This window comes from Neorhizobium sp. PAMB6630, assembly GCF_058242775.1.
Genome location: NZ_JBZAYV010000002.1, coordinates 249,546 through 1,165,402, shown reverse-complemented (window position 1 = coordinate 1,165,402; position 915,857 = coordinate 249,546). Strand labels below are relative to the sequence as shown.

Below are 915,857 nucleotides of genomic sequence, written 5' to 3'. Positions count from 1 at the left end.
TTGACCACGACAAGAATGCTGACCAGCACGGCAGCGTCGGTGAGCGGAATGACGCCGGTCAACCCGACGCCTCCCATCATGATGAGGCCGAGCGCAAAACCGGTCAGCGTTTGCGTATAGGCCGCAACGAAGGCAATCACGAGCAGGCCGGCAAGGCCCTGGGGCTCCATGCTCAGAGTGTCCTCAAGGCATCAAACAAGGCGGCCTTATCGGCGCCCTTGCGGTAGAAGACCGGCGGGGAGCCAAGCGGTGCATCCACCGTGATCGTCTGGCCGCCCGTGTGCTCGGCGCCACTCCAGACATGCACCCAGGCCTCGCCACCTGGCAGGTAGACGTGCCGGGTCGTTTCGCCTGCCTGCCAGACCGGAGCCACCAGCAGGTCACGGCCGTAGAGATAGGCATCCTGGATCGCGTAGGTTTCCCGGTCGTCTTCATGGTGGAGGAAGAGCGGGCGCTGTACCGGCAGGCCGGTTTCGGCAGCTTCTGCAGACAGCACCTTCAGGTATGGCGCCAGATGCACATAGATGTCGGTCATGCGGGCAAAATGGGCCAGAACCTCCGGGTCCTGGTCGATCTGCAGGTTGTCGCGCGGACGGTTGCCCTCGTGGCTGCGCATGACGGCGGTAAACGCTGCCATTTCCGCCCAGCGCATGATGAGTTCGCTCGTGCGCACATTGCCGAACAGGCTGGTGTAACCGCCGATATCGGAATGGTGATAGGCATTGCCGAGAAGGCCCGACGACAGCGCACCGCACATCACAGTGACAAGCCCGTCATGGCGGGAGAAATCCACCGACTGGTCACCGCCCCACAGAAGCGGGCAATGGGCCTGAACGCCGGTAAAGCCCGCGCGCATGAAGAACAGCGCTTCGCCCGTCTTGCCCCGGCTCTCCACCGCCTTGGCATTCACTTCGGCCCAGAGCGTCGGCCAGGCATTGTGCATCAGCTTGGCATCGATGCCGTTCTTCAGGTGGACGTCGATCGGCAGGTATTCGCCGAAATCGGCCATCCAGCCGGACAGGCCAAAATCCAGCATGTTCTTGCCGATCACCTCTTCAGCAAACCAGTCGGCTGCCTCGGGATTGGTAAAATCGACCACGCCGCAATCGAATTCGCCGAAATCCACCAGCGCGGTGCTGCCAAAATTATCTGTGGCGAAATAGCCCTTGGCCTCCGCCACCGGATAAAGCGGCCCGTCGACGCAGAGATAGGGGTTCACATACCCGAGGAAGCGGATGCCATCATCCTGCAGCTGGGCAATCTTCTGGCGCAGGTTCGGATAACGCGCCTCATTGGCCTGCCAGTCCCAGAACAGGCGGGCGCCGAAAGAGGTGTGGCGAAGACCCACCCAATCCTCGCACCAGAGCCCGGCAACCTTTACGCCAGCCGCCCGCATCGTCTCCATACGGGCAAAGGAGTTTTCGCCGTCCTTCAAGCCAAGGATTGCGCCGCCATAGACCCAGTCGGGAAGCTGCGGTTGCCGGCCGAAGCGCGTGGAAAGCTGCCCGACCAGCGCCACGAATGTATCTGCCGCAAAAAATTCCAGACGCTCGGGAATGGCCCAGATCTCGATCTCGTGAAATTCGCTCCGGCTAAAATCGAAAACGGAATAGGCCGTGGTTTCGACATGCGCCGCGTAACGGCGCGAAGAAATATAGGTCGGCTGCGGATAATTGGTGTTGTAATAATCGCCGCCGGATTTGCCCGTCACATCCGCCTTGAAGGTGATTTCGCTCGACTTGTCGCGGCCGACGCCGGGTTCGGAAGTCCACAGCGGAAATTTGCGGCCGCGCATGTCGAAATAGGACATCTGCTCGCCACCGCCCCAGACATGTTCGCCGTCTTCGGCAACGAGACGGATCCAGAGCCGGTTGATGGCGGCGTCCATCGTCTCCGTCAAAACGTGATTGCCGGCAAGGCGCAGGCAAAATCTTGCCGGCTGGCCCATACCGGTCGCCAGTTCGATGCGGTCATCGACGATCTCGGCATGGCAAAGCGCCACGCGCTCGACCACGTAATCCTCGATATCGAAATTGCCGCGATACATGTCCATCCGCTCGATCCCGCGCCCAACGAACAGGGCAGGGGCGGCGGCGGTGTGGCGCAGGATTTCGCGGCCGTTGAGCGTAAGGGTAAAGCCGCCGGGGATCAGGTCGAGTTTCATGGACATGGCTTTCAGTTCTGGGTGAGGCCGGCATCAACGACGAAATTGGCGCCGGTGCAGCCGGCGCTCTCGTCGGAGCCGAGGAAAAGGGCAAGGCGGGCCACGTGGCTCGCATCGAGGCGGAATTTCAGCGCCTGCAGGTCGATGAACTGCTGGTTCTGCTCCGGACTGGTCCAGAGCGCCAGCTGGCGCTCGGTCACGATGGCGCCCGGCACGATGCAATTGACGCGGATGCCGGAGGGGCCAAGCTCGCGCGCCAAGGTCTTCGTCATGCCGTTGATGGCAGCCTTCGCCGTCGTATAGCCCACCATGCCCGGGCGCCCGCGCATCCACGAGATCGAGCCCGTCATGATGACCGATCCGCCACCCTTTTCCGCCATGGCTTGCGTTACGGCTTGCGTCGCGAAAAACTGATGGTCGAGATTGAGCGCCAGCGCGCGGTGCCAATAGTCCGGCTCGACCTGTGCCATGGCGTGGCGGTCATCCTTGCCGGCATTGTTGAGGAGAACGTCAACGACGCCTTGTTCCGCCTCGAAGGCGGCAATCGTCTCCCGCAGCGCCGAAATATCCGTGACGTCACAGGGCTTGAAGTTCGCGCCGCTTGCCTCTGCGGTCGCGGCACCTGCGGTCGCATCAATGTCGAGGAAGGAGACGCGGGCACCCTGGTTGCGGAAGGCCTTGACCATTTCCTCGCCAATGCCCGAGGCACCGCCGGTGATCAGGACGTGACGGTTTTCGAGTGAGGCATAACGGACGGTATCGTAGGAGGCGGACATTGGAGGTCTCAGATGTCTGGGTTGAACAGGGATTTTGGCAGGCCGGGCGTTTCTGTGCGCATGGCAAACAGCGCGCCTGAAAGCGGATATTCGGCGAGTTCTTCGTCGGGCCGGCCGATGCTGGCTGAGGTGCAGTAGAGGGTGTTCAGATCCGCGCCGCCGAAGGTGACCATGGTCGGGCATTTGGCGGGAACCGGGTATTCGGAAAGAAGCGTGCCATCCGGCGCATAGCGTTGGACGCGGCCACCTTCGAAAAGCGCTGTCCAGTAACAGCCCTCGGCATCGACAGCACCGCCATCGGGGCGGCCCTTGTCGGTGTCGGAGCCGAATTTTGCAAAGAGCTGCCGGTTGGTGGCAGCGCCCGTCACGACATCATAATCATAGGTATAGAGCGAATAACGCAGCGTATCGGAATGGTAGAGGCGTCGGCCATCGGGCGAAAAGGCAACGCCATTGGAGGTGAACAGGTCTCCCGCCAGCTTTTCCAGCCCACGACTGTCATAGCGGTAAAGACTGGCCGTGCCGCGCTCGCGCGTCTCGTCCACCGTGCCGGCGATGAAGCGGCCCGCGGGGTCCACCATGCCATCGTTAAAGCGGCTCACCGTCTGGTCTTCCGGATTGTCCGCAAGCTTGGCGATCAGTTCGCCTTTGGCAGAAATCAGCCAGAGGCCGGAGCGCAGACCGGCCACGAAACCGCCTCCCAGCGCCAGACCGATACAACCCACCTCTTCCGGCAGGGTGATCGTGCCGAGCGCGCTGGTGGCCGGATCGAAGCGATGGATGCGGCTCTGCTTGATGTCGACGAAATAGAGCACCTGTTCGGCGACCGACCACAGGGGGCATTCGCCGAGTGACGTCTTCACATCCAGAACGCGTTCGAAACCGGCTTGCACGCTTGCCACCTCAATAGGCCGCGGCAGGGGCGGACGTCGCAGGTTTTGCTTCGCCCTTCATCTGGGAAAGCCAGTCATTGGCACGACCGGTCATCATGGCGACATCAGACGCGATGGCGGCAAAGTCATAACCATAACCGATGAAGCGCTTCACCATGTCGGGGTTCGGGCCGACAATGCCGACCGGCTTGCCGGCAGCGTGGGCATCCTTGGCGGCCTTTTCGATCAGCGCCTGGACTTCCGGATGGGCGATATTGCCGATATGGCCCATGGCAGCCGACAGATCGCCCGGACCGACGAAGAGCGCATCAATGCCCTCGACGGCAGCGATTTCCGGCAGGCGTTCGATGGCCTCAGGCGTTTCCAGCTGCACGATGGTGCAGACGTCGTTGTTGGCGTTCTTCAGGTAATCCGGAATGGTGCCGAATTTCGAGCCGCGATGAACGGCGGCAACGCCACGGATGCCGTGCGGCGGATAACGCGTGTAGGAGGCGGCAGCCTTTGCCTCTTCCGCCGTCTGCACGAAGGGCAGCATGACAGTGCGCGCACCGGCATCCATGCAGCGCTTGACCAGAACCTGATCGTTCCAGGCAAGACGCACCACGGCATCTGCCGGCGTGCAGCCGATGGCGCGCAGGATATGGGCCAGATCGGACACTTCGATCGGCACGTGTTCCATGTCGACGACGAGGAAATCGAAACCGGCATAACCGAGCGCTTCGGCAGTCGTTGGCGCCGCTGCCATCAGCCATGTGCCAAGAGGTGTGGCGCGGTTCTTGTCCGACAGCCAGGACTTGAAGGGGTTGAGCGTGCTCATGGACAAAAATCCTTTAGAAAATGACCGGGTCCGGCACCTTGGCCGTGCCGCCGAGAAAGTCGAAGTCGCAGCCCTCATCCGCCTGGCTGACATGCTGCTGGTAAAGGGCGGCAAAGGAGCGTTCGTAGATGCGGGCCGTCGGCTTCCATTCCGCCCGGCGACGGGCGATTTCCGCATCGTCCACAGCCATGTTGATGGTGCCGGCGGCCACATCCAGCTCGATGAGATCGCCGGTCTTCACCAGCGCCAGCGGGCCGCCGATGGCCGCTTCCGGCGAGACATGCAGGATGCAGGTGCCGTAATGCGTGCCGCTCATGCGCCCGTCGCAGATGCGCACCATGTCGCGCACGCCCTGCTTCAAAAGCTTCTTCGGGATCGGCAGGTTGCCCCATTCAGGCATGCCGGGCGCCCCGACCGGGCCGGCATTGCGCAGGATGATGACGGTATCTTCCGTGATATCGAGGTCCGCCTGGTCGAGCGTCTTGTTCATGGTGGCGGGATCGTCAAAGACGATGGCCGGGCCGACATGCTTTAGGAACTTCGGATTGGCGGCAGAGGATTTCATGACAGCGCCATTGGGGGCGAGATTGCCGCGCAGCACTTCCAGCGTTTTTCCGCGCGAGAGCGGAACGACCGGATTGTCCTCGCCACGGATCACGTCATCGTTCCAGCAATCGGCAGTCGCAATGTTTTCGCCGATGGTCTTGCCGTTGACTGTGGGACGAGAGAGATCGAGATGATGCTGGTACTTGCGCAGCAGGGCATTGAGCCCGCCGGCGAAATAAAAGTCTTCCATCAGGTATTCGCCTGAGGGAAAGACGTTTGCGGCAACGGGCACCTTGGCGGCCATGGCCGACATGTCATCCAGCGTCAGGTCCACCTGCGCGCGCCGTGCCATCGCCACCAAATGCACGGCGGCATTGGTGGAGCCGCCGAGCGCCATATAGGCGACCAGCCCATTTTCAAAACTTGCCTTGTTGAGGATGTCGGAGGGTTTCAAGTCCTCCCAGACCATCTCGACAATACGCACGCCGCATTCGGATGCCATGCGCGGATGGCCGCTATCGGTCGCCGGGATCGAGGAGGCGCCGGACAGTGTCAGCCCCATGGCATCAACGATGGAGGTCATGGTCGAGGCGGTGCCGATCGTGTTGCAGGTGCCGGCCGAGCGGGTCATGCGGCTTTCCAGATCCACCCAGTCATCCTGGGTGATGTTGCCGGCGCGCAGTTCGTCCCAGTATTTCTTCGTATGGGTGCCGGCACCCGTCTTAATGCCGCGCCACTGGCCGTTCGACATCGGACCTGCCGGGCAATAGATCACCGGAATATCCATGGAGATAGCGCCCATGATCAGCGCCGGCGTGGACTTGTCGCAACCGCCGAGCAGCACCGCGCCGTCGATCGGGTGCGAGCGCAGCAGTTCCTCGCATTCCATGGCGAGAAAATTGCGGTAGAGCATGGTCGTCGGCTTGACCATCACCTCGCCGACAGAGAGCGCCGGCATTTCCACCGGATAGCCGCCCGCCTGCCACACACCGCGTTTCACCGCTTCGGCCCGGTCGCGCAGATGCGCGTGGCACGGGCTCATCTCGCTCCAGGTGTTGATGATGCCGATCACGGGCCGCCCCATGAACTCGTCGCGGCGCATGCCCATCTGCTGGGTGCGCTGGCGGTGGGCAAAACCGCGCATGTCATCGGAGGCGAACCAGCGCTGGCTGCGCAGTTCTGACAATTCCTTACGCTTCGTCATGTCGCTTATCCCTTGATGCCGCCGGAGGTGAGGCCGGAGACGACCCGTTCCTGGAAAATGACGATGAGGATCGCGACCGGCACGATGCCGACGACGAGGGCTGCCGAAATCACCGGCCAGGGGAAGGCGAACTCGCCCTGATAAAGCTGGATGCCGACGGGAAGCGTGCGAAGCGCCGGATTGGAATTGAACGACAGCGCCAGCAGGAACTCATCCCAGGCATTAACGAAGGCCAGAATGCCGGCGGTGAAGACACCCGGCGCGCAGAGCGGCACGACCACCTTGAACAGCGCGCCCATGCGGGTGCAGCCATCGATCATCGCGGCATTTTCCAGATCGCGCGGAATGCCCTCGAAGAAGGAGACGAGCATCAGCGTGCAGACCGGCAGCGACAGGACGGTATAGGGCAGGATCAGCGCGATCCAGGTATTCAGAAGGTTCAGCGCCCGCATGATCTCGAACAGCGGCACCAGCAGCGTGACGAGCGGGAAGGTTGAGACCGCAATGATCAGCGACAGGATGAGGCCACGATATTTAAGGTTGAGGCGCGCCAGAGCGTAAGCGGCAAGCACAGAGACGAGCAGCGTCAGGCAGGTGGAGAGCAGCGCCACCATGAAGCTGTTGAACAGGAAGACATGCAGCGGCTGGTCGGAAAAGGCCTGCATGTAATTGGCAAGCGTGGGCGTATGCGGCAGCCAGGTGATCGGCTTCACCGTCAGCTCCGCTTCCGTCTTCAGCGATGTGAAAAGGATCCAGAGGGCCGGAAACATGCCGTTCACCAGAAGGATGGTGGCGGCGATGAAGCGCAACGGCTTGCCGGAAAAGAACGAGTTGGCCCCAGAGGCGGCGACCTGGCTCATGGGTTACTCCTTGGTCCTGATAATGCGCAGGTAAACGGCGGTCACGCACATGGAGAGCGCGAACATCACGACGGCGAGCGCCGAGCCGTAGCCGAGATCGAGGAAGGACACGGTGTTCTGGTGGATATACATGGCAAGCGTTGCCGTTGATGTGCCCGGCCCGCCGCCTGTCATCATGAAGGGGATGTCAAACGTCTGCAGCGCCGTGATGGTGCGGAAGATCAGCGCCACGACGATGGCCGGCTTCAAAAGCGGCAGGGTGATTTCGAAAAACTGGCGAATGCGGCCTGCACCATCCACATCGGCTGCTTCATAAAGCGAACGCGGAATGGTCTGCAGGCCTGCCAGAATGATCAGCGCCATGAAGGACGAGGTCTTCCAGACGATGGTGAGACAGATGGCGGCAAAGGCGAGTTTGGGTGAATTGAACCAGATGACGCCGGGAAAACCGAAGCGCGCCAGCACATCGTTCACAACGCCATATTCCGAATGGAAGAACCAGGCAAAGATCAGGCCGGCAAAGGAGAGCGGCAGCGCCCAGGGAATGAGCAGCGACAGGCGCACCGGCCACTGCATGCCAAAGGGCAGGTTGGCGAGAAGCGCAAGCCCAAGCCCGACAAACAGCGCGCCCGGCACCGTGATCAGCGTGATCAGCACGGTATTCCAGGTGGTTTCCCAAAACACCGGATCCTCGATCATCAGCTGGTAGTTTTCCAGCCCGACGAACTCGGCGGGTAGGCCTGATGTCAGCGAGAGCGAAAAGAAGCTGGTATAGAGAAGCCGCAGAACCGGATAGACGATGATCAGCGACAAGAGGATGGCAGCCGGCGCCAGGAGCAGCACGGCAAGCGCGCGGTCGCTGAGATCGAGCATCTTCGTCCAGGCCGGTTGCCGTTTCTCTAGCTCGTCGTTGGTGGTGAAGGATGTCACCGTCGCATCTCCCGCGATTGGCTTTTTGGTCAAAGGACAGGCTCCGGGGCGGCGATGAGGCCGCCCGGTTGCGTGTCGGATGAGGGGAGGGGCGCCCTTTGGCGTCCTTCCCGAATTTCTGCTTTAGGCTTAGCGCAGGATGCGCTTCAGGCGCGCTTCGATCTGGGCGGCACCATCTTCCGGCGTCATGACACCGGCAAGAACCGCGTTGACGGTGGTGCGGATCGTTTCGCTGACCTCGTTGTAGCGCGGCGTGACCGGACGCGGCTTTGCGGTTTCAACCACCTGCAGCGCATCGGCAAACCAGGGGGCAGCCTTCAGAACGTCGGCATCCTTGTAGAGATCGGGATAGGTCGGCAGCAGCGAGCCGTTGACCGCCATGAACTTGGACGAATCCTTGCTCGAGAGGTATTCGACAAGCTTCTTGGCCTCATCCTGATGGGTGGAATACGCCGAAACGCCCCATTCCCAGCCGCCGAGGCAGGTGGCCTGCTCGCCGCCGGTGATGGCGGGAAGGCGGGCAACGCCGACCTTGCCGGCAATCGCCGATTCCTTGCCCTGCGACTGTGCCCAGGCATAGGACCAGTTGACGGCGAAGATGGCGTTGCCGGCTTGGAATTCCTTGCGGGTATCGTCCGTTGCCACTTCGGCAATGTTCTTCTTGGCCACGCCGTTATCGACGAAGCTCTTCCAGAGCTTCAGGGACTTTGTGGCCGCGTCCTTGTCGAAGGTCAGCTTGCCGTTGTTGACCAGTGACTTGCCCTGGCTCCAGTAGGGGAGGAGGAAGGTGCAGACGGCGCCTTCGATGGCCTTGCCCTGGAAGGACAGACCCTGCAGGTCGGGGTTGTTTTCAGCGCCATTGATCTTCTTGACGGCAGCGGTCAGCTCGTCCCAGGTCTTGGGCGGCTGAATGCCATGTTTCTCAAGCAGGTCCTTGCGATAGTAGAGGAACATGGAATCGGCAAAGGCCGGCAGGGCGACGACCTTGCCATCCACCGTATTGGCTTCGGCATAGGCCGGCAGATAGACCGACATGTCCTTGCCTGCAAACGGGCTCGTCCAGCCGGCTGCCGCAAACTGCGCCGGGCGGATGACGTCGAGGATCAGCACGTCGAGCGAGCTGTCCTTGGCCGACATGATGGTGTTAAGATACTGCGCCTGCGCTTCCGAGGTGTTGCCGCCGGTTTCGATCGAAACCTTCGTGCCGGGATTGGCAGCCTCGTATTTATCGAGAATCTGGCGCCAGACCTGCGGCTGATGCTGGCTTGAAATATAGACTTTCAGCTCTGTATCGGCAAAGGCTGGCTGCGCGATGGCGGCCATTCCGGCAGACAGGGCCAAAGCTGCGGTTGTTATTCTGTAGTTCATATCGTCCTCCCAAAACGGTAAGTCTGTCCGCGGGCCCGTGTTCTCCCCCGCGTTCGGAGCATGTGAAATCTGGCCTTGTCCAGTGCGGATCAGGCGGCGGATCAGGCGATCGTGCGCTCGGTCTTGGCATCAAAGAGATGAACCTTGGACGGATCAAGCCCCAGGCGCATTTCGCTGCCGACCACAGGGCGCATGTCCGGCGGCATGCGCGCCGTCAGCGTCTCGCCGCCGATCTGGAAATGCACGAGCGTATCGGACCCGAGGGGTTCCACGACCTGGACGCGCGCCGAAAGCGTCATGGCCGGGTCGGCCAGCGTGACAAAATGTTCAGGCCGGATGCCAACGATCAGCTCGCGGCCTTCCATGGCGCCGTCACGGCCGCGGTTGAGGCCCGACAGCGGCAGGCGGTCGCCATTGGCAAATCGCAACGCGTCGCCGTCGACGGTCACCTTGGCGAAATTCATTGCGGGCGAGCCGACAAAACCGCCGACAAAGACGCTTTGCGGCTGGTTATAGACCTCGTCCGGTGTGCCGACCTGCTCGATATCGCCCCCGCGCAGGATGACGATGCGGTCCGCCAGCGTCATCGCCTCGACCTGGTCATGGGTGACATAGATGATTGTCGTGCCGATCTGCTGGTGCAGGCGCTTGATTTCGGTGCGCACCTGGCCGCGCAGCTTGGCATCGAGGTTGGACAGCGGTTCATCGAACAGAAAAACCTGCGGACGGCGCACGATGGCGCGGCCCATGGCGACGCGCTGGCGCTGACCGCCAGAGAGCTGTCCGGGTTTGCGGTCGAGCAGATGCGCGATGCCGAGCATTTCGGCGGCCTCGCCGATACGGCTTTCGGCATCCTTCACGGCAACGCCGCGCACCTTCAGGCTGAAACCCATGTTTTCGCGCACGGTCTTGTGCGGATAAAGCGCGTAATCCTGGAAGACCATGGCGATGTCACGCTCGCGCGGGGCAAGCTTGTTGACGACGCGATCGCCGATCAGAACCTCGCCGCCGCTGATCGATTCCAGGCCCGCCACCATGCGCAGCGTCGTGGACTTGCCGCAGCCCGATGGGCCGACAAACACTACGAACTCGCCATCCTCGATGGTGAGGTCGATACCCTTGACGATGCGAAGCGAGCCATAGCTCTTTTCAAGCTTGCGAAGACTGACCGAAGCCATCCGTTCCTCCCGAACGCAGGACGTCGAAATCCTGCTTTATCCCATTGCGGCAAATCATAGCGCTACGATTTATAAATGCAATGCCTGTTTCGGGCTTTCTTGATGTTGTGGAAAAGGGCGACAGAAAGGGCAATTTTATTGTTAAATAACATCGTATTCTCACCAAAGACGCTAGAATTCGATTGCCGCATGGGATGCAAAGAGTTAAAAAATATCATCGCAGCGCTATGCAGGGGTGGACATGGCCGATCATCTGAAGTCTGGACTGGAGCGCCCTCAGCGACGACGCCGCAAGATGCAAAGCATCACCATGACCGATGTGGCCGAGCATGCCAAGGTCTCGCCGTCGACCGTTTCGCTCTACCTGCGACGTCCCGAAGCCGTATCGGCAAGCGCCGGCAGCGCGATCGCCCATGCCATCGACAAGCTGAATTATGTGCCCAATCTCATGGCAGGTGGTCTTGCTGCGGCAAGCTCGCGCGCGGTCAGCATTATCGTCCCTTCCGTGCGAAACGCCTTCTTTGCAGAAACCGTCTCCTCCATGCAGACGGCGCTTCGGCGGGAGCGGCTGCAGGTTATCCTCGGCCATACCGAATATGACGAGCGGGAAGAGGAGGATCTGGTGCGCACCGCCTTATCCTGGTCGCCGGCAGCCATCGTGCTGACGGGCCTTGCCCATAGCGATGCAACCCGGCGCATGCTGTCGCATTCGCCCGTGCCGGTTATCGAGATCTGGGAACTGGGCGGGCCACAGATCGAAACCGCCATCGGATTTCATCACGCCGAGGTCGGGGCGGCATCCGCCCGCCACCTGATCCAGCAGGGACGTCAGAATCTGCTTTATCTCGGCGCGCGCATGCATGAGGACCAGCGCGCCCGGCAGCGCTGCGACGGATTTCTGGCCGCAGCCGGGGAGGCGGGCGTTTCAGTCGACGTGATGCAGCATCCGGCGCCGGCTTCGGCAGATGTGGGCGCCATGCTGCTGTCTGAAGCGATGCAGACGAGGCCCCTGACCGACGGCGTTGCCTGCTCGAACGACCATATTGCGCTCGGCGCCTTGTTTGAATGCGAGCGGCTGGGCATTGCCGTGCCGGACCGGCTGGCGGTGATGGGCTTCGGCGATCTGAGCTTCAGCGGTGCCTGCAATCCCTCGCTCACCACCATTCGCCCGTCGGGAGACCTGATCGGCAAGGAAGCGGCACGCCTCATCATCGACCATATGGCCGGCCGCGAGCCGCCGGCCCAGAGCGTGATCGACACGCGTTTTACGCTTCTGCACCGACGCAGCAGCTGAGGGCGGTTCAGCCCTCCGCGTTGATCGCAACGAGGATGACGCCGGCCCATCCCTCGACCGATATCGGCGGATCGCCGTCCTCGAGAAGAAGGCAGTCCCAGGTCTGCAATGTTGTGGCACCGCCTGACCATTCCAGCGCCATCTTTCCCTCGGTGCAGAAGAGCGCGCGGAGCGAAGGGGATGACGGCAGATCGAGTGGCAGAGACAGACGATGCACACTATGGCGCAGGCGTCCCCGCCGGGTCATGACGTTAAGATCGATCACCGTGCCATCGACCAGAACGGCCGAGGTCGCAACGTCTGCACGAAATGCCAGCGGGTCGGATTTGCGCGTCAGCGTCATCTCCGGCTGATCGTCCACCGCAAGGATGATGCCGGCGCCCGACAGGATCGTCAGGGTGCGATCAACACCTTCGAACATGGAGAACGGCCCATCGCAGGCAACCGTCGCCATGCTGATGCGCCAGTTAAAGGCGCTGAGCGGCGCGTCCGGCGGAAAGACGGCGATTTCCGCCGTCTCGCCGCCGCCGTTTTTCCACGGCATGCGCCTGTAGTTTTCGGCTCGGAGGATCTGCATCCTCAATTGCCCAGAATGCCGGGCAGGCGAAGACCTTTTTCCTTGGCGCAATCGAGTGCCACGTCATAACCCGCATCGGCGTGGCGCATGACGCCGGTTGCCGGATCGTTCCAGAGCACGCGCTCCAGCCGGCGTGCGGCATCATCCGTGCCATCGGCGCAGATGACCATGCCGGAATGCTGCGAAAAGCCCATGCCGACGCCGCCACCATGATGCAGAGACACCCAGGTGGCGCCCGAGGCGCAATTTAAAAGCGCGTTGAGCAGCGGCCAGTCCGATACGGCATCCGAGCCGTCCTTCATGGCTTCCGTCTCGCGGTTGGGCGAGGCGACCGAGCCTGAATCCAGATGATCGCGGCCGATCACCACAGGCGCTTTCAGCTCGCCGCTGCGCACCATCTCGTTGAAGGCAAGGCCAAGCTTGTGCCGGTCTCCGAGCCCCACCCAGCAGATGCGGGCGGGAAGGCCCTGAAAGGCGATGCGTTCGCGCGCCATGTCCAGCCAGTTGTGCAGATGCGTGTTGTCAGGCAGCAGTTCCTTCACCTTGGCATCGGTCTTGTAGATATCTTCGGGATCACCGGAGAGGGCTGCCCAGCGGAAGGGGCCGATGCCGCGGCAAAACAGCGGGCGGATATAGGCGGGAACAAAGCCCGGAAAGGCGAAGGCGTTTTCGAGACCCTCTTCTTTCGCCACCTGGCGGATATTGTTGCCATAATCGAGCGTTGGAACGCCCATGTTCCAGAAATCGACCATGGCCTGAACATGCACCTTCATCGAGGCGCGGGCAGCAACTTCCACGGCTTTTGGATCGCTTTCCTGTTTCGCGCGCCATTCGGCGACGGTCCAGCCGGAGGGCAGGTAGCCATGGATCGGGTCATGGGCAGAGGTCTGGTCGGTGACGATATCGGGCTTGACGCCACGCTTCACCAGTTCCGGAAAGATGTCTGCGGCATTGCCGATGAGGCCGACGGATTTTGCTTCGCCCGCCTTCGTCCACTGGTCGATCAGCGCAAGGGCCTCATCCAGCGTATGGGCTTTTGCATCGACATAACGCGTGCGCAGACGAAAATCGACGCGGGTCTCATCACATTCGACGGCAAGGCAGCATGCGCCGGCCATGACGGCGGCAAGCGGCTGGGCGCCGCCCATGCCGCCAAGCCCGCCGGTCAGGATCCATTTGCCCTTCAGGCTTCCGCCGTAATGCTGGCGACCGGCTTCGACAAAGGTTTCGTAGGTGCCCTGCACGATGCCCTGCGTGCCGATATAGATCCAGGAGCCGGCGGTCATCTGGCCGTACATGGCCAGGCCCTTCTTATCGAGTTCGTTGAAATGATCCCAGGTCGCCCAATGCGGCACGAGGTTGGAATTGGCGATCAGCACGCGCGGCGCATCCTTGTGGGTGCGAAACACGCCGACCGGCTTTCCCGATTGCACGATGAGGGTTTCTTCCTCGGTCAGCGTCTTCAGCGTTTCGACGATTCTGTCGAAATCATCCCAGGTGCGCGCGGCGCGACCGATGCCGCCATAAACGACGAGATCATGCGGGCGCTCTGCCACGTCAGGATCGAGATTGTTCATCAGCATCCGGAGCGGCGCTTCCGTCATCCAGCTTTTGGCGGAAAGCTCCGTGCCGGTTGCGGCGCGCACATCGCGCATATTGTGGCGTGGATTGGTCATGGTCATTCCCCCTTGTTCTTGAATGCAAATGCAATGGTCTCGATGCGTTCCAGAATGGCTTTCAGGTGCACCCTGAGCGTTTTGGCCTTCGCCTCGTCATAGGCAAAGGGTGGCGCTTCCGTCGTCAGATGACTGATCTGGGCCAACTCCATCTGGATGGCATGCACGCCCTGTTCCGGCCGGCCGTAATGGCGGGTTGTCCAGCCGCCCTTGAAGCGACCGTTGAGGATGCTTGTATAACCGTCAGCCTTCGCCGCAATCTCGGCGACAGCAGCTTCAATGGCAGGATCGCAGGTGCGCCCCATGTCCGTGCCAATGTTGAAATCCGGCAGCCGCCCTTCAAACAGATAGGGAATTGTTGAGCGGATCGAGTGGCAATCATAGAGCACCGCCACGCCATGCAGGGCCTTCACTCGCTCGATTTCGGCGGTAAGGGCTGCGTGATAGGGGGCGTGGAACTGAGCGAGGCGATGGGCGATATCCGCCTCTTTCGGCTCCTGCCCTTCGTGCCAGATCGGCAGGCCATCGAAATCCGTCTCCGGGATCAGGCCGGTCGTGTTCTGGCCGGGATAAAGACTTGTTCCCGAGGGATCGCGATTGGCATCGATCACGTAGCGGTGGAAGGTGGCGCGCACGGTGGTCGCTTCGGGCAAAAGCCCGGCATAGAGGTCGTGGATATGCCAGTCCGTATCGGCCAGCAGTTTGCCGTTGTCGTTCAGCCTGTCGTGGATCTCGGGCGCAACCTCTGTTCCCGTATGCGGGAAGGCGAGGATGACGGGGGAGGTGCCCCGGGTGATGTGAAAGGTGGCGGTCATCAGAAATCTTCCCCAATTGGTTGAGAAGCGATCAAGGTTGGTGCGAAAAACCCCCTCACCCCGCCTCCGCTTTGCTCGGCGGCCCTCTCCCCGAGGGAGAGGGGATCACTTGACGTTGCGGCTTTCTCCCTTCTCCCCCGCGGGGAGAAGGTGCCGGCAGGCGGATGAGGGGGTAAGCCAAGGCATCCACGCCAGAGGGGAGTGCGACCACGACCATCATCACCTCAACCCTCCAGCCCCGGCAGCAGCCCATCGGACACGCTTGCCACCAGAACACCATCCGCCACCAGCGTTGCAGCGGCGGCAAGATCCGGAGCCATGAAGCGATCCTCTTCCAGCGTCGGCACCACGGCGCGAAGCGCTGCGACGGCCTTCAAAAGCTCGGGACTGGTCGTCAGCGGTGCGCGGAACTCCACCCCTTGCGCGGCCGTCAGCGCTTCGATGCCGATGATGGCAAAGAGGTTTTCCGTCATCTGCAACAGGCGGCGTGCGCCGTGGCAGGCCATGGAGACGTGGTCTTCCTGATTGGCCGATGTCGGCGTCGAATCCACCGAGGCCGGATGCGACATCTGCTTGTTTTCGCTCATCAAGGCGGCGGAGGTAACCTCGGCGATCATCAGGCCGGAATTCAGCCCCGGCTTTTTGGCGAGGAAGGCCGGCAGGCCATAGGAGAGGGCGGGATCGACCAGCAGGGCGACGCGGCGCTGGGCGATTGCGCCGATTTCGCACACGGCAATGGCGATCTGGTCTGCCGCAAAGGCCACCGGTTCGGCATGGAAATTGCCGCCGGAGACAACGCTCAGGTCGGAGAGGACCAGCGGATTGTCAGTGACCGCATTGGCTTCGATTTCAAGCGTCCGGCCGGCCATGCGCAACAGGTCGAGGCAGGCACCATCCACCTGCGGCTGGCAGCGAATGCAATAGGGATCCTGCACGCGCTCATCGCCTTCCAGGTGGCTCTGGCGAATGACGGATCCTTCGAGCAGCGCGCGCAGCGAAGCGGCGGTATCGATCTGGCCCTTGTGGCCGCGTAGCGTATGGATATCGGCGGTGAAGGGGGCCGATGAGCCCATGGCCGCATCGGTGGAGAGTGCGCCGGTAATGAGTGCTGCCTGGGCGGCCCGATGGGCGCGAAACAGGCCGGCCAGCGCCAGCGCCGTCGAGGCCTGCGTGCCGTTGATCAGCGCCAGCCCCTCCTTGGCCGCGAGAACGACCGGCGTCAGTCCGGCGCGACGCAGCGCTTCGGCGCCGGAAAGACGTTCGCCTTCAAAAAAGGCTTCCGCCTCGCCCATCATCACGGCGGCCATATGGGCAAGCGGCGCCAGATCGCCCGACGCGCCGACAGACCCCTTTTCCGGAATGAGCGGTGTAACGCCCTTTTCCAGCATGCCCTCGATCAGCCGCACCAGATCCAGCCGCACGCCGGATGCGCCGCGCCCGAGCGAGACGAGTTTCAGCGCCATGATGAGGCGCGTGATGTTTTCAGCCATCGGCTGGCCCACGCCACAGCAATGGGAGAGGATGAGGTTGCGCTGAAGCGTTGCGGTGTCGGCGCTGTCGATCTTGATCGAGGCAAGTTTTCCAAAGCCGGTATTGATGCCATAGACCGGTGCGTTTCCGGCAGCGATCTCGGCAATGCGGGCCGCCGCGCGTTCGATGCCGGCATCGAAACTGCGGTCCAGCTGTGCTGCCGCACCCGTCCAGTAGATGCGCGAGAGATCGGCAAGCGTCACGCTGCCCGGCTTCAGAGTGATGGTCATGCGGATGCTCCTCGATGAATGGTCTGGCCTTTCCACACGCGCTGATGAAGCGGGTTGAAGCCCATGCGATAGACAAGTTCGGCCGGCCGTTCGATGTCCCAGAGGGCGAAATCGGCGGATTTTCCGGCCTCCAGCGTGCCGGTTTGCGCCTGCAGTCCGAGCGCTCTGGCTGCCTCGCGCGTCACGCCGGCAAGGCATTCCTCGACGGTCAGCCCAAACAGCGTCGCACCCATATTCATGGTCATCAGAAGCGAGGTGAGGGGGGAGGTGCCGGGGTTGCTGTCAGTGGCAAGCGCGATATGCGCGCCGGCTTTCCGGAGCGCGGCAATCGGCGGCAACTGTTTTTCCCGGAGCGTATAAAAGGCGCCGGGCAAAAGGACGGCAACCGTTCCCGCATCGGCCAGCACCTGCGCGTCCTCTACCGACAGAAATTCCAGATGATCGGCAGAGAGCGCGCCATAACGTGCCGCAAGACGTGCGCCACCCAGATCAGACAGCTGTTCGGCATGCAGTTTGACGGGCAGGCCAAGCGCCTTTGCACGATCAAAAACGCGAGCGATTTCCTCCGGCGAGAAGGCAATTCCCTCGCAAAAACCATCGACTGCATCCACGAGGCCTTCCGCGTGGGCAGCTTCAAGCCCCGGCAGCGCGATGTCGGTGAGATAGTCGCCGTTGCGGCCCTTGTAGGCGGGGGGCGTGGCATGGGCGGCAAGCCAGCTGGTGACGATGCGCACCGGGCGGATTTCGCCGAGCTTTCGCGCTGCCCGCAGCATGTTCATCTCACCCTCTATGGTGAGCGCATAACCGCTCTTGATCTCCACAGTGGAGACGCCTTCCGCCAGAAGCGTATCGAGGCGGGGCAGGGCCTGTGCCACGAGTTCATCGACGCCGAGCGCATTGGTGGCCGACACGGAAGAGACGATGCCACCGCCGGCGCGGGCAATTTCCTCGTATGTCGCGCCATTGAGACGCATCTCGAACTCCATGGCACGATTGCCGCCATAAACGAGATGCGTGTGGCAATCGATAAACGAAGGCAGCATGAGGCGCCCGCCGCAATCGATGATCTCGGCATTTTCGGCAAGTTCTACGGGCATCGTGTCCGCGGGGCCGACGAACCGGATGCGCGCGCCCTCCGCCACCAGCGCGCCGTTTTCGATGATGCCAGGCGCTGCCTCCTCGGCAAGTGTGGCGATCCGTACGTTCTGCCACAGCGTGCGGCCAGTTCCCGAAGTGTCTTGTGAAAAATCGCGTCCTGCCATCGCTCTTTCGCCTTCCCTTTGCGGTAACATGTATATACATTATAACGCTGAGGCAAGCGGAAATTCCGCAACCAGAGTGGTTCGCAGAAGGGAAGGAACGGCGACATGCAGGTCATCCATGCTAAAAGCGCATTGTTGCCAGAGGGCTGGCGAAGCGATGTACGATTGACAATCGAAGACGGGTGTTTTGTTAGCGTGGAAGACGGCGTGGCAGCGGACGTTGGCAACAGCTGTTGCGCAGTCATTGTGCCGGCCATGCCCAACCTGCATTCCCATGCGTTCCAGCGTGCCATGGCGGGGCTTGCCGAGCGACGCGGGCCGGGGACGGACAGTTTCTGGAGTTGGCGCACGCTGATGTATCGTTTTGCGCTGTCGATGACGCCGGAGCAGGTGGAGGCGGTGGCCGCACAGCTCTACATGGAAATGCTGGAGGCCGGTTTCGGCCGTGTCGGCGAATTCCATTATCTCCATCATGACAAGGATGGCGGCTTTTACGCCAATATCGCCGAAATGGCCGAGCGGATCGCGGCAGCCTCCGTCGAAACCGGCATTAACCTGACGCTGCTTCCGGTGTTTTACGCCCATTCCGGATTTGGCGGTGCCGCACCAAACGAAGGCCAGCGTCGCTTCATCCATTCCCCGGAGGCTTTTGCGCGCCAGATGGAGGCCTGCCGGAGCCTTGTCGCAACCCTTGCAGGCGCAAAACTTGGCATTGCCCCGCACAGCCTTCGCGCCGTAACGCCCTCCGAATTGCAGGCGATCCTGCCGCTGGCAGAGGGTGGCCCGGTGCATATCCATGTGGCCGAACAGCTGAAGGAAGTGGAAGACAGCCTTGCCCATACCGGCCAGCGCCCGGTGGAATGGCTGCTCGCCAACACGCCCGTCGACCATCGCTGGTGCCTGATCCACGCGACGCACATGACGGCTGCGGAAACATCGGGCGTCGCCCGCTCGGGTGCGGTCGCCGGCCTTTGCCCGATCACCGAGGCCAATCTCGGCGATGGCATTTTTGATGGCGCACCGTTTTTGGCGCAGCGTGGCCGGTTCGGCATCGGCTCGGATTCCAACATCCTGATCTCGGTTGCGCAGGAGCTGCGGCAGCTGGAATATTCGCAGCGCTTAGCGCTTAAGGCCCGCAACGTCGTGGCCGATGTCGAAGGCTCGACCGGCCGTCGCCTGTTCGACGAAGCCCTTGCCGGCGGTGCTGGCGCAACCGGTGCCTCTGCCGGACTTGCCACAGGCTTCAGCGCCGATCTTGTTGCGCTTGACGTCGCAGCCGTGCCGTATCTTCAGGGTGACCAGATCCTCGACCACTGGATCTTTGCCGGCAATGTCGGCATCGACAGTGTGTGGGTGAGGGGGCAAAAACAGGTGGAAAACGGTCGCCACCGGCTGCGCGACACGATAAGCCGGCGCTTTCGAGAGACCATGCAGGAATTGCTGTCATCATGAGCACGGAAAAAGAGGGCACGCTGCACAGCCGTATCCTCGGCGATATCGAGGGAAAAATCCTCTCCGGCGCCTGGGCACCCGGTCATCGCCTGCCGTTCGAGGTGGATCTCGCCGTGCAATACGGCTGTTCCCGCATGACGGCCAACAAGGTTTTGACGCAGCTGGCGCGGGCAGGCCTTATCGAGCGGCGCAAGAAATCCGGCAGTTTCGTGGCCCAGCCGATGGCGCAGGCGGCGGTCCTTGAAATCCACGATATCGAGGCAGAAGTGCGCTCGCTGAACCTGCCTTATGCCTTCGAGCTTCAGAAACGCCGAAAGCGAAAGGCAAGTGCTGCCGACCGGCTTCATCTCGAACTCGGCGAAGGTGCGGCCGTCCTCGATCTCACCTGCCTGCACAAAGCCGGCAACCGGCCGTTCTGCCTTGAGCAGCGCATGATCAACCTGGAAACCGTTGCGGAAGCCGCAACGGAGGATTTTTCAAACGCTGCCCCCGGCGCATGGCTGATCAGCCGCGTGCCCTGGAACGCGGCGGAACACCGCATCCAGGCCATTTCGGCATCCACCGAGATTGCGGCCGCGCTCGACATTGCCCGCCACGCGGCGTGCCTTGTCATCGAGCGCCGAACCTGGGGTGCCAGCGGCCCCGTCACCTTCGTGCGCCTGACCTATCCCGGTGACCGCCACGCGCTGATCGCCCGGTTTCAGCCGGGCGAAAGCTAAAAACGATCAGGCCACCCAGAAGATCAGGCCAGAGAGGGCAAAGCCGATCAGGCCGACCAGCGTCTGCATGACGGACCAGGTCTTGAAGGTTGTCTTCACGTCCATGTTGAAGAAACGACCGACCAGCCAGAAGCCGGAATCGTTGACATGCGACAGCATGACCGAGCCCGAGGCGAGCGCGATCACCACGGCCGAAAGCTGTAGCCCCTGATAACCTGCCGCCTGCACGGCGGGCTGGATGAGGCCAGCCGCGGTAATCAGAGCGACGGTCGCAGACCCTTGCGCGACACGAAGTGCGGTGGCGACGAGAAAGCCGGCAACAAGAACCGGCAGACCGATATCGGAGAGACCATCCGACAGCGCCTTGCCGATGCCGGATGCGCGCAGCACGCCGCCGAACATGCCGCCGGCGCCAGTGATCAGGATGATTGAGCAGACCGGGCCAAGGGCTGAATCCAGAATACGTTCCACCTTGACGGCGCTTCTGCCGCGCATCGGCCCCAGCACATAACCGGCAACAAGCACGGAGATGAGAAGTGCGACCGGCGTGGCGCCGATTGTCCGGCCCAGCTGGAACCAGGCGGCATCCTTGCTGACCCAGCCCTGGACGCGGGCAAAATCAAGACCCGTATTGATGAAGATGAGGAGGAGGGGCAGGAGGAGAAGCGCTACGACGAGGCCCGGGCTCGGCGGGTTCGTATCCTTCTCACCGGATGTCTCCGTCGAAAAGCTGTCCGGAATGGGAAGCACGATCCGCTTGCCGATCCAATTGCCGAAAAGCTGGCCGGCAACGATCCAGGTGGGGATTGCAACGGCAAGACCGGCAAGGATCAGCAGGCCCGCATCGGCACCCAGAAGCTCGGAGGCAGCCACCGGCCCCGGATGCGGCGGCACGAAAACGTGCATGACCGAAAAAGCCGTGGCGACCGGAATGCCGTAACGCAACAGGCCGCCGCCCAACCGCCGTCCCACGGTGAAGACGACGGGCAGCATGACCACGAGGCCCGCATCGAAGAAGATCGGGAAACCGAAGAAGAGCGAGGCGATGCCAAGCGCCATCGGCGCCCGTTTTTCGCCAAACCGTGCGACAAGAGCGTCCGCTAGCGCCTGGGCGCCGCCCGAAATTTCCAGCATGCGGCCAAGCATGGCGCCGAGACCGACGAGAAGCGCCACGCCCCCCAATGTCGAGCCGAAGGCGGAGGTGAGCGTCGTCAGGATATTGGCGGCTGGAATACCGGCGATAACCGCCGTCAGCAGGCTCACGAGAATGAGCGCCACAAACGCGTGGATGCGAAACTGGATGATCAGCAAAAGCAGTAGGGCCACAGCCCCGACCGCGATGGAAATGAGCGCGCCTGCGCCCAATGTCTGTTCAAATTCTGGCACTTTGCCACTCCCTGTCCGCGCATTGGCTCCGGTGGAGCCAGTCGCACGTTGATTTTATTGGATTATGTGTAAATTGAGTGCGAGCCCGGCGAGCGCCCGCTCGACGACGGTCTCGGGTGGTGCATCGACGGTAATCTTCACGCCGGTCTCATCGGGCTGGAGAACCTCGAGCGTCGCAAACTGCGAATCGAGAAGCGAGGCCGGCATGAAATGGCCTTTTCGCTTCGCCATTCGTTCGGCGACCAGTTCCTTGTTGGCCACGAGTTCAATGAAGCGCACATCCGCTTCGGCGCTGGCCAGGATGTCGCGATAGCTGCGCTTCAAGGCCGAACAGGTGATCACCACGTTGCGGCCGGCCTTGGCGTGATCGGTGATCCAGTCCCGGATCTTTTCGAGCCACGGCTGGCGATCGGCATCATCAAGGGGAATGCCCGCCGACATCTTTTCGATGTTTGCGGCGGGATGGAACGTGTCACCCTCGGCAAATTCCCATTGCAGCCTGCCCGACAGAAGCTCCGCCGTCGTCGTCTTGCCGGTGCTTGAAGGCCCCATCACGATCAGGGCGATGGGAATGGTCTTGGAGGTCTGGCTCATCTGGAGATCCCATATGCTGTGCCGCCCCCCGACGGAAAGAAATATGACAACGGCACATATCAGGCCGTCGAGCACCGATAAAGCAATTTCTGGACGTGGGCGGTCCTAACGCTCGCGCCTACCCGGCGCATGCTGAAAGATACTGCCCGCCACACGCCGGCGGGCAGATGCTGGGGAAGGGCGATCAGGCACGGGATGGGGTGTGACCAGCCGCTTCAGCGTTTGCGACCTCATGCCAGATCTCAGCGTCAATCTTGCCTGCCAGTTCCGGATACATGTGCGGATCAAACACCGGCATTTTCGTGCGCTTCTGCTCGAAGTAATCCCGTGTCAGTTTGATGACCAGCGGCGACATCAGGCAGATCGCGACGAGATTGATCGTGGCCATCAAGCCCATCGAGGCATCTGCGGCGTCAAACACGGTGGTTGCGCTCTCGTAGGATCCCCAAAGCACCATCAGCAGCAGACCGATACGGGCAACCATCAGGCCGAGCTTGTTGTCGAGCCCCAGATAGACGAGCGCGTTTTCGGCATAGGAATAATTGCCGAGCACGGAGGTCCAGGCAAAAAAGAAGATGGCGATCGCGATGAAAGTGTTCCCCGCGCTGCCGATATGGGCTGTGAGAGCCGCCTGCGTCAGCGGCGTGCCCGTCAGTTCGCCACCGGGCACCAGCGTTCCCGACAGGATGATCATGAGGCCGGTTGCCGTGCAGATCAGCAGCGTATCGATGAACACGCCGAGCGCCTGGACCATTCCCTGCGAGGACGGGTGGTGCGGATTGGGGGTGGCGGCGGCTGCGATGTTGGGTGCCGAGCCCATACCCGCTTCGTTCGAAAACAGGCCACGCTTGACACCGTTCAGCATGGCGCCCGCAATGCCGCCGGCGGCCTGTTCGAACCCGAAGGCGCTCTTGATGATGAGTGTGAAGGCTGCGGGAACCTCGCCAATGTTGAGGATCAGGATGAACAAGGCAAGACCGAGATAGGCCACGGCCATGAAGGGCACGATATATTCTGCGCAGCGGGCGATCTGCTTGATGCCGCCGAAAATCACGACGGCGGATATGGCAGCGATGACGCCGCCAACGGCAAGCTTGGGAACGCCGAAGGCTCCGTTGACTGCCTCGGCAATGGAATTGGCCTGGACCGCGTTAAACACGAAACCGAAAACGAGGAGCAGGCAGAGGGCGAAAATCACCGCGGCCCAGGGCGCTTTCAGACCGCGAGCGATATAAAATGCCGGTCCCCCGCGGTATTCGCCGTTCTGGCCGCGGACCTTGAACAATTGCGCCAGCGTACTTTCGGCATAGGCTGTCGCCATGCCAAGTGCTGCCACCACCCACATCCAGAACAATGCGCCGGGGCCGCCGAGCGTCATCGCAACCGCAACGCCTGCCAGATTACCGGTGCCGACGCGCGAGGCAAGGCTGGTGCAAAGCGCCTGAAACGGCGTGATACCCGCTGTATCCGTCTCCGGCGCGCGCAGGACGACGCGGATGAATTCCGGGAACTGGCGGAATTGCAGGAAGCCCAGCCGGATCGTGAAATAAAGGCCCACCGCCAGCAATCCGTAAATGAGGACATAACCCCAAAAGAACGCGTTGAGATATCCGATGATTGCCGTCATGCCACTCTCTCCTGCTAGGCTCAACTGCCTGTTCCCAGGCGCCCGGATCCACTCGCTGGCCGGTGGCGGTTTTCACTGCGCTGCCCGGCAGAGCAACGATGCGCCATCCGCAGGCCTGACTGACGGGTCTGCTGATACCGGAAGCTCCGTAAATCCGCTTTAATCGGTGCGATGAGATTGGGCAATTGCGGGCGCTGTCGAAAATTGATCCCGGGGGCGTCGTGCCGCGGAGACGAACTACCGCCGGATATGCGCGAGCTTTTGACAAATGTTCCATAATTATGCTTACGCCGCAACCATACATTACACGACCAGATGGGCGGGTGTGTTCAAGGATGAAGTGCGAAATGCCATAGATAACAGCGGGTTATTCCTAGCAAGAAAGATGCCAGGCTTTTCGGATTATCATTCTGAACATTGCCGATGGCGAAGGTGAGCATGGGATAGTGAGCCGCCTCGCCTGCCGCCACCATCCTCATGCCGTTTTCGAATGAGGCATCGCCGAAATCGGCGTTCAGCAGGCCGGCCTCGAGAGCTTCCTCAAGGTGTTCGAAGCCGTAGCAAAGCTGCAGGCGTCGTTGCCTATGAAACCTGGGCCCATGGACATGGCCGCCCTGTTTTCAGGGCGGCCACTGGATCTGCGCTCTGCCTTCCACACCGTCTATGCGGCGAGAAACGGGTGGCCCGCCTTCGATAGTGCGCTATTGCGTGAGGTTGGGATCGTTCAGCCGTAGAATTCCGGTGCCTTCGTGAAGGTTGCCCAGGCGTCCGGGTCGTGGCCTGTCACAACCGTGGCACCCGTCTTTTCCGCGAAAGTCCGCAGTTTCTGCACGGAACGCACCGTGTCGACCGTCGAGGCCAGAAAACCCGGAAGCGCCTTCTCTTCCCAGTGATCCAGCGTATAGGCGGCATCGATCGTCAGAAGCATCGGCTTGCTGTTGGGCAGGCGCACGAGGAAAGACTGGTGTCCCGGGGCATGGCCGGGGGTGAAGATCGTCGTCAGCGTGCCATCGCCATAGACGTCGTAATAGTCGTCCTCAGTGCCGTTCAGGAACTGCCACTTCAAACCGGGCTTGTCGAAGTCCTTGCGGATATAGCCGCCGCCGGCAAACCAGTCGGGCGTGAAGGCATATTCATATTCCGCGCGCTGCACGAGATGGGTGGCATTCGGAAAACGCCCGATGGCGCCGGTATGATCGAGGTGAAGATGCGACTGGACCACATATTTGACGTCTGCCGGATCGATGCCGACCGACTTGATCTGGTCGACGCAGCCCATGTGCTTGTCGAGTACCGGCCAATAGACATCGCATATGCCGCCCCAGTGGCCGCGCGGGTCGGTGGCAACCTCGATGGCATTGCCGCCATCGATCACGGTATGGCCCTTGGGATGCGTAATCAGGAAGAAAGGAACAGGGATTTCGTAATCCGCCCCGTTGCCCTGGTTCATCTTGATGTTGTGCACCTTGCATTTCAGCGTGCCGGACTGAAACATGTAAAGACGGATATCGGTCATGAGGTTTCCTCCCTTGGTATGGTCTGTCGTGTTGTAAAGGCTGATCAAAAAGCTTCGCGGTAGAGGGCGAGCGCGTCTTCTTCACGCACGTCGACCGGGTTGTTCACCAGAAGACGGCTCTGTTTCATGGCGTCGGTTGCGAGCATGGCGAGCATGTTATCGCTAACACCGACATCGCGCAGCCGCCGCGGCGCGCCGCTTTCATCCATCAGTTTTTCCATGTGGGCGACAAAAGCATCCGAGCGCTGGAGGGTGTCGCCGGTTCCTTGAACGCCGAGGACATCGGCCAACTCCGCATAGAGGGGTGCTGCCGCCTTCGCATTGAAGCGCAGAACAGGGCCCAGCATGAGCGCGTTGGAAAGGCCGTGCGGCACATGATAGTGGCCCCCCAGCGGATAAGCGAGCGCGTGGACGGCCGCGACCGGAGAATTGGCAAAAGCCTGTCCAGCGAGCATGGCACCCAGCAGCATGCCTTCGCGCGCATCGCGGTTGGTGCCGTCCGTGCAGGCTGCGATCAGATGGGTTCCGAGCAGGCGCAGGGCCTCGCGCGCCAGTGCATCCGAAAGCGGGTTCTTCTTGTGCTTGCTGGTATAGGCCTCGATGGCATGAACCATCGCATCAATGCCGGTTGCCGCCGTGTGGACCTGCGGCAGACCGACGGTCAGTTCGGCATCCAGCAGAACGAAATCCGCATAAAGCTGCGGTGAGACCACGCCCATCTTGGTGGTTTCGCCGGTGGTGATGATGGAGATGTTGGTGACTTCCGAACCGGTGCCCGCCGTGGTGGGAACCAGCACCAGCGGCAGGCGCGCGCCCTTGACGTTGCCGATGCCGTACATGTCCGACAGCGGCTGGTCGGAGGCAACGAGAACAGCGACCAGCTTTGCAATATCAAGCGACGAGCCGCCGCCGAGGCCGATGACCATTTCAATGCCGGCGGTACGCGCCGATTTTACGCATTCGGCGACGATGTGCTCCGGCGGATCGGCAACGACCTTGTCGAAAATCTCGACATGAAAGCCGCCATCCGTCAATGCCGTGACGATGGGCGCGATGACCCCGGCCTTGATCAGGCCGGCGTCGGTAATGAGCATGGCCTTGCGCTGAGGAAACCGGCTGCCCAGGATCTCGCCCAGGCGCTGCGCCCCTCCCCATGCAACCTGCATGGATGGCACGGTGCGGAATTCGAATGCGTTCATGGTGAAGCTGAACCTCCCTATCATTCAGATCTGATTGTAAAAATTCTCAGCTGATGGCCGAGCAGAGATATTTGATCTCGAGATAATCCTCGATCCCGTAATGCGAACCCTCGCGGCCCAGGCCCGATTGTTTGACGCCGCCGAACGGGGCCACTTCGTTGGAAATCAGGCCGGTGTTGTGGCCGACCATTCCGTATTCCAGGGCTTCTGCAACGCGCCATGTGCGCTTGACATTGTCGGTGTAGAAATAGGCGGCGAGACCGAATTCCGTATCATTGGCCATGGCAATCACCTCTTCTTCCGTCTCGAAACGAAAGAGCGGCGCGACAGGCCCGAATGTTTCCTCCCGCGCGATGACCATGTTCTGCGTTGCGCCGATGAGCACGGTCGGCTCGAAATAGGTGCCGCCCAGCGCATGCCGCTTGCCGCCGATCCCGATCCGCGCTCCCTTTGCAACGGCGTCGGTCACATGCTGCTCAACTTTGAGAACCGCATCCTCATCGATCAGAGGCCCGATCAGCACGCCGGTTTCGGTGCCTGCTCCCACGCTGAGAGCCTTCACTTTGGCGACAAGCTTTTCAGCAAAGGCATCATAAATGCCTGCCTGCACATAGAGACGGTTGGAGCAGACGCAGGTCTGACCCGCGTTGCGATATTTGGAGGCAATCGCGCCCTCGACGGCGGCATCAAGATCGGCATCGTCAAACACGATGAACGGGGCATTGCCGCCCAGTTCCAGCGACAATTTCTTGATGGTCGGGGCAGACTGCGCCATCAGGATGCGGCCCACTTCCGTCGAACCGGTGAAGGAGAGTTTTCGCACGGTGTCGCTTGCGGTCAACACCGCGCCGATCTCGCGCGCATCGCCGGTTACGACCTGAAAGACGCCGGCGGGAATGCCGGCTTGTTCTGCGAGGACACCAAGCGCCAGCGCCGTCAGCGGCGTTTGTTCTGCGGGTTTGACGATCATCGTGCAGCCTGCGGCAAGCGCTGGTGCGGCCTTGCGGGTAATCATCGCGGCCGGGAAGTTCCAGGGCGTAATGGCAGCGCAAACACCGATCGGCTGCTTCAGCACGATGATGCGCTTGTCGGTGGTCGGCGCGGGGATTGTGTCGCCGTAGATGCGCTTGCCTTCCTCGGCAAACCATTCGACGAAGGAGGCGGCATACAGTGCCTCACCCTTTGCTTCCGCCAGAGGTTTCCCCTGCTCGGCCGTCATCAGCGCGGCAAGATCATCCGCATTGGCAACGATCAGGTCGAACCAGCGCCGCAGGATCGTGGCCCGCTCCTTGGCCGAACGCCGGCTCCAGCTCTCGAACGCCTTGGCAGCGGCGGTGATCGCCAAGGAGACCTGTTCTTTGGAAAGCTGCGGTACGGACGCAATCGTCTCGCCCGTGGCGGGATTTTGGACAGGAATGACAGCGTCTGATGAGCCGCTGATCCACTGACCATCAACGAGGCAGTGACTGCGCAACAACGCCGGATTGCTCAATTTCATCATTTTCCCCTCCCGAAAGTTCTACTAATTGAACTTGAATCGATATATTGAACTATGATAGGATCAGTTGCGCACTGTCAAGGAGGGCATGATGACGCAGAACCTGGAATCGCGAGCAGACACTGTGCCCGCGCTTAGAAGAGCGGTGCAGATCCTTGATCTGGTGGCGGCGTCTTCCCACAACCTCACGCCAGCGGAGATCACGCGCATGATCTCGCTGCCCAAAAGCACCGCTCACGGTCTGCTGTCGGTGATGAGCGAACTGGGCCTGCTGATGAAATCGCAAGACGGTACGATGCGTATCGGGCCACACCCGATGCGGTGGGCTGGCAGCTTTCTGTCACAGCTCGACATCGTCTCCGCATTTCAGGACTGTCTTGCAGAACGCCCCGCATTAAATCCGTATACGGTGACGCTGACCATGCGAGAGGGCGGAGAAGTCGTCTACATCGGGTGCCGTCATTCCGCACAACCGGTTGGCCACACCTTTCGCATCGGCATGCGGCTTCCCGCCCCGTTCACGGCAACCGGGAAGATGCTGTTGTCAGATCTTTCAGACGGTGAATTGCAAGACGTGCTCGATCCGTTTCCGCAACCGCTGACCAAGCGAAGCGTTTCCAGCCTGTTGCAGTTGCGCGAAGAGTTGGCGATGACCCGCCAGCGCGGCTACTCCATCGACGATGGCCAGATCCGGGACGGTATGATCTGTATCGGCGCTGCTATCCGCGACCATGCCGGAAAGGCGTTTTCAGGTATCGCGATCAGCCTCATTCGCAGCGAAGCCAGTGACGAAACAATCCAGAGACTTGGAAACGCTCTGCGGGAAGTATCGGATGCCCTTTCGCGCAGGGTCGGCGGGCATTCGAACCTGTGAGCGAAAGGCCCGCACCAGCGCATGATTTTCCGCTTGGGCCCGCAAGCGCGTCGGCGGTAAAGGCAGTGTCAGCCTGTGATGTCCGGCCGCTGCGAACGTCGCAGGGTGATCGAACGGGGGAGTAACGCCCCGTTCAAACGGCCCTGCCGGTCACCAAGCCTCACCGCCAAGGATTTCCTCGGCTTCTTCGGCGTCCATCGCAAAAACCCGGGCGCCGATGTCGTAGGCGAAACCCTGGCGGGCGAAGGCTGAGAGTTCGCGGGCTTTTTGTTTGTCATCGAGGTCTGCGCGGCGGAATGGGCCGAAGGCGCGGCGTCTTGCATAAACGACGGCGGCGCGCAGGTCGTCGGCGTCTGTGAGGGCGTGCGTTACGATCTCGCGGTCGACGCCTTTCTGGGCGAGCGTCTGGGCGATGGCCTTTTTGGATTTTCCGGCACGTGCCGAGGAACGGCTGCGAATTTCGGCATAGGCCGTGTCATCAAGCGCTTTCACGTCCAGCCCGAAGGCAACCGCGGAGGCTGCAAGCGCCCTCACCTGTTCGTCGCTGATCCCCGCGAATTTTTGGCGGGCCTTGCGGGTGATGGCGTCGGATAGCTGGCGCTCCGTCATCATGCGCTTGGAAAGCCGGTAGGCGGCGGAATTGCGCGCCCAGGAGAGCATACGCGGGGTCGGCCGGTCGCTCTCTTCACCGGCGTTTTCATGCTGCCCGGTATTGGCAGTCTTGTCGGTTGGTTCGTTGTTTTCGGTCATCGGCAGTCGTCTGGTCCTTGTCCCCCGTCATAGAGGCAAACGGTGCGAAGGACCAGACGGGGCCGGATGTCACGCTTGCTGGATGGCCTCGATCAGGTCCATGCCGCCGACCACCGTTGCAAAATCCTGCCAGACGCCGCGGGCACCGGCCTGCCATGCCTCGAACGCCTCTGGTTGCAACAGCTGACCGCCATGGGCCTTTGCGGTTTCGACGGAGCGTGCCTCGTCTTCGACGATCAGCTGGTTGAAATAAAGCGCCCCCTCGCCTGCCGCGGTCTGCAGCACGGTCTGTTCTTCCGGGGACAGCGTCTTCCAGAAGCTTGCGGCAAAAAATACGATGCCGGAGGCGCGGATATGGCCGGTTTCTGTCATGGAGGGCACGACTTCATAAAGCTTGAAGCCGGCATAGGCGGATTTGGTGAGATCCATGGCATCGACCACGCCGGTCGACAGCGCGTTGTAGGTTTCGGTGATTGGAATGCCGACGGGGGATGCCCCATAGGCGCTCCAGAGTTTCGTGTGGAGCGGGCTCTGGATGACGCGGATGCGCTGGCCTTTCAACTGCTCCGGCCGCGTCACCGGTGTTTTCGTCAGGAGATGGCGGGCGCCGTAATCGATAAAACCGCAGGAGATGAAATTCTGCATCTGAAGCTTTGCCGAAAGCTCGGCACCGGTGCTGCCCGTCACGACGCGGCGAAGATGGGAGGCGTCGCGGTAGAGGAAGGGGAGATCGAGGATCTGCAGATCCGGAACCCAGCCGGAGAGTGCAGACACAGTGGAAAGGCTCGCCTGCACCGAGCCGAGACGGGTTGCCTCCGCCACTTCCTTTTCACCGCCGAGCGCCCCGTTTGCCACCACGTTGAAGCGAAAGCGGCCGGGCAGCTTTTGCTCCACCTGTTCGGCCACGCGCCGCCAGATTTTTGTTTCGGGTTTGTCTTCACCCAGAAGCGAGGCAATGGTGATGGTGGTTGTGCGGGCCGCCGCCGGACGCAGGAGGGCCGGTGCGGCCAAGGCTGCGCCAGCGGTGGCTGCGAGGAACGAACGGCGTTTCAGGATGAGGGACATCGGGACATAACCTTTCAGAGGAGCAACATTGCGACGCACAGGATGCCAAGGGCTACAAGAAGTGCGGCAAGATAGGGCAGCACCGCGCGAAACAGATCGGTGGCAGGAACCCGCGTGACGCCGGAGACCACGAAGATCAGCATGCCGAGCGGCGGCGTCAGCCCGTGGATCATCAGGTTCACCACCAGAATGACACCGAAATGGATGGGATCGAGCCCGGCGGACACTGCAACCGGCAGAAGGATCGGCCCGAGCAGCAGGATCGCCGCACCGATATCGAGCACCAGGCCGGCAACCAGCAACACGAGATTTGCCATCAGCAGCACGAGGGCCGGATGATGCCCGAACGCATTGACGGCATCCGAGATCAGCCCGGCCACATCATCCACGGCGAGCAGGAAGGCAAACGGGCCGGCCGAGCCGATCAGCAGGCCGATGGCGCCTGCTTCGGTCGCCGCCTGGCGGAAAGCGGAGATCAAGGATGTGAAGGAAAGGCGCGCGGCAAGCGCCAGGATCAGCGTGTAGGTTGCGGCCAGCGCTGCCGCTTCCGTCGTCGTGACCACGCCAAAGCGGATGCCGGCCACCACGATGACGCCAAGGCCGAAGGCCGGCAGGGCAGATAGCGCGGCGGCGGCGCGCTCCTTGCCGGAGGCGGGGCGTCCTTCCGGGCGGGCCTTGACCGAAAAATGGATGGCGACGGCAAGACAGGCCGCCATCAACCCGCCCGCCACAAAGCCGCCTGCCAGCAGCGAGCCGACCGAGAGATTGGTGGCGGCCGCCAGCAGCAGGAAGGCTATGGAGGGCGGAATGACATTATCGAGAACCGAGGAGGCCGCAATGATCGCGCCCGCCTGCGCCGGCGGATAACCGTTCTTCACCAGTTGCGGCTGGAAGGTGGAGGCGCCGAAGGCCGCATTGGCAACGGAGGAGCCGGAGGCGCCGGAAAAGATGACGCTGGTCAAAAGCACGGTCTGCGCCAGCCCTGCCCGGCGATGGCCGACAAGCGTTGCGGCAAAATGGACAAGGCGCTCGGCAGCACCGGAGGCCGTCAGAAGCCCGCCGGCGAGCAGAAAGAAGGGGATGGCGAGCAGCAGGAATTTCGACATGCCGTTGACGGCGGCTGCAACCACGGCCGGTTCCGGCAGGCTGCTGCCGAAGGCAAGGCTGAGCGAGGCGGCGGCCAGAAACGCATGCGACAGTGGCGCAGACACGACAAGACCAATGCCGGCGATGATGGCGAGAAAGGCGCTCGGCGGCCAGCTTCCGGAGAGATCCACATGGGTTGCCAGACCATAAAGGCAGGCCCCGAGTGCCAGTGATGCCAGCACCGATACGCGCTTTTCTTCCGCTAAGCGGCGCAGGATGAGAACCGCCAGCAGCAGAACCCCGCCGGTGCCGATCAGCGCGAAACGCAACCATTCCGGAAGCCCGAGTGTCGGCGAGGTGCCGCCGAGCATGGCGATCGTTTCGCGCGCACCGACGATCAGGGTGAGCGCCGCAATCACGCTCACGCCATCCGCCATTGCTTCGGCCGCCACCTGCCCTCGCCTTGGCAGGAGCCGGAGGCCGACATCGAACCGCATGGAGAGCGGTCCCGACAGAGAGAGCGGCGCCGCCACCGAGATCAGCGCGAGATGAAGCCAGATGCCGAGATCCTCGGCGCCGATAAAGCCGGTCTGGAAGACATAACGCAGGGTGACATTGACGAGCACGAGGGAAAGCAGCGCGCAGAGCAGCACGGCGGCGGTGCCGGAAAGAATTGTCTCCAGACCCGCCAGAAGCCTCTGTCTGTCGCGCTCCCCTGCCCCTTGCCTCATGCCGGCCACCAGTCGTGGAAATGATGAACGGGGCCCCTGCCCCCGCCGACCTTAAGGTATCGGCCCGCCTCAAGCGCTGCCTGCAGGTAGGCTTTTGCATCCCGTGCGGCCTCGGCAAGCTCCAAACCCTTGGCAAGGTTGGCGGTGAGTGCTGCGGCAAGCGTGCAGCCGGTGCCGTGGTCGTTCGACGTTTCGACACGCGGGGCGGACAGCGTCAGCACGTCCTCTGGCGTGACCAGGAAATCGACGCTTTCTGCGCCCTCGCCATGGCCCCCCTTCATCAGAACCGCGCGTGCGCCGAAACCGAGGATGAGGTGAGCCTGCGCAATCATCTCGTCGCGGTTTTGGGCGATGGGGCGTCCGGTCAGAAGCGCTGCTTCCGGCAGGTTGGGCGTCACCACATGGGCGAGCGGCAGCAGCAGGCGGGTGAGCGCCGCAATGGCATCTTCCTGCAGCAGCCGATCGCCTGATGTGGCAACCATCACCGGATCGACCACGATGGGGCCGGCAAATGCCTGCAGCCGGCCGGCGATGACAGCAATGGTTTGGCTCCGCGACACCATTCCGATCTTCACCGCATCGACGGCAAGGTCACTGAAGACGGCATCCATCTGCGTGCCGATGACGTCGGCCGAAATATCCTCGACGGCGCTGACGCCCCGCGTGTTCTGCGCGGTGACGGCGGTGATGACACTTGCGGCGTAGGTGCCAAGTGCGGAAAACGTCTTGATATCGGCCTGGATGCCGGCGCCGCCGCCGCTGTCGGAGCCGGCAATGGTGAGCGCAATGGCAGTCATGCACCCTCTCCCTTCAGGCTTTGATCGATGGTTTTGCGGAAATCCTGCACGGCGGCTGCGATGTCTTCCGCACGAAACAGGGCGGAAATGGCGGCAATGCCATCGGCGCCGGCAGCGATCACGGCTGGCACCTTATCCAGCGTGATGCCGGCAATGGCGCCGACCGGAAGCGCCGGGTTGAGCCCCCGGATTGTCGCCCGAAGCGTCTTGAGGCCATCAAGGCCCACAGGCGGATCCGGATTCATCTTGGAGAGCGTTTCGAACACGCCGCCGATGCAGGCGTAATCGACCGGCGCCTTCCCGGCTCGTTCGGCATCGGCGGGCGTCTTGACGGTGACGCCGATGATGGCGTCCGGCCCGAGCAGGCGGCGCGCGGTGTCGGGGGCCATGTCGTCTGCGCCGAGATGCACGCCGTCTGCGCCGGCGGCAAGTGCCACGTCGACGCGGTCATTGACGACGAAGGGGACGCCGCTTGCGGCAAGCGCTGCCTTGATCGCCAAGGCCCGCTCGATCATCACCCGCGTGGAGGCTGTCTTGTCGCGGTACTGGATCAGCGTTGCGCCATTGTCGGCGGCATGTTTTGCCAGCACGGCGAGGTCTGCCACATCGAGAAGCGAGGCATCCACCAGCGCATTCAGGCGGTAATCAAGTCGTCTCATGGTTTATCCTTGCATGGGAATTCAGATCATCAGGGCCAAGGGCTGCCAGCGCATCGAGAAAGGCCGGCTCGAAGCTGCCCGGCCCGCGGGCATGCACGGCCGCCAGTTCCGCCGAGACGCCGGTGGTGCAAAGGGCAGCCGTTGCCGCCCTCAGCGCATCTTTCTCCACGGCCAGAAACGCGGCAATGACGCCGCCGGAGAGGCAGCCGGTGCCGGTCACCACGGCCATGAAGGCATGGCCGTTTTCCACGTTGACGCTTCTCCCGGCGTCTGACAGATGATCGACCGCACCGGTCATGATGCGAAGGCTGGCGCGGGTCTCGCCGATCAGTTCCATCTCCGCGCGGTTGCCGCGCACCACGGTCGGACCAAGCGTGATGAGTTCGCGGGCAAAGGCGAGCCGCGTCGGTGAATAATCGCAATGGACGGGATCGAGGATCCACGGTTTGCCGCCGGCCGTCGCCACATCGACGGCAAGCCGGATCACTTTGCGGCGCTCCGCATCCAGCGTGCCGAGATTGATCGTCAGCGCATCCGCCTTACTGACAAAATCGGCAATCTCTTCCATCGAGGAGGTCATCGAGGGAATGGCGCCGATGGCGCTGATGCCGTCGGCGGTGAATTTCTGCACGACTGTGTTCATCAGGCAATGCACGCGCGGGCGGCGGGCGCGAACGCGGGCGATCAGGTCCGCGGCGTCTGCTTTTGTCGGAAGCCTGTTCATTTCAGCTCCACCGCCAGATCCTCCACTGCCGGTGCCTTTTGAATGAGCCCGCTTTCGGCCATGAAGGCGCCGAAACGCTCATAACGGGCGTGGTCCAGCGCGGCCGGGCGTTTGGCAAAACGCGGCAGCGTATCGGTAAAGGCCTTCCGGTTCAGCGTGTCATCGAGGTTCGGATAGGCCTTGATGAACAGCTGCCAGGCCTCATCGGGATGGTTGGTCAGGTAGACCGCAGCCTTTTCCACGGCGCGCAGAAAACGCGGCAGGCGGCTGTCGTTCAGAAGCTGCGGGCGGGTGACGAAGATCAGCTCGTCATAAAGAGGCACGCCGTGTTCTTCGGGAAAGAAGGCGCGCCCCTCATGGCCTTCGATCTGCATCTGCGTCAGCTCGAAATTGCGAAAGCCGCCAAGCGTCGCATCCACCTGCCCGCTGATCAGCGAGGGCGACAGCGAGAAGTTGACATTGACCAGCTCGATGTCCTTCAGGTCCACGCCTTCGGTGGCAAGCATGCGCTTCAGCATCGCATCCTCGAAGCCGGAGACGGAAAAACCGACCTTTTTACCCTTCAGGTCTTTGAGGCTCTTGATCGGCCCGTCTGCAAGTACGGTCACGGTGTTGAGCGGTGTTTCCACCAGCGTGCCGAAGCGCGTCAGCGGCAGGCCGTTTGCGTGGTCGAGATAGAGGTTCGGCTGGTAATGCACGCCGATATCGGCCTGCGCGGTGGAGACAAGGCGCGACACGGCGGATGGGTCCGATGGCGGGATCAGTTCCACCTCAAGCCCCTCCTCGGCAAAATAACTCTTCTCTGCCGCAACCACCATCGGTGCGTGATCGGGATTGACGAACCATTCGAGGAGCACGCTCAGCTTGTCGGCTGCCTGCGAGGCGGCAGGCGCAAGGGTGAGGACAAGAACAGTGGCGAGCGCGGCGATTACGCGTTTCATGCGGCATGTTTCCTTGGCAGGAGGGCTGGATTGAGGGCGGGATGGCGGGGTGTGTCCGTTTCTTCCCTCGCCCAGGGGGCAAGGTTTTTCGTCAGGCGATCGACGGCAAGCCGCAGGAGAACGGTGAAAAGGGCGAGGATGACCATGGCGGCAAACAGCATGTCGGTCTGCATGCGGGCATTGGCCTGCACCATGACGAAGCCGAGCCCGCCGGCAGCCCCCACCCATTCGCCGACAATGGCGCCAAGCGGAGCAAGCGGCGCTGCCACCCGAAGCCCCGAGACAAGGGCCGGAAGCGCCAGCGGCAGGCGGATGTGGCGCAGGATCTGGATATGGCTGGCTGGCGTCAGCGCGGCAGCATCGAGAAGTGTCGGATCGGTGCGGCGAAGGCCATCGGCAAAGGCGGAGGCAACCGGAAAAAAGATGATGATCACAGTCATCGCCACTTTGGAGGCCATGCCAAAGCCCAGCCAGATAACGAGAACGGGCGCCAGAACGAAGACCGGAAAGGCCTGCAGCACGACGACAAGCGGCCAGACCAGCCGGCCAGCCCTCGGAAAAGCCGCGACAGACAGCGCCGTCAGCGCGCCGAGCCCGCAGCCGATCACGAGGCCAAAAAGGATTTCGCCCGCCGTGATCAGCGCGTGATGCATGAGGAACTGCGGCTGGCGGACATAGGTCATGGCCACCGCGAGAGGCGACGGCAGGATGTAGCGCGGCGGTGAAAGCAGCGATACCACCGCCTGCCAGGTGGCAAGCAGAAGAAGCAGGGCATAACCCGTCTGGCGAAAGCGCATCGTCAGCTATCGGCGGTGAGGCGGCTGGCAGTCGGGTCTATGGGGCAGAGGCAAGCTGCGTTTTTCATCAATGGCATCGTGATCTCCAAACCTTTCAGCAGGGAGATCCAGGTGAAGCGGAGAAGAGAATAGGCGCTCACATGCGCGTTTTCCGTTCCTACGCCGGCATGACCCGGATCAGGTTCAAGGGTCCGGCTCAGCGCCATCTCAGCATCGTTCGATGCTCCCCTCGGAATGGCGCGACCTTTGTGGAATTTTTGTCTGATGTCAATCGCCTGTCATGTTTGCTTTGGGTTGTGGGCCTCAATCTGCGCGGGGGATAGAGCAGGCAGCATCATCAGGCGCCATTGCACCTGGCCTGCAAGGGCGTTAAATCTGCGGCCATGGCCTTCAGGTTCGTTCACACCGCCGATCTGCATCTCGACAGTCCGCTTCGGTCGCTGTCGCTCAGAAATCCCGATCTTGCCGCCCTTGTGGGGGATGCGACGCGCCAGGCGCTGGTGCGCATCGTCGATCTTTGCCTGGATGAACAGGTCGATGCGCTGATCATCGCCGGCGATCTCTACGATGGCGACCAGACATCGATGAAGACGGCGCGTTTCCTGGCCACCCAGATGCAGCGGTTGCACGAGGCCGGCATTTCCGTCTTCAAGATCCGCGGCAACCATGATGCGCTGTCGAAAATCACCCAGGAACTGGTGCTGCCGCCCTCGGTCAAGGTGTTTTCCGGCCGGGCGGAGGCGGTGGAACTTGCGCGCGGCGGATTGAATGTTGCCATCCATGGCCTCAGCTTTGCCAAGCCGCAGGCGCCGGAAAGCCTGCTGCCGAAATACAAGGCGCCGGTGGCCGGTGCCGTCAACATCGGCATCATGCATTCAAGCCTTGCCGGCGCGCCCGGTCATGATCTTTACGCCCCCTGCTCGGTGGCCGACCTGCATGGTTCGGGCTTTGATTATTGGGCGCTGGGCCACATTCACCAGCGCACGCACCATGCGGGAACCAGAACCGTGATCATGCCCGGCATGCCACAGGGCCGCGACATCAACGAGGCCGGCGAAAAGACCGTGTCGCTGGTGACTGTTGCCGATGATGGAACGGTGAGCGTCGAGGAACGGCTGACGAGCCTTGCGCAGTTTGCCCGGGTGACTGTGGATGTGTCGGACGCTCAGGACTGGCGTGGGCTTGTGGATCTCATCGGCCGTGCGGTCGAAGACGAGCGCCAGCGCACCCGCTCCGACCATCTGGTGGCGCGGTTGCGGCTTGTGGGCACAACGCCGCTTTCCTTTGCCATCCGGCGCGATGTCGACCTGCTGCTGAGCGAAGCCGAACAGCGGGCAGAGCGCACGGGCCGCGCCTGGATCGAAAAGCTGGAGCTGGACGTCAGGGCGCCGTCTCTTCGCCCGCAGCAGGCAACCAGCGATCCTGTCCATGAACTGGGCGCGTTGATGCGCGACGACGTGATGCCGGCGCATGGTTACCGCGAGCATGTGCGCGAGATGGTGCAAAACCTGCTGGACGATCTGCCGCCGGAAAGCCGGCGTTTTGCCGGAAACGATCCGGCAGCCTTCGAAAGTTTCGTGGAAGACCTGATCCGCGAGGGAAGCGAGGACCTGATCGCACGCCTTGCGGCAGCAACGGGCGAGGAACGCTGATGCGGCTTCGTCGTCTCGATCTCACCCGCTACGGCAAGTTTACCGATCACACGATCGATTTTGGCCCCGCCACCGCCGGCAGCCCGGACCTGCATATCGTCTACGGCCTCAACGAGGCCGGCAAATCGACGGCGTTTTCCGGTTATCTCGATCTGCTCTTCGGCATTCCCGAGCGCAGCGGCTATAATTTCCTGCATGCCTATAATGCCATGCAGGTGGGCGGCGTGCTGGAATTCGACGGGCGGGACCATGATCTCGTGCGCCTCAAACAGCGCACCAACGCGCTGGTCGACGGGCGCGGCCAGCCGGTCAACGAGGTCCTGCTGTCATCAGCACTCGGCGGGCTGACGCGCGAGGCCTATCGCACCATGTTTTCGCTGGACGAACGCTCGCTGCGCGACGGCGGTGCGGCCATCGTCGAAAGCCGCGGCGATCTCGGCGAAATGCTGTTTTCGGCCAGTTCCGGCCTGGCCGATGTCAGCCGCGTGCTGACGGCGGCAACCGACGAGGCGCATCAGTTTCATCGAAAGCGCGCCCGCAACACGCAGCTTTCGGAGATGAAGCAGCAACTGGCAGCGCTAAAGGGCGAGCGCGACCAGATCGATACCTATGCCTCCACTTACGCTGGCCTTGTGGCGACGAAGACGCAGGCCGAAAAGGCCTATGAGGAGACACTGGGCGAGCTTTCGTCTGCCCGCGCCGAACAGGCTCGTCTGGCCTCTCTGATGCGGGCCATGCCGCTGGCGCGGGATCTGGCGCGGCTGACGGCAGAGCTTGAGGCCTATGGGGATCTTCCCCGCCCGCCGCGCGAATGGGCGTCGCTGATGACCGACCTGATGCGCGATGAAACCCGGCTGCAGACCCTAAAAGCCGGGCTTGAGACCCAGATCGATCGTCTGGAGGCGGAGGTTTCGGCGATCCGTGTCGATGAGGATGTGCTGTCAGTTGCCTCGGCGATCTCGGCGCTCGGTGCCGGCCGCGCCCGTTATGTGACGGCGGAAGACGATCTGCCGAAGCGGCGCCTTGCCTTTGCCGAGCAGGAAGCGAGCTTGAACGCCATCCTGAAGGCGCTTGGGCTTGAGGATCATGATGATCCCTCAGCACTTGTTCTGCCGGCAGCGCTTGTCGCAAAACTGCGCGACCTGATCGAAAACAGATCCGGCATTGCGGCACGGATGGAGACGGCCGAGCGCGAACTGGAACGGGCACAGCAGGGGCTGGAAGAGCTGGAGGCGCAGCGTGCCGGCTCTGATCTGCCTTCGGTGGAAGCCGGGCCGCTCAGCCGGTTGGAAACCATCGTTTCCCGGCTCCAGAAGGGCGAAAAGCAGACGCTTCTGGCCATCGAGACCCGCACCGTCGAGCAGATGGAGGCCGATCTTGTGCGCCTGATGGGCAGGCTTCAGCCGCCCATCGACAGCATCGAGGCCTTGCGGGACACAGCCCTGCCCGGCCATCGACAGCTGGATCTCTGGCGCGGACAGGGCGACGAGATCAACCGGCGTATCCAGCGCCATGAGGAACGCCGCGCCGAACTGGAGGCACGGCTTGGGGAGCTTGAGGCCCGGTTGAAATCCCTGGCCGCCGGCGAGGTGTTTGACGACGAGACGGCAGCGGAAACCCGAAAGAGCCGTGAGGCCGCCTGGCAGGCGCATCTGCGGGCGCTGGATCTTGCTTCGGCACAGGAATTCGAAGAGCGTCTCAAACAGGATGACCGGCTGGGCGAAGCCCGGCTTTCCCATGCCAGCGAGCTTGCGCAACTGCGCCAGTTGCGACAGGAGCAGCATGTCGTAACTGTGCAGCTAACCCGTGAAACCGCAAGTGCGCGTGGCGCAACCGAAGAGCTTGCGGCTTTGGTGCGGACCGTGGACGAGGCGGCACCAGAGGTGACGGCGACCGTTCGACAGCCGGATATCTATCGCCTGCTGTCATCACTGGAGGCCTTTGCCGATCGCCTTGCCGAGTGCCTGTCCTCCGCCGACGCGCTCGACAAGGCAAAGGCGCGCCGGTTTGCGGTTGAGGCGCATCTGGAAGACGAGGTGGCCGAGCTGAGGCTGGCGCTTGCTGATCTCGGTTGGTCGGTGGACACAACACTTTCTCTGCGCCAGAGCGTCAACCAGGCAGCGGACCGTCTGGCGGACATCAAGGACAATGCCCTGCGTGAGGCAAATCTTGTCGCGCGCCGTCTGGAGTTGAAGCGGGAAGTCTCCGAGCGCCAGCGTGCGCGTGAGGATGCAAGTCGCAGCGATGCGGCGTGGCGGGAGAACTGGAACGAAGCACTTTCCGCCACCTGGTTTGCTGGCGAGACGGATGCCGCCGCCGTGCGTGCCATTCTGGATGCGCTATCCGACCTGCCGGCCGCCCTTCGCGAACGCGACCAGCTGGCCCACCGGATCGACCTGATGGAGCGCGACAGCCGGGTTTTTGCAAGCGAGGTTGCAAAGCTTGCGGTGCAGACGGATCTGGAGACATCCGACCTTCCGGTTCTGGCGCAGGCGGATCAACTGGTGCGCCGTACGGCAGAGGCCGAACGCCTGATGCTGCAAAAATCGGCCAAGGAGCGTGATCTCGTTTCGGCCCGCGAAGAGCTGGAAAATCTCGAACGCCAGATCGAAGATTATCATACGCGAAAGGTCACCCTGACGGGCTTTTTTGCCGTGGAAACGCTGGCCGAGGTCAGTCAGCGGCTGGAGCAAGCGGCAGAGCGCGACCGGTTGGAGCGGCGCGTGGGGGAACTGCGCGAACAGTTGCTCTACGAAATGAAGGTTGCAACGCCTGCTGAGGCCGAAGACCTGTTGCGGCAGACCGATGCGGAGGAAACGGCGCGCGCCGCCGAAGAACTCTTAGGCCGTATCGACAATCTGGCCGAACGCAGCCGTATCGTTTTTGCCGAGCTGACCCGCGCGAAAGACCGTGTTGACGCCGTGGGCGGCGATGATGCCGTGGCCAAAATCGAGGCGCAGCGCACCACCCTTCTGTTGCAGATCGAGGAACTGGCGGTCGGTTACCTGAAACTTCGGGCGGGAACGCTGGCGGCGGAAAGCGCGCTGTCGCTCTACCGTGAAAAACATCGAAGCTCGATGATGAAGCGGGCGTCGGAAGCCTTTTGCCAGATCACTCGCGGCGACTATTCCGGCCTTGCCGCGCTGCCGGACAAGGATCGCGAAATCCTCATCGGTGTTGCGCGCGACGGCGCCTCAAAACTGTCGGACGCGATGTCGACAGGCACCCGCTACCAGCTTTATCTGGCGCTGCGTCTGGCAGGCTACGAAGAATTTGCCGCCGTGCGGCCCTCAGTTCCGTTCGTCGCCGACGACATCATGGAAACCTTTGACGAATTCCGCGCCGAGGAAGTTTTCCGTCTGTTCGGGCAGATGGCAGGTCTCGGACAGGTGATTTACCTCACCCACCACCGGCATCTCTGCGAGATTGCGCAAGCCGTGGTGCCTGATGTGAAAATCCACGCCCTGTAGGGACGCCGAAAGGGGCTTCAGAAGTCCCCGGGGTTGATCAGCGTGAGGCCGGCGGTTAGAAAATCGCCGGTGTTGCGCGTGGCAAGCCGGCCGCCGTGAATTTTCGCGGCAGCGGCGATCATGCCGTCGAGTGCCGTCGCTTTCTTCAACGCTTACAATATCCATTCGTATCGACAAAGATCAAAGGTCCGGCCGCGCCTGCGGCGTGCGCCCGGCGTGGATGACGTCGTCGAGATCGATGTCGCTGCTATCAGTCTCATTCAGGCGCGCGTAAAAATGTGCGGCCGGTTCGCGGCCGGCCTCGCGCACTTCATAAGCTTCCAGCGCCCGCTCGACGATATCGGCAATCGAGCGGTTTTCGCGCCGCGCAAGCCGGTGCGCAAGGTCACGCGCCTTGGCGCTGCGCACGGAAAGCCGGGGTTCGGCCATGGGATCATCTCCTTCTGGCCGAGAGTGTAGGGGTTTCCAAATCTGCCATCAAGATGACAGATGCCGGCAAGATGGCAGCTTAGGCCACCGCTTCCTTTGCATGTGTGACGGCGCTTGTGGCCGTGACCCGTTCCGCATAGGCCATCATCAGCGGGCCGACGCCTTTGATATCGTCATCGCGCTGGATTTCGGAGACGTAATAGGCCGGTGTGCCATCTCTGTAGTGCCCGTCGAACCCGCCGAGGCCGGCAACGCAGCAGATATTCTGCAGGACGGTGCGGCCTCTCGCATTGGGCAGAAGAGCATTCCGGAAAAGGCTGTCCATCGCGGTAATGCCGGTCTCGGCGGAAGCGCCGGTTATGCCGATACGCGCAGCCTTTAGATAAACATAGGCAAACATGGCGGTGGCGGAGCTTTCCGCATAATTGCCGGGAAGATCAGGCTGGTCGACCACCTGCAGCCAGCGGCCATCCATCGTGCGCAGTGCTTCGAGCCTCACAAGGAGGGCCGAAAGCCGGGCGGCAAGGTCATCTCTTTGCGGTCCCGATTGAAGCATCTCCAGCATGTCGACCATCGCCATCGCCATCCAGCCGATGGAACGCCCCCAATGGGCAGGCGAAAGGCCGGTTGCCTCGTCGGCCCAGGATTGCAGGCGGCTTTCGTCATAACCGTGCCGGTAAAGCCCGCTTCCCGCATCGAAGGTCAGATCGAGCGCGGTCAGAAGCTCGTTAAAACCCTCGTCTGCCAGTGCCGGTTGCCCGGCAAGGCCGGCATAGTCCAGCTTGAACGGCAGCGCCATGTAGAGCCCGTCCAGCCAGACCTGATGGGGATAACGCAGCTTGTGCCAGTGGGGGCCGGCTGCAATGCGCGGATGGGTCTCGAACTGACGTGCCAGGAGATCTGCGGCCTTGAGATACCGTTCCTTGCCGGTGCGGTGTGCCAGATAGACCAGTGCGCGGCCGGGCAGGATGTTGTCGATATTGTATTCGCCCACCGTATAGCCGGAAAGTTCACCGGTGTCGCTGACCTGCGCATCGATGAGCCGTTTCAGGTGATCGAACCAGCGCTTTTCGCCGGTTGCCTCAAACAGCGCGATCAGCCCGCGATAGAGGCAGCCGTCCTCGTAACACCAGGCGCCGCCTTTATAGGCGGTGTAATCTGCGGCATAGGCATCGAAATAGTCGGTGATATCTGCGGTCATACGGCAATACTCTGGTCGGATGAATGAAGAACGATGTTGGCGCGCTGGGCAAATTCGGCATGTTCGGCAATGATGCCGCCGTGTCGCATCGGCTGGAAATTCAGCGCCATGTCGGGCACTTCAGGCAGCGCCTCGGGAGCATAGCTGACCCGGTAGGTGTCGATGACGATGCCGGTGATCGGCGCTTCGGGCAGCCCGTAGAAGGCGGCCGCCGCCACGCCGACATTTTTGGCCTCGACATTGCGGATGGTGATGCCGGAAATCTGCGGCGTTGCGTCGTTCACCTCAAGCGGCTGGCGCGACTGGACATAATCCGAGCGGCCATCGGCATCGCAGAAATAGAAGCTGTTAATGACGAGCGGCATGGCAACCCGGTCCATCACGCAATCTTCAAGCGTGATATTGGTCACCGCGCCGCCCCGCCCGCGCCGGGTTTTTACCCGCAATCCGCGGTCGGTCTCGACAAGGATGCAGCGGCGCACGGTGACATCGCGCACGCTGCCGCTCATTTCGCTGCCGATGACAACACCGCCATGGCCGCGCTCCATGCGGCAGTTCTCGATGGTGATGCGCTCGCAACTGCGGTCGAGCCCGCCTTTCGGATCGCGCTTGCCGGCCTTGATGGCGATACAGTCGTCACCCACGGAGAAGTGCAACCCCTTCAGCGTGACATCGCGGCAGCATTCGGGGTTGAAACCGTCGGTATTGGGGGAAAGCGGGTCGTTCTCGATGGTGAGATCCGCGGCAAGCAGGTTTTCGCAAAAGACCGGATGAATCGTCCAGGAGGGCGAATTGCGCACCGTGATGCCGGATAGGGTGATGTCACGTCCGTTCGAGAGAAACAGCGTGCGCGGCCGGCGTGCGCCGTCGCGCGTCTCCTTCGGCCAGGTCCACCAGTCGCCAGCATCGCCGCCGCCATCGATTGTGCCGGCGCCGGTGATCACGAGGTTCTTGCAGTCGATGGCGGTGATGAGGCTGGCAAAACAGGCTTCCGCCACGCCTTCCCAGGTGCCGAGCACGCGCCCGTCGGCGTGTCGCGCCGGCAGCACCGGGTAACGGCTGCGGTCGGGATGGCCAAGCAGGCAGGCGCCGTCTTCCAGAAGAAGCGTCATGTCGCTCTTCAGGAACAGCGGACCGGAGCGATATGTGCCGGCTGGAATTTTGAGCGTTCCGCCGTCAGGCAAGCTGTCGATAGCCGCCTGAATATTCTGCGCATTATCGTCTGCGTCGACGCTTGCGCCTGTATGGGTGATATCGACCAATGCGCTTTCCGGGATGGTTCCAAAGGAAAGATCGGTGTCCTCAACCGCCAGCCTATAGCGCGTTTGGGGCTGGAGGTCGTGCAGCGTAAAGACGACGCTTGCTGTCATGCCCTCTGCGACCAACAAGCCGCCTTCATCGTGAAGCTGCCACTTGCGCGGGTATTCGAGCGCAAAATGGTGGCTGTCGGCGTCAAGGCTGAAGCTTGCGGTCCGCGTCGTGGCGCAGAGCGGCAAAAGGCTGGGCATGATGGTGTCCTCATCGGTTCCGGCTGTCTTGCCGGAGGAAGGCACCGGCCGCCCGAAACCGGGCGGCCGGCAGTCTCGTCAGAACTTCTTCAGGACGTCGTTGACGCCGTCGATGATTTCTTCGGCGGCTTCTGCAGACGTCATCTGCCCGTAGGCATATTGCTCCAGCGTATCGATGAAGACGGCGCGCACTTCCGGATGCTCGTTGAGCGGCGAAACGGTCGGGCCGGTGCCGGCAATGATGATGGCATTGGCCGCTGCCAGTTCCGGTTCGATGACGCCCGCGTCCAGCAGGGTCTTTGCCGCCACCTTGCTGGCCGGCAGACCGCGCGAGGTGCCAAGCGCCTTGATGCCTTCCGGCTCGTTCAGCAGGCAATTGACGATTTCCGCTGCTGCCTTCGGGTTCTTCGAACGCTTGGAGATCGAAAACACCATGGAAGGCTTGCGGTAGACGCCTTCGGTCTTGGCATCGGCATTCTTCAGAAGCGCCACCGGTTCCAGCACCTGGCCCTTCAGCGGGTCGGCATATTTGGAATAGGTCGAATCCCATTCATAAGAGCCGGAGATACGGCCATCGGCCCATTTCGGGCTTTCAAACAGGTTGAGATTGCCCTCGGCGGCATTGTCCTTCTGCGAGATGACGACGCCTTCGCTCACCATCTTTCCATAGAAGTCGATGGCCGATGTCAGTTCTTCTTCGGTCCAGGCCACCTTGCCGGTCTTCGGATCGACAAGATCCTTACCCGTCGCCTGCGTGGCGTTGAGCGAGATCAAGAGCACCGCGGTTTCCTTTACCGCATTCATCGGATAAGCGCCCGGCCCGACCTTTTCCTTCAGCGTCTTTGCCGCCGCAAACAGCTCATCCCAGGTTTTGGGAATGGCAACGCCTGCCTTGTCGAGGGCTGTCTTGTTGAACATGAAGACGCGGCCGGTGGTGGAAACGGGAAGACCGTTCAGCTTGCCGTTCATCGAGCCGGCGGCCAGTTCTTCCTTCGTCCACTGGCTAAGGTCGATCACGTCCTTGAACTGGGACAGATCGGCAAAACCATCGCCCTTGATGGAAAACAGCGGCAGCCACGGCCAGTTGATCTGCATGATGTCGGCTTCGGTGCCACCGGCAATCTGGGTGGTGACCTTTTCCAGATGCCCGTCCCAGCCGGTATATTCCGGCGCAATGGTGTGGCCATGTTTTTCGCCGCAGGCCTTCAGCGCTGCCTGCGTTGCCTTGTGGCGGCTGTCGCCACCCCACCAGGACATACGCAGATCAGCAGAGTGGGCAAGCGGTGCAAGACTGGTTGCGGCAAATGCCGTGGCCAGAAGAAGTTTGGTCAGTTTCATGTCGTTCCTCCCCGAACGGTGGTTACTGGATGGCGGCCAGGGAAATGTTTTCCCCGGATTGGCGGTCGAACAGATGGGCGGCCTCGGGCTGCGGCGAAAGGCGCACGAGATCGCCGTTGATCTTGCTGCGGTCGTAATTGCTGGCGGAGACGACCGCGATGATCTGCTGTCCCTCGACATGGATGTAGAGGTAGACCTCGTGGCCCATGAACTCGACATGCGAGACGCGGCCCGTGAGCGCGTTCTCTGCCTCTGGCCCCACCACGGTAAAATGCTGCGGGCGCACGCCAAGCGTGACACCCTTCGGCGTCTTCGGGCTGAGACGCGCCATGATGTCGGGCGACAGGTCATAGGTCTGGGTGCCGATCGCCAGACGGCTTCCGGACAATTCCGCGTCGATGAGGTTCATCTCCGGGCTGCCGATGAAACCTGCCACGAAAGCATTGGCCGGGCGATTGTAGAGCGTTACCGGATCGGCCACCTGCATGATGCGGCCTTCCTTCATCACGCAGATGCGGTCGCCCATGGTCATGGCTTCCGTCTGGTCATGCGTGACGTAGACGACCGTCGATTGCAGACCATCAGCCTTCAGCTGCTTGTGCAGATCGGTGATGCGCACGCGCATGGAGGCACGCAGCTTGGCATCGAGGTTCGACAACGGCTCGTCGAACAGGAAAACCTGCGGTTTCTTGATGAGAGCGCGCCCAACGGCGACACGCTGCGCCTGGCCGCCGGAAAGCTGTTTCGGCAGCCGTTCCAGATAATCGCCAATTTCCAGGATGTTGGAGACGTCCTGCGTTGCCTGCTCTATTTCTTCCGCCGGCCGGCGCTTGAGCCGAAGCCCGAAGGAGAGGTTCTTGCGCACCTTCATATGCGGATAAAGCGCATAGTTCTGGAATACCATGGCAATGCCGCGCTCGCCGGGCGCCTTGTCGTTGACGAGGTTGTCGCCGATGCGGATTTCACCGCCGGTGATGCGCTCCAGACCGGCGATCATGCGCAGCGTCGTGGATTTGGCGCAGCCGGAGGGGCCGACCAGAACCATGAACTCGCCGTCTGCGACGTCCAGGTTGATCCCGTGCACGGCTTTGAAGCCGCCATAGTCTTTTTCGAGGTTTCTAAGCTGCAGGCGAGCCATTGTCTTATCCTTTCACGCCACCGGCGGAGATGCCTTCGATGAAATATTTCTGCGCCACGAAGAACACGATGAGCGCCGGCATGATGGTCAGTACCGACATGGCGAGGATGCGGTTCCACTCGAAGGCTTCGGTGGTATCGATGGAGAGCTTGAGGGCGAGCGACACCGGGAACTTGTCGACCGAGGAGAGGTAGATCAGGGGACCTAGAAAATCGTTCATCGTCCACATGAACTGGAAGAGGCAGACCGAGATCAGCGCCGGCGTCAGAAGTGGCACGACGATGAACAGCAGCACCTGCCAGGTGTTGGCGCCATCGACGCGGGCGGCCTCTTCCATGTCGCGCGGAATGGCGCGCAGGAACTGCACCAGCATGAAGACGAAGAAGGCATCGCCGGCAAAGGCGGAGGGTACCCAGAGCGGCAGAAAACTGTCGAGCCAGCCGAGATCGCGAAACAGCAGATATTGCGGAATGCGGGTGACGACATTCGGCAGCAAAAGCGTGGCGATCAGCGAGGCAAACAGCACCTTCTTGCCCGGAAAATCAAAGCGGGCAAACCCGTAGGCGACCGCCGTGCAGGAAATGACCGTGCCGATCATCTTTGGAACCACAATGAGGAACGTGTTCCAGAAGAACCGGCCGAACGTATAGGGCGTCGAGGTCTGCCATCCCTGCACATAGCCGGATATGGTGACTTCGTTCGGGATGAAGCCGGCCCCGGCAAAGATTTCAGAATTGGTCTTGAACGAGGCGCCGATCAGCCAGATCAGCGGATAGAGCATGACGAGGCCAACGAGCGTCAGCACACCATAACGCAGGGTGGCGCTGATGAACTGGCGGCGGCGCTGCGCCTTCAGGATGCGATCTGCTTCCTGATCGAGCGCAAGGTTTTCTGAAAGGATATGGTTTGCCATCGGATCAGCTCCTCTTGTCGCCGGCGTAATAGACCCAATGGCGCGAGGACCAGAAGGCGATGAGGGTGAGCACCATGATGATGACGAAGAGCACCCAGGCAATGGCCGAGGCATAACCCATGTCGAACCGCCGGAAGGCTTCCTCATAGATGTAGAGCGGCAGGAGATAGGTGGATTTGAGCGGCCCGCCCTGCGTGATGATGTAGGGGCCGTTGAACTCCTGGAAGGCCTGGACCATCTGCATAATCAGGTTGAAGAAGATGACCGGCGTGATGAGCGGCATGGTGATGTGCCAGAAGGTGGCAAACTTGCCCGCTCCATCGATCGAGGCTGCCTCGTAAAGCGACTTGTCGATGCTCTGCAGCGCGGCAAGGAAGATCACCATGGCCGAGCCGAACTGCCAGAGGCGCAAAAGCGTGATGGTGAAAAGCGCGTTCGTGGGATCGCCGAACCAGTTGACCGGTTCGATGCCGAGCGTTGCCAGCCCCATGTTGACGATGCCGACATCGGCAAACAGGTAACGCCACATCACGGCAATCGCGATGGAGCCGCCGAGGATCGAGGGTACGTAGAAGGCGGTGCGGAAGAAATTGATGAATTTCAGCTTGTAGTTCAGGATGACCGCGATGAAGAGCGCAAAGGCGAGCTTCAGCGGTACGGTGGTGAACACGTAGACGAGCGTCACCCACAGCGACTTGCGGAACGTGCGGTCGCCGGTAAACAGCTTCCAGTAATTGTCGAGACCGGTGAAGACCGGCGACGACATCAGGTTGTAATCGGTAAAGCTCAGGTAGAACGAGGCGGCAAAGGGCAGCGCGGTAAAGACCAGAAGCCCGATGATATAGGGCGACAGGTAAAACAGCCCGAGAAAGCGGTTGTCTCCACTCATGCGGCGGCTCCCGCAGACCGCAACGAGACCTCGTTCGCCGCCATCTCGAGGGGCATGTCATACAGGTTTTGGCGCACCTGCTGCTCATTGACGCAAATGCCATCGATCCGGGGAATGGCGGACACAGCTGTTATCGCGTGGTCCGGCCGGGTGGGTTCCGGGTATTCAAAATTCTGCATCTTGATATCGAGGCAAAGGGAATGGCGGCGCTTCGATGCACCCTCTCCTCCCCAAAATGCCCCGCTCCTCCCATTGAACAGGTGATGGAAACTGGTGTTTTCCATCGATGGGCGCTACTATCTTCTGCAGGCAGGCAGAAGAGAATAGAGGCTTTCGGACAAAAAGATGGAGAAAAGCGAACAAGGGCCATTGGCCGCTATTCCCGTGCAATCGCTGACGCTCAACCTCACGCGCTCCACCATCAAGATGCAGCACTCCCCCAGCTGGCGCATCGACAAGACGAATACGGTGCATGATCTTGTCATATGTCTTACAGGGCGCGGCGAGTATGAGGTGGCGGGCGAACGGGTGGTGATGGAGCCCGGCTCAGCCATGCTGATCGAGGCGAATACACAATTTGTCGGGCGCACCGTCTCGAGCGACCTCTACACCGGCGTTGCCCAGCATTTTACGCTGAATGTCTTCGGCCGTATGGACCTGATTTCGCAGATGGAGATGCGCCGCGCGGTTGCCCTGCCGCGCTGGCAGATGCTGCAGCCGCTTGTGCGCCACTATCGCGAGACGGTGCCGCTGTCCTCGACCACACTTGCCCAGCACCACATGTTCATGGTGTTCCTCACCGAATATATCGAGGCGGCCTTCATCGGCTGGCGCCAGCAGCAGGAGGTCTCGGTCGACAATCCGGATGCGCTGTCGCTGGCGGTGATGGTGGCGGCAAGCCGTATTGCGGCCGATCCGCTGGATGATGGCATCGTCGAGACGGTGCTCGGCTCCATCCCCTATAATCAGGATTATTTCCGCCGCACCTTTCGCCGGCAGGTGGGGCTGACACCCACCAAATACCAGGAGTTCAAGCGCATGGAGCGCGCCATGGGGCTGCTGGCCGGCGGGCGTTCGGTGAAGCAGACGGCGGCGCAGGTCGGCTACAGCGACAGCTATTATTTTTCCCGCATGTTCAAGCATTATATCGGCGTCAGCCCCGCCGGCTATAAGGCGGCCGAAAAGCGCCATCGCGACGGGCAGTTTCCCCGCGGTGAAGAGGACGGGCTGGTGGTATATCCGCTGCTGTCGCGCCGGCTGGAACATGAGCGCCTTCAGGATGATGCGGATTAGAGAAGAACTGTGCGGTTCGCTGGCCATGCTCTGGCACAAGCGCTCAAAGCCATTATGATCCCCTGATGATTCCTGCGCGAAAACCCCCGCTGCCGCTCGATCCGGCTTTTCAGGTTCCGGCCTGGACCACGCGTCGCGTTGCCGTGGACAGCGATGCGGAGGCAGCCTTTGTTGCGGGGGGCGCACTTCTGGCGCTCGACCGGATCATGCGCGCCGATTACCCCTGGGCCGGCGCGTGGCGTCAGCGTCAGGCGCTGAAATGCGCGGTTGTCGCGGTTCGCCTTTCCGGCCGGCGCGAAGAGGACGCACAATTGCGCGATGCCTGGGTGCTGCGTCGCCCCGGCGATGATGCCGGCCCCTCCGGCAACATGTACGGCGCCTGGAAGCGACTTGCTGCACGGCCGCTTTTTCTGGAGGCCGAGACATTGAAGGGCGTCGCTGTGTCCCTCGATCTGCGCTGGACCGACGAGTTGGAAGCTGTGCCGCACGGGTGCGATGCGCTGCAGCGCCAGACGTCATCGCCGCCGCTGGCAATAGCGCAGATCGTGTCGCGCATCATGGCGCTCGGAGCGCCGTACGAGCTTCTGGCCTGGTGGGTGGCCGACCAGATGCTGAAGGAGATGATGGGCTGGCCGGTGGCGCTGCCGCTGATGATGGCGCAGCGGCAATCGGCCTATTTTCGCACTGAGCGCAGCCAGAAGCGGTTGTCGCCTGAAACGGATGGCTTTACCCGCGCCGTCACGCTGTCGCTTGCCGATGCCGCCATCGATGCGGTGCGTTTTGCCGGCGACATCGACCGGCGGGCGCAGCGTCTCCTGGAGGTGGTGCCAAAACTTCGCGCAAAGGGTGCCGGGGATGCGGTCGATCTTCTTTTGAGCGAGGATGCCGTTTCCGGCTCGCTGGTGACCCGCAAGCTGTCGCGGTTTGCCTCGCGCCGGCTGTTCGAGCGGCTTCTGGATTTCGAGGCGATCCGGGAACTGTCCGGTCGTCAGAACTCGCGCGTTTTTGGGCTCTGACCATGGCGCGCAACCCGAAACAGCCCGTGCTTCTCGATACCGAACTTTCAGACCTTGCCCCGCAGGCCCGCTGGCGTGAATGGATGAACCGTGTGGAGGCCGTGGTTTTTGCCTCCAGTGAACCGGTCGGGCGCGATGTGCTGGCCCGGGTGGTTGGGCGTGACTGCAACATTGACCTCATCATCGACGATGTCAGGGCCGAACTGGCAAGCCGGCCCTTCGATCTCGTCTCTGTCGCCGGCGGTTTTCAGTATCGGACGCGGCCGGCTTATGCCCATGTGGTGCGTTCCTCGGGCGCGCCGGTCAAGATCCCTGTGGAGCTTTCGCAGCAGGAGGCGATGGTGTTGATGGTGATCGGCTATTTCCAGCCGGTGACCCGCAGCGAGCTGTCGCGCATCTTTGGCCGCGAGGTGAACCGCGACACGATTGCCACGATCAAGCGCCTCGGTTTCATAACCTCTGGCCCGCGCAGCACGGGCCCCGGCGCGCCCTATACCTATGTGACGACGCCGGCCTTTCTTGCCGCCTTCGGCTTTGCCACGCTTCGCGAATTGCCCGACCTCGACATGCTGGAAGATGCCGGCCTCCTCAGCCGTCACCAGATGCAGAAGGACGAGTTGAGCCCGCTTCTCGAAGGGGCAGGAGAAGACGACGACTGACGGAAAACGCCGGTTGCGATCAGGCCGGGGCGGGTTTATGCCCAGTGGCACCATTGCCGGATGGCTGACAAGCCGGCCGGTTCAACCCCGATCCTCTGCAATGCCAAGGAGTGGCCCGTGACGCGCCCCGCCCTCATCGATATCAACCCCGATTCCGCCACCGAAATCGCCATCCGCCAGCAGTTGACGCTGGTGGCGCTGGGCAAGGAGCCGGCGGATGTGGCGCTGCGCGTCGGGCGCCTGCTCGATGTCGCGACCCGCACCTGGGCGGAGGATCAGGAAATCGTCATCAAGGGCCGGCGCATCGCCTATGTCGGGCCTGCCGGCAACTATCCGGGCGATGTGGTGCGGCACGTTCACGAACCGCATCTTTCCGCTGTGCCGGGGCTTGGCGAGGTTCACAAGCATATCGAAAGCTCGCATCTGACGCCGGAATGGGAGGCAGCTCTTGTCCTGCCGCGCGGCAACACCTGGACCTGCGAGGCAAGCCACGAGTTTTCCAACGTCAATGGAGGCAAGACGCTGGAATTCTGGCTGAAGGCGCGCGAGGCCGGATCGCCGCTCAAAATCTTCCCCCTCCCCGGCTCCGCCGTGCCGCCGACAGGTTACGAACACGGTGGCGGTTATCTCGGTTATGACGAACAGAAGGCCTTCCTGAAGGAGAGCCTGATGGTGGCGGGCCTTGACGAGGTGATGGACTGGCCGGCCGTCTGGAACCCGGAAAACCCCTCGCACACCCGTCTTTGGGGCATGATCCGCGCCACATTCGAGCAGCGCGGCGTCGTTGAAGGCCATGCGGCCGGCATTCGCGATCTGCCTGCGATTAACGCCTTTGCGGCAGCAGGTCTTGCCTCCGATCACGAAGCCTGGACGTTGCAAGAATTCTGGGACAAGCTGACCCATGGCCTGTTCATGGAGCTTCGCCCGCACAGCCTGCCGGAGGTGATCAAGGGCCTTCTGGAGAGAGGGCTTTCCGACTGGTCGCAGATCGCCTTTACCACCGATGACCGCAGCGCCTCCGATACGCTGAAGATGGGCGCCACCGACTATAACGTCCGGCTTGCCATCCAATCCGGCCTTGCGCCGGAAATCGCCATCCAGTGCGTAACGATCAACCCGGCCCGCCACATGCGGTTGACCCCCTGGGTCGGTTCGATTGCGCCGGGCCGTTATGCGGATATCGTGCTGCTCTCTGATGTCGGGACGTTCGAGATTGCAAAGGTCTGGGCCGACGGAAAGCAGGTATCCGAAGGCAAGACCTATCTGCCGGATGTGCCTGAAATCGCTTGGCCGGAATGGGCGACGAAGACGGTCAATATCGGCCGTCCCCTGACCGATGCAGATTTTGCCATCTTTGCCGAACCCGGTCGCCAGACGATGCAGGCTGCCGTGCTTCGTCCCTTCCATTGGGCCGATGATTTCTTGACCTATGAACTGCCGGTCGAGGGAGGGCTGGTGCAGCGCGACGAAAGCCGGAACATCACAAAATTCTCGGTGGTTGACCGCTTCTCCGGCAAGGCGGCCGTCTCAAAAATGTTCTGGATCGGCTGCGGTCCAAAAACGCCGGAGACGGCCCTTGCCTGCTCCATGGCGCATGACAAGCATAACATCTGGTGCGTCGGTTCCTCCGATGCGGCCATGGCCATGGCGGTCAATGCGATCGCCGAGAATGACGGTGGCTGGGCGCTGGTGCGCGAGGGGAAGCTGGTGGCAACCGTGCGTTATGAAGTGGCTGGCCTGATGACATGCCGCGCACCCGAAGTGCTGCATGAGGAGATGCAGGCGCTTTATGCCGAGGGTGACAAGATCGACTGGATGTACGAGCCGACATTCAGCCCTCGCTGGTTTCCGGGCTTTCCCGAGCGGCTGGCCTTTGCCACGCTCACCTGCGCACCGTGGCGCTGGGTGCTTGTCGCGCCAAGCGACTATGCGCCGCAGGGGCTCGTTAATGTCCAGACGGGTGCGGTGCAGAAGATCGTGTTCTGATCGGTCCCGATTGGAAAGGTCCGGCAGGTCTCGTCTGCCGGATGGTTTTCTTGCACGTCAGGCCGAAAGGGCCGCGAGAATGCGGATCCAGGAACGGATGCCGTGGCGGAAGCTCGAGAGATCGTATTTCTCGTTCGGGCTGTGGACCCGGTTGTCGAAGCGGGCAAAGCCGACGAGAAGCGTATCAGCCCCCAGTTTCTCCTTGAAGGCGCTGACGATCGGAATGGAACCGCCGGTGCCGGCAAGTGCCGTCTCGCGGCCCCATTCCGCTGTCAGTGCACCGCTTGTCGCGCGCAAAAATTCGCTGTCGAGCGGCATGGTAATGGCGGGCGCCAGGCCATAGGTCTTGAAGGTGACGCTGCAATCGGCCGGAATTCTTGCCCGCACATGCGCCTGAAATGCGTCGCGGATCTTTTCCGGGTCTTGGCCGGCCACGAGGCGGAAGGAAATCTTGGCAGAGGCCTTGGCGGGAATGACGGTCTTGAACCCCTCCCCGGTATAGCCGCCCATCATGCCGTTGATCTCGCAGCTGGGTCGCGCCCAGACCTGTTCAAGGATAGAGCGGCCCTCCTCCCCTGCCGGGATCGACAGGCCGACATCGTTCAGGAACGCCTGCTCGTCAAACGGCAGCCGCCGCCAGAGCGCCCTCACCTCATCGGAAAGTTCGGTCACGCCCTCATAGAACCCGTTGACGGCGACGCTGCCATCCGGATTGCGAAGGCTTGCCACCACATCGCCCAGCACCTGTAGTGCATTGCGCGCGGCATTGCCGAACATGCCCGAATGCAGGTCGCGGTCGGCGCAGGTGATTTCGATTTCCTGGCTGACAAGGCCGCGCAGCATGGTGGTGATCGCCGGCGTCTCGCGGTCCCACATGTCGGTATCGCAGACGTAGACGACATCGCTTTTCAACTCATCTGCCGCCTCTTCCATGAAGGGCGCAAGGCTTGGGCTGCCCGCCTCCTCTTCCCCTTCGAAGAGAATGCTGATGCCGACCGGAAGTCCGCCGGTGACCACCTTGAAGGCGCGGCAGGCCTCGACAAAGGTCATCATCTGCCCCTTGTCGTCGGAGGCGCCGCGCGCAACGATGGCGGTGTCACCATTGGCGAGCGGCTTCATCACGGGCTCGAAGGGATCGGTTTCCCACAGCGCCAGCGGATCGACCGGCTGCACATCGTAATGCCCGTAAAAGAGGATGTTGGCCCCCTCGTTTTGTCTGGCATGGCCGACGACCATCGGATGGCCGATCGTGTCGCGCACCGAGGCGTCAAAGCCGATATTGGCCAGATCCTGCGCCAGCCATTCGGCCGCGCGCCGGCAATCGGCCGCATAGGCCGGATCGGTGGAGACGCTGGGGATGCGGATCAGTGCAAAAAGGCGGTCGAGCGCCTGCGGCAGCGTGGCATCGGCTTGGGCGAGGACAGCGTCGAGTTCGGCATCGGAAAGCGGCATGGGATTTTCCTCAAGCGTCTGAAGGCAGGATGCAGCATTGTTCGGGCACAGGCGTCAGCACGGCTGCCGTGCCCGGGTCGAGCAATTCGGTGAGCGGCCCATTGCCGAGGTAATCTCCGGCCGGCGTCGTGCACTGGTATTGATAGGCGCGTCCGAGATAGGTGCGGATGCCGAGCGTGACGGGGATGCCCTCCCCTTCCCGGCTGACGGCAAGCCCATCGGGACGCGCGGCCAGCACGAAGCGATCGGGGATGGCTCCAAACAGCGACTGCGACAGGTGAAGCGTAGCACCCGCCTGCGTCACCGCCGTCACGCTCTCGCCGTCGCGTGCCGTGACCGTCATTTCAATGAGGTTCTCAAAGCCGACAAAGCGCGCCACAAAACTGTTGGCCGGGCGCTGGTAGAGCACTTCTGGCCGATCAAGCTGCATGATCCTGCCGGCATTCATGATGGCGACGCGATCGGAAATGGAAAATGCTTCTTCCTGGTCATGCGTTACATACAGCGAGGTCGTGCCGTTGGCGCGTTGCAGCCGCCGGATTTCGACGCGCATATCGACGCGCAGCTTTGCATCGAGGTTGGACAATGGCTCATCGAACATCAACAGCGGCGGTTCGATGACGAGTGCGCGCGCCAGCGCCACACGCTGTTTCTGCCCGCCGGAAAGGGCCGCCGGCATGCGATCGGCAAAGGATGAAAGACCGACCCGCTCCAGCATGGCATTGGCCTTGGCGGTGCGCTCGGTGCCGCCCAGACCGCGCTGCTTGAGCCCGAAGGCAACATTGTCGCGCACCGACAGATGCGGAAACAGCGCATAGTTCTGGAACACGAGCCCGATATCGCGCTTGTGGGCGGCAAGGCGGGTGAGGTCGCGCTCGCCAAGCTGGATCGTGCCGCTTGTCGGCTCGAGAAAACCCGCAACCAGGCGCAGCGTCGTTGTCTTGCCGCAGCCGGAGGAGCCGAGCAGTGAGACGAGTTCGCCGGCCTTGATGGCGAGCGAAAGGTCTTCCAGCACCTGCGTGGAGCCGTAATGGGCGGTGATATGGTCGAGTGTCAGCGAAACGGTCACGGCAAATTCACTTTGTCAGGAAGGTGAGGCCAAGGGTGGCTTCGACGATGGCCATCACGCCAACCGTCAAGAGCATCAGCAGCACGGAAACGGAGGCAATCGTCGGGTCGAAAAACTGTTCCATATGGGCAAGGATCTGGATCGGCAGCGTGGAAATGCCGGGGCCGGTCAGAAACAGCGAAATGGACACGTCATTGATCGAGGTGATGAAGGCGAGAATGAAGGCGGCGATGACACCGGCGCTGATATTGGGCAGCACCACCGTCAAAAATGCCTTGAGCGGCGGGCAACCGAGGCTGATGGCGGCCTCCTCGATGGAAAAGTCGAAAGAGGCAAGGCTTGCTCCCACCACCCGCACGGCATAGGGCAGCACCAAAAGCGCATGGCCGAGCAGCAGCGTGGTAAACACCGGCAGGTTGAGGCCGATCGTCACCGATTTCATCAGCGAGAAGCCAAGCACGATTTCCGGCACCAGGATGGGCAGCACAAAGACGTTCGACAGCCAGGATGGCAGCCGGATGCGAAAACGATTGAGCGCATAGGCGGCGGGAATGCCGATGAGAAGCGCCAGAAACGTGCCGAAAAAGGCAATCTGCAGGCTGGTGATGGCGGTGGTGCGAAAGGCGCTGATCTCGAAGATATTGCTGAACCAGCGCATGGTGAAACCGTGCGGCGGAAAGGTGAGATAATTGGTATCGCTGACGGCCGCACCAAGAATGATGAAGAGGGGGGCGATCAGGATGATGAAGATGATCGAGGCGGTGACGATGAGTGCCGGATGAAGTGTGTTGCGCATGGGATCAGCCCGCCATCGGGTTCAGGCGGCGTGCAAGCCGCGTCATCAAGACAACGATGAGAATGGTCACGACCACCATGATCGCGGCAACGGTTGAGGCGCCGGTCCAGTCGAAGGTCACCATCGCCCGCTGGTAGAGAAGCGTTCCCATCATCATCTGCCGCTCGCCGCCAAGCAGCTGCGGCGTGGCGTAGGAGGTGAAGCTGCCGGTAAACACGAGCACCGCGCCGACGATGAGGCCCGGCATGGCAAGCGGCAGGATGACCTGGCGAAACACGGCAAACGGGGTGGCTCCCAGCGAGGTCGCCGCTTCCACCACATCCTTGGGGATGCCTTCCAGCACGCCGGCAAGCGTCAGGATCATCAGCGGCACGAAAAGATAGACCATGGCCGCAATAACGGCGCCTTCGGTATAAAGCATCGAGATCGGCTCGGAAATAAACCCGACAGAGAGAAGCGCCGTGTTGAGGATGCCGTTCTTACCGAGCAGGATCAGCCAGGCAAAGGAGCGCACCACGACACCGGTCAGCAGCGGAAAGACGGCGGCGATGATCATGATGCTTTTTAGCCGCGCCGGCATCTGCGCCACCACATAGGCGGCGATAAACCCGAGCACGACGGATATGATCGTGGTGATCAGCGAAATCTCGATGGTGCGGTAAAGCACGGTGCGCCGAAAGCCGCTGTTGAAAAAGGCGGCATAAGGGGCAGCCCAGCCCTTCGCATCGGTAAAGGTCGCAATCAGCGTCGAGCCGACGGGGAGAATGAGGAAAACCAGCACGAGCAGGCTTGCCGGTCCGGCCAATATCCAAGGGCTTAAACGTTTTATCATGTCTTGCTCAAGCGGCGTGTCCAGGGTCGGTTGACGGGCGGACGGAGCCTTGATTTCGATGTCGTGAATGGGTGTCGGAAGCTCTCGAAGCCTCGCAAGGTCAGGATGGCGCAAGCGCGCCTGTCATTCAAGTGTGCCGGCCCGGATTGCGGCCGGGCCGGCACAGTCATGCACGGATTATGCTGCTTACTTGCTGAAAATCTCGTTCCAGCCATCGATCCAGTCGGTCTTGGCCTCGTTCAGCTTGACGTAATCGAGACGGTTGAGTTTGGCGATCATGTCGGCGCCATAGGTCCAGATCTTGGCCTGCTCCGGCGTCAGCGACACCTTGGTGGAGACCGGTGCATCGACCCCCTGCTCGGCTTCGATCTGCTGCACATCCTTCGACAGGATGAAATTGATGAACTGGTGTGCCAGTTCCACATTCTCAGAACCTGAGGGGATGTTGACGGTGTTGAGCGTTGCGATATCGCCGTCAGACAGGCTGGCCCAGGTCATCGTCGGCACGGCAGCCTTCATCGAAACCAGGGTAAAGTCCTGCGCGATGGCAACCTTGGCTTCGCCGGTGGAGATGAGGTTCACCAGTTCCGAACCGGTATTGTAGTTCTTGGCAACGTTCGGCTTCAGGGCTTCGATCGCGGCAAACGCCTTGTCCGTGTCGGAAAAAGCATCCACGCCGGCATGTTTTGCCGCCTGCAGCACGACCATCGGGCCGGCGGTGGTGGTGATGCCCGGAAGGGTAACCGCACTCTTCAGGTCTTCGCGCCACAGATCGTTCCACGACGAAATCGCCGGATTGACCTTGGCTGCGTCATAGACGATGCCGACGCGCCCGATCGTATAGGCCGGGCCGTATCCGCCCTGCGGATCCTTTGCAAGGTCGTAGAGATCGGCAAGGTTCGTCAGCTTGGCGGCATCGACCTTCTGGAACAGGCCCTCGGCAATGCCGATCTGGGAATAGCTGTCGGTGAGGTAGATGACGTCGACGCCCTTGCCGCCGCGCAGCTTCAGCTTGTTCAGGCGGTCGGCATTGTTGCCGGTTTCAAAGACGATGTCGCAACCGCAGATCTTCTTGAACGGCTCGACAATGTTGGCGTTCAGCTTGTCGCCGTTATAGCCCCACCAGGAGATGGTCAGTGTTTTTGCTTCAGCCATCGTCGAGATCGAGGCGGCAAGTACGGCGCCGATCGCCAGAGCTGAGGCGCGCAGCCGAGTTGCTTTCGTCATGGGGTTTGTCCTTCTTCGGGAAATGTGCCGGGGGTCTCGCGGGGGATCTGCTCCCTTCGACCCCCTGATACTAACGGTGGTATCAGCAATTTCAAGCACAACAATCGAGCATGCACATTATTGATGCAGATTTCTCCCGTGCCATCCGCCAATTGCGCCAACGGATTCGACTGCCGAGGAGCGTGACTTCCGAAGATCCTTTTAAAAACCGCCATTCTGGGAAGATAGTCTCTCCCCTCATGAAGCCTCCCGTCGTGCTCGCGATGTCAGTTTTCGAACACGTGTCCATCAAAAAGCTTGCGGGCGGTGCGCAGAAACGAACATTCGCCGAGCCCGCCCGGCGCATTCGGGTCGAGGCGCAGCAGGATTTCCATCTGGCCGGTCGGATGTTCGACGGCCACGGTCTTGTCGTCACCCGCCGGAAGGACGGCCATGGCAAAGGCCGGGCTTTCGCGAAACATGCAGGCCGTGGCAACACTCAAGGCACCGAACACGCCGATGGACGCATGGACGCGGTGGGGAATGAAGCTGCGTGTCATGATGGCGCCACCGCTGAGCGGCGGTGCGACCAGCGTCATCTTCGGAACCGATTTCTTCGTGACGTCGCCGAGGTTCATCAGCGGGCCTGCCGCAAGCCGGATGCGCTCGATCCGCGCCTTGACCTTTTCGTTCCCCTCCAGTTCCTCGCGGCTTTCATAACCGGACAGGCCGAAATCCGCCGCGCGCATGACAACGACAGGCATGCCGTTGTCGATCAGCGTGCAGGTCACGCCATCGATCTCGGTTGCAGCCGAACCGGTCGGCAGCAGTGCTCCGCAGCTTGAGCCGGCGGCATCGGTGAATGTGAGATAGACGGGGGCCGCCGGCCACGGCACACCGTCTATGGAGGCGTCGCCGGTATAGATAGGCCGGCCGTTTTCGGTGCGGATCCGGGCCACGGCGGATTGTCCGGTATTTTCCATGTAGATGCGGACGGCAGTCTCGCCGTCGCTGGCCTTGACGAGCCCACGTTCGACGGCAAACGCACCGATGCCGGCAAGAATATTGCCGCAATTCTGGCTATCGCTGACAAGCGCTTGGTCGACGAACACCTGGAGGAACAGGTAATCGACGTCAAAGCCCGGCCGGGTCGATGCACGCACGACAGCGACCTTGCTGGTCAGCGGATCCGCACCGCCGATGCCATCGATCTGGCGCGGATCGGGCGAGCCCATAATGCGCAGCAAAAGATGGTCGCGCTCATGGCTCTCCGAGGGCAGATCGTCGGCGAGGAAATAGGCCCCCTTCGAGGTGCCGCCCCTCATCATCATGCACGCGATCCCGTTCTGCATCATGGTCATCACTCCTGTTGATTTCGGTTGAGGTCAGGGCAGTGGAAGTTCGAGCAGCCTGCCGAACAGCCCGTAGGCGATGACCCAGAATCCGACACCGGTGGCGATAGCGCGGATAAACGGTCTTTCCCCCGGAAAAAGCAGCGTCGCCACGCCTGTGCCGATGCCAAGGGAAAGTGCAAGGCCAATCCATTTTGCGCTGAGCGCAACGGCGATGAAAAGGCCAAGCAGCCCAGCCACACGCGCGACGTCTATCCTGTCGCTCGAGCCGCCGAAGTCTTTTCCACGCAAGACCTGCACCAGATAGACCGCCGAGACGATCAGTCCGAAGGCGCTGACTTCGATGGGCAGCGATCCCGGCCCGACATCGCCGCGCGAATGGCCGGCCGGCAAGCCAAGGCTCATGGAAAGAAAGGCGGCATTCCAGAGCATGGAAATGCCAGCGGCAATAAGGTTTTGCCAGAAGTGTTTGCGGGTTGCCACGCCCCCTGATGGGGGGACGTGGTTGGAACCTTGAGCGAACGAAGCCTTCGTCGTCATTGCGCGTATCCGTTCGCTTTCAGGAAGTCGAGCTGGCTTGCGAGATCGCTTTCCGCGCGCCGGGTGAACTCTTCTTCTTTCCAGTCAGGGCTGTCCTGGAGTTGCTCGGACTGAAACTTCTTCCAGTCTGGCGAAGCAGTGACCTTGTCTATGGCCGTCTGAATGGAATTGACGACATCGTCGGGCGTCCCGGCTTTCACGGCGATGCCGCGCCAGACGGCCCCCTCGATATCATAGCCCTGTTCCTTGAATGTCGGCACGTCGGGCAGAAACTCGCTGCGCTTGTCGGTGGAGACACCCAGCAATCTGATGTCGCCGTTCTTCACCTGGGCAAGGCCCGTCGACGGTGTCATCATTGCCGCATCGATGTGTTTGCCGAGCAGAGCAAGCGTCACCTTGCCGGAGGCATCATGCGGGATCCACCCGCTCTCGAAGCCGCCCGACTTCATCAACTGGTAGAGCATGTATTGGTGGAAGCCGCCCGGTGCATGACCGCCGACCTTCTGTCCGCTCGGGTTTTCCTTCATGTATTTGACAAAATCGTCCACCGTCTTGAACCGGCTGTCGGACAGGACGGCCAGCGAGGAAGGCTCCGACTGCATGGCCCGCAGCATGCGGAAATCCTTCAACTTGAAGGGAATGAGGCCCTGCGCGATACCGAATGTCAGCGTTCCGGTAAAAACCAGAATGTTGTAGCCGTCCGCCGGCTGGGTCATGATCTGCGATACGCCGACCGCGCCGCTGCCACCGGGGCGGTTATCCACCTTGACCTTCCAGCCGGCGTCCTTTTCCAGAAGCTCGGCAAGCTTGCGACCATAGGTGTCGAGCGCTCCTCCAGCACCCGCCCAGACCACAAGCGTCACACCCTTGTCCGGGAACCCGGCCGCCATCGCCGGTGCCGGCGCAACAACACCCGACAGGGCGAGTGCCAGTCCAAGGGCGGTCCCGGCCAGACGTCTGCCGAACAGTCTTCTGTTGATCTTCATGTGTTTTCTCCTCCTGTTTAAGTTTTTGATCAGCGCAGAGCGCCCTTCGCTTCGTCGGCGCTCCCCTGCCGTGTGCGACGGGCCTGAAACCGTCGCCAGAGCGGTGTCAGCAGGCTGACAAGGCTGAGGACGAGGAACAGCAGGCTGACCGGATCGGTGATGAAAATCATGTAGTCGCCCTGCGAGGAAACCAGCGCGGTGCGATAATTGGATTCCACCAGATAACCGAGCACCATCGCCAGAATGACCGGTGCAACCGGGAACCGCAGCTTCTTCATGAGATAACCGACGACGCCGAAACCGAGCATCAGGTAGACGTCGAACATCAGGTTGCGGATGGCAAAGGCGCCGAGCACGGCGAAGGCCATGATGCCGACCGCGATCACCGCATCCGGCAGGCGCATGACCCGGGCCATCAGCGGCAGGAACAGCGAGCCGGCGGCATATTGCACAAGTGACGCAATGATCGTGCCGAAGAGGATCGCATAGACGAGAGAGGGCGCCTCGGTGAAGAGTTGCGGACCCGGATGCAGGCCATGCATGATCAGCGCGCCAACCATGATGGCGGTCGTCGGCGAGCCCGGTACGCCGAGCGCCAGCAGGGGAACGAGAGCGCCGCCGACCGTTGCGTTGTTCGAGGCCTCCGGCGCCGCAATGCCATTGGCGGAACCAAGGCCGTATTCTTCCGGATGCGGATCGCGCGCCCGGGCATAATCCCGAGCCACCCAGCAGGCAATGTTGCCGCCGACGCCGGGCAAGATGCCGAGCAGCGTGCCGATGACCGAACCTGATAGCATGGACCGCCAGGTTTCCTTCCACAGCGCACGCGACATGAACACGTGGCCGACCTTGTCCTTGACGATGGGTGTCGCCATCGCCCGGTTTTCGATCATCGCCAGCGCTTCCGAGACGGCGAAGAGACCAATGAGGGCGGCAAGGAACGGCACGCCTTCATAAAGTTCGAAAAGGCCGAAGGTGAAGCGCGGCGTACCGGCAATCGGGTCGATGCCGACCGTTGCGAGTGCAAGGCCGAAGGCAGCACAGACGAGACCCTTGAGCAGCGAGCCACCGGAGAGCGCCGCAACCGATGTCAGCCCGAAGACGCCCACGGCAAAATAACCCGCCGGACCAAATTTGAGCGCGAGCGAGGCCAGTGGCATCGCCAGCAGCAGCAGTGCCAGACCACCGAACACGCCGCCCACCGTGGATGCGGTCAGTGAAATCGAGATTGCCTCGTTGGCCTTGCCCTTGCGTGCCATGGCGTAACCGTCGATGGCGGTGGCGGCCGCTGCTGCCGTGCCGGGCGTTGAAAGCAGGATCGCGCTGATCGAACCGCCATATTCGGCCGAGGTATAAAGCGAGATCATCATTAGCATGCTCAGCTCGGGGCCGAGGTTATAGGTGAAGGGGATGAGCAGGCTTAGCCCGATCGATGGGCCAAGACCCGGCAGGGCGCCGATGATGATGCCGAGCAAGGCTCCGAGGATAAGAACCACAAGGCCCGAGAAAGAAAAAATGACGCCGAGCGACTGAAGGATGCCATCCATGTCAAAGGTCCTCTGCTAGGCGACGTGCCAGGACGGGCACGAAACCACGGTATCCGTCGCTAACAGACAGGCCCTGGTTTTTCAGTGCGGCATGGGCTTTTGCGATCGTCGCGCAGGCAGCCCGGGACATCGGAGCTTTCAGCCCTAGAGATTCAATGGTCTCGGCCGCTTCGGTCATCTCTGTTACGCGGCGCGCACCGTGTTCGAACGTACGCGACAGGTAATAGTCGGCGATCTGGCGCCAATCGAGCCCCGGGAAGGTTTCGCCGACGGAATCGAGGATACGTTCGGTAACGCCGGCCCGCTCCGCCGATGACAGCGCCTCGATGAGAAGTGCTTCGACGCCCTTGATCATTACCGAACGGATCATTTTCACGGACGAGGCCTGGCCCGGTGTGTCACCGACGGCCTCAAGGTTCATTCCGAGTGCATTCAGCCGCTCGGCAGCCTCCAAAGCGCGTGGACCGGCAACAAGGATCGGCACCTTCTGTGCGTAAGGTGGCACGCGCGCCATGACGGCTCCTTCAACGAAGCTGCCCTTGCCCGCCGCGATCTCGGCTGCAGCGAGAGCCTTGCTGTCCGGGCCGACGGAGTTGAGATCGATGAAGATGGCATGCTGCGAAAGATGCGGGGCGACTGACGCTGCAACGGCTCTGGTCGCTGCCCCCACGACGAGCGACAGAACGATATCCGCCGACGCGATGTCGGCAATCGTGTCGAGCGGCTGCACGCCGCGTTCTGCCGCAGTAGCGCGCAGGCCCGCAGAGGCTGCCGGATCCTGAAACCGCAGGTCAAATGCGGCAAGCCGCACGGCGTTTTGGCCATCAAGGCCGCCGGCGATGGATTGCGCCGCCTCACCGAAACCGATGAAAGCAATCGTGGTCATATGTCCTCCCGTGCGGAAAAGGTTCCTCTCCCTTTCCCGGCTTCTGATCAATCGATGTAGGTCAGTCCTTTGGCGGCAAGCGTCTCGCGCATCCCGTAGATGTCGAGGCCCAGTTCCCCCGCCATCAGTCGCGCGCGGGTCTGGCGTTCCTTCTCCAGCCGCGCCCGGGATGCCTGCAGCGCGGTTTCGGCCCTGGCTTTCGGCACGACCATCACGCCATCGTCATCGGCAACGATGATGTCGCCGGGCGAGATACTGGCGCCGGCACAGACAATGGGGACGTTGACGGAACCGAGCGTCGCCTTGACGGTGCCTTGTGCGGACACGAAGCGGGACCAGACGGGAAAGCCCATTTCCTCCAGTTCGGCGATGTCGCGAACACCGGCCTCGATCACCAGCCCGCGCACGCCACGCACCTTGAGGGATGTGGCAAGCAGTTCGCCGAAATAGCCTGCATCGCAAAGCGAGGTCGGGGCAACGACCAGGATGTCGCCCTCCTGGCATTGCTCCACGGCCACATGCAGCATCCAGTTGTCTGCCGGCGGAATGGACACCGTCACCGCAGTGCCGGCCACCCGCGCGCCTTTAAAGATCGGCCGCATGTAGGATTGCAGCAGGCCGATGCGGCCCATGGCTTCATGGACAGTCGCTGTGCCGCATTCAGCCAGCGCATCGACGATGGCGAGCAGCGGCCGCTCAATGGTGCGGTGTACGACACTCATGCCAGGGCTCCATGACCGAGCGTGCCGGTGACATGCGGAAAGACCGCCTCATAGGCCTCGCCATAGGCGATCTTGTAGTCGGAATTGCGCGACGCCTGGACACCACGCTGAAGCGCGACCCGGGTATAATATTCCCAGAGATGCTCCTGGCCTTCCATGCATTTGATGGCTGCCAGCTTCTTCTCCCAGACCTCGGTGATATCGAGAAGGAAATTGGGCTTCCAGTTGCACTGCTCCGGCTGGTGCGGCTCGAACAGGTACACCGGGGGAGCGCCGAGGATAGGCACGTCCGGCCGGTGCCCGTGTGCCTGCGCGATGACGCGCGCATGCTGCGCAAACTCCGTGGCCATCGGGTGGTCGAAGTTGTAGGGGTCCTGGCGGGAATGGGTCAGCATGAATTCCGGGCGGATCTCGCGGTAGAGATCGACCAGCCGATCGAACGCCGCCGGCGTGATCTGCAGGGGATAATCGCCCAGGTCATAGAACTGGATATCGTGAACGCCAAGCGCTTTGGCGGCATTCTCTGCCTCGCGCCTGCGGTCGGTCTTCACGGCGTCGAGTGTCATGCCGGCTTTGCGCCAGAGCTTGGCGGACTCGCCGCGTTCGCCGAATGACAGGCACACGACGGTGACAGCATAACCCTGCTTTGTATGAGCCGCGATGGCGCCGCCGGCCCTCCAGACGAAATCTGCGGAATGGGCACTGACAACGAGCCCGGTCTTCTGATGCATGTTGATGCTCCTCCATGTTTGAGGCGAACATTCGCACCAAAGGTAAGGGCGGGGCTAATACGAAAGCAGTGCCGGGTTATAGCTTTTTGCGAATCCGTGTATGGTTCTCCCATGATCGCAACCGACCTCAATCTTCGTCATCTGCGTGCCTTCATGCGCGTCTGCGAGACGGGCAGCCTCAATCGCGCGGCAGCCGACCTCAATGTCTCGCAGCCCTCGGTCTCCGTGGCTCTCGCCGGCATCGAGGCCCGCTTCGGTGCGCAGCTGCTTACCCGTTACGCCGCCGGCAGCCAGCCGACGAATGCCGGAGAGGTGCTTCTGGCGCGGTTGTACCGGATGGAAAACCAGCTCATCGCGGCGCTCGGAGAAACGCTCGGCGCCAGCTCGAAACGCGACCCCATCCTGGTGTCCAAGGCCCTTGCCCATATCAGCTTTCGCCAGATCGAGGCGCTGATCGCGCTTGCCGGCAGCGGCTCGATCACCGAAGCGGCGCGCTCCGGCGCGCGCTCCGCAGCAGCCCTCCACCGGACACTGCACGAGTTGCAGGCCAATCTCGGCAAGGCCATCTTCGTGCGCAGCCCAAGCGGCCTAGCGCCGAATACGGTCGGGCGGCGCCTCGCCATGCGCTGGCAGGTGGCGCTCATCGAACTGGAACAGGCCGCCGACGAACTCAAGGAACTCGAAGGCCGCCTGGAAGGAAAGATCAAGATCGCGTGCCTGCCGCTTGCCCGCACCCTGCTTCTGTCCCGCGCGCTCAATCCGCTGCTCGCCGCTCATCCCAATGCAAGGGTCGAGGTGATGGACGGTTCCTACGAACTCCTGTCACAGCAGCTGCGCGCAGGGGCGAGCGACATCCTGATCGGGGCCCTGCGCTCGGGAAGCGATCTGGCCGGCCTGAAAACCGAAGCGTTGTTCGACGACCCCTATGCGATCGTCGGTCGGGCGAACCATCCGCTGGCAGCATGTTCCAAAGGTGCATCGCTCGATGACCTGGCGCAACAGGAATGGGTGGCGCAACGGTCGGGCACGCCCATTCGCGCTGCCTTCGATGCGCTTTTCGAGACATGCCCGATATCGCCGCGCGCCAGCATAGAGACAAGCTCCCTCGTTTTGACCCGCGCCATCATTCTGGAAAGCGACCGCCTGTCGATGCTCTCAAGCCGACAGATCGCTGTCGAGGAACGCGAAGGACTGCTGTCGTGCATTCCTGTCACCGGCCATGTGCGCGAGCGGCTCGGCACGCGCACAATCGGCATCACCATGCGCGAGACCTGGCTGCCGAGCAGGCTGCAATCGATCTTTCTCGATCACATCCGCACGGCAACCTCGTCCTGAAAGACTGGCGGATTTCACCAGTTGGTGACGGATCCGTCCCGGCGCTTGAGGTGCGGTGCCTCCCAGAATTCGAATTCCTGCCGGGAAAGCAGGTCCTCGTTCACTTCGATGCCGAGCCCGGGTGCATCGGAGACGGGGTAGAAGGCGCCTTCAAGCCGGGGCTGAGTTGGGAAAAAGTCGGAGTTGTCGAATCCCAGATGTGTTTCCGCCGGGCTGCTGCGGGTTTCGAGCCAGGAGAAATTCGGCACGGCCGCGCAAAAATGCACGGTTGCTGCCGTACACACCGGCCCGAGCGGATTGTGCGGCATCATGTCGACATAATGCGTCTCGCTCCAGGCGGCGACCTTCATGCTCTCCGTCAACCCGCCGACATTGCACACGTCAAGCCGGTTGAACTGGTGGATGTCGCGCTCGATATACGGCTGGAACTGCCATTTCGAGGCAAACTCCTCGCCGATGGCAAAGGGGATATCCGTCATCCGCCGGAGTGCTTCATAGGCGCCGGGAGATTCGTCGCGGATCGGTTCTTCAAGGAAATCGAGTGTTCCCGAGGGCATCTTCTGGCAGAAGCTGGCAGCTTCCGCCACGCTGAGGCGATGGTGATAGTCGATGCCGAGCACGATGTCGTCGCCGAGCGCCTCGCGTGCCTTCACCAGCCACTTGGCCGTTGTTGCGATATGCTCGCGCGGTTCGTAGATTTCCTTTTCCTCGTGACCGGCCGGCGACAGGCGCATCGCCGTCCAGCCATGCTCGACCAGCATTTTTGCCTGCTCGATCATTTCCGGTCCGGGCGCTGCAAAGGTCGTGGCGAAGGTCGGAATGCGGTCGCGCTGCTTGCCGCCGAGGAGGTCGTAGACGGGAACGCCCAGCGCCTTGCCCTTGATGTCGTAGAGCGCGATGTCGATGGCTGAAATCGCCGCCTGCAACACGCGGCCACCCTCGAAATACTGGCTGCGGTACAATTCCTGCCAGAGCGCGCCGATCCTGAACGGGTCGCGGCCTTTGAGAAATTCCGCATAGTGTTCGAGCGCGCCGGCAACAGCCTTTTCACGACCAGAAAGGCCGCTTTCGCCCCATCCGAAAATGCCGTCATCGGTTTCCACCTTGACGAGGAGCTGGTTGCGGATGCCGACCTTGACGGCATAGGTCTTGATCGCAGTGATCTTCATGGTTGTGCCTCCCTTTGCTGTTCGCCTACCAGTGCCACAGGGTGCCGTCTTCCAGACGGTTCACCGGCAGATAGGCGCGCTGATAGGGATACTTGGCCGCCAGTTCCTCATTGATATCAACACCGTGGCCGATGGCATCGCCCGGATGCAGATAGCCGTCGTTCAGGCTCCAGGCGCCGGGGAAGACGTCGAGGATTTCCGGCAGGTAGCCGGAATATTCCTGAATACCGAAGTTTGGCACCCAGAGATCAAGGTGAAGGTTGGCGCCCAGGCAGATCGGTGACATGTCCATGGCGCCGTGGCAGGCGGTGCGCACATTATAGACCGATGCGAAGTCCATGATCCGGCGCAGTGCGGTCACGCCGCCGGCATGCACGCAGGTGGTGCGGATATAGTCGATCAGCTGCTCTTCCATCAGAAGGCGCGCGTCCCAGAGAGTGTTGAACACTTCGCCAACGGCAAGCGGCGTGGTCGTGTGCTTGCGGATCAGGCGAAAGCCTTCCTGGTGTTCGGCCGCAACCGTATCTTCCAGCCAGAACAGTCGGGCAAATTCGAGATCCTTGCCGACGCGCGCCGCCTCGATCGGCGTCAGCCGGTGGTGCGCGTCATGCAGAAGTTCAACGTCCCATCCGTGTGCCTCGCGCACCGCCTCGAACAGTTTTGGGATGTGGCGCATGTATTTCGACGTTGACCACACTTCCTCGTGCGGCACGGCATCATCTTGCGCATTGTTGGTAATCGCCTTGGCGCCTGTGCCATAAACGTCCGGTAGGCCCGGAATGCCGACCTGTACGCGCACGGCCTTGTAGCCTTGCTCGATGCGCCGGCCTACGGCATCGACCGCTTCTGCAATGTTGGTTCCTTGCGCATGCGTGTAGCACAGCACCTTTTCGCGGCTCGCACCGCCGAGCAGCTGGTAGAGCGGCATGTTGGCGGCCTTGGCCTTGATGTCCCAGAGTGCCGTGTCGATGCCGGCAATCGCTGCCATCGTCACCGGACCCCGGCGCCAGTAGGCCCCCTTGTAGAAATACTGCCAGATGTCTTCGATGCGGCTTGGATCACGGCCGATCAGAAGCGGCGCGATATGTTCTTCCAGATAGGCGACCACCGCCAATTCTCGCCCGTTCAGCGTCGCATCGCCAACGCCCGTCAGCCCTTCGTCGGTGAAAATCTTGACCGTGACGAAATTTCGGCCGGGAGAGCAGACAATGATTTTGACATCGGTGATTTTCATCGACTTATCCGTTTGCTGGAACAGTGGGCGCGACATAGCGGAAACGGTTCTGTATCCGTCGGTCGCGGGGATCTGGATGGGGAATGGCCGAGAGCAGCGCCCTCGTGTAGTCATGGGTCGGACGATTGACGACCTGGTCGGTGTCGCCGGCTTCCACGATGCGACCGCGATACATGACCGCCACGCGGTCGCACATGTAGCGGATCACCGACATGTCGTGGGAAATGAACACGTAGGAGAGCCCCAGCTCATCCTGCAGTTTCATCATCAGGTCGAGCACCTGCGAGCGCAAGGATACGTCGAGCGCCGAGGTCGCTTCGTCGGCAACGATCAGTCGGGGCTTGACGGAGATGGCGCGGGCAATGCCGATACGCTGGCGCTGGCCACCGGAAAACGCGTGCGGATACCGTTCGCGCCAGCTGGGTTCAAGCCCCACCTGCTGCATCAGTTCCGCCACCCGATCTTCCAGTTCCGCACCGCGCATGCCGGCCAGTTTCAGCGGTTCGGCAATGATCTGGCCAACGGTCTTGCGCGGGCTGAGCGATCCGACTGGATCCTGAAAGATCATCCGTACCTCGCGGCGCAGTTCCTTCAGTTGCGGCTTGTCGGCAAGCCGCAGGTCGATGCTGCTGCCATCGGCGCGGCGGTAGTTGATCTCGCCCGCTTGTGGATCGTAGATGCGCAGTAGGCAGCGCCCCATCGTCGTCTTGCCGGAGCCACTTTCTCCGACAATGCCGAGCGTCTCGCCCGGCCGGACGGTCAACGACACGTCGTCAACCGCCTTCAGGCCGGATGGAAACGTCAGCGACATGTTGCGTACGTCGAGCAGCAGCGGGGCGTCGGCTGCGATTTCGGCCCGCTTCAGCCGGATCTCGGCCTTGCGCTCCAGCCGCACCACGGAGCCGATCAGCTGCTTGGTGTAGTTGTCCTTTGGCGCATGAAAGACCTCATCGACGCTGCCATGCTCCATCACCCGGCCGCGATACATCACCAGCACCTCGTCGGCGATTTCGGCGACCACGCCCATGTCGTGGGTAATGAAAAGCACGGCCATGCCATGGTTTTGCTGCAGCCGCTTGATCAGGTCGAGGATTTCCGCCTGCGTCGTCACGTCGAGCGCCGTCGTCGGCTCATCGGCGATCAGCACTTTCGGATTGCAGGCAAGCGCCATGGCGATCATCACCCGCTGGCGCATGCCGCCGGAAAACTCGAACGTATAGCGGTCGATAGCCGTTTCGGGTCGGGGAATTTCCACCTGTCGCAGCAGGTCCAGCACCCGTTCGCGGCGCTCGGCCTTCGGCGTGCCGAAATGGATACGCAGCGCCTCGCCGATCTGCTCGCCGATGCGGTGGACCGGAGACAGCGAACTCATCGGCTCCTGGAAGATCATGGCAATGTCACGGCCGCGCACCCGGCGGATCTCTTCGCCGCGCGGATCGAGCTTTGCCAGATCGACCGTCGAGCCGTCCTCCCGGGTGAGCCAGATCGAGCCACCCTCGATCCTGCCGGGCCTGTCGACGATCTGCAGGATGGAGCGGGCCGTGACCGACTTGCCGGACCCGCTTTCGCCGACGACGCAGAGCGTCTTGCCGCGCTGCAATTGAAAGGACACGCCATCGACCGCCTTGAATACCCCGGTGCGGGTCTTGAAGTAGGTGCGCAGGTCTTCGACCTTCAGAATGGTATCGTGGGTCATGCTCATCAGACGGACTCGTACGGGTCGGCGGCGTCGCGCAGTCCGTCGCCAAGGAAATTGAGGGAAAGCACGGCAATCACGATGGCGGCCGCCGGCGTAAACAGCAGCCAGGGCGCCTGCGCTACCGCGCGGATGTTCTGCGCCTCCTGCAACAGCACGCCCCAGGAGATGATCGGCGGCTGCAGGCCGATGCCGAGGAAGGACAGCGCGGTTTCCGCCAGAATCATCGTCGGGATGGCCAGCGTCACGGTCGCGATGATGTGGCTCATGAAGGATGGCACCAGATGGTGGAAGATGATGCCGATCTCGCTCATGCCATCGACGCGTGCGGCGGTGACGAAATCCTCGTCGCGCAGCGACAGGAACTTTCCGCGCACCTCGCGGGCAAGGCTGGTCCACCCAAGCAGGGAGACGATCAGCGTAATGACGAAATAGGTGCGCAACGGTGGCCAGCTGACCGGAATGGCGGCAGCCAGCCCCATCCACAACGGGATCGTCGGGATCGACCGCAGCATTTCGATGATGCGCTGGATCACCATGTCCACCCAGCCGCCGAAGAAGCCGGACACGCCGCCAATCGCAACGCCGAGCACGAGGCTCATCAGCACGCCGACGAGGCCGATGGAAAGCGAGATGCGGGCGCCGTAGACGACGCGCGAGAAGATGTCGCGCCCGAGCCGGTCGGCCCCCATGATGTAAAGGCTGTCGCCCGGCTTTGCGTTGACGAGCCCGAACAGCTTTGTCTGCATGGGGATGAACCCGAGCATGCTGTAGGGCGCGGACGGCACGAGAAATCCAACAGCCACTGGTTTTTGCGGGTCGGGCTCGAATTCGCGCCGCATGCTCTCCTTGTTGAGCGTCATCTTCAACTGGTCGACATGGGGCATGAAGGCGCCGTCATGCATCAGTGAAAGGCTTTGCGGCGGCGCGTAGGTGAAGCGGGCATTGGTGGCATTGGGATCAAGCGGCGCGATGAAATCGGCAAAGGCGGCAATGAGATACATCAGGCAGATGATGACGAGGCTTGCCAGCGCGATCTTGTGCTTCTTGAACTTCAGCCAGAACAGGCGCCACTGGCCGGCGACCGCGATCGTCTTGTCGGCAAGATCGATCCCGGTTTCTGTCTCGGGGGGGAGGTGGGTCATGTCGGTCATGTCAGTCTAATCCGCGGATCGGTCATGGCCAGCAGGATGTCGGAGATCAGCGTGCCGATGATGGTGAGGACGGAAATGAGGAGGATCAGCGAGCCGGCGAGATACATGTCCTGCGCCAGCAGCGCGCGCAGCAGCAACGGACCCGTGGTCGGCAGGCTCATCACGACAGAAACGATGATTTCGCCGGAAATGACGGCCGGCAGGATCCAGCCAAGTGTCGACATCAGCGGGTTGAGCGCCAATCGCACCGGATAGCGAATCAAAAGCTCGAACTCGGACATGCCCTTGGCGCGGGCGGTGGTGACGTAGGGCTTGGACAGTTCGTCCAGCAGGTTGGCCCGCATGATGCGCACAAGCGCTGCAAGCGAGCCAAGGCCGATGACGATCACCGGCAGCCAGACATGATTTGCCAGATCAAGCAGTTTGCCGAGGCTCCAGCCGGCATCGACATAGGCAGGCGAGAACAGGCCGCCGACGCTTTGGCCGAACCAGACCGACATTACATACATGGCGCCGAGCGCCATCAGGAAGTCGGGCACGGCAAGGAAGAAGAAGGCAAGGAAGGTCACGACATAATCGGAGATCGAATACTGGCGAACCGCCGACAGAATGCCGATCGGAATGGCGACCGCCCAGACAAAGCAGAGCGTCAGCAGCGACAGCATCAGCGAAAAGCCCAGCCGGCTCCAGATCAGCTCCGTCACCGGCTTGCCAAGTTCGAACGAGATGCCGAAATCGCCGTGCAGGAGAATGCCCGCCATCCACTTGTAATATTGGAAATACATCGGCTGATCGAGGCCGTAGCGCTCGCGCATGGCGGCAACGGTCCCGGCTTCCACGGCGCCGCCCTGGCTTGCCCAATCGGCCATCAGCGTCGTCAGATAATCGCCCGGCGGCAGCTGGATGATGATGAAGGCAATGATCGAGACGGCAAACAGTGTCGGAATGGCAAACACCAGCCGCTTGGCGATATAGCGAAGCATGTCAATGACCGTTGATTTTCACGGGAGAGAGCTTGGCCGAAAGCGCTGACGCTTCCGGCCTTTGTGTGCGGCCTAGCGGGCCTTGTCGAAATACCACTGCGACAGGGTCGGCGCCGGGTGCCACAGGTTGCCGGTGATCGGAATGCCGTCGACGACGTTTTTCAGATCCTTCGACACCATCATGTATTTCGGCATGGGCCGGGAAATGCCGATGTTGAGGAAGTTCTCCGCCGAAAGGTTGAGGAATTCCTTCATCCGTGCCTTGCGGTCGTCATCATTGACGGACGCATTGACCTTGTCATAGGCCGCCATCAGCGCCTTGATGTTTGCGGGCGGCTCCTCGCCGGTGGCGGGATTGGCGTACCATTCGGCCCAGCGCACGGCAAAGAAGATGTCCGCCTTCTGGAACGGCATGTAGCAGCGCGGATCGGTATAGACTTCAGACAGGCCGCCGACGCAGTTCCAGATATAGGCGTCCTGCTCGTTGGCGCTCCACATGGTGTTCAGCCGCGCGCGATCGGTGGTGCGGATCTGGATATCGATGCCGACGTCTTTCGCATATTGCTGCACCATCTGCATGACATCCGGATAGGACAGGCCGAACACATCGGCGACCATGAAGTTGATGGTGAAGCGCTTGCCGGTCTCGTCGAGGCGAAAACCTTCGCCGTCCTTGTTCGGCATCAGCTTGTCGAGTTCGGCATTGGCCGCTGCCGGATCATACTCGGTATATTGCGTTGCCTCCTTCTCGTTGAACAGCTCATGTTCCGGCTGCACGGCAACCTGCGCCGGGGCGCCCTGGCCGACATAGACGAGATCAATGATCTCCTGCCGGTTGATCGCCTTGCTGAGCCCGATGCGGAAATCCTTGTTCTGGAAGATTTTCCGCTTCACTGGATCGTTCGAGTTGAGGTTGAGCAGGATGACGGCGTCATTGGCCGGCAGGTCCTTCACGTCGACAAAACGGTATTTGCCGGTTTCCTGGCCGTCGAACAGAACCGACTTGAAGGTGGAATTGTTGATATGGCGGAACGCGAAGTCAAATTCGCCCGACGTCATCTTCAGCGCCATCAACTGCGGATCATCAAGCTTTGCCCAGGTGACGTTGTCGATATAGGGCAGCTGGTTACCGGCCGTATCGACCTTCCAGTAGAAGGGATTGCGCTTGGCTGCCACCCGCTCGCCATCGGCATAGGGCACCGTCAGGATCCATGGGTTCATGGTCGGAAGTTGCAGATTCTGCCAGTAGGCGGGCTGGAAGGTCAGCGAGATCTTCGAGTTGAACAGCGACACCCAGTCGCTCACCGCCGGGTTTGCCTTGAGCAGTGCCGGAATACCGTCCTTGTTGTACTTCTCGTGGAACTGGCTGAGGTAATGTTTCGGGTAGATCACCGGCAGGTGGCCCTGGCCATAGGCGAGCTGCTGCAGGAACAGGCCATAGGGCGCGTCGAACTTGAACTCTACCGTCTGTTCGTCGATCTTGCGAACCTTGACCGGCTTGCCGGCCACGGTAAAGGTCGGGTTCTTGGCCGGCGACAGCGCCGGGTTCATGAACACGTCCTCGTACCAGAACATGATGTCGTCGACGGTAAAAGGCTGGCCGTCGCTCCACTTCAGCCCCTTGCGCAGGGTAAAGGTGTAGGTGGTGGCATCATCGGACGCGGTGAATTTCTCCGCCAGTGACGGCTCGATCTTGCTCCACTTCGGATCCCAGCGCACCAGCAGTTCGTTGGCAATGGTGCGGGTCAGATTATACTGGTCGCCATTGGCAAGGATCGTCGTGCGCAGCGTTCCGCCATATTTGCCGACGCCGTCGATCATGGTTTCGACGAACGGATGTTCTGGAAGACGTTCGGTCACCGCCGGCAGCTTGCCCGCCTTCACCTGTTCATCGAGGACAGGCGCCTGGTGATACTCTTGCGCGAAAGGCGCGCCGGCCAATCCGCAGACAACAACTCCCATCAGCCCCGTCGACACGATGAGGCTGCGCAGCTTGTGCTGATAGCACATGGTATTCCTCCACTTGGTAAGTGCCCGCTCCTCAGGCACGCCCGATCGTCCCAGCCAACCGGATGCACGGAAACTCTCAGATTGTACATTATTTGTCAACGAGCGTGTGCTAAATGGAATAATTCGCACTTGGCAGCATGCCCAGGTTTCGGCTAAAACGAGGTCATGAGCACGATCATCCCTTTGCTGCAGGCCGACGACACGGAACAGGTTGAAGCCTCGATCTACGAGCGCATCCGCGACGACATCATCCAGGGGCGCCTAGCCGCCAACGCGCGGCTCAAGGTGGCCGAGCTTGCCGAGCGCATGGGAACGTCCACGAACCCGGTGCGCGAAGCGCTGCAGCAACTGCGCGGCGAAGGTTTCGTGGTGATGATGCCCAATCGCGGCGCGCGCGTCCGGCCTATCGACGAAACCTTCGTGCGCGACATTTTCGAGATCGAGGTGCTGATCGAGCCGGCGCTGACGCGCTGGTTCGTCGGCCTTGCGACACAGGCGGATCTCGAACGGCTGGAGGCGTTGCAGGCGCAGATGGAGGCGCTGAACTTTGCCGACCCGCATGCCCATTCAAAGCTCGACATGACCTTTCACCAGGTCATGTACGACCGGCATTATAATCGCCATGCCGTCGATCTGTGGTGGCGCCACCGCGAGATCCTGTCGGCGATCAGCCGCAACTTCCAGACATCGCTTAGCCGCCAGACCAGCGTGCTCAACGAACATCGCGAGCTGCTGCGCTGCATTGCCGCGCAGGATGCCGACGGTGCCGCCCGGATCATCGCCCAGCATGTCGAGGGTTCCGGGCGCCACATTATCGAACATCTCAGGCTGATCAGGAACGGGCGCGACAGCGGGCGACGGTCCTGAAGACGCGGATTGTCAGCGCCAGCGCCAGTCGCATGCTTTCGGCTTTATCGCCACGCTAGAGGCGCGATGAAAGCGCCTTTTCCATGCGTGCCAGCCCCTCCTCCAGAAGAGGGCGCGGGCAACCGAAGTTGACCCTGAGGAACTGGCTATAGTTCGAGCCGAAATCGGAACCGGCGCTGAAGGCGACCCGGCCCCTGTCGAGAAAGAAGCTCTGCGGCGGTTCGGGCAGCTCAAGCGCCGAACAATCCAGCCAGGCGAGATAGGTGCTTTGTGCGGGTACCATGCGGATGGCGGGAAAGCGCCGTGCGAGTTCGCCCTGCAGGTAATCGCGGTTTGCCTGCAGATAGGCGAGCAGCGCATCGCGCCAGGCACCGGCCGTGGCGTAGGCTGCCCGGCTGGCCTCAAGGCCTAGTACATTGACGCTGTCGACCAGCCCGAGACGGGAAGCGTTGAAGCGCCGGCGGAGATCGGCGTCTGGGACAATGGCAAAAGCGGTCTTCAAACCTGCAATATTATAGGTCTTGCTGGCCGACATCAGCGTGATGGTGCGCTCTGCGATCTCCGGCGAGAGCGAGGCGATCGGGATGTGGCGGTGACCGTCGAGCAGCAATTCGCAGTGGATTTCGTCGGCAATCACCAGAACGTCGTGGCGAATGGCGGACTGGGCGATGGCCGTCAGTTCGCTGTGCGTGAGCACCTTGCCGGTCGGGTTGTGCGGATTGCAGAGCAGGAAGGCCCGGCTTTTCGCCATGGCCGCATCCAGCGCTGTCGTATCCATCTCGTAACCCTTGGCCGTCGTCACCAGCGGCGCATCGATGCTTTCCAGCCCCCAATGACGGTGCGCATTGAGGATGGGACTATAGATCGGCGTCTGGATCAGCAGGCCGTCGCCGGGCTTCGTTTCCGATTTCAGTGCCATGTTGAAGCCGGGCTCGACGCCCGGCAGGAAGACGATATCGTCGGCCGAGATCGCCCAGCCATATTTCGCCTGCATGTCATCGACGATCTGCTGGCGAAATGCATCCTGCGGCAGGCCATAACCGAACACGCCATGCTCGACGCGGGCCTGCAGCGCCTCGATGACCGACGGGGGCGCTGCAAAATCCATGTCTGCCACCCACATGGGCAGGACGTCTGCCGGATAGGCGGCCCATTTCTTTGCGTCGGTTCCGCGGCGCTCGATCAGCGTATCGAAGTCGAAGGACGTCATGAGGTCACCCTGTCCGGCCAATGCCTCAACGGAGGCTCTGCAAAAAATGTCCGGCATCAAGCCAGTCCGGCATCAAGCCAGTTCGGCAAGCCGCCTGTCCAGCCGTGCCATCAGGTTATCCACTTCGGCAACGGCCTTTGCGCCAAGGCTTGCGCCCGGTCGACGCTGCGCCTGGCTGGCGATTGCGCCGCGCTTGGCGAGCACATATTTGCGCACGGCAAGGCCAAGGCCCGGCTGTTGCTCGAAACGGGCGAGCGGCAGATAGGCATCAAAAAGGTCCTGCGCGCGCGCCATATCCCCGGCATTGGTGAGCCGCACGACATCCACCATCATTTCCGGATAGGCAAAACCGGTCATCGCGCCATCGGCACCGCGGCCCATTTCTTCCGGCAGGAACACGCCGCCATTGCCGCAGAGAATGGAAATGCGCCGGCGACCAGTGGCTTCCGCGTTGCGAAGATCGCTGATCTTGTCGAGGCCCGGCCAATCCTCATGCTTCAGCATGACCATGCTCGGCAGCGCCTCGATGATGGCGCCGATGGTGCGGGTGGAAATCTGCACGCCGGTTGCCAGCGGAAAATCCTGCAGCACCAGCGGCACGTCCGGGCCGATCGTTGCCACGACATTGCGGTAATAACCGAGGATCTGGTCGTCGGTGCGAAGGGCGGCGGTCGGCGCCACCATGACGCCGGCAGCGCCGAGATCCATCACCGCCTTGGTCAGTTCGCCGATGGCGGCAAGACCCGGCGCAGAGACGCCGACCACGACCGGCTTGTTCCCTGCGCGTGCAATCACCTGGCGGGTGACCTCGATGGATTCCTGCTGCGTCAGTTTTGGCGCTTCGCCCATCATGCCGAGAATGGTCAGTCCGTCAGCACCCTTGTCCAGGTAGAAATCGACCATGCGGTCGACGCTTGCGGTATCGATGGCGCCATCCTCACGAAACGGCGTGACGGCGATGATGTAGACGCCTTTGCTTTCGGCAGAAATGCGGGTCATGGCTCTCTCTCGACAATCAGATTGTGGGCGGATGTTGCGGCAAAGTTGTTAGGAAAACCAGCGGCTGGCGCCACGGGCGGCATAGGTGCCGTCGCCGGGCTTGTTGACGACGGCGGTTCCATCGAAGGCAAGTTGGCCGGACAGATAGGTGCGGGCCACTTTCACGGTGAAATTGCGCCCGTCGAACGGGCTCCAGTTGAGATCGTCATGCGCCTTGGCGCTGTCCCACGGATAGGTTTCGCGGTTGAGAACGACGATATCCGCATCGGCGCCGACGGCCAAAACGCCCTTTTGCGGATAAAGGCCAAAGAAGCGCGCCGGGCGTTCGCAAAGCTGCGAAACGGTGAGCTGCGGCGCATCAAGAGCGCGGTTTTCCGCACCGGTATAAAAGGCCGGCAGCAGCGTTTCGAGCCCCGGCACGCCGGCGCCGGCCTCGAAGATGGACGGGGTGAACTTGTTGTCGATCGGCCAGCTCGAATGATCCGAGCTGACAAAGGCAACGCGGCCCGATAGCACTTCTTGCCAGAGCGGCTCGATCTCGCCGGGACGGATTGGCGGGTTCACCTTCATGCGCGCGCCGAGCGCACCATCGGTTGCCGGATCGAACCACAGGTAATGCACGCAAAGCTCGCCCGTCGTGCGAAATCCATCGGCGCGGTAATGCTCGACCAGCTGGAAACCGCGCGACGATGTCAGGTGGACGATATGCGCGTGGGCGCCGGCTGCGGCTCCCAGTTCAAGGAAATGGGCGGTGGCGGCAAGTTCTGCGGCAGGCGGCCGGCTTTGCGAATGCGCCTCGATGCCATCGCGGCCAGCCGCTTTCGCCTTGGCAATGCGGGCACGCACAATCTCCTGGTCCTCGTTGTGGACGCCGAGCGGAATATCGGTCTGTGCCAGCGCCTCGAAGAGATCCAGCATCTGGTCGGCGCCGATGCGGGGAAAACGTGTCGGGCTGCTTTCGAAGGTGGAGATCTTGAAGGCGACGACACCGCCCTCGACAAGGCCTGCCACCTCGCCCATGTCCTGCCCCGGCATCACGGTCGCATACAGTGCCACATGGGCGTGGGCATGTTCGTTGATGGCGGCGATCTTGTCGTCCAACCGCTCGCGGGTGTTGAGCGGCGCCGGATTGTCATAGGGCATGTCGACAATGGTGGTAACGCCGCCGGCAATGGCCGAGCGGGTGGTCGAGCCGATGCCCTTCAGGCCGCCAAAACTGCCGGCATGGGTCTGGCCGTCGACGACACCGGGGATGACCAGGTTGTCGGCGGCATCGAACACTTCGTCTGCCGCTGGCGCCTCACCGGTGCCGATGGCCTCGATGCGGCCAGCCCGGACGGCAAGCCAGCCGTTTTCCAGCGGTCCCTCGGGCAGGATAAGCGTGCCGCGGATGAGAAGATCAAAGCTCATGCAAGCGTCCTCGTATAGTTCAAATCAACCGTGGTGCAGGCAAGTGCTGCCCCGGCCTGCACCGGATCGACCACAGGAAGGCCGAGCAGGGCCTCGATCTCGGACCGATAACCGCCAAGGCCGGCGCAGCCGAGAATGATGACATCGGCGCCATCCTCGTCCCGCAATGCCTGTCCGATCCGGGCAACCTGTTCGGCGGCATCCGTTGCCATCAGCTGCACCACCGTCATGTCGATGGAGCGGTCGCCGGCAAGCCGTTGATCGAGGTGGAGATGGCCGAGATAGCGCAGGTGCCGGGCAATCGAGGACGGCCCGAGCGAGACGATGCCGAAACGACGGCCAAGGCCGAGTGCTGCGAGATAAGCGGCTTCCGCAATGCCGATCACTGGCCGCGTCGTTGCCTTGCGCACCGTATCGATGCCCGGATCCGAAAAACAGGCGACGACGAAGGCATCGGCATCCGAACCGCGGATCTTTTCGATGAGATGCGGGATGACTTCCTGCACGTGTGCATCGGTTTCGATGCCCGGCGGCGATTTGGCCAGTTCCGTACACATCACGTCATGGCGGGAGGCGGCGCGCACCGGCGCAAGGCAATCCTCCATCGAACGCGTCACGGAGACGGAACTGTTGGGATTGATGACGAGAATCTGAGACACTGGGGCACCCGGGGCATGACAGGGATTGCGGTCAACACGAACCGCCGTTAATATACTACGTAATATCTCAGGGATTTCGGCCTGTCAAAGCACAAGCGCGCCACTGGTATAGCGGGAAACGCATGAAGCGCCTATATCGGCAGCGACCTTGCGAACGGAACGAAGAATGACAGAGATTGCAGCGGATATGGACCAGCCAGGCGAACCCCAGACGGCCCGTCGCGGCAAGTCGCTGACGGAAATGGCCTATGCGAGCCTGCGTGAGCGGATCATCACCGGTGATATGCCGCCGGGCATGGAAGTGTCCGAACCGGAACTCGCCGAGCAGCTTTCCGTGAGCAAGACGCCGGTGCGCGAGGCCTTGGCGCGGCTCTGCGTCGAAGGTTTCATGGAAGCCTATCCCCGCCGCGGCTACCGCGTGACGCCGGTGACGGTGAAGGACATGAACGACCTCTTCGCTATCCGCGAAATGCTGGAGGGATCGGCGGCAGCTCTCGCCGCTGAAAACCTGACGGCTGAAGAACTCGATGAACTGGATAGGCTGGCCGACGTCAACTACGAGTTGGGCGAAAATGCCAGCGTGCGCAGTTTTGTCGAAGCAAACCAGGCGTTTCATGCCGCCATCGCGCGGGCCTCGCGCAATCCGCGCCTGCATGCGCTGGTCATCAGCCATCTCGAGGAATGCGCCCGGCTTTTCTATATGGGCGCCCGCATGCGTGACGTGAACCCGGAAACCAACCGCGACCATCACGAGATCGTCGAGGTCTTGCGCAAGCGCGATTCTGATGCGGCGCGCGTTGCCATGGTGCGCCACAACGAAAACACCCGCGTCGGCATTTTGACGGCGCTCATTTCCAACGGCCGCTCCGGCCTGACGCTCTAGCCGTCCCCGTCGGACCCCATGGACAAGGCAGACGATGACCGATCCGATCCGTGAACGCGTGCTTTTAACCCCGCAGCAGTTGCAGGCGATGCGGCTTGCCGGCCATGACATCACCATCCTCGCCGTCCACTCGGTCAACCCTTACACGGGCCAAAAATATTTTACCGGCAAGCGCATCGAAGGCGCCATCGATACTGAGGCGTACCGGGATTTCCAGTCGCCAGCCTCGCCAAGCGCCGGCCAGCGTCCTCTGCCCCGTATCGAGGATTTTCAGGAGAAGGCACGCGCCTGGGGCTTAAGGCACGACAACACAATCGTGGTTTATGATGCCGACCGCAGCATGACGGCGGCGCGCGCCTGGTGGGTGCTGCGCTGGGCGGGATTTTCCGATGTGCGCGTTCTCGACGGTGGTTTTCCCGCCTGGCTTGCCGCCGACCTGCCGGTCAGCGACACCGAAACGCAACCGGAACCCAGCACGGTCACGCTGACGGGTGGCCACATGCCGCAGTTCGGCCCGGACGAGGCGCTCGATCTTGCCCGCTCCGGCGTGCTCATCGATGCCCGCATCCGCCCGAACTATATCGGCGGGGTGGCAGCAACCGGCCAGCCGCCGCGCGGGCATATTCCCGGTGCCCTTTCTGCCCCTGCCCCCGATAATGTGACCGATTACGGCAATTTCACCGAGAGCGACACGCTGCGCGCGATGTATGGCGCGCTTGGCGCCGATGGCACAAAGCCGGTTGGCGTCTATTGCGGCGCCGGCATGTCGGCGGCCCATTCGGTGCTGGCACTTGCCGCCATTGGCATCGAGGCTGCCATGTATCCCGGTTCCTGGTCGCATTGGGTAACGGACCCGGACCGGCCGGTGGTGACCGGGGCGCTGCCTGAATAAGCGGCGGAACAGGCCATCGCAGTGCTTAAATTCAGTAAATTCATTCGGTAAGAGAGTATAAAATAGGCAAAACATGCTTCCTGGATAGGAAGCAGGCATGCGACCTTTACAGGCTGTGAACCCATGATATATTTCGTGGAATATCACAGGGAAATGACAGCTTTTCCCCGGCCACCGGCCTTGGCGCACACCCTCAAGGCTTCACACAACAGGAAGGATGCATCACAAATGACCGTCTGGAAGCAGTTTGCCACTCTGGGATTGATGGTGCCGCTCCTTGCGGGCGCACTCGACGCCCAGGCCCAGGACCAGTCGAAAACGCTGGTCGTCGCCGTGCCGTCCGATCCGGTGGCGCTTGAGCCCGGCACCAACAAGGCCGAGCCCATCGGCAGCGAAATCATCCTCAACGTGTTCGATACGCTGGTCGCCTGGACTGCGCCTGATTTCACCAAGGTGGAAGGCCGCCTGGCCGAAACCTGGACCGTGTCTGCCGATGGCAAGGAGTTCGATTTCAAGCTCCGCCCCGGCGTCAAGTTCCATGATGGCACCGATTTTGATGCGGCCGCGGTGAAGTTTTCGCTGGAGCGCACGAAGAAGAGCAATTCCTATGTGCAGGCCACGTTCGGCCTGATTTCCGATATCGCGGTCGTCTCGCCGACGGAAGTGAAGATCAGTCTCGCGCAGCCTTACCCCGCGTTCCTGTCCATCCTCGCTCAGCCGCAGGCCGCCATCGTCAGCCCGGCTGCCGTTGAAAAATTCGGCGACAGCTTTGCCAAGAACCCCGTGGGCACCGGTCCCTTCGTGTTCAAGAGCGCGCAGGCCGATACCAATGTCGTTCTGGAGGCCAACCCCTCCTATTTCCGCGGCGCGCCAAAACTCTCGCGCATCGTTTACCGCGTCATTCCGGATGCCTCCACGCGCCGGCTGGAACTTGAAAACGGTGGCGTCGATGTCGTCCAGCAGCAGGGCCAGCTCTCGGCGATTGCCGCCGAAGACATTGCCTCGCTGAAGAAGAACAAGGATGTGCAGGTTCTCGAAGCCTCGAGCCAGATCATCCGCCAGCTGGAATTCAACAATTCCAAGACGGACGGTCCGTTTGCCGATGTGCGCGTGCGCAAGGCGATTGCCAGCGCCATCGATTACGATGGCCTTCTCGCCGGTGTCTTCGGCGGCACGGCCGAGCGCGTTTATGGTCCGCTGACCACGAACAGCTGGGCCTTCGATCCGAAGGTGAAGGAGCTTGCACCGAAATACGATCCGGAACTGGCGACAAAACTTCTGAAGGAGGCCGGCATCGATCCGACCAGCCTCACCATCAAGCTCTACAGCTTCCAGGGTCCGCTCTGGGGCGCGGTTGCCACCTTCGTGCAGGCAAACCTGGCCGATATCGGCATCAATGCGACGATCGAGCAGACCGAATTCCCGGCCTATCGCACGCTGCAGACCGCCGGCCAGTTCGATGTGGCGCTTGATGGCCGCCAGCCCTGGTACAATGACCCGGACGCGCATATCACCATCGGTTACCTCTCCTCGCTTGCCAATACGGCGATGACCTTCCGCATGCCTGAAGACAAGGATCTCGATGCGCTGATCCTGAAGGCACAGCAGACGGCCGACATGGAAACCCGCAAGAAGCTCTATTTCACCGTGCAGGAAGAGATCATGAAGCGGGTGCCGGGCGCCTATCTGTTCAGCCCCAAGCTCATTGTTTATGCCCGCTCCAACGTGAAGGGCCTCGTCATCAACAGCGCCCCGCCGCTCAATGAGTACTGGAGCGTGTCCAAGGGTTAAGTTACCTGCGATACGACAGACCGGATGCGCCGTCTTCTGATGGCGCATCCGCAACAGGAGCGGCAGCGAGCCCATGCTGAACTTTCTTCTGCGCCGGCTGATCGGACTGATCCCGGTGCTATCAATCGTGCTGGTCATCGCGTTTTCGCTGGTCCGCCTCATCCCCGGTGATCCCGCCGTGACCCTGCTCGGCCCAGGCGCCACCTCCGAGCAGATCGCAGCGCTTCGCGAGCAGCTGCATCTCGACCGGCCGGTGTTTTTGCAGTTTACCGATTATCTCGTCGGCCTTGCCCATGGCGATCTCGGCCTATCGCTCAAAAGCGGCGAGCCGGTGCTGCATGAAATTCTGGCACGCCTTCCCGCCACCATCGAACTGTCGGTGCTCGCCGTTCTCGTCGCCATTCTTGTCGGCATTCCGCTTGGCGTTCTCTCCGCCGTCAAGGCCAACACGCTGTTTGATCACACCCTTCGCGTCGTCTCGCTGATGGGCGTTTCGATGCCGGCCTTCCTGTTGGCGCTCGTGCTGCAACTGATCTTTGCCACCCATCTCGGCTGGCTGCCGGTGTCGGGCCGGCTCGATGCCTATCTGACCGTTGAGCCGGTCACCGGCTTCATCATCCTCGACAGCCTGATTGCCGGCAACCCGGCCGCAGCACTCAGCGGCCTTGCGCATCTCGTGCTGCCGGTCACGGTTCTCGCGCTGTTTCTCGCCGCCACGCTTGCCCGTTTCGTGCGCAACACCATGCTGGAGGTGATGGGCGAGGATTTTATCCGCACCGCCACCGCCAAGGGTCTGCATCGCCATCAGGTGGTGCTGAAACACGGGCTTCTCAATTCCCTGATGCCGGCGCTCACCGTGATCGGTTTGAAGTTTGCCGAAATGCTCGGCGGCGCGATCCTCACCGAAACCGTGTTCTCCTGGCCCGGTATCGGGCGCTACATGTTCGAGGCGATCAAGAACCGCGATTATCCGGTCATCCAGGGCACGACGCTGGTGTTTGCCCTGCTCTTCGTCACCACCTCGATCATCGTCGATCTGCTCTATGGCGTGCTCGACCCCCGCATTCGCCGGAGGATGGACTGACCATGACCGAGACGATCCTCTTTTTCCGGCACAACCGGCTGGCGCTTGTCGGCTTTATCATCCTCGTCGCGTTGCTGCTTCTGGCCTTCGTCGGCCCCTTCGTCAGCCCCTATACGCCAACCAAGCTCGACATTCTGCACAAGCTCGAAGGACCAAGTGCCGCCCATTGGCTGGGAACCGATTCCTTTGGCCGCGATATCCTCACCCGCATCATGTATGGCGGGCGCGCAACGCTTGCCATCGGGCTTGGCGTCGTCGGGCTTGCCTTCGTCATCGGCGTGTTTTTTGGAACGCTCGCCGGGTATGTCGGGGGATGGACGGACACGGTGATCATGCGCATCGTCGATGCGATCCTCTCGTTTCCGGCGCTGGTTCTCGCCATCGCGCTTGCCGCCGCCTTCGGCCCCAGCCTTCAGAATGCGATGCTGGCCGTTGCCATCACGCTTGCTCCGCAATTTGCCCGCGTCGCGCGTGGACAGGCGCTCGCCATTTCGGTCAAACCCTATGTGGAGGCCGCCGTTTCGCTTGGCCTGTCGTCGCGGCGCATCCTCCTGCGCTATATTTTGGCCAATGGCATCGGCCCGCTTCTGGTGCAATCGACGCTCGCGCTCGGCAGCGCCATCCTGCAGACGGCAAGCCTTGGTTTTCTAGGGCTTGGCGCGCAGCCGCCGCTGTCGGAATGGGGAGCTGATGTGGCGCTCAACCTGCAATATGCCAGAAGCGCCATCTGGGTGGTGCTGGCGCCGGGCGGCGCCATTCTGCTCGCCGTCCTCTCCTTCAACCTGATCGGTGACAGCCTTGCCGATTGGTTTAATCCCCGCCGCCGCACGCAGATCAACTGAGGCCTCCATGGCAGAAGAGACCCTGACCATTGCGCTCGAAAAGGTGGATTTCCTGCCGCCGACGCGCGTGACCGACGATACCAGCGTGCTGACGCTGAAAAATCTGGTGTTCGAACCGTTGCTGAAATGGCGTGACGGGAAGGTTTTGCCGGCGCTTTTTTCCGGCTGGTCGCGGGATCACGAAGGATGCCACTGGCAGTTCCGGATCCGCGACGGCGCCCGGTTTCACGACGGCAAACCCTGCACGGCCTCCGACATCCTCGCCTTCATCGACGGTATTCTGGAGGCCGTCGACACGTTTGGCATGAAATGGTCTTATGCCCGTTATCTCGCCGATGCGACCCTTTCCGCCCCCGATGACCACACGGTCAGCCTCAGCAATCCCCGGCCGATTGCCGATATCCTCGATATTTTCTCCGAATTCTACATCTGCCGCATCGCGGCTGATGGCACGCCCACGCTTGGCACCGGCCCTTTCCGTGTCACGGATTTCGAGCCCAGAAGGCGAGTGACACTGGAAAGGCTCGACGCCACCGCTGCGCCGCAGAGGATTGTGGCATTGGCCGAACCTTCTGCTGAAGAGCGGCTTTCGCTGCTGAAACAAGGGGTGGCAGACGCCTCGCTTAATCTCGAGCGCATGCACGGAAAACCGGATTTCGATCCGGCCTTTGACTGGGGTCAGGCTGAAAACACCCTGTCGGTGATGTATTACCTCAATTGTTCGACAGGGCTATTTCGCCACCCGCAGGCGCGGCTCGCCGTCAACCATGCCGTCGACAGACAAGCCATCGTGCGGGACATTTTTCACGGTCTGGCCATTCCCGCATCTTCCGTCGTCAGCCCCTTTCACCTCGGCATGGCCTCGGCCAAACTGGAGCCGATCGCCTATGATCCGCAAAAGGCCCGTGCGCTTCTGGAAGAGATCGGCGCCATCGGCGCGCGCATCTGTCTGCGCAGCCCCACCTTCATGCCGGAGCGGGCGCCTGAGATCAGTGCCTTCGTGGCGCGATCGCTTGAGGCCGTTGGCCTCGTCGTGGATGTCGAAATCGAGGAGGATCGGCCCGAATATGCCCGCCAGATCGGCCGCAAGGAAATGGGCGACATGGCGATCTTCGATTCCTCGCCGCACAGCACCTATCGCATCCTGAACGACAAAATTTCAAGCGTCACGAAGGCTGTGTGGTGGCAGGGGTTCGATGATCCGCAGACCGAGCAGTTGATTGCCGCGGCAAATGCGGCGGTCGCGCCGGAAGCCCGCGAAGCAGCCTATGGGAAATGCCTGTCGCACCTCAGGGACAACCCGCCCTGGCTCTACATTACCCATCCCATCGATGTGTTTGCAGCCCGCAAAGGCCTGAGCGGTCTGTCGATTGACCACAAGGGCACGCTTGTCGTCGCCTGATCCGGAGAAAGCTTATGACCAGAGATTATTCGATCACCTTCTTCTATTACGACGACATCCATGCCGTCATTCCCTTCTACGAGGAGGTGCTCGGCTTCGAGCTGGTGCTCGACCAGACCATGGCGCGCATCTATCGCATCGCGCCCAACAGCTATTTCGGCATTGTCGATGGCAATCGCGGCCACCTGAAGCACCAGCCGAAAAGTGCCGTGCTGCTCACCATCGTCAGCGAAGAGGTTCAGGCCTGGCATGACAAGCTGTCTGCCGCAAAAGTGCCCGGTCTTTCGGATATGCTGCGCGGCACGTTCTGCGAACATTTCTTTTTCGAGGATCCCGCCGGTTATGCCATCGAGATCCAGCGTTTTCACAATCCCGACGTCGCCAAACTTTTCCGCTGAGGTCTGCCATGCATGATGCCCTTGATCGTCTGCGAACGGAGGCCGTCGCCACGGCGGCAAGCACCGTGGTTCATGTCCTGCCGGACGAGGGGCCGCAGGGCCGGCCTGTTTCGCTGATCGAGGGTTTCATCCCGCTTCTCGTCAATTTCACCGATGAGGACAAGGCGGCCAAGGGCCTGCGCGTGTTTGCGGACGGTGCCCCGCCCCCCGTACCGCAGCACTTTTCGGCCGTGGAAATGCTGCGTGACCACGCCCTGCTGCTCCTCACCGGCGAGAGCGGCGCCGGCAAGACGAGCTTTGCCCGCCACCTTGCCTGGCAGATTGCCTCGCGAGAAAACGCGCCCCGCATGATCGTCCGCAACGAGGCAGGCGATACCGCGCCTGAAATGTTCGACATCCAAAACCTCGTGCCGCTGGTGATCGACGCGCAAGCGGGCCTGACGCTTGAAACGCTGATCGAGCGCCGCCTGCCCGGCCTCTGCACCCTCCTCGACAGCGACGCCTGGCGCGACGGCGATACCGGCTTGCTGCTGATTGTCGACGGCATCGACGCCCTTCAGGCGGCGGGGCCGCAGATGATCGATGCGGTGCGGCAGTTTCAGGCCACGACACCTCATGTGCGCGCTCTCCTTCTCGGCGACAGCCGCATCGTGCGCGACTGGCCACTGCCCGCCGATCTGCCGCGGTATGAATTGTTGCCGCTTCTTGCCAGCCAGCGGCGGGCGGGCGCACCCGAAATGCCGCCAAGCCTGCGCTCAAGCCTGACCGCCAACCCGGCTCTCTTCGGTGCCCGGATGGAAATCCAGCCGCAGACGGAGCCGGACAGCGAACAGGCTCTGGCCGATGCCTGGGCGGGCGGGGTCGCCCGGCAGCTCGGCGTCGATCCGATGGTGGTGACGCGTCATGCGCTGGCGTATGTCACAGGCGATGGTTTCGAACAGAATGACGCGATCCTGCAAAGACTGCAGACGCTGGGCCTCCGGTTTTCGACGCTGCTGGCTGCAAACGAGCTTCATCTTCATCCGCCGGCAGAGGCAGTAGCGCTCTACCGCGAGAACCCGCAGGCCTTCGAGCCGCTGATCCAGAACCTTGCCCGCCGGCTGCTGGGGAGCGGCCGGCCGATTGCACCGCTGATCGAGCCTCTTCTGGCTGGACCCGATGACATGCCGTTCCACGGCGCGTTGCTCGCGGCCGAATTTCTGGAACAGGCGCCAGAGCTTCGCCAGCACGTGCTGCCGCTTCTTCTGTCGGTTGTCGAAGAGGGCCGCCTCTCGGCCTATCGCCGTGAACGGGCCGCGCGCACGCTCTCGTATTTCGGTGATCCGCGCGATCTGCAGGCGCTTGCCGATATCCCCGGCGGCACATTCACGTTCGGATCGGCAACCCATCCGAATTCCGCACCCGCCCATCCGGTCACCGTAGAAGCGTTTCGCCTCGGTCGTTATCCCGTCGTTAATGCCGATTACGCCCGCTTCATCGCAGAGACCGGGCGGCCGTGGAAAAGCCCCGAGGCGCACGACCCCGAGCGCCGCAACGCGCCGGCAACCGATCTCACCTGGCATGATGCGAACGCCTACTGCGCCTGGCTGACGCTGCGGTGGCGCGCCGAAGGTCGGATCGAGCCGCATGATGTGGTGCGCCTGCCCACCGAACCGCAATGGGAACGGGCAGCCCGCGGCGACCAGCCGGATGCCGGCGACGAGACCATCGTTTATCCCTGGGGCACGGTGTTCGAAGAGGATGCCTGCAATTCGGAGGAAGCCGGGTTCAACCGCACTATTGCTGTCGGGTTGTTTCCCAAGGGGCGCTCCCCCTTTGGCTGTTTTGACATGGCTGGCGAAGTCTGGGAATGGACAACGACGCTCTGGGGCGACGACATGACGACGCCCTCCTTCCGCTACCCGTACGCAACCGATGGGCGGGAAGACCCGGACGCTGGCCCGCGTATCCGTCGCGTACTCCGGGGCGGATGTTTTTCGAGCGGAAAACTCAAGGCCTGCACCACCTATCGCGGCAGCCTTGAACCGGATGGCTACTGGCGCGGCAACGGTTTTCGCGTGGCCGTCTCGCAGCATTCGCCTTGATGGGGCGGCGGCGCAAGGACTGACGCAGAGCCCCGCAGGCACGTTTCACCGAACGGCTGGCGATCGAGATGCTGCCCTGAAGACATGAACCGCATTCAGGAAAGGGCAAAGGTTTGCATTGATCTGTAAATCCTGCGGCCGCGTCGGCGGCCGTCTTGCCGACCAGATCCTGCCTAAAATGCGTTGCCATATCGGCAATGAAAGAAACTAAAAATTCTTCTTTCTTAGAACGCTTCCTTCCCGCATCATTTCCCCCAGTGCCAGAAGGCATACGGCGTGACCGGTCACAGTCGCGCTCCAAAAAGGGGAACCAGATGTCCAATTTATCGATGAACCGGCGCGGATTTCTCGCCGGCAGCGCCGCTGCGGGCACGCTTGCAGCCACCTCAAGTCTCGTCAGCATCTCCAGCGCCCGCGCCGCCGATGCAACGATCCGCATGCAGCTCGGCTGGCTGGCTTCCAACGGAATTCTGGGCGAAGTCGTCGCCATGAAGAAAGGGTTCTACAAGGATGCGGGTATCACGCTCGACATCGTGCCCGGTGGCCCGAATGTCGATGGCGTGGCAGGCGTCGCAGCCGGGCAATCGACGCTCGGACAGATCTCGTCGAGCCCGTCGGTCATGCTGGCCCGCTCTGCCGGCATGCCGGTGAAAGCCATTGCAGCCGGTTATCAGAAGCACCCGTTTGCTTACTTCTCGCGCAAGGGCAAGCCGATTGCCTCGCCGAAGGACATGATCGGCAAGACCATTGCGACGCAACCGACGGCCTTCATCCTGCTGCGGGCGCTTCTCGCCAAGAACGGCATTGCGGAAGACCAGGTGAAGATGGTCAACATGGGCTCCGACATGAACCAGCTGATCACCGGTCAGGCCGATGCCGTAACCGGCTGGCTCACCAATACCAGCGCCCTCAAGGTGCTCGGCGACGACCGTGTCGATCTCATGTTGTGGGATGGCGGGCTGCAGCTTTACGCCAACGTTTATTACACCACGGACGCCCAGCTTTCCAAGCATTCAGACGAGTTGACACGTTTCCTCGGCGCCACGGCCAAGGGCTGGGGTTATGCCCGCGATCACCAGGAGGAAGCCGTGTCGCTTCTGGTGGAGGCCTACCCCAATCTCGACAAGGCGAACGAACTGGAGGCGATTGGCCCGTTGATGAAATTTGCCTTCAACGATGTGACGGCGAAAAGCGGCTGGGGCGCCATGAATGCTGACAACTGGAAGGCCCAGCTCGGCGCCTATGCCGATCTCGGACAGTTCAAGGGCTCGGTGCCGACTGTCGATGACGTCATGAGCCTGGCGATCCTCGACGCCACCGCCGACATCCGCAAGCAGGTGGGATAACCGTCATGGCAGCCGGTCTTGCAAAAGAGCACACGCCCATGGACGCGGCTTTTTGCGCGCCTGCCGTTTCCATCCGCAATCTCGACATCCGTTTCGGAAGCGGCGCATCGCAATTCACGGCACTGTCAAAAGTGTCCGTGGATATTCCGCAGGGCGGTTTCGTCACCATGCTGGGTCCATCGGGTTGCGGGAAATCGACGCTTCTGCGCTGTGTCGCTGACCTCGTGCCGATCAGCGGCGGCTCCGTTTCGGTCAACGGGCAAACGCCAAGGCAGGCGCGGGAAGGCCGCGATTTTGCCTTTGTCTTCCAGGAGGCAACGCTTTTGCCCTGGCGAACTGTGATCGACAATGTGCGCCTGCCGCTCGAAGTCGGCCGGCATGGTCCCGGCAGTTCCTATGCCGATCCTGCGCAACTGCTGGACATGGTCGGCCTCAAGGGACGCGAAAATGCCCTGCCGGACGAGTTGTCCGGCGGCCAGCGCCAGCGTGTGGCGATTGCAAGAGCGCTGGTGACGCGCCCGCGCATCCTTCTGATGGACGAACCGTTCGGCGCGCTCGACGAAATCACTCGCGACAAGCTGAACGAGGAATTGCTGCGCCTCTGGCAGGAGACCGGAACCACCATCCTCTTCGTCACGCACTCCATCCCGGAGGCCGTGTTTCTCGGCCAGCATGTGCTGATGCTGCAATCCCATCCGGGCCGCGTGAAGGAGTTCCTGAAGGTGGACCTTCCCTTCCCCCGCTCGCTGAAGATCCGCGATACGCTGGAATTCGTGAAGATCACCGCACATCTGCGTGCCCTTCTGGAGGAATGCTGATGAGCGACATTGCACCCTCCACGAAAATTGCCGCCGGCGATGCGGATATGTCCGGGCGTCAGGATGCGCCGCTGCCGTTTGGTGTTTACCTGCAGAAGGGCGTGATGAACTGGCTTGCCAACCGCTGGCCGACGATCACCGCGGCCATCGGCTGCATCGTGTTGTGGCAGTCCGTCATCACGGTCTTTTCTGTGCCGACCTTCATGGCACCGGCCCCGCTGGAAGTGCTTGCCGCACTTCGCGACAATGCCGGCGTGCTGTGGACGAACCTGCTTCCGACCCTGATGGAAGCCCTGGCAGGTTTCTTCTTCGGCAATCTCGCGGCCATCCTGCTTGCCGTCTGGTTCGTTCACAACAGCAATGCGGAGAAGGCCTTTTATCCGATCGCCGTCTTTATCAAGTCGATCCCGATCATCGCGCTTGCACCAATCCTGGTGCTGATCTTCGGCAATGGCGTGGCACCCAAGATCATCATTGCCGGCCTGATCTGCTTCTTTCCAACGCTGGTCAACATGGTCCAGGGCCTGCGGTCGGCAAGCCCCGCCATGCTGGACCTGATGCGCGTTCTTTCCGCAAGCCAGATGGAAATCCTCTGGAAGGTCCGCCTCCCGGCCTCCATGCCCTTTCTTTTTGCCGCGCTGCGCATCGCTGCCACCAGTTGCGTCATGGGTGCCATCGTTGCCGAGTGGATCGGATCAAGCTTCGGGCTCGGGGCGCTGATCATCGAGGCCACCTACAATTTCCGCTCGCCGCTGCTCTACGCCACGGTGATGATTGCAGCAGCCCTTGCCGTCACGCTGTTTTCCATCGTGTCGCTGGCGGAAAAGAAAATCGTCCGCTGGAAGACCAGCAACCACTGACGTTATAATCGACAGGACATCAGCCATGACATTGACAATTCACCGACCCGCGGCCGACGTCCCGGTCGTCGACAGATCCAACGTGGTCGTCGTCGGCGGCGGACCGGCTGGCATCTCGGCCGCAGTCTCGGCGGCACGCAACGGCGCCTCCGTTACCCTTCTTGAGCGTTATCCCTATCTGGGCGGTCTTGCCTCCGGTGGCATGGTGCTGGTGCTGGATGACATGACGAACGATCACGAGGTCACCGTGCGCGGGCTGTGCCTGGAAATGATCGAGCGGATGCAGAAGAAGGGCCTGTGCGTCACGCCCGATGCGAAGGACATGCAGGACCATATCCGCGCCACGCCGGAGGCCTGGCGCCGCTGGTCACGCTGGGGCCTGTTCGACTTCCACACCCAGACCATGCCGCATCCGGTGTGCTTTTCCGCAGCCTTCGATCCCGATGCCTTCAAGGGCACGGCCTATGACCTGATCCGCGAGGCCGGCGTGAAACTTCGCACCCACAGCTGGTTCTCGCACACCATCGTCGAGGATGGCGTGGTGAAAGGAGTGGTTTGCCAGACCAAGGCCGGTCAGCAGGCGATCATGGGCGATGTGATCATCGATACCACCGGCGACCTCGACGTTGCAGCCAATGCCGGCGCGGCGCATATCGAGGACAATTTTCTCCTGACCACCGTGTCGCGCTGGGGCGGTGTTGATACCGACGCTGCCGAACGCTTCGAGCATGAGGAGCCGGAACGCTTCAAGCGACTGGACCATGAGGCCAAGCGCCTGATCGGCGGTTGTTGGTCCTTCTGGTGGCTGAAGACGCCGCTGCCCGGTGTTATCTGGCTCAACTGCCCGCATATGCCCAAGCTCTCCGGCCTTAGTGTCGAGGACCTGACGACGGCGGAAATGGAAGGGCGCACCCGCATCGGCAAGCTCTTGGATTTCGCCCGCGAACAGCTGCCGGGTTTCGAAAAGGCCTATGTGGTGGATTTTGCGCCACAGACCGGTGTGCGCCAGACGCGCCTGCTGCAGGGCGACTATGTGGTGACCAAGGACGATGTGGCAAGCCGAAGGCATTTTGAGGATACCGTCTGCCGCGGCCGGGATTACTACACCCCCTACCGGGCCATGCTGCCACGCGAAATCGACCAGATCCTGGTGGCCGGCCGGCATTATTCCGCCACGCCGCAGGCACAGAAATCGAGCCGCGAAATCCCGCCCTGCATGGCCATGGGCGAGGCTGCCGGTGTCGCTGCCGTCGTCGCGCTAGATGCCGGCGTTACCGTGCGACAGGCCGATATAGGCCAGATTCGTAAAAGCCTGCGTGCGCAAGGGGCAGATCCCGGCGACAGGCCGTCTGCCAATGCATCATTCCTGGAGGCTGCCGAATGACCACCCTTCCCCTCGACGGCATCCGCGTCATCGATTTCACCCAGGTCATGCTCGGCCCCTGCTGCACCCAGACCCTAGCCGATTACGGCGCAGAGGTGATCAAGATCGAGAAGGCGAAAATCGGCGACCTGTCGCGCTGGTCGCTGGGCTTGGATCCGGACGGGCTCAACAACCCGGTATTCTGCTCGCTCAATCGCAACAAGAAGAGCCTGGCGCTGGATCTGAAGCAGGACGCCGTGCTGAAGGGCATCCTCGACCTGATTAAGGATGCCGACGTGGTGGTCAACAATTTCCGGCCCGGCGTGATGGAGCGCATGGGACTGGGCTACGAGACGCTGAAGACGCTCAACCCGCGCCTGATTTTTGCCGTGGGAACCGGCTTCGGCCTCGAGGGTCCCTATCGGCACAAGGGCGGCCAGGACATTCTGGCCCAGGCGCTGACGGGTTTGATGAAGCGCAAGAGTGACGAGGCCCATCCGACCTCGATCTATGCAACGCCGCTGGCCGATTATGCCGCTGGGATGCATCTGGCCCAGGGCATCCTGCTGGCGCTGTTGCATCGGGCCAAGACCGGCGAGGGCCAGCAGGTCTCGGTCAGTTTGTATTCGTCGATGATCGCCCTGCAGATGCAGGAGGGGGCCGCCTGGATGATGCGCGAGAAAAAGCTGAACTGGGGGGCCTTTCCGTTGACCGGCTGCTTTGCCACCACCGATGGCGAGATCGTCATGGTCGGCGCCTTCAAGCAGAACCCGTTGCGCGATATATGCGCCGCCCTGGAGATGGAGGACCTCTCGCTCAAGCCCGATTTTGCCGATTTCGACCGGCAGATGACCAATCGTTCGGCCCTGCAGGCCATCTTTCACCACCGCTTTGCACAAAACTCCAGTGCCCATTGGTTGAAGCGGCTGGAGGATGTCGATATCCTGTGTGCGCCGGTGCGGACGCTGGCCGAGGCCCTGGACGACGAGCAGACCCGCATCAACGGCATGGTGCTGGAGGCTGGCGAAACGCCGGCCGGGCCCGTGCGGCTGGTGGGATCTCCCATAGCGCTCTCGGCCGCGCCCGTGACGGTGCGCCTTGCGCCGCCGACGCTTGGTGAGCACAATGCGGAGTTCTTTCCATCCACGCCTGAGGCCTTAAGGGGTGACGCCGCATGAGCGTGCTGTTGGAGATCCGCGAGCGGGTTGCCCGTGTCACCCTGAACCGGCCTGAGCGGATGAATGCGGTGGACGCGGCAACCGAAGAGGCGCTCGAGGCGGTGTGGCGTGAGATCGAAGCGCGTGACGATGTCAGCTGCGTTGTGCTCACCGGGGCGGGTGAAAAGGCGTTCTGCGCCGGTGCCGACCTCAAGGGCGGCAGCGGTAAATCCGGGTTGGATTACTGGGCCTTTGCTCGCCCGGCCGGTTTTGGCGGCATCGCTTTTCGTCGGTCTCTCGACGTGCCTGTCATTGCCAGGGTCAACGGCTTTGCGCTGGGTGGCGGTTTTGAAATGGTGCTCGGCTGCGACATCGTCATCGCCTCCGAGAATGCAAGGTTCGGACTGCCGGAAGCCCGCGTCGGGCGTATGCCGCTGGATGGCGGCATGGTGCTGTTGCAGCGCAAGATCCCTTTTAACCAGGCCATGGGCGTGATGTTGAGCGGCCGGCAGTTTTCGGCAAGCGACATGGCGCGTTTTGGCATCGTGAACGAGGTTGCCCCGCGTGAGGAACTGGACGAGGCGGTCGAACGATGGGTCGCCGATCTGCTCGCCTGCGCGCCGCTATCCCTGCGGGCGATCAAGCAGACCGTCAACCGCACCGCGCATCTTTCACCGGCCGAAGCCCAGTCTCTGCGCACACCCGCGCTGGTTCGGGCGCTGCAGAGCGAGGATGCCAGCGAAGGTGTGCGGGCTTTCCAGGAGAAACGGGCCCCCATCTGGCAGGGTCGCTGACTTTCTGTAGATTAAGGGCCGAAACACCCCAAGGAAGGCCCGATGCACGCCAGCATTCTCAAATATTTCGCAACGATTGCCCGCACCGGCTCGATCCGCAAGGCTTCGGAGGAATTGCATGTGGCAACCTCTGCCCTCAGCCGTCAGATAAAGAAGCTGGAAGACGAACTTGGCACGCCGGTGTTCGAGCGGTTTTCCGATGGGTTGCGCCTGACGTCTGCCGGCGAGGTGGTGCTTCGCCACGCGCGCGAAACGTTGCAGCGCTATGACGTGATGAAGGGAGATCTCGGCGACCTCAAGGGCAAGAAGACCGGCCGCGTGCATATTGCATGCCTCGACAGTCTTGCCGTGCAGTTCCTCCCCGAACAGGTGGCCGAGTTTCACCGCCGCCATCCCGCCGTGGATTTCCGCATCCGCGCCGAAAGCTACAATATCTACCAGCGTCTGGCCGAGGGCGACGTGGATATCGGTATCACGTTCGATGTCGACCGTCCTGCCGATGTCGCGATGGTGCGGGGCGTCAGCATGCCGTTGATGGCCATCGTTGCCAGACATCACCCGCTGGCACGACAAAAGACCGTCAGCCTGCAGGAATGCGCCCAGTTCAATCTTCTCCTGCAGCTCAACAACGATGTCATGAGTTCGATGATCTCGATCGAACTGGGCGCGCTGGAGCGCAACGGTCGCAGCTTCGTGTCGACCAACAGCCAGATGATGCTGAAACCGCTGATCCTTTCTGGTGCCGGCGTCGCCTTCTTCACGCCTCTTGGCCTGTTGCAGGAACTGGAAGCAGGCGAGGTCGTCGCCCTCTCTATTGCCGGTTCGCGCCTGAAAGACCTGCAGGTCGGCGTTGTCGTGCCGCGCCATCGCAAGCTGACTCATGCCGCCAATACGATGGTGGACTTCCTGAGCGAGGGCCTTGAAAAATTCAGCCTGAAGATTGCAACAGCTCTCGCCAAACGCACCGTGTGACGGCACATGCCGCGGCGTCCGCGACAGGTTATTATCCGGCAGTCATGGTCGTCGCCTTGCGCACTGGAAAGGCTGCCATGAGCGGGTGGTCCAACGGACTTGCCTGCCCTCGCTCCCAGCCGCCCGGCGCTCCCCACCCGGTGACATCAGGGCCGAAAAATTCGCGGTTTGCCGCGATGTAGGCCTGCTTGTGCCCGGCTATGTCCTCGTCGAAGAGAATGGCATCGACGGGACAGACCGACAGGCACAGGCCGCAATTGATGCATTCATCCGGATGAATGTAGAAGGACCGTCCACCTTCATAGATGCAATCCACCGGACAGGCCGTCGTGCAGTCGCCGTCCTTCACATCGATACAGGGATCCGTAATGACATAGGCCATGCGTCCGACCTCCGCAGCTGCCCCTTGGTTATTGCAGACGGGGGCGTTGCAAAGAAGTGCCGATGTTCGCAAAACCAATTGCCGTTTTGGCAACGGGCAATGACTGTGAGTGATCTATGGCGAAAGACTGTCTTCTACGCGACGTCATATTCCGGTTGTCGGCTGTGCAGCGGTGCCGGCACCCGACCACCTCTTGCTGACCGCGCCACCCAGATCGGCCCGGACGACCGGGAAGGCTGGTACGAGGAGCGCGGGCGTGCGCACCGAGGTGAACTGTCGGGGAAAACAGAAAAGCGCCAGCGCCAATCAGACGCACAACCGACGAGTGGCAATCGGCCAAGCGGGCCATCGGTTCACCCTGCTTGCTTCTCTGCCGGTTGTGTAATTCTCACTGCCCGAAAGACCCTCAGCAGGGCCCGGCATCTGTTGCCCCTATTTGCGAAAAGCCCTGTCCAGGTGCGCATGCAGCACTCAGGCGAAGGGTGGAATGCAACAGGGCCGTGGCGCCGAGGATGACGTTTTCGTCGGGCACAAATTCCGCTTCATTGTGGCTGATGCCATCCCGGCAGGGCACGAAGATCATGGCGGATGGGGCGACGCGCGCAAGAAATAGGGCATCGTGAAACGCGCCCGATACCAGCGGTATGGAGGTGATGCCGCAGCTTTCGCAGGCTTGCAAGATAGCCTCGATCACGCCCTCGTCGAAACGGCCGGGCGGCATGTCGAAGCGTTGGGTCAGGGTCACGGTGCAACCCTGCTCTTGCGCTGCCGTCGTGCAGTGGGCGTTCACCACCTGCAGCATGGCTTGAAGTTTGTCGGCCTCCGGATGGCGGATATCGACGGTAAAGCGGACTTCGCGGGGAATGACATTGATCGAGCCCGGCTCGACGGCGATGCGGCCGACGGTGAGGCGGGCGAGTGCATCTCCTTGCATCACCGATGCCTGCAGCGCGGCCATGGCCTGGACGGCCGCTGCCATCGGATCCCGTCGATAGGGAAGCGGCGTCGTTCCGGCATGGGCGGCCTCGCCGGTAAAACAGACGTCCAGCCACTTGGTGCCCTGCACGGCCGTCACGATGCCGATGGCCACACCACGGCGCTCGAGGATCGGTCCCTGCTCGATGTGCAGTTCGACATAGGCGGAGACGGCATGGCCGAGCGGGCGCAGTTCCGCGTCCGGCAGGGCGGCAAGCGTGGCGGACAGTTCGGATGAAAACGGCGCGCCATCGGCGCCGGTCATGTCATGCCATTCATCGGGCAGCGATGCTGCGACAAAGGCCATGGAGCCCATGCAGCCGGGGGAAAAGCGGCTGCCTTCCTCGTTCGTCCAGGCCACCACCTCCACCGTCCGCTCGGTGGTGATGCCTAAATCTTCCAGGGCTTCCAGCACCTCGAAGGCCGAAAGCGTGCCGAGCGCCCCGTCATATTTTCCGCCACCCGGCTGGCTGTCGAGATGGCTGCCGATGAGAAGCGGCGCAAGATCGGGCTGTCGGCCCGACCGCTGGATGAAGAGGTTTGCCGCCGCATCCTGATAGACGAGAAAGCCGCGCGCGCCCGCAAGATCCGCCAGAAGCCGACGCGCCTTGCGATCCTCGATGCTCAGCGCCTGTCGGTTGACGCCGCCGCCCGGCGTTGCGCCGATCGACGCGAACTGGGCAAGACGTCGCAACAGCCTTGATCCATCAACTGTCGGCGCCGTGATCATCGGCGAATGCCTGCGATAAAATCCTTCACGCGCTGCGGCTCCACCGCATTCCACCAGACGCCATCGTATTTCAGCGAGCTGGCAACGATCACGCCGTCTGCTACGTTGAGAATGTCGTTGACGTTATCGGGCGTCACGCCGCTGCCGACCAGTGTCGGAAGGCCGGCGGCCTTTCTGATCATGCCGATATAACCGATATCGGCGGCATGCCCGGTTCGCTGGCCGGTGGCAATCACCACATCGGCATCGAAGAACACGAGATCCTTCACCTGTTCCTCGACCGGACGGTCGGAGACGATGGCATGGGCGCCGTGCTTGACATGTGCATCGGCAAAGATGCGGATGCCCTTGGCCCGCAGATGCGCGCGGTAGCGCATGGCGCGCGCCGCCTCGCCCTCGATGAAGCCTTCGTTCGCCACATAGGCGTTCGCCCACTGGTTGACGCGCACGAAACCTGCGCCGGACGCCGTTGCGATGGCAAGGGCTGGAATGGCGGCATTGGCGAGCACGTTGATGCCGATCGGGCGGCCAAGTTCGCGGCGGATCCGGTCGGAGACGACAGCCATGAGGGCAGACGTCTCGTGGCCGATATCATCGGGCTTCGCAAAGGGAATATCGCCGTGGTTTTCGATGATCACGGCATCGCAGCCGCCGCCGAGATAGGCGCGCGCATCGTCCAGTCCGCGCTGGTATATGGTCTCGACGGCCTCGCCGTCATAACGCGGCGCACCGGGAAGAGGCGCCAGATGCACGACGCCGATGATGGCCTTGTCGCGGCCAAAAAGGTCGATCAGGGCATTGCCTGCAACCTGGCCAATGGATTTCGTGGTGTCACTCATGGGCGTTCCAGTTCGCATTTGGTGAGAAGGGCGGCCATTTCCGCCCTAGAGGGGAAGGAGGCCACGGTTCCATGCCGGCACACGGCAAGGGCTGCCGCCTCCATGGCGACCGCGATGGCAGGCGTCAACGGTTTTCCAATCGATAGAAGACCGGCAACCGTGCCGGCAAAACAATCGCCGGCCCCGCTCGTGTCGCGTGCTTCGACCGTCAACCCGGCAATATGCAGCGGCGCGGCGTCTGCCGTTTCCTGAACCAGGCAACCGTCGGCGCCGAGCGTGACGATGACGCCTGCCGCGCCGAGCTGCACCAGTTTTGCAATGGCCGCTGCCATGTCAGGCGTGGCGGTAAGTGCTGTCGCTTCCGTCCGGTTGGCAATCAGGAGGTCGACGGAGGAAAAATCGATCACCGTCTGCTGATCGAGCGGGCTCGGGTTGAAGATCGTGTAAAGGCCGCAGCGTTTGGCATGGGCAAGGCAGCCTTGCGTGACCTCGGGCGAGAGATTGCCCTGCATCAGCAGCACATCGCCTGCCCTGAAATGTTGAGCAAGGTTTGCGCGTGGATCGAATGCGGCAGCGCAGGCAACGGCGCTGATCACGACATTTTCTCCCGCTCGATCAACCAGAATGGTCGAGCGGTCGGTCGCATTTTCTGTTCGCACCAGATCCTGCGCCGAAAGATCCTGCTCCAGCGTTGCAACCAGCTGATCGGCAACCGCATCGGAGCCGATAGCGGCATGAAACCGGACATCGGCGCCGACGCGGGCGGCTGCGACCGCCTGATTGGCGCCCTTGCCGCCCAGCCCCTCCGCCGTCAGCCTGCCATTGATGGTTTCCCCCGGCTGCGGCAGGTGCGGCAGTCCGAAGGTCGTATCAAGGCAGATATTGCCGACGACGTGGAGGCGCATGGTATCTTCAGTCTTTCGCCGTGGCCCAGGCCAGCATCTGCTCGAACAAGGTCTTGTAGCCATCCCAGGCAATGAATTCCGGCGGCAGCCAGTGGGGGCCGACATCGGAGGTCCAGGCGAGCGTGCGGCCCTTGCCATAGGTGCCGGTGACGAGAAGCGGCAGCGATCCGTATTCGGACGAGACCGTTGCCAGAACCTGTGCCTCCGGCTTGGCCACAACTTCATTAAAGCCGAGAAGATAAGGCCAGTCGGTGCCAAGGCCTGAGAGGATCGAGTGCGGCTCCGTTGCCGTCACCACCGGGTTAAAACCTTCCGGCACCTCGACCCGGTCATCGGCGGAAAGGCAGGTGACGGGCAGGATCTCCTCGATGGGTGTCTTGTGGAACCGCGCGCCGCCATTGATGCCCTGAAAGCTGTAGTAGCCGCCGAACATCAAAAGTGCGCCGCCGTTTTCCACATACTGCTTCAGCAGTTTCAGGCGGTTCGGCGTGCGCTTGGAATGGATCCAGGTATCGGGATGCAGAAGCAGCGTGTTGGCGCCGATATCGGAGAGGATGATGGCGGCGTATTCGTCGAGCGCCTCGAGCGTCTGGGGAAAATCGCGCTGGGCTTCATGGGCGGGCATGAAGGTCACGTCGAATTCGCTCGCCTTCAGCGCCTTCAGGAGTTCGTCGGCGCCGGTGTGGTAGGTGACGGTCGGAAACTGGTCAAAACCCTTGATATGGGTAGCGGTGGAGACCCAGGATTCACCGGCGAGAAGAACTTTTTTCTTTGTCATGTCTGCTCCTGCAAAATTGGTCGTACCAGGCCGTCAGGCCGCGGCGGAAAACACGGATTTGGGGTTGTCGATGAGCATCCGGTCTATGGCCTCCTGCGTCATGCCGTGTCGCTTCAGGCGCGGCAGGAAGTGCTTCAGGATATAGCCGTAACCGAAGCCGCCATAACGGGTCAGCATGATCTTCAGGAACACGTCCTGCGACAGGAGAAGACGGTCGCAAAAGCCCATCTCCACCAGGCTTGCGATGGCGCGGGCGTTTTCCTCGTCCGACGGCGACTGTGCGTCCTGGTCGGCATAATAATAATCCATGCCGATCATGTCGTATTCGAGGAAGGCGCCGCGTTCGGCCAGGCTCTTCTGGTAGGGCAGGTCGTTGTGGCTGGGGTTCATGTGGCAGAGAACCGTATGCTTCAGATCCGCCCCCTCCTCCTCGATCATGTCGAGCACACGGTGGGCAAGCCGCTCCCAGCCCGGCAGATGGATGGAGAGCGGCAGGCCAGTGATGCGCGAGGCACGCGCCGACGCGCGCAGCGACTTCTGTTCCTCGGCGGTGAAATCCTTGCTGACGCCGACCTCGCCGATGATACCGGCCATGATTGCCGGTTGCGTTTCGCCACCGCCGACATCATCGACAATGAACTGCGTCACCGCATCCAGATCCATGGCTTTCAGCCATTCGGGATGGGTATGCTCCAGATAAAAGCCGGTGCCCATGACGATCTTCAAGCCGGACATGCGGGCAACGCGGTTCAACTGCTCGGCATTGCGGCCAATGCCGAAATTGGTGGTTTCCACCACGGTGTGGCCGCCGAGCGCCTGAAACCGCTTCAACTCGGACAGAGCGAGGTCGCCATCATCCAGCGAAACATTGTCGCGGTTCATATAGGGGTTCATCCGCAACTCGCCGATGATCTCGATATTGACCGGCTGTTCGGCAATCGCCCGCTCATCCGGATGGCACGGGCATTTCCACGAGGTCGCGCCATCGAGAAAGATGTGCTCGTGCATCAGCGTCACGCCCATGTCGGCAATCGGCACCGGTCCGAGCACCGTCATCACGGTGCCCGAGCGCACGCCGATCGGGTGGCGGGGCGGCAGTTCGTCCTTGAAGAGATGGTCCATCATGGATCAACGGCTCCGTGCGCCGCCCTTGAAAAGGCGGAAGTTCAGCCAGATGGCAACGAGAATGATGAGGCCCGTCACGATGGGCGTGAAGAAGGGCGACATGTGCGAGAGGATGAGGCCGTTGGCGATGACGGCAACCGTCAGCGCGCCAAGCACGGTGCCGACGACAGTGCCGCGCCCGCCGAACAGGCTCGTTCCGCCAAGAACCACGGCCGCGATCACATCCAGCTCAAAACCCTGGCCGGCATTGGAGGAACCGGAGCCGAGGCGGGCGGCCAGAATGATGCCGGCGGTTGCCGCCGCCATGCCGGAGATGACGTAGACGCAGAGCGTGACGACGCGGGTATTGACCCCTGCTCTTCTCACCGCCTCGGCATTGGCACCGATGCCGGTCACGTAACGACCGAACGGCGTTTCGTTGAAGGTAACGAAGGCGGCAATGAGAATGACGATGGCAATCAGCGCGGGAGCCGGCACGCCAAAAATCCAGGCGCGGCCGATTGCGGTAAACGGGCTCGACGGTTCGACCGGAATGGAATAACCGCCGGTGATGAGCAAGGCGAGCCCCCGGATGACCGACAGACCGGCCAGTGTGACGATGAAGGAGGGGATGCGCTCATAGGCGATGAAATAGCCCTGGATGAGACCCGTCAGCGCGCCAAGGCCGAGCATCAGCAGAATGGTGAGCGGCCAGGGAATGCCGGCTTGCAGGGATGCCGCCGACAGCGTGGCCGAGAGCGCCAGAACCGAACCGACGGAGAGATCGATGCCGCCGGTGGTGATGACAAAGGTCATTGCGGCGGCAACGATCAGCAGCGGCGCCGACTGGCGGATGATGTTGAGGAGGTTCGGCGCGGTCAGGAAGGCATTCGTGTAGACGCTGAAGATGATGCAAACGACGAGGAAAAACAGCGCGATCGACACGATGCCGCCATTGGCGATGGCCCGGTCGATGAGGCGTGCCTTGCGCAGGCGCGGCGGGTGCGAGGGGTTGGCGTGGGAGTGCGGCACGGTCATGCGGAAACGCCTTCATCTGCAGCGCGCCCGGCGGAACGGGCGGAAAACTTTCGTCCGACGATCAGATTGACCACCTCTTCGATGCTGGTGTCCTCAATGCGCCGTTCGGCCACGTTTCGACCTTCGTACATCACCTGGATGCGGTCGCAGACGAGAAACAGGTCCTGCAGACGGTGCGTGATCAGGATGACGCTGACGCCTTGGGCGCTGACCGTGCGGATCAGTTCCAGCACGGCCTCCACTTCCGCCACGGCAAGGGCGGCGGTCGGCTCATCCATGATGAGGACGGACGGGTTGAACGAGGTGGCGCGGCCAATGGCAATCGACTGGCGCTGCCCGCCTGAGAGGTTTTCCACCTTCATGCGCGTATCGGGAATGACGATGCCAAGGTTGGAGAGCATGGTGCGGGCGCGGGCATGCATGGTTTTCTTATCAAGCAGGGGAATGCCGCCGAGCCGCCATTTCGGCTCGCGGCCGAGAAAGAGATTGCCCGCCACATCCACCGTGTCGCAGAGGGCAAGGTCCTGGTAGACCATTTCCACATGGGCGGCCCGCGCATCCGCTGGCGACGTGAAGGACACCGGTTTGCCGTCGATCTCGATTGTTCCGGCGTCCGGAATGACCGCGCCTGAGAGAACCTTGCTCAGGGTGGATTTACCGGCGCCGTTATCGCCGACCAGACCCAGCACTTCGCCGGGTTTCAGGCTGAGCGACGCGTCGTCAAGCGACTGCATCGTGCCATAACGTTTGGAAATACCGGTCATCCTGACGCGGTAGGTGTCAGTGTCGATCATCACAGTCATGCCTTGCACGCTTGCCGGAACAGGAAACAGCACTGGGGTGCCACGGCAACATCGCCGCCGTGGCACCTCATGCGGAGCTTACTTGAACATGCCGCGGAACTGATCGACATTTTTCTTGGTGACGATGGTGACGGGCACATTGATGATCGGCTCGACCTTTTCGCCCTTCTTCAGCTTGGCCAGCGCTTCAACCGCAGCCTTGCCTTCACCGGCCGGATCCTGCTGGATCACGGCGGTGACCCAGCCCTGATCGATGCCGTCGATGGCGGATTTGGTGAGATCCCAGCCGAACACCTTGATGCTGTCGGTGCGGCCCTGGCTCGCAACGGCGGAGACGGCGCCGAGAAGAGCCGGTTCGCCGGTCGCGTAAAGCGCCGACATGTCGGGGTTGGCCGTCATCAGGTTTTCGGCAGCGCTCAGCGCCACGTCCTGCACGTTCTGGCCATCGACCGTGTCGAGGAAGGTCACTTTCTGGCCGCCGGCCTTGACCGCCGACTTGAAGCCATCGAGACGCTGGTTCTGGATGAAGGAGTTGAGCGCGCCGACGACGCCGACCTTTGCCGCGCCGCCCATGCTGCCCTTGACGTAATCGGAGAAGAACGTGCCGATCTCTTCGCCGGCCTTGGTGTTGTCGACGCCGACGAAGGCGACGTTGTCGCCATCAGGGATCTGCGCGTCGATGGCGATGACGGGAATGCCGGCCTTCTTTGCCGCCGTGATGGCAGGCTTCACACCATTGACATCGATGGCGACGAGAATGATGCCGTCGACCTTCTGGGTGATGTAGTTCTCGATGGCGTCGTTCTGGGCTGCGGGCACGTTGTTGGCGTTGAAGATCACGAGGTCTGCATTGGCAGCCTTGGCGGCGGCCTTTGCGCCATCATTGATCTGGTTGAAAAACAGCGCCTGCTGGTTGATCGTGACCAGCGCGAACGTATCGGCCAGCGCTGCCCCTGCCCCAAAACCCGCCGAGATGGTGGCGGCCACGGCGCAACTCAAAAGATATTTCGTAAGACGCATGGAAGTTCCCCTTGTTGCGGCCCGTTCAGGGCTCGTCACGAATTCACGAGGGGAAGTATTCAAGTAACTTGAATGAATGTCAAGAGACTTGAATGACGGCCTGCATGGTTTTCGGGCAGCTGAAAAACCTGCTCAAAACGTTGCCGGCGTGTTGACCCAGAAGATGCTCGCCCGCTCCGTTCCGACATTGCGATACCAGTGTGGCCGCTCGGAATTGAACACGAATGTATCGCCGGCACCAATGCGATAGGTGCGCTCATCCACCATCAGTTCGATTTCGCCAGCGAGCACATAACCCACTTCCTCGCCCACATGGCGGATCGGTTCCTTGCTCTGCCCGCCCGCCTCGATATGGTGGATATTGCACTGCAGAAGATGCCCGGCCGAATAGGGAATGACCCGCTCCAGCGAAATGCCCTCGCCGCGGCGCAGCGGATCAAGCGCGATCAACGGCCGCGTGCCGGCACGAAACACGATACCTTCGTCACCATCGGTTTCCTCAAACATCCAGCCGATATTTGTTCCGAGCACGCCGACAAGCCGGTGCAGCATGGGAAGCGAGGGCGATGCCTTGCCGTTTTCGATCTTGGAGAGCAGGCTTTCCGAACATTCCGCCGCGAGCGACAGCGCCTTCAGCGTCATCCCGCGCGATTGGCGCGACAATTTCAGCCGTGCGCCAAGGCGTGCCGGATTGGAATGGATCTTGTCCTCGCCCCTGTCTTCACGAAGCTCGGCCCTTGGCTGCGGATCTAGCATATTCATTATTCGGCATCACATTTAATCAGGGCGCGAGTTTAACGCTTCGGATTAATCGATGTCCAGCATGCGGCACAATTGGCGGCGATGGGCATCAAACAAGTGCAGGGAACAGCGTGTCGGCTCCTTTGGGCGGCTTCAGTCTTTCACCCTTCGAAAGGAGCGGCTAGACGCCCAGCTCTAACCCGGCGGCGGTTCCGCGCTTTTTGGGCGTTCGGCAACCAGACCGGCTGCTATGCTGTGGTCGATCACAAGCGTGTTGGCGATGCCAGCCTTCAAGAGGGCGAGCAACGGCTTCGTCTTGGCCATCCCGGCTGCCACGACCACATTATCCGCCTTCTGCAGGTCTGCAAACTCTATGCCGGTATGTCGGTCATTCAAACCGGTATCGGCGCGTGATCCATCTGATTTCAGAAAATGTCCGGCCACTTCGCAGACGGCTCCCACCTGGCGCGCATCCTTCAGTTCGCCTGCGGAAATGCCGGACGCAAGAAAGAAGCTGCCGGTTTCTTCACAGCTGCCGCAGGAAATGACGTTGAAATCCGTGGAGGCCATCTCGGCAAGGATCGGGCGAATATAGGAATCGGCCTTCAGCGCGGCGCAGGTTTCTGCAAGGCCAAGGACGAAAGGGATGGGCAGCGTGCGGGCGCTTCCGCCGACAATCTCTGCCATTTCCAGGCTGAGCGAATAGGCGCTGGTTCCGTCGTCATTGTGCGATGCCCCCATCAGTGCAACGATGCGGGAATCCGGCTTCGACAACATGCGCATCGCCTCGATCGTGCGGCGAACCGTCGTACCACCGCCGACCCCGACCGAAACATTGCGCGTGTTGAGGATGCGCCGGCTGACATAATTCGCCGCAGCAATGCCGACCGCATCCTTGCGCTGGGGATCAAGCAGCGGATCTTCCGGATTGGCGGCGTCGGCTGGCGGGGTTAGAATGCAGCGGGCAAGGTTGTAGGTGGCGGCGATCCAGTCTCCCAGCGCAAGCGTTTCGGCCATCTGGTGTTCGAGGCTGATCTTGACGAGGCCGCTTTCGCGCGCCGCAGACAGCATCCGCACGACCTTGGTCCGCGACACTTCCAGTCGACGGGCTACTTCTTCCTGCCCCAGCCCATGAACGTAATAGAGCCAGGCAGCCATTACCTGCAGGTCATGATCGTCCGAGCGTATGCGCGACATCGCTTCCGTTCCTTGCTGAGTCCCCTTGGCGCCAGTATGCCGCAACTTTGCCCGCAAACCAAATCGATTGCACATTTGCGCAGTTAATGCACACTTGACACAGGTTGCCGAACTGAACAATATGATCGTCGACGAACAAAAGTGCATCCAGGGGAGTGGATGCAGGTGTTGACGGTCATTCACGTGAGGGAGGAAAACGTGGACGCATTCTTGAGCGGCCTGAAGGCCGTTATTGACGATTTGGGAGCGACCGTGCTCCTGCCCATCATGATCTTCATCATCGGCCTTGTCCTGGGTGCCAAACCCGGCAAGGCCTTCCGCGCCGGTGTCACCATCGGGGTCGCCTTCATCGGCATCAATCTGGTCATCGGGCTGATGTGGACGAACCTCAGTGACGTCGCGCAGGCGATTGCCACGAATACCGGGGTCACCCGTGATGTCGTCGACGTTGGCTGGCCGTCGTCGGCCGCCATTGCCTTCGGCTCGCAGGTCGGTCTCTGGGTTATCCCGATTGGCATTGCGGTCAACGTCGGCCTGCTTCTGCTCGGCTGGACGCGCACCTTGAATGTCGATGTGTGGAATTTCTGGCACTTTGCTTTTGTGGGCTCGCTGGTGACTGCGGCGACCGGCTCCCTGCCCTACGGGCTTGCGGCCGCTGCCCTCATGGCAGCACTGTCCCTGTTCTTTGCGGACTGGAGCGCAAAATCGGTCCAGGAATTCTATGGTCTTCCAGGCGTTTCGGTGCCGCATCTGCTGTCCGCGCAGATCCTGCCCATCGCCATCCTGACCAACTGGCTGATCGAGCGTATTCCGGGCCTGCGTGACATTGATCTGTCCACCGATCACATCCAGAAGCGGTTGGGCGTTGCCGGCGAGCCCGTGATCCTCGGGCTGATCATCGGTCTCGTTCTGGGCCTTGTCGGCTTCTGGAACCCGGCGGATATTCCGGCCATGACGGCCAAGGTGCTGAAGGCCGGCATCAACCTTGCAGCCGTGATGTTGCTGCTTCCCCGCATGGTCAAGATTCTGATGGAAGGGCTGATACCGGTTTCGGAGGCGGCGCGTGATTTCGTGCGCAAGCGCGCTGGCGACCGGCAGATCAATATCGGCCTCGATTCAGCGATCCTGATCGGCCACCCGGCGGCCATCTCGTCGGCTTTGCTCCTGGTTCCGATCGCCATTATTCTCTCGATCATCCTGCCCGGCAATCGCGTCATTCTGTTTGCCGATCTGGCGGTTATCCCGTTCGTGGTGGCGCTGGCAGCGCCCATCGTGCGGGGCAATGTCCTGCGCATGGTCATTATCGGCACGATCACGCTGACGATCGGCTTCTACATTGCAGGCTCTCTTGCGCCCTTGTTCACGTCGGCAGCTGATAGTGCCGGCTTCAAGATGCCGGCCAATGCCAGCCAGATCACGGCCATCGGGGATGGTTTCGTGTGGATCGGCTGGGTCGTGGTGAAGCTGTTCAGCGGCTTCGGCTGGCTGGCTGTGCCTGCCATCGCGGCCGTGATCGGCATTTGCATCTGGCTGCTCAAGGCTCGCGCCGCCACCATGGAAGCGCTCGCATCGGCCAGCCCGGATAAGACCGCCCCATCCAAAGGCAGCAGGGTATCTGCATGACAGACAGTGCAAACGCGACGAACTTCCTCTCCAGGGAAGACATTTTCACCGGACTGACGTTACGAAGCTCCAGCGAAGTGATCGGTCAATTGGCCGATCATCTTCTGCGCCGCGGCAAGGTTCACCCCAGTTATCGCCATGCGGTCGAACAACGCGAGCTGGAGATGCCGACCGGACTGCCGCTGGAAGACGGTTTGGCGGTTGCCGTACCCCACACGGATCCGCACCATGTCATCGCCTCGGGTGCTGCGGTGGCAACGCTGCGGGAGCCGGTGACCTTCCGCAGCATGGATGACCCGGACAAGGAACTGCCCGTTCGCCTGGTTTTCATGCTGGCCCTGCGCAACAAGGAAGAACAGCTTGAGATGCTGTCGGCCATAGGCCGGCTCATTCAGGACAATAAAACGCTTCAGTCTCTATGCGAAGCGACAGAAAGCGGTCAGATCTACGCTGACATCGATCGTCATCTCAAACTGGGAGGTTGAGACTACCATGGCCAAGAAAACAGTCCTCGTTGCCTGCGGCACTGCCGTTGCCACATCCACCGTCGTTGCCGCAGCCATTGCCGAAGCGATGGGCGATCGTGGAATTGACGTTGAGACCCGCCAGTGCAAGGCGACCGAAGTGCGCAGCCTGCTGGATGGCGTCGATCTGATCGTGTCCACGACGCCACTGCCGCCCAACCTGCCGAAACCGGCCATCGTCACGCTCGCCTTTCTGACGGGCATCGGTCGCGACGCCGAAATCGACAGGATTGCCGATATCCTGCGGGCCTGAGACAGAAGGAGAGCACATGGAAATCCAGCGCGCCGTTCGTGTGTCGGTTCCGGGTGGCATCCATGCCCGGCCCGCCGCAGAAATCGTCAAGCTCTCGAAGGGCTATAACAGCGAGCTTTTCCTCGAACATCAGGGGCAGTCGGCCACGACACGCTCGTCCTTCAAGCTCATTCTGCTGAGCCTGAAGGAAGGGGCCGACGTTACCATCAGGGCGATTGGCGACGATGCCGACCGTGCCGTGGAAGATATCGCCGGTTTTCTGGAAGCGCGACAGGGCAACCACACGGCGCCGCACCACGCGGCGCGACCGGAAACCTCACCCGATCCGGACGCGACTGTGCCGGGCAACACGGCGGACATTGCACCTGCCGCAAATGCCCTGAAGGGCATTGCAGGAGGTTCAGGCGCCGCGATAGGCCCGGCATTTCACTTCCGGCAACCGGTTCTGGACACCTTCTCGCCAGTAGTGGTCGATCTCAACACGGAAATCTCCGCGGCGCGGGACGCCACGCAGCATGTCTGCCGGGAGCTTCGCCAACAGGCGACGATGGCCGGCCGTCGCGGCACGGCAGACGTTCTGAATGCCATTGCCGAATTGTCGGACGATGCTGAATGGCTTTCCCGCATCGAAACCCTGATCCGCGGCGGACAAAGCGCCGGCGCGGCCGTTCTGGCCGCCGGAGCCGAGCTTGCTGCCGAACTGTCTGGGCTCGATGATGCCTATGCCCGTGCCCGCTCGGAAGATATTGCAAGCCTTGCGCGGCTCACGGCGCTGCGCTTGCAGGGCAAAAAGCCGGTGAGCCTTGCCGACGTCCCGGCGGGCAGCGTGCTGATCGCCGATGAAATCAGTGCCGCGGAAGCAGGCGGAGCCGATCTTGCGCGGCTCGGCGGACTTGTCGCCCGTCATGGCTCGGCCTCCAGCCATGCCGCCATTCTGGCGAGGGCGGCAGGCGTGCCCGCCGTCTTCGGCGTTGAGGATCCGCACGGCTGCCTCGGCAATGCCGTTGACATTGCGCTTGATGGAGACAGCGGAACGGTCTTTCCGGATCCGGATGCGCTCACCCGCGCTAACATTCTTCAGCGGCTCAAAACGGCCAGAAGCGAAGCGCAGGCGTTGCAGGCATGGGCCGGCGTTGCGCCGCAAACTGCCGATGGCGTTGCCATCACCATTGCCGCCAATCTTGGTTCCGTGGAGGAAATTCTTCAAGCGCAGGCGTCCGGCGCGATGGGTGTCGGGCTATTTCGAACCGAATTCCTGTTCATGAACAGAAACGACCTGCCGGATGAGGAGGAGCAACTGGAGGTCTATAAACGCCTGCTGCTTGCCTTCCCGGATCATCCTGTGGTTATCCGGACGCTCGATATCGGCGCCGACAAGCCGGTGCGCAGCCTTTCCCTCACACGCGAGGAAAACCCTTTTCTGGGCGTGCGCGGCATTCGCTTGTGCCTGAAGCGGCCGGATCTGTTCAAGCCGCAACTCAGGGCTCTGTTGAGGGCGGCCCCCTTCGGCAGGTTGCACGTGATGCTGCCGATGGTGGCAGAGGCAAACGAAATCGATGCGGCCGGTGCCGTGATCGACCTCTGCCGCAGGGAGCTTGCCGAAGAAGGCAGGCAATTCGGAGATTTCGTGCTCGGCATTATGGTCGAGACGCCGGCAGCCGTATTCGCTGCCGAGGCTCTTGCCCGCAAGGTGCAGTTCTTCTCGATCGGGACCAATGACCTCACACAATATGTGATGGCGGCGGACCGGCTGAACCCTGGCGTGGCAGGTCTCTGCCGGGTGGACCAACCCGCCGTCCTGCAGGCGATCCGCATGGTCTGCAAGGCCGCAGAACAGGCCGGCATATGGGTCGGTCTCTGCGGGGAAGCGGCGGGGGACCCCGGGGTCGCGCAGCAGTTCATTGCGGCAGGCGTGAGCGAACTCAGCATGTCGCCGGCCTCTATCCTCAAGATGAAAAGCGCCGTCCCCGGTTATGTGAGGGGATAACGGGCAGACCAGCCTCCCGATTGTTGTGGGAGGCTGTGAGGCAGGGCAACTGTCAGGCTTGCCCTTGCCCGCCCTCCCCAATCAGGGCTCGGGCCGTCTGCTCATCGGTGATGAAGGTGGTCGGGCAGACGATGCGGATAGCGCCGCGCAATGCCTGAATCTTTTCCTTGCCGCCTGAAATGAGGACCCGTTCCGGCGTGCGTTGCAGGCGGGAAAGACTGGCGGAGACGACGCGGGAATTCACCTCATGGTCGACGATCTCGCCCTTCTCGTTGATGAAGTTGTAGAGCACGTCACCTACTGCACCGGCCTCCACCAGGGAGCGCCGGTCGGATTCGGAGATATAGCCCGCACGGTAGCTTGTCGTCAGCGTGGAAATGCCGCCCACCGACAGCAGGGCCACATCGAGCTTGTCGGCCATCTCGAAGATCGCGGCGAGGCCACAGCGCTCGAGAAGGGCATGTTTTGTCTCCGGACTGTCGACCACTGCGGGCGCCGGGATCAAAAACCCCTCGCCCTGAAATAACTCAGCGAATTGCCAGGCAAACTCTGCCGGATTGAAGCGCCGGGCAGCCGCGATACCGCCAAGCAGCGAGACAACGCGAAAATCGTCGAGTGCGCCTCCCAGGATGAAGGGCAGCGTGTTGTAGAGTGTCTGGCCCCAGCCGACACCAACGGACATGCCGGCTTTCATCAGGCTCGAAATGAAGCCGCCGGCCGCAGCCGCAATCACCTTGACGGGATCGGCCTGCGGATCATCGAACGGTGCGACGATCACCCGGTTGATCCCGTAGCCGGTTTCCAGCTTGCGCTCCAGTTCGGTCAGTTCCGCGAGCGGCGAGGAGATGGTGACGCGCACCTCGTTTCGCCGCCGCGCCTCTGCCAGGGCGCGCACCACCATGATCCGGTTGATGCCCAGCATGGCGGCAACCTCGTTCTGGGTCTTGCCTTCCACATGGTAAAGCCAGACGGCCTTGGCCCGCAGGCGGTCGGCTTCGCTCTGCGCCCCCGTCGGCCTGATCACCTCCTGCATCCGCAACACTCCTGGTGATGTGGCTCAACCCAGAGCTTCTGCAGCTGCAAATTGTCTTTCGACGATCTTTGCCATGCGCTCCGGGCATTCGAAGTGTGGGATATGCCCGATACCGTGCAGGAAATGAAGTGCTAAATCAGCGTCAACCGTCAAGGCATGGCGGAATGGCGTCACCGCGTCCCGTCGCCCCCAGATGATCGAGGTCGGCATGGAAAGACGGCTAAAGGCGGGCCGCAGATCAAAAGCCTGCACGCCATCCGGGAAAAGCAACTCCGCCATGTCCATTTGGCAGGCCCGCAAACCCGGATCGGCACGGCCGCGCATGGCAGCCTTCGCATAATCCTCACCGATCAGGTCAGGATTGCCGGCAAGCTGGCGCAGCCAAGGATAGAGGCTTTCGACACGGGTGGCACGCGCAATCCCGGCGAGTGCGGCGCCATTGATATCAGGCCCGAGGCCTGCCGGTGCGATCGCCGTCAGGCTGAGGATACGCGGCGCGCGGATATCCGCGATTGCGGCGGCCAGGGCGCCGCCCAGCGAGTGGCCGAGAAGATGAACCGCATCGACGCTGCGTGTTGCCTCGTCGAAGGCATCCAGCACCATGCGCGCCAGATGGGCGAAGTCGCGGATCTTCCGCTTTGGTGAGCGGCCGTGCCCCGGCAGATCGATGCGGATCAGCGCCCTCTCCGATGATAGGGCCTTTTCAAGAGGCAGCCAGCCGCTGCTGTCGGCGGCAAAACCATGCAGGAGAACAAGCGGCATGCCTTTGCCAGCGCGCCGCGTGACGGCGAGCGGACCGCCTTCCGGCACCCAGCCGACGGCAGGTTGTGACGGCGCCGCGCTGCGGCGAAGAGTGAGATGATTGTCCACGTCCTCCTTCTGGATCCGCCCGCGGGGACCGCTGCCGGTAACATCCGGCAGGTCTAGGTCAGCCGTTCGCGCGGCATGGCGGGCCGCAGGCGTCGCTCGCAATTCTCTCGCGCTCGGCGCATCGCTGCTTTGGATCGCGGGCATCAGGGCAGGCGCCGGCGTTTCGGCCTCTGGCGCAGTCACCACGTCCTCAGCCATTCCGGCAACCGGTGCAGCAGCGGGCGGCGGCGTATCGACGGCTTCGCCTTGCGTGTAAATCCAGGCAATCACGGAGCCGACCGGCACTTTCGTGCCCGGTGCCGCCGTCACGTGCTGAAGGCTACCCGTGGCCGGTGCTTCCACCTCCATGGCGGCCTTGTCCGTCTCGATGTCGAAAAGAGCGGCCCCCTTTTGCACCACATCGCCAGGCTTCACATGCCATACGGCCAGCGTGCCATGGGTCATATCCATATCGACTTTGGGCAGGATCACTTCCACAGGCATGTCAGACCTCCCGGCGCGCCAGGCGCTGCGCCGTAGACAGGATCGTCTCGACCTGCGGAACGGCTGCACGCTCCAGATCGGGGTTATAGGGAATGGGCGCTTCCGCTCCGCCCAGACGCAGGATCGGCGCATCAAGGAAATCGAAAGCATCGCTTTCGGCCACCATGGCGCTGATTTCCGCGCCGATTCCGTAGCTCTTCACCCCTTCGTAGACGATCAGCAGGCGTCCTGTCTTGCGTACGGAGGCCAGAATGGTCTCGTGATCAATGGGACGGATGGAGCGAAGGTCGATGACTTCCGCACTCACGCCTTCCGCGGCCAGCTGAACGGCCGCCTCCAGCGCGCGATGCACCATGATGGAAGCGGCAACAATCGTGAGATCGCTGCCCGCACGGCGAATGGCGGCCTTGCCGATGGGCGTGATGTAATAGCCCGCCGGAACTTCGCCCTTCATCTTGTACAGCAGCTTGTGTTCGAACACGAGGACAGGGTCCGGATCGGCAAGTGCTGCCAGAAGCATTCCCTTGGCATCCTCCGGCGTGGAAGGCTGGATAACCTTGAGGCCCGGAACATGACCGAACCAGGCTTCCAGGCTCTGGCTGTGCTGGGCCGCAGCACCCGTGCCGGAGCCGGCCGGCATGCGAAACACCACCGGCACGGACGCCTCGCCGCCCAGCATATAGCGTAGCTTGGCAGCTTGGTTGACGATCTGTTCCATGGCGAGGGTGGCGAAATCGGAGAACTGGAACTCGAAGATCGGCTTCAGACCGGTGAGCGCTGCACCCACGGCCACGCCTGCGCCACCCAGTTCGGAAATCGGCGTATCCATTACACGGTCGGGGCCGAACTGGTCTACGAGATCGAGCGTCACCTGAAATGCGCCGCCATAAACGCCGATATCCTCGCCCATCAAAATAACCGTCGGGTCCGCCTCCATGGCAATCACCATGGCCTCGCGGATGGCTTCGGAATAGGACAGTGTCCGGGTGGAGGTTTCCTGTACCGTCGCGTCCATATCAGGCCTCTGCATATACATAGCGGGTCACTTCGCCGATGGCCGGGGCAGCGCTGCCCCGGGCAAATTCGATCCCCTGCTCCACGTCGCTGATTGCGGCGTCAGCGATGGCCGTGGCTTCGGCCTCGTCCAGAATGCCGTGGGTCATCAGTTCCGCCTGGAAACGGGCGATGGGATCGCGCGCCATCCAGGCTTCGATTTCGTCCTTGGTGCGATAGCGGTTGCGGTCGGATTTCGAGTGGCCGCGCCAGCGATAGGTGAGGTTTTCGATGAGGCTTGGGCCACCGCCCTCCCTTGCGCGGGCGATTGCGTCATGCACAGCTTCTGCGACAGCGGAAAAATCATTGCCGTCCACCGTCACCCCCGGCATGGAATAGGCCGCGGCGCGCTGGGAAATCTGGCGCACGGCGGTTGATCTTTCGACTGACGTCGACATGCCGTAGTGGTTGTTTTCGCAGATGAAGACGACCGGCAGCGCCCAGATGGCCGCCATGTTCAGCGCCTCATGGAAGGCCCCTTCGTTGTTTGCGCCATCCCCGAAGAAGCACAGCGTCACATCCTTGCGCCCAAGGCGCTTGGCCGAGAGGGCAGCACCCACAGCAATCGGTAGCCCGCCGCCGACGATGCCGTTTGCGCCAAGATTGCCGGTGCGCACATCCGCAATGTGCATGGAACCGCCGCGACCGTGGCAATAACCGGTTTCCTTGCCGAAGAATTCCGCAAACATGCGCCCGACATCCGCACCTTTGGCGATGCAGTGGCCGTGACCGCGATGGGTGGAGGTGATCTTGTCCGCATCCGTCAGTTCGATGCAGCTGGCAACGGCGCTGGCCTCCTGGCCGATGGAAAGATGCATCGTGCCGTGAATAAGCCCGCGCATGTAGCTCTGCTCGGCGCCTTCCTCAAAGCGGCGGATCAGATACATCCGCTTCAGCGCCTGCTTCAACTGCTCCGGCGAATAGGTACGGATGGCAAAGGGGCGATTGTCTGTCATGCTCATTTCAGGCTCTCCAGCATCGCATCCTGGCGGGCGCGCAGCATGGCAATCGGGCTATCGGCCGGCACCGCGGTGTTGAGGGACGTGAGCAATTCCCCTTTCTTCACCGGCGCCGTTGTGTGTGCGCCAGACAGCAGGCCGCAAGGCACTGCATTTGCGGCGCGCGCTTCGCTCGCCGTCATGATCCAGGCGCGGTAGCAATATTCGCCGATCTGATCGAGCGTTTCGCCCGGTTGCAGGTCCCGTTTGGCCACGGCACACACTTCGGCCACCGGGCGTGCCATCGGCACCATATCGGCCTTGCCGTAAAGCACGGCGCGCGCGCAGGTCAGCGGCACTTCAAGCGATGTGAGGTGATAAGGGCGGAAGAAGGTGAAGTAGGGACCCGTTCCCATCTTTAGATCTTCCATGCGTTCGCGGATGCGCGGGTGGTCCATCTCCGCCACGACGAAGACTCCAGGCGCGACACCCTTGCCGATCGAAAAATCAACGCAGCCTTCGCTGGAAGACAGGACGCCGCCGGCGGACTGCGGCACCAGAACCTTGCTCAGCTCATCGCGTGAACAGGCCGGGCCATGCATGCCGGGTCTGTCGGGCAGAAGACCGGTGGCATTGGCAATGGCTGCCATTTCCACCATGGTTTTCGATCCATCGACAAACTCCACCAGCATCCGCGGGTTCATGTTGCGCCGGTGTGCTTCCTCGGCATAGAGATCCGGCGTCGCGTCGATATTGAGAGGGTTGTTCTTGCCCTTGCCTGCGGAAATGATGCGATGGCCCATGGCGCTGACGAATTCGATCAGTTCCATGCAACTGGAAGGTTCGTCGCCTGCGCCCAGCGAATAGACGACACCGAGCTTTTCGGCTTCTGCGCGCAGGTATGCGCCAATCGTTACATCCGCCTCGACATTCATCATCACCAGATGTTTGCCCGCCTGCATGGCAGAAAGGCCTACCTGTGCGCCGATGGCCGGAATGCCGGTCGCATCGACCACGACATCGATCAATCCCGCGTTCAGCAGCACAGCCATATCGTCGGTGACGGCAATCAGTCCGGCTTCCATCGCGGCATTGGCAGCATCGGCACTTGCCACGCGTCGCGAACGATCATCCGTACCATAAGCAATCTGCACCGATCGCTCGGCAGCGCCTGCCCGCACCTCACTGATCGCACCGACCACAATGCCCTGCATATGCGCGACGCGACTGACAATATCGGTTCCCATCTCTCCAGCACCGACAAGACCGATCCGAACGGGTTTTCCAGTTTGAGCCCGTACGGATAAATCGCGGGCAAGCCCGGTTAGGGCAACATTGGTTGGCATGGACACATCCTCCTTGATGCGCCATTGATTGCGTACATTTGTTATTTATGTCAACAGTAAGTTCAGATCATATTATGATGCACTGCAGCGCTTTTTCTCGATTGACACCGAAAACAATATGAACACATTATCTAGTAGGGTAATTTATGTTCAAATAATCGCTGGGCGGAGGAGATGCGCAGCGGTGTTCAAGCATACGATTGATCACACTGGGAGGATGATATGGGTAAGGAATTCGCAGCGGTTTCGCGCCGCGGCTTTTTGCGTACAACGGCAGCGGCCGGTCTCACCGCCGGCCTCGGGGGGCTTGCTGTGCCATCTCTGGCAAAGACGTCCCTGCCGGACGTCAAAACCGTTCTCGACGGCATTTCCGTCGAAGGTTATGTGCGGGCCGACTACCGCAAGCTCTACAACATGACCAATGAGCCGCTATGGGATCCGGCAAAGGACTGGATTCGCGCCGTGGACTGGGAGAAGGTCCGTTCCGAACAGGCAGGCAAGACGGTACGTTTTGCCATTGGCGCCGCCGATCAGGAATCTGCTGCCGAGGGCCTGAAGCCCTTTGAGCAGCTTTCGGGTATCAAGGTGGAGCTGGTTCCGATCCCCGACGACAGCTTCTATGACAAGGCCGTCGCCGAATTCATTTCCGGCAATGCTTCCTTCGATGCGCTGCAGTTCTTTTCTCCCTGGCTCGGTGATTTTGCAGGTCCCGGGTTCCTCGCCGAACTGGATGATTATGCGGCCAAGTGGAAGCTGCCGCTTGACGATTTCTATGACACCTATCGCCTCAACTACGGTTATTTCGGTGGCAAACTGGTCGGCATCCCCTTCGACTGCGACGTGCAGATGGTGCATCTGCGCAAGTCTTCGATGGAAAAGATCCTCGGCGGCAAGATCGATCCGGCAAAGTCGGTTCCGACCTATGACGAACTCATCCGCATTACCGGCGAGGCCAATAAGCTTGGCGGCGGCGTCTCCGGCGTCGGCCTCATGCTGGCGCGCGGCTTCTGGGCCACCTACACTTGGGAGCATATTGCTGCACAGGCGGGCCTTAAACTGTTCGACGAGCAATGGAACCCGACATTGAACGGCGATGCCGGCCTGAAGGCCATGGACATCATCATGGCGCTTCAGAAGAACGCCATTGAAGGCGTTGCCGGTGCTGGCTGGGGTGAAAACCGTGCCGCCTGGCTGGGTGGTCAGGTGGCCGCAAATATCAGCTGGCAGGATAGCGGCACGCAGGCCATGCGCCCGGATCAGTCGAAGATCGTCGACGATTTTGTCACGATCTACGAGCCGCGCATCAAGGGCGGCGTGTTTGCACCGCCAAACATTGCCGGATCGACCTCCTGTGTGGCGGCAAATGCTCAGAACCCGGAAGGGGCTTTCCTGATGCTGGCCTTCCTGACGACGGCCTCGATCATGGCCATGAACGAAGCCAATGCCAATGGTGTGGCTCCGGGCTATCGCTCGGTTCTGGCCAATCCGCGTCTTCGCGCCGTCAGCCAGCCCGCCAAGGTCTGGGCCGACAGTCTGGAGCATGCCTGGTGCGCGCCGCGCCTGCCTGGCATGTTCGAGATGGAACAGGCGCTCGGCAACGAGATCAACCGCGCCGTGACGGGCCAGATTTCTGCCAAGCAGGCGCTGGAAAACGGCGAAACAGCCTGGAAACGCATCATGGAGAAAAATGGCTTCTCCGGCGGCAAGGGGCCGGTTGCCTATGCGGATGTCGCTCCCGGCATGTATGTCGGTGCCGGCAAGGCTCTGCCGTTCTGAGCCGATGGCAAATTCCGCAAACAGCATCAAGGCGGTGGCGTCAGTCACCGCCCGTCCGTCCACCGGTGGACTGCGTCGCCGCTCGCCGCTGCTGCGCAGCGCCTTCCCTTATCTCCTTGTGGCGCCAACCGTTCTCTACCTGCTGGCGATCACCCTCTATCCGGGCCTCTTTGCCATTTACCAGAGCCTTTTCGTGGTCCGTTTCCTGAAGTGGACCTGGGCCGGCCTCGGCAATTACGAGCGCATCCTACAGGATGGCGAATTCTGGGCCGCGCTGTGGAATACGGCAGTGATCGGCGGGCTGTCGCTCACGACGCAGACGGTGATAGCCCTTGCCATTGCCTATTTTGCCTATCGCGATCCCTTCATCCGCGGCTGGCGCATCGTTTATCTCATGCCCATGCTCTTCATGCCCTCGGCTGTCGCCTTCATGTGGAAGCTTGCCTTCAATGACGGCCGGGTGGTGTCAGACCTGCTGATGACGCTGGGGCTTGTAAACGGCAATGTCGACTGGCTCGCCTCCGTCTGGCTCGCCCGACTGACACTGATCGTCGCCGATGTCTGGCAATGGACACCCTTCCTGTTCATCATCTTCGTGGCGGCGCTGCAGGGGCAGGACCAGGAAATCGAAGAGGCCGCCCGGCTCGACGGGGCCTCCTGGCCGGCGATCTTCTGGAATATTTCGTTGCCGATGATGCGGCCTGTCATCGTGGTTGCCGTCACGCTGCGCGGCATCGACATCACCACCATGTTCACCAATGTCTACATCATGACGCAGGGGTCTCCCGGCGGCGCGACGGAGACGATGAGCTTCTTCATCTACCGCCAGGGGTTTCGCATGTTCAACTTCGGTTATGCCTCCGCCGCCTCGGTGCTGATGCTGGCAATGACGGTGTTCATTGCGCAAACCCTTGTGAAGCGGGCCTTCCGCTCGGGAAGGAGCTGACATGGCCTCCGTTCGTCGTGATCGCAGCGAAAGCCTGTGGCTTCGTTATGTCATTCTCGGTTCTTGGGCCATCGTCTGCCTTGCGCCGATGATCTGGTTCCTGACCATCGGTTTTCGCCCGCGCACCGAGATCATCGTGCCCCACCCGATCTATTGGCCGAACTGGAGCCTCGATGCCTGGCGGCTGCTGGTCAGTGACTGGCCGATTGCCAGCTATCTGCGCAATTCCCTCGTCGCGGTTGCAGGCTCGGTCGTCATCGATCTGCTGCTTGCCATACCGGCGGCCTATGCACTGGCCCGCTACGAATTCAAAGGACGCGAAGATATCGGCTTTTATATTCTTTCCACGCGCATGATGGCGCCTGCCATCGTTGCCGTGCCGATCTTCTTCCTGTTCCGGGGCATTGGTCTTCTCGATACGGTCTGGGCGCTGATGCTGGTCTATGCCGCCATAAACCTCAGCCTCGTCACCTGGATCATCCGCAGCTACATGCTGGATATTCCGAAGGAACTGGAGGACGCCGCCCGCACGGACGGTGCCGGAGACCTGACGATCCTGCGGGAAATCATCATTCCTGCCTGCCTTCCCGGTATCATCACAGCGGCGGTGATCGCGGCCATTTTCGCGATCAACGAATTCCTGTTCACGCTGCTGATCGCCTCGACCTCGAAGGCCTATACCATGTCCGTTGCGCTGGCGAATTTCACCGGCGGTTCGGACGGCATCATTTACAATGCAATTGCACTCGTCTCCTTCCTCGCCTTCGTGCCGATCCTGATCGTCGTGGTCCTGATCCAGAAGCACCTTTCACGCGGGTTGACGATGGGCGCGGTGAAAGGCTGAACCATGGCTTCCATTCAACTCAACAATATCGTCAAGCACTTCGGCTCTTTTGTTGGGGTCGAGAACATGTCGCTTGAAATCGCCGACGAGGAATTTCTCGTGCTGCTCGGTCCATCCGGCTGCGGCAAGACCACGACCATGCGCATGATCGCCGGGCTGGAACATCCCACAGACGGGAAAATCGTCATCGGCGGCGAAGTCGTCAACGAGATCGATGCGCGAGACCGGGACGTGGCCATGGTTTTCCAAGGCTATGCGCTCTATCCGAACATGACGATCTACGACAACATCCGCTTCCCGTTGCGCATGCGCAAGGTGCCGGCCGACCAGCACGACAGGCTGATCCGCCGGGCTGCCGAAATGGTGGAGCTTGGATCCTTCCTAGACCGCAAGCCCGCCGCCCTTTCCGGCGGCCAGCGTCAGCGTGCAGCCCTTGCCCGCGCCGTGGTGCGCGAACCGCAGGTCTTCCTGATGGATGAGCCGCTTTCCAACCTGGATGCCAAGTTGCGTGCCAGCATGCGGGTGCAGATCAAGCATATGCAACGGCAGTTGAAGGTCACCACCGTATACGTCACGCATGACCAGATCGAGGCCATGACGCTCGCGGACCGGATCGTCATCATGAACCGCGGTGTCATTCAGCAAGTCGGCACACCGGACGACATCTATTCCGATCCTGCAAACACCTTCGTTGCCGGTTTTATCGGGTCGCCACCCATGAACCTGCTGGACGGAGAGGCGAGCAATGGCGTTTTCCGCAGCGAGGGGGTCGCAGTGCCCTGCCCGCCGCATGTGAACGGACGCGTCACGCTTGGTGTGCGGCCGGAGGATTGCGTCGTGGGCGGCGAGCATCTTGGGGGCATGATCTACGGGGTCGAGCCAACGGGCGATACGACCTATCTCACGGTCCAGACAGGCAAACGCTCCGTCGAAATCAAGGCCGCACGCGATTTTCGTGCGCCGATCGACACGCCTATAACCATTGGCTTCGATCCGTCCCGCCTCTATTTCTTCTCCGAGCGCGGTGATCGCATCCGGAGGCCAACATGAGCACCCGCTTCGACTATTCCTGCATGGGCTTTTACACCTTCGATGCCCTCTGCCGACCCGTCACCCAGATCGCGCCGGGCGGCGGCACCTATTTCGTGGAAGACTTCACATTGGCGGTCTCTGGTGCGGCGGGTTCCGCCTCCATCGTCGCGGCCAAACACGGGCTTCGCGTGCAGGCGGCCGGTGGCGTCGGTGAGGACGACATGGGTGACTGGGTGCTGATGAAACTGCGCTCCTTCGGCATCGATACGGAGTTGATGGCGCGTTGCCCGGACTTTTCCACCTCCTCTTCCATCGTGACCACCCGGCCTGATGGTGCACGGCCGGCTCTTCACAAGCGGGGCGCGACAGATGCCTTCTTTATCGATGACGGCCAGATGGAGCGCCTTCTCGACACGCGTATTCTGCATGTCGGCGGCGTCGGCCTGATGAACCGGATGGACGACACCGGCCGCACGCGCGAGGTAATGGCCGAGGCAAAGCGCAGGGGCGTCATCACGACGCTGGACGTGTTTGCCTCGACGGCGGAAGATTTGCCCAAGGTCGCGCAATTGCTGCCCTATACCGATTATTTTCTTCCCTCGGAGGAAGAGGCACGGGCGCTTTCCGGCCTCAGCGATAACCGGGATCTGGCGCATTTTCTGCTGGATCGCGGCGCAGGCTGCGTCATCCTGACACTCGGCGCCGAGGGGGCTTATTACTGTGGCAGCGATGGGCGGGAATTTTACACACCCGCCTTCGAGGTGGATGTGAAATGCACCTGCGGTTGCGGCGACTGCTTCAACGGCGGCTTTGCCACGGGGCTCGTCAAGGGATTGTCGGCAGAGGAGTGCGTTGAACTTGCGCAGGCGTCTTCGGCGCAAAATGCGACCGGCCTCGGCAGCCAGGCGGGTGTGCGCGATTATGCCGGCACGCTCGAATTCATCCGTTCGACGCGTCAACGACAAGGTCTTGAGGCTTCCGTGCCAGCCCTGATCACGGTATAAGAGAGCCTCTCGGGAAGGGGAGTGAACGCGGTGAACCTGATGCCTATCCGTCCGGATACGACAACCCTCAGGGAGGTCCTGCGCGGGGTGCGCCATGTCTTGCGCAGCGGACGCAAGTCCCTGCAGGAGGTCGGCGCGATGGAAACCTTGCCCGAACCGGCAGCCCGTCTGGCCAGGACACTTCTCGGCGATGTCGATGATATCGCTCGGGGCCTTGATGACCTGGCATCTCGCCTGGCCGGCAAGGTCCTCACCTCGACAGCCTCACCTGCCGCCCCCTTCGAGGAATTCATGGCGCATCCCCAAGGAGACGCCCCCTTTGCGGTTGTCGCGTATGAAGCGCTGAAGAAGGCTCTGCGCCATCTGCATACAGTGGATGCTTTCATCAGCGAGGCGGCGGCCCGTACGGCCTTTCAGCGCATGCGCCAATCGGCCAAGCCGGAGCAAACGGTAGAAACATCAGCCGCAATTCTGCTTCTGGCCATGCTGGACCTTCGGGTCGTGCGCGCCGAGGAACCGATGTCGCAGGCGCGCCCCGTGGCGGGCGAGGCCGACACGCTGGCGAGCTTTTCGGTTCTGCTATGGCTGCTTGCCGAGCGTTCCGATGCGGACTACGACATGGCGCTTCTGTCGGCCTGCGAACTCTCGCAGGCCCTTGCCGAGGTGATTGTCCGTGGCTGCGCGGCAGGCGATGTAGAGGCCCTGCGCAAACTGTTCGAACGGTATGCCGTCAATGTCTGAGACGCTTCTTCGGGTTGCACTCCCGCCAACCAACCAGCCTTTGCGTCTTGCGGTACGGCGCTTTCGCTGGTTCAAGCTCGCCTTCCATGCCCATGTGGAGGCCTGCGCGCGCCATCTTGGCTGCACCTTCGCCATTGATGACGAAAAGCTGGCCGAGGTCTTCATCCGCTGGCTTGAGGCCATCGACCGTCAGAAACCGCGCGACAAAGCCAAGCGCCGCGCCTTCTTCGAATTTGCTGCCTGCCTCATGCTGCGGGAATTGATCTCCGATCTGCCGATCCGCAGAATCTCGGAGGCTGTCGGCGGCAGGGCAAGCACCGCCGTCGGCGCCTTCTGGCCGGAAGGTTATGCCTGCACGATGTTTTGCCTGTCCATTCACTCGGCGGCGATGAAGCAGGAGTTCGATTTCGACGTGGATGTCAGCCCATCCGTTGACGATCTTCGAAGCTGGTGGTCGTTCAAGGAAAATTCTGCAGAAAACCGCAGTTTTCCCGCTGGTTTTCTGCAAAAGCTGCTGGGCCATGAACCTAACTGGTCGATGCCGGACATCTTTCGCGCGCAGCTCTAGATGCGGAGACCGGCACCCAGCACTAGAATTTCCGGCTGATCGACAGCTTGAAGTTCCTGCCGGGCATGGCCGCGATCCCATCCGAGAGATAGGGCTCGTAATATTTGTCGAACAGGTTGTCGATTGCGGCATGCATCTCCATGCCGGCAAGGCTTCCCTCCTTCGGGGTCCAGTCCACCGAAATGCCGTGGACGGCATAACCCTTGCTTTCCGGCCGAGCATAAAAATAGCCGGTTCCCTGATTGTAAGGGGTACGCTTCTGGGCTGACACGAACAAACCGTTCCAGCTGATCGACAGGTCCCATTCCGGGATCTTGTAGCCCAGCTGGACATTGCCGGTAAACGGCGCAAGGTCCTGGAAATAGGTGTTCGGACCGCTGACGTCATTGATGGCGCCGTTGCGTGAGCCGTTCATCCAGGCAAGGCCGATGTTTGAAAAGATGCTCTCGGAATCGTAGTTCACGGAGAAATCCGCGCCGTAGATCTTGTAGCTCGGCGTATTCCAGTAGAACGGCACGGGCCCGGTGATGTTGGCGAGATTGGCGCTGCCGAACCGGCGCGTCACCGGGTTGGTCACATGGTTGTAGAAAAGCGCCACCGAGGTTTTCAGCGTATCTTCTTCAGACAGCAGTCCGTCGAACTGGCGTGACAGGCCGATATTGATATTGTTGTTGCGTTCGACCTCGAGATCGCGGGAGGTGGCGGACGCCTTGGTTGCGGCGCTCTGGCTGGAATAAAGCTCGTCGATCACAGGCACGCGCATAGCATAGGCCCAGTCGGCAAAGAGGGTTGTTTCAGGCGTTGCCTCCCAGCGAAGGCTGAGTGCGGGCGTGACCCCCGTATGGGAGGTGGCGGAATAGTCGTGGCCGGCTGCCGGATTGTTATAGCGCGGCGCGGCATTCGGCACGCCTTGCGAGCGCACATAATCGAAGCGAAGCCCGGGGGTTATCTTGAAATCCGGCGTCAGGCCGATCTCGTCCCTGACAAAGGCGGAGAGCGTGTCCTGCTTGCCTTGCGGCATGATCCAGGACGAGTAATAGCCATAATTATACTGGGCGCTGTTCTTGTTGGCGATGTCGTACATCCAGGTGTCGCGGTCATGGTGCACGTACTGGACACCGTAATTGGCCGCATGCGAAAGGCCGCCCAGATCGAAATACGAGGTGTTTTCCAGCTCGAACTTGATATCGGTGTATTTGGCATCATCCTCCTGGCCGCCAAGGCTCGCGCTGGGAACGAAGCCTGAAATGGTCGGGCGCGTCATGTGCAGGTTGGTGGAGGAGAGGCTGAGCATCGCCTTGACGTTCACCAGATCGCTGTCGCCGGTATAGGCGTATTTCAGCGTCGAGGAGAAGTCCTCCATCTCGCGAAGGGCGAGCGCCCGCAGTCGCGCGGTCTCATACCCATAACGATCGATGCTGTAGGCCGTGAGGTCCAGGTCACCGCGGTTGGCCGCCGGCGGGCCATAATCCGACGAGCGGCCGTAGATGACGGAGGCCCTCAATTCGTGTCCGTCGACTTCCAGGCCCCCGTTGGCGGAAAAGGATGTCAGCTTATCGCTGGAGGCCTCGTAGACCTGTCCGCCGCCGACGCGCACATTGTCGCTCTTGCGCCAGATGACCGAGGCCATGCCATCATAGGTGACGGGGCCGCCAAAATCGGACTTGCCATAAACGGCCGCCGATCCGAGACGCTGCTTGTTGGCGCTCTGATAACCGGACTTCACCCAGGCCCCAAAACTTTTGCCCTCCAGCAGCATGTCTTCTGCCGTCTTGCTTTCCATGATGACCGTGCCGCCAAACCCCCCATTGCCATAACGCACGGACGTGGCACCTTTGAGGATTTCCACGCGCTTCAGCAGTTCCGGGTCCACGAAGACCGTGCCCTGGTCGTAGCGTTCGAAATTCTTGGGCGCGCCATCGAGCAGGATCCGGACATCCGATTGCCGGGTAAAGCCGCGAATGGAGATGCTTTGCCCTTGCAGCCTGACCCCGCCGGTGGCGGTGACACCCGGCGTCTTCTGCAAAAGTTGCGGCAGGGAGTTTGATTGGGCGGCCTCGATCTGGCGCCCATTGATCTCCGCCACGCTCGGTGCGCCGCTGTTGAACAGGCCGCCGGCTCCGACCGTCACGCGCGGCAGAACCGTCTCATCGCCGGCGGTTGCTGCGGATGAATCTGTGGAGAGTTTTTCGAGCTTCACCGTCCGTTCGGCAACAAACCGATAGGTGAGGCCCGTTCCGGCCAGCAGCTTTTCCAGAGCCTCACCCACCGTCATCGAACCGGTGATCCTGACGTTCGTGCGCCCGCTTGCAAGCGTCGCATCGAAAACGACCTGAAGGCCGGACTGGCTGGCGAGGCGATTGAGGCTCGTGACAACGCTGCCGGCGGGCAGGTCAATGGCGATCCGGCCGGCCTGTTGTGCGCTTGCGACCGCTGGAAGCGAGGCCAGGGCGACGCTCGTCAGAAACAGGGAAAGCAGCGGCAGTCTCAACCGGCGGCGCGTTGACCGGGTGTTGTGTGTCATAGGGATAAGCTCCTTGGGCAGCAAAATATGTTCTCTGCCAGCCGTACGAATGAGCCTTCCGTTTCAGGACAGGTTGACCGAAAATTTCTTCAGTGGAGGATCGTGAGATAGGCGCCGACATGGGTGACGCGGATCTCGAAGGCTGCCGCAAGGTCATCGAGAGCGGCTTTCGGGTGTGTGAGATCAAGGCTGCCGCTCAGCCGTTTTTGCTGCAGATTTGCCGTGGCGACGAGAACATGACCGGGCAGATAGCGTTGGATGCCGGTGACGATATCGCCGAGCGGCTGGTTCTCGAACACCAACCGTCCCTGTCGCCAGGCGCCGATGGTCGAAGCATCCATCGTTTGCGGATCACGCAACTTTCCGTTCTCATCATAAACGATCGACTGGTTCTGCTGGAGGATCGTCGGGGGCGTTGCCGCGCCGGCCTCGATCTTCACGCTATGCTCCTCTACCGCAACCTGGGTTTCAGCACCCCGGAGGTCGACATCAAATGCGGTACCGAGTGCCGTCGTTTTCCCACCACCCGCCTCGACGCAGAAGGGGCGCAACGGGTCCGGACGGACTTCTACGAACACCTCGCCGCGCAGCAGGATGAGGCAGCGCTGCTCTGACGTGAAGCGAATTGCAATCGCACTGTTGGCGTTGAGCGTCACGACCGAGCCGTCCGCCATCCGGATGATTTCACTGCGGCCGATGGCGGAGATATGGTCGGCACGAAGACGAAGCGGGATATCGAGGTGAAGACCTGCCAGCAGGCAGAGGCCGGCAAAGCCGGCCGCTGCCCCTTTCACCTTTCGCGAAACAGGCTTGCGGCTTGCCTTCGACAGAAACCGGTCATCCTCGGTAAGCAGCCGGGACGTGTCGCCGATCAGGCATTCGATCTGCTCGAAAATCTGGGGATGGCGTGGATCGGCGCTCGCCCAAGCCTCGAACGATGCCCGGATCGCCGCGTCTTCTGGATGTTCCCGAAGCTGGAAAAGCCAGTCTATGGCCTCTTCGCGCATCTGCCTTGTGGTTTTCGTCTCCGCCATCAGAGCGTGTCCTCAAGGCATTCGAGGCAATGCAGATAGGCCTTGCGGATGTGGCGATCGACCATGTTGCGGCTGATCCCGCAGCGCGCGGCAATCTCGTCGGCGGTGAGGTTTCCAATGCAGCTGGCAAGAAACACCTGCCGTCGCTGGTAGGACATTTTCAGGATGGCCTGGCGCAGGCGTTTCAGCCGGTACGGCACATCGGCGCGCGCGTCCGCGTCGCCAAGCGGCTGGGGCACGCTCAAGGCCTCCTCGGTCATGCTCGAAAACAACCGGCGCTCCAGCCTCTCCCGTCGCAGGCGGTCTATCCCGAGATTGGCGCAGACGCGGATGAGAAATGCCCTCAGAACCGGCCTGTTCTCCACCAGTTTCGGTGTGTTGGCGAGGCGCAGATAGACGTCATGCACGATTTCCTGCGAGTTGGTCGCGGCATGTCCACGCCGTTTCATGGCGCGGCAAAGCTCTTGGTAGTGGATCTCCATGGCGTCATCAACGCGGGCGTGCGCGGCAGACTTAATCCACATGGGCAAGAGCTTTCAGTCGATTGTGCGAGAGCCACCGCTTACGATAAAATTGATGGGCAGGCAATAAACATGACAAAAAAAATCATGTTTATTCGGGTGTGTTCGACACGCCCGAGATGACCATGCGGACACCGCCTGGCCGTTGCACCATGATGGCGGGATCGACGCCCTTTCTGTGCGTTATAATCAAAACATCGAGAAACTGTCGTCTGTTTGTCATGGCTGGGACGCATACGGTGCGCCGCAAAGGAGCGCCGCATGCAGCCGCAATCGCTAGAACTTCAGGGTATCGAAAAAAGCTTCGGGGCGGATAACGTCCTGAAATCGATCGACCTTGCCATCCGCCCCGGTGAATTCCTGTCGCTGGTCGGCATGTCCGGATGCGGAAAATCCACCCTGTTGCGGATCATCGCCGGCCTGGAGACACCCGACCGCGGCACAGTCTCCATCGGCAACAGACACGTCACCGATGTCGATCCGAGCGAACGCAACCTTGCCATGGTGTTCCAATCCTATGCGCTTTACCCGCACATGACGGTGCGCGAGAACATCGCCACGCCGCTCAGGATGCGTCGTCTGTCGTTTACGGCTCGGCTGCCGCTGATCGGGCGAATGATCGCCAGCGCTGACACATTGCGCGACATCGCAGCGTCGGTGGAAGAGGCCGCGGAAACACTGCAGATCGGCCATCTTCTGGATCGCAAGCCGGCGCAGCTTTCCGGTGGCCAGCGCCAGCGCGTGGCGCTTGCCCGTGCCCTGGTGCGCCAGCCGGCCGCTTTCCTGATGGACGAGCCGCTGTCCAACCTCGATGCCAAGCTTCGCGCCCATATGCGCGAGGAACTGACCGGCCTGCATCGCCGCCTCGGCGCCACGTTCATCTATGTCACCCACGACCAGATCGAAGCGATGACCATGTCCGACCGCATCGCGCTGATGTCGGAAGGCGGCATCGAGCAGCTTGGCACGCCGGATGAACTTTATCAGCGACCGGCATCCTTGACCGTTGCCCGGTTTATCGGGACGCCGACGATCAATCTCCTGCCCGTGGAAGTCGGCATGACCGGGCGGATCTCCGCTTTTGGCCAGGAATTCGGTCTTGAAGCGGCAGCACAGGCGGCAGGCCCCGCAACGCTTGGCATTCGTGCGGAAGATCTTCGCCCGGCAGCAGATGGTCTTGCCGTTCGGGTCCTGCGCAGCGAAACCTATGGTGCCGATCGCTTCGTCACCTGCGCGCTGGTGCAGGATCAATCGGTGCGGATCGTCATGCGCCAGCATGCCGGCGAAAGCCTGCCGAGCGAACCCGACGGCCTGCTGCGGCTCGGTTTTGCCGAACAGCGCGCCCATCTGTTCGGTGCTGATGGCAAGCGCCGCGATGTCTCCGCCCGCGCACGGGTTGCCGCATGACGATGGCCGATATGACACTCGTCAAACAGCCGGCAAAGCTGCGCGCGAAACGCTCCCCCGCCGACCGCCGCATGGCGCGGCTGGGACTGCTTTTTGCTGCACCGTCTGCCATCCTGCTTTTGGCTTTCTACATCATCCCGATTGTCGTCCTTTGCGTCTTTTCGGTCACCGATTATCAGCTCGGCGCGCTGTCGATCCACTTTGTCGGGCTCGATAACTTCACCAAGGCCTTCAGCGACGCGGTGTTTCTGCGCTCGCTGAGGAATACCGTGATTTACGCGGCGATCGTCATTCCGTTTGGCGTTCTTTTGGCGCTCGGCGTGGCGCTGCTGGTTTACAACCGCAAGAAGAGCCGCGCCTTCTGGGAGATCGCCTATTTCCTGCCGGTCACCGCGACGCTGGTGGCGATGGCGACCGTCTGGCAGTTCCTGCTGCATCCCTCGCTCGGGCCGGTCAATGCCGCCATCAAGGCGTTCGGCTTCGAGCCGGTGGCGTTCCTGTCCAACCCCGTTCTGCTGATCCCGACCATGGCGCTGATCGGTATCTGGCAGGTGCTGGGCTTCAACATGGTGCTGTTTCTGGCGGGCCTCACCGCCATCCCCCGGGATCTGCACGAGGCAGCGCGTCTCGATGGCGCGAAAAATCCCATCGATCGTTTCCTCACCGTCACCTGGCCGATGCTGGGGCCGACGACGCTGTTCGTCGTCGTCACCACCTCGATCTCCGCCTTCAAGGTGTTCGAGACGGTGGCCGTGTTGACCAAGGGCCGGTTCGGCTCCGAAACGCTGCTGTTCGAGCTGTATCTCGAGGGCTTTGAATATTCCAACACCGGTTATGCGGCAGCTCTCACCCTGCTGTTCCTGGTGATCGTGCTCATCCTGTCGATTGGCCAGATGGTGCATATTGACCGGAAGGTGCATTACTGATGCGACATGTCCGCAAATATCTGCCGCATCTGGTGCTCGCACTCGGCGCCATTCCGATGCTTTTGCCCTTCTACTGGATGTTCCTGACGTCGATCCGCTCGCCGTCGGAAATCTTCGACGTCTCGCTCTGGCCGATCCCGCGACAGTTCGATGCGGTGCAAAACTATTCGCGGGCGGCGTCGCAGGTGCCGATGCTGCGTTTCATGCTGAACGGTGTCATCGTCTGCGGCGGCATTCTCATCGTCCAGGTGCTGACCGCGGTGCCCGCCGCCTATGCGCTTGCAAAGCTGCGCTTTCCGGCCCGCCGGCTGATGATGACGCTGATCATCGCCGCCCTCTGCGTGCCGATGCAGGCGCTGGCGCTGCCGCTGTTCGTGGGGCTTGCCAAGGCCAACCTGCTCAACACCTATTTCGCCATGATGGCACCGTTCTTCCTCTCGGTGTTTGCGATCTTCCTGTTTCACCAGTCCTTCCGCAGCTATCCGGAAGAGGTGATTGAAGCGGCCCGCATGGACGGATTTTCCGAGATGGAAATCTGCTGGCGGCTGGTGCTGCGCGGATCGCTGCCGTCGCTGGCAGCCTTTGCCGTGTTCTCGCTGGTGGCGCACTGGAACGATCTTTACTGGCCGATGATCGTCGTCACCGACACCAATCTCGCACCGCCGCCGCTCGGCATGCTGTTTTTTGCCGATGTCGAATCCGGCGCCAACTACGGTGCCCTGATGGCCGGTGCCGCCATCATCACCGCGCCGATGGTCATCTGTTTCCTCTTTGCCCGCAGGCATTTCATTGCCGGCATCACGATGACGGGGGTCAAATAACCGCGCCCCGTCAAGCTTTCCCCCTCCCTACCATACTGCCTCAAAAATCCCTTTTGGAGACTGATCATGAAGATGACCCGACGCACCGCAACCGGCGGGCTTGCCCTCTGCCTTGCCCTGGCCGGCCTTGCCAAGCCAGGTTTTGCCGCAGATATCACGCTTGAGGTTCTCTACAACCTTCCGGGCTTCACCAAATTCCATCAGCCGCTGGCCGATGAATTCATGAAGAACAATCCGGATATCAAGATCAACTTCCTCGCACCGGCACCCGGCTATAACGAAGGCCAGCAGCAGGTTCTGCGTTCGGCCGTGACGGGCAACCTACCGGACGTCTATTTCTCCGGCTATAACCTGACGGCGGAACTGGTTCACACACTTGCCCCCCGCAAGCAGATCACCGACCTTGGCCCGTTCATCGAGGCTGAAGGCGGACAGGCCTTCCTCGACAAGAACTACAGCCCGAAAATGGCCGCGCTTGGCCAGATCGACGGCAAGCAATATGGCCTGCCGGTCAATGCCTCCTCGCCGATCCTCTATGTTAACGCCAACCTCGTGAAGAAGGCCGGTGGCGACCCCGCCAACATGCCAAAGACCTTCAAGGAACTGCTGGCGCTGGCCGCCAAGATCCATGCGCTCGATCCGAAGATCGCCGGCATGGGTTATGACATCAACGGCTGGCCGGACGACTGGCTATGGCAGTCGCTGATCTTCCAGCAGGGTGGCACGCTGGTCGATACGGCCACCAAAAAGGTGGCCTTTGACAACGAGATCGGCCTCAACGCGCTGAAGCTCACCCGCCAGTTCGTCACCGAAGGTGGCCAGACGCTGCTTGACTGGGACCAGTCGCGCCAGCAGTTCGGCGCAGGCCTCACGGGCTTCATCTTCTCCACGCCGGCGCATGTGCAGACGATCGAAGGCCTTGTCGGCGATCGCTTCAAGCTGACCACTGCCACCTTCCCGCTGGACAACCCGGAAAAGGGTGGCGTGCCCACAGGCGGCAACTCGGCCGTGATCCTCACCCAGGACAAGGCCAAGCAAGATGCTGCCTGGAAATACCTGAAATGGATCACCGGACCGGAAGCCCAGAACGTCATCGTGCGCATCACCGGCTACCTGCCGACCAACAAGCAGGCGACCGGCCCCGAGTTCCTCGCGCCCTATTACGCCGAGCATCCGAACGTCAAGACGGCGTCGCTGCAGGCTGACCGTTCGCTGCCATGGGCCGGTTATCCCGGTGGTGACTCGGTTCGCATCTGGCGCACCCAGCGCGACATCATCGGCACGGTCATGCGCGGCGAAGTGACGTCGGAAGCCGGTCTGAAGCAGATCGTCGAGCAGACCAACGCCCTGATGTCGAAGTAAGCGGGCTCATCCCCCTCGAAAGGCTGCGGGGGAAACCCCGCAGCCGATCTCTGCCCTTGAAGAAAGACCGTCATGAAGATCATTCAGCTGACCGACACGCATCTGATGCCGTCGGGTGTCGTGGTAAACGGCGTGGACCCGGAAAAGCAGCTGCGCGCTGCAGTTGCCGATATCATCGAAAAGCATTCCGATGCCGACCTGCTGGTGATGACGGGCGACCTCTGCAACCACGGCGATCCCGACGCTTACGCGCTCCTCAAAGATATTCTGGCGCCGGTGCCCTTTGAGCTGCGCCTGATGCTCGGCAACCACGACGACCGTCCCAACTTCATCGAAGCCTTTCCCGACCATCTCCGGGACGATAACGGCTTCATCCAGTCGTTCATCGATAGCGAGGCCGGCCGCCTGCTGTTCCTCGACAGCCACGAGGCCGGCGTGATCGGTGGCATTTACGGCGATGACCGTATGGCCTGGCTCGACCAGACGCTGGCAAGCGCCGGTGAGCTTCCGGTGACCGTGTTCATCCACCATCCGCCGATGGAGACGCGGATTGCCCATTTCGAAAAGATCGGCATGCATGATGATGGCGCCGTGCTGGAGCGCCTGAACCGCCATGCGCCTGGCATTCGCCACATCATTTTCGGACATATCCACATTCCGCTGGCGGGCACGACAGCCGAAGGCATCGCCTACAGCTCGGGTCAGGCCTGTGCGCATCGGTTCATCACCGATGTCGACACGCCAAACCCATTCTGGACCGGCGGCAACCCCTGTTACCGGATCATCGACCTCGATAGCCAAGGCCTTCGCGCCTATGGCGCCGAGGTGGGCGAGATCCCGACCGACCGGGCCCCGATCTGCGAAGGTCCGTGACAGCGGCTGCCTGACATGAGCATGGATCCTTGATCCATGGCTCGGCCTCGTTCACGAAAAGACGTGCGCGGGGCCGTTGACGCTTATCTGCACCCGCGCGCCTTTTTCGAAAAGCGGCTGGCTTGCCATGGCAAGGCGCAGGGGAAAGTCCGGGTTTTTCTCGAGGGTGATGGCGAGATCGCAGCTCGGGCCACAGAAATCGACGTCGGTGATGGTGCCTGATGTAGCGGCACCGTCTTCGGTCCCTTGATGCGGCAGGATCGAAAACTGTTCGGGGCGCAGCAGGATCTGCGCTTCACCCTGCCGGGTCTTGTCGTGAATGGCGATTTGTCCAAGCATGGTCGTGGCCCGCCCGTTTCCAAGTCTTGCGGCAAGCACGATCGCTTCGCCGAGAAAGGCGGCGGTTGCGGGGTCTGCGGGGTGGGCATAAACCTCGCGCGGGGTGCCCACCTGCGCAAAACGACCGGCGCGCATCACCACCACCTGATCGGCAAAGGCCAGTGCTTCGGCCTGATCATGGGTCACCAGAACCGTGGTGATACCGGCCGCTGAAAGCACCGCGCCGACAGCTTTTCGGGTTGCGACGCGAAGCCCGGTATCGAGCGCTGAAAAGGGTTCGTCGAGCAGGATGACGCGGGGGCGTCGTGCCATGGCGCGGGCCAGCGCCACCCGTTGCTGCTGTCCGCCGGAAAGCTCGTCCGGGCGGCGCGTCAGCATGGCCCGGTCGAGTTCCACCATGTCCATCAGTTCGCCGATGCGGGTCTTGCGGTCTGCCGCGTCGTCCTTCAGGCCAAAGCCGATATTCTGTTCGACGGTGAGATGCGGAAACAGCGAACCGTCCTGTGAGACGATGCCGACGCCGCGTTTGTGGGCGGGGATCTGCGACCGTTCGCCGGCAATCACCTCGCCGTCGAAGGTGATCGAACCGCCGTCTGGCGCCTCGAAACCGGCGATCAGCCGCAAAAGCGTGGTTTTGCCGCAGCCGGAGGGGCCGACGATGGCCGTGCGGCTGCCGCTTTCGATGGCAAGGCTGACGCCATCCACGGCGGTGACCGGACCGTAATGCTTTCGAAGCGTCGAGATCTCGAGCAGTGTCATCGTCCGGCGATCTTCTTTGATTGTTGATAGAGAAGCCATGTCAGCGGCAGCGAAAACACCACCATCAGCAGCGCATAAGGGGCAGCACCGGCATAATCGATCTCGCCGGTCAGCGCCCAGAAGGACATGGCAAGCGTGCGCGTGCCGTTGGGCGCCAGCATCTGGGTGGCGGTCAGTTCGTTCATGATGCCGAGCGAGGAGAGCGCAAGGCCGGCTGCGGCTCCCGGTGCCGCGAGCCGCACGGTGGTGGCAAGCACGGCCCGGGCCGGCGAGCGGCCAAGGCTTTCGGCGGCCTGTTCCAGTTCCTTCGGCACCTGCGCAATGCTGGCGCGCAGGCTGACCAGCGCGCGCGGCAGGAACAGGATGACATAGGCAAAAACGATGGTGGCGAGCGTCTGGTAGAGGCTTGCGACCTTCACCGTGATGGTCACAAGCGCCAGCGCCACCACGACACCCGGCATGGCGCTGGCGAGATAATAACAACCCTCGATCAGGCGGTTTTTCGCACAGGGACGGCGCACCGAAAGCCAGGCGATGGGAATGGCGGCAGCCGTTGTGGCAAGCCCGCCGATGAGGCAGATCCGAAGCGTCTGCCAGAGCGCAAGGCCGATGGCATCGACGCGCCAGATATCAGTGCCACCTGCCAGCAGCCAGTGCCCGAGCGTGAGGGCGGGAATGCCGAGCGAAAAGGCTACGGTTGCGATGGGCAGTAGAAGGGCGGGATAACGCATGGCGCCCAGCGGCGTGATGCTTGTGCGGCGCGCGACGCCGGATCCCAGCCGCGCATAACGCTGGCGGCCGCGAATGGCGTAATCCAGGCCGAGGAAGACGAGGCAGCAGAACACCAGCACGACCGCCAGCATATTGGCGGCGACGCCATTATAGGTCGACTGGAACTGGTCGATGATCGCGGTCGTGAAGGTATCGAAACGGATCATCGCAAAGAGCCCGTATTCGGACAGAAGATGCAGCGCAATCAGCAACGCGCCGCCGAGAATGGCAAGGCGCAACTGCGGCAGCACGACTTTGAAAAAGACGGCGCGGGGGGAAAGCCCCAGCGATGCCGCCTGATCTTCCAGCCCCGGATCGAGAAGCCGGAGCGCTGCGGCAACCGGCAGGTAGAGGAAGGGGAAATAGGCAACGATGGAGATCGGCACGCCGGCGGCAAGGCCGTTGAGGCCCGGCCAGACACCGATCCAGGCATAGCTGTGAACGAAGGCGGGCACGGCAAGCGGGGCAACGCTCAGCCATGAAAACAGCCGCGCGCCCGGCATGTCCGTGCGCTCCGTCAGCCACGCCAGCGCCACGCCCAGCACCACGCAAGCCGGCACGGTGAGCACGATCAGGAGGACGGTATTCATCAGAAGGCCCGCCACGCGCGGGCGAAGGATCAGCGTTGCCGCCGTCTCGTAACCCGTGGCAAGCGTCGCCCAGATCACGAAACCCAGCGGCACGAGTGCCAGACAGGCAAAAAACACCGCAAGCAGCGATACCCAGGACAGGTGGAACGACCGGCGCGGGCGCGGTGTCATTGTCGCTTCTGTCTGGCTGGTGGGGATCATTCTGTGCCCGAAATTGTCAAGCGCCGCAGATACGCTCTGCGACGCCGTGAGGCAACTGATGGACGGCTGGAAATCAGAGGATTCCGGCTGATGTCATCAGATCTGTCACCTTGGCGTTATTCAGGTGAGCCGGATCGACGGTGGGGGCGCCGAGATCGGAAAGCGGCACCAGCGCCTTGTTGGACTGGGCGTCACGACCCACGGCATATTCAAACGAGGTGCCGGTGCGCAGAATGTCCTGCCCGCCCTTGGCCGTCAGCCATTTCAGGAAAGCCTGCGCCTGCTGCTTGTGCTTGCTGGAGGCCAGAATGCCGCCGCCGGACACGCTGACGAAGGCGCCCGGATCCTGATTGCGGAAATAATGCAGGGCGACGTTCTTGCTGTTTTCGCCGGTGCGGGCCTGATCGCCGAAATAATAATAATGGTAGATCAAAGCCCCTTCGATCTGTCCGGCATTAACGGCCTTCATGGCGGTGGAATTGCCGCGATAGGCGACGAAGTTTTCCTTCATGCCCTTCAGCCAGGAAGCAGTTGCCGCCTCACCCTTCAGCTCCAGAAAGGCGCCGACGATGGCCTGGAAATCGGCCCCCGATGGCGATGCGGCCCATCGGCCTTTCCAGGCCGGTCCTGCAAGCTCTTCCATGGTCTTCGGCAGCTTGTCGGCTGACAGCTTCGTCTTGTCATAGGCAAACACGGTGGAGCGGGCGGCAATGCCCACCCAATGGCCGTTGGAGGGCTTAAACCCATCCGGCACCTGCGCAAGCGTGGCCGCATCCACCGGTTCAAACAGGCCGGCACCATCCACGAGTGTCATCGCCGGCGAGTTTTCGGTGAGGAAAAGGTCGGCCGGGGAATTGGCGCCTTCCTGAACGATCTGGTTGGCAAATTCCATGTCCGAGCCGTTGCGCACGGTCACTGCAATGCCCGTCTCTTCGGTGAACGCCTTCACCCATTCCTGGGTCAGGCCTTCGTGCTGGGCATTGTAGATGGTGAGGCTGTCTGCCACCTGCGCCTGCGCAACCGTTGCGATCGAGGCAAAAGGCGAGGCAAGAGACAGGGCAAGAACAGACAGGGTGAGCGCTGTGCGGCGCGTGGCTTTGGGATGAGAAATCAAGTTTGCCTCCATGGCGATGATCTCATGGGAATGTCCGGCAATGGTTATAGAAAGCGGATAAGTGCAGTCAAGATTGATCATGCTTTCGGATGCACGATTGTGTGATGGAAAACTGCCAATAATACAAAGGGTTGCAGGTGCGCGTCAGGACACTTCAGCAGGCGCTGTCACAAATCTCATATCAAAGCGGGTTTAAGGAGGGCGCCATCCTTGCCACTTCATGGACCCCAGGAGATAGAGCCATGACCCGTGCCTTCTCAGCGCTTGCCGAGAACGAGACGACCGCTGCAGAGCCAGAGGCTGCTGCCTTTCCGTTTGATGTCTTGTCCGTTACCTCGCGCAGTAACCCGTCAATCCTCACCATCGCCCATCGCGGGTTTTGGGTGAAGACGGCGGAAAATTCGCTGGCCTCCGTGCGCGCCGCGATCGAAAACGGTGTCGAGATGATCGAGATCGATACGCAGACGACAGCCGATGGCCGGCTGGTGGTCATTCACGATGCGACGCTTGACCGCACCACTGACAGGAGCGGCGTGGTGAGCGAACTGCCGTTTGAGACGGTGCGCAAGGCCATGCTGCGCGCCGGCGCCGGCGGTGCCGATGCCGCTCTCACTGAAGAATGCGTGCCGACGCTCGAAGAGGTGCTGGAGGAAGCGCGGGGAAAAATCACCGTCAACATCGATACGAAATATGCCCGGGATCTGCCCCAGGTGATGGAGACGGTGCTGCGCCTTGGCATCGAAGACCAGGTGCTGGTGAAGACCGATATAGACCCGGATGCCGACCATTTCGACATTCTCGACGCCGATTGGTTTGGCAAGATCCCGCATATGCCGATGTTTGCGGTTCGCCCCGGCCGGTTTGCCGAGGATCTCTCCCGCATTGCTATCCTTCACGCGCCGATGATCGAGGTGAAGTTCCAAAATATCGCCGATCTCGAGACCGGCCGGGCGGAACTGGAACGCCAGAACATCCGCCTCTGGATCAATACGCTTGACGTTTCCCATTGTCTCGATTTCAACGATACCAGGGCACTGACCGATCCGGACAGCGTCTGGGGCGCGCTCATCGATGCCGGCGTCGGTGCCATCCAGACGGACGAGGTCGGGGCCTTCAGGACATGGCTCAACACGCGCTCTGGCGCAGAAGGCAAATGATGACGATTTCCCACGAACGACTTGAGCGTGCCTCTGCGGTGATTGCAGAAGCCATGGAACTGGCGCTGCGCTTTCATAAAGACCGCACCAGCATCGCCACCCGCGCAAAGGGGTTTCAGGATTTCGTTTCGGAAGCCGATACCGCCGTCGAACAGCTGGTGCGCGATCGCCTGGCGGAGGCTTTCCCCGGCGAAACGGTGCTGGGCGAGGAGATGGGCGGCGTGGCCGACGATGCCTACTGGATCGTCGACCCCATCGACGGCACGACGAATTTCCTGCGCGGTTCGCCGCTCTGGGGCATTTCGCTCGGTTTCGTGCGCCACGGCCGGCCGGATCTTGGCGTCGTTGCCATGCCGGCGATGGGCGAGATCTATGCAGCCGCCGATGGCACGGGGCTTTACCTCAACGGACAACCCTTCGTGCGCGACACGACGTTTGAGGACGTGCGCATGATGTCGCTGGGTGATAGTGCTGCCGCTGATTCAGAAGAGGTGGCGGCGCTGACGATCGGTCTTCGCCATGCCGGCTGGGTTGTGCAGTCCATCCGATCCACCTCGATCGGCCTCGTGTTTTCCGCCCGCGGCACCTATGATGGCCACCTGCAGAAGTTCACGACCATGTGGGACATTGCAGGCGGTGCGGTTCTGGCGCGCGAAGCAGGGCTGGATGTGCGCATCGGCACCCGCAACGGCATTCCCTATATTGCCGCCGCAACCCCTGCCCTGATGGCGGCAACCGAGCCCTTCTGGCCGGAAATCCAGCCCATGGAACCGCTCGCCGCCGCAGGTTAAATCCACCCTCCCCGCTTCACGCCGCAGACGTCAGCGAGCGGCGGAAGCGCAGGAGTGCCATGACAAAAAAGAGCGCTCCGAGGACAAGGAGCGCTACCATCGAGGTCCACACGGCCGACAGGCCGGCGCCGCGATAGAGAATGGCTTGCGACAGGGCCACGAAATGCGTCGAGGGTGAAATCTGCATCACGGTTTGCAGGAAGGGCGGCATGCTTTCCATCGGCGTCGTGCTGCCCGACAAAAGGTTCATGGCGATCAGCACCGGTATGGCGATGAGCCCGAACTGCGCCATGGAACTGGAGACCGTGGCAATCAGGATACCAAGCGAGGTTACGGAGAACTGATAGAGCACGGCGGCTGCGATGAAGAGCCCGAGCGAGCCGGCGACGGGAACGTGAAGCACCCGCTCTACAACCACCACCAGCGACAGGACGGCGGCGACAACGATGACCATGCCGTTCGACCAGATCTTCGACAGCATGATCTCGCCGGGCGTCACCGGCATGACCAGCAGGTGCTCGATGGTGCCGTGTTCGCGCTCGCGGATGAGGGCGGCCCCCGTCAGGATGACCGAGAGCATGGTGACGTTGTTGATGACCTGCATCACCGCGTTGAACCACATCGACATGAGATTGGGGTTGAAGCGAGCGCTGATGACGAGGTTGATCGGATCGCTGGTCGTGCTGCGCGGCAGCGCGGTGGCAACCTCCTGGGTGATGATGCTCTGGATATAGGTGGCACCGGTGCCGGCCAGCGACATGGCCGTGGCATCGACAGCGATCTGGACGGTGGGCTTGCGGCCGGCAATCACATCCTGTTCGAATTTCGGCGGAATTTCGAGCACGAACGTATAGGTGCCGCTGTTCATGGCGGCATCGACATCGCGGGCCTCGATGAGCGCCGGTGTCTGGAAGAAAGGCTGCATCAGCCCATCGCGCAGCCGCGCAGACAACATCGAGCGGTCTTCATCGACCACCGCGACAGAGGCGTTTTCCACCTCCGACTTTGCCCCCGTTGAGACCGTGTAGATGGCGAGAGTGAAGGCATAAAGGATGAGCACCATCATCACCGGATCGGCCTTCAGGCTGTAGAGTTCCTTGATGCCGAGGCGCAGGATGCGGGAAAGCTTCTGTCTCATCTCAGGCACTCCGCTTTCTGAGCGCCAGAAGCGCAACGAGGATATAAACGACGGCAAACACGGCAAGCATCACCAGGTTCGTCCACAATTCGGCAAAGCCGAGCCCTTTGGTGATGACGCCGACGGTGATCGGCTGGAACCAGGCCGAGGGAAAGGCAAGCCCCATCATGCGCCCGCCGCCCGACAGCGACGACACCGGCACCAGCAGGCCGGAAAAATTGACCGCCGGGATCATTGCAATGATGGCGGTGGCAAAGATGGCCGCCACCTGGCTGCGCACGAAGCTCGAGACCACGAGGCCAAAGCCGGTGGCGGCGCTGACGTATATCAACGCGCCGACCAGAAGCATGGGCAGCGAGCCCTTGATCGGCACGTGAAAGACGAAATGCGTGAGCAACAGCAAAAGGAGGAAACTCGTGAAGGCAATGGCCACATAGGGCAATTGCTTGCCGAGCAGAAATTCCAGGCGCGTGACCGGTGTTGCCTGGAAATTGGCAATCGAGCCGGTTTCCTTCTCCTTGACGATGCCAAGCGCCGTCATGATGGCCGGAATGAGGATGAGGACCAGCACGAACACGCTTGGAACGATGGCATTGGTGCTCTTGAAGGCCTGGTTGTAACGGTAACGGGTGACGATGCTGACAGCGTCCGAAGAGGTCATCTTGCCTGTATGGCGCGCATTGGCATCGGCGATATAGGCCGAGACCAGACCGTTCACATAACCGCGCGCGGTTTCGGCGCGAAACGGCATGGCGCCATCCAGCCAGACGGAGACTTCCGGCGTGCGCTCCCGTTGAAGGTCGCGGCCAAAGTCGGGCGGGATCTCCACGGCGACGCTTAACTCTCCGGTGCGCAGCCGCGCCTGCAACTCTTCAGACGAGGTGATGGCGGCCCGCTCCTCGAAATAGCGCGAGCCCTGAAAGCTTTCGACCAGCTGGCGGCTTTCTGCCGTCTGGTCCTGGTCGTAGATGGCAAAGGGCAGGTTTTCCACATCAAACGAGATGCCATAACCGAAGGTGACGAGCAGGATGGCCGGGCCGAGCAGCGCAAAAACAAGGCGCGCCCGGTCGCGCAGGACCTCGATCGTTTCGCGCCGTGCATAGGCAACGAGCCGCCCGACATCAAATCGGCGGACTCGGTGGTTGGCCCCGGTCGCGGTTTCACTATCCTTTTCACTCTGCGGCTTTGGCTCGCTTGCAAGCGCCGGGGTGACGGCAGCCGTCGTCTCCTCCTCGTCAGCCAAGCCCATCCCGGCCTCGCTCAGAACGTCGATGAAGGTCTCCTCCAGCGTGGCTTTGCCACGCTCTGCGCAGAGTGCCTGCGGGGCGCCAACGGCCAGCACCCGGCCCTGATGCATTAGCGAAATGCGGTCGCAGCGTTCCGCCTCGTTCATGAAATGTGTCGACAGGAAAATCGTCACGCCATCATTGCGCGACAGCGAGATCAGCGAACGCCAGAAGGCATCGCGGGCAACCGGATCAACCCCGGAGGTGGGCTCATCAAGGATGAGGATTTCCGGGCGGTGAAGCACGGCGGCGGCCAGTTGTAGACGCTGGCGAATGCCAAGCGGCAGATCGTCCGGCTGTTTGTCGGCCACATCAGCCAGGTCGTATTGCGCAAGCATCGCCTCGACGCGCGGCGCAATCTCGTCTGCCGGAAGGCCAAACAGGCGGCCATGCAGAACAAGGTTCTGACGTACGGAGAGTTCGCCATAGAGCGAAAAGGCCTGCGACATGTAGCCGACGCGCTTGCGGGTGGCGATATCGCCGGAGAGAAGCGGCTGGCCAAACAGCTTTGCCACGCCTTCGCTGGCCGGCAGGAGGCCGGTCAACATCTTCATCGTGGTGCTCTTGCCTGAGCCGTTCGAGCCGAGAAAGCCAAAAATTTCACCCTTCGGAATGCAGAAGCTGACATTGTCGACGGCCACGAAATCGCCAAAGCGGCGCGTCAGGCCCTCGGCCTCGATGGCGGGCGGGCCATCGGTCATGGCGCGCGGCGCAAGAATGAGGGGCGCGGTCGAGGCACCCTCCACGGCCGGCATCAGCGCCGCAAAAGCTTCATCCAGCGTTGGCTTTCCCGCCTGCGCCAAAATCTCCGCCGGGCTTCCGGTGGCAATCACCTGCCCCCCATGGAGTGCTGCCAGCCAGTGAAAGCCTTGCGCTTCTTCCATATAGGCGGTGGCGACGATGACGCTCATGCTCGGCCGCTTGGCGCGGATGCGATCAATCAACTGCCAGAACTGCCGGCGCGACAGCGGATCGATGCCGGTTGTCGGTTCGTCGAGGATCAAGAGGTCCGGATCGTGCAGCAGCGAGGCGCAGATGCCAAGCTTCTGCTTCATGCCGCCGGACAGCTTGCCGGCCGGACGGTCGCGGTAAGGCAGGAGACCGGTGACGCGCAGGAGATCATCGATATGCTGCCGGCGCGTCTCGCTGTCGAGGCGAAACAGCCGGCCGAAGAAATCGAGGTTTTCCGCCACACTGAGCGTCGGGTAGAGATTGCGGCCGAGCCCCTGCGGCATATAGGCAAGCCTTGTGCAGACGTCGCGCCGGTGGGCGGCCTTGTCCATGTCGCCGTCCAGCACTTCGATGCGGCCGGCCTGCGGGCGCGTGACGCCGGCCACAAGGCCGAGCAGAGTGGATTTGCCGACGCCATCCGGGCCGATCAGCCCCACCATGCAGCCGGCGGGGATGTCGAGAGTGACGCCACTGAGAGCGGCGACGTCCTTGTAGCGGTGCGTGACCGATTGCAGCCGGACAACGAACGGGTTCATTGCGGCAGCTTCGTCTGGAGGGCCTCCGGCCAGGCAGTGCCTGCCTGGGTGCGCACATAACCGATGCCGCGAATGCCGGTCTTGACGCGGCTTTCATACTCCTTCAGCAGTTCGGGCGCGACCTTCAGCTTGACGCGGAACATCAGCTTTTCGCGCTCATCAGCGGTTTCCACCGTCTTTGGCGTGAACTGGGCCTCGGAGGCGACGAAGGAGACGCTGGCCGGCATGACATATTGCGGGGCGGCATCGAGGATGATGCGCGCCTCGTCGCCGATGGAAAGTTCTGCCGCCACGCGGGCCGGCACAAAAATGGTCATCGAGACATCGGCAAGATCAAGCATGGTGGCAATCGGCGCCCCGGCCGAGACCACCTCGCCCTTCTGCACCAGCTTGTATTCGATGCGCCCGCGCGTCGGCGCCTTCAGCACCGTATCGTCAAGCTGCGACTGGATGCGGGCAATGTCTGCCTCTTCCGCTTCGGAGGATGCAGCGGCCTCCTCGCGGCTGGCATTGGCCGCCCGCAGAGCCGCTTGCGCCACCTGCAGCTGGCTCTCGCGCATGTCGCGCTGCTGCACGGTGCCGCTGCCCTTTTCGCTCATCGTGCGGGCCCGCTCATATTCCTGGGTCGCCAGCACCAGTTCGCTCTTGCGCTGGGCAATCGCCGCCTCGGCCTCCACTTCGGCCGTCGTGCTGCGGCGCAATTGCGCCCGGGCGCCGGCCATTTCGGCCTCCAGATCGGCCGTATCCATGCGCGCCAGCACCGCGTTGGCATCGACGATCTTGCCTTCCTCGGCAAACACGTCGGCCAGACGCCCGGCAAGCTTTGCCGAAACAAGGATCTGCTGTGCCTCGATCCGGCCGTTGGACGTGGCGATGCCGGGCATGGTGTCCTTGCCCGTCAAGCGGTTCCACAGGGCCTCGAAGCGCGTCTTCAGGGCGGCCGGGCTGTTGTCTGCCGCTGCGACGGGGTGGATGAATGTTAGCGCTATCAGCGTTGCCAGGCCCAGGGCCTCAATTCTTCTCGTCAAGGAAACCTCCATCAACCGTTGTGCCTGTTCGCATCGGATGAGGGATGGTTACGCCTCCGTTGGAAGCTCTCCTTGATTTATGTCATGGGCCGGAAAATGCGCTCCGCCTGATGCAGCGCGGTCGTCACGGGCGGATAAGCCAAGGCTCGATGCCGGTGGAAAAGCGCAAGCGCCGGGGTCGTTTTTCTCCCCCGGCGCTTATTCTTCTGGTGGTCGAAATGGCGTCAGGCCATTGCAACAGATCAGCTGCGCACAACGCCCTTTTTCAGGATGATATTGCCATAGAGGCGGGTTTCGCCGGTCTGGACGATGGCAAAGCATTCTTTGGCGCGGTCATAAAAGGCGAAGCGCTCCAGTGTGCCGCACTGGCCGCGATCGCCAACGACGGCGCGCAGTTCGGCAACCGCCGGCGGCACCTCGTCGGGATTGCCGACGACTTCCATGGTTACGGCCGGCACATCAACGAAATCGTCGAGCGGCATGACGCTGACAACAGCTTCCGTTGCGCGCGTCACCGAAATGCCATCGAGACGAATGAGATGCTGGGCGGTGCTGGTGCCGGGGAAATTGGCGTCGACCACGGCGATTTCATCGCCATGACCCATGGCCCGCAGCGTGTGCAGAAGTTCCGGCGACAGAAGCGGGTCGATATTGATGAGCATGAATGTCCTCCCTTGGGGCTGGTCAGTGCCGCACCCTTGTCGGGGTGCCGGCCAGGACATTTTCTCTAGAGACTTTCGCGCGCAGGCACAATTTGAACCTGCGGCGATTTTCGGTTTCGGATGCTCAATCTCGGCCGAGAGAGAGGATCTTTCCGGCAAGATCAATCCCCAGCCGCAGCGATGCGCCTGATGCAACTGCCATCTGCGGCAAGAGCAGCCATTCAAGCGTCCAGGCCGCCCCGGAACGCTCCTGTTCATGCACCATCGATTGATGCATGCCAGACAGTTGCACAGCGTTGAAGCGGGCGAGCGACACCAGCACTTCGGCCGAGACAGGGTTCTGCTTGTGGGCCATGGCCGACGAACCGCCACCGCCGGCAAGCTTGATCTCGCCACCCATTTCGGCAAGCAGCGCAATGTCCTGCCCGAATTTTCCGAGGCTGCCTGATATCAGCGTAAAAAGATCGCAGATCTCCACCAGCCGGTCGCGCTGGCTCTGCCATTGGGCAACGTCGCTGAGGTGAAGTTCGCGGGCGAGATTTAAGCGGACCTCGCCGGCCTTGTTCCCCAGTGCATCCAACGTTCCCGCAGCCCCGCCAAATTGCAGGGGAAGGCCGGCTTGAACCAGGGCATCAAGCCTCGCCCGGTGACGCGCAAGCGGCGCGGCCCAGCTGCGGATACGGTCCGACACCGTGATCGGAATGGCCGCCTGCATACGGGTATGGCCCATCAACGGACGTTGTCCGTGGGCTTCGTCCAGGGCTGCAAAGCGCGCGAGAAGCGTGTCCAGCCGGGCGGAAAACAGCGTGAGAACGCCGGAAAGCCGGAGCATCAGGCTGGTGTCGATGACATCCTGGCTGGTGGCGCCTTTGTGGACGAAGGCGGCATCTTCACCGGAAACCGCTGCACGAAGCTGTTTGACGAGATCGGCGACCACCACGCCATCGCGGCTGACTCCGGCGCGCAGTGCCGCAATGTCAGGTTCAAAGCGGCCGGCCACCTCGGCAATGCGGGCCGCGGCATCGGCCGGGATCACCCCCGCCTGCCCCTCGGACAAGGCAAGCGCCCGCTCGAAGGACAGCATGGCGGCGATATCAGCCGAGGCGTCAAAAAATGCGCCGGTCTCCTCGTCGCCGAGGAGACCGGACAGGTAGGGATGATCGAATGCGGAAATGCTCAAATACCCTGCCTCAGATGTCGAAGAAGATGGTTTCGTTCTCGCCCTGCAGATGGATGTCGAAGGTCACGATATCACCGTCCCGCTGGCCGATAAGGGTTGGCACGCGCACGCGGTGTTCGATGCGGGTCAGCACCGGATCCTTGGCATTTGCCTTCTCCTCGTCGGAGAAATACATGCGGGTCTGCAGGCCGATATTGATGCCACGCGCCACGATCCACAAGGTCACATGCGGCGCCATCGGCCGGCCGTCGTTGAACGGGACAATGCCCGGCTTGATCGTCTCGAAGGAAAATTCGCCGGTCACCATGTCGGCGGGGCAGCGGCCCCAGCCGAAGAAGTTCGGATCAGCCTTGCCGCGCGTTTCCGACGGGCTGTTGTAAAAACCGTCTGCATCGGCCTGCCAGATCTCGATCATCGCATCGCGCAGCGGCGTGCCGGAGCCGTCGATGACGCGGCCCTTGATGGTGATGCGTTCGCCGCGCGTCTTTTCCGTCGCCATCGGGCCGGAGCCGAGGTCCTTGTCGTAGACGCCGGTAATGCCGGTGAAGTTTGGCGTGCAGCCGATATGCACGTAAGGACCTGCCGTCTGTGAGGCCGATTCCTTCAGGTAGTTCAAGGGCTGAACCATGTCAGTTGCCCTCCTTGCGGTTTTCAAAGAAGGTGGAGCGGCGACCGCGCAGAACGATATCGAACTTATAGGCGCGCATGTCCATCGGCACGGTATTGCTCATGTCGAGCGGCGCGACAAGGCGCTTGATCGCTTCCTCGTCCGGGATCGTCTTGACGATGGGACAAATCCAGATCAACGGATCACCTTCGAAATACATCTGGGTGATCAGGCGCTGGGCAAAGCCATGGCCGAAGATGGAGAAATGGATATGCGCCGGGCGCCAGTCGTTGACGCCGTTGGGCCAGGGATAGGCGCCGGGCTTGATGGTGCGGAAAGCATAATAACCGTTCTCATCCGTGATGCAGCGGCCAAAGCCGCCGAAATTCGGATCAAGCGCTGCCAGATAGGTTTCCTTCTTGTGGCGATAGCGGCCACCGGCATTGGCCTGCCAGAATTCCACCAGCGCGCCGGCGACGCCCACGCCCCGCTCGTCCAGCACCCGGCCATGCACCATGATGCGCTGGCCGATGGCCATCTCGCCGGGCTTTGCGTAATTGACGATGAGATCGTTGTCGAACTCACCGATCATGTTGTGGCCAAACACCGGTCCGGTGATTTCGCTCTTGGTGCCGTCCAGAGAAATCAGGGCACGCTGGGGCGCGCGCAGCACTGATGTCTTGTATCCAGGCGTATAGGCTGGCGGATGCATTTCGCGGTTACGGGCGAAAAATCCGCCTGTTTCAGGCAGTGCATTCTTCATTTCGTCTCCTCCTCGGCGTGGTTCACCGCTTGCCCTTCGGCATAGACTGATTTTGCGATCTTGAAGGCATGGTTGGCTGCCGGTACGCCGGCATAGATGGCAACATGAAGAAGCGCCTCGCGGATATCCTCCTCGGTTGCCCCGGTATTCGCCGTGGCACGAATATGCATCGCCACCTCCTCGTCCTGGCCGAGGGCGGCAAGAAGCGCGATGGTGACAATCGACCGCTCGCGCTTTGTAAAATGGGGTCTGGACCACACGGTGCCCCAGGCACCTTCGGTGATCATTTCCTGAAACGGCTGGTCAAACGGCGTCTCATGGGCGCTTGCCCGGTCGACATGGGCATTGCCCAGCACGGCGCGGCGCGTGGCCATGCCCTGGCGGTAACGGTCGGTGCGGGGCGTCTGGTCGGCCATCAAGTCAGTCTCCGGAAAGATCCGCGACAAAGCCGCGAAGAAGGGCAAGGAAAAGGTCGGGCGTCTCCACACACGGAATGTGGGCCGCACCGGGAATGGTTTCAAAACGGGCGCCGGGCACCAGATCGGCAAGCGAGCGCACGAGGTCCGGCGGCGTCGAGCCATCCTCGGCGCCCACCACGCAGAGTGTCGGCACGGCAATGGTGCGGGCAACCTGGGTGAAATCGGCATCGCGGATAGCCGCGCAGGTGCCGGCATAACCTTCCGCCGGCTGGCGCTCCAGCATGGTGCAATAGCCCTGGTAATCGGCATTGTCTGCGACGCGATACGGCGCTGTGAACCAGCGCGTCATGATCGGTTCGAGGATGCTGCCGATGCCGTTTTCGCGAACCGCTGCGATGCGGGCCGCCCAGAATTCGGCGGTGCCGATCTTGTGGGCGGTATCGGCAAACAGGATGGCGCGCACCAGGTCCGGCCGCGTCTCATAGAGCGAAAGGGCAATCAGCCCGCCGACAGACAGCCCGCAGACGATGACGTTGAAAAGCCCGTAATGATCGAGCAGGCCGGCAAGGTCGCCTGAGAAATCCTCGATGCGATACGGCGGCTGGCCGAGATCGGACAGACCATGGCCGCGCTTGTCAAACGTGAGAAGGGTAAAATCACCGGCAAGATCGTCAACCACGGCATCCCAGATGCGACGGTCGGTGCCCAGTGAATTGATGAAAACGATCGCCGGCTTGCCGCTGCCAAGGCCATGCACGTCGTGGCTCAGCACCACGTCACCGATCCGAAGAAATTTCATTGCATCATCCTCCGCAGGTTTTATTGCATCCACAAAATGGTTAGGTAAAATGACATTTAAGCCCCCCAAACCTAACCGATGAGTTATGAATTGATCGGATCTCGCGTCAAGTATCGCCATCTTCATACGTTCGTGGAAGTCGCCCGGCAGAAAAGCGTGGTGAAGGCGGCAGAAAGCCTCAACATCAGCCAGCCGGCGGTGACGAAAACCATTCGCGAGCTGGAGGAGGTTTTAGGCGTTGCGCTGTTTGAGCGCGATGGGCGCGGCATTCGCATCACCCGGCCGGGGGAGGTGTTTCTGCGCCATGCGGCAGCCTCGCTGACGGCGCTTCGCCAGGGCGTTGATTCGGTGTCGCAGGAGCTTCTGGACAATGTGCCGCCGGTGCGCATCGGCGCGCTGCCAACGGTCTCCACCCGCATCATGCCGCGCGCCATGGCGCTGTTTCTGGAGGAGCAGACCCGCAGCCGCATCAAGATCGTCACCGGTGAAAACGCGGTTCTGCTGGAACAGTTGCGCGTTGGCGAACTGGATCTCGTCGTCGGGCGGCTGGCCGCACCTGAAAAGATGACCGGCTTTTCCTTCGAACATCTCTATTCCGAACAGGTGCTGTTTACTGTGCGCGCCGGTCATCCGCTGTTGTCGGAGGGATCGGTCTTTCAGGGGCTTGCCGCTTATCCGGTGCTGATGCCGACGCGCGGTTCGATCATCCGGCCATTTGTCGAGCAGTTCCTCATTGCAAACGGCGTCGGTGCGCTTCCGACGCAGGTGGAAACCGTGTCGGACGCGTTTGGCCGCGCTTTCGTGCGTCAGAGTGATGCGATCTGGATCATTTCAAGCGGCGTGGTGGCCGGCGATATCGAGGCTGGAATGCTGGCAGCCCTGCCGATCGACACGAGCGAGACGAAGGGGCCTGTCGGCCTGACACTGCGCACCGATGCGCCGCCATCGCTGCCGCTCTCCATCCTCATCCAGACGATCCGGCAGGCCGCGCGCGAGGTCTTGCCGGTTTGACGCCGGGATCTTTTGCCCTTCGCTTTTACGCATGCCGGTATCGCAAACCGATGCGCATCGCTCTGCACCATCCGCTAGGTGTTGAGCGGTGGCTTTGCCGGCGATCAAGACTTGATATCTGGCGCATCTGGGCTATTGCGGCAGCACGGCATTTTGCATGGGGCGCGGAGAAGGCATCCGGCCCGCACAGGATATACCAGGCCCCTTCGGGCCAAGCGGAGAAGAATGACGATGAAGAGTTATGTGCTGACGGTTTCCTGCCCCACCTCGCGCGGCATCGTGGCAGCGCTGTCCGGTTATCTCGCCGACAAGGGCTGTAATATCGTTGATTCCTCGCAATTCGATGATTTCGACACGCAGAAATTTTTCATGCGCATCTCCTTCATCTCGGAAGAAGGCGTTGACCGCGCAGCCCTGCTTTCAGGTCTTGCGCCCATCATCCAGAAATTCTCCATGGATGCGGATATTTTCGATGCCGCCGAGCGCATGAAAGTGCTGCTGATGGTGTCGCGTTTCGGCCATTGCCTGAACGACCTTCTCTACCGCTGGAAGATCGGCGCGCTGCCGATCGATATCGTCGGTGTCGTCTCCAACCATTTCGAATACCAGAAGGTCATCGTCAACCACGACATCCCCTTCCACCACATCAAGGTGACGAAGGAAAACAAGCCGGAGGCGGAAGCCCGGCTGATGGATGTGGTGGAGCAGACCGGCACGGAACTGATCGTGCTTGCGCGCTACATGCAGGTGCTGTCGGACCCGCTTTGCCAAAAAATGTCTGGCCGCATCATCAACATCCACCACTCCTTCCTGCCAAGCTTCAAGGGCGCCAACCCCTACAAGCAGGCCTATGAGCGCGGCGTAAAGCTGATTGGCGCGACGGCCCATTACGTGACCGCGGATCTCGACGAAGGCCCGATCATCGAGCAGGACACGGTGCGCGTGACACATGCGCAGTCGCCCGACGATTATGTCTCGATGGGCCGCGACGTGGAAGCGCAGGTTCTGGCGCGTGCCGTCCACGCCCATATTCACCACCGCACCTTCATCAACGGCAACCGCACAATCGTCTTCCCGCCAAGCCCGGGAAGCTATGCGTCCGAGCGGATGGGGTGAGCGGGGGACGGCGGCCAATCAGACGACCGCCAGAACCTTTCCCGTGTCGTATTGCCTGACATAATCCACCCGGTCGCCGTTCCAGTGATAGCTGTAATGGCGACCTTGCGCGGGGATCGGGATGACATCCGGCCAGAAGAGACCGATGCATTGACCCTGAGGCCAGCGAATGCTCTGCCATAACAGGCCATCGCTGCCGGCTGCCCGGCGCAGCCTCCCCTCGACCTGTGATGCGGCGTAATCATCGGGGTCCAAAACATCGGGAACGGCGTTCACATCATCAAGCACATGGGAAATGCTGCCGGTCAGGACGCGAAAATCAGATGTCCAGCCGGGCGCTTCGCGTGTTGCGGCCATAAAGCGAGCGTGGTGGTGAATGGTTTCGGCCAGCGCCACCTCTTCCCGATTGCCGGCATAATAGATACCGTAGCTGCCATCGGTAAAGCGGCCGGGCCGAAGCGGTGAGCAATGCACGAAGGGTGCCATCAGCAAGCTTGCCCCCGGCCCTGCAACGCGGCGGTGTGCCGGCACCTTTCCAAGATCGCCGACTTCCATGCGGATGCGCGGATTTGTTCTCGCTTCCACGGCCGCCAGAAGATCCCAGTCGCGCGGATCGGCGATATCTTCAAACAGGTCGATGGGCGGATGGATGGAGCGGATGATACGAAAGGTCTGCGGCCAATCGACCAGGCGCGCAACGGCACATGCCTGCGTCATGCGCCGCGTTCCGCATCAAGCCAGCCACGCAGGGCCGCAAGATCTTCCAGTTCGCCACGCAGCATCAGGTCGAGCGCGCTGCCCCCCCCGAAGGCATCATTGCTGTGCCTGATCCAGGCATAGCCACGCGCCGGATCCTTGAACAGATAGCGCAGGCCCTTGTGAATACCCATCAGATGCGCCATGCGCATCCGCAGATCGCGGTCCATGCGGCCGATATCGCCCTCTTTCCAGCGCGCCCAGGTTCGCGATGACAGGCCGCCGAGCAGGGTCGAGGCCTGCGCATCGGAAAGGCCCCAGGCCTTGAAAAGGTTGACCGTGGTGCGTGCCAGTGCAAGAGCCTCCGCATCGGTGATGACGGTTGCCTCTTCCTGGGAGGTTGGACGTTCGAGGATCTGGAACTGCATGGATGCACCTCTCTCTGGCATAAATGTAATCACAATCTGCCAAATGGCAAGTCATGCATCATGCCTTTGCGCCATCCCGCCGCCGACTATGCCCTCCCTTCCAACAAAAAAAGCCGCGAACTCCTGGCGGAATTCGCGGCTCGAGCAGGTCGCAATGCTTGGGAGGATCAACGACGCTGGTTGTAGACGTCCACGCAGACGGCGCCGAGCAGAACGAGGCCCTTGATGACCTGCTGGTAATCGATGCCGATGCCGAGAATGGACATGCCGTTGTTCATGACACCCATCAGGAAGGCGCCGATGACGGCACCGGTGACCTTGCCAACGCCGCCGTAGGCCGAGGCGCCGCCGATGAAGCAGGCTGCGATGACGTCAAGCTCGAAGCCGGAGCCGGCCTTCGGGGTGGCGCTGTTGAGGCGTGCGGCAACCACGAGGCCACCGAGCGCTGCCAGAACGCCCATGTTGACGAAGGTAAAGAAGGTCAGCCGTGCCGTCTTGATGCCGGACAGTTCAGCGGCGCGAATGTTGCCGCCGACGGCATAGATCTGGCGACCGATGATCGTGCGGTTGGTGAAGAAACCATAACCGGCAATCAGAATGGCCATGATGATCAGCACGTTGGGCATGCCGCGATGCGAGGCGATCAGGTAAGCGAGGTAGCTGATGGCCGCGAGAACGACAATGTTCTTTCCGACGAAGAAGCCGAAGGGCTCGCTTTCGACGCCATGCGACTGGCGACGGGCGCGGCTGCGGATGTTCTGCCAGACCAGCAGAAGAGCGAGCGCCACACCAAGAATCAGCGAGGTGATGTAAAGCCCGCCTTCGGACGCGAAGAAGTCCGGAATGAAGCCGGAAGACAGCTTCTGGAACGTCGGGTCGAACGGGCCGATGGAGCGGCCGCTGAGGACCGCGATCATGAAGCCGCGGAAGACAAGCATGCCGGCCAGCGTCACGATGAAGGAGGGGATCTTGAAATAGGCGACGAAATAACCCTGCACGGCGCCGATGACACCGCCGATGATGAGGCAGATGATGCTCGCCGTGACGAAGTCAAAATTGTACTGCACCATCATCATCGCCGCCACCGCGCCGACAAAGCCGGCCACCGAGCCGACCGACAGGTCGATATGGCCGGTGACGATGATCATCAGCATGCCGAGCGCCATGATGACGATATAGCTGTTCTGCAGGATGATGTTCGTGAGGTTCAGCGGCTTCAGGAGAATACCGCCGGTGGCGACCTGGAAGAACAGGACGATCACCACGAGCGACAGCAGCATGCCGTAGTCGCGCAGGTTGTCTTTCAGGAAGGCGGCGGTGGACTGCCGGACGGGGGCTGTGGTCTCGGGCGTGCTCATTCTTCTCTCCCCTTGCGGCGCATGATGGCGCGCATGATGTTCTCCTGGGTGGCGCCTTCGCCGGCAACTTCGCCGACAAATTCGCCCTCATGCATGACCATGATGCGATCGCAGATGCCGATCAGCTCGGGCATTTCAGAGGAGATCACCACGACCGCTTTTCCAGCGTCCGCGAGTTCGTTGATGATGGAATAGATTTCATACTTGGCGCCGACATCGATGCCGCGGGTCGGCTCGTCGAGGATCAGCAGATCCGGATTGGTAAACAGCCATTTCGACAGGACAACCTTCTGCTGGTTGCCGCCCGAGAGCTTTCCCGTTTCCTGATAGACATTGTGGCTGCGGATGCGCATGCGGGCGCGAAATTCCTGGGCCACCTTCATCTCGGAAATATCGTCGATGACATTGCGGCGAGAGACGCCCGGCAGGTTGGCAAGCGAGATGTTCTTGCGGATATCTTCGCCAAGGATCAGGCCGAGATGCTTGCGGTCTTCCGTGACATAGGCAAGGCCCGCGTCGATGGCGCGGTTGACGTTGGATACGTCCACTTCCTTACCATGCATGCGCACGGTGCCGGTAATGTTGCGACCCCAGGAGCGGCCGAAAACGCTCATGGCAAATTCCGTGCGACCGGCGCCCATCAGGCCGGAGATGCCGACGACTTCGCCTGCACGCACCGAGATGGAGACGTTCTTGACGACCCGACGCCCGGCATGCTGCGGATGATCGACGCACCAGTTCTCGACTTCAAAGATGAGCTTGCCGATCTTCGGCTCGCGCTTGGGGTAGCGGCTTTCCAGATCGCGGTCGACCATCTTGCGGATGATTTCGTCTTCCTCGATGACGCCGGCGTGGCAATCCATCGTATCGACGGTGCGTCCGTCGCGCAGCACAGTGATGCGGTCGGCGACTTCCGAGATTTCGTTCAGCTTATGGCTGATGAGGATCGAGGTGATGCCCTGGTTGCGAAACTCCTTGAGGAGTTCCAGAAGGGCAGCACTGTCGGTTTCATTGAGCGAGGCTGTGGGCTCATCGAGGATGAGCAGGCGCACGTCCTTCGACAGCGCCTTGGCGATTTCCACCAGCTGCTGCTTGCCGACGCCGAGATTGGTGATCAGCTGGTCGGGCATTTCTCGCGACAGGCCGACCTTGGCCAGAAGCGCCTTGGTGCGCTCATGCACGGCGGAGCGGTCGATGACACCGAAACGCGACGGCGCATTGGCGAGAAAGATGTTCTCGGCAATCGACATCAGCGGGATCAGCGCCAGTTCCTGGTGAATGATGATGATGCCGAGGGCTTCGGTATCGTTGATGTTGCGGAAGTTACGTTCCACGCCATCATAAAGGATGGATCCTTCATAGGATCCGTGCGGATAGACACCCGACAGAACCTTCATGAGGGTCGACTTGCCGGCGCCATTTTCGCCGACCAGCGCGTGGATTTCGCCCTCGCGCACGGTAAAACTGACGTCTGACAGCGCCTTGACCGCACCGAAGGACTTGGAGATGCCGCGCATTTCCAGAATCGGGGTGCGTTCGGCCGCAGGGACGGGATCGAGCATGCCATCTTCTCCGATGGGGAACGGAAGAGTGCGGCGGCTTGTGGCCGCCGCACCGGTTCAGACTTACTTGAGCTGGGCTTCGGTGTAGTAACCGGAACCGATCAGGACTTCTTTCCAGTTGGTCTTGTCGACGGCAACCGGCTTCAGCAGGTAGGACGGAACGACCTTCTTGCCGTTGTCGTAGGTCTTGGTGTCGTTGACGGTCGGCTCCTTGCCGGTCATGACAGCATCAACCATGTCGACGGTAACCTTGGCCAGTTCGCGCGTATCCTTGAAGATCGTCGAATACTGTTCGCCGGCAATGATCGACTTGACGGACGGCACTTCAGCGTCCTGACCCGATACGAACGGCATGGCCTGGCCGCCGGAACCGTAGCCGACGCCCTTCAGCGACGACAGGATGCCGATGGAGATACCGTCATAAGGCGACAGAACAGCGTTCAGCTTCTTGTCGTTGTAGTAGGCAGACAGGATGGCGTCCATACGAGCCTGGGCGGTTGCACCGTCCCAACGCAGCGTGGAAACCTTGTCCATGCCAACCTGGCCGGAACCGACGACGAGGGTGCCCTTGTCGATGAGCGGCTGCAGCACGCTCATGGCACCGTTGTAGAAGAAGAAGGCGTTGTTATCGTCCGGCGAACCGCCGAACAGTTCGATGTTGAACGGACCCTTCTCGGTGTCGGCCTTCAGAGCCTTGACGAGCGTGGTGGCCTGGAGAACGCCGACCTGGAAGTTGTCGAAGGTCGCGTAGTAGCTGACATTCGGCGTGTCGCGGATCAGGCGGTCATAGGCGATGACCTGGATCTTCTGGTCGGCAGCCTGCTGCAGAACGTCCGACAGGGTGGTGCCGTCGATGGCCGCGATCACCAGAACCTTGGCGCCCTTGGTGATCATGTTCTCGATCTGGGAGAGCTGGTTCGGAATGTCGTCTTCTGCGTACTGCAGGTCGACGGTGTAGCCGCGGTCCTTCAGAACCTTGACCATGTTGTCGCCGTCGGCGATCCAGCGGGCCGAGGACTTGGTCGGCATGGCCACGCCAACGGTGCCCTTGTCGGCAGCGCCGGCCGGAGCCGCGATGGCCATGGCTGCAAACATGGCAGCCGTGGTGAGGTACTTCATCAGTTTCATAAGTTACTCCTCCTGAACGACGGGTCTCCCTTCGAGCCCGTCTTAGCCCCCGTGGGCGACGCGTGCCGCCCACTCGTTATTCAAAAAGCTTTTCCGCAGTCCCGCCCGGCGGGGTGCCGGATGGTGCCTTGGGGCGCTCGGGTTAACACCACGATTGCCCGCCGGCACCAAAGAGAACTGCTGCAAGGGATGTGGCCGCACGATGTCGGCCCCCTTGCATGAGGAACAGCGCTTCCTCAGTGGTTGTCGCGCGGAATACCTTCCGTCTGCGCGATCCGCTGATACTTGACGGCGGGTTCGAGAACCGCGCCGGTTTCCATCTGACCGACGATACCGCGCTGGATTTCCTGCCACGGTGTCTGGTGCTTGGGATATTTGTAGCCGCCTGCTGCCTGAAGTTCGGCGTGACGCGCGGCCAGCTCTTCGGCCGAGATCAGGATGTCCGCCTTGCCCTGGCCAACGTCGATGCGCACACGGTCACCGGTCTTCAGGATGGCAAGGCCACCGCCGGCGGCCGCTTCCGGCGACGCATTGAGGATAGACGGGCTGCCCGATGTGCCCGACTGGCGGCCGTCACCGATGCAGGGAAGCGAGGTGATGCCGCGGTTGAGCAGGTAGTTCGGCGCGCGCATGTTAACGACTTCGGCGGCACCCGGATAACCGATGGGGCCTGCGCCGCGCATGAACAGAACCGTGTTCTCGTCGATTTCCAGCGACGGATCGTCGATGCGGTGATGGTAATCTTCCGGACCGTCGAACACCACGGCGCGGCCTTCGAAGGCTTCCAGATCGTTCGGGTTGGACAGGTAACGGTCGCGGAACTCCTTGGAAATCACGCTCGTCTTCATGATGGCGGACGAGAAGAGATTGCCGCGCAGCACGCGGAAGCCGGCATGGGCCTTCAGCGGCTGGTCGTAAGGACGGATGACCTTTTCGTCTTCGATGACGGCGCCACGGCAGTTGTCGCCGATGGTCTTACCGTTGACCGTCATGGCGTCCTCATGGATGAGGCCCTTGGTCATCAGCTGGTTGACGACGGCGGGAACGCCACCGGCATGGTAATAATCCTCGCCGAGATATTCGCCGGCCGGCTGCAGGTTGACGAGCAGCGGGATTTCTTCGCCATAGGTCTGCCAGTCATCGACGGTCAGCTCAATGCCGAGATGCCGGGCAAGGCCGTTCAGATGGATCGGCGCATTGGTGGAGCCGCCGATGGCCGAGTTGACGCGGATGGCGTTGATGAAGGCTTCCTTCGTCATGATGTCGGAAGGCTTCAGGTCTTCGCGAACCATGTCGACGATACGAAGGCCGGTGAGGTAGGAGATTTCCTGGCGGTCGCGATAAGGTGCGGGAATGGCGGCCGAGCCCGGAAGCTGCATGCCGAGTGCTTCGGCAAGCGAGTTCATCGTGGTCGCCGTGCCCATCGTGTTGCAGTAACCGGTGGACGGTGCAGACGAGGCAACCAGCTTGACGAAGCCGGCGTAATCGATTTCGCCCTTGGCCAGAAGCTCGCGCGCCTTCCAGACGATGGTGCCCGAACCGGTGCGTTCGCCGCGGAACCAGCCGTTCAGCATCGGGCCGACGGACAGAGCGATGGCCGGAATGTTGACGGTGGCCGCCGCCATAAGACAGGCCGGCGTGGTCTTGTCGCAGCCGATGGTGAGCACGACGCCATCGAGCGGATAACCGTAGAGCACTTCCACGAGGCCGAGATAGGCAAGGTTACGGTCAAGGCCCGCCGTCGGGCGCTTGCCGGTTTCCTGGATCGGATGCACCGGAAACTCGATCGCGATGCCGCCTGCTTCGCGAATGCCTTCGCGCAGGCGGTTTGCCAGTTCCAGGTGGTGACGGTTGCATGGCGACAGGTCCGAGCCCGTCTGCGCGATGCCGATGATCGGGCGATCCGACTGAAGCTCGGCCTGGCTGAGGCCGAAGTTCATGTAGCGCTCCAGATACAGCGCCGTCATGTCGGCATTGTCGGGATTGTCGAACCAGGCGCGCGAGCGGAGCTTGCGGTTTTCACCGGCCTTGGCGACAGCGGTGGCGATCGGGTTGTCCGAATTGCTCATGATCTTCTTCTTCTGCGAAAGGCGTTAAAAGGTGCGGCCGGCCTTGCGGTCAGTCTTCGAAAGCATCCACCACATGGCGGCGGCCCAGCATGAAGGCATCGGCCACGTGGACGAGAGGCGAGAAATCCGTGTCCGACTGGCCTGTTGTTACCAGAGTAACGAAATGCCTGTAAAGATTGCGGTACTCGCGGTCCTCCTCGACAATCTGGGCTTCGCCGTCAACAAACAGGCGGCTGCCGCCGTGCGTCAGCACAACCGGGCCCTCTTCCGTCTCGACGCGGATATCCCAGGTCTGCGGGCCGGTCTGGCGCCAGTCGAATTCTGCCGTCAGCGCAAGGCCGCTTGCCGACTGGAAGGTGAGGTTTGCCGCAATCGGGGCGGCGCGGTTTGCCGGGAAGGACAGGTCGGAGGCTTCCAGATGGAAGGGTTCCGGCATGATGCGGGTGACGATGGAGAGCGCATTGATGCCCGGATCGAACACGCCAAGGCCGCCCGGCTCCCAGATCCAGTCCTGGCCGGGGTGCCAGTGGCGCACGTCTTCTTTCCACTCCACGTGGAGGGAGCGCAGCGTGCGCTCGGAAAGCAGCTTGCGAGCCGGCTCCACAGCGGCGGCCTCGCGGGAATGCCATGTGGCGTAAAGTGTGACGCCCTGCTTCTTGGCCAGTTCGTCGAGCGCAAAAACTTCGGCAATCGTGGCGCCCGGCGGCTTTTCCAGCATCACATGCTTGCCGGCGAGAAGGGCGGCGCGCGCCTGCGCAAAACGCCCCTGCGGCGGGGTGCAGAGCGAGATAGCGTCCACCTCGACGCCAGACGCCAGAAGCGCCTCGATGTCGGCAAAACAGTGGATGTTTTCCAGCTTGGCATTGCGGCTGGCAACGGCCACCAGATCAATCCCGTCGGTCGCCTCGATGGCACCGAGATGCTGGTCGCGGGCGATCTTTCCAAGGCCGACAATGGCAAGGCGGATGGAGGACATTTTCACCACCCTTAAAGCTTGGCGATGCTGACGGGGGCGTCAGCGGCGACTGCGAGACGGTTGACAAGCGTCAACTTGAAGGGGGCCGCCGAAATCTCGAACTGATCGCCGGGCTCGGTCTTGATGCCCTCGGAGAAGGAGAGCGTCGCCGTGCCGAAGAAATGCACGTGAAGATCACCCGGGCGGCGGAACAGTTCGTACTTGAAGTTATGGTGTTCCAGGTTGGCGATCGTGTGCGACATGTTCGCTTCGCCAGACAGGAACGGCTTTTCGAAGATCACTTCGCCGCCACGGCGCACCAGCGAGGTGCCTTCAACATGATCCGGCAGGTCGCCGACCAGAAGTTCGGGCCCGAGTGCTGCTTCGCGCAGCTTGGAATGGGCAAGCCAGAGGTAATTGCCCTTTTCCGTCACGTGGTCGGAAAATTCGTTGGCAAGGCAGAAGCCAAGGCGGAAAGGCGTACCGTCAGGGCCGATGAGATAGATGCCGGCGAGTTCGGGTTCTTCGCCGCCATCCAGCGCGAAGGCCGGAGAGACGAGATCGTCGCCGGTTGCTTTCAGCTGCGAGCCGTCGCCCTTATAGAACCATTCCGGCTGCACGCCTGCCTCGCCGTCTTTCGGCTTGCCGCCTTCGACGCCCATCAGGAACATGCGCATCGAATCGGTCGGCTTTTCCTCGGACTGGGCAGCCTTGTGCATCTTGTCGCGGCCATCGGCGGAACCAAGATGGGTGAGGCCCGTGCCGGCCACGATGAAATGGGCGGGGTCTGCATGGGTGATCGGCAGGCCAAGACGCTTTTCAGTGGCGGCAGCTTCCAGATCCACCACGGCGCCCTTTTCCAGTCCGGCAAGGGCTTCGGCAAAGGTCTGGCCGGCGGCAATGGCCTTCTGGGCCAGTTCATAGGTCGATGATACGCCTTCGACGATCCGGGCATCGCCCTCGCCATCCCAAGCGACAACGCGCAACTGCCCACCGACGGTGACCTGCAAAAGTCTCAACATGTTCTTACGCACCCATTCAACGCGTGCGGCACGGCAGACCTGCCATGCCCTCCTCCCGCGTCGGGCGACGCGGCTGTGTGATTAATATGACTATTTAACCGCAATGCCTGTTGTCAAGCAGCCAACTGCGGTTTCCCTGCGCTGCACAACAACAATGCACTGCAATAATTTCGAGCGGACTGCACGAATTATATCGTTGTAATTGCCAGGGGTGTCACATTTTTTTGCGTTACCGTTAAAATTGCACTTTTCAAAAGTAATATAATATGATCAGTTCACCTCGTTCATAACTGCATCATCTCTGGGAGGAACTAGATGAGACAGGTACTTGCGACGATCGCCGTCGCCTTCACTCTTTCTTTGGCATCGAGCGTTTCGGCGCAATCTTTGACGGTCGGCTTCTCGCAGATCGGGTCGGAATCCGGCTGGCGCGCCGCTGAGACGACGGTGACCAAGCAGGAAGCGGAAAAGCGTGGCATCACACTGAAATTCGCCGATGCACAGCAGAAGCAGGAAAACCAGATCAAGGCCGTGCGCGGCTTTATCGCTCAGGGCGTCGATGCCATCCTGATCGCGCCGGTTGTGGCCACCGGCTGGGATGCTGTGCTGAAGGAAGCCAAGGAAGAAAAGATCCCGGTCATTCTGCTCGACCGCCAGATCGATGCGCCCGACAGCCTTTATCTCACCGCCGTCACGTCCGACCAGGTGCATGAAGGCAAGGTTGCCGGCGACTGGCTGGTAAAGGATGTCGGGGCCAAGGACTGCAAAGTGGTCGAGCTTCAGGGCACCACCGGCTCCTCGCCCGCCATCAACCGCAAGAAGGGCTTTGAACAAGCCATCGCTTCGCACGCCAATATCAAGATCGTGCGCTCGCAGACAGGTGATTTCACCCGGACCAAGGGCAAGGAAGTGATGGAAAGCTTCATCAAGGCCGAAGGCGGCGGCAAGGGCATCTGTGCCGTCTACGCCCATAATGACGACATGGCCGTCGGCGCCATCCAGGCGATCAAGGAAGCCGGCCTGAAGCCGGGCACCGATATCAAGGTGGTCTCCATCGACGCCGTTCCGGATATCTTCAAGGCCATGGCCGCCGGCGAAGCCAATGCGACCGTGGAACTGACCCCCAACATGGCAGGTCCTGCTTTCGAGATCCTTGCAACCTATCTCAAGGACAAGAAAGAACCGAAGAAGTGGGTGCAGACCGAATCGAAGCTCTACACGGCCAAGGATGACCCGATGAAGGTCTATGAAGCCAAGAAGGGCCTCGGTTACTAAGCCGGAAAGCGGCGCGGTCCAGGGGCCGCGCCACAGGGAAAAGGCAAGGCCGTGCCGGATCAGGGCGGCCTTGCTGCACCCGGGCGATGGAAGGCGCAACCGCTTGCGCCACCGTCCGCCCTCTCCCGTAAAGCGTCCGGAACCCGTCTTTTCCGGAGCGCAAGCGTCGCGGAATGTCAGACATGTCCAGCCAGATCCCCCTTCTCGAAGCCCGCAATATCGGCAAGAGCTTTCTTGGTATTGCAGCGCTCGATGGCGTTGATTTCACCCTCCAGCGCGGCGAAATCCATGCGCTGCTCGGCGAAAACGGTGCGGGAAAATCCACGCTTATCAAGATCCTGACCGGTGTTTACCGTCGCGACCGCGGCAGTATCCAGCTCGAAGGCTCGGAAATCCTGCCGGAAACGGTGGCTGATGCCCAGGCGCTCGGCATCGGCACCGTCTATCAGGAGGTGAACCTTCTCGAAAACCTCACGGTTGCCGAAAATCTCTATCTTGGCCGCCAGCCGCGCCGCTTCGGTCTTCTCGACCGCAAGGCGATGACGGCCGGTGCCAGAACGCTTCTGTCGCGCTACGGCCTCGATATCGATGTGAACGCGCTGCTCTCCAGTTATTCGGTGGCGGTCCGCCAGATCGTGGCGATTGCACGCGCCGTCGATCTCTCCGGCAAGGTCTTGATCCTCGATGAACCGACGGCAAGCCTTGATGGTCATGAGGTGGAGATGCTGTTTACAGTTCTGCGCCAGTTAAAGGCCGAAGGGCTTGGCATCGTCATCATCACGCATTTTCTCGCGCAGGTCTATGCGGTGGCCGACCGCGCAACCGTGCTGCGCAACGGGCGGCTCGTCGGCAGCCGCGCGCTGGAAGGCCTGCCGCGCATGGACTTGATTTCGATGATGCTTGGCCGCGAGCTTCTGGAAATCGAAAACGATCACGCCGCAGACCATGCCGTGACCACGCCTGCGGGCGATGCGCCGATCCGGTTCGAACAGTATGGACGGCGCGGCAGCGTGGCCCCGTTCGACCTTTCGATCCGCCCCGGCGAAGTCGTGGGCATTGCCGGTCTCCTGGGCTCCGGCCGCAGCGAGACCGCCTTCCTGATGTTCGGCATCGACCGGGCAGACAGCGGACAGGCGCTGATCGACGGGAAAGCGGTGCAGCTTTCGTCGCCGCAGGCGGCGATTGCAAACGGCTTTGGCTTCTGTCCCGAAGAACGCAAGACGGATGGCATTATCGGCGAGTTTTCCGTGGCGGAAAACATTGCCCTTGCGCTGCAGGCGCGCGACGGCTGGGCACGCCCCATGTCTGCAAAAAAGCAAAGAGCGCTTGCGCAGGAGTTCATTCGTTCGCTCGATATCCGCCCGCCGGATCCTGACCGTCCGATCAAGTTTTTGTCCGGCGGCAACCAGCAGAAGGCCATTCTTGCCCGCTGGCTGGTGACCGAACCGCGCCTGCTGATCCTCGACGAGCCGACGCGCGGCATCGATATCGGCGCGCACGCGGAAATCCTCAAGATGATCGAGAAACTGTGCCGCGAAGGCATGGCGCTGGTGGTCATTTCCTCCGAGCTTGAGGAACTGACCGCCGTTGCCCATCGCGTCATCGTTTTGTCCGACCGCGCCCATGTGGCGGAACTGAAGGGTGCGGACGTGACGGCCGACAACATCATGCGCGCCATTGCAGCCCCTGCAACGACGGAGGCCGCGTGATGCAGACCTCGCTGATATCAGGCGCAATCACCCGCAAGCTGCGCCGCCTTGCCCCGCAGCTTGCCGCCCTTTTTGCCATCCTTGCCCTGATCACCGCCATATCTCCCGGCTTTTTGAGCGTCACCGTGCAGAACGGCAGGCTTTATGGCAGCCTGATCGACGTTCTGGTGCGCGCCGCCCCCGTGGCGCTGTTGACCATCGGCATGACGCTGGTGATTGCCACGCGCGGCATCGACCTGTCGATCGGCGCGGTCATTGCGATTTGCGGGGCGGTTGCGGCAAGCCTTGTGGCGGACGGTTATCCACTGGTCGCCGTTCTTGTCGCCGTTACCGCCGTCGGCCTGGTCTGCGGCCTGTGGAATGCAGCGCTTGTGGCGTTTCTTGATATCCAGCCGATCATCGCAACGCTGATCCTGATGGTGGCCGGGCGGGGCATCGCGCAGCTCATCACCGAAGGCGTCATCCTCACCTTCAACAATGACGATTTTGCCGTGATCGGGTCCGGCGCGCTCGGCGGCATTCCGGTGCCGGTGCTGCTGTGGCTTGCGGCAGGCCTGCTCGTCGGGCTTCTGGTGCGCCGCACGGCGCTTGGTTTTCTCATCGAGGCAACCGGCATCAACCGGCGGGCCGCCATGCTGGCGGGCGTCCAGGCGCGTTTCCTGCTGATTTTCGTTTATGCGGTGTCCGGCGTCATGGCAGCCCTTGCCGGCCTCATCATCACCGCCGATATTCGCGGCGCCGACGCCAACAATGCCGGCCTCTGGCTGGAACTCGATGCGATCCTCGCGGTCGTTATCGGCGGCACGTCGCTGAACGGCGGACGTTTTTCCATTACCGCCTCGCTCATCGGCGCGCTCATTATCCAGTCGATCAATACCGGCATTCTCGTCTCCGGCTTCCCGCCGGAGTTCAACCTCATCATCAAGGCGAGCATCATCATCGTCGTGCTGACGCTGCAATCGCCGGCACTCGGCTTTATCGCCGGTTTCTTCCGTCCCCCAGGTGCAGGCCAGCCGATCGGCACGGCATCCGGTGAACACCGCGCGGCTGACAAGGCCGGCACGACCCGCACCGATCGCACGGCCACGAGCCTTTCCACGGGAGAGCGCGCATCATGAAGAACGCCCGCAACCTGCCATTTCTGGCCACGCTCATCGTGTTTCTCGTGGCCTACGGGCTCTGCACGTTGCAGTTTCCCAATATGTTCTCGACGCGGGTGATTGCCAACCTCCTGTCCGACAACGCCTTTCTCGGCATCGTCGCGGTTGGCATGACCTTCGTTATCCTGTCGGGTGGCATCGATCTCTCCGTCGGCTCGGTCATTGCGTTCACCAGTGTGTTCGTGGCCGTGCTTGTCGGCTCGCTTGGTTTGCATCCGCTGACCGCCTTCGTGCTGGCGCTGGTGCTCTCCACGCTGTTTGGCGCAGGCATGGGGTTGATGATCCGCTACCTTTCCATACCACCCTTCGTCGTCACGCTTGCCGGCATGTTTCTGGCGCGCGGCGCCGCCTATCTCGTCTCCACCCAGTCGGTGCCGATCACCCATCCCTTCTTCGAGACCATCCAGGGATTGTACCTGCGCCTGCCCGGCGGCGGGCGGCTGACAGCCATGGCCATGCTGATGCTGGTGGTGTTTGCCGTGGGCGCGCTGGTGGCCAGCCGCACGCGCTTCGGCGCCAATGTCTATGCCCTTGGCGGCAATGAACAATCCGCAGCGCTGATGGGCGTGCCGGTTGGCCGCACGATTATCGGCATTTATGCCCTTTCAGGCTTCCTGTCGGGCTTGTCAGGCATTGCCTACACGATCTACACGTCGTCGGGTTACTCGCTGGCAACCGTTGGCATCGAACTGGACGCGATTGCTGCCGTGGTGATTGGCGGCACGCTTTTAACCGGCGGCACCGGGCTTGTGGCGGGAACGCTGGTCGGCATCCTCATCCAGGGGCTGATCCAGACCTATATCGTGTTTGACGGCACCCTGTCGTCATGGTGGACCAAGATCGTGATCGGTATCCTGTTGTTTGCCTTTATTGCGCTGCAGCGTGCTATCATCTGGTATTCGAACAGGCGCCTTGCGGACGGCGCATCAAGGGGAGAACTTCGTGGGGCTGCTTGAGACGACGATCACCGGCAAGAAGCGCGGCAGCAGCCACGCGCATGTGGTGGCGGAACTAGGGAGCGCCATCGTATCCGGAGCTATTGCCGAGGGCGAAATTTTGCCCGGTGATGCGGATCTGTCGCTGCGGTTCGGGGTATCGCGTACCGTTTTGCGCGAGGCGATGAAGACGCTGGCCGCCAAGCGGCTGATCGAGCCGAAGGCCAAGGTCGGCACCCGTGTCCTGCCGCGTTCCAACTGGAATTTCTTCGATCCCGATGTTCTGGGCTGGCGCTGCGACGCGGGCATGGACCTCCTTTTCATCGAATATCTGGCCGAAATGCGCATGGCACTGGAGCCGGCAGCCGCCGCTGCTGCCGCAGAGCGCGCCACCAGCGACGACATCGTGGCGCTTTATGCGATCGCCGCCAGATTTGACGATATCCATCACACGCCGGAAACCATTGCCAAGGTGGATCTGGAATTCCACCTCGCCATCGCCCGCATATCCGGCAATCCCTTCATGCGCTCGGCAAGCGCGTTGATCGAGGCAGCCCTTGCGATCTCGTTTCGCCTCTCCTCACCCGCCTCCTCGCCGGAAATGATTGACGAAGTCGCGACCAATCACCTGCGCATTGCCCACGCAATCGCATCCCGCGATCCGGAAAAGGCCGTCGCTGCCATGCGCCACGTCATCGATGTCGGCCGCGGTCGCATCCAGAAATCGTTCGACGGCGAAAAAGCCGCTCTGGTGGATTAAGAGGCCCGGCCTCGGCCTGGCTGCCGGTTTTTCCAGCCATGCTGCTTGCGGAACATTCCCCTGTTCAGCCGGTTCCGTTCTGAGGGCCAGCAGCATCATGCTGCGCCAAGCCGAGAGGAACGACATCATGGAAGCGGAAAATCATAAGATCCAGGTCGAGCCATCCGAGGGCGACCGTGACACCATCGACCGCGAACTGAAGCGTCAGGACGAGAAGATGGAAAAGGAAAAGGCCGACAAGACGCGCGAACCGGAGACGGTACCCAAGCGCGATTGAACCGCCCCTTCTGTCCCCCCCCCGATCAAATGATGGAGATGCCTGTGAAACAGGAGATTGCCGGGCGCGTGGTGGTGATCACCGGCGCATCGAGCGGCATTGGCGAAGCGACGGCCTATGCCTTTGCCCGACGCAAGGCGCGGCTGGTTCTGGCCGCCCGCGACAGGAAGGCGCTTGAAAAGGTTGCTTTTGCCTGCCGCCGCTACGGGGCCGAATCGATTGTTGTGCCGACGGATGTGACCGATGCAGCCCAGGTGCGGGAGCTTGCCTCCCGTGCGCTTGCGATGGGAAGCGTTGATATATGGGTCTCCAATGTCGGTGTCGGCGCAGTCGGCAGCTTTGTCGAAACACCCGCAAGCGCCCATGAGCAGGTTATCCGCGCCAATCTTATCGGCCACATCAATGACGCGCATGCGGTGATGCCGATCTTCCTGCGCAAGGGACGCGGCATCTTCATCAACATGATTTCGCTCGGCGGTTTTGCGGCTGCCCCTTACGCAGCCGCCTATAGCGCGAGCAAGTTCGGGCTGCGCGGATTTTCAGAAGCGCTACGTGCGGAACTGTCGGAGTTTCCCAACATTCGGATCTGCGATATCTATCCGGCCATTATCGATACGCCCGGCCTGCGCCACGGCGCAAATTACACCGGCCGCCAGATCACCGCGCCGTCTCCCGTTTACGATGCGCGACAGGTGGCGGATGCGATCGTTGCGACCGCCGAGACACCGCGCGATACGGTGCCGGTTGGCGGCGTTACGCATCTTGCGCGGCTCAGCCATTTTCTGTCACCGAAACTTACCGGCGCGATGATGGGCAAGGCCATGCGTCATTATTTCAGCCGCGCCGGCAAGGTTCCGGTGACCGACGGCAACCTGTTTGATCCGCCTGTAACGGCGGGTGGCATCGATGGCGGCTTTCGAAAACGGGGTAGCCGCTCGCTCGACAGTGTCCTGACGATCGGTCTTGCGGCCGGTGCCGGTCTGCTCATCTTTGCGGCCGCCCGCAAGGGAGCGCAGGGCGGCTCGATGCGGCTTCTCCCAGGAGCCAAGAAATTGCCAGGCCGCTGATGGCAACAAGCCCGGCAGTCGGTGCCGGGCTTAGCTTCGAGGCGAAGAATGTGCGGGGAGCTTTGCAACCAGCTCCCCGTTGTCTTGGCGTCAGCGTTTCTCTTCCAGCGGCTCTGCCATCTTGCGATGGGCCTTTGCGAGCGTTCCGGACGGCGTGACATTGGCAAGTGCCGATTGCAGCTTGTTCTTCCAGCCGGTTACCACGTCGCCTTCGCCGTCCAGCATTGCCTTGTAGCCGAGTTCGGCCACCATGGCCGGATCATCCTTCTTCATCTGGCCGAGGCGGGTATCCTGAAGTTCGGCGCGATCGAAGAACTCGGTATCGGTGGCACCGGGCATCAGACAGGTCACGGTCACGCCCGTATCCTTCAACTCCTCGCGCAGCGCAAAGGAGAAGCTGTTGATGAAGGCTTTCGTGCTGTTGTAGACGGCCTGGAAGCTGCCGGGCATGAAGCCGGCAATCGAGCCTGTGAGCAGGATGCGGCCCTCACCGCGCCGGCGCATGCGGTTGCCGATATCGTGGATGAGCGCGATCGTGCCGGAGACATTGGTATCGACAACGCGAAGTGCTGCCTGCAGATCCTCATCGAGAAAGCCCTTGCCGAGACCGGATCCGGCATTGGCCATCAGCAGATCGACGGGACCTCCGCCAGAGGCGAGAGTGGCCGAAAGTTCGCGCACACCATCGGGCGTTGCAAGATCCACTTCCAGCGCCTGGACACTGGTGCCGAACTCCTTCAGCCGTTGCGCCGCTTCGTGGATTTCAGCCTCGTCTGCGGCGATGACCAGATCATAACCATCGCGCGCGGCGCATTTGGCAAGCTCGTAACCGATGCCGCTTGAGGCGCCGGTGATGACGGCAAGGCCCTTGCCGGTTTCCACAGGGTTCATGGGATGTCCTCCGTCAGGACGGAAAGTCGCGCGCTGGCGAAGATTTTCCGCATGGGGTGTAGGGGGTAAATGGGATCGTTGGAGGCCGCCATTAATCGCGGCGGCCTCCCGTTCGTTCGGTTAAACGAGGCGTGCCATTACGGCTTCAGAACCACCTTGATGCAGCCGTCCTGCTTGTCGCGGAAGGTCTTGTAAAGCTCCGGGCCGTCTTCCAGCGTACCGCGATGGGTGATGACGAAGGAGGGATCGATCTGGCCTTCCACGATGCGTTGCATCAGATCCGGCAGGTAACGCTGCACCGGCGTCTGCGCCATCCGGAACGTGAGGCCGCGGTTGATGGCAGAGCCCATCGGCATCTTGTCGACGAAGCCGCCATACACGCCGACCACGGAGACGGTGCCGAAATTGCGGCAGCAATGCACGGCCTGACGCAGCACATGCGGACGATCCGTGCCCATGAAGGCGGCAACCTTGATACGGTCCCAGCGGCTGTCCCAGCTGGCGGAGGCATCGGCTTCGGTGCCGACGGCGTCGATACACGCATCGGCGCCGCGACCGCCGGTCAGCTCCATGATTTCCTCATAGATGTCGTCTTCGAGGAAATCGAGCGTCAAGGCGCCGGAGGCCTGCGCCATGGCAAGGCGTTCCGGCACGGTGTCGATGGCGATCACCCGTTCGGCGCCGAGCATGAAGGCGGATTTGATCGCCATCTGGCCCACCGGCCCGCAGCCCCAGATGGCAATCGTATCGCCCGGCTGGATGTTGCAGAATTCCGCGGCCATGTAGCCGGTCGGAAAGATGTCGGAGAGGAACAGCACCTGTTCATCGGTTAGCCCCTCCGGCACCTTGATCGGGCCAACATCGGCGTAGGGCACGCGCAGATATTCTGCCTGGCCGCCGGCATAACCGCCGAGAAGGTGCGAATAACCGAACAGGCCCGCCGGCGAATTGCCCCAGAGTTTGGACACCTTGTCTCGATCCGGGTTGGAACGCTCGCAGCCGGAAAAGAAACCGCGCTTGCAGAAGAAACACTCGCCGCAGGAAATGGTGAAAGGCACGACGACCCGGTCGCCAACCTTCAGCGCCTTGTTGTCCCGGCCCACTTCCACGACTTCGCCCATGGTTTCATGGCCCATCACGTCGCATTTGTGCATATCCGGCATCACGCCGTCATAAAGATGCAGGTCCGAGCCGCAGATGGCGCAGGCCGTGACCTTGATGATGGCATCACGGCCATCGAGGATCTTGGGATCATCGACGCTCTCGCAGCGAATATCGTGTTTTCCATGCCAGGTGAGTGCTTTCACGGCGGCGGTCTCCTTGCTTGTCTCAGGAGTGGGCCGAACCGGTCGCGGCAGGGATTGTTCCGATAAAGTCGGGCTGGGGTTGCGGCCTATCCTCCAAAGGGGGGCGGCCGGATCTATCGGGTCAGAGAAAATGCAAGCCGAGTTCGCGCAACTCGCGGCGGGCCACACGACATTCGCGGCGGCTGCCATCGGAAAACAGCAGCGTCAGGGTGTCTGGCACGGTCAGGGAGTTTTCCACGCTCACCCGGGCTCCAGTGGCTGAGATATCACGCATCAGGCCATTCATCGTGCTGCGCCCGGCATTAAAGGCAAGCCGAACCCCTTTTAGGACGCGCCGGCGTGGCGCGGGCATCTGGTCTTCCTGCATAGGGGGTCCGTTCGGGATCTGCATCGGCCATCTCTAACGCCGATGATTGGTCATGGCGACATCGATAGGAAATGAGGCTTTACCGAAGCTTAATCGGCCATTGTGGCCTGTTCCAGGCTGATGGAAATACACGCACAAACCCTTGAAATCGGGAGGTGCTGCCGCAGATATGCCCGCGGACGACGTGTTGCAGGAAAGTGAACTTCGCGTGGATATGCCCTCTCGCCATCCCCGGCCTTCCATCCTGGTGCTTGAAGACGACATGCTTCTTGCCATGGACATGGAAGACCACCTGGCAGACCGTGGTTATGTGATCAGCGGCCCTTACAGCCGCGTTGGTCAGGCCCTTGCCGATATTCCCCGGCTGAACCTCATCGGTGCCATCGTCGATCTCAACCTGAACGGCGAACTGTCCTTCCCGGTCATCGACTGTCTGAGGAAACACGGCATCCCCGTCATCGTGTGCAGTGGTTATGCGGAACTGCCGGAGTTGAAGGCACGGCTTGGCGCTGTGCCGCTTATGCCAAAGCCGTGGAACCCCGACGCGCTGGACGACATGATTGCGCAGACCTTCACCCGGGAAACGGGAAAACTGCGCCGAGGCTGAGACGACCGGCGACCCATTTGGCAAATTCGGCCGCCGCCTTGTGGCAGCGACGGCTGACGTGGTGTCATCCCTTCAGGCGGTCTTTTGCGCCCCGATCTCCTGCCAGGCCTCATAGGCTGACAGCACGGTTTCCATCTGTGCCTTATGGCCGGCGATGAAGGCATCGCCATAGATGGTTTCATCGGGATATTCGGTGATCAGCGTCATCGGCACCGTGTGGCGGTCATCAAGCGAAGACAGGCACGGAAAGCCGTTGATGATGCGAAAGCCGGTTTCGCCGGCATGGATCTCGTAAAGCGCGATCTGGCGGTCGTTATAGGCGAGAAGGCCGGGGATTTTGCCGAGATGCCGCGTGACGCGATCGAGCAGCGCTTCGGCGTGAGCTTCAAAATTCGGGTGGTGGCGCATGATGAGGAAAAAGCCTTTTGGCAGCGTCCACATGCCAAAACCGCGCGGCACATAACCCGACAGCGGGCGTGTCCATTCATGGCTTGGATAACCGTGCAGGTTGATGTGCAACTGCGCGCCGCTCAACTCCTGCGCCTTGAAGCGGATCTCTTTCTCATTAAGATGGACGCCTGAATTCTCCGGCGTGCGATATTCCAGATCATCGCCCAGCGCCGTGTAGCGGGAGGCGTGGTGCATGTGGCGGGGATTATCCTGCCGCAGGCGCTGGTGGATCGCATAACCATCGGGGTTTTCGAGCGGCGAGAGGGTGAAATGCGCGCCCTGCCTTTGCTTCAGTGCGGAGGCTGCCCGAAGCGCGCCGACAATACCGGTTGTCTCGTTCGGGTGCTGGCCGCCGCTGATCATGACCGGCAGGTCCGAACCCCTGACATAATGGGCAAAGAGGCGGCGTCCGGAGCGGGCGCGGGCCTCGAAAACCTCGCCGCCGATGGCGGAAAGTTCGGCGGCAATCTGGCGGGCAGCAAGCGGCTCCTGCGCCGTGTCGATTGTCTGGTCGGCGCCGTCAAGAAAGCCGGTTTCGAAGGCGCGCGTGGCGATACGCACCGACACCTCACCTTTGCTTTGCACGATTTCCGGCACGATCTGGCCGGGCTTTAAACCGCGATCACCGAGCGGACGGCCGGATTTCTTCTGGAAATATTCGAGCAAAGAAAAATAGAAATCCTCGTGCAGCGCCTCGCGCAGGCTCATCACCTCGTCGCCGAGCGGCAGCGGCTCATCTTCAGCGGGGTAGCTGACATGGATGTTCAGCTCTTCGAAATAAGGCTCTTCAGCCCCAAAGTCATGATCGGCCACGGCCTGGATGGCGGCTTCAAACAGCGCTTCGTAATCGGTTTCGAGCCGTATACCGTCTTCGCCTTGCCGCAACAGCCAGCCGGTGGGCGACAGGTTGGTTTCGCCGACGGCATCCATATGCACGCGGTTCGGGGCAAGCACCCGATGGGTCTCCCCGCTGCCGTCGCGACGAAGCGTCACGTCGTAGAACAGGTTCTCGTCGGTGCGTGGCAGAAAGGTGATCGCCGCTTTCCCCACCAACCCGGCCAGCGGATAGGCTTCCAGCCGGAAGCGGTTTTCCGGGGCGGCGGGATGGACGGGATAGCGGACCTCGATCTCACCGACGCCGACCAGATCGACCTCTTCGAGAAAGAAGCAGAGAAGCGGCTTGTAAGCGCTGCGGATGCGGGCGGTGATGCCCTTTTGCTTGAGTACCTCTTCGGCGGCCTTGCGGCTCTGACGGTCATCGAAGGTCCAGGCCTCGAATGTCTGCCCCGGCTTTGCCTCGGCCACCAGACGATCCAATGTCCGCTCGAAGGATTTTGCAAAGATCTCGGTCATGGGGTTTACCTCGTGGTTCTGCCGGTCGGGTCGAGGCTGTCACGCAGCCAGTCGCCGAGAAGGTTGAGGCCAAGCACCGTCATGAGGATGCCGAGACCCGGAAAGACGCTGACCCACCAGGCGATCTGCAGATAGGTGCGCCCGTCGGCCAGCATGCCGCCCCAGCTTGGAATGGTCGGATCGACGCCGAGGCCCAAAAAGGTCAGGCTGCTTTCGAGCAGGATATTGTTGGCGACATTCAGCGTCATCAGCACGATGACCGGGCCGATGAGGTTCGGCAGCAGGTGCTGGATGATGATGCGCCAGTCGGCAACGCCGATGGCACGCGCTGACAGGATGAATTCGCGTTCCCGCAGCGTCAGCACCGATCCGCGCACGAGGCGGGCATATTGCACCCATTGCGACACGATGAGCAGGATGATGGTGTTGGTGAGGCTGCCGCCGACAATGGCGATGAAGGTGATGGCAAGCAGAATGAACGGCATGGCGAGCTGGATATCGGCAAATCGCATCACCACCATATCCCAGAAGCCGCGATAATACCCGGCAATCAGCCCCATCAATACGCCAAAAATGACGGCGCCGATGACGGAGGTGAAGCCGACGAGCAGCGAGATCTTGCCGCCCGCCACGACGCGGGCCAGCACATCGCGCCCCAGCGGATCGGTGCCGAAGGGGTGGGCGGCGCTGGCGAACGGCTTTGCCAGCCGCGCCATCAGGTCAATCTTGTCTGCGCCGCCGGGAAACAGCACGTCGGAGAAGAGGACGGCAAGGCAAATGACGGTGGTGAGCGTGGCGCCAAGGATGAATTCGAGGCTTGCAAAACGCGAGCGGCGTGTGGTCGTGGTGGCCATGTCTATCACTCCGTCCGGATGCGCGGATCGACCAGCCCGTAGGCGATATCGACCAGAAGATTGATGCCGACGATCATCAGCGAGAGCACGGTGATGACGGCCTGCAGCACGGGGTAATCGCGGGCCGACACCGCATCGAAGGCAAGCGTGCCCATGCCCGGCCAGTTGAACACCCGCTCGATGACAACGATGCCGCCGAGGAGCCCGCCGAACTGCAGGCCGAAATAGGTGATGAGCGGAATGGCGCAGTTGCGCAGCGCGTGTTTGTAGAGAACCTTGGTTTCGCTCAAACCCTTGGCGCGCGCCACCATGACATATTGCGATTGCAGGGTTTCCAGCATGGAGGTGCGCACGAGGCGCACATTGGTGGCCGTGAGGATGACGCCCATGGTGATGGCCGGCATCACGTAGCTCGCAGCCCCGCCCATGCCGCTTGGCGGCAGCCAGCCAAGAGTGATGGCAAACAGCAGCACCAGCATGGTGGCGAGCCAGAAATTGGGAAATGACAGGCCGATAAGCGAAAAGATACGGATCGCCTGATCGGCGGCCTTGCCCTTGGCGGTGGCCGCCTTGATGCCGAGCGGAATGGAGAGAACGATCGAAACGGCCATGGAGATGAAGGCGAGCAGCAGCGTTGCCGGCAGCGCATTGCCGATAAGCAGGGAAACTGGCGTTCCGCCGGTAAAGCTCTTGCCGAAATCGAGCGTCACCATGCCTTTGAGGAAACTCAGGTACTGGACGAGAAATGGCTGGTCGGTACCGAGCGCTGCACGGATGCGCGCCAGATCTTCCTCCGTCATGCTGCCGCCGCCCTGGAACATCATCAGCGCGGGATCACCGGTCAGGCGGATGGCGAAGGAAACGATGAGCGTGATGGCAATGACGACGAAAATCGCCTGCAGCAATCGCTTGATAAGGAAACCGGCCACGTTTTTAGTCCTTGAGGATCGAGGAAGGCGGTGCCGCCGCAACAGGTTCGGCGGCACCGGATGTTTCAGGTTACTCGACGGTGACGTCGGTCAACTTCAGGCGGTTGTCCGGCGGTGCGACAAAACCCTTCACGCGCTTGGAAATGCCGTAGATCGACTTGGTGTTGTAGAGCGGCAGTTCCAGAGCCCGGTCGGCTGCATATTTGGCAACGTCCTTCAGGATCTTTTCCCGCTCTGCCCGGTCCGTCAGCGGGCGCTGCGATTCCAAGAGCTTGTCCAGCGTTTCGTCCTTGTCATAGGGGTTCCACTTCTCGCCGGAGTGGTACATGGAATAGGCCGTGTTATCGAAATCGAAGGTCCAGCCACCCCAGGCCTGCTGGAACATCGCGCCGGTCTTGCCCTGCGGGATGATGTCGTTCAGCAGCACGTTGGTTTCGTATGGCTTGATGGTGGCGGTGATGCCGACCATCTGCAGGTAGCTTGCGATAACCTGCGCCACTTCGTTCATCGTCGCGTCATTGCCGCGAATGTCGATCTGGACGGTCGCGCCCGGCTTTACGCCGGCTTCGGCAAGCAACTTCTTGGCGCCGGCCGGATCATAGGGCAGGCCTTTCAGGTCCTTGTCGTAGCCGAAGGACAGCGCGCCCTGGAAGCTGACGATTTCAGTGGCCTGGCCGGCGAGGATCGACTTGACGATGGTGGCGCGATCGACCGCCATGATGATGGCCTTGCGCACCTTCGGATCAGCCGTGATGCCATCGCGCGTGTTGAAGCGCAGCGCCGTGACCGTCGGGCCGGCAACGCTGACGATCTCAAGCTTGCTGTCGCCTTCGATGACCGGGATCATGCCGATCGGAATGGTCGGCGGGATGACGAGATCCACACGACCGGCTTGCAGTTCGGCAACGGCGGTCGCAGGCTCGGGGATGAAGCGATATTCCAGTTCCGAAAGCTTCGGCGCCCCGCCCCAGTAATCCGGGTTGGCTTCCAGCTTGATGTTGACCTTCGGCTGGTAGGACACGAACTTGAACGGGCCGGTGCCAACCGGGTTCGTGTTGAAATTGTCCTCGCCCTTTTCGGTGATGTATTTCGGCGGGACGATCATGGCGCCATAACCGGCAAGCTTGGTCAGTAGCACCGGATCGGGCGCCTTCAGCTTCATGTCGACCGTGTAGTCGTCGATCACCTCGACGCTGTCGATGGCTGTATAATTGGAACGCTGCGGACCCTTGGCGCCCTGTTCACCGAGCAGACGCTCGAAGGTGAACTTGACGGCCGCTGCATTAAAGGGCTCGCCATCGTGGAACTTGACGTTCTGGCGCAGCTTGAAGCGGATGCGCTTGCCGTTATCCAGTTCTTCCCAGCTTTCGGCAAGGCCGGGCACCAGCTTCAGGTCCGGGCCGCGATAGGTCAGGCCATCGAAGATGTTCGTGGAAACGGCAGCCCACTGCACGAGGAATGTGTCGATGGGGTCCCAGCTGCCCGGGTCCTGCGGGCTGGAGATGGTCATCTTGCCGGCAGCGGCTGCGGGGCCGGCGTAAAAGGCCGTGCCTGAAAGGGCAAGGGCGAGGAAACTTGCGGCAAGGCCGCGCTTCAGACTGTGCATATGCTGTTCCTTTTCGTAAGGCTTTGCGATTGTGTCGCAGTTTTCAGGCGCGTCTTGCGACGAAATGGCCTGTCTCGATTTCCTCGTGGAGGAGAATGGCGGGTTCTTCGCCCACCTTGTGGACGGGGTTCGGGATCTCTCCCTCGATGAGCGCGGTGCGCCGTGCCCGGGTCGGATCGGCAACCGGCACCGCCGACAGAAGGCGACGGGTATAATCGTGCTGCGGGGTCTCGAACACCTGGGCGCGGCTGCCCATTTCCATGATCTGGCCGAGATAGAGAACGGCAACGCGGTGGCTGATCTCTTCCACCACCGCCATGTCATGGCTGATGAAAAGATAGGCGAGCCCGCGTTCGGCCTGCAGATCCATGAAGAGCGCGATGATCTGCGCCTGGATCGACACGTCGAGCGCCGACAGCGCCTCATCGGCGATGATCAGCTTCGGGTCACCGGCCAGCGCGCGCGCAATGGCGACGCGCTGGCGCTGGCCGCCGGAAAATTCGTGCGGATAACGATCGGCATGGGCAGACGTCAGGCCGACCCGTTCCAGAAGCTCATCGACCCGCCGGCGCACGTCCTTGCCGGAAAGGATGGCATGGGTGTTGATCGGCTCGGCAATCGAAAAACCGACGGTCTTTCGCGGATCGAGCGAAGCAAACGGGTCCTGAAAGATATACTGCACGTCGCGGCGCAGGCGAAACCGTTCGGCCGCAGACATGGTGGAGAGCGGCTTGCCCTGAAACGCGATGTCGCCGGAGCGGCTTTTCTGCAATTGCTGAATGGTGCGCCCAATGGTGGATTTGCCCGAACCGCTTTCGCCGACCAGCGCCAGCGTTTCGCCCGGATGGATATCGAAGCTGACCTTGGAAACAGCGTTCAACCGATGCGTAACTGTGCCGAACAGTGTACGGCGGATGTCGAAGGTGACCGAGAGATCCTTCACCGTCAGCAGCGGCTTTTCGTCGTAACGGGCGGTATCCTGCACCCGCTCCTCGCCGACGAGTACAGGCGCGCCGTCTTGCAGCACCGTGAGCGGCATGCGCTTGGGAAACGGCTCGCCCGCCATGCTGCCAAGGCGCGGTACTGCGGCCAGAAGCGTGCGCGTATAGGGATGCTGCGGATTGGCAAATATGTCTGCGACAGGGCCTTCCTCGACCTTTTTGCCCTTCCACATCACCACCACGTCATCGGCCATTTCCGCCACCACGCCCATGTCATGGGTGATGAAGATCATGCCCATGCCCAGCTCCTTTTGCAGGTCGCGCAGGATGGTGAGGATCTGGGCCTGGATGGTGACGTCGAGGGCCGTCGTGGGCTCGTCGGCAATGAGAAGTTTCGGCCGGCAGGCGAGCGCCATGGCAATCATCACCCGCTGGCGCATGCCGCCGGAAAGCTGGTGTGGATAACGCTTCAGGAGTGCTGCTGAATCCGGCAGGCGCACCATGTCGAGCAGGCGGCGCGCCTCGGCGGTGGCCTCGGCCTTGCTCATCTTTTCATGCAGCAGCAGCACTTCACAGATCTGGTCGCCGATGGTGAAGACCGGGTTGAGCGAGGTCATCGGCTCCTGGAAGATCATGGCGATCTCCTTGCCGCGGATGCTTCGCATCGCCTTTTGCGAGAGGGTAAGCAGATCCTGTCCGCCGAACCGGATGTGCCCTTGCGCAAATTGTGCGCCCATCATGTCGGCAAGCCGCATGACGGAGAGCGAGGTGACGGATTTGCCCGAGCCGGATTCGCCGACGACGGCGACCGTGCGGCCAGCTGCCACGGAAAAGGAGAGATCATCCACCACCCGGTTGCCGGAAAATTCGACGCTGAGGTTTTCAATCGCAATCAGCGGCGTCGCTGTGGTCGCATTCGTCGGTGTCATGTCAGCGCCTCCGGCTGAACGTCAGCCACGGGGGTGGAAGAGGAATTGGCCGGCCGGATATGGCCAAGAACGGCGCCGGCCTGCTGGAAGGAACCGGCCTCTGCGGCAATGGCCAGGATGCCCGCACGCGGAGCAGAAACGGCGGTTTCCATCTTCATGGCGTCCATCATGGCAACCACGGTTCCCTTTTCCACGGCGGCACCATCGGCCACGGTCCAGTGAACGAGGTTGCCGGGGACGGGTGCGAGAAGCGCTGTGTCATCCGTCTCAGCCGGTGCGGGCTTTGACGCAGATACAATGCCGCCTCCCCCGAGACGTTCCAGAAAGCTGACGGGCAGACGAAGCGACACGCGCTTGCCATCGATCTCGACATGGCCGGACAACATGCCTTCGCCGTCGTCAGGTTCGGGCCGATGCTGGGCTTCCAGTTCGCCGGCAAAATCGGTCTCGATCCAGCGGGTGTGGACGTTGAAGTCAGGGCCGGCAAAATCCGGATGCGCCAGCACTGCGCGGTGGAAGGGCAGAACGGAGGGCACGCCGTCGATCTGAAATTCCGCCATGGCGCGGCGCGCACGGGCAATCGCACGGTCACGATCCGGCGCCCACACGATGAGTTTGGCGACCAGCGAATCAAACATCGGCGCAACATCCGAGCCGCTTGTGACACCGGTATCGAGCCGCACGCCGGGGCCGGAGGGTGGCGCGAAGGTTTTGATCTTTCCGGCGAATGGCAAAAAACCGCGGGCAGGGTCTTCGATATTGATGCGAAACTCGATGGCGTGGCCGCGCGGTTCCGGCATTTGCGTGATCGAGAGGGCTTCGCCTTCGGCAATACGGAACTGTTCGATGACGAGATCGAGCCCGGTCGTTTCCTCGCTGACGGGATGTTCCACCTGAAGGCGCGTGTTGACCTCCAGGAAGGAAATGACGCCATCGACGCTGAGCAGGAATTCCACCGTACCGGCACCGACATAACCGGCCGCCGCACAGATATCGCGCGCGGCGGTGTGGATGACGGTGCGCTGCGCGTCCGAGAGGAAGGGCGCCGGGGCTTCCTCGACGAGTTTCTGGTTGCGGCGCTGGAGGGAGCAATCGCGCGTGCCGACGACCAGAACATTGCCGTGCCGGTCTGCCAGAACCTGCGCCTCGATATGGCGCGGGCGGTCGAGGAACTGTTCGACATAACATTCGCCGCGCCCGAAGGCCGCGACGGCCTCGCGGGTGGCGGAATTAAACAGGTCTTCCACCTCGTCCAGATGGCGGGCAATCTTCATACCGCGCCCGCCGCCGCCATGGGCCGCCTTGATGGCAATCGGCAGGCCGAATTTTCTGGCAAAGGCCAGCGCGTCGGCTGAATTGGAAATCGCCCCATCGCTGCCAGCCACCAGTGGCGCGCCGACCTTGCGGGCAATGTCGCGCGCCTTCAGCTTGTCGCCGAGTGCTTCGATGACCTCAGCGTCCGGTCCGATCCAGGTGAGGCCGGCGGCGATGACAGCGCTTGCAAATGCGGCATTCTCCGACAGGAAACCATAACCCGGATGCACCGCATCGGCGCCGGAGCGTTTTGCAATCGCGATCAGCTTGTCGATGTCGAGATAGCTGTCTTTCGGGATGTTGCCGCCGAGCGCATAGGCCTCGTCGGCCAGCGTGACGAAAAGCGCATCGGCATCGGCGTCAGCATAAACGGCAACACTTGCCAGCCCGTAATCGCAGCAGGCCCGGATGACGCGTACGGCGATTTCACCGCGATTGGCAATCAGCACCTTTTTCATAGGCTGTTTCCTGACATGAGGTGCGGGGTAAACGGCATCAGCGCATTGAACCGGATGCGTGCGCCGACAGGCACCTGCCCCGCAAGATCGAGATGATGGGACGCGACATTACCGATGACGGGGTAACCGCCGGTCAGCGGATGATCGACCAGAAAGAGCACCGGCTGGCCGCTGGCCGGCACCTGGATGGCGCCGCGAATGGTGGCTTCGCTCGGCAGTTCGCCGGGGATTTCACGTTCCAGCGCCTCGCCCTGAAGCCTTATGCCGACGCGACTCGATTGCGCCGACACCGTCCATTCCTCCGACAGGAAGCGAGCGACGGAGCCTTGCGTGAACCAGTCGGTGCGCGGCCCAAGCACGATATCGAGCGTCACGGTTTCATCGGCACGCGGCATGGTAAAGGCTGGCGTTTCACCAAGAGTGACGAACGCTCCGGCCGGGGCGTCGGCAATGCCAATCACGTCGCCCACCTTCAACGGCTGAGGGCCGATCTGCGCCAGCATGTCGGTTGCGCAGCTTCCGAGAACGGGCGTGATATCAAATCCGCCGCGCACCGAGAGATAGGCGCGCATGCCTGATGACGCGATGGAGAGGGTGACGGTATCGCCATCCTCCACGGCAAAGGCCTGATGGTGCGGAGGCTCGATGCGTTTGCCGGACGTGGTGGTGATTGTGATCTGAACACGCGCGCCGGTGACCGCCATGACGCCTTGCCCACGCATTGCCAGCGAAAAGCCGCCGAGCGTGATTTCGAGCGTCGCCGCATCAGGCGCATTGCCGACGAGGCGGTTTGCCGCCGCAAGGCTTTCGCGGTCGGCAGCGCCCGAGCGGCTGATGCCCTGCGACACAAGCCCTTGCCGCCCGAGATCCTGAAACAGAACCGGAAGGCCGACTGTTAGAATTTCCACGGCGTTTTTCGAAGGTTTTGCCGCACGCGGCGTGTGTTTCGAAAACGAGGCGGCGTTGGCGCCAGCCTGAATGGTATAGGCGCCGTCTTTTGCTATGTCGAAAAAGCGTACGCGCTGGCCGGGCTGCAGCAGCGAGGCCGGCTTGCGTTCGATATCGAACATGGCAAGCGGCGTGGTGCCGATCAGCTGCCAGCCGCCGGGGCTGGCTTTCGGATAAACACCGCTGAAGGCGCCGGCAAGGCCGACGGAACCGGCCGGCACCAGCGTGCGCGGCGATTGTCGGCGCGGCACGGCAAGGCGCGGATCGCCTTCGGCCAGATAGGCAAAACCCGGCGCAAAACCGGTGAAGGCCACAAGATAATCATGGCCCGTATGGAGCCTCACGACATCTTCGCGCGACATTTTTATAAGCTCTGCGACGGCCAAGAGATCCTCGCCGTCATACCGCACGGGGATTTGGATGCATTCGCCCGCTCGATCAGAAGTCTGCGCGGTGTCGAGCCCGCGGAGGGCCAGCGTCAGCGTTTCGAGCGACAGCACGGCTGGATCGAAATCGATCATGACAGTGCGGGCCGCCGGAATGATTTCGCGGATGCCGGCAAGATCTGCGTGGCAAAGTGCATCGTAAAGCGCCAGCGTCTGTTTGAGATCGGCAAGCTCCAGCAGCACGCAACCGGTCCGCATCGGCAGGATGCGCCAGTCTCGCGGGCTTTCTGCTGTTTCGGGAGCCGGGCGCGTGCTCATGCGGCATCCGTAAAGGCAGCGATGGTGATGCCGGCTTCGTGGAGGCGCAGCCGCAGGCGGCGCGCCATTTCCACGGCACCTGGGCTATCGCCATGCACGCAGATGCTGTCCGCCTTGATCCGGGTGGGTTTGCCGTCGATGGAGGTGATGACGCCTTCGCGCACCAGCTTTACCATACGCTCCGCGACCTCTTCCGCATCGTGCAGCACGGCACCCGGTTCGCGACGCGAGAGAAGTTGACCATCGGCGGTATAGGCGCGGTCGGCAAAGGCTTCGGCAACAACGCGAAGGCCGGCGGCTTGTGCCTGCTCCACCAACGGCGAACCGGCAAGCGCCATCAGCACCAGTTCCGGGTCCACCGCCTGGATGGCGGTGATCACGTCTGCCGCCTGGCGGGCGTCAAAGGCAATGGTGTTATAAAGCGCGCCGTGCGGCTTCACGTAGGTGACGCTTGTGCCGGCAGCACGCGCAAGGCCTTTCAGCGCGCCGATCTGGTAGATCACGTCGCCCACCAGTTCCTCGCTCGAGGGATCCATGTTGCGGCGGCCAAAGCCTGCGAGATCGCGGTATCCGACATGGGCGCCGACGGCGACGTTTCGCGCGGCGGCAGCAGACAGCGTCTTCAGGATGCCGGCCGGATCGCCCGCATGAAAACCGCAGGCGACATTGGCGCTCGTCACCACATCGAGCATGGCGGCATCGTCACCCATTTTCCAGGGGCCAAAACTTTCGCCGAGATCACTGTTGAGATCGATTGCCCGCATGAAAAAGCCATTCCCCGCCCTGAACTGGTGAGGAGGCTACCAAAGGTGGACAATTGAGTCTAGAGTGTTGAACAATATTTACACATTGCCCTACAGTTGGTCAGATGCCGTGTTATTGTGCAGTGCATCAGAATGCGGGAGTGCGAGCCTTTCCTGTTGATGTTGCAGCGCATCTGCGCCTAAGGCAGTGTGGAAACAGTGCGTCGACCGTCAACGGTTCGGCGCGGCAGGGGCGGTGCCCGGACAGATCGAGACCCGATGAAGATTTTGAACGAAACAGGCGAGGCTCCATCGGCTTCCAGCCAGACGCTGGCGGAAACGGTGGCGGACCGCATTCGCGAACAGGTGGTCTCCGGCCGCCTGACACCCGGCAGCCACCTGTCGGAACTGGCGCTCAGCGAAGAGATGCACGTCTCGCGCAACACGCTGCGCGAAGTGTTTCGCATGCTGACCAAAGAGGGCCTGTTGCGCCACGAGGCCAATCGCGGCGTTTTTGTCGCCACGCCCAGCATGTCCACCATTATGGATATCTACAGGGTGCGCCGCATGATCGAATGTCCGGCGCTTGCGCAGGCGCATCCCAGCCACCCGAGCGCCCGAAAGATGCGCGCCGCCGTGGAAGCCGCCCACCAGTGCCGCAGCACGCGCGACTGGCTCGGCGTCGGCAGCGCCGACATCGCCTTTCACGCCGCCGTGGTGGAACTGGCAGACAGTCCGCGTCTCTCTGCCTTCTTCTTCGAAGTATCGCTGGAACTGCGCCTAGTCTTCGGCCTGCTGCGCGACCCCGAGTTCCTGCACGCCCCCTTCATCGACCAGAACCTGAAGATCCTCACCGAGTTCGAGGAAGGCAAACCGGCAAAGGCGGCAGACACGATGGAAACCTATTTGAACCTGGCCGAACGTTTTATCATGAGCGCCTATGGCCGACTGCCGGTGAAGCCATGATGTGGGCCTGAGGCCGCGGTTCCGCCTTCAGCCACGATAAGCTCGCCCCGACTGCCGATAGCGCTTGCCAAGCATGCTGCGCTGCGGCATCACTTCTTCATGCGAGCCCCTGACCTCACCATTCTTGTGATTGATGAAAATGCCGTGCGCGCGGCGATCATCGAGGAAGGTTTGCGCGAGGCGGGGCATCTGCAGGTCACTGTCGCCCATGAGATGAACGGAATTGCCCGCGTCATCGAAACGCTGGCGCCTGACGTCATCATCATCGATATCGAAAACCCCAATCGCGACATGATGGAGCATCTGTTCCAGCTGACGCGCACGGTCTCGCGGCCGATTGCCATGTTTGTCGATCGCTCCGATACGGCTGCGATCGAGGCGGCGGTGGATGCGGGCGTGTCCGCCTATATCGTCGATGGCCTGCGCAAGGAGCGTGTGAAGCCGATCCTCGATATGGCCGTCAGCCGGTTCAATGCCTTCAGCCGGCTGCAGCGGGAGCTGGCGGAAGCCCGCAGCCAGCTTGGCGAGCGCAAGGTGATCGAGCGCGCCAAGGGCATTTTGATGAAAATGCGCGGCCTCTCGGAAGAAGAAGCGTTCACGCTTTTGCGCCAGACCGCGATGAACGAAAAGAAAAAGCTGGCCGATATCGCCCAGAGCGTGGTGACCGCAGCGGGGTTGCTGCTGTGAGCAAACGATCGGAAGGGGCCGGAGTGAGCGACATGACGACGAAGGCCGAGACCGGGGTGCCCCACAGCCCGGCACAGATTGCCGGACGGGAGCAGCGCGTGCTGCGCGCCGGCTTCATTCCGCTGATGGATGCCTCCATCCTGATTGCCGCCTTCGAGACGGGCCTTGCCGAACGCGAGGGCCTGACGCTTGATCTGGTGCGCGATGTTTCCTGGGCAAACGTGCGCGACCGGCTGGCCTTTCGCCAGTTCGATATCGCCCATATGCTCTCGCCCATGCCGGTTGCCTCCATGCTCGGCCTCGGCTCTAACCCGTCGCCGACGATCACGCCGTTTTCGCTTGGGCGTGGCGGCAATGCGATTACGCTCTCGACACGGCTTTTTGCCCGCATGCAGGCGGTATCAGGGCTTGGCGAACAGGCGTCTGCACTGGAAAACGCCAAGGCGCTCGCCGCAGTTCTCGAGGATATGCGCAAATCCGGCGAACAGCCGCCGACGCTTGGCATGACCTATCCGTTTTCCTCGCACAATTACGAATTTCGTTATTGGCTTGCGGCCGGCGGCATCGATCCGGATCGCGACGTGAAGCTGGTCGTGGTGCCCCCTCCCCTCACCTCCGATGCCCTGGCGGCCGGCGCCATCGACGGGTTTTGCGTCGGCGCGCCATGGAATATGGTGGCGTCAGAGCGCGGCGTCGGGCGCATCGTGGCGGCCAAGCAGGACATATGGCCATCGGCCCCGGAAAAGGTCATCGGCATGCGGCCCGACTGGGCTGAGTTGAATGGCGAGACCGTGTCTCGGCTGATCGTGGCACTGGATGCTGCCGCGCGCTGGTGCGACGATGCGGACAATCACGATACGCTGGCCGACATGCTGGCGGGGCCGCGTTATATTGCTGCGCCGAAGGATATCATCCGCCATGTGCTCGCCGGCGAATTCAGCCTGGATGCCAAGGGCAACCGGCGGCTGATCCCCGATTATTTCCAGTTCCACCGCGAAAACGCCAACCTGCCGCGTCAAAATCAGGCGTTGTGGATTTTCAGCCAGATGATCCGCTGGGGCCAGACGGGATATAGCCAGACCTCCGCTGCAAAAGCGAAAAGCGCTTTCCGCCCGGACCTTTATCGCCATGCGCTGGGGGCAGATGCCATCTCCGTTGAGGACGGAGGTCTTGAGGGCGTCGCTGACAATGATCGCTTCATGGACGGCCATGTTTTCGATCCCTCGCGCATGGAAGAGTATGTGGCGGGCTTTGCGGTGAAAAACGCCAGTGCTGCAGAGGGCGAGCCGCAAGATTTTTGAGGCGGGTTTTTGGGTTTGGATAGGACCGGGCCGTCGCCGCTGAGTTTTGCGGCCGCCCCCTCTGTCCTGCCGGACATCTCCCCCACAAGTGGGGAGATCAGCCGGAAACTGGTTCCCGATCTCCGGACACCACGGAGCTGCCGAACATTTTTCGGTCCGGCATTTGGTATGCAAAAGCGACGGCAAGACGCGTTATGCGCTAAACAATGAGTGCGGCCCTGGCCCCACGTTGATCTCCCCACCTGTGGGGGAGATGCCCGGCAGGGCAGAGGGGGGGCGAGCCGCATACGCTGATCTGCATGGCGTAACCCGACTTTTCATCCCTCCCAACCGCCATCACTGCCCATTTCCCGCGCGGTATATTTTGAGCAATTGCAGCATGTGCCCTCAATTTATGCAGGCCTGACGCGCAGACCGTTCCGAATAAATCAAGCTCTTTCGCCCGAAAGCGTCGCTGTTTCAACCAGATAACACCAGCCTCCCCAAACTGGCACACGCATTGCATAGAAAATACTGATCCGGTCAACGGCGACCGGAGACAAAGAACGCCTAACCCGCGTTCACCAGAGACACCGACGTCGCTTGGTTTTTGCAACTTGTGGGGATTTTCCCCTTGAGACGCATCATACCGGGCGGCGTTTTTTGTTTTTCCGCATGTCCGTCACCAAAAAAAGGGGAACAGCATATGACGAAGACGACAGGTGCAGGCCTTAGCCGCCGCGGAATTTTGAAGACGACTGCGGCTGCCGGATTGATCGGTGCCGTGCGCATGGCCTTTCCTTCCGGCGCCTTTGCCGCAGGGGCCGGCCCGGAAGTGAAGGGTGTCAAGCTCGGCTACATCGCGCTGACCGATGCCGCTCCGCTGATCATCGCGCAGGAAAAGGGCCTGTTTGCCAAGCATGGCCTGCCCGAGGTGGAAGTGCTGAAGCAGGCCTCCTGGGGTGCGACGCGCGACAATCTTGTGCTCGGCGGCGCCGCAAACGGCATCGATGGCGCTCATATCCTGACGCCCATGCCTTACCTCATCTCCACCGGCAAGGTGACGCAGAACAATGTGCCGGTGCCGATGTCGATCATCGCCCGCCTCAACCTCGACAGCCAGGGCATTTCAGTTGCCAAGGAATATGCCGCAACCGGCGTGCAGATGGATGCCGCCAAGCTGAAGGAGGCCTTTGCCGCCAAGAAGGCCGCCGGCAACGAGATCAAGGTTGCGATGACGTTTCCGGGCGGCACGCATGATCTGTGGATCCGCTATTGGCTCGCCGCCGGCGGCATCGATCCGGACAAGGACGTCTCCACCATCGTCGTGCCGCCGCCGCAGATGGTGGCAAACATGAAGGTGGGCAACATGGATGCCTTCTGCGTGGGCGAGCCGTGGAACGAACAACTGGTCAACCAGGGCATCGGCTTTACCGCCTGTACCACCGGGGAATTGTGGAAGGGCCACCCGGAAAAGGCGCTCGGGCTTCGCTCCGACTGGATCGAGAAGAACCCGAATGCCGCGCGTGCGCTGATGATGGCCGTGATGGAAGCCCAGATCTGGGCCGACAGCATGGACAACAAGGAAGAGATGGCCGCGATCCTTGGCAAACGCCAGTGGTTCAACGTGCCGCCGAAGGATGTGGCGGGGCGCCTGAAGGGCACCATCAATTACGGCAATGACCGTTTGGTGGAAAATTCCGGCCTCGAGATGAAGTTCTGGAAGGACCACGCGTCCTATCCCTTCAAGAGCCACGATGCCTGGTTCCTCACGGAAAACATCCGCTGGGGCAAGTTTGCGCCCGACACGGATATCAAGGCGCTGGTCGACAAGGTGAACCGCGAGGACATCTGGCGCGCTGCCGCCAAGGATCTCGGCGTGGCCGCCGCCGATATTCCGGCGACCTCGTCGCGCGGAAAAGAGACCTTCTTCGACGGCAAGGTTTTCGATCCAGAAAACCCGAAAGCCTATCTCGACAGCCTGTCGATCAAGGCAAGCGCCTGAGGGAATTATCGGGCGACAGCAGCCGGGGGCGCCCCTCACCCGGCTGCTGCCCTTGGAAGGAGACCCCCTCTGGCCTGCCGACCATCTCCCCCACAAGGGGGGAGACCCAACGCGGCAGGCGTTCGGTTCCTGCCGTAGAGCGGGCTCCGGGTTAAGCCCTCCCCCCTTGTGGGGAGGGTTTGGGAGGGGATTTTCTTCTCATGCAAATGCCGCTCTCCCCGCCTGCGGGGAGAGTTGGCCAAGGGATGGGGGCAGCCCGACACCACCGCCTGACCTGTAATTGATCCTGATAACACCGCCCACGAGGACCACACCATGACCGCGACAGCCCGCAAGGCCGAGACTGAGATGACGGCGAAGACCATGGCAAAGGCGACGGCCGGCACAAGCGGCACCGTCGTTGCGCTCACCCGGCGCCCGGCGCCGAAACTGAACCTCGCGCCTTTGGCTCTTGCCGTGCTGCGCAATGTCCTGCCGCCGCTGGTGGTGCTGATCGCGCTGCTTGCCATCTGGCAGATTGCCTGTTCCGGCCCAGGCGCCAATCTTCCACCACCCTCGCAGGTGTGGATCGACAGCTACGACCTCATCGCCTCCCCGTTCTTCGACAACGGTCCGCAGGATATCGGCCTTGCCTGGCGCGTGCTGATTTCGCTGGAGCGCGTGGCAATCGGTTTTGGTCTTGCAGCCGTGGCCGGCGTGCTTTTGGGTGCGGTCGTCGGGCAATCCATCTGGGCCATGCGCGGGCTCGACCCCATCTTCCAGGTGCTGCGCACGGTGCCGCCGCTTGCCTGGTTGCCGCTATCGCTTGCCGCCTTCCAGAATTCCAACCCCTCGGCGATCTTCGTGATCTTCATCACCTCGATATGGCCTGTCATCATCAACACCGCCGTCGGCGTGCGCAATATCCCTGACGATTACCGCAACATCGCCCGCGTGCTGCGCCTCAACCCGCTGGAATTTTTTGTCCGCATCATGGTGCCGGCGGCAGCCCCTTACATCTTCACCGGCCTTCGCATCGGCGTTGGCCTGTCCTGGCTTGCCATCGTTGCCGCGGAAATGCTGACCGGCGGCGTCGGCATCGGCTTTTTCATCTGGGATGCGTGGAATTCCTCGCGCCTCACCGACATCATCGTGGCGCTCGCCTATATCGGCGTGACCGGCTTTGTCCTCGACAAACTGGTGGGCCTTGTCGGCTCGATCGTCACCCGTGGCACTGCCAAGAATTAAGGAGACGACCCCATGAGCGCCTACCTGAAAATCGATCACGTCGACAAGAATTTCGAACGCGCCGGCACGAAAACCGAGGTGCTGAAGGATATCTCGCTCACCATCGACAAGGGCGAGTTCGTCTCCATCATCGGTCATTCCGGCTGCGGCAAGTCCACGCTTTTGAACCTGATTGCCGGCCTCACCCGTGTTTCCGCCGGGGCCGTGCTCCTGGATAATATCGAGGTGAATGCCCCCGGCCCGGAGCGCGCCGTGGTGTTCCAGAACCATTCGCTGCTGCCGTGGCTGACCGTTTATGAAAACGTCAATCTCGCCGTCTCCAAGGTGTTTGCCGGCAAGAAGACGCGCGCCGAAAAGCACGACTGGGTGATGCGCAATCTCGATCTCGTGCAAATGGCCCATGCCAAGGACAAGCGTCCGTCGGAAATCTCAGGCGGCATGAAACAGCGCGTCGGCATTGCCCGGGCGCTCGCCATGGAGCCAAAGATCCTGCTGCTCGACGAACCGTTTGGCGCGCTCGATGCGCTGACCCGCGCCCATCTTCAGGATGCCGTGATGGAGATCCACAGCCGGCTCGGAAACACGATGATCATGATCACTCATGACGTGGACGAGGCGGTGCTTCTCTCCGACCGGATCGTGATGATGACCAATGGGCCGGCGGCAAAGATCGGCGAAGTGCTGGATGTGCCGATCCCGCGGGTGCGAGACCGCATCGCGCTTGCCTCCGATCGCACCTACCTCAAATCCCGCGAAGCCGTGCTGAAGTTCCTCTACGAACGTCACCGCTTCGTGGAAGCCGCGGAGTGAGCACCATGACGCAAAATCTCGTTATCATCGGCAATGGCATGGCGCCCGGGCGCATGCTGGAAGAGCTGTTCGAAAAGGCACCCGGCCTTTACGACGTGACGATCTTCAACGCCGAACCGCGCGTCAACTATGACCGCATCATGCTCTCGCCGGTTCTCTCGGGCGAGAAGGCCTATGGTGACATCGTCATCCACGATGACGCGTGGTACGCCGCGCATGGCGTGACGCTGCACAAGGGCGCAAAAGTCACCGGCATCGACCGGCAGGCGAAAACGGTGACCTCCGCCAATGGCACTACGGTTGCCTACGACAAGTTGGTGATTGCCACCGGTTCGCTGCCCTTCATCATCCCGGTGCCCGGTCATCAGCTGCCTGGCGTTCTTGCCTACCGCGATCTCGATGACGTGGAAAAGATGATCGAGATAGCCTCGGCAAAAGGCCGCGCCATCGTCATCGGCGCCGGTCTTCTGGGGTTGGAGGCGGCTTACGGATTGAAGCGGCAGGGCATGGAGGTGACGGTCATTCACCTCAACCCGACGATCATGGAACGCCAGCTCGATCCGCCCGCCGCTTACCTTCTCGAAAAGGCGCTGAACGAGCGCGGCATCGAGATCATCACCAAGGCCAATACCAAGCGGATCCTCGGCACGGAAAAGGTTGAAGGCATCGAGCTGGAAGACGGCCGCGTGATCTTTGGCGACATGGTGGTCATGGCCGTCGGCATCCGCCCGGCTTCAGGTCTTGCCAAGGATGCCGGCCTTGCCGTCAATCGCGGCATCGTGGTGGACGATGGCATGATGACCTCGGATGCCTCGATCTTCGCGCTTGGCGAATGCGCCGAACATCGCGGCATCTGTTACGGGCTGGTGGCTCCGCTTTATGAAAGCGCCCGGGTGCTCGCCGACCGGCTGACCGGCGGCTCGGCCGAATATCAGGGCTCTGTGGTCAACACCAAGCTGAAGGTCACCGGCATCAACCTGTTCTCCGCAGGCGATTTTGCCGAAGCGCCCGACCGCGAGGAAATCGTTCTGCGCGATGCCTCCGCGGGCATCTACAAGCGCCTGGTCCTGAAGGAAAACCGCATCATCGGCGCGGTGCTCTATGGCGAGACGGCGGATGGGTCTTGGTTCTTCGATCTTCTGAAGAAGGGCACCGATATCTCGCAGATGCGCGATACCCTGATTTTCGGCCAGTCCTACCAGGGGGGTGCCCCGCTGGACCCTATGGCGGCCGTTGCAGCCTTGCCGGATGATGCGGAAATCTGCGGCTGCAACGGCGTCTGCAAGGGCAAGATCACATCTGCCATCACCGGCAAGGGCCTGACGACGCTCGACGGCGTGCGCGCCCACACGAAAGCCTCCGCCTCTTGCGGCAATTGCACCGGCCTTGTCGAACAGCTGATGGCGCTGACGCTGGGCGATGCCTATAACCCCGCAACCGTCACGCCTATGTGTACCTGCACCGAGCTTGGCCATGACGACGTCCGCCGGCTGATCAAGGCGAAAACCTTAAAAACCATTCCGGCCGTGATGCAGGAACTGGAGTGGAAAACCTCCTGCGGCTGCGCAAAATGCCGGCCTGCGCTCAACTACTACCTCGTTTGCGACTGGCCGGACGAATATGCCGACGATTACCAGTCGCGCTATATCAATGAGCGTGTCCACGCCAATATCCAGAAGGACGGCACCTATTCCGTCGTGCCGCGTATGTGGGGCGGGGTAACGAATGCCGCCGAACTGCGCGCCATCGCAGACGTGGTCGACAAGTTCGAGATACCGATGGTGAAGGTTACCGGCGGCCAGCGCATCGACCTTCTCGGCATCGAGAAGGAAGACCTGCCGGCGGTCTGGGCCGATCTCGGCAAGGCCGGCTTCATCTCCGGCCAGGCCTATGCCAAGGGTCTGCGCACCGTCAAAACCTGTGTCGGCTCCGACTGGTGCCGGTTCGGTACGCAGGATTCGACCGGCCTTGGCATCCGCATCGAAAGGTTCATGTGGGGCTCATGGACGCCGGCCAAGCTGAAGCTTGCCGTGTCCGGCTGTCCGCGCAACTGCGCCGAAGCCACCTGCAAGGATATCGGCGTGATCTGCGTGGACAGTGGTTTCGAGATCCATTTTGCCGGTGCCGCCGGCCTCGATATCAAGGGCACTGATGTTCTGGGTCTCGTAAAGACCGCGGACGAGGCGCTGGAGCATATCGTGGCGCTGACCCAGATGTACCGCGAGCAGGGGCGTTATCTCGAGCGCATCTACAAATGGGCAAAGCGCATCGGCCACGACGAGATCCGCCGCCAGATCATGGAGGATGGCGAAAAACGCCAGGCCTATTACGACCGCTTCGTGTTTTCCCAGAAATTTGCGCAGGTGGACCCGTGGTCGGAGCGTGTCTCGGGCAAGGACAAACACGAGTTCAAGCCGATGGCGACCGTCGGTTATGGCGAGGCGGCGGAATAGCCAAAGCAACACCCTCTCTGGCCTGCCGGCCATCTCCCCCACGAGGGGGGAGACTCGTTGCAGCACCGCTTCGTTTTCCGCGTGACGGTTCGGCACTGTAAGCCCCTCCCCCGTGTGGGGAGGGGTTGGGGAGGGGACTTCAACCAGGAGAAGCATCGCATGACCTTCATCGACATCGGCCACATCGACGACATCCCCCTTCGCGGCGCGCGTTGCGTGAAAACGCCAGACGGCAAGATCGCCGTTTTCCGTACCGCCGAAAACGAGGTCTTTGCCATCGAGGACCATTGCCCGCACAAGGGCGGACCTCTGTCGCAAGGCATCGTCCACGGCAAGGCCGTCACCTGCCCGCTGCACAACTGGGTGATTTCGCTCGAAACCGGCATGGCGCTGGGGGCTGACGAAGGCGCGGTGAAAACCATTCCCGTGCGCAACGTGGATGGTCGGCTTTCGATTACGCTGGAGCGCCCGTTGATGGTTGCGGCGGAGTGAGGCGGATGCTGGCGAACAAAGCCGCTATTATACGTTCCCGGTTGTGGTCTCGGTGCGCCAGCTTTCTCCGTCATCCTCGGGCTCGTCCCGAGGATCTGCTGCGGCTGCTCGTGTGGAGGCGTTGGCAGATGGTCTGTACAAGCCCGACCATGACGACGCTCGGCTTTTCGCCCCGACCACGGCCAGAGAGCCAACCCTTCAGGAGGATTGCCGATGTCCAGTGAGACAAAAACCACCTGTCCTTATTGTGGCGTCGGCTGTGGGGTGATTGCGCGCGTGGAGGATGATGGCGCCGTCAGCGTGCGCGGTGATCCCGAACATCCGGCCAATTTCGGACGGTTATGCTCAAAAGGCTCGGCGCTTGCCGAAACGATCGGGCTTGAGGGGCGGGCGCTTTATCCGCAGATTTTTGGCGAAAGGGCAAGCTGGGCTGCGGCGCTTGATCTGGTGGCGGAAAAGTTTTCGCAAGCCATTGCGCAGCATGGGCCGGATGCCGTGGCCTTTTATGTCTCCGGGCAATTGCTGACCGAGGATTATTATGTCGCCAACAAGTTGATGAAGGGGTTTATCGGCTCGGCCAATATCGACACCAATTCGCGGCTGTGCATGGCGTCTTCCGTTGCCGGCCACCGACGCGCCTTTGGCACGGATATGGTGCCCGGCACTTACGAAGATCTCGAATTGGCCGATCTGGTCGTGCTGGTGGGCTCCAACATGGCCTGGTGCCATCCCGTGCTTTACCAGCGTCTTGCGGCGGCCAAGGCCAAAAGGCCTGGTCTGAAAGTGGTGGTGATCGATCCGCGCCGCACCGCTACATCCGACATTGCGGACCTGCATCTGTCCATCCGCCCGGATGGCGATGTCGCGCTGTTTAACGGGCTTCTGGGCCATCTTGTCCGCGCGGGCGCCGTAGATGAAAACTATGTCGGCGCCCATACGCAAGGGTTCGCGCAGGCGTTTTCCGCTGCCGATCTTTCCATGGCCGATCTCATCGAGATAACCGGCCTTCCGGCTTTGCAGATCCGACAGTTCATGGATCTGTTTGCGCGCACGCAGAAGGTGGTTACCTGTTACAGTCAGGGCGTCAACCAGTCATCCGTCGGGTCCGACAAGGTGAATGCCATCATCAACTGCCATTTGGCGACGGGCCGCATCGGGCGCCCCGGCATGGGGCCGTTTTCGCTGACCGGCCAGCCGAATGCCATGGGTGGTCGCGAGGTGGGCGGGCTTGCCAATATGCTGGCAGCCCACATGGCGATTGAAAACCCTGAACACCGCGACCGGGTGCAACGGTTCTGGCGCGCACTGAGGATGGCACAGAAACCGGGGCACAAAGCCGTCGATATGTTCGAGGCGGTGGCCGACGGGCGTATCAAGGCTTTGTGGATCATGTCCACCAATCCCGTCGTCTCCATGCCGGATGCCGACCGGGTGAAGGCCGCCATCGCTGCCTGCCCCTTCGTGGTCGTCTCCGACATTGAGCAGAACACTGATACCACCCGCCTTGCCCATGTGCTTTTGCCGGCAACCGGCTGGGGCGAAAAATCCGGCACTGTGACCAATTCCGAACGGCGCATCTCGCGCCAGCGCCCCTTTCTCCCCTCCCCCGGCGAGGCGCGCCCGGACTGGTGGCAGATGGCCGAGGTGGCGCGGCGGATGGGTTTTGTTGAAGCTTTTGCTTACGAAAGCCCGGCCGATATCTTTGCCGAACACGCCGCCCTGTCGGCTTTTGAGAACCACGGCGAGCGGGATTTCGATATCGGTGCTTATGCCGGAATCGATGGCGCCGGCTATGAGGCACTGGTGCCGTTCCAATGGCCGCAGGCGCCCGGCCAGCCCCGCATGGATAGTCGTTTTTTTAAGGACGGTCGCTTTTATCACGGGGATGGCCGGGCCCGCTTCATTGCAACGCCGGTCGTTCTCTCTGAGCGCAAGGGCGGTCAGTTTGCCATGACGTTGAATACCGGCCGTGTGCGCGATCACTGGCACACAATGACCCGGACAGGAAAAAGCGCCCGCCTCTCTGCCCATATCGGCGAGCCCTTCTGTGAAATCCACCCGCTGGATGCCCATGCGCTGAGGCTTGACGACGCAGACCTCGTGGAAATTTGCGCTGCAGGCGGCGCGCGGGTCATTGTGCGGGCACTTCTGTCGGAGCGGCAGAGCCGGGGGTGCGTTTTCGTGCCGATGCACTGGACGGATGAAACGGCCTCTCTTTCCCGCATCAATGTGCTTGTTCCGCCGCTGACGGATCCGGTCTCCGGCCAGCCGGCGTTGAAACAGGGTGCCGTGTCGGTGGCGCGGTATGCGCCGGCGGTCTACGCCTTTGCCGTTTCGCGACACAAGCCGAAAGGGCTTGCCGCAGACTATTGGGCACTTGCCAAGGCAGAGGGCGGTTACCGCGTCGAGCTTGCCTTTGATCAGCCGGTGAAGGATTGGGAGGCGTGGGCACGGCGCAGTTTTGCGATCGGCGCTGATGCCGACCTGACGGGGTATTCCGATCGCCACGGCGGCAGGACGCGGCTTGCCTTCTTTGCGGGGGACCAGCTGATCTGCGCGCTCTTCGTTGCGCCTTCTCCGGTGGCGGTGTCACGCAGCTGGATCGTGTCGCAGCTTGCCGCGCCGCAGCCTGATCCGATGACCCGTCACGCCCTGATTGCAGGCCGCCCCGGCGCGGACCGTCCAGACCCCGGCGCCCTCGTCTGCTCCTGCTTCAACATTGGCGTGAATGAGATTGGCGGCGCGGTCATGTCCGGTTGCCGGTCCGTCGAGGCTATTGGCAAGGCACTCTCTGCCGGCACCAATTGCGGCTCCTGCCGTCCGGAAATCCGACGGATCGTCGACAGCTTCGAGGTACTGGCTGCAGAGTGAATGTGCGGTTTTCGCAGAAAGAGGGAGGTTAAGCGCACAGGCGCGAGGACTTAAATAATGTCCGATAATTTGAGCGCTGGCACACAAATCGCACTTAGAAAGAAGAAAGGCGGTGTGTCCCTCAAGGCATCCGATTTATACCATGGCCATGCGCTGTGGGGAAAGGGAAAACAGCAAAAACGTTGCCCTTCCCCTTCCTCGTCAGCCGCTCCTCCAACCGCCGATCTTTCGTCGGTGCGGTTGGGATGGCCCTCCCCTCCCCGCCTGCTAACCGTGCACCGATGCCAGAACGGCCTCGATGGCAAGGCCAACGGAGAGGATGTGGCGGTCCTGCATTTCAGTGCCAGCCACCATCAGTCCAACGGGAGCTTCGTTTTCGGCATGGCAGGGGATGGAAAGCCCGCAGCCATCCAGGAAGTTGAAGAAGGTGGAGTTGCGCAGGATGAGGCCGTTGGCGGCAAAGAACACGGCATCGTCTGCCACGAGCGGCGCAATCTCCGGCGCGATAACCGGAACGGTCGGCAGGATCACGGCATCATATCCGCGGACCCGGTCGGCAACGCCTGCCTTCCATGCTGTGCGGGCAGCCAGTGCATCGAGGTAATCGGCGGCACTGAGGTCGCGACCGCGCAGGATGCGCGCCTTGACGCGCGGGTCATAGGTCTCGCCGGCCTCCTCCAGAAGTTCACGGTGCCAGTGCCAGGCTTCCGGCGCTACCAGTCCGCCGCGTGCATAAATGCCGGCAAGCGCATTAAATTCCGGGATCTCGATTTCGGTGATGACGGCGCCGGCGGACGAGAGCGCGGACAGCGTCCGCTGGAATGCAGCGGCAACCGTGCTGTCCATGTCGTCCAGAACGACGGTTTTCGGCACGGCAAGCCGAAGGCCGCGGATCGGGGCGGCGTCCGGCACGCTCTCGCCACTTGCGGAAATGATGGCGTCGATGATGGCGCAGCAGGTGACGCTTGCGGCCAGCGGGCCGATGGAATCCAGCGAGGTTGAAAGCGGCACGACGCCCTCTGCCGAAACGCGGCGGGCCGTCGGCTTGAAGCCGGTGAGGCCGCAGAGCGCCGAAGGAATGCGGATCGAGCCGCCGGTATCGGTGCCGATGGCTGCCACCGCCATGCCATCGGTTACCGAGACGGCAGCACCGGAGGACGAGCCGCCGGGCACGCGACCGGTTGCCCGGTCATACGGGTTTTTCGGGGTGCCGTAATGGGGATTGATGCCGATGCCGGAAAAGGCAAATTCGCTCATGTTCGTTGTGCCGGTGATGACGGCGCCGGCGGCGATGAGGCGGGAGACAACCGGCGCATCGGCTGTGGCGGGAGGCTTGCCCTTCAGCGCCACGGAGCCGGCAAGCGTGGTTTCGCCTTTAAGGTCGAACAGATCCTTCATCGAGATCGGCACGCCTTCCAACGGCGAGCGGCGAAAGCCGGCTGCGCGCGTGGCATCCGATGCGGCTGCAAGTTTTAAGGCGCGCTGATCGTTGCGGCGAATGAAGACGCGGGCGCCCTCGCCGGCGGAATCGTCGATGCGCGCCAAGGCTTCCTCGGCAAGGGTAACGGCGGTTTTTGTGCCGGCATCAAGTGCTGCGGCTGCGGTATGGATCGTCAAAAGTCTGGTCATGAAACATCCAAGCGAAACGAGAAATGGAACCGCGGGATGCTCGGATTTTTTCAGGCGACATGCAAGTCCGCTGCGGCGGAATGCGAGCGTGTGAACAGGCAAATGTTTTCCGTTAAGGTCTGCCCCGTCATGCGGGTTGACAGCTGTCAACGGCTTTGAGGTTGGGCTTGCGGGGCCTGGTCGGTGCGTGGTTCAGGGCAGCAACGGGCGCAGCTGCTGCGCGATCAATTTGAGCGGCGGCAGGTATTGTTGCGCCATCAGCTCCGGTGTGATCTGGGCGGCTGGCGCGCCGATGTTGAGGGCGGCGACCACTTTTCCGCGCGCATTTGAAAGTGGAACGGCGATGGAGCGAAGGCCAAGTTCCAGCTCCTGGTCGATCAAGGCATAACCCTGCGTTCGCACGATTGCCAGTTCCTGCATCAGTTGAGTGGGGTCGGTGCGGGTGAAGGGCGTATGCTGCGGGCGCTCGCAGGATTCGATGAGAAGGCGGGCGTCATCTTCGCCAAGAGCTGCCAGCAGGACGCGGCCCATGGAGGCGCAATAGGCGGGAAGGCGGCTGCCGGGCATCAGGTTGATGGACATGACGCGGCGCTGCGAGGCGCGGGCGATGTAAACCACTTCCGAGCCGTCAAGCACGCTTGCCGAGGCACTTTGTCCAACTTCTTCCGACAGGCGGTCGAGGAAGGGCTGGATGATGTGCGGGAGCGGCGTGATGGAAAGGTAGGCGTGTCCCAGGCGTAGGATACGTGGGGTCAGGACGAAGAATTTGCCGTCGTAATCGGCATAGCCAAGTTCCGCGAGGGTCAGCAAGCAGCGGCGGGCGGTGGCCCGGTCAAGTCCGGTAAGGCGTGCGACATCGGCGATGGAGAGGCGTGCACTTGCCTCACCGAAGGCTTCGATGACGCGGAGCCCCTTGGCAAAGCCCCCGATGAAATCCGTTTCCCGCATATGCCCCTCCATTTCCGTGGATATTGTGCGCTATATGAACAAAAGTCAAATAACGCACAAAAAAGTTGACGGCTGGCAACTGCGAGGCGCTAACTGCGCCATCTTGATATGTCAGGGAGAGAGACTGAAATGGACAAGACCATCGGAAGCACGGCAGACGCCGTCTCCGGCATATTCGACGGCGCAACGGTGATGATCGGCGGCTTCGGCGGTTCCGGCGCCCCCATTGAACTCATTCATGCGCTGATCGACAAGGGGCCGAAAAACCTCGCCGTCATCAACAACAATGCCGGCAATGGTCGTATCGGCATTGCCGCCATGATCGATGCGGGGCTGGTGAAAAAAATGATCTGCTCGTTCCCGCGCTCATCCGATCCGCGCGCCTTTACCGACCGGTATCTCGCCGGCGAGATCGAGCTGGAACTGGTGCCGCAGGGCACGCTTGCCGAACGCATCCGCGCCGGCGGCGCCGGTATTCCGGCATTTTACACGCCGACCGCCTTCGGTACGGAACTTGCCAATGGCAAGGTGATCGCCGAATTCGACGGCCGTTCCTACGTGCAGGAGCGCTGGCTGAAAGCAGACTTCGCCATCGTGAAGGCAGAGCTTGGCGACACCCACGGCAACCTCACCTACAACAAGGCCGGCCGCAATTTTAATCCGCTGATGTGCATGGCGGCCAAGACCACCATTGCCCAGGTGACCAAAATCCTGCCCCCCGGCGGCATTGATCCGGAAGCGGTGATCACCCCTGGTATTTTCGTCAACGGCGTCGTGGAAGTCGCCGATCCGCAGCAGGAAGAAGTGCTCATCCGGGCAGGAGTGGCCTACGCATGACCGACACACGCGAAGACATCAAACTGTCTAACGCCCAGATTGCCTGGCGGGCCGCGCAGGATATCGAAGACGGTGCCTATGTGAACCTTGGCATCGGTTTTCCCGAAATGGTGGCGCGCTACCAGCCACCGGGCCGGGAAGCGATCTTTCACACGGAAAACGGCATCCTGAATTTCGGTGAACCGCCACCGGAGGGTGAGGAAGACTGGAACCTGATCAATGCCGGCAAGAAGGCGGTGACGCTGAAGCCCGGCGCCTCGTTCTTCCACCATGCCGACAGCTTTGCCATGGTGCGCGGCGGCCATCTGGATGTCGCCATTCTTGGCGCCTATCAGGTGGCTGAAAATGGCGATCTCGCCAACTGGCGCGTCGGCTCCAAGGGCGTGCCGGCCGTCGGCGGCGCGATGGATCTGGTGCATGGCGCAAAACAGGTTTTCGTCATTACCGAACATGTGACGAAGGATGGCAAGCCGAAGCTTGTGGAGGCCTGCACCTTTCCGCTGACCGGTGTCGGCTGCATCACGCGGGTCTATACCAGCCACGCCGTCATCGATATCAGGAATAAACAGTTTGTCGTGCGCGAAAAGCTTGGGCCCATGACCATGGAGGAGTTGCAGGCCATGACGGGCGCGCCGCTTCATACCGATGGCCCGGTTGCCGATCTTGTCGTGCCGGCCCTTTGAGGAGATCAGAATGACTGACGCTTTTATCTGCGATTACATCCGCACGCCGATCGGCCGTTTCGGCGGCGCACTGTCTTCCGTGCGCGCCGATGATCTGGGCGCGGTGCCGTTGAAGGCGCTGATGGCGCGCAACACGTCTGTCGATTGGGAAGCTGTCGATGATGTGATCTATGGCTGCGCCAACCAGGCGGGCGAGGACAATCGCAATGTGGCGCGCATGTCGCTGCTGCTCGCCGGCCTGCCGGTCTCCGTTACCGGCACCACGATCAACCGGCTTTGCGGTTCGGGCATGGATGCCGTCATTGCTGCCGCCCGCGCCATCAGGGCGGGGGAAGCGGAGTTGATGATTGCCGGCGGCGTGGAAAGCATGAGCCGGGCGCCCTTCGTGATGCCGAAGGCGGAGACCGCCTTTTCGCGTGCAGCTGAAATCCATGACACCACGATCGGCTGGCGCTTCATCAATCCGCTGATGAAAAAGCAGTATGGCGTGGATTCGATGCCCGAGACCGGCGAGAATGTTGCCGCCGATTTCAATGTGAGCCGTGAGGACCAGGATACCTTTGCGGTCAGCAGCCAGAACAAGGCGTCGGCGGCACAGGCAAACGGTCGTCTCGCAAAGGAAATCGTTTCCCTAACGATCCCGCAGCGCAAGGGCGATCCGATCGTGGTGGACAAGGACGAACATCCGCGCGCAACCACCATCGAGACGCTGGCCAAGCTCGGCACGCCGTTTCGGAAAGAAGGGGGCACGGTCACGGCCGGCAATGCATCGGGTGTCAACGACGGGGCGGCAGCGCTTATCATCGCGTCGGCGGCGGCGGCCAAGAAGTATGGCCTGACGCCGATTGCCCGTATTGTCGGTGGTGCGACGGCCGGTGTGCCGCCGCGCATCATGGGCATCGGTCCGGCCCCGGCCAGCCAAAAGCTGCTCGACCGGCTAGGTCTCACACAGGACCAGCTGGATGTGATTGAGCTGAACGAGGCCTTTGCCAGCCAGGGTCTGGCAACCCTTCGTCAGCTTGGCATTGCCGATGACGACGCCCGCGTCAACCGCAACGGCGGCGCCATCGCCCTTGGTCATCCGCTCGGCATGTCGGGCGCCCGCATCACCGGCACGGCAGCGCTGGAACTTCTGGAAACCGGCGGACGCTATTCGCTGTCGACCATGTGCATTGGCGTCGGGCAGGGCATTGCCGTGGTGCTGGAACGGGCTTGAACCCGTTCAATCCGGCAGAGTGAAGTAAGGCCCGATGGAGCGATCCGTCGGGCTTTTTCGATCAGGCCCGTCTCTCGGGTCAAAGGTCGTGATAACCAACGACCTTTATCCATGCCCCGACCTCTGGTACATTGGTGCATGCACCGAGGGCTGAATCGGGATTGAACGCGAACATGCTGAAGACAGATACCCGGCAGGCCAATTGGCGACGTGCCAACCCCGGCAAATATGAAGCACATCTTGCTGTGCAGCGTGCCGTCAAGGCCGGCGAACTCGACAAGGAGAGTTGTGAGGTTTGCGGCATCGAGGCGGTTGATGCGCATCACGATCAATACGACGAACCATTGAAAGTGCGCTGGCTGTGCCGTCGCCATCATACAAGGTTGCATCACTACGGCGAGGACATGTTTCCCGTGAGAGGGTCTTGATATCAGGACTTGAGCGCTGGGTTGAGCCTGCGCCTTTGGACAAGTTTATCCTCACACGGGTCTGTGGCGCTTATGCCTGCGGGCTATCTCTTCAGGCGCTTGAACCCGTTGCGCCGGGATAGACGTTCAATGAATTCTGCGGACGTGTCTTGTCGATACGGTGAGGACGTCTTGGTCCACTTCCGGTGTCGTTGCAGGAAGAGGGGAGGGGCCTCAGTTCGGACTTGCAGAGGCAATTTGCCAATGCGCCGCAGTCCCCGCACCTTGCGCGTGGGCCATGGCAGGGCGAACATCTGCGGCATAACGGGAGCGGGCGGCCTCGCGCATGGAAATGCTCGGTCGATTTTCGCCCCACGCAGACCTCCCGTCCGGACATGGTGCTGAACGGCGGAGCCAAGCGACCACTCATAGCGAGGAGCATCTTCCTCGCCGGCGAGAAAAACCTCTGACGGCGTTATATCGGACATTTCACAGAGAAGACAGGGCGTGCGGTTATTGCGCGATATTCGACCATAACTGCACGAAAGGCATAGGAGCCTCGCCAGGATTGTCTCGCCAGCGCCGCTGTTTCGGTCTCTCTGCTGCCTGCCCAAGCGCCGGATCTTCTGCTGCGTGTGCCGGCTTGACCGCCCGGAGAACGGCCCGCCTGAACTGCCTTTATAGTATTTGCCTATTGGAGGGCTTAGTTCGAGACGAACGCGCGCTGGTTCAGGTCCTGTTGATCAGGCTCGCGTAGCCATTGCCCATCTTCAAACGGGTTGCGCAGGATGCCTTTTAAGAACGATCCTTGCCGGTGGCCTCGTGCCGGAAAGATGAAGTTCAAAGTCAGCAACCGGACGGACGGCGTGACGGACCTTCACGGGCAAGGCGATCACCGATCACCTCGCAGCATCTCGCCTGCTTCTTGCGGAATGAAATTCGTCGCCACGATAACTGATCAGGAGATCGAAGATATCGCTGCGCAGGCAGGCGCGCGGCGAAAGCTGCCCGGTCAGCTGCGCGGTTAAAGCGTCATGCGAGGCGCAAAGGGTCTTGCTGGATCCGCTCTCGAGCAGGAGGACCACATTGACGGCATCCGGATCTGTTGTCTGCTCCTGGGTAAAGACCTCATATGCCTGGTTCGGCTCGGCTACCGCGATCCTGAAGCCGAGGATCCGAGCTTCGGTGATCATCTGCTGCAAGGCGCGTTTCACATCAGGCAGTGCCTGTGCGGCGGTGTCTCGTGCAACGGAATAGGCCTGCACCAGTGCCGCACCGCCAATGCCATATCCAGAGCAGGCTGCGGTTTCACCGGGAATTCTCAGCACATTCGAAAAGTACGGACGCATCTTCAGCGACCAGGGCGTCGGGTTGCGAACGAGGTCGAGATAGGCCGGATGCTCTATCGTGCGCATGTCCTGCATTTCATAATAGGTGAAATAGGACTGGGAATTGTTGCACGACACATAACGGCGAGCAGACAGCATGCCAGGCGTGGTCAACCGTTCCGGCACGTGCTCGAATGTGTGCCATGCCTCGTATTCCTCAGCCATGGCGGCGGGATAGTCGTTCCAGAGGGACAGGAAGGCGCCGCTCATCGATGCGCTTCCATATGAAGCATCACTTTTGACGCGGTCCGGTCTTTTGCTGCCTGAAGGCCGGACAGAACGTCTGCAAGGGGAAGGGCGTGTGAAACCAGCTTCGACATCAGTTTCTGGTTGGCATCCAGAAAGGCAATCACGCCGTCCCAGTCCTTGGCAGGTGCCCGGTAGGAGCCACGGATCTGCTGGTGCATCCGCACGATCCGGGTCAGATCGATTTCGGCGGCACGCGGATGGATGCCAACAATGGTGAAGATGCCGCGTTTTTTCAGAAACGGCAAAGTGGCTCCCACAAGGGCTGGCACGCCAGCGGCCTCGATAATCGCATCGAAGGGGCCAAATTCCGCAAGTGCCTCTTCCATCGGCCGGTGCTGTGTATCGATGAGGTGCTCGAAGCCGATGGCGCGCAACGCGTCAAGTCTGGGCGCATCATTGCGTCCGAGGACAACCACGTGCGCGCCTCTGGCTCTCGCAAGCACCGCAATTCCCTGGCCGATGAAGCCTGGCCCGATGATGAGCACGGTCTGGCCGGCCGCGATTTCCGATGTTGCCACCGCTTCGGCGCAAACGGTCATCGGTTCCGTCAGGGCCGCGATGTCCATGGCAAGACTGTCCGGCAACCGGTGGCAATTGCTGTAGGGAACGCAGACGAGCGAGGTGAATGCGCCGTTGCGACCGATGCCGACACCTTTGCGTGCCGTGCAATTGTCCTCGTCGTTTCTCCGGCAGGCATCGCAGGTGCCGCAGGTCGTGGACGGGCGTGCGGTGACCCGGGCACCGATGGCTTCGAGCGGCACTTTGGGGCCCACATGCTCGATCGTGCCGGAAAACTCGTGTCCCAGAGTAACCGGCATTGCCGGTTCCATTGCCTCGTAACCCGGCGTCCACTCGGCGATATGCAGGTCCGTTCCGCAGATGCCGGCGCAGTGCACGCGGATCATCACCTCTCCTTCGGCCGGCGCATCCGGTTCGGCGATCGTGTTTAATTGCACGCCGCTGCCGGGGCGTACCTTTTGCAAGGCAAGCATGTCGGAATGTCTCCTGTGAATGCGGCTTTATCCGCGCCAGCTCAGAAAATGGCGCTCGATCCGGCCGATGATGAAGTTCACGATGAGGCCCATGGTGGACAGGATGGTGACACCGGCAAACAGCTTCTCGAGATCGTAGAGCGAGCCTGCTTCGAGAATATAGGATCCAATACCGTATTGGGCGCCGAGCATTTCGGCCGCAACCAGCAGGATGATGGCAATGGCGATCGAGACCCGCAGGCCGGAAAGGATGGCCGGAAACGCACCCGGAAGCACGATCTTGCGCACGATTGACCACCAGTTCAGCCCAAAACTCTGCCCCATCCGGATCAGCGTGCGATCGACATTGTCGACGGCGCCATAGGTGGCAACAACGGTCGGCGTAAACGTGCCGAACGCGATCAAGGCATATTTGGAGGTTTCATCGATGCCGAACCAGATGACGAAGAGCGGCAGGAGAGCAATCTTGGGAATGGGAAACAGCGCCGCCACCAGGGGGACGAGGCCGGCGCGGACATAGCTGAAGAGGCCGATCATGACGCCCGCGGCGATCCCGACGGTGATCCCCATGAAGGCGCCGACGAACAGACGCTGCAGCGAAGGCAGAAGGTGTTTCCACAGAAGGCCGGTCTGCCAGAGCTGCACGAAGGTCTCAAATACTGCGGAAGGCCGAGGCAGCGTCAGGTTCGAGATGAACCCGCTGCGGGTGCCGATTTCGGCAAGCGCGATCAGGATAACGAAGACGGCGATGCCCATGCCCTTGACCGGGATCGGGGCAAATCCGCCTCCGCGGAAGGTCACGGCGCGAACGGGAATGGTGTCGGCACTGCTTGTGGGGGCCGCGGCCGCAAATGTAGGGGCATCAGACATCGACCAGCTCCTTGTCGGCGGCCATCGCCTCTTCGCGCATCAGATCCCAGAGATGCTTCTGCTTTTCTTCCAGCACCGGGTCGCCCAGATGGCGGTCGCACAAGGGGATGTCGATATCGACGATTTCCCGGATGCGGCCGGGCCGGCGCGACAGCACGACAACCCGGTGGCCAAGCCTGACGGCTTCGTTGAGATTATGGGTCACGTAGACCGACGTGAACGGCTGGCGGGTCCAGAGCGCAATCAGGTCGTCCATCAGCAGTTCGCGGGTCTGGCTGTCGAGGGCAGAGAGCGGCTCGTCCATCAGCATCACCGCGGGGCGCACAGCCAGCGCCCGGCTGATCGCCACGCGCTGGCGCATGCCGCCGGACAATTGTTTGGGCAGTGCCATTCGAAATTCGGACAGGCGGGTTCTGTCGAGCACATCGGTGACGATGTCGTCCATCTCGCGGCGGCTGAGGCCGTGGTCTTCGAGCACCAGCTTGATATTGCCCTCGACAGTGCGCCAGGGGAGGAGGGCGAAGTGCTGGAAGACATAGGTCAGCGGGTTGAGCGAGCCTTGCGGCGGATTGCCGACCTGCAGGACCTCGCCCGACCGTGGCCGTTCCAGCCCGCCGAGGAAGCGCAGCAGGGTCGACTTGCCACAGCCGGAGGGGCCGATCAGACAGACGATCTGTCCCTGCGGGATGTCGAGCGAGATGTCCTTCAGGACCTCGACTGCCCCATAGGAATGGCTGATGTTGTTGAGCTTCAGATGCATGGGTCCTCCAGGCGAAGGCCATGAAGGCCTCCGCGGTATAGCAGGCCGATCAGATGGTCTTGACGTAGGACGTGTCGAAGAGCTGTGCCTGCGTGACGGCATCCTTCACCATGCCTTCGGACTTGAACCATTCGAGCTGCTCGACGCAGCTGCCGAGCGACAAGGCGAGCCCTTCGTTGATGCGCATGGCACCCTCGACCAGGTTTTGCTTGGCCAGTTCGAACGGGCTGTCGCTCTCGACATATTTGTGGACGATCTTGGCGAGATCATCGCGCTCGGCATCGCTCGCCTTGTTGTCAATGAAGGCCGCGTTGTAGTCGGCGATCGCCTTCGAATAGGCTTTGACGAAGGCCGCCGTCATGTCGCGCTCGTTGGCGGCATTTTTGCTTGATGTAAACGCGGTCGTCACCTGATAGTCGGGCGCATAATCGGATACGAGACCGATCTGCTTGGCCGCACCTTCGCGGATCATCTTCTTGGCAACGTTCGGCTGAATGGCCCAGGCGTCGATCTGTCCCGTGGTAAGAGCGCCGACGATGGCGCCGAGCTTCTGCAGCGGGCGAAGCTGGATGTCGGACAGCTTGATATTGTTGGCAAGCGCGATCTTGTGCGCCATGAAATGGAACGAAGAGCCGGCGGTGGTGATGCCGAAACTTTTCCCCGAAAGCTTTGACGGGTCGGTCAGGCCAGCCTCATAGGCCTTGTTCGATGCCAGGATGATGGCGCCGGTCACGCCCTTCTGCTCGGTCAGAGCGCCGCCGATCACCTTGATCGCATCCTTCTGCGCAAGGCTGATGAGACCGCCGCTCATGGCGGTGACGCCAAAATCGGCATCGCCGGATGCGATGGCCACGGCCATGGGCTGGGCGGCCTCGAAGAATTTCAGGTCGATATCAAGACCTGCTTGTTTGTAGTAGCCACGCTCATACGCGATGAAACTTGGCGCATGGCTGGCAAGATGAAGCACGGCTAGATTACGGGTTGCAGCGCGTGCAGGCAGGCCGAAGGCCGCAGCGCCACTCGCCACACCAATGCCAAACAGTGCCTGACGGCGGCTCAAGAAAACGGTCATGTCAATTCTCCTCCCAAAGCGGGGCGCCCTGGACGCCACCTGGCCTCATTGCCATCGACGGGTACCGAAGACAACGAATAATGAGTATGTCTCCCATGCCTTTGCGGCATGGCTGTGGGCGCTGGATATCCTTTTCACGGGGACAGAAGCGGCAGATCCTGCAGCCTGCGGGTCAGGATTTCGATCAGTTTTCGCAGGTTGGCGGAATGCGGCCTGCGCCGGTTCCACAGCACAGCAATCGAAAACTGCGGGGCGTTCTCGATGGGACGAACGACGAGATTGCTGCCGACGGGGCCAAGCGTCGTGACATAGTCCACCAGCACGATGCCCATTGCTTCGTTTGCCAGCGCCAGCGCCGTATCCGAAAACCTGGCCACGGCGCGGGTGTTCATCGTCAGATTTTCCCTGCTGAGAAAACGGTCGACCACGGTCTGGTGCGCGCCACCTTGCGCAAAGGCGATGAAATCGGCATTGGCAAGATCGGCAGCGCGAATGATCCGATGGCTGGCAAGGGGATGGCCCTTGGGAATGACGGCGACCATGTCGACGCGCCCGACATGCTCCACGGCGATCAGCGGATGTTCCGGCGAGACGATGGTGACAACCGCCTCACCCCGGCCGGTGATCAGGTATTCCTCGATTTGATCGACCGGCAAGACATCGAAAAACAGTTCGATGCCGGGCACTTCCACGGACAGCGTGCGCAATGCCTGGGGAACCAGAGCGCGCGCCACGCTCGCCGTCGAGCCTGCCCGGAACACGGCGGTTTCACCGCGGGCGATGCGCCCAATCTGCGTGCCGACACCGACGAGTTGGCGGATCAGCGGATCGATCTCCGAAAAGATCTCGAGCGCCTCCGAGGTTGGCACCAGGCCGTTGCGATCCCGCGTAAAAAGCGCGATGCCCAGCAGGTCCTCGATGCGTCGGATGGTGCGGCTCAAGGCCGGCTGCGACACATTGAGAACTTTTGAGGCGCCGGTGATCGAGCGGGCCTGCATCACCGCGTGGAAAACCTCCATCTGGCGCAGACTGAGCAGTCCGTCGTCCAGACTGGGTGCCCGTCGCTCCTTGGCCGTTTTATCCGACATCGGCAATCTTCCCCAGAAATGGAACCAGGGCCTCGAGAACCTCTTCCGGTGCTGTTTCAGCAAGCAGGTGGCCACCGCCAATTCCCTTGCCTTCCACCGTGTCTGCCCAGTCCGCCCAGATATCCAGTGGCTCGCGGCCACCGCCGTAAAGCCGTCCCAGTTCCCAGAGCAGCAGGACGGGCACCTTTATTGTGCGTCCGGCCGCACGATCGGCGCGATCGTCGGTGTCATCGATCGTGGCGGCGGCTCGGTAGTCTTCGCACATGGCGTGGCGAACGTCCGGCCGGCCAAACGCAAGCCGATAGTCCTCAAGCGCAAGCGGGTCGAGCAGTGTAAGGTCACTCGCCATCTTGCCAAGGGTAAGGTCGATCAGCAGGCGCGGATCGGCGGCCATCAGCGTCTCGGGCAGCGGCGCGGGCTGGGCCATCATGAACCAGTGCCATGCGCCCATGCCGAAGGCCTTGCTGGCGCCCTCCCACATGTTCGGCGTTGGAACGACGGTGACCGAGACGAGTGCCGCCACCGATTGCGGATGGTCGAAAGCCATCCGGTAGGCAACGCGGCCACCCCGATCATGGCCCATCACGACGAAGCGTTCGTGGCCGAGGGACAGCATCATCTGGTGCAGGTTCTTGCCCATGCGGCGCTTGGAGCCTGGGTCTTGCACGTCTGCGCGCATGCGGCTGTCGCCGTAGCCGGGCAGGTCGGGCACGACCACCGTATGGGAGGCTGCAAGCACCGGAGCGATCCGATGCCAGGCCGAACGGGTTTGCGGATAACCGTGCAGCAGCAGGACGGCGGGACCGGAGCCTGCCGAAAGGACAGCCAGATCGGCATCCGCCGTTTCGACGCGCCTGTCCTCAAAGCCTGGAAACAGATCGTTCGCGCGTCTCTCCATTGTCGGTCCTTCCTGTTTTGATACGGGCGCCCGCAATGTCGCAAAGCGCGCCGATGAGACTGTCGATACTCTTTTGTCGCGGTCGAAGATGCCAGCCATGGACTTGGGGCCAGCATGTAGGCGCTGTTTTCGATCGGGATCGCCTTCAGCCCATGCGCTTGGCCATCACGAAGGCAAGAGCGGCCTCGACGACATGACATAAACTGCGGTGTTACACGTCACGCCGCAGCGCCGATAGGTCTTGTTGATGAAGAGTGCGTGTGTCTTGGTTGCGCCATGCAACGCCGCACCGCTCGCCGCCGAGGACGCGGCCAAGGGCCTATCTGGCTGGGGCCCGAATGCTCCGGGCGCGGCCTTCGGGTTGAGCGAGCCGTCGAAATTTGGCACGCGCGACCAGCATGCTGCCGACCGAAGCGAGCACGAAGATCGCAACGAGGATCACTAGAAGCACCCTGGAGGCGGCGGTAAAGATCAGATCCAGCCGGCATCCACAATGAACTGTTGGCTCGTGCACATGCTGCTGTCATCGGCTGCAAGAAAGAGCGCCATGCGCGCAATATCCTGCGGCTGCACCTTTTCCCGCAGGCACTGGCGATCGCGGATCTGGCGCTCGCCGGCGTCGTCGAGCCAGAGTTGTTTTTGCCGCTCCGTCATCACCCAGCCCGGCACAAGTGCGTTGACCCGGATGCGCTCCGGCCCCAACTCGCGCGCCAGGGCGCGTGTCATGCCCCAGACGCCAGCCTTTGCTGTCACATAGGCGGGGCAATCGGCATCGCCGACCATGACGGTGATCGAACTGAAATTGATGATGGAGCCACCGCCTGCCTCGCGCATCATCGGGCGCACGGCCTGTGCGGCAAAGAACTGGTGCTTGAGGTTGACACCCATCCGGTCGTCCCAATAGGCGGGGGTCACGTCTTCGCTCCGGTGCCGATCATCATTGCCTGCATTGTTGAGCAGGACCGTGACAGGCCCGTGTTCTTGTGCCGCCCGGTCGATCGCCTGGCGAAGCGCATCGATATCCTTCAGATCGCACGGCAGGAAAAGCGGCGCACTGTGACCGCAGCCAGCGATCTCCTCGACCAGCGCCTTCGAGGCTGCTTGCGCAATGTCGACGAAAGCGACACGGCAGGCCTGATCGCAAAAATGCCGCACGAGACTGGCCCCGATGCCACTGCCGCCCCCCGTAATGAAAACGCTGCGGTTCTTCAGGCTGGGATATGTGGCGAAACTGGACTGCGGCAACATGAGGGATCGGCTCCGGGGAAATGGTGAGGCGAGAGGGTCCTAGCATAAACTCGTCTAGGTGCGGCGGGTTGTCGATCGCAGCGGCTTCGGCGCAGGTGTTCGCCGTGAGCGGTCCTGCACGTGAAGGGACAAATCAATGCGACCGCTAAATGCCCCCGGATCTTCATAGAGAGACAATAGCTAACTTTGATGGCGGAGCCGCGCAGGGCGCGATTAAACAAGCATCTTGACTTGTTCCATATTTCCAGTAATCTGGATATATGGAACAAGAACAGGCAATTCTCGCTCTTGCAGCACTCGCGCAACCAACCCGCCTTGAGACGTTTCGGCTGCTTGTGAAACACGCGCCGGAAGGGCTGCCGGCAGGGGATATCGCGCGCGCGCTGCTGGTGCCGCAAAATACCATGTCGGCGCATCTGAACATTCTGTCGCGGGCAGGGCTTGTGTCCTCGCAACGGCACAGCAGGGTCATCATGTATCGCGCCGAGATTGAGCAGCTTCGTGACATGATGCTGTTTCTTTTGAAAGACTGTTGCGGTGGCTCGGCGGAACTGTGTGCCCCGCTCATCGCCGAACTTACGCCTTGCTGTATCCCGAGCCCGCCGGAGCGTCCGGCATGAGCGGGTGTGGAATAGACCACGTGGACGGGAGCGGTCTCGGGGGATGATGTTCGACGACAAACAGACGGCCGGCTTTGCGGGTCTGAGCCATGCATGCGCGACAAGATTCTGGGAGCGGTGCTCGCGCGCCCGCAAATGTCCGCTCTCTGCCCACCATCGGCAACCATGATGAAACATATCCGACCGCCAACCTAACCACGGATCACGGACATGACCGAAAAGACCTATAACGTGCTCTTCCTGTGCACGGGCAATTCCGCACGTTCCATTCTCGCCGAAGCGATCCTCAATAAGGAAGGTGGCGGTCGTTTTGCGGCTTATTCCGCCGGAAGTCATCCGAAGGGCGAAGTCAATCCGTACGCGCTGAAGGAACTGGCAGCCCTTGGCTACCCGTCAACAGGTTTCTCATCCAAGAGCTGGGACGTGTTTGCTGAGCCGGATGCGCCACAGATGGATTTCATCTTCACCGTATGTGACAGCGCAGCAGGCGAAGCCTGCCCCGTCTGGATCGGACATCCGATGACAGCCCATTGGGGTGTCGAGGATCCGGCGGCCGTCACCGGGTCGCAAGCCGAAATCCAGCGCGCGTTTGCGCAGGCGGCGCGGTTCCTCAAAAACCGGATCACGGCATTCCTCAGTCTCCCGCTCGCATCGATCGATCGCCTGGCGCTTGAAACACGGCTGCGGCAGATCGGGACGATGGAGGGAACCACCAACGCCCAAGGGAAGTCCTCCTGATGTCCACGTTCGAACGATATCTCACCGTCTGGGTTGCACTGTGCATCGTGGTCGGCATTGCGCTCGGTCATTTCATTCCCGGCGCTTTTCATGTCATCGGTGCGGCAGAGATCGCCAAGGTCAACATCCCCGTTGCCGTCCTCATCTGGTTGATGATCATACCGATGCTCATCAAGATCGACTTCCGCTCGATGGCTCAGGTCGGCAGCTACTGGCGCGGTATCGGCGTCACCCTGTTCATCAACTGGGCGGTGAAGCCTTTTTCGATGGCGCTTCTTGGATGGCTGTTCATCGGCTGGCTGTTCAGGCCGTATCTGCCGGCCGACCAGATCGATTCCTATATCGCCGGTCTGATCATCCTTGCAGCAGCCCCTTGTACCGCCATGGTGTTCGTCTGGTCCAACCTGACCCGGGGCGAGCCCTTGTTCACCCTCTCCCAGGTGGCACTCAACGATGCCATCATGATCATTGCCTTTGCGCCAATCGTTGGATTGCTTCTGGGCCTGTCCGCCATCACCGTTCCATGGGACACGCTGACCATCTCGGTTGGTCTTTATATCGTGGTCCCGGTCATGATCGCTCAAGTCCTGCGCAGCAGGCTCATCGCCGGCGGCACCACGGCAAAGTTGGACCACCTGCTGGAAAAGCTTCAGCCGCTCTCGCTTGTGGCGTTGCTCGCAACCCTCGTGCTGCTCTTTGGCTTCCAGGGTGAGCAGATCATTGCCCAGCCAATCATTATCGCGCTTCTGGCCGTCCCGATCCTGATCCAGGTCTATTTCAACTCCGGGCTTGCCTATATCCTCAACCGCATGTCGGGCGAGCGCCATTGCGTCGCCGGGCCGTCGGCACTGATTGGCGCCAGCAACTTCTTCGAACTTGCCGTCGCGGCCGCGATCAGCCTCTTCGGCTTTCAATCGGGTGCAGCACTCGCCACCGTCGTTGGCGTTCTGATCGAGGTGCCGGTCATGCTCTCGGTCGTCTGGATCGTGAACCGCTCAAAGGGTTGGTACGAGTCATCCCCCGCCGTTTCCCGCAACGCAATTTCTGAAAGGACCTAGATCATGGATGTCACGATCTATCACAACCCGGCGTGCGGCACCTCGCGCAACACGCTGGAACTCATTCAGCACGCAGGCATCCAACCGACCGTGATCGAATATCTGAAAACCCCGCCTGGCCGGGAACAGCTTGCAAGGATGATCTCGGATGCCGGCCTGTCGGTGCGCGCCGCCATCCGCGAGAAGGGCACGCCTTATGTCGAGCTTGGCCTCGACAATCCGGAACTGAGCGACGACCAGCTTCTCGATGCGATGATCGAGACGCCGATCCTGATCAACCGGCCTTTCGTCGTCACCCCGATGGGGACGCGGTTGTCGCGTCCCTCTGAGGTCGTCCTCGACATATTGCCGGCGGATGCCTTCAAGGGTCCGTTCAGCAAGGAAGACGGCGAAAAGATCCTCGATGAGGAGGGCAAGCGCATTGTCTGATAGATCTCCCGCCTTGCAGGACCAGCATCTGCGTGAAACAGACCTCGACGCCCTGCGTCCCGCTTTCTCGACACACAAACCCAAAATCCTGGTCCTTTACGGGTCGCTCCGCGAGGTCTCGTACAGCCGGTTGCTGGCTTTTGAGGTAAGGCGTTTGCTTGAACGGCTGGGATGCGAGGTGCAGATTTTCGACCCGAAGGGCCTGCCGCTTCCCGACGAGGCCCCCGTCAGTCATCCAAAGGTGCAGGAACTGCGCGCGGCTTCGGAATGGTCGGAAGGTCAGGTCTGGATCAGCCCCGAACGGCACGGCGCCATGACCGGCATCTTGAAATCGCAGATCGACTGGATACCCTTGTCGATCGGCTCCGTGCGACCGACACAGGGCAAGACGCTGGCGGTCATGGAAGTGTCCGGCGGCAGCCAGTCGTTCAACGCTGTCAACCAGATGCGGATTCTGGGGCGCTGGATGCGGATGATCACCATTCCCAACCAGTCCTCGGTTGCCAAGGCCTTTCAGGAATTCGACGCCGATGGCCGGATGAAACCATCCTCCTATTACGACCGGGTGGTCGATGTGTGCGAGGAACTGGTGAAGTTCACGCTCCTGACCCGCGATGCCTCGACCTATCTGACAGAGCGCTACAGCGAACGCAAGGAACAGGCGAGTAAGCTTGAGGAGCGTGTTTCGCTGAAATCGATCTGACGGATCAGCCGGTCGCGGCGGCGGGTTGTCGAGCCGCCGTCGCCACCGCGACGAATGCGGCAATGCTGACCATTCCCAGCGAGGCATTGGCGACAAGCGCGAAACTCAGGCCGATTTTTTCCATGGCTGCTGCAAAAATGAACGGCGCGCCGGCGCCGACTGCCAGCCGGGCGGCCGCCATTTTGCCCGTGATCGCACCATAACCGTCCGACCCGAACAGATAGAGCGGCAGGCTGCCCTGCGCGATGCTGTTGATGCCGGAGCCCAGCCCAAGGCAGATCGCGAACGCGACGGCTCCTGGAAGGCTGTTGCCGCTTGCCAGCAGGATCAGAACGCCTGATACGATCAAGACTGCGGAGAGAACGGCCAGCGCTGGTGGCGACATGTTCTTGCCGAACACCATGTTGATGAGACGGCTGAGCACCTGTGCGGGACCAAAAAGCGACCCGATGACCACAGCTGCTGCACCAAGCCCGATCGATCCGAGCATCGGCACCATATGGGCAAGGATTGCCGCAAGCGTGAAGCCCAGCAGTGCGAATGCGATTGAGACGAGGATCATTCCCCGGCGTCTGGCATGCGGCGCGATGGCGCCGACGACCGTTTCGCGCGGGCGGATGGCCGCATCGCCATTTGCTGCCGTTTTCCCGACACGCATGATCCAGTAGTGGAGCGGCATGCAGAGGAACAGGTTCAGGCCTGCGAAGACGAGATAGATCTCGCGCCAGGACAGATATCCGGAAAGTGTTGCCGAGATGGGCCAGAAGATCGTCGACGCAAAGCCGCCGATGAGCGTCAGATACGTGATGCTGCGGGACGCAGATCGGGGATCACTCTCGACAAGGGCCGCGAACGCCGCCTGATACTGCACCATTCCAGAGGATATCTCCAAGAGGACGATGGCAACGGCAAAGATCGCGATGGACGGTGACCATGCGCAGAGCGCCAGTGTCAGAGCGGCAAGCACCGAGCCGATCGTCATGATGGTTGCGGCGCCGATCCTGTCCATCTGTCTGCCGATATAGCTGGCGGAGAGGCCGCCAATGAACAGGGAGGCAGAAAACACCCCGAACACCTCAGCAAGCGTCAGATCGAGATCCTTCGCCATACCCGGCGCGAGGATGCTGAAGCTGTAATAGAGGGTTCCGTATCCGATGATCTGTGTCAGGCCGAGGGCGGAGACAATCCCCGCAGGTACATGGGTTTTATGCAATGACGGAGCCCTCGGGAGATGATGTGTCAGGAGAACAGCATGCTGTTCCGGAGCGCTCGACAGTCTCGCGAATGGCCGGATGCCCGGAGCAGCAATCGTCCATCAGGAATTTTACCAGGTCCGCCAGCGCGTCATAACTGGCACTGTACATAATCGACCGCGACAGCCGTCTCTGGCTGATCAGACCTGACCGTTCCAGTTCCTTGAGGTGGAACGAGACATTCGTGGGCGAGACGCCCATGCGTTCCGCGATGACGCCGGCGGCAAGGCCGTCATGGCCCGCAACCACAAGGGCGCGCACGATGGCGAGGCGGGTTTCCTGGGACAGTGCGGCAAAGGACGTTAGAGCTTGACGGTCGTCCATAATTCAATAATCCTTGAATAATTGCATTATGGAGTAGCCCAGATGAACGCAATCGACAAGTCAGTTTCTGCCGACATCACCCTTGGCCATCTACTCGACACTCTCGCGCTTACGCCCGAGGCGCCCCTGGTGTTTTTCTACGGCGGGCAAGCCGTGAAGGCAGGCTATCACGTGACAGAGGTCAAGGCGGGCCGGTTCTCCGCACTTGACTGTGGGGCCAATCCAGAAGCCTGGTCGGAAATGTTCATCCAGCTTTGGGATATCGATGAGGATGGAAGGAGCCACATGCCGGCGAGCAAGTTTTGCGCCATCATTTGCAAGGTGTCCGACCATGTGCGTCTGGACCCGTCTGCCAGGCTGACATTCGAGGTCAGCGATGGAAAACAACCGATGTCGCTCTATTGCGCCTCATCGCCGCGCTTGAACGCGGGCGTGTTTGAGGTGGCTCTGGACGCTCGGCCGTCGAGCTGCAAGCCGAGAGATCGCTGGCTCGTGGACAATCCTGCGCCGCAAAGCGCGTGCTGCAGCCCAACGGCTGGTAAAAAATGTTGCGCATGAAACTCGTGTGAGGAGAGGCAATCCTTCACAAGGTCATTGTCCGCCTTGATGCAGGATTGCGTGGTCGAGAGTGGCTTTCATGCCCATGCTGCCGGGGCGGCAGCTCCCGTGTCGACGGCGTGTCGGAAAGCACCACAGATCCCTGCGTCGTGAAAAACGATCAGATAGACGAGGATCGCCTCCTTCAGGATGTCGCAACTTTGCGTGCGTCTGCCGCCGCCACGTCGTGATGGACAACATCCCACTGTTCCAGGTGCTTGTAGACGATTACCTTGTGTTTCAGGAGCGCACCATGGGTCAGGCAGAATTCCTCAAGCTGGTCGCGCGGCGCAATCATCTCGACGCACATTGTCAGATCCGGGTTGGGGATTTCGAAACCCTCGTCCTGAAGCGTGCCGCTGTTGGAATAACCGAAATGCGTATGGTGCGCGACAGCGTTCATGATGCCGGCCGATTTCGCCTGCAGGACGAGTTCCCGGTAGAGCAGTCTGGAGCCGAACCAGGAGCCTGTGCCGGGCGTCTTCTCACGCGGCTTCATGTAGATGCGGACCATGCCGATTTCGGTTGAATGCAGCGTGTGTTGCGTCACGATGATGGGCCTTTGGTTGAGCGTTGCGGTGGTGGCGATCGCGCGGAGACGGCCCCTGCCGACGAGATCGCCGATGGTGTGCGCCTGCATGTCACGCATATGTCTGACGGAGATATTGAGGGGGATGTCGTTGGCGGCGGCGGTCTTCGGAACGCCGACGCGCTGCGACAGATAGATGCTCGAATGGCCGCTGCACAGATAGGCGACGAAGCAGGCGACGGCGAGGTAGACCGAATGGGTGGCCCCGAACAGTTCGATACCCATGATCATGCAGGCGAGGGGCGTGTTGGTCGCACCGGCGAAGACGGCGACAAAACCGAGTGCCGCAAAAAGATCGACCGGAGCGCCGAGAAGACCGGCCAGTGCGCTTCCCAGCCCCGCGCCGATGAAAAACAGCGGCGTGACCTCACCACCCTTGAAGCCGGCGCTGAGCGTCACGATCGTGAACAACCCCTTCCAGGCCCAGCTCCAGTAATCGACGTGATCTGGGCGGAAAAAGCCAAGCAGTGTTGCATCGTCGGGGTTGGGCGACCAGACGCCAAGGCCGAGATATTCCCGCGTACCAAGCAGGTAGACGAGCACCAGCAACAGGGCGCTGGCAAGCACCGGACGCAGCGGTGCATACGGCAGGAGCGCCTTGTAGGCGCTCGATGCCAGGTGGGAAAGCTCGGCGAAGACATGCGCTGCCAGCCCAAACGCCACACCGGCAATAACGACCTTCAGCAAAAGGAGCGCATCGAGGTAAAAGCCAACCGCTTCCCCGACGCCGCCGAGATAGGCGATGGCATACTGGGTATGGTGGATCCCCCAGGCATGGCAGGTCCAGTCGGCAACAACGGCGGCCAGCAAGGCGGGCAACAGGGCCTCATACTGCATCCGGCCGATGGTCAGGACTTCCAAAGCGAAGATAGCTCCGGCGATGGGCGTTCCAAACACCGCGCCGAAGCCTGCCGCAATGCCGGCCATCAGCACGATGCGCACATCGCCCGGCGTCAGCTTGAACATCCTGCCGAAGGCGCTGGCCAGACTGCCGCCGAGTTGGACGGCGGTTCCTTCGCGGCCGGCCGAGCCGCCGACCAGATGCGTCAAAACAGTGGAGACCAGAATGAACGGCGCCATGCGCAGCGGCACCCCGCCGCCCGGCTCATGGATCTGGTCGACAATGAGATTGTTGCCACCTTCGGCCGATCTGCCGAACTTCTGGTAAGCCCAGACCATGACAAAGCCTGCGACCGGCATGCCGTAGATCAGCCAGGGAAACGCGAAGCGGAGCGTGGTGGCTCTCTCCAGGCTCCACAGAAACAGGGCGACGAGGGACCCGACCGCCATCGCCATGGGCACGACGATCACGATCCATTTTCCGAGACTGCGAAACTGCTGGAAACGAAGGCCAAAAACGGATGCGAGCGTCATGAGTGCGACGCTCCGTCAACCATACCGATAAGATTGGAGGGGGGTAAAAGCGAAATTCCGGGCACGACTCTACTCCTTCGCGTGATGCGCGTTGAGTAGGAGTCATCGGCTTCATCCAGGAAGCGGTTCGGCGTAATGCCCGGCAGAATCCATTACCGTCTTTTTCGAATATCTCCGGTCAGTTCAACAAGTCAATGCTTCTTCCCGAGCAAATCTGGCGCGTCTCATCACAGTTTCGAGCGAAACGAAGCGGAAGACGCCTCTGGGTCAGCATGAGCCGCCCACTGGGATGACGCCGCTGACGATGGAACTCACGATTGTATCCACTGCACTGTCGTAGTCTTGCTCGGATAGGGAATTGCGGTGAAGCGCGTCGCAGGCGAGTGGTTCGAAATCGCTGTAGAACTGTGTGGCTCCCCAGAGCATGATAAAGAAATGCCTGGCGTCGATTTTTCTCATCCGCCCTTCCTGCATCCACTGGTCGAGAACCGCCACGTATCTATCGGTCGCTGCACGCATATGGGCGCGATCTTTTTTGCTCAGGAAGCGGGCACCCTGGATGATCTCGCTTGCGAAAAGTCGCGATTCCCGGGGATTTTCACGCGCATACACAAGCTTGGCCCTGACGTATTGACGCAGCGCATCCGCGGGGTCCTGGTCGATACGCAGCTTTGACAGAGCATCATCCCAACCCGCAATCAGGTTTGTGATTATCGTCGAATAGATATCCTCCTTCGAGGAAAAATAATAATAGATGTTGGCCTTCGGCAAATTCGCCAATTCGGCGATCTCGGCAATTCTGGCGCCGTCGAAACCCTTGCGGGAAAACACATCTGTGGCAACGTCTAGGATGATCCTGATATTGCGGGCGCGGATCTTCTCGTCGAGTTTCTCCGTTGTCCGGGCCATGATCCATCCTTTCGCGGCGGCATCTGCCACGTGTGTTCATTTTGCAGCCGTATAAACGAATTGCCCTGCCCGAGGTAGGCGCGGACAGTTGCATTTCCACAAGCCGAAGCCATCTAAAATTTGACGACCTGGTCAGGTTAAAGCTAGTCTGGTGCCATAACAACGACCGTATCCGGCCAAGGAAATCGGCAAACGATGCTCAGTCTGGGGAGCGGCACCACCACCATGTCCGGAGCAACCAATGACCTTCGATCTACTCGTCAAGAATGCCAATCTGCCCGATGACCGAACTGGCATCGATATTGCGATGTCCGGTGGCAAGATCGTCGCGGTCGAAGCCGGGATTACCGCTGAGGCGGGCCGCGTGATCGATGCCGGTGGCAAGCTTGTGACCGCACCTTTCATCGACATCCATTTTCATATGGACGCAACGCTGTCGCTTGGAACACCGCGCCTCAACCGCTCGGGCACGCTGCTCGAAGGCATTCAGCTGTGGGGAGAGCTTAAGCCGCTCCTGACGAAGGACTCCGTCATCGAACGTGCGCTGCGGTACTGTGATCTTGCCGTATCCCAGGGCCTGCTGGCTGTCCGCAGCCATGTTGATGTCTGCGATGACCGGCTGACCGGGGTCGAGGCGCTGCTTGAGGTTCGCGACCTCGTGAAGGACTATCTCGATCTGCAGCTTGTCGCTTTTCCGCAGGACGGCTTTTATCGCTCGCCGACAGCGGGCACCAATCTCACGCGGGCGCTCGACATGGGCGTCGACGTGGTCGGTGGCATTCCGCATTTCGAGCGGACGATGGAAGACGGCCGGCTGTCGGTAAAGGCGCTTTGTGAAATCGCCGCCGCACGTGGGCTGATGGTCGATCTGCATTGCGATGAGACCGATGATCCGATGTCGCGACATATCGAGACGCTCGCCTATGAAACCCAGCGCCTCGGGCTGAAAGGCCGGGTGGCGGGATCGCACCTGACCTCCATGCATTCGATGGACAATTATTATGTCTCGAAGCTCTTGCCGCTTATCGCCGAGGCGGAAATCCATTGCGTGCCGAATCCGCTCGCCAATATCGTACTGCAAGGTCGGCACGATACCTATCCGAAGCGGCGCGGGATGATGCGGGTGCCCGAACTGATGGCGCTCGGTGTCAATGTCGCGTTCGGCCAAGATAGCTGTATGGATCCCTGGTATTCCTTCGGCAGCGCCGACATGCTGGAAGTCGCCCATATGGCGGTCCATACCGGCCAAATGACCAGTCGCGATGCGGTTGCGGCCTGCTTCAGGGCAATCACCGAAAACCCGGCAAAGACCTTTGGTCTCGACGGCTACGGCATAGGGGTTGGCTGTAATGCCGATCTGGTGCTGCTTGAGGCGCGCGACACGGTCGAAGCGGTGCGGATGAAAGCCAACCGCCTTGCCGTCATCCGCCGGGGCAGGGTGATTGCCGAAACCGCACCGCGCACCACAACGCTTTCACTCGAAGGCCGGCCGGCAACGATCGAGCCCTGGCGTTACGCACCGGTCGAAGCCGGCGCCAGGTAAGATAGGGACGGGGGGTTTTTAGAAATTCCCCACCGAGCCGTCCTCCCTCCACGCGTAGATTTCCCAAAGCTCGTCGTCAGGGCCGATGAAATAGGCACCCCGTGCGTTCCAGGCATAGTCTGCGGGCGCGCCATAAAAGGGCACGCCCTTGTCCTTGAGTTCGGTATAGGCGGCATCCACCGCATCCGGCGACCCCACGCGGACGGCGATACAGGCCTTGTGCGGCCCTTCCGCCTTGGCATTGGAGACGCCGGTATTGTCGCTCAGGTGATCGATTTCCCAGCAGGCGAGCGTCAGGCCGGCGCCGTTGAATTCAACAAAACCCTCGGCCTGCCGATTGATCTCGAAACCGAGTTTTCCGGTATAGAACTCGATCGAGCGCTGGATGTCTCTAACGAGGATGCAGATATCGGTGATTGCGTGTTCCTGGGCAAAGGCCATCGTTCTCTCAACCCTTCTTAAACGCGTGTGGAAATGCGGCCGGTGATGACCGGCCGGCGCTCCGGTTTTGAGAGGCCAATGGTGATTGCCGCGGTGATCGCTGCAGCCGCGGTGTCGAAGTCGGCCTGAGAGCGGCAATGCAGGATGCAGAGAGGTTCGCCTTGCGAAATCGCATCGCCGATATGGACCATTCCGCTCAGGCCCACATCGTGGTCGAGAAGGTCGCTCGCCAGTTTTCGGCCGGCGCCAAGGCCCACCATGGCGATGCCAATCGCATAGGCATCCACTTTCTCAACGAAACCGGTGGCCGGTGAGGCAAGCGGCGCGATGATGGGCGCAGGAGGGAAATAGGCTTCGGGGTTTGCGACAAGATCTTCCGGGCCGCCGAGCGACATTACCATGCGCTGGAAACGGTCGAGCGCCGATCCATCGGCAAGGCGCACTTCAGCCATAACGGTTGCTTCATCCTTCGAGGCCGCGAGCCCCGCCATCACCAGGATTTCGGCAGAAATTTCGAGTGCCAGCAGCCGTATCCGGCTTTCCTGCTTTGTCCCGGACAGGAAATCGATGACCTCGCGCAGCTGAAGGCGGCTGCCGATCGCATCGCCCATGACCTCGTCCATCTCGACGATCGGAGCGACCATGGGCAGGCCGGCGATACGGGCAACAGCGATCAGGCTGTGTGTCAAAGCTTCCGCTTCCGCATAGGTCGGCATGAAGGCGCCGGAGCCATAATTGACGCTCATGACGAGGCCGGAAACGCCGGCCGCGAGTTTCTTCGACAGGATCGAGGCGGTGATCAGCGGGATCGATTCCACCGACGCGGTGACATCGCGCACGTAATAGATTGCGGCATCCGCCGGTGCGAGCCGTGGCGTCGGGCCGATGATGGCAGCGCCGGCGCACACAACCGCCTGGCGAAACATGTCCGTCGTGGGGGCGACCGCCACACCCGGCATCGCTTCCATCAGATCGACCTCGCCGCCGGTATGGCCGAGCCCGCGGGCTGAAATCATCGGCATCGACACGCCGCAGGCGGCCACGAGTGGCGCCACGATCAGGCTGACACTTTCGTCACCGGTGCCGCCCGTCGAGTGTTTCTCGATAATGGTTTCTGGCGCGATACCGCTTCCCGACCAGTCCACCACGTCGCCGGAATCGCGCATGGCGAGCGTCAGGGCGGCCGTTTCCTGCGTCGTCATGCCGTTGAGGAAACAGGCCATGGTGAAAGCCCCGATCTGGGCCTCTGAAACCTCGCCGGCCCCGATGCCCTCGACGAAGCGGCGGATATCCTTATCGGACAGAGTTTCGTGATTGCGCTTGGCACGGATGACCTGTGCCGGAAGAAAGAGGCTCATGCCGGCGTCCTCAATGATTGGCGCCGCGCCACAGCGGCAGGTCACCCTGATAGCGGTTCATGCCGATGTCCATGATCGTCGCGCGACGATACATTTCCCGCATATAGGGCTCGAACCGGGCATTCAGCCTTTCGAGTTCGGCGTGTTCGGACATATAGGCGGGCAGGAGTTCGCGCAGTTCGGCAAAAACGGCCTTTTCATCGACGGTCAGCAGCTTGGCGTCCTCCACGACGATCTTGCCATTGACCACGACCATTTTGATGTTCGAACCGTTCTCGCAATAGACAAGGTGATGGTCGAGCCGGTTCATCGGCATGTAGTCGTAACCGGAGATGTCCAGCATGATGAGATCGGCGCGCTTGCCGATCTCCAGCGAGCCCGTGACCTCGTCAAGCATCGCGGTGCGCGCGCCCTCGATCGTTGCGGCACGCAGCACTTCTGCCGCCTTCATCCAGCCGTCGGTCTCTGGGCCTGCCACATCGTGGAGCAATGCCGCGAACCGCATCACGTCAAAGATCCGGGCGGTGTCGTTGCTGGAAAGCCCATCCGTGCCAAGGCCCACATGGACGCCGGCATCAAGCAGGCGACGGATTGGTGCGATGCCGGAGCCGAGCTTCAGGTTGGAGACGGCATTGTGGGCAACCGAACAGCCGGCTGCCCCCATCAGCGCCATGTCGTCGTCGCTGACCCAGATGGAGTGGGCGATGGTGGTGTTTGGCGTCAGCAACCCAAGGTCATGCATATAGCGGATGAGGCTCTTGCAGTAGAATTCGGGGCCGGTCACCGCCTGTGTCTTCGTCTCCAGCACATGGGTGTGATAGGGCACACCTCTATCCTGCGCCAGCGTCACGCATGCCTGCATCATCTCCACCGAGCAGCGCTGCGGTGCGGAAGCCGAGACCATGAAACCGAGCCGTGCGGCGCGACCGTGCTCTGAGGCAAAGACGTCCTTGCAATAGGCCATGTAGTCAGCCGTGGTGATCGAGGGGCCTTCGACTTCGGCTTGCAGGGCGACCGGCATGATCTCCCTGAGATAAGGCATGGTATCGAAGACATGTTTGTCGATCACGCAATGGGAGACGTTGGCGCGGATGCCCGCATCCTCATAGGCATCGTAGACGCGCTTGAGGCGACTAAGATCGAAGCCGGGTGGATCGAAGAAATCGTCGACCAGCGTCGTCACGCCGGATTTCAGGGATTCCATCGCCGTCAGCAGGCTGCGCAGGTAGAGCAGGCGTTCCGGGATCGGTCCCTTCATCAGGATCGGATAGGAGTAGAGCATCCAGACCTCGAGGGGCGTGCCCTGATAACGCCCCTTGAAGAAGGTTTCCGAGGAATGCAGGTGGGCGTTGACGAGGCCGGGCATGACAAGCTTGCCGGACGCATCAATCACACGCGTATCGGCGGGCAGGGGAAGATCCGCGCCGATCGCCGAAATCCGGTCGCCTTCAACGAGAAGATCGCCGGTGAACGGCGTGGCGCCATGGGTCTTGTCCATGGCAAGCAGGGTGGCGTTCCGGAAAAGCAGGTGCATGGGATACTCTATGATTGTTTTTCCGGCTTGCCGATCAGAAGCGGCAGCAAGACCAGTTCGAGGCCGATGAGAACGAGGCAGGAAATGCCGAAAACGATGGTGCCGATAGCATTGAGCGACGGATCAATGGCGGCGACGAGAACCGAGTAGATCGCGACGGGCAAGGTCGGCTGAAAGCCCGAAACGAACCAGGCGATGATGAATTCGTCGAAGGAAAAGGTGAAGGCGAGCAACCAGGCGCCGAATATGCCGGGCATGGCAAAGGGGAGCACGACTTTCACGACGGTCTGCCATTCGGTCGCCCCAAGATCCCAGGCTGCTTCCTCCAGCGAGGCTGGCATCTGCGCCAGACGCAACTGGATAATGGCCAGCGCCGGCGCTGTGATCAGAACGACATGGGTGAGGAAGACGGCAAACAGCGTGCCCGAGAGGTGAATACGGGCCAGGAGCCCGAGGAAACCAACGCCCAGAATGAGCGGCGGGATCAGGATCGGCAGCGTCACCAGCGCCAGAAAGGTTGTTTTGCCGCGGAAGGTGAAGCGGTTGAAGGCGTAAGCTGCGAAGAACGCGATCGCTGTCGCCACGGTTGCGGCTGCCGGCGAAACGATCATCGTATTGCCGAGCGCATTCAGGAGCGTGCCATCGGAAAACAGCTTGTCATACCATTGCAGCGTGAAACCCTGCAGCGGAAAGCCGGGAAAGCGGTTCTTCTGCAAGGAGAAAAGCACCAGGACCGCGAGCGGCAGGAACATGAAGGCATAGGCGATGCCGAGCCACAGCCGTCCGAAAAAAATCCACGGATTGCCTTTGGAGACTGTGGCCATCAGCTTGTCCTGCGCCTTGCCCGATCCGCGGCCACGAAACCGGCAGCGAGCGCCAGAACCATGACGACGATCAGGATGGTTGCCAGCGCCGAGGTGCGCGGCAGATTGGTGGAGCTTGAATAATCCGACATGATCATCGAGGCATAGGTCGGCAACTTGCCGATGATCGAGGTGCCGGCGCCGCCGCCGAGCAGGTTGCCGGAAAGCGCATCGCCCAGCGAGACGATAACGGCAAAGCTTGCGGCGGTCATCAGCCCGAAACGCGACAATGGCAGGATGACCCGGGTAAAGGCCTGCCAGCGTGTGCAGCCAAGCTCGCGCGCCGCCTCGATCAGCACCCGGTCGATGGCGAGGATGCTGACATAGAGGATGACAATGAGGATCGGCGCCAGATAGTGGATGAGGCCGATGCGGGTGGCGATCTGGGTATAGATGAGGTCGATCCGGTAGTCGGAAAGCCCGAACTGTTTCAGCACCGAGTTGATGACGCCGTTGCGGGAAAGGATCGTCTGCCAGGAGTAGAGCCGCAACACATAACTTGACCAGAAGGGCGCAATCGCAATCAGCAGTGCCAGCCGCTGCCAGCGGGCTGGCACGGCAAAGGCGATCGACAGCGCCACCATGTAGGACAGGATGGTCGCAAAGAATGCAGTGGTGATCGCCACCCAGAGTGACTGGATCAGCGCCAGCCCGTAACGCGATTTCGAGAAGAAGCTTGCGAAAATGTCCGCGTAGTTATTCAGCGAAAAATCGGGAACGGACTGAAAATTTTCGACGCGCCAGAAGCCGATCCAGAGCAGGAAGATCAGCGGCAGCAGGAAAAGAACCGTGAGCCAGATGGCCAGCGGCGCCAGGAACCAGATCTTGAGCGGGCTGTCATTTGGCGTTCTCATGGGCTTTGCGGCGGATGTCTCGACTGTCGTCATGCGGCCCCCCGGATCAGTGCAGCATGTGCCGGCGAGAACCAGACGGTTGCCGGCTGGTTGATTTCGAGCGGCAGGACCTGCGGCAGCGTCATCTTCACTTCGCTCCCGTCCACGAGATCGAGTAGGTAGATGTTGTGTGATCCGGCATACTCGCGGCCGCGCACCGTTGCTTCCAGCCGGTTTTCACCGGCGACGCCTGTCGGCGCCGGCTTGAGCTTGTCGGCCTGGACCACAACGAAGACGCCGGTGCCGACCGGCGGCGGATCATCGGTAGAAACCTCGACCTGGCCATGGGCACAATGGACGATGGCCTTGTCGTGTCCGATTTCCTGGATGCGGCCGGGAAACAGATTATTTGTGCCGACGAAGCGGGCGACGAATTCCGTCTTCGGCCGGGCATACATGTCTTCAGGTGCATCGATCTGTTCGATGTGACCCTTGTTCATCACCACCACGCGGTCGGCCATTGAAAAGGCTTCGACCTGATTGTGGGTGACATAGATGAAGGCCATGCCGAGCTGCTTCTGGATGCGGCGTAGCTCCCCCTGCATGCGGATTCTCAGGTGAGCGTCGAGCGCGGAAAGCGGTTCGTCGAGCAGCAGAATGTCCGGCTCGGTCACCAGCGCGCGGGCCAGCGCCACACGCTGCTTCTGGCCGCCGGAAAGCTGGCTGATCTTACGGCCCATGAGATCGGAAAGGCCGACAAGGTCGGCCATGGCCTTCACCTTGCCGGCGACGATTGCCTTGTCGTGCGCCTTCAAGGTCAGGCCGAAGGCTATATTGCCGGCGACGTCGAGATGCGGAAAGAGCGCGTAATTCTGCCAGACGAGACGGGTTGAGCGCAAATTGACGGGGACATCCGAGACATCCTTGCCACGAATATAAAGTTGACCGGATGAGGCGGTCTCGAGACCGGCAAGAATGCGCAGAAGGGTCGTCTTGCCGCAGCCGGAAGGTCCCATGATGGCCACGAATTCACCGCGGCCGACCTTGAGATTGATGCTGTCGACGGCCGTGAAGCTATCGAAGTTCTTGGTGATCGACAGGAGTTCGAGATCATGAGGTGAAGGTGCGGCAGATGTCATGGAACGTCCCGGAAACGAGGAGATGGCGTCCCGCGCTGTGCGGGACGCTGGAGCTTGGCAAAAGACCGATCAGGCCGTCTTGAACTCGTTGAACATGTCGATCCATGCCTGTTCCGGCTGGTTGGCCGGCAGGCCGCGCGGCATGGAGCGGTCGATCAGCGTCTCGACCAGCATCTTGCCGGGGTTGGCGGGGTCCGGAACATAGGAGAGAAGCTTCTTCTGGTCGTCGTCCCAATAATCGACGATCTTCATGTTCGGGCCGCGCGCCTTGAACGCCTTGGTATAAACGAGCTTCGACTGGACTTTTGGCGAGGTCATGTACTTGACCCATTCCATGGCCAGATCCTTGTTCTTCGAAGCCGAGCATACGCAGGCGACTTCCTGCCAGCGTATGCCGCCCTGCTTGGGAATGGTCGAGGAGAAGTTGTCGTAGCCGGCAAGCTTCAGGTCGATATCTAGGTCGCCGGTCGGCGAGGCAAAAATGTCGCCGGCAAGCATCGCCTGTGCGATCGGCTGGTTGGATGAGCCGAACATGCCGATCTGGGGGCGTAGCTTGGTCAGGAACTCCTTGACCTTCTTCAACTGATCGTCGTTGATCGCGTAAGGCGTCTGGTTGCCCGGATTGACGGCAAGGCTCGCATTGCCGAGGTTCGGCAGGTACCAGTCGAACATGCCGATCTTGCCGGCATATTTCTTGTCCAGCAGCGAGTTCCAGTCCTGAGCCTGCTCAGCCGACATCTCGTCGGTATTGTAGGAAATGCCGTAGAACGAGAAGCGTGTCGGAATGCCATAGACCGTGCCGGCCGTCTCTCCCTTGGTGGGGGCAAAATCGCGGAATTTCGGGTGGTAATTGGCAAGTTCTGCAAAGCCGTCAGTCTTGTAGGCCTCGATTGCCTTGTTCGCCTTCAGCTTCTGGACATATTCGGCATCAGAAATGATCGCGTCGAAAGTGCCGGGCGCGGTCTGGGCGAAGAACTGCAGCATCTGCTCGCCGCCGATATAGATCTTGAACTCTACCTTGGTCTTGTGGAGATCCTCGAACTCGGCGATCACGTCTTTTTCTTCGTAACCCGGCCAGCAAAGAACGCGCAGCGGTTCAGCCGCATGGGCCTGGCGAGAGAATATGGTGAAATTTCCGAAACTTGCGGTTGCCGCCCCTGCGGCGACACTTCCCAAAAGCGAGCGACGCGAGATCTGGTGTGACTGTGACGACGTGTCTTTTGGCAACTGAGGCTTGTTGGTCATGACGTTCCCCTGATGGCAGTTTTTGCACCGCATAAATTAATGCAAGGTCCATGCCATCAAGTATCCATATGATATTATTGTTCTTATTCTAAATCGCGTCAAAATACTCCGGTGAGAGCAGATCAAAAGCTGACCATTTGGTCAAAAAATGATCGATCGGTCTGACATGCGATGAAGGCGCTGATCATGGAGCAGTGTGGGACGGCGCCGATCCCTTGAAGACAAAGGTGGCTTTCGTCTTCCTCGAAAGCGTCCTGTTCTGTTTGGGCTCGATATGATCAGCAACCCGGTCCTTAGGTCGGGCCTTTAAAGGACATGAACATTTTTGCGATGAGATCTCCGGATTGCCGTCTGATCTGCCCTTGAAGGGCAGCGCCATGGCCGGAAGCTTCGGCCAACTCGAAAACGAGGCTTTCTCCTCTTTCGATATTGCCGAGAAAAAAGACATCCCGCCTTTTCAGCGTGTCTCGGTGGGGGAACCAAGCTTCCAGGGCGCGATCTGCGAGGGCCTGAAATTCTGCAAAATAGAAAAGGCCGGCACCGTTGAACTCCTGGGACGTTGCGGGATCGAAGCAGAATGAGCGCACAGGCCCCGTGGCCGTGACGGGAAGGCCCCAATGGGTCGCAATCCTTAAATTGCGAATGTCTGCGGCCGTCTTTGCCAGCTGGCTGAAGGTATAGGGTGGTGCCTTTGGCGTTTCCACGGCCGTCCGTGCAAGAGAATGATTGCGACCTTCCACGCCCCGGTGAACAAAGGCTGAGACCAATTCCACCCGTCCGATCGTGTGGCCTTCGCAGAAAAGGTCGTGGGTCGTCGCGGTCTGGGTGCGCGAGACAGTCGACAGTTCTGAACGGATGGTCAGGACGGCGTTTGCCCGGACGCAGTCCAGCCGCGCTTCAGACAGCGACGTGGCGCAGATGGCCGCATAGGCCTCCTCTCCATCGGCGGTGCGGAAATCGGCATTGTCCATGCCGAGATGGCGCGCCAGCATCAGCCAGTGGCGATGCCCCAGCTCCTTCATCGCCCATGTCTCCGACAGGCCGTGGGGGGTGAGATGCGGCATTCCGACCAGTAGGTGAGGTTCGAGCGCGCGCTCCATGAGGTCGCGGCTCGAGGGTTCAGGGGGTGGGCAGGGGGGGCGGACGGCAAGGTTCATCTCTTATCCGTTTGCTGCGTGTTTCAGCGGCTGCCGGGTCTGCTGCATGCGGCTTGCCAGATGATCCACGACGTATTCGGCATCCTTGCCAACCGCGAGAAAGCGGCCGGAGCCCCAGGTCCAGAGCCAGGGCAGGCCGAGCACGTAGACCCCGTCAATGCCGGTCACGCCGCGGCGTTGCACCGGATAACCGGTGCCATCGAAGATGGGCAAGCCGACATAGGACCAATCCGGCGTGAAGCCTGTCGCCCAGATGACGGACGTGATGCCTTCGGCTTCGAGATCAAGCTCCGTCGGTTCGCTCTGCGGTTCCCAGAGCGGCACGTAAGGGCTGCCGGCCGGGGCATCGATGCCTTTTTCCGTGATATGGCGATCGATCAGGGCATTGATGCCGTTATAGACGCGGTCGGCGCCATCGAGATTGCTTTTGAGATTGGGTTCGAACAGCATTTTTCCGCTGGAAACACCCACCATCCGGCCATAAAGGGCCATGCCCTCAGACGCGAATTTTCGAAGGTCGATGTCGCGTCCGCCATCGCGGCCGGTCAGGTAATGGTTGGTGTCGTGTTTCTTCTTCGCCATGCCGTCATGGGCGATGGTGATGTCGTACTGCCCGATATCGGCGAGCCAGTCGACGACGTCGCGGCCCCGGTAAAACCGGGCGCAGCGCGGGGCATTGCCGGTGACCATATGCACCTTGCGGCCGGCGAGATGCAGGTCTTCGGCGATCTGGCAGCCGGACTGGCCGGAGCCGACGACGATGACGCCGCCCGGCGGCAATTGCGCCGGGTTGCGGTAATCGGCCGTGTGGATCTGGGTCACGCCGTCGGGAAGACGTTCTGCGGCGCGTGGCACAAAAGGCTGGCTGTAGAGGCTGGTGGCGAGAATGACGCTATCGGCCGTGACGGTTCCGGCAGAGGATTCGATGCGGAAGACATCGCCGACCTTTTCCAGAGCGGTGACGCTGGTGCCTTCGAAAACCGGCGCATCGACCTTTTTGATAAAACGGTCGACATAGGCGACGATCTCGTCCTTCACCATGAAACCGTGGGGATCGGCGCCGTCATAGGGATGATCGGGCAGCTGGCATTGCCAGTTCGGCGTGACCAGGCAAAAGGCATCCCAGCGCTCGTTCTGCCATTTGTGGGCGACGGTCTTTTTCTCGAAGACGGCATGGTCGAGCCCTTGTTTTTTAAGGTAATGGCTGGCGGAAAGGCCGGCCTGCCCACCTCCCACCACGACGGCGCTGTAATGGGATTTGAGGGATCTGGTCATCGGATGTCCTTTCAGAGGATGAAGGTCTCGCAGCGGACGCGGGCGTCCGTTTGATCGAGAAAGGGGGTTGCAGCCGTTTCGATGCGGGCGAGCTGGTCGTTTGCGGCCGAGCAGGCAAAGCCGTATTTTGCGGCGACCCGGTCACTGGCGATGGTGAGCGCCTGTCGGCTGCGCTCGACAAAATCCGCCACCGGATAACTTTCGCCCTCGGTGAAGAAATCGCGGATGATCAGCGAGGGGGAATAACAGGTCTCTTCCTCGCCATCGGGCCAGGTGATGACAAAGCGCATCTCAGGCATGGATTGCCTCCTTTGAGGGTGCATAGGTGGACAGATGGGCCTCGGCGACACGGCCCCAGGGAAAGCGGCCGGCCACTTCCAGCCCGCGCGGAATGACGTGGGCGCGGATTTCCGGCATCAGCGTGAGCGCCATGGCTTCGGCAATCGAGGCGGAGTTACGGGGATCGCACCAGAGGGCGTCGTCGCGGCCAAGATATTCGGTAAACGGGGCAATCGAGGGCACGATGGCGGGAACGCCTGAGGCCATGGCCTCCAGCACGACGAGGCCGAAACCCTCTTTCAGCGAGGGGAAAACCAGCGCATCGGCAAGCCGATAGAGGTTCGGCATGTCGTCATCGGAGACCGCACCGATGATATGGACGGCGGCGGCATCATCGCGCAGCGCCCGCAAATGGGACTGGAACTCTTCGTGATAATCGCGGTGATCGAGCAGCGACACGCCGCCGGCAATGACCAGCTGCGCATCCGGCTTCACGGCCCTGAGCTGCCGGAAGGCATCGAGAATGCCGATTGTGTTCTTGCGCGCCTCGATGCCGCCGATGCTCAAAAAAACCGGGCCGGCATGAAGACCGAGCCGGTCTCGCAACGCCGTCTGCTCGCCGCTCCAGGCGGGGGCAAATCGCGTGGTGTCGACGCCATTGCCGACGACGGTCGCCTCCACGCCAAAACTTTCGCGCAAGGCGGCCTGCCACAGGGTGCTGACGGCAAGGTATGCATCGGCCGCACGGATCGAGCGGTCCTGAAGGGCCATCAGGCGCGGGTCGTCGAACTGATCGATGTGATGGACGGTGCGCACGAAGCCGGAAATCAGGCCCCGGTCTTTGAGCGTTGCCAGCGCATTGCCGGAAATGCCGTCATGGGCATGGAAGACATCGAAATCGCGATTTTCTCCCCGTTCGAAGTGGCTGACATACTCGGCAATGCGTTGCTCGACCATTGCTGTCATGTCCGAGAGGGCAGGGGATACGGGAAAACAGGCCGTGCGGCAGGCGGGCGGGCGGAAGAAGCCGGCTCCCTTTGCATCGGGCGCGTGCAGGGTGACGGTATGACCCAGTGCCGTCAGCGCCTCGGACAGCTGCATGGCATGCACCACGCCGCCGCGGGGATTGGTGGAATGCGCGAGCATGGCGATGCGCAAGGGGCGCGTCATCTGCGGCGGGGTTATCCCGGGCCATGGCATTTGGGCCTGGGTCATCGAAAATGCTCCGTCGGGCCAAGCTGCATGAGGGGGGTGGTGGCATGGTCGCGGATGACGATGCGGCTCAAGCCATCGGTGATCGCAACCGCGCTACCCGGCAGCACGGAGCCAATGGCGGCGGCGGAAATGTTTCGCGTCGCAAATCGAGCGAGCACCGCATCGACGTTGTCGGGCGAGACCGAGAGGAGGTAGCCAAAGCTTGGAAAGGTCGCCAGCCAGCGGTCGAGGCTGACGCCGGAGGGGAGTGGTATGGCGGTCACATCGATGTCGATGCCGACGCCAGAGCATTCCGCCAGCATGATTGCCGTGCCGACAATGCCGCCCTGGCTGATATCCTTGGCGGCAAGGCAAAGCCCGGCCTCGGCAATCTGCGGCAGGATGTCGAGATCGCCACGAAGCCGCTCGGGTGGCGCGTCGGTTGCGGCTTCCCAGTTGTCGAAGGGCGCGCGGTAGCGGCCGCGATGATCGACGGCGGCCACCAGCACATCGCCGGGGCGGGCGTCAAAACTGGTGAGCAGGCGTTTTGCGCGCCCGACAATGGCAACCGACAACTGGCCCCGGTCGGTGCGGATATTGGTGTGACCGCCGACGATCGGCACGCCATAGGCCTCGGCCGCCGCCCGCATGCCATCGAGAACCGGGGCTGCTCCCGCCTCGCCATCGGCCCAGACAGCATCGACCACGGCAGTCGGCCGCCCGCCCATGGCAACCACGTCGGAGATATTGACCATGACGCCGCACCAGCCGGCAAACCACGGATCGGCGGCGACGAAGGCGTTCATAAAACCTTCGATGGCAAACAGCAGATAGCCGTCGCCATCGGGGAGGGCGGCGCAGTCATCTCCGACGGGCACGGCCTTGTCCCGGACGCCGAGCCGCGCGGTGACGCCGCCGATATCGTGTTTGGCCGCGATCCCGTTGCTGGACTTCAGCTTTTCTGCGAGCACATCGAGGTCGACATCGGCCATGATCAGGCCGCCCGTTTGGCGAGCGCCACGAAGCCGGCTTCCGGCGTGGCGCAGGGGGGATACCAGGAAAGATCCGCCTTCATCCGCAGGTGCGGTTTGCCATAGATCTCGAATTCCTCGACCACATCCCAGTGCAGGCGGCGAAACAGCAGGCCGTTCTGCACCTGCACATTGGCGAGAAACGTGTGGCAGCCCATGGCATTGGCGGAGGAGACGGCAAGCCGGATGAGGGTGGCGCCAAGCGCGCCGATCTTGCGGAAATCCTCGTGTACGGCAAGGCGCGACCCCCACCAGAGGCCCGGCTGTTCCTGATGAATGCGCACCGTGCCCACCAGCCTGTCGGCGGCAACGCCGAGCATGGAGAGCGCAACGATGGGGGTTGCATGGTCGTCGATGGCGTCCCGGTCGTCTGTCTCAAAGATCTGCTGTTCACGGCAGAAGACATCCCGGCGAAGGGCATGGGCCTCGTCGCGCTCCCAGGCGGATGTGGCAAACTTCACCTGGTATTCGCTGGTGCGGAAGGGCGAAAACGGTTCGATGATCATTTCGTCAGCATCCTCTCATAGGTGGAAAGGGCAGAGCAGGCGCCGCATCTGCCGCAACCCGCCTTGATGTCGACGGCCTTCAGGCCGCTTTCCACGAGCAGTTTCGACAAGGGCCCGAGGATCGAATGCATGAATTCGGGTTTTGGTGCGGGATGGCTTTCAAGCGGCGTGCCCGAGATCGGCACGAAGGGGACGACGAAGGGATAGACGCCGATGGCGACCAGCTTTTCGCAGATGTCGAGGATGGCTTCGCGGGTATCGCCAAGGCCTGCGAGGATATAGGTGGAGACCTGTCCGCGCCCGAACACGGCCACCGCCGCCTTGAACGAGGCCATGTATTTCTCGATGCCGACCTGCGCCTTGCCCGGCATGATGCGGGCGCGGATTTCCGGTGTCACGACTTCGAGATGCATGCCGAGCGCATCGACGCCTGCCTCCTTCATCCGCGAAAACCAGATATCGTCTTCCGGCGGCTCGCATTGCGCCTGAATGGGAATGTCGACGGCGGCCTTGATGGCGCGGGCGCTGTCTGCGAGCACCTGCGCGCCGCGGTCATCGCCCTTCGGCGTGCCCGTGGTCATCACCATATGCTTGACGCCATCAAGCTCGACGGCGGCTTTGGCGACTTCGGCCAGCTGCGCCGGCGTCTTGTGCGCGACGGTGCGGCCGGCTGCCAGCGACTGGCCGATGGCGCAGAACTGACAGGTTTTCGTCCGGCTCTGGTAGCGAATGCAGGTCTGCAGCACGGTGGTGGCGAGCACATCGCGTCCGTGCAAGACGGCGATCTGCGAATAGGGAATGCCGTCTGCCGTCGAGCGCTCGTAAAAGCGGGGGCGTAAGGGAAACGAGACTTCGCCGATGACCCGGCCGTCGCGGCTGATGCGGCTGTTTCCGGCTTCATCCGGTTTTTCGACCAGATAGGGGCTCTCGAAGGCGGGGGCGGTGTGAACAGGCACCATGACCGTCATGCCATCGATGGTGAGCGCCTTGTGATCGGAGGGGCCGGCGCCGCCGCGGCGGCTTTCGTGGCCGGCCTTGGGATCAACGAGCCTCGCGCCGAACGATTGCAATTCGTTGATCAGTGTTTCCGTCGAAAGCGGGGGTCTGGTGTCCATCGGTAGTGCTCCCTGTCGGTGCGGTTTCGAGGAAAGGATGGGCGGTGACCATCGCGTTTGCCGGGCGATCGTCGATGACGAGATGCAGCAGTTCCGGGCGCGCATAATGGCCGACGCTATCCATCATCCGCTTGCGCTTGAGGATGAGGCTCATGTCGAGATCGGCAATCAGGATGCCTTCGCCCTCGGTGATCGGCTGGGCGAGATGCTTGCCCTCGGGCGAGATGATCGCCGTCATGCAGCCGCCGCGGAGCGCCTTTTGCAGGCCTTCGTCCGGGGTGATCGAGCGGATCTGCTCGTCGCTCAGCCAGCCGGTGGCGTTGACGACGAAACAGCCGCTTTCCAGCGCATGGTGGCGGATCGTCACCTCCATCTGGTCGGCAAAAATCTGTCCGACCATGGAGCCCGGAAACTGCGCAACATGGATTTCTTCGTGCTGGGCCATCAGCGCGTAGCGGGCAAGCGGATTGTAATGCTCCCAGCAGGCAAGCGCGCCAATGCGGCCGATTTGGCTCTCGACCACTTTCAGGCCGGACGCATCGCCCTGGCCCCAGATCATCCGCTCATGGAAGGTGGGCGTGATCTTGCGCCGCTTGAGAACGAGGGCGCCATCCGAATCGAAGACGAGTTGCGTATTATAAAGCGTGCCGTGATCCCGCTCGTTGACGCCGAGCGCCACGACGATGCCGTGTTCGCGGGCGGCGGCGGCCACCGCGTCGGTCGTGGTGCTGGGCACCGTCACTGCTTCCTCATACAGCCGCAGATGCTCGCGGCCGGAGAGAACCGGCGGCAGGACGAAGGAAAAATACGGATACCAGGGGACGAATGTCTCCGGGAAAACGATCAATTCCGCGCCTTTGGCTGCGGCCTCACGGATCGTTTCCAGCACGCGGGTGAGCGTCTTGTCGCGGGAGGTGAGATCCGGCGCGATCTGTGCCGCGGCAGCCCGGATGGTCCTAATGTCAGCCATGACGGTTTCCTCAAATTGCGGTGAAGGAGGCGGAGCGGACCCCGCCTTCCGAACGCGCCAAGATGCGCGCGGGGAGGGCTCCGGTCAGAGCGTCCAGGTATCGAGAATGACAGCGCCGGCACGGCGGTGGATCAGCATGAGATCCAGCACATCGAGCGGGCTGATCGGCGTGATGCCGGGGATCAATGACGGCTCACCATGGCCATAGAGGGCCTGCAGGGCGAACCGGCAGGCATAGACCTTGCCGCCTTCTTCGAGAAAACCCTTGATCTGGTTGTTGAAGTTGAGATGGCCCGGAAAGGCTTCCGAACCGAGTTTGGGGAAACCGCGCTGAATGCCGAGCGTGACGCCGGGGCCGTAAAGCAGGATGGACGTCTCATATCCCTTGCGCTTCAGGCGCTTGGCCTGCAGCAGGTTGACGAGGCCGATCGAGCCTTCGAAGGCAACGGTGTGAAAGGTGATGAGGGCTTTTTCGCCTTCCAGGGCCTGGACATCTTCAAAGACCTTCTCTTCGTAATCGACGAAGAAGTCTCCATCAGCGTGGGCCGGTGCGGTGATTGCGGGCATTGAATGGCTCCTGTCTTGAGGTCGGCCCACGGCGGGCCACTGCCATTCAATTGCAAGGGGTATGCCAGTCCGCGTTTTGCCTAATATCAAATCAAAATGGAGCAATATGCAGTCAATGATGAAGTCAATGCTCTGCTATCGATGAGCGTGGTCCCATTTTCAGGGCAAAAAGCTGGCCAGCGCTTAGGCGCGCCTGATACGTTTGAGTGCATTCAATTGACGGTCAATTTTTATTAGAGCAGGCGCGGCTGCATCCGAAACGCGGTGGAAAACCGCTTTTTCGCGTGACAGATGTGGCGCGCAACAATATACAGTCAATATTCAACATTGATGAGTTTCCATGAAGACTTGGCTCCCCGACCTCTCCCGCAGCAATGGCCCGCGCTACATGGCAATTGCCGACGTCATCGAGATGGATCTAAAGAGCGGCAAGCTACTGGTGGGCGATCGGTTGCCGCCGCAACGCGAACTGGCAAAACGCCTCGCCATCGATTTCACCACCGTCGCGCGCGGTTATGTCGAGGCGCAGAAGCGCGGGCTTGTGGCGACTCATGTCGGGCGCGGCACCTTTGTCACCGGCGGGCCTGAAAAGGAACGACGCGGGTTCGTCTCGCAGGCGGCGCTGGATGCAAGACGCACATCCGTCGTGGATTTTTCCATGAACATGCCGCCGGAACCTGACGATCCCGATCTTCTGGCGCGCATGCAGGAAGGGCTTTCTTCGGTCGCCACCAACATGATCCCGCTTCTGCGCTATCAGGGTTTTGGTGGCGCCGGCATGGACAAGGAGGCTGCAGCCTCCTGGCTCAGCCGCCGCGGGCTGGTGCCCTCGCAGGAGCGCATTTTCGTGACGCCCGGTGCTCACCCGGCGCTTCTCGCGATCTTCGGATTGCTCGCAAAACCAGGTGACATGGTGCTGTCGGAGAATATCACCTATCCCGGCATGCGCTCCATTGCAGCGCAGCTTCGCCTGAACCTGACCGGACTTCCGATGGACGAGGAGGGGATCATTCCCGCAGCTTTTGCCGAGATATGCAAGACCGGCAAACCTAAGGCGCTCTACCTCAATCCGACGCTGCAAAACCCGATGACGCTGACCATTCCGGAAAAGCGGCGTGAGGAAATCTGCGCTGTCGCGCGTAAATATCACGTCCCGATCGTCGAGGACGACGCTTACGGTTTCATACCGCTGCATGGACCGGCGCCGCTGGCGGCCATGGCGCCGGATCTGACCTGGCATATCGGGGGGCTCGCCAAATGCATCGGCGCCGGCCTGCGGCTCGCCTATGTCGTCGTGCCCGATACCAAGGCGGCCTGGCCCTTTGCCAGCTCCATGCGCGCGGCCTGCGTCATGGCCTCGCCGCTGTCATCCGCGCTTGCCACGCGCTGGATCGAGGATGGCACGGCCGACAGCATTCTGCGCTTCATCCGTACCGAAGCGGCCGCCCGCCAGGCGCTGGTTGCCGAAGTGTTGCCGTCGGGCAGTTACAAAAGCGATCCGATCAGCTTTAACATCTGGCTGCCTTTGACGAACGGATGGACGCGCTCGACCTTCGGCACGCAGATGCGCGCCTCTGGCATCGGTGTCGTCGCCAGCGACGCATTTACCGTCGATGGCCAGGCGGAAGAAGCGGTTCGCGTCTGCCTCGGCGGGCCGATCCGGCGCGACACGCTGAAGGCTGCGCTGGAGTTCATGGGCCATGCGCTCGAAGGCTCACCGGAAATGGCGGGCACCTTTTTCTGACAGCTTTGCTCGCCCCGCGGAAATGCTGCCTGACCGCACACTCTTCGCGGCAAGCCCCGAACTCGATCCCGAATACCTTGGCGGCTTGATGCGCCCGCGCGCGGTTTAACGCGATGCCAGTTCATGAAAACCGGCCGTATCGGCTTCGATCGATTCGGCGATATGATCGCGAACCGCCTGTTCCGCTGCGTCCGGCGATCCGCCAGTGAGCGCGTCGTAAAGTCTTTGATGCTCTTCGGTCAGGTTGCGGCGGCACGGCCAATGCGCTTCCGACCAGCGGTAAAGCCATTCCATCTTGTCAGCGAGCTGGGCATGGCGGCGGATCAGCAATTGATGGTCGGTCTGGGCCACGAAGCTTGCATGAAAGCCGAGATCGGCGCCAAGCCGCGTGCCCGCGTCCCCCGAATTTGCACCTTCCAGAGCCTGGAACGAGTGCCCGATCGGGCTGAGATCGAGATGGGGCCGCTTCTGCGCGATGATCCGGGCGGCAAGGCCCTCCAGAGCCGAACGCAGCGTGTAGATTTCTTCGATCGCGCGGATGTCGAGTGTCGCAACATGCCAGCTCGAATAGGGCGTGCGCACGACGAGTTCGCGCACCTCCAGCGCAAAAAGGGCCGAGCGAACCGTGCTTCGGCCGACACCGATCTGTTCGGTCAGCGCTGTCTCGGTCAGCGTCGCGCCGGGGCGGAACGTTCCGCGGACGATCGCATCCCTCAGCCAGTCGGCGGCGTTGTCGAGCAGGCTTTTGCGGTCGATCGGCTCGCGCATCGGAAAACCTTCACCGGTTGCGATCGAAATGGCCGCTGACGAAGGCGCGGCAGCGGTCCGAAACGGGATTGCCAAAAACCTGGTCGGGCGTTCCCTCTTCCTCGATAATGCCTTGGTTCAGAAAGATCGTTCGCGATGAAACTTCCCGCGCGAAGCCCATTTCATGGGTGACGATGACCATCGTGCGGCCATCTTCGGCCAACGCCCGGATCACCTTCAACACTTCGCCGACCAGTTCCGGGTCGAGCGCTGAGGTTGGCTCGTCGAACAGGATCGCGCGTGGACGCTGCGCCAGCGCGCGGGCAATGGCCACGCGTTGTTGCTGTCCGCCGGACAGGTGTGCCGGCCAGGCGTCGCGTTTTTCCGAAAGCCCGACCTTGTCGAGAAGGGCCATGGCCTCCTCGATGCACTCGGCCCGTGGCCGCTTCTGCACGTGGATCGGGGCTTCGATGACGTTTTCCAGGACGGTGCGGTGCGGCCATAGATTGAAACCCTGGAAGACGAAACCAAGATGTCCGCGCATACGGCGCGCCACGACCTCTTCGCGGCGTGACAGATGCCCGCCGGTCGGCGCCAGATGATCGTCGCCGACGGTGATCGTCCCGCTATCGGGGATTTCCAGGAAAGGGATCGAGCGCAGCAGCGTGCTTTTTCCCGAGCCGCTGGCGCCGATCAGCGTGATCACCTCGCCATCTTGAGCTGCCATATCGATGCCGCGCAGGACCTCGTTGTCGCCAAAACGCTTGCGAAGGTTCTTGACCGAAATCGCCGGTTGCATGTCTATCGGTTTCCTTCGAATTGCCAGGGCGAAAGGCGGCGTTCAAGCCATGCCGTCGCCTGCGTCACGATCAGTGAAAGTGCAAGATAGATCGCCGCCGCGCAGAGGAAGATCTCGACGGCACGCCAGGTTTCAGACACCAGGGCGCGCGCAAGTCCCGTCACCTCCATCAGCGTGATCGTGCTGACCAGCGCGGTTGCCTTGAGCATGGAAATGACCTCGCTCGAATAGGCTGGCAGCGCCTGGCGGAACGCGAGCGGCAAGATGACACGGCGCAAGACGGTCGGCCATGTCATGCCCGAAACGCGGGCCGCCTCGATCGCACCTTTCGGCACGGCGCGAAGCCCGCCGCGCAGGATTTCCGACGTATAGGCGGCATCGTTGAGGATGAGCGCCAGGAGGCCGCACCAATAGGGCTCGCGGAAGAACGGCCAGAGAAAGCTGTGCCGAATAAAACCAAAGGTCGCAAGGCCGTAATAGATCATGAAGATCTGGATCAGGAGGGGTGATCCACGGAACAAGAAGACATAACCGGAGGCCACCGCATTACCGGTGCGCGTAACCCGCATGAGATTGAGGAGAAGTGCCAGGCATCCGCCGCCGAAAAGCGACAGAATGCCCAGATTAAGCGTCAGCGGCAGGCCGACGAGAAGCTGGTGCATGGTGGTGAGGAAGAAGTCCATGCTCATCTATCGCTCTCCCGCCAACTGGCCGCGCAGGCCCCGATGCTCGATGATGCGGAAGACCTGGCCCGAGATCGTCGTGAGGATAAGATAGAGAACCGCGCCTGCGGCATAAAAGAGAAAGTGCTCCTGCGTAGAGCCGGCGGCCACCGTCACCTGTCGCATGATCTCGACCATGCCTGTGACCGAGACCAGCGCCGATTCCTTGACGACCGACTGCCACTGGTTGCCAAGGCCGGGAATGGCCGTCACCATTGCCTGCGGAACAATAACCCGACGAAACAGGGTAAAGCGCGTCATGCCAACGACGCGACCGGCCTCGATCGTGCCGCTGGGGACCGCCTGGTAGGCGCCGCGCAGCACTTCGGCCTGATAGGCAGCCGAAATCAGGCCGATCGCCAGCATGCCCGCCAGAAATCCGCTGATATCGAAGGGGCCGGCAAAGCCGAGCGCGGTGCCGACGGCAGTCACCAGCTGGCGACCGCCGAAATAGAAGAGATAGATGACGAGGATGTCGGGCACGCCGCGCATGACGACCGTGTAGAGCCCGGCAAGGCTGCGGAGCAGCCGGCTGCGGCCCGTGCGCGCCCATGCGACCAGCGTTCCGAGCACGATGCCGAAGGCAAACGCGGCAAGCGAAACGAGGAGGGACATGACGGCTGCGTGCAGGAGTACCTGCCCCCAGCCGTCTGGGCCGAAGCCGAGAAGATCGAGATCGGCCCACATCGGCGATCAGAGCTTCGGTGTGACGTCGAGCCCGAACCACTTCTGCGACATGGCCGACAGCGTTCCGTCCTCGGACATGGACTTCAAGGCCTTGTCAAGCAGCGGCTTCAGTTCCGTATCGTTCTTCTGCACCGCAACGGCTGCACCACTGCCCATCACGCCGCCCTTGAAGGAAGGGCCGGTCGTTGCGGCCTTGTCGGCGTTCTTCTTGAGGAAGGCGGCGATATTGGTGGTGGCCGCCATCGCGGCATCGATGCGGCCATTGGTCAGGTCCTGATAGACATCGGGGCCGTTCTGGTAGGTGCGGATCGTCACGCCCTTGTCGGCGAGATACTGGGTGAGGAAGGTCGACTGGATGGTCGAAACCTGCACGCCGACCGTCTTGCCGGAAAGTGCCTTGGCAATGTCGGCGACTGCGGCGTCGGCGGCGGCCTTGTCGGCCAGGTCGATATTGCTGCCATTGCCCGGCAGTTCGGTGCCGCTGTCCTTCAGGACAACAAAATTGGAGCCACCGGTCGTATAGGGCAGCGAGAAGTTGACGACTTCCTTGCGCTTGTCGGTAATGGTCACCGCATCGATGGCGCCGTTATACTTGCCGTCGACCAAGCCCTGGATCATGCCGTCCCAGGCCTGCGAGATGACCTTGGCTTCGAATCCGGAGCGCTTGGCGATCTCGGCGATCAATTCGATCTCGAAACCCTGCAATTCCCCGGTCGGCGAGGTCATGTTGAAGGGCGGGTAGGCGCCTTCGGTGGCAAAGACATAGGTCTTCTTGTCCTGTGCGAACGTGGTTTGCGCGCCGGCAAGAACAAATGCGGCAGCCGCAACACCGAAAGTAAGCAAGGCCTTACGGGTGAATGTCATGATTTCAGTTCCCTTTTATGAAGTCTGTGCAAAGATGCTGCTACGGCAGCAGTTCGACGGCCATGCGCGTCAATGCGATTGCACTCTGGGCAATACAGGACTCGTCTGGCTGATAATCGGAATTGTGGACGCGGTCGTTGCGACCATCCTGCCCGGAGCCGATGAAGATCTGGATCGAAGGCAGCCGCTCTGAGAAATAGGAGAAATCCTCCGCGCCGAAACTCGTCCCCGGCTCGACGATTGGCGCATCATCGAATTGCAGCCCAAGCGCCACTGCTGCCTGATCGATCATCTTGTCGTCATTCATCAGGGGCGGCGCACCCCTGAGATAGTCGATCTCGGCGGTGACGTTCATCGCTGCAGCAGATCCTGCGCAGATGCGTCTAAACGATGCCTCGGCCAGGTCTCGCGATTGCGGTGAACGGCATCGCACTGTGCCTTCGAACATGCAGCTATCAGGGATGATGTTCTGTGTCGCGCCACCTTGAATGTGACCGATCGTCAGGACGGCGGAGAGTGCCGGGTCCATCTCACGCGAGATCACCGTCTGCAATTGCGTGATGACATAGGCGGCCGCGACAATCGGATCGATGGCGGCATGTGGCCGTGCGGCATGGCCCGATTTGCCGCGGATGACAACCTGAAATTCGTCGCTGGAGGCGGTGCTGGCGCCGCGATTGAGGGCAATCTTGCCGGCCGGCAGTTCGGGGCGGTTGTGGAAGGCGATTGCCATGTCGGCGCCGTCGGCCGCGCCATCGGCGACCATGGCCGCGGCGCCGCTCTCCTGCGTCTCTTCCGCTGGCTGGAAGATCAACCGGACCGATCCGGCCAGGCGCGGCGCAAGCTTGACGAGGGCGCCCGCCGCACCGAGCAGCGAGGCGGTGTGGAGATCATGTCCACAGGCATGCATCTTGCCGGGGACGGTCGAGGCAAATTCGAGGCCGGTCTGCTCGTGGATCGGTAGCGCATCCATGTCGGCGCGAAGAATGACGCAAGGCCCCGGTCGCGCGCCGGAGATCGTTGCGACCACGCCGGTGCGCCCGATCCCGGTTTGCGGCTCAATACCCAGCGCGCGCAGTTCCGCTGCCACAATGCCTGCGGTGCGAATCGTATCGAAGCCGGTTTCAGGATGCGCGTGGATATCGCGGCGGATTTCGATCAGTCGATGCTCGGCGGCGCGCACCAGAGCATCGATCTCGGGGCCAAGATCATTTGGCAAATTCGGCATGACTGACTTTGAAACCTTGGCTGCAGCAATTGTCCCAACATTGCAAAGGTGAAAGCATGCTGTCAAGGATCGACAATTGACAATCGATCTTTGCAAGGGTGCAGTATGGCGGTCGACCCCCATATCGATACAATTCTGGCCGGCATTGGCCATTTCACCGATATGCAGACGGGTGGTCTGGTGCCGCCGTTGCATATGGGGGTCACGCATGTGTTGGGAGAGGGCGGCCCGGCCAGCGGCTATGCGCGAAGCGGGCCGGCGGATGGGTCTCATTTCGAGCGCATGATGATCTTGGCTGAGAAAGGTGCCGATGCCGTGGGATTTGCCTCCGGTGCATCGGCCGCGCAGGCAGCCGTTGCCATGCTTCCAGAGGGGTGCCATCTCCTGATGGAGGCCAACGGTTATTATGAGTTCCGGGAGATGATCGCCCGCGCGGGGTCCGTCAGAGGCATGACGGTCGAGACCGTCGATCTTTGCGATCTTGATCAGGCAGGGGCCGCGGTTCGCCCGGGGCAAACGGCCTTGATCTGGGCGGAACTGCCGACGAACCCTCAGTGGCGTGTTCCCGATATTCGCGGTCTTTCAGATCTGGCCCGTGCGGCCGGCGCTGCATTGCTGGTGGATTCGACGGCAGCGACACCGGTTCTCTGTCGCCCGCTCGAACATGGAGCCGATATCGTACTGCATTCCGCGACGAAATTTCTGAATGGACATGGCGACCTGACCGCGGGTGCTTTGGTTCTTGCCGATGCGGAGAATTCAACGGCTTTGAGAAATCACCGCACGGCCCATGGGACTGTGCTTAGTCCGATGAGCGAATGGCTGTTGCTGCGCGGGATCAGAACGCTCGCAGTCAGGATGGAGCGCGCCTGTGGTTCTGCACTGACGATCGCCGAATGGCTGGCCTCACGTGATGACGTCGAAGTGGTATATTACCCGGGCTTGCCACGATCTCCTGATTTCGATCGTGCCAGCAGACAGTTCCTGCATGGTTTTGGCAGCATGCTCTCGTTCTGCGTGTCAAGCCGCGCAAAAGCTGCAGCGGTGACGAAGGCGGCAAAGGTCTTCCGCCAATCGACGTCACTGGGGTCAACCGAGAGCCTGATCGAGCACCGTGCCGTGACCGAAGGTGTCGGCACGCGCTGCCCCGACACCCTGATAAGGCTTTCCATTGGCCTGGAACATCCGTCAGATCTCATTGCCGATCTCGCCGATGCCATGGACGGCTAGAGTGCAGACGTCATCCTTGTAAGCGGTGCGCCATCTGGCGCATCGCGAAGATCAACGGCCCTTGGGGCTTATGCGGTCACGTCGATGACCACACGACCACGGATCTTGCCATCGATGATCTCCTGCGCCAGTTGCGGCAGCGCCGACATCGGCTCCACACGGGTCATCTGTGCAAGCTTGCCGTGATCGAGCGTATCGGCAAGCGTCTGCCAGGCGCGCCGGCGTTTGGTAAGCGGCGCCATGACGGAGTCGACCCCCAGGAGCGCGACGCTTCTTAGGATATGCGGCAACACCGTTGCCGGCAGATCTGCACCGCCGGCCAGACCACAGGCAGCAACGCCGCCGCCATAAACGGTCTGCGCCAGCACATTGGCAAGCGTGGTGGAGCCGACGGAATCCACCGCACCCGACCACAATTCCTTCTGCAGGGGGCCGGCCTTTTCGGCAAGGGTGGTGCGCGCGATGAAATTCGTCGCCCCGAGCGAAGCAAGATAGTCATGGGTTTCTGCGCGGCCGGTCGATGCGGTCACCGCATAGCCTTTTGCAGCCAGCAGGCTGATTGCAACAGAACCGACACCACCGGCTGCACCGGTCACCAGAACCGGCAGATCGGAGGTCGCAATCATACCCCAGTCCTCAAGTGCATTGACACAGAGGGCTGCGGTATAACCGGCAGTGCCGATTGCCATGGCCTGTTGCAGGGAAAAGCTCTCGGGCAGCGCGATCAGCCATTCGGACTTCAGCCGCTGGAAACGGCTATAACCGCCCCATTCGGTTTCCGACAGGCCGTAGCCGTTGACGATCACCTTGTCGCCGGCCTTCCAGTCCGGCGAGCGGGATTCAACCACCGTACCGGCAAGGTCGATGCCGGCGACCATGGGGGTGCGGCGGGCAATACGGCCCTTTCCGGAAATCGCCAGGCCATCCTTGTAGTTGAGCGTCGAGAAGGACACCTCGACCAGCACATCATGATCAGGCAGATCGGAAACCGACAATTGCCTGAACGCGCTCTTTGGCTTGCCGTCCACGGTATCGACAACCATCGCTGTGAATGAACCGGTCATGTTATCCCCTTCTTTGATTTTCTATGGGTAAAGCCCTGATTTGCTCAGGTATTTTCACGTTTTGCGCGGGCATCGAGTGCCGCCGAGTAGCTGGTGCGCACATATGACAACAGCGACGTCAGGGCAGCCGTTGCAGCATCGGTATCGCGCGCCCTCACGGCATCGATGATCTGCGTGTGGAATGCCACGACCTGACGGCGCTCGCGCACCCGGAAAACGATCATGTTGGTGATCGGGATAAACGCCTCGATGACGGTGTACATCATCAGTTTCAGCGGGCCATTGCCGCTTGAATCGACCAACGCCCGGTGGAAACGCACGTCAGAGGCACAAAACTCTTCGTCGCTGATGGAGGCATCCTGCTGCACGACGATCTCGGCGGCCATGGCCTGCAAGCCGTCTTCCTGACGGTTTTCACAGGCCAGGCGGCAGCAGATCTTTTCCGTCTCCAGCCGCGCCGTCACGATTTCATCGATATCAAAAGCGCCGATCCCCACCAGCAGGGTTGCTGCCCCGGTAATGGCCTTGGAGAGGCCCTCCGGATCCGGCCGCTTGACAAAATTGCCCCCCTGGGGGCCGCGCCTGGAATGGATGAGATTCTGGGCCGCCAGCCTCTTCAGGGCCTCGCGAACGGTCGGGCGTGAGATCCCGAAACTTCTGGCCAGATCATCCTCGGTCGGCAGGCGTTCATCGATCTTCAGGCGGCCGTCCATGATGGCCGAGCGGATGTTTTCAGCCACCTGCTTGGCAATCCCCGATCGCACGACCTCATCATATCTCAGATTCATGGCGCCTCTTCCTTCGCTTGAACGCATTGATGGCATGGCTCGAGCGAGAAAGCCATTACCATTTAAATATAGGTTTGACAAATATCGGATTGGCGATAACCTGCCCCACAGATCCATATAACCAGGGGAACAAAAATTGGTGGGATCGCTGTACCGGGGCATTTCATGCCCGAAATCCGTCCATAGCGGCGGCAGCTGTTCATGACGGCGTGCTCCGAAAGACTTGACGCGCTTGCCGCAAATCTTGCGCGCGTCCTCGACAAAAATGCCATCCTTGCCGGTGCGGCGGTGGGGGCCGCTTATTGCGGGGATGCCACCGACGAGCGGGGTGCTGCCCCCGCCCTCGTGTTTCGCCCGAGAAACACGCAGGAGGTCGCAGCCGTCCTGTCGGCATGCAACGCGGCGGGCCAGCCTGTCGTTGTCCAGGGTGGGCGCACGGGCCTTTCCGGTGGCGCGCGGCCTCAGGCCGGCGAAGTGTCTCTGTCTCTCGAACGCATGACCTCTCTTGGCGCCGTCGACAGGGCTGCCGGAACGATCATGGCCGATGCGGGTGCAACGCTTCAGTCCGTGCAGGAAAAGGCTCTCGATCACGACCTGATGTTCGGCGTTGATATCGGCGCGCGGGGAACGGCCACCATCGGCGGCAATATCGCCACCAATGCCGGCGGCATCCGGGTCCTGCGTTATGGCATGTACCGCGCCCAGGTGATGGGTCTTGAGGCTGTCCTGGCCGACGGAACCGTCCTTTCCAATCTCAAGGGTCTGGCCAAGGACAATTCCGGTTATGACCTCGGTGCGTGTTTCATCGGCACGGAAGGCACGCTTGGCGTCATCACGCGGGCCTGCCTCAAACTTCATCCAAAGCCGCGCGCGCAGGCCAATGCCTTTTGCGCACTACCATCGCTTGGCGCTGCCATTACCCTTCTGGAGAGCCTGCGCGGCACGCTTGGGCCGCTGCTCTCCGCGTTCGAGGTAATTTTTCCCGAGGTTTATGCAGGCGTGATTGCCCATTCGGGTGCCACGCCGCCGGTTCCGGTCAATGCCGGCATGTATGCGCTGATCGAGATCCAGGGCCAGTCGGAAACGGATGACGAGGCACGGTTTTCAGAGGCGCTGATGGTGGCTTATGACGATGGCCTTGTCAGCGACGTGGCGGTCTCGACCTCGGCGCGCGACTACGCGGCGATCTGGGCTTTGCGCGAGGGTGCAAGCCAGTTCATCTTCAGCATGGACCATGTCACCGGCTTTGATATCGGGTTGCCGATCCCGGTCATGCAGGCGTTCATCGAGACGGCGTCGCACGCTGTGCTGAGCGCCGATCCCGATGCGCAATTTTATATCTTCGGCCATCTCGGCGATGGAAACCTGCATTATCTCGTGCGCACCCGCGAACATGCGCGCGTGGCGGATGCCGCCTTTGCCGCCGTTGCCCGTTATGGCGGGGCGATCTCCGCCGAGCATGGCATCGGCCTCGACAAGAAGCGCTGGCTTCCCTGGGTCAGAACGCCAGCAGAAATGGCGGCAATGCGCCGTCTCAAATCAGCCTTCGACCCGCACAACATTCTCAATCCCGGCCGCGTCTTCGATCTGAAGCCTGCGGCTGCAGAGTACGTCTAATGTCTGCAACGCCCGCTGCTTCCCAACGCCCCGAACCCACGCCCTCCGAACCGGCCTCAAGGCTTGATGACCGCTACACGCTCGAGCGTGGCGCTATTCTGGTTTCGGGCACGCAGGCGCTGGTGCGCCTGCCGATGGTGCAGCGCCAGCGCGATCTGGCGCGCGGGCTCAATACCGCCGGTTACGTGTCCGGCTATCGCGGCTCGCCGCTGGCAAGTTTCGACCGGGAAATGGCCCGCGCCAAACGTTATCTTACCGAACACCATATCCGCTTCCAGCCCGGCCTTAACGAAGACATGGCCGCCACGGCCGTCTGGGGAACACAGCAGACCTCGCTGTTTCCCGGCGCGCGTTACGATGGCGTGTTTTCCATGTGGTATGGCAAGGGACCGGGCGTAGACCGGACCATGGATGTCATCCGCCACGCCAATGCGGTCGGCACCGATGCCAAGGGCGGCGTGCTGCTGCTGGTGGGCGATGATCATGGTGCTGTCTCCTCGACCCTGCCCCACCAGAGCGAACACAACCTCATCTCGGCCATGGTGCCGCTTCTGTCTCCCGCAGGTGTCGGCGAATACATCGATTACGGCCTGCTGGGCTGGGCCATGAGCCGCTATTCCGGCGCCTGGATCGGCTTCAAGTGCCAGACGGAAGTGGTCGAATGCACCGCGACCGTCACCCTTGACCCGGACGCTTCGACCCTTGTTTATCCAAGGGAAGCGGGCGGTTTTTCCCTGCGCTGGCCGGATGGTCCGCATGCCATGGAACGGCGTCTGGAAAACAAGATGGAGGGCGTGCATGCCTTTGCACGCGCCAATGCCATCGATCGCTCACTTTGGGCAATCCCGACCGGCAAGGCCCGGCTCGGCATCGTCTCCACCGGCAAATCCTGGCTCGATCTCAAGGGCGCGCTTGCAAGCCTTGGCATCGACGAGCAGCGGGCGCTGGCGCTCGGCATCCGGCTTTACAAGGTGGGGCTCGTCTGGCCCCTCGAACCGGAAGGGCTGACACGGTTTGCATCCGGCGTGGAGCAATTGCTGGTGGTCGAGGAAAAGCGGCCGATCATCGAGGACCAGATCAAATCCCTGCTGTTCAACATGGCAACCGACCAGCGACCACGCGTGTTCGGCAAGACCGGCGTCAACGGCAAACCTCTGCTGCCGGCTGCCGGTGAGATCGATGCCATCTCCGTGGCCGGTGCGATCCTGTCGCTTCTCAACGATCACGATGCCGGATTGGCCGCACGCGCCCATGACATCGAAGCGGCCCTTTCTGCCAGCGCTGTTGAGACACCGGCACTGAAGCGCGATCCGTATTTCTGTTCCGGCTGTCCGCACAGTGTCTCGACCCGCCTGCCGGAAGGCAGCCGGGCCTCGACCGGCATCGGCTGCCACATGATGGTGATCGGGCTGGAGGAACGCAACACCTCGACATTCACCCAGATGGGCGGCGAAGGTGGCGCCTGGATCGGCCTTTCGCAGTTTACCGACGAGAAGCATATTTTCGTCAACATGGGCGACGGCACCTATTTCCATTCCGGTGTTCTGGCCATCCGGGCCGCTATCGCCGCCAAGGTCAACGCCACCTACAAGATCCTCTATAACGACGCCGTGGCCATGACCGGCGGCCAGAAACACGATGGCGAGGTCACGGTTCCCGGTATTGTCGGCCAGATGCTCGCCGAAGGCGCCGCGCGTGTGGCAGTCGTCGCTGAACGCCCGGAGGTCTGGCAGGGCAGACTGCCAAAGGGGGTGAGCGTCAATCACCGCGACGAGTTGGATGATGTGCAGCGGCAGTTGCGTGACGTCGAGGGCGTCACCGTCCTCATCTACGATCAGGTCTGTGCCGCAGAAAAACGTCGCCGCCGCAAGCGTGGGGCGCTTGCCGTCTCCGACAAGCGGGCCTTCATCAACGAACTGGTCTGTGAAGGCTGCGGCGATTGTTCGGCGGTGTCGAACTGCATCTCGGTCGAGCCGCAGGAAACCGAGTTCGGCCGCAAGCGCCGCATCAACCAATCAAGCTGCAACACGGATCTTTCCTGCATCAAGGGATTTTGCCCAAGCTTCGTGACCATCGAAGGCGGCACGATCCGCAAACCGGCGGCAAAGGCGGCAAAGGTTTCGTTCGATGACCTGCCGCTGCCGCAGATGCGCACCCTTACGGAGCGCCCCTATAACATGCTGCTTGCCGGCATCGGCGGCACCGGCGTCATCACCGTCAGCGCCATCCTGTCGATGGCCGCGCATATCGATGGTCTGGCGGTGCAGACGCTCGACCAGACGGGGCTGGCGCAGAAGAACGGCGCCGTGGTGTCGCATCTTCGTGTTGCACGAGACCCGCAGCATATTTCCTCGATCCGCATCGGCTCGGGCGAAAGCGATCTGGTTCTGGGCTTCGACATCGTGGTTTCGGCAGCAAAGAGCGCCCTGCAGACCTTCAAGGCGGGCCGCACGCAGGCCGTGCTCGATGACCACTTTGCCCCCACCGCTTCCTTCGTGCAGAACACCGCACTCGATTTCCGCCAGGAAGCCACGCTTAACGCCCTGCGCAAGGCCGCCGGCCACGATGCGGTGACGCTCGTTGCCGCCACAAAACTCGGTCTGGCCCTGATGGGCGATGCCATTGCCGCCAACATGTTCCTGCTCGGCCATGCCTTTCAGCGCGGCCTGGTGCCGATCACGCTCGATGCGATCCTTGCCGCGATTGATCTCAACGGCACCGGTATCGCCATGAACCGGGCGGCCTTCGGCTGGGGCCGCCGCTCGGCGATCGATCCGGATGCCGTCAGCACGGCGGCCGGTGTCGGGACGCCTGAGGACAAGCCGGCCGAAACGCTTGAGGATATCGTCAGGCGGCGTGTCGACTTCCTGACCGCCTACCAGAATGCCGCCTATGCGCGGCGCTACAGCAGGCTGGTGGAAACCTCTCGCACCGCAGCCACCGGTCTTGTCGGGGGTGAAGCCTTTGCTGAAGCCGTGGCGCGCAATGCCTTCAAGCTCATGGCCTACAAGGACGAGTATGAGGTCGCCCGCCTGCACCGCGACCGGAGCTTTCACGACAAGATCGCCGCACAATTCGAGGGCGATTTCGAGGTGAAGCACCACCTCGCGCCGCCGCTGTTCTCTCGCAGGATCGACAAGCGCACCGGCAACCCGGCCAAGATTGCCATTCCCGGCACGTTGATTTCCCCGGCCTTTGCAGCGCTCGAAAAGATGAAGGTGCTGCGGGGAACGCCGCTCGATGTCTTCGGCTACACCCACGAGCGCCGCACCGAACGCCGGCTGGTGGCCGACTATTTTAGCCTGATCGACGGGCTTGCGGCAGCGCTGTCGCAAGGCAATCTCGATCACGCCACCGCACTTGCCGGCCTGCCCGACCAGATCCGTGGCTTCGGACCGGTCAAGATGGCAGCGATCGCACGGTTCGAGAAAAGCCAGGCCGACCTTCTGGCAAAAGCTGCCAGCACCGCCGGCGCCATTTCCGCAGACACGCCCACAGACATGACCGCAAGAAGGAAGACCGTATGAGCACGACCGCCCCGTTCGAAACCATCCTCTACGAGAAGGACGGCACGGACAAGTTCGCGACGATCACCCTCAATCGCCCCGATAAACTGAACGCCATGAACAAGACGACCGTGCGCGAAATCGACCGGGCCGTCGCCATGGCCGTGGCCGATCCTGATGTCAATGCGCTCGTCATCACCGGTGCCGGCCGTGCGTTCTCCTCCGGCTACGATCTTCAGGGCGCCGACTATGATGTCGACATCGAATCCTGGCAGGCGGACATGACCGAGAACGCCCAGGCGCTTCTCAATATCTGGAAAGCGCCAATCCCGGTCATCGCGTCCATCAACGGTTATGCGCTGGCGGGTGCGCTGGAGCTGATGATGTCCTGCGATCTGGCGATTGCTGCTGACAATGCCAAGTTCGGCGAACCCGAAGTGCGCCATAACTCCGGTCCGCCGGCGCTGTTCATGCCGTGGCTGCTCTCGACGCGCGACACGCGCTGGCTGATGTACACGGGCGATCTGGTGGACGCCGAAGAAGCGCTGCGCATGCATCTGATCAACAAGATCGTGCCGGCCGATCAATTGAAGGAAAAGACCGAGAACCTGGCGCGCAAGCTGGCGCGTATGCCGGTTCCGGCCATCAAGTTTGCCAAGGCCTCGATCAACAACCAGCAGGTCGCCGCGGGCCTTCACACAGCCTTCGACTACAATGTCCACGCCATCGCCGCTCTTCACGTCAGCACCAAGGGCCAGGAGTGGATGCGCAATCTGCAGAAGATGTCGCTCAAGGAATATCTCGAATTCCGCGATGCGCCGTTCAAGGGCCTTGATTGATCCCGCAGCCGCCAAGGCGAGACCAGAACCGGAAAAGGGTATGACAATGCAGACGGCTTCAACCGCCACACCGCGCCTTAACAGCATCCCCGTGATCGATATTGCGCCTTTTATTGCAGGCACGGACGGCGGTGCAGCCGTTGTCGCGGCCATCGAGGCGGCTTGCCGCGAAACCGGCTTTTTCCTCGTCACCGGCCATGGTGTTTCCAAAGAGGCGACCTCCGATCTCTACAATCTGGCCCGCGCATTCTTTGATGAGCCGGCGGAGTGGAAAAAGCAGCAGGGGCGCGGCACGGCCCTTGAAGGGGGCGTATCGTTTTCGCCACTGGCCGACGAGGCGCTGAGTGCAACGCTCGGCATCAAGACGCCGGGCGACTACAAGGAAAGCCTTAATTTCGGCCATCGGCTTGGCGGCGACACATGGCCGTCAAAACCTGCCGGACTGGAAGCCGCCTTCCACGCCTATTTCGCCGAAATGGAAGCGCTGTCACGCCATTTGCGCCGGGCGTTCTGCCAAGCGATCGGCCTTGCGCCGGATTATTTCGAGCCGGCATTCGAGAACCATCTCTCGGCACTGCGGGTCATCAACTATCCCGAACAGAGCGAAAGCCCGCTGCCCGGTCAACTGCGCGCCGGCGTTCATACCGATTATGGTTTCATGACCATCCTGCGCTCGGAAGCGTCTCCCGGCGGACTTCAGGTGCGCAACCGCGCCGGGGACTGGCTGGACGCGCCCAATATCGAGGGCGCCTATGTCGTCAATATCGCCGATGCCTTCATGCGCTGGACGAATGACGAGTGGGTTTCGACACCCCATCGGGTGGCCAATCCGCCGGGCAAGTTCAAAGGCACGACACGACGCCAGTCGATCCCGTTCTTTCTCAATCCCTCGCGGGACACCGTTATCGAATGCCTGCCGCCGTTCGCGGCCAAGGCTGCGGCCCGTTACGAGCCGATCACCTATGGAGATTACATCGCCCTGAAGACCAGCCAGGCCTTCGGCAAGCCATCCTGACGACAGGAAACGAAAGATCGTCCGTCGCCCATTGCTCTCACCCATGACACCGCAACGATAAGGGGAACTGAAATGATGACCATGAACAGACGGCACCTTCTTGCCGGAATGGGCGGCTTTGCAGCTGCCGGAATGATCGGCATGCCCGCCCGCGCCGAGGGTAAGACACTCGTTGTGCCGACGCTTGGCGGCGCGTGGGAGCAGTTCTGGCGCACGACTTTGGCACCGGCCTTTACCGCCAAGAGCGGCGCAGCCGTGACGCTTGACGCTGGCAACGGCCGGGTGTGGAGCGCCAACCTGCGGGCCGCAGGCGTGAAGAACCCGCCTTATTCCATCCTGATGACCAACGAAGCCTTCGCCTCGAGTCTTCGCAAGGAAGGTTTTTTCGAGAAGCTCGATCTCACCAAGCTGTCGAACTACAATGACCTCTATCCGCTGGCCAAGAAGACCGATGGCTGGGGCGCGGTCGCCATGGTGTCGCCCATCGGGCTCGCCTACCGCACCGACATGGTGAAGACGCCACCGAAAAGCTGGAAGGATCTTTGGGACAATCCGGAATTCAAGGGACGCATCGGTCTTTACAACTTTGCCAACACGGCCGGCAAAATGGAACTGATGCTGGCCTCCAAGATTTTTGGCAAGGACCAGTACGATATCGACGCCGGCTTCAAGGCACTCGAAAAGCTCGGGCCCGTCATTCAGGCCGATTTCAATCTCTCGACCGGCATTGCTTCGGGTGAATTTGTCGTTGCTCCCTTCGATTTCGGCGAAGTGGCGCGTCTTCGCGCGCAAGGCCTGCCGATCGATGTCGTGGTGCCGGAAGAGGGTCTGATCATGTTCGACCAGACGCTCAACATTCTGGCCAACGGACCGGAAAAGGAACTGGCCTACGAATACGCCAACTTCCTGCTGTCTCCCGAGGGACAGCTGCCATTGATGAAGCAGTTCTTCGTCTCGCCCACCAATTCCAAGGTGATCGTGCCCGAGGACCTGAAGAAGGACGTGCCGATCTCGGGCGCCATGATGGACAAGGTCCTGACCTGGGACTGGAATTTCATGAACGAGAAACAGGCCGCCTTTGCCGAGACCTGGGCAAAGGTCATGCGCTGATTGCAGGGTTTCCTCCTCAATCACAGTGGCCGGGCCGCGTAGAGCGGCCCGGCATCCCGGCATAGGCGCGCGCAACACCATCGCGGGCAGAATTTGGAAGATCGATCATGACAGAGGTGAGCATTGAAGGGCTGACCAAGGACTATGGAAGCTCTCTGGCGGTGAACGGCATTTCCGTGAAGATTGCCGATGGCGAGTTCATTTCTCTGCTCGGCCCATCCGGTTGCGGCAAGACGACGACGCTGAAGATGATTGCCGGCTTCGAAGAGGCGACGGCCGGTGCCATCCGCTTTGACGGTCAGGATGTGGTCAACGTGCCCGCCGAAAAGCGCGACATCGGCATGGTGTTTCAGAACTATGCGCTGTTTCCCCACATGACGGTGGCGCAAAACCTGGCCTTCGGCCTTGAAATGCGACGCGTCTCCCGATCGGACATTGCCGCGCGCACGGCACGCGTCCTCGACATGGTACAGCTGTCTGGATACGCCGACCGCTATCCACGCCAGCTTTCCGGCGGACAACAGCAGCGTGTGGCGCTGGCCCGTGCTCTGGTGATCGAGCCCCGTATCCTGCTGCTCGACGAGCCGCTGGCCAATCTCGATGCCAAGCTGCGCGAGGAAATGCGGGTGTTCATTCGCGACCTGCAAAAGCGGGTCGGCATCACCACCGTCTACGTGACGCATGATCAGGCCGAGGCGATGACCATGTCCGACCGGGTGGTCGTGATGTTCGGCGGTCGCATCGCGCAGCATGGTTCACCCTCCGATATCTACGAGCGACCAGCCAGCCTTGAGGTCGCGCAGTTCGTGGGTCAGGTGAATATCCTGGAAGGCAAAGTGGTTTCACCGGCCGCCGGCGATCTGACCCTTGTCGATACGGTTCTCGGGCAGTTTCTGGTGCGCGGTGTCGCACCTGATGTCAACGGCACAGTCATACTGACACTGCGTCCCGAAGCCGTCGAGCTTGCAAGCGCCGATAACGGTGGCGCCCAGGCCACCATCTCCGCCAGCTATTACTCGGGAAGCCTTGTCGATTACCGCCTGACGCTGGACAATGGCCAGACGATCAATGTGCAGACCTTCCCGCGCAATCGCTGGGCTGCGGGAGATCGCGTCACCATCAAGGTGGACGGTGAACGCTTCTGGCCGCTCGGGGCGCCGTCATGAGTATCAGTTCCCGCTCCGCAAAGCCGTTCCTGCTGATTGCGCCGGCCGTGCTGCTGCTCGGCCTCTTCCTCGTCCTGCCCTATATCAATATCGGCATCATGAGCTTTCGCAATCCGGGCAATGGCTCTCCTTATACCCCCGGTTTTACCACCGGCAATTATCTCAGGCTGTTTTCCGACAGCTTTTATCTGGAGCAGATCGCCAATACGCTGATGATCGGCGCCATCACGACGTTTGCCTGCCTTATTCTGGGTTTTCCCGTCGCCTGGCAGCTCGCCAGAACCCAGATGCGGTTTCGTGGCCTCGCCTATGGGCTCGTGCTGTCGCCGCTCCTCGTCGGCATCGTCATCCGCAGTTATGGCTGGACGATCCTTCTCGGCAACAATGGCATGATCAACCGCACGCTGATCAACATGGGGCTGATCGATTATCCGTTGGGGCTGATGTATAATTCGCTGGGCATCGTCATAGCCCTCGTCCATGTCTTCCTGCCCTTCATGATCCTGCCGCTGATGAGCGCGCTTCAGGGGATCGACCCCTCCATCGAGGCCGCGGCACGCTCGCTTGGTGCCGGCAGGATCACGGCGTTCCGGCGCATCGTGCTGCCGTTGTCCATGCCGGGCATTCAGGCCGGATGTATCCTGGTCTTCGTGCTCTCGCTCAGTGCCTATGTGACACCCTCGCTGATTGGCGGCCTGCGGGTGAAGACAATGGCCGTCAGTGTGGTCGATGCCCTGATCGACACGTTCCAGTGGCCGTTCGGTTCGGCCATGGCGCTGATGCTTTCTTTGACGGGCGCGCTTGTCGTGTTGATCTTTGCCCGGCTCACCCGCATGAAATGGAAGGCGAACTGATGTCGAAACCCTTGCTGACGGGCTATTGCCTGGTCATTTACGCCTTTCTGCTCCTGCCAATCCTCGTGGTCGTCGGCGCGTCGTTTAATGCCGGTGCATTCCTGACATTTCCGCCGCAGGGTCTGTCCTTCCGATGGTATGTCGTGTTCTTCAACAACGACGTCTTCATGCGGGCGATCAGGACATCGCTCTGGGTGGCTGCGGTCTCGACGGTGATTTCGGGGATCATCGGCACAATGGCGGCGATGTTCTACATCCAGCATTCCGGTCGCTGGAAGGAAAGTGTGCGGCTTGCCATGCTGCTGCCGCTTCTGTTGCCGGAAGTGCTCACCGCCATATCGCTGCTGTTCTTCGTCTATTCGATTGGCATCGGCACGAAGACCATCGCCGCGATGATCATCGGCCATGTGCTGATCACGCTGCCCTTCGTGTTCATCAATGTCTCGGCTGCGATGGAATCTTATGATCCTGCCTGGAGCCTTGCGGCACGAAGCCTCGGGGCGGGTCCCTTCACCCGCTTTCGCCGCATCATGTTGCCCCTGATCAAGCCCGGCGTCATCGGCGGCTGCCTGTTTGCCTTCATCATTTCCTTCGATATCTTCACCATCTCCTTCATGCTGAAGAATATCGGAACGGCAACGCTGCCCATCCAGCTTTACGATTACCTGCGCACCAATTTCACTCCGGAGGCCGCAGCCGTCTCGACGGTTTCGATCGTGCTGACGCTGGCCGTGGTGATCATTTCGGAGAAAGTGCTCGGGTTGCGGATCCACCGGTTCTGATGGCAGCCGCCTCTCGGATTGTTATCGCCGATCACACACAGTCTCGCGCTTCAATGAATGGCTATTGACCTTCAATGATCTCTGCGCCAGCTACCCATATCCCACAAAAAAGGCCGGCGGATGATGAACATCCGCCGGCGCAATCGCTCACTTGGTCCGCCCGTATTACTTCTTCTGCCAGCTCTTCACCAGCTCGTCATAATTGACGGTGAGGGGCTTTTCCTTTTCGTTCGCAACCTTCAACTGCGGCGCAAGGTGGCCCTTGGCGACAGCATCCTTGTTCCAGTAGGCCAGATCATGCTCTTCGGCGAGCTTCGGGCCGATATCGCCCTGAACGCCGGCGCGCTCGAGGCGTTGCATGACCTTTTCCTGTTCTGAGCACAGCGAGTCCATGGCGGCCTGCGCGGTCTTTGCTCCGGAAGAGGCATCGCCGATCGCCTGCCACCACAACTGGGCAAGCTTTGGATAATCAGGCACATTGGTGCCGGTCGGCGACCATTGCACGCGGGCCGGCGAGCGGTAGAACTCGATGAGGCCGCCAAGCTTTGGCGCACGGTCGGTGAAGCTTTTGTGCTGGATGGTCGATTCCCGGATCAGCGTCAGGCCGACATGGCTCTTTTTCACGTCGACGGTCTTGGAGGTGACGAACTGGGCATAAAGCCACGCCGCCTTGGCGCGGTCATCGGGGGTGGATTTCAGCAGCGTCCAGGAGCCGACGTCCTGGTAACCCAGCTTCATGCCGTCCTTCCAGTAGACGCCGTGCGGGCTTGGCGCAAAACGCCATTTCGGCGTCCCGTCGGCGTTGACGACCGGCAGGCCATCCTTGACGAGATCGGCGGTAAAGGCGGTGTACATGAACATCTGCTGGGCGACTTCACCCTGTGATGGCACCGGCCCGGATTCCGAGAAGGTCATGCCTTGCGCGGACGGCGGTGCATAGGCCTTCAACCAATCGAGGTATTTCTGGATGGCGTAGACGGAGGCCGGCCCGTTGGTATCGCCGCCGCGCGCCACGCAGGAGCCGACCGGACGGGATTTTTCGTCCACCTTGATGCCCCATTCATCCACCGGCAGGCCGTTCGGCAGGCCCTTGTCGCCATTGCCGGCCATGGAAAGCCAGGCATCGGTAAAGCGCCAGCCGAGCGATGGGTCCTTCTTGCCATAGTCCATGTGGCCGAAGACCTTCTTGCCGTCCTGCTCGCGGCCGGTGAAGAATGCGGCAATGTCCTCGTAAGCCGACCAATTGACGGGAACGCCGAGATCGTAGCCGTACTTGGCCTTGAAATCGGCCTTGTTCTTGGCGTCGTTGAACCAGTCATAACGGAACCAGTAGAGGTTGGCGAACTGCTGGTCCGGCAACTGGTAGAGTTTGCCATCCGGCGCGGTGGTGAATTTCAGGCCGATGAAATCCTGCAGGTCGAGACCGGGATTGGTCACGGCCTTGCCTTCATTGGCCATCCAGTCGGTGAGCGAACGCGCCTGCTTGTAGCGCCAGTGGGTGCCGATGAGGTCGGAATCGTTGACATAGGCGTCATAGATGTTTTCGCCGGACTGCATCTGGGTCTGCAGCTTTTCGACCACATCGCCTTCGCCGATCAGGTCATGGGTGATCTTGATGCCGGTGATTGCCGTGAAAGCCGGCGCCAGCACCTTGGATTCGTATTCATGCGTGGTGATGGTCTCGGAAACAACCTTGATATCCATGCCGGCAAAGGGCTTTGCCGCATCGATGAACCATTGCATTTCCTTTTCCTGGTCGGCGCGTGTCAGCGCCGACATGTCCTTGATTTCCTTGTCCAGGAACTGCGTTGCCGCGTTCATGTCGGCAAAGGCCGTCCCGGTCATTGCCAGCAGCAGGGCTGCCGTTGTCGTCATCAGGTGCCGTCGCATAAGGTCTCCTCCCAACGTTGCGATTGCAGATAGTCGTTTAGAATTGCCTGCCGGTCCCACCCGGCAGGCCTTCTGGCCCTCCTGGCTAAACGAAGCGGAACACGCCGATCGCATAGACCACGGACAGGGCCAAAGCCCACCACAGACTGGGCCCTCCAAGACCCAGCCATGCGAGATGAATGAATGCGGAGCCCAGCAGCGACACGAACAGGCGGTCGCCGCGCGTCGTCTCGAACCTTAAAATGCCAACCCGCGGACCACCGCCCGGCGACAGGTATTCCCAGACGCCCATGGCCGCGATCAACATGAAGATGCCGATGAAGAACAGTGCCGTCGGCAGTGTCCAGGCCATCCAGGACAGATTGATCATTAATAACTAGCCCCCTGATGCTGATACTGAGGTGCGCCAAAGTCTCGTGCCACCGCTCCCAACGATAGACCTCCAAAGACGGCTACTGAAAAACAGATAACAACAATGAACGCTTGAGGCGCATCGATCTCTCTACGTTTCACCGCCGTGAAACAAAGGAAGCCGAATCCACCTAACAAAACAGGCAGAAGGTCTCCGATAACTGACTCACGGCTCAGAGAAGCCGAGTATCCGGAAACGACACCAACTAGCGCCAAGGTGAACGCAGCAAGTATCGTCTGTGGCCAAGATGGCACTCGCTTAACTGTTATCAATACTAAGGCGGCTACAAAGCCGATGCATATTGAAAGGCCAAGTATTAGCAATCCAAAAAACAATATATAGTTCATCGATAGATGAGCTATCTTCCAGAATATGCCCCAGGAAAAAACAGACATCACACCCTCCCCAGGGCAAAGCCCTTGGCGATGTAGTTTCGGACAAAATAGATGACGAGCGCGCCGGGAATGATGGTGAGCACGCCGGCCGCCGCCAGCACGCCCCAGTCCATGCCTGACGCTGAGACGGTTCGTGTCATGGTCGCTGCAATCGGCTTGGCATCTGTGGTCGTCAGCGTCCGGGCAATCAGAAGCTCGACCCAGGAAAACATGAAGCAGAAGAAGGCCGCGACACCGATGCCGGAGGCAATCAGCGGCATGAAGATCTTGACGAAGAATTTCGGGAAGGAATAACCGTCGATATAGGCGGTTTCGTCGATTTCCTTCGGCACGCCCGACATGAACCCTTCCAGGATCCACACCGCCAAGGGCACGTTGAACAGGCAGTGCGCGATGGCCACAGCAATATGGGTGTCGATGAGGCCGAAAGCCGAATAGAGCTGGAAGAAGGGCAGGGCAAACACGGCCGGCGGCGCCATGCGGTTGGTCAAGAGCCAGAAGAACAGGTGCTTGTCGCCGAGGAACCGATAGCGGGAAAAAGCGTAGGCGGCCGGAAGTGCTGCACTGACCGAAATCACCGTGTTCATCACCACATAGATGATGGAGTTGATGTAGCCGTTGTACCAGGAAGGATCGGTAAAGATCACCGTGTAGTTGCGCAGTGTCGGCTGCTGCGGCCAGAGCGAAAAGGCCCCGAGGATCTCGCTGTTCGTCTTGAAGCTCATATTCGCCAGCCAGTAGATCGGCAGGATGAGGAAGACGATGTAGATCGTCGGGACGAGGAAACCGAAGCGGCTGCGGGTGCTGATTTGGCTCATGTTTTCCCCTCACTTCTCTTCGGCATCGCTCTGCGTCATCACGGTATAAATGACCCATGACAGCAGAAGGATGATCAGGAAGTAGATGATCGACATGGCCGCCGCCGGCCCGAGATCGAATTGGCCAACCGCCATCTTGACAAGATCGATGGAGAGGAAGGTGGTGGAATTGCCCGGCCCGCCGCCCGTCACCACGAAAGGCTCGGTGTAGATCATGAAGCTGTCCATGAAGCGCAGGAGCACGGCAATCAGCAGCACCCGCTTCATCTTCGGCAGCTGGATATAGCGAAATACCGACCAGCGCGACGCGCCATCGATCTTGGCCGCCTGGTAATAGGCGTCCGGAATGGACACGAGACCGGCATAGCAGAGCAGCACGACAAGGCTCGTCCAGTGCCAGACGTCCATGACGATAACGGTTGCCCAGGCATCAACGGGGTCCTGCGTGTAATTATAGTCGATGCCGAGACTGTTCAGCGTATAACCGAGCAGCCCGATATCGACGCGGCCGAACACCTGCCAGATGGTGCCGACGACATTCCAAGGGATCAGCAGTGGCAGCGCCATCAGCACGAGGCAAACCGGCACGCCTGGCCCGGTCTTGGGCATGTTGAGCGCGATGAAAATGCCAAGCGGCACCTCGATTGCAAGAATGATGCCGGAGAAGACAAGATTGCGCGCCAGCGCATTCCAGAAGCGGTCTGAGGATAGCATCTGCACGAACCAGTCGGTGCCGGCCCAGAAGAACTGGTTGTTGCCGAACGTATCCTGCACCGAATAATTCACCACCGTCATGAGCGGAATGACGGCGGAAAACGCAACGAGCACCAAGACCGGCAGCACCATGAACCAGGCTTTGTTGTTCCACGTCTTGTTCATGTTTCAGCCCTCCATGCCGACGCGCCAGCTATCGGCATAGATGCCGATAGCAGACGGATCGAACGTGACGCGCGGATCAGCCGGGATTTCGTCGTCTTCCGAAAGAACGATGGAGAGCGGTTGCCCACAGAACCGCGCCCGCACGATCTTCTGGCGGCCGATATCCTCGACCTTGGCGATGTCGATCGCCATGCCTTCGCGCGATAACCGCACGAATTCCGGGCGGATGCCAAGCTCCACCTTGGCTCCGGCATCAAGCTTCGGTGCGCCGGACAGCGAAATCGTCTGATCGCCGATACGGGCAGATGCACCCTCCACCGCAACCGGCATGACATTCATGCCCGGTGAACCGATGAAATAACCCACGAAGGTGTGGCTCGGCCGTTCGAAAAGTTCGGCAGGCGTACCGATCTGGACGATCTGTCCGTCATGCATCACGACGACCTTGTCTGCAAAGGTCAGCGCCTCGGTCTGGTCATGCGTCACATACACCATGGTAAAACGCGAACTGCGGTGCAGCCGCTTCAGCTGCGAGCGCAGCTGCCATTTCATATGCGGGTCGATGACGGTGAGCGGCTCATCGAACAGGATCGCATTGACATCCGAGCGCACCAGCCCGCGGCCGAGCGAGATCTTCTGCTTTTGGTCGGCCGTCAGCCCCTGCGCGCGCCGGTTCGCCATGGAGGCGAGGTCCGTCATGTCAAGAATGTGCTCGACGCGTTTTTTCACCTCGGCCTCCGGCACATGCCGGTTGCGCAGCGGAAAGGCGAGATTGTCGAAGACGCTCATCGTGTCGTAGACAACAGGGAACTGGAAAACCTGAGCGATGTTGCGCGCCTCGGTCGAAAGGTTCGTCACGTCCTTGCCGTCAAACAGGATGCGGCCATCGGAGGGATGCAAGAGCCCCGAGATGATATTGAGCAGCGTGGTCTTGCCGCAGCCGGAGGGTCCGAGCAGCGCATAGGCGCCGCCATCATCCCACTCGTAATGTACTTGTTTCAGGGCATAATCGCCGGCTGCCTTGGCTTTTGCGTTATAGGCGTGGCGGATATGATCGAGGCTGATACGGGCCATGGTGTCCTCCTCACGCCGCCGTCTGATGCGGCGCGGCAAGCGTCGCACCGGTTGCCGGGTTAAATGCCATCAGATGGCGCGTATCCAGATGCACATCGATCATCTGGTCCGGATCGATATCGTGGATGCCGTGCGTCAGCATGACCCACCGTTCCCCGGCAAATTCCACATGGATGAAGCTTTCCGACCCGGCGATTTCCGACACCTGGGTGCGGACCGGCAGCGGGTGGGTGAACGGTCTGGCCTTCAGCATCAGGTGATGCGGCTGAAACGCCACCGTCACCGGGCCGGTCGGAATGGCTGCCAGATGCGGCGGTACGGGAAGGATCGGCTGGCCACCGTGCAGGAACTGTCCCGCCTCATGGACGAGATCGATGGTATTGAGCGGCGGGTCAGCAAAGGTGCGGGCGGTCAGAAGATCCGACGGCTCACGGTAGACACGGATGGTGTCGCCGAACTGGGTGACGCGGCCCTCGCTCAGTGTCGCCGTGCTGCCGCCGAGCAGCAGCGCCTCGGATGGTTCTGTAGTCGCGTAGACGAAGATCGCACCGGATGCCGCAAAGATCTTTGGCAGTTCCTCGCGCAATTCCTCGCGCAGTTTGTAATCGAGGTTGGCCAGCGGCTCATCAAGAAGCACGAGATTGGCGTTTTTGACGATGGCGCGGGCGAGCGCCGTGCGCTGCTGCTGGCCGCCGGAGAGGTTGAGCGGCGTGCGATCGAGATAAGGCGTCAGCCGCAGCAGATCGGCGGCCTTCTTCACCTCGCGGTCGATGGTGGCGGCATCCTTGCCGGCAATACGCATGGGCGATGCGATGTTTTCATAAACCGTCAGCGCCGGATAGTTGATGAACTGCTGGTAGACCATGGCGACGTTGCGCATTTGCACCGGCATGCCGGTGACATCCGTGCCATCAAAGAGGATCTGCCCCTCCGTCGGTCGATCAAGCCCGGCCATCAGGCGCATCAGCGAGGTCTTGCCCGACAGCGTCGGACCAAGCAGGACGTTCAGCGTTCCCCGCTTGAGTGCAAGGGTAGTCGGGAAAATATGATAGTCGCGGCCCACCACCTTCGACACATTATGCAATTCCAGCATGCCTTGGGCCTCCCAACCCTAAGCTGTCGATGACCGGTTGCCTTCAGCCCCTCCAAGGCTTGAAAGCTCACCCATCACGCCGCCATCAAGCGGCAGGACAGAGCACCGGCATCAAAACTTCCAGACCTGCGGCCACATTGGTCGACAGGAAAAAACCTGTCTGATGCGCCGCCCTGTCCCATTTGTGAGCATATGCGAAACTGATGCACTGTAGAGCGAAAATAAAATGAATGTCAAACGAATGCTATTCGTCAACAGGACAACGTGCGACGGGGCCCGTTTCGATGGCAGCCACATCTTGCGTGGCGCACACCATATTGACGCTTCGAAGCGGACAATGACCACAGATGATGGTGTGAACCGGCAAAATATGGCCGATGCGCAGCGCGTGAATTTCAAAGCATCAGAGACAGTCGCCTGTGCCACCTTCCCCTCGCAAAGCTGCGCTCCAGGACTTGCGGTGGGCTGCGGCGTCACGGCCACAAGTTCATCGGTGGCACCCGTCCCTACGCCTTGGCAAACACTTCGATCTTCACCTGGCGTGCAGACACAGTATAACCCAGCTTTCGATTTTTCTTCATCTTAGAGAAAACGAAAGGGCTGCGATAGATGTGGGCGCGGCTGTGGCGTACTGACAGTGCCAGCGCGGGAGGCCTGCCCTTACAGGCCTCCCGCCCGCAGCAGCGATGATTTCTGCCGTGCCTGATAGTGCCCGGCTGGTCTCCGGTCTGTCAGGGCATCATCGGAGGCGATCGTCTTTCCGCGCAACAGCACGCGCACCGGCCAGCCGTTCACATCGAGCCCCTCATAGGGCGTGTAATCAGCGCCATGCTGAAGCATGTCATTGGTGAGCGTCACCTGCCTTGTCGGATCCCACAGCGCGATATCGGCATCGGCACCGATCGCGATCGTACCCTTTTGCGGATAAAGCCCGTAGAGCTTGGCATGGTTGGTGGAGGTCACCGCAACAAACCGGTTGATATCGATGCGGCCCTTCATCACGCCTTCGGAAAACAGGATGGGCAGGCGTGTGCCGACGCCTGGAATGCCGTTCGGGATCCAGCGGAAATGTCGTTTACCCCTCTCGTTCAGCTTGCCCTCCGGATCGTCGAAGCGGAAGGGGCAGTGATCGGAGGAGAAGAGGTCGAAGACGCCCTGCTCGATACCTTCCCAGCAGGCATCCTGACTTTGTCTGTCGCGTGGCGGTGGCGAGCAGACGAATTTGGCGCCCTCCAGACCTTCAAGATCCAGATCATCCGCCGTCAGCATCAGGTATTGCGGGCAGGTTTCGCCAGCGATTTTCTGGCCGCGCTGACGAGCCCGGCGGATTTCCTCCATCGCCTCGCGGTTGGAGACATGCACGATGACGATAGGCACGTCGACAATCTCGGCAAGCGACAGCGCCCGGTGGGTGGCTTCCCGCTCGGCCGCAATCGGCCGGGTCGTGGCATGATATTTCGGCGCGTATTTCGCGTCTTCCTCGTGCCGGCCGATGAGGTAGCGGATGGCATCCTCGTTTTCGCAGTGGACCATGACCAGCGCGCCGGTGCGCCGGGCAGCATCGAGCGTTGCAAGGATCTCGTCATCGCGCAGGCGAAGCCCTTCGTAGGTCATGAACACCTTGAGCGAGGTATAGCCATCCTCCACCAGCGCCGGCAGCTCCTGGCCCAGCACCTCCGGCGTCGGATCGGTCACCACCAGGTGGAACGCGACATCCACATGGCATTTTCCGTCGGCCTTTGCGTGGTAGACCTTCAGCGCCTCGCGCAGGGTCTGGCCCTTCTCCTGCATGCAGAAAGCGAGCACCGTGGTATTGCCACCGATGGCGGCCGAGCGCGTGCCGCTGTCGAAGTCATCCGCCATGACGATGCCGTCGCCGGAGGGCTGGTCGAGATGCACATGGCTGTCGATGCCCCCCGGCAGGACAAAAAGACCGGTCGCATCGATCACCTCGTCAGCATCCGTCAGGTCCGCCGCAAGCGCCGCGATGCGGCCATCCCTGATGCCGACATCGCATTTGAACGTGTCGCTGGCGGTTACCACCGTTCCATGCCGGATGATCGTGTCGAAGCGCATGTGTCTTTTCCTGCCTGTTGTCTTTGCTCAGCTTGCCTTGGCAAGACCGGTCCCGGTCGAAAGGATCTTTTCCAGTGCGGCGATGAAGCGATCGACCTCCTCGACGGTGTTGTAATGCACCATCGAAACCCGGAGCATGCCGCCATGATCGGTCAGGTCAAGATATTCCGCCAGCCGGCGCGAATGGAAATCGCCGAACCGCATGGCGATCTTCTCGCCGTCCATGGCCTTGCAGAGCGTTGCGGCATCGCGGCCATCAAAACGGAAGGCAATCGTCGGCACGCGGCTTGAGGCCTGATTGACCGTTTGACCGATGATGCGGCAATCGTTGCGAGAGCGCAGAAAGGCCAGAAGCCGCTCGGTCAGCCGGTTTTCCTGCTCGGTGATCGCGCCAAAACCCGCGACGATTTTTTCGCGAACCGTGCCGGTTTCCCCGGCCTGTTCACCGAGGCTTACGAGATAATCGACAATGCCGCAGGTGGAATAGGCAAGCTCATAATTCGGGTTGCCCGGCTCCAGCTTGCCCGGCACTTTGTCCTTGCCGTAAAAGTAGTGGTAGAGCGTATCCAGCTCCAGCAGCAGGTCGTATTTGCCGTACATCAGCGCGTAATGCGGGCCATAGGTCTTGTAGAGGCTGAAGACGTAATAATCGACGTCAAGCGCCTGCACATCGACCGCCCGGTGCGGGGCATAGGCCACCGCATCCACGCAGATCTTTGCGCCACGGGCATGGACGAAATCGGCGATCTCGCGGATCGGATTGATCGAGCCCAGGATATTGGAGCAATGGGTGACACAGACGAGCTTCGTGCGTTCGCTGATCAGCGGCGCCAGATCCTTGAGGTCAAGCGTCAACGTGTCCTTGTTCAGCGGCCAGATCTTCAGGACGATGCCACGCTCCTGCAACCGGTCCCAGGGGCCAATATTGGATTCGTGATCGGCAATGGTGATGATGATTTCGTCGCCGGCCGAGAGCTGGCTTTGCATGGCGCGCGCAAGGTTCTGCAACAGCGCGGTGGTGGAGTTGCCAAAGACGATCTCTTCCGGTCGACCCGCATTGACCAGATGCATGGCAGCGGTGCGCGCTTCCAGAAGCGCTGATGCAGCTGCCTGCGACACCTCGTAGGAGCCGCCGATCTGGACGTTCTTTTCGATGAGGAAGGTGTTGATGCGCTCAACGGCGCCTTTGAGGATCTGCGATCCGCCGGCATTGTCGAAAAAGGTCCAGCCGCGGGCAAGGCCGGGGAACTGGCTGCGCACGAAGTCGAGATCAAGCGTTTTGGTGTCGGTCATCCTGGATGTCCTCCTTTATGCTTTTGTTGTTGTTCAGTGGTTGAGGACGGCGCGCAGGAAGCCACGGGTGCGCTCCTCGCGCGGCGCATCGAACAGCGCCTGCGGCGTGCCTGTCTCCACCAGCTTTCCGCCGTCCATGAAGATGACGCGATCGGCGACCTGTCGGGCAAAGCCCATCTCGTGCGTCACCACCACCATGGTCACGCCGGTGCCGGCAAGCTTGCGCATCACGTCGAGCACCTCGCCGACCATTTCCGGATCAAGCGCCGAGGTTGGCTCGTCAAACAGCAGAACCTTCGGCTGCATGGCAAGCGCACGGGCAATGGCGACACGCTGCTGCTGGCCACCGGAAAGCTGGCCGGGATATTTTTCCGCCTGCTCGGAAATGCCCACACGGGCCAGAAGCTCGCGTGCCAGTCGCTCGGCGTCTGCTTCCGGCGTCCGGCGCACCCGCATCGGAGCCAGCATGACGTTTTTAAGCACCGTCATGTGCGGGAAGAGATTGAACGACTGGAACACCATGCCGACCTCCGCCCGCACCTTGGCAAGCGCCGGCCCGGGCTCCACCCGGATGCCGTCGACACGGATCGTGCTGTCTTCGGAAAAGGCTTCCAGATGGTTGATGCAGCGGATGAGAGTCGACTTGCCGGACCCGGACGGGCCGATGACACAGACGACCTCGCCTTCGGCAATGTCGAGGTCGATGCCGTGCAGCACCGTGAACGTGCCATAAGCCTTGGTGAGATTGCGGATGGAGATGATGTCAGGCATCAGCGTTTCCCCCGGCTGAAATGTTTCTCAAGACGGGCAACGACGGCCACCATCGGCCAGAGCAGGGCGATGTAGATGAGGGCAGCGCCAATCAATGGCGTCGGATTGGCAGAAAGGGCCTGCGCCTGCGTTGCCTGCTTCAGAAGGTCCGGCATGGCAACGACGGAGGCGAGTGCGGTATCCTTCATCACATTGATGCAGTTGTTGGTAAGCGGCGGAATGACGATGCGGATCGCCTGCGGCAGGATCACGTCGACCATCGTGTGGCGGTTGGAAAGCCCGAGTGCTGCCGAGGCCTCGAACTGGCCATGCGGGATCGCCTCGATGCCGGCCCGGAAGATTTCTGCCGTATAGGCCGCCGACACCAGCGACAGGGCCGTGACAGCCGAGAAAAAGGGCGACAGGCGGATGCCGACGAAGGGCAGTGCGTAATAGACGATGATCAGCAGCACCAGCAGTGGAATGGAGCGGAAGATGTCGATGTAGATGCGGATCAGCACCTTGGCGAACTGCGGCGCATAAAGCCGGGCCACCGCCAGGAAAAGGCCGCCGATAAGGCCGCAGACGATGCTGGTCACGCCGATCTGCAGCGTTACCACAAGGCCCCACATCAGTTGCGGCAGGCTGTCGATGAGGACGCGCAGATTGAAGAAAGTATTGATGAGGTTCATGCCGGACCGGCTCCCTTGGCAGCCCGGCGAGAGGCGTGATGCATCCCGCCGGGGCAGTTCAAGCCGTTACTTGGCCTTGGGCATGTCGAGGACGGCAACCGTGGAGGTCGTGTCTTCGGCCTTGGCGCCAAACCAGGTCTGGTGCAGCTTTGCGATGAAACCTTCCTTCTTCAGTGTGGTGATGACGTCGTTCACCTGCGCTGCCAGCGGATCGCCCTTGTTGAACATGATCGAATATTTCTCACCCGTCGGGATGCGTTCCACCACCTTCAGTTCCGGCTTGTCCTTGACATAGTAGAGAAGGGCCGGAATGTCGGAGATATAGCCGTCGACGCGGCCGGCCACGAGATCGAGCATGGCGGGCTGCAGGCCCTCGAACTTGCGGATTTCTCCCAGCTTGTAGTCGCCCTTGTGCGCGTCGGCCCACATGTCGCCGGTCGAGCCGGTGTCGACACCGACCACCTTGCCGCCCATATCTTTCAAGCCCTTGATACCGGATGCGGCCGTCACGGTCAGCGACTGGTCACTATCGTAATAAGGCTGCGCAAAGGAAACCGATTCCAGGCGCTTCTGGGTAATGGTGATGGAAGACACCGCCATGTTGATGCGGCCGGATTGCACCGCCGGAAACAGGCCTGCAAACGGCGTGTTGACGAACTCGACAGTCTTGCCGAGGCGCTTTGCAATTTCGCTGACGAGATCGACCTCGAAGCCGACGGTCTTGCCGCTGGCATCCTGGAACTCCCAGGGCACATTGCCGATATTGGCGCCCACAGTGAGATCGGCGGCCTCAGTCGCGCCAAGGCTTGCAATGGCCAGAAGGCCGCCGAGCATCATCGTCTTGATCCGGTTTCTGCCTGTCATGATGGTTCCCCTTGTTTTTTGGACATGACTTGAACTAGATTGGTCTAACTGGTCAGACCAGTAAGGCCAAAGAAGCATGATGCTTTCCGCTTTGCAAGACGGCCGCTAAAAAAATAGATTGCTGGCTGGCGCCACAGGGCGGAATAGGGATCGCATGTTCAACAAGACACTTCTTCCGCAATCGGTCGCCCGGGAGATCCAGGCGATGATCCAGTCCGGTGCGCTGAAGGCGGGCGAGAAAATTCCCTCGCAGCGGATGTTTTCGCAAAAGTTCGGCATCAGCCGGGCCTCGCTTCGCGAAGCCTTGCTGACCCTTGAAACGCTTGGCCTCTTGAAGACCGAAGCAGGGCGCGGAACCTTCGTGACGCAACCGTCGCAAGCCGCCGCCGGGCAGCCCGGCCACATGGCGCCCTGGCGTTATTCGGACAGCTACTCGGTGTTTGATGTCTTCCAGACGCGCATCCTGCTGGAAGGCGAGATCGCGCGGCTCTCCGCCGGCCGCCTCACGCAAATGCAGCTGGAAAAGATGGAGAAGGCAACACACACGATGGAGACATGCTGGGCAAGCCAGGACCTCTTGGCCAATGTCGAGGCGGATCTGGAGTTCCACGGCACCATTGTCTCCGCCTGCGCCAACTCCATGCTGAAGGCTCTCTATCAGACGGTTCGCGAACAATTGACGGAAACGCAGGCCCAACCCATCCCGATCACCGATCCGGAACGCATGCGTCAGTCGATTGCCGAACACCGGCGGATCATCGTCGCCCTGAAGGCCAATGACGGCGCGCAGGCCAAGCGCGAGATGGAAGGCCATATCCGCAACACGGCCCGCTGCGCCGGGCTTGAGCCCTGATTGTCGTTTGACGACCTGCTGGCGACAAATCTCGATGCAGCATGCGCCGGGGCCCGGCGACGCTTCGGCCGGCGCCGGCCGGTTGCTCCACCTTTTCCTTGATCAGGCGTCGAATGCGCGACAACGCCATTTCGCTCAAAACGGCTACGGGACGCGGCTTATGCCACCTTGCGGCCATCCACGTAAACAGCGGCGATATTGGCGCGGGAGGCTGTGAAGATGATTTTCTGCAAGGCCGTTTCGCTGCCTTCGTCGCCGTCGAACAGGCGCAACGTGCCGCCATCCGCCTGCGGATCGATGGTGATGGCATCGAAACGATAGCCCGGCGTGAACTGGCCGACCGGCAGATCCAGCGCCTTGCCGCCGCCAGCCGTTGCCACGTGGAAAGCATGGCGAAAATCGATGCGGGTTTTTGCCCCGCTTGCCCGCAGATGGGGTGGAAGATTGCCATCAACACCGCTTTCCAGCATCCGCGAGACAAGAATGGCCGCCCGCATGTTTTCCAGAAGCGAGGCGCTTGGGCCCCCGGACACATCGCTGCCAAGCCCGACATGCAAGCCTTTTTCAAGCGCTGCCCGCAGCGGAAATACCGCACCGGCAAAATAGGCGTTGGAGAGCGGACAATGGGCGACGGCTGCCTGGCGCACCTTGATCTGCTCCATGTCATCAGGCGTCAAAAGGTTTGAATGGGCCAGCATGCTGCGCCGGCCCAGAAGTCCGAAACGATCGAGGCTCATCGTATCGGTCATGCCGTGGCGGGACAGCACATAACCATGCTCCCAGTCACTTTCCGAGCAATGGGTCTGCACATGGCAGCCGCAGTCGCTTGCAAGCTCACCCAGACCTTGAAGCGTTGCATCCGTGCAGGCCGGTATGAAACGCGGTGTCACCACCGGCAAAACGGTGCCGGCGGTATTGTCCGGATGCGCGCGAACATAATCGATCAGCGCCTTCGTACCCTTGATCGCCGCATCGGGCGAAGCATCGCGGTAATAGTCCGGGCATTCGTCCGGGTTGTCCATCGCGACCTTGCCGATCAGGGCGCGCTGGCCCTTCTCCAGGCAGATATCGACCAGCAGCCGCGTCGCATCCTGATGGATGGTGGCGAAATAAAGCGCCGTCGTTGTGCCGTTTGCCAGGAGATCCTCGACCAGCAGGCGATAGGCGCGTCGCGCAAAGGCAAGATCGGTATAACGAGCCTCGAGCGGAAAGGTGTAGGTGTGCAGCCAGGTTTCGAGCGGCACGTCGAGTGCCGTGCCTAGCTGCGGATATTGTGGCGCATGCACATGGCAATCGACAAAGCCCGGCAGCAGACTATGTCCCGCCGGCAGCCGGCACAGGCGTTCCTGCCGCTCGGCATCGGATTTTTGCAGCCCATAGGCCTCATCACCCGGATGAAGAACAGACTGGATGATGCCCTCGCCATCGAGCACAATGAGGCTGTCCCTCAAAACCTCGATCTCGCCCGGCACCGGCGCGTGAAAACCGCTCGCCAGCAGCACCTTGTTCCTCAGATCGCGCATGCCGATCTTCCCGTCAAATCCGCGATCCTCAGAACGGAAGCGCTGGCGCAATCATCGTGGAGAAACATCAGGCCGCCTGCAGCGATGTGCCGTAGGTCACGCCCTTTTCTTTCAGCCAGCGACGATAGGCAATGGAGCTTGCGTCTGCCCGCGTCGGAATTTCGGATCGCGCTTCCATCGGCAGGAGAACCGGGCGCTGGTTTTCCAGAATGATGCGGTCCTGCAGAAAGATCAGCTGCTGGAACTGGATGAGCGAGGCCGTCGTCGACTGATCGTCGAGAAGATACATTACCGGATGGGCGCGGCAGCGATCCGGGTCGAGCGGCTGCACGAAGAGGCAGATCACATCCCAGCGCGTGTCGGAGTTCGGGCAGGTCTTGTAAAGCAGCGTCGTGAACGGCGTCATCACCCGATAGATATACTGGGTCATCAGACCGTCTTTTGCCGAAAGGGCAGCCTGCGGCTGGAAGAACTGGCAATTGGTTGCCCAGACTTCATCCACATCACGGCGGATTTCGACATTATACTGTTCCACCTGCGTATGCGGTTCGGAGCCGAGAATATCGGTGTGGACGAAGGGGAAATGCGCCATGTCGAGAAAGTTCTCGATGATGCGCAGGCCGGATGCCTTGACCGACACGGCACCGCAGGGCACGTAACGTCGATCCGGTTCGTCTGCTTCCACAATGGGAAAGATGTCCTTTTCCGGCGTGCCGAGCGTGGTCCAGATATAACCATAACGGCGCTTGATCGGAAGCGGCAGGCCTTGTCCTTCGGCAAGAACGGTCACCTCGCCTTGCCCGGTGCGGGTCACCACGAGATCGGTGCCGAGCAGCCGGTTGGCCGAGGTGCCATAGGGGATTTCGGCCTCCGTCTCGATTGGATACCACTGGTCGAGTGACGCCCGGTCTGTCGCCTTCATGGAAAAACCCTCTCGTGCCTGTCGTTTCCAGCCTTCGGATACGTTTTACGCGGTTTGCCCATGCTGTCCATCACCGGACGCTGCGGAAATAGGGTTGGCCAAGGGCTGCCGGTGCCGCCATCAGCCGGCGCATGCGCTGCCATGCGATGACGGGCACGATGATGAAGGCGATGGTTCCGGCGTAGGGCAACATGGACAGGAAGGCCGGCGCAATCGGCCAGCCGCGCGCCTGCCCGACAAAACCGAGCGCCGTGATGAAACCGAAGAGCAGGCCGGAAAGGGCGGCCGGAATGGGCCGGTAACCGGCAAAGATGACGAGGGCCACGGCAATCCAGCCGCGCCCGGCCACAACCCCATCCGACCAGGCCGGCACGAAGGCAAGCACCAGATAGGCGCCGGCACCGGCGGCAAGGGCGGCACCTGCGCAGACATAACCGAAGCGAAAGAGCGTAACAGGAATGCCCGCAGCATCGGCCGCCGCCGGGTTTTCGCCCACCGCACGCATGTTCATGCCGTGGCGGGTGCGAAACATCAGGTAAGAAAGGCCGAACGGCAGGATGATGTAGATGAGATAGACCAGAATGTTCTGGCTGAAGAAGGCCGGGCCGATGACCGGCAGTTTTGACAGAAGCGGCATTTCCACACCCTGAAATGTCGCTGCAACCGGCATCCCGGAATAGGATTTGCCGATCGTCTGGGCAAGGCCCGTGCCGATCAGCGTCAGGGCAAGGCCACACAGCACCTGGTTTGCCCGGATGGTGACGGTGGCAAGGGCAAACAGCGCACCGAACAGGGCGCCGACGCAGAGCGCCGCCAAAAAGCCGACCAGCGGCGAGGGGTAAGCACTGACGGTGGCAACCGCCGTGATGGCGCCCATGGCAATCAGCCCTTCGGCACCCAGATTGACGACACCCACCCGTTCGGCCAGCACCTCGCCCATGGCCGCCAGCGCCAGCACGCCGCCGGCAAGAAAGGCTGTCGTCAGAAGTCCGGTCAAGAGATCCATCGTACGGGTTCCTTTCAGCTTTTGTCGCGCACGACGCGGTAATGCGACAGCTCGTCGCCAATCGCCGTCAGGAAGAGGATGAGACCGGTAATCGCCAGCACGGTGGAGGTGGTCAGCCCCTGCGTTTGCAGGATGATGCCCGAATTGAGGATGAAGGCCATCAGGGCTGCGGCAAAAATGACACCGATCGAGGAGCCGCGCGCCAGAACCGCGACCATGATGCCGAGATAACCGTAATTGTTGGAAATGCCGCCCTGCAGGCGATGCACGGAGCCGGCAATTTCCAGCATGCCGGCAAGGCCGGCAATAGCGCCCGATAGCAGCATGACGGTGATCAGGTGGCGGCGCGCCGCAATGCCGAGATATTTGCCCGCAGCCGGATTGGAGCCGATGAGCCGTACCTCATAGCCCCAGCGGGTAAAGGCAAGGAGGCCGGCCATCGCCAGGGCAAGCAGGACGGCAATCGGCAGACCCCAATGCACCAGTCCCCAGAATTCCGGTATTTCGGCTTTGATGCGCGGTGTGGCGGAATTGGCAACGCCGCCGCGTTCGCGCCAGGCGTCGGTCGATACATAATAAACGAGCAGGATGGCGACGAAGTTGAGCAGCAGCGTGGTGATCAGCTCGTTGACATTGGCATAGGCACGCGCAAGGGCGGGAATGAGGATCCAGACGAGCCCGCCGAATGCGCCTGCAACACCCATGCCAACAAGGCTCCAGCCTCCCGACAGCGGCGCAAAAAGGCCGACGGCGCTGGCGGCAAAGGCGCCCGCATAAAACTGCCCCTCCGCGCCGATATTCCATGCGCCGATCTGCTGGGCAACCGTCACCGATAATCCGGTGAGGATCAGCGGAATGACCAGAAGCCCGAGATCTTCCAGGCCGAAGCTTGATCCGAGCGAGGAAGTGACGACCTGCAGGCCAAGCGCCAGCGGGTTTTTTCCGACGAAGGCCAGAATGACGCCGGCAATGACAAGCGCAAGGGCGATTGCCAGGATGCGCGCGCCAAGCGCTGCGGCTGGCGTGGCGGAGGGCAGGCGTTGCAGACGAAAATCAGCCATGGGCTGCACCCTTTTCGCCCCGAAGGCGCCCGCCCATCATCAGGCCAATCTCGTCGATATCCACTCGGTCATTGTCGAGCACGCCCATGATGCGTCCCTCGTAAAGCACGGCAATGCGGTCAGACAGGTTGAGCAATTCCTCCAGTTCCTCCGAAATCAGCACGATACCGGCGCCTGCATTGCGCAGGTCGACGATATAGCGCAGCATGATGTTGATGGCGCCGACATCGAGCCCGCGGCTCGGATAGGCGGCAACAAGGATTTTCGAGGCGATGCGCATTTCGCGCCGAGCCACCAGCCGCTGCTGGTTTCCGCCCGACAGGTTGCGGATCGGCATGGCAAAATCGGGGATAACAACCTCTGCGGCACTGGCAATGCTGCGGGCAAGCGTCTTTGCGGCGCCCGGGCGAAACAGGCCGCCAATGGTCACCGGCGGCTTGCCATATTCGCGCATCACCGCATTGGCGGTGATGGAAAGACCGGGGGCGAGCCCGCTCTGCAGCCGGTCTTCAGGGATATGGCCGATGCCGCGGCGCACGAAATCGGCCGCATTGGCATGGGCAATGGCGTGTCCATCGATTTCGATCACGCCGGTTGCGGCCGGCCGCGTTCCAGTCAGCACTTGCGACAGTTCGCGTTGCCCATTTCCGGCAACCCCTGCAATGCCTAGAATTTCGCCGGCGCGGACATCGAGCGAGATGCTGTGCAGAGCCACATGCCCGTTATCGTTCAACACGCTGACGTCGCGCAGACGCAGCACCGGCGACGACGACACGCCAGCCGCCCCCGGGGGGCGGGCGCGCATATCGGCGAGCACAATGTCGCGCCCGACCATGAGGCGTGCAAGTTTTGCCGGCGTGCAATCGGCGGCAAATTCCGTGCCGGCCTTCCTGCCGCCGCGCAGGATCGTCACCCGGTCGGAGATTTCCAGAACCTCGTCCAGCTTGTGCGAGATGAAGATCACGGCATTGCCGGTGGAGACGAAATTGCGCAATGCCTTGAAGAGCTCACGCGCTTCGGCCGGCGTCAGCACGGCAGTCGGCTCATCGAGGATCAGCACGCGGGCCTTGCGCGCCAGAACCCGCAGGATTTCCACCCGCTGCTGTTCGCCGGTCGAAAGCTCGGTGATGCGTGCCGATGGCTTGACCTGGAGATTGAATTTCTGCGCAAGTGCCGCCGTGCGTTCTTCGAGGACAGGGGCAGAGGCGCGCCTTGGCGTCTCGCTCCAGCCGAGATGGATGTTTTCGGCAACGGTGAAGGCGTTGACCAGCTTGAAGTGCTGGTGGACCATACCGATGCCGGCCGCGATGGCCTGAACCGGCGAGGCAAACTGGCATGCATAGCCATCAATGATGATTTCGCCGGCATCAGGCTGGTAGATGCCGGTCAGAATGTTCATCAGCGTGGATTTGCCCGCGCCGTTTTCGCCAAGTAGCGCGTGGATCTCGCCCGGCATCACCTCCAGGTCGACATCCTGGTTAGCAATCACGCCGGGGAAATATTTGGCGATGCCCTTCAGCTGCACGAGCGGCGCTGCACCTGTCGGCACCACATATCGGGGGCTTGGTTCCGTCATTCGGGCGATATACCGTCCGGGTCATTCCGGCATGAGAGGCGGGTAAAGGAACCGGGCGGCAAGGTGCCCGGTCCCTGATCGGCTGCGTCGGGTGCTTAAAGCCCGGTGACGCCTTCGACGGACCAATCCCAGTTGTAAAGATCCATTTCCGACATCTTCTGGCCCTTTGCCAAACGCACCGCCCCCTTGGAATCCTTCAGTTCGCCGACGAAGGGCGACCAGCCGCCGAGGATTTTTGTGCGCACCGCGTCAGCAGCCTTGCCGACATCTGCCGGAACCTTTTCGCCCCAGGCGTCACGGTCGACGCCGGCACCCATGGCAAACAGGCTTTCGGTCGGTGTCCATTCGCCGGCGAGCCGCTTGCGCACCTGTTCGACGTAATAATCCTTGAAGTCGATGATAATCGACGAGACATAGGAACTGGGCCCATAGCGGCGAATGTCGGTATTCCACATGGCAGCCCAGACACCGCGTTTTTCGGCCACCTGCAGATAGGCCGCCTCATCCATGATGCCGAACAGGAAGTCGCAGCCATTGTCGATCAGCGCCGTGCCGGCCTGGGCCGCCGCCTGCGGATCGAACCAGGAATTGATCGTGATGGTCTGGCAGGTGGCGCTGGGGTTTACCGTGCGCGCGCCCATCAGGAAGGCATTGGTGGAGGTATAGACGGAGGCAACCGGGAAGGAGGCGACATAACCGAGCTTGCCGCTCTTTGACAGATGGCCGGCGGCAACGCCCAGCACATAGGTCGGATACCAGTGCGCCAGGTAATACCAGCCGAGATTGTCCATCAGCACGTGGCCGTTGCATTCCATGAAGGCCGTATCCTTGGCCCGGCGCACCACTTCGTGCAGGAAGTCACCGGTAGAGGACGTGTCAAAAATCATGTTCGCGCCTTCCGACACGAACTGGCGATAGGTGCGGGTGGCATCCGCCGAATAGGGGACGTTCTCCACCTCGAGCACCTTCTTGAGGTTGGGGAATTTTTCCTTCACCGCCAGAACGCCCTGATGGTGCGACCAGGTCCAGCCCTCGTCGGTGACCGGGCCGACATGGCCAAAGCCGATCACGGCATCCTTCTCGTTGACGGCGGGAAGTGCTGTTGCGGCAGAGGCAGAACGCACAAGGCCGGGCAGCGCAAGCGAGGCACTGCCGGCCGCCGCCATGTTCAGGAAGCCGCGACGGGAAAGACTACGCAGGTCGATCATTGGAACCCCTTATTGTTTCTGTTTCGAATATGCGATGGGAAGCGGCATTCCCCCGTCAGCCTGAAATTGGCAGCCAATCTGCTGCAACTCCCGTGCCAAACCGCAAGGCGACAGTGCTGGGGCAAGACAGCGGGTCTTTGCCCAGCTTCTGCGCGTCCTTTCAAGCCTGCTGCCTGCCCAATCGGACTGCCCTGAAGAGACGCAACGACACCTCGGCTTCCAGTTGGAAAGCTGCCAACACCCTTCGAGCCCGAGCTTTTCAAATCGCCAGTGTTCCGCATAGTCGAAAAAAACGGATCGGAAGCATGCGCAAAAGGCAACATCTGCCCGGACAGAATTTGCTTGAAAGCGGGCTCTGGCTGAGGCTAGACTGAATAAAATTAAGGCATGGTCAAAGTTTAGTCACATGCCCAAGATGCAGACAATCGGAGACGAAATGCGCCGCAGCAGCATGAACGGGCAGGAGAGGGCGGATCGAACACGCCTTGCCGGGCGCCATCCTGGGGCCGCCCCATGAACCCGCCCGTGCATTTCCTGTTCGAGGGCGCGTTCGATTGCGACAGCTTTCTCGGCTTTGCCCGTCACCGTGCTGACAGGCTCGATATCGATCTTGACGTCAATGCCTGCAGCGGCACACGCGTCAGCCTGTCGGTTTCAGGGCAGGAGGCACTGGTCGACATGTTCGAGATGGCCTGCAGCCTTGGCCCAACAGACTGCATCGTGATGGATGTGACGCGCAGCGATGCCTGATGTCGAGATGCGCAAGCTTTCAGAATTCAAGGGGAATGAACTATGTCGAGTGAAGCAGCATGGGTGCCGGTGGCGCTCTCGGCCTCCATCGAGCCGGGCACGTCGGCTGGCGCCGTTGTCGAGGGCGCTGAACTGGTTGTCTGGCGCGATGCCAAGGGCGTGGCGCATGTCTGGGAAGACCGCTGTCCGCATCGCGGCATGCGCATGAGTTTCGGCTTCGTGCGCGGCGACCATATTGCCTGCCTCTATCACGGCTGGTCCTATGATACGGCCGGACAATGTCGCCATATTCCCGCCCATCCCGATCTCGACGTACCAAAGACCGTCAAGATCGCCACCTACGCCGTCGAAGAAACCGGCGGCGTGATCTGGACGCAGCTCGCAACCGCTGCGCAGGCTGCCGATCCGCTTCCCACGATGGGCACAAACCTTCCGGTGCGCAGCCTTTATGCGGATTGTTCCGCGGCCCACGCTCTTGCCATCCTGAAACAGACGCTGCTGCCTGTCGGGAAAGGCGAGACGTGTCCCGGCCGGCTGCAGGTCGTTGCTCCGCATGTATGGACACTTGAGACCGGCGCGCTCAGCCTGTCGATTGCCGTTCAGGTGATCGGTCCGCAAAAGATCGGGCTCCATATCCTGGCCGACGAGGGGTCGGTGGATCTGATTGCAGATCTTGCACGCTGGGCGCAGGCTTTGCGGCTTGCCCTTGAAGCGCCTGTCACCGTTGCGGAGGTGGCGTGATGCCTGAAATCACCCTCTACAATCACGATCTCGACGAGAACTGCTATCGCGTGCGGCTGATGCTCTCCTTCCTCGGCCTTGCCCATGAGATCGTGGCCATCGACATGGTGCCCGGTCATGAGGAAAAGGGACCGGCGATGCGGGCGCTCAACCCGCTTGGCAGCCTTCCCATTCTCAAGGATGGCGACCTTGTGCTCTATGGAACGCAGGCGATCCTTGCCCATCTGGCGCGCGCCCATGATGCGGCGGGCGTCTGGCTGCCGCTTGAACCCGCCACCTTTTCACGCGTCATGCAGTGGACGTTCTTTTCCGCCACCGCACTCTCATGCGCCATCGCGGCACGGCGCGTCGCCGTGTTCGGCCTTGGCGGAGATCTTGAGGCGCTGAAGCACGAGGCGCGCCAGGCGCTGCGCATCATGGATGATCACATGGTCCTGCGCCATATCGAAGGTTTTGAGTGGTTTGCGGCAGACACTCCGACGATTGCCGATCTGTCGCTCCTGCCAAGCTTTGCGCTCAGCCGCGATTACGGCATCGACCATGACGAGTTTCCCGCCCTTCGCCGCTGGCTGCGGCGGTTCCGCATCCTGCCCGGGTTCCGCACCATGCCGGGCATTCCAGATTATCATTGAAGACAAGGCGGGAGCCGCAACTGCCGCATCCCGTCACAAGAGGAGACCTTGCCAATGGCGCTCACCCGATTTTCCGTCGCCCCGCTTGCTAAAATGACGCGGCGGATGGCCGATGTCGCTTCCGGACGTGCAAGCCCGGATCTGGTGATCACCGGAGCCCGCGTGCTCTCCACCTATTCGGAGCGCATCCTGCCGGAGCGGGAAGTCTGGATCGCCGGTGGCCGGATCGCGGCCGTTAAACCGTCCGGCACATCGAAAAGCACAAGTGCGAAGCGTTATGATGCGAGAGGCGGCATTATCGCGCCGGGGCTGGTCGATCCGCATATCCATATCGAATCGAGCATGGTCACGGCCTGCGCCTATGCGGAAGCGGCCCTTCTCAACGGCACGACGACAATCTTCTGCGATAGCCACGAGATCGGCAACGTGATGGATGTGGCGGGCGTCGAGGCGATGCTGGAGGATGCCCGCCATGCGCCGTTGTCGATTTTCCTCACCGTTCCCTCGACCGTGCCGGCAACATCGCCCGATCTCGAAACGGCAGGCGGCGACCTGACGGCAGAGAAGATCGCGGCACTCTTCGACAGATGGCCGGAAGCCGTGGCGCTGGGTGAAAAGATGGATTTTGTGCCCGTCACCATGGGGGATGAGCGGTCACACGCCATTCTGGCCGCAGCGCTTTCGCGCGGAAGGCCGGTCTCTGGTCATGTCTATGGCCGCGAATTTGTTTCCGCCTATGCCGCGTCCGGCGTCACGGATACGCACGAGGCCATCGACCGCGACATTGCCGATGACCTTCTGGAAGCCGGCATCTGGCTGTTCCTGCGCGGCGGGCCGCCGACGACACCGTGGCATTCGCTGCCGGATGCGATCCGCACCGTCACCGAGCTTGGTGCCTCGCACAAACGCATTGCCGTCTGCACCGATGACCGCGACGCCGAAGATCTTCTGGCCTTCGGCCTAGACTGGGTGGTGCGCGAAGCACGCCGCGCCGGCATGACGCCGGAACAGGCCTGGGCGATGGGCTCGCTCCACGGCGCGACCCGCTTTGGCATGGAAGGCGATATCGGCGGCATGGGCGGTGGCCGGCGCGCCGATCTGGTGCTGCTCGATGATGATCTGAACCCCAACAGCACCTGGTATGGCGGCGAACTGGTGGTGGATCAGAAGGCCATCACGCCGGCGCTCGATGCCGCCCTCTCCAACCGCTGGCGTTATCCGGAGGCCGCCTATCACACGGTCAAGCTGCCGAAGGACGTAAAGCTAACCCCGGATCTGCCGGGCGGCACGGTGATTGCCAATACCATCCGCACCGAACTGCCGGGCATCATCCTTGGCCACGAGAAAATCACGCTGGAGCCGGCCAATGACTGGGAAACCCATTTTTCCCGTCACGGGCTTTGCTTCGTCACGGTCATCGAGCGACATGGGAAATCGGATGGCAATGTGGCGCATGCGCTTCTGTCGAATTTCGCGCTGAAAAGCGGCGCCGTCGCCTCGTCCGTTGGCCATGACAGCCACAACATCATCATCGCCGGCACCAATGAGGCCGACATGCAGGTGGCGCTGCGCGCCATCGAGGCGCATCAGGGTGGGGTCTGCGTGGTGCAGGATGGCAAGGTGACGGCCATGGTGCCGCTGCCGGTCGCGGGCCTGATGTCCGACAAGCGCGTGCATGAGGTCTCGGCGGAAGTGCAGGCCCTGAAAGTGGAGTGGGAAAAGGCCGGCTGCACCATTCCCTATATGGGCTTTAACCTCATTCCGCTGTCGGTCATCCCGGAAATCCGCATCACCGACAAGGGCCTCGTCACTGTGCCGCAGATGGCCATCGTCCCGCCATTCGAGGCGGCCTGATGGACGCCTACCGGCTGGGTCTGGTTGCCACCCGCATCCATTATTTCCAGCTGGTGGCGCGGCTGGGATCGATCCGGCAGGCGGCGCTGTCGCTGAATGTCGCGCCGTCTTCGGTCAGCCGGATCCTGCGCCAGTTGGAAGATGAACTTGGCACGCCGCTGTTTGAGCGGGTGCGCCAGCGCCTGAAGCTGACCAGCGCCGGCGAGCTTCTGCTCTATCACGCGCGGGCCTCGTTATCCGAGCTTGCCCGCGCCTGCGCCGAGATCAATGACCTGCATGGCCTGCATCGCGGAACAGTCTCTATCGCCGTGGTGGAGAGCGTGGCGCGCGGCCTGCTTCCGGCAGCCCTTGCCGCGTTCTGGGCGCGCCATCCGGCCATCACCGTCGATATCAAGGTGATGGCCTCGCAGGAGGCCGCCAATGCGGTGGCCGAAGGCGAATGCGATCTTGCCGTGCTGTTTGACGTGCGCGTGCCGCGCACCGTGCGGCGCATTGCCAGCGTCTCGCTGCCGATCGGGGTTCTGGCGCTGCCCGGAAGCGAGATTGCCAGCCGGACCGAACTAAAGCTTTTCGATCTTGCCAACCGGAGGGTGATCCTCTCCGACAAGAGCCTGACGCTTGGTGCCTCCGTGGAGGATGCCCTGAACGGGTCGCTGCTTGACCTGTCGCGCCGCTCGCGCACCAATTCCATCGGCCTGATGGTGGAACTCGCGCTGAGAGATCTCGGCCTTGTGCTGCAAACCCGCGTCGGCGTGGAACAGGAGCTGGCACAGGGTCTTCTTGTCTTCGTGCCGCTCACCGACACGCGGCTTCCCAACCGCAAGCTGATGCTGCTGTCCCGCTCGACCAAGGAAATGTCGGATGCGGCAAGCGCACTCGGCCGGCTGCTGGAGCAATCGGTCGAGCAGCTGACGCAGGCATCGGGGCAGACGGGTGGGCAGGGATTGGGAAAGGCACCTTGAGATGTTGCCTTTTGCGCAACGAATGCGTCAGAAGATATCGGCTATTCGGAACACGTCAGGTTTGCGATCCTTTGCTCGAAACGAGGGAAAACCATGAAGCCATCATCCGTCGATGCCGTGATCCGCGGGCTGAAGAAAGCCGGCGTCAGCACCGTCTGCTACCTGCCGGACTCGCTCTTCAAGGAGCTTTACCCGGCACTCGATGCCGATCCGGATATCCGCACCATCCGCGTCACCAATGAAGGCGAAGGGGCTGCCATCTGCGGCGGCGTCTTTCTCTCGGGCAAGCGGGCAGCGCTCATCATGGAAAATTCCGGCCTGCGCGCCTCCGTCGAGCCGCTGGCGCGCATGGGGCTGGGGGCTGGCATACCCGTCATCATGCTGATGAGCTATCGCGGAGAACTGGGCGAGAACAACTGGTGGGCCATTCCTCACGGCATCACCATGGAACCGGTGCTGAACGCGCTGCGCATTCCCTACCGTGTGGTGCGCGAGGAAGACGAGATCGAGCAGTCGATCGTCGATGCCTATAACTGGTCCTACAATGCCTATTACCATTCGGCCATCGCCCTTGGCGGGAGCATCGTTCGATGAAGCGTTATGACTGCATGAGAATTCTGGCCGAACGGCTGAAGGACGAGCTGGTGATCCTGTCACTCGGCGCCTCCGTCGATGAATGGTACAATGCAGCCCCGCACATGCGCACGGCAAGCCTCTTCCAGCAGCAGCTCGGTTGCGTCACCCCGCAGGCCTTTGGTCTTGCAACCGGCCTTCCGCACCGGCGTATCATCTCGCTCGATACCGATGGTGGCATGATGTTCAACCTCGGCATTCTGGCAACGCTTGGCAATGAACAGCCGAAGAACCTCTTCATCGTCGTCTGGGACAACGAATGTTACCAGTCGATCGGCGGCCCGCCGACGCATACCGCCTTTGGGCGCGTGGATATTGCCGCGATTGCCCGTGGTGCCGGCGTCGAGCACGCCTACACAGTGCGCACGCTTGAAGAGTTCGAGACCCATTGCGCGGCGGGGCTTACCGCTGACGTTCCTTACGTGGTCGTGGCCAAGGTGGCCGGCACCGTGCAGCCCGATATCAAGCGCAAGCATTCGGACGGGCGCGAGGACAAGTATATTTTCGTGCGCCATGTGGAGGCGACCGAAGGCATCGTGATCATGGGGCCGAGCGAGCACAATTGAGACCGATGCAATGACCGACGTCCCGCCCATCCTGCCAAGCCGCGCGCTGCAAAAAGCCTATGACTATATCGTCATCGGCGCGGGCTCCGGCGGGCTGCCGGTGGTGCGGCGCCTGATCGATGGCACGGATTCCACCGTGCTTCTGGTGGAAGCGGGCGAACCGGGGCTCGGCATCGCGGAAATCGACGATCCGCGCCAATGGGTGCCGCTGGGGCGCGGCCGCTGGGACTGGGGGTATGATTATACGCCCACGCCCCGCGTCAATGGCCACACCATCGGCATTCCGCGCGGCAGGGCGCTTGGCGGGTCATCGGCGATCAATGCGATGATGTGGTATCGCGGCCATCCGAACGATTATGACACCTGGCAGGCGGCCGGCTGCGACGGCTGGTGTTTCAGCGATGTACTGCCTTTCTTCAAGAAGGCGGAGGATTGGGAGGGCGGCGAAAGCTTCTGGCGCGGGGCCGGAGGGCCGTTGAAAATCACCACCAGCAAAAAGCTGCATCCGGTGGCGCAGGCGATGCTGGATGGCGCGGGCGATCTTGGCATTCCGGTGATTGCCGATCCGAACGGAGAAAGTAACGAGGGCGCCTGTCCCTCCAATCTCAACATAGCCGATGGCAGGCGCTGGAGTTCGGCGCGTGGTTATCTTTATCCGATCCTCGATCATCCGCGCCTGACGGTACTGACCGGCTCGCAGGCCATCGGCCTGATAATCGAAAATGGACGCTGCACCGGTCTTCGCCATCTGGTGAATGGAGCCGTTGTCGAGACCCGTGCGACAACGCAGGTGGTGCTGTCGGCCGGCGCCTTCGATACGCCGCGCCTCCTCATGCTGTCCGGGATCGGAGATCCGGCCGAACTGAAACGGCTCGGCATTCCGCTGGTCCATGCGCTGAAGGGCGTCGGGCGCAATCTCCAGGATCATCCGCTGGTACAGGCCGTCGTCTGCCGCTCAAAAGTGCCGCTGGGCGAGGTCCTCGATAATGGCGGCGGCACGATGATGAACTGGAAATCGCAAGCCGGCCTTGGGCAGCCGGACGTGCATAGCTTTCCCGTGCAGGGAAACAGTGCGGCCCCCGGCCTTCTCGCGCTCCACGATATGTCGGGCACGGTGTTTTCGCTGGGCGCCGGGCTGATGCATTCGAAAAGCATCGGCTATCTGCGCCTGCTGTCCGCCGATCCGTTCGGCCCGCTCGACATCCAGCCGAGCTATTTTGCCGAACCATCGGATCTGGAAGCAACCGTGTGCGCCATCGAGACGGTGATGGCGCTTGCCGAAACCCCGGCCTTTGCCGCCCTGTTTGACGGGTTTGCCGCCCCCAACGGCCGGTTGTCGCGCGCGGCCTTGCGCGAATTTGCCCGTAACGGCTGTTCCACCTTTTTTCATCCGGTCGGCACCGCAAAAATGGGTCGGGACGACATGGCCGTGGTCGATAGCCGGCTTGCCGTACATGGGCTCGACGGATTGATGATTGCCGATGCCTCGGTCATCCCCGTCATTCCCACCTGCAACACCCATGCGCCCGTCACGATGATCGGCGAGCGGGCCGCAGCCTTTCTTCTGGAGGCGGCGTGAAACTTGCGTCCTTCGTCCTGAAACCCTGGAGCAGACCATGACCTCGACCGCAACGATCCTGACGGCTGATTATCTTCTGACCATGGATGCGCAAAACAGTGTCATTCCGGAAGGCGCCGTCGCCATCGAGGATGGGCGTATTGTCTCGGTCGGCACGCTGGAGGTGGTCAAGGCCAGCCATCCGACGCTTCCCGTCAAGAGGATCGAGAACGCGCTGCTGATGCCGGGTCTCATCAATGCCCACGCCCATTCCGGCTTCCTGCGCGGCACGGCCGAACACCTGCCGGTCTGGGATTGGCTGACCATCCATATCAACCCGATGCACCGCGTACTGCTGCCCCACGAGGCAGAAGCGGCGTCCTATCTCTGCTACGCGGAATCGGCGCTGTCGGGCACCACGACGGTGGTTGACATGTGGCGCTACATGGATGGAAGCGCGCGGGCCGCCGAGGCGATTGGCACCCGGCTCGTGGCCGTGCCCTATGTCGGCGAACATCCCGATTACAATTATTTCGACACGCTCGACATGAACGAGGCGATGATCGAGACATGGCACCGCAAGGCCAATGGCCGCATCAATGTCTGGGTCGGTCTTGAGCATCTGTTTTACGCCGATGCGGCAGGCCAGAGCCGGGCGATTGCCATGGCCAAGCGCCACAATACCGGCTTTCACACCCATTGTTCGGAAGCGGAAGTGGAGGTCGGCGGGTTCCTCGAAACCTATGGCAAGAGGCCGATGCATGTGCTGGAGGATCTCGGTTTCTTCGAGACGCCGCGCAGCATGCTTGCCCACGCGGTCTGGCTGGACGACGCGGAAATCGAGCTGATCGCGAAGTATAACGTATCGGTCGCCCATAATCCGGTGTCCAACATGAAGCTTGCCTCCGGCATCGCCCCGATTGCCGACATGTTGGCAGCCGGCATTCCCGTCGGGCTTGGCACCGACGGTGAAAAGGAAAACAACAATTTCGACATGTTCGAGGAGATAAAGACGGCCTCGCTTCTGGGCAAGCTGCGGCACCACGATGCCTCGGCCATGGACAGCTGGCAGTGCCTGCGCATGGCAACCAGTCTGGGCGCCAAGGCAATCGGGCTCGAAGACGAGATCGGCTCGCTGGAAGTGGGCAAGCGGGCGGATATCATCGCCGTGCGCACCGATACGCCACGCATGACACCGCTGTTTGGCGAGGGCCCCTACTTCAACCTGCAGCACAATCTCGTCCATGCGGTGCGCGGCGGCGATGTCGCCATGACCATGGTGGACGGGCAGATTATCGTCGAAGACGGCGTCCTGAAGACCGGCGATATCAAGGCGATCATTGCCGATTTCCATGCCATGGCACCGGCCCATTTTGCCCGCCGCGCCGAATGGCTTGCGGCAAACGGCGGCGGCACCAAGCAATGGATCAGCGAAAAGGCATCTGTCGCATGAAGACGACGGACCAGGTTGCACTCGATGACTGGTATGCCGTTGCCACGGCTGGAGACCTGACGGCAGAGCCGGTGCGCACAAAGCTGCTCGGCCAGGATATCGAAATGCGGCTTGGCCCGAACGGTCAACCGCTGGTGCGCGAAATTGGCCCCGGCGGCCAGCTTGGACCCGCACTGCCCGTGCAGGTGAAGTATGGCTGTCTGTTCGTCACGCTCGGCACGCCGGAAAAGGATATCGTCCATATCGAGGAGGCCCTGGAGGCGGATCGGCGTTTTGTGCTCTGCGGCTGGGTGACCATGCGCGCCTCCGGCCTTCGGGTGGTCGAGAACTTTCTCGATATGGCGCATTTTCCTTTTGTCCATACGGATATCCTCGGCTCCGAGCCGTATACGGAAGTGCCGAATTACCTGTCCGAGATCCGCCGCGACGTGGACGAGGTCTGGGCCACCAATTGCACCTTCTTCCAGCCCCGCATCGCTGCCACCGAAAGCGAGGGCGATTTCGTACAACTGACCTACCGCGTGCCATCACCTTTCGTGGTGATGCTCTACCGGGTCTGTCCAACGTCGCCGAACCGGCTTGATGCGATTGCGCTCTTCATCCAGCCGATGGAAGAGGGGTTTTGTCGCGCCCAGCCGGTGATGTATCTGGTCGATGCGGTTTCGCCGCACAAGGCGCTCCTCAACTTCGAACAGGTCATCTTCCTGCAGGACCGCATCATCGTGGAAAACCAGCGCCCGCTGCTTTTGCCGCTGGAGCCGCGCGCGGAAATTCCGACGCGCGCCGATTCCTCCTCCATTGCCTATCGCCGCTGGCTGAAAGAAAAAGGCATCCGTTTCGGCACCACGGCCGGGGCCGCCTGACATGGAGGTTCCGGCCCCCGACACGTTGGAAAAAGCGCTTCTGGAAGCAAGTCACCCAGAAACGCGCCTTATTGCGGGGGGTACGGCACTTCAACTCGACTCGGCAAAGGGGCGTGCCCAGCCCCGGCGGATGGTGAGTCTTGGCCGCATTCCAGCCCTTTCGGGGGTTATTGAGCAGGAAACCACATTTAGCATCGGCGCCATGACGCCGCTTGCAGAGCTTTTGCGCGCGCCAGAAATCACCGCGCAACTGCCGCTTCTCGCCTCAGCCATTCGCGTGGTGGCAAGCCCGTCGGTTCGCAATCTGGCAACGATCGGCGGCAATATCGCCGGGCGCACCGGCTGCCTTCTGCCAGCCCTTCTGGCGCTCGATGCGGTTGTCGAATTTGCCAGCCTTTCCGGAACAGCAAGCCTGCCACTGGAGGACTGGCTTGCCGATATCGACCGAGAGCCGGAAATCCTCACCGCCATCCACATCGCGCCGCAAGAACCTGACGAACGTTTCGTGTTTCGCAAGACAGGACTGCGCGCCGCCTTCACGCCAAGCATCATCAATGTCGCCGGCCGGATTTTGCCGGGCAGAGGTAGCCCCCGCTTTGCCCGTCTTGCGGTCGGCGGCGGCATTGTTTCGCCGGCACGCCTGCGGGAGGCGGAAGCGCTTGCCTGTGGCGATGGCGACTGGGCAGCACTTCATGCGGTCCTCCTGTCGACGATCGAGGCGCCGGACGATGGCTTTCGCTCCGCAGCCTATCGGCGCACCATCGCGGCAAATGCCTTGACCTTCGGCCTTGGCGGCTTTCTGCCCGGCCGCTCGCCCGCAATGTCGGCCGCCATGGAGCCCCAAAGCGCACAGACACAAGAAGTCGAGACGGCACTTGGCCGCACCAGCTCGCCGGAGCGCTGGCATATCCGCCCGGACTTGCCCGCCAAGATCGAGGGCACCCTGACTTACCTCACCGACCACCGCCAGAGCGATATGCTTGTCGGGCGCATCCTGCGGGCCGGCATCGCCCATGCGCGCATCCTCTCCATCGACACAACAGAAGCGCAAGCCTTGCCCGGGGTCGCTGCCGTCGTCACGCACCGCGACATCAGGGGTGAAAATGCCTTCGGCATCGTTGTGCAGGATCAGCCGGCGCTTTGCTTCGACAAGGTTCGCCACCGCGGCGATCCGGTCGCAGCCGTTGCTGCCGTCGATGGAGAGACGGCGCAAAAGGCGCTCTCGCTGATCAAGGTTGTCTATGAACCGCTTGCCCCCGTCACGGATGTCGAGGCCGCCCTGCTGCCGCAGGCCGTGCAGGTGCATCAAAACGGCAATCTGCAACGGGAAATCCGCTTTTCCCGCGGCGATGTCACGCACGGTTTTGCAGGTGCTGCTCATGTGGTGGAAGACACCTATGTCACGCCCCGCCAGATGCACGGTTTCATGGAAACCGAGGGCGGATATGCCTTCATCGACCCCGATGGCATGCTGAATGTCTGCGCCGGCGGCCAGCATGGTGGGCGCGACCGGTTGCAGCTGTCGCGCATTCTCGGCCTGCCGGAAGACAGGATCCGGGTGGTCACGTCCCCGACAGGCGGCGCCTTTGGCGGCAAGGACGAGCTTTCGGTTCAGCCGGTGCTGGCGCTTCTGGCAATGACGGCACGGCAGCCGGTGCGCCTGCAACTGACACGCGCTGAATCCGTGCTATCAGGCCAAAAGCGCCACCCGATGACGATCCGCATGAAAACCGCCTGCGAGGCAAGCGGCATTCTTCTGGCGCAGGAGGTGGACGTGCTGGCGGATGCGGGTGCTTATGCCTCGCTCGGTCCCGGCGTGCTGGAAACCGCGATGGAGCATGCAGCCGGACCCTATAACGTTTCCCATATCGCCACGCGCGGCCGCCTTGCCTATACCAATAACGGGCTGTGCGGCGCCTTTCGCGGTTTTGGCGCCAACCAGATGACCTTTGCCATCGAATGCCAGATGGACCGGCTGGCAGCTCTGTGCGGTTTGTCCCCGGTGGAGATCAGGCAGCGCAACCTGCGCCTCCCCGGCACCCCCGGTTATCTCGGTCAGACGGTTGCCCCGAGCGAACGGCTTGATGAAATGCTGGCTTGCGCCAAGGCGAGCCCGCTTTGGAGGCGGCCGCAAGGGCTTTGCGATGACGCAGAATGGCTGATCGGCACCGGCATGGCGATGAACTACCAGGGAAATGGCCTCGGATCGGTCATCCCCGACCCTTGTGCTGGCCGGCTTTCCCTCACGAAGGATGGTTTTATCGAGGGCGCCTATGGGCTGGACGAGATGGGGCAGGGGCTGCTCACCGCCATCTGCGCGGCGGTTTCTGCCGAACTCGGCTGCGCGCGCTCCGATGTCCGGCCGCTCACTGGTGATACGCGGCTGGCGCCGGATTCAGGCTCCACCACCGCCTCACGCGGCACCTATGTCGTCTGGGCATCCGCGCGCAAAGCCGCCCCTGAATTCCGCCGGCAGATGTGTGACGCGGCCGCGGGTCTTCTGGGATGTGATCCGCAGCGGCTGGTGTTTGCGCCCGGCGGGCTGGCGGAGGCAGGCAGCAATAGCGGGAAACTGCTCGTGACCTATCGGCAGCTCGCCGACCACCTGCCGGACGCCGATCTTCCCTCCGTGACGGTGACTTACGAATTTCCGAAGACCGATTATTCCGCCAGCAATGCCCGCTATATCTTTGCCTTCGGGGCAGCGCTGGCCCGCGTTGCGATCAGCCGGGTCACGGGCCAGTTGCGCGTGCTCGATCTACATCAGCATTCTGCCGCAGGCCCGATCATCGATCTTGCCGCCTATCTCGGCCAGCTTGAGGGCGGTGCCGTGCAGGGGCTGGGATTTACGCTGAGCGAAGACTGCAAGATGCGCGACGGCGCCCATCTTGCCACCAACCTCGACACCTACATGCTGCCCGGCATCCAGGATGCACCGGCGGACCTCAGCATCTTCGCACTGGAGGATCTGGATGCCGGCGACGAGCTTGGGCCGCGCGGGGCAGGCGAACTTGGCATCGGCTCTATCTCGCCGGCCATCGCCAACGCCATTTTTGCTGCCACCGGCTATTGCCCTGCCGTGATGCCGATTGATCCGGAGACCCTTCTTTCCCGGCTAGTGGTGCCCGAATGACCCTTGATTTTACCCTCGACGGCAAACCAGTTTCGCTCGAATGCACGGCCGATACGCGTCTTACGGATATCCTGCGCGAGCATCTGGCGCGGACGGCCACCAAGCTTGCCTGCGGAATCGGTCGCTGCGGCGCCTGTTCGGTTCTGATCAACGGCCGGCTTGCCAATGCCTGCCTGCTGATGGCCTTCCAGCTTGAGGGCGCAGAGATCATGACCGTCGAAGGGCTCCCGGTGCATCCCCTGGGGCAGGCGGTGCGGGAAGGATTGGCCGAGGAAAACGCCTTTCAGTGCGGCTATTGCGCGCCAGGCATGTCGCTTGCGCTGGTTGCTTTGTTTGCCGAACAACCCGATGCCGGGGAAAGGGAAATCCGTGCCGGGCTGGAAGGTAATCTCTGTCGCTGCACCGGCTATCATTCGATCATCAGGGGCGCGCTGAACGCCGCCTGCCGCATCCGCGCCGCGTCCGGCACTTAAGGAATACCGACATGACCCTAGCACTCACCCCCTTTGCCCCGAAGAGCCAGGGCGCCAGAGATTTTCTGGCAAAGGGCCGCAAGCAGATGCTGATCGGCGGCAGATGGCGGAACGGCGCATCGGCTGTCTGGTTCGAAACGGCCGATCCGGCCACCGGCGAAATCCTTGCCGAACTGGCAGAAGGCACGGTGGCGGATGTCGACGAGGCTGTGGCCTGCGCCCGCGCAGCCCTTTCCTCGACCGCCTGGAAAGGATTGACGTCGTCGCAACGCGGCAAGCTGTTGTGGAAAATCGCTGAACTGATCGATACCCATGCAGACGAACTCGCCGAACTGGAAACGCTCGATCAGGGCAAGAGCTTGAGGACCAGCCGCTTTGCTGAAATTCCAGCCTCTGCCGAGCAGTTCCGCTATTTCGCCGGCTTCTGCACGAAAATCCTCGGCACCACCATTCCCACTTCGATCAGCTACCAGCCGGCAGGAAAACAGATCTTTGCCTATACGACGCGTGAACCGGTCGGCGTGGTCGCCGCCATCACGCCATGGAACTCGCCGCTGCTGATGGCGGCGATGAAACTTGCACCCGCTCTCGCTGCCGGTTGCACCGTGGTGCTGAAGCCGGCCGAGGAAACCTCGTTGACTGCGCTTCGGCTGGGCGAACTGATGCTGGAAGCCGGGTTGCCGAACGGCGTGGTCAACATCGTCACCGGTTTTGGCGAGATCGTCGGCGCAGCGCTCACCGCTCATCCCGATGTCGACAAGGTTGCCTTCACAGGCTCGACGGAGGTGGGCAAGCTGATCGTTGCGGCGGCTGCCGGCAACCTCAAGAAGCTGACGCTGGAACTGGGCGGAAAATCACCCGCTATCCTCATGCCGGATGCCGATATGACCTTGGCAATCGATGGCGTGGCACGCGGCATCTTTTCAAACTCCGGCCAGGTTTGCGTTGCCGCCTCGCGCGTTTATGCCCATCGCTCCATCTGTGACACAGTGGTTGACAGGCTGTCGAAGGCAGCATCGGCGTTGAGGCTCGGTCACGGGCTCGATCCGGCAACCGATCTTGGACCACTGGTCAACCGCCGTCAGGCAGACCGCGTCGCAGCCTATGTGGCGGAGGGCCGCGCGGCAGGCGCTCAAATTACGGCCGGCGGCATCCAGAGCGGTGAAAACGCCACCTTCTACGCGCCGACCGTGGTCACCGCGGTTCGCCCGGACATGCGCCTGATGCGCGAGGAAATTTTTGGCCCGGTCGTCGCCGTTACGCCCTTCGACGATGTGGAAGAGGCCATAAGTTATGCCAATGACAGCCCCTACGGCCTGGCCGGCAGCATCTGGACACAGGATCTCTCCGCCGCCCACCGACTGGCGGCACAGGTGAAAGCCGGCACGATCTGGATCAACTGCCATTCCTATTTTTCGCCCGAACTGCCCAAGGGCGGCCACCGCCAATCCGGTTGGGGTTATGAAAACGGCGCACAGGGACTGGAGAATTATCTGGAAACCAAAACGGTTTGCGCTGTCGTTTGAGCAATACGACTGAATCCGCAAGGCGGCATCACGTCTTGTCGATGCCGGGGTGTTATTACCAGCTTCGTCATCTCGCTTTGCAAAAGAGCCCTGACGTCTCGTTTGTGTGAATGAAACGTCCGGCAAAACCGATAGGACGCCGCTGCGGGGCTGGGGCAAGCGTCGGACCATTCCAAATCAGCGAATTGCTGAGGAAGCGCGCAGTCACTAGCGCTTTGCTCGGCGATAAAATACGCTAAAGCATTGGTCATGTGATGACTATTTCAGACCAAAGCAGGGAAGCGGGCTGTCATTTGAAAACTGGCCGACGTTTGGCGCGGGCACGGGCGCGCACAGGTGAGGGCGCTCGCACGGGACCGGGTATCAGCCCGGAGGATATTGCCGACCACAATTCTCGGGTCGTTCTGGCGCTGTTGCGCAGCCTCGGTCCGTTGACGCGCCAGGAGCTTTCCGGACACTTGAGCCTGACGGAACCCGCCATCAGCGGGATTATCCGGCGCCTGGTTGAGGCGGGCTTCCTTGAGGAGGGAAAACGTGACGTCGGCGCGCGTTACAAGGCTGCCGAATTTGCCATTCGCCCGGCAAGCGCTCACGCGCTTGGCCTTTGGCTCTGCCCGGACCGTGGCGAGCTTGTCATGGCAGATCTCCTTGGAAATGTGCTCGAAGAGCAGACTTTTGCACCGGCGGACATGGCGGCTGCGGTGAAGCTCGCGTTGTCGCAATACGGGCAAAATCTCTGCGGCGCCGGTATTGCCTGCCACCCAGGCGTCGAGCCGGATCGGGATATGTTGGCTGCGATTCTGCCGGGACGACCCCTGTTTTATGCCAAGGATACCGAGGCAGCCGTTGCCGCCGAACGGATGCTCGGCATTGGCGAGCCGGAAGGTGGCTTCGTGGTCATCCTGCTGGACGAAACCGTGCGCGCCGGCCTGATGACCGGAGGCGCCTTCTTTCGCGGCGTCCATGGCAGGGCAGGTGATATCGGCGCCATGCGGCCGGGCCGCGAGGAAAGGAGCCTGAATGAAGTGGCAAGTGCTGCTTCCCTGCGTCGACATCTTGATGCTTTTGGCCAAGGCGGACTGGACGACTGGATGCGCAAGGCGGCATCACGGCTTCTCGATGCCGTGGTTGCCATTGCCGGCTTCGTTTCTCCGGGTGCTGTGCTGATCGGTGGCGATTTGCCCGATGAGGTGCTTGATCGGGTGATCGGCATGATGATTGCGGACCGGGAGAAAAAGCGCAGTTATTTTGTGGCGACGTCCTGGATTCCGCCGATCAGGCGGCTTTCCTTTTCCCATTGCGGTGTTGCTCGCGGGGCGGCGATGCTGCCCTTTATGGAATTGCTGCTGCCAAAGCCGCATTAACGAGCGCATCACTGTGCGGCGAACCGGACAATGGCACCCGCGTCTGCTGTGCCGTTTCGGCCGATGGCAGACAGAGGCGGTGCGAGAGCGGCATGGTGGCCGCGCCCAGCGCTGCTGCATCCTCCGAACTTGCGGCACGGTGGAGCGAAGGAGCCGGCATGCCCCGGCGGGTGATCTCGTCGCGCACGTGGATCAGCAGCTCATCGATGAGCCGCACCGGCAGCCGCCCGCCGATCAGCACCGCTTCGGGATCCACCAGCATGCCGATGTCGATGATGGCTTCCGCCAGCGTCACGGCAAACCGCTTCAGCCAGCCACTCACCAGATCCCGGCCGCGGACATCGAGCGTCAGAAGATCGGCCGGCCGGGAAGCGGCAATGCCGTTTTGTTGCAGGTGGTCGAGGAGGAGAAACAGCGAATACATGTCGCCGAGGGGGCGCGTTTCGCCGGCACCCACCCCCTCTGTCATGACCACCGGCAACCAGCCGATTTCCCCACCCAGCCCGCCAGCGCCCTTATGGCGCACGCCATTGATGACGAGGCTGCCGCCGAGACAGGCATTGACGAGGATATAAAAGAAACTGCCGATTTCCGTGCCGAGACCGTATTCGATTTCGCCCAAGGCTGCGGCATTCGCATCATTGTCGATGAACACCGGGTGGCTGGTCACGCGCGAAAGCGCGCCACGCACGTCAAAACCGCTCCATTCATCATAATGCGGCGGACGCCCGATGACACTGACCTCACCCAGCCAATCGGGAATGGCAAGGCCGATACCGGCAAGCCTTTGCTCGTGGATGACCCGGCGGCGCAGGAAGGAGGACAATGCCTCCTCCATCAGCCGGGTGAAATCCCGCGGCAGGATGAAACGTTGTTCGTGGTGGATACGGCCGCGAATATTGCCGGCGGCATCGACGGCAACCACCGTCAGGTGATCGCGGTCGATATTGGCGCCGATGGCAAAGACGCCTTCGGGATCGATTTCCAGCTCGATGGCCGGCTGGCCGCGAAGCCCCTGCCGCCGGCGTGCTTCCATCACCAGCCCTTCATCCAGCAGCCGGTCGACGATGCGGGTCACGGCCTGTTTGGTGAGGCGCGACTGACGGGCAATCTCGGTGCGCGAAATTGGCGCTCCGCGATGGATCGCATTGAGGATCATGGCGCGGTTCTGGGCTGCGGCCTGTTCGCCATTGGCGCCTAGGTAGTTCACTTATCTTCCTTTTCAGTCTCATCCCGGCGGTTGTGCAACCTCGCCGGGATGATGCCTCAAAGCCTCGCCTTAAGAAAGCGGGCGTTTTATACTTTGCGAAGACGCCAGCTTTTCACCTCGAAGGGCGACAGTGCATCGGCGGTTACGCCCTCCATGGGCTCCTCCAGGATCGACAGCGGTCCCTCGCTCTGCCAGCCGGAGGCTAGTGCCAGCTGGAAAGGTCCGCGACGGCCGGACGGTTCGTAGACGCGAAGGATCAGGCCATCGCCCTCTTCGGCAGGCTTCAGCGCCGATAGCGCGCCCGCAATGCCATCTGCCTTGATCGGCTGCCACGTGCCGCAGTCGCGGCCGGATACGGCCATGGCCACCAGCGGCTGGTTCAAGTCTTCCGCTTCCTCGCGCACGCCCGCCTCGTGCCATGTACCCTCATGCGGCATCAGCGCATAGGTAAACGCCTGGGCACCTTCATCGGCCAGCGGATCGGGATAGATCGGCGAGCGCAGGAGCGAAAGCCCCAAACGGTTGCCGCGCATCGAGTGGCCGTATTTGGCGTCGTTCAACAGGGCCAGACCGAAGCCAGGCTCGGAGAGATCGACAAAACGGTGCGCCGGCGCTTCGAACATCGCCTCGTCCCAGGAGGTGTTGGTGTGGGTCGGGCGTTCCACCACGCCATAGGCGCATTCGCAGACGGCACGCGGGCTGCGCACCGCCACATCCGTCACCGTGCGCAGCAGCACGCGGCGATCATGCCAGTCGAGTTCGGTAAAAATGTCGAGGCGGCAGGCATTGGCACCGAGCGAAAGCGTCTGGGTAATCGTGGAATTGCGCCAGCGGCGGTGGATGCGGATGGCGGCGCGGTGCGCTGTGTTCTCCACCAGTTCGATACTCTCGAAGCCGGTGATTTCCTCGGCGCGTTCGGCATAATCCTCTTCCACATCCCAGGCATCCCAGCTGCGCGGCTTGTCTGAGGGATAGGCAAACAGCCGGTTGCCGCGGCCTTCAAGAGCCTCGCGGCCGCTTGGCTTGTGCAGCAGGCTTGCAATCGAACCGTCATCGGCCAGCGTCACCTTGAGGATATCGTTTTCGAGGCTGCGATCGGTGGCGCTGAGGCCGGGTTGTGCGGCAAGCGCCGAAGCGGGCAGTACCGTGACCGAGAGAGGCGCAAGCGTGCCTTCGCCGGAGAAGGTGCCGTGCGGCAGCGATAGGCGCAAGGGGCGATGCGAGAGCGAGGGATTGACGACCAGCACCGTGCCATCGTTGCCCTCCGGCAACGTTGCGGCAAGGGCGTCGAGCGCTGCGGTTTCCACCGCCTTTGCGCCTTCAATCACGCCTTCCAGTTCCACGCGGGCATCCTCGTAGACCTCCGCAATGGAGGAGCCCGGCAGAATGTCGTGGAACTCGTTTTTCATCACCACGCGCCAGACCGGCTCAAGCGATTGCGGACGCTCTGCGCCGAGAAGATGGGCGAGGCTCGCCACGGTCTCGGCGGTTATCAGGCCGCGTTCGGCGCGCCGGTGCAGGCGCTTGACGTCACTCTGGCTGGTCAGCGTTGCCCGGTGCAGTTCCAGATAGATCTCGCCCTGCCAGACATGCATTTTCTGGTTTTCAGCGGTGGCATGGGCTCTTTCGAAAAAGTCCTCGACGCGGGTCCAGCGTGCCTCGGGAATGGCCGGGAAGACGCGAAGCTGTTCTTCGCGCAGCAGCATTTCCGGCGTGACGCCGCCACCGCCATCGCCGTAACCGACGCAGAGCAACGTCGTGTCGTGGCGATCCTTCTGGCGAAAGTTCTTCCAGGTTGGCACGAAGCAATCCGGCTGCACAAAGCCGTTATAGCCATGCATCGGGTTGTCGAATGTATGGGCGAGCACCCGGCTGCCATCCAGCCCTTCCCACCAGAACAGGTCTGAGGGGATATGGTTGGATTCCGACCAGTTGACCTTGATGGTGAAGAAGCTTTTCATGCCGCCCTGCACCAGAAGCTGCGGCAGGGCGCCGGAAAAACCGAAGCAGTCGGGCAGCCAGCAGATGCTGTGGCGGGTGCCAAAGGTCTTTTCGAAATAACGCTGGCCGTAGAGGATCTGGCGGGCAAGGCTCTCGCCTGTCGGCATATTGGTGTCGGGCTCCACCCAGCAGCCACCGAGCACTTCCCATTGGCCGGATTTCACCTTCTCGACGATCTTTGCCAGAAGCGCTGGATCGTCTTCCTCCAGCTGCGCATAATAATGGGCGGTGGATTGGTTGAAGCGGAAATCGTCATTGCCTTCCATCAGCGACAGGGTGGAGTGGAAGGTGCGGCGCATCTTGCGGCGTGTTTCGTCATAGGGCCACAGCCAGGCGAGATCGATATGGGCATGGCCCGTCAGCGCGATCTTGCCCTGCGGCGGGAAACGCTCGCGAAGTCCGGCAAGCTTTGCCATCAGCGTGTCATAGGCGCTGATGACGCTTGCGCGCTGCGCCTCGGTCAGGCCTTCCGGGTTTGCCTTCAGCTCCGGCAGGCGCCAGATCTTCTGCTGCATCGGGCCGGGAGCTGTGCGTGACACGTAATCGGCGGTGGCCGAGGGCCAGTCGAGGCTGAAGAAGGCCTCTTCGGCAGCCGAGAGAAGATAGGGCACGACGTCATGCCCATCGAGCACGGTGAGCGCTTCGGCGATCTGGCGAAGCAGCAGCCAGAGATGATCCACTTCCTCTTCGATCCAGAACAGTTCGGCCCGTTCCAGCCGCGGCTGGCGCACCGGTTCGCCGAAGGGCAGGCGTGCCACCGTGTCCGAGGTGATGGAGAATTGCTGGGAGGGGAGGCGGAATTCGCGGTGATAGGGGTCCACGCCGTAGCTTTTCGCGCTGCCATCGGCCGCGGTGATGGTGATCAGGCTTTCGCCGCCGAAATCGAGATAGAGGCGGGCGCGCTCCAGCGGCCAGTCCGAGGGCACTGTCGCTTGCGTGGAAAAATGCACGAGGCTGTCCTTCACCGGCCAGCGGTCGCCGATGGTAATCGGAGCGCCGTTGAAGGACCAGCTGTCGAGCGCAAGCGTTGCGCGGGCGCGCCAGAATTGCAGTTCGGCCGTGCGGACCTGGAGCCGTTCGAGGCGTTGGGCATGGGTAAGGGTCATGGGATCTATCTCGTTTGCATGGGTCCGATCTCAGCCCTTGACGGCGCCAGCCGTCAGGGCGCCGAGGATCAGGCGCTGGAGTGCGAGGAAGGCGATGATGGCCGGCACCACGGAGACGAGGCAGGCGGCGGCCAGCAACTGGATGGAACTGTCGTTCTGGGTGCCGGCATACTGGAAGATGCCGACGCCGATGGGTGTGAGCGATTCCTTGGTGATCAGCAGGAAGGGCACGAGGAACTGCGACCAGCCGCCGATGACCGAGATGATGAAGGCCGACGCTATGCCGGGTGTGGACAGAGGCAGGATGACGCGCAGGAAAACGCCGAAGCGGCTGCATCCGTCGATCATGGCGGCTTCATCGAGGGTGGCGGGAATGCCGTCGATCGTGCCCTTGAGGATCCAGGTGACCATGGGAACCGCAAGCGCGATATAGACCATGGTGGCGCCGAAATGGCTGTCGGTGAGCCCGATCGAGGCCATGTAGCGATAGAGCGGCACCATGATGACGAGTGGCGAAATCATCTGCACTGACAGAAGCGCCATCATCCACGCTCCCTTGCCGCGAAATTCGAAGCGAGAGAAGGCATAGGCCGCCGGCAGCGCCACGACCAGGCAGCCGAGCGCCGACAGGGACGACAGCTTCAGCGCATTCCAGAGATAACCGGCAAACTTGTCGGAGGAGAGGATGGTGATGAAGTTGTCGAGCGTCGGGGCTTTCGGAATGAAGCGGCTGACGCCGAGAAACACTTCCTTGCGGGTGCGCAAGGCGAGCGACAGGAGCCACAAAAGCGGCCAGGCAAAGAAGGCGAAGATGACGAGCATGAACAGATAGCTCAAAACATCGCCGATGCGTTCGCTGGTGCTGGCTTTCATCTTTCTTCTCCCTTGGGCAGGAAGGCCGCGTAGATGAGCGCCAGCCCCAGGCTGATGATCAGCATCAGGATCGACAGCACCGCGCCGCTTGCGAGGTCATAATTGCGGAAGACGACGTTGAACGTGTAGAGCGACAGCACTTCTGTGGAGCGGCCGGGGCCGCCGCCGGTCAGCGAAATGATCGCATCAAACGTGTTCAGCGTCTGGATGGTGATGAGGATCATGTTGACGAGGATGGCCGAGCGCAATTGCGGCAACGTCACATGGAAAAGCCGCTGGCGCGCCGTTGCGCCATCCACGGAGGCTGCCTCATAAAGCACCGGATCGATGGCCTTCAGCGCCGCATACATCACCACCATGGAAAACGCGGTGCCGCGCCAGACATTGGACACGACTACCGACCACATCACGAGGTTTGGATCCGACAGCCACTGCACGGGGGAGGCCCCCATCAGCCGCAGCAGGCTGTTAAGCCCCCCGAACGGCGCCTCGTTGAACAGCATTTTCCAGATGATGCCGCCGGCAATGCCGGGCACAACCCAGGCAATCAGCGCCGTGGTGCGCACGATCGTGGTGCCGAACAGCCGGCGTTTTTCGCCGCGCACCACCACCAGTGCGATGAAAAGCCCCAGCAATTGCTGGGAGAACACGCTGGCGAGCGTAAACGTGGCCGTCACGCCGAGGATGCCGGGGATTTCAGGGCGCGTGAGCGTCTGCGCAAGGGTGGCCAAGGTGTAACCGCCCTCGTCACCCAGAAGCGTGGCGCGGGTGAGCGCCAGCCGGAAGACGTCGAACACGGGGTAGAGATAGAACAGGCCGAGCACGAGGATCAGGGGCAGCAGCCAGGGCGCAACCCTTGGCTTTTGCCGGGCGCGAGCCGGGGCTGCCGTGTTCGGCAGGGCGGTTATGGCGCTTGCTGGGGGCATGGGATCATCCCGTCGGACGTTATGATGATGAGGGCAAAGGCGCCGGGGAAGCAGCGGCAGCCCAAAACTTCCCCGGCTGGGAGGATCAGAGACGCTTGAACGCGTCGAGAGACGCCTTGAAGGCTTCATCGACCGCCGCGTCCGTCGGCTGGCTGCCAGTTAGAACCTTGCCCATCATGATCTGGATCTGGTTGGAGATTTCCGGATAGACGGGCGCGCCCGGACGGGCCTGCCCCACCTTCAGCGCCTCGGCAAAGGCCTTGTTTTCCGGCGTCGAGAACACCGGATATTTGTCATAGAGGTCGGCGCGGGTCGGCAGTTGCTGCTGCAGCTCGTTGGCCGGTCCCATATAGACCTCGCGCGCCAGATTGGCGCACATTTCCACCTTGGCCGGATCCTTGGCGAAGGAGGCGACCGTCCAGCCGCCGGTGCCGGTCGAGCGCTGGTCCTTCGTCGGGCCGGGCAGGGCCGAGAAGGTCCAGTTGGCAAGGTCTTCCGGTTCCAGCGTGGTCTTCAGCTGCGACATCTGCCAGTTGCCGCCGACAAAGAGCGCCGCCGTGCCGGCAGCGGCCGCTGCGTTGAAATCGTCGTAATTGCCAATGGTGGCGACGCGCTTCGGGGCCGCACCCGATGCCACCAGGTCGCGGTAATAGTTGACCGCCTTCACAAATTTGGCGCGGTCTTCTCCCTCGCCGAAGATCGGCTTTCCGGCATCATCCACCAGCTTGCCGCCTTGGCCCCAGAAATTCGCCAGCCAGTCGAACGTGGTGCCTTCGTAGCGGCTGCCGTTGAAGAGGATGCCTTCCATGCCCTGGTCAACCGAGGCAAGCGCTGCTTTTTTCGTCTCGTCCCAGGTCTGCGGCGCATCGGGGATGATCGCCTTGTTGCGATAGAGGACGCGCAGGTCCGTCGACCACCACCAGGCATAGATCTTGCCATCTGTGCCTGTCACGCCGTCGCGGATGAAGGGGAAAAGCTGGTCGATTTCTTCCTTCTTGAAATAGGGCGAGAAGGAAGACAAAACGCCGGCCTTCTTGAACAGCGGCAGCACGAAGGAATCGACGGCGGCGCAATCGGGCGCATTGCCGGACTTCGACTGTTCGAGCATGCGTGCCTGTTCCTGCCCGATATCACCCGACATCATCTGCAGCTCGATCTTCCAGCCGGGATGGCGGGCGACGAATTCGTTGAACAGCTTGCCATAACCTTCGGCAATGGCGGGTTCGTTGTTGCGCGGGCCGTCTGTCGTCATGCGGAAGGTCAGCGTCTGCTTGGCGTCAGACGGGCCGACGCTATCGCCGGTAATGGTGTTTTGCGCCATCGCCGGAAGGGCGGTGGAAACGGCAAGCGCGCAGATGAGCGCGCGGCAATGCGTTGTGCGTGTCATGTGGTTCCCTCCCAAGGAATGCGCCGGATGTGCGGCGCGTGTGCATGTTCAGCCAGCCGAAAAGGCCGGCCTTCCAAGCCGCGTCGCCTTTCCCTCCGGTCTTTCGCGGCCTTGCGCTGTCTCCTCAACAACGTGCTTTCCAGGCCGTTGAAAATAGATTAAATCACTTTTGTTTTGTGTCAAGCACGCTCGGGAGGAAATGATGGCACAGGTCGAAATCACCAATCTGCGCAAGAGTTACGGTGCGCTGGAGGTCATCCACGGCGTGGATGTTCACATCGAAGACGGCGAGTTCGTGGCGCTTGTGGGGCCATCCGGCTGCGGGAAATCCACGCTGCTGCGCATGATTGCCGGCCTTGAATCGATCACCGGCGGCGAGATCGCCGTGGATGGCCGCATGATCAACGATCTGGCGCCGCGGGACCGCGACATTGCCATGGTCTTTCAGAACTACGCGCTTTATCCGCATATGACGGTGGCGAAGAACATGGGTTTTGCGCTGAAGCTGCAAGGTCTTGGCGCCGACGAGATCAAGGAGAGGGTGGCGCGCGCCGCCACCATTCTCGATCTCGGCCCTTATCTGGCGCGCAAGCCGGCAGCGCTATCCGGCGGGCAGCGCCAGCGCGTTGCCATGGGGCGCGCCATCGTGCGGGCGCCAAAGGTCTTTCTGTTCGATGAGCCGCTGTCCAACCTCGATGCCAAACTGCGCGTACAGATGCGCTCGGAAATCCGTGACCTGCAGAAGCGGCTGGATACCACCACCATCTACGTCACGCATGATCAGGTGGAGGCAATGACCATGGCCGACAAGATCGTCGTTTTGCAGCAGGGGCAGGTGGAGCAGATCGGCCGCCCGCTTGATCTCTACCGCGAGCCGGCTAATCTGTTTGTCGCAACCTTCATCGGTTCGCCGCAGATGAACCTCATCACCGGGCCGGTTGCCGACCGCGCCAATGCGGCCACCATCGGCGTGCGGCCGGAACATCTCATCGTCGGATCGGATGGTGAGGGATGGAGCGGGCAGGTGCTCTCGGCCGAATATCTCGGCAGCGACACCTATCTCAGCGTGGAAACCGAGGAGGCCGGGCGTTTGCAGGTGCGCACCGATGGCAGCTTTGCCCCGAGGCAAGGCGATACCATCCGCCTTGCGCCAGCCCCGGGACACCTGCATCGGTTTGATGCCCAAGGCCGTGCCATCAGCCATGGATCCTGATGGGGCAGGGGCTGCGGTGCTGCCACCAACGCGAGGCCGTGTTGCGTAGCCGCTAAAGCAGGCCCCGAGATGCCAGCCGTTTCGTTCGCAGCCATGGGGCAATGAACGCGGCCAGCGTTGCAATAATGGCGAGACCGCACAGTATGGTCTTTGAAACAGGTTCCATCGTGCCCTCGATCAAAAGCGCGTGGACTGCACCGGCAAGCACGACAATGCCGGCAAGGATCGTATGGCTGAAGCGCCACACACGGGGTGGAAGACGACGCCGCAGCGCCGCCAGGAGTGCTGCTGCAAATACGGCCCACATGGCGCTGACGCCCCAGATTGAAAACGGCGTCGGAGAGCGAAACAAGAGAGCGTCGATGACATCTGGAGGGCTGGTGGCCCACAGGCCGGCAACATGGATGACAACGGCTGCAACGAGGAGGGCCCCCGTTGCGCGGTGGAGGCGGCGGCCGCGTGTCAGGCGAAGGCCGGGCAGCCAGCCGCGAACCAGCAAGGGTTGCACGAGGGCAAGGCAGAGCGCCAGGATGCCTGCAAAGCCGGCGACAATATAGACCGGATCGCGCCAAGCCAGGTATTCGCTGCTAGCGGCCAAAGCCAGCGGCAGGATGAGCGCGAGCCCCAGGACAGTCCAGATCAGCAAAGCGCGAACTCTTGGCATGGTCTCTCGGATCAAGCCGGCTGGAGGACGAAATGCGCTTCCAGACTTGTGACCTTTGGACTTGGCAGCAAGGGCCGCAGAAAGACCGTGTCATACTCGCCGCTGTCATAGGCGAGGTGCGCATGGGCCTGACCAAGTGCCGGCACGATCTGTGGCATTTCCAGTCGAAACATGCCGTTGGCATCTGTCAGCGTTGCGCCATGGCTGCGCAGGTCGCGCTCGCTGCCTTCGGTCGTATGGGCCCAGATCTGGATCCGCTGTCCAGCGAGCGGTGCGCCGTCGCCGGCACGGCGCACCGTGCCTGACATCCAGAAGCCTCCGCCGCCGATCCTGTCAACGATCTTTGCGCCGGGAATATAGTTGTTGGAACCGCCGCGCATGGAAGGCGTTTCGGCAACCGCTGCAGCGCGGGCGGTCAGGGGGATGCCAGCAAGCCCGGCCACCACAAGGGCACCACCCGCGGCAAGCACGTTTCGCCGCTCAAAACCGATGTCTGGCATGTCGATCTCCATCGCAGGTTTGTTTTTGAACTCTGTCAAACGTAGTGCCGTTTTGGTCGGCGACCAATCGAAGGGGCAAACAATTACGGGCACGGTTTCGTGATGGACGGCCCCACGTTCGCAAAGAACGGCCCAAATGCATAGCAGCTTATTTGATGATATGCCTATTGACATGTCATACCAGTTGAATGCAATAAAAGGCGGCGGGTCGGGATATGACACGCGGGAGCGCTTTGCCATTCCTGAGGAGGACTTCAATGACGACAATTGCCTTGTTCGGAGCGGGCGGCAAAATGGGGTGCCGGCTGGCCAAGAACCTGAAGGGGTCGCGCTTTGCCGTGCACCATGTCGAGGTTGGCGAGGCGGGCAAGGCGCGTCTGAAGAGTGAACTCGACATCGACTGCGTGTCGGCAGATGACGCGCTTGGCAGCGCCGATGTGGTGATCCTTGCCGTGCCCGATACGGCCATCGGCAAGGTTGCGGTCTCGATCGCCGACCGGCTGAAGCCCGGCACGATGGTGGTTGCGCTTGATGCGGCAGCGCCCTTTGCCGGCCATCTGCCGGAGCGCGCGGACCTCACCTATTTCGTCACGCATCCCTGCCACCCGCCGATCTTCAACGACGAGACGGACATGCAGGCCAAGCGTGACCATTTCGGTGGCCTGTTTGCCAAGCAGCATATCGTGTCTGCGCTGATGCAGGGGCCGGAGGAGGCCTATGCGCTCGGCGAAGAGATCGCAAAGGTTATCTGGTCGCCGGTCATGCGTTCGCATCGCGTCACGGTGGAGCAGATGGCGATGCTGGAGCCGGGGCTTTCGGAAACCGTCTGTGCCTCGCTTCTGGTGGTGATGCGCCAGGCGATGGACGAATGCGTTGCCCGCGGCGTGCCGAAGGAGGCGGCGCGCGATTTTCTGCTCGGCCACATGAACGTGCTGGGCGCTGTGATTTTTGAAGAAACGCCGGGCGTGTTTTCCGATGCCTGCAACAAGGCCATCGAGTTCGGCATTCCGGCCCTCATGCGCGACGACTGGAAGAAGGTTTTCGAACCGCAGGAGATCACCGACAGCATTCGCCGCATCACCTGATTTCGATTTTGGCCGGGAAAACATCCCGGCCGATGCATGCCCCTCGCGGGGAGCGGGGGGAACGGTTTCATTGGGAGGATAACATGAAACTTACTCGCAGGCTTACCCTTGCAGCCCTTGGCGCGACACTTGCGGCAGCCACCGCAATGCCGGCCTTTGCCGCGGATCTGATTGCCATCATCACGCCGTCGCATGACAATCCCTTCTTCAAGGCCGAAGCCGTTGGGGCTGAAAAGAAGGCCAAGGAGCTTGGCTACGAGACGCTGGTTCTGGTGCATGATGATGATGCCAACAAGCAGTCGCAGCTGATCGATACGGCCATTGGCCGTGGTGCCAAGGCCATCATTCTCGACAATGCAGGCTCGGAAGCCTCGATTGCCGCCGTCCAGAAGGCCAAGGATGCCGGCGTTCCCTCCTTCCTCATCGACCGTGAGATCAATGCGACCGGCGTTGCCGTGTCGCAGATCGTCTCGAACAATTACCAGGGTGCGCAGCTTGGTGCCGAACAGTTCGTCAAGCTGATGGGCGAAAAGGGCAATTATGTCGAGCTGCTCGGCCGCGAGGCGGACCTGAATGCCGGCATCCGCTCCAAGGGCTATCATGACGTCATTGACGACTATCCGGAAATGAAGATGGTCTCGCAGCAATCGGCCAACTGGAGCCAGACGGAAGGTTATTCCAAGATGGAAACCATTCTGCAGGCCAATCCGAACATCAAGGGCGTCATTGCCGGTAATGACACGATGGCGATGGGCGCGATTGCAGCCCTTCAGGCCGCTGGCCGCAAGGATGTGATCGTCGTTGGTTTCGATGGATCCAATGACGTGCGTGATTCCATTCTCGCCGGCGGCATCAAGGCAACCGTCATGCAGCCCGCCTATGCGCAGGCGCAGCTTGCCGTGGAACAGGCACACGAATTCATCAAGACCGGCAAGAAGCCGGCAGATGAAAAGCGGCTGATGGATTGCATTCTCATCACTGCCGACAATGCCAAGAAGCTCGAGACCTTCGCGCTCAGCCAGTGAGCTGATCGACAAGGCGGCGGCGGAACCACGGTCGGTTCCGCCGCGGCAGTCCATGAGCGGAGAAATTCCATGTCGCAGATGCGTACCGCCGTTGTCCTTGCCGCTTTTTGTCTTGCGGTGACCGGCTGCAAATTCGTCGAGACGGCTGACCAGCAGGCGCAGGCCGCTGCCAGTGCGTTTGATCCGGACAAGATGGTGGCCGGCGCCTGGGACGCCGAAGTTCTGCCTTACATGAAGCAGCGCGCCGGCGCGTTCGAAAACGTGATGGCCCTGATCACCTCCAATCCCGATGCCGCGGCTAAGCAATTCGGCCACAAGGAAAAGGAGGGCAACGCTCCCTGGACCTATGTGGCAACGGTGAAGGGAACCATCGTGACCGCCGAAACCAAATCCCGCGCCGCCTCTGTGGAGGTGGATGTGAACGGGGATGGCAAGCCGGATGTGCGTGTTGCCATCGGTCCGGCCATTCGGGGAACCGCGCTGCGCGACAGTCTCGGCTTCGTCAACTTCAACGCCTTCAAGAACCAGATCGACTGGGCGCAATATGGCAAATCCTTCAACACCCATGTGAATGCGACGGTGCTGGAAAAGCTGCCGCGCGACGGGCTGGTCGGAAAGAAGATCGAGGCGCTCGGCGCCTTTCCGCAGCCGCCTGCCGGAGAACTGCCGCAGTTCGTGCCGGCAACGATCACGGTTGGAGGCTGACATGGCCATGGCAGCTGATGATGATGTCATCCTTGAACTGCGCGATGTGACCAAGGCCTATTCGGGCATCGTGGCTCTCAAAAAGGCTGACCTCAAGCTGCGGCGCGGCGCGGTCAATGTGCTGGTCGGCGAAAACGGCGCCGGAAAATCGACGATGATGCGCATCATCGCCGGTGTCGAGCAGCCGACACTTGGCGAGATCTGGATGGGCGACAGCCGCATCCATCTGTCATCGCCGGCCGATGCGGTGCGCCACGGCATTGGTATCGTCTTTCAGGAACTGAACCTGTTTGGCAATCTGAGCGTGGCGGAAAACATCTTTGCCACGCGCGAGCTGACGCGCGGCCTGCGCGGCATCGATCACAAGGCGCAGGTGGCAAAGGCCAATGAATTTCTCGACCGGCTGGAAGCGGGCATCACCGCCGATACGCTGGTGGAGGATCTGCCCATCGGCCAGCAGCAGCTGGTGGAAATTGCCCGCGCCGTCTCACTCGATACCCGTATCCTGATCCTCGACGAGCCGACTTCGGCGCTTAGCGCTGCCGAAGTCGACGTGCTGTTTCGGGTGATTGCGGAACTGAAGGCGCATGGCGTTGCCATCGTCTACATCTCGCACCGGCTGGAAGAGTTGATGCGGATCGGCGATTACATCACCGTGCTGAAGGATGGCCAGATCACCGGCGCTGCCATGGTCAAGGACATCGACACCGCCTGGATCGTCCGTTCGATGATCGGTTCGGATGCCAAGGACTTTGCCAAGGATGTGAACCACACGCTGGGGCCGGAAGTCCTGCGGCTGGAGGATATCACGCTTGCGCGTCCAACCGGCGGCCTTTCCGTCGATGATGTGTCGCTTTGCGTGCGCAAAGGCGAGATCCTCGGCATCTATGGCCTGATGGGCGCCGGGCGCAGCGAACTTTTCGAATGCATCATCGGCCGCCATGCCCATGCGCGCGGCCGTATCACGCTTGACGGGCAGGCGCTTCTGGAGCGCGATCCGACCGGTCGCATTGCGCGTGGCATTGCGCTCATTCCGGAAGACCGGCAGCGCGAGGGGCTGGTGCAATGCCTGTCGATTGCGGAGAACCTGTCGCTGGCAAGCCTTGGCCGCATGGTTCGCTTCGGCTTCCATATCGATCGCAAGCGTGAGAGTGCGGCGGTGGCAGACGCCATCCGCAGCCTGTCGATCAAGGCGCGCAATCCAGCCTTCGAGGTGACCTCGATGTCGGGCGGCAACCAGCAGAAAGTGGTGATCGGCAAGGCGCTGATGACCGGGCCGAAAGTGCTTCTGATGGACGAGCCGAGCCGCGGCATCGATGTCGGCGCCAAGGCCGATGTGTTTCGCACCATGCGCAAGCTTGCCGGGGATGGCCTTGCCATCTTGTTTTCCACCTCCGACCTCGATGAGGTCATGGCGCTTTCCGACCGGATCGCAGTGATGAGCAGCGGCAAGCTGGTCGCCATCATGGACAGGGCCGAGGCAACCGAAGACCGCATCGTCAAAGCCTCCGCCGAGGGCCACAAGACCAAAAGGATTTCTGCACGATGACAACAGTGACCCCGATGGCAGAGACCCGGCCCGCAGACAGCGGCTCGCTGCTGCTGACCGTGATGAAGCTTCGAACCTTTATCGCGCTTCTTGCGGTCATCCTCTTTTTCTCGATCTTTGCGCCGAACTTTCTGTCGACGGCCAACATGATCCTGATGTCGAAACACGCCACGCAGAACGCGTTTCTGGCCATCGGCATGACCTTCGTCATTGTCACCGGCGGCATCGATCTGTCCGTAGGCTCGATTGTCGGGCTCTGCGGCATGATTGCCGGCGGCCTCATCCTCAACGGCATCGACCTGCCGATGGGCTACACGGTCTATTTCAACATTCTGGAAGTGGCCGTCATCGTCACGGTGGTCGGCATCGTCATCGGGGCACTGAACGGGCTGTTGATCACGCGCCTCAACGTGGCCCCCTTCATCGCAACGCTTGGCATGCTTTATGTGGCGCGCGGTGCTGCCCTTCTGTTCTCCGATGGCCAGACCCTGCCCAATCTTGCCGGCCGCCCGGAGCTTGGCAATACCGGTTATGCGATCTTCGGTTCCGGCACCGGGCTCGGCATTCCCGTCTCGATCTGGATGCTGGTCGTGGTGGCGCTGGGAGCTGCCTATTTTGCCCGTTTCGTACCGCTCGGGCGCCATATCTTTGCCGTTGGCGGCAATGAACGGGCCTCGCGCATGTCCGGCATCCGCGTCGACCGGGTGAAAATGTTCGTCTACATGTTTTCCGGCTTCTGCGCGGCGCTGGTCGGGCTCGTCATCTCGTCGGAACTGATGGCCGCCCATCCGGCAACCGGCACGAACCTTGAACTCAACGCCATTGCGGCAGCCGTTCTGGGCGGTACGTCCATGTCCGGTGGGCGTGGCACGATCGGCGGCACCATTGTCGGCGCCTTCGTCATCGGTATCCTGTCGGACGGGCTGGTGATGATGGGGGTCTCGTCCTTCTGGCAAATGGTCATCAAGGGACTTGTCATCATCATCGCCGTGGTGGTCGATCAGGCGCAGCGCAAGCTTCAGGCCCGCGTGACACTGATGCAGATGACGAAGCAGGGATAAGCGGACATGGCAGAGTTTCAAGGTGCCCTCATCGGGTGCGGGTTTTTCGCCGTCAACCAGATGCATTGCTGGCGTGAGGTGGAAGGCGCCGGGATCGTCGCGATCTGCGACCGGGATCCGGAGCGTCTGCGTCTCGTCGGCGATCAGTTCGGCATTGCCCGACGCTACACGGATGCAGCCGCCCTGTTTGCCGACGGCGGGTTCGATTTTGTCGATATTGCCACTACCGTCCAGAGCCACCGGGCGCTGGTCGAGATGGCAGCCGCCCACAAGGTGCCGGCCATCTGCCAAAAGCCCTTTGCGCCGACGCTTACCGATGCAAAGGCCATGGTGGCAGCGACGAAGGCGGCCGGTATTCCCCTGATGATCCATGAGAACTTCCGCTGGCAGACGCCAATCCAGGCGGTGCGCAAGGTGCTGGAGGAAGGCGCCATCGGCACGCCCTTCTGGGGGCGCTTCTCGTTCCGCTCCGGCTTTGACGTGTTTGCAGCCCAGCCCTATCTGGCTGAAACGCCGCGCTTCATCATCGAGGATCTCGGCATCCACACGCTGGATATCGCCCGCTTTATCCTGGGCGACGTGCGGTCGCTGACCGCACGGACACGCCGCATCAACCCAAAGATCAAGGGCGAGGACGTCGCGACCATTCTTCTTGATCATGACAATGGCGCGACCTCCATTGTGGATGTCAGCTATGCGACGCGCCAGGAGAGCGAACCGTTTCCCGAAACGCTGATTGAACTGGATGGCGATGAAGGTTCGCTGCGCCTGACGAAGGGGTACGGCCTGACGGTCACGAACGCCACGGGCACGACAGTCACCGATGTGTCGCCCGCACTCCTCTCCTTTGCCTCACGCCCCTGGCACAACATCCAGGAAAGTGTGCTTCTCATCCAGCAGCATTGGGTGGATGCGCTGAAGGCGGGCGCGGAGACTTCGACATCGGGCGACGATAACCTGAAAACCTTTGCTCTGGTCGAGGCCGCCTATCAGAGTGCAGCCTCCGGTCAGACCGTTGCCATCGGGCCGCTTCTCATATGACGGCGCAGGAGACAGACGATCGCGCCTTCCGGCTTTTTGGCACGCGCGTTCAAGAACCCGCGTCTCGGCTTCTGCGGGCCGGACGAATGACGGCACGGTTTGTGGCCGGCGGGCTGCGGACGATTTCCTATGACGGCGTCGAGGTTTTGCGCGCCATCGCCTTTGTGGTGCGCGACCGCGACTGGGGCACCTACAGTCCTGACATCACCGATCTGACGGTGGAGGAGGGGGAGACGGAAACCGTCGTCACCTACCGCGCCCTTTGCGAGAGGCCGGGTCGAAGCCGGCTTTTTCTCCGTGCGGCAATCACCCTGTCGGCCACGGGCAGCCTGGTCTTCAGGGCAGATGCCGAGACGGACACCGGGTTTGAAACCAACCGCTGCGGCTTTTGCGTTCTGCATCCGATTGTCGGTGTCGCCGGCACACCGGTCAAGGTAGAGCATGTGGATGGGTCGGTGGAGGATGCCGTCTTTCCCGACCGCATCGCGCCATGGCAGCCGTTTCAAGACATCCGCGCGCTCACCCATCAGGTGATGCCAGGCGTTGACGCGCAATGCCGCATGGAGGGCGACACGTTCGAGATGGAGGACCAGAGAAACTGGTCGGATGCCTCCTACAAGACCTATGTGCGGCCGCTGGCGCTGCCGTGGCCCTATTTGATCGGTTCTGCGGAACGCGTGGCGCAGACAATTTCGCTCACCGTGTCCGATCGCCGAGCTGAAAAACCGCCGTTTCAACGCGAAGGCGACAAGCCCGTCACCCTCGCCTGGGGCGAGGATCTGGGCCGTCTGCCGGATATCGGTCTCGTTGTGACGCCGGAAGAAGCGCGCGCGACCAGAACGGCACTTGCGGAAATTGGCCATTTCGGCGCCTCGGCGCTCATTTTGCATTTTGATCCGGGGGCAGGGCACGGGCTTGCGGCCCTGCAGGATTTTGCAGCGCTTGCCGCGTCGTTTTCCGGCGCCACCAGCCTGGAGATTGCGCTCCCCTGCCAGCGTCCGGTAGCGGAGGAGCTGGCGGAGATCGCAAACCTTGTCGGCGAGGCGGGGCTGCGGCTCGATGCGATCATCGTCTCCCCCTCCGTTGACCGGCAGTCGACGCCGCCGGGCAGTCGCTGGCCGGATTGCCCGCCGCTTGCCGATGTCTATGCGGCAGCAGCGGCCGCTTTCCCCACCGTGCGCCTCGGCGGCGGCATGCTGAGCTATTTCACGGAAATCAACCGCAAGCGCGTGCCCGCCGAAAGGCTGGATTTCGTCTGCCACGCCACCAATCCGATTGTCCATGCGGCCGATGATGCAAGCGTCATGGAAACGCTGGAGGCGCTGCCCTTCATCGGCAGATCCCTGCGCGCGATTTATGGTGACAGGCCCTACCGCGTCGGACCATCCACGCTTGCCATGCGCCAGAACCCCTACGGCAGCCGCACCATGGACAATCCGGACGGGCGGCGGATTGCCATGGCCAACCGCGATCCGCGCCACAATGGACTGTTCGGCGCAGCCTTTGCGGCCGGATACGCGGCGGCCTTTGCCTCTGCACGGCTTGAGCAGTTGACACTTTCGGCGCTGACCGGGCCATTCGGCCTGATCGCTGGGGAGGGGGAGCCCGTGCCGCCTGGAACGGTGCGGCCGGTCGGTCGCAGCGTGGAAATGCTGGCCGGCATGGCGGGCTGGAGCGCGCAGGCCGTTGATACAGGCTCGTCCCGCGCCGTGTTTGGCCTTGCAGCCAAAGAGAGGATCGGTCACGCCGCCTTGCTGCTGGTCAACGTGACGCCGGGCGCTGTGTCGGTGGATCTTGGCAAGCTTGGTCTTCCGCGCGCGGTGCAGCTTTCCATGCTGGACGAGAACACCATGAACAACGCGGCCGCTCACGGCCTTTCGCCCACGCCGTTTGCCGGTGGGGTGCTCGTTCTCGCCCCCTATGCCGTTGCGCAACTGCGCTGGCTTTCGCCGTGAGGCCAGCGCCTATTTGCGGTTCTTCAGGGCATAAAGCGCGCGCGAGCGTTCCAGGTGCTTGATCATCGCCTGTTCGGCAAGCTCGGAATCGCCGGACTCGATCGCCCGAATGATTTCCTCATGCTCGGTCAGGGTGAAATTCTCACGCCCCGTCCAGATCAGCATTTCGGAATGATAGGCTTTCAGCCAGCCGAGCATGGCACCGCTGACAGCGACATAGATCGGATTGCCGGAAATCTTTGCGATGCACACGTGAAAATCCATGTCCGCTTCGATGAAGGCATCGGCATTGCCCAGGTTCTGCACCTGCCGCTCGAGCACCGCCTCCAGCTCAGAGATCTGCTCGGGGGTCGCCCGTGCTGCGGCCTCGCGCACCATGCCGCGCTCGAAAAAGATACGGGCGCTTTTCAGGTGCTCCAGCGAATCTTCCGAACCCGACAGCATCAGCTTTGCCGGAAGATCGACCTGCCGGATGATGGATTCGGCGGTGATGCGCAACACCTTGGCCCGCTCGCCTTGCGAGATTTCCACCAGCCCCTTGCTCGCCAGCGCCTGCATGGCTTCGCGAATGGCCGGGCGGCCCACGCCGTAACGCTCCATCAGCTCGCGCTCGGAGGGCATTTCATCGCCAGCGCGCAGCTCGCCGTTTTCGATCAGAAACTTGAGCCTGGCAAAGACTTCGTCAGCGATCTTGCGGCGCAGGATGGGTTCGGAAACGATGCTCATGGATCACCTGATTTCAACGCTTCTGAATAACATCTGAGCCTTTATGCGCAACGGCTTTCTGGCGCACGCGCTTGCAATAACATAAATACTCATTATACCAGTTGAGCCAATATGACAAGCGCGCTGCCCCGGCAGTGGAGGAGGATGACGTGATCCGTTTGACCTATCGCATCGAAACATCAGGCTCGGTGGAGGCCATGGGCGCGAAGATTGCCAGCGACCAGTCGACGGGCACGTTTGTGGCCCTTCCCGGGGAAACCGAGGAGCTGAAAGCCCGCGTCGCAGCCCGCGTCACTGCCATCCGCCCCTTGGCGCCAAGCCGCCATGCCTCGTTTCCGAGTGAAGCGGCGGGCGCGACGCATTTCAACCGCGCCGATGTCGATATCGAGTTTCCGCTCGATGCGGTGGGCACTGATTTGTCCGCGCTGATGACGATTGCGATTGGCGGCGTGTTTTCGATCAAGGGGATGACCGGCATCCGCATTGTCGACATGCAGCTGCCGCCGGAATTTGCCGCAGCCCATTTGGGACCACAGTTCGGCGTGTCTGGAAGCCTTGCTCTGACGGGCGTCACCGGCCGGCCGATCATCGGCACCATCGTCAAGCCGGCGCTTGGCCTTCGCCCGCACGAAACGGCGGAGATGGTGGGCGAACTGATCGAGGCGGACGTCGATTTCATCAAGGACGATGAAAAGCTGATGAGCCCGGCCTATTCGCCGCTGAAGGACCGGATCGCAGCGATCATGCCGCGTATTCTCGATCACGAGCAGAAGACCGGCAAAAAGGTCATGTATGCCTTCGGGATCAGCCATGCCGATCCCGACGAGATGATGCGCAACCACGATATGGTGCTTGAAGCCGGCGGCAATTGCGCCGTCATCAACATCCATTCGATCGGTTTTGGAGGCCTTGCCTTCCTGCGCAAACGCTCCGGCCTTGTGCTGCATGCCCATCGCAACGGCTGGGATGTTTTGACACGCCATGAAGGCTTAGGCTTCGAGTTTTCCGTCTATCAGCAGTTCTGGCGCCTGCTCGGCGTTGATCAGTTTCAGATCAATGGCATCCGCGTCAAATACTGGGAGCCGGACGAAAGTTTCGCGCGCTCCTACCAGGCGGTTACGACGCCGCTGTTTTCACAAAAGGATGTCGTGCTGCCCGTCATTGGGTCGGGCCAATGGGGTGGGCAGGCGCCCGATACGATTGCCGTCAGCGGCGGCTCGACGGATCTTCTCTATCTCTGCGGCGGCGGCATCGTTAGCCATCCCGGTGGCCCCGGCGCCGGTGTGCGCGCCGTGCGGCAGGCGTGGGAGGCCGCGGTGGCGGGGATTCCGCTGCCGGTCTACGCAAAAGACCATCCCGAACTTGCCCAATCCATCGAAAAATTCTCCGACGGCAAGGCGGCCTGAGCCGATGGCGCGACCGCTGATTTCCTATTATGGCGATGATTTTACCGGCTCCACCGATGTCATGGAGGCGCTCGCCTCCAACGGCGTTGAAACGGTTCTCTTCCTGACGCAGCCGGATGACGCCCTGATGCAGCGCTTTTCAGGCGCGCGGGCCTTTGGCCTTGCCGGCACCAGCCGCAGCCAGACGCCGGACTGGATGGACACGCATCTGCGCGCCGCATTTCAATGGCTGAAGACGCTGGACGCCGAGCTTTGCCACTACAAGGTCTGCTCGACCTTCGATTCCGCCGCCCATATCGGCAATATCGGCCGGGCCATCGAGATCGGTAGATCGGTGTTCGGTGTCGAGACCGTGCCGCTTGTGGTGGGCGCCCCACAGATCCGCCGCTACACGGCCTTTGGCGAACTCTTTGCCGCCTATCAGGGCCGCAATTATCGCATCGACCGGCATCCGGTCATGTCCCGCCATCCGGTAACGCCAATGGACGAGGCCAATCTTCTGCGGCATCTGGCGCGCCAGACGACGCTTTCGGCGGCCCATCTGGATAATGTGGCACTGCTGGCGGGCGATGCGCCGGAAAAGGCAGATATGCTGCTGATCGATGTGTTCGATGCGGCAACGCAGGCCGCCGCCGGCCGCCTGTTGTGGAACGATTTTCGCGCGACCTCCCCATTTGTCTGTGGTTCGTCGGGGGTGGAATATGCGCTGGTGAAGGCGTGGGTTGAGGCGGGAGAGATTGGCGAAAAACCGGTCTTTGCCGCCCCCGGTGCTGTCGATCGGCTGGCGGTTGTTTCCGGCAGCGTATCGCCAACCACCGAGCGGCAGATCCGTCACGCGCTGTCGAACGGATTTGACGGCGTCTCGCTCGATCCGCTTGCTCTGTCCGGTGAGGAAAGTGAGATCGAAATCGGCAAGGCTGTGGCAGCCGGGCTGTCATCGCTGCAGCAAGGCAGAAGCGTCGTGGTTTACACAGCCCTTGGCCCCTCGGCCGACAAGGGGGCAGAGCTGGATCACGCTACGGAGGCGCGCCATCGCCTTGGCCGGGCGCTGGGGCGCATCCAGGTGGAACTGGTTACCCGCGCCGGGCTTTCCCGCGCGGTTGTCGCCGGTGGTGATACGTCAAGCCATGCGCTCGGCGAGATGGGCATTGCGGCACTGACCCTGAAACTGCCTCTGCCGCAGACGCCCGGTTCGCCGCTTTGCGTGGCGCATGGCGGTCCGGTGGACGGACTGGAGATTGCCCTGAAGGGCGGACAGGTGGGGAATGACGACTATTTTTCCATGATCCGCGCCGGCGGACGATCCGCCATCTGACGGGCAGGACGACAGAAACCCCAATGCGGGGTTTCGATGCGACCGACGGTCATTTCAAGCCTGCCGGATCTCACCCACACGGTCCACAAGCGATCTGGCGATAAGGGCCAGCGACGTTGCGCCGGGATCCGCATGGCCGATGCTGCGCTCGGCCAATGGGCGGGCGCGGCCAAGGCGGGGGCGCATCGCAGCGGTGGCTGTTGCCGCTGTCTCTGCGGCAGCCGTGGCATTCTGCCAGGCTAAGGGCAGCGCGCCCGTTGCGGCATACTCTCGTTCCAGCGTTTCGACGAAGGGCGCCAGTGCATCGACCAGTGTCTTGTCGCCGGGTTTTGCACCGCCCAACTGCATCACGTCATCCAGCGCCAGACGCGCACCGCGCACCACCATGTCCGGCGATATCGCTAAATCGTTGGAAAATGCCTGGCTCCACGATCTGAGCAGAAGACCCCAGATGACACCCGATGTGCCACCGGCACGATCTGCCCAGGCATCGGCGGCAGAGGCAAGGGCAGAGGCTGATCCGGCGCCGGCCTTGACGGCTGCGCGAAGGGCCTCGTGCCCCGCCGTTGCGCCGCGCCGCATGCCTTGCCCATGGTCGCCGTCGCCGGCTTTTGCATCGAGCGCGCCAAGATCCGCCTCGGCGTCGATCACGGTCTGCAGCAGGCGCTCGAAGGCGCGTTCAAGGCAGGCGGCACTGGCCTGAGAGGCGGGCGTGGCAGGCTCCACCAGGGATGTGGGCGTATCTTCCATGGCAATCGCCGGCGTTGCCTCACCGGCTGCGATCACTCCACGGCGAAAGGCCGGGGTATCGCAGGGCGAAAGCCAAAACCGTTCCAGCTCCTCGTCCAGCCACATCAGCGTCAGCGAGCAACCCTGCATGTCCAGACTGGTAACCAGCTCGCCCACGTCTTCACCGACAACCGTAATGCCGGCCGCGTCCAGCTGTTCGGCAACGACGTTCCAGAGAACGAAAAGCTCTTCATATTTGGTGGCGCCAAGGCCGTTCAGGAGCACGGCGGCGCGCGTGGCACCCGGCGGCTTTTCCGTGAGAAGCGTCTCCACCATGAGAGCGCCAAGCTCGGAGGCAGAAGCAAGCGGGCGCTCCTCGATTCCGGGCTCGCCATGGATGCCAAGGCCGAGCGCCATCTGCCCCTTCGGCACGGTAAACAACGGTTCTTTTGCGCCGGGAAGCGTGCAGCCGCCAAAGGCAACACCGAAGGAAAATGTGTGAGCATTGGCCTTTCGCGCCAGCCGCTCCACCTCATCGAGCGAAAGGCCCGCCTCGGCGGCGGCCCCAGCGATCTTGAAGACGGTGACATCGCCTGCAATGCCGCGGCGCTTTTCGATACTGTCTGATGGAGCGCTTGCGACATCATCGGTCACCTCGACGATGCGCACGTCGATGCCTTCCGCCCGCAGCCGGGCAGCGGCCACGCCAAAATTCAAAACGTCGCCGGCGTAATTGCCAAAGCCGAGCAGAATGCCGCCGCCAAAGTGGGCGGCGCGGCAGACGCGCGTGATACCCGCGGTCGAGGGGGAGGCAAAGATTTCGCCGGCCACCGCCGCATCGGCAAGGCCCGGCCCGACATATCCCGCAAAGGCCGGATAATGGCCGGAGCCGCCACCGACGATGACGGAAACCTTGCCGTCCGGAACGGCTGTTGCACGCACCACACCGCCGCGCACCAGATGAACATAACGCCGGTAGACCTTGGCAAAACCTGCAAGTGCCGTGCTGGCAAAACCTTCAGCCTGATCAAGGATTTTCGTCATGGTGTTTTTCTCCCAATATCCACCCGGCCCGCAATTGTCTCTTCATCCGTCGCTGCGGCTGCGGTGTCAATATTGGCGAGGAACTGCGGCAATGATTGCAGCAGGGATCGCAGGAGTGATCGCAGGTGGAGGAAGTTTGCAGGCATGCGCGCCAGCGTAAGCCATAAGATCAGAACGCCATACTGGCCGTCATGGTGGACCACCCTCGTGACAAGCGAGATCATGCGGTCAAGCTGCGGAAGACCGAAGGGGAGGCGCTGTTGCGCCTCCCGGTCGTTCAATTCGAGTGGTACTTGGCGTCCACGTCGTTGATCGCCTGCACGTTGGAGGCGGAGCGGCCGTTTTCGTCAAAGGTCTGCGCCAGATAAGCGTCGGCGATGGCTTTTGCCAGTTCCGAGCCGATGACGCGGGCGCCCATGGTGATGATCTGCGCATTGTTGGAAAGCGCTGCCCGCTCGGCCGAATAGGTGTCATGCGTCAGTGCTGCGCGGATGCCCGGCACCTTGTTGGCGGAAATGCACACGCCGATGCCGGTGCCGCAGACGAGGATGGCGCGCTCGTATTTTCCCGCCAGAACCTCGTTTGCCACGCGGTCAGACAGGGTGGCGTAGAACGCATCGGCGCCGGCATCGGTGCGCGATATCTCCGACACCTCGTGGGTGCCCTTCAGGTGATCGGCCAAAATCTTGGCAAGGCCTTCTCCGGCGCTGTCGCCTGCAACTGCAATCTTCATGATGTTTCTCCCTGGTTAAAGTTTGGCGGCGCAGCGCGAGAGAATGTCGAGATAACCTTCGACATTCCAGGCGGAACGCCCGATGAACAGCCCGTCGATATGCGGGCAGGTGATAAGCTCTTCGCAATTGTCCGGATTGACGGAGCCGCCATAGAGGCAGGGCACCTTGCGGCCCAACACCTCTTCTGCGACTGCAATGATTTCGGCCTGTCGGGCATCGGCATAATCGGAGGTGGCCGGAATGCCATTGACGCCGATCGCCCAGACCGGTTCATAGGCAAAGAGGATTTCGGCCTCCGTTTCTGACCCGGCAAGCTTGCCGAGTGCGCCGCGAACCTGCGTTTCGAGAACCGTGCGCGCCGCACCGGCTTCACGCTCGGCCAGCGTTTCGCCGATGCAGATGAGCGGGATGAGGCCGTGTCGCACCGCGGCTTGTGTCTTCAGGCCCACCGTCTCGTCGGTTTCGCCAAAATGCTCGCGTCGCTCGGAATGGCCAAGCTCGACGATGTCGAGGTTGCAATCCTTCAGCATCGGGGCTGAGACCTCGCCGGTCCAGGCGCCGTCATCGGCCCAGTGCATGTTCTGCGCGCCGACCTTCACGGAGGTCTCGGCAAGCATGGCCTTCACTTCGCGAACGGCGGTAAACGGCGGAATGACAAAACGCTGGATGCGCGGATCACGCACCGCATCGGCCGTCTTCAGTCCCTCGGCAAAGGTTTTCGCCTCTGCCAGCGTCTTGTTCATCTTCCAGCTGGTGCCGATCCACACATGCGGCTTGGTCATTTTTGTCATTCCGGTTGTTCGGTTGCTATCTTCAGGGGTGCCGGTGTCGCCTCTTGTCAGCTCACCAGTGCGCGGGCGGTCGGTTCGTCGGTAATCAGGCCCTTGAGGCGGCGGCTGCGCAGGACAGCGCGGATCGAGGCGAGCTTCTGCAAGCCGCCGGCAATCGCCACGATGCGGGTGTGCTCAGGCGTTTCGAGATCGACCGACAGCGTGCGGGCGCTGAGCGTCGTTTCCAGCACGCGGCCATCGCCATCGAAGAAGTGGCCGAGCATTTCGCCGACCGCGCCGACGGCGGTGATTTCGGCGATTTCGCGCCGCTCGATCATGCCGGAGGCGACAAGCTGGGCGCTGGCGTCGGCCGTTCCGATGCCGACGATTTTGAGGCCTGCACTGTTCGACATGTCAAAGATTTCCCGCACGCCGCGCTGGGCGAGCAGGATTTCGCGATCCTCGGCGGAATTGGCGAAAAAGGGCACCGGCATCACATAGGATTGCGATCCCGTCTTTTCAGCCAGATTATACATCACGTCATGCGGGTTTGCGGCGTAGTTGCGGGTGAGCCCGCCAAGCAGCGACACGAAACGGACACCGGTTGCCTCAAAGCGCGGCATCTGGCGCACGGCTGCCGCCAGCGTGCGGCCGTGGCCAAGGCCGATGACATTATAATCGCCACCCTCGATCGTACGGCGCAGAAAGCTCGAGCCGGCAAGGCCAAGCGCGCGAAGCGGAAGACCGTCCTCGCCCAGATCCGGCGCCACCTCGCAGAAATCAAGGCCATAGCGGTCGCAAAGTGCCGCTTCCAGTTCGACGCATTCGACGATGGCGCCATCGATCGAAACCTTGACGACGCCATCGGCCACCGCGCGTGCAATCAGCCGGTGCGCCTTGACCGAGGGTACGCCGAGGCGTTTGGCAACGGCGGCCTGCGTCAGTCCGCCGGCGTAATGCAGCCAGGCGGCGCGGATCGCGAGGCTTTCTTCGGGATCGCTGTCACTGCGGCGGGCCATTGCGCTTCCTTCTGCTGCTGTCTGTCGTCATGCATGTCCGGTCAAAAAAGATTCCCTGCAATGCGCCCTCTGCGCCGTGTCATGCAAGAGCCCCTGTCTGACCAGATTGGATCAGATATGCAGGTCCTCAATGCCGCTATTGATATGGGGTGCCCAAAAGGCAATGCTTTCGGCAATCTGGGAAATCACCTGCCGGTCGTTCGGATCGCGTTCCTTGAAGGAAAGTTCAAGGCAGATTTCGTTGTCCTTTGCCCCGCCTTGCGCAAAGGCTTCGAGCAGCGGCTCGGGGTGAATGCGGCCTTTGGCATTGAACTCGGCGGTGAACGGCCGGTGGCCGCCCTTGTCCATCAGGCTCTGCTTGATGTGGATGATCGGCGAGACTTTTGGCACAGCACGCGCCCAGGCGTAAGGATCGAAATCATCGGGGTTCGATGAGGTGACATCGCCGTGGTCGATATCGGCCATCATCCACATGGGGATCGCCATATCGGCTGCCGTCAGCCGATCTTGCAATTGAAGACAGCCGGCAATCGTTTCGCCAAATTCGCGCCCGACGCTCATTGGTTCCCAGAACAGGAAGGAGAGGCCGGCACCCTTGGCATGCTCTGCGACCTCGGCCCAGCAGTCGATGGCGATGTTTATCAGCTCTTCGCGGCGGGCCGGATCATCGAAATCCCTGTAGGTGAAGATCGCAAACTGCGTGCCGACGGACGTGCCGCCGAGATCGGCGGTGATATCGGCAAAGGTCTTGAACCAGTCGACATAATAGCGCCGCACATCCGCATCCGGATGGCCGAAATGGTTGAGGCGGCCATAGGGGCCGGTCATGCCGCTGGTGACGCGCACGCCGGTGCGTTTGAGGGCAGCATTCATCTCCCGCGTCAGGCGGCGGATGACAGGCGCCGGCCAGCTCGGGTTGATGAACTCATGCGTCAACTGCAGGTCGCGGATTTTAAGGTCACGCGCCACGGTCTCGATGAGATCGGCGGGCTCGGCAAACCGGTTCACCAGTGGGTTGGTGTTGAGCGAAAGGGTCAGCGGCATCTTAGAACTCCAGTCTCTCAGGCGGCGCTTGCCAGGTTTGCGTCGTCAAACCAGGCGGTAAAGGCGGCCTGTTCGGCCTCAGTCAAGTGCAGGTAATGTTTCGTGCGGCGGAAGAGCACGTCCTTGGCGGTGCGGGCCCATTCGGACTGGACGAGATAACGCACCTCCGCCTCGTAAAGCTGGCCGCCGAAATGGCGGCCCAAGGCGGCAAGACTGTCTGCCGTGCCGGCGATCTGGCGCGTACGCGTGCCGTAAAGGCGGCCGTAATGCTGAAGCAGCGCGCGCGGCATCCACGGATAGAGATCACGCAAGCTATTGGCAAATGTCTCGTAATCGGCATTCGGCATGTCGCCGCCGGGAAGCGGTGCCGTTTCCGTCCAGTTGCCCCCCATGGTGGGAAACACCTGGGTCAGCTTCTGCATGCCGCGCTCGGCAAGCTCGCGGAACGTGGTGATCTTGCCGCCGAAGACATTAAGAAGCGGCGCGCCACCCGTTTCGTCGAGATCGAAGACATAATCGCGGGTGACGGCGGACGGATTGCCCTTGCCATCGTCAAACAGCGGACGCACGCCGGAAAACGTGTGCAGCACATCGCTACGGCGGAGCTTTTCCTTGAAGTAGCGGTTCACGGCAGACAGGAGATATTCGATTTCCCGCTCGTCGGCACTTACCTCTTCGGCGCGGCCCTCATAGGCAATGTCGGTGGTGCCGATCAGCGCCTTGTCGCCCTCGTAAGGGTTGATGAAGATCACCCGCTTGTCGTGGTTCTGCACCAGATAGGCCTGCGGCCCCACCCACCACTTCGGCACGATGATATGGCTGCCCTTGACGAGCCGCACATTGCGCGACGAATTGGAGCCGGCGACCCGGCCGATAATGTCTGACACCCAGGGGCCGGCGCAATTGGCGATGCAGCGGGCGCGGAACTGGCGGATCTCGCCGGTCACGACATTTTTCGTGGTGATGGACCAGGCGCCGTCTTCGCGTCGTGCGGTGACGGCTGCCGTGCGGGTCAGCACCTCGCAGCCCTTTTCGGCGGCATCGACGGCGTTCAGCACCACAAGGCGCGCATCGTCCACCCAGCAGTCGGAATATTCAAACCCCTTGGTGTAGGTGTCGAGGATCGGCGCGCCTTCCGGATCGCGGGCAAGATCCAGCGTGCGAGTGCCCGGCAGTTTCTTGCGGCCGCCGAGATGATCGTAGAGAAAGAGGCCAAGCCGCACCAGCCAGGCCGGGCGGTCTTCAGGACTATGCGGCAGAACGAAGCGCATCGGCCAGATGATGTGCGGGGCAGCCTTCAGCAGCACCTCGCGCTCGATCAGCGCCTCGCGCACAAGACGAAATTCGTAATATTCGAGATAACGCAGGCCGCCATGCACCAGCTTGCCGGAGCGCGAGGACGTGCCTTCGGCCAGATCGTCCTTCTCGCACAGCACCACTTTCAGACCCCGGCCGGCCGCATCGCGCGCCATGCCGGCGCCATTGATGCCGCCGCCGATGACGAACAGGTCGATCGTCTGTGTTTGCGTGCTCATGTCTTTTTCCTCTGAAATGTCGCATCGCGGGCCGCCGCCAGTTTCGTCCAGGCGGGAACCAGCGCCTGACGCGCGGATTGGAAAGCGGGAAACAGCCGGTCGTAGGTGGCGGAAAGGTCTGCGTTCGGGGCCTCCGGTGCAGCAAGCAGCGGCGTCACCCATTCGCCAACGCAGGCGTCCATGTCGGGATAGGCGCCGATGGCGACGGCTGCCATCATGGCTGCACCCGCAGCGCCCGCCTCTTCACGATCGGAGACGCGGACCGGGGCATTGATCGCGGCTGAGAGAACGGCGCGCAAGCCCCTTGAGCGCGCAGCACCGCCGCTGAGGCGCAGTTCGGAAGGCAAACCGCCCATCGCCGCATAACAATCACGCATCGCCATGCCGAGACCCTCGACCACGGCGCGCACCAGATCCGGATAACGATGACCGACTGACAAGCCGATGAAACCGGCGCGGGCCTGCGCATTCACGAAAGGCCCGCGCTCGCCGGCCTCGGAAATATAGGGATGGTAGGCGATCTGGCCGGGCGTGGACTTTTCAAGCCAGCCTTCGATACGCCCCATCAGGTCGCGTGGCGTCATCTCCTGTCCCATCTCGCGCAGCAGATCGGCGCCAAGGCTCAAAACCCAGTCGAGATTGAGGGTGGCCGCCATATTGGTTTGGGCCTGCACGACCATATCCGGTACGGGGAGCGCCATGACATAGCCGGTGCCTTCGGCGTTCAGGTGTACGCCATCGATATGGGTTGCGCGCATGTGGACGCCGGTTGAACCGACGATGGAGCAGGCGGTATCGCCGGTTCCACCATAAACGCCGGCGCCAAGAGCCGTCATCACCATGTCCACGTAACCCAGGCACACCGGCGTGCCCTCCAGCAGGCCCGACTGTTCTGCAGCAGACGCGGTCAGCGGATTGAGCGTCTGCGTGCCCTCGACGATCTCAGGCAGAAGATGGCGGCGGTGACCAAGACCCAGCGCGTCAAACACCTGGTCCTCATAACGCCGCGTGCGGAAATTCCCGAAGGTAAAACTTGCCTCCGACGGATCGGTAGCGCGCACGCCCGTGAGATTGAGATAAAGCCAATCCTTGCAATGGAGGGCCACATCGGCAGTATCGAGAAGCTCTGGGAAAAACCGGTCCATATGCGCCATCTGCGCACCCTGCTGGCAGGTGTTGAGCCCGGTGCCCGTCAGTTCGAAACGCGCCCGGTTCTCAGCCTTTGCGGCAAGCATACCAACGGTCGGGGCCGCGCGGGCATCAAGCCACAGCCAGGCATCGCCAACGGGCCGCTTATCGCGGCCGACAAGCCATGTGCCGTCACCCTGTGCGGTCACGGCAATCGCTGCCGTCCGACGGGCAAGATCGGCAACCTGCTCGCCAAGACCGCGCAGCGCCCGTGTGCAATCGGCCCAGGTCCTGTCGAGCGGCTGCGTCGCGGATCCATCGGAACTGGACAGATAGCTGTTGGGCACGCTGGAGGACGAGATCTGCCGACCCGCCAGATCAAAGGCCACCGCCTTGATGACCGAGGTGCCGGCATCGATGCCGATGATGACATCACGCATGGCGCACACCATGAACCTTCGCATGGATGCGGGCGGACGACGGCGTCTTGGCGATAGTCTTCATGCAGCTTCCTCCTCCGCGCGATGCCGGCGCACCCTTTCAGGACATGCCTGACCCTCCGGATCCGGATCGCTCGCAAGCCAATAATACATATCACAATGATAACAATCAAAATGATTTTTTTTGCAGACAGGGAAATTTTTTTCAGCTATGTTGAGAACTTGAAGGCCAAGACCGGCTTGGTGTTGTCTTGCGACGCGCGGCAGTCTTCTGCGCCGGAATTCTCGCTCACCAGTACCCGAAGATTGTGGTGCGGAGCTAGGATTATTTCCATATTGTGCTTTAAAAGCAATATATTGATTCAGGTGCGGTTGGTAAGGCCAGTCTAGCGGGTTGCTTTGTGAAAGAGCCCGTCCGGCTTGTGCAGGAATGCTGAAACTCGCCCGGAACGCCACCTGGGGCGGAAAATTTCCAATCGATCCTGTGGAGAATCTCACCTCTGCGTGAGCGGTGACCTAAAAAGAACTCATCTTCAACATAACACACTTGACGGGCGATATAACGCGAATATAGCGTAGTGATATGGAGCGATCGCGGGGCCTGGAGGATGGTGCTGCTGCGATCAGGAATGGGAGGAGACCATGCTGCTATACGCCGTGCGCTGCACGCGTTTGCCGCCGATCGGGGAGACCCGGTTTCGGGCTGCTATCCCGTTCCTTTCCACTCCCATTGAACATCGTGCGAAAAGCGAGGCCGCCTCATGAGCACCCTCCAATCTTCATCCGCCGCCCTGCGTGCGCGCAAAGCAAAGCAAAAGTCGAAGCGCACAGGTGTTGTCCTCGTGGGTGCCGGCCTGCTGGTTCTGTGCGCCATCGTGCTCGACACGACGGTTGTCCATGTCGGATCGGAAGCGGATGTGCGCCAGCAGGCGTTTTCACCCGATACGTTTGGCGCCAAGGAATTTCCGCGCGTCCAGTCCGTGGTGCTGCAAAAGGCCGTCGACGCCGTGACGATCGCGCCGGAAGTGCTTGCCGACAAGGCCGCTGCCGGCAAAAAATACGGCACGGCTTCCACCACCGGCACGGTGATGATGGTCAAATTTTCGGGCGTCGTCGGCGAAGGCAAGTCCGGCATCTATGATGTCAGCGTTGCCGGCATGCCCACCGATATCAAGCTACGCATGCAGACCGGACCCGCCATCAACGGCACGGACCTGCGCGATGCGCCGGGCGATATCGCTTTCGGCTCGTTCAAGAACCAGATCGAATACCAGGATGCCGGCTCGGCCATCAACCGCGCCATGAAAGCCTCGGTCCTCGACCCGATCGATACCTCCGCGCTTACGGGCAAGACGGTTGATGTCGTCGGCGCCTTTCGCCTCGTCAATCCGAAGAACTGGATGGTCACGCCGGTGAAGGTGGATGTGAAATGAGCGCGCCAGAGACGCAAGGCCCCCGCCGCGGCGATGTCGTGCTGTCGGCGCACAACATCGCCAAATCCTATGGCAGCATCCATGCCCTGAAGGGCGTGAATTTCGATATCCGTTATGGCCAGGTCACCACGCTGTTCGGCGAAAATGGTGCGGGCAAGTCGACGCTGATGAAGATCCTGTCTGGCGTCGTTCAGCCGACATCAGGTGAAATCGTGCTGGATGGCGAGGGGATGAACTTTATCTCGTCGACCGATGCGCGTGACCACGGCATTTCGATCATCCACCAGGAACTCAGCCTGGCCCCCAATTTGTCCGTGCGCGACAATGTGTTCATGGGCCGCGAGATCCCGGGCGCCACCGGCGTCGATTTTGTCGAGGAAGAGCGCCAGGTGCGGCTTCTGCTCGAAGAGCTGGAAGAAGACATCGATCCGCTGACGCCCGTCGAAGACCTGCGTCTTGGCCAGCAGCAGATCGTCGAAATTGCCCGCGCGCTTTCCATCGACAGCCGCATCCTGATCATGGACGAACCGACCTCGGCACTTTCTGCCGCCGAAGTCGAGGTTCTGTTCAAGGTTATTCGGGATCTGACCGCCAAGGGCGTATCGATCGTTTATATCTCGCATCATCTCGAAGAAGCGCTCGAAATCACCGATCATGCCGTGGTTTTGCGCGATGGCACCATGACCGCTTATGCGCCGCGCGCCGACATCGATCTGGAATGGATCGTGCGCAACATGGTGGGCGAACATTATGATCTCGGCTCCCCTCCATCAGGTTATGCCTTCGGCGAAACCGCGCTTTCGGTGGTGGACCTGACGGTTGCCGATCCCAATGCCGGCTTCAATCTGGTGGACCGCCTGTCGCTCGATGTGAAGGCTGGCGAGATCGTCTGCATCTACGGGCTGATGGGGGCCGGGCGCACCGAGCTTCTGGAAACGCTTGCCGGCCGCCTCAAGCCAAAATCGGGCCGGATCTTTCTGGAGGGCGAGGAAATCTCGTCGCTATCGATTGCCGATCGCATTGCCTGCGGTCTGGCGCTCGTGCCGGAAGACCGCCAGCGTGATGGCCTGGTGCAGACCATGAGCGTCGGGGAAAACATGTCGCTTGCCTCGATCATGAATTTCACCCGCGGCCTCTTTACCAGCCGGCGGATCGAGCAGTCGCTGATTGCCGATACCATCCGCAAGGTGACCGTGAAGACGTCTGGCGGTAGCGCGCCCATCGGCTCGCTGTCGGGTGGCAACCAGCAGAAGGTGGTCATCGGCAAGATGCTGGCGACCGATCCGACCGTGCTCCTGCTCGACGAGCCATCGCGCGGCATCGATATCGGCGCCAAGGCGGAAGTGTTCAAGCTTCTGGCGGAGCGTGCGCGCACCGGCCTGGCGGTGGTGTTTTCCACCTCCGAAGTCAGCGAGTGCCTGTCGGTCGCACACCGCATCATCGTCATGCACAAGGGCCGCATCTCGGCCGAGTTCGATTCGAGCGTCACCAAGGAAAAGATCATGGCCGCCTCCGGCGAGTCCGTGGCTGCCTGATGCCGTCAATTGGGGAATTCCAGACCATGAACCAAACCACCGCACCCAAGGCCGCATCCGCCAAAACCGACAAAGTGAGCCGCGTCAACATTGGCCAACTCCTTTTGGAGGGGCGTGCCTTTTTCGCCCTGATCATCATCATTGCGGTGTTTTCCTACCTGTCGCCGAACTATTTCACCGTCGCCAATTTTCTCATCATGGCCTCGCATGTGGCCATTTACGGCATTCTGGCCATCGGCATGTTGCTGGTGATCCTGAACGGCGGCATTGACCTGTCGGTGGGATCGATCCTGGCGCTGTGCGGGGTCGTGGCCGGTGCCCTGATGCAGGGCGTGGAACTGTCGCCCTTCGGTGTGATCCTCTATCCGCCGGTCTGGGCCGTGGTGGTGCTGACCTGCGTGTTCGGGGCTTTTGTCGGTGCGATCAACGGCATACTGGTCGCCTGGTTCCGCGTGCCGGCCTTTGTTGCAACGCTTGGCGTCATGTATGTGGCGCGCGGTATCGCGCTTCTGCAGACCAATGGCCTCACCTACAACAACCTGTCGGGCCGTCCCGAGCTTGGCAATACCGGTTTCGACTGGCTGGGCTTCAACCGTTTGGCCGGCGTGCCGATCTCCGTCATCGTTCTAACCGTGATCGCCCTCTTGGCCGGCCTGATGCTTGCACGCTCGGCCTTTGGTCGCTGGCTTTATGCATCCGGCGGCAACGAGCGGGCGGCAGACCTCTCCGGCGTGCCGGTCAAGCGCGTCAAGATCACTGTCTATACGCTCTCCGGCATCCTGTCGGCCGTGGCCGGGCTCGTGCTGTCGTCACAGCTGACGTCTGCTGGCCCGACGGCTGGCAGCACCTACGAGCTGACGGCGATTGCTGCGGTCGTGGTTGGCGGGGCCGCGCTTACCGGCGGTCGTGGCACGGTGCGCGGCACCATGCTCGGCGCCTTCGTCATCGGTTTCCTCTCCGATGGCCTCGTCATCATCGGCGTCTCGTCCTACTGGCAAACGGTCTTTACCGGGTCGGTTATCGTGCTCGCCGTCCTCATGAACACAATTCAGTACGGCTCTCGCTCCGCCAAGAGCTGACGTCCAAGAACTTGTCCGCCAAGGCCTATCTGGGAGGGTACCGCGGAAAGGATGCCTGAAGAGGCGAAAACTGCAACATTCCAATGGGAGTAGACGATGTTGAAATCCTTTCAGAAATTCATGCTTGCCGCCGTGGCGACAGGCCTTATGACGACAGCTGCGATGGCAGATGGCCTCATCTCCATCATCGTGACGGATCCGGCCAACCCCTACTGGCGCACCGAAGGCGAAGTCGCCAAGAAGACGGCCGAAGGCCTTGGTTACAAGGCCAATGTCGCTGCACACAAGGGTGACACCAACACCGAATCGACGCTCATCGATACGGCGATCACCAACAAGTCGGCGGCCATCATCCTCGATCCGGCCAATGCCGATGGTTCCGTCGGCGCAGTGAAGAAGGCCGTTGCTGCCGGTATTCCGGTCATTCTCGTCAATGCCGAGATCAACCAGGAAGGCCTTGCCAAGGCACAGCTCGTTTCCAACAACGCGCAAGGGGCAGCACTCGGCGCCGAAACCTGGATTTCTATGGTCGGTGACAAGGGCACCTATGTCGAACTGTTCGGCAACCCGGCAGACAACAATGCCGCCACCCGCTCCAACGGTTATGAAACCGTCATCACCCAGTATCCTGATATGAAGAAGGTCGGCAAGGAAGTGGCCAACTGGGATCGTACCCAGGGCTACCAGAAGATGCAGTCCCTGCTTCAGGCCAATCCGAACATCAACGGCGTGATTGCCGGCAATGACGAAATGGCGCTGGGTGCGATTGCTGCGCTGAAGGAAGCCGGCAAGCTCGACAAGGTCAAGGTCGGCGGCTTCGACGGTTCGCCGGATGCTGTTGCCGCCATCAAGTCCGGCGAGATGCAGTATACGGTCCTCCAGCCGGTTGCCGTCTTCTCGGCAGAAGCCGTCAAGCAGGCCGATTCCTTCATCAAGACGGGCAAGACCGGCGCTGCCACCGAAAAGCAGCTGTTCGATTGCCTGCTGATCACCAAGGATAACGTTGCCAAGTACACCGGTCCGTTCACCCTGTCGCAGTAATCCGTTACCATCCATCGGGGCCGCACTTTGCTGCGGCCCCGACCTTTTGCGATTTAAGGTTCTTTCTTTGCGTGGAAGACCACGCCAACCGGTGGCGCCCGGCTGAAGACGTGCTAGATGTCGATTGCACCAGCGGCGCGCATGGCATGCCGATGTTCGCCACGGGCGAGCGGTGGTGCAACAGACCGGAGCCATGGGGATGTGCGTTCATCAGGGCGCGCGGTTCTCCGGGAGATGTGGGCAATGAGCATGCGCGACCAACAGGAACGTCCTCTCGAGCGCCTGATGGGCGAGGAGATTTCCAGCGACAGCCGCCAGGCCCGCCAGATCGCTCGAAGGCAGTTGATGGCCGAAGCCGTGATGGCTGAAGGCACGATGCGCATCGAGGATCTGACCGAACGCTTCGGCATCAGCCTGATGACCGCCCACCGCGATCTCGATGAACTGGTCAGCCGCGGCCTGCTGCGCAAGACACGCGGCATCGTCTCGGCTGCACCGACAAGCCTCATCGAATCCAGCGACGTCTATCGCTCCACGAGGCAGGCCGCCGAAAAGCGCGCCATTGCGGCTGCTGCCGCCGAATTCGTCCAGCCGGGGCAGGCGATCTTCTTTGATGATTCCACCACTGTGCTGCAGATGGTGCCGCATCTCTCAGCCCGCGTGCCGCTGACGGCCATTACCAATTCCATCACGATGATCAATGCGCTGCGCGAAGTGCGCGATCTGACGCTGCTCTGTCTTGGCGGGCAGTTCCAGAACTGGTGTAATGCCTTCATGGGGCCCGTGACCACCAACGAGATCCGGCGCCTGCGCCCCGATCAGGTGTTTCTCTCCGTATCCGCCATCAGCGAGGACATGCTGTTTCACCAGTCACCCGACATGGTGGATATCAAGCGGGCCATGTTCGAATGTGCCTCGCGCCGTATCCTGCTGGTCGACCATACCAAGTTCGAGCGGCGCGCTCTGCATGCCATGGGATCGCTGGATGAATTCGACGTCGTCATCGTCGATAGCGCCACGCCGCCGCGCACCATCGAGCGGCTGCGCGCGCGCGGCATCAATCTCGTCGTTGCCGCACCAAATGGCAGCGCGATTGATACAAATAGTGATTTGTAACGCTCAATGATGTGAAGTTAACAGTAATTCGCTCGCTTGCACAAAGCGAGCCGTCTGCCCTTGAGGGGACGCCTGGTAATTTCACGCATCGCGCCGTCCGATACCTCCAGGGGTCTTCGACGCGCGGTGTGCTCTTGCGGAGCTTCCGATGCCTTGCCTGCTTGGGATCGACAATGGCCTTACCGTCACCAAGGCGGTTGTCTTCGATGAGACGGGTGCCGTCCTGTCGGTGGCGCGGCGACGTATTCCCCAGATCATGGCGCACGCCCATCATGTGGAACGCGATATGGCCGGCCTCTGGACGGCAACCGCCGAGGCGATTGCGGAAGCCGTTGCGCGCTCAGGCCGGCCGGCATCCGAGATCGCAGCGGTTTCTGCCACCGCCCATGGCGATGGACTTTACCTTCTGGACCGCGACGGCCACCCGCTCGGTCACGGCATCCTGTCGCTCGACAGCCGCGCCGGCGACATCGTTGCCCGCTGGGATGGTGATGGAACGGCGGAGGCGGCACTCGCATTGAGCGGCCAGCGGCCCCATGCATCCGCGCCGGCATCACTTCTGGCCTATATCCGGAAGCATGAACCGGAGCGGTTTGGCGCCATCGGGACGGCGTTTGCCTGCAAGGACTGGCTGCGTTACTGCCTCACCGGCACAATCGGCACAGACCTGACGGAAGCCAGCACCTCCTTCACCGCAGTGGCGTCGCAGGCCTATGCGCCTGACATCCTCGAGCTTTACGGTCTGGGAGCACTTTTTCCCGCCCTGCCGGAAGTGGCGCTGCCGGATGCGGTGATCGGTGGCGTGACGCCGCAGGCAGCGGCTTTGACCGGGCTTGTCGCGGGAACGCCTGTTGTTGCCGGCCTGCATGATGTCACGGCCTCTTCGCTTGGCATCGGCGGTTATGGCGTGGGACAGGTGGCGGTGGTGGCCGGCACCTATTCCATCAACGAGACCGTCTCGACGCATCCTGCAGTCGATGCCCGCTGGTTCTGCCGCAACGGGTTGAGGTTCGGGGAGTGGAACAATATGGCGATTTCGCCGGCGTCTGCGGCCAATTACGACTGGTTCCTCGACCAATTGTGTGCGGCCGACCAGAAGGCGGCAGAGGCAGAAGGTGCATCTATCCATGAGCGTCTTGGCCGCGAAATCGGCGAAGCACTGCAGTACCCTTCGACGGTTCTGTTTCACCCTTACCTGTTCGGCTCGCCACATGGCTCGACGGCCAGCGCCGGATTTCTGGGCCTACGCGGTTGGCACGGTCGGGCAGAGATGCTGCGGGCGGTGATCGAGGGTATTGCGTTCAACCATCGGGTCCATGTGGACGATCTGCGCCAGGGTTTTGAGATGAAGACGGCAAAGCTGACGGGTGGCATTTCGCGCAATCCGCTCTTTGCGCAATTGTTTGCCGATGTGCTCGGGATGACAGTGACGGTAACAGACACCGAAGAGGCCGCCGCCTGGGGTGCTGCCCTCTGCGCCGGCTCCGGTATCGGGCTTTTTGCCTCGCCGACCGATGATCCGCGTGACCTCACAGCCATCGGCCATGATTACCATCCAGACCCCGCCCGGCAAAAGGCGCTTGAAGAGCGGTTTGACCTGCATTGCGATCTGGCGAAGGCTCTTGCGCCGCTCTGGCCCCGTATCGAAGCCTTGGGATCGGAGGGCGCGGAATGACCGCCGATACCCGCCGTGAGGCCATCGCCGCCTATGTGATTGAACGCGGCGAAGCCCGCATCGATGATCTCGTCACCGAATTCGGCGTCTCGCGCATGACGATCCATCGGCATGTGGAGGATCTGGCGCGCCAGGGCGTGTTGCGCAAGCTGCATGGTGCCGTCAGCGCCCAGCCGTCGGGCGTTTACGAAAGCCTGTTCAGCTTTCGCAAGACCCGCGCGCTTGCCGCCAAGGCCGCACTCGCAAAGGCTGCCGTGGCTGAAATCGAGCCCGGCAGCGTCATCCTCATCGATGATTCCACCACGGCCAATGCGCTTGCCCCCCATATCGCGGAGGTAACGCCGCTCACCGTCGTCACCAACAGTCTTGATCTGGCGGAACGGCTGAGTGCGCTCGATGAGGTGAAACTGATCTGCCTCGGCGGCGAATATCACCCGACCTATCACGCCTTTATCGGCCATCTCTGCGAAAGCGCGCTATCGCGCCTGCGCGTCAATCTCTTGATCTGCTCGGCGTCCGCCATCAGCGGAACGTCGGCGATGATCCAGGATCCGCTCGTCGTGCGCGTCAAGCAGGCGATGATGGCATCCGCCGTGCGCAAGGTTCTGCTGGTGGATTCTGAGAAATTCGACCGGGTGGCGCTGCATCTCTTTGCCGATCTCAAGGAATTCGACGCTGTTTACGTCGATGATCGCCTGCCCGCAAAAACGGCCGATGCCTTGCGGGCGGCCGGAGTGAGCCTCAAGCTGGTGACAGACAATGACTGATATTCAAGACGTGGACGTGCTCATCCTCGGTGCCGGCATCAATGGAGCCGGGGTGTTTCGCGATCTCTGCGAGCAGGGGCTGACCTGCGTCATCTCCGACAAGGCCGATTTTGGCTCCGGCACGTCGGCTGCCCCCTCGCGCCTCATCCATGGCGGCATCAAATATCTTGAGACAGGCGAGTTTCGCCTCGTCGCGCAGTCGACGCTGGAGCGCAATCTTCTCTTGAAGAACGCGCCCCATTGCGTGAACCGCCTGCCGACGGTGATCCCCATCTTCTCCTGGTTCAAAGGAATTCCGGCCGCACTTCGCACGCTGTTCGGCTCTACCACGGCGCCGCGAAGCCGCGGGGCGGTGCTGATGAAGATCGGTCTTGCGCTCTACGATTTCTACGGTTCGCGCCACCGCATGATGCCGCGCCATTCGCTGTGGAGCAAGGCGCGGGCGCTTGCCGCCATTCCGGCGCTGACGCCGCGCATCGTGGCGGCCGGCCTCTATTATGACGCCAAGATCAGTCATCCGGAACGGCTGGTGCTGGAACTTGTCGAGGATGGCCTGCGGGCCAGCCCTTTGTCGCGTGCGTACAACTATACGCGGATCGGCGGCACGGATGGGCAGGCCGTTGTATTGGTCGATGAGGACGGGAACGAGCAGCGCATTCGCCCACGCCTCGTCATCAACGCCGCCGGCCCCTGGATCGACCGGGTGAATGAAGATCTCGGCGTAACCTCCCGTCTGATCGGCGGCACCAAGGGCTCACACATTCTCCTCGATCATCCCGATCTCATCGCAACGCTTGGCGGGCGGATGATCTATTTCGAGGCGGATGACGGACGCATCTGCCTTGTCTTCGATTATCTCGGCAAGGCGCTGGTCGGCTCGACGGATATTCGCGACGATGACCCGGATCAGGTCACCTGCAGCGATACGGAAATCGATTACCTGCTGCAGAGCCTCAGCGGCCTGTTGCCGGGTCTTACCTTCGACAGGAGCCAGATCGTTTATACCTATGCCGGCATCCGCCCGCTTCCCGCCTCCGACAGCACGGCCCCCGGCCTCATCAGCCGCGATCATTCGGCGCCGGTCATCGAGCCGGAGGGCGAGAGGCCCTGGCCGATCGTCTCGCTCGTTGGCGGCAAGTGGACAACATTTCGCGGCTTTGCCGAGGAAGTGACCGAGATGGTTCTGGCGCGGCTTCAGCAGAAACGCCGCATCAGCACGCAAAGCTTGGCCATCGGTGGCGGTCTTGGTTTTCCGCGCGAGAACGAGCGGGTCAAGTGGCTGGACATGGCCTGCGCAAGAACCGGTGCGGATAAGGCGCGGGCCGATACGCTGTTATCGCGTTATGGCACGACGGCGCTTGCCATTCTGGAAGCCGAAGGCCCACATCCCCGCGGTCTTGCCGATGCGCCGGATTATTCGTTCGAGGAACTGGCGTGGATTGCAGCGCATGAACAGGTGGAGCATCTGGAAGATCTCGTGCTGCGCCGTACCGCGCTTGCCATTACCGGCCGGCTGACCGCGCGTGATCTGGATGACATTGCGCAAGCCCTCGCCGTATCCCGGGGCTGGGAGCAAGAGCGCCTGCAATCGGAACTGCGCGCCACGAAAACACGGCTTGCGGCAAGACACGGAGTTCAACTGGGACACGATCAATAGCAGCGGCCGGCACGTCGTTGATCCCTGCTGGAATCTTTGCGACACGCTCCGCTGTGTGTTCAAAACTTGCCAAACACGTCAACAAGCGTCTGCACGATCGTGCGCTCGGCCTCCGATAAGGAGCGGTCGGCGGAAAAGATGATGGACAAGGCGCCAGGCACCTCATTGCGGCTGATGGGAATGGTGACAAGCAAACCGGCCTCGACATCCTTTTGAACCGATGATGCCGGCAGGATCGTGCAGAGCGGTGCGCTTCGAACAATGGCAATGGCCAGTGCGAGCGAGCCGACTTCGATGACGGGTTTCAACGGAAGATGGCGCGCCTTGGCTGCGTCGGCAAAGTTCTGGTGGATGCTCAACTGCCGTGCCCCGAGCACCAGAGGCAGCTTGCAGGCATCCTCCAGGGATATTTCGCTCATATCTGGAAGCCGGAGTTGCGGATTGGCGACAACCGAAAGCGGCTCGCTGGCGCCCAATGGAATGCGCGCCACCTGTGGCTGGGCAGCGCCAACGACAGCGAGATTGAGCAAACCAGCCTTCACACGCTCATGCAGCACGGCATTGGAGCCTTCGCTGATCTGGAGTTTCCAGCTCGGTTGACCGGAATGGACGGCCGTGATTGCCCGAGCGATTTTTTCCGTCATCGCACTGTCATGGCCTGAACTGGGAAGTGTGCCAATCCGCACGTTCGCCTGGCTATGGGCTGCCACATCGCGGGATTTGCGCATCAGCCAGGCCTGCCGCTCTTCGATGGCCATCGTGAAGGGCAACAAGTTGGCGCCTGCCTGCGAAAGTCCTGCACCTTCGCTGCGTCTCGCGAGAAGTTTTACCCCCATGGCCGTCTCCATTTTGTGGATCTGGGCCGAAATCGAGGATTGCGCAACGTTTGCAACGCGGGCTGCGGCCGACAATCCGCCACTGCGGGAGGTGAGATTGAAATAATGGATCTGGCGTGTCGTCAGCCGGGGCTCGAATGCGGGAGACTGGTCCTCCCGCGCAAGGCTGTTTTTCAGGATCTCCAGGAACGTTGCGCCTTTCCCCGTGGATCCGGTTTGCGTTTTTGCAAACAACGGTGAAACAAGGGCTGGCGTCAGAGCCCGCCATTCCAGACGCGATAGCCCCATTCTGCCCGCCAGCATGCTGGCCGGCATCAGAAAGCGCAGGTGAGGCCATTCGAGAATAAGGCGGGCAAGCTGGGTGGGGTCGTCATCCACGAATTTCAGTCGTCCGCCAAGTCCATGGCGCTCGCCATAGGCAGAGATTGCCGACATCAGGCGTGGCCGCATTTTCATCACAACAACCGGTCCGGCAGAAGCCGAAAGATCAAGGTCCGCGCCGGATTGGCCAACGAGGATCCAGGGATCGTCGCCGAGATGCACTGTCTGCGGTTCATCATGGCCGCTCTCGTCGTAGAATATGCCGAGCGTTTCCGTTCTGGCCCCAAACAGCGCCTCCAGCGCAGGTGTGAGCAGCGGCTCCTCGCTCCCGTCATGGGAATTGGCAAACCGCCATTCCACGAATGTTTCCGGAGCGTGATGAAGCATTTCCTGGGTGGCGCGGATAAGGGCCTTGGAAAACCGGCCGATCGCAAGGCTGAGATCGAGGCACACGACGATCCGGTCCAGCCTTTCCCGCGGCAATGAAAATGCGCCGCGGGCATATTCCTCCAGATACAGCAATTGATATCCGTGACGAAAAAGCCAGAAGGCTGCCGGCCGCAACCCGAGATGACCGCCCTGTCGCAGGAACAGGCTGAGCCCCAGCCTTTCCTCAAGGGTATGCAGGCTTGTGCTCAGAGCCGAGGATGTGTGGCCGAGGCTCGCGGCTGTCTCGGAAATGCGTGTGTTCTGACAGGCCACAACGAAGTTTGCGAGCGGTCGAAGTTCAAGGCTGATCTTGTCCATGGACGGCAGACTATGCGGCGGCACGCAAAGCCTCAAGGGTATACGCATTCTGCCGGCAAGGTGCGCTGACGGCGGCAACAATGCGTTGCGCCGTCAGCCAGATTACAATCAACGCAGCGCGCCGACGGCTTTTTCGACGACATCGAGAACCTTGCCTTCTGTCACCATGGCAAAGGCCGGCTTGATCTGCTTTTGCATGTAACTGTCGCCGTCCTGCAGCGGAATGACAGCGGACAAGGCGTCGTAGAGCGGTTGCGTGCCGCGGCCGAGCTTGAAATTTCCGAGCGCATCACGGGTCAGGAAAATCGCCTTGGTTGCCAGCAGGCATTCCACGCCAACGATTTTCGGCAGGTTGTCCAGCACCTGCTGCGCCTTGCGGCAGGACCAGGCGGCCATGGAGACGTGATCTTCCTGGCTGCTCTTGGTCGGGATCGTATCGGCAACCGACGGGAAGGCGAGTGTCTTGTTTTCAGAGGCGACGGCGGCGGCGGCGGTGGAGATGATGCCGTAGCCGTAGTTGAGGCCGATGGGCTTGCCGGCAAGGTTTGGCGGCAGACCGTAGTTCAGCGTCGTATCGCAGAGCGCAAACAGGCGGCGTTCCGAGATATTGCCGATTTCGATCAGCGCAATCGTCAGGATATCCATCGCAAACGCGATGGGTTCGCAGTGGAAATTGCCGCCGGAGAGGAATTCCAGCGCGCCATTTTCGTTCCAGAACACCAGCGGGTTGTCGGTGGCCGCGTTCAGTTCGCGGGTGATGATTGCCTTGGCATGATCCAGCTGGTCGCGGCAGCTGCCATGCACCTGCGGCAGGCAGCGGAAGGAATACTGGTCCTGCACGCGCGGATGATAGGTCGGGTGCAGGATATCGTCTTCCAGATGCACGGCGCGCGCTGATTCCGAAGCCCGGCGCGAACCTTCCACAAGACGGCGGATGTTTTCGGCTGTGGCGATCTGGCCCGGCTGCTTGCGCACCTCGTGGATGCGCGCGTCAAACGCGGCCTGCTCGCCGCGCACGGCTTCGAGGCTGAGCGCCCCGATGGCATCGGCGGTCTTCATCAGCCGTTCGGCGTCATAGAGCGTGAGGGCGCCCATGCCGGCGCAGAGGCTGTTGCCGTTGATGAGGGCGAGGCAATCCTTGGCCTTCAGCTCGAAGGTGACCGGGCTGATGCCGGCAAGCTCCAGCGCCTTCGGCGCCGACATGCGTTCGCCCTTGTAGAAGGCTTCCGCATCCTCGTAGCCGATCAGAACGGAGACCATGTGGGCAAGCGGCGCCAGATCGCCGGACGCGCCGACCGACCCTTGTATCGGCACGACTGGATGCACGCCGCGGTTCAGCATGGCGACCAGACGATCCACGACCTCCATGCGCAGGCCCGAAACGCCAACGCAGAAGGCATTGATGCGCACGGCCATCATGGCACGGACGATTTCTTCGGACGCCGGTTCGCCGATGCCCGAGCAGTGCGACAGGACGATGTTGAGCTGGAACTGCTCGTTGTCGGCCTGGTTGATCTTGTAGTCCTTCAGCTTGCCGACGCCGGTGTTGAAGCCGTAGGTGGCCGGTGCGTTTTCAGTCAGCCAGTTTTCTTCGATATAGGCACGCTTCTTGACGATTTCGGCCCTTGCTGCAGGCGCGATCTCGACCTGCACGTGTTCGCGCGCAATCCGCACGGTCTGTTCAATCGTCAGGCTGTCGCCGTCGAAGATGATGGTGGTCATGGAGTTTTTCCTTAAGGTCATTGGTCTGGCGCAGGCGCCTGGCGTGTTCAGGGATGGCGGGGTGTTTCGGGGTTTTGGTCCAGGCGCACCAGCATGCGGGTGAGAAGGTCTGCGGCGAGCGCCAGTGCCTCGGTATCGGTCCATTCCTCGGGCGTATGGCTTTTGCCATCGCGCGAGGGCACGAAGATCATCGCGGCCGGTGCGATCTGCGCCACGAAGGCGGCGTCATGCCCGGCACCGGAGGCGAGCGGCAGGGTTTGAAGGCTCAGTTCGCCTGCACTGTCTGCAATGGCCGCGCGCAGTGAAGGGTCGCAGGCCACGGCGAAGGTGCGGCTCAGTTTTTCCAGCACGGCGACGCGGCAGTTTTCCTTCGCGGCCGCCTGGCGTGCCAGATCTTCGGCGAGCGTAAGAAAATCGTCCATCGCCCGGTCGTCTTCGGCGCGGATGTCGACAATCACCTCGGCGGCGCCGGGGACGACATTGGCTCCGCCCGGCTCGAAGCGGATGATGCCGACCGTTGCCGTAAAATGCCCCTGTCCCTCCACGGCGCGGGCGGCGTCGCGCAGCGCAATGACGAGGGAGGCCATGGCGACGCCGGCATCGGCGCGCATGGTCATCGGTGCCGTGCCGGCATGGGCTGCCTCGCCCTCGATGCGGATGCGCAGGCGCGCGATGCCGGCAATGGCCGTGACGATGCCGACGGGGATGCCGAGACGTTCGAGAACCGGACCCTGTTCAATATGGATCTCGACGAAACCGCCGATATCGGAGCGCCTGTGCTGGCGGATCTTTTCCGGCGCGCCGCCGACACGGCGGATAGCATCTGCAAGCGCCTCGTTGTCGGGACCTTTCATCGCCAGATGTTCTGGCCCCAGCGCGCCAGCCATGCCGCGGCTGCCGATACAGGAAAGTCCCCATTCGCTGGGTTCCTCGGCGAGAAAGTCCACCAGTTCGATGGTATGGCGCGGACGATAGCCTGCCGCGCGGAGCGCCCCGATGGCGGCAAGCCCGCAGACAATGCCGGCAATCCCGTCAAAACGGCCGCCGCTCGGCACAGTGTCGCTGTGCGATCCCGTCATCAGCACCGGCAGGGACGGATCCTCGCCCTGCCAGCGGCCGATCAGATTGCCGGATGCGTCGATTTCGGTCGACAGGCCTTCTGCGCGAAAGCGTCCCTCCAGATGGCGACGTCCCTCAAGGAACATCGGCGTGAACGAACGACGGGTCCAGGGAATGCCGGGCTCTGTGATGGCCGAGAGCGCATCGAGATCCTGCTGCAGTCGGTTGCGGTCGGTTGTTGGCAGGGACATCATCTGCTCTCACGCAACCGGGGTGAGCGCGTTGACGCTGGGGCGCACGAACCGTCCGGCGCCGGGTTCTGCCAGAACATTGGTCCCATCGAAGATCAGGCCGCCGCGCTGAAAAGTGGCAATCGGTGCATGACGGATGCGGCGGCCCTCATAGGGGCTCCAGCCGACGACGTTATGGCCGCTGGCGGATGGATCGTAGAGGCGCGGGCGCTCGGCAAAAACGGCGATGTCGGCGTCGAGCCCGAGTGCCAGCGAACCCTTCTGGTCGCTGAGGCGAAACAGTCGGGCAGGGTTGCTAGCAAGCAGCCGCGGCGCATGGGCGAGGGGAAGTCCGCGGTCGGTCAGCCCGTCGAGCAGCAGGCTTGGCAGCACTTCCAAACCCGGCATGCCGGAGGAATTTTCCAGCATCACGGGCGAGGATTTGGCCGCAAGGCTCCAGGCGACATGATCGGTCGAGACGATGGTGACGCGCCCGGCGGCCAGATGCTGCCAGATCTTTTCCCGCTCCTTGGCCGAGCGGATCGGCGGATTGCACTTGGCCCGCCCGATGAGCCGCGAGACGTCTTCTTCCTCGCTGCACACGAGGTAATGGATGCAGGCCTCGATGGTGGCGTCGACTCCCTGCCGGCGGTAAGCCTCCGCCATCTCGTAACCGCGCCCGACCGAGCAATGCACGATATGCGCCGGGCACCCGGTCGCCTCGGCGATCTCATAGACCTCCGCGATGGCGAGCGTTTCGGCAATCGGCGGCCGACTGTCGCCATGGGTACGATAGTCGGTGCGGCCGGTTGCCTTCACCGCCTCGCTCCAGACCTTCACGCATTCGTCGTTTTCGTTGTGGACGCCGGCAATCAGCCCGGTTCTGGCAACCGCCTCGAAGCAGGCATGCAGAAGGGGCGTCGGGATGCGCGGGAAGCGGTTGGGATCGGTATCGAAAGTGGAGAACTTGAAGCCGATGGCGCCAGCCCTTGCCATGGCCTCGATATGCTGCGGCCCTTCGGAGGGGCGGATGGTGCCGTAGAGGGCGAAATCGACGCGGGCCTGCTCGGCGGCACTCGTCGCCTTCTCGGTCAGAAGGTCGGCGGTGGAGATCAGCGTACCGGCATCGTAGGGCATGTCGACGATGGTGGTGACGCCGCCGGCGGCTGCCGAGCGAGTGGACCAGACAAAGTCCTCCTGATCCTTCTGCGAGCGGGAATGCACCTGGCCGTCAATCGTCCCGGGCAGTACCAGTGCGCTGCCGAAGTCGAGGGTTTCCGCCGCTGCAGGCGGTGTGCCTTGGCCGAGCCGGGCGATCCGGCCGTCGCGGATGGCAACGAACCCGTTTTCCGTAACGCCGTCCTCATTGACCAGCGTGCCGCGGATGACTGTATCGAAATCGCTCATGATGAAATCGTCTTTCCTGCTGGTCTCAAGGGTGGTGCGGTGTGATCGATGTCGGCGCGGCCGCTTGCTGTTCCCACGCGTCGTCAAACAGCGACAGGCTCGCTGCCCGTCTTTCCGGAGAAAGGTGGCACTTTGCCAGATAGACGTCGGCGAGCGCGTGTATGCCGCCTGTGTCTGCGGGCAGGGCTTTGGTCAGGCGCGCGACATGCAGTTTTTCCGCCTGCAACTCGGTGCGCTTGATGTCTTCACGAAGCGCTAATTCCGCATCGCTGGCGCAGACCTGCTTCATCGCCTGGCGGACTGCCCGCAAGGGACGCACGACCGTCTCGCGCCAGAGGGCGGCATCGGCCAGAAAGCGCTCGAACGCCTCGGGCATGCAGGTGATGCCGTTGCGGTCGGCCAGCACCAGCACGAGGAGAAGCGGAATGTCCGTATCGAACTCTTCCTGCAGGGAAAGGCAGAGCGGCGGAATGCGGCTGTCGGCGTAAAGGCTGAGCATGGCGGGCCATGCACTTTCGGCAAATTCAGGGCTCTGCATCACCGGTGTCATGCCTGCCTCGCGGTTAAGAACGGGGCCGGTTCATCATGGGGAAAATGACAGGCGACCATCTGGCCGCGCGGCGCCGGCGTAAGGATCGGTTCCTCCTCGCCGCAGCGGGCGACTGCGCGGGGGCAACGCGTGCGAAAGGCACAGCCGGACGGGGGCCGGATTCGCGAGGGTATGGCCTGCTGATCTGCATCCGGGCGCAGTTTGCGACTGGCATCCACGACAGGCACAGCTTCCAGAAGCTTTCGTGTATAGGGATGCGCCGGGCGATCGTAGATCTGCTCGCCCGAGCCCATTTCCACCACCTTGCCCATATAAAGCACCGCCACCCGGTCGCTGACGTTTTTCACCACCGCCAGATCATGCGAGATGAAGATCATCGCCAGACGGCGCGCCTCGCGGATATCCTGAAGCAGGTTGATCACATGCGCCTGCACCGATACGTCGAGCGAGGCGACGGGTTCGTCGCAGACGATCAGGTCCGGCTGCACCGCAAGCGCGCGTGCAATGGCGATGCGCTGGCACTGGCCGCCGGAAAACTGGTGCGGTTTGCGCCCTGCCACGTCGGCCAGCGCAAAACCGACATCGGCAAGGGCTGCTTCCACCCGTGTGCGACGCTCGGCCTTCGGCACACCCTGGATCACAAGGCCTTCGGCCACGATATCCTCGATCCTGCGGCGCGGATTAAACGAGGAGACCGGGTCCTGGAAAATCATCTGCATGCGTCCGCGCATGCCCCGCATGCCGGCCCGCGACAGGCTGGCAAGATCGGTGCCCTGATAACGGATCGACCCCTGCCACTGCGTATTGGCCTCCGGCAGAAGGCGCAGAAGCGCACGTCCGATCGTGGTTTTTCCGCTGCCGCTTTCGCCGACGAGGCCTAAGGTTTCGCCCGCCGCGACATGCAGCGAAACGCCATCCACCGCGCGCATCAGCTTGCCGGAGCGGCTGAAATGCACGGCCAGATTTTCGATCTCGAGCAGGCGCGATGGCGATGGGCCGGTGACGGGGAGACGTGTGTTGGTCATTATGCCCGGGCTCCCCGATCTGTCGCGCCGGAAACCACTGCCAGGCCGACGGTCTGTTCCAGCGGGAAATGGCAGGCAAAGCGGTGGCGGTTATCCGTTCCGGTGCGCATATCAGGCATGGTCGTGTGGCAGGGGCCTTCGGCTGCACCGCAGCGCGGGGCAAAGGGACATCCCGCCGGCTGGTTGGCAAGGCTCGGCGGCTGGCCGGCAATGGTGCGCAGGCGGGTATGGGCCGGCTGATCCATCTGCGGCATGGCAGACAAAAGTGCCTCGGTATACCGATGGCGCGGATTGCGAAAAACCTCCGACGTCGGGCCGTATTCCACGACATGGCCGCCGTAGAGAACGAGGATCTCATCGGTCCGTCCTGCCACGACGCCGAGATTGTGCGACACCAGGATCATCGACATCTGCCGCTGTTCCTGAATGGTTTGCAGCAGGTCCAGCACTTCCTTCTGCACGGTGACGTCGAGCGCAGTGGTTGCCTCGTCGGCGATCAGCAGGTCCGGATGACAGATCAGGCTGGCGGCAATCATGATGCGTTGCTTCATGCCGCCGGAAAAATGGTGCGGATAATAATCGTAGCAATCTTCCGGGTCGGCGATGCCGACGGTGCGCAGAAGCTCGATTGCCCGCTGGCGTGCTTCGTCCCGCGGCACATCGAAATGCTGCCGGCAGGCTTCCGCAATCTGGCGCCCGACGGGAACATATGGATTAAGCGAGGTCATCGGGTTCTGGAACACGATGCCGACCTTGCGACCGATGAAACGGGCGCGGTCCCTTGGCTTCATGGCAAAGAGATCCTGGCCGTCGAGCATGATCTGGCCGTTGACCCTGACGCTTTGCGGCGCGATGCCCATGATCGACTTCACCAGCATCGACTTGCCCGCGCCGGACTCCCCGACGATGCCGAGCGCCGTGCGCCGCGCCACGGTGAAATCGATGTTTTGCAGCACGTCGAGCGGCTTCGGGCGCGCAGAAATCTGGCAGGACATGTCCCGGCAGGCGAGGATGGGGAGGTCTTCACTCATCTCAGTTCCCCCGTTCGCGGCTGTTGAGGCGGTGGGCGAGATAGTCGCCAACCGTGTTCAGCGCATAGACGGTGAGCACGATCGCCATGGTGGGGCCGACGATCAGCACCGGAAAACGACTGAGCAGGTCGGTGGAGCTGGCGATCATGCCGCCCCAGGAGGGAGCCGGTGCCGGAATGCCGTAACCAAGGAAACTCAGCGACCCCTCGGTGATGATGAGGCCCGCCATCAGCGTCGGCATGACGGCGGTCAGCGCCGGTATCAGGTTTGGCAGGATTTCCTTCATGAGGATGCGCACATCCGTTGCCCCCATGGCGCGGGCTGCCAGCACGTAATCCCGGTTGTTCTGCGAGATGACGCCGGCCTTTGCGACACGCGCATAGGTGCCGATATCGAGAATGCCGAGAATGAGGATGATGGCGCCGACGGAGGTGCCGGTGGCCGTCACAAAGGCCAGAACGACCAGCACCGAAGGCAGCGCCGACATGGTGTTGGCGTAGAGATCGACCATGCGCTCCAGCATGCCGCGATAATAGCCGGCCAGCATGCCGAGAAGCAGCCCGATCGACACCGACAGGCAGGTTGCGACAAATACGATCGTCAGCGATGCGCGGGCGCCGTAGAGGACGCGCGAGAGGATGCTGCGTCCGATATCGTCGGTGCCGAGCAGTCCGTTCAGCGTCAGGTCCGGCATTTGTGAGAAATCGCCATAGGGAAATTTCGGGCTGACAAGGCCGGGGATGAAATCCACGAACAGGGCGATCAGCACCAGAAGGATGAGGAAGGCTGCGGCCAGCATTTCAAACAGCGTGCCGCCGGGAAGTTTCAGCATGCTGGTGGCCGGCATGGCGGCGCGGGCGATATCGCCAAGCCGCGTGCCCTGCACAAGAGGGGTGCCTGGGGAACTCATGATACGATGACCCTCGGATCGATAATGGCGTAACCGATGTCAACAAGCATGAAGACGATGACGAAGATGACGACGGTGAGCGACAGGATGGCCTGGACGAGGGGAATGTCATGGCTCTTGACCGCGGTCAGCACTGTCCAACCGATGCCGGGCACAGCAAAATAACTTTCGACAACGAAGGAGCCGGCCAGCATATAGGTGAGCGACAGGCCCATGACAGTGAGGATCTGCGGCATGGACGGCCGCAGCACATGCCGCAGCATGATGTAGGACAGTGACAGGCCACGTGCCCGGGCCACCTGAACAAAGTCCTCCTGCAGCACGGTGATCATCTCATTGCGCGCGACGCGGTAAAGGTAGGCCGTCTGGTGGAGACTGAGACAGATGACCGGCAGGGCCACGTACCAGAGATTGGCGATGGGATCGTCGGTGAAATTGGCCCAGCCGGTGGCCGGCAGCCAGCGCAGAACGATGGCAAAGACATAGGACAACAGGACAACGATGACGAAGGTCGGCACGGCCAGCAGGAGGGAGGACAGCGAGCGCAAAAACCTGTCGGCGATCCCGCCGGGATGGCTTGCCGTGTACATGGCGGCGGGAATGCCAATGAGCGACAGGGCCATGGCGAGAAAGGCAATCTCGAAGGTGACGGCTGCACGATCAAACACCACGTCAAGCACCGGCTGCTGGCTGAACAGCGTCTGGCCGAGATCACCCTGGAGGAGGTTGCCAAGCCATTTCAGATAACGCTCCCACAGCGGCAGATCATAGCCGTAAGCGCTGTTCAGCGCCGCCACCTGCTCGACTGTTGCATTGTCGCCGAGGATCAGCTGCGCGGCGGAACCGGGCGCCAGGCTCGACAGGGCCGTGGCGCCGAAGGTGACGAGAAGGAAAACGGGGATCCCGGCAAGGATCCGCGTCGAGACCGCCTTCACATAAGGCTTCAACCCGGTCATCAAGCGCCATTCTCCCTGTTCGGTTTCTCTTGTCGGATGGTCGGTGCGGCCGGGACCTTGCGGTGCCGGCCGGCGGGGCTCAGATCTTCTTCCACTCGTCTTCTGCCGCCATCCAGCCGATGTCGCGTTCCAGCAACTCGCGCTGCTCGGCCTTGGTGAGGCCGCCCATCGTGTGCTCGTCGGCATAACGGGTGCTCTGGTCCTTGAAGACGCGGTGGCCGTAATCCATCATGCCCCACATCGAACCCTTTTCGAGATAATGCATGGTGACGAGGTTGAAGCCGAGAGCGGCAATATCCTCCAGCTCGACGAAAGCCTTGCCGTTCTGGGTGGCGACATCGCCGAACATCTTCCAGCCGGGCAGAACCTTGGCCACCTTCTGGCATTCCTCAAGCGTGCGAAGGCCGTGGACATAGGTCATCTCGCAGCCCAGTTCCGCCGCGCGGATACAGCGCTCAATGGCGTCGTCCAGGCCCAGTTCCAGCTTCGATTCAGTGCGCGCGATCACCACGCAATCGGTGCCTTCGCAGGCATCGAGGGCCGCCTTGATCTTGGCCAGCCAGAGCTCCTTGGAGATGACGGGGTGGTCGATATTGCCGTCGAGCTTACCGGCAAGGGTCGCGGCCTCCATGGCGCGGCCGAAGCGGGCATAACCGCGCTCGTTGGGTGTATCCTCAAGCAGGATGGCGGCCGCACCGGCCTTGGCGAGACGGCGGCAGGTTCTGTAGGCCTGTGCCACGTCACCAAAACAATCGTCGGCGTCGATGATCAGCGGCAGCGGCGAATAATCCGAAATGCGGTCTGTCGCCCAGACCAGTTCTTCCTGGTTGTGCAGGCCCATGTCGGGAACACCCGACATGCTGAAGCCGAGCGACGCGCCGCTGAGAAGGATGGCCTTGAAGCCGGCCATCTCGGCAGCCTTGGCCGAATAACAGTCCCAGACGCACGGTGTGAACACCTGTCCAGCCGACATGAGTTCGCGAAATGTGGTTCTGGGCCGTTTGTCAAACATCGGATTTTACCTTCAAGAGGGGTTGTCAGGGCAGTCGCCCGGAAGTGACCGGACGTCTCGCGGCTGAAAAGGCGCCGCTGATCGTGGCTCGGCCCCGCGCGTTCGCGGGCAGGGGCCGGCCGTGGCGCTTGGTTATTTCGTCGTGCAGGCTTCCTTGCAGACGAACAGGAACTGCTTTTGCAGGATGCCGCCGTTTGACGGCACGATGCCGCCGGTATTGTTGCGGATCAGCAGGTGGCGGGTTTCAGAGCCGAAGATGTAGAGGGGCAGATCCTCCGCCACGATCTTCTGAACCTCGCCATAGGCTGCCTTCACCGCTGCCGGGTCCATCGTCGCGTTGGCGCTGGCCAAAGCCTTGTCCATGGCGGGGCTGTTGTATTTGCCCCAGTTATCGTTGCCCTTGGAACTCAGGAGGTTGCTGATGATCGGCTCGGCACCGTTGGAGACGAGCACGCCGCCATCCACGCAGAGGTCGAAATTGCCCTGCGCCTTGCAGGTCGGCGTCAACATTGCCTGATCGACCAGTTCCAGCTTCACCGAGACATTCTCATACGCGCCGAGCGCCTGCTGGAGATAGGAGCCGAGGCGCTTCAGGTCGGAGTTGGAATAGGTGACGATCTTGATGTCGAACGGCTTGCCATCCTTGGCAAGCGCGTTGAACAGCTCCTGGGCATGCTGAGGATTGTAGTCCGGCAGCTTGTAGGTCGCGTCGTAGAACGGCGAATCCTTGGTGAAATAGTTCGTCGGCGCAACATAACCTTCGACCTGCGTATAGGCCTTCATAAGGCGCGGACGCTGCAGCGCTTCGTAGAACGCTTCGCGGGCGCGGCGATCCGTGAACGTGCCCTTCGTCTGGTTGAAATAGGCGCGGTAAAGGCCGGGGAGCGGGATTTCATGGGTGGTGACACCAGCCGCCTCGGCATTGGAGCCGAACTGGTAGGGGTAACCCGCCATCATCGTCGCGCCGCCCTGGACGACGGTGGAGATGCGGCTGTTGGTTTCGGGGATGACGACGAACTTCAGCGTATCGAGATAGGGACGCGGCTGGTCCCAGTAACCGGGATTGCGCTTCATCGTCATCGAGACGCCCTGGTTCCAGCTGTCGAGCAGGAAGGCGCCGGCGCCGACCGGCTTGATGTCGGTCTTCTTTTCCGCAGCCTTCAGGGCTGCCGGCGACGCGATAAAGGGAGCAAGCTGCGCCAGCGTCGATCCGAAATTGCGGTCGGGATTGGCAAGCGTGATCTCGATGGTCGTCGGATCGACAATCTTGATGCTCTTGTTCCAGGAGGCGACGAAGGCCTGTGCGGGCGCAAGTGTTGCCGGATCTGCGGCGCGGTCCCAGTTGAATTTTACAGCTTCGGCGTCATAGGCCGTGCCGTCGGTGAATTTCACGCCCGGACGCAGTTTCAGCGTCCAGACCTTGGCGTCTGGGCTCGTCAGGCTCTCGGCCATGCCGCCCTGCACCTTGCCGTTGACGTCGGTGTAGACGATGAAGCCGTAGATGGCATCGAGCATGTCCATCGGGCCGCCCGGAAAGGTGCCGCTGGTCACGGCCGGATCCCAGCTCTTGATGTCAGAACCGTTGACGATGGTGATCTCGCCACCCTTGACGGGTTCGGCCTGGGTTGCGGCATAGGCCGCTGCGGCAGTCGATGCGCAAAGCATGGCGAGGGCGACCGCCGCAGCGCGGGCGGTTCGTCCTGCCCGCATGGCGGAGGTTGCAGTAGTATTGACGTCGAATGCATCAGTCATGGATTTTTCTCCAGTTTGCCGTCACTGTTTGCAGCGATCGGCGTTCCCCTTTTTGGTCCGTCAGCGGTTTTTGTTCCGCTGCCGGCAGGCATGCATGTGGTTGTTAGGACGCGTCCTCCTTTTTCCACCGGCGCACGCGCGGGTGGTCGATGTCGAACAGGTCGAGGGCGCGTCCGACGGTCTGGCTGACCAGATCGTCAATGGTTTTCGGCTGGGTATAAAATCCCGGAACCGGCGGCATGATGATGGCACCGCTGCGGGTTGCCTGATCCATCAACGCGATATGACCGGCATGAAGCGGCGTCTCGCGCACCATCAGCACCAGCCGGCGGCGCTCCTTCAGGCAGACATCGGCGGCCCGTGTAATCAGGTCGTTGCTGTAACAGTGGGCGATGCCGCTCAGCGTCTTCACCGAACATGGCGCAACCAGCATGCCGTCGCACCGGAACGAGCCGGAGGCGATCGAGGCGCCGATATCCTTGTGGCTGTGACAGACGTCGGCCAGGGCGCGGATCTCGTCCACCTCATAGCCGACCCCTTCCTCGACAGCCGTTCGAAGGCCGGCCGGCGAGATGACCAGATGGGTCTCGAAGCCGCCGAGTTCGCGCAGCATTTCCAGTGCCCGTACGCCGTAGCAGGTGCCCGACGCCCCGGTGATGGCAACGATCAGCCGACGCATGACGATGTCCCCGGCGTCATCCGGTCGAGAAGGCTGCGCATCCGCGCATAGGCCTCGGCCGGCGGTTGCGCCTTGCCATAACCTTCCTTGCGGTCGCCCGGCTTGCAGGTCGCGTCGTAGCCAAGCTTGGTGACGAGAAAACCGTCTTCCTGCGGTTCCGATCGGTCGGCAGTCATGTCCTTCACGATGAGAATGTCGCGCTCGGCGCGCATGCGGGTGGATTTTGCCAGTTCGACGGCGGCGAGATCCCACGGATCGACATCCGTATCGACGATGGTGACGGTCTTGACGATGCTGACGGCGCCCCAGCAGACGGCCATGGCGCGGCGGGCCTGTCCAGGGCGGGGCTTGTCGATCTGGATGACGACGTTGGTGCGGCCGCACCCCGATTCCGTGACCGCCACTTCGCCGACGTTCAAAATGACGCGCGACAGTTGCGCCTTGAGGCTGGCGGCAATGGGCACGGCGGCGAGATAGATATGTTCGGCATGGTAACCGGGCTCGATGACCTGGAACATCGCATCGGAACGGGTGGTCATGCAGTCGAAGGTCGCCAGCACGCCGCTGCCGTAATTTTCGTACATGCCGTGGTATTCCGACACCAGCCCCTCGACAATCGGCTTGTCGGCATGGATATGCCCTTCGATGACGATCTCGGCTTCTGCGGGAACGAGAATGTCGCTGGTGCGGCAGCGTGTCATGCGCACCGGCTCGCCGAACAGCGAGCCCGCACAATGCATCTCGTCGTCGCCGAGGCCGAGATAGAGGCAGGCGGCAAGCTGGATGATCGGATGGGCGCCGAGCACGACGGCAAACGGCAGCGTCTCGCCCTTGTCGGCGGCCTTGCGGGCCATGATCGCCAGATGATGGTTCGGCGCGATGCCGATCAGCGCCTCGCTCGGTCCAAGGATCTTAAGCCGCGCATAGGAGGCATTGCCGAGCCCGGTTTCCGGATCAACGGCCACCATCAGGCCCGCACTGATATAAGGACCGGTCTCCTGCGAAAAGAAGGTCGGGACGGGCAGATGCGCCAGAACGCCACCTTCAAAGATCTTTTCCTGCACAGGCGCATTGTCGACCAGAACAGGTGCAATGGGTGCCTTGATCGACTCGAGCAGCGATGTCTGGATTTTCGCCCTGGGCACGCCAAGCGCAAGCGCGATGCGATCGAGGCTCGACAGGAGATTGCCGAAGACCGGCATGTCAAAACCCCGGATGCGGTTTGCCCGCACCGCAAACGTATCATGGGTGAGCGAGAGAAGGGCCGAGAGATCGAACAGCGGATTGACCTCGTCATCCACGACCAGAAGCTCTCCCTTGGCGGCAAGCGCTGCAAGCATGCTGCGACAGGACTGGTCCTGCCGCTGTGTCACGGGGGCATTTTGGGCTGCTGCATGGCCGGCGATGGGCAGGACGTCAGAGGTCACTCACGGTTCCTTTGAGCATTTTCAAGTGCCCGATCATGCGAGTGACGCCGGTGCTTGTATACCCGCGTTCGATCCAACTGGCCTATCGGAAAAATTGAACACCTCTTGGAGGGCCCCGGTGCGGAACTCGCCATTTATCCCATGGCACCTCGATGAGGTCGTCATCGGCATTGGCGGCGAGACCCACTGGCTGTGGCGGGCTGTCGATCAGGATAGCTTCGTTTCCGACGTGCTGGTTCAGAGCCGCCGCAATACCAAAGCCGCCAAACGTCTGATGCGAAAACGTCTGAAACGACAGGGCGTAACGGGTTTTAGAATTTGACAGTCTCCACCGCCTCAGGTTGAACGGGTGACCGTGATAACAGAGTCGCCCGAATGCGTTTTCAGCCTCAGTACCGCGTCTATGTCGCCTTTTTCCTGTTTGCCATGTCGACAGGTTCGCTGTTTTCCCGCCTGCCTGACCTGCAGGCGCATCTTGCGATCAATAAGGCCGAACTTGGCACGACGCTGATTGGCATGGCGATAGGCTCGCTGATTTCACTGACGGTCTCTTCGCCCTTGATTGCCCGGCTTGGTTCACGGGCCACGCTTGCCGTGACCCTGCTCGGGATCATGGCGCTGCTGAGCGTTATCCCGCTTCTGCCGTCGGCGCCGCTCGTTTTCGTAACGCTATTTGCCACCGGACTCCTCGCGGGCGCTCTGGAGATCTGCCTCAATGTGGAGATTGGAAGGATCGAGGCGCAAGCAGGCTTCGGCATCATGAACCGAGCGCATGGCTGCTGGAGCCTTGGTTTCTTCGTGACGGCGGTTACCGCATCGTTGGTAAGGCAGGCGGGCATCAGCATGCAAGTGCATATGCATCTGCTGCTCGGCGTGATGTTCGTGCTTGGCGCGCTGAACCTGGCAGGCATGAAGAACGCGGCCCCTCTCGACGATGCCGGCCCGACTGAGAAGCAGCCACACTTTGCGCTGCCGACTTTGGCATTGCTGCCACTTTGCATCATCGGGACCTCGGCCTTCCTGATCGAAGGAGCGGGAATCGATTGGTCAACCATCTACATGGAAGAGGTATTTGACGTTTCGCCTTTCATTTCCGGTTCGGGCCTGACGCTGTTTGCCTTCTTCATGGCCCTTGCCCGCCTCACCGTCGATCCGGTCGTCGATCGATATGGGGCACGGCTCGTCGGGCGGGTGCTTCTTTTGATTGCCGCAGCAGGCATTGCCTTGGCCTGGCTTGCGCCACATCCTTATCTCGCGCTCTTCGGCTTTGCGCTGATGGGGGCAGGCTGCAGCGCCGTTTATCCGATGGCCGTCTCGGCAGCCGCCCAGCGGACGGACCGTCCGGCCATAATCAACGTTGCCGCAATCGCTCAAATGGCTTTCGTCATCTTTTTCCTTGGTCCGCCGCTGCTCGGCTTCGTGGCCGAAGCCTTTGGCATCCGCAACGCCTATCTCGTGTGCCTCCCATTGGTGGTCGGCTCAATTCTTGCCAGTCGTGCGCTGCCGGCTGGGCCGGCACAACGGGAGAAACTGCGGGCTTAAACAGGTTTGGTGCTGTTATTGCCACTCTGTCCTTGCCGAGCGATGGTCAATCCAGGCGCGAACGCCAGCCTGCGTCCTAGCTCAGTCGCAGATGACCGCCGGCGCTGCGGGGCGCTCTCCGGCGCTAAACGGATGTAACGGTATCCTTCAGTTCATCCAGTGGTCCCTCCAGAGCCGTGCGCGGCAGCACAAGCTGAGGTTCTATCAGGACAATGCGGGGCGCATCTTCTTCCAGGTCTAACAGTTCAAAACCTTTTTTCAGCATTCCCTCAATGTCTGGTCTGATCATGTAGACGGGGAAGGGAAGGAACGAGCCGAAGGGATCATAATCGAAGCAACCGACGACGATGTCGCCAAAGGCTTCCCCGTCGTGTTTTCCCATGAAGCGAAGCAGACCTTCGAAGTTGATCGATGAATTGATGAAGAAGCACCGGGGCAGCCTGCCGTGGCGCTCATAGAAGCGTTCGAAGGCAAGGGCCGTCATGCTGGGCGAATAGCCAGTGCTTTCCATGTCGTCGCCCCTGCAGGTTCCGAAGATCTCCGCCTTGGCAGCGTGAAAGCCGATGGTGCGTTCGCGACTGGCGTGATCGTCGCGACCGCCGAACATATAAACATCGTCTGGCGTCAGCGGACCGCCTTGCTGGGCATGCCGAATAATCGCAAGGGTAAGCGCCCTGGCACCTTGCCTGTTGTCGGAAATGACCGAAGACGCCAGTGTTCCCGGCAGGTCGATATTGACATGCGGCAGCCGCGCCCGAGCACACACCTTGTGGACGCCATCGGGGTCGGTCGCGCCCGCGATGAACAGCAGATCAATGGAATAGGCGACGAGCGACTCCACCGTCCGGCGCTCTTCTTCCGGATCACGGCGTCCCGCGACCACCACTGGCAGGAAGCCGCGTTTGCGCGCCTGCGCTTCAAATGTCTGGGCCATGGAGGAGAAAAAGCGCGTATCGTAGATGGGCAGCAGCAATCCCGCCAATCCCGACCGTGAACTCCGAAGCGCCCTGGCTTGCTGGTTGGCCGTATATTTATGCTCCTGCGCCAGCAAAATTATTTTGTTCGCGGTCTCCTCCGAGATCCGCCGTTTGCGCCAGGTGCCGTTCAGGACAGCGCTCACCGTCGATGCCGATGCGCCCGATTTGACCGAGAGATCGTAAATCGTTGCTTTCCTCTGTTCCTTTTCCGTCATCCTGGAATCACCCCTTCACGTCTTTCACGTTGTAGATGGCAGCCCCTCTTGACGAAAGGCCGCTTGGTGATAATGTGCTTGCACCATCGATTGTGCAACTTAGAAATATCGATTGTGCAGATGGTTCGCTTGAGGAGCGACGCGGGAGGAGCCTGTAACGGGTATCGGAAATACGACAGCAGGGCGCGAGCCCTTGCAGGCGCGCCTTTCTGCGTCAGAGGGATATTCAGAGGAGGAGGACCCCATGAACAGACTTATTTCAGTTGCGCTTGGCATTTCGCTGGCGCTCCTTACATCCACCGTCTCATTTGCTGCCGAAACCAAAATCGGCGTTGTGGTAAAAATTGGCGGTATTCCATGGTTCAACGCCATGGAGGCAGGCATCAAGGAACGGAGCGCAAAGCTCGGCGTCAATGGTTTTATGGTGGGCCCCACCAGTGCCGACCCGGCGCTCCAGGTTCGCGCCATCGAAGACCTGATCGCTCAGAAGGTCGACTTTATCGGCGTGGTTCCGAACGACGCCAAGGTGCTTGAGCCGGTTCTGAAGAAGGCCCAGGCGGCTGGCATCAAGGTCATCACGCACGAATCGCCAAAGCAGGCGGGTGCGGACTGGGACTTCGAACTTGCCTCCGCCAAGGGATTTGGTGAAGCGCACGGCAAGCTTCTTGCAGAAAAGATGGGCGGCAAGGGCTCCTATGCCGTTTTCGTCGGCTCGCTGACGGTGCCTTTGCACAATGCCTGGGCCGATGCGGCGATCGCCTATATCAAGGCCAATTATCCGAACATGAAGCTCGTCGGTGACCGCTACGGCGTTGCCGAAGATCTCGACAAGAGCCGCTCCACCGCACTCGACCTGATGTCGGCCAATCCCGATCTTGCCGGTTTCATGGCGTTCGGGTCTCAGGGTCCGATCGGCGCTGGCCGCGCCGTGGAAGAACGCCGCAAGGATGGCAAGATCTTCGTTGTCGGGCCGTTCTCACCTGGACAGGGCGCCAAGCTGATCAAGAGCGGCGCATTGACGGGTGGCTTCATGTGGAACCCCAAGCAGGCCGGCGAAGTCTTCGTGACCCTTGCCGACCGAATTGCCAAGGGGCAGACACCGAAAGCCGGTGAAACCATCGAAGGTCTCGGCACCATCACGCCAGAGGGTAACACCATCGTCGTCGATCAGCTTTTGAAGATCGACAAGGAAAGCATCGATAAGCTGGTTTCCATGGGGCTCTGATCCTCCCGGAGCCTGAGGGCTGCGCGGGCGGCAACGTCCGCGTGGCCCCCTTCTTTCAAAAAATGCAAGTCAGTCGAATGGTCACGGCAAGCGTGGCCAGACGGAGTACACGTTCATGACGGCCTCACACCCGCTTCTTTCCCTCAAAAACATCAAGGTTACGTTCGGCGGCGTCCGTGCCCTGAAAGGCGTATCCTTCGAGGTCAATCCAGGGGAAGTCCATTGCCTGGCGGGGGAAAATGGTTGCGGCAAAAGCACGCTTATCAAGGTCATTACCGGGGTTTATACGCCCGAAGATGGCGCAGAATTCCTATTCGATGGCAAGCCGATTGCCGCGATGACGCCGACACTTGCCCAGTCTCTCGGTATTCAGGTGATCTGGCAGGATCTGGCGCTTTTCGGTGAAATGTCGGTCGCTGAAAACATTGGTTTCCAGCTGGCGGTCAAGGGCAAATACGGCTTGATCGACAAGAGCGCCATCGATGCTGCAGCCAAAAAGGCACTGGCGCGCCTTGGCATCGCACTCGATATTCATATGCCGCTCAAGGAGCTGGCTATAGCCCAGCGCCAGATCGTGGCAATCGCGCGCGCCCTTGTCGGCGAAGCGCGCCTTGTCTTCATGGACGAGCCGACCGCATCGCTGACGCAATCGGAAACCGATTATCTGATCGAGATTGTGCGCAATCTCCAAGCGTCGGGCGTCGCCGTGGTTTTCGTTTCCCATCGTTTGGCGGAAGTGCTGGAAATCTCCGACCGCATCACGGTGCTGCGCGATGGTGCGCTCGTTGGCGTTTATCCTGTTGAGGGGATGACCCAGTCCCGTGTGACCGAATTGATGACGGGCCGCAATTTCGACAGCGCCGTGATCGCCGCCGATCATGATGATGCGCCGGTGGTTCTGTCGGTCAAAAACCTCACCCGCCATGGCGAATTCAGCAACGTCTCCTTTGATCTGCGACGCGGTGAGACGCTGGGTATTACCGGCCTTCTGGGGGCCGGGCGCACCGAATTGGCGCTGACCCTGTTTGGCATGCGGCAACCGCATTCCGGCGAGATCCTCCTTGCGGGAGAGAAGGTCCGTTTCGGTTCAAACCGGGACGCGATCCGCGCAGGTGTCGCCTATCTCTCCGAGGACCGGTTGTCACTCGGGCTGAACCAGCCGCAATCCATCGCCGACAATCTCGTCATGGCCTCTCTCGATAGGATATTGTCGGGCGGTCTTATTTCCTCCTCCAGAAAAGCGAATGTCGTTGCGCACTGGATCTCGGAACTCGGCGTCAAGATCGGTACGCCCGATGATCCGATCCGCACACTGTCCGGCGGCAACCAGCAGCGCGTGGCGATTGCCAAATGGCTGGCGATCGGACCCAGGATCCTGATCCTCGATGCTCCCACTGTGGGGGTCGATGTCGGGGCGAGGGCCGGCATCTTCGACATTGTCCGAAAGCTTGCTGCTGAAGGATTGTCGATCATCCTCATCTCCGACGAACCGCCGGAAGTCTATTTTAACGCCGACCGCGTCATCCACATGGTGGAGGGGCGTTTTCAGGCAGTCTACGACCCGCGGCAAACGTCACTTACAGAATTGGAGTCCGCCGTCTATGCGTAGGCTCGTCTTGGATCATACGACCGAAACTACTCTTATTGCGGTCACGGTTCTTCTCTGCATCGGCCTGTCTTTCGGGACTGACCGTTTCCTCACCGTCGCAAACGCCTTCGACGTGCTGAACATCTCCGCCGTCAACATCATCTTCGCGGTCGGGCTTCTCGTCGTGTTGATCTCGGGTGGTATCGACATTTCCTTCGCGGTCGCCGCTTCTGTCGTGCAGTATGTGACGGTGCTGGCGCTTGGGGCTCTGGGCGGCGGCAATTGGGCCGAGGGTTTTCTGATTGCCGGCGTCGTTGGCACCGGCCTTGGGGCGATCAATGCCTTTCTGGTCTACCGGCTGCAGATCATTTCGATCGTCGCGACCATATCGACCTTCAACATCTTCTTCGGCCTGTTGATGTTCTTCACCAAGGGCGTGTCGATCTACAATCTGCCGGATTGGCTTTCCAATCGTGTCGTCTTTTACGAACACGAGATGGCGGACGGGTCCTGGGTGGAACTTACCCTGCCGGTCGTGGTGATGATCCTCTGCTGCATCGCCACGTCCTTCATGATCTCGCGCACGACAACCGGTCGCAAGCTTTACGCCTTTGGCGACAACCCGGAAGGTGCGCGCCGTTTCGGCATCAATATCGGTGCCATGCATTACATCTCCTTCGGCTGGCTTGGCCTCATGGCGGGTATCGCCGGGCTCATGCAGGCGCATTACGCGCAGGAGGTGGTGCCGAACGCGCTTTATGGCCGAGAGCTTGATGTGCTGGCCGCGACGGTGCTGGGCGGTGCGCGCCTCGGTGGCGGCAAGGGATCGGTGCTTGGCTGCGTGCTGGGCGTCCTCCTGGTTTCCATCACCCAGAACGGGCTCAATCTGATGGGCGTTTCCCCCTTTGCCTTCAAGATGATTGTCGGTGCGATCATCCTCACCGCCATCACGCTTTCGTCCGCAAGGCTCGACAAGCTTTTGCCTGAGGCCCTGAAGAGTTCCTCCCGAAAAGGCAGCCAGCGCTCATGAAGACCTTTGTGCAGAAGTTCAACGCGACCTTCGGTGCGGACATGGGCGGTCCCGTTATCGCCTTCGTATCCGTCATGCTGATTTTTGGACTTGCAGCGGATAATTTCCTGTCGCTTGCCACGTTCGGCTCGGTTGCCTTTCAGCTTCCGGAACTCGGCCTGCTGACGCTGGCCATGCTGCTGCCGCTCCTGACCGGCGGCATCAACCTGTCGATCACCTTTACCGCCAATCTTGCCGGCCTTGCGGCCGCCTGGGTGCTGCAGGCGCATGGCGGGGCGGATGCTCCGGTCAGCGCCTTTTTGCTGGCCTGCCTTGCCGCCCTTGCGACCGGTGCCGCAGCCGGCGCCCTGACGGGCGTTGCCATCGCCTATACCCGCGCGCACCCCATCCTGGTCACGCTTTCGATGATGATCTTTCTGCGCGGGCTCGGGGAGTTTCTGACGCGCGGCGGTGATGTCTCGGGCTTTCCGGCCTATGTGGCGCCGCTTGGCCATGGGTCGCTTTTCGGCCTTCCCATCCCGCTCCTGATCTTCGTCCTCTGCGTGGCCGCCTGGCATGTGTTGTTGACGCGCAGCAAGCTCGGCTTCGGTTTGCTGATGATCGGTTCCAACATGGAGGCGGCCGATTATTCGGGCCTCAACACGCGCAAGATCGTTGTCCTCGTCTACACGCTCTCAGGGGTCATGTGTGCGGTCGCCGGCATCATCATGCTCGCCCGGTTCAATTCGGTGCGCGTTGGTCATGGCGAATCCTATCTTCTGATCACTGTGCTCGCGGCATTCCTCGGGGGCGTTAATCCGTTCGGCGGGTTTGGTCGGGTGCTGCCGGTCTTTGTTGCCTTGGTCGTCCTGCAACTCCTGTCGTCGGGCCTCAACCTCATGGGCGCGAACCAGCATCTGGCGACCGCACTCTGGGGTGTGTTGATGATCGTGGTCATGACGGCACGCACCCTTGCATCCAACTATCGTATTTTCATGAGAAAGAAGGCCTGACGTGCAGGGACTTGGCATTCACGCAATGATGTGGACCACCGTGTGGGATCACGTAGGAGCAGAACGGGCAATCGCGGGTGCGGCCCGCTACAAACAGGATTTTATCGAGATACCGCTCATCGATATTCCGTCTGTCGATGCTAAGCATAGCCGCTCTCTGCTGGAAAAACATGCGCTTCGCGCCGCCTGTTCCCTTGTTCTTCCGGAGCATGCATGGGCCTCGGTGCGCCCCGATGCAGCGATCGAGCACCTCAAATCTGCACTGAACACGGCCGCCGAAATGGGCGCCGAGGCGCTGACCGGCGTCACCTATGGCGGCACCAACGAGCGAACCGGCTTTCCCCCCACCGAAGCGGAATACGACAATCTGACGCGCGCACTTTCAGCTGCAGCAAAACACGCCAAAAGCCTCGGGCTTCAGTTCGGGATTGAAGCCGTCAATCGTTATGAGAACCATCTCGTCAATTCCGCCGCCCAGGCCGTTGCACTGGTCGAACGCATCGGTCTCGACAATGTCTTCGTTCATCTCGACACCTTCCATATGAATATGGAGGAAAAGGGCGTGGCGAACGGCATCATCGATGCCCGCGACCATCTGAAATACATGCATATGTCCGAGAGCGACCGCGGTACGCCGGGCTATGGAAACGTGCCGTGGGATGCGATCTTCGCAGCACTCGCCGCCATCGGTTTCAAGGGCGCGCTGACGCTGGAGAGCTTCGCGGCGATGCCAGCTGAGATGGCCGGCGCCATCTCCACATGGCGCCCCGTTGCCCGCGATGCCGAAGAGGTCTTCGAAAACGGCCTGTCCTTCCTGCGCAACAAAGCGGTTCAGTATGGGCTGGCGTGAGCCGGTTCGGGCAGACAGGGAGACGGCATCAAATGGCTGATACGAGATCATCGGGGGTCGAGGCGACGGCAAAGATCATCGCCTCGGCGTCTGTCGAACGCTTCAATGCGCGAGGTCGCCGGCGCGTTCTCATCGCCATTGCCGGCGCGCCGGGTTCCGGCAAGTCGACGCTGGCGGAACAGGTCGTCGATCTGCTGGAGTCACACTATGAGCTTCAAGCCGCGCTTTTTCCGATGGATGGTTATCATTATGATGATGCCGTGCTGAACGAGATGGGAAGGCGGGCCTTCAAGGGCGCCATCGATACCTTTGATGCGCACGGTCTGCGGCACATGCTGCAACGCCTGAAGGCGAATGAAGACGATGTCATCGCCGTTCCCGTGTTCGACCGGTCGATCGAGATTGCCCGCGCCGGCGGCCGGCTGATTGCGCAATCGACTGAGATCATCGTCTGCGAAGGCAATTATCTGCTGGCCCAACAGGCGCACTGGGATCGGCTTAAATCCATCTTCGACCTCACGATTTTCGTCGACGTTCACGTGGACGAATTGCGCCGTCGCCTTCAGGACCGGTGGCAGGGTTTCGGCTTGTCGCCCGAGGAGATCACCCGGAAGGTCGAGGAAAACGACCTGCCGAACGGCCTCTTCATCATGTCGAACAGCGCCGAGCCCGATCTGCGCGTGAAGAACAACACGTGAGCCAGCCGAAAATATCCGGCAGCCTCTAATGCGTCACTATCAAAGGGAGACATCCATGAAACACGGAATTTATTACTCGTATTGGGAGCATGAATGGAGCGCGAAATTCGGTCCCTATATCGAGAAGGTCGCCAAGCTCGGCTTCGACGTGATCGAGGTGGCTGCGCACCATATCAACGAGTATAGCGACGCCGAACTTGCTGCCATCAAACAGAGCGCCATCGACAACAACATTATCCTGACCGCCGGCATTGGCCCGTCGAAGGCCAAGAACCTGGCGTCGGCGGATGCATCTGTGCGTGCGGCGGGCAAGACCTTTTTCGAAAAGACGCTGACCAATGTCGCCAAGCTCGACATCAAGACCATCGGCGGCGCGTTGCATTCCTACTGGCCGGTCGATTATTCGCAGCCGGTCGACAAGGAGGGCGATCGGGCGCGCGGCGTTGAAGGCATTCACGGTGTTGCAGACTTCGCCAACAATCTCGGCATCAACCTGTGCATCGAGGTGCTGAACCGCTTCGAGAACCACGTTCTCAACACAGCTGCCGAAGGTGTCGCCTTCGTGAAGGAGGTCGGCAAGCCGAACGTCAAGGTGATGCTCGATACCTTCCATATGAATATCGAGGAAGACAGTTTTGGCGATGCCATCCGCACCGCAGGTCCGCTTCTCGGCCACTTCCATACCGGCGAAAGCAATCGCCGCGTTCCAGGCAAAGGCCGGATGCCCTGGCATGAGATTGGTGCTGCGTTGCGCGAGATCAACTACACCGGTGCCGTGGTCATGGAACCCTTCGTCAAGACCGGCGGAACCATCGGCTCGGACATTCGCGTCTGGCGCGACCTGACGGATGGTGCCGATGAAGCCAAGCTGGATGACGATGCGCGCAATTCGCTGGCGTTTTCGAGGTTTGTCCTCGGCGGCTGACGTTCCGTCCTCAGATATCTCCATGCGAGGTTGGTTCTTCGGTTGAAGAGCGAACCTCGCGTATTGAGATAAGCCGGTCTTGCGGGCGCTCCATCACAGGCCCTCATCACGCAGCGCACTGATGCGCTTGAGATCCTGGAAGACATTGCTGTTTCCTGCCCATATCTCTCCTGGCTCTGACAGGCTGCCGGCAAATTCCGCCAGGCCGCCTGCTTCGCGGATCAGCACCATGCCGGCCATGCAGTCCCAGCAGAACAAGGTGGGATCGTAGTAGCCGGCAAGCCGGTTGGCCGCCACATAGGCGAGCATCAGCGCGCCGGAGCCAACGCGAAAGATCACGCCACCTTCCTGATAAAGCCGCGTGACGAAGCCCCCGACATGGCGCGGGTTGGCTCTTTCGGTGCCGCCAAAACCGACGGTCGTCGAGCGGATCGTCCAACCGGGATTGATGGCAAGAGGCCGGCCGTTGAGTGTTGCACCTCCTCCAGACCGGCCAACATAGATCTCGTCGAACATGGGGGCGGCAACGACACCGATCACCGGTTCGCCGTTGTGCAGCACTGCGACCGAAACCGTCCAGTTCGGCTGTCCCACCAGAAATGCCATGGTGCCATCAATGGGATCGATGACCCAATCGAAGCCTGAACTGCCTGTCGTCGATCCTTCTTCTTCCCCCACGATGCCATCTGCCGGGAAGTGCTGCTGGATCATCTCGCGCAGAAAGGCCTCCGTCGCCTCATCAGCGGCACTGACGATATCCTGCGAAGAAGCCTTCTCCGTCCAGCCCAACTTGTCCGGATGCGCCAGGAACGAACGGGCTTTCGCGCCCGCCTCTCGCGCCATCCGTTCAGCAAGCGCAGAGCGTGCAACCATGTCAATAGAGTCGCGGTGCTGATCGTTCAAAGTGACCTCCCTCACTAATGGTGAACGCACCTTAAATCGACGGATAATGCTATTGCAAATCTAAAAATACAGATGTATCGATACTGCGTCCCGCTGAGAGGAACGGCGAACCTAAATTACTGACATTGCTATCGAAACGCATATTTCATGCGGCTGGCGAAGCTTTGCGCTTTCCTGGGTTTGAGGGGATGGAAAGCAGTTCTGGGTGTCCTGGATGGAGGCGATATCCCGCCTTGAACCGTCTCGGATGCCCTTGTCTGAAATTCGAACGAGGCTGCCGGGGAGGCTGCCTTCACCGTAAGGAGGAGTGGAATGAAACGTTTGTTGAAAATCTGCGCAAGCGTGCTGGCATTGACGGCCGCGACTGCGAGCATGCCGCTGTCTGCCCATGCCGACTGGCTTGAAGATGCGGCCAAGCCCCTTAAGGGCACGCAAATCAGCGGCATCTTCCTGGATCGCCCCGGTTACCGCGCCATCATCAAGCTTTTGCCGGAGTTCGAAAAGAAGACCGGCATCAAGGTCAACTACGAGATCGTGCCCTACGAGAACACCCGTGAGAAGGAAGTGCTCAACTTCACCTCGCAGGGCGACCTGACGATGGCGCTGGTGGATCTGGTCTGGATCGGCGAGTTCGCTGAAAACGGATGGATCGATCCGATCGAGAAATTCACCAAGGACAAGTCGATCACCGACCCCAACCTGAAGCTCGATGGCTTTTTCCCGCTTCTGCTGGACGCCTTCGGTTCCTGGGGCGGCAAGACCTACGGCCTTCCCTTCGATAACTATTCCGGCCTGCTGTTCTACAATTCCTGCAAGCTGAAGGAAGCCGGTTTCGACAAGCCGCCGGCCACCTGGGACGAGTTGATGAAGGTCTACGCGCCCAAGCTGACGGACGCTTCCAAGAACCAGTACGCTTATGCCCTGCAGTCGCTGCGCGGCGAAACCCAGTCTGCCGATAGTTTTATGCGCTTCCTGTGGCCGTTCGGCGGCTCGCTGCTCGACAAGCAGTTCAAGTCCAACCTGATGAGCAAGGAAAGCCAGACCGGCCTCAACTTCCGTCAGGATCTGATGAAGTACATGCCGCCGGGTATCGTCAGCTTCGACCATGCGGAAGCCGTGAATGCGCTTGCGCAAGGGCAGGTTGCGATGATCACCGAATGGTCGGCGTTCTACGGAACGCTGGTTGATCCGGCAACCTCCAAGCTCGGCGATTGCCTGGCTGTGGGTCCAGAACCGGCCGGTCCCGCCGGTCGTCTGCCGGCACTCGGCGGTTTCTCGCTGGCCGTCGCCGCACAAGCAACCGAGGAACAGAAGAAGGCCACCTGGCTCTTTATCCAGTGGGCAACATCGGAAGACATTGCCAAATCCTATGTGGAAGCCGGCGGCGTCTCGGGCCGCATGTCGGTCTACAACGATCCGGCGATCAAGGCGAAGTACAAGTTCGTGGAGCCCATGGTTGCCTCCTGGCAGAAGGGCGTGCCGGAATTCCGTCCGCGCTTCCCCGCATGGCCGGCGATTTCGGAAGTCGTTGCCGAATGGGGCTCCAAGATGATGCTGGGGCAGGTCTCCGTCGAGGCCGGCTCCAAGGAGATCGGCACCCGCATGGAAGATATCCTGCAGAAGGAAGGTTATTACGACGGCAAGAAGAAGCTGTTGCAGTAAGCCTCTGACAACCTCCAACACCTCCCAGGGTGTTTCTAAAGGTCGGTGGTGGTGCATCGTCGCCACCACCGACCGCCTCTCTTTATCCTGCGGAACCACACCATGCTTCATCTTCATGAACGGGCGCTGGCAGAACTTGGCCACTGCCTCTCCGGTATCGATGGCGATCAATTCGAGGCAGCGGTCAGCGAAATCTGCAACGCGAAGCGCATCGCGCTTTACGGCGTCGGTCGCGAAGGACTTCAGATCAAGGGTCTGGCCATGCGCCTGTTCCACCTTTGCCTGAAATCTGCCGTTGTGGGCGATATGACCACGCCCCCGGTTGAAAAGGGTGATCTGCTGATTGTCTCGGCAGGGCCCGGCGACTTCTCCACCGTGTCGGCGCTGATCGGGGTGGCAAAGGCTGCAGAGGCCCGTGTTCTTGTGGTGACGGCACAGCCTTCCGGTATGGCCGCGGCCAAAGCGGATGTGGTGCTGCATGTTCCAGCGCAAACCATGGCAAACGACCAGGGTGAAACAACCTCCGTGCTTCCCATGGGATCGCTGTACGAGGGCGCGCTCTATGTCGCTTTTGAACTGCTGGTGCTTGCCGTGCGCGACAAGCTCGGCGTGAGGCCCGCTGCCATGCGCGCCAACCATACCAATCTGGAATGATGCCAAGCCGGCATTGCCGCCGCATCAAGAGGAAGACCTGATGCCTGGACCTGTTTCTAAACCCCACATCAGACCCAATCGCGGTTATGGTCGCTGGACGCCGTTCTGGTTCCTGGCGCCGGCCGTGCTGACCCTGTTTATCATCGGCATTTATCCCACCATCTTTGCGGTGGTCACATCGTTCCGGCGCTACAATATTGCGCGCCCCCGCGATGGATTTCCCTTTATCGGTCTGGAAAACTACACGTCCGTGCTGACCGATAGCACGTTCTGGGCCTCGCTGTTCCTGACAGCGAAATTCTATGTCACCGTGCTGCCGATCGAGGTCGCACTTGGGCTGATGATCGCGCTTCTTCTGCACAAGACCGGAATGGGTTTTCTGAAGTCGCTTGCCCGCGTCACTCTGGTCGTGCCGCTCGCCACCACATATGCCGTGGTCGGTTTGATCGGCCGCCTGATTTTCAACCGTGATTTTGGCGTCGCCAACTGGTTCCTGGATCGTCTCGGGATTGGCGCGCTCGATTGGCTGGGCTCCCAGACCGGCGCATTTGCCGCAATCGTCATCATGGATATCTGGCAGTGGACGCCATTTTGCGCGCTGATCTTTCTCGCAGGTCTTTCCATGGTGCCGGGCGAAATCGAGGAGGCGGCGCGGTTGGAAACCTCATCCAAGTGGGCGATGCTGAAACATGTCCAGCTTCCCTATCTGATGCCCGGCCTGACGGCGCTCCTCATCCTGCGCTCGGCCGACGTGCTGAAGCTGTTCGACATGGTGTTCGTGATGACGCGGGGAGGGCCGGGTTCGGCCACCGATCTCGTATCGATCTACATCCAGCGTGTCGGCTTCCGTATTTTCGATCTCGGCACGGCCTCGGCGCAGGCCATCCTGCTTCTCATCATCACCATCCTGATCAGCCGCCTTTACATCCGCGTACTCTACAAGGAGGTCAACTGATGCGTCTCTCGTCGGGCAAGATCCTGCATGCCATCGGGCTGACAGCTGTTATCCTGTTCACGCTGTTTCCGTTCTATTGGATGGTATCCGCCAGCTTCAAGACGCAGTCCGATATTCTCGCCTCGCCGCCAGTCTGGCTGTTTGCGCCGACGCTTGATCACTACCGGGAAATCTTTGCGGATTCGAAGGTTTTGGGCGCCGTCGGCAATTCGCTGATCATCGCAACCGCCACCACCGCACTTGCTGTAATGCTCGGCGCCCCGGCCGCCTTTGCGCTTGCCCGTTATGAGTTTCGTGGCAAATCCGACCTGTGGTTCTGGTTCATCTCTAACCGCATGACGAGCCCGATCGTGCTGGCCCTGCCGGTCTATATTCTGGCGCTGCAGCTGAAGATGCTGGATACGCATCTTGTCCTCATCCTCATCTACCTCACCTTCAACCTGCCGATCGTGGTGTGGATCTGCACCGACCAGTTCAAGTCCATTCCGCCGGATCTGGAACAGGCAGCACGTCTGGATGGTGCCGACCAGTTCACGATCTTCCGCAAGATCTATCTGCCGCTCGGCGCGCCGGGCATTGCGGTCTCGGCCATCTTCTCGTTCATCTTTTCCTGGAACGAACTGCTCTATGCGCTGGTGCTGACCCGGCGCGATGTGCAGACCGCCCCTGTCGTCGCGACCAGCTTCATGTCCGGCTACGAACTGCCCTGGGGCAAGATCATGGCCACCGGCACGGTCATCGTTCTCCCCGTCACCATCTTTGCGCTCATTGTGTCGCGCCACATGGTGCGCGGCCTGACCATGGGAGCGACCAAATGAGCAGCGCAAACCCGCTCGGCATCAATCTGTCCTTCTGTGTCAAACGCTGGGTGACACCCAACCTTTGGGCGCCCGTCGTGCGCGACCAACTGGGTCTCGATCTCATCCAGTTCTCGTTCGATCTGGTTGATCCCATGTGGCCGTCAGCACTCGTCTCCCGCCATGCGCGGGATGTGCGAAAGGCGGCGGACGATCACGGGATCACCATTCATAGCGCCTTCATTGGCCTTGCTCACTACACTTTCAACCAGTTGCTGCATCCGGATCCGGATGTTCGAGCCTATGCGGAGCAATGGCTGGAGCGAGCTTATGGCTTTGCGGCAGAAGCCGGGATTACACGGGTTGGCGGACCGCTGGGAGCGATCGCCTCTCGCGTGGATGGCAGCGAGGCGGACAGCCTCGAGGCTGCGGACTATGCAAGTCTTGTCGAATGTATGCTCCGGCTGGGTGAAAAGGCGAAGGCTGCGGGGCTGAGTGAGCTTTACGTCGAGCCGACGCCGATGCGCCGCGAGTGGCCCTCAACGATCGGTCAGGCGCGCCAGATGATGAGCGATGTGGCGGCAAGTGCCATCCCGTGGAACCTCTGCGTCGATTGGGGCCACGGCACCTTCCTGCCGCTGTACGGGCCAGAGGCCGACACGATGGAACCGTGGTTCGCCGCGCTGAACGATGTGATCACCGCCGTGCATATTCAGCAGACGGACTATCTGTTTGATCGCCATTGGGATTTTACCGAGGCGGGCAGGGTGGATCCGGTTGACGCCCGCAACCTGCTTGCCAGCACGGGGCTTGCACAATCTCCGGTATTCCTTGAAGTGTTCTATCCTTTCGAACGGGATAGCAAATCCATACTGGACGCACTGAAGGCTTCGGTCCTGTCTCTCAAGCAGGCCTTTGCCTGATCTAAGGAGACGCATGAACATGGCAACCAAGGGACCAGACAACGGAAATCCCGTCATTGAGGATATGGACGCGCAACAGATCCGCGCCCGCGTTGCCTGGCTGTATTTCATCGGCGGTCTGACCCAACAGGAGATAGCCGACCAGCTGGGATTGACGCGGCTGCGGGTCAACAAGACGCTCGGCCAGCTGAGAAACGATGGCTCCGTGGTTGTCGATATTCGTCTGCCCTTGGCCGGGTGCATTGAGCTTGAGCACAAGGTGCGGGAGCACTATCAGCTGGAAGACGTTTGCGTCATCCCCACCCTGCCGGATGATCTGGAAAATCAGCGGGCTGTCGGTGATGCGGCGGGCGGCATGCTCGACAGGCTTCTGGAAGATGGCATGGGTCTGGGTGTTGGCTGGGGAAAAACGCTGACGGCCGGCCTGAAAAGGCTCACATCGCGCCCGCTGCCGGACAGCTGGGTGACCTCCCTTATGGGAGGGCTTACGCGCGGATCGGGCTCCAGCACGTTCGAGGTCGCGACAGGTTATGCGCGGGCGATTTCGGCGGAATGCTATTATCTGACAGCGCCGCTTTATTTCCCCTCTGTCGAGAGCCGCGAAGCGCTGCTGTCCCATCACGGCATTCGCGAAACCATGCGCCGCGCCCGCTCCGTGGATGTCGCCTTGGTGTCCTGCGGCGATATGACAGCCCGTTCACTTCTGGTGCAGACACCAACGGTGTCTGAGAACCTGAAGGATATTCTGGCGGCTGGAGCCGTCGGAGATTTGCTGGGCGTTTTCCTCGACAGCGACGGAAAGCCGGTGAACCATCCTCTCAATGAACGCGTGCTGTCCGTTTCACCGGAACAGCTGAAATCCGTTCGCCATTCCATTCTGGCCTCCGGCGGCTGGTACAAGGTGAACATCATCCGCGCCATCCTGCGCGGCGGTTACGTCAAGCGTCTGGTGACGGACGAAAAATGCGCCGCTGCCCTGCTGGATGGGGCGCACAGCCCTCCAAACAATAGCCAATAGAACAGAACACGTGCCGCATCTTAATGCGGTGCGAGGTGATCGGGAGTAGAAGAGCATGACCTTCCTGCAGTTGGACACCATCAAGAAGACGTTTGGAGAGATGAGCGTCATCAAGGGTGTGAACATATCCGCCTCCAAGGGGGAATTCGTCGTGTTCGTGGGGCCTTCCGGCTGCGGCAAGTCAACCTTGCTGCGTATGATTGCAGGCCTTGAAGACGTATCCTCCGGCACGCTCTCCATCGATGGCAAGGATGTGACCTATGAGGAGCCCGCCAAGCGCGAGGTTTCGATGGTCTTCCAGTCTTATGCGCTTTACCCCCATATGAGCGTCTTCGAGAACATGGCTTTCGGTCTTCGCATGGCCAAACTTCCGGAAGACGAGATCAAGCGCCGGGTGGGGGAGGCCGCACGGATTCTCCAGATCGAGGCGCTTCTGGAACGCAAGCCGCGCGCACTTTCCGGTGGCCAGCGCCAGCGTGTGGCGATTGGCCGTTCCATCGTGCGCAATCCGAAGATCTTCCTGTTCGATGAGCCGCTTTCCAATCTTGATGCGGAACTGCGTAGCCAGATGCGCGTGGAAATTGCCAAGCTGCACCGCAAACTGGGGGCGACCATGGTGTATGTGACGCATGACCAGGTGGAAGCGATGACACTTGCGGATCGTATCGTCGTCCTGCGCGCCGGACTTGTCGAACAGATCGGCTCACCGACGCAACTCTACGATCACCCCGCCAATACCTTTGTGGCCGGCTTCATCGGTTCGCCCAGGATGAATTTCCTGACGGCAAAGGTTACAAGTGCCGATGCATCGGGGTTGCGGCTGGAACATCCCGGTTTCGAAGGCGGCACCCTTTCCCTCGCCCATGGCTCGGCCTCAAAGGTTCGCCCCGGTGACACGCTCACGGTTGGCCTTCGTCCCGAGCATCTGGATGTGGCTGCCACGAACCCGCTTCTGCGTTTGACTGCAGATTTTACCGAGAACCTCGGCGGCTCGACGCAGATTTACGCCCGAACCGGCGATGAGACCGTCATCATCCTTGCAAATGGCAGGCCGGATCTGCCGCCCGGCGGCGCGATCACGGCTGGAATAGATCCCCGCCACATCTATCTCTTTACGCCGGATGGACTGGCACTCTGACTTGAGGAACGAAAAACATGCAAGCTCTGGTTCTGGAACGTAAAGGCGAACTGGCAATCCGCGACATCGATCTGCCGCGCGATGTTGGTCCCAATGATGTGAGAATTGCCATTCATACCGTCGGCGTCTGCGGCAGCGACGTGCATTATTATACCCATGGTGCGATCGGTTCCTTCGTGGTGCGTGACCCCATGGTGCTGGGGCATGAAGCGGCGGGCACGGTGACCGAGATCGGTGCCGAGGTGAAGACGCTGAAGGTGGGCGACCGTGTCTGCATGGAGCCCGGTGTCCCGAACATGGCCTCGCGCGCTTCCAAGCTTGGCATCTACAACGTTGACCCGGATGTGCGCTTTTGGGCAACGCCGCCGATCCATGGCGTGCTGACAGCGGAAGTGGTGCATCCGGCAGCCTTTACCTACAAGCTTCCCGATAACGTCTCCTTTGCCGAAGGCGCGATGATCGAGCCTTTCGCCGTCGGCATGCAGGCGGCAACCCGCGCCGGCATTACGCCCGGAGACGTGGCTGTGGTGATCGGCTGCGGCCCAATCGGCATCATGACGGCCATTGCGGCATTGGCCGGCGGCTGTTCACGGGTCATCATTTCCGATCTCAGTGCCCCCAAGCTTGCCATTGCAGGCCAATATGCCGGCATTACGCCTGTCAACATCACCGAGGCTTCGCTGGCGGAAACCGTCGCCAAGGCGACGGATGGATGGGGTGCCGATATCGTGTTAGAGGCGAGCGGCAGCTCGAGAGCCTATCAAGGGATTTTCGATCTCCTGCGTCCCGGCGGAACTCTGGTGCTCGTTGGTCTGCCGGTTGAGCCGGTGGCCTTTGATATTCCGGCCGCGATCTTCAAGGAAGCGCATATCGAAACCGTGTTTCGTTACGCCAATAATTTTGATCGCGCAGTCAACCTCATAGCCTCCGGCAAGGTGGATCTGAAGCCCCTGATCACAGACACTTATGCATTTGCCGACAGTATCGCAGCCTTCGAGCGAGCGGCGAAAGGCTTGGCCGAAGATGTGAAGCTGCAAATTCGGCTTGGCGATTGAATGCGGACAATTCCGACGGGAGTTTCATCATGACGAAGAGTTTGAACGGCAAGGTCGCGGCCATAACGGGCGCAGCTTCCGGGATCGGGCTTGCCTGCGCGCGCAAGCTCATTGATGAGGGCGCGACAGTCGTGCTGATCGACAGGGCGCAAGATAAGCTTCACTCGTTGTGTGCCGAACTTGGCGAGCGCAGCCGCATGCTGGTGGTCGATCTTCTGGATGGCCCGCAGGTCTCCGGCCTTTTGCCGCGGATTCTGGAGGTTGCCGGCGGGCTTGATATTTTCCACGCGAATGCGGGTGCCTATGTGGGCGGCGCGGTGGCAGACGGCGATCCCGACAGCTGGGACCGCATGTTGAACCTCAACATAAATGCCGCCTTTCGCAGCGTGCATGCGGTGTTGCCACACATGATCGCCCAGAAGAGCGGCGATATCCTATTTACGAGTTCGGTTGCAGGTGTCGTGCCGGTCGTCTGGGAGCCGATTTACACCGCCTCCAAGTTTGCCGTGCAGGCCTTTGTGCATGCCACGCGCCGCCAGGTTTCGCAGCATGGAGTTCGCGTCGGTGCCGTTCTTCCGGGCCCTGTAGTCACGGCTCTTCTCGATGACTGGCCGAAAGAAAAGATGGACGAGGCTCTTGCAAACGGCAGTCTGATGCAGCCGCAGGAAGTCGCCGAAGCGGTTTATTTCATGTTGTCTCGTCCCCGCAATGTGGTCATCCGGGATCTTGTGATCTTGCCCAATAGCGTCGATCTATAGGCTTGACCGAATCTGCATCAAGTTGCCGGAGGAGTAAGGCATGAATGGTTCCAGGTATTTTATCGGGGTCGATGTTGGCACGGGCAGCGCGCGCGCCGGTGTCTTCGATGAAGAAGGCCAATGCCTTGGAACCGGAAAGAGTGACATCGAGATCTTTCGCGATCAGGCACATATGGTCGAGCAATCGAGCGCCAATATCTGGCAGTCCGTTTGCCTTTCCGTCCGGACTGCCGTGCAAGCGGCCGGGGTCTCCCCGCAAAAGGTCGTCGGCATCGGCTTTGATGCCACTTGCTCTCTCGTCGTGGCCGGTGAAGGCGGCAAATCTCTTGCTGTCGGGCCCTCGGAGCGGCCGGAACGCGATATCATCGTGTGGATGGACCACAGGGCCATTGGGCAGGCGGAGCGGATCAATGCGCAGGGTCACGATGTGCTGCGTTATGTCGGAGGCCGCATTTCTCCCGAAATGCAAACGCCGAAGCTCCTGTGGTTGAAGGAACACCGGCCGGACACCTTTGGCCGCGCCTGGCAGTTCTTTGATCTGGCGGATTTCCTCACCTGGCGTGCGACGGGAAGCCTTGCCCGCTCCACCTGCACGGTGACCTGCAAATGGACCTACCTCGCGCATGAACACCGCTGGGATCCGGATTATTTCCGGCAGATCGGTCTTGGCGAACTGGCGGACGAGGGGTTTTCCCGGATCGGACAGGAGATCGTTGAGCCCGGCACGCCGGTGGGGCAGGGCCTCACCGATGAGGCGGCGCGCGATCTTGGTCTAGAGGCTGGAACGGCGGTGTCTGCCGGCATGATCGACGCGCATGCCGGCGGCATCGGCACGGTCGGCATTGGCGGTACGCCCGAACTCAACATGGGTTACGTCTTTGGCACTTCCTCCTGTACCTTGACCTCGACCACCGATCCGAAATTTGTGCCGGGTGTGTGGGGGCCGTATTTCTCGGCCATGGTTCCCGGCCTGTGGTTGAACGAAGGCGGACAAAGCGCTGCGGGTGCGGCCATCGATCAGCTGGTGAGTTTCCATCAGGCATTCCCGGACGCCAGCAATCGGGCGCGCACACTTGGTGTGCCGCTTCCGGTGATGCTGGCGGATCTGGCGGTTGCAAAGCAGGCCTCTGCCTCCGATGCCGTGTCACTCGCCAAGGGGCTTCATGTCGTGCCGGAATTTCTCGGCAATCGCGCGCCTTTTGCCGATCCCGCCGCGCGTGCCGCAATCGCCGGCCTCGGCATGGAACGGGATCTGGACAGCCTGATCGCGCTCTATGTCGCCGGATTGTGCGGCATCGGCTATGGCCTGCGCCAGATTATCGAAGCGCAGGCGCAAGCTGGCGCCGACGTACAGCAGATCATTATCAGTGGCGGCGCCGGGCAGCATGATCTCACGCGGCAGATCCTGGCGGATGCCAGTGGCAAGCCGGTGATCGCGCCTCAGACCTCCGAGCCCGTTCTGCTGGGGGCCGCCTTGCTGGGTGCGACGGCGGCGAGGAGTTTTGCCGATCTGAAGCAGGCGATGCAGGCGTTGAGCAGGCCTGGCCGTGTCTACCAGCCCGCTCCTGGAGATATCCTGCAGACGCACGAAAACCGGTATTCCGTGTTCTGCAATCTACAGCTCGAACTGCGAAAAATGAGGGATTTTTAGCTTGGCGTCATGGACGTCGCGAGGCCAGAACAAGCGCGATGAAGCACGAACGTTGCTGCAGGTGTGCCAGTCCCCGTGCGTTCAGGCTCCCCCCTCAACCACTTCATGCACAAATCGCTCATTGCGAAAATATAACAACCATTTAACCGCCAAGTTATTCTAACCGCACTCGTTCTCGGCCTCCCTCGGCACCTTCTTCAGTCGCAATGTGCGGCGATAGGGGCCTTGACTCATGAAAATGTTATCGATACCAAATCATGTTAACGATAACCTTGTGTTGAGGTTTACGCAACGAGACTTCGGGAGGGGGATCTTATGCGACGCATTGCCCAGCGGTTCTGGTCGGTCATCGACTTGATAATGGCAATCCTTTTGGCTGCGATGATCGCGCTTGTGTTCGTCAATGTCGTGATGCGCTACGGCTTTTCGTCCGGCATTCGCCAGTCGGTCGAACTGGCAAGACTGTGGTTCGTGTGGATCGTCATGCTCGGAGCAGCGGTCGTTCTGCGCCGGGGCGAGCACCTGGCCGTTGCCGAATTCTCCGAAGCGCTGTTTCCACGCGCCGTTCCGACGCTTCGCCGCATCTGCTGGATCATTGTGATCGTGGCCGTTGGCATGCTGTTCGTCGGCGCATTGAACCAGACCATGGCCAACTGGAAGAATATCTCACAGCTCACCGGCTTGCCCTCGGGCCTGTTCTACCTTGCAGGCGTCGTATCGGCGATCTTGATGGCCGGCATTGCCGTCGTCCGGTTGATCGATCCGATGAATGTCCCAAACAATAGTGACGAAGGGACTGTCTGATGACCCTGATCCTTTTTCTCGGCGTTCTGTTCATCGCGATCGTGCTGGGCTTGCCGGTCGCTTTTGCTCTGCTGCTCGCCGCAATGGTGCTGATGGTTCATCTGGGCACGTTCAGCCCGGATATCCTGGCGCAAGGCCTCATCAACGGCGTCGATAACTTTCCGCTTCTTGCCATTCCCTTCTTTCTGGTCGCCGGCGAGGTGATGTCGAGGGGTGGGTTGTCGGAGCGGATCGTGCGGCTTGCCATGACACTTGTCGGGCACAAGCGCGGCGGCCTCGGTTACGTTGCCGTCATGACTGCCATCGTCCTTGCTGGCCTCTCGGGTTCTGCCGTCGCCGATGCCGCAGCCCTGGTTGCCATCCTCTACCCGATGATGCGCAAGGCCGGGTATCCGGAAGGGCGCAGCCTCGGCCTCTTGGCCTCGGGCGGCATTATCGCACCGATCATTCCGCCATCGCTGCCGTTGATCCTCATTGGTGTGGCCGGAAATATCTCGATTGCCAAACTGTTCATGGCGGGCATCGCGCCCGGCTTGATGATGGGGCTGACGCTCATGGTCGTCTGGTCCTTCATCATGCGCAACGAACAGATCGAAACCCTGCCGAAAGCAACGGGGGCCGAGCGGATGAAGGCCCTCAGAGAGGGCATATGGGCGCTGTTTCTGCCCATCATCATCATTGGCGGCATCAGGTCCGGCGCCTTTACGCCGACGGAAGCAGCCGTTGTCGCAGCCGTCTATGCAATCGTGGTGTCATCGCTTGTCTATCGGGCGCTCACATGGAAGATCCTGCTCGAAGTGCTGATCACCGCGGGACGCTCCACGGCCATGGTGATGCTTCTTGTGGGCGCTGCGATGGTTGCCGCCTGGCTGATCACTGTCGCCCAGCTGCCGCAGCAACTGGCTGAAACGCTTTCGCCGCTGATCGACAGCCCACGCCTGCTGATGCTCGTCATCATGCTGATCGTGCTTGCCGTGGGCATGGTGATGGATCTGTCGCCCACCGTGCTGATCCTGGTGCCGCTGTTGATGCCGGTGGTGAAGCTTGCGGGCATCGATCCGGTCTATTTCGGCCTGATGTTCATCCTGAACTGCTCGATTGGCCTGCTCACGCCGCCGGTCGGCACTGTCCTCAATGTCATCTGCGGTGTTGGCCGGGTGCAGATGAGCGTTGCGGTGAGGGGCGTTGTTCCCTTCCTGCTCGCCTACGCGGCTCTGCTCGGTCTCTTTATCCTATTTCCGCAGCTCATCATCGTTCCCGCCAAGTTTCTTGGTGGCTAAAGACGACAACCAGGGAGGAACCTGAAATGAAGCTCTTGAAAGTCCTCGGTCTTGCATCGATCCTTGCCATGACCGGCTATTCTGCCCAGGCAGAAACACAACTGAAGCTTGCCCATGCGGCGCCTGATACCGATCTGCAGCAGACGATGTCGCTGTTCTTCAAGCAGCAGGTTGAGGCCCGCAGCAAAGGAACGGTAAAGGTCACGATCTTCCCGCAAGGGCAGCTCGGCAACGACCAGGCGATGATCGACGGCGCACGCTCCGGCATCATCGACATCGTCATGACCGGCCTCAACAATCTGACCGGTCTGGTGCCGGCGGCCGGCGCCTTCGAACTGCCCTTCATGTTTCCGAACCGTGACCTCGCCTACAAGGTTCTGGACGGCGAAGTCGGGCAGGGCGTCTCGGCCCAATTCACCCAGCATGGCCTGAAAATGCTGGGTTATCCGGAAAACGGCTACCGCAACATGACCAATAATCGCGGTCCTATTCGAGTGCCGGCCGATGTTTCGGGCCTCAACATGCGCGTCAACAATTCCAAGGCGCTGAACGACATGTTTGCAAAGCTTGGGGCCAATCCGACGCAGTTGCCGGTGGCCGAGCTTTATACCGCGCTGGAAACCGGTGTCGTGGATGCACAGGACCACCCGATCGGCATCGTCTTGTCCTTCAAGTTCAACGAGGTCCAAAAGTATCTCAGCCTGACGCAGCATGCCTATTCCGCGCTGGCGCTGGCCATCAACGATGCCAAGTTCAAAGGCATGACGGCTGAAGAGCAGAAGATCATCACGGATGTTGCCGCCGAAGCCATCACCATGCAGCGCAAGCTTGCTCAGGAGAAGGAAGCGTCGATGATTGCGGAGCTGACGGCTGCCGGCATGAAGGTGAACAGCGATGTGGACGCGGCGGCCTTCCAGGCAGCTGTCAAGCCGGTCTGGGACGCTTACGTCGCGCAGAACGGCGATGCCGTCGTCAACGCCATCGTCGCCACACAGAAATAAACTGTCGGCAACGGCTTGCTCGGGGGCGCAGTCATCTGCGCCCCCGATGCTTTACCGGCTGGAGTGCCGGCGCATCAATTCAGGTGCGACAATGATGGTCGCCGGTTCCGTCTGATGGCCATCCAGAACGTCTAAAATAAGCTTGGCGGCACGGGTGCCGATCTCTCGCGGGAACGGATTGAGGGTCGTGAGGGACGGTACGCAGATATTGGCAATCTCGTAGTCGCCAAAACCGGCCACGGAAATCTGGCCGGGCACATCCACGCCCCGCCGTTGACATTCGGTCAAGGCGCCAAAGGCCGAAAGGTCGGAGACGCAGATCACGGCCTGCGTGTCCGGCAGATCATTCAGAAGCCGCCCCATGGCGGCGGCACCCTCGCGCATCGAAATCGGCGGCGCGCCTGCTGCAATCAGGCGATCCGCCTGAAGGCCATGCTCCGTCATGGCGGCGATGAAGCCCGCGCGGCGGTCGGTGCCACGGGTGTCGCGATCGGCATCACCGCCGATAAAGGCGATGCGCGTAATCCCTTTGGAGACGAAATGGTCCACCATCGTGCGAACCGCAGCGGCATTTGAAAAGCCGACGACGTGGCCGACCGGCGTTTCGGGAAGATCCCAGGTCTCGATCACCGGGATGCTGGCGTTTTCGAGCAGTCGTCGCGCACGCGACGTGTGGCGCCCGCCGGTTAACACAATGGCTTCCGGCCGCCGCCGCAACAGCTGTTCGATCAGCCGCTCTTCTTCGTTGATGTCGTAATCGGTATAACCGAGAAGGATCTGCAGGCCGCGTCCCTTCAGACCTTCCGACAAGCCGCGCACGGTATCGGCGAAGTTCGCATTGTTGATGGATGGGATAGTGACGGCGACAAAATCGGTTCGCTGCGAGCGCAGGTTGGATGCTGTGCTGTCGAAAACATAACCGAGGCGATCGGCTGCCTCGAGAATGGCACTGCGCGTGTTTTCACTCACCGACGCGTCTTGCTTAAACGCCCGGCTCACCGTCATGGGTGAGACGCCCGCAAGGCGGGCGACATCAGCCATGGTCGGGGTTTTGCGCGGTGGAATCATCCTTTTGTGGTATCGTTATAGTGGTGCAAAATCCAGTCCCACCCCATGCGTCTTAGACGGGTTCAAACTCGTGTGCGGTCGTGACGTGGTGATGGATGCGACCGGTGAAAAATCGCGCGAGAACCGATTCCGTCGCAGCCCGCGCTTCGCTGCGCACCGGGCTTGCAAGTGCTGTCTCCACGGCCTTCAGGTCGCCATAGCTGATGGCGAGGATCATCGGATATTCCGGCGCGCCCTCATCCCGCTCTTCGGCAAAGGTAACACGCACAGACAATGCGCCGGGAAAGGCGCGCCATTTCGGCAGGATCTCTGTCAGCACAGCCTCACGGAATGCCGCATTCTGGCCTTCGTGAACCTTCCCCTCGAAAAGGGCATAACGGGTAATCATTCTGAAATCTCCTTGTTCGGCCCCTTGAAGAACTCCATCAGGGCTGCCTGATCCTCGCCACCCAGCCCGGCTGCGGTGAGCATGCGATGTATTTCCGCGCAGATTGCCGTCAGCGGCATGGCGGTGTGTGTCAGCCGTGCCAGATCCTGGGCGGCGTTGAGGTCCTTGACCATGTTGTCGATCCGGCCCGTGCGACGGTAGTCGCGCGCGGCATAGCGCGGCATGTATTCCTGCAGCAGCGCGCTGTCGGCGCGGCCGCCTTTCAGGGCCTGCGGGATCTTGAGCACATCGACACCGGCCGCTTCTGCCAGTGCCGTTGCCTCGGCGACCGCCAGGAAACCAAGGCCGCAGAGAACCTGGTTGATCATTTTTGTGGTTTGCCCGGCGCCGGAACCGCCCATATGGGTCTGGTTTCCAGCAAGATTTGCAAGGATCTGCTGGGCCTCCGCCACGTCAGGCTCGGCGCCGCCCTGCATCAGGGTAAGCTGCCCGATCGCAACCTTGGGAATGCCGCCGGAGAGGGGACTATCCACCCAGCGCAATCCCCTGGCAGCGCCATCCGTCGCCATGGCCTTGGTGGTTTCCGGATCGATCGAGGACATGTCGATGATCAGGGTGCCCTCTGATGCGCCTTCCGCCACGCCTTGCGGGCCAAAGACCGCTGCCCGCACGATCGCTGCCGAATTGAGCGACAGGATGACCGCCTTTGCCTTGGATGCCGCCTCCGCTGCAGAGGCGGCACCAATGGCGCCTAGGGCCACAAGAGCGGTAACCTTGTCCGGATCCCGATCATAGACATAAAGACGCGTTCCCGTTTCCACGAGGCGGGCGCCAATGGCGCCTCCCATGGCGCCTGCACCGATCAGGGCAATGGTGTCGGTCATGATCGCGTTCCTTCCAGAAAGGGCAAGGTTTTGGCCAGAAGGTCTAAGATTTCGGCGACGATGTCATTCGTCGGCTGGTCGATGTCCACGTTGATTGCCTCGTCCGGGCCGGGTGCTTCCAAAGTGGCGAACTGGCTGTCGAGAAGCGATAGCGGCATGTAGTGCCCGTCGCGGGTGGCCATGCGGCTGGCGATCAACGCGCGGCTTCCGACCAGATGGACAAAGGTGACCGGGCCACCCGCACCGGTGCGGATGGTGTCGCGATAGATCCGCCGAAGGGCAGAACAACCGACGATGAGCGGTGCGCTGTCATTCAGCGTTTGCGCAATGCGTTCCAGCCAGGGCCAGCGATCCTCGTCCGTCAGCGGGATGCCGCGCCGCATCTTCTCCACCGCCTCGGCTGTGTGGAGGTCGTCGCCATCGCGATAGCTGACGCCGATACGGCGCGACAGGGCCTCGCCGACAGTCGACTTGCCGCAACCGGCAACGCCCATGATGACCAGACGCAATGTCATAGCGATGCCGTGATCCCGCCATCGACATAAAGGATGTGACCGTTCACGAAGCTTGCGGCATCCGAGGCGAGGAAGATGCAGGCACCCTGCAATTCCTCGACCTTGCCCCAGCGCCCGGCCGGTGTGCGCTTTTCAAGCCAGCCGGAAAAATCCGCATCCGCGACGAGGGCGGCATTGAGCGGCGTATCGAAATAACCGGGCGCGATGGCGTTGCAGTTCAGCCCGTGTTTGGCCCAATCCGTCGCCATGCCCTTGGTAAGGTTGCCGACAGCGCCTTTTGTCGCTGTATAGGGCGCAATCGAAGGGCGGGCGAGCGCCGTCTGGACACTGGCAATGTTGATGATCTTGCCCCGGCCACGGTCGATCATGTGGCGGGCAACGGCCTGGCCAACATGAAAGACGCTGGCGATGTTCGTCTGCAGTAGCCGCTCGAAGGCATCGGCCGGAAAGTCTTCCAGCGGTGCGCGGTGCTGCATGCCGGCATTGTTGACGAGGATGTCGATCGGCTTTCCGGATGCCTCGAACGCATCAACGGCCGTGCGCACCGCGTCATGGTCGGTCGCATCGAAAGCCAGCATCTCGGCGCCCTTTATGCGCGCCGCAGCCGCTGCAAGCTTGGTCTCGTCACGCCCGTTGAGCACGACGTCAGCCCCTGCCGCAGCCAGCCCCTCTGCCAAGGCAAATCCGATGCCCTGGGACGAGCCGGTGATCAAGGCGCGGCGCCCCTTCAGGTCAAACAGGTTGAGTGTCATGGCGTCCTCCTCTCGATTTCTCTCTCGACAAGCGTCGATAGGCCTGTATATGTTATCGATAACAAACGAATGTCAAGCATCGAGATCGGAGACATCATGACAAAACCCGACATCCTGCAGGTGGGCCCTTATCCGGAATGGGATCAGGTTCCGCTGGACGCGCAGTTCCAGATGCATCGTTATTTCGAGGCCTCTGATAAGGCGGCGTTTCTGGCCGAAGTGGGTTCCAAGATCCGTGGCATTGCCACACGCGGCGAGCTTGGCGCCAATGCGGCTATGATCGCGGCCTGCCCCAATCTGGAGGTCATCAGTGTTTATGGCGTCGGTTATGATGCGGTAGACCTCGAGGCATGCCGCGCCCGCGGCATTCGTGTCACCAATACGCCGGACGTGCTGACGAACGATGTGGCGGATCTCGGGGTTGCGATGATGCTCGTCCAGTCGCGCGGCATGATCGGCGCTGAAACCTGGGTGCGCGATGGGTCCTGGGCGCAAAAGGGCCTTTACCCGTTGAAGCGCCGTGTCTGGGGCCGCAGGGCAGGGGTGCTGGGTCTTGGCCGCATTGGCTTTGAGGTTGCCAAGCGGCTTGCCGGCTTTGATCTCGATATTGCCTATAGCGACGTATCCGCCAAGGACTTTGCCAAGGATTGGGAATTCATCGCAGATCCGGTCGCCCTTGCCGCTCGCTCCGACTTCCTGTTCGTGACGCTTGCCGCGTCCGCAGCAACGCGTCACATCGTCGGCAGGCAGGTCATCGAAGCGCTGGGGCCGGAAGGCATGCTGATCAATATCAGCCGGGCCTCCAATATCGACGAGGAGGCCTTGTTGATCGCACTCGAAACCGGAGCGCTCGGATCTGCTGCCCTTGACGTTTTTGAAGGTGAGCCCAATCTCAACCCGCGCTTCCTGACCTTGCCCAACGTTCTCTTGCAGCCACACCATGCCAGCGGCACGCAGGAAACCCGCATGGCCATGGGCAAACTCGTTCGGGACAACCTCATCGCCCATTTTTCCGGCGCAACCCTTCTCACTCCGGTGCTCTGATGAAAGCTATTGTCATTCATGCCGCCCGCGACCTCCGGATCGAGGAGCGCCCCGACGAGGTGCCGGCAGCCGGCCAGTTGCGGTTGCGGCTGGCGACCGGGGGGATCTGCGGATCGGACCTTCATTATTATAACCATGGCGGGTTCGGCACTGTTCGCCTGCGTGAACCGATGATCCTTGGCCATGAAGTCTCGGCCTTCGTCGATGCCATCGGCCCCGGTGTCAGCGGCTTTGAGATCGGCCAGTTGGTGGCGGTCTCTCCCTCGCGGCCCTGCGCTCATTGCCGATATTGCCTGGAGGGTCTGCCCAACCAGTGCCTCAACATGCGCTTTTACGGCAGCGCCATGCCCTTTCCGCACGTTCAGGGCGCCTTTCGCGAAAGCCTTGTCGCCGACGCCATTCAATGCGTCGATGCGACCGGTCTTTCTGCCGGAGAGGCGGCGATGGCCGAACCGTTGGCCGTTACCCTGCACGCCACGACCCGGGCAGGCAGTATGTTCGGCAAACGTGTTCTGGTGACCGGTTGCGGCCCGATTGGCGTTCTGTCGATCCTTTCCGCCCGCAGGGCAGGGGCTGCCGAGATCGTCGCGACAGACCTTTCCGATTTTACCCTGTCGCTGGCGGCAAAGGTCGGGGCAGATCGTGTGATCAATACGGCAAACGAGCCGGATGCCCTTTCACAGTATGCCGCAGATAAAGGCACGTTTGACGTTCTCTATGAATGCACGGGCGTTGCAGCGGCCCTGGCTGGAGCCATTCCGGCCATGAGGCCACGCGGCGTCATTCTCCAGTTGGGCCTCGGCGGTGATATGAGCCTGCCGATGATGGCGATCACCGCCAAGGAACTCGACCTGCGCGGTTCTTTCCGCTTTCACTCCGAATTCGCGATCGGCGTGGAACTGATGCGCAAGGGGCTGATCGACGTCAAGCCGCTGATCACCCATACCGTGGCGCTTTCAGATTCGGAAACGGCATTCCAGCTGGCGTCCGACCGCAGCCAGGCCATGAAGGCACAGATCGTTTTCTCCGCCTGATCATTTGCTTAATAACTGGCCGGCATGGACGCAAGTTGATGCCGGCCATTCCTATGGCCCGGCTTCTGCGCGGCTTTGCGGTTGGCATTGCACAACGCGAAAAGGGCAGCGCGGCGACAAGACGATGCTCGACGTCTGGTTTCCCGCAGCAGATGCTGCACTGGCAGCAGCAAAATCGCAAAAGACCACACGCGCCTTCTGGACGGAGGTCATGGCGGCCGCAGAAAGCGGTGCAAACGCCACACGCTCGATGATCGCCATCAAGGGGCGGGCCGCAAAGCTCGGGGAACGATCTCTTGGCCACATCGACCCCGGTGCAGCCTCCGCCCTCATGATGATTTCCGCCATGTCCATGACGCTCGCGACTGGACATGAGGGTAGGCTGTAACGTTGATCGGCATCAGGCCAAGGCGCAATACCCTGCGTCCGGCGACGGATGGAGCAGGGTCGCGGCATACCTCGCGTCGCTGTCGCCCTCAGCCAGCCCCAAGGATATGCGCTAGATGGCGCTTGCCAGCCGATCCTCGATATAGCGCTTCCGCAAGGTTTCAGACACAGGCCCCGGCGTGCCAGCGCCCACCGGATGGCCGTCTATGCTGACAACCGGCATGACGAAATTGGTGGCAGAGGTAATAAAGACCTCGGCTGCATCCTTTGCCTCTGCCGGCGTAAAACCACGCTCTTCGACAGCCATACCGGCGCGCCGCGCAAGGTCCAGCACCGAACTGCGGGTGATTCCGTGCAGCAGGGCATTGGACAAGTCGCGGGTGACAAGCGTCCCGGCTTTGGTGACGATATGCGCATTCGAGGACGAGGCCTCCGTGATGACGCCGTCTTCGACAAAGAAGGCATCATCGGCGCCCTGCTTGCGGGCCTCCATCTTGGCCAGCGACGAATAAAGCAATTGTACCGTCTTGATCTGGCGCTGGACCCAACGGCCTTCCGGCATGGTGATGACGGAAATGCCCGTCTGCCATTTCGGATTTGCAAGCACCGGCCGGCTCTGCGTGAACATCACGAAGGTCGGCGTCAGGTCATCGGAAAACAGGAAATCGCGATCCTCGGCGCCGCGTGAGACCTGCAGGTAGATCAGCCCGTCAGTCATGCCGTTTCGCTTCAGAATTTCCCGGTGCAGGCTGAGCATGTCGTCGTCGGACACTGGGGCTGCAATGCCAAGGGCTGCGAGAGAGCGCTTCAGGCGGCCGGAATGGCCGGCATAGTCGATCAGTTTTCCACCGATCACGGCTGTCACCTCGTAGATGGCATCGGCAAACACGAATCCACGGTCGAAGATGGAAATCCGGGCCTCGGTTTCCGGCAACCATTGGCCGTTGAGATAGACGATGCGGGACATGACGGGCAGTTCTCCTCAAGGGGTGGCATGCGGCGCGTGGGCAGCCTTTGCGCTTATCGTGCCGATGGATCCATGGCGTCAACTTATAGAATGATAAGAGCCCGTTACCGGCCGAGGTCTGCCGCATGATGGACGACTGTGCCCGCAAGGCGCTGGATGCAGCCCTTGGCGAGATCCGGACGGACGCACCTTGCGCCGCGCCACATGAGGCCGCGCAGACGGTGATCGACCGGGCAGGCGATGCCGCCGCCTTTCGCAAGCGCATCGACTAGACTATGGGTTTGGCGTTCGCGCCCGACTGGGGCGAAGGCGGCATCCTCAGTCTGCTCCCCGGCGACGCTGCGGGCTTTCGGGCGCTTTACCGTCGGCGCCTCCGAAACCGTGATCGTCACCGAACACGGCTGTGACATCCTCTCCACTCTTCCCCGCGGCATCGCCGTATCCTGAAGTCAAAAAACCGCAAGGAGCTTTTATGCGTTCTCTTTTCATCTCGCCTATCACGTCACCGATCTCGATGAAGCGCGCAAATTTTATGGCGACGTGCTCGGCTGTGCCGAAGGCCGTTCGACCGACACCTGGGTGGATTTCGATTTCTTCGGTCACCAGATCTCGCTGCATCTGGGAAAACCGTTTGAAGTGACACGCACCGGCAAGGTTGGCGATCACATGGTGATGATGCCGCATCTGGGCGTCGTATTGCCGCTCGAGGATTGGCTTGCGCTGTCGGACCGGCTCGTCAAGGCAGGTATTGCCTTCGATATCCCGCCGGTCATCCGCTTTGCCGGTGAGCCGGGCGAGCAGCGGACGATGTTCTTCTTCGACCCCTCCGGCAACCCGATCGAGGTCAAAGGCTTCAAGGACTTCGACAGCGTTTTTGCGCATTGACCCGCAAGGCCTGAGAATAGACCCGCCGGCCGCAGCTCCATGTCCTGCGGCCGGGCGACCGCCAGATCTGGTGGCCAACTATAATCCAGACGTATAATTCAACTCGAATTATCATAATCAATTATATTGCACTGCGGCATGAGCCGTGGAACTATCCTTCGATAACGAGGCCGCAAGAGCCGAGATAACCACCAGCAGGAGAACATCATGAACCGCTTTTTCAAGTCCGGCCTTGCCGGGCTGGCGCTTTGTTGCGCCCTTTCGCCAGCGCTTGCTGCCGGAACAATCAAGACCGCGCTCGACGGCACCTTTGCCCCGCATGCCATGCCGACGCTCGACGGCAAGGTCGAAGGTTTTAACGTCGATCTCGTCAACCTGATCGGCGAGCGCCTGGGCAAGACCGTGGACCTCACCTCGGCGCAGTTTTCCGGGCTCATCCCGGCGCTGCAGGCCAAGACCTATGATTTCCTCGCAGCCCCCGTCACCGTTAATGCCGAACGCTCCGCCAACCTGCTCTTCACCGAAGGGTTCATGGATACCAATTTCGGTTTCGTCGTGCCGGCCGGCGCGCCAGACTACACCTCGCTTGACGGCCTGAAGGGCAAGACGATCGCCGTCAACAAGGGGTCCGCCTATGACAGCTTCCTGCGGGACAAGGCGGCTGAATACGGCTGGAAGGTCGAAAGCTATGGCACCAACAGCGATGCGGTGGCAGCCGTTCTGGCGGGCCGCGCCGACGCAAACCTTGCCGGTGCAACCGTTGCCGCCTGGGCCGTCAAGCAGAACCCCAGACTGAAACTGTCCTACGAATATCCGACCGGCCTCGTTTGGGGTCTGGCCTTCCGCAAGGATGATGTCGAGGGCCGCAATCTCGTCGACAAGGCGATCGAATGCCTGAAGATCGACGGCTCGATGGCCAAGCTTTCGGAAAAATGGTTCGGCGTAACGCCGGCTGCCGGCACGACCATCGTCACCCCCACCAAGGGTTATGGCGTTCCAGGCTTCGACGGTTATGTCGATGATAGTCACGCACCGTCCTGCGCACTGAAATGACCTTGTATCCGGTTCGGCGCGGCACGTGCCGCGTCGAACCGACTGACGCCTGCCCGGAGTTCGTGCTCATGACAAACCGCCCCATGCTTGAGATCGTTGCGCTGGAGAAGCGCTTCGGCACGAACACGATTCTCAAAGGTATCGATCTCAAGGTTTCCGAAGGCGAACTGGTCTTCGTGATCGGCCCCTCCGGCTCCGGCAAGAGCACCATGCTGCGCTGTTGCAACCGTCTGGAAGAGCCGTCCGGCGGCGATATCATCGTCAACGGCCGCAATATCATGAGCGGCACCACGGCCGATCTCAACCGCATGCGGTTGCAGGTGGGCATGGTCTTTCAAGGGTTTCACCTCTATCCGCACATGACGGTGCTGGACAATGTGACGCTGGCGCAGCGCAAGGCGCTGAAACGCTCCCGCCCGGAGGCGGACGCGCGCGCCATGGACATGCTGGAGAATGTCGGCCTCGCACACAAGGCAAAGGCCTATCCGTCCGAACTCTCCGGCGGCCAGCAGCAGCGCGTTGCGATTGCCCGCGCATTGGCGCTCGATCCGAAGGTCATGCTGTTCGACGAACCGACATCCGCGCTCGACCCGGAACTGGTGGGATCGGTGCTGAAGGTGATGAAGGACCTGCGCGACAAGGGCATGACCATGCTGGTCGTCAGCCATGAAATGGGGTTCGCGCGCGAGACCGCCGACCGCGTCGTTTTCATGGATGGCGGCGTCATTGTCGAGGAAGGCACGCCCGACGAGATTTTTGGCGCGCCGAAGGCCGAACGCACGCGGGCCTTCCTGTCCCGCGTGAAGAACTGAGGCCGTGGCGATGGAAGGTCTTCACCGCTTCCTTGCGACATTCTTCGACCCGGCGATGATAGAGGCCCATACGCCGGCGGTTCTCGCCGGTGTCTGGATCACCCTTGAGATCGGTCTCGCCGTCATCGTTGCCGGCATCGGTCTGGGGCTGCTGCTTGCTTGCCTTCGCACCTACGGCCGGCGGTTTTTCAATTTTTTCATCGTCTGTTTTGCCGATATCTTCCGGGCGCTGCCGCCACTGGTGCTGATCCTCATCCTCTATTTCGGCCTGCCGTCGGCGGGCATCCTCCTGTCGGGGCCAATGGTGCTGTTCCTCGTGCTCAGCCTGACGCTGGCCGCCTTTGCCGAGGAAATCTTCTGGGCCGGGTTTTCGGCCATCGACAAGGGACAGTGGGAAGCCGGCATCGCAACAGGCCTTGGCTTTACCGGCACGCTTGTTCATGTGGCACTGCCGCAGGCAATGCGCCTTGCCACGCCGCCGCTGGTTAACCGGGTTCTCGCCATCACCAAGATGACGGCGCTTGGCTCGGTGATCGGTGTCGAGGAAGTGCTTTCGGCGGCAACCACGGCGCAAAGTTTTTCCGGCAGCGCCACGCCGCTGTCGCTGGCGGCGATTGCCTATCTCATCATCTTCCTGCCGGTCGTCTTCCTGGCGCGCTTCCTGGAGACCCGGCAGCGTTGGGGCAGGGCTTGAGAGGAAGACACGATGCAGACGCTTCTCGACCAGTTTTTCAATATCTCCATCATGATCAAGACCATGCCCCTGATGCTGAAGGGGCTCGTCATGACCCTGAAGCTCTGCGCCGCCGTCATCCTGCTTGGGCTTGCCGGCGGCCTGCTGGTGGCACTCGGCAATCTGAGCCCGCGAAAATGGCTACGCCTGCCCTCTATCGTCTTTACCGATATCTTCCGCGCCCTGCCGCCGCTGGTGCTCTTGATCTTCATCTATTCCGGCCTGCCGTTTGCCGGTGTCGAGATTTCGCCCTTCACTGCGGTGGTGCTCGCCTTTTTCCTCAACAATTCCTCCTATTATGCCGAGGTTTATCGCGCCGGCATCCTGTCGGTGCCGAAAGGCCAGCTTGAGGCGGCGCGTTCCACGGGGCTGTCGAAGGCGCAGGCACTGGTGCACGTCGTTCTGCCGCAGGCCGTGCGCAACGTGCTGCCAGACCTCCTGTCCAACACGATCGAGGTGGTCAAACTCACCTCGCTTGCGTCCGCCGTCTCCTTTGCCGAACTGCTCTACAGCGCCAACATGGCGCGTTCCGTCACCTACAATGCCTCGCCGCTGGTTCTGGCGGCGCTCATCTATCTCGTCCTGCTCTGGCCTCTGGTGCGGCTCGTCAGCCGCTTCCAGCGACGGCTTGCGGCCTGACGTTTCCCATGACTTGAAAGGACATTTTCCATGACCCGCATGATGATCGCAGGCGCCCAGCTCGGTGCCATCCAGAAGAGTGACAGCCGGCAGATGGTGGTTGCGCGGATGATCGAACTTCTGAACGAGGCTGCCGCCAAGGGCGCGCATATGGTGGTTTATCCGGAACTGGCACTGACGACCTTCTTTCCGCGCTGGTACATGCCCGATCAGGCCGAGGTTGATACCTGGTTCGAGACCGAAATGCCGAACGGTGCGACCCTGCCTCTCTTCGAGCGGGCGCGGGAACTGAACGTTGCGATCACCTTCGGTTACGCGGAACTGACACCTGAGGGCGAGCACTACAACACCTCGATCCTCACCAACCGCCGCGGCGAGATCATCGGCAAATACCGCAAGGTGCATCTGCCGGGCCATGTCGAATACGATACCGAACGCGCCTTCCAGCATATGGAAAAGCGCTACTTCCTGCCCGGCGATCTCGGCTTCAACGTCTGGCGCAACGAGGGCGTCGTGATGGGCATGGCGATCTGCAACGACCGCCGCTGGCCGGAAACCTACCGGTGCCTCGGCCTGCAGGGGGTGGAACTGGTGACGATTGGCTACAACACGCCATCGGTAAACAGCCAGATGAGCGCAGAGGGACTGGAAAAGCGACTGTTTCATTCGGAACTGTCGCTACAGGCCGGTGCCTATCAGAACGCCACTTTTGTGGCCGGTATTGCCAAGGCCGGCCTTGAGGATGGCCATCCGCTGATGGGCGGCTCGGTGATCGTCGATCCCGATGGCTTCATCATGGCCCGCGCCGAAACGGAAGACGATGAACTGATTTTCGCTGATTGCGATTTTTCCAAGTGCGCCTTCGGCAAATCGACGATCTTCGATTTTGAACGTCACCGCCGCATCGAACATTATGGCCGTATCACCAGCCAGACCGGCGTGATTGTGGAAGTTTGAGGGAGCAGGCCATGACCACGTTCGACACCGTCATCCACGGGGGCCGGGTGGTCACCGCCTCCGACGTCTTTTTTGCCGATATCGGCATTCGCGACGGCCGCATTGCAGCCATTGCCGAAACGATCGACGGTGGCGAGCACCGTATTGACGCCACCGGCCGCCTAGTTATGCCCGGCGGCATCGAGGGCCATTGCCATATCGCGCAGGAAAGCTCGTCGGGCGTGATGACCGCCGACGACTATTATTCCGGCTCGGTATCGGCCGCGTTCGGCGGCAATTCCTCTTTCATTCCATTCGCCGCCCAGCATCGCGGCCAGTCGATTGCCGAGGTGATTTCCACCTATGACGATCGCGCGGCACCCAATTCGGTGCTCGACTATTCCTACCACCTGATCATTTCCGATCCGTCGGCCTCCGTTCTTGCCGAACTGCCTGATGTCTTTGGCCGCGGCATCACCTCGTTCAAGGTGTTCATGACCTATGACCTCATGAATATCGGCGATGGCGGCATGCTCGACATTTTGACGATTGCCAAGGCGCACGGCGCGCTGACCATGGTCCATGCGGAAAACAACGACATGGTGAAATGGATGAACCGGCGTCTGGCGGGCGTCGGCCTCACCGCGCCAAAATACCATGCCATCAGCCGGCCGGAACTTGCCGAGGAAGAGGCGATCAACCGGGCGGTGTCGCTTGCCAAGCTGGTCGATGCGGCCCTGTTCATCGTGCATGTCTCTACGGCCGGCGGTGCCGAAATCGTGCGGCGCGCAAAGCTTGCCGGCGCAAAGCTCTTTGCCGAAACGTGTCCGCAATATCTGGCGCTGACCCGCGCCGATCTCGACCGTCCCGGAATGGAAGGCGCCAAATATATCTGCTCGCCGCCGTTGCGCGATGCAAAGACGCAAGCGGCCCTGTGGCGTCATATCCAGACCGGCACGTTTGAAAGCGTCTCATCCGACCACGCGCCTTACCGCGCCGATTCAAGCGGAAAATTCCTGAACGGCGCTGACGTGCCTTATCCCAAAATCGCCAATGGCATGCCGGGCATCGCCATGCGGCTGCCCTATCTGTTTTCGGAGGGCGTCGTGAAGGGCCGCATCACCTTGCCGCAATTCGTGCAACTGTCTTCCGCCAACGCGGCAAAAACCTTCGGGCTGGAAAAGAAGGGAGCCATCGCGCCCGGTTATGATGCCGATATCGCCATCTGGAACCCGAGCGAGACCCGCACCGTTACGCAAGCCGATCAGCACGACAACATGGATTACACGCCCTTCGAGGGCATGGAGATCACCGGCTGGCCGGAACTGGTGATGAACCGCGGGGATATCGTGGTTGAGCACGGCACACTGAAAGCCGAGCGTGGCCGGGGACGGTTCGTTGCCCGAAAGCCGGTCGACCTGACCGGCATTCCCGGCCATCGCGCCGGCGAACTGGATCCTGTCCGCAATTTCGGCGCGGAGATTGCACCATGAGCGGGCCGATTGTCGTCATCAATCCCAACAGTTCGGAAAGCGTCACCGAGGGGCTGCGCACTGCTCTGGCAGGTTTCCGCTTTCCCGGTGGCCCCGCCATCGAGTGTCTGACCATTGCTGAGGGCCCGCCCGGCGTCGTGACGCAACGCGACGTCGACGAGGCGGCGCTCAATGTGGCAAAAATCATCGAAGCGCGGCCCGATGCCGGCGCCTTCGTGCTGGCTTGCTACTCGCAGCCCGGACTTGATCTCGCCCGCTCGCTCACACCGGTTCCCGTCTATGGCATCCAGGATGCCGGCGTTCTCACCGCATTGGCGCGCGCCGATCTCTTTGGCGTCATTGCGGTGGCAGAAGCCTCCATTCCCCGTCATCTGCGCAATCTGCGCCGGCTTGGCGTCGACAACCGGCTGGCCGGTGAAGTGGCATTAGAGGGCGATATCAGTGTTGCCGACAGCGGCCACGGCGAGGACAGCTATGCTGCCCTTGTTGTTGCGGGCAGAAGGTTGAAAGCCATGGGGGCCGGTGCCGTGGTTCTGGGTTGTGCCGGCATGGCCGGCCACCGCGCAAGGCTTGAGGCGGAACTGGGCCTTGCCGTTATCGACCCGACCCAGGCAGCGGTTGCCATGGCCTTTGGCCATCTGGTAACGGGCAGCCGATGAACATGGCAGAGAACGAACCGTCTCTTACCGAACCCGTCGCCCCACCGGATATCTCGCTACGCCTGCTGGAGATATTTGGTGCCATGATGCGCTGCGCAACAACCGTCGAGGCGGCAGAACAGCTCGGGATCTCCCAACCCGCCGTGTCGAACGGCATCCGTCAGCTGGAAAGCCAGCTGGGCGTCACCCTCTTCGAGCGCCTGCATCGCCGCCTGCAGCCGACGGAAGAGGCGCTTCTGCTCTATGAGGAAGTACGCCCGGTCTTTGGCCTGCTGCGCGGCTTTTCAGCACGCGCAAGGGACATGCGGCAGGGGCTTTCGGGACGGCTGCGGATCATCACCACGCCGCCGCTTGGCCATACCGTGGCGCCGGCCGCCCTGCGCACCTTCCTGAAGGACCGGCCGGACGTCTCGGTGTCCTACGATGTGCGCCGACTTGAACACGTGCTGGAGGCGGTGCAGAGCGGGGCAGCCGATATCGGGCTGGCGCTTGGCCTCGATCGTCACCCGGCCGTCAACATCGAGGTGCTTGCACGCACGCATATGGTGGCGCTGGTGCCGCTCGATGGACCGCTTGCGGCAAAGAACATCGTCTCGGCCGGCGATCTGGCCTCCGGCAGCTTCATCGGTCTTGAAGCGGAATCGCGCATGGGCCAGATCCTGCGCCATGCCTTCGAACGCCACGGCGCCCATTACGACCCGCGTGTCGAGGTGCGTTACTGCTCGACGGCGGCGGTTCTCGCCGATACCGGCATCGGGGCTGCCGTCATCGATCCCTATAGCGCGGCCTTCCAGCGCAAGACCCATATGGTGGCACGCCCCTTCCAGCCACCGAGCGAGATCTGTGCCGTGATGCTGACCCGCAAGGGTGTGCCGCGCTCCCGGCTGCTGCATGCCTTTATCTCCGACCTCAAACAGGCGGTTTCCAGTTTTGATGTGGAAGCGGTTTAAATTCAGCACTGCTGGAAAGACGCGCGACAGCTAAGGGATACAAGGCCGGCTTGCCGTCTGTATCTCCGCTTCTGACTTAAACTGGAACTACACAAAGAGGGCTTGCCATGGCCACGATCGATCTGAACTGCGATATGGGAGAAGCCTTCGGCGCCTATTCCATGGGCGATGACAAGGCGATGCTGGATCTGGTGACCACCGCCAATGTGGCCTGTGGTTTTCACGCCGGTGATCCGGTGGTCATGCGCAACACGATCCTGATGGCGCGGCAGCGGGGCGTTGCGGTCGGCGCACATCCCTCCTTCATGGATCTCTACGGTTTCGGCCGCCGGCGCATATCGGGCGAAAAGCCGGAAGATATCGAAGCGCAACTGATCTACCAGATCGCGGCGATGTCAGGCATGGCAAAAGCCCTCGGCTGGCCGATCACCCACGTCAAGACCCATGGCGCGATTGGCAATATGGCCGCCGAGGATGCGGTCCTCGCCGATGTCTGCGTGCGCGCCGTCCGGGCGGTGGATCCCAACCTGATCTTCATCACCTTGCCCTATTCGCAAACCATGAAGGCTGCGGAACGCATCGGCTTAAAAACCGCCAGTGAAATCTACGCCGACCGCACCTATACCGATGAAGGCATGCTGACATCCCGGGCCATGGAAGGTTCTGTCATCCATGATCCCGCACAAAGCGTCGACCAGGTGCTGAGCATGGTCCGCGATGGTTTCATCCCGACGATCGGCGGCCAGAAACTGCCCGTCGAGGCGGAGACGCTCTGCGTGCATGGCGACACGCCGGGCGCTGCCACGATCACGCGGGCGCTGAAGGAAGCACTGATCGCCGAAGGCGTGACCATTGCACCCTTTGCCCGGCCGATGTGAATTCGGACACGGTGATAAGCCTCGGGCTCGATCTTGCCGTCGCCAGGCTCCGCCATGAGACGCGTAAAAGTGCCCCCAGTTTCGAACCGCCCTTGCTCTTTGGTGTGCCATGCCCCTGTTCCACTTCTCTCGGCACACGTGCCGGGACGGGCGGGAGAGCGACACGATCACTGCGCTTTGGCAAGTTCTGTCGTCATCCGGGCAGATAAGGAACTTCATGAAGGTCTAACCGCGTTTCGACATCTCGGCCGCGTGGCGGCGGGCGAGGTTGAGAAACTCCCTGACGCCGACGGGGAGGTTTCGGCGGCCGGGGTAATAGAGGCAAAGACCCGGAAAAGCCGGCGTCCAGTCGTCGAGGATCCGGATCAGACGACCTGTCCTGATATCATCGATGACATTCTGCTCCATGAAATAACCGATGCCGACATTCTCCATCACGGCTGTGCGGGCAAGGTTTGCCTCGTCCAGAATGATGGGGCCTTCAACGTCGAGCTGGACCGTCTGCCCGTCCTTTTCAAAACGCCACCTGAACAGGGCACCGTCTGGAAGGCGAACCCGGATGCAGTGATGCTTAAGGAGATCGGGAGGCGCCATCGGCATCGGGTGTGTGGCAAAGTAGGCGGGGGAGGCGACGACGGCGTATCGCTGCGGCTGACCGAGCGACACGGAAATCATGTCGCTCGGAACCAGTCCCGCCACGCGGACACCCAGATCAAAACCGTCAGCCACGATGTCCACCAAGCGCCCTTCGGTGACCAGATCCACGGTCATGTCTGGAAAGCGGCGAAGATAGTCGATCACGAGCGGCGTCATGATGGCCTGTGCGGCAAAAGGCGCGGCGTTGATGCGCAACGTGCCGGAAGGCGTGTCGCGTTCGGACCTGACCGCATCGAGCGCACCACGAATATCTTGCAGCGCAGGGCCTACCTGTTCAACGAAGATCTTGCCGGCACCCGTCAGGGAAAGGCTGCGGGTCGTTCGGTTGAACAGGCGCACCCCGAGGTTCGCCTCAAGCTTTGCGATCGCATGGCTGAGGGCCGTCGTCGACATGTTCAGCTCGACCGCTGCTGCACGAAACGTGCCCTTGCGCGCAATGGCCAGAACCGCGTGTAGATCCTCCAGTGCGCCGCGTTCCATTGTCCCGATTGCCTCAATTCCTCATCCCGGTTTGTCCTGATTATCTTCACAATCGTCAAGTGCTAATCTTCGACCATCATAGTGAACAAGGATAGCTCAGATGGTTTTGCCTCAGGCCTTAGAGACCTACTTCGATGCCGACCGGACAGGTGACGAGAACGCGCTGATCGGCGCATTCTGCGACACAGCCGTCGTGAAGGACGAGGGAGCCACCCACAGAGGTCTCCCGGCAATCCGCAGCTGGTGGCGCGACGCCAAGGAAAAGTACCAGCACGCGGCACAGCCGATCAGCGCGGACACGAATGGCGAGGCCGTCGCGGTGCTCGCGAGCGTCAGTGGAAACTTCCCCAATAGCCCCGCTAAACTGCATTTCCGCTTCGTCCTCGAGACAGGCAAAATCCGTGAACTGGAGATCGGCGCATGACCAGCTTTCTTGCACTGGAAGGAAAACGTGCCCTCATCACCGCAGGAACCAAGGGTGCGGGCGGCGCAACGACAGACCTCTTTCGAAGCCTTGGTGCGCGCGTTCTTGCAACGGCTCGCTCCCGGCCGGATGCCTTGCCAGAGGATCTGTTTGTTGCAGCTGACCTCGAAACGACGGAAGGCTGCGCCACCGTGGCGCAAGCGGTGCGCGAACGGTTGGGCGGGGTCGATATCATCGTCCATATGCTGGGTGGTTCGTCGGCTCCGGGCGGCGGTTTTGCAGCGCTCGGTGAGGACGATTGGCAAGAGGAGCTGAACGCAAACCTGTTTCCAGCCGTCCGTCTGGACAAGCTGCTTGTGCCTCAGATGGTGGCGGAGGGGCGAGGGGTCGTGATCCACGTCACCTCCATCCAGCGCATTCTGCCTCTGCCCCAATCGACAACGGCCTATGCCGCCGCAAAGGCTGCATTGTCGACCTATAGCAAGGCGCTGTCGAAAGAGGTGGCACCGCATGGGGTCCGTGTCGTGCGCGTCTCGCCTGGCTGGATCGAAACGGAAGCCTCGGTGCGCCTTGCCGAACGGCTGGCCGCTGAGGCCAAGACCGATTACGAAGGCGGCAAGAAGATCATCATGGACAGTCTCGGCGGCATACCGCTCGGCCGGCCGAGCAAACCCGAAGAGGTCGCCAATCTGATTGCTTTTCTGGCATCAGATCGTGCTGCCTCGATTACCGGAACCGAACATGTCATCGACGGCGGCACGGTGCCCACGGTTTAACGGCTTCGGACGGTTCTGGACGGCACGATGTTTTGCAGAGTTCGACCTATGCCGCCCCAACAAAAGGGTGGCGTAGGTTCAAGCTGTTGCGAGATCGCTTGCCGTTTCCCCTATTCACGCACGAGATCGCTGATGGCCTGGTGGATGGCATCGATCAAGACTTGGCCCTGGAACGGCTTTTGCAGCAAGATCAAGCCACCGCATTCCTTGACCTTGCGTGGCAATGTCGGATCGGTCTGGGCCGAGACAAAGATCACGGCGACGGTTGAACCTTCTGCGTTCAGCCGCTGTTTCAGCTCAATTCCGGTCATTCCGGGCATCTGGATGTCGGAAATAATGCAGTCGGGATCCCAAACCGGGCGTGTATCCAGGAACGATTCTGCAGAGGCATGACCCGACACGTCATATCCGAGCGATCTGATCAGTCCTTCCGTCGCGGTGCGGAAGGAATCATCGTCATCGATCACTGCGATATGCACATTCCGGGACGCGGGCATCGAATTAGGCCTTTTGGCAAAGAGACTTCAAGCGCCCCTCAATCGCACACTTCGCCGGCCACGGAAATCATACGGTAGTGTTACCTGCTTCTTTTATATCCCGCAGTTTGAGGGCATCCGCCATGCGCACAAGGTCTGGAAGGGTTCGCGCACCCATCTTTTTCATCGCGGAACCCCGGTGGATCTTCACGGTGACTTCGCTGATGCCGAGATCGCCGGCCACCTGCTTGTTGAGAAGGCCCCGGGTTACCAGCAGCATGACCTGCTGCTCACGAAGGGTAAGGGATTGATATCGTTCTTCTATGCTGGCGAATGCTTCCTGATTGACGCGCCGTGCTCGGTCCAGCTTGAGTGCAGCGGCCACCGCGTCGAGCATATCCTGATCACGGAAGGGTTTTGTCAGGAAATCAACGGCGCCGGCCTTCATCCCGCGCACGGACATCGGGATATCCCCATGCCCCGTCATCAGGACCACAGGGATTTCAATGCCGGATTGCGCAAGCTGCTGTTGGAAATCCAGGCCGCTCGTTCCCTGAAGGCGGATATCGAGCACGAGGCAAGCTTCTGCATCGGGGCGCTCGACTGCCAGGAATTCCTGGGTCGAAACAAAGGTGTGCGTGGCAAAGCCAACCGAGCGGAAAAGGCTGTCGAGAGAGGACCGAATGGATTCATCATCATCGATTATGTAGATGAACGGTGCGTTTTTCTTCACCTGTGGCCTCTTCCCCGGACGATGGACTCTTGAACTTCAAGTCCAAGGTCATGCCAAGAAAACAATTCGATGGAAAGCGTTTTGATCGCAACGCTGTCTGTGGAAACCCGAAGCGCCGGCGCGGCCTTGGTTTGCTGCCTTGCACACGTTTAAGAAGAGACATCCGTTCGGCTTTGATCGCTGACAAAGTCGTGATTGGGCAAGATCTACAACCTGGCTTGCATTAGGCTAGTAATGCTTCATCAAGCTTTTGCGGCGCATTGGCGCGCTTACTGCGACAGCTTCACCCCGATTTTTTTGGTCTTCGAATACGCTGCAGTCCTTTCAGGAGAGAGATGCCGTCATGAGTTCCGGTCGAGATTGCAGCGAGATCATCGATCTTCTGGATGATTGCATCATCATTCGAGAGCTTGGCGGTCGCGTAACGGGCTGGAACCGTGCAGCAGAAAAGCTTTATGGCATCTCGCGCGAGCAAGCGCTCGGCGCTCCCATGGAGGCACTGTTCGAACCCGCGGCAGACGAGGCCCAACAGCAGGCTCACGACCGCCTTGCGGTTGTCTCCGACTGGTCCGGCACGGTCAATCGCGTGACGAGAGGGACGCTGAAATCTGTTCTGGTTTCCGTGATGGTGAAGGTTCAGCGAGATGACGCCGGACAACCGGTCGCTCTTTTCGAGACGTCGCATCCTGTCGTCTGCGCTAGAGGTCCGGTTCAAAACGACGGCTTGGCGCGGCTGCTGGATGCCGCGGGCGTTGTCGTTGTGCCGATCGACGTCACAGCGGTGGCAAAGAGCCTTGCAGCTCTCGGCGCGGACCAGAGGATGAACTTGCGTGATTGTCTGAAAACCGAGCCACAGCTGGTTCGGCAGATGATGCGGTCTGCAAGGGTTGCGGCGATGGAACCATCAGGGCAGGCGCTTTCGCCTGCAGCCGAGGCGGCATTCGGTCCTGTGGGTCGGGAACTGTCCTCCTTCTGGCCGGAGGAGAATGCAGAGGTCTTCGTTGATACCATCCTGTCGGTCCTTGCAGGTGACGGCCATGCACGCGGTTCCTGTCAACTGGTGCGTCGCGACGGCGAGACCTTTGACGCCGAAGTGACGGTCGTTCCGGCGTCTCCAGACGCAGATCATGCTTTTGTACTCTTGTCCGTCCGCGACGTTTCGGTTGAGCGGGAAGCCTTCGCTGAACTCAAGTCCAGCGAACTGCGTTACAAGCACGTCTTCGACCACTTGCCGATCGCCTTAGCCGAGATTGATGCCAGCGGGCTTGCCGACATGTTTCGCGAGCTGCGCCAGCAGGGTGTCACCGACCTGTCACCTTACCTGGACGAGCATCCTGAGTTCCTGGATGCGGCATTACGCGCCATGAAGGTCGTTCAGTCCAACCCCACGCATGTTCATATGATGGCCGGCGAAAGGGAGGAGGATATTCTTGGTGATCTCACCCCTTATTGGGATCTCGGCATGCCGGTGCTGCGAAAATCCTTCGAGGCCCGTTATCGGGGAGAGGAGTTTTTCCAGTCCGAGGTTACCTTGAGGTGTCTCGATGGCAGCACCGTCCAGGTCCTGTTTGCGACGGCAAGGCACGGTTACCTTCAGGATCGCGCGGTCTGCAGCTTCATCGATTTCACCGAGCGCAATATCGCCGAGCAGGCGCTGCGGCGCAGCGAACGGCGTTATCAGGACCTGTTTCAGGCGATGACCGTATCGTTCTGGGAACTCGACCTCACAACCATCAATGATCTCTTGCAAGAAAATGGCCTCGCAGCAGACGGCGATATCGTTGATTACCTGCGCAATTATCCCGATTGTGTTGCACGGATCCTCAGCGCGACGACGATCGTCGATGTCAACGATCAGACGCTGATCTTGTTTGGCGGGCGCCAAAAGTCGGACCTTCTCGGCACCCTCGACCATTTCTGGTCACCGGATCGCTGGCTGGACGGTGCCGCGGCTGTCCTCAACGTCCTGGTCCATGATGCCAGCGTGACGATCGAGACCCGCCTCAGGCGTCTTGATGGGTCCGAATTTGATGCGCAGTTCACGCTCTGGTTTTCAGCAGACGATCGCCGCCGCGGGCTTGCCGCAGTTACCGATATCAGTGAGCGTGTAAACGCCTTCAACGCGCTTGAACACAGCGAGCAGCGGTTTCGCGACCTGTTCCAGCATTTGCCTCTTCCTGTTTTTCAGATCAGGTCCGCCAGACTTCTGGGGGCTCTCCAGGACCTCAAGGATGAAGGTGTTCCCGATCTCAACGCACATCTTGCCGAACACCCGGATTTCCTCTGGCACGCGATGGAAAATACTGTTGTCGAGCAGGCGAATGATGCCGCGCTCAAACTGCTGGGTGCAACACATCACGATGAGCTGAAAGGGGGATCTGTCGCCCCGTTCTTCGGCAACCACCCCGAGATTTATGCGCGACTATTGCAAAACCGGTACCAAAGCCTGGAGACCTATGACGAGGAGATCTCTCTGACCACACTCGATGGTCGGGTGCGCGAGGGGACACTGACGGTGACCTTCCCTCCCGCCATGGCAAAGCTTGGAGTGACCATCAGCGCGTTCATCGATACGACGGAGAAAAAGCAGGCGGAGCGCAGGCTGCGGCATATCGAGGCGGAATATGCCCATGCAGCCCGGATCTCGATGCTCGGGGAGCTGACGGCATCCATTGCCCACGAGGTCAACCAGCCGCTTGCCGCAATCACCACCTATGGCGAAGCCGGCCTGCGTTGGTTGAACCGCCCTAATCCCGAGCTTTCGGAAGTCCGGGATATCGTCACGCGTATCGTTGCAGATGCGCAGCGCGCCGCCAGCGTCATCGCGCGTGTCCGCAACATGGCAAGCCATCGCATGCAGGACGAAGAAATCGTCTCGCTGGACGAACTTGTCGCCGAAGCCGTGCTTTTCCTGCGGCACGAGTTCCAGGCGCACAAAGTCAATGTCGTTCATCTGCCCTCGTCCGGCCCGGCATGTGTCACCGTCGACCGCATTCAACTTCAGCAAGTCATCGTGAACATGGCGGTCAACGCCATCCAGGCGATCTCCACGACCCAGTGCGAGCGGCGCGAGGTTGTCTTGCGCACCACGGAGGAGGGGGCTCAGGTATGTTGTTCGGTAGAGGATTCCGGGCCGGGAATTCCCGTGGAGGGAACAGCTCGGATCTTCGAGAGCTTCTTCACCACGAAGAATGGTGGCATGGGGATGGGTCTGCCGATTTCGCGCTCCATCATCGAGGCGCATGGCGGAAAAATGAGCGCCGACAATGGCAGCCGTCTCGGCGGTGCACGGTTTTCCTTTGTCCTGCCCGCCGTGTAATGAGATCGAGCGCGGGTAAGCTTAGGTCCTGGCCCTAAGGAGAGGCCTTTGGCTTTCCGTTTCATCCGTAAGCAGTTTTTGTTTCCCTGAAATGTCGGTGCGTCATGCATCATGGAGAACTGTGTCCAGTTCAATGGCACCAGCCGAGGTCATCGGCCGAAGGTGCGTCATGAAGGACGGTGACACAGATGTTTGGAAATCTGCGACAATTGCTCGTGCGGCCAGCCGTGTGCTCGCATGAAGCCAAGCCCATGGAAAATCTCTATCGGCGCTTTCGACGCTGGCAAGAGCGGCGCAAGGGCATCGAGACGCTGCGAAACATGCCGGACTTCCTGCTGAAGGATATCGGTCTGACCAGGTCCCATCTCGATTATCCCATCACGGCTGCAGAATCGAAGCCGCGGGATGCGTGAGGCCACCCGCCGTTTTCCGTCCGTGCGTTTCGCGCCATGTAAGTAATATCTAACGTTAATGCGCGCGTTCAGGCGATCACGTGCCTGCGTGTGCAGCCTTAATGAACGTGACGTCTAGTCAGATCATACCAAGGCATGCCCTGGCGAGACGGATGGCCGATAGGCCCGGTGGGGCATGTCTGCAATTCTACAGGTGCTGATCGACGGCCTCATGTCCCCTCCAGATGGGTCTGTTCAGCAACCTCCAGCCGGGCAACGTTTCCCAGTCCGTTGCCCGGCGCGGAGGTGGGTTTCAACGTCTCACACGCAAACTCCAAAGAAGGAACATGACAATGGAAATGACCCAGCTCACCCTCAGCCTGGCTAGCGCGGCGACCCTTGCGCTCGCGATGTTTACCCCGGTTGTGGCCAATGCCGCCCCCGTGAAGAACGTCGTGCTCGTTCACGGTGCTTTTGCCGATGGAGCCGGATGGCGCGGCGTCTACGATGAACTGACGAAACGCGGTTATCACGTCCAGATCGTCCAGAATCCCCTGACATCGCTTGAAGATGATGTCGCCTCCACCAACCGGCTGCTCGACCAGCAAAACGGCCCGACGATCCTCGTCGGTCACTCCTGGGGCGGCACCGTGATCACGGAAGCCGGTATCCATCCCAAAGTGGCGGGCCTGGTCTTTGTCTCGGCCCTGTCGCCGGATGCCGGTGAGACGACGGCCCAACAATATGAAGGCTTTGCTCCGACGCCGGATTTCGTCATCGAAATCGGTGCCGACGGGTTTGGTTTCGTGAAGCCGGCAATGTTCAAGCAGGGTTTTGCCCATGACGTCAGCGACGCGCAGGCGGCATTCATGCGGGATTCCCAGGTGCCGATCAACATGTCATCCTTCGGTACGAAGCTGAAGAATGCCGCCTGGCGCAGCAAGCCGAGCTGGGCCGTGATTGCAACGGAAGACAAGGCCTTCGATCAGGCAATGCTGGTGCATATGGCAGAGCGCATGAAGGCCAAGATCACCAGGGTCTCGGGCAGCCACGCTCTGTTCATCACCCGCGCCAAGGAGATTGCAGACACGATCGACGAGGCTGCAAAAACGACGGCGGCCATGTGATCACCCGATAGAAGCGGGACCGTCTGAAGCGATCCCGCTTCCGCCTTGAATAGACGCCTTCACCTCCGGCGCAGTGGTTTGTAGGCCTCTGTCCTGGAGGTGTATTGGTGCGCGTATTTTCCGCTTCTTGCAAATTTTCTAGTTTTCACTACGTTTCTCCCCATAGAAGTGGGTTGAAATGATGAAAGATATTCTGACGACGGCAAAAGCCGCGGAACTGCTTGGCGTTTCGGTGCGCACGGCGCAGCTATGGGTCGAGAGCGGGCAACTTCCCTCCTGGAAAACGCCGGGTGGGCATCGTCGCATCCCGCGCCAGGCCGTGCTGGATCTGATCGAGGATTCCACGCAGGAACCTGTTGATCTTTCAGCCCATGCCGTGATCTTTGCAGGCAAAGGTAGGGGCGCTGCGTGGACCCGGGCTGGTCTTCCCGGCTCCGGCCTGTTGATCGACGTTGCAGAAGATTTTGACACGCTGCAAAAGCTGCTCGAACCTGCCCCGCCGACCTTGCTCATCGTCGAACACGCCGAAGACGGGGAGCGCAAGAAATTTGCGACTACGCTCGGCAACGATGCCCGCTACAGGCAAACCGTCATTTTCACGATGACCGACAAGGGCGCGGCGTCGCCGGTCGGCCGCAGCGCCAAACGCATCCACTTGCAGATGTTGCCGGATGTGTCGGCTGCGAGCGCCATGGTGATGGATTACCTGCGCTCCAGCCTGCAGGACAAGACCGATCTTGCGGCCTTCGATCTGCCGTGGAACGAAAAGGCCCGGCTTGATGCCGTCAAAAGATCAGCGCTCCTCGGCTCCGGTGCGGACGGTCGGTTTGACCGCCTCGTGCGCCTGGCCGCCTATGCCCTGCGGGCGCCGATCGCGATGTTCACGCTGATCACGCAGGACCAGCAATGGTTCAAGTCCCGGGTGGGTTTCGATGGCGAGAGCACGTCACGAGATTGGGCCTTTTGCAACGAGACACTTGTTGCCAACGACTTCACCGTCATCGAAGATCTCACCCGAAGCGCAGCATTCCAGGAAAACCCGACCCTGAACGAGCCATTCGGTTTCCGGTTTTATGCGGGCGCGCCGGTGCGCGATCCGCTTGGATTTGCTCTTGGGTCCATCTGCGTCATTGATGTGGTGCCGCGATCGCTGGAGCGTGAGGAGCGCGATGCGCTTGCAACGATTGCCGAAGCCATCTCGAACCTGATCCGCCTGACGATGTTTGACGGCGGGCATGATCGCGCCCTGCCTCCCGCCATAGAGCTTTCGTCGGTTTAAAGTCGCTCCCAATCCTCATCCCATCCGCCGGCACCTGCGCTTAAAAGCGTTTCGGTGCCGGATTTTTTTGGTGCTGCCTTCACCGGGGCGGTGCTGAACATGTGCGCGCAGTCAAAGGTCATCGTCCGGCCCTATGCCTTGTCTCCGTTTTATCTGCAACGGAGTGCCGCAGCTTTGAAATCCGAGAGCGATTTGAACGCGATAGCAGAGGGAAGTCACCCATAAGCCCAAGGTTTTCAATATGACATTTACCCCTGCGCCTGCACTTGCCGACATTCCTTTGCCCGCTTCATTTCGCCAACGTCTGTTCGGCCATCTCATCCACACGTCGGCCATCGGTGCGGCGGTGATGTATTTCGCCTTTGGAGCCATCGCCGCCCACGCAGCCGAGATCGGCACAACGTTTGAACAGCCGTGCCCATTTGGCGTTTGCAAGGTTGGCGAGCCGTAAACGGACCCTGCTTTTATCCGGAAAGGCAGCAACCTGATCTGTTGCTGCCTTTCCGACACCGAGCAACGGGTCTTTAGGCTTGTGGCCGCGGTGACAGGACGGAATAGATGTCATCAAAAGGCGGAGGTCCGACAATCGTCGAGCCATCACTTTCGGCTGTCTCTGAAATCGCGGCCAGATCCCCGCCTTTCATCAAGCCGATGCGCCTGAAGGTTTTCTCCATATTGCCGGGAGTGAAAACGATCAGAAACCGCGCACTGTTTTCCGAGATATTGCACCACGCGTGCGGCGTCCCCCTCTTGACGGTCGCCACGTCACCCGCCGACAAGTTCAGCCTCTGGTCACCGTTGACAAGATAAAGGCTGCCTTCGAGAACGATGAAGCATTCTTCTTCGTTGGCGTGAACATGCATCGGCACGCCGTTACGAGGATCGGCAATGATCTCCAGGGTCATATAGATGCCATCCGTCTCTGTGGCGGATGTCCGGAGCTTGAATCTTTCGCCGGGTGTAATCTCCAGCCATTCGCTCGAAGCCCTTTGGTCGAAGGGATTTTTCGCCTTTACCATATTCATTCAAAATTTCCTCTTGCACTCCCTGACACTGCGTCAGGCCACATCTCGTCTGAAGGGCTGGTGCTGCAACGCCGTTTCAAATGCCGGCAAATTTCGTTGCAATCGAAATTTGTCTGGTGGCAGCAAGGGATGTGACAGCACGGCATCGCCGCGTGGAGCGGCGATGCACGACGTCTCCCGATCCTGTTTCAAACGCAATCGTTCTCGGGCCTTGCGCAATTTGGGGGAAACATCGGCGCGGCACCATGATCGGTATCCAATAGGTGCGATGACGACAGGGGGCGAAAACGATGGATTGCGAAGACGAGGTCTCCATGAAGGGTTTGTGGCGCGCGGGTGAAAGGCTGCAACCTGAAGGCGTTGTCGTGTCTCTCTATGCGCACCGGTTATGGCGATCCGCCCATCATCCACTATGCGACGATGCTGCTGCCTATGAGTATGCCCCTGTCGCTGGCGAGGGGGAGATGCCGGCGGCTGCGCAACCCGCGCCGATCAAGGAGCCGGGCTTCTGGCTGCCGGCCTTCATCGCCTTGATTTCGTGCGGCTCGATCATCGGCATCTATTGGGGTCTGCTGGCCATGATCAAGGCAGTCGTTCGCTTTCCCGCGTGATTTCCTCGCGACTGCCGGGGATCGTGGATTTGACAAGGCGAGTTTAAAAATGATAAATATGATATTTATGATAAATAGATCACGGTGGCGAGTTACCCTGAGGGTGTAAGCGCCTCCATCCCTAACCGGGAACAGGCTTTCGGAGAGCGGCACCTGATGAGCACGAGGCGATGCGCGGTAGCAGCGATTGGCTATAGTCTCGGCCTTGCCGCGTCAGTTCTGGCTGTTTCAGGGATTGTTGCTCTTGGCGGCACCGTGGCGGTGACGGCAGAGAACACACCTCTCAACACAGTTCAGCCGAATGCCTTGTCTCCGCTGCCGCCGCCGGCCAGCCTGAATGCCGGCAAGGTCCTGCTTGGCGAGCGGCTTTTTCATGATCCGGTTTTATCGGGCGAGGGCAGGCTTTCGTGCAGCACCTGCCACAACCTGAAGACGGGCGGTACGGTTCGGGTGCCCAGAACGATTGGTTATAAAGGCAAGGTTCATGCCTTCAACGCCCCCACCATCTTCAATGTCGGCACCAATTATCGGCTGGGATGGCGTGGACGTTTTACCTCGCTCAGCGTCCAGAACGAAGCGGTGCTGGATGATCCCAACCTTATGGCTGCCGATTGGAGCACTGTGCTGTCCCGCCTGACGCAGGACGAGACTTATCTATCCGCATTCAGGCAGCGATACGGAGCGCTGCCCAGCCGCGAGAACGTTCTGGATGCGCTGGTGACATTCCAGATGTCGCTTGCCACACCGAATGCGCCGTTCGACCGCTTCCTGAATGGCGATCAAGCAGCACTTGCTCCCGCCGCCAGGCACGGTCTCAAGCTGTTCATGGATTATGGCTGTGTCTCCTGCCATCAGGGGGCAAATGTCGGCGGCAACATGTTCCAGATTTTTGGTGTGTTTGGTCCGCCCGATGCAGAAGTTTTGCAGACACGGTCGGATCTCGACAAACGGCTGTCGGTCCCGGATGGGGATGCGGATGTGTTTCGCGTCCCCAGCCTGCGCAATGTCGAAGTAACCGCCCCCTATTTTCACGACGGAAGTGTTGCGACGCTTCGCGAGGCGATTGCGGTGATGGGCAGAAGCCAGCTCGGCCGCCAGCTCTCGCAGAACGATATTGCCGATCTCGAAGCCTTCCTGAAAAGTCTGACCGGGGAATATGATGGGAAACGTCTTACGACGGTTGTCACTCAACCGGCTCACTGAAACGCTGCCGCTGTCGATCCTGATCGTCACTGTTATCGTGGTGGCTGTGGTGGCTGCGGGCAAGCATCCGGATAGATCGGTTCACGAAGCGATCATGATGAACCTGCGAGCGGTCGATGTGAACCACGCTGCCTTGCAGCGAGACGTGCTGAGGGCAAGGGCAGGGCTGTTGCCGTCCTATGACGGCCTCGTGACGTCAGTCGTCAATCTTCGACGTGCCGTCGATGGCTTGCGGGACCTGTTCGGTAGCCCCCAGTTCGCCGCCGAAGAGAAGCTCAACAGCCTCGTCTCCGATCTCACGCTGGATATCGATCGTGACGAGATCCAGGTGGAAGGTTTCAAGACGCGCAATGCCCTGCTGCAAAACTCGCTCGGGGTTTTTGGCCAGACACTGACATCGCTCAACGAGACCGAGGATAAAGGTGTAGCCTGGGTTCTGGCGCGCGTCGGCGACCTCAGCAACCTGATGATGCGGTTTTCGACCAGCCACAACGACGACCTCAAGCAACGGATCGTCTACAAGCTTGCACAACTCGAACGATATGACACGCAGGCCCCGCGGTTGGAAAATTTCGCCACAGTCATCGTGCACGCGAAGATGATATTGGCCGTCATGCCAAGGGTCGACGCGAAGATTGCCGCAATCCAGGCGTCAGCGACGCCGATCCGGGCCGGTGAGCTGCAGACCGAATATTTGAGAATTGCAGCCGATGCTGCCTCCCTTGCCCATATCAGCCGCATCGTCCTCGGCATCACGGCAGCACTGCTTTCCCTCTACATCTGCATCCTGATCTATCGCCTGCGCGAACAGACGCGGCAATTGAAGCGAAGGCTGCATTACGAGCAGGTGGTGGCAGACATCAAGGCGGATCTCATCCAATCCGGGCACGACAATTTCCCGATCTTCATGGGCAAAGCCCTGCAGACCATGTCCTGCTTCTTCGGCGCCCGATGCAGCGGCTACGTCGTTTATGATCCTGATCGGGGGGAGGTGAAGGACGCCTATCAGTTCGAAGATGGGCTGCAAATACACCAACACCTGATGGCATTTGCTGAGGATCTGGATCGTGACAGGGAGATGCCATCGATCCGCCTGCAGAACAAGTCGGGCTGCTGCCCGGTGATCCGTCTCTGCAATATGATGCAGGCAGACGGTATGTCTCGCAGCCTGCTGGTTGGCGCCGGATTGCCAGACAAGGATGTCGCCGCTCTTGTCTTTCTGTTCGCACGCGGAAAGCCCCGTTTGACCCTCGACGAAAGGCAATTGTTTCACTCCACGCTGAAGACATTCATGGAGTTTACCGATGCCGATAAAAGCCGGCAGGAAAAGCAGGGGCTTGAACATCGGCTGGAACATGCCCAGCGCCTCGAGGCCATCGGAACCCTGGCCGGTGGCATCGCGCACGAGTTCAACAATGTGCTTGGTGCGATCCTCGGTTATGGCGAAATGGCGGTCCAAATGCTTCGAAAGCCATCGCCGACGCGCCATTATGTCGAGGAAATTCTGAAGAGCGGCGCGCGCGCCAAACATATCGTCGACCAGATCCTGACCTTCAGCCGCAAGCGCGAACGGATCGTCAAGCCGTTTGATGTCGCGGATGCCGTTGCCGACATCCTCCCGCTGCTGCAGGTCACACTCGGCAACCATGTCATCATTCATTCCACGCTTTGCAAAGAGCCGGCGGTCATTGAGGGCAATCCGGTCGAGGTGCATCAGCTGGCGATGAACCTGTGCAAGAACGCAAGCCAGGCTTCGGCACGGGGAAAAACGGTGACCATCGATGTTCAGCCCGTCCAGGTGCAGCGCAGGCGGGTCCTGACGCATGGCGATATTTCGCCCGGATCCTACGTGCGTCTGGCGGTGACCGACGAAGGGCCCGGCATCGCGCCTCACGTCATGCCCCATATCTTCGAACCGTTCTTTACCACGAATGCGCAGTCCGGCGGTTCGGGGCTCGGCCTCTCGGCCGTGCATGGCATCGTTTCTTCGCTCTGCGGCGGCATTCATGTCAGAGCCACGGCTGGCGTGGGAACCACGTTCGAACTTTTCCTTCCGGCGAGCAGTCTCGCGCCCTTGCCGATCGACAGTTTCTTCAACGAACGCGCCGTGCCCACAGGCAATGGCGAATGCATCATGATTGTCGAGAACGACAAGACTTTGCGCGATCTTTACGAGGAAAAGACAGCGGCGCTCGGCTACGAGCCGATCGGCTGCGGAAGCATCGGATGCCTTCAGGAGCTGCTCGGCTCGGGGATTGCCGCCGACATGGTGATCCTCAATCAGACGTGCCTCACATCTACAGCCGACCTGACCGTGGTGGAGACGGCGTTTACCTCCGGCAAGATACTTCTTCTCACGGATCGGACGTCTGAACTGCGCCCTGGGTTGCAGCCGTCACAGGCTCGGGTGTTGAGAACGCCGTTCAGTTCGGCTGCGCTGGCGAACGCAATTTTCGACACGCTGGCGCGATCCGTAGAGGCCGCCTAAGTTTTATTCCGCGCGCGGTGCCGCCACAGGGCCCGGCAGTTGACAATGCCGCTGTGTCCATCGGGGACCTGTACCCTTCCGCCACTCAATGCTTCCCTTCCGACTTTCCGGTGCAATCACCGCGGGCGCGCGCTTTCGTTGCCTGCGTCACAATAAGATCACGCTCAAGTTACATTTGAAAAATGATAAATTTGATAAAAACATTGAAAATCGAAACCTAGGGCAGTAAGCAAGATCACCCAACACAGTCGTCAACGAGGTGATCCCCATGCTCCCCAATGCCCAAGAACCAGAGAACTGCGAAGAAGACATGCCCTCAGGCCACGACGCCGAGGCCTTCGATTTTATCGTTTGCGGCGCAGGCTCCAGCGGCTCGGTTGTTGCTGCACGCCTTGCCGAATGTGGCGGCCCAAGCGTCCTGCTTCTGGAAGCCGGCGGCGATGATCGTGCCGACAGCGTGCGCGAGCCGGCCCAGTGGCCGCTTAATCTCGGTTCGTCACGCGACTGGGGTTTTGTCGGCCAGCCGACCCCTGGCCTTGAAGGGCGCCAGCTTCCCTTGAGCATGGGCAAGGGGCTCGGCGGCGGATCGAGCATCAATGTCATGGTCTGGTCGCGAGGCCATAAGGAGGACTGGAACCACTTCGCCGCAGAATCTGGTGATGACGCCTGGGGTTACGAATCCGCCCTCAGCTATTACCGCCGCATCGAAGACTGGCGCGGCGCGCCCGATCCGGTGCGTCGTGGTACCGGCGGCCCTGCCTATGTGGCGCAACCCGATGCTCCGCAGCCAGTTGCCCATGCCCTCCTGCAATCTGCCGAGGCGCTCGGAATTCCTGTCTTCGACACACCGAACGGGGCGATGATGGAGAGCGAGGGAGGCGCGTCGATCGCGGAGCTGCGTATCCGGGACGGCAAGCGTCAATCCGTCTACCAGTCCTATGTCGCGCCGCATTCGGCCAAGAAAAACCTGACGATCATGACCGGGGCACTGGTGTCGCGCCTGCTGTTTGACGGTAAGAGGGTGGTTGGTGTCGAGGCGATCGTTAACGGCCAGCGTCGGCGCTTCAAGGCGCATTACGAAACGATATTGTCGCTGGGTGCCGTGAACACGCCAAAGGTCCTGATGCAATCCGGTATCGGACCGCAGGACGAACTGTCGGCCCATGGCATTCCTGTTGTTCAGCATCTGCCGGGCGTCGGGCAAAATCATCAGGACCATATCGCGTTTGGATGTACCTGGGCCTATCGCAAGCCCGAGGGTGTCGGCGGTGGGGGGTGCGAGGCAACGCTCTACTGGAAGAGCGATTCCCGCCTGACGCAGCCTGATCTCCTGCAATGCCAGCTGGAGTTTCCCGTGCCGTCCCCGACGGAAACGGGACTGGAAACCCCGGAACACGGCTGGACCATGTTTGCCGGGCTGGCGCAGCCGAAAAGTCGCGGCTGGCTGCGGCTCTCCGGTGCCGGCGTGAACGATCCCATGCTGATCGAACCCAATTCCCTCAGTGAACCGGAGGACATGGCCGCGGCAATGTCTGCAGTCGAACTCTGCCGGGAGCTTGGAAATGGTGCCGCCTTTCAGCCGCTGGTGAAGGGCGAGACAGCTCCGGGCGCTCGCGACCGGAAAGGCCTCGTCGACTTCATCCGCCGCTCGGCGGTCACCTACTGGCACCAGTCCTGCACGGCCAAAATGGGCCGCGACAGCATGTCGGTGGTTGACCATCAGTTGAAAGTCTACGGCATCAAGGGTCTGCGCATCGCGGATGCCTCGATCATGCCGCGCATCATGACCGGCAACATCATGGCACCGTGCGTGGTCATCGGCGAAAGGGCAGCGGATCTCATCCGCACCCAGCACGAGCTGTAAGACACACGAACTGTAAGGCTGTTGGAGGTCGGCGCGCCCGCGCGCCGACCCACCATGTGTCGCTCACTGAAGGTTTCGGCTGCGTTGCCTCGGTAAGTCCCGCCCGCCCAATGCCCGCCGGTCCTGACGTCCCCCATTCACATTCATCGATCTCGCGATCTCAAAAGGCAGTAAAACATCATGTTGGATACTACCCGCACCGTTCCTGTCGTCGCATCGTCCGATCTGGAAACGGACATTCATGGCACCTTTGCCAGATACCGCCCGGCCTATCCGTTTATTGCGCTCGATACCGGCGGCTACGTGATCCTGCGGCATGACGATGTCAGCCGTCTCCTGCTGGACCCGAGGTTGCAGGCAACGGGAACGGCCATGCCCGCCCAAGCCGGGATCAGCGAAGGCGCCCTGTTTGACATCTTCGAACATGGCATGCTGACGGCCAATGCCGATGCGCACACCCGTCGGCGTTCTGGGCTATCAAGAACGCTTTCACACCAGGTGTCGGAAGAGTTTCGCCAGCATGTCCGTCGCGCGGCGGCAGCGTTGATCGATGAATGTGACGACAGCGCGAGCCTCGATCTCGCCGCCGGTTATGCGGCAAAGCTTCCAGTCCTTGCCCTTGCCGGCCTTCTTGGCGTTCCCGATCCGGATGTGACCACGTTCATGCAGGATATCCACGCCATGAACGAGTTCTTTCGACCGGATCCCACCGAGCATGCCATCACGGAAGCCGAGCAGGCGGCACTTCGGCTGCGCAGCTATCTCGATGACCTGCTGCGAGAGGCCGAAACCGATCCGTCGGAGAGTTTCCTATCCCGGTATCTCACGCTTTCGCAGGACGATGCCGTGACGCGGCTGGAACTGCTGGTCCAGATTGTCCAACTGATCATCGGAGGCACGGAGTCGGTTCGAACCGGGCTCGTCGCACAAGCCGTTCACCTGCTGTCGGAGCCGGAGCAATGGCAAGCGGTCTGCGACGACCTCACGCTGGTGCCGAACGCTGTTGCAGAAGGCCTGCGTTTCGAGCCGGGTATAGCAGGTGTCGTGCGGGTGTCCGTCGAGGAGATCGAGATCGACGGTTGGGTTCTGCCGGCCGGGCAGCTGGTGCTGCTGTCGTTCATTTCCGCCCTGCGGGACGAGCGTGTTTTTGATCAGCCTGATGCCTTCGATATCTCACGGCCCAACCTGAAATTGGCACGGCTGGCCTTCGGGGGCGGAGCCCACAAATGTGTTGCCGATGCACTGGGGCGCGCCGAGCTGGAAGAGGGGCTTTCTGCGCTTGTGGAACGGCTACCAGGCCTTCGGCTCGAGGGAAGGCCGGCGTTTCAGGGGCACATGTTTGTGCGCAAGACGACGGAGTGCCGGGTCAGTTGGCAGCGTCAATACGCGATCCGATGCGCTTCTCCTGCAATCCGTTGAAAAATACCGCCTGAAACCGTGGCTCGTCCTACAGATGAAACCACAATGCCCGATCCTGAAAACATCGGGCATTGTGAAGGGTCGAGAACGGGGTCAGTCAACAAAAGAGGCCTCCGTTCCCGATGTCACTCTCGTCCCAGATCACCGTCTCTCCACCCGTTCTGAGTTTTGCCGCTCTCAATTCGGCACCGCACGAATTCTTCAAGGAATTGCGGCCTGTTTGTCCCTTCGTGCAGCGGGAGGACGGTGCCTTCCTCGTTCTGCGCGCCCATGATGTCGAAAAGCTGGTGAGCGATCCCCGCACACGGCAGATCGAGACCGAGCTTTTGAGGGCACGGGGCATTGCGGACGGCCCCGTCATGGAACTGGTGTCCAACAGCCTGCTATTTTCGAACGGCGATGCGCACCACCGCCGTCGTCGGCCGCTTTCCCGCAGCTTTGCGTTTCGGATGATGGAGGGACTTCGCCCCAATGTCCGACTTTTGGCCGAGGAACTCGTCGCCTCCAAGCGTAGCGCTGGCGAAATGCGTCTGCGCGATGATTATGCCGCCGTTATTCCCGCCGTCACGATTGCCGCGATCCTTGGCATTCCGCGCGATGATGTTCCTCTCTTCACCTCCATGGCCTACCGGGTATCGAAGATCCTGACGACGTCCTGGACGCAGGATGACCTGCCCGACATCGAAGCGGCCACACGCGATCTCTCCGCCTATGTCTCCGCGTTGATCGATGATCGCCGCAAGTGGCCACAGGGTGATTTTCTCTCGGACTATGTCGCAAGCGTCGATCAGGCCGCCGAGATGTCGCCCGTCGAGGCTGTCATGCAGATCGTCTCGGTCGTGCTGGGCGGCTCCGATACAACGCGGGCGGCGATCGTCATCATGGTCGGGCTGCTTCTCGAGCGGCAGGATGGGCTGTGGAAGGCTTTGCGGTATCGACCGGCGATGGTGGCGGCTGCGGTCTCGGAAGCATTGCGGTTCGAGCCGGCCGTCGCATCGATCCCGCGCCTTGCAATCGAAGACATCAGCCTCGACGGACATGTGATCCCGAGGGGTAGTCCGGTCCTGTTGTCCACCATGTCCGGTCTTCGCGATCCTGCTGTCTTCATCGATCCCGATCGGTTCAACCTCACGCGGCCTCTCGGCAAATGGCACCCGGTTTTCGGCGGTGGAGAACACAGGTGTCTGGGCGAAGCGCTGGCGCGGATCGAGATGGAAGAGGCCCTTCATGCGCTCCTCAATGCACATCTCGACTTCGATATTGGTGAGCAGAGCCTGTGCATCCACGGACATGCGGGCATCCGTCAGGTGGACGATCTTGTTGTCCGCTGGCGTTAGACCGCCCGCAGAGGAGACGCCAGCGCCCTGATCAGAGGACGCCAAGCGCCCGCGAGTGCGCAGGGCACCTCCCCATCCATCTTTCTCGAATGACGGAGGTCATGCATGTTTCTGTCACTGACTGTGGCCTGCCGTTTTCCAGGCCTGATCTGTGAAAGAGCAAGAGGGATCGATTACCGACGGACAGCTCTCGTCCTTCTGGAGGCCTTCGGATCTGCGGCGGCTGCATCCATTTACGGAGTACCTTCCTATCCCCGCCCGGACCATCTCCTTGAGGTGGAGCCAGAAAATGTGAGGGAAGAGGCTTGCAAGGACCGACCAGCGGTCGAACGCACCAATACCCGCCGCCATAAGAGATAGTTCACGAATGATAAGTACGCAAAAATGATTAAATTGATATAAATGATATTGCGGTAACGCCTGCTTACGCTTATTGTGAGCCTTCCTCAGAAAACGAAGGAATGGCGTGATGAGCGATATGCTCGAGGAGCCGGCTTGCAGACGCTGCATCAATTCGCAGCCCATCGGGCAGCACGGTGACCGGATGAACAGGAGACGAAAACCCGGCAGTGAACGGTCCACGGTCTCCAAAGGCGGCGGACGTCTGGTTCACCTGAAGCCGGCGCTTTGCTTTGCCGGCCATCTCGGAGAGCCGTCGTGAAGCACGTTCTGGTCATTGATGATGATCTGGCCATCCGAAGTTTACTGACGGATTATCTGTCCCAACACGCCCTCCGTGTCACCGGGTTGAGTGGCAGCCAGGATCTGCAGAGGGTCCTCAGCACGGATGAGGTGGACCTGCTGATTGTGGATCTCAACCTGGGGCGAGAAGACGGTCTGGATATCGTTCGAAAGTTTTCCAGCACGTCGGATTGCCCGATCATCATCATCAGCGGTGACCGGCTGGAAGAGGCCGACAAGGTTGTCGGGCTGGAACTCGGCGCTGTGGATTATATCACTAAACCCTTCGGCACCCGGGAATTGCTGGCGCGCGTGCGCTCGTCCTTGCGGGAGCGTCCTGTCGTCGGCTCCAAAAAGGACAGGACCATCTACGAATTCAACGGCTGGGAACTGAACATCAAGCTGCGCAGGCTGACCCATGAGGGTGAGGAGGTTAAGCTGACCGCCGGCGAATTCAATCTGTTGACGGCATTCCTGCGGTCTCCACGCCAGATCCTGTCGCGAGAGCAACTGCTGTCTGCAAGCCGCGTCCACAATGAGGAGGTTTTCGATCGCAGCATCGATGTGCTGATCCTGCGGCTGCGCCGCAAGCTTGAGGTCCACCCCTCGAAACCCGGCCTGATCAAGACGGAAAGGGGCGCCGGTTACCTCTTCGATGCCGATGTGAAGGTGATCCATCGAAATAAGGGTTGAGCGCGGCGGCAACCGGTGACGGCGTGACTAGGGGCTTTCTGCGTCTCATCGGGGCGCCCGCTATTCGGTTGCAGCCTGGAAGACCATTTCAAACGCAATCCAATCAGCCCCGTTCGAAATACGCGCAAAAGACGCCGGCTCTACCTTGAGGCAATGGCTATCGGTCCTGCTGCCCTCTTGGAGATCCGCTTTGGCAAAACTTGTCGCGACACTCGCATCCACGCATCATCCCTTTTACCTCAAGACGACCACCGCCGCTCCCGAAGACCAGATGCCGCAAGCTGCGCAATGGAAGCGGAAGATCGAAGCCTACCGGGAAACGCTGACATGTGCCGAGCCGGATATAATGGTGATGATCGGCTCGGATCACTTCCATCAGATCTTTCTGGATAACTATCCGCAGTTTCTGATCGGGAAGGCACCGGCCTATGATGCGACCTTCTATAACGAGGAACGCGAGTTCGGCCTACCCCGCTACAGGCTTCGCGGCGATGAAGAGATGTCGCGGTTCCTGCACCAATCCCTGCTGCACCAGAATTTCGATTTTGCGTTTTCCAACGAACTGAAAATCGATCATTCGATCGTCTGCCCGATCATCACCTTGCGCCCGCAAAACGATCTGCCGATTGTGCCGATCTACACCAATATTTTCGCGCCGCCGCTGCATACACCGCGCCGTTTCTTCGAACTCGGCCGCGCCATCCGCCAAGCAATCGAAGCCTATCCCTCCGACAAGAGGATTGCCGTTATCGGCACCGGTCATCTCTCGCTGGAACTGGGAGGCCCGCGACAATTCATGGAGACCGGGCCGGATCCCGCCTTCGACCATCAAGCCATCGCATGGCTGCGGACAGGGGATGCAGGCGCCATCCTGGACAGCGTGACCCATGACAGCCTGGAACGCAGCGGCAATGCCACCCATGGCTTCCTGAACTTCATACTGATGCTGGGTGTGGCCGGCCCCGGTGAGGCCGACTACGCCGACTATCTCGACCTCTTCCACACGATGGAGGCCTATTTTACCTGGTACCCCAAGGGTTTGGCGCAATGAGCAAATATTATGTGAACAAGTTCCTGTTCTCGGTCGATCGCGATCCCGAGCTTCTTCAGCGCTATATCGAAAACCCCGAGGCCTTCGTGTCGGCCTGGGAACAATCGATCGGCCCCAGGCTGTTGAACAGCGAGGTGGAGCTGTCTTCGGTGCATCACCTGACCGATGACGAGCGCAGGGCGCTTGTCGATCATGACTTCGTTGCGCTGTTCGAAATGGGCGCGCATTTCTTCCTCAACCTCACGATCTTTGTCGGCATCTACGACGAACCCTACGCGGCAAAACTAGGCCCGCTGACATTTCAACGCCTGTTTGCCGACAGACTGCAGCATTGGCGCGGCAGCGATTACCCCTCCGTCGAGACATAGATCTTGAAGAGTAGCGCCCTCCAGCCGGGTCCGTCCTCACAGACCAGGCCCTCTCCCATTTTTGTTTAACCGGTGATTGTATCATGACCGTATCACTTCATATTTTAGAACAGCCTGATGACGTCAGGAAATGCCCGCGCCTGTTGGCGCAGTGGACGTTTTTGGCCGCGTTGGCTTTCAGCATCGGGTCCGGATGCGCTTCACCGGGCGGCCCGCGCACCGGCCACGTGGAGGGCCACAATTTCAAGACCAGGATCGATTGTGCGCGGACAGGAAGCGCAGACACATTCGACAGGCGCTGCGACATTCCTGTTCTGGGTTATCGCGGCTTTAACGGCCTCTGAACACGTTTCCAGGCTCTTGCCCGAGCTGAGAAAGACGATTTTGCGCGCCCGTGATGTGCGCCAGCCATTCGTCTGGCTTGCGACACAGCTTGTATGCGCCTTGGCGTAAGGCAGTTGTTCTGCTGTCGGCGCCCCTTCATTTTTTCATCAACCGCTGTTGGGTAAGCTCGGCCAGATCCCTGTTTTGGTGTTGTCTATCGTCGCCATGCGCGCACACGCGCATCGCGCGAAACGGGTTCAGCAGATCTGCTTTGTCTTCATCCGCATTGGATGGATCGACGTGACAAGACAAATGTCCAAAAAATCAGCCTAGGCGACAAGATTGAGTGGGGCTCAGGTTCTAGGGTTTGTTCATCCAAACAGTGAGAACCAAGCCAATGGATGAAAAATACGAAATCCTGTTGTCCCGCAGGCAGGCCATGCTGGCGGGAGCCACTCTTTCGCTGGCAATGACGGTCCCGGTCTTTGCCTCGGAAACCTCAACCCAACTCCAAATGGAAGGAATGATACGAATGACCGAGAACTTCATTACCACCAAGGACGGCGTCGAGATCTTTTACAAGGACTGGGGTCCGAAGGATGCGCAGCCGATCGTTTTCCATCACGGCTGGCCGCTCTCCTCGGATGACTGGGATGCGCAGATGCTGTTCTTCGTCCTGAAGGGCTTCCGCGTTATCGCGCATGACCGCCGTGGACACGGTCGGTCGCAGCAGGTGAGCGACGGCCACGACATCGACCATTACGCCGCAGACGCCGCTGCCGTTTTCGAAAAGCTTGATCTGCGCAATGCGGTTCACATCGGTCACTCCACCGGTGGCGGCGAAGTCGCACGATATGTCGCCAATTTCGGCGAACCGCAGGGCCGTGTTGCCAAGGCCGTTCTGGTCAGCGCCATTCCGCCGATCATGCTGAAGACGGCCGCTTATCCCGGCGGTCTGCCGATCGAGGTGTTCGATGGTTTCCGCTCTGCGCTGGCGGCCAACCGCGCCCAGTTCTTCCGCGATGTGCCCGCCGGCCCGTTCTACGGTTTCAATCGTAAGGGTGCGACCGTGCATGAAGGCGTGATCCAGAATTGGTGGCGCCAGGGCATGATGGGCGGCGCCAAGGCGCATTACGACGGCATCAAGGCTTTTTCGGAAACCGACCAGACCGAGGATCTGAAAAAGATCACCGTGCCGACGCTCGTGATGCACGGCGCCGACGACCAGATCGTTCCGATCGCAGCGTCCGCAGAACTTTCGGTGAAGCTGCTCAAGAACGGAACGCTCAAGGTATACGAGGGCTTTTCGCATGGCATGCTGACCGTCAACGCCGATGTCCTCAATCCCGACCTCCTGGCTTTCGTGAAGAGCTGAGGCAAGAGCACGCCAAACAGGCCGCCGCGTCACCCGCGGCGGCCTTTTTTTGTTTGTTTTTCCCAGCAGATAACCGCTTCTCATGCTGCCGCGACCGTCCGTAAATCCTGTCCGGACAGGACACCCTATACGGATGTATGGGTGGCTAGCACTGCTGTCTGACGCCGATTGATGTATGTATAATTTCTTTCACCCACCGTTCGATGGAAGATTTGTTCCATCAGGTCACACCAGATGGGGGGCGTCATGTCAGCACTTTTCACTCCAGCCAATGAGAGCGGCCACCGAATGCCCCAAGGCATGGGGCCGGTTGCAGTTGAGCACGATCAGGTGACGAGATTGCTGGCGCATGCCATGTCTCTCGTCCAGCGCGATCAGGAAGGTGCGCTGGAATTTGTGCGGCGGGCCTCTGCGCTTGCAGGCCATGCCGACAGTCTCGGGGAAAATTCGCAACCATCGACCCGCGGCGGCCTGGCTCCCTGGCAGGTCGAACGTCTGAAGCGGCATATCGATAAAGCCTATCCGGATCGCATCAACATCGACGATCTCGCGCAGATGACGCGGCTCAGCAGCAGCTATTTCTCCGCTGCGTTCCGGGTGAGTTTCGGCACCTCTCCCCATGACTACATCTGCCGGCGTCGCCTTCATCAGGCCGAGCATTTAATGGCAACGACCGACATCCCGCTTTCCGAGATCGCCCTCGATTGCGGCTTTGCCGACCAATCTCACCTCTCCCGTGTCTTCCGGCGCCTGAAGGGCACAACACCGGCCGCATGGCGCCGTATCAAAAGGGTTTCCTGATCAACCTGTTCTGCCGATCTATAGGCGCGCGCAGACGCTCAGGGGCGCCCTTGCGGATCTCATCCCGAGCGGGTTCGGCAAATTTGAACGGCGTAGATAAGGGGAATTTCTACCGGACTTCGGCCTGGGTGCCGGGAGCAGGAGATACGATGACAAGACGACTGTGCCGGGAACCACACACCGGCTTTGTCCGGTCATCCCGAGCAACGGCGATTGGCTGCTCAGGGCCAGACGGGACCATGGCTTGGGGAGGACGTGAATGACCGTGATTAGGTCGGATCCGGCCGGTCGGCAATGCATCGTCATTTCGGCTGCAGCCTGCGTGCTGTGTACGGCTAGAAGGCGGACCTCTCTGCATCTCAGCCCAATGGCAAGCCCGGGCCACCGGGAGCTTTGATCTACCCGACGACCCGCTCCACGAAGTCTGCGAACGCCCGCGCCTTGGCGCTTGCAAGGCGCCCGGTGGGAAAGACCGCCCAGAGGTCAATGTTTGGAAGCTCCCAGTCTTCAAGCACGCGGATCACCTCGCCGCTCATGAGCTCCGGCCAGAACATCCAATCGGAGGTAACGGCAAGCCCCATGTCGGCCTTAACCGCGGCACGAATGCCTTCGGCAGCGGTGAACTGAACCCGTCCGGAGACGGCGACGGACGCTTCGGTTCCATCCTTGCGAAAAGTCCAGTTCCTGTCGAGTTGGGTATAAACCACCGCCTGATGGGCGGCGATATCTGCGGGCACCCGTGGTATGCCATGCCTTTCAAGATAGGCTGGGGTCGCCACCACGGACCGTCGACCGGTAGCAAGTCGGCGGGCTACGGCCGAAGAGTCGGCGAGATCACCCATGCGCAGCGCGATGTCGATGCCTTCGGACACGAGATCGATCACCCGATCGTCGAGAACGATATCCACGTCCAGATCGGGATGCATCGCCATGAACTCTGGCAGACGCGGAATGACCATGAGCCTCGCAAAGGTCGTGGCGGCGCATAGGCGAAGTCGGCCCGACAGCCCAGCGCCGGCCCCCTTGGCTTCCAGCTCCGCCTCGTCCGCTTCGTGGATCGCCGCTTTCGCTCGTTCATAGAAACGAACGCCGGCGTCGGTTGGCGAGAGGCCGTGCGTCGACCGGATGATCAGGCGAACCTGAAGTCGGTCCTCCAATTGCGCAATCATCTTCGAGATGGCGGGCTGGCCGACACCAATCTGGCGGGCGGCCTGTGAGAACGATCCCGTTTCCACAACCCGCACGAATGCGGTCATCGCCTGCAATCTGTCCATCGCTTATTCTCCGTTGGAATAAGCGTTATCGCCTGAAGACGTCTGCCGCAAGCATCCGGGAATGGTCATAACGTTCTCCAGCGAACAGGAACCGATGGAGACAAGCATGATTGAAGTCTATGCCTTTGCTACCACGAATAGCGTCAAGGTATTGATCGCGCTTGAGGAACTCGGCCTCGATTGCGAACTGAAGGCCGTCAATGTCCGCAAGGGCGAACAGAAAGGCGCAGCATTTCTCTCGCTCAACGCCAACGGCAAGGTGCCGGTCCTGGTGGACGACGGCTTCGTTCTCACGGAAAGTGCGGCGATCCTCGTTCATCTGGCGGAAAATACCGGCAAGCTGCTTCCTGAAAATGCAAATGACCGCGCTCGTGTCTTCGAACAGCTCTTTTTCCACGCCTCCGCTCTAAGCCCGGCTTTCGGCAATGCCGGTTTCTTCAAGCGCTCCTCGCCGGAGCCACACCGGAAACCGATTTCCAGGACAAGCCGCATTTCGACTTCGGCATCGTGCCGGGCGATGGCGTCAACCTGCTCTGGCCGGAAGTGATCGGCTCAATCCGCGGCCGTTACTTCATCCTGACCCGGCAGATACTGGATGCGCAAACGGCCAAAGAATGGGGTGTCGTCAACGAGATCGTGACGGCCGACAAACTGCTCGCCCGTGCCCGTGAAATTGCCGAGGGCCTTGCCGCCCTTCCGCCGCTGACGAGCCGCTATACCCGCATTGCGCTGACGCAGAAGCTGCGCCGGATCATCGACGAAGGTGCTGGCTATGGCCTGGCTCTCGAAGGCATCAGCGCCGCGGAAGTCGCCCGTTCGATGACCTCCAACGGCTGACAACTGCCCAATAATCACCGAGCTTCAGAGGGAGTTCTGAGGCTCGCGCGCAAAAATTTGAGAACTCAAGGAGCAAGATCATGACACTGCAGTCCAAGCTCGATGCCTTCAAGGCCGATTTCGAAGCCGGCAAGCCGCCCTATAACGTACCCTCGTCGGTCATCGAAACCATGCGCCGCGCCACCGCCGAACTGACCGCCTCCGGCGCGGCCGAGAAGGCCCTGAAAGCGGGCGACACATTGCCGGCCTTCAGCCTTGCAGATCCCGACGGCAAGACGGTTTCATCTGCCGATCTTCTGGCGCACGGCCCGCTGGTGGTCAGTTTCTACCGGGGTGTCTGGTGCCCCTATTGCAACATGGAACTGCAGGCACTCCAGGAAACGCTGCCACAGTTCGAGGCGCTCGGCGCGAAACTTGTTGCCATCTCGCCGCAGAATACGGTCAAAAGCCGCAAGTCGGTGCGCCAGAACAACCTGACCTTCCCGATCCTGTCGGACCCGCACAATGACGTGGCCGCCGCCTTCGGCCTGCGCTTCGAAATGCAGGATTACCTGGTCGAGCTTTACAAGTCGCTGAAGAATGACCTTCCGGCCTTCAACGGCGATCCGAGCTGGACGTTGCCCATGCCGGCCCGTTACGTCGTCGGCCCAGATGGCGTGATCCTCTACGCGGAGGTGAACCCGGACTATACCCGCCGTCCGGAACCGGAAGACATGCTGCCGGCGCTCCGCCTCGCAGCTAGCCGCACCGCCGTCTGATCCATCATTCACCCCATAAGGCCCTGCTGCCTTGAGGCAGGGCCAGAGGATTTTCCCGATGAAGAGAACCTTTCTGATCACCGGCGCCAGCAAGGGCATAGGCCTCGCCCTGGCCCATCGCCTTGCCACCCGCGACCATACCGTCATCGGCGTTGCCCGCAAGCCGACAGACGCCTTTCCAGGTTTGCTGCATACTCTCGATCTTTCCGAGCGCAGTGCCAACGACGAACTGGCCAGGATCGTCAAGGAAAGCAACGTCGATGGCGTGGTCAACAATGTCGGGCTGGTCAGGGCTGCGCCGCTTGGCGACATCGCCCTTGAAACCCTTGAAACCCTTGAAGAGGTGATGCGCGTCAATCTGCATCCTGCTCTCGTGGCCGTACAGGCCGCATTGTCCGGCATGCGCACCCGCGGCTGGGGCCGCATTGTCAATATTTCCAGTCTCACCGTTCTCGGCAGCGTACAGCGGACAAGCTATGCTGCTGCCAAGGCCGCACTGGTCAGCTTCACGCGAAGCTGGGCGCTCGAACTCGCCCAGACCGGCATCACGGTCAACGCCGTTTCGCCCGGGCCAACCGAAACGGAACTGTTCCGGGCGAACAATCCGATCGGCAATGAAGGTGAGGCGCGTTATCTCTCCGGTGTTCCCATGGGACGGGTCGGCCAACCGGACGAGCTTGCCGCGGCGATTGAATTTCTGCTGTCGGACGATGCCGCGTTCATCACCGGGCAGACGCTGCACGTCGATGGCGGAGCCTCGATCGGGAAGTCTGCCCTATAGGGCGCTTGCTGCCGGTGCTCTACTTGCGCCGGCCGGGCTCCGGAAATCGGCATGCGCCCGCCAGATGACCGTTCACGTGTTCCAAACTCCGGAAGCGGCGTGTCTTCTCCCGGACCCAAACGCACCATCGTGAAACCGAACCAATTGGCGTGTTGAATGGTGCAGTTTCAGAAGGCGGACGGGGTGGCGACGTAGCTGGATCACATCCCATCAAGGCAAAGACCTGGTGCTGTTTCCCAAATAGGTCGCGGTCCAGCGTCCCTGTTCGATATTGTCTCTTGCGGCGGCGTGGAGCATGTCGATGAAGTGGCGGGCGGCGAGCGTGCGTTCTGTATTGTCGAGTGTGGCGATGAGCCAGGTGACCCAAAGCCCCTCGATTGGCGCCCAGGCAAACTGGGTCAGCGGTGAGTTGACCATGCCGCAGTAAGGCATGATGGCGTATCCCACCTTGCGGCGGATGAGATCGTCCATCGGCGCATATTCGGTCTCGATGGCGATCCTGGCGCGGCGGCCGATGCGGGCGAATTCGCCTTCGATCAGGGTGCGCAGGCCATCCGGACGCGGTGTGAGGATCAGCGGGCAATCGGCCACCCGGTCGATGGAAATCGGCTGGTCTACGGAAAGTCCGCTATCGGTCGGACCGACGAGATAGAGCTGTTCCTTCAGCAGCGGTTCCGTATGCAGGTCCGGTTCAGTCAACGGCGCGACAAGAATGCCGATATCGATATCCCGGAAGAAGATCGCCTCGCGCAGCTGAAAAGAATGCGCGCCGCGCACGCGAAGCCGCACATGTGGATAGGTCTCGACATAGGTCGCGACCAGTTCCCCCGTCAAGACGCGCCCCATGAAAGGCGGTGCGCCAAAGGCAAGCCGGCCGGAGGGGGTGTTGGCGGCATGGGTCACCTCTCCTGGGACGCGTGCGATTTCCTCAAGGATCGCCTCCGCTCGGGCGCGAAACACCTCGCCGGCGGGTGTAAGCGTCAGGCCACGGCCGGTGCGATGGAAGAGGGAGGTTCCGATTTCCTGCTCCAGAGCGGCAATCTGCCGGCTCAGCGCGGGCTGCGAAATGTCGAGTTTTTCCGCCACGCGTGACAGATTGCCGAATTCGGCGGCCTTTAGAAAATACTCCCATTTGCGCAGGTTCATGAGAGGCTCCGGACCCTCGGCAGATATGCATTCGAGGTTATAGCTGAACTGCTGTTCTGTCTATTGATGAAAGTCAGGCGCCCTGGGATAGTGCTGTCCAAGGGTTGAGGAGCCCGCATTCGAGGAGGAAACCATGTTGAAACGCGCCATCATGATCGCGAGCACGCTCGCCGTTGCCACCATTCCGGCTTTTGCTGACACGAAGATCGCCATCGGCACGCCGCCAATCGCCGAAGTCGAAGCGGCTTTCGTCGCCAAGGATGAAGGCCTGTTCGACAGACAGGGCCTTCAGGTCGAGTTTCTGCCCACAGGATCGAACCAGACGCTGGTGGCCTCTTTGGTCGCGGGCTCTCACCAGATCGTCGCCATATCTCCAACCGTGCTGCTGCAGGCGGTGGAGAGTGGCATCGATCTTGTCGTCGTCGCCAATTGCGGCGTCACTGCACCACGCACCGCCAAGAATGTCGGGCTTGCCGTGCGTGAGGGCGTTGCCGTCGACAAACCGGAGGATCTCGTGGGGAAGAAGGTGGGAACGCCCAGCATTGGCGGCACGCTTGATATTCTGTTTCGGCAGTGGCTGAAACAGAAGAACATTGCGGAAAAGAGCGTCACCTTCATCGAGGTGCCGATCCCCAACACTGCCGATGTTTTGAAGGGCGGCACGATTGACGCCATCATCGCCGGGCAGCCCTCGCTGGGACGCGCTGTCAGCCAGTCCAGTGGCAAGGTGGCCTTCCACTTTATGTCGGATCTTCCCGCAGACATTCCCTACACAACCTTTGTCGCCACGCGCGAATGGGCCAAGGCGAATGCTGCTGCCATCACATCCTTTCGCGCAGCCTTCGGTCAGTCAGCGGATTTCATTGGCAAGAATCAGGAAAAGACCCGCGAAATCGTCTCGAAATACACACGTCTGCCCATCGAGGTTCTGGCCAAGATCGAGTTGCCGGAATGCAAGCCCGTGCCCACGGTTGCAGCACTCGACTACCTCCAGGATGCGATGCGCGAAGGCGGACTGCTGAGCGGCAGGATCGATACCGCAGGGCTGATCGCACCCTGACCGCACGCGCGCCGGCGGGCGCAGATCCGTTCAACGACCGCCTTTTTGACACGTTACAGGTGACATCATGATCCAGATGACCGGCGCAGAAGCGCTGACCCGTTTGCTCGTTCTCGAAGCCGTGCCCTTCGTGTTCGGCATTGCCGGGGGCAAGCTTAACCCTCTGCTCCATGCCATTTCTGAGGAACCTTCCATCCGTTATCTGGGGGTTCGGCATGAGGCAGCCGGCCCGCTGATGGGCGCGGCCATTGCGGCAGCCAGCGGGCGGATCTGCGTCGCCCTTGGCGAAATGGGGCCGGGTTCCGCCAATCTGGTCGGCGGCCTCGGAACGGCTTTCAACAACAACCTGCCGCTCCTGCTCATCACCTCCAACAATCATCTTGCGGCCTCCTATCCAAACCGCGGCATGTTCATGGATCTCGATACGCACGCACTCCTGAAGCCTCTCACCAAATGGAGTGCCGTTGTTCATGATGGACGCAGGCTCCCCGATCTCGTGCGCGACGCCTTCCGCCATGCCCTGACCGGGCGAAAGGGGCCGGTGCATCTCGATGTGCCGCAGGAGATCCTCGGCGGTCGCTTCGAGTTCGATGAGGCGGTGTTTTCCCTCTTGCCCGAACAGTATCGCTCGGTCGAAGGGCCGCGTGCGCCGGCCGGGCAGATTGCAAGGGCCGCCGACGTGTTGGCTGCGGCGCAACGGCCGCTTCTGGTCGCCGGCGGCGGCGTGGTGTCGGCAAATGGCGGCGATCTGTTCCGCAAGCTTCTTGCCCATATCAAGGCTCCGGCACTTGCGACCCAGATGGGCATCGGCACGGTGCCGTCGAATTCGCCTTATTTCATCGGACATGGCGGCATCATCGGCGGCGATGCTGTCCAGACGGCATTCAAGCAGGCGGATGTGATCCTTGCGGTCGGCTGCCGGTTTTCATCCTGGTTATGGGATGACGGTGGGGCGCTCACCAAAGGTGATGCGCAACTCATCAACATCAACATTGACCCCATGAGCCTTGGCGCCAATACGCCCCATGCGCTGGGTATATGGGCCGATGCGGCCAGCGCGCTCAAGGATCTGATTGACGCAATCGCAAGCCGCACGATGGCGGATACCTCCGGCTGGCTCACGCATCTGCGGGGTATCCATGCGGGATACCAGTCAAAGCTTGCAGACATGAGCAAGGACGAGGGTGCCATCATGCACCCGGCGCGCCTGGGAACGGCCCTCGGTCGGTTGCTGCCGCAGGATGCGCTGATTGCCTATGACGGCGGTCACACGTCTTTCTGGAGCAATGACTTGACGCCGGCAACCGTGGAGCGGACGCGCTTTCATGAGCCCGGCATGTGCCAGCTCGGCTTTGGAACACCCTATGCGGTTGCCCTGAAGCTGCTGCATCCCGACCGTCCGGTCTTTAATATCTGCGGCGATGGCGCCTTCGGCTTTACACTGTCGGAACTTGATACGGCCCGTCGTTATGGTCTGCCGATCATCACCGTCATTCACAACAATGCATCCTGGGGCGTCATCAAGATGGGCCAGCGCAAGAGTTTCGATTTCTCGTTCGGGGCGGATCTGGAGGGAACGGATTACGCCGAGATCGCCCGTGGTTTTGGTTGCCATGGCGAGGTTGTGACGCAAGAAGAGGAGATTGGTCCAGCCCTTGAAAGAGCGATAGCCTCTGGTCTTCCGGCGGTTCTCGATTGCCGTGTTCGCTTTGAGGCGCATCCCAGCATGCCGTATTTTGCCAGGATGAATGCCTATGGTTATCCGAAGGGTGCCAGTGCCGGCCCGCATGCTGCTCTCGTGAAAGGAGCCTGACATGGCCGCAACGCAAGCCCCTTTCCATGCCGGAGAGTTTGATAGGGCCGACCCGGTGCCACTGAGCGTGCAACCACGCATCCGCATTCGCGATGTGACGCTCTCCTATGGCGCCCTGCAAATCATAGGCGGTATCAGTGTCGACATTGCTCCGGGCGAAACCATTTCAGTCATCGGCCCGTCCGGTTGCGGCAAGACGACATTGCTGAGGATGCTGGCAGGCCTTGCAAAACCCACCTCCGGCAGCGTTGAGCTTGACGGATCGGTTCTGGCCGGTCCGAACCGTTCCGTCGCCATCGTCTTCCAGGATTACGGCAAGGCGCTTTTGCCCTGGCGCACGGCAGCTGGAAATGTGTCGCTGGCGCTCGAGGCACGCGGTTGCCCTGCACGGGAACGCCCGGAGATCATCCGCGACCTTCTGGACAAGATCGGCCTTGGTCGCCATGCGGACAAATATCCGTCGGAAATGTCCGGGGGCATGCAGCAACGTCTTCAGATTGCCCGCTGTCTTGCGCAGGAACCGAAGGTGCTTCTGATGGACGAACCCTTCGGCGCGCTGGATGCCATGACCCGGCAGGCGCTTCAGGATGAAGTTCTGTCGCTCGTCGCAATGACGGGCGCGACCATGGTGTTTGTCACCCACGATCTGGAGGAGGCGATCTATCTGGGGGATCGTATCGTCTGCCTGCAGCCCAATCCGGGTCGTGTTGGCCGCATGGTGGATGTTCGGCTGGCCCGGCCGCGCGATCAGCTGATGACCCGCGAGGATCCTGAATTCCTGCGCCTGCGGCGTGAGCTTTACGATCTGATCAAGGACGATCACCAATGAGATCCGTGCTCAAGACCAGCTGGCGCGCGGCCCTTCTGCCCGCTGTCGTCATCGTGGTGGCGCAGATTGCCGCGACCGCCACACAATTGGAAAGCGACAGTCTTGCAAGCCCCCTGGACATCGTTGCAGCCTTCTTCGCTGTCCTCACGGATGGATCGCTGCTGCGGGCAACGGCCGATACGCTGATGGCTGCCTTCTGCGGCTGCGTTCTGGGTGTCGGCGCCGGGTCGCTTATCGGCGTCGTGCTGGGGCTCTTTCGTCTGGCCGATGACAGTCTCGACCTGACCATCGAGCTGTTGCGACCGGTGCCGGTTGTTGCCCTGATCCCTGTGGTCATGATGTTGCTGGGATTTGGCGCGCGCATGGAGATTGTCATCATCGCGCTCGGGCTTTTGTGGCCTTCGGTCGTGCTGGCGCGCGCAGCCGTTCGGGACGTCGAACCGCGGCTGATGGAAGTGTCGGCCGTGCTCATGCTTGGCTTTTCTGCAAGGCTCACCAAGATCGTTCTTCCGGCCATCGTGCCGCAATTGTTCATGTCGCTCAAGCTTGCCGCAGGCTACGCTCTAGTGGTCGCGGTGACAGTGGAAATCACCGCCAATCCCTTTGGTCTTGGCTATGGGATCATGATGGCGCAGCAGGCGCTGCGGCCGGCGGAAATGTTTGCTTATCTGCTCTGGATCGGTGCCATCGGCTGGTTGATCAGCCTCCTGCTCAACGCGGCGCAACGCCGTGTCCTGCCGGCCTTTGCAAAGGGAGACGCACGATGAGAACGAGGTCTTTGCGCAAGCTCCTTCTTGGGCTCCTGGGCCTTGCGGTGTTCATCCTTGTCTGGAAGCTGATCACCGACGCCAAACTCGTCTCGCCGATCTTCTTTCCAAGCCCGGAGCGCACCCTGGCGTCGCTCATCAAGGGGCTTTCCGGCGGTACTCTTCTGGGGCAGACGCTTGAGACAGTTCAGCGCATGCTGCTTGGCTGGCTGCTTGCGTCGCTCGTTGGCATCATGCTCGGTGCTCTGATCGGTGTTTCCCGCCGGACCCGTGCCTTCATTGCCCCGACGCTCGAGCTTCTGCGGCCGCTGCCTGCCTCTGCCATGATCCCGATTGCGATTGCCTTTCTCGGCTTTTCGGATCCGATGGTGCTGGTGGTCATCGCCTTTGGCGCGCTATGGCCGATGCTGCTTGCCACCATTCACGGTTTTGCCGCCATGGAGCCGCGACTTTACGAGGTAAGTGCCGTGCTGGGTCTCACCCGCCTGCAAACCATCTGGAAACTCGCCTTGCCAAACGCCATGCCGATGATTCTGGCCAGCTTGCGGCTCGGCCTCACCATCTCGTTGATCCTTGCCATCGTCGGTGAAATGCTGGCAAGCCGCGATGGCCTTGGCCAAAGCATCTTGCTTGCCAGCCGCAGTTTCCGGTCGGCGGATCTCTTCGCCGGCATTGTGATCCTGGGCGCGATCGGCCTTGTCGGCAGCCGTCTCCTGTCTCTTGCCGAAGCACGTCTCCTGCGGTGGCAGGCCACTCGATAATCTTTAATCCCCAACTGGATATGACCATGTTCAAGCTCTCCGACGCCACAATCATCATCGATGCGGCACTTGCCGAAGCGCGGTCCCGCTCACTCGCGCCGCTTGCGGTGGCCGTGCTGGATGCCGGCGGGCATCTCATTGCCTATCAGCGGGAAGACGGTGCGGGCATCGTCCGCTTCGATATCGCCTACGGCAAAGCCTGGGGATCTCTGGGCATGGGTTTTGGCACCCGCGAACTGACGGAGCGTGCGGCGAAGAACCCTGCGTTCATCACGGTTCTGGCCACAGTCAGCGGCGGGCGCATGGTGCCGTCGCGGGGCGGCGTTCTCGTTGTCAACAAGGAGGGCATCGTGATCGGCGCCGTCGGCATTTCCGGAGATATCGGCGACAATGACGAGATCTGCGCTATCGTCGGCATTGAAAAGGCCGGCTTGCGGGCTGCTCCGAAAACCGTCGCCTGATTGCAACAGGCCGGGTTCCCGGCCAACATGGTTCCGCGCAGTGCCAGATCGCAAGGCCGCCAGAGGACGAAGCGGCGTTGACCGCCCGTATCACGGGAATGGTTCATCAGACCGGTTGCTTTGTCTAGCTTTTGACAGGGTCCTTGAGACTGCTGTGGCGGGCGATGAAGGAGGGCGTGCTGGTGAGCGCCAGTGGCGCCTTTCGTCCATGGATGCGCGACAGCAGGGTTTCGGTGGCGAGTACGCCGAGCGCACGGCCGGACTGATCGATGCTGGAAAGGTTGATGAGACTGAGTGCGGCCACGGGGGAATTGTCGTAGCCAATAACAGCCAGGTCCTCCGGCACACGGACGTCCATTTCGGCCGCCAGGTTAAGCAGGGTGACGGCGTCGAGATCGCTCCAGCAGAAGACGGCTTCGGGGCGATCGGGGCGGCGTAGAAAGGTGCGGATGCTGTCTTCCCGATCCGGCGAAAAGACCGGTATGCTCTGTATATCGATTTCTGCGGCAAGGCCTGCCGTTTCCATGGCCTGACGATAGCCGATTTCGCGCTGATGCACGACAGACACCCGGTGACCCTCGATAGAGCCGAGCGTCAGCATTGAGATCCTGCGATAGCCGCGCTCGATAAAGGCCTGTACCGCGAGCGCTGCGCCCTGTTGGTCGTCGCAATTGACCGTGTCGAAATTCTCGGCTGCCGGGTCGTGATAGCCGACGGCAACAATCGGTATCTGTTCTGCAAAACGCGAGATCGTCTCGGAGGGCAGGCGAGGTGCGACCAGGATGAGGCCGTCCATCTTGTAGTCTATCATCGATTCGATCAGTGACGTTTCAAGCTGAATTTTGGCCTCACTGACGCCAATCATTGCGCTGTAATTGGACGGCGCGAGAATGCCGTTCACGCCATCGATGATTTCCGGCAGGAACGGGTTGCGGATATCCACGAGCAGAAGCCCGATGGTGAAGGTGCTGCCGCGCAAGCCTCGCGCCGTGCGCGAAGGCCGATAGCCAAGCGTGTCTATCGAGGTTTCGACCCGACCGCGCAACGCCTCGCTGACCCCGTAGGCGTTACGCAAGACCTTTGAGACCGCGGCGACCGATACCCCTGCATGAGCGGCCACCGTTCGGATCGTCACCCGTTCCCTGGTGGTGGCCGTTTCGTCTCTTGCGGTCATAATTTTTTCCGTCTTTTCAACTGCTGCGATCACCATGGCAGATGGCGCAGCAAATATCTATTGCATCTCGGCAGAAAATGTAGAACGTTACACATAGAACGTTCTACAAGACGTCAGGGAGGACATCATGAACATTCACGCGCCCGCCAGCCGTAAGGGCTTGACGCAACGCCGCTGGGCCGCGGAAATGATCGCGCCGTTGTCGGATGAGGGCGTCGGTCGTCCTGCAAGTTTCGTTTCAAAGACATTTGCGCTGGAGGCCATTCCGGCTGCTGTCGATCTCTTCATTTCCGCGCAGGGGCTCTATCGCTGCTTCATCAACGGCAAGCGTGTCGGCGAAGACCTGCTGACGCCCGGCTGGACCAATTACGACCATCGCATCGCCTTTCAGCGTTATGATGTTGCGCCGCTTCTGTTCGCTGGCGAGAACCGTATCGAGATCTGGCTGGCGGACGGCTGGTATCGTTCGCCGATCATGTGGGGCGAAAACGCCATTGCCAATTGCTGGGGTGATCGGATCGCTGTTATCGCCGAGCTGGTCGCTGGTAACCGTACGCTGCTTTTGACCGATGCCAGCTGGAAGAGCGGCGTTCTTCCGATATCAAAGTCGGGCATCTATTTCGGTGAGGTTTATGACGCACGCATCGCGCCGGCTGAGACGCATGGCACGGGCACCATTGCCTTTGACACGGGCCTGCTCGTTGCCCATGAGACGGCGCCCGTACGCGAGCTTTCGGCACTTGCTCCTCTTGAACAGTGGCGTGATACCGAGGGATGCCTGGTCTATGATTTCGGTCAGAATGTCGGCGGTTATGTCCGTTATACGGTCCGGGGCAAAGCGGGTGCGCAGGTGCGTGTCGAGCATTCGGAAGTGCTTGGACCGGATCGCTATTTCGACAATCGCAACTACCGCACTGCGGTGGCTGAAACGCATTATACGCTGGCAGGCGAGGGGAATGAGACCTACGCGCCTTACTTCACCTTCCAGGGGTATCGGTATGCCCGCGTAACAATCACCGGCGAGGCTGAAATCGTCTCCATCGCCTCAGTGCCGATCTCCTCGGTCCCAGATATCAAGGGCGGTTTTGAGAGCGGCTCCAAGCTCGTCAATCGGTTGGTTCTCAACACCGTCTGGTCGCAGCGCGGCAATTTCATCGAAGTGCCGACGGATTGCCCGCAGCGCGACGAGCGTCTTGGCTGGACCGGCGATGCGCAGGTCTTTGCGCCGACAGCTTGCTGGCTGGCCGACAGCGAGGATTTTCTGCGCAAATATTTGCGCGACGTGATGGCCGATCAACGCCCGGACGGCGCAATCCCGCATGTGTCACCCGATCCGACGCGGCTGCATCCCGAGCATTTTCCGGGTTATGCCGGCTCCACCGGCTGGGGCGATGCCATCGTCATCATTCCCTGGGTTCTTTATACACACTACGGTGACCGCGCTGTACTCGACGAGTGTTTCGATGCCATGGTGCGTTGGGTTGATTTCCTGTGGTCGATCTCGGATGGCCCGATCGTTCATCCGCCGCCGCACTGGGGCGATCGTGGTTTCACCTTCGGCGACTGGCTGCAACCGGTAGGCGACAACCGTAAGCCGCGACCAACCATAGCCGACGATTGCGCCGCGACCCTCTACCACTTCATCTCGACCGATCTTCTGGCACGTATTGCCGGTGTTCTCGGGCATGACGGTGTGCGTCAGGCGATGGCACGCCGCGCGGGCGATATCCGCGAGGCTTTTGCTTTCGAGTTCATCGCGCCTTCGGGCCGTCTCGCCCATAACGACCAGACATCCTACGCGCTCGCCTTTCTGAACGACCTTATTCCGGCCAGGCATTTCGAGGCGGCCAAGGGGCATTTCCGTCGTGTTGTCGAAGATGCGGACTACAAGATCGGCACCGGCTTTATCGGTACGCCCGCCCTTCTGCCGTCGCTGACCAAGCTTGGCATGGACGATCTCGCCGAAACGGTCTTCCTGCAGGAGGAAGTGCCGGGCTGGCTCTATCAGGTGAAGCAGGGGGCGACGACGATATGGGAGCGCTGGGATTCCATGGCGCCGGACGGGACGATCTACGATCCCGACATGAACAGCTACAACCACTATTCCTATGGTGCCGTATGCCAATGGCTGTTTGAGAGCGTGGCCGGTATTTCACCCGATCCGGAGCATCCCGGTTTCAGGCGGGTCAAAATTTCGCCGGTGCCGCTTGAAAGGCTGAACCCGGTTTCCGCCTGGCATGAGATCGCCAAGGGTCGGATCGAGGCGTCGTGGACGATGGCTGATGGCAAGGTCGAATACAGCATCAGCCTTCCTGAAGGCTGCGAGGGACTGTTTGTGCCGACGGCGCGGCACGTCAATCCGGTTGTGGATGGCAAGCCCGTTTCCGGCGATACCCTGCTGGCGGCCGGGCGTCATCTGATCACCTTCGACAGTCCGAAAAGCAACTAGAGTACGTCCAGCAAAAGTGCGTCAGCGGTTTTGCGTCCGGACTGCATGAAAGCAAATCGATAGAGCATTGAAGGTGATCCCGTTTTCACCGGAACGGCTCTAGTGCATTCCATCGTGTCGTCTTACTGTTCGGAGGAGGAACATCATGACACTGCGTATAAAGACAAGACTGACGGCTGTAACGGCCCTGACAGCGCTTCTGTTGTCGGGAACGGCCTTTGCCGATACCACGCTCACCTTTCTGGTCGACAATAACGCCGACTCGGTCGCGGCTGCCGAGGCGCTCGCCACGGCCTATTCGCAGAAGAACCCCGCGGTGACCGTCGAAATCGAACAGCGCCCTGGCGGCGGTGAGGGCGACAACATCGTCAAGACCCGGCTTGCGACCGGCGAGATGACCGATGTGTTCCTATACAATTCCGGCTCGCTGCTGCAGGCGCTGAAGCCCGAGACATCGTTGCTGGATCTGAGCGACCTGCCGTCGCAGGCAAAGGTTGCCGATGGTTTCAAATCCGTCGTTTCGTCCGGTGGCAAGGTCTACGGTGTGCCTTATGGTACGACGATGGCCGGCGGTATCTTCTACAACAAGAAGATTTATTCCGAACTTGGTCTGACGCCTCCCAAGACCTGGGCCGAGTTCATGGCCAACAACGATAAGGTCAAGACGGCCGGCAAGGTCGCCGTCGCCCAGACCTATCGCGACACCTGGACGTCGCAGCTTTTCGTGCTGGCCGATTATTACAATCTGCAGGCACAGGCACCCAATTTCGCGGCTGATTACACGGCCAACAAGGCGAAATATGCAACGACGCCTGCCGCGGTCAAAGGTTTTGAGCGGCTGCAGGACGTTCATGACAAGGGCCTGCTCAACAAGGACTTCGGGGCTGGCACCTATGACGATGGCCTGCGCATGGTGGCGACCGGAGAAGCGGCGCATTATCCGATGCTGTCCTTTGCCATCGGCGCGCTGAAGCAGAACTATCCCGATGACATGGCCGATGTCGGCTTTTTCGCCCAGCCGGGAGATGATGCCGCCAACAATGGCCTGACGATCTGGATGCCGCCAGCGGTTTATATTCCAAAGACAACGGCCAATGCCGAGGAAGCGAAGAAATTCGCTGATTTCGTCGGCAGTGTCGATGGTTGCAAGGCGATGATGGCCGTCAACACCGTGCAGGGGCCGCCGCTGATCGATGGCTGCGAGCTGCCGGCAGACGTCCCCGCTGCGATCGTCGACATGTTGCCATACTTCAAGGACGGCAAGACGGCGCCGGCGCTTGAATTCCTGTCGCCGATCAAGGGGCCGGCACTGGAGCAGATCACCGTCGAAGTGGGTTCCGGCATGCGACCGGCTAAAGAGGCGGCTGCCCTTTACGACGAGGATGTGCGCAAGCAGGCCAAGCAGCTCGGTATTGCGAACTGGTAAGCGCCGCTCCAGAAGAGCAAACCGCCCGCGAGAGCGGGTGGTCCCCCAAGCCGTGGAAGGAGGACCCATGGTCGAGGCCACGAAACGCACTTCGCCTTATCCGCTCTGGTTTTTTCTGCCGGCAGCGGTGATCTATGGCGTCTTTTTCCTTCTGCCGACGGCGACGTCCTTCTGGTACAGCCTGACGCGCTGGGACCTGATGACGGCGCAGTTCATCGGTCTGGAAAACTTTCGCCAGTTTTTCTCCGAGCCGTTTCTGGTGCAGGGTGTGATCAATACGCTGATCTATGCCGTCATGACCTGCGGGCTGAAAACAATCTTCGGCCTGCTGCTTGCCGTTCTGCTCACCAGCAATCTGATTGCTCGCGGCTTTCTGCGCGCCGTGGTCTTCTTTCCTGTTCTGGTCTCGACTATCGGTATCGGCATTACCTTCACGGTGATGATGCATCCGACACGCGGCATCATCAATGTGGCTCTGGAAGCGGTTGGCATTGATGGGCCGGGCTGGCTGACCAATCCGGCACTTGCGCTGTTTTCCGTGGCGCTTGTCGATCTGTGGAAGGGTGTCGGGCTGGCAACGCTGATCTTCATTGCCGGTCTTGCCGCCATCAGCCCGGATTATTACGAGGCGTCCCGAATTGATGGCGCGACAAGAATGCAGCAGTTCCGCCGCATCACCCTGCCGCTGGTCCGGCCGGCAACGATAACGGTTGTTACCTTGTCGCTGATCGGTGGCCTGCGGTCGTTCGATCTGATCTGGGCGATGACGCGCGGTGGGCCGGGCTTCTCTTCCGATGTCGTCGCCTCCGTCATCTACAAGCAGTATCAGGCCGGGTTCTATGGCCTCTCGACGGCGGGCAATGTCATCCTGTTTGCCCTGATCGCGGTCATCATGGTGCCGTTGACCATCATGTTCAACCGACGGGAGATCGAACAATGATGCGCTATCGCCCGGTCGTCATCGGCAGCATTTCGCTTGCCGTCGCCGCCGTCGTTTTCATCGTCCCGTTCCTGTTTATAGCCTTGCAGGCTGCCAAGTCCCGCGCGGAGGCATCGCGTCTCAACTTTGCATTGCCGAAGGAATGGCTGCTCTGGGACAACCTGGTCGCGGTCATAGAGGCGCGTAACTATCAACTGCTGCTCGCCTATTTCAATTCCACCGTCATCACCGTGTTTTCGGTCACGATCCTCGTCGTGCTTTCAGCGATGGTGGGCTATGTCATGCAGCGTCGCCGCTCCCGCTGGAATGGTGTGGCGCAGACTGCGCTGCTGATCGGGCTGATGATGCCGCCCGCCGTAGTGCCGACCATCGGGCTTCTTCAGTCGATCGGCCTGTTCAAGACCATGACCGGCATGGTGCTGATTCAGGTTGCCTATAATCTCTCGTTCTCGACGCTGCTTTATCGCTCGTTCATAGGCACCATTCCGCGCGATCTCGATGAAGCGGCACTGATCGATGGCGCAAAGCCGTGGCAGATCTTCTTTCGGGTGGTGATGCCGCTTCTAAAGCCGGTGACGGTCACCAATATCGTCGTGCAGTCGATTGCCATCTTCAACGATTTCACCAACCCGCTCTATTATCTGCCGGGCAAGGAAAACGTGACGGTGCAGCTGACGCTCTATAATTTCCAGAGCATGTACACGAGCCAGTACAATCTCTTGTTCATGAACATCCTCCTGGTGACGATCCCCCCGCTCATTGTCTTTATCTTCTTCAATCGACAGATCGTTGCCGGCATGACGGCCGGCGGCGTGAAAGGCTAAGTGTATGTCAGGTGTAGAACTCAAGGACATTCGCAAGAGTTTCGGTGCGCTCGAAATCATCAAGGGCATCAATCTCGACATCAAGTCTGGCGAATTCGTCGTTTTTGTCGGCCCCTCCGGATGCGGAAAATCCACGCTGCTGCGCATGATCGCCGGGCTTGAGGATGTGACATCCGGCAAGCTGACGATCGGTGGAAACGACGTGACCTATGCGGACCCGTCCAAGCGCGGCATCGCAATGGTGTTTCAGTCCTACGCGCTTTATCCCCATATGACGGTTGCGGAAAATATCGGCTTCGGCCTGTCGTTGGCGGGTCGTCCCAAGGCGGTGATCGAGGCGAAGGTGCGGGAGGCGGCGGATGCGCTCCAACTGACCCATCTGCTCGATCGCAAACCGAAGGCGCTATCAGGCGGCCAGCGTCAGCGAGTCGCGATCGGCCGCGCCATCGTGCGCAATCCGGAAGTCTTTCTGTTCGACGAGCCCCTCTCGAACCTCGATGCATCCTTGCGTGCACAGATGCGGCTCGAAATCACCGACCTGCACAAGAAACTGGGGGCAACGATGATCTATGTGACCCACGATCAGGTCGAAGCAATGACGATGGCAGACAAGATCGTGGTTCTGAATGCCGGGCAAATCGAGCAGGTCGGCAGCCCTATGGATCTCTACAACAGACCGGCAACACCGTTTGTGGCCGGTTTTATCGGCAGTCCGAAAATGAACCTCTACTCGGGTGCTGCTGCCGAGAGCCTTGGCTGCCAGACCTACGGAATCCGGCCGGAAGACCTGACGCTCTCATCCGCAAGCGGCCGATGGACTGGCAGGATCCGTCACGTCGAGCGGCTTGGCGCCGACGCGCTGGTCTACTTCAAGGTCGAAGGGTTGGGCGACATGGTAGCCCGTACCACCGGCAATGCGGGTTTCCAGCCGGGCGAAACGGTATGGGCGACGCCGACACCTGGCGCTGAACACCGTTTCGATCGCTAATGCCATTCTGCCGGTTTTTAGGCCTTGGCCGGGCGACATCAACCTGAGGGGCTGGGGCTCCAGCCAAAAGTGGCTTGATTGTCGGTCAGTCGCTTCCCGTGCTGCAAGCTCCGGGGTAGGGACCGGAGGGGCGCAGTGTTGCAAGCCTTTACTGGACTTCGTTGACATATCGATGATTGGCGGTGGTTGCACGGTGTGCTGAAATCAGCACCGGAACGGCCATCTGGTCGTAGGCCACTTCATCGATCGTCAGCACTGCGGCGGGAAGCGTCAGCTCGAGCCAGCGGGCATCGGCGTCCGTTGCGAGGTCCGCGCCGATCTGCTCGCGGATTGCCGAAATACGGATGCCGTATTTGTCCAGCAGATGCAGGTAGAAGAGGGGCGGCACCTGGGCGGGGTTGTCTGGGAAGTCCGGAACGCGTTCGCGGGGCAGTGTCAATGTTTCATGCATGATAGGGCGGTCATCGACGTGGCGCACGCGATGAAACGTGACGACGGGGGTGCCTTCCTCGATCTGTAATTTGGCACTCTGCACGGAAGTCGCCTGAGCGCTGGCAATGGCGGTCACGGTGGTCACGGACTTGCTCAGTGTGCCATCCAGCCCATGCAGACGAAAATACTGGAAGAACAGGCGCAGACTGTGTTGCGGCTTTCGACCCGTCACCACCGTCCCTGTCTTGCGGCGGCGGCTCAGCAATCCGTCATTGGTGAGATCCATCAGAGCGCGCCGGATAGTGCCGACTGCGACACCATAAGTTTGCGCCAGCGCCACTTCGCTAGGCAACACGGCACCCGGCTCCAGTTTTCCCAGCATGATGGCTTCGGTGATCTGCCGCTTCACGACTTCATAGAGGGGCAGGGACAATTCGCTCAATCGCATGGGTTCTGATGAATTATTGGGCAATTCCGGCAATGATTTGCCTCTTCTTTGGAGTTGACTTGGTGCTTCGAGCTGAGCACTATTACTATATAGTTTATATGAAAGCGCAAGCTGAGGCGGCGGCGCTGGATGCCTTGAGGATCTGCCATGACCGAGCAGCGACCTGACCTGAGCCGAGAGCCTTTGACCACTGCCATGGCAGCGATTGAAAGCGATGTCGAGCGGTCCGTTTCGGATTTGGCGCGGATGATTGCTGTCGATACCTCCTTTCCGCCGGGCCTCGGTTATGGCGCCTTTGCCGATCTAATGACCGAACTTCTCACGCCGCTGGGATATGATTTTGAACGCGTGACGGTGCCGTATGCGCTTTGGCATGTCGAGGGCGGGCCAGCCGCTGGCGAGCGGATCAACCTGATTGCCAGCCGCGACACCGGCCGGCCGACCTGCGGTCTCTATTACCACGTCGATACGGTTCCCGTTGTGCCGGGCTGGCAGCGCGACCCACTGACGCTGACCGTCGAGGGTGACGCCCTGTTCGGACTTGGCGCAGCCGACATGAAAGGCACGATCGCGGCAACTCTGCTGGCGTTGCGTGCGGCTGCGGCAACCGGCCTCAAGCTGGCCTACGACCCGATGCTGCTTCTGTGCACCGACGAGGAAGGCGGGCTTTATCCCGGCATTCGTTATCTGGCGGAGCAGGGGCACCTGAAGGGACATATCGTCAATTTCAACGGTTCGGCCGCGCCGCGGATCTGGGCCGGATGTTTTGGCATCTTCAATCTTCAACTGACCATCAAGGGTCATGCCGTACATGCCGGCGAAGGCAACCGCACGGGCGCCGGCGTGAATGCCATCGAAGCGGCTCTTCCGGTCATGGCGGCCCTGATGGCGCTGAAGCCGAAGGTGGCAGACCGTGTTTCGGCGCTCGCGCCGCCGCCGCATGCGACTGGGCCCCTTCGGCCGCAGCTGACGATCTCTGCGATCCATGGTGGAACTGCCGGCGGGCAGGTGCCAGCCGAAGTGAAAATCCTCGTCAGCCGACGTTATGCGCCGGAAGAGAACTACGACGTGGCGCGCCGGGAAATCGAAGCGGCTGTGCGCGATGCCCTGCCGACCATCGAACACCTGCAAATGGATATCGATGTCGTGGGACATCTCATCCCGACCGCAGACCCTTACGGCCCGCATTGGCCCCGCTGGCAAAAGGCGCTTTCGGCCGGTTTCGGTTATGCGCCTTCTGATTTCAGCCGCTGGGGTGCGGCAAGCTGCTCCGACTTTGGTTATGTGCAGCAAAGCGGCTTTGCGCAGGAAGTTCTGCTCGGCGGTCTTGGTCGCCCGCAAAGCTGCATCCACAGCGCCGATGAACACACGACAAAACAGGACATCATCGCGCTCGCCAAGAGCATTCTTGCCTATCTCGCGCAGGATTTTGCCTCCGATGACATTCCTGAACAGAACACCACAACAACGATAGAAGGGAACTGATCATGCTTGCAATGAAACGACGCCTTTTCCTCGCCGGCACGGCGGCGGTCCTCACGGCCCCATCGCTGGGATTTGCGCAGACTGCTGCACCGACCAAGGGAGGCACCTTGCGCGTGTCGATCGACCAGGCGGCCAGCGTCATTCATCCACTGCTGACGCGGGTCAACCCCGAATATCTGATCACCGAACTGCTCTACAGCAACCTGACGCGGCTGAAGGTCGACATGTCGGTGGAGCCGGATCTGGCAGAAAGCTGGAGCGCCAACGAGGCGCTGACCGAGTGGACGTTCAAGCTGCGCAGCGGCGTCAAGTTTCATGACGGTTCGCCCTGTGCCGCAGAGGATGTGGTTGCGACATTCAAGGCAATTCTCGACCCCGCCAATGCCTCGCCGGGGCGCAACAATGTCGGGCCGATTGCCGACGTGTCAGCGCCTGATGCGACGACCGTGGTGTTCAAGCTGGCGACCGCTTATGCCGACTTCCCCGTCTCCGTTGCCTATACCACGGCCCGCATCATCCCTGCCAAGATCGCCACGGGCGATTTCAAGAGCCTGTCCACCAAGGCCGTCGGGACCGGGCCGTTCAAGCTGGTTTCCTACGAGCCGGACCGCCTGATCGTCGTCGAGCGCAACCCCGATTATTATGATCCCGCCCGCCCTTATCTTGACCGGATCGAGATCCAGGTCTTCCCGGACACCTCTGCCGAAGGCTCGGCCATGATTGCCGGCGATGTCGACATCATCTCGACGCTGCAGCCAACGGAATATCTGCGGCTTGACGGCAGCCGTGGCGTCGATGTGCTGCGCGTTGCCTCCGGCCAGTTCTGCAACGTCAACTTCGGCTGCGACACGCCGCCGTTCCATGATCCACGCGTGCGCCGCGCGCTGGCTCTTACCGTCGACCGCAAGGCCATGGTGGATTTCGTCACCGAAGGTTTTGGCACACCAGGCAATGACACGCCGCTCAATGCCTCCTACCGCTTCTTCAAGAGCGTGGCCCAGCGCAAGGCCGACATTGCCGAGGCGAAGAAATTGCTGGCCGAGGCCGGCCATCCCAATGGTTTCGAAGCAACCCTGATCGCCTCCGACCGGCCCGCCGTGCGCACGCAATTGGCCGTGGCACTGAAGGAAATGGCCAAGGAAGCCGGCATTACCATCAACGTCCAGACCATGCCGCATGCCACCTATCTGGAACAGGTCTGGAAGAAGGGCAGCTTTTATGTCGGCTTCTACAACATGCAGCCGACGCCGGATGGGATCTTCAAGCTGCTTTACACCTCCGATGCGGCCTGGAACGAGACCCGCTGGAACAACAAGGCCTTCGATGCGCTGATTGCCGAAGCGCGCGGCACCACCGACGAAGCCAAACGCACGGACCTCTACACCAAGGCGCAGGCCCTGATGAACGAAGAGGTTCCCTCGATCATCCCCGCCTTCTTCGACGTCCTGGGCGCCAAGCGCGAATGGGTCGAAAACTATCAGGTGCATCCCCGCGCCTCCGTCTTCCGTCTCGACCACGTGTCGTTGTCGGCAAAGGCCCCCAAGCGCGGCTAACGGCCGCGCGCGTTGCGCCGGATGCCGGCCCGGTGGGCTGCATCCGGCGTCTTTTTCGAGAGGGGAGGCCTGAATGTCTGCAAGTTACATTCTCAAGCGGCTGATGATGATCGTCTACACGTTGCTTGTCGTGTCGCTGATCGTTTTTGCCATCACGCAGATCCTGCCGGCCGATGCGGCGGTGATGATGCTGGGTGAAAATGCCACCGACGAGGCGCTGGAAGCGTTGCGCCAGTCGATGGGGCTGAACGCGCCGATCTGGATGCAATACGGCCAGTGGCTTGGCCACCTGCTGCAGGGCGATTTCGGACACTCGCTGCGCACCGGCCAGGCAATAGGCCCGGTCATGTTCGAGGCGCTGGGCCGCTCGATGCTGCTGGCCGTGCTGTCCATCGGCCTCATGCTGGTGATTGCCGTGCCGCTGGGCATCATCGCCGCCATCCGCCGCGGGCGTATCGCCGACATGCTCGTCAGCCTCGTCTCCTATATCGGTGTCTCGCTTCCCGAATTCGTCACCGCGACAATCGCAGTGCTTGTGTTTGCCGATCTGATGGCGTGGTTGCCGCCCACCGGTTATGTGCCGCTCACCGAAAATTTTGCCGATGGCCTCGCCCATCTTGTCCTGCCGGTCTGCGTCATCTCCATCATCCTGATTGCGCATGTCTCGCGCATGGTGCGCTCCGAACTGGTGGACGTGCTGCATTCCGACTATATCCGCGCCGCGCGCATGAAAGGGCTTTCGAGCGGCACGGTTCTGCGTCGCCATGCCTTGCGCAACGCGCTGCTGCCCACCATCACCATCGTTGCATTGGATGTCGGCTATTTGCTCGGCGGCGTCATCGTCGTCGAGGAGATCTTTGCCATCCCCGGCATCGGCCGGCAGCTGATCGTCGCCATCCAGGCGCGCGACCTGCCGTCCATTCAGGCCGGCGTGCTGATCATGGCCGCCACCTATTCCATCGTCAATTTTGCAGCCGACATCCTCTATGCGTGGCTCGACAAGCGGATCCAATATGACTGAGTTCCTGAAGCGCCTCCTGCGCACGCCCCAAGGCGCAATCGGACTTGTTCTTGTCCTCCTGGTCCTGATCGTCGTCATCTTCGGACCGTCGCTTGCGCCCCATGACCCCGAAAGCCTGAAACCGCTTGCCCGCTACAAGGGCATGAGCGCCGCTTATTGGCTTGGAACCGATCAATACGGGCGCGATATCTTCAGCCGTCTGCTGATCGGTGCCCGCGCCACCGTTACCATGGCGGTGCTGGCGACGGTTGTTGGCACACTGGCCGGCGCCGTGATCGGCACCACGAGTGCCTTTCTCGGCGGACGCGCCGACGAGGTCATCATGCGCACCATCGATGCTGTCATGTCCATCCCGAGCCTCCTGTTTGCGCTGCTGATCGTCAATCTGCTGGGGTCCAGCACCGCCAATGCGCTGGTGGCCGTCGCAATCGCCTTTGCTCCCGGCATGGCGCGCATCACCCGCAGCGTTGCCCTGTCGGTGCGCAAGCAGGATTATGTCAGCGCCGCCATCGCGCGCGGGGAAAGCGCGTCCTACATCGTGATGCGCGAGATGCTGCCCAATGTGATTGCGCCGATCATCGTCGAGATGACGATCCGCGTCTCGTTTGCCGTCATGCTGTTTGCAACGCTCAGCTTTCTCGGCCTCGGTGCCCAGCCGCCGGCGGCGGAATGGGGGCTGATGGTTTCGGAAGCGCGCCGCTACATGCACTTGAGCGCCGGCATCCTCGTCTGGCCCAGCATCGCCATTGCCCTTGTCGCCATCGGTTTCAACCTGCTTGGCGACGGGCTGCGCGATGCGCTCAACCCCCGCACCTGAGGACATCATCATGGCCGATCTCCAACAGCCGCCCGTCCTCGATATCCGTGGCTACAGCCTGGACTACGAGACACCGAACGGCGCCTTCCATGCCTTGAAGGACATCAATCTGTCGGTGCCGCGGGGTGAAATTCTCGGGCTGGTCGGCGAGTCCGGATCGGGCAAGACGTCGCTTGCCTGGTCGATCATGCGCTATCTGCCGAAGAATGCACGCGAGACCGCCGGCACGATCCTGCTTTCCGGCGAGGATCTGATGAAGAAATCCGTATCCGACATCGAGACAATGCGCGGCAAGCGCATCAGCATGGTGTTTCAGGATCCCAGCACCTCGCTTAATCCGACGCTGTCGCTTGGAACACAGCTCTGCGAAGTCCTGACGCGCCATCGCGGCCTGACGCGGCGGCAGGCCTGGCGCGAGGGCGAGGCGATGCTGGGGCGCGTTGGTCTGAAGACGCCGGCCGCCATGATGCAACGGATGCCGCATGAGGCGTCCGGAGGCGAAAAGCAACGGGTGGTGATTGCCGCCGCCTTTGCCTGCAATCCCGAATGCATCCTCTTCGACGAGCCGACCACGGCACTCGATGTCATCACCGCACGGCAGATCCTTGACCTGTTCGTCGAACTGCAGGCCGAAACCGGCGTTGCCTCGCTTTATATCTCGCACGATCTGGCGCTTGTTGCGCGCACGGCCCAGCGTGTGGCGGTGATCCGTCGCGGCGAGATTGTTGAGCAGGGTCCGGTCAATGCGATCTTCGCCCAGGCACAACAGGCCTACACACGGGAACTGATCGCCGCGGTGCCGGATCCGCGCCGGCGTCTGGTTGAGACCAGGCCGGATGTCTCTGGCGAGGCGCTGGTCAAGGTGGAAGAGGTCAGCGTCCACTACGGCCGTACGGGCTTTTTCTCCAGCCTGACGGGCGCGCGGGAGCGGGTGACCGGCAATAGGGCGGTGAGCCTTGATATCCGTCGCGGAGAGATACTTGGCATTGTCGGCGAATCCGGCTCCGGCAAATCGACCCTTGCCAAAGCGATGACCGGGCTCAACCGGTTCGAGGGCCGCATCTGGTTCGACGGGCGGCCGATCACCGGGCTGAAGGACATGGACACGGCCTATCGCAAGGACGTCCAGATCATCTTCCAGCATCCGGACGCCTCGCTCAATCCGCGACAGAAGATCCGCGAGATCCTGTCGCGGCCGTTGAAGCTTTATGGCAGCGCTGCGCAATTGGACCAGCAGATCGGCGACATGCTGGAGCGCGTGCGTCTGCCCCGCACCCATGCCGATCGTTATCCTCACCAGCTCTCGGGCGGCGAAAAGCAGCGTGTTGCGATTGCGCGGGCCTTTGCCTCGCGCCCCCGTCTCGTCATCTGCGACGAAATCACCTCGGCCCTCGATGTCTCCGTCCAGGCATCGGTGATCGAACTGCTGCTCGACCTGCAGAAGCAGAGTGACACTGCCTATCTGTTCATTACCCACGACCTCAACCTGATCCGTCAGATCGCGCACCGGATCGCCGTGATGTATCGCGGCGACCTGATCGAGATCGCCGATGCGGAGACAATCGATAGCCCCGACCGCGCCGAATATACCCGCCGCCTCATCCAGACGGTGGCGCCGCCGGCGGGAGCCACACACCCCTCTTCGTAATGCAAGGAGCATGACCATGGACCCGCAATCACTTGTCGCCAGGATCGACGAGAAGGCCTGCCTCGACTTCCTGTCGATGATGGTTCGCCACAAAAGCCATTCGGAGACGGAGGGCGAACGTGTACTGGCCCGCCGGATGACGCAGGAGATGAAGGCAATCGGGCTCGACGCCGACCTGCAGCCCTTCAATGACGGCGCGCGCTTTAATGCCATCGGGCGCCTGAAGGGCACCGGCGGCGGCAAGAGCCTGCTGTTTAACGGCCACCTTGATACGAACCCTGTCACCGAAGGCTGGACGGTGGACCCCTATGCCGGGCTTGTCGATGACAAGTTCATCTATGGCATCGGCGTTTCCAACATGAAGGCTGGCGATGCGGCCTATTTCTGTGCTGTCAAAACGCTGATCGATGCGGGCGTCAAGCTGAAGGGAGACGTCGTGCTGACCTATGTGGTTGGCGAATTGCAGGGTGGGGTGGGCACGCTTGCCGCCATCCGCAGCGGCGTGACTGCCGACTATTTCGTCAACAGCGAGCCGAGTGATCTCGTTGCCGTGACCATGCATGCCGCGGCCCTCAGCTATGTCATCGAACTGACCGGCGACACGCGACACCTCTCCAAGCGCGAGGAATCTGTCGATGCCATCGCCGCTGCCTGCGATATCATTCCCCGCATCAATGCCATGACCTTCAGTGGTGCCAGAAGTGAGGTTCACCGGTCAATCAATCGCGGCCATGTCGGCGTCGTACACGGCGCGCTCGGCCGGGGACTTGAGGAGTGGCGTCCGCCGCAGGTTGCCGATTTCGTCCGCCTCAAAGGCTCCTGCCGTTATGCGCCGGGGCAGACGCAGGAAGGTGTTCTGGCCGATCTCGATGCCGAGCTGCGCCAGTTGGAGGCGCGTTTCCCTGGGCTGAAGGCCAAGCTGGTGCCTGAAATGATCGAGGGGCGTCCGCTGATGCCGCCGTTCGAGGTTTCGCCCGACTCGCGGATCGTCAAGTCGATCAACGCTGCCTATGAGGCTGTGCGCGGCCAAGCGCAGCCCACCGGCGCAATCACCCCGACACGTTTTTACGGAACCGATGCCGGCCATCTCTATCATGAGCTTGGCATGGAAGGCATCGTCTGCGGTCCGGGTGGTCGCTACAACACCATGCCCGACGAGCGCGTCGATATCATCGACTATCTCGACATGATCCGTGTCTACATGCTGACCATCCTCGATATCTGCGAGGTGGCATGACATGTTTTCCCGGGCGGAATTCGATCACCGTGTCGCTCTTGCCCGGGAAGCCATGGCGCGTGCCGGTACGGATCTGCTGCTTATCGACAGCGGGGAACTTCTGGCCTGGCTGACGGGCTATACCGTTTCCGAAACACTTTATCGCGCGGCCTTTCTGCCGCGCGAGGGCCAGGCCTGGTTCTGCCTGCGAGGGCTGGATGAGGCACCTTGCCGTGAAAAGAGCTGGATCACCGATGTCGTCGGGTTTGACGACATGCAGGAGCCGCAGAGCGCTGTTGCGCTAAGTCTTCGCGACCATGGTTTTGGCAGCGCCCGGATCGGCCTCGATACAAATTCCTGCAGCATGAGCGCGGCAAATTTCATGCGCCTCACGCAGCTTCTGCCACAGGCGCAATTTGTGCCGATGCCGGGCCTGAGCGACAGTCTTCGCTGGGTCAAGTCGGCGGCTGAAATCGAGGTGCTGCGTCAGGCGGCAGGGATCGCCGACGCGGCGATGCTTGAAATTGCTGAACGGGCCAGCGAGGGCATGACGACAAGAGAGGCCGCCGCAATCGCGGCCTCTGCCTTCATCCGGGAAGGCGCCGATACCGGCGAGGTCGGTCCGGTGGTGAAGGCCGCCGGCGCGCATGAATTCCTGCATGGCGTGTTCAAGACGGAGACGATCCTGCCAGGCGACATCCTGCATGTGGAGCTTATTCCCCGCGTGGCGAATTACAGCGCAAGGATGATGCGGCCCATCATGGTCGGGACAGTGCCGGAGGAGCTGGCGGCTGTGGCAGAAAAGCTGGTCGCCTTGCAGGACAAGCAGATCGCGGCGATGAAAGCCGGGGCGGTGGCGCTAGATGTCGACGCGGTGATGCGCGACGGTGCGCTTGCCGCGGGGCTGCGCACCCATTACCAGAACGTCACCGCCTACACGCTCGGGCTCTATACCCGAACCCCGCGCAGCAGCGACTTTTCACGCGTTTTCCTGCCTTCTGCGAACTGGGCGTTGGAGGAGGGCATGGTCTTCCACGTCTATACCACAGCCCACGGGCTCGGTTTTAGCGAAACCGTGGTCGTGAGGCCGGATAGCGGTGAACGGCTGACGAAAGCACCACGGCGAATTCTTGCATCCTGTGCTTGACGAATTCCTTGAGGCCGAGCCCCAGCACGCGCGCGCCTGAAGGGCCAGCCTGGCCGCAAGAAGTGATCTGCGGACTCTTCAAAAGTCCAGCGGGCGGTTGTCGACCACTTCCTTCATCACGAAGAAGGTGCGGGTCTGGCGCACGCCCGGCAGTCCGATCAACTGCTGTCCGTGAATGCGGTTGAAATCGGCCATGTCGCCAACCCGGATTTTCAGGAAGTAGTCGAAATCGCCTGCCACCAGATGGCAATCGAGCACGAAGCTGAGACTTGCCGCCGCCGCTTCGAAATCGGCAAAACTTTCGGGCGTGGAGCGGTCGAGAACCACGCCCACCATGACCAGCGCCCCACGATCCACCTTTTGCGGATTGACCAGTGCCCTGACCCCGCTGAGGTAACCCTCGCGGAACAGGCGCTGCGTGCGCCGGTGGCAGGTGGCCGGGCTAACCGCCACCAATTCCGCCAGATCCGCGTTCGAAATGCGCCCGTCCTTCTGCAGCAGCCGCAGGATTTTCATGTCGATCCGATCGATATTTTCGTCGGCGGTGATTTCTTTCATGAAAGCGATCTTTTTTGCTGATGTCTTCCAGATATCTACGATTTCAGGTGTCTATGTGGAAAATGGAGGTCAAACTTAGAGAGGACCTTTCATCCTGTTTCTGCCTAGCATGTTCCCAACCGAAACCCCAGGGGAACATCATATGCTGGAAGAATTCGAACGTTATCCGCTCACCTTCGGCCCGACCCATATCGAGAAGCTGGATCGCCTGACCGACCATCTGGGCGGCAAGGTTGAGCTTTACGCCAAGCGTGACGATTGCAATTCGGGGCTTGCCTATGGCGGTAACAAGCTGCGCAAGCTGGAATACATCATTCCGGATGCCATCAAGTCGAATGCCGATACGCTCGTCTCCATCGGCGGCGTGCAGTCCAACCACACGCGCATGATTGCCGCCGTCGCCGCCAAGATCGGCTTCAAGTGCCGTCTGGTGCAGGAAGCCTGGGTGCCGCACGAAGATGCCGTCTATGACCGCGTCGGCAACATCATGCTGTCACGCATCATGGGCGCCGACGTGCAGATGGTCGATGACGGCTTCGACATCGGCATTCGCAAGAGCTGGGAAGACGCCATCGAGGACGTGAAGGCCAAGGGCGGCAAACCGTATCCGATCCCGGCTGGCGCTTCCGTGCACAAATATGGTGGTCTCGGTTATGTCGGCTTTGCCGAAGAAGTCCGCGCCCAGGAGGCCGAACTCGGCTTCAAGTTCGATTATATCGTGGTCTGCACGGTCACCGGCTCCACCCATGCCGGCATGACCGTGGGCTTTGCCAAGGACGGCCGCGCCCAGCGCGTCATCGGCATCGACGCCTCCTTCACGCCTGCCCAGACCAAGGCGCAGGTGCTGGAAATCGCACGGCGCACCGCCGACCTCGTCAAACTCGGCCGCGAGATCACCGAGGAGGATGTCGTTCTGGTGGAAGACTATGCCTATCCGGTCTACGGCGTTCCCTCGGAAGAAACCAAGGAAGCCATCCGTCTGGTCGCCCGCCTCGAAGGCATGATCACCGATCCGGTTTATGAGGGCAAATCCATGCAGGGCATGATCGATCTGGTGAAGAAGGGCTATTTCCCGGAGGGCTCGAAGGTTCTTTACGCCCATCTCGGCGGTGCGCCGGCCTTGAACGGCTACGGTTATGCCTTCCGCAATGGCTGATACGTGACGAACGGCCGGGCTTGATGCCCGGCCGTTTTGTTTCAAGATCTCAACATGCCTCACCGCCCTGTGGAGCCCGCCATGATCGACCGCCCCCATGCTTTTCTGAAACGCCTGGAGCAGCAGGCTCTCTGGCTTGCCTGCTACACGATCCACAACGCCAACCACCTGCGCGACAAGGACGAGGTGAAGGTGGGCGGACATCAGGCGTCCTCGGCCTCGCTCGTCTCGATCATGACGGCGCTGTATTTCCACACTCTGCGTGCCGAGGACCGCGTGGCCGTCAAGCCGCATGCGGGCCCCGTCTTTCACGCCATTCAATACATCATGGGCAACCAGACCCGCGAGAAGCTCGAGAATTTTCGCGGCCTTGGCGGAGCCCAGTCCTATCCCAGCCGCACCAAGGACATTGATGACGTTGATTTCTCCACCGGCTCTGTGGGCCTCGGTGTCGCCGTCACCGCCTTTGCCGCGATGATCCAGGATTACGTGGCCGCTAAGGCCTGGGGCAAGGCCATTCCGCAGGGGCGAATGATTGCGCTTGCGGGCGATGCCGAACTGGACGAGGGCAATATCTATGAATGCCTGCAGGAGGGTTGGAAGCACGATCTGCGCAACACATGGTGGATCATCGATTACAATCGCCAGAGCCTCGACGGCGTGGTGCGCGAAACGCTGTGGCAGCGGATAGAGAGCATCTTCAAGGCCTTCGGCTGGGATGTGGTGATCCTGAAATATGGCAGCCTGCAGAAGGCAGCCTTTGCCGAACCGGGTGGAGAGGCCTTGCGCGCCTGGATCGATGCCTGCCCGAACCAGCTTTATTCCGCCCTGACCTTTCAGGGTGGTGCCGCCTGGCGCAAGCGCCTGTTGGACGATCTCGGCGACCAGGGGGCGTTCAGCGATCTTCTGGCGCGGCGCAGTGACAGCGAACTTGCCGACCTCATGAACAATCTTGGCGGTCACTGCCTCGAAAGCCTCACCGAAGCCTTCGACCGTATCGATCACGACAGGCCGACCGTGTTCCTGGCCTATACGATCAAGGGTTGGGGCACGCCGCTGGCCGGCCACAAGGACAACCACTCCGGCCTGATGACGAAGGAGCAGATGGCCGAGTTCCAGCAGCGCATGGGCGTTGCCCCGGGCGAGGAATGGGCGCCCCTGTCAATCGCCGGCAATGGGCCGGAGATGCGCAACGTCCTCAAAGACGTGCCGTTTTTCCGAAAAGGTCCGCGCCGTTACCAGGGCAAGCGGATTTCGACGCCCGGCCCGGTCAGGCTGGAGGATCGCCTGCTCTCCACCCAGGCGGGTTTCGGCAAGATCCTCGATGGGCTCGCCAAATCGCGCCATCCGCTCGCCGACCGGATCGTGACCACCGCGCCGGATGTGACCGTCTCCACCAATCTCGGCCCCTGGGTTAACAGTCGCGGCCTGTTCGGCAGGGCGCATCAGGCCGATACCTTCCGGGATGAACGTATTCCCTCGACCCAGAAATGGCATTTTGCGCCAGAGGGACAGCATATCGAACTCGGCATTGCCGAAATGAACCTCTTCCTGCTGCTGGCGGCGGCCGGACTTTCGCATTCGCTGTTTGGCGAGCGCCTGCTGCCGATCGGCACGGTTTACGATCCCTTCATCGCCCGTGGCCTGGATGCGCTGAACTACGCCTGTTACCAGGATGCGCGTTTCATGATCGTCGGCACGCCCTCGGGTGTCACGCTTGCCCCGGAGGGCGGTGCGCACCAATCGATCGGCACGCCGCTGATCGGCATGAGCCAGGATGGGCTGGCCAGTTTCGAGGCCGCCTTTCTGGATGAGCTTTCCACCATCATGGACTGGTCCTTCGATTATATGCAGCGCGATGGCGAAGGCATGCCGGACGAGAAGACCTGGTTGCGCGACGAGACCGGTGGCTCGGTTTATCTGCGACTGACCACACGTCCGCTTGAACAGCCGCATTGGCGCGACAGCGATCGGTTTCGCAGCGACGTGATCTCCGGCGGTTACTGGTTGCGTCCGCCCGGTGCCAATGCAGAGGTGGTGCTGGTCTATCAGGGCTGTATCGCGCCCGAGGTGATCAAGGCAGCCGGCCTGATCGGCGAGGCGAGGCGGGATATCGGTGTTCTCGCCGTCACATCCGCCGACCGGTTGAACGCCGGATGGACCGCCGCACAGCGGGCTCGCGCCCGCGGTCATGCCGGAGCAAAATCCCATGTGGAGCAGTTGATTGGCGACCTGCCGGCGCATTGCACGCTGGTGACCGTGATCGACGGGCATCCGGCAACGCTTGCCTGGCTCGGTGGCGTTGCGGGCCATCGAACCGTGCCGCTTGGGGTGGAGCATTTCGGTCAGACGGGCCGTGTCGCAGATCTCTATCGCCATTTCGGCATCGACACGCAGTCGATCGTCAAGCTGGCCTCGCGCCTCTCCAGCGGCAAGCTGGTGTCGGATCTGCTGCTGTTTCCATAAAGCCGGTTCGCGCGCTGACCACCTTAAGGGCTGCGCGCGCCAAACCTACCAGTTAGGGAAGAAGCCGGGCGAGGCGGCAATCGGCGGGCCTGCGGCAAGCCTGTCGAGATCGACAGATGGCGCGGCAAAATCGGTATCGTCGGCAAGGATCGCCTCGATTTCGGCGGCGACCCTCAGCGTGCCGAGATCGTCGTGACGCCGCCCGACGATCTGCAGGCCGAAGGGCATGCCTGTCTCGTCACGCCCAACGGGAATGGTGATGGAGGGGTGACCGGACAAGGTCGAGGCATAGGCCATGGCGAGCCAGTGGTAATAGCTCTTCGTTGCCACGCCATCGATCTCTGTCGGGTAAAGCTCGTGCCAGTCGCGCGGCGATATCGTGACGGCAGGGGAGAGAATGACGTCGCAGCCTTCAAAGAAAACCTGCCAGTCGCGATAATAACGTCCCTGCGCCGCCATGGCATCATAGATATCCTGCGGGCCGAAGCTCAGGCCCTCCGCCACATTGGCGGTGACGTTGGGACCGACCTTTTCCGGCGCCATCTCAAGGTATTTTCCATGGCCGATGAAGGCGAGGCCGCGCAGCACGGAAAAAATGCGGTCGGCATCATCGCAGAGAGGATGGCGCTCCTCGATCCTGCCGAGATGCGGCAACAGCTGCGCCATCACCCGGCGGAAAGCCCGCCGGACGATACCTTCCGTCGGCGCGAAACCAAAATCCTCGGTGATGGCGATGCGTTGTTCAATGAGGTTCACCCGGCCCGGCGTGGCGAATGCCGATGCATCCCAGGGCGTGTGGCCATCCACCACCGTGGTGAACGGGTCGAGCCGGTCCGGCCGCGCCATGACGGAGAGCATCAGGCCGACATCGGCAACGCTGCGTGCCATGGGGCCGCTTGTCGACAGATGCAGCAGGGACAGCGCCCGTGTGTCGCCGGGCACCACGCCGGGCGAGGGACGAAAACCGACGACACCACAAAACGCTGCGGGATTGCGCAGGCTGCCGCCGGTATCCGATCCCGTGGCAAGCGGTGCCATGCGTGCGGCCAGCAGCGCGGCAGAGCCTCCGGAAGAGCCGGCGGCGCTTTTTGTCGGATCATGCGGATTGCCGGTTGCGCCATAAACCCGGTTGATCGTGTTGCCGCCCGCGCTCCAGTCCGGATTGTTGGTCTTGCCGAGCGGAATGGCCCCGGCCCGACGCATGGCGGCAACGATAGCGTCGTCCTTCGTCGCGATGTTGTCGCGGAAGATCTCCGAGCCGAAGGTGGTCGGCAGGCCGGCCACATCGATCATGTCCTTGACGCCGAAGGGCAGGCCATGCAGCACGCCCAGCCGCTCGCCCTGCATCACCTGCCGTTCCGCCCCCTTCGCGTCGTCAAGAACGCGATCGAAATCCTGCGCGACGACGGCATTGATTGCCGGGTTCAGCCGCTCGATGCGGGTAATACAGGCCTCGGCCAGTTCCACCGGCGACAATTGCCGCCGGGCGATGCGGCGGGCGGCGTCATGGGCTGAGAGATCTGCGGGATGGCTCGCGTCGTGCATGAAAAATCCTCGGCTATTTCAACCGCTGCGCACTTTCTGCAATATCGAGAAAAAGCGCCGTCATGATGCGCATTCCCTCTTCTGCAATCGGCAGCAGCGCGTGTTCGTTCGGACCATGCTGGCCGCATTCGGCATGCGAATGCGGGATCCAGATGGTCGGCAGGCCAAGGATGTCGGTAAAGGCATCATTGGGCAGCGAGCCCGCCAGATTGGGCAGCACATGCGGTGGCTTGCCGCAAGTGCGGGCGATCGACTGCTCGACGAAGCGCACCCACGGGTGATCGGGCGAAAAGCGGGTGGCCTTGAAGGGCTCGCCTTTCGAGGCCCGGACCTCCACCATCTTGTAGCCGTGGGCGTCCAGATGGCGGCGAAGCGCCGGCAGAATTTCGGCCATATCGGTGCCGACGACGAAGCGCAGCTGGCAGGTGGCGCGGGCGGACCCGGAAATGGCGTTCTGCGGTGCCTCGATATTGCCGGCCGAAATGGCAAGCACGGCGAGCGAATTCCAGCCGAAGACACGCTCGGACGGAGTCAGTTCAGCCTCGCCCCAATCGGCATCATGCCGGCGCGGCGGCAGATCCTTCAGCGTTGCCCGGATTTCCGGCGTCAAGCTTGTCGGACGCCATTCCGGTATCTGGATCTGGCCGCGACGATCGACAATGCAGGCGATGGCATGCGAAAGAAGGATGATCGGATCTGCCAGCAGGCCGCCGAAATTGCCGGAATGGTGGTCACCGTCGCGCAGGTTCACCACCAGATCAAAAGACAGGCCGCCGCGCGAGCCCATGAACATGGTCGGCGTATCCACCGCAAGGCGCGGCCCGTCGGAGGCAATCAGTACATCCGCCGAAAGCGCCTGTTTCTTTGCCTCAAAGAACTCGCGCAGGCCGAACGAGCCCGTCTCCTCGGCCATCTCGATGATGATCTTGGCGTTGAAGCCGAGATGCCCCTTGGCCCGGATCACCTGCTGAAGTGCCTTGATGTTGATGAGATGCTGGATCTTGTTGTCGGCGGTGCCGCGTCCGAAGAGCCTGTCACCCTCGACCGTCAGCACGAAGGGATCAAGCCCCTCGCGCCAGCGATGCGCCTCGCCATTGCAGACATCGCCGTGACCATAGATCAGCACGGTCGGCAGGGCTTCATTTTCGATGCGCGTGCCGATTAGCAGCGGCGCGCCGCCGGGCCGCGGATTGTCGAAGATCGCGCAGGAAAAGCCGATCGCCTCCAGCATCGGCTGCATCTCCGCCTCAAGATAGGCAAAGAGATCCTCCGGCCGACCCTCCGATTGGCTGACGGAGCGATGTGCGACCAGCCGCGCCAGATCGGTTGCAAGCCCACCACCCGTCACATAGGCCGAGGCCCCCTCCAGTATCGTCTGCCGTTCCATGTTTCCTGCCACCTTATGCCATGATCTTGTCTTGTGCGGCGGAAAGCGCTGCCATGTCGGGCGCCTCCCAGCCATTACCGGGCATCGCTGCCAGGAGATGTTTTGTGTAATCGCGCTGTGGATTGCCGAAGACCGCATCGACGCTACCATATTCCACCGCCTGGCCTTTCTGCATGACAAGGATATGATCAGAAATCTCGGCTGCGACCCGCAGGTCATGCGTGATGAATATCATCGTCAGGCCGACACTGCGCTTGATGTCGTCGAGCAGTTTCAGCACATCCTTCTGCACCGAGACATCGAGCGCCGACACCGCTTCGTCGGCAATCAGGATCTTTGGCTCCACCATCAGCGCGCGGGCAATCGAGATCCGCTGACGCTGCCCGCCGGAGAACTGCGAGGGATAACGATCGAGCGCATCCTCTTCCAACCGCACGATCTTCAGCAATTCGCGCGCCTTCTTCAGCGCCTCGGCTTTCGAGACGCCGAAATTCAGCGGCCCCTCGATCAACAGGTCGCCGATCCGACGGCGCGGATTGAGCGAGCCATAGGGATCCTGAAAAACGATCTGGATATGCTTGCGAAAGGCGCGACGGCTTGCTGCGGTATTGGTTTGCAGTCGTTCATTGCCAATCCACACGCTGCCCTCATCCGGCTCGACAAGCCCCATGAGGCAGCGCACCAGCGTCGATTTGCCCGATCCGGATTCGCCGACGATGCCAAGTGTCTGGCCCTCCAGAATGGTGAAATCGATTGGGCGAACGGCATGTACGGTGCGGGCAGGCTTGAACAGGGTGCGCGGGCTGATGAATGTTTTTTCGATGCCAGCCACGCGGAGGCCGATGGGCTTGTCCTGCTCGGGCGCCCCCTTGGCAACGTGGCGGCGCGGCACGGCATCGATGAGCTTGCGGGTATAGGCGTGACGGGGGTTGTTCAGCACCTCATCCACGCTTCCCTGCTCAACGACCACACCCTTCTGCATCACCACAACACGATCGGCGATTTCCGCCACGACATCAAAATCATGCGTGACGAACAGAATGCCGGCATTGCGGCTTTCCTTCAACTCCTTGAACATGTCGAGGATCTGCGCCTGGGTGGTCACATCGAGCGCTGTGGTCGGCTCGTCGGCAATCAACAGGCGCGGCTCCATGGCAAGTGCCATGGCAATGACGATACGCTGTCTTTGGCCGCCGGACAGTTGGTGCGGATAGGCATGGAAAAGCCGCTCCGGCTCGGGCAATCGCACTTCGGCAAGGAGCGCCAGCGTCTTCTGCCGCCGCTCGGCACGCGTCAAGTTGGTGTGGGCGGCAAACACTTCCTCGATCTGATCGCCCACTGTGTAACACGGGTTGAGCGCGCTCATGGGCTCCTGGAAGATCATGCCCATCCGCTTGCCGCGCAGGGCCGCATGCTCCTTCGCCGACATCGACAGGACATCGCGACCATCAAACCAGATCTGGCCGCCCGACGGCGTCAGCGCCTTTGGCAGAAGCCCCATGGCGGCAAAGGAGGTGATGGACTTGCCGGAGCCGGATTCGCCGACGATGCACAGGATCTCCTTTTCGCGAATATCGAGCGAAAGATTGCTGACGGCATGCGGACGGTCGCCCCCCTTCGGCAGGTCGATGGTGAGGTTGCGGATGGACAGCACCGATGTTGGATCATGCTCAGTCATCAGTTGCGTCCCTCCGGAGCCGTGATGTCGCGTATGCCGTCGCCCAACACATTGATGGCCAGAAGCAGAATGAAAAGCGCAATGCCGGGAACGGTGATCAGCCAGCTTTCAAACAGCAGCATTTCCTTGCCTTCCGAAATCATCAGCCCCCAGGAGGGCGTCGGCGGCTGTACGCCAAGCCCCAGGAAGGAGAGCGCTGCTTCCAGAATGATGGCATGCGCCATTTCCAATGTGGTGATGACGATCAGCGCATTCATCACATTGGGCAAAACATCCTTCCAGAGAATGCGGGGCAGGCTGGCGCCCAGCACTTCGGCGGCAGCGATATAGTCCATCTGGCGCACCTGCATGGTCGCGCTGCGCATCACCACGGCAAACCGGTCCCAGAGCAGAAAGCCGAGCACCAGCACGACGACGCTCAGCGAACCGCCGAACAGGGCAACCACTGCCAGCGCCACCAGCGTGGCCGGCAGCGCCAGACGCACGGAAACGATGAACATCACCGCCGCATCCACCTTGCCGCCGAAATAACCGCCGAGAATGCCGAGCGTGGTGCCGATGACCGCCGAGATCATGGCGGCCACGAAACCGATCATCAGCGATACGCGGGCGCCGTAGAGCATCCGCGACAGGTAATCGCGGCCGAGAGCATCGGTGCCCAGAATGTGCTTCCAGTCGCCGCCCAGGAAGACAGGCCGCGCCATGCGGGCCAGCAGATCCTGCTTGTAGGGATCATGCGGGGCAAGAAAGGGGGCAAAGACGGCAACCAGCGTGATGAAACCGACGACGACGAGGCCGAACAGGAAACCGCGATGACGCAGCGCCTTTCGTGTGAGAAGACGGGTGGGCGAGGGAGGGGCAGTGATTGTCGCTGCCTCTGTCATGGGAATATCGCTCATGTCAGCCACTCCTCAGGCGCGGGTCCAGCCAGGCATTCAGGATATCGGCCAGAAGGGTGAACCCGATGTAGAACATCGAGAAGATCAGGATCAGCGCCTGCATGGTGGGCAGATCGTTGCGCGAGATGGATTCCCAAGCGAGGAAGCCTGCGCCATGCAGGGCAAAGATGGTTTCCACCACCACAGACCCGCCAAACATGAAGCCGAGCTGTACGGCGGCCAGGCTGACGACGGGAATGATGGCGTTGCGCAGGGCATGCTTGAAGAGGATGGAGCGCCAGTTCAAACCCTTGGCGCGGGCAGTGCGGATGTAATCTGCCGACAGCACGTCCAGCATGCCGGCCCGCGTGAGGCGCATGATGGCGGGTGTGGCATAATAGCCGAGCACGATCATCGGCAGGATATAGCCGGTCCAGTGCCGTGTGCCCGATGCCGGAACCAGACCCAGATTTACCGAAAAGATGACGATGAGGATGAGACCGAACCAGAAGCTGGGAATGGCCTGGCCGACGACGGCAATGCCGAGCGCCAGCCGATCCAGCCAGCTGTTGGGAAAGGCGGCCGCCAGAACCCCCATCGGGATGGCCAGCACCAGGGCAAAGCCCATGCCGAGCGCGCCGATCGTCATGGTGACCGGCAGGCGCGCCGCCACCATGTCGGAGACCGGCGTCTTGAAATAATAGCTCATGCCGAAATCGCCGGAGAGCGCCCGCAGGAGCCACTCGAAATACTGTGCCAGCAAAGGCCTGTTGAAGCCGTATTGCTCACGCACGGCGGCGATGACCTCGGCCGTGGCGCCTTCGCCGGCGATCGAAACGGCCGGATCGCCGGCCATGTAGAGCAGGATGAAGCTGATGAAGGACACGGTCAGCGCCACAAGCACAGCCAGTCCCAGCTTCATCGAAATGAACTTCAGCATCCGTCACCTCATGCGACCGGCCCTTGGGGGCGGCAGGTTTGCCTGTGCAGGAGGCTGCCCGACCGTGGAAGAGGCCGGGCAGCGGCAGACTTGGTCTATTTCCAGCTGATGTCGTAGAAGCGGATGAGTTCGTCCGGCGTCGGGGTGAAGCTGACATCGGCGCCCATGACGTAATTGCTCGAATAGATCCACAGCGGAACCCAGTAGGCCTTGTCCGCAATGGTCGTCAGGGCCTTGGTATAGGCTGACTTGCGCTCATCCAGCGCCACGGAACTGTCGCCTTTTTCCAGAAGGGCGGCGACGTCAGGGTCGCGTGCATCGTCTTCGCCGCCCATGCGGAAGAAGGCGCTGGTGATCGCCGAGACATCCGCGATGGAATTGGAGCCCCACGTCATGAAGGAGATCGGCGTGCCTTCCTTGATGCGCTTTTCGCGCAGCGCGGAATATTGCATGTAGTTCAGCTTGGCGGTGATGCCGACTTCGGCCAGCATGCCGATCATGGCTTCGGCCAGCGGCCGGTCGCGATAGGCATAAAAATCCATGGCAAAACCCTGCGGATAACCGGCTTCCGCCAGCAGTGCCTTGGCCTTTTCCGGATCATAGGCATAGGTGGTGACCGCCTGTTCGCAGCCGAACTGCACCGGCGAGCAGGCGCTGTTGATCACGGCGGATGTGCCCTTCATCAGCGCATCGACAATGCCCTGCCGGTTGATCGCGTGGTTGACCGCCTGGCGAACCTTCAGATCCGTCATCGGGTTCTCGGCGCCCGACCGCCCTGCGGCGTCAAGGCTGAGATAACCGACGCGCATGGTGGGCGCATTGATGACCTGGAACTTGCCCATCTTCGCCATCTTGTCCGCCTGGTCGGCTGGCACGCCCCAGACAAGATCGATATCGCCGTTGAACAGTTCTGCCATCTGGGTGTTGGCGTCCGGCACGGTGCGGATGTCGACGGTTCCGATCGCCGCCTTCGGCTTGGCGGCGGCGAAATAGGCATCGTTGCGCTTCAGCACGAAATGCTTGCCGGGCTCGACGCTGTCCATACGGTAAGGACCGGTGCCGATCGGCTTTAAAGCGACGCCCTGCTGGCCCACCTTGGCGTAATACTCGTTGGGCTGGATGATGATCGGGCCGGCGAGATATTCGAGCGCTGCCGGGAAGGGCCCGTTGGTGTGGATGCGAACCTTGAAGGCGTCGACCTTCTCGGCCGACTTGATCCAGTTCGTATTGGCCTGGGACTTGGTGCCGTTCTTCGGATCGATCACATAGTTCAGGGTGAAGACCACATCATCGGCATCAAACGGCTCGCCATTGTGGAACGTCACCCCCTGGCGCAGCGTCAGCTCCAGCGTCGTGTCGTCGATCCAGGTCCAGCCGGTGGCGAGATTGCCGACATAGTCGCCGGTCTTCGGGTCGCGGTAAAGCAACGCGTCCCAGACGGCGCCGCCGAGCAGAATGCCCTCTCGTGCCGTGTTGTAATAGGGATCCACATGCTCCAGTTCCTTGGAAAAGGCGATGTTCAACGTGTCATCGGCTTTTCCGGCAAGAGCAGTCGACGAGAATAGGCAAACGGGCAGCAGCACCGCTGCCACGGCATTGATCAGTCTCATATCGTTCCCCTTTGCACGTTTGTTGTGCATTTTTATGAACTGCCGTCAGTATAGACGCGTCGTGAAGATTGTACACAATTTTTTCCGTTTGAACGCAAATTGGCTTCACGCTAATGAAATGGTCGAGGATCGGGTCAGCGCCCGGAATCTCCCGGGGAAACATCGTGTCGCGACCGAAAACAGCCACTGCCGACCTGATCTATGAACGTCTTGAAGGCCTGGTGGCGGAGGGGCGCTTTGGCGATGGCGAACGGCTGGACGAGGTGCGGCTGGCGGCAGAGTTCGGCGTGTCGCGCACACCGCTCAGGGAAGCCCTGCGCCTGCTGGCCAATGCCGGGCTTGCCGAATTCATTCCGAACCGCGGCACCTTTGTGCGCCAGCCCGATTTCACGCGGCTGGTCGAAATGTTCGAGGTGATGGCGGAACTGGAAGCGTGGTGTGCAAGGCTTGCGGCGCACAGGATCACGTCGGCGGAACTGCTGTTGCTGCGCCAGGCCGCCAGCCTGTGTGAAAGGGCGCTAGGGCAGAAGGATTATCATCGCTACTACGATGAAAATGCCGCGTTTCACGGCATCATCTACGATGCGGCCGGCAATGCGTTCCTGGCGGAAGAGACCCGCAGCATGCAGAGACGGCTTCGCCCTTTCCGGCAGGCGCAACTGTTTGCCGTCGACCGGCTCGCTCGCTCAATGGAGGAGCACAGGCAGATCCTCGCTGCACTGGAGGCGCGGGATGCACCGAAGGCCGAGGATCTGGCGCGTGCCCACCTGCGCATCCAGAGCGTTGTCTACCAGCAGCTGCGCAGCTGGTGATACCGGTCCTTGGCGCCTGAAGGCGTTGCGTTGCGGTGGGTCGATTGATTGTTCCGGAGGCTTTCCCCCGGATCAGGCGCCGGCGAACCTCGGCAATGCCAAGATGCGCCGGCAGCCTCGCGCCTCAGTTCTTCACGGTGTCTTCCAGGAAGAAGCGACCGAGCGGGTTCTGGTAGAAATTGGTAACGTTCTTGCGCATCACATTGATGTAGGGGCTGTAGAACAGATCGATCCAGTTGACGTCGGCCTTGGCCATCTTCTGCAGGTCGACATACATTGCCTCGCGCTTGACGGGATCCGTCTCCAGACGGGCGGCGGCCACCAGTTCCTTGACCTTCTCATTCTTGTAGCGGGTCAAATAGTTCAAGTTGGAGTCGTCACCCAGCACGAAGGTCGTCTTCTGGTCCGGGTCGAGAATATCATTCGTCCAGTAGGCCAGGGAGATGTCGTAGTCGCCAGCGACAAGCATGTCCCAACTCTGGCTCGGATCGACCTTCTGCAGCTTGGCCGTCACGCCCGCCTTTGCCAGTTGCTGCTGGATCAGCACGGCGATCTGCTCGTCCGTCTCCTTGCCGGCATTAACGATGTAATTCAGCGTCAGCCCTTCGGCGCCGGCCGCCTTCAGCATCTGTTTCGCCTTTTCCGGATCATAGGGGCGCTGCAGGTTGTCGGCATAGTGGTAGAGAGCGCCCTTTGGAATATAGGAATTGGCGACTTCACCGAGGCCGAAAGTGGCAGCCTCCACGATTGCCTTCTTGTCGATGGCGAGATCGAGTGCTTCGCGCACCGCCTTCTTGGCGAGCGCGCCGTGCGCATGGTTGATCAGCATGTGGTCCTCGCGCGTCGAAGGATCCATCCCCACCGTCAGATCAGGGTTGCTCTTCATTTCGGCGACGCGCGAGAAAGGCACCGTGATCGCCACGTCAATCTGGCCGGCCTGAACGTTGAGCATGCGCGTGTTGTCGTCGGGGATCACGATCCATTCCACGCCATCGAGGCTGACATGGCCGGCATCCCAGTAGGTAGGGTTCTTCTTGAGGATGATGCGATCGCCGCGCCGCCATTCGGCGACGGTGAAGGCACCGGAGCCGACCGGCTTTTCGGCAAAGGCATCGGGATCGGCCTCGACCACCTTCTTCGGCAGTACCGAGGCATTCGGCAGCGCCATCATGGAGATGAAGGGAACCGACTTGCTCTTCAGCTTGACGACGAGCGTCCTGTCATCGGCGGCGGTCGCGGTGTCGATGATCTTGAAACTGTCGGACCAGAGCGAGCCCTTGTCATCGCGGATGCGGGTGAGCGAAAAGGCGGCATCGCCAGCCGTTACCGGGCTGCCGTCGGAGAATTTCGCATCGCGCAGCTTGAACGTATAGGTCAGGCCGTCGTCGGAAACCGTCCAGCTTTCGGCAAGGCCCGGCACCAGCTTGGTGCCCTTGGCATCGACGCGCACCAGCACGTCGAAGACGTTGGAGAAGACCCAGTTGTCGACATTCTGCGCCGACTTGATCGGATCGAAAGTGGTGGAATCCTCGTTGCGGCCGATGGTCAGCACGCCCGCTGCATCCGCATAGGAGGCCGAAAGAGACAGGACGGCGGCAAAGGCGACGGTTATGGCTTTTGTCATCTTGAACTTCATGTGAGCGATCCTCTGGTGGTTATTGTGGGGTGGAACGTCCTGAAAGCGGCCGGTCGGGGTCGATATCGGGAATGGCGTCGATGAGGGCGGCGGTATAAGCCTCGCGCGGATGGGCGAAGACATCGTCGGACAGGCCTTCTTCGACGATGCGGCCGTGATGCATGACGATGACGCGACGGCAGAGCGAGCGCACCACCGGCAGGTCATGGGCGATGAACACCAGTGTCAGGTCCATGGTCGCGACCAGCTTGCGAAAGAGCGCGACGATCTGCGCCTGGATGGTGACATCAAGGGCTGCAATACATTCGTCGGCGACGATGACGCGCGGATCGATGGCGAGCGCCCGGGCAATGCCGGCGCGCTGGCACTGGCCGCCGCTCATCGTGCGCGGCTTGCGGCTGGCAAAGCTGCGGTCAAGCTCCACGAGATCGAGAAGCTCGCCCACCCGCTCCGGTATCTGCTCCGCCGGGATCTTCTTCTGGACGCGGAGCACCTCGGCAAGCGTCTCGCCGATCGTCATGCGCGGGTTCAGCGAATTATAAGGATCCTGAAACACCATGGCCGCCTGGCTGCGCAGGGCGCGTAGCGCCTGCGTGCGCTGCAGGCGAAGGCTTGTGCCGTCAAAGCTCACATGGCCTGATGTGGCCGGTGTGAGGCCAAGCATGGCGCGGGCAAGCGTTGACTTGCCCGATCCGCTTTCACCGACGATGCCGACCGTCTCGCCCGGCCAGATCTGCAGCGACACGCCGTCCACGGCACTGACGCTGCGGCGCCTGGACAAGAGGCCGCCGCCGGCCGCAAAGCGCACGGACAGGTCATCGATCTCGATCAGCGGCGTGCCGGCCGCCTGCCGAGCCTCAGCCGAATGCGCAATCGCAATACCGGCCTCCGGTTCTGCCGGCATGGAGGGGTGGCTCGCAATCAGCGTACGTGTGTAGTCGGCCTGCGGCGCCTTCAGGATCTGCCGTTTGGCGCCGGTCTCGACGATGCGGCCGTGGCGCATCACGGCAATGCGGTCGCAGGTCTGGGCAACGACGCCAAGATCATGCGTGACGAGAATGATGGAAAGGCCGCGTCTGGCCCTCAGATCCAGCAGAAGATGCAGGATCTGGGCTTGAATGGTGACATCGAGCGCTGTCGTCGGCTCGTCGGCAATCAGGATTTCCGGATTGCAGGCGAGTGCGATGGCGATCATGGCGCGCTGGCGCATGCCGCCGGAAAATTCATGCGCATGGCTGGCAAACTGGCGCGGCGGATCGGTGAAACCGACCTGATCCATGATGTCGAGCGCAAGCGATTTCGCCGCCTCGCGGGAAAGCGCATGGTGGAAACGGATGCCTTCGACGATCTGGTCGCCGATCCGCATCACCGGGTCGAGGTGGCTGGTCGGATTCTGGAAGATCATGCCGATGCGCGCGCCACGGATCGCCTGCAGCGCCCTTTCGTCGGCTCCGGCGATCTCCTGGCCATCGAGCAGGATCGACCCGCCGGTGCGGCGAAGAGTGATGGACGGCATCAGCCCGACCAGCGTGCGGCAGAGCAGGCTTTTGCCCGAACCGCTTTCGCCGACAAGCCCCAGCACCTCGCCTCGGCCGATTTCGATGGAGACGCGGTCGAGCAGGGTGCGCGCCCCCTCCGGGGCGTCGACGGTGACCGAGAGATCGCGCACGGCAAGAAGCGGGGTCTCCGACAGCATGTTGGTCGTCATCCGTTCACTCCCAGCCGTTCGGCAAGGCCATCGCCGATGAGGGAAAAGCCGAAGGCGAGCACGACGATCGACAGGCCCGGAAACAGCGTGATCCACCAGGCCTGCGTGACAAAACTTTGGCCTTCCGCCACCATCACGCCCCATTCGGCGGTCGGCGGCTGCACGCCGAGGCCGAGATAGCTGATCGCTGCCCCCGACAGGAGCACGAGCACCACATCCGACATGGAAAAGACGATCGAGCCCGCAACCGCATTGGGCAGCAGATGGCGAAAGAGGATGCGCGCCCTGGAAAAACCGAGGCTTTCGGCGGCCATCGCATAGTCGCTGTTCTTCAAGACCAGGATCTGCGCCCGGATCAGCCGCGCATAGGACACCCAGCCGACCAGCGCCATGGCGATGTAGAAGCTGGAGAGCCCCGGGCCGAGGATGGCAATGATCGACAGCATCAGAACCAGGAAGGGAAAGGCAAGGATCACATCGATCAGCCGCATCAGCACGGCATCGACGATGCCGCCAAGAAAGCCCGATATGGCGCCGACCACGGTGCCGATCGCAAAGGGAAAGGCAACCCCAATCAGCGCCATCTGCAGGTCGATGCGGGTCGAATGGATGACCCGGGAGAGGATGTCGCGGCCGAAATTGTCGGTGCCGAAGGGATGCAGGAGGCTCGGGCTTTTCAGCCGCGCCGCCGCATCCTGGAAGATCGGATCATAGGGCGCGACGAGCGGCGCAAACACGGCCATCAGCACGAAGACCGCGAGAATGGAAAGCCCGGCTGTCAGTGTCGCCTTGCGTCTCGAGATCATCGCGCCGCTCACAGCTTCACCCGCGGGTCTGCGGCAACAGTGGCAATGTCGGCCAGGAAATTGACGAAGACGGTGGCGCAGGCAAACACCATCGCCACGCCCTGCACCACCATGTAATCGCGCGAGAAGATGGCGCGCACAAGCAACTGCCCCATGCCGGGGAGCGCAAAGACGCTTTCCACCACCACCGTTCCGCCGATCAGCCAGCCGATGTTGACGGCAAGGAGATTGATCGTCGGCACAACGGCGTTCGGCACGACATGGCGCCAGAAGACTATGCTTTCCGGCATGCCGCGGGCGCGGGCGGCGGTTGCCACATCCGATTTCAGCCACTCGATCATCGCCGCGCGCAGTGACCGTAACAGGACGGTGGACAGCGAAAGCGCGATGGTCAGCGATGGCAGGATGAGATGGATGAGCTTGTCGGAGAGCGTATTTCCGTAACCGGACACCGGCAGCAGCGGCAGGCTGATGGAAAACAGCAGGATCAGCATCAGCGCCAGCCAGAAGGAGGGAAAGCCGATGCCGAAGGTCGAGACAAGACGCACGGCATGATCGATGACGCGGCCCTCGTTGCGCGCAGCAATCGCGGCCAGCGGAACGGCAATCGCAACGGAGAGCAGGACCGAGGAGAAGACAAGCGCCAGCGTCGGCTCGATGCGGGTCGAGATCAGTTTCAGCACGTCGATCCTGAAGGTGATCGACCGGCCCATTTCGCCATGCAGCAGGTTCTGCACGAAGTAGAAATATTGCTGCCAGATCGGCTGGTCGAGACCGAACTGGGCGCGGATATTGGCAATCGCCTCCGGCGTTGCCTTGGTGCCGAGCAGCACGCGGGCCGGATCGCCGGGGATCAGGCGCACGAGCACAAACGTGATGATGCTGACGCCGAGGATGACCGGCAGAAACTGCAGCGGCCTTGTGAGGATGAAACGATAGCGGTGCAGCATCAGCGCGACACGTCCTTCAGGAAGGAGAGGAGCGGCGGGTAATAGCCCCCAGGGTTTTCGTAGAAGGGCATGTGGCTGGCATTGCGCACCACATTGATCCGCGCGCCGTCGGGCAGGGCGTTCTTCATGCGCAGCGCGCAGGCCGGTGTCAGTTCGTCATGCTCGCCCACCACGATCAGAACCGGTGCCTTGATCTTCGGCAGGTCCGGAATGCGGTTCCAGTCCTTCAGATTGCCGGTGTAGAGGAATTCGTTCGGCCCCTGCATGGTCATGTAAGGCGCCATGTTCCAGTCGCCGAGCGAGCGGCGAACCGGGGCCGGCCATTCCGGCAGCCGGCAGACATGGCGGTAGTTCAGAAGCGTGATAGCCGCCAGATATTCGGGGTGATCATAGGTGCCGGCCGCCTCATGCGCCTGCATCATCGCCACCGTCTCGGGGCCAAGTGCTGCCCGCAGGCGCTCCAGTTCGCCGGTGAGATGCGGCATGTCGGCAACGGTATCGGCGAGGATGAGGCTCTTGATCGCATCCGGATGCGCCAGCGCGTAATCGATGGCAAGCCAGCCGCCCCAGGAATGGCCGAGCAGATGCACCGGGCCGAGCCCCAGCGCCTGGCGCACCGCTTCCGTCTCGGTGACGTAACGTTCGATCGTCCAGAGGCTTGCATCGTCCGGCCGGTCGGAGGCGCCGGTGCCAAGCTGGTCGAAGGCAACTACACGGAAACCCTGCTCTGCCAGACAGAAATGTGCCTCGCGCAGGTAATCGCAAGGCAGACCCGGTCCGCCATTCAGGCAGAGCAGAGTTTCCGGTCCGGCGCCGAAGACATAGGCAACGACGCGGAACCCCTGGATCGTCAGCTCATGCCTCTCGTCCGGTTCGATCTCGCGCCACATGGTTCGCCCTGCTCCTGCACAACATTTATGCAGGCTTATTTCTAAAGCAAATGAGGCTCTACACCAGCTATCAGAAGTGATAGGGTGAACATCCTTGGAAGAATGTCCAGGTATGAGCCCGGCTGAGGGCGACGAGAGGTATGTATGGACACGATCGGCATCGAAGAGCGGTTTGCGGCGGCGCCAAGCCTGTCCGGCCAGACCGACGAATTGTTCCTCGCCATGCAGGACTATGGCTTCGACACGCTGATCTATGACTATACGCCGGGCCGCTACGATCTGAGCGGCGAGCTGATGATCCCGACGGTGCTGGAACTGCGCAATGTCGATGAGGCCATGCGCGACTACTGGTTCTGCCGCGGCTATTTCCGGCACGATCCCGTGCAGCACGCGGCGCTTGGCACGAGCGCGCCCTTCTTCTGGAACTATGACCCGAAGGCGCAGACACTCATCCATGCCTTCATGAACGAGGCATCGGCGCCCGTGGCGGAATTCCTGTGGGAGCGCGGCCTGACGGCGGGTGTGACCGTGCCGATCCATCTGCCGGGTGGAGATTACGCAACCGTCACCGGCATTCGCGCCGGAGACCCTGTGCGGCTGGAGCGCGACGTGCGGCTGTGTCTTGGCGATTTCAGCCTGATCGCGCATCTCTTCCAGCGCGCGGCAGCGCTTCGCATTGCCGGTGAGCAGACGCTGACCGGCTTGCCGCACCTCACCATGCGAGAACGCGAGTGCCTGCGCCATTCGGCGCAGGGCCTGTCCGCCAAGGAGATCTCGCGGGTCATCAACCGTTCGGTGCCAACCGTCGTGATGCATCTGAATGCCGCGACCCGCAAGCTCGGTGCCCGCAATCGCACGCAGGCCGTTGCCCGGGCCGCACATCTGCGCCTGTTCGACCAGCCGCGCGGCTGATCATCCCGCACCCTATCAGTTGTGATAGCTGCCGCCGCGCCGGCTGCGGCCCTATTGTGCGCTCAGAAGGATTTCCCAATTCAAGGAGCGCACTGTGCAACCTGTCGAAACGCGCGAAGGTTTCCTGCCATTCCGTGACTACCAGACCTGGTATCGCATCACCGGCAATCTCGAAAGCGATCGCCTGCCGCTTGTCGTTGCCCATGGCGGGCCGGGCTGCACGCATGACTATGTGGACAGCTTCAAGGGTATTGCCGCGCTCGACGGGCGCGCCGTCATCCATTACGACCAGCTCGGCAACGGCAAGTCCACGCATCTGCCGGACAAGGGGCCGGATTTCTGGACGGTGCCGCTGTTCCTGGAGGAATTGGACAGTCTGCTTGCCCATCTCGGCATCGCCGATCGCTACGCCTTCCTCGGCCAGTCCTGGGGCGGCATGCTGGGCGCCGAACATGCGGTGCGGCAACCCGCCGGCCTGAAGGCGCTGGTCATTGCCAACTCCCCGGCCAATATGCACACTTGGGTGGCGGAGGCGAACCGCCTGCGCCGCGCGCTTCCCGCCGAGGTGCAGGAAACGCTGCTCGCCCATGAAACAGCCGGCACGCTGACACATCCCGATTATATCGCCGCCTCCCGTGTTTTCTACGACCGGCATGTTTGCCGCGTCACCCCCTGGCCGGAGGATGTGGCCCGCACCTTTGCGGCCATGGACGAGGACAATACCGTCTATCGCAACATGAACGGTCCGACGGAATTCCACGTCATCGGCACCATGAAGGACTGGACCATCGAAGACCGGCTCCACCGCATCGTGGCGCCGACGCTTCTGATTTCCGGCGCGCATGACGAGGCGACGCCGGAGGTGGTGCGCCCCTATCGCGAACGCGTTCCCGATATCCGCTGGGTGCTGTTTGACCAGTCGAGCCACATGCCGCATGTCGAGGAGCGCGAGCTTTGCCTGAAGACGGTCTCGGATTTTCTTTCGGCATATGACTGAGGCCGGCGACGCCGGCCTTCACGCCTGCCGCCGGGCAGGTTTTACGCGGGAAATGGTCCCCTCGGGTGCCGTTGCGGCATCCGGAAGGGGTCGGCTCGTCCTCCGCCAGTCGTTCAGATCGACAGGCCTGCCGTTTCCTGCACCTCGAAGTGGTCGGTGATTTCTCGTCCGGTGGCGATCCACACATCGCCCCGGGCAAGCACATGTTTCAGGAAGTCGCGCAGCAGATGCCAGCGCATCGGCCGGCCGGACACCTGCGGATGCAGCACAAGCGTCGTCACCCCACCCCAGGCATGGGTCGCCTCGAATTCGTCGATCCAGAGCGGCAGGATCATATCGCGCCCGAAGATCGCGCGCGGGCTGGTGCGACTTGTCATGCCAAAGTTCCAGTCGTCGAAGGCATAGTTGACCGGGATCTCGACCGGACCGGGCACGCCATCGCTTGGCCCATGCCGGTAGGGCAGGATGTCATCGCGGAAGGAGCTGGAATAGCGGATACCGGATTTTTTGAGATAGGCCAGAAGTTCCGGGAAATTCTCGCCCGATGGTGCGCGGTAACCGACCGGGCGCACGCCTAGCGCCGATTGCAGCGCCTCGAAACCCCGGTCGATTTCCTCCATGGCTTCATCCAGCTTTGTCCGGTCCGGCAGCTTGTGCAGGTAGCCGTGATGGCCGATCTCGTGGCCGGCTGCCACCATGGCCTCGCATTCGGCGCGGTGCGCCAGCGCCGTCCAGCCGGGCGTGAAAAAGGTCGCCTTCAGACCAAGCTCGTCCATCAGGCCAAGGATGCGGGCAATGCCGACGCGCGCGTCATAACCGCCATGCGAAGTGGTGACCATGCGGTCGACATTGGAGGGATTGTTGCCGATCCAGGCGGTTTCGGCGTCGACGTCGAAGCCGATGAACAGCGCGCTTTTCGCGCCGTTCGGCCAGACCATCTGCGGCGCCTTCGCGGCCGGATTGAGGGCGCGCGGTGTGAGATCAAACGTCATGACGGTGCCTTTCAGCGGTAAGTGGGAAGCGTATCGGCGTGGCCGGCCATCAGCGCCTCGATCTCGGTGCAGTCGCCGACCTCCTCAAGGTGGCCGAGCCTTTGCCAGAGCGTTTCCGCCTGGTCTTCGGCCATGCTCATGGCGGCAAGCTCGCGGAATTTTGCCGCAACGGCAAGCGGCGACATCGGCCGCTCGGCGGAGCCCGTGGCGCGCGGCACCATCCGCTCGACAACCAGGCCGTCGCTGAAGGTCAGGGTCACCATTGGCTCGGCCATGGCATCCATCGATGCATCAACGGCAATGTCGATCCGCTCCATCATCGTTTTGACAGCCGGATGGCTGCGCCGCTCCTCGGTATAGGCCTGAAGGCCGGCGGTGCCGAAGACACACCGGGCGGCAAGCGCAAATGGCAGGCTCATCTGGGTTGGCGCCATGGCGCCCGCTGCCTTTGCGCCGCACATGTCGGCGAGCATGCCGCTCATCCGAAGGCCGATGCGGGCGATGTCTTCAGGCGCGCGGCCGGTTTCGGCAAGCAGGTCCTCCAGCGCATCGACGGCGGAATGGGCACCGCGGCAGGAGGCATAGGGTTTCAGAACCGCCCGGTTGACCTTCCAGACCTCGCCCAGCCCTTCCGACAGAAGCTGAGGCTGGCATGCGGATTTGTTGAATGACGTAAAGAAGCCGCCCCAGACCTCGTCGAAAACGCGGGATGGGCCGGCATAACCTTGGGCCGCCAGACGTGCTGCCAGCAGGCCACCTTCCGCGGCGCGGCCGGCATGCAGCTTCTTTGCCTGCGAGCCATCATGGATGAAGGCCCAGAGGCCGGAGGAAAAACTTGTCGCCAGCGTCATGGCATCGCGGGTCGCTGCGGCATTAAGGCCGAGCAGGTTGGCAACGGCGGCGGCTGCGGCAAAGGTGCCGCAGGTGCCGGTCGAATGCCAGCCCAGACTGTTATGCGCATCATAACCGCCCGTTGCCTCAAGGATGCGGCGCCCGGCATCGTAACCTGCAACAACGGCGGCGATCATCCGCCTCCCGCTCACCGGTGCGCCGGTCTCCTGCAGTGCCGAAAACACGGCCGGCATGATCACCGCGCCCGAATGGTCGCAGCCGCCGGAATCGTCCAGTTCGAAGGCGTGGGCTGCAACGCCATTGATCAGCGCTGCATCGCGCGGCGAGCCGGAAAGACCGGCGCCCCAGAGCCGCGTGGCGCCCACGGGCTGCATCGCCTTAAGCGTCAAGCAAAATTCGACGGAACGGGCACCGGCGATGGCCGCACCCAACGTATCTGCGATGTGGATTTTCGCCTTTGCGACGGCGGCTTCGGGAATGGCGTCATAATCGAGCGCCGAGACGAAACGCGCAAGCCTGTCGATCGGCGCGTCGGCAAGAAGACGGTTCATGCTATGTCCTTGGGAAATCAGGCTGCCCGCAGCGCAACTGCGGGAGAAAGCCCGGGCGCAGGTCAGCTGCGCCCGGGATTGTCGTTGCGGGATTTCCCGGATTACTTCACGGCTTCGCCGTTGATGTAGATGCCGTCCAGCATCGTGCCTTCCAGACCGTGTTTTGCAAAAACCGCCTTGTATTCGCCGGAAGCCATGATGGCTTTCAGCGCCGCGGCATAGGCGTCGCGCAATTCCGGGTCCTTCTTGGAGAAGGCAATGCCCTGGTAGACGGCCGTGATCGGTTCGCCGACGATGGCATAGGTATCCTTCTCAAGCGTCATCAGGTAGGGCAGCGTTTCGGAACCCTGCACGGCGCCATCGAGGCGGCCCTGCTTCAGCTGGGCGCGCGCGTCGGCCGAACCTTCCGTGCCCACCACCTTGATGGCGGCAAGACCCTTGGCCTCGCAATTGGCCGCGCTCCACTTTGCCGTTTCATCCGGGAAGGACGTGCGGCGGCTCATGCCCACCGTCTTGCCGCAGAAATCGGCCGGGGTCTTGAACTCCTCCTTGCGGGCTGCGGAGGTGTAGAACTGCGCGCCGGATTTCATGTAATCGACGAAATCGAGGGTGTCGCGACGCTTGGGAAGATCGCTCATGCCGCTATGGATGAGGTCGACGCGGCCCGTCTGGAGAGAGGAGATCATCTGCTCGAAGCCGATATCCGCCCATTCGACGGTCGTGCCCAGCTGCTTGGCAAGCGTTACGCCAAGATCGATATCAACCCCCATCAGCGTGTTGGTGGCCGGGTCCTTGTATTCCATCGGTGGGTAGTTGGGCTGGTTGGCGACGATAACCTTGCCGGCGGACTTGATGCGGTCCGGCAGGCCTTCGGCCTGTACCGCCGTGGCGGCAACAATTGCGGCGAGCGTGATAAGAGCTGTTTTCATGCAAGTTCCCCTTGTTGGAATCTGGTTGGATTGGCGGATTGGGTGTGACGTAAGGCGGTTTCGGCCGTTCCGTTCGACATCAGACGTGAACGGCTTTGATGAACTCTGCCGTGCGTGGGCTTTTGGGTATGCCGAGAACCTCAGATGCCGGGCCGACCTCGACCATTTTGCCCGCTTCCATGAAGGCGACGGTGTTGGCGACGCTGCGGGCAAAACCCAGTTCGTGGGTCACCACGATCATGGTCATGCCGCTGGCGGCCAGATCCTTCATCACCTCCAGGACCTCTGAAACGAGTTCCGGATCAAGCGCCGAAGTCGGTTCATCAAACAGGATCAGATCGGGGCGCATGCACATGGCGCGCGCGATGGCGACGCGTTGCTGCTGGCCGCCGGACAGTTGCGAGGGATAATGCCCGCCCTTGTCGCCGAGACCGACGCGCACCAGCAGATCCTGCGCCCGCTTGCGCACATCGCTTGCCGGTTCGCGCAGAACCTGGATCGGCCCTTCCATGATGTTTTCCAGCGCGGTCTTGTGCGGAAACAGGTTGAACCGCTGGAAAACCATGCCGATGCGGCGGCGCTGCCGCGACATTTCCGCATCGCCGATTTCATGCAGGTTATTGCCTTCGCGGCGATAACCCACCAGTTCGTCGTTCACCCAGATCGCGCCGGAATTCATCTTTTCCAGCTGGTTGATGCAGCGCAGAAAAGTGCTTTTTCCGGATCCGGACGGGCCGATGATGCAGCAGACTTCCCCCTTGGCGATGTCGAGGCTGACCTTGTCGAGTGCCTTGAACGTGCCGAAGAGCTTGGTAACGTCCACGGCCTTTACAACGATTTCCTTGCTCATCTCATCCCCTCACATCGATGCGCTGACGGCTTTGCTGCCGCGGCCGAAATACTGCTCGATATAATGCTGGACGACCGAGAGGACGGAGACGACCGCGAGATACCAGAAGCTGGCGACCAGCAGCAGTTCCAGCACCCGGGTGTTGGCAAAGTAGATGATCTGCGCATTGTGCAGGATTTCCGAATACTGGATGACGCTGGCAAGCGAGGTGAGCTTGACCATGCCGATCACCTCGTTGCCAATCGGCGGAACCATGACGCGCATGGCCTGTGGCAGCACGATGCGGCGCAGCATCAACATCTGCGTCATCCCGATGGAGCGGGCCGCCTCATACTGCCCGCTATCCACCGACAGAAGACCGCTGCGCACGACTTCGGACGTATAGGCGCCCTGGGAAATGCCAAGGCCGAGCATGGCCGCGACAAACGGCGTCATGATGTCGACGGTGCGGAACTCGAACAGGCCCGGAATGCCCATGGTTGGGAAAATCAGCGCCAGGTTGAACCAGATCATCAATTGCAGGAGTGCCGGCGCGCCGCGGAAGATCCAGACATAACCGACGGCGATGGAGGACAGCACCGGATTGCCCGATACGCGCATCAGCGCGATGACCACACCCAGCACGATGCCGAGCGACATGGCCGCCACTGTCATCACCAGCGTGCTCTGCAACCCCTGCAGGATCGCCGGTGCAAAGAGGAAGTCGCGGACGTAAGACCACTCGATCTGGCCGACGCTGAAGGCGCGCACAAGGGCGGCGAGAGCGGCCAGAACCAGGGCCGCGGCCACCATGCGCCCGATATGGCGTTTGGGAACGAGCGTCAGATGGGCGATTTCGTATGTCTGATCGCTGGAGGCGGGCTGAGGCGCGGATGTGGTCATCGGACGCCTCGCGCGGTCTCGGACGCGGACACTCTGCCGGGCAGGTTTAGCGTGCTTCCCGCAAAGGCTTTTTTGGCTTCCAGCGCGCCGGTGAAACGCTCGATCTGTTCGCGCACTCTTGCCGGCGAGGTCGAGCCAAAGCCGGTGCGGCTGGCAAGCGCGCCTTCCAGCGTGATTGCGTCGAGAACGCCGCGCGTCAGGCGTGCATCGATGCGGGGCAGGTCTTCCTCGACAAGGCCTGCCAGATCATGGCCGCGCTCTTCGCAATAGCGCACCACGGCGCCGGTGATCTCGTGGGCCTGCGCAAACGGCACATTCTGCGAAACCAGCCAGTCCGCCACTTCGGTTGCAAGCGTAAAGCCCTTCGGCGCTTCCTCGCGCAGCTTGGCCACATCAAATTCCAGGGTCTCGACCATGCCGGCAAAGGCCGGAAGGATGAGTTCGAGAATGTCGATGCTTTCAAACAGCGCCCGCTTGTCTTCGGCAAGGTCGCGGTTATAGGCGAGCGGCATCGCCTTCATTGTTGCAAGGAAACCGGCGATGTTGCCGATGAGCGTGCCGGTCATGCCACGGGTCAGCTCGGCAATGTCAGGGTTTTTCTTCTGCGGCATGATGGAGGAGCCGGTCGAATAGGAATCATGCAACCGCACCCAGCTGAACTGCTTGGAACTCCAGGTGCAGATCTCTTCTGCAAGGCGTGACAGGCTGATCGTCACAAGCGAGCAGATGAACAGGAATTCGGCGACATGATCGCGCGCCGACACCGCATCGATGGAGTTTTCGCAGGCTGCGCTATAGCCGAGTTCCAGGGCCGACAGGTCCGGACGGCAGGCGATGCCGGAACCGGCAAGGGCTGCCGCACCCAAAGGCGAACGGTCGAAACGACGGTCGAAATCCTCAAAACGCTCCAGGTCGCGCAGCAGGCTTTGCGCATGGGCCATGAGGTGATGTCCAAGGACGATCGGTTGTGCTGGCTGCAGATGCGTGAAACCCGGCATCACCGTTTCGCAATGCCGTGAGGCCTGCGAGACGAGCGCCAGTTCGATCTCGACAATGCCGCGCGACAGTTCCCGCGCCATGCGGCGCAGATAAAGGCGGGTGTTGTTGGAGGTCTGGTCGTTGCGCGAGCGCCCGGCACGCAGCTTGCCACCCAGCACACCGAGCCGCTGCATCAGCAGGCGTTCAAGAAAGGTGTGAATATCCTCGTCGGCGGCGATGGGCTTTTCGCGTCCGGTCTCCACATCAACCTCGATGTGGTCGAGCGTTTCCCGGATCGTCGTAAATTCGGCCTCGTCGAGGACGCCTGCGCGCTTCAGTTCGGAGGCATGAGCCCGCGAACCGGCGAGATCTTCCCGGTAAAGCCGGAAGAAAGAGGGGTGTGCGCGCGAAAGATTGGCAAGTGCCTCCGAGGGGCCGGACTTGAAGCGTCCACCCCAGAGCTGGGTCGGCTCCGACATGATTATTCCCTTTTGTTTAATATTGAGGCAACGCTCCCATGCGCCACTAAACTGGGCAAGCGAAGTTAATTCATTGGGGTATGCCGAAAACGACTAGCGAGCAGCGCCATGGACGGTTAGTCTGAAAACGACTGAACGGGCGAAGTGAGAATGTCTGGCCGCAAGCAATTTCCATCCATGACGGCGCTGCAGGTTCTGCTGGCTGTGGGCGAACGCGGGTCGACGAGTGCTGCGGCAGAGCCGCTTGCGCTATCGCAGAGTGCTGTGAGCAAACAGTTGATCGGGTTGGAAGACCTGATCGGCGGCCCGGCTTTCCAGCGCACGCCGAACGGCATGGTTCCAACCGAACTGGGCGCGATCTACATCGAACATGCCCGCACGGCGATCAAGGCCATGGAAGATGCAGCCCTGAAGGTCGCCCGCCTCAAGCCGGGCCCGCGTGTCCTTCGTCTTCAGGTGCCGCCGATTTTCGGCGATCGCTGGCTTTTGCCGCGCTTCGTTCAGTTCACCGAGGCTCATCCTGAAATCGAGGTGCAGTTCACGACTTTCGTGTCGAAGACACAGACCGAAATCCCCGATGGAAATGTGCGTTTTCTGGTGGCCCCGGCCCCGGACGAGGAAGGCACCTATCTTTTCGGCAATGACATTCGGCTGGTCAGCGCGGCCTCCTACTGGGAAAAACTGGGAAATCCCGCGACGGTGGAAGCTGCAGCGCGGGGTGTGATGCTGGAGCATCCGCAGACGCCGTTCCATTGGCCGTTCCTCGTGCAGGCGAATGGACTGCACGGGCTGGACGTGCGCCACACCATGCGTTTCGGCTATTACACGATGGTGATCCGCGCGGCCCTTGCAGGGCAGGGCATGGCGTTGATCCCGCAAGGTCTGATCGTCGATGAGCTTGCTGCCGGCCGCCTCGTCAATCCTGGAGGCTTGGGTTACCGCAGTGACCATGGCTACTGGTTCACCAAGCCGGCCAACATTTTGCCAAGTGAATCGATGCGGCTTTTCGAACAATGGCTGCATTCGGAAGCCAGCATGGTGAAGGATTAACTGGGACCATCCCGGCATCCGGAGAGGAGGCTCGTCAGGATGTCGCCACCCAGCCGGGAGACGATCTCGGCAGGTTTTTGCGACCCACTTCTGTCTTCAGGCGCCTTGTGCGCCCGCCTCCTTTTGCTCTGCCGTTCGGTCAGCGGCATGTCGATCCTGTCTTGAACACCCCAATGTTTCACGAGCACTCATTCCTCGCGAAATGCACGGTTGATCTGGTCCGAGAGCGGCTTGACGAGATAGGAGAGTGCCGTGCGCTCCCCGGTCCTGATCATGGCTTCGGCCGGCATGCCCGGCACCAGCGTCAGGTCCTTCAGTTTCGCCAGTTCCTCTTCGGGGACCGACAGGCGGACGAGATAATAGGAGGCGCCGGTCCGCTCGTCGCTCGTCAGGTCGGCTGCGATGCGGCTGACATGGCCGTTCAGTTCCGGCGTGGTGCGCTGGTTGAAGGCCGAAAGACGCAGCACTGCCTGCTGGCCGGGCTGGATCTGGTCGATGTCGCGTGGCGCGATCTGGACCTCAAGCGCCAGGTCGTCACCTTCAGGTACGATCAGCATGATGGCATCGGCGGGATTGACGACGCCTCCGACCGTATGCACGGCGAGTTGGTGTACCACGCCCGTTTGCGGCGCAATGATGTCGACGCGCTTCAGTTCGTCTTCGGCCGCCACCTTCCGCTCGACATATTCGCCAAACTGAGCCTGCACCTCGCGAAGCTCGCGTCCGACCTCGGTTTTGAGGTCCTGGTCGATGGACAGGATCTGGAGCCGCGTTTCGGTGATCTTTCCGCGCGCCTGCGCCTGATAGGCAATCTTCTCGCCGCGCTCGCCGCCATAGGTGGCCGCCTGGGTCTTCAGACTGTTGAGACGCTGGACGGAAACGATCCCCTGCTCGTGCAGGCCCTGTTGCGACACGATCTCCTCTTCCAGAACCTTTAAGCCATTGGCATAGGCGGTCTCCTGCGCCTTCAGCCCTTCGATCTCGTATTCGTATTGGGCAATGCGTTCGGCAAGCTGGGCTTTTTTGCCCTCGCGGGACTGCTTGCGGAACTCGAAAAGCCGCGTTTCGCTGTGGATGGCGGACGTCACATCGGGACTGTCACGCCGGGCCAGCAGCCAATCAGGATAAGTGATCCCGTCGAGATCGTCACGCTCGGCCTCCAGCCGTGCAAGGCGTGCGGCAAGCTCGTCCAGCCGCTTGGTGACAATGGCAAGGCTTGAGCGTGTCTGAGTGGCATCGAGGCGCATCACGACCTCGCCGGCATTCACCCTGTCGCCTTCGCGCACCCGGATTTCGCCCACCACGCCGCCGGTCGGGTGCTGGAGCTTCTTGACATAGCTGTCCACCACCAAATGCCCGGACGCGACAACCGCGCCGGCAAGGTTGGTTGCCGCCGCCCAGCCGCCGACGCCTGCGACCAGCGCAACGCTGGCGAAAAGCCCGATCGCCAGGTGGCGGCGGATGGAGCGCGACACAGTTTCAATGCTTCCCATCCGGCTCCTCCGTCGCATGGCTCACTTCGAGATCGTCTGCCCGTCGCGCGGGTTCGGCGACGACGCGCAGCGGTGTCAATCCGTGCCCCGTGACAGCAAAACCCTTGCGGCCGGTCGGCGATAAGGCCGGCGCTGCCTTCAGCACTTTGGTCAGCACCTCGTCGCGGGGTCCAAATGCCTTCTGCCGCCCGTTTTCCATCACGAGCACGAGATCCACGACCCCGATGGCACTTGGCCGATGGGCCACCACGATGGCGATGCCCCGGCGCGAGCGGACGGACGCAATGGCGCTTACCACGGCAGCCTCGCCTTCGGCGTCGAGATTGGCGTTCGGCTCGTCCAGCACGACCAGGAACGGATCGCGATAGAGCGCACGGGCAAGCCCAATGCGCTGGCGCTGGCCCGCCGACAGCGCGGAGCCCGCCTCTCCGATCGGCGTGTCGTAGCCCTTTTCGAAGCGCAGGATCAGCTCGTGGGCACCGGCGGTTCTTGCAGCTGCCACGATCGCCTGCGGATCGGGATCGTCATCGAAGCGCGAAATATTCTCGGCAATGGTTCCATCGAACAGTTCGACCCCCTGGGGCAGATAACCGATGTGCTGGCCAAGCGCTTGTCGGTCCCACTGCTCGAAGCTTGCCCCGTCGAGCCGCACCTTGCCGGCAATTGGCGACCACGCGCCGACGAGAACGCGAGACAATGTCGATTTCCCGGATCCGGAGGCGCCGATGATGCCAAGCGCGCTGCCGGCCGGCACGGCAAAGTCCAGTCCCATCACGGTCGGCTTGCGCTCTCCCGGCGGCGCGATTGCGATGGATTGAGCGCGCAGTTCGTGTTCCGGTTTTGGCAGCGCCGTGACAGGTGTTTCCGGCGGCAGTTTTCCAAGCAGGTCGGTCAGCCGCTCCCAGCTCTGGCGCGCCATCAGGTAGGGTTTCCAGCTGGCAATGGCCAGATCGACGGGAGCGAGTGCCCGGCCCATCATGATCGAACTGGCGATCATCACGCCGCCCGACACTTCCTGTTCGATGACCAGCCAGGCACCGACACCGAGAATGGCCGATTGCAGCATCACACGCAGCGCCTTCGAAATCCCGCCAAGGCCGCCGGCGACATCGCCGGCCTTGCGGTTGGCGGCAAGATAATCGGCATTGGCCTTGCTCCAGCGCGCTCCGATGCGGCGGCCGAGCCCCATGGCCTGCACCACTTCCGCATTCCGGCGACCGGCTTCCATCAGGCCATTGCGCACCATGTTTGAGGCAATGGTGTCGCGGATCGGCTTTTGCGACAACACATTGGTGAGCGCCGTCAGCGACACCAGAACGATGGCGCCGACAAGCGCTGTCATGCCGATCCACACATGGAACAGAAAGCAGAGGCCGAGATAGAGCGGCATCCAGGGCAGGTCGAACAGGGCAGTCGGCCCCTGACCGGACAGGAAGCCGCGCACATTGTCGAGATCGCGCAGCGGCTGCAGGCCGTCACCTGGCATGCGTGTCAGAAGCGGAAGGCGCACCACGGCGTCATGAACCCGTCCCGACATCTGCAGGTCGAACCGTTCGCCGATCCGCAGCAGCACGCGCGAACGGATGATGTCCAGAAGGGCCTGGAAAGCATAAAGCCCCGCCGCAAGCACAGCGAGACCGAGCAGCGTCGGAACGCTGCCGCTGGAAAGCACGCGGTCATAGACCTGCAACATGAACAGAGGACTGGTCAGCGCCAGCACGTTGACCACGCCGCTGATCAGGGCAATGCCGAGAATGGTTCGCCGAAGGGGCAAGACAACCGCCGCAGCACGAAGCTGCGACGGCGTCCGAACCGTTGAGGGGTTCGTCATGTTTATATCTCAGGCCAGCAACTGGCCATTGGCCTGCAGATCAACGATGTCCGAGCCGACATAGCCGGTGAGGGTCAGAACGTTCGTGCCGACGGTGATGGTGAGGACGCTGCTGCTATCCCCCCAATTGCTGTAACTGTAGACGAGGTCATCCACATCGCTGATGGCTGTGACTGCGGTAAAGTCGAGAACATCGGTATTTCCGGCGCTCGTGCCGAAGTCGGTTACAACGTCGGTCGCCCAATTGTCCGTGAAGACGAACGTGTCATTGCCCGCATAACCGGTGAACTGGTCGTTGCCGGCAAAGCTGTACTGCTTGTCATTGCCGCTCGTGCCATATTGTTCGGTGCCGACACCGCCGAGATAGCTGTAGAGGCTCGCAGCAGATGCCGTGCCCGCAGTGCCCATCAGCTGATAGATGGCGTAGTTGAAGGTGGTATTCGGCGTCGCCCCGCCGAGATCGATGAGGAGTTCGACGGTATCAATGCTGTACGGGGTGCTGCCGCCACCCGACAGGCCTTCGCCGAAGGTCAGCGTATCGACGGTGCCGGAGAAGCCACCATTCGCGGGATAGTTGAACGATCCGTCCAGCAGGACGGATTCGACCGGCCGGCTTCCGCCTTCATCGCCACCCGTCCATTGCGAATAAGGGGTCGAAGCCGGATAAAAATCACCGTGACCGGATAGCGGATCGAGTGCCGTCCAGGCCGTCAGGTATGCCTTGATGTCTTCAGCACCGGCATACTGGTAGATCTTTGCAACCATTTCGTTTCTCCTTGTGTTGTCGTCCATCGCCATGATGGACACCCTCCCTCCGACAAGCGGATGGAATTGCTAGAACCTGATGTTCAATGAAAGCGTTGCAGTGCGGCCAGGCGCCGGGTAGCTCGCAGCCCCCAAGGCCGGCAGGTAGGCGACATCCGCGACATTGTTCACGGCAAAGCGCAGCTTCGTGTTTTCGTTGAAGGCGTAGGAACCGTATATGTCCACGGTCGTGTAGCTGTCGGTCGCATAGGCGCTCAGCAGGCTTTGCATGGTGCCGACCTCCTGCTCTTGCGCATCGACATGTGTGACCTTGGCGCCAAGCGTCAGCTTTTCTTCCAGGAACCGAACCCCGGCATCCGCGGTGAAGCGGAATTTGGGGACGCCGAAGATGACATACTGCCCTGTGTTGTATGTGGTGCCATTAAAGGTGTAGCTGGAGGCATAGTCCGCGTTCGTATAGGTGAACGAACCGCCGAGATAATAACCGCCGGCGTCGTAATTGCCCTCCAGTTCGACGCCGCGCATCCGGGTTGTCCCGTCGAGATTGACGTAGGAGGCGTATTGCGTTGCCCCAAGGTTAATGGTGCCGAGGGCGATGTAATCATCGACCTCGCGATAAAAGGCGACGGCTTTGGCGCGGAAGCTGTCACCGGTCTGAAAGACGCCATCCTGCGAAAAATTGACGCCAAGCTCAAAGGTATCGGCGGTTTCGGCACCAAGGCCCGGATTGGGTGCATTGGCCGGACCGTATGACCCTACATGTGAACCGCCGAGGAGCGCTTCCATGATCGTCGGCGGCCGGAAACCCTGGGCATATTTACCGAAAATCTGGACGCCATCCCAAGGCTTGACCGCCACCATTGCGGTGGGAAGCAGGGCACTGTCGGAGATATCGACGTCAACGTCCTGCGTCGGGTAACGGATGACATCTTCAGTGGTAACAACATCTCTCGAAGGACGGCAAAGAGTATCGCCGACGATGGTATTTCCGATCCTTGTCTGAGCATTGACGTAGGTCGTCCACTGCGCTGCTCCGGCGGTGCGAAAGGCAAGAACTGACGCTGGAATGGCCGTGCAGGTTCCGGGCACCGTGGTCGTTGTCGATACGGTTTCCGTATAAGGCTGCAGAAAAACGGTCGATGCCCCCGTCAGGCGATAGTAGTCGTATCGCAATCCGCCGGAGAGGGTCAGCCAGTTGTCATGCTCCAGCGTGGCGTTGGCAAAACCGCTGATCATGTCCCGCCGCCCGGAGGGGTTTGAGCCGCTGTACCACAGGGCCTGGTTCGGATCGGCTTCGATGGCTGCCCCGGTCACGGTGGTCTTGCCGAGATCGCGGAAGGCCTCCATGCCATAGTTCAGAGACAGGTCCCCGAAGGGGAGTGCAAACCGGCTGGTGTTCTCGATGCTGCCGCCGAACGTCTTCATGCCGTAGTTGACATTGGCGTCGTCCACGCCGTCTGTTCTCTTTGGCCTGAATTCCTCGTCCTCGACACGGTTCAGCCAGAGCCTCGCCTTCAGGTCGATGAGCTCGCTGTCCGGATCCCAGCCGAATGCCGCGACGAACGTGTTGTTGGTGACATCCTGGGTGTCTTCGCGTCGACCACCTGACGTGGTTGCGTCGGCTGTTCCCTGGCTGAAATTGGAGCGGTAGTGCAGCCAGCTGAGGTCGAGTGTCGTATCGTCCGTCGGCTGCATCTGCGCCTTCAGGAGACCCGATGTCGTTTCCGATCCGGTAAAGATCGGCTTGTCCATCCCCAGGTCTTCCCAGTCCCCGCCGACGGAACCGTTCTTGCCGATGTCATATTCGCCCAGTCTCTTGCGGCTGATGCCGCCGACCACGGCAAAACCGTCGGACAGGCGCACGGCGGCCGATCCGGAGCCGGAGAAATGATATTTGTTGGTGCCGCTCGTCAGATCGGTTTCGACACCCCATTGCTTGCCATCGCGGATCAGGTCATCCGCCTCAAGCGTCCTGAAGTTGACGGAACCGGCCAGCGCGCCCGCACCGCCCGCACCCGAGGTGCTGTTTTTTTCAACCTCGATCGATCGGATCAGGGCCGGATCGACATAGGTAAGACCTGAGGAACCATGGCCGGCGCGTTGAAAATTCTGACGCGCGCCGTCGATCATCGTGACGACGCGGTTCTGGTCCTGAAGACCGCGAATATTGACGTTCAGCCCCTGGTTCTGACCGCTATCGCCAGACACCAGAACGCCTGCGGTGTTTGCCAGCAGGTCGCGGGCATTGCGTGCCGACGCGTTCTGGATCGCCTGGCGCGACACGACGCTGACGCTGGCCGGTTCCTGATAGACCCAATCCGGCGTGCCCTGGTAGCCTGTTCCGGCAGCGGCATTCCGTCCCGCCTTGCCGGTAACGAGGACTGTATCGAGGGTTATCGATCCGTCATCGGCCATTGTGCCTGCAGCTGGCTGCGGTGCGCCGATGAAAGCTGCCGTGCCACTTGCGGAGAGGCGGTAGCTGATACCGGTCCCCTCCAGCATCCGGGCCAGAGCTTCCGCTGGCGAAAAACTGCCGATGACGGCTTTCGTCTGAAGGCTGCCCGAGGAGGTGGACGACAGCGTCACCTGCAATCCTGATTGGCGACCGAATGCGCTGATGGCGCCAGCCAGCGATTGAACAGTAATGTTGAAAGACCGTTTTTCCTGCGACTTCGGCTGCGAGTCGGTCGTTGCCGATGCTGTCTGTGCCGAAACCGGGACGTTACCAAACAAAACAGCCAGAGTTGATGTGGCCAGCAATGCCGTCCGGCAGGTCCAGCCCCTGCGCCATCCTTGCTGATGTCTCCTGCGAACACGACACGGCATCATTCTCTCGTCTCTCCTGGTTTCGGTGGTGGAATACTTGATATTTCCACTCAACAAAGAGACGATTGTCGTTCGATTTTTTTTCAGCTTTTTCGCGATTTCTTCTACTGAATTGAAATCACGAAGGAATTTCCTTCAAAAGGTACTGTCAGAAGCGGGTAATGATCCGGACCAGATCAGAGACCGTGCGAACCTTTCCGCCATAGGGTTCCACCAATGCCTCGAGCGCCCGGTCCGGCGCGCGCAGGTCGTAAAAGCCAGTGACGGTTTGGCGGGCAAGGGCCGGGTCGGGAATGGTGATCCAGGCCGGATGATAGCGCTGGATCTGCTCGATCACCGAACCGATCGTCTTGTTGACAACGTAAAGTCGGCCATTACGCCAGCTGCCGATGTCATCGGGTGCGATGCTCTCCTTGTGCATCGTCCTTGCGCTGACATCGACCACCAGCAGTTCTCCCGGCACAAGCGTTTCGGAGGCGGCCGGGGGCAGGGCATCAAGAGACGCCCGGACACTGCCGTGTTCCAGGGCGACCGCTGTCAGATTCTGGTTGATCTCGACGTCGAAAGCGGTGCCGAGAACCTCGACCGTCACACCATTTGCATCGACGGTAAACGGCCGCGCCCGGTCCGGCACAACCTCAAAGAATGCCTGTCCCTGCAGAAGGGTAACCTGGCGCCGGTTCTGGGAAAAATCGGTTGCGATCGCGCTTGACGCCGCAAGCCGCACCGTACTGCCGTCCAAAAGGGTCACCAGGCGACTTTCGGCGGTCGCGGTCCTGTAGTCGGCGCGCAGATGGAGAAGCATTGTCGGCAGGAAAGCCACGAACAGACAGAAGGCTGCGCCCGCCATCGCCGCCAGCCCGCCGCGCGAGCGCCAGGCGGAGCGCTGCCGCACCTTTGGCTTCACAGAAGCCGCCGGCCTGCCTGCGCGCGGAGCATGCTCCCAATGATCGCGATATTGCGGTTGCGTTTCGCCGAAAGCCTGCCAGGCGCGCTGCGTGCGCTGCCAGGCCAGACGGTTGGTTGCCGAACCGGCCAGCCAGGCCTCGAAACCTGCCCGCACCCGTTCATCCTGCGGCGTTTCCTGCAGTTGCAGCAGCCACTCCGCCGCTTCCGCCAAGACCTGCGAAGGAACCTCGATCTTTCCGTCAGAATCAACAGTCATGAGGCTCAAGCCTGTTCCAGTACGTCATGCTGCATCGCCCCGGCATTTGTTCTCCTTTAAATGACGATCGACGCAAAGATTTTTTTCATCGGCTGTGGGCATTCCCGGGTCGCTCATTTCATTGTGTTGGCCAATTCCGCAACCGCGGCCTTGATCAACCTGTGTACACTTGGAACCGAGATATCGAGATGGCTTGCAATTTCCTCCATCCGGTAGCCGCCGAAACGGTGCATTTCCAAGGCAATGCGCGTACGGGCCGGCATCTGCGACAACACCGCCTCCACGCCACGGATCTGCTCGCACAACAGTGCATGGTCTTCCGGACTTCCATGGTCCTGCGGCAGGCCCCAGAAGGGCGTGTCATCGGGCGTCTCGCGCAGATCATATCGGCGCCTTTTGCGCACATCGAGCGCCAGGTTGCGCACGATACGCAGCAGATAGGGCTTCAGTTTATCGGGATTGTTCGCATCTTCAGGAACGAATTTGAGAAAAGCCTCCTGCACGACATCCTCGGCATCCGCGCGGGACCCGAGGATCGGCGTCGCGTAGTTGATCAGATCGATGCGGTGCGCGAGATAAGCCTGATATCGCCTATCATCTTCCTTCATGCCCATATCGTGACCGAACGCTTAAATGCTGGAAACTACACGTAACTTCTGGTGCGGCAAGCGCCTGCAACCAGCGGAAGCCAAATGATACATGATGAAAGAAGTCAAGTATTATTTGAGGGGACAATGCATCAGACAGCGCAGAGATAGGATGACATGTTCGACCTTACGCCTGTTTGTGCTTCGGTTCTTTGATTGGCTAATCCGCCTGCGCAAGAGATGTCTTTGGTGGGAAACTGCGGCGCCTTGCGTCCAAGCTTTGCCGCAACGTCAGAAAAGGCCAGAAAGGATCCGACTTCAGTTCAGACACCGTTAGGTGTTGAACTGTCAAAAATACTCAAGAACCTGTTCGCATGCGAGCGCCTTTTCGGCCCGTTCGGGCTTTTAAGAAGTTGGCGGAACCAGAGATGCGGCTGGCTGCTCCATGTTGCCGGCTTGCGACGAGACCAGATCCTCGTGGATGAAGTCTGCCGTCTGACCGTAATGGCATTGCAGCAGGCGCACCGCTTCTTCGGTGTCGTGATCGAGCACCGCCTTCAAGATGTCGGCGTGTTCCTGGCTGACTTTTCTGACCCGGAACGCCTTGCGGCTGGAGAGCGCCCGGTAGCGGTTCAGCCTGTCTGCCAGCTGTTCGCAAAAGCCGATCAGCGGACGTGATCCGCAGCCGTCGATCAGCTTTGCGTGAAAAGCCCGGTGCAGGCGCTCCCATTCCGGATTGCTGTCGAAACGATCGGGATTGAGCGAGCGCGGCGCACGCTCCAACCGGTGATGCGCCACAAGCAGGGCCTCTTCCCAGGCGGCATTCGCATTGGCCATCGATTCCCTGAGGGCCAGCCCCTCGACCCAGCAGCGCGTCTTCGTCAGTTCCCCGAGTTCCTCCAGGCTGATCGGTTTGACAAAGAAACCGCGCTGCTCCTTGCCGATCACCAGGTCTTCGGTCGTCAACCGGTTCAGCGCCTCGCGCAGCGGCGTCTGGCCCGCATCGTAATGTTCCATCAGGAAGCGCAGTTGCAGCTTGCGGCCCGGCTCGAGCGCCGCCGACAGGATATCGGATTTCAGACGCTCATAGATGCTGGTTGCCCGCGTGGCGGGACTGTCGGCCCCTTTGGTCGGCACGTCGATGTTCATGTGGCTCCACCGTTTTCCTCCGAGATTTATATACACCCGCAGGATGAAAAGCAAAATTTATAAATTATGTCTTTACGAAAGAAAGTTTGTACATTACCAAATGGCCATCGGAGGAGATGGGCATGGGTGAGGGCTTGAACAGGGCGGGGCGCTTCAGAAGTGGTTGCGGCTGCGTCGGCATTGACGTTCATTGCCATGTGGTGCCGTCGCGCTTTCCGCCGGCGCCGGGCGGAAAGCCGCTGGCCGGCTGGCCCGCGATAACCGCGGTTCAGGATTGCCACGCAACCGTGGTGATCGATGACAAGCCCTACCGCACGGTCAGCGATGCCTGCTGGGTGGCCGAGCGGCGGATCGAGGAGATGGATCGCGCCGGCCTTGCCATTCAGGCGCTGTCTCCCATGCCGGAGCTTTTCGGCTACTGGATCGAAGCGCATGCGGCAGCCGATCTTGCCCGTCACGTCAACGACGTCATCGGCGAAATGGTGCAGGAAGGGCAGGGGCGTTTCGTTGGCCTCGGTGGCCTGCCCATGCAGGATATCGATCTCGCCATTGTGGAACTCCAGCGGCTCATGGCCTTGCCCGGGTTTCGGGGCGTCGAGATCGGCAGCAATATCAATGGCACCACTATTGGCGATCCGCACTTCCATCCTTTCTTTGCGGAAGCCGAACGGCTGGGTGCTGCAATCTTTGTGCATGCGGTGCGCCCCACTGGCATGGATCGGCTGGTCGGCCCTGCTCCCCTGCAGCAGATCCTCGCCTATCCGACCGATGTGGGGCTGGCAGCCGCCTCCGTCATCACCGGCGGGCTTTTGCAGAAATTCCCCAGACTGCGCATTGCCTTCAGTCACGGTGGCGGAACATTTGCAGCCCTGCTGCCACGTCTCGAACAGGGCTACCATGCCTTCCCGGCCGTGCGCGACAGCCTGGCGGAGACGCCGGTGGCTGAGGCGCGCAAGCTCTACGTGGACGCTCTTGTTTTCGACGAGGACATGCTGAAGCGCATCGTCTCCGTCTTCGGCGAGGACCGGGTGATGCTCGGCACGGACTACCCTTTCAATTTCCGGGAGAAGGCGCCGATCGCCCGGATCGAACAGGCTTTTGATGGCGCTGCCCAGCGCGAACGGCTGACGTTCCGCAACGCGCTGGCCTTCCTTGCACTGGAGGAGGAGATTTGATGGACATGAACGATTTTCCGGTGACTGCCCTGCGCAGCGTCGAACTGGGAACGCCGGATCTGGCGGCATCGGTGGATTTTTACACCCGCGTCTGGGGGTTGGAAAAGGTCGCTGAAGCCGGAGACAAGGTGTTCCTGGCCGCGACCGGTGATGATTGCCATGTGCTGGAACTGAAGCAGAGCGATCGCTCGGAACTGCGCAAGATCACCTTCCGCGCCCGCTCGGCGGACGATCTTGCCGCTCTTTATGAAAAGACCGTGGCCTTTGGCTGCACGGTGCTGCGCGAGCCTGGTGCGGCCGATCCGCTGACCGGCGGACGTCGGTTCGTCATCCGCGAGCCACAGGGCTCGGTTCTGGAATTCGTGCATGGCGACCGCCGCCGGCACGCCAATATGGTGCCGAACCGGGTGCTGCGTCTGGCGCATGTCAACATCAACAGCGCCGATATCGACGCGCTCTCCGCCTTCTACCGAACGGTGCTCGGCTTTCGCCTGACGGACAGGTCGAAGATGATGGCCTTCCTTGGCTGCAACAGCGATCACCATGCCGTCGTGCTGGCCGATACCGCCGCACACGGCCTAAACCACATCGCCTTCCTGATGCCGGACCTGGAATCGGTGATGCGCGGCTCCGGCCTCGTTGTCGACCAAGGTTTCCCGATCGGCTGGGGTGTCGGCCGCCACGGCCCCGGCGACAACGTGTTTGCCTATTTCGTCGATCCGATGGGGGTCGTCATCGAATACACGGCCGAAGTTCTGCAGGTGGATGAGACCTACCGCGTGAAGGGGCCGGACGAATGGGTGTGGCCGCCCGGCCGGACAGACCATTGGGGCATTGCGCCGCCCAAAAGCGAGGCCTGCAAGAAGGCGCAGATTTCCATCGGGTTTTCCGGCGCCTGAGGCCGCCGTCTTTCACATCGCAGAGGCTTGATCCGTGACGAACGAGACTTCCATTCTAGACCGTTATGATGTGCTGGTGGTCGGCTTCGGCCCCGCCGGTGCCGTTGCAGCCGGCATGCTGGGCGCGCGCGGCCACTCCACCCTGGTCGTGGATCGGCTGACCGACATCTATGACAAACCGCGCGCCATCGCGATCGACCACGAGATCCTGCGCCACTTCGACAATATGGGCATTGCCGATGAGGTGATGCCCTATATCGCGCCCTTCACCGCCTCGCAGCATTTTGGCGCCAAGGGCCAGCTTATCCGCCGCATCGACATGGTGCCGGAGCCTTATCCGCTCGGCTACACGCCAAGCATGGTTTTCACCCAGCCGCCGGTTGAGGCGGTGCTGCGCGCCCATGCCGAGAGTTTCGATTGCGTCACCGTTTCACTCGGCGTCGAGATGATCGACCTCGATATCCGCAAGGACGAGGTCGTTGCGACGCTGAAGGAGGCCTCGGGCGAGACCCGCAAGGTTGCCGCCCGCTACCTGATCGGCTGTGACGGGGCATCGAGCCGCGTGCGCGACCTTGCCGGCATCACGCTGGAGGATCTGGTGTTCGATGAGCCGTGGCTGGTGATCGACGTGCTGGTCCGTGACGAGGGATTGGCGAAGCTTCCCCAGACCTCTGCGCAGTTCTGCAATCCCGCCCGTCCTGCGAGCTTCATCATGGGGCCGAAAAACCATCGCCGCTGGGAAATCATGCTTCTGCCGGGTGAAGATCCGCGGGAAATGGCCCTGCCGGAAAATGTCTGGCGGCTTCTGTCGCCATGGCTGGCACCTGACGATGGCGAACTGTGGCGCGCCGCCGCCTATCGCTTCCACGCCCTGGTGGCGGATGACTGGACCAAGGGCCGGGTGGTGATTGCCGGCGACGCCGCCCACCAGCAGCCGCCTTTTATCGGTCAGGGCATGTGCCAGGGATTGCGCGATGTGTCGAACCTGATCTGGCGGCTTGACCGGATCCTCAAGGGCCAGTCGCATGAAAGCCTGCTGGCAACCTACACGCAGGAGCGCAAGCGCCATGTCGAGACGCTGACGGGCCGGATCAAGGCCATCGGTCAGGCCATCTGCGAGCGTGACGCTGACGCAGCTGAAGCCCGCGATGCCCGCATTCTTGCCGATGGCGGCGGGCAGCCGCTGGTCATCACCCGCCAGGATATCGTGCCGCCAATCGAAGTGGGGCTGATTGCCGCGCAAGGTACGCCGGCGCGCGGCCTGCTCTTCCCGCAGCCGGCCATTGTGGAGAGTGGCGAAAGCCGGCTGCTTGATCACTATACCGGCCCGACCTGGCGGCTGGTGCTGGACGGTCGCCGGATCACACTGGCGCAAGGCAAGGCACTGGCGGCCACCATCGAGGGGCTGACGGTTCTTGCCGTCGCACCCGAGGGCGCGGATGTCGCCGATGATGCGGCGCTGCGCGAAAAACATGGCGTGCTCGCCGGCTGGTTTGAGCGGCATGGCGCCATCGCCGCGCTCGTGCGCCCGGATCATTACGTCTTTGGTGCCGCTGCCGACCTCGATGCTCTTCGCCAACAGATTGAGAATCTTAGCGCGCGTCTCGTCTGAGACGCACCGGATCCGCTCATCCCATTTGAAGGAGTAACCCTCATGAGACTGTCCACCGTAAAGATTGCCGGCCGCACCACCTGGGGCGTGATCGACGGCGAAACCTTTCGTGATGCCGGCGCTGTTCTGGCCGGCCAGTATGCTGACCTGAAGGCCGCCGTCACGGAAGGCCTTGCCGGTGTTGCAGGAGCTGCGATTGCCGCTGACGCATTTCCGCTCTCCGAGATCGAGTGGCTGCCGGTCATTCCGAACCCGGATAAAATCCTCTGCGTCGGCCTGAACTACGAGATGCACCGCAAGGAAACCGGCCGGGCAGAGGTGGAAAACCCCACCATTTTCGCACGTTATTCCAACAGCCAGACGGGTCACCTGAAGCCGATCATCCGGCCGAAGGTTTCCACCGACCTGGACTATGAAGGCGAGCTGGCGGTGATCATCGGCAAGCCCGGTCGCTATATTTCCCGCGCCAACGCTCTCGAGCATGTTGCCGGTTTTGCCTGCTACAATGACGGCAGCATCCGCGATTTCCAGCGCCATACGCATCAGTTTACGCCGGGCAAGAATTTTCCCGATACGGGTGCCTTCGGCCCTTGGATGATGACGCCGGACGAGCTTGGCCCGCTCGATGATCTGCGCATCCAGACCCGCCTCAACGGCGAGGTGGTGCAGGACGCGACCTTTGGCCAGATGATTTTCGATATCGCCCGCCAGATCGAATACTGCTCGAGCTTCACGCGGCTGGAAGCCGGCGACGTGATCGCCTCCGGCACGCCGGGCGGTGTCGGCGCCAAGCGCACGCCGCCGCTCTGGATGAAGCCGGGCGATATCGTCGAAGTCGAGATCGACCGGCTCGGCATCTTGCGCAATCCGATCGTCGACGAGCAGGGGTGAGGCCTGCGCGCAGACGACACTTGATTTCAACGGGAGGAAAACATGCTGAAATTATCAAGACGAGTGACTTTGGCGGGCTTGGGAGCCTTGCTCGCGTTTGGACCGGCAGCGGCGGCAGACTGGCCGAAAAAACCAGTGACCGTGATTGTTCCGCAGGCAGCCGGCAACAGCCCGGACGTGCTGTGCCGCATCATTGCAGACAAGCTTTCACGGGCGCTTGGCCAGCAGTTCATCGTGGAAAATCGTCCGGGCGCGGCCAATGTCGTGGGCATGCAATCGGCGGCCCGCGCGGCCAATGATGGCTATACCTTCGTCTTCGCCACCTCGGCTGCGCTCGTCACCAATCCTTATACGATCAAGAACCTGTCCTATGATCCGGTGAAGGATTTCGTGCCGGTTGCCATGGTCGCTAAAAGCCACCATCTCCTGCTCGTCAACCCTGACGTCAAGGCCAACAATCTCTCCGAACTGATCGCGCTGGCAAAGGCAGATCCCGGTTCGCTCAGTATTGCCGTTGACGGCCCCCGCAACATTTCCGGCCTCATCGCACAGGCGATCAACAAGCAGGCCGGCACGAAGATGGTGCTGGTGCCCTACAACACCATTTCGAACGCCGTGCAGGACAGCATCAGCGGCCGCACCCCCGTCACGATCCAGTCCGCGTCAGTCGTGGAGCCCTTCGTCAAGGATGGTTCGCTGCGCGCCATTGCGGTCGCCGGTAACGAGCGGATCTCGACGCTGCCCGATGTGCCCGCCATTGCCGAGACGCTGAAGAGCGTCGAGCTGCAGGGCTGGTTTATGGTGATGGCGCCGGCCGGCACGCCCTCCGACATCCTGGATACGATGAGCAAGGCGATTGCCACGGCGCTGAGCGAGCCTGACGTCAAGGAACGGGCGCCCACGCTGGGCTTCGAGCTTGCCAAGGGCGAGCCTGTCAGCCCATCGGGCGCAAAGGCGTTTCTCGCTGCACAGCTTGATTATACCGGCACGGTGATCAAGTCGCTCGGCATCGAGCCGAACTGATCTGCAACCGGGAAGGGAGGAGGCTCCATGCGCGAGCGTGACAATAAGCCCGGCAGCGCCGCACCGGATAGCCCGGTGCGCGTGTCGCAAAACCTTGTGGGCGGCCTGAGCCTGGTGGCAATCGCAGCGCTTGCGTTGTGGTTGCTCCGCGATCTCGATGCCGGCTCGCTGACGGCCATGGGCTCGGCCCTGATGCCGCGGGTGCTCGCCGTCGGGCTTGGCATCCTGGGCGCGCTTGTTGCGGCCTCCTCCTTTTTCCATCGCGGGCTGGTGCTGGAACGCCTGCCGTTGCGCGGTCCGGCTCTTATCATTCTGGCGATTGTCACCTTTGCCGCCACCATCCGGCCGCTTTCGCTGGGATCGGTCGCGCTTCCCGGTTTCGGTCTGATCGTCGCAGCACCTCTTTCGATCGTCATCTGCGGCTTTGCCACCCGTGACGCGCGTCTGCGTGAACTGGTGATCCTTGCGCTGTCGCTGACGTCAGCCTGCATGCTCCTGTTCGGGGATCTCCTGAACCTCACCATTCCCATGCTGCCGGATTCGATCATGGCGCTTTTCCCGGACGGTTGGTCGCAAAAGGCGATGTTGCGGGCATCGGCGGCCGCCATGCTGGCCGTTGCGGCGCTGCTGTTCTTCAGCAGCACGCGATCTGACGTTGGCGATGCGAGGGAAAAAGACTGATGGACACGCTGATTGCAAATCTCTCGCTTGGCTTTTCGGTCGCTCTTGGCCTGCAAAATCTCGGGCTTGCCTTTGTTGGCTGTCTGGTGGGAACGCTGATCGGCGTGCTGCCCGGCGTCGGGCCGGTGGCGACAATTGCCATGCTGCTGCCCGTCACCTTCAGCCTTGATCCCACAGGCGCGCTGATCATGCTGGCGGGTATCTATTATGGCGCTCAATATGGCGGTTCGACCACCGCGATCCTCGTCAACATCCCGGGGGAGGCAACCTCCGTCGTCACGGCTCTCGATGGTCATGCCATGGCCCGGCGTGGGCGCGCAGGTGCCGCGCTCGGCATTGCCGCCATCGGCTCCTTCTTTGCAGGAACCGTTGCGACGATGCTGATTGCGGCGCTCGGCGCGCCTCTTACGAAGGCTGCCCTGCTGTTCGGGCCGACCGAATATTTCTCGCTGATGGTAATGGGCCTGATCTTCGCCGTGGTGCTGGCCGGCGGCTCCATCGTGAAGGCGCTTGCCATGATCATGCTCGGTCTGCTGCTCTCTACCGTCGGAACTGATCTCGAGACTGGCGACCAGCGCATGACGTTCGGCCAGCCCTTCCTCTGGGACGGTATCGATTTTGCCGTGCTGGCCATGGGCGTGTTCGGCATTGCCGAGATCCTGCGCAATCTGGGACAGCCGGAAGACCGCGACCTGGTGCGCGCCACCATCGGGCGCCTGCTGCCGAGCCGTCAGGAAATGCGCCAGTCGCTGGCGCCGATCCTGCGCGGCACACTGCTGGGGTCCGCATTCGGCATTTTGCCCGGCAACGGCGCAATTCTCGCGCCCTTTGCCTCCTATGCCATGGAAAAGAAGCTCGCCGATGATCCAAGCCGCTTTGGCAAGGGTGCCATCGAGGCGGTGGCCGGGCCGGAATCGGCCAATAATGCCGGTGCGCAGACCTCGTTTATCCCGCTCCTGACGCTTGGCATCCCCGCCAATGCCGTGATGGCGCTGATGGTCGGTGCCATGACGATCCAGGGCATCATTCCGGGCCCGCAGGTCATGACCGGCAACCCCTCGCTGTTCTGGGGCATGATCGCATCGATGTGGATCGGCAACCTGATGCTTCTGATCATCAACCTGCCGCTGGTGGGTCTCTGGGTGAAGCTGCTGCAGGTTCCCTATCGCCTGCTGTTTCCGGCCATCCTGGTGTTCTGCTGCATCGGCATCTATTCGATCAATGCGCAGGTCACCGATGTTCTCTTCATCGGCCTGTTCGGCCTTGCCGGTTTCATTCTCATCCGTTGCGGTTTTGAACCCGCGCCGATGCTGCTCGGCTTTGTTCTCGGCAAGCTGATGGAGGAAAACCTGCGCCGGGCCCTGATCCTGTCGCGTGGATCGCTTTCGACCTTTGTGACGGAACCGATCAGCGCCGGGCTTCTTGCGGTCTCGTTCATCCTGCTTGCCGTTGCCATCGTCCCCAACATCCGAAGGGGGCGCGAAGAGGTGTTTGCGGAATAGGTCCAGCCGGATCGAAACTCGGGAATCCGGTGCCCCCTGCGGCCGTATCTGAACGGTCGCAGGGGGCTCCTTTACATCCTGCCCCTGGAGGCGAGGGGTCAGGATGCGGGGACGAGGCCAACCTTTGTGATGCCTGCAAGCGCTGCGATCTCGTCATTGTCGCCGACATCGCCGGAGATACCGATGGCGCCGAGCGCTTGGCCATCGGCATCAAGGATCAGGACGCCGCCCGGCGAGGGAACCATTCGTCCGCCGCTGATCGAGGTCAGCGTGGTGATGAAGGTCGGGTTCTTCGCCGCCCGCTGGCTGAGTCCGCGCGAACCAAAACCCATGCCGAGCGAGCCCCAGGCCTTGCCGAAAGCGATGTCGAAGCGGACGATGCCGGCTCCATCCTCCCGCTTGTAGGCAATCAGATGGCCGCCGGCATCCAGCACCGCGACGGCCAGGGGTGCAAAGCTGCGCCTGCGCGCCTCGGCCAGCGCTTCGTCGATGATTTCGGTGGCAACGGCAAGCGTGAGCATTGGGAGAAACCTTTCTTCTGGCACGCGTTCAGACAAACATGGAGAGCACGCCAAGCGGCGTCGGCGGGCGGGGGATGGCGAAGGAGACGCTTTTCCAGTCGGTTGCCTTCGGCCGATCGAGGCAGCGTGTCAGCCATGTGTTCAGGTGCGGAAGCGCTGCAAGGTCAATGCCAGCGATCGGCACAAGCGTCATGACGGAGGAAACGTTGAGGTCTGCCACCGTGAAGCGGTCGCCGACGAGGAACGGCTGCTGCGCAAGATGTTTGTCCAGTACCGTCCATGGGCGGTTGAGCTTTGCGAGCGCCATGTCCCGCTCTTCGGTCGAGCGCTTGTCGGCGGAAAAGAGCGCTTCGTTGGCAGCCGCCAGCAGCAGCGGCTTTTCCACCTCGTTTTCGACCCAGAGCGACCACTGGATCATCAAGGCCTCTTCCTGCAGGTCGGCAGGGCCCAAGGGGCCGCCATGCTTCCTTGCCAGATAAAGATTGATGGCAAGGGATTCGAACAGCAGGAAACCGTCGTCATCGAGGACAGGCACCCGACCGTTCGGGTTGAGCGCCAGGAAATCTGCCGCGCGCGTGCTGCCATCCTGGAAATTGGTGGGTTCGTGCTGAAACGGCACGTCGAGTTCCCGCAGCATCCAGGCGCAACGGTTTGCCCGCGAATGCAGCGAGCCGTAAAGTGTGATCATCTTATCCTCCCGATCATCTGAAAGCCCCGGCACGCGGTTGGCATGCCGGGGCGGCTTTTATAGTTTTCAGAAGCCGCGGTCGGAGCCGAGGGCGCTGCCCGGCACCCAGATGCCGTGGAAACCTTCGTGAACGCGGCTCGGGAATTTGAGGATCGCGACCGGCCCTTTGGCAATGTTGCGGGCATCGAGAATGACGAGGTCGGTGCGGTTTTCGGCACGACGGCCAACCATGGTCATCAGCCAGCCGTCGCCCTCTTCCGCATCGGGGCTGCGGGGCACGAAACAAGGCTCTTCCGGCGAGGCATCCGGACCCGCATAGAACAGGTCGATCTTGCCGGTTTCCTCGTCGAAATGGCCAAGGCAGGTAAAGGGAGGGCCTTTCGGGCCGGGCGGCAGCATCGGCCAGCGCGCCGGATGGTTGGTGCCGAACCAGAAGTGACGGGTGCGGCGCATGGAAAAGCGCGGATCAACCACCGGCATCTCGCCGATATGGTTGATGAAACGCTCGACCGTCACATCGCCGCTGCGCGTCGAAAGATCGACGATCCAGCGTTCGCCGAATGGCGGAAGTTCATGCGCATCGGGGTTATGGATATCCGGAAACTGGCTGAGCCAGCCGGATTCATTGACGAAATGATCGAGCACCAGCCGGTTGCCATCATCCCAGGCATTGAAGGTATGCGTCTGCATGGCAATCTTCGGCGCCGTGTACCAGCGGATGGCGGAGACACCCTCCTTGCGCGGGATAACCGCGATATAGGTGTCCTTGTGGCTGTCCCAGTGCCAGTAGGATTCGCCCTTTTTCACCCGGTCCCACTCGCACACCATGGGGCAGATGACGAAGGCGATGAAATTGCGCGACACGAGGAAGTCGTGCACCATTGAACAGTAGGGCGCCTTGAAGCGTTCGGTGCGGGTGAACTGCCCCTCGCGGTCGATGGTGTAGACTTCGATCTCGTCGCTGGCCACACCCTCGCAATTATAGGCAAACGCCACGCATTCGCCGGTCAGCGGATCGATCTTCGGATGCGCAGTGAAGGTGCGGCTTTTCAACTGGCCACCGAAATCGACCTCGCCGCGCGTCGAAAGATCGTTGGGGTCGAGTTCGTAGGGGCGGCCTGCTTCCTTCAGTGCATAAAGCTTGCCATGATGCCAGAGAACAGATGTGTTGGCCGTGTTGGCATCTTCGCCGGCAGCGTCCGGGCTGTCGGTGAAGGGGTTGCGGTAGGCGCCGAATACGGCCCGGCGCGCGGCCCGCTCCAGCTGGAACTTGCGGGTGCGCACGTAACGCATGGTAAGATCAGCGTGACCGTTCTGGATGCGAACGGAATGCACCATGCCGTCGCCGTTGAGAAAGATGTCCTTGCCGTGCAGCGGCGGGTAGGCATGGTCGGCGCTGTTGCGGATATACATGCCCTCGAGTTCCGGCGGGATGCGGCCGATCACTTCGAGATCATGCACCTCGCCCTCGATGCGCACCGGCGCTGCATAACCGGTAAAGACGACGTCGTCGGGAAACTGAAGGCCCGGGGGCAGATTGACGTGCTGGTTCATGATGATCTCCTTTGTGTTGTCTGGGAGCTGAATGTCACGCAGTGGCGAGAGCGGTTGTCGCGGGCGCGCGGGCAAGTTCCCTGCGCACCAGCAGCATGGCGACGACGGCGACCGTGGCGAAGACTGCTGTCGACCAGCCAAGGCCGTGGTAACCGATGGTGGAGGCAATGAGGCCGCCAAGTGCCGGACCGATGGCCGAACCGAACATCATCATGGCAGGCGTTGCGGCAACGGCCCGGCCGGTCGTGTCGACCCGGGCGAGAAGCCCGAAGAGGAACGTGTGCGTAAAGATGACGAGCGACACATAAAACACCGCCGGCACCGCATAAGAGGCAAAGCCTGACGAGCCTGTCAGGGTCAGAGCGAGGCCTGCCTGCAGGATCGGGCCTGCGATCCCAACGGCAATCGGCGACAGTCGCTTTTGCAGGAGTGCGGCAAGAAGGCCGGGCGCCAGGTTGACGAAACCCATCACGACGAGGATCAACTGCACCTTGTCGAGGCCGAATTGCCTGAGGACGCCGATGCGCTCGACGAAGGAAAAGACGGTTGCCTGGTTGAGCGCCAGACAGACGATGACCACGATCGTCAGCCAGGCAGCCCGGGGCAGGGGGGCATGCGCCTGGCCTGCCGCCTGCCGTGCGGTTTCGCGGGGGTCGGTGCTGCTTGCGGGGAAGCGCATCAGCGCAACAAGGCTTGCAAGCGCCATCGTGGCGGCCATGGCCCAAAACAGCAACTGGCCGCCGAAATGCACAATGAGACCCGGCACGGTCGCAAACATGACAATGGCAAGCGCACCCATGGCAATGTTGACGATACCGAACAGCCGGTGCGGGTTTGCTGTGCGGCCGATCGCGCCATGCGTGACCGACAACGCGGCTCCGGCGCCGAGACCTGCCACGGCGTGAAGAAGAATGAAGGGATAAACGCTGCCGGCAGGCGCGTGGAGGAGCGAGCAGGCGAAAAATGCGCAGGCCGAGATGGCAAACCCGCCAGCCACGAAGGTGCGGTGTGGCAGGCGGTTGAACATCGGCGCAAAGATAACGCTTGCCGCGACGACCGAGGCAAGGAACGTGGTCACCACCACGCCTGCCTGCGGCGCCGTCAGCCCGTAGAAATTCATCAGGGCGCCGATCCAGAGCGGCAGGGCCGCAAGGTCGATCATCCCCGCCATGTGGCAGATGCTCAGGGTGACTGAGCTGCTTGTCGTGTTCGGTCTTGTCATTGATACCTCCCGTTATCCCATCGTGCCCATGCCGGATCGCGTCTTCCTGTCACGCAATCCGGCAGCACCTGTCCCGCCCGGCTTCTCCTCCCGCCGGTCGCGGACAGACACAAAGTTAGCCTTTGTCAAATAAGCGAGGAAACAGATTGTATTTGTGATTGGTATCGATAAGATCGATACCTGGAGAATAGGCGTTATGCGGCTCGATCGATTTGACCTGAACCTTCTGGTGGTGCTCGATGTCCTCCTGGAAGAGCGGAATGTGACGCGGGCGAGCGAGCGCCTGCATATCGGGCAATCGGCAACGAGCGCGGCTCTGGCGCGGCTGCGGGATTATTTTGGCGACAGTCTACTGGTGCAGGTGGGGCGACGGATGGAGCTGACGCCCCTGGCGCAAGGCCTTGTCGGGCCGGTGCGGGATGCGCTTATGCGCGCGCGCTCGGCGATTGCCATTCGTCCTGTCTTCGAACCGTCTGCCATCGCGCGCAACTTTTCGGTTGCCGCCTCGGATTATATGCTTGATGTGCTGCTGGCCGAGGTTGTCAGGGATCTGGCATCCACGGCACCGGGGCTGCGTCTCGATATCCGCCGGACGCCGATTGATGTCCTCGAAGCCTTCGAGCGCGGCTCGATCGACCTCCTCATCATTCCCGAACAATATGCAAGCCGGCTTCAACATCCGCAGATGGTGGTGTTGCGCGACGAACATGTCTGCATGATGTGTGCCAAGGCATCGGCCTCGATGAACGAACTGACAATGGATCAGTACCTGGATCGTGGCCATATCTCGATCCGGCTCGGCAACGAGGCAAGCCTTGCCTTCGAGGAATGGTTCCTGCCCCGTTATGGCCGCCAGCGCCGGGTCGAATGCACCATCGACCAGTTCAGTGTCGCGCCGCTTCTTGTCGTCGGCACGCAAAGGATCGTGACGATGCACCGGCGCATGGCTGAAGAGATGGCGCGGCGTTTTCCCGTCAAGCTGTTTGCCGCACCCTTCGACATGCAACCGCTGACGGAAGTGATGGTATGGCCCCGTTATCTCGATGAAGACCCAGCGCATCGATGGTTGAGGTCGGGGATATCCTCAAGGGCCCTCCTTTGAACCGGATGACATCTTGGGCCAGTGCAGACGGCTTGATTCAGCTTTCGGAGGCTCGCGGTTTCCTATGCAGCCTGTGGTGATCTCGCCGTTCTGCTGACTTGTCGCACGGCATGGAGCCGGAACGGCGGATTGCCCCCTGAAATCACGCGCGGTCGCGGCTGAGAAGCCAGACCAGATAGATGCCGCCGAGAAGCCCTGTGGTGAGCCCAATGGGCAGGTAAAGCTGGAATGGCATAGTCTGCGTCAGATAATCCGCCCCTAGCAGAAGCACCATGCCGCTCAGCGCACCGGAGAGGATGGGAACGTCGGGAGAACCTGTCAGGCGTCTTGCCAGTTGCGGCGCCGCAAATGCGACAAAGGCGATCGGGCCTGCCGCAGCCGTGGAAATCGCCGCAAGGGCGACAGCCACAAGCACCGCGTAGAGCCGGGTGCGTTCGACCGGAATTCCAAGCTGCGTGGCAACGTCATCGCCCATTTCCATGAGAGCCAGTCTTCGTCCATATCGGATTGCCAAGGGCAGGAAAATGCAAAAGCCGGCCGCTGCCGGCAGGACATGGGACCAGGTGCGGGCGTTGAGAGAGCCGGCAAGCCAGAGTTGCGCGGACGCGGCCTGGTCGAGATCCCCCATCACCAGGAACACGGTGTTGACGCCGGACAGAGTGGTCCCCACGCCGATACCGGCAAGAACAAGGTGATAGGCTCCGCTTTTGCGCCCCTTGGCCGCAACCAGGAAAACCAGCGCCGCCGTTGCCATGCCTGAAAGAACGGCTGCAACCGCAGTTTGAAGAGCGCCTGCATCAAAAAGGATGATCTGGACGATGGCGCCTGTCGCTGCACCCGTGGTGAAACCGATGATATCCGGTGAGCCGAGGATGTTGCGGGAAATCGACTGGAAGACCGCGCCACTTGCGCCGAGCGATCCGCCGACCAGCAGCGCTGTCAAAACCCGCGGCAGCCGAATTTGCAAGAGCACCCGTTCAGCGACCGGATTTGCCGATGTGCCGGCAAGGCTCGCGAACATCTCCTGCAGCGTGAAGGAAAGCCGGCCGGTTGCCATGAGGAGCAACCCGAGACTGGCGGCGACAAAGAGAAGCAGAGCACAGGCAAGCAGGCTGCGCCCTCTGTAGCGAAACGAAAAGCGCCCGAACCTTGCCACGCCGACCGGCGGCTTCATGACGCACCTCTTCGCGCGCGTCGCATGATCAGCAGAAAGACAGGCCCGCCGACCAGGGCCGTGACGATGCCGGCCGCAACTTCGGAGGGCGTTGCGATGACGCGACCGATGATGTCGGCGACGAGCAGCAAGACGGCGGCGATGATGCCGGAGAAAAGTATGATCCACCGCTGGTCAGGCCCGGTGAAGCTACGGGCCAGATGGGGTGCCATCAGGCCGACAAAACCGATCGGTCCGGCCGCAGCTGTCGCGGAGCCCGCAAGCAGCATGACGCAGAGGCAGGCAAAAACGAGGATCCGTCGTCTGTCTGCCCCCAAGGCCCGGCTGAGATCATCTCCCAAGGCTATGGCGTTCAGGCCGTCGGCGATAAAGATGGCAAGGAGGAGGCCGCAGGCAACGCAAGGAGCAAGCACTGCTGCCACACCCATGTCACGGCCGTCCAGGGAGCCGGCGGACCAATTGCGGAATTCGTCGAGCACCGAGGTTGGCGAATTGAGAACGACGATGCCTGTGAGCGAGCCAAGGATGATGGACAATGCCGCTCCGGCCAGAACCAGGCGCAAGGGATCTGTGCTGCCGGAATTGCCGCGGCCGATGAGGAAGACCGCAGCACCGGCCATGCCCGCACCGGCAAATCCGCACCAGACATATTGGGACATGCTGCTGAGGCCCCCCGCTGCGAAGGCAACGATAACGGCTGACGCTGCACCGGCGTTGACGCCAAGAAGCCCCGGCTCCGCCAGCGGGTTTCGCGTTAATGCCTGCATGACCGCACCGGAAACACCGAGCGCTGCACCAGACAGGACCGCGATGAGGAGACGCGGCACGCGCAGCAATCGAACAACCAGGTGTTGATCGTCATGGGCATCAAAGGCGAGAAAGGACTGAAGGACCGTGTCGCCCGACACGGCACGCGATCCGATCATCAGGCTTGCAATGGCGGCCATCGCCAGTACCAGCACCAAGGCCAGAAGGCTTGCCATGCGCATGCGTGCCCGGCTGGTCATGACCCGGCGCCTTGCCTTATCTGGCATGGAGCGCATCAGCCACATGATCCAGCATCTGCAGTCCGGAATAATAATCGATCCGAAACGAGGTCGGACCGAGCGGATAGACCTGATGTTTCTCTACTGCCGGCGCATTGGCCAGCAACGGATCGGCGAGGAAGGCGTCCACCTCCCGCGATGTCCCCCGCAACAGGAAGACGGAGGTGCCCTTGATAGCAGACGGCAGATTTTCGCGCGAGATGAAGTCGAAATCGGAGCTGCGGCTGACCTGCGGCCTCATGTCTTCCGGCAGACCGGCAACCGTCATGCCAAGAGACTGCAGCAGCTCGGCTTGCGGGCTCTGCGGCTTGCCGACGGAAAAACTGCCGCTGATATTGTAGCCGACGATGCTGACGGGCTCCTGCGGCACGGTAATCGATGCCGCGACCTGCGCCACCTTGGCATCGAAGCGGGCAATAGCCTGATCCGCCTCGGCCTCAAGGCCCGTTGCCTTTCCGATCTCGACTGCCAGATCCTGCCAGCTGTGGTTGGAATAGTTGACGACGAGCGTGTTGATGCCGAGCGCCTGCAGGTCTGGAACATGTGCCAGAATGCTGTCGGCGCCTGTGGCAGATGCAATGACAAGATCGGGGTTCAGGCCAATGATGGCTTCCAGGTCGAAACTGAGATTCGGATAAAGAACCTCAACGCCACGCTGGTCCGCAATCGATGCCCATTGCAGGAAAAAGCCTTTCTCGTCCGTGAGGAGGCTCGGGGTTGTGGCCGCCGTCGCCACGAGGGGCGCGTTCATCGACAGGAGGATCCCCGTCACGCTCGGGGTGGTCGAAACGATGCGGATGGGGCGGGCTTGCAGCGTCAGTTCGCCTGCCGCATGCGTGATCTTTCGTGGCCAGCCGGCTGGGTCTGCCCCGGCATTGCCGGGCCCCACCAACAGGACTGCGGTTATCGCAATCCATGAAAACAAGAGCTTCAGGAGGTATCGCATCGCATTGCCGATATGCTGCGGTTCCGGGTAAATCCGGGAAACCAAACTTGAGTGAAGGAGTCCATATTGCAGAATGCATTCCGCAATGCAATATGTCGGCGCATTGCTTCCGCTGGAGATCCTTCCCGTGCATGACCGTCTAGCCGCACGATCCGTGACCTTGCGCTACGAAAACCGGCTGGTTTCCGAAGGTCTTTCGGTTGCTATCCCCGAAGGTGCCTTCACGGTCATCATCGGTGCCAACGCGTGCGGAAAATCCACCCTGCTGAAGGCGTTGTCGCGCCTTCTGAAGCCGGCGTCCGGCCATGTCCACCTCGATGGCCAGGCGATCGACGATCTCCCGGCAAGAGATGTCGCCCGCAGACTTGGCCTTTTGCCACAAGGTGCAATAGCTCCGTCTGGTATCACGGTTGCCGACCTCGTGGCCCGCGGGCGCTACCCGCACCAGTCGTTTTTCCGGCAATGGTCCAGGGCGGATGCGCTTGCCGTTGAACACGCCATGCAGGCCACGCACATTGCGGCCTTGTCGGATCGGCCGGTGGATGAACTGTCGGGCGGACAGCGCCAGCGGGTGTGGATTGCCATGGTACTTGCCCAGGCAACACCGACCCTCCTGCTTGATGAGCCGACAACCTATCTGGACATAAGCCACCAGATCGAACTTCTCGACCTTATGGCAAGCTTGAATGCCGAAGGGCGAACGATCATTGCCGTGCTTCACGACCTGAACCAGGCTTGCCGCTATGCAACGCATCTGATTGCCATGAAGGATGGGGCGATTGTCGCCTCCGGTGCGCCACGCGATATCGTTACCGAAGACCTCGTCTTTCAGGTCTTCGGGTTGAGATCGGTCATCATCGAGGATCCGGTGTCCGGCACGCCACTGGTTGTGCCGAAAAGCCGCCAGCACCGCTCCGGCGGCTGAGGGTGCGTCCTATTCCGGTGGGTTCGGCGCAAATGCACTGCCGCCCGTTGCCGCGTTGATGCGACAGGATTCCCGCAGCAAGGCCTCACGGTCTTCCGGTGCGCGAAGCTGGCCGAGGTCCGTGACCGTCGTGACGGCGCAGACGATCTCGTTCTGCGCATCGAAGATCGGCACCGCCTGTCCGGTGACGTTCGACAGAAGGTGACTGGTCATTTCCGCCCAACCGGCTTCACGCACCTTGTCCAGCATGGCCTTTGCCGGTGCAGTGCCGCGAAAGTGCGACGGCTGCTGCTTACGGGCCGCATCGATGCGGGCCTTGGGAAGGTAAGCCTGGAAAACCAGACCGCACGCCGTGTTGTCGATGGGCAGGATGTCGCCCAATGCGAGGGGATTGATCGAGAAATAGGCGCTCCTGTACCACCGTACCAGCGTTGGACCCCGATCGGTCCAGATCGCAACGCCTCCACTCATGGCGTATTCATGGGTCAGGGCCTTCATGTGCCGGGCGGCTATTTCAACCGCATCGACCCGGCGAAGCGCGCCGATGCCGATATGGAGCGCTGTCGGGCCGAGGTCATAGAGCCCGGTTTCCGGATCCTGCCGGGCAAGTCCCTCCTTGACCAGGCTCTGGAGATAACGATGCGCTGTCGAGCGGCCGGTCTGCGCCCGGCGCGCCACTTCTCCCAACGCCAATTCCTGTTCGGCATTGGCAAGCGTGGTCAGGAATCGCGTGGCGATGGAGACAGACTGGATCGTTCCCGACCGTCTTTCCGATGGTGCTTCGAGCGCCGTCTCCTCAGGGTCTTCGATAGGCAAGTCGCAAATCCTCTCCAGTCACCGGCAATGGTCAATGTCCCGGCGTCTCATGCCATGACCAAGCCGCTTCGTCCCCGCCAAAATAGATATCGCTACCATAGGGCGCAAAGGCGCTCCGGCTAGCTGTTGCTGCAGGGCAACATTCTCAAACTTGCCAGAAAATCCTGCATTGTGGAATTCATTCTTTATTGCGGAATGAATGAGTTTCGTCGTAGAGCAACTTGATTAAAATTGTCATGTATATTGGGGGTTATGAGATGAGGTTCTTTTTCGATCGCCGTCTGCGTCATGGTGTCAGCCTCTTCGCGCTTTCATTCGGTTTGATGGCGGGAGCAGCACGTGCGCAAGATGCCGCACAGGATGGTGAAGGCACCGTGCTTGCGCCGGTTCTCATCACGGGCGAGAAGGTAACGCGCGACATCAAGAAGACTGCGTCCTCGGTATCGGTCAAAACCAGCAGCGACATCGCGCGGGAAGATACCGGTAACAGCTCCGTTTCCGACGTTATCTCGGACGTGCCAAACGTCGTTTATCCCGATTCCGTCAGTTCGCCCATTATTCGCGGACAAGACTCACAAGGCCCCAACACCGGCGCAACCGCCTTTTTCGCCGGCACTGTTCCGCGCGCCACCATCAATGTCGACGGGCATTATCTGAGCTATAACGAGTTCTTCTTTGGTGCCGCTTCCGTCTGGGATGTTGATAGCATCGAGGTCTTCCGCGGCCCGCAAACCACGTCGCAAGGGGCAAACGCCATTGCCGGCGCCATCATCGTCAACACGAAGGATCCGACATTTACGCCCGAAGCGTCCTACCAGGCGGAAATCGGCAGCTACAACACGCGCCGCGCCTCCGTTGCCGTGTCCGGACCGTTGATCGACGATGAACTGGCAGCCCGCGTTGCGCTTGATTATTCCGGCCGCGACACGTTCATCGACTATATCAATTCAAACTTCCGGGGCGCCGGCACCGACCAGAACTTCAAATCCTTCAACGGCCGCCTGAAGCTGCTGTGGGAGCCTGCGGAGCTGACAGGCTTTTCGGCAAAGCTGACCTATTCCTACAGCGATACCAACCGCCCAAGCCAAGAGGCCGCCTCCGCGCCTTATGATGCGCTCCAGCATATCACCACGACGATGCCGAGCTGGGAGCAGAAGACCCATACCGGCATTCTGGACCTCAGTTACGATTTTGGCGACGGCATGAAGCTGTACAACCAGACCCAGCTGACCCGCACCGAGGCGGTGCGGACGGTCGGCATCGTCAACAACGGCGATGCCGATATCGACCAGACGAATGTTTCCAACGAAACGCGCATGACCTTCGGCGACCAGGACGACGAGATCAGCGGCGTCGTCGGCCTCTATTACGCGCATACCAAAACCGACGAGATCCTCTACCTCAGCGGCACGTCCACCTTCGATGACAAAAAAGACAATATTGGCCTGTTCGGCGAAGCCAGTTACCGATTGACCGACCAGTGGACGCTGACCGGCGGTCTTCGTTACCAGCACGACACGATCCAGAGAGACGGCAAGTCCGTCTATTCAGCGACACCGGTGAATTTTGACGAGAGCTTTTCGGCACTTTTGCCCAAGGCGTCCCTTGCTTATGCCGTCACGCCCGACTGGACCGTCGGCGGCATGATTAGCCGCGGCTACAATCCCGGCGGCGTTTCCCTCAATCTGACTTCCGGGCGCTGGATGGAATTTAAGGACGAAACCATCTGGAACTATGAGCTTTTTACCCGCGCAAGCTTTCTTGATGACCGCCTGACGGTCAACAGCAACCTGTTTTACATGGACATGAAAAATGCCCAGTTCAACATTCCCGTGACCGTATCGACCGGGGTGACGCAGTCCTACACCATCAACGCAGATGAAGCCCATGCCTACGGGCTTGAAGTAGAGGCGAGCTATCTCCTGCTTGACAACCTGACGCTCAAGGTGGGCGGCGGTCTGCTGAAGACCGAGATCGACAAGATCTCCAGCAACCTTGCCTATGAGGGCAACGAGTTCGCCAAGTCTCCCGGTTACACCCTGACAGTTGGTGCCAGCTGGGACGTGACAGAGCAGTTCACATTGTCCGGACAGGTCCGCCACCTGGATGGTTACTTCTCCGACACGGCCAACACATCCGCCTATGCCATTGATCCCTATACCGTGGCCGACCTGCGGGCGAGCTTCAAGATGCGCGAAGAGGTTGAAGTCTATGCCTATGTCAAGAACATCTTCGATGAACGCTCACCCACCTACATGCAGCAGAACCGCGGCATCGGCGGAACCGAAGCGAGCATGACAGCGCCGCGCATGTTCGGCGTCGGTGTTCGCGGCACCTTCTAGCAGGCTTTGAGCCCGCTTTCAAAAAGTTCGACGAACGCACAGAGAGGCCCGGCGCACAGCCGGGCCTCCACTTACGAACAGGAACTGTCATGGGCCCCAGCAGAAAACTTCATATCGGCATGTCACTCACCCCCACCTGGCTCAGCGGAAACGGCTGGCGCCGGGACGACAGCGGCATCGAGGGTGCGCTGACGACGGACTTCTATCTGGACATTGCCCGCCGGGCAGAAGCGGCAAAGCTGGATTTCGTGTTCCGGCCTGATACGCTGTTCGTCAACACAGCATTGCTCGGAAAGGGTGGCGGATTCGCAGGTCTCGACTCCACCCTGCTGCTCGCGGCTCTTGCGCGGGAGACGCGCCATATCGGTCTGCTCTCCACCGTCTCCACCATGTTCATGCCCCCTTATATCCTTGCCCGACAGATCATGTCGCTGCATTGGCTGAGCAACGGAAGAGCCGGCTGGAACATCGTCACCGCGCTCGATGGCTATCAGAACTTCGGCCTTAAAAGCATGCCTTCTTCGGAAGACCGTTATGCGCGGGCGGCCGAATATACCGAGGTGGTTCGGCTGCTTTGGCAGAGTTTTCCCGAAACGGCGATACTTCGAGACAGGGAGAGCGGCGCGATGACCGATCCTGCACAAGTGAAGGCCATCAATCATGTCGGCCCGCATTTTCGGGTCAAGGGCCCGCTCAACGTGGCCGGTTATGCCAGGGCACCTGTTCCTCTGGTGCAGGCTGGCGCTTCTGAGCCTGGGCGCGAATTTGCAACCCAGGTTGCCGATGCCATTTTTGCCTCGACGCCGGACATGGAGGCCGCCATCGAGCTGCGCCAGGATCTGCGGACCCGCGCCAAGCGGCATGGACGCAACGCGGAGGACATTCGCCTCCTTCCGGGACTGAGCCTCTATCTTGCGGAAAACCGCGCCGAAGCCTTCGACCTGTTTGAGGAAACGCATGCCGGCGCAGATCGTGCCCGAAAGATCGCGCATATCCGTAACCTCACCGGACTTGACCTTGAGACCTGGCCGGATGATCGCCGCGTGCAGGTGTCCGACCTGCCCGTGATGCCGCCGACATCGGGAAGCCGCACGCATGGGGATCTGCTGCGCCGTCTGATTGCGCGCGAGCCTTTGACCGTTGCCGAATTGCTGAGCCGGCCGGAAGTCAACGGTTCAGGCCACTGGCGCATCATCGGGACCATCGATGATGCGGCAGCCGAAATCATGCGATGGACGAAGGCTGGTGCCATCGACGGATTTGTCCTCACACCCGGCGGTTCGACCGGCTGCATGCATATGGCGCTCGCCGGCCTCATGCCGCGGCTGAGCGACATGGGTTTGCTGCGGCGCGACTATACCGGGGACACATTCTTCCATCATCTGTCAGAACGTTAAGTACGCCATCACATCTTTTCCTTGATGCCGGCACGGATCAGATACCAGTTTGCCGGATAGCTGGTGATGAAGCCGCAGATCATGGCGATCTGCATGATGAACCAGAATTCAGCGCTGTTGACGTCTGCCCGAAGCCCGAAGAAAGACGGCAGAAGCGCCAGCTGGAACAGCGCCATGGCGCCATACATGCCGACCTGCCAGGCGATCAGCGACATCGTGTCGGCCTTCAACGCTGCGATCAGCCCCTTGCGCGGCGAAAGCTTTCGCATCGGCACGATGGCAAAATACTGGAAACCGACGCCGAGCAGGAAGGCGAAGATGAAATCCAGGATCCACACCGCATACATCTTCTCCGCAAAGATCGACTGCCAGCCCAGCGCCAGCGCAACGGAAGGCACAAAAAAGGCCAGCCATTCCGCGAGAACGTCACCGATCATGCAGCCGCTGCCGCAATGCAGTGCGCCCTTTCCCACCATGATTGGAAAGGATGTCGAACCGCCGTGGCCGTGACCACTTGAGCGGCCATATCGATAATAAAGAAACAAAAGCGGAAGCGAGCCGAACAAAGCCGTGACCGGCCAGACAATGTTCATGATCGCCATAGGCTGGGGGTGGTGCCAGACATCCCACAGCAGGATCAGCGAGGCGACAGCTCCGAGCAAGAGGCATGCCAGAGAAACAAGGTGAAACCATTGCGGAAATATATGAACCTCCAGAATAACGTAGTTCCCGTCGTTCCGGCCTTTGACGGGCAGCGTGCCCTGCCGGGCATGCTGGAAAAGCCACAGAGCAGCAGACAGGCTGATGAGATCTATGGCCTGCGGATCATTTTGTCGGGCATCGGCAGCTCTTCTTCCGTCTCCTCGGCCGGCTTCTTGACGACGGCGCGGATCACTCTGCCGAGTGTCAGCCCCTGAACGAGGATGGTGAACAGAACCACCTCATAGGTGGCCGTGAGAATGAAATCGCGGCTCTCGTTCGGCGGAAGCGACAGCGCCAGGGCTATCGAGATGCCGCCCCGGACGCTGCCCCAGGTGAGCACCGCCACCGAGCCGCGTGTAAAATGCATGACCTTGCTCAGGAGGCCGATTGCGCCGGAGACGGCCACCAGTCTTGCCAGAAGCACGATGGGAATTGCGATGACGGCGACAAGCCCGAGCCTCGGCGCGAAGGACAAGACCAGGACTTCCAGGCCGATGAGAAGGAAAAGCAGGGCGTTCAGGATGTCGTCGACGAGTGTCCAGAAACCGAACAGATAGCGTTTCGTCGTGTCGCTCATGGCGTGGCTTGCGCCTCGGTTGCCGATCAGAACGCCCGCCACGACGACAGAAATCGGGCCGCTGACGCCGATCGTGTCAGCCAAGGCAAAGGTTGCCATCGCCAATGCGATGGAGAGCATGACTTCGATCGGATAATCATTGATGGCGTGCATGGCCCGATAGGTGATGTAGCCCGTCAGAAGCCCCAGAAGAACACCCCCTCCGGCCTCCACAAGCAGAAGTTCGGCAACGCGAAAAGCGCTCGGATTGTCACTGCCATCGGCAAACATCAGGGCTGCGGAAAACAGGACGATGGCGATGCCGTCGTTAAACAGCGCTTCCCCCGCCATGTCCATTTCCAGGGTTTCCGGTGCGTGGGTGGAGCGCAGCGTTGCGAGCACCGCGATCGGGTCCGTCGGCGCGATGACCGATCCGAACACCAGTGCCCAGGCAAACGAAAGCGGCACGCCGAACCAGTCAGCCGCAAGCCACAGTCCGGCACCGACCATAAGGGCCGTCACGGCGACGCCAACGGTTGCTAGCGCCGCAACGCCCCAGGCCCGGCTGCGCAATCGCTGCAGGTCGATCTGCAGGGCTCCGGCAAACAGCAGAAAGCCCAGCATGCCGTGCAGCACGGTTTCGGAAAAATCAATGCCGCGGATCGTCTGAAGGAGGCCTGAGGTCAGGGCCGACCAGCCAGTCAGCGCGGAGGACAAAGCGATGCAGATGGCAATGCCGAGACCGGAAACCAGCAGCATGACATTGGAGGGAAGGCGCAAAAAGCGGTGGTTCGACCATGAAATCGCCGCCGTCAACGTCAGCAGGATTGCAGAAAGCTGAAACAACGACAATGGCTTACCCCTGGCTCGGCCGAGCAGATGCTCGGCCCGACTTTCTTCCGTCCATGGGCAAACACCATGGAACCATCAGAGTTCCGCCTTTTTTGTCCGGGCTGGCCGATGAAGGCTCGCGCCTCCTGTGTCTCGTCTTCGCGGACGCCCCCTGATCCGGCGGCATCTGTCCGGGCTCCTCCAGCCTTTTCGGTCGCGGCACGCCATTACAAAACTTTACGTTGGGCTGACACTGCTTAACGAAGGGCGGGCTAATGAATGTGGCGAACGAACAGATAGGTCGCATGGTGTCCTTCCCAGCCCAAAAGTCTCGGGTCCGCATGGCGGCAGCAGGGATTGCTGTCATCGCAGCGCTTGCCGGATGCGCCGATACGACGCGGCAAAGTTATACCAGTGCTGAGGCGGCTGTTGCGGTGGTGCCGGGTTTCTCCTCCTTTCGCATGTATCTTGATGCGCCGATGCTGCCAAAGAACGTGAATTCCTGGGCGCCCCTGACGACTGGGCCGGAGAAGAATTTGCTTGTTATATCGGGAGGAGGAGCGGGCGGCGCGTTTGGCGTCGGGGTTCTCTCCTCCTGGACGAAGAAGGGCACGCGCCCTTCCTTTGACATAGTCACCGGCGTCAGCACCGGGGCGCTCATTGCGCCCTTTGCTTTCCTCGGACCCCAGTACGATGAGCGGCTCGTCGCCCTCTATACCAGCGGCGTTGCACGTTCGCTCCTGCAATTGCGGCCGCTGCCGGCGGGTCTGCTCGGCCAAAGCATGGCCAAGGCCGAACCGCTGCGACGCATGGTCGAGGAGAATGTAACCCCGGCAATGCTGGCAGCGATCGCGGCCGAACACCGGAAAGGTCGTCGTCTGCTCGTCCTGACGACCAACCTCGATTCCCAGCGCGCCGTGGTCTGGAACATGGGAGCAATCGCCGACAGCGGCAGACCGGATGCGCTGCGGCTTTTTCGCAACGTCCTCATCGCGTCCGCCAGCATTCCTGGAGTCTATCCCGCCGTCATGATCGACGCGGAGGCGAACGGCAAACCGATCAAGGAAATGCATTCCGACGGCGGAACCGCGTCTCAGTTTCTTGCCGTGCCGGATAGTCTGATGAACGGTGGGGCAATGCCCGCCAGAATCCCGACGGGGCCGGGCTCCCACATCTATGTGATCATCAACAATGCTCTCATTCCGGAATTCACGATGATGCAGGACAGAACGCTGCCTGTCATCTCGCGTGCCTATGCGACGCTGGTGAAGTCGCAGACGCGCAGCGCCCTTCAGGCACTCTATGGATTTTCACAGCGGACCCGCACCGCATTTCACGTTGCCGCCATCGATGCCGTTGTTCCCTACGACACGAGCGATCCCTTCGGCACCGACTACATGAGGGCGGTGTTTAATCTCGGTGCTGCCGAGATGGAGGCTGGCAGCGCCTGGAAAACCCGTCCGATGTTTTCAGGGCCGGCCTTGGCCGCCACGCAAACCGCGGTGGCCAGGATGCCGGAGCCTGGAAAGACCGAATGAATGAGATGAGCGTGCCTGAAAGGCAGCCGAAACGGTTGGCAGCAAAGGCCCCTGTGATGCCGGCAAATCCTGATCGTGATTGCCAATAAGCCCCAGAGGCTGGAAGATGACGCAGGCGATGAATGACACGGCTCCGACGCCCACAGGTAAAACCATGACGAAAGTGCTTCTGATAGACGACGACCGGGAGCTGACCGGACTGCTTGTGGAATACCTTGAGGAAGAAGGGTTCGAGGCGAAAGCCGTCGACGATCCTCGGGTCGGCCTTGCCGAGGCGACATCGAATTTTTACGAAATCGTCGTGCTTGACGTCATGATGCCGCGCCTCAACGGCGTGGACGTGCTGCAACGGATCCGCAAGACAAGCGACATTCCCGTTCTCATGCTGTCTGCGCGCGGCGAGAATATCGACCGGATCATGGGGCTGAACCTCGGCGCCGATGACTATGTGGCCAAGCCCTGCACGCCGGCCGAGATTGTCGCCCGACTGCGCGCGATCCTGCGCCGCTTCAACAGGAGCAGCGATGCCGATGCGGGTGCGCATTCTCTCCAGGCCGGCGAGCTTAGCCTTAACCTCGCAAGTCGGGAAGCATCGTGGAAGGGTGTACCCCTCCATCTGACGGGGGCGGAATTTAGCCTTCTCGAAGTGCTTGCCCGCAACGCCGGCCAACTGGTGTCGCGCAGCGAGATATCGCGCCGCGCGCTGGGGCGGGCGCTCACCCCGTTCGACCGGGGCGTCGATGTCCATATCAGCAGTATCCGCCAGAAACTCGGATTGCGCCCCGATGGCCAATCCTGGATCAGGACAGTCCGCGGCCAGGGTTATCAGCTGGTACAGGACCGATGAGCCGGCTGTTCTGGAAAGTATTCGCGCTGGTCTGGGTGTCCATTGCGGGCCTGATCTGCGCCCTGATCCTCCTCACCAATGTCTTCCGCATTGAGCCGCCCCAATACGAGATCGACCTGCGCAAGAAGGAGTTTGTCGCAGAGCTGGCGGCGGCTCTCGTCCGGGATCACAACATTGCGGCCACGGACACGCTGGCAAAAGCCACGACACAGTCGGAGTCCGGGGTCCGGTTGACGGTCGACACACTCTCGGCAAATGCCTGCGCGGGAGAGGATTACGATGCCTATGTCATGGCTGATAACGTCTGTTATGCCATCCGCACCACCCTGCCCGATCCGGGGACCGGAAAATTCGCTTTCCTGTTTTTCCCTTTCCTGCTCGACGCTGTCGGCAGCCTCATTGCAGCGGCGGCTCTGGCCTATTATCTGGCCGGGCCGATCGTGACGCTGAGAGACGGATTGAACGCGCTGGCGCATGGCGATTTCCGGATCCGCATCGGCGACCGGTTCGGGGGCCGGCAGGACGAGATATCCAATCTCGGGCTGGACTTTGACGCCACCGCCTCAAAGCTCCAGGCGCTGCAGGATGTGCAGCAACGCCTCTACCATGATGTCTCCCACGAACTGCGCTCCCCCTTGTCGCGTATCCAGTTCGCCATCGGCGTGTTGCGCCAGAATCCGGTCAAGCTCGAGGCGATGCTGACGCGGATCGACCGGGAGATCGGGCGCCTCGATCTGCTGGTCGATGAGATCCTGACGCTGGCCAAGCTCGATTCCGGTTACACCTCGTCCTTTGAAGAGAACAAGATCGACATCATCGACATTCTTGCCGCCATCGTCGACGATGCGGCCTTTGAGGCCAAGGCAAAAGAGGTTGCGGTCGTTCTTGAAGGTGTCCAATCCTTCGTGTGCGATATCAATGGGGAGCTGATCTACCGGGCGCTCGAAAATGTCGTGCGCAATGCCGTCAAATATACCAGTGCGGGCACTTGCGTGACCGTTTCTGCAGCGTTGATCGAAAGCCAGTCGAGAAAATCCTTGCGGATCTGCGTCCGCGATCAGGGTTACGGCGTTCCCGAAGAGGAGCTTGGCCGCATATTCGAGCCTTTCCAGCGGGGCGCCGATGCAGCCCATGTGTCCGGGCATGGCCTTGGCCTGACAATCGCGCGACGGGCGATCGAGATCCAGGGCGGCAAGATCGTGGCGCAACGCAACGATGACGGCGGTCTGACCGTCGTGATCGACATTCCGGGCTCGCCTGCCGTCTAGAGCAATTCCAGCAAAAGTGGGAACCGGTTTTGCGTTCGGAATTGCGTGAAAACAAAGAAATAGAGCGTTTCCGGTGAACCTGTGTTCACAGGAAACGCTCGAGCGCTCTTTACATAACTTTACCGTCTCATAACCGTGCTTAGCACTCGTTTTGCTAGCCTGCAGTGACGGACAACCGGGAATGCCAAATGGCATGCCAGCGGTTGCAGCTAGCAGGACCGACACCATGGACACAAGATCAAGCAATGCGATGATTGTCTGCGTCGCACTCGGATGGGGCGTCTTTGCAGCGCCCGCCGGCGCGCAGGATGCATCGTCCCCTCCCAGTGCGCTGACGGTTGAAATCGTCAGGCCAGAGGTTCGGCAATGGTCGGAAACGGTCTCCGCCTCGGGCTGGCTGCAGCCCTGGCAGGAGGCGGTCATCTCGTCTGAGGTGAGCGGGCTGAAAACCATCGACGTCCGCGTCGATGTCGGCTCGACGGTGAAGCGCGGCGATCTGCTGGCCGAGCTGGACTCGGCGAGCGTGCTGGCCGATATCAGCAAGCAGGAGGCAGCCATCGCCACGGCAGAGGCCAATCTCGACGAGGCGAATGCCAACGTCGATCGCGCCCATACGCTGGGGACATCGGGCGCTTTGTCGGGGCAGACGATCACGCAATACCTGATTGCCCAGCGCACCGCCCAGGCAAGCCTCGCTTCAGAAAAAGCCGGGCTGAAAAGCCAGCAGATCAAACTGCAACAGACGAAGATTATCGCCCCGGACGATGGAGTGATCTCGTCGCGTTCGGCAACACTTGGCGCTGTGGTCTCCTCCGGCTCCGAGATGTTCCGGCTTGTCAGGCAGGCGCGCGTCGAATGGCAGGCGGAAGTTCCAGCACAATATCTTTCGTCCATCAAGCCGGGGCAGACCGCAAAACTTTCCCTGTCGGACGGATCTCAGGTGAATGGCACGGTCAGGCTCATTTCGCCGACCGTTGTGGCCCAGACCGGGCGCTCCATTGTGTTTGTGGCGCTCCCGTCGCAGACCGCGAAATCCGGACAATTCGCCAACGGCCGGATCGAGATCTCGGTCGCGCCGGCAATGGTTGTGCCGCAGACCGCCATCGTGCAGCGCGACGGCAGCAATTACGTGTTCGTCATGGCCGATGCCAGCCACGTGGAAAGACATCTGGTGCATGTCGGACGACGGCAGGACGATAGCGCCGAGGTCATCGATGGAGTGAGCGCCGACGCGCGCGTCGTTAAAGCGGGCGGCGCGTTTCTGTCGGATGGTTCGACCGTCAGGGTTGTCGACACGGCGGAGGCATCCCAGTGAATTTCTCCTCCTGGTCCATCCGCAATCCCGTTCCGTCCATCCTGCTTTTTGCTCTCCTGATCGTCTGTGGCGTTCTGGGCTTTTTCGGCCTCTCCGTGCAGAATTTTCCGGACATGGACCTGCCCACCATCACCGTGAACGCGACCCTTGACGGAGCAACACCCAGCCAGCTGGAAACCGAAGTCGCGCGCAAGATCGAGGACAAGCTTGCCGCGCTGGACAAGCTCGATCACATCACCAGCAAGCTGACGGACGGCACGGCGGCCATCACGGTTACATTCCAGGTGGGGAAGAACACTGACGCGGCGCTCAACGAGGTTCGCAACGCCGTTGATAGCGTGCAGGCCGATCTGCCGCAGGACATGACGTCGCCGACGGTCTCCAAATCGACCGTCCAGTCATCCGCCTTGCTGACCTATGTCGTACATTCAGACCGCCTGAACGAGCAGGAAGTGTCCGGGTTCGTGGACAATGACGTCTCGAAAATGCTGCTGGCGGTTCAAGGCGTCGGCCAGGTCGATCGCACCGGCGGCGTCGATCGCGAGGCGCATGTCGATCTCGATCCGGCGGCAATGCGGGCGCTTGGCGTCACGGCTTCGGATATTTCCACGCAGATCAAGGCTGTGCAGGTGGACCAGTCCGGCGGCGTGGGCCAGATCGGCGGATTGCGCCAGACGCTGAGCACTTTGGGTGCCGTCCGCTCTGTTGATGACCTGAAAACGGTACAGATCCCGCTTTCCACCGGCGAACGTGTCCGCCTCGATCAGGTGGCAAAGGTCACAGACACCTTTGCCGAGCGCAGTTCGCTGTCTTATGAAGACGGGCGCTCCGTGGTTGCCTTCCAGATCAAACGATCGAACGGATATTCCGATACCGGCGTTGCGGCTGCCGTCCGGAGCGCCGTGCAGACGTTCAAGGCGGCCTATCCACTTGTGACGATCGAAGAGGCGAGCAACACGGTCACGCCGATCGAGAGCAATTATCATGCCTCCATGGACATGCTTTACGAGGGGGCAGCGCTTGCGGTCATCGTCGTCATGCTGTTCCTGCGCGACTGGCGTGCAACGGTGCTGGCCGCGGTTGCACTGCCTTTGTCCGTCATTCCAACCTTCCTCGTCATGTATCTCGCAGGCTTCAGCCTCAACACGGTTTCGCTTCTGGCACTGTCTCTCGTCGTCGGTATTCTCGTTGATGACGCCATTGTCGAGATCGAGAATATCGCGCGCCATATCGGCATGGGGAAAAATCCCTATGACGCGGCGATGGAGGCTGCCGCCGAGATCGGCCTTGCCGTCATTGCAACCACATTTACCCTGGTTGCCGTGTTTCTGCCGACCGCCTTCATGTCCGGCATCCCCGGCATCATCTTTCGCCAGTTCGGCGTGACGGCGGCCGTGGCCGTGCTGTGCTCTCTTCTGGTGGCGCGCCTTCTGACCCCCATGATGGCGGCCTATTTCATGAAGGCGCATCCCGGTGAGGAGAAAGACGGCTGGATCCTCTCGACCTATATGCGCATCGTGCTGTTCTGCCTTGGCCACCGCAAGACCACCCTTTTGTGGGTCGGTGTGTTTGTCGGTCTGTCCTTTGCCATGATCCCGCTTCTGAAGACGGGTTTCCTGCCCGCGTCCGACACTGCCCAGACGCAAGTGACCCTGACGACGCCGCCGGGAAGCTCGCTTGACGACACGCGGTCGACCGCCATGGCGGCCGCCAGGATCATCTCGAAAATTCCCCACGTCAGCCATGTCTTCAACGCCGTGGGAACCGCCGCTTCGGGCGGAAGCGGCCCGGACGCCTCGACGACCTCGAGCACAACATCTGCGACGCTGGTCGTCGATATGGAACCGCTCAGCCAGCGCAGCGCAAGCCAGTCCGACATCGAAAATGCTATCCGGCAGGCGCTGAAGGAACTGCCGGCAGTGCGGGTTCAGGTTGGAAACGGCGGCAACGGGACGCAGCTGCAGATTACGCTGGCGGGAGATGACAGCAACGTGCTCGATGGCGTGGCCGCATCGCTTGAAACCCAGTTGCGAACGCTGAAAGGGATCGGCAACGTCACGTCGAGTGCTGCCCTTCAGGCTCCCCAGATCCAGATCAAGCCGGACTTCGCCAAAGCTGCCGCATTGGGCGTGACATCTCAGGCGATTGCCGACACGCTGCGCATTGCCACGAATGGCGACTATTCCTCGCTCATGCCAAAGCTCAACCTGCCCGAGCGACAGATACCGATCCGGGTGCAGCTTGACCCCGCCCTTCGCAACGATCTGTCCGCGCTCTCCCTGTTGACCGTGAAGGGCAATGGCAACGAAGTCATGCTGTCGTCCGTCGCCACGATTTCAATCGGCGGCGGCGCCTCCCAGATCGACCGTATCGACCGGTTTAGAAACGTCACCCTGACGGTCGAGTTGAACGGTCGTATTCTCGGCGATGTCATGAACGAGGCAAACCAGCTCTCCGCCTTGAAGAACCTGCCATCGGGCATTCATCTTGTCGAGCAGGGAGAATTGCAGCGCTCTTCGGAACTGTTCACGAGCTTTGCCATCGCGATGGGAATAGGCGTGTTCTGTGTCTACGCCGTTCTGGTGCTGCTGTTCCATGATTTTCTGCAGCCGATCACGATCCTGATGGCGCTGCCGCTTTCGGTGGGCGGTGCTCTCCTGCCACTCGTCCTCACAGGCACGGCGTTCTCTTTCCCGGCAGTGATCGGCCTGTTGATGCTGATGGGGGTCGTGACCAAGAACTCGATCCTGCTGGTGGAATATGCCATCGTCGAGAGAAGGGCAGGGGTCGACCGCGTGGCAGCCCTTCTGGATGCGTGCCACAAGCGCGCGCGCCCCATCATCATGACCACTATTGCGATGGGTGCTGGCATGCTGCCAGCGGCCTTGAGCATCGGCGAAGGCGACCCGAGCTTCCGTCAGCCGATGGCCATTCTCGTGCTTGGCGGTCTCATGACGTCGACATTTCTGAGCCTCCTCGTCATCCCCGTAATTTTCACCTTCATCGACGACCTGCTGGTTCTGATCATGCGGCCCTTCGACAAGACGCCGAAGACCATGCCGATGACCAAAACCATCGCTCCCGCTTCAAGCTGACCGGTCAGGCTGACCGGCGTTGTCGTGCGCCAGGAGCCTCGGCGGATCGGCTTGCGGTGCCGTTGAGGATTTTTGTATTACAGGTTTGACAGTTTCGGTGATATTTGCTTAAACCTAACTGACAGGTCTGTGACGCGCTGTCGTAAGCGAGCAGGAATACCGATGATCATTACCGATGTTTTCGTGCGACGGTTTCGCACGACCACGCGCCGCCACTCGGATAGCGCAGGCCATGCGCATCCCGGTCCGCCGCATCAGGTCGAGCAGGCCATTTTGACCATTCGCACAGAGGATGGCCATGAAGGGCATTCCTTCACGGCTGCCGAGATCGTGCGGCCGCACGTCATCGAAAAATTCGTCAAGAAGGTGCTGATCGGGCAGGATCACCGGGATCGGGAGCGGTTGTGGCAGGATCTTGCCCACTGGCAACGCGGCTCGGCGGCACAATTGACGGATCGCACGCTGGCGGTCGTGGATTGTGCCCTGTGGGACCTTGCCGGCCGCACGCTCTCCACACCTGTCTACAAGTTGATCGGCGCCTATCGCGACAAGGTTCTGGCCTATGGGTCGGTGATGTGTGGCGACGAGTTGGAAGGCGGCCTTGCCACTCCCGAAGATTATGGCCGATTTGCCGAGACGCTGGTGAAGCGCGGCTACAAGGGCATCAAGCTGCACACCTGGATGCCACCCGTCAGCTGGGCGCCGGATGTGAAGATGGACCTCAAGGCCTGTGCGGCCGTGCGCGAGGCGGTCGGTCCCGATATCCGGCTGATGATCGATGCCTTCCACTGGTATTCCCGCACCGATGCGCTGGAGCTTGGCCGCGGGCTAGAAAAGCTTGGCTTCGACTGGATCGAGGAGCCGATGGATGAACAATCCATGTCCTCCTACAAATGGCTGGCGGATAATCTCGATATTCCGGTCGTCGGTCCCGAAAGTGCCGCCGGCAAGCACTGGCATCGGGCCGAATGGGTGAAATCAGGTGCCTGCGATATCTTGCGTACTGGCGTCAACGATGTCGGCGGGATCACGCCTGCGCTGAAAACCATGCGTATGGCCGAATGTTTCGGCATGGATTGCGAGGTCCACGGCAATACGGCCATGAACCTGCATGTGGTGGCGGCCTCGAAAAATTGCCGCTGGTACGAGCGCGGCCTGCTGCATCCCTTCCTCGAATATGATGACGGTCACGACTATCTGAAATCGCTTTCCGATCCGATGGATGCCGACGGCTACGTGCATGTGCCCGATCGTCCCGGTCTCGGCGAGGATATCGATTTTGACTTCATCGAGAACAACCGGATCGGATGAGCGCGATGAGGACCATCCTTGCCTTCGGAGACAGCCTGACCTGGGGTGCCGATCCTGCAACGGGTCTTCGCCATCCTGTGGATGCGCGCTGGCCGGATGTGCTGGAGAAAGAGCTTGGCGGGCAGGCGAAGGTCATCGGCGAGGGGCTTGGCGGGCGTACCACCTGCTATGACGATCATACGGGTCCGTGTTGCCGCAATGGCGCAAAGGCCCTGCAGGTGGCACTTGCCAGCCACATGCCGCTTGATCTCGTCATCATCATGCTCGGCACCAATGATTTGAAGCCGGTGTATGGCGGGCAGGCGGAACCGGCGGCATCGGGCATGCGGCGCCTGGCCCAGATTGTCGAGACCTTTCCCTACAAGCCGAAATCCGCCATCCCGAAGCTATTGATCGTGGCGCCGCCCCCGTGCGTTGCCGGCCCGACCGGAACCCCTGCAGCCGGCCGCAGGATTGCAGAATCCGAGCGGCTTGCCCCGCTTTACCAGGCCATTGGCGCGGAACTCGGTCATGCATTTTTCGATGCCGGCAGTCTTGGCAGTGCCTCGCCCATCGACGGCGTTCACCTGGACGCCGAAGTCACACGCGCTCTCGGGCAGGCGCTTGCTGCGCCCGTCAGAGCCATATTCGCCTGATCCGGTAACGTCCGTGGAGGAGTAGCCGCCGGATCGCCATGTCAAAGGCCGCCATCAGGGAGTGGGGCCGAAAGGGAGGAAGCATGAAGAAGTTTTTTATCTCCGCAGCGCTTGCCGTACTTCTGTCGGGCGTCTCGCCGCTGGCAGGCCTTGCCGAAACGCCGAAGGATCAGCTGGTGGTTGCCACCACCATGAGCAATATCCTGACGCTTGATCCCGCAGCCATCACCGGCCGGGAGACGGTGCAGGTGCTGAACAATGTCTATGACACGCTGGTCACCCTCTCGCCGCAGGATCGCAATCTTGAGCCGCGCCTTGCGGAAAAATGGGAGATTGCCGAGGATCGCATGTCGATCCGCTTTCATTTGCGCAAAGACGCCAAGTTTGCCTCCGGCAATCCGGTCACGGCACAGGATGTCGCCTGGAGCCTGAAGCGCCTGCTGGTGCGCAATCTGGCCCAGTCCTCCTTCCTCAAGACACGCGGCTTCAAGCTGGACGCCGCCGACACGCTTTTTGTGGCCGAAGATGCCCATACCTTCGTCCTCAATCTGCCGGGCGCGGACGATCCCAACCTGCTCCTGATGATCCTCGCCCAGAACGGCCCCGGCTCGATCATCGACAGCAAGACGGCGCTGAAGAACGAGAAGGATGGCGATCTCGGCGGCGCCTGGCTCACCACCAATTCAGCGGGCTCCGGTCCGTTTACGCTCACGCAGTGGAAGTCCAACGAATTCATTATCCTCACCCGCAACGATGGTTATTGGGGCCAGAAACCTGCCATGCGCCGCGTGCTGATGCGGCATCTGCCGGAATCGCAATCCCAGCGCCTGATGATCGAAAAGGGTGACATCGATGTCGCCTATTCGCTTCAGGCGCCAGACCTGAAGGCGCTCGAGGCGGACAAGGCCATCTCGATTGCGTCGGTTCCCGGTTCGGGCTTCTATTATCTTGCCGTGTCGATGAAGGATGAGCGGTTCGCCAACAAGAAGGTGCGCGAGGCACTGCGCTATCTCATCGATTACAAGGGGCTGGATGAGGCCGTTATGCCGTTCTACGGCAAGCTGCACCAGCGTTCGCTCAGCACTGGTGTGATGGGGTCCCTGCCGGACCAGGGTTATACGCTGGACATTGCAAAGGCCAAGGCACTGCTGGCGGAAGCGGGATATCCCGATGGTTTCGAGACGACCCTGCGTGTCCTCTCCGAAGATCCGTTCCTGAAGGCCGCAACGGCCATCCAGAACACGCTTGCCCAGGCCGGCATCAAGGCGAACCTGATCAGCGGCTCGGGCGACCAGATCTACGGGGCCATGCGCGAGCGCAAGTTCGAACTTCTGGTCGGGCGCGGCGGTGGCGGCCAGCAGCCGCATCCGGACAACAACCTGCGCTCCATGGCCTATAATCCGAACAATTCCGACGAGGCAAAGCTCACCAACTACCAGAGCTGGCGCACGAGTTTTCAGGATGAAAAGCTGAACAAGATGATCGAGGCAGCACTCGTCGAGCGCGATGGCGCCAAGCAGGCAAAGCTCTATGAGGATCTGCAGGCCTATATGGACGAGCTTGTCATGCCGATCCAGCCTTTCTCGGAAGTGGTCGATACGGCCGCATTCCGAAGCGACATCGGCGGCATGATCGTCAGCCCCTGGCTGTCGCGTTTCGAAGGCGTGACCAAGAACAGATAAACCGCCGTTTCCTCCTGCCCGGTGGTTGTCGAAAGGGACGCGTGGCGACACGTGTCCCTTTTTCCGTGAGGATCCGCAGTCCCCAGCATGGATCGGCCTTGCGCCCGCTCAAAGACGCTTTAAGTCTTGCCGCAGCACACGCAAACGGGCCGGACTTCTGCATGCCGCACATTCCGATGATCGACTATGACACCGCACCTCAAGACATTCGCGAGGCGCATGACGAGGAACTGCGCCTGCGCGGGCGCATGACCAATATGAAGCGGACGCTTCTCCATTCGCCGCAGGCCCATCGCATCTATGCCGAGTGGTTCACGCTGCGGGCAGAGCTGATCCCTGACGTCGACGACCGGGCAATCCAGGTGTTTTGCCGGGCGATTTCCGAAGAGGCCGGGTCGAAGATTGCCGTTACATTCTTTCGCCGCGCCATCACGCTCTCCGGGGCAGACCCCGATGCGCTGGACCTGCGTGACGAGGACCTGCTTCTGGATCGGTTCGGTCGTGCGATTGTGAAAAATTCCAGCGCCATCCCGCCCGACATCTGGACGGATTTGAAGGCGCTCTACAGCCACAAGGTCCTGGTGGACCTTGTGGCGCTCGCCGGCATCATGCTGGCGACAGCGATCTTCAACAATGTGGTCGAGGTTCCCTTCGATACGGAACTGGAACCCTTTGCCGCCGCCGGTCCCTGATCCGGCGGTGGGGAAGGAGAGGGCGCGTCAGCGAATGCCTTCATATTCCAGCGATGCGCCGATCAGTTCGCGTGCATAGGGGTGGCTTGCACCGTTCGTGGCAATCGCTTCATGTGGCAGGATCTCGGTCACTTCGCCACGCAACATCACCGCAAAGCGGTCGCACATATGGTCGACTACCGCCAGATCATGGGTCACCATGATATAGGTAAAACCGCGCTCATTGCGCAGGCGCTGCAGCAGGTTGAGGATTTCGGCCTGCACCGAGACGTCGAGCGCCGAGGTCGGTTCATCGAGAAGAAGCAGCGACGGCTCAAGGATGAGCGCACGCGCGATGGCAACACGCTGGCGCTGGCCGCCGGACAGCTGATGCGGGAACCGGTCGAGAAAGGAGACCGGCAGGCCGACATCGGTAATGGCCCGGCGCATGCGCTCTTCGCGGTCGCCAAGCTTGTGAATGACAAGCGGCTCATTGAGCACCGTGCGCACGGACTGGCGCGGATGCAGCGATCCGTAAGGGTCCTGAAACACCATCTGCAGCGTGCGGCAGCGTTCGATCAGCGGCATATCGCGCACGGAGCGGCCATCGATCAGTACCTCACCTTTCCAGAAGTCCGTCAGCAGCGATACGCAGCGAAGGACGGTGGACTTGCCCGACCCGGATTCCCCAACGAGCCCGAAACATTCACCACGCTTCACGCTGAACGACACGCCCGGCAGAACCTTGACGGCGCTTGCGCCGGTCCCAAAGCTGATGGAGAGATTACGCACCTCGACGGAAACGGACATCAGGCGTTTTCCTCCAGCCATTCGGGTTTGCGGTCAAGCACCGCCAGCGGTTGACGTGTGCCGCCGATGCGCGGTTGGGCGGCCAGAAGTCCTTGCGTATAGGGGTGCCGGGCCTGATCGAGGTCGCCCGCATTCAAAGTTTCGACCACCTTGCCGGCATACATGATCAGCACGCGATCACAGAAATTGCGCACCAGATTGAGGTCATGGCTGATCATGATCAGGCCGATGCCCCGGTCGCGCACCAGGCCATCGAGAATGGTCAGAACCTGCAGGCGCACGGTGACGTCGAGCGCCGAGGTCGGCTCGTCGGCAATCACCAGATCGGGATCGGCCAGAAGCATCATGGCAATCATTACGCGCTGGCCCATGCCGCCGGAAATCTCATGCGGATATTGTTTGAACACCCGCTCGGCATCGCGGATCTTCACGGCCTCCAGCATTGCAACGGCCTTCTCATGCGCCTCGCGCCGGCTGCATTTGAAGTGGCGCAGATAGGTTTCCGCCACCTGATCGCCCACGCGGCGAATGGGGTTTAGCGAGAATTTCGGGTCCTGCAGGATCATCGACATGCGCCGGCCGCGAACCTTCAGCATCTCCCTCTCGCTCAAGGAGAGAAGGTCGACATCGTCGAAGCGCAGCATGTCTGCCGTGATCGTGGCGCCCGGCAGCAGCCGCAGCAGGGCACGCCCGACGGTGGATTTGCCGGAGCCGGATTCGCCCACAATGCCCAGCCGTTCGCGCCCGAGCGTGAAGGACACGCCCCGCACCGCCTCAGTGGTTGAGCCGCCATAGCGGATGCGCAGGTTCTGGACGTCCAGTATGGTCTTTTCCATCGCCTTACCTCCGGTTCATCTGCTTTGGATCGAGTGCATCACGCAGGCCATCACCTAAGAGATTGAAGGCAAGGCTGACAGACAGGATCGAGACGCCGGGGAAGGTGACGAGCCACCAGCTGTCCAGCATGTAGCGGCGGCCTGTCGCGATCATGGCGCCCCATTCTGGCATGGGCGGCTGGGCGCCAAGACCCAGAAAACCGAGGCCCGCTGCCGTCAGGATGACGGTTGCCATGTTGAGCGTCAGGCGTATGAGCACCGAAGGCAGGCACATCGGCATGATCGATTTCACGATGATGCGGCTGGTCGAGGCGCCTTGCAGGCGGGCCGCTGCAATATAGTCGGCCTTGCGGAAGGTCATCGCCTCGGCTCTGGCCAGCCGCGCAATCGGCGGCCAGGAGGTAAGCGCGATGGCGATGATCGCATTGTTGAGGCTCGGCCCGAGCGCTGCCACGAAGGCAAGCGACAGGATGAGGCTCGGGAAAGAGAGAAAGATGTCGGTGATGCGCATCAACACCATGTCGAACTTGCCACCGAGATAGCCGGCGGAGGTGCCGATGACGAGACCGATCGGCCCGACGACGATCGACACCAGGAAGATGATGGTGAGGGTGATGCGGGCGCCGTAGACAAGGCGGCTGAAGATATCGCGACCCAGTTCGTCGGTGCCGAACAGATGGCCGTTGCCCGGCGGCTTCAACACATTGCCGAGCGCCTGCACGTAAGGATCATGGGTGGCGATCAGCGGTGCAAAAATTGCCGTCAGGATCAGGACCGCCAGAACGGCAAGGCCGAAGGCGGAGGTCGGGCTGCGCAACAGGAAAACGACGATGTTGTTCAGCGCCATCAGCCAGCCAGGCATCCTGCGGGTGTGCGTGTTGACGGTCATCAGCGTGTCCTGGGGTCAAAGATGCGATAGAGAAGGTCGGACAACAGGTTGAGCCCGATGAAGATGACGCCGACGATCAGCACGCAGGTCATCACGGCGTTCATGTCGCCGATGATGAGGTTGCTGGTCAGGTACTGGCCAAAGCCCGGCCATGAAAAGACAGTCTCGATCAGCACGGCACCTTCCAGAAGCGAACCATAGGCAAGCGCGATGATGGTGACCAGCTGCACCCTTATATTGCCGAAGGCATGCAACCAGATGGTCTGGCGCTGCGACAGGCCTTTGACGCGGGCCGTGGTCACATATTCCTGACCCAGCTGGTCCAGCATGAAGCTGCGGGTCATGCGCGTGATATAGGCGGAGGACGAATAGCCAAGCAGGGCGGCCGGCAGGATCAGGTGGTTGAGGGCCGACCAGAAGACGTCCATTTCCCCGGCCATCAGGCTGTCGATCAACAGGAAGCCGGTGCGCTCCTCGACAAGGCCGATATAGAACTGGTCCATGCGCCCGCTGCCACCGACGAGGCCGAGATGGGCGTAAAAGACGATGAGCGCGATCATGCCGGTCCAGAAGATTGGCATGGAGTGGCCAAAGAGGCTGAAGACCCGCACGAGATGATCGGGCCAGCGATCCTTGTTCACGGCCGCAAGGACTCCCATGGACACGCCAAGCCCGGCCCCGATGACGATGGCGAAGGTGGCAAGTTCGATCGTGGCCGGCATGACATGCAGGATATCCTGGATGACCGGCTGGCCGGTGCGGATCGAGGTGCCGAAATCCCCCGTCAGCACATCGCCGAGGTAATAGACGAATTGCTCATAGAGGGGACGATCCAGCCCCAGAGACGTATAAACCTGCTCGTAGGTTTCGCGCGTGGCATCTTCCCCGACCATGGCGCGCACCGGATCGGCCGGCATCAGCCGTCCGATGAAAAACGTCAGCATCAACAGGCCGAGAAGGGTGATGGCAATACTGCCAAGCTGACCGGCAGCACCGGCGAGCCGCAGGCGACTGAATGACATGGCTCCTCCAAACATTGACCGAACACAGGCTCCCTGTCAGACAACTATGCCTAACCTGTCACAAGCGTTTGAAAGTGTCAACTCTGTCCGGAAGGTGCCGTGCTGGCCCGGATGAGGCATTGATCGCGCTGCCGCTCAAGACGGCATCGCGATCGGTTACAGGTACCGTCTTTTCTAAGCCAGGAAGTCGTCGCGGCGCGGGGTGAAATTGTCGATCAATTCGCCCTCTTCGACGCATCGGCAGCCATGTTCCACACCACCAGGGATGACGAGACTGTCTCCGGGGGTGAGGTCAAACGCATTTCCATCCCGAAAGAACACGAAGCGGCCGCTGGCGACATAGGTCGATTGAACATGCGGGTGGCTGTGAAGTTTGCCCTCCGCGCCGGTCTCGAAGCGGAAGGAGACGACCATCAGGTCCGGGCTTTCGGCCAGAATACGACGCGTCACGCCGGGGTCGGGATGGGTTGGGGGAAAGGTCGGTAACGTCATCATGGTCTCCTCGCATGTGAATGTTGATATCATACATGCTTTAAAAGATACCTGACAAGTCCGTCGCTCACGCCGGTTGCGGTGCCCGTTCCGGCCGCTGCGAGCGCAGAAGGGCCTTGTAACGCTCCAGACTGCCCCGCAGGTGGGCCTTCATGTGGATACGCGCGGCATCTGCATCGCCTTCGATAATGGCATCGACAATGGACCCGTGTTCTTCCTGGAGATGAAGATTATAATCCTTCGGCCGGGCACCCGGCGCCTCTCCCTGCAGATCGCCGCGCGGGATGATGCCGGTGCGGATCAACTGCAGAAACTCCGGAAAGCGACGGTTTTGCGTGGCTTCGGCAATGGCGAAATGCAGGTTGAAGTCGGCGTCTCGTGTCGGCGCGCCGTCGCTCAGGCACTGCCCGACAATCCGGTGTGCATCCAGAATCTCTTCAATTTGGGCGGCGGACCGTCGAAGAGCGGCAAGTGCGGCGGATTCGACCTCGAATACGGTGCGAAGCTCGAGAAGTTCGATCACCGAAGAGATACGCCGGGTGGCAAGGTCGTTGAAGGGTCGCTCCGATTCGCGCTGAACTTCCAGCGCAAAAACGCCAGCACCCTTTCGTGCCTCCACCAGCCCATCGGCCCGCAGGATTGCAATGGCTTCGCGCACGACGGTGCGGCTCACGGCATAGTCGCGGGTCAGCGCGCTTTCGCTGGGCAGACGGTCGCCCGGGCGAAACACCCCCGAAACAAGATCCTGACGCAGCGCAGCACTGATCTTGGATGCCAGTGACTGCCCCTGCTGGCCTTCGCGCGCCATCACGTCCCCACACTCTGTTACCTGTCAGGCAAGATTATCGACTTCCGGATGGCCTGCCAAGGGTTTGTTCTGTCTGCGGCGGGATTTGCAAGGCGCCGATGGGTCCGCCTGTCGGGCACCCCACAGGCTGTCTTGTACGTGCTTTGCGGATGTGGGGATATCAAGTCGCTGGTGAAACGGAGACTGATCTCAGCATACCCTTGCTTTCATGCGCTGGAACACGCGACCGGCCAGCATGAGCGTGGGATACTGAAAACCGGATCTGGATCGGTCAGCGCGCTACAAGCGGCCGGGCTCTTCCTCACGGGCCATGCGGAAGGTGCAGCCAAGGTTTTCAAGCAATTGCCGCGCAGCCTGATCAAATTTCGTCCCCTCTGCGCGGATCCAATCGGTGAACAGGCTGACGGGGCGTCTGTTTGTGTGGCGTAAGGGGCATACGATCCAATAGGCCGGAAATTCAACCACATCGAAGGCCGTGGAAAAGGGCACCAGGGTTCCACGCTCCAGATCTTCCTGTGCAAGCGTTGCCGAATCAAGAACGATGCCAGCGCCATCTCGTGCGAGCTGGATCGCCATGGACGAGCGATCGAAGCGAAGCGGCGCCTGCTCGGTCGGCGGATCTATCCCGTGAACCATCAACCAGACGTCCCATTGGTAGAGTGCTTTTACCGAATGGACCAGCCGTGCCTGAGACAGTTGCAGAACGGGATCATCGCTGAAGGTCCGGATCTTCTCCCGATACTCGGGGCTGCACATCGGCAGCACGAAGTCATTGATGATGCATTCGGTGTGGAGTTTTTCCCAGGCGCCGGATCCGTAGCGAAGATCGAGATCGACGATTTCTGTCTCGAAATTGGAGAAATCCGGTGTTGCATCGACCCGCACGCCCCAGTCCGGGTTGGCATCCAGAAAGCCTTTGAGGCGCGGCGTCAGCCAGCGAACCGCAAAGCTGGGGCTTGAGCGAATGTTCAGTTGTCGGCTGTTGTGCTGGCGCAGAACGGCCGAGCGCGCGCCGCGGATCATCCGAAAGGCCGTTGTCGTTGTCTGGAACAACATTTCGCCGTCGATGGTCAGCGTCAGGCGGCGGTCTTCGCGTTTGAACAGCCGGACGCCCCATTGTTCTTCCAGCTGCTTTAACTGCTGGCTGACGGCCGCTGCCGAGACACCCAGTTCCACAGCCGCCAGCGACACCCGGCCGGTGCGGGCAACCGCTTCGAAATAGGCCAGGGAATTGAGGTTGGGATTGATCGGCAAGCCGGCCTCCGCTGTGAAGCTTCAAACCATTCGTGCCAAAGCAACAGGCGCGCGGGCGTTTTGTCTATGAGCCGCGCGCACTGAGCGTGTCAAGAGAGGCCGTTCAGACGTCGGTAAGCGGCAACCACCTGGCTGTCGTCAGCCGATCCGTTGCCGCTGCCGCTTTCCGCCAGAAACATTTGATGCGCAGCCGCTGCGAGCGGTAGCGCCATGGATGCGGAGCGTCCGGCGGCGAGAGCAATACCAAGATCCTTCACGAAGATGTCGACAGCGCTTGTAACCGGCGGCGTGTCCATCAGCATACGTGGCCCTCGATCCCTCAGCATCCAGCTGGAGGCCGCCGAGCCTGACACGATTTCAAAGAGGACCTTGGTATCGACACCGGCTTTCTCACCCAGCGCCATTGCCTCACCGGCCACAGCCAGATGCACCCCGCAAAGAAGCTGGTTGATCGCCTTGACGGCCGCACCCTGGCCTTGCTTTGGCCCGCAATGGTAAAGCTTGTCCCCCATCGCGCTGAGGACCGGCGAGACGGCATTAAAGGCCGCCTCCGGTGCGCCGACCATGATTGTCAATGTTCCGGCTTGCGCACCCACGACACCACCGGACACAGGGCAATCGACGAGGACCCTGCCGCATCCCTCAAGTTCACCGGCAAGCCGCGTCACATCGTCCGGCGGGCAGGTGGCCATCAGGCAGATATGTGCGCCATGGGGCAGGGCAGCGAGCGCCCCGTCCTGCAGCAGCACCGATCGGGCCTGCTCGGCATTGACCACCATCAGCACGAGAATGTCTGCATCCGTGCAGGCCTGCGTCAACGTCTCTACACGCACGCCGCCTTGCTGTTCCAGCGCATCCATGGCCTCCTTCCGCATGTCGAAGCCGCGAACAGTATGGCCGGCCTTCACCAGATTGTGGGCCATCTTCGCGCCCATGGAGCCCAGACCGACGAACGCGATTGTCTTTTTTTCTGTCATGGTGCGCCTCAGTAGAATGTCAGTGCGGGGACGTATGACATCAGCACGAGTACCGCGAGGGCGACCCCGTAGAAGGGCCAGAGTTCCTTGACCACCGCCCCAATGGGCACTCGGGCGATGACCGCGCCGATGAACAGTGTTGTGCCAATCGGCGGGGTGAACAGGCCGATGGACAGGTTGATGCAGATCATCACACCCAGCTGGATCGGATCCATGCCGATGGACTGGCCGATCGCCACGAATGTGGGGCCGAGCAGCAGGATGGCGGCAGGAAGATCGAGGAACATGCCGATGACCAGCATGATGATATTCATCATCAGGATGATCAGGAAAGGATTGACCAGCGTTTGCTGAGCCCATTGCGCCACAATGGTTGGCACGCGTTCGGTGATCAGCACATGACCGACAAGGCTGGACGCAGCGATTACCAGCATCACCACGCCTGTGGTGGTGACGGTGCCGACCAGCGCCTGATAGATGCGATGCCAGGTGAGGTCCCGGTAGATGAGCAGGCTGACGACCAGCGCATAAAACACCGCAATGACGCTGACCTCCGTCGGCGTGGCGATGCCGGCGCGCAGAAGCAGCACGATGAAAAAGGGCATGGCAAGCGCCGGCAGGGCGAGAACGACAGAGCGGCCAAACGAGGTGAGATCACGGTTGGCTGCCAGGCGCGGAAAATTGCGCAGCCGGCCGGAGAAGTAGCAGACCAGCATCATGCCGAAGGCGAGCAGCAGGCCGGGCAGGACAGCTGCCGAAAACAGTTTGGCAATCGAGGCGTTGGCAACCGTCGAATACAGGATCAGGGGAATGGACGGCGGGATCAGCCCCGCAATTGTCGAGGATGATGCGGTGACGGCAGCGGCAAAGGCAGGCGGGTAACCCTCTCTCTTTTGCCAGGGGATCAGCATGGTGCCGAGTGCCGAGGCTTCAGCAACGGCGGAGCCCGAGACGCCGCCGAAGATGGTGGAGCCAACCACGGTGACCTGTCCCATGCCGCCGTGGAAGCGGCCAACGAGCTTGGCTGCGAACTGCACGAGCTTCTGGCCGAGCGTACCCGACATCATCAGCGAGCCGGACAGGATGAAGAAAGGAATGGCAAGCAGCGGGAAGCTCTGAGTCGGCTGGAACAGCTTGACGACAGCAAGAACGGTGGGCGTGCCGCCCTGCCAGAGGATGGCTGCGCCCGCAGCAATGATCAGTGCGTAGCCCACCGGCGTTGAAATCGCCAGCAGGACTGCGAAGATGCCGGTCATGATCGCGGTCATATCGTGTGCTCCGCTTCTGGCTGATGAAGGTTTTCCGGATCATCGCTGAAGGCAACGCGGACGAGATTGACGAGGGATGCGATTGCAATTCCGCAGAAGCCAAACAGCAGCGACGAATAGGCCCAGGCCTGTCCAAGGCCTGTCATCGGGAAGACCTGCGCCTTTGTGATCGAGATGACCTGCAGTGACAGATAACCAAGATAGCCAAAGGAGATGGCCACCAGAAGATGGATGGCCATCAACAGCACGCGCAGCTGCGCCTTGCTGAGGAAGGCCAGGATGGCCTCCGCCGCAATATGCGAACCGCGGATGGCCCCAAGGACGATGCCGCCCATGATCAGCCACGGAAACAGCAGGTTGGGCACTTCGTTTGGCCAGCCAAGCCCGGATTGGGTCACGTAGCGGATGACCACCTCAAGCATGAGAGCCATGAAGATGGCAACGACGCAGGCGATTGCAGACACCATCGCGATGCGCTCGATCAGAAAGCCAATCCCGTTGGCAATCGCCAGGACGGGGTGGTTCCCCGTCTTGGCATTTTCCGTGTGGAGATGATCCGTCATGGTCACTTGCCTGCGGCCTGCTTGGCAGCAGCCACGAGTTCATCGACCAAATCAGGGTATTTTTGACGCCACTTGTCGTAGACAGGCTGGGTTGCCGCGACGAAGGCTGCAGGATCGATATCGTTGAACTTGACGCCCGTCGCCTCGATCTCGCCGCGCAGCTTTTCGGTCTGGTCACGCACCATCTTGCGGTTCAGTTCGCCCGCTTGCCTGGCAGCATCGCGGATGATTTTCTGATCTTCCGCCGACAGGGTGTCGAAGACGATCTTCGAAGCGAGGAAAGGCGTCGCCTCGTATTTGTGGTTGGTCATCGAGATATACGGCTGAACTTCATGCAGCTTGGAGGAGAAGATGTTGATCAGCGGGTTCTCCTGGCCATCGACGACGCCCTGCTGCAGCGCGATGTAGAGTTCGGAAAAAGCCATGGGGGTCGGCGAGGCGCCGAGCGCGGCAAAAATGTCTACCGTCATCGGATCCGGCGGCGTGCGGATTTTCATGCCGGCAAGATCTGCCGGAACCCGGATCGGCTTCTTGGAATTGGACGTTTCGCGGATGCCGTTGTTCCACCAGGACAGGACCACAAGGCCCTGGGCATTGGCGGCGGCTGCAATCTTGTCACCGACCGGTCCATCCATGACGGCTTCCGCCTGCTTCAGATCCTGGAACAGGAAAGGAAGACCCAGAAGCGCAATTTCCGGCACGACGGCCGAGGTGGTGCCCTGCGAGTTGGCCGAAAAGGCGATGGTGCCCAGGCGCATGTTGGTGATGGTTTCGGCGTCATCGCCGAACTGGGCGCTGCCACCGACCGACACTTTCATGCGACCGCCGGACTTTTCAGCCACCAGTTCTGCAAATTTCTGCGACGCAACGTCCTTCGGGTTTCCGGCGGCCGCATTGTGCGACAGCTGGAATTCCTGCGCGCCAGCATGGCTTGCGCAAAGCGACAAGACGGTCGCTGCAATAATATGACGGATATTCATGTGTCTCCTCCCTGAGAACATATTTCATAGTCCGGTTTGCGAGGATCTTCTCCTGATACCTGCAGGCGCTGCCCGTCAGCGACATAGCCGAAACGGCTCCGAAACTTAAACCCTTCCAGCCTGGGCACAGCACATGGCAGGCGTCCTCCCCGCTCTCCCTGTCATGAGCCTGTATCATCTGCGCAACGGCGTCATCTAAGTTCTCCTTAACAACTCGTTCGTTTTTCTTAATTGCGGGCATAGGCAAGTTGAGTTCAGAAATTGCCATGGAGGCGCTCGTTTTTGCGTCGACGCTGTGAGGGAGGAAACATGACCAGCCAAATTCAGGCGACAGACCTGTCGAACATGAGCCTTGCGCGCCGTGCCTGGGAAATCCGTCGCAAGGCGGTGCGCATGGGTGAGGTTCAGGGACAGGGATATGTCGGCCAGGCGCTCGGCGTCGCCGATGTGCTCGCAGTCTCCTACTTCCATGCGCTGGAGTATCGACGCGAAGATCCGGAATGGGAGGGGCGTGACCGCTTTCTCCTGTCGATCGGCCATTACGCGATCGCTCTTTATGCCGCCTTGATCGAGGCCGGAATTCTGCCTGAGCAGGAACTGGAAACCTATGGAACGGATGACAGCCGGCTGCCGATGTCGGGTATGGCCGCTTATACGCCCGGCATGGAAATTACCGGCGGCTCGCTGGGGCAGGGCCTTGGCATTGGCGTCGGAATGGCGCTCGGCCTGAAGGCCAAGAAAAACAAAGCTTTCGTCTACAACCTGATGTCGGACGGCGAGCTGGGCGAGGGCTCCACCTGGGAAGCCGCCATGTCGGCTGCCCACCACAAGCTCGACAACCTCATCTGCATCATCGATTTCAATGATCAGCAGGCGGACGGCAAGTCCACCGAAATGCTGTGCGCCGAGCCGCTTGCAGACAAATGGACCGCCTTCGGTTGGCACACGCAACGCGTCGACGGCAATGACATGGACGCGCTGGTGGCCGCATTCGATGCTGCGCGCGCCCTCAAGGCCGCCAAGCCACGCGCTATCATCTGCAATACGCTGATGTGCAAGGGCATCCCGTTCCTGGAGGCGCGTGAGATGGCCCATTTCGTGCGGGTGGAGGCCGACGAGTGGCAAAAAGCACTCGCCGTCCTGGACGCGAACCGGCCGGAATGAGGGAGACAATCATGAACACGAAACAGAATTACGACCCGCACCGCAAGTGGGAACCGCGAACTGCGCCAAAGAGCGGCGAGGCCGTTCGCACCTCCGCCATGATCGCGTCGCTATCGGCGGAGGGATATGACGCCGTTTCCGCCCCGTTTGGCCATGCGCTGGTTGCCGAGGCCAGGCGCAATGACAGGATCGTTGGCCTCACGGCCGATCTGGCGAAATACACCGATCTTCATGTTTTTGCGGAGGCTTTTCCGGACCGTTTCTATCAGATGGGTATGGCCGAGCAGGTAATGATTTCAGCGGCCGCCGGACTGGCGCGCGAAGGTTTTATTCCGTTTGCCACCACCTATGCCGTCTTTGCATCGCGCCGGGCCTATGACTTTATTGCCATGGCGATTGCTGAGGAAAATCTGCCGGTGAAAATCGTCTGCGCCTTGCCGGGCCTGACAACCGGTTACGGCCCCAGCCATCAGGCGACCGAGGATCTGGCGATCTTCCGCGGCCTGCCCAACCTCACCATCATCGATCCCTGCGATGCCATCGATGTTGCGCAAGCTGTGCCTGCGATGGTGGCGCATGACGGCCCGGTCTACATGCGCCTGCTGCGTGGCAAGGTGCCATCGGTCATCCGCAAGCATTGCCCTGATTACACGTTCGAGATCGGCAAGGCGAAGCTGCTGCGCGATGGGGCCGACGCGCTGGTGATTTCCTCCGGCTTCATGACCATGCGGGCGCTGGATGCGGCCGTGGAGATGGAAAAGGACGGACTGTCGGTTGGCGTGTTGCATAGCCCGACGATCAAGCCGCTCGATACGGCGACAATCCTGTCGGAGGCGGGCAAAGGCGGCCGTCTCGTTGTCACGGCCGAAAACCACAGCCGCGTCGGTGGTCTCGGAGAGGCGGTTGCCACGACATTGCTGGTTAACGGGGTGACGCCGACGTTCCGCATGATCGGGCTGCCGGACCAGTTTCTGGATGCAGGGGCCTTGCCGAGCCTGCACGATCGCTACGGAATTTCGACCGCTGCGATGATCCGCCAGATCCGTGGCTGGCTCTGACACATTCAAAATCAAACGCATTTCCGTACCGGGCCCGCGTGTGGCGGTACGTTCTGACCAGAGGGAGAAGACATAAATGGGTATCGCTTTGCTTGAGGGCAAATTCGCAGTCATCACGGGTGCGGCGTCAAAACGTGGGTTGGGCAAGGCCACAGCCCGGTTGTTTGCCGAGCATGGGGCGACTGTCGCAATTCTCGATCTCGACGAGGCAGCAGCAAAGGCGGCCGCTGCCGATCTCGGCCCCCAGCATGTGGGCATGGCCTGCAACGTCACGGATCTGGAAGGCGCGCAGAAGGTTTTTAACGCGCTGATCGCGCAGTGGGGCCAGATCGACATTCTCGTCAACAATGCCGGCATCACCCAGCCGCTGAAAATCATGGATATTGGCCCGAACAATTACGATGCCGTCCTCGACGTCAATCTGCGCGGCACGCTCTACTGCAGCCAGGCGGTCATTCCGCACATGCGCGAGCGCATGCAGGGCAAGATCGTCAACATGTCCTCGGTATCGGCGCAGCGTGGCGGCGGCATCTTTGGTGGCCCGCATTACTCTGCGGCCAAGGCCGGCGTGCTCGGCCTTACCAAGGCAATGGCGCGAGAGCTGGCGCCTGCAAATATCCGCGTCAATGCCATTTGCCCAGGCTTCATTGCCACCGACATCACAGCGGGTCTTCTGACCCCGGACAAGCTTGAAGAAATCAAGGCGGGCATTCCCATGGGCCGACCGGGCACCGCAGACGATGTTGCCGGTTGCGCGCTCTTCCTCGCCTCCGATCTCTCTGCCTACGTGACGGGCTCCGAAGTCGATGTCAACGGCGGCTCGCTGATCCATTGATTGAGATGCTGGACCGGTTTTCCATGCCGGTCCAGCGCTCCGTTCTCGGGAGGAACGCATGAAAATCGGACTTGGAAGCTATGCCTTCCGCTGGTCAATCGGCATCAAGGATCAGCAGCCGGCAAAACCGATGACGGCCATGGACGTGCTGGAGATTGCGCATCGGCATGACCTTGCGCTCGTGCAATATGCCGACAATCTGCCGCTGGACACATTGACGGCTGAGGAGCATCTGGCGCTCAAGGCGCGTGCAGACAGTTACGGCATGGCGCTCGAACTGGGCACGCAGTCCTTCGATGCCGAGGAACTGGCGCGCTATATCCCGATCGGCGAGCGCATCGGGTCAAAGATTTTGCGCGTGGCACTCGATGCCGAAGATGCACTTATTCCCGTATCGGAGCTTGCAGCTCAAATCCGCGAACTTCTGCCGGACGGAAAAAAGGCCGGACTCCGCTTTGCCATCGAGAACCATTTCAATTATCCGTCGTCCCGCATGGTGGAACTGTTGGATACCGTCTCCGATGATGCGCTCGGCGTCTGCCTGGACGTCGCAAACTCCATCTGTGCCGGCGAATGGCCAATGACCACTGTCCGGATGCTGGCGCCCTATGCGATCAATCTGCATCTCAAGGACTACCAGATCACGCCGGATCCCTATGGCGTCGGCTTTCGCATCCACGGCACGCCACTGGGTGAGGGCAGGGCGGAGATCGACGAGATTCTCGCCTGCCTCTCGCATTGCCCGGCCGAGATGAGCTGCATTCTGGAGCACTGGCTGCCGCAGGCCCATGACATGGAGACAACGTGCCGCCTGGAGCATGAATGGTTGGGCCGCAGCGTCGCTGCCGCCAGGCGGCTTGTGCCGACGAGCGTTGCCTAGGCGGCAGCCCGTTTCAATTCGCCATCAATGTTTGTGCCTGTTGTCGCTGTGATGGCGATGCTGCGCGCCGAGAAGGATTGCTCAAAGCCATGAGTATCAGGACCAAGAAACTCATCAATGCCGCCGAAAACATCATTCCCGAGTTTATCGAGGGGCTGGTCGGTGCCTATCCCGATATCCTGTGCCTTGAGGGCGAAACCGGTCGTGCCGTTGTTGCGCGTCACGGCCCCCGAGACGGCAAGGTCGGTATTGTCATCGGCGGCGGTTCCGGCCACGAGCCTGCATTCGCCGGATATGTCGGACAAGGTCTGGCGGATGCCGCAGCAGTCGGCAATGTTTTTGCGTCCCCGTCACCGCAACAGATTATTGATGCTGGGCGTGCGGCCGACGGCGGTGCAGGCGTCGTGTTCCTCTACGGCAACTATACCGGCGACGTTCTCAACTTCACGATGGCCGCCGAAGAGCTGGAGCAAGAAGGCACGCCGGTTCGCCAGATTGCCGTCAGCGATGATGTCGCATCCGCGCCCTTGTCACGTCGCGGTGAGCGCCGGGGTGTCGCCGGCGATTTCTTCGTCTTCAAATGTGCTGGCGCCGCAGCCGATCTCGGCGAGCCGCTTGAACGGGTCGCGGAACTCGCGCGTCTTGCCAATGACCGGTGCCGCTCGATGGGTGTGGCGCTGGGAGCCTGCTCCTTGCCCCAGACCGGCACGCCAAACTTCGAGATCGGTGCAGAAGACATGGAAATCGGAATGGGAATTCACGGCGAGCCGGGCATGCGCCGTGAACGGTTAGCACCTGCCGATGACGTGACAGATGTGCTGATGGAGCCAATCCTGCAGGAACTGGAGTTGCGAGAGGCAGACCGTGTTGCGGTACTGGTCAACGGGCTTGGAGCGACAACGCAGCTGGAACTGTTCCTGATCTTCCGGCGCGTCAAGCAGATCCTTGATGCCAAGGGCATCAACATTCATGCCAATTGGGTCGGTGAATATGCCACATCGTTGGAAATGGCCGGTGCATCGGTGACGCTGCTCAAGCTCGACGATCAACTGACGCGTTTGCTGGATCATCCCTGCCGGACGCTGGCGCTGACCGTTGGTCTTCCCGCGGCGGCGCGATCCGGTGGGCATCGAACCGCACGAGCGGTGCGGGCGGTAGAGGATGTTGCCGCCATTGATCGTGCTGGCCTTGAGGCTGGCGGCCGTGTGACGCCGGGTGTCTTTCTTGAGATGATGCGGTCGGTCGCAGTTGTCATTCATGAAGAGAAGGATTGGCTCTCAAAGCTTGACGGGGTCATCGGAGACGGCGATCACGGCATCACCATGGACATCGGCTGGACGGCGGTTGGCCAGGTGCTCGACCGTCAACCACCTGATGCGCTCATCGCGCAAATCTGCGAAGAAAGTGCGCAGGCCTTTCTCACGGCCGTCGGGGCGTCGTCGGGGCCGCTTTATGCCAGCGCCTTCCGGCGCGCCGCCGCAGCCGTTGCGAACCGGCTAAATCTTGACGGCCATGCCATGGCAGCCTGGATCAAGGGCATGAACGACGGCATTTTGGTGCGGGGTGGTGCGCAAGCGGGTGACAAGACCATGATCGACGCTTGGATGCCCGCCGCGGAAGCCGCTCTGCGTGCTGCAGAAGAGGGTGCGGACGAACTGACAGTGCTGCAGGCGGCCTGCGATGCGGCCAAAGCTGGTATGGACTACACCGCCGAGATCGAAAGCCGGCGCGGCCGCTCCGCCAAGCTCGGGAAGCGTTCGGTCGGTCACGTCGATCCGGGGGCGGCATCTGCTTATCTGACGTTGCGCGCCATGGCCGGGGCATTGAGCAAATAACCAGCAATCAGCCGTGATCAACATCAGTCATGTCCGCCTGACCTGTTGTCAGACGGACGCTGGCTGGCATCAACGGCCGATCACATGCCGTCCCGGTCGCGGGTGCTTCTTGCATTCGCCATCGATGGGCGCCACCCGTTACGGCAACGGCCCGAGGAACGTCGTCGCCGCGGTTAAAAAATTTGGCACGGCTATTCCCGGAGCGTTTCCTTCTGCGTGATGAGGCGCGCGCTGTGCTGGCCGCTGAGGTAGATCCACAACCAGCTCCAGGCCACGGCAAGTCTTGAGCGGGTGCCGATGAGAAAATAGATATGCGCAAGGCCCCATATCCACCAGGCAATGCTCCCGGTCAGTTTGACCTTGCCGAAATCCACAATGGCTGCGCGCTGGCCAATCGTGGCAAGGCTGCCCTGATGCCGATAACGAAAAGGCTGTGGCGCGGGCGCGCCCTTCAGCCTTGCCTTGATGACCTTCGCGACATAGGCCCCTTGCTGCTTGGCAGCGGGTGCAATGCCGGGAACGGCGGCGCCATTGTCTTGCGACACCGAGGCCGTATCACCGATGACGAAGACATCCGCCAAATCCGGTGCGGTCAGATCCTTGGCTACGATGGCACGGCCGGCGCGGTCGGCGGGAATGGAGAGCCACTGCGCCGCAGCGGAGGCCTGCACGCCAGCCGCCCAGACGATCGTTCGGCAGGCAATAAATTCATCTCCGACCTGCACGCCTTCGCTGGAGCACTGGGTAACCGGTTTTCCAACCAGGACACTGACGCCGAGATTTTCCAGCACCCCTTGCGCATAGGCCGACAAATCCGGTGAGAAGCCTGCCAGGACACGCGGACCCGCTTCAACCAGCATCACCTTGGTTTTGCGTGTGTCGATCGACCGGAACTCGCTGGGCAGTGTCTTGTGTGCGAGTTCGGCGATAATGCCGGCCAGTTCAACGCCGGTCGGGCCGGCACCAACGATGGTGAAGGTGAGCAGTGCCTCCCGCAGGGCAGGATCTGTCGTGGTTTCGGCACGTTCGAAGGCCAGAAGCAGACGTCGGCGGATGGTTGTCGCATCCTCCAGCGTCTTGAGGCCTGGTGCCACGGGTTCCCATTCATCTCGACCGAAATAGGCATGTGTTGCCCCGGTCGCGAGAACGAGCGTGTCATACGCCACCTGCGAACCGTCACGAAGCGTCACCGATTTGCCGGCGGTATCGACGCTGTTGACCTCGCCGAGCAAGGTCGAAACCTCTGGACGATCATTATAAAGATGGCGAATGGGCCAGGCGATTTCCGAGGTGGAAAGAATAGTGGTCGCGACCTGATACAGCAGAGGCTGGAAAAGATGATGGTTGCGCCGATCGATCAGCGTAATGCGCGCACCGCTTCCTTTCAGATCGTTTACGAGCTGCAGCCCACCAAAGCCGCCGCCAACAACAACAACGTGATGTTCACCCATAACCGACCCTTCCGTTTTCTTTCAAGGGCAGCCCACCTTGTCTAAGCTGCCCTCTTTCCATCGTATGCACAGCATCAGCCGATGAACAGTGCCGATGATGGACGCAACGGAAAGCAAGTGACAGGTCGATGTCCTCAACCCGCTGTACCGCCGCAAAGGGCTGGCTTGCGCTGAAAACAACCCATTCTGCCCACCACCGGCCTGGCTTTGTCCACAGGCCCGGCAGACGCCAGCTGCCTTGCGCCTACAGTGCAATATCCGGCAATTGCTTGAGTTCGCCGCCCGGTGCGACGACGCCCGGCTTTGTGTTCACGGTGGCATTGATGGCGGGCGGTGCGATGGAAAGTTCAAGGCGCTCGCCGGTGGCGGCCCATTCCCTTGCCAGCAAATCCGGGTTTTCATTGAGATTGATGCCGTAGGTCGGCACCATGGCGCGGACCTTTTCCTGCCATGCGGGGGTTGCGAGCTTTTCGGCAAAGACCTTCTTGAGCAGATCAAGCATGATGGGGGCAGCGGTCGATGCACCCGGCGAGGCACCCAGCAATGCTGCAATGCTGCCGTCCTTGGAGGCAACGATTTCCGTTCCAAGCTTCAGAACGCCGCCTTTTTCAGGGTCGCGCTTGATGATCTGAACGCGCTGCCCAGCCTGCCAATAGCGCCAATCCTCAGCCTTGGCATCGGGGAAATATTCGCGCAGGCTCGTCAGGCGGTCTTCATCCGACAAGAGAAGCTGACCGGCCAGATATTCCACCAGATCGAATTCGTCATAACCAACCTTGAGCATCGGCCACAGGTTTTCAAGCGTGATGGTCGCCGGCAGATCGAAGAGCGAGCCCTCCTTCAGGAACTTGGTCGAGAAGGTCGCAAACGGCCCGAACAGGATATGGCGTTTTCCGTCAAATACGCGGGTATCCAGATGCGGGACGGACATCGGGGGAGCGCCGGTCGATGCCTGCCCATAGGCCTTGGCGAGATGGCGGTTTGCAATGTCCGGCTTGTCGCAGACGAGGAAGGAGCCGCCGACGGGGAAGCCCGCATAGGCGTCGCCTTCCGGGATGCCCGACATCTGGAGCAGATGCAGGGCGCCGCCACCTGCGCCGATGAAGACGAATTTGGCTCTCAGCGTATGTGAGGTGCCGTCCTTATGGTTGGCGTAGCTTACGCTCCAGGTGCCATCGCCATTTTTCTGGATGTCCTGCACCTGGCTCGACGTGTGCAAGCCGAACGTCGGGTGATTGGTCAGATGGGTGATATACTGGCGTGTCACTTCACCCCAGTCGCAATCCGTGCCGAGCGGGCTCCAGGTGGCGGCCAGCTTCTGCGCCGGGTCTCGGCCCTCCATCATCAACGGCACCCATTCAGCGATTTTGCCGTGATCGGTTGAGAACTGCATGCCGGAGAACAGCGGGCTCGCCTTCAGCGCCGTATGCCGCTTGGCCAGAAACTCCGTGTTCGCATCGCCCCAGACAAAGCTCATATGCGGCGTCGAATTGATGAAGGAACGCGGGTTCTTCAGAACGCCGAGATCCACCTGATGCGCCATGAACTGACGGGTGATCTGGAACGCCGAATTGATCTCCAGCGCCTTTTCGATGTGGACATTGCCTTTATTATCCATCGGCGAATAGTTCAGCTCCGCCAGTGCGGAATGGCCCGTGCCGGCATTGTTCCAGCCGTTCGAGCTTTCCATGGCAACCTCGTCCAGCCGCTCGATCATCTCGATCGTCCAGCCCGGTTCCAGCTGGCTGAGAACCACGCCCAGCGTCGCGGACATGATGCCGCCGCCGATAAGCACGACATCGACGGACTTGTCCGTGGATTGCGCAAAGCCCGGCAGGGATGAGGCACCCAGCGCCACAGCGCCCGTCGCGGCTGACCCGAGAAGCTGTCTTCGATTGAGGAGCGGCCCTCTTGTTTCCGTGACCGACGGCGAAATGATTTTGGGAGTATGGGGCATCTTGCACCTTGAAATTGGTTTGAGGGCAACCGGCATGGCCGTTGATCGTCGCCCCAAGAGTGACAAGTCATCGCGCGACGTCCTGCCGCGCTCTTTGGTGCGGTTTGCCGGACGGAGATGACAAATGCCATTAAATAGAAATTTAAGAAGGCCGAGCGGCGTGGCGTTGTTTCGACCCCGCCCGCCGCAAGGCGCTATGAAAGAATATTTAATTGCCGCACGCCGCAAAACGGCTCAAATGGCGCTTGATCCACTGCGATCGGGCGAAGGGCTGGGCAAAGCTCCGCTCTCATCTTGCGGCTGACAAGGGTCTGCGGCCTTGCCGATGGGCGATGCATCAAGGAACAGACATGACCAAGGTTATTCTTATCGAAGATGATAAGGACACCGCACAGGATATATGTGCCGAACTGAAAGACTATGGTTATGCCGTGGACTGGCACGCCGATGGTGCTGAGGGCCTCGAGCAGGCAAGGGTCGCTGGCGCAGATATTCTGATCGTTGACCGGATGCTTCCGGGCATGGACGGCCTGACGGTGATCGATACATTGCGCCGTGAACAGGTGCGCACGCCTGTTCTGGTGATCAGTGCTCTCAGCGCGGTCAATGATCGCGTCCGGGGCCTGCGGGCGGGTGGTGATGATTACCTGACGAAACCCTTTGCCATTCTGGAACTGGTGGCCCGCGTGGAAGCGCTTCTGCGTCGGCCAGCCGATATTTCAGTCAAAGTGCTGCGCGTCGGTCCGCTGGAACTCGATCTCCTCGAGCGTAACGCCCGCCGCGGTGAACGACTGATCGAACTTCTTCCACGGGAATTTCGCCTGCTTGAATATATGATGCGGCACTGCGAGCAGTTGCTGACACGCGGCATGCTGTTCGAGGAGGTGTGGAAATACAAGTTCGTGCCCGACTCTAATCTGGTCGATGTCCACATGGGCCGGCTTCGTCGCAAGATCGACGCCGCCGGAGACCCGCCGATGATTTCGAATGTTCGGGGAGAGGGTTTTGTACTTCGCGCGCCCGATTGAGTGGGTCCGGCAATCCGCCTTCCGTTATGTGGTCGTTCTCTTGACCGCGATTACGGTGACCATCGGCTTGAGCTTCGGTTTTGCCTATTTTCAGACCAGCGGCAACGAGTTGATCAAGCAGATCGACGATCTGGTGTTGCAGGAGGCCGCTGTCATTTCGGAGGGCGCTGGTCTTGGCCAGATGAACGCCTATGAGGAAAGAGTTCGGCAGGATCCGCGCCGTGTCAAACCAACGGCGATTTTTTCCACCGATGGCCATCGCCTATCCGGCAATGTCGACAAGCTTCCCCCCGGCATGGAGATCGGCGCGCCGCCGCAGCGGGTTTCGATCATCCGCACGGATCAGGTGCCAAGGCATGTGCAAAACGCGCGCGCCGTTGTACGCCTGCTGCCAGACGGTAATATTCTGTTCGTCGGCTGGAGCACCGCCGACAATGAACAGGCAGCCTCCATGGTTCAGAGAGGATTGCTGTTCGGGCTGATCCCGGCACTGGCGCTTGGGCTTGCCGCGTCACTGTTTTTTGGCCTCAATGCCCACAAGCGCGTGACGGAGATGCAGAGGAGGATTTCCCAGATCGTCGCAGGCGATTTGAAGCAGCGGCTTCCCTATCGCAATGCCCAGGACCCCATCGATAATCTGGCCCAGATCGTCAACGGCATGTTGGATGAAATGCAGACATTCATCGAGGATCTGGCAGCCGTGGGGGATGACATTGCCCATGATCTGCGCACCCCGCTGGCCCGGGTCAGGATCGGCCTTGAGCGCGCCCGGCGTAATGCGACCACGCTTGAGGCTTTGCAGGGTGCGGCAGATCGCGCCATTTCCGAGCTCGACCATGCGATTTCCATCGTCACCGCCATTTTGCGTGTGCGCGAAATCGAGCAGACACGTCGGCTCCAGGCCTTTGATGAGGTGGAGCTTGCGGAACTGGTTTGCGAGGTGGGTGACCTTTACGAACCCATCGCCGAGGAAAAGCAGCTTAAGTTCACCGTTCAGGCCAACGAAAAACGTGTTGTTCACGGTGATCGCGACCTGATTTTCGAGGCCATTGCCAACCTTGTAGACAATGCCGTCAAGTTCACGCCGGAGTGCGGCAGCATCGATGTTTGCCTCACGGTCAGCCCCGATGGCGCCGCATTGCGCGTCAGCGATACCGGGCCGGGTGTTGCTGAATCCGAAAGAAGCCTTCTCGTGCAGCGCTTTTACCGCGCCGACACAAGCCGCCATACCAAAGGCCTCGGGCTTGGCCTGACACTGGTGGCAGCCATTACCAAACTGCACGGCTTTCGCTTTGACGTGTTGCCAACCCAAGGATTTACCGCCGAAATCGCATTTCCACCGAGCACCCTCATCCAGGGCGATGACCGCACGATCTGACACGGCACGTAGCCCGCAGGCCTCGGCCATTATGGAGCCGGATGAATGCCTGCAGCGGCCACCGGATGTGAAAGTGGATGTGACACATCCGGTTCGCGGATACCGATCGACGCACCAGGCCGATTATCTGTCCCCCTCGCTTCGAAACGAAAGCCGGATGAGCTGGCTGTTCATTGCCGCCTTCTGGCATTCGAGCAGCAATCCGTTGTCTATCCGGCCTGTGGAATGGACCAGCAGCACGGGGGCGTTTGCAGGGCAGCGCAGCAGGCCCGCCTCCCGCTCCGTTGGCAGTCGGGCAGCAACGGTCGTCGAGACGCGGCGCAATTGTCCAAGGCCTTCGCTGAGAGCGATCTGCGTCAGCGAATTCGTCTCTTTCAGCTTTCCGTCCAGGTTCTCCACCAGATCGGCGCGAATGTGGCGCACGGTCAGGATGAAGGGAACTTCGTCCCCGAGAATGAGGGCGGTGACGCGCAAGAGCGGGTGGCCGATTTCGACCGAAAGGATATGGGCGATGTCCGCTTCAGCTGGAACCTCCAGGCTCTCCACGGTCGTCATTGCCGAGCGCACGCCCTGCCGATCCAGCACATCGCGAAAGCGCGACGTTGCATCCACCTCGTAGGTCAGTCCTGTCTGCATGACAAACGAGCCACGGCCGTTGACGCTGCGGATCAGGCCTTCCTGCGACAGGGCCAGATAAGCGCGCCGGACTGTGTTACGGCTGACACCATGCTGCTCCGACAGATCGAACTCGGGCGGAACCTGGCTGCCCGGCAAAAGCTCTCCCACCAGAATGGCCTTTTTGACCGCCTGATAAACTCTGAACCATTGTGGCTCCATCCATTACCCCTCAAATCTCATAGCTGTACCTACAGCTGTCATTCGCAGTTCACAATGAACCCGTAATTTATTTTCAACACGGCGGTCGGTTCTCACGGAATGTCCGGCCGGGCAGTGCACATCATCGCAACTTTTACCGTCGACGCACGAACGCGCTGGAGGCAGGCAAGCCTGTATCCGGCCGGCGTGATCCCTTTGCTTGCCACTTTCAGAAGGTAAAGACCATGATCGCAATCACCCGCCGCAGTCTTCTGTCCATGTCGGCCGCTACGACGGCCGCTTTCGCCCTGCCGCGCCTGGCATCGGCGCAATCCGGCGAGCGCCCCGCCGTCACCGTTGCCGTGCAGCGGATCTCCAATTCGAACACGCTGGAAATGCTGACGGAACAGTCGAATGTCGGCGCCCGCATCTATACAAGTTATGCCGAGACGCTGCTTGGCAATGACTGGATCGGCGACATGTCGCTGCAGCCGCAACTGGCGACGTCCTGGAAGCGTCTCGATGATCTGACGGTCGAGGTGGATCTGCGCGAAGGCGTGAAGTTCCACAATGGCGACGTGATGACTGCCGAAGATGTGGCCTTCTCCTACGGCCCCGACCGGATGTGGGGCGGCGCAACGGTCGAGGTTCCCGACAACGTCAAGGCCGTGGCGCGTCAGGCACTCCCCGCCTTTGAACGGATCGAGGTGCTGGGCCCGCACAAGATCCGGCTGCACAATGCCTCCATCGACCCGGTTCTGGAAGGCCGCCTGTCTGCCTCGATCGGCATGATCGTCAACAAGCGTGCCTTTCTCGAAGCCAAGAGCTGGATGGACTGGGCGCGGCTGCCTGTGACCACAGGTCCCTATTCGGTGGCCGAATACAAGCCGGATTCGGTCCTGACGCTCGCCGCCTTCGACGATCATTGGGAGGGGCGCCCGCCGCTTCGCCAGATCCGTTTCGTGGAAACACCGGAAACGGCCTCGCGCATCAATCTGCTGCGCTCCGGCGGCGCCGATTTCGCCTGCGACATTCCCCCGGACCAGATTGCCACCGTCGAGGCGGACAAGCGCTTCAAGGTCGTCGGCGGGCCGATCAACAACACGCGTTATACGGTGTTCAACAAGTCACACCCGGTGCTTGCCAATCCGCTCGTCCGTCAGGCGCTCACCCACGCGGTGGATCGCAACCTGATCGTGGAAGCCTTGTGGAGCGGGCGCACCGAAGTGCCGCGCGGCCTGCAATGGGAATTTTATGGTGACTTCTACATCGCCGACCATGAAAACCCGGCCTACGATCCGGATAAAGCCCGCGCCCTTCTGCGCAAGGCCGGCTACAATGGCGAGCCGATCCCCTACCGCGTCCTCAACGACTACTATACCGCCCAGACGGCGACTGCCCAGATCAACACCGAGAACTGGCGCTCTGTCGGCCTCAACATCAAGATGCAGATGGTGGAAAACTGGGGCCAGATCCAGGAAGGCGGCCCGGAGACGCGCGGCATCCACGACTGGTCGGCGGCAGCTTCCCTGCCGGATCCTTACGTTCAGATGTCCGGTTCCTGGGGCCCTCTTGGCACACCCTGGAAGACCAACCAGTGGCGCAACGAGGAATTCGGCGGGCTTTCCAATGAACTCGGAACCAGCACCGACCGCACCCGCCGGATCGCCGTATGGCGCCGCATGCTGCAGATCATCGAAATCGAAGACCCTGCCTATGTGGTGCTGCACCGCAACGCCTCCTTCACGGCAAAGCGGGCCGACATCCAGTGGGCGCCGGCAAAATCCTTCGTGATGGATTTTCGCCGTCACAACTGGAGCGCCTGAGGCCATGGCCTTCGTCGAGATCCAAAACCTTTCGGTCGCATTCGGCGGTGCCGCGGCCTTGCGGGGCATCAATCTGTCGGTCGAGCGGGGGGAAGCGGTCGGGCTGGTGGGGGAGTCCGGTTGCGGCAAATCCATCACCTGGCTTGCAGCGCTTGGCCTGTTGCCCGCCTCGGCTAAGGTTCGTGGTTCGGTTCTGCTCGATGGAACCGAAATCCTCGGAGCGCCGAAAGCGCGGCTTGAACCGGTTCGTGGCGGACGTATCGCCATGATTTTCCAGGATCCCGCCGCAAGCCTCAATCCGGTCCATCGTATCGGGCGCCAGATCGGCGAGGCACTCGGCCTGCATCGCGGCATGACGGGGGATCGGGCAAAGGCCGAAGTCATCCGGCTCATGGACCAGGTCGGCATTCCCGATGCGAAGAACCGCATCAACGCCTATCCGCACGAATTGTCCGGAGGACAGAACCAGCGTGTGATGATTGCCATGGCGCTGGCCGGCGAACCGGAACTGCTGGTGGCGGACGAGCCGACAACGGCACTTGACGTCACCATCCAGGCGCAGATCCTCGATCTCGTCACCACCTTGCGGCGCGACACCGGCATGGCGCTGGTGCTGATCTCTCATGATCTCGGCGTCGTCTCCGACACCTGTTCGCGCATTGCCGTCATGTATGCCGGCCGTATCGTCGAGGAGGCGCCGAGCGAACAGATCTTTGCCAATCCCAACCACCCCTATACGCAGGGGCTTTTGGGAGCGCTTCCGCCGCTTGCCGGTCAGCGCCATCGGCTGGTTGCCATTCCGGGCAGCGTGCCGGAACCCGCGCACATGCCCAAGGGCTGTGCTTTTGCGCCGCGCTGCACGTCGGCAAGCAGCCTGTGTCTGGAGGTTGATCCCGCCGCCCTGCCTCTGGCGCCCGACCATAGTGCTGCCTGTCTCAATGCGCAGCCATACCCGTCGCTCGACCGTCCGACCCATGACCGCGCCACGCCGACGCGGGAAAGGGCCACGTTATGACCTCGACGTCTCCAAACCTGCTGGTTGCCCGCGATCTCGTGCGCAATTACGGCATGCGGCGCGGGCTCATGGGCCGCATATCCACGGTTCGGGCTGTCGACGGTGTCTCGCTGCATGTGGCACGCGGCGAAACGCTGGGCCTTGTCGGCGAGTCCGGATGCGGAAAATCGACCACGGCGCGCCTGGTGCTCGGCATAGAAACCGCCGATGAGGGCCGCGTGGAGTTTGACGGTCAGCTGATGCCGGTCTCCGGGACATCGGCCTGGGCAGCGTCTCGCCGGCGCATGCAGATGGTCTACCAGGACCCGCTTTCCGCTCTCGACAGGCGCCTGCCGGTTGGCGAGCAGATTGCCGAGCCGCTCGATATTCACCGGATCGGCACTGCCGAAAGCCGCCGCGAACGGGTCGCCGCCATGATGGCGGAGGTCGGCCTGCAACCGCATCATGCGGCCCGCAGCCCACACTCCTTGTCAGGCGGCCAGCGCCAGCGCGCCGTGATTGCGCGTGCGCTGGTGACCCGGCCGGATCTTCTCGTCTGCGACGAGCCGATCAGTGCGCTCGATGTCTCGATCCAGGCGCTGGTGCTCAACCTGCTGATGGACCTGCAGGAGCGGTTGGGCATGGGCATGCTGTTCGTCAGCCATGACCTGAGGGCCGTGCGGCAGATCAGCCATCGCGTTGCCGTGATGTATCTCGGGCGCATCGTCGAGGAAGGTGATCCGGATGCGGTGCTGCAGGATGCCGCCCACCCCTATACGCAGGCGTTGGTCTCGGCCATTCCCCATCCCGGCAAGACGTCCAGCCGGATCATTCTTCAGGGGGATCCGCCCAGTCCCGCCAATCGACCATCGGGTTGCGCTTTTCATCCCCGCTGTCCGGTTGCCAGTGCGCAGTGCCGGGTTGAAGCACCGCAGCTGAAACCGCGCCGCAGTGATGGCCGGCGCGTTGCCTGCCATGTGGCGCACGGCGAAGCACCGGCCAACCGCGTCACCGCGCCGCTGGAGACCTGCTGATATGCTGCATTATTTTCTGTCGCGGCTGCTGCGGGCAGCCGTCAGCATCGTCATGGTGGTCACCTTCGTTTTCGTCGTGCTGCGTATGTCGGGAGATCCGGCCGTGGTGATCATGGGCGCCGATGCGCCGCCGGAGGCGATCGATGCATTTCGGCGCGCCTGGGGTCTCGATCAGCCGCTGTGGGTTCAGTATTTTGCCTTCTTCGAGGCGATTTTCAGCGGTGAACTTGGCCGTTCCATGCGCGATGGCCGTGATGTGCTGTCTGTCGTCCTGGAGCGGGTTCCCTCCACACTGGCGCTGACCCTGCCGGCGTTTGTGGTGAATATTGCAGTCGGTGTTCCGGCCGGCGTCTATGCAGCGCTTCACCGCAATTCGCTGATTGATCGTTGCGTCATGGTGATGGCGGTCACCGGCTTTGCCGTTCCCTCCTTCATCCTCGCCATGCTGCTGGTGCTGATTTTTTCCGTCAATCTCGGCTGGCTGCCCTCTGCCGGTCAGGATAGCTGGCTGCATGCCGTCCTGCCGATTACAACGATGGGGTTTGGTGGCGCGGCACTTCTTGCCCGCTTTACCCGCAGTGCCATGCTGGAAGTGCTGGGCCAGTCCTATATCCGAACGGCAAGCGCCAAAGGCCTGCCCTGGTCCATGGTGGTCTGGCGTCACGCGCTGCAGAATGCCGCGATTCCCACCATCACCATTATCGGCTTCATGCTGGGCGGCCTGGTTGCCGGCGCCGTGGTGGTGGAAAGCGTCTTTTCCTGGCCCGGCGTCGGGCGGCTTCTGGTCGTCTCCGTTGCCAACCGGGATCTTGCCGTCGTGCAGGCCATCGTGCTCATGATCGCCATGACCATGGTTGCGGCAAACATGGTCGTGGATGTCCTCTATGGCCTGGTCGATCCCAGAATGCATGGGCAGACGCGTCAGGCGCGGCGCTGACCGGCGTCCCTTATCTCCAGGAGAAACGACATGGTCGACACCCCCACCACCCGCACCGAAACCGGCGGTCTGCGCTCCTTGCGGTTGGCGACGCTGCTTGGCGGACTTTCGCGCCTGCCGGTCTCGATTTCGATTGCCGTGCTCTGGCTTGTCCTGATGCTGGCGATTGCGGTTTCAGCGGATGTCATTTCGCCCTACCGCTTCACGCAGATGGACCTGCACAACCGCCTGAGCCTTCCCGTCTTCATGGGCGGCAGCTGGAGCCATCCGCTGGGAACCGATGAACTGGGCCGTGACGTGCTGTCGCGACTGATCACTTCGATCCGCATGAGCCTGCTGATTGCCTTTGGCGCCACGATCATCGGCGCTGCGGTGGGCGTCACGCTCGGCTTCGTGGCGGCTCACTTTCGCGGACTGGTTGAGCAGGCGGTTCTGGCGCTGGTGGATTTTTCCGCCGCCATTCCCTTTCTCGTTCTGGCACTTGCGATCCTTGCCTTCTTCGGCAATTCCCTCGTCCTGTTCGTCTGCCTGCTCGGGTTCCATGCCTGGGAGCGGTATGCGCGCATTGCGCGCGGCCTTGCCATCAGCGGCCGGATGCATGGTTATGCCGCTGCCGTCCACCAATTGGGGGCCTCGCCGCTGCGGCTCTACGGGCGCCACATCCTGCCCAATATCGCCTCGACGCTGATCGTTTCGATGACGCTTGCCTTTCCGGAAATCATCCTTCTCGAAAGCGGCCTTTCCTTCCTGGGGCTTGGCATCCAGCCGCCGGATACCTCGCTTGGCAACATGGTCGGCTTCGGGCGCGAATATCTGTCGTCGGCCCCCTGGATCATGCTCGCGCCCGCCTTTGTCATCACCGTGACGGCGCTTTGCGTCTCGCTCCTGGGCGACTGGCTGCGCGACAAGCTTGATCCGACCCTTTCCTGACTTCCCAACCCTCGAGCGCTGTGCTCGACAATAAAAGGACGAGACCATGTCTGAACTGCCCATCCTTGGCGCTGCCATGACGTTGAAGGACGTCGAACTGAACCGGGACTGGCTTCTGGAGAAGCCGCGCGATCTCGAACTGCAGGATTTCGTCCCGGCCGAGGTGCTCTGCGGCGACTGGCAGCCGCTGGTCGAGCGGGCGAGGCAGCTTCTCGACGGCCATCAGGGGCGGCTCGGCATGCATGGCCCCTTCATGGGCCTGAACGTCGCTTCTGCCGATCCGGATGTGCGGGCAATCGTGGCGCGCCGCATGGACCAGGCGCTCGACGTCGCAGCCGCCCTCGACATCACCCAGATCGTCATCCACAGCCCCTATACCACCTGGATGCACAACAACCTCGACAACTGGCCCGAGCAGCGCCAGCGCGTGTTCGACATGACCCACCAGACACTCGATGCCGCCGTAAAGCGCGCCGAGGATCAGGGATGTGTTTTTGTCCTGGAAAACATCGAGGACAAGGATCCGGGCGAACGCCGTCGTCTGGTGGAAGACTTCAACTCGCCGGCCTTTGCGCTCTCCATCGATACCGGTCATGCAGCCTATGCCGCCGGTTCCACCGGTGCGCCGCCGGTCGATTATTTTGCCCATGACGCCGGCAACCTGCTGCAGCACGTGCATCTGCAGGATGCCGATGGTTATGCGGATCGTCACTGGCCGGTTGGCCACGGCAACATCAACTGGCGTGCTTTCTTCGCCCGCCTTGCCGGCATCACGTCCAACCCGCGCCTGATCATCGAGATCCGCGACAAGAGCCAGATCCAGGCTTCCGCCGCATATCTTCAGATGCTGGGCCTTGCCCAATAGGTGATGCGTTGAAATGGGCGAAGACCGGCCGGTGGCCGATCTTCGCCCTTTGGGCTCGATATGCCATTGTCGATTGGCTTTGGCGTTACAGTTGACCATTTCGGTTCGTGGTCGATGGTGGAAACCGATTGCGCAATGGTCTTCACCGTCGATGTGTCGCAGGGAAGGCCGATTCCGGCCTTTCCGGACCCCAAGTTTGGGCGACGGTAATCGACAATTCGTCTCGGCCAGCCTATCAAGCTTTCCATGAGCGCACAAAAAGAAGAGACGCTGGCGGTTCGCATCAGCCGCTCGCTTGCCGATCGTATTATCGCCGGGGCCATAGCGCCGGGCACGCGGCTGCGGCAAGACCATATTGCCGAGGAATTCGGCGCAAGCCATGTGCCGGTGCGCGAGGCATTTCGCCGTCTGGAAGCGCAGGGGCTGGCCGTCAGCGAACCCCGGCGCGGCGTGCGCGTTGCCTCCTTCCAGCTGTCGGAGGTGAAGGAAGTGGCGGAAATGCGTGCCGCACTGGAAGTGCTGGCGCTTCGCCATGCCGCCCCGCACCTGACGCCGGCCATTCTGTCTGCTGCCGAAGAGGCAACCCGCGCCGGTGATAATTCCAAGGATGTGCGCAGTTGGGAAGAGGCTAACCGCCGCTTCCACCGGTTGATCATCACGCCATGCGCCATGCCCCGGTTGCTGGCGGCCATCGATGACCTGCATGCGGCGAGCGCCCGTTTTCTGTTTGCTGCCTGGAGATCTGCCTGGGAAGCGCAGACCGACCACGATCACCAGGCCATTTTGCAGGCGCTGCGTCAGGGGCAGATCGATGTCGCCTGCACGGTTCTGTCGCGCCACGTCCAGTGGATCGGCCGCCGTCCCGTCGCCACTGCGGGTGGTGACACGCAGGACGCTTTTGCCATTATCGGCTGAATTATAGATTTTTTCGCACCTGATGTTCCGCGTGGCCGGCGCTGCTCTCATGCCGTTCCGCTGCCGCATGTTTTCCGCCGTCTGAAGCTTCAGGGGCCTGATTTGGGTCTTGGGGACTGCATTTTCCACATTTCACGCATCCTACTTCGTCTATCCGCCGCATGCGATCGCAATCAAGGTCGACGGGCCAAACGCGTCGTCTTTAAAATTATCTATAAATATGGCTTGCGACTCCATAAGACTTCTGGAATCTTGTTGCCGTTCGACAAATTATCTATAATTTGAGGTGGTCCAATGTCTCTTCCCGCATCCACGGCAACACTGATCTGGCGTGATCGCACGCGTCAGGCCGTATTCGTCGTCTTCGGCGCGCTCATCATCACTGCCGCCGCCAAGGTGCAGATCCCGTTCTTTCCCGTGCCGATGACGCTGCACACGCTCGCGGTCATGGGCCTTGCGGTGTCTGTCGGACCGCGCCTGACGGCAGCAACGCTTCTTGCTTATCTCGGTGCCGGTGCGCTCGGTTTTCCCGTATTTTCCGGCACGCCCGAACGCGGCATCGGCCTTGCCTATATGATGGGGCCAACCGGTGGTTATCTCGCCGGTTATCTCCTTGGCGCTGTTGTCACTAGCGCCTTGGCGCTCGGACGCGGAACCGTTGGCAAGCTGTTGGCTATGCTCGCCGGTCTTGCCATCATCTATGCGCTCGGCCTTGCCTGGCTCGGCGTTTTCGTGCCGGTGAGCAAGCTTCTGTCCGCCGGTTTTCTGCCCTTCATTCTGGGCGACCTCCTGAAGGTGGCGCTGGTTGCGGCAGGCTCCGCTCTGCCTTGGAACCGTATCGGCGGGATGCTTGGCCGATGAGCGAGGCGTTGAAACAAAGCCCGGCGTCAAACCGGGCCACCCCTCAGAAAACCCCGGCCGACGCTTCCGAAACCGTTCCCCGCAGCGATTGGAGCGAGAGCGAGGCGCGCGCTCTCTATGACCTGCCGTTTCCCGAACTGTTGTTTCGGGCGCAATCCGTCCACCGGCAGAATTTCGATCCGACCGTGATCGAAACCGCAACTCTGCTTTCGATCAAGACGGGCGGCTGCCCGGAAGATTGCGGTTATTGCTCCCAGAGCGCCCATTACAAGACGGGCGTCAAGGCAACCAAGCTGATGGAGGTCGAGCGTGTGGTGGCAGAAGCCGCGCGCGCCAAGGCCGGCGGGGCAACGCGGTTTTGCATGGGGGCCGCATGGCGCTCGCCCAAAGACCGTGATTTGGAAACTGTCTGCGCCATGATCGAGGGCGTGCGGGGCCTTGGCCTTGAAACCTGTGTGACGCTTGGCATGCTGACACCGGCGCAGGTGGAGCGGCTGGGCGAGGCGGGTCTCGATTATTACAACCACAATATTGATACTTCGCGCGCCTTTTATCCCGAAATCATCACCACCCGCACCATGGATGACCGGCTGGAAACGCTGGATCATGTGCGCCGCGGCGGCATCAAGCTCTGTGCCGGCGGCATTGTCGGTATGGGTGAGACGGTGGAGGATCGTATTGCCATGCTGGTGATCCTTTCGGGGCTTGATCCGCATCCGGAAAGCGTGCCGCTCAACATGTGGAACGCCATTGCGGGAACGCCTGTCCTGGACAAGGCAGAACCTGCCGATGCCATTGCCTTCGTCCGATTGGTGGCACTGGCCCGCCTTTTGATGCCGAAAAGCGTGGTGCGGCTGTCTGCGGGCCGCGATGGGATGAGCGACGAGACGCAGGCGCTGTGTTTCCTGGCCGGCGCCAATTCCATCTTCACCGGCGATGCGTTGTTGACGACTGGCAACCCGGACCGCGACCGCGACAGCAAGCTCCTCCATAAGCTGGGGCTTAAGACGGCAGCTCTTCGCTCGCAGCAGCCGCAAGAGTCTTGCGGCTGCCACTGATCTCTTCGCCGGCGTGGACTTTTTGGGACATCACGCCGGCGGGCGGTATCCGCGCCTTTGCTTGGCGACCACCAGTTTTTCCATTGCCTCTGCCGCGGCATTCCAAGTGCCGTAAACCTGCCGGTGGTCGCGTCCGTTCGTGCCGATGCGGCCCCAATTGCGGGTCAGACAAATGTCTCCGAAGAGATCGACCTCAATAACGACATGATAGAAACGCGCCATGTTGCGGGAGGGATCGATGCGGTGCGCCAGATGCGCGTCAAATCGGGGCTCGGTCATGGAGATAAATGTGTCGGACATGACAGCGCAGGTCCAACGCATGTTTTGAATCGATGAGCCCTGATCGATTCACGGCGCTGATCGGTGAGGGGGCCTTTAGCGCAGGAGGTGGATCAGGCGGTCGTAAAGGCTGCTCATCGGCTGCTCGCGGGCACTTTTCGGTGCCATGCCGGCATCAAAACCATCCGCCAGAAAGCGATCGACCAGCGCCGCGTCTCGACTGATGACGGAAAAGGGCACGGCGCGCGAGGCATTGGGGCCGGTGACGATCGCTGCCGGCTGATGATCGCCGATCACGAGAAACACGGCGTCATCGCCATAACGCGCGATATAACTCGACAGCGCCTGCAGGCTGTAATCAATCGTCTGGATATATTGCCTTCGCACCCGCTCCGGATCTGACCAGACAACGGCCGGCGGATCGCCGCTGGTTGCCTGCGCATCGAACACTGCGCCATCGCCGACACTGTCCCAGTCGATCATCGACGCCACCGGCGTCCACGGCGCATGCGAGGAAATGAGGGCGATTTCCGCCATGACAGGCTTGCGGCCTTGTTTGTCGCGCACCAGCCGCTGGAAGGCCGAGAGCGTGTATTGGTCCGGCATGGTGATCCAGTTGAACGGCTTGCCGCGGTAACCGAGATTGTTGGCGGCAAAAATGCGGTCATAGCCGTAATAGGCGGATTCGGGCCAATCCATGGTAATGGCCGGCATCACCGCCACCGTTTCCCAGCCGGCACCGGCAAAAAGCCGGTTGAGGCTTGGTCGGCGGCTTGCCATCAGCCGGTCGTAGCGTGCCTGGCTATCCACCTGAAGGCCGGAGAGGAAGGTGCCATGGGCAAGCCAGCTGAGGCCGCCGACGGTGGGCGAGGTGATCCAGCGGCTGGCCGCGTGAAAGCCCGCAGCGCCGAGTTCGTTCTCCATCGCGGCAAGGCGTGGGCCCGTGACCGGCGCATAACGCGGATCTTCGACGGCGCTGCGGCCATAGGATTCGATGAAGACGAGAATGACGTCGCGCCCAGTCACCGCAGAAAACAGATTTTCATTTCTCGGGAACTGTGTGGCGGACTTTTCATCGGCTGCCAACTGCTGCTCGAAGACCTGCAGGTCGCGCGCCGAGGCAATCGCAAGCGCGATACGATCTGCCAGATAACGGCCTGCATTGGCCGTCACCGGCATCGTGCCGGGAAAGGGGCTTCCAAAGGTCATCAAGAGCCCGCAGCCGAAGATCAACCCGGCGGCCAGCACCGTTCGGCCCGGGCCCGGATGTGACAGGGGGGCAAGACGGCGCATTGCCTTGAAATAGAGCGCGAGGATAAGGGCAAGAAGTAGGGCGGCGGCAAGCAGCACCAGGAATGCGACTGTGACCCCCAGACTGCCCGAGGCGATATTCCAGCCGTCGGCGAGCATCTTGATATCGAGATAGGGATTGAACGGCCGCTGGAATGCCGCCTGTGTGCCGATATCGGCAAGCTTCAGGAAAAGCATGCTGCCAATGAGCAAGGTCAGTCCCGCTGCCAGCAGACGGTTCAGCCTGCCGCGCGCCACCAGAAGCACCGCCAGAACTGCGGGCACTTCCAGCGGCAGGCGGAGGAACGCGCCCGGCAACAGGGCATCCGGATGATCGGGCAAAGCGAGGACGCCAAGCGTGACGCCCACGAAGACGAGGGCTGCAACGGTACGGCTTGCGAAGACGGATGCGATGCGAGAAAGGGCAATCCTTGTCATGCCATCAATCCGCAAGCGACTGATTTGCGTAACAAGCCGGCATGCGGACTGACATTCGCACGCAAAGACGTGATGAGCCGCCTTGTGAAGGTGATGGAACGCGCCTTCGAGACGAGATACCACCTACCGTCGAGCTTTAGCCCCTGACAAGGAAAGACCACCGCTTGAAATTTCTGCATTACGCTGCAACACCCGTTGCGCTTGCCTGTCTGGTACTGCTGGTCTGGTGGCTGGAGCCGCAGGAAATACTGGGCGCGCTGTCGAATGTTTCTCTCCTGCACGTGGTGCTGGGGCTTTTGCTGGTGCAGGGACAGATTGTTCTGTCTGGCCTGCGCTGGCGTTTTACGGCGGCAAGGCTTGGGCAGAAAATGCCAATGTTTCATGCCATCGGCGAATATTACGTGGCAAGCGCCGTTAATCAGGTCGCGCCGGGCGGCATGGCCGGCGATGTGCTGCGCGCCTATCGCAGCGCAGACAGCGAGGCGGGCGGCTGGCAGCGTGCCGCCAAGGCGGTGTTCTTCGAGCGCCTGTCCGGCCAACTCGCCTTCGTTTGCCTCTGCCTGCCGGGACTGGTGCTCTGGCCGCTGCTGATCGGCAAAAACCTCTGGTCCGCGGAGGGATTGTTGGTGGCGGGTGCCGTTTTCGTAGGCCTTGCCGCAGCCGGCACCCTTCTGATGCGCCGGTTTGAGAGTTTGCGTGCCGACTTCGTCGAGGTTTTCCTGCGCCGCGGTGCCTTCGTTGTGCAGGGTGGCCTGAGCCTTGCGGTCGTTTTCGGTTATGTGGCACTGTTCATGCTGGCGGCAGATGCAGTCGGAAAGCCCCTGCCGCTTGTCGGCGCCTTCACCGTCGTGCCGCTGTGTCTCGCCGCCATGTTGATCCCCACCGGACTTGGCGGCTGGGGCACGCGCGAAGCGGCGGCGGCTGCACTCTGGCCGCTGATCGGGCTTGCCAGTGCCGATGGTGTTGCGGCAAGCCTCGTTTACGGAGCGCTTGCCATGGCGGGCGCCTCTCCCGGATTTCTGGTGATCGCCGTTTCGCAGAGACGTCGCCCCGCCGGTTAAACGGGGTATGCCGCCATCCATCACGGCCTTGTTGCTTTGCGCGACAGGAGCGCCAGAACATCGGCACCAAAGGAATAGACAAGCGCTATAAGGGCAAAGCCGCAGATCCAGATGGAGAGCGGCACTGTCACCTGCGGCACAAGCACCAGACAGAGCGCTGCCCCCTGCACCACGCAGACCGTCTTGCGGCGAAACGACGGCGCAAGTTCAGCCCTGAGCGCTGGCGAAAACCATTGTGCCATCACGAACAGGTAGCGCATCAGACCGATCAGCACGACCCAGGGGCCCGCCTTGTCGAGCACCATGGCCGCAACTGAGAGGATGAGGATGAGGGCGGCATCCACCTCCATGTCGAAGCGGGCGCCGAGTGCCGATTGCTGGCGGTAACGCCGTGCCAGATAACCATCGACCCCATCCAGCGCCAGCGCAAACAGCACCGCCGCCACCGTCCACCAGATCAGATCGTCAAAGTCGCGGCCGCCGAACGCATGCGAAAACAACACCGTTGCCGCCACAAGGCTGACAATGCCGGCGCGAAAGGCGGTGACGAGGTTGGCAAAACCGAAGCGCGCATGTTTGTGGAACGGCAGTCCGTGGACAACAGCTGCAAAAATGCCGGCCAGCAGGCCGCCGGCAATAACCGGCACATGGATTTCCAGCGGCAGGTGCAGTGCTGCCATGCCCCAGCTGGCAATCGAGGCAAGGTAGACCACGGCCAGCACCTTCAGTGTGTTGGCAAGCAGCGGATCCTGATGAAAATCTGAAAAGCGGCGGCGCGATGCCACGCGGGCATCGTGCCTTTCCTCGTTGATGGACATGACGAGCCTCCGGCCTCTTACCTTATTCTGCGGCAATCAGCGTATCGAGGTCCAGCATATGTCCGGCGCGCAGTGTCTTGGTGCGCAGGTAATTTTCGTTTTCCACCGTCACCCGGCCCAGAACCGGCGTGCGGGCATGGACGGCAATGCCACCTGCCTTCAACGCCGCGATCTTCGTCGGATTGTTGGTGTAGACGATCACCTCACCGATGCCGAGGAGGCGCAGCATGGCAACGGCGGCCTCGTAACGGCGGTGATCCTGTCCAAATCCAAGCTCGGCATCGGCATCGATCGTATCGAGCCCGAGATGCTGATAGCCATAGGCGCGCATCTTGGCGCCGATGCCGGTGCCGCGGCCTTCCTGGTCGAGATAAACGAGTACACCGCCGCCGGCCTGTTTCAGGAGGTCAAGCCCGTTGCGCAGCTGGTCGCCGCAATCGCATTTCAGCGAACCGCAGAGGTCGCCGGTGATGCAGGACGAATGGATGCGGATCGGCACCGGCTTGGAAAGATCCGGCTTGCCGACAACAATTGCCACCTGATCCTTCTGGGCGACACCGCCGCGAAAAACGACAAAGTCCGCATCGCCAAAATCCTTCAGCGGCACACGGGTGCGCGCCACCTTCTGGAAAGTTTCGCGTGCGGGGCGAAGGTTGGAAAGCGCGTGGGCGTGAATGCCGCAGCAGCCGCTGAAACGATCTTCGATCCCGGAAATATCGGCGCTGATCATGCTCGGCAGCAGAAGCGCTACGCTGGCAAGCTCGGTCGATTGTGAAAACAGCCTGTCGGCCGGGCGGCATGTGCGCGGAATATCGGCGTCGAGCGCGTAGGACAGCCGCGAAGCCTGCTCGAAGCTATAACCGGCAAGCGGCACGGCGACATCATGATTGGTCTTCAGCCCGAGACGGCTGGCGCGCTGGCGTGTCAGCAGCAGGTCATGGGCGTTGTTGACCGTTTCGGCAAACTGGTCAAACACGGCCGGAGACGCGGCATCCAGGGCGAGAACGGCGATCTTCCGACTATCGTCGGAAAAGATTACCGGTCGGCCATAACGCAATTCCGAAACGGCGCGTTCGACGGCGATGGCGGGATTGGAATAATCTTTCGAGAATGGGCTCTCTGCGGTCATGCTGGCCTCCTTCGTGTTCTTAGGTGGCGTTACGACCCCGCAAAGGCAACGGATTGCCGCATATTATAAATTAAAATTGATGCATCTGCCCCGCGCCTTTCACAAAACCTGCCATAGATAGAGGCAACTGTTGTTTCCATGGAGGTGCAAAGAAGCGGATGGGCCTTTTGACAGAGCGCGCGAGCCTAGACACAAGCGAGAGCGCGCGAGCCCTCTGGTTCGAGGCGCCCGGTCAGTGCGTCTTGCGCGAGGAACCGCTGGAAGGCGCCGGGAGCGGAAGTGTGCGCGTGCGTGCGCTCTATAGCGGCATCAGCCGCGGCACCGAATCCACCGTCTTCAAGGGGCTGGTGCCCGAAAGCGAGCGCGAGCGCATGCGCGGGCCCCATATGGGCGGCCAGTTTCCGTTTCCGGTGAAATACGGCTACGCCATGGTGGGTGTGGTGGAGGAGGGGCCGGAAAACCTTTCTGGCAAGACAGTATTTGCGCTGCACCCGCATCAGGATCTGTTCACTGTAGAGGCAAGCGCGGTGACGCCGCTGCCACTTCACCTGCCGCCGGAACGGGCGGTGCTGACGGCCAATATGGAGACCGCGCTCAACATCGTCTGGGATGCGCTGATCCAGCCGGGAGACCGGGTCGCGGTGTTTGGCGCAGGCGTTGTCGGCGCGCTGGTCGCCTTCCTCAGCGCCGGCATCGCCGGCACGCAAACGCTGCTGATTGATCGCGATCTGGAACGGGCAAGCCTTGCCAGCGCGCTCGGACTGGATTTTGCCCTGTCGGACCACGTCAGCGGCGAGTTCGATGTGCTGATCAATGCGTCCGGCGCCTCTGCGGCACTGTCTCAGGCCATCGAACTGGCTGGCATGGAAGCGCGCATCGTCGAGGCCAGCTGGTATGGAGAGCGCCCGACCACAGTACCGCTTGGTGGCGCTTTCCATTCGCGCCGCCTTTCCGTCGTCTCCTCGCAGGTCGGCAACATTCCCCCGCATCGGCGCGCCCGCTGGACCTATTCGCGGCGTCTGATGAAGGCCATGGACCTTTTGCAGGACGACAGGCTGGATGCACTCATATCAGGCGAGACCGCCTTTGATGATCTGCAGGTGGCTTATCCGCGTATTCTGGATGCAACCGCAACGCTTTGCCATCGCGTTCGCTACCAGCCCAGGGGGTGAAGCCTCCTCGCGCCAACCCGCCATTGAACCAATAAAAATCTAAAGGAAGGACAAAAAACTTCATGTTCGCAGTCGAAGTCAGAGACCACATCATGATAGCCCACAGCCTGAAGCGAGAGGTTTTCGGACCCGCGCAGGGCATGCATGGTGCAACCTTCGTGGTGGATGCCGCCTTCTTCACGAGGGATGTCGACGAGGACGGGCTGGCGGTCGATATCGGCCTTGCAACGCAGGTTCTGTCTGAAGTGCTGAAGCCGCTCAACTACCAGAACCTCGATGAACTCGAGGTGTTCAAGGGCCGGATCTCGACGACAGAAGTGATTGCAAAATACATTTTCGACCAGCTGAAACAGGCGGTGGCCGACAAGAAGCTCGGGCCCGGCAGCGCCCGCATCTGCCGGCTTCGTGTGCTGCTCAACGAAAGCCATATGGCACGCGGCTGGTATGAGGCCGATCTTTGAGCGAGCCCCTGGTTTTTGCCTATCCCGGCCGGCTGGAAACCAGCACGGGCGGTTATGCCTATGATCGCCGCCTGATCGAGTGCCTGACGGCGCTCGGGCGGCCTGTCGTGCCGCTTGGCCTTGGCGATGGCTTTCCGACACCTTCAGCCGCACAGCTGGAGGCCGCGGAGGCAAAGCTGGATGCACTTCCGGACAACAGCCTTGTCATGATCGATGGCCTTGCCTTTGGCGTGATGGACCGCTGGGCGGCCCGTTCTGCCGATCGCCTGCGTCTGGTGGCGCTGGTGCATCATCCGCTGGCGCTGGAAACGGGCCTGTCGGAAACGGAGCAGGTGCGGTTCCAACAGGTGGAGCGGAAGGCGCTTTCCCATGTGCGCCACATCGTGGTTACCTCGCCTGCCACGGCCCGCGGCCTTATTGCCCATTATGGCGTGGATGAGGAGAAGATCACGATTGCCGTTCCCGGCACGGAGCGGGCAACTGTCGCCAAGGGCAACAACACGCCGCCGCACATCATCTGCGTGGGCACGCTGACCCGGCGCAAGGGGCATGATGTTCTCCTGCGCGCGCTGGAGCGCATTCGGGATCTCCCCTGGCGCGCCACCATCATCGGCAGCCGGGATCTTGATCCGGTCACCACATCCGAGCTTGAAATGCTGCGCCATCAGCTGAAACTCACCGACCGCGTAACCCTTACCGGCGAGCGGGCAGATGTTCGCCAGGCCATGGCCGGAGCCGATATTTTTGCGCTCGCCAGCCGTTACGAGGGCTACGGCATGGTGTTTGCCGAGGCGCTGTCGCAAGGCCTGCCGATTGTTGCCTGCCATGCGGGCGCCATTCCCGATGTTGTGCCCCCGTCCGCGGGGCTTCTGGTGGCGGTGGATGATGTGGAGGCTTTTGCGGCAGCCTTGCGCCGGCTTCTGGCCTTTCCTCTCGAGCGACGAAAATTTGCCGACGCCGCCTTCGTTGCGGGCTTAAATTTGCCGGGCTGGCCAGATACCGCCGCAATTGTCTCTTCTGCCCTGAACCGCGTTTCCTGAAAGGAACCCCATGAGCGGCTTCGATGCCAAATGGCTTCGCCTGCGCGAGCCTGTTGATGTTTTGGCGCGCGACCCGGTGCTGGTCGACAATTTTGCCCGCTTCGTCGCCGGCCAATCCTTGCCGGCGACTGTGCTCGACATCGGCTGTGGCACCGGCTCCACCTATCGCAGCCTGTCGGGGCGGCTTGCCAAGAGCACCGAGTGGCGGCTGCTGGATTACGATCCGGCGCTGCTGGCAGCGGCGGAAAAACTTCTGGGCTCCGATGGCATCGGCTTTTTCAGGCATGATCTGAACCAGCCCGCCGGCATGCCGCTGGAGGGGGTGTCCATCGTCACCGCCTCTGCCTTTTTCGATCTCGGCTCGGCCGCCTTCTGCGATCGGCTGCTTGGCGTGCTGGCAGAACATCGCATCGGGCTTTATGCGGCGCTGAATTATGACGGGCGCGTGGAGTGGCAGCGCCCGCATCCGCTTGACGCGCGTGTGGTTGCCGATTTCAACCGCCACCAGCGCACCGACAAGGGGCTTGGTCCGGCCCTTGGGCCGACAGCCACCGACCACCTGAAGGGCGTGCTGGAAGGGCTTGCATACGATGTCGTCGTCGCCCCCAGCGTCTGGCGGATCAGCGCGCAAGAGGCGGATCTGCATATCGCGTTTCTGCGCGGCATGGTCGATCCCGTCCTGGAAGTGGGCGCTCTGCAGCCGGAGGAAATTGGCGAATGGCTGGCCTTCCGGCTAGCCTATGTCAGGGGAGATCGGGGCGGCTGCGAGGTCGGCCATCACGACCTTCTGGCGCTGCCGCGAGACTGAGGCATTGACCGATTGCGGCTTCAGTTCGCAATCAAACAGGATATCACTGCCAAGGCTGAACACGCGTGCTGCCGGTCGTTGCGCTTGCGAGAGCGCATCGATGGGCGGCAGCGAAATACCAGCTGGACCGGAACCGATGATGAGCGGCGCGATGGACACATGTAAGCGATCCACCAGCCCCTGATCGATGAACCGCGAGATTGTGCGCGCACCGCCTTCGACCAGAATGCGGTCAAGCCCGCGGGCAGAGAGCGCATCGAGGATCGCGTGCGGACAAAGCCCCGACGGTGATTGCGACAGACGGATCACCTGCGCCTTGTAGCGCCGCTCCGGTGCATCCTTCGATTGGATAAGAATGACCGGCGCGCCGCCATCGTGAAACAGGCCTTCCTCGCCGGACAGTTCGGCGCGGCAATCGATCACGACGCGCGCCGGATCGGGACCTTTGACTTCGCGCACGGAGAGGCGGGGATTATCCGCCTTGACGGTGCCGACACCAACGATCACCGCCTCCACCAGGGCACGGCAGCGGTGCAGGTGAGCAAGTCCATCCGGCCCGGAAATATCGCGTGCATCGCCGGACACGGTGGCCACGCGCCCATCCAGTGATTGGCCAACCTGCGCCAGCACGAAGCGGCCGCGTGCGCCGGCAATCGGACCGTAAAGCTGCAATGCCGGTTCCTCGAACGGGGTTACCCGCTGGTGGTTGCCACTCATGCCGAGCAATCGCGTCCACAGGGTTTCGGTCATTTTGATGCTGCGCATGATCGATCTGTCCGCCGGGTTTAAGGTCAAAGGATACGGGTGAGCGTATCGTCGCGGCGGATCACGTGATGGAATAAAACCGCCCCGATATGCAACGCAAAGAGGCTTAAAAGGATCCATGCGCTCCAGGTGTGGATGGCGGAAAACCAGGGCGCGATCTCAGGAGATTTGCCCACCGGGCTCCAGATCCGCACGAGGTTGAACCAGTGGAGAGGAAAGCCGTGGGCATTGGTGGCCAGAAAGCCGCTGACCGGCATGACCACCAGAAACAGATAAAGAAGACCATGCACGGTGCGGCTGGCCAGCCCCTCTATGCCGGCGGCGGGCCGGGGCAGGGGGGATGCGGTCAGCCGCTCCCCGGTTCGCACCAGCATCAGCCACAACACGATGAAGCCGAGGCTTTCGTGCAGCATATAGAAATCGAGTTTCACCTCCTCGCGGGTGAACTTGATCATCATGCCGAGCGGCCAGACGGATACAACAAGAACGGCGACCAGCCAGTGCAGCACGCGCATGCGTCCAGGATAGCGGATGTCCCGCTTGGTCACTGTCATCGCTGCCTCCCTTTTATGTCGCCTTGTCGGCTATTGGTCAGGCAGGATACGCCATTTCGAAAGAAACGGTTTGCAAATATGCGATCAACTCACCGCGAGGGGCAGTCGTCAAGGCTGCAAGCCTAGCCATCCACCGGGCGCGGCCGGCCGGCATGATCAAGCGCCACCATCACGAAACTTGCCTCCGTCACCTTCTGGCGCGTTTCGGAAAACTGTCGCCGCACCCAGCATTCCACCGCAAGCGTCATGGAGGTGCGCCCGACATGGGCAACAGTCGTATAGATGCAGAGCGTATCGCCGACCTTTACCGGCTGGCGAAAGATCATCTCGCGAACGGCGGCCGTGACCGTGCGGCCCTTGGCGCGTTCCGATGAGGCGATGCCGGCGGCCGCATCCATCTGCGCCATCACCCAGCCGCCAAAGATATCGCCGGCGGGATTGGCATCGGCGGGCATGGCCAGCGTGCGCAGGGTCAGGTCGCCCTTCGGCAGGTCGCTCAAGTCTTCAACATGGTCGCTCATGATCGTCATTCATCTCCATTGTGCAATGCACAACAGATGTACGGCGGATCATTCAGGCTTCAAGCGATGTTCCTGCATGGCCGTATTGCAGGATGTCATAACCTCGTCAGATCCGTCGGGCGGTTCTGCAGGATGGCCTCCATGGAAAAGAAACCTGTCACGGTGGAGAAATCGAAATCCGTGATCAGCTTCTGGTAGAAGGCGTCATAACCGCGCATGCCATGGGTGACGACCTTCAGGAGATAGTCCCAGTCACCGCCGATGCGGTAGAAATCCACCACTTCGGGCAGTTTTTCCACGTGGCGGCGAAAACTTTCGGCCCATTCCTTCGAATGGTGGCGGGTGCGGATCATCACGAAAACGGTGAGATCAAGCCCAAGTGCCGGCAGGTCCACCACCGCCTGCGCGCCTTTCAGCACGCCCGCCTCTTCAAGCCGTTGCAGCCTTCGCCAGCAGGCATTCTGCGAAAGCCCCACCTTTTCGGCAAGCTCGCGCTGCGACAGGGAGCCATCGCGTTGCAGGAAGGTAAGGATACGACGATCGATCGCATCGAATTTCAGGATTTCATCGTTCATTTGACACACATAACCGTATTTTGACGCAAAGATAGGGGATGAAACCACACCGGCGCAATGGCTATCCTTCGCCCCACAGTAAAAAAAGGGGATCAAAAACGATGGCGCAGGCGACGGGACAGATGACGGATATGCTGCAGAAGTTTTGCGATGGACTTGCAATGGGCGACATCCTGAAGACTCTCGCCGATGGTCTGATCGGTCGCGATGCAGTGATCGACGGACCCTTTGGGCCAAAACCTCTGGTGTATGCCGATTATGTCGCCTCGGGTCGCGCGCTGATGCCGGTGGAGCGCTTCATCCTCGAAGACGTGCTGCCGTTTTACGCCAACAGCCACACGGAAGCCTCCTATTGCGGGGGCATGATGACAAGGCTGCGGCGCGAAGCACGTTCGGTGATTGCCGGTGCCTGCGGTGCAACGGATGCCCATGCGGTGATCTTTGCTGGTTCCGGCGCTACGGCCGGCCTTAACCGGCTGGTCTGCCTGTTTGGTGCGACAGCACCCGGCACACGCGTCATCATCGGCCCCTATGAACACCATTCCAACATCCTGCCTTGGCGCGAAAGCGGCGCCGACATCGTGGAACTTGACGAGGCGGCAGAAGGCGGCCCCGATCTTCAGCAACTCGACACGGTGCTTGCAGCCTCCGGCGGCTTCAGCCAGGTGATCTGCTCGTTTTCTGCCGCCTCCAACGTCACCGGCATCGTCACCGATGTCGCCGACGTCACCCGGCGCGTCAAACAGGCCGGCGCAAAGATCATCTGGGATTATGCCGGCGGTGGGCCTTACCTGCCGATTTCGATGACGCCGCAAGAAGGCGCCGAGATCGATGCGATCGTTGTGTCCCCGCACAAGTTCATCGGCGGCCCCGGCGCATCCGGTGTGCTGATCATCCGGCGTGATGCCGTCGTGATCGACAAGCCAACATGGAGCGGCGGTGGCACGGTGAAATTCGTCTCCTCCACCGGCCATGATTATGCCGATAGTCTTGAAGCGCGCGAGGAGGCCGGTACGCCAAATGTGGTCGGCGATATCCGCGCAGCCCTTGCCTTCCTGGTCAAGGATGCCATCGGCAGCCACCAGATGGCGGCCCGCAACCGCGAACTGACCGCCCGCGCGCTAGCCGCCTGGGCAGATCATCAGCACATCCAGCTTCTCGGAAATCTGTCGCCCGAGCGCCTGCCGATCTTTTCGTTCCGCATCCGCGACGGCAAGGGTGGTTATCTCCACCAACAGCTCGTCACGCGCATGCTGTCGGATCGTTTCGGCATCCAGGCCCGCGGCGGCTGCGCCTGCGCCGGTCCTTATGTCCACCGCCTGCTGGAAATCAGTGACCCTGAATCCGCCCGCCTGCGCAGTGCAATCCTGGTTGGCGAAGAAATGGAAAAACCCGGCTTCACGCGGCTCAATTTTTCCGTGCTTCTCGGTGAGGACAAGGTGGATTACATCTTGCAGAGCGTAAGCCAGCTGGCAGAAGACGCCGCCGATTTCCGCGAAGGTTACGCCTTTGACCCGGCTCGTGCGATTTTCTTTCCGCAGGCGGCGTGAGAAGGCGGGTTCGGTTGCCACCGTGCGCCGTTACGCCTCGGCTTTTCCCGGTTTTTGAGGAGTGCCTTGATTGCCGGCTCTATACCGGCTTCTCGGCTGTGACGAGGAATTGCTTTCCGAAGATAGGCCATACGATTGGTAAGGAAAGATAAGCCTTGATCAGAAAGTCATGAGTCGGCTGTTTGTTTGCCATTGTGAAAGGTAAAAACCGGTCGATGTTCGAAACGATCTTATAACCGTTCATCTTCAAACCTTCCGCGAGCGATATGTGCGACAGTTCGAGGTAATGATCATAAAAGTCCCAGTATTCCTTGTAGGCATATTTGATATTGGGGCCAAGAATGATAAACCGGCCACCAGGCTTAAGTGCCCGCAGCACCTCTTTAAGGACACCGTCACAGGCCTTCTTGTCCGGCAAGTGCTCCAGGAAATTGGAGGTGAACGCGCGGTCGAGGGTGTTGTCGGGAATGTAGGTGAGATCGTTTGCCATCGTGGACTTGAAGTTAATCCTCGGGTTCAGATGCGAGGCGGCATCCGGATTGAGATCAACAGCAAATTTCTGATGAACATCAACGTTATTGATGAACTCGCCATACCCGCATGCGAGATCCAGAATGCTTCCGTCTTTGACGACGCGCTGGTTAAAGTAGCTCTTGCAAAGGGTTTTCCAGACGCGGTCACGCTTCTCCAGACCGGTGTCGATGAACCTGGAACGATAGATCTGCTGCACATTTTCTGCTGATTCTAAAGCCATTAGCGTTCTCTCCAGTTGAGGGACTGAAGCACACCGCTTGAATGATATCAACCCTTGCGTGAGCGTTGGATCGTGACACGTCTGTTGTGCAGGTTAAATCAGCTGCGGCGATAATCAGGCTCTGTCTGTGATCCCGTCCCGATCACATGCCGGATCTGGAGAACGTAAAATGCTTGTGCAGCAAATAGCTGGTGACGATGGGGCTTAGCACGCCGATGATATGGGCAATCGTCTCAACATGAGAATGAACGCCAATGGCTGGGAGCAGAAATTGTGCAAGAACCATGCTGACCGCCCACACCTGGACAAACGCAACGGCGTTGACGAGGCAGAAGCGCAGATATTCATGGTGAACGCGCTGGCCGCTCTTTTCAAACACCAGCAACTTCATCAGCGTGAAGGCGGTCACCATGCCGAAGAGGAAGGCGATGGCGATGGCAACCGAGTAGGGAAGGATCTGCGAAAACGCCACTCTCGACAGGATGTTTACGCCGGCCGCGAGGCCGCCGGAAAACGCAAACCGGATGAACGGGTTCGACAGCAACCTCTTCAGAGCAGCTTTCATGGTGCGACGGCTTCCGCCATCATGCGCCCGTAGCGGACACTTTCCGATATTCCCCGGTCCTCCGGATAATAATAGCAGGTATCTGCAATCTGTAGGCCGGTGATCGGCGTCTGGATCGGCGGCAGCGTGTCGAGAAAGCCCGGCTCGCAGACCGGCTGCGCATATTTCAGCCGTCCTACTTTTACGTCGATGAGATCGCTTTCGGTGATCTGCGGATTGACCTTTCGGATGTAGGAAAATGCCTCTTCCACAAATTGGTCGTCGCTCCACTGCCATTTTGCCTGTGTCGTCGGCATGTAATAGGGCACGTAGACGACTGTATCATCGACCGGACGCAGGTTCGAAAACTGGATCAGGCCGGGAATGTCGATCTCATCATCGACGATATTGATCCAGAAATGCTTGCTGATCGATTTTTTGAGACGGAAGATGAGGCAGACGACACCGATGTTCTGGATGGCATCGTATTGTGCCTTCGACGCCGCTGGCAGGTCTGGTATCATCTTAGAAATAAGGGGCGTGGGCACGGTGGAAATCACCGCGTCCCCCGCATGGAAGCGCCCGCCGGCGATCACGCCAGTGACCTTGCCGCCTTCGGTTTCGACCTTCTCCACCGATGTCGCCAGATGCATGCGCCCTCCCTTTGCGGTATAGGCACAGACGAGGGCATCAACGAGCGTCTGGCTGCCCCCCTCGATATAACCCAGTTCTTCCTGGAAGATCGACCGGCGCGAATTGCCGATACGGCGCACGCGTGTCGCGATCCAGGAGGCGGAGACATTGTCGGCCAGTTCGTAGAATTTCAGCTCCATCAGGCGCTTCCAGAGCGTCTGGTAGACCTCGCGCCCAGACCCCTTTTCAAGCCACTGACGGGCCGTCTTGTTCTCAATGGACGCAAAGCTCGACGCTTTTGTGGTGAGGAACATCTGCAGGCCGGTCCGGATCTTTGCGATCAGGCTCAGATGGGGAAAGCGCAGGAGCGAAATCGGGTCGCCCCACGGATGGATCTTGCCCTTCATGAAGTAGCCCATGGAGGTCGGCCGCCAGCGCATCTTGTCGCCAATGCCCAGTTCGCGCATCAGCGCAAAAGTGGGCTCGTCGGTTCGGCAGACGAAATGGTAGAACCGCTCGATGGAAAGACCGCCGAAATCGAAATGCGCGGCCATGCCACCTGCAACGCTATCAACTTCGATGAGGTCGACCTCGTGGCCCAATTGCGCGGCACGATGTGCTGCCGCCAGTCCCATCGCACCGGCGCCGATGACAATCACACGACTCATCGTTTTCTCCTAAAAGTCCAGTACGATCTTGCTGTAGCGCGGGTCGAGATAACTCTCCGCAATGGCATCTTTCAACGGCGTTGCCTGAACGTTGAAGATGGTCGGCCAGTCGATCACCGGGAAGGTTTCCGGGATCACCAGCGCCTCGAGCTGGCTGGTGGTGAATGGCGGCTTGCTGCTGACTTTTGCATAACAAAACAGCAGCCACCAGAACATCTGGTAGGGAATGTGAACGATGCGGGCCTTCGGCTTGACCGTCTGGTGGATCAGCCGAATGATATCGCCGTAATAGGTTTGCTCAAGGCCTGAAATGTCATAGGTGCCCACCGGCTTCGTGTGCAGCGAGGAGATGATGACATTGGCGAAATCACCAACATAAAGCGGCTGGCGCACGAACCGGCCATCGCCGGGGATGGGGAAGACAGGCACGCGGTCCATGAACCGGCGAAGCCAGCCGAGATGTTTGCGATCAAACCAGCCGAACATCAGTGTCGGGCGCAGGATGACATGCGCAATGTCGTCGACGGTATCGATAAAGCGCTCCTGCGCGGTTTTGGAACGCGTGTAGAAGTCGTCTGCCTTCGAATTGACGACGGACGATGAAATGTGGACGAAATACGGGACGGCGTGGCGGCGCATCGCCTCCACGATTTTTTCGGTTGCCACGACATTGTTATCGGTAAATTCCTGCTCGATCAGCCCGCCGATCTGCGCCTGGTTCAACAGCACGGCGTCAGCGCCTGCAAATGCATCCATCCAAGGCCCCTCGGTCGCAAGGTCGGCTTCGATGACCTCGATTTCCGGATGCAACTGGCGCAGCAATGCCGTGTTGGTCGGATGCTTGTCGATGCCAACGATTTGCAAGTCAGGCTTGCCCTTCAGCCGGGCAATGACGTTCTGGCCGACAAGTCCTGCGGCTCCGGTGATGACGATCTTCTGCATCAGATCTCCATTCGATTGAATATCACGCCGGGAAGGTTGCGGATAATCAGCATGATGTAGCGCCAGAAGCCGGGTGCATAGGCGATGGAGCCGCCGCGATAGGCACGGGCATGGGTGATGGCGGCGATGGTTTCCGGCGTCGCCCAAAGAAGGCCCTTGCGGTTCATTCCGTCCGTCATCGGTGTGATGGTCGGGCCGGGCTTGATCAGCACGGCGCGTGGCCCCTTGTCGGCAAAGCGGTGGGCAATGCCCTCAATGAGGGTTTCAAGGCCGGCCTTGGCCGCACCGTAGATGAAGTTGGCGCGCCGGCCGCGATCTCCCGCAACCGATCCGATGACCACGAGGCTGCCTCGGCCCTGATGTTCCAGAACAGAGGCGGCGGCAAGGCTCCAGGCGGCCGCCGAATTGAAGTTTACCCGCAAGATTTCCTCAGCGCTCGCCAGATCGCGCTCTGCAGCACTCTGGTCGCCGAGAATGCCATAGGCGAGCAGCACATGATCGACGCCGCCCAACTGATCGACGAAAGCCGAGAGCCGCGCGACGACATCGGTTTCCGACGCTAAATCGTTGATAGCGATCTCGACGCGTTCAGCGCCACGCGCCTTCAGGTCGGCGGCCATCTGCGACAACCGGTTCTCATCCCGGCCCACAAGAAGGAGGCTTGCCCCTTCCTTGGCATAGAGCCGGGCCGTGCATGCCGCAATCGCCGAAGTCGCACCCAGGATAATGACGCGCAATTTGTATTCCTTCACATCTGTGACACGCGTTGCCAGAAGAGGGAGCTGAACCCGCTGTCTACGTGTTTCGAAAACGCCTGCCAAGCGGGATAACCCGCCTGAAACATCTGCGCCGGCATGCGACCGTCCTTGGCGGGGTAAAGCCGACCCCCCGCCGCCAGAACGATTGCGTCCAGTCGCGCCATTAATCGCAACGTGTCCTTGCCCCGGTTCGGGAAATCAAGCGCCAGCGTAGTCCCCTCCATAGGAAAAGACAGAAGGCCCGGAGAAACGGCAGCGCCAAACGTCTTGAGGACTGCCAAAAACGATCCCTGACCGCTTGCGGAGATGGCTGCCAGCATCTCCTTCGTGGCGTCGTGCTGAACGGCCGGCGGCACGACTGACTGATACTGATACATGCCCTTTTTGCCGTAGAGCCTGTTCCATTGCCCGATTGAATCAAGCGGGTAAAAGAACGGATGCAACCCCACGCGCGCCCCACCGCTCTTGCGCTTTCCATTCCAGAAATAGAGAGAATTAAACGCGTTGATGGCGTGGCGGTTCATTGCGATCTGCGGCACGTTTATGGGCATGTTAAAACGTGTATTGCCCCGATCAGGCAGGGGAGAGCCGCTGGCGCAATGGTTGCCGCGCGAAAAGATCCCGCGCCCCAGCGAGGGGCCTGCTGCCAGGCAGTCGATCCAAGACACGGTATAGTCGAAGTTTTCTTCGCTCTTTTTTGCCAGATCGAAAAACGCATCGAGACCTTCGAAGGGGATGTTCTCGACGTCCATCATCGCGCTTTTGATGGGGATCAGTTCGATTTCCACCCAGGTGATCAGGCCGGTCAGCCCAAGGCCGCCGATGGTCGCTGCAAAAAGATCAGGATGTTCAGTCGGCGACAGTTCCAGTTCTTCGCCGGTGGAGCGCAACAGCCCAAGGCGTCGCACCCATCGACCGAAGGTCCCGTTCACATGGTGGTTCTTGCCATGCACGTCATTGGCAACTGCGCCGCCAAGGGTGACATAGCGTGTGCCCGGGGTGACTGGCGGGAAAAAGCCCTGGCGCACGAAGAGGTTCAATAGACCGTCAAGGGGCAGGCCCGCCTCGGCGCGCAGCAGGCGTCGATCCGGATCGAAATGGATGATCCTGTCGAGGCCCGCCATATCGATCATTCCGCCCGCCGGATTGAGAACGCTATCACCGTAGGAGCGTCTCAAGCCTGTTGCCAGGAGAGGCAATCCCTGCTGCCGACCCGTCAAAATGGTATTGGCTAGCTGGTCACGCCAGCTCGGCCGCGCTACCGCATGTGGAACCTGCAGCACGTTGCCCCAGGACCGAAAATCATCGTCGGGGACAAAATGCGTCATAGCGCGGCCAGAAACAGCGCGACGATCGCCATGCCGAGTCCGATGCTGGAGCGGTCGCGAATGGCAAAGCTGACGGGGTCATCGTTCATCTTTCCCCGATGCGATAGGAACCAGATCCTCCCAAGCCAGATGGACAGAAATACAGGGATGCCGTGGAGAAACTCCGGGTGCGCATATGTTCTGCCCAGCATCATCTCCTGAAGAATGAAGATCATCAGGACCACCAGCGATGCAAGTGCTGCTGCAATGCCGAGCGCCAGCGTCAAGTTTGCATCTTCCACTTCGTAACCGCGGCTCTTGATGCTGAAATCACCGCTGGAGGCTGCCCGCACGATCTCCGTATGGCGCTTGGCGGTTGCCAGTGAAAAGAAGAAAAACACGGCGAAGGTCAGCAACCAGGCAGGACGCGAATCGTCGAGCAAAACGGTTCCCATCGTAAGACGGGTGGTAAACAGCACGCCGATGATCAATGTATCCAGAAGCGGGATCCGTTTCAGCCCCAGCGAATAGGCTCCGGTGATGACGAGATAGGCGGCCAAGGCTGCGGTAAAATGCAAGGAGAGCATGAGCGCGGTGAAAAAGCCCCCTGCAAGCAGGCACCCGGCCAGCAGGAATGCTGCGCGGATGGACAGGCGACCGCTTGCGATTGCGCGGTTTCGCTTCGACCAATGCTGCCGATCGGAATTGAGATCGGCGATATCGTTCAGCAGGTAAGTGGCAGAGGTGACCGCCAGAAGGCAGGCGAAGGCAATCAGTGTCTGCAAAACGGCGCCAAGGTTCAGCAATTCATGTGCGAGCGTAATGGGCACGAAAAGCAGCAGGTTCTTTGTCCAGTGATGGACGCGGATAACCTTCATGAATTCCTTCGGCGTCAAGGGAGCTGTGTGAAATTCGACCAGGATGGGTTTACCAAGCGCTCCCGCGCGCTGGCGTACGCTATTGGACACACCAACCAGGACAATGCCTTGCGACGCCTGCCAGACGGGAAGATCCACCTCATGGTCCCCCGCATAGATGAAGCCATCGGGGAACCGTTCTTTGAGGTAGACAGCCTTGGCTTTTCCCTTCAGGTTCGCTTTTGCCGAGCCGGTCGCCGAAGAAAAGATGCCGACCCGTTGCGCCACCTTATCGACAATTGTCTGGTCGGCCGCCGAGCACAGATGAAGCTCATGCCCGTCATCGGCCTTCTCACGCAGCCACTGGACAAGATCTTCGCGTAACGGAAGAACTTCGTCCGTGAGGTCGACTTCCTTGGCCAATGCAGCCTTGAGCATGTGGCGGCCTTTGCGGAACGCAGGCAGCGCGCGGGCAAGGCCGAGAGGATTGCGAAACAGGGCAATCGCTGCTGTTTCATGCAGGGTGTCGGAAAGAACCAGCGTTCCATCCAGATCGACGACAATGGGCAGCTTCGGTTGCAAAGCCATGTCTTCATTGTCGTTTGGAAGCACTGTCTGCATGGAAACCCTGATGTTTGTTTTATGCTGGAGACGTCGTATGAAAGAAATCTTCTATATCTATGGACTGTTCCCCCTTTGCAAGCTTTACGTTGAAGCGGTCTGACGCTGGTCGATTGCAAACATCTATACGGCGTCATCATTTCCGAAGCGCCCAAATGGGGTATCCGCACACATACGCCTCAACAAATGGGAGACCTTGTCGGCCATTATAAAAGACAGGTTCCGTATGTGCCGGTCCGACCGTTCATTCCATTTCAACCTTCAGCCTGCAATTCGCATGCCTGCTCTTAAGGATTGGCCCGGTATTCGCCACCGTGCTGAAGCAAGGCCCATATCACCCTTGCGTTCTTATTGGCGACAGCAACCGCTGCGCGGTTGTAACCACGCCTTTCCCTAAGCTCGTTGACCCATTCGCTCGCAGGGTCAGATTTTCGTTGCGCCGTTCGCACCACTGACCTTCCGCCGTGGACCAGAAGTGTTCGCAGATGCTGACTGCCTCGTTTGCTGATGCCAAGCAGTACGCGTCGATCGCCGCTGGAATGTTGTCGCGGCACAAGGCCCATCCATGCCGCCAGGTGCCGGCCATTCTTAAAGTCTGCTCCATCACCAACAGCCGCGACAACTGCCGTCGCAGTCTTCGGGCCGACGCCACGAATCTTGGCGATACGCTGACAAACATCGCTCTCGCGGAAGACGGCTTCGATCTGCTTGTCGAAGTATTTGATCTTTTCGTTGAGCTGCAAAAGGAAGGCATGGAGCGTGCCAATGATATCGCGTGTCAACTCGGTGATGTCGATCCTTGGATTATTGATGATCTCCGGTATCGTTCGCTGGGCGATCGAAGCCGACTTTGCGATCGCTACACCACGCTCGAGAAGCAAACCTCGCATCTGCGAGATCAGGGCGACACGATGATTGACCAATCTCTGCCGAGCACGGTGGAGGCCCTGGATGTCCTGCTGGATGATCGATTTCTTCGGCACGAAGCGCATGTGTGGTTGTTGAACGGCAATGCATATTGCCTGGGCATCGTTGCCGTCATTCTTCTGGCCCTTCAAGAACGGCTTCACATACTGCGGCGCAATGATCTTCACAGTATGCCCCTGAGACTCAAAATGCCGCTGCCAGTGAAAGGCACCCGTGCAAGCTTCGATCCCAATCAGGCAAGGCGGCATAGCCTCGGTCACCTGAAGCAGTTGATCGCGCATCACGCGTCGTCTCAGCACAACCTGACCATCGGCGCCCACGCCATGAAGCTGGAACACATTCTTGGCGATATCAATTCCCAGAACCGCAACGTTTGCCATGACAACCTCCTTCGTTGGCGCGACCAGTTTGACTGCGGGGTGGGGGAACAGTCCATCCCATTAAGTGGATTGTTATGAATATGCCACTAGGTCGCTGCTTGAAGTCGCATTGTGCTAGTCGTTTCCCAGCCCGTCGACCATGCCAGACACCGCAATTCTCTTCCCCCAACGATGGTCGAACAGTCCCAACTGTTTGAACCGAGCGACCCCGCCGCGGTCGACTGCAGCTTATCCGAATGAGCACGACACCGCATTCTTCATCGCGGGATCGGCAAATATGATCGAGGGAGTAGTGTCCAGTCCCACGGACGTCGGAATGAGAACAGAGTAGCCGGTTACGTCGCTCTCGGACAGTTTCAATGCATCGTTGACATCGGTGCGGGGGACGCGCACCGCAGAGACATAGCGCGATCCATCGACGCTGACGAACAGGACGTAGTCTTTGTTGTCTGGGGCTGCCCGGTTGTAGAGCCAGCCCTTGATGTTGATGTAACGGATGCCGTTTTCCGTAACTTCGGTTTTTTCGTCGATGTTACCTTCGCAACGCTGCGTGGTAGGAACGACATTCTTGAGCTGAACCGGGGCGACAGCCATGAGGCAACCGGCCACTTCCGCTGCGTTCCAATCTCGCTGTTGCGCAAATGTCAGGATCGCTTGTTTGGTCAAACCCTGGGGTGGGCAGGACACGACAGCGCCAAAACGTTCGGCATCCAGATATCTGTCGGGGTTTGACAGAGGCGCGGTCGGGTCCGACATCCAGTGCGGCGCGGTGAGGGATTTCCTCTGCGCCATATAGGCGAATGTTGAACTCCAGTCGTTTCCGTAGGCTATGAACTGATCGCCCTCAGGCATGGTTGTCCGAAGCGCAAGGCCAATCGCATAGTCGCGATCAGAGCTGGTGAAACGCTGCGCCATTGCCGGGTAATACGTAGCCGAAAACATGACATAGTTCGAGATGACCACAGCCGTGGTGAACGCACACATGATCAGAGATCCGCGTGCAGAAGACGAGAAATGCCCCACAGCCACCGAGAGCGCAAATATCAGGAACAGGACGTTGGCGGATTGATAGTAGGTGTGGACGATATGCAGATTGGTAAACATGAAAAACGGCAGCAGACCCATTGCGGTGCTGCTTAAGGCCACGAGAAGCACTGTTTTTCTTTTGGTGTTGAAGGCATGCACAAGGAAAAAGGCCAGCAGCGACAGACCAAGGATGCCACCGAGATTGCCGAGCACGACGCGTTTCCAGATTACCTCCGTGTACAGCTTGGAATCGAACCGCTGGGCGAGTGTTCCCCAGTTCCATGCACTCAGGTTGGCTGAGGTTAGGCGATTTCCGATCTCATTGAGGGCCTTCAGTTGGTCAGTGTAGGAGACCCAGGCAAAGCCGATGGCGACGGGAAAGGTCAGCAGAGCGAAAAACAGACAGAAATTTCGCCTGGAGAATATGTCCTCACGGATTTTCCCCTGCAAGACGGTCTGAACCAGAAAGATGCATGCGGTAATCATGAAGATCGGCAGCGTCGTCGTGGACTTCTGGAGCATCCCCAACGTTGCAAACAGAACGGCATATCCAATCGTGCGCAGGGTGCGGTCACCCTTGGATATCTTCAGGAAATAAACGAGATAGCAGAGCGTGAAGAAGAGAGCCGCGGTCTCTATCATGAACGATCTTCCCCAGTAGAGGTAGATCGGAGACGAAAGGAGCAACGAACAAAAAACGAAAAACGTCGATCCGTTCAACTTAAGTGCATCAATGCTGTACTTTGCCGGAATGACACAGGCGACAAGAAACAGATAGCTCGTGATGCGGCCGCTGACATCCAGGGGAACACCCAGGTATTTGGTAAGAAGCGCCACCACGATCTGGTAGATGGGGAATTCAAACGGGATAGACCAGGGCGTACCCAGCACGGGTGTCTGGTAGCCCAACTGAAAGCCATCCTTTAAAAACCAATAGGCTGAAATAGCCGTCTGCGTCTGTCTGAACGCGTACATATCCAGCGGCGGCTGCGCTGCATGCCACACTGCAAAAAACACAGTTGCGACGAAAACCACGAAGGCCAGGGCAGCTTGATAGCGGTTTGCAAATGTCATTGTTTTACCGGCATTGTTCGACAGGAATGCTGTTCCTTTCCGCTGTGCCGATTTATGTCAAGTGTCGCTCAGATATATGGGCGACCTCCACGGTAGAATGATGTGTAAACTTCAACATCTCATGGCTGTGTGCCCCCGGTGCAACGCCCGGGGGCACGTTTTGATGTAAACCTCGGCCGATCAGGTAGCCAGATCGAACCGGTCGGCGTTCATTACCTTCACCCAGGCGGCGACGAAGTCGCGGACGAATTTTTCGTCGTTGTCGCTCTGGGCGTAGACTTCAGACAGGGCGCGCAGCTGAGAGTTGGAGCCGAAGACGAGATCGACGCGGGTGGCGGTCCATTTCATCTGGCCGGTCTTGCGGTCGCGGGCCTCAAACGCCGTCTCGGCCGGCGAAGTCGGGGTCCAGACGGTGCCCATGTCGAGCAGGTTGACGAAGAAATCATTCGTCAGCTGGCCCGGACGGGTGGTGAAGACACCGTGCGTTGCGCCGCCATGGTTGGCACCCAGGACGCGAAGGCCGCCGACGAGAACCGTCATTTCCGGTGCCGTCAGGGTCAGCAGCTGCGCCTTGTCGATGAGCAATTCCTCGGGCGAGATGGTGAACTCGACCTTTTGGTAGTTGCGGAAGCCATCGGCGACCGGTTCCAGAACCTCAAAGGATTCCACGTCAGTCTGCTCGGCTGTGGCATCGGTGCGACCCGGCGTGAACGGTACTTCGATGGCATGGCCGCCGGCGCGGGCTGCTTCTTCCACGGCCGCTGTGCCGCCGAGCACGATGAGGTCGGCCAGCGAAACCTTCTTGCCGCCATCCTGTGCGGCGTTGAAGGCCGACTGGATGCCTTCGAGCGTGGAAAGAACCCGGGCCAGCTGTTCCGGCTGGTTAACGGCCCAATCCTTCTGCGGGGCAAGGCGGATGCGGGCGCCATTGGCCCCGCCGCGCTTGTCGGAGACGCGGAAGGTGGAAGCGGAGGCCCAGGCGGTCTGGATCAGTTCCTGGTTGGTGAGGCCCGACGACAGGATTTCGGCCTTCAAGGCCGCGATATCGGCCTGATCAATCAGGGTGTGGTCAACCGGGGGCACCGGATCCTGCCAGAGCAGCTCTTCCGAGGGCACTTCCGGGCCGAGATAAAGGACTTTCGGCCCCATGTCGCGGTGGGTCAGCTTGAACCAGGCGCGGGCGAAGGCGTCGGCAAACTCCTCCGGGTTCTGGTGGTAGCGGCGCGAGATCGCCTCATAGGCCGGATCCATGCGCATCGCCATGTCGGCGGTGGACATCATGATCGGCACCTTCTTCGACGGATTTTCAGCGTCCGGCGCCATGTCCTTTTCGGCAAGGTTGATGGCGTGCCACTGGTGCGCGCCGGCAGGGCTCTTCACCAGCTGCCATTCGTAGCCGAAGAGAACGTCGAAATAACCCATGTCCCATTGCGTCGGGTTGGCGGTCCAGGCGCCTTCAAGGCCGGATGTGATGGTGTCCGATCCCTTGCCGCTCTTGTAGGTGCTCATCCAGCCAAGGCCCTGTTCGGCCATGGCAGCCCCTTCCGGCTCGGGGCCGACATGGGCGGCGTCGCCTGCACCATGGGTCTTGCCGAACGTGTGGCCACCGGCCACCAGTGCCACGGTTTCCTCGTCGTTCATCGCCATGCGGCCAAACGTGTCGCGGATGTCACGGGCAGAGGCCAGCGGATCGGGGCGGCCGTCGGGGCCTTCCGGGTTGACGTAGATGAGACCCATCTGCACGGCCGCTAGCGGGTTTTCCAGCACGCGATCGCCGGTGTAACGGCTGTGATCCTTGTCGCTTGTGGTCATCCACTCGACTTCGGGACCCCAGTAGATGTCTTCTTCCGGTTCCCAGATATCGACGCGGCCGCCCCCGAAACCAAAGGTCTTGAAGCCCATGGATTCCAGCGCGCAATTGCCGGTGAGGATCATCAGGTCGGCCCACGAGATGGCGTTGCCATACTTCTGCTTGATCGGCCACAGCAGGCGGCGGGCCTTGTCGAGGTTGGCGTTATCGGGAAAGCTGTTGAGCGGTGCAAAGCGCTGCGTTCCCGATGTGGAGCCCCCGCGGCCATCGCCCGTGCGGTAGGTGCCGGCGCTGTGCCAGGCCATGCGGATGAAGAACGGGCCATAATGGCCATAATCTGCCGGCCACCAATCCTGGCTGTCGGTCATCAGGGCGTAGAGGTCCTGCTTCAGGGCGGCAAGATCCAGCGCCTTGAACTTTTCGGCATAATTGAAAGCCGGGCCCATCGGGTTCGACAGAGCCGTGTTCTGATGCAGCATCTTCAGGTTCAGCTGGTTCGGCCACCAGTCGCGGTTGCTGCGCATGCTCTGGCTGGTCGCGCCATGCGCGACGGGACATTTGCCGCCGGTGCCTGTCTTGGTAACGTCCATTTTTCCATCCCTCCGAGAGTGGTTGTTCTGGTTTGCGTGATGATCAATGTCCTGTGCGACACCTTCAAGAAGGCGCGAGCAAAGGGGTCCGTCCCGACCGCTTCATCATCTTCATCAACAACCTTATCAAGGTGGATCGATTAATGTAATTAGGAATAAATGATGGTTTCGATAGGTTAAGGTTATGATCAGCCCAACGCTCCGGCAACTGCGCTATTTTGAGGCTCTGGCCCGTTTTGGCCATTTTGGCCGGGCGGCGGAAGCCTGCGCCATTTCGCAGCCGGCGCTTTCGGTGCAGGTGAAGGAACTGGAGGAAATGTTGGGGGTGACGCTTCTGGAGCGCAGCGCCCGCCAGATCCGGCTCACCAGTTTTGGCGAGGAGTTCGTGCTGAGGGTGCGTGAAATCCTGCGGGCGGTGGATGAACTGGGGGATCTCGCACGGGCTTCGAAAAGCCAGCTGGCCGGGCGGCTTCGCATCGGCATCATCCCGACAATCGCGCCTTATCTGCTTCCGGCGATGATTTCACGCCTGACGCGCGACAATGCCGGCCTTGATATTCACTTGCGCGAAACCGTCACGCCAAAGCTTCTCCAGGAACTGTCGGAAGGCAGACTCGACACGGCCATCGTGGCACTGCCGGTCTCTGAACCGTCGCTCACTGAAATTGCGCTGTTTGAAGAAAATTTTCTGCTGGTGCGCCCCGCCGAAGACGCGGGAAAACCGGTGCCGAACCGTGAAAAGCTGCGCGAAATGCGACTTCTGCTGCTGGAGGAGGGGCATTGCTTTCGCGAGCAGGCGCTGTCCTTCTGCAATATCGGCGCCGGATCCTCAAAACCGCGTGAGCTTCTCGACGGCAGTGCGCTCTCGACGCTGGTGCAGATGGTGGGGGCCGGTATCGGCGTGACGCTGATCCCGGAAATTGCCGTGTCGGTCGAAACTCGCTCCGCCTCGGTCTCCATTGCCCGTTTCGAGGACCCGCAGCCGTCCCGCACCATCGGCATGGTGTGGCGAAAGACCAGCCCCATCTCCCGCCAGCTGATGCAGGTGGCAGACGTGGTGCGGGATGCAGCCGCAAACCTTCGCGCCCAAACCTCCGACACGTGAGACGTGCAGCGGAGAGGCTTTGCCCCTCAGTCGCGGTGCCTTGCATAAATGCGGTCGAGAATATCGGCAACATCCACCAGACGGTCGGCCTCGGGGTCATAACCTTCGCCGGCGTGAAGGCGTCTTGCCCAGTCGGCTGCGGCCCGTCCGCCCCAGTCTTCCGGCGGCGACGACAGGACCTCGCGCGTCGTGCCGCGAAAACGTTCGGTGCGGAAATCGTAAAAGGAACCATCGACGTTGGAGAGGCTTGCACCGCCGCCGCTGCCATAGAAGCTGGCGGAAATAACGGCGTCCTGTCCCGCCGGCAGCCGCCATGAGCAGGCAAGCCGCACCGTGGCTCCGCTTTCCAGATCGAGCGTTGCGATGGCGTAATCCTCGATGCGGTCGCTATCGCCTGATATCAGCTGACCGCCGCTCATGAGCCGGCTCGCCACCCGCGACACCGCCGGAAATCCGAGCGACCACAGAGCTGCATCAACGAGATGCACGCCGAGATCGATCACGCAGCCGCCGCCGGACAGCGCCTTGTCATAGAACCACGGCTTGTCCGGCCCATAGGCATTGTGAAACACAAGGTCTGCGGCAAACACTGTACCGAGTTCGCCACCGCGGATGAGATCGCGGATCTGGCGCATGCCCTGCGTGAACCGATAGGAGAAATCCACCGACAGCAGCCGGTCGGCCGCGCGCGCCGCATCCACAACCGCCTGAACTTCGGCGGCCGTTCTCCCGAGCGGCTTCTGGCAGAACACTGCCTTGCCGGCTTTGAGTGCGCGGATCGACTGGTCTGCATGCTGGGCGCTTGGCGTTGCAATCACCACGCCATCGAGATCATCCATCGCCAACATGTCGTCCAGCCGGTCCACGCGCTTTGCATCCGGAGCAAGGGCCAGCGCTTCGCCGGCCATCTCGTCCGAGGGATCGGACACGGCGACAGCCTGCGCAAGGCCGGTTTCGAGAACCTTCTGCATGCGATGGCGGCCAATCCAGCCGGTGCCGAGAAAGCCGAGGCGCAACGGCCGGTTGGCCGCGGCCGGGGCGGCGTCGATGTCTGCGGATATGGTGTGGGTAGGGTCTGCGTCTGTCATCATGTGGTTCATAGATAGGTCACCATCGCCTTCAGGAAACCCTCTGGGCGGTCGCGCGTGGCATCGAGCGCTTCGCCGAGACGGTCCAGCGGATAGCTGTGGGTATAAAGCGGGGAGGGATCGAGCCGTCCCTCGGCGACGGCTGCCACTGCCTCGCGTATCCCCTCGATGTAGATCTTCGGATCGCGCTCATGGGCATTGATCACGTCGAGGCCGCGCCAGTTCCACAGCTGCATATTGACCTGACGAGCGCCGTCCTGGTGATAACCGGCAATGATCAGGCGTCCTCGCTCGCGGGTCAGTTCGCCGGCGAGATCGAGCGGCCACTGCTTGCCGACGGCTTCGATTACCTTGTCGCAGAACACGCCATCGGTCAGACGACGCACCTCCTCGATGATCTCCCAGTGGTCGCGCATCTCGATCACCTCGTCCGCGCCCATCTTTTTGGCAAGATTGAGCGAGAAGGGGCGGCGGGAAATGGCAATCACCCGCGCACCGGCCTGTTTCGCCAGCTGCGTCAGGAGAGCGCCGAGAAACCCGATGCCTATAATGGCAACGGTTTCTCCGGCGCGGATGTCGCTGCGGCGAAAAATGTTCATGGCGCAGCCGAGCGGCTCGCCGGGAAACGGCTTGCCGGCAAGCGCTGCCGGAAGTTTTACGACCGCATCGGCCTTGGCGACATCATGGGTGGCGTAGGCGTGATAGGAGAGGGCAGCGACCCGATCTCCGACGGCAAGTCCCGTGACAGCGTCGCCCAGCTTGTCGATCACGCCCCAACCCTCGTGGCCAAGGCCGCCCGGCTCGGTCGGAAACTCCATCCAGTCCGGTCCGGCCCAGGGTGTGAGGTTTGACGCGCAGACGCCGCAACCTTCCAGCCGGATACGGACCTCGCCTTTTTGGGGCTGCGGCAGCGGTGCCGTCTCAACGGTCATTTCGCCGGCTCCGGTCACCACGGCGGCTTTCATCTGCGTTTCGTCGGCGTGCATTTTCGCGGTCAGATTGTCCATCCCGGTCCCTTCTTTTTGTCGTCCCGCACGATCACGAGACCTTCACGCAAGGGCTAACAAGGAAGCGGCATGAGGGTTCCTGAAGAAGATGACATTGATGAAGTCATAGAAGTGGCAGCTGAAGATGATGCTGGCTAGCGCCTTCGTACAAAAGGGAAATTGCGGTTGGAACATTCGCAGGTGCTGCTTGTTCAACCCTCGAAAGCCCCATCTTCAACCCCCTAACGATCAGGTGAAAACTCCGTGTCTCAGAAGGTCCTCATCACCGGCGGCTGCGGCTTCATCGGCCGCTACGTTACTCAGGAATTGCTGGCATCCGGCTACCGTGTCCGCATTCTCGATGCCCTCATCGATCAGGTACATGGCGATGCAACCGTTGCTGTTCCAGACGGCGTAGAGTTCATCGAGGCCAATATCTGCGACAAGGACCGTGTGGTCCAGGCGCTGGATGGCGTCGATGCGGTTCTGCATCTGGCCGCGGAAGTGGGTGTCGGCCAGTCGATGTACGAAATCGCCCGTTATGTCGGCGGCAACGATCTGGGAACGGCCGTGCTTCTGGAGGCAATGATCGGCGGACCCGTGCGCCGCATCGTGGTGGCATCCTCGATGAGCGTTTATGGCGAGGGGCTTTATCGTACGCCGGATGGGGCAAGACTTGCCCAGGTGCGCCGCAAGGCCGCCCGCATCAAGGCTGGCCAGTGGGAGCCGCAGGGGCCGAATGGCGAGACCCTGACGCCGGCGCCGACCGACGAGGAAAAACCGGTCGATCTGGCGTCAATTTATGCGCTGACTAAATATTTTCAGGAGCGCGCCGTCCTGATCTGGGGTGAAGCGTATGGCGTGGATGCCGTGGCGCTTCGCCTGTTCAATGTGTTTGGTCCCGGCCAGGCGCTTTCCAATCCCTATACGGGCGTGCTTGCCAATTTTGCCTCGCGTATCGCCAATGGCCAGCCACCGATGATCTTTGAGGATGGGCAGCAAAGGCGCGATTTCGTCCATGTACGCGATGTCGCCCGCGCCTTCCGGCTTGCGCTCGAAAAACAGCCTGCCGCCGGCCACGTCATCAATGTCGGCAGCGGTCAGTCCTATTCGGTCGCCGAAGTCGCCTCCATGCTGGCAGACGCCATGGATGCGCCGGAACTTCAGCCCGACATCATGAATAAGGCCCGCTCCGGCGATATCCGCAACTGCTTCTCCGATATCTCCAAGGCTCGCGAACTTCTGGGCTTCGAGCCAGAACACCGGCTGGAAAACACGCTGGGTGAACTGGCTGAATGGGTACGTGCCACCGGCGCAATCGATCGCGGCGCAGAGATGAAGCGTCAGCTCGAACAGCGGGGGCTGGTATCATGACGCCAATAGCAGGCACGTCTGCCAAGGGGCAGTTCGGCTTTGTCGAATGGTTCCGCCCGGGTGAGTTCGAGCGGACCGAACGCCTGCTGCCCGATATCCTCAAAAGTGGTGCCAGCTATCTGCGCACCCATCTCTCCTGGGCTGAATATCTGGCGCCGGGCGGCGAGGAATGGTTCGACTGGCTGATCCCGAAGCTCGGCCGCGAGATCGATCTTCTCCCGTGCCTCCACTATACGCCGCCGTCTCTGTCGCGCACCGGTCGTGCCAATGGCGCGCCTGTCGTGCTGAAGGATTATGCCGATTTCGTCGATCATGTGCTGACGCGCTACGGCCAGCATTTCCGCCATATCGAGCTGTGGAACGAGCCCAACAACCTGCTCGATTGGGATTGGCGTGAAGATGCCGATTTCAACCTGTTCTGCGAAATGGTCGGTGGTGCCGCCTATTGGGCGAAACAGCGCGGCTGGAAGCCGGTGCTCGGCGGCCCGTGCCCCTTCGATCCGATGTGGCTGAACCTGATGGGCGAGCGCGGTGTGCTTTCCGTGGTCGATGCCGTTGGCTTCCATGGTTTTCCCGGCACCTGGGATAGCGAGGAAGGCAGCTGGGGCGGCTGGGATATGCATCTTGGCGAAATGCGGGGTATCCTCGATCGCCATAACCGGGATGCCGAAATCTGGATCACCGAGACGGGTTATTCCACCTGGCGCAATGACGAGATGGAGCAGGCGCACCGCTTCATGAAAGCGCTGCAGGTGCCCGCAGACCGGCTCTACTGGTATTCCTTCGCCGACGTTCCCCCAGATGTCGCGGTGCAGGAAGGCCTGTGGTTTGATCCGCGCCACTATCATCTGGGCGCTGTTACCCACGAGAACCAGCCAAAGCTTCTCGCCCGCCTGCTGATGGAAGGTGGTGTGGAGCGGTTGGCGGATGTGGCGCGCCTTGCGGCCCCCAATCTTGCCTCTGGTGCCGCCCCCATCGTCATCACCGGCGGCAGCGGCTTCATCGGCTCCAATCTGGCCGAGAGTTTTCTGGCTGACGGCGAGGATGTCATCGTTCTCGACAATCTCGGCCGTCCCGGCGTCGACCAGAACCTGGAATGGCTGAAGGAACGCCACGGCGCGCGGGTGCATCCGGTGCTGGCCGACGTGCGCGATCTGCGCGGCATCGAGGCAGCCTTTGCCGATGCCAAATCGGTGTTTCACCTTGCCGCCCAGACGGCGGTGACGACAAGCCTTATCTCGCCGCTCGATGATTTCGAGGCGAACGCCCGCGGCACCATCAACGTGCTGGAGGCGGTGCGCAAGGCCGGCCACAAGGCGCCTGTCATCTTTGCCAGCACCAACAAGGTCTATGGCGCGCTGGAAGATCTTGGCATGCTGCCGATGGACGACCGATACATGCCGGAAGACGTCAGCGTGCGCGATTTCGGTATTGGCGAAGACCGACCGCTGTCGTTTTGCACGCCCTACGGTTGCTCCAAGGGCGTGGCCGACCAGTATGTGCTCGATTACGCCAAATCCTTCGATATCCCCACATCGGTTCTGCGCATGAGCTGCATCTATGGCCCGCGCCAGTTCGGCACGGAAGATCAGGGCTGGGTGGCGCATTTCCTCATTCGTGCCCTGAAGGACGAAGGTGTGTCCATCTATGGCGATGGCCGCCAGGTGCGCGATATCCTGCACGTGGACGATGCTGTGGCCGCCTACCGGGCGGTGCATGCGGCCATCGCGGATGTCAGGGGCGAGGTGTTCAACCTCGGCGGCGGGCCGCAGAACTCGGTCAGCATCCTCTCGGTGCTGCGCGAGATCGAAAAGCTCACCGGCCGTCCGCTCGATACCGCGTTTGGCGAATGGCGGGCCGGCGACCAGCTGTTTTTCGTCGCCGATACGCGAAAGCTGTCGGAACGGCTGGGCTGGCAGGCACGGGTGCGCTGGAGAAGCGGACTTCAGCATCTGTCGGACTGGCTGATGCAGCACCGTTTTGGCGGCGCGGCACCGGTTCTCGAGCGCCGGAGAGTGACTGCATGAGCAAAAGCCTGCATCCGAAAAAGATCCTGATGACCGTCGATGCCGTTGGCGGTGTCTGGCGTTATGCCATGGACCTCGCCAAGGGACTTGCCGGGGAGGGAGCCGAGGTGGTTTTTGCTGGCTTCGGCTCGCGCCCCGGGCCTGAAAAGCAGCGGGAAGCCGCTGCCATCGGCGAACTCGTCTGGCTCGATGCGCCGCTCGACTGGATGGCGAAAGATGAGGCGGAGCTTCTGCCCGTGCCGCATCTGATCGGGGAATTGGCAAGCCGCCATGCGGTTGATCTCGTCCACCTCAACCTGCCATCCCAGGCGGCGGGACTATCGCTTGGCGTGCCCGTGGTTGCTGTATCGCATTCCTGCGTCACCACCTGGTTTGCGGCCGTGCGCGGCATGGATGTGCCGGAGGGCTGGGGCTTTCACCGACGCCTCAACGCCCAAGGTTTTGACGCTGCCGATGCCGTGGTGGTGCCGAGCCGCGCCCATGGCCATATGCTGGACAAGGCCTATGGCGTGATGGCGAAGCTGTCGGTGGTCTACAATGCAAGCCGCCTTGCGCCACAGTCTCCCCCCAAGAACAACATCGTGTTTGCCGCCGGCCGCTGGTGGGATGAGGGCAAGAACGGCCGTGTGCTGGATCAGGCAGCCCAAAGCGTTCAATGGCCGGTGGAGATGGCCGGGCCGACGCAAGCGCCGAACGGCGATGGCATGTCGCTTGTCCACGCCAGCCACGTCGGCGAACTCGGCCATGCCGCCACCATGGACCGGATGCGGGCAGCCTCCATCGTCGTTTCCCCCTCGCTTTACGAGCCCTTTGGTTTGGCCGCACTGGAGGCGGCGCGTCTCGGGGCGGCGCTGGTTCTGTCGGATATTCCGACCTATCGCGACCTTTGGGATGGCGCAGCACTTTTTGCCGATCCGCGCGATCCCAAAAGTTTTGCCGATGCCATCAACCGGCTGATTGCGGAACCGGATCTGCGCGCTGCGCTTTCCCGTCACGCCCGCGACGTGTCGCGTCTTTTCACCCTTGAACGGCAGGTGGAAGCCATGGGCCGCATCTATGGCGATGCGCTCTTGCGATCTTCTGTCCCTGTCGCTGCGGAGTAGACATGAAGTTTCTGTTTTATACCCATTCCCTCCTCTCCGACTGGAACCATGGCAATGCGCATTTTCTGCGCGGCGTGATGCGCGACCTGAAGCGGCGCGGCCATGAGACGCTGGCGCTGGAGCCGGACAATTCGTGGAGCCGCGAAAACCTGCTGAAGGATCAGGGCGAGGCACCGATCGCCGCCTTCCACGAGACGTTCCCGGACCTCGTATCCGAGATCTACAGCGCCGATTTTGACCATGAGGCGGCGCTCGACAATGCCGATGTGGTGGTGGTTCACGAATGGACCGAGCCGGCGCTGGTCGAGCGGATCGGCAAGGCGCGTCGCAATGGCGGCCGTTTCACGCTCATCTTCCACGACACGCATCACCGGGCCGTTTCGGCGACCGGTGATATCGCGAGTTTAAGCCTTGCCGATTACGATCTGGTGCTGGCCTTCGGCGAGACGCTGCGCGAACGTTATCTTCAGGCCGGCTGGGGCGAACAGGTGTTCACCTGGCACGAGGCTGCCGACGACACGATCTTTTGCCCCATGCCTGAGGTGGAAAAGACCGGCGACCTGATCTGGGTCGGTAACTGGGGCGATGATGAGCGATCAGTCGAAATCTCGGAATTTCTGATCGCGCCGGCGCGGGACCTGAAATTGTCCGCCACCGTGCGCGGCGTGCGTTACCCCGATCATGCGCTGGCCGAATTAAAGGCGGCCGGCATTGTCTATGGCGGCTGGATTGCCAATGCGGATGCGCCGCAGGCCTTTGCCCGCCACCGCATGACCGTGCATATCCCCCGCCGTCCGTATGTCGAAAACCTGCCGGGCATCCCGACCATCCGGGTGTTCGAGGCGCTTTCCTGCGGCATACCGCTGATTTCCGCCCCGTGGGATGACGCCGAAAACCTGTTTCGCCCGGGCCGGGATTTCCTCACCGTCAGCAATGGCGAGGAGATGAAAAAGGCGATGCGGGAGGTGCTGTCGGATGCCTCGCTTGTGGAGGAACTGGTTGCGGCCGGGCTGGAAACAATCACTGCCCGTCATACCTGCCGCCACCGCGTCGATGAACTCCTCACCATCCTTGCCGACCACGGCACGACGGATATCCGCGCCGCGCTGAAGACCCCGGAGGCTGCCGCATGAAAATCGCCTTTTACGGATCAAGCCTTGTATCCGCCTACTGGAACGGTGCCGCCACCTATTATCGCGGTCTGCTGCGGGCCCTGGCGCTCAAGGGCTACGACATCACCTTTTACGAACCCGACGTCTACGATCGCCAGAAGAACCGCGACATCGACCCGCCGGATTGGGCCCGCGTCGTCGTCTACGAAGGCACCGTGGAGGCCCTGAAGCGGGTGACCGTGGAAGCCGCACGCGCCGATATCGTCGTGAAGGCGAGCGGCGTCGGTTTCGAGGATAACCTTCTGCTGGGCGAAATCCTGCGCCACGCCCGCCCGGATGCGCTCAAAATCTTCTGGGACGTCGATGCCCCGGCAACACTTGGCGAGCTGAGGGCCGATCCCGGCCATCCGCTGCACGAGGCACTGTCACAACTCGACATGGTTTTGACCTATGGCGGCGGCGATCCGGTCGTTTCTGCCTATCGCGGGCTTGGCGCCAAGGACTGCGTGCCGATCTACAATGCACTCGATCCCGAGACCCATCATCCCGTCGCGCCCAATCCGCGTTTTTCCGCCGATCTCGGCTTTCTCGGCAACCGGTTGCCGGACCGCGAGGCGCGCGTTGAACATTTCTTCCTGGAGCCTGCCGGAAGTCTGCCGGGCGCACGATTTCTGCTTGGCGGGTCCGGCTGGGAGGGCAAGCCGATGGCCGGCAATATCCGCCCCATCGGCCATGTGCCGACCCGCGACCACAATGCCTTTAACGTTACGCCGAAGGCAGTTTTGAACATCTCGCGCGAGAGCATGGCTGAGAACGGATTTTCGCCAGCCACCCGCGTGTTCGAGGCCGCCGGCGCCGGCGCCTGCCTGATCACCGATTACTGGGAGGGCATCGATCTCTTCCTGAAGCCGGACATCGAAATTCTGGTGGCCCGCGACGGCAAGGACGTTGCCGACATCATGGCGGGGCTGACCCCGGAACGGGCTGAAGCCATCGGCCGCGCGGCGCTGTCGCGCGTTCTTACAGAACACACCTATAGCCACCGCGCCGAAGATGCCGACCGCATTTTCAAGCGCCATGCCGCACGACTGGAGGCCGCCGAATGAGCCAGAAACCGCTTGATATCGTCATCCTCGGCCTGTCGCTCTCCTCCTCTTGGGGCAATGGCCATGCCACGACCTACCGGGCGCTGCTGCGCGGACTTTCGGCTGAAGGGCACAAGGTGCTGTTTCTGGAGCGCGACGTGCCCTGGTATGCGCAGCACCGCGACCTGCCGCAGCCGGATTTCTGCGAACTTCAATATTACGGCGATATAGACGCCATGCTCAATGAGTACGGTGCGCGCATCCAGAACGCCGATGCTGTGATCATCGGCTCCTATGTGCCCTCCGGCCGTGAGCTGATCGACAAGGTCGCGGCGCTTCAGCCTAAAAAGCTCTGCTTCTATGATATCGATACGCCGGTGACACTTGCCATGTTGGAGCGGGACGAGGAGGAGTTTCTGGCCAAGCGCCAGATCCCGCTGTTCGACGGCTATTTCTCCTTCACCGGCGGCCCGATCCTCACCCATCTCGAACGACGGTTTGGCGCGCCGAAGGCGCTTGCGCTTTATTGCTCCGTCGATGCGGACAGGTATGCGCCAACCGGCGAGGCCCCCGTCTGGGATCTCGGCTATCTCGGCACCTACAGCCCCGACCGCCAGCCGACGCTTGAACAACTGCTGATCGAGCCGGCGCGCCGCCTGCCGCAGATGCGGTTTGTCGTCGCCGGTCCGCAATATCCAGACACGATCGATTGGCCGGACAATGTCGAGCGCATCGACCATCTGCCGCCGACCGAACATGCGTCGTTCTACAGCCGCCAGCGGTTCACGCTGAACGTCACCCGCGCCGACATGATTGCGGCCGGCTGGTCGCCGAGCGTTCGCCTGTTCGAGGCGGCGGCCTGCGCATCGCCGATCATCAGCGACGAATGGCCGGGGCTTTCGGAGCTTTTGCCGGATGGCGAAGCACTGCTGATTGCCCATGACAGCGAGGATGTGGTGGCAGCCCTTTCCGGCCTGGATGAGGGCCGGCGCTTGGCAATTGCAGAGGCGGCGCGCGCCCGGGTTCTGGAACATCACACCGGTGCAGCGCGCGGTCGCGAACTTGTCGAGGCGCTTCGGGCGCTCCCCGCACGCACCGCATCCGGCGCAGATTTGGCGCGCCAGAAGATTTCGGCTTGAAGCCACAAAAGTTCGGCATGAGGAGAGAGGAAACCAGATGCTGCAAAGAACAGAACGCGGACAATCCAAAACGGTCCCGGTGGCCAAAACGGTCCTGGTGGCTGGAGGTGCCGGCTTCGTCGGCTCCCACCTCTGCGATGCGCTGCTGGCTAGGGGATGCCGGGTGATCGCCGTCGATTGTTATCTGACGGGCTCGGAAGCCAATATCCTGCCGCTGAAAAACCACCCGAATTTCCGCATGATCGAGAAGGATATCTGCGACCTCAAGACCATGGATGAGCCGGTGGACGAGATCTACAATCTTGCCTGCGCCGCGTCTCCGCCCGCCTACCAGGCCGATCCGGTCCACACGATGATGACCTGCGTGGTCGGAACCGGCAATCTTCTGGCCTTGGCCGAGGCAAACGGCGCCTCCTTCCTGCAGGCCTCGACCAGTGAGGTTTATGGCGATCCGGAAGAACATCCGCAGCGCGAGGATTATCGCGGCAATGTCAACTGCACCGGGCCGCGCGCCTGTTATGACGAGGGCAAGCGCGCCGCCGAAGCGCTGTGCTTCGACATGCTGCGCGCCGAGCGGGTCGATGCCCGTGTCGTGCGCATCTTCAACACCTACGGCCCACGCATGGCGCCGGACGATGGCCGCATCGTCTCCAACCTCATCGTGCAGGCGCTTTCGGGCGAGCCGCTGACCATCTATGGCACCGGCGAGCAGACGCGGTCCTTCTGCTTCGTGAGCGACCTCGTTGCCGGCCTCATCAAGCTGATGGAGGTCAATCCCAATCCGGGCCAGCCGGTCAATATCGGCAATCCCGGAGAGTTCACCATCAATGAACTGGCCGACATGGTGCTGGCTATGGTGCCGACGCGTTCGCGCATCGTCCACCATCCGCTGCCCATGGACGATCCGCAGCGCCGGCGTCCCGACATCAGCCGCGCAAAAGATCTGCTCGGCTGGGAGCCGCGTGTGGCGCTGGCCGACGGTCTACGCCAGACGGTGGACTGGTTTTCATCCACCATGCCGCCAGAAATTCGCCGTCGCGCCGGCCTGCCGCCGGTCGTCAAGCCACGGCCGCTGACGGATGTGCCGCTAAGCCTTGGAGCCTGATCGATGGATGCAAGACGAACACCGTCGGCGGAGATCCGCCGACGCATCGAGGAACTGGGGCCGTGGTTTCACAACATGGACATCGGCGGCATCCAGACGGCACCTGACCATTTTCTGGGCGATTATCCCGCCTTCAAGTGGAAGGGCTTTTCGCATGTTCTGCCGGAGGATCTGCAGGGCCGAAGCGTGCTCGATGTCGGCTGCAATGCCGGCTTCTACACGCTGGAAATGAAGCGCCGCAATGCCGGCCGCGTCGTTGGCATCGATAGCGATCCGCGTTATCTGGCGCAGGCCCGCTTTGCCGCCGAACAGGCCGGTCTCGACATCGAGTTCCGCCAGATGTCCGTCTATGACGTGCCGTTGCTTGGCGAGCGCTTCGATCTGGTGATCTTTATGGGCGTGCTTTATCACCTGCGCCATCCGCTTCTGGCGCTCGATCTGTTGTGGGAGCATGCGGTGGGCAACAAGATGCTGTTTCAGTGCCTGCAGCGCGGCGACGAGCGTATTCCTGATCTTTCAGAGAATTACGATTTTTCCGAATGGAGCCTGTTTGACCGACCGGATTATCCAAAGTTGTTCTTCGTCGAGGAACGGTATGCGTCCGATCCGACCAACTGGTTCATTCCCAACACGGCCGCGATGGAAGCCATGCTGCGCTCGTCGGGATTTGCGATCGTCGAACATCCTGAGCGCGAGGTCTATCTCGTGACGCGTACCGACCGCCATTATGCCGTTGAGCCGGCGCCACGTCTCGGCGGCGGGAGCAGATAAGCCATGCAGGCTGTGCAGGCGGGGCACCCGACGCGGAAATTCACCCTTGGCCTACTGCGCGGCGCTGCCGGCGCCCTGATATTCGGCATCCCTATGCTGATGACCATGGAACTGTGGTTCCTGGGTTTCAGCATGCCGCGCGAGCGCCTGCTGCTTCTGCTTCTGGTCAACATTCCCCTTCTCGTGCTTCTGGCGCACCGCATCGGGTTCGAGCGCACCTTTACGTTGCGCGAAGCGATCCGGGATGCGGTTATTGCCTACGGCCTCGGCATCGTCACAAGTGGCCTCGTGCTCCTGCTTCTCGGCATCCTCAAGCTGGACATGACGCCGAGCGAGTGGCTTGGCAAAGTGGCGCTGCAATCGGTTTCTGCCAGCATCGGTGCCATGCTCGGCCGCTCACAACTCGGCGGCAAAAGCGACGATGAGGAAGAAGAGGGGGAGCCTCGCGATACGGGTGATGAACTGGCCACCGGCTATTTTGGCGAGTTGTTCATGATGGGCGTCGGCGCCCTGTTCTTAAGCCTCAACGTCGCGCCCACCGAAGAAATCATCCTGATTTCCTACAAGATGACGCCTTGGCACAGCCTTGCCGCCATTCTTGTGTCCATCGCGCTGATGCATGGCTTTGTTTATGCGGTGGCCTTTCGAGGCACCCACCAGCTGGATGAGCGCACACCCAACTGGCATGCGCTGGTGCGCTTCACGCTGCCCGGTTATGTGGTGACCTCGTTGATCAGCCTTTACGTGCTCTGGACCTTCGGCCGTCTTGACGACACGGGCTGGACGCAAGCGATGATGTCGATGGTCGTGCTCAATTTCCCAGGTGCGGTGGGTGCTGCCTCCGCCCGGCTGGTTTTATGAAGGAAGCCAACGCGTGACGATAACCAGTCGCAAGGATCACAGCCACAGGGAACAGCAGACGCCGGGTCCGGTCGAATGGTTGTCCGGCCTCATCTCGGCTGTGCTGATCATTTTCCTGATCGCCTGGATGGCGCGCGAAGCGTTTTTGGAGGATACGCCGCCGCCGCAACTGGAGATCGAAATCAAGGGGATCGAGAAGGCCGGCCGCTATTTCCGCGTGGATTTCGACCTTGAAAACCGCTCGGCCTCCACTGCCGCCGCGGTCCATGTGCAAGGTATGTTGAGGCGTGAAGGAGCCGAGCCGGAAATATCGGAAGTGACGTTCGACTATGCGCCTGCCCAATCGCGCACCGCTGGCGGGCTGATGTTTGAGGCCGATCCGGCGGCCGGATCACTCACTATCCGGCCGACCGGTTTTACCGAGCCCTGATCAGTCGGCCATCTGGCCGAGTTCAGGGAATTTCTGGCGCGCATCATCGATCGACGGGCAGATCGTGTCGCTGGCGTCGAGCGAGACGGAAATGCTGTCATCCACATCCAGCTTGCCGTCGAAGATGACGGGAAGGCGTGCGCCACCCTGGCGCACCAGGGTCGCATCATGCTCAAAGCCCTGTTTGAGAAGCCAATCGCGCGGCGCCATCACAGAAATTTTCACCCGTACCGCGTTGTCGTGCTCGCGGGTGGCCGTCAGCTTATAGCCGACATTCGACTGGCCGCCGCCAACCTCCAGCGTTCCGTTGCTGGCAGCTTCCTGTAGGTGTTCGGTCATCGGGCATTCTCCGTTTCAGTGAAAGGATCTGCAACCTAAACCGAAGCGTCCTCGTCTTTGTTCCGCAGGCGCTGGCGTTCCTCCTCGCGAAATCCGCGCGGGGTCTGCCCGGTGCAGCGGCGAAAGCAGCGGGAAAAATAGGCGGGGTCGGAAAAACCGAGGTTTTCGGCGATATGCTGGATGCTGTGGCCGGTAAAGACGAGCGCCCGGCGCGCCTCTTCGATCGACCGTTCCATCACCAGGTCATGTGCAGTCTTGCCGGTGACCTCCTTCACCGCGCGATTGAGATGGGTGGGCGATAGACCGAGCATGCGCGCATAGGCCTCCACTGTCAGCTGCTCGCGGTGATGGCGAAGAATAAGGTCTTTCAGCGCCCGAACGCGCGTCAGCGCCAGATCCGGCACCGTATCGCGCGGCAAGCGCACGAGCAGCCGGCCCAGCATCAGGATGACGGTTGCCACATGGGCTTCCAGAAGTTCCTCGCGCGCCGGGCGCTGCGCCTCATATTCGGCAGCGATGCGAAAGAAGGTGGTTTCCAGATAGGCCGTATCGGGGCTATCAGGCGAAAGCGCGATCACCATGGCATCCGACAGCGGCGCATGCGGCCCGACAAGATCGCCGCCGCCCATCCGCTCCGGCACCAGCGTCAGCACCAGCCCGTCGATGTCGGGCGAAAAGCGAAAGCCATGGACAGGGCCGGGTGGCACGGCAATCACGCATGGCGGCTTCAGCACCACAGTGCCCAAAGGCAATATCGCATCGCCCGAGCCGCTTCGAATGTACAAGAACTGCAGAAAGCTCTCATGCCGGTGCAGGCCGATTTCGAAGCGATATCCGCTGCTGCGTGAAATAATTGTTTCGCAATGCACCCAAAATTCTCGGGGATCGGCAGGCTGCTCGCCATAAAGCTTGTAGGTGGGTATACTGGACACGTCATGCACCTCCTCGCGCATGTTTATTTTGTCCCAGAACTGGCCGGGAATGTCCATTGTTTGACGCCCCTCCGGCAGGCAATTCTCCTGACAAATGTGAATTCGGGAGGATTTGAAATGCGCACACAGGTACTGATCATCGGCTCCGGTCCGTCCGGCCTTCTGCTGGGCCAGCTTCTCACCAAAGCCGGCATCGACAACATCATCGTCGACCGCGTGGGCAAGGATTACATTCTGGGTCGCGTGCGCGCCGGCGTGCTGGAATGGGGCACGGTCGGGCTGCTGGACGAGGCAGGGGCGGGCAAGCGCATGCATGCCGAAGGCCTGCCGCATGACGGTTATTCGCTGGCTTTCGACGGGCGCGACCATCGTATCGATCTCTTCGGCCTCACCGGCAAGAAGGTCATGGTCTACGGCCAGACCGAGGTGACGCGCGATCTCATGGAGGCGCGCGAAGGCTCGGGCGCCATGACCATTTATGATGCCCAGAACGTCGAACCGCACGGCTTTGACGGCAGCGCCCCCTACGTGACCTTCGACAAGAACGGCGTCAAACAGCGGATCGACTGCGATTTCATCGCCGGTTGCGACGGTTTTCATGGCGTCAGCCGCAAATCGGTGCCGGAAAAGGCCATCCAGAATTTCGAGAAAGTTTATCCCTTCGGCTGGCTCGGCGTCCTCGCCGATATTCCGCCGGTCAGCCACGAGCTGATCTATGCCAACCATCCGCGCGGCTTTGCGCTGTGTTCCATGCGCTCGGAAACCCGAAGCCGGTATTATGTGCAATGTGACCTCGATGACAAGGTCGAGAACTGGTCGGACGAACGCTTCTTCGACGAGTTGCGTCGCAGGCTTCCGGCAGAACATGCCGAAGCGATGGTGACGGGTCCGTCGTTTGAAAAGTCCATCGCGCCGCTGCGGTCGTTCGTTGCCGAGCCGATGCGCTTCGGGCGGATGTTCCTCGTTGGCGATGCCGCCCACATCGTGCCGCCGACCGGCGCCAAGGGCCTCAACCTTGCCGCGAGCGACGTGTTCTACCTGTTCGAAGGCTTGCGCGAGCATTATGGTGAAAAATCCAATGCCGGTATCGATGTTTATTCCGAACGCGCGCTGAAGCGGGTGTGGAAATCGGTACGCTTCTCCTGGTCGATGACCACGCTGATGCATCGTTTTCCCGACACCGGCGAATTCGGCCAGAAGATCCAGGAGGCGGAACTGGATTATCTCACCCATTCCAAGGCTGCCTCCACCGCCATGGCCGAAAATTACGTCGGCCTTCCCTACTGACAAGCGGGATTTGCAGCGACTGCCGGAGGATCGTGCAAGAATTCCGGCAGATCGAACAAACCGATTCAGACGGCCCCGCGCTATGAGAAGGAACGGCTCCCGTCTGCGGAGCCGTTTCCAGTTTGAAGTCTGTCACTCCCTGATCAGTCTACTGGTCCACCCCATTGAAAGGTTATCATCATGGCTATTGCACGAGGCTATGCGGCAACCGATGCGTCCAAGCCGCTCGAACCGTTCACCTTTGAGCGCCGCGAGCCGCGCGAGGACGATGTTGTCATTTCCATCAAATATTGCGGCGTCTGCCACTCGGATATCCACCAGGCCCGCAACGAATGGGGCGGTTCGATCTATCCGATGGTACCCGGTCATGAAGTCGCCGGCATCGTCACAGCCGTCGGCCCCAATGTGACGAAATTCAAGGTCGGCGATCATGTCGGCGTCGGCTGCTTCGTGGATTCCTGCGTTCATTGCGCAAGCCGCGACCTTGACACCGAACAGTATCAGCCGGGCCTCGTCGGCACCTACAATGCCTATGAAGCCGATGGCACGACGCCGACCTATGGCGGTTATTCCGACAGCATGGTGGTGAAGGAAGGTTATGTCCTCTCCATCCCGGAAAACCTGCCGCTTGACCGCGCAGCCCCGCTGCTCTGCGCCGGCATCACGCTTTACTCGCCGCTCGCCCACTGGAAGGCCGGTCCCGGCAAGAAGGTCGCCGTCATCGGCATGGGCGGCCTCGGCCACATGGGCGTCAAGATCGGCGCGGCCATGGGTGCTGATGTGACCGTGCTTTCGCAGAGCCTGTCGAAAAAAGACGATGGCCTCGCCTTCGGCGCCACCGCCTATTACGCAACGTCGGACGCGGAAACGTTCAAGACGCTCGCCGGCACATTCGATCTCATCCTCTGCACCGTCAGCGCCGAGATCGACTGGAACGCCTATCTGTCGCTCCTGAAGGTCGATGGCACGATGGTTCTGCTCGGCGTTCCGGAAAATCCGGTGCCGGTTCATGCCTTCTCGCTGATCGGCGGGCGCCGCACGCTGGCCGGCTCGATGATCGGTTCTATCAAGGAAACGCAGGAGATGCTGGACTTCTGCGGCAAGCACGACATCTTGCCGGAAATCGAACTGCTCGACATCAAGGATATCAACGAAGCCTATGAGCGCGTCATCAAGAGCGACGTGCGCTACCGCTTCGTGATCGACATGGCAACGCTGCCGAAGGCCTGAAACACATGATGGACCAACGCTCCGAAGGTTTGAACGCTCCGCCTCGTTCCGAAACGGTGGAGGCAGAGCCGGAAGCCCCTTCGGCGGCGTTGATCTCCATCATCGGATTGGCGGCGGGTTCGCTCGTCGCCAATATCTATTATGCCCAGCCGCTGGTGAGCGAGATTGCCGCCGACCTCGGCATCAACGCCGATTTTGCCGGTGCGCTCACCTCCGTCACGCAGATCGGTTACGGCATTGGCCTGTTCTTCCTGGTGTCGCTCGCCGATCTCGTGGAAAACAAGCGCCTGGTGCTGATCACGCTCACCATCACCATGCTTGGCCTTGTCGGCATGGGGCTCTCCAGCGCCGTTCTCCCCTTCGTGCTCGCCTCCTTCCTCATCGGCGTCTGCTCCACCGGCGCGCAGGTGCTGATCCCCTTCATCGCCCACCGGGTTCCGATTGCAAAACGCGGTCGCGTCGTCGGCAATGTCATGGCCGCCGTCTTGACCGGCATCATGCTGGCGCGGCCCGTTTCGTTGTTCGTTGCGGCAAGTTTTGGCTGGCGGGCGATCTTTTTCGTGTCTGCGGGGCTGATGGCGGTGATCGGACTTTCACTTGCGAAGATGATGCCGCGTCAGCAGCCGCAGAGCGGCATGACCTATCCGCAGATCCTGGGATCCATGGGCACGCTCATCCGGGAGACGCCGGTGCTGCGCTGGCGCTCGCTTTATCAGGCCATCGTGTTCTGCGCCTTCAACCTGTTCTGGACGGCCATCCCCTTTGCGCTGTCGGAACGTTTTGACCTTGGTCAGCACCAGATCGGCCTTTTTGCGCTGGCCGGTGCCGGCGGCGCGCTTGCCGCACCCATTGTCGGGCGGCTTGCCGATCGCGGGTTTGGGCGACTGCTGTCGGTCACGGCCATGGTGGGGCTTGCGGTGTTTTTTGCAGCGAGCGGTTATGCGGTGGCAGCCGGTGCTCTTGTTCTTCTTGGCCTCTGCGCTGTCCTCATCGATGCGGGCGTGCAGGCAAACCAGATCGTCAGCCAGCGCATCATCTTTGCCATCGCGCCGGAAAAGCGCGGCCGCCTCAACGCCATCTACATGACCTCAGCCTTCATCGGCGGCGCCATCGGCTCGACGCTCGGCACGCTCACCTATCACTATGGCGGCTGGACCGGCACCGCCGCCTTCGGCAGCCTGCTCGGCATTTTGGGCGTGGTGCTGTTCATGATCGAGCAGGCGGGACACCGGCGCGCGGCAGGCTGAGCGGCGCAAGAGGCGCCGTTTCATTCCCTGATCCCGAGGGCGCGCTTGATTTCGGTCAAGGCGCAGCCATGATCGGCCACTAGGTTTGGCGTCGGGAGGACTTTTGATGAAACGCCAGGACGCAAGGCCATGCTTGAAGACCGTATCAGACGCCCCTCCCTTATGGACCGGATCGTAAGCCCTGAAGTGGCTGCAAGCCTCATCCGCGATGGCATGATCATCGGTATGAGCGGGTTTACCCGCGCCGGCGATGCCAAGGCCGTGCCGCTTGCCATGGCGGCGCGGGCAAAGACCGATCCCTTCCAGATCACGCTTCTGACCGGCGCGTCGCTCGGCCATGATATCGACCGGATGCTGACGGAAGCGCATGTGCTGGCGCGTCGCATGCCGTTTCAGACGGATGCGACGCTGCGCGCGGCCATCAATCGCGGCGAGGTGATGTTCATTGACCAGCATCTTTCCGAAACCGTGGAGCACCTGCGCTCCAACCAGCTTGGGCCCATCGATTACGCGATCATCGAGGCCGCCGCGATCCGCGAGGATGGTGGGATCATTCCCTCCACCTCCATCGGCAATTCCGCAAGTTTTGCGATCCTTGCCAAGAAAATCATCATCGAGATCAACCTGTCGCAGTCGCTCGATCTGGAAGGCCTGCACGACATCTACATCCCGACGAAACGTCCGACGCGCGAGGCCATTCCGGTGGTGGCCTGCGATACCCGGGCCGGCTTGCCCTATATCCCTGTTGATCCCGACAAGATTGCCGCCATCGTCATCACCCACGAGCATGACAGCTTTTCCACCATCGAGGCGCCGGATGCCGAGACGCAGGCGATTGCCGATCACCTGATTGCCTTCTTCGAGGATGAGGTGAGGCTCGGCCGGCTGGACCTGACGCTCAATCCCTTGCAGGCCGGCATCGGCACGATTGCGAATTCCGTTCTGGCGGGGCTGTCGGACGGGCCGTTCCACCACTTACGCCTTTATAGCGAAGTGCTGCAGGACAGCACGTTCGATCTCTTCGATGCCGGCAAGCTCTTCTTCGCATCGGGCTCGTCCATCACGCTGTCGTCGGCCTGCAGCGCCCGCGTCTACGGCAATTTCGAGCGCTATAAAGACCGGCTGGTGCTGCGCCCGCAGGAGATCAGCAACCATCCGGAAGTCATCCGCCGTCTCGGCGTTATCGGCATCAACACGGCGCTGGAGGTGGATATCTACGGCAATGTGAACTCTACCCATGTCAACGGCACGCAGATGATGAACGGCATCGGCGGCTCCGGCGATTTTGCCCGCAATGCCTACATTTCCATTTTCGTCACGAAGTCGCTCGCCAAGGGCGGACGCATTTCCTCGGTGGTGCCGATGGTCGCCCATGTCGATCATACCGAGCATGACGTCGATATCATCGTGACGGAAAACGGTTTGGCGGATCTGCGCGAACTTGCTCCACGCGAACGGGCTCAAAAGATCATCGCCCATTGCGTGCATCCGAGCTACCGCGCCGAGCTGCAGGATTATTTCGACCGCGCCGTCGCCCGCGGTGGCCATACGCCGCATCTTCTGGAAGAGGCATTTTCCTGGCACCTGCGCAGCCGCGACAGCGGCGACATGCGGAAGCCCATCGCCCGCGCCGCCGCCGAATAGATAAGGCAACGCCCGCGCAAGGCGCCACCGGCACCTGCACGGGCGTTACATCGGTCTGAAGATCAGCCGTGCGACGTGCCGCCCTTGGCGGCCGGATCATGGCTGTGGTGATGGTCACGCTCGCCACCACCGCCGGAGACCTTGGCAGTTGCGCCGTTGTCCGAATCCGCCGGCGGCTTGTGCAGATCGAGTGGCGCCTTGGCGTTCTGGTCGGAGGAACCCGGTCCGCCTTGGCGGATGGTGTTCGGATGTTTGGTGGATGTGCTCATCATCGCGCTCCTATCGGTCCTGCTGATAGCCCTGATGGGTGGTGTTGACCTTTGAATTGCCCTGCTGGCCCTGCTTGTCGAAATTGTTGGCCTTGGGGTCCGCGGCCGCGGCTTCGTTGAGGTCGGCCTGTGCCGGTTCGCCCGGCCCCTTCGGGCTGCGGTTGTCGCCGGGCACGGGGGGAAGCTTGCTGTTCATGGTGAACCTCCTCGGATCGTTCGTCGATAGGGATCGAACAGCCGCCCGGGGGGTGATGTTCCCGAAAACCTCCCTACATGCTGGAGAGGATCAAAGAGGAGACATCCATGCCTGAGGTGACGCATCATCTGCCGCAAGCCGGCGTTCTGCCGCGCAAATGGTGGCACTCCGCCACCGTCTACCAGATCTATCCGCGCAGCTTTGCCGACAGTAACGGCGATGGCATCGGTGATATCCCCGGTATCATTTCGAAGCTGGATTATCTGGAAAAGCTCGGCATCGACGTCATCTGGCTCTCGCCGATCTTCAAGTCACCCATGGATGACAATGGCTACGATATCTCCGACTATCAGGATATCGCGCCGGAATTCGGCACGCTTGAGGATTTCGACCGTCTTCTGGCGGCCGCAAAAGAGCGTGGCATCGGCATCCTGCTCGACCTCGTCGTCAATCACACCTCGGATGAACATGCATGGTTTGTTGACGCCCGCAAATCTCGCGACAATCCGTTTCGCGATTTCTACATCTGGCGTGATCCGGCAGAGGATGGCGGCGTGCCGAACCCGCTACAGTCTAATTTCGGTGGTCCTGCCTGGACGCTGGACGAGGCGACGGGCCAATATTACCTGCACCTGTTTTCCCGCCGCCAGCCGGATCTCAACTGGGAGAACCCGAAGGTGCGGGCAGAAGTCTACCGCATGATGAACTGGTGGCTCGATCGCGGCATTGCCGGTTTTCGCATGGATGTGATCGACCTCATCGGCAAGCAAGTGGATGCCGGCATCACCAGCGATGGTGCCCATCTGCACGACTATCTCCAGGAGATGAACCGGGAAACCTTTGGCCATCGCGATGTTCTGACGGTGGGCGAAACCTGGAGCGTGACGCCAGGCTCTGCGCTGCTTTATTCCGGGCGGGATCGCGGCGAGCTTTCCATGGTCTTCCAGTTCGAGCATGTGACGCAGCGCTGGGACGAAACCTTTGGCAAATGGCGCTCGAAACCCTTCGATCTCGTCGGCTTGAAGGCCGCCTTTACAAAATGGCAGCATGCGCTTTCGCAGGATGGTTGGAATTCGCTGTTCTGGGGCAATCACGATCTGCCGCGCGCCGTGTCCCGCTACGGCGACGACCGCAATTTCCCGCTTCACTCGGCAAAGACGCTGGCAACCGTGCTGCACCTGATGAAGGGCACGCCCTATATCTATCAGGGCGAGGAAATCGGCATGACGAATGTGCCGTTCGAGAGTATTTCGCAATACCGGGATATCGAGACGCTGAACATGCATCGGCTGAACATCGAGGCCGGGCTTTCGGAAGAAAACTTCATCAAGGGCGCCAATGAAAACAGCCGCGACAATGCCCGCACGCCCATGCAGTGGAGCGATCGACCGCAGGCGGGCTTTACCAGCGGCACGCCGTGGATTGCGGTAAACGCCAATTACCGGCAGATCAACGCTCACGCCGCTCTTGCCGATGAGAACTCCGTTTTCCATCACCACGCAAAGCTGATTGCGCTTCGCAAAAGCCACGACGTCATCGTCTATGGCAGCTACCAGTCCTTCCTCGACCAGCATCCGGACGTCTTCGTTTATACGCGAACGCTGGACGGTGAGCGGGTGACGGTGATTGCAAGCTTCAGCGGCAAACCGCTTGATCTTGAAGTCCCCACTGAGCTGGAAACCCGGGGCGAGGCGCTCATCTGGAACTATGGTCCGGTCTCCGAGGTGCGGGGCAGCATGACGCTGCAGCCTTATGAATCCTTTGCGGTGCTGACGCGCGGTTGAGTGTTTTCGAGCTTTTGGAGGGGAGGGGGAAGCGCACCGCTACCCGCTCTTCCGGTTCCAGACACATGCGTCAGTGGCGGCTTTCGTTGTATGCAATCGGATTGCGTATGATTATTATTTAATCAACTGGGAAATAATGATTAATATATAATCACTGTAAGGCAGGTGGTGCATTTGCCGCCACACAAATGATTTCAGATGCTTGGCCGGCATAAAGCGCATGGCATGCCCTTTGCATTGTTCTTTGCGAAGACCCGGACGGGGTTGAAGCAAAAACAAGGGGAGTGCCAATGTCTCGATACGAACTGTCTCGCCGCGCGCTGATCAAGGCTGGCCTTGCCGGTGCTGCTGCAACAACCCTGCCGATGCGCATTGCCAGCGCCGAAGCCGCCGTTACGGTCGGTATCGTTTATGTCGGCCCGCGCGATGATTTCGGTTGGAACCAGGCGCATGCGGTGGCGGCTGCCGCGCTGAAGGGTGTCTCCGGCGTCACCGTCATCGAAGAGGAAAACGTGCCGGAAACGGATGCGGTCTCCAAGTCGATCGAGTCCATGATCAATCTGGATGGCGCAAACCTGATCCTTGCCACCTCCTTCGGCTACTACAATCCCTTCGTCGTCGACATGGCCAAGAAATATCCGGCCGTCGAGTTCCGCCATGCAGCGCCGCTCTGGTCGAAGGACAAGGATCCAAAAAATGCCGGCTCCTATTTCCCCTATCTCAACCAGGCGCATTATGTGAACGGCGTGGCGGCAGGCCTGTCGTCGCCATCAGGCAAGATCGGCTTCGTCGCGGCAAAGCCCATCCCTTCCGTTCTCTCCAACATCAACTCGGTTCTGCTCGGCGCCCGCTCGGTCAATCCGGCCGCGACCGTCCGCGTCATCTTCACCGGCGACTGGTCGCTGCCGGTGCGCGAGGCGGAAGCCACCAACGCGCTGGTTGATGCCGGCTGCGATGTCATCACCTGCCATGTCGATAGCCCCAAAGTGGTGATCGAGACGGCGGAAGCCCGTGGCGTCAAGTCGCTCGGCCACAACGCCTCCCAGGCGCCGCTTGCGCCAAAGGGCTTCATCACCGGCGCCGAATACAAGTGGGAGACGATCTACAAGTCGTTTGCCGCCGATATCGCCGCCAAGAAGACCCTGCCGAATTTTCTGGTCGGCGGCTATGACAAGGACATGCTGCGCTCCACGCCTTACGGCGCTGGTGCCACGGACGCAGCCAAGAAGGCTGCCGATGCCGCCATTGCCGCGCTGAAGGGCGGCGTACCCATCTACAAGGGCACGCTGAAGGACAACCAGGGCAAGGTCGTTGTCGACAAGACCTATGACAATTACGACCCCTATCTCGACGGTATGAACTGGCTGCTGGAAGGCGTCCAGGGCTCGATCACCTGAGGCACGTCTGCTCAGGCGAATGGCGATTGGACGTGGATGAAGGCCCTCTCTGGCCTGCCGGCCATCTCCCCCACAAGGGGGGAGATAGCACGCGGTAGGCGTCCCGTTCCTGCGTAAAAGCGCGCGGTGGGGTTAAGCCCTCCCCCTTGTGGGGAGGGGTTGGGGAGGGGCCTTAGGCCGTGTGCCATCACCGCCAACGTCCGGGAGAAGGGCGCCAAGTCGATCCCTTCCTGACGCAGCGCAAACGGGGTCCCCCTGCGGCAGGGTGGCCCCAGCAGGACCGGCCCTTAAAAGTCGGTTTCACCCATCCTCCGGTCAGATTTCCGGTGAGAGGAGAGTGCAAGTGGCAGACATGACGGTTCAACCTCTTTCGGTGGCGTCGATGAAGCGCCGACCCAGCGTCGGCACGCTGAAATTTGCCGAATCCATCTTTATCCCGGTTGCAGCGCTGCTGGTGTCTGCGGCGCTGTTTTCGCTGTTTCTTCTCAGCCTTGGAAAATCGCCGGCGCTGTTCTTCCAACTCATCTGGGTCGGCGGTTTCGGCTCCAGCTTTTCCTTCCAGAACTCGCTGCAACGGGCCGCACCGCTCATCCTCACGGGCCTTGCCTTTGCCATTCCCGCCCGTATCGGGCTCACCATGATCGGTGGCGAGGGCGCGCTGGTGCTGGGCGGGCTCGGCGCGGCAGCGATTGCCATTCCGCTGGTGACAGCCGGCGTGCCGCCGTTCCTCACGCTGCCGCTGATGGCGCTTGCCGCGATGCTCGCCGGCGGTGTCTGGATCGGCCTTGCCGGCTGGCTGCGCTATTATCGCGGCGTCAACGAAACCATCTCGTCGCTGCTTTTGTCCTATATCGCCATTGCCACGATGAATTTTTTCGTGGAGGGCGCGCTGCGGGATCCGGCCTCTGCCAACAAGCCCTCGACCATGCCCATCGGTGATGCCTACCGTATCGGCGCCATTCCGGGCACGCAGGTGCATTGGGGATTGGCCGCCGGCCTCATCCTCGCGATTATCCTGCATGTGCTGATGACGCGCACCACGTTTGGGTTTGCCGCCCGCGTCACCGGCGGCAATGCGCGCGCCGCCCTTGCGCAAGGGCTGCCCGTCGGCAAGCTCATCGTCCTCTGCTGTGTGCTCGCCGGCGGCTGCGCCGGTCTGGCGGGTTTTTACGAAGTGGCGGCCGTTCACGGGCAGGCCAATGCCTCGCTTGTCGCGGGTTATGGCTTTACCGGCATTCTCGTTGCCTTTCTCGCCCGCCAAGTGCCGCTTGCCGTCATTCCGGTCGCCATCCTGTTCGGCGCGCTGGCGGCGGCCGGCGGCGTCATCCAGCGGCGCATGGGCATGCCGGATGCCACGGTTCTGGTGCTGCAGGGCCTCATCTTCGTGGTGCTTTTGACCAGCGAGACCTTTTACGGCCGCATTCCCTTTTTCCAGCCGAAAAGCGTGGAGGAACGCACATGAGCGGAACCATCAGCGACGGCGCCCTTGTCACCGCCCTCATCGCAATGCTCGGCGGTGCCATCCGCGTCTCCACCCCCTTCATGTTCGTGGCACTTGGCGAATGCCTGACGGAAAAATCCGGCCGCATCAATCTCGGGCTGGAGGGCAGCCTCGTCCTTGGCGCCATGGTCGCCTATGCCGCCTCCTATCTCACGGGAAATCCGTGGGCGGGCGTGTTCTTCGGCGGTTGCGCCGGTCTCGTGCTCGGGGCGCTGCACGGCTTCATCTGCAAGCTGCCGAAGGTCAACGACATCGCCATCGGCATCGCCTTCATGAGTTTCGGCACCGGTCTCGCCTTCTTTTTCGGCAAGCCCTACATCCAGCCGCAGGCCCCGCGTCTTGAGGCCATCCATCTCGGCGACTGGACGGGCGATTCGCGCCTTGCCCAGGCGCTTGAGGTGAACCCGCTGTTCTTTGTCGGCGTGGCGCTGGCGCTTCTGATGTGGTGGGCGTTTCGCAACACCCGCTTCGGCCTCATCATTCGCATGACCGGCGATAGCGCACCGGCGGCAAAGGCCATGGGCGTCTCGGTCGATCTGGTGCGTTTTATCGCAACGGCGATCGGCGGTTTCATGGCCGGCATCGGTGGAGCCTTCCTGTCGCTTTATTATCCGGGCTCGTGGAACCAGGGCCTGTCGTCGGGCCAGGGGTTGATGGCGGTGGCGCTGGTCATCTTTGCCCGCTGGGGGCCGCTGCGCTGCATTCTGGCCGCCCTCCTGTTCGGGGCTGCCGGTGCGCTCGGGCCTTCGCTGCAATCGGTCGGCATTTCCCAAGGCTATTATTTCTTCAACGCCGCCCCTTACATCCTCACGCTCTTCATCATGATTGCGTCCGCCCGTTCGAAGGCTGCCGCGCGTGAGGCGCCGGGCGAACTGTCTATTACCAAGTGAGGCCTTCAGATGAACACGCTCGACGAACGCATCGCCAACGCCCTGGTCCCCGGCGGAAAGACACTCGCCGCCGATCCCTATCCCTGGCCGTTCGATGGTGACTGGGGACCGCACAACACGGCGCTCATCGTCATCGACATGCAGACGGACTTTTGTGCGCCGGGCGGTTATGTCGACAGCATGGGTTATGACATTTCGCTGACGCGTGCCCCGATCGAACCCATTTCCCGCGTTCTCGCAGCCCTTCGCGCCAAAGGTTACCCGATCATCCACACGCGCGAGGGCCACAAGCCGGATCTTTCGGATCTTCCGGCCAACAAGCGCTGGCGCTCGCAGCGCATCGGCGCCGGCATCGGCGATCAGGGGCCGTGCGGGCGCATTCTGGTGCGCGGTGAACCGGGTTGGGAAATCATCCCCGAACTGCAGCCGGAACCGGGCGAGGCGATCATCGACAAGCCCGGCAAGGGCTCGTTTCTCGCGACCGATCTGGAACTGGTGCTGCAGACGAAGCGCATCCGCAACATCGTGCTCACAGGCGTCACCACCGATGTCTGCGTCCACACCACCATGCGCGATGCCAATGACCGCGGTTACGAATGCCTGCTGCTGGAGGATTGCTGCGCGGCCACCAAGCGCGAAAATCATCTCGCCGCCATCGACATGATCAAGATGCAGGGCGGGGTGTTTGGCGCGGTGTCGAACTCTTCCGATTTCATCAAGGCGCTCGCCTGATGGCGGAGGCCCTGATGCGGGAAGCAAAAGTCCATCGGATCGCAACGGCGTCTCCCGACGATGTGAGCGGGCTTACCCATGCCATCGAGACGGGGGAGATCATGCCAGGCGGCATCGTTGCGATCCTCGGCAAGACCGAGGGCAATGGCTGCGTCAACGATTTCACCCGCGCCTTTTCCGTGCAGGCGCTGAAGGCGGAACTCACCCGGCATCTACCCGCAGAGGCGGTGAACACAATCGCCTATGTCATGTCCGGCGGCACGGAAGGGGCGCTGTCGCCGCATCTTCTGGTGCTGGAACGGCGGGAAGGCCACTCTTCGAAGAGCGGCACCTCTTCGCTTGCCATCGGCTCGGCACTCACGGAAAATCTTCGGCCCGAGCATCTGGGCACGCTGAGCCAGGTGGCGATGGTGGCGGAAGGCGTGCGCGCGGCAATGGCCGATGCCGGCATTACCGATCCCGCCGACGTGCATTTCGTCCAGATCAAATGCCCGCTGCTGACGGCCGAACGCATCAGCCGCGCCACGCGGGAAGGGTTGACTGTCACCACCCGCGATACGCTGAAATCCATGGGCTTTTCGCGCGGCGCCTCGGCGCTGGGCGTGGCCGTGGCGCTGGGGGAGTTGTCCATCGATGCCTTCGATGAGGGCCTCATCTGCCGCGACCTCTCCCTCTGGTCGTCACGCGCCAGCACCTCGGCCGGTGTCGAACTGGAAAACCACGAGATCGTCGTTCTCGGCATGAGCCGCGACTGGACCGGGCCGCTCACCGTCGATCATGCGGTGATGGTGGATGCCATCCATGTCGAGCCTGTCCGCGCCATGCTGGAGCGTCTTGGCATCGGCCGCGCGGCGGATTTCGTCGCCCTGCTGGCCAAGGCTGAGCCCGGCACATCAGGCACGCTGCGCGGCGACCGCCATACCATGCTTGACGATAGCGATATTTCCGCCACCCGGCATGCCCGCGCCTTCGTGGCCGGTGTTTTGTCCGGCATGGTCGGCACCGCGCAGATTTTTGTGTCTGGTGGCGCCGAACATCAGGGGCCCGATGGCGGCGGGCCTGTCGCCGTCATCGCCCGCAGAACCACTGAGATCCCCGGCCAAAGACATGGAGAGAAAGCATGAGCGCATTGCCTCTCGAATTCCCGTCTGCCCGCAAGGCGCCCTCGCTGTCGGCCACGGGCATGACCAAGACGTTTGGCGCCTTCACAGCCCTTGGCGATGTCTCCATCGATGTGGCGGCGGGCTCCTTCCATGCGCTGCTTGGCGAAAACGGCGCCGGAAAATCGACGCTCGTCAAATGCATCATGGGATTTTATTCCCCCGACAAGGGCAAGGTGCAGCTTGACGGACAGGAGGTGGCGATCCGCTCGCCGCGCGATGCGCGCGCCCATGGCATCGGCATGGTCTACCAGCATTTTACCCTTGTGCCCTGCCTGACGGCGGCCGAAAACCTCGTCATTTCCCGCGCCGATACGCCCTCCGTCATCAACTGGGCGCGGGAGCGCCGGGCGCTCGATGCCTTCATGGAAACCATGCCGTTCCGGGTGACCCTTGATGCGCAGGTGTCATCACTCTCTGCCGGTGAAAAGCAGAAGCTTGAAATTCTCAAACTGCTCTACCTCGACCAGCGTTTCATGATCCTCGACGAGCCGACCTCGGTGCTGACGCCGGGCGAGGCCGACGAGATGCTCGGCCTTCTGCACGGCATGTGCGAGCGTGGCGAGATCACCGTGCTGATGATTTCCCACAAGTTCCGCGAGGTGAAAAGTTTCTGTGACCGTTTCTCCGTGCTGCGGCGCGGGCGTCTGACGGGCGAGGGGGACGCAAAGACGGCAAGCGTCGAAGAGATGAGCCGCATGATGATCGGCGATACGCAGGTGCGCGAGCGCGCCACCCGCGCCACGCTTGCCGAGCAGCCGCTGGTGCTGGAGCTGGCCGGTCTCTGCGCCGAAGACGATGCGGGCCTTCCCGCCATTCAGGGGGTGAACCTCAAGATCCGTGGCGGTGAAATTGTCGGCGTGGCCGGTGTGTCCGGCAACGGGCAGAGCGCGCTGGTGGAAACGCTGGCCGGCCAACGGCCGCTGACCGATGGCGAAATCACCATTCGCGGCGAGGTGTTTACCCCGAAGCGCGGCAATTTCGACCGGTTTCGCGTCTTCGGCCTGCCGGAGGAGCCGTTGAAGAACGCCACCGTGCCGCGCATGAGCGTGGCTGAAAACATCGCCTTCCGCTCCTTCGACAAGCCGCCGATCGCAAGCCTTGGCTGGTGGATGTCGAAAGGCCCGATGCGCTCAAAGGCCGAGGAACTGATTGCCCGGTACCGCGTGAAAACCACATCGCCGGATGCGCCGATCGAAACGCTGTCGGGCGGTAATGTGCAGCGCGCGGTTCTGGCGCGCGAACTCTCGGGCGATGTGGATGTGCTGATTGTTGCCAATCCCTGTTTCGGGCTGGATTTCGCCTCCGTCGCCGATATCCGCAGCCAGATCATGGAAGCGCGCAACCGGGGGGCGGCCGTGTTACTGGTCTCGGAGGATCTCGACGAAATCCTCGAACTGGCAGACCGCGTGGCGGTGATGTCCGGCGGGACGATTACCTATGTCGCCGCGACCGAAGCGACGGACCGCAACACGATTGGCCAGCACATGGCCGGACATTGAGGGCAGACATCATGACCATGCCGACAACGATCCCCGTTCCCGCCCGGCCTTACGCCTATCCTTTCATCCCCGGCCGCACTGCGCTTGTCGTTATCGACATGCAGCGCGATTTTATCGAGAAGGGCGGTTTCGGCGATGCGCTCGGCAATGATGTGACCCGGCTGGAAGCCATCATTCCCGTCATATCAAAGCTGCTCGAACTCTTCCGCCGCAAGCGCTGGCCGGTTGTCCATACCCGCGAGGCGCATCTGCCTGACCTTTCCGACTGCCCGCCCTCCAAAATCGCGCGCGGCGATGCGCCGCTGAAGATCGGTGAAGCCGGGTCTATGGGCCGGCTTCTGGTGCGAGGTGAGCCGGGAAACCAGATCGTTGATGCTTTAAAGCCGGTGGCCGGCGAGGTGGTGATCGACAAGCCCGGCAAGGGCATGTTCTTCGGCACCGACATCCAGTCGATCCTCGATAATAAGGGCGTCACGCATCTCCTCTTTACCGGCGTCACCACGGAAGTCTGTGTGCAGACCTCGATGCGCGAGGCCAATGATCGCGGTTATGAATGCCTGCTGGTGGAGGATGCGACGGAAAGCTATTTTGCTGATTTCAAGCAGGCCGCCATCGAGATGATGGTGGCGCAGGGCGGCATCGTTGGCTGGGCGACGCCTTCTGCCGCGCTCGAGGCGGCCATCTCGGAGGCGCCTGTCCATGCCTGAGGCGCAAACGACACAGCAAGGCCGCTGGGCGGGGCGCAATACCGGCAAAGACCGTGTGCGCAACCGCATCTGGGCCGCCCTTGAGGAACAGGGCGTGGCCGTCGGTCCCGCCTGGAGCATGATCCCGAATTTCGTCGGCGCCGACCATGCCGCCTATCTCCTGTCGCAGACACCGGAATGGCGGGCGGCGCGCACGGTGAAAACCAATCCGGATGCGCCGCAAATCCCCATCCGCCTTCGCGCACTCTACGAGGGCAAGACCGTCTATGCGCCGGTGCCGTACCTCACGAAGGACTTCCCTTATCTGCGACTTGATCCGAAAAAACTTGTCGAAAAGGGCATATCCTTCGAACTTGCCGCCGTCTCCCAAGGTTTTGTCGAGCATGGCGAGCGCATCGGTTTTGAGGACATCGAACCCTTGGATTTCTGCGTCGTGGGCTCTGTTGCCGTCTCGCGGGAGGGCGGGCGCACCGGCAAGGGCGCCGGTTTTGCCGATCTGGAGACCGCGATCTTTCGCGAAATGGGCATTATTACCGACGACACACCGCTGGTGACGACGGTGCATTCCCTGCAGCTGGTGGATGCCACGGACGTGGTGATCGAAAGCCATGATTCACCGCTTGATCTCATCGCAACAGAAGGCGAACTGATCGTCACCGGCAATCGCCAGCCCCGTCCACTGGGCGTCGACTGGGACCGTGTGCGCCCCGACCAGTTTGAAAACATCCCGTTTCTCACCGAACTGAAATCACGCATGATGAAAAGCAGGAAGGCCTGACGATGGAGATCAACCATCCCGAAACCCGTGCTGAGGTGGAGGAGATCTTTGCCCTTTACGAAAAAGCCCTTCTGGCCAATGACAACGAGACGCTTCTGTCGCTGTTTCTGATGAGCCCCGTGACGGTGCGCTACGGCGTGTCGGAGGTGCAGCACGGATTTGACGAGGTGAAGGGTTTTCGCGCGGTGCAGGCGCCGTTCACGCGCAAGCTGGAGCGCACGGTGATCACCACCTACGGGCGTGATTTCGCCACCGCCTCGACGCTGTTTCACCGCCCTGATTTTAAAGGTGAAGTGGGTCGGCAGATGCAGACCTGGCTGCGCACGCCAGACGGCTGGAAGGTGGCGGCGGCCCATGTCAGCATGATGCCGGAATGAAGCCCGCAGCTTTTGCGCTGCATTTTTGGCGCGAATCCTGCCAAAAGCCTGTGTGGCACAGCCGGGCGGCACGCCGCGGCGTTTGCGGCGCGTGCCGTCAAAGCTCGCATGACGATAAAGACAGGACAGTGAACAGGCCGTGCTAGAAAAGACACCGCGCACATCGAGCGAGGATATTCGCCGCCAGTTGGCCGAGCGGATCATCACAGCCGAGCTTGCGCCGGGAACCGTGCTCGATGAAACCCAGCTGGCGGCCGAGTTTTGCGTGTCGCGCACACCGGTGCGCGAGGCGCTGAAGCTTCTGGCGGCAAGCGGGCTGGTGGACCAGCGGCCGCATACGCGAACCGTCGTGGCGCGGCCCGACGAGGAAAAACTTGCCGGCATGTTCGAGCTGATGGGCCATCTGGAGGCGCTGTGCGCCGGCCTCAGCGCCCTTCGCATGACGGCTGGCGAACGCGACCGGCTGGACGTGCTGCATGGCGAAATGGCGATGATCGTGTCTGCCGGCGACCGGGCGGCCTATATTGTCGCCAATGAGCGGTTTCACAGCGCCATCTATCGCGGCAGCCACAATCCCTATCTCGATGAGATCACCCATTCGACGCGCCAGCGCCTGCAGCCGTTTCGCCGCGCCCAGTTTGCAACGCTTGGCCGCCTGGCCCGTTCGCATGCCGAACATGGACTGATCGTCGAGGCCATCATGCGGGGCAACGAGCGGCAGGCCGAAGACATGATGCGGGGGCATATCACCCAGGTGGAAGATGCCTATCACAAACTGATCGGCGGCTGATGGCCTTTGCCGTCAAGGTCTGGCGTCTTATTTGCGGGCGGCCAGAAACGCCCGCCAGCTGCCATAGTCGCTGACGTCGATGGCCGTTTTGACGGCGGCGGCATCGACCAGGCAGCCTTTCACCTCCGTGCCGTCGGCAAGCGCCACGGTGCCGATGGTGCAGGGCTTGGCAAGATTGGCGCACATGGCGCCGAAGGCTGCAGGTTCCAGCGACCACACTTCCGCCTCGACGCCAACCCCTTGCCCGCGCGCCACCGGCAGCAGGCCGGGCCGCGGCGGCACGGTTCCGGGCATGGCGAAAAGCCGGTAATCGGGTCTTGTGCGGGTGGAGCGAAGGAAGCTTGCGCCCATGCCCTTCAGCTCGGCATTGCGCGGCAGGCCGGACAAGAGCGGGCCGATAACCACCAGTTCGATCCGTCCCTCTACCGCACGCGGCGGATTGACGGGACGCGCATGGCTGGCGGCCATGCGCGCCATGGCCGCCAGCAGCCCATCGCTGCCGGCCGGGCCGATGAAGGTCAGGCTGGAGGGCAGATTATCGGACCGGACGCCGACGGGAACGGTGATCGCGGCCAGATCCAGCAGGTTGACGAAATTGGTGTAGACACCGAGGTTGGAATTGTAGGTGACCGGCTCGCGGGCAATATCCGACATGGTGTAGAAGCGCGGAATGGTCGGCACCGCCAGGCAATCCAGCTTCTCCAGCACCAGTTCCGCATGACGTTTCAGCTCGGCGCGCTGGTAAAAGGCCTCAAAGGCTTCGATGGCGCCCAGATTGCGGGCCTCGTTGATGATGCTGAAGGTCACCGGCAGCAGCGCCGAAGGATGTTCCTCGATCAGCGCCTTGATCGCAACATAACGCTCCGCAAGCCAGGGGCCTTCATAGAGCAGGCGGGCTGCCGCATGGAAGGGTTCGAAATCGATCTCCACAATGTCGGCACCAAGCGCCTTAAGGCTTTCCAGATCCGCCGCATAGGCTCTATCGGATGCCTCATCGCCAAAGAACTGGCGCTGGGCGACGCGCGGCACGCCGATTCGCGGCCGCGGCGGCACCGAGCCGATGGAGGGCTGCGGCAACCGCTTGCTGAACGGGTCCTTCGCATCAAAACCGGAGCAGACGTTCATCACCTGGAAGGCAAAGTCCACGTCGCGGGCAAAGACCGAGACGGTTTCGAGCGTACGGCAGGCCGGCACCACGCCGGTGGAGGGCAGGAGGCCAAGCGTCGGCTTCAGCCCGACGATGCCGTTCATGCCCGCCGGCACGCGCCCGGCACCGGCCGTATCCGTTCCGAGCGCAAAATCGACGAAACCGCGCGCCACGGCAACCGCCGAGCCCGAGCTTGAGCCGCCGGGAATGAGATCGGCCCGCAAGGCATTCTGGGGAATGCCGAAGGGCGAACGCACGCCGACAAGGCCGGTGGCGAACTGGTCCATGTTCGTCTTGCCGACGAGAATGGCGCCAGCCGCTTCCAGCCGTTCCACCACCGCAGCCGACCGCTGCGCGTCATAGGCAAAGGCCGAACAGCCGGCGGTCGTCTGCATGCCGACCACATCGATATTATCCTTGACGGCAAACAGCATGCCGTAAAGCGGCTTGGCGCTGAAATCGCTGCCCTCCAGGCTTTCCGCCTCGGCCAGTGCCCGCTCGCGTTTCTTCAGCGAGATGAACACGGAACGGTCGCGCAACGTTTCCGCCGAATCATAGAACTCGACAACAGCGTCCCTTGCGGAAAAATACGACGACCGGACGGCTAAACGCATGGAAATTCCCGTTTAATATCTGGCAAATGCTGATTTGCTGAGGACTCTAGCGGATTCCTAAAACAGTTGCAGTTATTTTAGCGCGTTCCAACTGAATTTTGGCCGTCGATACTTCGACTACACATCACTGTGGCGAGCAAGCGCTGCTGAAAATACCTGCGGGTCGACGTTTCCGCCGGAGCAGACGGCAATCACGCTGTCTCCTTCGATCTCGCCCTGCCTGAAAAGGGCCGCTGCCAGCGCCACCGCGCCGCCCGGCTCCACGACGATCTTCAGCCGGTTATAGGCAAGCACCATGGCCGCCAGCGCCTCATCGTCGCTGACCACAAGGCCTTGGCCGCAGAGGCGCGCATTGATCGGGAAGGTGATGTTGCCGGGCTGCGGTGTGACGATCGCATCGCAGAGAGAACCGCCGAGACGCGGGTTACGCTCGATCCGGCCGCTTTTCAGCGAACGGGCCGTATCGTCAAATCCTTCCGGCTCGGCGGGGCGCACCGTCAGGCCCGGCGCGCGTGCCTCCAGCGCCAGTGCCACGCCGGCGGTCAACCCGCCACCGCCGCAGCAGACGATGACATCCGCTTTCTCGATGCCCTCGGCCCGTGCCTGCTCGGCAATCTCAAGGCCTACCGTCCCCTGGCCGGCAATCACCTCAGGCTCGTCGAAAGGCCGGATCAGCGTCAGCCCGCGCGCCGCGGCAAGGCGGGCGCCGATCTCGTCGCGATCTTCGTTCTCGCGGTCATAGAGCACCACCTCGGCCCCGAAGGCGCGGGTGTTGTCGATCTTCAGCTTCGGCGCATCCGCCGGCATGACGATGACGGAAGAAATGCCGTGCATGCGCGCTGCAAGCGCCACCCCTTGGGCATGGTTGCCGGAGGAAAAGGCGATGACGCCACGCGCGCGAACCTCCGGCTCGAGCGCGGACACGGCAGACCAGGCACCGCGAAACTTGAACGAACCGGTGTGCTGCAGGCATTCCGGCTTCACAAACACCCGGCGCCCGGCGATCGCGTCCAGAAACGGCGAAGAGAGCAGCGGCGTCAGTCGCGCCCGGCCACCGATGCGTTCTGCCGCTGCTTCGATCATGGAAATAGTCGTCATGCCGGTCCCCGCCTCAATACTCAATTCTATGTCGCCGCCTTGGCGAGCGGGCACGACGCTACAGCATCGGCTGGTAAAGCGGAACCGGTTTTTGCACGGCACAATTGCGCAGATTCAAGAGGTTAAGACGCAGGGAATGAGGAGAGTGTCCGAACGAAATTCGGGAGGAACGCCGAAACATTCCTCCCGTTGCCGCATCTCCCTGGGGAAGGGGGATGATCTGAAACTTTATTGGATTGCTCGCAACGTAATGGTCGAAAACAAGACCTCAAAACTGCTGACTGCTGAGTGCAAGTTCACCTGAAAGTGAAGGTGTGTCACATGGCGCAAAAGGCAACCCGTGCAGGATAAGATTTTTCGACAGTGTTATCCTCGGTGCCTGTGGTTTCACGCATCAAGCGTGCGGCGCGCCAAAAATCGACCAGCCGGTTTTTGCCGCCAGCATTTCGAGCGCAATCGATCCGATCAGCGAGTTGCCGTTGGCGTTCAATCCCGGAGACCAGACGGCAACCGAGGCGCGGCCGGGGGCAACCGCCAGAATGCCGCCGCCGACGCCGCTTTTTCCCGGCAGGCCGACGTGATAGGCGAAATCGCCGGAACCGTCGTAATGGCCGCAGGTCAACATCAGCGCATTGATGCGCCGCGCCCGCTGGCTGGAGACGACCGTGTGGCCCGATAGCGGGTTCTTGCCGTTTGCCGCCAGAAACAGACCGGCACGGGCAAGCTGAACGCAACTCATGGCCAGCGCACACTGGTGGAAATAGACCCCCAGCACATGATCGACGGGATGGGTGAGCTTGCCGAAGGATTTCATGAAATTGGCGAGCGCAAAATTGCGAAAGCCGGTCGCGGTTTCCGAGCGGGCGACTGCCGGATCGATGGCAATGCCGGCATCGTCGGCCAGATATTGCACGAAACGGACGATTTCGCCGATCGCCTCGCGCGGTGTGTGGCCGGACATCACCAAATCGGAAATGGCAATCGCGCCGGCATTGATGAAGGGATTGCGCGGCTTGCCGTTTTCATGCTCGAGCTGCACGATGGAATTGAAGGCGGAGCCGGAGGGCTCGCGGCCGACGCGGTTCCAGGTGGTTTCGCCGTGTTTGCCGAGCGCAAGCGTCAGCGTGAACACCTTGGAAATACTCTGGATGGAGAAGGCTTCGTCGCAATCGCCGACCTTGGAGACGCGGCCTTCCAGATCGATCACCGCGATGCCGAACTTTTTCGGATCGACATTGGCAAGCTCGGGAATGTAATCGGCCGCCTTGCCTTCGCCGGTACGCGGGGAAAGGGTGGCGTGGATTTCCTCGATGATGGCCTGAAGGTCGGTCGTCACGGTCGGGCATCTCCCTGCGGCAGATCTTTTTGAAAGCCCTTCTTCTATTGTCCATCCGGCTTTGCTTCGCAAGTGCAGCATAGCCGGGTTCGCGAACTACTCGTCAGCGGGGCCGGACAGGTGACTTGCCGCCGATGTCTTGACGCGGCCAATATCGCGCCAGAGGGCGGCTATCATGTCCTCGGACACATCACCCATGAGATCCCGCAGCCAGCCTTCGTGGGCCTCTGCCATGGCGGAAAACGTGGTCATGCCGGCCTCTGTCAGCTTTGCCACGGTCACACGCCGGTCGTCTGTCGGGGTTTCGCGGATGACCAGCCCGTCGGCCTCCAGCCGCTCGACAAGACCGGTAATGTTGCCGTTGGTGACCATGGTGCGCCTTGATAGTTCGCCAAGGCGCAAGCCTTCCTGTTCCCGGTAAAGCTGGGCCATCAGGTCGAACTGGGGAAGCGTCGCGCCAAATTCGGCGCGCAGGCGCTTGCGGATTTCCGTCGAGATGAGCTTGGTGGTGGACAGCATGCGAAGCCACAGCCGCGTTTCCGGTTTGGAGCGGGCATGCGTGGTGATTTCAAGGTCCATGCTGGTTTCATCCGGTTCCGTCATGCGCAGGCGTCCCCTCGGTTCTTCTTTTGCCAAAGCTGTACGAACCGTTATTTGAATTGTCAAAGGATTGGGTGAGCGGGCGGAACGGACGCTTTGCCGGGGGACTGCAAGGATGGCGCGAAAAAGAGAATGAAATTGCCCGGATGGGCGATTTGCCGCAACAGCCTCCCTCGTATCGAAAAGATTTGCGCCTATCTTCAGGGCATCCTGTTTTCAATGTCCTGGAGGAACATCCCTTGTCTTTGCGCATCAACGATATCGCCCCGGATTTTACCGCCGAGACCACGGTCGGGCCGCTCAATTTCCATGAATGGATCGGCAATGGCTGGGCGGTTCTCTTCTCGCATCCGAAGAATTTCACCCCCGTCTGCACGACAGAGCTTGGCGCGATGGCCGGCCTCGAAGGCGAGTTTCAGAAACGCGGCGTCAAGATCATCGGCATTTCCGTCGATCCGGTTGAAAGCCACGGCAAGTGGAAGGACGATATCCGCACGGCAACCGGTTATGACGTGGAATATCCGCTGATCGGCGACAAGGACCTGAAGGTCGCAAAGCTTTATGACATGCTGCCGGCCGGTGCTGGCGAAAGCTCGGAAGGCCGCACGCCTGCTGACAACGCCACCGTGCGCTCTGTTTATGTCATCGGCCCGGACAAGAAGATCAAGCTGATCCTCACCTATCCGATGACAACAGGCCGCAACTTCAACGAGATCCTGCGCGCCATCGATTCGATCCAGCTGACGGCCAAGCACCAGGTGGCAACGCCGGCCAACTGGCAGCCGGGCGAAGACGTTATCATCACCGCTGCCGTCTCCAACGAGGATGCGATCACCCGTTTTGGCGCCTTCGATGCGGTTCTGCCGTACCTGCGCAAGACCAAGCAGCCGGCTGCTTAAGTTTTTTGATGTAGCGCCGGGGCAAGCAACAGGCTTGCCCCGGCGTTTTTTTGGGGCGCCGTTGCGTGAGCGAGGTTACCTCTTACTCCGCAGCCATCCGTCTTGCCGGCGCAAAGCGGATGGAGCAAGTGCTGCTTTCGCCGCGCTCCACCACAGCCTCCACGTCAAACACATCGCGGATCAGCCGAGGCGTCAGCACCTCTGCCGGGCGGCCGAGGGCAACGATCCGGCCAGATTTCATCACGGCGATGCGGTCGCAGAACATAGCGGCATGGTTGAGATCGTGCAGCGCTGCAATGACAGTCAGATCGAGATGACGCACCAGATCGAGAAGGCCGATCTGGTGGCCGATGTCGAGATGGTTTGTCGGTTCGTCCAGCACCAGAAGCCTTGGCGCCTGGGCAAGCGCGCGTGCAATGTGCAGGCGCTGGCGCTCGCCACCGGAGAGCGTGTGCCACTGGCGCGCGGAAAGATGCGCCATACCGACATCTTTCAGCGCTGCATCGACAATCGCATCATCGTTTTGCGACCACGGCGACGATAGTCCGAGATAGGGCGTGCGGCCAAGCTCCACCGCCTGGCGCGCCGTCATGCGCTCGGATGTATCGGCCTGCTGTTCCACCAGCGCCAGACGCCTTGCGAGATCGCGCCGGGCAAGTTTTGCAAGCGGTTCCCTGTCCAGGGTGACCGTGCCGGTGCGCGGCTTGCGCAGCCCGCAGAGCATGGAAATCAGGCTCGTCTTGCCCGATCCGTTCGGCCCGATAATGCCGAAAAATTCGCCGGATGCGACGGTGAACGAGACATCACGCACGAGCATGTTGCCGCCGCTGACCAGCGAGAGATTGTCTGCCTCGACCTTCAAAGACTTGCCCTCCGCTGGCTCATGATGAGGGCAAAGGCGGGGGCGCCAAAAAGCGCCGTCACCACGCCGATTGGCAGCACCTGACCCTGGATGAGAATACGCGACAGAACGTCTGCCGCAATCATGAAGATGGCGCCGACGATGGCGGCGGCCGGCAGAAGAACGCCGTGGCGCACGCCGACCAGCATGCGGGTGGCATGCGGAATGACCAGCCCGACAAACCCGATGGAGCCGACCAGCGACACCATGACCGCCGTCATCATCGCCGTCGTTGCAATGAGGATGACGGTAACCCGGCGCACCGGAATGCCAAGCGAGGCGGCCGATTCCTTGCCGAAGGCAAAGGCATCCAGCGCGCGGGCCTGCCCCAGGCAGATGACAAGGCCGACGATTGCCACCGGCAGTGCCAGCGTCACATCCGGCCAGCGCACACCTGAGAGGTTGCCGAGCAGCCAGAACATGATGCCGCGCGCCTGTTCGGCATTGGCAGCTTTCGTCACGACAAAGGAGGTCAGCGCGTGAAAGAGCTGCGAGCCTGCAATACCCGCCAGAATGATGGCGGCCGAGCCGCGCCCGGCACGCATGGCCAAGAGGCTGACCAGCACAAAGGCGATGACGGCGCCGGCAAAGGCGCCGAGCGGCAGGCCGATCATGCCGCCGCCGAGCCCCAAGATCGCAACCGATACCGCGCCGGTGGACGCACCGGCGGAAATGCCGAGCACGTAAGGGTCGGCCAGCGGATTGCGCAGCAGCGACTGCAGCACGACGCCAGACAAGGAGAGCGCCGCCCCGCAGCAGGCGGCCACCACCACACGCGACAGCCGGTAGCTCCACACGATGCCTTCATCGATGGCATCAAGCGGGTAACCGGCGCCGAACAGGCGGTTGGCGGCAGTTTTCGCCACCACCTCGAACGGAATTGCCGTTTCGCCGATGGCGGCTCCAAACCAGAGCGCGAGTAGAAGGGCAGCAAGGGCAGCACAGGCTGCCCCCACCGCCATGCGCGTGCGGCTGTGCTTCAACGCGAAAGGCCCGCCTTGGCAATCGCATCGGCCAGAACCTCGATGCCATCGATGGTGCGGATGGTCGGGTTCATCGTCTGCGCGTCCATTTCCACCACATGACCGGCCTTCACCGTCGGCATCAGGCTGACAACCGGATCCTTCTGCAGGAAGGCCGTCTTGACGGCGATGTCATCGGCGGGATAACGGCGCCGTTCCATGCGGGCGGTGACGATGATCGACGGGTTGGCCCGTGCAATCGTTTCCCAGCCGACGGTTGGCCATTCCTCGTCGCTGTCGATGACGTTTTCTATGCCGAGCGCCTTCATGATGTAGCCCGGCGCACCGTTCTTGCCGGCCACATAAGGGTCTGCGGCAAGCGTTGCGCTGGAAAACCAGAAGACGGCCGATAGTTTTGACGTGGCGCCTGCCACCTTGGCGCGGGCGGCCTGTTCGCGCGCCACAAGATCGGCCACCACCTGCTCGCCGCGATCTTGAACGTTAAAGATCCGGGCGAGGTCGCGGATTTCCTGGTAGATCAGGTCCATGCTGAAGGCTTCTGCCCGCACACCGTCGCCGCCGGAGGAATTGTCCTTGCCGATGCAATCCGACGGCGAGGTGTAGACCGGCACGCCGAGATCCTCAAACTGAGCAATCGAGCCGACGGTGCCCTTTGGCCCGACATGCCACTGGAACTGCACCGTGACGAGATCGGGCTTTGTGGCGATGACGCTTTCAAAGCTCGGGTCGTTATCGGCAAGGCGCGGCACGGCCGCATTGGCCTCCTCATAACCCTTCAGCACCGGCCCCAGCCAGACGGCCGTGCCAACCACTGTCTTGGAGAGACCGAGCATATAGAGAATTTCCGTCGTGCTTTGTCCGAGCGACACGGCCCTTTCCGGCGTTTTTGAAAAGGTAATCTGTCGCCCGCAGTTCTGGAGCGTCAGCGGATAGGTGGTTTCAGTGGCTAAAGCGCCCGAAGCGACAAATGTGGCGGCAAGGCCGGCAAAAAGCTGCAAAGCCGGTACGGCCCGGCGCAGCAACTGCGTCATGCTGGAAATCATTGGTCAAACCCTGTCAGTGTATGGCCGTCAAACGGACCTGCGATAAGGCACCTCGGCTGCAGCCAGCCTCGGTGAACGGATGTCTGGCGTTTGGGGCGCTTGAGGGTTCGACATGCGGTGCTCGCAAAAGCGAGTGTCATTCATTGTCAGCTCCTGTTCCGGGCATCCCCGCCCGTGACGTTGGACTTCAGTGCGATGGCAGGTCTCCTGGCTCACGGTTAGCGCTTCTCATCTGCCTTCCCGCACGCTTTTGTCGTGCAGTGGCATGGCGCCTTTATCAGGCGCCACAAGGATGATCGGCATCCGCTTACAGTTGCGGGGGCAGCCACGGCTTTGGACCCCAAATGGGCTCTGCACCGTGTTCCCTATTAATCCCCTCGTCCGGAAAGCCGGATTGGGGAACCATCAACGACCAGTTAAGCTGCCATACAACACCGCGTCAAGGCGCAGCATGACCGCAAAACGATCTGCCTTCGTTATGTAATGTAATATCGTTACGTCTAGAGGCGCGCAAGTGTTTTGTCCAGAGGGTTTCCCGGATTTTGCACAGGAGCGGCTTTGCCCGCTTGGTGCGTGCTGACAGCGAATCGCCAGCCGGCAGCGTGGTTCAGACCGGCGATGCTCATGACGAGCGCCTTCGACCTATCGGAAATTGTGACATGGCGTCCGGTCCCTGCCGCCTGGCGGGTTTGGCGATGGTCGATCCCCGCCGGAAGGATGCGGGCATCCCGTCGCGGCTACGGGGATCGTCAGTTGCGGGTTTGCAAGCGCTCTAGGGTGCTCAACTCTTGCCCGCTCCATAATGGATCGGTGATCACGGTAGCGCGGCAAAATTTGCCCCTTTTCGGGACGGGCGCGTCGGAAACGGTTCTTGCATGTTTTTCTTCCGTCCCGTTTTGGAGCGATACCGGAAAGAAATACTAGCGCCTGCGCCGGATCTTCTGCCATGTCGCGGTGCGACGTTACGGCAAACCGCTGTTTGCCTTGTTCTTGTCTCATTTGCAGGCGAATCTGTCGTCAGATATAGTGTTGCGGTAAAAGCTGAGCGGGTGCTTCGCCGAGCGAAATGAGCGGCGCGACACTCCTTTTGTTCTTCGCCGTGATGGACTGGAGCCAGGGTGCGGTGCGGCCTTTTGGCCCTGCCTCGGGTCCGTTTATGCGCAGTCATGAATATGTTTTAACTGGCTTTTCATTTAGGGATCAATGCGCTAGATCGCCGCTGACGCTGATTTGCTTCGTCGACCGGCGCCTATCGCTCATTGCTTGATGTGTGAGTTGCGGTGTCGCGCATTGTTCGTCTGCGTCGCTCTTTGCAATCCCGATTGCGGGGTTGGCTGGCAACAAAGTTTCAGGCGGCAGACAAATTCTGCCGTTCTGTGTCGGTATACAGTTTGTGGCTTGAAATATATGATTTTTCCACTTTCGGCGCCGTGCCTATTCAGTGCCCAAGGTACAAAAAATGCGCAGAAAGCTTGATTTCACTATAAGTGTTACCATTGACAATAATGCGATAAATCTTGTAAAAATAACTCGCGTTTTGTTGGAACCCAGAATTCATAAAACACTGAAAAATTAACGACTTCTTAATACAAGACACCGTCGGAAAAAGGGATCCCTTTATGCAGGGTGAAATCAGCTATGATAGCTGTAATCCGGGGTATGGCGATGCGGTAGAATTTCTGCGCAAGCGCTCCTCGGACCGGGATGAGCTCGATATCGTTGGTTCCTCGAACGGTGTATTCAGGCCGTTCATCAACGAAGTGGGTAACGCTTCTTGCTATGCCGGTGGCGTTGCAGGATGCGTGTACATGATCAGCTGGAGGGCGCTTTGATGAATGCGACCGCCGCCATGTGCATTACTATCGATAATCTCGGAGATATTTCCGCGCATTTCGGCGAGGGTGTCGCCGGCCGCGTGCTGGCGGAAGTCGCCCGCCGCCTGGAGCGTTCGATGGACGCGCCGTTCAGCATTGAGAGCTGGGGCGTGGCCGCTCCGCTCGAGTGCTGCAATGGTATGCCGAGCTGGTCGCGCGTCAACGAGGCCATGTGTGCCGCGGCCGCCCTGCCCATATCGGTTGGTTATAACCGTATCGTTGTTGCTCTCAGCTGCCGCAATTCGGCGCCCGAAACCTCGGAAGCCCTGCATACGGCCTCGCAGGTCAGCGCTCAGGAATACCGCATCGACATGAGTGCGGCGGCGATTGCTTATGAAGCGCTGTTCAATGCGCGCTTTGCGCTGGTGGAGCAGCCCGTCTGCAGTGCAACCGACGCTGCAAACCTGCTTTATTCGGAATGCGTCGTGCGCCTGTCGGACGAAGATGGCCGCGTTGTCATGCCTGGCGTTTACGCGCCGGCACTGGAGCGTCTTGGTCTGACGCAGGTGTTTGATCGCCGCATCGCCCAGGCTGTGATCGCGGAACTGTGCCGCCGGCCCGACGCGGTGCTGGGATGCAATATGTCAGCGTTGTCAGCCTCGGAGGATCTGTGGTGGCGGCTGGTTTTCCCGCGCCTGGTGCGCGAGGCCGGCATCGGTCACCGCATGGTCATCGAGATCTCGGAATCGGGGCGTCCCTACAGCTTCGAGGCGGTGGTGGAGTTCGTGTCGCATATTCAGCAAGTGGGTTGCCGTGTCGCACTCGATGATTTCGGCACCGGCTTCAGCTCCATCGGATATGCGCGCCACACGCGCTTCGATGTGATCAAGATCGATGCCGGACGTATCCGCACCCGCGGTTCGGACGCGCCGCAACTGCTTGGCCATCTGATTTCGCTTGCCCGCCACGTGGCAGAAGAGGTCGTGGTCGGGGCGGTCGAAAGCGAGGCGGATCTTGTCGTCGCGCAGGCGGCCGGGGCCAAGTGGGTTCAAGGGTTCCTCTTCGGGCATCCACACAGTCTGGCGCCGTTGCTGGAACGCAACCCGCAGGTGGCTTCGCTGGATACGCGCCGGCCCGTCGCCCGCGCAGGCGGTGCCAGATGAAACAGGGCGCGGCCGCAGTTCTTCTGATCGCGGCCGTCTTCGAGGCGGGCCTTGTGGCTTCGCTCGTGACGTCTCTTGTCACCGGGCAATATGATCTCGCATTCGAGATCTTGCTGTTTGTCGGACTTGTGGTCTGGGCGGTGTTTGCTTTTTGTGGCCGCGACCTGTGGACATCGCGAAACGAGCCGCTTGACCCGCTCTTCTCAGAGCGTGTCGCCGAACGTCACGCCCGTTATGGCATCTATGCTTTGCCTGTTGCGTCGGAAGACGGTGACAAACGCGGGGGAAAGCACCTGTTGCAGAGCCCGCTTCCCTTTCTGGTGGCCGTGCTTGCCGCTGCAACAGTGCTCAGCGCCGCCTTCGTTTTCTCGCTTGTCGATAACATGGCCCTCGCCGGAGCCATCGCAGGAACCGCTGGTTTGGTCGCACTCGCGCTCTATTGCGGCCACGGCCAACCGGTGCTGCACAAAGACCTGCAAAGGCGGCTGGAGCGGCAGGTCCGCCGACGCTGAGCGGTTGAATGGCAGGTTTTGCATGCCATCGCACACTTCGGCAGCAGCAGGCCGCCTGCAGGCCCGGGCCAGACACACATTTTTCGTCTGAAACCCTGTCAGTTCTCATGGATTTCCAGGGAGTTGCCGTGTTTGGCCGTCGAGAGGAACTTGCCAATTGCAGCGCACCGCCGCAAGTTGGCACCATGAACGATCAGAACCGATATGCACCGCCGATCAATGGCCAGCGCCCGATCAAACGGCGCGGTCTGCTGGATGGCCTGCAACGTTCAGGCCTGCGCCGGCTGACGACGGTCGTCGGTTCGGCGGGATATGGCAAGACATCCTTTGCAGCGCAGTGGCACGAAACGCTGGTTGCGCTGAAGGTTCGTTGCCTTTGGGTGTCACTGGAACCGGAGCATTGCGACCAGCGGCAGTTTTTGTTGACGCTGCTGGATGCTCTGCAGCCGCTCCTCCCGGATGAAGGCGGCGGCCTGGACGCGGCAAGCCTGCCGGTGGCCTCGCTTTTGTCGATCCTTGCCACGCGCCTTCGCCGCATCGGGGAGCCACTGGTTCTGTTCCTCGACGATTATCATCTGGCGCAGACCGATGCGACGGAAGCGCTGATGGCCAAGATCCTGGCGGATCGCGCGCTCGACCACCTGAAACTGGTGCTGATTTCGCGCAGCCCGCCGCGGTTTCCGCTGTCGGCGCTTCGCTTGCACGGGGAGTTAAAGCAGATCGGCGTCGCCGATCTCGGCTTTTCCGACGATGAGGCGCTGGAATTTTTTGCAGACCGCAATCTCGGGCTGAGCCGCGAGCAGATCGGTGCTCTCAACCGGCGGACCGAAGGCTGGGCGGTGGCACTCCAGATGGTGCGGCTGCTGGTCCACGACAATCCCGAGGGGGAGGCGGTGCTGGCCTCGTTTGACGGCAGCAATACCGAAATGGGCAATTATCTGTCCGAACAGGTGTTTGTGCAGCTGCCGGGCGATATCCAGCAATTCCTCTTGCAAACGGCGGCGCTGCCGGCCTTCAGCCGGGACCTTGTCTCCGGCCTTTTCGAGGGCGAGGCAAGTGCGCTCCTGATGGATCGTCTGGCCGACCATGCGCTGCCGATCACGCTTCTGGCCGGGGAGGGGGGGTGGATGCGGTCCCACCCGGTGTTTAATGCGTTCCTGCGTCAGAAGGCGCTTCGCCAGGGGTTTGATACGCAGTCGGCGGTCAAGCGTGCGGCGCGCTGGTTTGAGGCACAAGGCGATTTCGACCAGGCGGTGCGCCACGCGCTCTGGGGCGGCAGCGCGGATCTGGCCGCCCGCATCATCGAGACGGCCGGCGGCTGGCGGCGGGTCTATGCCACCACGCGCGGCGGCACCATGCTGTTCCAGATGATTTCCGCGCGCGCTGCCAGCATCGATCTCGATGGCTTTCCCTTGACCACGCTCGGGCTTTCGGTGATGAGCGCCAAGGCCGGCCAGCTGGAGGCGGCCAATCACTATCTGTCGATTGCCGAACGGGCGGTCGGCGGTGCAAAGGCCTTCGCCGCGGATCTGCGTGTGGTGAGGGTGCTTCTGTCTCTCTATCTGGATCATTGGGCAAGTTCCGCAGATCTGGCAGCGCTGGAAGACGATCTGCTTAAACCGGAGGGGATGGAGCTGATCCACCGGGCGCTGGCGCTCAACATGCTCTCCTACAACTACCTGATCCGCAGCGATCTGGAACGCGCCCGCCATTACGGGCATCTGGCCATCCGCACCTTCCGCGATGGCGGGGCGGATTTCGGCGCCATGCATCTTTATACCCATATCGGGCAGGCGGCGTTTTTCAGCGGCGATGCGGCCGGTGCCGAGGAAGCGTATGACCATCTGATTGCGGAGGTGCAGGGCAATATTGGTGCTGGCAGTGATCTCGATGCCGTGGGACAGGTGCTGAAGGCGGAACTGGTGTCCATGCGTGGCGATCTCAAAGCGGCCGCAGAACCTTTGTCCTGGGCGCTGCCACATCTGGAACGCCATGATACCTGGTTCGACCTTCTGGCAGCGGGCTTCATGACGCAGCAGCGCGTTCTGCGCATCGGCGGCGATGCGGTGGGCGCGCATGCCTCCATCGACCGGGTCCGTTCGGCCGCAAAGCGGCGCGGTTTCGACCGACTGATCCGGTTGATCGATGGCGAACGCTGCGTGCTCCTGATCGAAACGGGGGATATTGAACAGGCGATCCGCAATGCCGAGCTTTCCGGCTTCGGGCGCGTCTTCATCCAGGCCGACCGGCTGAACACGCTGGCCATTCACCTGCGCGGCACGACGCCGGCGCTTTTATGGACACGGATCTATCTGGCGCAGGGCGAGGTGGCGCGGGCGCGCGAAACGCTGGACTGGCTGAAGACCTGCCAGGCCGAGCGGCCACACCTCTTGCGCTCCATCGAACTGCAACTGCTGGAGATCCGGCTGCTTTTTGCCGAGGGGCAGAAAGATGCGGCATCCGCCTATCTTTGCGACCTGCTGATGACCACGCCGCTTGCCGATTATTCTGCCCTTCTGCGGCTGGAGGGGCCGGCTGACTTTCCCGATATGCTGCACACGCTGGCTGGCTGCGGCCAGTTTCCGCAGGTGGCGCGCCAGCGGCTGATACAGTGCCTCGAGCAGGTGTATCGAACAGATCCGGTCGCGGCTGTCCCCCTCGTCGAAACAATCCTACCGGGCTCGGACCTGACCGACCGCGAACGCAGCGTGCTGACCTTGTTGAGCGCCGGCCTCAGCAACAAGGAGATTGGCCGCAAGCTCGATCTCAGCGACAACACCATCAAGTTCCACCTACGCAACATCTTTACCAAGCTCAATGTTTCCACCCGCACGGCAGCCGTGACGGCTGCACGTGACCGAGGCCTGGGGCTGCGCTGACCACCTACCCAAACGGGTAGTTCCTTCTTCCTGCCTGCCTACCCTTTTGGCAGGCTATCGCACCTGCCTTGCCCGCCATACTCTCCCCTCAAAGTAGAAATGGCATAAGGGCAGGTTCGAACATGCAGGCAGCAGCCGGTGGTTGGGTGGACCCCGTCACGCAGGAAATCATCGAGGGAAAGCTTCTGGCGACCGTCGATGAGATGGGCATCGTCATGGCCCGCACCAGCATGAGCCCCGTCATCTACGAAGTCCTGGATTTCGCCTGCGGGGTTTTGAGTGCCGAGGGCGAGCTGGTGGCGCAGATGAACGGCATCACGCTGTTTACCGGCACATTCGGCGCGCAGGTGAAGGCGCTGATCGCCCGCTTCGGCACCAATCTCGAGGATGGCGATATCCTCTTGACCAACGACCCCTATGCCGGGGGCACGCATGCCTGCGATTTTGCCATCGTAAAGCCGATCTTCTTTGAGGGCGCCCTGTTTGCCTATGCGATCAACGTTGCGCATTACCTCGATGTCGGCGGTTCCGTGCCGGGAAGCCTTGCACCGAACGCCACCTCTGTTTTCCAGGAGGGGCTTCGCCTTCCCGGCGTAAAAATTGCCCGCCGCGACGTGTTTTCCGACGATATCCTGCATATCATCCGCGAAAACGTTCGCCTGCCCGAGATTGCACTGGGTGATCTGACTGCGCAGGTCGCAACCGTGCGGGTGGCGGCCCGCCGCATGGGCGAGATCGCTGAAAAATACGGGGCCTCCACGGTTCGCGCCGCCTTTGATCATCTTTTGTCGGCCAGCGAACGTTTGAGCCGGGCCGCGATCGCAGCCCTTGCCGATGGCACCTATCATGCGCGTGACGTGATCGATGGCGACGGCGTGAGCGACACGCCGATTGCGGTCGAGGTGACCGTGACCATCGCCGGCGACAGCATCGTTACCGATTTTACCGGCTGCCCTAAAGCCGTTGCAGGCCCGATCAACTGCGCGCGTGGTGCGCTGGAATCGGCCGTGCGCACCATCGTCAAGGCGCTTGTCGGGCCGCAGGCGCCCTCCAACGAGGGCTGGTTTCGGCCGCTTTCAGTGGTTGCACCCTCCGGAACCATCTTTACCGCCGAAAAGCCTTCGCCGACCGGCTGGTATTACGAAGGCTCGGTGCATGCGTCCGAACTGGTGTGGAAGGCGCTGGCGCCACTGATGCCCGCAAGGTTTTCCGCCGGCTCCTATTCCAGCCTCTGCGTTGTCTATATTTCCGGGCACGATTGCGACGGACACCCCTTCATCCATATAGAGCCGCAGCATGGCGGCTGGGGGGCAAGCGAAACACGCGACGGCGCCAATGCGCTCATCGCGCTGACCGACGGCGATACCTACAATTATTCCGTCGAAGCGATCGAGGCGCGTTTTCCGCTGATCGTGAAGCGTTATGGGCTGAACGTGGAAGGTGGCACCGGTGCCGGGCGGCGCCGCGGTGGTTTTGGCATCATCCGCGAATACGAGATCCATGGCAATGGCGCCGAGGCCTATTGCAGTTTCGGGCGCACCGTGACGCAGCCCTGGGGCATGGCGGGCGGATTGGCCGGTACGCTGAACAGCCTGCAGGTGCGCGCAGGGGCAAGTGGCGATAGCCGGCAATACGGCCGAGAGCACCATATCGGGCTCGGAAAAGGCGACGTAGTGCGTATCGTCACCGGCGGCGGTGGCGGCTGGGGCGCGCCGAATGAGCGCGAAAGACATCTTATCGAACAGGACATTGCCGACGGACTGCTGAGCGAAACAGCAGCGCGGGAAACCTATGGCTTTGAAAAGGAACTGCAACAATGATCAGGCTTGCAACCGATGTCGGTGGCACGTTTACCGATCTTGTCGGTTATGACGAGTTGACCGGCGAAGTCTTTACCGCCAAAAGCCTCACCACCGTGGACGATCAGTCGCGCGGCGTGCTGCAGGCGATTGCGGACGCGGAACAGAGCGATGGCCTGCGCCGTCGCGATGTGACCTTCTTTGCCCATGGCGGCACCACCGTGATCAACGCCATTACCGAGCGCAAGGGCGTCAAGACGGCGCTGGTGACGACGTCGGGTTTCCGCGATGTGCTGGAAATCGGGCGCGGCAACCGGCCGGATCTCTATAACCTGCAATTCCATAGCCCTGAACCCTTCGTGCCGCGCCACCTGCGCTTTGAGGTGCGCGAACGCATCGATGCAAAAGGCAATGTCCTGACCCAGCTGGAGCTGGACGACCTGAAGCCGATCATCAAGACATGCCTGGAAGAGGGTGTCGAAGCGGTCGCCATCCTTTTCTTGCACAGCTATGCCAATCCCGAGCATGAGGCGCTCTGCGCTGATATTCTAGCCGATGCGCTGCCCTGCGCCACCATTTGCGCAAGCCATGAAGTCTCGCGCCAATGGCGGGAATACGAGCGTTCCAACACGGTGGTTCTGAACGCTTATGTGCAGCCGATCATCCAGTATTATTTCGAGCGGCTGGAAGAGGCGCTGACCGAGACGGATCTCACCTGCCCCTATTATGCCATGCAGTCGAACGGCGGCATTGCCACGTTCGACCAGGTGGTGAAAAGCCCGCTGACACTGGTAGAATCCGGGCCTGCCGGCGGCGTGGCGGGTGCCGCGCGCATCGGCGCACTTCTCTCCGAAACCGAGGTTCTGTCGCTCGATGTCGGTGGCACCACCGCCAAATGTTCGCTGATCAAGAACAGCCGGCCGACGCTCGACAGCGAATACCGGCTGGAGCGCAGCCGTATCAACCCCGGTTATGCCGTGCAGGTTCCGGTGGTGGATATTGTCGAAATCGGCGCCGGCGGCGGTTCGATTGCGCGCATCGACCAGCGTGGCGCGCTGTCGGTCGGGCCGGAAAGTGCGGGCTCCATGCCAGGCCCGGCCTGTTATGGAAAAGGCGGCAGCCGGCCGACGATTTCCGACGCGCTTTTGACCATCGGCGTGTTTGACCCGACAACCTTTGCCAATGGCACCATGCCGCTCGATGTGGAAAAGGCGCGTGCCGCCATTGAAACGCTTGCCGTGCCGCTTGGCATGTCGATCGAGGATGCGGCGCTTTCGGTCATCGAGATTGCCCATGCCAACATGATCAATGCGTTAAAGCTGGTGACGGTGCAGCGTGGCCATGATCCGCGCGATGCAGCTTTCGTCATCAGCGGCGGCGCCGGCCCCGCCCTTGCCGCCCGTCTTGGCCGCGATCTCAAGGTGAAATCAACAGTGGTGCCGCTCCATCCCGGCATATTTTCCGCCTGGGGCATGCTGGCGGCCGAACCGCGCGCCGATTTCCGCTCCACCTGGTTTTCGGCACTGTCGCCAGAAGCGCTGGCCGCGGCGGGCGAACGCTTTGCGGCACTGGAGCACGATGCGGCGGATTATTTCGGCAAGGGCACTGACGCAGAGATCCGTTTTTCCTACAGCATCGAGGCGCGTTACCGCGGCCAGGAACACGGCGTCTTCACCCGTTTTGAACCCGGCGACACCGAGGAGGCCTTTTCCGAGCGCTTCCACTCAGCCCATGAAAAAGCCTATTCCTTCCGCCTTCCGCATTCGGCCATCGAGATCACCATGCTGCATCTGGAAGCGATCCTGAGCGGCCCGGTGATTGCCATCCCGAAGCTGAAGGGCGAGGTGATATCGGTGGAGGAGGCGCGCTGCGGCACGCGCGATGTCTATTTCGGCGGCACGGAAGGCTGGGTCTCCTGCCCGGTCTACGCGCGCGGCCGGCTCCGCCCGCATATGACGCTTCAGGGCCCATTGATTGTCGAGGAGCCAACCGCCACTACTCTTGTTCTGGCCGGCCAGCAGCTGGCATTGACGCAGGAGGGGATCATGATCATCCGGGAACAGGACCACAACCAGAGCGGAGCTGCCTGAGAATGGCAATCTCCATCCAGCTCGAAAATGTCACGCGTGCGTTCGGCCCCGTGAGGGGCGTGGACGATGTGTCGCTTTCGATCCGGGCCGGCGAATTCTTCACGCTGCTCGGCTCTTCGGGCTGTGGCAAGAGCACGCTTTTGAAGCTGGTGGGCGGCTTTGATGCGCCAACCTTCGGGCGTATTGCCTTTGATGGGCGCGATATGGGCGGCGTGCCGGCCAATGCGCGCCCCGTCAACACCGTCTTCCAGAGCCTCGGGCTTTTTCCGCACATGAGCGTGGCACAGAATGTCGGCTACGGGCTTTCGCTCCGCGGCCTGCGCGGGGCAGCCCTTGCCGCAAAGGTGGAGGGCGCGCTTGATCTGGTGGAGCTTTCCGGATTTGGCCCGCGTGACGTGAACCTTCTCTCCGGAGGCCAGCGGCAGCGCGTGGCACTGGCGCGTGCGCTGGTCATGGAGCCCGGCATTCTTCTTCTCGACGAGCCGCTGACGGGGCTCGACGAGCGGTTGCGCCAGCAGATGCGCGATGAGTTTGCCCGCCTGCACAAGCGCACCGGCGCCACCTTCATTCTGGTGACCCACAACCAGGATGAGGCATTGAGCCTTTCCGACCGGATGGGCGTGATGCACCAGGGCAGGCTGCAGCAGGTCGATGCGCCGGCGCGGTTTTTCGAGGCGCCGGCCAATGCCTTTGTCGCCCGTTTCGTCGGCATCGACATCCAGTTGAAACATGAAGGCGTTACCGCGACGGGAGAGTTTGGCAGTGCCGTCGTTGCAGGACAGAAAGTGCCGGTCCGGATTGGCGGACCCGTAGTGCCCACGCAAAGTGTCGTGGCGCTGCGACCGGACCGGCTCTTTTTGCAATCTATGGATGAAAGGCCTTTACAGGAGCCCGACGCTCTGCTGATGCTGCGCGTGGTGGAAAGCCGGTTTCGCGGCCTCCATCATGACGTGACACTGGCCTTTGCAGACGGGCAGACGGTGGTGGTTGCGCAAGGGGCGGATCGGCCCTTGCCGGAACCGGGCCGGCATGTGCCTCTGGTTGTGGCGGCAGGAGGTGCGATCCTTATTCCAACGGCATGATTTCCATGCCGTACGCGGGTTTATTTTAGGCTTGGGACGGTCAAGGCCGGCTTTTAAATAAGAGAGGGGAATGAAAACATGGATAAGGGACGCAATTTTGGCAGTAGTGCCAGCAACATCAATCGGCGCCAGCTTCTGCAGCTGATGGGGGCCGGTGGCGCGGCACTTTCGGTCGCTGGCCTTTCGGCGCCGGGGCGGGCATTCGCACAGAGCCCCAAAAGCGTGGCTTTCTGGGCAACCGCCACTCTGGATATCGCAGACAAATGGAGCGACTTTGCAAGCCAGGTCGGCGTTTCCCCGGAATTTACCGATAACGGCAATGATGTCGGGCCCGTCATTGCCCGCCTTGCCGCCGGTAATGCCAACGAGCTTTTCGATGTCGGCGGTTTTCAGGGCGGCGCCGAAAAGGAACTGGCGCGCCAGGGCGTCATCATCCCCTGGGATCTTACCAAGATCCCCAATTACGACAGCATCTGGCAGTGGGCCAAGGACATTCCCTACCTGCGCCAGGACGGCAAGCAATATAGCATCCCGACCGTCGTTAATGCCGATTCGATCATTTATCGTCCCGACAAACTGGGCAAGGTCGACAGCTACGGCGTGATCTTCGACAAGAAGCTCAAGGGCCGGGTGGCCATGGAAGATGCCTGGATCAACAGCGCCATCTTCACCGCCATGTATCTGAAGGAATCGGAAAACCAGCCGATCAAGGATCCGGGCAATCTTTCCGAATCCGAGCTTGGCCTCGTCATGGAATTCCTCATCAAGCACAAGAAGGACGGCCAGTTCCGCACCTTCTGGAACGGCTGGGAACAGGGCGTGCAGCTGGTGGCCGATCAGGAAGTCGATGCCATGACCGGCTGGGAGCCGATTGTCTATGAGGGTCGCAAGCGCGGGCTTCAGGTGGAATATGCGGCCCCCGTCGAGGGTTATGAGGGCTGGGGCAACAATACCGTGCTTCTGAAGGGCGCTGCCGATCGCGGCGTGACCGATGTTGCCCATACCTTCGTCAACGGTCTTCTCGGCGGTCTCTACGGCTGCGAACTGGGCAAGTCGCGCGGCTATCTGGTGCCGACCGACAATAATGTCGCCTATGCCAAAAAGAACCCCGGCGAATACAAGCCGGAAGAGGTGCAGGCGCTGGGCGACCATGTGAAGGCGAAGTTTGCCGGCAAGGTCTACTGGCAGAATTGCCGCCCGGACAATTTCCAGCTTTACGAGGAATGGTGGCAGAAGCTGCGCAACGCTTGAAGGGTAGGGTTGGGCCTTGGGGAGGTGTCGCGTGTACGGTTACCCCCTCTGGCCTGCCGACGATCTCCCCCACAAGGGCAGGGCTATTGCAGATAAGACAAGTCCCCTCCCAAACCCTCCCCACAAGGGGGAGGGCTTAACCCGGCCGCGCCGTCCGTTTCAGGAAAGGGACGTTTACTGCATCGTATCTCCCCCCTTGTGGGGGAGATGGCCGGCAGGCCAGAGGGGGTAAGCCACGGCACACCATTAAACACCCCGCAATCTCCACGCCAAACCAATCCGCAGAAGCCAGGGAACCTCATGAACCGCCGTCTTCCGCCCTCGTTGTTCCTCATGGCGCTGCCGCTTCTGGCCATTCTTGCGCTTGGCTTTCTGCCGTTGATCGTGGTGGTGGTGTGGAGTTTCTGGACCTGGGATCCCGCTACCTATTGGATCCGTCCGGATTTTAACCTTGCCGCCTACGGAGCCATTCTGGAGGCCGGGCGCTGGACGGTCATTGTCTCGACGCTTGCAAAAGCATGTCTGACGGCGCTGATCTGCCTCCTCATCGGCTGGCCGACCGCTTACGCGGTGCATTTTCTCGCCGGACGCCGCCTTTCGCTTCTACTTCTGGCGCTGATGACCATTCCCTTCTTCACCTCTTATCTCATCCGATCCTTTTCCTGGCGGCTGGTGCTGGGGCGAACCGGTGTTGTCAATGACCTGCTGATCCACCTGGGCCTGACGGATGCGCCGCTCGACTGGCTTTTGTTTTCCAACTTCGCCGTCATCCTCGGCCTTGTCGCCTCCTACCTGCCATTTGCCACCTTTCCGCTGCTTCTCTCCATGCGCCGCGTCGATCCGGTGGTGATGGTTGCCGCGCGTGATCTTGGCGCCGGCTTCTGGACCATGCTGCGCACCATTCTCGTGCCGCTGACCTTTTCCGGTATCTTTGCCGGCTTCCTTTTCGTTTTCGTCATGGTGGCGGGCTCGTCCACGGAAGTGCAGATGCTGGGTGGCGCCGGCGCCAGCATCGTCTCCGTCATGATCAATGACGTGATGCGGGTGGCGAATTATCCGCTGACCTTTGCCATTTCCTCGGTGGTTCTGGCGGTCATCTTTTGCGTGGTGCTGGTCGGCAATGCCCGTTTCGGGCTGGCGCGCCTGTTCGGGGAGGGCACGTCCTGATGAACCAGGATGGCACTCTGTCGCGCACGCTGATCTGGGTGATCACCGCTTTTGGCCTTCTGGTGATCTATGCGCCGCCGCTTTATCTTCTCGGCGTCTCGTTCAATCCGGCGCTGCAGCCGGCGCTGCCGCATGTGTCCGATGTGACGCTCAAATGGTATCTGGCGCTTGCCGGCGAAAAGCAGCTTATCGCAGCGCTCGAACAATCGCTGCTGGTGGCCGTCATCACCGGCGTTCTGGCAACCGGCCTGTCGCTTCTGGCAGCGCTTGCCTATGTGGAACTGCATGCGCGGCGCACCGCCTGGTTCCTGACGGTGCTTTTGCCGATGTTCGTGCCTGGGGTCATCCAGGGGCTGGCGCTCTCTGCCGTCTTCCAGCGCGCCGGCATCAAAGCCGGCATGATGACGGTGATCGGCGGGCACCTGCTCTGGGCGCTGCCCTTTGCCTTCATCGTCATCCTCACAAGCTTTGCCGTGGTGCGCCGGTCCTATCTGATGGCGGCAGCCGATCTCGGGGCAAACCGGTGGCAGCAGTTCAGGGATATCATCCTGCCGCTCATCCGGCCCGGTCTTGTCAGCGCCTTCATCTTCTCGTTCCTGCTGTCGCTTAACGAGTTTACCCGCGCCTTTTATCTCGCCGGCCGGCAGAACACGCTGCCGGTGGTGCTGTTCGGCAAGATGAATTCCGGCGCTTCCCCCACCATCTACGCCATGTCCGGCGCGATCTTTCTCGTTTCGGTGTTCTGCGTGGCGCTGGTGGCCGGCAATGCGCTGCTCAAACGCCGCAGCGCGGGATAGGCCGGCCGATCAGCGTTCGGCAACGGACGCATCCGGTTCAGCCTGCGCCAGATTGATGCGCGCAACCACCGACATGCCGGGCACAAGTCTGTCTGCCAGCGGCTGGTCCGGATCAATGGCGATGCGTACCGGAATGCGCTGGGCGATCTTGGTGAAATTGCCCGTGGCATTATCCGACTTGATGACGCTGAATTCCGAGCCGGTGGCCGGCGCAAAACGCTCGATGCGGCCGGAAAGCGTCTGATGGCCGAGGGCATCCACGGTGAATGTCACGGTCTGACCTGCCTGCATGCCCGCAAGCTGGGTCTCTTTGAAATTGGCCACCACCCAGATCCGCTCCGGCACCAGCGAGGCAATCTGCGTGCCGACCGAGACATATTGGCCGATGCGCGCTGCCATTTCACCCAGCGTGCCATCCTGCGGCGCAAGAATGCGGGTGTTCTGCAGGTCGATATCGGCCAGCGCCACGGCGGCCCGCGCGCTCTCCACATCGGCTTCCAGCGAGCGGCGCGACACGATCGTGGTGTTGAGGTCCTGTTCGGCCACCAGTTCTGCGGCCTCCGCCTGATGGACGGCGGCGACGGCCTGATCGAGCGCCGCGCGGTTTTTTTCCGATTCGCTCTGTGTCGAGATATTGCGCTCCAGCAGCGCCTGCGTGCGCTCGAAACTGGTGCGGGCAGCCGTCAGGCTGGCATTGGCGCTTTCAATGGCAGCCTTGGCCGAGACGATCTTTGCCTCGTTCGACTTGCGCGTCTGTTCGGAATTGGCAAGGCCGGCCTCGGCGCGTGCAAGCGTTGCCTTGGCCTGTTCGAGCTTCTGCACGTAGATGCGGTCATCGATGCGGGCAATCAGGTCTCCTTGACGCACCTTCTGGTAATCCTTGCGCGGCACCTCGACGATATAGCCGGCAAGCTGCGGGCTGATCAGCGTCACCTGGCCGCGGACATAGGCATCATTGGTGGTTTCGATACTGCCGTGGAAGGGCGGCAGATTGAACACGAAGAGCACGATCAGCACACCGGCAAGGCCGATGGCGAGTGCGATATAGGTGGCAATGGAACGGAAAAACTGGGTCATGGCGGACAATTCCAAAGGGGGCAAAAGGGGTCGAACGAGAGATCAGGCCGTGGCGCTGGCGTCTTTCGGGGCAAGCCGGGCGGGCAGCCACCGATCTCTGTGGCGAACAAGAAGATGGAGAACGAGCACGGCAAGGGCGGCCAGGGCCAGCAGCGCCGTCATCAGGAAGGCATCGTTATAGGCAAGCACATAGGCCTGCTGCTGAACCTGTTTGGAAAACAGGCTGGCGCCCTGCGCATTGCGCAGCAGCGGATCGGTGGTGACCTTCGCATAGGCGCCGACATATTGTTGCAGACGGGCGGCGACCAGTGGGTCGGAGCCGGCAAGCCTTGAGACGAGGCGGAACGAATGGAACTGCTCGCGCCATTGCACGAACGTGCCATAAAGCGCGCTGCCCAGATACCCGCCGACCTTCTGGGTGGTGAGGAAAACGATGATGAAGCTCAGGATATAGTTCGGCCCCCGCTTGAGCGCCGCCGAAAAGCCGATGGCGAGCGCCGGCGGCAGGAAAAGGCCGCTGGCAAAGCTGATCAGCATCTGGCTCACATAAACCTGTTCGGGACGTGTCAGCACGGTGGAGCCGCTGTCCATATAACTGCCGGCGGCCAGCATGATGAGAGCTGCCGCGTGAATGGCAGGCTCGCGGCCGGGCTTCATCAAAAGGGCGCAGAGAAGGCCGGAACCGACGCTTGCGGCAAGGATGACGAGATAGAGGCCGTGCATCTGGTCGCTCAGCAGGCCCATGGTGCGAAACATGCCAATCGCCCCGCTCGACTGTTCCGAAAGAATAAGCCGGAAAACGAGAAGCACGCCGGTAAAATGCACGATCTCGCGCGACGTCAGCCAGCGGATATCCAGAAGCTGGTTGCGCCGGTTCAACTCGATCATCGCCATGACGGTGAGGCTTGCAAAACCGATGACCAGCAACCAGCCGATCCATGGCGCTTCCACCCACCAGTAGAGCCGCCCGACGGTGAGCACCACGGCGATGGAACCGAGGCCAACGGCCAGAAAGCCATAGCTGATGATATCGAGCGCGCTGATCACCTTGGTGCGCGGCGGCGAATTGAGCGGCAGCCGGTAGATGGCCGCAAGGCAGACGAGCGCCAGGCCAAGTTCCAGGAGATAAAAGGCATGCCAGCCGCCCTGATCAAGAAGCACGGGCGACAGCAGGCCCGCAACCGGCGTCGGAAGCGCCAGCGCCGTCAGCGCAAGACAGAGCCCGAGGTTCAGCTTGCGCGCCGGCGGCACGGTTTCGAGCATATAAAGAAAGGCAAGCGACGACATCGGCGCTGCCGCAGCACCCGCAAAAAACCGCAGCGCGAGTGCGCTTTCAAAGCTGTCGACCCAGAGATGGCCAAGGCTGATAACGGCATAGGCGACAATCGAGATTTCTGCGAATTTGCGCAGTCCGAACTGCGCCCTGAGCTTGAACAGCATCAGTGTCAGGCTGGCATTGGGGATCATATAGGCGGCAATCAGCCAGGTGGCTTCCACCTGCGTTGCCTCAAGCGGCCCGGCCACCTGCTGGATATTGTTGGATAAAAGGCTGAGGCCGAGGCCTTGCGTCAGTGCAATCAGGGTTGCCGCCAGCATATAGGCGGCCATCATGGCTGGAGGGCGCGCAACGAAGGGCGCAGGCGCGGGCATCTGGCCGGGCGGTGGCGTTTGCGCATCAGCGACAGGGGCGGCGGCTGGGCTTGAGACTGGGCCAGCCATCGGGCCAGTTGCCGGATTTTCATCGTCCTTACGGGGTGACATCGAAAATCTCCAGGTCGGCAACCCGCTCGGCAAGCAGTTCCAATACGTCGATCGAGATGCGCAATTGTTGCGGGTCAATGCCCTCAAAAATCCGTCCGCGCAGACGCTCTCCAATGGCCTGCACGAATGCGGCCTGCTCCTTGCCGTGGGCCGTCAACGCAATCTGCTTAACCCGACGGTCTGAAAGATCCGGTCGCCGTTCGATGATGCCGTTCTCCTCCATGCGGTCCAGCAGGCGAACGAGCGTGGCCTGTTCCAGTTCCAGTTCGTAAGCGAGTTCACTCTGCGGCATGCATTCCCGCCGCGACAGCCTGAGAAGGGCGCGGGCGCGCGGATAGGTCAGCCCGTTGGCCGTCACCTGCTGGTTGAAGGCGGTGCGGATCTTGCGGCTGGCTTTGGTGAGCGCTTCGATGAGATCGGCGGTGAGCTTGGGATCGGTTTCCATGGGGCGCTTAAGGTAAGTGTGCTAACTGAATTATTAGTTAGTGCGCTAACGATGGGATTCAAGGGCAGCGAAATGGGTGGCCGGCATTTTGCCGCCCTGGGACCGAAGATCCACGGCGATGAGGAACCATCGTTCTGCTCTGCCGTTCGCCTGGAACAGTGGACGAGACGGATAAAAAGGACAGGCTCATGGATTTTCAGTCGAAAGTTGCACTGGTCACAGGTGCAGGGTCAGGCATTGGCAAGGCGTCGGCACTTGCACTTTCCAAGGCAGGCGCTCGGGTGGCGCTTCTTGGCCATACAAAAAGCGAGCTGGAAAAGGCAGCAGACGAGTTGCGCGCCGCAGGCGGCGATGCGCTGGCGCTGACCGCGGATGTTTCCAGCGACGAGGAGATGAAGGCTGCCCTCGACAGGCTGATCGACCATTTTGGCCAGTTGGACGTGGTGGTGGCCAATGCCGGCATCAATGGTGTGTGGGCGCCGATCGATGATCTGAAGCCGGAGGAGTTTGACAAGACCATCGCGGTGAACCTGCGCGGCACTTACCTCACCCTGCATCATGCCGTGCCGCACCTGAAGCGAAAAGGCGGGGCGATCGTCGTCGTCTCCTCGATCAATGGCAACCGCACCTTCACATCCCCCGGCGCCACCGCCTATTCCGCAACGAAGGCGGCGCAGGTGGCGATCGTCAAGCAGCTGGCACTGGAACTCGGACGCCACCACATCCGCGTCAACGCCGTCTGCCCCGGCCAGATCGACACTGAAATCGATGACAACACCCACAAACGCGCCGTGGAAGAAACCGCGATCCCGGTCAACTTTCCGGACGGTGAGATCCCTGTCAGCGACGGCAAGCCGGGCACGAGCGCCGATGTCGCCGACGTCATTCTTTTTCTCTCTTCAGACGCTGCTCGCCATGTGACCGGCACGGACGTCTATGTGGATGGCGGGCAGGGGCTATTGCGGTAACGCTTGGCCCGTCATCACGGATCGAAAAACTCGCGCCACTGGTTTTCGCCCATCAGGCAATCGGTCTTGGTAGCGGGGGCAGCGATGCGGTGGATTTTTGGGGATGTCAGGCCGCTCACTTCCATCACCAGCTTGCGGCGGATGGCGACGGCAAAGTCTTCGGCCGTGTGGACCGGCAGCACAAAGGAGCCGGGCCCGCCGATGACGTAATCGCCGTAATATTTGTCGAGGCCGCCTGTGGTGCCGGACGGGCGCAGCATGATGGCAAGGCCGTTGATGATGATGCCGGCCTCCACCGCCTTGTCGCGGGCAGTTTCCACGGGTCCGCCGATATTGTTCGGCCCGTCGCCGGAGACGTCGATCACCTGGCGCATGCCGCGATAGGGGTTTGCGACGATGCTGGTTGCGCCATAGGCGATGGCCGCCGAAATCGAGGTGCGGCGCTGCGTGGCAATTGGGCGGGCGGCAAGTTTTGCGGCAAAGGCTGCAGCATCTTCTGGCGTTTCGATCACCTGCCAGTCGATGACGGACGTCTTGTCCACGTCGCCGGCCCATTCGAAATAGGAAATGGCAATTTTTCCGATCAGCCCGCCGCGCACGGCGTTGATGAATTCGGCGTGCTGGAGAGCGTTGATATAACCCTCGCGCTGGATGCGCACTTCCTCGTAATCCATGGAGCGCGAGGTATCGACGGCCAGCACCAGTTCCACATCGACATCGCCGCTTGACGACTGGACCGCCGCTGTCTCGACGCTGGCGCCAGCTTGCGCGCGTGCTGCGTGTGGTAAAGCGCTAAGGCTCATGAGCATGGCAAGTGTGGCAAGCATGGGCAATCCCGTCACAAGCACTCGGTGATGAAGTCTAACACAGGCCCGGAGGCAGGCGAGGGGCGACCTCTTCAGTCGCGTCACGTTTCAGTGATTGCTTGAACACGGGAGGCACACGAAAGCGCGCTGCTCTTCGTCCAGTTTCGCCTAAAAAATAATCAAAATGACGCGAATTGTGTGCAGGATTGTCGCTGGACCTCGCGCAGAGGCCGGTTTCCGGCAGATTCAGGTTGGCACGTCGATTGCTTCGTTGTTTGCGAGTTAGCCGCTAGGGTTCCGGCATCGAAAGATGTGGCTGGTCCGAGAGCGGCTCCCGGCGGGGAGACATTCCGCCGGGTGCACGGCGGGACAAAAGCCCGGGAGACCTCGTAAGCCAAGGGATTGGCGGCGCGATGGTCCATGCCGATCCCTTTTTGAGATAGCCAAAAGGGGAATTGCACATGCAGACTTTTTCAAAGCTTCTTTCGATGACGGCGCTTTCCGCCGTACTGGCCTTTACCGGCCTCTCCTCTGCTGAGGCAGCGCCAAAGAAGGATTTCAAGGTTGCCTGGTCGATCTATGTCGGCTGGATGCCCTGGGGTTATGCCGCAGACCACGGCATCGTCAAGAAATGGGCCGATAAATACGGCATCAAGATCGAGGTCACCCAGTTCAACGACTACGTGGAATCGATGAACCAGTATACGGCCGGCGCCTATGATGCTGTGACGCTGACCAACATGGACGGGCTGTCGATCCCTGCCGCCGGTGGCGTCGATACGACGGCCGTGATCGTCGGCGACTTTTCCAACGGCAATGATGCGGTGATCCTGAAGGACAAGGCGAGCCTTGCCGATATCAAGGGCCAGAACGTCAATCTCGTCGAATTCTCCGTTTCGCATTACCTGCTTGCCCGCGCGCTTGAAAGCATCGGCTCGTCCGAGCGCGACGTGAAGGTGGTCAACACATCCGACACCGACATGGTCTCCGCCTACCAGACGCCTGATGTCACAGCAGTCGTGACCTGGAACCCGCTCGTCTCCACCATTCTGGAGGACAAGTCGGCCAAGGCGGTGTTCGACAGCTCGAAAATCCCCGGCGAGATCATGGACCTGATGGTCGCCAATTCCGACGTGCTGAAGGACAATCCCGATTTCGGCAAGGCGCTCGCCGGGATCTGGTATGACACGATGAAGGTGATGACGGCCGAGAGCGATGAGGGCAAGGCGGCCCGCACCGCCATGGGCACGGCCTCCGGCACGGATCTCAAGGGTTTCGAGGCGCAGATGGCTGCCACCAAACTGTTCGACAAGCCGGCCGATGCGCTCGCTTTCACCACCTCGCCAAACCTGCCGAAGACCATGGATCTGGTGCGCGCCTTCCTGTTTGAAAAGGGCCTGCTCGGCAATGGTGCGCCGTCTGCAGATGTTATCGGCATCGAGATGCCTGATGGGACGGTGCTCGGCGACAAGGCCAACGTGAAGTTCCGCTTCACCGGCACCTACATGGATGCCGCCGCCAAGGGCGCTCTCTGATCTCCCTGTTGGCGGGCCTCTGCTTCTGGCCCGTCAACAGCATCCCCTAAAGGAGAGACAATGCGCTGGATAAATTCTCATCCCGGAAATGGTGCGCGGCTGATGCTGGCGCTGATGCCTTTCGTGCTGCTGATCATCGCCTATATGGCCGGTTCTGCAGAACGTCTCGCGGAAAACCCCAATGACAAGCTTCTGCCGGGGCTCGCCGCCCTTGGTGATGCCATCAACCGCATGGCCTTTGTGGCTGATCCGCGCACCGGCGATTATCTCCTGTGGTCGGATACGGCGGCAAGCCTGACGCGGCTTGCGGCAGGCCTTGGCATTTCCACCGCCATCGCCCTGCTGCTCGGCCTCGTCATCGGCATCCTGCCGTTTGCGCGCGCTGCACTTTCCCCCTTTGTTGGCGCCATTTCCATGGTGCCGCCGCTGGCGCTTTTGCCCATCCTCTTCATCGTGATGGGGCTTGGGGAAGCCTCCAAAGTAGCGCTGATCGTCATTGGCGTGGCACCCATCATGGTGCGCGACCTTTCCCTGACGGCGCTCTCGTTGCCGCGCGAAATGATCGTCAAGGCCGAGACGCTGTCGGCGTCCTCCTGGCAGATTGCGCTGCGCGTCGTGCTGCCGCAGATCCTTCCGCGCCTCATCACGGCCCTTCGCCTGCAGCTTGGCCCGGCCTTCCTGTTCCTGATTGCCGCGGAGGCGATTTCTTCCGATAGCGGGCTCGGTTACCGCATCTTTCTCGTGCGTCGTTATCTCTCGATGGATGTGATCTTCCCTTACGTCATCTGGATCACGCTTCTTGCTGTCGTGGCCGATGTGCTGCTCGATCGCCTGCGCATTGCCATCTTTCCCTGGTCGGAACTGGAGAAGGGCAAATGAGCGCGCTTTCCGTCCGCAACCTCTGGAAGGAATATGGCGACCAGATCGTGCTGGAAAATGTCTCGATCGAGATCGAATCCCGCGCCTTCGTCGCTCTTGTCGGACCCTCCGGCTGCGGAAAATCGACGTTTTTGCGTATGCTGCTTGGCCAGGAAAGCCAGACGCGGGGCGAGATCCTGCTCGACGGGCAGGCCTTGCCGAAAGAGCCGGGGCCGGATCGTGGTGTTGTTTTCCAGCGCTATTCGGTGTTTCCGCATCTGACCGTGCTCGGCAATGTGATGTTCGGCAAGGAGTTGCACGCCTCGCGGCTGGCGGCGCGTCTGTTCGGTTCGGCTCGCCGCGCACTGGAGGAAGAAGCCCGCGCGATGATTGCAGCCGTTGGCCTGATGGGGGCGGAGGCTAAATATCCGGCGCAGCTTTCCGGTGGCATGCAGCAGCGTCTCGCGCTGGCGCAGGCGCTGATCATGCGCCCCAAGGTTCTGTTGCTGGATGAGCCCTTCGGGGCGCTCGATCCCGGTATTCGCGCCGAAATCCATGTGCTGATGAAAAAGCTCTGGCACGAAGCGCCGATGACCGTCGTCATGGTGACGCATGACATGCGCGAGGCTTTTACGCTTGGAACCCGCGTCGTGGCGTTTGAGCGCCCGCGCGACCGGCCGGAGGAAAAGTTGCGTTACGGCGCAACCATTACCCGCGACATCACCATCTGGCCGCCGCGACAGGCGGGTCAGGCCTCAATCTTTCGCCCAGACCGGGACGGCCCGGTCTCTTCACAGGGTCAATAGCCGGGACGACCCGGCCGACATCCACTGGAGATGAACATGCATATCCGCCGTTCTGAAGACGAAATCGCCGCCAACCGGGCGCGTTACGAAGAACACCAGCGCCAAGGGCTGAGCGCTGCGCCGAAGGCACTGCCCGGCAAAAGCGAAAAACCCGCGCCGGCCATTGCCGGGGAAAAGATCGTTCACCGGGAGAATATCCCCGGCGGCTGGTACTGGTCCACCCGCGTGAAGGCAAACGAGGTGCTGCGCATCTCGCTCGACGAGGGTTTTTCGACGCTGTCGCTGATTGCCTGGAATGCTGAGGACACCACGGAGCGACTGAACCTGCCTGATACGGTGAAGGTGCAGTGGACCACAGGTCTTGCCAAGGGCCGGGTGATCTTTTCCGACATGGGCAAGGTGATGTTTTCCATCGTGGAGGACAGCTGCGGGGCACATGACGTGCTGATGGGGGGCTCGACGGCCTCTTCCAACGCGAAAAAATACCCCGGCGCCAATGGTCCGGCGCTTCGCAACACGCGCGACAATTTCGTGCTGCTCGCCACCAAGGCCGGCCTCGACAAGCGCGACATTCCGGCAGCCCTTGCGCTTTTTGCGCCCGTGCGTGTCGATGCCGAGGGCAAGTTCCTCTGGAAGCCGGAGCTTGTGAGCGACGGCGATTATGTGGACCTGCGTGCCGAAATGGACATGATCGTCGGTTTCTCCAACTGCCCGCATCCGCTCGATCCGAACCCTGTCTATGCGCCCCACGCGGTGACTGTCACGCGCCTGTCCGCATCCGAACCTGTCGCTGATGATCTCTGCCGCACAGCCACGCCCGAAGCCTTGCGCGGCTTTGAAAACAACGCATTTGCGGCTCTGTGAGAGGAGAGAAACCATGACCCAATTTGTCCAGACCTCTACCTCCCGCACGCTGAAAAACACCGTTCAGGACCATTACATCGCTGCCGAAGCGCCCTTTTCGACCGTGGTGAAAAAGGGCCAGATCCTGCGTATCGAGGACACATTTGGCCAGCAGGCCATCGACACGCTGTTTTACAATGCACATGATTTTTCCGAGCGTTATTCCAGTCAGGACACAATGCGAGAGCAGGGTGCCGCCTATATCTCCACGGGCACAAAAATCCTCTCGTCCGAAGGCCGCGTGATGGCCACCATGACTGCCGATACCTGCGGTCGCCATGATACATCCGCCGGTGCCTGCTCGTGTGAGAGCAATACCGTGCGCTTTGGCCATTACACGAAATACCTGCATGCCTGCCGCGACAATTTTGTGCTGGAAGTCTCCAAACACGGGATGAGCAAGCGCGATGTCGTCGCCAATATCAACTTCTTCATGAACGTACCGATCGAACCCTCGGGCGAAATGACCATCGTGGACGGCATTTCGGCGCCGGGCGACTATGTGGAACTGAAGGCGGAGATGGATGTGCTGCTCGTCATTTCCAATTGCCCGCAGATCAACAATCCCTGCAACGGCTTTGATCCGACACCGGTGCGCGTGCTCGTCTGGGAGGGTGAGGACGCCTGATGTTTCAAAAAGTCCTGATCGCCAATCGCGGCGAAATCGCTGTGCGGGTCATCCGTACGCTCAAAAAAATGGGCATTGCCTCGGTTGCCGTTTATTCCGATGCCGACCGGTTTTCCAAAGCCGTGCTGATGGCGGATGAGGCCGTGCGGCTTGGCCCCGCACCGGCGTCTGAAAGCTATCTGAATGTCGAGGCGGTGATTGCCGCGTGCCGGCAGACGGGGGCAGAGGCCGTGCATCCCGGCTACGGCTTTCTGTCGGAAAACATCGGTTTTGCCGAACGGCTGATGGCCGAAGGCATTACCTTTATCGGACCGAGCCCCCAGAACATCGCCGATTTTGGCCTGAAACACACGGCTCGTGAATTGGCCAAGGCCAGCGGCGTGCCGCTGCTCCCCGGCTCCGATCTACTCGCGGACCGCGAGGCGGCGCTGATGGCGGCGGAAGACATCGGATATCCCGTCATGCTGAAATCCACCGCCGGCGGTGGCGGCATCGGTATGCAGCTTTGCGATACGCCGGAAAGCTTGGCTTCCGCCTTCGACAGCGTGCAGCGCACCGCCAAATCCAGCTTTGGCGATGCCCGTGTCTATCTGGAGCGTTTTGTCTCCAAGGCCCGCCATGTGGAGGTGCAGATTTTTGGCGATGGCAAGGGCCGGGTGATTGCGCTTGGCGAGCGTGATTGTTCGCTGCAGCGGCGAAACCAGAAGGTGATCGAGGAAACGCCAGCGCCGGGGCTTGTCGATGCCGTGCGCAAGAGCCTGCATCAGGCGGCGGTCTCGCTTGGGCAGCAGGTGAATTACGCCTCTGCCGGAACCGTGGAATTCATTTATGATCCCGCGCGTGAGGAATTTTACTTCCTTGAGGTCAACACCCGGCTTCAGGTAGAACACCCGGTGACGGAAGCGGTGTTCGGCGTTGATCTCGTCGAATGGATGATCCGGCAGGCGGCCGGCGAGGACGTGCTGACGGGCCGCGAAAACCTTGTGCCCAAGGGGGCGGCCATTGAGGCGCGCATCTATGCGGAAATGCCGCATGCCGGTTTTCGCCCGAGCGCCGGGCTGCTGACCGAAGTCGTTTTCCCCGAAAATGTCCGTGTCGATGGCTGGATCGAGACCGGAACGGAGGTCACGCCGTTTTACGATCCGATGCTCGCCAAGCTGATCGTTGCGGCAGACACGCGCGATGAAGCGATTGCAGCTCTCTCGGATGCGCTGGATAAAACCGCGCTCTCCGGCATCGAAACCAATCTCGACTATCTGAAAGCCATAGCCGCCTCGGATCTTTTCGGCAGCGGTGAAGTCGCGACCACCGCATTGAAGGATTTCGATTTTACCCCCGATGTGATCGAGGTCATCGCACCCGGCGCGCAATCGTCCCTCCAGGAACTGCCGGGCCGGCTCGGCCTCTGGCATGTGGGCGTGCCGCCGTCTGGGCCGATGGATGCGCGCTCGTTTGCCCATGCCAACCGGCTGGTCGGCAACCATGATCATACGGCCGCGCTGGAACTGACGGTCTCCGGCCCGGTGCTGAAATTCTTCTCCGATACGGTGGTGGCCCTTGCCGGTGCCGTCATGCCGATGGCGGTGGATGGCAAGCCTGTCGCCCATGATACGGCGGTGCTGGTAAAAGCTGGCCAGACGCTGACGATTGGCATCATTTCCGGTGCCGGCCAACGGGCCTATCTGGCCGTCGCCGGCGGGTTTGCAGCACCTGTCGTCCTCGGCTCGCGCGCCACGTTCGGGCTTGGCCAGTTCGGCGGCAATGCCACCGGCACGCTGCGCGCCGGCCATGTGCTGCGGCTGGCACGAGCAAAACAAAACGGGCAAAAGCTGGCGGATGAGCCGGCAGAACTGACGCGCGACTGGTCTGTCGGCGTTGTTTATGGTCCCCACGGCGCACCGGATTTCTTCCTTGCCGAAGACATAGAGACGCTGTTTTCCACGGAATACGAGGTTCACTTCAATTCTGCCCGCACCGGCGTGCGCCTCATCGGTCCAGCACCCAAATGGGCGCGTGAGGATGGCGGAGAGGCGGGTCTGCACCCCTCCAACCTGCATGACAACGCCTATGCCATCGGCGCCATCGATTTTACCGGCGACATGCCGATCATTCTGGGGCCTGATGGTCCAAGCCTCGGCGGCTTTGTCTGCCCGGCGGTGATTGCCCGTGACGAGCAGTGGAAGATGGGCCAGTTCAAGCCGGGCGATCGGATCCGGTTTCATGCGGTGGCGCGCGACGAAGATGCTGGCTTGGCAGCACCGGCGCTTTCTCCTGCGCACTCCGCCACCGGTTCCCCAATCCTTGCCACCGATGTCACCGGTCCGGTTCCCGTCGTTTATCGTCGCCAGGGCGATGACAATCTGCTCGTCGAATATGGCGAGATGCAGCTCGACATCGCCATCCGCATGCGCGTTCACCTGCTGATGCAGGCTGTGCAGGCGGCAGAGCTTCCGGGGCTGATTGACCTCACGCCCGGCATCCGCTCGCTGCAGATCCATTATGACGGCACCACGCTGTCCCGCGCAAAACTGCTCGGCCTGCTCCGGGAGATCGAGAAGAACCTGCCGCCGGTGTCAGAAGTCAAGGTGCCGAGCCGCACCGTCTGGCTGCCGCTGTCGTGGAACGACCCGCAAGCTGAGCTTGCCATGCGCAAGTATCAGGAACTGGTGCGCCCCAACGCGCCCTGGTGCCCGTCCAATATCGAGTTCATCCGCCGTATCAATGGGCTTGCCGACGAGCAGGCGGTGAAGGACACGATCTTCAACGCCTCCTATCTGGTGATGGGCCTGGGTGACGTCTATCTCGGCGCGCCGGTGGCGACCCCGCTTGATCCGCGCCATCGCCTCGTCACAACCAAATACAATCCGGCCCGCACCTGGACGCCGGAAAATGCCGTCGGCATCGGTGGCGCCTATATGTGCATCTATGGCATGGAAGGGCCGGGCGGTTATCAGCTGTTCGGGCGCACCATTCAGGTGTGGAACACCTGGCGGCAAACGGATGTCTTCACGAAGGGAAAACCCTGGCTTCTCGATTTCTTCGACCAGATCCGCTTTTTCCCCGTCTCCCATGAGGAACTGATGGAGGCGCGCGCCGCCTTTCCGCATGGCGGTTATCCGATCCGCATCGAGGAGGGTGAGTTTTCCTATGCCGATTACGCGGCCGAGCTTGCCCGCAATGCCGATAGCATCAAGGCCTTCAAGCAGGGCCAGCAGGCAGCCTTCGAGGCGGAGCGCCGGCGCTGGAAGGAAGAGGGGCTCGACAGTTTCATCACCGACGAAGGGGCAGGCCCCGGCCTTGGCGGCGATATTCCCGATGGCTGCTTCGGGGTGGAAAGTGCCGTGCCCGGTAATGTCTGGAAACTGTTGGTCGAGGAAGGCCAGAGGGTCGAGGCTGGCGAGACGCTCGCCATCATCGAGTCCATGAAGATGGAAATCAATATCACCGCCCATGCTAGAGGCACGGTGCGCGATCTGCGCGCCGGACCGGGCCGCAACGTCAAGGCCGGCGACGTGCTGGTTGTTCTGGAGGAAGTTCAATGATCCCCGCCATTCTCGATCTGGCCGCGCTGAAGGCACTTTATGCCGCAGGCCTTTCCCCGCTCGATCTCTTGGAAGAGGTCATTGCCCGCCGCAAGGCCTCGGATGATCCGGCGATCTTTATCACTGAAACGCCGGATGACGACCTTCGAGCTGCCGCCAAAGCGCTGGTGGAGACGGCGCCGGAGCCGAACAGTCTGCCCCTCTGGGGCATTCCCTTTGCGGTGAAGGACAATATCGATGTGGCGGGCCTGCCGACGACGGCTGCCTGCCCGGCCTTTGCTTACTCCCCGGAAAAGGATGCAACCGTGGTTGCGCGCCTGAAGGCGGCCGGCGCCATCGTTATCGGCAAGACCAATCTCGACCAGTTCGCGACGGGCCTCAATGGCACGCGATCTCCTTACGGTGCGCCGCGCTCGGTGTTTGACAAGGCCTATGTCTCGGGCGGTTCCTCTTCCGGTTCCGCGGTTTCTGTGGCAGCGGGTCTGGCAAGCTTTGCGCTTGGCACCGATACCGCTGGCTCCGGCCGCGTGCCGGCGGCCTTCAACAACCTTGTCGGCATCAAGCCGACGCCGGGTCTGGTGCCGAATGTCGGCGTTGTGCCCGCCTGCCGTAGCGTCGATGTCGTGACCATTTTTGCAGCGACGGTTGGCGATGGCGTGGCGGTTCGCAAGGTGATGGACGGTTATGATGCGGGCGATCCCTATTCCCGCAAGGCTACCCCCGCCGCCCTTCCGGCCTCTGGTCTGAGGATCGGCGTGCTTGACAGTGCCGAGCGCGAGTTCTTCGGCAATACCGAGGTGGAAGCGCTGTATGATGCCGCCACCGCGCGGGCAAAATCGCTCGGTGCCACCATCGTGCCCTTCGATTATGCGCCTTTTAGGCAGGCGGCCGAACTGCTCTATAACGGCCCGTGGGTGGCTGAGCGCCTGGCAGCGGTCAAGGATTTTATCGGGACAAATGCCGATGATTTTGACCCGACCGTGCGCACGATTATCGAGGGTGCAAAGGCCTATGATGCGGTCGATGCCTTCGAGGGGCAATACAAGCTCGGGCATCTGCGCCAGAAGGCGATGGCCGAATGGCAAGGCCTCGACATGCTGATGCTGCCGACCTCGCCCACCACCTATACGGTGGACGCGATGCTGGCTGACCCGATCGTCAAGAACAGCCATTTCGGCCGTTATACCAACTTTGCCAATCTCTTTGGTTATGCGGCGATTGCGGTTCCCGGTGGTTTCGGGGCCGATGGTTTGCCCAGCGGCGTTACCCTGTTTGGCCCAGCCTTTTCCGATGATGCACTGGCGCCCTTTGCCGATGCCCTGCACCGCGCCTGCTCCCCCGGCATGGGCAAGGATAAGACCGCCAGCCTGCCGGACGCCTCGAAAGTGGCAGAAGCCGATGACGGCCTCGTCACCATCATGGTCGTCGGCGCGCATCTGACCGGCATGCCCTTGAACCACGAACTGACCGGACCCGGCGGAGCGCTTGTCAAAACCTGCCGGACGGCCGGTGATTACCGGCTTTACGTGCTGCCCAACACCACGCCGCCAAAGCCTGGCCTCATCCGCGAGCCCGGTTTTGACGGCAAGGGACTTGAAGTGGAGGTGTGGAAGGTGACGCCATCAGCCTTCGGGCGTTTCGTGCAGAACATTCCAGCCCCGCTCGGCATCGGCAAGGTCACGCTGGACGATGGCTCCCAGGTATCCGGTTTCCTCTGCGAACCCTATGCCATCAAGGGCGCGCAGGAGGTGACGGAGCTTGGCGGCTGGCGCGCCTATATCGCGTCCCGCAAGTCGTCGTAGTGTCTGATGGGCGAAAGGGTGAGCCGGCCTGCCTTGGCGGGCCTGCTCACCCTTCGTTCCAATCGCTCTCAGGCGGCCTGTTCGGCAAATTGCACCGTGGCATGAAACACGTGGTCGGTGCCGTTGCGGGTCTTGCAGGACAGGATCAGGCTTGCGCCCATCTGCGTCACCATCCGGTCTGCAATGGCAAGGCCAAGGCCGGAGCCGGGGGCGCGATCATTGCCGCGCGCAAAGCGCTGGCGCAGGTGCGAAAGCTCAACATCGGAGAGCGCCGGCGAGGCATTGGTGACGCGCACCGACTGCCCGTCCTCGACGAAAATGTCGATTGGCGCCTGGCCGATCCCGTGCAGGCCGGCGTTTTCGATGAGATTGCGCAGGACGATGGCAAAGGCATCCGGATCTGCCGGCCAGTGCAGGTGATCCCTTGTGCCGCGGTGATAGCGGATGCGACCCTGCAGCGGCCCGGACCGGTTGAACTCGTCCACCAGCATGTCGACGATCGGCACCAGGTCATTTGTCTCGCGACCAGCGCCGATGCCCGCTTCCGCGCGCGACAGCTGCAGCAGCTTTTCGTTGAGGGCCGCCAGCCGGCGAAGCGCGCCATCGGCCCGCTTGGCATGTTCGCGGGCGCTGCCTTCGGGCAATTCCTCCAGCAGCACTTCCACCTGCGCGCGTGCGCCGGCAATCGGTGTGCGAAGCTCGTGGGCGCTGTTGGCCGTCAGCTCCCGTTCGGCCTCCAGTGCCGCCGTCAGGCGTGACAGAAGAACGTTGACCGACTGGCTGATCGGCAGGATTTCCTTCGGCAGGCCATCCAGCTCGACGGGGGACAGGTTGCCGCTGTCCTTCATGGCAATCTCGGCGCGCAGCCGGTCAACCGGCAGAAGGGCGCGCCGGACGATCCACCAGATCGCCGCGATGGTGATCGGCAGCAGCACCAGGATCGGCATCAGAAGCGCCGTCATGCCTTCCAGTGCCGCCTCCCGGCGATGATCGAGCGAATCGGCCACCTGCACGAAAAGCGAACTGCTCACGGCCGAAACCGTGAAGATGCGCTTGGTTTCGTCGTTCCAGAAGCCCGGCATCAACGGGGCCGGATAGGGATCGGACGTCACGTTGTGGGAATGCATGAGGACGCGGCCATCCGCATCGCGCACCTGATAGGTGAGGTATTCGTCCGGCACGCTGCCGCGCAGCGCCGTCAGCTTGCGCGGCGTTGTTGCATCCTCGCGCAGGTAAAGATCGTCCACCACCAGCGGCACCAGCCGCTCGGCGGTTTCCTGCAGCGAGCTGTCGAAGATTTCGCCAAACTCTTCGCGCATCACGGAAACGCCAAGCCCGACTGCCAAAAGCCAGAACAGGAAGAGTGCGGCCGAAAGCCAGATGATCAGCTGTTTTGCAATGCTGCCGCTCTTAGCGCTCATTGCTCACCATCCGGTAGCCGATGCCGCGCACCGTTTCGATCGTGGCGCGCCCCAGCTTGCGGCGCAGGCGGCTCACATAGACTTCCACCGTATTGCTTTCGATTTCGGCGCCGAAGGAATAGAGCGCCTCCTCGATCTGGTTTTTCCCGACGATTGCGTTGCGCCGGGCAGACAGCATTTCCAGAACAGCCCATTCACGCGCCGAAAGCGCCAGCTGCTCGCCGTTTTTGCGCGCGACCCGCCGCTCGGAGAGAAAGATCTGCAGGTCGCCGATCTCGATCATCGGCACCTGATGGGCGCCGTAACGGCGGGCAACGGCGTGAATGCGGGCCTCCAACTCGCCAAGATCGAAGGGTTTGACGAGATAATCGTCGGCGCCGGCATTGAGGCCTTCGATCCGGTCGGACACCTGGTCATGGGCGGTCAGGATGATCACGGGCGTCTTGTCGCGCTTGGCCCTCAGCGCTTTCAGGATGTTCAGCCCGTGGCCATCAGGAAGGCGCAGATCCAGCAGGATGAGGCCGTATTCCGCGGCATCAAGGCAAGCCTCAGCGTTTTCCTGGTCCTTTGCCCAGTCGACGGCATGGCCCTGGCGGGACGCATGCGTTTTGACCGCATCGCCCAGCGTAACATCGTCTTCCACAAGTAGAATTCTCAAAGATTGCGTCCCCTCATTCCGACATGGCTTCAGCCATGACCCGCCAGGCTGACAGGGGGCTGAAGGTTTGTGGCATGTCTTGTTCCGCCGCCTTCAGGTCCATGTCAGCAACCGCCCCCAACTTCCAGAGTGTCACCAACTCATGGAGAAACCAATGCGATTTTTGATCACCCTCACCACTGCCACCCTTGGCGCCACACTTGGCCTTGCAGGCATTGCTGCGGCCAAGGATAAATGCAACGTGCCCGTGGCCGATTGGCAGCCGCGCGCCACGCTTCAGGCAAAGCTTGAGGCGGAAGGTTGGAAGGTGCGTTCGATCAAGACGGAGGATGGCTGCTACGAGGCCTATGCCATCAATGCCAAGGGAGAAAAGGTGGAAGCCTATTTCGACCCCAAGAGCCTTGCCTCTGTCGGCATGAAGGTCGAGAACTGATCATGCCGGCGGTGGTCAAGGTCTGGGATCCTTACGTGCGCGTCTTTCACTGGGGCCTGGTTTTGAGCTTTGCCATTGCTTGGGCATCGGCAGAGGAGATGCGTGAACTGCATGAATTTGCCGGTTATACCGCCGGAACGCTGGTGGTCGCGCGTCTCCTGCTCGGGGTGGCCGGATCGCGCTACGCGCGCTTTTCGCAATTCGTGCGCCGACCCTCCCGAATCATTGCCTATGCGGGCGATCTGGTGGTGCATCGGGAGCGGCGTTATCTCGGACATAACCCGCTGGGAGGGCTGATGGTGCTGGCGCTGATTGCCCTCATCGCCGCGATTGCCACCACCGGCTGGCTGCAGACGACGGATGCCTATTGGGGCATAGAATGGGTAGAAGACCTGCATCGGCGCCTGGTCAATGTGCTGATCGGCTGCGTTTTACTGCATCTTGCCGGCGTCCTTGTCGCAAGCCTGCGCCACGGAGAAAATCTCGTGCGCGCCATGGTGACGGGCCTGAAACGTGCGCCGGAACCCGGCGATGTAATCTGAGCAGCTCACGTTTTAACGAAAAATGCCGGTGCCCTGGATAGATCCACGGCGCCGGCATTTTTTTGATTGAGACGGGTTTGATTGCGTCTCATTCGCCAAGATCGCAACGGGGCGTGTTATCTCCGCTGCAACAGGGTTTCCGCTTCCGGGCGGGTCGGGGCACCCAGGCGGCCGCCGAAAACGGTGCATTTGAGGGCTGCAGCGGCCGATGAGAGGCGGATGGCCTGCCGGGCAGGCATTCCTTCGGCAATCGCCAGCGCAAAAGTGCCATGAAAAATATCGCCTGCGGCCAGCGTATCAACAGCCGTGACGCCAAATGCCGGCTCGAAGAAAAGCGTGTCCTTGCCGGGCTCGCTCCAGTAACAGCCCGCCGGTCCGGCCGTAACGGCAATGAAGATGTCCGGATAACGTGCCTGCAACAGGGGCACCATGGCAGCAACCTCGGCAGCGCCGGTGAGGCTCCGGGCGGCCGGCTCAGAAAAGATGATGTGACTGGCAGCCGGCGCCAGCTTTTCCAGGGTGTCCACCGGGGCAACGTCGCCGTCGAGAATGGCCGGCTTGCCCATCCGGCGCGCCATGGTCAGTACATCGAGCGCCATGTCGGGCCAGCGCACATCCACAAGCACGGCATCGAAGGCTGCAAGATCGTCTGGAGTGCAGGAGCGTTTGGTCTCGTGCAGCTTGTGATCGTAGAAGGGTACGATCAGCCGTTCACCGGCGGGATCGATGAGGATCGTCGACAGAGCCGAGCGGGCACCGGGAACGATCACCATGCCATCGGTCTCTATGCCGCTCTGGCCAAGTTCCCGCACAATGCGGTGACCCGTTTCGTCATCCCCAACCGCACCCCAGAGGCTTGCGCGGCCGCCCATGCGGACAACGGCATAGGCGGCACCAGCCGCCATTCCCTCCGCAATCTGCTCCATGGCATAGGGCAGAACCTTGCCCTCGCCACGCGGCATTTCATGCACGCGAAACAGCGTATCGAGCACGGCCGCACCCACGCACAGCACGTGCCTGGGCGGGTTTGCCGGCAGGATACCGGCGGGTTTCAAACCCTTTGCCATGGTCAGAGACGCTTGCCGCTTTCGGCGTCGAACAGATGCATGGAGTTGGGATCGATGGCGATCTGGATCGTGTCGCCGAACCGCACATCCAGCCGCTCGCGAAACAGGCAGGCGATCTCGTCGCCCTTGCAGGTGAGCTTGGCATAGATTTCAGACCCGGTGCCTTCCACCAGTCCCACCCGTCCCTCGATGCCGCCCGTTGCCACCGCGCGGATATGCTCCGGGCGAATACCGCAGACGAGATTGCGTCCACCCAAGGTGGCAGGGTTTGCCGTTGCCGGCAGCGGCAGCGTCAGGCCGTTGACCGTGCGGAACACACCCTCTTCCACCCGGCCTTGGACGAAGTTCATCGCAGGCGAGCCGATAAAACCGGCGACAAAAAGGTTTGCCGGGCGATCGTAAAGGTCGAGCGGCGCGCCGATCTGCTCGATGACGCCGTCATGCAGCACCACGATCTTGTCGGCCATGGTCATGGCTTCCACCTGATCGTGGGTCACATAGATGGTGGTGGTGCCGATGCGCTGGTGCAGCGCCTTGATCTCGCCGCGCATCTGCACGCGAAGCTTTGCGTCCAGGTTGGACAGCGGCTCGTCGAAGAGAAAGACCTGCGGATCACGTACCAGGGCGCGGCCCATGGCCACGCGCTGGCGCTGGCCGCCGGAGAGCTGGCGCGGATAACGCTCCATCAGGCTTTCAAGTCCGAGAATGGAGGCTGCCCGGTCGACCTTGGCCTTGGTTTCCTCGGCGCTCACCTTCTTCAGCTTCAGCGCAAAGCCCATATTGTCCTTGACGGTCATGTGCGGATAAAGCGCGTAGTTCTGGAAGACCATGGCGATATCGCGGTCGCGGGCCGGCAGGTTGGATACCTCCCGGGTGCCGATGCGGATTTCACCCTCGGTCAATTCTTCAAGGCCTGCAATCATCCTGAGCAGCGTGGATTTTCCGCAGCCGGAGGGGCCGACGAGTGCGACAAACTCGCCATCCTTGATATCGATATCGATGCCGTGGATGACGTGGACCGCGCCGAAACGCTTCTGGACGTTTAGAATATTGACTGGTGCCATTTTAATGATCCCGTAATGAGCCTTGAGTGGGCTATGCCTCAGCCGCCCTTGACAGCGCCGGCGGTCAAGCCCGCAACAATCTGTTTCTGCGCAAACATGGTGAGCAAGAGCACCGGCAGCGTGACGATCAGCGCGGCCGCCGCCAGAGGTCCCCAGCTGACCTGCTCGAAGGACAGCATGTTGTAGACGGCAACCGGCAGCGTGCGCGTTTCACGGCTGGCCAGCACAATGCCGAAGACAAAGTTGTTCCAGGAGAAGATGACCGCCAGGATGAAGGACACGACGATGCCGGGCTTGGCAATCGGCAGCGCGACGAGGCGAAACACCTGCCAGGACGAGGCGCCATCGATGCTGGCGGCTTCCTCCAATTCCTTCGGCGTCGTTTCGAAATAACCGATCATGATCCAGACGACGATCGGAACCGTGACCACGAGATGGATGATGATCTGCGGCCAGAGCGTGCCGAGCATGTTCAGCCATTGGAACAGCAGGAACAGCGGAATGAGGAAGGAAAGGCCGGGTGTCATGCGGGCGATCATGATGATCACTGCCGATTTTTCAGCCTTCAGCCGTGCGATGCCATAGCCGGCGGGCACGCCGATCAAGAGTGCCAGAAGCGTGGCTGCACCGGTCACCAGGATGGAATTCCAGAAATAGAGGAAGAAATTGTTCTCCTCGAAAACCTTCACATAATTCGACCAGGCAAACCGCTCCGGAATGAAGATTGGCGGATAGGCGCCGTTGTCGATCTCGTATTTCAAGGACAGCGAGATCATCCAGAGGAAGAACAGGACAACAGGCGAAATCATCACCAGGGCCACGAAGAACAGGCCGATCCGGTCGAGTGTCTTGCGTTTCATCAGCGTTCCTCCATCTCGGACCAATTGGCCCGCTGGCGCACCATCAACAGCACGAAGGAGAGCGCCACGATGGCCATGAAGAAGACGACGGCCATGGCAGAGCCGTAACCGATGTCGTAATAGGCAAAGGACGTGTTGTACAGGTAGATGTTGATCGTCTCCGAGGCCGTACCCGGACCGCCTTGCGTCATCGCATAGATGATGTCGAAGCTTTTGACGGCATCGATGGAGCGGATGATCACCGCAATCATCAGGAAGGGCGCAATCATCGGCATGGTGAGATAGCGGAATTTTTGCCAGGCATTGGCGCCATCGATCTCCGCACTTTCGTAAGGCTCGCGCGGCACGGCGGCGAGCCCCCCGAGCACGATCAGCATGACCAGCGGCGTCCACTGCCACGTCTCCACCAGCACCAGCGAGGGGATGACGGTCGACTGGTTGTAGATCCATTCGAGCGGCCCGATGCCGATGAAGGACAGGAGATAGTTGAGAACGCCGAGCTGGGGATGAAACATCATCGTCCACACAAGCGCGATGGCAACCGGGGTTGCCATCATCGGCATGACGAACACGCCGCGCAGGAAACCGCGCATGGGAAACTCGGCATCGAACACCAGGGCCGCGAGCGTTCCCAGAAACAGCGGCGCCACCACAGACAAGACGGTGTAGAGCAGCGTGTGCCAGAGAGAATCCCAGAAGCGGCTATCCCCCGCCAGCCGGATATAGTTCTCGAAACCGATGAAGCTTTGCTCCTGGCCGAGCGTCCAGCGATGCGCGCTCATCCACAGGGTAAACACCCAGGGGAAGACGATCACGGCCGAGATGACGACCAGCGCCGGGATGACGAAGGGCCAGTAATTGGGAGCAAGCCGCGTGGGCTTGCTCCTCTTGGCGCCGCGCGTACCGGCGGATGTGTTTTCCATGCTCACGGAGGCCATTATCCCTCGCTTCGCGCCAGGACAGGTGCGAACTGTTCCGTCGCCTTTTTCAGTTCGGTTGCCGGATCGGCACCACCGATCATGTTGGTGAGACCGACGCCAAACGTGTCGCGGAATTCCGTCACCGGAATGATGACCGGAAGTGCCAGCTGCGACACCTTGCCGGAGCCGACCACCGCATCGAGCCAGGCGGCCGGCATTTTCACGCCTTCGCGCACCTTCTGGTCTTCGAGGATCGACTGGCGGAAGGGAACGCCGGCACCGGCCTGCAGCAGGCGGGCGCCCATCTCGTGCGAGATTGCCCACTGGCAGAACAGGTAGGCAGCTTCCTTCTTGGTGCTGGCTTCCACAACGCCGAGGCCATCGCCGAATGTGCCAGCCGCCTGTGCGGCCGGACCCTTCGGCATGACGCCATAACCGACCTTGCCGACGACGCGGGACTTTTCCGGATTTTCGATCGGCGGGGCAAAACCGACGCCATCAAACCACATGCCGATCTTGCCCTGCAGGAAGGCCGACTGCGCTTCTGCCCAGTTGAAACCGGAAACGCCGGGAGGGGCCGCCTTCGTCATCAGGCGCTGATAGAGCTTGGCGGCTTCTACGGCTTCCTTGGTATCCGTTGACAGTTTCCCATCGGCACCGATCGGCTTTGCGCCATAGCCCAGCATCAGCGATGTCCAGACCGGCGTATTGGCGTTTTTCAGGCCGCGCGCGACGAAACCATAGGTATTGGTGGAGGGATCGGTGATCTTTTCGGCCGCCGTGACCATTTCCTCGAAAGTCTGAGGGTATTTGAGGCCCTTTGCGTCAAAAAGATCCTTGTTCCAGTAGACGATCCAGTAATCCACCGAGAAGGGAAGCGAGCGCAGCACGCCGGCCTGATCCTTGGCAAACTGCATGCCGGCTTCGGCAAAATCGCTTTCGACGAGCGACGGATCGGTCAGCGACGGGTCTTTCAGGAAGCCGCTGATATCGGCCAGCCACTTGCCTTTTTCGAACTGGCGCTTCTGCACATGGTAGCTCAGATGCACCACGTCGAAGCTCGGCTTGCCCGACGATAGCTCGATCACGACCTTCTGGCGCTGCTGCTGCTCAGGCGTTGCCTCGGCATTGACCTTGATGCCGGTCAGCGCCTCGAATTCCGAGAGATACTTGATCAACGTTTCGCTGCGCGGGCTTTTGACCAGATTCACTTCCAGCGTGGTGCCGGCATGTTTTTTCCAGTTGACCGCAGCCGATGCCGGGCGGATGCCCAGAAGGGCGCTGCCGCCGATGGCGGTGGTGCCGGCCAGGAACCCACGGCGCGTGGGGTTGAGCCATGAATGCGTCATTCGTTTCTCCTCCATTGAACCGGGATCTCCTCACCCCGGCTTTGTTTCCTATACGGCCAGCGCCCTGTCCCTCGCGTTGCGGATATGGGCAGACAGCCGCTCCACAGCCTCGTCCACCGAGCGTCGCTCGACGGCTTCGAGAATGGCCAGATGCTCTTTCATGACAGAGGCCACGTGGCCCGCAATGCGAAAGCGCTCCTGGTTGATGAGGCGCATCTTGATCGAATTGACCCGGTAGGCATTCGAGATGATCGAATTGCCGAGCCGGTCGATAAAGGCGTCGTGCATGCCCCAGTCAACCGCTTGGGCATGCTGATCGAGTTCGCTCGAAACCTTGCCATTGGCTGCGGCTTCGGCAATCTCGCGGTGGTCCTTCAACAGCTTGGCGATTTCCTCGTCCGACACCGACAGCGTGAAAAGCGCCAGCGCTTCCTTTTCGAGAAACATGCGGAACTGGAAAGCCTCGCGGATCAGGTTGAGGTCGATATGGGCAACCTGCAGGCCCCGCTGCGGCACGGTCTTGATCAGCCCGTCCGCCTCGAGCCGCGGAATGGCCTCGCGGATTGCGCCGAGAGGCAGTCCCGTCAGTTCGACAAGGCGACGCTGCGAGATGAACTGGCCCGGACGAACATCGCGCAACAGAAGGTGCTGCGTAAAACTTTCATACGCACGCTCCCGAAGGCTTGTCTGTTCGCCGTTCTCGTCCATGCCCACTCCCTTTTGAGGCGGCCTCAGGCTGCCTTTTGGTGAAACAGCCTGTCGAAGGCCCCTTCGATCCTCGCACGATCTTCAGCCGAGAGGGCAATCAGCGGCGCGCGCACGTCAAGCCAGACATTTTCTCCCGTCGTATGAGATAACAGCACCTTGACCGCCGGTGTTACCGGAAACTTCAGAAGCTCCACAACAAGATCCTCGATGCGCTTGTCGTCGCGCCCGTCGACGGCCATGGCTCTCACGTCCTGCGTCAGGAAATTGGCCACACCGGAAATTGCGCCCTGGCCACCAAGACGCACGCCGCGCGCCAGATCGCGCTCGTCACCGATGAGGATGATGAGGTCGCCGTGTTCTTTCAGCAGCTGCTCGGTATAGGACCAGGTGCCCGACGAATCCTTGACGCCGGTGACGATGCCGGGGAAGGCTGCGCGCAGACGCCCGACCAGCTCGACAGACAGCGCAACCATGGTGACGGACGGAATATTGTAGACAAGAATATCGCGGGCGCCGGCTCCGATCTTGGCAAAAACGGCCGAGAACCAGGCAAACAGCCCGTCATCGCTGACATTCTTGAAATAGGACGGCGGGGCAAGAAGAATGTTGCGCGCCCCGGCAGACAGCGCTTGTGCTGCCTGGTCTGCAGCGTCCTCGATGGAATCCACCAACACGCCGACAACGATGTTCGATGGCGAGATCCCGGCTTCGAGAAAGGCGCCAAGCACTGCCTCGCGTTCGCGGCTGCCGATGGAGCAGCCTTCGCCGGTGGTGCCAAACAGGGTGACACTGTTGCAGCCCTGCGCGAGGCAACGGCGTGCATGCGCGATCATGTGTTCAATATCTATCGTCCCGTCCGTGCTGAACGGGCTTGTGAGTGCAGCCGAAAGGCCGAATTTCTGGGTCACCTGCAAGGCTCCTCCTCCAACGTGAGTAAACTTTGATAACGCACTAACATGTTAGCTGTAAATGGCTAATCGCAATAAAATTTACGATACCGATCTTGCGCGGTGGACAACCGAAAACCGCCCAGGTCTGACGGCCGCCGCAGCTGAACATGTGCGGTTGGGAAGGGGGCAATCGGATAAGGGGGGAGGATCAAGACATCACACGGTCACAACCGCGCCCAACGGGCTTTCCACAGCAAGCGATGCGCAAGACTTTGAAGAAAAACGACTTCCGGCATGAAGGTGCAGGCCGAGCAAGGGTGAGCAGGCATCTCCTGCGCGCCAGGTTGAAGGGGCCGCACCCGGCACGTCCTCTTTATCAGCAGGCGGCAGCCGGTTCGAGACTGTATTGCCTGACGATCTCGATGAAGGCCTCCGCGCTCCAGGAGAGCGGTGCGCCGGCAGGCGTGATGATGCCGTAATCGGCCTTCTTGTCCGGCAGGAATGGCCGCATTACCAGGTGTTCGCTGCGGAAGAAGGCAGCAATCAGAGAGGGGACGATCGCAATGCCAAGTCCCTGTGCGGCACAGACGCAGGCCGTCTCGACGGAATGCACCTCCAGGCTGCAGCGATAGGTCGGCACCATGCGCCGCAGTTCGTGCTCCAGTTCGTTACGGTTGATCCGCTGGCGACCGAGCAGGATCAGGTCATTGCGCGCGAGGTCATGGACTTCGATTGCGGCTTTCTGGGAGAGCGGATGTCCGGCGGGCATGACGCAGGTCGTGCCGCTGGAGAAGAGGCTGCGTGTATCGAAGGAATGTTCTTCCGGTGGCAGGCGCACGAAACCGATATCGGCTATCCGGCCCCGCACCATGCGCTCGATTGCGTCGTAAGGCCCACTCATGATCTCGACGGTGACGCGCGGATGGCTTTGCTTGAACCGCGCCACCAGCGGCGGCAGCATGGTCGTGGTGAGGCTATGCGGAAAAGCGACCCGCACCAGCGCCTCACCGAAGATGCCCGTGCGCAGATCTCCGATCTTGGTGCGCAGTTTGGCGACGCTTTGCGATACCTCCTCCACCTCGCCGGCCAGGAGATGCGCCTCCGGCCGCGGCACAAGCCGGCCCTTGTCGCGCAGGAAGAGTTCCCGGCCGATCTCCTCTTCCAGTGCCGAGAGCTGGCGGCTGATGGCCGATTGCGAAAGACCAAGCTGGGCTGCCGCCGCAATGGTCGATCCGGTATCCATGATGGTCTTGAAAATTTCGAGCTGCCTGAGGTTCATGGGCGCCGATCCTAAGGCAGTCGGAAGCGAAGGCAAGCGGCCAGCGGAGCAAACCTGACAGGTCGCGCAAAATGCATAACATGATGCGTACAACTCATATGATTGCGCCTGTCGACGCGGGCGTTATCGTCCTTCCCATAAAACGAAAAACAAGGGGTCCTACCGATGAAACACCTGTGTCCGCCCGCAATTGCGCGGGAGCGGCAACCGTGACCGTCTTCGTCATCCGCCGCCTGATGCAGAGCATGGCCGTCTTGCTGGTGACGGCGTTTGTCGTCTTCCTCGGCGTTTATGCCATCGGCGATCCCGTGGAGATGTTGATCTCTCCGGACGCAAGCCCTGCCGAACGTGCGCAGGTGATTGCCTCGCTCGGCCTCGACCAGCCCCTGTGGCAGCAGTTCTTCACCTTTGCCTGGAACGCGATACACGGCGATCTCGGCCGCTCCTTCGTCTTCAACCGGCCGACCATTTCCCTCATCTTCGAGCGCCTGCCGGCCACGCTGGAACTGACGTTTACGGCGCTCGTGATCGCGCTTGCCATCGGCATTCCTCTGGGGTTGATTTCCGGGCTGAAGCCGAACAGCAAGACTGACGAAGCGATTATGACCGGTTCCATTCTCGGCTTTTCCCTGCCGAGTTTCTGGCAGGGCATGATGCTGATCATGATCTTTTCGGTCTGGCTCGGCTGGCTGCCCTCAACCGGGCGCGGGGAACTTGGCTCGTTTCTCGGGCTCCAGTCCAGCCTGTTTTCCATCGACGGATTGACCCACCTCATCCTTCCGGCGGTCAATCTCTGTCTTTTCAAGCTGGCACTGGTCATCCGCCTGACGCGCACCGGCGTGCGCGAAACCATGCCGCTCGATTTCGTCAAATTCGCCCGCGCCAAAGGCATTTCCGAGCGGCGGATCGTGTTCGTTCACGTCCTGAAAAACATCCTCATCCCGCTGATCACCGTGATCGGCATGGAACTGGGCAGCATGCTGGCCTTTGCAGTGGTGACGGAAACCATCTTCGCCTGGCCGGGCATCGGCAAGCTGCTGATCGATTCCATCATGCGGCTCGATCGTCCAGTCGTGGTGGCCTACCTGCTGGTGATCGTCAGCCTGTTCATTCTCATCAATTTCGTGGTCGATATTCTCTACTCGCTGATCGATCCGCGCGTGCGCCTTGGAGATGCCCAATGAGCATTTTTGCCTCTTTGCGACGCGAGGACACACTGACCGGACGCCTCATCATGGGCATCCTGCGCAGCCCCAAGGCGCTTGTCGCCACGCTTATCTGTCTTCTTCTGTTTGCAACGGCGCTGGCCGGTCCATGGCTCACGCCGCAAAATCCTTACGACCTGGCCACGCTCGACATTCTCGATGCCAAGCTCCCGCCGGGTGAACAGAGCATGTCGGGGCTTACCTTCTGGCTCGGCACGGACGGGCAGGGGCGCGACATGCTGTCTGCCATGGTCTATGGCCTGCGCACCTCGCTGGGCGTCGGTGTCTTTTCAGGGCTTGTCGCGCTGATGGCGGGCACTGTTCTCGGCCTTGTCGCCGCCTATTTCGGCGGACGTATCGACACGATCATCATGCGCATCGTCGATCTGATGCTCGGCCTGCCGACCATTCTGGTGGCGCTGATGCTGCTGGCGCTTCTCGGGCAGGGCGTCTGGAAGGTGATCTTTGCGCTCATCCTCGTTCAATGGGCAACCTTTGCCCGGGCCGTGCGCAGCGCCGCACTTGTCGAGAAGAACAAGGATTATGTCGAGGCTGCCGTAACACTTGGCATCGGAACGCCTCGCATCCTGTTCGGCCATCTTTTGCCCAATTGCCTGCCGCCGCTCATCGTCATCGGCATGCTGCAGGTGGCCAACGCGATCTCCGCCGAGGCGACGCTCTCCTTCCTCGGTATCGGCCTGCCGATTACAGAACCTTCGCTCGGGCTTCTGATCGCCAATGGTTATCAGGTGCTGATGTCGGGCGAATACTGGATCAGCGTCTATCCGGGCCTGCTTCTCCTGCTGCTGGTCTTTTCCATCAACATGACCGGGGATCGCTGTCGCGAGATCCTCAATCCACGCCTGGGCGAGAGGTAATCACAATGACCGATCCCGTCCTCGAGGTCACCAACCTCTCCACCCATTTTCCCACCCGCGCCGGTGTCATCAAGGCCGTCGATGGTGTGAGCTTCACCGTTGCACGTCGCCAGATCGTCGGCCTTGTCGGCGAGTCCGGCTCCGGAAAATCCATTACCGGCTTCTCCATTCTTGGTCTCGTCGATCCGCCGGGCCATGTGGCAAGCGGCAGCATCCGCTTCAACGGCGAAGAATTGACGACGAAATCGGCAAAGGACATGCGCATGATCCGCGGCCGGCGGATCGCCATGATCTTCCAGGATCCGATGATGACGCTCAATCCGGTGCTCTCCATCGGCACGCAGATGATCGAGACGGTCCGGGCGCACGAAAAGGTGTCGTATGCGGAGGCGCGCGCCCGTTCCCGCGATACGCTGGGACTGGTTGGAATTGCCTCGCCGGAGGAACGGCTGGATGCCTACCCGCATCAGTTCTCGGGCGGCATGCGCCAGCGCGTGGCAATCGCCATTTCGCTTCTGCATCGCCCCGATCTCATCATCGCCGATGAGCCGACCACCGCGCTCGATGTGACGATCCAGTCGCAGATCCTCTTCGAGATCAAGCGTCTGGCACAGGAATTCGGCATGTCGCTGATCTGGATCAGCCATGATCTCGGTGTCGTTGCCACGCTCGCCGAGCGGGTGATGGTCATGTATGCCGGCCGCATCGTCGAGGCAGGGCCTGTCGAGGACGTGCTGACATATCCTGCCCATCCTTACACGGTTGGCCTGATGAACGCCGTGCCGGCCGCCGTCCCTCGCGGTGAGCCGCTGCGTCCCATTCCCGGCATGGCCCCGTCTCCCCTCTCGCGTCCGCTCGGCTGCGCGTTTCGCGACCGTTGCGCCCGCGCCACCGAAATCTGCGCCACGGAACCGGCCATTGCGCTTGCCAATGCCCGGGAATGGCGTTGCTTCCACCCCCATTCCTGGAGGGCCGCGTGATGACGACCCCGCTCATCGAAGGCATCGACGTCAGCCGCCGCTTCTCGCGCAAGCTGGATTATGCCGAAAAACTGGCGCGCGCTTTCGGCGCCAATCTGCAGGAAAAGACGGTGCATGCCGTCGATACGGTCAATATCGCTGTTCATCCCGGCGAGGTCGTCGGGCTGGTCGGGGAATCCGGCTGCGGCAAGTCGACGCTCGGGCGCATGATGGCCGGCATCATGCCGGTCAGCGATGGTGAGGTGCGCTGGAAGGGCCGGCCTCTGGCCGATCTGAAGGGCAATGACAAGCGCCAGGCCCGGCTTGCCGCGCAGATGATCTTCCAGGACCCGATGTCGACGCTCAATCCGCGCAAGCGCGTTATCGATCTGATCGGGGAGGCGCCGCGCGTTCACGGCATCGTGCCGCGGGCAGATATCCGCGATTATGTCGCGGCGCTGGCGGCCCGTGTCGGGCTCGATCCCTCCTATCTCGATCGTTACCCGCACCAGTTTTCCGGCGGCCAGCGCCAGCGCATCGGCATTGCCCGGGCGCTGGCCGTGAAGCCGGAACTGATCGTCTGCGACGAATCGGTGGCAGCCCTCGACGTGTCGATCCAGGCGCAGATCCTCAACCTGTTCATGGACCTCAAGCGCGAATACGGACTGACCTACCTGTTCATCAGCCATGATCTGGGCGTGGTGAAGCATATCTGCGACAGGGTCGTGGTCATGTATCTCGGCCGTGTGGTGGAAACCGGAACGCCGGATGAACTGTTTTCCGCCCCCAGGCACCCCTACACGCAGGCGCTGATCCGCGAACTGCCAAGCATCCGCGACCGCGGCCGCGTGTTCACGCCGATCAAGGGCGAGATCCCTTCGCCGCTCAACCCGCCGTCAGGATGCCATTTCCATCCTCGCTGTCCCCTGGCCTTTGAGCGCTGCCGTGTGGAGCGGCCGCTTCTTCAGGCAACGTCGTCGGGCCAGATGAGTGCCTGCCATCTCAATGAAATACCTGCTGCATCAAACACTGCTGCTGCAGCGCAACCGGTCATATAACCAAGAAGGGAACAACACGACCATGTTACGCAAATCCTTTTTCCTTGCCACCGCCGCAAGCCTGCTGCTGGCTGTCACCGCCGCCAATGCCGCCAACCTGATCGTCGGGAGTTCGACCGAACCCTCCTCCATCGACCCGCAGTTTTCGCGCACCGGCAACAACCAGAACATTGCCATGCAGGTCTTCGACCGGCTGTTGGAAACCGATACGACGATCGGCATCCATCCGGCGCTGGCCGTCTCCTGGACGAATATCGATCCGTTGACCTGGCATGTGAAGCTGCGCGAGGGCGTGAAATTTCATGATGGTTCGCCGCTCAAGGCCGAAGACGTCATGTTTTCCCTGACGCGCGCCAAGAACATCCCCAACAGCCCGGCGCCGTTTTCCGGCAATGTCGCCTCCATCGACAGCATGAAGGCGCTCGACGACCTGACGATCGAATTCAAGACCAAGAAGCCGACGCCGGATTTCATCGAGCAGGTCGGTTTCGTTTATATCGTCAGCAAAAAGGCGGCCGAGACCGCAACCATCGAGGACTTCAACAGCGGCAAGGCGGCAATCGGCACCGGCGCCTACAAGTTCACGTCGTGGACGCCGGGCGACAACGTGACCCTGACCCGCAACGAAGCCTTCTGGGGCAAGGCGCAGGATTTCGACAAGGTCACCATCAAGTTCATCTCCAACGATGCCTCGCGCGTGGCAGCCCTTCGCTCGGGGTCGGTCGATCTGATCGATGCGGTTCCACCCGGCGACGTCAAGACCATTACCGCAACGTCAGGCCTTCAGGTTTATTCCATCCCATCGGCGCGACTCATCTATCTGGCGCTCGATACGGCGCGCGACCAGAGCCCGTTCGTGACCGACAAGGCTGGAAAGCCGCTCGAGAAGAACCCGCTGAAGGACAAGAAAGTGCGCGTGGCGCTGTCGCAGCTGATCAACCGCCAGCTGATCATCGACCGCATCCTGGATGGATCGGGGGAGGCAGCCGGGCAGCTGGTGCCGGGTGGCGTAGCCGGCAATGACGAAAGCATCGAGGCTGCCGCCTACAAGCCGGAAGAGGCGAAGAAGGCGCTTGCGGATGCCGGTTATCCGGATGGCTTCGGCATTACGCTCCACACCTCCAACGACCGGTTCCCGGGCGATTCGGAGGTGGCGCAGGCCCTTGGCCAGATGTTTGCACGGGGCGGACTGAAGGTGAATGGCGTCGTGGCGCAGCCCTATAACGTCTATACCAAGGCCGCGTCCGCCCAGGAGTTCAGCGCCTTCATCTTCTCGCTCGGCAATTCCACGCCCACCTCGGCAACCGGCCTGCGCAACCTCCTGATGACAAACAACAAGGAGGCCGGCACCGGCTCGTTCAACCGCACGCGCTACAGCGATCCGGTGTTCGATGGAATGATGAACGAGGCCATGGCCGAGTTCGATCCCGAGAAGCGCATCCAGCTGCTGCAGCAGGCAACGAAATATGTCTTCGCCGACATGCCGGTCCTGCCGCTCTACTGGCAGAAGGTGCATTGGGCCGGCAAGGCCAACATCACCTATGACGCCAACATGACCGAAGACACCAGTGCAACGCTTGCCAAGCTGGTGAAATAAACCGGACAAACAGGGGGCGGTTAAGCGTTGCGGCCCCCTGTCTTGCCGCATGAATTCCAAAGGACCTTGATGATGATGGATAGTCTGGCGCCTGCCCGCCTGGACGCGATTGCCGATGACGTGATCGTGGAACGTGATGTGATGGTGACCATGCGTGACGGGATCAAACTCGCCACGGATGTGTACCGACCGGCCCGCGGCGGGAAAGCCGTTGCCGGCGCCTATCCGGTCATCATGGAGCGCACGCCTTATGGCAAGGCGGAGAGGTCGCGCTCGGAGATCGAAGTGGGCATGACTTCGCCGATGAAACGCGAAGACGTCGCCTGCTTTTTCGTGCGCGCCGGTTATGTGGTCATCTACCAGGATTGCCGCGGTCGCTACAATTCCGAGGGCGAGTTCTCGAAATACATTTCCGAGGCCGAGGATGGCTTCGACACGGCGGCTTGGCTTGTCAAGCAGGACTGGTGCAATGGCCGTTTCGGCACCATGGGCCTCTCCTATGCCGCCCACACGCAGGCAGCGCTTGCCTGCCTCAACCCTCAAGGCCTTGCCTGCATGGTGATGGATTCGGGTGGTTTTTCGAATGCCTATCAGTGCGGTATCCGCCAGGGAGGCGCCTTCGAGCTGAAGCAGGCGACCTGGGCCTACAACAATGCCAAGGAGGCCGTGGATGCGCGCGCACGTGCCGCCATCGAGGCGGAGGACCTGAAGGCATGGTTCAAGGCCATGCCGTGGCGCGAAGGCGTGTCGCCGGTGCGCGCAGCGCCCGACTATGAGAGCTACCTGCTCGAACAATGGCGCAGCGGCACATTCGACGACAGCTGGCGGCGTGTCGGCCTCTATATGGAGGGCTATTATGAGACCTTTCCGCAGGTGCCCATCGTCCTGATGTCCAGCTGGTATGATGCCTATGTCAAATCCACGCTCGACAACTACGCGGGCCTTTCCAGAAATCCTGATCGCCCCCTGCGGCTGATCATGGGGCCCTGGCTGCATGGCAACCGCAACACGACTTTTGCCGGTGATGTCTCCTTCGGGGACAAGGCGCCACTCGGCGGCAATGTGATGGAGAGCTGGCTGCAGTTTCGCCGTAACTGGTTTGACAGCTGCCTGAAGAACGAAACGACGCTTGCGGACAGTGATCCTGTCGTGCGCTTCTTCCTCATGGGCGGCGGCACCGGCACGCGCAACGCCGAGGGACGCCTCGACCACGGCGGAGCCTGGTTTCAGGCGCAACACTGGCCGCTTCCCGAGACGATGTATCGAAAATTTCACCTGCACCAGGATGGGCGTCTCGGCGAGAGCCTGCCGGCTGCCGACAGTCCGCCGTTCGTTTATGATTTCGACCCGGCCCATCCGGTGCCCACCATCGGCGGCTCGCTGACCAGCGGCCAGCCGATTTTTGAAGGCGGCGGTTTTGATCAGCGGGAGGCTGAGAGCTTCTTCGGCTGCGAAAGGCCCGGCCTGCCGCTGTCTGCAAGACCCGACGTTTTGTCCTTCGAGACTGAGCCGCTTGAGGAGGATCTGGCCGTGGCGGGTCCGATCACCATCACGCTTCACGTGTCATCGGACGCGCCGGACACGGATTTCACCGCCAAGCTGATTGACGTCTATCCGCCGAGCGCCGATTATCCGGCGGGTTATGCGCTGAACATCACCGACGGCATCTTCCGCTGCCGTTATCGCAAGTCCTTCGAGGCGCCGGAGCCGATCGAGCCCGGAGAGGTCTTCTCCATCACCATCGAACCCTTCGCCAGCGCCAATCTTTTCCGGAAGGGCCACCGGATCCGGCTCGACATCTCCTCATCGAATTTCCCGAAATACGATGTGAACCCCAACACATACGCGCCGATCGGTACAGGCCGAACGCGCCAGGTGGCAAGGAATAGTGTTTTCAGTGACGCGGTGCGCACCTCCTGCCTCACGCTTCCCGTGGTCTCGAAGGATACGTTGCGCCCCCTTCTTTGCCCCGCCGATTGACCGCCGACAGGACCTTGCCATGACCGTTACGCTGGCCGTTACCGGACAGACCCTGATCCACCAGCCTCTTGATCTTGACGGGCAAAGGGATGGCAGCATGCGCTCCTTCCTCAAGGCGGATGCAACCATTGCCAATTTCGAGGGCGTGGTGGAGGCAGAGGGCGCCTGGCCAACGAAGACGAAGACGGTTCATGCGGTTGCCGGCTCGGTGCTGGAAAGCCTGAAACATCTCGGCTTCACCGTGATGGGCCATGCCAATAACCATGCCTTCGACCTTGGCCCGCCCGGCATCGCGGCGACCCGGTGCGCCATGGAGGCACAGGCCATTGCCACCTGCGGCAGCGGCGAAAACCTCCAGGACGCCATGGCGCCGGCTCGGCTTCACCTCAACGGGCGGAAACTTGCCGTCTATAGCCTTGATCTCGGACCGCAGGCCGACATCGTTTATGCGGACACCGGCCGTCCCGGCATTGCGCCGCTTCGCATGAAAAGGACCGTCAGCCTGCCCGCCGGTGAATACGCAAGCCTTCTGTCCGTTCACCAGGCGCTGGGCGATGACAGGCGGCTCGCCGCGCGCCGTTCGGTTGGCTATACGCCAGCGGCTGAAGGTGATGGTTTTGAAGCCTTCGGGACGCAATTTGTCTGTGGGAAAGCCGTGGAACCCGTTTGGACGGCGGCCGCCGAAGACTTTGCGCGGGTCACCACCGCGATTGGCCGCTCGAAGGACGAAGGCGACCTTGTCGTGATCCTGCTGCACAACCACCACTGGGAGCCGGAGTGGAGCCGGACGCCGGTCTGGTTCGATCAGCTGGCGGACCGTCTGATCGACGCCGGATGCGACCTGATCATCGGCACCGGTGCGCCTGTCCTGCAACCGCTCCGGTTTTACCGGGAGAGGGCTGTCATCTCGGGCCTCGGCAACTTCATCTTCCACACAGGCCGGGCGCAAACCTATGACGATACGGGCGTCGATGTCTGGCGAAGCGCCGCCCTTCGCCTGACGCTGGACGACGAGGGGAAGTGCCGGCAGGTCAGCCTTCTGCCGGTTTCCGTCGGTCGCCCCAGCCACACCGCAATGGCGCCTGCTCCGTCCTTGCTTGCCGAACCGGATGCAGCAGACATCTTTGCGCGCATGGTCTCGCGCCTGAGCCCGGACGAACGCCGGCGCGTCGTACGCCATCAGCCGTGACAAGAGCCTGCGGCTATGGGCGCAGGCATGGGTCAACCAAAGGCAGTCACGGATGTGCCAGACCAGCAAGCCCTGGCGCAACAAAGGCTGAAGCGGCCGCATAGGCCAAAAGCAGCCCCCAGGCGACAAGGCCGCAATAGACAGCAAACGATCCGAGATCCTTTGCGTGACGGCCCGTGGAGGAAAGTTCGGGCGAGATGCGGTCGATGATTTCCTCGATGGCGGTGTTGACCGCTTCCAGCGCCGAGACGATCAGGAACAGCATCAGCAGAAGCACGTAGCTGAGCGGTGAGGCCCCGATCAGCGCGAAAAACACCAGCGAGGCGGCAAGGCCCGCCACCTCGTGGCGAAAGGCCGTTTCCTGCCAGAGCCTCGACAGGCCACTGAGCGAATACCGTTGTGCTGCGGCCAGATGCTGGAGGCCGTTGATCTTGTGCGGCATGTTTTGGCTCAACTGATGCCCGCCTGGCAGATGGCCATCAGGTCGAGCGCCGGATTGCGCACGCTCGTCTCCACATTCATCATGCCGAGAACCGTGTGGAACAGGTTGTCATGCGAGTGCGGCTCCGAGACCTGTTTTGCCCAGCAGGCGGGGTTGGTCCGGCGTTTTGCCTCGTCTCCCAGCCACAGCACAAAGGGAATGTGGGTCTGTTGCGACGGGGCCACCACCCAGGGTGCGCCGTGCAGGAAGAGGCCCTTTTCCCCCAGCGATTCGCCGTGGTCGGACATGTAGATCATCGAGGGCGCCAGCCGGTCTTCATGGGCCTTCAGCATATCGATGGTCGTCGCCAGGATATGATCGGTATAGGCAATCGAATTGTCATAGGCGTTAACGATTTCGTCGCGGTGGCATTTGGAAAATTCCGACGAACGGCAATCGGGCTGGAAGCGGCGATACTCGTCGGGATAACGGGCGTAATAGGCAGGCCCGTGGCTTCCCAGCTGGTGCAGCACCAGCACGCTGTCTTGCGTGACCGAGTTCAGCCAGTTGTCCAGCTGGTCGAGAAGGATGGCATCCTTGCATTCGCCATCCTGGCAGAAGCGAGGATCGTTGGAGCGGTAAAGCTCCTTGTAGGGAATGCGCTCGGCCATGCCCTTGCTGCCGGTATTGTTGTCCCACCATTCGGTACGGATGCCGGCATGAACCAGCACGTCCGTCAGGTTTTCGCGCGCAAGCCCCTTGCCGTGGGAATAGCTGCCGCGCCCAAGGCCGGAAAACATGCAAGGCACCGAAACGGCGGTTGCCGTGCCGCAGGAGGAGGTGTCGGTGAAATAGAGGATGTCGCGGCTGGAGAGCTCAGGGTTGGTGGGGCGGGTATAACCGCCGAGCTGGAAACTGTCGGCCCGCGCCGTTTCGCCCACCATCACGATGGTGACGCGCGGCTTGCGGTTTTGAGCGGTCGCAGCATCTCGCACTTTCGCATCGGTGCCGATCGGTTGCGCCACGATATCGCGCTCCTTTGCGGAGCCTGCGAGATAACGCCCGGCGCTGACCATGGGGAAGATCGGGTTGAGGCTGTCGAACCAGTCGCGATGCTGGCGGGTGGCAAAGGCAAAAATGCCCGCCTGCGCAAGCCCGGCGCCTATCAGGAGAGCAAGGCTCGGGATGATGACGGCCATGTTATAGACGAATTTTCTCGGGAAGTTCCGGTGCTCGACACGCACCCAGGCAATCAGCGCCGAGGGAATGAGGCCATAGGCCAGCATATGCAGCGCAAGCCCTGTCGTCAGCAGGTGGTTTGCCTCCGGCCCGGAGGTTTCCGCCGCATTGCGGATCATCTCCAGGTCGATGATGACGCCGAACTGGTCCATGAACCAGGACGTGCCGGCAGACGCCAGGATGAACACGATCAGCAGCGGCTTGATCAGGTATTTGACCGAAACAGTGACGAAGAGCGCGATATAGCCGCCGGCAAGCCCTGCCATCATGCAGGCGAGCGCCAGGTGCTGCCCGGAGAGATAGTCGAAGGTCTTACCCCAGAAGCTCTGGTTCAGCACGATCAGCACATAAAAAGCGGTCGCTATGGCCAGCGTGATGCTGCCAATGCGCGGCCGGCTGGCCCACGGCGCCCTGAGTTTCAATGCAATGTCCTTCTCTGCGCATTGGCTGGACCGAGGTCCAGAATGATGTCTGTTGATAAGGCAGTGGGAAAAATTCCTGACAGCAGCCTGAACGTCTCGGAGACGCCTGGCGCATCAGGCCCCCGTCATCCGCCCGCGAGGCTTTTGCCCGCAGCACAACTCCGGGTCCGGGAACTTCCACCCGTTTCGCTCATTGAGAGATTGCTGAGACAAGCAACACCGCGATAGGTGAAATTCAGGGCGAATACAACTGTTGTATAAAGCGGATTTTTTGCTGCATGCGCGATATGATAATCTGTCATTATTTGTCTTCTAAAATAAGAATGCGGAAATATGCAGCATAAGTTTTCGCCGATACTTGGGCGCTATGGAACTGGAGTAAGGCAATGGCGAGGCAGACATTCTGGAAAGGCCACCTGCGGCTTTCGCTGGTAACGGCGGCCGTCTCGCTGACGCCGGCGGTGTCGCAAAGTGGCAAGATCCGCTTTCATGTGCTGAACCGGAAGACCGGCAACCGGGTGGAAAGCCGCTACGTCGACAGCGTCACGCACAAGCCGGTATCGGACCGCAATCAGGTGCATGGATTTGCCAAGGACGACGGCGAGTTTGTTCTTCTGACGGATGATGAAATCGATGCGGTGGCGCTGGAAAGCACGCGCATCATCGATATCCAGACCTTTGTCCCGGCAGGCTCCATCGACTGGATCTGGTATGACCGCCCGCATTTCCTCAAACCCGAGGACAAGCTCGGCGCGGAAGCCTTTGGCGTCATTCGCGAAGCGATGAAGGCAAACAATGTCGTCGGCATTGCCCGGCTGGTGCTTTACCGGCGCGAACATGCCGTGCTGCTGGAGCCTTCAGGAAAAGGCATCATTCTGTGGACGCTGCATTACGGCGAGGAGATGCGCGAGCCCGTGGAGACGCTGGACCTGGACCGGAAGTTCGACAAGACGCTGATCGGTGCGATGGAAAAGCGCATCGACAAGGCTAAGGCCGCGTGGAAACCGTCTCTGGTTCAGGATCCGATTGAGAAGGGTCTGAAGCGGCTGCTGGCTAAAAAAACAGAAGACCAGCCAGCGCCGAAGTCGAAAAAGGGGCAGGATCCGGCAAAGACCGGCGGCAATGTCGTCAACATCATGGATGCGCTGAAGAAGAGCCTGCAGGCGGAGCGGAAATGATTACCGCGCCGTCTTTTTTGGCAAAGGCCGGGCACTGGCGAAAAAGCCGTCCCAGGGATCGGCGGATAGCGACGAGAGCCGGGCGGAGAGATTGTTCACTGTGAAATAATCCGGGCCGATGGCGGGCGACAGTTCGCTCCACTCGAGCGGCGTGGAGACGGCAGCGCCAGGGCGGGCGCGGGTGGAATAGGCAGCGACCGCGGTGTTTCCCCGTCCGTTGCGCAGGTAATCGACAAAGATCCGGCCTTTCCGTTTGGCCTTCGTGGCAACCGCCAGATATTTGTCCGGCTCTGATTTTGCCATATCGCCGGCAAGATCCTTGGTGAATGCCTTCACCTCTACCCACCCAGCCTGCGGCTTCAGCGGCGTCACCACATGCAGGCCTTTGCCGCCAGAGGTTTTGACGAAGGCTGAAAGGCCCAGATCTTCCAGCCGGCGTTTCAGCTCAAACGCGGCCTCGATCACCGCGGGCCAGCCGACATCATCGGCAGGATCGAGATCCATGGTGATCATGTCGGGCTTTTCCCAGGCGCGGGTCGTTGCGCCCCAGGGGTGGATCTCGAGCGTTGCCGATTGCACCAGCGCCATCAACCCGTCGAAATCGGTGATGCGGATCAGCGGTTCGCCACCCTTGTCCTTGGGGTCTGCGATCTGGCCGATAGCCTTGCTGATGCCGCGCCAGGCATGTTTTTGGAAAAACGTCTGGCCGTCGATGCCGGACGGGCAGCGCAGCAGCGATAGCGGCCTGTCAACGATGAAGGGCGCGATGTGGCGCCAGACGCTGGCATAATAATCGGCAAGGCCTTCTTTTGTCACGCCATCCCTCGGCCAGTAAAGCCTGTCCGGATGGGTGAAACGGACAACACTCGTCACCGGCTTCTGCTCCACGGTTGTATCGTCCTCGCGGTGGATCTCGTCTGCGGGCTTATCCTCGCGAAGCCCACGGAACGAGGCGTGGCGCAGGTTTCCATCGCCGGACCAGCCGCGAAATTCCACTTCCGCCACGTGGGCTGGCGTAACGTAAGAAAGATCACGCCGGGCAAGGGCCGAGAGCTTTTCCGAAAACGGGCTTTCCTTGGTGGTCGCCGGCTGCAGGCGCTGGAACAGCATTTCCGCAACCTTTGCCGTAAAGCCCGTGCCGACGCGCCCGACATGGCGCAGCTTGCCCGCCTCATACACCCCGAGCGCCAGCGAGCCGATGGCCTGATCGGAGTTGGAGGAGAGCGTATAACCGCCGATGACAAATTCCTGCCGCAGCGAGCATTTCGACTTGATCCACTGGCCGCTGCGCCCGGACGCATAACGGCTGGAGCGGAGCTTGGAAATCACACCTTCAAGGCTGAGGCGGCAGGCATGATCGAGCACGAGATCGCCGTTCTCATCAAAATGTTCGCTGTAGCGCAGCGCCTGCTCGCCTGAGGGCAGAAGCTTTTCCAGAAGCGCCTTGCGCTCGATGAGCGGGGCGTTGCGAAGGTCCATGCCGTCGAGATGCAGAAGATCGAAGGCATAGTAGACAAAACGGTCGGCGCGGCCTTCACTCAGATCCTGTTGCAGGGCGGAGAAATCCGACGCGCCATTATCTTTCTGTACGACGATTTCGCCGTCGATCAACGCAGCCTTGGCAGAAAGGGCGGCAAAGGCTGCCGGCACTGCCTGGCCAAATTTTTCCGTCCAGTCGAGCCCGCTTCGGGTCAAAAGCTTCACATTGCCATCTTCAAGGCGCGCCTGCAGGCGGTATCCGTCGAACTTGATCTCGTGCAGCCAGCGTTCGCCGCGTGGCGGCTTCGGCTTCAGTGTGGCAAGCGCGGGGGGCACGAAGTCCGGCAGTTTCTCTTTCCTTGCCCCTTTGGGAAAGGCATGCGCCTGCTGTTCTCCGGCGGACGCCTTGCGAGCCTTGGCCGAAAGCGGCTTGGAATTCCAGGTGTCGCCGGGCTTTTCCGCCACCTCGTTGATGCTGCGGCCGGTTTTGACCGACAGCGGCAGTTCCTCCAGAAGGTCTTCGCCGGAGCCTTTGCGGGCCATCTCATCATCGCCCTTGATCAGCAGCCAGTTCTCGCGCGTTTCCTCCGGCTTTCCATGCATGCGCACCAGATGCCAGCGGCCGGAGAGCTTTTCGCCCTCCAGCGCAAATTCCAGATGGCCCTTGCGATAGCCGGCTTTCGCATCGCCAATCGGTTGCCATGTGCCGCGATCCCAGACAATCACGGTTCCGCCGCCATATTGGCCCTTGGGTATGACGCCCTCGAAATCGCCGTAGCTCAGGGGATGATCTTCCACATGCACGGCAAGGCGTTTTTCGTCCGGGTCAAGGCTTGGGCCGCGCGTTACCGCCCAGCTTTTGAGAACGCCATCCATTTCGAGGCGAAAATCATAATGCAACCGGCGGGCGGCGTGTTTCTGGATGACGAAGCTTGCGCCCGAAGAAGCTGGCGTTCCGGCCGGTGGCGCATCGCCGCTCGGCTCCGGCGTGGCATCAAAGCGGCGTTTAGCCTTGTAGCGCTGCAGCCCCATGGATCAGCCCGCCTTCTTTTTCGTGCCGCTCTTCTTCGCAGCGGTGCTCTTTTTCTTCGGCGCCCCGACGCTTGCGCCTGCCCCGGCACTTTCGCGCAGGGCCTGCCGGAGATCGATCACGTTGTCGCGTTTCTCCGGCGCGCGTTTCTCGATTGGGCGGCCCTCGATCTTGGCCTTGACGAGTTCGCCCAGTGCATCGTTGTAGCGGTCCGTATAATCTGCGGGATCAAATGTGCCGGACCGCTTGGCGATGATATGGCCGGCAAGCTCCAGCATTTCCTCATCGAAGGTGACATCGGCAATGCCCTTGAAAACAGAGCTTTGCGCGCGCACCTCGTAATCATAGTTCAGCGTGGTCGCGACCAGCGTACCCGCCTGCGGGCGGATGAGGAGGATGCGGTTGCGGCGAAACAGCACCGCTTCGCCAAGCGCTGCCACACCCGTTTCCTTCAGCGAACGGGCAAGCAGCGCCAGCGCCTGATCATCTCCCTCGGTCGACGGGCTGAGGTAATAGGGGCGGTCGAAATAGAGCTTGTCGATCTCGTCACAGGCGAGAAAACGCGTGATGCGGATGACCTTGTCATTGTCGGGCATAAGCTGCGCAAGCTCATCGCCTTCGATGATCAGGTGCTCGCCGTTTTCCAGCTCGTAGCCCTTCACCTGGTCGTCTTTTTCCACCGGATCGCGGGTATCGCTATCGATATATTGCCGCTCGACACGGTTGCCGGTCTTTGCGTTGACGATGTTGAAGGAAATCTTCTCCGTGGACGTGAGCGCCGAATACAGACCGACCTCGCAGATGAAATCGCCAAACTTCAGTTGCCCCCGCCAGCTTGCCCGCCGTGTCATGGCTTCCTCCCTTGCTGCGCAAAATTGGTCTTCACGCCGGTGGTTTTGCCGGCCTCATCGCGGGCCAAAAGCCGCTCGACGGCTGCCACATCGCCATCGGTGATGACGGGCACGGGATCTGCCGCCATTGCAGCCAGCACCTCGTTGGATAGCCCGCCATGACGCGCGGCCCATTCGATGGCTTCTCGCGTCTCTCGCTCGGCCTTCAACTGCGCGTAAAGCGCAAGGATCAGCCGGTCACGAACATCGAAACCGTTGGGGGAGGTTGGGGATTTTTGCTCTCTGTTTGCCATTCCTCATCAAGTGACGAAGGATGGCGAAAGTTCCAGCTCCCGTGTGGCAAAACGCGAGCGGAAAGAAGAATCTCAGTCGCCGGCCTTGTTGCCCTCATAGAAACGACGGGCATCCTCGAACATTGCCCGGCGGTCTTCGTCGCGAGTGTAGAACATGTGGCCGCCGCGGTAGAGTTTCAGGCTTGCCCGGTCGCCCACAAGCTCTGCCGGCAGATGGTCCAGCACATACCGGCTCATTCCATAGGGGGTGAGGATATCGCTATAGCCATGCGCCACCATCAGCTTGAAGGAGGGGATGACGGAAAAGAGATCGCGCAGATCGGTGGAGATGCCTGCGGTAACGCGGTTGTTTTCGCCGCCACGCCCGCCATTCCATTCCCATTTGCGGTTTACCTCTTCGTTGAGCAGCGAATAGGTCATTTCCGTGCGAAAGCCTAAAACCTCGCGGGCATAGGAGGAAAACGCCGATCCATAGGCGCGCGTATACCCCTCCAGCACCGGATCGTCGTTGCGCCCGTACGGCGCTTCCGGATAGGCGTCGGGAAGAGCAAGCCCCGCATCATAGGGGCTGACGATGCGCCCCGCGCCACCCGCCTGTTTTGCATAGATATCGCCGATGAAGCCGCGCGTGCGGGTCACGACGTCAGCGGGAATGCCGGTGAGTTCAGAGACACGGGTGGCGAAACGTTGCGCCTGTTCGCCCTGCGGCGGCTTGCCGGCAAGCGTCGTCAGATATTCGCCCATGGCAAAGGATTCCGCATCGGCCAAGGCCTTTGCATCGAAACGACCTTTACGCTCGGCTTCGGCGGCGGCAAGCGATGGCAATTGCAGGGCGGCTGCCAGCGGGTCATCATCGGCGCCGAACAGGAAGCGGCCTTCCATCAGCGGCGAGACCATGATGATGCCCGACGGGATCATGTTCTGGCTGTTTTTGAGCGCAATCGCCACCTTTGCGGCACGAAACCCGCCATAACTTTCGCCGAGCAGATATTTTGGCGCCGACAGAAGATCGTTTGTCTGCACGTAAAGCGTGATCGCCTTGGCAAGGCTTTCGGCATCCTGACGTACATTGTAAAAGCGCGCAGCGGCCTCTTCACTTGCAGCCCGGCTCCAGCCGGTGCCGACAGGATCGATCAGCACGAGATCGGTAAATTGAAGCCAGCTTTCCGGATTGTCCTTCAGAACCGGCTGCGTGCCATCGGCATTATCGCCGGTAAACGGCAGGATCTTTGGGCCGACGAGGCCGAGATGCAGATAGGCGGACGCCGCACCCGGCCCGCCGTTGAAGGCAAACGTCAGGGGCCGGCCCGGCGCCCGGTCCTTGGCGCGGTAGGCGGTATAGAAGATCTTGGCCGTCACCTTGCCATCCGCACCGCGCAGCGACAGCGTGCCGGCGGTTGCCGTATAGGGCAGCGGCCCGGCCTTGGTCTGCAACACATGCTCGCTTGTGGCATCTGACGGCAGAAGGCTGAAAATGCCACCGGAAGCTTCGTCTTTTTCCGGCGCTTTCGGCTGCTCCTGCGCCGGCCGTTCATCGCCGCCTTCGTCTGTTCCGGAGGGCGCTTGCGCAAAGGCAGGTGCGGTCAAAAGGCAAAAGGCCAGCAGCGGCAGAACAGGGGTAGGGCGCACAGGGTTCGTCCTTCTTTTGGTCGGTCTTCTTGTCGGCCCGGCGGATCGCCGGTCCGGCTTCATCTCGATCCGGCGCAATGTAGGGCGAATTGCGACCAGGCAAACTCAACTCGGCTTGATCGGCCGGGTCTGCGCTTAAAGCGAGACGAGAAAACGCAGGCAGATCAGCGCCAGGAAGAGGCCGAAGGCAAGCTCCAGCTTTTTGCGGGAGAGCTTGTGGGCAAGGTTTGCCCCGAAGGAGGCGCAGAGCACGCTGGTCGGAATGAACAACACCGCGCCGATCAGCGACACGAAACCGATGGCCAGCGGAAACTGGATCGCGGCGACATCTGGATAGTTCGCCGCCCGCCCCCAGCCGGCATAGATATAACCGATGGCGCCGGGAATGGAGACGAGCAGCCCGACGCCGGACGAGGTCGCGACTGCCTGATGGATCGGTCGACCGTAAAACGTCAGGAGCAGCGTCGACAACTGCCCGCCGCCAATGCCCATCAGCGACGACAAGACGCCAATCACCACACCATAGACCCGAAGCGCCAGTTTTCCCGGAAGCGTGGTGCCCAGCCGCCAGCTTTCCCGGCCAAACAAAAGGCGGATGGCCGAAAAGCCGGCAACCGCGATGAACACGACCTTGAACACTTCCGGCGGCGCATAACGCGCGACCACGCTGCCGGCGAGAACGCCCGCCACGATCGGTACGGCCCAGAGTTTCAGGATGGAAAGATCCACCGCGCCCTTGGCCCGGTGGGCACGAAAGGATTTAAACGAGGTGGGAATGATAATCGCAAGCGAGGTGCCGACGCAGAGCGGCATGCGCATATCCTCGGGCACGCCGAGGACGCGAAAAAGCTCGTAAAGCACCGGCACGATCACCGTGCCACCACCCACACCGAACAACCCCGCCAGAACACCCGTCAAGGCGCCGGCGGCTGCCATGGCAAGTGCCAGCAGGATCAGTTCGGAAATTTCTACGCCAAACAACATCAGTCCCACCCCTTCGGCACAAGCCGCTATGCGCCTTGCTAGACCAGGACCGCCGGTGCGCCAAGGGCGGCTGGCGCAAAAGCGGTTCGATGGGAGAAAACGAGTGCGCGCTGTGCTGCAGCACTTCCATTTGCATACGACAAGCAACCTGCACGTTCGATCGATCGAACCTCAGGTTTTCAGTTCGAGTTTTTATACAGAATTCGGTGGATGCCTGCCTTTGCTAGCGGCCCGTGGTGAATCAGCTTGCTGCAGTCTGCCTGCCTTGCAAGGATGTCGTCGGCCCTTCTGTCACGCGTGGGGAACGCTCCAGGAACCACCATAGAAGATCATGTCGATCGGCCGACACCAATGGGCGCAATTATTCTGATCAATGACGATCAGTATAATTCCAGCGTTGATCCGGATATGGCGCATGAAGGCAGAGGCTGTTCTGGTACTGCATGTTCACTTGGACCCTGTGGTGCAATAGGGTAGAATGATAGAAAATTGGCTGACTAGGTAGAAAGGTTCTCCACATGAGCCTCAACGTGAAAGACCCTGAAGCGCATCGGCTCGCTCAGGCGATTGCTCATGCAACCGGGCAGAGTATGAGCCGCGTCGTGACCGACGCTCTGCGTGAGCGATATGCGCAAATTGAAAAACAGAAAGGCAGGGCTTCGGTTGAAGAACTTATGGCGATCGCCGAAAGGGCCAAAGCCCATCTGAAGCGACCTTATGCCGATCACGCCGAGCTTCTCTACGACGAGAACGGCCTGCCGAAATGATTATCGACACGTCCGCCATGGTGGCGATCCTCTATGGTGAGCCGGAGGCTGCTGCCTTCACGCGACTTATCCACGATTCCGTAACCAGCCGGATCAGCGTGGCAAGCTATCTGGAATTGTCCATGGTGATCGAAAAGCAGCTCGGGCCGGAGGGCATGAGGCAGGCGATGCTTTCCTCCGCCGCGCGGCGATTTACATCGAACCAGTGACCGTCGAGTAGGGCCATCTGGCTCGACAGGCATTCCTCGATTTCGGCAAGGGCAGACACAGAGCTGGACTGAATTTCGGCGACTGCTTTGCTTATGCTCTCGCGAAAGATCTCGGCGAACCATTGTTGTTCAAGGGCAACGATTTCACCGAGACAGACATTCGTTCGGCTGCATGACGTGCGAACCGTCCCCTGATTGGACTGCTTGCGCGAAGCGATCGGCTATCCGCCAGCCTGCCTAAAAAGGCCCCTTACTTCTTTATGATCACCCAGATCGCGTGGATGATGCCGGGGATGTAGCCGCAGAGCGTCAAAAGGATGTTCAGCCAGAAGTGCAAGCCGATGCCCACCTGGAGAAAGACGCCGACGGGCGGCAGAAGGATGGCGAAGAGAATGCGGATGACGTCCATGGGTAATCCCCCTTTTGTTCCAATAGAAGGACCCACAACGCAGCAGGGGCCAATTGGTTCATCACGCATTTTGCGGGAAAGCACAGAGCGGTCACCGCGGGGCAGGAACTTCTTGCGTCCGCCAATCCGGTAAGTGATGGTCACGTCGTTGCGGTATTCGGGATAAACCTCTGGACACATTTCAGTGAATGCATGCACGCCAGAGGATGCGGCGCTGCCTCGTAAACATTGGATTCAGCATTTGCCGGTAAAACTCTGTTAGCTATCAACGCGGGAGCCCGTCATGGTAACCCGCACGGTCCGTTCGCGTACAGAGTATCGGTTTCATGCGTATTTCTGCTCTATCGACGATCCTTATCGGTTGCCTGGCCATTGCAGGATGCCGGTCCAGCGCAACGGAAGACGTGCTGTCGATTGAGCCGTCGCAGGAAACCACCAGCGCCATTAAAGCCCCTGTACCGCCGGCAGCGCTTGGCAGCAGCGATGCCCCGCGCGCCGCGCCCAAGATGGCCCGCGCCGCGGTTTCACCGCAGGCCGTGCCCGCCCCGGTGCAGGAGCCCGTGGCCGATCTCGCCGCCCCTCATCCCGACGCGCTGGCCTGGGCGGGTGACAACAGCGTAAACCAGCCAATCGAGAAGGTGGCGCTAACGGCAAGCGCGCCGATGCCGATGGAACGGCCGGTGACGATGGCCGCACCGCCGGAGCGCATGATGACGCGGTCGCGCATCTATCGCCACCAGTTCCGTGATGCAAAGCCAATCAATTTCGGCCGGGTTTCGCCGCGCAACCACGCTGTCCATGGTGTCGACGTGTCGCGCTGGCAGGGCGAGATCGACTGGGCAAAACTGCGTTCGCAGGGAGCCAATTTCGCCTATATCAAGGCAACCGATGGCGGCGACCATCTGGATCCGATGTTCAAGACCAACTGGCGCCGCGCCGACGAGGCAGGCATCAAGCGCGGCGCCTACCATTTCTTCTACTGGTGCCGGGTGGCAAGCGAACAGGCGGCCTGGTTCATCCGCAATGTGCCGCGTGACCCGGATGCACTGCCGCCTGTGATCGACGTGGAATATAACGGCGATTCCAGCTGCAAGCGTCGCTTGTCGCCGGAAAAGGTGCGTGAGAAAATGCAGGTCTTCATGGATCTTCTGGAGCGCCATTACGGCAAGCGCCCGGTGATCTATACCGCCCCTGATTTTTATGCCGACAACCTGCGCGGCGCCTTCCAGAACTATCCGTTCTGGCTGCGGGCTGTGGCCCAGCACCCCTCCAAGGTTTATCCGGGCCGCCGCTGGGTGTTCTGGCAGTATTCCGGCTCCGGTCTGTCGCAGGGCGTATCGGGCAAGATCGATCTCAACGTTTTCCACGGCAGCGAAGAGGAATGGCATCGCTGGTCCGACGGTCGCCCCGGGGGCGCGGTGGCATCCCGCTAAGCGGGTCAAATCCGAGCCCGTGGGTTTTGCTTGAAACGGGCGTAGATTGCGCCTAGTTTAAGCAGGTGATGATCAATCCACGCTCGGGAGATGAGCCTTGTCTGCGCTGCTCTTCGAAAACGCCGCCGGATCTTTCAGCGATCCGCAATCGCCCTTCCTGTCGCCCCGCCTTGTGTCAGAGCTTCTGGGGCTGACGCAGAGCGAACTTGCGCGCATGATCGGCGTTGCCCGCAACACGCTCTCGGCAAAGGCTGGCCAGCGCAAGGTGGATCAGGCGCTGAGCCCCGTCGTGCGCATTCTGGCCATGGTTGCCGAAATGGCCGGCGACGAGCAGCGTGCGGCAATCTGGTTCAAACATCAGCCGATCCCAGGCTGGGCCGGCAAGACGGCCTATGACCTCGTTTCAGAAGGCAAGGCTGACAAGGTTCTCCAATATCTCGAAGCCGTCCGGTCCGGCGTTTATGCCTGACATCATTTTGTGGCGTGCCTATGTGCCGCAATGGGCCCATGCGCCGCTGTCCGGTGAGGGCGCCTCCCGCTTTGGTGGCCGCTGGAACCCGGTCGGGCAACCCACCATCTATGCCGCGCGTGAACTGTCCACCGCCTGGGCCGAATATAACCAGGGTTTTGTGCAGCATCCGGCGCTGATCGCACAGCTGACGCTGTCTGGCGCACGGCTGGCGGATCTCACCGATGCCACGCATTGCGCTGCCCTTGGGATTTCCAGCGCGATCCACACCTGCGAGTGGCGGGCAGATCTGGATGCAGGGTTTCAGCCGGAAACCCATGCGGCGCAGGCACGCCTGCGGGCGGTGGGCTTTCACGGGGTGATCTACCCGTCGTTCATGTCGCCCGGCGGCAGTTGTGTGGCCCTGTGGCGATGGAACTGGCCGGGCGCACCGACCCTTTCCGTCATCGATCCCGAAGGGCGTCTGCCAAAGACATCCGCTTCATGGATGTGAGGCCAAGCGCCTGCTTCGGCGCGGATGTCGGCGCTTGGGTTTGCTGGAGCAAACCCTTTAGCCGCTTGCCACGATGCGCACCGGCACGGCTTTCGAGGCCGGGGTTTTTGATTCCACGTCGTGGTGGGAGAGCGGCACGAGCACATTCAACTCGGGGTAATAACCGCCAAGACAGCCGTCCGGCAGGTCGAAGGGGGTCACCTTCAGCCCGCCGACAAAACGATCGCGGCCATCGTCTGCATCGGAAGCGAGGCCGACGATCTGTCCCTCGGTCAGCCCGTTGCGGGCCATCTCGTCCGGGTTGATCAACAGCACGTCACGCGTGCCCTCGATGCCGCGCAGGCGGTCGCTATAGCCATAGATCGTGGTGTTGAACTGGTCGTTGCTGCGCAGCGTGATCAGACGGTAGCGGCCGGCCGCATCGGCAAAACCTGCGGCGGAAAGTTCCTTGGGCACGGTAAATTCGGCTCGTCCGCTTTCGGTCTTCCAGATCCGCTCGCGGGCGCTATTGCCGCGGTAAAAGCCGCCGGGGGTAAACATGCGCCCGTTGAAATCATGGAACTCCTCCGGATAGGTTTCTTCGATGAGATCGCGCACAAGGCCGTAATTGCCCACCCACTCGTCCCACCGGACTTTCGGGTTCTGAGGCAATGTGGCCTTGGCGATACCGGCAACGATTGCCATTTCCGACAACAGCTCCTTGCTGGCTGGCTTGCGCCGGCCAATCGAGCCGTGAATGCAGGAAAACGTGTCTTCCATGGTGACCGTCTGCGGGCCGGACGCCTGCATGTCTTCCTCTGTGCGGCCAAGGCAGGGCAGGAGATAGGCCACTTCGCCATTGATGAGGTGGCTGCGGTTGAGTTTCGTGGCGATCTGAACGGTGAGACGCATTTTTTGCCATGCCTCTTCCATCACATCGGTATCGGGAATGGCCCGCACGAAATTGCCGCCAAGACCGATGAAGCTTTTGACCGTGCCTGACAGCATGCCCTCGCAGGCTTCCACCGTGTTCATGCCCTTTTCCATTGGCGGCTCGAAGCCGAACATCTTACCAAGCTTGTCCATCGGCACCAGTTCGGGCTTTTCCGAAATGCCGACGGTGCGCTGGCCCTGCACATTGGAATGACCGCGCACAGGAGAAATGCCGGTGCCATCGCGGCCGATATTGCCCTTCATCAGCAGGAGGTTGACGAACATGGCGATATTGTCAAAGCCGTGGACCTGCTGCGTCAGCCCCATGCCATAGATGCCGATGGCGCGCTCGGCCTCAACATAAACCTGGCCGGCTGCCTGCAGCGCTTGACGCGTGAGGCCGGAATTCTGTTCGATCTCGTCCCAGCCTGTGGCGCGCAGCGTCTCGAGAAAGGCGTCGAAACCGGATGTATGGCGCTCGATGAAATCAAGATCGAGAACGCTGCGGCCGTCTTTCTGCGCTTCCTCGTGGCGGGCAAGCACATGCTTGCAGAGCCCCATCAGGGCTGCGATATCGCCGCCGGCTTTCACCTGCAGATACTGGCAGGAAATCGGCGTCTCATGGCCTGTCAGCATTTCCGTCGGGCTCTGCGGATTGATCATTGCCTCCAGCCCCCGCTCACGCACGGGATTGAAGGTGACGATGCGACAGCCGCGCTTCACCGCCTCCTGAAGCGGATGCAGGAAACGCGGGCTGTTGGAACCGGTATTCTGGCCAAAGAAAAAGATCGCATCACAGGTGGAAAAGTCCTCGTAGACGGAGGTGCCCACAGGCGAGCCGATCACCTTTTTGAGGCCGACCGAGGTCGTCTCGTGGCACATGTTGGAACTGTCGGGCAGGTTGTTCGTGCCATAAAGACGTGCAAACAGGGCGTAGAGATAAGAGGTTTCGAGGCTTGCGCGGCCGGATGCGTAAAAGATCACCGATTTGGGATCGAGCGCCTTCAGCTCCCTCCCGATGGCCGAGAAGGCTTCTTCCCAGGAGCAGGGCACGTAGCGGTCGCGCGTCCGGTCGTAGCGCAGGGGATGGGTCAGGCGCCCTTCATGCTCAAGATCGTGGTCGCTCCATTCTTTCAGCTCACTCACCGTGTGTTTTTCAAAAAACGCCGGCGTGCAGCGGCGCGTTGTCAGCTCCCAGATCGTTGCCTTGGCGCCGTTTTCACAAAATTCCAGCGGGTTGTGGTTCGCGGGTTTCGTCCAGGCGCAGGAGACACACATGAAGCCGCCCGGCTTGTTCTGGTGGGCGAGCGTATCGAGGACAGCGGGCGTTGGCCACTCATTGCCGAAAACGCGGGTAATGCCGCGCAAGGAACCCCATCCGCCGGCCGGGCCCTCATATTGCACGGTGTTCTGGTCGGACATGGCGCTTCTCCCTGGGCTGCTGCTGCTTCGAATGGGTCTTTCGACCCATCGGCAACTCGGGGGAGAGCGCAATGTTCCCTGAAAGATGGACGCGCGCGTTCTGCGCGACCGAATGCCGCGTTCCTTTAGGCGCTCTGGCTGACCGGCAGGGGAACAACGGTCGATGCCGCGCCGCTTTCGGCAACCGTACTGGTGCCGGAGCGCACCACGACGGCATTGGAGGCAAGCGGCAGGCCCGCCTCCCGGCAGGCGGCGAGCAGGCGTTTCATGCCCTCGCGTTTGATGAGGCTTGGTTTGCCGGGGCGTGCGGTAAACTTGAAGCGGATCACCATGGAGGTTTCGTTGACGCTCTGGATGCCCTGCATCTTCAACGGCACGAGGAAATCACCCCCGAATTCAGGATGTTCCAGAAGCCCGATGCCAACCTTCTTGGCAGTCTTTCGGATGCTTTCCAGATCCGCGTCGCGGTCGAAGCGCAGTTCGAACTTGGTGGTGCCCCAGTCGCGGCTGTAATTGGTGACGGAGGCGATCTGCCCGAAGGGAATGGTGTGGATGGGGCCATTGTGGTGGCGAAGACGAACGGAACGCAGCGAGATCTGCTCCACGGTCCCCATCAACTTGCCGCAGTCGATATATTCGCCAATGCGGAAGGCATCTTCGGCAAGGAAAAAGATGCCGGACACGACATCCTTCACCAGCGTCTGCGAGCCGAAGGAAAGGGCAAGGCCGAGCACGCCGAAGCCGGCCAGAAGCGGTGCCACATCAATGCCGGCAGACGAAATCACCACCAGTGCCGCAATGGCCATGACGGCGCCGAGGATGAGGTTGCGCACGATGGGCAGAACAGTGGTCAGGCGGCTTGTCGTCTTGTCATGCGCCTCGTCTTCCGTGCCGGGCAGGATGACGGCGGTGGCTGGCGCAATCGCTTCAAAATACTTCATGAGGAAACTGCAGAGGCTCCAGCTGACGATGAGCGAAAAACTGAGTTTTTCAAGCCAGAGCAGCCAGGAGGTGATGAGCGTGGTGGCGCCCATCATCAGCGGTTCCCACAGTTCCACGATGAGATGCAGGCCAATCAGCCAGACGGCGCCGGCAAGCGGCGTGCGCAGGCTCCAGAGCAGAACCGAGGGAAGACCCGGCCCGGATTTTGCCTCGCGCCGGCGCGCTCTTGCACTGACGAGCGAAACGATGGCGAGATCGAGGATGGGGATCATGATGATGAGGAATTGCGTGGTGCCCGCGGCACGCGCCCAAACCGCATTGTGCGAGGTGCCCGACACCAGAAGGCCGGCAACCCAGATGAGGATGGCCGAGACGATATAGAAATCGGCAAGGCCTGTTCCAACCGCCCGCCGGAACGGGCTTGCGTCGCGCCCGGCAAACACCTCTGCAATGTCGCGGCGGCCGGCGATGAACCACCACAGCTTTACCACCGTCAGCACGGAACTGGTCAGAAACAGCCAGCTGTCTGCCGCCTCCGGCGCCAGCATGCGCACATCGGCGAGCCTCACGGAATTGCCGATGAAGGCATTCAGCGTGCCGTAGAGCGTCATCATGGCAAAATGCCAGTTCGGCCGGTTGATGTTGATGAGCGGCGAGCGCCCGGCAAGCGCCGGCTTGAAGGCAAAGCGCGCCACGGCCATGTAGATCAGCATGCCGGCAAATGTTGCGACGATGGCAAGCGCCACCTGATGGGAAAACAACCCGCGGGCCATCGATTGTTGCAGGATGCCGCGGGAAATTGACAGGAAAAGCAGGATACCGATGCCGTCGATGACAAGCCGCACAGTGGCCCGCCAAAAGGGGTGCGCGGGGACATGCGCCAGAACAAGCGGCCCGGCACCGAGGCTGACGAGGGCTGCCGCAGCAAGTCCGCAAAGGCCGGCAAACAGGGCGTAAAACAGCGCCTCGCGCGGCCCGTAGCGGTCTGCCTCGAGTGTGGACCAGCTGGAGCGAAAGGCGGCGGGCAAGCCAACGACACCGGCGGCCGACATCTGCGTGCCCTTGGCAAGGGCAGCCCACACATCCGAGACCACCCACATCTCCGTCATGGCGACTGTCGGGGCCGGTCGGCTATCGTCTTCAGCCGGTGGCGCGGAAGCCACTGTTGGTGGCGGGGGCGGGGACAGGGACTGGGCTGGGGCCGGGTTGGCCGACGTGGAGGTGACCGTGGATGAGGCAATACCTGCCGTTGGCGCAGACGGTTGCGTGACCGCTGCGGGTGCGGTGGCAGCCGTCCTCACGTCTGGTGCATCTGTGGCAGGATTGGCTGGGGAGGGGGCGGCAATCCTGATTTCGACCGGCCGGCCATCGGCGCCGGCGGCTTTCATCACCGCATCGATATCGGCCTGGCTCTGGCCGGGATTGACCGTAATGGTCACCGGCTCTGCGGCATGGCTGGTACCGCCCGTCAAAAGGCTGATCAGGGAAAATACGGCGGCAGCAAACGTGCGGCACGCGGTCGGCAGGCAACGCGGTTGCGTCATGCGATGTGTTCCAGGGGCGCTTGGCCCGGCTTTCCCTATGGTGGTCGCGTCCGGCGCCTGAGGGCTTCTGGCCGCGACCGGTCCGGATGATGCCGACAAAGCGTTCGCTTGGCAACGGTGTTGCGTATACGCTGCCGGATCTGAATGGCACCGGGTTTACCGTAGGCCATTTCGTTTAAGGTATGCGGCCATGGGTGCCTCATTCAGCATGGCGTAATACCGCTCTTCAGCTTCGGCTGGCGGTATATTGCGATTGCGGAACGACCCTGGCGTTTTTGGCCGACGCTTGCGATGCGTCCGGGACGTGAAAAATCCAAGATTGGCGACGCCGCGTTTGCGGGCGCCGCGAGAGCGTCCTGTATACGCAAGGCATGACGAGACGCCGGACGGAAGGCCGACATTGAATGGACAAGAAAAGTATCGTAGTGCGGTGAACGATCTACAACCTTTTCTGTGCGCTGGAATTCCATGGCCAAGGCCTTTGTCACGTCCGTCGACGTCGCTCAAAGAGCGGGCGTTTCGCGCTCTGCCGTCTCCCGGACATTTACGGAAGGCGCCAGCGTCTCGCCCGATGTACGCCGAAAAGTGCTGCAAGCTGCCCAGGAACTGGGATATCGCGTCAACAGGCTTGCCCAGGGGCTCAACAATTCCTCCTCCAATCTGGTGGGCGTCGTTGGGGCAAACCTGTCTTTGCCCTTCATGGCAAAACAGCTGGACATGCTCAGCATCGGGTTGCTGCGGCGCGGCCAGCAATGCCTGCTGTTGAATGCTGCGGATGCGCGCAGCGATATTGCGCCTCTGATCGAACTGATTTTCGAGTTTCGGGCGCGCGCCATTGTCGTGCTCTCCGGCGAGCCGCCGATGTCGATCGTCGACGAATGCCTTGCCAACGGCGTCAAGCTCATCGTCATCAACCGGCAGCTTGCAAGGTCCGATACCGATATCATCCTCAGCGATGATATTGCCGGAGCAACGCTTGCCGCCGAGCGCCTGAAGACAGCGGGATGTCAAAAGGTCGCCGTCGTCACAAGTGGATCCGAGACGCCGACCCAGTTGCGCCGGTGCGAGGCATTTTCGCAGGTCATGACCGCCGCCGGCACGGATATTGTCGTCTGGCGCGATGGCCCGACGACCTATGAGACCGGCCTGAAGGCGGCTCGCGAGCTGCTCTCCGACCGACAGATCGACGGTGCATTCTGCGTCACCGATATCATGGCGCTCGGCTTCCTCGATGGCGCCCGCAATGACATGGGGCGCCTTGTGCCCGAAGACCTCTCCGTCATCGGTTTTGACGATATTCCACAGGCTTCCTGGAGAAGCTACGAACTGACGACCATCGCGCAATCGTTCGAAGTCCTCACAGAGGCCGTGCTGGCAGCGCTCGATCATGAGCTTGGTCAGTCCGTCATCACCAATGTCCCCGTGACGCTGATCGAGCGCAACACCGTCCGGCGTTGACGACACCCACGTCTTGACCTGAGTTTTTCAAGCCGCTGCCAGATCCGCGCTTGCACCCAATGAACACGTGTGCAATATTGCACACGTGTTCAAGGGAGAAGAATGCGCATGCCTTCAACAATGACCTATGCAAACGATCTGGATGGCCGCGCGCAGCTGTGCCGGGATGTCATTCTCTCTGCCGGAGCCCTGGTCCTTGAAGGCTTTCAGAATGGCAAGGCGGCTGACTTCTCAATGAAAGGGCCGCAGGATTATCTCACGGAAACCGACGCGGCGTCCGAAGCGCATATCCGTGAGCGTATTGCGGCAGCCTTCCCGGATGACAGCTTTTTTGGCGAGGAAGGTGGCGGAGACATCCGCGAGCGGGTCTGGCTGGTCGATCCGATTGACGGCACCGCCAATTTTGCGCGCGGCATCCCGCATTTCTGCATTTCCATCGGTTATGTGGAAGGCAATGTTGCAAAGCTTGCAGCGATCTACAATCCGGCGCTGGACGAGCTGTATTTTTCCCGTGCCGGCGAAGGGGCAACCCGCAACGGCCAGCCGATCTCGGCGGCCCGTACCGACCGTTTTGACATCGCATCGGTTGAACTGGGCTGGTCGACCCGCATCCCCAACACTCGATATCTTGATGCCATGACACGGCTTCTGGACAAGGGTGCCAATGTGCGGCGGGCGGGCTCCGGTGCCATGGCGCTGGCCTATGTCGCGGACGGCCGCTCGGATGCCTATGTCGAGCTGCATATGAATTCCTGGGATTGCGTGCCGGGCCTGCTGCTGGTGGCGGAAGCGGGCGGCCGGGTTTGTCCGTTCTTCGAAATCGGATCGTTGCAGACTGGCGGGGCAGTTCTTGCCAGCGCGCCGGCGATCGCCGATGGCGTGAGCGACGCGGTCGGTATCGTGCTGGCTGAACCGCAAGGCAGGCGCGAGAGGCACCACGCGGCCTGAAGGGGGAGGGATCGCGTTTGACACGCGATCTGCGGAGTAAACGGCTTGGAGCGCCGTCTGGGAGGAGAAACAGAGTGACCCTATTTTCAGAAACAGCGAGCCGCGATAGCCAGCGCTGGATGCGCCGTGTGGCGCATTTCGTCTCGGCGCCGGAGCGGCTGATAGCGCTTGGCCTTGCCATCCTGCTGGGGCTCCTCGTCATCGTGCCGCTGTTTCAGCTGGTGCGGGAAACGATCACCGTCCAGCCGTATGATTCCGCCTATCTGCCCGGGCGCCAGCCGGGAGAGCTGACACTGTTCCACTATGAGCGCGTCTTTGGCAGCCGGCTTTCCTGGGCGCTGTTCTACAAGCCGTTCATGAATTCGCTGGTGACGGCATTTGGGGCAACGATCATCTGCCTGGCGCTGGGCGCCCTGCTTGCCTGGATCGTCGTGCGCACCAACGTGCCCTATCGCGAGTTCGTCAACACGGCGGTGGTCATGCCCTATATGTTGCCATCCTGGGTGATGGCGCTGGCCTGGGTGACCTTTTTCAAGAATGACCGGGTGGGCGGAGCGTCCGGCGTTTTTGCCTATCTCTTTGGTGTCCAGCCGCCCGATTGGATCGCCTTTGGCGGCATACCCATCATCATCTGCCTGTCGCTGCATTATTACGTCTACGGCTTCCTGATCATTTCCGGCTCGCTTGCCACGGTCGACAGCCAGCTCGAAGAGGCGGGCGCCATTGCCGGCATGTCGCGGCTGCGCCAGTTCGTCTCGATCACCGCGCCGCTTGTTCTTCCAGCCGTCGGCTCGGCCGTTGTCATGACCTTCATCCGCGTGATCGGGTCGTTTGGAACGCCCGCCGTGCTCGGCATGCCCATCCGTTATTTCGTGCTGCCGACCCAGATCTATGCCGCCATCGGGTCACGCAATGTGGGCGATGGTTATCTGCTGGCGCTTGTGCTGGTGTTGATGGCTGTTCTGTTCATCTGGATCAACCAGCGCATGATCGGTGTGCGCAAGAGCTTCGTCACCATGTCCGGCAAGGGATTTCGCCGGCGCGAAATCGATCTCGGCCGCGCCAAATGGCTGGTGTTCGCCTTCGTCGTTGTGCTGATGTGCGTGACCGTGGTTCTGCCGCTTGGATTGCTCGTGCTGCAGTCACTGTCGCGCACCGCCGGCAACTATGACCTTTCCAATCTGACCCTGCATTACTGGATTGGTGCGCGCGGTGGCGTCAATGCGATCTATGCCGGGGTCTTTCAGAACCCGCAGATCCTGCACGCGGCCTGGAACAGCCTCAGGCTGGCCTTCTTCACCGCCATTGCCACCGGCATTCTCGGTTTTCTGATCGGTTACGTGGTGGTGAAGACACGCGGAAGCCTGTCCTCGCGGGCGCTGGAGCTGGCAGCCTTCCTGCCTTACATCTTTCCGGCCGTGGCGTTTGGCGCCATCTATATCGGCATGTTCTCGCGACCGGTGGGGCCGATCCCGGCACTTTACGGAACATTTGCCCTGCTGGTGCTGATCGCGGCGGTGAAGAACCTGCCCTATACATCGCGCACCGGCATTGCCGCGATGCTGCAGATCGACAAGTCCCTCGAAGAATCGGCCCGCGTGCAAGGTATCGGCTGGGTCAGCCGTGTGCGCCACATCGTGGCACCTCTTGCCGCCTCGGGACTGGTATCGGGCATGCTGCTGAGCTTCATCGGCACGATGCGCGAGCTTTCGCTGATCATCCTGCTGGTCACGCCGTCGACGGCTGTGCTGGCAAGCGTGATCTACACCTATCAGACGGATGATGTTCCCCAGCTGATCGGAGCGGCAACGCTGCTGCTCGTTGCACTGGTCGTGGGCTGCAACATCCTGTTCCGCCTGGTTTTCCGCAATACGAAGATGGGGTTTGCTTGAGGAGGCGACCTTGCAACAGGGAGGAAGAGATCACATGGGAATGCTCACGAAACAGGTGGCTATCGCCACATTCGCATGCCTCATCGGCACGGCGGCCTGCGCGCACGATGCCGCATTCGATGCCTGGCTGAAGACGGCAGAACTTGGCGCCAACCAGCCCAAGGACGAGAACTGGGAGGAGATCGTCAAGAAGGCCAAGGCCGAAGGCGAGGTGACCGTCTATTCCTCCTCCTCGACCGTCAATGCGCTAGCCGAGGACTTCATGAAGCTTTACCCGGAGATCAAGGTCAACGCTTATGATCTCGGCTCGGAAAAGACGATCGAGAAGGTGGTGCGTGAACAGCAGGCGGGTATCTTTGCCGTGGATGTGGTCAATACCGCCGGCACCGCCCAGATGTTCTACGATCTCCTGCCCAATCACCGCATCGTCAATTATGTGCCGCGTTACCTGGAGGCAAAGATCCCCGTCGAGCTGCGCGAACCGCTGCTGACGCAGGTGATCGAAGCCACGGTGCTCATGTACAATTCCGACACCTACAAGGATGCGCCGCCGGTCACCAATGTCTGGCAGATGACCGAACCGGCATGGAACAAGCGCTTTGCCATGAAAAGCCCTCTCGGCTCGCTGACATCGCTTGCGCTTTTGACCTCTATCGTCGAACACGCCGATGATTTTGCCAAATCCTATGAAAAATATGCCGGAAAGCCGCTCGTCCTGTCCGACGGCATGGAAAACGCCGGTTATGAATTCCTGCACCGGCTCTTGAAGAACGATCTCGTCATCTACGATTCCGGTTCCAAGCTCGCGACGGCCTCCGGTCTCAAAGGACAGGCAAAGCCGCCGATCACCTTCTCCAGCATGCATTACATCAACAAGAACGGCAGCGACGATTATGCCAATGCCGTGCTCTACGACATCGATCCGGCCGGGGTTTTTGCCTATTCCACCTATGTGGCGATTGCCGGCCAGTCGACGCATCCCAATGCAGCCAAGCTGTTCATCGCCTTCCAGATGGGGTCGAAGGATCTGACCCCCGATACCAAGCTTGAAAAGCCTTACCGCGACGGCGAAAGCCTGAAGAAGCTGCAGGGCATGGCCGCCTATTTCAAGGTCGGCACGTTTTCGCCACGCACGGATGTGCCGTTGCCGAAGGGCGGCGAAAACTGGCCGAAGGTGCGCAAGATGTTTGGTTCTGCCGAATACCAGCGCGACCATGTGGCTGAAGTCAACGATTTCTGGGTGGTCGAGACCAGCAACTGAGGAAAACCAGAGCGCCGGGTTGCCGTGAAGCAACCCGGAAAGCTTGGGGGGAGGAAACCCGATGAACGAAGTGTCCTTGAAAGGCATCACCAAATATTACGGCGCGCATCTTGCCATTCCGCCGCTTGATCTGGAAATCCCGAAGGGGAAATTCGTCACGCTGCTCGGGCCATCCGGTTGCGGCAAGACGACGACGCTGCGCATCATTGCGGGGCTGGAACAGCCCTCCGGCGGGGAACTGACGCTTGCGGGAAAAACGGTTTATTCCGGACGCGACGGCAGCTTCGTGCCGCCGGAAAAGCGCGGTCTCGGCTTCATCTTCCAGAGCTATGCGCTCTGGCCGAACATGAAGGTCGACAAGAACATCACGCTGGCGCTGCATCAGGCAAAGCGTCCGAAGGACGAGATTGACGCACGGCTCGCCGAGGCGCTGAAGAAGGTGCAGCTGGAACAGTATGGCTCGCGTTTCCCATCGGAACTGTCCGGCGGCCAGCAACAGCGTGTGGCCGTTGCGAGATTGATCGCTGCGCGCAATTCCATCCTGCTGATGGACGAGCCGCTGTCCAACCTCGATGCGGTTTTAAGAACAGAAATGCGAACTGAGCTGAAGCGCCTGTCGCGGAATCTTGGTGCCACCACTGTTTATGTGACGCATGATCAGGTCGAGGCGCTGACAATGTCCGATATCATCGTGGTGATGAAGGACGGCGTCATCCAGCAGATCGGCAGCCCTTACGAAATCTACCATGAGCCTGCCAATCTGTTTGTGGCCGAGTTTATCGGCGATCCCCGCATCAATGTCTTTGACGGCATGCTCGAACAGAGAAATGGCAGAAGCGTGCTGAAGCTTCACGGCGTCGAAGTCATGCTCGAGCAGGCAATTGCCCGCGAAGCGGGTCCGGTGACTTGCGCCATCCGGCCGGAACATTTCAACCTTCATGAAACGTCCCTGGACAACCGGCTGGCCGCAGAGGTCGACGTCGTCCAGCCGACCGGGTCGCAGACGATCCTCTCGCTGTCTGCCAATGGCACGCCGATCACCGCTCTCATTCCACGCTTTGTCGAAAGCTGGCCGAGCGCCAAGGTGTGGCTGGAATTTGTGGCGCGCAACATGATGGTGTTTGATCCGAAGACGGGCAAGATCATCACCTCGACGGCCGCCACGCGAGCACGCTCGAACGCGGCCTGACGCAACAACAGACAACGTATCTCTTGCAGACTAAAAGGCCTCGCCACCGTGCTTTGGAAGGTCGGTGCCTTTGGAAGGAATGAACAGAATGGAAGCCCCGGTATATTCGCGACCGGCGATCAGCCTGATCACGGAAGGCCTCGCCCCCCATAATTCTGCGCTGTATATCGGCGGTCTGGAGGGCGCGCGCGATCTGGATCTCTTGAAGAAACACGGCATTACCATCGTCGTGAACTGCGCCATCAACCTGGATATCAATTTCGTGCGCAATCCGAGCCTTGCCGAGGACGGCACGCTCTGTGCCAGCGGTTATTCGGACATACGCTATTACAAGCTTGGCATGATCGACGGTGGCGGCAGTCCCGATACGATGATGCTGGGGGGCTATTACATTCTGCAGGGGGCCTTGAACCAGACATTGCCCAAGCGTGAAACCTATCCGTTCAAGGACGGCGGCAATGTTCTGGTCAACTGCCGCAGCGGGCGCAGCCGCTCGGTTTCGCTGGTTGGCCTGTTTCTGCACAAACAGCAGCCGCATCTGTTTCCAACGCTGGATTCGGCCATCGCCCATATCCGCGACAAGCGTGAACTGCGCCAGGACGAGTGGTTCGAAACGCCAAAGCCCATGCTCTATGACGCCGCAAGGCGTGCATCGGACTGGATTGACCTCGTCGAGGCCAGGAAGGCGGCCGATGCAGCCCCGTGATCTGCCAGCTGTCGCCGTCATTGCCGATGCGCATTACCATGACCTCGAGGGCGACTATGGCTTTGAGGGCGTGGATGTTGCCGGAAAGTGGCTCGCCGTGCGCAGCTGGGCGGAAACCCGCGCCTCGACGCGTGTTTTCAACGAAAGCTTTCAGGCCCTTCCCGCAGCCCTGGACGAGATTGCCAGCCGCGGTATTCGCCATGTCGTGCTTCTTGGCGATTATACCGATGACGGCCAAAGGCAGACAACGCAAGCCGTTCGGCGCCTGCTGGAAGACTATCGCCGCAAACATCGGCTGTCTTTTTATGCGATCCCCGGCAATCACGATGTGTTCGGGCCGCATGGTCGCCATCAGACCAAGGGATTTCTGAGCGGCGCGGGACCGTCCATCACCGTCACCAGCGATCTGCAGGTGGCTGAAGAAAATCTGCCGCATTCCCGGCAGAGCGACCGGATGTACTGTGAAGGCTACCCGGCGGGATTGTTGCCGATGGCGTCCTTCGGCCTGTTTGCGCAGCCCGAATACCTGCATTGGGAAAGTCCGTTTGGTCGCTCCGACAGCATTGAAGAGCGCCAATATCGGGTCTCCTCGCCGGACGGTCGTTCGACTTTCAGCCTGATGGATACCTCCTATCTCGTGGAGCCCGAAGAGGGGCTGTGGCTGCTGATGATAGACGCCAATATCTTCGAGCCCCGCAACGGCCACAGCGATCCGTTTTGCGAAGAGACCTTCATCGACAGCACGGCTGCCGGATGGAACGCGCTTTTGCGTCTCAAACCCTTCCTGATCGACTGGATCCGCGATGTTCATGCGCGGGCAAAGAGGCTCGGCAAGACGGTCTTTTCCTTTTCGCACTATCCGGTGATCGATCCTTTCGACGATACAACCGGATTGGAAACGGCGCTGTTCGGCCGCACCAATGTGGCCCGCCGAACGCCACTGAAGGCGGTTGCCGAAACACTTGTGGCAACCGGCATGACGGCCCATTTCAGCGGCCATCTGCATGTCGAGGGAACGACCCGGCGAATTGTCGAAGGGCGCGAACTGGTCAATATTGCCGTTCCCTCGCTTGTGGCATTCCCGCCGGCCTTCAAGATCGTGAAGCCCGGAAAAACTATGCCCGATGTGGAAACTGTCGGGCTTTTCAAGCTTTCGCTCGATCCGCGGCCTCTCGCGCTTTACCGGCAGGAAAGCGCCTTCATGGGCGAGGCGCCTGATGCGGCGTTCGAGGCGCAATCTTACGGCGACTTCCTCTTTGCCCATACGCGGGCACTGGTCACGCACCGGTATTTTCCAAGGGAATGGCCGCCGGAATGGGTCGAGCAGATGGCGACGGCAAACCTTGCAGAGATCAGCCTGCTTTTGCCGACGCAGGAGACGCCGCAGGCCGCAGACGGCGGATCGGGCGTTCTTATGGCGGAACGTCAACAGTTTGAGGTCACGTCCGAAGCGCTGGCCGCGACCTCGATGATGGATCTGGTGACGGACTGGTATTGCCTGCGTCAGGCCGGCGCGCTGGCATTGTCCTTCATTTCCGCCGAGCGTCTGGCGATCTACCGGTCGCTGATCGACAGGCTTCCAGCCGACCGCCCCACCTTGCCGCCACACTCCACGGAGGCGTTCCTGCACGCATTCCTGCAGGGTCTTCGCCATTGGATGGAAAGAGCAGGAGCGATGACGGACAACCGGACGTCGCCACCGCATTGACGGGCGTTAGGTAGGACACAGGGAGGAGCCCTGGCGCACCAGACGTATGCCGCAGATCCTGTCAGGAATGGCAATGTGCGGGACAAAACGGGGATGGAAACAAGGCCGATGGCATCGACAATCGTCATGATCAATCTGTTCGGCGCGGTGGCCTTGCTGCTGTTTGGCCTTGCACAGGTGAAAAGTGGCGTGACGCAGGCTTTTGGCGCGCGGTTGCGCAGCGGCCTTGCCAGCGGCACGCGCAGCAGCCTGCGCTCGTTTTCGTCCGGCTTTGTGGCCACGGTGGCGCTGCAGAGTTCGACCGCGACGGCGCTCATGGTGGCCTCGTTTGTCGAGCGCGAGCTTGTCCAGCCCCGCATGGCGCAACTCGTTCTTCTCGGGGCCAATGTAGGAACGGCCGTGACAGCCTGGATTGTGGCTGCAGGCGTCGAGTGGCTTTCGCCGCTCATCCTTCTCATCGGCCTGATGCTCTACCGCAGCAGCGCGACCGCGCGAAAAGGCGGCGGAACGGCGCTGATCGGTATTGGCCTGATGCTTCTGTCGCTGCACCTGCTCAGCATTGCCACGGAACCGATGCGGGCCTCCCCGGCACTGGCCGCCTTCATCCGCCTTCTGGACAATGCCTGGCCGGTGGCCATGTTCTTTTCCGCTGCCATCGCCTTCGTGTCGTCTTCCAGCCTTGCCGCCATCGTGCTGATCCTTTCCCTGGCATCGACCGGCATCCTGCAGCCCGGACTGATTGTCGCGCTTGTTCTCGGTGCCAATCTCGGCGGTGCAATCCCGCCCGTCATCGCCTCGATGCGCGGTTCTGCTGCGGCAAAACGGGTCACGCTTGGAAATCTCATCGTGCGGACTGTCGGATGCCTGGCGGTCCTTCCGCTAGCGGGTGTTGGCGCAGACCTGCTGACAGGTCTGGCGTCTGGCACTGAGAAGCTGCCGGTCGATGCACATCTTGCCTTCAATATCGTGCTTGCTGTGGTCGCCTGGCCGTTTTCGAAGCTTCTGTCGCGTCTGATGTGCCACCTCGTTCCGGATGATGCACAGGAACACAGCGGTCCCAATTATCTCGATCTGCAGGAACTGTCTGCGCCGACCGTTGCCCTGGCCAGTGCCACGCGGGAGGTTTTAGGCATCGGTGACCTGATCGAGCGTATGCTGATGCGTGTGTCCGATTCCTTCGAGCGGGACAATCTTGCAAAGCTCATGGATATTCCCCCGCTGGAAGCGCGCGTCGACAGGCTGCAGCAGGAGGTGAAAGTCTATCTGTCCAGACTGGGCCGCATGGGCCTCAGCCCGCAAGACAGCCGTCGTTCCATCGATATCATCGATTATGCGATCAACCTCGAGCATATCGGCGATATCATCGAAAAGGGTCTGTTAGCCCAAGTCACCAAGAAGGCGACGCTCGGGCTCAAATTCTCCGAGGACGGTCATCGCGAACTGCGCACGCTGTTTGAACTGACGCTCGACAACTTGCGCATTGCCCAGACCATTTTCGTCACGCGTGACTTCCGTCTTGCCCGCCAGATGATGGAGGTGAAGGTTGAGGTCCGCCGCATGGAAAAGGCCTCCTCCGAACGCCATATCGAGCGGCTGCGGGACGGACGGACAGACAGCCTGCAGACCAGTTCGCTGCATCTCGACATCCTGCGGGACCTCAAGCGGATCAACGCCCATATCGTCTCCGTCGCCCACCCCATTCTCGATGACAGCGGCCTGCTGATCGAAAGCCGGCTGCGCTCGGTGGCAGAATCATAACCGCGCCCAGACCGATTGAAGTCACCGATCTTTGATCTCTTGACTGCCGCACGATCAATAGCCTCGCCGTTATGTTGCCCGCCCGCGTCAAGCCGGGTGTGGCTGACGCCGCAAGTATTGGCAATGTGCGATATGCCGCCGAACGACTGGCCGATGCCGGGATAGCGCTGGTCTTCGAGCGCGACATGTTTTCGAAATTGCTCTATCTGTAAAATATTGTATTGAAAAATATAGCTTTTACCGATAGAAAAACATGACAACAATTGCGAGGACCGATCTTGCTGTTCGTCATGGCCGATGACTTTACGGGTGCGCTGGACTCGGCCGCGCCTTTTGCGGGGCGCGGGCTGCATGTCGAGGTGGTGCTCTCCATCGAAGGGATCCAATCGGCGCTTGCAACCCGGCCGGATGTCCTGTCGATCGACCTTGGCTGCCGTGAGAAAACGGCGCAGCAGGCCCATGCGCTTGCGCAGGCCGCGATCCGCCTGCTGCCTGAGGGCGCGAAGATCTTCCTGAAGATCGATTCCCGCATGAAGGGGAACGTTGCGGCCATCCTCGATGCAATCCCCTTCAACCGGGCACTTGTCGCGCCGGCCATTCCGGACTTCGGTCGCACCGTGGCCAAGGGCGCGGTGCAAGGCTTTGGTGTTGATGTCCCCATCGATATTGCTACAGCGCTCGGCCGCCACGTGGGCAAGTGCTCCATTCCCGATACGGTGTCCGGGGCGGATATGGCCGAGGCGCTCGCCAGCGCCGATCGGGCGGGTGCCGATCTGCTGGTCGGAGCGCGCGGCCTTGCCGAAGCCCTTGCGCAGTCCATGACCCAGGGTGCGCAACCGGTGCGCGCGGAGATCCCCGCAGGGGCGGCGCTGTTTGTTGTCGGGTCGCGCGATCCGATCACGCTTTGCCAGGTCGATCGGCTGGCAGGCCAGGTGGACATTGACCACCGACCGGCAGAAAACGGGCGCCTGCCCACCCCTGGCACGCTTACGAAGCGCGTGACGCTGGTTCAGGCAATCGGTGGCCCCGAGATCTTTGAGGCCGAGGAGGTGTCGCAGAACCTTGCCGAGGGCATAGTCCCGCTGTTGACGCAAGACGTTGAGACGCTGCTTCTGTGTGGCGGCGCAACGGCTGAGGCCGTGCTGCATCGAATGGGGATTACAAGGTTCCGCCTTGTTGGGGAATGCCTGCCGGGCCTTGGCCTTGCGCGCACAGACCGCCACTGCATCATTGCAAAATCCGGCGGTTTCGGGCAACCCGATACGCTAAGGGATATCGCAACGACAATTCTCGGGAAGACGGGCTGAGATGGGGCTGACAGACGGCGTGGCGCGCAAGGCATTGCCGGACATCGTTTTCGAGCGGATGCATCGGGCGATCAAGTCCGGCGCCTACGGGCCGGACGAGCGCCTGCCGACGGAACATGACCTGGCAACAGAGTTCGAAGTGTCGCGGCCGGTCATTCGCGAGGCCCTGCGGCGCCTGCGCGACCAGGGGCTGATCTATTCGCGACGGGGGGCGGGCAGCTTTGTGCGGGTGCTCGGCCTCAAGGAGCCGCTGGGATTTGGCCAGCTGGAAAATGTTGCCGACCTGCTCAATTGCTACGAATTCCGGCTGACGCTGGAGCCGGCAGCAGCTGCCGCTGCCGCCCTTCGCCACGATGCCGGCGATCTGGCGACCATCCGTCAGGCGCTGGAACTGTTGCGGGACGCAACGAACCGCCAGTCGCACCGGGAGGATGCCGACTACCAGTTCCATCTGGCCATCGCGCGCGCGGCGCAGAACACCTATTTTTCGACAGCCATGGAAGCCCTGAAGGACCATATCGCCGTCGGCATGAAATTTCATGGAGCGTCTGTGAAGCGGGAGGCTTCCGGTCTTTCGCGTGTGTTCAGCGAGCATGAGGCGATTGCCGAGGCGATCATCGCGCGCAATCCGGACGCCGCCCGCCAACTGATGCACGACCACCTGACCGGCTCGCGCGAGCGCCTGTTCCAGTCTCCCCGGCGAGACTGATCTCGCCGGGCTTTTCGGCCGTGACAGCAGAACGTCAGAAGGCTGCCTTATAGATGGCCGCCACATCTTCCACCGACATGTCCACCGGGTTGTTGTCCATCAGTCGGCGAATGGCATGGGCATCGGCTGCAAAGCGTTCCAGATCTTCCTGTCTCGCGCCATGGGCGGCAAGCGACATCTCGATCCCCAGGCCGGCGCAATAACCATGGGCGGCATCACGAAGGGCATGCTGGCTCAGGTTTTCGCCAAGGCCGAGCGCTCTGGCCACTTCCGCCGTCTTTTGCGCCACGGCCGGCTGGTTGAAGGCCAGCACATGCGGGAAGACAATGGCATTGGCCAGTCCATGCGGCAGATGCAGAAGCGTGCCGAGCGGATAGGCAATGGCATGCCCCGCCGCCGTGTTGACTGGACCAAGGCAGATGCCGCCATAATAGGAGGCGAGCATCATGCCTTCGCGGGCTTGCGTATCATGGCCGTCGCGCACCGCACGCGCCAGGTATTGCCCGACCAGCTGGACCCCCATCCGGGCAAAGCCGTCAATCATCGGATGGGCGCGCCGGTTGGTGAAGGCCTCCACGCAATGGGCCATCGCATCGACGCCGGTTGCTGCCGTCACGGCCGGGGGAACCGAAAAGGTCAGCTCCGGATCGAGGACGGCGAGGTCGGCGATCAGATGCGGGCTTTCGACGGCGATCTTGCTGCCCTTGACAGGATCGGTGATCAGCGCGCGAATGCCGGCTTCCGAGCCGGTGCCGGCCGTCGTTGCCACCTGCACCAGTTGCGTGGTGCGACCGGCAACGCGGTTCGGCCCGGCCACGTCGGCCAGTGTCTGGTCGGTATCCCAGAGCGCTGCGACAAGCTTTGCCACATCCAGCACGGAGCCGCCGCCAAGGCCGACGACGAGATCCGGCCGTGCCTCGCGGGCAGCGGCAAGTGCCGCATCAAGAGTTTTAATGTCGGGCTCGCCCGGAATGCCATCAAAGACGCGGATGCGGCCGCCGATCTGCAGCTTGTCGACAAAGGCTGCGGTGATGGGCGTTGCGATGATGAGCGTGGAGCCGATATCGCCGGCAAAACTGCCGACGCTTGCAACCGTTCCGGCGCCAACGGCAAGGCGGCGCGGCTGGTGAAGGGTGATCGGGAAAAACGCCATGATCCTACACTCCCGCTGCAGGGCCGGCGACAAGCCGGCGGGCATAGGCAATGGCCGACATCATGTTGCCGTGGTTGGCAATGCCCTTGCCGGCAATGTCGAAGGCTGTGCCGTGATCGACCGAGGTGCGGTCAATCGGCAGTTCGACGGAGACGTTCACCGCCGTATCGAAGGCCACCAGCTTGATCGGGATGTGGCCCTGGTCATGATACTGGGCAACCACCAGGTCGAATGCGCCGGAATAGGCGCGGTGGAACACCGTATCGGCTGAAATCGGCCCCTGCACATCAATGCCTTCGGCGCGGGCCGCAACGACGGCCGGCGCGATCTGGTCATCGTCTTCGGTGCCGAACAAACCGTTTTCGCCGCAGTGCGGGTTGATGCCGGCAACCGCGATGCGCGGGTTCTCGTAGCCAATGCGCTTCAGGTGGCGATATCCGGCGCGGATAGTCGCCAGCACCCGCTCCGTGGTGGCCCGGCGGATGGCCTCCTGCAGGGAGACATGGGTGGAGACATGGATGACCTTCAGCCGCTCGGAGGCGAGCAGCATATAGGCCGCCGATGAGCCGGTCAGGCTGCGCAGCATGCCGGTATGGCCGTCGTAGTGATGGCCGGCAAGGTTCAGCGCCTCCTTGTTGATCGGGGCCGTGACGATGCAGCCGATCGTGCCCGCTTCCGCATCACGAACGGCGTTCTCGATGAAGCGGAAACAGGCGTCACCGGCAACCGGCGACAGGCTTCCCCAGGCAAGCGGCGCCCCCACAATCTCCAGATCAACGACGAAGGGCTTAAGATCGATCGACAGGCCAAGCGCTGCGCGGGCGGCCTCCAGCGTCTTCAGGTTGCCATAGATGCGGGTTGCTGCCCGATCCGCATCCGTCATGTCGGACAGGGCCCGAACGGTGATTTCCGGTCCGACGCCGCACGGGTCGCCCATGGTGATGCCGATGATCCTGCTCATGCTTGTCTCCCGTCCGCAGTGCCTGCCCAGCCGGGGGCAAGATGGACATGTTTGATCGCTCTTCGATGGTAGGTATAGCTGATGTGGAGACCGCCGTCGGCGTCTTCCAAAAGCCATGGATAGGACATTTCCTGGTTGCGGCCGTCGGTTGAATCGTTGGAAAGGCAGTGGCCTGGACCATCCTCGATCAGGATGCGGGTCGGAAATGTCCGGCCCCCATCCTGTGAAAGGCAGACCGTGACAGGCGCGCGCACCACGCCCCAGACAGGCACACAGCCGCCGGTCGGATCCGCATCCGGCCGGTCGTCCTCGACGCCGAGTTCGTCATAGAGAGAGGCACGCCTGTCGCTGGACTGCGCGGCATTGACGGGATTGCAGATCATCGCAATCCGCCCGTCGCGCAGCATGATTGCGGCAATGGAGGAATTGTTGTTGGGCACGTCGCTTGGCTGAGGGACAGACCAGGTGCGCCCGTCATCGTTGCTCTCGGTCCTGTAGACGAAATCTGCCTGCCGGCGCCGGAAGAAAGCCGCATGCCGGCCTTCGCCAACGGCAACCGGGCTCATGTGTACGCAACCCGTCGATTGCGGCAGGTCATTGAGTGTCCAGCTTTCTCCGCCATCTGTGGATATGCCGACGGCTGCGACGTCGTGGCTGCCGTTCCATTTCTGGCCGGGGCGCTGCATGCAGCGGAAGATCGGCAGCAGCCATGCGCCATCGCTCCGCAGGACAAGAGGGGCGCGGATGAAGCAGCCGCGCGGCAGGTCGAGAAAGCGGCCACCGTCTGCCATCAACCGCGTTGGGTTTTCGGGCGCGCGACGGATCTCGGCCATCCGGATGCGGCATTCATCCTGGTTTCCGGAGGGCTGCGAGGTGTGAAACAGCAAAAGACGGCCATCGGGCGGTGAAAACAGCACCGGGTTCTGCTCGGAATGGTGAGGGTCGAAACTCAGTTGCTGTGGCGGACCCCAGGTATCGTCTCCCGCGCCAAGCACGCTGGCGAAGATGGAGATGTCTGCCTTTCCCTCCAGCGAACCGCCGAACCAGGCGCAGATCAGGTCGCCACCGGTCGTCTCGTGCAGGAAGCTTGCATGGTTCTGCACCATGGGGGATGGCAGGAGCGTTTGCCGACGGCCCATTGCCACGGTGCGTATGGCCCCGGTCATGCCGGAGGCGATTTCCTCAGGTGTCATTAGCCTCTCCTCTGTGCGGTCAGAATTGACAAATTCTCAAAGTTGTCAAGTTTTATTGCGGTCGTTGTCCTGCTTTTTCAGAGATTTTAAAGGACGTAAGATATTGAAAAACGATACTTTAAACGCTCTCAAAAAAAGTCTTTCTGATTGGGTCCTGGAAACAAATTGACAAACTTATGCGAAAGTTCGATGGTTGGGGCGAATGATTGGGGCACCTGGTTGTCGGGGTCTATGCCTCGCCCGGTGCCGCATGGTGCCGACCGAAGGGATGTGCCGGACCAGCCATCCGCATGAGAAAGACCTGCCCATCGAGCCCCACCGCTCGTGGCAGGCGTGATGATACGTCGCAACCTGGGAGGAGTATGACGTGACAAAATCCTTGATTTCTGGCGCCCTGATTGCGGGCGTCGCGCTGATGACGGCCCTGTCGCCTGTGATGGCGGCATCCGGTCCCATCAAGATCGTGCTGCCCGAAGAGGCCGATCTGCTCGAGCCCTGCATGGCCACCCGATCCAATATCGGCCGCATCATCATGGAAAATGTCAGCGAGACGCTGACGGAGCTTGATGTGCGCGGCAAAAAGGGTGTCATGCCGCGCCTGGCGGAAAAGTGGGAGCAGACCGCCGATGGCAACTGGCGCTTTCACCTGCGTCAGGGCGTTAAATTTTCAGACGGCAGCGCCTTCGATGCCAAGGATGTGGCGCATAGCTTCGACCGGGTGATGAGCGACAAGATCACCTGCGAATCCAAGCGTTATTTCGGTGGCATGACGATCAGCACCACCGTGGTCGACGACCATACGATCGATATCAAGACGCAGCCGGCCCAGCCGATCCTGCCGCTTCTGATGTCGCTCGTGACCATCGTGCCGGAGGCGACGCCGATGGCGTTCGTGCGCGAGCCCGTGGGCACCGGTCCCTACAAGCTCACCAACTGGACGCCGGGCCAGCAGATCGTTCTGGAAACCCGCGACGACTACTGGGGCAAAAAGCCGGCCGTCACCAAGGCAACCTATCTGTTCCGCGCCGATCCTTCGGTGCGTGCCGCCATGGTGCAGACCGGGGAGGCCGATCTGTCGCCCTCGATTTCGCAGCTCGATGCCACCAATCCGAAGACGGATTTTTCCTATCTCGACAGTGAGACGGTTTATCTGCGCATCGATCACAACACCGCGCCGCTGAACGATGTGCGGGTGCGCAGGGCCTTGAACCTTGCCATTGACCGCAAGGCCTTCCTCGGTACGCTGGTGCCTGAAGGGGCGGTGCTGGCCACTGCCATCGTTCCGCCGACGACGCTTGGCTGGAACCCCGACGTGAAGCAGTTCCCCTATGATGTCGCGGGCGCCAAGAAACTGCTGGCCGAGGCGAAGGCTGCAGGCGTTCCCGTGGACACGCCGATCACCATCATTGCCCGCAGCGCCAATTTCCCGAACGTCACGGAAATCATGGAAGCCATCCAGGCGCAGCTGCAGGAGGCGGGCTTCAAGATCGATCTGAAATTCGTCGAGGTCGCCGAACACGAGACCTATTATTCCAAGCCGTTCAAGGAAGGGCGCGGGCCGCAGCTGGTGGCTGCCATGCACGACAATTCCAAGGGCGATCCCTCCTTCTCGATGTTCTTCAAATATGCCTCGAAGGGAACCCAGTCCGGTTTCTCCGATCCGAAGGTGGACGACCTGATCCAGCGGGCTTCGGCAGCCGTCGGAGACGAGCGTGCAAAACTCTGGTCGCAGCTGATCGGCTACCTGCATGACGATGTGGTGGCAGATGTCCTGCTCTTCCACATGGTCGGTTTTGCCCGCGTCTCCGAGCGGCTGGACTTCAAGCCGACGATTGCCACCAACTCCATGCTGCAGCTCTCCGAGATCGGCATAAAGTAAGCAGACTGCCGGATGCCGATGAGGCGTCCGGCATCGTACGGCGGCGGGGATGCCCGCCGCCGGATGTAATGGGAGGTCGTTCATGCTCAGTTTCATCCGTAAGCGTTCCGTCGCCAGCCTGATCTCGCTGGCCGGCCTGATCGTGATGGTGTTCTTCCTGTCGCGCATGACGGGGGATCCCGCCTCGCTCTTCCTGCCGGTGGAGGCGTCGGCGGAGATGAAGCAGCAGTTTCGCGAACTGCACGGCCTCAACGATCCGCTGCTTGTCCAGTTCAGCCGTTATGTCGGTGATGTCGTGACGGGCGATCTCGGCGAATCCTATCGCAAGGCGCGGCCGGCGCTGGATGTCGTGACGGAAGCCTTCGTCTGGACGCTCTGGCTTGCGGTGATCACCATGAGCCTCGTCACCAGCGCTGCCATTGTCGTCGGCTCGCTTGCGGCCTTCCGCTCCGGTGGCTTTTTTGACCGTACTGCTTCGATGCTGTCGCTGATCGGCGCCTCGGTGCCGGATTTCTGGCTGGCAATCGTTGCCATCGTTGTCTTTTCGGTCAATCTGCACTGGCTGCCCACATCCGGCACGGGCTCGGTGCTGCACTGGATCCTGCCGATATCAGTGCTTTTCGTGCGGCCTTTCGGCATCATCGTGCAGGTCGTGCGCGGCTCGATGATCGGGGCGCTGTCGTCGGCCTATGTCAAGACGGCGCGTGCCAAGGGTGTGCGCTCCGGCCCGATCATCTTCATTCATGCCCTGCGCAATGCCATGCTGCCGGTCATCACCGTGATCGGCGATCAGGCCGCGAGCCTGCTCAACGGCGCGGTTATCGTGGAGACAATTTTCGGTTTTCCCGGCGTCGGCAAGCTGATGATCGATTCCATCCTGCAGCGCGATTTCAACGTGGTGCTCGCGGCAATCCTTGTCACGGCCCTTGCCATCTTTCTCATGAACCTGCTGATCGACCTCTGCTATGCATTGCTCGATCCGCGCATCCGGCACTGAGGAGGCGATCCGTTGAGCCTGTCATCCACCGAAACAGATCCGGCGCTGCGCGAAGAAGCATCCTTTGCCGTTCGCATGGGGCGCATGCTACTGGCGGACAAGTTCGCCCTCATTGCGGCACTCTTCCTGCTTGTCATGATCGTTCTTGCGCTCATCGGCCCCATGTGGCTCGGTGAGGAAGCGATCAAGCAGAACCTGCGCGGGCGCAATCTAGCCCCCTTCGACTGGTCGCGCGGCTGGATATGGTGGATGGGCGCGGATGCGCTGGGGCGGCCGCTGTTTGCCCGCATCATCGTCGCCACCCAGAATACGCTGATGGTGGCAGCGGGCGCCGTCGTGCTCTCGGCCGTCACCGGCACGTTCCTCGGCCTGCTGGCCGGCTTTTCCTCGCCGCGTGTCAGCCAGATCATCATGCGGCTTGCCGATGTGATCATGTCCTTCCCGTCGCTGCTGATTGCGGTCATCGTGCTGTATCTGCTCGGGTCCTCCATTCTTAACCTGATGGTGGTGCTGTCGATCACCCGTATTCCCGTCTACCTGCGCACCACCCGGGCGGAGGTTCTGGAAATCCGTGAGCGGATGTTCGTGCAGGCCGCCCGTGTCATGGGCGCCTCCGGCAACCGTATCCTTTTCCGGCATATCCTGCCGATCGTCTTTCCGACGCTGACGACGCTTGCCACGCTGGATTTTGCCTATGTGATGCTCGCCGAAAGCGCGCTGTCCTTCCTCGGCATCGGCATCCAGCCGCCTGACATTACCTGGGGCCTGATGATCTCGCAGGGGCGCCAGTATTTGACCAATGCCTGGTGGCTGTCCTTCTGGCCGGGGCTTGCCATCATTCTCACCACCCTGTCGCTCAACCTGCTGTCCAACTGGCTGCGCATCGCGCTCGATCCGGTGCAGCGCTGGCGGCTGGAAATGAAGGGGCCTTCCCATGGCTGAGCATCTCCTGGATGTGCGCAACCTCTCCGTCGAGTTCCACACGGCCTCCGGTGTGGTCAAGGCCGTGCGCAACATCTCCTACCACCTCGACCGCGGCGAAACGCTGGCGATTCTCGGCGAAAGCGGTTCCGGCAAATCCGTCTCGTCGGCTGCCATCATGAACCTCATCGACATGCCGCCCGGGCGCATCACGTCCGGCGAGATCTTTCTCGATGGTGCGGATCTTCTCACCATGAAGCCGCAGGAGCGGCGCGCCGTGAACGGCAAGCGGATTGCCATGATCTTTCAGGATCCGCTGAGCCATCTCAACCCGGTCTATCCGGTTGGCTGGCAGATCCGCGAGGCGATGACTGCCCATGGCCTGTCAAAGGATGCGGCCGAGGCGGAAGCCCTTCGCCTGCTGGGGCGCGTCGGCATTCCCGATCCGCAGGCGGCGATGGACAAGTACCCGCACCAGTTTTCCGGCGGCCAGCGCCAGCGCGTGATGATCGCCATGGCGCTGGCGCTACGGCCGGATCTGCTGATTGCCGACGAACCCACCACGGCACTCGACGTGACGGTGCAGGCAGAAGTGCTGGCGCTTCTGAAGGAATTGCAGCGGGAAATCGGCATGGGCGTGCTGATCATCACCCATGATCTCGGGGTCGTTGCCGAGATTGCCGACCGTGTCGTGGTGATGGAAAAGGGCGCGCTGGTGGAAAGCGGCACCGTGCGCGAGGTCTACAAGAACCCGAAACACCCCTATACCAGACGGCTGATCGCGGCCGCCCCCGGGAAGGGTGCGATGCACGAGGATGAGGCAAAGGGCGAGATGCTGTTGTCGGTCCGCGACGTGCGCAAGACCTACGGCGCTTTCGCGGCGCTTAAGGGCGTCTCCTTCGACCTGATGGCGGGCCAGACGCTCGCGATCGTCGGCGAAAGCGGGTCTGGCAAATCGACGCTGGCGCGTGTTCTCCTGCGTCTCGACGAACCGGACAGCGGCCAGGCGCTGTGGAAGGGCAGGGACCTGTTCCAGCTATCGCCGAAGGAGCTTTACCGCCTGCGCCGCGATCTTCAGATGGTATTTCAGGACCCCACCCAGTCGCTTAACCCGCGCATGACGGTGTTCCAGCTTGTCTGCGAAGCCTGGATCATCCATCCCGATATTCTGCCGAAGGCAAAATGGCGTGAGCGGGTGGCGGAGCTTCTTCTGCAGGTCGGCCTTTCGCCGGATCATATGCGCCGCTATCCGCACCAGTTTTCCGGCGGCCAACGGCAACGCATCGCGATTGCCCGGGCGCTGGCGCTGGAGCCGCGGCTGATCATCTGCGACGAAGCCGTCTCGGCACTCGACGTTTCCGTGCAGGCGCAGGTCATCGAACTGCTGGATCGCCTGCGACAGGACACCGGTATTTCCTTTATCTTCATTGCCCATGACCTGCCGGTCGTGCGCGATTTTGCCGATCAGGTGATGGTCATGCAAAAGGGCGAGATCGTCGAAATCGGCGGCGTGCGACAGATCTTCGATGCGCCACGCGAGCCCTATACACGCGCCCTTCTCGCCGCCAGTCTCGATCCCGATCCGGATATCCAGGCGGCCCACCGCGCCCGGCGGGCCTGATGGCCGCCCTCTTTAATAACGGAGTTTCCCTGCCATGACCGCTCAAGCCTATGTCGCGCTCGTTACCTGCTTCAACGAGGATGAAACCATCAATTTCGAGGCCACCCGCGCGCAGGTGCGCCGCCAGGTGGCCGCCGGCAACAACATCATGTGCGCGGGAACCAATGGCGACTTTACAGCGCTCACCTTCGAAGAAAAGGTTCAGCTGACAGAAGAGGTGGTGGACGAAGTTGCCGGAAAGGTGAAGGTGATCGTTAATGCCGGCACACCGGCCACGTTCGAAACCGTCAAGCTGGCGCGTGAATTCGACCGGATCGGGGTTGATGGCATCGCCGTCATCACCCCCTTTTTCATCGCCTGCACGCAGGATGGCCTGATCCGGCATTTTTCGACGGTGGCCGATGCCGTTCGGACACCGGTCTATCTCTATGATATTCCGGCACGCACGCAGAATCACATCGAGCCGGAAACAGCCCGTACGCTTGCGAGCCACGGCAATATTGCCGGCATCAAGGATTCCGGTGGCGCCCAGCAGACGCTCGAGGCCTATCTGCAGGTGGCGGCGGATATGCCGGGTTTTGAGGTCTATTCCGGCCCCGATCATCTCGTTCTCTGGTCGCTGCAGAACGGCGCTGCCGGTTGCATTTCCGGCCTCGGCAACGCATTGCCGGATGTGCTTTCCGGCATTCTGACCGGCTTCAACAGCGGCGACATTGCCGAAGCCGAACGCCAGCAGGCGATCTACACCGCCTTCCGCACCGATCTCTATGCGTTGGGTTTTGCGCCCGCCATGGTGAAGCGCGCGCTTTACCTGCAGGATGCCTCCGTCGGCGCCAGCCGCCAGCCGGCGCTGCTGCCCGATCCGGTTCAGGACGAGAAGATCCGCGAGATCCTCGCCCGCTACGGTATCGGCGAGGCGCGCTGACCGGGACTGGAAAAGGCACGCCCGCCGGCTTCCGGCTTCTCCATTGCATTGCCGGTGGGGAACACAGCGATGAAGCCGGTGCTCGGGTGGCACCGGAGATCTTTAGGCTCAGTAGCCGCGCTGGCGGTCCACCGTCTTCGGCAAAGTGCCGCTTGCCCGCCACGACGCGATATTGGCGGCCGCGATACGGGCCGCCGTTACCGGCGTTGTCGGGGCTGAAATATGCGGCAATACCGTCACCTTCGGATGCGCCCAGAACTGAGAGCCCGTCTCGAGGGGTTCTTTTTCGAACACATCCAGGACCGCATGATCGAGATGGCCGCGATCAAGCGCTGCGATGAGGTCGTCGGCCACCACCACGGCGCCACGGGCAAAATTGATGAGGGCCGCCCCTTCCGGCACCATCGCCAGCCGCTCGGCATTGAGGAGGCCGCGCGTTTCTGCCGTCAGCGGCAGGAGGCAGACGAGAATATCGCTGGATGAGAGAAGCGTCTTCAGTCCCTCTTCGCCATGATGGGTCACGACATTGTCCAGCGTCTTTGGCGAACGGCTCCAGCCCTCGACGCGAAAACCGGCTTGCGTCAGGCGCTCTGCACTCTGCGTGCCGAGTGCGCCAAGGCCGAGAAGGCCGATGGCGACATCGCCGGGATGGCGGTATTCGCGCGGTGCCCATGTCTTGTCCGCCTGGGCCATTCGATAGGCCGGCATGTCGCGCTGCAGGTAATAGGTCCAGGCCAGCACCGCTTCCGCCATCACCCGCGACAGTTCCGGATCGACGAGACGCACGATGGGCGGGGCCGTCACGCCAAGCTCCATCACCAGACGCTCGACGCCGGCCCAGAGGCTGTGGATGAAGGAGAGGCCCGGCAAGGCTGCGACATCGGCGGGATCGGGATTGGCGACGATGGCAATTTCGGCAAGCCTGCGCTCTTGCGGTTCAAGCTCGGCAAACGGCAGGATGCGCTCGTCCGGCATGGCCCGGCGCAGCACATCGAGCCATGCCTGTTCTTCTTCGCCGTTCAGGCGCGTGACGAGTGCGATGGGCGGCAGCATGGCCAGAAACTCCGAAAATCAAAAAATGAAGCAGAACCAAAAAGCGTGCGATCTTTTGGGCGCAGCCGGGCCGGTGCGTCAAGACGGAAAAGGCCATTGTTCAGCCTCAAATCCCACCGAAAACGCGGTTTGACGCGCAGCCCTTGGCAGACCATAAAGCTGCGCATAATTCTGTCGCATGGAGACCCGACACATGGCCCGCATCGTCTATCTCAACGGAGAATGGCTGGAGGAAAGCAAAGCGCAGGTCTCCGTGTTCGACCGCGGTTTTCTGTTTGCCGATGCCATCTATGAGGTGACCGCGGTCATCGGCGGCAAGCTCATCGACTATGCCGGCCATGCGGCGCGGCTCAAGCGTTCGCTCGGGGCTCTCGGCATTTCCATGCCGGTGGAAGAGGCGGATCTTCTGTCGCTGCACCGGGAAATCCTTACCCGCAACGGCATGACGGACGGGCTCATCTATCTGCAGGTGACGCGCGGTGCCGAAGACCGTGATTTTCTGTTTTCCGCCGATCTGCAGCCGACCTTCGTGATGTTTACCCAGGCGAAATCAGTCCTCGACAATCCGCGCTGGAAGACCGGCATTTCCGTCGTCAGCCGTCCCGACGGTCGCTGGGCGAACCGTCATATCAAGACGGTGCAACTGCTCTATTCCTCGCTTGCCAAGATGGAAGCAAAGAAGGCGGGTGCCGACGACGTGTTTCTTGTGGAGGACGGGCTGGTGACCGAGGCAAGTTCGGCCAATGCCCATATCGTGACGACAGACGGCGTGCTCGTCACGCGGGCGCTTTCCAATGCGCTTCTCCACGGCATTACGCGCGGCTCAATCCTCGATCTGGCCGCCCGCGCGGGCCTTACCGTCGAGGAACGGTCGTTTTCGATCGAGGAGGCAAAGGCGGCCGCCGAAGTGTTCATCACCTCGGCATCCGCCTTCGTTATGCCGGTTATCTCGATCGATGGCGTGACCATCGGTTCCGGCGCGCCGGGCCCGGTGTCGCAAAAGCTGCTGCAGATCTATATCGAGGAGCGGCTGGCAACGGCCATCTGAGGTTCTGGACTGACGTTATCCGCTGCGGCGCTCGTAGAGCTTGCGCAGCAGCGTGATCAGCTGGCCGCGTTCTTCGGCGGACAGTACGGAGAGAAAGCTGTCCTCGTGGTGGTCGATGATGCCATGGACGCGCTCGAGCGTTGCCACGCCTTGCGGGGACAGCCGGATCTCATGGCGCCGCCGATCTATCTTGGATGAGCGCCGTTCGATCAGCCCGCGCGAGAGCAGGCGTTTGACCATGCTCATCATGGTGGCGCGGTCCATGGACAGCGCATTGGCGATATCCACCTGCGAGGCGCCGGGATTGGTGGCAATCAGCTCGAGCGCCGCCAGCTGCTTCTGCGTCAGGTCGTAATCGGCAACGGCTGCGGCAAAATCGCGGTAGAGCGCCAGATGCGCCATGCGCAGATGATAGCCCACGAGCTGCTGCAGCCAGCTGCGCTCCAGTTCCTCGGCCATCGCATCGTCCTTCTTGTCTGCTGTCATTCTTTATCTGCGCATGCCGCATGCCGCCATGGCAAGCCCGCGTTGACAACTGGCCGGCCACTGCCCGTTCTGTCCGCTTGCGCGACGACCTTTTCACAGGTTTGTTTGTGAAACGCCATCTTGCCAAATGATAAACGAAATCGTATGCAATACATACTAATTGATCGTGGAGGCGATCTGCCGGAGGAGGCAATTCATGCATGTGACCGAAGTGGATATGGCCGGTTTTGCAGCGGGCAATTCCTTTACGCTGGTGGCCGAGGATCCGGTCGGCTACCGCGCCAAGGTCTCGCCCGACAAGGTGGCGACGCGTCTTCTGCCTGAGGGCACGACGTTGACCTATGCCGCACTTGATGACCGCATCGCCCGCTGCGCCGCTTTTCTCCATGAAAAGTTTGAGGCGCGCGGCGAGGGATTTCGCGTGGCGGGGCTTGGGCGCAACAGCGTCGATCTTCTGGTCCTGGCCTTTGCCTGCCAGCGCATCCGGGCGGTTTTCGTGCCGCTCAACTGGCGGCTGGGCGTGGCGGAACTGACCGGCATCGTCGAGGATTGCACGCCGGAGCTTGTGGTCTATGAACAGGAGTTTCAGGCTGCGGCCGAAGCGCTGAAGGGCGCGCAAGCCGGCCTTGAGATCATTCCTTACGCAGGCAGCGCCGACAGCCTTGACGCGGTTCTGGCGCAGACGGCGCCGATGAAGCGCCTGCGCGGCGATGCCGACAAGCCGGCGATCCTGCTTTACACCTCCGGCACTACGGGCGCACCGAAAGGCGTCATCCTGACGCGCCGCAATCTCTTTTATTCGGCAGTCAATTTTTCCTTCGTCGGCGAGGTCGTGCCGGGTTCCGTCACCTTCTGCGACCTGCCGTTCTTCCACACCATCGGGTTGGTTGCGATTGCCCGCACGACGCTGATGATGGGCGGCACGCTGGTGATTTCCGACCGTTTTCTGCCTGAACGCACGATTTCCTGCCTCAACGACGACGAGATCGGCGTGACGCATTATTTCGCCGTGCCGCAGATGGCCTCCATCCTGCGCGACCAGCCGGCCTATTCGCCGGAGCGCATGGCGCGGCTGAAGGCGATCTTCATCGGCGGCGCGCCGCTGCCGCCGCCGCTGGTGGATGCCTACCTGAAGGACGGCGTGGCGCTGGTCAACGGCTATGGCATGAGCGAGGCGGGCACCGTCATGCACATGCCGCTCAACGAGACGGAAATTGCCCGCCGCCACGGCAGCGTTGGTTTTCCGGCACCGCTCATCGAGGTGAAGATCTGCGATGAAGCGGGCAAGGATTGCGAGGCGGGCGCGGTCGGTGAATTGTGGATCCGCGGCCCCTCCGTCTCCCCCGGTTACTGGCAAAAGCCCGACCAGACGGCATCAGCCTTCGTGGACGGCTGGTTCCGCACCGGCGACATGGTGCGCTGCGACGAGGATGGCTTTCACGTCATCGCCGACCGGCTGAAGGACATGTATATTTCCGGCGGTGAAAACGTCTATCCGGCCGAAGTGGAAGCTGCCATCGGCAGTTATGCCGGCGTTGGCGAAGTCGCCGTGATCGGCGTTGCCGATGACAAATGGGGCGAGGTGGGGGCTGCCTTCATCGTGCGCCGCCCGGACGCTTCATTCGATGCCGAGGCCATCAAAACCCATTGCCGCGACCGTCTTGCCGCCTACAAGCGCCCGACCCACGTCATCTTTGTGGACACAATTCCCCGCAATGCCGGAGGCAAGCCGTTGAAACAGGTACTGCGGGCAGAGTGGAAGACGCGCAGCGCTGCGTGAGGCATCCACGCGGGTGCCCAATGATCTGGCCGGACACGCGACGCAGAACTTCGAGCTTTGTAGGTCTGGTCAGTCGGCATCCCTCATGAACGATCGAGCGTCAGCAGGGCGCGGCGGAATTCGCAGTCGCTGAGAACAACCTCGCCGGCGCCGAGTGCGTCGGCATGGGCAAGAGCGCGGGAAGTGAGGCGCTGGGCGATTTCTACCGCTTGCGGCAGAGGCAATTCGCGCGCCAGCCCTGCAACGATCAGCCCGGCGAAGAGATCGCCCGTTCCGGGCAGGGCAATTGGCCGATGCTTCACCGGATGGCGACTTGATGCTGCAGGGCCGATAATGACGCTCTCAATATGACCGGCTGGGCTGTCTTTCAGTGCGCAACCGGTGGTGATCAGATGGGCGTGCGGCGCCAGGCGGAGGCTGCTTTTCGCTGCATCGAAGTCTTTCAGGGTCGCGATTTTCTGCCCGGTCAGCCAGGCCAGCTCGAACGGGTTCGGTGTTGCGATGTCGGCCATGGGTAGCAGGCGATCGCGCATCACGTCCGCAATGGTTTGCGGGACATAGAAGCCAGGCCCTGCATCGCCCATCACCGGATCGCAGAGATAAATCAGGCGGGGATTGGCGACTTTCGCCTCGGCCACGAAATCGGCCACCATGAGTGCCACATCGAGAGAGCCGATATCGCCCGTCAGGATGAAATCGGCCCGTTCTGGCAGGCGGCGCTCCCGTGCGCCCTGCAAGAGATCGCAAAAAAAGTCAGGCGGAAGGGGGCGGCCGCGCAGCGTCGGATAATCGGGAGTGTTGGAGAAGATCACGGTCGGGATCGCCGCCACTTCCAGGCCCGCTGCCTGCATGGGGAAAAGAGCGGCGGAATTGCCCACATGGCCGAACACCACCTGGGTGTGCCATCCAGTCTCTTGCGCCAGTCCTCGGCCTTGCCGCTTTCCAACCGTCGCACGGCATATGTGCGCCAGCCTTCAGCGAGCACGTTGAGCCTTGCGATGCCGCGAAGTTCATGAAGGTTTATTCGGTCAATGTAAAGCGCGTGCCAGAGCCAGTTCGATCGGCCGATCCTGGCACCGCATGTCCAGTTGATCCCTCATGTCGCACGGCAGGCTGGGGCCAGCGCGTGTTCCGCTTCGACGAACCGGATGAGCATGCGGCGCAAGCCGGTGAGCCACAAGATCTGAGGGCAATAGGGGCGGTGTCGTTGCTTTTAAACGCCTCCAAGGCATGATCGCGCTGAGGGATTCTGCAGTGTACCAGTTGATGGCATTCGAGATGGTAGGATCAGTGGCGACGACATTGGCAACTGCCCTGGTTTGGCGAGGTCGCGCTCACGGTTTTCGTCCATGCCGCCGCTGCAGGGCGTTGCTGAATAGAGTCGGTATTATGGTAAATCACGCATCCTGCATGCGTCACACCTGTCCACCTTGATCGTTCAGAGCCAACCGAGGGCAGTTGCTGCGCGGATGGCTTCGGCCCGGCGGTTGCACCCGAGTTTGCGAAACAGGTTGGTCAGGTGAAATTTCACTGTCACCTCGGAAATGTTGAGGGTGCTGGCAATGCGTTTGTTCGGCATGCCGCTTGCGATCAACTGTAGCATCTGGCTTTCCCGCTGCGACAGGCCGCCATTCAGTGCGCGGGCCTGTGGCGAATTGACCGATGCGGCGAAGATCGACAGCGCGATCCGCACATCCGACGAGGTTTCGATAAAGCTTCGGATACGCTGATCGTTAAGCAGCGGTGACAGGAAGATCCGCTCCTCCGACAGGACCCCGTTGCAGCCGAGACGGGTCGACATCTCGAGTGCCGAGAGCAGGCTTGAACGGGCTGCGGTGCTGTCGCTGCGTTGCTGTGCGGTATAGCTCTGCCACAACAGCAGGGCCACCCTTTCCCGGTTCGTCACAGAAGGGTTGCCAATGAGCGCATTGATCTGGCGCGGCAGGTAGGAGCGTGGCGCCCAGAGATGGACCGCATCGCGGATCCAGGCCATGGCATAGGATATCTCGTCGCGGCGCGTGAGGCGGGCCAGCTCGTCGGTGGCGCTTTCTACCCAGTTTCGACCGACCGGCATGCGGATTGCCGTCAGGGTGGACTGCGCTTCTGCCCAACGGTTGACATTCTGATAGGCGATGGCAGTGCGGATTTCCATCATCGCATAAACATTCAGCCGTTCGGACAGATGGATCCATAAACCGTCGAGAAAGCCGGGACGAATGGTCATGGGAAAATGATCGCTGAGAACCTGCGAGGCGTAATGCAGGGCGAACTGCATCAGGCTCGGCCAGATTTCAGCGGCGGAAAAATCATCAAATTCGGTCTGGACAAACTCCACAAGATCGCGCGGGCGGCCGGCCTCATAGGCAATGCAGGCTTCGGCAAGGCGCAACATGCGGAATTCCGGTTTCGCATCATGGGGAACCTGCTCAAGCTTGCTGCGCGCATCCCGGGCGGCGCGGCGCGCCAAAAGCGTGTCGCCGCTCATCAGGCGCAGCACGGTCTGGTGCAGGTGGATGAAGAATTCCAGGAGCGGCTGGCCGCCCATGTGGCGCAGATAGATCAAGGCGCGGGCGGCGGCGGCCTCGGCCTCGCGGAAATTCCGGCGGCGGATCTCGAATTCGAGCAGAGCATTGTAATAGGCGGCCCATTTGACGTAGTCGCCTAGGGGATATTCGGCCATGAATTCGCCGAGCCGGGTGATCATTACATCACTGGGCGTCAGGTCCTCGCCGATCATCATGTTGAGCCGGAAGGTGCGCGCTGCGAAAGAGAAGCGCGAGCCGCGCGCCAGCGCCTTCAGTGGGTCGAGATAGTCCGACCCGAGGTGGCGGGCGAGCAGATGGCGGACGCGCTGCAATTCGCCTTGCTTGAGCAGGGTGCGGGTGACGGCCAGCAGAACGGTCTCGTTGGTGGCGATCATCTCATGGGAGAAGCGCATGACGATGGTCTGGAAGACGTTCAGGCTGCTGCGATAGATCAGGTCGCGCCCCTGCGCCCGCTCAAGGATCTGGGCGGCATGCACTTCGTGGCCGTGATCCAGCAACAGCGCCATGGCCTCAAGGGGGCGTCCGGCCTGTTCACGGGCGGCCGCAATCTCGATGACCGCACCTTCGGCCTCGAAGATGGCCAGACGCTCGAGCACTGCTATGTTCAGCATTCGCAGAAGTTGAGGGTGCTGCTCGGGCGCCTTAGCAAGGAAGGGGGGCAGGACGTTTCCCCATTGCGGGTCGGGTAACGGAGCCTCAAGCCAGATGGCCAAGGTTGTGGTCTGTCCCGGAGACAGATGGCTAAGCATGGTTTCGCTAAGATAATCGATGCAGATGCGGTCATCAGGCGCAGTGGCGAGCGGTAGGAAGGCCGGCCAGCCGGCATAACCCTGCAGCAGATGTTGTGCGACCTCGCGGGGAAGTCCCGAAAGTTCGTCTGCTCGCAAGGTTAGATCCTCAGCATCGATCGTTACCGAACCGCGATGCAGGATTTGCCGCGCCAGTCCGGCGATGCGCTGGTCCGGGCGGCATGCCACGACAACGATATCGGCCGCGTCGAGCACCTGCCCGGTAATCCGGGTGGACCTCGCCGAAGACGGCGCGTCCCACAGCAGATATCGGCCATGCACGTCATCAAGGCGCGGCTGCAGTGAAGAGCACACCGGTTTTTCCAGAACCTCGGCCAGCATGCGAAGAAGTGTGGATTTGCCTGCTCCGGCCGGTGCGCGCAGGAAGATCACGCCAGCTGTTTCACGGACGATCCGGTCGCAGAGGCGAGGGCGGGGTATGACGTCGAACATGCCTGTCCTATAAGCGGGAAATCAGCATCAACCTATACCATATCGCCAAAAAACTATACCTTTTGGCGGTTGCTCGCAAGGCGGCAGAAGGAGATGTTTAAGCCTAGGCAGCTGATGCACAAGGAAACTCCCCGCCGATGCAGCAACATCCGTTGGTCGCAATCCTGGCCCGGCTTGGCATGTTCGTGCTCGTCATGATCGCCCTATCCATCATGATTTTCATTCTGGCGCGCGTTGTCCCGGGTGATCCGGCACGCATGGCGCTCGGTCCTGCCGCAAACCAGGAGCAGGTCGAGGCACTGCGCCAGCAGATGGGGCTCGACCGGCCGCTGCCGGTGCAATATCTCGACTATGCGGGTAAGGCGCTCAGCGGCGATCTCGGCATGTCGCTGGTCTCGCAACGCCCGGTGACGACTGATCTCGCCCAGACGGTGCCGGCGACGGTTGAACTGGTTCTGGTCTCGGTTATCTTCATGTTCGCTGTGGCGATCCCGCTCGGCGTGGTCACCGCCCATTACCGAAACCGGACCTTCGATTATGTCGGTCGTTTCCTGTCCCTGACTGGCGTAACCATCCCAAGCTTCCTGTTTGCCATCACCATGCAGCTGGTTGCTGCCCGCTACCTCACCGACTGGCCGATCATCGGCCGGCTCGACCATGGGCTTTCCTGGCAGGGCGGCCCGACCGGGTTCCTGCTGATCGACGGCATGCTAGCCGGACGGTTTGACGTCGTTCTCAACGCGCTAAAACATCTGGCGCTGCCGGCTTTCGCACTGTCGATGGCAGGCATTGGTCAGATCACCCGCATTACCCGTTCCTCGATGCTGGAGAACCAGCGCAAGGATCATGTGCTGACGCTGAAGAGTTTTGGCGTGCCGGAGCGCGTCATCATCTTCCGGTATCTGCTGAAACTGTCGTCGATTGCGCCGCTGACGATCATGGGGCTCGAATTCGCGTCGCTGATCGGCAATGCCTTCGTCATCGAAATGATCTTTGCCTGGGGTGGGTTTGCCTCCTATGGCCTCACTTCGATCCTGCAAAAGGATCTGAATGCGGTCACCGCGGTGGTTCTGGTCGCCGGCCTGTTCTTCATCATCGCCAACCTCATCGTTGACGTCGTGATCTCGATCATCGACCCACGACTGCGCCGCAAGGAGGCACGCTGATGGCCGACATAAAAATGCTTGATGCTTCCGACCGTGGCCTGAGTTCAGGCTATATGATGTGGTACCGGTTCAGCCGTAATCCGGCGGCGGTGATCGGCTCGCTGATCCTGCTCTCGATCGTGATCCTCGCTGTCTTCGCGCCCTGGCTGACACCCTATCCGAAGCATGTCGGCGCCGTGGTCGATTTTCGCGCCCGACATCTGCCTCCGGATGCCAGCCACTGGTTCGGCACCGACAAGGCTGGCCGCGACATCTTTTCGCGCACGGTGTTCGGTCTTCGGGTTTCGCTGCTGCTGGTGATCGGCGTTCTCGGCATTTCGGTGCCGGTCGGCACGGTGCTTGGCCTGATCGCCGGCTATTTCGGCGGCTGGGTCGAAAAGCTGATCACCGGCCTGACGAATGTGATGCTCGCCATGCCGCCGCTGGTCATGGCGCTTGCCGTGTCCAACCTGCTCGAGCCGACGCTCATCAATGCGATGATCGCCATCACCCTCCTGTGGTGGACCTGGCATGCACGGCTGATCTATTCGGTCTCCAAGTCGATCGCAGCCGAAGACTATATCGAGGCGGCGCGGCTGGCAGGCGCCGGGCCGATTCACATCCTGTTTCGCGAGATCCTGCCAAACTGCATGGCGGTGATCTCGGTGAAGACCACGCTCGATGCGGCCTTTGTCATCCTGTTTGGCGCAACGCTCAGCTTCCTTGGTTTCGGCGTAAAGCCGCCCACGCCCGATCTTGGCTCGATGGTCGCGGACGGTCGCCAGTTCATGCCGGACTTCTGGTGGGAAGTGCTCTGCCCGGGCGCCATGGTGTTCTACGTGACGCTTGGTTTCAACCTGCTGGGCGACGGCCTGCGCGACATGTTCGATGTGGAGAACTGAGATGGCCGAACCGCTTCTGAGCGTCGATAAGCTCAATGTCTCCTTTGTTAGTTATGGCCGCAGCCGGCAGGTGCTGCGCGATGTGAGCTTTGAGGTTGCTGCTGGCGAGCGCGTTGCCCTGATCGGAGAAACCGGATCGGGCAAGTCTGTGACGGCCAAGGCAATCATCGGCACCTTGCCAAACAACGCTGCGATCAGTTCCGGCACGATCCGCTTTGCCGGGCAGGATATTCTGGCCTTGCCGAAGCCGGACCGGGAAGCCTTGAAGGGCACAGCCTTCTCGCTGATCATGCAGGACCCTCTGTCGTCCTTTAATCCCGTGTTCAAGATCGGCACGCATCTCGATGACGTGATGCGGTTTGCCGACAAGCGCAACGGCATTTCCTCATCAAAAGCCGAGCGCCGAACCCGGATCGCGGCCGTGCTGCGCAGGGTTCAACTGGCGGATGGCGAGCGGGTGATGGATGCTTATCCATCGGAACTGTCGGGTGGCATGCGCCAGCGCGTGCTGATCGGACTTGCCCTGCTGCATCAGCCGAAACTTCTGATCGCCGACGAACCGGGTACTGCGCTTGATGTCACCACGCAGGACGAAATCCTCAACCTGATCAACAGCCTGGTCAAGCAAGAAAACATGGCGCTGCTGATGATCACCCACAATCTCGGGGTCGTGCGCAAGGTCGCCGACCGGGTTGTGGTGATGCATCATGGAGACATCGTCGAAACCGGTGCCTGCGCTGACATCCTCAGCAATCCGAAAGCAGCCTATACACAGGCGCTGCTGGAAGCCGTGCCGCCGCTTTATGGTCCGCGGGTGATCACCCTGCCGCAGAGCGATCGCGAACCGATCGTGACGATCAGGGGCTTGAACAAGATCTATGGTAAACGCCCGGGCTTTCATGCCATCCGCGATGTCGACCTGACACTGCGCGAAGGGGAGATTTTTGGTCTGGCGGGCGAATCCGGTTCCGGTAAAACTTCGGTTGCCCGTATCATCATGGAATTGTCGCGGGCGACGTCAGGCACTGTTGCCATCGATGCCCCGGCTCCCGGTCGTGGACGTCGCCTGACCCAGATCGTCTACCAGAACCCCGGCACGTCGCTCAATCCGAAGCGCACCGTCAAACAGACACTCAGCCTTCCGTTAACGTCGATCGGCATGGGCTCCGATGCCCGCGAAGCGCGGATGACGGAGTTGCTCGATCTCGTGCGGCTGCCGCAATCCTATCTGGCAAAGTATCCGCATGAGCTGTCGGGCGGCCAGAAGCAGCGCGTGGCGATTGCCCGCGCACTGGCGGCAGAGCCGAAGATCCTGATCCTCGACGAGCCAACCGCAGCCCTCGACGTGTCTGTCCAGAAGACGGTGATCGAGCTTCTGGTGCAGCTGCGCCAGGATCTCGGCCTGACCTATCTGATGATCAGCCACGACCTGTCGTTGATGCGCAATTTCTGCTCGCGCATCGCAGTGATGTTGCGTGGCGAGATCGTCGAGGAAGGCGCCACGCCCGAGGTCTTTGCTGACCCGAAACATCCCTATACCCGCGCGCTGATTGCAGCGATCCCCGTCGTCACCGATGTGGAAGAGCGGCTGAAGCCCGTCGTTACCGAGGAAGAGCGCACGCGCTTCCTTGTCAAGACAACAGCATGATTGAGGAGAAACCTGACGTGTATCGCGTAGGGGTAGATGTAGGCGGCACCAATACGGATGCCGTGGTTCTGGAGGGCAAGTCGGTTTTGGCCGGCGTCAAGGCCCCGACGACCGAGGATGTGACGTCGGGCGTGCTGGAAGCGCTTGAAAAGGTGATCGCGGCATCGGGTATCGACCGCGCCAAGATCGTGGCCGTGATGATCGGGACCACGCATTTCACCAATGCCGTGATCGAACGCCGCCACATGGATGAGGTCGCGGCAATCCGTCTCGGTCTGCCCTCTGGTGCCGGCCTGCCGCCGATGGTCGATTGGCCGGACGATCTTCGCGAGATCGTTGGCAACCATGGCTATCAGGTCAAGGGTGGCTATGAATTCGATGGTCGTGTGCTGTCGCCGCTCGACGAAGACGCCATTGTGCGGATCGCCGGTGACGTCAGGGCCAAGGGCCTGAAGGCTGCGGCGGTGACCTGCGTGTTCAGCGGCATCAACGATGCCATGGAACGGCGCGCCAGGGAGATCCTGCAGGAGCAATGCCCGGGGCTGCCGGTCGTGATGTCGAGGGATATCGGCCGGCACGGCCTGCTGGCCCGTGAAAGCGCCGCAATCATGAATGCGAGCCTGCTGTCGCTTGCCGATCGCACGGTTACCGCCTTTGGCAAGGCGCTGGCGGCTGCCGGGATCACATGCCCGTTCTACATTACTCAAAATGATGGAACGTTGATGGCGGCGGACGTCGTACGGTCTTTCCCGGTGCTGACATTTGCCTCCGGGCCGACCAATTCGATGCGTGGTGCTGCCTTTCTCACCGGCATCAAAGATGCGGTCGTGGTCGATGTCGGCGGCACCACGTCAGATGTCGGCTCCTTGTCGCACGGTTTTCCGCGCCAGGCGTCAACGACCGTCGATATCGGCGGCGTGCGCACCAATTTCCGCATGCCCGACGTGTTCTCGATCGGTCTCGGCGGCGGCTCGCTGGTGGTCAACGGCGATAGCGGCGTGACCGTCGGCCCCAAATCGGTCGGCTACCGCGTGCGCACCGATGCGATCTGCTTCGGCGGTGCGACGCTGACGGCAACCGATATCGCCGTGGCGTCCAACAAGGCCGATGTGGGTGACCGGGCGCTGGTTGCAAAGCTCGATCAGACACTGGTTGCGGCCGCAATGCTCAAGATCGACCAGATGCTCGAAGCCTGTGTCGAGCGCAGCCGCATTTCGTCGACGCCGGTGCCGGTCATTGCTGTCGGCGGTGGTTCGATCCTGATGCCCGACCGGATCGGCAATCTCGAGGTGATCCGGCCAGAGAATTTCGCGGTTGCCAATGCGGTTGGCGCTGCCATTGCCCAGATCAGCGGCGAGACGGATCGCGTCTTCTCGCTGATCGATGGTCGCACGCGCGAAAGCGCGCTGGCCGAAGCCGAAGCCGAGGCGCGTGAAAAGGCGATTGCCGCTGGCGCGTTGGCTGAAACCCTTGAGGTCATCGAACGCGAGGACATGCCGCTGGCTTATCTGCCGGGCAATGCCACCCGCATTCACGTCAAAGTCGTCGGAGAAATGGGAGCCCATCATGGCTGAGGCGCGCAAGCTGAAATATGACGAAGCGGACCTCCGCACGCTGACGGTCGAAGACCTCGATGCGCTGGAAATCGGCGCGGGTATCCTTGGAACTGGCGGCGGCGGCAATCCCTATCAGGGCAAGCTACTGGCGCTTCAGGCGATGAAGGAAGGTTACGAGATGAAAATTCTCGCCACCGACCGGATCGAGGGCGATGCGCTCTGCATGTCCATCGGCGGGATCGGCGCGCCGGTCGTCGGTGTCGAGCGTCTGCGGGAAGGCCGCGAGGGGCTGCGGTGCCTCAGAGCCATGGAAGACCTGATCCGCGCCCCGATCGATGCCATGGTCTGCGAGGAAATCGGCGGTGCCAATGCCATCAATCCGCTGGTGACGGCAGCACTTGGCGGGTTGCCGATGCTCGATTGCGACGGCATGGGCCGTGCTTTTCCCGAAATGCAGATGACGACGTTTTCGATCTACGGGCATAGCTCGACACCGTCAGTGATGTGCGATCTGCATGGCAATGCGGTGATCTTCAGCCATGCCGTCTCGGAAGTCTGGCATGAGCGCATGGCGCGTGCCTGCGTTGTTGCCCAGGGTGGCGGTGCGATGCTGGCAACCGCGCCGATGCAGGCGCATTACGTCCACCAGTACGGCATCCCGAAGAGCTATACCAAGGCGATTGCGCTGGGCGAGGCGGTAATCCGTGCCCGCAAGGCGCAGGAGGATCCGATTGCAGCCGTCTGTGCGCTGGAAGGCGGGCGGCGGATCTTCAACGGCAAGATCAGCGACCTGAAGCGCCATCTGCGCGGCGGCTTTTCCGTTGGCGATATCGAACTGACCGGCTTTGACGACTGCACCGGCCAGTCGGCCGGTGTCGCGATCCAGAACGAGTTCCTGATCTTCCGCCGCAATGGCGAGGTCGAGGTGACCGTGCCTGACCTGATCGTGCTGCTCGATGTCGATACCGGTTATCCGATCACCACGGAAATGCTGCGTTACGGCCAGCGTGTCGCGGTGGTTGCGATCGCCTGCCATGACCTGTTGCGCAGCGCGCGGGCGCTTGAGGTCGTCGGGCCGGCAGCCTTCGGTTACCCCGAAATCCCATTTTCGCCGCTGCCTGCGCTTGCTCAGACGGCTGCCTGATCAGCTTTAACACAAGCGGGAAAAATCCCGTGAAAGAGGAGAACTTGAATGAACGTGCATTCCATCACATCGCGCCTTGCCATGCTTGCGGTCGGCACTGCTATCGGCCTGTCGCTGACATCTGCCGTTGCCCTGTCGGATGACAAGGTCTCGATCGCCGTCAACACGATGCAGATTTTCTCGTCGCTCGATCCGGCCAAGGTGACCGACTATACCGGCTACATGGCGATCGTGAACATGTATGATGGGCTCACGACCGTCAGCCCGTCGGGCGAGATCGTGCCGCATCTGGCAAAGTCCTGGGACATTTCGCCTGATGGACTGACCTACACGTTCCACCTGCGCGACGATGCGAAATTCCAGGACGGCACGGCGCTCAAGGCGTCCGACATCGCCTGGTCGGTGAAACGCCTGATCGGCATCAACAAGGGCCCGTCCAACCTCATCGTCGGGCTGATCAAGCCGGAAAACATCACCACGCCGGATGATGTGACTGTGGTCTTCAAGCTTGAACGCCGGTTTGCACCGTTCATGTCGGTTACTCCGATCTTCATGGCCATGAACCAGAAGCTGATCGAGGCCAATACCAAGGCTGAAGACAAGTGGGGTGAAACCTATGTCGGCGAACATTCGGCGGGTTCCGGCCCCTACAAGCTGATCAGCTACAATCGCTCGGCCGATATGGTCATCGCCCGCAATGCCGACTATTTCCTCGGCTGGACCAAGGGCAAGCCGATCGACGAAGTGCGCTTTATCCAGACCAGCGACGACGCAACCGTCAAGGCGCTGGCCGAAAAGGGCGAGCTTGGCCTTTCCTCGCATGGTCTCGGCAACGATACCTACGAGGCGATCGGCAAGATGGACGGCTACAAGCTGATCCAGACCCGCACGGCCGGCGGCTTTGTCATCAAGCTCAACACCAAGGTCTATCCGACCGACGACGTGTATGTGCGCCGGGCCATTGCCTATGCCACCGACTACAAGACCATTCAGGAGGTCATCTATCCCGGCTTCGATATGAAGGGGCCCTTGTCGGACGCGTTCAAGGACGCTCATAACGACGGCATAGAGCCCGGCGTCTTTGACCTCGAAAAGGCCAAGGAAGAACTGGCGAAGTCGAAATATGCCGGCCAGAAGATCACGCTGGTGAACAGCTATGTCGCCTCGCTCGCCTTCGAGGCGGAGGTGGCACTGCTGCTGCAGGCCAATCTCGAGCAGATCGGCATCACGCTCGACATCAAGCCGGAGCCGTGGAACCGCATTGTCGAGCTGTCCGCCAAGCCGGAAACGACGCCGGCTTCGACGCAGGTCAACGTCTCGCCGAGCTATCCCTCGCCGGATTCGATGTTCTACAACCAGTATCATTCCAAGGCCGCCGGCACCTGGTGGTCGATGGAATGGTTGCAGAATCCGGAAATCGACGCGCTGATCGACAAGGCACGGGGCGAAACCGACGTGGCGGCCCAGAACGCCACCTATAAGGAACTGCAGACCAAGATCGCCGAGCTGCAGCCCGACGTATGGGCCGTTGCGCCGAACCGTCGTTACGGCGCCAACAAGTGCCTGCAGGGTTATGCCTTCATTCCGATGCAGAGCTGGGACCTGAACTTCTCCAACTTCTATTGGGATTGCAAGGCGAACTGATCGTCGCCCCCCCCTCAAGACCTGCCGGCCCCCAGAAATGCGGGGCCGGCATCATCCCTTGATATCGCCGGGTTGAGACCTATCCCGCCGATAAAGTCCAAGCCGCAGAATGACAGAGGCAATGTGTCGCGCGACAGATGAACCGCTGGCGATATTGCACGGTCGAAGGTGACACATGCTTGAAGAATTTGCCGAAGAAAATATCGAGCCGCTTGCCACCGGCGCGTGGATTCTGGGAACCGGGGGCGGGGGCAATCCTTATATTTCCACCCTCAATTTGCGCCGTCTTTATGCCGAAGGCCGCCGTGTCCAGGTGATGGATCCGATGGCGCTGGAAGACGACGACATGGTGGCCGTCGTGTCAAAAATGGGCGCGCCGCTGGTGGGGCAGGAACGTCTCGGCGATCCAGCCCATCTCGCGCGTGCGGTCGAAGTGATGGAAGATTATCTCGGCAGGCCATTCCGCGCCATCATGAGCGTCGAGATCGGCGGTTCGAATGCGCTGTCGTCGTTTCTCGCGGCCGCCATGCTTGGCCGGCCTGTTGTGAATGCCGATGCGATGGGACGTGCCTATCCCGAAGCGCAGATGACCTCCTTTGCCATCGGCAATCTACCGATGTTTCCGCTGTCGCTTGTCGATGTGCGTGACAATGAAGTCATCGTAACCCGTGCCGCTTCGTGGAAATGGATGGAGCGCATCTCGCGCAAGGTCTGCACCGAGGTCGGTTCGACGGCTGCCACCTGCAAGGCGCCACGCACCGGGCGCGAAGTGAAGGATTGGGGTATCCATTACACCGTCACCAAGGCCGTCGAACTTGGCCGAGCCGTCATCGAGGCGCGCGCGCGTCATGACGATCCTGTGCAGGCCGTGCTTGATCACGAAGGCGGCAAGCAGCTGTTTCGCGGCAAGGTGATCGATGTCGCCCGCGAAACCACCGGCGGCTTTTTGCGCGGCACCACGCTGATCGAGGGCATTGATGCGGACAAGGGTTCGCGCATGGAACTCGGCTTCCAGAACGAATGGGCCGTCGCCTTCCGCGATGGCCATCCGGTTGCCATGACGCCAGATCTCATCTGCCTTCTGGACACAGTGTCCGGCAGCGCGATTGGCACGGAATCGGTGCGCTATGGCCAGCGGGTGACCGTGGTGGCACTGCCGGCGCCGGCGCTTTTGACATCGCCTGCGGGCATCGCGGCTGTCGGCCCCAGGGCCTTCGGTTATGACATTGACTTTACATCGGTATTTTCATGAAACGCATCGGTATTGACGTTGGCGGCACCAATACGGATGCCGTGCTGATTGATGGCGACACGATCCTGTCCTCGATCAAGGTTCCCACGACGCAGGACGTGATGTCCGGCGTGAAATCGGCACTGGCGCATGTATCCGGCTTTGTCGGCCAGACTGATCGACCCATTGACGCTGTGATGATCGGCACCACCCATTTCACCAATGCCGTGGTTGAACGCGCCCGGTTGGAGCGGGTTGCTGCGATCCGCATCGCGCTGCCGACCGGGCGGTCGCTGCCGCCGATGTGCGACTGGCCGGATGATCTGCGCGCCTGTGTCGATCCGATGATCTTCATGGTGCATGGCGGCCATGAATATGACGGCAGTCCGCTGGTGCCGATGATCCCCGACGAGATCCGCGAAGCGGCGATGAAGATCCGCGACGCCGGCATCACGTCCATCGCAATCTCGGCGACCTTTTCGCCGCTCACCACCGAATGCGAGGTGGTGGCCGCCGAGATCGTCCGTTCAGTGATCCCGGACGCAAAAATCACCCTGTCGCACACGCTCGGCCGCATCGGCCTGCTGGAACGCGAGAATGTCGCCCTGCTGAACGCGGCGCTGCAATCGCTCGGCCGCACCACGGTGCAGGCGTTTTCGGATGCGCTGCGCGAGGCAGGCGTCACCGCGCCGTTCTATCTGACGCAGAATGACGGCACGGTTGCCCTTGCCGATGTGGCGGCGGCAAACCCGGTGCACAGCTTTGCCTCGGGTCCGACCAATTCGATGCGCGGGGCGGCGTTTCTCACCGGATTGACCGACGCGATGGTCGTCGATGTCGGCGGCACGACATCGGATATCGGCTGCCTCGTTGGCGGTTTTCCGCGTGAAGCCAACAACATCGTTCATATCGGCGGGGTGCGTACCCTGTTCCGGATGCCTGACCTGCTGCCGATCGCGCTTGGCGGTGGCACGATCATCGATCCTGATACCGGCAGGATCGGACCACGCTCTGTCGGCTATCGCATTCTGAGCGACGCTCTCGTCTTTGGCGGCAATACGCTGACGACATCGGATGTCGCCGTTGCGGCCGGCTTGATCGATATGGGTGACAAGGACCGGGTGAAAACTCTCGATCCTGCCTTGGTCAAGGCGAGCCTTTTGCGTATCCGCGCCATGGTCACCGACAGTTTTGACCAGATGAAGACGTCAGCCGACGACGTTCCGTTGATTGCCGTTGGTGGAGGCGCCTTCCTGATCCCCGACCGGATTGCCGGGGCGTCCGAAGTCCTGCGCGTCGAAAACGCCGGCGTCGCCAATGCGCTGGGTGCTGCGATGGCGCAGGTCTCCGGTGAGGTCGACCAGGTCTTTTCCGGCCTGAGCCGAGATGAGGCGCTGGCGAAGGCCGAGACGGAGGCGGAGAACGCAGCCGTTGCCTCCGGTGCCAGCCGGTCAAGCCTGAAGACGCTTGAGGTCGAGGATATCCCGATCGCTTATCTGCCGGGCGGCGCACGCCGCGTGCGCGTGCGCGTGATCGGCGATATCGCATTCCCCTGAGACGGTGCGCCCGGTGCCAGCCGCCGGGCGTTTGCCAGTGAGCGTGTGTGTGAGAGTGCGAGCGCTCCGGTTGATGCCGGTCGCTCTTACCGCGCTGCCCTGCATGGGTCTGTCAGTCGTCCGGGCGCCGGGTCATTCCGGCGCCCTTGCCGATTTTCAAAATACCTTGGTGACCGAGATCGCGAAGGTGCGGCCACGGCCGTGGTAGTCGAAGACCGACTCGTCGACGAGGGCGCCGTAAAGCGCCTTTGCGCGCGAGCCCCAGACGGTGGTGTAATCGGTATCGAACAGGTTCTGGATGCCGAAATTGATCGTGGTTGCCTGTTCGGCAAACGTGTAGCGACCGCCGAGATTGAAGAGGTTATAACCCTCGATCTCGTAGCCGGCATCATCTTCAAGGCTGAAGACATGCTCGCCGGTCAAACGAACGGAAAAACGCTCATTCCCCCAGCCGATGTGGCCGCCGGCCTTGGACGTGCTCGCCGTGCCGACCGATTCCTGGTACCAGCCATCGGCACCCTTCTTTTCCGACTTCACCCAGTGGCCGAGGACACCGACATCGAAACCGTTGTCGAACTTATAGCCGGCCTCTGCCTCGATGCCGTAGACCCGGCGCTTCTCGTCCTTCATCTCGATGGTCAGTGTCGTGCGATTGAGGCTGATCGAGCGGTCTGAGGTCGAATAATAGGCGGCGGCCGCGACATTCAATGCACCGTCGTCATGGCGGAAGCCAAGCTCGAAACTGTCGGTCTTGATTGCTTCGAGTGCCGAGGTGGAGACATTGACGCTGTCGGTCAGGACGTAGTGTCCATTGGACAGGGTATAGGTGCCGACACCGTAATATTTGGCGGGATCCGGCAGTTCGAAGCCTTGCGAGAAGTTTGCATAGACCTGCTGGTCGGGGGTGACGTCAAAGGTCGCGCCGGCATTAAAAAGCAGCGCGTCGTAATCGACATCGCCGCCGGGGATGGCATCGGCCGAGGTGGCAGCACCATTGAGGATTGCCACCTGCTGGGCGGCGCCGACGAAATTGCCCACTTCCGTCTTGGTAAACTGGTAACGCAGGCCGCCGTTCACGGTCAGCCGGTCAGTGGCTTCCCAGGCGGCTTCGGCAAAACCGGCAACGGTGCTGACATCGATATCGGGATAGAGGCCAGTGACGCCGATCGTGTCGAAATCCATGCCGCCTGATATCACAGCCGTGGTCAGGTTGAAAATCGACTGGCTGGCGGAGAAACTGTCTCGGTCGGCATCCACGCCGTAGGTAAGCTTCACCGTGTCGGTCAGCTCCGAAACCATGGCGGCCTTGAAACTGTAATAATCCGTCGTCTGCTGGCTGGCGCCGAAATAGGTGCCGGCAGCGCTGCCCGTGGAAGGGAAGGGATTAAAGACGATATCCTCCGATCGCACGGCTCCCTGCAGCAGCAATTGCTGGCCGAGGAAATCGGCATCGGTATAGCTGAGCGCCAGCATCTTGCGGCGGGTCTCAGGCTCGACATCCGACTGATAACCGGAGCGGGCTTCGAACAGGCTGGGATTGGAGAGACCCGATAGGAATGGGCCGTAATAAAGGCCGTAATCGCTGTCCTGGGCGCTGTCGAAATACTGCATCGTCGCATCGAGGCGGCGATCTTCGTCAATCTGCACGCCGACCGAACCCATGACGTCGATGCGCTTATTGAAGGCGGTCGAGGATTGGGTGATGTCAGGCGTGACCATGTCGCCGGAGCCATCGTAATAGGCGCCGGTGCGGTTGCCGGAAACCGACAGGCGGGCGTCCCAGTCGGCGCTGTTATAGGTGACGGCACCTGCCGCATTGCGGTCGAAATCGCTGCTGCCCTGGAAACCGCTGGCAATGCCGACCTGCGTTTCGGCATGCAGACCGTCGCCCGCATCCCGGCCCTTTTTGGTGATGATGTTGATGATGCCGCCGGTGGCATTGCCGCCGTAAAGGGCGGTGGCGCCGGAGAGCACTTCGACGCGGGCGATGTTGAACGGGTCGATGGAATCAATCTATGCGCGGGACGGACCCACCCGTCGTCCAGTTCGACGCATCATCGCGCCTGGCGCCCTCGATGAGGTTGACGGTCTTGCGGTGCGCTCCCGCGCCCAAGGATCGTTCCCCATCCATCGATATTCCTCGTGCAGAACACAACTACACGCTTCATCGTTGCTTCCGGCAGCCGCCGGTGCAATGTTGAGATTGCGCCCGCTCGGAAGCTCCATACGCGGCCTCGCGAAATCTTGCTCGACGCGGCTCTTGCCGGCGCAAACCTATTGAAACAGGTGCTGTGGGCAGAGTGGAAGACGCGCAGCGCTGCGTGAGGGCAAACACTCCGGCCGGCCTATGGCGTCCCAATCGGTCATTCATCCGACTGGGAGCCGGGGCGTCACTGCAAATCCTGTCGCGCAAAGGCGCCCGGCGTGACGCCCACATGTCGGGTGAAGGCCACGTTGAAAGCGCTGGCTGAACTATAGCCAATCTGCGCGGCGACATGGGCGAGCGGTGCCTCCCGGCGAAGCAGCAGATCTTTTGCAAGCGCCATCCGCCAGGCCGTTGCATATTCCATGGGAGCGACACCCACCAGGCGTCGAAACCGGTCGAAGAACGAGGACCGCGACATGCCCGCCTCGCGGGACAGAACCTCAACCGTCACCTCGCTCGACGGATCCTGATGGATCCGTTGCAGTGCGAGAGCAAGCTTTGCATCTGACAGTCCGCGTAGCAATCCTGGGGAGGTCATCGCGCCGCCTGCGCTGCGCAACGCGTCGATCAGCAAAACCTCGAGCAGCCGCGTGAGGACCATCTCCCTTGCTTCCAGCCGGTCCACGGTTTCGGTGTGGATCATCCGCACCAGATCCATCAGTCTTTGCTGTCCCGTGACCCTGATGACATCCGGCAGCAGCGAGACCAGCAGCGGCCGGTCATTCGCTTTGAAGACGCAGTGACCCACCATGGCCGTGATCTCCGAGGGTAAGGAGGGATCGCCGAGGCGAAAGACGCCAGGGCTCGTCTCCAGCCGCTGCGGCAACGTGGCGCGCGGCGGTGGCTGAAGACTGCTCATGGTGAAGGAATGGATGTCAGGGACGAGAACGAAATCGCCGGGGCCAAGTGTCATGGGAGCCCGGCCGCTGATGGTCAGCAGGCAGTGTCCTTCAACGATTGCGCAATAGAAGGGACTACCGAGTTCCTGGCGCTCCACAAGCCAGTTACCGCCCGCCGTCACCAACTTGGCGATGGAGGGGACGGGCTTCAGAAACGCGACGATCTGTGCGAGTGGATCAGACATCTTCGGACTTATGCTCAATGAAAGAGGATGCTGAGATATAGATCATCCGAGAGCTCACGTCCATCTTGAGGGTTCCCAACAGGAGCCTTTTGGATGACCATGAATAACCTGACCGACCTTTCCCGTCACATTCCGACACCCGAAGCCACCTTAACGGTTGCCTATTCGCCGATCCGCCTTGACCTTGCCGACCGCCAACCCCTGGAACTGCGTCTGACAGCGCCCGCGCGCGGAAGCGGCCTGCCGATCGTGATCCTGTCGCATGGTTATGGGCCTTCGCTTTATATTCCATCCAAGGATGGTTATGCGCCGCTTGCGCAGTTTTGGGCGGAACGGGGTTTTGCCGTCATTCAGCCGACACATGCAACGTCACGCGTTGGCGGACTTGCGGCCGACGCGCCCAATGCCCCTTTCTTCTGGCGCGAGCGTGTGGCGGAGATAACAGGGATCCTCGATCGGTTGGCGGATATTGAAGCGCAAGCGCCGGCCGTGGCGGGTCGGCTGGATCATAACCGCATTGCTGCTGCGGGCCATTCCTTCGGTGGCCATACCGTCAGCCTACTGCTCGGGGCACGTCTGTTTGGCGAGGTGTTTGCCGATCCCCGCATTTCGGCGGGTATCCTGCTTGCAGCGCCCGGCCGCGGCGGCAAGGACCTGACGCCGGAGAATGAGGAGCGCTTCCCCTTCTTCGATCTCAACTTTACGGGCATTGCAACACCGAGCCTGGTCGTTTGCGGTGCGGACGACAATCCGCGCTTCACGACCCGCGGACCTTCCTGGCATGCCGACGCTTATCACGATGGACCTGGTGTGCAGGCGCTGCTGACCCTTGAGGGCGTCGGCCACGGCCTGGGTGGCATTGCAGGCTTCGATGCAAAGGAAACCGAGGTCGAATCCCCGGACGCGTTGGAGGCGACGCGGCGAATGACGCTTGCCTGGCTGAGGACGGCGCTCGGTGTCGAGGCAACCGCGTGGCCTTTAGCCTGCTCTGCGCTGGCCGGCCCTGCACGCAGCCTTGGCAAGGTGGACGAAACGGCATCTGAACCGCGGGGATGATCACCTTTGCCCCGATGCGTCTTGGCACAGGGGTGAAGGCAAGGCGGGGGAAGCCATCGCTCCTCCCGCCGTCACATCTTCACGGCCGCCGCGCCCCCATTCAGCCTTGGCGCACTTCCGATCAGTTTTTCCGTATAGGGATGCACCGGGCTCGCAAACAGCGTTTTGGCCCTCTCCAGTTCCACCACCTCGCCAAAATGCATGACCGCCACGCGGTCGGCAATGGCTTCCACGACGGCAAGGTCATGGCTGATGAAGAGGTAGCTGAGGTTGAGCTGATGTTTCAGGCGCTCGAGGAGGAGCAGAACCTGCGCCTGTACGGAAACGTCGAGCGCGCTCACCGGCTCGTCAAGCACCAGGATGTCCGCTTCGGCGGCCAGCGCCCGGGCGATTGCCATGCGCTGCGCCTGTCCGCCGGAAAGCTCGTGCGGGTAACGCGACAGCGTGGAGGCCGGCATATCGACGGCGTCCATCAACTCGCCAAGGCGGGCCTTGCGTTTGGCCGTATCATAACCGCAGAGCAGTTTCAGCGGTGCGTCCAGCGCCTCGCGAATGGTTTTGCGCGGGTTGAGCGAGGCGACGGGATCCTGAAACACATATTGCACCGTCTTGCCAAAGGCGCGCGGCCCTTGTCTGGTGAGAGCTTCGGCATCCTGCCCGGCAATCTCGATGGTGCCGGCAGAAGGCGTTTCAAGGCCGACGAGAATACGCGCGAGCGTGCTTTTTCCCGAGCCGCTTTCACCGACGACGGCCAGCGTTTCGCCCTTGGTGAGCGCCAGCGAGACGTCTTTTAATGCCTCGACGGCATGGCGTTTTCTGCCAAACAGGCGTTTACCGCCACCAAACGTCTTTGAGACATGTTCGAGGCGAAGGGCGTGCGGCGTGGCGGCGTTGCGCCGGCTTGTGCGGCTTGTGCCTGTCGTTTCGCTCATTGGGCGGCCTCCTTCGTCTGGCTGGCCATCAGCCTTTCGACGCGCGGCAGAAACCGGTCGCCGTCGCCGATCTCGGGCACGCAGGCAATCAGCCGTTTCGTGTAGGGGTGGCGCGGGCGTGTCAGCACGGTCCGGGTCTGCCCGGTCTCGACGATCTCGCCGTCCTTCATGACAGCCACCCGGTCGCAGATCTGCGCCACAACGCCGAAATCATGGGTGATGAACAGAAGTGCCATCTGACGTTCCTGCTGCAACTGCTTCAACAGGCTGAGGATTTCGGCCTGTACGGTGACATCGAGCGCCGTCGTCGGTTCATCGGCAATGATGACATCGGGATCGTTGGCAAGCGCCATGGCAATGCCGACACGCTGGCGCTGGCCGCCCGAGAGCTGATGCGGATAATGATCGGCGCGGGCTGCCGCATCGGGAATGCGGACCTGTTCGAGAAGGGCTATGGCGCGTTCGCGAAGCTCGCGGCGGCCGAGCGACTGGTGGGCGGAAATCGCTTCGGCCACCTGCTGGCCGATCGTATAGGTCGGATGCAGCGTCGTCAGCGGATCCTGGAAGATATAGGCGACCTTTGAACCACGCAGCGAAATCAGCCGCGTTTCCGGCATGGACAGCACATCTTCGCCATCGAGATAGATCGCGCCACCGGTGATGACACCGGGCGGCGAGGCGACGAGGCCCATGATGGACAGTGCCGTCACGCTCTTGCCCGAGCCGCTTTCGCCGATGAGGCCAAGGCATTCGCCGCGATCGAGATGCAGCGACACGCCGCGCACGGCCGGCGTCGTGCTCTTGCCGGCGGGAAAGCCGGTTTCCAGCTGTTCGATGGAGAGAATGGCCTCGGGCTGGCTGTTCGCCGGTGCGGGTTTCGTCCGGTCGATGCGTGTCACGGGGCCGGGGCGCGAGAGCGCGCCGGATTTGAGGCGGGGGTCCAGCGCATCGCGCACGCCGTCCCCCAAGAGGTTCAGGCTGATGACGATGACGAAAATCATCAGGCCCGGCACGATAGCGACATGCGGCGCGGTAAACAGTTGCGCGCGGCCTTCGCCGAGCATCGAGCCGAGATCGGCCTGCGGCGGCTGGGCGCCAAGGCCGAGAAAGCTCAAGCCCGCCGTTTCCAAGATCATCCAGCCGGCGGTAGTCGACATGGTGATGACAATGACGGGCGCAACGTTCGGCAGGACCTCGCTCCAGAGGATGGAGAGATGTCCCTTGCCGGAGAGCCTTGCCGCATCGACAAATTCGCGGTGCGCAAGCCCGAGCGTGACGCCGCGCACATTGCGGGCAAAGAAGGGGATGTTGACGATGGCAATCGCATAGAGCGCATTCATCAGCCCCGGCCCCAGTGCTGCGACGATGGCAAGCGCGAGCAGGATGTAGGGAAAGGCCATCAGCATGTCGATGCCGCGCATCATCAGGTTGTCGGTGCGCCCACCCGCATAACCGGAGACGAGGCCGATGACCGAGCCGATGAGGGCGGCGACCAGCGTTGCGGCAAACCCGACAGCAATCGAGACGCGGCTTCCCCAGACAAGGCGGCTTAGGAGATCGCGGCCGAGCTGGTCGGTACCGAGCCAATGGGCGGCGGTCACAAAGGGCCGGATCAAGCGGTTGGCGGGGGCCGTCTGGTCAGGGTGGGCAAGCGGCAGAAGCGGCGCCAGCAGCACGATCGCCACCAGAAGCAGAAGAATGACGAGGCCGATGCTGGCAAGCTTGCTCTGCAGCAACAGCTTGAAGGTTGAGATGCGCTGCGGGCCGGCGGGTGCGGTGACATTGTCTTGAAGAGCGAGGCTCATGTGCGGATCCTCGGATCAAGCAGTGTCTGCACCACATCGGCCATCAGGTTGAACAGCACATAGCTTGCCGCCACCACCAGCACGCCGCCCTGCACGAGAAGAATGTCGCGGGTGGAAATCGCCTTCACCATCATCGCCCCGATGCCCGGCCACTGGAACACGGTTTCGATATAGACGGCGCCGCCCAGCACGAAGCCGGCCTGGATGCCGATGACAGGGATGACGCTGACGATGGCGGCGCGAAAGGCATGGCCATAGATGACGCGGGTTTCAGACACGCCCTTGGCGCGGGCGGTGCGGATGAAATCCTGCCGCAGCACTTCCAGCATCGCCGAGCGGGTGAGCCGCGCAATGACGCCGGCTGCCACCACCGAGAGCGTCGCGGCCGGCAGGATGAGGTGATAGAGGAGATCGGGGAGATCGCCGCCGCCATAGACCGCATACATGCCGCTTGCCGGAAGCACCCGCCAGGTGACGGCAAAGACGAGGATCAGCAGCAGCCCCAGCCAGAAGGACGGCATGGAAATGCCGGCCAGCACAACAAAGGTGATGATGCGATCCGCCCAGCCGAACTGGCGCACGGCAGAGACGATGCCGGCGAGAAGCCCGATCAGCGAGCAGAGCACAAGCGCCGTGCCGGCAAGGATCAGCGTTGCGCCAAAGCGGTCCATCACTTCGGAGAGAACCGGCCTGTTCAGCGTGAACGAGCGGCCGAAATTACCGTGCAGGACATTGCCGATCCAGATGAAATATTGCTGCACCAGCGGCTTGTCGAGACCGAGATCGCGGTTGATCCGCTCGACATTTTCGGGCGTCGCATAGGCGCCGAGAATAGCGGTGGCGGTATCTCCGGGGATCAGCGCCATCACCAGGAAAACGATGATGGAGAGCCCGAAAAGCACCGGCACCATGGCGATGAGGCGTTTTGCGATATAGGCGGTCATCGGCGCATTCTTCTGTCATCTCTCCGTGGCGGGAGGGGGGCGCAGATGACGCCGCCCCGCATGGATTACTTGGAGACACCCTTGAGGTTCAGCAGGAACGAAGGCTGCAGTTCAAAGCCTTTCACGGCCGCCTGCGTGACTGCGTTTTGCTTCCAGTTGGCAACGAACAGCCACGGCGCATCGTCATGGACGATCTGCTGCACCTCGCCATACAGTTTTGCCCGCTCGGCCTGATCGGTGGAGCTGCGGGCCTTTGCCAGTATCTCGTCCAGCTTCGGGTTCTGGTAATAACCGGAGTTGAAGCCGCCCTTGTCCGGCAGCGCATCGCTGCGCAGCGTCAGATAGGGAAGAGTATCGGGATCATTGGTCATCCAGGCCATTTCGGCCATATCAGCCTTGCCCTCGAGCCCGGTATTCACCCGCGACAAAAAGCTGTTCCACTCATAGGTCTCGATCTTCACCTGAAAACCAACCGCCTGCAGATCTGCCTGGACCGCAGCCCCCATGGTGATCGGGTCGAGCATGCCGGAGCCGCCCTCGGTGATGGCGAAGGTGAGGCTGGGGTTGGAAACACCGGCTTCCGCGAGCAGCGCCTTTGCCTTTTCCGGATCATACGGATAGGGCTCGACCGGGCTTTTCACCCAGTTGAAGGCGGGCGGAATGGGGCCAGCGGAAACGGTTGCCGTGCCCTGCAGCACGTTATCGACAAGGCTCTGCTTGTTGACCGCGTAATTGGCGGCCTGGCGCACCTTTTTATCGGCAAACGGACCGGATTTGGTGTTGAGGATCGAAAACCACACATGCGGTCCCGCCTGTTCGGAAACGGCGAAATTCGGATCGTTGCGGAAGGTCGCGACATTGTCAGGCGGCACTTCCACCATCACGTCGAGACCGCCCGACATCATTTCGGCCACCCGCGTGTTGGCATCCGTGATCGGGCGGAAGACGACGGCTTCCAGCGCCGGTGCGCCGTCCCAATAATCGGCATTGCGCTCTACCACCACGCGCTGGCTGGACTGCCACTCGACGAACTTGAACGGCCCGGTGCCGGAGGGATGGCGGCCAAAATCCTTGCCGTATTGTTCCACCGCTGCCGGCGAGACGATGAGACCTGTGGGATAGGCAAGGTTCGACAGGAAGGGCGCAAACGCTTCCTTCAGCTGAAACTCCACCGTCTGCGCATCCTTCACCGTCACGGTGTCGACCGAGGCAAAATTGAACGACAGCGGAAACGGGCCGGTGCTGTAGAAAGGGTGCTTTTCGTCCAGCATGCGGTCAAAGTTGAATTTCACGGCGTCTGCGTTGAAATCCGAGCCGTCGTGAAATTTGATGCCTTGGCGCAGTTTGAACGTATAGGTCTTGCCGTCTTCTGAAACTTGCCAACTCTCGGCGAGCGCCGGTTCCACCTCCAGCGTGCCCGGCTTAAAGCGCACGAGACCATCATAGACATTCACCAGAATGCGGAAATCATTGGTTGCCGTCACCGTGTGCGGATCGAGCGACTGCGGCTCGGCGATCTGCCCGACGATCAACACGTTCGGGGGCGTCTGGGCAAGGGCTGCAGGTGCCACAAGGGCAAGCGCAGCAAAAGCCGATAGGGTGCGAAACAGCCGCTTCATTCAAGGATCCCTCTCGATTGGCCAATCGGGCACGTTGGTGCGGAAGTGTGGTAACTATGGCCCTGATCGCGACTGGCAAGTTTTTTGTCGCAAAATGGACATTTTTCCCAATCGCGCCGTGGCTGTCCGGATCGTTGAAGGACGGTGCGCATCCGCATCCGGAGGACGCACAGCAGAGATTATACTTGATCGCCTGAGTCATATTTAGTACCCCGCTTGCTGCTTCGACCATTCCCGGCACTGGCGGCCGGCAGGAGACATGCATGAGCGCGCAGGCGACACACCTCTCGTCCAAGGTTCCTCAGGCGGCGGGTTTCCGCACGGAAAATCTCACATTTTCCGTCGAGGGGCGCGATCTGTTGCAGGATGTGTCTATGGACTTTCAGCCGGGCACGATCTGCGGCCTCGTCGGCCATAACGGGTCGGGCAAGTCGACGCTCCTCAAACTTCTTGCCCGCCAGCAGAAGCCATCGGGCGGTACGCTTTTTTTTGGTGATATGCCGCTGGAGACGATCGGCGCCCAGGCGTTTGCCCGCCAGGTTGCCTATCTCCCGCAGGATGTGACGGCGGCCAATACCATGACGGTGCGGGAACTGGTGGCCTGCGGGCGTTATCCCTGGCACGGTGCACTCGGTCGGTTTTCCGATCTCGATGGCGAAAAAGTCGCGGAAGCGATGGCGCTTACCCATGTCGACGGGATGGCGGATCGCATGGTCGATACGCTTTCCGGCGGCGAACGCCAGCGCGCCTGGCTTGCCATGCTGATGGCGCAGGATACCGGCTGCCTTCTGCTGGACGAGCCGACATCGGCGCTCGACATCGCCCACCAGATGGAGGTTCTGGCACTGGTGCGCCGCCTCTCGCATGAAAAGGGCTTAAGCGTCGTCATCGTGCTGCATGACATCAACATGGCGGCGCGCTTCTGCGACCGGCTTTATGCGCTGAAGGGCGGTCGGCTGATTGCCGAGGGCGCGCCTCAGGACCTGATGACGGGCGAGACGCTACACGCCATCTACGGCATCGAGATGAACGTGACGCGCCATCCGGCGCTCGATATTCCGCTCGCCTATGTCTGCTGAAAATCTCATGTCCGTCGCATTGACCCGCCGAAGCCTGCTTGCAGCCGGCGCCGCCTCCCTTTTGCTGCCGGGCCGGGCGTTTTCCGCCGTGCCCCAGCGCATCGTCAGCCTCGATTACGGCCTTGCCTCGACGCTTCTGTCGCTCGGGCTCGTGCCGAAGGCGATCGCCTCCCGCGCCGACTGGGATATCTGGGTGATCGAACCGGAACTTCCGGCGGAGGTGGCGGATCTCGGCAGTTCCTGGGAGATCAATTTTGAGGTTCTGGCAAGCCTGAAGCCGGATCTGATTCTGACGACCCCGTTCAACGAGGCCCTGACGCCGCGCCTTGAAACGGTGGCACCGACGCTCAGCCTCGGCGTGTTTACGGCCGAAGGCGGCGATGTGCTCCCGAAGGCGATTGCGGCCACGCGCGCGCTGGCGGCAAGGGTGGAAAAGCCGCAGGAGGGCGAGGTTTTTATTGCCCGCACGGAGGCGTTTTTCGACAGCTGCCGCGCCCGCATCGAACGCATCAATGCGCCGCCGCTTGCCCTCATCAATTTTCTCGATGCCCGCCACGCCCGCATCTACACAAGTCCCGGGCTTTACCACAATGTCATGCAGCGCATCGGGCTTCAAAACGCCTGGTCGGCACCCGGCAACTTTTGGGGCTTTGAAACCATCGGGATCGAGCGGCTTTCGGAGATCACCGATCCCGCTACCCGCCTCATCGCCTTTGAGCCTGTTCCGGCGGATGTGATGCCGAAGCTTCATCAAAGCCCGCTCTGGCAGGCGCTGCCTTTTGCGCGGCCCGGCCATTTTGCCGTGCTGCCGGGCGCACTGATGTTTGGCATGCTGAACGATGCCGTGCGCTTTGCCCGCCTGCTGACCGACCATCTGGAGCAGGCGGCATGAGCGTGCGATCCCATCTTGGCCCCGCGTCCATCGTTCTGGCCCTCCTGATCGTCGCTCTGGTTCTTGCCGTCAGGCAGGCCGCTCCTGTGTTGGGGGATGCTGCGGCAGATGCCGGCATGGCGCGCATCGTCTTTATCAACGCGACGCTGCCGCGCATGGCAACGGCGCTGCTGGCCGGCGCTTGCCTTGCTCTGTCTGGCGCGCTCTTCCAGCAGGTGCTGCGAAACCCGCTGGCCTCTCCAACCACGCTTGGCATTTCCGCCGGTGCAAACCTTGCACTGGTGGCGGTCACGCTGTTTGTGCCTGGCCTTCTCGGGTTCGGGCGCGATCTGGTGGCGCTCTCGGGCAGTGCCGCGGCCGCCGGCCTCGTCTTCCTGATGGGCGCGCGGCAAAAATTCTCGGCCTTTTCGCTCGTCATGTCCGGCCTTGTCGTCAGCCTCTGGTGCGGAGCGCTGTCGGCGGTTCTGATGCTCTTGAACGAACGTTATCTGGTCAGCCTGTTCATCTGGGGCGCGGGGTCGCTGTCCCAGCAAAGCTGGACGATCCCGCTATCGCTTGCGCCAAAACTTGCCATCGTTTGCGTTGCTGTCGCGGTGATCCTGCGGCCGCTTCTTCTCAATGAATTGGGTGATGCCGGAGCGCGTGCGCTTGGGGTAAACCTTGGTCGGCTGCGCGTGGTGGCGGTCGTGGCGGCTGTGGCGCTTGCCGCCTTCGTCACCAGTGCCGTTGGCGTCATCGGTTTTATCGGGCTGGTGGCCCCCACCATTGCCCGCCTTGCCGGCGCGCGGCGTGCCGGTGCGCAACTGGTCTGGTCGACGCTGATCGGCAGCGCGCTGCTGTTTTTGACCGATACGGCGCTGCTCGCCACCGCCGGCACCTTTGCCGATTTTCTGCCGACCGGCGCCGTGACCGCCATTTTCGGCTCGCCGCTGCTGCTCATCCTGCTGCCGCGGCTCAAAATCCGCCATCGGTTGATGGAGGCGCCGGCGCCGGTGGCACTGAAGCCGGAAACCGCCCGCCGTGCCGCACGCATCGTCCTGCCGGCGGCCCTTGTGGTTCTGGCCGCAGCCTTGTTTTTCGGCCGCAGTCCGGATCTCGGTTTTGCGCTGATGCCGCCCGATCTGGCTGGTGACCTGATGGCGCTCCGGCTTCCGCGCATTGTTGCGGCCTTTTTTTCCGGCGCCATGCTGGCCGTTGCCGGAACCATCCTGCAGCGCCTGACGGGCAACGAGATGGCAAGTCCGGAAGTGCTCGGCATCAGCGCCGGTGCAACGCTTGGCGTGGCGGCTGCGGTGTTTCTGGTCGCAGCGCCAGGACTTGGTGCGCAGCTCGGTTTTTCCGCGCTCGGCGCCTTTGGCGTGCTTTTTGTTATTTTTCTGATCGCCGCCCGCTCCGGCCTGCAGCCGGAACGGGTGCTGCTCGCGGGCATTGCGCTCAGCGCCATGGTCGATGCGGTGATCGGCGTCATCGGCGCAACCGGCGATCCGCGCGCCATCTTCCTTCTGCGCTGGATGAGTGGCTCCACCTATAGCGTTACCGTTTTGGCGGCGGTGCTGGCCGCAGTTCTCGCCGTGGCGCTGATCGGCGCTGCCGGCCTGATGCGGCGCTGGCTCGATCTTCTGCCGCTTGGGGCTTCGGCGGCCGCAGCCCTCGGCGTGCCGGTTGGGCGCGCCCGGCTTCTGCTGCTCGGGCTTGCCGGCCTCCTCAGTGCGGCTGCCACGATGAGCGTCGGTCCGCTGAGCTTCGTCGGACTGATGGCACCGCATCTCGCCCGCCAGCTCGGTTTTGTGCGCGCGGCTCCCCAGCTTTTCGGTGGGGCGCTGTGCGGCGGCATGCTGATGGTCGCCGCCGATTGGCTTGGCCGCAGTCTTGCCTATCCGTATGAAATTCCGGCAGGCCTTGTCTCGGCGCTGGTCGGCGCACCCTTCCTCATCATTCTGATGCGGCGCGCGCGGGGCTGAATGTGCTTTGGTGACGTTTGGCTTGTCGATCAGACGCCGGTCGCGCGGCCTTCCGGCACCGGGCAGATCGCGCCGCAGCCGCCAACGCCTTTGACCGCATACCGCAGGCAGCAGATACGCCGGTTGCCGCAATAGTCGCCGCGCTCGTTCTGCGTGACCGTGATCATGCGGGCGAGCGGATTTCTCCAGCCGTCCGGCCATGTCGGGCTCTGTGTCAGCAAGCGGCCCTCATCACCAAGGGCGGCGCCCGCCTGTTTTTCGATCTCGTGGATCACCCAGGAGAGATAGGCCGACAGGTTGGTCCAGAGGGTTTTGCGACCAAGGCCGGAATGGGCGGCGAGATGCGTAAACAGCGGGTCGCAATGATGCCGGATAACCGGCGCCATGCCGGCAAACACGTCCGTTTGCGCATCCACATGGCCCGCATGCCGCAGCAGAAAGCCCCGCGGTGTGCCGCTCTGCCGGTCAATGATCAGGCTCGCCTTATCGAGCGAAAGTGGCAGCACGCGGCGCAGTTCGAGAAACGCGATCGCTGCCCCGATGACGAGGCTTGACGCGTAAAACAGCGACCAGAGCGAAACCAGCGCCCGCCGGTCCGTGTCTGCGCCATGGTTTTTCGCGTAGCGATCGATGATGGCATTGAAGACATCGGCATCGGCAAGCGACGCGCAGGGCACGATGTCGCAATCGTCAGGTGCCTTTAAGAGAAGCCGACCGCGGCAATAGGCAGAGTAGCGCTTGGCCGTTGCCGCCACCACGAGATCGCCGATGTCGGAGACGCCGCAGACGTCTTCTAACGTCTGCGGCTCCTTGATCCCGGCTTCCGATCTTTCGCGGGTCGCCACCATGTCTGGATTACCAGGTGTATTTCAGTGTGCCGAGGACTGTGCGTCGGTCGCCGTAATAGCAGCTGCCATAATAGCAGGTGGTTTCGTATTTTCGGTCGAACAGGTTCTTGGCGGTCACCTGCAGGCTGACATTTTCGGTGACCTTGTAGAGCGCCGACAGGTCCACCAGCGTGTAACCGCTGACCTTCACGGTGTTTTCCTTGTCTCCGTAGCTCTGGCCGACATAACGCACCCCGCCGCCGAGCGTCAGGTCGCCGCGCTTGCCATCGCCGGGCAGTGTGTAGGAGAGCCAGGCGGAGGCGAGATGATCCGGCACGCGTTCGGGCCGGTTGCCGATGGTGGCGCCGGTTTCGTCGCCGGTGATTTCCGCGTCCCAATAGGAATAGGCAAGCGTAGCGGACCAGCGCTCGGACAGCGCGAACTTGCCCTCAAGCTCGATGCCGCGCACATTGACCTCGCCGATCTGCGTCTGGATCGCCGGCGTCACCGTGCTGGGCACATTGGTCTGCGTCAGGTCGAAGTAGGCAAGCGTGAAGAGCGCGTCATAACCCTCAGGCTGGTATTTGACGCCCACCTCATACTGCTCGCCCTCCTGCGGCTTCAGGCTGACATTGGCCCCGTAATTGGCCGTCGGCGTCACCAGAGGCTGGAAGGAGGTGGAATAATTGACGTAAGCCGCCAGTTCCGGCGTCACCTTGTAGGTGAGGCCGATGCGCTTGGTGAACTTGCTGTCTGTGGTGTCGTCGCTTGTGCCATCGGCATAATCGGCCTTGGTATTGACGCGATCCCATCGCCCGCCAAGCGTCAGGATCCATTTGTCATCCAGCGTGAGCTGCTCCTGCGCGTAAAGGCCGAGCGCCTTCTGCTTGACCGTCCAGTCGACATAAGGTCCAAGCGTGATGCAGGAGAGACCGCAATAGGCGGGGTTGTTGATGTCGATCCGGCCGGCGGTTCCGAGAAGGATGTTTTCGGATGTGTCGTCATAGGCATAGTCGAGGCCGACCAGCGTCTTGCTCTCGTATTTTTCGCCGCTCATATCGTATTGCAGCTGGTTATCCATGGCAAAACGATCGGCGACACCATCGACGGAAAAGGCGCTGCGGTTGGCCGTAGGATTGGTGGAGGCGCCGTAGACATCGGCGTAATCGAGATCGACATGGGTATAGCGCGCCGACTGGCGAAACGTCAGCCCGTCTGCCAGTTCATGGCTGAACAGATAACCGACATCCTTCTGGATGGTGTTGAAGCGGTTGAAGTCCGGTTCGCCGAGAAACGTGTCGATGTCGATATTGGAGCCCTGCGGGATGCCGCGGGCCGTGGACGAATCGCGCTTGCTGTAATCGGTGAGGATGGTCAGTGACGTGCCGGCATCCGGGCTGATGGTCAGCGCCGGCGCGATATAAAGCCGGTCGTCATTGGTATAGTCGTAGCCGAGGTCGGCATTCTGCCACTTGGCGGTGATGCGATAGGTGTAGACGCCGTCCGCATCGATCGGGCCGCCGAAATCCGTACCCGTCTCGATATGGCCGTCGCCGAACGTGGTGTAAAGCTCGGCGTGGAATTCGTCCTGCGGCTGCTTCGTGACGGCATTGATCAGGCCGCCCGGGCTGTTCAGGCCGAAGAGGCTTGAGGTGGAACCCTTCAGCACCTCGATGCGCTCCTGGCCATAGGGCTCGATACGCTGGGCGGTGTACCAGGCTGGAATGCGGGACGAGAGCCCGTCGCGATAGGTGCCGAGCGTCGTCCCGTCAAAGCCGCGGATGCGGAAATAGTCATAACGGGAATCAGATCCAAACTCGTTGACGGAGACACCGGCGGTATAGGACAGCACATCCTGCACGTTCTGGGCGCCGCGCTGCTGAAATTCCTTGGCGGTGACGACAGAGACCGAGGCGGGAACGTCGATCAGCGCCGCATCTGTCTTGGAGCCAACGCGGGCTTGCTTTGCAACGATGCTGCGATCGGTCTGTCCTTCGCGGACGGTGCCTTGAACAAGGACCGGATCCAGCACGGTTTCCTGGGCCATGACGGCTGGCGCAAGGCTGAACAGTGCCAACATGGCCACGCCCGTTGCCAGGCTTCTGCGGTGTTGAATGGTCAGGCGAAAACGGCGTGTGCTGTGGAGCGGCGAGACTTCTCGCTGCGCGGATAACCTTGCGATCATCGTCTATCATTCCCTCAAATTTACCGCCGGTTTTATGTCCCCTGCGGGTACTGCGTCGGGAAAATATAAACATGTGCAAATGAGTCAACTTTAAAGTGGGCAAAGGCCCATAATTTTAGGCGCACACACATCTGATGCCTGCGCAGAGAAGGATCGTGGTCGAACCGCTATGGCTGCGGACCGCATGTCCGGGTAAGCGGAGCTGGTTGTTGATTTCCACTGAGAGCTGACCCGGCACAGCCTGATAGGGGGTGCGGACGAAAACTTGGACCACCAAGGAGGTAGTTCATGTATTCCTACGCAGACAGACTTCGAGCGGTCGAGCTGTATCTCCGGCTGGGCAAGCGACTTAACGCGACCATTCGGCAGTTGGGTTATCCTACAAAGAATGCCCTGAAGGGTTGGTACCGGGAGTACGTCGAGAACCGTGACTTGCGTTTTCAGGCGGTAGCTCGAGCACCGAAATTCTCCGAGGCCCAAAAGCAGGCCGCACTTGAGCACTTTCGCACCCATGATCGTTGCATCTCCGCGACGATGAGGGCGCTCGGCTATCCTGGACGAGGAACATTGACCGCATGGGTTCGTGAGGCGTTTCCGGAGACGCGAACATCGATGGTCGGTCGGTCATGGCATCCGGGCTATAGCGAGGATGTGCGGCATGCTGGTGTCATCGGGCTATGCGGTGGAGATGAAACCGCACAACAGGTAGCTGACCGGCTGGGCGTCTCAAGGCCGACATTGTACAGCTGGAAGGATCAGCTACTCGGTCACGAGGCTTCCTCATCCATGAAACGCCGCAAAGCCAACCCTAAGGTGCCTGCACGTGACGAGCTCGAACGACAGCTTGAAACCCTCCAGCGTGATGTCCGCCAGTTGCAGCTCGAGCATGATCTCCTGAAGAAGGCCAACGAACTCATAAAAAAAGACCTGGGCGTCGATCTGCAGATCCTGAGTAATCGGGAGAAGACACAGCTGATTGACGCCCTTAAAGAAGTTTATCGCTTGCCAGAACTGCTGGCCGAGCTTCGAATTGCCAGAAGCTCCTACTTCTACCATCGTGCCCGCATATGTCTGGTAGACAAGTATGCCGCCGTGCGCCGCAGCTTAGCGGAAATCTTTGAAGCGAACCGCCGTTGCTACGGCTATCGGAGAATGCAGGCGTCGCTGGCCAGACAGAGCGTGATGATCTCGGAAAAGGTCGTCCAGCGCTTGATGAAGCAGGAGCAACTGGTTGTTGCCAAGCCGCGTCGACGGCGGTTTGGATCTTATCTGGGAGAAATCAGTCCCGCGCCCGAGAACCTGATCAATCGTGACTTCCATGCAAAAGCGCCGAACGTGAAGTGGCTCACAGACATCACCGAGTTCCAGATCCCTGCGGGCAAAGTGTACCTTTCGCCTATCATCGACTGCTTCGACGGCATGGTCATCAGCTGGTCCATCGGAACCCAACCAGATGCGGGTCTCGTCAATACCATGCTGGATGCAGCCATCGGGACCGTTGACGACGGCGAACACCGGCCAATCATCCATTCCGATCGCGGAGCCCATTATCGCTGGCCCGGCTGGCTCAACAGGATCAGCAATGCTCAGCTGGTCCGTTCGATGTCCCGCAAAGGCTGCTCCCAAGACAACGCAGCGTGCGAAGGCTTCTTCGGCAGACTGAAAACAGAGCTCTTCTATCCACATGACTGGAAGGCCATCACGATCGAACAGTTCGTCGCCGAGGTGGACGCCTACATCCGCTGGTACAATGAGAAGCGTATCAAGTTATCGCTGGGATCGCTCAGCCCGGTCGAGTATCGTCAGAGCCTCGGCCTGAACTTATGAAGCAGTCCAACTTTTTATCCGCACCCCCGCCGGGTCAGCTCTCAGTGGAAATCAACACTCCGTCTTCCCGGTGGCATCGAGCCTGTGGTTGTCGTTGGCGGCGGTAAGCGCCGCGAAGTCTTACCGCGCCATGCGGCGGCCGATGATGCGGGCCAGCGTCAAAGCCGCGCGGTCGATGCGTTGCCATGTCTCGGCGTCCGGTTCTCTGTTCGCGCCGTCATTGTCGTTCGCCGGGACGATCCCGCCCGGCTGCTTGTCGTCATCGCCTTCCATGTCGCCACCTGTTCCTCGGTTCGAGACAAACAGGCATCAAGCGGCGGCAAAGAGGTGAACCGGAAGCCAAATCGCGGGCCGTGCGGCAATAGTGAAGAAACGGCGGCAAATCGGCGGGATCGCCTCGCGCTATGCCGCCTTCGCCAAGGGCTTGGCGCGATCGACCCGCGCCCGCTCGTCGGGCGAATTCATGACGTTCCACAGGTCGCTGCGCCGCTGCGTGTTCAGCCAGAAGTCCGGGCTGTTGCCGAACACCCGCGCCAGAATGAGCGCGGTCGCCGCCGTCACGTTGCGCCGGTCGTTGCAGAGTTCGTTCACATGCTTGCGCTGCACGCCCATCGCCTCGGCCAGCACCGCCTGCGTCAGGCCGAGCGGCTGCATGAACTCTTCCGTCAGGATTTCGCCGACCGAAGCCGGTTTGCGTGTGGTCATCAACATGGCGTCACCTCATCGATAGCTGTGGTCGTCGAGATAGAGTTCCGACGCTTCGCCGCGACCGCCGTTCCATTGGAAGATCAGCCGCCATTGCTTGTTGACGCGGATCGAATGCAGGCCGTCGTGCGTGCCGCGCAGCTTCTCGAAATGGTTGCTGGGCGGCACGCGCAGATCCTGATCGGTCATCGCGTCGTCGATCATCTGGAGCTTGCGGAACAACCGGCTTTCGAGATCGGACGGAATGTTGCGGGAGCGGATATCCTCCACAAAGAACGCCCGCAGCCATTCGTCCCGAAACCCGACGATCATTCCACGCCCCCCCAATGCTTAGTTCGTGTACCACTCTATGGGTTATTCTGCAACTGTTTTCCGCCACCGCCTTCTCGTCGGAATTGGAGCGCCCGCGCTCCTAATCCCGGCTTGTCTGCTTGGAGAGCCGCTGCCGGGGCGACGACAGGCGGTCAAGGCTGGCGCGTAGCGCCACCGCGCAGCGGCTTGGCCTTGAGGGGCTGGCGGCGATCCGGCCCACTTCCCGAAAGCAGAAAGACCCCTTGCTGCATTCAGCGCTGGCGGCTCATATCGGTCGTGAGGTCGAGCAGGTTCTTAAGCGCCGGGCTGCGCGGCATCGGTGCTGGCGCATTGGTTCGTTCTCGACACACTCTTGCTGGCAAATCAGGCGAACCGCGACGGAATGCACGCCAATGCTCTCGCATTGACGCGGCAATGCGTCGAGGCGATCGGCGTCATCGAACTGGGCGTGTGCGGCCACCCGGATGCCGAAGCGGCGTTGCTGAAATGGGATGCGGACGACCTGACGCCCGGCAAACTCCGCGCATGGCTGCAAGCGAACCTCTGTCGAATTATGGATCAGGCCCCTGGAACGAGCCGTGGTCCACGTTCATGCGGGAGTTCGCTCGTTCGGTTCAGCGCTATGCGCATTACAGTCGCGGTCTCGCGCAATGGCAGCTTCGCCTGCATCGCCTTTACGAAGCGAGTGAGCCGGGCGCGGATATGCACGCGATCATCGAAATGGTGCCACGCGCCTATGATGAGCAGAAGGCGACCCGCATCACGCTCTTCCATGCCCTGCTTGCATATGTGCTCGGCAGGATTTGGCTGGCGGCGAACCCGGCTGATGCGGAGTTCGCCAAGCTGATGGCGCGCCTGGGGGCGGCGCTCAGCAAGTCTCGTTAGCTCGACGGACATCAGACCGATTGGGGTCAGCAGTTATGGGCGATGGTCTGGGAGCGCGGCGGCGGTACGATACTGGAATAGGTCCGCCACCTCGGGTCTTTCAAACCTCCACGGTCATCAAATGTCTCGCTCGGTCGAAACGTGCCTGTGATCAGGGTGCGCTTCTTATCAAGGCGTGTCATAAATGTTGCCCGCTTTTCCAATTCGACTCTCGACCTACGGCTGCATATTTTTCTGTCGCCACCCGTGTCGATTGGTAATTAGACAGATGGAAAGCGGCATTTGCGCCCCGCCCGATAAGCTCAAAGTATTGCCTGAATGTCTCAAATTCCTGGTGAGCTGAGCGCTGAGAATGATCTGGATTGACGGTATACACTATGCCATCGTCGCAGCCACTCAGGTCGAAATCTCAGATAAATCAGCAGCTGAATGCCCGTCGCTGCGCGTGTACGGATGTAAAGTGCTGAACTTCAACCCTCGACCGATCCGTCGGCTGCGATAACGTCTTACTTTCATGTTAGACTTTGACAAAGGGGAGTGGCAACGTTGCTCGTTCGTCAATCGCTGAAGAATGACAGCGAGGTGCCACAGCAAATAAGGTGCTGGCCTGTGGCTTCAGGAAAGCTGCCACCAATCACGAGCCCAGCGCTATGCTGCGCTGCCGATGGAATGTCTGATCAGACGCATGTCGCGAACAGGTGGTGCACCGAACTGCCTTAGATATTCGCGGCTGAACTGCGAAGCACTTTCATAACCAACGGCAAAGGCAACATCGCTGGCGCTATGATCGCCTGCCAGCAGAAGTTGGCGGGCCTGCTGAAGACGAAGCTGCTTCTGGTACTGGACAGGACTGAGACCGGTCAACGCCACGAAATGACGGTGCAGGCTGGCGCGGCTCATGCCGCTGACATCGCACAGTGCCTCAATCCGCAAGCGCGTGTTCTGATGATCGCGGATCCACTCCACGGCGCGGCGAATACGACCAAGCGCGCCTTCAGGCTGCGCGATATGGCGCAGTAAACGCCCATGCGGCCCCTGTAGGAGACGATAGAGCAACTCTCGCTCCGCCATCGGTGCCAGCACAGGTATGTCGCTTGGACAGTCGAGCAAGCTAAGCAGACGCAGTAGAGTATCGCGTAGTGGAGACGTCATCGTGTTGATGGCGATACCGATACCCGGCGCTTCGGAATCGCGCATCGGCGCCATTTCGGCGGCTATCTGAGACAGCAGCGCCGGGTCCAACACCAGTGACACCGAAACATAAGGGCGCCCATCATCGGCGTTGTGGATCTGGCCGCTCAAGGGAAGATCCAAAGCGCTGACGAGGTATTGTGCTGAATCATAGCGCAGCAAGTTGTCCTGGATCGCCACGTCCTTCGATCCCTGCAGGATGAAGCAGATCATGGATCGATAGAGGCACGGCGAGGTGCCGGAAGTCACCTGGCCCACCCCGATCTCCAATCGTGGTATCGAAGTGATCGTGGTGCCATGTCGCGCATGGCGCATGGCGATGTCGATATGAGGTTGAAGTTGCTCGATCATGAGTTCTGTAGTAAGCGCGAATTTCCTAGCACCTTTTGTCATTGAGAGCGGTGCTGCATGAGGTGTCCACCTAACGGAGGTGGACACCAAGTGATTGAGAGTGACGAAGGTAAGCTGGTTATCCGGCGGATTTTGCGAAACGGGCGTCGGCGGTATGACGGGGCGTCGAAAGCCCGCCTTATTGCGGCGAGCCTTGAGCCAGGTGTGTCGGTTTCGCGGCTTGCGCTAGATAACGGGATCAATGCCAACCTTCTGAGGAAATGGATCAAGCAAGCCAAGGAGGCGGGTCTTAAACATCAGCCCTCGGTATCGGCGTTTGTCCCGGTTGTGGCCGCAGATCGCAGCCTATCGACGGCGCTGACTGGCCGGAATGGTGAAGAGCGTTTGGCGAAACCAGAAAGGACGGGCCCTTTGTCCTCTCCCGTCAGAATGAGCGTGACACTACCGAACGGTGTGAAGCTGGCGCTGGACTGCGGCGATATGGATGCGTTGACGGCGATGATCGGGGCGCTTGGTCATGTTCCGCCTCAGCGCTGATCTGAAAGTTTATCTGCACCGCGAACCGATCGACTTCAGGGCCGGGATCAACAGCCTTGCAGTTCTGGTGCAGGAGGAGATGGAGCTGGATCCGTTTGCGCCTGCGGTCTTTGCATTCTGCAATCGCCGCCGCGACCGGATGAAGTTGCTGTTCTTCGATAGGTCCGGTTTTGTGATGGTGCTGAAGCGATTGACAGAAGACAGGTTCCGATGGCCCCGTCGGGAGACGGCCGTGGTGTCGCTTTCGACCGAGCAGCTCCATTGGATTCTCGACGGCATCGACATCGACGCGATAGTGCGCCATCCGGTGCGGCAATATCAGGTGGCTGGCTGACGCATCTCGAATCGAGGAGTTGACGTAGCGGCCTGCTTTCGATTCAAGAATCTGATGAATCGAACCGGCGAACCTGATGTTGCGGAGTTGATGGCGCAGTTGGCGGCGCATGCTGCCGAAATCGCCGCGCTCAAGGCCGAGAGGCAAGCGCTTTCGCAGCGCATCGTCAAACTCGAGGAAGAGCTGGCGCTGGCGCGACTGCATCGCTTTGCGCCTCGCAGCGAAAAGCACGTCGATCGCCTGTTCAATGAAGCCGAGCAGGTTGCCGTTGACGAGGACGCTGGTGACGACGACGGCGATCTCGTCGACCTGCCGGACACTGGCCTGCCGCCTGTGGAAAAACCAGAAGGCAAGAAGCGTGGCCGCAAGCCCTTGCCGGAAAACCTTCCCCGCGAGCGTGTCGAATACGACCTTGCCGACGATGAGAAGGCTTGCCCCTGCTGTCGGCATCAGATGCATCGCATGGGAGAAGCCGTCACCGAGCAGCTCCATATCGAGGTGAAGGCCAAGGTCCTGCAGAATGTGCGGTTCAAGTACGCTTGCCGTCATTGCGATCGAACCGGCATCAACACGCCGGTTGTCCTTGCGCCGATGCCCGCGCAGCCGCTGCCTGGCAGCATTGCCACGGCTTCAACGCTGGCCTTTGCGCTGGTTCACAAATATGTCGACGGCACACCGCTCTACCGTCTGGCCCAGGCCTTCGAGCGTGCCGGTGTTCCCGTCAGCCGCGGCGCTCTGGGTCACTGGGTGATCGGCTCGAGCGAGCGGCATCTCTCCCGCATCTATGACGCGCTGAAACTGCGACTTCGGGCGCAGCCGCTCATCCATGGCGACGAGACGACGGTCCAGGTCCTGAAGGAAAAGGACAGGGAGGCCGCTGACACGTCTTATATGTGGGCCTATCGCAGCGGCGAGGACAGCGAGGAGCCGATCGTTCTCTTCGATTACCAGCCGGGCCGCGGCCAGATCCATCCGCAGACATTCCTTGGGCGTTATCGCGGCATCGTCATGAGTGACGGCTACACCGCCTGGCGCACCCTGGAGGGGGCAACCCATATCGGATGCATGGCCCATTCCAGACGACGCTTCGTCAATGCCCTCAAGGCGAGAAAGAAAGGTGGCGGTCCGCCGGAGCAGGCGCTGAAGTTCTTCGAGCAGCTCTACCGGATAGAAAGGTTGGCGAAGGAGGAAACGCCGAAGGAAGGCGAAACGCAAGACGATTGCATTCGCCGCTTTCGCCAGCTTCACAGTGTCCCCATCCTCGATGCCCTCAAGACATGGCCCGATGACATCGCGCCGAAGGTCCTGCCGGACAGCAAGCTCGGCGATGCCATCTCCTATACCCTGAACCAATGGGACTACCTGACCCGCTACCCGCAAGACGGCAGGATGCCGATCGATAACAACCTTCTTGAGCGTGACATCAGGATTTTTGCAACGGGTAGAAAATCGTGGCTCTTCAGCGACACTGTCGAGGGAGCCAAAGCCAGTGCTGTTGTCTACAGCATCATGCTGACATGCCGGGCTTGCGCCGTCGAACCCTTGGCATACCTGCGCCATGTCCTGACCGAATTGCCGCAGCGCGCCACAGACGCCGATATCACCGACCTGCTGCCCTACAACTTCGCCAAAACCGTCGCTGCCTGATCCGATACGACCGAATGACAGCAACCCACGTCAAACGGGCTGCGTCAACGTGCATGGAAACAAGCGCTTACGGTTTACCCGTCTTACCGATAGGATATGCCGATGACAAACATCCTCCTGTTTCCGAGGAAAATGGCGCCCGAATGCTCTCCTCCTGTTGATGTCTGTCGTGAGCCCACCGCGGATGAGGCCAGGCAAATCATCGAATGCCTCTGGTCAGCAAGCAGTCGCAATTGGCGGCGGCCAACTGGGAGGTTCAGCAGCTTCTGAATTCCTTGGACTGCAACCAAGAGCACCCTGCTTCACCCTAGGCCGTTCGTGGCAAACGCGCCCGAGCCATGACGGCCGCGATGGTATCTGTCCTGCGGGCGACCTTGGGCGACGAGGCTGGCTTTTCTTGGATCGCATCCGCAACGCTGCATCTTGGCTGCAGGGCTGCCCTGCAGCCAGAAACATGGCCGAATGGTGATTTCTCTGTCGCTCATCCTCTGGAGTTTAGCGCATGATTTGGCAAACAGCTCTGTTGCTCGGATTGTCGGTTCTCTGTAACCGGTGTTCCGCTCCCACGTTGTCCTCGCCGCCGTGATCTGAGATCGCCTACCTTCCGCCCTACAGTCCAGACTTTAACCCCATCGAGAAGGCCTTCGCCAAGCTCAAAGCTGTCTTGCGCGCCAAAGCCGAGCGGACCGTCGAGGGCTTATGGAATACCGTCGGCCACATCGTCACGCTGTTCGAACCACAAGAATGCACCAACTACTTCAAATCCTGCGGATATGAACCCGAGTAAAGTGGACGGGCTCTAGTCCAAACGACGAGAAGCGCGTCCACTGCGTCGTTGTGCGTGGTTGTAGTATTCCGACGCCTGCTGGACGGATCGATGCCGCGATTGCTCCATGGCTTCTGGGAGGGAAATGCCGCGATTGGCCGCTTCTGTCAAATAACCGGAGCGCAGGCCGTGGGCCGAAAACTCCGCCGGATCGAGCCCGGCCAGTTCCGCCCGGTGCTTCAGAATGTCATTGATGGCCTTGGGGTCCATCGGACGGCGCGAAACATTTCCCCAGCGATCAATCGCCCTGAAGACACTGCCCTTGTCGATTTTTGAAGCCGCCAACCACGCGTTCAGCGCCTCGACCGGTCGACCGCTGAGGTAGACAACTTCATCACTGTCGGCGCCGCTGGTCTTGGTGCGACCGAGATGAATGGACAGCGAGGGCAGGGGAGGGGCGCCATCAAGGTGGATAGGCTCTTCCTGCTGCAGCTGCTCGATCCTGAGACCCGCGATCTCGCTGCGGCGACGGCCGCCCGAGGCAAAGGCGACCATCAGGATCGCACGGTCTCTGACATCACGTAGGGTTCCCGTCGTGCAGGTTGCGATCAACCTGGACAGAATGTCCCCAGTGACGGCCTTGGCGCTTTTCCGCTTCCTTGGCCGCGGCGTCGCACGCACGGCCAGTCGGATTGCTGACTTGAGGGCAGGGGAGCTGAAAAAGCCATCCAGCCCCCGCCATTTCGTCAGCGTCGACCAAGTGGCAAGGCGTCGTCGCACGGTGTCAGGAGCATGCGGGCCGGGCGATCGAAGCAATCCTTGAATGCGGAGCTTTTCCTCGACGCCAGCTGGCATGCCGTGTTCCGGATCCGTCAGGCGCTTTTCCGCATCCCAGAGATGGTGCGCGACAAACTTGAGGAGCAGCGCTTCAGGTGCGGGCCAGGGGAGCGATCGGCGGGTCGCCGCAAGCGACCAGGCCTGTAGATACGCCAAGTCGGATGTGAGCGCCCGCAGCGTATTGGCACCCATTCCCTCGTTGACCAGGTGACGCAGCGTCTCGACATCCTGATCGGTCAAAAGCTCGGCCAGCTCGTCTCGCCGCTCCATCGGCAGCACCGCGGCTATCGTATCGAGCTCGTCGACACGCCGATCCACTGAAGTTGGGTCTGGCCGCCTAGTCTCCATAGGCAAGAGGTCCGAGCACCCTTACACTCTCCTTCCGAGCTGCCGCCGCCAACTTACGATCGAGTGTGGCAAGCTCCAGCTGTTCAAGAACAGCCAAGGCGAGATACGCGGCGTCGTATGCGCTCAGTTGGTGCTCCCGTGACAAACGAACAACCTCGGAATCGTCGCCGGACCCAGATAGTTGCAATGGTAGGGCCCGTAGCCGTGCCAAGCCGGAATAGATCAAATCGCTTGAGATGCGGCCGCGACGTTCGGCGCTCAGGAGAATGCTGCGGATTTCATGGATGAGAAGATCAGGTGCAAAGGCGTCATCGTCTGCCATGCGGGCCAAGGTCTCATCTGCCAGCGCGTTCTCTTCATCTGGTAGAAGCCAGGCTCCGACAACAGACGCGTCAACCACGAACGGCATCAGCGACGCCCGTCCTGTTTCCAGTCCTGGATCTCATCCTGTGTAACCGGGCTGCTCTTGCCGCGGAATGCGCGCATAGCCTCAATCGCTGATAGGCGCTGGCGTCGTTCATTCATTGCGACCAGTCGTGCTACGGGATCGTTGCCACGGGCAATGATGAAGTCCTCGCCCGCTTCAACGCGCACCAGCAGTTCGGACAGATGGGTCTTGGCTTCGGCAACCTTCACGATTTGCGTCACGGGGCGGCTTCTCAGTTCTCTTTGCTTCTGGCGATGGTTCGAAATTAAAGCAAGAGACTATGATGGTCAACCGGGTGACTATTTCGCATCCGATAAGGGTTACTTATCGATGGTTAGGGGGCCAACCAGCAATCATACCATGTGAGGAACCCTAATCTTCAAATAGCGTTCCTGTAAGAAATCGTTTACCATGATTTCAATGGCTTACGATCTCGCGAAACTCAGCATGACGAACTTGATGCGGCCGGCTTTCGACGCCGGCGTCGTGCTCACGCGTCTCGACGAGCGGATCGCCCGTTCGCCGATCGGCCAGGGATGGATCGAACGTTCCCATTTTGCCGACGCTTGCGCTTCGCTGTGGATCGACGGCGACCTCGTCCATCTCGAAGACCTCGTCCTCCACGACGCCACGAAGGATATTCGCACACCCACCCATGAGCTGACCATCGCCCGCGACGTGCTGCGCACCCGCCGACGCGTCGCGGGCCAGTCACCGGACTGGGCGCTGTCCGCCGACGGCATCCGCTCGCTGCGGAAAACCTCGGAGATCGGGGCGGGCGGCGCGGACGAGGTTACGACGACCGGAGTTATTCGGCCGGCGATCGCGATCGACGCGGAAGGGGAGGGGGATGGCACCGACGAGGCCCAAGATCTCCCCGGCGTCGACTATGCTGCTATCGATGCGCTGCTCGCCCGCTCGGAAGCTGCGATCGAACGAGCCAAAAAGCCCGGTCGGGCTCCGGCCGATCCGCTGGTCTATGATCTCGACTGGGACGAGGATGCCCGGCTCGATGAATGGCGTGGCGTGTTGCGTCAGGCTGAAAACCTACCGGCGGTGCTGCAGGCGACCATCGCCCTTGATGCCTGGAACGAGTTGTCGGTGCTGCAGCACGCGCCTTGGCTCGGGCGATTGTTGGCCGCGTCAATCCTGCGCCGGGCCGGCGTTACCACTGGTGCCCATCTCGCCGCCGTCAACCTCGGTCTCAAATCTATTTCCGTCGATCGGCGCCGGCATCGCGATCGGGAGACCCGGTTGTTAGCCATTGCTCACGGGTTTTTGGCGGCCGCGGAGATTGGCATGAAAGAGCATGACCGGCTGACCCTGGCGAAAACGATGATGGACCGAAAACTGAAGGGGCGGCGGACGTCGTCAAGACTGCCGGAGCTGGTCGAGCTGGTGATCGCGAAACCGCTCGTGTCGGCCGGGATGGTGGCGAAGACGCTGGATGTGACGCCGCAGGCGGCGCGGCGGATCGTTTTGGAACTCGGCCTCAGGGAGATGACGGGGAGGGGGAGGTTTCGGGCGTGGGGGATTGTCTAGAATGGGTCAGAACGAGATGAAATCGAACGACGGGCCTTGCGCTATCTCTAATTCGGTCCTATCTTTCGGAGTGAATTAGGAGGCGATCGGATGGAACATCTGACAACGGCACAGGCGGCTTTTGTGGTGGGCGCGCCGCTGGACATCTTCAAGAAGGTTGTCGAGCGCGCGCCGATTAAGCCGCAACTCGTGAAGCGAGGTGGTCGAAGCATTCGGCAGTTCGGTCAAGCTGAGCTGGTGTTTCTCCATGCCTATGACGAACTCAAACTGGCGCTGACGCCCAAGAGCCAATCCGAGTTCTATGAGGCGTTGCGGACGACATCCCTGAAGCGCAGTCTCGCGAAGGAAGTCGTGTTCGGCAAACAGCGCTACGACATCGGTCAGCACCTAGTCTTCGTCGAGCGCAAGCTGAAGGAACTCGAGAAGCTCACCGATCAGGTCGACCTATCCGGGAAGGAGCCGGTCATCCGAGGCACGCACATCGAGGCGCATCGGATCGCTGCTCTTCTCAACGCCGGCGCCACGGTCGAAGAGATTCTTCGCGACTATCCCTCCTTGAAGGAACAACAGGTCGTGGCGGCGCGCGTCTATGCGGAGGCGCATCCGAAGGCGGGCCGGCCGTACCCGAAGCAAACGGCAAAAGCCGCCATGCGCGCAGCCGATCTTAGCGCGCTGGATGACTGAGCTTGAAATACCTGCTCGATACAAATGTCCTGAAAGAGATTGGTCGACCCGAACCGCACGAGAATGTCGCGGCTTGGCTCGATACGATCGATGATACCGATCTCGCCATCAGCGTGATCTCGGTTCGAGAGATTTCGAAAGGCATCGAGAAGAAGCGTAAGACCGATGACGTCGTGGCGAACGCGATCGCCAAGGCTGCCGACGCAATCTTCGCGGCTTATCAAGGTCGCATTCTCCCCGTCGACGAGCCTGTCGCACGCCGTTGGGGTCAGATGCTCGGTCAATCAGATAAGAATACCGACGATACCGGCTTGGCCGCGACAGCGCAGGTGAATGATCTTATCATGGTGTCACGCAACGTCGCGGATTTTCAGGGCCGGGGCGTCACGGTCCTTGATCCGTTCAAGAAGCCTGCCAGATCTGTGCCCTCCCAAGATGTGGCACGATGAGCTTCGACCGGATCGGATAAGATATCTAAATTATCTCAGCCATCCACAATTCTGCGGAACGGATCACCAAACACGTGCAGGGCTAGGAAGCGTGCAGGATCATATCCCGTTGCTTTTCCTACGTCCCGATTGGCTTTGAAGACCGCGTCTATTACCTGATCTCCAGCATCCCAACGTTCCAGGAAGGCCGGAAACCACCTCGGTGTAATCGACGAAGCGAGGGGCCACGGTGACGCCACAACCGTGGAGCATCCTCGGTCCAACAACTGACGCGTAAGCCCAATTGTCATGTTTGCCGCAGGGTGCTTGTCGCTACGGCCGCCGCTGCAGACAAACAAAACCACGACTCCTACATTGCGAAGAGCGTCTGCCAAGTCAGACGCAAAAATTCGCAAATTGCCTTCATCGGAAACCTGGTGAAAAAACGGTTCTCCATCCGCTACGCTGCCGTGGGCGGCTATCTTCAGGCAGACAAAGTCTGGGTACTCGGCATTCAAAGCAAACTCTATCAGTGGAGTAAGGCGAATCCCGACGATCAATGGCGGGACATGTGGGGTTGGTTGACCGACCTCAGAGTGCTCCGCCATGCCTGGCATCGTGTTGCTTCCAACAAAGGAGGACGCACGGCTGGGGTTGACGGGATGACGGGATGACGGTGGAACGCATCCGGAATAGGAGTGAACAGCGCTTTTTGGTCGATCTCCAAGCGGATCTGCGCAGCGGCGCATATCGGCCAAGCCCGGCCAGACGCAAGCTCATTCCAAAGGCCGGGAAACCGGGGCAGTTCCGGCCCTTGGGAATCCCCACCATCAGGGACCGCGTTGTACAAGGCGCGGTCAAGATTCTTCTGGAGCCGATCTTCGAGGCGCAATTCTGGCATGTCTCTTATGGGTTCCGACCCGGTAGAAACACGTGTCCGTCGTCGAATGATTTGAGACTTTTTGGGCTGTGGAAGATTGGAGTTTCCGGCTCGGTTTGCGGGTTTAAGCCGCGTTGGCCTGGTGGTTCAAGCGGCGCTGTCTGATTGTGTCTCGTTTGATCCTTTCACGTTCGAGCAGGATGGTGTGGCCGAGCCCGAAGTAGACGTCGGCCGGAGTGAGATTGTCGAGGCTCTCGTGGTATCTGCGATGATTGTAGTGCTCGACGAAGTCAGCAATCTGGGCTTCGAGGTCCTCCTGGAAGAAGTAGTTTTCGAGCAGAATGCGATTCTTCAGCGTCTGGTGCCAGCGTTCGATCTTGCCCTGCGTTTGCGGATGGCCCGGAGCGCCGTGAACCTGCTTGATCTTGTATGTCTCCAGCCATTCACCGAGATCGGAAGCGACGTAACACGGTCCGTTGTCGGACAGCAGGCGCGGCCGGTGTTCGACCTTGACCTTGTCGCAGCCTGAGGCTGCCAGCGCCAGGTCGAGCGTGGGGGCGCCGGTTCAAATCCGTTCATGACCCGATAAACTGAATCACCAGACCGATCTTCAGCGGGCAGGTCAGATACGCAGGTCAGATACATTGAGTGGGCTGTTGATCTGTCTTGTCGTGCGCAGACGATGTTGGTCCCTTGGCATTCACCAATATGGTTCTCAAATGACGGAGAAAATCGGCCTGCTCGTGTCCAAGCAGATCAGTCAATTGCCGCTCGATATGCGCCCCAACCGAGCGCGCAGCTTCGAACCGTGCAGCGCCCTTATCCGACAAAAAAATTAGGACGCGGCGACGATCGCTCGGATCAGGCCCGCGATAGACATCTGCTGATGCGACCATTTTGTCGATAATCTTGGTGAGCGTGGGGGAATCAACAAAGACGCGTGAAGCGAGATCGCCCATGGCGATGCCGTTCTCCACCTCCACGGCCTGAAGCACGCGATACTGTTCGATTGAAAGACCGTGCGACCGGAGGCCGGCATCGAGGCTCTGCTCCATCTGGCGATTCACACCGCAGATCAAATTCGACAGCTGCATCTGACGCCTCCAGGTTGCAACAATTTTCAATATTTTCTTCTACATATAATTTTTTGAAGACATCAGGCAAGTCTCTGCATGCTGCTTTATGCTTAGAGATTGAGCGCCTTCTTCCGCCTGATGCCGAAAATTTAAGCCAGCCAGCAATCTCAGACCAGCCAGAACGCGCGTGGCGCAGGTATTCGGGTGCCTGATGCGATATTTACAAGAGCTGGCACGCTTCATGCTTCCAGTGTTGGCCGTTGACAGAATCCGCCATGCAGGGGAGTTCTGAAATTGAACACTGTCAGGATAGGTTTGCTGATTGCGCAACAGGGGTCGGCTGGTCTCTGGGGCCCGTCGGCGGAAGCTTGCGGCCGGTTGGCGATTGACGAGATCAACCGGCAGAGCGGCATTCTCAGGCGGCCTGTTGAACTGCGCGTCATCGATGCGGGGCTCACCGCGCAATCTGCGGCGCAGGCGGCAAACCAAGCGGTCGTGGAACAGAAGGTTTCCGGCGTCGTTTCGATGATCCCAAGCTATGCGCGGGATTCGGTAGCGCGCGTCACAAGTGATCGGGTTCCTCTGGTCTACACGCCGCAATTCGAGGGATTTGCCGGCAATGTCATGACAACCGGGGAGACAGCCGACGAACTGATGTCTCCCGCCCTGCACTGGCTGATGGAACGCAAGGGTGCGCGCCGCTTCTTTCTCTGTGGCAATGATTACATATGGCCGCGTTGCAGCCTGCAAATCGCCCGCACGCTGATTGAACGCTGCGGCGGTATCGTGACCGGAGAACTCTATGTTCCGGTTGGCGTGGTGGACTATGACGAGATCCTCGACCGCATCCGCACCACGCGCTCCGATGTGGTGCTTCCCTATTTTCTCGGCTCGGACAACATTTCCTTCAACCGCGCATTCTGCGAAGTCGGGCTGTCTCCCCAGGTGTTGCGCTTTACTTCGGCGATAGACGAAACCGTGGTCTACGGGCTGCGCGAAGAAGAGACCGAAAATGTGTATGTGTCCTCGGCCTATTTCGCGGCGATCCGTTCACGCAATAACGGCGCGTTCCTTGAGCGCTACCACACAGCCTATGGCGAAAATCCACCTCCCGCCAACGCCTTCGGCCAATCCTGCTACGAGGGGATCTACTCGTTGGCTGCCATGGTCGAGGAGGCCGGAAGCTTCGATGTGCGGCTTCTGAAAAAACTGTTCGGCCGTGTTCCGATGCGCAAGACCGCCCGCGGTCTCGAAACCACGCCCGCCGTTGGCAGCCGTCATCCCGTACATGTGGCGCGTTTGGATGGCTACCAGTTTTCGATCATGAACGGCCTCCCATAAAAGTAGTTGCGTTTTCAAATATTGCGATATTAAATAACCCTATGGTGATTATAACCAAGGGGAACCAAACCATGATCCTGTCGCGCCGCCGCTTCCTGCATCGCTCAGCCCTCACGTCCGCCGCGCTGATTAGCGCGCCTGCCATCATGCGCTACAGCGCTTTGGCCGCCGATAATCCCATTCTCCTTGGCGCGCTGCACGATCAGTCTGGCGCGCTTGCGGCTTCCGGCACGCCGATGGTCTATGCGCTCAATCTTGCGGTAGAGGAAATCAATGCGGCGGGAGGACTGATCGGCCGTCCGGTGAAGGTCATTCACTACGATACGCAATCGAGCATCCAGATGTATTCTCAGTACGCGCAGCAGCTGGCGCTGAAGGACAAGGTGGCCGTCGTGCATGGCGGGATCACCTCCGCCTCTCGCGAGGCCGTGCGCCCGACCTTCGACCGCTTCAAGGTGCCGTATTTCTATAACGTGCTGTATGAAGGCGGCGTCTGTGATCGCAACACGTTCTGCACTGGCACCACACCTGCGCAGACGGTTGAAAAGCTCGTTCCCAGCGCCATGAAGAAGGCTGGCAAGAAGGCCTATATCATCGCGGCCGACTACAACTATGGCCAAATCACCGCCAAATGGATGACCAAATACGTCAAGGACAATGGCGGTGAAGTTCTGGCAACCGACTTCTTTCCCCTCGATGTCACGAATTTCGGCTCAACGATTTCCAAAATCCAGGCTGCCAAGCCGGATCTTATTCTTTCGGCACTGGTTGGCGGCAATCACACCGCTTTCTACCGGCAGTGGGCCTCGGCAGGCATGAAGGGCCAGATCCCCATTGCCTCCACCACATTCGGTCTCGTCAACGAGCCTTCGACGCTGGACGCAGCCGAGAGCGAGAACATTCTCGGCGCCTACGGCTATTTCGAGGAACTGGATACGCAGGCCAGTAAATCCTTCGTCGAGAAAATCAAGAAGGCGCAGCCCGACACGCCCTATATCAGCGAGCTGGCCGCGGCCACCTATGAGGGCGTGCATCTGTGGGCGCTCGGGGTGAAGAAAGCCGAGGCGGTCGACCGCATGAAGCTGATCGAGGCGCTGGAGGACGGCATCTCCTTCGATGGCCCAAGCGGCAAGGTCCTGATCGACAAGGCTACGCACCATACGACCCGCAATGCGTTTCTGGCCGAGGTCAAGGATCGCAAATGGTCGGTGCTGGAAAGCTACCCGGATGTGAAGCCGCTCGATACGGCCAGCGTCTGCGATCTGGTGAAGAACCCCAACGACACCAAGCAGTACGTCATCAATCTCTAGTCGCGATCCGCCGGGCGGCGCGGTGTGCGCCGCCTTCCCATCCCTGCTTCAGGAGGCGAAGGGTCGACATGGACATCTACCTCGTTATTCTTCTTGACGTCATCAACGGTACGGCATCGTTGTTTCTGCTCTGCCTTGGTCTCGCAATCATCTTCGGCATGATGAAGATCATCAATCTCGCCCATGGCGAGTTCATTATGCTGGGCGCTTACGCCACGGTCATTTCCACCAATGCCGGGGTCAATATCTGGATCGCCATGCTGCTGATCGCACCGCTCTTCGTCGGGCTGGTGGGACTGCTGATCGAACGCTGTCTCATCCGCTTTCTCTACGGACGGCTGGTGGATTCCATGCTGGCCACCTGGGGCCTGAGCCTGCTTATCATCGGCATCGTGACGACAATTTTCGGCAATACGATCCAGGGTGTGCCGACGCCGCTCGGCGGCTTCTCCATCGGCAGCTACCGGTCCAGCTACTACACGCTGTTCCTGCTGGCCATGGCACTGGTGATGATAGCCATCGTTTATGGCGTGATGCGGCATACGAGGCTTGGCCTCATTGCCCGCGCCACCATGCAGAACCCGGCCATGGCCAATACGCTCGGCATCAATCCGGCCCGCGTCTACATGGGCACGTTTGCAGCCGGGGCTGCGGTCACGGGGCTTGCTGGCGGTCTGCTTGCACCGGTTTCCGGCATCACGCCGGTCATGGGCGGGGCCTATGTGGCCAAAGCCTTCATCACGGTGGTTGGCGGCGGTGCGGCCATGCTGTCCGGTACGTTGTCGGCGTCCACCCTGTTCGGCTCGCTGAACCAGATCGGTGCCTATTTCACCACCCCGGTCTATGGCGAGGTCATCGTCTTCACCTCCGCCATTGTGCTCATTCGCCTTCTGCCTCAAGGCATATCAGGCCGGTTCTTGAAGGGGAATCTGTAATGCCTCACCGTCTCAGCCTCACTGCGCAGGCGCTTGCGGTCGCAATCGCGGCAATCGGCATCGCGCTTGCGCCGGGTTACCTGGAAATCTTCACCTTGATGCAGGTCACGCTTTTTGCCGCCATGGCGGTGCTGTCGCTCAGCCTTGCTTTCATCTGGGGGTATGGCGGAATTCTCTCCTTCGGCCAGACAGCCTTCTTCGGCCTTGGCGGTTACACCTATGCGATTGCGGCCATCAACTTCCAGGATTCCACACAAGGCATCCTGCTGGCCATCTTCATTCCCGGCGTGTTTGCCGCCATCCTTGGCTACTTCGTCTTCTATGGCCGCATTTCCGATGTCTATCTCGGGGTCATCACGCTGACAGTCACGCTGATCCTGTTCAACGTCATCAACTCCACGTCCGGCGACGAATACCACATTGGCACGGCCATGCTCGGCGGCTTCAACGGCATTCCGGCGGTTCCCACCTTCAACATGCCCTTCGATCCGCAAAGCCCGCTATCGCCGGAAGCATCGTGGTGGACCACCGGCAGCATTCTTCTCATTGTTTATCTCGGCTTTCGCCTGTTGCTGGCAAGCCCGTTCGGGCGGGTGGTCGTGGCCGTTCGCGAAAATGAAACACGCGCCTCGCTGCTGGGTTACGATCCGCGCATGATCCGGCTCATCACCTTCATCATCGGCGGGGCGGTGGCCGGTCTCGCAGGCGCGCTCTACGTCAACTGGGGTGCGTTTGTCGGCCCCACCATTTTCAGCCTGTCGCTATCGGCGGAAATCATCATCTGGATCACGATCGGGGGCCTCGGAACACTGCTTGGTCCCGTCCTTGGATGTTTCCTGATCCAGTATATCGTCGCTAACATCGGCTCGCAGCAGACCTTCAATTCCAACCTGGTTCTCGGTGCGGTCCTTATCGTCTTCGTTCTGCTGCTGCCCAAGGGGCTGGTTCCCACCATTCGCGATCTCGTCCTGCGGCTGATGGCTGGAAAACCGCAAGCCAGGAGCGGCGCAGCAGTCGAGCTGACTGCGGCTCCCGACAATCCACACCCGGCAGGAGCACCGTCACATGGTTGAACTGACACCTCTTCTGAAAACGGAACATCTCACCATGCGGTTCGGCGGTGTCGTTGCCAATGACGATATCAGCTTTACGCTTCAGGAAATGGAGCTGCGCTGCCTGATCGGCCCGAACGGTGCGGGAAAGAGTACCTTCTTCAAATCGCTGACCGGCCAGCAGACTCCGACCTCGGGCACCATCGCGTTTCGCGGGCAACCGATCGCGGGCAAGCTTCCGCACGAAATCGCCCGCATGGGCATTGGCATCAAGACGCAGGTGCCCAACGTTTTCAACGGTCTCTCTGTGCGCGAAAACATCTGGCTTGCCGCCCGCCGCAAGGCCACGCCCAACGGCCTGCCGAAGCTTATGGCAAGCGTTCTGGACCTGATCCGGCTGACACAGGAAAGCGAGCGGATTGTCGCCACGCTTTCGCATGGCCAGCGACAATGGGTGGAAATCGGCATGGTGCTGGCAGCCGAGCCGGACCTCATTCTGCTCGACGAACCGGCGGCGGGCATGACCGACGAGGAAACACTGCGCACCGCCGACATCATCCGTGACATCAACCAGTCGCGCGCCATTGTCGTGGTGGAACACGACATGGCCTTCATCCGGCTGATCGCCAAGACGGTGACGGTGTTTCACCAGGGACGCGTTCTCATTGAGGATACCGTCGACAAGGTTCTGGCGGACCAGCGGGTGCGCGATGTCTATCTCGGAAAGAAGGTGGCCGCATGACGACGCTGCTTGACGTGAGGGGCCTGCGCTCCGGCTACGGACGCATTCCGATCCTCGCCGGCATAGACATGACGATGGCGCAAGGCGAGTATCTGGGCATTCTTGGCCACAATGGCATGGGTAAGACGACGCTGATGCGTACCCTGATGGGGCATCTGCCAGCGACCGCCGGTTCGGTGGAGTTTCAGGGCAAGCCCATGACACAGATGAAGCCGTTCGAACGCTCTCGCCTCGGCCTCGGGCTGGTTCCGCAGGGGCGCGAGATCTTTCCAGACCTCAGCGTCATGGACAATCTGCGCATGGGTCTTGCTTCAGCGCCTAAGGAAGACAAGTCGATCATCGACATGGTCTTGCAGGATTTCCCGCGGCTCGTCCGTCTGCTTGACCGGCGCGGCGGCGCGCTTTCCGGCGGGGAACAGCAGCTTCTGGCGCTGGCGCGCTGCCTTTGCACCCGGCCCCGCCTGATCCTTCTCGACGAACCGACGGAAGGCATCCAGCCCTCGATCATCGAGGAAATGATCGAAACGCTACTGGCACTGAGGCAACGCTGGCAGCTTTCGCTGGTGGTCGTCGAGCAGAATCTCGAATTCATCACCTCTCTGTGTGACCGCATCCTGCACATCCAGAAAGGCCGCATGACCGGCGAACTGGACAGGCAAGCCCTTCTGGCCGGAGAGGTCGGCATGGGCGCCATGGCCTGAACCTGCGGGAGACTCGTTCTCCCACTCCACCCCATCACTGACGTTCAACACTCTTGTTTCAACAGGAAAGGATACCCCATGTCCATTACACGCCCGACCATTGAGGATGTCGCAGATCTGGCTGCAAGCCTTCACATGAACATGTCGCTGGAGGAGGCCGCGGAATATCAGGCCCTGATGGGCGGCATGTTCGATGCCTACGACGTCATCGATGCCCTGCCAAACCCTGTGCCGCTTGTAAAATATCCGCGCACTCCCGGCGCGAAACCCGAACCGGCAGACAACACCTACGGCGCATGGGCGATCAAAAGCGAAGTCAAGGGTGCCGCCGAAGGCAAGCTTGCAGGAAAGACGGTTGCGCTCAAGGACAATGTGGCGCTGGCGGGCGTGCCGATGATGAACGGTTCCACCACGCTGGAAGGTTTCATTCCCGCCGCCGACGCCACCATCGTGACCCGCATGCTGGACGCGGGCGCCACCATTCTTGGCAAGGCAGTTTGCGAACATTTCTGCCTTTCTGGCGGCAGCCATACCTCTCATCCGGGTCCGGTACACAATCCCTGGCGGGCGGGCTATTCGGCTGGCGGCTCTTCGTCCGGCTCGGCGGCTCTGGTGGCAGCTGGCGAAGTGGACATGGCAATCGGTGGCGACCAGGGCGGTTCGATCCGCATTCCCGCCTCCTATTGCGGCATCTACGGCATGAAGCCGACGCATGGCCTCGTTCCCTATACGGGCGTGATGCCGATTGAATCGACCATCGACCATACCGGCCCGATGACGTCATCCGTTGCCGATAATGCTCTGCTTTTGGAGGTGCTGGCCGGTGCGGACGGGCTGGATCCGCGGCAATATTCTCCGCAGGTTGCTGCCTATACACAGGCGCTCGGCAAGGGTGTCGAGGGCTTGAAGATCGGCATTCTCAAGGAAGGTTTTGACCTGCCCAACCTCGACCCCGAGGTGGAAGCCAAGGTTCGCGCAGGGGCGGAGCGTTTCGCCGCCATGGGGGCCAAGGTTTCGGAAGTTTCCATTCCGGCCCATATGACCGCGCTGGCAGCGTGGAACCCCATCACACTCGAAGGCTTCGTCATGCAGATGATGCATGGCAACGGCATGGGCTTCAACTGGAAGGGCCTCTATGACGTTGGTCTTCTGGATGCGCATGCGGGTTGGCGGCAGAAGGCCGACGATCTTTCCCAGACACTGAAGCTGACCATGCTGGTGGGGCAGTGGGGCCTTTCGCACTATCGGGGCCGCTACTATGCCAAGTCTCGCAACATCGCCATTGCCGTGAAGGCTGCCTATGATGCCGTGTTCGGCGAATACGACCTGCTGCTGATGCCCACCCTGCCATGCGTCTCAACGCCGCTCCCGGGTAAGGATGCCCCGCTTGCGGAGGTCGTCACACGCGCCTTTGAGATGACCGCTTCCACCAGCCCCTTCGACGTCACCGGCCATCCGGCCATGTCGGTCCCCTGCGGGCTGTCTGACGGGCTGCCGGTTGGCCTGATGCTGATCGCAAAGGATTATGGGGAAGCCACGATCTATCAGGCAGCCAGTGCCTTTGAGGCGGATGGCGACTGGAAAACCTTCTGATGCGGACGATCACGGCCATCATCCGGGTGAAAGCGGGAGGGGAAGGCGTGATGCGTGATGCGCTGCTGGCGGTGGCGGACCATGTGCATGCCCACGAACCGGACACGCTGGGCTTCTTTATTGCCCAGGGCGATGCGGATCCGTGCCTTTTCACCACCTATGAACGCTTTGTCGATCAGGCGGCGATGGACCGGCACAATGGATCCTCGGCCGTGGCCGCCTTCTTCGAACGCGTCCAGCCGGTTCTCGATGGCCCGGTGACGCTTGTCACCGCAGTCGAGACCTCTGCCAGACCGTAAACAGCAGGCCGGCAGTCTCTGCGCTGCCGGTCTGTTTTTCTGAAGGAGTATGCCGATGACAGTTTACGATACAATCATCGTGGGTGCTGGCTCTGCCGGTTGCGTCGCAGCGTTCCGGCTCAGCGCCGACCCGGGCCGCCGGGTGCTGGTTCTCGAGGCGGGTCGGGATGCCCCGCTCGCCTCCAATATCCCCTCGGACTGGGTGACCATGTTCAACACGCGCGCAGACTGGGGCTATTACACCGAGCCACAGGCGGGCTGCCGTGGCCGGCGCATCTTCTGGCCGCGCGGAAAAATGGTGGGTGGTTCCAGCGCATTGAACGCGATGATCTATATCCGGGGCCTGCCCGGCGATTACGATGCCTGGGAGGCGGCAGGCTGTGCGGGTTGGGGCTGGAAGGATGTGCTCCCCGCCTTTATCGCCAGCGAAGACAATGCAAATTTTCCTGACAATCCGCACCATGGCACCGGCGGGCCGCTGCATGTGGGAAACGTCGCGTATGTGGATCCGCATGAGCGGCTCTGGCTGGAGGCGGCGGAGGCCGCCGGTTATCGCCGCAATGAGGATTTCAATGGCGAAAGCCAGGAAGGTGCGGGGCTCTTTCAGTTCACGGTGCGCAACGGCGAGCGCTGGGGAGCCGCCAAAGCCTATCTGCGCCCGGCCATGCAACGGGCCAACCTCAGTATCCGTAAGGGTGTGCTGGTCACCGGCCTCGTTCTGGAAGGAGGCCGGGTAACCGGCGTTCGCTATCTGGCAAACGGACTGGCGCATACCGCGCATGCGCAGAGCGAAGTGATTATGGCGGCAGGTGCCATCGGCACGTGCCAGATCATGCTGCTCTCGGGGATAGGTCCGGCAGACGAATTACGTCAGGCCGGTGTGCAGCCCCGCCATGACCTGCCGGGCGTCGGCAAGGACTTGCAGGACCACATCAACATTCCCATCACGGTCTATACGCGCACGCCGATGGGCATTGGCGCATGGACCGAGGATATTCTGGCAGACAGCTTCGCGCAGTGGCGCGACCACAGAACCGGTATCCGCACCTCTCCCTGGGTGGCGGCGGGTGCGCATGTTTGCAGCGAGCCCGGCATCGATCCGGACCTGCAACTCTATGGTGCCATCTCTCCGCATCGTGACTATGCCCGCTTTTTAGGCGGACGCTCCGGGATCACCGCGCATTGCGTGCTGCAACGCCCCAAGAGCCGCGGCGAGATCCGCCTGCGATCCGCAGACCCGACAGAGCATCCGGCCATCGATCCCAGATACTTCGCCTCCGATCCCGACGGCAGCGATCTTGCGACACTGGTCAGGGGTATCCGCATCAACAGGCAAATTCTTGCCACGTCTCCCATTCGCGATCTGGTCGACTACGAACTGACACCCAGCGCGGAATGCCGTTCCGGCGCGGAACTCGAAGATTACATTCGCGGTCATATGACTACCCTTTATCATCCATCCAGCACCTGCCGCATGGGCGTGGACGCCATGGCCGTCACCGATCCCGCAAGCATGGCGGTCCACGGCCTTGAGGGGCTCTACGTGGCGGATGCTTCCGCCATCCCGATCATGGTGTCGGGCAATCTCAACGCTCCGACCATCATGCTTGCCGAGCGCGCCTGCCAGAAGATCCTGGCCCACTGAGGAGAGAAGCTTCATGTCCATCAATGCACAGTTCAAAAGCTGGCACGACAAGGCCCGTTCCCTGAAGCCGGAGGGGCGCCACTTCATCGACGGTGATTTTTCATCGGCTATTTCGGGTGCGGTTTTCGAAAGCATTAATCCCGCCAACGGAGAAGTGCTGGCAGAGGTCGCCCGAGGAGCAAGCGAAGATATAGACCGGGCGGTCCAGAGTGGCGCAAGAGCCTTTCGCGCCGGGGGCTGGTCGCGCATGGCTCCCCGACAGCGCATGTCGGTTCTTTATCGGTTTGCGGATCTCATTGAAGCGCAGTCGGAGGAATTTGCCCTGCTCGACACGCTGGATATGGGCAAGCCGATTTCCGAAATGCTGACGGTGGATGTGCCGCTTGCCCTTGCCTGCCTTCGCTTTACCGCCGAATGCATCGACAAGCTGCAAGGCAGCGTCGGCGCAACGGCGAACGATGTTCTGTCCTACGTCATCCATCAGCCGCTCGGCGTGGTGGGGTGCATCGTGCCTTGGAACTATCCGCTTCTGATGACGACCTGGAAAATCGCACCGGCACTTGCCGCCGGTAATTCGGTGGTCTTGAAACCGGCCGAGCAATCCCCTCTTTCCGCACTGCTTCTGGCACGCCTCTTCTTGGAGGCAGGCGGGCCACCCGGCGTCTTCAGCGTGGTCAATGGCTATGGGCCGGATGCAGGGCGCGCGCTGGCGCTGCACCCAGACGTCGCCAAAATTGCCTTCACCGGCTCGGTCGAGGTGGGCAAGCTGATGATGACCTATTCCGGGCAGTCCAATCTGAAGAAGGTGACGACCGAATGCGGTGGAAAATCGCCGCATGTTATTATGGCCGATGCGCCCGATCTGGCAATGGCGGCGGACTGGGCGGCCATGGGCATTTTCGGCAATCAGGGCGAGGTCTGCTGTGCCGGTTCCCGTATCCTGGTGCAGCGCGAAATCCTGCCCGAGTTCATCGAATTGCTGCGCTCCCGGGCAGAAACTTCCTACCGGCCCGGAGATCCGCTTTTGGCCGCGACCGGCATGGGGCCGCTGGTGGATGTGAAACAGCAGGAGCGCGTGCTGCGCTACATCGATATCGGGCGATCGGCAGGCGCGACCTGTATCACCGGTGGCGGCATTCCGGCGGGTCTCGAAGGCGGTGCCTTCGTCGCGCCGACCATCTTCGCCAATGTGAGCAACGACATGGCGATCGCCCGGGAGGAAATTTTTGGCCCCGTGGCAAGCATCATTGCCTTTGACAGCTTTGACGAGGCCATTGCGATTGCCAACGATACCAATTTCGGGCTTGCGGCAGGCATCTGGACAGCCGATCTCGGCAAGGCGCACCGCTTCGCACGCGATGTGGAAGCCGGCATGGTTTACATCAACAGTTATATGAACGGTGATATGCAGTTTCCGTTCGGCGGCTGGAAGGAGAGCGGCAACGGACGCGACAAGTGCATGGATGCGCTCATCTCCTACACTCAGAGCAAAAGCGTCTGGGCCACCATTGGATGTTAGAATTTCTTGCTGTCTGACGGATCTACGGGGGCAAGTTTCACAGCAAACTCTGCGCGCAAAGCAAAAGCATCCGGCATCGATCCGATAGTGGAGTGCACTCCATTTTACCGGACATGTCGGCTAGTTTGATTTAGCCCTGATGAACTGCCGAGGGGAAGCTATCTTGAGCGCGGAATGGGGATGGTGTTGAGTTTCAGCAGTATTTAACCCGCTTTTCCATTTCGCGTTGTCCCACCAGATCCGGTGTAGTCTATTGTCCGGTAACAATTTATCTGGCGTGAGTGGATCGCCGCATAATGGCAAAATGGATCAAACTGACGCGAAAACCAGCAGAGGGTGCAGCACAGTTTGCCAACTGTGCGCTGACAACGAAAGAACCCGCTCGGTTGGCCGAGCGGGTTAGACGTCCGAAAAGCGTCTGCCGTCACCAGGCCGTGAAGCCGCCGTCGAGAACCAGGTTGGCGCCAGTCATGTAGGTGGAAGCGTCGGAGCCGAGGAACTGCACTATCGGGCCGAACTCGTCGATCTCCGCCTGGCGGCCCATGGGCACGCGCTCCAGGAAGGCATCGATGAACTCCTTGTCGAAGGAGCCGGTCTTGACGCCGCCGAAGGTGACGAGATTGACGCGTACGCCCTTTTTCGCCCAGTAGGTGGCGAGATAGCGGGTCATGTTGACCAGGCCCGATTTCGAGGCGGCGTAGGAGATTGCCTTGATGAACGGCTTTCCGTCGCGTGCTTCGCGATAGGCATAAAGTGCTTGGTTGGGCGACACGAGGCCATACATTGAGCCAACCATGATGATTGAGCCGCGACCGGCCTCGGCCATCTTGCTGCCTACCACCTGGGTGGTCAGCATCACGCCCGTAAGGTTGGTGTCGATCACTTCGTCCCAGTATTTCTTTGGATAGTCTTCGAATGGCGCATTCTGGTCGGCGTTGCCATCTGGCTTACTGTCGATGCCGGCATTGTTGATCAGGATGTGCGGTACTCCCCATTCGGCGATCAACTGGTCGGTTGCCTTGCTGAGGCTCTCCTTGTCGCGCACGCTGGCCTCGTAGACGCGAACGTTGTCGGCAAGTTCGCCGAATTTCTCGACGATCTGTTCGCGCGAGAAGGGGCGGCGGCTATAGATCGCGACCTTGGCGCCTGCTTCGGCCAGCGTCTTGGTGAATTGGGTCCCTAGTTGGCCGAGACCGCCAGTCACGACGGCGACACGATCCTTAACGGAGAACACGTCTTTCATTGCGAATTTCCTTTCGTTGAATGGGAGGCGTCGAGCACGGCCTCCGCAGGATCATCAGCATCCGGTCCTTGGCCACGCCGCGTCCAGGCGCGGTAGATGGCAAGCACAAGGATCGTGCAGACGACGATGCCGAGACCGCCGGCCACCGGCCGCTCGAAGAAGCCGAGCAGGTCGCCGCGAGCGATCTGCATCGACATGATGAAGTTGCGTTCGAGCACGGGTCCCAGAACGAGGCCCAGGATGATGGGGGCGATCGGAAAGCCGTTGCGCTCCAGCAGGTAGCCAACGACACCCGCGATCAGCATGGTCCAGACGTCGAACAGCGTGTTGTTGACGGCATAGGAGCCGACGAAGCAGCACAGCAGGATCATAGGCACGATGACGGCGCGGGGCACCGACAGAACATGCCGGGCACCCTTGATCGCGAACCAGCCTAGAGGGAACAACAGCAGGTTGGCGACGAAGAAGGTCAGGATGATTGCCGTCGGCATGGTCGGGTTTTCGAGGAACAGGCGCGGGCCGGGCGAGACCCCCTTCATGAACAGAACGCCGACGGCAATCGCGGTGACCGCGTCACCCGGGATCCCGAATACCAGTGCCGGGATCCAGGCGGAGGAAAGACCGGCATTGTTGGACGAAGTGGCCTCGACCAGACCTTCCGGGTGGCCGGTGCCGAACTTCTCGGGCGTCTTTGAGAATTTGCGGCTCATGCCATAGGCTATCCAGGCAGCGAGATCGCCGCCCACGCCCGGCAGCGCTCCCACGGCAGAGCCGAGCGAAGTGCCGCGCACCACGCTCATTGGATACCTACGCAACAGCGCAAACATGCCGCGATAGGGCTTAATGTCTCCCACCTTCGGCGCTGGGGGCAGCTCACGCTCCAGTGTGGTGAAGCCGCGTATGATTTCGGACAGGGCGAACATGCCGATCATCACCGGAATGAAACTGATGCCGCCCGACAGCTCCAGGATGTCGAAGGTGAAGCGCGGCTGGCCTGTGGTCACGTCGAGCCCGACGGTGGACAACAACAGGCCGATGACCAGAGAGACGGCACCCCTGATGGGATTGCTGGAACTGACCAGTGCGCAAGTCATGAGGCCGAGCGTCGCCAACCAGAAGAACTCGAAGCTGGAGAAGTTCAGCGAGACCTGCGCCAGTGCCGGGCCGGAGACCAGCAGGACGGTGGCGCCGATCAGTCCGCCAATGGCGGAGAAGAAGAAGCCGAGCGACAGGACTTCTCCGGCTTTGCCCCGCCTCGTCATTTCATAGGCTTCCTCGGTATAGGCGGCCGAGGCCGGTGTGCCGGGAATACGGATTAGGGCTCCTGGGATGTCACCAGCGGTAATCGCCATTGCCGTGCTGGACACGATCAGGGCGATCGCCGCCAGCGGTTCCATGTAGAAGGTGATCGGCACTAGCAGGGCAGTCGCCATGGTGGCAGTCAGTCCCGGCAGCGCACCGATGAATAGGCCGTAGACAGATCCGATCAGGATGGCGAGCAGCACGCTTGGCGCCATCACCATAAAAAAGGCCGTCTCGAAAGTTTCGAAGCTCATCATAGGAATGCTCCTAGCGGGCCAGCGGGAAGCTCCACATGCATAACCCTGGTGAAGCTCAGATGCAGCGCCAGGACAAACAGCGGCGCGACAATGGCGATGGTGAGAGGCCGGGCACCCATCAGGATCATCAGCACGGCCATGAAGATCATGCCGATCAGCGGAAAGCCTACAGACTGGAACAGCAGCGTTCCCGCCAGCAAGGCGCCGATGGTCCAGATCGCTGTCACTCGTTTTCGCTTGGATACCTTCCATTCGCTGATGTCGACCAGCGGATCGGTCATGGGCTTCGACCAGGCTTGCCAGCCAAGCAGCCCTCCGAAAAGGATCAGGGCACCGCCCGTGATGGACGGCATGAGGTCAGCGCCGAAGCGGACTCCGGGCACTTGTGGAAGGCCGGCGGAGGCGATGATCACGCCTCCGCCGAACAAGATCAGCCCGGGGCCGATCAGTCTTTCGCTAAGTTTCATGTCGATGTCTCTTGCTGTGGCCGCTACTTGGCCAGACCAACCGCTTTCATGGTCTCGCTCAGGCCGTCATGGGCGGCCATTACGGTTGCGGTGAAAGTCGGCGCATCCTGATAGGCGACCGAGAAGCCGCGCGAGGTCATGAACTTTTTGAACTCGGCGTCTTCCGTGATTTCCTTGAGCGCGGTGCTGACCTTCTGCACGACGTCGTCGGGCAGTCCCTTGGGCCCAGCCAGGCCGCGGAAGGGAAGAGGCGACCACTTGATGCCGAGCACTTCGTCCGAGGTCGGAAGGTCGGGATAAAGCGGGCTGCGCTCGCTCGAGATCATCGCGATGGTCTTGGCCTGATTAGCCTCGACGAGAGCCTTTGCTTCGGCGGGCGAGGTGGAGACCACGGCAATGGCGCCGGAGGCCAATTGCTGCAGCGCCGGCGCTGAGCCATCCGAAGCAACCCAGTTCGCCGCAACGGGATCAATGTCCACCTTTTCCAGCAGGCCGACCCAGGCAAGATGCGAGAGGCCGCCACGGTTTGCGCCGGAGGCTGCGACGCCGCCCGGGTCAGCTTTCACGGCTTCGATCAGGCCCTTCAGATCTGAATAGGGGGCGTCGGGGCGGATGTTCACGGCAATGGCGTCGGCATTGAAGCGACCTATGAAGGTCAGGTCCTTCGGAGTCACGCCCTTTAGGCCCTGCGCTTCGTACATCGCACTTTCGATGGTGACGACGCCGATTGTGTAACCGTCAGGCGCGCCCTGGACGATTGCAGAATGGCCGACGAGGCCGCCGCCGCCGGTGCGGTTCACCACATTGAAGGGTTGCCCGAACTTCTTCTGCAGGCCTTCGGCCACAGCGCGGGCGGTGGCATCGGTGCCGCCGCCCGCTGCCCAAGGCACAATCACGGTGACGGCCTTTTCCGGCCACTCGGCCATGGCGACGCCAGCACTCAGGACGACTGCCATGCCAGCCACTCCGGCTGCGGCATGGCGCAAAAACTCATTGATCAAAGACATAATCTCTCCTCCCGTTTCCCTTTCGTGCTCGGCGCTGCGTCATCCTCCCGCTGTGCCGACACTTGACATATGACCTATGACATAAGTACTGTAGGCGCATGATTGGTGATGCGTCAACCACTTCGCTAAATCTGAAAAAGACCAAAACGGCCAAGACTGCGGGAGCCGACATCATGAAAGCCGAAATTGCCACAATGCCAAAGCGAGACCGCCTGCACATCATGGTGGCATCGGCGCTGGAGGCCAGTATTCTCAGCGGCGAATTGAAGATTGGCGACAAGCTGGATTCGGAAAGTGCGATTGCCAAGGAGTTCGGCGTGTCCACGCGCGCGGTGCGCGAGGCCATTCATACGCTTGAAACAAAAGGGCTACTATTGCGCCGTCACGGCGAACGCACGACCGTGGTGCGCGAGGATGTGAACGAGTTTCTCGATACGCTGGCCGTGACGGTCCGTCAGCGGCTGGCGGCGGAGCCGGAATACCTGCAACAGCTCATGGTAGCGCGCCGCATGATCGAGACCGAGATTCTTGAGATTGTCTGCGCGTCGGATGCGCCGATCTCCCCCGAGGTAACGGAGAGCCTGGAGCGCATGCGCAAGGCGCGTGATGAAGTGGACTTTTCTGGCTTCGTCGATGCCGATGCGGCCTTTCACCTGGCAATAGTCCACTCGGCGGGCAATCGCATTCTGTCGATCATTTACGACAATTTCGCCAGTCTCATTAGCGAAGTCATCCAGGTGACGAGCCGGGTGCCGACCAAGTCGCTCGACGACGCATACGACGAACACGCCGCGATCTATCAGATGATCAGCGAGCACAACGAAATCGGGGCAAAGGCATTGGTCCGCGCCCAAATCGACAACAGCGCTAACTATCTGCGCATTGCCATTCAAAAAGCTTCCAAGGGAGGAAAGCAGTAATGCCTGATTTTGACTATTCGGACGTCGACTGGGGCGCGATCAAGCGCTTGAAAAAGTGGTATTCAGGTGACGTGCACGACAGCATGGAGGCGCTCGGTCTCTGGGGGCACCTGGAAGGCATCAAGTTGCTGGGTGCGTTGGCGGATGGGGCCGTGATCTGTGGACCGGCTGTGACCGTCCTTTTTGGCTTGTCGGATCGCAAAGGCGAACCACAGGACGTCTATCACAATGCGATCGACAACGCGCCGAAGGGCGGTGTCCTCGTCTGCGACGCTTCCTGTGCGCCGGGCTCGTGCTCCGGCGAGCTGATGAGTTCTGGTGCCAAGACACGTGGTGCGGCGGCGACGATCGTCAACGGCACGGTACGCGACCTCGCACAGGTTCGCAAACTCGGCTACCCATTGTTTGGCACCGAGCCGAGCCCGGTCGGCGTGACCGGAAAGAAGGAACCGATCGAATCGCAGATCCCGATCAAGATCGGCCGCGTCACCATCAAGCCTGGCGACGTTATCTTCGGTGATGTGGATGGTGTCGTCTGTATCCCGAAGGAGCACTTGGCTGCTGTCGCTGACCAGGCCGATACGCTTGGAGACCATGAGACCGCGGCCCGCGATCGCATCTTGACGGGTGAGAAGCTGCAGTCCGTCTGGCCGGTGTGAACGGCTGAACTTCGAAGCGGGAGTGACGCAATCACCGCATCGCGCTACTACGATTCGCTGATTGCCAAGGTGATCGTTCATGCACCCACGCGAGCCGAGGCGTTGCTCAATATGAGCGAGGCGCTTGCGGATACGCGCGTTGATGGCACTGGACGAACATTTCGTTACTGCGCGCACTTGTTCGAGGATGCTGTTTTCGCTCAAACGCCAAGAACTTCCCTGTGCTGAAGGGGCTTGCTGTTCAAGCCCTCGAGATCCAGCCGGGCGGCGTGCGCGAACCACATACCCATCCCAATGCCAACCAGTTGGACTTCTGCATTTCGGGAAAGGGGCTGGTCGGTATCGTTGGTCCGGAAGGTGAAACGCATTACCTCGAGCTCAATCCCGGCGACATTTCCTTCGTGCCGCAGGGATATCTGCACTGGATCGAAAACCTTGCCGACGAACCGCTCTCGTTCCTCGTCGTTCTTTCTCACGAAGAACCCCAGACCATCGAGTTCTCGGAGATGTTCTCCGGGGTGCCCAACGCGACGCTGGCCAAGATGTACGAGATCCCGGAAACGTCCTTCGACAAAATTCCGCAGCGGACGGTCGTCATCGGCGGCGCGCCGGTAAACGATCATCTGCGCGAAGCGGCTGAGTAACATCAATGCCTCAGCGGATCACGCCTATGCGTCTCAAAGATATTGCCTTGCTTTGCCTGGTTTCGTTCTTGTGGGGCTTCAACTTCATTGTGATCCGCTGGGGCCTCGACGAGTTCCCGCCCTTGCTGTTTTCGGCATTGCGCTTTACGGCCTGCGCCGCTCCAATCGCCCTTGGAATACCGAGGCCCAAGATCCCTTGGTCTGCATTGATTTTGCTCGGGATTACGCTTGGAATTATGGTTTTCGGTCTTCTTTACCTTGGTATCTATTTTGGCCTCGGTGCTGGCCTTGCTTCCGTACTGATGCAGACGCAAGTGTTTTTCACGGTCCTATTGGCATCCTTGTTCCTTGGCGAACACATTGACCGCCGGGGAATAGTCTGCATTTCGGGAGGTCTTGTGGGGATCTTGCTGATCGCATTGGATGGCGGGTCTTCCTTTACGGTCGTGGGATTTGCGCTCACGCTCGGTGGTGCATTCGCCTGGGGGATATCCAACATTCTGCTCAAGCGCCTGCCGCCGGTCAATTCACTGCATCTGATGGTATGGCTAAGTCTCGTGCCTCCATTGCCGCTATTTGTCGCATCAGCGTTTTTCGAGGGGGGTGACACTCTCATCGCGGCCCTTCGATCAATTTCTGCGGGCGGATTGGCGGCAATTTTATACACATCGGCCATCTCGACGATTTTCGCATACGGCGTTTGGGGCAGCATGTTGCGGAGGTACCGGACATCTCAGGTCTCGCAGTTCGCCCTATTGGTGCCGGTCGTCGGGCTGGTATCCGCCTGGTACTGTTTCGGAACGTCACCGACGGCGGTCCAAATGCTTGGGATTGTGGCCATCGTCTTCGCTCTTGGTGCAAATCAGCGCGCACGCTCAAGCGAGTTGGGCGCTGTTTATCCATCAAGGCGATAGTGCAGCCTGATGTCACATGTAGAACTTCGGCTTTAGAAGAGGGGGAATTCCAATGATCCAGCGACTAAATGATCGCCCTATCAATCTTTTTGGCATGGGGCTGAAACTACTCGCGCTGAGGCACAACGCGATCGATATCGGTGACGAGGCTTTGCACAAAGCCATTGAAGCCGCGATTGCTGAAGTTGACCATCTGCTTCTCGACCATATGGAGAAGTGCTCCAGCAAAGATGGAGCAGCTCGGGCATCTTAGGTTCTACCCCGGTTGACAGAGCAAGGCTGGATGCCGTCCCGCGGCCGCCATCAGGTCGGGTATTGTTCTTGATCACCTGCGTGGCGGCATGCGTCTCGCTACATATTTTCCGGTATCGAGGGCGCACCGAAAGCCTGTGCTTTTGCCCGATACGGCCATTTCAGCCGAGCCGAACTCAGTGCAATGAAACAAACAATCGTCCTGTGGCTCCGCATCTGAAAAGCGGATCCTTTATGTGCGGGAAGGGGATCGGGCTTTCAGCTGAAGTCTTTGAGCGTGCCTTCCGGATCGTCATAAACCGCCAAGCGGTGCATCCTTCCCGGTGGGTAGCTGCTCGTCTGCCAAAACCAAGATGCGGACAGAAATTTCACCCTGCGCGGATTAATGGAGCCAACCTACCGCTCGAGCAATATGAAGAATTGGCGCAGCAACAGCGGTTGCCAAGAACAAAGCCATCATCGGCCAAAGCCACCAATCTTTCATCATCTTGATCAGACCTCGCCAAAGTGACCTGAAGTTTTCGCATACACGCGGGTCGTGCCGCTATTGCCTGCGTGCATCCCATGGAGCATCAAACCGCCCCTGCCAGATGCCGGCCTTTTCTGCCGCAGCCTTCTGCTGGGCCTCCTTATAAGCACCTTTGCTATATTGTTTGTAGTCCAGCGCGTATCCTGAGCGGACCATCCATTCCCCGACGCTCGCACCATCGGCACGGAAGCAATTGGCGACTATGCGACTGTAGCGATCCCGTTCGATGAACTCGCACCGGGTCGGTCTTGATGCGCCCAAGAAATCATCCAGGACCTTGGCCGCCACTTTTCCGCATCTATAGACTTTTCCGCCAGCGTCCCAGCATCCTTGCCAGCTTTCTGGTGCGTCAATGCCCTGGATGCGAATCCGTTGCCCGGAAATCTCAATGGTATCGCCATCTACGACGGAAGCCTTCCCGACGATCGGGCCTTGTGCCAGAGCGGGAAGACTGGCCAAAGTCAGGCTTGCGATTGCGACGACCCTCAGCATATTGACTCGCATGGAATGCCATCCGAGTCCCGGTCCAGTTTTCCGCCCCAAGAGCAGTTGCCAAGGTACCATTGGGCCTCCTCGCAGGATTGAATCTGTTTGCAGGTTTTCCGAGGCTGACAAGACCAGCTTTGCGCGGTCTCGAGGCCTGGCCACGGTGTCATTGGTCCGCTGGGCATAACGGTTGATGTTGCGACCAAAAACGCGGCGAATACAGTGTTCATGTTGCCCTCCCCAGGTTGTAGGGAGATAAGCACTTCTTGTTACTGCGGTCCAGAATGAATGCCGTTTAGCGCACCGAGATGCCGGCGATAATATGGTGCTCAAGGGCAAAGCGATAATCGCCAGGCGCTGGCGCTTGGCGATCACAATCCGGATTACGGGTGATGGCAGCTCGACTTGTAGCCTCGAGGTCGCAAATGTTCGTGCAGGTTGCGCACGATGTGCGCCCCGACACGGTTGATCTGCGTGCCCCACCGTGTTTGAACGGCGACAATTCTCCATGGTGACGGAACAGAGATGGCAGAACAATTTGACATGTTTTCCGAGGAGGCCTTGGGAAGCGCATCTCCGGCAAGTGCTTTGGCCAGATCTGCCAGAGCAGCCAAAGCCGAACCGCAAACGGTCCCGATGAGCGAAGAAGGCATGGTTCGACATTTGTCTCAGACGGGTCGATACCGCATCCTCACGAAACTCGTGCCACGGGCCGTCGCGCCATTCCCTCGCCAGGAATTTCCCCTCAAAGGTATCGTCCTCGACACGGAGACGACGGGTCTCAATGCTCGCAATGATGAGATCATCGAGATCGGACTAATCGCGTTTACCTTCGACGCAACGGGAAACATCGGGGACGTGACCGGGATCTACGGTGGGCTTCAGCAGCCGAGCGCTTCCATTCCCGTTGAGATCACCAGGCTCACCGGGATTACCGACGATATGGTTGCCGGGCAAACGATTGACATGGCGGCGCTGGAGGCGCTGGTTGGATCTGCTGATCGCTCATAATGCTGGTTTCGACCGGCCGTTCTGCGAGGCGTTTTCTCATCTGTTTTCCGACAAGGCCTGGGCATGCTCCAACTCCGAGATCGAATGGTCTGCGCGGGGATATGAAGGCACAAAGCTCGGGTACCTGATTGGGCAGGCGGGCTATTTTCATGAAGGGCATCGCGCTGTCGATGATTGTTTCGCGCTTCTGGAAGTCCTCGCTCGGCAAGTCGATGGAAGCGCTTACACTGCCTTTGCTGAACTCTATGAAGCAAGCCAAAGGTCGCGTGTCCGGATCTTTGCGGAAAACAGCCCCTTCGACATGAAGGACCACCTGAAGGCGCGAGGCTATCGCTGGTCCGATGGTAGCGACGGCCGCCCGAAATCCTGGTGGATCGAAGTTGAGGAAGAAGCGCTCGATGATGAGCTGCGCTATCTCAGGGCCGAGATCTACCGTTATCCCGATGCAGATCCACCGATCAAGCGCCTCACTGCCTTCGACCGGTTCCGGGCCTGATTGCTCCCTTCAGCTAATCCTTTGAGTGGACCCATGCTGTGGACGCATGGCCGACCTGAGACCTTGTGCCTTATCGCCCGTTGGCCGAGAGCCTATATTCCAATCATCGAAACGACGTTGGAACCAAGGCAAGGTTGCTGGCGTCAAGAGACCTCACGAAAGGGGATCACCATGAACGTAGCACGCTCTTTCAACAACTGGCGCAAGTACCGTCAGACCGTTACCGAACTCGGCCGCATGAGCTCGCGCGAACTGCAGGACCTGGGTATCGATCGCTCGGACATCCACAGCGTTGCGCGCCAGTCGGTCGCTCGCTAAGCGGCCTTTTCCCGCCCATACTGATGACACTACGCCCGCCGAAGACGCGGGCGTTTCTGTATTTGGCACGCCCCGAAGTGCTGATGATAGATTTCTCTCATCTGGAGGAGGGGCCTGCGTTTTGCGCATGGCTGCACTGCAGCAAAGTCCATTTAATGTGCGCTGAGATTTGGTATCTTGTTGTCATCGAAGCGATGCACCTCCTCCCGCAGAGCTTTGAATTTAGACGACCCACTCCTCCTCCCATGGGGCGTCTGTCAGAACATCGGCACTCCTCCTCCCGGCCGCTGTTCAATGATTTCGGAAAAGCCTGCCGCACCTCCTCCCGCGGCAGGCTTTTTCGTTTTCAGGCCCGTCGCATCAGAGGCCAAGAACCAGCTGCGGTGTCTGCTCACTCTCTTCGGTGTTCAGCGATGACAAAGTGATCCCCAGTAGCCGCACGGGCCGTTTGAACGGGAAGACCGAGGCGATCAGGATCTCTGCAATCTCCAGCACCATGTCGAGATCCAACACTGGGCCAGAGAGTGTTTTGCTGCGCGTCGCCTGGCTGAAATCCGAATATTTGATTTTGACCGTCACGGTCTTCCCCGTGATGTCGTGCGCCGCGCAATACCTCCAGACTTTCTCGGCCAATGGCCGCAGCTCGGCTTTGGCGAGATCGAGATCATCGATGTCGTCGACGAACGTGTCTTCGGCGCCAACGGACTTGCGGATCCGGTCGGGCCTGACCTGCCGCTCGTCTATGCCGCGCGCGATGCCGTAGAAATACGGACCAGACTTTCCAAAATGCTGCTGAAGGAAGGCAAGCGACTTCGATTTCAGATCAAGCCCGGTCTCGATCCCATGGCGTTTCATCCGCTCGGCTGTCGCCGGTCCCACACCATGGAATTTCTTGACGGGGAGGGCCTCGACAAACCCTGGGCCGTTCTTCGGCGTGATGACCGCCTGGCCGTTCGGCTTGTTCAGGTCGCTCGCCATCTTGGCCAGGAATTTGTTGTAGGAAATACCCGCCGACGCGTTGAGGCCAGTGACCGCCTTGATCTTCGCTCTGATCTCCAATGCAATCTCGGTTGCGATCTCCATGCCCTTCAGGTTCTCGGTCACATCGAGATAAGCCTCATCGAGTGAAAGCGGCTCGATCAGCGGTGTATATTCCGCAAAGATCTCCCGGATCTGCTGCGAGACCTGCCGATAAACCTCGAAGCGCGGGGGTACGAAAATCAGATCAGGGCATTTGCGCTTCGCGGTCACCGACGGCATGGCCGAATGCACGCCGAAGGTCCTTGCCTCGTAGCTTGCTGCTGCAACGACGCCACGGGCGGCGGATCCGCCGACGGCCAGTGGTCGTCCGCGCAAGTCAGGATTGTCGCGCTGCTCGACCGAGGCATAAAAGGCATCCATGTCGACATGGATGATTTTGCGCATAGGTGCGCTATCCATCGGTTCGGCTCACGAAGTGGCGCGGCCAAGTCGGCGCGTCGCGTTGGGGCGCTTGGTCGTGTTGGTAGCGGCGGTGGCCGATGATCACAGCAACAGACCTTCTTCATCTGAAGTGCCCTTGGGCTGGGGCGGCACGATGACCAGCATATTGGCAGCAAGGGGGCGTTGCAGATGCCGGGCCTCGTCCCAAGGGGCTGTCAGCCAGATATCCACTTCCTCCGGCGTGGTCAGAATTGCCGGCATGGCCTTTTCATGGATGGGCGAGACGATCTCGTTGGGCGACGTGGTCAGAAACCCGAAGAGTTCGTATTCCTGCTCGCCATTCCTGACTTTGCGCACACCTTTCCACGGCGTCCAGAAGCCCGCAAAGAACATCAGCGGCCGGTCCTCATTACCGGCAAACCAGGCATTCGGCACACGTCCGCCTTCCACCTTGCTCGCCGGATCAGGCTCTGCAAAGGAGGTGAAGGGCACGACACATCGGTTGGTGACGCCAAGCCAGCGGCGCCAGTGCGGTGAGCCCACATTGCGGATATTGGTGACGCCGGGATCGTAATTCTTCACATAGGCTGGTGGCGACGGCATGCCCCAGGTGGCGCGAGCGATCTCTCGGTTTCCGTCGTCACACATTCGGACAACGGGCGCCTGATAACCTGGATAGACATCGAAGCTCGCTTCGTTCCAGCCAGCGCGATCTCTAAAAGCTTTCGTGAACTGCAGAACCGCGTCACGGGTGGTGGTCACGTTGTAGAGATTGCACATTCGATCCCCTCCCTATTTCCACATGGCCCGCATGCGCGCGCCGACATCTATGCGGATCTGCTGGGCGCTGCGCTCAGATGCAACTGCCGAGACCTTCGGCCAGGTCGTCGTCTCGAAGAATTGTAGCAGCGTTGCCGGAATGAACCGCGTCCTTGCTGCATAAACGTGCCGATCCCCTTGAGCGTTCTGCCCGTGGGTAAAAAAACGCTGCGGCGTGATCAACGAAAGACTGTCTCGGGCGCGGGTCATGGCGACATAGAGCAGACGGCGCTCTTCCTCGAGTTCCTGTGTCGTGCCGGTTCCAAGATCTGAGGGCATGCAGCCGTCGACGACGTTGAGTATGAAGACCGCGCGCCATTCCTGCCCCTTGGCCGAATGAATGGTCGACAGGATCAGATAGTCCTCGTCGAGTAGCGGCACGCCGGCCTGATCGCTGGTGGCGTCAGGCGGATCGAGTGTCAGTTCAGTCAGAAAGCGCTCGCGCGAAGGATAGCCACTGGCGATCTGTTCCAGCTGCAACAGATCAGCCTTGCGGGTATCGGCATCCTCATGGATGCGGTCGAGATGTGGCTCATACCACAGACGTGCCTGCCCGATATCCGAGGGCCAGCCATCTTCGGCCTTGCGCAGGTTTGCGAGCAACTGGACGAAGGATGTCCAGTCTTCGCCTGTCTTAGGCGGAGGTGGGATTTCGGCAAGGGCCAGCAAAGGTTCAGGATCGGCCGCGATCGTCTCGAGAATATTGCTGGCTGTCTTCGGCCCGATGCCCGGCAGCATCTGCAGCAGCCGGAAGCCTGCGACACGGTCGCGTGGGTTCTGCGCGAACCGCAGCACCGCCAGCATGTCTTTCACATGGGCGCTGTCGAGAAACTTCAGGCCACCGAACTTGACGAAGGGAATGTTGCGGCGGGTCAACTCGACCTCGAGCGGACCGCTATGACTGGATGTGCGAAACAGCACAGCCTGGTTCTTCAGCGTCATGCCGGTCTCGCGATTGGCAAGCACCTGGTCGACGATGAAATTCGCCTGCTCGGTCTCGTCCTTGACGGTGACGAGTTTTGGTCGCTCCAGCGATTGCCGGTCGGTCCACAGGTTCTTGGTAAAACGCTCGCGGGCCAGATCTATGACGCCATTGGCGGCGGCCAGGATCGGCTGCGTCGAGCGGTAGTTGCGATCAAGCGTGATGATGTCGGCGGCCGGGCTGAAGGAGGAGGGGAAATCGAGGATGTTACGGACTGTCGCTGCCCGGAACGAATAGATCGACTGCGCATCGTCGCCGACGACCGTCAGGCCACGGCCGCCGGGTTTCAGCGCCATCAGCACCGAAGCCTGCAGCCTGTTGGTATCCTGGTATTCGTCGACCATCACATGGTCGAAGCGATTGCCAATATCGTCGGCCAGATCCGGGTCGCTGACCATTTGTGCCCAGTAAAGCAGGAGATCATCATAATCGAGCACGTTCTGAGCCTGTTTGGCCTCGACATAGGCTGCAAACAGTTGTTTCAGGTGGTCTTCCCACGTGGCCACCCATGGATAGTGCTGGCGCAGGATCTCGTTCAGCGGCGATTGCGAATTGACTGCACGCGAATAGATCGACAGGCAGGTGCCTTTGGTTGGAAACCGGGTTTCCGTCTTGGAAAACCCAAGCTTGTGGCGGGCAAGGTTCAGCAGGTCGGCGCTGTCTTCGCGGTCATGGATGGTGAAATCCACGTTCAGTCCGATCTGCTCGGCATAGATGCGCAGCAATCGGGCGCCGATCCCGTGAAACGTGCCGGACCAGGAAAGCGCGTCAGTGAGCACCCCGGAATTGGCGCCCAGCACCTGTTTGCAGATCCGCTCGACACGGCGTGCCATCTCAGATGCGGCACGCCTTGAAAACGTCATCAGCAGAATTCGTCGCGGATCGGCCCCGTTGACGATCAGGTGGGCTACGCGATGAGCAAGCGTGTTGGTTTTGCCAGACCCGGCGCCAGCTATGATCAGAAGTGGGCCGGCAACTCCGCCTTCAGCGAGACCGACGCCGTGTTCCACAGCCTGGCGCTGCTGCTCGTTCAGTTTTTCCAGATAGGCAACCGTCATGCCATGATCCCCGATAAGTGCCTGTCTGTTCTGGTCGTTTTGGTTTGGATGCCTGTCGTTTATGCGCCTTGTTCCGCCATCCGCGCCTTGGCCTCTGCTAGAATCAGCATTGACTCATTTTGAGGATGAGAACAAATAATGAACATATCAGCGGTGATCGCCGCTGGAAAGCCCTGAACGGCATCGAAAAGACATCCGCAGCCCATGCTTAACCCTGCCGCCAATCCAACCATTGCAGATCTTCGCGAGCGCATTCAGCGCCTCGAAGGGAGAGCTGTGCGTAAGGGCGAGGTTCTGTCATTCGGTCTTGCCGAAATCGATGCCAGATTGCCCGGCGGCGGGCTTGCCTTGGGAGCCCTGCATGAAGTGGCCGGTGGCGGAGCTGACGCCGTGCATGGTGCGGCCGCCGCTCTGTTTGTCGCCGGCATCGTCGCACGCACAAAGGGCGATGTGCTCTGGTGCCTGACACGCCCCGACCTGTTCGGGCCGGCCTTGGCACAGGCGGGGCTCCATCATGACCGGGTGATCTATGTCGAAGCCGACCGGGAGGAGGATGTGCTGGCCAATTTTGAGGAAGGTCTGCGGTTTGGCGGGCTTGGGGCTGTGGTCGCCGAGCTCGTGCGTCTCCCTATGACCGCCTCGCGGCGCCTGCAATTGGCGGCAGAGGCTTCGGGCACGATGGGGATCGCGCTTAGACGATGGCGGCGCCCGACGGAGGCCGCCGATTTCGGGCAGCCGACGGCTGCTACCACACGATGGCGCATCAGCGTCCTGCCTTCCGAGCCGCTTCCCGTACCAGGCATCGGTCGGGCGCGGTGGCTGGCGGAACTGATCAGAGCAAGAGCGGGAGAAGCCGCGGAATTTGAAATAGGTGCCTGCGATGCCACGGGTCGTATCAGTCTTTCTCCCCACGCTCGCGACGGACAGGATCAGACGCGCGGATCCCGGAATTTCGGCTGAGACACCGGTCGTAGTCGTTTCCCGCAGTGGAGCGAAACGCACCGTGGCGGCAGTCGACGCAGCAGCCTTCAAGGCCGGCGTCCGGATCGGCATGCCCGCCGCCAAAGCCCAGGCGATGATATCCGGCCTGCATCTGGTCGATGCCGATCCGGCCGGCGACGCCTTGGCGATCGAGCGCCTGGCGCTATGGATGCTGCGCCAATATACGCCAGTGGTGGCAATGGACAGTCTCGACGGCATCGTTATGGATACCGAGGGTGCGGACCATCTGCGCGGCGGAGAGTTGCTTATGCTCACCGGCCTCGTCAACGCCTTGAGAGGTCGCGGCCTTCAAGCCCGTGGTGCCATCGCCGACACGTGGGGCTGCGCCCATGCGATCGCCCGCACTACCCGGCGCGAGGTGTTCATCATCCCAGTTGGTGAGACGGCCAAGGCCGTGGTCAATCTGCCCGTTTCCAGCCTTCGTCTTCCTTCCGACATCGTCAGCGGCTTGACCGAACTTGGGTTCCGGAACGTCGGCGAAGTCTCGGCAACGCCACGGGCGCCTTTGACATTGCGTTTCGGGCCGGAGGTGGGCCGCAGGCTCGATCAGATGTTCGGACGCCTTGCCGAACCGATCGATCCCATTCGCACCGCCGAATTCGTCGAGGTTTCCCGGTCGTTCTCCGAGCCGATCGGCGCGGCCGAGACCATCGCCAGATATATCGGCAAGCTCGTGGTCGAACTCTGTGCCGCCTTGGAGAGGCGAGGGCAGGGCGTTCGCCGCGCCGATCTGATCATCTACCGCGTCGATAATACCTTGCAGTCCCTGCGTGCCGGTACGGCCAAACCCGTACGGGATATTGCGCATCTGACAAAGCTTCTCTGTTCCAGCATCGAGAAGATCGATCCCGGCTTCGGTATCGATAAACTGTCTCTTGCCGCAACTATGATCGAGGCGCTCGAGGATAAGCAGTCCATCTCCTCGCTGGTCGAAGAAACCATCGTCGATGTCACGCCGCTGCTCGACAGTCTCGGAAACCGTGGTCAGCGCATGTACCGGCTGGCGCCCGTCGAAAGCGACGTTCCCGAGCGCAATGTCGGGCGTGTTTCCCCCATTGCCGCAAAACTCGGTCAGGCATGGCCGACCCGCTGGCCGCGGCCGAGCCGCATGTTGGCGTGCCCGGAACGGATCGAGGTGATTGCGCTCACGCCCGACCATCCACCGGCGTCGATAACCTGGCGCGGCAAACGCCGGCGCATCAAGCGCGGCGACGGGCCTGAACGGGTGTTTGGAGAGTGGTGGGTTCGCTCATCCGAGATGGAGGCGGTCAGGGACTACTATTCTGTCGAGGATGAGGACGGCAATCGCTTCTGGGTCTATCGCTCCGGCGATGGCGTGGATCCCGCGACCGGAACGGCCAAATGGTTTTTGCACGGGATCTACGGCTGATGCGCTACGCCGAGCTCCAGGTGACCAGTCATTTTTCCTTCCTGCGCGGCGCGTCAGGCTGCGATGAGCTGTTCGCCACGGCCAAGGCACTGGGCATCGAGGCGCTGGGCATCGTCGATCGAAACAGCCTTGCCGGCATTGTGCGCGCCTGGGAGGCTGCCAAGGAAACCGGTGTCCGGTTGGTCGTCGGCTGCAGGCTCGATCTGGCTGATGGCATGTCAATGTTGGTCTATCCAAAGGACAGGGCGGCCTATTCGAGGCTGTGCCGGCTTCTGTCACTCGGCAAGGAGAGGGGCGGCAAGGGCAACTGCATCCTCGATCTGACGGATGTGGCCCTTTATGCAGAGGGACTGCTCGCCGTTCTAATCCCCGACGAGGCCGATGACGCATGTGCCGTCCAGCTGCGCAAGGTGAGAGATATCTTTGGCGACCGCGCCTATATGGCGCTGACGCTGCGCCGGCGGCCCAATGATCAGCTGCGACTGCACGAGCTAAACAGCCTCGCGATCCGGCACAAGGTCCGACCTGTTGTTACCAATGACGTGCTGTTTCACGAGCCGGGCAGGCGGCAATTGCAAGATGTCGTCACCTGCATTCGCCATCGCGCAACCATCGATCAGGCCGGCTTCTTGCGCGAACGGCATGCCGATCGCTTTCTAAAACCGCCCGAGGAGATGCACCGGCTGTTCAGCCGCTATCCGGAGGCGCTCGCCCGTACCCGCGAGATTGTCGATCGCTGTCGCTTCGACATGAGCGAGCTGACATACCAATATCCTGAGGAAGCGATCATCCCCGGACTGACGGCGCAGCAGACGTTGGAAAAATTCACCTGGGAGGGCGTGCGTGATCGCTACCCCGAGGGCGTGCCTGATGATGTGGTAAAGACGCTCAATCACGAACTCGACCTGATCCGCAAGCTCGACTACGCGCCTTACTTCCTCACCGTTTATAGCATTGTCCGCTTTGCGCGATCTCAGGATATCCTCTGCCAGGGCCGAGGAAGTGCCGCCAATTCAGCCGTCTGTTACGTGCTGGGGATTACTGCGATCGATCCGGCCGCAAACGATCTGCTGTTTGAGCGCTTTATCTCGGACGAGCGCAACGAGCCGCCCGACATCGACGTCGATTTCGAACATGCCAGACGCGAAGAGGTGATCCAGTGGATCTACAAGACCTATGGCCGGCAGAAGGCAGCCCTTTGCGCGACCGTCACCCGTTACCGCGCCAAGGGTGCGCTTCGTGATGTCGGAAAGGTGCTCGGCCTGCCTGAAGACATGATCACGGCGCTGTCTTCAGGTGTCTGGGGCTGGAGCAAAGAGGGCGTCGGCGAAAAGCATGTCAACGAGCTGAACATGAACATGTCCTACCGGCGCCTGCGGCTGACATTGGAACTGGCGCAGCAGCTGATGGGGGCTCCGCGTCATCTCGGTCAACACCCCGGCGGCTTTGTTCTGACCAATGACCGCCTCGACGAACTGGTGCCAATCGAGCAGGCCCGGATGGAGGATCGCCAAACGATCGAATGGGACAAGGACGATATCGAGGCGCTCAAGTTCATGAAGGTGGACGTGCTGGCCTTGGGCATGTTGACCTGCATGGCCAAGGGCTTTGCGTTGCTGGAAGAGCACAAGGGCGTGAAGCTTGATCTCGCCACCATCGAGCAGGAGGACCCGGCGACCTACGCGATGATCCGCAAGGCCGACACGCTCGGGACTTTCCAGATTGAATCGCGGGCGCAGATGTCGATGCTGCCGCGGCTGAAACCCCAGACCTATTATGACCTAGTCATCCAGGTGGCGATCGTTCGCCCCGGTCCGATCCAGGGCGACATGGTGCATCCTTATCTTCGGCGGCGTGAGGGCAAGGAGGCAGTCGTTTATCCGAAGCCGGAACTGGAGGCAGTTCTCGGCAAGACGCTGGGCGTGCCATTGTTTCAGGAGAGCGCCATGAAAGTCGCGATCGTCTGTGCCGGTTTTACCGCCGGGGAGGCCGACGCACTCAGACGCTCGATGGCGACATTCAAGTTCACCGTCGGGGTCAGCAAGTTCAAGGACAAGTTGGTCCAGGGGATGGTGAAAAACGGCTACACGGAAGAGTTCGCCGAAAAGACCTTCTCCCAGCTCGAGGGTTTTGGCTCCTATGGCTTCCCCGAAAGCCATGCCGCTTCCTTTGCCCTCATCGCCTACGCCTCGTCCTATCTGAAGTGCCATTATCCGGATGTGTTCTGTGCCGCCCTCATCAACGCGCAACCGATGGGGTTTTACGCTCCGGCTCAGATCGTCACGGATGCCCGCGCCCATGGTGTTGCGATCAGGTCGGTTTGCATCAACCGTTCGCGATGGGATTGCACGCTCGAAGATATCAGGGGGAGCGACGGCCATGCCGTGCGTCTCGGTATGCGTCTGGTAAAGGGCCTACCCGAGCAAGATGCGGCAAAAATCGTGGTGGCGCGTGGCGACGAGCCCTTCGTTTCCATCGACGATATGTGGCGGCGCGCTGGTGTGTCATCGGCCTCTCTTGTGAAGCTTGCCGAAGCCGATGCGTTCCGGCCGGGTTTTAAGCTTGAAAGACGCGATGCGCTGTGGGCGATCAAAGCCTTGCGCGACGAGCCTCTTCCACTCTTCGCGGCTGCTGCTGATCGCGAGCGGGCGGTGATCGCCGAACAGCAGGAACCGGACGTGACGCTTCGGCAGATGACCGAGGGCGCCAATGTCGTCGAGGACTATGGCCATACCGGCGTGACACTGCGCGCGCATCCGGTCAGCTTCCTGCGCGAGGATCTCACCCGCCGAAATATCGTCACCTGCGCCGAGGCGACATCGGCGCGCGACGGTCGCTGGCTGATGACGGCGGGTCTGGTTCTCGTCCGTCAGAAGCCGGGTAGCGCCAAGGGTGTCATGTTCATGACCATCGAGGATGAGACAGGTGTTGCCAATATCGTTGTCTGGCCAAGCCTGTTCGAAAAGCAGCGCCGCGTTGTGCTTGGATCCTCAATGATGGCGATCAACGGCAAGATCCAGCGCGAAGGTGGCGTCGTGCATCTGGTGGCCCAACGGATGTTCGATCTGACCAGCGATCTGGCAAGTCTTGGCGAGCGGGATAGTTTCCGGGTACCGACAGGGCGTGGCGATGAATTCGCCCATGGCTCACCGGGCAGCCGCGAGCGACCGCCAATGGGCGTCAAGGCGCGTGAAATTTATGTACCTGACCTGCACATCGATACGCTGAAGGTGAAAAGCCGGAATTTTCAGTGAGGTAGGGGGGCAACTACAGAGGAGATGCGGTCAAAAGCAAGGCTACAGGAACACTGAGTGCTGTTGCCGTCAATGCACACACGGATGCTAGCTTAATCAGGCGCATTTTTCGTGCGCGGCCTTCGTCCCACTCGTATGCCATGTCCAGCCCTCCGAGCGGAGTGAAACACTCTAAGCCATTTGAGTCGAGTCCAGAAAATAGAGAATAGCGGCTCGATCCCACTCAAGACCATGATCCTGGAGGGTTAGGCACGCCCAGCCCAAGATCATGTCGGTAAAGGCATAGTGATCGATCGATGCCGCCGCGCATATACCTAGCGAAGAAAACCATCCCGGTCGAACTCCTTCCAACCACGCAGTTCGTCTGCGCCTTCCTCGAGTTCATGGTTCGACGCCACTCCTGACTTCGGCACCTTCTTGAGCGATCGAGCAAGCTTCCTCTGATACGCTGCTTTCTGTCGCTTCTCGGCTTTCGTCTCCGCGTCTTCCACCCGCCACTCGTCCACCGTCCCGCGGTCGAGAAGGTCCTCTACTACCTTCGGATCGAAGACGTGGAATGTGATCTGGCGAGCACGACCATTCAGTCGCACTGTTCTCGTCCCTGCACTCGGAAGACGCCCGTCCGCGAGCCAGCGATGGCGCTCGCTCGTCTTGATGACCAGGATGTCCTGTATCTCGCGCGGGATCACCGGAAGGTTCTCGGCTTCCGCCATCACTGCGGAAATGATCCCGGCTGTGATATTGAACGTGGACTTCTCGGTTGCGGGCATCGCGAGGATAACCTCGTTTCCCTCCAAAATTATCGACTTCTTCGAGACCGTCGGAAGCCTGGCCTGCACCTCTTGCAGAATACCTTTCGCTCGGACGGAAGATCCCAGCGTCATCGCCGGCGACAACGTCCATGTCCTGATCAGTTCGATATCGCTTTTGTCGCACTTCTCCATGTCCTCTAAATGGTGCCGATCCAATCATGGTTCAACAAGAGAAATTGACCGGTTGCCGTTCCTTGGAAACCACCTATCTTGCTGTGGGATCGCCGCGAAATGGACAATGACGCAAAGCAGCTTCGAAATCGTGCGAGCTGGCTTGCAGAGCACGATCCTGCACCAAGCCGCATTTCAGCGAACCAGCATCAGAGGAGCAGGTTGAGGCTGTCGAAAGCTCTGGCGGGCAGGCGCTACCTCCTCTGATACGAAGCCTCTTTCCGCTGGCGAACGGCCAGCCATATAGTGGAGTAGGCTTGGAAGGCGCTTTTACACTCATGTCTCTGGAGGAGGCGGTCGAGACCTTCGATTTCTTCAACGGGGAGTTTCCAGACAGCAAAATCAAATTTTTCTAATGACATCGTCGTCGACGCTGGCCCCGGCATGCAGGCGAATTGGTGGTCGCGTCGCTGGATCCCGATCATGCAGGACGGTGGTGGTGACTATCTCTGCTCCGACCTTAATCCTGCGGAAAGCAAACAGCCGACCAGATCGTGGTTTGCTATCACGGCGAGAATTCCCGCTCCGTCGTGAGCAGCGACATAGATGCCATGATGGAGAGGATGGCTCAACGAATAGCCTCCGGCAGATGCCGGGTTCAAGACGGCATGATCGACGATGCTTCAGCTCAACGACAGCGGCACTGGCCTGTATACCTGGGGAAATCAGGCAGAAGGTTTCTCATGCTTGCTGATCGCCATTATCAGCGCCAATGTTGTCTCGCCTTACGCTGGGACATTCCCTTCCGCAGAAATGCCTGTTGATCATCTCGTCAATATCCGAACTGTAATCGATCTAGAGAGGCCAGCAGCGCCCACTACAGCCAAAGAACGTGTGGTATTGTGACCTCGTCAAGGTCAAGGTTGAAAGCCATATGTCCGGGAGGTCCACACGAGATTGGGCCACTATAACTCAGAAGAAGACCAAGCGGCCCGTGCAGTTCTAGGTCGCCGAGCAGGAGAATGATCTTTGGACGCCAGTGCACCGATCGTCGACGACAAGCAAAAGCCTAAACGCAAGCCGCCAATGTGGCCATGGCTGGTGCTTCTCGTGCTGACGCTAATCGTGATCTATGCGTACGATCAGACTTTAGAGCTGATCCAAAACCTTGGCAAAACAGGCGAGGATTTCGTCCAACTTTTTGAATGGCTGTGGTCCTTCCTGGTACAGGAATAGGAAGAAGCTGCGGCGATCGGCAATGACCTTGCCCCGCAGACCTAATCTATTTTGAATTAAGCTCCGGCCCGTTGAGAGAACCAGAGAATCAAGCGCAACCGTTTCACGGTCCAACAGATTATCGGCATAATGACGGAACACGAGGCAGGCACGGGGGGCTGTGAGTTATGCCGATCCGCTGCACTTTTCCGGCTGAAGGTGTCGATGGTTCAAATCCCTTCAAGAGCTCAAATGAGCTAATGTCGCGGTTGCGAATGCATGCACGGCGTAACGACAGTGTCTTTACACGGATCTTGTAAAGATATTGTCGTTACGCTATATAGGTGCAAACAGGAGTTTGCCATGCCAACCTCACACACGAGCAAAAGCTCGGACGCCAGCGTGCCGCTGAATATGCGCATCAAGCCTGCGACCCGCAACTTGATCGATCGCGCCGCAGAGTTGCTCGGTAAAACGCGAACGGATTTTATGTTGGAAGCCTCAGAGCGCCGAGCCGAGGAGGTGCTGCTTGACCGCACTGTCTTCACGGTAAGCGCGGAAATCTATGCTGAATACCTCGCCCGGCTCGATGCACCCACGCAGCCCAATGAGCGTTTAGCACGCACCATGTCGACCAAAGCTCCGTGGGATGAGGCGTGACCCTTAGCGCACCGGCACCCCTGGCCGATCATCATGAACTGGCCGAGTTCGATTCCGGAGTCGTTGAACTGGACGACTGGCTGCGACGTCGCGCCCGTTCTAATCAAACGAGCGGCGCATCGCGGACCTTCGTCGTGTGCGAGGGGAGCCGCGTCATCGCCTTTTACGCGCTCGCTTCCGGCGCCGTCAAACAGCCGGAAGCACCTGGCCGTTTTCGGCGCAATATGCCTGATCCAATTCCGGTCGCTGTGCTTGGTCGCCTCGCCATTGATCAATCCTACCAAGGGCGCGGTATCGGCAGGGCATTGGTGCGCGATGCGGGCCTGCGCCTGCTCAATGCCGCGGAAGTACTCGGCATTCGAGGCATGCTCGTTCATGCGATTTCAGATGACGCACGAGCCTTCTATGAGGCCGTCGGCTTCCTGTCTTCTCCTTCCGACCCAATGATGCTGATGGTCGGATTGCATGACCTCAATAACGCGTTGAACCCGTAGGCGGAACTCTTCAAAGTTTCGGTTGATGCAATCCATCTCGCTGAATTTCCGACGGAAACTCCCGACATTAAATGATGGTCGAGGATTCTAATCCCATCAAGACCTTTATTCAACCACTTCGTCAAGCCGGACGGCAGGCTGCTGACCCCGAAGCATAGCAAGTTCGCGGCGGGGTATGGAAGTTCAATGCCCCGCCAAGACCCTTAAAGTCTTACGAGGTAAATACTATCTTAAGCTATTAGTGGGCTTGGCGATGGCTCTCTATTTCGGGAACGCCGGGGAGGCTTGAATTAAAATGGGCATAATCCAGCGGCTCAAGTAATTTACTCAAAGTACCGAATTCAACGTAGTTAGACGACGTAATTCCACCGCAGTCGTCGTCTTCATCCACGGAATTCTCAGCAATTCTGAAGCGGCCTTCAAGTCGAAGAGCGGAGACAGTCTTTTTTGGAATGAGCTCGAAAAAGCTGAGGCGTTTCAATACGCTGATATCGCTTACTTCACCTATGGCTGGATCGATTTCCGCTATCTTCTCGAGATGGAGAGTCCATTTAGTAATTTACAGAGACTGTCTTCCGAACTCCACGGGTGCTTGCGTTCCTATTCGACCGTTATCCTTATCGGTCACAGCCAAGGCGGGTTGCTTGCAAAAGTATATGCTTGCCGCTTTCATCGAGAGCAGGGGATCTTCCTAACAACGCTTCATACACCGCACCGCGGTGAAAGCATCGGGGTTATGAAACTTCCTGTGATTGACGAATGGACGAACAATGTCAGCTATCAGGTTCCGCACCTGTTTGCTGGAAGCGTCCACGATTTGGTTGTGAAGCCAGATCAGGCGCTACACGGCTGTAACGAAGTTGTTTTTACTTCCTTTGCACAAGACGGGAGAGGTGACGGGCATAGCCATCTTAATTCCAACCCCGACCCAAAATTCCTCGCCGAACTTCAGAAGCATTCGCACTACTTCTTACAGTCAGGCTTGTCTCAGCAATTTCCACTCGGATCAAACGCTGCTCTAGCCCATGACAGAACTCTCGATGTTGTCTTTTCAAGATCAGCGCGCAAGCTTGATAGGGACCGTAAAGGCAGCGTAACTACGATTTCGCAGCCATGGGTGACCCCGGAGTTTGATGAGCCAAACACAGTATCCTGGACGAAATTTGATGGTGATGTCGTTATCGAGTTCCACGGGAGTTCGGTAAATTATCTCCGGCGTCATAGCGACTTCGTAGGCATTTCAACTGGACGCCGGACGAATGTCGTTTGCCTCGATATCACAGACCCTTTTGGGTTCGATGAGCTGGACTTAATGATTGGGGAAGATGTTTTCGAGCCTTTGAACGTCGGGCCCAACCCTTACTCGTCGCTCGGGGTCGATATCAACGCCTTTCCTAAGAGAAGCCTGATTTACAATGAAGATTTCGCTGCCCTTCTTCTTGAGCTTACAAGTAGATCAGGCCTTCGTTTAGGTGCGGATAGTTACGACGAAAAGATGAATATGTTATGTATTCGCGCCATACACCAATATAGAACTACATTGGTGAAAAGAGTTCATCGAGACGCTTTAGGGCCGGCTTCGTCTGTGGGTGTGCATCATTTTTCGAAAATAATAGATAAGATAGTATATGACACCAAGAAAATTCCGGAAAAAACGAATGAGTATCGCGAGGTTTATGAATTGATAAAGCGCGCCTTGCTTAGTTTCGGGGTTAAGGTAAATATAAAACTCATTGAGTGCATAATCTCGAATCTGTTCCGCAGTGACGGATATAGCTATCGTCTTGATAGGGATATTGTTTCTCTTTTTCGCGATGATGGCGACATAAAATACAGAACAGGCTAAGTTTGGCAACAAAATAGAGGTGTAAATTCCAGATAGATTTGTGTCTAATAGATAAGCAAAAACAATTACCTGTAGATTTTAAGTGGTCGGCATAGGTTCGGGCCCCATCAAGGCGAATAAGCAAATTGATCCGCCGCCCAGAACACGACGTCCAACTTCTTTTGACGTCGTCGATCCGACTTTCGGCAACTGATTTCGTTTCCTTCACAAACTTCAAAGGTAGGAATTTCTCGGTAACAGAGTAGAAAATCAAATGCCGCACCTGGTTCGAACGGGCGTGTAGCGATGCGGCTTCCTATGCCAGACCGCACGAGAGATGATCGACGGGGAAAGCGGTGGTTCTTATAGCTGATCGTAGACGTTCTCATCCAACCGCCATTATCCGTCAACCATTAAGCCAACGGCAACCTGACATCGCCAAATATCATACACCATAATTTCGCTTGATGGAGCTGGCCGAGAACTTTCCGCTGGCGCGGTCTGCCTTGATGAACTCGGGCGGACGTTGTTCTGGCATTCCGTAGCCGCCGGATCCCGCCGTCTGCATGACAATTTGTTCCGTCGGCGAAACCACCACCTTCGGGATCTTATGGGGCAGGCGCTTTTCCGTACCGTCTTCAGACAGGATGGGGAACTTGCTGCTTTCTCCATCTCCACCGCCAAAAATGCCCCACGGCTTGTGCGAGAAACGTTCACCGGTGCCACCGAAAGTACAGAGCGTCTTGATCGCCGGCAGCCTCAGTTCGTTGAGCATGATGCCGAGGCGGGCTTCGTCGACTGTGTGGATACTCTTCACGCGATCTCTCCCGCATAGGCCGCGCCGATCAGAGCTTCATAGTCTCACCTTGATTGTCGCAGCGCAGCGTCGAACACCCTCTTGGCCCATATTGGCAGTATGGTGTCGAGAAATAGGGTCTTGAGCAGCGCGAGGCTGATGGTGCGGCAGGACGCACCGCACGCGCGGGCGATTGGTCATCCCGCCTGCCTCACCGGCTGCATCGTGGCGAGAAGCGTTGTGATATTCATGGTTGTGAAATTCGAATAGGTGTCCGACACGGCATAGGGTAACGCAATGAGGTCGCCGTGCCGCATCGCCCCGCAGGAATAGACGACATTTGGGACATAACCTTCACGCTCTGTCGGTTCTGGCTGGAGCAGGGGCTCGACCGTGCGGGAGAGAATGATGCTCGGATCATTCTTGTTGAGAAGCGAGACACCGATCGAATAGCGGCGCATCGGCCCGACGCCGTGGGTAAAGAGCAGCCAGCCCTCGTCGATTTCCACAGGGGAGCCGCAGTTGCCAATCTGCACGAATTGCCAGGCGAATTCGGGCTTCATCAACAACTGACCTTCGTCCCAGCTGTGCAGGTCGTCCGAATAGAGCAGGAAGAGGTTTTCGCTATCCTGGCGGGCTATCATGGCATAGCGGTTGTTGATGCGACGCGGAAATAGCGCCATTCCCTTGTTGCGCGCAGCGGCTCCGTGCAGCGGCGTCAGGGTGAAGTTGAGAAAGTCCCGGGTTTCCAGCAGTTCGGACCGGATTGCCGTGCCGTTATAGGCGGTATATGTCGCATAGTAGACCGTTCGGCCCCCGTCGTCGAAGGCGACGAAGCGCGCATCCTCTATCCCGTTCGATTGCGCTTCCGTCACCGGGAAAATCACGCGCTCGCTAAGATCGCTCTCAGTTTTGAAGCTGAGGCCGATGCAGCCTGTGGCTGCCAGGCCGTCAACTGCACGGATTTCTGGCAACCCCGCCAACCGTGCCGGCGGATTAATCGTCACGGCTCCCTGCGCATCGATCATGCCGGTGCGGAAGGTGAGGGACGAGATATGGCCTTCGCCGACGGCCCGCAGGCTCAGGATGATCCGCCTGTTGCCCGCCTCGACACCGGTCTGGTCGGGATGCGGCACGATGCTGGGATTGAATAGGGCGGACGATTCGAACGAGTACTCATTCATGAAATAGGCGCCGATCAGCTGTCTCTGCTGCTGGCTAAAGGCCAGGTGATGGATAAAGGCATCCTCCATCGCATCGGCTCTGAGCTCGAACTGGCGCAGAAGGTTGCGGTGCCGGCCTTCGAAATTGGCCAGGATGTCTCGCAACTGGTCGGCCGTTGCCGCAGGGTCGAGCGATAGCACGCGGTCAACGATCTCGTTTGCCCGCGTCTTGTCGCGCGGATGAAGGTGGCGTGGCTCGGTCGAGGGCTTGAAGGGGCGCACGATTACCCGCGTCGCATCGGGTTTGAGATAAAGCGCTTGGCGATTGAGAAGGCTCGATTGGGGCAAGGAAGCTCCTTCGGGTTGGTTGGGAAGTGAGCGACTTCTCAGGACAATTGTCGCAATTCTACAGCCTGAAGCACCGGGCGCGACAGGCGCGTGGCACGGCCCATTTCCGCACAGGAGATGAGGTAGCAGAGCACGGACTCTGCGCCACGGTTCTCGTTCGGGCGATCAGGGTGAAGCCCGTCGCGGCAACTTCCGGTTTCCGGGTCGATGAGCGAGACCCCATGGTCGTTGCTGCCGGTAAACCATTTGAAGGTGGTGTGCGCCGTATCGAGCCAGCGTTTGTCCAAGGTTGCGCCATGGGCTGCGAGACTGGCTGAAATGGTTGCGGTGGCCTCCACCGGCTGTTGATCGAACAACTTCGGCGCGTCGCCTTGATCGAAGAAGCCATCGGTACCGACCGGTCTGAACTGTCCATTCTCGCCGGTCTGCTGCGTCATCAGCCAGCCAAGGGTCCTCAGACCCGCGTCGATGAACTGGGCGGTTCCGGTTGCCATGCCCGTGAGGATCAAGGCCTGCGGAATGCGGGCATTTTCGTAGGACAGCCCTTCCTCGAACCAGTGACGGGAGCTGCGGGAGACGCGCCGCTGTAGTTCGACCAGCCGCCCTGCCAGCTGCAACCGCAGCTCTTGTGCCGCTCGGTCGTACGGGTTGGTGCGGCAATAGGCGTCCAGCCCGATCAGCGTGAAGGCCCAGGCGCGGGGAGATTGAAAGCCGAGGACTGTCGACATGGCTTGGGCAAACAGCGAATTGGCCCAGCGGCGGCGGGGCCGATCGCTGTCGAACTGTGCGCAGACGCCGAGTGCCCACAGCGTGCGGCCGTGGCTGTCCTCGGAGCCCTGCGGTTCGAGCCAGCGGCGGTCGAAGCTCATGAAATTGCGAAAGCGGGCAAGATCCGGGTTCCAGGCATGCTGGATGAAGCTGGCGAAGCACGCCGTCCGTTTTTCGGATATGCCGGTTTCCCCTGCCTCTGCCAGTTGCATGGCCAGCACCAGCGCGCGTGCATTGTCGTCCACGCAGTAGCCGTGTGCCCTGTCGGGCACGGAATAGACCGCATGCTGGAAAATGCCGGTATCGTCGCACATAGCGTTGAAATGACCGAGCTTGAGTGAAGTTGCCTGCGGCGGCCTGGCAATTTGCTGTGTCACGAGGTCACTGACCAGGCGCGGGCGATGCGCCGCGCGGGCCATCTCAATGCTTGCCAGATAGAGCGATGCGATGTGCGACCAGATCATCGAGCGACCGGTCTCATAGGCGGCTCGCCGTATGTCCATGCGTTTGTTGTCGTCTCCCAGCAACGAAGCGATCGCGTCGCCGGTCGCTTCGGCATCACCAAATGGCACGAGCCGGCCTCGCCCTTGGTCGAGCAGTTCCTGGGCGTGCCAGTACGGTGTCGACACCACGGCGCTGCCCATGCCGAAACTGTAGGCCAGCGTTCCGGACGTCATCTGCGCCTCGTCGAGATAGGGTGTGACATAGACATCGCACATGGCAATGAAGTCGAGCAGTGTGGGCACTTCCACGAACTGGTTCAGGAAAACGACCGATTGGCCAACGCCGATGCGCTCGGCGCGGGCATAAAGGCTTTCGCGATATGTCTCACCTTCCTGACGCAGCAGGTTGGGATGGGTTGCTCCCAGCACCACGTAGAGCGTATCCGGGCGCTGTGTGAGAATCGCCAGCATCGCATCGATGACGACTTCTATGCCCTTGTTGGGTGAAAGCAGGCCGAATGTCAGGATAACCGGCCGGCCGGCGTAACCGTGCCTGGCCTTGGCCAGTTCGGGATCGTGAAAAGCCCGGTCCGGAATGCCATGGGCGATGACATCGATCTTTGCCGGATCGACCCCATAGACGCTTTCGAGCAGCTCGCGCCCCTTGCGGGCCATCGCGACGACGCGGCTGGAAGCCGCCACGACCTTCTGCAAGACCTGCAACTGGCCGGGCGTTGGCTCTGCGAGGATCGTGTGAAGGGTGGTCACCACGGGAATGCGCAGCTTTGCGAGCAATGTCAGGATGAACCCGCCATCTGCCCCGCCGAAGATGCCGAACTCGTGCTGCAGCGAGACGGCGTCGAAATTGCCACTGTTGATGATCCGTGCCGCTGTCGCATAATCTTCTATTTCGCCGTCACGGATCTCGAAGACCACATCCTGCGGATAGTCGTAGTTGAGCTTGTCATTGGTCATCGCGATGATCCGGGTATCGACGCCGTGCTTGGAGGCGCTCATCGCTTGGCTGAGATCCGTGGTGAAGGTTGCGATCCCGCACTGCCTGGGGAGGGAGTTGCCAATAAATGCAATGCGCTTGGACTTGGTCATCGGCGTTCCTTCAAAAACATTGAGGTTGCTTGGCTGGAATTGTCTTTGTCCCCCAGGATATGCGACTGTGGTCTTGGCCCCCGGCGTCAGTGCTTGCGGGGCGCCGACGGTGAGAAATCTGTTTTGCAACGTGTGTCGAACGGCGGCGGGAAACTCGACCACGACACATTGGCGGTCATGCGCCGAGCGCAGGTCAGATTGGCTTAGCCGAATCTTCGCGTTGGGAGGTTGGCAAGATCGCATTCGCGATCCGCCGGAAAATAGGAGCGTCTACACAGCGCTTGCCAATTCGCGCACATGCCAGTGGTAACAGTCGATCGGTAAACGTCGTCGGAAGACATGACGTCCTCCTCACTTGGGGCCAGGGTGCGTGCCGCCCAGAAAGCCACAGCGCCCTTTTTGTGACTGTCGCTCATACTTAAGTGGAGCTACGCCCTGAAATTGCAAGGCATGCCAGCGATAAACTTATCGGGGCGTAATTCTTGATTGGGGCAGAGACGGAAAGCCGTCACATCTGCTGTGCAGTTAGCTGCGCTTGTCATCCCGCTTCGGCATGGACTTTGCGTAAGCTGCAGCTTCTCCGGAGTAAGGAAATTCATCGCCCAGCCGGCGATCACCGTCATAAACCTGGAAGGCGGGCCCGTCGATTTCGACGATCTTGTATCCGTTGACGTATTCGAACTTCGGCGTTTTCCAACCCATCTTGGTTCCTGCTATTACATTGCCGCATGAAGACGCAGCTTCAGTGAAAATCATCGCTGGTGATTGTGAAGCTCGACCTGCGGTTTCGCTCGCACATCTTGACGACCGCCTTCTGGATTGCGGTCCGCTTGAGATCAAAGGCGCTCGGGTAATCCGGCTCGACCAGGGACGGATCCGTTCCTGTGACTGCATCGGACGATGCGATGTCTACCAAGGCCGGCTAGTACTCAACGTGGCTTGACAGCCTTGGTCTCGCGCCGGTGTTTTCAGCAAACTTGTCCTTGTCTCTTCACGCCTCTTCGCCTCCTGTCGGCGGGTCGGCCTTTTGTCGACGAGCGCGTAAAGCCAGACGCCAGGACGGTTTTAGCCCCTCCAGCGCCAACAGCACCCCGGTGCCGGCCAACGGCGGCACGGCAAACCAGACGCCCGGCAACTCGCCAAAGCCGAACAGTTCACGAGCGGGTGCCCAAAACAGCGTCAGTGCGAGCAGCGCCGCCACAACCGGCAACACTGCAGCCAATGCCCTGTCTGGCCGCAAGAGCGCCGTCAGGACAGAGTTTGAGTTGGACCGGTCAATCAGGATCAAGGCTACCACGCCAAACACCAGCGTAGCAAATGCCGGCCCGCGCACCTGATCGGGGTCGAGCCCATAGCCCGGCGCAAACCACGCGGCCGCGCCCGCCGCGCCGAGCACCATCAAGCCCTGAAGAAGGCTCCAGACGACTGTGGCCCAGGAGAAGAGGGGCGCGTCGATCCAGAAAACCGCAAATGTACCGGACCGACCGCGATCACGAGACGCCGAAATCTGCGCCACGCCGGGGTATGACTACGATCGGGCTACGCCCTCCCTCCGTCACACCCCGGCGCCAGTCTCATCCTGATTGACGCTGAATCTCATCGAGATTGCCGCTACCCAGGAGAATATTGAAACTGGCAACGGATCGGGGCCCGCGCTCTCCCTGGATCCAGGATAGCAGCGTCTAAGAGCCTGTCCGAGAATTGGGGTTGAGTGATCGGGCCGATGATGATTCCAAGACGGTGTTCAAAGCCAGAATGGAAGCGCCATGTGGAACCCGACCACCCGGCGGCAGTATAATCGCAACCAATCCCGATACGAAACCAATCTGACGGATAGAGAATGGGACGTGCTCTCTGCACTGTTTCCTCAACCCGCCCGCAGAGGCCGCAAACCAGTTTGGCCTGTGCGTGAGATCGTCAACGCCATCTTCTATGTTCTGCGCGGCGGCATCCCGTGGCGGCTTATCCCGAAAGACCTGCCGCCCAAGAGCACGGTGTTCGGTTATTTCTGCCGGTGGCGCGATACCGGGCTATTCACGCGGATCAACCGCTGCCTCGTTGCGATGGACCGCGAGCGGGTCGGACGAGAGGCCTCACCGAGTGCCGCATTTTGGACAGCCAGAGCGTCAAGACCACCGAGAGCGGTGGCCCGCGCGGCTATGACGCGGGCAAGAAGGTCAAGGGCCGAAAGCGGCAGGCGATGGTGGATATGGATGGCCGCGCATTGGTGCTCGATCCTCAGCCTGCCGATGTTCAGGATCGCGACGGAGCTATCCCTGTTCTGCAGGCATCCCGCAAGTCCTTCCCCTTCGTGGAGAAGGCGTTCGCCGACATGGGATATTCAGGCGACCGGCCGCAGAATGCGACGCTTGTCGATGTCGAGATCGTCCGCAAGCCAAAGGACCAGGTCGGCTTTGCCGTTCATCCAAAGCGCTGGGTCGTCGAGCGTTTCTTCGCCTGGATCAGTCGAAATCGGCGGCTGTGGAAAGACCCGGAGGCGACCATAAAGGCCGCTGAGGCCTTTCTATATGTCGCATCCATCATGACCCTCATCAGGCGGATCGCACGATCAAAATGAATTCTCGGACAGACTCTTATTGTCGAAGGTTTCATTCAGATGAACAACGGCGCGGTAAAGCTGCCAATAGGTTTCGCCGAACCGACGCATATGATAGACCAACGCATCTTGAAAGCTTACCGGGTCCTCTGTCGCGTCGAATAGTGGTTCCGGGAAAGGGCTGATCGGTTTTGGAGCAGGCCCACCTGGCGCCGATTCAGATGGGAAAACGATGCCATCGGCCGTTGCACGTCGCGGCTTTCTGGTTGAAGGCGCGGAGGCTGCTTTTTTGGTGGGCGCCATTTTGTCCGGGCTAGCGGTCGGATTTGGTGGCCGTTGTTCTTCGACTGCTGGCGGTCCGTCTAGCCAACGGATGATTGCGTCCAGGCCTGGCTGGAGCTGCTTTTTCAGTCCTGCAGTCAGCTCAGCTTCGACATCGCAGGCCTGGCCTATAGCCGTCCAGTCGAGTTGGCCGCTCCTGAGCGGGGGCGATCTCGATAGATGATCAAGCTCATCAGGAAGGGCCGGATGTTCTCCAGCACCCGTTTGGATGTGATCGGCGCGATACGCAGTTCGCAGAATTGGGATATTTTTCGCTGAAAATGACGTGATGAAAGATCGTGTTTGGGCATGCTCATTCCGTTTCCCTAGGCAACAGTGCCGAGGGCGAGCGGAAATATGAGGCGAGCTTTAACAAAGCATGTATCGGGCGTGTCACTTCTGATGGCGCTTGTCGTGTTAGCTCCGATGTCGCCCGGATCAAAGCTCTCGAGTTCGACGTCGGCGTTAATTAAGCGCGCTTATCTAAGCCTGTCGATTAATTAAATGAAATGCGCCTTGCTTAAATAAGGCGCGGGGCTGATATTGGGTTATGTCTGATTCCCAATCCAAAAACCGCGAGGGTCGTTTCGTCGAGACGGTCGCCGCCAGTGAAACGGTGCGTGCGTTCGTGCCCCCACCATTGCCGCCCGAACCGGCGATTGATTTGCTTTCATTGTTAGAGCGCCTTAGCTTGGCTGAACGCGCGCTCGGACGCCTGGATGGTATCACAATGCTGCTGCCGAGACAGGAGCTGTTTCTATATATGTATGTGAGAAAGGAAGCTGTTCTTTCCTCGCAGATTGAAGGCACGCAGTCCACGCTTTCCGATCTCTTGCGGTTTGAGGCCGAAGCCCAAGCCGGACAGCCGGTTGATGATATCCGTGAGGTATCCAACTACGTAGACGCCATGATGTATGGTTTAGAGCGGCTGGAAACGCTGCCCATGTCGTTGCGTCTGATCCGTGAGATGCACGCCAGGCTCCTACGGAGTGGGCGAGGAGGCACCAAGGATCCTGGAGAGTTCCGCCGCTCGCAAAATTGGATTGGTGGGACGCGCCCCGGTAACGCACTCTTTGTACCGCCACCCGTCAATGAAATGGCCGGTTGCCTAGATGCGTTCGAGCGCTTCATGCATGACGATCAATCGCGGTTACCGGCGCTAATCAAAGCCGGCCTGTTGCATGTGCAGTTTGAAACGATCCATCCGTTTCTCGATGGAAATGGTCGTATCGGTCGTCTGCTGGTGACCCTGTATCTCTGCATCAACGGCGTTTTGCGAAAGCCGCTTCTCTACCTCAGTCTTTATCTGAAGTCTCATCGGAGAGAATATTATCGATTGTTGCAAGAGGTCCGTGAACATGGAAACTGGGAAGCTTGGCTGGACTTCTTCCTGGCCGGCGTCGCGGACACCGCCAATCAAGCGTTTGAGGCTGCCACCCAGATCGTTGATCTTTTCAAGGAAGATCGGGAGCGGATCACGATGGAGAGTGATAGAGCGGGGTCGGCCCTTCGCATTCACGAGCTGTTCCAACAGAATCCTTTTCACACAGCGAACCAGATTGTTCAGATAACAGGTCTGTCCGCGCCAACCGTCAACGCCGCGCTGGCCGATCTAGAGCGATTGGGCATCGTTGGTGAGGTGACCGGCCGCAAACGCGGCCGCGTGTTCAGCTACCAACGATATCTCGCAATTCTGAGCAAAGGCACCGATCCCTTGCCCCTCGGTTCATGAGCAATAGATGAACCGAAGGTTCGATTCCTCTCAAGAGCAAAAACTGCTCAGGAAAAATTCTCTAACACGGCCAGGAATGTGTGCCGATCGCCTTGGCCTTCAGTCAGCCGAACGCGCCCCTCGATGTCGGCCAGATGATGATCCATCAACTGTTGCGCCTTCGCGAGGTCCTTGGCTTTCAGAGCGCCGACGATCAGGCGATGGTGATCAGCCCCGCAATCGTCCTTACGCTCCTCCTCATAGAGGGACATGACGAGCGAGAGGCGGGCGACGATCTTCGACAACACCTCTGTCAGGACGGCATTTCCACCCAGCTCTGCCAAAACGACATGGAACTTGCCTGACAGCACCGTCTTCGACTTCTCGTCGCCATGGTGGTGGATGTGCTCTTCCTCGTCGGTCAGTTTTTCAAGTGCGTCCAACTGGTCGGCGGTCGCGTGGTCCAGGACAAGCTCCAGGATGACGTGCTCTAGCTTGCGACGGGCCTCGAACAAGGCCTTGGCCTCTTCGATGCCAGGTTCGGCGACGAAGGTGCCACGGTTTTTCTTGCGTTCCAGGAGGTGGTCGCTTTCCAGAACGCCAAGTGCGCCACGCACGACCGTGCGGCTCACGCCGAAGTGGTCGGCGATTGCGTCCTCAAGGATCTTGACGCCGGGCTTGAGCGCACCTTCGCCGATCGCTGTGGCAAGCGTGATCCGGATGCGTTCAGTCACGTCGTCATGGGCGTTTTCTGCCGCATCGACCGAGCCATTGGCCTTCTGTGCGGTCTTTGCGCCTTGACGTCGTGTCGTCTTCTTCATGTCTGTTTCCACCTCAGATCGATCGACCTAATTATTTTCTTGAGAATATTCCTGCGTATATGCGCTCGGTGCCAAAAGTCGAGATCTTCCCGATGTTTTAAGGAGCACCGACGACCTATGTCGACGGTGCTGAACCTCTGGCCTGTCAGGCGGCTCGCTGCTTCGTCGAAGGCGTCGAGACCGGAATGCCGTTCTTTGTGCAGACCTCTTCGATATGGCGTGCCGAGGTTTTGATAAAATCTACCGCTTCACTGTAGCCGTAGGACTGCTGTGCATAGGTCGGGTAGCCATACTGGCTGGTCTCATAGGTCTCCCAATCCGGGATCTCTCCAGCGGCGACACGCTTCTCGAATGAGTCGACCAGTGCGAGATAGGCTTCGAGTTCTTCCGCGGTCAGGTCGGGATGGCCGGCCCGCCAGATCGGATCGTTGATCTCGATGCACTGACGAGGATTGGCTATGCGCGGCTTGTCCTCGACGGAAGCCGCGACCTCCAGGGAGAGGTTCAGGTTTGGATTGGTCTTGGCGAGGATTGGAATGATTGCCGCGAAATCGACAATGCCGCGACCAACCGGACGGGTCTGGAAATCGAGGCCGCCTTCAGCGTGGCCGACATAGGCGTCCTTGATATGGGTCTGGCGGACATAGGGGGCCACGCGCTTTGCGGCAAAGACCGGATGTTCTGCACGTTGCAGTCCGTTGGCGGTGTCAAAAACGACACCCATGCAATCCTCGCCCACCTTTTCGATCAGCCGGAGGATTTCGAAGGAGGTGATCTCGTCATGGGTCTCCATGTTGAGATGAACGCCATGGGCGCGCGCCACGGGGGAAAGCTTCAAAAGCACCTTTTCCATCGCCAGCAATTGCTCGTCCCAGGTGACGTCGGTGCGAAAGCGGTCATTGGCCAGCCGCCCGCGATATTCCGATTTGAAGTTGCCCGGTGACACCCAGAGTTCGCGGCAGCCGATGGCCGCACTGGCTTCGATCATGCGGGAAAAGCCGAAGATCACGTCGCCATCGCCGATGGCGCGAAACTCCGGCGCCTCAGCACTGCAATAGGGATTGATCTTGCCAACGCCGGCTTCGAGATAAAGCCCGAGTTCGTCGGCCTTCGCCCGGATCTCGGCCAGTTCGCCCGTGTCCAGTGTGGCGCTCATGTCGAGGATGGTGCTGAAGAAGATACCGCCGAGGCCGAGGTCCTTGACGTGGTCCAGGCTGTTGAGTGGTCCGCGCTTCCTCGCTTCCGGCAGCTTCTGCCCGTCGATGCCCAGTCTCATGATCTGCTCCTTGATGTTTCCTGATCGGGTGCGCTGCAATGGCGACCCTGGTTGGTTGGTGGATTGGCCGGCACGAATGTGTCAGCCGCGTCCGGCAGCCCCTTTCTGCGCCCCGGCATCCAGGCCTTTCGGGGCAAGGCGCTTTTCCAGAAAATGCTGCCCGATCGATGCCACGGTGGTGATGAGGAGGTACCAGAGCGAGGCGACGCACAGCAGTTCGATGACGAGGAAGTTGCGCGCATAGATGGCCTGCGCCTGGGTCAGCAGGTCCTGCATGCCGATGACGGAGACGATGGCGCTCGCCTTCAGCATGCCGATCGCCTGGTTGCCGGTCGGCGGGACGATCAGCCGGATCGCCTGGGGAAGGACGACGGTTCGAAGCGTCTGGAGCGGTCGAAGGCCAAGCGAGGAGGCTGCCTCGCGCTGTCCGCGATCGACGGCGGTCAATCCGCCGCGAATGATCTCGCTCATATTGGCGGCTTCATGCAGGCCAAGCGCCAGAAAGCCGGCAAGGGCCGGAGTGACGAGTTCATTGATCGAGATGGAATAGTGGCCGATGCCCACCATCGGAATGAACAGCGCGATGTTGAACCAGAAGAAGATCTGGACCATGAGCGGCACGCCGCGGAACCACCAGACGAAGGCGACGGCAATCGCTTTCCAGACGATATTCTGGCTGGTCGCCATGATCGCCACGAGGCAGCCGAAGGCGATGCCGAACAGCATCGCGCCGGCCGTCAGTTGCAAGGTGAGGCCAACGCCGTCGAGGATGACCGGATCGACCATATAGCGGGGTATTTCGCCCCATTGAACGCTCTGGTTTTGCGCGATGATCGCGACGATGAGGGCCAGCGCGACGATCGCGCCGGTGCCGGAGGTAATCTGCCCCCACCGGAACGGCTTACCGACCGGAGGCGCGATGGCCATGCCGAGGGGTTGAGCAAACAGGGACATGGCTCAATCCACCGGCATGCTGGCGGCATCGTTGAATTTGACGGTCGCCACGGCAAGCGGTCCGAGCCCCCATTTCTCCATGATCGCCTTGTAGGCGCCGCTGTCGACCATGTGCTGCAGCGAGGCGATGACCGCGTCGCGCAATTCCGGATTGTCCTTCGATGTCAGCATGCCGAGATAGCCGACGGCGAGGCGGACGTCGGGAAGCGCCTGCAGGCCGACGCCCTTGCCGGTCTGGTTTGCCGTGGTGTAGACGCTCGTCGCATAACCGTTGACGGTGGCATCGGCGCGGCCGGTGCGAACGGCCTGCAGCACATCCGGCATTTTCGGGATCGACATGATGCTCATCGGTGTTGCGCATTTTGCCGATGCCGCTTCCACCAGACGCGCCTGGAACGTGCCGACGGGGACCGCAACCTTCTTGCCGCAGAGGTCGTCCATGCTCTTGATGCCGAGCGGATTGCCCTTGGTCGTCATGATCGTGGTGGCGTCATACATGTAGTCGATGACGTCGACCTGCTTTTCCAGCTCCACATCGTCGTTGATGCCGGAAATGGTCATGTCGAAACGCTTGGAGAGGACCGCCGGCACGATGGCGGCGCCCGCGCCGACATTGGTCATCTGGACGTCGACGCCGAGAATGACGCCGAGGGCGGCTGCAATATCGGCGTCGATCCCGATCAGCTTTCCATCCTCTGCCTGGAAGCTGATCGGCGGCGTCAGGTCGGTCGCCACCTTGATGGCTTTCGTGTCCTTGATCGCAGGGGGAAGCCGGTCCGCCAGTGCCTGGTTAAACGCGACACCCGGCAGTTTGGCGACGTCCGCGTCCGGCAACATCCTGATGGCAGTACCTTCTGCGGCGTGTGACGACGTCGCGAGCAGCGCGAATGCAATGCCGGCGAGGCCGCCGTTGAGACTGGTCTTGAAGCTGCGCATGTGATCCCCTTGTCGCTTTTTTATCGACGTGAATTTACGCAAACCACGATGCAATCGGCGTGCCATCTTGAGCAGCGCATTGACATGCCTTTGTTTCTAAAGGGCTATTTTTGGGATGTTGGATAAAATAAGTTTCCGAATAAACATGCGCACAAAGGTACGAAAAGATGATGATTAAAAATTCCTCCCGTCGGCAGGTCGCCAGACGCGGTGGAGATGCGGCGGCTTAAGCCTCTGAATTCGCCTGATCTTCGGCTATTTTTTCTCCCGGTTTGGGTCGTGGCAGGCCGCAATTGCCCGCCCGTTGCTCGCCCGAATGGGCCCATGCCGAGCCAGAAACACTGCTCAATGTATGAGCGGAGACGGCGAAAATTGCCCATTTTTTAATTTCTCAAGAATCTGCGCGTCGATATTATCGTAATTATTCGGAACTATAAAATTCAAAAACATCTTAATATTTACAACGGCTTGTTCTTATCAGTCGGATGGAAATCGCAAACTGGCACGCCGATTGCGAATCCCTCGCCATGACCGACTCCGCAGTCAACATCGTCGACCGACCACATCTCTGCCTGGTGCCGCCAAGCGCTGAGCGCTTCGACGACAAGGCGCAATCACAGGGGACATTCATGGCAGAGGCCTCGAAGGCAGGAGAAGGTAAGCGGCTCAGCGTCCGGGGTCTGACCCACAGCTACGGTGGGCAGAACGCGATCAGCGACATCACGTTCGAGGTCGAGGCTGGCGAGATCGTCGCCCTTCTGGGGCCAAGCGGTTGTGGCAAGTCCACCGTCCTGCGGGCCATCGCCGGGCTGATCCAACCAAAGAGCGGGGCCATCCAGCTCGGTGGTCAGGATCTCGCCCATGTATCCGCACGGTCGCGCGGCATCGGCATGGTGTTCCAGAACTACGCCCTGTTCCCGCATCTGACCGTGGCGGAGAACATCGCCTATCCGCTGGCCTGCCAGCACATGCCGCGGGCTGAGCGGCGGGAGAGGGTGGAGGAAATGCTCTCGCTCGTGCAGTTGAAGAACTATGGTAACCGGTTGCCGCGCGAACTTTCCGGCGGCCAGCAGCAGCGCGTCGCCGTTGCCCGTGCCATTGCCGGCCGGCCGTCGCTCCTGTTGCTCGACGAGCCCTTCGGGGCGCTTGACCGGGCGCTTCGTTTCGACCTGCAGGTCGAACTCCTGCATCTGCAGAAGACGCTTGGTATCACGACGCTGATCGTCACGCATGATCAGGAAGAGGCGCAAAGCCTTGCCGGTCGCCTCGTGCTGATGAACAAGGGCAATGTCGAGCAGATCGATACGCCCATGGCCGTCTATGACCGGCCGAAGACACTGTTCGTCAACACCTTCATCGGCCAGGCCAATATGCTGCATGGCACGGTGGAGGGGTTGGACGCCGAGGCAACGACGATCGCACTCCCGAATGGCAACACGGTCGTGCTGCCGCGCCGCCTGAATTTTACTGTTGGTTCTAAGGTCACCACCACGTTCCGTCCGGAGGACGTCAGTCTCTCAACGTCCCCGAGTGGCTTTTCATTGCCGGCACGGTTGACCGTGTCCGTCCCCCTTGGGCCGACGCTCGTCCATGATCTTCTTCTTGAGGACGGCACGGGCCTGCGCGCGTCGCAGGTCCGCGGACCCTCCACCTTCATTCCCGAGCCGGGAGCCCAGCTCTTTGCCGAGATCGACACCACAAGGTGTCACGCCTTTCCGAGCGAACCGGAAGCATCCCGTGAATGAACAACAACAGAGGTGAACAGATGCAGGATTTCAACATCACACGTCGTCGTTTCGGACTGCTTGCCGCGGGTGCGGCGGCGGCCGTCACCGCCCCCTTCGCCGCCCGCGCCGCTGGTGGCACGGCCGTCGCCGCAACCTTCCCCGGCAGTTGGGAAGATGGCTACCGCACCGTGCTGACGCCCCTCGTCAAGGACGCCGGATTCGGCCTGACGGTTGCCCCCGCCATGGCGCAGGACCAGCTTGCCAAGGTCATGGCGAGCCCCGACAACCCGCCTTACGATACGCTGCTGATGTCGCCCGGCCAGATGGCCGTCGCCATCGAGAATGACCTGATCCAGAAGATCGATCCGTCTAAGCTGAAGAACTGGAGCCTGCTCGATCCGGCCTTCCAGGGCGAGTACGGCCCGACCGTGACCGTCGAAGTCAACGGCATCGCCTATAACCCCGATCTGGTGCCTGCGCCGAAAGGCTATCGCGACCTGTTCGAAAACCCCGCCTACAGCGGCCTTGTCTCCTGGACGGGCTTTGCCTCCAACACCGGCGTCATGGCCTATACCGAGATCGCCAAGATTTTTGGTTCTGGTCCGACCGACATGGACGCCGTGTTCAAGCTGTTCAAGGAGCATCCGGAGCATATCAAGGGCGTCGTCGCCAGCACCAACCACCAGATGACATTGTTCCAGCAGGGTGAAATCGCCGTCTTCATGTGCTCCACCGGCAATGTCGCGAAGCTGAAGGCCTTGGGCCTCAAGGCCGAATTCGTCCAGCCCGAAACCGGATCGCCGGCGGCTCCCGTCAACATCCACTTGACCAAGGGCGCGAAAAACCCTGATGCGGCTTACGCCTATATGGATGCGGCCATTTCCAAGGCGGCGCAGGACAAACTGAAGATGCCGCCGACCGAGATGTTCCCGACCAACCGGGAGGTCGAACTGACACCCGGCATCGAGGCCTATGTGAAGCGCGAACAGCTCGCCTCTCTGGTCTATCCGGACTGGGCTGCGATCAACAAGAACCGTGCGGAATGGATCCGCCAGTTCGACGCTCTCATCGCCGGTTGAGGGTCGAAAAATGAAAGCGAGCGGCTTCCCATACGCTCTCCCGATGCTTCTGCTGTCGGTGGCGTTCTTTGCGACGCCGCTCGCCGTCCTCGTCGGGTTCAGCTTCATCGGCCCCGACGGCCCGTCCCTCCACAACTACGCGCGCTTTCTGGGTGAAGCGTTCAATTACCGCGTTCTAGTCAACACAGCCACGCTCGGTCTGCAGACCATCGCCAGCACGACCCTGCTCGGTGTTCCGATCGCGCTTCTCTATTGGCATAGCGGCAAGACCGCGCGACAGGTCATCATCTTCCTGACGCTCATCCCGATGCTGACCAGCAACGTCGTGCGCACCTTCGCCTGGATCGTTATCCTCGGACGGCAGGGACCAATCAGCGAGGCCTTTGTGGCGCTTGGGCTTGCCGAGCGCCCGTTCACGCTGATGTCCACCGAACTCGGGCTCGTCTTGGCGATGTGCCAGATCGACCTGCCGCTGATCATCCTGCCGCTGATCGCCATCCTGTCCCGCACGCCGGTCCAGTTCACCGAGGCAGCGCAGGTATCGGGTGCCGGTCCATGGCGTATCCTCGTAACCGTTCTCTTGCCGATGATGTTGCCGGGGCTGCTGGCGGGCTGGATTCTCGTCTTTGCCAGCACCAGCGCTTCCTTCGTCACCCAGGCTGTCATCGGTGGTGCGCGCAATGTCTATGTGCCGCAGTTGATCTACCGCGAGGTCGGCACACTGTTCGACTGGCCGATGGCTTCCGCCATTGCCGTTGTCCTGCTTCTGTCGACCGGCATCCTTCTCGTCGCCATGACCATGATTTCCCGCCACAGGAGGCTTGTCGGCCATGCATAGTCCTCGCGAAAATCCGTTTCCCGTCTTCCTGTACAAGGCATTCGTCTTCGGCTTCGGTGGCCTCAGCCTGATCTATCTGGTGGCGCCGATCGTCATCGCGATCACCATGTCGTTTACCGCAGGCCAGACGCTCAAATACCCGCCCGAGGGATTTTCGCTCCGCTGGTACGAGGCGCTCCTCGATCCCGTCCGCTCCGGGACAGAGCATATCGCGGCCGGCAATTCGCTGAAGATCGCAGCCCTTGCGGTGCTGGGATCGCTGCTGTTTGCCGTGCCTGCCACCATCGGCATGGCGCGGATGCGGCGCAGCACGGTCAATGCGCTGGAGCCGTTTCTCCTGGCGCCGCTCGTCCTGCCGAGCCTTGTTTATGGTCTGGCGGCGCTGATCGTAGCGAACTTCGTTGGTTTCCAGCCGTCGCTCTGGCTCACCGTCATCGGCCATGTCGTCGTTTTCGGGCCGCTGATGTATCGGGCCGCATCGGTCGTCGCGCAAGGCATCAACCCGTCGCTGGCGGAAGCCTCCACCGTTATGGGCGCGACCTGGTACACAACGCTCCGGCGCGTGATCCTGCCGCTGCTGGCCCCCGGCATCCTTGCCGGTGCCTTCCTTGTCTTCATTCAGTCGCTCGACAACGTTTCCGTCTCGCTCTTCCTCGCCGATGCACAAACCACCGTGCTCCCGCTCCGGATGTTCGCATTGATCGAAGAGTCACTCGATGTCCGCGTCGCTGCGATGTCAGGAATTCTGATCGGGTTGACGCTGGTGGTGATGCTGGTCGCCAGGCGGGTACTGGCACCGTCGCGCCAAGCCTAACTTACATAAAAAATACTTCTGGAAGGAATACCCAATGACCATACATCCCAGGGCAGGCGCCTACCGCATCGGATCGCTGCTCTCCGATTTCCAGCCGGATTTCGATTTTGCCGCACCCTTGCCGCTGCCGGTCGAGGAGTTCGAGGATCGTCTCCGTCGAATTCGCCGCCAGGCTGTCGAGGCCGGGCATGATGCACTGATCGTCCATACCGGTGGCGTCGGCTGGTTCCATACCTCGAACGCCTACCTGCGCTACATCTGCGACTGGATGCGCGAGGGCGTGCTGATCATCCCGACGGATGCCGACAAGCCGCTGACGCTGCTGTCCTTCTTCACCCAATCCGTGCTCCTGCCGCCGGGCGGTGAACCGGTTCTGGTCGAGGATATCTGGCAGATCGGCCCGATCGGCCGGGAATATGCGGACCGTCCGGGAGACAGCGTCATCAAGACGGCGGAGAAATGCGCCGAACTGCTGGCTGGCATGGGTCTGTCGAAGGCGCAGATCGGCCGTATCGGCGATCGCACCTCGCTCACCTTCTGGGCGGCCCTCGACGAACTGATGCCCAAGGCCAGGTTCGTCGCCGACAATGCCATTCTCGACCGGATGCAGAAAGTTCGCTCGCCGCGCGAGATCGACATGTTTCGGGCCGCCGCCCAGCTGGTCAGCATCGCCACACAGGCAGCCTATCATGTCGCCAGGCCCGGTGTGACCGACCAGGAGATCTACGCCGCCTTCACGCAGGCGCAGCTCTCCTTTGGCGGCGAGACGGGTGACGGATACCAGATCGGCATCAACGAATTCGGCACCCATTGCGGCAAGCCTTACGGCCATGTCGTGCGACCGGGCGATCTTATCAATCTCTACGTCTCCAACATCACTTATCGGGGCTACACCGCCCAGACAGCCCGCATGATCGCGGTCGGAGAGATCACCAAACGGCAGGAAGAGGTGCTGGCGGCCTGTACCGAGGGCGTTAAACGTGCCGAAAAGCTGATCCGGCCGAGTGCCTTGATGCGCGACGTCAACAATGCCGCCTTCGAGCCGATGATCGAGCGCGGCATGCTGTCCTCACCCGAAGCCCGCACTATGCCCTACAACTGGGCGCCGATGGACGATGGCAGCGCGCGTCTGATCCCCCGCCAATACGTGAAGAACATCGATTGGGAGGCCCAGGGCCGCACGCTGATGCACGTCTACCCGGCGACGGAAGGGCCGCATAACCCCAATCTCGGCCACTCCGTCGGCATGGCCGGCGGCCAGAACAGCTTCAACATCTCGTCCCACAACTACGACCGGATGGAGGAGGGCATGGTGTTCGTGCTGCATACTCAGTGGCTCGAGCCGCTGTCTGCCGGCTGCAATGTCGGCGACATGTATGTCGTGACAAGCGACGGGTTCGAGAACCTCTCCCGTCACACGCCGCTGGAAACACACCGCATCGAAGTCGAGGCCTGACATGACCGAGCATACCCATTTCGATTTCACAAGACTCAACGAGCGCGAACGCTACAAGCTGCTCATCGGAACCGTGATCCCGCGCCCGATCGCGCTGGTGACGACGGTGAGCAAGGATGGCCTGCCGAATGCCGGCCCGTTCAGCTTCTTCAACGTCCTGACCCACGACCCGGCAATCGTTGCGATCGGCGTCGAGAACTATTCCGATATGCGCTTCAAGGACACGGCCCGCAATATCCGCGAGACCGGCGAATTTACTGTCCATATCTGCGACACTGCGCTGGTCGACCAGATGGAGGTCTGCGCCATCAAGTTCGGTCCCGAGGTGGACGAGATGGAAGAGGCAGGTCTTGCGACGGTTCCTGGCCGGATGGTGAAAAGCCCCCGCATTCTGGCGGCACCCGCCGCTCTGGAATGCCGCCGCCACACCACCCTTCAGGTCGGTCCTGCCCGTGAGATCATTCTGGGTGAGGTGCTCGGCGTCTACGTGCGCAGCGATGCGGTCAATCCGTCGAACCTGCATATAGACCAGCAGCTCATGGATGCCGTCGGACGTATGGGCGGGCACACCTATACGAGGACGCGTGATCAGTTCGACATCAAGACACTCACCCCGCAGGAATGGGAAAGCCGGAAGGCGGCTGAAAACTTGGCTGCAGAATGAGCAGCAACCCATAGTTTTCGCAGGTTGGCGGCCTTCCGCGCCCGACCCAGACCCTCTCCATCAAGGCTGTCTTCAAGACAGCCTATGCGGTCATCCCCAGGACTGCCGTGAGCGATATCGTGACCAGTGTTCCGCCTCACCGGGGGAAGACCTGGGCGTGGATCATCGCGCGGCCGCCAAGCGGGTTTGCCGAAACCTTCGCCCAGTACATCATGGAGGTGCAGGATAGACGCTCGGAATTATTGAGCAGCTAAACTGCTCAAAGCGCTCGACCTGAGACCAAAAGGCCGCCTCATTTATGGCAGCTATTTCATCCCTCATGTTCAAGGCTAGAGGGTCAGTCTCCGGCGCCGAGCCGGAAAGGATTTCCGCTTTGCGCCGTCATGCACGAACCCGCTACGCGGGAGGGCGTGCGCGGCGAGTTTCGCATGATTATCTGAGGTTCTAGGCAGGCTGTTGGTGTTGCCTGACCATGACGTTCCCTTCAACGAGAGGAACGTTCAATGGCCAGCTTTCAACACGATGCCCCGACCACACCGCTCCGCCAGCGCATGCAGGAAGACATGCTGATGCGAGGGTTGGGATCCCACACTCGGCAGGACTACATCCGTCACGTTCGGCGCTTCGCTACGTTTCTTGGGCGCGCCCCGGACACCGCGACGGTCGAGGACATACGACGTTTCCAGTTGCATCAGCATGAGAACGGCGTAGGTCCTGCGACGATCAACAGCACGGTTTCGGCGCTACGCTTTCTGTTCACGGTGACGCTGAAGCGGCGGGATCTGGCCCGGGCGCTGGTGATAACGCGCAATCCGCGCAAGCTACCGGACGTGCTCAGTATTGAGGAAGCTGCCCGCTTACTGGAGGCGGCACCTGGCATCAAATACAAGGCCGCCCTCGGTGTGGCCTATGGTGCGGGCTTGCGCGTCTCCGAGGTCGCCCATCTCAAGGTCGATGACATCGACTCCAAACGCATGCTGATCCGGGTTGAACAAGGCAAGGGACGCAAGGATCGCAATGCCATGCTGTCTCCGCAGCTCCTCGAACTGCTGCGGCTTTGGTGGCGTGAAGGAAAGCGGCGCGGTGTGATGCTGCCTCACGGCTGGCTGTTTCCGGGGCGTAGCCGCACCGATCCGATCTCGTCGCGGCAACTTCATCGCGCGGTTCAGGAAGCTGCCGATGTTGCCGGCATCCACAAGCGCGTCAGCCCGCATACCTTGAGGCACAGCTTTGCCACCCATCTTCTGGAGGATGGCACCGATATCCGTGTCATCCAGGTTCTGCTCGGTCATAGCAAGCTGGAGACGACGGCTCTCTATGCGAAGGTCTCCACCCGAACCATTCATGCGGTCGCCGGACCTCTTGATCGGTTGATGGCGCTGATGGAAGGCAAAACGCCCTACGGCTGAACCATGCGTACCTCGATCGAGGTCGCCGATATCTTCCGTGCTGCAGGGCCGAACTATCGCAAAGTCCATACGGGACATCTCAGCTTGAGCCAGCTCAAGGTTATGTCGGCGGTCGAGCACTGCCGCACAGCGGCACTGGGCGGACATGTCGAGGCCTGCGAGGATTGTGGAGAGTGGCGCATCGCCTACAATTCCTGCCGCAACCGGCACTGCCCGAAGTGCCAGGGCGCCGCTGCACGCACATGGCTTGCCGAACGGGAGGCCGATCTCCTGCCTGTCGGATACTTCCACGTCGTCTTCACATTGCCAGCCGAGGTCGCCGCCATTGCCTTCCACAACAAGGCGCTGGTTTACGATCTGCTCTTTAAGGCCGCATCCGAGACGATGCTGACAATCGCTGCCGATCCGAAGCATATCGGCGCGCGCATCGGCATCACTGCCGTCCTGCACACATGGGGATCGGCCATGACCCATCATCCCCATGTTCACATGATCGTGCCAGGTGGTGGCATCGCGCTCGATGGATCACGCTGGATATCGTCACGTCCGGCATTCCTCCTGCCGGTTCGTGTGCTCGGCAAGCTATTCCGGCGCTTGTTCCTGACACGGCTGCTCCAATTCCACGATGCCGGGCGGCTCGCCTTCTTCGGTTCGGCTACGCCTCTGGCTGATCGCCGGGCATTTGTAAGATACCTGTCGCCAGTCCGCAGGAAGCGCTGGATCGTCTATGCCAAGCCGCCCTTTGCGGGGCCGGAAGCAGTGCTTGCCTATCTGTCGCGCTACACGCACCGGGTCGCCATCTCGAACAGTCGCCTGATCGCGTTCGATAAAACGGACGTCACCTTCCGCTACAAGAATTACCGCCGTGACGGCTGCGATCGGCAGCAGGTTATGACGCTCGCGGTCGACGAGTTCATCCGCCGTTTCCTGCTCCATGTCTTGCCGCGCGGCTTCCACCGCATCCGGCATCACGGTCTGCTCGCCGGCAGTTCTCGAAAGACCAGCATCGCTCGTGTCCGCGAGCTCCTCAATGCTGCCCCGCCGCCCCCTGATGAGGCGAACGACGAACCGACCGACATCCGGCCGCCATGCCAATGCTGCGGTGGACGGATGGTCGTCATCGAAGTGCTCAAGCGCTGGCGGCAACCACGTGGACCACCAGACGAGCTAGCAACGAACCGGGAGAGTGCGTCATGACCCGGCATGGCCGATCCATTCATATGGTCTACTCACCGCAGAGCTGGCCAACGGGTAGGGCTGTGCCAGCCCCTATGGCGAGGGCATTCAGCACGGCAAACATGCGCTCATTCACTCCGAAAATCCGGAGAACTATACATGCAATCCTCGCCCTCGAAGCGCCGGTACTGGCAACTGCCGCTGCGATTGGCCGCCCGCTGAAAGCGACAATCCACAAAACCCCATAGCGCAGAGAATGCCGACCGCGGGTTCCTGCATGAGAGGCTTTCGTACGCCTGACGGCACCCGAAACCCTTCACCATTCGGTCGTAGCGGTGATCGTCATCTCTGCCAGAAAGCAGACATCGTAGTGACTGCAGCGTCAGGTCGGCTATGGCCAATAACCGTCGTCATCAGTCCGTCTCTGAACAATATATTTGTCGCTGAACTAAGCTCCCACAGACAACCCTTGGAAAGGGGAAGGCCACGGTAATCGAGCCTTCAAGTAATCCGTCGCGAAAACTACCTCGCACATCCCTGATTTCTCAATAAATCTGTATGATTGATTTGGCTCGGCAGGTTTGTTCACCTTCAAAGATCACTTTGTCAACAATCTCTGGAACCCCGCATGCGAATCCACCATCTCAACTGCGGCTCACATTGCCCCGTTGGCGGGTTTCTTTTTGACGGATCAAGCAGCGGCCTGCTGGCAAATATCTGCACTCACTGTTTGCTGGTAGAGACTGCGGACTTCTTAGTCCTGGTCGACACCGGCTATGGATTAAAAGATGTGTTGCGGACGTCGGCGCGAAGACTGCCGCTCACTTGGCCGCTCATCCTCAATACCCGTCTACACGAACGAGATACGGCGATCCGTCAGATCGAAGCGATCGGTTTTTCGGCGCGGGATGTGCGCCACATCGTCCTTACGCATCTGGATTTCGACCATGCGGGCGGGATAGCGGATTTTCCAGAGGCTACAGTTCATGTCATGTCGGGAGAACGGCAGGCGGCGGAGAATGCGCGTGGCTTCGTCGCACGGCAGCGTTACAGGCCCTCAATGTGGAAAGATGTTAAAGACTGGCGAATGTACGAAGCTGAAGGCGAAGCATGGTTCGGACTGAGCTCAGTCCGTGACCTCCATGGACTTCCTCCGGAAATACTGATGGTTCCATTGCCGGGCCATACCTTGGGTCATGCGGGAGTCGCGATCAGGTCGGATGGTCGCTGGCTTCTGAACGCTGGAGACAGCTTCATGCATGCTGGTCAACTCGATGTGGCACACCCGCAATGCCCTGTTGGAATTGAGGTCTATCAGGCAATCATGAGCTCCGATCGGCTAGCCCGCCTCGACAACATCGAGAGACTTCGCGAACTCAAACGAGACCACGGTTCCGAAATGTCTATTTTCGCTTCGCATGACACTGTTCAACTGGCGGCAATGCGTGCTTCGACACTGCCGAGCTAGAGCAATTCCAGCAAAAGTGGGAACCGGTTTTGCGTGTGGAATTGCGTTAAAACAAAGAGATAGAGCATTGCAGGCGATTCTGTTATCGCCGGAAATGCTCTAGTTCCGCGAAGGAGCGGCGATGGCCGCCCCTCAACAAGACCATGACCACGGATCGGTCGATGCGGAACCGGTCACCCATGCCGAGCTGGCATGGTCCATGTCACAGCGCCGCCTTCAGGAAGGCGTGGATATAATCAGCCGAAAGCTGGGGAAACTGGTGGTGCGGTCCGTGTCCGGTGCGGGGCATGACCAGAAGTTGGGCCCGAGGTATTTTGCGCACAAGCGGGAACCAGTTATCGGCAGGCGTTCCTGGGTCATTGTCGCCGCAAATGATCAGCATGGGCACGTTGGACTTTGTCAGCGCCTCGCGGACCCCCTCCTTGTCGTCGTGAAATTTCTGGGCGGCGGCAAAGTAGACCTTGAACTCGTCCATGGTGGACGGGATACGCTCGGTCACTCCGGCGCGCGCGTAGATGCGGTCACGGGAAGCCTTTGCAGCCGCTAGGCTCTCTGCATAGGCAGGTTCGAAGAACAGGGTTTCCTCGTCCTTCAGGTCGTTGACCGGCTTCACAGCAAGCTTGAACCAGTCGTCGCGCATCCCATGCTCTACCTTTCCAGCAGGATTGGTGCCCATGAGAACGGCCCGATTGACCATCTCGGGGTGTTTTACGAGGAAAGTCTGGCCCAGGGCCCCGCCCCAGGACCAACTCACCAGGTTGAACTTGCGGACTCCGACTGCGTGGGCGAAATTCGCCATGGTGTCAGCGACAGCGACCATGTCGGGCGCAAGCTCTCCTTCGGAGTAGCCGACACCAGGATAGTCCACCACGATGACACGGTAGTCGTCCGCCAATGCATCGACGAAGGCCGGGTCCCAGGTGTCGAGGGTTCCACGCAGCCGGGTGAACATGATGATCGGGTCGCCTGACCCGACTTCGCGGTAGGCGAGCTTCACGCCACCGACGTCGACGAACTTTGTTTCGGCGCTGCCAGCAGTCTCGCTTGCACAGGCCTGGAACGGTAACCAGACGAAAAACATGAAGAATGTGATAACGTATTTCATTGACGTGATCCTTCGGGGTTGGAATTGGGGGTGCGACGGCCGCCGTCGTTCGCGAGGCATAGAGGCACCCTGCGCCCGCTGGACGGACGGGACGCTTCGGAGCGAGCGGTCGCGAATGGCAGCACATGCGCGGCTGACGCTCAGCAAAATACAAGACTTGGTTTCTACTGGGCGACCGAGCCCAAGTACCGGGGCGGCGGGCCTGTCGAGCGATAGATGCGGCCCCAATTCATGGCGGGCAGAGTCGAACGCCTTCCATAGCTCCTCATTGCCAAGCGATGGGATAGTGACGATCTCGCCTGCATCAAAGCCCGCAAGAGCGGCGTCGATCATTTGGCCCGCGTCCATCATCATCCTGGCGGGGATCACTGCTGTGTCGACACCCGCGCGCTCGAATATTTCGGTCCTGGTAAAGCCGGGCAGGACGGCCTGAAAACGGACGCCCTTACGCCGCAGTTCGATGTCGAGGGCTTGGGTCAGCGAGAGCACGAACGCCTTTCCCGCAGCATAGCTGCCGTTGAAGCTTTCCGGCATCAGCGCGACCACAGACGCAATATTGATGATCGCTCCCGAGCCTTTCTCGCTGAAGGCTTTCGCGGCTGCGACGGTCAGGGCATGCAGGACATCGACGTTAAGATGGACCATGCGGTCAAGGACGCCATCGTCAGAGTTCAAGACGCTTCCGCTCGGCCCGACTCCAGCACTATTGACGAGAAGTCCGATAGTTTTGTCCTGGCGGATGCGATGCAGCAGAAGGTCGAGGTCACTGCGCTCGCTCAGATCGAGGGGCAATGGTATTGTGGCAATTGCGTATTTCTCGGTCAGGCGATTGGCAGCGGCGCGTGGCCTCGCCGCGTCGCGGGCGACCACGATGAGATCATAGCCTCGGGCGGCGAGCCTGTCGGCATAGACCGCACCGATACCGGAGGACGCCCCGGTGACGATTGCGATGGGTCTGGTCATGGTGGTCTCCTTATTGGGGTGCTGCGGGCGTCTTTCGAGCCGACGGTCGGGACCGCTGCGATCCCGACCGTTTCCGTTTATGCGGCGTGGTGGATGCTCATGTGCTTGACGTTCGACCCGTCGGCGCGTGCATGGCGCACCGCCCAATCGAGCGCGAAATCGGCGACCTCTTCCCAGCCTGCCTCGAGGCAGGTGAAATGCGAGCGGTCCTCGAAAATCTTGAGGGCCGTGTGGGACGGCGCGCGCTTCTGCTTGTCGTAGATCGCCCTGGTCATGCTCGCGTCGGCGATGAGGTCGAGGCCGCCGCCGATGAGGAGCAGCGGAGCGCGGTCCGGGTTGTCCCACCGTATCTTGCCGATCGATGTGAGGATGCCATCCCAATAGACCTTGCCCGCCGTCGGAACGATGTAACGGTCGTAGTAGTCGTCGACCTTGTCTTTCGGGAGCGCGTTCGCAAAGCGATTGCCGAAAAACTTGCGCGACATATGAATCGTGCGCTTCCAGCTGCCCCATGACCCCAGCACCGGGAGTGCGGATACGATCGAATGGATACCGAGCCGGACACCCGTCGTTGGTGCGGGATCAATGGCCACGCCGGCGACGCCGAGGCCGCGGTCGAGCAATAACTGGGTCCAGACACCGCCGGCCGAATGGCCCATCAAGATGGGTGCCTCGGGCAGCTTTCGGATTTCCGCCTCAAGATGGTCGACGATGCCCTGGACGCCGACTGCCTTGAGCATGGGATGGGGGTTGGCCCGAAGTTCTGCCGGCTCGCGGTCGTTGTACGGCCAGTTCGGTGTAACCACGGTGTAACCCTTGGCTTCGTAGCGGGCCTTGAAGCCCTCCCAGCTCTTGGCGTTGAGCCAGGCCCCGTGGATGAGCACGATGGTATTCGTCATCGGAATTCTCCTTATTCAAATGGTCGAGCGAGGAAGGTTCATGCCGAGGTCTTGAAGAAGGCTAGGAGATCGGCGTTGATCACGTCCGGATGGGTGGTGCACATACCGTGCGGGAGGCCTTGATAAGTCTTGAGCGTGCCGTTCTTCAGCAGCTTCGCAGACAGTGGCGCGGCGTCCGCATAGGGCACGATCTGGTCGTCGTCGCCATGCATGACGAGCACCGGCAGGTCTATCGCCTTGAGGTCGTCGGTGAAGTCTGTTTCCGAGAAGGCCTTAATGCAATCGTAGTGGGCCTTGGCTCCGCCCATCATGCCCTGCCGCCACCAATTCTGGATCACGCCTTCGGAGACTTGCGCGCCAGGACGGTTAAAGCCGTAGAAGGGGCCGGCCGGAACGTCTCGGAAAAACTGAGCGCGGTTGGCAATCAGCGCGGCGCGGAAACCATCGAACACTTCGATCGGCAGGCCACCGGGGTTCTTTTCGGATTTTACCATGATCGGCGGCACAGCACCGATGATGACGGCTTTCGAGACACGGCCGGGCTTGGAGCGTGCGACATAGTGGACGACTTCGCCGCCGCCCGTGGAATGGCCGACATGGATGGCGTTCTTCAGGTCCAGCTTCTCGGCCAGCGCCGCGACATCCGCCGCGTAGGTGTCCATCTCGTTGCCCGTGTCGGTTTGGGTCGAGCGCCCATGGCCACGCCGGTCATGGGCGATGACGCGGAAACCCTGACCAAGGAAAAACATCATCTGGTTGTCCCAGTCGTCGGCTGACAGCGGCCAGCCATGGTGGAAGACGACCGCCTGGGCGTCCTTCGGACCCCAGTCCTTGTAAAAGATTTCGGTACCGTCGTTGGTGGTGATGGTGGACATGATGAGGTTCCCTTGCTCGTTTGCGGTTGATGTTTTGGCGGCCAGTGCCTTCTTCGGAAGAGCTGCGACGGCGAGCACTGCGCTGCCTCCGACAAGCAGATCGCGCCGGGTCGCGGTCATCAAATTCTGTGCGATTGTGGTGGCGTTCATGTTCGTCTCCTTGGCGGCGTGAATGCCTCTGTTCGACGAGATGAAGCTTGGCGGACCGCGGTCTGTAACGCGAGTAAACGGTCGTAAATCCGTGAAAATCGAAATTCCGATCACATCACGGGCAAACAGAAGGGGACCAGGCCGCAGGCCCGGCCCCCTCGAAATTCTGGTCCCATGCCGGTCAGGCGGGCACGAACCGATAGGCGTCGCCCTTTCGTTCGGCGTAACCCACGCCTGGATAGGTCCAGTGATAGCCAAGAAGCTTGAGCTTCTCGGTCGCAGCGCGATCGAGGAGGGCGCGGCGGTTCTTGAGAGCGAGCTCGGCGTCGGTGTCGAAGCCAAAATGCCAATGTGGATGCTGGAAGAAGATCACGTCGTTGGTGCAGGCGTCGCCAGTGATGACGAGGTTGTCGCGCCCCCCGAGTTCGACGGAGATGTGTCCCGGTGTATGCCCCGGAGTATCGATGATCGACATTCCGGGCACGATCTCGTCACCATTCCTCACAAAGGTAGTCCGGTCCTCTACGGCGAACAGATCGCGTTGAGCACCCTTGGCGAAGCCATGCAGCGCCGCTGGCCGCCGAAGCTCAAAGTCCTTGTCGGTCCAGAAGTCCCACTCGGTTTGGCCCACATAGTATTTAGCGTTGGGGTAGAGGACCTTGCCGTCGCCGGTGATGGTTGCACCGGAATGGTCTGGGTGCGCATGGCTGAACACGACCTTGGTGATCGAGGCCGGATCAACGCCCGCAGCCTTGAGATTGTTCGCAAGCCGCCCGGTGCTGGGCTGGAAGTTTCCGCCCGCGCCGTTGTCGATCAGGATCAGGTCGTCGCCGTAGCGAATGAGCGGAACGTTAGCTTGAACGGGTGCGCTCGTCATGTCACCACCCAGGGACGCGAGGATCGGAAGACGAACTTCAGGGGGTGCGTCAGGGAGCAGGATGTCTGCGGAAAGCGTGAGAAAACCGTCACTGAAGACGGATATGTCGAAATCGCCATGGGCGAAACGGTGGGTAACCGCGGCGTAGGCAGGAGTACCTGCAGCGCCCGCCAGCGCTGCACTCGCTGCGAGCGAGAGGAATTCCCTTCGATTGGTAGAATGAGGCTGGTAACGGGTCATCGACGTGTCTCCCTTGGATTGGAAAAGGCACGCCGATTGTGGGATCGTCCCCGCACGCGGACGAGTGAATGGTTGTAAATGGCTGCGAAAGAAGCGACCGTATGGGGTTACTGCAGTAGCTGGCTGATCCATTCAAGATCAGTTGCCGAGCTTCGAATGATGCGGGCATCATCGCGCGTCTTGCTCCACGGCGACCCATTTGAAAGCACGACCGTTTTGCCCTGGTCGAGAAAAGCCAGCTTGAGCGCCGAGGCGGCTTCGACATCGGCTGTCTCAGTCAGGAAGAAAGCTGCCGCTTCGAAGTCGTCGACGACGATCTGCTCGATGGAGAGCGCATCGGCGATGTCGCTGCGGGCGATATGGTCGGAGAGAAAGCCTGCGACTACAGGGTCTTCCGAGAACCTCCGCATGTGTCCGGCGACGAGCGGAAACCCACCTCGATCACATGCAAATATAACCTCGGCTCCCAAACGCCGCAGCTCGCAATATGCCATCGCCACGCCACGCGCGAGCTCCCGGTCGGGCGCGCCCGTGCTATGCTCGCCGTCCAGGACGATCAGTACTCTGCGTTGAACGGTGACCATGCCTTTGCCTCAGTTGTCAAAAGGCTATTCGAGCACGGCACGAGGGACCAGTGAGGAGTTGTAAATCAGTGTAAAGACGGCAAATCAGTGGAAAGCGCGGTGATCGGGTCGGTCGCGCTTGTTCGTAGGTTGCACGACCATCCCAGATTCGGCTTTCTTATCGCCGTTTGGCTGCATCCGAGACCGGTCAGCGGAAAGTCTTCTTTGCCATGCGACAGCTGATTGAGATTCAGCCTCGGCTTCGGCCGCGTCGATCCATTCCGCTCCGGCTGCAGGGGCGTTCTGCCCGGATCCGTGACAAAGCAACTGACCCTTCACGCGAAGGAGTTCCGGTTTGCACCACCGTTCGCCCGAAGACTCGCAGTGGGCGAGCGCCCGGTCTATGACTTCGTTGGCTTCGGCAAACTTCTGAAGCGCGGCGAGTGCTCGCGCCTCAACCACTTGGAAATAGGTTCTGAACAAATTGAACCCCGCATGGTCGAGCACCGACATGCTCCCCCTGAGTTCGACGAGGCAATCGGCAGCTTTGCCCTCGGTAAGCTTGACCTCGGCCTCAAAGCAGCTTGCGTAGGAGTTCCAGACATCCAGGGACAGCGACTTGGTATGGTCCTTGAGAAGCGCGATGTAGTCCCTCGCGAGGTCGAGCCTGCCTTCCAGAAGAGCTAGGGGGCATGCAGCCTCTGCGAGGACGTTCGTCAACGACAGCTCATGCCCGATCGAGATCGCCTGCTCGACACTGGACTGCACCTCGGCCAGCGCGCGATCGCCGTCGCCAAGCACCCAGAGATCGCGGGCGAGGATAATCCTCGCGGTGATCCGCTGGTCGAACTGGAATCGCGTAGTATGCCCTGCGGGTAACGCATCATACTCGATGATCATATCCTCAAGGAGCTCGCGGGACTGGGCGTGGCGGCCGAGCCAATGCAGCGTCGCGCCCATGATGCGCTTGGCCACGACATTATCGACAGGATCAGTCGATCCTGCCGCCACAGTCGCGAACCTGTGGGCGAACTGGAGGCCGAGCTGGGGTTCAGCGCGGTTGATCGCGTCGACCCACAACGCCCAGATGGCTCGCAGCTGGTAGTCGATATCACCGAGGCGCTCGGCAATCCGCAGCGCTGCCGTCCAGGCGTCGACGCCCTTTTCAGGCACCTCGGTCGACCGCATCTGCGGCCATCCCAGCGCCGTATACAGCTTCATCCGTCGCTGCTCGTCGAGGTCGGGGTGCGCGTCGAGATAGGCGATGGCCTTTGTCACCCAGTCGAAGCATTCATCGAGAAGCGAAAGCCGAAAGAGTAGCGGCAACGCTGCCACTGTCAGCCGGACCCCCGACAATTCGTCTCCGCCGGGCTCGAACGCCCAGTCCAGCGCCAGCCGCAGACTAGCAACATGCTGTGCAAAATCCTCGGACCAGTCCTCAGTGGAGGCCGAATAGAGGTCCTGCTCGCTCATTTCAAACAGTTCAGAAAGGTATTGCGCGAGGCGGGACATGACGGATGAGTACTGCCCGCTCTCACGCAGTTTTTCGACAGCGTAGAAGCGCGTTGTATCGAGCAGGCGGTATCGGGTTGTATCCGACAGGGGCTCGGCAACCACCAGCGACTTCGATACGAGGTTCAAGACGACCTCGTCGGTGTCGCCGAGAACTGCGGAAGCGGCGCCCGTCGTGAACCAACCGCGGAAGATCGAGAGCTGCTGGATTGCTCTCTGCTCGTCCGGCGTAAGGACGAAATAGCTCCAGTCGAGCGTGGCGCGTAGTGTCTGGTGGCGCAGCAGCGCAGTGCGCCGACCCCTGCTCAGCACCCGGAAACTGTCTTTCAGGGATGTTGAGAGCGTCCTGGCTGACATCGTGTCCATACGAGCTGCGGCCAACTCGATCGCGAGCGCGATGCCATCGACCTGTTGGCAGACCTCAACGACATGGGAGACATCCTCGTCGCTGAGCTTGTACCCACCCCGGCAGGCGGCGGCGCGTTCCACGAACAGTTGCACGGCCGGCGATTCCATCGCCTCGGCGACGGTCATTCCCGTCTCGGGTGTATCCAGGGGGCTCAGGCGGTGAACCCATTCGCCGTCCGATCGCAGGGGCTCCCGACTCGTGGCAAGGAACCGCGGGGACGCGGTCCGACCCAGTATCGATTCCACGAAAAGCGCGGCCTCATCAACGACATGCTCGCAGCTGTCGAGCACGATGACGATGTCACGTCCCTCCAGCACCTCTGCGATCTCACCGTCAATGTCGTCGTTGCGCGAGGGGATGTCGAGCTTCGAGGCCACCTCCGTCGATATGAGCTCACCTGAGCTGAGTTCGGCAAGATCGACCCAGATCACCTCGGCGGAAGATCGGCCGAGCACGGCACGCGCCACGGTGGATTTCCCTATGCCACCCGGCCCGACGATGGTGAGAAGTCGCGCATCCGGCAGTTGCTCGGACAGTCTCTCGACCACGTCAGACCGTCCGAAGAGCTTCGCGTTCACACGACGCTCCATGCGAACGACCTGAGCCGCGCCGGGTTGCCGCATCTCGGTTGCGGGGTTCTTCTTCCGGGTCACCTTGGCGATGAAGGTGTAGCCACGGCCCGGTACATTGGTAACGTAAAAGGATTCGCGTTTGGTGTCACCGAGCGCACGGCGGATAGCTGAGATGTGGACCCGCAGATTGGTTTCATCGACAAACGTATCCGGCCAAGCATGCCGAATGATCTCCGCGTTCGTGAGGATCCTTCCGGCATTCGAGGTCAGGCAGGCAAGGATGTCCATGGCCCGGCTTCCCAGGGTCACCGGGCTGCCGTCCCGCGTCAGGGTTCGCCTTCCCGACTTCAAGACGAATGGGCCGAACTGGACCTCGTCTTCCACGATGTCATTCCCATCCATCCAGGCCGCCATTCGCCAGTTGATCCGCTACGTCCATCGAAAGTTGACAATAGCCAGCTTCGCGTCGCACGCAAAGAGGGTATGGGCAGAGTGCTCGATTTGGCACAGCCTCGGACCATTACCTGACAGCCATAGGCGTGAGCTGAGAATGCAAGGTGGCTATCCGCCGACGGCTGGGGCATTGGGTTGCCTAAAAGGTGATCGGACCAAACACCGGCTGCTTCCTGGGAGTGGCAACCTGACAGCAGACAGTCCGTTTCCGGCCCCCTTCCCGACATTCCAAGTGGGCCAGGTGCTTGATCTGGCGCGTTTATCTGCCAGTTCGCATTTAAAGTAATGTCAGGTCGACGGTTCGATTCCGTTCAAGGCGGAGACGACCGGCAGGGCCCATCAAAGACCAAATTTCGCACATCTGCTGATCCCCGCGCCAACGCCGAAGACGTCTGAACATTGTTCTGCCTGACCTGTTTACTGGAGGCCCCGCTTCATGAGGCGCTTGCAAGGGCACGCTGCTTCCGGAGGTGTTCGGCGAGCACCACCACATCGGCCGGGCCATTCAGCCCTGCAGCGATAATGGACACTCTCAGATTTTCAGCGAGTGTGGCGTCGAAATTGGTACCAAGGATCATATCCGTGTCCGAATTAACGTGGTCACGGATGTAATTTGCCGCCTCATCGACTTCGAACAGTGTCAATTCCCTTGTCGCGGACATCGAAACCAGCAGGGTTCTTGCAGTTTCGAGGCTTGTCCCCCTGAAAAGGGGATTGTCGATCGCCGCTCTGGCAGCCTCTCTTGCGCGACCGCTCCCTGCGGCCGTGCCGCTCGCGATGATCGCCCGGCCCATGTTTTTCATCACCGCTTGAACATCGGCGAAGTCCACGTTGATCAAGCCATACGCCCGCATCAAATCCACCAAGGACATGACCCCTTCAACAAGGACCGTGTCAGCCATCTGGAATGCTGTATCAAGCGTTGTCGTCGCATTCGAAAGGTGGAAAAGGTTCTGGTTTGGAACGATAATCACGGTATCGGCTGCCTCGACCAGAGATCGTATACCGTCCTTTGCCTGGCGCGCCCGGTGCGTTCCCTCAAAAGTGAAGGGCTCCGTCACCACCGCAACTGTGAGCAAGCCCGCCTGACGGGCGGCGTGTGCGATCACGGGTGTGGCGCCTGTTCCTGTGCCGCCACCCATTCCGGCGGCAAGGAAGCACACCTGCACATTTTCCAAATGCGCCATGATGTCATCAAGCGATTCCGTCGCCGCAGCGCGACCTAGCTCCGGCCGAGAACCTGCTCCCAGCCCTTGCGTAACGTTTCTGCCGAGTTGCACGTGATGTTCGGCCTTGGAGGAAGCCAGGGCCTGGGCGTCTGTGTTGGCGGCAATGAACTTCACATCCGCGTTGCTGCTTGCAATCATTGTGTTGATCGCATTCCCGCCGCCGCCCCCGACGCCGATAACGGCAATCCTCGGCGTCCAGGCACTCATTCCGAGCGATGGCATTGGCTTCGTTTTCATGGCGTCAGGCGTCCCAGCGCCGAAATAGCGCGCTGGCATTCACCCCGCCGAAGCCGAAGCCATTGCTGATTGCGAATTCCATTGGGAGTGACCGTGCTTTGTTGGCGACGAAATCAATGCTACTGCCGGCCGGATCGGGAGAGTTAAGATTCAAGGTAGGTGGCGCGACCTGATCCCGCAGCGCGAGAATCGTGAAGATCGCTTCGAGGCCGCCGGCTGCTCCGAGAAGGTGGCCCGTTGCGGACTTGGTGCCGCTGACCGCTATTCCCGACTTTGTCCCGAACACGGACTTGATCGCTTCGATTTCACCACGATCTCCGAGCTGGGTGGATGTGGCATGGGCGTTGAGATGCTGAATCCGGGAAGGGGCGATACCCGCTTGTCTGATCGCGATCTGCATTGCTCTGGCAGCCCCGGATCCATCTTCCGGACCAGACGTGACATGATGGGCATCAGCCGTGGTGCCATAACCGACCAATTCCGCCAGTGGTGTCGCCCCACGCGCCAGGGCATGACTGAGGGCTTCGATGACCAGGATGCCCGCACCTTCCCCCATAACAAATCCGTCGCGCAGCATGTCGAAAGGCCGCGACGCAGCAGCCGGGGTCTCGGCAAAGCCGGTCGACAAAGCCCGCGCCGCCGCGAAGCCCCCAAGGCTCACGGTGTTCATGCAGGCTTCCGTTCCACCGCACACGGCAATATCGACTTCGTTCGCCCGGATCATGCGGGCTGCGTCACCGATCGCCTGGACGCCCGCCGCGCAGGCGGTCACCGGCGCGCCAAGCGGGCCCTTCAGCCCGTGGCGGATCGACACCTGACCTGCGGCGAGGTTGACCAGGAAGGACGGAATGGTGAACGGCGACAGACGGCGAGGACCCTTCTTATCGACGATGCGGACCGCCTCGGTGATCGCCGGGAAGCCGCCAATCCCCGATGCGATGATCGTTGCCGTCCTCTGGCGGTCCTCCTCTGAGACGGGTCTCCATCCGGCGTGTGCGAGGGCTTCGTCTGCCGCCGCCAATGCGAACAGAATGAAGCGATCCACCTTGCGCTGATCCTTGGGGGGTAGGATGCGATCTGCATCGAAACCAGCTTCGGGGTCCTCTTGGATCGTCGGGACGACACCGCCAACCTTGGATGCCAGGTCTCCGACCATGTCGTCGTGCAGGCGACGAAGGCCGGATTGACCGGCGAGAAGGCGGCTCCAGGAATTCTCGACGCTGGCGCCGAGCGGACTGACGGCACCCATTCCCGTGACAACAATACGACGCATGACAACTCCATCGCCGGGATCCGCGGTCGCACGGATGCCGGGCATTCAAAACGTGAAAAGGAAAGTAAGAGGCCGCTACGCGACCGTCTCTGCGCAAGCCAGGCGTCTGGCTTGCGCAGCCGCCGTTTCCAGCAGACGCTCGGCAAGTGTTTCATCCGTCACGATCCGCGACAGCGTGACCGCGCCGACCATCAGTGCAAGCATGACTTCAGCTTTCTGTGCCCGGATCTCCTTGCTGTCTGTGGCAGGCAGGAGGTCCTCCAGGACCTGCAGATGCGCTTTGATTCCGTCCTGAAATGGTTGTCGGACATCCTCACTCTGGCGCGCCGCATCGGCACCAAGGGCGACAAGCGGACAACCGTCACCGGTTTCGCCTCGATGATCGGCTGAGAGGTAGAGGTCAAGGACACCCTGAAGCGGATCGGCGCTCGAGGCTGCGACAGAGGACCATCGGCGCGTTGCGCTCTCCATGGCGCGGCGTGAGGCCAAAGCTGCGAGATCCTCCTTGGATTCGAACTGCTTGTAGAAGCCGCCTTGGGTGAGGCCTGCTCCTTTCATCAGGTCCTTCAGGCCGATCCCATCAAAGCCATGCTCCCGAAAAAGCCGGCTTGCGACATTGATGACTGTCTCCCGATTGGCTTCCGCCTGGGCACGGCTCACTCTCATGACGGTCTCCATTTAGATTTATATTGACATCTATAATGCTTTTAGAGTTAGGATGCAATCTATGAATTGGGATGCTCCCGTCAAGAAGGTTGGTGTCATGAAACGAAAATTCCTGCTCGCGACTGTCGCGCTGGCGGCCCTTGCCGGCGTTGCGGCTGCCATTGTTCTCCTCCCGCCGGCAACTCAGGAAGCCGTTGCCGCGGACCCTCGCACCTTGCCGCCTCTTGTGAGCCTGGCCATGGTCAAAAGCCCCGAAGCGGGCAACAGAACGTTCACCGGGACTGTGGCAGCCAGGGTGCAGAGCGATCTCGGGTTCCGGGTGCCCGGCAAAATCGTTGAACGGCTTGTCGGTGTCGGCGAGCAGGTGAGAGCCGGTCAGCCTTTGCTGAGCATCGATAGCAACGACCTCAGCCTGTCCCTGACCGCCAGACGCAACGCCGTCATTGCCGCGCAGGCAACCTTTGTGCAGGCGCAGGCGGATGAGAAGCGTTTTGCCGTTCTCGTCAGATCCAATGCGGCCTCTACCCAGCAGTACGAACGGGCGAAGGCAGCTCTTGATACCGCAGCGGCGCAATTGTCTGCGGCCAAGGCCGATGCGACAGTCGCGGAAAACGAAGTGGCCTATGCCGTGCTGCTGGCCGATGCCGATGGCACGATCGTCGAGACCCTCGCAGAACCCGGTCAGGTGGTGTCCGCAGGACAGCCGGTCATACGGCTCGCGAAGGCCGGTCCGCGCGAGGCACTGGTGTGGATGCCTGAGACCATGAGGCCTGCTATCGGTACGGTCGCGCGCGCCACGATCTATGGTCAGAGCGGACAGGAAACGGCGGTCCTGCGGCAAATTTCCGATGCCGCTGACCAGCAGACACGCACATATGAGACGCGCTGGGTCCTGCAAGGAGCCGCCGCGGCCGCACCTTTGGGCGCTACAGTGACGATCGGTGTCGAAAACAGCACCCATGCACACTATACCGAAGTTCCGCTTGGGGCCGTACTCGACGATGGGACCCGAACGGGGGTCTGGGTCTTCAATGACAAGACGTCAACGGTTCATTTCCGCCCGGTCGCGGTTGAACGGATCGGTGAGGAGACGGCTTTTGTCACCGATGTCAGATCCGGTGAAACGGTCGTGGCTCTCGGAGCCCATCTGCTGCAGGACGGCGCCAGTGTGCGCACCAACGTCGAAAAGGCGGAGGCCGCAAACTGATGAGCTTCAATCTTTCAGCGCTCGCCGTTCGCGAGCGCGCCGTCACCTTGTTCTTCATCGTTCTTCTGGCTGCAGCCGGCGCATACGCATTTATCAAACTGGGGCGAGCCGAAGATCCTTCGTTCACGATCAAGACCCTCACCGTCACTACGGTGTGGCCCGGAGCCACGGCCCGCGAGATGCAGGATCTCGTCGCCGAACCGCTCGAAAAGCGCATACAGGAACTGACCTGGTATGATCGCGTCGAGACCACGACGCGTCCTGGCTTCGCATACATGACCGTGACATTGAAGGACAACACGCCCCCTGCCGTGGTCGAAGACGAATTCTATCAGGCGCGCAAAAAGCTTGGAGATGAGGCTCGAAACCTCCCTCAAGGCGTCTTCGGTCCTTTCGTCAACGATGAATACTCCGATGTGAGTTTTGCTCTGTATGCTCTCAAAGCACAGGGCATGCCCAAGCGAGATCTTGTGCGGCAGGCCGAAACGATCCGCCAGGATCTTTTGCATGTTTCGGGCGTCAAGAAGATCAACATTCTCGGCGAACAGCCTGAGCAGATATTCGTAGAGTTCTCCTATCAGAAGCTCGCGACGCTCGGTATTTCACCGCAGGATGTCGCTGCCGCCCTGCAGCGCCGAAACACGGTCACGCCCGCAGGCACGATCGATACTCGCGGGCCACAGGTCTTCATGCGCTTCGACGGCGCTTATGACAGTGTTCAGGCGGTGGCGGACACCCCGATTGTTGCCGGCGGACGCACTATCAAGCTTTCTGACTTTGCTGAAGTCCGCCGCGGTTATCAGGATCCAGAGACCTTCGTGATCAGGCATGATGGCGAACCGGCCATCATGCTTGGCGTCGTCATGCAGCAAGGCTGGAACGGCCTGGAACTGGGCAAGGCACTGGAAGATAGAACTTCGCAGATCGCGCAGGCGCTGCCGCTCGGAAACACCCTTGCGAAAGTCAGTGATCAGGCCGTCAACATTCAGGAAGCCGTCGGCGAGTTCATGATGAAGTTCGCGATGGCGCTCGGCGTCGTGCTCTTCGTCAGTCTTGTCAGCCTCGGCTGGCGCGTCGGGATCGTGGTAGCACTTGCCGTGCCACTCACACTCGGTGTCGTGTTCATCATCATGCTTGATACGGGCAGGTTCTTTGACCGCATCACCCTTGGCGCACTCATCCTGGCGCTCGGATTGCTCGTTGATGATGCCATTATCGCGATCGAAGTGATGGTCGTCAAAATGGAAGAGGGCATGGACCGCCTTAAGGCGGCAGCCTATGCTTGGAGCCATACGGCAGCCCCGATGCTGTCGGGCACGCTGGTCACCATCATCGGTCTGATGCCCGTTGGTTTCGCCCGCTCAGCGGCCGGGGAATATGCCGGCAACATATTCTGGATTGTCGGTTTCGCCCTGATCGTCTCCTGGCTCGTGGCGGTCATCTTCACCCCCTATCTGGGCATCAAGATGCTGCCGAACATCAAGCCGGTCGAAGGTGGTCATCACGCCATCTACAACACGCCCAACTATCGACGCCTGCGCAGCGTGATCGAATTTGTCGTGCGGCACAAGTTCATGACATGCGGCATTGTCGTCGTGATGATGGGTGTGTCCGTCGTCGGCATGGGTTCAGTCAAACAGCAGTTCTTCCCGACATCGGACCGCCCGGAGGTACTCGTTGAGGTCCGTCTGCCGGAGGGAACGAGCATCAAGACGACCACCGAGACAGTCGCAAAACTGGAAGATTGGATACAGCAGCAGCCGGAGACGAAGATCGTTACCAGCTATGTCGGCCAAGGCGCTCCCCGTTTCTTCTTTGCGATGTCGCCCGAGCTGCCGGACCCAGCATTTGCGAAAATCGTTGTGTTGACGTCCAACGCCGAGGCGCGAGAAGCGCTGAAGGAACGCCTGCGAGAAACAATCTCGGCGGGACTTGCGCCAGAAGCGTTCGTGCGGGTTACACAACTCGTCTTCGGACCCTTCACGCCGTTCCCCGTCGAGTTCCGGATCATGGGGCCGGATCCAGAAAAGCTCTACGAAATCTCCGAGCAAGCAATATCTCTGATGCAGACAGTTCCGGACGTGCGGCACGCCAATCGTGACTGGGGCAATCGTACACCTGTTCTTCGTTTTGTTCCGGATCAGGAGCGTCTCAATTTGATCGGGCTGTCACCTGCCGAAGCTGGTCAGCAGCTCCAACTCCTGCTGACGGGGGTTCCGATCACGCAGGTTCGCGAAGACATCCGCAATGTTGACGTTGTTGCGCGAAGCGGCGGCGACACACGTCTTGATCCGTCGAAGCTGTCGAATTTTTCCCTCATCGGCAGGGAGGGCAGGGCAGTTCCACTCGACCAGATCGGCCACGCCGAAGTTCGCTTCGAGGAGCCGATCATGAAGCGCCGCGACAGGACATCCGTGATCACGGTTCGTTCCGACATCAACGAGGCAAGCCAACCACCGGAAGTCTCAATGCAGGTCATGCAGGCGCTTCAGCCTCTTATCGCATCGCTGCCGGTCGGATACCGTATCGAAATGGGGGGCAATATCGAGGAGTCCTTGAAGGCGAATGCCGCTCTCGTTCAGGTCTTTCCCGTGATGATCGCTGCCATGCTGATCGTCATCATTCTGCAGGTGCGCAGTCTGTCAACGATGACGATGGTGATGCTGACTGGGCCGCTTGGACTGGCTGGCGTCGTTCCTGTCTTGCTCATCTTCAACCAGCCATTCGGATTCAACGCCATTCTTGGCCTGATTGGTCTCGCGGGCATCCTGATGCGCAACACGCTGATCCTCACCGAGCAGATCAAGGAGAACAAGGCGGCTGGTCTGGACGATTATCATGCGGTCATTGAGGCGACGGTGCAGCGAACGCGGCCTGTCATCCTGACGGCGCTTGCAGCCGTGCTCGCCTTCATCCCGCTGACGCACTCCGTTTTCTGGGGCTCCATGGCCTACACGCTGATCGGTGGCACGGCTGTCGGCACGGTCTTGATCCTGCTGTTCCTGCCGGCGCTTTACGCGACCTGGTTTCGGATCAAGCCGCCTAAGGCGGGCACGCAACCCCAGTCCAAAGGAGAGGTGGAGCATCAGCCTCTCCGGCTTGCGGCCGAATGAGCGACATCCGACAGGCCTGTGCGCTCTGACGCCGTTGCGGGAATATGATTGTGAAAGTCTCAGATCTGCGAAATGTTGTTGCGACGGGGGCAAGGATGTCTCTCCTCGACACCGCCTATGAGACGAATCATGAGATGCACGACGCACTTTTGGATGTGGCGGAAAAACTCTTCCGCCACATCGGCCACCAGAAGACCACCATCGAGGATATTGCCGCCGAGTTCGGTAAGAGTCGTGCGAGCGTCTACCGCTTCTTTCCTACGCGCAGTTCGATCAACTATCGTGTCTATGCTCGCTGGGCGCAGAGGGAACTCGACCGGCGTGACCAAGATGCGGGAGCCGCAACCTCGGCGCCGGCCATGGTAGCCAATGTCCTCACCAGGCTCAATCACCGCGCGCGGGCACGGGTTGTTTCCCAGCCGAACGAGCATGCCCTGTGGGTGGTTGCGGCACTCGAAGATTGGCAGGTGCATCACGCCTACTTCCAGTCCCTGACCACGGGATTTGCCACCATGATGGGGCGAGACGCTGACATGCGCCACCTGCCGGACCCTGCCATCACCACGATGGCCAAAGGTGTCGTCACGGCCATGGTTGCCTATCTGCATCCCGTTCTCGTGGAGCAGAGAATGAACAGCGAGAAAGAGGCCGATGCGGATCTGCAGGCGCATATCGGGTTCGTCTTGAAAGCGCTGAACCCGTTGTGGCGGCCCGAGACGCGCACCCGCTGAACGTCAACACATGAGACCAAACTCCGTTTTTGCCTGGACCTCAAAGGCCCATTCATCCTGGACGGCCGCCGATATGGCCTCCTCCAGCGTCGAAAACATCAGGGGATAGATGACCGCGCCGCGCCATAAGACGACGCCCCGACAGATGTTCCTGCGCTCCATGCGCACGAATACCGAATAGCCTTCCGGCAGCGCCTGCGGGAAGACCTGTGTGAACACCTCGGTTCTCACCTGCTCCCAGTGTTCGACCGGCGTCCGTCGGGCGAAAAAGGCCTGCGTCTCCTCCCAGTACGGGTGCGGCTCGATTTCTCCGTTCTGATCCTGAACCGCGATGACATAGCGTTTCCCGCGGGCGAGACGCAGCAGCTTATAGGTAATTTTGGGCATGGCTTCGGAATGGTTCCTAATGGGATGAACGGCCAGCGTTAGCCACGCGCCTGAGGCTGACGACGCAGCTCGATGTGCCGTGTGCGTGGACCTTGCCGGTCGGTGACTCTATCTTGCCTTCCAGCGTGATGATCATCCGGCTGCGCGCGACAACCCGAGCGCTGATCCGCAGTTCGCAGTAGTCCGCGACGATCGGACGAATGAATTTGGCCGCGGTTTCATGCTTCGGGCACCATTCCTCCGGCTGCAAAAGGGTGTGGGCCGCGACAGCCATTGCTGTGTCAAGCATGGTCATGCTTCCGCCGCCATGAACGGTTCCAAGCGTGTTGAGGAAGCGCTTTTCTGGAAAGGCTCTGGGCTCCACGGCGCCCGCTTCAGGCGGCATCAACGTGAATGGAAGCAGATCCGCCATAGGTGGGCGCGTATGAAGGCCGGCGGCCAGGCCTGCAACATAGTCGAGACCGGTTTTGGCCAATGACTGCGCCACGTTCAGTCCGGGGGAGCCTTGGATGGTCTTCTCCTTCTCGCTCATGTTCGTTTTACCTTTGTTCACTCCGCTCTAGCCGGCATTGTGTCTGCGTAGGCGCCGCTAATGCCGATAGCTGCAGGAGATCGCAGCCTCGCGCGGCATCTGGACGTGCCCCAACAAAATCCGGAATAAATCCTCTTGATTTTTTATATTGCGAATGACATCTAATATCTCGTTAGATGTCAAGCGGCATCTTAAGCGAGGGTGGGTTCTATCGAATCCCTTGCGAGGAGCCACGGCCCAGTTTCGGGCGAAAGTGAACAGAGGAGGCCGCAGTGGCCCAAGGAAAAGTAATAGCAATAACGGGCGCTTCCTCAGGGATTGGTGCCGCAACTGCGCGTCTGCTGGCGCAGCAAGGCTATCGAGTATTCGCCGGTGTGCGTAATCCGGACAGTGCAAGCCCAATCCCCGGCGTGACGTTCGGAAAGCTGGATGTGACGAGCGACGAGCAGGTATCAACCTTTGTCGAATGGGTTCTGGCCGAGGCGGGCACGATCGATGTCCTGATCAACAATGCGGGTGTCTCGCTGATGGGCCCTGTCGAAAATACCTCCGTTGCGGAGGCTGCCAAGGTCTTTGACGTGAACGTGTTTGGCCCACTGCGCATGATCCGCGCAACCCTGCCTGCCATGCGCAATGCCCGAAGCGGACTGATCATCAATGTCAGTTCCGTCCTCGGCTTCCTGCCGGCTCCTTTCATGGGCATCTATGCCAGCAGCAAGCACGCGATCGAGGGACTTTCTGAATCTCTCGATCACGAGATCCGGGACTTCAACGTACGTGTCATCCTGGTAGAGCCCACCTTCACCAATACCAATCTCGACGTGAATTCGGCAATCACCGAGGCTGCTCCCGGCGCGTATGCCGAACAGCTTGAGGCGACGACCCGCGCCGTTCTCGCCCAGGTCAAGTCTGCACCCTCTCCGAAATGGGTCGCCGATCAGATCCTCACGGCCATCGAAAGCCCGTACAGAATGCGTCAACCGGTCGGCAAGCATGCGACGCTTCTCAGCCGGCTGCGCCGGTTCATGCCGGCGAAGGCAGTCGATAGCAGCCTTCGTAAGACGTTCGGGTTCGGCAAACAGTAGCTTCTCTGCACCTATCTGAACGCTGGCGGGTCTATTTGATCTGATATCCGGCGCTCAAGCAAACAAGGCGTAGCATCTCTTACCCCAGCTGCGCCTTGGCCGCCCATCTCCCCCAGGATGGGCGGTACCATGTAGGAGGCTCTCTGCGTGCCATCCCTATGATCTCGGACAACGCCGGCTAGGCGCTTGCCCTAACGACAAGTGAGCCTAGGAAAAGACGGTCGCGGTCTTGCCTGTCAGGGTGAGCAAGAACCTCAACCAGATAGTCAGCCATTTCGGACAACGGTTGCCTGTAGGTCGTTAGGCGGTAGTTTGGGTTATCTGCCTGCGGCACGTCATCGAAGCCTGTGATGGCTATGTCTCCAGGTACGGATAGACCGAGCGCGTAACGGACCGCATCGGCCGCCCCCATCGCAAGCGCATCATTCTCGCAAACTAATACGTCCGGCAGGTCACCCCGCGGGCAATTCTCCAACGCGTCGGCCACAACCTTGCCTGCCAAAGTCGGGTCATATGTGCTGACCGTGGCCAACCCCGGCTCGCTGCCTACATGTGCGAGCCAGTAGGAGAAGAAGGTCTCCTTTCTCAGAAGGTGGGCGGAGTAATTCTGGGGGCCGGCTACAAAGAGCGGTCGCCTGTATCCTTTCGCGTGAATGTATTCAGCCAAATCGGTCATCGCCCTGACGTCGTCCACAGCAATGGAAATTGTGTTGGGACGCTCTGAGGTTCTGGCAAAAATGATGAGCTCGCGGAACTTGCGAGCGTGAGCGGCCGCCTCGAGCACCTCATCATCGAACTGAAGGCCGATCAGGATCACGGCATCGACACGTCTCTGGCTCGCGTTTAGCAGCGCATGACTGGCATCATTGCGATCAAGTGTGTTGACCAGCAACGTGTCCCAGCCGCCGCGTCTCAAGGCACGTGTCAGACATTCCATCATCACCAGTTTGTGCGGGTTGGCGAAGTCGTCGATCAGTAGTGCGACCAGATTGGAACGATCGGAGGCAAGACTGACAGCCCTAAGGTCGGGCACATAGCCGAGCCGTTCGGCCGCTGCCATGACCTTTTCAAGGCTCTTGCGGGAAATCGACGCGTCCTTGCGGAAGGCTCTGTTGACCGTCCACCTGGAAACGCCTGCCGCCTCTGCCACGTCGTCAGCCGTCACATTGGCAATCACGAGATTTTTTCCGTCTGTCATCATCTCCCCGGCACCTGAATATGCATCGGTCATCATTGATCATGCGTTCCATCTCCAGTCCAATCAGAATTTTGCTCGCGCGAGCAAATAGCTGTTGCTCGCGCGAGCAAAATAAAGCATGGTCACTGTCGAAACGGGGCCAGTCGTAGGGGAGAAATACAGTGCTCAGAATTGGATTGCTTGGTGCGGGCCGTATTGGGCGGGTTCATGCAACAAACATCGCAGCTCATCCGCAGAGCCGCCTTGTAGCAGTTTCCGACATCAACCTCGAGGCCGCGAAGAGCTTGGCATCGTCGTACAGCGCTGAGGCCGCCGACGTTGATGCGGTCATCAGCAATCCAGCCATTGATGCCGTATTGATCGCAACCTCGACAGACACCCATTCAAACTTGATCGAGAGAGCGGCGAGGGCGGGCAAGGCAGTCCTTTGCGAGAAGCCTGTCGACCTTTCGCTGGAGCGGGCCAAGGCATGTCTTGCGACTGCCTCGCTCGAGGGAACGCCAATCATGATTGGGTTCAATCGGCGCTTCGATCCCAACTTTTCTGGCATCAAGACAGCGTTGGCAGAAGGGGAGATCGGCAAGGCTGAGCTTCTGTCGATCACGTCCTTCGATCCCTCGCCGCCGCCTGTGAGCTACATAAAGGTCTCTGGCGGTCTCTTCCGCGACATGATGATCCACGACTTCGACATGGCGAATTTCATTATGGGAGATTTGCCGACCACCGTCCATGCCGTCGGTAGCTCAATAGTCGATCCGGACATCGGCGCGGCTGGCGATGTCGATACTGCGGTTGTTACGCTGACTTATGCCGACGGACGCATCGCGGTGATCAAGAACAGCCGTCGCGCTGTCTATGGCTATGACCAGAGGGTTGAACTGCTCGGTTCGACCGGCCTGCTTTCGGCAGGCAATGTGCTCGAACACACGATTACGAAGTCAACCGTATCGGGTGTGACAAGCGCGAAGCCAGAGTTCTTCTTCCTCGAACGCTACATGCGGGCTTACGCGGCTGAATGGGCCGCCTTCGTATGCGCGGTTCTCGCTGGCGCCCCTATTCCGGTCACACTTCAGGATGGCGTGGCGGCATTGGCACTGGCCGAGGCTGCAGCGGATTCGCTCGGCTCAGGGCAGCCATCATCGGTTTTGATTTAACGGGTTCGAAGTCCACAGGCCTTCGAAATGGCTAGCCGCAGCGTCTGGAGGATGGTGCGCTGACGGCATTCGGTTCCGGCTCTGCGAGCCGGAGAATGGGCGTATGGAGTTGCGCCCGCAATCAACGTAACTGGGAGGTTATCATGAAAAAATTACTCGCATCGGTGGCGGTCGCTGCAGTTGTGGCAATGGCGGCCCCTGCATTTGCTACAGATATCATCGTCGTGGCGCATGGACAGGCCAATGACCCGTTTTGGTCGGTGGTGAAGAACGGCGTCGAGAAGGCAGCAAAAGATACGGGCGCAAACGTCGAGTTCCGTTCTCCGGAAACGTTCGACATGGTTCAGATGAGCCAGATGATCGATGCTGCTGTCAACCAAGAGCCGGATGGCCTTGTGGTTTCCATTCCCGACGGTGATGCATTGGGGCCAGCAATCCAACGCGCGGTCGCTGCCGGCATTCCCGTCATCTCGATGAACTCCGGCTCGGACGTCGCTCACAAATTGGGCGCACTTCTGCATGTCGGCCAGTCCGAGTTCGATGCCGGCAAGGCTGCGGGTGCCAAGCTTGCCGAAATGGGTGGCACCAAAGGGATCTGCGTGAACCAGGAAGTCGGCAACGTCGCTCTCGACCTACGCTGCCAGGGCTTTGCGGAAGGATTCGGAAAGGCTGTGACGGTCGTGCCGACGCAGAACGATCCGGCGGAAGTCGAAGCCAAGGTTCGGGCGGCACTCGAATCTGATCCGAGCGTGGACACCGTTCTCGGTCTTGGCGCCTCCCTGGTCGGCGAGCCGGCTGTCAAGGCAGCGCAAGCCCTCGGTCGAGACAAAGTTCTGATAGCGAGCTTCGATCTGTCCGCCGGTTTCCTGAAGGATGTTGCCGACGGCAAGGCGTCTTTTGCGATCGACCAGCAGCAGTTCCTGCAGGGATATCTTCCCGTCGCGTTCCTCGCCTTGAAGGCCCAGTACGGGCTGGTTCCGGGCGGTGATGTTCCTTCCGGTCCCAACCTGGTCACCAAGGAGAGTGCTGCAAACGTCATCGAGCTTTCGTCTCAGGGCATTCGCTGAGTGAGGCTGACCGGGCAGTCCGCGCAGGCGGCCCGGTCAACAATTGAAGGAGGAAAGCGATGTCGAGCGACGTGCTGACGCAAAAAGACGAGCGGATCAAAACCGTATCTTTCACGACCAGGTTGATGAAGCGACCGGAACTGGGGGCGATTGGGGGCCTTGTCCTCGTGACACTCTTCTTCTTGGCAACGGCCGACCGAACCATGTTCACGCTCTCGGGCATCATGAACTTCATGACCCCGGCAGCACAACTCGGAATCCTTGGCATCGCTGCCGCCATGCTCATGATCGGCGGGGAGTTCGATCTGTCGATCGGGTCGATGGTGGCATTTACGGGCATGCTTTTCGGCGCATTTACCGTAAACATCGGCATGCCACTGATCCTTGCAATTCCGCTCACCTTGCTGTTTGCAGCAATGCTCGGTGCAGCAAACGGGCTGATCGTGATCAGAACCGGGCTTCCTTCGTTCATCGTTACACTGGCCGGGCTGTTCATCCTCCGAGGGGCAACTCTAGTGGGGTTGAAACTCCTGACAGGTGGCGCAACGCAACTCCGCGGCATCCGCGAGGCGGTCGGCGAAGACTTTCTGGCCCCGATCTTCTCCGGTGATGCGTTCGAGTTCCTTTTGAACTGGCTTGCGGAAACGGGATGGGTTGACAGCTTCAAGTCGGGGCTGCCCAAGGTACCAGGTATCCCGGTCGAGATCATCTGGTTCATCCTTTTTGCCCTGGTGGCAACCTATGTCCTGCTGCGGACCCCGATCGGCAACTGGATCTTTGCGACCGGCGGCGACGCCAATGCTGCTCAAAACTCAGGCGTTCCTGTGCGGAAGGTCAAGGTCGCGCTCTTTATCCTTACCGCTGTTGCTGCAGCACTCGTTGCCATCATCACCGTCATGGACGCGGGATCGACTGACGCACGGCGCGGGTTCATGAAAGAATTCGAGGCCATCATCACGGCCGTCATCGGTGGATGCCTGCTGACAGGTGGATATGGATCAGCAATCGGCGCCTTCTTCGGTGCCATCATCTTTGGCATGGTCACCATCGGGCTCACCTACACGAAATTCGATCAGGACTGGTTTCAAATCTTCCTTGGCGGGATGCTCCTGCTGGCTGTCATCTTCAACAACGTAATCCGCAAACGCGTGACCGGGGAGCGCTGAGATGACCGCACCGATCATCCGCATGGAAAACATCAAGAAGCACTATGGCAACGTGATTGCGCTGAACGGCGTGACATTCGATGTCCGTCCTGGCGAGTGCCACTGCCTCCTCGGCGACAACGGAGCCGGCAAGTCCACCTTCATCAAGACGATGTCCGGCGTCCACCAGCCGACCGAGGGCTCCATCACCTTTGACGGGCGTCCTTTGTCCTTCAACAGCCCGCGTGACGCAATGGAAGCCGGGATCGCCACCGTGTTTCAGGATCTCGCCATGATCCCGCTCATGTCGGTTACGCGCAACTTCTTCATGGGACGCGAACCAACGCGAGGACGCGGGCTTTTCAAGCGTTTCGACATCGAAAAAGCCAACGAGATCACGATGGCGGAGATGCGCAAGATGGGCATCAACCTGCGTGGCCCCGACCAGGCGGTAGGCACCCTGTCTGGCGGGGAGCGTCAGACCGTGGCCATCGCCCGTGCAGTTTACTTCGGTGCGAAAGTGCTGATCCTGGACGAGCCTACCTCGGCGCTCGGCGTTCGCCAGACCGCGAATGTCCTGGCGACGATAAAAAGGGTACGTGCACATGGGATTGGTGTGGTTTTCATCTCTCATAATGTCCGCCATGCCATGGCGGTCGGTGATCGCTTCACGGTTCTGAACCGGGGCCAGACGCTTGGAACCGCCACGCGTGGTGAGATCGATGCTGCCCAATTGCAGGACCTCATGGCCGGGGGTCAGGAAATGGCGGAGCTCGAAGGCTCCTTGGGTGGAACGATCTAAGCTGTCGGAGGAGAGAAACAAATGTTTGGGTTTCCGAATCGTCCGCTCGGTGTCGCACTCATCGGAACGGGCTTTATGGGCAAGTGCCACGCCCTAGCATGGCGCAACGTTGCCGCAGTCTTCGGCGGCCCGCATCATCGACTGGAAGTCCTGTCGGATGTCACTCAGGAACGTGCGGACACCTCTGCACAACAGTTCGGCTTTGCGCGCGCCACGGCCCATTGGGAAGAGGCGATCACAGATCCGGCCGTCGATGTGGTCTCGATCACCGCGCCCAACGGTCTGCACCGCCCGATGGCAGAGGCAGCGCTACTGGCGGGCAAGCATGTCTGGTTGGAAAAGCCGATGGCGCTCACGTTGGCCGATGCCGAGGCCATGGCGGCGCTCGCCGCCGACAATGGGGGGCTGGTGACGATGCTGGGCTACAACTACCTGCGCAGCCCGGCCTTCCAAGCCGCGCGCAAGTTGATCGGCGATGGGGAGATCGGCAGGCCGCTCGCATTTCGTGGCGTCTATGACGAGGACTATTCTGCAGACCCCGATATTCCGTGGTCCTGGCGCATGACGCATGAAGACGGTGGGCTCGGCGCCTTGGGAGATCTTGGTTGCCATCTGGTTAGCCAGATGACGGATCTTATGGGACCTGTGACCGAGCTGGTCGCCCAGACCCAGATCGCAGTCCCTTATCGACCTTCCACAAGTGGTCCGAAGGCGGTTGAGAACGAGGATAGTGCGATGGCACTCCTGCGGTTTGCCTCTGGCGCGCATGGATCCTTCGCCACGTCTCGCGTTGCTCGAGGCCGAAAGTGCAGGCTGCAATGGGAGGTCCATGGCAGCGAAGGCACGATTTTCTTCGATCAGGAGAACATGAACGAGCTTTGGATCCACCGGGTCGGAGATGCCGGCTTCGTCTGTCACCGCACGGGGCCCGAACAACCAGATTTTGCAGCCTTCTGTCCCGCACCCGGGCACAATTTCGGCTTCAATGAGCAGAAGGTCATTGAAGCTCGGGACCTGCTTCTGGCAATTGCCGGCGCACCCAACAGGGGGCCGGATTTCGGGCAAGGGCTTGAGATAGAACGCGTCATCCATGCGATGGCGACCTCGAATGGTACCCGGGTTCTGCTGTGATCGGCGATCTGACCAGTCGCCGACGATTACCCGGGACCTGCCCACATCTGTCTACATCGAATTGAACAGGAAAACTGTAATGGAACAGCCCTTCGTCCTCGCCGCCTGCGCTGAAATGATATGGCGTGATCGCCCGATCGAGTGGCGTGCTGCGCGTTTAGCCGAGATGGGCTTCGAGGTGGGTCTATGGAATTGGCCGGATCACGATCTACACGCTTTAGAACGATCAGGCGCCACCTTTTCGATCATGAATGGCTATCTGACAGGAAGACTGGCCGATGACGAGGGTGCGGATGAACTGCTGCGATCGGCACGAGAGACGGCCCAGGTCGGCAAACGCCTCGGCGTTTCTAGGCTTAACCTGCATGGGACGGGACTGGGACCCGGTGGCCTGCCTGTGCGCCCCGCGGAGATTGTAACCGGAGCGATGTGGCTGAAGGCGAGCGACACGCTCTGCCGCATTGCGGACCTGGCTGAGGAAGAGGGCGTCGTCTTTACACTGGAAAATCTCAATCTTCCGGTCGACCATCCGGGCACCCCATTCGGTCGGGCCGCCGACACCCTGGCCTTGGTTTCTTCAGTCAATCACCCACGCCTGAGGCTCAATCTGGACCTTTACCACGTTCAGATCGGGGAAGGTAATCTCATCGAGACTTGCCGCGCCTGCTTGCCATGGATTGGCGAGGTGCAAGTTGCCGACGTGCCGGGACGCTGTGAGCCTGGAACAGGAGAGATCAACTACAATGTGATAGCCTTGGCACTTTACGATATGGGATATCGTGGACCCGTCGGTATGGAAGCTTTCGCCAAGGGAGAAACGGAGGCGGCCCTCGAGGCGTTCCGGGCCGCGTTTTCTATCTAATGGATGGTGCAATGGTGCGAGGCTATCGCGTGACTCGGTAATTGGATCGCGCGGTGGTTCTTCTGGCTGAACTACCGGCTGAGCTAGACATTGAGCGGCTGCGAACCGGCAACGGAATTTAAGCCTCCGGCTCTATTCGGACGCTTGAATGCGCTAAATTCTTGATTTGTCGAGTTTCTCGGCCGCTGCCAATACCAAGTAGGTAGCGGGTTCTGGGTTCGAGTCCCTTCAAGGCGGAGACGACCGGCAGGGCCCATACAGATGCGGGGCTTGGTTTACATCTGTATGGGCGATGTGGATCGGCGATTTATCCGAGCGACTATGCGGCTTCCCAAACCTGATTGAGGATCTTTGCCGCAAGCGCCGCCTTGTCCTGCGGCAAGAATCGGCCGTAGTGCTGCTGAACGACATCCGGTGTGTCTTGGATAGCATAACTCGCCTGCTCATACGATCCGGTCTGCTTGAGGATATGCGTTGCCAGAATATCCCGAAGATTATGCGGTCCGTGCGGCAGCAATCCCTTAATAGCGCCGCGGCCGGTATAGGGGGTGTAGATGCCATAGCGTTGGATCACGGTGCGCCAGGCTTCATAGAATTTGGTGGAATCGTATGCCGCGTCCAGGCTGGTTGTCTTCACCGTCTTGACGAACAGGGTGCCGGGATCCTTTGCCGAACCAAGCAGCACACCTCGGTGGCGATCGATATAGGCCTCAAGATATTTGTAGAGATCGAGCAGATCGGGCAGGATCAGCCGGAACGGCTTTTGTCCGAAGAAGGATGAGGCTGAGTTCTTGAAGGCGATTGATGGGATGAGGACCTCCCATCCGTTTTCCCGATCGCTCCAGCGCAATTCACCGCATTTCATGTCTTCCAGCCGTCGCTCCGAAGTCGGGAAATGCCCGCGTGGGCACAAGCGAAGCTGGCGAAGGTTCTTTTGCCGAAGTCCCAGATGCAGGCCGAGGCGCAGCAAAAGGAAAGAGCGGACCGCTTCGGCTGCTGCCCGAGGATAGCGGTTTTCATCCGGCATACGCTTCAGGATCTCATCTGTGATCTTGCGGTATTCCAACAGTGGGCTGTCTGCTTCAAGGACCACCATGATCGGCTCGAACGGATCGCGGTGCACGCGCATGACACGCTGTATTTCCTTCGAGCGATTGGCAGCATGCCGGTGGAATGCGTCGCAGGCGCCGTGCCAGTCGCGCGCTGCGAATTCTATCTCCTCTGGCGCGATCAGCCCTTCGATTGGCTGAACCTTCTTCAGGAGCTCCGGATGCTGGCGGATCCAGCCCACCTCCGCCCGCGTGAGAGCTTGCGCCACCATCAGCATGTCTTCTTCCCATTTGGTGTAGAAGCCGCGGCGCTGCTCCCGCCATTGGAGGTACCAGTCCCAGACGCCCGGGAAGATCAACAGGCCAAAGGTTAGTTGGCTGAGCGGCACACCGCGCCCTTTGACGACGCTGGCGGGTGAGGCAGCGAGTGCACCGAACATGAGGCCGAGATGCTCGACCTTCTGGGATGCGGTTTCCTCTCCCCAAACTCCATTTCGTTGGAAGCCGATTGCGGTCAGCGTCGATGTCTTGAAGCGGATCAGATCGGCCATCTCCATAGCCAACCGCGGCGGCGCATCGACGACGCCGGACAGGAGATCAGGATCTTCAAAGGCCTCGGGATTGTGGCTCGTCCTTTCCGGGTTCATTTGTGGTCGTGGAGACAGGGTGCCTCCGCCATAGGTGATCCCCGGAAATCGTATTGCATAACGCTGTTTGGTTGCCGCCGCCTGGTAGCGACGATAGTCGGTTGAGCCCGAGATGATGACCCGGCGCACCCATTCTATGATTTCTTCGCGCTTAGAGAACGGCAAGCTGCTGAAATTATCAGGAAGATGCCATGCAAATCGTCGCCGTTCCGCCGCACTGATGTCGCCCATATCATGGCCGTATAGGGAGCGGGATTGGTGCGGCAGCTTCCCTTTGAAATAGCCCTGTCCCAGTCGGTAGCGCCGCTCGATACGGGACAGGATCTCGAAGCTCGTCAGAGATCGCGGCACGCGCTCGCCCTGAACCCATGATAGCAGAGTCTTGTCATCGAACGTCTCGCCCAGGCGAACGACGGCTCGGTAAAGCTGCCAGTAACTCTCGCCGAACCGGCGCATCTGATAAACGAGTGCATCGTTAAAGCTCGCCGGATCATCGGTCGCCTCAAACAATGGCTCAGGGAATGGACTGATTGGTTTCGGTTGTGGTCCCCTCGGCTCTGACGAAGAGGTAGCCGGGATCTTGTCGCAAACGATCTGTCGCGGCCTGGAACGCGCCGCAGTTTCCACCGTGCGCCGAACGGTATTGCGCGATTTCGTGCGTGTTTTTGTCGACTGTATGTCATCGGCGGCAGGCGGTTCTCCGAGCCAGCGGATAATCGCGTCCAGTCCCGGACGGAGCGCCTTCTTCAAATCGGCTGTCAATTGGTTTTCGATCCCGCATGCCTCGCCAATGGCTGTCCAATCCATACGCCCACTAACGATCGGTGGTGGCCGGCGATGGATGACAAGACCAACGAGATAGGGCCGGATGCTTTCCAAAACTCGCTGTGAGGCGATTGGCGCGATCCGCACCTCGCAGAAATCCGAGACTTTTCGTTGAAAGTGATGAGATGAAAGATCGTGTTTTGCCATGCTCTTATTCCATTTCCCTCGGCACCAGTGCCGAGCGCGGGCGGGTAGGAGCGGATATTTAAAGAAGCGTGTATTGCGGGTGTGCTTCCAGTTTCGGTGCCCAGATTGCCTAACGTCCTATCAGTAAAGGAAACAAAATTGATCTGGAAGAAGATCTTTTAATCTCATATGATCCCTATTGGCGGCATTTAGTTTGACACGAGCAGATACGGTGAGATACGTAAACATATCATAATGGGAAAGATGAAGCGGTAAGGTATCGTATGAAGTCGGATTCTGAGGCTCTTCAGGACATAGGGCGGCTGCTCAAGACGTCGCGCAAGACTTTGGGCCTCACCCAGGAGCAGGTTGCGGATATGGCGGGTCTGTCGCGTCCGCGGTACCGCGAGATTGAGGCTGGAGCCAGCGCTGCCCGTACGACCACTCTGATCAACATTGGTCGTGCGCTTGGTCTGGAACTGATGCTCATCCCGCAGGCCATGGTCCCGGCGGTTGAAGCTTTACTGCAGCCAGGTGGCGCCGAAGATGACCTTCCTGCTTTCGTCGCCAGTCCTGATGGTGATGGCAATGTCTGATGCGCCTCTTGATCCAAGATCCATAACCTCACTGGACGTGCTGCTGAATGACCTGAAGGTTGGCATGATCGTGAGGACGCCGGGAGACTTCAACGCGTTCAGCTTTGAGGAGAGCTATCGACAGACGGGTGGTTTTCCAGTGCTCAGTTTGTCATTTCGCGCGGCACATGGGGGTTTGCGGAAGGACCCGAAGCCTGTCGCAAGGGCTTTGCCATCGTTCTTTGCGAACCTTCTTCCAGAGGATAAACTGCGCGAGGCGATGGAGAGGCACCATTCAGGCAGCGTGCGAGCAGGAAATGATTTCGATTTGCTTGCAGCACTCGGATCGGATCTGCCGGGGGCTGTCCGAATTGTGCCGAGCGAAGGCAGCGTTGTTCGTAATGAGGGTTTGACAACCCCCAGACCGAAAGCCCGGTTTTCGCTCGCCGGCGTGCAAATGAAACTCTCCGTCATCAAAAACACAGGCAAGGGCGGCGGTCTGACGATCCCCTTAGGCGACGGGCAGGGTTCATATATCGCCAAGTTTCCATCGACATCATTTCCCGGTGTCTCGGAAAACGAATTTGCAAATCTCGCATTGGCCGAAGCGATTGGTATGGACGTGCCGGAACGCGAGCTCGTGGAACAATCGCAGTTCGAGGGTATCCCGGAGGAGTTTGAGACATTGTCCGACGGCAAAGTCCTCCTCGTCAAACGTTTCGATCGCGTTGCCGGTGGTGAGCGCATCCATATCGAAGATTTCGCGCAGGTATTCGGCGTCTATCCGTCTCGAAAATATGAGGGGGCCACATATCATGATATCGCTGCGGCTCTTGGGGTCGCCGTTTCTTCAGCGGCAGCCCTCGAGTTCGTCCGACGACTGGCTTTGGCTTTGCTGACAGGAAATGGCGACATGCACCTCAAGAATTGGTCGCTGATTTATCATGGGAAGGGCGACAAGCCGGCACTTGCCCCGGTCTATGATGTGCTCTCGACTGTCCCTTACATTCCGTCGGACGCCATGGCACTGTCGCTGGCCGGTGAAAGGCCGTTCAAGGCAATGAACGCCCAGCGATGGAAAGTCTTCGCTCATCGTGCGCGACTGCCGGAAGCTGCTGTGCTGAAGGCTGTTACGGAGACGGTCGAGCGCGTCAACCAGTCTTGGTGGGCTCTGCCTGAACGAGCGGTTCTCCCCGATAGAGTGTTGGAACGGATTGATGCCCACATCAAGCTGATGTCACCGATCCTCGGCACGTGCGCGGATTAGCAATTGGTGTTTTTCCGTAACTCGTTAGCAGTTTCATAGCCCAACAATGCCAATAGGGTCGACGGTTCGGTTCCTTTCAAGAGCAAAGAGACCAATCCGGCAGAGGGCTCAATGTCCGTGGAGTTTCACGGTCGCCAAGCATCGTCTCCATTTGTAGTCCTTAAGACGAAATAACTTGTTTTGAATAGTCAAGTTATGTGTTGCGTGGTCTCGGGCACCGATTTAGGAAAAGAACACTGACGGCGACTAACGGATGTTTTGAGTGCAAAGTGCCCCTGTTGCGTTTCAAATGGCCAATGGTACTTCATCAAGGAGATGATTTCGCTCTCCCGGATGTGGTGCAACAAGCATGGGGGAGGCAGATCGCGTGCCTGCCATTTTGAACACGATTTTTGCCGCCCATCGGCGCTCCCTGCTCTGGACTGTTATGCGTATCGTGCGCGACCCGCAGATGGCAGAAGATTTGGCGCAGGAGACCTATCTGCGTGCTCACAAGGCGGTAGAGAGCGGAAAAGTCGTGAATATCGAGGGCTTTCTGCACCAGACGGCCCGCAATCTTGCGCTGGACCATCTGCGGCGCCGCAAGACCCGGGCGGGCGCCGAAGTGCAGGGGCTGGACGAGCATCTGCTTGCTGGTATTTCGGCTGATATCCCCTCTCTCGAACAGGCGTTGATCGAGAAGCAGACGTTCGGTGTGTTTCAGACGGCGCTTGCAGCCCTACCGGAGCGCGCGCAGGCCGTGTTGGTGCTGAGCCGCATCGAAGAGTGGTCAAATGTCCGCATCGCCGAACATCTCGGCATTTCGGAACGCACGGTCTTCAACGACCTGAAGCTTGCCATGGCTCATTGCCGGGACGCGATGGCGCGTCTGGAACGGAAGTAAGGAACACAATGGCGCTCTTCTTGACCCTCCAGGTCCGCAGGGTTGCCGCGACCAAGGCTATGCTTTGCTGCCGTCAAGAGCATTTTTCCTGGTTTGCCGTGCTCGCGCGTCAAGGTAACAGAAGACTGCAAACACGTTTCGATCGGATCGCCTGAGTGGGACACCAGAACGAAAACGACACGGATGGAACGAGCGGCGGATCTACCTGCGCAGATCCGGTAGCGGATCAAGCGCTCGACTGGTTTGTCCGGTTGCGCAACGGCGAGCCGGATGCCACGACACGGGGAGCCTTCCAGGCATGGCTGGCAGAGGATCCACGGCATGAGGCAGAATTCAGCAGCCTGGAGATCCTGTGGAATTCAAAGCCCTTCATCGACGCGGTTAAGACACTGCCGGTCGATCGGCGCGCGCCTATCAGGCCAAAAGCCAGACGCTGGCCGCTGCAAGCCGCAGCGCTTGCGGCCTCGGTTCTGCTTGCCGTTGGCGTCTGGCAATATCCGGCGCTCACTCTTGCCGTCCAGGCGGATTACCGAACCGCGACCGGCAGCCAGACAACTGTTCCTCTACCGGATGGCTCGACGATGATGCTGAACACCGACACGGCCGTCGCACTCGATTTTGAGGGCGGTCAGCGTCACATCCGTCTGCTGCGCGGCGAAGCCTTCTTTGATGTCGTCCATGACCCTGCCCATCCCTTTACCGTCAGCGGCCATTATGGTGAGGTTCAGGTGCTGGGTACGGCCTTCTCCGTCAGAACCGGTGATGACGAGGATCAGGTGGTGCTGGAGCGCGGTCGCGTTCAGGTTCTCTGTCTGTGCGATGGCAAGGGCAAGGCCGAGCTTGTGCCAGGTGAAGCGGTCAGCATCTCGGCATCCTCCGTTTCGCCCGTGCGTGCGGCTGACCCGTCCGTCACGCTCGCCTGGCGCGAGGGACGCATCATCTTTGAAAACGCCAGTCTCGGCGCTGTTCTTGAAGAACTGCGCCGCTACCATCGCGGGCCCATCGTGGTGGCAGATGAGCGGGTGAACCGACTGGTGGTCACAGGCAATTATCGTCTCGACAATGTAGAGGGGGCGCTGCGGACGCTTGCCGATGCGGCAGGTGTCGGATTTTACCGAATGCCCGGCGGCATTATAATCCTTCGTTAAATTTTCAACTTTTTTTGCCGGTTTGCAAACCATGCTGCGTCCTTGCTGACAGAAGGGCTGGATAGCGCATGACGCGCATCTGTCCTGGGGTTCTTGTGCAGAGGGTTTGGACGAGCATGGTTTCGGGGAAAAATTCACGTGTCGGCATGGCTGCTAACGAGCGCCGCCGTCAAAGGACAAATGTGCTTCTGGCGTCCAGCATTCTCGCCTGCATCACTGGACTTCTTCCGGCTGCCGCCCATGCGCAGGCGCGGGCTGATTTAAGCGCCACGCAGACCGTCAGCTTCCAGATTCCCGCCCAGCCGCTCTCTGCCGCCATCAACACCTTCATCCGTCAAAGCGGCTGGCAGATCAGCTATTCCTCGGCGCTCGCCGCCGGTAAGACCTCGACCGCCGTCTCCGGCAGCCTTACGCCGTCGGCGGCGTTGCAGCAACTCGCGCAGGGCACGGGCATCACGGTGCTGATTAGCGGGCCGGACTCGGCGGCACTCATCGACTCACCGCCGGCGGATGCGGGTGGTATTGCAGCTGGCGGAACAACCGTGCTCGATCCGGTTCTCGTTAGCGGGGAGAGTAACGGCGTCGATACATTCGTCCCCTCCCGCTCGGTTGGTGCGCTGAAGACCAGCGCTCCGCTGATTGAAATACCGCAATCGGTATCGGTCATCGGGCGCAAACAGTTGGAAGCGCAGAATGCGCAGAGTGTTTCGGAGGCGCTGCGATACGTTCCGGGTGTCGCCATCGAAACCTACGGGCCCGACCCCAAGGGCTATGATTGGATCATGATGCGTGGCTTCAATGCCCAGGCCACGAGCTCCTATCTCGATGGCTTGCGGCAGGTGTCGAGCAGCTACAGCTTTTTCCGGACCGATCCTTACGCCCTGGACAGTGTGGAGGTGTTGCGTGGCCCGTCTTCGGCGCTTTACGGCCAGAGTGATGCCGGCGGCATTGTCAACAAGACCTCCAAGAAGCCGATAGAAGACGATGTGCGCCAGATTGAGCTTCAGTATGGAAGCCATGATCGCAAGCAGGCAGCTTTCGATATCGCGGGCGCGGTCAATGAGGACAAGAGCATTCTCTACCGGGTGATCGGTGTCGCCAGGAATGCCAACACCCAATTCGAGTATTCGAACGGCGCGGATATCGGCGACGACCGGCTGATGATTCAGCCCGCAGTGACCTGGAAGCCCGACGAGGACACAACGCTGACGGTGACCGGTCAGGCGCTCAAGGATAAGAGCGGCGGCACGATCATGCTTTTCACGCCGACAAATATCCTTCTCGGCGATCCCAATTTCAACCAGAGCACCCAGGAGCAACAAAGCATCGGCTATGAGTTCGAGCATCGTTTCGACGAGACCTGGACTTTCCGCCAGAACGCCCGTTACGGACATGTCGACTTTACACTCGATAACCTTTTCCTGTCCGGCCTTGGAGCATCGGGCCTTAACCGTATAGCGCGACATTTCCACGAAAGCTTCGATGCCTTCACGATCGACAATCAGGCATTAGCGGAATTCGAGACGGGCGCGTTCTCACATCAGGCGCTGTTCGGCATCGACTATAGTTGGTCTGATGCTGACGTTCGGCGCTTTCAGGGATCTGCTCCATCACTCAATCCCTATGCGCCAGTGTATGGTGTCACCGTTCCGGTGCCGACGACACCTATGATCAGTTATACGGAGCGCTACAGCCAGACAGGCATCTATGCCCAGGACCAGATCAAGTTCGGCAATGGCTTCGTCGCAACGCTTGGCGGTCGCTATGACTGGCTCAACCTGGATACGCACAACCGTCTGACGGGCGCTGATACCGATATCACCATCGGTAACTTTTCGGGTCGCGCCGGTCTGAGTTACGTCACGTCCTTCGGTCTTGCTCCCTATGTCAGCTTCTCGCAGTCCTTCGTCCCGAACAGCGGCGTGGACGAAAACGGCAATACCTTCGATCCCTCGAAGGGCCGCCAGTGGGAAGCAGGCCTGAAGTATCAGCCCGACGGCTTCGATGGTCTGTTCACGATCGCCTACTTTGATATCAAGAAGACCAATGTCTTGAACTACCTTTCCAACGGCTTTGCCGTGGCAACGGGCGAGATCGCTTCGCGCGGTCTTGAGCTGGAGGGCAAGGTCAGCCTCGGCGGCGGCTGGGATTTTGTCGGTTCCTACACATATACCGATGCGGAAATTACACGCGATGCAACGGGCAATATCGGGAAACGCCCGATGCTCGTGCCGGAACAGCAGGCCTCCGTCTGGGTGAACTACACGTTCGAGACGGGCCTTCTGGAAGGCGCGTCGATCGGGGCTGGCGTTCGTTATGTCGGCAAGGTCTACGGCAACAATGCCAACACGTTCTCAGTACCCAGCCGCACGCTGGTCGATTTGGGAGCAAGTTACCGGATCAACGAGCATGCGAAGGTCTCCGTGAATGCTACCAACCTGTTCGATAAGAAGTATTTTACCACCTGCGATGCGAGTTACTCCTGCTATCAGGGCGATCGGCGTAGCGTTATCGGCAAACTGACCATCGATTTTTGAGACTGGGGAAGGCGCGGCCGCAAGGTCGCGCCTCCACGAATGTCATGTTGAACAGACGCTTTTTCATCGCCGGTAGCCTTGCCGCTTTTCTGCCTTCGATGCCGGTTCTGGCCGAGGACGCAACGCGCATTGCCGCCGTGGATTGGGCTGCCGCGGAGTCTCTTCTTGCCTTGGGGGTCGCGCCGCTCGCCGTTGCCGATACTGGCTACTACAACCAACGCATGCCCCAAGTCCTGCCCGCCGCGACCCACGACATCGGGCCCTTCTGGGAAGTCAATCTGGAACTGCTGGACAGGCTCCGCCCGGACCTCATTTTCATTGGCGCTGCAAGCCTGTTCATGACGCCGCGACTGAAAGAGATCGCGCCTGTCGAGGTCGTCGAGGATATGACAGGCGATAAGGCCTACGGGCGGGCGGCAGCCATTCTGCGTCAATGCGGACGCGCTGCGGGCCTTCCGTCCAGTCAGGTCGAGGCCGTCCTGTCAAACATAGAGCAGCGAATGCAGAGCCTTGCCGCCAGCGTTTCAAGAGAGCGACCGGTCTGCATCTTGCTGCCGGATCAAAGCGGCAGCCGCGCCATGGTCTACGGCAATGGCAGCATGCCCGGGTCTGTGGTCACCCGTCTGGGTCTAAAAAATGCGTGGCAGGGACCAACGAATGCCAATGGTTTCATTCAGGTCGGGTTCGATCAGCTGATGGCGCTGGACGATGCCGTCTTCATGCAGATCGAGATCCCGTCGCTTGCTCCGCAGACGAACAGGGCGCTGGGCGACAGCCAGCTCTGGCATCGGCTTCCCCCGGTTCGTGAAGGACGCGTGGTGCGCCTGCGGCAATTCTATCCGTTCGGGGGATGTATTTCGACACTTCATCTTGCCGAGGCTCTGGCGCGCGCGCTTCAAGTCTCCTTCGGAGCAGGTACACCATGAGCATCACCCTTGCCGGACGGGGTCCGACGCGTAGCTTCGTCCTGATCTGCCTTCTGGCTTTGCCGGCTCTTGCCCTTGCCGTGCTGGCCATCGTCCAGGTCAAAGAACCGGCTATACTCTTCTACGCGACGTTGCCGCGCATTGCTGCGGCTCTGGTTTCCGGCTGCCTCCTGGGGTTGGCAGGCGGCGTGTTCCAGAGAACCTTCGACAATCCGCTTGCCGAACCGTCACTTCTCGGCATTTCCGGGGGAGCGGCGCTCTTTCTTGCCGCATCGCTGGTCTTCGCCCCGGCCTTATGGTCGCACGGATATCAGATCGTGGCACTCGCTGGGGCGCTGATTGCGGTTGCGACGGCTTTCGCCGTTGCCTGGGGGCCGCACCTTTCGTCCCAGACACTGGTGCTGGCCGGTGTGATGATCAATCTCTTCTGCAACGCTGCCTACGCCGGCCTTGTCCTTTTCAATCATGACTTTCTCAGCAATCTCCTGACTTGGCAGGCCGGTTCGCTGCAGCAGAGTGGCTGGGGACCGTCGCTTCGTCTGGCGGTGCTTGCCACTCTTTCGCTCGGTCCGCTTCTTCTCCTGGAGCGACCGCTAAGGTTGCTGTCCCTCGGTGATGGTGCGGCAGCGAGCCTCGGTCTGTCGGTGCGCACGATGAAGCTGATCCTGCTTCTCATCGCTTCGCTGCTGGCCGCGTCTGTCACAGCAGAGTTCGGCCAGATCGGTCTCGTAGGGCTGGCCGCCCCGGCGCTTGCTCGCGCGATCTGGCGCGAGAGCCAGGCGGGATTGCTCCGCTGCGCGGTGGCGGGAGCCCTGCTTCTACTGCTGACGGACCAGCTCATGCGTTTGCTCTCCAGTGGGCTAGGCGACCTGCCGGTCGGGGCGGCTGCAGGGCTGCTGGCGGGACCGTTGCTGGTTTTTCTTGCGCGAAGGGCGCCGCTTAACGCGTCGAAGCCGTTCACGTTCGCCTTTGCGGCGCGGGGCGAGGGGGACGCAAGGCGGCTCATGATTCTGGTTCTGCTTCTATTGGCTGCATTTGCGATCGCGGCAGTCGTTGGACGCGGACCGGAAGGATGGTCACTTGCGGGGCGGGACGATCTGGCATTGGTTTGGCGGTGGCGTCTCCCACCGCTCCTGGCAGCAAGCGGCGCCGGCCTTTGTCTCGCTGTGGCGGGCTTCATCTTGCAGCGCTTGCTGCGCAATCCCCTTGCCAGCCCCGATCTTCTTGGCATCAGCCACGGCGCGGGCCTCGCACTTGCCGTCGCCTTCGTCATCCTGCCGACGCTCGGGGTCGCAACGAAACTGGCGGTCACCTCTGCAGGCGCCATTGCCGCCCTGTTGGTCGTGACATTGCTCGGGCTTCGAGCGCGCTTTGAACCCACGCGCATGCTGCTACTCGGCGTCGGCCTCGCAAGTATGGCGAACGCCATGCTCGTCATTGCGCTTGCCGGCGGCGGACAAAGAGGTGCTGCGCTCCTCGGATGGTTTTCAGGCATGACCGCAGGCGTGGATCTCGCAACGTCGGTCGCTGCATGCCTGGTGGGTCTTGCCGGTCTCCTCGGCTGCCTTTTGCTCCACCGGCAGATGGACCTGATATCGCTGGGCGATGCAGCAGCCACGGGGTTCGGCCTGCGTGTGGCCTTGGTGCGCGGGGCCGGCATCGCTCTCGCCGCAATCCTGACAGCCGCCGGCACCATGGTTGTCGGTCCAATCAGTTTCATCGGCCTGATGGTGCCTCATGCCGCCGCGATCCTGGGCTTTCGCAGGACGGCAAGGGCAAGCGTTGCCAGCGGCCTCATCGGAGCATTGCTGATGACGCTTGCGGAGTGGCTGAGCCGCAATCTCGTCTGGCCCTGGGCGCTTTCGCCGAGCCTGCTGGCCGCGCTCGTCGCCGGACCGTGGTTCCTCTGGCAGCTGCGCCGTCGGCAGAGACAGTGAGCAGTTGGCTCTTGTCGGTACAAACCATTCTATTCCAGCGATAGCAGGAGATATATCCCATGCCGCTTCCAGCCCCGGTCCACGCACACATGGTGCCGAAGTTCTCCTTGCAGGGGATTTCCTTCACCGTTACCGGCCGCACGATCTTGCAGCCGCTGGATCTGGATCTTCTGGCTGGCAAAACGATCGGTCTCATCGGACACAACGGGTCAGGCAAATCCACTCTGGTCCGGCTGCTGGCCCGGCAGATCAGGCCCAGCACCGGACAAATTCTGTTTGATGGACGCCGGCTGGAAGCCTGGTCGAACCGCGAATTCGCCAGGCACCTTGCTTACCTCCCGCAGCAGACGCCGGTGCCCGCTGGAACCAGCGTCCGCGAGCTCGTAAAGTTCGGACGTTATCCCTGGCATGGGCCTCTTGGCGCTTTCGTCAGACTGGATGAGGAAAAGGTGAGGGAAGCACTCGAACTCACGCGCACGACGACGCTTGCGGATCGTTTCGTCGAGACGCTGTCTGGGGGCGAACAGCAGCGCACTTGGATTGCTGCACTCGTCGCACAGGATACGAAATGTCTCCTGCTCGACGAACCCATTTCGGCACTCGATATCGCGCACCAGATCGCGGTGCTAGATCTCGTCCAGAAACTCGCCAAGGCAAGGGGGCTCTCCATCGTCATGGTTCTCCATGACATTAACATGGCGAGCCGCTACTGCGATGAGATCATTGCGCTCCGGGACGGTAGCCTTATCGCCAGAGGATCGCCAAGTGACATGATGACGCCCGATCACCTCAAGCGCATCTACGGGGTGGATTTCACAATCCACCACCCAACTGGTGGCGGTCGGCCGTCAGCATTGCTATGTTGATTATCGGGTGTGCGCGTTCGTAGTTCGCCATCGATTTCAATATGCTGACGCTGCTGGATCAGAGCTTGGGTGGTTCTCCGTTCAAATCCGTTCAAGGCGATTGGTCGGACGCACCGTGTGCCTGCGTCATTCAGGAAAATCTGTCATAACAATCTTCCCGAACAACCCGCCAGCCTCCATTCGGCGGTGGGCCTCCGACGCAGCCGCGAGCGGATATACCGCTCCGATGACCGGCTTAAGCACTTGTCCCATCATCGGCAGAACCTGTTCCGTGAAGCGCTGGACCATTGCTCTCTTTTCCGCCCTCGACCGTGACTTCATGACCGTTCCGATCAGCCGCAGATGGTTGTGAAGCACGACGCCGAGTGGAATGATGGCGTTATCATCGCGCCCTAGCAAGCCCACTTGGACGAGCCGCCCGCCGGGAGCAAGGCTGCGAATGTTGCGGGCGAGGTAGGACCCGCCGACAAAATCGATGATCAGATCGACCCCACGAGACGCCGTCGCATCAACAATTTCCGCCTCGAAATCCATTCGCCTGTAATCAAAAACAGCATCGGCGCCCAGCGAAAGCACGTTTTCAATGTTGCCTGCCGAAGCGGTGGCCAGCACGGTTGCTCCTGCCGCTTTCGCAAGCTGGACGGCCGCCGATCCGATGCCGCCTGCTGCAGCATGAACGAGAACGGTCTCGCCTTTTGCGACGTGTCCGAGATGGGCAAGCGCCTCCCAACCCGTGACGAAGCTTTCCATGACTGCGGCAGCCTCGATGAAGGACAAGCCGGCCGGAATGGCAACTGCCATTCCACTATCGAGGCGCGCATACTGGGCATATGCGCCCCCACCGACAATCCCCATGACACGGTCTCCGACAGCAAAACCGCTAACGGTGTCTCCAATGGCCATGACTTCGCCAGCGACCTCAAGCCCGAGGATAGGGCTGTCTCCGTAGCTTTGCGAGCCATAGACGCCTTCGCGTTGAAGAAGATCGGCGCGGTTGACACCGGCCGCCATGACCTTGATCAGAAGATCGTCTGGGCGCAATTCGGGCATGGCTGCATCGGCGAGGCGCAGAACATCCGCGCCTCCGAAGTCATCGAAGATGATCGCCTTCATTTGGATATCTCCTTACTTGGAAAGGGCCCGGCGGGCAATGCTTGCAGCAAAGAGAGGTGTTTCACGACTGTTGTGGTCGCCGCCTGCGGCCTGACGGGCTGCCGCAGCATCTTCGAACTTGATGCTGTGCTCGCTGAGGAAAGCCATGAACACATCCGTCGGATGGGCGGTAACCTTGTTGGTATAGCGGGTCCTGCCATCGTCGATCTTCTCGGCGATCAGTTCCCAGACGACATTCACCTGGGTCCGTCCGTTGCCTGTGAAGACATCGGAGATCGAGTTCATGCGGCAGTAGGCAGGCTCGGCGACCTCGGCCACATAATGCTGCACGACGAGGCCCGAGCCGATCTGCTCAACATTGATCGACATGCGACGACCGTCGTCGGTCCATGTGACGCCGGCTGCAATGTGATCAGGCGGGCAGCAGCACAGGTATTCGGCTTCCGGCAGGGTGAACAGCCAGTCAGCAATGTCGATCTTTTCGAACGGAACGTCGATCTCTGCGGAATAGGCGGACTGGGAGAGAATTGTGTCTAGGACCTTGACCATTGGAGTGTTCCTTCTGTTTGTTGGGCGACCGCCCGTTGACGAGAAGGAAAATGCTCCGGATGCCCGCAGATGATAACGAACTGAATGGTCGAAACGGTTTTGCGCTGTAGGCAAAGATGAGAGACCCACGGTTCGCTGAACATCTCGCTGTTTACGTCGACGTTGTCCGCACAGGGAGCTTCTCAGCTGCCTCTCGGCGTAGGGCTGTCACGCCTTCGGCTGTAGTTCGACAGATCGATGCGCTCGAACAGGACCTTGGCGTTTCCCTCCTTGTTCGCTCGACACGGGCACTGTCACTGACGGATGCGGGCCGCCACCTTTTTGAGCGCGCCCAGCGCCTGCTCGATGACCTGGCCGATACCCATGCAGAGGTTGCCGCATTCGATAGTGCGGTCAGCGGCACTCTGCGTATCGCCTGTTTCCCGACTTTCGGAAAACGCTATGTTATTCCTGTTCTCGCATCACTAGCGCAGGACCATCCGGGCCTGCATGTCGAGCTGGATCTTACCGAGCGGCTGGCTGATCCCGTCGCCGAACGGCTCGACCTCGTGGTGAGGATGGGGGAGCTTGCGGACAGCTCCCTGATTGCCACGAAGCTTGCTCCGCTTGACCGCATCCTCGTTGCAAGCCGTGGCTATGTCGAACAGCATGGCGAGCCGGAAGACGAGACTGCGCTCCGCCATCATCGCCTTCTCGACAAGCTCCATGGCAACGATCTGCTCGGATGGTCTGACATTCTCGGAAGCCCCGCCGGCGAAGCTTGCAAGCAGGTGGCTTTCCGGTCCGATGATTTCGAAGCGCTCAATAGCGCTGCGATCTCCGGAATGGGAGTGGCCTTTTTGCCAAGCTGGGTTTCGGGCCCCTCCACGCAGGCAGGTGATCTCATCCGGCTGAAACTCCGCGGCGAGCGATGGAACGAGCGATCGTCAGGCATTTATCTCCTGCGTGCCCTCCAGGCGCCGTCCGCCAAGGTCAAGGCGTTTACGGAAGCACTCAAGGCCCATATAGGCGCACCGCCGCGCTGGGGGTGAAGCAGGAATAGCAGCGGTCGACAAATCAAATGCTTAGGAAGTCAGTGTGCTCCGATAACTTGTCGAGTGACGGTTCGATTCTCATCAAGAGCTGAGGCTATGCCCGCTTTGCGCCTTCATTTCAGCCGTTACTGCATCTTGGCGCGAGGCTCGGAAGCTGCCATTCGACGCGGCCACCATCAACGGCAGGACAGGCCGATTGGCTGGGGAACCTGGATTCTCACATGATTTCAGAGGCTTAAGAAAATTGCCTTTGAATTCCCTATCTTTTTCCCATCGCGAGCGACCGTGGATGCCACATTTGTGCCCTGGCTTTGGGCATCAGTCAACAGGACCGAGCGAGCGGCAATTATTTCCGCTCTCCAACACCGAGTATGCGCTGAGGTAGGATCGTGTCCCGTAGTGCAGCTCTTTGCCATCCACGGCGTATTCCGGCTCGGCCGGAGGGAATATCAGCGGGCCACAGTAGGCAAGCTGATGCGGATCGTCGCTCTCAGGCCGAGTGTTGCTCGGTGAAAAAAACGCTATCGCGTGATCCCGTCGCCGTGACACACAGCCGCAAATGATCAGATCTTTGCCAGCGATCAATCAAACTTTCAGTTGGCGAAGCTTCGGCATACGCATCCACAAGAGTAAGGCGAAGACCACGACGCTAAAGGACATCAGTGCCATAGCAGGCCTTGGTCCTGTCACTGTCGAGAGAAGAGCCATAGCGGCGGTCCCCATCGGCATCAAGCCGCGCGTCATGAAGAGAGAAGACAGGACCCTTCCTCGAAACTCGTCGGCGACCGTCAGTTGCAAAATGGTATTATTGGAAGAATTATAAGCTATGTGCATAGCGCCTGCTGCAAACAGCACCGGGATTGCCCAATACATGGTCGGCGCCATGGCGAAGAGAATCAGCGAGAGGCCGAAGCCTGCCATGAAGATCAACATGGTCGAGCCGCGTCTAGCATCCCGCTGCAAACGACTGGCAAGCAGACCGCCACATATCGACCCTGCCGCAGCAAGCGCAGTCATCAACCCGAGGCCGCTGGCGCCGGTATGGAACACTTGTGCAGCAAAGACCGCAAGAAACTGGATGTAGGGCTGGCAGAAGAATGTCGGAACCAGCGCGACGGCAACCAGCATCAGCAAAACGGGTTCGCGGCCCATATAGCTAAAGCCACCCAGAAGGCTGGAGAGGAAGCTCTCTTGCTTGCGTGTGACCTTTTGAGGTGGCACGTCGAGCATCAGGAGCATAGCCATCACGACGGTAAAGCTCAGCGCGTTTGCGATGAAGCAGGCCGTGACGCCAAAGCTGGCAATGAGCCCGGCCGACGCCAAAGGGCCGATGATCTTTGCGAGATTGAGTGCCATCGAATTTAACGATACTGCGCTCGCTATCGCCTCATGCGATACAAGATAATAGACAAGCGAGTGGCGGGCCGGCAGGTTGAAGGACACGATCATACCGCGGCAGACCGCAAGGATCAGGATCAACCAGATCGATGCGTTGAAGAAGGTGACAACACATGCCAGGCCGATGGCGACGGACATGGCCAGCGCCTGTGTCCAGATGAGCATCGTTCTTCGATCGACACGGTCGGCAACGACGCCGCCGAACATTGCAAACAGCATGATCGGCAGCCCGCGACACAAATTTACCAAACCGAGCATCACCGGGTCGTTCGTCGTCGAGATCACGAGCCAGTTCAGGGCGATTTGATCAAGCCAGTCTCCAACGAAGGAGATCGAGTTGCCATACCAGAACAGTCGATAGTTACGATAACTGAGCGCCGCAAAGGTTCCACGCCGAGCAATGGAGGGCGTCGTCGTGTAGCTATCCTTCGACGTGTCAGGTGATGTCATGAAAAATCCCGAGGGTAGGGTTATCTCGTCCGCAATCGTGGATCCGACTCGTCGGTCGGATCCACGATTTGTGGGTCGAAGGCGGCGACCGGGGGCTCCGAAGTCCGCGTTTCAGGCCGCTCGTTTGGGCGCCATACTCTGAGGCTCTTTTCCTGCCGTGGCGTCAAATTTCAAGGTCGAACTTGTCTGTCACGCGCCTCTATCGGCTCTGCAACGCCCTTCCGTCCATATCCTTTTTCAGCAAACTGAGATGGCTCAGGATCGTCGGCGCAATATCCGTGATCGAGCTATCTTCGGTCACTTTGCGGCCAGCCTCGAAACCTTCACCCACTATGACCAGCACGGGATTGGTCTCGTATCGACCGCGTCCGCCATGCATGCCGCAATCGCGGCGCACCTCGCCGATCTCCTCGTCGAAACGGACTGCCATCGCGGACAGTCCGGGAACGCCGTTGATGTTGGCACCTTCGGTCTTGGCCATGTCGATGGCGATGATGTCGTCACCGGGGATCTGACCAAGTTCGGCAAGATCCTCACCCATGAACACATCTTCCACCCAGGGCTGCTCGCGCAACCAGTCGGCTGCCTCAACACGCCGACCGGCAGCATTGCCGCCGAAATGGATGAATGCGGCGCAGCCTTGCGGTGCAACTACGATTTCGGGTCCGTCGAGCGACGACTTGAAGCCGGCTTCGAACAGCCGGCGTTCGACCGGGATCGCCTCGGTGACGGATTCGTGGCCATGGTCCGAACCGACGATGAACAGCACGTCATGGCCCTCATCCCGCAACCGTTCCACGGCCTCTGCTACCTGGCCGACCAGCCTGTCGGCACCGGCAAGCGCTGCGAGATGAACCTGCGAGCCAAGCGGAGCGGCATGCATCGACTTGTCGGGTTCGGACAACCAAAGGGTGGCTGCGGAGGGACGCTTTTCCAACAGAGCCTCAATGAAGCGCCGGGTAACGATCGCATCGCCCTCGTTTCCGGCTGCGGTCGTCAAAATTTCGCCAGTCGGGATGCGGCCAGGCGCATAGCAGAGTTCGCGATGGTACATGTGGGCATGGCTATAGCTGTCATGGAAGAAGGCAGCCCCCGGCGAGGCGTTGCTGGCGATAATCGAGCCGTGGAGACCAGCGACGCGCTCCGATACGGCTGGACGGGCCAGCATACGGCCATAGTGGCGGTGATAGGTCTCGAAGAATTCCGGTTTGCCGGCATCGTGGAATTCGAAACCGCCTTCGATCGGCAGGCCCATGCAGTTGCCGCGCAAACCGTGGCCAAGCGGATGGCACCCCGTCGCGATCGAGGCGGAGGACGCACGGGTCGCGGACGGAAAAATGCCGCGCTGGTTGGCAAACCAGGTGCCGGCGCGCTTGAGCGACGCCATGACAGGTGTCGTCTCGTCGGTGATGAAATCCGGGCGGTTGCCATCGCACATGACGGTGACTGCAATTTTGTGGGCCATGATCTGTCCTTAATCGAATTGGCTTGTGACTGTCAGTTCAGCCGAAATGGGCCGGTAGCGGTCGCTCAGGCATCGAGGTCGTGGTCTTGGCCTCGTCGGTCCAATTGCTGGCGTCAATGCTGAGAAAGAGGCGTGGCCGCACGACGTGATGGCGAAGACCGTCTGCATCGAGATGCCAGACGAGATAGCCGGTACGCATAGGGCTGATATCGCTCGGCGGGTTGGCCGGCATGTTGACGAACGACGTGGCCGGTGCCGTGACGATGCGAAGGCCTTTGTGTTCACGCTCGGTGTGTTTGTGAATGTGTCCTGCGGCAAGTGCTGTCACCCCATGGGCAAGGCACGTGTCGAGCAGCCAGCGGCGCGGCTCAGGCAGGATACAATGGGTGGTAATGGCCGCATCGTCCGGATCCGTGCCGAACGGCGGCATATGCGTGAAGACCACGGTGGTGCGGCGGTCACGCTCCCCAAGTGCTGTTTCGAAGAAGGCGGCCTGCACAGCTTCCTGTTCGTGACCGCTCCCCATCAGCGCGCTGTCCAGACCGATCATCCGGAGTCGTAGGCCGTGTTTGTCCAGATCCTGTAGCCACCAAGAGGGCCCTACGTGGGTCCTCCAGGCGTTAAGACGGGTGTCGTTGACTGGCTGCTTCAGCCGTGAGGCCATCGGCGCTTCACCGACATCATGATTGCCGGCGATGGCCCGCCACGGGGATGGAAGCTGCCGGTGGCAGTCAACCGCATAGGCGAGATCGTCGGGCCTTTCCGGGCCATTGAAGGAGATGTCGCCCGAATTGACGATGAATTCGGGCGACAAGGTTCGCATTTCCTCGACGAAGACAGGCCAATTGGCCGTGAACCAGGCATGGCTGCGCGACAGATGCGTATCAGATACCTGGACGATGGTCAGCCTCTTGGCCATGAGTGTCTCCTTAGGCTTGCGGGAAGCGCAGGTTGTCGGGGCGCAGATCCATGAAGTAGAAGGTGGTCGGACGCCACTGGATCGACTTCTTGATCGCGTAGGCCTCGAAGGGCTGGTAGAGGATCGTGCCTGGGGCTTCGTCTTCCCAGGTGTCCAGCATCTTCACGAACAGGGCCTTGCGCTTGGGCGGGTCGGTCTCGGCTTCGAGTGCCTTGCCGTATTCGTTAAAGGCCTTGCGGGATTCGACCGACCACACGTCCTTCGACTGGATTTCACCGCCCGGACCCCAGGCCACCCAGAGTGCGCCCAGCGGATCGGGCAAGCGGGTCGAGTTCGACCAGTTGAAGATCTGCGCACCTTCGCCCTTCATCTGGTCAGAGGTTTCGACCACCTGCAGGTCGGCGTTGATGCCGACGGCCTTCCACATCTCGACCAGCACCTGGGCTGCTTCCAGAGCGTTGGTGTAATAGGAAGCCTGTGTCCGGTAGACGATCTTTTCGCCTTTGTAGCCGGCCTCAGTGAGCAGGGCCTTGGCCTTCTCGGGATTGAAAGGCAGCTTGCGGCCTTCGACGAACATCTGGCCATATTCGGGATAGTTATGGCTGCCGGGCACTTCTGCCTTACCAAGCCACAGGGTGTCGACGAGCTTCTGGCGATCGATGGCGTTCGTCAGCGCCTGGCGCATGCGTTTGTCGGAGAGAAGCTTGTCGTGATTATCGAACACCAGCACATGGGCATTGGCAAGAACGACCGAGCGGATCTCGATGTCGTCATAGCCGCCGATGATCGCTACCTGGTCCGGGGGCACGTTGGTGATCAGGTCGAATTCGCCAGAGACCAGACCGGCAACGCGCGCGGCAAGTTCCGGCACGGCGCGGAAGGTCACCTTCTTGGCGGTCGGCTGGCCGAGGAAATAGTCGTCGAAGGCTTCGAGAGCCGTCGCTTCGTTCTGGCTGTGGGAGACAACCTTGTAGGGGCCAGTGGCCACAGGAGTGCGCGAATAGGCGTCGAAGCCCATTTCCTCATAGGCGCGCTTGTTGACGATCCAGGCGCACCAGGAGGCGAGGCGCTGTTCGAGCAGCACATCGGCGACCTTGGTGGTGAAGCGCACGGTATAGCGATCGATGGCGGCGACATCTTTCAGCACGCCGAAATAGGGCTTGGCGCCCGGGATCTGCGCCTTTTCGCCACGCAGGCGTCCATCGCGGAACGTGTAGGCCACGTCTTCGGCCGTCAGTTCGTCGCCATTGTGGAACTTGACGCCCTGGCGCAGCTTGACGATCAGTTCTGAGGGGCTGACACGCTCCCAGGAGGTCGCCAGATGCGGCTTCAGTGCCGAGCCCCCGCCATCGGGCGTGCCGAGAAAGTCTCGACGGATCAGTGTGTCGAAGATGGAATAGGTGACGCGGGTGCCGACGTTGGAGAGTTCGCGGGCCGGCTCAAGCGTGGCCGGCAATGCGGCGACGGCGACGGTGAAATCGGGACGCTTCGTATCGCCGGCGGCGGCGAATGCCGAGGGTACGAAATCGAAGATGAAGGGGGTGAGGGCGGCACCCTGCAGCAGCAGGCGGCGGTTGATGTTGGGCATCATGGGCTCCGTTGGTTGAGACGTCGGGATTTGCATTACCGGCCGATTGGCCGCGGCGGTGAGGTGGGAAACCTTCTGTTCAGCCTCGCAGGGAATTCGGTTCTGAAACAATGAGCGTCGAGCGGGCAGCGAGACCAAGTTCGACATCGTTAAGCATCACGGCATCGGGCTGATGCGAAAGCAGGGTGGCCATCGCCTCCGGGGCGATGACCCCGACCCCGTTATGGGTCGGCTGACCGGCCATGACGATCACCTTGAGACCGATGGACTGCAGCCGCCGAATGGCGTCCCGCGACACATCCATTTCCCAGAGACGGGCCCAAGCGCCGCCGATCTCGCGCAACGGCGGGTAGTCGCCGTAGTCGCGAAACAGGCCGAGGATCGGACTGTCCGGCAGTTGCTGCCGCACCAGCATGCTTGCGGCGAGCGAGCGTGTTCCGAAGGCAACGGCCGCGTCCTCGCCGAGCTCCGGCGCGATCAGATCGAGACCGTGGCCCAAGGCTTTGGGCTCTGTGACTTTGGTATCAAGCAGGACTGAGATGCGTCCGCGAACAATTGCCAAGCCCTCCGCAACCGTCAGCACGGCTGGGTGGATGGCGCAGAGATCACTGTGGTCGATTTCGTCGATTGCCCTTGCATCGCCGTGCAGTCGCTCCAGCGTATCGTCGTGAAAGACCACCGGAACCCCGTCGCGGGTCAGTCGCCAGTCGAACTCGATGAAGTCGGCACCGGAAGCGATAGCTTTCTCAAAGGCCTCCCGACTGTTTTCACCAGCCAGTGTGCTGGCGCCGCGATGGCCTCCGATAAAGGTGCGATTGCCGGCATGCCGCGGTCTCGTCCAGATAGGTTGGTGGGTCACTGTCAACCCTCCCGTTCGACTGTCGGATCGAGCCGATCCCGCAGCCAGTCGCCGAACAGACTCATGGCAAGCGTCGTGAGGAAGATCACTATCCCCGGCAGAACGGCGATCCACCAGGCATTGAGCAGGTAGTTGCGGCCCTCACCCAGCATCAGTCCGAGCGAGGTCCCTGGCGGTTGGATGCCCAGGCCCAGGAAGGAAAGCGAGGTTTCGAGCAGTATCGTGCCGGGGAAGTTAAGCGTTGCTTGTACCACGAGAGCGGCAGCGATATTGGGCAGGAGATGACGGAAGACGATCCGGCCCTGTCCGGCGCCGAGCGCTTCAACGGCCTTCACGTAGTCGGCCGATTGCTCCGAGATCACCTGTCCACGCGCCAGGCGGGCGTAGCGCTCCCAGCCCTCCAGGCTCACGAGCACGATGAACAGGGGAATGCTATTGCCGAAGAAGGCGAGGAAGGCGATGGCGATGAACAGCGACGGCATCGCTGTCTGGATATCCGCGAGCATCATCACGAAGAGATCGGCAAGGCCGCGCAGGCGACCGGCCGCAAGTCCCATGAGGGTGCCGCCGACGGCGCCGATCAGAGTGCCCAGGACGGCGATCAGGATCGAGGTACGCAGGGCGTAGATGATACGGCTGAGCACATCCCTGCCCAGATGGTCGGTGCCGAGCGCATGGTCCCAGGAGCCGCCCATCAACACCGGAGGATGGAAGCGTGCCAGCAGATCCTGCGTCGTGTAATGCGCCGGTGCCACGAGATCGGCAAAGATGGCCAGCAGTATCATCAATGCGAGCCACGCGAGGCTGATAACGATGGAGATCGGCATGCCGTCGAACAACCGACGACCGGAGGGTGAAGCGCTGTCGATTGCGGTCATTTTGCACCTCCAAGCGTGCGGGCAAGACTGACCTTGGGGTCGATCACCGCATGGAGGATATCGACCAGAAGGTTCGACAGCACGATGATCAGCGTGACCGTCAGGATGACGCCCTGAACCACTGGCAGGTCACGGCTGTAGACGGAGGAGACCAGCAGCCGGCCAAGACCCGGCCAAGCAAAGATGGTTTCCGTTACCACGGCACCCGAAAGCACGAGACCGATCTCGATGCCGTAAAACATCAGCAATGGCACCATGGCATTGGGCAGCGCATGGCGCAAAATCACCCGGATTTCTCCGGCACCCTTGGCATGGGCCGTGCGGATGAACTGCTTGCCCATCACTTCCAGCGTGGCGGTCCGGGCAAAACGAGCGATGCGACCGGCAAGCGGCAGCGCGAGCGTGACCGTCGGCATGATGAGATGCATCCAGGTCTTTGCGCCGGAGGATGGCAGTACTCGGAGTTGCAGCGCAAATAGCAGGATCATCATGATGCCGAGGAAAAAGATGGGCATGGAATAGCCGAGAACGGCAAAAGCCATCACGCCGCGATCCACTGGTCCCCCGCGTCGCACCGCACCGATGATGCCAAAGGTGAGGCCGAGGATGGAGGCCAGGAGCAGGGCCGAGATGCCAAGCAGCAGGGTCCGCGGCAGCGTCTCGGCAATGACGTCGATCACCGGCAGGTCGTTGGTGAAGGAGACGCCGAGATCTCCGCCGACAGCCCTGCCGAGGAAGGCCAGATATTGCACGTAAAGTGGCTGATCTAGCCCCCACGTCACGCGATACTCCTCCATCACGGAAGGCGGCGTCTCGGCGGGCAGCAATTGTTCGACGGGGTCGCCAGCGGTGCGCAACACGATGAAAACCAGCGTCACGCACAAGAGCAGCGTGATGATCGAACGCAGCATGCGGTAGAGAATGGCAACAAGGCTCTGGACAGTCATCGGAACGCGCCCTCCAGGGCATAAGCGGGGGCGTTGCCGTCGGCGGACGCAACAGAGCGTGCAGACGATGATCCTCCAGCGACGTGGCAGGCCACAAGCCGGTTACTGCCGAGCGAAACAAGATCCGGGACTTCATTGCGGCAGCGGGCGACGGACATCGGGCAGCGCGGATGAAACGAACAGCCGGATGGCCGTTGTGCCGGGTTCGGTGGTTCCCCCTGCAACATGTCGCGGTCGGCCATGCGACGCCCGGGTACCGGGGCGGCGGACACAAGGGCGCGCGTATAGGGATGTTCCGGGCGAGCGAAAAGATCGTCGGCATCTCCTTCCTCAACGATACGGCCGAGATACATGACGGCGATGCGGCGGCTGACCTGGCGGACCACGCGTAGGTCATGGCTGATGAACAGCATGGCGAGCCCAAGTTCGGCCTGCAGGTCGCTCAGCAGGTTGACCACTTGCGCCTGGATCGACACGTCAAGCGCAGAGACAGGCTCGTCACAGACCAGAAGGTCCGGCTTGGATACGAGAGCGCGGGCAAGCACCACCCGTTGACGCTGGCCGCCGGACAGCTCATGCGGAAAGCGTTGTGTGACGCTGGTAGACAGCCCGACCGCCTGCAGTAACTCGCTGACGCGCGCATCGCGTTCCGCCTTCGTACCGAGGCCGTGGATGTCGAGCGGCTCGCGAACCTGAGATGCAACCGACAAACGGCGGTCAAGTGCGCCGAGCGGATCCTGGTAGATCATCTGCATACGCATCCGAAGCTGTCGCCAGTCCTGGCTTCCATGAGGCGCCATCGCTTTACCTTCGAATAGCACGTCTCCACCGCTCGCGGGCTCCAGCCCCAGGACGACACGGCCAGTGGTGGATTTGCCCGATCCGCTTTCACCGACGATGCCGAGCGTATCGCCCCGCTTAAGCTTCAGCGAGACATCATCGACAGCCCTGACGCCTTTCGCCTTGGCAAACAGGCCGCGGTGCATGTCGTAGACTTTGGCGATCGATCTTGCTTCCAGAAGAGGGGCGTTCATGACAGTACGGGCTCCAGCAGGGCGCCATCCCCTGTTGCGGCGCGGTCTCGATGGACCGTATTAAAGCAGGCAAGGTTTCGACCGCCGCCTATTCCGGACAGCGTCGGTACCGAGCTTGCGCAGGCGGTAACCGCGCGGCTGCACCGCGGCGCAAAGGAACAGCCGGTCGGAAGAGCGCGAGGATCAGGCACCTGACCACCGATGGACACCAGACGGCGGCGCGGACCGTCGATACGCGGCAGACTGTCGATCAGGCCGCGGCTATAGGGATGGGCTGGATTGTTGAACAGTTGTTCAGCACTTGCCTCTTCCACGATGCGTCCGGCATACATGACCGCGACGCGGTCGCAGGTCTGAGCGACAACGCCGAGATCATGGCTGATGAGCACGAGGCCGGTGCCCGACTCCCTTTGCACAAGTGCCAGCAGATCGAGGATCTGCGCCTGGATCGTCACGTCGAGCGCCGTCGTCGGTTCGTCTGCGATGAGGAGATCGGGCTCGCCGGCCAGCGCCATGGCGATCATGACGCGCTGGTTCTGGCCGCCTGAAAGCTCGTGCGGGTAGGCGGAAAGCCGTCGCCCTGCATCAGGAATACCAACGAGGTCGAGCAGGCGGCGCGCTTCCGCCTTTGCCGACCGACCGGTTAGGCCGCGATGCAACTTGAGTGCCTCCTCGATTTGACTGCCGATCGTCAGCATCGGGTTCAACGCGCTGGCGGGGTCCTGGAAGATCATGGCAATGCGCCCGCCGCGGATCCGGCGCAGCGCGGGCGGGGACATGCCGACGAGGTTTTGTCCATCGAGCGTGGCGCGACCGGTGACTTTCGCCGTTGCCGGTAGCAGGCCAAGTGCTGCAAGCCAGGTCACTGACTTGCCGGAGCCAGATTCGCCGACCAGGCCAAGCGTCTCGCCGCGACCGATGGCGAGGTTGATCGCATGTAGAACCGTTACCCCATTGAAGGCGACGGTCAGGTCGTCCAAAGTCACATAGTTACTCACCGGCCTCTACCTCCAGTTTGACGACCGGCGCGGATGTACCCGGCCGATATTTCTCGATGAAGGCGTCGATCGACAGCCCGCGGATGTCGGCGAGTGCGCGGCTGAGGGCATCGTGCGACCAATCCCACCAGGCGATCTCCAGAAGTGCTGCGGCCTGGGCCCTGCTGAAGCGCTGCTTGATCACGCGTGCCGGAACACCACCGACGATAGTGTAGGGCTCCACGTCCCTGGAGACGACGGCTCCGGCGCCGATGACCGCGCCTGTTCCGATCGTCACGCCGGGCAGCACGGTCACGCCGTGACCGATCCACACATCGTGGCCGATGGTAACCCAGTGATCCCTGCGCCACTGGAAGAACGCAGCGTCATCATCGCCTAAACCATACTGCGCGGCGCGATAGGTGAAATGATGCTGGCTGGCGCGCCAGGTGGCGTGATTGCCGGGGTTGATCCGGGCCCCTTCGGCGATCGAGCAGAACTTGCCGATCGTCGACCAGACGACATTGCCGCCTTTGACGATATAGGAATAGTCGCCGAACTGGCTGTCGCGCATGCTCACATGGGCCTGGATCTCGGTCCAGCGGCCGAGGTCGCAGCCGATCACGCTGGCGGTTTCGTGGATGGTCGGCTGTTCGCTCAACATCTTCATCGTGTTGTCCCCATCGTGCCGATGAAACGGGTGCGGATGTCGGCCGACAGGGCATCGATCACATAGACCATCACGATGATCAGCAGGATGATCGACCAGGCCTCGTCCCATCGATAGGCACCGATGCGGTCTGACAGGAGGAAGCCGATGCCGCCGGCGCCGACGATGCCGAGGATGGTGCCGGAGCGCACGTTGGATTCGAAGTTGTAGAGTGTGATCGACAAAAGTACCGGCAAGACCTGGGGCATCATGGCAAAGCGGATCGCCTGCAGGCGCGAACCGCCTGAGGCGACGACCCCTTCCACCGGCTTGCTGGAAATGTTCTCGATGGCTTCCGCATAGAGCTTTGCCAGCACGCCGACCTCGCTGACGGCAATGGCCATGACGCCGGCCAGAGGTCCAAGCCCGAAGGCGCGTATGAAGACCAGCGCCAGGATCAGCGTTTCGAAGGCACGGATGATGTCGAACCCACGACGCACCCCAAACCGCAGCAGCGGCAGCCGGTTGATCGTCTTGGCGCCAAGGAAGGACAGCGGGAAGGCCAGGATCGCACCCAAAATGGTGCCGAGGAAGGCCATGGAGAGGGTCTCGCCAAGCCCTTCGAGGATCGCGGCGATCTCATCCCATTCGGTCCAGACATGCGGCGGGAACATGAAGGAGAGCACGCGTCCGAGCCGCCCCAGCCCCGTGACGATGCGCTCCGGTGAGAAACCGAAATCGTAGAGGCACCATGCAAACAGGGCGGCAAATCCGGTGATGAGCGCAAGGCGCCGCAGGCGGACCGAGAGAGGTTGCCGAAACGCCTGCGGCACCCGATCACGCCAGTCGGCAATTTCCGTCGATGAAATCATGGTCTGCATCGTCAGGTCCTTTCAAGGCCGATGAGCCTGTGGCGCAGCTTTTCCGAGCCCCAGTCGATGGCGAAGACGGCGAGGAAAATGATGATGAAGAGGGCGGACAGGTCGGTATATTCCTGGAGGGATACAGCCGTGCGCAATTCCTGGCCAAGGCCACCGGCGCCGACATAACCGATGATCGAGGAGGAGCGGACGTTGATCTCGAAGCGCAGCAGCGTGTAGCTGATGATGTTGGGCAGGACCTGCGGCACCGCGCCGTAGCGGATCTGGTCCGCCCAGCTGCCGCCCGAAGATTTGACGCCCTCCAGCGGCCGCATGTCGAGGTTCTCATTGGCCTCGGAATACAGTTTGCCGAGCGAACCGCAGGTGTGAAGCGCGATCGCCAGCACCCCGGCCATGGGTCCGACGCCGAAACAGAAGACGAAGATCAAGGCGAAGACGAGTTCGGGAACCGTGCGCGCAACTTCAAGGCAGCGCCTGGTGATTGTCAGAACCCACCGGCTGGGCGTCAGGTTGCGCGATGCCGGAAAGGACAGGAGGAAACCGCCAGCAACACCGAGCGCCGTTGCCATGAAGGCGATCAGAACCGTTTCCAGCAGCAGCCATGCCCAGATCTTCCAGCGCCAGAACCAGGTGGCGATATCGGAAGGCAGCGTGTCCCAGGCAAGTGACGGGATGGTCTTGGCCAGATATTCGCCGAGACGCGGCAGGCCGGCGAGGAGGATCCAACGTTCGGCGCGCGACCCATCCGACAAGGTGACCTGGGTTACCTTGAAGAAGTTGGAAAAATCCGCGGTCAGAAGGAAAAGTGCCAGAAGAACGATCGCCACCAGCGCGCTCTGCATCCGGGCGCGATTGCGGTGCGCTGCGAAGGCGCGCTCGAAATCGGCGATGGCGGCGGATGGCGGTAGGGTGGATAGGGCTGCTGTCATGGCTGCGTTGTCCCAAGAGAAGGAAAAGGGCAGGCGCTTCAGGCCTGCCCTTGGATCCGGTTGGATCAGCTCTTGCGCTGGGCCTTCAGCCAGGCGCGCATGTCGACGATCCACTGGTATCGGTCGTGGTTGACATCGACATAGGCCTTGGCGGTGGAGCTATCTGCGCCGCTCATTTCCTTGAAGGCTGCCGGATCGGCTGTCGGCACGTTCTTCACCGCATCCTTCATGGCGCTGATCAGTTCCGCCGGCAGGTTCTTGCGGGCGGTGAACGGACCGGAGGTGATTTCCGGTGACTTCCAGATCCAGCAGACTTCGCCGGGCTTGATCATGCCCTTGGAGACCATGCGCTGGGGGATGCCGCTCTTTTCGTTGTTGATATAGGTGGCGGCAGCATCGAACTGGCCGTTGACCACGCCCTGCACACCCGCTTCATGGCTGCCGGAAAAGGGGGTGGCGGAGAAATAGGTCGAAGGCTCGAAGCCCTGCTTGACCAGATTGTAGTTCGGTACGGCATAACCGCTGGTCGAGTCCGGATCGGCGAAGGCGAGAACCTTGCCCTTCAGGTCTTCAATCTTCTTGTAGGGGCTATCGCAACGCACGGCGACGATCGAATAATAGCCGGTCGAACCGTCTTCCTGCTGTGAGGTCAAGAGCGGTTCGACGCCGCCCTTGGTCTCGGTATACGCGGCGGCATAGGCGGACGAACCGAGGAAGGCGAATTCGATCTGGTTTGCCGCAAGCGCCTGGATCACGCCGTCATAGCTGCCGGCGGTGAAGATCTCGACATCGACGCCAAGCGTGCGCTTCAGGTAGTCCTTGAACGGCTGGTAACGGGCGAGGCGGTCCTTTTCGTTCTCGGCCGAGGTGACGCCGAAGCGGACGACCTTGTAGTCGGTCTTCCAGTCGGCGGCGATCGCGGGAACGGATACGAGGGCGAGAAGCGCGGTGGCGGCAAGAAATCGCATGGGTTTCTCCATTGGGGTAAGGGTCAGGCGTCAACCGCCGGGCGGATTGCCGTCGAGGTTACGGATTCGTTGAATTCGCCGAGATCGTCGCTGCCATAGATATCGCGGACGACCTCGCCGGTGAGTTGGTGGGCGCCGCCGTCGAAGATGACGCGACCGGCGCGCATGCCGATGATGCGGTCGCAATAGGCCCGCGCCGTATCCAGCGTGTGCAGGTTGACGAGGACGGTGATGCCGTCCTCGTTGTTGATCGAACGCAGCGCGTCCATCACGCGGGTCGCATTGCCGGGATCGAGGCTGGCGATGGGCTCATCTGCCAGGAGGATGCGGGGGTTCTGCACCAGGGCGCGGGCAATCGCCACGCGCTGCTGCTGTCCGCCAGAGAGCGTGCCCGCCTTCTGGAGCGCCTGGGGTGCGAGATCCAGGCGATCAAGTGCCCGGATCGCCAGTGCCCGTTCCGCATCGGTGAAATGCATGGCCATCGAGCTGGCGAAGCCATGTGCGGCAAGCCGGCCGACCAGCACATTGGTGAGGACGTCGAGGCGGTCGATCAGGTTGAACTGCTGGAAGATCATCGCGCACTGGCGCCGCCATTCGCGCAAGGACCGGCCCTTGAGCGCCGTAACTTCCTGGCCGCCAAAAGTGATGCGGCCATCGGTCGGTTCGACCAGTCGATTGACCAGCCGCAAAAGGGTGGATTTGCCCGCACCGGAGCGGCCGATGATCCCGACAAATTCGCCGGGACCGATGTCGAGGCTGACGCCGTCCACCGCGCGGGTGGAGCCAAAGCTGCGGCCAAGGCCGCTCAGGGTGAGATTGTGCTTTTCCATGGGGCCAATGCTGGCCCTCGTCTGTGACAGCGCGATATCATTCGAATGAATTTATTCTTGCGGATTTGTGACGCCGCCATGAAGCCAAGGAGACAGTGGTCGGGCCAAGGGTTACAGTGCGCCAGACAGGCGCCACAAGAAGGGCCGGCAGCTTTCGCCGCCGGCCCGAGCCTGGTCAGATGACGTGCGATCAGGCCGCACGGGTGCGGGTGATCGATCCGTCGGAATAGATCTTGCCGCCACTGCGGATCGTCGCGCGCACATGGCCGATTCCGCTGTCGTCGGCGATGACGAAATCGGCCTGTTTGCCAAGCGCGATCTCTCCTCGATCCGACAGACCGAGTGCTTTTGCAGGGTTGAGCGTTGCAAGGCGGGTGGCACCGGCAAGACCGGCCTGATCGGCCTTTGCCAGTTCCAGGATCGCCGGCAGGATCGCAGACGGGTGATAGTCGGAAGCGAGGATATCCAGCACGCCCTCGGCATGCGCCTGCCGTGCAGAAAGGTTGCCGGAATAGGACTGCCCGCGCAACGCATTCGGCGCACCCATGGCCGTCGCGAGCCCTCTGGCGCGGGCTTCGCACGCGGCTTCCAGCGTCACCGGAAATTCGCTGATTGCGGCACCCAGATCCTGCATCAGCGCGACCTTTGCGGGCGTGTCATCGTCGTGGCTGGCAAGCGCCACGCCATGGGCACGGCAGGTTTCGGAGATCGCGCTCAAAGTTTGCGCCATGATTTCGGCGGGCTGGGTGCGCTCCTCGATACGCTTGGCGATCGACTGGGAGGCTTCCTCCCGGCTCAGACCCCGCTCGCGGACCATCTTTTCGACATGCCGTTCTATGTCGCGGTACTGGCCCTGTCCGGGTGTGTGGTCGGTCAGCGAGATCAGGTCCACAGCCCCTTCGGCAATGAGTGCCTCGATAACGCTCAAGGCCTTCGGAAAGGTGATCTCGAAGCGGGCGTGGACCCGGTGATCGACAAGCAGTTGCGGCCCCATCGATTTCAGCGCGCGGATGATGGCGCTGGTGTGCTCGTAGCTGCGCAGATGGCCGTAGGTGGAGGAGGGGCTGAAGGAAACGGCCGCATAGGCGGTCGTGATGCCGGCCACCGCCAGCCGCCGATCGAGGTCGCGCAGGCCCAGTTCCAGGGGCATCGGCACATTCGGCCGCGGCTCCACCTCGCGCTCCACCATGTCACCATGCATGTCAACGAAGCCGGGAAGAAGCAGAAGGCCATCGCCGAAGAGTTCGGCGCCGACCACCGGCGTATCGGCAATCTCCGCTATTTTGCCGGCCTCGACCCGGATGGAGCCGCGCTCGATGACGCGGTTTGCCAGTACGACGCGAAAATCAGATATCCACATGGCCGTCTATCTCCTCGGCTTTCAGTTCAATGTCGCGGTCGACGAGGCCTGCCACGTCGCCGGGATGATGGAAGACGCCGATCATGGCAACACCGTGTGCCTTCAGATCGGCAAGCCGGCGCACCAGCGCGGCGCGGGCATTGACGTCCAGCGAGGCTGTCGGCTCGTCGAGCAGCAGCAGGCGTTGCGGCAGGATCAGCGCACGGGCTAGGTTCACCTTCTGTTGTTCGCCACCGGAAAAGGTGGTGGGGTAGGCGCGCCAGAGATCACGTTTGACGCCGAATTCTTCGAGCCAGCGGCGCGCTTCGTTCAGCGCCTCTGCCGGTGCAATGCCTGCCTGACGGAGCGGTTCGGCAACGATGTCTTCAGCTGCGACGCGCGGGCGAGCGATGAGGAACTGGGTGACGAAACCGATCTCGCGGCGTCTGAGCAGGGCGATATCGACATCGGCTGCGCAGGCGAGATCGATCCGCCCTTCCGCCGTGTGGTACCAGACATGGCCGGAGCGCGGCAGATAGCTGCGATAGAGCGTGCGCAGCAGCGTCGATTTGCCCACACCATTCGCCCCCTTGAGGAGCAGGAACTCGCCGGCGTGAAGCGTGAAACCGATGCCGGCAAAGGCGTGCAGGCGCTGGTCCAGATGATGCATGTGAAAGGTCTTGGCGAGACCTTCGACTTCGAGAACGGGCTGCATCACCACCTCACAGTTTCGCGTGGACAAGTTGCTGGGTATATTCGTGCTGCGGGTCCTGGAAGACTTGGTCGACCAGCCCTTCCTCCACAACACGGCCGCGTCGCATGACCATAACCCGGTCCGCCATCGTTCGTATGACGCCAAGGTCGTGGCTGACGATCACCATGGTGATCGCCCGGTCGCGCTGCAGCCGTTTCAGGGTATCGAGCACCAGCGCCTGGACGCTGACGTCGAGACCGGTCGTCGGCTCATCCAGCAACAGAAGCGCGGGCTCGAGCGCGATGGCCTTGGCAAGCTGCACGCGCTGCTGCATGCCGCCCGAAAGCTCCATCGGCCGCGCATCCATGCGGGAAAGAGGGAATTCGGAAGCGTCGAGGGCCTCGCGCGCCCGTCCGCGCAGGGCCTCGAAACTGCGCTCGCCGGCAATCAGCAGCCGTTCCGCCACATTGCCGGAACTGGTATAGTTCATCAGCAGGCCGAGATGCGGGTTCTGATAGACGATACCGATCCGGCGGGCGCAGAGCATGCGGCGCTCGAAGCGGTCGAGGTGAAAGAGATTGCCGCTCAGGCCCGGAAGGTCGAGCCTGTAGTCTCCGCTGTCGGGCGTATCCTCCAGGTTCATCATCCGCAGCAGCGTGGATTTTCCCGAGCCGCTCTCGCCCACGATACCCAGCACCTCGCCCGGATAGACCTTGGCCGACACATCCTGAAGGGCGACGACGTCGCCGTAGCGTTTGCCGATATCGGTCATCGAGAGCAGCGGCGGCGTGGTCATCAGCTGCGGCGGCAATTGCTGCAGGGAAGCAGCGGTCATGTGCGTGTCCTGAAGCGTCATGGGGTGAGCTTTCCATTCGTGTACCAGGTGTCGCCTGTCGCAACCGTCTCGCCCTCGGCGCGGCGGATCGCCTTGACGCCGAACTGGCTGTCCGACAGTTCGTGCGCCGACGTCCCGTCGTCCTTCGGGATCTCGTTCATGAAGTAGCCTTTCACACCGGAGCGGTCGCAGGTGAGGCTTGCGTGGTCCTCCACCTTGTAAGGCACGTCGGAGAAGACCAGCGGTTCCACGCGGGTAAACGGTGGCACGGCAAACAGCCGCTTCTCACGACCGGCGGAGAGGAAGGTGAGGTGCCGCGCCATGTGGAGCTTTGGTACGTCCCAGCGGGGGATCGGTGATGGTGTCATCACATGCCGACCATTGACCAGCGCCGGATAGGCGGCGCCCTGCATGATGCGGCCGGAGCGCACGATCTGCTCGTAGAGGGTCAGCCACAGCCGGCTGTAATCGGCATCTGCATGCATTTCGCGTGCCGTCGACATGTTGGGCTCCACCGGGCGCAACGGTTCCGGGTTTGGAACCTGCAGCACCAGGATCTGGTCGTCCCGCAGTTTTTCCTCGGGAATACGGTGACGGCTCTGTAGAATGGAGGCTTCCAGCGTATCCATCGTCTCGGAGGCGCCAGAGACGCGGGCGATGAAACGGCGGATCGAGGCGGCATTGACGCCGTCATCGGCGCCCTGATCAATGACCTTGATCGACGACGACGGCTTGATCAGTGTCAGCGTTACCTGCAATCCGCCGGTTCCCCAGCCTCGGGCGATGGGTACTTCGCGGCTGGCATAGGGCATTTGGCAGCCGGGAACCGCAATCGCCTTCAGCATCTTGCGACGCATTTCGCGTTTGGCGGACGCGTCGAGGAAGCCGTAGCTGAAGGCTTCCCATGGCCTGGTGAGGTTTGAAAGACTCATGCCGGCTCCTCCTGGCGCTGGATGGTTGAGGATGTGGCAGGCGCAGCCGTCCCGGCCTTGGCGTCGCGCAGCGCATCCAGCGAGGACTGGAAGGTGACGTAATGTGGCAGCTTGAAGTGGATGCAGAAGCCCGAGGCCTCTACCGGCTCTGTGTGGTAGAGGAAGAACTCCTCGTTGACCGGCGAGTTTTTTGGCGCGGCCGGCGCGTTAAGATCCAGCGTTGCGCCGGCAATAACCTTGACCTCGTTCCAACCGAGCGTCGCGCAGAAGCCGAGTTCGAGCTTGCCCGACTTCCCCTTGTTGGTGACCTCAGCTTGGGAAACTTTCACGCGCCCGGCAGAGAACACCGTGCCGCGCGGGTGGCGTACCCTTAGCTCTGCCTCGGCGAGGCGCAGTTCATTGACGGTCGGATGGGCATTGCCGTAACCGCGCATGGCCGAATAACCGAGCGCCAACACCCCGCCGGTATCGGCCCTTGCCAGGCTCTGCAGCGTATGCGCCCGCTTTGCGGGGAAAAGCAGCGGTTGCCGGGTCAGGTCCGGAATGTCTTCCGGGGCTACGGGCGTGGCGGAAACATCGGCAACCAATCCGACGGCCTTCTGCCAGGCCGCAAGAGACGGCTGATGGGCCGGCGCGGGACTGGCGGCGGGTTCCACCGGAGTTGGAACAAACGGCTGCCCCTCCAACACGCTGGTTGCCAGCAGGCGGTGGGAATAATCAAGCGTCGGACCTAGGATCTGACCACCCGGAATGTCCTTGAAGGCGGCAGAGATCCGCCGCACGGTAAACAGGCTCTCCTGCGTGACCGGCTCTGCGATCGCAAGCCGCGGCTGGGTGGTGCGCCAGGCGCGCAGCAAAAGAACCGTCTCGTACAGATCGCCGCCGGACTGTGCCAGCGCAAGCGCTGCCAGATCCGGCTCATAGAGCGAGGCTTCGCCCATCACCCGGTCGATCAGCCAGGGCAGCGCCTGGCGGATGGCCGCCACACGCTGTGCATCGATGTCGCCGAGACCGGCACGATAAAGCCTCTCGGACTGTTCTATGGCGCGCTCACCGCCACGGGTCGCCACATAGGCCATCACAGCACCTCAATCGTTGCGGATCGCGGCAGGCCGAGCACTCTGTCGCCGTCGATCAAGAAGAGTTCGAAGCCAATCGGATATTCGCAGCGGGCACTCCGGATCGTCCAGACTTCGTCCGGGATGCCGCCGATCCAGATCTCCACGGCGCCTTCGATGCCGGGGCCTGACAGCCGGAGACCCCGACCGCTTCCGATATCGGCTGGAGCGAAAACGGTTGCCCCTTTATCCGGATAGAGATGCGAACCGGTCGGCACGTCGCGCAGTGCAGCGAGACCGTCTGGCGTATCGAGCGCGAGGAAGGCGTGATCTGCCTCAGCCGCGGGCGTGAGATAGGCGCCGGTTGCGGCAATCCTTTCGGAGAGACTGTCATCACAGGCGAAGACCCGGCATTCCCGATCGACAAGGGTTTCTGCAAGCGCGTAAGGATCGCTACCCGGCAACGACCGGATCTCGCCAGGCCGCGCGAGCGCCCACATCAGGGCTTCATAGGTGGCGTTTGCGCGTGCCTCGGACAGATTTCGAACTGGCACGAAAAGATCAGGGTGCGTTTTGGGACTTTGGATCGTCATCAGAACGTCTCCATCTCGACGCGTGTCGCTTCAACTGCACGCAGACGCTGTTCGTCGGCCGTCAAAATGCGCGTAGCTTGCGCCTCGACGAAGTGCGCGAGACGCTCTTTGTCCGCTCCCGCCATCGCTGCGGCGTCGATCACGGCCATAGCCATGGCGCGCTCAAGATCGCGGCCGATGACCATGCCATAGCCTTCGGTCTCCCCGCCTTTGACCCGGATATGGGCTTCCGCGACAAGCACCTCACCGAGATGAAAATCGGTGCCGGCAACGGTGTCGCGCATGGGGAGCATGACAAGCCCGGTGCGGCTTTGAACCACTTCGATCTCGCCAAGCAGGGGAAGCACGTCCTCGGCGAAGGTCTTCAGCGCGCCGTCATCGGCACGCGCCAGAGTGTCGAGAAGATGGGCATGGCAAGGCATTCCGGTGTTGGCGACGCCGGTCATTTCATCAATCATCATTATTCCTTTCGCGGACCGAACCTAGTCGCGGGAGGACGGGGAGGGGTCTGGGTCGTCGAGGGTATCAAAACTGAACTGCACGCGGTCTCCGGCCCAGACTGCTTCCGAGTAACCGATCGCTCGGCCGTCGGCGGTTACGTCCGTCTTAGTCAGCACAATAACGGGATGATCGACATGCTGGCTGAGCAGTCTTGCCTCATCGGGTTCCGGCCGCCTTGTGAAGATGGTCGTGCGCTTGCGGAAATAGTCGGTAATCCCGTGATCGCGATAGATTTCAGTTACTGAGGTGCCCGCAGCGCGTCGGGCGCCGAGGTCGGCGAAAAGTGCCGCTTCGTGAAAGGCCATTCCCAGACTGATCGGCACTCCGTCCGCAAAGCCGCGGCGCATGATGCGGTGAACGAGCGTATCCTCGGCAAGACCAAGCGCCTGAGCCACCCTTGCCGGTGCCGGTATGATCTCGGCCGAAAGATGTTCGCCTGCGGGCGCAATACCCTGTTCCAGAAGGTTCTGGCGAAAGCGGGTGCGCCGGCTGATGTTATAGATGATGAGCGGCGCCGCTTCAACGAAGGTCCCACGTCCCTGCTCGACACGGAGCTTGCCCTCCACCGCGAGAGAGGCAACAGCCCGCCGCACCGAATGCCGGCCAACACCAAATGCCACGCAGAGCTCCGGTTCTGTCGGCAGGCGCGCGCCAGGAGCAAGCTTGCCCGAGGCGATGTCGCCGGCCAAGCGGTCTCGAATGATCTGCCAACTGTCTCTTTGCATGCACGTCGTCCGATTCATTCGAATGAATCGTGTGTAGCGCATGCGTATGACGTGGCGATGACGCTATCGGGTTGAGAGCGTTCTGATCCAGCCTAAGTCGCTTCCAATTGGTTGTCTGGGGCGAAGGGAATCGCTTCAGGTTAATTTTCCGTCTGGGCTATGAGCTTTTGGAGGTATTCGTCATTCGGGTTGGCCTTTTTGCGCCTGACCTTGAGGCTGTGCTTGTCGTTCGGGTTTCGGACAAGGGCCATGGCTATGTGTTTGATGAGAGCCATGTTCTGCGGCCCTACCCCGGTTCGCAGGCGAGTTCAAATAGCTGGTTGGTCGCCTTGATATGACTGTTGCGGCGGCCGCTACGAAAACTTCAGCCGCGAAGACGACGTCAGGATCAAGATCAAATGGATCGGAGGAAAGGAGCGGTAAGGTGCAATTGCAGGCCTAGATGAAGTCACGCCGCCCTTGGGGCACAAGGAAAAGCAATGACGCTTCCTATCGGAGAAATCCTCCATCGCCAGCAGTCCCGGATATTGATCGGAATTGCCGCAATGGGGTTGTTGGTCGGTGGCTTGCTGTACTGGTTTGCCCAGCCAGTGGAGGCTGGCTGGGTCTGGTCCGCAGCGACCGCACCTGTCCTGCTGGGATTGTTCGCCCAGATCGTCATCTCTCTGCGAAAGGGTGATATCGGGCTTGATATCGTGGCTGCGCTTTCGATGTCCGCAGCCTTGGCGTTTGGTGAACCCCTGGCGGCGAATGTCGTGGCAATGATGTATGCGGGCGGGCAGCTTCTCGAGGATTTTGCGCAGGGTCGGGCAAAGAGGGAGATGACGGCGCTGATGGGCCGCGTCGCGCAAACCGCCATGCGGTTTACTGGTGACGCGCTGGAACAGGTGCCGATCGCTGATATCAAACCGGGAGACCGGCTTCTCATTCGCCAGGGTGATGTCCTGCCGGTCGATGGTCGCGTGGCAAGCGATGTTGCCGTACTCGATCTGTCGGCTCTCACGGGCGAATCTCTTCCGCAGACCATTCTGAAAGGCAGCGAAGCGCTGAGCGGTTCAGCCTCTGCCGGCGCTGCGTTCGAGCTTGTTGCAATCCGCCCGGCTGCCGAGAGCACGTATGCGGGCATCGTGCGACTGGTCGAGGCAGCTCAATCCGGCAAGGCGCCAATGGTGCGCATGGCAGACCGCTACGCGATCGGTTTTCTGGCGCTGACGGTCGCGATCGCTGCAATCACCTGGTTTCTCACGCAGGACACGATCCGCGTACTCTCCGTGCTTGTTGTCGCGACACCCTGTCCGCTTATCCTCGCCGTTCCGGTTGCGCTCATCTCGGGAATGTCGCGCACGGCCCGTATGGGGGTTCTGGTCAAGGGTGGTGGTGTGCTGGAGGCGCTGTCGCGGGTGCGGACCGTGATCCTCGATAAGACCGGAACAGTCACGCACGGGCAGGCGGTCATCACCGAGATCAGGACGCGCGCTGGCTTTGCAGAGGCGGATGTCCTCAAAGCCGCAGCCAGTCTCGATCAGGCATCGGGCCATGTCGTTGCAACGGCCCTGATCAAGGCCGCACAGGCAGGTGGGCTGATTCTGTCCGTCCCGGTTGCGGTGGTGGAAACACCCGGAACTGGTATCGAGGGACTTGTGGATGGTCGCCAGATCCTTGTTGGCGGGAATGGTTTCGTTGCGGGTAAGAGCGGCAATATTCGGGCGGATGATCTGCAGCAGGATATGGATCCTGCTGCGATGACCGTGGCGGTTGGCATCGATGGCAAGGTGGCAGGCATCATCGTGCTGCAGGATCAGGTCCGTGCCGACGCGAAGCCGATGTTGGATGAATTGCGACGGGCCGGGGTCCGGCGGCTGGTGCTGGCATCCGGGGACCGCAGTGACATCGCCTCGAAAGTGGGCAAGCAACTTGGCTTCGACCTCGTTCTGGGCGATCTGTCGCCGGACGCCAAGGTTGCCGCAGTGCGCAACGAGATCGTCAACGGCCCGGTCATGATGGTGGGGGACGGCGTCAACGATGCTCCGGCGCTTGCCGCCGCCGATGTTGGCGTTGCGATGGGCGCACACGGAACCGCTTCGTCCTCTGAAGCGGCCGGTGTGGTTCTGCTGGTGGATGAACTCGCGCCGCTGGTGAAGGCCATGGCGGTCGCGCGCCGCAGCCGTGCGATCGCCCTACAAAGTGTCGTAGCGGGTCTCGGACTATCGCTTTGCGCCATGGCGTTCGCCAGCCTCGGCTATCTGCCGCCGGTTCAGGGGGCGTTGACGCAGGAAGTGATCGACGTCGCGGTTATTCTGAACGCCTTGAGAGCGCTTCGATAGATATTGTTGTCCAAGACTGTGGGGCTATTGTACCGTTGCCCTGGTGTGATTTGTTGATCCCAATCGAGCGACACACCAACGGTTTGAATGCACTTGAGGCGTGGCAAGCTCAAAATTCGCTCGGGAGCAGAGAGGAGATTTACAAGTCTCCGCGCCATCAGGCCCGAGACCGCAGCGATTCAGGTTTCGTGCGCCAGCGGGAGGAGCTGCTCGAGCTTTTTGGATTGCATTGAAATGGGATAGCAGTGAAAGAAGTAATCGCAGTCTGTGGCTGCGCTTTTTTTGCTCGATTTTGGGTGGTGGTAATCAAGGTGAGCCTCCCCACTGTGGCGGCTATTTCTACATGGCGCCTATACCGGACAGTCGGCAATCGGCCCCCTTGCAGAAATGATTTCCGCTAAGCGCCTTCCATCCGGTCATTTGGGGTTTGCTGGAGGTGTTCCGAAAGCGGTCGTCGCGGCTGCCGCAAAGCTACCTATTCTGCGACTTCGCAAGAATGAGGGAAGCAAGCGCCCCGATAAGCGAGAGCTTTGCGACAGGCGTACCGGTTGCGTTTCAATTAAAAGGCTCGATGCATCCGGCTGGAGTTTGTGTTGATGGGAGCCTCGCGAAATCCAAGTATACACAGGGTACCTGAACGCATAAAAGGTATCGACATTGAATGGATTGTAGAGGTGCGCACCGTCATGGAATTGGACCCGATTTGCTTCTCATCGGACTGCCCCAGCAGGACACTCTTCGATCAGATCGCCGATAAATGGTCTATGATGGTACTGGCGGTTCTGTCGGACGGACCTCATCGGTTCAACTTGATCCGTAGGCGGCTGGAGGGCGTGAGCCAGAAGGCACTGACACAGTGTCTCCGCAGACTGGAGCGCAACGGCCTCATCACTCGGCGCGTCGTGTCCGTGTCACCGGTAGCTGTGGAGTATGAGATCACCGCGCTGGGCCACACTCTGCAAAAGCCGTTCGGCGAGCTTCACCAGTGGACGCTGGACAAGCTGCCAGCAGTCAATGCCGCGCGAGAAGCCTTTGACGCCCGACGATTGGATGACGGTTTCAGCGGTATCCAGCTGGGAAAGCGCGCTGACTGAGCCGAAGTGACACGGCGACCAGGTATCCTTCAGCCTACCAAGGCGATTTAAGGTGCCTAATTGACAGTAGGTCTACAACGTATACCTAGGCGTCCAGATCAACTGGAGCGTCAAAATGACTGAGTTAAAATTACTGACCCCGCTGAAGACCGAGACGTTCGAATTCAAGAACCGCGTCTTCATGGCCCCGATGACAAGGGCGAGATCGCCAGACCACGTGGCGAACGAGCTGACCGCAATCTACTACGCCCAACGCGCCAGCGCTGGCCTGATCATCTCAGAGGGGACGCAGATCAGCGAGCAGGCGATCGGCTGGACGAATACGCCAGGAATCCATACGGCCGAGCAGATCGAGGGATGGCGAAAGGTTACCCAGGCCGTGCACGACGTCGGGGGCCTCATCTTCGCCCAGCTCTGGCATACTGGCCGTGCTTCTCATCCAGACTTCCATGGAGGAGCCTTGCCTGTCGCGCCTTCGGCTGTGCCCTTCAATAGCCAGGCCTTCACGCCCGAGGGGCCAAAGCCGACCGTCACCCCCCGGGCTCTGACCCTCGACGAGATCCATAGTACGATTCTGGACTACGAGGCCGCCGCACGTGCGGCCAAGGCCGCTGGTTTCGATGGAGTTGAGGTGCATGGCGCCAACGGCTATCTGCCGGCCCAGTTCCTTGAGGACGGTTCCAACAAGAGAACAGACGCCTATGGCGGTCCTGTCGAAAACCGCGCCCGCTTCCTGCTCGAAGCAACCGATGCCGCAATCCGGGTCTTTGGGGCTTCCCGTGTTTCGGTCAGGCTCTCGCCCCGTATACCTTACAACGACATGGGCGATAGCGACCTGGAGGGCACCTATATGTTCACCGTGGAGGCTCTCGAAGCGAGGAAGGTGGGCATTCTTCACTTCATGGAGCCGGCGCAGCTTCCCGAGGGCCTCAAGCTGCTGGCGCCCGAGGCGAGAAAACGGTTCTCCGGCTTGTTTGTCGTGAACGTTGGATATGACCGGGAAAGTGGTGAGCGGGCGATAGCGACCAATCTGGCGGACGCGGTGACGTTCGGAACGCTCTTCATCAGCAACCCGGACCTGCCCGAGCGCTTCCGTCAAAATGCCGCCTTGGCGCCGTCTGATCCGTCCAGCTACTACGTGGGCGACGAGCGGGGCTATACGGACTACCCGCCCCTCGGCTGAGGTCTGTCAGGTTAGGCTTCATCGGCCATCCCGTCGCTCACTCCATGACGGTCAGAGTGACGGGATGGTCGTGAGAGGAGTTCCTGATCGGTCTGGATCGTAACTGGCGGCTGCGAAGTAGTTCAACCGTTCCTTGGGACGAGTAGACGCCGACGATGCGGCCGACGACATCCCGTGTGCTATGGATTGGTCCGCTCGGCGTTAGTTGCAGACGCCCTCGACTTAGGGAAGGCAGTCTCGGTGCCCTCCGACGTCCGATGCCGCAATGGCGGAACTCGGACAAGGCACCATATCCTTCAATGTCCACTCTGGCCTTTGACATCCCAACATCAGACAGTCCGCTTGCGGCCCCATATAAGCCATTCCCGAGGGCAAGTAGTTGCCCCTATACTGAAATTCAACGCGAACTTATCGGCCAAATAACGGGGTCGGCGGTTCGATTCCGTTCAAGGCGTAGTAACGTCATTGAGGAATTCATAGCCAGTCCAGATTAAGCTCATGTAGAATTTCAAATACGGTCAGCAGAAACCGTTGAGCTTCAGGATCCTATGCGCCTCTATGGAAGCTCGCAGCTCTGCTTCGGCGTTGCGGTCTCCTTGATTGACGTCAGGATGGTACATCATGAGCCTTTGCTTGTAGCGCTGCTTGATTTCATCGGCAGCCGCATCCGATGGGAGACCAAGTGTTTCAAACGCCTTCGCTTCAAGAACCTTCAGCTTTCGGGTTTGAGCGGCGACCTTTTCGGTCTGACGTTGTGCGGCCGTCTTGCGGGCGTTCCAAACCTTGGCCGATCCGGAGCGCGCCGTGGAGGGAAGCGGCATCTCACGCGCTTGCGGTGCCTCGCTGCCACCAGTCGCACGTAGCCCAGTCGCTGCCTCTCTTTGATATCGGGCAACTTCAGGCGTCGAAAGGCTGGCCGAATAATTGTAGCCGCTATTGTATTGTTTCACATGCTCGAGGCAAAACTGGAGAAAGAGGCCTTCGGCCTCTTGCCCAACGGGAGCTCGATGGCTGCCGGTCTTGCCGCAACCTTCCCACTGACATTTAGGGCCACTGATGTCATTTCTGGTGACGGGTGCTTTACGCGTGGATCTTAGACCGACGAATATTTTGGTGTCTTTCATGATCGCGCCTGTATGGCGCCCCAGTTACGGAACCGCAAGACGCTCGGGGGGTATTCAAGCTATTATAACCCTTGCGGGAACGCTCAGTGGCTTGACAAGGGCCTTCCTTGACCGTTTAGCGGTATGTCAGGATGTTAAGTTTGAGCAAGATTTAACCCGATTTTCCATTTCGCGCTGTCCCACCAGATCCGGTGCGGTCGATTGTCCGGCAACAATTTTATCTTGCGCGAGCGGAACGCAACAAAATTGGAAAATGAATCAAACTGGCGCGAAAACCGGCACATAGACAGAGGGATTAGGTGTGTTTCCTTCGGCGTGCCTGGTTTGTCGATGTCATGGGGAACGATCTGCAGACCTGATCAGTAGGCAGGCTGGATCCGATTTTGTATAGGCCGATGTCGCAGACTCGTGCAAATTTCCTCGGTCAGGTGCTGGACGAAGGCTGTCTGTCCATGCCGGTTGCTCTTCATCAAGGCGAGATCGATCCCCTTAAGCTCTGGAAGCGTTCTGTCGAATTCAATAATCTCCAAATCGTCGGGCACCGAGCATTGGGCAATTGCCGCGATTGCAAGACCCGCACGCACGGGGGAGAGGATGCCTGCCAAGCTGTGGCTGGTATAGGCGATGCGGTATTCCCGGTTGGCCGTCGCGCAGGCTTCAATTGCCTGCGTTCTCGTGACACATCCTGGCTGAAACACAGCAAGCGGTAGTGGCTGGGTGAGGTCGATCGGCTTTCCCTTTGCTTTCGCCCAAACGACCGGCTCCATTCGGACCACCTGTGAAACATCATCATGGGGACGTCTGGTCACGACGGCGAGATCAATCTCGTGGCGCGCTATCCGTTCTGCAAGCTCCTCACTCGGCTCGCATGTCAATTCGACCTGAACCTGCGGGAAGCGCTGTCCGAACCGTTCGAGAATGTTGGGAAGCAGGGCGTAAGCATAGTCATCAGGTGCACCAAGCCGGACCGTTCCTGGTCCGTGTGCCTGAGCCATCTTCTGCCATAGCGTGTCATTTAGCTGAAGGATCGCCCTGGAGTGGACTAAAAGTTGCTCTCCTTTTTCTGTAAGGCGCTTCGTCCGACCATTGAATTCGAAGATCGGCGTGTGCTCGAACAAAGCTTCCAGACGCTTCATTTGCATGCTGACTGCGGACTTGGTGCGTCCGACTTTTTCTGCAGCGGCAGAGAAACTGCCGCTATCTGAAATTGCAACAAAGACTTGGAGCAGAAACGGATCGATATTGCGTAGGTTCGCCATCGGAATAGTTCATCCTAATTGACCTAACAGTTAAATAAAATTCTATTGTTCTTGTTAAGTCAAGGCGATAGCAATTCTATACACGGCTTGGGAAGCCGTGAAACATCAACCTGAAATCACAATGGACACAAGAAGCTGCTGCACGCTTGAACGCGACCAGCATCCGCTGGCGCGTGTCGCACACAACCAAGGGGAATATCCATGTCGAATAGCTTTCCTTTCAAGGCCAACGTCTTCAAGTCTTTTCCTGCTGGTGATTTCTATCGGGCAAACGCCAAGAACTTCCCTGTGCTGAAGGGGCTTGCCGTTCAAGCCCTCGAGATCCAGCCGGGCGGCGTGCGCGAACCACATACCCATCCCAATGCCAACCAGTTGGACTTCTGCATCTCGGGAAAGGGGCTGGTCGGTATCGTTGGTCCGGAAGGTGAAACGCATTACCTCGAGCTCGATCCTGGTGACATTTCCTTCGTGCCGCAGGGATATCTGCACTGGATCGAAAACCTTGCCGACGAACCGCTCTCGTTCCTCGTCGTTCTTTCTCACGAAGAACCCCAGACCATCGAGTTCTCGGAGATGTTCTCCGGGGTGCCCAACGCGACGCTGGCCAAGATGTACGAGATCCCGGAAACGTCCTTCGACAAAATTCCGCAGCGGACGGTCGTCATCGGCGGCGCGCCGGTAAACGATCATCTGCGCGAAGCGGCTGAGTAACATCAATGCCTCAGCGGATCACGCCTATGCGTCTCAAAGATATTGCCTTGCTTTGCCTGGTTTCGTTCTTGTGGGGCTTCAACTTCATTGTGATCCGCTGGGGCCTCGACGAGTTCCCGCCCTTGCTGTTTTCGGCATTGCGCTTTACGGCCTGCGCCGCTCCAATCGCCCTTGGAATACCGAGGCCCAAGATCCCTTGGTCTGCATTGATTTTGCTCGGGATCACGCTCGGAATTATGGTTTTCGGTCTTCTTTACCTTGGTATCTATTTTGGCCTCGGTGCTGGCCTCGCTTCCGTACTGATGCAGACGCAAGTGTTTTTCACGGTCCTATTGGCATCCTTGTTCCTTGGCGAACACATTGACCGCCGGGGAATAGTCTGCATTTCGGGAGGTCTTGTGGGGATCTTGCTGATCGCATTGGATGGCGGGTCTTCCTTTACGGTCGTGGGATTTGCGCTCACGCTCGGTGGTGCATTCGCCTGGGGGATATCCAACATTCTGCTCAAGCGCCTGCCGCCGGTCAATTCACTGCATCTGATGGTATGGCTAAGTCTCGTGCCTCCATTGCCGCTATTTGTCGCATCAGCGTTTTTCGAGGGGGGTGACACTCTCATCGCGGCCCTTCGATCAATTTCTGCGGGCGGATTGGCGGCAATTTTATACACATCGGCCATCTCGACGATTTCCGCATATGGCGTCTGGGGCAGCATGTTGCGCAGGTATCGAACATCTCAGGTCTCGCAGTTCGCCCTATTGGTGCCGGTCGTCGGGCTGGTATCCGCCTGGTACTGTTTCGGAACGTCACCGACGGCGGTCCAAATGCTTGGGATTGTGGCCATCGTCTTCGCTCTTGGTGCAAATCAGCGCGCACGCCCAAGCGAGGTGGGCGCCGTTTATCCATCAAGGCGATAGTGCAGCCTGATGTCACATGTAGAACTTCGGCTTTAGAAGAGGGGGGAATTCCAATGATCCAGCGACTAAATGATCGCCCTATCAATCTTTTTGGCATGGGGCTGAAACTACTCGCGCTGAGGCACAACGCGATCGATATTGGTGACGATGCTTTGCACAAAGCGATTGAAGCTGCGATTGCTGAAGTTGACCATTTGCTTCTCGACCATATGGAGAAGTGCTCCAGCAAAGATGGGGCGGCTCGGGCATCTTAGGTTCTACCCGGGTTGACGGAGCAAGGCTGGATGCCGTCCCGCGGCCGCCATCAGGTCGGGTATTGTGCTTGATCACCTGCGTGGCGGCATACGTCTCGCTGTTGGTTTCCACGCAGAACTGAGCCGGTTAGGCGGATAAGGGGCTGCGGATAAAAAGTTGGACAGCTTTATATGATCAGGCCGAGGCTTTTACGATATCGCATCATCTTGCCATTTATATACCCGGCCTGATTATCGTGGGTGTCCGTCAATATGGATGAATTCAACGACTTTCGACGAGCCTGGATCCATCCTTACCCCTGAGCCTGGGTTTGTCCGCAAGAAATCGGCGACGTCGTCTAAGGTGACGAAAGCAATCTTGGTCATATTAGAACCCTGCGGGTGACAAACGTATTTGCCCTTGTGCATTCCCCGTTTTGCCATTGCAGCACGTTGCACGACGAGGCCTCCGACGATTTTCTCAATACGTGTAACCATATTCTAATCCCTGTCGGCTCTTGGCGAACAAATTGTCTTGCTCATGGAACAGCAGCAATATTTGCTACCCCCGATAGACCTCCCATATTCGGGCCATGGAAACCCCATTTTGGAAGCCGGTCACGGTTCGCGAGTAGATCGAGCATGAACGCCTTGAATTCCTCCGCATTTTCAAATCCCAGCAAAACCTTGATCCGCTCAAAGTATTTTGCGGATTTTGCCCGGGCAAACATTTCGAGCGGCCCGCCGGAGCGCTCCGCGTAGAGGAGTGTTTCCGGCCACCAAGTCTGCCAGCCTTCCTGCTTACGGCTGCGAAGGAACAACACAAAATCCGCCGCCATTAGGTGGTGAAACGCAATTCCCGTGCCTCGGTTTCGGTCCTTGAGCATGTCAGCTCGCAGCGAATATCGGCGAAGCTCCAGGCGCTTATTGCGGAATTCGAGGGAGGAAAGATTCTCATCAATTATAGAGAAAGAGTGCATCGCTGACTCCTCGCGGAACCGATTATAACGATAGTACTCCGTGTTCACGAAATAGGCGGCGGCCTCGAACCGCTCAAAGCGTATGAAGGCGGCGATGCAATAAATGAACAGCTCATGGACAATGAAGCGATAGTTATCAAAGTCCCATTTGCTGTAGCTGGTGATGCTCTCAGGCACATTGTAATAGGGTAGGCACCGTTCGAAGAAGCGGTGGATGACTTCGGCCATTGCTTCTGACGGAATGTGTTGTGCGATCGCCATGAAGATATCGATCAGCTCATTCCTGTAGGGGGTGAAGTCGGCAATACTCTCAACTACAAGCTCATCAAAGGTATCGCGCGCGCTCCCTTCCGCCTTTAAACGGAAGTTCTCGAGACCGATGGTAATCGTCTCCAGATATTCCCCTACCAGGGCAATCGCATTTGTCGCCCCATTTCGAACAGCCTCTACAGCGCGTCGATGGGCCACTGAGCTCGCAATCTTTCCAGTGGCGCCGTCCTTGCTCAAGAAACCCGGCCTCTGGCCAGGCGTCGGCCGCACATAAAGGGGCTTGTTCCATGCCCACCGGACGATTTTATCAAATTCCTCGGCATAACTGGATGGATCGGAAAGATCGAAATAGATCCTACCTTTGTAGTAGGTGGGAAGGAAAGGCTTGCCGTCAGCGTCACGCTCGCGCACTATCGCTACGAACTTATCTTGCCGGGTTTCTGCATAAATCTCCGGCGTGATAATCTGAGCCTCGGTCCCGGCGCCACCTTTACGGCTGTCGGATTTGCGGGCGTAGACTTCGTCGCAAACCATGATGACCTTGGTCACCGTTTTATCCTTGACCATACCTTCCATAAAATCGTTCGCATCGTGACCGGGCTGGAGATCCCACTTGTCGAGGATGACATGGATACCTTGACTGACAAGTTCTTCAGCGAGCTTCACCACCCAAGACTCATGATCCTGGTTGCTCCAGCTATATGAGATGAACAGTTTCGGATCGGCCGCTTCTTCTGACATTCAACTTCCATAACGCTAATTTCAAAATCTAGTCGTCGACAGAACGAAATACGAACATTGGCGACTTGGCAAGATGTGCCGACCCATTCACTGCAACCGTCCAGCGATCTTCATCAGCTCTCCGGTCAGTAGGTCCACGTCAGTATAAGGCTGATCACCGGCGAACTTTGAATATCGCGCCCTGAGGGTAACTGCCCTTTCCGTTGCCACCGGAATCCGATCTTTGGTGTCTTGATAAACAACCTCGCTGTTTTTGGCGTAGCCCGGATAGTTTTCGGCCTTACGTAGTTCCGCATTCACCTGATTGCGGTGCATAAACTCGAACACATTGCGGAAGTGCAACAGTATCCACAGCTCGAAATTGGGTACGGACGGCACCGCCTCGAACGGGACTTTGGTGCCTTCGTCGTTCTTCAGGGTTTTGTCGGTCGCCTCGGCCTTGGACAGGGCATTATGATAGGTGTCGTGGTCATCCCGATCAAACACGGCGTAGACCCGGTCGAACGATTTCAACTCCGTAAAACGGTCAATGGCATACTGGACGATCTGCAGCGGCGCCGTGCCATAGTCCGCCGGCACTATCTCGATGTCGGCATTCGGGAGGCGCTTTTCACGGCGGATCGCTTCGAAGTAATTTACCTCGGTCTTTTCGCCCTCGCACACGATCAACATGCGGTCGTAGGGACGCTTGCGACCCTGCCGCCTGCTCAGACGGCTCTCATTCCGTTCATAAGACCAGATGAGCGATTTACCGCGGCAAAGCCGCTAGGTTTTCCATGTCGAACTGTTTTCGATCGGAAAAGGAAATCGTTATGGAAAGAACTGTGTATGTTGGCTTAGACGTTCATGCTGATACCATTGCAGTTGCCACCGCTGAGGAAGGCAGAAACGGGGAAGTTCGCTTCCAAGGCGTCATTGAAAACACCGCCGATTCTGTACTGCGCCTGACGAAGCGGCTGGCAGCACCCGGTGCCAGGCCAGTTTTCTGCTATGAAGCCGGCCCGTGTGGCTACGGCCTGCATCGCTTGCTCACAAAGCTGGGGTTTGATTGCGCCGTTGTTTCGCCGGCCATGATCCCACGTCGCTCCGGGGACCGGATCAAGACCGATCGGCGCGATGCGGAAATGCTGGCGCGGCTATGGCGAGCCGGCGAACTGACACCGATCTGGACGCCCGATGAGGCACAGGAAGCTATGCGGGATCTGATCCGCACCCGCAAGCAGGCTCTGGAGGCGCTAAAGATTGCAAAGCAGCAACTCCTGAGCTTCCTGCTTCGGCATGGTCTTCGCTATGATCGGCCAACCTATTGGACAAAGATCCACTGGCGATGGATCAACGAATTACGCAAATTCCGCTATCCACATCAGCAATTGGCCTTTGAGGAACTGAAACGCGCCATTCGCCAGATTGAGGAGCGTATCAGCACGCTGGATCTGGCGATCGAAGATGCGGTGAAGGACTGGCGTTTTGCACGACTTGTCGATGCCCTCCGGGCATTGCGTGGCGTCAACACAACAATCGCCGCGACGCTGGCTGCCGAGATAGGCGATATCAGCCGCTTCTCAAATCCGCGACAGCTCATGGCTTGGCTGGGACTGGTGCCGAGCGAGCATTCGAGTGGCAGCACAATAAGGCGCGGGCGCATCACCAGGACTGGCAATGCTCTGGCTCGTACGATGATGGTCGAGGCGAGTTGGTCGTATCGGCATCCACCTCGCGAACAGCATCCCCATCTAAAGCGCAGCCTTCATCTTCCGCAGGAAATCAAAGATATCGCCTGGAAAGCACAGACAAGGCTCTGCAAGCGTTATCGAGATCTCTCGAGGACTGGAAAGCCACAACCGCGTGTGCTCACTGCCATTGCTCGTGAACTGGCAGGCTTCATCTGGGATATTGCTCGCAAAGTGCCGATTCCAGCGTAGGCGCAAATAGACCCTGCTGCCTGTGCAGCATGCTGGAGATGTAGGCCAAGGATAGGGAACCCTCGACACACGTTGGGACAAATATCCGTTCTTAGAGAGAGGCAAGCCCGCATCGAATATGGTCAGGCGGTTAAAAATCCGCGGATGAGAGTATGACAAACCATCGGTTCGGCCAGCATCTCCAGCACCGTGCACAGGCTACATCAATTGACCCACCCCGCGCAGGCGGGGTAGATTAACTGCGTCCGGAAAATCTAAATCGCTCATGAGAGGGTGTTTTTTCGTCACGGGCTAATGTTCCATTGATCCAAGAATCGGGATGCCACCATACCGCCCCCCCAGATATCCCTTTTCCAACGCCTCGCCTTTGCGGGGCGAGAACTCCAGCAAGGGGAAGAGGTGCGATATCTGGTCGTTATCCTTCTCCGTGAACCAGACCTGGTCGCGGCGGAGTTTTTGGCCATCTAGCAGCGACACGTCGTGGGTCGAGAATATCAGCTGGGCGCCACGCGTGTTTATCTTAGGATCGTTGAACATCGCGACGATCTTATGCACCAGCAACGGATGCAGGCTTCCGTCTAATTCATCGACGATCAGCAACCGGCCTTTTTCCAAAATGTCGAGGATCGGCCCAGACAGATTAAAAAAGGTCTGCGTACCGGCCGACTCCTCGCCGATCTCGAAATCATAGGTGACGCCATCCGCGACGTGCCCGAATTCAGGGATTTGAACTTCCATGTCCTGCACTTCGGGTATGCCGGACGCGAAATTGACATGCACTTGCTTTCCCTGCTTTTTCGTCAGCGAAAGGCTCGAAATCCCAGTATCAGCGGCGGCGATCAGTGACACCATGCGGCGCTCGTTCTTCGGGTTCTGGGCATAGTTGGCCGAGAAGTCAAAACCGATGCGGCCACCTTCCGGAAAGATTGCGATGTCTTCGGAAAACAGTTGATAGAGCGGCTTGAGCTGGCTGTTGTTGAGCTGGATGGCCGTAGTTAGATACAGCACTTCCTTGCGGGTCGCTGCTTCCCAAACCTTCTTCGAGCCGGTGAAATAATCACTATACGTGTACTCATACGCCTTCTTCTTGGCGTCAAATGTGCGGGAGAACCAGACCTGAGGTTTGGTTTTCTCGTAGACCAGCAGCCATTCGCTGAGGATCTGCCGCTTGGTCATTTCAAAACCGTACTGGAACCGCTTCCGGTCAATGATGAACGTCACCTCGAACAGCGTCGGATGGTCGGCGAAGTCCGGACGCATCCGGAACGGGGTCAGGTTGTTCTCCTGGTCGGGCTGGATCTGGTTCGAGGTCGTCACCATCAGCTGCATGTACTGCAGGGCGCGAATGAGGTTGGACTTGCCGCTGGCGTTGGCGCCGAAGATCGCAGCCGCATTGACCACGCGCTTGACCTTGTCGAGGCCTGTAACGCGGGTATGGGTATCTTCAAACAGCGTGTCCGGACTAGAGCGTTTCCCTGTCATGTTGGATCATATCCGCAGGAATTGAAGTAGTTCTGAGCCTCTTGCGGTTCGACCATATCAATCAGCTTTCCGATGCGATCCCACAGTCCGGTGACGGTTCTCTCCGCAGCTTTTCGCAGGAGAGCCTTGAGCTTGGAGAAGGCCTTCTCGATGGGGTTGAAGTCTGGGCTGTAGGGCGGAAGGAACATCATTGTCGCGCCGACCGCCTCGATCAGCTCCCTTGCTGCCGGTCGTTTGTGGCTGGACAGATTGTCGAGGATGACAACATCCCCTGGTTTCAATGTCGGAACCAGAACCTGGGCGACATACGCCTCGAACCACTCACCGTTGATCGGTCCGTCTATGACAAGTGGCGCGACCATTCCCGTGTTACGGAGGCCCGCAACCAATGTGGTCGTCTTGCGATGACCGTGAGGGAAACCCATCCTCAATCGCTCGCCCTTGCGGCATCGCCCGTGAGTACGGGCCATATTGGTCGCGGTCCAGGTTTCGTCGATGAACACGAGCCGCTCTGGATCGAGATCGAGTTGCTCCTCGAACCAGCATTGCCGCTTTTCCAGAACGTCCGGGCGGCTTTGCTCTACCGCATGGCCAGTCTTTTTTTGCGCGTTTGTTCGTGCCGGACAAGAAAGCGATGCAGCGCCGACTTGCTGATGGAAATGCCTTGGTCAGCCAAGGCTTTGCGAAGCTCGAAAAGGGTGCCGTCCCGGTGCTCGCCGAGCCAGGTCATGATCAGATCGGCATGCGCTTCTGTCTTGTGGGAATTGCGGTCGCCGCCGAGTGGACCGGGTCGAACATTTCCCTGCTGGATTTGCAAGTGACGCCAGCGGCTCACGCTGGCTGCGCTCACGCCAAAACGCTCGGCAGCCTCTCTATGAGATGCGCCGCCGTTCACGGCAGCCAGCACACGTATGCGAAGATCAACGGAAAGGGCTTTCGACATATCTGCCGACCTCCATCGGCAGATAGTTTGAATCAGAAGGAGACTGATTTGCAAAGCCATCCGATTCAATCAGTTAGGGAAACGCTCTAGCGGCGAGGCTGAACACCGCTTCCTCGCGAAAGGAGCGGAAATTTTTGACGCGAAATTCCAGTAACATTGGGGGAAATCCTGTTATGAGTGGAATATGCGCATAAAAAATGCAATAATGCAATTTATTTCGGTTGACTGTCCGGAATCGTTTTAAGGTCGAATGGGTGCGGTGGGCATCTGCAGGCCGTATCTTCTAACCGCATAATCGCTTCAACCCTCTGGGCGTAATCAAGCATTTCTTTTCGGCCCTGCCCGGCGCGGTCGGTTACAGTGGCAAACGGGTGGTCAAGAAGACCTCTATGAGACTACGGGGTCGACGGTTCAGATCCCTTCAAGGCCTCCGTGTGCTACCAAGCTTGCCGAAGCCGATGCATTCCGGCCGGCTCTCAAACTTGAACGACGCGATGCGTTCTGGGCGATCAAAGCCTTGCGCGACGAACCACTCCCATTGTTTGTCGCGGCTGCCGACCGCGAGCGGGCGGTGATTGCCGAACAGCAGGAACCGGATGTCGCACTTCGGCAGATGACCGAGGGTGCAATCTCGTCGAAGACTATGGCCATACGGGGATCACTCTGCGTGCCCATCCGGTCAGCTTCCTGCGCGACAATCTCGCCCGCCGAAACATCGTCACCTGCGTCGAGGCAGCCTCTGCGCGCGATGGTCGCTGGTTGATGACGGCGGGGCTGGTTCTGGTCCGCCAAAAGCCGGGCAGTGCCAAGGGCGTCATGTTCATGACCGTCGAGGATGAGACAGGCGTTGCCAATATTGTCGTCTGGCCAAGCCTGTTCGAAAAACAGCGCCGGATCGTGCTCGGATCCTCGATGATGGCGATCAACGGCAAGATCCAGCGGGAAGGGGGCGTCGTACATCTGGTGGCGCAACGGATGTTCGACCTGACCGGCGATCTGGCGAGCCTGGGCGAGCGGGACACATTCCGTGTGCCGACAGGCCGTGGCGACGAGTTTGCCCATGGGTCACCGGGAAGTCCGGATAGCCGGGAGCGGCCGTCTATGGGGTTGAAGTCGAGGGATTTGTTCGTCCCCGATCTCCATATCGGCACGTTGAAGGTGAAGAGCCGGAATTTTCAGTGAGTTCGGTGGCCGGCTACAGAGGAGATGCGGTCAAAAGCAAGGCGACAGGGACACTCAGCGCTGACGCGGTCAATGCCCACGCAGACACCAACTTGATCATGCGCATTTTTCGTGCGCGGCTTTCGTCCCACTCATATGCCATGCTCAGTCCTCCGAGCGGCAATGAAGCATTCCGAGGGATTCGAGTCGAGTGCAGAAAAATGGAGGACAGCGGTTCGTACCCCATCAAGGCGAAAACACAACATCTCGTCGCAGTTCGCCAGGCTCATCCGTGGTTTTGCTCCAGAGAGAACAGCGCCGGCACTATGCCTTGCGACGAGGTCATAGGTCGGATTGCCGTCATAGGCGCCATCGGCCGTGAACTGCCCGATTGGCGTCTTGATCTGGTCAAGCAGCGGCTTCACCTGTGAAGTGTCGCCGACATCCTGTTCCGTCACGATGTGAGCGATGATGTCACCGCTGTCGGCATCCAGTGCAAGGTGTAGTTTGCGCCAGTTGCGACGGGATTTGGTGCCGTGTTTTTCTTCCAACCACTGGCCCGCGCCGTAGATCTGTAACCCTGTGCTGTCGATGAGGACGTGGACGGGCTCGTTCTGCGGGAGACGATCACGCTCACCTTGCCGTTTGTCTGGCGATCACCGCTTGCTTGCCCGACGGCTCAAAGTCGTATGATCGGGAACGGCCAGAGCCAGGCCCATCAGCTTCAGCACCTCCCTCGCTCAAGAGCCTGCGCCACCGGTAAAGCAGATTGGGCGCAACGCCATGGCGGCGAGCGGCCGAAGACACCGTCTCGCCTGGTTCGAAACTCTGCTCGATGATTGTCAGCTTCTGCTCGGTTGTCCAGCGCCTGCGCCGGACATCACCCGTCAGCAATTCAACGTGTCGATACTCGTTAGACATAAGCCTGTCCTCAAGCCTGTGCTTGAGCCTTTCTGCTTATGCCGACTGTCCGGTCGAAATGGGGGGCAGTTCACGATGGCAGCGGGAGGTATTGTGCTTGAAAGGCATGATAGCAAACCTGGGCTGTTTCGATCAAAGCCGCTTACCTCACACTGGTGAAAGATCCATGCGCCAATGCTAATCATCATTGTAAGGGTTGGGGGCCGTGCCATTTAGCGTTTTCCCGACACATAGTCCCGCATGACATCGCCAAGCTTGGAGAGGTTTGCCTTGAGGTCATCGTATCCGGACGTCTTGGCGCGCGTTTCCTCATCCATGTAGAGCTTACGGTTCAGCTCGATCTGGATGCTGTGCCGGCCTTTTGCGGGGTCGCAATAGGCGGAGACGAGTTCGGCGCCGCGGAACGGCACGTTGAGCGAGACCGAATAACCGAAGCCGTTGAGCGTTTCGGCGACGAGGTTGACGAAGTCGGGTTCGCTCGCCTGTCCGTCATAATCGCCGACGACCACATCCTTGCGCAACGTGCCGGCCGGATCGGGCGACAGCGCATGACCAACTGCCGGCATCGAATGGCAGTTGACGTGATAGACCTTGCCAAAGGCGTGATGAGTTTCGTCGAGCAGCCGAATGAGCGTGCTATGATAGGGGCGCCAATAGGTGTCGATGCGGTCTTCCAACTCCTTGACCGTCAGCTTGCGGTCATGCATCGGCGTGTCGCCCCAGGCATAGCGCCAGGTCAGCCCCATGCCGCGGCGGGCCGATGCATTGTCGCGGACCGGATGGGGCCAGTCGCCCTCGACCATCTCCAGGTCGACATCCATCAGCGAGCGGTTGAGGTCAAGGAAGCTGCGCGGAAATTCGGCGACCAGCAACGGTGCGCCGATCGACGGGGCAAAGTCGAAGAGATCATCGACATAGGTGTCGGAGGCGAGACGGATCAGATCGTCCGAGATGCTGCGGTCGAAATCCGGGATCGTCAGGCCACTATGGGGTGAATCGAACACCATGGGAATGGCGGCGGCCGTCGGCGGGATGAGTTTCAGAACGCCGTCGATGTCGACGGGGGCAAATGTCAGGTCGGTCATAGGAACCCTGTTCAGGCTGTGGCGGCAAAAGCGGCCGGATAGGTGATGTCGGGCATGCCGACGAAGGCGTCGCCGCGCCGGCCGATCATGCCGGGGGCGGCAAAGGGGCGGGGAAAGACGACGGCGGCGGCCGGCCGGACCTTGGCGATGGCTTCAAGTGCGGCGATCTGGTCTGCCGGCATGTCGACATTGACGATGATGTCGTCATGCGGCCCCGTGGTCATGCGCGGCGTGTTCATCGCCTCTTCCACGTCGAGGCCGGCATGCAGGATCATGCCCGTCAACTGCGCCAGCGATGGCACGATCTGGTTGCCGCCGGCCGCGCCATAGACGGCAAAAACGCCCTGGTCGTCGGTGATCGCCACGGGGCACATATTGCTCGGCGCATAGGCCTTGGGCCTCAGCGAATTGGCGCGGCCGGGCGTCGGGTCGAACCAGGACATGCCATTGTTGAGCAGGATGCCGGTCGAGGGTGACAGGGCACGGGCGCCGAACCGGTTGAGCAGCGTGAAGGTGATCGCCACCATGCGGCCTTCGCCATCGACGGCGTTGACCTGGGTCGTGCTGGTCTTGTTGGTGGTCTCGGCAGGGTTCAACCGGCGTCGATGCGCGCCGAAACTGTCCCACAGCGCCTGCGCCATGGCGGTGAAGAAGCCGGCATCGACCGGACCCTTGCCGCGCGCCGCATCGAAATGGCCAAGCGCATCGAGCAGGCGTTGTCCGGCGCTGGTCTCACCGGCGACATGCACCGTCTTGCCCTGCAGCGCCATCTGCCGCGCCGGATAGACAAGGGGCGCGTAATCCGCCAGGTCGTCGAGCGTGATCGGGCTGCCGCCCGCTTTCAGGTCGGCGACCAGTTTTTCACCGATGGCGCCGCCATAGAGCGCATCCGGCCCTTCCTCGGCCAGTTGCTCGAGTGTCCTTGCCAGTTGCGGCAAGGCCAAAGTGACGCCCGGTTCCGGGACGTGGCCACCGGGCAGGAAGATCGCGTTTGTGGCGGGATCCATGGCCAGGTCGCGTTCGGCGAGCGCAATCGCCAGCGTGGTGTGCCAGTCAACCTTCAGGCCGGCGCGGGCGCGGGTTATGGCAGGTTCGAGCGCCCGATCGAAGCCGATGGTGCCGTGACGCGTCAGCGCCTCGGCAAATCCGCGTACGCAGCCGGGCACACAGGCCGCCGTGAACCCCTGGACATTGCGGTTGCCGATCGAGGCGGGGTGGCCGATGAAGGTCTTGATCTGCGGATCCGGCCGGTAGAAGTCCGGGTCGAAGGACGAGGGGACGCGGCCGGTGAATTCCACCACTTCCACTGTCCCATTGGGCTGGGCGATCAGCATGTAGCCGCAGGCGGCAAGGCTGGTCATCCACGGCTCGACGGTCTGCAGGGTGAAGGCGGCGGTCACCGCAGCATCGACGGCATTGCCGCCGCCGGCCAGGACAGCTGCGCCGGCCTCGGCCGCCGCGTAGTGCTGCGAGGTGACGACGCCGTTGCGGCTGACGCCGGCCACCTTGCGGGAGATGCTGCGCTCGACGCGCAGGTGATCGAAGTTGGAGCTCTGCATCATTTCGTCTCCAGGGCGGCAGCGACCATGCGGCTTGCCCCCGACAGATCGCCCAGCTTTTCCCCGGCTTCGATCTTGTGCTTGTTGCGGCCGGCACGCGCCTGGCGTGCCATCGCTTCGACCACGACCTCCTCGGCCTCATCGACGGGGATGACGACGATGCCGCTGGCGTCGGCGACGATCAGATCGCCCGGAAGCACCGGCACGTTGCCGCAGGCGACCGGCAGGTTCAGCGAACCGCCGAGATCGTTGAGCCGCGTCGTGATGCCCGAGACGCCGGAGGCCCAGAACGGCATGCCAAGTTCGATGATTTCCTCCACGTCAGTGCAGGGTCCGTCGACCGCCACGCCGATGGCGCCGGCCGTCTTGATGGCAGAGGCAACGCCGCCGCCGATGCAGGCATGGCGCTTATCGCCCAACCGATCGACGATCAGGAAGTCACCGGGACGAATAACGCTGACGGCATGGTGGAGCAGGGTGGAATCGGTTGCCGGGATCGCGACCGTCACGGCCGTGCCGACCAGCGTCCTACCGGGTTCGACCACCGGCGTAATGGCGTGATGGATGAAGCCGCGATGGCGGAAATGGCCGATGGTCGCGACTTCGACACCCTCGAACCGGCGGATCAGGTCCGGATCGACCTGGCTGGGCGTTGCGCCGATCTGATATTTCTTCATTCCATTACCTCCCGGGGTGTGACGGGCCCGGCCTCCGTTGTCATTGCCGCATGCTGCCATCCCTTGCCGGGGACGGCGGCGAGCAGTTCGCGCGTATAGGTTTCCTTCGGGTCACCAAAGAGCGAGGCTGGGTCGCCTCTCTCGATGATCCTGCCGTTCTTCATCACGGCGATGGTGTCGCAGATCTGGCTCGCGACGCGCAGGTCATGGGTGATGAACAGGATGCCGAAGCCGAGACGCTTCTGCATGCTGGCCAAGAGGTCGAGGACCTGCGCCTGGACCGAGACATCGAGCGCCGAGACGGATTCGTCGGCGATCAGCAGGTCCGGTTCCACCGCGAGTGCTCTGGCAATGCAGATCCGCTGACGCTGGCCGCCGGAAAACTCGTGGGGGAAGCGCGTCGCGGACGCACGGTCGAGCCCGCAGGCTTCGAGCAGGTCGAGCGCCCGTGCCATGGCCGCCTTGCGGTCAAGGCCGTGGGCGCTCGGCCCCTCGGCGATGGCGTCGCCGACCTTCTGACGCGGATCGAGCGCCGTATAGGGGTCCTGGAAGACGATCTGGACCTTGCGGCGCGCTTCGCGCAGCGCCTTGCCGCTCAACCGCGTGAAATCGCCACCGGCAATGACGATGTCGCCGCTTTCAGGCTGCACGAGCCGGATGACGCATTGCGCCAGGGTCGACTTGCCGGATCCGGATTCGCCGACCAGCCCCAGCGTCTCGCCGGTTCGAATGGTGATGTCGACATTGTCGACCGCCTTGACCGTCCGCCCGCCGCCAAGCACGCCCGAGCGTGTAAAGGTCTTGACGATGTTGCTGGCGACGAGGACCGGATTGCCGAGCCCTTCACGCGCCTTGCGGGGCGAAAGCGTCGGCACGGCTGCGAGAAGCCGGCGCGTATAGGCCTCTTGCGGGTTGTTGAGGATCTCGTCGCGGGTGCCGACCTCGATCAGCCTGCCCATCTGCATGACGGCCACCCGATCGGCGATCTCGGCTACCACGCCGAAATCGTGGGTGATGAAGATGATGCCGGTGCCGTGCCGGGCGCGCAGTTCCAGCATCAATTTCAGGATCTGCGCCTGGGTGGTGACGTCGAGCGCCGTGGTCGGCTCGTCGGCAATCAACACGGAAGGATCCAGCGCCAGTGCCGTGGCGATCATCACACGCTGGCATTGTCCGCCGGACAGCTGATGCGGGTAGGAATGGTAGATCTGTTCGGGATGGGGCAGGTGCACCTCGGTGAACAGATCGATGACCTTCGCCTTGATCTCCTCCTGCGACAGCGAGGTGTGGATGCGAAACGTCTCGGACACCTGTTCGCCGATCCGGTAGACGGGATTGAGCGCTGCGGTGGGCTCCTGGAAGATCATCGCGATGCGTCGGCCGGTGATGCCGCGGCGGGTTTTTTCGTCGAGCGTCAGCAGGTCCATGCCCTCGAACATGACGCTGCCGCTCGGCCGCCCGAGATTGCCGGGAAGCAGCCCCATGGCAGCCAGCGCGGTCAGCGACTTGCCGGAACCGGATTCGCCGACAATGCAGAGGATTTCGCCGTTGCTCACCGTCAAGGACAGGTCTTCCACGGCGAACCGGCGATCGGCGCTGCTCGGCAGCGGTACGTTCAGATGATCGATTGAAAGGCGCTCGGTGCTCATGATGCAGCCTTTGCTTGCTGAGGGGAAAAGGCGTCCACCGATCGCATGTCGCAGTGGCGCAGGTGCTCGACGAAACGGGCGCAGAAGCCGACAAGATGCTCGACCATCTTCTGGCCCTTCTCGGCACTGGCAAGTGCGGTATCGCCGCCCAGCATGCCGTCGGCATTCACCTCGTGGCAGTTCAGCGGCACATGCACCGGCATGCCTTCGAACTGCACGTTGTTGACGCCGCCGGTGGCAAGACCGAATGCCCGGGCGCGCACCGAGGGTTTTGCGAGATCCATGCGCATCAGGTCGGGAAACAGATACAGGTAGATGGAGGTCAGCGGATCACCGCCATGACCGCGGGCTGCGGCTGCGGAGGCGCCGTGCAGGTCCTTCCACAGCGTATCGGGGATCGATTGCCATAGATTGATGAAGGCAATCGAGACGCCGCGCTCCGCCCGGATGCGGCGCAGCGTCTGGTCGAGTAGCGGCGCATTGCTGGTATGGCCGTTGAGGATCAGGATGCGCTCTATACCGTGATCGAGGAACGAGGTCACCATGTCCTCGACAACCGCGGAGAATGTCGCCGGCCGGAACTGGATGCCGCCCGGAATGGTCTTGAAGAAGTCCGCGTAGCCGAACGCCATGGTCGGCGCGACGATGGCGTCGGACGCTTGCGCAACCCTGGCCGCAACCGCCTCAGTCAGCATGAAGTCGCCCATCGGGGCGTGCGGTCCCTGTTCTTCGTGACTGCCGAAGGGCAGGAGGATGACGGGCTGTTCGGGCAGACGTTCGCGGAATTCCGCGAACGTCATGTCCTTCAGCGCATGCTTGCGTGTCGGGCTCATCATACGAACTTGAAGTAATCGCCGTAGATGCGCATTTCACCGTTCGGCTTGTATTTGAACTGAATGCCGGCGCGATGGGCGCAATTGTAGACGCTCTTCCAGAGATAGTAGCCGGGCGTGACCCGCTGCCATTCTTCGGACAGGGCCAGATAGGCTTTCTTGCGCGCTTCGAAATCGGTCTCTGCTTCGAATTTTTTGCCGAGTTCGATGAATTCCGGCGTCGGGTCCCAGGTTTTCCAGGTAGCGGTCGAGCGTGATGCCGTCGGACCCCAATCGAGCCACAGCGGCTGGTAGGGGTCGCCCGGAATGAAATCGGAACTCATCGACATGTTCATCATGTGATAGGGGCGGCGGTAGACCAGCTCGAAATTGTCGAGGATCTGCGCCTCGACATTGACGCCGATCTCGCGCCACTGCTCGACCATGATTTCGGCTGCGGCTTCGTAGTTCGGGTAGAAACCCCGGGTGATGTGCCAGATCAGCTTCTCGCCCTTGTACTTGGTCTTGGCGACCAGCGCCTTTGCTGCGGCCACGTCATAGGGAAGCTTCACGGGCAGGTCGGGATCGTAGAACTTGCCGTATTCTTTGAAATTGAAGGGCACGGGCGGGTGTTCGGTCGTGCCGTTGAACAGCGCCTGGACGATGGCATTCATGTCGATGGCCTGGACCATGGCATAGCGCAGGTTCGGATCGACGAGCGGGTTGTCTTCCGGATCGGGCCGCGTGTTGAAGGCAAGCGCCGGGTAGTTGTCGGCCAGGACACGCTTCAGCATCACGCCTTCGTAGGTCTGAAGGGATGCTTCCTGGTCGGTGGGAATGTTGACGATGAAGTCGAATTCCTTGGAGACGAGGCCGGCCATGCGGGCGGCAAACTCGGGCACGATCTTCCACGAGATCTGCTGGACCGGCGGCGGGCCGGCCCAGTAGTCGTCGAAGGCATCGAGAACCATGATTTCGCCGGACCGGAAGGTCGTCACCTTGTAGGGACCGGTGCCGATCGGCTTCTGGCCAAAGGCGTCGACGCCGACCTCCAGGTAATATTTCTTCGGCACGACGAAACCGATATAGCCGGTCAGCTTGCTGGGAATGTTGGGATCGGGCCGCTCGGTCTCGATCTCGAACGTGTATTTTCCGGTCGCTTCGACCCGCTTGAAACCGGCGGTGAAGGTCTTGCCGCGGGGCTCGAAGGGCTTCTCCCCCCACAGGCGCTCCGGTGACAGGGTGAACACCGCGTCCTCCGCCGTCATTTCCGTGCCGTCGTGGAATTTCACGCCTTCGCGCAGCGTGAAGGTCCAGAGATTGCCCGCCTGCTCCCATTTGGTGGCGAGTTTCGGCGCGAAGATCAGGCCGTTTTCGTCATTGATATAGTCGCGATCGACAAGAGTGTCGTAAAAGTTCGGGAAGATGCGGCGTGACGTGGTCGAGATGCCGTTGACGGTCGCCATATTGGCCCAGAGATTGTCGACGGCGATGTTCAGCGACGGCCGTTCTTGCGCATGCGCTGCTTTCGGCAGGCTGCCCACCATGGACAGGGCTCCGGCTCCTAGCATCAGATTTCCAATTTCACGCCTGGTAAACATTGTTCCACCTTCCTTTTTTTGAACTTTTGAATTCCGTATTCGAGCAGCGATGTTTTTCCCTGTTGTTCATGCGGCGCGGGCGCGCAGCATGGGGTCGAGCCTGTCACGCAGCCAATCGCCGACGATGCTCATCGACAACGTGACGAGGAAGATGACCAGGCCGGGCCAGACCGAGATCCACCAGGCGGTCGACAGATAGTCGCGGCCGTCGCCGAGGATCTGGCCAAGGCTGGTCTGCGGCGCCTGGATGCCGAGGCCGAGAAAGCTCAGCGAGGTTTCGAGAAGAATGATCTGCGGGAATGTCAGGGTGACCTGAACGATGAGCGCACTCGCCACATTCGGCAGCACATGTTTCAGGTACAGCCGGGTGTTACCGGCCCCGAGGGCTACGATCGCCTGGGCATAGGGCTGGCTGACGGCCGACAGCACGACGCCGCGGGATAGGCGCGCATATTTCTCCCAGCCGTAAAGCCCCATCAGGATGACGAAAAGGGGCATGCTGTTGCCGAAGAAGGCGAGCAGCGTCAACGCGATGAGGATGAAGGGCAGGGAGGCCTGGAAGTCGACCAGCATCATCAGCACTTCCTCGACCCAGCCGCGGAAATGGGCGGCGAGAAAGCCGATCAGCGAGCCAAACACCGCGCCGATAATCGTGCCGGCCATCGCCACGGAGAGCGACATCTGCAGACCGGCGATCACGCGGGCGACCATGTCGCGACCGATGCGGTCGGTCCCCAGCGGGAAATCGGGATTGCCGCCGAGGAAGGCCGGTGGCTTCAATCGGGCGAGAAGATTCTGCTGGGACATGCCATGGGCGGTGAAGACGTTGCCGACGATGGCAACCAGCACGGCGACGGCAAGGACGACCACCGCAAAGGCGAGGACGGGGGACATGCGTTTCATTGTCTTGTCCCTTAGTTCTGCACGCGAATGCGCGGGTCGAGCAGGCCGTACAGCAGGTCGACTACGAGATTGGCCAGTACCATGGTGACCGCCATGATCAGGGCCAGTCCCTGAACCACGGCCAGATCGCGTGATGATACCGCTGTCACCATCAGGCGGCCGACGCCCGGCCAGGCAAAGACAGTTTCGACCACGATGGCGCCGCCGATCAGTTCGCCGAGATTGAGGCCGATGATGGTCACCAGCGGAATGCTGGCATTCGGCAGCGCATGGAAGACGATGCGCTTCCAGTAGCCGACGCCCTTGGCGGCGGCGGCGCGGATATAGAGCTTGTCGAGCACTTCCAGCATGGCAGAGCGTGTGAAGCGGGCGAGCGTACCTGCGGTAAAGGTGGCAAGCGTCAGCGCCGGCATGATCAAGTGCCAGATGGTGCCCGTACCGGAACTCGGCAACCATTGCAGGGTCAGCGAAAACAGTAGGATCAGCAGGATTCCGAGGAAGAAGTTCGGAAGCGCGAAACCGAAGACGGCGGTCGCCATGATCAGGTTATCGAAGGCCGAGCCGCGCTTGATGGCGGCGAATATTCCTGCCGGGACGCCGATCAGGATGGCGCCGACATAGGCAAACAGCCCGAGCATCAGCGTCCATGGCACACGCTCGGCGATGATGTCGATGACCTCCCGGCCGTCCCGATAGGATATGCCGAACTGGCCCGTCGCCATCTGGAAGATGTAGCGGATATATTGCATCCAGAGCGGATCGTTGAGGCTCCACAATTCGCGGAACTGTTCGATTTCCTCCGTTGTCGCGTCGGCGCCGACAAGCGCAACCACGGGGTCACCCGATGTCCGCAAAACGACGAATGTGAACGTCACGACGAACCAAAGAGTGAGAACGGTCCGCAATGTCTTAAGCAACCAGAAACGCGTCATAAACGCCCCGTTTTTTTGGGAGCCGAAGCTCCATCTGTTCCCATTTTCTTGACTTTTTCTGAAACTAACCACAGGAATAGATTATTATCTATTACAAAATAACTGCCTCATTGATATGTGTGAGATATGAAATACGGCATCGAGTTCCGGCACCTTCAGTATTTCACCTGCGTCGCGGAGGAGTTGCATTTCAGCCGCGCCGCCGACAGGCTTGGCATGGCGCAGGCGCCGCTCAGCCAGCAGATCCGTCAGCTCGAGGAGCGCCTCGGCACGCCGCTGTTTCGCCGCACCACCCGGCGGGTGGAGCTCACGCCTGCCGGCGAGATTTTCCTGCGCCACGCCCAGGAGATCCTGGGTGGCATCGACCGGGCGGTAACCCATACCCGATCGATTTCCGGCGAACACAGCGGGACGATGTCGGTCGGCGGCGTGCATGTGGCGCTCTCCCATGTCCTGCCGCCGATCATCGGGGAATTCCGCAAGCACTATCCGGCCATGACGGTGGATGTGCAGGTGCTCGGCACGGCAAAACAGCTGGAACTGCTGCAAAGCGGCAAGATACAGGTCGCCTTCATCCGCCCCACCAACCCGGCCGGTTTCCTAAAGACCGAACATATCCTGCACGAGGGATTCGTCGCCGTCTTGCCGGGTGGGCATCGGCTGGCGCAGATGAGCAGCCTGACGGTCAAGGATTTTGCCGGCGAGCCGCTGATCACTTATGCACCGCTGGTCGGTGCGAGCTATTATCACGCGATCATGGATGCGTTGCGTCGCGCCGGTGTCTATCCGGTCATCGTGCAGGAGGTATCACACACGCTGGCGATCGGAACGCTGGTCGCAGCCGGCGTCGGCGTCGCGATCGCGCCGGCCTGGCTTGCGCACAACTCAAGCCCCTATCTCGTATACCGCCCACTCGATGACATTCCACCGGAGGTCGAACTGCTGGTCGCCTGGCATGCCGAGGAGAAGTCGAAGATTGTTTTAGATTTTATTGAGACAACGCTCGGAGTGTCTGTAGTGAAAAACTTGCCCAAACCCTTAGACCGCTTGTGAACCAAGTCCGACCAACGGTTCGATACCGTTCAAGGCGTGAACAGCTCGCCTGTAATCCCTGGGGACACCGGCAGCTACTGACCGGCTGGCCACCGCGCCCTTCGGGCACAACTTGCACCGATAGTCGCCAAGCCCCAACACACTTCGATCGCGACCGAAGCTTTGCTTCCCGGATGCTGCCATAAGAGCCCGTCACCAACGGAGCCCAGGTCATGACATCTTGCCCACCATCCAGGACAACACCCTTTTTCGGCTGGCATGTGGTCGCCGCGACCTTCGTGCTGGCAGTCTTTGGCTGGGGTGTCGGTTTTTACGGACCACCGATCTACCTGCAGATGGTGGTCCAGCGAACGGGATGGTCCGTCGCGCTCGTCTCGAGTGCCGTTACGCTGCACTTTCTGGTCGGTGCGGTCGTCGTGGCAAATCTTCCGCGACTGTACCGGCTGGCGGGTGTTCCCGTGATCACAGTCACGGGCGCGGTACTTCTCGCAGTCGGCGTCGTCGGTTGGTCTGTGGCCGATCAGCCGTGGTACCTGTTCGCCGCCGCTCTCATGAGCGGAACAGGCTGGGTTGCGATGGGCGCTGCGGCAGTGAATGCCATTATCGCGCCCTGGTTTGTGAAGGCCCGCCCGGCGGCACTGTCCATGGCGTACAACGGAGCAAGTGTGGGCGGCGTGATTTTCTCGCCTCTGTGGGTCATGCTCATCGCCTCAAGCGGGTTTGCACAGGCAGCCGTCATCGTCGGCGCTTCCATGATCATCACCGTGGCCGCCCTGTCTGTTGTGGCTTTTTCCAAATCTCCCGATGGCCTCGGGCAATTTCCAGACGGAGCATGGCAAGGCCACGGGGTGCCTCCGACGGCTCCGTCGCTCGCTGAGCCCATGGTAGGCGCTTACCTGTGGCGCGACCACCGCTTCATAACGCTGGCGGTGGGTATGGCTGCGGGGCTGTTTGCGCAGATCGGACTGCTGGCCCATCTGTTCTCGATCATGGTTCCTGTCTTCGAATCACAGACGGCGGGCCTGTTGCTGGGAGGGGCTACCGTTGCGGCAATCCTCGGGCGCACGGGCATCGGTTGGCTGATGCCGGTTTCGGCGGACCGCCGTCTGATCGCGTCTGCAAGCTACGGCGTTCAGGTCATCGGCACCCTGATGCTTTTGGCGACGGGTGGAGAAAACGCCGCCGCGGTGGTTCTCGGGGTCCTGCTGTTCGGCCTCGGCATCGGAAACGCCACGTCGCTCCCGCCTCTCATCGCACAGGTGGAATTTGCGAGGAGTGACGTCTCCCGTGTGGTGCCGCTGATCGTGGCTCTGAGCCAGGCCACCTATGCCCTCGCGCCCGCGCTGTTCGGCATCGCCCGGACGATCTCTGACTCCGCCGTTTTCATACTGGCGGTGGCGACCCAGTTTCTGGCGGTTATAGCGTTTTTAGCCGGACGGCATAAATGACCGCCAATCGGCGATCCCGGATTGCCGGACTGGTGCGTCCGCGCTGGCGGTTGGCTCAGAGGGGGAGAGCACACAGACAGCCCCAGATCGTTGTTCCCGGCAGCCCAAGTTGCTTACGCTTCCGTTTGTGGCGTGAGCAACTGTTCGTTACAACAGGCGAGAGACCGAAACGTGCGCCGCGCCACCGTATTCCAGGATCGGGGGGCGTGACTGGGATCCGGGAGGACTGGTTCCAGAGCTTGATCTTCGGTTTGAGCCAGGTGCTGACGCGTAGCGCGGCACCTACTGCGGTTGCAGATGTTCTGCCATGAAATCGACGAACGCCCTCAGTTTGGGCGTGATCTGACGGCTGGCCGGCCAGAGAATGCTGAACTGATCGGTTTCTTCCATCCACTCGTCCAACATCGAGACGAGACGGCCATCAGCGATCTCGCTCCGGATCGCAAAGGGTGGCAGACACGCAATGCCCAGCCCCTCGATCGCCAACTCGATAAGAGGGTCGACCGCTGTCGCGCTCATCCGTTCGGGCAGGACAATCTTGCCCTGCCGTTCCCCGCGAGCAAACGGCCAGGGTCGGATCTTGCCGGTGCTGGGCGACCGTTGGTGGAGACACTGGTGATCTGCGAGATCGCCGGGGGTTGCCGGGACGCCGCACCGCGCCAGATAGTCGGGCGAGGCGACGATCTTCAGTTTGAAGCGGCCTACATTGCGGCTCATCAACCGGCTATCCGATGGTTGCCCGGTGCGAATGACGACATCGAACCCTTCCTCAACCACGTCCACCAGCCGATCGCTGAAGTCCAGGTCGAGTTGCACTTCTGGCCAGGCGCGCATGAACTTGGCCATCACCGGCGTCAACAGCATGCCAACCAGCGGCAGACTGACACGTAGCCGGCCTTTCGGCGCTCGATTGGATCGGGCAAGCTCGGCTTCCGCTGCCTCGACCTCCTCGAAGATGCGGCGGCAGCGTTCAAGGAACAACCGCCCTTCTTCGGTCAGCGTCATGTTGCGCGTGTTGCGACGGAACAGGCGCACGTCCAGCCGTTGTTCCAGCCGGATCACCGCCTTGCCGACGGCGGAGGCAGAAAGGCCGAGCTTGCGGCCGGCCGCGACGAAGCTGCCGGTTTCAGCCGATTGCACGAAGGCGTCGAACGCTGTGAGTTTGTCCATGCACTGACTGCTACAGGAATTTAATTCCGTAGTCATCGGAATATCGGCCTGTTTATCCGCAACGAACCGACAGCTATCCCTTGGTCTTCCGAAACCAAGGAGACGACCATGATCCCCACCTTCACGATCCAGCCCGCCCCAACGACATTTATCGTCAACGTCATTCACGTTCACCCCGGCAAGCAGGAGGAAGCGTTCCAACTGATCCAGGATGTCGTCCATTATGTCGCCGAGCGGAAGCCTGGTTTTCTGTGGAGCAACCTTGCCAAGAGCACCGATGGGCTAACCGTCGTGAACATCGAGGCGATTTCCGATCCGGGCGACGTCGAGATCTTCTTTTCCGATCCAGTCTTCCTCGAAAAGTTCCGCAAGCTCGACACCGTCTCGTCGAGCGAGTTTCACACCTACACCGTCGGCGACCTGGTGCTGCCGAAGGCCCCAGCATGACGGCCCAGATCGAACGGCTGCCAGTAGAGGGGCTATGTGCACTAGCGATTGCCGGTTTCGTCACCATCCTGACGGAGGCCCTACCGGCCGGTCTGCTTCCGCAGATCGGGGGATCTCTGGGTGTGAGCGAGGCCCTGGCCGGACAATGGATTAGCATCTATGCCTTGGGATCGCTGCTCGCAGCGATCCCGCTGACGGCGGCGACACGAAGCTGGCGCAGACGACCGCTTCTGGTTGGCGCCATCATCGGTTTCGCCATCGCCAACCTGGTGACGGCAATGACCGCGAGCTTTAGCGTCGCCATGGTGGCACGTTTTGTAGGTGGTGTATCGGCCGGCCTGCTCTGGGCGTTGCTGGCCGGCTATGCGGTTCGCATGGCGCCATCTCATTTGGCGGGCCGGGCAATGGCCATCGCCATGGCAGGGACGCCCCTTGCGCTCTCCATCGGCATTCCGGCTGGCACGTATCTGGGAATCTACGCTGGTTGGCGGCTGACCTTCGGTCTGCTCAGCGTCGTCGCGCTGCTGCTGGTGGGCTGGATCATCGCCAAGGTGCCGGATTTCGCCGGCGAACCTGAAAGGCAACGCCCTTCCTTGGCCCAGGTCTTTGTGGTTCCGGGCGTGCGCCCGGTATTGGCGGTGACACTTTCCTTTGTGTTGGCTCACAACCTCCTCTACACCTACATCGCGCCCCTGCTCACCGGCCACCACATGGTCGACCAGATAGACAGTGTCTTGTTGGTGTTTGGGTGTTCTGCACTTGTCAGTATCGGTGTGACGGGCGTGTTGATCGACAAATGGTTGCGACCATTGACCTTCACCGGCATCGGTCTGTTTCTTATGGCGGTCTTGATAGTTGCGGGGACGAGCGGATCACCGTTGACGATCTACGGGGCCGCACTGATCTGGGGACTGGCTTTTGGCGGGTCGGCGACAGTGTTTCAGACGGCCTCGGCTCGCGTGGCCGGTCCTTCGGCCGACGTGGCCCAGGCGATGATCGTCACGGCATGGAACATCGCCATTTTTTGCGGAGCCGTCATGGGCGGTATCGTTCTCGAAACCGCAGGACCAGGCGGGTTGTCGTGGGCAGGTATCGCGCTGTTGGCGGGCGCTGCCGGATCGGCACTTCGGATGAAGCGCTGATCCAGCGGGTCGGTCTGCCGCCAATATGTGCTGCAGATCAATCCGACTGTTGCTCCACTTACTGAGCTGCTTCGACTGGCGAAGCGTCACTCCGTTTTGCCAGTGCCGCTAATATGAGAGAGCTGGCGCCAGCGACAAAGAAACCGATCGTGAAATTCACAACTGACCCGTCATGGAAACTCCCGGCGCCAATGGCGTATAGGATGGCGACCAAGCTTGACCCCGAAGCGATCAGCGATGCCCCCAGGCCAGCGACCTGGCCAAGAGAGCGCATCGCCATAGCGTTGAGATTGCCGAACAGTATCCCGATGCAAAAGAAAGCCAAAAACTGAACACCATCAGAGTGACGAGAGGCAATCGGCACTTGGCAGATACCGATGCCAAAGGCCGCCCGGATCGCCGCAAGCTGAGCGACATCGCTGTCGACGCGCAGCGCAAAGGCACTTCGGCTTATGGCCGGGTAGCGTTGCGTAATTGCCCGGATCGCCGGCGTCTCGGTATCGAAGCCAGTCAGATCGTGATCCGCGAGTGCCTCCATGCTGTTGGGAACGCCCCGGCGCTCTAGGTATCGGCGCATGCAAACCGATGGGTATAATGCCGATCCTTTTCGCCACCAAGGCCTGCTGCTCGGGTTGGACCATGCGGATCGCGATGTCTGCCTTACGTTGTAGGAGGTCATCCACCGAATTCGAAAGCGAGAGTTCGATCCCAAGGTTAGGATGGCTTTCGCGCAGCCGCGTCAGGATCGAGGGAAGATGTTCTATGCCCACGACTTCGCTTGCACTGACCCGCACCCTGCCGCGGACTTCAGCGGTTTGCCCATCGGCCATGCGAAGGAAAGCCGCCGACACGGAGGCCAGTGATTCTGCGAGCGGTCTCAGCTCCCGCGCGGCGTCGGTCGGCGACAGACCGCGCTGCGTCCGGACGAACAGCGCCTTTCCGACAGCTTGCTCAAGCGCATCGATGTGACGCGCAAAGCGCCATGCATCGATTTTACGCTGGTCCCGTGGCGACCGGTGATTGACCGCCAGCTTGGGCGGGAGGTGACAGGCATCGTTCAGGGCGGATCGGTCTCGTGGCAATTGGGGGGCAGAAGGGGCCTGGATTGTGACGGATCCAGAGGTCGCCTTCAAAGCGTTGGATTTGACGGTTGCACCTCCTTGAGAAGCCAATTTGAGAAAACCTGTATTGGACCGTCGCTCAGTCGGATCGGCTCCGGCAGGATGAGGCAGAAGGTCTTGGAGATCGACTGACCGTCGGGCCAGGGCGCGACCAGGCGACCTTCCGCTAACTCGGTCTCTATGTAGAGGCGCGGCACTAGCGCGACGCCGAGACCGGCCAACGCGGCTTCGATTTGCATGGAGTGAAGATCATAGCGGGGACCAATCGCAGGATTGGTCAGCACGACCCCTGCCTCTTGCGCATAGCGATGCCAGGCGTCCGGGTTCTGGCGGCGATGGAGCCGCGGCAGCGCATCGAGGGCTGTGACAGGGTCTCGGCCCCTGATCAGCGCCGGATGGCAGACCGGAACCAGCACCTCATGCAGCAAGCGGTGCGTGCGCATTCCCGTCCAGGCAGGATGCTCAAAATGGATAGCAGCGTCGAACCCACTGCCGGTGAGAACGAATGGCTCCATCCGTTCGGCAAGATGCAGGGTGATATGCGGATGCCGCTCCTGGAACGGCTTCAGACGCGGGATGAGCCAGCGCGTGGCGAACGTAGGCAAGATTGCGATGTCGAGGCTCGCGCCGTCGCCGGGCTGCCCCATCAGATATTGACTGTCACGCTCCAACCGGTCGAGTGTCTCGCGAACCTGCGCCGCATAACGTTCTCCATTCGGCAAAAGCCGGACGCGATTGCCGACTCTCTCGAACAGCGTGACGCCGAGAAAGGCTTCCAGCCGGCCGATCTGGCGGCTGATCGCCCCTTCGGTCAGGGCCAGTTCGTCGGCTGCGCGAGCGAAGCTCCCATGACGAGCCGACGCCTCGAACGCCATGAGTGCGGAATTGCTGGGAATCTTGCGGCGCATGATGGTTCCTCACGGGATGGTTCGGCCTTCGATCTGCCATCACCTTGATATTAGATCACTGAAGCTTGATCCATTGTCGATATATGGGAGGATATCACCAGTCTATCATGAGAAAATATCAACGATAGACGAGGCCCGAAGCTACGCGCTTTCGGTCGAAGGTGGTACAATGATCTATACGGTGGAATGCAGCTTTGCCGATCCGGGCAGCGAAGCGGAATGGAACGACTTTTACAGCCTGGACAAGCTGCCAGCCCTCATTTCGGTGACTGGCTTCCACACCTCGCAGCGTTTCAAGGCGCTGAGCCGTGGCTGCCCCGTCTATCTCGCTCTACACTCGATTGACGGCCTCGACATCCTGACGGGTGAGGAATACCGCCATAAGGGTGGCGGCAATTTCGCACGCTGGCAACAGCACATCACCGACTGGCACCGGAACCTCTATGGCGGCATCGACCGCGCGCCTTGTATTGGGGATGGCGAATATCTGGCGTTGAGCGCAACAGGCCCCGAACCTCTGATCCGGCTGGGCCTCACCCCCTATGCGATGCAGGCGGTCGCACTGGAGAAGTTCCCGGAACACCGCTGGCTCGCCAAGGTGGAACGCGGCAGCGTGTCTGACATTGAGCATCTATCTGAAGGCGTCCATGTCTATGTGCCGATGACGGCGCAGTTGACGAATGACGTTGACGCCGCTGTCGGGAAGGCGCGGTAGCGCCGATGCCGAATGTTACGATCTATATTCCCGCAGACAGGATGCCGCCGGACGAAGCTCTGGCTGACCTCACGGAGCAATGCACAGACCTTTGCACCGACATTCTCCGGGCCGTATTGGCGAACGTGCATATTGTCTATGTCGCTGTCCGGCATGGCCGGGGGCACCCCGCTTTCGCAGAGGTCCAATATCGCCTTGAGCCATTTCGGACGCCGCCAGTCATGGATCGGTTCATGGAAGAACTGGACGAGGCCATCACGGGCAATATCGGCCTCAGCGCGCGCATCCGTTGCTTTGGCTATGAAGCGTCGAGCATTCACGCGCGACATTGAGCGGATGCCAGGAGAAAACCAATGTCTAGTTTCGCATTACCCAACCAACAGATCGGTGATTTAACAATCACCGCAGTCAGCGATGGCTATCTCCACGCCAGTTTCGACTTTCTTGCAAACATCGACCCGGCCGATGCCGCCCGTATGCAGGAAAATGCGGGGATAACGGATCATACATCGATCCATATCAACTGCTACCTTGTCCGAGGAGGCGGTCGCACGGTCCTGATCGATGCAGGAGCAGGTGGTTTCAAGCAGTGGGGCGGTCGACTGAAAAATAATCTGCTACTGGCTGGCATCCAGCCTTCCGCGATCGATACGATTCTGTTGACGCACGCCCATCCCGATCATGTGGGGGGGCTGATGGACGCTTCAGGCGAAGCCGTCTTCCCGAGCGCCGAGCTTGTCGCCCACCACCTCGAAGTCGCGTTCTGGCAGGATGACGGCAATCTGAGCCGTGCGCCCGAGCGCGCCCGTGGCAACTTCCTCGTGGCGCGTCAGGCGTTCGATGGCTATCGCGACAGACTGCATACTATTGAGGGCGGCGAGGTGCTGTCCGGTATCACAGCGATGCCGCTGCCGGGACATACAGCCGGACACACCGGCTATCGTCTCGATTCAGGGGATAAGAGCCTGCTGGTCTGGGGCG

At 61.0% G+C, this 915,857-nt stretch carries 814 protein-coding genes, 22 pseudogenes and 4 riboswitches (2 of these 840 cut by a window edge); of the genes and pseudogenes, 417 read left to right on the top strand and 419 right to left on the bottom strand.

The genetic code is table 11. The features are described 5' to 3' along the window. The 10 genes from AC4CWF_RS24080 to AC4CWF_RS24035 all read right to left on the bottom strand — a co-directional run. On the bottom strand, positions 1-170 hold the start of the coding sequence (locus AC4CWF_RS24080; RefSeq protein ID WP_491286197.1) for a TSUP family transporter. It extends 601 nt beyond the left edge of the window; only the first 170 of its 771 coding nucleotides appear in the window; the start codon lies at positions 168-170; its stop codon lies beyond the left edge, outside the window. A gap of 2 nt (positions 171-172) precedes the next feature. Beyond that, on the bottom strand, positions 173-2,164 hold the full coding sequence (locus tag AC4CWF_RS24075) for an alpha-glucosidase (RefSeq protein WP_491287790.1): 1,992 nt from the start codon (positions 2,162-2,164) through the stop codon (positions 173-175). Positions 2,165-2,175: 11 nt separating this feature from the next. After that, on the bottom strand, positions 2,176-2,940 hold the full coding sequence (locus AC4CWF_RS24070) for an SDR family NAD(P)-dependent oxidoreductase (protein ID WP_491286195.1): 765 nt from the start codon (positions 2,938-2,940) through the stop codon (positions 2,176-2,178). Between the two features lie 8 nt (positions 2,941-2,948). Then, the gene (locus AC4CWF_RS24065) at positions 2,949-3,833 is read right to left on the bottom strand and encodes an SMP-30/gluconolactonase/LRE family protein (RefSeq protein ID WP_491286193.1); all 885 of its coding nucleotides are present in this window, start codon (positions 3,831-3,833) and stop codon (positions 2,949-2,951) included. Positions 3,834-3,843: 10 nt separating this feature from the next. Then, positions 3,844-4,650, bottom strand: a complete 807-nt coding sequence (locus tag AC4CWF_RS24060) for an HpcH/HpaI aldolase family protein (protein WP_491286191.1) — start codon at positions 4,648-4,650, stop codon at positions 3,844-3,846. A gap of 13 nt (positions 4,651-4,663) precedes the next feature. Continuing rightward, positions 4,664-6,400, bottom strand: a complete 1,737-nt coding sequence (gene araD / locus AC4CWF_RS24055; protein ID WP_491286189.1) for an L-arabinonate dehydratase — start codon at positions 6,398-6,400, stop codon at positions 4,664-4,666. 5 nt (positions 6,401-6,405) lie between these two features. Continuing rightward, positions 6,406-7,260: a carbohydrate ABC transporter permease gene (locus tag AC4CWF_RS24050; protein ID WP_491286187.1), complete on the bottom strand. Its 855-nt coding sequence runs from the start codon at positions 7,258-7,260 to the stop codon at positions 6,406-6,408. 3 nt (positions 7,261-7,263) lie between these two features. Then, entirely contained in the window at positions 7,264-8,133 is an 870-nt protein-coding gene (locus AC4CWF_RS24045) for a carbohydrate ABC transporter permease (protein WP_491287789.1), read from the bottom strand. Between the two features lie 186 nt (positions 8,134-8,319). Continuing rightward, a complete protein-coding gene (locus AC4CWF_RS24040; protein WP_491286185.1) occupies positions 8,320-9,558 on the bottom strand; it encodes an ABC transporter substrate-binding protein in 1,239 nt (412 codons plus the stop codon). Positions 9,559-9,659: 101 nt separating this feature from the next. Beyond that, positions 9,660-10,736, bottom strand: coding sequence for an ABC transporter ATP-binding protein (locus tag AC4CWF_RS24035; protein ID WP_491286182.1), 1,077 nt, complete (start codon positions 10,734-10,736; stop codon positions 9,660-9,662). Between the two features lie 241 nt (positions 10,737-10,977). Between AC4CWF_RS24035 and AC4CWF_RS24030 the strand changes: the two genes are divergently transcribed. Further along, positions 10,978-12,030, top strand: a complete 1,053-nt coding sequence (locus tag AC4CWF_RS24030; RefSeq protein ID WP_491286180.1) for a LacI family DNA-binding transcriptional regulator — start codon at positions 10,978-10,980, stop codon at positions 12,028-12,030. A gap of 7 nt (positions 12,031-12,037) precedes the next feature. Here the strand turns inward: AC4CWF_RS24030 and AC4CWF_RS24025 are convergent, their stop codons facing one another. The 5 genes from AC4CWF_RS24025 to hutI form a co-directional block, all read right to left on the bottom strand. Further along, complete coding sequence (locus tag AC4CWF_RS24025; protein ID WP_491286177.1) at positions 12,038-12,607, bottom strand: HutD/Ves family protein; 570 nt, start codon at positions 12,605-12,607, stop codon at positions 12,038-12,040. A gap of 2 nt (positions 12,608-12,609) precedes the next feature. Further along, positions 12,610-14,283, bottom strand: a complete 1,674-nt coding sequence (gene hutU, locus AC4CWF_RS24020) for a urocanate hydratase (protein WP_491286175.1) — start codon at positions 14,281-14,283, stop codon at positions 12,610-12,612. Between the two features lie 2 nt (positions 14,284-14,285). Beyond that, positions 14,286-15,098 carry an N-formylglutamate deformylase gene (gene hutG, locus AC4CWF_RS24015; RefSeq protein ID WP_491286173.1) on the bottom strand — a complete coding sequence of 271 codons (813 nt, stop codon included), beginning with the start codon at positions 15,096-15,098 and terminating at the stop codon, positions 14,286-14,288. A gap of 224 nt (positions 15,099-15,322) precedes the next feature. Beyond that, on the bottom strand, positions 15,323-16,858 hold the full coding sequence (gene hutH, locus AC4CWF_RS24010; RefSeq protein ID WP_491286171.1) for a histidine ammonia-lyase: 1,536 nt from the start codon (positions 16,856-16,858) through the stop codon (positions 15,323-15,325). After that, positions 16,855-18,120: an imidazolonepropionase gene (gene hutI / locus AC4CWF_RS24005; RefSeq protein WP_491286168.1), complete on the bottom strand. Its 1,266-nt coding sequence runs from the start codon at positions 18,118-18,120 to the stop codon at positions 16,855-16,857. Before hutI ends, hutH (AC4CWF_RS24010) begins: the two co-directional genes overlap by 4 nt. 105 nt (positions 18,121-18,225) lie before the next feature. Between hutI and AC4CWF_RS24000 the strand changes: the two genes are divergently transcribed. Both AC4CWF_RS24000 and hutC read left to right on the top strand, forming a co-directional pair. Then, positions 18,226-19,572 carry a formimidoylglutamate deiminase gene (locus tag AC4CWF_RS24000; RefSeq protein WP_491286166.1) on the top strand — a complete coding sequence of 449 codons (1,347 nt, stop codon included), beginning with the start codon at positions 18,226-18,228 and terminating at the stop codon, positions 19,570-19,572. Then, a complete protein-coding gene (gene hutC, locus AC4CWF_RS23995; protein ID WP_491286164.1) occupies positions 19,569-20,291 on the top strand; it encodes a histidine utilization transcriptional repressor HutC in 723 nt (240 codons plus the stop codon). The genes AC4CWF_RS24000 and hutC overlap by 4 nt, the downstream gene beginning before the upstream one ends. 6 nt (positions 20,292-20,297) lie before the next feature. Here hutC and AC4CWF_RS23990 read toward each other — a convergent pair whose 3' ends face one another. From AC4CWF_RS23990 to AC4CWF_RS23965, 6 genes are all read right to left on the bottom strand, one after another. Next, positions 20,298-21,677 carry a GntP family permease gene (locus tag AC4CWF_RS23990; protein WP_491286162.1) on the bottom strand — a complete coding sequence of 460 codons (1,380 nt, stop codon included), beginning with the start codon at positions 21,675-21,677 and terminating at the stop codon, positions 20,298-20,300. A 54-nt stretch (positions 21,678-21,731) separates the two neighbouring features. Next, positions 21,732-22,271, bottom strand: coding sequence for a gluconokinase (locus AC4CWF_RS23985; RefSeq protein ID WP_491286158.1), 540 nt, complete (start codon positions 22,269-22,271; stop codon positions 21,732-21,734). Between the two features lie 184 nt (positions 22,272-22,455). After that, complete coding sequence (locus tag AC4CWF_RS23980; protein ID WP_491286156.1) at positions 22,456-23,898, bottom strand: alanine/glycine:cation symporter family protein; 1,443 nt, start codon at positions 23,896-23,898, stop codon at positions 22,456-22,458. 724 nt (positions 23,899-24,622) lie between these two features. Further along, positions 24,623-25,414: an AttM family quorum-quenching N-acyl homoserine lactonase gene (gene attM, locus AC4CWF_RS23975; protein WP_491286154.1), complete on the bottom strand. Its 792-nt coding sequence runs from the start codon at positions 25,412-25,414 to the stop codon at positions 24,623-24,625. Between the two features lie 44 nt (positions 25,415-25,458). After that, a complete protein-coding gene (locus tag AC4CWF_RS23970) occupies positions 25,459-26,613 on the bottom strand; it encodes an iron-containing alcohol dehydrogenase (protein WP_491286152.1) in 1,155 nt (384 codons plus the stop codon). Positions 26,614-26,659: 46 nt separating this feature from the next. Further along, entirely contained in the window at positions 26,660-28,114 is a 1,455-nt protein-coding gene (locus AC4CWF_RS23965) for an NAD-dependent succinate-semialdehyde dehydrogenase (protein WP_491286150.1), read from the bottom strand. Positions 28,115-28,202: 88 nt separating this feature from the next. Between AC4CWF_RS23965 and AC4CWF_RS23960 the strand changes: the two genes are divergently transcribed. Continuing rightward, on the top strand, positions 28,203-28,985 hold the full coding sequence (locus tag AC4CWF_RS23960; protein ID WP_491286148.1) for an IclR family transcriptional regulator: 783 nt from the start codon (positions 28,203-28,205) through the stop codon (positions 28,983-28,985). Positions 28,986-29,135: 150 nt separating this feature from the next. Here the strand turns inward: AC4CWF_RS23960 and recX are convergent, their stop codons facing one another. The 8 genes from recX to AC4CWF_RS23920 form a co-directional block, all read right to left on the bottom strand. Then, a complete protein-coding gene (gene recX / locus AC4CWF_RS23955) occupies positions 29,136-29,645 on the bottom strand; it encodes a recombination regulator RecX (RefSeq protein ID WP_491287788.1) in 510 nt (169 codons plus the stop codon). Positions 29,646-29,804: 159 nt separating this feature from the next. Next, positions 29,805-30,800: a TRAP transporter substrate-binding protein gene (locus tag AC4CWF_RS23950; RefSeq protein WP_491286146.1), complete on the bottom strand. Its 996-nt coding sequence runs from the start codon at positions 30,798-30,800 to the stop codon at positions 29,805-29,807. 14 nt (positions 30,801-30,814) lie between these two features. Beyond that, complete coding sequence (locus AC4CWF_RS23945; protein WP_491286144.1) at positions 30,815-32,617, bottom strand: TRAP transporter large permease; 1,803 nt, start codon at positions 32,615-32,617, stop codon at positions 30,815-30,817. Beyond that, a complete protein-coding gene (gene thiD / locus AC4CWF_RS23940; protein WP_491286142.1) occupies positions 32,614-33,414 on the bottom strand; it encodes a bifunctional hydroxymethylpyrimidine kinase/phosphomethylpyrimidine kinase in 801 nt (266 codons plus the stop codon). Before thiD ends, AC4CWF_RS23945 begins: the two co-directional genes overlap by 4 nt. Continuing rightward, on the bottom strand, positions 33,411-34,073 hold the full coding sequence (thiE, locus tag AC4CWF_RS23935) for a thiamine phosphate synthase (protein ID WP_491286139.1): 663 nt from the start codon (positions 34,071-34,073) through the stop codon (positions 33,411-33,413). The genes thiD and thiE overlap by 4 nt, the downstream gene beginning before the upstream one ends. Then, positions 34,060-34,797 (bottom strand): hydroxyethylthiazole kinase, encoded by a 738-nt coding sequence (locus AC4CWF_RS23930; RefSeq protein ID WP_491286137.1) that lies wholly within the window; start codon positions 34,795-34,797, stop codon positions 34,060-34,062. Before AC4CWF_RS23930 ends, thiE begins: the two co-directional genes overlap by 14 nt. Then, positions 34,794-35,738, bottom strand: coding sequence for an ABC transporter substrate-binding protein (locus AC4CWF_RS23925; protein WP_491286135.1), 945 nt, complete (start codon positions 35,736-35,738; stop codon positions 34,794-34,796). Before AC4CWF_RS23925 ends, AC4CWF_RS23930 begins: the two co-directional genes overlap by 4 nt. Further along, positions 35,735-36,535, bottom strand: coding sequence for an ABC transporter permease (locus tag AC4CWF_RS23920; RefSeq protein ID WP_491286133.1), 801 nt, complete (start codon positions 36,533-36,535; stop codon positions 35,735-35,737). Before AC4CWF_RS23920 ends, AC4CWF_RS23925 begins: the two co-directional genes overlap by 4 nt. Before the next feature lie 137 nt (positions 36,536-36,672). Continuing rightward, positions 36,673-36,775, bottom strand: a riboswitch (TPP riboswitch). 143 nt (positions 36,776-36,918) lie between these two features. On the opposite strand from AC4CWF_RS23920, the gene AC4CWF_RS23915 reads away from it, so the two are divergent. Together AC4CWF_RS23915 and AC4CWF_RS23910 are read left to right on the top strand one after the other, a co-directional pair. Further along, positions 36,919-38,187, top strand: a complete 1,269-nt coding sequence (locus AC4CWF_RS23915; RefSeq protein WP_491286131.1) for a metallophosphoesterase family protein — start codon at positions 36,919-36,921, stop codon at positions 38,185-38,187. Further along, a complete protein-coding gene (locus AC4CWF_RS23910) occupies positions 38,187-41,657 on the top strand; it encodes an ATP-binding protein (protein WP_491286129.1) in 3,471 nt (1,156 codons plus the stop codon). Before AC4CWF_RS23915 ends, AC4CWF_RS23910 begins: the two co-directional genes overlap by 1 nt. A gap of 17 nt (positions 41,658-41,674) precedes the next feature. On the opposite strand, the gene AC4CWF_RS23905 is transcribed toward AC4CWF_RS23910, so the two are convergent. The 9 genes from AC4CWF_RS23905 to AC4CWF_RS23865 all read right to left on the bottom strand — a co-directional run bounded on the left by AC4CWF_RS23905 (position 41,675) and on the right by AC4CWF_RS23865 (position 49,357). Continuing rightward, complete coding sequence (locus AC4CWF_RS23905) at positions 41,675-41,806, bottom strand: hypothetical protein (protein ID WP_491286127.1); 132 nt, start codon at positions 41,804-41,806, stop codon at positions 41,675-41,677. Positions 41,807-41,837: 31 nt separating this feature from the next. Continuing rightward, a complete protein-coding gene (locus AC4CWF_RS23900) occupies positions 41,838-42,086 on the bottom strand; it encodes a type II toxin-antitoxin system VapB family antitoxin (protein WP_491286124.1) in 249 nt (82 codons plus the stop codon). Positions 42,087-42,165: 79 nt separating this feature from the next. Beyond that, positions 42,166-43,287, bottom strand: coding sequence for a glycoside hydrolase family 88/105 protein (locus AC4CWF_RS23895; RefSeq protein ID WP_491286122.1), 1,122 nt, complete (start codon positions 43,285-43,287; stop codon positions 42,166-42,168). Next, entirely contained in the window at positions 43,284-44,795 is a 1,512-nt protein-coding gene (pglA, locus tag AC4CWF_RS23890; protein ID WP_491286120.1) for a polygalacturonase PglA, read from the bottom strand. Before pglA ends, AC4CWF_RS23895 begins: the two co-directional genes overlap by 4 nt. A 78-nt stretch (positions 44,796-44,873) precedes the next feature. Then, on the bottom strand, positions 44,874-46,133 hold the full coding sequence (locus AC4CWF_RS23885) for an ABC transporter substrate-binding protein (RefSeq protein ID WP_491286118.1): 1,260 nt from the start codon (positions 46,131-46,133) through the stop codon (positions 44,874-44,876). A gap of 22 nt (positions 46,134-46,155) precedes the next feature. Beyond that, positions 46,156-47,271, bottom strand: a complete 1,116-nt coding sequence (locus AC4CWF_RS23880; protein WP_491286116.1) for an ABC transporter ATP-binding protein — start codon at positions 47,269-47,271, stop codon at positions 46,156-46,158. Between the two features lie 4 nt (positions 47,272-47,275). Continuing rightward, positions 47,276-48,184: a carbohydrate ABC transporter permease gene (locus AC4CWF_RS23875; protein ID WP_491286114.1), complete on the bottom strand. Its 909-nt coding sequence runs from the start codon at positions 48,182-48,184 to the stop codon at positions 47,276-47,278. 4 nt (positions 48,185-48,188) lie between these two features. Continuing rightward, positions 48,189-49,073 carry a carbohydrate ABC transporter permease gene (locus tag AC4CWF_RS23870; RefSeq protein ID WP_491286112.1) on the bottom strand — a complete coding sequence of 295 codons (885 nt, stop codon included), beginning with the start codon at positions 49,071-49,073 and terminating at the stop codon, positions 48,189-48,191. Then, positions 49,070-49,357: a hypothetical protein gene (locus AC4CWF_RS23865; RefSeq protein WP_491286110.1), complete on the bottom strand. Its 288-nt coding sequence runs from the start codon at positions 49,355-49,357 to the stop codon at positions 49,070-49,072. The genes AC4CWF_RS23870 and AC4CWF_RS23865 overlap by 4 nt, the downstream gene beginning before the upstream one ends. Positions 49,358-49,418: 61 nt before the next feature. On the opposite strand from AC4CWF_RS23865, the gene AC4CWF_RS23860 reads away from it, so the two are divergent. From AC4CWF_RS23860 to AC4CWF_RS23845, 4 genes are all read left to right on the top strand, one after another. Further along, positions 49,419-50,366 (top strand): helix-turn-helix domain-containing protein, encoded by a 948-nt coding sequence (locus AC4CWF_RS23860; protein ID WP_491286107.1) that lies wholly within the window; start codon positions 49,419-49,421, stop codon positions 50,364-50,366. Between the two features lie 65 nt (positions 50,367-50,431). After that, the gene (locus tag AC4CWF_RS23855) at positions 50,432-51,382 is read left to right on the top strand and encodes a DUF1403 family protein (protein WP_491286105.1); all 951 of its coding nucleotides are present in this window, start codon (positions 50,432-50,434) and stop codon (positions 51,380-51,382) included. 2 nt (positions 51,383-51,384) lie between these two features. Next, entirely contained in the window at positions 51,385-52,041 is a 657-nt protein-coding gene (gene scpB, locus AC4CWF_RS23850) for an SMC-Scp complex subunit ScpB (protein WP_491286103.1), read from the top strand. A 117-nt stretch (positions 52,042-52,158) separates the two neighbouring features. Then, positions 52,159-54,027, top strand: coding sequence for an adenine deaminase (locus tag AC4CWF_RS23845; RefSeq protein ID WP_491286101.1), 1,869 nt, complete (start codon positions 52,159-52,161; stop codon positions 54,025-54,027). Between the two features lie 57 nt (positions 54,028-54,084). Here the strand turns inward: AC4CWF_RS23845 and AC4CWF_RS23840 are convergent, their stop codons facing one another. From AC4CWF_RS23840 to AC4CWF_RS23785, 12 genes are all read right to left on the bottom strand, one after another. Next, complete coding sequence (locus tag AC4CWF_RS23840; RefSeq protein ID WP_491286099.1) at positions 54,085-55,479, bottom strand: dipeptidase; 1,395 nt, start codon at positions 55,477-55,479, stop codon at positions 54,085-54,087. Positions 55,480-55,489: 10 nt separating this feature from the next. Further along, entirely contained in the window at positions 55,490-56,548 is a 1,059-nt protein-coding gene (locus AC4CWF_RS23835) for an ABC transporter ATP-binding protein (protein WP_491286097.1), read from the bottom strand. A gap of 7 nt (positions 56,549-56,555) precedes the next feature. After that, positions 56,556-57,344 carry an ABC transporter permease gene (locus AC4CWF_RS23830; protein ID WP_491286095.1) on the bottom strand — a complete coding sequence of 263 codons (789 nt, stop codon included), beginning with the start codon at positions 57,342-57,344 and terminating at the stop codon, positions 56,556-56,558. 4 nt (positions 57,345-57,348) lie between these two features. Further along, positions 57,349-58,173, bottom strand: coding sequence for an ABC transporter permease (locus AC4CWF_RS23825; protein ID WP_491287786.1), 825 nt, complete (start codon positions 58,171-58,173; stop codon positions 57,349-57,351). 189 nt (positions 58,174-58,362) lie between these two features. Then, positions 58,363-59,403 (bottom strand): ABC transporter substrate-binding protein, encoded by a 1,041-nt coding sequence (locus tag AC4CWF_RS23820; protein WP_491286093.1) that lies wholly within the window; start codon positions 59,401-59,403, stop codon positions 58,363-58,365. Between the two features lie 266 nt (positions 59,404-59,669). Continuing rightward, the gene (locus AC4CWF_RS23815; protein WP_491286091.1) at positions 59,670-60,737 is read right to left on the bottom strand and encodes a 4-oxalomesaconate tautomerase; all 1,068 of its coding nucleotides are present in this window, start codon (positions 60,735-60,737) and stop codon (positions 59,670-59,672) included. Positions 60,738-60,767: 30 nt separating this feature from the next. Then, positions 60,768-61,274: a tripartite tricarboxylate transporter TctB family protein gene (locus AC4CWF_RS23810; RefSeq protein ID WP_491286089.1), complete on the bottom strand. Its 507-nt coding sequence runs from the start codon at positions 61,272-61,274 to the stop codon at positions 60,768-60,770. Continuing rightward, positions 61,271-62,260 carry a tripartite tricarboxylate transporter substrate binding protein gene (locus tag AC4CWF_RS23805; RefSeq protein ID WP_491286087.1) on the bottom strand — a complete coding sequence of 330 codons (990 nt, stop codon included), beginning with the start codon at positions 62,258-62,260 and terminating at the stop codon, positions 61,271-61,273. The genes AC4CWF_RS23810 and AC4CWF_RS23805 overlap by 4 nt, the downstream gene beginning before the upstream one ends. A 29-nt stretch (positions 62,261-62,289) precedes the next feature. Continuing rightward, positions 62,290-63,807 carry a tripartite tricarboxylate transporter permease gene (locus AC4CWF_RS23800; protein WP_491286085.1) on the bottom strand — a complete coding sequence of 506 codons (1,518 nt, stop codon included), beginning with the start codon at positions 63,805-63,807 and terminating at the stop codon, positions 62,290-62,292. A gap of 1 nt (position 63,808) precedes the next feature. Then, positions 63,809-64,693 (bottom strand): NAD(P)-dependent oxidoreductase, encoded by an 885-nt coding sequence (locus tag AC4CWF_RS23795; protein ID WP_491286083.1) that lies wholly within the window; start codon positions 64,691-64,693, stop codon positions 63,809-63,811. Between the two features lie 47 nt (positions 64,694-64,740). Further along, positions 64,741-65,415, bottom strand: a complete 675-nt coding sequence (locus tag AC4CWF_RS23790; protein WP_491286081.1) for a 4-carboxy-4-hydroxy-2-oxoadipate aldolase/oxaloacetate decarboxylase — start codon at positions 65,413-65,415, stop codon at positions 64,741-64,743. Further along, positions 65,412-66,146: a PIG-L deacetylase family protein gene (locus AC4CWF_RS23785; RefSeq protein ID WP_491286079.1), complete on the bottom strand. Its 735-nt coding sequence runs from the start codon at positions 66,144-66,146 to the stop codon at positions 65,412-65,414. The genes AC4CWF_RS23790 and AC4CWF_RS23785 overlap by 4 nt, the downstream gene beginning before the upstream one ends. Positions 66,147-66,257: 111 nt before the next feature. Here AC4CWF_RS23785 and AC4CWF_RS23780 point away from each other — a divergent pair, with 111 nt between their 5' ends. Further along, positions 66,258-67,481 (top strand): LysR substrate-binding domain-containing protein, encoded by a 1,224-nt coding sequence (locus tag AC4CWF_RS23780; RefSeq protein ID WP_491286077.1) that lies wholly within the window; start codon positions 66,258-66,260, stop codon positions 67,479-67,481. 14 nt (positions 67,482-67,495) lie between these two features. Here AC4CWF_RS23780 and AC4CWF_RS23775 read toward each other — a convergent pair whose 3' ends face one another. From AC4CWF_RS23775 to AC4CWF_RS23750, 6 genes are all read right to left on the bottom strand, one after another. Next, positions 67,496-68,650, bottom strand: coding sequence for a mandelate racemase/muconate lactonizing enzyme family protein (locus AC4CWF_RS23775; RefSeq protein WP_491286075.1), 1,155 nt, complete (start codon positions 68,648-68,650; stop codon positions 67,496-67,498). A 25-nt stretch (positions 68,651-68,675) separates the two neighbouring features. After that, positions 68,676-69,884, bottom strand: coding sequence for a D-mannonate dehydratase ManD (manD, locus tag AC4CWF_RS23770; protein WP_491286073.1), 1,209 nt, complete (start codon positions 69,882-69,884; stop codon positions 68,676-68,678). A 4-nt stretch (positions 69,885-69,888) separates the two neighbouring features. Beyond that, positions 69,889-71,586, bottom strand: a complete 1,698-nt coding sequence (locus AC4CWF_RS23765) for an ABC transporter ATP-binding protein (RefSeq protein ID WP_491286071.1) — start codon at positions 71,584-71,586, stop codon at positions 69,889-69,891. Beyond that, on the bottom strand, positions 71,586-72,734 hold the full coding sequence (locus tag AC4CWF_RS23760) for an ABC transporter permease (protein ID WP_491286069.1): 1,149 nt from the start codon (positions 72,732-72,734) through the stop codon (positions 71,586-71,588). Before AC4CWF_RS23760 ends, AC4CWF_RS23765 begins: the two co-directional genes overlap by 1 nt. Next, positions 72,731-73,717, bottom strand: a complete 987-nt coding sequence (locus AC4CWF_RS23755; RefSeq protein ID WP_491286067.1) for an ABC transporter permease — start codon at positions 73,715-73,717, stop codon at positions 72,731-72,733. The genes AC4CWF_RS23760 and AC4CWF_RS23755 overlap by 4 nt, the downstream gene beginning before the upstream one ends. Before the next feature lie 72 nt (positions 73,718-73,789). Next, positions 73,790-75,727: an ABC transporter substrate-binding protein gene (locus AC4CWF_RS23750; RefSeq protein WP_491286065.1), complete on the bottom strand. Its 1,938-nt coding sequence runs from the start codon at positions 75,725-75,727 to the stop codon at positions 73,790-73,792. Positions 75,728-75,892: 165 nt separating this feature from the next. Here AC4CWF_RS23750 and AC4CWF_RS23745 point away from each other — a divergent pair, with 165 nt between their 5' ends. Then, positions 75,893-76,594 carry a GntR family transcriptional regulator gene (locus AC4CWF_RS23745; protein ID WP_491286063.1) on the top strand — a complete coding sequence of 234 codons (702 nt, stop codon included), beginning with the start codon at positions 75,893-75,895 and terminating at the stop codon, positions 76,592-76,594. 55 nt (positions 76,595-76,649) lie between these two features. Here the strand turns inward: AC4CWF_RS23745 and AC4CWF_RS23740 are convergent, their stop codons facing one another. The 4 genes from AC4CWF_RS23740 to AC4CWF_RS23725 form a co-directional block, all read right to left on the bottom strand. After that, the gene (locus AC4CWF_RS23740; RefSeq protein ID WP_491286060.1) at positions 76,650-77,804 is read right to left on the bottom strand and encodes a MalY/PatB family protein; all 1,155 of its coding nucleotides are present in this window, start codon (positions 77,802-77,804) and stop codon (positions 76,650-76,652) included. 72 nt (positions 77,805-77,876) lie between these two features. Then, positions 77,877-78,803, bottom strand: a complete 927-nt coding sequence (locus AC4CWF_RS23735; RefSeq protein WP_491286058.1) for a dihydrodipicolinate synthase family protein — start codon at positions 78,801-78,803, stop codon at positions 77,877-77,879. A gap of 48 nt (positions 78,804-78,851) precedes the next feature. Continuing rightward, a complete protein-coding gene (locus tag AC4CWF_RS23730; RefSeq protein WP_491286056.1) occupies positions 78,852-80,213 on the bottom strand; it encodes a dihydroorotase in 1,362 nt (453 codons plus the stop codon). Further along, positions 80,210-80,872, bottom strand: a complete 663-nt coding sequence (locus AC4CWF_RS23725) for an aspartate/glutamate racemase family protein (RefSeq protein WP_491286054.1) — start codon at positions 80,870-80,872, stop codon at positions 80,210-80,212. The genes AC4CWF_RS23730 and AC4CWF_RS23725 overlap by 4 nt, the downstream gene beginning before the upstream one ends. 166 nt (positions 80,873-81,038) lie before the next feature. Between AC4CWF_RS23725 and AC4CWF_RS23720 the strand changes: the two genes are divergently transcribed. The 15 genes from AC4CWF_RS23720 to AC4CWF_RS23650 all read left to right on the top strand — a co-directional run bounded on the left by AC4CWF_RS23720 (position 81,039) and on the right by AC4CWF_RS23650 (position 97,558). Beyond that, the gene (locus tag AC4CWF_RS23720) at positions 81,039-81,755 is read left to right on the top strand and encodes a GntR family transcriptional regulator (RefSeq protein ID WP_491286053.1); all 717 of its coding nucleotides are present in this window, start codon (positions 81,039-81,041) and stop codon (positions 81,753-81,755) included. Positions 81,756-81,789: 34 nt separating this feature from the next. Next, the gene (locus tag AC4CWF_RS23715) at positions 81,790-82,647 is read left to right on the top strand and encodes a sulfurtransferase (RefSeq protein WP_491286051.1); all 858 of its coding nucleotides are present in this window, start codon (positions 81,790-81,792) and stop codon (positions 82,645-82,647) included. A 228-nt stretch (positions 82,648-82,875) separates the two neighbouring features. Then, entirely contained in the window at positions 82,876-84,438 is a 1,563-nt protein-coding gene (locus AC4CWF_RS23710; RefSeq protein WP_491286048.1) for an ABC transporter substrate-binding protein, read from the top strand. Between the two features lie 73 nt (positions 84,439-84,511). Continuing rightward, positions 84,512-85,522 (top strand): ABC transporter permease, encoded by a 1,011-nt coding sequence (locus tag AC4CWF_RS23705; protein WP_491286046.1) that lies wholly within the window; start codon positions 84,512-84,514, stop codon positions 85,520-85,522. Between the two features lie 2 nt (positions 85,523-85,524). After that, the gene (locus AC4CWF_RS23700) at positions 85,525-86,364 is read left to right on the top strand and encodes an ABC transporter permease (RefSeq protein WP_491286044.1); all 840 of its coding nucleotides are present in this window, start codon (positions 85,525-85,527) and stop codon (positions 86,362-86,364) included. Between the two features lie 7 nt (positions 86,365-86,371). Then, complete coding sequence (locus AC4CWF_RS23695; RefSeq protein WP_491286042.1) at positions 86,372-87,766, top strand: ABC transporter substrate-binding protein; 1,395 nt, start codon at positions 86,372-86,374, stop codon at positions 87,764-87,766. Positions 87,767-87,780: 14 nt separating this feature from the next. Further along, on the top strand, positions 87,781-88,164 hold the full coding sequence (locus AC4CWF_RS23690) for a VOC family protein (RefSeq protein ID WP_491286041.1): 384 nt from the start codon (positions 87,781-87,783) through the stop codon (positions 88,162-88,164). 8 nt (positions 88,165-88,172) lie between these two features. Next, positions 88,173-90,248 (top strand): formylglycine-generating enzyme family protein, encoded by a 2,076-nt coding sequence (locus AC4CWF_RS23685; RefSeq protein ID WP_491286039.1) that lies wholly within the window; start codon positions 88,173-88,175, stop codon positions 90,246-90,248. A 314-nt stretch (positions 90,249-90,562) separates the two neighbouring features. Beyond that, the gene (locus tag AC4CWF_RS23680; RefSeq protein WP_491286037.1) at positions 90,563-91,594 is read left to right on the top strand and encodes an ABC transporter substrate-binding protein; all 1,032 of its coding nucleotides are present in this window, start codon (positions 90,563-90,565) and stop codon (positions 91,592-91,594) included. A gap of 5 nt (positions 91,595-91,599) precedes the next feature. Continuing rightward, positions 91,600-92,412, top strand: a complete 813-nt coding sequence (locus tag AC4CWF_RS23675) for an ABC transporter ATP-binding protein (RefSeq protein WP_491286035.1) — start codon at positions 91,600-91,602, stop codon at positions 92,410-92,412. 104 nt (positions 92,413-92,516) lie between these two features. Beyond that, on the top strand, positions 92,517-93,272 hold the full coding sequence (locus tag AC4CWF_RS23670; RefSeq protein WP_491287784.1) for an ABC transporter permease: 756 nt from the start codon (positions 92,517-92,519) through the stop codon (positions 93,270-93,272). Positions 93,273-93,297: 25 nt separating this feature from the next. Beyond that, positions 93,298-94,656: an FAD-dependent oxidoreductase gene (locus AC4CWF_RS23665; protein ID WP_491286033.1), complete on the top strand. Its 1,359-nt coding sequence runs from the start codon at positions 93,298-93,300 to the stop codon at positions 94,654-94,656. Beyond that, complete coding sequence (locus AC4CWF_RS23660) at positions 94,653-95,813, top strand: CaiB/BaiF CoA transferase family protein (protein WP_491286031.1); 1,161 nt, start codon at positions 94,653-94,655, stop codon at positions 95,811-95,813. The genes AC4CWF_RS23665 and AC4CWF_RS23660 overlap by 4 nt, the downstream gene beginning before the upstream one ends. Beyond that, on the top strand, positions 95,810-96,586 hold the full coding sequence (locus AC4CWF_RS23655; protein WP_491286029.1) for an enoyl-CoA hydratase-related protein: 777 nt from the start codon (positions 95,810-95,812) through the stop codon (positions 96,584-96,586). Before AC4CWF_RS23660 ends, AC4CWF_RS23655 begins: the two co-directional genes overlap by 4 nt. Before the next feature lie 42 nt (positions 96,587-96,628). Further along, complete coding sequence (locus AC4CWF_RS23650; protein ID WP_491286027.1) at positions 96,629-97,558, top strand: LysR family transcriptional regulator; 930 nt, start codon at positions 96,629-96,631, stop codon at positions 97,556-97,558. Between the two features lie 31 nt (positions 97,559-97,589). Here the strand turns inward: AC4CWF_RS23650 and fdxA are convergent, their stop codons facing one another. From fdxA to AC4CWF_RS23595, 11 genes are all read right to left on the bottom strand, one after another. Further along, positions 97,590-97,940, bottom strand: coding sequence for a ferredoxin (gene fdxA, locus AC4CWF_RS23645; protein ID WP_491286024.1), 351 nt, complete (start codon positions 97,938-97,940; stop codon positions 97,590-97,592). Between the two features lie 406 nt (positions 97,941-98,346). Continuing rightward, complete coding sequence (locus AC4CWF_RS23640) at positions 98,347-99,645, bottom strand: Zn-dependent hydrolase (RefSeq protein ID WP_491286022.1); 1,299 nt, start codon at positions 99,643-99,645, stop codon at positions 98,347-98,349. Continuing rightward, positions 99,642-100,484, bottom strand: a complete 843-nt coding sequence (locus AC4CWF_RS23635; RefSeq protein ID WP_491286019.1) for a BtpA/SgcQ family protein — start codon at positions 100,482-100,484, stop codon at positions 99,642-99,644. Before AC4CWF_RS23635 ends, AC4CWF_RS23640 begins: the two co-directional genes overlap by 4 nt. Continuing rightward, positions 100,481-101,389 (bottom strand): PfkB family carbohydrate kinase, encoded by a 909-nt coding sequence (locus tag AC4CWF_RS23630; RefSeq protein ID WP_491286017.1) that lies wholly within the window; start codon positions 101,387-101,389, stop codon positions 100,481-100,483. Before AC4CWF_RS23630 ends, AC4CWF_RS23635 begins: the two co-directional genes overlap by 4 nt. A gap of 7 nt (positions 101,390-101,396) precedes the next feature. Beyond that, the gene (locus AC4CWF_RS23625; protein ID WP_491286015.1) at positions 101,397-102,167 is read right to left on the bottom strand and encodes a glutamine amidotransferase; all 771 of its coding nucleotides are present in this window, start codon (positions 102,165-102,167) and stop codon (positions 101,397-101,399) included. 33 nt (positions 102,168-102,200) lie between these two features. Then, entirely contained in the window at positions 102,201-103,289 is a 1,089-nt protein-coding gene (locus AC4CWF_RS23620) for a phosphotriesterase family protein (protein ID WP_491287783.1), read from the bottom strand. A 6-nt stretch (positions 103,290-103,295) separates the two neighbouring features. Further along, on the bottom strand, positions 103,296-104,309 hold the full coding sequence (locus AC4CWF_RS23615; RefSeq protein ID WP_491286013.1) for an ABC transporter permease: 1,014 nt from the start codon (positions 104,307-104,309) through the stop codon (positions 103,296-103,298). Further along, complete coding sequence (locus tag AC4CWF_RS23610; RefSeq protein ID WP_491286011.1) at positions 104,306-105,103, bottom strand: ATP-binding cassette domain-containing protein; 798 nt, start codon at positions 105,101-105,103, stop codon at positions 104,306-104,308. The genes AC4CWF_RS23615 and AC4CWF_RS23610 overlap by 4 nt, the downstream gene beginning before the upstream one ends. Before the next feature lie 87 nt (positions 105,104-105,190). Beyond that, complete coding sequence (locus AC4CWF_RS23605) at positions 105,191-106,132, bottom strand: ABC transporter substrate-binding protein (RefSeq protein WP_491286009.1); 942 nt, start codon at positions 106,130-106,132, stop codon at positions 105,191-105,193. A 132-nt stretch (positions 106,133-106,264) separates the two neighbouring features. After that, positions 106,265-106,774 (bottom strand): helix-turn-helix domain-containing protein, encoded by a 510-nt coding sequence (locus AC4CWF_RS23600; RefSeq protein ID WP_491287781.1) that lies wholly within the window; start codon positions 106,772-106,774, stop codon positions 106,265-106,267. Between the two features lie 294 nt (positions 106,775-107,068). Further along, complete coding sequence (locus AC4CWF_RS23595; protein ID WP_491286007.1) at positions 107,069-108,070, bottom strand: sugar-binding transcriptional regulator; 1,002 nt, start codon at positions 108,068-108,070, stop codon at positions 107,069-107,071. A 198-nt stretch (positions 108,071-108,268) separates the two neighbouring features. Between AC4CWF_RS23595 and AC4CWF_RS23590 the strand changes: the two genes are divergently transcribed. The 4 genes from AC4CWF_RS23590 to ptsP are packed head-to-tail and all read left to right on the top strand — an operon-like array spanning position 108,269 to position 112,457. Continuing rightward, positions 108,269-109,693, top strand: a complete 1,425-nt coding sequence (locus AC4CWF_RS23590; RefSeq protein WP_491286006.1) for a PTS galactitol transporter subunit IIC — start codon at positions 108,269-108,271, stop codon at positions 109,691-109,693. After that, on the top strand, positions 109,690-110,178 hold the full coding sequence (locus tag AC4CWF_RS23585; RefSeq protein ID WP_491286005.1) for a PTS sugar transporter subunit IIA: 489 nt from the start codon (positions 109,690-109,692) through the stop codon (positions 110,176-110,178). Before AC4CWF_RS23590 ends, AC4CWF_RS23585 begins: the two co-directional genes overlap by 4 nt. Positions 110,179-110,185: 7 nt before the next feature. Next, a complete protein-coding gene (locus tag AC4CWF_RS23580; protein WP_491286004.1) occupies positions 110,186-110,470 on the top strand; it encodes a PTS sugar transporter subunit IIB in 285 nt (94 codons plus the stop codon). A 16-nt stretch (positions 110,471-110,486) separates the two neighbouring features. Beyond that, complete coding sequence (gene ptsP, locus AC4CWF_RS23575; protein WP_491286003.1) at positions 110,487-112,457, top strand: phosphoenolpyruvate--protein phosphotransferase; 1,971 nt, start codon at positions 110,487-110,489, stop codon at positions 112,455-112,457. A 52-nt stretch (positions 112,458-112,509) separates the two neighbouring features. On the opposite strand, the gene AC4CWF_RS23570 is transcribed toward ptsP, so the two are convergent. The 5 genes from AC4CWF_RS23570 to AC4CWF_RS23550 are packed head-to-tail and all read right to left on the bottom strand — an operon-like array spanning position 112,510 to position 118,180. Continuing rightward, positions 112,510-113,490, bottom strand: coding sequence for a sugar-binding transcriptional regulator (locus tag AC4CWF_RS23570; RefSeq protein WP_491286002.1), 981 nt, complete (start codon positions 113,488-113,490; stop codon positions 112,510-112,512). A 24-nt stretch (positions 113,491-113,514) separates the two neighbouring features. Next, on the bottom strand, positions 113,515-114,843 hold the full coding sequence (locus AC4CWF_RS23565; protein WP_491286001.1) for an acetoin dehydrogenase dihydrolipoyllysine-residue acetyltransferase subunit: 1,329 nt from the start codon (positions 114,841-114,843) through the stop codon (positions 113,515-113,517). A gap of 1 nt (position 114,844) precedes the next feature. Continuing rightward, positions 114,845-115,858: an alpha-ketoacid dehydrogenase subunit beta gene (locus AC4CWF_RS23560; RefSeq protein WP_491286000.1), complete on the bottom strand. Its 1,014-nt coding sequence runs from the start codon at positions 115,856-115,858 to the stop codon at positions 114,845-114,847. 1 nt (position 115,859) lies between these two features. Then, complete coding sequence (locus AC4CWF_RS23555) at positions 115,860-116,858, bottom strand: thiamine pyrophosphate-dependent dehydrogenase E1 component subunit alpha (RefSeq protein ID WP_491285999.1); 999 nt, start codon at positions 116,856-116,858, stop codon at positions 115,860-115,862. Then, positions 116,855-118,180 (bottom strand): NAD(P)H-dependent oxidoreductase, encoded by a 1,326-nt coding sequence (locus AC4CWF_RS23550; RefSeq protein ID WP_491285998.1) that lies wholly within the window; start codon positions 118,178-118,180, stop codon positions 116,855-116,857. The genes AC4CWF_RS23555 and AC4CWF_RS23550 overlap by 4 nt, the downstream gene beginning before the upstream one ends. 222 nt (positions 118,181-118,402) lie before the next feature. Between AC4CWF_RS23550 and AC4CWF_RS23545 the strand changes: the two genes are divergently transcribed. From AC4CWF_RS23545 to AC4CWF_RS23515, 7 genes are read left to right on the top strand one after another with little or no spacing between them, the layout of a single operon-like run. Further along, on the top strand, positions 118,403-119,956 hold the full coding sequence (locus AC4CWF_RS23545; protein ID WP_491285997.1) for an extracellular solute-binding protein: 1,554 nt from the start codon (positions 118,403-118,405) through the stop codon (positions 119,954-119,956). A gap of 4 nt (positions 119,957-119,960) precedes the next feature. After that, positions 119,961-120,902 carry a carbohydrate ABC transporter permease gene (locus AC4CWF_RS23540; protein WP_491285996.1) on the top strand — a complete coding sequence of 314 codons (942 nt, stop codon included), beginning with the start codon at positions 119,961-119,963 and terminating at the stop codon, positions 120,900-120,902. 1 nt (position 120,903) lies between these two features. Continuing rightward, positions 120,904-121,746 (top strand): carbohydrate ABC transporter permease, encoded by an 843-nt coding sequence (locus AC4CWF_RS23535; protein ID WP_491285995.1) that lies wholly within the window; start codon positions 120,904-120,906, stop codon positions 121,744-121,746. Positions 121,747-121,749: 3 nt separating this feature from the next. Beyond that, positions 121,750-122,796 carry an ABC transporter ATP-binding protein gene (locus AC4CWF_RS23530; protein WP_491285994.1) on the top strand — a complete coding sequence of 349 codons (1,047 nt, stop codon included), beginning with the start codon at positions 121,750-121,752 and terminating at the stop codon, positions 122,794-122,796. After that, positions 122,793-123,782 carry a carbohydrate kinase family protein gene (locus tag AC4CWF_RS23525; RefSeq protein ID WP_491285993.1) on the top strand — a complete coding sequence of 330 codons (990 nt, stop codon included), beginning with the start codon at positions 122,793-122,795 and terminating at the stop codon, positions 123,780-123,782. The genes AC4CWF_RS23530 and AC4CWF_RS23525 overlap by 4 nt, the downstream gene beginning before the upstream one ends. 39 nt (positions 123,783-123,821) lie before the next feature. Beyond that, a complete protein-coding gene (locus tag AC4CWF_RS23520; protein WP_491285992.1) occupies positions 123,822-124,523 on the top strand; it encodes a hypothetical protein in 702 nt (233 codons plus the stop codon). After that, on the top strand, positions 124,516-125,091 hold the full coding sequence (locus AC4CWF_RS23515) for a hypothetical protein (RefSeq protein WP_491285991.1): 576 nt from the start codon (positions 124,516-124,518) through the stop codon (positions 125,089-125,091). The genes AC4CWF_RS23520 and AC4CWF_RS23515 overlap by 8 nt, the downstream gene beginning before the upstream one ends. Positions 125,092-125,113: 22 nt before the next feature. Here AC4CWF_RS23515 and AC4CWF_RS23510 read toward each other — a convergent pair whose 3' ends face one another. From AC4CWF_RS23510 to AC4CWF_RS23500, 3 genes are all read right to left on the bottom strand, one after another. Continuing rightward, the gene (locus AC4CWF_RS23510; protein ID WP_491285990.1) at positions 125,114-127,615 is read right to left on the bottom strand and encodes a TonB-dependent receptor; all 2,502 of its coding nucleotides are present in this window, start codon (positions 127,613-127,615) and stop codon (positions 125,114-125,116) included. Positions 127,616-127,704: 89 nt separating this feature from the next. Further along, positions 127,705-128,649, bottom strand: coding sequence for a FecR family protein (locus tag AC4CWF_RS23505; RefSeq protein ID WP_491285989.1), 945 nt, complete (start codon positions 128,647-128,649; stop codon positions 127,705-127,707). Continuing rightward, on the bottom strand, positions 128,649-129,098 hold the full coding sequence (locus AC4CWF_RS23500) for an RNA polymerase sigma factor (RefSeq protein WP_491285988.1): 450 nt from the start codon (positions 129,096-129,098) through the stop codon (positions 128,649-128,651). The genes AC4CWF_RS23505 and AC4CWF_RS23500 overlap by 1 nt, the downstream gene beginning before the upstream one ends. A gap of 333 nt (positions 129,099-129,431) precedes the next feature. Here AC4CWF_RS23500 and AC4CWF_RS23495 point away from each other — a divergent pair, with 333 nt between their 5' ends. The 5 genes from AC4CWF_RS23495 (at position 129,432) to AC4CWF_RS23475 (ending at position 134,559) form a co-directional block, all read left to right on the top strand. Next, entirely contained in the window at positions 129,432-130,577 is a 1,146-nt protein-coding gene (locus AC4CWF_RS23495; RefSeq protein ID WP_491285987.1) for an ABC transporter ATP-binding protein, read from the top strand. 2 nt (positions 130,578-130,579) lie between these two features. After that, positions 130,580-131,503, top strand: coding sequence for a carbohydrate ABC transporter permease (locus tag AC4CWF_RS23490; RefSeq protein ID WP_491287778.1), 924 nt, complete (start codon positions 130,580-130,582; stop codon positions 131,501-131,503). Beyond that, a complete protein-coding gene (locus AC4CWF_RS23485; protein WP_491285986.1) occupies positions 131,503-132,324 on the top strand; it encodes a carbohydrate ABC transporter permease in 822 nt (273 codons plus the stop codon). Before AC4CWF_RS23490 ends, AC4CWF_RS23485 begins: the two co-directional genes overlap by 1 nt. A gap of 66 nt (positions 132,325-132,390) precedes the next feature. Further along, complete coding sequence (locus AC4CWF_RS23480) at positions 132,391-133,686, top strand: ABC transporter substrate-binding protein (RefSeq protein WP_491285983.1); 1,296 nt, start codon at positions 132,391-132,393, stop codon at positions 133,684-133,686. A gap of 72 nt (positions 133,687-133,758) precedes the next feature. Beyond that, positions 133,759-134,559 (top strand): phosphodiesterase, encoded by an 801-nt coding sequence (locus AC4CWF_RS23475; protein ID WP_491285981.1) that lies wholly within the window; start codon positions 133,759-133,761, stop codon positions 134,557-134,559. A gap of 51 nt (positions 134,560-134,610) precedes the next feature. Here AC4CWF_RS23475 and AC4CWF_RS23470 read toward each other — a convergent pair whose 3' ends face one another. The 3 genes from AC4CWF_RS23470 to AC4CWF_RS23460 form a co-directional block, all read right to left on the bottom strand. After that, positions 134,611-135,657, bottom strand: a complete 1,047-nt coding sequence (locus AC4CWF_RS23470; RefSeq protein WP_491285979.1) for an ABC transporter ATP-binding protein — start codon at positions 135,655-135,657, stop codon at positions 134,611-134,613. Next, positions 135,654-137,189: an ABC transporter permease gene (locus AC4CWF_RS23465; RefSeq protein WP_491285977.1), complete on the bottom strand. Its 1,536-nt coding sequence runs from the start codon at positions 137,187-137,189 to the stop codon at positions 135,654-135,656. The genes AC4CWF_RS23470 and AC4CWF_RS23465 overlap by 4 nt, the downstream gene beginning before the upstream one ends. A gap of 103 nt (positions 137,190-137,292) precedes the next feature. Continuing rightward, the gene (locus AC4CWF_RS23460; protein WP_491285975.1) at positions 137,293-138,333 is read right to left on the bottom strand and encodes an iron ABC transporter substrate-binding protein; all 1,041 of its coding nucleotides are present in this window, start codon (positions 138,331-138,333) and stop codon (positions 137,293-137,295) included. Positions 138,334-138,575: 242 nt separating this feature from the next. On the opposite strand from AC4CWF_RS23460, the gene AC4CWF_RS23455 reads away from it, so the two are divergent. Both AC4CWF_RS23455 and AC4CWF_RS23450 read left to right on the top strand, forming a co-directional pair. Next, entirely contained in the window at positions 138,576-139,490 is a 915-nt protein-coding gene (locus AC4CWF_RS23455) for a glycerophosphodiester phosphodiesterase family protein (protein ID WP_491285972.1), read from the top strand. After that, a complete protein-coding gene (locus AC4CWF_RS23450; RefSeq protein ID WP_491287776.1) occupies positions 139,490-140,281 on the top strand; it encodes an inositol monophosphatase family protein in 792 nt (263 codons plus the stop codon). Before AC4CWF_RS23455 ends, AC4CWF_RS23450 begins: the two co-directional genes overlap by 1 nt. Positions 140,282-140,297: 16 nt before the next feature. On the opposite strand, the gene AC4CWF_RS23445 is transcribed toward AC4CWF_RS23450, so the two are convergent. The 9 genes from AC4CWF_RS23445 to pcaD all read right to left on the bottom strand — a co-directional run bounded on the left by AC4CWF_RS23445 (position 140,298) and on the right by pcaD (position 149,650). Further along, positions 140,298-141,419, bottom strand: coding sequence for an ABC transporter permease (locus tag AC4CWF_RS23445; protein WP_491285970.1), 1,122 nt, complete (start codon positions 141,417-141,419; stop codon positions 140,298-140,300). Between the two features lies 1 nt (position 141,420). Further along, positions 141,421-144,192 (bottom strand): ribosome-associated ATPase/putative transporter RbbA, encoded by a 2,772-nt coding sequence (gene rbbA / locus AC4CWF_RS23440; protein ID WP_491285968.1) that lies wholly within the window; start codon positions 144,190-144,192, stop codon positions 141,421-141,423. Beyond that, complete coding sequence (locus AC4CWF_RS23435; protein WP_491285966.1) at positions 144,189-145,220, bottom strand: HlyD family secretion protein; 1,032 nt, start codon at positions 145,218-145,220, stop codon at positions 144,189-144,191. The genes rbbA and AC4CWF_RS23435 overlap by 4 nt, the downstream gene beginning before the upstream one ends. A 242-nt stretch (positions 145,221-145,462) precedes the next feature. Continuing rightward, positions 145,463-145,882, bottom strand: a complete 420-nt coding sequence (locus AC4CWF_RS23430) for an RbsD/FucU family protein (protein ID WP_491285964.1) — start codon at positions 145,880-145,882, stop codon at positions 145,463-145,465. Positions 145,883-146,006: 124 nt separating this feature from the next. Continuing rightward, a complete protein-coding gene (locus AC4CWF_RS23425) occupies positions 146,007-147,062 on the bottom strand; it encodes a 3-carboxy-cis,cis-muconate cycloisomerase (RefSeq protein WP_491285962.1) in 1,056 nt (351 codons plus the stop codon). Positions 147,063-147,072: 10 nt separating this feature from the next. Continuing rightward, entirely contained in the window at positions 147,073-147,690 is a 618-nt protein-coding gene (gene pcaG, locus AC4CWF_RS23420; protein WP_491285960.1) for a protocatechuate 3,4-dioxygenase subunit alpha, read from the bottom strand. Position 147,691: 1 nt separating this feature from the next. Next, positions 147,692-148,432 carry a protocatechuate 3,4-dioxygenase subunit beta gene (pcaH, locus tag AC4CWF_RS23415; protein WP_491285958.1) on the bottom strand — a complete coding sequence of 247 codons (741 nt, stop codon included), beginning with the start codon at positions 148,430-148,432 and terminating at the stop codon, positions 147,692-147,694. Further along, on the bottom strand, positions 148,429-148,848 hold the full coding sequence (gene pcaC, locus AC4CWF_RS23410; RefSeq protein ID WP_491285956.1) for a 4-carboxymuconolactone decarboxylase: 420 nt from the start codon (positions 148,846-148,848) through the stop codon (positions 148,429-148,431). The genes pcaH and pcaC overlap by 4 nt, the downstream gene beginning before the upstream one ends. Positions 148,849-148,852: 4 nt before the next feature. Beyond that, positions 148,853-149,650 carry a 3-oxoadipate enol-lactonase gene (gene pcaD, locus AC4CWF_RS23405; RefSeq protein WP_491285954.1) on the bottom strand — a complete coding sequence of 266 codons (798 nt, stop codon included), beginning with the start codon at positions 149,648-149,650 and terminating at the stop codon, positions 148,853-148,855. 90 nt (positions 149,651-149,740) lie between these two features. Between pcaD and pcaQ the strand changes: the two genes are divergently transcribed. Together pcaQ and purU are read left to right on the top strand one after the other, a co-directional pair. Next, the gene (gene pcaQ, locus AC4CWF_RS23400) at positions 149,741-150,661 is read left to right on the top strand and encodes a pca operon transcription factor PcaQ (protein ID WP_491285950.1); all 921 of its coding nucleotides are present in this window, start codon (positions 149,741-149,743) and stop codon (positions 150,659-150,661) included. Between the two features lie 231 nt (positions 150,662-150,892). Then, positions 150,893-151,777, top strand: a complete 885-nt coding sequence (gene purU / locus AC4CWF_RS23395; RefSeq protein ID WP_491287774.1) for a formyltetrahydrofolate deformylase — start codon at positions 150,893-150,895, stop codon at positions 151,775-151,777. Positions 151,778-151,795: 18 nt separating this feature from the next. Here the strand turns inward: purU and AC4CWF_RS23390 are convergent, their stop codons facing one another. The 8 genes from AC4CWF_RS23390 to araD1 form a co-directional block, all read right to left on the bottom strand. Further along, on the bottom strand, positions 151,796-152,494 hold the full coding sequence (locus AC4CWF_RS23390) for an RES family NAD+ phosphorylase (protein ID WP_491285948.1): 699 nt from the start codon (positions 152,492-152,494) through the stop codon (positions 151,796-151,798). Further along, positions 152,491-152,901 (bottom strand): antitoxin Xre-like helix-turn-helix domain-containing protein, encoded by a 411-nt coding sequence (locus AC4CWF_RS23385; RefSeq protein ID WP_491285946.1) that lies wholly within the window; start codon positions 152,899-152,901, stop codon positions 152,491-152,493. The genes AC4CWF_RS23390 and AC4CWF_RS23385 overlap by 4 nt, the downstream gene beginning before the upstream one ends. A 167-nt stretch (positions 152,902-153,068) precedes the next feature. Further along, positions 153,069-154,259, bottom strand: a complete 1,191-nt coding sequence (gene mmsB, locus AC4CWF_RS23380) for a multiple monosaccharide ABC transporter permease (protein ID WP_491285944.1) — start codon at positions 154,257-154,259, stop codon at positions 153,069-153,071. Next, on the bottom strand, positions 154,256-155,821 hold the full coding sequence (mmsA, locus tag AC4CWF_RS23375) for a multiple monosaccharide ABC transporter ATP-binding protein (RefSeq protein WP_491285942.1): 1,566 nt from the start codon (positions 155,819-155,821) through the stop codon (positions 154,256-154,258). The genes mmsB and mmsA overlap by 4 nt, the downstream gene beginning before the upstream one ends. A 63-nt stretch (positions 155,822-155,884) precedes the next feature. After that, positions 155,885-156,949 (bottom strand): multiple monosaccharide ABC transporter substrate-binding protein, encoded by a 1,065-nt coding sequence (gene chvE, locus AC4CWF_RS23370; protein WP_491285941.1) that lies wholly within the window; start codon positions 156,947-156,949, stop codon positions 155,885-155,887. A gap of 236 nt (positions 156,950-157,185) precedes the next feature. Further along, on the bottom strand, positions 157,186-159,018 hold the full coding sequence (locus AC4CWF_RS23365; RefSeq protein WP_491285939.1) for an IlvD/Edd family dehydratase: 1,833 nt from the start codon (positions 159,016-159,018) through the stop codon (positions 157,186-157,188). Between the two features lie 49 nt (positions 159,019-159,067). After that, on the bottom strand, positions 159,068-160,003 hold the full coding sequence (locus AC4CWF_RS23360; RefSeq protein WP_491285937.1) for a Gfo/Idh/MocA family protein: 936 nt from the start codon (positions 160,001-160,003) through the stop codon (positions 159,068-159,070). Positions 160,004-160,005: 2 nt separating this feature from the next. Next, positions 160,006-160,995, bottom strand: a complete 990-nt coding sequence (gene araD1, locus AC4CWF_RS23355) for an AraD1 family protein (protein WP_491285935.1) — start codon at positions 160,993-160,995, stop codon at positions 160,006-160,008. 315 nt (positions 160,996-161,310) lie between these two features. Between araD1 and ytfQ the strand changes: the two genes are divergently transcribed. From ytfQ to AC4CWF_RS23320, 7 genes are all read left to right on the top strand, one after another. After that, positions 161,311-162,270, top strand: a complete 960-nt coding sequence (gene ytfQ, locus AC4CWF_RS23350; protein ID WP_491285933.1) for a galactofuranose ABC transporter, galactofuranose-binding protein YtfQ — start codon at positions 161,311-161,313, stop codon at positions 162,268-162,270. A gap of 182 nt (positions 162,271-162,452) precedes the next feature. Continuing rightward, positions 162,453-163,979, top strand: a complete 1,527-nt coding sequence (locus AC4CWF_RS23345; protein WP_491285931.1) for a sugar ABC transporter ATP-binding protein — start codon at positions 162,453-162,455, stop codon at positions 163,977-163,979. Beyond that, entirely contained in the window at positions 163,979-165,097 is a 1,119-nt protein-coding gene (locus tag AC4CWF_RS23340; protein WP_491285929.1) for an ABC transporter permease, read from the top strand. The genes AC4CWF_RS23345 and AC4CWF_RS23340 overlap by 1 nt, the downstream gene beginning before the upstream one ends. After that, positions 165,094-166,095: a galactofuranose ABC transporter, permease protein YjfF gene (gene yjfF, locus AC4CWF_RS23335; RefSeq protein ID WP_491285927.1), complete on the top strand. Its 1,002-nt coding sequence runs from the start codon at positions 165,094-165,096 to the stop codon at positions 166,093-166,095. The genes AC4CWF_RS23340 and yjfF overlap by 4 nt, the downstream gene beginning before the upstream one ends. Then, on the top strand, positions 166,082-166,834 hold the full coding sequence (locus AC4CWF_RS23330; protein WP_491285925.1) for a FadR/GntR family transcriptional regulator: 753 nt from the start codon (positions 166,082-166,084) through the stop codon (positions 166,832-166,834). Before yjfF ends, AC4CWF_RS23330 begins: the two co-directional genes overlap by 14 nt. Positions 166,835-166,961: 127 nt before the next feature. After that, complete coding sequence (locus AC4CWF_RS23325; RefSeq protein ID WP_491285923.1) at positions 166,962-167,111, top strand: hypothetical protein; 150 nt, start codon at positions 166,962-166,964, stop codon at positions 167,109-167,111. Positions 167,112-167,155: 44 nt separating this feature from the next. Next, positions 167,156-168,178 (top strand): SDR family oxidoreductase, encoded by a 1,023-nt coding sequence (locus tag AC4CWF_RS23320; RefSeq protein WP_491285921.1) that lies wholly within the window; start codon positions 167,156-167,158, stop codon positions 168,176-168,178. A gap of 90 nt (positions 168,179-168,268) precedes the next feature. Here the strand turns inward: AC4CWF_RS23320 and AC4CWF_RS23315 are convergent, their stop codons facing one another. The 3 genes from AC4CWF_RS23315 to AC4CWF_RS23305 form a co-directional block, all read right to left on the bottom strand. Continuing rightward, positions 168,269-169,069, bottom strand: coding sequence for an SDR family NAD(P)-dependent oxidoreductase (locus tag AC4CWF_RS23315; protein ID WP_491285919.1), 801 nt, complete (start codon positions 169,067-169,069; stop codon positions 168,269-168,271). A gap of 137 nt (positions 169,070-169,206) precedes the next feature. Next, entirely contained in the window at positions 169,207-170,376 is a 1,170-nt protein-coding gene (locus AC4CWF_RS23310) for a zinc-dependent alcohol dehydrogenase (RefSeq protein WP_491285917.1), read from the bottom strand. A gap of 121 nt (positions 170,377-170,497) precedes the next feature. Next, positions 170,498-170,767: a PilZ domain-containing protein gene (locus tag AC4CWF_RS23305; protein ID WP_491285915.1), complete on the bottom strand. Its 270-nt coding sequence runs from the start codon at positions 170,765-170,767 to the stop codon at positions 170,498-170,500. 190 nt (positions 170,768-170,957) lie between these two features. On the opposite strand from AC4CWF_RS23305, the gene AC4CWF_RS23300 reads away from it, so the two are divergent. Beyond that, on the top strand, positions 170,958-171,350 hold the full coding sequence (locus AC4CWF_RS23300; protein ID WP_491287771.1) for a response regulator: 393 nt from the start codon (positions 170,958-170,960) through the stop codon (positions 171,348-171,350). Between the two features lie 72 nt (positions 171,351-171,422). Here the strand turns inward: AC4CWF_RS23300 and AC4CWF_RS23295 are convergent, their stop codons facing one another. From AC4CWF_RS23295 to AC4CWF_RS23260, 8 genes are all read right to left on the bottom strand, one after another. Then, the gene (locus tag AC4CWF_RS23295) at positions 171,423-173,153 is read right to left on the bottom strand and encodes a M14 family metallopeptidase (protein ID WP_491285914.1); all 1,731 of its coding nucleotides are present in this window, start codon (positions 173,151-173,153) and stop codon (positions 171,423-171,425) included. 5 nt (positions 173,154-173,158) lie between these two features. Further along, positions 173,159-174,007 (bottom strand): ABC transporter permease, encoded by an 849-nt coding sequence (locus AC4CWF_RS23290; protein WP_491285913.1) that lies wholly within the window; start codon positions 174,005-174,007, stop codon positions 173,159-173,161. 5 nt (positions 174,008-174,012) lie between these two features. Next, positions 174,013-174,936 carry an ABC transporter permease gene (locus AC4CWF_RS23285; RefSeq protein ID WP_491285912.1) on the bottom strand — a complete coding sequence of 308 codons (924 nt, stop codon included), beginning with the start codon at positions 174,934-174,936 and terminating at the stop codon, positions 174,013-174,015. Positions 174,937-175,006: 70 nt separating this feature from the next. Continuing rightward, a complete protein-coding gene (locus AC4CWF_RS23280; RefSeq protein ID WP_491285911.1) occupies positions 175,007-176,542 on the bottom strand; it encodes an ABC transporter substrate-binding protein in 1,536 nt (511 codons plus the stop codon). A gap of 43 nt (positions 176,543-176,585) precedes the next feature. Beyond that, a complete protein-coding gene (locus AC4CWF_RS23275; RefSeq protein WP_491285910.1) occupies positions 176,586-178,412 on the bottom strand; it encodes an ABC transporter ATP-binding protein in 1,827 nt (608 codons plus the stop codon). Further along, positions 178,409-180,184, bottom strand: a complete 1,776-nt coding sequence (locus tag AC4CWF_RS23270) for an acetyl/propionyl/methylcrotonyl-CoA carboxylase subunit alpha (protein WP_491285909.1) — start codon at positions 180,182-180,184, stop codon at positions 178,409-178,411. The genes AC4CWF_RS23275 and AC4CWF_RS23270 overlap by 4 nt, the downstream gene beginning before the upstream one ends. Next, a complete protein-coding gene (gene pxpB, locus AC4CWF_RS23265) occupies positions 180,181-181,836 on the bottom strand; it encodes a 5-oxoprolinase subunit PxpB (RefSeq protein WP_491285908.1) in 1,656 nt (551 codons plus the stop codon). The genes AC4CWF_RS23270 and pxpB overlap by 4 nt, the downstream gene beginning before the upstream one ends. Continuing rightward, positions 181,833-182,600 carry a LamB/YcsF family protein gene (locus AC4CWF_RS23260; RefSeq protein WP_491285907.1) on the bottom strand — a complete coding sequence of 256 codons (768 nt, stop codon included), beginning with the start codon at positions 182,598-182,600 and terminating at the stop codon, positions 181,833-181,835. The genes pxpB and AC4CWF_RS23260 overlap by 4 nt, the downstream gene beginning before the upstream one ends. Positions 182,601-182,858: 258 nt before the next feature. Between AC4CWF_RS23260 and AC4CWF_RS23255 the strand changes: the two genes are divergently transcribed. From AC4CWF_RS23255 to AC4CWF_RS23215, 9 genes are all read left to right on the top strand, one after another. Further along, positions 182,859-183,545 carry a GntR family transcriptional regulator gene (locus tag AC4CWF_RS23255; protein ID WP_491285905.1) on the top strand — a complete coding sequence of 229 codons (687 nt, stop codon included), beginning with the start codon at positions 182,859-182,861 and terminating at the stop codon, positions 183,543-183,545. Between the two features lie 99 nt (positions 183,546-183,644). Next, entirely contained in the window at positions 183,645-184,232 is a 588-nt protein-coding gene (locus tag AC4CWF_RS23250; RefSeq protein ID WP_491285903.1) for an ANTAR domain-containing response regulator, read from the top strand. A gap of 32 nt (positions 184,233-184,264) precedes the next feature. Beyond that, positions 184,265-185,533 (top strand): CmpA/NrtA family ABC transporter substrate-binding protein, encoded by a 1,269-nt coding sequence (locus AC4CWF_RS23245; RefSeq protein WP_491285902.1) that lies wholly within the window; start codon positions 184,265-184,267, stop codon positions 185,531-185,533. 685 nt (positions 185,534-186,218) lie between these two features. Beyond that, positions 186,219-187,517, top strand: coding sequence for a CmpA/NrtA family ABC transporter substrate-binding protein (locus tag AC4CWF_RS23240; protein WP_491285901.1), 1,299 nt, complete (start codon positions 186,219-186,221; stop codon positions 187,515-187,517). Positions 187,518-187,832: 315 nt separating this feature from the next. Continuing rightward, the gene (ntrB, locus tag AC4CWF_RS23235) at positions 187,833-188,744 is read left to right on the top strand and encodes a nitrate ABC transporter permease (RefSeq protein WP_491285900.1); all 912 of its coding nucleotides are present in this window, start codon (positions 187,833-187,835) and stop codon (positions 188,742-188,744) included. Between the two features lie 12 nt (positions 188,745-188,756). Beyond that, positions 188,757-189,554 carry an ABC transporter ATP-binding protein gene (locus tag AC4CWF_RS23230; RefSeq protein WP_491285899.1) on the top strand — a complete coding sequence of 266 codons (798 nt, stop codon included), beginning with the start codon at positions 188,757-188,759 and terminating at the stop codon, positions 189,552-189,554. Positions 189,555-189,559: 5 nt separating this feature from the next. Continuing rightward, complete coding sequence (gene nirB, locus AC4CWF_RS23225) at positions 189,560-192,007, top strand: nitrite reductase large subunit NirB (RefSeq protein ID WP_491285898.1); 2,448 nt, start codon at positions 189,560-189,562, stop codon at positions 192,005-192,007. A gap of 159 nt (positions 192,008-192,166) precedes the next feature. Beyond that, on the top strand, positions 192,167-192,499 hold the full coding sequence (nirD, locus tag AC4CWF_RS23220) for a nitrite reductase small subunit NirD (RefSeq protein ID WP_491285897.1): 333 nt from the start codon (positions 192,167-192,169) through the stop codon (positions 192,497-192,499). Between the two features lie 213 nt (positions 192,500-192,712). After that, a complete protein-coding gene (locus tag AC4CWF_RS23215) occupies positions 192,713-195,370 on the top strand; it encodes a nitrate reductase (protein WP_491285896.1) in 2,658 nt (885 codons plus the stop codon). A gap of 267 nt (positions 195,371-195,637) precedes the next feature. Here the strand turns inward: AC4CWF_RS23215 and AC4CWF_RS23210 are convergent, their stop codons facing one another. Together AC4CWF_RS23210 and AC4CWF_RS23205 are read right to left on the bottom strand one after the other, a co-directional pair. Next, positions 195,638-196,999 (bottom strand): amidase, encoded by a 1,362-nt coding sequence (locus AC4CWF_RS23210; RefSeq protein WP_491285895.1) that lies wholly within the window; start codon positions 196,997-196,999, stop codon positions 195,638-195,640. A 192-nt stretch (positions 197,000-197,191) separates the two neighbouring features. After that, entirely contained in the window at positions 197,192-197,947 is a 756-nt protein-coding gene (locus AC4CWF_RS23205) for an IclR family transcriptional regulator (RefSeq protein ID WP_491285894.1), read from the bottom strand. Positions 197,948-198,076: 129 nt separating this feature from the next. Here AC4CWF_RS23205 and AC4CWF_RS23200 point away from each other — a divergent pair, with 129 nt between their 5' ends. The 4 genes from AC4CWF_RS23200 (at position 198,077) to AC4CWF_RS23185 (ending at position 201,111) form a co-directional block, all read left to right on the top strand. Next, positions 198,077-198,784: a 3-oxoacid CoA-transferase subunit A gene (locus tag AC4CWF_RS23200; protein WP_491285893.1), complete on the top strand. Its 708-nt coding sequence runs from the start codon at positions 198,077-198,079 to the stop codon at positions 198,782-198,784. Then, positions 198,781-199,467, top strand: a complete 687-nt coding sequence (locus tag AC4CWF_RS23195) for a CoA transferase subunit B (RefSeq protein WP_491285892.1) — start codon at positions 198,781-198,783, stop codon at positions 199,465-199,467. The genes AC4CWF_RS23200 and AC4CWF_RS23195 overlap by 4 nt, the downstream gene beginning before the upstream one ends. A gap of 10 nt (positions 199,468-199,477) precedes the next feature. Continuing rightward, the gene (gene pcaF / locus AC4CWF_RS23190; RefSeq protein ID WP_491285891.1) at positions 199,478-200,683 is read left to right on the top strand and encodes a 3-oxoadipyl-CoA thiolase; all 1,206 of its coding nucleotides are present in this window, start codon (positions 199,478-199,480) and stop codon (positions 200,681-200,683) included. A gap of 173 nt (positions 200,684-200,856) precedes the next feature. Continuing rightward, a complete protein-coding gene (locus AC4CWF_RS23185) occupies positions 200,857-201,111 on the top strand; it encodes a hypothetical protein (RefSeq protein WP_491285889.1) in 255 nt (84 codons plus the stop codon). An 878-nt stretch (positions 201,112-201,989) separates the two neighbouring features. Here the strand turns inward: AC4CWF_RS23185 and AC4CWF_RS23180 are convergent. The 8 genes from AC4CWF_RS23180 to AC4CWF_RS23145 all read right to left on the bottom strand — a co-directional run bounded on the left by AC4CWF_RS23180 (position 201,990) and on the right by AC4CWF_RS23145 (position 209,655). Then, positions 201,990-202,688, bottom strand: coding sequence for a hypothetical protein (locus tag AC4CWF_RS23180; RefSeq protein WP_491285888.1), 699 nt, complete (start codon positions 202,686-202,688; stop codon positions 201,990-201,992). Beyond that, entirely contained in the window at positions 202,685-203,719 is a 1,035-nt protein-coding gene (locus AC4CWF_RS23175) for a zinc-dependent alcohol dehydrogenase (RefSeq protein WP_491285886.1), read from the bottom strand. Before AC4CWF_RS23175 ends, AC4CWF_RS23180 begins: the two co-directional genes overlap by 4 nt. Before the next feature lie 27 nt (positions 203,720-203,746). After that, entirely contained in the window at positions 203,747-204,589 is an 843-nt protein-coding gene (locus AC4CWF_RS23170; RefSeq protein ID WP_491285885.1) for an ABC transporter permease, read from the bottom strand. Continuing rightward, positions 204,582-205,349: an ABC transporter ATP-binding protein gene (locus AC4CWF_RS23165; RefSeq protein ID WP_491285884.1), complete on the bottom strand. Its 768-nt coding sequence runs from the start codon at positions 205,347-205,349 to the stop codon at positions 204,582-204,584. Before AC4CWF_RS23165 ends, AC4CWF_RS23170 begins: the two co-directional genes overlap by 8 nt. Before the next feature lie 49 nt (positions 205,350-205,398). Beyond that, on the bottom strand, positions 205,399-206,421 hold the full coding sequence (locus tag AC4CWF_RS23160; protein ID WP_491285883.1) for an ABC transporter substrate-binding protein: 1,023 nt from the start codon (positions 206,419-206,421) through the stop codon (positions 205,399-205,401). Positions 206,422-206,555: 134 nt separating this feature from the next. After that, entirely contained in the window at positions 206,556-207,509 is a 954-nt protein-coding gene (locus tag AC4CWF_RS23155) for a LysR family transcriptional regulator (protein WP_491285882.1), read from the bottom strand. Beyond that, on the bottom strand, positions 207,499-208,407 hold the full coding sequence (locus AC4CWF_RS23150) for an alpha/beta fold hydrolase (RefSeq protein WP_491285881.1): 909 nt from the start codon (positions 208,405-208,407) through the stop codon (positions 207,499-207,501). Before AC4CWF_RS23150 ends, AC4CWF_RS23155 begins: the two co-directional genes overlap by 11 nt. Before the next feature lie 471 nt (positions 208,408-208,878). Beyond that, entirely contained in the window at positions 208,879-209,655 is a 777-nt protein-coding gene (locus AC4CWF_RS23145; protein WP_491285880.1) for an SDR family NAD(P)-dependent oxidoreductase, read from the bottom strand. Positions 209,656-209,915: 260 nt separating this feature from the next. Here AC4CWF_RS23145 and AC4CWF_RS23140 point away from each other — a divergent pair, with 260 nt between their 5' ends. The 5 genes from AC4CWF_RS23140 (at position 209,916) to arsH (ending at position 213,203) form a co-directional block, all read left to right on the top strand. Next, positions 209,916-210,275 (top strand): ArsR/SmtB family transcription factor, encoded by a 360-nt coding sequence (locus AC4CWF_RS23140; RefSeq protein WP_491285879.1) that lies wholly within the window; start codon positions 209,916-209,918, stop codon positions 210,273-210,275. A 210-nt stretch (positions 210,276-210,485) separates the two neighbouring features. Continuing rightward, positions 210,486-211,013 carry an arsenate reductase ArsC gene (locus AC4CWF_RS23135; protein ID WP_491285878.1) on the top strand — a complete coding sequence of 176 codons (528 nt, stop codon included), beginning with the start codon at positions 210,486-210,488 and terminating at the stop codon, positions 211,011-211,013. Further along, positions 211,013-212,071 (top strand): ACR3 family arsenite efflux transporter, encoded by a 1,059-nt coding sequence (arsB, locus tag AC4CWF_RS23130; RefSeq protein WP_491285877.1) that lies wholly within the window; start codon positions 211,013-211,015, stop codon positions 212,069-212,071. Before AC4CWF_RS23135 ends, arsB begins: the two co-directional genes overlap by 1 nt. A gap of 3 nt (positions 212,072-212,074) precedes the next feature. Next, entirely contained in the window at positions 212,075-212,500 is a 426-nt protein-coding gene (gene arsC, locus AC4CWF_RS23125) for an arsenate reductase (glutaredoxin) (protein WP_491285876.1), read from the top strand. Then, on the top strand, positions 212,475-213,203 hold the full coding sequence (arsH, locus tag AC4CWF_RS23120; protein WP_491285875.1) for an arsenical resistance protein ArsH: 729 nt from the start codon (positions 212,475-212,477) through the stop codon (positions 213,201-213,203). Before arsC ends, arsH begins: the two co-directional genes overlap by 26 nt. A gap of 4 nt (positions 213,204-213,207) precedes the next feature. On the opposite strand, the gene arsK is transcribed toward arsH, so the two are convergent. Beyond that, a complete protein-coding gene (arsK, locus tag AC4CWF_RS23115; protein WP_491285874.1) occupies positions 213,208-214,416 on the bottom strand; it encodes an arsenite efflux MFS transporter ArsK in 1,209 nt (402 codons plus the stop codon). Further along, complete coding sequence (locus tag AC4CWF_RS23110) at positions 214,409-214,780, bottom strand: ArsR/SmtB family transcription factor (protein ID WP_491285873.1); 372 nt, start codon at positions 214,778-214,780, stop codon at positions 214,409-214,411. The genes arsK and AC4CWF_RS23110 overlap by 8 nt, the downstream gene beginning before the upstream one ends. Positions 214,781-214,822: 42 nt before the next feature. On the opposite strand from AC4CWF_RS23110, the gene AC4CWF_RS23105 reads away from it, so the two are divergent. Then, positions 214,823-215,338: a DUF6428 family protein gene (locus tag AC4CWF_RS23105; RefSeq protein WP_491285872.1), complete on the top strand. Its 516-nt coding sequence runs from the start codon at positions 214,823-214,825 to the stop codon at positions 215,336-215,338. A 184-nt stretch (positions 215,339-215,522) separates the two neighbouring features. Here AC4CWF_RS23105 and AC4CWF_RS23100 read toward each other — a convergent pair whose 3' ends face one another. Together AC4CWF_RS23100 and AC4CWF_RS23095 are read right to left on the bottom strand one after the other, a co-directional pair. Continuing rightward, the gene (locus tag AC4CWF_RS23100; protein WP_491285871.1) at positions 215,523-217,340 is read right to left on the bottom strand and encodes a voltage-gated chloride channel family protein; all 1,818 of its coding nucleotides are present in this window, start codon (positions 217,338-217,340) and stop codon (positions 215,523-215,525) included. Positions 217,341-217,429: 89 nt separating this feature from the next. Further along, positions 217,430-217,506, bottom strand: a riboswitch (Fluoride riboswitch). Positions 217,507-217,607: 101 nt separating this feature from the next. Beyond that, positions 217,608-218,279, bottom strand: coding sequence for a TetR family transcriptional regulator C-terminal domain-containing protein (locus tag AC4CWF_RS23095; protein WP_491285869.1), 672 nt, complete (start codon positions 218,277-218,279; stop codon positions 217,608-217,610). A gap of 211 nt (positions 218,280-218,490) precedes the next feature. On the opposite strand from AC4CWF_RS23095, the gene AC4CWF_RS23090 reads away from it, so the two are divergent. After that, on the top strand, positions 218,491-219,792 hold the full coding sequence (locus tag AC4CWF_RS23090; RefSeq protein WP_491285868.1) for an amidohydrolase family protein: 1,302 nt from the start codon (positions 218,491-218,493) through the stop codon (positions 219,790-219,792). A gap of 18 nt (positions 219,793-219,810) precedes the next feature. Here AC4CWF_RS23090 and AC4CWF_RS23085 read toward each other — a convergent pair whose 3' ends face one another. The 16 genes from AC4CWF_RS23085 to AC4CWF_RS23010 form a co-directional block, all read right to left on the bottom strand. Continuing rightward, complete coding sequence (locus AC4CWF_RS23085; protein WP_491285867.1) at positions 219,811-220,233, bottom strand: VOC family protein; 423 nt, start codon at positions 220,231-220,233, stop codon at positions 219,811-219,813. 17 nt (positions 220,234-220,250) lie between these two features. Beyond that, the gene (locus AC4CWF_RS23080; protein ID WP_491285866.1) at positions 220,251-221,591 is read right to left on the bottom strand and encodes a thymidine phosphorylase; all 1,341 of its coding nucleotides are present in this window, start codon (positions 221,589-221,591) and stop codon (positions 220,251-220,253) included. 10 nt (positions 221,592-221,601) lie between these two features. Next, positions 221,602-223,125 (bottom strand): amidohydrolase family protein, encoded by a 1,524-nt coding sequence (locus tag AC4CWF_RS23075; RefSeq protein ID WP_491285865.1) that lies wholly within the window; start codon positions 223,123-223,125, stop codon positions 221,602-221,604. An 8-nt stretch (positions 223,126-223,133) separates the two neighbouring features. Further along, complete coding sequence (locus AC4CWF_RS23070; protein ID WP_491285864.1) at positions 223,134-223,949, bottom strand: ABC transporter permease; 816 nt, start codon at positions 223,947-223,949, stop codon at positions 223,134-223,136. After that, positions 223,949-224,875: an ABC transporter permease gene (locus AC4CWF_RS23065; protein ID WP_491285863.1), complete on the bottom strand. Its 927-nt coding sequence runs from the start codon at positions 224,873-224,875 to the stop codon at positions 223,949-223,951. Before AC4CWF_RS23065 ends, AC4CWF_RS23070 begins: the two co-directional genes overlap by 1 nt. After that, positions 224,872-225,960, bottom strand: coding sequence for an ABC transporter ATP-binding protein (locus AC4CWF_RS23060; RefSeq protein ID WP_491285862.1), 1,089 nt, complete (start codon positions 225,958-225,960; stop codon positions 224,872-224,874). The genes AC4CWF_RS23065 and AC4CWF_RS23060 overlap by 4 nt, the downstream gene beginning before the upstream one ends. Before the next feature lie 69 nt (positions 225,961-226,029). Beyond that, on the bottom strand, positions 226,030-227,205 hold the full coding sequence (locus AC4CWF_RS23055) for an ABC transporter substrate-binding protein (RefSeq protein WP_491285861.1): 1,176 nt from the start codon (positions 227,203-227,205) through the stop codon (positions 226,030-226,032). 293 nt (positions 227,206-227,498) lie between these two features. Continuing rightward, positions 227,499-228,362: a Pnap_2097 family protein gene (locus AC4CWF_RS23050; RefSeq protein ID WP_491285860.1), complete on the bottom strand. Its 864-nt coding sequence runs from the start codon at positions 228,360-228,362 to the stop codon at positions 227,499-227,501. 3 nt (positions 228,363-228,365) lie between these two features. Next, positions 228,366-229,637, bottom strand: a complete 1,272-nt coding sequence (locus AC4CWF_RS23045) for an MSMEG_0569 family flavin-dependent oxidoreductase (RefSeq protein WP_491285859.1) — start codon at positions 229,635-229,637, stop codon at positions 228,366-228,368. Between the two features lie 11 nt (positions 229,638-229,648). Next, positions 229,649-229,936, bottom strand: a complete 288-nt coding sequence (locus tag AC4CWF_RS23040; RefSeq protein ID WP_491285858.1) for an MSMEG_0570 family nitrogen starvation response protein — start codon at positions 229,934-229,936, stop codon at positions 229,649-229,651. Then, on the bottom strand, positions 229,929-231,086 hold the full coding sequence (locus tag AC4CWF_RS23035) for an MSMEG_0565 family glycosyltransferase (RefSeq protein WP_491287769.1): 1,158 nt from the start codon (positions 231,084-231,086) through the stop codon (positions 229,929-229,931). The genes AC4CWF_RS23040 and AC4CWF_RS23035 overlap by 8 nt, the downstream gene beginning before the upstream one ends. A 41-nt stretch (positions 231,087-231,127) precedes the next feature. Further along, positions 231,128-232,102: a sll0787 family AIR synthase-like protein gene (locus AC4CWF_RS23030; protein ID WP_491285857.1), complete on the bottom strand. Its 975-nt coding sequence runs from the start codon at positions 232,100-232,102 to the stop codon at positions 231,128-231,130. A 2-nt stretch (positions 232,103-232,104) separates the two neighbouring features. Next, entirely contained in the window at positions 232,105-232,647 is a 543-nt protein-coding gene (locus AC4CWF_RS23025) for an MSMEG_0567/Sll0786 family nitrogen starvation N-acetyltransferase (RefSeq protein ID WP_491285856.1), read from the bottom strand. After that, positions 232,644-233,762: an MSMEG_0568 family radical SAM protein gene (locus tag AC4CWF_RS23020; protein ID WP_491285855.1), complete on the bottom strand. Its 1,119-nt coding sequence runs from the start codon at positions 233,760-233,762 to the stop codon at positions 232,644-232,646. The genes AC4CWF_RS23025 and AC4CWF_RS23020 overlap by 4 nt, the downstream gene beginning before the upstream one ends. Beyond that, positions 233,689-234,732, bottom strand: coding sequence for a Nit6803 family nitrilase (locus AC4CWF_RS23015; protein WP_491285854.1), 1,044 nt, complete (start codon positions 234,730-234,732; stop codon positions 233,689-233,691). Before AC4CWF_RS23015 ends, AC4CWF_RS23020 begins: the two co-directional genes overlap by 74 nt. Before the next feature lie 84 nt (positions 234,733-234,816). After that, entirely contained in the window at positions 234,817-235,299 is a 483-nt protein-coding gene (locus AC4CWF_RS23010) for an MSMEG_0572/Sll0783 family nitrogen starvation response protein (RefSeq protein ID WP_491285853.1), read from the bottom strand. Between the two features lie 340 nt (positions 235,300-235,639). Between AC4CWF_RS23010 and AC4CWF_RS23005 the strand changes: the two genes are divergently transcribed. Further along, on the top strand, positions 235,640-237,043 hold the full coding sequence (locus AC4CWF_RS23005) for an aminotransferase-like domain-containing protein (protein WP_491285852.1): 1,404 nt from the start codon (positions 235,640-235,642) through the stop codon (positions 237,041-237,043). Between the two features lie 105 nt (positions 237,044-237,148). Here the strand turns inward: AC4CWF_RS23005 and AC4CWF_RS23000 are convergent, their stop codons facing one another. The 6 genes from AC4CWF_RS23000 to AC4CWF_RS22975 are packed head-to-tail and all read right to left on the bottom strand — an operon-like array spanning position 237,149 to position 242,090. Beyond that, positions 237,149-237,811, bottom strand: coding sequence for a GntR family transcriptional regulator (locus AC4CWF_RS23000; protein ID WP_491285851.1), 663 nt, complete (start codon positions 237,809-237,811; stop codon positions 237,149-237,151). Positions 237,812-237,821: 10 nt separating this feature from the next. After that, positions 237,822-238,589: an ABC transporter ATP-binding protein gene (locus AC4CWF_RS22995; RefSeq protein WP_491285850.1), complete on the bottom strand. Its 768-nt coding sequence runs from the start codon at positions 238,587-238,589 to the stop codon at positions 237,822-237,824. Between the two features lie 2 nt (positions 238,590-238,591). Further along, a complete protein-coding gene (locus AC4CWF_RS22990) occupies positions 238,592-239,278 on the bottom strand; it encodes an ABC transporter permease (protein ID WP_491285849.1) in 687 nt (228 codons plus the stop codon). Continuing rightward, positions 239,279-239,998, bottom strand: coding sequence for an ABC transporter permease (locus AC4CWF_RS22985; protein WP_491285848.1), 720 nt, complete (start codon positions 239,996-239,998; stop codon positions 239,279-239,281). It abuts the gene before it with no gap. 6 nt (positions 239,999-240,004) lie between these two features. After that, positions 240,005-240,862 (bottom strand): transporter substrate-binding domain-containing protein, encoded by an 858-nt coding sequence (locus tag AC4CWF_RS22980; protein WP_491285847.1) that lies wholly within the window; start codon positions 240,860-240,862, stop codon positions 240,005-240,007. Between the two features lie 40 nt (positions 240,863-240,902). Next, the gene (locus tag AC4CWF_RS22975) at positions 240,903-242,090 is read right to left on the bottom strand and encodes a M20 metallopeptidase family protein (RefSeq protein WP_491285846.1); all 1,188 of its coding nucleotides are present in this window, start codon (positions 242,088-242,090) and stop codon (positions 240,903-240,905) included. A 105-nt stretch (positions 242,091-242,195) separates the two neighbouring features. Here AC4CWF_RS22975 and AC4CWF_RS22970 point away from each other — a divergent pair, with 105 nt between their 5' ends. Beyond that, a complete protein-coding gene (locus AC4CWF_RS22970; protein ID WP_491285845.1) occupies positions 242,196-243,320 on the top strand; it encodes a trans-sulfuration enzyme family protein in 1,125 nt (374 codons plus the stop codon). Positions 243,321-243,388: 68 nt separating this feature from the next. On the opposite strand, the gene AC4CWF_RS22965 is transcribed toward AC4CWF_RS22970, so the two are convergent. After that, positions 243,389-244,384, bottom strand: a complete 996-nt coding sequence (locus AC4CWF_RS22965; protein ID WP_491285844.1) for an MDR family oxidoreductase — start codon at positions 244,382-244,384, stop codon at positions 243,389-243,391. A gap of 44 nt (positions 244,385-244,428) precedes the next feature. Beyond that, positions 244,429-245,172 (bottom strand): FadR/GntR family transcriptional regulator, encoded by a 744-nt coding sequence (locus AC4CWF_RS22960; RefSeq protein ID WP_491285843.1) that lies wholly within the window; start codon positions 245,170-245,172, stop codon positions 244,429-244,431. A gap of 201 nt (positions 245,173-245,373) precedes the next feature. On the opposite strand from AC4CWF_RS22960, the gene AC4CWF_RS22955 reads away from it, so the two are divergent. The 8 genes from AC4CWF_RS22955 to AC4CWF_RS22920 all read left to right on the top strand — a co-directional run bounded on the left by AC4CWF_RS22955 (position 245,374) and on the right by AC4CWF_RS22920 (position 256,061). Further along, entirely contained in the window at positions 245,374-246,789 is a 1,416-nt protein-coding gene (locus tag AC4CWF_RS22955) for an FAD-binding oxidoreductase (RefSeq protein ID WP_491285842.1), read from the top strand. Further along, entirely contained in the window at positions 246,789-250,316 is a 3,528-nt protein-coding gene (locus AC4CWF_RS22950; protein WP_491285841.1) for an indolepyruvate ferredoxin oxidoreductase family protein, read from the top strand. The genes AC4CWF_RS22955 and AC4CWF_RS22950 overlap by 1 nt, the downstream gene beginning before the upstream one ends. Next, positions 250,313-251,134: an enoyl-CoA hydratase/isomerase family protein gene (locus AC4CWF_RS22945; RefSeq protein WP_491285840.1), complete on the top strand. Its 822-nt coding sequence runs from the start codon at positions 250,313-250,315 to the stop codon at positions 251,132-251,134. The genes AC4CWF_RS22950 and AC4CWF_RS22945 overlap by 4 nt, the downstream gene beginning before the upstream one ends. Positions 251,135-251,174: 40 nt before the next feature. After that, positions 251,175-252,149, top strand: coding sequence for an isopenicillin N synthase family dioxygenase (locus tag AC4CWF_RS22940; protein ID WP_491285839.1), 975 nt, complete (start codon positions 251,175-251,177; stop codon positions 252,147-252,149). Positions 252,150-252,221: 72 nt separating this feature from the next. Beyond that, on the top strand, positions 252,222-253,259 hold the full coding sequence (locus AC4CWF_RS22935; RefSeq protein WP_491285838.1) for an ABC transporter substrate-binding protein: 1,038 nt from the start codon (positions 252,222-252,224) through the stop codon (positions 253,257-253,259). Positions 253,260-253,366: 107 nt separating this feature from the next. Then, positions 253,367-254,425: an ABC transporter ATP-binding protein gene (locus AC4CWF_RS22930; RefSeq protein WP_491285837.1), complete on the top strand. Its 1,059-nt coding sequence runs from the start codon at positions 253,367-253,369 to the stop codon at positions 254,423-254,425. Continuing rightward, the gene (locus tag AC4CWF_RS22925; protein ID WP_491285836.1) at positions 254,422-255,279 is read left to right on the top strand and encodes an ABC transporter permease; all 858 of its coding nucleotides are present in this window, start codon (positions 254,422-254,424) and stop codon (positions 255,277-255,279) included. Before AC4CWF_RS22930 ends, AC4CWF_RS22925 begins: the two co-directional genes overlap by 4 nt. Beyond that, complete coding sequence (locus AC4CWF_RS22920; protein WP_491285834.1) at positions 255,279-256,061, top strand: ABC transporter permease; 783 nt, start codon at positions 255,279-255,281, stop codon at positions 256,059-256,061. The genes AC4CWF_RS22925 and AC4CWF_RS22920 overlap by 1 nt, the downstream gene beginning before the upstream one ends. 165 nt (positions 256,062-256,226) lie before the next feature. Here the strand turns inward: AC4CWF_RS22920 and AC4CWF_RS22915 are convergent, their stop codons facing one another. From AC4CWF_RS22915 to AC4CWF_RS22860, 12 genes are all read right to left on the bottom strand, one after another. After that, positions 256,227-257,951: an ABC transporter substrate-binding protein gene (locus AC4CWF_RS22915; protein WP_491285831.1), complete on the bottom strand. Its 1,725-nt coding sequence runs from the start codon at positions 257,949-257,951 to the stop codon at positions 256,227-256,229. 85 nt (positions 257,952-258,036) lie between these two features. Beyond that, positions 258,037-258,318 carry a DUF2160 domain-containing protein gene (locus AC4CWF_RS22910; protein WP_491287767.1) on the bottom strand — a complete coding sequence of 94 codons (282 nt, stop codon included), beginning with the start codon at positions 258,316-258,318 and terminating at the stop codon, positions 258,037-258,039. Positions 258,319-258,320: 2 nt separating this feature from the next. Next, entirely contained in the window at positions 258,321-258,758 is a 438-nt protein-coding gene (locus AC4CWF_RS22905) for a hypothetical protein (RefSeq protein WP_491285828.1), read from the bottom strand. Then, positions 258,758-259,576: a carbohydrate ABC transporter permease gene (locus AC4CWF_RS22900; protein ID WP_491285826.1), complete on the bottom strand. Its 819-nt coding sequence runs from the start codon at positions 259,574-259,576 to the stop codon at positions 258,758-258,760. The genes AC4CWF_RS22905 and AC4CWF_RS22900 overlap by 1 nt, the downstream gene beginning before the upstream one ends. A gap of 9 nt (positions 259,577-259,585) precedes the next feature. Next, positions 259,586-260,455 carry a carbohydrate ABC transporter permease gene (locus AC4CWF_RS22895; protein WP_491285824.1) on the bottom strand — a complete coding sequence of 290 codons (870 nt, stop codon included), beginning with the start codon at positions 260,453-260,455 and terminating at the stop codon, positions 259,586-259,588. A gap of 3 nt (positions 260,456-260,458) precedes the next feature. Next, complete coding sequence (locus AC4CWF_RS22890) at positions 260,459-261,529, bottom strand: ABC transporter ATP-binding protein (RefSeq protein WP_491285822.1); 1,071 nt, start codon at positions 261,527-261,529, stop codon at positions 260,459-260,461. Between the two features lie 10 nt (positions 261,530-261,539). After that, positions 261,540-262,622, bottom strand: coding sequence for an ABC transporter ATP-binding protein (locus AC4CWF_RS22885; RefSeq protein WP_491285820.1), 1,083 nt, complete (start codon positions 262,620-262,622; stop codon positions 261,540-261,542). A gap of 660 nt (positions 262,623-263,282) precedes the next feature. Further along, positions 263,283-264,698 (bottom strand): dihydropyrimidinase, encoded by a 1,416-nt coding sequence (hydA, locus tag AC4CWF_RS22880; RefSeq protein ID WP_491285817.1) that lies wholly within the window; start codon positions 264,696-264,698, stop codon positions 263,283-263,285. A 27-nt stretch (positions 264,699-264,725) separates the two neighbouring features. Further along, positions 264,726-265,991 (bottom strand): cysteine desulfurase-like protein, encoded by a 1,266-nt coding sequence (locus AC4CWF_RS22875; RefSeq protein ID WP_491285815.1) that lies wholly within the window; start codon positions 265,989-265,991, stop codon positions 264,726-264,728. A 33-nt stretch (positions 265,992-266,024) separates the two neighbouring features. After that, positions 266,025-266,762 (bottom strand): amino acid ABC transporter ATP-binding protein, encoded by a 738-nt coding sequence (locus AC4CWF_RS22870; RefSeq protein ID WP_491285813.1) that lies wholly within the window; start codon positions 266,760-266,762, stop codon positions 266,025-266,027. Continuing rightward, the gene (locus AC4CWF_RS22865; protein WP_491285811.1) at positions 266,762-267,433 is read right to left on the bottom strand and encodes an amino acid ABC transporter permease; all 672 of its coding nucleotides are present in this window, start codon (positions 267,431-267,433) and stop codon (positions 266,762-266,764) included. Before AC4CWF_RS22865 ends, AC4CWF_RS22870 begins: the two co-directional genes overlap by 1 nt. A 66-nt stretch (positions 267,434-267,499) precedes the next feature. Next, positions 267,500-268,270, bottom strand: coding sequence for a transporter substrate-binding domain-containing protein (locus AC4CWF_RS22860; protein ID WP_491287766.1), 771 nt, complete (start codon positions 268,268-268,270; stop codon positions 267,500-267,502). Between the two features lie 181 nt (positions 268,271-268,451). On the opposite strand from AC4CWF_RS22860, the gene AC4CWF_RS22855 reads away from it, so the two are divergent. Continuing rightward, positions 268,452-269,150 (top strand): FadR/GntR family transcriptional regulator, encoded by a 699-nt coding sequence (locus AC4CWF_RS22855; protein ID WP_491285809.1) that lies wholly within the window; start codon positions 268,452-268,454, stop codon positions 269,148-269,150. Positions 269,151-269,308: 158 nt separating this feature from the next. On the opposite strand, the gene guaD is transcribed toward AC4CWF_RS22855, so the two are convergent. From guaD to AC4CWF_RS22825, 6 genes are all read right to left on the bottom strand, one after another. After that, positions 269,309-270,673, bottom strand: a complete 1,365-nt coding sequence (guaD, locus tag AC4CWF_RS22850; RefSeq protein ID WP_491285807.1) for a guanine deaminase — start codon at positions 270,671-270,673, stop codon at positions 269,309-269,311. 67 nt (positions 270,674-270,740) lie between these two features. Beyond that, the gene (locus AC4CWF_RS22845) at positions 270,741-271,595 is read right to left on the bottom strand and encodes an aromatic ring-hydroxylating dioxygenase subunit alpha (protein WP_491285805.1); all 855 of its coding nucleotides are present in this window, start codon (positions 271,593-271,595) and stop codon (positions 270,741-270,743) included. Between the two features lie 70 nt (positions 271,596-271,665). Then, positions 271,666-272,601 (bottom strand): ABC transporter permease, encoded by a 936-nt coding sequence (locus tag AC4CWF_RS22840; protein ID WP_137130837.1) that lies wholly within the window; start codon positions 272,599-272,601, stop codon positions 271,666-271,668. Between the two features lie 14 nt (positions 272,602-272,615). Then, on the bottom strand, positions 272,616-273,662 hold the full coding sequence (locus AC4CWF_RS22835) for an ABC transporter permease (RefSeq protein WP_491285802.1): 1,047 nt from the start codon (positions 273,660-273,662) through the stop codon (positions 272,616-272,618). After that, on the bottom strand, positions 273,655-275,238 hold the full coding sequence (locus AC4CWF_RS22830) for an ABC transporter ATP-binding protein (protein WP_491285799.1): 1,584 nt from the start codon (positions 275,236-275,238) through the stop codon (positions 273,655-273,657). The genes AC4CWF_RS22835 and AC4CWF_RS22830 overlap by 8 nt, the downstream gene beginning before the upstream one ends. 95 nt (positions 275,239-275,333) lie before the next feature. Beyond that, positions 275,334-276,446, bottom strand: a complete 1,113-nt coding sequence (locus AC4CWF_RS22825) for a BMP family ABC transporter substrate-binding protein (RefSeq protein ID WP_491285797.1) — start codon at positions 276,444-276,446, stop codon at positions 275,334-275,336. A gap of 513 nt (positions 276,447-276,959) precedes the next feature. Between AC4CWF_RS22825 and AC4CWF_RS22820 the strand changes: the two genes are divergently transcribed. The 14 genes from AC4CWF_RS22820 (at position 276,960) to AC4CWF_RS22755 (ending at position 292,954) form a co-directional block, all read left to right on the top strand. After that, the gene (locus tag AC4CWF_RS22820; RefSeq protein WP_491285796.1) at positions 276,960-277,196 is read left to right on the top strand and encodes a hypothetical protein; all 237 of its coding nucleotides are present in this window, start codon (positions 276,960-276,962) and stop codon (positions 277,194-277,196) included. Positions 277,197-277,238: 42 nt separating this feature from the next. Continuing rightward, positions 277,239-277,937, top strand: a complete 699-nt coding sequence (locus AC4CWF_RS22815; protein WP_491285795.1) for a Rieske 2Fe-2S domain-containing protein — start codon at positions 277,239-277,241, stop codon at positions 277,935-277,937. Further along, the gene (locus AC4CWF_RS22810; RefSeq protein WP_491285794.1) at positions 277,937-278,569 is read left to right on the top strand and encodes a glutathione S-transferase family protein; all 633 of its coding nucleotides are present in this window, start codon (positions 277,937-277,939) and stop codon (positions 278,567-278,569) included. Before AC4CWF_RS22815 ends, AC4CWF_RS22810 begins: the two co-directional genes overlap by 1 nt. A 54-nt stretch (positions 278,570-278,623) precedes the next feature. Next, the gene (locus tag AC4CWF_RS22805) at positions 278,624-280,423 is read left to right on the top strand and encodes an adenine deaminase C-terminal domain-containing protein (RefSeq protein ID WP_491285793.1); all 1,800 of its coding nucleotides are present in this window, start codon (positions 278,624-278,626) and stop codon (positions 280,421-280,423) included. Further along, a complete protein-coding gene (locus AC4CWF_RS22800; RefSeq protein ID WP_491285792.1) occupies positions 280,423-281,385 on the top strand; it encodes a LysR family transcriptional regulator in 963 nt (320 codons plus the stop codon). Before AC4CWF_RS22805 ends, AC4CWF_RS22800 begins: the two co-directional genes overlap by 1 nt. Before the next feature lie 93 nt (positions 281,386-281,478). Then, entirely contained in the window at positions 281,479-281,979 is a 501-nt protein-coding gene (locus AC4CWF_RS22795; RefSeq protein ID WP_491285791.1) for a thiamine pyrophosphate-binding protein, read from the top strand. Beyond that, positions 281,976-282,584, top strand: a complete 609-nt coding sequence (locus tag AC4CWF_RS22790; RefSeq protein ID WP_491285790.1) for a thiamine pyrophosphate-dependent enzyme — start codon at positions 281,976-281,978, stop codon at positions 282,582-282,584. The genes AC4CWF_RS22795 and AC4CWF_RS22790 overlap by 4 nt, the downstream gene beginning before the upstream one ends. 10 nt (positions 282,585-282,594) lie before the next feature. Continuing rightward, the gene (locus tag AC4CWF_RS22785; protein ID WP_491285789.1) at positions 282,595-284,163 is read left to right on the top strand and encodes a GMC family oxidoreductase; all 1,569 of its coding nucleotides are present in this window, start codon (positions 282,595-282,597) and stop codon (positions 284,161-284,163) included. 37 nt (positions 284,164-284,200) lie between these two features. Next, entirely contained in the window at positions 284,201-285,595 is a 1,395-nt protein-coding gene (locus AC4CWF_RS22780; RefSeq protein WP_491285788.1) for an amidohydrolase family protein, read from the top strand. Continuing rightward, positions 285,592-286,458 carry an aromatic ring-hydroxylating dioxygenase subunit alpha gene (locus AC4CWF_RS22775; RefSeq protein ID WP_491285787.1) on the top strand — a complete coding sequence of 289 codons (867 nt, stop codon included), beginning with the start codon at positions 285,592-285,594 and terminating at the stop codon, positions 286,456-286,458. Before AC4CWF_RS22780 ends, AC4CWF_RS22775 begins: the two co-directional genes overlap by 4 nt. A gap of 1 nt (position 286,459) precedes the next feature. Then, the gene (locus AC4CWF_RS22770) at positions 286,460-289,591 is read left to right on the top strand and encodes a molybdopterin cofactor-binding domain-containing protein (RefSeq protein ID WP_491285786.1); all 3,132 of its coding nucleotides are present in this window, start codon (positions 286,460-286,462) and stop codon (positions 289,589-289,591) included. Next, positions 289,588-290,064: a (2Fe-2S)-binding protein gene (locus tag AC4CWF_RS22765; RefSeq protein ID WP_491285785.1), complete on the top strand. Its 477-nt coding sequence runs from the start codon at positions 289,588-289,590 to the stop codon at positions 290,062-290,064. The genes AC4CWF_RS22770 and AC4CWF_RS22765 overlap by 4 nt, the downstream gene beginning before the upstream one ends. An 11-nt stretch (positions 290,065-290,075) precedes the next feature. Next, positions 290,076-291,590, top strand: a complete 1,515-nt coding sequence (locus AC4CWF_RS22760; RefSeq protein WP_491285784.1) for an aldehyde dehydrogenase family protein — start codon at positions 290,076-290,078, stop codon at positions 291,588-291,590. A 293-nt stretch (positions 291,591-291,883) separates the two neighbouring features. Next, positions 291,884-292,954: a MarR family transcriptional regulator gene (locus AC4CWF_RS22755; protein WP_491285783.1), complete on the top strand. Its 1,071-nt coding sequence runs from the start codon at positions 291,884-291,886 to the stop codon at positions 292,952-292,954. Here the strand turns inward: AC4CWF_RS22755 and AC4CWF_RS22750 are convergent. The 5 genes from AC4CWF_RS22750 to AC4CWF_RS22730 all read right to left on the bottom strand — a co-directional run bounded on the left by AC4CWF_RS22750 (position 292,923) and on the right by AC4CWF_RS22730 (position 300,457). After that, the gene (locus AC4CWF_RS22750; RefSeq protein WP_491287763.1) at positions 292,923-294,113 is read right to left on the bottom strand and encodes an ROK family transcriptional regulator; all 1,191 of its coding nucleotides are present in this window, start codon (positions 294,111-294,113) and stop codon (positions 292,923-292,925) included. The genes AC4CWF_RS22755 and AC4CWF_RS22750 overlap by 32 nt on opposite strands. A 137-nt stretch (positions 294,114-294,250) precedes the next feature. Further along, complete coding sequence (locus AC4CWF_RS22745) at positions 294,251-297,271, bottom strand: alpha-mannosidase (RefSeq protein ID WP_491285781.1); 3,021 nt, start codon at positions 297,269-297,271, stop codon at positions 294,251-294,253. A gap of 30 nt (positions 297,272-297,301) precedes the next feature. Beyond that, complete coding sequence (locus tag AC4CWF_RS22740; RefSeq protein ID WP_491285779.1) at positions 297,302-298,144, bottom strand: carbohydrate ABC transporter permease; 843 nt, start codon at positions 298,142-298,144, stop codon at positions 297,302-297,304. After that, positions 298,141-299,070 (bottom strand): carbohydrate ABC transporter permease, encoded by a 930-nt coding sequence (locus AC4CWF_RS22735; protein ID WP_491285777.1) that lies wholly within the window; start codon positions 299,068-299,070, stop codon positions 298,141-298,143. The genes AC4CWF_RS22740 and AC4CWF_RS22735 overlap by 4 nt, the downstream gene beginning before the upstream one ends. Positions 299,071-299,155: 85 nt before the next feature. Further along, positions 299,156-300,457 (bottom strand): type 2 periplasmic-binding domain-containing protein, encoded by a 1,302-nt coding sequence (locus AC4CWF_RS22730; protein WP_491285775.1) that lies wholly within the window; start codon positions 300,455-300,457, stop codon positions 299,156-299,158. A 202-nt stretch (positions 300,458-300,659) separates the two neighbouring features. Between AC4CWF_RS22730 and AC4CWF_RS22725 the strand changes: the two genes are divergently transcribed. After that, complete coding sequence (locus tag AC4CWF_RS22725; RefSeq protein WP_491285773.1) at positions 300,660-301,670, top strand: ABC transporter ATP-binding protein; 1,011 nt, start codon at positions 300,660-300,662, stop codon at positions 301,668-301,670. A gap of 52 nt (positions 301,671-301,722) precedes the next feature. Here the strand turns inward: AC4CWF_RS22725 and AC4CWF_RS22720 are convergent, their stop codons facing one another. Together AC4CWF_RS22720 and AC4CWF_RS22715 are read right to left on the bottom strand one after the other, a co-directional pair. Beyond that, positions 301,723-302,334, bottom strand: coding sequence for a ferric reductase-like transmembrane domain-containing protein (locus tag AC4CWF_RS22720; RefSeq protein WP_491285771.1), 612 nt, complete (start codon positions 302,332-302,334; stop codon positions 301,723-301,725). A gap of 11 nt (positions 302,335-302,345) precedes the next feature. Next, complete coding sequence (locus AC4CWF_RS22715) at positions 302,346-302,834, bottom strand: twin-arginine translocation pathway signal (RefSeq protein WP_491285769.1); 489 nt, start codon at positions 302,832-302,834, stop codon at positions 302,346-302,348. Positions 302,835-303,091: 257 nt separating this feature from the next. Between AC4CWF_RS22715 and AC4CWF_RS22710 the strand changes: the two genes are divergently transcribed. From AC4CWF_RS22710 to apnL, 7 genes are all read left to right on the top strand, one after another. Further along, positions 303,092-303,919 (top strand): phosphogluconate dehydrogenase C-terminal domain-containing protein, encoded by an 828-nt coding sequence (locus AC4CWF_RS22710; RefSeq protein ID WP_491285767.1) that lies wholly within the window; start codon positions 303,092-303,094, stop codon positions 303,917-303,919. Positions 303,920-304,002: 83 nt separating this feature from the next. Then, the gene (locus tag AC4CWF_RS22705) at positions 304,003-304,944 is read left to right on the top strand and encodes a D-ribose ABC transporter substrate-binding protein (RefSeq protein WP_491285765.1); all 942 of its coding nucleotides are present in this window, start codon (positions 304,003-304,005) and stop codon (positions 304,942-304,944) included. 69 nt (positions 304,945-305,013) lie between these two features. Beyond that, positions 305,014-305,649 (top strand): DUF2291 family protein, encoded by a 636-nt coding sequence (locus tag AC4CWF_RS22700; RefSeq protein WP_491285763.1) that lies wholly within the window; start codon positions 305,014-305,016, stop codon positions 305,647-305,649. Between the two features lies 1 nt (position 305,650). Next, the gene (locus tag AC4CWF_RS22695) at positions 305,651-307,198 is read left to right on the top strand and encodes a sugar ABC transporter ATP-binding protein (RefSeq protein WP_491285762.1); all 1,548 of its coding nucleotides are present in this window, start codon (positions 305,651-305,653) and stop codon (positions 307,196-307,198) included. Beyond that, entirely contained in the window at positions 307,195-308,259 is a 1,065-nt protein-coding gene (locus AC4CWF_RS22690; RefSeq protein WP_491285759.1) for an ABC transporter permease, read from the top strand. Before AC4CWF_RS22695 ends, AC4CWF_RS22690 begins: the two co-directional genes overlap by 4 nt. A gap of 6 nt (positions 308,260-308,265) precedes the next feature. Beyond that, entirely contained in the window at positions 308,266-309,300 is a 1,035-nt protein-coding gene (locus AC4CWF_RS22685; protein WP_491285757.1) for a Gfo/Idh/MocA family protein, read from the top strand. After that, the gene (apnL, locus tag AC4CWF_RS22680) at positions 309,297-311,255 is read left to right on the top strand and encodes a D-apionate lactonase (RefSeq protein WP_491285754.1); all 1,959 of its coding nucleotides are present in this window, start codon (positions 309,297-309,299) and stop codon (positions 311,253-311,255) included. Before AC4CWF_RS22685 ends, apnL begins: the two co-directional genes overlap by 4 nt. 9 nt (positions 311,256-311,264) lie before the next feature. Here the strand turns inward: apnL and AC4CWF_RS22675 are convergent, their stop codons facing one another. After that, a complete protein-coding gene (locus tag AC4CWF_RS22675) occupies positions 311,265-311,981 on the bottom strand; it encodes a transcriptional regulator NanR (RefSeq protein ID WP_491285752.1) in 717 nt (238 codons plus the stop codon). 149 nt (positions 311,982-312,130) lie between these two features. Between AC4CWF_RS22675 and oiaX the strand changes: the two genes are divergently transcribed. Beyond that, positions 312,131-313,387 (top strand): 3-oxo-isoapionate-4-phosphate decarboxylase OiaX, encoded by a 1,257-nt coding sequence (gene oiaX / locus AC4CWF_RS22670; protein WP_491285749.1) that lies wholly within the window; start codon positions 312,131-312,133, stop codon positions 313,385-313,387. A gap of 4 nt (positions 313,388-313,391) precedes the next feature. Next, positions 313,392-314,702 (top strand): four-carbon acid sugar kinase family protein, encoded by a 1,311-nt coding sequence (locus AC4CWF_RS22665; RefSeq protein ID WP_491285747.1) that lies wholly within the window; start codon positions 313,392-313,394, stop codon positions 314,700-314,702. Positions 314,703-314,756: 54 nt separating this feature from the next. Here AC4CWF_RS22665 and AC4CWF_RS22660 read toward each other — a convergent pair whose 3' ends face one another. The 8 genes from AC4CWF_RS22660 to AC4CWF_RS22625 form a co-directional block, all read right to left on the bottom strand. Next, a complete protein-coding gene (locus AC4CWF_RS22660; protein ID WP_491285745.1) occupies positions 314,757-316,475 on the bottom strand; it encodes a dihydroxyacetone kinase family protein in 1,719 nt (572 codons plus the stop codon). Then, on the bottom strand, positions 316,472-316,699 hold the full coding sequence (locus AC4CWF_RS22655; RefSeq protein ID WP_491285743.1) for a hypothetical protein: 228 nt from the start codon (positions 316,697-316,699) through the stop codon (positions 316,472-316,474). The genes AC4CWF_RS22660 and AC4CWF_RS22655 overlap by 4 nt, the downstream gene beginning before the upstream one ends. A 53-nt stretch (positions 316,700-316,752) precedes the next feature. Then, the gene (gene derI / locus AC4CWF_RS22650; protein WP_491285741.1) at positions 316,753-317,208 is read right to left on the bottom strand and encodes a D-erythrulose-4-phosphate isomerase; all 456 of its coding nucleotides are present in this window, start codon (positions 317,206-317,208) and stop codon (positions 316,753-316,755) included. 15 nt (positions 317,209-317,223) lie between these two features. After that, a complete protein-coding gene (locus AC4CWF_RS22645; protein WP_491285739.1) occupies positions 317,224-317,991 on the bottom strand; it encodes a triose-phosphate isomerase in 768 nt (255 codons plus the stop codon). A gap of 56 nt (positions 317,992-318,047) precedes the next feature. After that, entirely contained in the window at positions 318,048-318,998 is a 951-nt protein-coding gene (locus AC4CWF_RS22640; protein WP_491285737.1) for a sugar-binding transcriptional regulator, read from the bottom strand. A gap of 111 nt (positions 318,999-319,109) precedes the next feature. Then, the gene (locus AC4CWF_RS22635; RefSeq protein WP_491285735.1) at positions 319,110-320,042 is read right to left on the bottom strand and encodes a sugar phosphate isomerase/epimerase family protein; all 933 of its coding nucleotides are present in this window, start codon (positions 320,040-320,042) and stop codon (positions 319,110-319,112) included. A 17-nt stretch (positions 320,043-320,059) separates the two neighbouring features. After that, complete coding sequence (locus AC4CWF_RS22630) at positions 320,060-321,577, bottom strand: glycerol-3-phosphate dehydrogenase (RefSeq protein WP_491285733.1); 1,518 nt, start codon at positions 321,575-321,577, stop codon at positions 320,060-320,062. Further along, a complete protein-coding gene (locus tag AC4CWF_RS22625) occupies positions 321,574-323,145 on the bottom strand; it encodes an FGGY-family carbohydrate kinase (protein ID WP_491285731.1) in 1,572 nt (523 codons plus the stop codon). Before AC4CWF_RS22625 ends, AC4CWF_RS22630 begins: the two co-directional genes overlap by 4 nt. 761 nt (positions 323,146-323,906) lie before the next feature. Between AC4CWF_RS22625 and AC4CWF_RS22620 the strand changes: the two genes are divergently transcribed. From AC4CWF_RS22620 to AC4CWF_RS22585, 8 genes are all read left to right on the top strand, one after another. Then, entirely contained in the window at positions 323,907-324,578 is a 672-nt protein-coding gene (locus AC4CWF_RS22620; RefSeq protein WP_491285729.1) for a DUF2291 family protein, read from the top strand. Next, on the top strand, positions 324,575-326,113 hold the full coding sequence (locus AC4CWF_RS22615; RefSeq protein ID WP_491285727.1) for a sugar ABC transporter ATP-binding protein: 1,539 nt from the start codon (positions 324,575-324,577) through the stop codon (positions 326,111-326,113). The genes AC4CWF_RS22620 and AC4CWF_RS22615 overlap by 4 nt, the downstream gene beginning before the upstream one ends. A 26-nt stretch (positions 326,114-326,139) precedes the next feature. After that, entirely contained in the window at positions 326,140-327,192 is a 1,053-nt protein-coding gene (locus AC4CWF_RS22610; RefSeq protein WP_491285725.1) for an ABC transporter permease, read from the top strand. Between the two features lie 120 nt (positions 327,193-327,312). After that, entirely contained in the window at positions 327,313-328,233 is a 921-nt protein-coding gene (locus AC4CWF_RS22605) for a D-ribose ABC transporter substrate-binding protein (RefSeq protein ID WP_491287761.1), read from the top strand. A 249-nt stretch (positions 328,234-328,482) separates the two neighbouring features. Next, positions 328,483-329,349, top strand: a complete 867-nt coding sequence (locus AC4CWF_RS22600) for a DeoR/GlpR family DNA-binding transcription regulator (RefSeq protein WP_491287760.1) — start codon at positions 328,483-328,485, stop codon at positions 329,347-329,349. Between the two features lie 148 nt (positions 329,350-329,497). Continuing rightward, positions 329,498-331,024: an FGGY-family carbohydrate kinase gene (locus AC4CWF_RS22595; protein WP_491285723.1), complete on the top strand. Its 1,527-nt coding sequence runs from the start codon at positions 329,498-329,500 to the stop codon at positions 331,022-331,024. After that, the gene (locus AC4CWF_RS22590) at positions 331,021-331,791 is read left to right on the top strand and encodes a DeoR/GlpR family DNA-binding transcription regulator (protein ID WP_491285721.1); all 771 of its coding nucleotides are present in this window, start codon (positions 331,021-331,023) and stop codon (positions 331,789-331,791) included. Before AC4CWF_RS22595 ends, AC4CWF_RS22590 begins: the two co-directional genes overlap by 4 nt. Beyond that, positions 331,784-333,448: a glycerol-3-phosphate dehydrogenase/oxidase gene (locus AC4CWF_RS22585; protein ID WP_491285719.1), complete on the top strand. Its 1,665-nt coding sequence runs from the start codon at positions 331,784-331,786 to the stop codon at positions 333,446-333,448. The genes AC4CWF_RS22590 and AC4CWF_RS22585 overlap by 8 nt, the downstream gene beginning before the upstream one ends. A gap of 59 nt (positions 333,449-333,507) precedes the next feature. Here the strand turns inward: AC4CWF_RS22585 and AC4CWF_RS22580 are convergent, their stop codons facing one another. From AC4CWF_RS22580 to AC4CWF_RS22520, 13 genes are all read right to left on the bottom strand, one after another. Continuing rightward, positions 333,508-335,376, bottom strand: coding sequence for a LysR substrate-binding domain-containing protein (locus tag AC4CWF_RS22580; RefSeq protein WP_491285718.1), 1,869 nt, complete (start codon positions 335,374-335,376; stop codon positions 333,508-333,510). An 84-nt stretch (positions 335,377-335,460) separates the two neighbouring features. After that, positions 335,461-337,074, bottom strand: coding sequence for a histidine ammonia-lyase (hutH, locus tag AC4CWF_RS22575; protein WP_491285716.1), 1,614 nt, complete (start codon positions 337,072-337,074; stop codon positions 335,461-335,463). A 47-nt stretch (positions 337,075-337,121) separates the two neighbouring features. After that, the gene (locus AC4CWF_RS22570; protein ID WP_491285714.1) at positions 337,122-338,387 is read right to left on the bottom strand and encodes a Zn-dependent hydrolase; all 1,266 of its coding nucleotides are present in this window, start codon (positions 338,385-338,387) and stop codon (positions 337,122-337,124) included. 6 nt (positions 338,388-338,393) lie between these two features. Then, positions 338,394-339,770 carry a hydantoin-5-propionate amidohydrolase gene (ertD, locus tag AC4CWF_RS22565; RefSeq protein ID WP_491285713.1) on the bottom strand — a complete coding sequence of 459 codons (1,377 nt, stop codon included), beginning with the start codon at positions 339,768-339,770 and terminating at the stop codon, positions 338,394-338,396. Between the two features lie 25 nt (positions 339,771-339,795). Continuing rightward, positions 339,796-340,320 carry a TIGR02444 family protein gene (locus AC4CWF_RS22560; protein WP_491285712.1) on the bottom strand — a complete coding sequence of 175 codons (525 nt, stop codon included), beginning with the start codon at positions 340,318-340,320 and terminating at the stop codon, positions 339,796-339,798. Further along, positions 340,317-341,345, bottom strand: coding sequence for an ABC transporter ATP-binding protein (locus tag AC4CWF_RS22555; RefSeq protein ID WP_491285710.1), 1,029 nt, complete (start codon positions 341,343-341,345; stop codon positions 340,317-340,319). The genes AC4CWF_RS22560 and AC4CWF_RS22555 overlap by 4 nt, the downstream gene beginning before the upstream one ends. Then, entirely contained in the window at positions 341,345-342,376 is a 1,032-nt protein-coding gene (locus AC4CWF_RS22550; protein ID WP_491285708.1) for an ABC transporter ATP-binding protein, read from the bottom strand. The genes AC4CWF_RS22555 and AC4CWF_RS22550 overlap by 1 nt, the downstream gene beginning before the upstream one ends. Before the next feature lies 1 nt (position 342,377). Further along, positions 342,378-343,286: an ABC transporter permease gene (locus tag AC4CWF_RS22545; RefSeq protein WP_491285707.1), complete on the bottom strand. Its 909-nt coding sequence runs from the start codon at positions 343,284-343,286 to the stop codon at positions 342,378-342,380. After that, on the bottom strand, positions 343,283-344,242 hold the full coding sequence (locus AC4CWF_RS22540) for an ABC transporter permease (RefSeq protein ID WP_491285705.1): 960 nt from the start codon (positions 344,240-344,242) through the stop codon (positions 343,283-343,285). The genes AC4CWF_RS22545 and AC4CWF_RS22540 overlap by 4 nt, the downstream gene beginning before the upstream one ends. A 79-nt stretch (positions 344,243-344,321) precedes the next feature. Then, positions 344,322-345,254, bottom strand: coding sequence for an isocitrate lyase/PEP mutase family protein (locus AC4CWF_RS22535; RefSeq protein ID WP_491285703.1), 933 nt, complete (start codon positions 345,252-345,254; stop codon positions 344,322-344,324). Positions 345,255-345,386: 132 nt separating this feature from the next. Continuing rightward, positions 345,387-346,964, bottom strand: a complete 1,578-nt coding sequence (locus tag AC4CWF_RS22530; protein ID WP_491287758.1) for an ABC transporter substrate-binding protein — start codon at positions 346,962-346,964, stop codon at positions 345,387-345,389. 145 nt (positions 346,965-347,109) lie between these two features. Then, positions 347,110-347,685, bottom strand: a complete 576-nt coding sequence (locus tag AC4CWF_RS22525; RefSeq protein ID WP_491285701.1) for a UbiX family flavin prenyltransferase — start codon at positions 347,683-347,685, stop codon at positions 347,110-347,112. After that, positions 347,673-349,025 carry a UbiD family decarboxylase gene (locus AC4CWF_RS22520; RefSeq protein ID WP_491287757.1) on the bottom strand — a complete coding sequence of 451 codons (1,353 nt, stop codon included), beginning with the start codon at positions 349,023-349,025 and terminating at the stop codon, positions 347,673-347,675. The genes AC4CWF_RS22525 and AC4CWF_RS22520 overlap by 13 nt, the downstream gene beginning before the upstream one ends. 229 nt (positions 349,026-349,254) lie before the next feature. Between AC4CWF_RS22520 and AC4CWF_RS22515 the strand changes: the two are divergent. After that, positions 349,255-349,413 (top strand): annotated as a pseudogene (locus tag AC4CWF_RS22515) (DDE-type integrase/transposase/recombinase); the annotation flags it as partial. Between the two features lie 74 nt (positions 349,414-349,487). Then, positions 349,488-350,654 carry an MFS transporter gene (locus AC4CWF_RS22510; protein WP_491285699.1) on the top strand — a complete coding sequence of 389 codons (1,167 nt, stop codon included), beginning with the start codon at positions 349,488-349,490 and terminating at the stop codon, positions 350,652-350,654. A 124-nt stretch (positions 350,655-350,778) separates the two neighbouring features. Here AC4CWF_RS22510 and AC4CWF_RS22505 read toward each other — a convergent pair whose 3' ends face one another. After that, a complete protein-coding gene (locus tag AC4CWF_RS22505; RefSeq protein WP_491285697.1) occupies positions 350,779-351,846 on the bottom strand; it encodes a LacI family DNA-binding transcriptional regulator in 1,068 nt (355 codons plus the stop codon). A gap of 244 nt (positions 351,847-352,090) precedes the next feature. Between AC4CWF_RS22505 and AC4CWF_RS22500 the strand changes: the two genes are divergently transcribed. From AC4CWF_RS22500 to AC4CWF_RS22470, 7 genes are all read left to right on the top strand, one after another. Next, positions 352,091-353,071, top strand: coding sequence for an autoinducer 2 ABC transporter substrate-binding protein (locus AC4CWF_RS22500; RefSeq protein WP_491285695.1), 981 nt, complete (start codon positions 352,091-352,093; stop codon positions 353,069-353,071). Between the two features lie 115 nt (positions 353,072-353,186). Beyond that, positions 353,187-354,680, top strand: a complete 1,494-nt coding sequence (locus AC4CWF_RS22495) for a sugar ABC transporter ATP-binding protein (RefSeq protein WP_491285693.1) — start codon at positions 353,187-353,189, stop codon at positions 354,678-354,680. Next, positions 354,673-355,689 carry an ABC transporter permease gene (locus AC4CWF_RS22490; RefSeq protein ID WP_491285690.1) on the top strand — a complete coding sequence of 339 codons (1,017 nt, stop codon included), beginning with the start codon at positions 354,673-354,675 and terminating at the stop codon, positions 355,687-355,689. The genes AC4CWF_RS22495 and AC4CWF_RS22490 overlap by 8 nt, the downstream gene beginning before the upstream one ends. Beyond that, on the top strand, positions 355,686-356,681 hold the full coding sequence (locus tag AC4CWF_RS22485; protein ID WP_491285688.1) for an ABC transporter permease: 996 nt from the start codon (positions 355,686-355,688) through the stop codon (positions 356,679-356,681). The genes AC4CWF_RS22490 and AC4CWF_RS22485 overlap by 4 nt, the downstream gene beginning before the upstream one ends. A 1-nt stretch (position 356,682) precedes the next feature. Further along, positions 356,683-357,531: a sugar phosphate isomerase/epimerase family protein gene (locus AC4CWF_RS22480; RefSeq protein WP_491285686.1), complete on the top strand. Its 849-nt coding sequence runs from the start codon at positions 356,683-356,685 to the stop codon at positions 357,529-357,531. 32 nt (positions 357,532-357,563) lie between these two features. Next, a complete protein-coding gene (locus AC4CWF_RS22475; RefSeq protein ID WP_491285683.1) occupies positions 357,564-358,229 on the top strand; it encodes a nucleoside triphosphate hydrolase in 666 nt (221 codons plus the stop codon). A gap of 55 nt (positions 358,230-358,284) precedes the next feature. Then, positions 358,285-359,154, top strand: coding sequence for a D-psicose 3-epimerase (locus tag AC4CWF_RS22470; protein ID WP_491285680.1), 870 nt, complete (start codon positions 358,285-358,287; stop codon positions 359,152-359,154). Between the two features lie 93 nt (positions 359,155-359,247). Here the strand turns inward: AC4CWF_RS22470 and AC4CWF_RS22465 are convergent, their stop codons facing one another. Next, complete coding sequence (locus AC4CWF_RS22465; protein ID WP_491285678.1) at positions 359,248-360,027, bottom strand: inositol monophosphatase family protein; 780 nt, start codon at positions 360,025-360,027, stop codon at positions 359,248-359,250. Between the two features lie 342 nt (positions 360,028-360,369). Here AC4CWF_RS22465 and AC4CWF_RS22460 point away from each other — a divergent pair, with 342 nt between their 5' ends. The 13 genes from AC4CWF_RS22460 (at position 360,370) to AC4CWF_RS22400 (ending at position 373,753) form a co-directional block, all read left to right on the top strand. Further along, a complete protein-coding gene (locus tag AC4CWF_RS22460) occupies positions 360,370-361,719 on the top strand; it encodes an ABC transporter substrate-binding protein (protein WP_491285676.1) in 1,350 nt (449 codons plus the stop codon). 102 nt (positions 361,720-361,821) lie between these two features. After that, a complete protein-coding gene (locus AC4CWF_RS22455; RefSeq protein WP_491285674.1) occupies positions 361,822-362,373 on the top strand; it encodes an SIS domain-containing protein in 552 nt (183 codons plus the stop codon). 40 nt (positions 362,374-362,413) lie between these two features. After that, entirely contained in the window at positions 362,414-363,328 is a 915-nt protein-coding gene (locus tag AC4CWF_RS22450) for a carbohydrate ABC transporter permease (protein WP_491285672.1), read from the top strand. After that, positions 363,328-364,146, top strand: a complete 819-nt coding sequence (locus AC4CWF_RS22445; RefSeq protein ID WP_491285670.1) for a carbohydrate ABC transporter permease — start codon at positions 363,328-363,330, stop codon at positions 364,144-364,146. Before AC4CWF_RS22450 ends, AC4CWF_RS22445 begins: the two co-directional genes overlap by 1 nt. Further along, positions 364,143-365,048, top strand: coding sequence for a sugar phosphate isomerase/epimerase family protein (locus AC4CWF_RS22440; protein WP_491285668.1), 906 nt, complete (start codon positions 364,143-364,145; stop codon positions 365,046-365,048). The genes AC4CWF_RS22445 and AC4CWF_RS22440 overlap by 4 nt, the downstream gene beginning before the upstream one ends. A gap of 19 nt (positions 365,049-365,067) precedes the next feature. Continuing rightward, positions 365,068-366,066 (top strand): sugar-binding transcriptional regulator, encoded by a 999-nt coding sequence (locus AC4CWF_RS22435; RefSeq protein ID WP_491285666.1) that lies wholly within the window; start codon positions 365,068-365,070, stop codon positions 366,064-366,066. A gap of 55 nt (positions 366,067-366,121) precedes the next feature. After that, positions 366,122-367,204, top strand: a complete 1,083-nt coding sequence (locus AC4CWF_RS22430) for an ABC transporter ATP-binding protein (RefSeq protein ID WP_491285664.1) — start codon at positions 366,122-366,124, stop codon at positions 367,202-367,204. A 17-nt stretch (positions 367,205-367,221) separates the two neighbouring features. Then, positions 367,222-368,259, top strand: a complete 1,038-nt coding sequence (locus AC4CWF_RS22425; RefSeq protein ID WP_491285662.1) for an NAD(P)-dependent alcohol dehydrogenase — start codon at positions 367,222-367,224, stop codon at positions 368,257-368,259. Positions 368,260-368,288: 29 nt separating this feature from the next. After that, the gene (locus AC4CWF_RS22420) at positions 368,289-369,017 is read left to right on the top strand and encodes an SDR family oxidoreductase (RefSeq protein ID WP_491285660.1); all 729 of its coding nucleotides are present in this window, start codon (positions 368,289-368,291) and stop codon (positions 369,015-369,017) included. Positions 369,018-369,057: 40 nt separating this feature from the next. Beyond that, entirely contained in the window at positions 369,058-370,668 is a 1,611-nt protein-coding gene (locus tag AC4CWF_RS22415) for an FGGY-family carbohydrate kinase (RefSeq protein ID WP_491285658.1), read from the top strand. Between the two features lie 315 nt (positions 370,669-370,983). Beyond that, positions 370,984-371,472 (top strand): TRAP transporter small permease, encoded by a 489-nt coding sequence (locus AC4CWF_RS22410; RefSeq protein ID WP_491285657.1) that lies wholly within the window; start codon positions 370,984-370,986, stop codon positions 371,470-371,472. Then, positions 371,472-372,752: a TRAP transporter large permease subunit gene (locus AC4CWF_RS22405; RefSeq protein WP_491285656.1), complete on the top strand. Its 1,281-nt coding sequence runs from the start codon at positions 371,472-371,474 to the stop codon at positions 372,750-372,752. The genes AC4CWF_RS22410 and AC4CWF_RS22405 overlap by 1 nt, the downstream gene beginning before the upstream one ends. 26 nt (positions 372,753-372,778) lie before the next feature. Next, the gene (locus AC4CWF_RS22400) at positions 372,779-373,753 is read left to right on the top strand and encodes a DctP family TRAP transporter solute-binding subunit (RefSeq protein ID WP_491285655.1); all 975 of its coding nucleotides are present in this window, start codon (positions 372,779-372,781) and stop codon (positions 373,751-373,753) included. 51 nt (positions 373,754-373,804) lie between these two features. Here AC4CWF_RS22400 and AC4CWF_RS22395 read toward each other — a convergent pair whose 3' ends face one another. The 5 genes from AC4CWF_RS22395 to AC4CWF_RS22375 form a co-directional block, all read right to left on the bottom strand. Next, complete coding sequence (locus tag AC4CWF_RS22395) at positions 373,805-374,794, bottom strand: LacI family DNA-binding transcriptional regulator (protein ID WP_491285654.1); 990 nt, start codon at positions 374,792-374,794, stop codon at positions 373,805-373,807. 79 nt (positions 374,795-374,873) lie between these two features. After that, on the bottom strand, positions 374,874-375,209 hold the full coding sequence (locus AC4CWF_RS22390) for a hypothetical protein (protein ID WP_491285653.1): 336 nt from the start codon (positions 375,207-375,209) through the stop codon (positions 374,874-374,876). Further along, positions 375,206-376,093, bottom strand: a complete 888-nt coding sequence (locus AC4CWF_RS22385) for an NAD(P)-dependent oxidoreductase (RefSeq protein ID WP_491285652.1) — start codon at positions 376,091-376,093, stop codon at positions 375,206-375,208. The genes AC4CWF_RS22390 and AC4CWF_RS22385 overlap by 4 nt, the downstream gene beginning before the upstream one ends. Beyond that, a complete protein-coding gene (locus AC4CWF_RS22380) occupies positions 376,090-376,608 on the bottom strand; it encodes a gluconokinase (protein ID WP_491285651.1) in 519 nt (172 codons plus the stop codon). Before AC4CWF_RS22380 ends, AC4CWF_RS22385 begins: the two co-directional genes overlap by 4 nt. Then, positions 376,605-377,360 carry an SDR family oxidoreductase gene (locus AC4CWF_RS22375; RefSeq protein WP_491285649.1) on the bottom strand — a complete coding sequence of 252 codons (756 nt, stop codon included), beginning with the start codon at positions 377,358-377,360 and terminating at the stop codon, positions 376,605-376,607. Before AC4CWF_RS22375 ends, AC4CWF_RS22380 begins: the two co-directional genes overlap by 4 nt. Before the next feature lie 96 nt (positions 377,361-377,456). Between AC4CWF_RS22375 and AC4CWF_RS22370 the strand changes: the two genes are divergently transcribed. The 3 genes and pseudogenes from AC4CWF_RS22370 to AC4CWF_RS22360 all read left to right on the top strand — a co-directional run. Further along, positions 377,457-378,404, top strand: coding sequence for a 2-hydroxyacid dehydrogenase (locus AC4CWF_RS22370; protein ID WP_491285647.1), 948 nt, complete (start codon positions 377,457-377,459; stop codon positions 378,402-378,404). Continuing rightward, on the top strand, positions 378,404-379,438 hold the full coding sequence (locus tag AC4CWF_RS22365; RefSeq protein ID WP_491285645.1) for an L-idonate 5-dehydrogenase: 1,035 nt from the start codon (positions 378,404-378,406) through the stop codon (positions 379,436-379,438). Before AC4CWF_RS22370 ends, AC4CWF_RS22365 begins: the two co-directional genes overlap by 1 nt. Positions 379,439-379,538: 100 nt before the next feature. Next, a pseudogene (locus tag AC4CWF_RS22360) lies at positions 379,539-379,826 on the top strand (DAK2 domain-containing protein); the annotation flags it as partial. A 111-nt stretch (positions 379,827-379,937) separates the two neighbouring features. On the opposite strand, the gene AC4CWF_RS22355 reads toward AC4CWF_RS22360, so the two are convergent. After that, on the bottom strand, positions 379,938-380,792 hold the full coding sequence (locus AC4CWF_RS22355) for a D-amino-acid transaminase (RefSeq protein WP_491285643.1): 855 nt from the start codon (positions 380,790-380,792) through the stop codon (positions 379,938-379,940). 101 nt (positions 380,793-380,893) lie between these two features. Here AC4CWF_RS22355 and AC4CWF_RS22350 point away from each other — a divergent pair. The 11 genes and pseudogenes from AC4CWF_RS22350 to AC4CWF_RS22300 all read left to right on the top strand — a co-directional run. Beyond that, a pseudogene (locus AC4CWF_RS22350) lies at positions 380,894-381,239 on the top strand (M24 family metallopeptidase); the annotation flags it as partial. A 36-nt stretch (positions 381,240-381,275) separates the two neighbouring features. After that, a pseudogene (locus AC4CWF_RS22345) lies at positions 381,276-381,677 on the top strand (VOC family protein); the annotation flags it as partial. Positions 381,678-381,884: 207 nt separating this feature from the next. After that, the gene (locus AC4CWF_RS22340) at positions 381,885-382,730 is read left to right on the top strand and encodes a transporter substrate-binding domain-containing protein (protein ID WP_491285641.1); all 846 of its coding nucleotides are present in this window, start codon (positions 381,885-381,887) and stop codon (positions 382,728-382,730) included. Between the two features lie 83 nt (positions 382,731-382,813). After that, on the top strand, positions 382,814-383,542 hold the full coding sequence (locus AC4CWF_RS22335) for an amino acid ABC transporter ATP-binding protein (protein WP_491287756.1): 729 nt from the start codon (positions 382,814-382,816) through the stop codon (positions 383,540-383,542). A gap of 10 nt (positions 383,543-383,552) precedes the next feature. Then, the gene (locus tag AC4CWF_RS22330) at positions 383,553-384,236 is read left to right on the top strand and encodes an amino acid ABC transporter permease (protein WP_491285639.1); all 684 of its coding nucleotides are present in this window, start codon (positions 383,553-383,555) and stop codon (positions 384,234-384,236) included. A gap of 12 nt (positions 384,237-384,248) precedes the next feature. Next, the gene (locus AC4CWF_RS22325) at positions 384,249-384,914 is read left to right on the top strand and encodes an amino acid ABC transporter permease (RefSeq protein ID WP_491285637.1); all 666 of its coding nucleotides are present in this window, start codon (positions 384,249-384,251) and stop codon (positions 384,912-384,914) included. A 30-nt stretch (positions 384,915-384,944) separates the two neighbouring features. Then, positions 384,945-385,871: an N-carbamoyl-D-amino-acid hydrolase gene (locus AC4CWF_RS22320; protein ID WP_491285635.1), complete on the top strand. Its 927-nt coding sequence runs from the start codon at positions 384,945-384,947 to the stop codon at positions 385,869-385,871. An 11-nt stretch (positions 385,872-385,882) separates the two neighbouring features. Beyond that, on the top strand, positions 385,883-387,343 hold the full coding sequence (gene hydA, locus AC4CWF_RS22315; RefSeq protein ID WP_491285633.1) for a dihydropyrimidinase: 1,461 nt from the start codon (positions 385,883-385,885) through the stop codon (positions 387,341-387,343). Then, the gene (locus AC4CWF_RS22310; protein ID WP_491285631.1) at positions 387,340-388,002 is read left to right on the top strand and encodes an aspartate/glutamate racemase family protein; all 663 of its coding nucleotides are present in this window, start codon (positions 387,340-387,342) and stop codon (positions 388,000-388,002) included. Before hydA (AC4CWF_RS22315) ends, AC4CWF_RS22310 begins: the two co-directional genes overlap by 4 nt. A gap of 2 nt (positions 388,003-388,004) precedes the next feature. Beyond that, a complete protein-coding gene (locus tag AC4CWF_RS22305; RefSeq protein WP_491285628.1) occupies positions 388,005-388,952 on the top strand; it encodes a LysR family transcriptional regulator in 948 nt (315 codons plus the stop codon). 107 nt (positions 388,953-389,059) lie between these two features. Continuing rightward, entirely contained in the window at positions 389,060-389,830 is a 771-nt protein-coding gene (locus AC4CWF_RS22300) for a LamB/YcsF family protein (protein WP_491285626.1), read from the top strand. A 225-nt stretch (positions 389,831-390,055) separates the two neighbouring features. Here the strand turns inward: AC4CWF_RS22300 and AC4CWF_RS22295 are convergent, their stop codons facing one another. Further along, positions 390,056-390,967, bottom strand: a complete 912-nt coding sequence (locus AC4CWF_RS22295) for a LysR family transcriptional regulator (protein ID WP_491285623.1) — start codon at positions 390,965-390,967, stop codon at positions 390,056-390,058. Between the two features lie 100 nt (positions 390,968-391,067). On the opposite strand from AC4CWF_RS22295, the gene AC4CWF_RS22290 reads away from it, so the two are divergent. Beyond that, a complete protein-coding gene (locus AC4CWF_RS22290) occupies positions 391,068-391,391 on the top strand; it encodes a nuclear transport factor 2 family protein (protein ID WP_491285621.1) in 324 nt (107 codons plus the stop codon). Beyond that, positions 391,388-392,167, top strand: coding sequence for an SDR family oxidoreductase (locus AC4CWF_RS22285; RefSeq protein ID WP_491285619.1), 780 nt, complete (start codon positions 391,388-391,390; stop codon positions 392,165-392,167). The genes AC4CWF_RS22290 and AC4CWF_RS22285 overlap by 4 nt, the downstream gene beginning before the upstream one ends. A gap of 110 nt (positions 392,168-392,277) precedes the next feature. Here the strand turns inward: AC4CWF_RS22285 and AC4CWF_RS22280 are convergent, their stop codons facing one another. Continuing rightward, the gene (locus tag AC4CWF_RS22280) at positions 392,278-392,634 is read right to left on the bottom strand and encodes a response regulator transcription factor (RefSeq protein ID WP_491285617.1); all 357 of its coding nucleotides are present in this window, start codon (positions 392,632-392,634) and stop codon (positions 392,278-392,280) included. A gap of 97 nt (positions 392,635-392,731) precedes the next feature. Further along, positions 392,732-393,376, bottom strand: a complete 645-nt coding sequence (locus AC4CWF_RS22275; protein WP_491285615.1) for a response regulator transcription factor — start codon at positions 393,374-393,376, stop codon at positions 392,732-392,734. Between the two features lie 343 nt (positions 393,377-393,719). Here AC4CWF_RS22275 and AC4CWF_RS22270 point away from each other — a divergent pair, with 343 nt between their 5' ends. The 5 genes from AC4CWF_RS22270 to AC4CWF_RS22250 all read left to right on the top strand — a co-directional run bounded on the left by AC4CWF_RS22270 (position 393,720) and on the right by AC4CWF_RS22250 (position 399,944). Beyond that, positions 393,720-396,695: a PAS domain S-box protein gene (locus tag AC4CWF_RS22270; protein ID WP_491285613.1), complete on the top strand. Its 2,976-nt coding sequence runs from the start codon at positions 393,720-393,722 to the stop codon at positions 396,693-396,695. 188 nt (positions 396,696-396,883) lie between these two features. Then, positions 396,884-397,108, top strand: coding sequence for a YjiS-like domain-containing protein (locus AC4CWF_RS22265; protein ID WP_491285610.1), 225 nt, complete (start codon positions 396,884-396,886; stop codon positions 397,106-397,108). Positions 397,109-397,434: 326 nt separating this feature from the next. After that, complete coding sequence (locus AC4CWF_RS22260) at positions 397,435-398,214, top strand: alpha/beta fold hydrolase (protein ID WP_491285608.1); 780 nt, start codon at positions 397,435-397,437, stop codon at positions 398,212-398,214. A gap of 178 nt (positions 398,215-398,392) precedes the next feature. After that, on the top strand, positions 398,393-399,493 hold the full coding sequence (locus tag AC4CWF_RS22255) for a helix-turn-helix domain-containing protein (protein ID WP_491285604.1): 1,101 nt from the start codon (positions 398,393-398,395) through the stop codon (positions 399,491-399,493). 241 nt (positions 399,494-399,734) lie between these two features. After that, complete coding sequence (locus tag AC4CWF_RS22250) at positions 399,735-399,944, top strand: hypothetical protein (protein ID WP_491285603.1); 210 nt, start codon at positions 399,735-399,737, stop codon at positions 399,942-399,944. Positions 399,945-400,017: 73 nt separating this feature from the next. Here AC4CWF_RS22250 and AC4CWF_RS22245 read toward each other — a convergent pair whose 3' ends face one another. Beyond that, positions 400,018-400,518 carry a cupin domain-containing protein gene (locus tag AC4CWF_RS22245; RefSeq protein ID WP_491285601.1) on the bottom strand — a complete coding sequence of 167 codons (501 nt, stop codon included), beginning with the start codon at positions 400,516-400,518 and terminating at the stop codon, positions 400,018-400,020. 290 nt (positions 400,519-400,808) lie between these two features. Between AC4CWF_RS22245 and AC4CWF_RS22240 the strand changes: the two genes are divergently transcribed. From AC4CWF_RS22240 to AC4CWF_RS22180, 13 genes are all read left to right on the top strand, one after another. Further along, positions 400,809-401,129, top strand: a complete 321-nt coding sequence (locus AC4CWF_RS22240; protein WP_491285599.1) for a hypothetical protein — start codon at positions 400,809-400,811, stop codon at positions 401,127-401,129. Positions 401,130-401,285: 156 nt separating this feature from the next. Next, positions 401,286-402,332, top strand: coding sequence for a cytochrome-c peroxidase (locus AC4CWF_RS22235; protein WP_491285597.1), 1,047 nt, complete (start codon positions 401,286-401,288; stop codon positions 402,330-402,332). Next, entirely contained in the window at positions 402,286-404,820 is a 2,535-nt protein-coding gene (locus AC4CWF_RS22230; protein ID WP_491285595.1) for a two-component system VirA-like sensor kinase, read from the top strand. The genes AC4CWF_RS22235 and AC4CWF_RS22230 overlap by 47 nt, the downstream gene beginning before the upstream one ends. A gap of 310 nt (positions 404,821-405,130) precedes the next feature. Further along, a complete protein-coding gene (locus AC4CWF_RS22225) occupies positions 405,131-406,684 on the top strand; it encodes a GMC family oxidoreductase (protein WP_491285593.1) in 1,554 nt (517 codons plus the stop codon). A gap of 180 nt (positions 406,685-406,864) precedes the next feature. Then, entirely contained in the window at positions 406,865-408,103 is a 1,239-nt protein-coding gene (locus AC4CWF_RS22220) for a cytochrome P450 (RefSeq protein WP_491285589.1), read from the top strand. A 122-nt stretch (positions 408,104-408,225) separates the two neighbouring features. After that, positions 408,226-409,440 (top strand): cytochrome P450, encoded by a 1,215-nt coding sequence (locus AC4CWF_RS22215; RefSeq protein ID WP_491285587.1) that lies wholly within the window; start codon positions 408,226-408,228, stop codon positions 409,438-409,440. Between the two features lie 469 nt (positions 409,441-409,909). Further along, the gene (locus tag AC4CWF_RS22210) at positions 409,910-410,101 is read left to right on the top strand and encodes a hypothetical protein (RefSeq protein WP_491285585.1); all 192 of its coding nucleotides are present in this window, start codon (positions 409,910-409,912) and stop codon (positions 410,099-410,101) included. After that, complete coding sequence (locus AC4CWF_RS22205; protein WP_491285583.1) at positions 410,098-410,814, top strand: response regulator; 717 nt, start codon at positions 410,098-410,100, stop codon at positions 410,812-410,814. Before AC4CWF_RS22210 ends, AC4CWF_RS22205 begins: the two co-directional genes overlap by 4 nt. A 190-nt stretch (positions 410,815-411,004) precedes the next feature. Further along, complete coding sequence (locus AC4CWF_RS22200; RefSeq protein ID WP_491285581.1) at positions 411,005-411,865, top strand: DODA-type extradiol aromatic ring-opening family dioxygenase; 861 nt, start codon at positions 411,005-411,007, stop codon at positions 411,863-411,865. Beyond that, positions 411,862-412,233 (top strand): hypothetical protein, encoded by a 372-nt coding sequence (locus AC4CWF_RS22195; protein WP_491285579.1) that lies wholly within the window; start codon positions 411,862-411,864, stop codon positions 412,231-412,233. The genes AC4CWF_RS22200 and AC4CWF_RS22195 overlap by 4 nt, the downstream gene beginning before the upstream one ends. Positions 412,234-412,316: 83 nt before the next feature. Continuing rightward, positions 412,317-412,577, top strand: coding sequence for a hypothetical protein (locus AC4CWF_RS22190; protein ID WP_491285577.1), 261 nt, complete (start codon positions 412,317-412,319; stop codon positions 412,575-412,577). A gap of 377 nt (positions 412,578-412,954) precedes the next feature. Further along, positions 412,955-413,932: an alpha/beta fold hydrolase gene (locus AC4CWF_RS22185; RefSeq protein WP_491285575.1), complete on the top strand. Its 978-nt coding sequence runs from the start codon at positions 412,955-412,957 to the stop codon at positions 413,930-413,932. Positions 413,933-414,220: 288 nt separating this feature from the next. Then, the gene (locus AC4CWF_RS22180) at positions 414,221-414,733 is read left to right on the top strand and encodes a helix-turn-helix transcriptional regulator (RefSeq protein ID WP_491285573.1); all 513 of its coding nucleotides are present in this window, start codon (positions 414,221-414,223) and stop codon (positions 414,731-414,733) included. A gap of 398 nt (positions 414,734-415,131) precedes the next feature. Here the strand turns inward: AC4CWF_RS22180 and AC4CWF_RS22175 are convergent, their stop codons facing one another. Then, positions 415,132-416,007 (bottom strand): LysR family transcriptional regulator, encoded by an 876-nt coding sequence (locus tag AC4CWF_RS22175; protein WP_491285571.1) that lies wholly within the window; start codon positions 416,005-416,007, stop codon positions 415,132-415,134. Between the two features lie 106 nt (positions 416,008-416,113). Between AC4CWF_RS22175 and AC4CWF_RS22170 the strand changes: the two are divergent. The 4 genes and pseudogenes from AC4CWF_RS22170 to AC4CWF_RS22155 all read left to right on the top strand — a co-directional run. Beyond that, positions 416,114-416,494 (top strand): annotated as a pseudogene (locus tag AC4CWF_RS22170) (glutathione S-transferase family protein); the annotation flags it as partial. Then, positions 416,464-416,844, top strand: a pseudogene (locus AC4CWF_RS22165) (enoyl-CoA hydratase/isomerase family protein); the annotation flags it as partial. The pseudogenes AC4CWF_RS22170 and AC4CWF_RS22165, both read left to right, overlap by 31 nt. An 80-nt stretch (positions 416,845-416,924) precedes the next feature. Then, on the top strand, positions 416,925-417,602 hold the full coding sequence (locus tag AC4CWF_RS22160; RefSeq protein ID WP_491287685.1) for a peroxiredoxin-like family protein: 678 nt from the start codon (positions 416,925-416,927) through the stop codon (positions 417,600-417,602). A 58-nt stretch (positions 417,603-417,660) separates the two neighbouring features. Then, entirely contained in the window at positions 417,661-418,383 is a 723-nt protein-coding gene (locus AC4CWF_RS22155) for an SDR family oxidoreductase (protein ID WP_491287683.1), read from the top strand. Between the two features lie 210 nt (positions 418,384-418,593). Here the strand turns inward: AC4CWF_RS22155 and AC4CWF_RS22150 are convergent, their stop codons facing one another. Next, on the bottom strand, positions 418,594-419,529 hold the full coding sequence (locus AC4CWF_RS22150) for a LysR family transcriptional regulator (RefSeq protein ID WP_491287681.1): 936 nt from the start codon (positions 419,527-419,529) through the stop codon (positions 418,594-418,596). Between the two features lie 133 nt (positions 419,530-419,662). Here AC4CWF_RS22150 and AC4CWF_RS22145 point away from each other — a divergent pair, with 133 nt between their 5' ends. The 6 genes from AC4CWF_RS22145 to AC4CWF_RS22120 all read left to right on the top strand — a co-directional run bounded on the left by AC4CWF_RS22145 (position 419,663) and on the right by AC4CWF_RS22120 (position 425,220). Next, positions 419,663-420,589: an ABC transporter substrate-binding protein gene (locus tag AC4CWF_RS22145; protein WP_491287679.1), complete on the top strand. Its 927-nt coding sequence runs from the start codon at positions 419,663-419,665 to the stop codon at positions 420,587-420,589. Positions 420,590-420,656: 67 nt separating this feature from the next. After that, a complete protein-coding gene (locus AC4CWF_RS22140; protein ID WP_491287677.1) occupies positions 420,657-422,402 on the top strand; it encodes a thiamine pyrophosphate-binding protein in 1,746 nt (581 codons plus the stop codon). 1 nt (position 422,403) lies between these two features. Next, on the top strand, positions 422,404-423,231 hold the full coding sequence (locus AC4CWF_RS22135; protein WP_491287676.1) for an ABC transporter ATP-binding protein: 828 nt from the start codon (positions 422,404-422,406) through the stop codon (positions 423,229-423,231). Beyond that, the gene (locus tag AC4CWF_RS22130) at positions 423,228-423,998 is read left to right on the top strand and encodes an ABC transporter permease (protein ID WP_491287674.1); all 771 of its coding nucleotides are present in this window, start codon (positions 423,228-423,230) and stop codon (positions 423,996-423,998) included. Before AC4CWF_RS22135 ends, AC4CWF_RS22130 begins: the two co-directional genes overlap by 4 nt. Further along, the gene (locus tag AC4CWF_RS22125) at positions 423,995-424,759 is read left to right on the top strand and encodes an ABC transporter permease (RefSeq protein WP_491287672.1); all 765 of its coding nucleotides are present in this window, start codon (positions 423,995-423,997) and stop codon (positions 424,757-424,759) included. Before AC4CWF_RS22130 ends, AC4CWF_RS22125 begins: the two co-directional genes overlap by 4 nt. 20 nt (positions 424,760-424,779) lie before the next feature. Next, positions 424,780-425,220 (top strand): GlcG/HbpS family heme-binding protein, encoded by a 441-nt coding sequence (locus AC4CWF_RS22120; protein WP_491287670.1) that lies wholly within the window; start codon positions 424,780-424,782, stop codon positions 425,218-425,220. Between the two features lie 124 nt (positions 425,221-425,344). Here AC4CWF_RS22120 and AC4CWF_RS22115 read toward each other — a convergent pair whose 3' ends face one another. After that, positions 425,345-426,394 (bottom strand): LacI family DNA-binding transcriptional regulator, encoded by a 1,050-nt coding sequence (locus AC4CWF_RS22115; RefSeq protein WP_491287754.1) that lies wholly within the window; start codon positions 426,392-426,394, stop codon positions 425,345-425,347. A gap of 127 nt (positions 426,395-426,521) precedes the next feature. Between AC4CWF_RS22115 and AC4CWF_RS22110 the strand changes: the two genes are divergently transcribed. The 5 genes from AC4CWF_RS22110 to AC4CWF_RS22090 all read left to right on the top strand — a co-directional run bounded on the left by AC4CWF_RS22110 (position 426,522) and on the right by AC4CWF_RS22090 (position 433,021). Beyond that, complete coding sequence (locus AC4CWF_RS22110; RefSeq protein WP_491287669.1) at positions 426,522-428,843, top strand: family 78 glycoside hydrolase catalytic domain; 2,322 nt, start codon at positions 426,522-426,524, stop codon at positions 428,841-428,843. Between the two features lie 145 nt (positions 428,844-428,988). Continuing rightward, positions 428,989-430,269 carry an ABC transporter substrate-binding protein gene (locus AC4CWF_RS22105; protein WP_491287667.1) on the top strand — a complete coding sequence of 427 codons (1,281 nt, stop codon included), beginning with the start codon at positions 428,989-428,991 and terminating at the stop codon, positions 430,267-430,269. Positions 430,270-430,336: 67 nt separating this feature from the next. Continuing rightward, the gene (locus AC4CWF_RS22100; protein ID WP_491287666.1) at positions 430,337-431,209 is read left to right on the top strand and encodes a carbohydrate ABC transporter permease; all 873 of its coding nucleotides are present in this window, start codon (positions 430,337-430,339) and stop codon (positions 431,207-431,209) included. Further along, on the top strand, positions 431,206-432,033 hold the full coding sequence (locus AC4CWF_RS22095; RefSeq protein ID WP_491287664.1) for a carbohydrate ABC transporter permease: 828 nt from the start codon (positions 431,206-431,208) through the stop codon (positions 432,031-432,033). The genes AC4CWF_RS22100 and AC4CWF_RS22095 overlap by 4 nt, the downstream gene beginning before the upstream one ends. A gap of 4 nt (positions 432,034-432,037) precedes the next feature. After that, positions 432,038-433,021 carry an ABC transporter ATP-binding protein gene (locus AC4CWF_RS22090; protein WP_491287662.1) on the top strand — a complete coding sequence of 328 codons (984 nt, stop codon included), beginning with the start codon at positions 432,038-432,040 and terminating at the stop codon, positions 433,019-433,021. Positions 433,022-433,169: 148 nt separating this feature from the next. On the opposite strand, the gene AC4CWF_RS22085 is transcribed toward AC4CWF_RS22090, so the two are convergent. Further along, complete coding sequence (locus AC4CWF_RS22085) at positions 433,170-433,901, bottom strand: GntR family transcriptional regulator (RefSeq protein ID WP_491287661.1); 732 nt, start codon at positions 433,899-433,901, stop codon at positions 433,170-433,172. 147 nt (positions 433,902-434,048) lie between these two features. On the opposite strand from AC4CWF_RS22085, the gene AC4CWF_RS22080 reads away from it, so the two are divergent. The 7 genes from AC4CWF_RS22080 to AC4CWF_RS22050 all read left to right on the top strand — a co-directional run bounded on the left by AC4CWF_RS22080 (position 434,049) and on the right by AC4CWF_RS22050 (position 442,788). Further along, on the top strand, positions 434,049-435,386 hold the full coding sequence (locus AC4CWF_RS22080; protein WP_491287659.1) for a M20 family metallopeptidase: 1,338 nt from the start codon (positions 434,049-434,051) through the stop codon (positions 435,384-435,386). A 2-nt stretch (positions 435,387-435,388) separates the two neighbouring features. Beyond that, positions 435,389-436,939, top strand: coding sequence for an ABC transporter substrate-binding protein (locus AC4CWF_RS22075; RefSeq protein ID WP_491287657.1), 1,551 nt, complete (start codon positions 435,389-435,391; stop codon positions 436,937-436,939). 73 nt (positions 436,940-437,012) lie between these two features. Continuing rightward, positions 437,013-437,960: an ABC transporter permease gene (locus AC4CWF_RS22070; RefSeq protein WP_491287655.1), complete on the top strand. Its 948-nt coding sequence runs from the start codon at positions 437,013-437,015 to the stop codon at positions 437,958-437,960. Next, on the top strand, positions 437,953-438,777 hold the full coding sequence (locus AC4CWF_RS22065) for an ABC transporter permease (protein WP_491287653.1): 825 nt from the start codon (positions 437,953-437,955) through the stop codon (positions 438,775-438,777). The genes AC4CWF_RS22070 and AC4CWF_RS22065 overlap by 8 nt, the downstream gene beginning before the upstream one ends. 10 nt (positions 438,778-438,787) lie before the next feature. After that, a complete protein-coding gene (locus AC4CWF_RS22060) occupies positions 438,788-440,425 on the top strand; it encodes a dipeptide ABC transporter ATP-binding protein (protein ID WP_491287651.1) in 1,638 nt (545 codons plus the stop codon). Between the two features lie 16 nt (positions 440,426-440,441). Beyond that, complete coding sequence (locus AC4CWF_RS22055; RefSeq protein WP_491287649.1) at positions 440,442-441,662, top strand: M20 family metallopeptidase; 1,221 nt, start codon at positions 440,442-440,444, stop codon at positions 441,660-441,662. 1 nt (position 441,663) lies between these two features. After that, positions 441,664-442,788: a M24 family metallopeptidase gene (locus AC4CWF_RS22050; protein WP_491287647.1), complete on the top strand. Its 1,125-nt coding sequence runs from the start codon at positions 441,664-441,666 to the stop codon at positions 442,786-442,788. A 78-nt stretch (positions 442,789-442,866) separates the two neighbouring features. On the opposite strand, the gene AC4CWF_RS22045 is transcribed toward AC4CWF_RS22050, so the two are convergent. After that, positions 442,867-443,346: an Lrp/AsnC ligand binding domain-containing protein gene (locus tag AC4CWF_RS22045; protein WP_491287646.1), complete on the bottom strand. Its 480-nt coding sequence runs from the start codon at positions 443,344-443,346 to the stop codon at positions 442,867-442,869. 142 nt (positions 443,347-443,488) lie between these two features. Here AC4CWF_RS22045 and AC4CWF_RS22040 point away from each other — a divergent pair, with 142 nt between their 5' ends. Together AC4CWF_RS22040 and AC4CWF_RS22035 are read left to right on the top strand one after the other, a co-directional pair. After that, positions 443,489-444,502 carry a 1-aminocyclopropane-1-carboxylate deaminase gene (locus tag AC4CWF_RS22040; RefSeq protein ID WP_491287645.1) on the top strand — a complete coding sequence of 338 codons (1,014 nt, stop codon included), beginning with the start codon at positions 443,489-443,491 and terminating at the stop codon, positions 444,500-444,502. Positions 444,503-444,583: 81 nt separating this feature from the next. Then, positions 444,584-446,968: a thiamine pyrophosphate-binding protein gene (locus AC4CWF_RS22035; RefSeq protein WP_491287644.1), complete on the top strand. Its 2,385-nt coding sequence runs from the start codon at positions 444,584-444,586 to the stop codon at positions 446,966-446,968. A gap of 45 nt (positions 446,969-447,013) precedes the next feature. On the opposite strand, the gene AC4CWF_RS22030 is transcribed toward AC4CWF_RS22035, so the two are convergent. The 6 genes from AC4CWF_RS22030 to AC4CWF_RS22005 form a co-directional block, all read right to left on the bottom strand. Beyond that, positions 447,014-448,513 (bottom strand): amidase, encoded by a 1,500-nt coding sequence (locus AC4CWF_RS22030; RefSeq protein WP_491287642.1) that lies wholly within the window; start codon positions 448,511-448,513, stop codon positions 447,014-447,016. Between the two features lie 13 nt (positions 448,514-448,526). Further along, positions 448,527-449,900, bottom strand: coding sequence for a M20 family metallopeptidase (locus tag AC4CWF_RS22025; RefSeq protein ID WP_491287640.1), 1,374 nt, complete (start codon positions 449,898-449,900; stop codon positions 448,527-448,529). Positions 449,901-449,913: 13 nt separating this feature from the next. Next, positions 449,914-451,578, bottom strand: a complete 1,665-nt coding sequence (locus AC4CWF_RS22020) for a dipeptide ABC transporter ATP-binding protein (protein WP_491287638.1) — start codon at positions 451,576-451,578, stop codon at positions 449,914-449,916. Further along, complete coding sequence (locus AC4CWF_RS22015) at positions 451,578-452,477, bottom strand: ABC transporter permease (RefSeq protein WP_491287636.1); 900 nt, start codon at positions 452,475-452,477, stop codon at positions 451,578-451,580. Before AC4CWF_RS22015 ends, AC4CWF_RS22020 begins: the two co-directional genes overlap by 1 nt. 1 nt (position 452,478) lies before the next feature. Continuing rightward, entirely contained in the window at positions 452,479-453,396 is a 918-nt protein-coding gene (locus tag AC4CWF_RS22010) for an ABC transporter permease (RefSeq protein WP_491287635.1), read from the bottom strand. Between the two features lie 95 nt (positions 453,397-453,491). Beyond that, a complete protein-coding gene (locus tag AC4CWF_RS22005; RefSeq protein ID WP_491287633.1) occupies positions 453,492-455,006 on the bottom strand; it encodes an ABC transporter substrate-binding protein in 1,515 nt (504 codons plus the stop codon). 164 nt (positions 455,007-455,170) lie between these two features. On the opposite strand from AC4CWF_RS22005, the gene AC4CWF_RS22000 reads away from it, so the two are divergent. Continuing rightward, positions 455,171-455,818 carry a GntR family transcriptional regulator gene (locus AC4CWF_RS22000; RefSeq protein ID WP_491287631.1) on the top strand — a complete coding sequence of 216 codons (648 nt, stop codon included), beginning with the start codon at positions 455,171-455,173 and terminating at the stop codon, positions 455,816-455,818. Between the two features lie 124 nt (positions 455,819-455,942). Here the strand turns inward: AC4CWF_RS22000 and AC4CWF_RS21995 are convergent, their stop codons facing one another. From AC4CWF_RS21995 to AC4CWF_RS21975, 5 genes are read right to left on the bottom strand one after another with little or no spacing between them, the layout of a single operon-like run. Then, positions 455,943-457,454: an ABC transporter substrate-binding protein gene (locus AC4CWF_RS21995; RefSeq protein WP_491287630.1), complete on the bottom strand. Its 1,512-nt coding sequence runs from the start codon at positions 457,452-457,454 to the stop codon at positions 455,943-455,945. A gap of 19 nt (positions 457,455-457,473) precedes the next feature. After that, positions 457,474-459,162: a dipeptide ABC transporter ATP-binding protein gene (locus AC4CWF_RS21990; protein WP_491287629.1), complete on the bottom strand. Its 1,689-nt coding sequence runs from the start codon at positions 459,160-459,162 to the stop codon at positions 457,474-457,476. After that, a complete protein-coding gene (locus AC4CWF_RS21985; protein WP_491287628.1) occupies positions 459,159-459,968 on the bottom strand; it encodes an ABC transporter permease in 810 nt (269 codons plus the stop codon). Before AC4CWF_RS21985 ends, AC4CWF_RS21990 begins: the two co-directional genes overlap by 4 nt. Positions 459,969-459,976: 8 nt before the next feature. Further along, a complete protein-coding gene (locus AC4CWF_RS21980; RefSeq protein WP_491287753.1) occupies positions 459,977-460,915 on the bottom strand; it encodes an ABC transporter permease in 939 nt (312 codons plus the stop codon). Positions 460,916-460,917: 2 nt separating this feature from the next. After that, positions 460,918-461,808, bottom strand: coding sequence for a proline iminopeptidase-family hydrolase (locus AC4CWF_RS21975; protein ID WP_491287627.1), 891 nt, complete (start codon positions 461,806-461,808; stop codon positions 460,918-460,920). A 144-nt stretch (positions 461,809-461,952) separates the two neighbouring features. On the opposite strand from AC4CWF_RS21975, the gene AC4CWF_RS21970 reads away from it, so the two are divergent. Both AC4CWF_RS21970 and AC4CWF_RS21965 read left to right on the top strand, forming a co-directional pair. Continuing rightward, positions 461,953-462,720, top strand: a complete 768-nt coding sequence (locus tag AC4CWF_RS21970; protein ID WP_491287625.1) for a helix-turn-helix transcriptional regulator — start codon at positions 461,953-461,955, stop codon at positions 462,718-462,720. A gap of 94 nt (positions 462,721-462,814) precedes the next feature. Continuing rightward, positions 462,815-463,717, top strand: a complete 903-nt coding sequence (locus tag AC4CWF_RS21965; protein ID WP_491287623.1) for a proline iminopeptidase-family hydrolase — start codon at positions 462,815-462,817, stop codon at positions 463,715-463,717. Between the two features lie 113 nt (positions 463,718-463,830). On the opposite strand, the gene AC4CWF_RS21960 is transcribed toward AC4CWF_RS21965, so the two are convergent. From AC4CWF_RS21960 to argH, 6 genes are all read right to left on the bottom strand, one after another. Further along, entirely contained in the window at positions 463,831-464,709 is an 879-nt protein-coding gene (locus AC4CWF_RS21960; protein ID WP_491287622.1) for a polysaccharide deacetylase family protein, read from the bottom strand. Positions 464,710-464,720: 11 nt separating this feature from the next. Beyond that, complete coding sequence (locus tag AC4CWF_RS21955; RefSeq protein ID WP_491287621.1) at positions 464,721-466,112, bottom strand: MmgE/PrpD family protein; 1,392 nt, start codon at positions 466,110-466,112, stop codon at positions 464,721-464,723. A gap of 101 nt (positions 466,113-466,213) precedes the next feature. Continuing rightward, positions 466,214-467,041, bottom strand: coding sequence for an ABC transporter substrate-binding protein (locus AC4CWF_RS21950; protein WP_491287620.1), 828 nt, complete (start codon positions 467,039-467,041; stop codon positions 466,214-466,216). Between the two features lie 79 nt (positions 467,042-467,120). After that, on the bottom strand, positions 467,121-467,891 hold the full coding sequence (locus tag AC4CWF_RS21945) for an amino acid ABC transporter ATP-binding protein (RefSeq protein WP_491287618.1): 771 nt from the start codon (positions 467,889-467,891) through the stop codon (positions 467,121-467,123). 9 nt (positions 467,892-467,900) lie between these two features. Beyond that, the gene (locus AC4CWF_RS21940; RefSeq protein ID WP_491287616.1) at positions 467,901-468,773 is read right to left on the bottom strand and encodes an amino acid ABC transporter permease; all 873 of its coding nucleotides are present in this window, start codon (positions 468,771-468,773) and stop codon (positions 467,901-467,903) included. Beyond that, a complete protein-coding gene (gene argH / locus AC4CWF_RS21935; protein ID WP_491287614.1) occupies positions 468,770-470,230 on the bottom strand; it encodes an argininosuccinate lyase in 1,461 nt (486 codons plus the stop codon). The genes AC4CWF_RS21940 and argH overlap by 4 nt, the downstream gene beginning before the upstream one ends. Positions 470,231-470,380: 150 nt before the next feature. On the opposite strand from argH, the gene AC4CWF_RS21930 reads away from it, so the two are divergent. Next, positions 470,381-471,280 (top strand): LysR family transcriptional regulator, encoded by a 900-nt coding sequence (locus tag AC4CWF_RS21930; RefSeq protein WP_491287612.1) that lies wholly within the window; start codon positions 470,381-470,383, stop codon positions 471,278-471,280. 188 nt (positions 471,281-471,468) lie between these two features. On the opposite strand, the gene AC4CWF_RS21925 is transcribed toward AC4CWF_RS21930, so the two are convergent. The 7 genes from AC4CWF_RS21925 to AC4CWF_RS21895 form a co-directional block, all read right to left on the bottom strand. Further along, positions 471,469-472,773 (bottom strand): HlyD family type I secretion periplasmic adaptor subunit, encoded by a 1,305-nt coding sequence (locus tag AC4CWF_RS21925; RefSeq protein ID WP_491287611.1) that lies wholly within the window; start codon positions 472,771-472,773, stop codon positions 471,469-471,471. Then, positions 472,760-474,604 carry a type I secretion system permease/ATPase gene (locus AC4CWF_RS21920; RefSeq protein ID WP_491287610.1) on the bottom strand — a complete coding sequence of 615 codons (1,845 nt, stop codon included), beginning with the start codon at positions 474,602-474,604 and terminating at the stop codon, positions 472,760-472,762. Before AC4CWF_RS21920 ends, AC4CWF_RS21925 begins: the two co-directional genes overlap by 14 nt. 9 nt (positions 474,605-474,613) lie before the next feature. Next, positions 474,614-475,369 (bottom strand): hemolysin, encoded by a 756-nt coding sequence (locus AC4CWF_RS21915; protein WP_491287608.1) that lies wholly within the window; start codon positions 475,367-475,369, stop codon positions 474,614-474,616. Between the two features lie 69 nt (positions 475,370-475,438). Then, positions 475,439-477,955 (bottom strand): TonB-dependent receptor, encoded by a 2,517-nt coding sequence (locus AC4CWF_RS21910; RefSeq protein ID WP_491287607.1) that lies wholly within the window; start codon positions 477,953-477,955, stop codon positions 475,439-475,441. A 388-nt stretch (positions 477,956-478,343) separates the two neighbouring features. Next, the gene (locus tag AC4CWF_RS21905) at positions 478,344-479,360 is read right to left on the bottom strand and encodes a FecR family protein (protein WP_491287605.1); all 1,017 of its coding nucleotides are present in this window, start codon (positions 479,358-479,360) and stop codon (positions 478,344-478,346) included. A gap of 113 nt (positions 479,361-479,473) precedes the next feature. Then, positions 479,474-479,974, bottom strand: a complete 501-nt coding sequence (locus AC4CWF_RS21900; protein ID WP_491287603.1) for an RNA polymerase sigma factor — start codon at positions 479,972-479,974, stop codon at positions 479,474-479,476. 378 nt (positions 479,975-480,352) lie between these two features. Then, positions 480,353-481,096, bottom strand: coding sequence for a GntR family transcriptional regulator (locus AC4CWF_RS21895; RefSeq protein ID WP_491287601.1), 744 nt, complete (start codon positions 481,094-481,096; stop codon positions 480,353-480,355). Positions 481,097-481,218: 122 nt separating this feature from the next. Between AC4CWF_RS21895 and AC4CWF_RS21890 the strand changes: the two genes are divergently transcribed. The 7 genes from AC4CWF_RS21890 to AC4CWF_RS21860 all read left to right on the top strand — a co-directional run bounded on the left by AC4CWF_RS21890 (position 481,219) and on the right by AC4CWF_RS21860 (position 488,879). Further along, a complete protein-coding gene (locus tag AC4CWF_RS21890; protein WP_491287599.1) occupies positions 481,219-482,271 on the top strand; it encodes an amidohydrolase family protein in 1,053 nt (350 codons plus the stop codon). Positions 482,272-482,276: 5 nt separating this feature from the next. Further along, positions 482,277-483,170 carry a VOC family protein gene (locus AC4CWF_RS21885; protein WP_491287751.1) on the top strand — a complete coding sequence of 298 codons (894 nt, stop codon included), beginning with the start codon at positions 482,277-482,279 and terminating at the stop codon, positions 483,168-483,170. 34 nt (positions 483,171-483,204) lie between these two features. Beyond that, entirely contained in the window at positions 483,205-484,782 is a 1,578-nt protein-coding gene (locus AC4CWF_RS21880; RefSeq protein WP_491287598.1) for a bifunctional 3-(3-hydroxy-phenyl)propionate/3-hydroxycinnamic acid hydroxylase, read from the top strand. Between the two features lie 42 nt (positions 484,783-484,824). Next, entirely contained in the window at positions 484,825-485,673 is an 849-nt protein-coding gene (locus tag AC4CWF_RS21875; protein WP_491287596.1) for a fumarylacetoacetate hydrolase family protein, read from the top strand. 135 nt (positions 485,674-485,808) lie between these two features. Then, the gene (locus tag AC4CWF_RS21870) at positions 485,809-486,696 is read left to right on the top strand and encodes a Bug family tripartite tricarboxylate transporter substrate binding protein (RefSeq protein ID WP_491287593.1); all 888 of its coding nucleotides are present in this window, start codon (positions 485,809-485,811) and stop codon (positions 486,694-486,696) included. Positions 486,697-486,723: 27 nt separating this feature from the next. Next, positions 486,724-487,377: a tripartite tricarboxylate transporter TctB family protein gene (locus tag AC4CWF_RS21865; RefSeq protein ID WP_491287592.1), complete on the top strand. Its 654-nt coding sequence runs from the start codon at positions 486,724-486,726 to the stop codon at positions 487,375-487,377. Further along, positions 487,377-488,879, top strand: coding sequence for a tripartite tricarboxylate transporter permease (locus AC4CWF_RS21860; protein WP_491287591.1), 1,503 nt, complete (start codon positions 487,377-487,379; stop codon positions 488,877-488,879). Before AC4CWF_RS21865 ends, AC4CWF_RS21860 begins: the two co-directional genes overlap by 1 nt. A 98-nt stretch (positions 488,880-488,977) precedes the next feature. On the opposite strand, the gene AC4CWF_RS21855 is transcribed toward AC4CWF_RS21860, so the two are convergent. The 4 genes from AC4CWF_RS21855 to AC4CWF_RS21840 all read right to left on the bottom strand — a co-directional run bounded on the left by AC4CWF_RS21855 (position 488,978) and on the right by AC4CWF_RS21840 (position 492,864). Continuing rightward, positions 488,978-489,400: a GlcG/HbpS family heme-binding protein gene (locus tag AC4CWF_RS21855; protein WP_491287590.1), complete on the bottom strand. Its 423-nt coding sequence runs from the start codon at positions 489,398-489,400 to the stop codon at positions 488,978-488,980. 28 nt (positions 489,401-489,428) lie between these two features. Next, complete coding sequence (locus AC4CWF_RS21850; protein WP_491287589.1) at positions 489,429-490,088, bottom strand: glutathione S-transferase family protein; 660 nt, start codon at positions 490,086-490,088, stop codon at positions 489,429-489,431. A 66-nt stretch (positions 490,089-490,154) separates the two neighbouring features. Next, entirely contained in the window at positions 490,155-491,642 is a 1,488-nt protein-coding gene (locus tag AC4CWF_RS21845; protein ID WP_491287588.1) for a carotenoid oxygenase family protein, read from the bottom strand. Positions 491,643-491,676: 34 nt separating this feature from the next. After that, positions 491,677-492,864, bottom strand: a complete 1,188-nt coding sequence (locus AC4CWF_RS21840) for an MFS transporter (protein ID WP_491287587.1) — start codon at positions 492,862-492,864, stop codon at positions 491,677-491,679. A 196-nt stretch (positions 492,865-493,060) separates the two neighbouring features. Here AC4CWF_RS21840 and AC4CWF_RS21835 point away from each other — a divergent pair, with 196 nt between their 5' ends. Continuing rightward, entirely contained in the window at positions 493,061-493,966 is a 906-nt protein-coding gene (locus AC4CWF_RS21835; RefSeq protein ID WP_491287585.1) for a LysR family transcriptional regulator, read from the top strand. Between the two features lie 142 nt (positions 493,967-494,108). Here AC4CWF_RS21835 and AC4CWF_RS21830 read toward each other — a convergent pair whose 3' ends face one another. The 3 genes from AC4CWF_RS21830 to fepB are packed head-to-tail and all read right to left on the bottom strand — an operon-like array spanning position 494,109 to position 497,132. Then, the gene (locus tag AC4CWF_RS21830; protein ID WP_491287583.1) at positions 494,109-495,140 is read right to left on the bottom strand and encodes a FecCD family ABC transporter permease; all 1,032 of its coding nucleotides are present in this window, start codon (positions 495,138-495,140) and stop codon (positions 494,109-494,111) included. After that, positions 495,137-496,147, bottom strand: a complete 1,011-nt coding sequence (locus AC4CWF_RS21825) for a FecCD family ABC transporter permease (RefSeq protein WP_491287580.1) — start codon at positions 496,145-496,147, stop codon at positions 495,137-495,139. Before AC4CWF_RS21825 ends, AC4CWF_RS21830 begins: the two co-directional genes overlap by 4 nt. 16 nt (positions 496,148-496,163) lie before the next feature. After that, positions 496,164-497,132 (bottom strand): Fe2+-enterobactin ABC transporter substrate-binding protein, encoded by a 969-nt coding sequence (gene fepB / locus AC4CWF_RS21820; RefSeq protein WP_491287578.1) that lies wholly within the window; start codon positions 497,130-497,132, stop codon positions 496,164-496,166. 85 nt (positions 497,133-497,217) lie between these two features. Here fepB and AC4CWF_RS21815 point away from each other — a divergent pair, with 85 nt between their 5' ends. Then, a complete protein-coding gene (locus AC4CWF_RS21815; protein WP_491287750.1) occupies positions 497,218-498,057 on the top strand; it encodes an ABC transporter ATP-binding protein in 840 nt (279 codons plus the stop codon). 9 nt (positions 498,058-498,066) lie between these two features. On the opposite strand, the gene AC4CWF_RS21810 is transcribed toward AC4CWF_RS21815, so the two are convergent. Continuing rightward, positions 498,067-498,867, bottom strand: coding sequence for an IclR family transcriptional regulator (locus tag AC4CWF_RS21810; RefSeq protein ID WP_491287748.1), 801 nt, complete (start codon positions 498,865-498,867; stop codon positions 498,067-498,069). Between the two features lie 263 nt (positions 498,868-499,130). Between AC4CWF_RS21810 and AC4CWF_RS21805 the strand changes: the two genes are divergently transcribed. After that, positions 499,131-501,215, top strand: coding sequence for a TonB-dependent receptor (locus AC4CWF_RS21805; protein ID WP_491287576.1), 2,085 nt, complete (start codon positions 499,131-499,133; stop codon positions 501,213-501,215). A gap of 89 nt (positions 501,216-501,304) precedes the next feature. Continuing rightward, the gene (locus tag AC4CWF_RS21800; RefSeq protein WP_491287575.1) at positions 501,305-502,612 is read left to right on the top strand and encodes an NtaA/DmoA family FMN-dependent monooxygenase; all 1,308 of its coding nucleotides are present in this window, start codon (positions 501,305-501,307) and stop codon (positions 502,610-502,612) included. Positions 502,613-502,620: 8 nt separating this feature from the next. Here AC4CWF_RS21800 and AC4CWF_RS21795 read toward each other — a convergent pair whose 3' ends face one another. Continuing rightward, positions 502,621-503,316: a DUF4396 domain-containing protein gene (locus AC4CWF_RS21795; protein ID WP_491287746.1), complete on the bottom strand. Its 696-nt coding sequence runs from the start codon at positions 503,314-503,316 to the stop codon at positions 502,621-502,623. A 107-nt stretch (positions 503,317-503,423) separates the two neighbouring features. Then, positions 503,424-504,722 (bottom strand): cation:proton antiporter, encoded by a 1,299-nt coding sequence (locus tag AC4CWF_RS21790; protein ID WP_491287574.1) that lies wholly within the window; start codon positions 504,720-504,722, stop codon positions 503,424-503,426. Positions 504,723-505,042: 320 nt separating this feature from the next. Here AC4CWF_RS21790 and AC4CWF_RS21785 point away from each other — a divergent pair, with 320 nt between their 5' ends. From AC4CWF_RS21785 to AC4CWF_RS21745, 9 genes are all read left to right on the top strand, one after another. After that, positions 505,043-506,239, top strand: a complete 1,197-nt coding sequence (locus tag AC4CWF_RS21785; protein WP_491287572.1) for a patatin-like phospholipase family protein — start codon at positions 505,043-505,045, stop codon at positions 506,237-506,239. 154 nt (positions 506,240-506,393) lie between these two features. Then, entirely contained in the window at positions 506,394-507,086 is a 693-nt protein-coding gene (locus AC4CWF_RS21780; RefSeq protein ID WP_491287571.1) for a response regulator, read from the top strand. Further along, positions 507,083-508,354: a HAMP domain-containing sensor histidine kinase gene (locus AC4CWF_RS21775; protein ID WP_491287570.1), complete on the top strand. Its 1,272-nt coding sequence runs from the start codon at positions 507,083-507,085 to the stop codon at positions 508,352-508,354. The genes AC4CWF_RS21780 and AC4CWF_RS21775 overlap by 4 nt, the downstream gene beginning before the upstream one ends. Before the next feature lie 226 nt (positions 508,355-508,580). Continuing rightward, complete coding sequence (locus AC4CWF_RS21770) at positions 508,581-509,669, top strand: efflux RND transporter periplasmic adaptor subunit (protein ID WP_491287568.1); 1,089 nt, start codon at positions 508,581-508,583, stop codon at positions 509,667-509,669. Then, entirely contained in the window at positions 509,666-512,764 is a 3,099-nt protein-coding gene (locus AC4CWF_RS21765) for an efflux RND transporter permease subunit (RefSeq protein WP_491287567.1), read from the top strand. The genes AC4CWF_RS21770 and AC4CWF_RS21765 overlap by 4 nt, the downstream gene beginning before the upstream one ends. Before the next feature lie 162 nt (positions 512,765-512,926). Then, positions 512,927-514,075, top strand: a complete 1,149-nt coding sequence (locus tag AC4CWF_RS21760) for a mandelate racemase family protein (protein WP_491287566.1) — start codon at positions 512,927-512,929, stop codon at positions 514,073-514,075. 5 nt (positions 514,076-514,080) lie between these two features. After that, positions 514,081-514,710, top strand: coding sequence for an SGNH/GDSL hydrolase family protein (locus tag AC4CWF_RS21755; RefSeq protein WP_491287565.1), 630 nt, complete (start codon positions 514,081-514,083; stop codon positions 514,708-514,710). A gap of 83 nt (positions 514,711-514,793) precedes the next feature. Next, entirely contained in the window at positions 514,794-516,392 is a 1,599-nt protein-coding gene (locus tag AC4CWF_RS21750) for an ABC transporter substrate-binding protein (RefSeq protein WP_491287564.1), read from the top strand. Positions 516,393-516,553: 161 nt separating this feature from the next. Continuing rightward, positions 516,554-517,084 carry a carboxymuconolactone decarboxylase family protein gene (locus tag AC4CWF_RS21745; protein WP_491287563.1) on the top strand — a complete coding sequence of 177 codons (531 nt, stop codon included), beginning with the start codon at positions 516,554-516,556 and terminating at the stop codon, positions 517,082-517,084. 27 nt (positions 517,085-517,111) lie between these two features. On the opposite strand, the gene AC4CWF_RS21740 is transcribed toward AC4CWF_RS21745, so the two are convergent. The 11 genes from AC4CWF_RS21740 to AC4CWF_RS21690 all read right to left on the bottom strand — a co-directional run bounded on the left by AC4CWF_RS21740 (position 517,112) and on the right by AC4CWF_RS21690 (position 526,962). Next, the gene (locus AC4CWF_RS21740) at positions 517,112-517,873 is read right to left on the bottom strand and encodes an ABC transporter ATP-binding protein (protein ID WP_491287562.1); all 762 of its coding nucleotides are present in this window, start codon (positions 517,871-517,873) and stop codon (positions 517,112-517,114) included. Next, a complete protein-coding gene (locus tag AC4CWF_RS21735) occupies positions 517,873-518,709 on the bottom strand; it encodes an ABC transporter ATP-binding protein (protein ID WP_491287560.1) in 837 nt (278 codons plus the stop codon). The genes AC4CWF_RS21740 and AC4CWF_RS21735 overlap by 1 nt, the downstream gene beginning before the upstream one ends. 4 nt (positions 518,710-518,713) lie before the next feature. Continuing rightward, positions 518,714-519,598, bottom strand: a complete 885-nt coding sequence (locus tag AC4CWF_RS21730) for an ABC transporter permease (protein WP_491287558.1) — start codon at positions 519,596-519,598, stop codon at positions 518,714-518,716. Continuing rightward, entirely contained in the window at positions 519,598-520,620 is a 1,023-nt protein-coding gene (locus tag AC4CWF_RS21725) for an ABC transporter permease (RefSeq protein ID WP_491287556.1), read from the bottom strand. Before AC4CWF_RS21725 ends, AC4CWF_RS21730 begins: the two co-directional genes overlap by 1 nt. A gap of 174 nt (positions 520,621-520,794) precedes the next feature. Further along, on the bottom strand, positions 520,795-521,115 hold the full coding sequence (locus tag AC4CWF_RS21720) for a cupin domain-containing protein (RefSeq protein ID WP_491287554.1): 321 nt from the start codon (positions 521,113-521,115) through the stop codon (positions 520,795-520,797). Positions 521,116-521,179: 64 nt separating this feature from the next. Next, entirely contained in the window at positions 521,180-521,920 is a 741-nt protein-coding gene (locus AC4CWF_RS21715) for a FadR/GntR family transcriptional regulator (RefSeq protein ID WP_491287552.1), read from the bottom strand. 279 nt (positions 521,921-522,199) lie between these two features. Next, positions 522,200-523,174, bottom strand: coding sequence for a LysR substrate-binding domain-containing protein (locus tag AC4CWF_RS21710; RefSeq protein WP_491287550.1), 975 nt, complete (start codon positions 523,172-523,174; stop codon positions 522,200-522,202). Between the two features lie 89 nt (positions 523,175-523,263). Continuing rightward, on the bottom strand, positions 523,264-524,151 hold the full coding sequence (locus AC4CWF_RS21705) for an NAD(P)-dependent oxidoreductase (protein WP_491287548.1): 888 nt from the start codon (positions 524,149-524,151) through the stop codon (positions 523,264-523,266). Between the two features lie 8 nt (positions 524,152-524,159). Continuing rightward, the gene (locus AC4CWF_RS21700) at positions 524,160-525,419 is read right to left on the bottom strand and encodes a TRAP transporter large permease (protein ID WP_491287546.1); all 1,260 of its coding nucleotides are present in this window, start codon (positions 525,417-525,419) and stop codon (positions 524,160-524,162) included. After that, positions 525,416-525,982, bottom strand: a complete 567-nt coding sequence (locus tag AC4CWF_RS21695; RefSeq protein WP_491287544.1) for a TRAP transporter small permease — start codon at positions 525,980-525,982, stop codon at positions 525,416-525,418. The genes AC4CWF_RS21700 and AC4CWF_RS21695 overlap by 4 nt, the downstream gene beginning before the upstream one ends. Before the next feature lie 2 nt (positions 525,983-525,984). Further along, positions 525,985-526,962, bottom strand: a complete 978-nt coding sequence (locus AC4CWF_RS21690; protein ID WP_491287542.1) for a TRAP transporter substrate-binding protein — start codon at positions 526,960-526,962, stop codon at positions 525,985-525,987. 309 nt (positions 526,963-527,271) lie between these two features. On the opposite strand from AC4CWF_RS21690, the gene AC4CWF_RS21685 reads away from it, so the two are divergent. The 5 genes from AC4CWF_RS21685 (at position 527,272) to dhaL (ending at position 532,734) form a co-directional block, all read left to right on the top strand. After that, on the top strand, positions 527,272-528,126 hold the full coding sequence (locus tag AC4CWF_RS21685) for a transketolase (RefSeq protein ID WP_491287541.1): 855 nt from the start codon (positions 527,272-527,274) through the stop codon (positions 528,124-528,126). 11 nt (positions 528,127-528,137) lie between these two features. Next, entirely contained in the window at positions 528,138-529,184 is a 1,047-nt protein-coding gene (locus tag AC4CWF_RS21680) for a transketolase family protein (protein WP_491287540.1), read from the top strand. A 76-nt stretch (positions 529,185-529,260) separates the two neighbouring features. Beyond that, positions 529,261-530,019: an SDR family NAD(P)-dependent oxidoreductase gene (locus AC4CWF_RS21675; protein ID WP_491287539.1), complete on the top strand. Its 759-nt coding sequence runs from the start codon at positions 529,261-529,263 to the stop codon at positions 530,017-530,019. 58 nt (positions 530,020-530,077) lie between these two features. After that, positions 530,078-530,899 (top strand): sugar phosphate isomerase/epimerase family protein, encoded by an 822-nt coding sequence (locus AC4CWF_RS21670; RefSeq protein WP_491287538.1) that lies wholly within the window; start codon positions 530,078-530,080, stop codon positions 530,897-530,899. 89 nt (positions 530,900-530,988) lie between these two features. Further along, positions 530,989-532,734 (top strand): dihydroxyacetone kinase subunit DhaL, encoded by a 1,746-nt coding sequence (gene dhaL, locus AC4CWF_RS21665; RefSeq protein ID WP_491287537.1) that lies wholly within the window; start codon positions 530,989-530,991, stop codon positions 532,732-532,734. Positions 532,735-532,925: 191 nt separating this feature from the next. On the opposite strand, the gene AC4CWF_RS21660 is transcribed toward dhaL, so the two are convergent. Both AC4CWF_RS21660 and mqo read right to left on the bottom strand, forming a co-directional pair. After that, positions 532,926-534,185: an NAD(P)/FAD-dependent oxidoreductase gene (locus AC4CWF_RS21660; RefSeq protein ID WP_491287535.1), complete on the bottom strand. Its 1,260-nt coding sequence runs from the start codon at positions 534,183-534,185 to the stop codon at positions 532,926-532,928. 244 nt (positions 534,186-534,429) lie between these two features. Then, positions 534,430-536,142 carry a malate dehydrogenase (quinone) gene (gene mqo, locus AC4CWF_RS21655; protein WP_491287533.1) on the bottom strand — a complete coding sequence of 571 codons (1,713 nt, stop codon included), beginning with the start codon at positions 536,140-536,142 and terminating at the stop codon, positions 534,430-534,432. A gap of 350 nt (positions 536,143-536,492) precedes the next feature. Between mqo and AC4CWF_RS21650 the strand changes: the two genes are divergently transcribed. After that, positions 536,493-537,170: a response regulator transcription factor gene (locus AC4CWF_RS21650; RefSeq protein ID WP_491287531.1), complete on the top strand. Its 678-nt coding sequence runs from the start codon at positions 536,493-536,495 to the stop codon at positions 537,168-537,170. Continuing rightward, positions 537,148-538,548 (top strand): sensor histidine kinase, encoded by a 1,401-nt coding sequence (locus tag AC4CWF_RS21645; protein WP_491287529.1) that lies wholly within the window; start codon positions 537,148-537,150, stop codon positions 538,546-538,548. The genes AC4CWF_RS21650 and AC4CWF_RS21645 overlap by 23 nt, the downstream gene beginning before the upstream one ends. A 123-nt stretch (positions 538,549-538,671) precedes the next feature. Here the strand turns inward: AC4CWF_RS21645 and AC4CWF_RS21640 are convergent, their stop codons facing one another. Next, a complete protein-coding gene (locus AC4CWF_RS21640) occupies positions 538,672-539,385 on the bottom strand; it encodes a GntR family transcriptional regulator (RefSeq protein WP_491287528.1) in 714 nt (237 codons plus the stop codon). Positions 539,386-539,609: 224 nt separating this feature from the next. Here AC4CWF_RS21640 and AC4CWF_RS21635 point away from each other — a divergent pair, with 224 nt between their 5' ends. The 9 genes from AC4CWF_RS21635 (at position 539,610) to bioB (ending at position 548,784) form a co-directional block, all read left to right on the top strand. After that, entirely contained in the window at positions 539,610-541,190 is a 1,581-nt protein-coding gene (locus AC4CWF_RS21635; protein ID WP_491287527.1) for an ABC transporter substrate-binding protein, read from the top strand. A 4-nt stretch (positions 541,191-541,194) separates the two neighbouring features. Continuing rightward, entirely contained in the window at positions 541,195-542,205 is a 1,011-nt protein-coding gene (locus AC4CWF_RS21630; RefSeq protein WP_491287525.1) for an ABC transporter ATP-binding protein, read from the top strand. After that, positions 542,202-543,218: an ABC transporter ATP-binding protein gene (locus AC4CWF_RS21625; RefSeq protein ID WP_491287523.1), complete on the top strand. Its 1,017-nt coding sequence runs from the start codon at positions 542,202-542,204 to the stop codon at positions 543,216-543,218. The genes AC4CWF_RS21630 and AC4CWF_RS21625 overlap by 4 nt, the downstream gene beginning before the upstream one ends. Position 543,219: 1 nt before the next feature. Further along, a complete protein-coding gene (locus AC4CWF_RS21620; RefSeq protein WP_491287521.1) occupies positions 543,220-544,155 on the top strand; it encodes an ABC transporter permease in 936 nt (311 codons plus the stop codon). A gap of 30 nt (positions 544,156-544,185) precedes the next feature. After that, positions 544,186-545,085: an ABC transporter permease gene (locus tag AC4CWF_RS21615; RefSeq protein WP_491287520.1), complete on the top strand. Its 900-nt coding sequence runs from the start codon at positions 544,186-544,188 to the stop codon at positions 545,083-545,085. Positions 545,086-545,131: 46 nt separating this feature from the next. After that, a complete protein-coding gene (locus AC4CWF_RS21610) occupies positions 545,132-545,950 on the top strand; it encodes a sugar phosphate isomerase/epimerase family protein (protein ID WP_491287519.1) in 819 nt (272 codons plus the stop codon). Positions 545,951-546,196: 246 nt separating this feature from the next. Next, positions 546,197-546,865, top strand: a complete 669-nt coding sequence (locus tag AC4CWF_RS21605) for a GntR family transcriptional regulator (RefSeq protein ID WP_491287517.1) — start codon at positions 546,197-546,199, stop codon at positions 546,863-546,865. A gap of 294 nt (positions 546,866-547,159) precedes the next feature. Continuing rightward, a complete protein-coding gene (locus AC4CWF_RS21600; protein ID WP_491287516.1) occupies positions 547,160-547,726 on the top strand; it encodes a biotin transporter BioY in 567 nt (188 codons plus the stop codon). Further along, positions 547,723-548,784 (top strand): biotin synthase BioB, encoded by a 1,062-nt coding sequence (gene bioB, locus AC4CWF_RS21595; RefSeq protein ID WP_491287514.1) that lies wholly within the window; start codon positions 547,723-547,725, stop codon positions 548,782-548,784. Before AC4CWF_RS21600 ends, bioB begins: the two co-directional genes overlap by 4 nt. Before the next feature lie 30 nt (positions 548,785-548,814). Here bioB and AC4CWF_RS21590 read toward each other — a convergent pair whose 3' ends face one another. Together AC4CWF_RS21590 and AC4CWF_RS21585 are read right to left on the bottom strand one after the other, a co-directional pair. Continuing rightward, a complete protein-coding gene (locus tag AC4CWF_RS21590) occupies positions 548,815-549,084 on the bottom strand; it encodes a WGR domain-containing protein (RefSeq protein WP_491287513.1) in 270 nt (89 codons plus the stop codon). A 75-nt stretch (positions 549,085-549,159) separates the two neighbouring features. Continuing rightward, positions 549,160-550,791, bottom strand: a complete 1,632-nt coding sequence (locus AC4CWF_RS21585) for a sulfatase-like hydrolase/transferase (protein ID WP_491287512.1) — start codon at positions 550,789-550,791, stop codon at positions 549,160-549,162. 164 nt (positions 550,792-550,955) lie between these two features. On the opposite strand from AC4CWF_RS21585, the gene AC4CWF_RS21580 reads away from it, so the two are divergent. Next, a complete protein-coding gene (locus AC4CWF_RS21580; RefSeq protein ID WP_491287510.1) occupies positions 550,956-551,852 on the top strand; it encodes a lysylphosphatidylglycerol synthase transmembrane domain-containing protein in 897 nt (298 codons plus the stop codon). 20 nt (positions 551,853-551,872) lie between these two features. Here the strand turns inward: AC4CWF_RS21580 and AC4CWF_RS21575 are convergent, their stop codons facing one another. Both AC4CWF_RS21575 and ribA read right to left on the bottom strand, forming a co-directional pair. After that, on the bottom strand, positions 551,873-552,670 hold the full coding sequence (locus tag AC4CWF_RS21575; RefSeq protein WP_491287508.1) for a CDP-alcohol phosphatidyltransferase family protein: 798 nt from the start codon (positions 552,668-552,670) through the stop codon (positions 551,873-551,875). Between the two features lie 22 nt (positions 552,671-552,692). Beyond that, positions 552,693-553,799 (bottom strand): GTP cyclohydrolase II RibA, encoded by a 1,107-nt coding sequence (gene ribA / locus AC4CWF_RS21570; RefSeq protein WP_491287507.1) that lies wholly within the window; start codon positions 553,797-553,799, stop codon positions 552,693-552,695. A gap of 287 nt (positions 553,800-554,086) precedes the next feature. Here ribA and AC4CWF_RS21565 point away from each other — a divergent pair, with 287 nt between their 5' ends. The 4 genes from AC4CWF_RS21565 to AC4CWF_RS21550 all read left to right on the top strand — a co-directional run bounded on the left by AC4CWF_RS21565 (position 554,087) and on the right by AC4CWF_RS21550 (position 557,280). Then, positions 554,087-554,971 (top strand): zinc-dependent alcohol dehydrogenase, encoded by an 885-nt coding sequence (locus AC4CWF_RS21565; protein ID WP_491287505.1) that lies wholly within the window; start codon positions 554,087-554,089, stop codon positions 554,969-554,971. Positions 554,972-555,033: 62 nt separating this feature from the next. Beyond that, entirely contained in the window at positions 555,034-555,432 is a 399-nt protein-coding gene (locus AC4CWF_RS21560; protein ID WP_491287503.1) for a 6-pyruvoyl trahydropterin synthase family protein, read from the top strand. Beyond that, on the top strand, positions 555,429-556,472 hold the full coding sequence (locus AC4CWF_RS21555; protein ID WP_491287501.1) for a glycosyltransferase: 1,044 nt from the start codon (positions 555,429-555,431) through the stop codon (positions 556,470-556,472). Before AC4CWF_RS21560 ends, AC4CWF_RS21555 begins: the two co-directional genes overlap by 4 nt. Before the next feature lie 10 nt (positions 556,473-556,482). Further along, complete coding sequence (locus AC4CWF_RS21550) at positions 556,483-557,280, top strand: methyltransferase domain-containing protein (protein ID WP_491287499.1); 798 nt, start codon at positions 556,483-556,485, stop codon at positions 557,278-557,280. Here the strand turns inward: AC4CWF_RS21550 and AC4CWF_RS21545 are convergent. The 4 genes from AC4CWF_RS21545 to AC4CWF_RS21530 form a co-directional block, all read right to left on the bottom strand. Beyond that, positions 557,206-558,045, bottom strand: a complete 840-nt coding sequence (locus AC4CWF_RS21545) for a RibD family protein (protein ID WP_491287497.1) — start codon at positions 558,043-558,045, stop codon at positions 557,206-557,208. The two genes, AC4CWF_RS21550 and AC4CWF_RS21545, sit on opposite strands and share 75 nt — an antisense overlap. A 26-nt stretch (positions 558,046-558,071) precedes the next feature. Further along, the gene (locus AC4CWF_RS21540) at positions 558,072-558,599 is read right to left on the bottom strand and encodes a cytochrome b (protein ID WP_491287495.1); all 528 of its coding nucleotides are present in this window, start codon (positions 558,597-558,599) and stop codon (positions 558,072-558,074) included. Positions 558,600-558,721: 122 nt separating this feature from the next. After that, positions 558,722-559,120 (bottom strand): acyl-CoA thioesterase, encoded by a 399-nt coding sequence (locus tag AC4CWF_RS21535; RefSeq protein WP_491287494.1) that lies wholly within the window; start codon positions 559,118-559,120, stop codon positions 558,722-558,724. A 95-nt stretch (positions 559,121-559,215) separates the two neighbouring features. Next, entirely contained in the window at positions 559,216-559,695 is a 480-nt protein-coding gene (locus tag AC4CWF_RS21530; RefSeq protein ID WP_491287492.1) for an Lrp/AsnC family transcriptional regulator, read from the bottom strand. A gap of 101 nt (positions 559,696-559,796) precedes the next feature. Between AC4CWF_RS21530 and AC4CWF_RS21525 the strand changes: the two genes are divergently transcribed. Then, on the top strand, positions 559,797-561,245 hold the full coding sequence (locus tag AC4CWF_RS21525; protein WP_491287490.1) for an aminotransferase class V-fold PLP-dependent enzyme: 1,449 nt from the start codon (positions 559,797-559,799) through the stop codon (positions 561,243-561,245). 79 nt (positions 561,246-561,324) lie between these two features. On the opposite strand, the gene AC4CWF_RS21520 is transcribed toward AC4CWF_RS21525, so the two are convergent. The 10 genes from AC4CWF_RS21520 to katG form a co-directional block, all read right to left on the bottom strand. Then, on the bottom strand, positions 561,325-561,999 hold the full coding sequence (locus AC4CWF_RS21520) for a class I SAM-dependent methyltransferase (protein WP_491287487.1): 675 nt from the start codon (positions 561,997-561,999) through the stop codon (positions 561,325-561,327). 142 nt (positions 562,000-562,141) lie between these two features. Continuing rightward, positions 562,142-562,564 (bottom strand): GtrA family protein, encoded by a 423-nt coding sequence (locus AC4CWF_RS21515; RefSeq protein ID WP_491287485.1) that lies wholly within the window; start codon positions 562,562-562,564, stop codon positions 562,142-562,144. Continuing rightward, positions 562,561-563,844 (bottom strand): NAD(P)/FAD-dependent oxidoreductase, encoded by a 1,284-nt coding sequence (locus tag AC4CWF_RS21510; protein ID WP_491287483.1) that lies wholly within the window; start codon positions 563,842-563,844, stop codon positions 562,561-562,563. Before AC4CWF_RS21510 ends, AC4CWF_RS21515 begins: the two co-directional genes overlap by 4 nt. A 9-nt stretch (positions 563,845-563,853) precedes the next feature. Then, entirely contained in the window at positions 563,854-564,786 is a 933-nt protein-coding gene (locus AC4CWF_RS21505; RefSeq protein WP_491287481.1) for an NAD-dependent epimerase/dehydratase family protein, read from the bottom strand. Further along, on the bottom strand, positions 564,786-565,523 hold the full coding sequence (locus AC4CWF_RS21500) for an SDR family NAD(P)-dependent oxidoreductase (RefSeq protein ID WP_491287478.1): 738 nt from the start codon (positions 565,521-565,523) through the stop codon (positions 564,786-564,788). The genes AC4CWF_RS21505 and AC4CWF_RS21500 overlap by 1 nt, the downstream gene beginning before the upstream one ends. Positions 565,524-565,534: 11 nt before the next feature. Next, the gene (locus AC4CWF_RS21495; RefSeq protein ID WP_491287477.1) at positions 565,535-566,872 is read right to left on the bottom strand and encodes an FAD-binding protein; all 1,338 of its coding nucleotides are present in this window, start codon (positions 566,870-566,872) and stop codon (positions 565,535-565,537) included. After that, positions 566,869-568,329, bottom strand: coding sequence for a UbiA family prenyltransferase (locus AC4CWF_RS21490; RefSeq protein WP_491287475.1), 1,461 nt, complete (start codon positions 568,327-568,329; stop codon positions 566,869-566,871). The genes AC4CWF_RS21495 and AC4CWF_RS21490 overlap by 4 nt, the downstream gene beginning before the upstream one ends. 287 nt (positions 568,330-568,616) lie before the next feature. Then, the gene (locus AC4CWF_RS21485) at positions 568,617-569,636 is read right to left on the bottom strand and encodes an IS110 family RNA-guided transposase (protein WP_136600331.1); all 1,020 of its coding nucleotides are present in this window, start codon (positions 569,634-569,636) and stop codon (positions 568,617-568,619) included. Between the two features lie 228 nt (positions 569,637-569,864). Further along, positions 569,865-571,736 (bottom strand): hypothetical protein, encoded by a 1,872-nt coding sequence (locus tag AC4CWF_RS21480; protein ID WP_491287474.1) that lies wholly within the window; start codon positions 571,734-571,736, stop codon positions 569,865-569,867. 180 nt (positions 571,737-571,916) lie between these two features. Next, positions 571,917-574,136, bottom strand: a complete 2,220-nt coding sequence (gene katG, locus AC4CWF_RS21475) for a catalase/peroxidase HPI (protein ID WP_491287473.1) — start codon at positions 574,134-574,136, stop codon at positions 571,917-571,919. 184 nt (positions 574,137-574,320) lie between these two features. On the opposite strand from katG, the gene AC4CWF_RS21470 reads away from it, so the two are divergent. Continuing rightward, positions 574,321-575,241, top strand: coding sequence for a LysR substrate-binding domain-containing protein (locus AC4CWF_RS21470; RefSeq protein ID WP_491287471.1), 921 nt, complete (start codon positions 574,321-574,323; stop codon positions 575,239-575,241). 26 nt (positions 575,242-575,267) lie between these two features. On the opposite strand, the gene AC4CWF_RS21465 is transcribed toward AC4CWF_RS21470, so the two are convergent. Both AC4CWF_RS21465 and AC4CWF_RS21460 read right to left on the bottom strand, forming a co-directional pair. Beyond that, positions 575,268-576,212, bottom strand: coding sequence for a Gfo/Idh/MocA family protein (locus AC4CWF_RS21465; RefSeq protein WP_491287745.1), 945 nt, complete (start codon positions 576,210-576,212; stop codon positions 575,268-575,270). 125 nt (positions 576,213-576,337) lie between these two features. Then, entirely contained in the window at positions 576,338-577,336 is a 999-nt protein-coding gene (locus AC4CWF_RS21460; RefSeq protein ID WP_491287469.1) for an MDR/zinc-dependent alcohol dehydrogenase-like family protein, read from the bottom strand. Between the two features lie 243 nt (positions 577,337-577,579). Between AC4CWF_RS21460 and AC4CWF_RS21455 the strand changes: the two genes are divergently transcribed. From AC4CWF_RS21455 to AC4CWF_RS21410, 10 genes are read left to right on the top strand one after another with little or no spacing between them, the layout of a single operon-like run. Beyond that, on the top strand, positions 577,580-578,689 hold the full coding sequence (locus tag AC4CWF_RS21455) for an NAD-dependent epimerase/dehydratase family protein (RefSeq protein WP_491287467.1): 1,110 nt from the start codon (positions 577,580-577,582) through the stop codon (positions 578,687-578,689). After that, positions 578,686-580,716, top strand: a complete 2,031-nt coding sequence (locus AC4CWF_RS21450; RefSeq protein WP_491287466.1) for an NAD-dependent epimerase/dehydratase family protein — start codon at positions 578,686-578,688, stop codon at positions 580,714-580,716. Before AC4CWF_RS21455 ends, AC4CWF_RS21450 begins: the two co-directional genes overlap by 4 nt. After that, entirely contained in the window at positions 580,713-581,819 is a 1,107-nt protein-coding gene (locus tag AC4CWF_RS21445) for a glycosyltransferase family 4 protein (protein WP_491287464.1), read from the top strand. Before AC4CWF_RS21450 ends, AC4CWF_RS21445 begins: the two co-directional genes overlap by 4 nt. Positions 581,820-581,821: 2 nt before the next feature. Beyond that, entirely contained in the window at positions 581,822-582,952 is a 1,131-nt protein-coding gene (locus AC4CWF_RS21440; protein WP_491287462.1) for a CgeB family protein, read from the top strand. Beyond that, positions 582,949-584,037 (top strand): CgeB family protein, encoded by a 1,089-nt coding sequence (locus AC4CWF_RS21435; protein ID WP_491287461.1) that lies wholly within the window; start codon positions 582,949-582,951, stop codon positions 584,035-584,037. The genes AC4CWF_RS21440 and AC4CWF_RS21435 overlap by 4 nt, the downstream gene beginning before the upstream one ends. Then, complete coding sequence (locus tag AC4CWF_RS21430) at positions 584,034-585,155, top strand: CgeB family protein (RefSeq protein WP_491287459.1); 1,122 nt, start codon at positions 584,034-584,036, stop codon at positions 585,153-585,155. The genes AC4CWF_RS21435 and AC4CWF_RS21430 overlap by 4 nt, the downstream gene beginning before the upstream one ends. Before the next feature lie 37 nt (positions 585,156-585,192). Beyond that, a complete protein-coding gene (locus AC4CWF_RS21425) occupies positions 585,193-586,260 on the top strand; it encodes a UDP-glucuronic acid decarboxylase family protein (protein ID WP_491287457.1) in 1,068 nt (355 codons plus the stop codon). Positions 586,261-586,263: 3 nt separating this feature from the next. After that, positions 586,264-587,031, top strand: coding sequence for a TIGR04290 family methyltransferase (locus tag AC4CWF_RS21420; protein WP_491287456.1), 768 nt, complete (start codon positions 586,264-586,266; stop codon positions 587,029-587,031). Positions 587,032-587,034: 3 nt separating this feature from the next. Then, complete coding sequence (locus tag AC4CWF_RS21415; protein WP_491287454.1) at positions 587,035-587,892, top strand: TIGR02587 family membrane protein; 858 nt, start codon at positions 587,035-587,037, stop codon at positions 587,890-587,892. After that, entirely contained in the window at positions 587,864-588,322 is a 459-nt protein-coding gene (locus tag AC4CWF_RS21410) for a hypothetical protein (protein WP_491287452.1), read from the top strand. The genes AC4CWF_RS21415 and AC4CWF_RS21410 overlap by 29 nt, the downstream gene beginning before the upstream one ends. Here the strand turns inward: AC4CWF_RS21410 and AC4CWF_RS21405 are convergent, their stop codons facing one another. After that, positions 588,323-588,661, bottom strand: a complete 339-nt coding sequence (locus AC4CWF_RS21405; RefSeq protein WP_491287450.1) for a hypothetical protein — start codon at positions 588,659-588,661, stop codon at positions 588,323-588,325. It lies immediately after the preceding gene. A gap of 35 nt (positions 588,662-588,696) precedes the next feature. Then, positions 588,697-589,593: a helix-turn-helix domain-containing protein gene (locus AC4CWF_RS21400; RefSeq protein WP_491287449.1), complete on the bottom strand. Its 897-nt coding sequence runs from the start codon at positions 589,591-589,593 to the stop codon at positions 588,697-588,699. Between the two features lie 117 nt (positions 589,594-589,710). On the opposite strand from AC4CWF_RS21400, the gene pobA reads away from it, so the two are divergent. From pobA to scpC, 4 genes are all read left to right on the top strand, one after another. Continuing rightward, complete coding sequence (gene pobA, locus AC4CWF_RS21395) at positions 589,711-590,880, top strand: 4-hydroxybenzoate 3-monooxygenase (RefSeq protein WP_491287447.1); 1,170 nt, start codon at positions 589,711-589,713, stop codon at positions 590,878-590,880. Between the two features lie 180 nt (positions 590,881-591,060). After that, the gene (locus AC4CWF_RS21390; RefSeq protein WP_491287445.1) at positions 591,061-592,110 is read left to right on the top strand and encodes an NAD(P)-dependent alcohol dehydrogenase; all 1,050 of its coding nucleotides are present in this window, start codon (positions 591,061-591,063) and stop codon (positions 592,108-592,110) included. Positions 592,111-592,115: 5 nt separating this feature from the next. Next, the gene (locus tag AC4CWF_RS21385) at positions 592,116-593,357 is read left to right on the top strand and encodes an MFS transporter (RefSeq protein WP_491287444.1); all 1,242 of its coding nucleotides are present in this window, start codon (positions 592,116-592,118) and stop codon (positions 593,355-593,357) included. A 129-nt stretch (positions 593,358-593,486) separates the two neighbouring features. Then, positions 593,487-595,001 (top strand): succinyl-CoA:acetate CoA-transferase ScpC, encoded by a 1,515-nt coding sequence (scpC, locus tag AC4CWF_RS21380; RefSeq protein WP_491287443.1) that lies wholly within the window; start codon positions 593,487-593,489, stop codon positions 594,999-595,001. Between the two features lie 62 nt (positions 595,002-595,063). Here the strand turns inward: scpC and AC4CWF_RS21375 are convergent, their stop codons facing one another. Continuing rightward, positions 595,064-595,270: a hypothetical protein gene (locus tag AC4CWF_RS21375; protein WP_491287441.1), complete on the bottom strand. Its 207-nt coding sequence runs from the start codon at positions 595,268-595,270 to the stop codon at positions 595,064-595,066. 10 nt (positions 595,271-595,280) lie between these two features. Beyond that, positions 595,281-595,466, bottom strand: coding sequence for a hypothetical protein (locus tag AC4CWF_RS21370; protein ID WP_491287439.1), 186 nt, complete (start codon positions 595,464-595,466; stop codon positions 595,281-595,283). 107 nt (positions 595,467-595,573) lie between these two features. On the opposite strand from AC4CWF_RS21370, the gene AC4CWF_RS21365 reads away from it, so the two are divergent. The 11 genes from AC4CWF_RS21365 (at position 595,574) to AC4CWF_RS21315 (ending at position 607,084) form a co-directional block, all read left to right on the top strand. After that, positions 595,574-597,250 (top strand): glycoside hydrolase family 13 protein, encoded by a 1,677-nt coding sequence (locus AC4CWF_RS21365; RefSeq protein WP_491287437.1) that lies wholly within the window; start codon positions 595,574-595,576, stop codon positions 597,248-597,250. A 290-nt stretch (positions 597,251-597,540) separates the two neighbouring features. Beyond that, positions 597,541-598,647: a BMP family ABC transporter substrate-binding protein gene (locus AC4CWF_RS21360; protein ID WP_491287435.1), complete on the top strand. Its 1,107-nt coding sequence runs from the start codon at positions 597,541-597,543 to the stop codon at positions 598,645-598,647. A 382-nt stretch (positions 598,648-599,029) separates the two neighbouring features. Beyond that, positions 599,030-600,109, top strand: a complete 1,080-nt coding sequence (locus AC4CWF_RS21355; RefSeq protein ID WP_491287744.1) for an ABC transporter permease — start codon at positions 599,030-599,032, stop codon at positions 600,107-600,109. Then, positions 600,106-601,038: an ABC transporter permease gene (locus AC4CWF_RS21350; RefSeq protein WP_491287433.1), complete on the top strand. Its 933-nt coding sequence runs from the start codon at positions 600,106-600,108 to the stop codon at positions 601,036-601,038. Before AC4CWF_RS21355 ends, AC4CWF_RS21350 begins: the two co-directional genes overlap by 4 nt. Positions 601,039-601,047: 9 nt before the next feature. Next, complete coding sequence (gene biuH / locus AC4CWF_RS21345) at positions 601,048-601,770, top strand: biuret amidohydrolase (RefSeq protein ID WP_491287431.1); 723 nt, start codon at positions 601,048-601,050, stop codon at positions 601,768-601,770. Between the two features lie 14 nt (positions 601,771-601,784). Continuing rightward, positions 601,785-602,894, top strand: a complete 1,110-nt coding sequence (gene atzD / locus AC4CWF_RS21340) for a cyanuric acid amidohydrolase (RefSeq protein WP_491287429.1) — start codon at positions 601,785-601,787, stop codon at positions 602,892-602,894. Then, the gene (locus AC4CWF_RS21335) at positions 602,891-604,432 is read left to right on the top strand and encodes an ABC transporter ATP-binding protein (protein ID WP_491287427.1); all 1,542 of its coding nucleotides are present in this window, start codon (positions 602,891-602,893) and stop codon (positions 604,430-604,432) included. Before atzD ends, AC4CWF_RS21335 begins: the two co-directional genes overlap by 4 nt. A gap of 11 nt (positions 604,433-604,443) precedes the next feature. After that, on the top strand, positions 604,444-605,139 hold the full coding sequence (locus AC4CWF_RS21330) for a cysteine hydrolase family protein (protein WP_491287425.1): 696 nt from the start codon (positions 604,444-604,446) through the stop codon (positions 605,137-605,139). After that, positions 605,132-605,917: a 5-formyltetrahydrofolate cyclo-ligase gene (locus tag AC4CWF_RS21325; protein WP_491287424.1), complete on the top strand. Its 786-nt coding sequence runs from the start codon at positions 605,132-605,134 to the stop codon at positions 605,915-605,917. Before AC4CWF_RS21330 ends, AC4CWF_RS21325 begins: the two co-directional genes overlap by 8 nt. A 2-nt stretch (positions 605,918-605,919) precedes the next feature. After that, positions 605,920-606,294 (top strand): oxalurate catabolism protein HpxZ, encoded by a 375-nt coding sequence (gene hpxZ, locus AC4CWF_RS21320; RefSeq protein ID WP_491287422.1) that lies wholly within the window; start codon positions 605,920-605,922, stop codon positions 606,292-606,294. 139 nt (positions 606,295-606,433) lie between these two features. Beyond that, positions 606,434-607,084 (top strand): GntR family transcriptional regulator, encoded by a 651-nt coding sequence (locus tag AC4CWF_RS21315; protein ID WP_491287420.1) that lies wholly within the window; start codon positions 606,434-606,436, stop codon positions 607,082-607,084. A gap of 27 nt (positions 607,085-607,111) precedes the next feature. Here the strand turns inward: AC4CWF_RS21315 and atzF (AC4CWF_RS21310) are convergent, their stop codons facing one another. The 4 genes from atzF (AC4CWF_RS21310) to AC4CWF_RS21295 all read right to left on the bottom strand — a co-directional run bounded on the left by atzF (AC4CWF_RS21310) (position 607,112) and on the right by AC4CWF_RS21295 (position 611,882). Continuing rightward, positions 607,112-608,845, bottom strand: a complete 1,734-nt coding sequence (gene atzF, locus AC4CWF_RS21310) for an allophanate hydrolase (protein WP_491287418.1) — start codon at positions 608,843-608,845, stop codon at positions 607,112-607,114. Positions 608,846-608,962: 117 nt separating this feature from the next. Next, complete coding sequence (locus tag AC4CWF_RS21305; protein ID WP_491287416.1) at positions 608,963-609,943, bottom strand: threonine ammonia-lyase; 981 nt, start codon at positions 609,941-609,943, stop codon at positions 608,963-608,965. Positions 609,944-610,337: 394 nt separating this feature from the next. Further along, positions 610,338-611,279, bottom strand: a complete 942-nt coding sequence (locus AC4CWF_RS21300; RefSeq protein ID WP_491287415.1) for a glutaminase — start codon at positions 611,277-611,279, stop codon at positions 610,338-610,340. A 96-nt stretch (positions 611,280-611,375) separates the two neighbouring features. Further along, complete coding sequence (locus AC4CWF_RS21295; protein WP_491287414.1) at positions 611,376-611,882, bottom strand: MarR family winged helix-turn-helix transcriptional regulator; 507 nt, start codon at positions 611,880-611,882, stop codon at positions 611,376-611,378. Between the two features lie 236 nt (positions 611,883-612,118). Here AC4CWF_RS21295 and AC4CWF_RS21290 point away from each other — a divergent pair, with 236 nt between their 5' ends. Then, positions 612,119-612,778: a peroxiredoxin gene (locus tag AC4CWF_RS21290; RefSeq protein WP_491287412.1), complete on the top strand. Its 660-nt coding sequence runs from the start codon at positions 612,119-612,121 to the stop codon at positions 612,776-612,778. A gap of 82 nt (positions 612,779-612,860) precedes the next feature. Here AC4CWF_RS21290 and AC4CWF_RS21285 read toward each other — a convergent pair whose 3' ends face one another. Genes AC4CWF_RS21285 through AC4CWF_RS21275 form a run of 3 tightly spaced genes read right to left on the bottom strand, consistent with a single transcriptional unit; the run spans position 612,861 to position 615,693 of the window. Further along, complete coding sequence (locus AC4CWF_RS21285; protein WP_491287410.1) at positions 612,861-613,640, bottom strand: ABC transporter ATP-binding protein; 780 nt, start codon at positions 613,638-613,640, stop codon at positions 612,861-612,863. After that, the gene (locus AC4CWF_RS21280; RefSeq protein ID WP_491287742.1) at positions 613,637-614,641 is read right to left on the bottom strand and encodes a FecCD family ABC transporter permease; all 1,005 of its coding nucleotides are present in this window, start codon (positions 614,639-614,641) and stop codon (positions 613,637-613,639) included. The genes AC4CWF_RS21285 and AC4CWF_RS21280 overlap by 4 nt, the downstream gene beginning before the upstream one ends. Before the next feature lie 17 nt (positions 614,642-614,658). Beyond that, a complete protein-coding gene (locus AC4CWF_RS21275) occupies positions 614,659-615,693 on the bottom strand; it encodes an ABC transporter substrate-binding protein (RefSeq protein WP_491287408.1) in 1,035 nt (344 codons plus the stop codon). 192 nt (positions 615,694-615,885) lie between these two features. Next, positions 615,886-616,127: riboswitch (cobalamin riboswitch) on the bottom strand. Between the two features lie 1,197 nt (positions 616,128-617,324). On the opposite strand from AC4CWF_RS21275, the gene AC4CWF_RS21270 reads away from it, so the two are divergent. The 10 genes from AC4CWF_RS21270 to AC4CWF_RS21225 all read left to right on the top strand — a co-directional run bounded on the left by AC4CWF_RS21270 (position 617,325) and on the right by AC4CWF_RS21225 (position 630,259). Beyond that, positions 617,325-617,537 (top strand): hypothetical protein, encoded by a 213-nt coding sequence (locus AC4CWF_RS21270; protein WP_491287406.1) that lies wholly within the window; start codon positions 617,325-617,327, stop codon positions 617,535-617,537. Further along, entirely contained in the window at positions 617,537-618,682 is a 1,146-nt protein-coding gene (locus tag AC4CWF_RS21265; RefSeq protein ID WP_491287404.1) for an EAL domain-containing protein, read from the top strand. Before AC4CWF_RS21270 ends, AC4CWF_RS21265 begins: the two co-directional genes overlap by 1 nt. Continuing rightward, the gene (locus AC4CWF_RS21260; RefSeq protein ID WP_491287402.1) at positions 618,679-619,194 is read left to right on the top strand and encodes a hypothetical protein; all 516 of its coding nucleotides are present in this window, start codon (positions 618,679-618,681) and stop codon (positions 619,192-619,194) included. The genes AC4CWF_RS21265 and AC4CWF_RS21260 overlap by 4 nt, the downstream gene beginning before the upstream one ends. A gap of 128 nt (positions 619,195-619,322) precedes the next feature. Beyond that, positions 619,323-622,073 (top strand): LuxR C-terminal-related transcriptional regulator, encoded by a 2,751-nt coding sequence (locus AC4CWF_RS21255; RefSeq protein ID WP_491287401.1) that lies wholly within the window; start codon positions 619,323-619,325, stop codon positions 622,071-622,073. A gap of 122 nt (positions 622,074-622,195) precedes the next feature. Next, on the top strand, positions 622,196-623,893 hold the full coding sequence (locus AC4CWF_RS21250) for a hydantoinase B/oxoprolinase family protein (RefSeq protein WP_491287399.1): 1,698 nt from the start codon (positions 622,196-622,198) through the stop codon (positions 623,891-623,893). Next, on the top strand, positions 623,890-625,962 hold the full coding sequence (locus AC4CWF_RS21245) for a hydantoinase/oxoprolinase family protein (RefSeq protein WP_491287397.1): 2,073 nt from the start codon (positions 623,890-623,892) through the stop codon (positions 625,960-625,962). The genes AC4CWF_RS21250 and AC4CWF_RS21245 overlap by 4 nt, the downstream gene beginning before the upstream one ends. A gap of 2 nt (positions 625,963-625,964) precedes the next feature. Continuing rightward, positions 625,965-627,044: an ABC transporter ATP-binding protein gene (locus AC4CWF_RS21240; RefSeq protein WP_491287395.1), complete on the top strand. Its 1,080-nt coding sequence runs from the start codon at positions 625,965-625,967 to the stop codon at positions 627,042-627,044. A gap of 78 nt (positions 627,045-627,122) precedes the next feature. Beyond that, positions 627,123-628,295 carry an ABC transporter substrate-binding protein gene (locus AC4CWF_RS21235; RefSeq protein WP_491287394.1) on the top strand — a complete coding sequence of 391 codons (1,173 nt, stop codon included), beginning with the start codon at positions 627,123-627,125 and terminating at the stop codon, positions 628,293-628,295. 300 nt (positions 628,296-628,595) lie between these two features. After that, positions 628,596-629,462, top strand: a complete 867-nt coding sequence (locus tag AC4CWF_RS21230) for an ABC transporter permease (RefSeq protein ID WP_491287392.1) — start codon at positions 628,596-628,598, stop codon at positions 629,460-629,462. Further along, the gene (locus tag AC4CWF_RS21225) at positions 629,462-630,259 is read left to right on the top strand and encodes an ABC transporter permease (protein ID WP_491287390.1); all 798 of its coding nucleotides are present in this window, start codon (positions 629,462-629,464) and stop codon (positions 630,257-630,259) included. Before AC4CWF_RS21230 ends, AC4CWF_RS21225 begins: the two co-directional genes overlap by 1 nt. A 9-nt stretch (positions 630,260-630,268) precedes the next feature. On the opposite strand, the gene AC4CWF_RS21220 is transcribed toward AC4CWF_RS21225, so the two are convergent. From AC4CWF_RS21220 to AC4CWF_RS21210, 3 genes are all read right to left on the bottom strand, one after another. Further along, complete coding sequence (locus AC4CWF_RS21220) at positions 630,269-631,336, bottom strand: HlyD family secretion protein (protein WP_491287388.1); 1,068 nt, start codon at positions 631,334-631,336, stop codon at positions 630,269-630,271. Positions 631,337-631,378: 42 nt separating this feature from the next. Next, entirely contained in the window at positions 631,379-632,986 is a 1,608-nt protein-coding gene (locus AC4CWF_RS21215; RefSeq protein WP_491287741.1) for an MFS transporter, read from the bottom strand. A gap of 97 nt (positions 632,987-633,083) precedes the next feature. Continuing rightward, on the bottom strand, positions 633,084-633,542 hold the full coding sequence (locus AC4CWF_RS21210; RefSeq protein ID WP_491287384.1) for a MarR family winged helix-turn-helix transcriptional regulator: 459 nt from the start codon (positions 633,540-633,542) through the stop codon (positions 633,084-633,086). A 188-nt stretch (positions 633,543-633,730) separates the two neighbouring features. Here AC4CWF_RS21210 and AC4CWF_RS21205 point away from each other — a divergent pair, with 188 nt between their 5' ends. After that, entirely contained in the window at positions 633,731-634,510 is a 780-nt protein-coding gene (locus AC4CWF_RS21205) for an SDR family oxidoreductase (protein WP_491287381.1), read from the top strand. 14 nt (positions 634,511-634,524) lie between these two features. Here the strand turns inward: AC4CWF_RS21205 and AC4CWF_RS21200 are convergent, their stop codons facing one another. Continuing rightward, the gene (locus AC4CWF_RS21200) at positions 634,525-635,337 is read right to left on the bottom strand and encodes a DUF1194 domain-containing protein (protein ID WP_491287379.1); all 813 of its coding nucleotides are present in this window, start codon (positions 635,335-635,337) and stop codon (positions 634,525-634,527) included. 257 nt (positions 635,338-635,594) lie between these two features. Then, positions 635,595-635,702: riboswitch (guanidine-I (ykkC/yxkD leader) on the top strand. 75 nt (positions 635,703-635,777) lie between these two features. Here AC4CWF_RS21200 and AC4CWF_RS21195 point away from each other — a divergent pair. From AC4CWF_RS21195 to atzF (AC4CWF_RS21165), 7 genes and pseudogenes are all read left to right on the top strand, one after another. Beyond that, positions 635,778-636,851: a putative urea ABC transporter substrate-binding protein gene (locus AC4CWF_RS21195; protein WP_491287377.1), complete on the top strand. Its 1,074-nt coding sequence runs from the start codon at positions 635,778-635,780 to the stop codon at positions 636,849-636,851. A gap of 60 nt (positions 636,852-636,911) precedes the next feature. Then, positions 636,912-637,730: an ABC transporter permease gene (locus AC4CWF_RS21190; RefSeq protein ID WP_491287375.1), complete on the top strand. Its 819-nt coding sequence runs from the start codon at positions 636,912-636,914 to the stop codon at positions 637,728-637,730. Further along, positions 637,727-638,549: pseudogene (locus AC4CWF_RS21185) on the top strand (ABC transporter ATP-binding protein). The gene AC4CWF_RS21190 and the pseudogene AC4CWF_RS21185 overlap by 4 nt, the downstream one beginning before the upstream one ends. Before the next feature lie 2 nt (positions 638,550-638,551). Beyond that, complete coding sequence (locus tag AC4CWF_RS21180) at positions 638,552-639,379, top strand: urea amidolyase associated protein UAAP1 (RefSeq protein WP_491287374.1); 828 nt, start codon at positions 638,552-638,554, stop codon at positions 639,377-639,379. Positions 639,380-639,392: 13 nt separating this feature from the next. Continuing rightward, positions 639,393-640,046: an urea amidolyase associated protein UAAP2 gene (locus AC4CWF_RS21175; protein WP_491287372.1), complete on the top strand. Its 654-nt coding sequence runs from the start codon at positions 639,393-639,395 to the stop codon at positions 640,044-640,046. Beyond that, positions 640,046-643,588, top strand: a complete 3,543-nt coding sequence (gene uca, locus AC4CWF_RS21170) for an urea carboxylase (protein ID WP_491287371.1) — start codon at positions 640,046-640,048, stop codon at positions 643,586-643,588. Before AC4CWF_RS21175 ends, uca begins: the two co-directional genes overlap by 1 nt. Further along, positions 643,585-645,390 (top strand): allophanate hydrolase, encoded by a 1,806-nt coding sequence (atzF, locus tag AC4CWF_RS21165; protein WP_491287369.1) that lies wholly within the window; start codon positions 643,585-643,587, stop codon positions 645,388-645,390. The genes uca and atzF (AC4CWF_RS21165) overlap by 4 nt, the downstream gene beginning before the upstream one ends. A 68-nt stretch (positions 645,391-645,458) precedes the next feature. Here atzF (AC4CWF_RS21165) and AC4CWF_RS21160 read toward each other — a convergent pair whose 3' ends face one another. After that, positions 645,459-646,811, bottom strand: a complete 1,353-nt coding sequence (locus AC4CWF_RS21160) for a histidine kinase dimerization/phospho-acceptor domain-containing protein (RefSeq protein WP_491287367.1) — start codon at positions 646,809-646,811, stop codon at positions 645,459-645,461. Next, complete coding sequence (locus tag AC4CWF_RS21155) at positions 646,801-647,469, bottom strand: response regulator transcription factor (protein WP_491287365.1); 669 nt, start codon at positions 647,467-647,469, stop codon at positions 646,801-646,803. Before AC4CWF_RS21155 ends, AC4CWF_RS21160 begins: the two co-directional genes overlap by 11 nt. 154 nt (positions 647,470-647,623) lie before the next feature. On the opposite strand from AC4CWF_RS21155, the gene AC4CWF_RS21150 reads away from it, so the two are divergent. Next, positions 647,624-647,902 carry a PepSY domain-containing protein gene (locus tag AC4CWF_RS21150; protein WP_491287363.1) on the top strand — a complete coding sequence of 93 codons (279 nt, stop codon included), beginning with the start codon at positions 647,624-647,626 and terminating at the stop codon, positions 647,900-647,902. A 2-nt stretch (positions 647,903-647,904) separates the two neighbouring features. Then, complete coding sequence (locus AC4CWF_RS21145) at positions 647,905-648,444, top strand: cytochrome b/b6 domain-containing protein (RefSeq protein WP_491287361.1); 540 nt, start codon at positions 647,905-647,907, stop codon at positions 648,442-648,444. Between the two features lie 116 nt (positions 648,445-648,560). Here the strand turns inward: AC4CWF_RS21145 and AC4CWF_RS21140 are convergent, their stop codons facing one another. The 8 genes from AC4CWF_RS21140 to AC4CWF_RS21105 form a co-directional block, all read right to left on the bottom strand. Next, positions 648,561-649,511, bottom strand: coding sequence for a sugar kinase (locus AC4CWF_RS21140; protein WP_491287359.1), 951 nt, complete (start codon positions 649,509-649,511; stop codon positions 648,561-648,563). 2 nt (positions 649,512-649,513) lie between these two features. After that, positions 649,514-650,575, bottom strand: a complete 1,062-nt coding sequence (locus tag AC4CWF_RS21135) for an ABC transporter ATP-binding protein (RefSeq protein ID WP_491287357.1) — start codon at positions 650,573-650,575, stop codon at positions 649,514-649,516. A gap of 38 nt (positions 650,576-650,613) precedes the next feature. Further along, on the bottom strand, positions 650,614-651,435 hold the full coding sequence (locus AC4CWF_RS21130) for a carbohydrate ABC transporter permease (protein ID WP_491287355.1): 822 nt from the start codon (positions 651,433-651,435) through the stop codon (positions 650,614-650,616). Beyond that, positions 651,435-652,373 carry a carbohydrate ABC transporter permease gene (locus tag AC4CWF_RS21125; protein ID WP_491287353.1) on the bottom strand — a complete coding sequence of 313 codons (939 nt, stop codon included), beginning with the start codon at positions 652,371-652,373 and terminating at the stop codon, positions 651,435-651,437. The genes AC4CWF_RS21130 and AC4CWF_RS21125 overlap by 1 nt, the downstream gene beginning before the upstream one ends. Next, positions 652,373-653,704, bottom strand: coding sequence for an ABC transporter substrate-binding protein (locus tag AC4CWF_RS21120; RefSeq protein ID WP_491287351.1), 1,332 nt, complete (start codon positions 653,702-653,704; stop codon positions 652,373-652,375). The genes AC4CWF_RS21125 and AC4CWF_RS21120 overlap by 1 nt, the downstream gene beginning before the upstream one ends. A gap of 48 nt (positions 653,705-653,752) precedes the next feature. Continuing rightward, complete coding sequence (locus AC4CWF_RS21115; RefSeq protein ID WP_491287349.1) at positions 653,753-654,412, bottom strand: GntR family transcriptional regulator; 660 nt, start codon at positions 654,410-654,412, stop codon at positions 653,753-653,755. 23 nt (positions 654,413-654,435) lie between these two features. Next, positions 654,436-655,320, bottom strand: coding sequence for a dihydrodipicolinate synthase family protein (locus tag AC4CWF_RS21110; protein WP_491287347.1), 885 nt, complete (start codon positions 655,318-655,320; stop codon positions 654,436-654,438). A 358-nt stretch (positions 655,321-655,678) separates the two neighbouring features. After that, a complete protein-coding gene (locus AC4CWF_RS21105; protein WP_491287345.1) occupies positions 655,679-656,581 on the bottom strand; it encodes a LysR family transcriptional regulator in 903 nt (300 codons plus the stop codon). 209 nt (positions 656,582-656,790) lie between these two features. Between AC4CWF_RS21105 and AC4CWF_RS21100 the strand changes: the two genes are divergently transcribed. From AC4CWF_RS21100 to AC4CWF_RS21070, 7 genes are all read left to right on the top strand, one after another. Further along, a complete protein-coding gene (locus tag AC4CWF_RS21100) occupies positions 656,791-657,765 on the top strand; it encodes an ABC transporter permease (protein WP_491287343.1) in 975 nt (324 codons plus the stop codon). After that, positions 657,762-658,664 (top strand): ABC transporter permease, encoded by a 903-nt coding sequence (locus tag AC4CWF_RS21095; protein ID WP_491287341.1) that lies wholly within the window; start codon positions 657,762-657,764, stop codon positions 658,662-658,664. Before AC4CWF_RS21100 ends, AC4CWF_RS21095 begins: the two co-directional genes overlap by 4 nt. Before the next feature lie 5 nt (positions 658,665-658,669). Further along, positions 658,670-659,644, top strand: a complete 975-nt coding sequence (locus AC4CWF_RS21090) for an ABC transporter ATP-binding protein (protein WP_491287340.1) — start codon at positions 658,670-658,672, stop codon at positions 659,642-659,644. Beyond that, complete coding sequence (locus AC4CWF_RS21085; protein WP_491287739.1) at positions 659,644-660,681, top strand: ABC transporter ATP-binding protein; 1,038 nt, start codon at positions 659,644-659,646, stop codon at positions 660,679-660,681. Before AC4CWF_RS21090 ends, AC4CWF_RS21085 begins: the two co-directional genes overlap by 1 nt. A gap of 22 nt (positions 660,682-660,703) precedes the next feature. Further along, positions 660,704-662,278, top strand: a complete 1,575-nt coding sequence (locus AC4CWF_RS21080; RefSeq protein ID WP_491287338.1) for an ABC transporter substrate-binding protein — start codon at positions 660,704-660,706, stop codon at positions 662,276-662,278. A gap of 75 nt (positions 662,279-662,353) precedes the next feature. Then, positions 662,354-664,258, top strand: a complete 1,905-nt coding sequence (locus AC4CWF_RS21075) for a CocE/NonD family hydrolase (protein WP_491287737.1) — start codon at positions 662,354-662,356, stop codon at positions 664,256-664,258. 19 nt (positions 664,259-664,277) lie between these two features. After that, a complete protein-coding gene (locus AC4CWF_RS21070) occupies positions 664,278-665,447 on the top strand; it encodes a CapA family protein (RefSeq protein WP_491287336.1) in 1,170 nt (389 codons plus the stop codon). A 46-nt stretch (positions 665,448-665,493) separates the two neighbouring features. On the opposite strand, the gene AC4CWF_RS21065 is transcribed toward AC4CWF_RS21070, so the two are convergent. Both AC4CWF_RS21065 and AC4CWF_RS21060 read right to left on the bottom strand, forming a co-directional pair. Beyond that, complete coding sequence (locus tag AC4CWF_RS21065) at positions 665,494-665,889, bottom strand: diacylglycerol kinase (RefSeq protein WP_491287334.1); 396 nt, start codon at positions 665,887-665,889, stop codon at positions 665,494-665,496. Between the two features lie 8 nt (positions 665,890-665,897). Further along, positions 665,898-667,529, bottom strand: coding sequence for a phosphoethanolamine transferase (locus AC4CWF_RS21060; RefSeq protein WP_491287332.1), 1,632 nt, complete (start codon positions 667,527-667,529; stop codon positions 665,898-665,900). A gap of 386 nt (positions 667,530-667,915) precedes the next feature. Here AC4CWF_RS21060 and ku (AC4CWF_RS21055) point away from each other — a divergent pair, with 386 nt between their 5' ends. Continuing rightward, positions 667,916-668,707, top strand: coding sequence for a non-homologous end joining protein Ku (gene ku, locus AC4CWF_RS21055; protein ID WP_491287330.1), 792 nt, complete (start codon positions 667,916-667,918; stop codon positions 668,705-668,707). On the opposite strand, the gene ligD is transcribed toward ku (AC4CWF_RS21055), so the two are convergent. The 5 genes from ligD to AC4CWF_RS21030 all read right to left on the bottom strand — a co-directional run bounded on the left by ligD (position 668,708) and on the right by AC4CWF_RS21030 (position 674,973). Continuing rightward, complete coding sequence (gene ligD / locus AC4CWF_RS21050; protein ID WP_491287328.1) at positions 668,708-671,218, bottom strand: DNA ligase D; 2,511 nt, start codon at positions 671,216-671,218, stop codon at positions 668,708-668,710. It lies immediately after the preceding gene. Positions 671,219-671,221: 3 nt separating this feature from the next. After that, entirely contained in the window at positions 671,222-672,067 is an 846-nt protein-coding gene (gene ku, locus AC4CWF_RS21045) for a non-homologous end joining protein Ku (protein ID WP_491287326.1), read from the bottom strand. Beyond that, on the bottom strand, positions 672,064-672,360 hold the full coding sequence (locus AC4CWF_RS21040) for a hypothetical protein (protein WP_491287324.1): 297 nt from the start codon (positions 672,358-672,360) through the stop codon (positions 672,064-672,066). Before AC4CWF_RS21040 ends, ku (AC4CWF_RS21045) begins: the two co-directional genes overlap by 4 nt. 72 nt (positions 672,361-672,432) lie before the next feature. Beyond that, on the bottom strand, positions 672,433-673,989 hold the full coding sequence (locus AC4CWF_RS21035) for a S10 family peptidase (RefSeq protein ID WP_491287322.1): 1,557 nt from the start codon (positions 673,987-673,989) through the stop codon (positions 672,433-672,435). A gap of 135 nt (positions 673,990-674,124) precedes the next feature. After that, positions 674,125-674,973 carry a sulfite exporter TauE/SafE family protein gene (locus tag AC4CWF_RS21030; protein ID WP_491287320.1) on the bottom strand — a complete coding sequence of 283 codons (849 nt, stop codon included), beginning with the start codon at positions 674,971-674,973 and terminating at the stop codon, positions 674,125-674,127. A 518-nt stretch (positions 674,974-675,491) separates the two neighbouring features. Here AC4CWF_RS21030 and AC4CWF_RS21025 point away from each other — a divergent pair. Together AC4CWF_RS21025 and AC4CWF_RS21020 are read left to right on the top strand one after the other, a co-directional pair. Next, entirely contained in the window at positions 675,492-675,740 is a 249-nt protein-coding gene (locus tag AC4CWF_RS21025) for a type II toxin-antitoxin system VapB family antitoxin (protein ID WP_491287319.1), read from the top strand. Beyond that, positions 675,737-676,125 (top strand): annotated as a pseudogene (locus tag AC4CWF_RS21020) (type II toxin-antitoxin system VapC family toxin). The gene AC4CWF_RS21025 and the pseudogene AC4CWF_RS21020 overlap by 4 nt, the downstream one beginning before the upstream one ends. Before the next feature lie 74 nt (positions 676,126-676,199). Here AC4CWF_RS21020 and AC4CWF_RS21015 read toward each other — a convergent pair. Continuing rightward, positions 676,200-676,358 (bottom strand): YqaE/Pmp3 family membrane protein, encoded by a 159-nt coding sequence (locus AC4CWF_RS21015; protein ID WP_491287318.1) that lies wholly within the window; start codon positions 676,356-676,358, stop codon positions 676,200-676,202. A gap of 326 nt (positions 676,359-676,684) precedes the next feature. Here AC4CWF_RS21015 and AC4CWF_RS21010 point away from each other — a divergent pair, with 326 nt between their 5' ends. The 3 genes from AC4CWF_RS21010 to AC4CWF_RS21000 all read left to right on the top strand — a co-directional run bounded on the left by AC4CWF_RS21010 (position 676,685) and on the right by AC4CWF_RS21000 (position 678,753). Further along, positions 676,685-677,791 (top strand): glycoside hydrolase family 25 protein, encoded by a 1,107-nt coding sequence (locus AC4CWF_RS21010; RefSeq protein ID WP_491287316.1) that lies wholly within the window; start codon positions 676,685-676,687, stop codon positions 677,789-677,791. A gap of 97 nt (positions 677,792-677,888) precedes the next feature. Further along, a complete protein-coding gene (locus tag AC4CWF_RS21005) occupies positions 677,889-678,260 on the top strand; it encodes an antitoxin Xre/MbcA/ParS toxin-binding domain-containing protein (protein WP_491287315.1) in 372 nt (123 codons plus the stop codon). Next, entirely contained in the window at positions 678,253-678,753 is a 501-nt protein-coding gene (locus tag AC4CWF_RS21000; RefSeq protein WP_491287314.1) for an RES family NAD+ phosphorylase, read from the top strand. Before AC4CWF_RS21005 ends, AC4CWF_RS21000 begins: the two co-directional genes overlap by 8 nt. A gap of 57 nt (positions 678,754-678,810) precedes the next feature. On the opposite strand, the gene AC4CWF_RS20995 is transcribed toward AC4CWF_RS21000, so the two are convergent. Together AC4CWF_RS20995 and AC4CWF_RS20990 are read right to left on the bottom strand one after the other, a co-directional pair. Next, positions 678,811-681,087, bottom strand: coding sequence for an FdhF/YdeP family oxidoreductase (locus AC4CWF_RS20995; RefSeq protein WP_491287312.1), 2,277 nt, complete (start codon positions 681,085-681,087; stop codon positions 678,811-678,813). Between the two features lie 125 nt (positions 681,088-681,212). Beyond that, positions 681,213-683,573, bottom strand: a complete 2,361-nt coding sequence (locus AC4CWF_RS20990) for a mechanosensitive ion channel family protein (RefSeq protein ID WP_491287310.1) — start codon at positions 683,571-683,573, stop codon at positions 681,213-681,215. A gap of 468 nt (positions 683,574-684,041) precedes the next feature. On the opposite strand from AC4CWF_RS20990, the gene AC4CWF_RS20985 reads away from it, so the two are divergent. The 11 genes from AC4CWF_RS20985 (at position 684,042) to AC4CWF_RS20935 (ending at position 696,509) form a co-directional block, all read left to right on the top strand. After that, positions 684,042-685,031 carry a LacI family DNA-binding transcriptional regulator gene (locus AC4CWF_RS20985; RefSeq protein WP_491287308.1) on the top strand — a complete coding sequence of 330 codons (990 nt, stop codon included), beginning with the start codon at positions 684,042-684,044 and terminating at the stop codon, positions 685,029-685,031. A gap of 108 nt (positions 685,032-685,139) precedes the next feature. Continuing rightward, a complete protein-coding gene (locus AC4CWF_RS20980) occupies positions 685,140-685,979 on the top strand; it encodes an inositol monophosphatase family protein (RefSeq protein ID WP_491287307.1) in 840 nt (279 codons plus the stop codon). A 74-nt stretch (positions 685,980-686,053) separates the two neighbouring features. Further along, complete coding sequence (locus tag AC4CWF_RS20975) at positions 686,054-687,871, top strand: ABC transporter permease (protein ID WP_491287306.1); 1,818 nt, start codon at positions 686,054-686,056, stop codon at positions 687,869-687,871. Between the two features lie 34 nt (positions 687,872-687,905). Further along, positions 687,906-689,132: an ABC transporter substrate-binding protein gene (locus AC4CWF_RS20970; RefSeq protein WP_491287304.1), complete on the top strand. Its 1,227-nt coding sequence runs from the start codon at positions 687,906-687,908 to the stop codon at positions 689,130-689,132. 61 nt (positions 689,133-689,193) lie between these two features. Continuing rightward, positions 689,194-690,321, top strand: coding sequence for an ABC transporter ATP-binding protein (locus AC4CWF_RS20965; RefSeq protein ID WP_491287302.1), 1,128 nt, complete (start codon positions 689,194-689,196; stop codon positions 690,319-690,321). Between the two features lie 88 nt (positions 690,322-690,409). Then, complete coding sequence (locus tag AC4CWF_RS20960; protein WP_491287300.1) at positions 690,410-691,027, top strand: dual specificity protein phosphatase family protein; 618 nt, start codon at positions 690,410-690,412, stop codon at positions 691,025-691,027. Continuing rightward, entirely contained in the window at positions 691,014-692,735 is a 1,722-nt protein-coding gene (locus AC4CWF_RS20955) for a metallophosphoesterase family protein (protein ID WP_491287298.1), read from the top strand. The genes AC4CWF_RS20960 and AC4CWF_RS20955 overlap by 14 nt, the downstream gene beginning before the upstream one ends. 108 nt (positions 692,736-692,843) lie before the next feature. Beyond that, on the top strand, positions 692,844-694,493 hold the full coding sequence (locus AC4CWF_RS20950) for a Na/Pi cotransporter family protein (protein WP_491287296.1): 1,650 nt from the start codon (positions 692,844-692,846) through the stop codon (positions 694,491-694,493). A gap of 71 nt (positions 694,494-694,564) precedes the next feature. Beyond that, on the top strand, positions 694,565-694,705 hold the full coding sequence (locus AC4CWF_RS20945) for a hypothetical protein (protein WP_491287295.1): 141 nt from the start codon (positions 694,565-694,567) through the stop codon (positions 694,703-694,705). Between the two features lie 66 nt (positions 694,706-694,771). Continuing rightward, complete coding sequence (locus tag AC4CWF_RS20940; protein WP_491287294.1) at positions 694,772-695,800, top strand: four-carbon acid sugar kinase family protein; 1,029 nt, start codon at positions 694,772-694,774, stop codon at positions 695,798-695,800. Between the two features lies 1 nt (position 695,801). Then, complete coding sequence (locus AC4CWF_RS20935) at positions 695,802-696,509, top strand: FadR/GntR family transcriptional regulator (RefSeq protein WP_491287292.1); 708 nt, start codon at positions 695,802-695,804, stop codon at positions 696,507-696,509. 34 nt (positions 696,510-696,543) lie between these two features. On the opposite strand, the gene AC4CWF_RS20930 is transcribed toward AC4CWF_RS20935, so the two are convergent. The 3 genes from AC4CWF_RS20930 to AC4CWF_RS20920 are packed head-to-tail and all read right to left on the bottom strand — an operon-like array spanning position 696,544 to position 699,816. Beyond that, positions 696,544-697,662 carry an iron-containing alcohol dehydrogenase gene (locus tag AC4CWF_RS20930; protein ID WP_491287291.1) on the bottom strand — a complete coding sequence of 373 codons (1,119 nt, stop codon included), beginning with the start codon at positions 697,660-697,662 and terminating at the stop codon, positions 696,544-696,546. Between the two features lie 4 nt (positions 697,663-697,666). After that, positions 697,667-698,623 (bottom strand): 4-hydroxythreonine-4-phosphate dehydrogenase PdxA, encoded by a 957-nt coding sequence (gene pdxA, locus AC4CWF_RS20925; protein ID WP_491287289.1) that lies wholly within the window; start codon positions 698,621-698,623, stop codon positions 697,667-697,669. Beyond that, on the bottom strand, positions 698,620-699,816 hold the full coding sequence (locus AC4CWF_RS20920) for a sialidase family protein (RefSeq protein ID WP_491287287.1): 1,197 nt from the start codon (positions 699,814-699,816) through the stop codon (positions 698,620-698,622). The genes pdxA and AC4CWF_RS20920 overlap by 4 nt, the downstream gene beginning before the upstream one ends. A gap of 415 nt (positions 699,817-700,231) precedes the next feature. On the opposite strand from AC4CWF_RS20920, the gene AC4CWF_RS20915 reads away from it, so the two are divergent. The 5 genes from AC4CWF_RS20915 (at position 700,232) to AC4CWF_RS20895 (ending at position 706,159) form a co-directional block, all read left to right on the top strand. Continuing rightward, positions 700,232-701,695, top strand: a complete 1,464-nt coding sequence (locus AC4CWF_RS20915) for an ABC transporter substrate-binding protein (protein WP_491287736.1) — start codon at positions 700,232-700,234, stop codon at positions 701,693-701,695. Positions 701,696-701,777: 82 nt separating this feature from the next. After that, positions 701,778-702,692, top strand: a complete 915-nt coding sequence (locus tag AC4CWF_RS20910; RefSeq protein WP_491287285.1) for an ABC transporter permease — start codon at positions 701,778-701,780, stop codon at positions 702,690-702,692. Positions 702,693-702,767: 75 nt separating this feature from the next. After that, positions 702,768-703,634: an ABC transporter permease gene (locus AC4CWF_RS20905; RefSeq protein WP_491287734.1), complete on the top strand. Its 867-nt coding sequence runs from the start codon at positions 702,768-702,770 to the stop codon at positions 703,632-703,634. Next, entirely contained in the window at positions 703,627-705,234 is a 1,608-nt protein-coding gene (locus AC4CWF_RS20900; protein ID WP_491287283.1) for an ABC transporter ATP-binding protein, read from the top strand. The genes AC4CWF_RS20905 and AC4CWF_RS20900 overlap by 8 nt, the downstream gene beginning before the upstream one ends. Before the next feature lie 34 nt (positions 705,235-705,268). Then, positions 705,269-706,159 carry a dihydrodipicolinate synthase family protein gene (locus tag AC4CWF_RS20895; protein ID WP_491287281.1) on the top strand — a complete coding sequence of 297 codons (891 nt, stop codon included), beginning with the start codon at positions 705,269-705,271 and terminating at the stop codon, positions 706,157-706,159. A gap of 108 nt (positions 706,160-706,267) precedes the next feature. Here the strand turns inward: AC4CWF_RS20895 and AC4CWF_RS20890 are convergent, their stop codons facing one another. Next, a complete protein-coding gene (locus AC4CWF_RS20890) occupies positions 706,268-707,212 on the bottom strand; it encodes a 2-hydroxyacid dehydrogenase (protein WP_491287280.1) in 945 nt (314 codons plus the stop codon). Between the two features lie 193 nt (positions 707,213-707,405). Between AC4CWF_RS20890 and AC4CWF_RS20885 the strand changes: the two genes are divergently transcribed. Then, complete coding sequence (locus AC4CWF_RS20885; protein WP_491287278.1) at positions 707,406-708,260, top strand: D-amino-acid transaminase; 855 nt, start codon at positions 707,406-707,408, stop codon at positions 708,258-708,260. A gap of 15 nt (positions 708,261-708,275) precedes the next feature. Here the strand turns inward: AC4CWF_RS20885 and AC4CWF_RS20880 are convergent, their stop codons facing one another. Beyond that, entirely contained in the window at positions 708,276-708,746 is a 471-nt protein-coding gene (locus AC4CWF_RS20880; RefSeq protein WP_491287276.1) for a MarR family winged helix-turn-helix transcriptional regulator, read from the bottom strand. Between the two features lie 196 nt (positions 708,747-708,942). On the opposite strand from AC4CWF_RS20880, the gene AC4CWF_RS20875 reads away from it, so the two are divergent. Next, positions 708,943-710,526, top strand: coding sequence for an AMP-binding protein (locus AC4CWF_RS20875; RefSeq protein ID WP_491287274.1), 1,584 nt, complete (start codon positions 708,943-708,945; stop codon positions 710,524-710,526). An 83-nt stretch (positions 710,527-710,609) separates the two neighbouring features. Here the strand turns inward: AC4CWF_RS20875 and AC4CWF_RS20870 are convergent, their stop codons facing one another. The 3 genes and pseudogenes from AC4CWF_RS20870 to AC4CWF_RS20860 all read right to left on the bottom strand — a co-directional run bounded on the left by AC4CWF_RS20870 (position 710,610) and on the right by AC4CWF_RS20860 (position 714,313). Next, positions 710,610-711,377 carry a PfkB family carbohydrate kinase gene (locus tag AC4CWF_RS20870; RefSeq protein ID WP_491287732.1) on the bottom strand — a complete coding sequence of 256 codons (768 nt, stop codon included), beginning with the start codon at positions 711,375-711,377 and terminating at the stop codon, positions 710,610-710,612. Between the two features lie 47 nt (positions 711,378-711,424). Next, positions 711,425-711,577: pseudogene (locus tag AC4CWF_RS20865) on the bottom strand (3-alpha domain-containing protein); the annotation flags it as partial. Between the two features lie 387 nt (positions 711,578-711,964). After that, positions 711,965-714,313 (bottom strand): helix-turn-helix transcriptional regulator, encoded by a 2,349-nt coding sequence (locus tag AC4CWF_RS20860; RefSeq protein ID WP_491287273.1) that lies wholly within the window; start codon positions 714,311-714,313, stop codon positions 711,965-711,967. Between the two features lie 137 nt (positions 714,314-714,450). On the opposite strand from AC4CWF_RS20860, the gene AC4CWF_RS20855 reads away from it, so the two are divergent. From AC4CWF_RS20855 to AC4CWF_RS20820, 8 genes are all read left to right on the top strand, one after another. Further along, complete coding sequence (locus tag AC4CWF_RS20855; protein WP_491287271.1) at positions 714,451-715,479, top strand: ABC transporter permease; 1,029 nt, start codon at positions 714,451-714,453, stop codon at positions 715,477-715,479. Beyond that, the gene (locus AC4CWF_RS20850) at positions 715,479-716,360 is read left to right on the top strand and encodes an ABC transporter permease (protein WP_491287269.1); all 882 of its coding nucleotides are present in this window, start codon (positions 715,479-715,481) and stop codon (positions 716,358-716,360) included. Before AC4CWF_RS20855 ends, AC4CWF_RS20850 begins: the two co-directional genes overlap by 1 nt. 1 nt (position 716,361) lies before the next feature. Next, positions 716,362-718,008, top strand: a complete 1,647-nt coding sequence (gene nikE, locus AC4CWF_RS20845; RefSeq protein ID WP_491287267.1) for a nickel ABC transporter ATP-binding protein NikE — start codon at positions 716,362-716,364, stop codon at positions 718,006-718,008. A 17-nt stretch (positions 718,009-718,025) separates the two neighbouring features. Beyond that, on the top strand, positions 718,026-719,582 hold the full coding sequence (locus AC4CWF_RS20840; RefSeq protein ID WP_491287265.1) for a hydantoinase/oxoprolinase N-terminal domain-containing protein: 1,557 nt from the start codon (positions 718,026-718,028) through the stop codon (positions 719,580-719,582). Continuing rightward, entirely contained in the window at positions 719,575-720,708 is a 1,134-nt protein-coding gene (locus AC4CWF_RS20835) for an S-methyl thiohydantoin desulfurase family protein (protein WP_491287263.1), read from the top strand. The genes AC4CWF_RS20840 and AC4CWF_RS20835 overlap by 8 nt, the downstream gene beginning before the upstream one ends. Positions 720,709-720,756: 48 nt before the next feature. Then, the gene (locus AC4CWF_RS20830; protein ID WP_491287261.1) at positions 720,757-722,352 is read left to right on the top strand and encodes an ABC transporter substrate-binding protein; all 1,596 of its coding nucleotides are present in this window, start codon (positions 720,757-720,759) and stop codon (positions 722,350-722,352) included. A 175-nt stretch (positions 722,353-722,527) separates the two neighbouring features. Beyond that, a complete protein-coding gene (locus AC4CWF_RS20825) occupies positions 722,528-723,604 on the top strand; it encodes an S-methyl thiohydantoin desulfurase family protein (protein ID WP_491287259.1) in 1,077 nt (358 codons plus the stop codon). Beyond that, positions 723,601-725,139, top strand: coding sequence for a hydantoinase/oxoprolinase N-terminal domain-containing protein (locus AC4CWF_RS20820; RefSeq protein WP_491287257.1), 1,539 nt, complete (start codon positions 723,601-723,603; stop codon positions 725,137-725,139). The genes AC4CWF_RS20825 and AC4CWF_RS20820 overlap by 4 nt, the downstream gene beginning before the upstream one ends. 156 nt (positions 725,140-725,295) lie before the next feature. On the opposite strand, the gene AC4CWF_RS20815 is transcribed toward AC4CWF_RS20820, so the two are convergent. Next, complete coding sequence (locus tag AC4CWF_RS20815; RefSeq protein WP_491287255.1) at positions 725,296-727,113, bottom strand: TonB-dependent receptor; 1,818 nt, start codon at positions 727,111-727,113, stop codon at positions 725,296-725,298. 416 nt (positions 727,114-727,529) lie between these two features. Further along, positions 727,530-728,429 carry an AraC family transcriptional regulator gene (locus AC4CWF_RS20810; RefSeq protein ID WP_491287253.1) on the bottom strand — a complete coding sequence of 300 codons (900 nt, stop codon included), beginning with the start codon at positions 728,427-728,429 and terminating at the stop codon, positions 727,530-727,532. A 99-nt stretch (positions 728,430-728,528) separates the two neighbouring features. Here AC4CWF_RS20810 and AC4CWF_RS20805 point away from each other — a divergent pair, with 99 nt between their 5' ends. Next, positions 728,529-729,485 carry an alpha/beta hydrolase family protein gene (locus tag AC4CWF_RS20805; RefSeq protein WP_491287730.1) on the top strand — a complete coding sequence of 319 codons (957 nt, stop codon included), beginning with the start codon at positions 728,529-728,531 and terminating at the stop codon, positions 729,483-729,485. Positions 729,486-729,556: 71 nt separating this feature from the next. Here AC4CWF_RS20805 and AC4CWF_RS20800 read toward each other — a convergent pair whose 3' ends face one another. The 4 genes from AC4CWF_RS20800 to AC4CWF_RS20785 form a co-directional block, all read right to left on the bottom strand. Continuing rightward, positions 729,557-730,417 (bottom strand): ATP-binding cassette domain-containing protein, encoded by an 861-nt coding sequence (locus AC4CWF_RS20800; RefSeq protein WP_491287251.1) that lies wholly within the window; start codon positions 730,415-730,417, stop codon positions 729,557-729,559. Further along, positions 730,414-732,222, bottom strand: a complete 1,809-nt coding sequence (locus tag AC4CWF_RS20795; RefSeq protein ID WP_491287249.1) for a dipeptide/oligopeptide/nickel ABC transporter permease/ATP-binding protein — start codon at positions 732,220-732,222, stop codon at positions 730,414-730,416. The genes AC4CWF_RS20800 and AC4CWF_RS20795 overlap by 4 nt, the downstream gene beginning before the upstream one ends. Then, positions 732,219-733,166 carry an ABC transporter permease gene (locus tag AC4CWF_RS20790; protein ID WP_491287246.1) on the bottom strand — a complete coding sequence of 316 codons (948 nt, stop codon included), beginning with the start codon at positions 733,164-733,166 and terminating at the stop codon, positions 732,219-732,221. Before AC4CWF_RS20790 ends, AC4CWF_RS20795 begins: the two co-directional genes overlap by 4 nt. Before the next feature lie 65 nt (positions 733,167-733,231). Further along, positions 733,232-734,785, bottom strand: coding sequence for an ABC transporter substrate-binding protein (locus AC4CWF_RS20785; protein WP_491287244.1), 1,554 nt, complete (start codon positions 734,783-734,785; stop codon positions 733,232-733,234). A gap of 263 nt (positions 734,786-735,048) precedes the next feature. Between AC4CWF_RS20785 and AC4CWF_RS20780 the strand changes: the two genes are divergently transcribed. Genes AC4CWF_RS20780 through fhuB (AC4CWF_RS20770) form a run of 3 tightly spaced genes read left to right on the top strand, consistent with a single transcriptional unit; the run spans position 735,049 to position 738,717 of the window. Further along, on the top strand, positions 735,049-735,864 hold the full coding sequence (locus tag AC4CWF_RS20780; protein WP_491287242.1) for an ATP-binding cassette domain-containing protein: 816 nt from the start codon (positions 735,049-735,051) through the stop codon (positions 735,862-735,864). Positions 735,865-735,871: 7 nt separating this feature from the next. Next, positions 735,872-736,756, top strand: coding sequence for an ABC transporter substrate-binding protein (locus AC4CWF_RS20775; protein WP_491287240.1), 885 nt, complete (start codon positions 735,872-735,874; stop codon positions 736,754-736,756). After that, the gene (fhuB, locus tag AC4CWF_RS20770) at positions 736,753-738,717 is read left to right on the top strand and encodes a Fe(3+)-hydroxamate ABC transporter permease FhuB (protein WP_491287238.1); all 1,965 of its coding nucleotides are present in this window, start codon (positions 736,753-736,755) and stop codon (positions 738,715-738,717) included. Before AC4CWF_RS20775 ends, fhuB (AC4CWF_RS20770) begins: the two co-directional genes overlap by 4 nt. 29 nt (positions 738,718-738,746) lie before the next feature. Here fhuB (AC4CWF_RS20770) and fhuF read toward each other — a convergent pair whose 3' ends face one another. Both fhuF and AC4CWF_RS20760 read right to left on the bottom strand, forming a co-directional pair. Further along, positions 738,747-739,565: a siderophore-iron reductase FhuF gene (gene fhuF / locus AC4CWF_RS20765; protein WP_491287236.1), complete on the bottom strand. Its 819-nt coding sequence runs from the start codon at positions 739,563-739,565 to the stop codon at positions 738,747-738,749. Between the two features lie 7 nt (positions 739,566-739,572). Further along, positions 739,573-741,624 carry a TonB-dependent siderophore receptor gene (locus AC4CWF_RS20760; protein ID WP_491287234.1) on the bottom strand — a complete coding sequence of 684 codons (2,052 nt, stop codon included), beginning with the start codon at positions 741,622-741,624 and terminating at the stop codon, positions 739,573-739,575. A gap of 393 nt (positions 741,625-742,017) precedes the next feature. On the opposite strand from AC4CWF_RS20760, the gene AC4CWF_RS20755 reads away from it, so the two are divergent. Further along, positions 742,018-743,556 (top strand): IS3 family transposase, encoded by a 1,539-nt coding sequence (locus tag AC4CWF_RS20755; RefSeq protein ID WP_491287232.1) that lies wholly within the window; start codon positions 742,018-742,020, stop codon positions 743,554-743,556. A gap of 120 nt (positions 743,557-743,676) precedes the next feature. Here AC4CWF_RS20755 and AC4CWF_RS20750 read toward each other — a convergent pair whose 3' ends face one another. From AC4CWF_RS20750 to AC4CWF_RS20740, 3 genes are all read right to left on the bottom strand, one after another. Further along, on the bottom strand, positions 743,677-743,829 hold the full coding sequence (locus tag AC4CWF_RS20750) for a hypothetical protein (RefSeq protein WP_491287230.1): 153 nt from the start codon (positions 743,827-743,829) through the stop codon (positions 743,677-743,679). 129 nt (positions 743,830-743,958) lie between these two features. Then, complete coding sequence (locus AC4CWF_RS20745; RefSeq protein ID WP_491287228.1) at positions 743,959-744,267, bottom strand: HigA family addiction module antitoxin; 309 nt, start codon at positions 744,265-744,267, stop codon at positions 743,959-743,961. A 9-nt stretch (positions 744,268-744,276) separates the two neighbouring features. After that, entirely contained in the window at positions 744,277-744,573 is a 297-nt protein-coding gene (locus AC4CWF_RS20740) for a type II toxin-antitoxin system RelE/ParE family toxin (protein WP_491287226.1), read from the bottom strand. Between the two features lie 525 nt (positions 744,574-745,098). Here AC4CWF_RS20740 and AC4CWF_RS20735 point away from each other — a divergent pair. Further along, positions 745,099-745,458, top strand: a complete 360-nt coding sequence (locus tag AC4CWF_RS20735) for a hypothetical protein (protein WP_491287225.1) — start codon at positions 745,099-745,101, stop codon at positions 745,456-745,458. Between the two features lie 648 nt (positions 745,459-746,106). Here the strand turns inward: AC4CWF_RS20735 and AC4CWF_RS20730 are convergent. Further along, positions 746,107-747,000, bottom strand: coding sequence for an AraC family transcriptional regulator (locus tag AC4CWF_RS20730; RefSeq protein ID WP_491287224.1), 894 nt, complete (start codon positions 746,998-747,000; stop codon positions 746,107-746,109). A gap of 93 nt (positions 747,001-747,093) precedes the next feature. On the opposite strand from AC4CWF_RS20730, the gene tnpA reads away from it, so the two are divergent. From tnpA to AC4CWF_RS20710, 4 genes and pseudogenes are all read left to right on the top strand, one after another. Continuing rightward, positions 747,094-747,537 carry an IS66-like element accessory protein TnpA gene (gene tnpA / locus AC4CWF_RS20725; RefSeq protein WP_491287729.1) on the top strand — a complete coding sequence of 148 codons (444 nt, stop codon included), beginning with the start codon at positions 747,094-747,096 and terminating at the stop codon, positions 747,535-747,537. Further along, on the top strand, positions 747,518-747,871 hold the full coding sequence (tnpB, locus tag AC4CWF_RS20720; protein ID WP_491287222.1) for an IS66 family insertion sequence element accessory protein TnpB: 354 nt from the start codon (positions 747,518-747,520) through the stop codon (positions 747,869-747,871). The genes tnpA and tnpB overlap by 20 nt, the downstream gene beginning before the upstream one ends. Positions 747,872-747,925: 54 nt before the next feature. Next, on the top strand, positions 747,926-749,518 hold the full coding sequence (tnpC, locus tag AC4CWF_RS20715) for an IS66 family transposase (protein ID WP_491287221.1): 1,593 nt from the start codon (positions 747,926-747,928) through the stop codon (positions 749,516-749,518). Between the two features lie 586 nt (positions 749,519-750,104). Further along, positions 750,105-750,305: pseudogene (locus tag AC4CWF_RS20710) on the top strand (transposase); the annotation flags it as partial. 12 nt (positions 750,306-750,317) lie between these two features. On the opposite strand, the gene AC4CWF_RS20705 reads toward AC4CWF_RS20710, so the two are convergent. Genes AC4CWF_RS20705 through AC4CWF_RS20695 form a run of 3 tightly spaced genes read right to left on the bottom strand, consistent with a single transcriptional unit; the run spans position 750,318 to position 752,117 of the window. Further along, positions 750,318-751,469, bottom strand: a complete 1,152-nt coding sequence (locus tag AC4CWF_RS20705) for a site-specific integrase (RefSeq protein ID WP_491287727.1) — start codon at positions 751,467-751,469, stop codon at positions 750,318-750,320. Further along, positions 751,459-751,878: a type II toxin-antitoxin system VapC family toxin gene (locus tag AC4CWF_RS20700; protein WP_491287219.1), complete on the bottom strand. Its 420-nt coding sequence runs from the start codon at positions 751,876-751,878 to the stop codon at positions 751,459-751,461. Before AC4CWF_RS20700 ends, AC4CWF_RS20705 begins: the two co-directional genes overlap by 11 nt. Further along, positions 751,878-752,117: a type II toxin-antitoxin system Phd/YefM family antitoxin gene (locus AC4CWF_RS20695; RefSeq protein WP_491287217.1), complete on the bottom strand. Its 240-nt coding sequence runs from the start codon at positions 752,115-752,117 to the stop codon at positions 751,878-751,880. Before AC4CWF_RS20695 ends, AC4CWF_RS20700 begins: the two co-directional genes overlap by 1 nt. Positions 752,118-752,307: 190 nt before the next feature. Between AC4CWF_RS20695 and AC4CWF_RS20690 the strand changes: the two genes are divergently transcribed. From AC4CWF_RS20690 to AC4CWF_RS20680, 3 genes are all read left to right on the top strand, one after another. After that, positions 752,308-753,438 carry an RHE_PE00001 family protein gene (locus AC4CWF_RS20690; protein ID WP_491287216.1) on the top strand — a complete coding sequence of 377 codons (1,131 nt, stop codon included), beginning with the start codon at positions 752,308-752,310 and terminating at the stop codon, positions 753,436-753,438. 90 nt (positions 753,439-753,528) lie between these two features. Next, a complete protein-coding gene (locus tag AC4CWF_RS20685) occupies positions 753,529-754,122 on the top strand; it encodes a DUF433 domain-containing protein (RefSeq protein ID WP_015647675.1) in 594 nt (197 codons plus the stop codon). Positions 754,123-754,124: 2 nt separating this feature from the next. After that, entirely contained in the window at positions 754,125-754,571 is a 447-nt protein-coding gene (locus AC4CWF_RS20680) for a type II toxin-antitoxin system VapC family toxin (RefSeq protein ID WP_071201502.1), read from the top strand. A 35-nt stretch (positions 754,572-754,606) separates the two neighbouring features. On the opposite strand, the gene AC4CWF_RS20675 is transcribed toward AC4CWF_RS20680, so the two are convergent. The 3 genes and pseudogenes from AC4CWF_RS20675 to AC4CWF_RS20665 form a co-directional block, all read right to left on the bottom strand. Beyond that, the gene (locus tag AC4CWF_RS20675) at positions 754,607-755,167 is read right to left on the bottom strand and encodes a CHAT domain-containing protein (RefSeq protein WP_491287213.1); all 561 of its coding nucleotides are present in this window, start codon (positions 755,165-755,167) and stop codon (positions 754,607-754,609) included. A 387-nt stretch (positions 755,168-755,554) separates the two neighbouring features. Next, a pseudogene (locus AC4CWF_RS20670) lies at positions 755,555-755,983 on the bottom strand (integrase core domain-containing protein); the annotation flags it as partial. Between the two features lie 82 nt (positions 755,984-756,065). Then, a complete protein-coding gene (locus tag AC4CWF_RS20665) occupies positions 756,066-756,524 on the bottom strand; it encodes a MarR family winged helix-turn-helix transcriptional regulator (RefSeq protein ID WP_491287211.1) in 459 nt (152 codons plus the stop codon). A 276-nt stretch (positions 756,525-756,800) separates the two neighbouring features. Here AC4CWF_RS20665 and AC4CWF_RS20660 point away from each other — a divergent pair, with 276 nt between their 5' ends. The 10 genes from AC4CWF_RS20660 to AC4CWF_RS20615 all read left to right on the top strand — a co-directional run bounded on the left by AC4CWF_RS20660 (position 756,801) and on the right by AC4CWF_RS20615 (position 767,643). Then, on the top strand, positions 756,801-757,847 hold the full coding sequence (locus tag AC4CWF_RS20660) for a substrate-binding domain-containing protein (protein ID WP_491287209.1): 1,047 nt from the start codon (positions 756,801-756,803) through the stop codon (positions 757,845-757,847). A 71-nt stretch (positions 757,848-757,918) separates the two neighbouring features. Next, positions 757,919-759,157, top strand: a complete 1,239-nt coding sequence (locus tag AC4CWF_RS20655) for an urea ABC transporter substrate-binding protein (RefSeq protein ID WP_491287207.1) — start codon at positions 757,919-757,921, stop codon at positions 759,155-759,157. A gap of 68 nt (positions 759,158-759,225) precedes the next feature. Continuing rightward, positions 759,226-760,092 (top strand): branched-chain amino acid ABC transporter permease, encoded by an 867-nt coding sequence (locus tag AC4CWF_RS20650; protein WP_491287206.1) that lies wholly within the window; start codon positions 759,226-759,228, stop codon positions 760,090-760,092. Continuing rightward, positions 760,092-761,165, top strand: coding sequence for an ABC transporter permease subunit (locus AC4CWF_RS20645; RefSeq protein WP_491287204.1), 1,074 nt, complete (start codon positions 760,092-760,094; stop codon positions 761,163-761,165). The genes AC4CWF_RS20650 and AC4CWF_RS20645 overlap by 1 nt, the downstream gene beginning before the upstream one ends. Then, a complete protein-coding gene (locus AC4CWF_RS20640; RefSeq protein ID WP_491287202.1) occupies positions 761,158-761,886 on the top strand; it encodes an ATP-binding cassette domain-containing protein in 729 nt (242 codons plus the stop codon). Before AC4CWF_RS20645 ends, AC4CWF_RS20640 begins: the two co-directional genes overlap by 8 nt. Beyond that, on the top strand, positions 761,883-762,587 hold the full coding sequence (locus tag AC4CWF_RS20635) for an ABC transporter ATP-binding protein (protein WP_491287200.1): 705 nt from the start codon (positions 761,883-761,885) through the stop codon (positions 762,585-762,587). Before AC4CWF_RS20640 ends, AC4CWF_RS20635 begins: the two co-directional genes overlap by 4 nt. Before the next feature lie 78 nt (positions 762,588-762,665). Continuing rightward, the gene (locus tag AC4CWF_RS20630; RefSeq protein WP_491287199.1) at positions 762,666-764,180 is read left to right on the top strand and encodes an amidase; all 1,515 of its coding nucleotides are present in this window, start codon (positions 762,666-762,668) and stop codon (positions 764,178-764,180) included. Next, positions 764,180-764,479 (top strand): putative quinol monooxygenase, encoded by a 300-nt coding sequence (locus tag AC4CWF_RS20625; RefSeq protein ID WP_491287198.1) that lies wholly within the window; start codon positions 764,180-764,182, stop codon positions 764,477-764,479. Before AC4CWF_RS20630 ends, AC4CWF_RS20625 begins: the two co-directional genes overlap by 1 nt. 49 nt (positions 764,480-764,528) lie before the next feature. Next, positions 764,529-766,124, top strand: coding sequence for a GMC family oxidoreductase (locus AC4CWF_RS20620; RefSeq protein WP_491287196.1), 1,596 nt, complete (start codon positions 764,529-764,531; stop codon positions 766,122-766,124). A 13-nt stretch (positions 766,125-766,137) separates the two neighbouring features. Further along, the gene (locus AC4CWF_RS20615) at positions 766,138-767,643 is read left to right on the top strand and encodes an aldehyde dehydrogenase (protein WP_491287194.1); all 1,506 of its coding nucleotides are present in this window, start codon (positions 766,138-766,140) and stop codon (positions 767,641-767,643) included. Positions 767,644-768,067: 424 nt separating this feature from the next. Here AC4CWF_RS20615 and AC4CWF_RS20610 read toward each other — a convergent pair whose 3' ends face one another. Genes AC4CWF_RS20610 through AC4CWF_RS20595 form a run of 4 tightly spaced genes read right to left on the bottom strand, consistent with a single transcriptional unit; the run spans position 768,068 to position 771,919 of the window. Beyond that, positions 768,068-768,886 (bottom strand): SDR family oxidoreductase, encoded by an 819-nt coding sequence (locus AC4CWF_RS20610; protein ID WP_491287192.1) that lies wholly within the window; start codon positions 768,884-768,886, stop codon positions 768,068-768,070. Further along, complete coding sequence (locus AC4CWF_RS20605; protein WP_491287191.1) at positions 768,883-770,445, bottom strand: tripartite tricarboxylate transporter permease; 1,563 nt, start codon at positions 770,443-770,445, stop codon at positions 768,883-768,885. The genes AC4CWF_RS20610 and AC4CWF_RS20605 overlap by 4 nt, the downstream gene beginning before the upstream one ends. After that, complete coding sequence (locus AC4CWF_RS20600) at positions 770,442-770,912, bottom strand: tripartite tricarboxylate transporter TctB family protein (protein WP_491287189.1); 471 nt, start codon at positions 770,910-770,912, stop codon at positions 770,442-770,444. The genes AC4CWF_RS20605 and AC4CWF_RS20600 overlap by 4 nt, the downstream gene beginning before the upstream one ends. 23 nt (positions 770,913-770,935) lie before the next feature. Continuing rightward, positions 770,936-771,919 (bottom strand): tripartite tricarboxylate transporter substrate binding protein, encoded by a 984-nt coding sequence (locus AC4CWF_RS20595; protein ID WP_491287187.1) that lies wholly within the window; start codon positions 771,917-771,919, stop codon positions 770,936-770,938. Between the two features lie 173 nt (positions 771,920-772,092). Here AC4CWF_RS20595 and AC4CWF_RS20590 point away from each other — a divergent pair, with 173 nt between their 5' ends. The 6 genes and pseudogenes from AC4CWF_RS20590 to AC4CWF_RS20565 all read left to right on the top strand — a co-directional run bounded on the left by AC4CWF_RS20590 (position 772,093) and on the right by AC4CWF_RS20565 (position 775,309). Further along, positions 772,093-772,839 (top strand): FadR/GntR family transcriptional regulator, encoded by a 747-nt coding sequence (locus AC4CWF_RS20590; protein ID WP_491287185.1) that lies wholly within the window; start codon positions 772,093-772,095, stop codon positions 772,837-772,839. After that, the gene (locus AC4CWF_RS20585; RefSeq protein ID WP_491287183.1) at positions 772,839-773,498 is read left to right on the top strand and encodes an RraA family protein; all 660 of its coding nucleotides are present in this window, start codon (positions 772,839-772,841) and stop codon (positions 773,496-773,498) included. The genes AC4CWF_RS20590 and AC4CWF_RS20585 overlap by 1 nt, the downstream gene beginning before the upstream one ends. A gap of 39 nt (positions 773,499-773,537) precedes the next feature. Then, positions 773,538-773,726: pseudogene (locus tag AC4CWF_RS20580) on the top strand (hypothetical protein); the annotation flags it as partial. Continuing rightward, positions 773,720-774,142, top strand: coding sequence for a cupin domain-containing protein (locus AC4CWF_RS20575; protein WP_491287182.1), 423 nt, complete (start codon positions 773,720-773,722; stop codon positions 774,140-774,142). The pseudogene AC4CWF_RS20580 and the gene AC4CWF_RS20575, both read left to right, overlap by 7 nt. 26 nt (positions 774,143-774,168) lie before the next feature. Then, positions 774,169-775,056 carry an EamA family transporter gene (locus tag AC4CWF_RS20570; protein WP_491287179.1) on the top strand — a complete coding sequence of 296 codons (888 nt, stop codon included), beginning with the start codon at positions 774,169-774,171 and terminating at the stop codon, positions 775,054-775,056. Positions 775,057-775,108: 52 nt separating this feature from the next. Next, positions 775,109-775,309: a hypothetical protein gene (locus tag AC4CWF_RS20565; RefSeq protein WP_491287177.1), complete on the top strand. Its 201-nt coding sequence runs from the start codon at positions 775,109-775,111 to the stop codon at positions 775,307-775,309. 543 nt (positions 775,310-775,852) lie between these two features. On the opposite strand, the gene AC4CWF_RS20560 is transcribed toward AC4CWF_RS20565, so the two are convergent. Both AC4CWF_RS20560 and AC4CWF_RS20555 read right to left on the bottom strand, forming a co-directional pair. After that, entirely contained in the window at positions 775,853-776,341 is a 489-nt protein-coding gene (locus AC4CWF_RS20560; protein ID WP_491287175.1) for a thermonuclease family protein, read from the bottom strand. After that, positions 776,323-776,493: an excalibur calcium-binding domain-containing protein gene (locus AC4CWF_RS20555; RefSeq protein WP_491287725.1), complete on the bottom strand. Its 171-nt coding sequence runs from the start codon at positions 776,491-776,493 to the stop codon at positions 776,323-776,325. Before AC4CWF_RS20555 ends, AC4CWF_RS20560 begins: the two co-directional genes overlap by 19 nt. A 355-nt stretch (positions 776,494-776,848) precedes the next feature. On the opposite strand from AC4CWF_RS20555, the pseudogene AC4CWF_RS20550 reads away from it, so the two are divergent. Both AC4CWF_RS20550 and AC4CWF_RS20545 read left to right on the top strand, forming a co-directional pair. Beyond that, positions 776,849-777,830 (top strand): annotated as a pseudogene (locus AC4CWF_RS20550) (3'-5' exonuclease). Between the two features lie 171 nt (positions 777,831-778,001). After that, complete coding sequence (locus tag AC4CWF_RS20545) at positions 778,002-778,148, top strand: DUF1127 domain-containing protein (RefSeq protein WP_491286699.1); 147 nt, start codon at positions 778,002-778,004, stop codon at positions 778,146-778,148. A 360-nt stretch (positions 778,149-778,508) separates the two neighbouring features. Here the strand turns inward: AC4CWF_RS20545 and dinB are convergent, their stop codons facing one another. The 3 genes from dinB to AC4CWF_RS20530 all read right to left on the bottom strand — a co-directional run bounded on the left by dinB (position 778,509) and on the right by AC4CWF_RS20530 (position 782,429). Beyond that, complete coding sequence (gene dinB / locus AC4CWF_RS20540) at positions 778,509-779,588, bottom strand: DNA polymerase IV (RefSeq protein WP_491287173.1); 1,080 nt, start codon at positions 779,586-779,588, stop codon at positions 778,509-778,511. Between the two features lie 84 nt (positions 779,589-779,672). Beyond that, entirely contained in the window at positions 779,673-780,350 is a 678-nt protein-coding gene (locus AC4CWF_RS20535) for an SOS response-associated peptidase (RefSeq protein ID WP_491287172.1), read from the bottom strand. A 12-nt stretch (positions 780,351-780,362) separates the two neighbouring features. Continuing rightward, entirely contained in the window at positions 780,363-782,429 is a 2,067-nt protein-coding gene (locus AC4CWF_RS20530) for an ATP-dependent helicase (RefSeq protein ID WP_491287171.1), read from the bottom strand. 204 nt (positions 782,430-782,633) lie between these two features. Between AC4CWF_RS20530 and AC4CWF_RS20525 the strand changes: the two genes are divergently transcribed. Genes AC4CWF_RS20525 through AC4CWF_RS20515 form a run of 3 tightly spaced genes read left to right on the top strand, consistent with a single transcriptional unit; the run spans position 782,634 to position 788,075 of the window. Next, positions 782,634-783,389, top strand: a complete 756-nt coding sequence (locus AC4CWF_RS20525; RefSeq protein ID WP_491287170.1) for an ImuA family protein — start codon at positions 782,634-782,636, stop codon at positions 783,387-783,389. After that, positions 783,310-784,821, top strand: a complete 1,512-nt coding sequence (locus tag AC4CWF_RS20520; RefSeq protein WP_491287168.1) for a Y-family DNA polymerase — start codon at positions 783,310-783,312, stop codon at positions 784,819-784,821. The genes AC4CWF_RS20525 and AC4CWF_RS20520 overlap by 80 nt, the downstream gene beginning before the upstream one ends. Next, positions 784,821-788,075, top strand: a complete 3,255-nt coding sequence (locus AC4CWF_RS20515) for an error-prone DNA polymerase (protein ID WP_491287166.1) — start codon at positions 784,821-784,823, stop codon at positions 788,073-788,075. The genes AC4CWF_RS20520 and AC4CWF_RS20515 overlap by 1 nt, the downstream gene beginning before the upstream one ends. A gap of 314 nt (positions 788,076-788,389) precedes the next feature. Here AC4CWF_RS20515 and AC4CWF_RS20510 read toward each other — a convergent pair whose 3' ends face one another. After that, complete coding sequence (locus AC4CWF_RS20510) at positions 788,390-789,019, bottom strand: hypothetical protein (protein ID WP_491287165.1); 630 nt, start codon at positions 789,017-789,019, stop codon at positions 788,390-788,392. Between the two features lie 423 nt (positions 789,020-789,442). Between AC4CWF_RS20510 and AC4CWF_RS20505 the strand changes: the two genes are divergently transcribed. The 6 genes from AC4CWF_RS20505 (at position 789,443) to AC4CWF_RS20480 (ending at position 793,213) form a co-directional block, all read left to right on the top strand. Further along, the gene (locus AC4CWF_RS20505) at positions 789,443-789,592 is read left to right on the top strand and encodes an SMI1/KNR4 family protein (RefSeq protein ID WP_491287162.1); all 150 of its coding nucleotides are present in this window, start codon (positions 789,443-789,445) and stop codon (positions 789,590-789,592) included. A gap of 84 nt (positions 789,593-789,676) precedes the next feature. Beyond that, the gene (locus AC4CWF_RS20500; protein WP_491287160.1) at positions 789,677-789,904 is read left to right on the top strand and encodes a hypothetical protein; all 228 of its coding nucleotides are present in this window, start codon (positions 789,677-789,679) and stop codon (positions 789,902-789,904) included. A gap of 123 nt (positions 789,905-790,027) precedes the next feature. Next, positions 790,028-790,234 (top strand): hypothetical protein, encoded by a 207-nt coding sequence (locus tag AC4CWF_RS20495; protein WP_491287158.1) that lies wholly within the window; start codon positions 790,028-790,030, stop codon positions 790,232-790,234. Between the two features lie 342 nt (positions 790,235-790,576). Continuing rightward, entirely contained in the window at positions 790,577-790,873 is a 297-nt protein-coding gene (locus AC4CWF_RS20490; protein ID WP_112345467.1) for a type II toxin-antitoxin system TacA family antitoxin, read from the top strand. Continuing rightward, positions 790,870-791,367: a GNAT family N-acetyltransferase gene (locus AC4CWF_RS20485; RefSeq protein WP_268160328.1), complete on the top strand. Its 498-nt coding sequence runs from the start codon at positions 790,870-790,872 to the stop codon at positions 791,365-791,367. Before AC4CWF_RS20490 ends, AC4CWF_RS20485 begins: the two co-directional genes overlap by 4 nt. Before the next feature lie 736 nt (positions 791,368-792,103). Further along, the gene (locus tag AC4CWF_RS20480) at positions 792,104-793,213 is read left to right on the top strand and encodes a hypothetical protein (RefSeq protein WP_491287156.1); all 1,110 of its coding nucleotides are present in this window, start codon (positions 792,104-792,106) and stop codon (positions 793,211-793,213) included. Between the two features lie 424 nt (positions 793,214-793,637). On the opposite strand, the gene AC4CWF_RS20475 is transcribed toward AC4CWF_RS20480, so the two are convergent. The 5 genes from AC4CWF_RS20475 to AC4CWF_RS20455 form a co-directional block, all read right to left on the bottom strand. Beyond that, complete coding sequence (locus tag AC4CWF_RS20475; RefSeq protein WP_491287154.1) at positions 793,638-794,009, bottom strand: hydantoinase B/oxoprolinase family protein; 372 nt, start codon at positions 794,007-794,009, stop codon at positions 793,638-793,640. A 176-nt stretch (positions 794,010-794,185) separates the two neighbouring features. Continuing rightward, a complete protein-coding gene (locus tag AC4CWF_RS20470; protein ID WP_491287153.1) occupies positions 794,186-795,499 on the bottom strand; it encodes a glycoside hydrolase family 130 protein in 1,314 nt (437 codons plus the stop codon). Positions 795,500-795,537: 38 nt separating this feature from the next. After that, positions 795,538-797,817, bottom strand: a complete 2,280-nt coding sequence (locus AC4CWF_RS20465) for a glycosyltransferase family 4 protein (RefSeq protein WP_491287151.1) — start codon at positions 797,815-797,817, stop codon at positions 795,538-795,540. A gap of 525 nt (positions 797,818-798,342) precedes the next feature. Beyond that, positions 798,343-798,519: a hypothetical protein gene (locus AC4CWF_RS20460; protein WP_491287150.1), complete on the bottom strand. Its 177-nt coding sequence runs from the start codon at positions 798,517-798,519 to the stop codon at positions 798,343-798,345. A gap of 289 nt (positions 798,520-798,808) precedes the next feature. Then, on the bottom strand, positions 798,809-799,333 hold the full coding sequence (locus AC4CWF_RS20455) for a cation transporting ATPase C-terminal domain-containing protein (RefSeq protein ID WP_491287148.1): 525 nt from the start codon (positions 799,331-799,333) through the stop codon (positions 798,809-798,811). 250 nt (positions 799,334-799,583) lie between these two features. On the opposite strand from AC4CWF_RS20455, the gene AC4CWF_RS20450 reads away from it, so the two are divergent. Continuing rightward, positions 799,584-800,395 (top strand): IS5 family transposase gene (locus AC4CWF_RS20450; RefSeq protein WP_491287146.1). Its coding sequence is split into 2 segments (ribosomal slippage): positions 799,584-799,926 and positions 799,926-800,395, totalling 813 coding nucleotides; the frame shifts between segments, so codons are not numbered across the junction. A 9-nt stretch (positions 800,396-800,404) separates the two neighbouring features. Here the strand turns inward: AC4CWF_RS20450 and AC4CWF_RS20445 are convergent. Further along, positions 800,405-801,012: pseudogene (locus AC4CWF_RS20445) on the bottom strand (hypothetical protein); the annotation flags it as partial. A 233-nt stretch (positions 801,013-801,245) separates the two neighbouring features. On the opposite strand from AC4CWF_RS20445, the gene AC4CWF_RS20440 reads away from it, so the two are divergent. Next, a complete protein-coding gene (locus AC4CWF_RS20440) occupies positions 801,246-802,427 on the top strand; it encodes a Fic family protein (RefSeq protein ID WP_491287144.1) in 1,182 nt (393 codons plus the stop codon). Positions 802,428-802,474: 47 nt separating this feature from the next. Here AC4CWF_RS20440 and AC4CWF_RS20435 read toward each other — a convergent pair whose 3' ends face one another. The 4 genes from AC4CWF_RS20435 to AC4CWF_RS20420 all read right to left on the bottom strand — a co-directional run bounded on the left by AC4CWF_RS20435 (position 802,475) and on the right by AC4CWF_RS20420 (position 806,393). Further along, a complete protein-coding gene (locus AC4CWF_RS20435; RefSeq protein ID WP_491287141.1) occupies positions 802,475-803,227 on the bottom strand; it encodes a GntR family transcriptional regulator in 753 nt (250 codons plus the stop codon). A gap of 145 nt (positions 803,228-803,372) precedes the next feature. Beyond that, on the bottom strand, positions 803,373-804,503 hold the full coding sequence (locus tag AC4CWF_RS20430; RefSeq protein WP_491287139.1) for a sugar phosphate isomerase/epimerase family protein: 1,131 nt from the start codon (positions 804,501-804,503) through the stop codon (positions 803,373-803,375). Positions 804,504-804,584: 81 nt separating this feature from the next. Next, positions 804,585-805,457, bottom strand: coding sequence for an amino acid ABC transporter permease (locus AC4CWF_RS20425; RefSeq protein WP_491287137.1), 873 nt, complete (start codon positions 805,455-805,457; stop codon positions 804,585-804,587). 3 nt (positions 805,458-805,460) lie between these two features. Then, positions 805,461-806,393 (bottom strand): ABC transporter substrate-binding protein, encoded by a 933-nt coding sequence (locus AC4CWF_RS20420; protein ID WP_491287135.1) that lies wholly within the window; start codon positions 806,391-806,393, stop codon positions 805,461-805,463. Positions 806,394-807,022: 629 nt separating this feature from the next. Between AC4CWF_RS20420 and AC4CWF_RS20415 the strand changes: the two genes are divergently transcribed. From AC4CWF_RS20415 to AC4CWF_RS20370, 10 genes and pseudogenes are all read left to right on the top strand, one after another. Then, positions 807,023-808,138, top strand: coding sequence for an ABC transporter ATP-binding protein (locus AC4CWF_RS20415; protein ID WP_491287724.1), 1,116 nt, complete (start codon positions 807,023-807,025; stop codon positions 808,136-808,138). A gap of 20 nt (positions 808,139-808,158) precedes the next feature. Then, positions 808,159-809,199, top strand: coding sequence for an extracellular solute-binding protein (locus AC4CWF_RS20410; protein WP_491287722.1), 1,041 nt, complete (start codon positions 808,159-808,161; stop codon positions 809,197-809,199). A gap of 10 nt (positions 809,200-809,209) precedes the next feature. Continuing rightward, positions 809,210-810,037, top strand: a complete 828-nt coding sequence (locus AC4CWF_RS20405) for an ABC transporter permease (RefSeq protein ID WP_491287133.1) — start codon at positions 809,210-809,212, stop codon at positions 810,035-810,037. Further along, on the top strand, positions 810,030-810,851 hold the full coding sequence (locus AC4CWF_RS20400; protein ID WP_491287132.1) for an ABC transporter permease: 822 nt from the start codon (positions 810,030-810,032) through the stop codon (positions 810,849-810,851). The genes AC4CWF_RS20405 and AC4CWF_RS20400 overlap by 8 nt, the downstream gene beginning before the upstream one ends. A gap of 34 nt (positions 810,852-810,885) precedes the next feature. Beyond that, positions 810,886-812,307: a M24 family metallopeptidase gene (locus tag AC4CWF_RS20395; RefSeq protein ID WP_491287130.1), complete on the top strand. Its 1,422-nt coding sequence runs from the start codon at positions 810,886-810,888 to the stop codon at positions 812,305-812,307. Position 812,308: 1 nt separating this feature from the next. After that, positions 812,309-812,971 (top strand): flavin reductase family protein, encoded by a 663-nt coding sequence (locus AC4CWF_RS20390; protein ID WP_491287128.1) that lies wholly within the window; start codon positions 812,309-812,311, stop codon positions 812,969-812,971. Positions 812,972-813,030: 59 nt separating this feature from the next. After that, a pseudogene (locus tag AC4CWF_RS20385) lies at positions 813,031-813,195 on the top strand ((S)-ureidoglycine aminohydrolase); the annotation flags it as partial. Positions 813,196-813,474: 279 nt separating this feature from the next. Further along, a complete protein-coding gene (locus AC4CWF_RS20380; RefSeq protein ID WP_491287126.1) occupies positions 813,475-814,380 on the top strand; it encodes a tyrosine-type recombinase/integrase in 906 nt (301 codons plus the stop codon). Positions 814,381-814,383: 3 nt separating this feature from the next. Continuing rightward, positions 814,384-815,577: an IS91 family transposase gene (locus AC4CWF_RS20375; protein ID WP_491287125.1), complete on the top strand. Its 1,194-nt coding sequence runs from the start codon at positions 814,384-814,386 to the stop codon at positions 815,575-815,577. Between the two features lie 607 nt (positions 815,578-816,184). Then, on the top strand, positions 816,185-817,024 hold the full coding sequence (locus tag AC4CWF_RS20370; RefSeq protein WP_491287123.1) for an MBL fold metallo-hydrolase: 840 nt from the start codon (positions 816,185-816,187) through the stop codon (positions 817,022-817,024). Between the two features lie 202 nt (positions 817,025-817,226). Here AC4CWF_RS20370 and AC4CWF_RS20365 read toward each other — a convergent pair. From AC4CWF_RS20365 to AC4CWF_RS20320, 10 genes and pseudogenes are all read right to left on the bottom strand, one after another. Continuing rightward, positions 817,227-817,904 (bottom strand): annotated as a pseudogene (locus tag AC4CWF_RS20365) (alpha/beta fold hydrolase); the annotation flags it as partial. A 417-nt stretch (positions 817,905-818,321) separates the two neighbouring features. Further along, positions 818,322-819,092: pseudogene (locus AC4CWF_RS20360) on the bottom strand (SDR family NAD(P)-dependent oxidoreductase); the annotation flags it as partial. A 77-nt stretch (positions 819,093-819,169) separates the two neighbouring features. Continuing rightward, a complete protein-coding gene (locus tag AC4CWF_RS20355; protein ID WP_491287122.1) occupies positions 819,170-819,991 on the bottom strand; it encodes an alpha/beta hydrolase in 822 nt (273 codons plus the stop codon). Between the two features lie 38 nt (positions 819,992-820,029). Continuing rightward, a complete protein-coding gene (locus AC4CWF_RS20350; protein ID WP_491287720.1) occupies positions 820,030-820,866 on the bottom strand; it encodes an alpha/beta fold hydrolase in 837 nt (278 codons plus the stop codon). A gap of 331 nt (positions 820,867-821,197) precedes the next feature. Then, positions 821,198-822,133: an MBL fold metallo-hydrolase gene (locus tag AC4CWF_RS20345; RefSeq protein ID WP_491287120.1), complete on the bottom strand. Its 936-nt coding sequence runs from the start codon at positions 822,131-822,133 to the stop codon at positions 821,198-821,200. Between the two features lie 107 nt (positions 822,134-822,240). Then, positions 822,241-822,717 (bottom strand): hypothetical protein, encoded by a 477-nt coding sequence (locus tag AC4CWF_RS20340; protein ID WP_491287118.1) that lies wholly within the window; start codon positions 822,715-822,717, stop codon positions 822,241-822,243. A gap of 84 nt (positions 822,718-822,801) precedes the next feature. Then, a complete protein-coding gene (locus tag AC4CWF_RS20335) occupies positions 822,802-825,603 on the bottom strand; it encodes an ATP-binding protein (RefSeq protein ID WP_491287116.1) in 2,802 nt (933 codons plus the stop codon). Between the two features lie 473 nt (positions 825,604-826,076). After that, the gene (gene ftsZ, locus AC4CWF_RS20330; RefSeq protein WP_491287114.1) at positions 826,077-827,108 is read right to left on the bottom strand and encodes a cell division protein FtsZ; all 1,032 of its coding nucleotides are present in this window, start codon (positions 827,106-827,108) and stop codon (positions 826,077-826,079) included. A gap of 4 nt (positions 827,109-827,112) precedes the next feature. Further along, positions 827,113-828,381 (bottom strand): beta-ketoacyl-ACP synthase II, encoded by a 1,269-nt coding sequence (gene fabF / locus AC4CWF_RS20325; protein ID WP_491287113.1) that lies wholly within the window; start codon positions 828,379-828,381, stop codon positions 827,113-827,115. A 75-nt stretch (positions 828,382-828,456) separates the two neighbouring features. Next, positions 828,457-829,047, bottom strand: coding sequence for a TetR family transcriptional regulator (locus tag AC4CWF_RS20320; protein WP_491287111.1), 591 nt, complete (start codon positions 829,045-829,047; stop codon positions 828,457-828,459). A gap of 97 nt (positions 829,048-829,144) precedes the next feature. Here AC4CWF_RS20320 and AC4CWF_RS20315 point away from each other — a divergent pair, with 97 nt between their 5' ends. The 3 genes from AC4CWF_RS20315 to AC4CWF_RS20305 all read left to right on the top strand — a co-directional run bounded on the left by AC4CWF_RS20315 (position 829,145) and on the right by AC4CWF_RS20305 (position 834,098). Continuing rightward, entirely contained in the window at positions 829,145-830,254 is a 1,110-nt protein-coding gene (locus AC4CWF_RS20315; RefSeq protein WP_491287110.1) for an efflux RND transporter periplasmic adaptor subunit, read from the top strand. After that, entirely contained in the window at positions 830,254-833,367 is a 3,114-nt protein-coding gene (locus AC4CWF_RS20310) for an efflux RND transporter permease subunit (protein ID WP_491287109.1), read from the top strand. Before AC4CWF_RS20315 ends, AC4CWF_RS20310 begins: the two co-directional genes overlap by 1 nt. A gap of 95 nt (positions 833,368-833,462) precedes the next feature. Further along, on the top strand, positions 833,463-834,098 hold the full coding sequence (locus tag AC4CWF_RS20305) for a TetR/AcrR family transcriptional regulator (RefSeq protein WP_491287107.1): 636 nt from the start codon (positions 833,463-833,465) through the stop codon (positions 834,096-834,098). A gap of 3 nt (positions 834,099-834,101) precedes the next feature. Here AC4CWF_RS20305 and AC4CWF_RS20300 read toward each other — a convergent pair whose 3' ends face one another. Beyond that, positions 834,102-834,485: a hypothetical protein gene (locus tag AC4CWF_RS20300; RefSeq protein ID WP_491287105.1), complete on the bottom strand. Its 384-nt coding sequence runs from the start codon at positions 834,483-834,485 to the stop codon at positions 834,102-834,104. A 16-nt stretch (positions 834,486-834,501) separates the two neighbouring features. After that, positions 834,502-835,017 (bottom strand): PaaI family thioesterase, encoded by a 516-nt coding sequence (locus AC4CWF_RS20295; RefSeq protein WP_491287103.1) that lies wholly within the window; start codon positions 835,015-835,017, stop codon positions 834,502-834,504. A gap of 272 nt (positions 835,018-835,289) precedes the next feature. On the opposite strand from AC4CWF_RS20295, the gene AC4CWF_RS20290 reads away from it, so the two are divergent. Further along, entirely contained in the window at positions 835,290-836,102 is an 813-nt protein-coding gene (locus AC4CWF_RS20290; protein ID WP_491287101.1) for an oxidoreductase, read from the top strand. A 178-nt stretch (positions 836,103-836,280) separates the two neighbouring features. Here AC4CWF_RS20290 and AC4CWF_RS20285 read toward each other — a convergent pair whose 3' ends face one another. Beyond that, positions 836,281-837,336 carry a LacI family DNA-binding transcriptional regulator gene (locus AC4CWF_RS20285; protein ID WP_491287100.1) on the bottom strand — a complete coding sequence of 352 codons (1,056 nt, stop codon included), beginning with the start codon at positions 837,334-837,336 and terminating at the stop codon, positions 836,281-836,283. 125 nt (positions 837,337-837,461) lie between these two features. On the opposite strand from AC4CWF_RS20285, the gene iolG reads away from it, so the two are divergent. The 6 genes from iolG (at position 837,462) to AC4CWF_RS20255 (ending at position 843,461) form a co-directional block, all read left to right on the top strand. Then, the gene (iolG, locus tag AC4CWF_RS20280) at positions 837,462-838,454 is read left to right on the top strand and encodes an inositol 2-dehydrogenase (RefSeq protein ID WP_491287098.1); all 993 of its coding nucleotides are present in this window, start codon (positions 837,462-837,464) and stop codon (positions 838,452-838,454) included. A 143-nt stretch (positions 838,455-838,597) separates the two neighbouring features. Next, positions 838,598-839,521 carry a sugar ABC transporter substrate-binding protein gene (locus AC4CWF_RS20275; protein ID WP_491287718.1) on the top strand — a complete coding sequence of 308 codons (924 nt, stop codon included), beginning with the start codon at positions 838,598-838,600 and terminating at the stop codon, positions 839,519-839,521. A 59-nt stretch (positions 839,522-839,580) separates the two neighbouring features. Beyond that, the gene (locus AC4CWF_RS20270) at positions 839,581-840,687 is read left to right on the top strand and encodes an ABC transporter permease (RefSeq protein ID WP_491287096.1); all 1,107 of its coding nucleotides are present in this window, start codon (positions 839,581-839,583) and stop codon (positions 840,685-840,687) included. Between the two features lies 1 nt (position 840,688). Next, positions 840,689-841,468, top strand: a complete 780-nt coding sequence (locus AC4CWF_RS20265; RefSeq protein WP_491287095.1) for an ATP-binding cassette domain-containing protein — start codon at positions 840,689-840,691, stop codon at positions 841,466-841,468. 21 nt (positions 841,469-841,489) lie between these two features. Further along, positions 841,490-842,599 (top strand): Gfo/Idh/MocA family protein, encoded by a 1,110-nt coding sequence (locus tag AC4CWF_RS20260; RefSeq protein ID WP_491287094.1) that lies wholly within the window; start codon positions 841,490-841,492, stop codon positions 842,597-842,599. Between the two features lie 79 nt (positions 842,600-842,678). Further along, positions 842,679-843,461, top strand: coding sequence for a TIM barrel protein (locus AC4CWF_RS20255; RefSeq protein WP_491287093.1), 783 nt, complete (start codon positions 842,679-842,681; stop codon positions 843,459-843,461). 319 nt (positions 843,462-843,780) lie between these two features. Here AC4CWF_RS20255 and AC4CWF_RS20250 read toward each other — a convergent pair whose 3' ends face one another. Beyond that, positions 843,781-846,129, bottom strand: coding sequence for a hypothetical protein (locus AC4CWF_RS20250; RefSeq protein WP_491287091.1), 2,349 nt, complete (start codon positions 846,127-846,129; stop codon positions 843,781-843,783). A gap of 263 nt (positions 846,130-846,392) precedes the next feature. On the opposite strand from AC4CWF_RS20250, the gene AC4CWF_RS20245 reads away from it, so the two are divergent. The 8 genes from AC4CWF_RS20245 to AC4CWF_RS20210 all read left to right on the top strand — a co-directional run bounded on the left by AC4CWF_RS20245 (position 846,393) and on the right by AC4CWF_RS20210 (position 856,247). Next, a complete protein-coding gene (locus tag AC4CWF_RS20245) occupies positions 846,393-846,704 on the top strand; it encodes a helix-turn-helix domain-containing protein (protein WP_491287089.1) in 312 nt (103 codons plus the stop codon). Further along, positions 846,697-847,950: a type II toxin-antitoxin system HipA family toxin gene (locus tag AC4CWF_RS20240; RefSeq protein WP_491287714.1), complete on the top strand. Its 1,254-nt coding sequence runs from the start codon at positions 846,697-846,699 to the stop codon at positions 847,948-847,950. The genes AC4CWF_RS20245 and AC4CWF_RS20240 overlap by 8 nt, the downstream gene beginning before the upstream one ends. Positions 847,951-848,317: 367 nt before the next feature. After that, on the top strand, positions 848,318-848,833 hold the full coding sequence (locus AC4CWF_RS20235; protein WP_491287087.1) for an RNA polymerase sigma factor: 516 nt from the start codon (positions 848,318-848,320) through the stop codon (positions 848,831-848,833). Positions 848,834-848,988: 155 nt separating this feature from the next. Beyond that, positions 848,989-849,981 carry a FecR family protein gene (locus AC4CWF_RS20230; RefSeq protein ID WP_491287085.1) on the top strand — a complete coding sequence of 331 codons (993 nt, stop codon included), beginning with the start codon at positions 848,989-848,991 and terminating at the stop codon, positions 849,979-849,981. Between the two features lie 68 nt (positions 849,982-850,049). Beyond that, entirely contained in the window at positions 850,050-852,518 is a 2,469-nt protein-coding gene (locus AC4CWF_RS20225; RefSeq protein WP_491287083.1) for a TonB-dependent siderophore receptor, read from the top strand. 44 nt (positions 852,519-852,562) lie between these two features. Further along, positions 852,563-853,444: an ABC transporter substrate-binding protein gene (locus AC4CWF_RS20220; protein WP_491287081.1), complete on the top strand. Its 882-nt coding sequence runs from the start codon at positions 852,563-852,565 to the stop codon at positions 853,442-853,444. Further along, positions 853,441-855,381 carry a Fe(3+)-hydroxamate ABC transporter permease FhuB gene (fhuB, locus tag AC4CWF_RS20215; RefSeq protein ID WP_491287079.1) on the top strand — a complete coding sequence of 647 codons (1,941 nt, stop codon included), beginning with the start codon at positions 853,441-853,443 and terminating at the stop codon, positions 855,379-855,381. Before AC4CWF_RS20220 ends, fhuB (AC4CWF_RS20215) begins: the two co-directional genes overlap by 4 nt. Before the next feature lie 59 nt (positions 855,382-855,440). Further along, entirely contained in the window at positions 855,441-856,247 is an 807-nt protein-coding gene (locus AC4CWF_RS20210) for an ABC transporter ATP-binding protein (protein ID WP_491287077.1), read from the top strand. A 126-nt stretch (positions 856,248-856,373) separates the two neighbouring features. On the opposite strand, the gene AC4CWF_RS20205 is transcribed toward AC4CWF_RS20210, so the two are convergent. Both AC4CWF_RS20205 and AC4CWF_RS20200 read right to left on the bottom strand, forming a co-directional pair. Then, on the bottom strand, positions 856,374-857,360 hold the full coding sequence (locus AC4CWF_RS20205; RefSeq protein ID WP_491287076.1) for an NAD(P)H-quinone oxidoreductase: 987 nt from the start codon (positions 857,358-857,360) through the stop codon (positions 856,374-856,376). Between the two features lie 12 nt (positions 857,361-857,372). After that, positions 857,373-857,909: a hypothetical protein gene (locus AC4CWF_RS20200; protein WP_491287075.1), complete on the bottom strand. Its 537-nt coding sequence runs from the start codon at positions 857,907-857,909 to the stop codon at positions 857,373-857,375. 116 nt (positions 857,910-858,025) lie between these two features. Between AC4CWF_RS20200 and AC4CWF_RS20195 the strand changes: the two genes are divergently transcribed. Beyond that, complete coding sequence (locus AC4CWF_RS20195) at positions 858,026-858,940, top strand: LysR family transcriptional regulator (protein WP_491287073.1); 915 nt, start codon at positions 858,026-858,028, stop codon at positions 858,938-858,940. 588 nt (positions 858,941-859,528) lie between these two features. Here AC4CWF_RS20195 and AC4CWF_RS20190 read toward each other — a convergent pair. The 22 genes from AC4CWF_RS20190 to phnF form a co-directional block, all read right to left on the bottom strand. After that, positions 859,529-860,791, bottom strand: a complete 1,263-nt coding sequence (locus AC4CWF_RS20190) for an MFS transporter (RefSeq protein WP_491287071.1) — start codon at positions 860,789-860,791, stop codon at positions 859,529-859,531. 199 nt (positions 860,792-860,990) lie between these two features. Then, positions 860,991-862,256 (bottom strand): alkaline phosphatase family protein, encoded by a 1,266-nt coding sequence (locus tag AC4CWF_RS20185; protein WP_491287070.1) that lies wholly within the window; start codon positions 862,254-862,256, stop codon positions 860,991-860,993. Positions 862,257-862,293: 37 nt separating this feature from the next. After that, positions 862,294-863,175: a metallophosphoesterase family protein gene (locus tag AC4CWF_RS20180; protein ID WP_491287068.1), complete on the bottom strand. Its 882-nt coding sequence runs from the start codon at positions 863,173-863,175 to the stop codon at positions 862,294-862,296. A 10-nt stretch (positions 863,176-863,185) separates the two neighbouring features. Further along, the gene (locus AC4CWF_RS20175; protein ID WP_491287066.1) at positions 863,186-864,766 is read right to left on the bottom strand and encodes an ABC transporter substrate-binding protein; all 1,581 of its coding nucleotides are present in this window, start codon (positions 864,764-864,766) and stop codon (positions 863,186-863,188) included. Positions 864,767-864,842: 76 nt separating this feature from the next. After that, the gene (locus AC4CWF_RS20170; protein WP_491287064.1) at positions 864,843-865,622 is read right to left on the bottom strand and encodes a glycerophosphodiester phosphodiesterase; all 780 of its coding nucleotides are present in this window, start codon (positions 865,620-865,622) and stop codon (positions 864,843-864,845) included. A gap of 2 nt (positions 865,623-865,624) precedes the next feature. Continuing rightward, on the bottom strand, positions 865,625-866,500 hold the full coding sequence (locus AC4CWF_RS20165; protein WP_491287063.1) for an ABC transporter permease: 876 nt from the start codon (positions 866,498-866,500) through the stop codon (positions 865,625-865,627). After that, complete coding sequence (locus tag AC4CWF_RS20160) at positions 866,497-867,447, bottom strand: ABC transporter permease (protein ID WP_491287062.1); 951 nt, start codon at positions 867,445-867,447, stop codon at positions 866,497-866,499. The genes AC4CWF_RS20165 and AC4CWF_RS20160 overlap by 4 nt, the downstream gene beginning before the upstream one ends. Then, the gene (locus AC4CWF_RS20155) at positions 867,444-868,481 is read right to left on the bottom strand and encodes an ABC transporter ATP-binding protein (protein ID WP_491287060.1); all 1,038 of its coding nucleotides are present in this window, start codon (positions 868,479-868,481) and stop codon (positions 867,444-867,446) included. Before AC4CWF_RS20155 ends, AC4CWF_RS20160 begins: the two co-directional genes overlap by 4 nt. Continuing rightward, positions 868,478-869,479, bottom strand: a complete 1,002-nt coding sequence (locus AC4CWF_RS20150) for an ABC transporter ATP-binding protein (protein ID WP_491287058.1) — start codon at positions 869,477-869,479, stop codon at positions 868,478-868,480. Before AC4CWF_RS20150 ends, AC4CWF_RS20155 begins: the two co-directional genes overlap by 4 nt. After that, positions 869,472-870,128, bottom strand: coding sequence for a DapH/DapD/GlmU-related protein (locus tag AC4CWF_RS20145; protein ID WP_491287057.1), 657 nt, complete (start codon positions 870,126-870,128; stop codon positions 869,472-869,474). Before AC4CWF_RS20145 ends, AC4CWF_RS20150 begins: the two co-directional genes overlap by 8 nt. Next, complete coding sequence (gene phnE, locus AC4CWF_RS20140) at positions 870,125-870,988, bottom strand: phosphonate ABC transporter, permease protein PhnE (protein WP_491287055.1); 864 nt, start codon at positions 870,986-870,988, stop codon at positions 870,125-870,127. The genes AC4CWF_RS20145 and phnE (AC4CWF_RS20140) overlap by 4 nt, the downstream gene beginning before the upstream one ends. Positions 870,989-870,990: 2 nt before the next feature. After that, positions 870,991-871,917 carry a phosphonate ABC transporter, permease protein PhnE gene (phnE, locus tag AC4CWF_RS20135; protein WP_491287053.1) on the bottom strand — a complete coding sequence of 309 codons (927 nt, stop codon included), beginning with the start codon at positions 871,915-871,917 and terminating at the stop codon, positions 870,991-870,993. A gap of 65 nt (positions 871,918-871,982) precedes the next feature. Then, on the bottom strand, positions 871,983-872,885 hold the full coding sequence (gene phnD / locus AC4CWF_RS20130; RefSeq protein WP_491287051.1) for a phosphonate ABC transporter substrate-binding protein: 903 nt from the start codon (positions 872,883-872,885) through the stop codon (positions 871,983-871,985). 23 nt (positions 872,886-872,908) lie between these two features. Continuing rightward, positions 872,909-873,715, bottom strand: coding sequence for a phosphonate ABC transporter ATP-binding protein (gene phnC, locus AC4CWF_RS20125; protein ID WP_491287049.1), 807 nt, complete (start codon positions 873,713-873,715; stop codon positions 872,909-872,911). Between the two features lie 190 nt (positions 873,716-873,905). Continuing rightward, a complete protein-coding gene (locus AC4CWF_RS20120) occupies positions 873,906-875,075 on the bottom strand; it encodes an alpha-D-ribose 1-methylphosphonate 5-triphosphate diphosphatase (protein WP_491287047.1) in 1,170 nt (389 codons plus the stop codon). Then, the gene (locus AC4CWF_RS20115; protein WP_491287045.1) at positions 875,062-875,769 is read right to left on the bottom strand and encodes a phosphonate C-P lyase system protein PhnL; all 708 of its coding nucleotides are present in this window, start codon (positions 875,767-875,769) and stop codon (positions 875,062-875,064) included. Before AC4CWF_RS20115 ends, AC4CWF_RS20120 begins: the two co-directional genes overlap by 14 nt. A gap of 7 nt (positions 875,770-875,776) precedes the next feature. Next, entirely contained in the window at positions 875,777-876,583 is an 807-nt protein-coding gene (locus tag AC4CWF_RS20110) for an ATP-binding cassette domain-containing protein (protein WP_491287043.1), read from the bottom strand. Between the two features lie 17 nt (positions 876,584-876,600). Further along, complete coding sequence (locus AC4CWF_RS20105) at positions 876,601-877,515, bottom strand: alpha-D-ribose 1-methylphosphonate 5-phosphate C-P-lyase PhnJ (RefSeq protein WP_491287042.1); 915 nt, start codon at positions 877,513-877,515, stop codon at positions 876,601-876,603. Continuing rightward, on the bottom strand, positions 877,512-878,594 hold the full coding sequence (locus AC4CWF_RS20100) for a carbon-phosphorus lyase complex subunit PhnI (protein WP_491287041.1): 1,083 nt from the start codon (positions 878,592-878,594) through the stop codon (positions 877,512-877,514). Before AC4CWF_RS20100 ends, AC4CWF_RS20105 begins: the two co-directional genes overlap by 4 nt. Continuing rightward, on the bottom strand, positions 878,594-879,166 hold the full coding sequence (gene phnH, locus AC4CWF_RS20095; RefSeq protein WP_491287039.1) for a phosphonate C-P lyase system protein PhnH: 573 nt from the start codon (positions 879,164-879,166) through the stop codon (positions 878,594-878,596). The genes AC4CWF_RS20100 and phnH overlap by 1 nt, the downstream gene beginning before the upstream one ends. After that, a complete protein-coding gene (gene phnG, locus AC4CWF_RS20090; protein WP_491287038.1) occupies positions 879,166-879,612 on the bottom strand; it encodes a phosphonate C-P lyase system protein PhnG in 447 nt (148 codons plus the stop codon). The genes phnH and phnG overlap by 1 nt, the downstream gene beginning before the upstream one ends. A 36-nt stretch (positions 879,613-879,648) precedes the next feature. Next, positions 879,649-880,392, bottom strand: a complete 744-nt coding sequence (phnF, locus tag AC4CWF_RS20085) for a phosphonate metabolism transcriptional regulator PhnF (protein WP_491287037.1) — start codon at positions 880,390-880,392, stop codon at positions 879,649-879,651. A gap of 479 nt (positions 880,393-880,871) precedes the next feature. Here phnF and AC4CWF_RS20080 point away from each other — a divergent pair, with 479 nt between their 5' ends. The 3 genes from AC4CWF_RS20080 to AC4CWF_RS20070 all read left to right on the top strand — a co-directional run bounded on the left by AC4CWF_RS20080 (position 880,872) and on the right by AC4CWF_RS20070 (position 884,993). Beyond that, complete coding sequence (locus AC4CWF_RS20080) at positions 880,872-882,716, top strand: heavy metal translocating P-type ATPase (protein WP_491287035.1); 1,845 nt, start codon at positions 880,872-880,874, stop codon at positions 882,714-882,716. Between the two features lie 686 nt (positions 882,717-883,402). Then, positions 883,403-883,810: a winged helix-turn-helix transcriptional regulator gene (locus AC4CWF_RS20075; RefSeq protein ID WP_491287710.1), complete on the top strand. Its 408-nt coding sequence runs from the start codon at positions 883,403-883,405 to the stop codon at positions 883,808-883,810. 115 nt (positions 883,811-883,925) lie between these two features. Continuing rightward, entirely contained in the window at positions 883,926-884,993 is a 1,068-nt protein-coding gene (locus tag AC4CWF_RS20070) for an alkene reductase (protein ID WP_491287033.1), read from the top strand. A gap of 518 nt (positions 884,994-885,511) precedes the next feature. On the opposite strand, the gene AC4CWF_RS20065 is transcribed toward AC4CWF_RS20070, so the two are convergent. Both AC4CWF_RS20065 and AC4CWF_RS20060 read right to left on the bottom strand, forming a co-directional pair. After that, positions 885,512-886,120, bottom strand: a complete 609-nt coding sequence (locus tag AC4CWF_RS20065; RefSeq protein ID WP_491287707.1) for a J domain-containing protein — start codon at positions 886,118-886,120, stop codon at positions 885,512-885,514. Positions 886,121-886,476: 356 nt separating this feature from the next. Beyond that, complete coding sequence (locus tag AC4CWF_RS20060) at positions 886,477-887,376, bottom strand: LysR substrate-binding domain-containing protein (protein ID WP_491287031.1); 900 nt, start codon at positions 887,374-887,376, stop codon at positions 886,477-886,479. Positions 887,377-887,577: 201 nt separating this feature from the next. On the opposite strand from AC4CWF_RS20060, the gene AC4CWF_RS20055 reads away from it, so the two are divergent. From AC4CWF_RS20055 to AC4CWF_RS20045, 3 genes are read left to right on the top strand one after another with little or no spacing between them, the layout of a single operon-like run. Beyond that, positions 887,578-888,087 (top strand): cupin domain-containing protein, encoded by a 510-nt coding sequence (locus AC4CWF_RS20055; protein WP_491287030.1) that lies wholly within the window; start codon positions 887,578-887,580, stop codon positions 888,085-888,087. 26 nt (positions 888,088-888,113) lie between these two features. Next, positions 888,114-889,001, top strand: coding sequence for an EamA family transporter (locus AC4CWF_RS20050; protein ID WP_491287028.1), 888 nt, complete (start codon positions 888,114-888,116; stop codon positions 888,999-889,001). A 53-nt stretch (positions 889,002-889,054) separates the two neighbouring features. After that, a complete protein-coding gene (locus tag AC4CWF_RS20045) occupies positions 889,055-889,255 on the top strand; it encodes a hypothetical protein (RefSeq protein ID WP_491287027.1) in 201 nt (66 codons plus the stop codon). A gap of 518 nt (positions 889,256-889,773) precedes the next feature. Here AC4CWF_RS20045 and AC4CWF_RS20040 read toward each other — a convergent pair. Beyond that, positions 889,774-891,225: an SEFIR domain-containing protein gene (locus AC4CWF_RS20040; protein ID WP_491287026.1), complete on the bottom strand. Its 1,452-nt coding sequence runs from the start codon at positions 891,223-891,225 to the stop codon at positions 889,774-889,776. Between the two features lie 87 nt (positions 891,226-891,312). Next, on the bottom strand, positions 891,313-891,897 hold the full coding sequence (locus AC4CWF_RS20035) for an RloB family protein (protein WP_491287024.1): 585 nt from the start codon (positions 891,895-891,897) through the stop codon (positions 891,313-891,315). Positions 891,898-892,037: 140 nt separating this feature from the next. On the opposite strand from AC4CWF_RS20035, the gene AC4CWF_RS20030 reads away from it, so the two are divergent. Then, positions 892,038-893,147: an IS110 family RNA-guided transposase gene (locus tag AC4CWF_RS20030; protein WP_491287023.1), complete on the top strand. Its 1,110-nt coding sequence runs from the start codon at positions 892,038-892,040 to the stop codon at positions 893,145-893,147. 291 nt (positions 893,148-893,438) lie between these two features. On the opposite strand, the gene AC4CWF_RS20025 is transcribed toward AC4CWF_RS20030, so the two are convergent. Continuing rightward, the gene (locus AC4CWF_RS20025; RefSeq protein ID WP_491287021.1) at positions 893,439-894,629 is read right to left on the bottom strand and encodes an AAA family ATPase; all 1,191 of its coding nucleotides are present in this window, start codon (positions 894,627-894,629) and stop codon (positions 893,439-893,441) included. Beyond that, positions 894,626-895,572, bottom strand: a protein-coding gene (locus tag AC4CWF_RS20020; protein ID WP_491285028.1) for an IS630 family transposase whose coding sequence is annotated in 2 segments (ribosomal slippage) — positions 894,626-895,233 and positions 895,233-895,572 — 948 coding nt in all. Because the reading frame shifts where the segments join, the coding sequence is not laid out codon by codon here. Before AC4CWF_RS20020 ends, AC4CWF_RS20025 begins: the two co-directional genes overlap by 4 nt. Positions 895,573-896,014: 442 nt before the next feature. On the opposite strand from AC4CWF_RS20020, the pseudogene AC4CWF_RS20015 reads away from it, so the two are divergent. Continuing rightward, positions 896,015-896,754, top strand: a pseudogene (locus tag AC4CWF_RS20015) (OB-fold nucleic acid binding domain-containing protein); the annotation flags it as partial. Positions 896,755-897,047: 293 nt separating this feature from the next. Here AC4CWF_RS20015 and AC4CWF_RS20010 read toward each other — a convergent pair. The 10 genes and pseudogenes from AC4CWF_RS20010 to AC4CWF_RS19965 form a co-directional block, all read right to left on the bottom strand. Then, positions 897,048-897,464 (bottom strand): annotated as a pseudogene (locus AC4CWF_RS20010) (transposase); the annotation flags it as partial. After that, positions 897,430-897,654 (bottom strand): annotated as a pseudogene (locus tag AC4CWF_RS20005) (transposase); the annotation flags it as partial. The pseudogenes AC4CWF_RS20005 and AC4CWF_RS20010, both read right to left, overlap by 35 nt. Positions 897,655-897,866: 212 nt before the next feature. After that, positions 897,867-898,739 carry an N-formylglutamate amidohydrolase gene (locus AC4CWF_RS20000; protein WP_491287019.1) on the bottom strand — a complete coding sequence of 291 codons (873 nt, stop codon included), beginning with the start codon at positions 898,737-898,739 and terminating at the stop codon, positions 897,867-897,869. 11 nt (positions 898,740-898,750) lie between these two features. Continuing rightward, entirely contained in the window at positions 898,751-900,301 is a 1,551-nt protein-coding gene (locus AC4CWF_RS19995; protein WP_491287017.1) for a gamma-glutamyltransferase, read from the bottom strand. Then, positions 900,298-900,975 carry an RraA family protein gene (locus AC4CWF_RS19990; RefSeq protein ID WP_491287016.1) on the bottom strand — a complete coding sequence of 226 codons (678 nt, stop codon included), beginning with the start codon at positions 900,973-900,975 and terminating at the stop codon, positions 900,298-900,300. Before AC4CWF_RS19990 ends, AC4CWF_RS19995 begins: the two co-directional genes overlap by 4 nt. Then, on the bottom strand, positions 900,972-902,624 hold the full coding sequence (locus tag AC4CWF_RS19985) for an ABC transporter ATP-binding protein (RefSeq protein ID WP_491287014.1): 1,653 nt from the start codon (positions 902,622-902,624) through the stop codon (positions 900,972-900,974). The genes AC4CWF_RS19990 and AC4CWF_RS19985 overlap by 4 nt, the downstream gene beginning before the upstream one ends. Continuing rightward, the gene (locus tag AC4CWF_RS19980; RefSeq protein WP_491287012.1) at positions 902,621-903,460 is read right to left on the bottom strand and encodes a creatininase family protein; all 840 of its coding nucleotides are present in this window, start codon (positions 903,458-903,460) and stop codon (positions 902,621-902,623) included. Before AC4CWF_RS19980 ends, AC4CWF_RS19985 begins: the two co-directional genes overlap by 4 nt. After that, a complete protein-coding gene (locus AC4CWF_RS19975) occupies positions 903,457-905,007 on the bottom strand; it encodes an ABC transporter substrate-binding protein (RefSeq protein WP_491287010.1) in 1,551 nt (516 codons plus the stop codon). The genes AC4CWF_RS19980 and AC4CWF_RS19975 overlap by 4 nt, the downstream gene beginning before the upstream one ends. Before the next feature lie 96 nt (positions 905,008-905,103). Beyond that, a complete protein-coding gene (locus AC4CWF_RS19970) occupies positions 905,104-905,940 on the bottom strand; it encodes an ABC transporter permease (RefSeq protein ID WP_491287008.1) in 837 nt (278 codons plus the stop codon). 11 nt (positions 905,941-905,951) lie between these two features. After that, on the bottom strand, positions 905,952-906,872 hold the full coding sequence (locus tag AC4CWF_RS19965; protein ID WP_491287006.1) for an ABC transporter permease: 921 nt from the start codon (positions 906,870-906,872) through the stop codon (positions 905,952-905,954). Between the two features lie 126 nt (positions 906,873-906,998). Between AC4CWF_RS19965 and AC4CWF_RS19960 the strand changes: the two genes are divergently transcribed. Both AC4CWF_RS19960 and AC4CWF_RS19955 read left to right on the top strand, forming a co-directional pair. Beyond that, on the top strand, positions 906,999-907,925 hold the full coding sequence (locus AC4CWF_RS19960; protein ID WP_491287004.1) for a LysR substrate-binding domain-containing protein: 927 nt from the start codon (positions 906,999-907,001) through the stop codon (positions 907,923-907,925). A 212-nt stretch (positions 907,926-908,137) separates the two neighbouring features. Then, positions 908,138-909,373, top strand: a complete 1,236-nt coding sequence (locus AC4CWF_RS19955; RefSeq protein ID WP_491287002.1) for an MFS transporter — start codon at positions 908,138-908,140, stop codon at positions 909,371-909,373. A 282-nt stretch (positions 909,374-909,655) separates the two neighbouring features. Here the strand turns inward: AC4CWF_RS19955 and AC4CWF_RS19950 are convergent, their stop codons facing one another. After that, positions 909,656-910,543, bottom strand: a complete 888-nt coding sequence (locus AC4CWF_RS19950) for a LysR family transcriptional regulator (RefSeq protein WP_491287000.1) — start codon at positions 910,541-910,543, stop codon at positions 909,656-909,658. A 108-nt stretch (positions 910,544-910,651) separates the two neighbouring features. Here AC4CWF_RS19950 and AC4CWF_RS19945 point away from each other — a divergent pair, with 108 nt between their 5' ends. Next, a complete protein-coding gene (locus tag AC4CWF_RS19945) occupies positions 910,652-910,990 on the top strand; it encodes an antibiotic biosynthesis monooxygenase (protein WP_491286998.1) in 339 nt (112 codons plus the stop codon). After that, entirely contained in the window at positions 910,987-912,132 is a 1,146-nt protein-coding gene (locus AC4CWF_RS19940; RefSeq protein WP_491286996.1) for an MFS transporter, read from the top strand. Before AC4CWF_RS19945 ends, AC4CWF_RS19940 begins: the two co-directional genes overlap by 4 nt. 58 nt (positions 912,133-912,190) lie before the next feature. Here AC4CWF_RS19940 and AC4CWF_RS19935 read toward each other — a convergent pair whose 3' ends face one another. Both AC4CWF_RS19935 and AC4CWF_RS19930 read right to left on the bottom strand, forming a co-directional pair. Continuing rightward, the gene (locus AC4CWF_RS19935) at positions 912,191-912,670 is read right to left on the bottom strand and encodes a hypothetical protein (protein ID WP_491287832.1); all 480 of its coding nucleotides are present in this window, start codon (positions 912,668-912,670) and stop codon (positions 912,191-912,193) included. Positions 912,671-912,770: 100 nt separating this feature from the next. Further along, positions 912,771-912,962, bottom strand: a pseudogene (locus AC4CWF_RS19930) (LysR substrate-binding domain-containing protein); the annotation flags it as partial. 159 nt (positions 912,963-913,121) lie between these two features. On the opposite strand from AC4CWF_RS19930, the pseudogene AC4CWF_RS19925 reads away from it, so the two are divergent. Next, positions 913,122-913,238: pseudogene (locus AC4CWF_RS19925) on the top strand (DUF3363 domain-containing protein); the annotation flags it as partial. A 23-nt stretch (positions 913,239-913,261) separates the two neighbouring features. Here the strand turns inward: AC4CWF_RS19925 and AC4CWF_RS19920 are convergent. Continuing rightward, a complete protein-coding gene (locus AC4CWF_RS19920; RefSeq protein ID WP_491286995.1) occupies positions 913,262-914,161 on the bottom strand; it encodes a LysR substrate-binding domain-containing protein in 900 nt (299 codons plus the stop codon). Between the two features lie 169 nt (positions 914,162-914,330). On the opposite strand from AC4CWF_RS19920, the gene AC4CWF_RS19915 reads away from it, so the two are divergent. The 3 genes in view from AC4CWF_RS19915 to AC4CWF_RS19905 are tightly spaced (at most 21 nt apart) and all read left to right on the top strand, a layout consistent with a single transcriptional unit that may run on beyond the window. After that, the gene (locus tag AC4CWF_RS19915; RefSeq protein WP_491286994.1) at positions 914,331-914,876 is read left to right on the top strand and encodes a sugar ABC transporter; all 546 of its coding nucleotides are present in this window, start codon (positions 914,331-914,333) and stop codon (positions 914,874-914,876) included. Between the two features lie 5 nt (positions 914,877-914,881). Next, complete coding sequence (locus AC4CWF_RS19910; protein ID WP_491286993.1) at positions 914,882-915,208, top strand: hypothetical protein; 327 nt, start codon at positions 914,882-914,884, stop codon at positions 915,206-915,208. 21 nt (positions 915,209-915,229) lie between these two features. Beyond that, on the top strand, positions 915,230-915,857 hold the 5' portion of the coding sequence (locus AC4CWF_RS19905; RefSeq protein WP_491286992.1) for an MBL fold metallo-hydrolase. It continues 212 nt past the right edge of the window; only the first 628 of its 840 coding nucleotides appear in the window; it begins with the start codon at positions 915,230-915,232; its stop codon lies beyond the right edge, outside the window.

Bases quoted from the DNA above. Each gene is read 5' to 3' on its own strand.
- AC4CWF_RS21575 (WP_491287508.1), bottom strand. From the start codon at position 552,670: ATGTCCATCAACGAGGAAAGGCACGATGCCCGCGTGGCATCGCGCCGC.
- AC4CWF_RS21600 (WP_491287516.1), top strand. From the start codon at position 547,160: ATGTCTCTTCCCGCATCCACGGCAACACTGATCTGGCGTGATCGCACG.
- pglA (WP_491286120.1), bottom strand. From the start codon at position 44,795: ATGCCCAGCCTTTTGCCGCTCTGCGCCACGACGCGGACCGCAAGCTTC.
- AC4CWF_RS19960 (WP_491287004.1), top strand. From the start codon at position 906,999: ATGAAATACGGCATCGAGTTCCGGCACCTTCAGTATTTCACCTGCGTC.
- AC4CWF_RS21460 (WP_491287469.1), bottom strand. From the start codon at position 577,336: ATGGACAATCTGACCGCGAAAATGCACGCCGACGAAACGCAGATGAAA.
- AC4CWF_RS22305 (WP_491285628.1), top strand. From the start codon at position 388,005: ATGGCAGAGAACGAACCGTCTCTTACCGAACCCGTCGCCCCACCGGAT.
- AC4CWF_RS21610 (WP_491287519.1), top strand. From the start codon at position 545,132: ATGTCTGAACTGCCCATCCTTGGCGCTGCCATGACGTTGAAGGACGTC.
- arsH (WP_491285875.1), top strand. From the start codon at position 212,475: ATGAGGAGGGCAAGCGCATTGTCTGATAGATCTCCCGCCTTGCAGGAC.
- AC4CWF_RS22815 (WP_491285795.1), top strand. From the start codon at position 277,239: ATGTCGAGTGAAGCAGCATGGGTGCCGGTGGCGCTCTCGGCCTCCATC.
- AC4CWF_RS20790 (WP_491287246.1), bottom strand. From the start codon at position 733,166: ATGACCGCCTATATCGCAAAACGCCTCATCGCCATGGTGCCGGTGCTT.
- AC4CWF_RS23150 (WP_491285881.1), bottom strand. From the start codon at position 208,407: ATGGAGAGACGCGCGAACGATCTGTTTCCAGGCTTTGAGGACAGGCGC.
- AC4CWF_RS20585 (WP_491287183.1), top strand. From the start codon at position 772,839: ATGCCTGATTTTGACTATTCGGACGTCGACTGGGGCGCGATCAAGCGC.
- phnH (WP_491287039.1), bottom strand. From the start codon at position 879,166: ATGACGATCCAAAGTCCCAAAACGCACCCTGATCTTTTCGTGCCAGTT.
- AC4CWF_RS20055 (WP_491287030.1), top strand. From the start codon at position 887,578: ATGTCGAATAGCTTTCCTTTCAAGGCCAACGTCTTCAAGTCTTTTCCT.
- AC4CWF_RS20195 (WP_491287073.1), top strand. From the start codon at position 858,026: ATGAGAGACCCACGGTTCGCTGAACATCTCGCTGTTTACGTCGACGTT.
- AC4CWF_RS21990 (WP_491287629.1), bottom strand. From the start codon at position 459,162: ATGACGACCAACATGCTGTCGGAGACCCCGCTTCTTGCCGTGCGCGAT.
- AC4CWF_RS22675 (WP_491285752.1), bottom strand. From the start codon at position 311,981: ATGAGCATCGTTTCCGAACCCATCCTGCGCCGCAAGATCGCTGACGAA.
- AC4CWF_RS22505 (WP_491285697.1), bottom strand. From the start codon at position 351,846: ATGACGGAAAAGGAACAGAGGAAAGCAACGATTTACGATCTCTCGGTC.
- AC4CWF_RS22520 (WP_491287757.1), bottom strand. From the start codon at position 349,025: ATGCTTGCAGCGCTTGCCGCCAAGGGAGAGCTTCTGGTCGTGGATGAC.
- AC4CWF_RS20275 (WP_491287718.1), top strand. From the start codon at position 838,598: ATGAAAAAATTACTCGCATCGGTGGCGGTCGCTGCAGTTGTGGCAATG.
- AC4CWF_RS22330 (WP_491285639.1), top strand. From the start codon at position 383,553: ATGGAAGGTCTTCACCGCTTCCTTGCGACATTCTTCGACCCGGCGATG.
- pdxA (WP_491287289.1), bottom strand. From the start codon at position 698,623: ATGAGCAGGATCATCGGCATCACCATGGGCGACCCGTGCGGCGTCGGA.
- AC4CWF_RS22965 (WP_491285844.1), bottom strand. From the start codon at position 244,384: ATGACCGGTTCATTCACAGCGATGGTTGTCGATACCGTGGACGGCAAG.
- AC4CWF_RS23485 (WP_491285986.1), top strand. From the start codon at position 131,503: ATGCGACATGTCCGCAAATATCTGCCGCATCTGGTGCTCGCACTCGGC.
- ptsP (WP_491286003.1), top strand. From the start codon at position 110,487: ATGGAAATCCAGCGCGCCGTTCGTGTGTCGGTTCCGGGTGGCATCCAT.
- AC4CWF_RS22885 (WP_491285820.1), bottom strand. From the start codon at position 262,622: ATGCTGGAATTGCATAATGTGTCGAAGGTGGTGGGCCGCGACTATCAT.
- AC4CWF_RS21995 (WP_491287630.1), bottom strand. From the start codon at position 457,454: ATGAAGTTCAAGATGACAAAAGCCATAACCGTCGCCTTTGCCGCCGTC.
- AC4CWF_RS22150 (WP_491287681.1), bottom strand. From the start codon at position 419,529: ATGAACCTGCGCAAATGGGAGTATTTTCTAAAGGCCGCCGAATTCGGC.
- AC4CWF_RS22220 (WP_491285589.1), top strand. From the start codon at position 406,865: ATGTTGGATACTACCCGCACCGTTCCTGTCGTCGCATCGTCCGATCTG.
- AC4CWF_RS23195 (WP_491285892.1), top strand. From the start codon at position 198,781: ATGACCGACACACGCGAAGACATCAAACTGTCTAACGCCCAGATTGCC.
- AC4CWF_RS23020 (WP_491285855.1), bottom strand. From the start codon at position 233,762: ATGGACACCAGACCCCCGCTTTCGACGGAAACACTGATCAACGAATTG.
- AC4CWF_RS21445 (WP_491287464.1), top strand. From the start codon at position 580,713: ATGAGCAAAAGCCTGCATCCGAAAAAGATCCTGATGACCGTCGATGCC.
- ribA (WP_491287507.1), bottom strand. From the start codon at position 553,799: ATGACCGCAGAGAGCCCATTCTCGAAAGATTATTCCAATCCCGCCATC.
- AC4CWF_RS23805 (WP_491286087.1), bottom strand. From the start codon at position 62,260: ATGAAGATCAACAGAAGACTGTTCGGCAGACGTCTGGCCGGGACCGCC.
- AC4CWF_RS23565 (WP_491286001.1), bottom strand. From the start codon at position 114,843: ATGCCTGTGGAAGTGATCCTGCCCAAAGTCGATATGGATATGACCCAT.
- AC4CWF_RS22320 (WP_491285635.1), top strand. From the start codon at position 384,945: ATGACCCGCATGATGATCGCAGGCGCCCAGCTCGGTGCCATCCAGAAG.
- AC4CWF_RS23555 (WP_491285999.1), bottom strand. From the start codon at position 116,858: ATGAGCATGACAGACAATCGCCCCTTTGCCATCCGTACCTATTCGCCG.
- AC4CWF_RS23690 (WP_491286041.1), top strand. From the start codon at position 87,781: ATGACCAGAGATTATTCGATCACCTTCTTCTATTACGACGACATCCAT.
- derI (WP_491285741.1), bottom strand. From the start codon at position 317,208: ATGAAGATTGCAGTTGCAGGCGACAGCGCCGGAGAAGGCCTTGCCAAG.
- AC4CWF_RS20505 (WP_491287162.1), top strand. From the start codon at position 789,443: ATGCAGGCGAATTGGTGGTCGCGTCGCTGGATCCCGATCATGCAGGAC.
- AC4CWF_RS20480 (WP_491287156.1), top strand. From the start codon at position 792,104: ATGAAACTTCCTGTGATTGACGAATGGACGAACAATGTCAGCTATCAG.
- AC4CWF_RS23490 (WP_491287778.1), top strand. From the start codon at position 130,580: ATGGCCGATATGACACTCGTCAAACAGCCGGCAAAGCTGCGCGCGAAA.
- AC4CWF_RS21245 (WP_491287397.1), top strand. From the start codon at position 623,890: ATGATCAGGCTTGCAACCGATGTCGGTGGCACGTTTACCGATCTTGTC.
- AC4CWF_RS22215 (WP_491285587.1), top strand. From the start codon at position 408,226: ATGTCACTCTCGTCCCAGATCACCGTCTCTCCACCCGTTCTGAGTTTT.
- AC4CWF_RS22225 (WP_491285593.1), top strand. From the start codon at position 405,131: ATGCCCTCAGGCCACGACGCCGAGGCCTTCGATTTTATCGTTTGCGGC.
- AC4CWF_RS20145 (WP_491287057.1), bottom strand. From the start codon at position 870,128: ATGAAGATGTTGAGCGAACAGCCGACCATCCACGAAACCGCCAGCGTG.
- AC4CWF_RS22290 (WP_491285621.1), top strand. From the start codon at position 391,068: ATGGTTTTGCCTCAGGCCTTAGAGACCTACTTCGATGCCGACCGGACA.
- AC4CWF_RS20340 (WP_491287118.1), bottom strand. From the start codon at position 822,717: ATGGTCACCGTTCAACGCAGAGTACTGATCGTCCTGGACGGCGAGCAT.
- AC4CWF_RS23710 (WP_491286048.1), top strand. From the start codon at position 82,876: ATGACCGTCTGGAAGCAGTTTGCCACTCTGGGATTGATGGTGCCGCTC.
- AC4CWF_RS23830 (WP_491286095.1), bottom strand. From the start codon at position 57,344: ATGCGCAACACACTTCATCCGGCACTCATCGTCACCGCCTCGATCATC.
- chvE (WP_491285941.1), bottom strand. From the start codon at position 156,949: ATGAAACTGATGAAGTACCTCACCACGGCTGCCATGTTTGCAGCCATG.
- AC4CWF_RS23140 (WP_491285879.1), top strand. From the start codon at position 209,916: ATGGAACAAGAACAGGCAATTCTCGCTCTTGCAGCACTCGCGCAACCA.
- mmsB (WP_491285944.1), bottom strand. From the start codon at position 154,259: ATGAGCACGCCCGAGACCACAGCCCCCGTCCGGCAGTCCACCGCCGCC.
- AC4CWF_RS22120 (WP_491287670.1), top strand. From the start codon at position 424,780: ATGACCATGTTCAAGCTCTCCGACGCCACAATCATCATCGATGCGGCA.
- AC4CWF_RS22245 (WP_491285601.1), bottom strand. From the start codon at position 400,518: ATGAATATGGTAAAGGCGAAAAATCCCTTCGACCAAAGGGCTTCGAGC.
- AC4CWF_RS20375 (WP_491287125.1), top strand. From the start codon at position 814,384: ATGCGTACCTCGATCGAGGTCGCCGATATCTTCCGTGCTGCAGGGCCG.
- bioB (WP_491287514.1), top strand. From the start codon at position 547,723: ATGAGCGAGGCGTTGAAACAAAGCCCGGCGTCAAACCGGGCCACCCCT.
- AC4CWF_RS22715 (WP_491285769.1), bottom strand. From the start codon at position 302,834: ATGCCAGACATCGGTTTTGAGCGGCGAAACGTGCTTGCCGCGGGTGGT.
- AC4CWF_RS21105 (WP_491287345.1), bottom strand. From the start codon at position 656,581: ATGAACCTCAGGCAGCTCGAAATTTTCAAGACCATCATGGATACCGGA.
- AC4CWF_RS23795 (WP_491286083.1), bottom strand. From the start codon at position 64,693: ATGACCACGATTGCTTTCATCGGTTTCGGTGAGGCGGCGCAATCCATC.
- biuH (WP_491287431.1), top strand. From the start codon at position 601,048: ATGAACACGCTCGACGAACGCATCGCCAACGCCCTGGTCCCCGGCGGA.
- phnD (WP_491287051.1), bottom strand. From the start codon at position 872,885: ATGCGATTTCTTGCCGCCACCGCGCTTCTCGCCCTCGTATCCGTTCCC.
- AC4CWF_RS20260 (WP_491287094.1), top strand. From the start codon at position 841,490: ATGTTTGGGTTTCCGAATCGTCCGCTCGGTGTCGCACTCATCGGAACG.
- AC4CWF_RS21695 (WP_491287544.1), bottom strand. From the start codon at position 525,982: ATGACGGATCATCTCCACACGGAAAATGCCAAGACGGGGAACCACCCC.
- AC4CWF_RS23470 (WP_491285979.1), bottom strand. From the start codon at position 135,657: ATGACACTGCTCGAGATCTCGACGCTTCGAAAGCATTACGGTCCGGTC.
- AC4CWF_RS23105 (WP_491285872.1), top strand. From the start codon at position 214,823: ATGAACGCAATCGACAAGTCAGTTTCTGCCGACATCACCCTTGGCCAT.
- AC4CWF_RS20395 (WP_491287130.1), top strand. From the start codon at position 810,886: ATGACCATACATCCCAGGGCAGGCGCCTACCGCATCGGATCGCTGCTC.
- AC4CWF_RS21330 (WP_491287425.1), top strand. From the start codon at position 604,444: ATGACCATGCCGACAACGATCCCCGTTCCCGCCCGGCCTTACGCCTAT.
- AC4CWF_RS23755 (WP_491286067.1), bottom strand. From the start codon at position 73,717: ATGCTTCGCTATATCGCCAAGCGGCTGGTGTTTGCCATTCCGACACTG.
- AC4CWF_RS20890 (WP_491287280.1), bottom strand. From the start codon at position 707,212: ATGCTGCCGCCCATCGCACTCGTCACGCGCCTGAACGGCGAAGAAGAA.
- AC4CWF_RS22530 (WP_491287758.1), bottom strand. From the start codon at position 346,964: ATGCGGGCAGGACGAACCGCCCGCGCTGCGGCGGTCGCCCTCGCCATG.
- AC4CWF_RS23280 (WP_491285911.1), bottom strand. From the start codon at position 176,542: ATGCACAGTCTGAAGCGCGGCCTTGCCGCAAGTTTCCTCGCCCTTGCC.
- AC4CWF_RS22870 (WP_491285813.1), bottom strand. From the start codon at position 266,762: ATGCCTGACATCATCTCCATCCGCAATCTCACCAAGGCTTATGGCACG.
- AC4CWF_RS23545 (WP_491285997.1), top strand. From the start codon at position 118,403: ATGGGTAAGGAATTCGCAGCGGTTTCGCGCCGCGGCTTTTTGCGTACA.
- atzF (WP_491287418.1), bottom strand. From the start codon at position 608,845: ATGCGTTTAGCCGTCCGGTCGTCGTATTTTTCCGCAAGGGACGCTGTT.
- AC4CWF_RS23735 (WP_491286058.1), bottom strand. From the start codon at position 78,803: ATGACCCGCATTTCTGCCGAAAGCAAAGGCGTCTACATCATCGCCGTC.
- AC4CWF_RS19945 (WP_491286998.1), top strand. From the start codon at position 910,652: ATGATCCCCACCTTCACGATCCAGCCCGCCCCAACGACATTTATCGTC.
- AC4CWF_RS23325 (WP_491285923.1), top strand. From the start codon at position 166,962: ATGGAAGCGGAAAATCATAAGATCCAGGTCGAGCCATCCGAGGGCGAC.
- araD1 (WP_491285935.1), bottom strand. From the start codon at position 160,995: ATGTTGAGACTTTTGCAGGTCACCGTCGGTGGGCAGTTGCGCGTTGTC.
- AC4CWF_RS20835 (WP_491287263.1), top strand. From the start codon at position 719,575: ATGGCTGAGGCGCGCAAGCTGAAATATGACGAAGCGGACCTCCGCACG.
- AC4CWF_RS23210 (WP_491285895.1), bottom strand. From the start codon at position 196,999: ATGACCAGACTTTTGACGATCCATACCGCAGCCGCAGCACTTGATGCC.
- AC4CWF_RS20640 (WP_491287202.1), top strand. From the start codon at position 761,158: ATGGTTGAACTGACACCTCTTCTGAAAACGGAACATCTCACCATGCGG.
- AC4CWF_RS22570 (WP_491285714.1), bottom strand. From the start codon at position 338,387: ATGATGTCCCTGCCAACAACCGACCGCAACCGACTGCAGCAGGATCTC.
- fhuF (WP_491287236.1), bottom strand. From the start codon at position 739,565: ATGGTGGCGACCCGCGAAAGATCGGAAGCCGGGATCAAGGAGCCGCAG.
- AC4CWF_RS23900 (WP_491286124.1), bottom strand. From the start codon at position 42,086: ATGGCCGAACCCCGGCTTTCCGTGCGCAGCGCCAAGGCGCGTGACCTT.
- AC4CWF_RS21730 (WP_491287558.1), bottom strand. From the start codon at position 519,598: ATGACCGTCAACACGCACACCCGCAGGATGCCTGGCTGGCTGATGGCG.
- AC4CWF_RS23745 (WP_491286063.1), top strand. From the start codon at position 75,893: ATGAGCACGATCATCCCTTTGCTGCAGGCCGACGACACGGAACAGGTT.
- AC4CWF_RS21225 (WP_491287390.1), top strand. From the start codon at position 629,462: ATGAACCAGGATGGCACTCTGTCGCGCACGCTGATCTGGGTGATCACC.
- AC4CWF_RS21365 (WP_491287437.1), top strand. From the start codon at position 595,574: ATGCCTGAGGTGACGCATCATCTGCCGCAAGCCGGCGTTCTGCCGCGC.
- AC4CWF_RS20895 (WP_491287281.1), top strand. From the start codon at position 705,269: ATGACCGCTCAAGCCTATGTCGCGCTCGTTACCTGCTTCAACGAGGAT.
- AC4CWF_RS22750 (WP_491287763.1), bottom strand. From the start codon at position 294,113: ATGATCCTCAATGCGATCCATCGCGGAGCGCCAATTTCGCGCACCGAG.
- AC4CWF_RS21745 (WP_491287563.1), top strand. From the start codon at position 516,554: ATGCCGCACATTCCGATGATCGACTATGACACCGCACCTCAAGACATT.
- AC4CWF_RS20515 (WP_491287166.1), top strand. From the start codon at position 784,821: ATGCGCTACGCCGAGCTCCAGGTGACCAGTCATTTTTCCTTCCTGCGC.
- nirB (WP_491285898.1), top strand. From the start codon at position 189,560: ATGACGCAAAATCTCGTTATCATCGGCAATGGCATGGCGCCCGGGCGC.
- AC4CWF_RS24040 (WP_491286185.1), bottom strand. From the start codon at position 9,558: ATGAACTACAGAATAACAACCGCAGCTTTGGCCCTGTCTGCCGGAATG.
- AC4CWF_RS20320 (WP_491287111.1), bottom strand. From the start codon at position 829,047: ATGAGAGTGAGCCGTGCCCAGGCGGAAGCCAATCGGGAGACAGTCATC.
- AC4CWF_RS21755 (WP_491287565.1), top strand. From the start codon at position 514,081: ATGAGGACCATCCTTGCCTTCGGAGACAGCCTGACCTGGGGTGCCGAT.
- mqo (WP_491287533.1), bottom strand. From the start codon at position 536,142: ATGCCCCATACTCCCAAAATCATTTCGCCGTCGGTCACGGAAACAAGA.
- AC4CWF_RS23065 (WP_491285863.1), bottom strand. From the start codon at position 224,875: ATGACGACAGTCGAGACATCCGCCGCAAAGCCCATGAGAACGCCAAAT.
- AC4CWF_RS20420 (WP_491287135.1), bottom strand. From the start codon at position 806,393: ATGCGCAGCTTCAAGACCAGTCTCAACGGCGGCCTCGCCGGCATTGCA.
- AC4CWF_RS20780 (WP_491287242.1), top strand. From the start codon at position 735,049: ATGAGCGCGCAGGCGACACACCTCTCGTCCAAGGTTCCTCAGGCGGCG.
- AC4CWF_RS22585 (WP_491285719.1), top strand. From the start codon at position 331,784: ATGACTGATATTCAAGACGTGGACGTGCTCATCCTCGGTGCCGGCATC.
- AC4CWF_RS22820 (WP_491285796.1), top strand. From the start codon at position 276,960: ATGAACCCGCCCGTGCATTTCCTGTTCGAGGGCGCGTTCGATTGCGAC.
- phnC (WP_491287049.1), bottom strand. From the start codon at position 873,715: ATGGAAAAGCACAATCTCACCCTGAGCGGCCTTGGCCGCAGCTTTGGC.
- AC4CWF_RS21590 (WP_491287513.1), bottom strand. From the start codon at position 549,084: ATGTCCGACACATTTATCTCCATGACCGAGCCCCGATTTGACGCGCAT.
- AC4CWF_RS22190 (WP_491285577.1), top strand. From the start codon at position 412,317: ATGACCGTATCACTTCATATTTTAGAACAGCCTGATGACGTCAGGAAA.
- AC4CWF_RS23090 (WP_491285868.1), top strand. From the start codon at position 218,491: ATGACCTTCGATCTACTCGTCAAGAATGCCAATCTGCCCGATGACCGA.
- AC4CWF_RS20050 (WP_491287028.1), top strand. From the start codon at position 888,114: ATGCGTCTCAAAGATATTGCCTTGCTTTGCCTGGTTTCGTTCTTGTGG.
- phnG (WP_491287038.1), bottom strand. From the start codon at position 879,612: ATGACCGGCGTCGCCAACACCGGAATGCCTTGCCATGCCCATCTTCTC.
- thiE (WP_491286139.1), bottom strand. From the start codon at position 34,073: ATGAGACGACTTGATTACCGCCTGAATGCGCTGGTGGATGCCTCGCTT.
- AC4CWF_RS20240 (WP_491287714.1), top strand. From the start codon at position 846,697: ATGTCTGATGCGCCTCTTGATCCAAGATCCATAACCTCACTGGACGTG.
- AC4CWF_RS23875 (WP_491286114.1), bottom strand. From the start codon at position 48,184: ATGGCAAACCATATCCTTTCAGAAAACCTTGCGCTCGATCAGGAAGCA.
- AC4CWF_RS23255 (WP_491285905.1), top strand. From the start codon at position 182,859: ATGAAGATTTTGAACGAAACAGGCGAGGCTCCATCGGCTTCCAGCCAG.
- AC4CWF_RS20025 (WP_491287021.1), bottom strand. From the start codon at position 894,629: ATGACAGGGAAACGCTCTAGTCCGGACACGCTGTTTGAAGATACCCAT.
- AC4CWF_RS21150 (WP_491287363.1), top strand. From the start codon at position 647,624: ATGCGATTTTTGATCACCCTCACCACTGCCACCCTTGGCGCCACACTT.
- AC4CWF_RS22370 (WP_491285647.1), top strand. From the start codon at position 377,457: ATGACAAAACCCGACATCCTGCAGGTGGGCCCTTATCCGGAATGGGAT.
- AC4CWF_RS21180 (WP_491287374.1), top strand. From the start codon at position 638,552: ATGCATATCCGCCGTTCTGAAGACGAAATCGCCGCCAACCGGGCGCGT.
- AC4CWF_RS21825 (WP_491287580.1), bottom strand. From the start codon at position 496,147: ATGACCAGCCGGGCACGCATGCGCATGGCAAGCCTTCTGGCCTTGGTG.
- AC4CWF_RS23475 (WP_491285981.1), top strand. From the start codon at position 133,759: ATGAAGATCATTCAGCTGACCGACACGCATCTGATGCCGTCGGGTGTC.
- AC4CWF_RS20995 (WP_491287312.1), bottom strand. From the start codon at position 681,087: ATGTCCGACCAGAACACCGTGCAATATGAGGGCCCGGCCGGCGGATGG.
- phnE (WP_491287055.1), bottom strand. From the start codon at position 870,988: ATGCAGACCATGATTTCATCGACGGAAATTGCCGACTGGCGTGATCGG.
- AC4CWF_RS23480 (WP_491285983.1), top strand. From the start codon at position 132,391: ATGAAGATGACCCGACGCACCGCAACCGGCGGGCTTGCCCTCTGCCTT.
- AC4CWF_RS21270 (WP_491287406.1), top strand. From the start codon at position 617,325: ATGCAGGGTGAAATCAGCTATGATAGCTGTAATCCGGGGTATGGCGAT.
- dinB (WP_491287173.1), bottom strand. From the start codon at position 779,588: ATGGATAGCGCACCTATGCGCAAAATCATCCATGTCGACATGGATGCC.
- pcaF (WP_491285891.1), top strand. From the start codon at position 199,478: ATGACTGACGCTTTTATCTGCGATTACATCCGCACGCCGATCGGCCGT.
- AC4CWF_RS22950 (WP_491285841.1), top strand. From the start codon at position 246,789: ATGTCTGCAACGCCCGCTGCTTCCCAACGCCCCGAACCCACGCCCTCC.
- scpB (WP_491286103.1), top strand. From the start codon at position 51,385: ATGGCGCGCAACCCGAAACAGCCCGTGCTTCTCGATACCGAACTTTCA.
- AC4CWF_RS23530 (WP_491285994.1), top strand. From the start codon at position 121,750: ATGGCTTCCATTCAACTCAACAATATCGTCAAGCACTTCGGCTCTTTT.
- AC4CWF_RS23185 (WP_491285889.1), top strand. From the start codon at position 200,857: ATGCTGAAGACAGATACCCGGCAGGCCAATTGGCGACGTGCCAACCCC.
- AC4CWF_RS22445 (WP_491285670.1), top strand. From the start codon at position 363,328: ATGCGTCTCTCGTCGGGCAAGATCCTGCATGCCATCGGGCTGACAGCT.
- pcaD (WP_491285954.1), bottom strand. From the start codon at position 149,650: ATGAAATTTCTTCGGATCGGTGACGTGGTGCTGAGCCACGACGTGCAT.
- AC4CWF_RS23580 (WP_491286004.1), top strand. From the start codon at position 110,186: ATGGCCAAGAAAACAGTCCTCGTTGCCTGCGGCACTGCCGTTGCCACA.
- phnF (WP_491287037.1), bottom strand. From the start codon at position 880,392: ATGCAAAGAGACAGTTGGCAGATCATTCGAGACCGCTTGGCCGGCGAC.
- AC4CWF_RS20785 (WP_491287244.1), bottom strand. From the start codon at position 734,785: ATGAAGCGGCTGTTTCGCACCCTATCGGCTTTTGCTGCGCTTGCCCTT.
- AC4CWF_RS20410 (WP_491287722.1), top strand. From the start codon at position 808,159: ATGCAGGATTTCAACATCACACGTCGTCGTTTCGGACTGCTTGCCGCG.
- AC4CWF_RS20465 (WP_491287151.1), bottom strand. From the start codon at position 797,817: ATGACCAAGTCCAAGCGCATTGCATTTATTGGCAACTCCCTCCCCAGG.
- AC4CWF_RS20490 (WP_112345467.1), top strand. From the start codon at position 790,577: ATGCCAACCTCACACACGAGCAAAAGCTCGGACGCCAGCGTGCCGCTG.
- AC4CWF_RS22805 (WP_491285793.1), top strand. From the start codon at position 278,624: ATGGCGCTCACCCGATTTTCCGTCGCCCCGCTTGCTAAAATGACGCGG.
- AC4CWF_RS22395 (WP_491285654.1), bottom strand. From the start codon at position 374,794: ATGGCTGATGTCGCCCGCCTTGCGGGCGTCTCACCCATGACGGTGAGC.
- AC4CWF_RS20860 (WP_491287273.1), bottom strand. From the start codon at position 714,313: ATGTTCGACGTCATACCCCGCCCTCGCCTCTGCGACCGGATCGTCCGT.
- guaD (WP_491285807.1), bottom strand. From the start codon at position 270,673: ATGCGCGATCTGAGGAACAAGGTGCTGCTGGCGAGCGGTTTTCACGCG.
- AC4CWF_RS20900 (WP_491287283.1), top strand. From the start codon at position 703,627: ATGGCTGAGCATCTCCTGGATGTGCGCAACCTCTCCGTCGAGTTCCAC.
- AC4CWF_RS21625 (WP_491287523.1), top strand. From the start codon at position 542,202: ATGACCTCGACGTCTCCAAACCTGCTGGTTGCCCGCGATCTCGTGCGC.
- AC4CWF_RS22415 (WP_491285658.1), top strand. From the start codon at position 369,058: ATGAATGGTTCCAGGTATTTTATCGGGGTCGATGTTGGCACGGGCAGC.
- AC4CWF_RS21390 (WP_491287445.1), top strand. From the start codon at position 591,061: ATGGCTATTGCACGAGGCTATGCGGCAACCGATGCGTCCAAGCCGCTC.
- AC4CWF_RS20870 (WP_491287732.1), bottom strand. From the start codon at position 711,377: ATGCAGGCAGCGGGCCTGGAAGTGGCGGCGATCCCGACCGTGATCTTC.
- AC4CWF_RS21280 (WP_491287742.1), bottom strand. From the start codon at position 614,641: ATGGCGGTGGGGGCAGCCTGTGCTGCCCTTGCTGCCCTTCTACTCGCG.
- AC4CWF_RS20625 (WP_491287198.1), top strand. From the start codon at position 764,180: ATGCGGACGATCACGGCCATCATCCGGGTGAAAGCGGGAGGGGAAGGC.
- AC4CWF_RS22110 (WP_491287669.1), top strand. From the start codon at position 426,522: ATGAACATTCACGCGCCCGCCAGCCGTAAGGGCTTGACGCAACGCCGC.
- phnE (WP_491287053.1), bottom strand. From the start codon at position 871,917: ATGACAGCAGCCCTATCCACCCTACCGCCATCCGCCGCCATCGCCGAT.
- AC4CWF_RS20930 (WP_491287291.1), bottom strand. From the start codon at position 697,662: ATGGCGTTTTTCCCGATCACCCTTCACCAGCCGCGCCGCCTTGCCGTT.
- fhuB (WP_491287238.1), top strand. From the start codon at position 736,753: ATGAGCGTGCGATCCCATCTTGGCCCCGCGTCCATCGTTCTGGCCCTC.
- AC4CWF_RS22465 (WP_491285678.1), bottom strand. From the start codon at position 360,027: ATGGTTGCACGCTCTGCGCTTGCTGAACGGATGGCGCGAGAGGCGGGC.
- AC4CWF_RS22090 (WP_491287662.1), top strand. From the start codon at position 432,038: ATGTCAGGTGTAGAACTCAAGGACATTCGCAAGAGTTTCGGTGCGCTC.
- AC4CWF_RS21495 (WP_491287477.1), bottom strand. From the start codon at position 566,872: ATGACGCATTTTGTCCCCGACGATGATTTTCGGTCCTGGGGCAACGTG.
- AC4CWF_RS21620 (WP_491287521.1), top strand. From the start codon at position 543,220: ATGCTGCATTATTTTCTGTCGCGGCTGCTGCGGGCAGCCGTCAGCATC.
- AC4CWF_RS23605 (WP_491286009.1), bottom strand. From the start codon at position 106,132: ATGCGTCTTACGAAATATCTTTTGAGTTGCGCCGTGGCCGCCACCATC.
- AC4CWF_RS20185 (WP_491287070.1), bottom strand. From the start codon at position 862,256: ATGGCCCACAAAATTGCAGTCACCGTCATGTGCGATGGCAACCGCCCG.
- AC4CWF_RS23810 (WP_491286089.1), bottom strand. From the start codon at position 61,274: ATGACGACGAAGGCTTCGTTCGCTCAAGGTTCCAACCACGTCCCCCCA.
- AC4CWF_RS21215 (WP_491287741.1), bottom strand. From the start codon at position 632,986: ATGCCCGCGCCTGCGCCCTTCGTTGCGCGCCCTCCAGCCATGATGGCC.
- AC4CWF_RS20700 (WP_491287219.1), bottom strand. From the start codon at position 751,878: ATGCCGTTCGTGGTTGACGCGTCTGTTGTCGGAGCCTGGCTTCTACCA.
- AC4CWF_RS20040 (WP_491287026.1), bottom strand. From the start codon at position 891,225: ATGTCAGAAGAAGCGGCCGATCCGAAACTGTTCATCTCATATAGCTGG.
- AC4CWF_RS24025 (WP_491286177.1), bottom strand. From the start codon at position 12,607: ATGCAGATCCTCCGAGCCGAAAACTACAGGCGCATGCCGTGGAAAAAC.
- AC4CWF_RS23595 (WP_491286007.1), bottom strand. From the start codon at position 108,070: ATGTCGCGCATACGCTCGGACGATCATGACCTGCAGGTAATGGCTGCC.
- AC4CWF_RS20795 (WP_491287249.1), bottom strand. From the start codon at position 732,222: ATGAGCCTCGCTCTTCAAGACAATGTCACCGCACCCGCCGGCCCGCAG.
- AC4CWF_RS23535 (WP_491285995.1), top strand. From the start codon at position 120,904: ATGGCCTCCGTTCGTCGTGATCGCAGCGAAAGCCTGTGGCTTCGTTAT.
- AC4CWF_RS22995 (WP_491285850.1), bottom strand. From the start codon at position 238,589: ATGCAACCGGCGATTTCGGTCAAGAACCTTCGCAAGCGTTTTGGCGAC.
- AC4CWF_RS22460 (WP_491285676.1), top strand. From the start codon at position 360,370: ATGAAACGTTTGTTGAAAATCTGCGCAAGCGTGCTGGCATTGACGGCC.
- AC4CWF_RS22385 (WP_491285652.1), bottom strand. From the start codon at position 376,093: ATGACCGACACCATTGCCCTGATCGGTGCAGGCGCCATGGGAGGCGCC.
- AC4CWF_RS21715 (WP_491287552.1), bottom strand. From the start codon at position 521,920: ATGGCGCGCGAAGGCCAGCAGGGGCAGTCACTGGCATCCAAGATCAGT.
- AC4CWF_RS20615 (WP_491287194.1), top strand. From the start codon at position 766,138: ATGTCCATCAATGCACAGTTCAAAAGCTGGCACGACAAGGCCCGTTCC.
- AC4CWF_RS23075 (WP_491285865.1), bottom strand. From the start codon at position 223,125: ATGCACCTGCTTTTCCGGAACGCCACCCTGCTTGCCATGGACAAGACC.
- AC4CWF_RS21860 (WP_491287591.1), top strand. From the start codon at position 487,377: ATGGACACGCTGATTGCAAATCTCTCGCTTGGCTTTTCGGTCGCTCTT.
- AC4CWF_RS23465 (WP_491285977.1), bottom strand. From the start codon at position 137,189: ATGACACCGCGCCCGCGCCGGTCGTTCCACCTGTCCTGGGTATCGCTG.
- AC4CWF_RS22115 (WP_491287754.1), bottom strand. From the start codon at position 426,394: ATGACCGCAAGAGACGAAACGGCCACCACCAGGGAACGGGTGACGATC.
- AC4CWF_RS23585 (WP_491286005.1), top strand. From the start codon at position 109,690: ATGACAGACAGTGCAAACGCGACGAACTTCCTCTCCAGGGAAGACATT.
- AC4CWF_RS22260 (WP_491285608.1), top strand. From the start codon at position 397,435: ATGACAATGGAAATGACCCAGCTCACCCTCAGCCTGGCTAGCGCGGCG.
- AC4CWF_RS19965 (WP_491287006.1), bottom strand. From the start codon at position 906,872: ATGACGCGTTTCTGGTTGCTTAAGACATTGCGGACCGTTCTCACTCTT.
- AC4CWF_RS21465 (WP_491287745.1), bottom strand. From the start codon at position 576,212: ATGCAGAAGGTTCTCGAAACCGGCCTTGCGCAGGCTGTCGCCGTGTCC.
- AC4CWF_RS23620 (WP_491287783.1), bottom strand. From the start codon at position 103,289: ATGGACCATCTCTTCAAGGACGAACTGCCGCCCCGCCACCCGATCGGC.
- pcaG (WP_491285960.1), bottom strand. From the start codon at position 147,690: ATGGTTCAGCCCTTGAACTACCTGAAGGAATCGGCCTCACAGACGGCA.
- AC4CWF_RS21250 (WP_491287399.1), top strand. From the start codon at position 622,196: ATGCAGGCAGCAGCCGGTGGTTGGGTGGACCCCGTCACGCAGGAAATC.
- AC4CWF_RS23430 (WP_491285964.1), bottom strand. From the start codon at position 145,882: ATGCTCATCAATATCGACCCGCTTCTGTCGCCGGAACTTCTGCACACG.
- AC4CWF_RS20335 (WP_491287116.1), bottom strand. From the start codon at position 825,603: ATGGCGGCCTGGATGGATGGGAATGACATCGTGGAAGACGAGGTCCAG.
- AC4CWF_RS20755 (WP_491287232.1), top strand. From the start codon at position 742,018: ATGTATTCCTACGCAGACAGACTTCGAGCGGTCGAGCTGTATCTCCGG.
- AC4CWF_RS20345 (WP_491287120.1), bottom strand. From the start codon at position 822,133: ATGACCCGTTACCAGCCTCATTCTACCAATCGAAGGGAATTCCTCTCG.
- AC4CWF_RS20205 (WP_491287076.1), bottom strand. From the start codon at position 857,360: ATGAAGGCGATCATCTTCGATGACTTCGGAGGCGCGGATGTTCTGCGC.
- AC4CWF_RS22240 (WP_491285599.1), top strand. From the start codon at position 400,809: ATGGATTGCGAAGACGAGGTCTCCATGAAGGGTTTGTGGCGCGCGGGT.
- AC4CWF_RS23500 (WP_491285988.1), bottom strand. From the start codon at position 129,098: ATGAAACGGCGTGGACATGCCGCGACCAACTCGCAGGAAATCGTGCAT.
- AC4CWF_RS19980 (WP_491287012.1), bottom strand. From the start codon at position 903,460: ATGATGAGCCCGACACGCAAGCATGCGCTGAAGGACATGACGTTCGCG.
- AC4CWF_RS24030 (WP_491286180.1), top strand. From the start codon at position 10,978: ATGGCCGATCATCTGAAGTCTGGACTGGAGCGCCCTCAGCGACGACGC.
- AC4CWF_RS22545 (WP_491285707.1), bottom strand. From the start codon at position 343,286: ATGAGTTCCCCAGGCACCCCTCTTGTGCAGGGCACGCGGCTTGGCGAT.
- AC4CWF_RS22705 (WP_491285765.1), top strand. From the start codon at position 304,003: ATGAAACTTACTCGCAGGCTTACCCTTGCAGCCCTTGGCGCGACACTT.
- AC4CWF_RS21925 (WP_491287611.1), bottom strand. From the start codon at position 472,773: ATGGGAAGCATTGAAACTGTGTCGCGCTCCATCCGCCGCCACCTGGCG.
- AC4CWF_RS23445 (WP_491285970.1), bottom strand. From the start codon at position 141,419: ATGAGACAGAAGCTTTCCCGCATCCTGCGCCTCGGCATCAAGGAACTC.
- AC4CWF_RS23790 (WP_491286081.1), bottom strand. From the start codon at position 65,415: ATGAGTGTCGTACACCGCACCATTGAGCGGCCGCTGCTCGCCATCGTC.
- AC4CWF_RS21360 (WP_491287435.1), top strand. From the start codon at position 597,541: ATGTCTCGATACGAACTGTCTCGCCGCGCGCTGATCAAGGCTGGCCTT.
- AC4CWF_RS20110 (WP_491287043.1), bottom strand. From the start codon at position 876,583: ATGACCGCTGCTTCCCTGCAGCAATTGCCGCCGCAGCTGATGACCACG.
- AC4CWF_RS22175 (WP_491285571.1), bottom strand. From the start codon at position 416,007: ATGGACAGATTGCAGGCGATGACCGCATTCGTGCGGGTTGTGGAAACG.
- AC4CWF_RS21265 (WP_491287404.1), top strand. From the start codon at position 617,537: ATGAATGCGACCGCCGCCATGTGCATTACTATCGATAATCTCGGAGAT.
- atzD (WP_491287429.1), top strand. From the start codon at position 601,785: ATGCGGGAAGCAAAAGTCCATCGGATCGCAACGGCGTCTCCCGACGAT.
- AC4CWF_RS20945 (WP_491287295.1), top strand. From the start codon at position 694,565: ATGTTGCCCGCCCGCGTCAAGCCGGGTGTGGCTGACGCCGCAAGTATT.
- AC4CWF_RS23740 (WP_491286060.1), bottom strand. From the start codon at position 77,804: ATGACGTCCTTCGACTTCGATACGCTGATCGAGCGCCGCGGAACCGAC.
- AC4CWF_RS22925 (WP_491285836.1), top strand. From the start codon at position 254,422: ATGAGTATCAGTTCCCGCTCCGCAAAGCCGTTCCTGCTGATTGCGCCG.
- AC4CWF_RS21985 (WP_491287628.1), bottom strand. From the start codon at position 459,968: ATGATCTCGAGACGCAAGGCGACACTGACAGCCGGGCTTTCCATTCTC.
- AC4CWF_RS22535 (WP_491285703.1), bottom strand. From the start codon at position 345,254: ATGTTTGACAAACGGCCCAGAACCACATTTCGCGAACTCATGTCGGCT.
- AC4CWF_RS23970 (WP_491286152.1), bottom strand. From the start codon at position 26,613: ATGAACGCATTCGAATTCCGCACCGTGCCATCCATGCAGGTTGCATGG.
- AC4CWF_RS20070 (WP_491287033.1), top strand. From the start codon at position 883,926: ATGACTGAGTTAAAATTACTGACCCCGCTGAAGACCGAGACGTTCGAA.
- AC4CWF_RS21640 (WP_491287528.1), bottom strand. From the start codon at position 539,385: ATGGAGCCACAATGGTTCAGAGTTTATCAGGCGGTCAAAAAGGCCATT.
- fdxA (WP_491286024.1), bottom strand. From the start codon at position 97,940: ATGGCCTATGTCATTACGGATCCCTGTATCGATGTGAAGGACGGCGAC.
- AC4CWF_RS21125 (WP_491287353.1), bottom strand. From the start codon at position 652,373: ATGGCCTCCGTGAGCATGGAAAACACATCCGCCGGTACGCGCGGCGCC.
- AC4CWF_RS19985 (WP_491287014.1), bottom strand. From the start codon at position 902,624: ATGAGCACCGAGCGCCTTTCAATCGATCATCTGAACGTACCGCTGCCG.
- AC4CWF_RS22130 (WP_491287674.1), top strand. From the start codon at position 423,228: ATGAGATCCGTGCTCAAGACCAGCTGGCGCGCGGCCCTTCTGCCCGCT.
- AC4CWF_RS21145 (WP_491287361.1), top strand. From the start codon at position 647,905: ATGCCGGCGGTGGTCAAGGTCTGGGATCCTTACGTGCGCGTCTTTCAC.
- pxpB (WP_491285908.1), bottom strand. From the start codon at position 181,836: ATGAGCACGCGCCCGGCTCCCGAAACAGCAGAAAGCCCGCGAGACTGG.
- AC4CWF_RS22510 (WP_491285699.1), top strand. From the start codon at position 349,488: ATGCGTTTTCAGCCTCAGTACCGCGTCTATGTCGCCTTTTTCCTGTTT.
- AC4CWF_RS21930 (WP_491287612.1), top strand. From the start codon at position 470,381: ATGTCTGGCCGCAAGCAATTTCCATCCATGACGGCGCTGCAGGTTCTG.
- AC4CWF_RS23510 (WP_491285990.1), bottom strand. From the start codon at position 127,615: ATGACACACAACACCCGGTCAACGCGCCGCCGGTTGAGACTGCCGCTG.
- AC4CWF_RS21700 (WP_491287546.1), bottom strand. From the start codon at position 525,419: ATGACCGCGATCATGACCGGCATCTTCGCAGTCCTGCTGGCGATTTCA.
- AC4CWF_RS21135 (WP_491287357.1), bottom strand. From the start codon at position 650,575: ATGGCACCAGTCAATATTCTAAACGTCCAGAAGCGTTTCGGCGCGGTC.
- AC4CWF_RS22855 (WP_491285809.1), top strand. From the start codon at position 268,452: ATGTTCAACAAGACACTTCTTCCGCAATCGGTCGCCCGGGAGATCCAG.
- AC4CWF_RS20430 (WP_491287139.1), bottom strand. From the start codon at position 804,503: ATGAGACTGGGCATCGACGGGCAGAAGCTGCCGGAAGCGAGGAAGCGC.
- AC4CWF_RS20160 (WP_491287062.1), bottom strand. From the start codon at position 867,447: ATGACTGTCCAGAGCCTTGTTGCCATTCTCTACCGCATGCTGCGTTCG.
- AC4CWF_RS22030 (WP_491287642.1), bottom strand. From the start codon at position 448,513: ATGCACGACGCGAGCCATCCCGCAGATCTCTCAGCCCATGACGCCGCC.
- AC4CWF_RS22255 (WP_491285604.1), top strand. From the start codon at position 398,393: ATGATGAAAGATATTCTGACGACGGCAAAAGCCGCGGAACTGCTTGGC.
- AC4CWF_RS23655 (WP_491286029.1), top strand. From the start codon at position 95,810: ATGAGCGTGCTGTTGGAGATCCGCGAGCGGGTTGCCCGTGTCACCCTG.
- AC4CWF_RS20525 (WP_491287170.1), top strand. From the start codon at position 782,634: ATGCTTAACCCTGCCGCCAATCCAACCATTGCAGATCTTCGCGAGCGC.
- AC4CWF_RS20100 (WP_491287041.1), bottom strand. From the start codon at position 878,594: ATGGCCTATGTGGCGACCCGTGGCGGTGAGCGCGCCATAGAACAGTCC.
- AC4CWF_RS19915 (WP_491286994.1), top strand. From the start codon at position 914,331: ATGATCTATACGGTGGAATGCAGCTTTGCCGATCCGGGCAGCGAAGCG.
- AC4CWF_RS23880 (WP_491286116.1), bottom strand. From the start codon at position 47,271: ATGGCTCGCCTGCAGCTTAGAAACCTCGAAAAAGACTATGGCGGCTTC.
- AC4CWF_RS23785 (WP_491286079.1), bottom strand. From the start codon at position 66,146: ATGCATCAGAAGACCGGGCTCGTTGTCAGTGCCCATTCCGCAGATTTC.
- AC4CWF_RS21200 (WP_491287379.1), bottom strand. From the start codon at position 635,337: ATGCTTGCCACACTTGCCATGCTCATGAGCCTTAGCGCTTTACCACAC.
- AC4CWF_RS22195 (WP_491285579.1), top strand. From the start codon at position 411,862: ATGAGCAAATATTATGTGAACAAGTTCCTGTTCTCGGTCGATCGCGAT.
- AC4CWF_RS20705 (WP_491287727.1), bottom strand. From the start codon at position 751,469: ATGGAGACTAGGCGGCCAGACCCAACTTCAGTGGATCGGCGTGTCGAC.
- AC4CWF_RS23010 (WP_491285853.1), bottom strand. From the start codon at position 235,299: ATGCCCGCAATCACCGCACCGGCCCACGCTGATGGAGACTTCTTCGTC.
- atzF (WP_491287369.1), top strand. From the start codon at position 643,585: ATGATCCCCGCCATTCTCGATCTGGCCGCGCTGAAGGCACTTTATGCC.
- AC4CWF_RS19955 (WP_491287002.1), top strand. From the start codon at position 908,138: ATGACATCTTGCCCACCATCCAGGACAACACCCTTTTTCGGCTGGCAT.
- AC4CWF_RS20500 (WP_491287160.1), top strand. From the start codon at position 789,677: ATGCTTCAGCTCAACGACAGCGGCACTGGCCTGTATACCTGGGGAAAT.
- AC4CWF_RS20075 (WP_491287710.1), top strand. From the start codon at position 883,403: ATGGAATTGGACCCGATTTGCTTCTCATCGGACTGCCCCAGCAGGACA.
- AC4CWF_RS21775 (WP_491287570.1), top strand. From the start codon at position 507,083: ATGAGCCGGCTGTTCTGGAAAGTATTCGCGCTGGTCTGGGTGTCCATT.
- AC4CWF_RS20775 (WP_491287240.1), top strand. From the start codon at position 735,872: ATGTCCGTCGCATTGACCCGCCGAAGCCTGCTTGCAGCCGGCGCCGCC.
- AC4CWF_RS20730 (WP_491287224.1), bottom strand. From the start codon at position 747,000: ATGATCGAGCAACTTCAACCTCATATCGACATCGCCATGCGCCATGCG.
- AC4CWF_RS23610 (WP_491286011.1), bottom strand. From the start codon at position 105,103: ATGATCGACACTGACACCTACCGCGTCAGGATGACCGGTATTTCCAAA.
- AC4CWF_RS21615 (WP_491287520.1), top strand. From the start codon at position 544,186: ATGGTCGACACCCCCACCACCCGCACCGAAACCGGCGGTCTGCGCTCC.
- AC4CWF_RS21690 (WP_491287542.1), bottom strand. From the start codon at position 526,962: ATGAATATCCGTCATATTATTGCAGCGACCGTCTTGTCGCTTTGCGCA.
- AC4CWF_RS21605 (WP_491287517.1), top strand. From the start codon at position 546,197: ATGAGCGCACAAAAAGAAGAGACGCTGGCGGTTCGCATCAGCCGCTCG.
- AC4CWF_RS21430 (WP_491287459.1), top strand. From the start codon at position 584,034: ATGAGCCAGAAACCGCTTGATATCGTCATCCTCGGCCTGTCGCTCTCC.
- AC4CWF_RS20635 (WP_491287200.1), top strand. From the start codon at position 761,883: ATGACGACGCTGCTTGACGTGAGGGGCCTGCGCTCCGGCTACGGACGC.
- AC4CWF_RS22940 (WP_491285839.1), top strand. From the start codon at position 251,175: ATGACAATGCAGACGGCTTCAACCGCCACACCGCGCCTTAACAGCATC.
- AC4CWF_RS21405 (WP_491287450.1), bottom strand. From the start codon at position 588,661: ATGACCGAACACCTACAGGAAGCTGCCAGCAACGGAACGCTGGAGGTT.
- AC4CWF_RS22790 (WP_491285790.1), top strand. From the start codon at position 281,976: ATGAAGCGTTATGACTGCATGAGAATTCTGGCCGAACGGCTGAAGGAC.
- AC4CWF_RS22075 (WP_491287657.1), top strand. From the start codon at position 435,389: ATGCTTGCAATGAAACGACGCCTTTTCCTCGCCGGCACGGCGGCGGTC.
- AC4CWF_RS22440 (WP_491285668.1), top strand. From the start codon at position 364,143: ATGAGCAGCGCAAACCCGCTCGGCATCAATCTGTCCTTCTGTGTCAAA.
- AC4CWF_RS19920 (WP_491286995.1), bottom strand. From the start codon at position 914,161: ATGCGCCGCAAGATTCCCAGCAATTCCGCACTCATGGCGTTCGAGGCG.
- AC4CWF_RS21075 (WP_491287737.1), top strand. From the start codon at position 662,354: ATGGATAGTCTGGCGCCTGCCCGCCTGGACGCGATTGCCGATGACGTG.
- AC4CWF_RS20245 (WP_491287089.1), top strand. From the start codon at position 846,393: ATGAAGTCGGATTCTGAGGCTCTTCAGGACATAGGGCGGCTGCTCAAG.
- AC4CWF_RS21660 (WP_491287535.1), bottom strand. From the start codon at position 534,185: ATGGGTGAACATCACGTTGTTGTTGTTGGCGGCGGCTTTGGTGGGCTG.
- hydA (WP_491285633.1), top strand. From the start codon at position 385,883: ATGACCACGTTCGACACCGTCATCCACGGGGGCCGGGTGGTCACCGCC.
- fepB (WP_491287578.1), bottom strand. From the start codon at position 497,132: ATGCGATACCTCCTGAAGCTCTTGTTTTCATGGATTGCGATAACCGCA.
- AC4CWF_RS20980 (WP_491287307.1), top strand. From the start codon at position 685,140: ATGCCTTCAACAATGACCTATGCAAACGATCTGGATGGCCGCGCGCAG.
- AC4CWF_RS23060 (WP_491285862.1), bottom strand. From the start codon at position 225,960: ATGACATCTGCCGCACCTTCACCTCATGATCTCGAACTCCTGTCGATC.
- AC4CWF_RS23270 (WP_491285909.1), bottom strand. From the start codon at position 180,184: ATGAAAAAGGTGCTGATTGCCAATCGCGGTGAAATCGCCGTACGCGTC.
- AC4CWF_RS22185 (WP_491285575.1), top strand. From the start codon at position 412,955: ATGGATGAAAAATACGAAATCCTGTTGTCCCGCAGGCAGGCCATGCTG.
- AC4CWF_RS22100 (WP_491287666.1), top strand. From the start codon at position 430,337: ATGGTCGAGGCCACGAAACGCACTTCGCCTTATCCGCTCTGGTTTTTT.
- AC4CWF_RS20675 (WP_491287213.1), bottom strand. From the start codon at position 755,167: ATGCCAGGCATGGCGGAGCACTCTGAGGTCGGTCAACCAACCCCACAT.
- AC4CWF_RS23290 (WP_491285913.1), bottom strand. From the start codon at position 174,007: ATGGCCACCACGACCACACGCCGCTCGCGTTTTGCAAGCCTCGAATTC.
- AC4CWF_RS21540 (WP_491287495.1), bottom strand. From the start codon at position 558,599: ATGACAGTGACCAAGCGGGACATCCGCTATCCTGGACGCATGCGCGTG.
- AC4CWF_RS22125 (WP_491287672.1), top strand. From the start codon at position 423,995: ATGAGAACGAGGTCTTTGCGCAAGCTCCTTCTTGGGCTCCTGGGCCTT.
- AC4CWF_RS21630 (WP_491287525.1), top strand. From the start codon at position 541,195: ATGGCCTTCGTCGAGATCCAAAACCTTTCGGTCGCATTCGGCGGTGCC.
- fhuB (WP_491287079.1), top strand. From the start codon at position 853,441: ATGAGCATCACCCTTGCCGGACGGGGTCCGACGCGTAGCTTCGTCCTG.
- AC4CWF_RS21855 (WP_491287590.1), bottom strand. From the start codon at position 489,400: ATGCTCACGCTTGCCGTTGCCACCGAAATCATCGACGAAGCGCTGGCC.
- recX (WP_491287788.1), bottom strand. From the start codon at position 29,645: ATGCTCTCCTGGGCGCGCAATTCCGCCGCCTACCGGCTTTCCAAGCGC.
- AC4CWF_RS23675 (WP_491286035.1), top strand. From the start codon at position 91,600: ATGGCAGCCGGTCTTGCAAAAGAGCACACGCCCATGGACGCGGCTTTT.
- AC4CWF_RS23215 (WP_491285896.1), top strand. From the start codon at position 192,713: ATGTCCAGTGAGACAAAAACCACCTGTCCTTATTGTGGCGTCGGCTGT.
- AC4CWF_RS23855 (WP_491286105.1), top strand. From the start codon at position 50,432: ATGATTCCTGCGCGAAAACCCCCGCTGCCGCTCGATCCGGCTTTTCAG.
- attM (WP_491286154.1), bottom strand. From the start codon at position 25,414: ATGACCGATATCCGTCTTTACATGTTTCAGTCCGGCACGCTGAAATGC.
- AC4CWF_RS22695 (WP_491285762.1), top strand. From the start codon at position 305,651: ATGGCCATGGCAGCTGATGATGATGTCATCCTTGAACTGCGCGATGTG.
- AC4CWF_RS23920 (WP_491286133.1), bottom strand. From the start codon at position 36,535: ATGCGCTTTCGCCAGACGGGTTATGCCCTGCTTCTTCTGCTTGCCACC.
- AC4CWF_RS21205 (WP_491287381.1), top strand. From the start codon at position 633,731: ATGGATTTTCAGTCGAAAGTTGCACTGGTCACAGGTGCAGGGTCAGGC.
- AC4CWF_RS23525 (WP_491285993.1), top strand. From the start codon at position 122,793: ATGAGCACCCGCTTCGACTATTCCTGCATGGGCTTTTACACCTTCGAT.
- AC4CWF_RS20605 (WP_491287191.1), bottom strand. From the start codon at position 770,445: ATGATGAGCTTCGAAACTTTCGAGACGGCCTTTTTTATGGTGATGGCG.
- AC4CWF_RS20265 (WP_491287095.1), top strand. From the start codon at position 840,689: ATGACCGCACCGATCATCCGCATGGAAAACATCAAGAAGCACTATGGC.
- AC4CWF_RS21175 (WP_491287372.1), top strand. From the start codon at position 639,393: ATGACCCAATTTGTCCAGACCTCTACCTCCCGCACGCTGAAAAACACC.
- AC4CWF_RS20665 (WP_491287211.1), bottom strand. From the start codon at position 756,524: ATGCAGCTGTCGAATTTGATCTGCGGTGTGAATCGCCAGATGGAGCAG.
- AC4CWF_RS21760 (WP_491287566.1), top strand. From the start codon at position 512,927: ATGATCATTACCGATGTTTTCGTGCGACGGTTTCGCACGACCACGCGC.
- AC4CWF_RS23295 (WP_491285914.1), bottom strand. From the start codon at position 173,153: ATGACCGAGATCTTTGCAAAATCCTTCGAGCGGACATTGGATCGTCTG.
- AC4CWF_RS22140 (WP_491287677.1), top strand. From the start codon at position 420,657: ATGATCCAGATGACCGGCGCAGAAGCGCTGACCCGTTTGCTCGTTCTC.
- AC4CWF_RS22235 (WP_491285597.1), top strand. From the start codon at position 401,286: ATGAGCACGAGGCGATGCGCGGTAGCAGCGATTGGCTATAGTCTCGGC.
- AC4CWF_RS21675 (WP_491287539.1), top strand. From the start codon at position 529,261: ATGGGTATCGCTTTGCTTGAGGGCAAATTCGCAGTCATCACGGGTGCG.
- AC4CWF_RS23135 (WP_491285878.1), top strand. From the start codon at position 210,486: ATGACCGAAAAGACCTATAACGTGCTCTTCCTGTGCACGGGCAATTCC.
- AC4CWF_RS20965 (WP_491287302.1), top strand. From the start codon at position 689,194: ATGAACGAAGTGTCCTTGAAAGGCATCACCAAATATTACGGCGCGCAT.
- AC4CWF_RS23980 (WP_491286156.1), bottom strand. From the start codon at position 23,898: ATGACGGCAATCATCGGATATCTCAACGCGTTCTTTTGGGGTTATGTC.
- nirD (WP_491285897.1), top strand. From the start codon at position 192,167: ATGACCTTCATCGACATCGGCCACATCGACGACATCCCCCTTCGCGGC.
- hutG (WP_491286173.1), bottom strand. From the start codon at position 15,098: ATGACCGCCACCTTTCACATCACCCGGGGCACCTCCCCCGTCATCCTC.
- thiD (WP_491286142.1), bottom strand. From the start codon at position 33,414: ATGACTGCCATTGCGCTCACCATTGCCGGCTCCGACAGCGGCGGCGGC.
- AC4CWF_RS21750 (WP_491287564.1), top strand. From the start codon at position 514,794: ATGAAGAAGTTTTTTATCTCCGCAGCGCTTGCCGTACTTCTGTCGGGC.
- AC4CWF_RS22625 (WP_491285731.1), bottom strand. From the start codon at position 323,145: ATGCGTGATGTCATCATCGGCATCGATGCCGGCACCTCGGTCATCAAG.
- AC4CWF_RS22560 (WP_491285712.1), bottom strand. From the start codon at position 340,320: ATGACACCGGTGATGCAGAGCCCTGAATTTGCCGAAAGTGCATGGCCC.
- AC4CWF_RS22840 (WP_137130837.1), bottom strand. From the start codon at position 272,601: ATGGATCTCTTGACCGGACTTCTGACGACAGCCTTTCTTGCCGGCGGC.
- hutH (WP_491285716.1), bottom strand. From the start codon at position 337,074: ATGACCACCATCATCTTCGACGGCGACAGCCTGACGATTGAACAGACC.
- AC4CWF_RS22155 (WP_491287683.1), top strand. From the start codon at position 417,661: ATGAAGAGAACCTTTCTGATCACCGGCGCCAGCAAGGGCATAGGCCTC.
- AC4CWF_RS20310 (WP_491287109.1), top strand. From the start codon at position 830,254: ATGAGCTTCAATCTTTCAGCGCTCGCCGTTCGCGAGCGCGCCGTCACC.
- AC4CWF_RS19970 (WP_491287008.1), bottom strand. From the start codon at position 905,940: ATGAAACGCATGTCCCCCGTCCTCGCCTTTGCGGTGGTCGTCCTTGCC.
- AC4CWF_RS21950 (WP_491287620.1), bottom strand. From the start codon at position 467,041: ATGAAAACAGCTCTTATCACGCTCGCCGCAATTGTTGCCGCCACGGCG.
- AC4CWF_RS21470 (WP_491287471.1), top strand. From the start codon at position 574,321: ATGATCAGCCCAACGCTCCGGCAACTGCGCTATTTTGAGGCTCTGGCC.
- araD (WP_491286189.1), bottom strand. From the start codon at position 6,400: ATGACGAAGCGTAAGGAATTGTCAGAACTGCGCAGCCAGCGCTGGTTC.
- AC4CWF_RS21940 (WP_491287616.1), bottom strand. From the start codon at position 468,773: ATGACCACATCCGCGCCTCAGCCCGCCTCCAGCGATCAGACATACGAA.
- AC4CWF_RS20380 (WP_491287126.1), top strand. From the start codon at position 813,475: ATGGCCAGCTTTCAACACGATGCCCCGACCACACCGCTCCGCCAGCGC.
- AC4CWF_RS20690 (WP_491287216.1), top strand. From the start codon at position 752,308: ATGATTTCAATGGCTTACGATCTCGCGAAACTCAGCATGACGAACTTG.
- AC4CWF_RS22365 (WP_491285645.1), top strand. From the start codon at position 378,404: ATGAAAGCTATTGTCATTCATGCCGCCCGCGACCTCCGGATCGAGGAG.
- AC4CWF_RS22210 (WP_491285585.1), top strand. From the start codon at position 409,910: ATGAGCGATATGCTCGAGGAGCCGGCTTGCAGACGCTGCATCAATTCG.
- AC4CWF_RS22230 (WP_491285595.1), top strand. From the start codon at position 402,286: ATGATGGGAAACGTCTTACGACGGTTGTCACTCAACCGGCTCACTGAA.
- AC4CWF_RS21010 (WP_491287316.1), top strand. From the start codon at position 676,685: ATGCGTATTTCTGCTCTATCGACGATCCTTATCGGTTGCCTGGCCATT.
- AC4CWF_RS23730 (WP_491286056.1), bottom strand. From the start codon at position 80,213: ATGAGCTTTGATCTTCTCATCCGCGGCACGCTTATCCTGCCCGAGGGA.
- AC4CWF_RS21450 (WP_491287466.1), top strand. From the start codon at position 578,686: ATGACGCCAATAGCAGGCACGTCTGCCAAGGGGCAGTTCGGCTTTGTC.
- AC4CWF_RS23625 (WP_491286015.1), bottom strand. From the start codon at position 102,167: ATGACAAAGAAAAAAGTTCTTCTCGCCGGTGAATCCTGGGTCTCCACC.
- apnL (WP_491285754.1), top strand. From the start codon at position 309,297: ATGACGGCGCAGGAGACAGACGATCGCGCCTTCCGGCTTTTTGGCACG.
- AC4CWF_RS20800 (WP_491287251.1), bottom strand. From the start codon at position 730,417: ATGAGCGAAACGACAGGCACAAGCCGCACAAGCCGGCGCAACGCCGCC.
- AC4CWF_RS23705 (WP_491286046.1), top strand. From the start codon at position 84,512: ATGCTGAACTTTCTTCTGCGCCGGCTGATCGGACTGATCCCGGTGCTA.
- AC4CWF_RS21770 (WP_491287568.1), top strand. From the start codon at position 508,581: ATGGACACAAGATCAAGCAATGCGATGATTGTCTGCGTCGCACTCGGA.
- AC4CWF_RS23650 (WP_491286027.1), top strand. From the start codon at position 96,629: ATGCACGCCAGCATTCTCAAATATTTCGCAACGATTGCCCGCACCGGC.
- AC4CWF_RS23780 (WP_491286077.1), top strand. From the start codon at position 66,258: ATGATCGCAACCGACCTCAATCTTCGTCATCTGCGTGCCTTCATGCGC.
- AC4CWF_RS22455 (WP_491285674.1), top strand. From the start codon at position 361,822: ATGCTTCATCTTCATGAACGGGCGCTGGCAGAACTTGGCCACTGCCTC.
- AC4CWF_RS21230 (WP_491287392.1), top strand. From the start codon at position 628,596: ATGAACCGCCGTCTTCCGCCCTCGTTGTTCCTCATGGCGCTGCCGCTT.
- AC4CWF_RS23250 (WP_491285903.1), top strand. From the start codon at position 183,645: ATGCGAGCCCCTGACCTCACCATTCTTGTGATTGATGAAAATGCCGTG.
- AC4CWF_RS23110 (WP_491285873.1), bottom strand. From the start codon at position 214,780: ATGGACGACCGTCAAGCTCTAACGTCCTTTGCCGCACTGTCCCAGGAA.
- AC4CWF_RS22700 (WP_491285763.1), top strand. From the start codon at position 305,014: ATGTCGCAGATGCGTACCGCCGTTGTCCTTGCCGCTTTTTGTCTTGCG.
- AC4CWF_RS23925 (WP_491286135.1), bottom strand. From the start codon at position 35,738: ATGAAACGCGTAATCGCCGCGCTCGCCACTGTTCTTGTCCTCACCCTT.
- AC4CWF_RS22610 (WP_491285725.1), top strand. From the start codon at position 326,140: ATGAACCAAACCACCGCACCCAAGGCCGCATCCGCCAAAACCGACAAA.
- hpxZ (WP_491287422.1), top strand. From the start codon at position 605,920: ATGGAGATCAACCATCCCGAAACCCGTGCTGAGGTGGAGGAGATCTTT.
- AC4CWF_RS20285 (WP_491287100.1), bottom strand. From the start codon at position 837,336: ATGATGACCGATGCATATTCAGGTGCCGGGGAGATGATGACAGACGGA.
- AC4CWF_RS20855 (WP_491287271.1), top strand. From the start codon at position 714,451: ATGCAGCAACATCCGTTGGTCGCAATCCTGGCCCGGCTTGGCATGTTC.
- AC4CWF_RS21420 (WP_491287456.1), top strand. From the start codon at position 586,264: ATGGATGCAAGACGAACACCGTCGGCGGAGATCCGCCGACGCATCGAG.
- AC4CWF_RS20350 (WP_491287720.1), bottom strand. From the start codon at position 820,866: ATGTCCACCATCACCACCAACGACGGTACCGAAATCTTTTACAAGGAC.
- AC4CWF_RS21560 (WP_491287503.1), top strand. From the start codon at position 555,034: ATGTTCGCAGTCGAAGTCAGAGACCACATCATGATAGCCCACAGCCTG.
- AC4CWF_RS23170 (WP_491285885.1), bottom strand. From the start codon at position 204,589: ATGTCTGATGCCCCTACATTTGCGGCCGCGGCCCCCACAAGCAGTGCC.
- AC4CWF_RS21705 (WP_491287548.1), bottom strand. From the start codon at position 524,151: ATGACAGAAAAAAAGACAATCGCGTTCGTCGGTCTGGGCTCCATGGGC.
- AC4CWF_RS20885 (WP_491287278.1), top strand. From the start codon at position 707,406: ATGGCCCGCATCGTCTATCTCAACGGAGAATGGCTGGAGGAAAGCAAA.
- hutH (WP_491286171.1), bottom strand. From the start codon at position 16,858: ATGACCATCACTCTGAAGCCGGGCAGCGTGACGCTTGCCGATCTCTCG.
- AC4CWF_RS22105 (WP_491287667.1), top strand. From the start codon at position 428,989: ATGACACTGCGTATAAAGACAAGACTGACGGCTGTAACGGCCCTGACA.
- ku (WP_491287330.1), top strand. From the start codon at position 667,916: ATGGCGAGGCAGACATTCTGGAAAGGCCACCTGCGGCTTTCGCTGGTA.
- AC4CWF_RS22955 (WP_491285842.1), top strand. From the start codon at position 245,374: ATGACGGCGTGCTCCGAAAGACTTGACGCGCTTGCCGCAAATCTTGCG.
- AC4CWF_RS21885 (WP_491287751.1), top strand. From the start codon at position 482,277: ATGAACGATTTTCCGGTGACTGCCCTGCGCAGCGTCGAACTGGGAACG.
- AC4CWF_RS22800 (WP_491285792.1), top strand. From the start codon at position 280,423: ATGGACGCCTACCGGCTGGGTCTGGTTGCCACCCGCATCCATTATTTC.
- AC4CWF_RS22310 (WP_491285631.1), top strand. From the start codon at position 387,340: ATGAGCGGGCCGATTGTCGTCATCAATCCCAACAGTTCGGAAAGCGTC.
- AC4CWF_RS21720 (WP_491287554.1), bottom strand. From the start codon at position 521,115: ATGATGACGTTACCGACCTTTCCCCCAACCCATCCCGACCCCGGCGTG.
- AC4CWF_RS20105 (WP_491287042.1), bottom strand. From the start codon at position 877,515: ATGAGTCTTTCAAACCTCACCAGGCCATGGGAAGCCTTCAGCTACGGC.
- AC4CWF_RS21525 (WP_491287490.1), top strand. From the start codon at position 559,797: ATGGCGCAGGCGACGGGACAGATGACGGATATGCTGCAGAAGTTTTGC.
- AC4CWF_RS22430 (WP_491285664.1), top strand. From the start codon at position 366,122: ATGACCTTCCTGCAGTTGGACACCATCAAGAAGACGTTTGGAGAGATG.
- AC4CWF_RS22690 (WP_491285759.1), top strand. From the start codon at position 307,195: ATGACAACAGTGACCCCGATGGCAGAGACCCGGCCCGCAGACAGCGGC.
- mmsA (WP_491285942.1), bottom strand. From the start codon at position 155,821: ATGCTCGATCCCGTCCCTGCGGCCGAACGCACCCCGATTCTGGAAATG.
- AC4CWF_RS19935 (WP_491287832.1), bottom strand. From the start codon at position 912,670: ATGGAGGCACTCGCGGATCACGATCTGACTGGCTTCGATACCGAGACG.
- AC4CWF_RS23240 (WP_491285901.1), top strand. From the start codon at position 186,219: ATGACGAAGACGACAGGTGCAGGCCTTAGCCGCCGCGGAATTTTGAAG.
- AC4CWF_RS20910 (WP_491287285.1), top strand. From the start codon at position 701,778: ATGCTCAGTTTCATCCGTAAGCGTTCCGTCGCCAGCCTGATCTCGCTG.
- AC4CWF_RS22425 (WP_491285662.1), top strand. From the start codon at position 367,222: ATGCAAGCTCTGGTTCTGGAACGTAAAGGCGAACTGGCAATCCGCGAC.
- AC4CWF_RS23715 (WP_491286051.1), top strand. From the start codon at position 81,790: ATGACCGATCCGATCCGTGAACGCGTGCTTTTAACCCCGCAGCAGTTG.
- hutU (WP_491286175.1), bottom strand. From the start codon at position 14,283: ATGACCAATCCACGCCACAATATGCGCGATGTGCGCGCCGCAACCGGC.
- AC4CWF_RS20210 (WP_491287077.1), top strand. From the start codon at position 855,441: ATGCCGCTTCCAGCCCCGGTCCACGCACACATGGTGCCGAAGTTCTCC.
- AC4CWF_RS20405 (WP_491287133.1), top strand. From the start codon at position 809,210: ATGAAAGCGAGCGGCTTCCCATACGCTCTCCCGATGCTTCTGCTGTCG.
- AC4CWF_RS23685 (WP_491286039.1), top strand. From the start codon at position 88,173: ATGCATGATGCCCTTGATCGTCTGCGAACGGAGGCCGTCGCCACGGCG.
- AC4CWF_RS23155 (WP_491285882.1), bottom strand. From the start codon at position 207,509: ATGTCGGATAAAACGGCCAAGGAGCGACGGGCACCCAGTCTGGACGAC.
- AC4CWF_RS22410 (WP_491285657.1), top strand. From the start codon at position 370,984: ATGCGACGCATTGCCCAGCGGTTCTGGTCGGTCATCGACTTGATAATG.
- AC4CWF_RS20750 (WP_491287230.1), bottom strand. From the start codon at position 743,829: ATGGAAGGCGATGACGACAAGCAGCCGGGCGGGATCGTCCCGGCGAAC.
- AC4CWF_RS23365 (WP_491285939.1), bottom strand. From the start codon at position 159,018: ATGAGCAATTCGGACAACCCGATCGCCACCGCTGTCGCCAAGGCCGGT.
- AC4CWF_RS22975 (WP_491285846.1), bottom strand. From the start codon at position 242,090: ATGCCGAATTTGCCAAATGATCTTGGCCCCGAGATCGATGCTCTGGTG.
- AC4CWF_RS21375 (WP_491287441.1), bottom strand. From the start codon at position 595,270: ATGAGCACATCCACCAAACATCCGAACACCATCCGCCAAGGCGGACCG.
- AC4CWF_RS23800 (WP_491286085.1), bottom strand. From the start codon at position 63,807: ATGGATGGCATCCTTCAGTCGCTCGGCGTCATTTTTTCTTTCTCGGGC.
- AC4CWF_RS23145 (WP_491285880.1), bottom strand. From the start codon at position 209,655: ATGTTGCCGCAGTCCAGTTTCGCCACATATCCCAGCCTGAAGAACCGC.
- AC4CWF_RS20655 (WP_491287207.1), top strand. From the start codon at position 757,919: ATGATCCTGTCGCGCCGCCGCTTCCTGCATCGCTCAGCCCTCACGTCC.
- AC4CWF_RS22285 (WP_491285619.1), top strand. From the start codon at position 391,388: ATGACCAGCTTTCTTGCACTGGAAGGAAAACGTGCCCTCATCACCGCA.
- AC4CWF_RS22300 (WP_491285626.1), top strand. From the start codon at position 389,060: ATGGCCACGATCGATCTGAACTGCGATATGGGAGAAGCCTTCGGCGCC.
- AC4CWF_RS21085 (WP_491287739.1), top strand. From the start codon at position 659,644: ATGACGACCCCGCTCATCGAAGGCATCGACGTCAGCCGCCGCTTCTCG.
- AC4CWF_RS23340 (WP_491285929.1), top strand. From the start codon at position 163,979: ATGCAGACCTCGCTGATATCAGGCGCAATCACCCGCAAGCTGCGCCGC.
- AC4CWF_RS23915 (WP_491286131.1), top strand. From the start codon at position 36,919: ATGGCCTTCAGGTTCGTTCACACCGCCGATCTGCATCTCGACAGTCCG.
- AC4CWF_RS20355 (WP_491287122.1), bottom strand. From the start codon at position 819,991: ATGACGAATACCATCGTGCTCATCCACGGGGCCTGGCTCAACGCCAAG.
- AC4CWF_RS23160 (WP_491285883.1), bottom strand. From the start codon at position 206,421: ATGACCGTTTTCTTGAGCCGCCGTCAGGCACTGTTTGGCATTGGTGTG.
- AC4CWF_RS23200 (WP_491285893.1), top strand. From the start codon at position 198,077: ATGGACAAGACCATCGGAAGCACGGCAGACGCCGTCTCCGGCATATTC.
- AC4CWF_RS21305 (WP_491287416.1), bottom strand. From the start codon at position 609,943: ATGACGACTATTTCCATGATCGAAGCAGCGGCAGAACGCATCGGTGGC.
- argH (WP_491287614.1), bottom strand. From the start codon at position 470,230: ATGTCGGAGCCGACCCAGCTCTGGGGTGGACGCTTCAAGTCCGGCCCC.
- AC4CWF_RS21920 (WP_491287610.1), bottom strand. From the start codon at position 474,604: ATGACGAACCCCTCAACGGTTCGGACGCCGTCGCAGCTTCGTGCTGCG.
- AC4CWF_RS23695 (WP_491286042.1), top strand. From the start codon at position 86,372: ATGGCAGAAGAGACCCTGACCATTGCGCTCGAAAAGGTGGATTTCCTG.
- AC4CWF_RS20115 (WP_491287045.1), bottom strand. From the start codon at position 875,769: ATGCAGCCCGTTCTCGAAGTCGAAGGTCTCGCCAAGACCTTTCACATG.
- AC4CWF_RS22005 (WP_491287633.1), bottom strand. From the start codon at position 455,006: ATGAGACTGATCAATGCCGTGGCAGCGGTGCTGCTGCCCGTTTGCCTA.
- AC4CWF_RS23985 (WP_491286158.1), bottom strand. From the start codon at position 22,271: ATGAGCCAGACCTCCAAGACCATTCCCATCGCCCTGATCGTGATGGGG.
- AC4CWF_RS22615 (WP_491285727.1), top strand. From the start codon at position 324,575: ATGAGCGCGCCAGAGACGCAAGGCCCCCGCCGCGGCGATGTCGTGCTG.
- AC4CWF_RS22980 (WP_491285847.1), bottom strand. From the start codon at position 240,862: ATGACATTCACCCGTAAGGCCTTGCTTACTTTCGGTGTTGCGGCTGCC.
- AC4CWF_RS22710 (WP_491285767.1), top strand. From the start codon at position 303,092: ATGACGACAATTGCCTTGTTCGGAGCGGGCGGCAAAATGGGGTGCCGG.
- AC4CWF_RS22785 (WP_491285789.1), top strand. From the start codon at position 282,595: ATGACCGACGTCCCGCCCATCCTGCCAAGCCGCGCGCTGCAAAAAGCC.
- AC4CWF_RS22930 (WP_491285837.1), top strand. From the start codon at position 253,367: ATGACAGAGGTGAGCATTGAAGGGCTGACCAAGGACTATGGAAGCTCT.
- yjfF (WP_491285927.1), top strand. From the start codon at position 165,094: ATGAAGAACGCCCGCAACCTGCCATTTCTGGCCACGCTCATCGTGTTT.
- AC4CWF_RS22020 (WP_491287638.1), bottom strand. From the start codon at position 451,578: ATGACTGAGCATGATCCAACATCGGTGCTGTCCATCCGCAACCTCACC.
- AC4CWF_RS23750 (WP_491286065.1), bottom strand. From the start codon at position 75,727: ATGTGCTATCAGCACAAGCTGCGCAGCCTCATCGTGTCGACGGGGCTG.
- AC4CWF_RS22405 (WP_491285656.1), top strand. From the start codon at position 371,472: ATGACCCTGATCCTTTTTCTCGGCGTTCTGTTCATCGCGATCGTGCTG.
- AC4CWF_RS20080 (WP_491287035.1), top strand. From the start codon at position 880,872: ATGACGCTTCCTATCGGAGAAATCCTCCATCGCCAGCAGTCCCGGATA.
- AC4CWF_RS23245 (WP_491285902.1), top strand. From the start codon at position 184,265: ATGACGACGAAGGCCGAGACCGGGGTGCCCCACAGCCCGGCACAGATT.
- manD (WP_491286073.1), bottom strand. From the start codon at position 69,884: ATGAAAATCACCGATGTCAAAATCATTGTCTGCTCTCCCGGCCGAAAT.
- AC4CWF_RS21080 (WP_491287338.1), top strand. From the start codon at position 660,704: ATGTTACGCAAATCCTTTTTCCTTGCCACCGCCGCAAGCCTGCTGCTG.
- AC4CWF_RS20060 (WP_491287031.1), bottom strand. From the start codon at position 887,376: ATGGCGAACCTACGCAATATCGATCCGTTTCTGCTCCAAGTCTTTGTT.
- AC4CWF_RS24075 (WP_491287790.1), bottom strand. From the start codon at position 2,164: ATGAAACTCGACCTGATCCCCGGCGGCTTTACCCTTACGCTCAACGGC.
- AC4CWF_RS22045 (WP_491287646.1), bottom strand. From the start codon at position 443,346: ATGAAAGAAATCACCGCCGACGAAAATATCGATCGGATCGACATGAAA.
- AC4CWF_RS20255 (WP_491287093.1), top strand. From the start codon at position 842,679: ATGGAACAGCCCTTCGTCCTCGCCGCCTGCGCTGAAATGATATGGCGT.
- AC4CWF_RS20510 (WP_491287165.1), bottom strand. From the start codon at position 789,019: ATGGAGAAGTGCGACAAAAGCGATATCGAACTGATCAGGACATGGACG.
- AC4CWF_RS23390 (WP_491285948.1), bottom strand. From the start codon at position 152,494: ATGACGCAGGCATGTGCCGTTGCGCGCCTGGTCGATTGGCCGCAGACC.
- fabF (WP_491287113.1), bottom strand. From the start codon at position 828,381: ATGCGTCGTATTGTTGTCACGGGAATGGGTGCCGTCAGTCCGCTCGGC.
- AC4CWF_RS21385 (WP_491287444.1), top strand. From the start codon at position 592,116: ATGATGGACCAACGCTCCGAAGGTTTGAACGCTCCGCCTCGTTCCGAA.
- AC4CWF_RS23640 (WP_491286022.1), bottom strand. From the start codon at position 99,645: ATGATCACGGCGCCGACAGTTGATGGATCAAGGCTGTTGCGACGTCTT.
- AC4CWF_RS21805 (WP_491287576.1), top strand. From the start codon at position 499,131: ATGAGGTTCTTTTTCGATCGCCGTCTGCGTCATGGTGTCAGCCTCTTC.
- AC4CWF_RS20620 (WP_491287196.1), top strand. From the start codon at position 764,529: ATGCCGATGACAGTTTACGATACAATCATCGTGGGTGCTGGCTCTGCC.
- AC4CWF_RS22605 (WP_491287761.1), top strand. From the start codon at position 327,313: ATGCTTGCCGCCGTGGCGACAGGCCTTATGACGACAGCTGCGATGGCA.
- AC4CWF_RS21815 (WP_491287750.1), top strand. From the start codon at position 497,218: ATGCAATATGTCGGCGCATTGCTTCCGCTGGAGATCCTTCCCGTGCAT.
- AC4CWF_RS22590 (WP_491285721.1), top strand. From the start codon at position 331,021: ATGACCGCCGATACCCGCCGTGAGGCCATCGCCGCCTATGTGATTGAA.
- AC4CWF_RS21040 (WP_491287324.1), bottom strand. From the start codon at position 672,360: ATGGCAAACAGAGAGCAAAAATCCCCAACCTCCCCCAACGGTTTCGAT.
- AC4CWF_RS22660 (WP_491285745.1), bottom strand. From the start codon at position 316,475: ATGACGAAAATCCTTGATCAGGCTGAAGGTTTTGCCAGCACGGCACTT.
- AC4CWF_RS22875 (WP_491285815.1), bottom strand. From the start codon at position 265,991: ATGACCGACACCAAAACGCTTGATCTCGACTTCGTGCGCAGCCAGTTC.
- AC4CWF_RS21260 (WP_491287402.1), top strand. From the start codon at position 618,679: ATGAAACAGGGCGCGGCCGCAGTTCTTCTGATCGCGGCCGTCTTCGAG.
- AC4CWF_RS23515 (WP_491285991.1), top strand. From the start codon at position 124,516: ATGTCTGAGACGCTTCTTCGGGTTGCACTCCCGCCAACCAACCAGCCT.
- AC4CWF_RS23660 (WP_491286031.1), top strand. From the start codon at position 94,653: ATGACCACCCTTCCCCTCGACGGCATCCGCGTCATCGATTTCACCCAG.
- AC4CWF_RS22920 (WP_491285834.1), top strand. From the start codon at position 255,279: ATGTCGAAACCCTTGCTGACGGGCTATTGCCTGGTCATTTACGCCTTT.
- AC4CWF_RS20425 (WP_491287137.1), bottom strand. From the start codon at position 805,457: ATGTCCCTGTTTGCTCAACCCCTCGGCATGGCCATCGCGCCTCCGGTC.
- AC4CWF_RS22050 (WP_491287647.1), top strand. From the start codon at position 441,664: ATGTTTTCCCGGGCGGAATTCGATCACCGTGTCGCTCTTGCCCGGGAA.
- AC4CWF_RS23820 (WP_491286093.1), bottom strand. From the start codon at position 59,403: ATGACGAAAGCAACTCGGCTGCGCGCCTCAGCTCTGGCGATCGGCGCC.
- AC4CWF_RS22645 (WP_491285739.1), bottom strand. From the start codon at position 317,991: ATGACCAAGCCGCATGTGTGGATCGGCACCAGCTGGAAGATGAACAAG.
- AC4CWF_RS21370 (WP_491287439.1), bottom strand. From the start codon at position 595,466: ATGAACAGCAAGCTTCCCCCCGTGCCCGGCGACAACCGCAGCCCGAAG.
- AC4CWF_RS20630 (WP_491287199.1), top strand. From the start codon at position 762,666: ATGTCCATTACACGCCCGACCATTGAGGATGTCGCAGATCTGGCTGCA.
- AC4CWF_RS23700 (WP_491286044.1), top strand. From the start codon at position 85,525: ATGACCGAGACGATCCTCTTTTTCCGGCACAACCGGCTGGCGCTTGTC.
- AC4CWF_RS21845 (WP_491287588.1), bottom strand. From the start codon at position 491,642: ATGAACCAGCACGTCAATCTGCCCCCGGGCCTTCAGTTTCCCGACGAC.
- AC4CWF_RS22990 (WP_491285849.1), bottom strand. From the start codon at position 239,278: ATGAGCATGGACTTCTTCCTCACCACCATGCACCAGCTTCTCGTCGGC.
- hutC (WP_491286164.1), top strand. From the start codon at position 19,569: ATGAGCACGGAAAAAGAGGGCACGCTGCACAGCCGTATCCTCGGCGAT.
- AC4CWF_RS23455 (WP_491285972.1), top strand. From the start codon at position 138,576: ATGACCCGTGCCTTCTCAGCGCTTGCCGAGAACGAGACGACCGCTGCA.
- AC4CWF_RS22160 (WP_491287685.1), top strand. From the start codon at position 416,925: ATGACACTGCAGTCCAAGCTCGATGCCTTCAAGGCCGATTTCGAAGCC.
- AC4CWF_RS22745 (WP_491285781.1), bottom strand. From the start codon at position 297,271: ATGACCCTTACCCATGCCCAACGCCTCGAACGGCTCCAGGTCCGCACG.
- AC4CWF_RS22060 (WP_491287651.1), top strand. From the start codon at position 438,788: ATGGCCGATCTCCAACAGCCGCCCGTCCTCGATATCCGTGGCTACAGC.
- AC4CWF_RS20985 (WP_491287308.1), top strand. From the start codon at position 684,042: ATGGCCAAGGCCTTTGTCACGTCCGTCGACGTCGCTCAAAGAGCGGGC.
- AC4CWF_RS23045 (WP_491285859.1), bottom strand. From the start codon at position 229,637: ATGACCAGATCCCTCAAATCCCATTACAGCGCCGTCGTGGTGGGAGGT.
- AC4CWF_RS20560 (WP_491287175.1), bottom strand. From the start codon at position 776,341: ATGCGAGTCAATATGCTGAGGGTCGTCGCAATCGCAAGCCTGACTTTG.
- AC4CWF_RS24060 (WP_491286191.1), bottom strand. From the start codon at position 4,650: ATGAGCACGCTCAACCCCTTCAAGTCCTGGCTGTCGGACAAGAACCGC.
- AC4CWF_RS23450 (WP_491287776.1), top strand. From the start codon at position 139,490: ATGACGATTTCCCACGAACGACTTGAGCGTGCCTCTGCGGTGATTGCA.
- AC4CWF_RS23175 (WP_491285886.1), bottom strand. From the start codon at position 203,719: ATGCTTGCCTTGCAAAAGGTACGCCCCGGCAGCGGCGTGCAATTAAAC.
- AC4CWF_RS20300 (WP_491287105.1), bottom strand. From the start codon at position 834,485: ATGCCCAAAATTACCTATAAGCTGCTGCGTCTCGCCCGCGGGAAACGC.
- AC4CWF_RS23670 (WP_491287784.1), top strand. From the start codon at position 92,517: ATGAACTGGCTTGCCAACCGCTGGCCGACGATCACCGCGGCCATCGGC.
- AC4CWF_RS21520 (WP_491287487.1), bottom strand. From the start codon at position 561,999: ATGGCTTTAGAATCAGCAGAAAATGTGCAGCAGATCTATCGTTCCAGG.
- AC4CWF_RS20545 (WP_491286699.1), top strand. From the start codon at position 778,002: ATGAACGTAGCACGCTCTTTCAACAACTGGCGCAAGTACCGTCAGACC.
- AC4CWF_RS21740 (WP_491287562.1), bottom strand. From the start codon at position 517,873: ATGTCCGTTTCCGTCGAGGTGCGTAATCTCTCCATCAGCTTTGGGACC.
- AC4CWF_RS24035 (WP_491286182.1), bottom strand. From the start codon at position 10,736: ATGGCTTCGGTCAGTCTTCGCAAGCTTGAAAAGAGCTATGGCTCGCTT.
- AC4CWF_RS20590 (WP_491287185.1), top strand. From the start codon at position 772,093: ATGAAAGCCGAAATTGCCACAATGCCAAAGCGAGACCGCCTGCACATC.
- AC4CWF_RS23300 (WP_491287771.1), top strand. From the start codon at position 170,958: ATGCCCTCTCGCCATCCCCGGCCTTCCATCCTGGTGCTTGAAGACGAC.
- AC4CWF_RS22795 (WP_491285791.1), top strand. From the start codon at position 281,479: ATGAAGCCATCATCCGTCGATGCCGTGATCCGCGGGCTGAAGAAAGCC.
- AC4CWF_RS22475 (WP_491285683.1), top strand. From the start codon at position 357,564: ATGGCTGATACGAGATCATCGGGGGTCGAGGCGACGGCAAAGATCATC.
- AC4CWF_RS23765 (WP_491286071.1), bottom strand. From the start codon at position 71,586: ATGAGCATGACCCACGATACCATTCTGAAGGTCGAAGACCTGCGCACC.
- AC4CWF_RS20645 (WP_491287204.1), top strand. From the start codon at position 760,092: ATGCCTCACCGTCTCAGCCTCACTGCGCAGGCGCTTGCGGTCGCAATC.
- AC4CWF_RS23100 (WP_491285871.1), bottom strand. From the start codon at position 217,340: ATGACGCTCGCATCCGTTTTTGGCCTTCGTTTCCAGCAGTTTCGCAGT.
- AC4CWF_RS20600 (WP_491287189.1), bottom strand. From the start codon at position 770,912: ATGAAACTTAGCGAAAGACTGATCGGCCCCGGGCTGATCTTGTTCGGC.
- AC4CWF_RS20950 (WP_491287296.1), top strand. From the start codon at position 692,844: ATGGCATCGACAATCGTCATGATCAATCTGTTCGGCGCGGTGGCCTTG.
- AC4CWF_RS21240 (WP_491287395.1), top strand. From the start codon at position 625,965: ATGGCAATCTCCATCCAGCTCGAAAATGTCACGCGTGCGTTCGGCCCC.
- AC4CWF_RS22340 (WP_491285641.1), top strand. From the start codon at position 381,885: ATGAACCGCTTTTTCAAGTCCGGCCTTGCCGGGCTGGCGCTTTGTTGC.
- AC4CWF_RS22810 (WP_491285794.1), top strand. From the start codon at position 277,937: ATGCCTGAAATCACCCTCTACAATCACGATCTCGACGAGAACTGCTAT.
- AC4CWF_RS23520 (WP_491285992.1), top strand. From the start codon at position 123,822: ATGCCTATCCGTCCGGATACGACAACCCTCAGGGAGGTCCTGCGCGGG.
- AC4CWF_RS22640 (WP_491285737.1), bottom strand. From the start codon at position 318,998: ATGGCCCGCCGCAGTGACAGCGATCCCGAAGAAAGCCTCGCGATCCGC.
- AC4CWF_RS23305 (WP_491285915.1), bottom strand. From the start codon at position 170,767: ATGCAGATCCCGAACGGACCCCCTATGCAGGAAGACCAGATGCCCGCG.
- AC4CWF_RS21210 (WP_491287384.1), bottom strand. From the start codon at position 633,542: ATGGAAACCGATCCCAAGCTCACCGCCGATCTCATCGAAGCGCTCACC.
- AC4CWF_RS20830 (WP_491287261.1), top strand. From the start codon at position 720,757: ATGAACGTGCATTCCATCACATCGCGCCTTGCCATGCTTGCGGTCGGC.
- AC4CWF_RS21220 (WP_491287388.1), bottom strand. From the start codon at position 631,336: ATGACCCAGTTTTTCCGTTCCATTGCCACCTATATCGCACTCGCCATC.
- AC4CWF_RS22070 (WP_491287655.1), top strand. From the start codon at position 437,013: ATGTCTGCAAGTTACATTCTCAAGCGGCTGATGATGATCGTCTACACG.
- ertD (WP_491285713.1), bottom strand. From the start codon at position 339,770: ATGAGCGATTTCGATACAGTCATCCGCGGCACGCTGGTCAATGAGGAC.
- AC4CWF_RS22655 (WP_491285743.1), bottom strand. From the start codon at position 316,699: ATGATCTCGCTTGTCACGAGGGTGGTCCACCATGACGGCCAGTATGGC.
- AC4CWF_RS22835 (WP_491285802.1), bottom strand. From the start codon at position 273,662: ATGGCTGATTTTCGTCTGCAACGCCTGCCCTCCGCCACGCCAGCCGCA.
- AC4CWF_RS22735 (WP_491285777.1), bottom strand. From the start codon at position 299,070: ATGCCCCCAGCAAGCGCCATAACCGCCCTGCCGAACACGGCAGCCCCG.
- AC4CWF_RS23840 (WP_491286099.1), bottom strand. From the start codon at position 55,479: ATGCCGCTTTCCGATGCCGAACTCGACGCTGTCCTCGCCCAAGCCGAT.
- AC4CWF_RS22065 (WP_491287653.1), top strand. From the start codon at position 437,953: ATGACTGAGTTCCTGAAGCGCCTCCTGCGCACGCCCCAAGGCGCAATC.
- AC4CWF_RS21900 (WP_491287603.1), bottom strand. From the start codon at position 479,974: ATGGGCATGAAGGAAGATGATAGGCGATATCAGGCTTATCTCGCGCAC.
- AC4CWF_RS20415 (WP_491287724.1), top strand. From the start codon at position 807,023: ATGGCAGAGGCCTCGAAGGCAGGAGAAGGTAAGCGGCTCAGCGTCCGG.
- AC4CWF_RS22495 (WP_491285693.1), top strand. From the start codon at position 353,187: ATGACGGCCTCACACCCGCTTCTTTCCCTCAAAAACATCAAGGTTACG.
- AC4CWF_RS21545 (WP_491287497.1), bottom strand. From the start codon at position 558,045: ATGCGCAGCATCAAAATGACCGAAACCCTGTGGACGCGATTGCTCGGC.
- dhaL (WP_491287537.1), top strand. From the start codon at position 530,989: ATGAGTATCAGGACCAAGAAACTCATCAATGCCGCCGAAAACATCATT.
- purU (WP_491287774.1), top strand. From the start codon at position 150,893: ATGAAGAGTTATGTGCTGACGGTTTCCTGCCCCACCTCGCGCGGCATC.
- AC4CWF_RS20915 (WP_491287736.1), top strand. From the start codon at position 700,232: ATGACGGCCCTGTCGCCTGTGATGGCGGCATCCGGTCCCATCAAGATC.
- AC4CWF_RS20035 (WP_491287024.1), bottom strand. From the start codon at position 891,897: ATGTTGATCGTGTGCGAGGGCGAAAAGACCGAGGTAAATTACTTCGAA.
- AC4CWF_RS20225 (WP_491287083.1), top strand. From the start codon at position 850,050: ATGACGCGCATCTGTCCTGGGGTTCTTGTGCAGAGGGTTTGGACGAGC.
- AC4CWF_RS21550 (WP_491287499.1), top strand. From the start codon at position 556,483: ATGAGCGGCTTCGATGCCAAATGGCTTCGCCTGCGCGAGCCTGTTGAT.
- AC4CWF_RS23950 (WP_491286146.1), bottom strand. From the start codon at position 30,800: ATGTCCCTCATCCTGAAACGCCGTTCGTTCCTCGCAGCCACCGCTGGC.
- AC4CWF_RS20685 (WP_015647675.1), top strand. From the start codon at position 753,529: ATGGAACATCTGACAACGGCACAGGCGGCTTTTGTGGTGGGCGCGCCG.
- AC4CWF_RS24000 (WP_491286166.1), top strand. From the start codon at position 18,226: ATGCAGGTCATCCATGCTAAAAGCGCATTGTTGCCAGAGGGCTGGCGA.
- AC4CWF_RS22055 (WP_491287649.1), top strand. From the start codon at position 440,442: ATGGACCCGCAATCACTTGTCGCCAGGATCGACGAGAAGGCCTGCCTC.
- AC4CWF_RS21115 (WP_491287349.1), bottom strand. From the start codon at position 654,412: ATGGACGAGAACGGCGAACAGACAAGCCTTCGGGAGCGTGCGTATGAA.
- AC4CWF_RS21585 (WP_491287512.1), bottom strand. From the start codon at position 550,791: ATGACAAGGATTGCCCTTTCTCGCATCGCATCCGTCTTCGCAAGCCGT.
- AC4CWF_RS22500 (WP_491285695.1), top strand. From the start codon at position 352,091: ATGAACAGACTTATTTCAGTTGCGCTTGGCATTTCGCTGGCGCTCCTT.
- AC4CWF_RS22265 (WP_491285610.1), top strand. From the start codon at position 396,884: ATGTTTGGAAATCTGCGACAATTGCTCGTGCGGCCAGCCGTGTGCTCG.
- tnpB (WP_491287222.1), top strand. From the start codon at position 747,518: ATGTTCCGCCTCAGCGCTGATCTGAAAGTTTATCTGCACCGCGAACCG.
- AC4CWF_RS22145 (WP_491287679.1), top strand. From the start codon at position 419,663: ATGTTGAAACGCGCCATCATGATCGCGAGCACGCTCGCCGTTGCCACC.
- AC4CWF_RS22685 (WP_491285757.1), top strand. From the start codon at position 308,266: ATGGCAGAGTTTCAAGGTGCCCTCATCGGGTGCGGGTTTTTCGCCGTC.
- AC4CWF_RS22740 (WP_491285779.1), bottom strand. From the start codon at position 298,144: ATGAAAGCCAGCACCAGCGAACGCATCGGCGATGTTTTGAGCTATCTG.
- AC4CWF_RS21650 (WP_491287531.1), top strand. From the start codon at position 536,493: ATGACCAAGGTTATTCTTATCGAAGATGATAAGGACACCGCACAGGAT.
- AC4CWF_RS21865 (WP_491287592.1), top strand. From the start codon at position 486,724: ATGCGCGAGCGTGACAATAAGCCCGGCAGCGCCGCACCGGATAGCCCG.
- AC4CWF_RS20000 (WP_491287019.1), bottom strand. From the start codon at position 898,739: ATGACCGACCTGACATTTGCCCCCGTCGACATCGACGGCGTTCTGAAA.
- AC4CWF_RS22390 (WP_491285653.1), bottom strand. From the start codon at position 375,209: ATGATTACCCGTTATGCCCTTTTCGAGGGGAAGGTTCACGAAGGCCAG.
- AC4CWF_RS23665 (WP_491286033.1), top strand. From the start codon at position 93,298: ATGACATTGACAATTCACCGACCCGCGGCCGACGTCCCGGTCGTCGAC.
- AC4CWF_RS19950 (WP_491287000.1), bottom strand. From the start codon at position 910,543: ATGGACAAACTCACAGCGTTCGACGCCTTCGTGCAATCGGCTGAAACC.
- AC4CWF_RS23630 (WP_491286017.1), bottom strand. From the start codon at position 101,389: ATGCGCCTCCACGTCGTCGGCAATATCTGCCTTGATACGACCTTCGGA.
- AC4CWF_RS21015 (WP_491287318.1), bottom strand. From the start codon at position 676,358: ATGGACGTCATCCGCATTCTCTTCGCCATCCTTCTGCCGCCCGTCGGC.
- AC4CWF_RS22770 (WP_491285786.1), top strand. From the start codon at position 286,460: ATGGAGGTTCCGGCCCCCGACACGTTGGAAAAAGCGCTTCTGGAAGCA.
- pcaC (WP_491285956.1), bottom strand. From the start codon at position 148,848: ATGGCCGACCAGACGCCCCGCACCGACCGTTACCGCCAGGGCATGGCC.
- AC4CWF_RS23775 (WP_491286075.1), bottom strand. From the start codon at position 68,650: ATGAAGATCACTGCGATCAAGACCTATGCCGTCAAGGTCGGCATCCGC.
- AC4CWF_RS23895 (WP_491286122.1), bottom strand. From the start codon at position 43,287: ATGACCGCAGATATCACCGACTATTTCGATGCCTATGCCGCAGATTAC.
- AC4CWF_RS22085 (WP_491287661.1), bottom strand. From the start codon at position 433,901: ATGCGATTGAGCGAATTGTCCCTGCCCCTCTATGAAGTCGTGAAGCGG.
- AC4CWF_RS22470 (WP_491285680.1), top strand. From the start codon at position 358,285: ATGAAACACGGAATTTATTACTCGTATTGGGAGCATGAATGGAGCGCG.
- AC4CWF_RS21070 (WP_491287336.1), top strand. From the start codon at position 664,278: ATGACCGTTACGCTGGCCGTTACCGGACAGACCCTGATCCACCAGCCT.
- AC4CWF_RS21140 (WP_491287359.1), bottom strand. From the start codon at position 649,511: ATGGCAAAGGGTTTGAAACCCGCCGGTATCCTGCCGGCAAACCCGCCC.
- AC4CWF_RS23860 (WP_491286107.1), top strand. From the start codon at position 49,419: ATGGAGAAAAGCGAACAAGGGCCATTGGCCGCTATTCCCGTGCAATCG.
- rbbA (WP_491285968.1), bottom strand. From the start codon at position 144,192: ATGAACCCGTTCGTTGTCCGGCTGCAATCGGTCACGCACCGCTACAAG.
- AC4CWF_RS22375 (WP_491285649.1), bottom strand. From the start codon at position 377,360: ATGACACTCAACCTGTTTGACCTGAAGGGGCGCCGCGCCTTGATCACC.
- AC4CWF_RS23180 (WP_491285888.1), bottom strand. From the start codon at position 202,688: ATGAGCGGCGCCTTCCTGTCCCTCTGGAACGACTATCCCGCCGCCATG.
- AC4CWF_RS20165 (WP_491287063.1), bottom strand. From the start codon at position 866,500: ATGACCGCAATCGACAGCGCTTCACCCTCCGGTCGTCGGTTGTTCGAC.
- AC4CWF_RS23910 (WP_491286129.1), top strand. From the start codon at position 38,187: ATGCGGCTTCGTCGTCTCGATCTCACCCGCTACGGCAAGTTTACCGAT.
- AC4CWF_RS20520 (WP_491287168.1), top strand. From the start codon at position 783,310: ATGCCACGGGTCGTATCAGTCTTTCTCCCCACGCTCGCGACGGACAGG.
- AC4CWF_RS22890 (WP_491285822.1), bottom strand. From the start codon at position 261,529: ATGGCCCGTATCAGCCTCGATCATATCCGCCACGCCTATAACGCAAAA.
- AC4CWF_RS21190 (WP_491287375.1), top strand. From the start codon at position 636,912: ATGCGCTGGATAAATTCTCATCCCGGAAATGGTGCGCGGCTGATGCTG.
- AC4CWF_RS22760 (WP_491285784.1), top strand. From the start codon at position 290,076: ATGACCCTAGCACTCACCCCCTTTGCCCCGAAGAGCCAGGGCGCCAGA.
- AC4CWF_RS23505 (WP_491285989.1), bottom strand. From the start codon at position 128,649: ATGGCGGAGACGAAAACCACAAGGCAGATGCGCGAAGAGGCCATAGAC.
- AC4CWF_RS22490 (WP_491285690.1), top strand. From the start codon at position 354,673: ATGCGTAGGCTCGTCTTGGATCATACGACCGAAACTACTCTTATTGCG.
- AC4CWF_RS23600 (WP_491287781.1), bottom strand. From the start codon at position 106,774: ATGACGCTGAAGGCGCTGTCGCTCGCGGCGGAATGTTCGGAAAGCCTG.
- AC4CWF_RS23960 (WP_491286148.1), top strand. From the start codon at position 28,203: ATGACGCAGAACCTGGAATCGCGAGCAGACACTGTGCCCGCGCTTAGA.
- AC4CWF_RS20295 (WP_491287103.1), bottom strand. From the start codon at position 835,017: ATGAGCGAGAAGGAGAAGACCATCCAAGGCTCCCCCGGACTGAACGTG.
- AC4CWF_RS23560 (WP_491286000.1), bottom strand. From the start codon at position 115,858: ATGGACGCGACGGTACAGGAAACCTCCACCCGGACACTGTCCTATTCC.
- AC4CWF_RS20735 (WP_491287225.1), top strand. From the start codon at position 745,099: ATGGCTGCAAGCGAACCTCTGTCGAATTATGGATCAGGCCCCTGGAAC.
- AC4CWF_RS22845 (WP_491285805.1), bottom strand. From the start codon at position 271,595: ATGAAGGCGACAGACCGGGCGTCACTCGACCAGTGGTATCCAATCGAG.
- AC4CWF_RS20045 (WP_491287027.1), top strand. From the start codon at position 889,055: ATGATCCAGCGACTAAATGATCGCCCTATCAATCTTTTTGGCATGGGG.
- AC4CWF_RS22435 (WP_491285666.1), top strand. From the start codon at position 365,068: ATGGCAACCAAGGGACCAGACAACGGAAATCCCGTCATTGAGGATATG.
- AC4CWF_RS20880 (WP_491287276.1), bottom strand. From the start codon at position 708,746: ATGACAGCAGACAAGAAGGACGATGCGATGGCCGAGGAACTGGAGCGC.
- AC4CWF_RS22635 (WP_491285735.1), bottom strand. From the start codon at position 320,042: ATGCCGCTGACCCTTTCGCTCAACACCAACCCACTGGTGAACCGGTTT.
- AC4CWF_RS20180 (WP_491287068.1), bottom strand. From the start codon at position 863,175: ATGGCCAAGAGGCTGACCATCGTCCAGGTATCTGATACGCATCTGTCG.
- AC4CWF_RS20960 (WP_491287300.1), top strand. From the start codon at position 690,410: ATGGAAGCCCCGGTATATTCGCGACCGGCGATCAGCCTGATCACGGAA.
- AC4CWF_RS21515 (WP_491287485.1), bottom strand. From the start codon at position 562,564: ATGAAAGCTGCTCTGAAGAGGTTGCTGTCGAACCCGTTCATCCGGTTT.
- AC4CWF_RS20435 (WP_491287141.1), bottom strand. From the start codon at position 803,227: ATGAAGAAGACGACACGACGTCAAGGCGCAAAGACCGCACAGAAGGCC.
- ntrB (WP_491285900.1), top strand. From the start codon at position 187,833: ATGACCGCGACAGCCCGCAAGGCCGAGACTGAGATGACGGCGAAGACC.
- AC4CWF_RS22780 (WP_491285788.1), top strand. From the start codon at position 284,201: ATGACCTCGACCGCAACGATCCTGACGGCTGATTATCTTCTGACCATG.
- AC4CWF_RS21275 (WP_491287408.1), bottom strand. From the start codon at position 615,693: ATGACGCAGTTGCTGCGCCGGGCCGTACCGGCTTTGCAGCTTTTTGCC.
- AC4CWF_RS21120 (WP_491287351.1), bottom strand. From the start codon at position 653,704: ATGACGCATTCATGGCTCAACCCCACGCGCCGTGGGTTCCTGGCCGGC.
- AC4CWF_RS22945 (WP_491285840.1), top strand. From the start codon at position 250,313: ATGAGCACGACCGCCCCGTTCGAAACCATCCTCTACGAGAAGGACGGC.
- AC4CWF_RS20440 (WP_491287144.1), top strand. From the start codon at position 801,246: ATGTCTGATTCCCAATCCAAAAACCGCGAGGGTCGTTTCGTCGAGACG.
- AC4CWF_RS22865 (WP_491285811.1), bottom strand. From the start codon at position 267,433: ATGAACCTCATCAATACTTTCTTCAATCTGCGCGTCCTCATCGACAGC.
- AC4CWF_RS20810 (WP_491287253.1), bottom strand. From the start codon at position 728,429: ATGTCTGATCCACTCGCACAGATCGTCGCGTTTCTGAAGCCCGTCCCC.
- AC4CWF_RS22985 (WP_491285848.1), bottom strand. From the start codon at position 239,998: ATGTGGGCCGATCTCGATCTTCTCGGCTTCGGCCCAGACGGCTGGGGG.
- AC4CWF_RS22400 (WP_491285655.1), top strand. From the start codon at position 372,779: ATGAAGCTCTTGAAAGTCCTCGGTCTTGCATCGATCCTTGCCATGACC.
- arsC (WP_491285876.1), top strand. From the start codon at position 212,075: ATGGATGTCACGATCTATCACAACCCGGCGTGCGGCACCTCGCGCAAC.
- AC4CWF_RS21130 (WP_491287355.1), bottom strand. From the start codon at position 651,435: ATGAAACGCAAGACACTCGACCGGATCGGCCTGTTCTTCGTGGCCCTG.
- AC4CWF_RS22895 (WP_491285824.1), bottom strand. From the start codon at position 260,455: ATGAACAAGACGTGGAACAACAAAGCCTGGTTCATGGTGCTGCCGGTC.
- AC4CWF_RS23570 (WP_491286002.1), bottom strand. From the start codon at position 113,490: ATGCAGGAGGTGATCAGGCCGACGGGGGCGCAGAGCGAAGCCGACCGC.
- AC4CWF_RS22725 (WP_491285773.1), top strand. From the start codon at position 300,660: ATGGCACAGGTCGAAATCACCAATCTGCGCAAGAGTTACGGTGCGCTG.
- AC4CWF_RS22335 (WP_491287756.1), top strand. From the start codon at position 382,814: ATGCTTGAGATCGTTGCGCTGGAGAAGCGCTTCGGCACGAACACGATT.
- AC4CWF_RS21535 (WP_491287494.1), bottom strand. From the start codon at position 559,120: ATGAGCGACCATGTTGAAGACTTGAGCGACCTGCCGAAGGGCGACCTG.
- AC4CWF_RS22035 (WP_491287644.1), top strand. From the start codon at position 444,584: ATGATCGACCGCCCCCATGCTTTTCTGAAACGCCTGGAGCAGCAGGCT.
- AC4CWF_RS21890 (WP_491287599.1), top strand. From the start codon at position 481,219: ATGGGTGAGGGCTTGAACAGGGCGGGGCGCTTCAGAAGTGGTTGCGGC.
- AC4CWF_RS21905 (WP_491287605.1), bottom strand. From the start codon at position 479,360: ATGACTGTTGATTCTGACGGAAAGATCGAGGTTCCTTCGCAGGTCTTG.
- AC4CWF_RS21780 (WP_491287571.1), top strand. From the start codon at position 506,394: ATGACGAAAGTGCTTCTGATAGACGACGACCGGGAGCTGACCGGACTG.
- AC4CWF_RS21355 (WP_491287744.1), top strand. From the start codon at position 599,030: ATGAAGCGCCGACCCAGCGTCGGCACGCTGAAATTTGCCGAATCCATC.
- AC4CWF_RS23015 (WP_491285854.1), bottom strand. From the start codon at position 234,732: ATGGCTGACATTAGGACCATCCGGGCTGCCGCGGCACAGATCGCGCCG.
- AC4CWF_RS21195 (WP_491287377.1), top strand. From the start codon at position 635,778: ATGCAGACTTTTTCAAAGCTTCTTTCGATGACGGCGCTTTCCGCCGTA.
- AC4CWF_RS20200 (WP_491287075.1), bottom strand. From the start codon at position 857,909: ATGGTCAAGGTCCTAGACACAATTCTCTCCCAGTCCGCCTATTCCGCA.
- AC4CWF_RS22025 (WP_491287640.1), bottom strand. From the start codon at position 449,900: ATGGAACGGCAGACGATACTGGAGGGGGCCTCGGCCTATGTGACGGGT.
- AC4CWF_RS22720 (WP_491285771.1), bottom strand. From the start codon at position 302,334: ATGCCAAGAGTTCGCGCTTTGCTGATCTGGACTGTCCTGGGGCTCGCG.
- AC4CWF_RS20920 (WP_491287287.1), bottom strand. From the start codon at position 699,816: ATGACACCTGAGGAAATCGCCTCCGGCATGACCGGGGCCATACGCACC.
- AC4CWF_RS21725 (WP_491287556.1), bottom strand. From the start codon at position 520,620: ATGTCATTCAGTCGCCTGCGGCTCGCCGGTGCTGCCGGTCAGCTTGGC.
- AC4CWF_RS22095 (WP_491287664.1), top strand. From the start codon at position 431,206: ATGATGCGCTATCGCCCGGTCGTCATCGGCAGCATTTCGCTTGCCGTC.
- AC4CWF_RS22860 (WP_491287766.1), bottom strand. From the start codon at position 268,270: ATGATGCTCGGCGGCCTTCTGGCCATTGCAAGCCTTGGCGCGACTGAG.
- AC4CWF_RS22355 (WP_491285643.1), bottom strand. From the start codon at position 380,792: ATGTCCCGCATCGTCTATCTCAACGGCCAATGGTTGCCGGAAACCGAG.
- AC4CWF_RS23965 (WP_491286150.1), bottom strand. From the start codon at position 28,114: ATGATGAAATTGAGCAATCCGGCGTTGTTGCGCAGTCACTGCCTCGTT.
- AC4CWF_RS20650 (WP_491287206.1), top strand. From the start codon at position 759,226: ATGGACATCTACCTCGTTATTCTTCTTGACGTCATCAACGGTACGGCA.
- AC4CWF_RS22540 (WP_491285705.1), bottom strand. From the start codon at position 344,242: ATGACCGGGTTGAAGCCTTATGTGAAGGCGGTCTCGACGCGGATCCTT.
- AC4CWF_RS22825 (WP_491285797.1), bottom strand. From the start codon at position 276,446: ATGATCGACCTGCGTAGTCTTTCCCGTCGCGGCTTCCTGAACATGGCG.
- AC4CWF_RS20970 (WP_491287304.1), top strand. From the start codon at position 687,906: ATGGGAATGCTCACGAAACAGGTGGCTATCGCCACATTCGCATGCCTC.
- AC4CWF_RS20530 (WP_491287171.1), bottom strand. From the start codon at position 782,429: ATGACGGTTGCCTATCTGGAAAAACTGAACGAGCAGCAGCGCCAGGCT.
- AC4CWF_RS22905 (WP_491285828.1), bottom strand. From the start codon at position 258,758: ATGTCTGTTTTTTCCTGGGGCATATTCTGGAAGATAGCTCATCTATCG.
- AC4CWF_RS22135 (WP_491287676.1), top strand. From the start codon at position 422,404: ATGGCCGCAACGCAAGCCCCTTTCCATGCCGGAGAGTTTGATAGGGCC.
- AC4CWF_RS23680 (WP_491286037.1), top strand. From the start codon at position 90,563: ATGTCCAATTTATCGATGAACCGGCGCGGATTTCTCGCCGGCAGCGCC.
- AC4CWF_RS22555 (WP_491285710.1), bottom strand. From the start codon at position 341,345: ATGACCAACACACGTCTCCCCGTCACCGGCCCATCGCCATCGCGCCTG.
- AC4CWF_RS24045 (WP_491287789.1), bottom strand. From the start codon at position 8,133: ATGCTCGATCTCAGCGACCGCGCGCTTGCCGTGCTGCTCCTGGCGCCG.
- AC4CWF_RS21090 (WP_491287340.1), top strand. From the start codon at position 658,670: ATGACCGATCCCGTCCTCGAGGTCACCAACCTCTCCACCCATTTTCCC.
- AC4CWF_RS20990 (WP_491287310.1), bottom strand. From the start codon at position 683,573: ATGACGCAACCGCGTTGCCTGCCGACCGCGTGCCGCACGTTTGCTGCC.
- AC4CWF_RS23385 (WP_491285946.1), bottom strand. From the start codon at position 152,901: ATGCAGTTCCAGATCCTCGAACGTCCAACCTCCCAGGAAGAGGCAACC.
- hydA (WP_491285817.1), bottom strand. From the start codon at position 264,698: ATGCGCTTCGACACGATCATCCGGCATGGAACGGTGGTAACCGCCAGC.
- AC4CWF_RS21480 (WP_491287474.1), bottom strand. From the start codon at position 571,736: ATGACATTTGCAAACCGCTATCAAGCTGCCCTGGCCTTCGTGGTTTTC.
- AC4CWF_RS20850 (WP_491287269.1), top strand. From the start codon at position 715,479: ATGGCCGACATAAAAATGCTTGATGCTTCCGACCGTGGCCTGAGTTCA.
- AC4CWF_RS21680 (WP_491287540.1), top strand. From the start codon at position 528,138: ATGAACACGAAACAGAATTACGACCCGCACCGCAAGTGGGAACCGCGA.
- AC4CWF_RS21955 (WP_491287621.1), bottom strand. From the start codon at position 466,112: ATGAACCGTCTTCTTGCCGACGCGCCGATCGACAGGCTTGCGCGTTTC.
- AC4CWF_RS20935 (WP_491287292.1), top strand. From the start codon at position 695,802: ATGGGGCTGACAGACGGCGTGGCGCGCAAGGCATTGCCGGACATCGTT.
- AC4CWF_RS23315 (WP_491285919.1), bottom strand. From the start codon at position 169,069: ATGAACCCTGTGGAAACCGGCAAGGGCCTTGCCGTCATCACCGGCGCC.
- AC4CWF_RS20535 (WP_491287172.1), bottom strand. From the start codon at position 780,350: ATGTGCAATCTCTACAACGTGACCACCACCCGTGACGCGGTTCTGCAG.
- AC4CWF_RS22630 (WP_491285733.1), bottom strand. From the start codon at position 321,577: ATGAGCACGCAAACACAGACGATCGACCTGTTCGTCATCGGCGGCGGC.
- AC4CWF_RS19975 (WP_491287010.1), bottom strand. From the start codon at position 905,007: ATGCTAGGAGCCGGAGCCCTGTCCATGGTGGGCAGCCTGCCGAAAGCA.
- AC4CWF_RS23275 (WP_491285910.1), bottom strand. From the start codon at position 178,412: ATGACACCGACGAATGCGACCACAGCGACGCCGCTGATTGCGATTGAA.
- AC4CWF_RS20120 (WP_491287047.1), bottom strand. From the start codon at position 875,075: ATGTGGATATCTGATTTTCGCGTCGTACTGGCAAACCGCGTCATCGAG.
- AC4CWF_RS23005 (WP_491285852.1), top strand. From the start codon at position 235,640: ATGAAGACTTGGCTCCCCGACCTCTCCCGCAGCAATGGCCCGCGCTAC.
- AC4CWF_RS20315 (WP_491287110.1), top strand. From the start codon at position 829,145: ATGAAACGAAAATTCCTGCTCGCGACTGTCGCGCTGGCGGCCCTTGCC.
- nikE (WP_491287267.1), top strand. From the start codon at position 716,362: ATGGCCGAACCGCTTCTGAGCGTCGATAAGCTCAATGTCTCCTTTGTT.
- AC4CWF_RS23050 (WP_491285860.1), bottom strand. From the start codon at position 228,362: ATGAACCTTGCCGTCCGCCCCCCCTGCCCACCCCCTGAACCCTCGAGC.
- AC4CWF_RS22270 (WP_491285613.1), top strand. From the start codon at position 393,720: ATGAGTTCCGGTCGAGATTGCAGCGAGATCATCGATCTTCTGGATGAT.
- AC4CWF_RS20155 (WP_491287060.1), bottom strand. From the start codon at position 868,481: ATGAACGCCCCTCTTCTGGAAGCAAGATCGATCGCCAAAGTCTACGAC.
- AC4CWF_RS22080 (WP_491287659.1), top strand. From the start codon at position 434,049: ATGACCGAGCAGCGACCTGACCTGAGCCGAGAGCCTTTGACCACTGCC.
- tnpC (WP_491287221.1), top strand. From the start codon at position 747,926: ATGAATCGAACCGGCGAACCTGATGTTGCGGAGTTGATGGCGCAGTTG.
- AC4CWF_RS20905 (WP_491287734.1), top strand. From the start codon at position 702,768: ATGGGGCGCATGCTACTGGCGGACAAGTTCGCCCTCATTGCGGCACTC.
- AC4CWF_RS21490 (WP_491287475.1), bottom strand. From the start codon at position 568,329: ATGCAGACAGTGCTTCCAAACGACAATGAAGACATGGCTTTGCAACCG.
- AC4CWF_RS23495 (WP_491285987.1), top strand. From the start codon at position 129,432: ATGCAGCCGCAATCGCTAGAACTTCAGGGTATCGAAAAAAGCTTCGGG.
- scpC (WP_491287443.1), top strand. From the start codon at position 593,487: ATGCTTGAAGACCGTATCAGACGCCCCTCCCTTATGGACCGGATCGTA.
- AC4CWF_RS21840 (WP_491287587.1), bottom strand. From the start codon at position 492,864: ATGACAAGACCGAACACGACAAGCAGCTCAGTCACCCTGAGCATCTGC.
- AC4CWF_RS23760 (WP_491286069.1), bottom strand. From the start codon at position 72,734: ATGACCGACATGACCCACCTCCCCCCCGAGACAGAAACCGGGATCGAT.
- AC4CWF_RS21415 (WP_491287454.1), top strand. From the start codon at position 587,035: ATGCAGGCTGTGCAGGCGGGGCACCCGACGCGGAAATTCACCCTTGGC.
- AC4CWF_RS21030 (WP_491287320.1), bottom strand. From the start codon at position 674,973: ATGTTGTTTGGCGTAGAAATTTCCGAACTGATCCTGCTGGCACTTGCC.
- AC4CWF_RS20390 (WP_491287128.1), top strand. From the start codon at position 812,309: ATGACCGAGCATACCCATTTCGATTTCACAAGACTCAACGAGCGCGAA.
- AC4CWF_RS20460 (WP_491287150.1), bottom strand. From the start codon at position 798,519: ATGGGTTGGAAAACGCCGAAGTTCGAATACGTCAACGGATACAAGATC.
- AC4CWF_RS22775 (WP_491285787.1), top strand. From the start codon at position 285,592: ATGAAGACGACGGACCAGGTTGCACTCGATGACTGGTATGCCGTTGCC.
- AC4CWF_RS20565 (WP_491287177.1), top strand. From the start codon at position 775,109: ATGATCCAGCGACTAAATGATCGCCCTATCAATCTTTTTGGCATGGGG.
- AC4CWF_RS22295 (WP_491285623.1), bottom strand. From the start codon at position 390,967: ATGGAACGCGGCGCACTGGAGGATCTACACGCGGTTCTGGCCATTGCG.
- AC4CWF_RS23720 (WP_491286053.1), top strand. From the start codon at position 81,039: ATGACAGAGATTGCAGCGGATATGGACCAGCCAGGCGAACCCCAGACG.
- katG (WP_491287473.1), bottom strand. From the start codon at position 574,136: ATGGACGTTACCAAGACAGGCACCGGCGGCAAATGTCCCGTCGCGCAT.
- AC4CWF_RS21875 (WP_491287596.1), top strand. From the start codon at position 484,825: ATGAGACTGTCCACCGTAAAGATTGCCGGCCGCACCACCTGGGGCGTG.
- AC4CWF_RS20825 (WP_491287259.1), top strand. From the start codon at position 722,528: ATGCTTGAAGAATTTGCCGAAGAAAATATCGAGCCGCTTGCCACCGGC.
- AC4CWF_RS22915 (WP_491285831.1), bottom strand. From the start codon at position 257,951: ATGCGACGGCACCTGATGACGACAACGGCAGCCCTGCTGCTGGCAATG.
- AC4CWF_RS22765 (WP_491285785.1), top strand. From the start codon at position 289,588: ATGACCCTTGATTTTACCCTCGACGGCAAACCAGTTTCGCTCGAATGC.
- AC4CWF_RS20190 (WP_491287071.1), bottom strand. From the start codon at position 860,791: ATGACATCACCTGACACGTCGAAGGATAGCTACACGACGACGCCCTCC.
- AC4CWF_RS20270 (WP_491287096.1), top strand. From the start codon at position 839,581: ATGTCGAGCGACGTGCTGACGCAAAAAGACGAGCGGATCAAAACCGTA.
- AC4CWF_RS20370 (WP_491287123.1), top strand. From the start codon at position 816,185: ATGCGAATCCACCATCTCAACTGCGGCTCACATTGCCCCGTTGGCGGG.
- AC4CWF_RS21945 (WP_491287618.1), bottom strand. From the start codon at position 467,891: ATGAGCAAGGAAATCGTTGTAAAGGCCGTGGACGTTACCAAGCTCTTC.
- AC4CWF_RS23030 (WP_491285857.1), bottom strand. From the start codon at position 232,102: ATGGCCGATGTCGACCTCGATGTGCTCGCAGAAAAGCTGAAGTCCAGC.
- AC4CWF_RS23205 (WP_491285894.1), bottom strand. From the start codon at position 197,947: ATGCGGGAAACGGATTTCATCGGGGGCTTTGCCAAGGGGCTCCGCGTC.
- AC4CWF_RS21835 (WP_491287585.1), top strand. From the start codon at position 493,061: ATGCGGCTCGATCGATTTGACCTGAACCTTCTGGTGGTGCTCGATGTC.
- AC4CWF_RS23260 (WP_491285907.1), bottom strand. From the start codon at position 182,600: ATGCGGGCAATCGATCTCAACAGTGATCTCGGCGAAAGTTTTGGCCCC.
- ligD (WP_491287328.1), bottom strand. From the start codon at position 671,218: ATGGGGCTGCAGCGCTACAAGGCTAAACGCCGCTTTGATGCCACGCCG.
- AC4CWF_RS21960 (WP_491287622.1), bottom strand. From the start codon at position 464,709: ATGACGTTTGATCTCACACCGCGCGCCCTCAATCCGGCCGCGAAGGCG.
- AC4CWF_RS23085 (WP_491285867.1), bottom strand. From the start codon at position 220,233: ATGGCCTTTGCCCAGGAACACGCAATCACCGATATCTGCATCCTCGTT.
- AC4CWF_RS24070 (WP_491286195.1), bottom strand. From the start codon at position 2,940: ATGTCCGCCTCCTACGATACCGTCCGTTATGCCTCACTCGAAAACCGT.
- AC4CWF_RS23815 (WP_491286091.1), bottom strand. From the start codon at position 60,737: ATGATGCAGAACGGGATCGCGTGCATGATGATGAGGGGCGGCACCTCG.
- AC4CWF_RS23885 (WP_491286118.1), bottom strand. From the start codon at position 46,133: ATGAAACTGACCAAACTTCTTCTGGCCACGGCATTTGCCGCAACCAGT.
- AC4CWF_RS20555 (WP_491287725.1), bottom strand. From the start codon at position 776,493: ATGACACCGTGGCCAGGCCTCGAGACCGCGCAAAGCTGGTCTTGTCAG.
- AC4CWF_RS21915 (WP_491287608.1), bottom strand. From the start codon at position 475,369: ATGGTTGCAAAGATCTACCAGTATGCCGGTGCTGAAGACATCAAGGCA.
- AC4CWF_RS23615 (WP_491286013.1), bottom strand. From the start codon at position 104,309: ATGACCGTGCCGCACTCCCACGCCAACCCCTCGCACCCGCCGCGCCTG.
- AC4CWF_RS23035 (WP_491287769.1), bottom strand. From the start codon at position 231,086: ATGACGCGCCCCTTGCGCATCGCCATGCTCGCGCATTCCACCAATCCC.
- hutI (WP_491286168.1), bottom strand. From the start codon at position 18,120: ATGGCAGGACGCGATTTTTCACAAGACACTTCGGGAACTGGCCGCACG.
- AC4CWF_RS22730 (WP_491285775.1), bottom strand. From the start codon at position 300,457: ATGACACGCACAACGCATTGCCGCGCGCTCATCTGCGCGCTTGCCGTT.
- AC4CWF_RS23550 (WP_491285998.1), bottom strand. From the start codon at position 118,180: ATGCCAACCAATGTTGCCCTAACCGGGCTTGCCCGCGATTTATCCGTA.
- AC4CWF_RS22525 (WP_491285701.1), bottom strand. From the start codon at position 347,685: ATGCGTCGGCTGATCGTTGCCATCACCGGGGCGTCGGGCACCTGCTAC.
- pobA (WP_491287447.1), top strand. From the start codon at position 589,711: ATGCGCACACAGGTACTGATCATCGGCTCCGGTCCGTCCGGCCTTCTG.
- AC4CWF_RS20030 (WP_491287023.1), top strand. From the start codon at position 892,038: ATGGAAAGAACTGTGTATGTTGGCTTAGACGTTCATGCTGATACCATT.
- AC4CWF_RS20595 (WP_491287187.1), bottom strand. From the start codon at position 771,919: ATGTCTTTGATCAATGAGTTTTTGCGCCATGCCGCAGCCGGAGTGGCT.
- arsB (WP_491285877.1), top strand. From the start codon at position 211,013: ATGTCCACGTTCGAACGATATCTCACCGTCTGGGTTGCACTGTGCATC.
- AC4CWF_RS20400 (WP_491287132.1), top strand. From the start codon at position 810,030: ATGCATAGTCCTCGCGAAAATCCGTTTCCCGTCTTCCTGTACAAGGCA.
- AC4CWF_RS20745 (WP_491287228.1), bottom strand. From the start codon at position 744,267: ATGTTGATGACCACACGCAAACCGGCTTCGGTCGGCGAAATCCTGACG.
- AC4CWF_RS22015 (WP_491287636.1), bottom strand. From the start codon at position 452,477: ATGAGCGATATTCCCATGACAGAGGCAGCGACAATCACTGCCCCTCCC.
- AC4CWF_RS22450 (WP_491285672.1), top strand. From the start codon at position 362,414: ATGCCTGGACCTGTTTCTAAACCCCACATCAGACCCAATCGCGGTTAT.
- AC4CWF_RS20220 (WP_491287081.1), top strand. From the start codon at position 852,563: ATGTTGAACAGACGCTTTTTCATCGCCGGTAGCCTTGCCGCTTTTCTG.
- AC4CWF_RS21350 (WP_491287433.1), top strand. From the start codon at position 600,106: ATGAGCGGAACCATCAGCGACGGCGCCCTTGTCACCGCCCTCATCGCA.
- AC4CWF_RS19940 (WP_491286996.1), top strand. From the start codon at position 910,987: ATGACGGCCCAGATCGAACGGCTGCCAGTAGAGGGGCTATGTGCACTA.
- AC4CWF_RS21435 (WP_491287461.1), top strand. From the start codon at position 582,949: ATGAAAATCGCCTTTTACGGATCAAGCCTTGTATCCGCCTACTGGAAC.
- AC4CWF_RS23055 (WP_491285861.1), bottom strand. From the start codon at position 227,205: ATGACCAACAAGCCTCAGTTGCCAAAAGACACGTCGTCACAGTCACAC.
- AC4CWF_RS23040 (WP_491285858.1), bottom strand. From the start codon at position 229,936: ATGCCTGAGATGCGCTTTGTCATCACCTGGCCCGATGGCGAGGAAGAG.
- AC4CWF_RS22325 (WP_491285637.1), top strand. From the start codon at position 384,249: ATGCAGACGCTTCTCGACCAGTTTTTCAATATCTCCATCATGATCAAG.
- AC4CWF_RS22250 (WP_491285603.1), top strand. From the start codon at position 399,735: ATGACATTTACCCCTGCGCCTGCACTTGCCGACATTCCTTTGCCCGCT.
- AC4CWF_RS22970 (WP_491285845.1), top strand. From the start codon at position 242,196: ATGGCGGTCGACCCCCATATCGATACAATTCTGGCCGGCATTGGCCAT.
- AC4CWF_RS21970 (WP_491287625.1), top strand. From the start codon at position 461,953: ATGGACACGATCGGCATCGAAGAGCGGTTTGCGGCGGCGCCAAGCCTG.
- AC4CWF_RS22600 (WP_491287760.1), top strand. From the start codon at position 328,483: ATGCGCGACCAACAGGAACGTCCTCTCGAGCGCCTGATGGGCGAGGAG.
- uca (WP_491287371.1), top strand. From the start codon at position 640,046: ATGTTTCAAAAAGTCCTGATCGCCAATCGCGGCGAAATCGCTGTGCGG.
- AC4CWF_RS21440 (WP_491287462.1), top strand. From the start codon at position 581,822: ATGAAGTTTCTGTTTTATACCCATTCCCTCCTCTCCGACTGGAACCAT.
- AC4CWF_RS20570 (WP_491287179.1), top strand. From the start codon at position 774,169: ATGCGTCTCAAAGATATTGCCTTGCTTTGCCTGGTTTCGTTCTTGTGG.
- AC4CWF_RS20250 (WP_491287091.1), bottom strand. From the start codon at position 846,129: ATGGCAAAACACGATCTTTCATCTCATCACTTTCAACGAAAAGTCTCG.
- AC4CWF_RS23165 (WP_491285884.1), bottom strand. From the start codon at position 205,349: ATGCATCTGAAGCTCAACAACATCAGCCATTCCTATGGGGCAGTCGAG.
- AC4CWF_RS20175 (WP_491287066.1), bottom strand. From the start codon at position 864,766: ATGATGCCCAACATCAACCGCCGCCTGCTGCTGCAGGGTGCCGCCCTC.
- AC4CWF_RS23945 (WP_491286144.1), bottom strand. From the start codon at position 32,617: ATGAGGCAAGGGGCAGGGGAGCGCGACAGACAGAGGCTTCTGGCGGGT.
- AC4CWF_RS23080 (WP_491285866.1), bottom strand. From the start codon at position 221,591: ATGAGCCTCTTTCTTCCGGCACAGGTCATCCGTGCCAAGCGCAATCAC.
- AC4CWF_RS19990 (WP_491287016.1), bottom strand. From the start codon at position 900,975: ATGAAGAAATATCAGATCGGCGCAACGCCCAGCCAGGTCGATCCGGAC.
- AC4CWF_RS24050 (WP_491286187.1), bottom strand. From the start codon at position 7,260: ATGAGCCAGGTCGCCGCCTCTGGGGCCAACTCGTTCTTTTCCGGCAAG.
- AC4CWF_RS20955 (WP_491287298.1), top strand. From the start codon at position 691,014: ATGCAGCCCCGTGATCTGCCAGCTGTCGCCGTCATTGCCGATGCGCAT.
- AC4CWF_RS21530 (WP_491287492.1), bottom strand. From the start codon at position 559,695: ATGAACGATGAAATCCTGAAATTCGATGCGATCGATCGTCGTATCCTT.
- AC4CWF_RS23540 (WP_491285996.1), top strand. From the start codon at position 119,961: ATGGCAAATTCCGCAAACAGCATCAAGGCGGTGGCGTCAGTCACCGCC.
- AC4CWF_RS21325 (WP_491287424.1), top strand. From the start codon at position 605,132: ATGCCTGAGGCGCAAACGACACAGCAAGGCCGCTGGGCGGGGCGCAAT.
- AC4CWF_RS19910 (WP_491286993.1), top strand. From the start codon at position 914,882: ATGCCGAATGTTACGATCTATATTCCCGCAGACAGGATGCCGCCGGAC.
- AC4CWF_RS20610 (WP_491287192.1), bottom strand. From the start codon at position 768,886: ATGAAAGACGTGTTCTCCGTTAAGGATCGTGTCGCCGTCGTGACTGGC.
- AC4CWF_RS21735 (WP_491287560.1), bottom strand. From the start codon at position 518,709: ATGGAAAAGACCATACTGGACGTCCAGAACCTGCGCATCCGCTATGGC.
- AC4CWF_RS20875 (WP_491287274.1), top strand. From the start codon at position 708,943: ATGCATGTGACCGAAGTGGATATGGCCGGTTTTGCAGCGGGCAATTCC.
- AC4CWF_RS22830 (WP_491285799.1), bottom strand. From the start codon at position 275,238: ATGACGGAACCAAGCCCCCGATATGTGGTGCCGACAGGTGCAGCGCCG.
- AC4CWF_RS21235 (WP_491287394.1), top strand. From the start codon at position 627,123: ATGGATAAGGGACGCAATTTTGGCAGTAGTGCCAGCAACATCAATCGG.
- AC4CWF_RS22040 (WP_491287645.1), top strand. From the start codon at position 443,489: ATGCTGGAAGAATTCGAACGTTATCCGCTCACCTTCGGCCCGACCCAT.
- AC4CWF_RS22960 (WP_491285843.1), bottom strand. From the start codon at position 245,172: ATGAATCTGAGATATGATGAGGTCGTGCGATCGGGGATTGCCAAGCAG.
- AC4CWF_RS21335 (WP_491287427.1), top strand. From the start codon at position 602,891: ATGAGCGCATTGCCTCTCGAATTCCCGTCTGCCCGCAAGGCGCCCTCG.
- AC4CWF_RS23025 (WP_491285856.1), bottom strand. From the start codon at position 232,647: ATGATCATCGAACCGTTTTCGCCCTTCCGCACCAGCGAATACCAGGTG.
- AC4CWF_RS22420 (WP_491285660.1), top strand. From the start codon at position 368,289: ATGACGAAGAGTTTGAACGGCAAGGTCGCGGCCATAACGGGCGCAGCT.
- AC4CWF_RS21895 (WP_491287601.1), bottom strand. From the start codon at position 481,096: ATGAACATCGACGTGCCGACCAAAGGGGCCGACAGTCCCGCCACGCGG.
- AC4CWF_RS21505 (WP_491287481.1), bottom strand. From the start codon at position 564,786: ATGCAGAAGATCGTCATCACCGGAGCCGCAGGACTTGTCGGCCAGAAC.
- AC4CWF_RS23230 (WP_491285899.1), top strand. From the start codon at position 188,757: ATGAGCGCCTACCTGAAAATCGATCACGTCGACAAGAATTTCGAACGC.
- AC4CWF_RS21685 (WP_491287541.1), top strand. From the start codon at position 527,272: ATGACCAGCCAAATTCAGGCGACAGACCTGTCGAACATGAGCCTTGCG.
- AC4CWF_RS23070 (WP_491285864.1), bottom strand. From the start codon at position 223,949: ATGGCCACAGTCTCCAAAGGCAATCCGTGGATTTTTTTCGGACGGCTG.
- AC4CWF_RS22665 (WP_491285747.1), top strand. From the start codon at position 313,392: ATGGCGCGACCGCTGATTTCCTATTATGGCGATGATTTTACCGGCTCC.
- AC4CWF_RS21425 (WP_491287457.1), top strand. From the start codon at position 585,193: ATGCTGCAAAGAACAGAACGCGGACAATCCAAAACGGTCCCGGTGGCC.
- AC4CWF_RS20805 (WP_491287730.1), top strand. From the start codon at position 728,529: ATGAATAACCTGACCGACCTTTCCCGTCACATTCCGACACCCGAAGCC.
- AC4CWF_RS20820 (WP_491287257.1), top strand. From the start codon at position 723,601: ATGAAACGCATCGGTATTGACGTTGGCGGCACCAATACGGATGCCGTG.
- AC4CWF_RS22010 (WP_491287635.1), bottom strand. From the start codon at position 453,396: ATGCTGAAGTTCATTTCGATGAAGCTGGGACTGGCTGTGCTTGTGGCG.
- ku (WP_491287326.1), bottom strand. From the start codon at position 672,067: ATGACACGGCGGGCAAGCTGGCGGGGGCAACTGAAGTTTGGCGATTTC.
- AC4CWF_RS22380 (WP_491285651.1), bottom strand. From the start codon at position 376,608: ATGACATTGCGTCTGGTCATCATGGGCGTTGCCGGTTGCGGCAAGTCG.
- AC4CWF_RS21800 (WP_491287575.1), top strand. From the start codon at position 501,305: ATGGGCCCCAGCAGAAAACTTCATATCGGCATGTCACTCACCCCCACC.
- AC4CWF_RS19995 (WP_491287017.1), bottom strand. From the start codon at position 900,301: ATGATGCAGAGCTCCAACTTCGATCACCTGCGCGTCGAGCGCAGCATC.
- AC4CWF_RS21830 (WP_491287583.1), bottom strand. From the start codon at position 495,140: ATGAAGCCGCCGGTCGGCGTGGCAAGGTTCGGGCGCTTTTCGTTTCGC.
- ftsZ (WP_491287114.1), bottom strand. From the start codon at position 827,108: ATGAAAACGAAGCCAATGCCATCGCTCGGAATGAGTGCCTGGACGCCG.
- AC4CWF_RS22935 (WP_491285838.1), top strand. From the start codon at position 252,222: ATGATGACCATGAACAGACGGCACCTTCTTGCCGGAATGGGCGGCTTT.
- AC4CWF_RS22550 (WP_491285708.1), bottom strand. From the start codon at position 342,376: ATGAGTGAAGACCTCCCCATCCTCGCCTGCCGGGACATGTCCTGCCAG.
- AC4CWF_RS20760 (WP_491287234.1), bottom strand. From the start codon at position 741,624: ATGTTGGCACTGTTCAGCCTTGCGCCAGCCGTCATGGCCCAGGAAACC.
- AC4CWF_RS22900 (WP_491285826.1), bottom strand. From the start codon at position 259,576: ATGAGCCAAATCAGCACCCGCAGCCGCTTCGGTTTCCTCGTCCCGACG.
- AC4CWF_RS21025 (WP_491287319.1), top strand. From the start codon at position 675,492: ATGAGCCTCAACGTGAAAGACCCTGAAGCGCATCGGCTCGCTCAGGCG.
- AC4CWF_RS21065 (WP_491287334.1), bottom strand. From the start codon at position 665,889: ATGCCGCACAAGATCAACGGCCTCCAGCATCTGGCCGCAGCACAACGG.
- AC4CWF_RS21295 (WP_491287414.1), bottom strand. From the start codon at position 611,882: ATGACGGAACCGGATGAAACCAGCATGGACCTTGAAATCACCACGCAT.
- AC4CWF_RS23865 (WP_491286110.1), bottom strand. From the start codon at position 49,357: ATGGAAAACACCAGTTTCCATCACCTGTTCAATGGGAGGAGCGGGGCA.
- AC4CWF_RS23930 (WP_491286137.1), bottom strand. From the start codon at position 34,797: ATGAACAGGCTTCCGACAAAAGCAGACGCCGCGGACCTGATCGCCCGC.
- AC4CWF_RS22485 (WP_491285688.1), top strand. From the start codon at position 355,686: ATGAAGACCTTTGTGCAGAAGTTCAACGCGACCTTCGGTGCGGACATG.
- AC4CWF_RS23000 (WP_491285851.1), bottom strand. From the start codon at position 237,811: ATGCGCGAGCCGATCGACCGCAAAAGCCTGCTCGACAACGCCGCCGAC.
- AC4CWF_RS21635 (WP_491287527.1), top strand. From the start codon at position 539,610: ATGATCGCAATCACCCGCCGCAGTCTTCTGTCCATGTCGGCCGCTACG.
- pcaH (WP_491285958.1), bottom strand. From the start codon at position 148,432: ATGAAGAATGCACTGCCTGAAACAGGCGGATTTTTCGCCCGTAACCGC.
- AC4CWF_RS20305 (WP_491287107.1), top strand. From the start codon at position 833,463: ATGTCTCTCCTCGACACCGCCTATGAGACGAATCATGAGATGCACGAC.
- AC4CWF_RS20740 (WP_491287226.1), bottom strand. From the start codon at position 744,573: ATGATCGTCGGGTTTCGGGACGAATGGCTGCGGGCGTTCTTTGTGGAG.
- AC4CWF_RS23870 (WP_491286112.1), bottom strand. From the start codon at position 49,073: ATGAGTGGAGACAACCGCTTTCTCGGGCTGTTTTACCTGTCGCCCTAT.
- AC4CWF_RS21670 (WP_491287538.1), top strand. From the start codon at position 530,078: ATGAAAATCGGACTTGGAAGCTATGCCTTCCGCTGGTCAATCGGCATC.
- AC4CWF_RS22180 (WP_491285573.1), top strand. From the start codon at position 414,221: ATGCCCCAAGGCATGGGGCCGGTTGCAGTTGAGCACGATCAGGTGACG.
- AC4CWF_RS23345 (WP_491285931.1), top strand. From the start codon at position 162,453: ATGTCCAGCCAGATCCCCCTTCTCGAAGCCCGCAATATCGGCAAGAGC.
- AC4CWF_RS21510 (WP_491287483.1), bottom strand. From the start codon at position 563,844: ATGAGTCGTGTGATTGTCATCGGCGCCGGTGCGATGGGACTGGCGGCA.
- AC4CWF_RS21485 (WP_136600331.1), bottom strand. From the start codon at position 569,636: ATGGCAAACGTTGCGGTTCTGGGAATTGATATCGCCAAGAATGTGTTC.
- AC4CWF_RS22620 (WP_491285729.1), top strand. From the start codon at position 323,907: ATGAGCACCCTCCAATCTTCATCCGCCGCCCTGCGTGCGCGCAAAGCA.
- AC4CWF_RS21785 (WP_491287572.1), top strand. From the start codon at position 505,043: ATGGCGGCAGCAGGGATTGCTGTCATCGCAGCGCTTGCCGGATGCGCC.
- AC4CWF_RS21000 (WP_491287314.1), top strand. From the start codon at position 678,253: ATGCCTGACATCATTTTGTGGCGTGCCTATGTGCCGCAATGGGCCCAT.
- AC4CWF_RS22595 (WP_491285723.1), top strand. From the start codon at position 329,498: ATGCCTTGCCTGCTTGGGATCGACAATGGCCTTACCGTCACCAAGGCG.
- AC4CWF_RS21975 (WP_491287627.1), bottom strand. From the start codon at position 461,808: ATGTGGCGCGAGATCGAACCGGACGAGAGGCATGAGCTGACGATCCAG.
- AC4CWF_RS21850 (WP_491287589.1), bottom strand. From the start codon at position 490,088: ATGATCACACTTTACGGCTCGCTGCATTCGCGGGCAAACCGTTGCGCC.
- AC4CWF_RS21160 (WP_491287367.1), bottom strand. From the start codon at position 646,811: ATGAGCGCTAAGAGCGGCAGCATTGCAAAACAGCTGATCATCTGGCTT.
- ytfQ (WP_491285933.1), top strand. From the start codon at position 161,311: ATGAGACAGGTACTTGCGACGATCGCCGTCGCCTTCACTCTTTCTTTG.
- AC4CWF_RS21095 (WP_491287341.1), top strand. From the start codon at position 657,762: ATGAGCATTTTTGCCTCTTTGCGACGCGAGGACACACTGACCGGACGC.
- AC4CWF_RS23635 (WP_491286019.1), bottom strand. From the start codon at position 100,484: ATGAGTGACACCACGAAATCCATTGGCCAGGTTGCAGGCAATGCCCTG.